We start from the raw sequence: 922,746 nt of genomic DNA, 5'->3' as shown, positions 1-922,746 counted from the left end.
TGGCCGGGCTGGTGGACTGGTCGATCAGGGCGGCGAAGAACTCGCGCTGGCGGTTGACACGGTCAAGGTCGCCCAGCGCTGTTGCGCGGGTGCGCACGTAGCCGAGGGCGGTGGGGCCGTCCATCTCCTGGCAGCCCGCAGCCACGTTGAGGTTGGCCAGGGGATCGGTGATGGGTTCGGCCGGGCAGAGCTCGACGCCACCGATGGCGTCGACGACGTTGGCGAGTCCACCCATGCCGATTTCCGCGTAGCGGTCGATGCGCAGGCCGGTGGCCTGCTCGACGGTGGTGGTCAGCAGCGTCGGGCCGCCGAAGGTGAAGGCGGCGTTGATCTTGTCCTCGCCGTAGCCGGGGATGCTGACGTAGGAGTCACGGGGCAGGGACACCAGCCGGGCCTGGCCTGTGGTGGGGATGTGCAGGATCATGATCGTGTCGGTGCGTCCGACGCCGATGTCACCGCCGGTGCCGAGGCGGTCGACGTCGTCGTCGGAAAGCCCCTGGCGCGAGTCGGAGCCGACGAGCAGCCAGTTGGTGCCGGCGGTGTCTGCGACGCGGGCCTCGGGCCGGGCGTCGACGCGGTTGAGTTGCGCGTCCGCCCACAACATCATGGACAGGCTGAGCACGAGAAACACGGCCAGAATCCAGCCGATCATGCGCAGGGGGCCGCCCCGTGACCGGCGGCGGGCTCGCGGAGGGGCCGGCGGCGCGGGCCGTGCCGGTGGCGCCGGTGGTGCCTGTTGGTAGCGGGGCCGCTCCTCGCGGCGCGGCGGTATGTACTGCTGCGGCCGGTCTGCCGGGGGTGCTTCTCGACGCGGCGGCCGCCGCCGCGGTGGCTCACTGCGCTCAGCGCCCGGCCGCCTTTCAGCGGGGGAGGCGGCCGGGCGGCGGCGGACAGGGCGACCGAAGCGATCGACCAGGGGACGGCCGTCGCGACCACGGACGATGTCATCGGAGTCGCGTGGATCAGCGGAACGGCCGGGGTGGGGTTCGCGCTGCCTGGGGTCGCGTTCATGCATGAGAATCAGACTAGTCAGTCAACCCCAGCCATGAGAGGTCCCCACCGAGGGCGGTGTAGCCGACGAAGGCGACGGCGTCGATGAGGAAGTGTGCGATGACGAGCGGCCAGACCCGTCCTGTGCGCCAGTAGAACCAGCCGTAGAGCAGCCCCATGACGATGTTGCCGAAGCCGGCGGAAATTCCCTGGTAGAGGTGGTAGCTGCCGCGCAGCGCACTGGAGGCTGCCAGCGCTGCGGGCAACCCCCACCCCAGTTGCCGGAGACGGGTGAGCAGGTACATCACCACCACCATCTCCTCGCCGAAGGCGTTGGCGAAGGACCAGACGAGCAGGACGGGGACCTCGGTCCAGGGGTGGTTGAGAGTGGTGGGGATCACCTCCCGCGACAGGCCGAAGTGCACCGCCGTCGCATAGAACGCGAGCCCGGGGATGCCGATGACCGCCGCCAAGCCTGCACCCCACCCGAGGTCCCTGAGGTCGGGGCGGGTGAAACGGACGTCACCGGCGAGCAGGTGGAGAGCCAGCGCGCCGTAGGCGAGAAGGGTGGCGGCGGAGGCCAGCTGGAGACCGAGGTCGATCCAGGGACTGTGGGACAGGGTCTGGTGGAGGGCGACCTGCTGCTCGTCGAGGGGGCGGGGGTCGATGAGCGCGTCAGCGAGGCGCAGGAGCGCCCGGATCCCGGAGATGCCGAAGGTGAGGGCCACGACGATGAGGATCTCGGTGTGCAGGCGCCGTTTCATTCGTGGAGTTCCCGGGCGAGGGAGAGCAGGGCGGCGTCGGAAAGCGTGAGGGAACCGAGGTGCACGCCGACGGGCGGGCGACCGGGGACAGGCCAGGGGACGGACACTGCGGCGTGGCCGGTCATGTTGAAGAGCGATCCCCACGGTGACCAGCGGGTCTGCTCGAGGAAATTCTCGGCCGGGCGCAGAAGCGCGAAATGGCCGATGGCTGGGGGATCGGTCGTGGTCATGGGGGTGAGCAGGGCGTCGACGCCCCAGTACCCGGCGAGGTGGCGGCCGAGGTGGTCGGCGTGCCTGTCGGCGGCGGCGAGGCGGTTGCTGCTGATGGCCCGGCCGTGGGCGCGCAGCCACCCGACGAGATCCTCCGCGGGGCCGGGCAGGCCGACGAGTTTCGCGGTGAAGATGGTGGTGAAAGCGTCGAAGGTTTCCTCGGCGGAGGGGTAGGGGTGGACCTCGACGACGTCGTGGCCGGCCTCCCGCAACGTGGCGGCGGCCGCGTCCACGGCGCGCAGGTGGACATCATCCACGGGGGAGCCGGCGAAGAGCGGCTGGGTGAGCACACCAATGCGGCGGCGACCGGGCTCAGGGGAGAGGCGGTGGAGGAAGGCGGTGTCGTCGAGCGTGCGGGTGATGAAACCCTGCGCCGCCAGCCGGGGTGCGGAAGGCTTGAAACCGACGACTCCACAGGCCGCGGCGGGGACGCGGATGGATCCGCCGCCGTCGGAGGCGTGCGCGGCGGGCAGGATTCCGCGCGCCACCAGCACTGCCGCACCACCCGAGGAACCGGCCGGGGTGTGACCGGGCCACAGCGGGTTGTCGGGGGCGGCGAGGCCGGGCGGTTCCGTGTAGATCATCAGACCCAGCTCGGCGGCGGAGGACTTGCCGGGGATGATGGCGCCGGCGTCGAGAAACGCCTGCGGGACGGTGTCTGTGGCCTCGGCGCGGCGGGTGCGGTGCACGGAGCCGAAGGTCGTGGGCATGCCGCGCACGTTGGAGAGATCCTTGACGGGGATGAGCAGGCCATGGAGGCGGCCGCGTTGCGCGGTGGTGACCATGTCCGCCCGTTCCGCCTGTTCGTGGGCCTGCTCGAGCGCCAGGTGGGAGAAACCGTGCTCGGTGCCGGTGAGCCCCGACAGACGCTCCGCGAGTTCCTCGACCTGCTCCACCGCCGTCACCTCACCGCAGCGCAGCGATGCGGCGAGATCGCGCAGGGAAGTGGTCATGCGGACCAGAATACGACTGTCTAGGCTGGCAGACATGACTGAACCCACCGTCACCGTCGCCTACCTCGGTCCCGCCGGCACATTCACCGAGGCCGCACTGCTCCGCTTCGCGGCCGCCGGGGCCTTCGGGCCGAAGCATGTTGCGCAGCTGCCCGTCAGTTCGCCGCGCGAGGCACTCGAGGCGGTGCGGGAGGGACGCGCCCAGTTCGCGTGCGTGGCCATCGAGAACTCCGTGGACGGCGCGGTGACCTCCACCTTCGATGCGCTGGTCGAGGGCGGCGGCGTGCAGATCTACCACGAGCTGGAGATCCAGATCGCCTTCTCCATCATGGTCCGCCCCGGCGTGCAGCTGGCGGACGTGAAGACCTTCGCCACCCACCCGGTCGCCCACCAGCAGGTCCGTAAGTGGCTGGCGGCCAACATCCCCGACGCACAGTTCCTCCCTGCCTCCTCCAACGCCGCAGCCGCGGAGGCGGTCGCCGAAGGACGGGCCGACGCCGCCGCGGCCCCGGACCGCGCCGCCGTGCTCTTCGGCCTGGACGTGGTGGAGAAGGGCGTGGCCGACGTGGCCGGGGCCCGCACCCGTTTCGTCGTCGTCGGGCCACGCGGAGTGCCCACGCCGCGTACCGGTTCCGACCAGACCACCGTCGTGTTCACGCTGCCCAATGAACCGGGCACCCTCGTCGGGGCGCTGACCGAGTTTTCCCTGCGCGGGGTCTCCCTCAGCCGCATCGAGTCACGGCCGACGCGCCGGGAGTTCGGCACGTACCACTTCTACGCCGACCTCGTCGGGCACATCGACGACGTCCCGCTCGCCGAGGCCCTGCGTGCACTGTGGCTGCGCGCCGAGGACATCACCTACCTCGGTTCCTGGCCCACCCCGGGCCGCGGCGGTCGGGAGGAGGCGCTCGTCACCGACCTTGCCCGACTCCGGCGCGCCACCGCCTGGGTGAGCGCCGCGCGTGAAGGAAAGGAACTCTAGGACCGCCATGACCGGACGACTCATTCTCCTGCGCCACGGACAGACCTACAGCAACGTCGCCCGCAGGCTGGACACCCGGCCGCCGGGCGCCGAACTCACCGACACGGGACGCAACCAGGCGTGGAACGTCGGCGCCGAACTCGTCGAGTACTGCGGCGCCGGCAATGGTTCAGCGGGAAGGCTGGAGGCGGTCGTCAGTTCCGTGGCGCTGCGGGCCCAGCAGACCGCGGTCCTGGCGATGAACGCATTCGAGCAGACCGCCGGGCTCCGGGAGCACCAGATGCGTATCGACGTCGAAGTGGGCCTCCACGAGATCTTCGCAGGCGACCACGAGATGCTCGCCGACGATGGCGCACACCGTTCCTATGCCACGGCTCTCCGCGGCTGGCTCGACGCAGACGGCACTGCGCGGATCCCCGGCGGCGAGACCTATGTCGAGCTGATGAACCGCTATCGGCCGGTCATGGAGAACCTCGCGGAAACGCACCTGGGCACCGGCGCGGACAGGGACGTCCTCGTGGTCAGTCACGGCGCGGCGATCCGCACCATGGCCACCCACGCCGCGGGCGTCGACCCCGACTTCGCCTTCGCCGGATATCTGGGTAACTGCCGTTTCATCGTCCTGGAACCGGGCGACCGGCCCTTCGGGGAGTGGAACCTCGTGCGCTGGGCCGACGTCGAGCACCAGATCTGATCGATCCGGGAGGAAGGCTCAGCCCCAGCCCAGGCGGTGCAGGGCTTCCTCATCCATGCCGAAGTAGTGGCCGACCTCATGGAACACGGTCACCATGACCTCCTCGGCCAGCTGCTCCTCGGTGTGGCAGTGTGCCTCGAGTGCCCCCTTGTAGATGGAGATCGCGTCCGGCAGGAAACCGGTGTGGTCGAAGGTGCGCTCCGTCAGCGACACCCCCTCGTAGAGGCCGAGGATCTCCGGCTGGACCTCGTTGAAGTCACTCACCAGCACGACGACGTTGGTCATGCGGCGGGCGAATTCCTCGGGTATGCGGTCGAGGGCGTCGTCGACCATGTCGCCGAAACGCTCTTCGCTGACATGCACCACTACGCGGCCCCCCCCGCCTACGCCCCGGGCTCGCGCAGAGGGTTGCGCGGCGGCGGCTCCGCCGGGGGCTGGCCGTTGATGGTGAATCCCCCGCGACCGTCGCGGGCCGTGCCGTTGAGGGTGGCGAAGCCGCCGGCCGCGTCGGCGAAGACCAGGGAGCAGTTCACGGACCGGGACCCGCCGACCCACGAGACCTCCTGCAGGGTGCCCCAGTAGGGCTGCAGGGTGGACTGGTAGAGGTTCTCCTCTTCACCGAGGTAGCCGATCGCGGCCTGGAAACACACGTCCCGCAGATGGTTGTCCTGGTCCTCGATGCTCGGGGTGCCCTCCGGGAACACCGGCGCCAGATCCACCACGAGGGTGGTCTCCAGTTGATGGTCCGCCGCGCAGTCCACGGTGCGCAACGAACGGGACTCGTCCACGAACACACAGGCCCCCGGCTCGGCGACCACCGCCTGGTCCTGCTCCGCTGCGGCGCCGACGGTGAGCGTCGAGGTGCCCTCCGCATCAGTCGCCTGGACGCCGCACAGCATCGTCCGGTCGCCCGCGGCCCACGCCTCCGCGGAGGGCAGGATCGGGGCGATGGAGTAGCGGCCCACCGGATCGAATCGTCCCCCCAGGTAACGCATGGTCGGGGTGTGGCACAGCTCCTCACGCAGCTGTGCCTGGCGGGTGAGATCCGGCATGGTGGCATTCGTGCCGAATTCCGAGGACGGATAGGTGGCCAGGTTCTCCCTGGCGGAGATCTCGAAGCGGTGCTCAGCTGAGCAGTCCGCCTGCTGGAAGTTGCTCACCGTACCGTCTGCGGCGATGTCCCAGGTCAGGCAGGATCCGACATCAGCCGTGGTGAACGGGGCGACACCGGTCGGGTTGGCACCGTCGGTGGGGACGGCCGGACCCGAGATCGACGTGCCGCCACCGGATGCGGATGTGCCGGAACCGGCGGCGGAGAAGTAGTCGTAGGAGCCGACGGCGACGGCGGCGGCCAGCGCGGCCACCAGGCCGATACGCACGGCTGCCGCTGAGCGGACGGTACGGGTCGTCATAGTCCCCCCATTGTGCACCCGGGCAGGGCGGAAAATCTACTCCACAACGCGGGTGACGCGTGTGCTCAGGCGGTAGCGGTCGGTCCGGTACACCGAGGAACACCATTCCACCGGCAGCTCACGGGAACGGGAGAGTCGGACGATCCGGAGCAGGGCGGTGCCGGGCGCGACGTCGAGAAGCGATGCCGTCCGGTCATCTGCGTTGACCGCGGTGACCACCTGGTCGGCCTCCGTGACGGGGACCTGGTAGTCCTCGTCGAGGATCGAGTAGACGGATTTGTAGACGTCATTCTCCAGGAGATCAGGCACGTGTTCGGCGTTGTACCAGGCGTCGTCGATGGAGTACGGCTCGCCGTCGCCGAGTCGCAGGCGGCGCAGGTGGGTGTGCGGCGTCCGCGGGTCCCCGCCGAAGAACGTCAGCACCTCCTGCGGTGCCGTCGCCCGGGCGGAGGACAGGATCTTCGAGCTGGCAGCCACGTTCTGGGCCTCCATCTCGGAGCTGAAGGACGCCAGGTGCAGGCGTGAGAACAGCGGGTTCGGCGCCACGAAGGTGCCCTTGCCGCGTGCGCGGCGCAACCGACCTGATATGACCAGGTCACCGATCGCCCGGCGGACGGTGATGCGGGAGACTCCGTAGGTCTCCTCCAGCACCCGCTCGCCGGGGAGCAGGTCACCCGGGTGCAGCCGGGTGTCGCACAGCTCCTCGAGGATTGCGCGGAGCTGTGCGTGCTTCGGTACCGGCCCGTCCGTGATCTCGGTGGCGGGCAGATCGGGTTGGCGCGTGCTGCGCGGCGTTGCAGCCATGGTTCCATCCTAGACCGGTGGTTATTACCAGTGGAGTCGAATGGCACATCGAATGCCATCCGCGGGAGTGCGCAGGTCGCGGCACGGGCGGCGGGTCCGCGCGGTAGGCTGATACCCGTGATTGATCTCAAATTCCTCCGCGAGAACCCCGATGTCGTCCGCGCCTCACAGATCAACCGTGGCGAGGACCCTGAGCTGGTCGACCAGCTGATTGCCGCCGACGAGTCCCGTCGCGCGTCGATCCAGGCGGCGGACGCGCTGCGCTCTGAACAGAAGGCCTTCGGCAAGAAGATCGGCCAGGCCGCCCCGGCGGACCGCCCGGCACTGCTCGAAGGTTCCAACGAGTTGAAGGCCAAGGTCAAGGAGGCCGAGGAGGCGCAGAAGGCCGCGGAGGGGAAGGTCGCCGAGATCCAGTTCAGGATCTCCAACGTGGTCGAAGGCGCGCCGGCCGGTGGCGAGGAGGACTTCGTCGTCCTCGAGCACGTCGGTGAACCGAGGACCTTCGACTTCGAGCCGAGGGACCATCTCGAGCTGGGTACCAGCCTGAACCTGATCGACATGGAGCGCGGCACCAAGGTCGGCGGCTCCCGCTTCTACTACCTCACCGGTGACGGAGCGTTCCTGCAGCTGGGCATGATGATGCTGGCCGCGCAGAAGGCCCGCGAGGCCGGCTTCCAGCTGATGATCCCCCCGGTGCTCGTGCGCCCGGAGATCATGGCCGGCACCGGTTTCCTCGGCGAGCACTCGGATGAGATCTACTACCTCGAGCGCGACGACCTCTACCTGGTGGGCACCTCCGAGGTGGCCCTGGCCGGCTACCACAAGGACGAGATCATCGACCTTTCCCGGGGCCCTGTCCGTTACACCGGCTGGTCCTCCTGCTTCCGCCGTGAGGCCGGTTCCTACGGCAGGGACACCCGCGGCATCCTGCGTGTCCACCAGTTCGACAAGCTCGAGATGTTCGTCTACTGCCGGCCGGAGGAGGCCGCGGAACAGCACCAGGCGCTGCTGAACATGGAGCGCGAGATGCTCGCCGCCGTCGAGGTGCCCTACCGCATCATCGACGTCGCCGGGGGCGACCTCGGTTCCTCCGCGGCCCGCAAGTTCGACACCGAGGCATGGGTGCCCACCCAGGGGACCTACCGCGAGCTGACCTCCACCTCGAACTGCACCACCTTCCAGGGCCGTCGCCTGAACACCCGCTACCGCGACGCCGAGGGTAAGACCCAGACCGCAGCCACCCTCAACGGCACGCTGGCCACCACCCGCTGGCTGGTGGCGATCCTGGAGAACCACCAGCAGGCCGACGGCTCGGTTGTCGTCCCTGAGGCCCTGCGCCCCTTCGTGGGCAAGGACATCCTCGAGCCGGGGAAGTAGTGATGGCGGATCAGCGAAAGTTCGGGAAGCGGGGCGGGATGATCTACGCGCCCGTCGACCTGGCGAAGGTGCCGGACCATCCCACGGAAGCGAAGGAGCCGGTCTACAACGGCACCATCATCCGCATTGTCAAGGCCATTCTCCGGGCCCAGGGCGTCAGGATCACCGTCTTCGGTGCGGAGAACATCCCCACCACCGGGGGAGCGATGCTGGCGATCAACCACACCGGCTACTACGACTTCATCTTCGGGGGGATCCCGGCGCATCTGCGCGGCCGACGGCTGGTCAGGTTCATGGCCAAGAAGGAGATCTTCGACACTCCCGTCGCGGGATCCCTCATGCGGGCAATGAAGCATGTGTCGGTGGACCGGTCCAGCGGGGCGTCATCCCGTGAGGAAGCCGAGGCGCATCTGCGCGACGGCCAGCTGGTGGGCATCTTCCCGGAGGCCACGATCTCGCGTTCCTTCGAACTCAAGGAGTTCAAGAACGGTGCGGTCCGTATCGCCGCCGAGGCCGGAACCCCCCTGATCCCCATGGCCATCTGGGGTTCCCAGCGGATCTGGACCAAGGACCACCCCAAGCGTCTGGGGCGCACCAACACTCCGGTGTTCATCCGGGTCGGCGAACCTGTCGACCCGGGCGGCGACCCGGAGGAGGCGATCCAGCGGCTCAAGGACGCCATGCAGGTCCTCCTCGACCGCGTCCGCGACGACTACCAGCGCGCCTACGGTCCCTTCCCGGCCGGCGAATACTGGATCCCCGCCGCCATGGGCGGCACTGCACCGACGCTTGCCGACGCCGCCGAGATCGACAGCCGGGCCCGTGCCGCCAAGGCGGCCAAGCGGGAGAAGAAGGCCGCGGCGAAACTCGACAGGCGTGCCGACGCGGCGCTCGGCAACGCACGGACCTTCATCGATTCGATGAAGGAAAAATTCAGGAGGTAGCGACCACCACCATGGACACTCTCGGGCCGACACCGAAACTGGTGGCCAGCGACGTCGACGGCACACTGCTCAATTCGCAGGAACGGATCCTGCCACGGGTCCGTGACGCGGTGGTCCGCGCTGTCCGGGAAGGTACCGAGGTGGCACTGGCCACCGGACGGCCCCACCGGTGGATCTTCCCGGTCCTTGACCAGCTGCCCATCCGACCGGTGTGCGTCACCGCCAACGGTGCGGTGCTCTACGACTCGGCGAACGACCGGGTGCTCCACTCCCACACCCTGCAGCCGGAGACGATGGGCGAGGTCCTCGACCTGGCCCGGAAGGCATTCCACGATGTCGGCGGCGTGGCCATCGGTTGTGAACGCGTCGGGGTCTCGGCCTTCGACCCGGAGGAGGAGATGTTCGTCATCTCCCCGGATTACCTCCACACCTGGGAGGCCCAGGGCTACGGGATCCTGCCCGAGCACGAGGTCATCGGAGAACCGGCCGTGAAGATGCTGCTGCGCAACGAGTTCCTCAGCGCGCCGGAGATGTACGAACTCCTCGCCCCCCTCGTTGACGCTGATGTCGCCCATCTGACCTTCTCCATGAACGAAGGCCTGCTCGAAGTTGCCGCGCCCGGCGTGACCAAGGCGCTGGGGGTGTCCACGCTGGCCAAGCTTCACGGCATCGACCAGACGGACGTCATCGCCTTCGGCGACATGCCCAACGACATCGAGATGCTCCTCTGGGCCGGAACCGGGGTCGCCATGGGCAACGCCCGCGACTCGGTCAAGGACGCCGCCGACCATGTGACCGCCACCAACGAGGAGGCCGGCGTGGCGCAGGTACTGGAGCGCTGGTTCTGAGGGTTGGGAGGCCCGGCACGTGGCACACTTGGGGCTGTGACTGCATCCTCTCCGAAACGTTTTGTGGCCGCGATCGATCAGGGCACGACGTCCACACGCTGCGTCATCATCGACCATGACGGCCGGGTCGTGTCCTCCGGCCAGTACGAGCACGAGCAGATCATGCCGCAGCAGGGCTGGGTGGAGCATGACCCGCTGGAGATCTGGGCGAACACGCGTCGGGCGGTGTCGACGGCGATGGTGGACATCGACGTCTCCCCGGCCAACATCGTCGCACTCGGGGTGACCAACCAGCGCGAGACCGCCGTGGTGTGGGAGAAGGCCACGGGTCGGCCCATCTACAACGCCATCGTCTGGCAGGACACCCGGACCGCGGACATCGGCCGCGGGGATCCGGCCCGGTGGCTGAACCGGACGGGGCTGCTGGCCAACTCCTATCCCGCCGGCCCGAAGATCGCGTGGATACTCGACCACGTCGAGGGCGCCCGGGAGCGTGCGGAGAAGGGGGAGCTGCTGGCGGGCACGATCGACACGTGGCTGCTGTGGAACCTCACCGGCGGGGCGCGCGGTGACGACGGGCGGCCCGCGGTGCACGCGACCGACGTCACCAACGCCTCGCGCACGCTGCTCATGGATCTGCGGACGCGCCGGTGGGATCCGGAGCTGTGTGCGGAGATCGGGGTGCCGGTGCGGGTGCTGCCGGAGATCGCGGCGTCGATAAGCGGGTTCGGCAGGGTCCGGAGACGCGGCACGCTCGCGGGAGTGCCGATTACGGGCGTGCTGGGCGACCAGCAGGCGGCGATGTTCGGGCAGGGGTGCTTCGAGGTCGGCGACGCGAAGAACACCTACGGGACGGGCCTGTTTCTGCTGCTCAACACGGGGACAACCCCGCAGTTCAGCGAACACGGCCTCCTGTCGACGGTGCTCTATGAGATCGAGGGGCAACCCCCGGTTTATGCGCTGGAGGGATCCGTCGCGGTGGGGGGTTCGTTGATCCAGTGGCTGCGCGATCAGCTGGGGATCATCCGCTCGGCCGCCGAGGTGGAGCGGATCGCGGCCGAGGACAACGGCGGTGTGTTCATCGTCCCCGCTTTCTCGGGGCTGTTCGCTCCGCGGTGGCGTCCCGACGCCCGCGGGGTCATCGTCGGGCTCACCCGTTTCGCCGACCGCAGCCACTTCGCGCGGGCGGCTCTCGAGGCGACGGCGCTGCAGACCCGTGAGGTCGTCGAGGCGATGATCGCGGATTCGGGGATCCGGCCCACGAGCCTGCGTGTCGACGGCGGCATGACCGCGAACAACCTGCTCATGCAGCTGCAGGCGGATCTCCTGGGCACCGACGTGGTCCGCCCCACCAACATCGAGACCACCGCCCTCGGCGCCGCGTTCGCTGCCGGAGTGGGCGGTGGTTACTGGTCATCGCTTGCCGACGTCCGCGACCGCCAGGCTGCGGACCGCTCCTGGTCACCCCAGTGGTCGGCCGAGCAGCGTGATGCGCTGGTGGCGGACTGGAACCGGGCGGTGGAGCGTTCCCTCGACTGGGCGTGAACCCCTCCGCCGCGTCTAGTTGAGCTTGACGTTCACGTCGCCCGTGGCCGGGTCGACGGTGACGTAGCCGCCCTCGAAGTCGACGCGGACCAGGTCGCCCTCGTTGTACTGCTCGTTCAGCGGCATGCCCAGGGGGCCGAGGTCAAAGCCCTGGCCGGCCCACAGATCGCCGATGCTGCCCCAGAGTGCGCGGGCTTCGTCCGATCCGGTCTCATCGAGCACGATGCCGTTGTCGAACAGGGCGTAGGTGGCGTCCTGGGTATTCACTCCACCACGCGGCTCGCCCAGGACCGCACCGTAAGTGGTGTTCACCCGGTTGACGGCCTGGGTGGTCTTCGTGTCCCCGGCCAGGGAAGAGGCGACGTCCAGCACGGGCTTGAGGTCGGCGAGCGTGATTCCCTCGAGGACCTGCACGTCACCGACCTGAGTGGTGGTCCCCGGCAGGGAACCGTTGGTGGTGAAGTAGGTGACGGCGAGCGCGGCCAACGAGCCGATGATGGTCAGCAGGGCGGTCTGCTCGCCGTTGGCGGCGCTGCTCAGCAGGGCGATGGTGTCATTCTGCGGTGCCGGCTCACTGGGCTGGATCGGCGTGGTGGACGGCTCCGGCTGCGTGTCGACGTCCGTCGGCGGGGCAGTGGTGGTCGTGGTGGTCGTGGTGGACGGCGCAGTCGTGGTGGTCGTGCCGGTGGAGCCGGACCTGATCGCCTGGTACTTCTGCGACGCGACGCTCCGGATGGTGCCCATCTGTGCGTAGCCGAAGGTTCCCGGGCATGCGTTGTTGTGGGCATCGCGGTGGGCGAAGATGTTGGGCAGGGTCATGGAGACGCCGCCCTGGTACTTCGAGCCGTTGAAGCTGAGCGGGGTGTAGCGGGCGGAACCCTTCGGGTCGAAACCCGAGATGGCGGCCTTCCAGCCGATCATCTCGCCGACGGAGTTGACCATCTCCGGGGTGGTCGGGGCGACGTCGTAGTTGCCCATCATGGAGATGCCGAAGGTGTTGTGGTTGAAGCCGCCGATGTGCGCACCCTGGACGTTCTTGTCCAGGCCGCCGTAGCGGCCCTCGTAGATGGTGCCGTACTTGTCGACGAGCGCGTTGTAACCCACATCGCACCAGCCCAGGGTGCGTGCGTGGTAATCGTAGATTCCCCGGACGATGCTGGCGGACTGCGCCCTGGTGTAGTTGTTGGAACCCGCGGTGTGGTGGACGCCGGCCGCCTGCAGGCCGTCATCGTAGGTGGCGTTCCGGCAGCGGTTGCTCTCATTGGCGCCCCAGCCGGCGCGGGTGACCACCTTCGGCATGCCGTAGGTGACCGAGTCTGTGGCCAGTGCGATGCCGCCCTCCTCCGCACGGCCGTCGATGAACACGACGCCCAGGTCCGTGGCGTCGGCCACGTCGGCGACGGGCTGGATGTCGCCGTAGTTGCTCGGCAGCGGGGCAAGTCCGGCCGGGGCCGGTGCGGGCTCAGGGGCGGGAGCCGGGGCCGGGGCCGGCTCGGGGGCCGGTGCCTCTGCGACGTTGATGTCCACGTCGGCCACCTCGGGAGCGGCCGCCGGAGCGGCTTCCTCGGCGGGTTCGCCCACGAAGTCCACGCCGGTGATGGACACCTGGACACGGTTGGTGGGTTCGACGAAGAGCAGCTCGGTGCCGTTCTCCCCGCCGGGGCCGGTCTGGCCGATCGGCTCCGCGGCCCACCAGGGGCCCCAGGAGCCGTCGGGCTGCTCGGAGCGGACGTAGGCGGCGATGTCGCGGTAGCCGTTCCAGGTGACGGCGAACATGGAGAACTGATCCTCGCGGCTGAACTCCTTGACGGTGCGTGGTCCGGGGACGCCGGACTGGGCGGCGATGGCCGCGTCCTCGACCACGACGTTGGCGCCGTCGGCGAAGGAGGCCTCGGCGGAGGTGACGTCGATGGGGTTGCCACCGGTGTCCTGGGTCTTCAGGATCTGGTTTCCACCGAACGCGGCAGAAACGGCAAGGGCAAGCGAAAGGACGACAGCCAACGTCGGACTGACGCTGGCCTGCCGTGGCGTGGCGATTCGGCGTCGTTGCTGCACGGTGGATACTCCTGAAATTGCTGATATTTTTTGGGGCGCAATATGTCAGAGTGAACTGTAGTGCATATTCGTGGTTGGCGATACTCAAGTGGCCCGCGAAGACCATAGTTAAAGGTGAGGTGCCTGGGGTCGTCCTGCTTTTCGCGAAAGGTGTCGTATCGGGTGGGCCGGGCGGGCGTCGGTTAGCCTGACAGCCATGACCTACGACCTTATTGTTGTCGGCTCCGGCCTCTTCGGACTCACGGTGGCGGAGCGTGCCGCCAGCCAGCTGGGCAAGAAGGTGCTCCTCGTCGAGCGCCGCTCCCACCTCGGCGGAAACGCCTATTCAGAGGCTGAGCCGGAGACTGGGATCGAGATCCACAAGTACGGTGCCCACCTCTTCCACACCTCCAATGAGCGCGTGTGGAACTACGTCAACCAGTTCACCGGCTTCACCGGCTACCAGCACCGCGTCTTCGCGATGCACGACGGCACCGCCTACCAGTTCCCCATGGGGCTGGGAATGATCAACCAGTTCTTCGGTCGCTACTACTCCCCGAATGAGGCACGGGAACTCATCAGGGAGCAGGCCAGCGAGATCGACCCCGCCGACGCCACCAACCTGGAGGAGAAGGCGATCTCGCTCATCGGCCGCCCCCTCTACGAGGCCTTCATCCGCGACTACACCGCCAAACAGTGGCAGACCGACCCCAGGAACCTGCCGGCCTCCAACATCACCCGCCTGCCGGTGCGCTACACCTTCAACAACCGCTACTTCAGCGACACCTACGAAGGACTTCCCGTCGACGGCTACACCGCGTGGCTCGAGCGGATGGCCAGGCATGAACTCATCGAGGTCCGCCTGGACACCGACTGGTTCGAGGTCCGTGATCAGCTGCGTGCCGAGTCGCCGGATGCGCCGGTGGTCTACACCGGCCCGCTCGACCGCTACTTCGACTACTCGGGGGGTCAGCTCGGCTGGCGAACCCTGGACTTCCATACCGAGGTGCTGGAGACCGGCGATTTCCAGGGCACTCCGGTGATGAACTACAACGATGCGGACGTCCCGTACACCCGCATCCACGAGTTCCGTCATTTCCACCCGGAGCGCGAGGAGGTCTATCCGAAGGATCAGACGGTGATCATGAAGGAGTACTCGCGCTTCGCCGAGGAGGGTGACGAGCCGTACTACCCGATCAACACGCCGGAGGACCGGGAGATGCTCAAGGCCTACCGCGAGCTTGCCGCTGCCGAGGCCCGGGACCACAAGGTGCTCTTCGGTGGCCGCCTGGGTACCTACCAGTACCTGGACATGCATATGGCGATTGCGGCGGCGTTGACACTGTTCGACAACAAGCTCACGCCGTACTTCGTGGACGGTGCTCCCCTGGAGCAGGAACGCGGACATTAAGGTGACATATGTCGTCTTGACATGCGTGATAAATCCTTGCCCCCACAACCCGCCCGGCGTAAAGTTAACAACAGGTTAACGCAAGAACAACCTTTAGTTCTATCGCTCGCCCGTACAGAAAGGCGTCATCACAATGACCGGTGACCGTTTCGCCATCGTCCGCGAGGACATGCACCGCCGCTACGGCCAGCACTTCGAGGCTGAGGTGATCGATGACCTCGTCGACCGGACCATTGGCGAGATCACTGAGCGGGCCAGGATCAAGACCTACCTGCCGGTGCTCGTCGAGCGTGAGGTGTCCGAGGTGCTCGAGCAGCTCGCCACCAGGAGCGACCCGAACGCTGTGGCCCGCCCCGAGGTGCTCTACGTGTGCCAGCGCAACGCCGGCCGTTCCCAGCTCGCGGCCTGTATCACCCACCATCTCGTCGGCGACCGGGTCTTCGTGCGTTCCATCGGCCTTGAGCCGGAGAGCGGCGTCGATCCGAACGTTCTCGCAGTGCTGGAGGAGCGTGGCATCTCCACGGAGTACATCTACAAGTCGGCGATCGTCCCGCGCACGGTGCACCGCGCGGAGGTCGTCGTGCTCATGGGGGTCCATGAGATTCCCGCCGTCCCGGGCCACCGTTACGTGTACTGGAACATCGGCGACCCGGCCGGCCGGGGGCTCGGCACCGTCCGCCGCATCGCGGATGAGGTGGAGGCGCACGTCCGCGAGCTGCTCCGCGAACTGGACATCGAGCCGCAGGAGGCCGTCTCCGGGGTCGCCGCGAACGGCTAGCCGACCGCGTGTCCCTGCCTGACGTGGCGGCCTGAAGGCCGTGTGCCATCAACCGTTCTCCCTTGCCTGTCGACCCCCGCCGTCACCCGCCCCGTCGTGGTGACGGCGTTGTCGTTGGTGGCTCAGCGGCGTCGTCACGGGGGCGGCCTCGGGCGACATTGTGGCGTTGGTCACCTGGCTGGGGGAGGTCAGGTTAACGCAAGGTTAACGTGATTGACCTGCGAAAATGTCGGATCGTTTCTCAAAGTCCTAGGAAAACGCTTGCATGTTCATCCGCTGTTCATCTACAGTGAACAGCGGGTAAACAAATTGTGGCAGGGCGCATGCCCCGCCGCACCGAGAAAGTGAGAAAAAATGAACGCAAACGTTTTCCATCCCGTCCGTCACGACCTGTACACCCGCTTCGGCCACCGCGCCGATTGCTCGACCATCGACACCATCCTCGATGCGGTGATTTCCGAGCACGCCGCCACCACGCGTGTCCCCGACTTCATGCCGCTGCTTGTCCACCGTGAGGCGGCCGAGCGGATCGAGGAGCACCTGTGGGTCCACGGGAGTATAGGTACCCCACGCAAGCGGATCCTCTTCGCCAGCCGCACCAACGCCGCCCGTGCGATTCTGGCCGCCGCCATCGCGCGCCGCATCAGCGACAACGCCGTCGTGGCCACCGTTGCGGACACTCATCCGGAGAACCGTCGGGACTCCCTCATCGAGTGGGTGATGGATGAGCGTGGTCTGCGCGCCGACGCCGTCAGCTACGACAGCAAGCGGGAGCGCACCGTCGCCGCCGCCGACATCGTGGTCTACCTGGACGGCGAGGAGCCGGTCGACCTGCCGGGCCGCAGCTTCATCCGGTGGGACGTTCCGCAGACCGACGGCATGAACATCGAGCAGGTCCGCACCTTCGCTTACGACCTGGAGGCCCGCATCGCCGGCATGCTCACCGATCTGGACATCCCGTTTGTCCCGCTCTCCGTCCAGCGACTGGCCGCCTAAAACCCCCGGGAGCCGCCGCCGCCGGAGAACCCACCCGATGAGTATCCTGTCGTGGCGGACGACGATGAACTGGCTGCCGCCTGCTGATCCGCGTGGTGCCAGCTGTACACCACGGCATAAGGCACGTAGTTGCCGTAGCCGTAGGCCGGGCGCCAGCCCGAATCCCATACCGCGGGCGCCGTGCGGTCGGAACTGCTGACCGCCTTGGTGCCAGACTCCTGGTAGAGGCGCTCCCGGGCGGCCTCCACCAGAACGCGATGATCGGTGACCAGGTCGGCGAACTCGTCCATGAACCCGGGGGAGTCCAGACGGGAGCGGAGGTCGAGAACGCGGGCGTCAAGAAGCGAGAGGCGCTCCCGGAGACCCTGATCCCCGATGCCTCCCGAGGCGGCCAGGACGTCCTCGTGCAGTTCCGTCAGCTCCCGGCGACGGACCTCCGCGTCGCCGTGCTCCATGTTCGCGAGCAGCTCAATGTGCTCCTCCGCTGTCTTCATCCGGGTGACCTGTTCATGCGCCGTGGAGATGGACTTCCTGTGCCTGCGGAACTCCGCGTCCGGGGAACCCAGCGTCAGCCCCTCAAGTTCGTCGAAGGTCCTGTTGAGACCGAGGAAACCCTCCTTGACCTCCTCCCACTGCCTCCGCAGAGAATCATTGGCCAGCGGAGAGGTCAGCGAATGCGCGCGCACGTCGATGGCCTGCAGCTCCTGGGCGATACGACCGTAGTCACGTTGCACCACGTCGAACTGCTCGCGGGCCTTCTTCGCCCGGGACCTGCGTGTCAGGGTGATCCCTGCGCCCGCGCCGCCCACGCCCAGCACTGCGGCGCCGCCGCCGACCGCCCAGCCCACCCAGCCAGGGAGCGACGTGGTCTCCCGGACCGCGGTCGGATCTCCCGCGGCCGTGGCACCCTCGAGCATGCCGGCCGCCCAGTTGCCGTTGCGCAGGGGAGTCTCCATCCGGTCGAGAATGCCGTCCAGACGGCCCTCCCCGTAGATGCCGGTTGCCGCACACACGTCATCGCCGCAGTACACGCCCATCCGGTTGGGATCCAGACCCACCGCCACGATGAGCGCGCCCGGCGCCCATTTGTCACGCTCCCCGCTGATGAGGTCCGGGCGCTCGTCCTCGCCGAATTGCCGGACCGTGTCGTTGAGGTTGTCGTCGTTCTCGGGGAAGAGGATGTAGGTGACGTCGCTGACCTCGGCGGGCAGCGCGATCCCCGGGGTGCGTTCCAGCAGCAGCTGCTCATCCTCGGCGCTCAGTTCCCCCGCCAGGTCGATCACCTCCACCGCGCGGGAGGCTTCCCGGGCGAACGCGGCGGGGGACATCAGGGCCGTGGGGGAGAGTCCCAGCAGACCCACTCCGAGGAACAGGCACGCGAACAGGCGGGGGGCGAGGGCTCTCATGGCACCAAGGATAGAGTGCCGTCCCGGTGAGTGTGCCGCGAATTCCACGCCGGGAGCACTACCCTAGTTCCGGAGATGACTCGAAAGGTGGAGCCACCAGAAGTGAAGAACAACGGAGACGACGACGTGCGCGAGATGCTGCAGCGCATTCTGCTGCCGAGGAAGGGCGAACCGCACGATGTGCGCATGCTCTACCTCATTGAAGCCGAGCAGAACAAGGAGCGTCTGACCTGGGCGGATCGGGTCACTGTGACCGTCCCCGCAGGTGCAGAGGTGTCCTTCCAGACCTACTTCAACGCCTTCCCCGCCAGCTACTGGCGCCGCTGGTCCCAGCTGGAGCACGTGCTGCTGCGCATGAACGTGGCCGGCACGGCCAGCGTCGAGGTGTACCGTTCCAAGATCGACGGCACCCGCGTGGCCGTCGCCGGGCACCTGGTCACCGATGATGTGGCGGAATTCACCATTCCGCTGTCGCACTTCGAGGACGGCGGCTGGCTGTGGTTCGACGTCACCGCAGAAACCGACACGGACATCACCGGTGCCGGCTGGTTCGCGGACCGGGAGCCGGGTCCGCAGATCATGCCCGACGGCACGGAGGTCGGCCCCTTCGAGAAGCGCGCCACCGTGGGCATCCCGACGTTCAACCGTCCCCACGATGCGGTCGCCGCACTGCAGGCGCTCGGCGAGGACCCGCTTGTCGACGCCGCCATCGACGCCGTCATCATGCCCGACCAGGGCAACCGGCACCCCGCCGACGAGCCCGGCTACGACGAGGCGGTCGCCCACTTCGGGGACCGTTTCCACGAGTTCCGACAGGGCAACCTCGGCGGTTCGGGCGGCTACTCCCGCATCATGTACGAGGCGCTCGGCGACGGCCCCGCCGGCGCAGCCGAGTCCCCGTTCATTCTCTACATGGACGATGACATCGCCATCGAGCCGGAATCGATCCTCCGTGCCATCCAGGTGGGCCGCTACGCGAAGAGCCCGATCATCGTCGGTGGCCAGATGCTCAACCTGCAGGAGCGTGCCCAGCTGCGCACCATGGGAGAGCTCGTCCAACGCGAGGACTTCATGTGGGGTCCGGCCAGGCACTCCACCTACGACCATGACTTCTCCCGCTACCCGCTGGGTTTCCGTGGCGAGGACGCCGATGAGAAGGACCCGGACGCCAAGAACTCCCGCGACCTGCACCGGCGCATCGACGTGGACTACAACGGCTGGTGGATGTGCATGTTCCCGCGCGTCGTCGCCGAGCAGATCGGGCAGCCTCTGCCGCTGTTCATCAAGTGGGACGACACCGAGTACTCCCTGCGTGCAGGGAAGGCCGGATTCCCCACGGTGACCTGGCCGGGTGTGGCCATCTGGCACATGGCGTGGACGGACAAGGACGACGCCATCGACTGGCAGGCCTACTTCCATCTGCGCAACCGGCTCATCGTCGCCGCGCTCAACCACGACGGCCCCGTCGACGGGATCATCAGCTCCCTGCGGAAGTCCACCTTCAAGCACCTGATGTGCATGGAGTACTCGACGCTGGCCATCCAGATCGAGTCGATGAAGGACTTCCTCGCGGGCCCCGACCAGCTCTTCGACATCCTCGAGTCCTCCCTGCCGCGCATCGCCGCGATCCGGAAGAACTACTCCGACGCCGTGGTCATCCCGTCCGCCGCCGACCTGCCCGCCCCCTCCGGCGCGCCGGGCGTACCCACGAAGGACGTCGGCGGCCGCCTGGGCAAGGTCAAGAAGCTCAGCTGGCTGCTCAAGGGACTGAAGCACTCCCTGGGCAAGGAGGATCCGCGCCACCACGAGACTCCGCAGGTCAACCTCTCGCCCACGGAGGCCCGCTGGTTCTCGCTCTCGCGGCTGGACGGCGCCACCGTCACCACCGCAGGCAACAACGGCGTCGCCTACCGCAGGCGCGACCGGGAACTCGCGGAGAGTCTGCTCAAGGAGACCCTCGCGCTGCACAAGGAGATCGCCGGCCGCTTCGACGAACTCCGCGACACCTACCGTGCCGCCCAGCCCGAGCTGGTCAGCCGGGAATCCTGGCGGAGGATCTTCGAATGAGCCGGGAAGTCGATCTGCTGGTCCGGATGCAGGACGCCCTGTGCGACCGGCCGGGCATGGTGCGCACCGCCACCGCTCTCTCCCATTTCGGGGAGCACTCCCTGGGCTGGTTCGCACTGTCGGGGACGGGCGCGGTCGTCGACAGGCAACGCCGTCGGCAGTGGCTGGCGTTGGGTGTCTCCGCCTTCGTGTCCCACGCGGCCTCCGTCGTGATCAAGCGCATCGTGCGCCGGAACCGCCCGCATGACCCCCGAATCCGGGTCGGCGTGGGCACTCCCTCGCGGATGTCATTTCCCTCCTCGCACGCGACCTCGACCACTGCGGCACTGACCTCGCTGGCGCATCTCACCGGCTCCCGCTTGCCGCTTCTGGGCATTCCGGTGATGATGGTGTCGCGTATGGTGCTTGGAGTGCACTACCCGACCGACACAGTGGCAGGCGCGGTGCTGGGTGCCGCAACAGCCGGGGTCGTCACCACGATTGAGAGGAAGACCGCGTGAGCGAGGAACACCTGGCAGAGGAGAAGACCGGGATTTTCTACCCGGAACCGCACACCGAGGGCATCGACAACACCCGTAAGCGGCGTCCGCCGAAGAACCTCCCCGACGCCATGATCAAGTCACTGCGTCCCAAGCAGTGGGTGAAGAACGTCCTCGTCGTCGCGGCTCCCGCGGCGGCCGGCGCGGAGGCGCTCACCGACGGCCGCACGCTGGTCGACGTCCTCCTCGCCTTCGTCGTCTTCTGTCTCGCCGCCTCATCGATCTACCTGGTCAATGACGCCCGCGACGTCGACGCCGACCGTGAACACCCCACCAAGCGGTACCGTCCGATCGCCTCCGGCATGCTGCCGAGCAACCTGGCGTACGTGATGGCGGTCGTCCTCATCATCGCCGCGGTGGGGCTGTCCTTCCTGGCCTCCTCCGGCTGGGGCCTGGCTGCCGTGGTCAGCGTCTACATCGTGCTGCAGCTCGGTTACTGCTTCGGCTGGAAGCACCTGCCCGTCATCGACATCGCCCTGGTCTCCTCCGGGTTCATGCTGCGCGCCATGGCCGGTGGTGTCGCCGCGGGCATCGAGCTCTCGCAGTGGTTCCTGCTGGTCGCGGCCTTCGGCTCGCTGTTCATGGCCTCCGGAAAGCGCTACTCCGAGCTGCTGCTGGCCGAGCGAACGGGCAAGAAGATCCGCCGTTCCCTGCAGGGCTACACCCCGACCTACCTGCGCTTCGTGTGGACCCTGGCGGCCACGGCCGTGGTCATGAGCTATGCCCTGTGGGGTTTTCAGCTCTCCAACGCCGTCGAGGGCATGGCCGGCGTCTGGTACCAGATCTCCATGGTTCCCTTCACCATCGCGATCCTGCGTTACGCCGCTGACGTGGATCGTGGTGACGGCGGCGCGCCGGACGAGATGGCACTGTCCGACCGCGTCCTCCAGGCGCTGGCCGTGCTGTGGATCGTGTGCATCGTCATGGCCGTCTACCTGGTGCCGGCGCTCTGATCGTGGGACGGGGCCCAGTGGTTCCCGGATCACACCCGTCCCCCTGCTAACATCTGCCGCATGACCACAGCTGCCGGGTTGTCCGGTCACTCTCCACGCACGACGCGCCCGCACCGTCACGCTCCGGCGTCGTTGACCTTATGGACGGGCCTGGCCAGTGCAGTTCTCGTCGCCGTCCTGGCCTTCGTCGGGGGCTGGCAGCGCCGTTGGATGAGCGACGACGGCCTCATCGTCCTCCGGACCGTGCGCAACCTCCTGGCGGGCAACGGTCCGGTGTTCAACGCCGGTGAGCGCGTCGAGGCCAACACCTCCACGCTGTGGCAGTACCTCATCTACGTGGTGGCGCTGATCACCGACGCCCGCCTGGAGATCATCGCCCTGTGGCTGGCACTGCTGTCCACCACCGTCGCCCTGGGCCTGGCGGCCTGGGGTACCACCCGCCTCTACCGGCACCGCACCACCCTGCTGCTCCTGCCCGCCGGTGGCCTGGTCTACCTGGCGCTCCCGCCGGCACGTGACTTCGCCACCTCCGGCCTGGAGTGGGGACTGAGCCTGCTGTGGATCGCAGGCCTGTGGTGGCTCCTGGTCACCTGGGCCACCCCGCGGGAAGCGGCGGGCCGGCACTATGCCGGAGGGCCGTCGGAAAGCATCACCTACTTGCTGGCCTTCTGGGCGGGCCTGTCCTGGCTCGTGCGCCCCGAACTCGCGCTCTACGGTGGTCTCACCGGGCTGCTGATCATCTTCGCCGCCACCAGCTGGCGGCAACGCGGACTCATCCTCGCCGCGGCGCTGCCGATCCCCGCGGCCTACCAGATCTTCCGCATGGGCTACTACGGTCTGATCACCCCGCACACGGCGGTGGCCAAGTCCGCCGGTGACGCGGAGTGGGCCGACGGCTGGGCGTACGTCCGGGACTTCGTCGATCCCTACTGGCTGTGGCTGGCGTTGGCTGTGGTCATGGTGCTGGGGGCGGTGACCCTCTGGCGCTTCTCGACGCCCGCCGCCACCGTCCTCCCCGTGCCCAGCTCCGGACGGGCGCGCCTGCGCACCCCCGTGGCCGCCACCAGTCTCATCCTCTTCGCCGGCGGCATCCACCTGCTCTACGTGCTGCGGGTCGGTGGGGACTTCATGCACGGCCGGATGCTGCTGCTCCCGCTGTTCGCTCTGCTGCTGCCGGTGGCGGTGGTGCCGCTGACGGACCGCCTCGGAGGATCGCGCCGCTTCGACCTTCTGGCGGCGGTCGGGCTGGCGGTGATCTGCGGCTGGGCGGCCAACACCGTGATCTCCGGTCACCCCATCGACTGGGAGACCGACTATGAGGAACTGGGCATCGTCGATGAGCGGGACTTCTGGACGTACGCCACCTTCCGGGAGCAGGGTGACCCGCCCCTCGTCGCGGATGATTTCCGTACAGCGCTGGCCATGAACGACTACGTCGACGTCGCACAGCAGGCAATGGCGGAGGACGCGGGTCTGATGTCGCAGATCCTGGTGGGAACGGATCCCGCGGAGTTCTCCTGGACCACCACGCCGCGCATCCCCCGCGAGGTGGCGACAGAGGACCCCACCGGTCTGGCGACCCTGCCGCCGACGGTGTACCACATCAACCTGGGTATGACGAGCATGAATGCACCGCTGGAGATGCGCGTACTCGACACCGTGGGCCTGACAACGCCGCTCGCCGCCCGCCAGCCGCGGGACGTGGACGCACGCGTGGGCCATGACAAGTGGCTTCCGCACGAGTGGCAGGCGGCGGACACCGCAGTTCCCCTGGAGAACCTGCACGGCTGGTACGACCGCGAGGCCACGGCCCTGGCGCGGCAGGCGCTGCAGACCCCGGCCCTGGCCGAACTCATGGCCACCTACCGGGAACCGATGAGCCTGGACCGTTTCCTGGCCAACATCCGCTTCTCACTCACAGCCGGTCGTACGTTGGACTTCAGCCTCGATCCGGCAGAAGTGATAGAGGAACACGGCCCCGTCACGCCTGGAATCCGGGTCGCCTGGCCGACGGAAATTTCCGCTGAAGATCCCAGGTGAGGCCGCATAAAGTCACGGAGCGGTAACGAAAGGATGAGCTTTTCGTTACGTATTGCTCTAGAGTGACACCCAGCGGGAACGCTTCAAACCGTGCGGCTTGGTTGTTAACGAACTGTCAGGTGCCGCCGATAGTCCCCACAGCGCCAAGACTGCAACAACGCCAAGCCGAGGAGAAACATGTCCTTTCTGACCGGAGCCCGTCGCGTGAGCCGAAAAGCCCTCGCGGCGCTGACCGCCTTCGCCACCGCCGTCGCCCTCATGGTGTTCGTCGGTGCCGGAGTTGCCAACGCCGACAACCGCGGTTGGTTGCGCAGTGACGCCACCGGCCAATGCGACTGGGACGCAGTCCAGCACTGGGTCCAGCGCTGCGACGTCTGGTCCCCGTCCACCGGGGCGAACATCACCGTCCAGATCCAGCCGGCCGCCCGGGGCGGCAACGCAGGTTTCTACCTGCTCGACGGCCTGCGTGCCACCAACCGGGCGAACGCCTGGACCGTCGACGTCAACGCCCCCGCGGTGTACAACAACTCCAACATCACCCTCGTGATGCCCATCGGCGGTGCAGGTTCCTTCTACGCCGACTGGGAACAGCCGGCCACCTACGACCTGAACAACCCGGTCACCTACCAGTGGGAGACCTTCCTCACCTCGGAGCTTCCGGTCTACCTGCAGCAGAACTTCGGCGTCGCCCCGGACAACAACTCGATCGGCGGCCTGTCCATGGGCGGCACCGCCGCACTCAACCTGGCGGCGAAGCACCCGGGCCAGTTCCGCCAGGCACTGTCCTGGTCGGGTTTCCTCGCCACGACGATGCCGGGCATGCAGACCATGATGCGCGTCGCGCTTCTTGACGCAGGCGGCTTCAACATCAACGCCATGTACGGCACCATGATCAGCCCGCGCAGGTTCGAGAACGATCCCTTCCTCAACATGGACGGACTGCGCGGCAAGGACGTCTACATCTCCGCGGCCTCCGGCCTGTGGGGTCCGGAGGACAACAACTACCCGCTGAACCTCAAGTTCTCCGCCACCCCGCTGGAGATGCTGGCCCGCGTGTCCACCCGTCTGTTTGAGGGCAAGGCGCTCGCCACCGGCGTCAACGTCACCACCGACTACCCGATGACCGGCATCCACAACTGGAACCAGTTCGGCAGCCAGATGTACAAGACCAAGGGCCGCGTCCTGGACGTCATGAACGCCTGGTAGCGAAATCACGCTGTACGCGTAACCCGGAAGGCGGGAAACCGCCCTTCGGGGTTCGTTATTTTCCGCGACCGCACGGCGTGGCCTACCTTAAAGTCTCAAGTACAACTTAAACTTAGGCTCGACCATGGCAGGGACCCGCATCCCTCGCCCCCGGTGAGACAACTCAACAAGTATTCCGCCGACTGGAGACGTCGGGACGGAAGCGGGCGTCGACACCAGCGCCGCCCGGGGGAGGGGAACCCCCGGTCGGTGGTGGCCCCTTCCGTACCTCGTCCATGCCGGCCGCCCACACCCTCGAGCACCACACACAAGGACAAATCTCATGCGCGACACCGCATCCCGTTCCCCGCAGCGCCGCCGAACCTGGCTCGCCGCCCTCGTCATTCCGACGACCGTGGCCCTCGGCCTGTCCCTGGCGCCCGCGGCCATTGCCCAGTCCGGCAGCAGCCTCTCCGATTCGATCCGCCCCTCCGACCCGCCGCAGCGAACCCCCGTCTCCACCGAGTACCCGGACGTCCAGGGCCTGCCGGCCGGCGTGGACGTCCAGCGCATCGAGTGGATCACCAACCGCCGCGTCGCCCTGTTCATTGAATCCGCTGCCATGCCCGGCGAGCTGATCCAGGTGCAGATGCTGCTCGCCCGCGACTGGCACCTGGACAAGAACCGCACCTTCCCGGAGGTGTGGGCCCTGGACGGGCTGCGGGCCCGTGAGGACGACAACGGCTGGACCATCGAGACCAACATCGAGCAGTTCTACGCGGACAAGAACGTCAACGTCATCCTCCCCGTGGGCGGCGAATCCTCCTTCTACGCCGACTGGCAGCAGCCGAACAACGGCAAGAACTACCAGTGGGAGACGTTCCTGATGAAGGAGCTCGTCCCCATCCTGGACAATGGCTTCCGCTCCAGCAAGGAGCGCGCCGTCTTCGGCCTGTCCATGGGCGGCACCGCCGCGATGAACCTGGCACAGCGTTACCCGAACATGTTCAAGTTCGTCGGCTCCTTCTCCGGATACCTGGACACCACCTCCCCGGGCATGCCGGAGGCCATTCTCGCCGCGCAGACCGATGCCGGCGGCTACAACGGCCGCGCCATGTGGGGCGCGCCGGGGCACCAGGACTGGATCGACCACGATCCGAAGCTGGGCGTCGAGGCGCTCAAGGGCACGAAGGTCTACGTCTCCGCCGGTTCCGGCCGGGACGATTTCGGTGAGGCCAACTCCGTGGCCACCGGCCCGGCGAACTCCGCCGGCATCAGCCTGGAGATCCTCTCCCGCATGACCTCCCAGACCTTCGTCGACCGTGCACGCCAGGCCGGCATCGAGCCCACCGTGCACTTCCGCCCGTCCGGCGTCCACGCCTGGCCCTACTGGCAGTTCGAGATGACCCAGGCGTGGCCGCACATCGCCAACGCACTGAGCCTGTCCGAAGAGGACAAGGGCGCGGACTGCGTCGCCGTCGGCGCCATCGCCGAGGCCACCAGGTCCGGCGTCATCGGCTCCTGCGTGAACAACGAGTACAGCGTCGAGGACGGCGTGCGTCAGGACTTCCGCAACGGCGTGGCCTACTGGTCCCCGGACACCGGCGCCCACGCCCTCGTCGGCGCCATCAACGCCCGCTACCACCACCTCGGTGGCCCGGCCAGCTGGCTCGGCTTCCCGACCACCGGTGAGCGCGTCACCCCGGACGGCGCCGGCCGTTACGTCCACTTCGAGAACGGCTCCATCTACTGGACCGCCCGAACCGGCGCCCAGGAGATCCCGGGCCCCATCTTCGAGGAGTGGGGCTCCCTCGGCTGGGAGCGCAGCGACCTGGGCTACCCGGTGGCTCCGCCGACCGACGCCAACGGCGGTCAGGCCCAGCAGTTCCAGAACGGCTGGATCATCCAGGACAAGGCTGGCCAGACCCACTCGGTCAAGGGCGCGATCGCCGCGAAGTACGGCGAGATGGGCACCGCCAACTCGGCCCTGGGCTTCCCGACCTCCGACGAGCGACTGATCCGTGGCGGCGCATTCCAGGAGTTCGAGAACGGCAACATCTACTGGTCCGCAGCCACCGGCGCGCACTTCATCAAGAAGGGCGCCATCTTCAACCACTGGGGCACCAAGGGCTGGGAGCAGGGCGAATTCGGCTGGCCGGTCGCCGACCAGACCACCATTCCGGCCGGTGGCGAGACCGTCCGCTTCCAGAACGGCACCATCAGCGAGGTCAACGGCCGAATCCAGGAGGTGAGGAACTAGTCATGCGCATTCCAGCCCGGACCGGGCTGCTCGTCATCGCGCTGACCGGCGGACTCACCCTCACCGCCTGTGGTGGGGCAACCGTGGAGAATGACCCGACGACCGCCACCACGGTGGCTCCGCTCGAGCGCTCCCCGAAGGAGAGCGCATCGACGACGGCGTCGGAAAGCGAAGAGCCCACCACGACACAGCGCTCCGCCCAGCGGCCTGCTGACCCGCAGCCCCAGGACCAGGGTGCCCGTGAGGTCGATGAGATCCCCGACCAGGAGGTTCCGCGTTCCACAGAGGACGTCACCTTCCTCGGCGATCTCTCCGACGACGGCATCGACATCGACGGCGTCGAGGATCAGCTCATCGGCACAGCAGGGACAGTGTGCGGCGACGGCGGTAACGACCTGACGTCGGCCACCCTGCCGGCAGTGGCCGGCCAGCTCGTTGAGCAGGGCCGGACGGACAAGCCCGTCGACGAGGTGGCCGCGCTCATCGACTCCGCCGCCAAGAACGCCTACTGCTAGCTGAATGCGGGATCTGACTCATGCGAAAGCTGTTGACCATTCTGGCGGTGCTGACTCTGGTGCTCCTCATCGGTGTGGGCACGTTCCGGTTCCTGCGCTCCGGCGACCAGGACGGAGTTCCGTTGCCGCCCGGCCTGCCGGAACCGACGGAACTCCTTCAGCCGGAATGGTGCCCGGACGTGGAGGTCATCGCAGCGCCGGGCACCTGGGAGTCGGCGCCCGGCGACGATCCCTTCGCCCCGACCGCCAACGAATACAGCTTCATGCTCTCGGTCACCCGACCCCTGCAGGAGCGTTTCAACCCTGAAGACGTGAAGGTGTGGACGCTGCCGTACACCGCCCAGTTCCGCTCCATCAATTCGCAGCAGGAGATGACCTACGACGAATCCCGGCAGGAGGGGCAGACTGTGCTGGAGACCGAACTGGTCACCATGCACGAACAGTGCCCCTACACGGACTACATTCTCGCCGGATTCTCCCAGGGTGCCGTGATCCTCGGGGACGTCGCCAGCCAGATCGGGCAGGGCAACGGCCTCATCCCGGCCGAGCGCATCAGAGGTGTCGCCCTGATCGCGGACGGCCGCCGGGAGCCTGGTGTGGGCCAGAATCCCGGCACGTATGTTGACGGAGTCGGTGCGGAGGTCGCCCTCCAGCCGCTCAACCTTCTCGTCCAGCCGGTCGTCCCGGGTGCCACCATGCGGGGAGCCCGCGTGGGTGGTTTCGGGGAACTCCAGGACCGGACCTTCGACATCTGTGCACCGAACGACAGCATCTGTGATGCACCGCTCAACGTGGGCAACGCCCTCGAGCGTGCCCAGTCGTTGGCCGCGGCCAACGGCGTGCACGCGCTCTACGCCACCAACCCCGACGTGATCCCGGGCACCACCACGAATGCCTGGGTGGTGGAGTGGGCCACTGACCTCATCAATCAGTGACCGGGGGTACTTGCAGGTACGCTCTTATTTGTAACGAAAACGTCACGGCAGAGGACTAACAGGACGGGTGCCTGCTCTGTTAGGTTGGCACAAAAGACAAAATCGCGTCCCGCCAGCGGGAACACCACAAGGAGAAGCATGGACCTTCAAGCGGCGATGAGCCAGTTCTTCAACGACAAGGGCGAGATCGTTCTTGCGCCGCAGCTGACCCTGGCCGGCCTGGCCGAGCTGATGTACCAGGGTGATCTGCAGCTCGGCGGTGGCGAGCGCCACTGTCTGCGTTTCTGGGACTTCTCCGAATCCCGCGAAGGTACCCCGGTCGATTTCACCCGCACCGAGATCAACACCCGCGTCAAGGCCGTGGCGGCCCGCCTGCAGCAGGTGGGCAAGATCGGCGACCGCGTGGCCATCCTGGCGAACAACTCACCGGAGTACCTCTTCGGCTTCATCGGCGCCCTGTATGCAGGCATGACCCCGGTGCCGCTCTACGATCCCGCCGAGCCGGGCCACGCAGACCACCTCAAGGCCGTCTTCGCCGACTGTGAGCCCAGCTTCGTGCTCACCAACTCCACCTCGGCAGCCGCGGTACGCGAGCACTTCGCTGACCTGCCCTCGCGCGAGCGCCCCCGTATCCTCTCGGTCGATTCCCTGCCGGACACCCTCGCGGCGACCTACATGAACCCGATGATGACACTGCAGGGCCAGCAGCTCATGGCATCGGCGAGCACCATGCCGGTCGACCAGCCGGCCTTCCTGCAGTACACCTCCGGCTCCACCCGCACCCCGGCGGGCGTGCAGCTGACCAACCGCTCCATCCTCACCAACGTGCTGCAGATCTTCACCGCGGCCCGCCTGCGCATGCCGCTGCGGCTGGTCGCCTGGCTGCCGCTGCACCACGACATGGGAATCATCCTCGCCGTGTTCGTCACCATCCTGGGACTGCCGAACGAGATCATGGCCCCGCGTGACTTCATCCAGCAGCCCAAGCGCTGGATCGATCAGCTCAACCGTCGGGACACCGATGAGGGTGTGTCCGTCTACACCGTCATCCCCAACTTCGCCCTCGAGCTCTCCGCCCGTTACGGCAGGCCGAAGGACGGCGAGACCCTGGATCTGTCCGTCATCGACGGCATCATCATCGGTTCCGAGCCGGTCACCGAGAAGGCGCTCAACGCCTTCACCGAGGCCTTCGGCCCCTACGGCCTGGCCACCAACGCCCTCCGCCCGTCCTATGGCCTGGCCGAGGCCTCCCTGCTGGTGACCACCCCGCAGACCCCGGAGCGTCCGCTGATCTCCTACTTCAACCGGGACAAGCTGGCCGAGGGCGTCGTCGAGTTCGTGGAGAAGGATTCCCCGCTCGCGGTGGCTTTCGCCTCCAACGGTCAGGTCGTCCGCCCGCAGGCGTTGACCATCGTCGACCCGGAGACGAAGGCAGAGCTTGCTGACGGTCTGGTGGGCGAGCTGTGGGTCAAGGGCGACAACCTCGCCGCCGGCTACCTGGGCCGCGAGGCGGAGACCGCCGAGGCCTTCGGCAACATCCTGGGTGAGCGTCTCCCGGAGTCCCGCGTGGCCGACGTCTCCGACGACGGCTGGCTGGCAACCGGCGATCTGGGTGCCATCGTCAACGGCGAGACCTACATCACCGGTCGTCTGAAGGACCTCATCGTCATCGCGGGCCGTAACCACTACCCGCAGGACATCGAGTACACCGTGATGAGCGCCTCCGCCCACGTCCGCCCGGACTCCGTCGCGGCATTCTCCGTGACGCGCGAGGACTCCGCCGAGTCGACCGAGCAGCTGGTCCTGGTCATCGAGCGCGATGACAAGGCCGATGCCTCGGGTGACGCAGCCGCCGTGGAGGCCATCCGCGCTGCGGTCACCACCGCACACGGTGTCACCCCGGCGGACATCCGCTTCGTGGCACCGGGTGAGATCCAGCGGTCCTCCGCCGGTAAGATCGCCCGCCGTGTGATCCAGAAGGCTTACCTGTCCGAGGCCTGATCTCCCACCGGGGATGACCAGGCACATGTAACGAAGGGATCCACACAGGCGATAACGTCCCGTACGAATAAACTGTGCTGGACCTGAGACGAAAAAAGGAAGACCGCGTACATGAGTGAGAGCCGTACCCCCGCGACGATGAACGTCGAGCAGCTCCGCGGGTGGCTCCGCGCCTGGGTTGTCGAGGTCAGCGGGCTCAGCCCGGAGGAAGTCACCGACACCAAGCCGATGGAGAACTTCGGGCTCTCCTCCCGTGACGCGGTCATCCTGTCCGGTGAGCTGGAGAACCTCCTCGGCGTGCAGCTCGATGCGACGATCGCCTACGAGTACCCGACGATTCAGGCGCTGGCGCAGCGACTCGTCGAGGGTGAGCCGGTCTCACGTGAGCGCACCCGCCCGCGTGCACGCCATTCCGGCGGTGCCGCGCAGACTCCGGGCACCCATGACATCGCCATCATCGGCATGGGTGGCCGCTTCCCGGGTGCGGACACCCTGGAGGAGTACTGGTCCATGCTCGTCGAGGGCCGCGACGGCACCGGCGAACTGCCGATCGGCCGTTGGTCGGAGTACTCGGGTGAGGAGGTCATGTCCGCCAAAATGGCGGAACAGTCGCTGACCGGCGGTTACCTGACGGATCTCTCCAGCTTCGACGCGGAGTTCTTTGGCCTCTCACCCCTCGAGGCCGCCAACATGGATCCGCAGCAGCGCATCATGCTGGAGGTCACCTGGGAGGCCCTCGAGAACGCCCACGTGGCACCCAACACGCTGCGCGGCGCATCCGTGGGCGTGTTCATCGGTTCGTCGAACAACGACTACGCCATGCTCATCGCCGCGGACCCCGCCGAGGCGCACCCCTACGCCCTGACGGGTACGGCCAGCTCGATCATCCCGAACCGCATCTCCTACGCCTTCGACTTCCGCGGCCCGTCCGTCAGCGTCGACACGGCGTGCTCATCCTCGCTCGTCGCCGTCCACCAGGCGGTCCGTTCGCTGCGTGACGGCGACGCCGACGTCGCCGTGGCCGGCGGCGTGAACGTCCTCGCCTCCCCCTTCGTCACCACCGCCTTCGGCGAGCTGGGTGTGCTCAGCCCGACGGGCCACATCCACGCCTTCTCCGACGACGCCGACGGTTTCATCCGCTCCGACGCCGCCGGTGTGATCGTGCTCAAACGCGTGAAGGATGCGCTTGCCGACGGCGATGAGATCCTCGCCGTCATCAAGGGTTCCGCCGTCAACTCAGACGGCCACTCCAACGGCTTGACGGCCCCCAACCCGGATGCGCAGATCGACGTCCTGAGCCGCGCCTACGACGACGCCGGGATCGACCCCGCCGAGGTGGACTACATCGAGGCCCACGGCACCGGCACCATCCTGGGCGACCCGATCGAGGCCACCGCCCTCGGTGCGGTGCTCGGCGATGGCCGTGACCCGAAACACCCGACCCTGCTGGGTTCGGTGAAATCCAACATCGGCCACTCCGAGTCCGCCGCGGGAGCGGCCGGCCTGATCAAGGTCGTCCAGGCGATGCAGCACGGCGTCATCCCGCCGTCCCTGCATTTCGCTGCGCCGAACCGCTACATCGACTTCGACGCCGAGCGGCTCGAGGTCGTCGAGGATCCCCGCGAGTGGCCCGAGTACTCCGAGCGTAAGGTCGCCGGCGTCTCCGGCTTCGGCTTCGGCGGCACCAACGCCCACGTGGTGGTCAGCTCCTTCGACCCGGCCGACTACGAGGCCGAGGCCGCCGCGCCCGGGGAGGCTCAGCTCACCGACCCGGAGCACCCGAACGCGGTGCTGCTGCCGGTCTCCGGCCTGCTCCCTTCGCGCCGTCGCCAGGCGGCCGCCGACGTCGCCGACTTCCTCGAGGGCCGTCCCGACGCCGACCTGGTGCCGCTGGCACGCTCCCTGGCACGTCGCAACCACGGCCGCTCCCGCGCCGTGATCAGTGCGGAGACCGTCGACGAGGCAGTGAAGCGCCTACGCCAGGTCGCCGACGGCAAGGTGTCGGTGGGCATCACCGCCGCCGACTCCCCGTTGACGATGGGCCCGGTGTTCGTCTACTCCGGCTTCGGTTCCCAGCACCGGAAGATGGCCAAGGAACTCGTCGCCTGCTCACCGATGTTCCGCGCGCGACTGGCGGAGCTCGACGAGCGCGTCCAGTTCGAGTCCGGCTGGTCGATCCTGGAGATCGTCGCCGACGACGAGCAGACCTACGACACGGAGACCGCACAGGTCGCCATCACCGCCATTCAGATTGCGCTGACCGACCTGCTCGCCGCCTTCGGCGCGAAGCCGGCCGCCGTCATGGGCATGTCCATGGGTGAGATCGCCGCCGCCTACGCCGCCGGTGGGTTGAGCGCCGATGACGCCATGCAGATCGCCTGCCACCGCGCCCGCCTCATGGGCGAGGGGGAGAAGTCACTGCCGGAGGACCAGCTCGGTGCCATGGCGGTGGTTGAGCTGTCCACCGAACAGCTCACCGAGCTCAACGCCGACGAGGCCTTCGCCGAGATCGAGCCGGCCGTGTACGCCGCTCCGGGCATGACCACCGTGGGTGGGCCGCGCGACCAGGTGACCGCCCTCGTGGAGAAGCTGGAGGGCGAGGGCAAGTTCGCCCGTCTGCTCAACGTCAAGGGCGCCGGACACACCAGCGCGGTCGAGCCGTTGCTCGGTGAGCTCGGCTTCGAGACCGCAGGCATCGTTCCGCAGCCGCTGCACACCCCGCTGTTCAGCTCCGTCGACCGCGGCGTGGTTCACCAGCCGGGGGAGACCATCCACGACACCGACTACTGGCTGCGCATGACCCGACAGTCGGTGTACTTCCAGGACGCCACCGAGGCGGCTTTCGCCAACGCCCACACCATGCTCGTCGAGATCGCCCCCAACCCGGTGGCCATCATGGGCATGATGAACACGGCATTCTCCGTGGGCAAGCCCGACGCACAGCTGCTCTTCGCACTCAAGCGCAAGGTCAGTGAAGTCGAGGCACTGCGGGATCTGCTGGCGAAGCTCTACGCCGCCGGCGCACCGGTGGATCTCTCCCTGATCTACGGCCCCGGCGAGCTCCTGCACGCGCCCCACATCACGTGGAAGCACCAGCGCTACTGGACCAACGCGCGCCCCTCCAGCCACCGCCCGGCCCAGCTGCCGGGCCAGCGGGTGACCCTGCCGGGCGGCATCGTCGCGTTCAGCACGGACGCCAACCAGGTGCCTTCCGCCCTCGCTCTGCTCGAACGCGCCGCCGAGGCCGTGCAGCCGGGCGCCCAACTCGTCGCAGCCGAGGAATACGCCATGCTGCCGGTCGCCGGTGAGATCACCACGGTGGTCAACCGCGGTGTGGGTGGCGTGACCATCACGGTCCACGGTGTCACTGAGAACGGTGCCACGACCCTGCTGGCGGAGGGCTTCGCCACCGCACTCAGGCTGGGAAGCCCGACGGCGATCCCGGGCGTCCAGGCGCTGCAGGAGGGCGGGGCAGACAATGCCGTCGCCACCGCCGACACAGACGATGAGCTCGATATCGAGGAGTTCCGCTGGGACCCGGCCTCCGGGGAGACGGTGGAGGCGCGCCTGCGCGCCATCGTCTCCGAATCGATGGGCTACGACGTCGATGACCTGCCGGGCGAGCTCCCGCTCATCGACCTCGGCCTGGATTCGCTCATGGGCATGCGCATCAAGAACCGGGTGGAAAATGACTTCCAGATCCCGCCGCTGCAGGTCCAGGCCCTCCGCGACGCCTCCGTCTCCGACGTGGTCAGGATCGTCGAGGACGCCGTCGCCGCCAAGCAGAACAGCGGCACCCCGCTCCTCGAGCCGGTCGTGTCCATCGCCGACGTCAAGGAAGCGGAGCAGGACGTGCGCGAGGATCCGGAGCCGGGCGAGGGAGTCGGTGTCGCCCCGCGTGACGCCGCCGAGCGCATGGTCTTCGGTACCTGGGCCACTCTCACCGGCAAAGCACCGGCGGGTGTGACCACCGTGCTGCCTGAGGTGGACGCGGACGTCGCGAAGCAGATCGCCGAGCGACTGTCGGAGCGGGCCGGCCTGGAGATCACGGCCGAGCAGGTCACCGAGGTGGACACGCTGGAGCCGCTGGCCAACATCGTGCGTGACGCCCTGGAGACCGAGGTCGAGGGCAACATCCGTGTCCTGCGGGCACGCGCGGAGGGGTCCACGAAGCCGAGCGTGTTCATGTTCCATCCGGCCGGTGGTTCCTCCGTGGTGTACCAGCCGCTGACACGCCGCCTGCCCGAGGACATCCCCGTCTACGGGGTCGAGCGTCTCGAAGGCAGCCTCGAGGAGCGTGCCGCCGCCTACATCGACGAGATCCGTGAGTACTCCGGGGGCCACCCCGTGGTCCTCGGCGGCTGGTCCTTCGGCGGGGCGCTGGCCTACGAGGTCGCGCACCAGCTCAGGGCCACCGACGTCGAGGTCGCCTATATCGCGCTGCTCGACACCGCCCAGCCCTCCGAGCCGATCCCGGACACCATGGAGGAGACGAAGGCCCGCTGGGAGCGCTACAGCGACTTCGCCAGCAAGACCTACGGGCTGGAATTCCCGGTGCCCTTCGAGCTGCTGGAGACAGCCGGCGAGGAGGCCATGCTCGCCATGCTGGAGCAGTTCCTCGCCACCACCGACGCCTCGGAGCACGGCCTGGCCGCCGGCGTCCTGGAGCACCAGCGCGCCAGCTTCGTGGACAACCGCATCCTGGACAAGCTCGACTTCGCCCGCTGGGCAGAGGTGGACGTCCCGGTGCTGTTGTTCCGCTCGGAGCGGATGCACGACGGCGCCATCGAGCTGGAGCCGCGTTACGCGCATATTGACCCGGACGGTGGCTGGTCGGCTATCGTTGATGAACTTGACATCGTCCAGTTGAAGGGCGATCACCTCGCAGTCCCCGATGAACCGGCCATCGGCGTCGTGGGCGCGCACATGGCCAGGCGCATCGAGGATCTGGACGACTAGCGGCAACGAATCGAGTGGTGACCTGTGACTGAAACGTCGACCGCGGCGAAGCTTGCGGACCTACGTGCCCGCCTGGATCAGGCGCGCGACCCCGGCAGTGAGCGAGCCCGGAAGAAGCGTGACGACGACGGGCGTTCCACCCCGCGTCAGCGCATCGCCTCGCTTCTCGACGAAGGCTCCTTCGTCGAGATCGGCGCCCTCGCGAAGACCCCGGGTGTGGAGGACGCCGTCTACTCCGACGGTGTGGTCACCGGCTACGGGCGCATCGACGGCCGCCCCGTCGCCATCTACGCCCACGACAAGACCGTCTACGGCGGTTCCGTCGGCGAGACCTTCGGCCGCAAGGTCGTCGAGGTGATGGAGATGGCCATCAAGATCGGCTGCCCGGTCGTCGGCATCCAGGACTCCGGTGGAGCCCGCATCCAGGACGCCGTGACGTCTCTGGCCATGTACTCCGAGATCTCCCGTCGCCAGCTCCCGTTGTCCGGCCGCAGCCCGCAGATCTCCGTCATGCTCGGTCGCTCCGCCGGTGGCGCCGTCTACGCGCCGGTGACCACCGACTTCGTCATCGCCGTCGACGGCGAGTCCGAGATGTACGTCACCGGCCCGAACGTCATCCGCGAGGTCACCGGCGAGGACGTCACCTCCGCGGAGCTCGGCGGCGCCCGCCAGCAGGAGCTCAACGGCAACATCTCCATGGTCGTCGATTCGGAGGACGAGGCCTTCGACGCCGTCCGTGACCTCCTCGACCACCTGCCCCTGACCTGCCACGACCCGGCGCCGGTGTTCGCCGCGCCCAGCGACGAGGACGTCGCCGACGAGCCCGCCCTCGACCTGTTCATGCCCGACGACTCCAACGCCGGCTACGACATGCTGGACCTGCTGGTCCAGCTCGGCGATGACGGGCACCTGGTGGAGATCCAGGCCAACTACGGCCCGAACCTGATCACGGCGTTCGGGCGTATCGACGGCCGCGCCGTCGGCTTCATCGCCAACAACCCCATGCACCTCGCCGGCTGCATCGACGCCGACGCGGCCGACAAGGGCGCACGCTTCATCCGCACCTGCGACGCGTACAACATCCCGCTCGTCTTCGTCGTGGACACCCCGGGCTACCTGCCCGGTGTGGATCAGGAGAAGGCCGGCCTGATCCACCGCGGTGCGAAGCTCGCCTTCGCCCTGGTGGAGGCCACCGTGCCGAAGGTGACGCTCATCGTGCGCAAGGCATACGGTGGCGCCTACGCCGTGATGGGGTCCAAGAACCTCAGCGGTGACATCAACTTCGCGTGGCCCACCGCGCAGATCGCCGTCATGGGATCCGCCGCGGCGGTCGTGATGATCCAGGGCAAGCAGCTCGCGGCCGCCCCGCCGGAGCAGCGTGACTACCTGAAGAAAATCTTCATGGACTTCTACGACGAGAACATGACCTCACCCTATGTGGCGGCGGAACGCGGTTACCTGGACGCGATGATCCAGCCGCGTGAGACACGCCTGGCGTTGCGCAGGGCGTTGCGTCAGCTGGTCACGAAGGACGAGCAGGATCTGTCGAAGAAGCACACGATCATGCCCCTGTAGGGGTTTGTGGCCCAAGTGGGGGACAGAGCGGGGTGCCCGGGGTTATTCTGACGCTGACTGATGATCACCCCGGTTGTTGCTCTTGAGTTCTCTTGTTCCGGGGTCTGCCGGTGGCATCACGCCACGGAAGGATCAAGCTCATGCGAGGCGCAGATACCAGACCCCGGTTCCTTTTCGTCAACGAGAACATAGGGGGGCACCGGACGGTGCACGGCGCGTTCCGGAGGATTTTCGCGGACCGGGACGACATCGAGGTGGAGTTTCTCGACGGCGGGGAGCCTGGTCTGCTCGGCAAGCTATTGCGTGCCCCGCTTCCAGGTCTGGCCCGGTTTGACCTGGACCTTCAGCCGTTGCGCGGGCAGTTGGTGCAGTCGTGGATGATGCGTCGGCGGGTGCGGGAGCGGTTGGATGCCGGCGGGATCGACGCAATGCACGTGTACACGCAGAACACGATGCTCGGTGGAGCGGGTCTCCTGCGTTCTGTGCCCACGGTGATCACCACCGACAGTACGGGTCGGCTGAATGTCTTCAGCATCCCCTACCGGAAGCCGACCCGGTTCACCGGGCCGATGAGTAGGGTCAACCCCTTTTTCGAGCGGCCGGTGCTGCAGGCGGCAGTGAAGGTGTTCGCCACCTCGCAGAAGGTGGCGAAGTCGCTGTGCTCGGCGGATTACCGTATTGCCCCGCAGAAGGTCGCGCATCTGGAGAAGGGAGTGCATTCCCCTTATCTCACGGAGCCTGTCCCCGTGCGTGATCCGGGTCGGCGGCCGGGCATAGTGTTCATCGGCACGACGCTGGAGCGCAAGGGCGGCAGGTTGTTGCTCGATGTCTGGCGTGACGAGCTGAAGGACCGGGCGGATTTGACCCTGATCACGCTGGAGGAGGTGCCGACCGAACCGGGGCTGACCGTGATCAACGATCTGGCGCCGGGGGACGGAAGAATCTGGGACATCCTCGCCGGGGTGGACATCCTGTGTTTTCCCTCGGTAATTGATCAGGCCCCGAACGCGATCCTGGAGGCGATGGTGGCGGGGCTACCGGTCATTGCCCATCCGAATGGGGCGATCCCGGAGATGGTGGTGGACGGGGAGACTGGATTTCTGGTCGATTGCCGTCAACGGGAGGAGGTCGCCCGCGTGTTGCTGATGTTGGTCGATGACGCTGGGTTGCGTCAGCGGATGGGCGAGGCGGGGCATCGGCATGTGTGCCAGCGCTACAACATGGTGGACACGGCGTCGGTCATCGTGAACGAATTGCTCGCCGCCGCCGGGCACCACCGCACGACAGCGACGGGTGGCTCCGGCGCCCGTGCCGGGCACCGCCCGGGGAGCGCGTCCTTCCCCCGGGGCGGCCGCGGCGACTCCGGCATCACCCGTTTCCGAATCCACGACACCGTCGACCAGGAGCTCGAGGCCCAGTGGGAGGACCTCGCGCAACGATACTCCACCAGATTCTCTTCCCGCCCCTCCTACGGGTTGAGTTGGTTCCGGGCCCTGGGTAAAGGGGACCTGGCGGTGGCGACGGTGCACCGGCGAAATCGGTTGGTGGCGTTGCTGCCGCTGCACACCCGGGCTCGGGCGGGAATCACCGTGCACCGGTTGCTCGGCCATGGCCGGGGCACCGTCGGGGAGGCGCTGGCGCAGGACGCCACGTCACAGGATGAACTGGTGGCGGGACTTCACGATGCCGGGGTGGTGCTGGAGTTGACACATCTGCCCGAAGATTCGCCGGTGACCACGGCCCTGCTGGATCATGGCGGGTGGACCGTCGAATACGAGACGGACGAACATTGCCCGGTGATTGACCTTCCGCCCGGAAGTACGCCGCACGACATCCGCAGCGGAAAAACGCTCCGGCGTTTCCGGGTTGCGAGGGAACGCATCGGGGAGCAGTTCGGGCCGGTGGGTTTTGTGGTTGTCCGGACACCGGGGGAGCTTCGGGCGGCATGGCCTGAGATGGTGCGGGTGGCCAGGGTATCCAGTGAGGCGGATCCGGAAGGACGTGTCAACCTGCTCGGTGATGACCATGCGGACTTCGCGGAGCGTTTTCTGACCCGGGAGGCGGAGGGCGGCCATCTCCTGGTTGTCGGTCTCACGGTGGACTCCACCTGGGTTGCGCTCAATATCACCTTCCAGACCGGTGAGCGGGTGGAGGGATGGTTCACCCGATTCGATCCCGCCTACGGAAAGCTCCTTCCCGGGCACCAGATGCTCGAGCATCTGGTCGGGCTCCACGATGATATGGGGTTCACTGTCGTCGATGAGATGATAGGACGTGGAGCCTATAAACAGGACTGGCAGACCTCGGAATACCGGGTAGGAACCGTGGTGGCGGCCCCGGTCGCCCGCGCCCCGGCAATCCCACTGGTCAGAAGCATCAACGGGACAACGGATGCGCTGCGCCGGGGGATCGGGTGGATACGTCCTCACGTGCCCGTTGCTGCCCGGCCCGGCGAGGGAAGATGAACGCCGTCAGTCAGGAGGGTGGGGTACCTCGTCGGGGCCCCCGGAGAGGCGGCAGGTCGGAGAACCGACTCCTGTTCAGCAGCAGTACTGCACTCATCGTCGGGCGGCTCGCCACAGCCGTATTCGGTTGGGCAGGAAGCGTCATCATTGCCCGTACGCTCACGGGTGATGACTGGGGACGTTACTCCTTTGTCTTCGCGCTTCTCGGACTCATGGCCGTGGTGACCGACCTCGGTGTCGGTCGCGTCGTGCTTTCCCGCCTGGCATCAGGAAATCCCGCTGAGGCGTCCGAGATCGCCGGTTCTTTCATCTCCCTCCGAACACTGCTGGGGGGCATCGGTTATTTCGTCGCCCTCGGTTACGCGTACTTCTCCGGGCTGTCCCCGCTCGTCATGGCGGCCGCGGCTCTGGCAGGCACCACGATCGTCCTCGCTACCCCCGCCAACGCATTATTCGTTCTCTACCAGAGCAAACTCCGCCTGACCTATGTGGCGGTTTGGGACATCATCGGTCAAATCGTACAGTTCGGTGTCATTCTGGCGGTGGCGGTCGTCCATCCCACAGTGCTCGCCTTCATTGTTCCCGCGATCGTCCGGGAGATCATCGTGTTCACTGCCCGGGCGGTGGGCCTTGCCCAGCTGTTTCCCCCTGGGGCCCGGCCGTCCTTCAGGGTCCCCACCGGGCACTGGGGTGAGATGCTCCGGGAAGCCCTCCCCATCTCCGTCGGCCTGGCCTTATTGACCTTCGCCAGCCGAGTCGACATGCTCATGCTGCAGAAAATCGACACCTACGAAGCCGTAGGACTGTATGCGATCGGCTATAAGTTCTCGGATCTGCTGGCCTTGGTCGTCGGGGCCCTCGCCGTCCCCTTCACCACGGTTCTCATCAAGTCGTGGCCCGACAAACCCGCCGACTTCCGTGAACGTCTGTTTCAGGCATTGGCCGTGGCGGCCATACTCGGTGGACTGGCAGTGGTGATTTTCTGGCCCAGCTCCAGGGCACTGATCACTTTCCTCTACGGTCCACAGTTTGCGGGGGCGGCGACCGCCGCGGCCCTGCTGGTGGCGGGAAGCGCATTGTCCGGTCTCACTTTCGTGGTGATATCGGCGCTGATCGCCGCGAAGAAGCTACGGGTTTTCCCCTGGCTGGCTTCCGTGGGACTCCTGCTCAACGTCGGGCTCAACCTGCTGCTCATCCCACGCTGGTCCATAGATGGGGCAGCGGTGGCCACAGTCCTCACCCAGCTGGTGATGCTCCTGGTGATGCTCCTTCTCATCCAGATGAGCCTCGGGATTCCGGGGATCTCTCCGTGGGGTCTGCTGATCCGGCAGTCACTCATCGCGGGGGCGGTCGTGACACCAGCGACTCTCCTGGTCCTTGAGACCGACGCCCCCTGGATTCTCGTCGCTGTGGTGAGCGCGATGGTTCATCTTCTCGTCTCTGCGCTGGCAGAAGGCCGGGAGAGTACCGCCATTATCGGCCATGCCCGTTCGTACCTGGGCAGACGATCTGCTGCCTGAAGTCAAACCCGGGAAGAAGGAGGATAACGTGGCAAACGAATCCCTGAGAGGCGCCGAAGCGCGGAGACTCCGCAGGCTGGCAGGCCCCGTGACCGATCGTCTCGGAGGGTCGGGGGTGGTGCTGGCTTACCATGACATCCTCCCCGATTCCTCCGTGCCGTACCTCTACTCCGTGCGGAACTCCGTGTTCCGCGAACAGGTCACGACGGTCGCCCGGCTCGGCTATGAGTTCGTCCATCTCTCGCATCTGGCAAAGAACCTCGTCAATGGTCAGCCGGTCTCCGGAAAGGTCGCCATCGTCTTCGACGATGCCCTGGTGGGGGTCCACAGAAATGCGCTTCCCTTCCTCCGGAGCAGGCAGATCCCCTGGACCTTGCTGCCGGTGACCGCTTGCCTGGGCATGTACCCGCCCTGGTGGGGAAAGGCGGACAGGACGATGACCCTGAGCGAGATACAGGGTGCAGTGGCTGCCGGGGCGGAGTTGTGCTCCCACACGGCTAACCACGTCTCGCTCCCGGACTTGGATCGGGGCAGGGCACAGGATGAACTCGTCCGGTCCCGGGAACTGTTGTCGGAATGGGGAGGCAGAGAGGTCCTGGACCTCTGCTACCCCTTCGGCCACCAGAATGAGCGGGTGAGGGAACTGACCAGGGAGGCCGGATACCGCACCGGATGGTCGTTCACCAACGGACGGTGCCATTCCGACGACGACCCCTTCACCCTTCGCCGGATGGCCATGCGCGACGACATGCGAGGACTCGGCTGGGTGAAGTGGCTGCTTCGTCCACGTTGGACCTGGCCGGCCGTGCGGGACGTGGATCCGGAAAGCTGGTCGAGGTGATGACCGCCATCGTCGTGACGGCAGTGTTAGGCGTCCTGCTTTTTCTGCTGGCGGCCAGGAGGCCGCAGTGGGGGCTCATTGCCGTGGCCGCCCTGGTCCCTTTTCATGGCCTTCTGTTGATCATGCCCGTGGCAGCCCCGTTCTGGAAGGAAGCGGCGGTACTCGCCGTCGCCACGGCTGGCTTCTTCGCCTCCCGCCCCAGGGAACGGTTCACCGTCGCCCCCTGGTTGACCCCGGCCCTGGTCCTGGTCCTGGCGGGTGCAGTGTCCGCCCTCGTGGTTCTGGGGACTGCGGCAGCCTTCCCGGTGAAGATCGCGTTCTTCTACCTCATCCCAGCTGTGGTGGTCTATTTCTTCCCCTTCACCCGGGCAGACAAGGACCTGCTGGTGTCCGTCCTCATGGGGACCGGACTGTTCAGTGCGCTCTTCGGCCTGTGGCAGCAGGTGGCAGGCGGGTACCGGCTCGCCACCCTGGGCTACGAGTGGAATGAGCAAATCCGAACCGCAGGTCCGCTTCTCCGCAGCTTCGGAACGTTCAACCAGCCGTTTCCCTTCGGGTTCTACATGATGCTCGTCCTCACCGTCGCGGGAGCTGCGGCCCTGGCACAGCCCGGTCGACTACGGTCCAGACTCTTCTGGGTGACAGCCCCGATTCTTCTGCTGGCCATGGCCTCCTCGGTTGTCCGTGCCAGTTTCCTGGGGTTGCTCGTGGCGGTGGTGGTGGTGGGGGTGGTCCTTCATCGCCGACTGCTCGGATATTTCGCTGCCCTACTCGGTGTCGCCCTGTTCCTGGTGCCTGTGGCACTTCTCGCTGACCGGCAGGGGGTGCTGGCGACCATGGTGTCTTCGAGCAGCCTGCAGCAACGTGGCGGGCACTGGTCGCTCACGCTTCCACAGATGCTGGTCCGTCCTTTCGGTGGGGGACTCGGCACGACCGGTTCCTCCGCGGAGAAGGTGGCGGAGACTGTCGGCCCTCTGGTCCGGGTGTACCAGCCTGACAACCAGTATCTGAAGATCGGCCTTGAACTCGGAGTGTGGGGGCTTTTCCTCTACGGGGTGGTGGTCGCGGTGGCAGTCGTCGTGCTGCGTCGACTCATCAGGGTTCAGGAAGACGTGTTTGAGCGGGGCTTCACAGCGGGGGTCCTGGGGGTGACCGTGGCCGCCTGCGTCGCTGCAGGGTTCTCCACCTACCTGGAGATTTTCCCCTTGGACTTCTACTTCTGGCTGCTGCTGGCCTGCGCGGCATCGGTGTCCCGAGGAGAAGCTGCCCTGGTCGGGGGGTGGTCCCCCGTGGGGCGGCCGGTCCCCGTCGTGACAGTCCCTCCGTCGTGGAAGGGACGCCGTGACGGCGTTCCGTGAAAGTGAGGGACAGGTCGTGATTGTGGTGGAAAACACTTTCCGCGGGCGGTTTCTGTAGTAGTTTCAGGTCAAGGTTGATAACCCGATCCACGGGGGAAGGGATCCGAAAATGTCAGATAGCGCGTCCACAGATCCGCGGCCGGCATCTGGTCAAGTCCCAGCCTCCCCCACCGCCCCTGCCCCCCTTGACCTGGGACTGATCTTCGCGGCGTTTCTTCGTTCCATCCCTGTGGCTCTGGTGATCGCACTGGCGGCGGCCGGGATCACCTTCCTGGTTCTTTCCCGGATGGATCCGGTGTACGAGGTGAAGACCGAGGTCTCTCTAGGAGCCCCCGCCGATGCGAGCCTTGATCCGGAGACCCGGGCGAGGCTGGGATCCCTCTACGCGTTGATCGCCAACGACCCCGCAACGCGGGACCTGGTGAAGGATGAGACGGGACTGGATGATCCCTGGGTGACAGCAACCGAAACAGCGGTGCCAGGGGTGATTGAGGTCGCTACCCGCGCGGGGAGCGTCGGGCAGGCGCGTGCCGCAGCCGAGTCGGTCATCGGGTCCATGATCCTCCGCAGCGACGCTTTCTCCTCCCAGTCCGCGCGAGTGCGGGCGGAAGACGCGGAGCGCAGGATCGTTGCGCTCCAGGAGCAGATCGATGCCCGTCGGGCAGAGGATCCGGCGGCGGCCGTGGCGGATCTTGAGGACCAGATCGGATTGATTCGTCAGGAGAACCGGGAGTTTCGGCCGCAGCAGGTGCAGCCGTTCGTGCTTTCCCAGTCCGACAACGACGGTGACCAGGTGTGGCCCAGGGTATGGTCCACCACCCTGGTGGTGGCGATGCTGGTGTTCCTTCTCGCGCAGATCCCGCTCACGATATGGCGGCTGCGACGACACCGGCGGGCGGACGGGCTCTGGCTGCGGATGATCGGTCGACGCTTCGAGGTGGACCGGGAACTGTCGGCGGCGGGTGGGGGACTCACACCCCTTGCGGAGGCGAGGACGGCCGCTGTGCTGGCACATGGCGGGAACGTCCTTGTCCTCGGGGAATCAGACGCCGGAGAGACGTTCCACTCCCACGGCCCGGGGCACCTCCACCAGGCCAGCTGGTCGGCTTCCTGGTGGCGGGAACTGCCGCCTTCGGATGTGCAGCTGGGCGTCGTGGTGGTCGACAAGGGGGAGCGGCGGGCCAACTTGGCCAGTACGGCAGTGGAAAGGCTGGTCAAGAGCGGTGTCCCCACTTTCGTGGTGGTCCGGTCCGGAAAGAAGAGGGAGAGCAGCGGTGGCATCGAAAATCGCGATCGTTCATGAACGTCTGACCGACATCGCCGGCAGTGAGCATGTCGTCGCCGAGCTCGCGGCAATTTGGCCGGAGGCGGAGGTCCACGTGCCCTTCGCGCGGGCAGAAGGCATTCCCGGGGGGTTGGCGGACCGGGTCCGGACCGGTCCGCTGCAGCGGGTCTACCGTGCATCGGGCGAGAAATCCTACGCACCCCTGCTCCCCCTCGTACCGTGGGCGTTGAGGCACGGGAGTCTACGGTCGGCTGAGGTTGATGCGGTCGTGGTCAGCCATCATGCGTTCGCACTCGCTGCGGTCGGTGCCGTCGACGCCCCGTCGGTGGCCTATGTCCACTCTCCGGCACGGTGGGCATGGGACAGCTCCTTCCGCCGGGACGAGGCGGCCGGCTTCCCCAAGTCCGCGGCGCTGTGGACCCTTGCCGCCCGGGCGCGGGGCAACGAAAGGAAGTGGGCGCCCCGCGTCACCGCTGTCGTGGCCAATTCCACTGCTGTCCGGGGCCGCATCGAGCAGTGGTGGGACAGGGCGGCGACCGTGGTGCATCCTCCGGTGGACACAAAATTCTTCTCCCCTGACCACGGCGTGAAGAAGGGAGATTACTTTGTGGCGGTGGGGAGGCTGGTGCCGTACAAGCAGGTTCCTCTCGCAGTGGCAGCCGCGGTTGAGGCAGGGGTCAGGCTGATCGTCGTCGGTGAAGGCCGGGACATGGATCGCGCCCGCGCGGCAGCGGGACCGGGGGTTGAATTTCGGGGTCGTCTGCCGGGTGCGGAGATGCGGGATCTGGTGCGGGGTGCGCGTGCCCTCCTCCTGCCTGGCGAAGAGGATTTCGGGATTGTTCCGGTGGAGGCGATGGCCTGCGGTACCCCCGTGATTGCGTTGGGGCGAGGGGGAGCGGTGGACACCGTACGGCCAGGGGAGACGGGGGTCCTGGTGGACGGGGACGACCATCGGGAGGTCGTCCACAACTTCGCTGACGCCCTACGGAGTTTCGATGATTCCCGCTACGGCACGGAAGCTCTCACGTCATGGGCCGACACCTTTTCACCGGCCGAATTCCGCCGGAAGATGGCCGAGGTCGTCGCCGGGGTGCTGTGACCTTTTCACCCCCGGAGTCAGAGGAGGGAGGTGTACACCTGGGCGGTGGCGGCGGCGGTTTTCTCCCAGGTGAGGCTGCGGGTGCGGACGGCGGCGTCGGCAAGCAGCCTCGTACGGGCATCCACGTCGTCGAGGGCCGTCCGGAGAGCCGCGCGCCAGCGGGAGGTACTCAGCCCCGGGACCACAACGGCACCCTTGCCGACCGCCTCGGGGATGCCGCCGACGGCGCTGGCCACCACGACCGCGCCGCAGGCCATGGCCTCCACCGGTGGCAGCCCGAAGCCTTCGTAGGCGGAGGCGTAGGCCACGACATCCGCGGCCCGGTAGAGGGCCGGTATGTCCTCCATGTCGACGTAGCCCAACCCCATCGATCCGGCGGGGCGTCGGGGACCGTCGGTGCCTCCCCCCGCCAGGACCAGGGGAACCCCCGTCCCCAGCAGGGCCTCATTGACCACCTCGGGCCGTTTCCGTGGCTCGAGGGTGCCCAGTTGCAGGACAAATCGCCCTGGGAGACGGTACTTCCGCCGGACCATCCGCACGGCTTCGGCGGAGGGGACTCTCGCCCACGGGCCGGGGGCGAGGGGGGTCACCACCGATTCCCGGCCGGTCAACGCGGCGACACGGTCGGCTGTGAACTCGGACACCGCGATCACAGCGTCGGCGCTTCGCAGTGCCCTGCGGATCAGGAGGCGTTCGCCGCGGGCCCGCATCCTCGACATGGCCCAGGGGGTGTCGAAGACGGACAGGTCATGGACCGTGGACACTGTGGGGGAACGCTGGCCTACCGGGAGGTCGACGTCGAGGCCGTGGAACAGTCCCCCGGTCACGGGGATCATGCCCTGGAAGGCCCGCCGCGCTCCGGAGGCGATCGGGCGGATCAACGGCTGAACCGAAACGGGTAGCTCGTCTGCGGCGTCTTTCTGCACCACAGCAGCCAGCGTGGGCAGAGTCACCAGGTTGGCCAGGGCCCGGATGAGTTCACGTTGGTAGGTCTGCACCCCGCTGCCGTTCGGGCGCAGCGCCAGCGCCCCGAAGACGATCCCGGGGTTCATCCCCCGCTCCCGCCGACCACTGCCCGGAAGGTGAGAAGGAGGATCTTGAAGTCCAACCAGGGGGACCAGTTCTCGATGTAGAAGTTGTCGTAGAGGGCACGGTCGCGGATGCTCGTGTCCCCTCTCAGCCCGTTGATGGCGGCCCACCCGGTCAACCCCACCGGGACGCGGTGCCGTTCGGGGTAGTCCGGGAATTCCTGGCTGAACTTCTCCACGAAGTAGGGGCGTTCGGGTCTCGGTCCGACAAGAGCCATGTCGCCGCGGAAGACATTGTAGATCTGCGGCAGCTCGTCGAGGGAGAATCGTCTCATCGTGGCGCCCAGCCGGGTCAGGCGGGCGTCACCGGCTATGTTCCATCGCGAATCGGATTCCCCCGGGTCAGCTGGCGTCATGGTCCGGAATTTCAACAGCTCGAAGGGTTTCCCGTCCATGCCGATCCTCTCCTGCCGGAACAGTACCGGGGCGGTCCTGTGGTTGATCTTCACCACCAGAGCCAGGGCCAGCAGAACAGGGGAGAGGAGCACCAGTGCGACTCCGCTGACCAGGATGTCAAATGGTCGTTTGAGGAACCACGTGAGCGAGCGGTGGGCCGCACGGGCCACCCGCCGCAGCGGGAGGGCCCCGATCATCTCGGTACGATTGTCTCTGTCGAGGTATTCCGGGAGGCGGGGGACGATGTAGAGCTCCGCAGCTTCTCGAACGCAGGACCGGAGGGCCTTGCGCAGGTCCCCGTCGGAAAAAGAACTGAAGGCGATGATGACGGTCGTTGCCCGATGTTCACGGATCAGTGCGGGAAGGTCGGAGTCCAACTTGCCGGTCACCACTCCGGGAACGGGCTGTACCGGTTCTATTTCGCGGTCGACGAGTGCCACGGGGAGTAGCCCGAATTCCGGAATTTTCTTGAGATTGTTGCAGAGCTGGCGCGCGATCGGCCCGGAGCCCAGGATGAGCGTCCTGCTCAGAATTTTCGGGCTCCACCGACGCCGGATGCCGAGGGAGACCGACACGATGGTCTTGAAAGCCACCAGACTCGCGGCGGTGGCCAGCGAGAAGTACACGGTCTGGGGTGCATCCAGCTCCGGATTGAATACTGAGACGGCCACAAAGGGGACTACGGTGCCGGCCACGAGAAGTCGTGGAAGGTCATCGAGCACTGACAGGCCGAGTCTGAAGCGGTAGAGATGCGGCACCGCCATCAGGCCGAGGGACGTTGCCGCGGCGGTCAGCACCGGCCGGGGGAGACCCGCGAGGAGGCACACCATGAGGATGCCGAAGCCATCCGCCAGGCGTTGCCACGGATCCGGTACGTAATGGGCGAAGCTGACTCCGACTGAGCGGTTTTCCGCTCGGTGGAACACGCTTCCAGCCACCCGGATTTTACGGGGTGATGCACTCGGGTTTATCGGAACCATTAACTCCACTGACTTCCGTACAGGAGACTTGCCTGCTTCCAGGAAGCGGCCAGCCAAAAGTTAGAACACTTGCTTTAACTCGATAGTTCATCGGGCGTTCTCGCTACGGGCGAAATTGTCCGGCGAGCGGCTCGGGCCGGTTGGCGGCTGGTGCTCCTGTGGGAAGGTCAGGTGGGTGATCCTTCACGAGGGGGGCGACTAGCTGCTGTCCGGCGATTTGTCCAGCTGTAGGTTCATTGTAGGATCACTACCCTCACCAAATCGACTTTCCGGAGAAACTAGCGACAGATAGTTTCCTCGGTAACGACCTTTTCTGTACTGGCGAGATAATGGATTGGCCGCCTGGCTTGGATATCTCAGCAACCTCTTAGGCCGAGGAAATTTTCCATTTAAGAGGCGGGAGTGGGGGTAATTTCCGGGGGTGCCCCCCCTTTTTTCCGTTCCCTCCTCTGCGGTGGTCTGTGCTTCATGGCGGGCCGACCGGAGCGACTGGCAGTCGCTCGGGGCGTGGTGGCGCCCAGTTTTTCCCGGGGTGCCCGGGCGCCGGTTCCCGGGTCCGAGCAAGGGCGGGTTGTGGGCGGATGTATACATGTGTGCGAGGTCAGTAGGGTACCTCCGGGGGCTTGCCCGCACTCGGGGGTGGGGTAGTGTTGCGGTTAGCTCAAGAATGAACTTGAACCGCTCCTCCAGAGTCCGGACACGCGCGATCTGGGTGGTTAGGGAGACCTGCACCCACTCCACGGGTAATACATGGGGAGCCGAGAACCTTGGAGGTTCCACCATGCACATCCTGGCGGTGAATGCAGGCGCGGAAGTTTCAGGGGCGGAGAGGGTCCTCGCTGAACTGCTGAAGACAGCGGTGGCTGACGGTCATCGGGTGACTCTTCTCTGCCCGCCAGGGGCGCTTCCGGAGAGCTTCGGCGCAGGAATCGTGCACGTCCCTGTTCCTCTTCACCGCTTGGGTGGGGAGCGCGGGGTGCGTCGCCTCCGGGCCGTGGCTTCGCTCCCCCGCGACTGGTGGAGGACTGCGCGGCGGGTCCGCCGCGCGGCTCGGGGCGCCGAGGCGGTGATCGTCAACTCGACATTCGCTCTGCCTGCGATCGGGTTGGCGTTCCCGCTGCACTCCCTCCGTCCGGACCGGCGGCCCCGGGTTTCCTGGCTGGTCCATGACACCATCCATTCCCGGAAACAGCGGACGGCGCTCCGCCTCGGGGCACACGCCCTGACAGTGGCGGTCGCGGTTTCGCAGGTCACCGCCGACTCGATCCGGGCTCGGGTGCGCAGGACCGTCGTGCGACCGAACGGAGTTGTCGTCCCGGAGGAGATGAGCGGCGGCACTGCCCGCGTTCCAGGTCGTCCCGTCGCCGGGATCCTGGCGGTGCTGACGGAATGGAAGGGACAGGACGTCCTCCTCGAGGCGCTGGCGCAGTTGCCGGACGTTCAGCTGGACATCGCGGGCACCGCCTTTCCCGGGTCGGAGGAATTTGAAAGGTTGCTCCGGGCACGCGCCGCGCAGCCGGACCTGGCCGGCAGGGTGCATTTTCTCGGGCACGTCGACAAGCGGGATGTGCTTCCTCGTTGGGATGTCCTCGTCTCCGCCTCAACCTCCCCCGAGGCGGGACCGTTGGGGGTTCTCGAGGCCATGGCCCACGGTGTGCCTGTCGTCGCCACCGATCACGGTGGTGCCGCCGAATACCTGCGGGGAGGGGCGGGGATCCTGGTTCCGCCGGAGGATGCACCCGCCCTGGCGGAGGCGATCCGCACTCTTCTCGACGACCCCGTGTTGGCCCGTGAGCTGCGGGACACCGCCCGTTGCGCGGTGCTGGCACGTCATGACGCGAAGACCACCGTGCCCGCGATGCTGGAGGCTTTGTCCCGTGGCTGACACCGTCGGGGCACCGGGGAGGCACTCGGACCGGAGAAGTTGGGTTGTTGTCGCCCTTGCCGTCATGGTGTCGATGGCCCTGGTGGTCGTCATCTCGACCTCCACCTCAGGCCCCGGTGAACACACCCGCGTGACGATGCCGGAGGAGGTCGTGTCCGGCTGCCCTGAACTGGGGATCGCGGGGCCGGCCGCCTGGGAGGAGCTGTCCGACCGGGATTTTCGGGCCATGGTGGATGAACAGGTTCTCCTGGGATCCACCTGGATCAGGTTGTCGGCGGTCTGGAAGGACGTCGAACCCGGGCGGGGGGTGTATGCGTGGGACGGCCTCGATCAGCGCGTCGATGCCGCGGTTGAGGCGGGGCTGACCCCCCTGATGCTGATCCAGACCCACCCGGGTTGGCTCGGGGGCTTCGGTGAGCGGGGCAGTGGAGCTGCCGGTGAATTCGGGAGGTTCGCCGGTGAGGTCGCGGAACGTTACGGGGACCGCGTGGACGCCTACGAAATCTGGAACGAGCCGAACCTGGCCAGGTTCTGGCCGGACCCGGACCCGGACGCCTACGCTGAGCTTCTGGCGGCGGCGGCGCCGAGGATCGCGGCGGAAGACCCGGGTGCCCATATCGTCTCCGCCGGTCTGGCCCCCGCCGACAATGTGGCGGGTTACTCCCTCGACGATCTGGAATACCTGGAACGGCTCTACGAGACCGGTGTGATGCGATATGCCGATGCGGTGGGCATGCACCCCTACTCCTTCCCCGAGCTGCCGTCGGGCACTTCAGAATGGAACGCATTCCGCAGGTTGAACGAGGTCAAGAGCCTGATGGTCGCCCGGGGTGACGGGGACAAGATGATCTGGTTGACGGAATATGGCGCCCCCACCGGTGGTGACCGCGGGGTGAGTGAACGGGACCAGGCGGACATGGTGGTGGAAGCACTGCGGCTGACCGTCGCGGATCCGCGCCTGGGGCCGATCTTCATGTACACGATGCACGACATCGACCTCGGAGCGGAGGAATCGGAATCCTATTTCGGTCTGATGGTCGGGCCGGGTGACCCGAAACCCGCTTTTCTCGATCTCCGGGACGCGGCGGGGGAGTGCAGTCGGAAATTCGGGGACTGAGACGGCTGCCGGTATGGTGTCACGGAGTATGATCCGGCCATCGGCCGGTGGGGGATCCACCCGGGTTTTCGGATCCGTCATGTAACGGATCCGGTTTCCCGGGACGATGTACCCAACGTAACCGCTCGACAACCGCGTAAGGAGAACTCCCCATGCTGAGTAGCGTTCTGGACCTGGCCGGCGACATCATCAACTACATCGTCATGTTCGTCAACCAGATCACCCACTCCCTGAGCTCCTAGCTCAGAGGTCATCGGCAACCCCGGTCACCCGCTCCGTGCAGGGCCGGGGTTGCCGTGATTCCGGGGGTTCCTCCTGAAGCCCGGGGCTCCGACTCAGGCGCGCCTGCGGCCCACTGCCGCGGTGACGACGCGCCAGCCGAGCACCAGCAGCGCTGACATGATCGTCGCGACGAGGATGAACGACCAGTGGGGGAGCCCGCCGTTACGCAGGGTCCAGATACCCAGGCCCACCACGACGGTGATGAGCCAGGCGGTGACCCCCGCAGGCACAACACGGGCGCCGTTCCACCCGGCGATGACGATGACCACCCAGGAGAGCGCAATGCCCAGCAGGAAGGGCCACAGGGTGGACAACCAGCCTGCGACGTTGAGCGGCATGTCGTCGGTCTGGTGGGCAATGCGGGCGAAGAGCGCGAAGGCGGCGATGGCGACCACATCGGCGGACAGCGCGGAGATCCTTGTCATGAGTCCAACTCTATCGCCCGTTCCCGGGTGTCCCGCCCTGCGTAGAACAGGAAGTAGATCACCCAGCCGACGACGGTGGACAGCGCGAAGGAGATGAGGCGGTAGACGACGGCCGCGCCGGTGGCATCGACCGCGGTCATGCCGACGGCGACCAGGGTGGCGATGATCACCGCCTCCACGGTGCCCAGACCACCCGGCGTCACCTGGGCGGAGCCGGCCAGCTTGGTGGTGGTGTAGGCCAGCAGGATGCCCATGAGCGTCGTCTGGTCGGGGGCGGACTCCAGCCCGGGGGCCGTGCCGGTGACGGCCCAGACGCAGGCGTAGAGGGTGAAGGCGTCGAAGAGGCGGTTGAGCAGGGACCAGCCCGCGACCACCGCGAAACGGCCCCTGCTCAGGTGCACGGTGTCGAACTGGTGGAGCTGGGTGACGGCGGACTCGACGCCGGCATCACGGGGGCGGCGCAGCATCCGGTTCAGCGAGGGCATCACGGCCCGGATCCAGCGTTCGAGGTGCGCGGGGTGGTTGGCGGCCCAGTAGACCGCCCAGGACAGGGCAGCCATGGCGACGAGGGTGACCAGCAGGGACCACACGCTCACCCGGGCGCCGAGGAAGAACATACCGGCGGCGCCGATGAGCACCAGCCACATGGTGGAGACTGCGGAGCTCAGGACCAGGAACCAGCCGCACAGGAGTCGGCTCGCCCCCCAGCCGCGTTGCACGTGGTAGGTGAACACCGCGGAGAATGCCGGGCCGCCGGGAAGGGAGGTGGACCAGGAATTGGAGGCGATCGTGAGCCCGGTGGTCTGCGCCGGGGAGGCGCGCGTGCCGCCGGCCTCGAGAAGCAGCCGCATGACCTCCGCCATGGCGAAGAGCGACAGGAAGGTCGCGATCACCGCCAGGAGCACGCCCGTCGGCTCAGCGTGGCGGAGCCGACGGACGCCGTCGCCGAGGAAGGGCAGCTGGTCACGGAACGCCACCACGAGGATGATCAGCACCACGAGGGGGCCGAGCCAGCGGATCCACCGGTTGGTGGCGACCAGACGCAGCACGTCAGCGACCCAGCTGGCGGGGACCATCCCTGTCGACGGAGAGGCGGGCCATCAGCTCGCTGAACGGGATGAGCTCTTCGTCCTCGGCGGTGGAGCGCCCGCCGCGGGCGGCCTGGGCCTCGTCGACGACCATGACGGCGTCGTCATCCACCAGCAGGTCATCATGCTTCTCGACGCCCACCGGAGCCGATGCAGACACCGGGACAGACACCGGGGCCTCACCGTGGCCGAGGCGGGCGTAGGCGCGCTTGACGAAGGCCGGCGCCCACCAGTTGTCCTCGCGCAGCAGGTGCATGACGGCGGGGACCAGCATCATGCGGATGATGGTGGCGTCGATGGCCAGGGCGAAGATCATGCCGAAGGCGATGTACTTCATCATGACGATCTCGGAGAAGCCGAACGCGCCGGCCACGACGATCATGATGAGCGCTGCGGCGGTGATGATGGAACCCGTCTGGGCGGTGCCCCAGCGGATGGCGTCGTCGGTGGGTCTCCCGTTGTCACGGGCCTCAACCATGCGGGAGACGAGGAAGACCTCGTAGTCCGTGGACAGGCCGTAGACGATGGCGACGATGAGCACCAGCACCGGCGACATCAGCGGGCCCGGGGTGAAGTTGAACAGATCGGCGCCGACACCGCCGACGAACATGGCGGTGAGGATGCCCAGGGTCGCTCCGAGGCCGAGGATCGTCATGATGATGGCCTTCGCCGGCAGGACCAGCGAACCGAAGACCAGCGCCATGAGGATGAACGTGGCGATGACGATGTAGGCGGCCATCCACGGGAGCTTGTCCATCAGTGCCTCGATGGACTCGATCTCCATGGCGGGGGTGCCGCCGATGTACAGGCCGACGCCCTCCGGCGCCTCGATGGCGCGCAGCTGGTCGACGACCTGACTGTTGAGGTCGCGGTCCTGGATTCCGGCCGAGAGCACCGTCGTGCCGTCGACCGTGCCCTGGTCCGGGGTGAACGGCGACGTCAGCCCCTCGATTTCGCGCGCCTGGACGTAGATGTCCACCAGCTGCTGCTCCGTGGCGTCGGTGACCACGAGCTTCACCGGTTCGGTGCGGAAGGTGGGGAAGACGTCGTTGAACTCGTCCTGGGCCAGACGGACGTCATTGTCGGGCGGAAGGTAGGTCTCGTTGATGCCGCCGAACTTCACACCCGCCAGCGGCAGGGTGAGCGCGATGAGGATACCGGCGATGACGAGGGTGACCACCTTGGCATTGCGCATCGCCCAGGAGGGGATGCGGAACCAGAGGGTGTCCTCCAGCCTGCGGGCCGTGCGTTTCGTGCGTCGCAGGGTCCACTTGTCGATGTTGTGGCCGAGCAGGCCGAACAGTGCCGGCAGCACCGTCACGGACAGCAGGGCAGCGAGGCCCACCGCCGAGATCGCACCGTAGGACACGGACTTGAGGAAGGCCTGCGGGAACACCAGCAGACCGGACAGCGCGACCGCGACCATCGCCGCGGAGAAGACCACCGTTTTTCCGGCGGTGGCGGTGGTGGTGCCCACCGCATCGGGCACACTGGACCCCTTGTCCAGCTCCTCGCGGAAACGCGACACCATGAACAGGCCGTAGTCGATGGCCAGGCCCAGGCCGAGCAGGGTGACCACCGACTGGGCGAAGACGTTGACCTGCACGGTGCCGGCCAGAATCGACAGGATGCCCAGCGAGCCCGCGATGGAGAGGACGCCGACGACCAGCGGCATGAAGGCCGCCACGACGGAACCGAAGACCACCAGCAGGAGCAGGCCCACCAGGGGGAGGGCCACGACCTCGGCGCGGACGATGTCGCCCGCCATGCCGTCATCGAGGGAGTCGGCGACGGCGGTTGCCCCGGCGACCCTGGTGGTCACCTCCCCGGGCAGATCGTCGGCCACGAGGGAACCCTCGATGGCGCGGTAATCCTTCAGGGTCTGTTCCCCGTCGCCCGCGAGACCGATGGCGGCGAAGGCGACGGAGCCGTCCTCGTTGATCAGCTGGGCGTTGCGGGTGTCGAAGTAGCTGGTGACGTGGGCGATCTCGTCCGGGTGATCGGCCTTGAGATCTTCCAGGTGGGAGGCGATGGCGCCGAAGGTCGTCGGGTCGTTGAGCGAGCGACCCTCGGGTGCCTCGAACATGAGGATGACGTCGCCGCTGTTGTCACGCCCGAAGGTCTCCAGCTCGATGGCGGCGGCCGCGGTGGAGCTGGAGCCGGGGTCGTCCCAGCCCTCCTGGCTCATTCGGTCGCCGAGCCGTAGACCGAAGGTGACGTACAGCACCAGGATCGCGGCGATGACGATCAGGGGCACGAGGCGGCGGTGGTGATAGGAGAAATGTCCCCACTTCTCGAACATCGGCCTTCCCCTTTCTGTCAGTGGTTGTTCTGTCAGTTGTTGCGGCCTGCCAGCAGAGCCGACAGGGGGCGGAAGGGCTGGAGCCATGCGCCTTCGTCGGGGAGCTGGTCCAGGCTGATGCGGGGAAGCGGCTCCCGGAAGACGCCGGTGATCTCCTCGAGGTCGACGAAATCGATCGTATCGGAGCCGACTGCCCAGGAGGCGTGCTCGTGGAAGCCGAGGACGGTGACGGGCAGGCCCTCGGCGATCAGTTCGTCGATGGTCTCCCTGAAGTTCTGCCCGTCGGCCGAGGCCACGACCAGCCCGCGCAGTACGCCTTCTGCATGGCGCCGGCGGATGTGGGCGATCATGTCGGGGTCGACGTCGGAGTCCTCGTCCGTCTTCGGCTTCGCGAAGACAGCGAAACCGACGTTACGCAAAGCCTCCACCCAGGGGCGGACGACGTCCGCACCGCCCGGGGTGACGTTGGTGAACACGGTGGCCTCCGCCTCGACGCGACTGCCCGTCTCATGGGAGAGCTTGCCGGCGCGGGCGAGCAGCCAGCGACCGATGGCGTCGAAACGCGGACGGTACGCGGCGGTGGGGCGACCACCGAGGATGGCTCCCAGACCCATGTCCAGGTTCGGGGCGTCCCAGACCAGCAGAAGGTTGTCGGGGCCGGGGGGATCCTGGGCGCGGTAGTGGTGGGTGGACTCGTGAAGGTCGCTCACGGTGGGTGCTCTTCTCTTGAAATGAGGGAAAATCAGGCGGGCGCGTCAGTGCGCTGCCAGAGGAATTCGGTGATGGTGTGGTCTTTGTCCAGACCCTTGCCCTCGAACTTGGTGATGACCTGACGGTCCACCAGCTGCGGGCACTGCGCCCACGGCCAGCTCTTGTGTTCCAGGAGCGGCTCGGCGTCGACGAGCTCGGCGATCCACTCGGCGTAGTCGGCGTGGTCGGTGGCCACGTGCAGGACCCCGCCCGGCTTGAGGCGGGTGGCGATCAGGTGCAGCGTGCCGGTCTGGATGATGCGGCGCTTGTGGTGGCGCGCCTTCGGCCAGGGATCGGGGAAGAAGATGCGGACCCCGTCCAGGGAGCCGGGGGCGATCATGCGGGCGAGGACCTCGACGCCGTCGCCACGCACCATGCGGATGTTGTCGATGCCGCCGCGCACGGCCGAACCCAGCAGCTTCGCCAGGCCCGGCTTGTACAGCTCGACGGCGATGATGTTGGTGTCAGCCTCCAGGGGTGCCATCGCGGCGGTGGAGGTGCCGGTGCCGGAGCCGATCTCCACGATGGTGGGTGCGCCGGTGCGGCCGAACCACCCGTCGACGTCGATAAGCTCATCGGAGAGCACCCGGCCGAGGCGCGGCCAGTTCTCGTCCCAGAGTTTCTCCTGGTTGTCGGTGAGCGTGCCGCGGCGGAAACTCACTGTGCCGAGGCGCGGATAGTCGCGGCCGTCGTCGCCGAAGTCGGTCTGCAGGGGACGGCCGGCGGGCAGATCGCCCAGGGGCCGTTCTTTATCGGGAAAATCAGAAATAGACATCAGTACCTATTCTTCCCCTGCAGTGGGCAAACTTCAATTTTCCTCCGCCCCGGTTGCGGTTCGCGGGCCGCCGGGTGAGGATGGGCGCGGATCAACCCGGGGGAGGGGGTGGGGCATGCGCACGCCTGAGATCTTCATCCGCGCCGCCGACTGGGCGGACGCGCGCGATTTCGGCTGCCTCGCGGGCATCGCCCTACGCCGGGTGCTTCTCGAGCTCACCGGCCCGCCCCGCGTGGGGGCCTGCACCCTGGACGGCCCCGCCCGGGTCCCTGAATCCTGGCAGGTCAGAGAGGTTGCCGTCACCTGGCCCGCCACCACCCCGGGTATCGACGTCCTCGTGCTCATCCACCCCGGGCCCCTGACTGCCGCGGTCCGTTCCCGCATCGCGGCAGGCCCCCAGGCGGTCCTGGTGGTTCCCGCCCTCCCGGAGTCCGGCCCCTGGTCCCCGGAGCTGCTTCTCGACGTCCGCACCCGCCTCCTCCACGGCGAACTCCGCGCGCTGGCCGCGCGGCACCCCCACGTGGCGGAGGAGCTGCTGGCCGTCGCCGGTGCCGGCGGGATGACCGTGCCCACCCCCCGGATCGCCGTCATCAGCCCCGATCCGCAGGTGCGTGTGGAGCTGCCCGGCATGGAGATCGTCGCGGACGCCCATGTGGACGCCGTGCTCGCGGTCGCCCCGCCCGCCGGTTGGGCCGACGTCGACCACCCCACGTTGCGCGACGCCGCCCGCCGTGCCGGACGACTGATCTCGACCGCCCCGCTCCCCGCCGAGATCCCCGGCACCGTCGTCCGGCCCGGCCGCCCACTCGCGGACGCCGTCCGGCATGCGCTCACCCTCCCCGCCTCCCCGCCGCCCGTTCCCCGCCCGGGTACCTGGCTGCGCGCCGCCGACCAGCTGGAACGCCGGCGACGTCTGCTTCTCGACGCCCGCCTCGCCGACCTCGTCGCCCGCCGTGCCCTCGGGGACCTCACGGCCCTGGCCCGTGGGCACGGGCTCGCCCCCGCCTCGCCGCCCGACTTGCGGGAGGTCGCCGGGCAGGCCGTGCTCATCGCACTGGCCGTCGGCGTGGCCACGGGACGTTCAGCCTGGTCGGTGGGTCCCCTGGCGGGCGTCCTGGTGGGGGCCGCCGCCGCCCTGGCCGCGGGAGGGTTGCGGTGGCGGAGGGGACGCAGAGAAGCGCATTCCGTCTGGGCGCGGGACGAGGCCGCCCGCATTCGACGGGCACCCACCCACGCGCCGGCCGCCTGGCTGCGCCGAACACTGGCCGAGGAGCTGCAATGAATGAATGGTGGTCGAGTCTGCACGGGCTCGAGGATCTGACCGGGGCCGGGGACGGCGACACGCTGCGCCTCCGGTTGGGCGGGGAACAGCTCGAACTCGACGGCGCCGTGGGGGATTCCGTCACCCTCACCGACCCGGGTGGCACGACCGTCTATGCCGACCTTGACGGCGACGGCGTTGTCGATCACATTTCCTCGGTCCATCAGGACGGGGGATACGACGTATTCACCGCCGATCCGCACCGCGCGGCCTGGGGTCTGGTCGCCGATGTTTCCGGAATCTTGCCCTCCGACGGGGGCTCCGAGTGGGGTTTGCCCTCCGATGGCACCCCCGAAAAGGGGACTGCGGGCAGGGGGGAGAACCCGGGAAAAGCCGGGTGGCATCGGATTGAACGGGGATAAACTGGCAGGTTATGACGTATGACACGTCCTCAATAACTCTATCCGTAGCCGAACACGCATTGAAATGGATAACCTGTAGGGCGAGATCTCTGCCGAGTGAAGAATTAATCAGGAGTACTAATGACGACTGCAATCAAGGGCCTGGTGGGCCCCGCCCCGACCGACAACGAGAAGCTCCTCTCCTGGATTGCAGAGGCGGTCGAATTGTTCGAGCCTGAGGCGGTCGTCTTCGCCGATGGTTCGCAGGAGGAGTGGGATCGCCTCACCTCAGAGCTCATCGAGGCAGGGACCCTGATCAAGCTCAACGAGGAGAAGCGCCCCAACAGCTTCCTCGCCCGTTCCAACCCGGACGACGTCGCTCGCGTGGAGTCCCGTACCTACATCTGCTCCGAGAACGAGGAGGACGCCGGCCCGACCAACAACTGGGTCGCCCCGGCCGAGATGAAGGCCGAGATGACCGAGGTCTACCGTGGCGCCATGAAGGGCCGCACCATGTACGTCGTCCCCTTCTGCATGGGTCCGATCACCGATCCGGATCCGAAGCTGGGCGTCCAGCTGACCGACTCCGCCTACGTCGTCCTCTCCATGGCCATCATGACCCGTATGGGTGCCGAGGCCCTGGCCAAGATCGGCACCGACGGTGACTTCGTCCACGCACTCCACTCCGTCGGCGCTCCGCTCGAGCCCGGCCAGGAGGACGTGCCGTGGCCGTGCAACGACACCAAGTACATCACCCAGTTCCCGGACACCAAGGAGATCTGGTCCTACGGTTCCGGTTACGGCGGCAACGCCATCCTGGCGAAGAAGTGCTACGCCCTGCGTATCGCTTCCGTCATGGCCAAGGAAGAAGGCTGGATGGCTGAGCACATGCTCATCCTCAAGCTGAACTCCCCGGAGGGCAAGAGCTACCACATCGCCGCCGCCTTCCCGTCCGCCTGCGGCAAGACCAACCTCGCCATGATCACCCCGACCATCGAGGGTTGGACCGCCGAGGTCGTCGGCGATGACATCGCATGGCTCAAGCTCCGTGAGGACGGCCTCTACGCCGTCAACCCGGAGAACGGTTTCTTCGGTGTCGCCCCGGGCACCAACTACGCCTCCAACCCGATCGCCATGCGCACCATGGAGCCGGGCAACACCCTGTTCACCAACGTCGCGCTCACCGACGACGGCGACATCTGGTGGGAGGGCATGGACGGAGAGAAGCCGGCGCACCTCGTCGACTGGCTGGGCAACGACTGGACCCCGGAGTCCGGCACCAACGCCGCACACCCGAACTCCCGCTACTGCGTCGCCATCGAGCAGAGCCCGGCGGCAGCGCCCGAGTTCAACGACCCGAAGGGCGTCAAGATCGACGCCATCCTCTTCGGCGGCCGCCGCGCCGACACCGTCCCGCTGGTGAGCCAGTCCTTCGACTGGGAGCACGGCACCTTCATCGGTGCGACGCTGTCCTCCGGCCAGACCGCCGCCTCCGCCGAGGCCAAGGTCGGTTCCCTGCGCCACGACCCGATGGCCATGCTGCCGTTCATGGGCTACAACGCCGGTGACTACCTGCAGCACTGGATCGACATGGGCAACAAGGGCGGCGACCGTATGCCTTCGATCTTCCTGGTGAACTGGTTCCGCCGCGGCGAGGACGGCCGCTTCCTGTGGCCGGGCTTCGGCGACAACTCCCGCGTGCTCAAGTGGGTCATCGACCGCATTGAGGGCCGTGTCGGCGCCGACGAGACCATCGTGGGCAACACCGCCCGCGCCGAGGACCTGGACCTCACCGGTCTGGACACCCCGCTCGAGGACGTGAACGAGGCGCTGTCCGCACCCGCTGCCGACTGGTCCCGCGACGTCGCCTCCAATGAGGAGTACCTCGCCTTCCTCGGCCCGCGCGTGCCGAACGAGGTGCACGAGCAGCTGGGCAAGCTCAAGGAGCGCATCGAGGCCGCCCAGGCCTGACCCGCCGAGACTCGACAAGAACCCCCCACCCCCAGGCTGACCACGGTCCCTGGGGGTGGGTGTTTCATGTGGGGAGGTCACGCCCGGGGGTGTCCCGGGGTGTGGGCGGACACGCCGACTTCGCCACCATGACTTCGCCGCCGTAGACCCCGATATCAGGGTGATGTCCGGTGACGTGAAGTCGGGGGGAAGGGGCGTACGCCACCACTCCTACCGGCGACGCAGGACCAGCACCAGGTTGGACACCAGGAACTCGCGGAGCAGCGGGACGCGGACCATCCACCACGCCCAGGCGGGATGGTACCGGGGGAAGGCCGCGACCAGGGTGGCGCCCTCGACCTGCCGGGCCCAGCGCAGCCCTTCGGCGCAGGAGACGTTGAAGAGCGACTCGCCGAAGACGTTCTTCGGGGGGTGACCGTGGCGCGATTCGTATCGACGCCGCGCGAAGTCACCGCCGACGTAGTGCTCCCAGACGCCGGTCTCGTGGCCACCGAAGGGGCCGAGCCAGACGGTGTAGCTGAGGATCGTCAGCCCACCGGGGCGGGTGACGCGCAGCATCTCCTCCCCCATGGCCCAGGGGTCCGGGACGTGCTCGGCGACGTTGGATGAGTACACCACGTCGAAGGTGTCGGCGCGGAAGGGGAGTGACCGGCCGTCGCCACGCACGGAGCCGGGCACGGTGATGCCGGCGGCGGCCATCTCGCCCACGTCGGGTTCGACCGGGACGTACCAGGCGTCCTTCTCGGCGAAGGCGTCGGCGAAGTAACCGGGGCCGCCGCCGACGTCGAGCACCGATGCTCCTGTGAGGGGCCGGTCCACCAGGTCGGAGCGGAGGGCGCTGATGAGCGATGCCGTGTCCTCGGCGAGCGGCCGGTAGAAGAACTCCGGCCGGGTCTGTTCGTGCCGGAGGGCCCGGAGCAGGGAGAAGGAGCGGCGCAGGGTGGCCAGGCGTCGGGTTCGGGGCATCACGGAATACATCGTGGCACAGGTAGGCTTGTGCGGACCATGAAGATCCTTCTCCTGTGCTGGCGCGATTCGACCCACCCGCAGGGTGGCGGCTCGGAACGCTACCTGGAACGTGTGGGCGAGTACCTCGCCGGCCGTGGTCACGAGGTGGTGTACCGGACGGCCGGGCACACGGATGCACCCCGACGTTCTCATCGCAACGGTGTGCGCTTCTCTCGCAGCGGCGGCAAGTTCACGGTCTACCCGAGGGCGTGGGTGGGGATTCTGCTGGGCAGGGTGGGCATCGGCACGCTGGGGGACATCGACGTGGTGGTGGACACCCAGAACGGCATCCCCTTCTTCGCGCGGCTGGTGGCGGGCCGGCCGACGGTGCTGCTCACTCACCACCGGCACAAGGAGCAGTGGCCGGTGGCGGGCCGCGCACTCGCGGTGCTGGGCTGGTTCCTGGAGTCGCAGGTTGCGCCGCGTGTCTACCGGGGTGCGCAGTACGTGACGGTTTCGGAGTCCTCGCGGGCGGACCTCATCGAGCTGGGGGTGCGCGAGGAGGACATCACCATCATCCGTAACGGCCTCGACCCGGTGCCGGAGAGTATTCCGCTCCTGGACGGCAACGGTGCGACCCACCTGGTCACCCTCTCCCGCCTGGTGCCGCACAAGCAGATCGAACACGCGATGGACACGCTCGCGCAGCTGCCCGGGAACGTGGTCCTGGACGTCATCGGGTCCGGTTGGTGGGAGGACGAGCTCCGCCAGTACGCGCAGACCCGCGGCGTGGTCGATCGTGTCTGCTTCCACGGCCAGGTCACCGAGGACTACAAGCACGCCCTGCTGGCGCGCGCCACGGTGCACCTCATGCCCTCCCGTAAGGAGGGTTGGGGCCTGGCGGTCATGGAGGCCGCTCAGCACGGCGTGCCCACCATCGGTTACCGCACCGCCGGTGGCCTGCGGAACTCCGTCCTCGACCGCGAGACCGGCCTGCTCGCCGATTCCCCGGCGGAGCTCACGGAGCTGACGGCCCGACTGCTTGCCGACGCCGAATTCACCCACCGTCTCGGTGAGGCGGCCAGGAAGCGTGCGGAGGGTTTCTCCTGGGCGCAGACCGGAGGGCGGTTCGAGGAGCTGCTCACCGCCATCGCGCAAGCCACACCCCGGCGGGGATGAGCAGCCACACCGCCAGCAACGTGAGCCCCAGTCTGCGAGGCTGCGGCCCGGCGGCGGTCTCCACCACCTGACCCTCGGAGACGACCACACCCACCCCCAGATCCTCCAGCGCGGCCATGTCGCGGGCCTCCCACGCGGCGATGGCGGACCGCCAGCGGGGCGAGGGGGCGTCGACAAGCACTCCGTCGACGCTGAGCGCGCCGGATTCGACGGTGGGCAGCGCCTTGGCCAGGGGGTTGATCATCACGATGCCGTCGGCACGCCGGACGAGCGTCGGTTCGTCGACGAGCAGCACGTCGCGACCGTCCACCAGGTCCACGAGCGACCGGTCGACGGCCACCGGCTGCGGACTCAACGGGGCGAGAGCCCGCGGCGCGTCGGGCACCTGGAGCAGCGCCAGGACAAGTACGAGGCCGGCCGCCCAGGTGCGTGTCGACGCCGCCGCAGCCACGTAGGCCGGCAGTGCCAGGACGGTGAGTTTGCTGGCGTCGCGGACCAGGCCGGCGCCGGGGACGGTGGCGATCAACCATCCCAGCACCCCGGGTGCCAGCCACGCGAACACGGCGCCCCCCAGGCCGACACCGGCCAGCCACAACAGGGGCGCAGGCACGCGGCGGGCGGCGGTGAGCAGCAGGGCGAACAGGAGCACCCCGGCCAGGGCGAAACCGATCTCCCGGGAGGGGGGCACTGCGTCGGCGTTCCAGATCCCCCCGAGTCCCACGAGGGCGCCGGGTGCCCCGACGTACCCCTCTGCACGCGGGGCGAAGGCCGCGGCGGATTCCGCGACCGCACCCCCGCTGTGGATCAGGCCGGGGACCAGCCACGGCAGGCAGCACAGGACGCCGAGCAGCAGAGTCCGCCCCCGGTGGGCGCGGGCGGTGGCCACGCCTGTGAACAGTGCGAACAGGGCGCCGGTGGGGGTCAGCGACGCCGCCCACATGGCCACCCACGCCACCCCGGGGCGCCCTGACATTCCGGCGACGGCGATGAGGGGGAGCAGCCACCCGGCGATGACCAGCGACCAGTGGCCCTGCAGAAGGCGTTCCACCACGAAGGGGTTCCAGAGGACGAGGGTGAGGGAGGCGAGCGTGGACAAGCGGGTTGCGCCCTGGAACCGGGCCAGCCACACCGCGCCGACGGCGCCGGCGACCGCACCGGCCAGGATGAGACCGCGCGCGACCCAGGAGGCCGGCAGGACAGTCCCGAGCAGCGCCAGCAGCCCGTCCTGCGGGGCGTTGCGGGCCGGCAGATCTCCGGTCCCCAGCGCGCCGGGGGACAGCGCCGGGGAATCGAGGACCAGCATGTCGCGCAGCGCCAGCTGGCCGGGCAGGGCGAGCGGCCACAGCAGGGCGACGATGAGCACACCCGCCCACAGGGGCGACCACCTCACCCTGCTCAGGATGCCTGCCCCCGACGTTCCCGGAGCAGAAGCACCACCGCCCAGATCACGGCCACCAGGGCGATGGCCTTGAGGACGACGGCGAAGATCTGCAGCACGCGCAGCGTCGACACCACCTCGGCGGCTTTGTCGTGCTGCCGGGCGAGCGTCTCATCGTCCCAGGTGGAGGAGGTGTGGAGGAGGGTGAACTCCGGCGAGGGGTCGAAGGCGCGTTCCTCCGCCTGGGCGCGGTCGACGGCGAAGTAGACGTGGATCCGCTCCGCGGTGTCCACGATCGTGCCGGACTTCGGCTCCACCCACACCGTGCGGTCGATGGCGTACCAGGGCGAACCCGTGCCCCAGGCCCGGAGGGAGTCGAGGACACCAGCTTCCGGTGCCTCCGGTCGCGGCCGGTTGTCATCGGGGTCGCTCAGGGGGAAGGCGGTGAAGGTGTGGTGGAACTCGAAGGTCTCCAGGCCGTTGCGATCGACCTCACCGACATAGTCCAGCAGGAGGGGTTGCTCGGCGATCATGTCGTAGCGCGGGTAGGAACGGGGCTCGGGAGGGAAGGGGAAGAAGTACTGCAGTCCCTCCCGGACGAAGGGGCCGGTGCTCGTGCCGTCGGCCAGACCCGGCACGGACGTCTCCACCCGGCTGACGGGATCCGCGACGGGGTAGGTCGAGCTGCGGTCCAGGCGCAGCGAGTCCCTCAGCTCGAGGACCACGGACTCTCCGGCCAGCAGCCTGGTCGTGGCCTCGACGTTGATGTCGCCGGGTTCCTCTGACTCACCGGTGTGCACCCGCAGATCCCGGTGGGTGGTGGTCTCCATCACGAGGCAGGAGTAGGGCACGTCGGGGAAGGAGCCGTCGCGGCATTCCGGGCGTTCCCGGTTCTGATCCGGAACCGCACCGGAATCGACGGCGGAGGGAGCGAGCATGACCGTGTCCGCCGGACGGGTGGTGAAGCTCTCCTGCAGATCCAGGGGCAGGGGTTTCAGCTGGGTGATCACCAGTGGTGGCAGGAGCGAACCAAGCAGGAACACAACCGCGGCGATCAGCAGCAGCCGGATAGGCGGGCGCCGGAACACACTCTCAGACAAGGTTTGCACGGTCCTATTCGTTAAGATCGCCGGAAACGCCCCCGGGCGTGCTCCGATGACGACAACCAGAGCGGGAGGTGTGCCGCATGTCCGTTCCATCCTACAAACAGCGTCGCCTCCCCGGACTGGAAGGACTGCGTGCGGTCGCTGCCTTCGGCGTGGTCCTCACCCACGTGGCCTTCCAGACGGGACTCGACCCCCGCTCGGTGGTCGGTTCGGTGCTCGCGCGCTTCGACTTCTTCGTGCCAGTGTTCTTCGCGCTCTCGGCGTTCCTGTTGTGGCGCAACCATCATGATGACCATGCTCCCGCCACCATCGGCCGTTACCTGCTCAACCGCACCGGCCGGATCATGCCGGCCTATCTGGTGTGCGTGGTGGCGGTGATCCTGTTGCTGCCGGAAGCCTCACAGATGGGCGGCAGGCAGATCCTGGCCAATCTCACCCTCACCCAGGTCTACTTCGTCGACGGCCTGGCCCCGGGGCTCACGCACCTGTGGTCGCTGAGCGTGGAGGTCGGCTTCTACCTGGCGCTCCCGCTGCTCGCGCTGACCCTCGGCCGACTGCCCCGGCGTGCCCGGATCCTGGCGATCCTCGGCCTGGCGATCCTCAGCCTGGGGTGGGCCTGGCTTCCGTTCGTCATGGCAGGCCCCGATGCGGAGACCGGAATCTCCAACCGTCAGATCTGGCCGGTCGCCTACGCCCCCTGGTTCGCGGTGGGCATGATCGCCGCCGAGATGTCGGACAGGGTGCCCGCCTGGGTGCGTCGGGTCCTAGAGGTCCGCTGGGTGTGGTGGTGGCTCGCCCTGGCGACGGCGTGGGTCGCCGGACAGGAGTGGTTCGGTCCGGTGGGTCTCGCGCACCCGGAGCCGGCGGAGTTCATGCGACGTGTGCTGGCGGGGACGGTGTTCGCCTTCGCGATCGTCGTCCCGGAGGCCCTGGCGCCGGGATCCCGCTGGCTGGCAGGCCCGGTGATGCAGACGCTGGGCCGCTGGTCCTACTCCATCTTCCTGTGGCACGTGGCGATGCTCTCGCTCGCCTTCCCGCTCCTCGGACTGAACTACTTCTCCGGGGGTTTCTGGCCGGTCCTGGCGGTGACGCTGGTGCTCACGGTGCCGGTGGCGGCCGCCAGCCACGTATTCCTCGAGGAACCGGGCAGGAGACTGATCAGGGCAGCGACGAGCAGGAGGGCCAGGGCGGCAGAATCACCGGCGTAGTCGCCGCTCGGCCACGGCCCCCGCGCCAGCCAGGCACCCGCCACGCTGAGCAGCACGAACGCCAGGAGTCCGGCGGGGATCAGGGTGACACGCAGCACCAGCAACGCCACCATGGCGGCCAGCAGCCCCGGCCAGCCGGCGACGAGAAAAGCGGTGACCGCCCCCAGCGACAGCAGGCCGACGCCGGTGCCGGGGCGCGGCCCCACCACCGTCCACTCCCCGCGCCTGCCGCGGATGACCACCACTGCGGCACCCAGCACGGTGAGCAGCGCCAGCGCCCCACCACCGAAGAGCAGCCCGCGGTAGGCGGGGTCGCCGGCGAAGGAGAACTCCACCCTTCCCCCGGTGCCGGCGGGCAGGCGGAAGGCCTGGGTGGCGGCGTCCACGACGAGCGGCTCGAGGGGCAGCCCCGCCACGCTGGCCTGCAGGCCGGGGTTGGCGGACCGCCCGGTGAGCAGTATCCGGTCGGTGTCGTCGGCGGCCGCGATGTCCCGGCCGGTGGACCCGAAGGCGGGTGAGGGGTCGAAACCCTCTTCGGTGAGGGTGACCCACTCCGCGTCGGTGGCCAGGCGGTGCACGCCCGGAGTCAGCTCGACGAGGTCGCCGGGGGAGTACTCGACGTCGTCGATGGTGACGGCGTCGGAGGGGGTGTTGAGAAGCAGCTGCATCGGGCGGGGCGCGGTGAAGTCGCGGATGAGGTGCCCGGTGTCCAGGGTGAGGCGCTGGAAGAGGAACTGGCGCACGTCCGGTGAGGTGTCCGGCACGGTGACTACGCGTTCGAGCCGGTGGTTGTCGATGGTGATCTCGGAGAGACCGACGGGTTGGGGGCCGGTGAGCGTCACACGCAGGGTGTCGTAGGTGCCGCGCAGGTGGAATGTCGTCGGTTCCTCGCCGATCTCGACTGTCCGGCCGTTGAGGTCGATCGTGGTGTCATCCGTGGCCGCGATGGTGACGGCGGGGTCAGCCAGCTGTCGGTCGGGGGCCAGCTCCAGCCACTGCCCGTCCGGCGGTCCCGGGGTGGGCCACCAGGCGGTGTCCGGCTCACCGTCCACGGCGGCGGTGATCGAGCGGGCGGCGTCGGCGCCGCCGAAACTGCCGGCGTCGGCCGCTGATGAGCTGGCGGTGACGGTGCCGCCGTGGGTCTGCACCCGCGTGAACGGGCCGGCCGAGGGGTAGTCGGGCACGGCGTTGCGGGAGCCGACGCTCTCGCCGAGGTCAGCGAGGGGTGCGGAGACCGCCCCTTCCAGCGTGCCGTAGTGCCGCACCGTCAGCGCCGGGGTGTCGGTGACGATCTCGGCGTCCGAATCCACGAGCACGCGTGGCCCGGGTCCGTGGATCATGTCCAGCACGGCGAGACTCTCGCCGCCACCGGCCACCCGTACGGGCTGCTGGTCGGTGAGGGCCAGGTCGGCTACGGGATCGAGGATCACCACCTCCAGCTGCTCCTCCGCACCGAAGCGGTGGACCTCGGACCCTGTCGCCCCGGCGAGCCTCTCCACGTCGATCTGCTCCGCGCCCCCCACCAGGTCACCGCGGTTGAGCACCGCGCCGATGCCGAGGCGGCGCAGGGCGTCGGCCCCGGCGGCCGGGTCGTGGTGCAGCACGGCCATCACTCCGTCGAGGCCGCGGACGGCCTCCGGGGGGATGAGCGGGACGGCGTCGCGGACGGCCCAGGGGACATCGAGAAGCGGCTGTGCGGGTTCATCGCGGGTCCAGCCCCAGGTCTGCCGGGCGAAGGACGCCTCCGGAACGATCAGGGTGCGCGTCCCCCGGGCCTGCGCGTTGAGCAGGTTGGTCGCCTCCTGCCAGTAGGCGGGCACGTACTCGTAGGCACCGCGTGGCAGCAGCCGACCCGACCAGGCAGGGGCCATCGACGCCACGCCGATGACGATCACCAGTACGGCGGTCGCTTCCCGACGTCCCGGGTTCAGCACGCCACCCCACGTCGAGGGGATGCGCAGCTGCGTACCGAGGGCGGCCACCCCGATGAGCAGCGGGATGCGCACCAGGGGATCGAACTTGTGGAGGTTGCGGAAGGCCGCGAGGGGGCCGTCGAGAAGCGTCAGCCACTGTCCGGCCAACGGACCATGCGCGGCACCGAGCACAGCCACCCCGGTCAGCAGCATGCCCACCCACAGCCGACGGTGCGGGGTGGTGCGCAGCGTCAACCCCCAGAGCCCGAGGGCGGCGACGGCCGTGGTGGCGAGCACGAAGACGGGGGAGGAGACCAGCAGGTGGCCGGCCTGGCGCTCGGTGTCCACGAACGGCGCCCAGCTGGTGGTGCCGCGGAGAATCTCGATGAGGTTGAGCCACCGTGTGGTCACGTACGAGGATTCGATGAAGTCCGTGAACGGCACCGAATAGTGACCGAGCACCAGCAGTGGGCCGATCCACCACAGGCTCACCAGGAGGCAACCGGCGAGCCAACCGGTGAGGGTGCGCAGCGCGTGGCCGTCCCGACGCAGGAGACGCCAGACGATGACCAGACCCGCGGGCAGACAGGCGGCGATGGTGGCGGTCGCGTTGACCGCCCCCATCATCGCGACCGGGATCGTGGCGGCGGCCACCGCGCGGAGGCCCAGAGGCCCGAGGAAGGGCAGCAGCACCCAGGGGGCGAGCATCACCGGCCAGGTTTCCGAGGAGATGGCCGTGAGCGTGGTCAGCGTGCGTGGGGAGAGGGCGAAAAGAAGCGACGCCAACACCCCGAATGCCGGGGAACCCACGTTGATACGTTGCGTGAGCAGCAGGAACCCTGAGTAGCCGACACCCGTGACCAGCAGCCACCACAGGCGCTGTGCGATCCAGTCCGGCAGTGGATCGGTGAGCACGAAGAACGCCCCGTGCGGGAATAGGTAGCCGTACGCCTGATTCTGCAGCTGTCCGAGCGTGAAGGTGTCCGTCCACGCGTGCGTGGCCTGGGAGAGGAAACCTGCGGGATCGACCGCCAGGTCATGTTTTGTGTCGGCCGCGACCAGACCCGGGGGTTGGAGGAGGCTGATCAGCGCCAGGAGCACCCAGCCGAGGATGTACGGCACGAATCTCCCCCGCGCCGGGTCAGCCCCGGGTGCCGTACTCCGGGCCACCGAGCAGTGCGTCCTCCGCAGGCACGGCGTTGCCCTGCGGAACGTTGTCCTGGCCGGAGAAGGACGCGACCCCGATGACCGAGACCACTCCGAGGGCCACGCCGACGACCGCGCTGGCAATCACCGAGCTCAGTGAGCGGCGGTTGAGGGAATCGGAATAATAGGACATGGCTGGGTATCCTACTCTTCATGACTCCGGCGGGACAACGAACACGGGAATGCCTGCGTTGTGCAGCACGCCCTCCGCGGTGGAGGGCTGCCACAGGGATTTCCATGCGCTCGCGTTCCGGGTGCCGGTGACGATGACGTCAGGTTCCAGCACACGTACGGCGTCCACGATCGCCGACCAGACGGACGTCTTCGCCTCGACCAGGTGGGCGCGGGCGACGAGTCCGAGGGACTCGGCCAGCTCCACGCCTTCCTCGCAGGTGTCACGTGCCCGGGCGTAGGCCGGATCATCCTCCTCGGTGTCCGTCACCCACTCCGCCTGACGCAGCCCCGACATGCCGCCGACTCTGGCCGCCGTGCGGTGCAGCGGCTCCCAGGCGGTGAGTATCTCCACCTCCCGGGGGTTCAGCAGTCGGGCGGCCGATGACATGGCCCGCCGGGACTCCCGGGATCCGTCGTAGGCGATGAGCATCGTCGTGGTCACGGGCGACATCACATTCCTCTGGAGTCGTTTTTCCGATGTATTCGTGGCCCCAGTCTAACGACGCCTCATGCACACTGTTAGTGTGCGCGTCGCAGTAATCCACGGAAAGGACGCACTACGTGAGCATCATCGGCAGTCATGCCGCCCGCCCCCTGGCCGCCCTTGTCGCGGCCTGTGCGCTGGTGGGCGGTCTGGTCGCGTGCGCGGATCCGCAGGAGCAGCCACCGACGACGACGTCGGCTGCGGCGACGTCGGCCAGCGCGACGGTGCCCACCCCGGGCCTGGCCCCGGAACCCTCCGGGGTCGCCGGTGCGCGCGTGCCCGGGGAACAGCGCGCGAAGGCCGCGTCGCTCATGGTCGTCGGCGTGAACAACTACGACGATGCGCTGTGGAAACTGCAGCAGGGCGTCGGCGGAATCTTCATCACCAGCTGGGCGGACACGGAGCTGCTGACCACGCCGGGGCGCAACATCGTGGCGCTGCGCGAGGCCGTCGGGCGACCCTTCTCCGTATCCATCGACTTCGAGGGCGGGCGGGTCCAGCGGCATGAACACGTGATTGGACCGAGAATCTCCGCACGGGAGATGGCCGCCACGATGTCGCCGGAGCAGGTGGAGCATTATGCCCGGGAGCTGGGCAACTCCCTGCGCTGGCACGGCGTGACGGTGGATTTTGCGCCCGTGCTGGATGTCGACGCCGTCGGCCTGGACATCGTCGGCGACCGCGCCTTCTCCACGGACCCCCACCTGGCCGGTGAGTACGGCGCGGCCTTCGCCCGTGGACTGGCCTCGGCGGGCGTCACCCCCGTGTTCAAGCACTTCCCCGGCCATGGTCAGGCCAGCGGTGACACGCATCTGGAGCTGGCGGTCACGCCACCGGTGGAGCAGGTCATCGCCCACGATCTGCCGCCCTACTCGATCGCCCTGAAACAGGGTGGCGGCGCCGTGATGGTCGGCCACATGGTCGTGCCCGGCCTGGGCGACGGTGTAACACCCTCCAGCCTCGACCCCGCGGCATATGAGCTGTTGCGCAGCGGAAACTATCCCGGCGGCGTGCCCTTCGAGGGTGTGGTCTACACCGATGATCTGACCGGTATGCGCGCGATCACCGACCGTCACACCCTCCCGCAGGCGGTCGTCGCGGCGGTTCGCGCGGGCGCCGATCAGCCCCTGTTCTCCAGCGGCGGGGATCTGGTCGCGGCGATCGACGCGCTCGATGCGGCGGTCACCGCCGGGGAGGTCCCCGGGGAGCGTCTCGACGACGCCGCGCAGCGTGTCCAACTCCAACTCCTGTCCACCGGCGCCTGAGGCCGGTTCCACCTGCGATGTTTCGAGGGGCGTAGAAGTAGGCAAACCTGCACGTGGCCATTAATGTGAGACGGGTGAGCCAAGCAAAAAGCCAGCGCAGCGGTGGACGGGGACGTCGCATCATCCTCGGGGTGATCGTGGGCCTGATCGCCCTCGCCGCCATCACCTTCGGAGTGGACTACGCCCTGACCAAGGGAAACCTCCCCCGCGGTACCACGGTCGGTGGCGTGGACATCTCGGGGATGAGCCCCGAGGAGGCTCAGATGACCCTCGAACGTGAGCTCGGCGACGTGGTCAACCGGCCCGTCACCGTCAACGCCGGTGACCGGATGAGCGAGTTCGTGCCCGCTCAGGCCGGCCTGAGCCTCGACTTCGCGGAGACGGTCGCACAGATCGGGACCGAATCCCTCAACCCATTCCTCCGTCTGGAGGGTCTGATCGGATCCGACAAGGAGTCCGAGATCGTCTCCGCCACCGACGACGCCGCCCTCGAGCCCGAACTCGGGCGCATGCACGCCGAGCTGAGCGCCGATCCGGCGGACGGCCGGGTCGTGCTTGTCGACGGCCGCGTTGAGGTCACCGAGCCCGTCAACGGACAGATCATCGACCCCGCGGCACTGCGGGACGAGGTCACGGCCGACTGGCTCGACCCCGAGGGCGTCAAGGTCGACGCGGACGTCTCGCCGCCGGCCATCGGCGAGGCGGCCGTGAAGGAGGCCGCTGAGGGGGATGCAGCCGCAGCCGTGTCCGGACCGATCTCCGTGCTCGGGCGGGACGACGTCACCGGCGTCATCGAACCCGCCCGCATGGGTGAGGTGATCTCCTTCGTCCCCGAGGGTGAAACGCTGCGTACCCAGATCAACGTCGAGGCCGCGCAGGCTATCCTGGGTGCAGCACTCTCCACCACCGAGTCCACCCGCCAGGACGCCCGCATCAGCTTCGCGGGCGGCTCCCGCCAGATCACCCCGCACATCGACGGCGTCAAGATCAACTGGGAGGCCACCCTCGAGGGCTTCAACGACCGCCTCCTGAGCCGATCCCCCGAGGACCGGGAGTGGGAGGCCGTCTACGAGGACGACCCGGCCGATTTCACCACCGAGATGGCACAGACCGCCACCTTCGACGAGGTCGTCGGAGAGTTCACCACCTCCGGCTACTCCGCGGCCTCCGGCGTCAACATCTCCAAGGTCGCCTCCGTGGTCGACGGCGCCATCGTCGCACCCGGCGCCACCTTCTCCCTCAACGGCTACACCGGCCCCCGTGGCGCCGCCCAGGGCTACGTCGAATCCGGCATCATCATCAACGGTCGCGCAGGTGAGGCCGTCGGTGGTGGCATCAGTCAGTTCGCCACCACCCTCTACAACGCCGCCTACTTCGCCGGCATGGAGGACACCGCCCACACCCCGCACAGCTACTACATCTCCCGCTACCCGGCCGGCCGTGAGGCCACCGTGTACGAGGGCGCCATCGACCTGCGCTTCAAGAACACCTCCCCGTATCCGGTCCGAATCGAGACTTCCGTCGGTGGCGGCGACGTCGTCGTCCGACTCACCGGTGTGAAGACCACCCAGGTCGAATCCGTCAACGGCGGCCGCTGGGCACCCACCCAGCCCCGCGAGCAGACCGTCTCCGGCGACGACTGCATCCCCTCCGGCGGCGCACCGGGCTTCACCACCTCCGACACCCGCATCATCCGCGATCTCGCCGGCAACGAGATCTCCCGCGAGACGGACACCACGGTCTACGACCCACAGCCCATCGTCAGATGCTCCTAGATGTCTGAGCGGGTCTTCACCTACCCCTTCGCCGACATCTGGAAGCTGTACGTGGCGAAGGTGGAGCGGAAGGGACGGACCGTGGCGGAACTCGAGCAGGTCGTCGGGTGGCTCACCGGCTATTCCCCAGCGCAGTTGCACACCTTCGAGGGCGATCTGCGCGTTTTCTTCACCGGGGCACCCGCCCTGAACAGCAACGTCGGCCTGATCCGGGGTGTCGTCTGCGGAATCCGTGTGGAGGACATCGAGGACCCCCTCATGCAGCAGATACGCTGGATGGACAAACTCGTCGACGAGCTGGCCCGCGGCAGGAAGCTGGCCGGTATCCTGCGGGCTTAGAAGTGCCGGGGGGGGGGGGGAGTTCTCCCGTGGGAACTCACAAGGCCGGGCCCCAGGAACATTCCTGGGGCCCGGCCTTGACATGGAGCCGGCGACGAGAATCGAACTCGCACTCTCAGCTTGGGAAGCTGATGTTCTACCACTAAACTACGCCGGCATCAGTGCAGCTCAGTGCACTGCGAGTTACTTTAGCACCGGCCCGGCCGTTGACGGGAAATCCCCTGGTGGGCATGTCGCCGCCGAGTCTGGCGTAGACTGGCCGACGTGCTTCTTTCAGATCGTGACATCCGTGCGGCCATCGATTCCGGTGAACTGGTCATCGAGCCTTTCGAACCGGACAACATCCAGCCCTCCAGCGTGGACGTCCGCATGGACCGTTTCTTCCGGGTGTTCAACAACTCGAAGTACACGCACATTGACCCGAAGCTGCGGCAGGATGAGCTGACCAGCCTGGTGGAGGTCGAGGAGGGGGAGTCCTTCGTGCTGCACCCGGGTGAGTTCGTGCTCGCGTCGACGCTGGAGATGTTCACCCTGCCGGACAACCTGGCGGGCCGCCTCGAGGGCAAGTCCTCGCTGGGACGCCTGGGGCTGCTCACGCACTCGACGGCCGGGTTCATTGATCCGGGGTTCTCCGGCTACATCACCCTGGAGTTGTCGAACGTCGCGAACCTGCCCATGACGCTGTGGCCGGGGATGAAGGTGGGCCAGCTGGCGCTGTTCAAGATGTCCTCGCCGGCGGAGGTTCCCTACGGTTCGGGCAAGCTGGGTTCCAAGTACCAGGGTCAGCGCGGACCGACGCCGTCGAAGGCGTACCTGAACTTCAGCTGACCGGCCCAGCCGGATTGCCGACATTCATTCTCGTTTAATCCCCAGTTCATGTACGGCAGGTAAGACTTGTCGGTATGCGAATGACTGTCATCGGTACCGGATACCTGGGTGCGACCCACGCGGCCTGCATGGCTGAGCTCGGCCATGAGGTCCTGGGCGTGGACGTGGATTCCGCCAAGATCGAATCCCTCAGGGCGGGCACCGTCCCGTTCTACGAGCCCGGCCTGCCGGAGGTGCTCACCCGGAACCTGGAGTCCGGTCGGCTGGACTTCACCACCGATTACCAACGTGTCGCGGAATTCGCGAACGTGCACTTCCTGGGGGTGGGAACCCCACAGAAGCGCGGTTCCTACGCCGCGGACCTGACCTACGTGCGGGCGGTGATCGAGGATCTCGTGCCGCTGCTCGAAGGTGAGCACATCATCTTCGGCAAGTCGACCGTCCCTGTGGGCACCGCCGATGAGATGCAGGAACTGGCCGACAGCCTGGCCGGGCCCGGCGCATCCGTGGAGATCGCCTGGAACCCGGAGTTTCTCCGCGAGGGTTTCGCGGTCCAGGACACCATCTCTCCGGACCGCATCGTGCTGGGCGTGGGCCGTGGTGACGGCCGCGCGGAGGAGGTGGCACGGGAGGTGTACGCGGCGTCGATAAGCACAGGGACGCCGTTCCTGGTCATGGACCGCGTGACCTCTGAGTTGGTCAAGGTCTCGGCGAATGCGTTTCTGGCGACGAAGATCTCCTTCATCAACGCCGTGGCCGAGATCTGCGAGATCGCCGGGGGTGATGTGACCAGGCTGGCCGACGCCATCGGCCACGACGAGCGCATCGGGCGGAAATTCCTCGGCGCTGGCCTGGGTTTCGGCGGCGGCTGCCTGCCCAAGGACATCCGTGCGTTCATGGCACGCGCCGGTGAGCTGGGCGCCGATCAGGCGCTGACGTTCCTGCGGGAGGTCGACGCCATCAACATGCGCCGTCGTGACCGCGTGGTGCAGCTGACCCGTGCGCTGTGCAACGGCAACCTGCTCGGCCACCGAGTCACCGTCCTGGGTGCCGCCTTCAAACCGAATTCCGATGACGTCCGCGATTCCCCGGCGCTCTCGGTGGCGGGTTCCCTGTCGCTGGCGGGTGCGGATGTCTCCGTGTTCGATCCGCAGGCCATGGACAACGCCCGCAAGGTGTTCCCGACCCTGAACTACGCCGACTCGGCGGAGGAGGCGCTCGAGGGGGCCGACGTCGTGGTGCTGGCCACCGAGTGGGCCCAGTTCCGGGAGCTCGATCCGGTGCAGGTCGGTGAGCTGGTCAACCGCAGGGTGATCATCGACGGCCGTAACGTCCTGCCCGTTCAGGAGTGGCAGGCAGCGGGCTGGAACATCCAGGCACTCGGCCGCAGTCTCTAGCCTGGAGGGCATGACTCCCTTCTCGCTTTCCGACGCCCCCGTCACCTCCCTCCCCGGTTTCCGCCGCGTGTTCCCGCGCGGGCGCCTCACACTGGGACTCTTCCTTCCTCTGGACGCGGGGCGGGCGGAACACCCGGAGGTGGACATCGTCCGCCAGGTGGAGCTGATCCGGCGTGCGGAGGCAGCAGGTTTCGCTGCGGTGTGGCTCCGTGACATCCCGCTGCGCGACCCGGACTTCGGGGACGTGGGGCAGGTGTGGGACCCGGTGAGCTATCTGGGGTACCTGGCGGCGTCGACAAGCGAGATCGCCCTGGGCACCGGCGCCGTGGTGGTGCCGTTGCGGCACCCGCTGCACCTGGCGAAGCAGGCCGCGAGCATCGACCACCTCAGCGGCGGGCGTTTCCTCTTCGGCGTTGCCACCGGCGACCGCTCGAGCGAGTACCCGGCCTTCGGAGTGGAGGAGGGGAAGCGCAATGAGGTGTTCCGTGAGCAGCTCGACGTGATGCAGCAGGCCTGGACCACCGAGAAGCGCGGAATCCGTTGGTCAGGGGGACGCATGTGGGGCGGGGACGTCGTCCCCAAGCCCCTGGCCACGCGCCCCCCGCTGCTCACCGTCGGCTCGTGTCTGCAGTCGATGGCCTGGCACCGCGAGCATGCCGACGCCCACGTGACCTACCAGCGCCCGCTGACCGTGCAGAAGAGGTATCTGGCGGGGTGGCGGGAGGGCGGAGCGGACAAACCCTTCGCCATGTCGATGTCACTCGACCTGCACCCTGACATCGACGCCGAGCCCGGGCCCATCAAGTTCGGCTGGCGCGTCGGCGCGCGTCACCTGCTGCGGATTCTCCGCGAGCTGGAGGGGATGGGTGTGGACCACGTCATCCTGGGCCTCAAGCGCGGCACCCGGCCTGCGGACGAGGTGCTCGACGAACTCATCGAGCACATCATCCCCGATTTCACTGCTTGTAGCTGACCAGGAAGTTACCCAGGCGCTCGATGGCGTTCTCCAGCTGGGACGCCCACGGCAGGGTGACCAGCCGGAAGTGGTCGGTGTGCGGCCAGTTGAAGCCGGTGCCCTGCACCAGCAGGATCTTCTCGGCGCGCAGGATGTCGAGCATGAGCTTGGCGTCGTCGTGGATCTCGTAGATGTTCGGATCCAGCTTGGGGAAGGCGTAGAGCGCACCCATCGGCTTCACGCAGCTGACCCCCGGGATCTCATTGAGCTTCTCGAAGGCCACGTTGCGCTGGTTGAGCAGGCGCCCGTTCTCACCGGTCAGCTCATAGATGGACTGCCGGCCACCCAACGCCACCTGGATGCCATGCTGGGCGGGCACGTTCGGGCACAGCCGGGTGCCGGCGAGCAGCTCCAGACCCTCGATGAAACCACGGGCGTGCTCCTTGGGGCCGGTCAGCACCATCCACCCCGCACGGTAACCGGCCACACGGTAGGCCTTGGACAGGCCGTTGTAGGTGATGGTCAGCATGTCCGGAGCCAGGGTGGCCAGCGAGATGTGCTGGGCGTCGTCATAGAGGATCCGGTCGTAGATCTCGTCGGCCAGGATGAGCAGCTGGTACTCGCGGGCGACGTCGACGATCTTCTGCAGCACCTCACGCGAATACACCGCACCCGTCGGGTTGTTCGGGTTGATCACCACGATGGCCTTGGTTTTCTCGGTGACCTTGGCCCGGATGTCCTCGATCGACGGGTTCCAGTCATCCTCCTCGTCGCAGAGGTAGTGCACCGGCTTACCGCCGGCCAGCGAGGTCGCAGCGGTCCACAGCGGGTAATCCGGTGCGGGGATGAGAACCTCGTCGCCGTCGTTGAGCAGCGCCTGCGTGGTCATGGTGATCAGCTCGGACACGCCGTTGCCCAGGAAAACGTCTTCGACGTCGAAGTCCGGGAAGTTGTCGATCAACTCGTAGCGGGTGACCACGGCGCGGCGGGCGGGGATGATGCCCTTCGACGTCGAGTAGCCCTGCGAGGTGGGGAGCGCAGCGATCATGTCGCGCATGATCACGTCGGGGGCGTCGAAGCCGAAGGTCGCCGGGTTCCCGGTGTTCAACTTGAGGATGTGGTGCCCATCCGCCTCCAGACGCTCCGCCTCCGCGGACACCGGGCCGCGGATCTCGTAGAGAACGTCCTTCATCTTGTTCGACTGATCGAACGTACGGGGGCGTCGGCGGATAGGGGTCGGGGAGTCGGTCTCGCTCATAAGCTCCATGTTGCCACTTGCGGCACCCGTTCGGAAAGATCGACTACTTATCGCCGCGCTCCAACGCCTTGTTCACGAACCCCATGGCCTTGTTCGTCAGTTCCGCGGTCTGCGCCTTCCGCTCGGCCCGCAGTTCCGCCAACTTGTCCTGCTCCGCCAGACGTAACTCAGCCGAACGGAGCTGCTCCGCCGTCTTCAGCTCCCTGATCCTCTGCTTATCGACGGCCCTCGCGCTCGGCACATACCACGATTCCGGCCCCACCTTCATGATGTAGAGCAGGATCCACACCGTAGGAATCAGGAACATCAGCAGACCCGCCGCGGGTGTCACGCTGGTCAGCAGTGCCGAACCGACGATGCTGCCCACGGTGCTCAGGCCAAGCAGTCCGAGCTTCGTCTTGCGCCCCTCACGGTAGGCACTCTCTATCTCCTGCGCAGAGTAGAGCTTGTCCACCTCCATGCCCGGGCGCCCCTGGAACTGCGGAATGTCCCTGAACAACGGCTCCAGGTCCCCGCGCACCTGCGCCCTGGCTATCTCCCCGCACCTCTGGTCGTACTCGTCGACCGTCAGACGTCCCTCGGAGAAGGCGCGCCCCAGCGTGGACATGGCGGCGTTACGTTCTGCATCGCTCAGTCTCATGCCAGGCTGGTTGACGGGGTACCTCATAGTCATGGAACCCAGTGTAATGACGCTCATCGAAGCCGACTTCGGGGAAGTCCCCCATCTTTGCCTTTCCGGGGCATCCCTGAAGGTGCCCGGTGGGCGGGACGGGATAAGGGGTCAAACGTGCGGTGTGGTTCGGGGAAAAATTCCAGGTGCCCGGATATCGCCCCGACCGCACCGTGCACCTCGGCCCCTGGCACACGGATCAGCGAGCAGTCACTTCGCCAAACCGCTTCGCCAACGGAGCCACGAGTGACGGGCGAACAGCGACAAGAGCGACCGCCATCACCACCAGCGACAACACGAAGAACATGAAACCCGTCCAGTTGGTGGAATCCTGGGCACCGTACATGTGGTTCAGGTTGCGCAGCGCGCCGGTGGCAAAAACCAGGAACACGTGGATGACGGTGAACACCACGAAGTAGACCATCACCGGGAAGTGCAGATTCCGGGCCAGGCCGATCGGGAAGGCGGAGTTCAGGGACTTGTTTTCCTTGGGCCAGTACGCGGATAGGCGGAACCCCGAGATGATGGCCAGGGGGGCCGCCACGAAGACGGTGATGAAGTAGGCCAGTTCCTGCAGGCTGTTGTAGTTGACCCAGGAGTTGTGGGTCGGCCAGTCCAGGGACAGGTACTGGAGCCCGGCGGAGACCGCGTTCGGGAAAACCTCCCAGCTGGTTGGCACGATCCGTACCCACTGCCCGGTGGCGAACAACAGGATGTAGAACACCGCGCCGTTGATGACCCACAGCAGGTCCAGAATCAGGTGTGTCCACAGCGTCAGGCTGATCTTCTTCCCGCCACGCTTCGATCTCCAGTAACCCTGCGGTCGGCGCTCCCGGTTGATCTGGACGCCGGTCCTGATGATCAGGAAGAGGAAGAACATGTTGAAGAAGTGCTGCCACCCCAGCCATGCGGGGATGCCCACAGGGGCACTCTCAGGCAGGGCATATTCACCCGGATACCTGGCGACGAACTCTTCCACGGCCTCCAGACCCATCACCCAGCGTGCGATCAGCACAGCAACGCCCGCGACGATGAGGAACGCGAGGAACACGACAGCGGAGGTGGCGGCCCACTGTTTCCGGGACAGGGGGGTCAGAAGACGCAACCGTACCGAGTGTTCCTTCGGCTTCTTGTTCCCGTCCTGTTCTTCGGCCGCCGAGTTTCGCTCCGGAAGGGTCTCTGCCACTGGTTTGGGAGAAACCGGCCCAGGCGCAGCGGTTCCCGGAGCGGAAGAAGCAATCCCAAGGGGAGGAGTGCTTGAACCGGGTGCGGGAACAGCACTACCGGGTGCGGGGACGGCCGCACCCGGTGCGGGAACAGCACTACCGGGTGCGGGAACAGCACTACCGGGTGCGGGAACAGCACTACCGGGTGCGGGAACAGCGCTACCGGGTGCGGGAACAGCGCCACCGGGAACGGCCGGAACAGCGCCACCGGGAACGGGGACGGCACCGCCCGGCGCGGGAACGGCACCACCGGGTGCGGGAACAGCACTACCGGGTGCGGGGACGGCGCCACCCGGCGCAGGAACAGCACCACCCGGCGCAGGAACGGCGGATCCAGGCGGGGACGGGAATTGGTTGTTCTTCTTGGTTTCTGAGGTGCCGTCCATAATCAATGCCGTTTCCTGCTGCAGGGGTTGAGGGTGGGGTCGGGTGGAACGATTGTCAGTGACGAGGTTATCTGTCGAGGAAATATTTTCCATATTTCCGCGGACTTCAATTCCGTCCCTGGTGAGACGAATGTCGGGGGATTCCGGCCGCCGGAATTATGAACTGAATAGTCTATATTTAAGGTACCAAGAAGTCTAGATTTGGCCGGCGCGCCGGACGGGCGGCGGGGAGCCGGTGGAACCCGTCCTCATCCCTCCGACTCGAACTGCGACTGGTGCAGGCGGAAGTACGCGCCCTGCGCCTTGAGCAGTGATGTGTGATCGCCCTGCTCGACGATGCGGCCGTTCTCCATGACGAGGATGAGGTCGGCGTCGCGGATCGTCGAGAGGCGGTGGGCGATGACGAAGGAGGTGCGGTCGGCGCGCAGGGCACCCATCGCGCGCTGGACCAGGACTTCGGTGCGGGTGTCCACCGATGAGGTCGCCTCATCCAGGATGAGCAGCGCGGGCTGGGCCAGGAAGGCGCGCGCGATGGTGATCAGCTGGCGTTCGCCGGTGGAGAGGGAACCGCCGTCCTGCGAGATTTCCGTGTCATAGCCCGTGGGGAGGGAATGGACGAAACGGTCGACGTAGGTGGCCTTCGCGGCCGCGATGACCTCGTCGTCGGTGGCGTCGAGACGTCCGTAGCGGATGTTGTCCATGATGGTGCCCTCGAAGAGCACGGCGTCCTGGAGCACCATGCCCACCTGGGAGCGGAGATCGCGACGGGACAGCGATGAGACGTCCACGCCGTCGAGCAGGATCTGACCGGAGTCGATGTCGTAGAAGCGCATGATGAGGTTGACCAGGGTGGTCTTGCCGGCGCCGGTGGGGCCGACGATGGCGGCGGTCTGGCCGGGTTCGACACGCAGGTTGAGGTTCCGGATGAGCTCTTCGTCCTCGGTATAGGAGAAGGACACGTCCCTGAACTCCACCAGGCCACGGGCGCGACCGTCGACGGCGGCGGTGACGTGGTCGGGGGACTGGGAGGGGGCGTCGAGAAGCTCGAAGACGCGTTCGGCGGATGCGACGCCGGACTGGAGCATCTGCATCATGCCGGCGAGCTGGCCGAGGGGCTGGTTGAACTCCCGGGAGTACTGGATGAACGCGGTGGCGTCCCCGAGTGTCATCTGCCCCTGGGCCACGCGGAGACCGCCGAGGACGGCGATGCCCACATAGGAGAGGTAGGAGATGAACTGCATGATCGGCATCATCATGCCGGCGAGGAACTGGGCGGAGGTGGCGGAGCGGTAGAGCTCGCCGTTGCGCTCGTCGAACTCCTCGGCCATGACATCGCCGCGGCCGAAGACCTGGACGAGGTCGTGGCCGGAGAAGGACTCCTCGATGTGGCCGTTGAGGTGGCCGGTGGACTTCCACTGGGTGGCGAACTGCTTCTGCGAACGCGTGCCGATAACAGCCATGACCACACCCGTCAGCGGAATCGCGAGGAGTGCCAGCAGCGCGAGCTGCCAGGACACGGAGAACATCATGATGACGATGCCGATGATCAGCAGCACCGAGTACACCAGCTGGGAGAACGCCTGCTGGAGGGCCTGCTGGACATTGTCGACGTCGTTGGTGGTGCGCGAGAGCAGGTCACCGCGCTGGTGGGAGTCGAAGTAGTCCAGGGGGAGTGAGTTGATCTTGGTCTCCACGTCGGCGCGGAGGCCGTGGACGACCTTCATCACCAGGTCGTTGAGGATGCGGGCCTGCAGCCACATGAACACCGAGGAACCGGCGTACATGCCGATCATGGTGAGGATGAGCCATCCCAGGCGGTTGAAGTCGATGCCCTGGCCGGGCGTGAGTTCCATCGCCGAGGCCATGTCGGCGAAGGTGTCCTGCCCCTGGGCCCGGAGGCCGGCGATGACCTGTTCCTGCGACATGCCGGCCGGGAGCTGCCGGGAGATCACCCCGGAGAAGATGACGTCCATCGCCCGGCCCAGAATCTTCGGCGCCCAGACCGCGAGTATCACACACGCCGCCACCATGGCGAAGACGACGGTCAGCGCCGTGCGGTGGGGTGCGAGCAGTCCGATGAGTCGAGCGGCGGAGGGCCAGAATGCCTTGGCCTGGCGCGGGGCGGCCTCGCCCCAGCGGGTCTCGCCGACCTTGTCCTCGAGATCGAGTATCTCCTGGTCAGAAAGCTGCCCGCTCATCGTGCCTCCTCCGTGGTGAGCTGGGACTGGACGATCTCACGGTAGGTGGGCGAGGTCGCCAGCAGGTGGTCGTGTGTTCCGCGCGCGACGATGCGCCCGGCCTCCATGACCAGAATCTGGTCGGCGTGCATGATCGACGCGACGCGCTGGGCGACCACGATCATCGTCGCGTCCGCCATGCGGGGAATCAGCGCGGCACGCAGCTTCGCGTCGGTGGTCAGGTCGAGTGCGGAGAAGGAATCGTCGAAGAGGTACACCTTCGGCTTCGCCACCAGCGTGCGTGCGATGCACAGGCGCTGGCGCTGACCGCCGGACACGTTCGTGCCGCCCTGGGCGATCGGCATCTCCAGCCCGAGTTCGTGCTCGTGCACGAAACCGGCCTGGGCGATGTCGAGTGCTTCCCGGAGCTCCTCATCGGTGGCGTCCGGTGCGCCCAGGCGCAGATTGGAGGCCACGGTCCCGGAGAACAGGTAGGGCTTCTGCGGCACGATGGAGACGCGCTCGACGAGGTCCGCGCGGGACATGTCGCTGACGTCGACGGCGTCGACGAGCACCGAGCCTTCGGTGGCCCGGTACAGGCGCGGCAGCAGCGAGAGCAGTGTGGTCTTGCCGGAGCCGGTCGCGCCGATGAGGGCGGTGACCTCGCCGGGGACTGCGCGGAACGAGACGTCGGAAAGCACAGGCTGATCGGCGCCCGGATAGGTGAAGGTCACGTCGAGTAGCTCGATCTCGCCGCGCAGCTGCTGCGGGGTCACCGGCTGCGCCGGTTCGCTTATCGACGCCTCCGTGCGTAGAACCTCGTCGATGCGGCGGGCGCAGATGATGGCACGCGGGAGCATCATCGCCATGAAGGTACCCATCATGACGGCGACGAGAATCTGCAGCAGGTACTGCAGAAAAGCGGTGAGGGAACCGACCTGGACCAGGCCCTGGTCGACACGGTGGCCGCCGAACCACAGGACCGCGCCGGTGGACAGGTGCAGGATGAGCGTGATGGCAGGCCCCATGAGCACGAAGATTCTGCCGATGCGCACGGAGATGTCGGTGATCTCGCGGTTGGCGGCGTCGAAACGCTGTGTCTCGTGGTCCTCGCGGGTGAAGGCGCGCACCACGCGGATGCCGGTGATCTGCTCCCGCAGGATGCCGTTGAGCCTGTCCAGTCGGGCCTGCATCCCGGTGAACAGGGGAATCAGTTTCACGACCAGCGTCGACACGATCACCGCCAGGACGAACACGGAGACCCACACGAGCCAGGACAGGCCGGCGTCCTCACGCGTGGCCATGACGATGCCGCCGATGCTCATGATGGGCGTGGCCACCATGAAGTTGAGGATCATCAGGTAGACCATCTGCACCTGCTGCACGTCGTTGGTGCCGCGCGTGATCAGCGTCGGGGTGCCGAAGCGGCCCATGTCCTCCGCCGAATAGGAGGAGACACGGGTGAAAACCTCCCGGCGCAGGTCGCGGCCCAGCCCCATCGCGGTGCGGGCGCTGAACCACACGGCGATCACGGCGGATATGACCTGCACGAACGCGACCACAAGCATCACGCCGCCGCGGTTCCAGATGTAGGCGACGTCACCCCGTGAGACCCCCTTGTCGATGATCTCGGCGTTGAGTGAGGGCAGGTAGAGGGTGGCCAGCGTCGTGATGGTCTGCAGCACCACGATGGCCGCCACATATCCCGCAAAGGGTCTCGAGCGGGTGACGAGGATTCTGAGCAGTTCCACCGGTTTCCTTGCATCGAGGAGAAATAAGGTGAGGTCAAGGCTAGACCTCTCTGCACCCCGCTGTCTTCCCCTGCTTCTCGACGCCCGCGGGCTACAGGGTCGGGATGGGTTTCCCTCCGGAAGCCCCTTAGTGAGCGGCTACACTCCAGGGTTAAAACATGATACTGGTCACCTGGATGTTAGTGGATGGTGGGATGCGTGGAAGATCGGCTCTTTGAAGCTCATGACCGGCTGGCGGATGACGTGTTCGTGTTGTCCGAGGCCATCGACTCGTTGGTGGAGGCCAGGGTGTCTCTGGAGGATTTCCTCGGCTCCGTGGCATCTCGTCTGAATCGGGTTGTCGAAGGCGATGTGTTCGGGCGTCGTCTACGGGGGACCCCGGACGGCGGTTCCCCGCCGGCGGGTGACGGGCCTGGTGCGATCGGCTCGGATACCACTGACCTCGCTTTCCGCATCCACCCTCCGCTGCCGGCGTGGGCCTCCCGATTCGTCGGGCAGAGACTGGCGCATGCCGTGAGGGTCATCGCCCACCACGATTCCGTCACCCGGGTCGAGGTTGAGGCGGATGATCGGGTCCGCGAACTCCTGAGTGCGCTGGGGACGGAGGCGTGTCGTCAGGACGTGCTCCAGAAACTGGGCCTGGACAATGCCCGGACACTGACTGTCGTCGCGATCGCCGGTGCGGGGCAGTACCCGGAGAAGGCGGCCCGTCTTGCCGAGGCGCTGGCCGGCGGCACCACCGCACCCTCGGCCCGTATGGGGGACGCTCTGGCGGTCATCCTGCGGCACCAACCGCGCACTGACGTGGGGATTCCGACAGGGCTCTCGGTGGGTCTCGGTGAGGCGCTGCCGCCGAATCGCGTGCACGACTCCTGGGAGGGGGCCAGGACTGCCCTGAGGTTCTCCCTGCCCAGCCGCCACTCCAGTGCCCCGCACAGGATGATTGACGCTGTCGTCGTGGACATACGGAAGGTCGGATGTCTGCGGATTCTGGCCGATGCGGTGGACCGGAGGGGCGTCCGGGATCTCCGGGACGTTCAGGCGATCGAGGGGCTAGCCCGGAACGGGCTGCCGGACACTCTGAATGTCCTGGAGGCGGTGGCGGCCACGGAATCGATCCGGCAGGCCGCCCAGCTGGTGCACCTGCATCACAACACGGTCGCCCATCGCGTCGAGGCGGCGGAATCCGTGCTGGGCTTTCCGCTGCGGGAGATCTACGGCCGCACCCGCCTGCTCATCGCCCTGACGCTCTACCGTCTCTCCCGCCGGTCCCAGGGGTTCGGCCCGGACGTGACTGTTGAGCGGCCCCGCACGAGGGTCTCCCTGGGGAATTAGCCATGTGTCACTGTTGTCCCGGAATTCTCCGCCATCTGCCCGATGACCTGACCCTTTCGGGTGATTAACGTCTCCATTGAGTCCAGATGATGATCTGGGTCACACAATCGGACCGAATCCTTCCGGCGTTTCCGGAGGGTGGACAATGAGGAGTCAGAGATGGCTATCGATCAAGCAACCCGGCAGTTCCTGGCGCAGGCCGCGGAGGCGGCCGGCCCAGACGCGAAGCCCATGCATGACATGACCCTGGCGGAGGCGAGGGCCGGTGCCCTGCAGGCCCTGGATCTGATCGGGCCGGGTGTGCCGGTGGCGGAGGTCGAGAACCTCGAGCTGAAGAGCGGTGAAGGGGAAGACCCCTTCGAGGTCCGCATTCTGAAGCCGTCGGCGCAGCCGCAGGGCATCATCGTCTACCTCCACGGTGGTGGCTGGGTGGTCAGTGACATCGTCGCCTACGACGCCATCGGTCGTCAGCTCGCGGTGAACACCGGTTACACGGTGGTACTGGTGAACTACCGGAAGGCCCCGGAAGCTCCCTACCCTGCCGCGGTGGACGACAGCTGGACGGCACTGAAGTGGGTCGATGAGCACCGCGAAGAACTCGCGGCCAGCGGTGCCCCGCTGGTCGTCGCCGGTGACAGCGCCGGCGGCAACCTGAGCGCGGCGATGACGCTGCGGGCCCGCGATGGTGGGGGGCCGAAGATCGATTACCAGGTTCTGGTCTATCCGGTGACCGACGCTGACTTCACGCGTCCCAGCTACCTCGACCCCGAGAACCAGTTGCTGCTGAGCACCGAGACGATGGAATGGTTCTGGGACCACTATGCGCCTGTCGGGCGGCGAACGGAACAGGACGCCTCCCCGTTGCGTGCGGCCACCCTGGAAGGACTGCCCGATGCCTTCGTGATCATCGCCGAGCATGATGTCCTGCGCGATGAGGGCGAAGCCTATGCGCAGCGGCTCAGCGACGAGGGCGTCAACGTGGAGACGGAGCTCTTCGAGGGGCAGATGCACGGCTTCATCTCGATGTTCAACATCCTTCCCTCCAGTGCGGCAGTGATTGACCGGATCAGCGAGAAGGTTCTTCAGCAGGTATCCAAGGAGGTAATCCGATGAGCAGGTCAGTTGACGTCGATGTCGTGGTGGTGGGCGCAGGCTTCGCCGGAATCTACGCCACACACCTGTTGCGCAACAGCAATGGGCTCAGTGTCCGCGGCTTTGAGCGTGGTTCAGATGTCGGCGGCACCTGGTTCTGGAACCGGTACCCCGGAGCCCGTTGCGACGCAGAGTCCATCGTCTACTCCTACTCCTTCGACGATGACATTCAGCAGGAATGGACCTGGAGCGAGCGCTGGGCGACGCAGCCGGAAATCCTCCGGTACATCGGGTTCGTCGCGGACAGGCTCGGTATCCGTGAGTCCTATTCCTTCGACACCGAAGTGGCGTCGATCAGTTGGGACGATGAAGCCGGCATCTGGACCACCACGACCGCTGACGGCGCGCACACCACCTCCAGGTTCGTGATCACCGCCGTCGGTTGTCTCTCCGCCTCGCAGGTACCCGGCTTCAAGGGACTCGACGACTTCGCCGGCGAGATCTACCACACGGGATCCTGGCCCCACGAGGGCGTCGACTTCTCCGGGAAGCGGGTCGCCGTCATCGGTACGGGATCCTCCGGTATCCAGTGCATCCCCATGATCGCGCAGCAGGCCGAGCAGGTGACGGTGTTCCAGCGGACCCCGAACTACACGGTCCCTGCCCGCAACCGTTCCCTGGGCGTGGATGAGACGGCCCTGATCAAGCGGATCTACCCGACATTGCGGGAGAAGGTCCGGGAAACCCCGGCGGGAGTGATCGTCAAGCCGCCGATCGGCAGCGTCCTGGATCTCTCGCCCGAGGAGGCCCGGGCAGAACTGGATCGCCGCTGGGCACAGGGTGGTCCGACCTTCGTCAATGCCTTCACCGACACGATGACGGATCGCGCAGCCAACGAGATCACGGCTGAATATGTGCGCGAAAGGATCCGCGAGACGGTCAAGGACCCGAGGAAGGCTGAGCTGCTCACCCCGGACAACCATCCCATCGGGACCAAGCGCATCTGTGTGGACACCGACTACTACGCCACCTACAACCGGCCGAACGTGGATCTCATCGACGTCCGCAGCAACCCGATCGAAAGGATCGGTTCCCGAGGGCCGGTGGTCAACGGGGAGGAATACCCCTGCGACATCCTCGTGATGGCCACCGGCTTCGATGCCATCACCGGCCCGCTGCTGCGGTTGGGCATCACCGGCCGTGACGGCTGGAGCCTGAACGAGGCATGGGAGGAAGGCGGAAAATCCTACCTCGGACTTGCGGTTGCCGGGTTCCCGAACCTCTTCACCGTGACCGGTCCCGGAAGCCCCTCCGTGCTGACGAACATGATTGTCTCCATCGAGCAGCACGTGGAGTGGATCTCTGAGCTGCTGTCCACGATGGAACGGGAGGGAATCCAACGCATCGAGGCCGCTCCGGAGGCGCAGTCGGAATGGGTCGACCGGGTCAACGCCATTGCGGACCAGACGCTCTACCCGGAAACCGCCTCCTGGTACATGGGTGCGAACATCCCCGGCAAGCCCCGGGTGTTCATGCCCTTCGCCGGCGGCATCGACAACTACCGTGAGATCTGCCGGCAGGTCGCAGCATCCGGGTACGAGGGGTTCCTCACCGCGGACGGTACGGCGTCGACCTCCCCGAAGGCATTCGCCACGGCGACAATCGCCTGATCCGCGGCAGTTGAAGCACTGAAGGCCAGTCCCCCTCTCCGCCGGGGGGCTGGCCTTCAGCGTTGGAAGGAAAAAGGAAGGTGCCCCGTATCCGGTGGATACGGGGCACGGATGGTTGGGGGAGGAGTGCCAGCGCGGAATGTCATCCCTCACAAGCGGATGCCGCGCGCCACAGGATTACATCGACGACATAATCCAGATGATCAGGGCGATGATTGCCAGGACTCCGACAATGGTCCAGATCAGTCCGCTTCCACGCATGTCATTCTCCTTTCGGTGTTTGGTCTCCTCCGATTCTAGTCCCCGAATTCTGTGTTGTCGTGTGATCGGTCACATTTGATCAACCTGTTATTTTCCTTAGGCCCATCAACTCACACGCATACCGGCACGGCGCGGGCGTGGCGGACCATCTCCTCCCAGTCGACGATCTTCTTGCGCTCGCGACCCTCGGCCTCGCCCAGGGAACGCTCCTCGGCGTCGAGCTGGTACCAGCCCTGCCAGGTGGTATAGGCGATGTTGCGCTCCTCCAGAAGCGAGATGATTGCCTCGGGATCGGACACCGTACGGGAGAGGCGACCGGCGGCGGCGTCGGCGAAGAGCATGTCGGTGGTCTGCCTGGCGTCGGACTTGGTGTTGCCGATCAGGCCGATGGGGCCGCGCTTGATCCAGCCGGTGGCGTAGAGCCCCGTCACCGGCTGTCCGACCGGGTCGAGGACGTGGCCGCCGTCATTGGGGATCACCGCGCTGCCCGAATCGAAGGGGACGCCGGGGACGGGATCGGACTCGTAGCCCACGGCCCGGTAGATGGCCTGGACCGGCCAGTCGGTGAAGCGGCCGGTGCTGCGGGCGCCGCCGTTACCGTCGAGTTCGGTGCGCTCGGTGCGCAGGCCGACGACCTTGCCCTCCTTCTCCAGGATCTCCGTCGGCTGCTCGAAGAGGTGGATCTGCAGGGTGTGCGGGGCGTCCTTGGGCTCGCGGATGGCGTAGCCCTCGAGGATCTGGCAGACCAGGTCCTGGGACTTCGAGGCGCGCCGGGCTTCCTCGGAGGCCTCGTCATAGTCGATGTCCTCGGGGTCGACGACCACGTTGATGGTGGGGGAGTGGTCGAGTTCCTTCAGCTCCTGCGGAGTGAACTTGGCCTGGGCGGGCCCGCGGCGGCCGAAGACGTGCACCTCGCGGGCCTGGTTCTGCTGCAGGGAGTCGTAGACGTTGTCGGGAATCTCGGTGACCTTGAGCTCGTCGGCGGTCTTGGCCAGGATGCGGGCGACGTCGAGGCCGACATTGCCCACGCCGATGACCGCGACCTTCTCGGCCGAGAGGTCCCAGTCACGGGAGAAGCGGGGGTTGCCGTCGTAGAAACCGACGAAGTCGGCGGCGCCGAAGGAGCCTTCGGCCTTGACCCCGGGGATGTTCAGCGCGCGGTCGCGGACGGCGCCGGTGGCGAAGACGACGGCGTCGTAGTGCTCGCGGAGTTCATCGACCGTGATGTCCTTGCCCACCTCGATGTTGCCCAGCAGTCGTAGTCGCGGGCGGTCCAGCACGTTGTGCAGGGACTTCACGATGCCCTTGATGCGCGGGTGATCCGGCGCAACGCCGTAACGGATCAGGCCGAAGGGGGCGGGCATCTGCTCGAAGAGGTCGACGTCGATCTGATGCTCCTCGTTACGGATGAGCAGATCGGAAGCGTAGATGCCGGCGGGGCCTGCACCAATGACTGCGACGCGCAGGGACTGCTGGGTGGTCATGTGGAAGTCCTTTCGTAGACCGGTTGGTCTGTGAAGTTAGCACCATCTTGTTCGCATGCCAAGGGATTCGATCCTTTCGGTTCACGGCCCTGTGTTCCCGGCCTTTTCATTCATGCGTCTTTGATCCATAGAAAGCCATGTCACAAGCAATATATCCACAATAAAAAGAACATTTGCGCCAGTGAATGAAAGAAACTGTTGGCATAGACCGGCCGGTACGGCACACTTCGGGCATCGGGCTTTCCGGGGCCGCGCAAACGGCGGCGTCGAAAAGCGGAAGTAGACAGACTGGTATATACATTGGAGAAGTCATGACTGTGAGCACCACGACCCGGAAGCGCCCGGCGCGCGCCCGGAAGCCGGAGGGCCAGTGGAAGGTCGACGGCACCACCCCGCTGAACCACGTTGAGGAGGTCAAGCAGGAGGAGGACGTGCTGGCGGTGAAGCAGCGGATCATCGACATCTACTCCAAGCAGGGCTTCGATTCGATCCCGGCCGATGACATCGCCCCGCGTTTCAAGTGGCTGGGCATCTATACGCAGCGTCGGCAGGATCTGGGCACTGAGCTGACCGGCCAGATCCCGGATTCGGAGATGCAGGACAAGTACTTCATGATGCGGGTGCGTTTCGACGGCGGCCTGGTCACCCCGGAGAAGCTGCGCGCCGTCGGCGAGGTCTCCCGCGATTACGCCCGTTCCACCGCCGACTTCACGGACCGGCAGAATATTCAGCTGCACTGGCTGCGCATCGAGGACTTCCCGGCCATCTTCGAGAAGCTCGAGTCCGTCGGCCTGAACTCCGAACTGGGTTGCGGTGACGTGCCGCGCATCATCCTCGGTTCCCCGGTGGCCGGCGTCGCCGCAGAGGAGATCATCGACGCCACCCCGGCGATCGAGGAGATCACCCGCCGTTATCTGCCGGACCCGGAGCTGCACAACCTGCCGCGTAAATTCAAGTCCGCCATCTCCGGACATTCCCGCCAGGACGTCACGCACGAGATCCAGGACCTCTCCTTCATCGGGTCCGTCCACCCCGAACACGGTCCCGGTTTCGAGTGCTACGTCGGTGGTGGCCTGTCCACCAACCCGATGCTCGCCCAGTCACTGGGCGCCTGGATCCCGCTGGACGAGGTCCCCGAGGTGTGGGCAGCGGTAGCCAAGGTCTACCGCGACTACGGTTACCGCCGCCTGCGCAACCGGGCGCGCCTGAAGTTCCTGGTGGCGGAGTGGGGCATCGAGAAGTTCCGGGAGGTGCTCGAGACCGAGTACCTGGAGCGCAAGCTCATCGACGGTCCCCGCCAGCCCATCAACCCGGGTTACCGCGACCACATCGGCATCCATCCGCAGAAGGACGGCAGGTTCTACCTCGGAGTGAAGCCGACCGTCGGGCACACCACCGGTGAGCAGCTCATCGCCATTGCCGGCGTCGCCGAGAAATTCGGCGTCGCCCGCATCCGCACCACCGCGGAGAAGGAACTGATCTTCCTCGACGTCGAGCGCGAGAACCTCGCCTCGCTGGCTGCCGCTCTGGATGACACCGGTCTGTACTCGAAACCCTCCGAGTGGCGCCGCAACATCATGTCCTGCACCGGCCTGGAGTTCTGCAAGCTCGCACACACCACCACCAAATCGCGTGCCGTCGAACTGGTCGATGAGCTGGAGGAACGCATCGGCGACATCGACGTCCCGGTCCGGATCGCACTCAACGGCTGCCCCAACTCCTGCGCCCGCACCCAGGTCGCGGACATCGGTTTCAAGGGCCAGACCGTCACCGACGCGGACGGCAACCGGGTCGAGGGCTTCCAGGTCCACCTGGGCGGCTCCATGAACCTCAACGCCAACTTCGGCCGCAAACTCAAGGGCCACAAGGTGCTCGCCGACGAGATCGGGGACTACGTCACCCGGGTGGTGGAGAACTTCCGTGACCAGCGACTGGACGGCGAGACCTTCCAGGAGTGGGTCCAGCGCGCCGACGAGGAGGACCTCACATGAGTTTCACCCGTCCCGTGCTCCGCCGCGAACCCAACCCCAACCGCAACCACCCGCTGCACTGCCCCTGGTGCGCCGGCGAGGACCTCTTCCCCAACGAGATCGAGGACTTCGGATGGTTGTGCCGTGACTGCACACGGGTGTTCTCGGTCCGTTACTACGGCCAGGACGCCCCCGAGCACCGCCCGGCACCGGCGCGTTCCACCAGCCAGGCCATCCAGAACTCCCTCAACCGGCACGGACATCTGCAGGAGGAGCCGAAATGAATCTGCTGAACGCAACCGCAGCCACCACCACCGCTGACCTCCGGGACCCCGAGCTCAGCCCTGAAGGCCCCACCACCACGGGTGAACTTCCCGCGGATGTGCGGGAGGAGAACGCGCGGCTCGTCGACAAGCATGCGGAAGAACTCTACGACGCCGACGCCGCCACCATTCTCCAGTGGGCCGCGGATCACGTCCCCGGGCGGATCGCGGTGACCCTGTCGATGGAGAACACCGTGCTGGCCGAGCTGGCGGCGAGCCACCTGCCGAAGGCCGACCTCCTCTTTCTGGACACCGGCTACCACTTCGAGGAGACCCTCGACGTTGCGAACCGGGTCGATGCGCGTTATCCGCAGCTGCTGGTCACCGCGAAGCCGCGCCTGACCCGCGCGCAGCAGGACAGCACCTACGGCGCGAATCTGTACCGCTCCCAACCCGGCGCCTGTTGCCGGATGCGCAAAGTCGAGCCGCTTGCGGTGAACCTCACCCCGTACGCCGGGTGGGTCACCGGGCTGCGACGGGCTGACGGTCCCACCCGGGCCACCGCGCCGGCGCTGAGCCTCGACGCCACCGGCCGGTTGAAGATCTCGCCGATCATCACCTGGTCGCTCGAGGAAACCGAGACCTTCATCGACGAGAACAACCTCATCATCCACCCCCTGACCAGGCAGGGATACCCGTCCATCGGGTGTGCCACCTGCACCCTCCCCGTCGCCGAAGGCGAAGATCCCAGGGCCGGCCGTTGGGCCGGACAGAACAAGACAGAATGCGGGCTCCACTGATGACCACCACCATCCAGAACACCAGGCTCTCCCCCCACCTCAAGGACCTCGAGAACGAGTCCATCCACATCCTCCGCGAGGTCGCGGGGCAGTTCGACAAGATCGGGCTGCTCTTCTCCGGCGGCAAGGACTCCGTCGTCGTCTTCGAACTCGCCCGACGCGCTTTCGCCCCGGCGTCCGTGCCCTTCGAGCTGCTGCACGTGGACACCGGCCACAACTTCCCCGAGGTGATCGAGTTCCGCGACCGTCTCGTGGAGAGGACCGGTGCCCGCCTGCGCGTGGCCAAGGTCCAGGACTGGATTGACCGGGGTGATCTGGTCGAACGGCCCGACGGCACCCGCAACCCCCTGCAGACCGTCCCGCTGGTGGAGACCATCGCCGAGCAGGGTTATGACGCCGTCCTCGGCGGCGCCCGCCGCGACGAGGAGCGAGCCCGCGCGAAGGAGCGCATCTTCTCCGTGCGTGACTCCTTCGGCGGCTGGGACCCCCGCCGTCAGCGTCCTGAACTGTGGGACCTGTACAACGGCGGCAAGCTCCCGGGGGAGAACATCCGTGTGTTCCCCATCTCCAACTGGACCGAGGCCGACATCTGGGAGTACATCGGCGCGCGGGACATCGAGCTTCCGGGCATCTACTTCGCCCACGACCGTGAGGTCTTCGAGCGTGGCGGCATGTGGCTGACCGCCGGCGAGTGGGGCGGCCCGCGCGAGGGCGAGAAGCTGGAGACGAAGCAGGTGCGTTTCCGCACGGTCGGCGACATGTCCTGCACCGGCGCGGTGGTCTCCGGCGCGACGGACGTTGACGCCGTCATCGCCGAGATCGCCACCTCCACCCTGACCGAACGCGGCGCCACCCGCGCCGACGACCGACTGTCCGAATCCGCCATGGAAGACCGCAAGAAGGAGGGCTACTTCTGATGTCCGCGCCCACTGTGAAAAACACCCTGACCACCCGCGAGACCCTGCGTCTGTGCACCGCCGGTTCCGTCGACGACGGCAAGTCGACCTTCGTCGGCCGCCTGCTGCACGACACGAAGTCCGTCCTGGCGGACACCCTCGCCTCCGTCGAGGCGACCTCCGCCGACCGCGGTTTCGACGGACTCGACCTGTCGCTGCTGGTCGACGGCCTGCGCGCCGAGCGTGAGCAGGGCATCACCATCGATGTGGCCTACCGCTACTTCGCCACCGGCGAGCGCACCTTCATCCTCGCCGACACCCCCGGCCATGTGCAGTACACCCGCAACACCGTCACCGGCATCTCGACCTCCCAGGTCGTGGTCCTGCTTGTCGACGCCCGCCACGGCGTCGTCGAGCAGACCCGCCGCCACCTCAACGTCGCGGCACTGCTTGGCGTGCGCACGGTGATCCTCGCGGTGAACAAGATCGACCTGGTCGACTGGTCCGAGGATGTCTTCCGCGGCATCGCGGCCGAGTTCACCCGACTCGCATCCGAGGTCGGGGTCGACGATCCCCAGGTCGTGCCGATCTCCGCGCTGCTCGGCGACAACGTCGTCGCACCGTCGGAGAACCTGCCCTGGTACACCGGCCCCACCGTGCTCGAACTGCTGGAGAGCGTGGAGGTCCAGCGTGGCCGCGCCCACGAGCTGGATTTCCGGCTGCCCGTCCAGCACGTCATCCGTGAGCACACCACCGATTACCGCGGCTACGCCGGGCGTATCGACGCCGGCCACGTCCGCCTCGGTGACACCGTCCACCTCCCGCACGGGCGGAGCACGGAGGTCACCGGCATCGACACCGCGGACGGCTCCGTCGAGGAGGCCGTCGCCGGCGACTCGGTGGTGCTTCTGCTGGCAGACGACATCGATCTGGCCCGCGGAGACCTCATCGCGGGCGCCGATCGTCCCGCCGACGTCCGTACCTTCCCCGCCACCATCGTCGGTCTGACCGAGAAGCAGCTCGTCGAGGGCGCGGCCGTGAAGGTCCGCTACGGTACGGCCCTGGTCCGCGGACGTATCGCGGACATCGAGCGGGTGCTGGACATCGACGGCAACGCGGACGTGGAGAAGCCGGGCGCGGTGAACCTCAACGACCTCGCCCACGTCCGCATCGAAACCGCCGCCGAGCTGCCCGTCGAGCCCTACGCGGCGCGTGGCGCCGTGGGCAACCTGCTGCTCATCGACCAGGCGAGCGGCAACACGCTGGCAGCCGGTTTCGTGGGCCACCGACTGCGCGAGGAGTAACCATGACCGCGCTGATCACCCTCTCCCACGGCTCCCGTCATCCGCAGGCCGAGCCCGGCATCCGCCGTCTCACCGCCCTCGCCGGTGAGATCGCCGGCGTGGATGCGCTCGCCGCGCACCTGGAGTTCGACGAACCCTCGCTTGTCGACGCCGCCGTGCTCGCCGCCGAACGCGGCCATGACGACGCCATCGTCGTGCCGCTCCTGTTCACCCGGGCCTTCCACGCCAGGCACGACGTGCCCGCGGCGCTGGCGCAGGCGCGGGCGGCGACCGGACTGAACCTGCGGCTGGCCGAGGGGCTGGGGACCGGCCCCGAGATCGCTTCCGTGCTGGTTGAGCGCCTGACCGCGGACGCCCCCGAAGGGGCCCACGTGGTGCTCTACCCGGCAGGCACCTCGGATCCGGGTGGGATGGCAGCGCTCGCAGGTCTCGCCGACCTGGTTGCCTCACTGTCCGGGCGTGGGGTCACCGTCGTGCCCGCCACCGGACCGGTCAACCCCGGCGTGGGGCTGGTGGAGGTCGCAACCGGGCACGAGTCCGTGCACATCCTGCCGCTCTTCGTCACCGACGGCCTGCTGCTCGACCGGATCACCACCCTGATCACCCGTATCCAGGACGCCACCGGCGCGCGCATCACCCACTCGACCCCCCTGGTCACCGATCTCGCGGCCCTGGTGGCCAGCCGGCACACGGAGAGGACATCCCCATGAAGGTACTGATCCTCATCGCCATCGCGGGCCTTGCGGCCCAGCTCGTCGACGGCGGCCTGGGCATGGGCTTCGGCGTCACCTCCACCACGATCCTCATCGTGCTCGCCGGGCTCGGCCCCGCTCACGCCTCCGCGGTGGTCCACGCCGCTGAGCTGGGTACCACCCTGGTGTCGGGCATAAGCCACTGGAAGTTCGGCAACGTCGACTGGTCCGTGGTGCTGCGTCTGGGTGTCCCGGGAGCCATCGGCGCATTCGCCGGTGCGACCTTCCTGTCGAACATCTCCACCGAGGCCGCCGCGCCGGTCACAGCAGCCATCCTCACCCTCGTCGGCATGAACCTGGTGTGGCGCTTCTCCCGCGGCAGGGTCCGACGCGCGGTCGGTGACCGCTCCTACCGCCGAGGATTCCTCGGCGGTCTGGGAGTGTTCGGCGGCTTCGTCGACGCCTCCGGTGGCGGCGGCTGGGGTCCGGTGACCACGTCCACCCTGCTCACCATGGGAAAGGCGGAACCACGCCGGATCGTCGGCACCGTCAACACCGCCGAGTTCCTGGTCACCGCGGCCGCGACCCTGGGCTTCGCCATCGGTATGTGGGACGAGATCGTCCAGTACCTGCCGGCGGTTCTGGCGCTGCTCATAGGTGGCTGCGTGGCTGCACCTCTCGCCGCCTGGCTGGTCAGCCGACTGGACGCGGTGCTGCTCGGCAGCATCGTGGGTACCCTCCTCGTCATGCTCAACCTGCCCACGGTGCTGGGCATCCTGGGTGTCACCGGTGGTGTGGTGGTCGGAACGCGCATCGCGGTGCTCATCATCGGGCTGGGCTTCGCCTTCCTCGGACACCACCGCGCGAAGGCTGCCCGCGCGAAGGAAGTTCCGCCGCTCACCGGCCAGACCGTTGCCCCGGAGGGTGTTCTCACCCAACAACAGGCGTGATGGCCTGCGGTGTGTCACAGCGGAATCGAGAAATAACGGGGTGTGCATCACGTTCGTTTCCGATTCTGCTGAGGGGGCACGTAAACTCACCGTCCATGACTGCACCCCTGTTCGTTGCCGCTGTTGCGGGCGAGGCCGCCCACCTTCCCGAGGGCTCTGACGTCCTGATCACCGGAATCGGTACCCTGTCTGCCGCGATCACCCTCACCCTGACGCTCTCGGAGCGCCGTGCGGCAGGCAACCTGCCTTCCCGCGTCATCAACATCGGTACCGCAGGCGCGCTGCGCGACGACCACGCCTTCGGCGTCTTTGAGATCGACCGCGTGCACAAGCACGACTTCCAGTCCGCGGAAATCCCCGGCGTGACCGGCGAGGCGCTGCCGATCGCCTTCGAGCCGGAGACCTCCGGTCACTTCCCGACGGCCCAGCTGGCCACCGGCGACACCTTCGTCGAGGACTCCGCCACGCGCGAACGTCTCGCGCAGGAAGCAGGCCTCGTCGACATGGAGGGCTACGCCGTGGCTGCCGTGGCCCATCGTTTCGGGGTGCCGGTGACCCTGCTCAAGCAGATCTCGGACAACGCGGACGAGGAGACCGCCTCCGGCTGGGCCGAGGCGGTGGACCCCGGTGCGGTTCAGCTGGCCAAGGCGGTCCGGTTGCTGGCGGACGCCGTCGTCACTCCGGCCTAGCGTCGACCGGTCAGGGGCCCTGCTGAAGCGCCTGTCGACGACCGGGGCCTCGGCGCCTAACCGTCGCGTTCGTCGAGACGCCGATGCATCTCATCGTATTCTGCGGCGTCGATTTCGCCGCGGGCATAACGTTCATCGATGATGTCCCGTGCGCGATTGCGCTGCGGCCCCTGAGGCACGGCATCGCCTCCTGCGCCGCGCCCTGTCCCGTTGCGGAATATGCTGACCAGGACCACGGCCAGGACCACGATGCCGAGCACCAGGAGGACAAGGAACAGCCAGCCCAGGCCCATGCCCCACCACCCCATGTGTTCTCCATTCCAGTACATGCTGCACCTTTCTCGTGGGCTCCGGGAGTCGATTGTCGTGTTGGGCCGGTGACGGTGAACGGAAACGGTACCCGGTCACCGCGCCGCGGTCATTCCGGCCGGGAGGAGCTCACGGTCCGGTAACCGGGCTCGACGTCGCTGTCCTCGTCGACAGCGGCGTCTTTTTCATTCTGGCCGTTCTCGGACTTCCGTCGACCCACCGAGATCAGCTTTTCGCGGACGGCGGTGAACGCCTCCCACGAGGTGAGGGTGCTGCCCCTGGCGGTGGCGATCTCGATGTCGTCGATGGTGATCTCCCCGGCACGCAGTGCCACCAGCTCGGAGTGGTAGCGGAACCACACGGCGCCGACCGCGGCGACGGGCACCGCCAGGAAGGCGCCGACGATGCCGAAGAGGGTGGAGCCGAGGGTCACGGACAGCAGCACCACGGCGGCGTGCAGGTTCATGGCCTTGGACTGCAGGACCGGCTGGAGGATGTTGCCTTCGATCTGCTGGACCGCGATGATGAGCAGCAGGACGAACAGTGCGTTGGTGATTCCGTTGGTCACGAGCGCGATGATCACTGCGAGCGCACCGGCGGTGAAGGCACCGACGATCGGGATGAAGCCCGCGAAGAAGGTGATCACGGCCAGGACGAAGGCCAGCGGAACGCCGAGGATGAGCAGGCCCACGCCGATGAACGCGGCATCGACGAACGAGACGATCGCCTGGGTGCGGATGAAACCGGCGAGGGTGTTCCAGGAACGGGTGAGCACCTCGGTGAGGTGCCAACCGGCGTTGGCCCCGGTGTACTTGCGCAGCCACGGCAGGAAGCGGTCGCCGTCCTTGAGGAAGAAGAACGTGAGCACCAGCATGACCACGATGGTCACCACCACCGATGTCGCGGCGCTCAGGCCGGTGAACACGCCGGAGGCGATCTGGGAGGACTGATCCTGGAGGAAACCGGTGATGTCGTTGAGCACTTCGTCGAACCGGCCCAGGTCCAGGTTGAGCGGCGGACCCTGGATCCATGTCGAGAGCTGTCTGATGCCCTCGGAGGCCTGGGTGACCAGGTCCCGTCCCTGATCCCGGACGATGGGGGCCATCGCCGCGAAGATACCGCCGATGAGGGCGAAGAATCCGACCAGGACAACTACCGTGGCCAGCGCCGAGGGGAAGCTGAGATGGTCCCGGAGGAACTTCACCGGGGGCCACAGCACGGTGGAGACCAGCAGTGCCAGGACGATCGGCAGGATGCCGGCCCACACGAAGCCGAGGATCTGGCCCAGGATGTAGGCGGCGGCGACGAAGATGATGAAGCGCAGCGCCCAGCCGGCGGCCCACCGGCCGTCGCGGCCGATGAAGATCGCGCGGTCGGTGACGTCATCATCGTCCTGACGACTGGTGGCGTCCTGGGGGTTGTCGGACAGTCCGGCGTAGTCGGAGACGGCCTCGGTGAGATCTCGGGTGTCGGTGCCCGTCTCTCCGGGTTTGTTGGGGTCAGTGGGAGTGCTCATCAGGCCTCTCATTCTGCCAGAGAAGACAGCTTTGTCAGCGGCGAACGGAACCGACCTGCCGGAGTACGCCGAAGCGGTGGAGCGTCACCGACACGGCCTGCTCGAGGAGGAAGGACAGAAGTTCACGTCGGCCGTCGGCGAGCACAGGCTGGTCGAGCACGACCGAACCGGTGTCGGCGGCCGCCTCGTAGAGGGCCGGGTCGACCTCGCCGAGGGTGCGTACGCGGCTGCCGGGGTGGAGCTGCGTGCCGGTGCGGACCTCCACACCGGTGCCCGCCCGGAGGCCCGCCAACTTCAGTCGCCACAGGTCACGCTCCCGGGCACCGGGCCCGACCCAGACCGGCAGGGGCTCAGACAGCGGGCGGTAGCGGAAGATGTTGGCCTCACTGCGCAGACCGCTGAGGTCGTGCCCGCGGCTGAACTCCTCGCGCCACGCCAGTTCATCCAGCTCGGCGGCGTTACGCAACCAGGCATGGTCCTCGGGGGAGAGGCGGGCGGCGGCGTCGGCCAGCATGCCGGCCACCGCGCCGGTGAGTTCCACCTGCGGGTGCCGGAACTCGCCGTCTGTCCAGGTGCCCAGCTGCGCGACATAGTTCGGGCCGCCTGCTTTCGCGCCCGCGCCGATGACCGACTGTTTCCACCCGCCGAAGGACTGCCGCTGCACGATCGCGCCCGTGATGCCGCGGTTGACGTAGGCGTTGCCGACCTCGACCCGGTCGATCCAGTGGTCGATCTCCGCCCCGTCCAGGGAGTGGATGCCACCGGTGAGCCCGAAGCCGGTGGAGTTCTGCCAGTCGATCGCCTCATCCAGGGTGGTGGCGTGCATGATGCCCAGCACGGGGCCGAAGCACTCATGGGTGTGGAACCAGGATCCCGGGCGCACGTTGTCGCGGATGCCCGGCGACCAGAAGCGTCCCTCAGCGTCGAGCTGCTCCGGCTCCAGCAGCCAGTTTTCCCCTGCGTCCAGGCGGGTCAGCCCGCGGCGGAGCTTCTCGCCGGGCGGCTCGATCAGCCCGTTCATGGTGGTGGAGATGTCGGTGCCGACGCCGACGCGGAGGGTGGCGACGGCGTCGATGAGCTGCGTCCTCAGCCGCTTCGACGTGCCCGCCCTGCCCACGAGGATGACCAGCGACGCGGCCGAGCATTTCTGGCCGGAGTGTCCGAAGGCGGAACGGAGGATGTCGGCGACCGCCAGATCCGGATCCGCGGCCGAGGTCACGATGATCGCGTTCTTGCCCGACGTCTCCGCGCTCAGGTTCATCTCCGGACGCCAGGACCGGAACAGTGCGGCCGTCTCGGTCGCACCCGTGAGGATGACGTGGTCGACGTCCTCGTGGGAGATCAACCTTCGGCCGGCATCCGACTCGTCCGCACGCAGGAACTGGACCAGATCCTTGTCGACGCCGTGCTTCTCCAGCCCCCGACGAACCGCGTCCACCATCGCTTCCGCGCACGCAACGGTCTGCGGCGCCGGCTTGATGATCACCGCGGAACCCGCCGCCAGGGCCGCCAGTACCCCGCCCGCCGGAATGGCGACGGGAAAGTTCCACGGCGGCACCACCACGGTCAGCGCATGCGGCGTGAACCGGGAGCGGGACCGCTCGAGGTCGCGCGCGGATTCCGCGTAGTAGGTGGCGAAGTCGATGGCCTCCGAGATCTCCGGGTCCGACTGGTCGACCGTCTTGCCGGCCTCGTGCGCCATGACGGTCAGCAGTTCGCCGCGGGCCCGGGCCAGTTCTTCGGCGATGGTCTCCAGGACCTCGGCGCGCTGGGCCCCGCTTCTGCGGGCCCACTCCGGGGCCAGCCCCCGGGCCTTCTGCACGGCCTCATCGACGAGGACGGGGTCTGTCACCTCCTCAGCCCGGATCTGGTGCGGCTGCGCCCCGAGGGCCTTGAGGGCCCACGTCCGGTTGGCCCGCAGCGCCGGATCGGTGTCCGGTTCATTGCGGAAACGCCCCGTGTGAGGCGCCTGCCGGTTGGTGTCCGTCTGGCGGTTCTGCTGTCGCCGTGGCTGAGCCGACGTGCTCCCGCGCTCCGCGACGGCCCGACGCAGAGCCTGTTCCTGCAGGTCCATCGGGCTCGGGGTCTCCACGTCCGGGGCGAACAGGGCGTGCAGGAAGTTCTCCTCCGTGGCGTTCTCCTCCAGGCGACGGACCAGGTAGGACACGGCGACGTCGAAATCCTCGGCATGGACCACCGGGGTGTACAGGATCATCCGGCCGACCTCCGCCCGCACCGCGTCCTGCTGCGCCGGTGCCATGCCCTGCAGCATCTCGGCGTCGATCTGCCCGGTCACGCCGCGCGCCAACGCCAGCTCCCAGGCCAGCGCCACCGTGAACAGGTTGTGGCTGGCCACGCCGATGCGCACGTTCCCGGCGTGCCCGGGGCGCAGGATGAAGTCGAGGAGACGGACGTAGTTGGCGTCCACCTCCGCCTTGGTGGCATAAGGGGCCTGCTCCCACCCGTGGATCTCCGCCTCGACCTTCTCCATCGAGAGGTTCGCGCCCTTGACCAGGCGGATCTTGATCTGTGCCCCGCCTTCTGCGACACGCTGTGCGGCGAACTCCGCCAGTTCCTGCAGGGCGGCGTAGGAGTCGGGCAGGTACGCCTGCAGGACGATGCCGGCCTGAAGGCCGGTGAACTCCGGTTCGCTGAGCAGCTCCGTGAACAGCCGGATGGTCAGGCGGAGATCCTTGTACTCCTCCATGTCCAGGTTGATGAAGGTGCCGTTGGCCTGTGCCGTCCGGTACACCGGCCGCAGCTGCTCCTTCAGCCTGCCGAGGTTGCCCTCCAGATCCCAGGGATTGAGCTGGGCACACAGGCTGGAGGCCTTCACCGACACGTACGTCACACGCGGGTTCTCTATCAGCTGCAGCGTGCGCCCGGCGCGACGTTCCGCCTCCGCGTCACCCAGCACGGCCTCTCCGAGCAGGTTGAGGTTGAGCTGATTGCCCTCTGCGGACGCCTTGTCGAGCAGCCTGTTCAGGGCCTTGCCGTCGGCGTCGAGTACCAGATGCCCGACCATCTGCCTCATCCGCGCGCGAGCCGCAGGCATGACGACGCCGGGCAGCTTCGGTCCGAGCAACCCGCCCAGCCGCAGGGCTGCCTGATTGATCCTGCCCAGGAAATCGGGTGGTGTGTCCAGGTGGCGGAGGGCCTGTGCGGCGGTGTGGTTGTCCTCCGGGCGCATCACCCGGTCGACGAAGTCCATGGTGAATGACACCCCGGCGGGGTCGCGGACCAGATCGGCGAGACGTTCGGTGGCGGAAGATCCCTCGCCGCCCGTGCTGGCGGTCAGCCAGGTGCGGGCCCGTTCGACGGCGGGTTCGAGGATGGCTTCGACAGTGGTGTGCTCAGACATGTGTTTCGTCCTTCGGGTCGGTGGCTGTGGTTCTGGGTCGGCTGATGTCGTTCAGCGGGCCACCGGGGGACGGTCACTGGCGTGGCGGGTGCGGGACAGTCGCGGGTTCACCGGCTTGCACCTTTCTCGTGTGGCGGGGCAGGGGTGGCGCCCCGGAATGTGATGTGAGTCTCTGCCGCGCCAGTATAGGGTGGGTCTAGATCTCCTGCGTCTCGCCCGCAGTCTGGTTCCATGGAGCCCATGCATGTCCTCGTGTTCTCCACGGTGCCGCACATCGCACCTGATGCCGGTCCGGCGGAGGCGTTCACCCACCCGCAGGACCTCCGGCAGCTGATCCGGGACGCGCTCCAGGATCTCGCGGAGGGTGGCCTGACCGTCACGGGCCCCCTGGTGACGCAGGTGCATCCGCTGGCCCGTCACATCTCCCGCTCGGCCGTGATCTACCGCTTCGAGCGCCACGAAGGCTATACCGCGCGTCGGCTCGTCGAGTTCGCCCCCTGGGCGCAGTCCCTCAACTGTGTCTTCCGGGTGGGTAACGGGCCGTTCCGGAATCTCGACGGGGAAAACCTCGCGGCTCCGGGTGGGGAGGTGAAGGTGCCGGTGCATGTTGAAGCGCATGGGCGTCGTCTGAAGAACCTGCGTTCGCTGCGGCAGGCGGGTTTGGAGCTCGATGAGCAGACCCCGCTCGTCCCCGCGGAGGCGGAGGTGCAGATGCGGGATGCGGTCGAGGTCAGCTACCGCATCGGCGCCCTGGCGGTGGTGGCGGTGACGGCCGCGCACCTTCTCGACGGCACGTTTCCGCCCGCGGACGAGGTGATCACTGAGCTCGGGCTCGTGGGTCCTTCCCTCACTCCTCTGGAGCGCGGCTTCCTCGATGACGTCGGCCGGGCCCGGCGACTGCTTCTCGACGCCGCCGGCCCGCCACGCATTCCTGATCAGCTTCGTCGGCAGGCCGCCCTGCTGGAACGTTCCCGCTATGCGATCGAGGCGCTTGCGTGGGCGCTGCAGCTCATCGACCTGCCTCCCGGACGGACGCGTGCGTGGGACTTTGACCGCGGCGCGTGGAGGAGGGGGGCGTTGACGTACTCGGGCGCCGGGGCGCTGGAGCAGGGGACGGCCGCGGTGCTGGCGCTTGCGCCGGGCCTTCGTGGGGTGACGCAGCTGCTGGAGGCATTCGACCTCGTGCACATTCTGCATCACGGGCTCCGCGGGGGCGGCGGGGGACGTGGCGAGCTGCCCGTCATTGCGGAGCAGTGGACGAAGGCGATGGCGTGGCTGTTTGCCCCGCAGAGTGGATGGGGAGAGGCCGAGAGGTTGCTGTGAGCTGGGGAAACAAAAAAAGTTGAGTCGGGTGGGAACAACTCTTCTCGACCATCCGTTATGTGGAATGTAAGCTTGAGTGCAGCCGACTCAAGGTATCTGCTAGGGTGGGTGCCGGAAGTTGAGCCTCTGGCAGTCAACTTGAGTGAAACCCGTACAACAGGAGGAAACGCAACATGGGACGCGCAGTAGGAATTGACCTCGGTACCACCAACTCGGTGGTTTCCGTTCTCGAGGGTGGCGAGGCCACCGTTATCGCCAACTCGGAGGGTGCCCGGACGACCCCGTCCGTCGTCGCCTTCGCCAAGAACGGCGAGGTCCTGGTCGGCCAGTCCGCCAAGAACCAGGCGGTCACCAACGTCGACCGCACCATTCGCTCCGTCAAGCGCCACATCGGCACCGACTGGTCCGTCGACATCGACGGCAAACAGTACACCGCGCAGGAGATCTCCGCCCGCACCCTGATGAAGCTGAAGCGGGATGCTGAGGCCTACCTGGGTGAAGAGATCACCGACGCGGTCATTACCGTCCCCGCCTACTTCGAGGACGCCCAGCGTCAGGCCACCAAGGAGGCCGGCCAGATCGCAGGTCTCAACGTCCTCCGTATCGTCAACGAGCCCACCGCCGCGGCTCTGGCCTACGGCCTGGAGAAGGGTGACAAGGAGCAGACCATCCTCGTCTTCGACCTGGGTGGCGGCACCTTCGACGTCTCCCTGCTGGAGATCGGCGACGGTGTCGTCGAGGTCCGTGCCACCGCCGGCGACAACCGTCTCGGTGGCGATGACTGGGACCAGCGCGTCGTCGACTGGCTCGTCGAGAAGTTCAAGGCCTCCAACGGCATTGACCTGACCAAGGACAAGATGGCCCTGCAGCGTCTGCGTGAGGCGGCGGAGAAGGCCAAGATCGAGCTGTCCGCCTCCCAGCAGGCCAGCCTCAACCTGCCGTACATCACCGTCGATGCGGACAAGAACCCGCTGTTCCTGGACGAGACCCTGACCCGCACCGAGTTCCAGAAGATCACCCAGGATCTGCTGGACCGCACCAAGGAGCCGTTCAACCAGGTCATCAAGGACTCGGGCATGTCCATCTCCGACATCGACCACGTGGTCCTCGTCGGTGGCTCCACCCGCATGCCGGCCGTGACCGACCTGGTCAAGGAGCTGACCGGTGGCCGCGAGCCGAACAAGGGCGTCAACCCGGATGAGGTCGTCGCCGTCGGCGCTGCCCTGCAGGCCGGCGTTCTGCGCGGCGAGGTCAAGGACGTGCTGCTTCTCGACGTCACCCCGCTCTCCCTCGGCATTGAGACCAAGGGTGGCGTGATGACCAAGCTCATCGAGCGGAACACCACCATCCCGACCAAGCGTTCCGAGACCTTCACCACCGCCGAGGACAACCAGCCCTCCGTGCAGATCCAGGTCTTCCAGGGTGAGCGCGAGATGGCCGCGGCCAACAAGCTGCTCGGTTCCTTCGAACTCGGTGGCATCGCCCCGGCGCCGCGTGGCGTGCCGCAGATCGAGGTCACCTTCGACATCGACGCGAACGGCATCGTCCACGTCACCGCCAAGGACAAGGGCACCGGCAAGGAGAACACGATCAAGATCCAGGAAGGCTCCGGCCTGTCCCAGGAGGAGATCGACCGCATGATCAAGGACGCCGAGGTCCACGCGGAGGAGGACAAGAAGCGCCGCGAGGAGCAGGAGACCCGCAACAATGCGGAGTCCATGATCTACCAGACCCGCAAGTTCGTCGAGGAGAACTCCGACAAGGTCTCCGAGGACATCAAGGCCAAGGTCGAGGAGGCCGCGAAGGGGGTCGAGGAGTCGCTCAAGGGCGAGGATCTCGACGCCATCAAGACCGCCGTGGAGAAGCTCTCCTCCGAGTCTCAGGAGATGGGCAAGGCCATCTACGAGGCCGACGCCAACGCCGGTGCCACCCAGGCACAGGCCGGCGATGACGCCGCCGACGACAACGTCGTGGACGCGGAGGTCGTCGAGGACGAGGCCGGCACCGACACCGAGGGGGAGAAGAAGTAGTGACTGACCCCAACCCGATGCCCGACAACCCGGGCGACCCGGAGCACACCGATCCGGAGGCGACCTCGGCAGACAGCGCTGAGGCCGCCGCCGAGGAGGCCGCACGCGCTCAGGGTGCCGGCCGGGAGATGGATCCCGAACTGGAGGCGGAGATCGAGGCGGCATTCGCCGACGTCGAGCCGGACGCCGACGGTGACGGCATGGTCACCGACATCGAGGCCCAGCTCGCTGAGCGCACCGAGGACCTCCTGCGCGTGAGCGCGGAGTACGCCAACTTCCGTCGGCGTACCGAGCGTGACCGCCAGGGCATCGTCGACGCCGCCAAGGCGTCGGTGCTGACCAGGCTGCTGCCGATCCTCGACGATCTGGAGTTGGCCCGCCAGCACGGTGACCTGGACAACGGCCCGCTCAGGGCCTTCGCGGACAAGTTCATCGATACGGTCAACGGCCTGAAGCTGGAGTCCTTCGGAGAAGAGGGCGAGCCCTTCAACCCCGAGATCCACGAGGCCGTGCAGGATCTGTCCTCCGGAGAGGAGAAGGCGCTGGGCACCGTCCTGCGACGCGGTTACCGCTTCGGCGACAGGGTGGTCCGGAACGCGATGGTCATCATCGCCGATCCTTCTGAGCAGGCGGAATCCGCCGAATAACCCGGGATTGATCCCGACCTGCGCCGCCGCCCGAGACGCACCTCCAGCCGCCCTCGGGCGGCGGCGCACCCTTTTAGTTAGCTTTAGTTAGCGACAGAACATAATTAGCAGAATCAGAGAACCACTAATTCAGAAAGGAGGAGATGCCCAGTGGCCGTTCAGCGCGAATGGGCAGACAAGAACTACTACGCGGATCTGGGAGTCTCCTCGTCCGCCTCTGCCGAGGACGTCAAGAAGGCCTACCGCAAACTTGCCCGGGAGAATCACCCGGACAAGAACCCCGGAGACAAGGCCGCCGAGGAGCGCTTCAAGAAGGCGGCCGAGGCCTACGATGTCGTCGGCGATGAGGCGAAGCGGAAAGAATATGACGAGCTGAAGTCGATGCTCCGCTCCGGAGGCGGCTTCGGCGGAGGCGGAGGTGCCGGATTTCCCGGCGGGTTTCGCCAGACGGAGGACTTCGACGCCTCGGACATCTTCGGACGAGGATCCGGTGGAGGATTTTCTGCGGACGGCGGTCTGGGCGATATCTTCGGTGGCCTTTTCAACCGCGGCGGCGGTCCTCGCCCAACAGCTAGGCCGACGCGGGGGGCGGACGTCGAAACGGAGATCACCCTTGATTTCCGGGAAGCGGCCAAGGGCACGACGATCCCGCTCCAGCTGACCGGTGACGCCCCCTGCAACACCTGTCACGGATCTGGTTCGAAGTCCGGGAACCCGACCACCTGTTCGGTGTGTCACGGCTCCGGTTTCACGTCGGAGAACCGCGGCGCGTTCGGGTTCTCCGCACCGTGCACCAACTGCGGCGGCACCGGCCAGGTGATCACCGACCCGTGTGTCACCTGTCACGGCTCCGGCACCGTCCGGCGCACGCGTCAGCTCACCGTCCGTATCCCGGCCGGCGTCATCGACGGTCAGAAGGTGCGCCTGGCGGGCCAGGGTGAGGCGGGGCCGCAGGGCAAGCCTGCCGGCGACCTCTTCGTCACCGTGCACGTGCGTGCGGACAAGGTGTTCACCCGTTCGGGCGATGATCTCGAGGTGACCGTGCCCGTGTCATTCTCCGAACTCGCCCTCGGTGACACGATCACGGTCCCTACTCTCGACGCCCCCGTGAAGGTCAAGGTCCCGGCCGGCACGCCCAACGGCCGCACCCTGCGGGTCCGGGGCAGGGGAGTGCCCAAGAGTAGTGGCAACGCCGGTGACCTGCTGGTCACCGTGGAGGTGACGGTGCCGAAGAATCTGGACGTCGCCGCCACCAGCGCCCTGCGCACCTACGCGCAGGCGGAGAAGGACTCCGGTTTCAACCCCCGCGCCGGGTGGGCCGGCCACAAGTGAGCAGAGGGTGAGGAGGTGTATCAGCTGTGATCGTTGACAGGGGCAAGTCGTCGAAGGATGAACTGGGTGAGGTGTTCGTCATTTCGGTGGCGGCGGAGCTGGCAGGCATGCATGCCCAGACTCTGCGCACCTATGACCGGATGGGCCTGGTCACCCCGATGCGCACCACCGGCGGTGGCCGCCGCTACTCGCGCAAGGACATCTCCCTGCTGCGCCGCATCCAGCAGCTCAGCCAGGAGGAGGGCGTCAACCTCGCCGGCATCAAGGCGATCATCGAACTGTCGGAGGAGAACGAACGCCTCCGTGCCGAAGTGGATGAGCTCCGCGAGGAGAGGGAGCGCCTGCGCAGCCGCGCCGGCGTGCGTGGCGGCGAACTGGTCCACGTGCCGCGTTCCACTGCGCTCGTGATGTGGGAACCCCGCCGGGTTCGGCGACGCAGGCAGGCTTGAGGGCAGGATTCCCAACGCCCGCGAGCGCTCCCGTGCAGGGGGTGATCGCGGGCGTCGGCTTTTGTGTTGATTCACCAGCCCACAAAGCCTGCGAAGCCTGCTAGTTGCCCCCTTGGCACATCTCCCTGGCAAATCTTCGCAACAGTGGCGGCGGTCACAGTAAGGTGTGGTGGCAGACCTCCCGTTCCCCGTGAAAGGAATCTCCGCCATGACTGTCTACGCCAACCCCGGTACCGAGGGTTCGATCGTCAGCTACCGCGACCGCTACGAGAACTTCATCGGAGGCGAGTGGGTGGCGCCGGTGGAGGGCGGGTACCTGGACAACATCACCCCGGTCACCGGCGAGGTGTTCTGTCAGGTCGCCCGCGGCACAGCCGCCGACATCGAGTTGGCCCTCGACGCCGCCCACAAGGCTGCCCCCGCCTGGGGTAAGACCTCCCCGGCTGAGCGCGCGCTGATCCTGCACCGGATCGCCGACCGCATCGAGGAGCACCTCGAGGAGATCGCCGTCGCCGAGACCTGGGACAACGGCAAGGCTGTGCGAGAGACGCTCGCCGCCGACATCCCGCTTGCCGTCGACCACTTCCGCTACTTCGCCGGCGCCCTGCGCGCGCAGGAGGGGCGCCTCTCGCAGCTCGACGAGAACACCGTGGCCTACCACTTCCACGAGCCGCTGGGCGTGGTCGCCCAGATCATCCCCTGGAACTTTCCGATCCTCATGGCCACCTGGAAGATTGCCCCGGCACTGGCCGCCGGTAACGCCATCGTGCTCAAGCCCGCGGAGCAGACCCCTGCGTCACTGCTTTACCTGGTGGAGAAGATCGCGGACCTGCTGCCGGCGGGTGTGCTGAACATCGTCAACGGTCTGGGCGAGGAAGCCGGCGTGGCGCTGTCGACCTCCGACCGCATCGCCAAGATCGCCTTCACCGGTTCCACCGGCGTGGGCAAGATCATCAACAAGGCCGCCGCGGACAAGATCATCCCGGTCACCCTGGAGCTGGGCGGGAAATCCCCGTCCATCTTCTTCCCGGACATCATGGACAAGGACGACGCCTTCCGTGACAAGAGCCTCGAGGGCTTCGCCATGTTCGCCCTCAACCAGGGCGAGATCTGCACCTGCCCCTCCCGCGCACTTGTCCACGAGAGCATCGCGGACGAGTTCCTGGCACTGGGAGTGGAGCGCGTGAAGAAGATCAGGAAGGGTAATCCGCTCGACACCGACGTCCAGATGGGTGCGCAGGCCTCCCAGGAGCAGATGGACAAGATCTCCGGCTACCTGGAGCTCGGCCCGCAGGAGGGGGCGGAAACCTTGACCGGCGGCAAGATCAACAAGATCGAGGGCCTGGACAAGGGCTACTACATTGAGCCGACGGTGTTCAAGGGCACCAACAACATGCGCATCTTCCAGGAGGAGATCTTCGGACCGGTTCTCTCGGTCGCCACCTTCAAGGACTACGACGAAGCCATCCGGATCGCCAACGACACCAACTTCGGTCTCGGCGCAGGCGTCTGGGCGCGTAACGGCAACATCGCCTACCGTGCCGGCCGCGAAATCCAGGCAGGTCGCGTGTGGGTGAACCAGTACCACGCCTACCCGGCCCACTCCGCCTTCGGCGGTTACAAGGAGTCCGGCATCGGCCGCGAGAACCACCTCATGATGCTCGCCCACTACCAGCAGACGAAGAACCTCCTGGTCTCCTACTCCGAGGACGCCATGGGCTTCTTCTGATCCGTCAGGTCCCTGAGTCGCGCCAGGAACTCCGGGTCTTCCCAGTAGGTGCCATGGTTGCCGGAGCTGTCACCGGGCCAGACCCGCGCCCCGAATCCCGGGGACGTCGGGTCCGGCCCGTGTACCCCTGCCCCCTGCGTCACGGTCAACCCGATCGGGTCGGAGGGGTTGGTCATGGCGTGGATCCGCGGATGGTCCCCCAGCAGAGTCAGCTGCCCGGCGTGCGTCACCCCCGCGCCCGGACTTCCGATGAGTACGAGATCGTCCGCGTACAGGCCGCCACCTCTCGATGCCGCCGTGCCAGCCACCACCGAGCCGTAACTGTGGCCGACCACGATCCGACGCTGATGAGGGAATCGGCGTGCGAGCTCGCGTTGGAAGGCCTGCAGCTCGGCACCCGCTGCCCGGGCAGGCTCCTGTGCGAGTGCGTGCGGCACGCTCTCGGGGGCCGGGTAGCCGAGCCACACCACCGCTGCCCCGCCCGTGGCTGCCGCGACGGTGCGGGCCCGGTCCAGGTGGACCGGTAGTCCAGCCGGGTCGGAGGAACCCACCCCGGCGACCATCGTGGTGACCGACTGAGCCGATTCCAGATCGCCGACCGCCACTACCATCCGAGCGTCAGCGGCCTCGAGGATCTGCAGATCCCCGTGGCCGGTCACCGGCGTAGACAACATGTTCAGCTCGTGCACCGCCGCCAGATCCAGGTCCGGGGTATCCGACAGCCTGGTCGGCGCCTCGACCGGGATGGGCGTGCACAAGAGGTCGATCTGTCGGGCACACGTCCAGTCGAGTACGTCCCCGAGCGTTCGCAGATCCCGTAGCAGGAGGGTGACCAGGGGAGTGTCCTCTGCAACGCGGTCAGCCAGGGCGACGGCCCGATGAACGGCGGCATCCAGTTCCGCCTGGAGGCCGGCCGTCATGGACAGCACCTGGGCGACCCGCAGCATCTGTTCCGGTGGAACCGCCATCGGCTGTGCCAGAGCATGCAGGCGGGACACCGCAGCTTCTGCCGCCTCACCCTGGAAGCCGGTGGCGTTCAGGTCGTCGACACTGCGTGCCAGCCATTCGGTCTGCGCCACCAGCCAGTCCGCATCGACGGTGAGGAGATGGGCGGTGTGGCGGAGGGTGGGGGCGTCGATAAGCATCAGGGCCCCAGGACGTCGAGGTCCCGCACCCGGTCGGCGAAAGTGCGGATGTCCTGGATGTGCTCGCGGAGGGTGGAGTCCGCCTGACGATGGGCGTCGGTCCAGTTCTGTGCGGCCCGCTGCAGGGCCGAGGCGGTCCGCGAACCCGGCGGCAGCGAGGGCGGCGAAGGATCGGAGGTTCGGCGGAGCAGGGAGGCCAGGTGATCGAAGGTGGCGGAGTTCAGCTGCAGGTTGTTCATACCCACAGTGTGGGTCGGCCGGGGTGAGGAGCCAACCGGGCCTGCGTGAATCTGTGGATAACTACCCGTTGTCCACATAGTGTGGGTGCCATGCAGATCGGAATCGTGCAGTTCACCGCTGGTGCAGATATCGTCGATAATTTGGCGCTCGCCCGGGACAAGGTCCAGGAAGCCGCCTCGCGCGGCGCCCGACTCATCGTGCTCCCCGAGGCAGCCAGTCAGGCCTTCGACAGCGGACGCCTGGACAAGCAGGCCCAGGAACTCGACGGCCCTTACGCCACCGGGCTGGGTGAACTCGCCCGTGAACTCGGCGTCACCGTCGTCGCGGGCATGTTCCGGCCCGCCGACACCGTCGAGCGCGACGGGAAGACCCTCAACCGTGTCCGCAACACCGCCCTGATCACGGGGCCTGACCTCCATGTCGCCTACGACAAGATCCACACCTTCGACGCCTTCGACTACCGCGAGTCCGACACCGTCAGGCCGGGCACCGAGCTGGTGACCTTCGAGGTCGAAGGCGTCACCGTCGGCGTGGCCATCTGCTACGACATCCGCTTCCCGGAACAGTTCCGTGAGCTGGCGCGCCGGGGTGCACAGGTGATCGTCGTGCCCACCAGCTGGGCGGACGGTCCGGAGAAGCTCTACCAGTGGCGCATCCTCACTGCGGCCCGGGCACTGGATTCGACGAGCTGGATCGTCGCGGCCGGTCAGGCCCGCCCGGGCGGGCAGGAACAGGCCGGACAGTCAAGCGGACCGACCGGCATCGGGCATTCATGCGTGGTGGGGCCGACGGGGCGTCGGGAATCGGAGGCGGGCTACGAACCGGAGATCATCGTCTGCGACCTCGATATGGGGGATGTGGAGAAGGCCCGGAGGTCACTGCCGGTGCTGTAGCTGCGGTCGGGGCCACTCATCGACAGCCTCCCAGGCCTCGGCCTGGATGAGCTCCGGTGGGGTGCCGCCCGCGATGAGCGCGGCCACGGTGTCGTTGACCCCGGCGGCGTCGCCCACGACCAGGACGTCACGGTCGGCCCACGCGCCGTAGGACGCCACCAGTTCACCGACCCGGCCCGTCTCCTGCAGGTGCAGGCCGCGCGGGGTGCGCGAGTCCTCGGTCGCGCCGACCCACCAGGCATCCTCGGCGTGTTCGACCACGGGGACCACCGACAACCAGGAGCTGACCACCGCCAGGTTCCACAGGCCCATGAGGTCATAGAGTTCGCCGGGGTACTCCGCGGCGACGAAGAGATGGACACGCGGCCGGTGTTCCCAGTTGAGGATGTCGAAGAGCATGGCCCGCAGCGGGGCCAGCCCGGTTCCGTGGGCGATCATCAGGACGTCGCGTTCCCCGCTGACCTGCAGTGAGCCGCGGGGGTTGCCGAAGAGCCAGTAGTCGCCCGGTTTGGGGGTGGCCAGCAGTTGGGAGATGTCGGAATTGTCGAGGATCCGGATGTGGAACTCCAGTTGGCCGAAGTCGTTGGGCGGAAGCGCAGGGGAGAACATCCGCCATACGCCGGGCAGGTAGGAGGTGGTCACCGGCAGGTGCTGGCCGGCCCGGTAGGGGACGGGGACACCCGCCTCGAGGCGCACGACGCTGATGTGGCGGGTACGCCGCTGCACTCCGAGGACCTCGGCGGAGTAGGCGGGGGCGGACCCTTCCAGATCGGCTCTGCGGGCGGCGTCGGCCATGACGGTGCAGACGCTCTCCAAGGCCCGGGAGGCGGCATCGGCCGCCGGAACCTGCAGCGTGTGCAGCCCGTGGCGCAGCGCCGCGGCGAAGGCCTGGTAGACGTCGGCAGGAAAACCGTGGCGGCGGTGGTCACGCCCGAGCTGACGCAGCCGGTCGATCAACTCGGGTGGGAGGGCGCCTGTCCGCGGGGTGCGTTCGAGGACCCAGGCGCAGGCGGCGGCGAGCTCCACATGGGTGTGGCGCAGGGAGATGGGGAAGACCTGCCTGGCCTCCAGAACATCCTGGTAGAGATGCTGCTGCACCGCGTCCCGGAATTCCCCGCTACGTTCGCGCAGAACCGTTCCGGTATCGAGAAGGGTCGCCGATTCCATGATCCCCATTGTGCATTCTCCGGCGACCAGGGGTGGTCATGCGCCTAGAATCGGGTGTCACAGGCGAAAGGGCAGCCATGATCGAATTCGAGAAGGTCAGCAAGACCTATCCGGGCGCGAGTCGGCCGGCCGTCGAGGACTTCAGCTATCGGGTGGTGGAGGGGACGTCCACGGTGTTCGTCGGCCCCTCCGGTTGCGGAAAGACGACGTTGCTGCGGATGGTCAACAGGATGGTCTCCCCGGATTCCGGACGCGTTCTGGTGCGCGGTGAGGACATCAGCAAGGGCGATCCGGTCGGGCTACGCAGGTCCATCGGTTACGTCATGCAGCACTCCGGGCTGCTGCCGCACCGCACGGTGACCGACAACGTTGCGGCGGTGGCGCAGCTCAACGGGATGGGGCGTAGGCAGGCGCGTGAGCGCGCCGCTGAGCTGCTGAAACTGGTCGGTCTGGACCCCGCCCTGGGATCACGCTACCCGGCGGAGCTGTCGGGCGGGCAGGCCCAGCGCGTGGGCGTGGCCCGAGGTCTCGTGGCCAACCCGGACATCCTCCTCATGGACGAGCCCTTCGGCGCCGTGGATCCGGTGGTCCGCCGCGGGCTGCAGGAGGAGATCCTGGCGATCAAGGAATCCATGGACACGACCATCCTCATGGTCACCCACGACATCGACGAGGCCTTCCTGCTCGGCGACGAGATCGTCCTGCTCGGGGACGCGGCCGTCATCGAACAGGCCGGCAGTGCCGAGGACTTCATCACCTCCCCTGCGTCGGAGGTCGTCAGGGAGTTCACCGGAGCTGATTCCCGCTTCCTCAGCGTCCGGGAGCACGAGGGCAGGAGCCTGATCGTCGACCGGAACGGCCGGGTACGGGGAGTACTCGAATGAGGTGGGACTGGGTCTGGACCAACTCCGACCGCATCCTCGACCTGGCCTGGGCGCACATCAATCTCTCCTGGCCGCCGATCCTCGCCTCCTTCCTGCTGGCACTGCCCGTCGGCTGGTTCGCGCACCGCTACCGCCCGGCCCGCGAGGTACTGGTGATCACTGCGGGCCTGCTCTACGTCATTCCCTCGCTGGCGTTGTTCGTGGTGATGCCCCTGTTCCTGGGAACCTCGATCCTCTCCCCGCTCAACGTGGTCGCAGCCATGACCCTCTACGGCATCGCCCTACAGGTCAGGGCCACCGCGGATGCCTTCGACACGGTGCCTGACAGCGTCCGACAGGCCGCCGTGGCCACCGGTTACCGCCCCTGGCGCAGGGTGCTCTCGGTTGACATCCCGCTGGCCGGCCCGGGACTGCTCGCCGGCATCCGGGTGGTCTCCGCGTCCACCATCAGCCTGGTCTCCGTGGGCGCGCTCATCGGTGTGGCCTCGCTGGGTACCCTGTTCACCGAGGGTTTCCAGCGCTCCTTCCCCACGCAGATCCTGGTGGGTCTGGTGGGCACGGTCCTGCTCGCCGTGCTTTTCGACGCCGTCCTCGTCCTCCTCGGACGTCTGCTCATGCCGTGGAGGAGGAGGGTCGGATGAACCATCTCGCCGAAGCCTGGGGATTGATCGTCGACCCCGCCAACTGGGTCGGACCGGGAGGTATCACCCAGCGGCTCCTGGATCACCTGCTCTACACCGGCCTGGCCGTGGGCGTGGCACTGGCCGTCGCCCTGCCGCTCGGGCTGTGGGTCGGGCACACCCGCCGCGGCGCCGACGGCGTGCTGGCGGTCTCCGGCGCCCTGCGTGCGCTGCCTTCGCTGGGCCTACTGACCTGGTTGACCGTGGAAATGAGCAGCGGCGTCCGGATGCCCGTGGTTCCCGCCACGATCGTGCTGGTCATCCTGGCGGTCCCCCCGCTGCTGGCAGGCATTGTTGCGGGTGTCACCTCCGTCCCGTTGGCGGTCACCGATGCCGCCCGCGCCAGTGGCTTCAGTGAGCGGCAGATCCTCACCCGGGTGGAGCTCCCTCTCGCCGCCCCCGGCATGGTCGGCGGGTTGCGCTCCTGTGTCGTACAGGTTGTGGCGACGGCCACAATTGTCGCCTACATTGGGCTCTCAGGCCTGGGCAGATACCTCATCGACGGACTGGCGCTGCGGGATTATCCGCAGATGCTCGCGGGAGCACTCCTGGTCACCGCTCTCGCCCTCGTGGTCGACCTGATCCTGGCGTTCCTGCAACGACAAGTGAAACCCAAAGGAAGTGTCCCATGAGAATCCGTTCCCGCCACACGTTCATCGCAGCCGCCGCGCTCCTCGGCCTCACCCTGTCCGCCTGTACCTCGACTTCTGAGGATCCCCTGGGGGCCGATTCCGCCGATTCCGCCGGGACGATCGTCCTCGGCACCGCCAACTTCCCGGAGTCCGAGATCGTCGGCCAGATCTGGGCCGCCGCCCTCGAGGACGCCGGCTTCGACGTCGAGGTCAGTTCCGCCATCGGCTCCCGCGAGGTGTATCTCCGTGCGCTTGAGGAGGGCAGCATCGATCTCGTGCCCGAGTACATCGGCAACCTCGCCCAGTACTATCTCGCGGACTCCGGTTCCGGGGAGCTCGCGGCCGGCGCAGACACGGACGAGGTCTACGCAGCTCTGCAGGACAACCTGCCTGCGGGCACGGAGGTGGGTGACTACGCCGAGGGTGAGTCCAAGGACTCCTACCGCGTCACCCGCGAGCTCGCCGATGAGCAGGGACTGGTCACTCTCGCGGATCTGGGCAAGCTCGACCGGGTCCGCATCGCGGCCGCCCCCGAATTCGAGCAACGCCCCTACGGCCCCACCGGCCTGTCGGAGGTCTACGGCGTCGACGCCGGGAAGATCTCCATGGTGCCGATCTCGGACGGCGGCGGTCCGCTGACCATCGCCGCCCTGCGGGAGGGTACCGCCGACGTGGCCGACATCTACACCACCTCCCCGCTCCTGGATTCGCAGGGCAACGAGATCGACCTGGTCGCCCTGGAGGACCCGGAGAGGCTCATCCTCCCCCAGAACATCGTCCCGCTCATGCGCGCAGGTGAACTCCCGCAGGAGGCCGTGGACGCCATCAACGGCATCAACGAGCACCTCACCACCGAGGCGCTGGTGGAGATGAACCTGCGCAACATCGGGGACGAGAAGGCCGAGGCCCCGGTCATCGCCCGGGACTTCGTCGACGAGAACGTCTAGCCGATCGGGTAGCCCTCCACGGGACCCTTGTCCGCCGGGATCCAGCCCAGCGACGGGGCGACGTGCCCGGCAAAGGCCTCCAGGATGGACACGTTGACCTCCACACCCATCTGGTTGGGGACGGTGAGCATGAGGGTGTCGGCGGATTGGACGGCGGCGTCGGCACGCAGCTGCTCGATGAGCTTGTCCGGTTCTGCGGCATAGGTGCGGCCGAAGGTGACCGGGGTGCCTTCGCCGAGGGATCCGATCTGATCGCGGCCGCTGGCCTGCAGGCCGAAGAGCTCGCGGGAGCGGTCGTCGACGATGGGGAACACCGAGCGGGAGACCGAGACGCGCGGGGTCCAGTCGTGGCCGGCCGCCTTCCACGCCTCGCGGTAGCGGGCGATCTGCTCGGCCTGCAGGTCGCCGAGGGAGGAGCCGTCGGCCTCCGAGACGAGGGTGGAGCTCATCAGGTTCACGCCGTCGCGTGCGGCCTGCTCGGCGGTGCCGTGCGAGCCTGCGCCCCACCAGATGTGGCGGCGCAGGCCGGGGGAGTGCGGGAAGATCGGCAGGGGGGTACCTGCCTGGTACATGCGGGGGTACTGCTCCTCGGCAGGGGCTGCGGTGGCCACGCCGTAGCCGTCGATGGCGGTGAGGAAGCGTTCGAACTTCGTGCGTGCCATGTCCGCACCGTTGGGGTCTCCGGCGGTGTATCCGAAGGATTCCCAGCCGCGCTGGGCGGGCTCCGGTGACCCCCGGGAGACGCCGAGGGCCACGCGGCCGTCGGAGAGCAGGTCGAGGGCGGCCGCCTCCTCGGCGAGGTAGAGGGGGTTCTCGTAACGCATGTCGATGACGCCGGTGCCCACCTCGATGTGCTTCGTCGAGCCCGCGATCGCACCCAGCAGCGGCATGGGGGACGCGCCCTGCGGGGCGAAGTGGTGGACACGGAAGTAGGCGCCGTTGACGCCGAGTTCATCGGCCGCCTGCGCCAGTTCCAGGGCCTGCTTCAACGTCTGTCCGGCGTCGGGGCCGGGTTGGCTGCCGATGGCGTAGTGGCCGAAACTCAGGAATCCGAATGCTTTCATGCTGCTGATACTACTTTCTGTTCGAGGTGGCGTGCGGCGCGTCGCCCGGCGAGACGACCCGCCCGCGTGGCGCCGACGGTGGATGCGGTTGATCCGTAGCCGACGAGCAGGACCCGGCCGTCGCGCGCCGGGGTGACCTCGTCGACCATGAGGACGCCGCCGCCGGGTTCGCGCAGCTTCAGCGGCGCGAGGTGACGCAGGGCGGGGCGGAAGCCGGTGTTCCAGAAGATGACGTCCACGTCGAGCGCTGTCCCCGCCGGCAGCGGATCCCAGGACTCCGGAACCTGCAGCCCCCCGCTTCTCGACGGCCCGAGGCCTTCCGCCCGTGCGTGGTCCGCGGCACCGAACACGACGCCGCTTTCCGTGACCCGGTCGAACATGCCCCGGGAGACCAGGGTGCCGTCACGGACCCCGTCGAGGTAGGCGGGCCACTGCGGGATACCGGTGGTGCGTACGACAGAGGCGGGACGCTGACCTGTGTGGGTGAGCTCGCGTACGGCCTTCTCCACCGCCAGGCCCCAGCCGGCGTCGAATTCGCGCCCGGTGAAGTTCGGCGGGCGGCGCGTGGCCCAGATCGTCTCGGTGACCGGTGCCAGCTCCAGCAGGAACTGCACGGCCGAGAGGCCGCCGCCGACCACCAGGGTGCGCAGGCCGGCGAAGTCCTCCTTCCGGCGGTAGTTCTTCGTGTGCAGCTGGCGGCCGGTGAAGTTCTCGATGCCCGGGACATGGGGAATGTAGGGGTTGTCCCAGGTGCCGGTGGCGTTGAGGACGATGTCGGCAGTGAGTTCATGGGTGCCGCGCACGGTGATGCGCAGCGGCGAGTCCGGATCGGCCGGGTCGACGGCCTCGACGCGGCTGACCGGTGCGGGGCGCAGCACCGCGAGGTCGAGGTGGTCCTCGTAGCTGCGGTAGTACTCGGCCACCAGCGTGGCGGCCGGCGTCACCGGATCGGGACGTTGCATGGGCAGCCCCGGAAGGTCGGCGATGCCGTGGGCCTTGCCCAGTGTCAGCGAATCCCAGCGGTGCCGCCAGGCTCCGCCGGGGCCGTCATTGGCGTCGAGGATGATGAAGTCCGTGCCGGGGAGGAGTCCGCGGCGACGGAGTTCATGGGCTGCCGCGAGGCCGGCCTGGCCTGCGCCGATGATGGCGGCCCGGTAGTGGTGGTCGTGCACGTCCGAGATCTCCATGGCCTCCACCATACCCCCAATCAGTGACGTGTCAACAATATGGTCAGCCGCGACGGTTCGGGCATGACCGGGCATGCACGTTACAGTGAGGGCGGACACAACAAAGTCGTGCGACGCTCCGGGCTCACCTGTCCGGCTACTGGTCTGCACCGGAATGAAGTGGATAACGCCGTGGAATACACCCCATACAGCCTGCTCATCGACGTCGGCTGGATCTCTCTGCTCATGGTCGTCGGTAACCTTCTGCGTCGTAAGATCGGTCTGTTCCAGCGTCTGCTCATGCCCGCCTCGATAACGGCCGGGCTGCTCGGGCTGCTGTTCGGGCCGCAGGTGCTCGGCTGGATCAACTTCTCCGGGCAGATCGGCACGTACACCTCGATCCTGATCGCCTTCGTCTTCGCCTCCATGGCGTACTCGATGGACCTCACCCCCTCGGTGCGTACCGGCGCGAAGAACATGTGGTCCTACTCGACGGGCATGTTCATGGGCCAGTGGGGCCTGTTCATCCTCCTGGGCATCTACTTCTTCCAGCCGGTGTTCGGTACCGAAAGCTGGTTCGGCATGATGCTGCCCGTCGGTTTCGTGGGCGGCTTCGGCACGGCCGCCGCCGTGGGAACCTCGCTGGAGGGTGCGGGTGCCGTGGCCGCCAGCTCGCTGGGCTTCATGTCCGCGACCGTGGGCACCCTGTCCGCCATCGTCGGCGGACTCATCTTCACCAGCTGGGGGATCCGCACCGGGCGTACATCCACGATGCCGAAGAAACTGCCCTGGGAGCTGCGCTCCGGCTACATCGACGACCTGGGGGCACGACCCTCGATAGGCAGGGCCACGACCAACCCCTCCGCGATCGAGCCGCTCGCCCTCCATCTGGGATTCGTGATGTTGACCGTGATGATCGCCTACCTGGTCAACGGTTTCATCAACGACGTCTTCCCGACCGTCTCCATCCCGCTCTTCGCCATGTCGTTCGTCATCGGGCTGGTCGGCCGCATCCTGCTGGGCGCCGTGGGCAGGAAGGACTTCCTGGACAAGGGGACCGTCAGTTCCATGTCCGGTGCGGCCACCGACTACCTCATCGCCTTCGGCGTCGCCTCCATCGTTCCGGCCGCGATCGCCGACTACTGGGTGCCGCTTGCCCTCCTGTTCGTGCTGGGTATCGCCTACTGCGTGTTCGTGTTCTTCGTCCTCTCGCCGGAGTTCTTCGGCGAGAAGTGGTTGGAGCGTGGCATCTTCTCCTGGGGCTGGGCCACCGCGGCTGTTGCCACCGGCATCGCGCTGCTCAAGATCGTCGATCCGAAGCTGAAGTCCGGCACCCTCAATGAATACGGCGTCGCGTACGTCGGGTTCGCCCCCTTCGAGATCGGCATGACCATCCTCGCCCCCATCGCCGTCATCGTCGGCCTGACCGCCGGGCTCGGCTGGCTCTCGCTGCTCATCGCGTTGGCTGTGCTGCTGGTGCCGATCTTCCTCGGGCGTACGCCGGGCAGGCAACGTAAGGCGGCGGCCGCGGCTGCCACGGCAGAAGCCTGACGCTGGGGCTGGTGGTGGTCGTTGTGTCGGGGCCGGGAGACATCTCCGGCCGCCCGGCCTAAACTTGAGCGTGGATGACTCAGATATTTTCCTCTTGAGTGGAACAGACTCAACTCTTCATGCGTTACTAGAGGTAGTAGACGAACTAAAAGAGAAAGGAAACGTGGCATGACCTCGTTCAATCCCACCACCAAGACCCAGGAGGCCCTGCAGTCCGCACTGCAGCTGGCTTCCGCCAACGGCAACCCGGACATCCGCCCGGCGCACCTTCTGGCCGCGATTCTCGACCAACCGGAGGGGATCGCCGCCCCGGTGCTCAAAGCCACCGGCGTTGATCCGGAGACCGTCGCCCGCGAGGCGCGCGCCCTGGTCGACGGTTATCCCAAGGCCGCCGGAGCCAACCTGGCCAACCCCAACTTCAACCGGGATGCACTCAACGCACTGACCGCGGCCCAGGAGCTGGCCGGCGAGCTCGGCGACGAGTACGTCTCCACGGAGGTCCTCATGGCGGGCATCGCCCGGGGCGACAACGAGGCGGCGAAGCTGCTCACCGGTCGAGGTGCCACCTACGAGGCCATCAAGGGTGCCTTCCCGTCCGTGCGTGGTGCCTCGAAGGTGACCAACCAGGACCCGGAGGGCCAGTTCCAGGCGCTGGAGAAGTACTCCACCGACCTGACCGCGCGTGCACGCGAAGGCAAGATCGACCCGGTGATCGGCCGTGACTCGGAGATCCGCCGCGTGGTGCAGGTGCTCAGCCGACGCACCAAGAACAACCCGGTGCTCATCGGTGAGCCCGGCGTGGGTAAGACCGCGATCGTGGAAGGCCTGGCCCGACGTATGGTGGCCGGAGACGTGCCGGAGTCCCTGAAGGGCAAGACCCTCATTTCGCTCGACCTGGCCTCGATGGTCGCCGGTGCGAAGTACCGTGGCGAGTTCGAGGAGCGGCTGAAGGCCGTCCTGGACGAGATCAAGAACTCCGACGGGCAGGTGGTCACCTTCATCGACGAGCTGCACACCATCGTCGGTGCCGGTGCCTCCGGCGAGTCCGCGATGGACGCCGGAAACATGATCAAGCCGATGCTGGCCCGCGGTGAACTGCGCCTGGTCGGCGCGACCACCCTGGACGAGTACCGGAAGTACATCGAGAAGGACGCCGCCCTTGAGCGTCGTTTCCAGCAGGTGTACGTCGGCGAGCCGTCGGTCGAGGATGCCGTGGGCATTCTGCGCGGTCTGAAGGAACGTTACGAGGTCCACCACGGTGTCCGCATCCAGGACTCGGCCCTCGTCGCGGCCGCGACCCTGTCGGACCGCTACATCACCAACCGCTTCCTCCCGGACAAGGCGATCGACCTGGTCGATGAGGCTGCCAGCCGCCTGCGCATGGAGATCGACTCCTCCCCGCAGGAGATCGATGAGCTCGAGCGCATTGTCCGTCGCCTCGAGATCGAGGAGGTCGCGCTGGCCAAGGAGACCGACGACGCCTCCAGGGACCGTCTGGAGAAACTGCGTTCCGAGCTCGCCGACGAACGCGAGAAGCTCGGTGAGCTCACGTCCCGATGGATGAACGAGAAAAACTCGATCGACAAGGTACGCGGCGCCAAGGAGGAACTGGAGAAGCTGCGTCAGGAGTCCGAGATCGCCGAGCGCGACGGGGACTACGGCCGGGTCGCCGAGCTGCGTTACGGTCGTATCCCCGAGCTGGAGAAGGAGGTCGAGGCCGCTCAGGTCGAGGTCGCCGAGGGTGCGAACAACGCCATGCTCAGTGAAGAGGTCACCCCGGACACCATCGCCGAGGTCGTCTCCGCGTGGACCGGCATCCCGGCGGGCAAGATGCTCGCGGGCGAGACCGAGAAGCTGCTGGCCATGGAGTCCTTCCTGGGCAACCGCGTCGTCGGTCAGCACGAGGCCGTGCAGGCAGTCTCTGACGCGACCCGCCGCGCCCGCGCCGGCGTCGCCGACCCGAACCGCCCGACCGGTTCCTTCCTCTTCCTCGGTCCGACCGGCGTGGGTAAGACCGAGCTGGCGAAGTCCCTGGCGGAGTTCCTCTTCGACGACGAACGCGCCATGGTGCGCATCGACATGTCCGAGTACGGCGAGAAGCACTCCGTCGCACGTCTCGTGGGTGCCCCTCCGGGGTACGTCGGTTATGACGCCGGCGGCCAGCTCACCGAGGCGGTCCGTCGCCGCCCTTACACGGTCGTGCTCTTCGATGAGGTCGAGAAGGCCCACCCGGACGTCTTCGACGTGCTGCTCCAGGTCCTCGACGAAGGTCGGCTCACCGACGGCCAGGGCCGGACGGTTGACTTCCGTAACACCATCCTCATCCTCACCTCGAACCTGGGCGCCGGCGGCACCCGGGAGCAGATGACGGAGGCCGTGAAGCGGACGTTCAAGCCGGAGTTCATCAACCGTCTGGACGACGTGGTGATCTTCGACCCGCTCTCCCGGGAGCAGCTGACCAACATCGTGGACATCCAGATCAAGCAGCTGGCCGCCCGCCTGGCGGGCCGCCGCCTGAGCCTGGATGTCTCCGAGGCGGCGAAGGCCTGGCTCGCGGACCGTGGTTACGACCCGGCCTACGGCGCCCGTCCGCTGCGCCGCCTGATCCAGCAGGCGATCGGCGACCGACTGGCAAAGGAGCTGCTCGCCGGCGATATCCGTGACGGTGACACCGTCCGCGTCGATCTCGCCGACGGGGACGAGGCGCTGGACGTCAGCCGCGCCTGAACCGCGCGGGTGTAACTGCGCGGGGCGCTTCCTGACGCCCCGCGCAGCAGCCGTGTGTCCGCCCGGAATCACCGTACGATGAATGCATGAACAGTAATGTCCCGACTGTGGTGGCACTCATCCTGGCGGGAGGGTACGGCAGCCGGTTGTCCCCGCTGACCGATGCCCGCCCCAAGCCTGCGGTCCCGCTGGCAGGTTCCTACCGGCTCATTGACGTCGCCCTGTCCAACCTGGCGCACTCAGGGTTGCGTGACGTGTGGGTCGTCGAGCAGTACCGCCCGGGTCTGCTCAACCGCCACCTGGCGGGTGGTCGTCCCTGGGATATGGACGGAACGCGTCGCGGTCTGCGGATCGTGCCTCCGGAGGAGCGGGACGACGATGACCGGGACGGCTTTTCCGAGGGCAACGGGCATGCGCTCTATCAGCAGCTGGACGCTCTGGCGGAGTTTGGCGCGGACACGGTCGTGGTGCTCAGCGCGGACCATCTCTACCAGTTGGACATGCGCCCGGTGCTGGCACAGCATCATGAGCGCGGGAGTGAACTGACCATCATCACCACCGAGGTCCTGGAGGACCCCTCCCGCTACGGCGTGGTCAGTGCCACCCCAGAGGGGACCGTGACCGGGTACGAGTACAAGCCCGCCGATCCTTCCGGAAATATCGTCGCCACCGAGGTCTTCGTCTACCGGGTGGAAGCGCTCAAGCGGGCCATCACCGAACTCCTCGAGGGCGACTCCGGGGCGAACGGGGCAGACCTGGGGGACTACGGTGACACCATCGTCCCTCATCTGGTGGAACACGGTCTGGTCCACGAATACCGGATGACGGGGTACTGGCGTGACCTGGGGACCATCGACGCCTATTTCCAGGCGCACATGGAACTCATCGACGGCGGAGGCATCCAGCTCGACCGCCCTGACTGGCCTCTGCTCACCAACCTGTCGGTGAGTTCCCCGGCGCGCATCGACGCCGGCGCCACCGTCACCACCAGCATGATCTGTCCCGGTGCCCGTATCCGGGGCGCGGTCGAACACAGCCTCATCGGTCCCGGCGTGACGGTGGAACGGGGAGCGACGGTGTCCCGGTCCGTCCTCATCGGAGATGTGGTGGTACCCACGGGTGCGCATCTTGAATCCGTCATCGCGGATCACGGGGTGACCATCCCCGCCGGGCACATCGGGAAAACCAAACCGGGTCCCGGCAACATCACCGTCATCGTCGATGAATCCTCCACCGACCGGGGCGACGCACTCACACCGTAGGAGACGACATCCATGGTCACCCTCATCGCACCAGTTGCCCGTGCGGGCATCGACTCGGAGGAACTCGCCGCAGATCCGCTCGGCGGGTGCCACTACATCCTGCGCTCGATCCCGGTCGTCGCCGAGGGTGTGGCGCTCGGTGACATTGTCGCGTGCGTCATCGTCGACGGTCGTCCGCACATCGACCATGTCGTCGTCCCCGGTGGGAACACCACGTTGCGCGTGCTTGTCGACGCCCCCTTCATCGCCCAGCTCCGTCTGCTTCTGGAAAACCTCGGTTGCCGGGTGGAGCATCCGCTGCCGGGACTGCTGGTCCTCAGCGTCGCACCAGATGCGCCGGGGGAGGGTATCCGCGCCCACCTCGCTGATCTAGCGGACCAGGGCGTGGTGCAGGTTGCGCCGGAGTGAGCGGGGTCCTGCATTCGGCCTGTCCCGTCGCTACGATTGAGGATGTTGTTCGTACCGCAATCCGGAAGGGACCCTCATGTCGCTCACCATCGCCACGACCTTGAACACCGATTTCGATGATGCCGTCCAGCGCACGCGCGCCGCACTCGCCGAGGTCGGCTTCGGTGTCCTCACCGAGATCGACATGACCGCGACCCTGAAGAAGAAGATCGACGCGGACATCGAGGACTATGTCATCCTGGGCGCCTGCAACCCCGGCTTCGCGCACCGGGCCCTGCAGGTGGAGCGCCAGATCGGTGCACTGCTGCCGTGCAACGTCACCGTCCGCCGGAACCCGGAGAACTCCGGGGAGATCTTCGTGGAGGCCGCCGACCCGCGCACGCTCATGGCTGCCGCCGGAAACGACGAGCTGACCGCCGCCGCCGAGGAGGTCGCGGAGCTGCTGTCTAAGGCCGTCGCCAGCCTCAGCTGACGCCTGTGCCGGCCTGCCCGGCCACATCCTGGCTCGTTGACGCGTAGTACTCCGACAGTCGGTGGTACGGCCGCGAGAAGAATGCGAGCACGACCACCGCGAACATCACCGCGCCGGAGATCGTGAACATCAGCGCCATCCCGCGTGTCTCGCCCCCGCCCAGGAGCCGACCGAAGGAATTCCAGCCGGCGGGGGTGGACATCCACGGGATCACGTAGGACTGCGCCAGCACCGCCACGGTGATCGCCGACACCGGGTTCGCGACCATTTCGATGGCGATCGCGAGTCCGAACACCCGCCCTTGCTGGCGGAAGGGCACGACCCGCTGGAGAATCGTCTGTTCGGCCGCCTCGGCGGCGGGCATGAGCGACATGAAGGCCAGCATCCCGGCGGCGAACAGCCACCACCACTCGCGCAGCGCGAAGGTGGCGCCGATCGCCGCAACGGCCAGATTGACCAGCAGGAGGGTCCGGACCGGATTGCCGCCCAGGCCCACCTTCGCCACCAGCGCACCGCCGAGGATGAACCCGACCGACGTCACGGCGAGCACGACGCCCCACAGCTGTGGGCCGTACATCTCCAGTCCGTAGGGGTCCATGAGCGCTGTGTACACCCCGCCCATGAGGTTGTTGAAGGACGAGAAAAGGATCAGCGCCAGCAGTCCGGGCACCAGCCGGATCACAGCCCAGGAGCCGCGTAGATCGATGCCGGACGTGATCACGTCCGCGGCATCCTCCGTAGCCTCCGGGCTGACGAGCTGCGTCTCCGTGATCTTGAGGGGCAGAAGGTGCACCAGCGCCACCACCGTCAGCCCCACTGCGATCCACAGGGAGATCTCCATGCCGAGGTAGCCGATCGACAGCCCCGAGATCACCGAGGTGAGGGAGAAGGCCAGGCCCTGCACCATGCCGACCAGCCCGTTCGCCTTGTCGCGCCCGGCCTCGGGGACCATCAGGGTCACGGTCGTGGACAGGGCGATGTTGCGCATGTGCTCCACCACGGCGCCGACGAGGATGATGACGGCGAAGGCGATGATGGCGGGATCGTCGGCACGCACCTGCGTCGGGTCGACCCACAGCACCCACACGAGCGCGGCGAGGGCGAATGCCACGAGCGTGGCGACGGCCGCGAGCATCATCACCGTCTTCTTCCGGTGATGGTCGACGACTGAACCGAAGAAGATCGACCCGGTGGCGATCAGGGCCATGTAGAGGCCGTTGATCGCCCCGGTCAGTCCGACGTTGCGCGTCTCCAGATAGACCCAGAAGGCCAGACAGAACCAGAGGTAGCTCGTGGTGATGTTCGCGAGCAGGGTATTCACCAGGACGTGGTGGAATGGCCTCACAGATCCAGGATAGTCCCGCGCAGGTTCTCCGCCCCGGTCTGATTCTGCAGGGGGTCTGAACCCCCTCTAGACTCCGGGGTATGAGCACCTTCGTGAGTGCGCAGGCCCTGCGCGATGACATCTACCACGGCCACAGGCAGACAGTTCTCGGTGTCTTCTGGGAGCCGGAGGAAGGCGCGGGCCACCGCCGGTTTGAATCTGAGCACGTGCCCACCGCCCTGTTCTGTGATCCGGCTTATGCATTGGCTGGCATTCCCAGTTCGGAGGACGGCCGTAACCCGCTGCCGGAACCCCACCACCTCCAGGACTGGTTCAGGCGCTGGGGTCTCGCGGAGGACAGTCGGGTCGTGGTCTACGACGAGGGCCGTGGACCCATGGCGGCCCGTGCCTGGTGGATCCTGCGTTGGGCAGGCATGACCGACGTGCGGATCCTCGACGGCGGGCTGCGCGCCTGGGACAGTCTCAACCTGCCGATCGTCGGCGGGCCGGGCAACTTCGCCACCTCCAACGGCGGCGAGGTACGCGCTGGTTCCCTGCCCGTTGCCGGGATCGATGAGGTGCGGGACCATCTCGCAGCGGGGGGCGTGCTTGTCGATGCCCGCGACTCCCGCCGCTTCGCCGGCCGCCGCGAGATCCTGGACCTCAAGGCCGGTCACATTCCCGGCGCCGTCAACATCCCCGCTGCCGATCTGTACGACGAGAACCGGGTGGTCTGCAGCCCTGAGGAGATCCGCGCCCGTTTCGCCCGGGAATCAATCACGTCGGGCGAGGGGATCATCGTCTACTCCGGGTCCGGCAATCATTCGGCCATGCTGCTCGCCGCGATGGAGCGTGCCGGCCTTGGCGTCGCCAGCCACTATGTCTGTGGTTGGTCCCAGTGGTCGGCGGATCCGGAGAACCCGGTCGAGCGCGGGGTCTAGAACATCCCGCCGGGGAAAAAGCAGGTGCGGCAGTCCCGCGAGTGCGCAACGGCGCACTATTGTCGATGGTGATGTCCATCATTGCCTTTGCTCTCGCTGCGTTCGCCGCTGGTGCGGCCGCACTGTTGTGGCGCCTCGACGCCCGACAGCGGTCCCGGCCTGCGCGGGAGCCGAAGGCGGAGATGGAACCCCGGCCGGAGGAGCCGGCTGAGCCGCAGCCTGAGCCGCTGCCTGAGCCGTTGCCTGAGCGCCGCCACGGGCTGAGCCTGCCGGGTGCGCTGCGCCGGGAGCGTCGCGCCTGGGCGGAGGAGAAGGGCTTCGAGTTCTCCCGTTCCGATGACTGGCTCAACGACGAATGGTCGCGAGGCGCGGCAGCCAGCGGTGCTGCCGCGAAAGACATCGTCAGCGGCCAGGCATACGGGCATGAAATGGTGCTCATGGACCTGGGCGGGGTGAACGTGATGGCGGTGCGTCGGGGTGCGGCATCGGATGTGGTGATTGACGCGCGCCGGGTGTCGGCACCCGAGCAGGAGTCCTCCTCCGACCTCATCGAGGCGTTCACGCTCGGCGAATTCCGCGTTCTGGCCACGGACACGGGCGTCGCGCAGCGGCTGGTGGATGATCGGGTGACCATTGCATTCCAGGTCCTGCCGGAGATTGTCACCGCCGTGTGGATGGAGTCGGACTGGGTCCTCGCCCAGACTGCCCGCGGTTCGCATGCGGGTGACTGGGAGGAGATGCTCGCTCCGCTGGCGATGCTCGCCGACGCCGCCCGTGCCCTCCCGCCGAGGGCGACCGCCGCCCAGGTGCTCCAGCTGGAGGACCTGGATCCCACCCGGCAGATGCCGGAACCGCCGAAGCCCGGTTTCGGGGTCGTGGAGCTGGTTCGTGAAGGTGTGGAGCCGGGGGAGCGGCCCCTGGTCCAGCGGCCGGAGGAGCCCCTGGACATGCCCAGCCGCAGGCAGTCGGTGGCGCGTGGTGTGGTGGAGCCCCGCGGGGTGGGTGCCGATGAGGTGCTCCCGATCGCGGACGGGTCACGCGACGATCATCCCCGGGGAGTGCAGATGCCGCGGGACCTGCGTCGCGGCCCCTCGATCTTCGGCGACGAGCCGGAGGCCTGACAACTTCCCCGAGCGTCGGGGCGCGGTCCTCGATGCGCAAGGCGGAGCTGATCGACCCGCTGCGCAACCACTGAATCTATGCTGGGACTGGTCAGACATCCCCGGCATCAGAAGGACCCCGCGCCATGACGAAACCCACCGTCAACCAGGAGAAGCTCGCTGAGTTGGCTGAGCTGGTCAAGGAACTCGCCGTCGTCCACGGCAAGGTGACACTGTCGTCCGGCAGGGAAGCCGACTACTACGTCGACCTGCGTCGTGCGACGTTGCACAATCAGGCCTCCAAACTCATCGGTCAGCTCCTGCGGGAACTCACCGCAGACTGGGATTTCGTCTCCGTCGGCGGTCTGACCCTGGGGGCGGATCCGGTGGCCACCGCCGTCATGCATGCGGAGGGTCGCCCGATCAACGCTTTCGTGGTGCGCAAGGAGGCCAAGAAGCACGGCATGCAGCGCCGCGTGGAGGGGCCGGATGTCGTGGGCAGGAAGGTGCTCGTTGTCGAGGACACCACCACGACCGGCAACTCACCGTTGACCGCCGTCGCCGCCCTGCGTGAGTTGGGGGCAGAGGTCGTCGGCGTGGCCACCGTCGTCGACCGGGCAACCGGAGCGGATGAGGTCATCCGTGCGGAGGGGCTGGAGTACCGCTTCCTGTTGGGCCTGGGCGACCTTGGACTCGCTTAAGGGCCCGACCGAGTGGGGCGAGGGCACGCACGGCGTCGGCCCCTGGGAGGGGACCTGGCCCACCGAGGAACGTTATGATCCCGAGCTGCTGGAGAACGGTGACCGTCGCAACGTGGTCGACGCCTACCGTTACTGGACGCGCGAGGCGATCGTGGCGGACATCGACAAGCGCCGGCACCCGCTGCACGTGGCTATCGAGAACTTCGAGAACGACGCGAACATCGGCACCGTGGTGCGGACCGCGAACGCCTTCGCGGTGGACACGGTGCACATCGTCGGACGGCGGCGGTGGAACCGGCGGGGTGCGATGGTCACCGACCGTTATCAACATCTCATGCACCACCCGGACGTGCATTCGCTGCTGGTGTGGGCGATCCGGAACGATCTGACGGTGGTGGCCATCGACAACACCCCGGGATCCATCCCCCTGGAGACTGCCCGGCTGCCGCGGGAATGTCTGCTGCTCTTCGGCCAGGAGGGGCCGGGCATCACCCCGGAGGCCGCCGAGGGGGCGCTCATGACGTGCTCGATCGCGCAGTTCGGTTCGACCCGGTCGATCAACGCGGGTGTGGCGGCCGGGATCGCCATGCACACGTGGATCCGGCAGCATGGAGATCTGTCACACGCGTGGTGACGCTGTGAAAGTAAATCGTTATCATGGTGTAACACAACTGATGTAACGCCTTGACCTTGGGGAGCGACGAAACTAACGTGCAGGAAACCTGGGCCCACCGCGCGGATCTGGCCGAATCCGCCATCAATGAGCGCCACGCCCGGCGGCTGTGGGGGCTGCCCCGTACCAATCTCGCGGTCGTGAGCTGGCCGCCCACCACCAAAGAAGTCCTCTTCCATCACTGGCACTACTGGTGGCAGGCCCACTACCTCGACTGCCTCGTCGACGCCGCTGTGCGGCGCCCCACCAGGGTGCGTCGGAAGGTCATCCGCAACACCGTCAACGGTATCCGTCTGCGCAACCTCGGCCCCCTGACCGCCAACCGGTACTACGACGACAAGGCGTGGCTGGCACTGGCGATGCGGCGCGCGGGTGAACTGAACCAGGTGCCCATGCCCGCAGAGGTCCCACGTCTCGAACGGGACCTCGTTGACGGCATCGATTCCCTCACCGGCGTCCTGCCGTGGCGTACCGGGGAGACGTTCTACAACGTGCCCTCCAACGGACCGGCCGCGATCATGATGGCGCGTACCGGCCGTCTCGATGAGGCCCGCACCATCGTGGAGTGGATCCATGACAACCTCGTCGACGACGGCGGTCTGATCATGGACGGCATCCGGATGCGCATGCACGGCCCCGAGCTGGTGCAGGACCTGCATCCCTACTGTCAGGGGGTGGCGCTCGGTGCGAACCTGGAGATCGCCCTCGCCCTGCGCAAGCAGGCGGGTTTCGAGCCTGCCGACCAGATCGGCGGGGTGGCGGACGCGGAGGCGGTCGATGAGGCGATGCTCTACATCACCCGCGTCCGTTCCCTGGTTCAGGCGGTGGCGTCACGCATGGCCACCCCGGCCGGCGTGATCGACTGGCGGACAGGCGACGGCGACGGCGGTCTGTTCAAGGGCATCCTCGTGCGGTATCTCGCCGATGTCGCGGTGCGTCTGCCCTCCGACAGTCCCGCCAACCGGGCCGCGAAGAAGATCGCCGCCCGTCTGGTGCTGGCCTCTGCGGAATCAGTGTGGAATCGTCGTCTCGAGGTCGACGGGCTGCCCGTCTTCGCCACCGACTGGACCGCCGACGCACGCCTGCCGCACAATTACGGCCTGGCTCCTTCGTCGCTGCCGGAGGCGCTCGGCGTCCTGCGTATCGACGAGCGTGACCTGTCCGTCCAGCTCTCCGGTTGGATGCTGCTTGAGGCGGCCGCCCGCGTGGTGGCTGAGCGGGATCGCTCGCGGGGCAGGTAGGCCGACCCTGGCGGCCCAGGGTCAACCTGCGGGCAGGTGGGGGTCGTGCGAGTGCGTGCCACCGAGGTGGTGCAGGAGCTCATGGATGCGGGGATCCGTGAGGCTGTAGCGCACCACCCGACCAACCTTGTGCGGCTGGATGGTTCCCGCCTCCGTCATGTGGACGAGGGCCGCTGAAGCGGTGGCCGTGCGCACGCCCACCGCCTCGGCGAGTTCGGTGACGCTGGCCTCGCCCTGCCCCCGGTAATGCATGGCGAGCAGGAGGCGCAGTCGGGTGGGGTCGCCCAGCACCTTGAAGATGGGACCCCACTCATCCGCGAGTTTCAACGTTGTTTCCTGCAGGAAATCCATCTCATATCCCTTCGAATTCCCAAAATGGATATTCAATCACCCGTTTGAGTGTTATCATCTAATCATGATATCAATGGCGGGAGCTGTGTCCACGCTTTCGGCGGGCGGCAGCGACGTCCTGGGCTATTCCGCCAGGCGTCGACGCACCTTGTCGTGGTGTGCCGTCCTGGTCATCATTCTCCTCCTCACCCTGGGCGCAGGGATAGTCGCGGGTCCCGTGGACATCTCCATCGTCGATTCCATCCGGATTATCGCGCAGCACTTGTCCGGCAGCGGTGCCTCGGCTCCTGTCCAGGCGAGTCAGGACGCGATCGTCTGGGACATCCGGGTCCCGCGCGTCCTCCTCGGAGCTGCCGTAGGTGCTGGACTCGCACTGGCAGGTGTGATCCTGCAGGCCATTGTCCGCAACATGCTCGCCGACCCTTATGTCCTCGGTGTGAATTCGGGGGCCAGTGTCGGGGCGGCCGCCGCCGTCCTCTTCGGCGCGGGGGCAGGGTTCGGCGACTACGCGCTCCAGGGCAGTGCCTTCCTCGGCGCTCTTGCTGCTTCTCTCCTGGTCTTCTTCATCGCGCGTGGCGCCGGACGCCTCACATCGACCCGACTCCTGATGGCCGGCGTCGCCGTCGGCTACGCGTTGTCCGCCGCCACCAGCTTCCTCATCTTCGCCTCGGACTCGGCGGAAGGCGCCAGGTCCGTGATGTTCTGGCTCCTCGGCTCCCTGGGGCTGGCCAGCTGGAACGGCCCGCTCGCCGTGATCATCATCGTCGTCAGCTCTGTCGCGGCCGTTCTACTGGTCTGGGGACGTCGCCTCGACGCGTTGACCGCAGGCGACGAGACCGCCCTGACCCTGGGGATCAATCCAGAGCGTTTCCGTCTGATCCTGCTCATCTCATCCTGCCTGCTGGTGGGGGTGATCGTCGCCATGGCCGGTTCCATCGGATTCATCGGCCTGGTCGTACCCCACCTGGCCCGCCGGATGGTGGGCGGCACCCACCGCGCAGTACTGCCCGTCGCCGCCCTCCTCGGTTCGATCCTCCTGGTGTGGGCGGACATCCTGGCACGCACCCTCCTGGCGCCCCAGGAGATCCCCATCGGCATCATCACCGCACTGGTGGGCGCCCCCTTCCTGCTGATCCTTGTCCGTCGTATGCGTGCAACCATCTGACAACTGGAGCCATGAATGAACCGCACCCGCCTTTCGACTGTTGCCCTCGCACTGTCTGCCCTGCTGTCAGTCTCTGCCTGTGCGGGGACCACCGAAGAGCGAAACGACGCCGCCATCAGCGTCGAGAACTGCGGCGACACAGTCACGTTTGACGAGGTACCGGAGAGGGTGACACTGCTGGACAACCCTTCGGTGTCCGCCCTGGCTGCACTGGACGTGCTCGACCGTGTCACGGCCAAAGCCGGGGTGTACCCCACCGAGTACTACTCGCCCGAGGTCGGGGCACAGCTCGAGCAGATCCCCACCCTCACCGACCAGGTGGACACCAGCGGCCACCTCCAGATCTCCCGGGAAATGGTCGTGGCCACCGAGCCCGATCTGGTGATCGGTTCCTCCGACACCGTCAACCGGCAGACCCTGGGCACCAACGGCATCCCGCTTCTCGACGAGCCCGCATTCTGCGGTTCCCTCCGGGGCGAGGTCACCTTCGAGGACGCATACGACCAGGTCATGCTCTACGGCACCGTTTTCGACCGGGAGGAGGCCGCTGCCGCCTACATCCGGGAGCTGAAGGATCGGGTTGCCGCCGTCATGGAGACGGTCCCGGACAGCGAGAACCGTAGCGTCGCAGTGCTCTATCCGACGACCGGGTCCTCGGTGACGTACGCCTACGGCACCGGTTCGATGTCCCATCCGCTGGTCAGTGCAGCGGGCCTGGAGAACGTCTTCGGCAGCGAGACCGAGCGGGTTTTCGAGGTCACCGGCGAGGAGCTCATCGACCGCGACCCCGACGTCATCATCACGCTGTACAGCGCCGGCGACTCCGGACCGGTCATCGACGCGGTGGAGGGACTCCCCGGGGCGGGCGCCCTGACTGCGGTGAAGAATCAGACCATTTTTCCCATGCTGCTCAGCTTCGCCGAGCCGCCCAGCCCGTTGGCTGTCGACGGTCTGGAGAAGCTCTCTGAATACCTCGAGGAGACCCGATGATCCACGGCGAGAACATCAGCTACTCCTACGGCCGGCAGGTCGTCGTCGATGGAGTGACCATCACCGTTCCGGAACAGGGCACCCTCGGCCTGGTCGGGCCCAACGGCAGTGGCAAGACCACGCTGTTGCGGACCCTGTACGGATCCCTGCAACCCAGTGCGGGAGCGGTGACCGTCAACGACCAGCCCTTCAGACAGTTGTCCCGGAAGAAGCTGTCGAGGACCCTCGCGGTCGTCGCCCAGGAACACGCCTCCGACCTCCCCATGATCGTTGCTGACCTGGTCATGCTGGGGCGGATGCCCCACCAGGGCCTGGCTTCACGTCCTTCGGCCGTGGACGAGCAGACAGTCGCTGACGCTCTGGCCAGGGTTGGCGTCCTTCACCTGGCGGGACGGAACTTCTCCGACCTGTCCGGTGGCGAGCGCCAGCGTGTCCTCATCGCGCGCGCCCTCGCCCAGGAGGCCACCCATATTCTGTTGGACGAGCCCACCAACCATCTGGACATCCGTTTTCAGCACGACGTCCTCGACCTGCTGGCCTGTCTGCCGACGAGCTGCGCGGTCGTCCTCCATGACCTGAACCTGGCGGCCCGCTACTGCGACCACGTTCTCGTCCTGGAGAGCGGGAGGGTGGTTGCGCAGGGCGCCCCCACCGACGTGCTCATCCCGGAGATCCTGGAGCCGGTGTACGGCATCCAGGTTCACCGTATCGACGTCGACGGGGAAATGAACCTGCTGTTCCGCAAGAAGAGCGCCCTCCGTCCTTCCGTGAGCGTGCCCGCCGCCTGAACCGGGGTTTCGTGGTGCAGACAGCCGTGTGCCGGAGGCGTGATCACGCCTCCGGCACACGGCTCTTTTTCAGGAAAGTTCAGTACTTGCGGAGATGCAGCGGGCCCTGCCCGCGGAAACGGCTTCGAAGTTCGTTCGCCACCAGGGTCACCAGGCTGTAGAGGTCCTCGGTGTAGGAACCGAGGGCCCGCACCGCGAGGCCGGGGCCATCGGTGAGCGTGACGGCGTCGAGCACCTTGTGTGAGTACGTCGACTGGTGCTCGGCCATGATCTCGCGGATCTCCTTGACCAGATCGGCGTCGATACGCGGATCGACTGCGATCAGCGTGGCGAAGTGGGTCTGGTCCTCCAGGAACAGCAGCGAGTCATCGGTGAAGAACCCGTCGCCGGGGCGAACCAGCAGGTTATCCACCAGCGCCAGTTCACCGCCGACCTCCACGGCGGTCCGCATGCGCACCTCGTCGAACTTGAACAGCGAACCGTCGGGTGACCAACCCGGAGTGACGATCTCAGCGGACAGCAGGGACGCGGTGGGGTCCATGCGGACGTTCATGTGCTGGGAATAGGTGGCGTCCTCGTACGCGATCAGCTGGTCGGGAATGTACTCGAACACCGCGCCCGGCCCGAGTTCCACGTCGAAGTCCTGCAGGGAGTAATCGTCGGGGGTCTTGTACACCTTCGTCGCGGACTGGCCGGTCAGCAGGAGCGAAGCGTCCTCTTCGACCTTGATGGTGAAGTGGTAGTCGTCGCCACCGAAGTACGCGCCGCCGGGATTGATGATGGTGTAGTAGACCTGACCGGAATCATCCAGATAGTGCGCCCGCATGAGGCGCAGAGCGCCCTGGTGGTAGCGGTGGCTCGCAACTGAACGCCCATCCCGGTTGGCGATGTGCAGGTCCATCGTTCCGACCGGCTCACGGAGCTGGTGGAAACGGGGCATGCCTTCGACGGGCGCGTCGCTGAGGGTGGTGTCGGCGGTCATTTAGTTGACCAGGTCCTTCATCAGAACGTCCTTGCGGATCCACTCGAGGACCTGATCCAGACCCTCATCCGTCTTCAGGTTGGTGAAGACGAAGGGCTTCTCGCCACGGAAGTGCTTGGAGTCCGATTCCATCACCGACAGATCCGCACCAACGTGAGGTGCGAGGTCGGTCTTGTTGATGATGAACAGATCGGACTTGATCATGCCCTGGCCCGCTTTGCGGGGGATCTTCTCGCCCTGGGCGACGTCGATGATGTAGACCGAGAAATCGACCAGTTCCGGGGAGAAGGTGGCGGAGAGGTTGTCGCCGCCGGATTCGATGAAGACGACGTCCAGATCCGAATGCCGCTTGATCAGCTCCCGGTAGGCGGCGTCGTTCATGGAGGTGTCCTCGCGGATGGCGGTGTGGGGGCAGCCGCCGGTCTCAACACCGATGATCCGGTCCTCCGGGAGGACCGACTCGCGGGCGAGGATCTTGGCGTCCTCCAGGGTGTAGATGTCGTTGGTGATCGCAGCCATCGACACCTGACCGTCCAGGGCGCGGGTGATTCGCTCGATCAGCTGGGTCTTGCCGGAGCCGACGGGGCCGCCGATACCAATCTTGATGGGTTCCATGGAAATTTCCTTTCAGAGTTTTTTGTATGTCTCAGGACATGAACATGCGTGAGCGGAGGGACTCGTGCTGCATCTGTGCAATCTCAAGTCCGGGAGCGGCAGCCCCCAGATCCAGGTATCCGTTCCGCAGGGTGGCGGCGACCGCCTCCTCGATGACGGGGTAGGACCCGACTAGTGCTCGCTGGCCGGCGTCCTGCCCGATCGGAATGCCGCGGATGGCGTTCTGGGTCAATGATGCCGTCGTCTGCATGAGGTAGCTGCGGACGACCATCTGCGTGTCGAGGCCGACTGCGCTCAGCGCCAGGCCGTGGGCGAGCGCCGGGCAACCGTATGCGTGGCCCTCGGTGACGGCCTCCGTGTACCACTCGATCAGCGGATGGTCGGGGACCGCGACCGCGATGATCTTGCACATGCGCAGGCCCATGGAAGCGTTGGCGTCGCGGATCTGGCGGGGCACCAGGGTGGTGTGCGCCAGGGCGTCGAGAAGCTTGAGGGAGCGGACCGCTTCCTCGTGCGGCTGGGCGACCGCCTCGGCGGTCAGCTTTGCGACGAGCGCGTCGTTGTAGCTGGTCTGCCGGATGTAGGCGTACATCCACCGGGAGAAGGTCTCCGGTGAGTTGACCAGATCTCTCTGCAGGTAGCTCTCCAGGCCCAGCGAATGGCTGAACCCGCCGGTGGGTAGAGCGGAGTCTGTCAGGTGGAGCATGGTCAGCAACGCGTGGGGGCTGCTGACCTGCCCGCTAGTGGGAGTGCCCGGCATGGCGGAAAGCCTCCGGCATCACGCGCTGTTCGCGCGTGTAGGGCGCGTTGGCGCTCTTCAGGAAGTCCTCGACGGTGTGGTCGTACTGGACAACCATCACTGCCTGTCCGTACTCCGAGTCAGCGTCGAAGAACTGTGCCTGGAGGTGGCGGTTGCCCAGCGAATGGGCGACAAAGGCCATCTCGTAGATCGAATCGGCCCGGATGACCAGGACGTCGGACGCTTCGACGTACACGGTGATCAGCAGGTCGTCTTCGTTGACCAGAATGTCGCCGCTGTGCAGTTCGCGAACCGAATTGGACAGACGCAGGCCAATCTCCCTCCCGGCATCCGTCGTTCCACGCTGGATGCGCTTGGTCAGGTCCAGATTGGTCAGGACGAGACGCTCCTCGTTCTTTCCCGCTATCTCGGATTCCGTCAGTTCAGACCGGTTACCGAGGATTTCAGTGATGAACAATCGACTGCTCCTTGAAGTGATGTGGATCGTATTTTAGGTAATAGTGGCCGCGGAGGGCCGGGGAGAAAAGAACGCACCACGGGCTTGTTCGGGAACCGGGCCGTGATGCGTTCTGAGTCATGGGGAGCGCCTAGAAGAGGAAGTAGCGCTGCGCCATCGGCAGTTCATCGGAGGGCTGGGACGAGATGAGCTCGCCGTCAACGCGGACCTCGTAGGTCTGAGGATCGACCTCGATCTCCGGGGTGGCGGAGTTGAACTTCAGATCCGCCTTGGACACCGTGCGGATGTTCTTGACCTCGGCGAAGCTGCGGGTGGTGTTCAGCCTGTCCGGGAGACCGTCCTCCAGGGCGACCGTGGGGAGGAAGGTGAGGGAGGACTTGTGGACTGCGGTGCCCATGGATCCGAAGGAACGACGGTGGGTGACCGGCTGCGGGGTGGGAATGGACCCGTTCGAGTCACCCATCTCGCTCATGGCGATCTGTCCACCCTTGAGGATCAGGGAGGGCTTGATGCCGAAGAAGCGAGGCTCCCAGATGACGATGTCGGCGAACTTGCCCACCTCGATGGAACCGATCTCGTGGGCGATGCCGTGGGCGATCGCGGGGTTGATCGTGTACTTGGAGATGTAGCGCTTGATGCGGTTGTTGTCGTTGCCCTCGGAGTCACCCTCCAGCGGACCGCGCTGCTTCTTGTTCTGGTGCGCGACCTGCCAGGTGCGGAGGACAACCTCGCCGACACGGCCCATTGCCTGGGAGTCGGAGGAGGTGATGGAGAAAACGCCGAGGTCGTGTAGGACATCCTCGGCGCCGATGGTGGCGCCACGGATACGGGAGTCAGCGAACGCCACGTCCTCCGGGATGTCGGGGTTCAGGTGGTGGCAGACCATGAGCATGTCGAGGTGCTCGTCGATGGTGTTCCGGGTGTACGGCAGCGTCGGGTTGGTCGACGCGGGAAGCACGTTGGGCAGGCCGGCGATCCTGATGATGTCGGGGGCATGGCCGCCGCCGGCGCCCTCGGTGTGGAAGGTGTGGATGACCCGGCCGTCGATCGCGCGAATGGTGTCTTCCAGGTAGCCGCCCTCATTGAGGGTGTCAGTGTGGATGGCGACCTGGACGTCCAGGTTGTCCGCTGCCTGGAGGGAGCGGTCGATGGAGGAGGCGGTGGAGCCCCAGTCCTCGTGCACCTTCAGGCCGATTGCGCCGCCGCGGATCTGGTCCTCCAGGGGGGTGAGGGCGGATGCGTGGCCCTTGCCCAGGAAGCCGAGGTTGACCGGGAGGTCCTGAGTGGCCTCGATCATGCGCTGGATGTGCCAGGCGCCGGGTGTGATGGTGGTGGCCTTGGTGCCCGTGGACGGTCCGGTGCCGCCGCCGATCAGGGTGGTGGTGCCGTTGCTGAGTGCGGTGTCGACCTGGTCCGGGGAAATGAAGTGGATGTGGGAGTCGATGGCGCCGGCGGTGATGATCATGTGCTCACCGGCGATGATCTCGGTGTTGACGCCGATCGGGACGTTGATGCCGTCCTGGATGTCCGGGTTGCCGGCCTTGCCGATTCCGGAGATGCGGCCGTCGCGGATGCCGATGTCGGCCTTGTAGATACCGGTGTAGTCGACGATCAGCGCGCCGGTGATGACGGTGTCCGGGACACCGTCGGCACGCGTCATGCGGCCGTTCTGGCCCATTCCGTCACGGATGACCTTGCCGCCGCCGAAGCGGACCTCGTCGCCGTAGCTGGTCAGATCTTTTTCTACGCGAAGGACCAGATCGGTGTCAGCGAGACGTACTCCGTCGCCGGTTGTCGGTCCGAAGAGCTCCGCGTACTGCTGACGATTCATCTCAAAAGACATAAGACAGTACTCCTTTTATAAGTTTGGAAATCGGTGAAGGGTTGCGCCGGACTAGTCGAGCGGGCCGTTGATTTCATCGCTGAAGCCGTGCACTTCACGGGCTCCCGCGAAATCGACCAGCTGGACGCTTCGCCTGTCACCGGGCTCAAGACGGACAGCGGTGCCGGAGGGGATGTCGAGATGCTTTCCGCGTGCGGCCGCACGGTCGAATTCGACCGCCTTGTTGATCTCGGCGAAGTGGAAGTGGGAACCAACCTGAATGGGCCGGTCACCGGTGTTCACGATGTCGAGGGTGATCGCCTCGAGGCCCTCGTTGCAGATGATTGCTTTTTCTTCGCTGATGAAATACTCGCCAGGTTTCACTGCAGAATCTCCAATGGTGTCGTGGTGGGGCAGTTGCCGATTGTGATCAACGGATCGGATCGTGGACGGTGACCAGCTTGGTTCCGTCGGGGAAGGTGGCCTCAACCTGGATGTCCGGGATCATCTCGGCGATGCCGTCCATGACGTCGTCCCGGGTGAGAATTTCTGCGCCGGCGCTCATGAGGTCGGCGACGGTACGGCCGTCGCGGGCTCCTTCCATCACCTCGGCCGTGATGTAGGCGACGGCCTCCGGATGGTTGAGCTTCAATCCGCGTTCCTTGCGGCGGCGTGCGACGTCGGCGGCGACGACGATGAGGAGCTTTTCTTGCTCGCGGGCTGACAGGTGCATGTCACTCCTAGAGGTAGGGGAAATTGGTAGTACTAAACACGATTTAGTTCATGTTTACCATGTTTAGTCCGGGTTGTCACGGAGAAAAGATTATGGGACATTCTTCCCAGTTCAGCGAGGGGGTCCGAGCCGTACGGTCCTGTACCGGTGGTGCGGCCGAGCCTGGCGCTGTCATGTCAATCCTATTGATTTCCCGCGGAATGTGGCGGGCGTTTGCCGAACCGCCTGAGGGTGCGGGCCTCCTGCCGTCGCCGGCCCCTGAGATCTTCTCGCGATGCGGGGGAGGAGGGTGTTGTCCCGGCGATGTCCAGGGCCTATCAATTTTATTCGTCCGGGCCGTTACCGGCGCCGGAATCTTGGCTTTGGGTGCCAGTTTCCGGGCCAGAATCAGGGGTGTGGCCTGGTTAACGATTCCGGCCTTTCCGCAGTTCATGGACCTGAGACTGTCAACAGGTATGACCTTCCGGGCTAAATTTCTCCGGAAACGCTTGTTTTATTAAGGCGGCAGGGTTAATCTAACTCTTGTCAAATCATCATACCTTTTCAGGAAAGGTTGTAGGAGACTAATGCTGAACGCATCTTCTACCAAGCCGGCGCTGGGCCCGGCTAACAACATCACCCACGGAAAAGCCGTCGCAATCCTGCTGATCGGCACCGCCTGCTTGGCCTTCACGGCCATCTGGGTCAAGGGATCCAACTTCGAGCCGGCTACCTCGGTTGTTCTGCGCTGCTGGCTGCCAATCGTCATCTTCCTGCCGTACGCCATTCGCGAATACAAGAAGAAGGGCAGCCTGAACAAGGCCGGCTTCTTCTGGTCTGCCATCGCGGGCCTGATCCTCGGCATCGACTTCACCGCCTGGAACTACTCGATCTTCTTCGTCGGTGCCGGCATCGCGTCCGTGCTGCTGAACCTCCAGGTCATCATTCTCCCGCTGCTCGCCTTCGTCATTGACCACGAGCGCATCCCGCGCAGCTACTACATCGTGCTGCCGGTCATGGCCGTCGGTATCGTCGCCGTCGGTGGCGTGTTCGACATGATGATGCCGGGCTACGAGGCTGCTGCAGGTCCCTCCGAGCTGTGGGGCATCCCCACCGCCGTGCTGGGTACCCTGGCCGGCCTGACCTCCGGTGTCTGCTACGGCATCTACCTCTACACCTCCCGCAAGGCCACCATGGTCAACCCGGGCAAGTACATCCAGCCCATCTTCATCGTCACCATCTTCCAGGGCATCGCCCCGATCATCTGGATGTTCATCCGCGGCGAGGGCTTCAACTTCACCCAGGGCGTCATGATCGACGGCCAGCTGCCGTCCGTGAACCCGGAGGCCATGGCTGGCGACCCGATCACCGCAATCAACTGGGTCAACATGATCGCACTTGCAGTGCTCGGCCAGTTCATCGCCTGGACCTTCGTCCAGATCGGTTCCTCCAACATGAACGCCACCGTCTCCGGCGGCCTGCTGCTGCTGTCCCCGGTCTCCACCATCTTCATCGCGGCCCTCATCTACACCGAGATCCCGACGATGCTGCAGGTGATCGGCGTGGTCCTTGTCCTCGGTGCGGTCGGATACCAGAACGGCGTGCACACCCTGTTCAAGAAGAAGACCCCCGTTCAGGAACACCCGGAGAACCTCCCGGACATGGGTGGCCTCAAGGCCAGCACCTCAGACGTCGCCGCGAAGTAGCACGACTCTCCACACTCTCCAGATAACACACAGTCTCCCTCCGGTCAGGAGCGGGACAGCAGGAGAAAACCATATGCCCCGGGGCACCACCAGAGAAGGTGGTGCCCCGGGGCATATCCGGTGTTCGGACAGGGGAGAATAGGAGGGCCGCGAATCTGCGGGAGCCTGACGCATGCGGTTCAGGTCTCGGACGCAGGTGAATGACGTGGACTCCGGTGCTTTCGGGTTATCCGGTCAACGTCCGACGTATTTTCTCACGGAGAGTCTCAATGACGGTGCGGGGTGGCTGGTTCCCCGGCGGGACCGGGGAAATGCGGGCATACTGGATCCAGTGTCGGGCTGCTGGCCCGTACTCGCGTCAGTTAAGTTGACTGTGATCACACAGTATCTATCTGGAGGATAACTCTATGCCTATTGCAACTCCCGAGGTCTACAACGAGATGCTCGATCGGGCCAAAAAGGGCGGCTACGCCTTCCCGGCCATCAACTGCACCTCCTCGGAGTCCATCAACGCTGCGCTGAAGGGCTTCGCAGACGCGGAGTCGGACGGCATCATCCAGTTCTCCACCGGTGGCGCCGAGTTCGGTTCCGGCCTGGGTGTGAAGAACAAGGTCGCCGGCGCAGTGGCACTGGCAGCCTTCGCCCACGAGGCAGCCAAGCATTACGGCATCAACGTCGCCCTGCACACCGACCACTGCCAGAAGGAGGTGCTCGACGAGTTCGTGCGCCCGCTGCTGGCGATCTCCCAGGAGCGCGTCGACGCCGGTGAGCTCCCGCTCTTCCAGTCCCACATGTGGGATGGCTCCGCTGTTCCGATCGACGAAAACCTCGAGATCGCCCAGGAGCTGCTGGAGAAGTCCCGTAAGGCCAACATCGTCCTCGAGATCGAGATCGGTGTCGTCGGCGGCGAGGAGGACGGCGTCGAGGCCAAGGCAGGCGCCAACCTCTACACCACCCCGGAAGACTTCGAGAAGACCATCGACGCCATCGGCACCGGTGAGAACGGTCGTTACCTCCTGGCTGCGACCTTCGGCAACGTCCACGGCGTGTACAAGCCGGGCAACGTCAAGCTGCGTCCGGAGATTCTGCTGGAGGGTCAGCAGGTTGCCCGCAGGAAGCTCGGCCTGGGCGAGGACACGCTGCCCTTCGACTTCGTCTTCCACGGCGGCTCCGGCTCCGAGAAGGAGAAGATCGAGGAGGCCCTTCGTTACGGCGTCATCAAGATGAACGTGGATACCGACACCCAGTACGCGTTCACCCGCCCGATCGCCGGCCACATGTTCGAGAACTACAACGGTGTCCTGAAGGTCGACGGCGAGGTCGGCAACAAGAAGGCCTACGACCCGCGTTCGTACCTGAAGAAGGCGGAGCAGTCCATGTCTGAGCGTGTCCTCGAGGCATGCCAGGACCTGCACTCGGTGGGCAAGTCCGTCAAGTAGACGCCCGCACCTTCCGGAAGTCCCGCCTTGCGCGGGACTTCCGTTTTTTTCATTAGGGTCTAGGGCATGGCGAAACTGAGAATCGGCACCCTGGAACGCCTCCGCCAGGTGGAGGGTTCGTTGGAGTCCCGCGTCCACCGGGTGCGCAAGCGATCCATCGCGATCATCCAGGTCGCGGTGGCCGCCGGCCTGGCCTACTGGGTCGCGCGGACCCTCTTTGAGCACCCCGCACCCTTCTTCGCCCCGATCACGGTGGTCATCATCCTCGGACTGACCGGGGGTGACCGCATCCGCCGCGCGCTGGAACTCTCGTTGGGCGTCACCGTGGGCGTCGGTCTGGGTGATCTCCTCGTGCACTCCCTGCCCGGCGGGACGTGGCAGATCCCACTCATCGTGGCTATCTCGTTGACGGTGGCGTCGTTCCTGTCGAAGTCGCCGTTGGTGAGCAACCAGGTGGCCATCGGCTCGATCCTCATCGCGACGATCCTGCCGCCCGGGGCGGCAGGCGGTGGCCCGGACCGCATGATCGACGCGTTCATCGGTTCAGCCATTGGTCTGGCGACGATAGCGTTGCTTCCGTCTTCCCCCCTCAGCTCGGGCAGGCAGGAGGTGTCGAAGATCCTCGGTATCGTCTCCTCTGTGCTCGACGATGTGGCCGTCGCCCTGGACACCCGCGACGCCCGCAGCCTGGACCAGGCACTCGACGCGGTCCACAACACCCAGCCGGACATCGACAACATGCTGTCCGCCGCCAAGGTCGGACGGGAGGTGTCGAATCTCTCGCCCCTGATGTGGGGTGTGCGACGCCGCGTGCGCTCCCTCGAAAGAATCCTCCCCGCTGTGGAGAACGCCATGCGAAACAGTCGGGTCATCGCACGTCGCGCGATGGTCCTGTCCCAGGACGGCGACGCCGTGTCTACCCGTCTGATCAACATCGTCGATGAACTCGCCGACGTCGCCGCATCTCTCTCCGACGTCTTCGACACCCGCACCGAGGCAAACGAAGCCCAGGACATCCCCGAGCTCGTCCGTCGGCTCCAGGTTATCGGTGCCCGTTCGGACATGGGTGTGATCAGTGATGACGGCGTCCTGTCCGAGTACGTCATCCTCGCCCAGACACGGTCCATCACCGCGGATCTTCTGGAGGTCTGCGGCTGGTCCCGTGAATCCGCCCTGGCGGCCCTCGCGCCCACCTCCCAGACTCCTGCCTATCCGCCGGAGGCCTGGCCGGGCATCTTCGAGGACGACTGACCGCCGTTTCCGGTCACAACAGAAACGACGCCCCGTGAAGAAGGGGCGTCGTTCCGGTGGTGTCAGAAGTTGGAGCGAGGGTAGTTCTCGTCACCCTCGGCCAGCGGTCGTCCGTCTGCGTCGACGGGACCCTGGGGTCCGGGGTTGGCGCGTTGGTCGCGGAACTCGTCTGCCGCGAGGCGATCAGGATCCCTGACCTCCTGCCTCGGATCGGTGTCCCGGATGTCCCGGTTGTACTCGCGGGGCTCGTCGCTCATGCCGTGCGCGCTGGTGCCGCGCATCGCCCGGTCTTCCGGGGTCTGGTCCAGGCCCAGTTCGTGGTCGGAGACTGCGCGCTCCCGATCGGCACCGACACCGCTGTGGGGGACGTCATCGAGGCGGGGAGCGTCGCCGCGGAGAGGATCCCGGTCGAAGCGATCGCCGGAGAGATCGGCTCCCTCCTGCCCGTAGGTGTGGACGTCCACGGTCTTCTCCAGACCGAAATGGCGGTAAATGGTGGCGTGATCCTCTTCGGAGAGGTGCTCATCATGCTTGATGGAGGGTGCGTCCTTGATCAGGTCCTTGGTGAAGGCGAGCTTGAGGTCGCCTCCTTCAAGGGTGTGGCCTCGGAGGGGCACGATGCTGGACTGGAGTCCGAAGAGCCCGTGGCCGACCTCGGCGAAGTCGGGCTGGCCGGTGGTGTCATTGATGTAGACCTCCTTGACGCTGCCGAGCTTGTCGCCGTTGCGGTCGTAGGCGGTCGCATTGGTGAGGTCGTGGATGCTGTGACGTGTCATTGCGGTGTTTCCTCTCGTCCTCTGATGAATCGGATGTTATTCCGACAGTAGGGACGCCCGTCACATTCTCGCCACGATCCTCCCTCTGCCAACGGACGGCCTTGCATTCCGCTGCCTGGTCATTACAATCACTGCGCCCATCAGGTGACATGTTCTTAATTTCATGGGTTAAGCGGCGACGATGCTTCTCGATGCCCGGTTGCCCACCCCCTGCCCAGGGTGTGATCTGCGTCTCTCCATGTTCCAGGGAAGGATGTGTGACCTTAATCACATATGGAAAATGTTCAACTGGATGTGCTTGGAGGTGGCGTAAAACAAAATACGACGCCTTATCCAGGGGCGCCGTATTCTGCCGCCTGAAGCGATCCGCTCCGGGCGATCTGCCACATAATGCGAAGCTCTCATGCAGACTTCACACTGTGTGACAAGTCTTTTCAGGTGACATGCCCGCCGGGCTCGTCGCCTGCAGGTTCTGTGGGGGTGGAGCTGTCCAGGCCGCGCCTGTACTCGCGGGGCTCGTCGCTCATGCCGTGCGCACTGGTGCCGCGCATCGCGCGGTCCTCCGGGGTCTGGTCAAGGCCGAGCTCATGGTCGGAGATTGCCCGCAGGCGGTCTGCGGAGCCGCCGTGGAGGGGTCCGTCGCCGAAGCCGCGTGTGGTGTGGCCGTCGTCGAGCTGGCCGGTCGAATAATCGAGGGGCTCATCCGTGTAGCTGTGGACGTCGTCGACAAATGCAAGGCCGTAGTAGTCACAGATCGCGTCGTGCTCGCCCCGCCGCTTGGGTAGATGCTCTTCCTTTGTGATCGGCGGGGCATCCTTGATCAGGTCCTTGCTGAAGGCGAGCGTAAGGGTCCGGTCCTCGAGGGTGTGGCCGCGGAGGGGGACGATGCTGGAACGTAGGCCGAACAGGCCGTGGCTCACCTCCGCGTAGTCGGGTTCGCCGGTCTGGTTGTTGATGTAGATTTCCTTGACGTGGCCGAGCTTGTGGCCGTCGCGGTCGTAGGCAGTCGCGTGGCCGAGCTGGCTGATGCTGCGGTGACTCATGTTCAAAGTCCTTTCGCGCGGGTCTGTAACCCTGACATTAGGGTCCCCGTAGCACCCCTGTCCTGGTTTCTGGAAGCCGCCTGAAAGATCTTGTTTTTCGCTTTCCTGCCGGTATAATGCCCGCGAGCTTTCCCGATTGGGGGAGGTTTCCGCTGTTCAGAAGGTTGTGGGCTAATAGTCTCCGCCCCGGTCTCGGGTGGTATGGATACCCTTCCGTACCTAAGGTGATGAGTGATATTAATCACATTATGGCCGAATGGCTTGAAGATCCCTCAGGTGGCGGTAAAAGGTGACGCGCTCCAGGGGGCGTTTGTGCCTGACGCCGTCGATGGTCACGGCGAGTGAGGGACCGCCGGCCTGCACGGCGCGGCCGGTCGCGAGTGAGTCCGGATCGAGGAGGGAAGAGCCCGTCAATCGATGGGCGATCTTCTCCCGCCAGGTCAGTGACAATTTTTCTGGCGCGGTGGCTCGGACGGCGGCGATGCCGGGGGCGTCAACCATGGGAACGAGGCGGGCGCCGAAGACTCCGTTGAAGTGGATGCCGTCGCGTGCTTCGTGCCGGACCAGCACCTGGTCGTCGACGATGATCTCGCCGGTGAACTCGCCGTCGTCCCAGGAGCGGATCGTGGCGGAGCCGGCGAGGGCGATGCCGAGATCGGAGCGGATGAGGGGCACGGGATTGGCTGCACCGTTCAGCGCCACCTGCCAGGCGTCGACCTGCTCCAGGCCCCAGTTCCGGGCGACCGAGGATTCGCCGACGGGAACCAGTCCGACCTCGGCCCAGAGGTAGTCACCGCGCATCATTCTGGTCAGCACCGCGGAGAGGGCCGCGTCGGAGCCGGCGACGATCACGCGCAGCGGCTCCGGCAGGTGCCCGGCCTGTGGCGCCCGGCCCGGTGTACCCAGGTGGGGGACGTCCGGCTGGGCGGAAATCTCATCCAGTGAGGGGGTCGGGTCGGTGGGGAGGAGGTCGGCGGCGGCGGCGTCGAGAAGCTTGAGGTCCCGACGGCCCGGAATGGCGGGCACGTTGAGGACGGTTCCGGGGAGATCCGCCGGAACAGGTGTGTCGCCGCAGCGTAGGATGAGCACTCGCATGGGGTTTGATAGTACAAGGGGCTGGCGAGGGAGTAGAATGGTAAGCCGTCCGTGGCTGCAACCAGTCACGCGTTCCCGAAACTTGAGCGGAAGTGACCCAAAGATGGCTGCAATCGTGATCGTCGGTGCCCAGTGGGGCGATGAAGGCAAGGGTAAGGCCACCGACATCCTGGGCGGCGAAGTTGACTACGTGGTCAAGCCCAACGGCGGCAACAACGCCGGCCACACCGTCGTCGTCGGCGGCGAGAAGTACGAACTCAAGCTGCTGCCCGCGGGCGTGCTCTCGGAGAACGCCGTCCCGATTCTGGGCAACGGCGTCGTCATCAACCTCGAGGCCCTCTTCGAGGAGATCGACGGTCTGGTGGCCCGCGGGGCGAACCCGGAGCGTCTGCGCATCTCCGCCAACGCCCACCTCGTCGCCCCCTACCACCAGGTGATGGACCGGGTGCAGGAGCGATTCCTGGGCAAGCGCGCGATCGGCACCACCGGTCGGGGCATCGGCCCGGCCTACGCCGACAAGGTCTCGCGTATGGGCATCCGTGTGCAGGACATCTTCGACGAGTCGATCCTGCGCCAGAAGGTCACCTCCGCGCTGGACGTGAAGAACCAGATCCTGGTGAAGATGTACAACCGCAAGGCGATCGACCCGGACGAGATCGTCCAGTACTTCCTGTCCTACGCGGAGCGCCTGCGCCCGATGGTCATCGACTCGGAGTACGTGCTGAACAAGGCCCTCGACGAGGGCAAGAGCGTCCTCATGGAGGGCGGCCAGGCCACGATGCTCGACGTCGACCACGGCACCTACCCGTTCGTCACCTCCTCGAACCCGACCGCCGGCGGCGCCAGCGTCGGTTCCGGTATCGGCCCGACCCGCATCACCACCAGCCTGGGCATCATCAAGGCGTACACCACCCGCGTGGGTGCGGGACCGTTCCCGACGGAGCTGTTCGACAAGTGGGGCGAGTACCTCCAGACCGTCGGCGGTGAGGTCGGCGTGAACACCGGCCGCAAGCGTCGCTGCGGCTGGTATGACTCGGTCATCGCCCGCTACGCCTCCCGCGTGAACGGTTTCACCGACTATTTCCTGACCAAGCTGGACGTGCTCACCGGCATCGGCGAGATCCCGATCTGCGTGGCCTACGACGTCGACGGTGAGCGTTTCGACGAGATGCCGCTGACCCAGTCCCAGTTCCACCACGCGGAGCCGATCTTCGAGACCATGCCCGCCTGGGATGAGGACATCACCGGCTGCACCACCTTCGAGGAGCTGCCGCAGAAGGCGCAGGACTACGTGCTGCGCCTGGAGGAGCTCTCCGGTTGCCGCATGTCCTACATCGGCGTCGGCCCGGGCCGCGACCAGACGATCGTGCGCCACGACGTCCTGGCGGACTAGACCATGGCCGTCTCCGTCCTCCTGCTCGGCTCCGGCGGCTACGTCGAGGAGCTCACCGCCGCTTTCCGACGCCTCGGTGTCACCGTCCACCATGCCCCCGCAGACGTGGCGGCTGACGGGGTGGCGCTGCGGCATCTCGTTGAGGAGCACGGCGTCGACCACGTGGTGCCGTTGGTGGAGGACGTCGACGTCGAGATGCTCGTCGAACTGGAGAAACAGGGCGTGGGTGTGGTGCCCTCCGCGAAGGGTTGCGCGCTCACCCTCGCACGTGACACGTTGCGCCGGGTGGCCAACGAGGACCTCGGACTGCCGACCACCGCCTACCGTTTCGCGGACACGACCGCGGAGTTGAGGAGTGCGGTCGAGGAACTGGGGCTGCCGTGCATCGTGAAGCCGGCGAAGTTCTCCTCCGGCCGCGGCCACACCGTCGTCCGTTCCATGGATGACCTCGACGCCGCAGAAGACGATCGGCGCAGGATCGTGGAGCGTTTCGTCGACTTCGACCATGAACTCACCCTGCTGGCCGTCCGGTCCATTGACCCGGCGACGGGGAAGCTGTCGACCTGGTTCTGCGAACCTGTCGGCCACATTCACCGCGAAGGGCGCCTCCAGAGTGCCTGGCAGCCCATGGCCCTGGGCCAGCGGGCCCTGGAGAACGCCCGCTCCATGGCGGCGCGTATCACCAATGCGCTCGGGGGCCGGGGGCTCTATGCCGTGGAGATGTTCGTCGCGGGCGACGACGTCTATTTCTCCGCGGTCACCCCCCGCCCCCACGAAGCGGGTGCGGTGACCATGTGCTCGCAGCGTTTCTCCCAGTACGACCTGCACGCCCGCGCAATCCTCGGATTACCCATCGACACGACCCTGGTCTCCCCGGGCGCGTGCACGATGCTCTACGAGGAGCTCTCCGACCCGGCCGCCGCACTGTCCGTGCCGGAGTCTGACCTGCGCCTGGAGGGCGAACGTGGCGTGGCCCTGGCCACGGCCGAGTCGGTCGACGAGGCCCGGGACCGCGCCTCCCGCATCGCCGAACAGGGCTGCGCCTAGCCGCGGGCGCCATCGCCCCAGCGCAGGCGCGGCATGACGGGTCCGGCGGGCGCCGCGATGGCGTGCGTCGAAGACGTGGCCACCCCTGTGCCGCCGGAGAAACCTCTCCGCACCCGGCCGAATTCAGCGACGTGTGGTTTCATGGTCAGCATGCATAAGTTTCGGAATACCCTGACCTCGCTCGCTGTCGCGGGCCTCGTAGCCACTACCCCCGCCATCGCCCACGCTGATGTCGTGGACTCCTACCTCGCGGCCATCCCGGCGGGCCAGATCTCCTGCCAGCAGGCCAATAACTACTGGACCGACGCCGGTGACTATCAGGGTAAGCGCAACCAGGCGCTCCTGGCTGCCAACTTCCACCCGCGCGGCGGCGAGATCCGCGACGCACTCTCGCGTGTCGACGAAGCCGCCCACCGCTGCGGCCTCCTCGGCGGCGGCGTGAACACCCCCGCCGGCCAGAACAACCAGGCCCAGGCGCCGGCCCAGCAGGTTCGCCAGAACACCACCGCCCCGCAGGGAGGCCAGCAGGCTCCCGCCAACACCGTGACCGTTGCGGGCCAGGCCATCCAGGTTCCGGACTCCGTTGCTCCCGTGATCAACTGGCTTCGCGACGTCCTGGCCAACCTGGGCATCCGCTTCTAGTTCTTCACGGGGCGCTTTTCCGGGTGGGGCTCGATGGCGATGACTTCCGGAGGGCGCTTCTGACGCGGCACGATGACGAGGATCGCCACGAGGGCGACCACCGCCAGAAGTGCATTGAAGGCGATGCCGACCATGCCGGCCTCCCGCAGCGCGACATTGTCCTGTCGGCCGACGAAGTCGATGGTCTGGCTCAGCCAGGGAACCCCGTTGTCCTGCAGGGCGGTGAAGATCGAGGTGGAGCCCGCCAGGCCGAACGCCGCGCCGAGCGAGGACGCCATCTTGAACAGACCCGCGCCGGAACCGGCGTACTCGTCCGGGAGGGAGGACAGCGCGGTGTCCGTCGCGGGGGTGGCGAAGAACGCGAGGCCGAGACCGAACAGGGAAAATCCGATCGCGGCCAGCACGATGTACGAGGTGGCGTACAGGTTGGTGAATCCCAGCAGCAGGATCGCGATGAACATCGTGGCCGCGCCGAGGGCCATGGGCTTCCGGGGGCCGAGCTTCTGCAGCAGTTTCTCGCCGACGCGGATGAAGGCAATGACGAACACCGCGTAACCCACCGTGACGTAGCCGGCCGTGGCGGGGGAGAGCCCGCCGGCGAACTGCAGCATCCACAGGGCGACCGTCATGACGCCGATGCACGAGTTCATGAGAAAATTCGCCAGCACCGCGCCTGAGAAGGAGCGGCTGCGGAACAGCCGGAAGTCGATGAAGGCGTTGTTGTTTCCGGACTCCACCCGAAAGAAGATGACCAGGGCGATCACGCACACCACCGCCAGCGTCAGGACCACGGGGCTGGTCCATCCCAGCCGGGAGCCCTGCGTGGCCACGATCTGGGCGCTCAGCAGCGCGATGAGGAACGAGGCGATGCCGGGGACGTCCAGCTTCTTGTCCATCCCGGCCGCCGGCCTCGATTCCGGCATCGGACGGATCAGCCACATCGCCAGCACCGCCACGACTGCGCTGAGCACGAACAACCCCCGCCAGCCGATGGCGGTGCCGGTGAGAAAGCCGCCGACTATGGCCGCGAGGCCGGAACCTCCGAACGCGCCGATCGACCACATGGAGACCGCCCGCTGACGGTCCTCGCCGATCCAGTACGCCTTCACCAGGGCCAGGGAGGTCGGCATGATGAACGCCGCCGCCAGCCCCTGCAGGGCCCGACCCCCGATCATCATCGGTGCGGCAAGCCCCCCGAATGCGCCGGCGACCAGCAGTGAGCCGACGATGTTGATCGCCAGGCCGATGAAGAGGAACCTCACCCGACCCATCCGGTCGGCGAAACCACCTGCGATGACGACGAACATGCCGGCGAACAGGGCGGCCAGAGAAATCGCCGTGTTCATGGTGGTCTGGGGAAGTCCCGTGTCGGTGGCCATCACGGGGCCGATGTTCAGCGCCGACTGGGCGAACAACCAGAAGGTGAGGACCGCCAGGACGAGGCCGGTCAGCGTGCGGTTGGAGCCGGTGAAGGAGGACGTCGACATAGGGCTTCCTTAGCTACCGTGGCCGGGTCCCGGACAGTCCCGGGACGTTGCCTCCATCGTAACTACAGGCCCGGGCAGGTGGAATGGGCTTGGCTAGATCTCGTACTCGGGGTGCGAGGAGATGACCATCTCGTCCCACTCGACGATCTTCTTGCGCTCACGGCCCTCGGCCGCGCCGAGCGAACGCTCGGCGGCGTCAAGGTTGTACCAGCCCTCCCAGGTGGTGACGGCGATCCCGCGGGCGTCGAGAAGCTCCAGGATGGCCTCGGGCTCCGGCCGGGCAGGGGAGCTGAGGCGACCTGCGGCGAAGTCCTCGAGCAGCATGGTCGTGGTGTCCTTCGCGTCAGACTTGGTGTTGCCGATCAGGCCGACGGGACCGCGCTTGATCCAACCGGTGGCGTACAGACCCTGGACCGGTGCCTCGGTGGCGGGGTCGAGGACCCGGCCGCCGTCGTTGGGAATGACGGCCCTTTCGGCGTCGAAAGGCACACCATTGACGGGCTCGGAGCGGTAACCGACGGCGCGGTACACCGACTGGAGATCCCAGGTGGTGAACTTGCCGGTACCGCGGACATGGCCGGTGCCGTCCAGCTCGGTGCGCTCGGTCTTCAGCCCGACGACATGCCCGTCCTCGCCGAGGATCTCCACCGGGGACTCGAAGAAGTGCAGGTACAACTTGTGGGCGGCGCCCTTCGGCTCGCGGATGGCGTAGCCCTCGAGTGTCTGGCACACCAGATCGACGGACTTCGACTCACGGCGCGCGGCCTCGGAGGCCTCGTCGTAGTCGATGTCCTCCGGGTCGACGATGACCTCGAAGTTCTCGGAGTGGTCGAGTTCCTTGAGCTCCAGCGGCGTGAATTTCGCCTGGGCCGGGCCGCGGCGGCCGAAAACGTGGACCTCCTTGACCGCGCTGCTGGCCAGGTTGGCGTACACGTTGTCGGGAATCTCGGTGACCAGCAGTTCGTCGGCGGTCTTGGCGAGGATACGGGCGATGTCGAGCGCGACGTTGCCGACGCCGATCACCCCGACCTGTTCGGCGGAGAGGTCCCAGTCGCGGGAGAAATCCGGGTTGCCGTCATAGAAACCGACGAACTCGCCGGCGCCGTGGGAGCCCTTGAGCTGGGAACCGGGGATCCGCAGCTCGCGGTCACCGGTGGCTCCGGTGGAGAAGACGATCGCGTCGTAGTAGTCGCGCATCTCGTCGACGGTGATGTCTCTGCCGATCTCGATGTTGCCCAGCAGGCGGATCTCGGGCTTCTCCAGCACCGCGTGGAGCGACTTCACGATTCCCTTGATGCGCGGGTGGTCGGGCGCCACGCCGTAACGGATGAGGCCGAAGGGGGCGGGCATGCGCTCGAAGAGGTCGACGGTCACGTCCTCGCCGGACTTCACAAGCAGGTCCGAGGCATAGATGCCGGCGGGACCGGCTCCGACAACGGCGACGCGCAGGGGTCGGGACATGGTGGTGTGACATCCTTTGACGATCGGGGGCAGGTGTTGTTGTGTTCCATACTACTGACCCCCCTGGAAGGCCATGAATCCTGGTGTGGGGGTGACCATGGGGTGGGTGGAGAGTGCCGGGACAGCCGGATTCGCCAAAATTCGCACGTTTGTTGAGTGTGGATGGGGTCGAAATCCCGGGGGTCCGCCCTCGGGGCGGGCATGATTCCCACACGCGGTGTAACTTGGGGTTCTATTGTGGGTCCATGGCCGGTGACCTGCCCAGATCCCTGCTTTTTGACGTCGCCCGGGCCCCTTCCCTGATCTTCCGGACCGGGTGGTGAATTGTTGAGTGTCCGGTTATGTCGTGTTAATTCTGAAAATTCCCCGTCGGAGCAGTGTGGTGGAGGCGACATTCGTTATAGAATGGCGACGGATCCCACATGGGGGGCGTGCTGTGCAGTTTCCGGCACCCGCTCATCGACAGAAAGGTTATGCATGTCTGGCCCTCGATCAGCACTGCTCAGTGTCGTCAACCGCAACTTCGACGGAATCGACATTGATGGCCTCGCGGCTTCACTCGGCCTCAGCATCCGTCGTCTCGATGACTACGAGCCGAAGGTTGGCCCCATCTACGCAGCCAGCCTCGTCAATGATGAGCCGGTGCTGGTCATCGGTACCGGAAACCTTCACTTCGACTCCGAGGTAGCCGCCGCTCTCGGTCTCCCGATCGTTCTGCTCACCGACGTCAAGGGACGCCACGTCCAGCTCGCGGAGCGTCATGCCAAGGAGCTCCACGCCGTCATCGCGGCCGCGGTCACCGAGGACGGTCTCCGCGACGTCGTCAAGCTCAAGGAGGCGCTCAAGGTCGAGGTTCGCCCCGTCATGTCACCTCCGGTCTTCGAGACCTGGCTTCTCGGGCGTGCCAAGGACGCCAAAGCGCACATCGTTCTGCCTGAGGGCGAGGATGACCGCATCCTGCTCGCCGCCGACGAGCTGCTCGACCAGGACATCGTCGAGCTGACCATCCTCGGCGACCCCGAAGAAGTCGAGAACCGTGCCGACGAGCTCGGGGTCGACCTCTCCAAGGCACACATCATCAATCACGTGACCTCCCCGCTGCTGGAGGAGTTCGCCGAGGAGTTCGTCGAGCTGCGCAAGGCCAAGGGCGTGACCCTTGATGAGGCACGTGAAACCATGAAGGACATCTCGTACTTCGGCACCATGATGGTGCACAAGGGGCTCGCCGACGGCATGGTTTCCGGTGCCGCCCACACGACCGCCCACACGATCAAGCCGTCGTTCCAGATCATCAAGACCACGCCTGAGGCCTCCGTGGTCTCCTCGATCTTCCTCATGGTCTTCCGTGGCCATGTGTGGGCCTTCGGTGACTGTGCCGTCAACCCGAACCCGACCGCTGAGCAGCTCGGCGAGATCGCCGTGGTCTCCGCGAAGACCGCGGCGCAGTTCGGCATCGATCCGCGCGTCGCCATGCTGTCCTACTCCACCGGCTCCTCCGGGTCCGGTCCCGACGTGGACCGCGCCATCGAGGCCCTCCATGCCGCCAAGCGCATCAACCCGGAGCTCGCGGTTGATGGCCCACTGCAGTTCGACGCTGCGGTGGACCCGGGTGTCGCACGCAAGAAGATGCCCGACTCCGACGTCGCAGGCCACGCCAACGTCTTCGTGTTCCCGGACCTCGAGGCCGGCAACATCGGCTACAAGACCGCCCAGCGCACCGGTGGTGCCCTGGCCATCGGCCCGATCCTGCAGGGCCTGAACAAGCCCATCAACGACCTGTCCCGCGGAGCAACCGTCCCGGACATCGTCAACACCGTCGCCATCACCGCCATCCAGGCCGGAGGAAACTAAATGACCTACGCACTCGTCCTGAACTCCGGTTCCTCATCCATCAAGTTCCAGGTCCTCGACCCCGCCGCCGCCGCATCCGACGAGCCGCTGGTCTCCGGTCTCGTCGAGCAGATCGGCGAGCTGAACGGCAAGCTCGTGATCAAGATCCGCGGCGAGAAGATCACCGTCGAGCAGCCCATCCCCGATCACTCCGTCGGCCTGCAGAAGGCCTTCGAGATCATGGCGGAGCACGGCGTCGGCCCGAAGGAACTCGATATCTCCGCAGTCGGCCACCGGGTCGTCCACGGCGGCAAGGTGTTCTCCGCGCCGGAGATCATCAATGACCAGGTCGTCGACATGATCCGCGACCTCATCCCGCTCGCCCCGCTGCACAACCCGGCCAACGTCGACGGCATCGAGGTCGCCCGCGAGATCCTCCCGGGCATCCCGCATGTGGCGGTCTTCGACACCGGCTTCTTCGCCGACCTGCCGCCCGCGGCCGCCCTCTACGCCATCAACGCGGCCGTTGCCGGTGAGCACGGCGTGCGTCGCTACGGCTTCCACGGCACCTCCCACGAGTTCGTCTCACAGCAGGTCCCCGCGCTCCTGGGCAAGGACCCCTCGGACGTGAACCAGATCGTCCTGCACCTGGGTAACGGCGCTTCCGCCTCTGCGGTCAAGCGTGGTCACGCCATCGACACCTCCATGGGCATGACCCCCCTGGCAGGCCTCGTCATGGGTACCCGCTGTGGTGACATCGACCCGGGCATCATCTTCCACCTGTACCGCACCGCTGGTCTGAGCATCGACGAGATCGACACCCTGCTCAACAAGAAGTCCGGCATCAAGGGTCTGTCCGGGGTCAACGATTTCCGTCAGCTGCGCGAGATGATCGAGAACGGCGACACCGACGCCTGGTCCGCCTACAACATCTACATCCACCAGCTGCGCCGCTACATCGGTTCGTACATGATCGCCCTCGGCCGTGTCGACGCCATCACCTTCACCGCAGGCGTGGGCGAGAACGCCAAGTTCGTCCGCGAGGACGCCCTGGCCGGCCTTGAGATGTACGGCATCCACATCGATGCGGAGCGCAACGACCTGCCCAACGACGGTCCGCGCGAAATCTCCACCGACGAGTCCGCGGTCAAGGTCTTCGTCGTCCCGACCAACGAGGAACTGGCCATCGCCCAGAAGGCCACCGCCCTGGCGACCGCGCAGGTCTAGCCGGCCCGCAGCTCCCTTCCGGGCCGCACCGTCAAGCGGTATCGCCGTGGCGGACAGGAAAAACCCGCGATCAGACTGATCGCGGGTTTCTGCTGCGTGGAGCCGGACCTACCTCAGAACCACGTCACCGGTCGAACCTGATTCGCCAGGTCCACCAGTGTGTACCTGTGCCGGGCGAACGGGGCCTGCCTGGCCTGCTGGCGGAGGGTGTACGCGAGACCGTAACGCAGGCCGCGCTGGGTGAAGGAGTAGTCGAAGAGGTCGTTGGGTGAGGCGGCTGACTCGACGTCTGCGTCCCGGAGGAAGTTCAGTCCGGCGGACATGACGGCGATCTTGATCTGCAGGAATCGTGGTTCGTTGGTGGGGATTTCTTCCAGGCGGCGGGCGGCGCGTCTGATCCGGGATTCTGTCAGGGTGCCGGAGATGAGCTGGAGGATGGTCGTCAGTTGGGCCATCCGATGGTGGCGTGAGGCCTGGGGGACACGGTCGAGGGCGGCGACGGCCATCTCGATCTGCCCCTCGGCCATCAATTGTCTGGCCAGGCCGAACGCAGAGGAAACGGTGGTCGGGTTGGTGGCCCACACGAGACCGTAGAGGCCGATCGTGTTGAATCTCAGGATGGCGGGCTCCTGGGTGATGTGGGTCCAGGTGGGGTTGAAGTCGGTGAAGACGTCGGTGGGCACCGTCTCCAGACTGGTGCTCAGCAGAGAGGCGGACCGGGAGAGCTTCTCGGGGAGGAGAGCGGTGTGGTGGTGTCCGAGACGTTGGAGGATGAGCTCGTCGACGGCCGCCAGCGCCAGTTTGGGCGCTGCCTCGCCGGGGAGGATGTTCAGGACCTCGGCGAAGTGTGCCTGGGCGTTGGCGTAGTCGTCGAGAAGCAGGGCGGTGACACCGGAGTACCACTGGAAACGCCAGTCATGCCCGAGGCGTCCCTCCAGCGAGCTGAGCCACGTGCGGGCCTGACCGGTGAAGCCGAGGTCGAGCATGGCACGGACCACGCCGAGGGGGATTTCGGCGGAGTGTTCGTACTCGCTGGTCTTCATGGCCTGGCGGAGGGTTTCCAACGCCTCCTGGGGTTCGGTGTAGGAGGATCCGGAGAGCATGGCTGCACCGACGTCGGAACGGTCGATGAGCGGGGCGGGCAGGGCGGAGACAACCTCGGGGGCGGTGATGCGCACGGTGCGGTCGATTCCGTCGATGAGCTGGTCGGTACGGAAAACCAGGTGCTTGGTGCCGAAGGTGGTGCGCTGCGGGGAGAACAGCGAATGCTGCGCCGGGAACTGCAGGCCGGAACGGACGGCGATGACCTCGCGCAGGACGCCGTGGAGCTGGGTGGACAGCTCATTGACGTCGCGGAAGCGCCTGGTGGGGTCCTCGGAGGTGCAGCGGAGCAGGAGCCGGTAGAAACTCAGATGCTGGCGGAACAACGGCTCATCGCCGGGGTTGGGCAGACCGGGCAGATAGACGCCGGCCTCGTCCTTCGGCAGCCGGACGGTCAATGAGGCGAGGGTGCGGCCGATGGTGTAGATGTCGCTGGCGACGGAGGGGCCGTGCGATGCGACCTCGGGGGCCTGGAAACCTTTGGTTCCGTAGATGAAACCGAAGGCGCTGATTCCGGACACCGCCCCCAGGTCGATCAGTTTGACCTGGTCCTCGGTGACGACGATGTTGTCCGGTTTGAGGTCGTTGTAGACCACGCCGCGGGAGTGGAGGTAGTCGAGCGCGGGCAGGATCTCGATGATGTAGGCGATCGCGAGGTCGATGGGCAGGACACGGTTGGGCTGTTCGTTGCGGCGGCTGCGTAGCGACGGCCCACCCACGTACTCCATGACGATGAACCCGCCGGGCACGCGTGGGTCGTCGATGAAGTTGTAGATCTTCACGATGCCGGGGTGGGTGATGTCCGCGAGGAACTCACGCTCAGCCACCGCGGCCCCCTGCTCATCGGTGGATTTCTCGGACTGCAGCCCCTTGAGCACGACGAGTCTTTCGGAGACGAAATGGTCGTTGGCCAGGTAGATCCACCCCATGCCGCCGTGTGCGATGACACCCAGGATCTCGTATTGGCTGGCCACCATGTCGCCGGGATTCAGTTGGGGTGCGGGGACACCCTCCGCCTCTGCCTCGGCGGGATCCTGGAGGGCGTCCTCGGGGCGCGTCGGAACGACGAAGGGCAGTTCGACCATCCCGTCGGCGACGGAGCGGTCGCCGCGTTCAGCGCCGCGTCGCTTCCGGAACGTCGACAGGGCGAGTTGCCGGGCCCGGGCGGAGGTGTCGTCTCTCCTGGCCGCCGCCGTCGGTGCCGTGGCGGGGCCCGCTGCCACCGCAGCTGTGCCGACGGCGGAGACCACGTCAGCCGCCAGTGCCTGGGCGTCATGCTGGTCGCGCAGGTTACCCAGGTCTTCGATCAGCGCGGAGATGCCGGGGTCGATCTCCTCGTCGTCATCGGCGAAAGGGTCGAAGTGGACCGCCTGGGTGCCGCTGGATTCTCCTGACTCGGTGAGGTCCACGGGGAATTCGAGGTCACGTTCGTTCACGGGGTCGCCTCCTGGGCGGCAGTCTCGGGACGGTAGGACAGGGGCGGGGGGCCCGAGGTCGCCAGGGACATGGCGAACCACCGGTCGTAGAGACGCCACCAGGTGCCGTCCTCGCGAATCCTTTCGATGGTGGAATTGACCTGTCGGATGAGTCCGGAACTGTCGTAATTCTCATCGGGGATCGGCATGGCGACGCCGTAGGACTCGGAGGCGAGGGAACTGCCGACGATTGAGGTGTAGGGGTCCTGTGCGGCGATGCCCGACAGGATGGTGTCGTCGGAGAGGATCGCGTCGGCCTGGTACTGCTGGAGAGCGACGAGGCAGTCCGCCCAGCTGCGGGTCTTCAGGATCCGGGACTGCGGCGCGTTGAAGCGGACCTTCTCCAGCGCGGTGGAGCCGTCAGTGACGCACACGGTGCGGCCGGGCAGCTGGGCCACGCCCTCGATGTCGGAATTGTGCATGACCAGGAGCCGGGAGTCGGTCGTCAGGTACGGGGAGGAGAAGGCGACCTCCTGCTGCCGGGAGCGGGTGACGGTCATGGTGCGGATGATCATGTCCACCTCATGGTCATCCAGCGCCTCGATGCGGGAGGAGGATTCGACGAAGCGGAAGTCGACGAGGCTGGGGTCGCCGAAAATATCGCGGGCGATCTCGCGGGCGAGGTCCACCTCGAAGCCCTGGAGCTCACCGGTGACCCCGTCGCGGTAGCTCAGCAGATTCTGGGACTGGTCGACTCCCACGATGATGCGACCGCGTTCCATGATGCGGGGCATGGTCTCTTCGAGTTTCACCTCTCCCCGAACAGGTTGCAGGGAGCCGGTGATGTCCCAGGTATTGATCTCCCGAGGCTCCTCTTCACCAGGTTCCTCGACGGTGGCGCCGGCGGGGAGGGGCGGGCCGTAGGCATGGGCGATGGGCCGAGGGGGCTGGGTGGGGGAGGCCCGGTCGGGGGCCCGCCGAAAGTCGAGGTCGGGAAGGGAACAACTGCTCAGTGCCAGGGCAGCCACCAGGAGAACGGCGATTCGGCGCATCACAGGTACTCCTGCAGACGGGGGCGCATGCCGATCCACACGGCGATGATGGCCAGGACGGACAACAGCAGTACGGCGGTGGAGACGAGCTGGGTGGCGGCGAGGCCGTCACTGATGAAGGCGCGCATCGACGAGCGGGCGTCGGCGATGAGGCGCGAGAGCGCCCCGTCGAGACGGTCATAGGCGGCTGCGGAGGTGGCGGGGGAACCGGGAACCAGGGTCGTGGTGGTGGCGAGACGGACCGCCTCGGGATAGTTGCCGTTGTTCATCGCGTCGGTGAAACGTCGGTGGGCCGCCTCCCAGTCCGCGAGCGACGCACGGGCCTCGGCGATCTGCGTGCGGTTGGTACCGGAGGCGTTGGGGTTGTGGCCCTCCGCCTGCTCGAAGTCATCCAGTGCGACGGTGACGGCCTCGGTCGTGGCCTCGAAGGAGACGTTGCTGTCCGCGACCGACTGACGACGCACCAGGGCGAGCGTTTCGGAGGTGCGTGCCTGCTGCGCCTGGATTCGCGAGGCGGTCAGCGAATCCCAGGGCATGGAAGCTTCCTCGAAGCCGCGGGTCCCGGCCTGCCAGGTGCCGAAGTTGGAGGCGGAGACCCAGGCGATCGCGATGAGCATGAGCGCGGTGGCGACGAGGAAACCCCGGTTGAGGCGGCGGCGGGTCATGCGCCACAGCAGCCATTGGGCGACAACCAGAAAGAGGACGGCGGCGAGCAGGCCGGACAGGGGAACCCACTGAGGTCGGGTGAGCCGGCTCTGCTGATCACGCACATCGCTGGAGGTGAGGTTGAACAGGCGGGCGGCTGCGGGCAGAATGTCATCCCGCATGAGGGAGGACGCCTCGGCCATGTACGCGACGCCGACGGGGTTGCCGATGCGGTTGTTCATGCGAGCGGTTTCGACCAGCCCCGTGTACACGGGAATCTTCCTCTCGATGTCCGCGATGAGCTGAAGGGTGTCGCGGTCGGAGAAGGAGATGCCCGCGGCTGATTCCGTGGCGGACACCATGGCCCGGTCGATGGCGGCGCTGTAACGGGCACGGGTGCCGGCGGATTCCACGCCGGCCTGGACAAAGCCGGTGGTGGCGATGGTGTCGGCCAATGACAGGGAGGTGTAGAGATTGTGTGCGGCGTAGCTCATGGGCTCGGTGGTGGTGAGCAGGACGTCCAGTTCCGACTGTCGTTCGGAGGAGGACTGGGACATTGAGTAGCCGGCGGCGAAGATTGCCATGGACAGGATCACGGAGATGCCCACGAGTTTGCCCGGGGTGGTGACCAGGAAGACGAAAACTCGACGGAACCACAGGTAGGGCACCGCGAAGGTGTTGATGATGCGGGCCAGCATGCCGCGGCGGTGCTGTTCCTCGTCGGAGGTGACCTCGTCGAGCCAGTGGTCCCTGGTGTCCTCGGGGACGTCAGCGGCGTCGTCCTCCACGGCTGCCTTCCGGGAGGCCTCGGTGGCGGGGTTACGCAGGCGGGTTCGACGGTAGTGCAGCAGCGTGCCCGCTGGGCCGGAGAGAACTCCCCCCGAGGGACGCACAGGTTCCGCCCCTGCATCTGGCTGCGCTGGATCAGGGGTTTCCGTCGCGCCGGTCATTACCACATGATAGCCCGCTGAGTGTGGGCTGCGCCATGTCCCGGGAGGCCCCCGACAGTCCCCGCGAGGTTGCCGTCATGTCCCCCGGAATGCTCCCCGCCCGCCGACTACGCTCGAGAACATGGACGGTGACGGAAATGGATGGGCGGCAGGCCCCGGAGGGGTGAAGGTCTGGGGCCGTCATGGGGCGGCGGGCCTCATGCTGCTGGACGGCAGTGAGGATCCGCTGGTGCTCATGCAGCACCGTGCGTTGTGGACGAACAACGGCGGCACGTGGGCCATGCCGGGAGGGGCCCGCGATTCGCATGAGTCGACGGCCGAGGCTGCGGTGCGCGAGACGGTGGAGGAGTGTTCCATCGAACCTTCCTTCATCGAGGTACTCGGGGAGGTCGTCACCGCGGGCCCCTATCCGGCGGATCCGCGGCAGCCGGAGCTGGCCGGCGGGTGGACGTACACGACGGTGATCGCCAGGACCACGACGGGGCGGACGCTGAAGACGTTCGGCAACGAGGAGTCCCTCGCTCTGCGGTGGGTGCCGCTGTCCCGGCTGGAGGAGCTGCCGCTCATGCCCGCTTTTGCGGCGGCACTCCCGGGACTTGTCCAGGCAATTGGCAGGCTTCGTCCCTAGGTCCTGTGGCAGTGTGGGGGGCATGATCCACGTTGAAGCTCTGACCAAGGATTATGGTCAGGTCCGGGCCGTCGAGGACCTCACCTTCACGGTGAAGCCGGGTATCGTCACCGGCTTCCTCGGCCCGAACGGTGCGGGTAAATCGACGACCATGCGGATGATTCTCGGCCTGGACACCCCCACCGCCGGTGCCGCGCTCGTTGACTCCCGGCCCTACCGGGACCTCCGCCGCCCCCTCACCGTGGTCGGTTCGCTTCTCGACGCAAAAGCGGTCCACCCCAACCGGACCGCCGCGAATCACCTGCGGTGGCTCGCCCAGTCCAACGGCATTCCCCCGGAACGCGTCGATGATGTGCTCGGCCTGGTGGGCCTGACGGGAGTGGCGCGCAAGAAGACCGGGGGCTTCTCCCTCGGCATGGGTCAACGTCTGGGGCTGGCGGCCGCCCTCCTGGGTGACCCGAAGATCCTCGTGCTCGATGAACCGGTCAACGGCCTCGATCCGGAGGGCATCCGGTGGGTGCGTGACCTGCTCGGGGCGTTGGCGGCCGAGGGGCGGACGGTGCTCATCTCCTCACACCTGCTCTCCGAGATGGCGCTGACCGCTGACCGGCTCATCGTCATCGGGCGGGGGCGGCTGGTGGCGGACACATCGACGGCGGAGTTCATCAGGGAGCATTCGGCGTCGACGGTGGTCGTGCGCAGCGAGCGGATCGAGGAACTCGCCGAGCACCTCAGCCGCGCCGGGCTGAAGTCAGTCCCGGCGCCCGGCCCCACGCTCGAGGTGGCCGACGCCACTACCGAGCAGGTCGGCGCACTGGCGTTCACCGGGGGTTTTCAGCTGCAGGAACTGTCGTTGCGGCAGGCCTCGCTGGAGGACGCATTCATGGATTCGACGGGTTCTGCCGTGCAGTACCAGGCCCAGAAGACGGCGAGGTAGACGATGTTCCTCAACACTCTGGCATCGGAGTTCACGAAGTTGCGGACGACGGCCTCCTTCTGGTGGACGACGATCCTGTTCATCGTCGTCGGCCTCGGCTGGGCGGCGCTGACCGGTTCCACCACCCTGGAGGCTGAGGGCGGTTTCCCCACCCTGTGGGCATCCTCCGCGGTGGCGGCGGTCTACCTCATCGGTTTCCCGGTGATCATGATCCAGTCGATCATGCTGGTGACCACCGAATACCGCTACAACCTCCAGTCCGCCACCTACCTGGCCACTCCCCGACGCTGGACGGTGGCGCTGGCGAAGCTGCTGCTGTACGCGGCATTTGCGGCGGCGCTCACGTTTCTCGTGGTGGTGGCGGCATTCCTCCTCGCGAAGTCCCTCGCCCCGGAGTCGGCGGCGGAGATGTTCGAGCCTTTCCGGGACGGGGCCGCCCACGAGATCATGTGGGTCTACCCCGCGGCGGCGGCGATGATCGTCATGATCAGTCAGGGTGTGGCACTGCTGCTGCGTCAGACCGCCGGCAGCGTGGCACTCATGCTCATCTGGTTCATGGGCCTGGAGCAGATCTTCCGCGTGGTGCCCAAGCTCGGGCAGGACATCGTGGGCTATCTGCCGTTCGAGAACCTCAGTGCCTTCGTCAATGACTTCGCCCTGGAGGGTGTGCCCTGGGGAGTCAGCGGTTCCGGGGCGTTCTTCCTGTTGTGGGCCGTGGTGGCGTGGGCTGCGGGTGTGGTGGTCCTGCAGCGCAGGGACGCCTGAGCGTTACCGGGTGAGCAGATGGTAGAGCACGACGACGGTCGCCGGGATAAGGAAATAGCCGACGACCATCGTGCCGGCGGCGTAGGAGTAGCCACGTGAGGCGAGCCTGCCCGAGAGTCCGGCCATGCGGATGACCCATTCGCGCAGGGGGCGGAAGAGCAGTATCAGCAGCGCGCCCGTGGCGTTGAACGTGACGTGCACCAGGGCGGCCTGCACGGCATAGGGACCGAGGGCGCCGGGAACCGCCAACGCCGTCAGCAGGGCCATGAGGGTGGTGCCCACGTTGGCGCCGAGGGTGATGGCGAGGATCTCCCGCAGCTTCAGCGACTTCGACACTGCGAACGGCAGCAGGGAGGACACGGTGACGGAGGAGGCCTGTACTGCTGCCGTGATCACCGCCCCGGACAGCACACCCAGCGCGTCCGAGGCACCGGAGGCGCGTTCGAGCAGGGTGCGGGTGGCGGCAGCGGTGAGTATCGAGAGCTGCCCGTTGAGGATGCGCACGGCGGTGAGGACCAGGGCGGTGCCCATGAGGATGCTGAGCACTGCGGCGACATGGTGGGGCAGAAGGGACCCGAGGAGCCCGTCGACGCCGATGGTCTCGATGAACGGGGCGAACAGTGTGAACAGGCCCCTGCCGGTGCTGGTGGCACCCTCGCCGACGAGAGAATCGGAGGCGAGGTCCGAGATGCGCTGCAGCGGGTGGAAGAAAGCTTCGAGGGTGAAGGCGATCGCGACGAATGTGACGTTGAACCACGTGTGCAGAGAGGCCGAGGTGAAGGCTCTGCGGAAGTTCTCGCGGTGGCCGAGGTAGCTGAAGGCGACTATCGACGCCGTGATCGTCGTGCCGATGTTCGCGCCGAGGATGATCGGGATAGCCACCGGAACCGAGACCCCGCCGGTACCCACCGCGGCGACCGTCAGTGTGGTGATGGTGGTCGAGGACTGGATCGCAGCAGTCGCCAGGATGCCGATGAGCAGGCCGATGAGAGGGTTCGTGGCCAGATCGAAGAGTCTGGTGACGGTGCCGGAGCCGAGGCCTCGGGCACCGTCGAGGATGAGGTAGATGGCCGTGATCATCGTCAGCGCGGCGGCGCCCACCGCCGTCCAGCGCACCGAGGCTCCGAACGTGGAGAGCGCGACGAAATCCCGTTCCTGGGGGATATTCTTCGGGTTGACGGAGTGCAGTGTGCCCGGCAGGGGGAGAGCCCGGGTACGTCCAGTGCTCATACCTCACCCCTTAACTTGTCGGCCATCTGTCAGCCAACGAACGTACATCTGAATCTATCACCGACAGCATCTTTTCACGATTGCACTATGGTGGCCCAAATGGTGATTCCGCACTCCAGGACCCCCGGGGATCCGGCACGTCAGCAGCTCACGGTTCCGTTGCTTCTGGCACTGGCGCTGCTCTCGGCGTCAGCGCCCTTCTCCATCGACATGTATCTGCCGGCGCTGCCGGAGATCGTCAGCGATCTGGGCACCACCCGGCCCATGGTGCAACTCACCCTCTCCGGGTTCCTTGCCGGCCTGGCCGTCGGTCAACTCATCATCGGCCCGCTCTCCGACGCCCTCGGGCGCCACCGTCTCATGCTCCTGGGTGCCGTCGTCGCCCTGGCGGCTGCAGTACTCGCGGCGATGGCGCCGGACATCGGATGGCTCATCGCCGCCCGCCTCATCCAGGGCCTGGGCTCCGGTGCGTGCATCGTGCTCGCGCGAGCCGTCGTCCCTGACCTCGCGGAGGGGGACAAGGCTGCGAAGGCGTTCGCCCTGCTCATGACCATCCAGGGTGTGGCGCCCATCATCGCGCCGGCCGTGGGAGGATTCCTCACCGGGCCGGTCGGCTGGCGCGGTCTGTTCTGGGTGCTCGCGGGCCTGGCTGCGATACAGCTGGTGGTGGCCGTCCTGGTCATCCGTGAATCCCGGCCGGAGAGCGAACGGAGTCCCGCCACGGTGCGTGGCATCCTGGGCAACTACACCTACGTGCTCGCCAGCCGCGGCTACCGCGGTTACCTGATCACCTTCGCCTTCGCCTTCACCACGATGTTCAGTTACATCTCGGCCTCGCCGTTTCTCATGCAGGAGCAGCTGGGACTGTCGGTGCAGGCCTATGCCGTCATGTTCGCGGTCAACGGCGTGGGCATCATCGGTGGCAGCCTGCTCAACAACCGTCTGATCGGGATCCTGGAGACCCGCCGCATACTGCTCATCGCCCTGGCCGTCCTGATGACCTCGTCACTGACGCTCCTGCTGGTGGTCACCGTGTATCCGCAGGTCTGGTTGATCATGGGGCTGCTGTTCATCGCGGTTTCGCAGAACGGCGTCATCCTGGGCAACGCCACAGCACTGGGCACCGGCCTGGTGCGTGAACGCTCGGGTTCGGCATCCGCGCTCATGGGCTTCAGCCAGTTCGGACTGGCAGGCCTCGTCAGCCCGCTCATGGGCCTGGGTTCCGATGCCGGCGTGACCATGGCCCTCGGAATGGTGGGCGGTTCGCTCATCGCCATCCTCGGCGCGCTCTACGCCGGGCGGGTCACTGGAGAGCAGAAGTCAGTTTCATGACGTTGTCCAGGTAGCGTCGGAAGAAGCTCCGGTCGTTCCACTCCTCCAGGGAGAGACGGCGGGAGACGGCGAGGTAGGCGTCGGAAAGCTCATCGAGTTGGGTGAGCAGGTTGCCCTCCGTGATCATCAGCGTCGATTCGTAGTTCAGACCGAAGCTCCGGATGTCCATGTTGGAGGAACCGATGGTGCCCATGGCGCTGTCCGCCGAGCCCGGATCCGCGACGATGAACTTCGAGTGCAGAATATACGGTGCAGGGAAGAGATGGATCCTCACTCCCGCCTCCAGCAGAGACTGGTAGTACGAGGACTGGGCGTGATGGACCATGAACTGGTCGGACTGTTCGGAGACCAGCAGATCCACCTGCACACCGCGGTAGCAGGCCGAGGTCACCGCCTCCAGCAGAGACTCATCAGGGATGAAATAGGGCGAACACAGCACCAGCCGATGCCGGGCCAGGTGCACGATGGAATTGAACAGACGCAGGTTCGGCTCGGTGGTGTAGCCCGGTCCCGAAGGCACCAGCTGCACGATGTTGCGGTTGCCCGCGGGCTCGTCATCGAGGGGTTCCTCGGGAGGTGGGGCGATGTTCAGAAGCTCATTGGTCTCCGAGTACCAGTCCACGGCGAAAACGAAGGCCATGGATGCGACCACCGGACCCGTGAGCTCCACCATCACGTCGACCCACTTCCGACCGGTTTTGACGTTGCGTTTCAGCAGGTAGGAACGGTCGATCATGTTGATGGATCCGAGGAATCCCACCCTGTCATCGATGATGAGCAGCTTGCGGTGGTTACGCAGATCCGGGCGACGGAAACGCATCCGCCAGGGCTTCAGCGGAAGCATGAGCTTCCAGTCCACGCCGATCTCCGTCAGGCGGCGACCCAGCCTGAGGTAGCCGCGGTATTTCATCGAGCCGATCTGGTCGAAGAGATAACGGACGGTCACGCCACGCTGCACGGCGCGTTCGAGGGCCCGGAAGAAGACATCCGTCGTGTCGTCCCAGGCGGTGATGTAGATCTCGACATGAACGTGACTCTCCGCCTCGTCGACGGCGGCGGCCATCCGCCGGATCGTCTCGTCGTAGTCACCGAGCACCCCGTGGTTGTGGCCGATGACGGCCGGCAGGTTGGTCAGGCGCCGGTTCAGCCGGATGATCGACTGCACCTCGGGTTGCAGATCCGAACTTTCCGGCCAGTCGGGTACCTCGGACTGGACGTCCTCGATCATGACATTCGCCTCCTGCTGTATCCGGTGACGGCGTCGGTTGATGTAGGGCGAACCCATCAGCAGGAAGAGCGGCAGTCCCACGAAGGGGAGGAGCAGAATCGCGAGCAGCCAGGCCGTCGAGGAACTCGGCCGGCGCCCCTCCGGAACGAAACCGATGGCGAGGATCTTGATCGAGTAGTCGATGATCAGGCCGATGAGCTGCCAGCTGCTGAGGTCCAGGGCCAGGTTCACAGTGTTTAACGGACCTCGTCGAAGTTCGGTTTGTCCACGAAGTCCACCACCACCGGCGCGTGGTCGGAGGCACCCTTGCCGGCCCGCTCCTCGATGTCCACGAAAGCGGAATCCGCCAGTTCCGCCAACGCCGGGGTGGCCAGCTGGAAGTCGATGCGCATGCCCTCGCCCTTCTGGAAACGCAGTCCCTGGTAGTCCCAGTAGGTGAAGCGTTCGCGGGTGAGCGGGCGGGTGACCTCGACGAGCCCCGCGTCGATGAGCCCCTCGAACACGACCCGTTCGGCCTCCGTCACGTGTGTTCTCCCGTCGAAGAAGGCGATGTCCCACACATCCCCGTCCAGCGGGGCGATGTTGAAGTCGCCGAGGTAGACGGTCTTCTGGTGGGGGTCCCTGCGCAGGGAGTTCTCCACGTGGAAACCCAGGTTGTACAGCCAGCGCAGTTTGTAGTCGTAGTGCGGGTCGGCGATCTCGCGCCCGTTGGGCACGTAGAGGCTCCACACGCGAACCCCGCCGCACGTCGCACCGATCGCGCGGGACTCCACCACCTGCGGATTGTCGGGGTCCTTGTCGAAGCCCGGCTGTCCCGGGAACTGCTTCTCGACGTCCGACAGCCCCACCCGCGAGACAATCGCCACGCCGTTCCACTGGCTGCGGCCCTCGTGGGCGACCTCGTAGCCCGCCTCTTCGAAGCGCTCGTAGGGGAACTGCTCATCGGTGCACTTGGTCTCCTGGATCGCCAGAACATCCACGTCGTGGCGGGTGAGAAAATCCACGATCCGGTCCGCGCGGGTGCGCACGGAGTTGACGTTCCAGTTGACTATCCGCATGTCGTACACACTACCTGGGCTGCCGGAACCTCAAGGCCCGGAGTGCCCTACCTCGACGTCGAAGGACCACAACACACCGAACCTGTCGCGTACCTGTCCGTAATAGGAGCCCCACGGGGCCAGCTCGAAAGGCATGACGGTCTCGCCGCCGGTGGAGGTGAACTTCCGGATGAACACCTCAGCCTCTTCGACGCTCTCCGGGGACAGGAGGAAGGAGTAGACGTTGGACTCCAGGCCCGGGGCGTCGGCATCCATGGCGTCCCCGCCGGTGAGACGGAGGTCCCCGGCCTTGAGCTGGGCGTGGGCGAGGGCGTCGGGCTGGACGGGGAAAGGAAACTCCCCGGCCGACTCGGCGGGGAAATCCCCGTAGGTCATGGCATTGAGTTCGCCACCGAAGATCTCGTGGTAGTAGGTCATGGCGTCGCTGCCGTTGCCGGGGAAGGAAATATAGGGGAAGAACTGGATGGACATGGGGCTCCTTCAGATCGGAGGGAGTGTGAGCTGGCGCTCATTTCCCATCCTAGGAGTGTCCGGACGTGGGCGCAGGGGCGCAGGACGCCGACGCCCCGTCCGCCCGCTACCCCTCGAATCGTGCGTAGCGGTGCCGGTGGTGTTCGATGAACCCGAGCTTGGCGTAGAGGGCGCGGCCGGCGGTGTTGGTGGAGATGACCTGCAGGTAGGCGTCGGTGGCACCCGCGCCCGCACCCCAGGCGAGCATCTCGGCGCCGAGGCGGGTGCCCAGGCCGCGGCGTCGATGAGCGGGGGAGACCTCGACGGCCGAGTAGCCGAGCCACTGGCGATCGTCGTCGGAGGAGGTGAGGGTGCCGCGGGTGATGGCGACGGTCTCACCTGCCGGGGTGGTCAGGCGGCCGAAGCCCATGCGGCCGTCTATCTGCTCGCGCAGCAGCTCGAGAGCGCGGACGGGCAGCGGATTGCCGCGGAAATTGTAGAGGGCGAGCCAGTCCTTGTCCGGTTGCTCGTCCAGCTGGAACTGCAGCTCAGGGGCCAGGTCGGTGGCGGGGAGGTTCTCGAGGGGGCGGGTCATCACGATGATTTCCGGACCCAGTTCCCAGCCGCCCGTCTCGACGAGTCTCTCCGCCGGGCGGCCGATGCGCTCGGGGATGAGCACCGTCACGGGCAGATCGTGCCGCCGGTAGAACGCGGCGATCTCGTCGAGAGGCACGGCGCCGAACCCGGCGGAGCGACCCAGGGGGGCGGCGGAGTTGGAGCGCTCGGTGATGCCGTCACCCGCACGCATGAGCCACTGACCGTCGGAGGTCCAGGTGTGCTCGATGCCGGGGAAGGCCTTGGCGGTCGCGACCTCGACGGCCCGGATGTCGGAGTTGCGGATCGTCCGCGGCGACAGGCGCTTGACCACCTCCACCTGCCCTGCGGGGATCTCCACCGCCCGGGCGGAGGAAGGCAGGCCACCGACGGACTGCGGCCGCACCACCAGCGGTTCGGTGCTGAGGACGTGGCCGATGACGTCGGTGTAGTGGCCGGGGGCGTCGGGAAGCCGCCGACGGACGACCACGCGGTCGCCGACGGTTACTTCGTCGGATCGGAAGATACCCATCTAGTGCCCGAAGGGGTCCTCGTCCTCACCCGGAATCCAGGTCAGGCCGGGGACGTTCCAACCGTAGGCCTTGATGGTCTTCTTCGCCTGCCGCCGGTAACGGCCGAGGAGGACGTCGGTGTAGAGGAAGCCGTCGAGGTGGCCGACCTCGTGCTGGAGGCAGCGGGCGAAGAAGCCCGTGCCCTCGACCTCGACGGGGTTGCCCTCGGCGTCGAGGCCGGTGACCTTCGCCCAGCTGGCGCGCGGGGTGGGCCAACCCTCGCCGGGGACCGAGAGGCATCCTTCGTCGTCGGAACCGTCGTCGGCGGGCATGGTCTCCGGAATCTCCGAGGTCTCCAGGACGGGGTTGATCACGCAGCCCCGGTGGCGGTTGCCCTCGTCGTCCGGGCAGTCGTAGACGAACAGGCGCAGGCCGACGCCGATCTGGTTGGCGGCCAGGCCGACGCCGTTGGCCACCGCCATCGTCTCGTACATGTCCGCGATGAGGGTCTGCATCTCTTCGCCGGCGATGTCGGCGGGGTCGACGGGTTGGGTGGGTGTGTGCAGCACGGGGTCGCCGTGAATCACAATCGGGCGGATCGTCATGGCATACAGTTTAGGCATGCCCGAACTCAGCGACGACGACGCCCGCCTCCTCGACTTCGAGGAGCGCGCGCCGCGGTCTGCGGGCGCCAAGGAGGAGCTGATCCGCAAGCAGCTGGGTATGAGCCCGGTGCGTTACTATCAGCGCCTCAATCTGCTTATCGACGTCCCCGCGGCCATGGCCGCCCATCCTGTCCTGCTCGGGCGCCTGCGGCGCATCCGTGATCGGCGTGCCGAGGAGCGTCAGCGCGCTGAGGGAAACCTTGAAAGCTAGAGTGACTACTGTGACTAATGTGAATCCGGAGAATAAGCCAGACGCCACCGACTCAGGTTCCCCGGCGGGCTCGGGTCTGCCGCTGCGCGGCCTGGCGATGGTGCTCATCGCCGTGGCCGTCCTGCTGGCGATGTGGGGCCTGTACGCCACGACCCAGAACTCGGACTCCTCCGATACCGCTGCACCGGTCACCACCCAGGTGGACACCGCCACGGAGACGGCCACACCGGAGCAGACCCCGGAGGAGAGCACCGTGCCCGCGGAGGAGACCCGCCCGGAGGAAACCCGGGAAGAGGAAGAGCGCAAGGAGAGCGAAACCGGCACGACCGCCAGGGCTGCGGCGCAGCCTGCGCCCTCCGGCGGCGCTCCGGCACCGGAGCCGGAGCGCGTGCACGTGCTCAACAACTCGACGGTCCCGAACCTGGCCGCCGACGTGGCAGACACCCTGAACCGTGACGGTTATGACCTCGGCGAGGTGGGCAACCTGGCGGACCTGGTCCTGCCCCAGACCACAGTCTTCTTCCAGCCCGGCAACCCGGAGGCGGAGCAGCGCGCCCGCGAGCTGGCCGACCGGGTCGGCGGCGTCGCACGCGGGTACGACGAGTCCCTGCCGGACGGCACCGAGGGGCGCAACGACCTGACGCTGGTGCTGGTTGAACAGGTTGCGTTCTGATGGTCGCCCCACCGATTCCCTTCGCCCGTTCACCCCGGCCCACGCTCGGCGTCGAATGGGAGATCGCCCTGATCGACCCGGAGACCCGGGATCTTGCACCTCAGGCGGAAGCGGTCATCGACCTCGTCAAGGCATCCCATCCGGAGGTCCATCTGGAGAAGGAATTCCTCCAGAACACCGTCGAGCTGGTCACCGGCGTGCACGAGACCGTCCCGGCGGCCATCGGTGAGCTCGCCCACGATCTCGCGTGTGTGAAAGAGGCGGCTGAGAAGCTTGGCCTGCGTCTGTGGGCCTCGGGATCCCACCCCTTCTCGGACTTCCGGAAGAATCCCATCTCGGCGAAGATGACCTACGCCGAGATCATCAACCGCACCCGTTACTGGGGGCAGCAGATGCTCATCTGGGGAATCCACGTACACGTGGGCATCTCGCACGAAGACCGCGTGTGGCCGATCATCAACGCGCTGATGACCAGGTACCCGCACCTGCTGGCGCTCACCGCCTCGTCGCCGGGGTGGGACGGGATCGACACGGGCTACGCCTCCAACCGCACGATGCTCTACCAGCAGCTGCCCACCGCAGGCATGCCGTACCAGTTCACCTCCTGGGCGGACTGGGAGGAATACATGCATGACCAGAGCATTTCCGGGGTGATCAACCACACTGGTTCGATGCACTTCGACATCAGGCCGGCCGCGAAGTGGGGCACCATCGAGGTGCGTGTCTCGGACGCCACCTCGAACCTGCGGGAGCTGGCGGCGGTCGTCGCCCTGACGCACTGTCTGGTCGTCCACTACGACCGGATGCTCGACCGGGGTGAGGAACTGCCGAGACTGCAGCCGTGGCACGTGGCGGAGAACAAGTGGCGTGCCGCCCGGTACGGCCTGGAGGCCCTGGTGATCACCTCACGTGACACCGATGAGCGTTGGGTGACCCAGGAACTGGCCGAACTGGTCGACGATCTCGCCCCGCTCGCCGAGGAACTCGGTTGCCCGGACGAGTTGAAGCTGGTGTCCGAGATCCTCGAGCGCGGCGCCGGTTACCAGCGTCAGCGACGGATCTACCAGCGCACTGGCGACTGGCGGGACGTCATCGACGCCACCTGCGCCGAGATGGAGGGCATGGTCACCGATGCCTGACGTGGTGCTGCTGCATCCGGCGGGTCTGATGCCGGACACATGGACCGGGGTGGTGCGTGCCCTGCCCGCGGACTGGAAACCCTGGTTGCCCAACCTCGGCACCGGGTCGCCCGCGCAACAGCGCATCGTCGCCGAACAGTACCTGGACCGGCAGGAGCTGCGGAAGGTGGTGCTGGTCGGACACGGTACGGGCGCGTTGGTGGCGGCGGGCATAGCGAAGGATCAGCCGCACCGCGTCAGCCACGTCGTGCTCTCCGGACTTCCCCGGCCCGAGGAATCCCACGTCAAAGCCGCGAAACTGCTGCCGAAGTTCCTGCTGCGTCGCCGGGGCGTGGATAAGGGTGCGCTCGTCGAGTCGCTCACCGAGGCCCGCAACCTGGACGTCGCCGGCATCGCCGCCCCGACGCTGCTTCTCGACGACGCGGACCACCTCACCGACCCCGGCCGTTTCGTCGCGGAGATCGAGGCGTTCCTCTCCGACAACCCCGCCTAGATGACGGGGGGTGCCGTGTCGGGCGCAGGTCGGCCCTAACGGCGCCTGAGTGAACGTTCGGTGGGGGCATCGTTGCGGGACATGTCCTCCGCCGCGCCGTACAGCCCCTCACGGCGGGAGACTCGACCCAGGCGTTGAGCGGTGACGGGTGAGGTCATCGCGGCGAAGACGACCAGCAGAATGAGCACGCCGAGATCGCCGCGCTCGGCAACACCGAACTCGGGCGAGCCGGTGACCTTGAGCAGCGCCCCGAGAATCGTCAGGATGAGGCCGGTGGTCTGGGGCTTGGTGATGGCGTGGATCCGCGACATCGTGTCCTTGAACCGTACGACGCCGACCGCCGCCGAGAACACCAGGAAAGAGCCGATCAGGATGAGCACCAGGGAGGTGACGTCGGCGAAGAGTTGGTATGTCATCTAGGAACCGTCCCTCTTGCGGAAGCGGGCGACGGACACCGAGGCGATGAAACCGAGCAGCGCGATGACGAGCATCGCGTTGGTGACGGTGGTGTCCAGCGTCCAGACGATGTAGGTGGCCAGGGCGCACTGGAGCATGGCGACGAAACCGTCCAGGCCGAGCATCCGGTCCATGGAGTTCGGCCCGACGAGGATCCGCCAGACGATGATGATGAAGGCAACGGTGAAGAAAGCCGCGGGGATCAGCAGCAGTGAGTTGTAGAGTGCGGGGTCCATGTCAGATCCTCTCGAAGATACGGATCATGTGGCGTTCCAGTGCCGCCACGTTCTCGATCTCGTGCGCCAGGGCGCGTTCATTCCCGGCGTCGAGAAGGTGCACGGTCCACATGCGGTTGGCGATGTCGATGTCACTGACCGAACCACCCGGCTGCAGGTTGTACAACGCGGTGGCGAAGGAGAGGACCAGCTCATTGGAGACGCGCATGGGCACCCGCACGATGGCGGACTTCGGCGGATCAGCCGGCCGGAGTGCCAGCCACGCCACCTTCATGGAGGCGATCATGAGGTCCCTCAGCCACGAGAGCAGGTAGAGGAACAGGGCCCACCAGTTGACCTGCAGACCGGTGATCGGCATGGCGGGCAGCGGCAGGCCGAACACGATGACGCTGCCCACGAGCAGGCCGCTGATGACGTTCGCCCAGGTGAACTCGCCCATCAGCAGGCACCACATGAGGATGATCCACACGATGAACCACGGGCGGAAACGGCGACGGATTCCGGCGATCACGGCTGGTCCTCCTCGATGGCGGGCTGCGGCTCGGGCAGCATGTGGTCACGGTTGCGCAGGGTGTCTGAACCGTCATCCAGGCGTTGCTGGTCGACCGTGCGTCCGGGGTTGTCGGCGGTGGTGCCCAGAACGGCCGAGCGGTAGATGTTCACGTCCTGAGCGGACTCTGCGGCGCGTCCGGTGACCCCGGCGATGGGGCCTGCCAGCATCGTCACGACCAGGGACGCGGCGATGAGGGTGGCGGTGGAGGCGACCATGCCCACGGGCATGCGGCCGACGTCGTCACGCTCGACGAACTCGACCTCGTCGGTGATGTCCGCCAACGGGGCGGGCCGCGCCATGGCGACGTTGCCCTCCGGCGCATCCTTGCGGTCGCGCCAGAAGCCCTTGGACCACACCAGCACCATGACATAGAGGGTGAGCAGCGAGGTGACCACGGCGCCGCCGATGAGCAGCCAGGACATGAAGCCGCCCTCGTTGGCGCCGGCCTCCAGCAGGATGATCTTGCCCAGGAAACCGGAGAACGGCGGGATGCCGCCCAGGTTGATCGCCGGAATGAAGTACAGGACGGCGATGACGGGGGCTGAATAGGCGAGGGAGCCGAGGCGGCGCAGGGAAGAGGTGCCGGCCTGCCGCTCGATGAGTCCCACGACCAGGAACAGCGCGGTCTGCACCAGAATGTGGTGGACGGCGTAGAAGATGGCGCCGGACAAACCCTGGGCCGAGCCGAGGGCGATGCCGAAGATCATGTAACCGATGTGGCTGACCAGCGTGAATGACAGAAGACGCTTGATGTCGTTCTGCGCCATCGCGCCGAGGATACCCACCAGCATCGTCGCCAGCGCCACCCACATGAACAGGCCGTCGAGTGAACCGTCGGTGAACACCACCGAGCGCATCCGGATGATGGAGTAGACACCCACCTTGGTCAACAGCCCCGCGAACACCGCCGTGACGAGGGACGGGGCTGTGGGGTAGGAATCGGGAAGCCAGGCGTCCAGCGGGAAGACGGCGGCCTTGATGCCGAAGGCCACCAGGAGGGTGCCGAAGATGGCGGCGCGGGTACCGGTGGGCACGTCCTCCATACGCATGCCGATCTGGGCCAGGTTGACCGTTCCCACCGCGGCATAGACCATCGCCAGGCCGAAGAGGAAGATCATCGACGACACCATCGAGACCATCACATAGGACACACCGGCGCGCACCCGGGCGGGCGAGGCCCCCAGCGTGAGCAGCACGTAGGAGGCGACCAGGAAGACCTCGAATCCCACGTACAGGTTGAACAGGTCGCCTGCCAGGAAGGACATGTTCACGCCCATGCTCAGCAGCAGGTAGGTGGGCAGGAACACCGCGACGGGTTCGTCCTTCCCGCCGTCGCGGATGCCCTGGCTGATGGCGTACCACATGACGCAGAACAGCACGACGGAGGAGACGGTGAGCATCACCGCGGACAGCCGGTCGGCCACCAGGGTGATGCCCACGGGGGCGTCCCAGCCGCCGAGCTGGACGGTCTGGATGCCCTCGAGGTCGACTACCACGACCATGGAGGCCGTGAGCACGATGAGTGCCGTGAGAGTACCCAGGGCGATGGCGCGCTGGAGGTTCGGGTGTCTGCCCGAGAGGAGCGCCAGTGCCGCAGCCACCGCCGGCAGGATCACCGGCAGCGGGATGAGGAAGGGCATCAGGGGCAGCAGTGCCGCCACGAACGGGGTCAGAGTCTCAGTCATCCTCGTCCACCTTCACGGGTGCCTCGAAGGAGCGCGGTCCGAAGGCATCGCCTCCGCTGGTCAGGCGACCGGTTGACGGGTCGTCGGAGGCGTCGTGGTCGGGTGCCGCACTCGCCGTGGCGGGGCGTGCCGCGATGGCGGCATCCTCGATGTCGTCCTCGATGACGTCGGCTGTGCGGTAACGGTACTGGCGGTAGGCCAGGGTGAGGATGAACGCGGTCATGGCCATCGAAATGACGATCGCCGTCAGGATCATCCCCTGTGCCAGCGGGTCGGCAATCTTATCGCCGTACACCAGCGACTCACGCCCCACGATCGGCGGGGAGCCGGCCGGGCCTCCGGCCTGCAGGATGAGCAGGTTCGCGCCATTGCCGATGAGCATCAGCCCCAGCATCATCTTCGTCATCGCGCGGTCGAGAACGAGGTACACGCCCGCGGAAATCAGTGTGCCCGCCGCCAGCAGCAGGACGAGGTTCGCAACCATCTACTTGTCTCCTTCCGGGGTGGTGATTCTTGAGGCGGTGCTCTTCGGTGCAGTCAGCTGACGCCTCTCCGCGACCCGCGCCATGGAGCGCGCCCGGTCGCGGGCGCGCTGCTTACGCATCTCCTCCTCCAGGTCGAGCTGACCGCCCAACGCGGAGAGGATGTGCATCATCAGGCCGAGGACGATGAGGTAGACGCCGGCGTCGAAAAGCAGGGCGCTGGGCAGCGACATGTTGCCGATCAGCGGCAGATCCACCGAGTCATACGCCGAGGTCAGCGGCGGGTGGCCGAGGAACATCGGCCAGATCGCGGCGATCGCCGACAGGCCGAGACCCGTGCCGAGGATGCGACCGGCATCCACCGGCAACGCCTCCTCCAGCTCGGCTCGACCACCGGCGATGTAGCGCAGCGTGAAGGCCAGCGCGGCGACCAGCCCGCCGGCGAAACCGCCACCGGGGGCATTGTGGCCGGCGAAGAAGAAGTACAGCGACAGCGCCATCATCGACGGGAACAGAATGCGCGTGGCGACGTCGACCATGAGGGAACGGTTCTGCGCGCGCTCGGTCTCCACACCCGCAGCCAGCCAACGGCGACCGGTGACGGAGAGCGTCGGACGTCTCGACTCCCGGCTGAAGGAGCGGGTGCGGTAGATCAGCGAGGCGACGCCTGTCGCCGCGATGACCAGCACCGAGATCTCCCCGAAGGTGTCCCAGGCACGGAGGTCGACCAGCAGTACGTTCACCGCGTTGGCGCCGTGGCCGATGTCCAGGGCCAGATCCGGCATGTACCGGGAGATCGGCTCATGGGAACGTGCGTTGATGGCGAACATCGTCACCACCGTCACCGACAGGCCCACCGCGACGGACAACCACGCCCGCAGACGGTTCGCCTTGGGGGACTGGGTCCACTCCGTTGTCGTCGGCAGTTTACGCAGCACCAGCATGAAGATGACCATGAGCACCGTCTCCACCAGGGTCTGCGTGAGCGCCAGGTCCGGGGCGCCCTGCAGGGCGAAGAGCACGGCCAGGGCGTAACCGGTGACACCCACCAGAATGACGCCGGAAAGTCGGTTGTCCATCTGTGTCGCGGCGATAGCGGCAGCGATGATCAGCACAGAGGCCAGCGCCTGCCAGGGCGAATCCCACAGCACCATCCGCACATCGGGCCGGTCACCCAGCGCCAGGGCCACGCTCGGCAGCGCGATGAGCACGCTGAAGATGATGCCCAGGTTCACCGCGAGCGAACCCCGCTGTGTGGAGGCGGTCAGGCGCAGCGAAAGATAGCGCAGGGAGTCCAGCACCGAGTCATAGGCGGAGTCCGCGTTGCCCAGGGCCGGTTGTTCGAACTGCGCCTTCGCCACCAGATCGCGCTGCCAGTGCATCACCACACCGGTGAGGATGATCAGCGTCGACAGCAGCAGCGGGATGTTGAAGCCGTGCCACAAGGCCAGGTAGCTGCCGGACTCGCCTGAGGTGGGCAGGTAGATGTTGTCCAGGTGCGCGGTGATCGCTCCAGACAGCTGGGCGGGGTAGACGCCGAAGTAGACCGTCAGGGAGGTGAGTGCCAGCGGGGCCAGCCACAGGCGCGGGCTGATGGGGGCCATGTTCGCCACGGATTCCGAGGTTCCGCCACCGGTCTCGTGCTCGGGGGGCTTCGTGGCGAAGGCACCGTGCAGGAACCGGAGCGAGTACGCCACGGTGAGCACCGAGCCGAGCACCATGCCCACGAGCATGAGGTTCCGGGGCATGCCCACCAGCAGATCCTCGTGGAGGACCGCCTCGAACACGCTCTCCTTCGCCACGAAACCCAGCAGCGGCGGCACACCGGCCATCGACGCCGCCGACAGGATCGCCAGGCCCGCGACCAGCGGCTGCTTCCTGCCCAGGCCGCTGAGCTCGCGGATGTCACGGGTGCCGGTGGTGTGGTCGACCACGCCGACGATCATGAACAGCGTCGCCTTGAACAGCGAGTGCGCGAACGTCAGCGCCAGACCCGCCAGCATCGCCTCCCGTGAACCCACCGCGACCGTCGCCGTGATGAAGCCCAGCTGCGAGACAGTGCCGTAGGCCAGGACCAGTTTCAGGTCCTTCTGCCGCAGCGCCATCCAGCCGCCCATGAGCATGGTCAGGATGCCCAGGGGGATGACCACCAGGTGCCAGGCGGAGACCACGTTGAAGTCCGGGGCAAGGCGGGCGACCAGGTAGATGCCCGCCTTCACCATCGCCGCCGAGTGCAGGTAGGCGGACACCGGCGTCGGCGCCGCCATCGCGCCCGGCAACCAGAAGTGGCCCGGGGCGATCGCGGACTTGGACAGTGCGCCCGCCAGGATGAGCAGAATTGCGGCGGCGATGTGCGGGGTCGTCGACACCTCGGCGAAATCCGAGATCTCCGACAGCCGCCAGATCCCGGTCTGTCGACCCAGCAGGATGATGCCCACCAACATCGCCAGGCCACCGAGAGTGGTCACCATGAGTGCCTGACCGGCGGAGCGCCTCGACGACGCCCGCTCCCCGTAATAGCCCACCAGCAGGAACGACAGGACCGACGTGATCTCCCAGAAGATGTACATCAAAAGGAAGTTGTCGGAAACCACCAGGCCGAACATGGCCCCGGCGAAAGCCACCATCTGGCCGCCGAAGATCGCCAGACGACGTGGGTTCGAATCGAAATAGGCCCAACAGTAGAAGAGCACCAGGGCGCCGACGCCCAGAATGATCAGGCTGAACAGTCCCGCCAGGGAATCGAGCCTGAAATCCAGGTTGAGGTGGGCCGTGGGCATCCACTCCAGGGCGAATGTCAGGGCATTGCCGTCAGCGAACGTTCCCCTGGTGAACAGGGACAGCACCCAGAAGAATCCGACAGCCGGCACTACCGCGAGCAACCCGAAAGCGGCTCGGCCGATGGACCGGATGAGCAGGGGCGCGGCCAGCGCGGCGATGGTCAGGGCAGCTAGAAGCAACAGCACGTCTGCGTTGTTCCCCTTCGCGTGTGGGCGGACAAGACAAGGCGAAAACCGCGTTCCGCTGTTGTCGTCGCCAACGTGCGTGCTGCCCCCAGCGGCAGTAGCTTCTCCGCGAATCCCCACCGGGTGTGATGGTGGGCAGACGAGAGCACTGAGAAACACCCAAGATTAAGGCGGCGTCGAAAACGGCGCGGCCAACGAGAAGCCAGTGTAACTGATGGCTGTAATACATGGTTCTGTCACACCCGTCGGCGGGGGCACCTCATTTATGTATCATTCTTTCGACACTTGTCGGGTGGACAGACGAAGAGTGCGGAACCTGGTGTCAGGTTCCGCACTCTACGGGTACTTCTGGCGTCGGGGATGTACGCACGGCTTCGCCTCGCGGGGCGGTCAGCCGTAGATGCGCTGCGCGCCGGAGGCCAGAGCGGCCGCGATGGAGGACTCCGGCGTCGGCCCGAAGCCGATGGCCCAGGACCGTCGGTTCCCGTTGCTCTGGTGGGCGACCTTGACGAAGGTGACCGTGGCCTCGAAGAGTTCAGTCTGGTGGAAGGAGAGGATCTCGACGTGGCGGCCGGCGTCAGCGAGCAGGTGGGAGACGGCGGAAGCGGGACCCATGGCGGTGATGTCGCGGATCTCGGTGCTCGGCTGCTCGGTCTTGGAGGTGCGGGTCAGCTCGGCGGTGTAGTGCTGCTGACCGCCACGGCCTCGGGTCGACTCCAGGCGGGTGATGCGGAGATCGGCGGCGGGAGCGAAAGTTGCGGTGAACAGCGGCCAGGACATACCGGCGGCCTCATCGCGGAGGCCCTGGGGCAGCCGGTGTTCGGCGCCGAAACGGGTGCTGAAGGGATCCTGCGCGGTATCGGCAGAAGTCTGGTTGGTGGTGGTGACAGTGGCAGAAGAAGTGCTCTGGAACATGATGACGGTCCTCGTTGTCTTCGAAAGGAAGGTGTGTTTGAGTGGACCGGCTCTTCAGCGGTGTGTGGCTTAACGACTACTGCCCCATGTGCGGGGAGCTAGTCCCTAGCCCGCACTGGGGTGTGTAGCCTCGGCTACTCGCTGAAGAGAGATGTTGTACGTCACACAGACAGGCTAACCCCTGCCCCCCGACTTCCACAAGTCCCGATTATTTTCCACCCCAGGCCTGCAGGAATGCTGCCTCTGCCGCGGCAACGTGGATTATTTCGGCGGGGTCCACCGACTCGTCGGGGGAGTGGATCGTCGACTGCGGCTCCTCCACGCCGAAGATGGCGATCTCGGCGTCGGGGAACTGTTCCTTCAGCGCGAGGGTGAGCGGGATGGAACCGCCGGAACCGACGGTGGTGGTGTGTCCGGTGTCGTAGGCGGCGGCGAGGCAGTCGCGGAGCAGGGTCAGTGCGGGTCCGCTGATGTCTGCGGCGAAGGGGTTGCTGACGTCCCCGATCTCCACGCTCACGTGCGCGCCCCAGGGGGCGTGGGACCTGAGGTGCGCTTCGAGGTGCTTGAGGACGTCCGCCGTGTCCATCCCCGGCGGTACCCGCAGGTTGAGCTTCGCGGAGGCGGTGGCGGGCACGGCGTTGACGGCCTCGGCGACCGGTGTGGAGGTGAATCCGGTGACGGTGATCGCGGGGCGGGCCCAGACCATGTCGGCGGGTTCGTCGGCATCGGTGCCCATGACGGCGACGCCGTCGAGGATGCCGGCGTCGCGTCGGAAGTCCTCCTTTGTATAGGGCTCGCCGTCCCAGATGCCGGAGGTGTCCACGCCGTCGATGACCGTGCGGCCGTGCTCATCCCGGAGCGAATCGAGGATGCGGACCAGCGCGGCGACGGCGTCGGGGGCCGCGCCGCCGTACTGGCCGGAGTGCAGGGGAGTCTCGAGGGTGTCCACCGTGACGGTCACCTGGGCGCCACCGCGGAGCGTGGTGGTAAGGGTGGGTACCCCGACGGCGGCGTTGCCGGAGTCGGCGATGAGAATGGCGTCGGCGCGGAAGAGTTCGGGGGCGTCGGCAAGCAGCGCCTCCAGGCCCACGCCGCCGCGCTCCTCGGAACCCTCCACGAGGAAGATCAGGCCCAGCCCGGTTCCGCCGGTGGCCTCGACGGCGCGCAGGGCCGCCAGGTGCATGACCAGATTGCCCTTGCAGTCGGCGGCGCCGCGGCCGTACCAGCGGCCGCCCCGCTCGGTCAGTGAGAACGGGTCGGAGGTCCAGCGGGCGGGGTCACCGGCGGGGACGATGTCGTAATGGGAGTAGAGGAGGACGGTGGGCATGCCCGCATCCGCTTCCCGACGCCCGATGACGGCGGTGGAGCCGTCGACGGTGAGGTGGGAGGCGACGTCGAGGCCGGCATCGGTGAGTGCCTGTGCGGTCCATTCGGCCGCGGCGGCGTAATCGTCCTCGCAACCGGGCTCGGCGTGCACGGAGTTGAAGGAGACGAGGGTGGAGAGTTCGGAGAAGATCCGGTCTCGCTGGCCTTCGATGTGGGTGCGGAGCCGGTCGATTTCGGTTGTGTCCATAGGGATGATCATAGGGAGAAGTCTAGTTGGGTCAGATCCGAAACGTGCTGTCCTTGTCTTCAACTACTAAAGTCATTCTGATACCACAGCAAGTTAATTCTCAGATGATGCCGGAGTAACAGATGGCGCAAGGATTCACTCCGTATTCCGGAGGTTCGTTCGGGAGTTCGCCGGGAGGATTCTCTGGCGCGGGGTCGGGTACGTCCTTCGGCCCCTCCCCGGGAGGTTCCTTCCAGATGTCGGCACTGCCGCGGGTACGGAAGGCCACGTCACAGCCGGTCCTCCATCTGCTGCCGAGTCTGGTGGCCGGCGTCATCGGTCTGGTGCTCAACGGGGTCCTGGTGTTCGGCGACCACGTGGCGACGGACACTGCCTGGGGTGTGATCGCCATCGTTGCGTGGGCTGTCGCCGGTGTCGCAGGCGTCACGGCGCTGGGTTGGTACTTCACAGAGATCAACAAGCGCAAGGGTGAAGGCTTTTTCTCGACCGTCGGATGGAAGAACCTCGTTGCGTGGCTGACTTATGCCGTCCTGCTGATCGCCATCATGTGGTCGGCCTTCAACATCGCTCAGTGGGTGGGTAAATGGTGATAAGTATCAACAGAACCCGTGCGGCTGCTCTGAGCGCCCTGGCCGGCCTGGCCGGGGCGTTCGCTGCGCCGCCTGCGTTTGCTCAGGACGTGTCAGGGGAGACCGGGAGTCTCAACCGGGTTGGAGCCTGCATCGCTGATCGGGGTGCGCTCGACGTCATCATCATGATCGACGAGACCGAGAGCCTCATCCACGAGGCCCGCGACGGCACCGTCAATCCCGACGCCCCGGGCGCGGACGTCGATGGCCACCGCGTGCCCGCCGCCCAGAGTTTCATCGACGAGCTCGTGGCCAAGCAGCGCGACGAGAACCTCGAGACCCGCGTGCGTGTCGCGGGCTTCGGCCAGGACTACAAGTCCGGCGCGACGGACCCCGGCAACTACGGGGACTGGGTCGTCCTGGACCAGGGCTCCGCCGATCAGACCAAGGACCTCATCGCGGCATTCGGCGACCGCACGGCGGAGCAGTACACCAACTACGCGTCCGCCCTTGAGGGTGCCTACCAGGACTTCTCCCGCTCTGGTGCGGAGGACCCGTGCCGCATGGTGGTCACCTTCACCGACGGTGCGCTCACTGCCGCCGAAGGCGCCGACGCCGCTGAGAGAGCCCTCTGCACCCCGGGCGGGGTCGCGGACCGGCTGCGCGGCGCGAACATCACCAACATCGGCATCGGACTGTCCGCCCCGCACAACCCCTCGGACTTCTCCCTCTTCCAGGGCATCACCCAGGGCACCGGCAGCCCGTGCGGCGATCTCCCGCCAAACGGTGCCTTCTTCACCGCTGACAACGTGGGCGGGCTCTTCGCGGCCTTCCGCGAGGCACTGGCCACCGGCGGCGAGGCCACCGGCGAGACCCGCGCCGGGGACCCCTTCCTCTTCGCCCTCGACGACTCGATCTCGACGGTGCGTTTCACGGCCATCGCCAAGGATGATCTCGGCCCCGACGCCCACCTTGTGCTCACCTCCCCCAACGGCGACACCATCCCGCTCCGGGACACCGGCTCCGGGGAGATCCACTCCGGTGATGTCACCTGGTCCGCCACCACTGACCCGGTGCAGAAGGCCGACGGCACGCTCTCACTTGTCGACGGTGGCTCCTGGGCCGGCACCTGGGCGCTGCAGTTCCAGGGTTTCGCCGAATCCGCCGCCGACGGCCGGGTGTTCAACTCGGTGGAGATCCAGCCGGACCTGCAGGTCGAGTTCATCTCCGGAGACGACGCCAGAGGCGGGCTGAACCTGCGTAACGACGAACAGCTGCACCTGCGCCTCGTCGACCGTGACGGCCGTGTCCGCCCGCTCGAGGGCGAGGGGCTGGTGGACCTGACATTCAGCGGTACCGGTGCGGGTGATGTCTTACTGGCAGAAGGAGCCGATATTTCCAGCGGTGAGCTCCAGCTGCCGCTCGACGCCATCGAACAGCTCCCGGCCATCGGCACGCTGCAGGCCCGGACCACCGTTACCACCAGGGGCGACGGGGAGACACCCGGCACCCGCCTGAGTCCGATCCTCAACACCACCCAGCTGGCAATCACCCAGCGTGACATGCCGCAGCTGCCGGGTGCCATTCGCTTCCGGGCAGAGGAGGAGACAGTCACCGTCGACGTGCCCGTCGCCGGTCCCGGCCGCGTATGGATCCCGGCTGACAGTTACGTCGACGCCTCGGCCATCCCCGACGGCGTCTCCGGCATCGCCGTGTCCAGCACCTACAACGGCGTCGACAACGCCCTGGTCCTCGAGATGGACGAGCAGGGGGTCCTGCCCGTCGAACTGAGCACCAGCGAGCTGCGAGACGGCTTTGTTTCCGGGACCCTGCCCATCGCCCTCACCAACCTCGAGGGTGCGAATGAGGCCGTCGCCGACGTGCCTGTCGAGGGCGACCTCTCCGTGCCGATCGACAGGGCGAACTTCGCGCTGGCCTTCATCATCGCGCTCCTGCTCGCGTTGCTCGTTCCTCTTCTTCTCCTCTATGCGGTCCGGTGGTTCACCGCCAGGATCCCGAAGGACAACATGGGTTTCGTCCGCATCCCGGTCACCCTCGCGGACGGACTGCTCAAGTATCAGGGACGCACTCAGCCGGAGATCGACCCGGCAGTCGTCGGTAGGCAGCAGATCGTCAACAATGGTACCGGCTTCAACGTGGACGGCTACTCAGTGAAGGTCAGGAGTTTCCAGTTCAACCCCTTCGCCGAGCCCGTTGCCCTGGTCGAGCAGGCCCCGTCCATCAGCGGTGCGGGCAAGCAGTACAAAGGCCACGCCAAGTTGCCGATCGCTGTGCAGGACTCCTGGTTCCTGGCCGCGAACCCGGTCGACCCCACGTCGATGGACCTCGTCGTGCTTGCCCGCCATCCGCTCGAGGACGGCGGGCAGAGCCTGACTGTGGAGATAATGCAGAATGCCCCGGACCGGGCTATCAGGCTGTTTGAGCAGCTGAAGAAGCCGGACCAGTCGGCCTCTCCATCAGCAGGCACCTTCACCCCAGGTGACAGCGGCCCCAGCTCGGGTGGCTTCGGTCCCGGGCCTTCTTCTGGTGCTTCCGGTAAACCCGGTGGCTCTGGTGGTGGTTTTGGCTCGGGTGGCCTCGGATCAGGCTTGGGCGGTTCTGGTGGGTTCGGTTCCGGCAGCGCCGGTGGCTCTGGTGGTGGTTTTGGCTCGGGTGGCTTCGGTCCCGGGCCTTCTTCTGGTGCTTCCGGCAACCCCGGCGGACCAGGTGGCTTTGGCAGCTGACACTACCCCGCTAGACGGCAGAGTGTTCTACTGTGACGTCTTCATGAACGGGGTCCCCTTTACTGTTCTCCTGGAATGCGTCCACGCGGACGTCAGATATCTGTGATTAATCAGAAGGAAAGATAATGCATAAAGTTCTCGTCGTCGGTTGTGGTGGCTCCGGTGCAAAGACACTGGCATACATGATGGACCAGCTCAAGACCACCCTGGCGGAGCGACTGCCCGAGCGCTATGACAGCCCGAAGGACGTGGAGCTGCCGCGTGCCTGGCAGTTCGTCTCAGTCGACGTGCCGACGGTCGCGGAGCGCCCGGGCAAGAATCTGGCGAATGTCCCTGAGGCCGGTGGCCGCTACATTTCCTGCGGTTCTTCTGATCGCTACGCGACAGTGGACACCGCTGTGTCCAACCAGCTCGCCAACCGTCGTGAGCTGGGTACAATCGCCAGCTGGGCTCTGGCGAATCCGGCGACGGAGACCACTCCGATCTCCGCTGGCGCGGGTCAGTACCGCTCGATCGGACGCATGCTGTTCCTGAGCAAGCTGCAGGAAACCCAGCAGGAGCTGAAGAAGTCGTGGGACGTGCTCTCCGGCGGCGAGACCGACCGTGAACTGGCAGATCTGCGTGCCGCCCTTTACGGCCGCACCGTGCACAGCGGTGAGAGCGCGAAGGAGCAGCCGCTGGTCTTCGTCGTCTCCTCCATGGCCGGTGGCGCCGGTGCATCCATGGCGATTGACGTCTGTCGCCTACTCACCGGCCTGGAGGGCAATGCGGTCTCCCTCAATTCGCTCTTCATGGTGACTCCGGACATCTTCTCCCAGGTCTCGCGTGACCAGGTCGCCGGCACCAACCCGAACGCCCTGGCCATGTTCGCGGAGCTCGTCGCAGCACAGCTCGGTTCCGCCACCGAGGAGGACAAGCGCTTGTTCAACGCCCTGGGTGTCTCCGTCGGTGACGATGACATCCCGGTCGGCCGCATTTTCCCGGTGGGTGTGCGCTCCGGAGAGAACGGCGCCATGCTCGGCGACGGCAAACCCGAGACTGTCTACCGCGCCTTGGGCCGTGGACTGGCCGCGCTCATGTCCGACGAGGGCTCGATGGACCACTACAAGCAGTTCACCCTCGGTAACCGGGGTACCTTCGACGCTGATTCAACATATTTCGCCTGGGGAGCTTCCGAGCCGAAGAACGTGCCGTGGGGCAGCTTCGGCTACGCCCAGCTGTCTATGGGCCGTGACCGCTACGCTGAGTACGCCGCGCAGCGCCTGGCCCGCAAGTCCGTCGAGCGGCTTCTCAAGGGGCACTACGACCCGACGGATGAGTCCCCGGCGGACACGCAGATCCAGAATCGTCTGGAGAACAACCGCGGTTCCCTCGATGCCCGTCTCAACGGTTTCCTGCCGGAGAGGGGCAACGCCGGGAACTGGATCTACAACGCTTTCCAGAAGGTCATCGAGGACTGGACGCGTTCTATGACGCAGCGCATCAGTGACCAGATGCCCCTGGGGCAGAACAAGCGTGGCAGTGAGTGGGTGCTCGACGTCAACCGTACGCTCCAGGGAGTCAGTGAGCAGATCGACCAGGATCCGAAGAGGGAGCTGTACCAGGGTGTCAACGCCTGGGCAGGTCCGGACGGCATTCAGTCATTCCTCCTGGGCCTGATCAAGGATGAGATCGCGAAGTACGGCGTGCCCTACGGCTCCGCCCTGCTACAGCAGATACGTAGTCAGATCGCGACCACGACGCTCGGGGATCTGCGTACCCTGTACTCCGCAATGCCGAACCAGGCAGTAGTGCTCCATGAGCAGCAGCGGGTGGCGTTGGAGAACAACCGCGGGCGTATCGACGACACCTCCGGCTATGTCCAGGACATCGTCTCCTCCTCCGTCCCGCAGATCTACAGCCGCGCGGTCGGGCATATCGCGCATCGCCTGGAGTCTGCGCTGTCGGACTTCCTCCGTAACTTCATCGATCCTCTGCAGAAGCAGATCCAGGAGGCGCACGTCGAGCTGGAGAAGCACAGTGAGCTGACCAGCGACGTCAACCTGGGCGTGGCCCAACTCAAGACGGATGTCCCGGCACTGTGGCCCGATGAGACCCAGGTAGAGGTGCCCAAGCGCTTCAGCCAGGCGGCGAACGAGGTCTTCCTCACCGAGGTCGACTCCTTCATCGATCAGTTCGTTGCTGACATCATCCAGTCCGCCAAGACGGAGGAGGACCAGGACTTCGACTACAAGCGGGCGCTGGAGACTTCCGCCTCGCGCGTTGTCAGCGGTGACTGGCAGTCCCTCTCCGGTTCGGAGAAGGCCCCGGGCGATCTGCTCCGACTGCTCGACGTGTGGGTCTCCCGTGAGCTCAGCCGCGACCCGGACAATCCCGGTGTCTCCCGTGATCCGCGCCCGGCGCGGTTCGAGTTCAAGATCAGCACCAACGACATTCTCGATCGCGCTCGCCAGTACATCCGCCGTCCGGGTTTTTCCTTCCAGCAGTTCATCTCCAGCTCTCTGCGTGAGTTCGTCACCTCCCCGACCCTGACCGAGCACGAGCGGCGTGTGCGTCGCCAGACGGTGCTGAGCAAGTTCAGCGAGGCCATGACGTACGCTCTGCCGCTGGCCCAGATCAACTCTCAGCTGGTTCAGGCGATCTACGGCAAGGAGGTCTCCTACAACTTCAACTTCTCGCGCATCCCCTTCGGTGGCGATGAGGTCGGCAGCATGCTGGAGCAGGCGGTCCGTGACTATCCGAACCACCACCCGTCGGACGTGACGCAGCCGCTGGGCAAGGCGCTGACCAACCAGGGGGAGGAGCGCTCGATCGACATCTTCGGTTCCTACCCGAACTACGCGCCCATCGTCTTCGACTCGCTTCTGCCGCCCATCGAGAAGCAGTGGCGTCAGACCACCGGCACACGAGTGGAATTCTGGCACGGCCGTCGCGCCCGTTCCTTGGCAGCTGCGCTTCCCCTGTCCGACGCTGACCGCAAGGCGATGGTCCTCGGCTGGTACATCGGTCGTCTCACCGGTCATGTGAACTCCCCGGGCACACTCGACACCTCCGACACCACCCCGGTGCAGATCTTTGATGAGCAGACCGGGAACTGGCAGGATTTCGATGCTCCGCAGCTCACCCCGGTCTCCCGTTTCCGGCAGACCCTCGACTGGTTGCCGAACCTGCTGGAGTCCATCTCCCTGGCCTGGGCGCGGGTCGGTGAGCAGCCGGTCTTCGGTTCCGTGAAGCCGTACATGCTGCTGCGTCAGCTGTGGGACGCGGAGCCCAATCCCTCTCAGCCGGGCCGTACCACCCGCGGCCAGCGACTTCTCCATGAGTGGTTGTACAGCGGCGAGCGCAAGTCCGGTGACATCCATATGATTCCGGGCACCGAGCCCGGCGCGTCGCCCGAGGCACGACTCGCCGCTGCCCAGGAGTGGCTGGAGAAGCAGCACGCCATCGCTCTTGCCTACATCCCGAGCTCCCGCCTTGGTGCGGGACAGCTTCGGACCGCAGACGCTGACCGTCCCTACGGCGACATCACCGACCGTGAGCTCGCGTCTCGTGTGCCCGCCTTCGCCGACCTGGCCATTGACGTGGCTGAGGCCACTGCCCGGGTCGCGGAGGTGCTGGAGGAGTGCAAGCGCCAGGGCCCGCCGTCGGCACAGCGCACTCTCATGCCGACCTCCCCGTTCGCCAGTGGATCCTCGTCGAGCGCCCCGTCGATGCCGGGTGAGGGTGAATTCTGATGGACGGGCAGCTCAACCCTGACACCACGCTGACCGTGTTCGTGGGCCGGGGGCGTATCTCGCACGGTATTCGTCAGACCCTGGAGGACTTCACCGCCACCGGGCTGATCCAGGATCTTGCCTGGGTGGATGCCGACGCGTTCGCGTCCTCGTCCTCGGAGGTCACCTACCTGAGTCTGTGCGAGGACGGCACCCCGCAAATTACCCGTGAGCCCTTCAACACGCTGGTCGCACGGCTGAACATCGGCAGGTTGCACCTGGGCGTCATCAACGTTGTCGGTCTCACCGAGGGTGCCATCAGCAGCGTTGAGCTGCAGGAGCTCCTTGACGCCATCGACAGCATCCTCACCGGGCCGCGCATCGAGCGCACCAACCTGATGATTTCCGCGGTGGATGCACCGCTCGAGGGTGATCTTCCCACGCTGCGTGGTTACACGAACCTGTTCCTCGCCCCGGAGGATTCACCAGGCCCGGAAGCGGCAACCGTGCCCTTCCATTTCGATGCCCTGGACAACCGTTTCACTCTGCACTGCGTGGCAGGTATCGCCAGCCTCTTCGGTCTGTGGGAGGGTAGCCGCAGTGCTCCGGTGGCACGCCTTGAGCCAGCAAGTGGGGGCACCTTCCGCATGGTCCGTGCCTTCTACCGGCGTATCGACGGGCAGGAGGTGCAGGCGCGCCTCAAAGCCCGCATCTTCGACACCTCCCACAATCCGCTGCCCCAGCTCAACCGCCCGGGGCAGGTGACCCAGTACACCGAGGACCCCGTTGCTTTCACCGAGAACGCCGCGGAGGATCTGCTCGCCGAATTCAATGAGCGGATCGAGGGCCGACGCGCCGATGCGATGGCGGAGAAGACCCGCCACATGAAGTCGACAAGCGCACTGGGGAAGTTTCTCCGGGTGTGGGCCAAGGGCATGATCAACACGCCGGCAAGATTCCTGCGGGAGCTCAAGGGTGAGACCCGTTCGCTTCTCGACGACACTGTGCAGTCCACCATCTACGGCAAAGGATCCCGTACGCACGTCGGCGGTTACCGGGCGGAATCCGGCGGCACCGCCGAGGTCGAGGCACAGCGCGGTCCACGTCAGGAGACCCTGCGACTGGAGGCGACCAGGGAGCTGGGTACGTTGTGGGCCGCGTACGCGAACACGGCTATGTCGCTGCTGGATGCTTCTCCGCGCCATATCGCGGAGAGTACCGAGACCTCGTATCCGCGGGTGGTTCGTGAACACGCCGAGGGGGATGTGTGGGTGGCACCCAGTGCTAGCGTGGTCATCCCCGGACCGGACGCCAACTTCGGCCGTGATCTACCCGTTGAGGTGAAGTCGACGGTGGGGGGTGGGGACATCGCCCCCTATGACCTGCTGGGTGTCACCGACTACGAGCGTCGCCTCTCCGATCAACGGCATGGTGGTCAGCGTGAGGTCGGCCGGGTGATCGGCGAGTTCAAGCAGTGGCAGGAGGAGAACTCCGAGAGCTTCGCCTATTTCTTCGGCCGCGGGCTGGTGGACAGACGGTCCCGTCTGGAGCAGCGCCGCACGGCCCTGGGCCAGCGGATCTCCGAGCTGGAAAACCACCGGACTGAGGTGGAGGAGACCGGTGCCGCTGCCGGCGTCTTTCGCTGGCTGGGCTGGGTGTTCATGTCCTCGCTGGTCATCTTCGCCGCTCTCTGGGGGTCGGCGAACCTTCGCACAGAGTATTTCGACGAACTCCTGTGGGGCTGGGCTGCCAACCTCAACGCTGCGTCCGCTACCACGAAGTGGTGGATGTTCGGTGTCTGGGCTGGCCTGTGGATCCTCTGCTGGATGACGCAGGTCGCCTTTGAGACACGGGACGAGATCCGTTTTCGGCACCGTCGCCGCACCGTTGTGTCCGAGCTGGAGGCTGCGCGAGTGAACCGGCGGGAGACGGACCGGGCGCTGCTGCGCCTGGACGTCGGTTACCGACAGTTCCTGTCGACTTCCCAGATGATCGGTGCTCTGCTCAACGAGCCTTTCGGTAGGATCCGGCACCCCCGCGTCGAATCAACGATCCCTGTGAACACCATGCCGGAATCGGTGGTTTTCGCGGAGGCCGCTCCAGGGTGTGCTGCGGTGGATGCCCTGGCGGACACCTTCCGGAGGGACTTGTACCGTGAGGGCTGGCTCAACGACTATGTGCTCGGGGGCCTGGCACAGGCCATGCAGACGTCCGAGGCACGCAGCAACGGCAAGACCTCGGTCAGCGAGGTTTTCTTCACCTCCGGCCGCGGTAGCCAGGGGGCGTTGGCCCGGCTGGCGGACACCGTCAGTGGCGGGTCTTTCCGTGAGCGTGACCGTGGCAAGGAGAAGTGGCGGTCGATCACACGCCAGCTGCGGGATGATTCCCGGCTAAATAACGCCAACATCCTTTCCCCGCTGCAGATCTACCGCGCCGGGAAGCAGGAGACCGCGTCGCCGCGGATGCCGCTTGATCAGGTGCGCATCGTCGGCGCTTTCAACGGTGAGATCGCCACGGAGAAAGGACGCGTCGAGGGTGTCCTGGACCTGGACCCCACCTACTGCACCTATGACCGCAACAGCAATACGTTCGATGCCATCGGTGTCAGTGAAGTGCTGGTCCAGATCGGTGGACCGGCGTTCCAGGGCGATGTTGCTTTCCGACGCCCCGAGCGTGCGACACTCAGCGAGGACATCTTGCGGGGTATGCCCGTCTCCGAGGACTTCCAGTCCCCGGAACGGCCCACCATGCTTACCCCGCAGCCGCGGCACCAACTTCCAGGAACGGGAGAGTTCTAGATGTCGACCGAACTGAAGATTCTCACTGCCTTCGAGACGTGGCGGGGGACCGCCCGGACGAGATACGACGAGGCAGCCCTGCCCACGGCTGAGGAGCTCATCGCCGCAGCTCAGGACCACAGCGAACTGGATGTGGGCGGACACTACCCGGCGCTGCTGGTGTGGGCCGAGGCCCTGAAGCAGGTGCGTGCCCTCGCTCTGACCGACAACACCGACGTCATCGGGTCTCATGATTCTCTCTATGTGCCGACGCTGGCCATCGAGCCGGTGGAGTACGCGGAGACGGAGGAGGAGTACGAGGAGATCCTCGACCTCGAGCCGGAACCTGAGCCCGAGCCCGAACCAGAGTGTATCGACCCGGACCTGCGTGACTACCAGCCGCATGAGTTCCGACTCCTCGACGGATTCTCTGATGTCTACGAATTCCCCGGCGCGGGCCTCCTGGCACGTGTGCAGGATGACGGGTCCGTCGCCCTCGAGTGGAACTTGCCCTCCTACGCCGTCGGGAACGGGCTGGTCAGGCTGTACCGCGTCGTCAGTGACGAGGTCGAGTTCGATCGGGACCCGGACGCCGGCGAGCCGCGGGCGGTGACCGTGAGCGAGCGATGGGTCGACCGCGACCCGCTGACCACGGCGTACCGCCACTACCAGGTGTGGTTCCACGAGGGCACCTCGGAGACCCACGCGCTACGCAGCGAGCCGCGCTTGCTCGCAGAGGCCGCCTACATCCGGCCCATCGACCATATCGACCTGTCCGTCGCCGGTTCCAAGGTGAAGGGTCAGTGGGCCCCGCTGCAGCACACGCACCGGGTGGCGGTGTTTGCGGTGAAGGCCACGGCGCGGCGGGTGACCCGCCGGGATGAGATCGCCGTCGATACGCAGAACCTGCAGGGCTTCCGCTTCACTCCGCAGTACAAGGGTGAGGAGTACAAGTTCGTCGCCGAACGCTACGTCCTCATCGCGGGCGAGCAGCGGGCGTCGGCACGCTCGGCGGAGTTTACCGTCTACGTCAATGCAGAGGTCCTCGACGTGCCGATCACGGTGGACGAGGTGTTTGACGGCTTCGATACCCGATTCAACATCAGCTGGGAGAACCCCGACTCCGGCGAGGTGCGGATCTACCGCACCCAGGAGGCCCCGACGGATGGTCTGCAGGACCGCGTCGTCGAGGTGGATCAGCTGGACTCCTTCGGACTGGCACAGCGCGACTGGGCCAACGACCTCGAACGCGGCATGAGCAGCTGCACCGTGGACTGGCCGGAGGACTGGTACTCCGTGTTCCTCACCCCGGTCAGCGTGGTGGGCAACCAGGCGAAGGTCGGCCGATCACACTCGCGTGTGCGGGTCGGCAGGATCACCAACCCGACGCTGTACGAGCGCGTGAACAACCAGTTCCTCACCTTCGGCTGGCCGGAGGAGGCACACGAGGTGACCGTCGTCTTCGGCGAGCCGGGGACCGGGCACCAGATCGGGCCGCGACGGGATGAACTGGGGTCGAACATCGCATCCATCCACCGCCAGACGTATGAGCAGGAGGGCGGCATGCGCCTGCGGCTGCCCGCAGCCGGCGACATCGCGTTGGTCCCTTCCCGCGTCTATGAGGGGCAGCAGATCTGGGGTGACCCGGACGTCTTCCACTACGACGGTCTGCAGCAGTTCCACTACGAGTTTGTACCGTACAACGGGCACATGGGTCTGGTCGTCTACAGCGACCGGGAGGACCAGACGCCCCGCCAGTTCACCCTGCGTATGCAGCACGGTCGTCTGCCCCTGGAGCCGAATGACGGCATCGAGGTCAAGGCACGGCGCATCGTGGGGGAGCATCCGGAGGGCCCCGACTTCCTGCCCGGCATCAACTCCCGGCGTCTGCACCCGAACGCGGTGGAGGAGTTCTGGGAGGTCGATCCCTCTATCCTCGATGACACTCCGCAGGGTGTTTTCCTGCGGCTGTTCTCCCGCGGTGACCACAAGCCGGGTACGCCTGTCACGGCGGTCATCGACCCGGTGTCTGGAACGCTGTCGCTGGATCAGTGGCGTGCGTACCTGAAGGGACAGTCGCAGTGACCGAGCAGCAGCGACGCTGGTCGCACGTCACGTACGCCTCCTTCCGCAACCGTGCGGGTGGCGGCGGCTGGCACACGGGGCCGTCGGTGGCTGCAACGCAGGCCGACGAGCAGCTGGTCGTGCAGTACGCGCCGACCAGCGTGGTACCGACGATGCCCGTGGACGATTTCATCGGTGCCGCAGAGATCGCGGACCTGCCACGGCGTTTCGAGTACCTCCCGTTGGAGGACATGGGCCTGTTCATACAGTCCGTGCCCGCCGGCAAGGACGCGACGGGCAGGCCGGGCAATGTGTTCACCCATGCGTTCATTGACCATGTCCTTGCGGAGCCGCTCGCGGCGAAGTACCCGATCAACCTCTACGGTTCCCCGGATCTGCAGACCCCTTTCCGCATCGCCTCGGTCGATGCGGTGGAGCTGGATGCGGAGCTGCAGGAGCCCCGCCCGGGGCCACTGACGGATCTGTCGGTGGCGTGGACGATGGTCACCACTATGTTAGGGGACCGTAGCGGCGCGTTATTCCGGCTGCAGGATGTCCTCGTCGAGGACTTCTCGACGCCCGTCCTCACCGTCCGCAACGCCAACGAGGCGGTGTACTGGCTGCAGGCTCTGTCGTCGACGCTGTCTCCGGGCGAATCGCGGAAACTGTTGCGCTTCTCGACGTTCGAGCGGGCCCAGTCTCTGCCGGCCCCGCTACCTGGGTTGCCCCGGCCGGTGCTCGTCGTCCCCGACGCGGACAAGGAGGCGTTGCGTCGTCGGGAAGGCATCACCGTCATCGACCCCGCAGACCCGGACACGCAGCAGGCGTCCCCTGGTTCGGCGTGGTCGATCCTGACCAAGGGGTTGGTCGCGTCCGGTCTCCCGCCGCAGACCGTGGTGGAGCTGCTTGAAGAACCTGCACCCACCGGTGCCCTCACCTTTGGTGATGCCCTGGCCCGGATGGTCCGCGGGCATGCGGAGTTGTTCGGGGAGGAACTGGTGGACGTCGCGAAACAGCACCTGGCCGCTGCGAAGAAACCGCGAACGGCGGAACCCCACGACGCCGACCTCACTCTCGTGCGCCGGGTTGTCGCCGACCCGCAACTGGTGCTCTACCAGCAGGTATGGCCGCAGGTCGCCCCGCCGAAGATGTCCGAGAGGGAGTTCGCCAAGTTGGGGGACGCCGCTCTCGACGGTATCGGCCGGCTCCGGGAGGTTCCCAGGGAGGTCCTGGTGGGATACCTCAATTTCCTGCTGCGTACCGGCCTGGTGCCGGTGGAGAACACGCGAGACAAGGAGTTCCGCAACCTCTTCAGCGATTTCGATTCCTTCCGCGGAGCCCCTCACCTGCCGGCGCCGCCAAGCGCTCATCCGGAGTTGCCGACCCTGCTTTCCCTGGCCGACGCGGATCGGAAGCAGGCGCTCGGTGCCCGCCAGCTGCGGTCCGAACATGTGACGGGAGCGCTGGGCTGCGACCGGAGCCTGGAGGACATCACCGCCTGGCTGCGCACCCCGGTCGCCCGTGAAGCGTTGCGGACCTGGATCGACGACAAGGTGATTCTCCGCAGTTCCCGTGACTTCTCGTACGATCTGTTGCGCGTGTATTACACGGTGTGCATCCACCTTTCCGTGGAGCCGTTCATCAGTGGGGACCGGAAGAACGACGAGAGGTTGTGCCTGGCTCTCGGTGAACTGATGGTCCATGCCCTGGAAAAAGGGCTGCAGCTGAAGAGGCAGCGCCGTGACGGCCAACCGGTCACCACCGGGGAGTTCGTGGCTCTCGGTCATCGGATCGCCCGCGAGGACCTCCTCCCGGCGGAATACCGCCCTGTCCTGCTCGACAGGATCGTGGCGGAGGTGCGTGAGCACGGTTCCCCGGACCGGTTGGAAGGCTTGTCCACCTCCCACAAGCAGATCGTCGCGGCCGTCGCCCGCGGCATTACCGAGCAGATGAGCAGATCGCGATGAGGAGAAGACAATGAACAGTATCCGTCTGACTGCGGGGCAGTCCTACGACATCGAGGGGGAGTCCTTCACCGGTCAGCTGCTGATCCAGTTGTCGGGCGGCCTGGACTTCGAGGCGTCCACCCCTCACATGGAGTCGCGCCGTTCGGGAGCCAAGGTGGCCATCCGTAACCCGCAGGACAACTCCGAGATCTCCGTAGCGCCGGGCTACGGGCACTCCTACTTCCCGACGGGCACGAAACTTTTCGTCACCCTGAACCACCTGTCCGAAGAGGGTGAGCAGCTCCGCATCGACCTGCCCACCTTTGAGGTCGGAGGACTGCGGTCCTTCCCGGTGGCGGTCATCCTGCCGGGGAAGGGGAAGGTGTGTCTGGTGGTCGCGGAGACGACCAGTGACACGATGCTCGACGAGCGCTCTGCGGGTGTCCGTTCAGCGTTACGGCGTTCCATCGAACGCGACAGCCTGCCGGAGGGGCTGCGTCGTGACGTGGTCGTCCTCGTAGACGTCTCCTCGTCGATGCAGCTCAACACCAGTCCGCGGGCGTTCGAGGCGATGTGCACGTTCGCCGCCGGCGTGCTGTCCACGAACAGCGGTGACCGTGAACTGCGGCTGGCCACGAGCAGTTCCGCCACTCCGCCGGAGGTGCTCTCCGGGCCGGAGGCTGTCCGAAAACTTCAGCTCAGCGACTTCCCGGCCAAGGAGGTCGGCTGGAGTCGTGATCACGGCGACCTCGATGAGGAGTTCGCCCTGGTGGTGCTGTCCGATGACCTGCCTGCGGAGGTGGCCGCCCGTCGTGGTGTGGTGCACCTCCTCACGTCGCGGAGGCCCGTGGATTCCCTGGGGATCAGCTACACGGTCTTCGACGATGCCCTGATCACCGCCGTGCTGGAACAGAACTCCGCTGCACTCGCGGTACCCACGAGAACCATGTTCGACACCCTGACACAGGGGGAGAAGTAGACGATGTCGAGAACAATTCACACAGGGCTGCTGCCCACGCGCTGCCCCTACACCTTCCGGGAGATGCCGGATCCGCAGGCGGAGCACTCTCCGTTCCTCACCCCCTCTGAGCAGGAGGATTACTCCCTGCCGGAAGGTTGGCAAGGTTCAGGGACCCTGACCTTCGCCATGGCGGGGGCGCGTACCTCGGGCAAGAGCCTTTTCATCGCGGTGATCGTGAAGCTGCTGCAGCGGCTGGTCATCGCGAACCAGGGAACGTTCCGTTACGCCGATGAGCACACCCGGCGCACGTACACGGAGAGGTACGAGAAGCCGCTCTTCGAGAAGATGGGCCTGCTTCCGCCGACCCCGCCGGTATCGTCGACGGATGCGCACCAGGACCGTCCGCTCGTCTTTGATGTCGGCACTCACCGGCGGGACGGGCAGCTGCAGAAGATCTTCGTGGTCTTTCGTGATGTGGCGGGCGAGGACCTCAAGGAGGAGAACTTCGAGGAGCGTCAGGAGTCTCTCGACTTCTTCCGCGCCGCCGACCAGATCCTCTTCCTGTTCGACCCGATGGCCGTGCCGCGTATCCGGCAGCTGCTCGAGGGCTCCGTTCCCATTCACGAGGTCGGTGATGACGATCCCACCGTCGTCCTTCAGAATGTGCTCCGCGTCCTTGGGACCGATTACCGACCCGACATCGCCCTGTGCCTGTCCAAGTTCGACGTCATGCAGCGCCTCTCCGAGGTCAATCAGGCGCATCACTTCGCGGACGGGACGAACACGGTGAACTGGCAGCGGGTGATGAACAATTACGGGGCGTCCTTCCGCCGGGAGGGTGCGCTACCGACGGAACCCTTCGACTCAGACAACAGCCACCTTCTCCACATGGAAGTGTCCAGCCTGCTGCAGTGCCTGGACGCAACTCAGATGATCAACCAGCTGAGCACCCCGCTGTTCGGCACTGATCCGTACCGCTACCAGTGCTTCGTGGTGTCGGCGTTGGGAGCTTCGCCGGAAGGGGACCGGGTCAGCCGCACCGGCATTGCACCGTTTCGCTGCATGGATCCGCTCCGCCAGAAGTTCTCCGAGTATGCGCTTTTTGACGGCTCCGGCCGGATGGGAGATTTCCGTTGACGGATCAGGACTCTTTTGAGGGCCTGCAGGGTGGTTTCACCCGCCCTCAGTTCAGCCCGGGGAGCGGTGTGCCCGGCCCCCGCGGGAGCACAAGTACTGCGGGTTTCGGGGCTCTGGATGCCACACGGGTCGAGGTTGCGGACCTGGACGATCAACTCCACCGGGAGAGTCGTGAAGAGGATGGCCGCCGCCGCCGTCGTCTTGGAATCGCCATCGGCTCGGCGATCCTCGCCATTGCCGTCATCGTTTTCGCGATGGTGCGGCTGTGGGCGGACGACCGGTGGGGTTTGTTGGCTGCCCTCGTCTGACATGGCGATTAACGCCTGCGTCTTGCACTCGACTGTTCCGACTGCTAGAAAAGGGAACTAGCACTCGATTCATTCGAGTGCCAGAAACGATGACTTCAGCGGGTGAGGTTGGTTCACACTCACCGACCGTGCCGTCGCGGGCGCCTTCTGAAGTGCAGACGCCGAGTGTCGTCCTGATAACTACAAGGAGCACAAACACATGGCAAAGATCATCGCCTTCGACGAAGAAGCACGCCGCGGACTCGAGCGGGGCCTGAACACCCTCGCCGACGCCGTCAGGGTCACCCTCGGCCCCAAGGGCCGTAACGTCGTTCTCGAGCGTGGCTGGGGCGCACCGGTCATCACCAATGACGGCGTGTCCATCGCCCGGGAGATCGAGCTCGAGGATCCCTACGAGAAGATCGGTGCAGAGCTCGTCAAGGAGGTCGCCAAGAAGACTGACGACGTCGCGGGCGACGGCACCACCACCGCCACCGTCCTGGCTCAGGCTCTCGTCCGCGAGGGGCTGCGCAACGTTGCCGCGGGTTCCAACCCGATGGGCATCAAGCGTGGCATCGAGGCCGCCACCAAGAAGGTCACCGAGGCTCTGCTCGCTTCCGCCAAGGAGGTCGAGACCGAGGAGGAGATCGCCGCCACCGCCGGTATCTCCGCCGCTGACCCGGCCATCGGCGCACAGATCGCCAAGGCCATGTACGCCGTGGGCAACGGCCAGGTGAACAAGGATTCCGTCATCACCGTGGAGGAGTCCAACACCTTCGGTGTGGAGCTCGAGGTCACCGAGGGCATGCGCTTCGACAAGGGCTACATCTCCGGTTACATGGCCACCGATCTGGAGCGTGGCGAGGCCGTCCTCGAGGATCCCTACATCCTCCTGGTCTCCTCCAAGATCTCCACCATCAAGGACCTGCTGCCCCTGCTGGAGAAGGTCATGCAGTCCGGCAAGCCGCTGCTGATCATCGCCGAGGACGTCGAGGGCGAAGCTCTGTCCACCCTCGTGGTGAACAAGATCCGCGGCACCTTCAAGTCCGTCGCCGTCAAGGCCCCGGGCTTCGGTGACCGCCGCAAGGCGCAGCTGCAGGACATCGCCATCCTCACCGGTGGTCAGGTCATCGCCGAGGAGGTCGGCCTGACCCTGGAGACGGCCGATCTGCCGCTGCTGGGTACCGCCCGCAAGGTCGTCATCACCAAGGACGACACCACCATCGTTCAGGGTGCCGGCTCCGCCGAGCAGATCGACGGCCGCGTCAAGCAGATCCGCGCCGAGATCGAGAACTCCGACTCCGATTACGACCGTGAGAAGCTGCACGAGCGTCTGGCCAAGCTGGCCGGCGGTGTCGCGGTGCTCAAGGTCGGTGCCGCCACCGAGGTCGAGCTGAAGGAGCGGAAGCACCGCATCGAGGATGCCGTCCGCAACGCCAAGGCTGCCGTGGACGAGGGCATCGTCGCCGGCGGCGGCGTCGCTCTGCTGCAGGCCGCCAAGGTGCTTGTCGACGACCTCGGCCTCACCGGCGACGAGGCGACCGGCGTCAAGATCGTCCGCCAGGCGCTCTCCGCCCCGCTGCGTCAGATCGCCCTCAACGCCGGCCTGGAGGCCGGTGTCGTGGCCGATAAGGTGGCCGGCCTGCCCGCCGGTCAGGGCCTCAACGCCGCGACCGGTGAGTACGTCGACCTCATGGCCGCGGGCATCAATGACCCGGTCAAGGTCACCCGCTCTGCTCTGCAGAACGCCGCGTCCATCGCCGCGCTGTTCCTGACCACCGAGGCCGTCGTCGCTGAGAAGCCGGCCCCGGCCGGCGCCGGCGCCGCTCCGGACGCCGACGCAATGGGTGGCATGGGCTTCTAGTCCCAGGCTTCCCGGCGCTCATTCTCACGCCGCCCCCAGGCCCTTCCCAGGGTCTTTGGGGGCGGTTTTCCCCTTTTCGGGGGTGGCCTTCAGGGGTGTCGGCGTGCCCCGGGCTGCTAGATCGCAAGCGCTTCGGCGCGTGTTACATGCGACATGCACCGTTCATTTGTTATTTACCTGTAACACTTTGTTTCTGCAGGTCACCCGCCACTGCCTGCGGAAACTGTGACTTCAACCACAAAATATAACCATATGGACACGAAAACCGGTGTTGCGGGATTTTCGTTTTGGGCTTGACGGCCCTCCAAGTTGTGACAGAATATTTACCTGTGACCCCCTGCGGGTGTCAATCATCTGGAAAACTTCCCAGCCTCAGCCGGCTGGCTTTAACCTAGGAGATATCCCATGGATCTCGGTACCATTCAGGAACTGTTCGCAGATTTCGGCGTCTTCGGCAAGAACATCGGCATCGCCTTCCAGTCCATCCCGGACCTGGTCAACACCGTCGTTGAGTTCTTCGACATCTCCGACAAGCTGTCCTCCAACACCGAGGATGCTCTCGACGAGCCCCGCCGCGGCCGCAACTAATCTCCCCAGCCCCCTGGCTGACCGTCGCGCTTGATCTAAGCTCGGCACCTCTCTGACCTTCACACTTCCAGATCCACAAGGAGATCAACATGTCCTCTGATATCGCAAACGTCGCTGACACCTTCGACCGTCTGTCCTCCGGCTACACCGAAAAGGGCTGGGGCGGCAAGGAGATCGAGAAGGAGACCATCTTCTCCTTCTCCTTCGACTTCCTGAAGGACGCCGGCACCTGGGCTGAGGCCATCGGCAAGCTCCTCGGCCTGGTTGCCTAATAACGGCAGCTGACCACAGCTTCTGAAGACTCCGATCCGTGAGGATCGGAGCCTTCTGCTTTTCCGGGGTCCGGCGGGCGGGATTCCGCGGGTCACCGAAGGGTTCGTCGCGCCGCCCCAGAGTTGAGTGACTAGACTGATTGACATGGCTGACCACAAGGACGACGGACTTCCCGTCATTGACCTGGCGAAGACCGAGGGTTACATCGTCGATGATTCAGATGAGGATGACCCGATTCTGCTCCGCCCGGACGGCACCCCGATCGAGACGTGGCGGGAGAACTACCCGTACGAGGAGCGCATGACGCGCGACGAGTACGAGAAGACCAAGCGCGCCCTCCAGATCGAGCTGCTGAAGTGGCAGAACTGGACCAAGGACACCGGTCAGCGCCACATCATCCTCTTCGAGGGCCGTGACGCCGCCGGCAAGGGGGGCAGTATCAAGCGTTTCAACGAGCACCTCAACCCCCGTGGCGCCCGGACCGTCGCCCTGGAGAAGCCCTCCCCGCGGGAATCCACCTCCTGGTACTTCCAGCGTTATATCGCGCATTTCCCTTCCGCCGGCGAGATCATCTTCTTCGACCGTTCCTGGTACAACCGTTCGGGCGTAGAGCGCGTCATGGGTTTCTGCACCGAGTCCCAGCACGCCGAGTTCCTCCGTGAGGTCCCGATGCTGGAGAACATGCTCCTGGGTTCGGGCATCTCCCTGACCAAGTTCTGGTTTTCGGTGACCCGGAAGGAGCAGCGCACCCGCTTCGCCATCCGTCAGGTCGACCCGGTGCGCCAGTGGAAGCTATCCCCGATGGACCTGGCCTCCCTGGACAGGTGGGACGACTACACCCGCGCCAAGGAGGAGCAGTTCCGCTACACCGACACCGATGAGTCCCCCTGGGTGACCATCAAGTCGAACGACAAGAAGCGCGCGCGCATCAACGCGATGCGCTATATCCTGTCGAAGTTCGAGTACACGAACAAGGACCACGAGGTCGTCGGTCAGCCTGATCCGCGCATCGTCCTGCGGGGCCGCGACCAGATCGGCGATTAGTCTGACGTCAGCCAGCTCAGCATCAGGACCCGCCCTCCCTATCCCGGGAGGGCGGGTCTGCGCTATGTCGGGGCCTGCATCCGCTCCCACGGTTCGATGTGCACGATGGTGTCGGTACCGGGCAGGGCGGCCTCCAGGGCGGTCTCCAGTTCGGTGGCGACATTGTGCGCCTGCTCGACGCTCCAGGCCGGAGGAGTGCCCATGACAAGGTTGACGAGGCGCTGGCGGCCGAGACTGACGGTGCGGGGTGGCGCGAAGTCCACGGGATACCGACCGCGGAACTGGCCGAGGACGGCGTCGATGATGTCGTGGTCGGCCGCGGACAGCGACTGGCTGATGAGACTGCTCAGCGAATCACGGAGCAGGCCGTAGCCGGTGACCAGGATGTTCGCGCCGACTGCGAGGGCGATCGCCGGGTCGAGCCAGTGCCAACCGGTGAGCCACACGGCGGCGATGCCGACGAGCACCCCGACGGAGGTCCACACGTCGGTGATCAGGTGCCGGCCGTCGGCGGACAGCGTGGCGGACCGGTACCTCCGTCCCTGCCGGAGGAGGAACACGCCCACCAGGCCGTTCAGCACCGAGGCCGCCGTGGTGAGGACGAGGCCGATGCCCACCGACTCCAGGGGCTGCGGATCCATCAGCCGCTGCACGGAGGTGAGGATGATGGCCGCGGCGGCGATGAAGATCATCATGCCCTCGACGAGGGCGGAGACGTACTCGGATTTGCCGTGCCCGAAGTGGTGGGAGGAGTCGGCGGGTCTGGCCGCCACCCTCAGCGCGAAGATGGCGACGACGGCGGCGACGAGGTTGACGGTGGACTCGAGGGCGTCGGAAAGAAAACCCACCGAGCCGGTGATCGCGGCAGCGGCGGACTTGAGGATGATGGTGAGCACCGCGGCGGCGACCGAAACATACATGAAACGGATGAGCAGGGCGGTTTCCTGCTGATGAGTTCTCCGGCTGATCATTGCACTGTCCCTTCCTTCCTTGTTGTACGGTACTCCCCGCACATCAGTGCTGGTAGAAGGATGGGAAGACCAAACGGCCCGCACCAGTGGCTGGTACGGGCCGCGTGGAGGAACGTCGGGGGGGATCCTAGGACTTCACGCCCGTCCACGGCTCGATCGGGTTGCCCTGCCACACCGTGTTGGCCGGGACCTGGTCGCCACGCATGACCAGGGAGCCCGGGCCGACGGTCGCGCCCTCGCCGAGGGTGGCGGCCGGCAGTGCCACCGAGTGGGCGGCGAGGGTCGCTCCGTCACCGATGGTGACGTAGTCGAGGCTCATGACACGATCCTGGAACAGGTGTGTCTGCACGACGGTTCCCGGGCCGACGGACGCACCGCGGCCGACGACACACAGATCCGTCTCGGGGAACCAGTAGGTCTCGATCCAGGCGCCGCGACCGATGCGGACACCGAGCGCACGCAGCGCGACGTTGAGCTCGCCGGCGCCCAGGTTGTGCTGCAGGAACCACGGCCCGGCGACCGACTCGACGAACGCGTCCTGCAGCTCGTTGAGCCACACGAACTCGCTCCACAGCGGGTGATCGCCCGGGCGGTGCTTACCCACGCAGAACCACTTCACCAGCACCGTGATGACCATGGCCACCAGCCCGGCCACCATCAGGGTGACGCCACCGGCCAGCCACGCGGCCCACACGCCGACGTTGACCGTCAGCCAGTAGAGCGTTCCGACGACCGCGGCCAGCAGCATCGCCGACACCATCGGCGCGAGCAGGCGCATCGTCTCGATGAATCCGCGGAACACCTTCACCTTGAGTCCCGGGTTGTAGGTCAGAGCCTCGCCACCGCCGGCATCCACCAGGACACGACGCATACGCTCCGGCGGGGAGCCCCACCAGTTGGTGTTGGCCTTGGCCTTCTTCGGCGTCGACGACAGGACAGCCACGAGCGAGTTCTTCGGAAGCTTGCGTCCCGGCCCGGTGATGCCGGAGTTGCCGACGAAGCTGCGTTTGCCCACGCGGGTCTCACCGGTGAGCATCCAGCCGCCGCCGAGCTCGTAGCCGCCGATGAGGGTGTCGTCGGCGAGGAAGGCACCGTCGCGTACCTCGGTGAGCTTGGGCACCATCACGGCGGTGGAGACCTCGACGTCGCGGCCGATCTTCGCGCCCAGGCTGCGCAACCACATCGGGGTGAGCTGGCCGGCGTAGAGCGGGAAGAGGTAGGTGCGGGCGTCATCCATCAGGCGTTCGATGGTCCACAGCTGCCAGCCGTGGAAGGAACGTACCGGTGTCACGCCCGGTTTCAGGCCGAGCGAGAGCAGGCGCACACCCAGCCAGGTGGCCACCATGTAGAAGGCGAACGCGACCAGGCCACCCAGCGGGGCGAACACCACCCCACCGAGCAGCGGGTTGCCGTCGGTGTACTGGACCAGTGTGAGAACCACGAGCCCACCGAGTGCGATGGCCACCAGCGGCTGCAGACTGAGCAGCAGAGAGGTCAGACCGTAGATGGGCACCCAACGGGTGCGACGCGGCGGGTGCTCGTCGGGGAAGCGGTGTTTGGAGCGTCCGACCTTCTCTGCCGGTGAACCCGACCAGCGGGCGCCCGGTTTGACGGGGCGGCCACCGGTGACGGTGGAACCGGCCTCGACATGGGCGTCCGCGCCGATGACGGTGCCCGGAAGCAGGGTGGAGCGGGCGCCGACGCGGGCCTGGCTGCCCACATCGATGGCGCCGACGCGCAGGATGTCACCGTCGACCCAGTAGCCGGACATGTCCACCTCGGGTTCGATGGCGGAGTGGTCGCCGAGCGTGAGCAGGCCGGTGACCGGGGGCAGGGAGTGCAGGTCCACGCCCCGGCCGATCTTCACCCCGAGCGAACGCGCGTAGTAGATGACCCAGGTGGCACCCGAGATCGAATGGGAGCCCGACGCCTCGGCCCAGCGTTCCGCAGCCCAGATGCGAAGATGGGTGGCGCCGCCGCGGCGGTAGTCGCCGGGCCTGATGCCGGCGGTGAGCAGACGTGCGCCCAGTCCGCCCAGCGGCAGGCGGCCGACGGGGGAGCCGAACACGACGAGCAGGAACGCGATGAGCCACCACGAGGTGTGCACCGCCCACTCCACACCCGCCAGACGGGCCAAGTTGCCGCCCAGCAGAATCCACCCCAGCCAGGTGGTGGCCTGCAGCGTCATCATCGGGACCTGGATCAGCAGCTGTGCCAGGCGCGTACCTGCGCCTACCGGGCGGACCACACGGGGTTCGACGGGGGTGGTGTCGACAAGCGAGACACCTGACTTCTTGGCGATGGACTCGACGGCCTCGGCGAGCGAGCCCAGACGCGGATGATCGTAGAGGTCGCGCACCGCGACGGTGGGAACCTGTCGGCGGATGCGGCCGACCAGGGTAGCGGCGGCGAGCGAGGTGCCGCCGAGGGTGAAGAAGTCGGAGTCGGCGTCCGCGACGGAGGTGCCCAGAACGTCGACCCACAGCTCGGCGAGCCAGGTCTCCGTGGGGTTGAGGTCGGTGGCCTCCACACCCACGCCCGGCAGCGGCCAGGGCAGCGCCTTCTTGTCCACCTTTCCGGAGGTGCGGATCGGCAGCTCCTCCATCACGCAGATGCGCGGGACGAGGGCAGCGGGCATGGTCTCCGCGAGACGCTGGTGGGCGGCCTCGTGGTCGAAATCGATCTCCGGGTCATCGAGGGAGACGTAACCGACCAGCACCGACTGATTCGCGCCGGTCTTCTGTACGGCGACGGCGGAGTTGTACACGTTGGGCAGGGCGGCGACGTTCGCCTCCACCTCGCCGAGTTCGATGCGGCGGCCGCCGATCTTCACCTGGTCGTCGACACGGCCGATGAAGTACAGGCCGTCCTCCTCCAGGCGCACGTGGTCGCCGGAGCGGTAGGCACGCGGCCAGCCGACGGTGGGCATGGGCGCGTACTTCTCGGCGTCCTTCTCGGGATCGAGGTAGCGGGCCAGACCTACGCCACCGATCACCAGTTCACCTACCTGACCGACCTCGACCGGCTGGTCCTGTTCATCGACGACGAGCAGATCCCAACCCGCCAACGGCAGCCCGATGCCCACCGGATGATCCGGGTACAGCTGGGTCGCGGATGCGACGACGGTCGCCTCGGTCGGACCGTAGGTGTTCCACATCTCGCGGTCCTCGGTGGCCAGACGCTCGACCAGCTCCTGGGAGCAGGCCTCACCGCCCACGATGAGCAGGCGGATGTTGTCCAGCGCCTCGGCGGGCCACAGGCCGGCCAGGGTGGGAACGGTGGAGACGACGGTGATGTCCCGGCGGATCAGCCAGGGGCCGAGGTCCATGCCGGAGCGGACGAGGCTACGGGGCGCAGGCACCAGGCAGGCGCCGTGGCGCCATGCCAGCCACATCTCCTCGCAGCTCGCGTCGAAGGCGACCGACAGGCCGGCCAGCACGCGATCTTCGGGTCCGAGGGGGCCGCCGGGGGAGTTGACCAGGAAGAGCTGGGCCTCGGCGTCGACGAAAGCGGCGGCGGAGCGGTGGCTGACGGCCACGCCCTTCGGCTTGCCGGTCGAACCGGAGGTGAAGATGATCCAGGCGGTGTCGCCGAGCTGCGGGCGGTGCTTGTCGCCACCTGCGCGCGGGGAGAGCATGCGGAAGCCCTCGTCGGTGAACACGCCGTTGATGTTCCCCTCGGAGAACACCATCTCTGCGCGCTCCTCCGGGTCATCGGCGTCCACCGGCACATAGGCCGCGCCGGCGGCGATGGTGGCGAGGATGGCGATGTAGAGGTCACGGCTGCCTGAGGTCATCCGGATGCCGATGCGGTCACCGCGACGGATGCCGTTGGCGTGCAGTTCGGCCGCTAGTGCGTGCACCTCGTCCATGAGCTCCGCGTAGGTGAGGATCTCGCCGTCGTCGATGGCGGCTGCCTCAGGGTACTCGGCGGCGGTGGCGGCGAGAATGTCGTAGAGCGTGCGTTTGGCGGGGGCTTCGGCGGCACGGAGGAACTGGCGGGGAACATTGTGGAGGGTCATGTGTCTTCTAGGCACCCTTCGCTACGTGTTCATCGGGTTCCTCGGGGCAGGGTTCGGCCGATTCCGTCGTGAGCACCGCCTGGGTCAGCTTGCGCAGGTGCTTGAGCTGCTTGCCGGTGGACTCGTCCAGGGCGGCGGATTCCGCCTGGGTGACCAGGACGGCCAGCTCCGCCTGGGCCTTGGCGCCGGCCTTGGTCAACGTGACGATCTGACGGCGGCGGTCCCTGGGATCCCGATCGCGCTTCGCCCAGGACTTGGTCTCCAGGGCGTCGATCAGCCGCACCATGTCGGAGGCGTCGATGGCCAGGCTCTCGGACAGGGCCGTCTGTGAGGAGGCGTCGCGCTCCGTCAGGCAGGTGAGCACCCAGTATTCACGCATGGTGGTGTCGCGGGTGGACAGTGAGGACTCGACGCAGTCGCGGGTACGGCGACGCAGGCGTTCCAGCTGGAAGCTCGGTGATTCGAGCAGGCTCAAGGGGACACCGGTGGTCATGGTGACCTCCACAGTGGGTGAATCTTTCTTTTGGATCATGACATCAATCCTAATCCCCCCACTGTGGTTTTGTTAAATCATGGGAAGTAACCCACTATTTATTTTTCCAGGGGAAGTCCGGCCTCAATCCAGGCCAACGTGCCGCCCGCCACATTGATCGCGTCAAGGCCGTGCGCCTGCGAAAGGTACTCGCATGCCTGGCCCGAGCGGCCCCCCGAACGGCAGATGATGTAGATGTCCCGGTCGGGATCCAGCTCACCGACACGCGAGGTGAACTCCGAGAGGGCGATGAGCTTCGCGGTGGGGGCATGCCCCTCGGCGTACTCGTCCGCCTCGCGGACGTCGATGAGCTGGGCGCCGGCCGGAACCTGGGTGACATTCACAGTCTTCATGGGGGAGACATTACTCCCGTGCCACACTGGGCACCATGGAAATCGCGGCGTTGAGGCGCCTCACCGGCATGATCGCCGACCGTCTCTGGCTGGTGGCGTTCGTGCTGGGAGCAGTGGGCGGGGGGCTGGTGTGGCTGGGAGTTCGGCTCGGTCTGGCACTGGTCACCATCGCGATCCTGATCGTGCCGGTCGCGGTGGTGGCGGTCTTCGCCCGGCTCCTGCGGCAGCCCGCCGACCGGATCCCCCGCTGGCTGACGGTGCTCGGTGGTTCGGGTTCCGTCACGGGGCTGGTCTGGCTGATCGTCTCGCCCGGGCACGTGCCGGCCATCCTCATCCTGGCGGTCGGAGTGTGGCTGCTGATCGTCGGGATCATCGCATCCGTGGCGGTCGGCCGGGTGGGCTGACGGGGCCGGTGAACGGTTCCCCGGGCAAAGAAAATCCGCGGACAGCCCGGAGACGGCCCCTGGTCGGGCCTGCCCCACTGACTGTCCGCGGATGTCCCGTGACTGCTCGCGGGGAGGACTATTCCGCGAGCTTCTTCTCCACGTCGCTCTCGGCGTCCTTCTTCTCCTCGAGGCCCTCGCGGGTGTTGGTGCCCTCCTGCTTGTAGCGCTCGATGGACTCATCGAGGATGCGCACGGCCTCCTCGCGGTTGCCCCAGCCGGAGCCGGTGACCTCCTTGTTGGGTTCCAGGTCCTTGTAGTGGACGAAGAAGTGCTCGATCTCGTCACGGGTGAAGGAGGAGATGTCCTCGAGCTCCTGGAACTGGTCGAAGCGCGGGTCATCGATGACGCAGAGCAGCTTGTCGTCGCCGCCGGCCTCATCGGTCATCTTGAACACGCCGACGATGCGGGCGGAGACGACCACACCGGGGTAGACCGGCTCGGGGGAGATGACCAGTGCATCCAGCGGGTCGCCGTCCTCGCCGAGGGTGTGCTCGATGAAGCCGTAGTCCGCCGGGTATGCCATCGGGGTGAACAGGTAGCGGTCGAGGAAGACCCGGCCCGTCTCATGATCGACCTCGTACTTGTTGCGGGAACCCTTCGGGATCTCGACGATGACTTCAACCTGCATGGAGTATCTCCTTCAATGAAATAAGGCGGGGAATCGCATCTCATCCTACCGCCGCCACCCGCCGTGTCGCTGAACACCCGGCTACCGCGGAAACCAACCCTCCTCGCGCTACCCTGTGCAGAATGAGTGGAAAGAAGCTGTGGTGGTCGGTGACCGCCGGCGTGGTCGCTGTGGCCGTGGCCGGTGTGGCAGGGTTCGGCGTGCTGGTGCAGCAGACTTATGGTGACCTCACCCACGGTCCGGCCTACGCGGTGGAGGAACCTTCGCCGGTGCTGGTTCCCGCTGAGGCCGAGGCCGGGGTCGACACTACTGCCCTAGCGGCCCGGCTGGCAGAGCTTGCCGACGACCCCGCCCTGGGAACCCTCCACGGCCGCGTGACCGACACGGTGACCGGCGAGACGGTGTGGGATCTCGAGTCCGGCACCCCGCTGCAGCCGGCCAGTGCCACGAAGATCCTCACCGCCGCCGCAGCCATCCTGGAACTCGGCCCGGACGACGTCCTCACCACCGAGGTTGTGGCGGGCGACAATCCCGGCACCGTGGTCATCCGCGCCGCCGGTGATGTGTGGCTGACCACTGAGCAGCTCGACGGGCTGGCAGAGGAGATCGGGACCGCAGATCAGGTGACCATTGACACCTCTGCCTGGGACGGCGACCCGTTCATGCCGGGCTGGGATCCCGCGGACGTCGACGCCGGGTACATCGCACCTCTGGAACCCGCGATGATCTACGGCGCGCGGATCGGCGACACCGAGGGAGATGTCCCCCGCTCGCACACCCCCGCGCTCGACGTCGCCCGCGCGCTCGCCGACAGGGTCGGCGCCGCCACCGTCGGCATGGGGCCCGCGCCCGCCGACGCCGAGGTGCTCGCCAGCACGCGCTCCCCGCAGCTGATCGACCGCATCGAGGCGATGATGATCTGGTCCGACAACGTCATGGCCGAGGCCATCGGCCATGAGCTCGCCGTCCACCGCGGCCTGCCCGGTTCCGCGGCCGCGGCGACCCAGTCCACCCTCGATGTGCTCACCGAGCACGGTTTCGACATCACCGGCGTCAGTCTCGCGGACAATTCGGGCCTGTCCACCTACAACCTCATCCCGCCGCGCGTCCTCGACGACGTGCTTCTCGACGCCGCCGCCCACCCCCCTCTCCGACCCCTGCTCGCGACCCTGCCGGTCGCCGGCGGATCCGGCACGCTCACCGACCGCTATGAGGATCTCTCCGGTCGCGGCTGGGTGCGTGCCAAGACAGGCACCCTCACCGGCACCTCCGCGCTGGCGGGCGTGGTCACCGCGGACTCGGGCAGGGTCTACTCCTTCGCGCTGCTGTCCAACGGATCGGACATCCTGGCGGCGCGGGCCGCGCTCGACCGCTTCGCCTCCGCCATCCGGGATTCCTGATATGCGGTATCCGCGCGTCAGCCCCCGTTTCCTGGCGTGCCGGGTGGCGGTGCGTCCCTTCCTCACCTCAGAACCCGTCATCGTGGGGCTGTCGGGTGGGGCAGATTCCCTCGCGCTGGTGGCCGCCGCCGTCGCGGAAGGGCAGGCCGTGCAGGCGGTGGCGGTTGACCACCAACTCCAGCCAGGGTCTGCGGAGGTCGCCGAAAAGGCCTGTGAACAGGCGGAACAGCTCGGCGCGGGTGCGCAGCTGCGCACCGTCACCGTCGAAGAGGCAGGCAGCCTGGAGGCCAACGCCCGTCAGGCCCGCTACGCCGCCCTCTTCGGGGCGGGGAAGGGGGACGTCTGGGTGGCGCACACCCGCGAGGACCAGGCCGAGACCCTGCTGCTCGGCGCCCTGCGCGGAAACCCCGCCGGTATGAGCCCCCGGGCCGGGCGGCTCGTGCGGCCTTTCCTGAAGATCCGCCGCACGGACACGCTCGGTGCGTGCGCCGAGCTGGACCTGGACCCCTGGCACGACCCCCACAACGATGACCCGGCCTTCCGCCGCGTGGCCGTGCGCCGGCAGTTCATCCCACAGCTGGGCGAGCTGATCGGCGGGAGTGCGGTCGAACCGCTGGCGCAGGCGGCCGACCGGATCGCCGCCGACAACGCCCTGCTCGAGGAACTCGCCGGCCCCCCGACCGAGAACTGCGCGGAACTCGCCGCCCAGGCGGGGCCGCTGCGGCGCCGACGGATCGCGGCGTGGCTGCGGGAGCGGGATGTGGGGGTCACGGCGGCGTCGATAAGCGCGATCGAGGCCCTGTGCACCGATTGGCGGGGACAGGGCGGGGTCGCCGTGGGGCGTACCGCCACCGGGAGGTTGGAAGTACGCCGCGTAGATGGCAGACTGACGTTATTCCCGGCCGGCTAGGAAAGGCATGATGAGCGTGCACGATGACAAGGACTTCAACGTCCCAGCAAACCGCTACGGCGAGGACGTTGAGGCGGTGCTGATCAGCGAGGAAGTTCTTGCTGCCCGTATCCAGGAACTCGCCGACAGGGTCTCCGAGACCTATCGCGACGCCGAGGACGAGCTCATCCTGGTGTGCGTCCTCAAGGGGGCGGTCTTCTTCCTCACGGACTTCGCCCGTGCGCTGTCGATCCCCTCGCAGATGGAGTTCATGGCGGTGTCCTCCTACGGCAACTCCACCACTTCCTCGGGAGTGGTGCGCATCCTCAAGGACCTCGACCGGGAGATCGAGGGCCGAGACGTGCTGATCGTGGAGGACATCATCGACTCGGGACTGACCCTGTCCTGGCTGATGCGCAACCTCAACGCACGCAACCCGAAGTCGCTTGAGGTGATCACCCTCCTGCGCAAGCCCGAGGTGGTCAAGGCGGACGTCCAGCTTTTCGACGTCGGCTTCGACATCCCCAACGAGTTCGTCATCGGCTACGGCCTGGATTATTCCGAGCGCTACCGCGATCTGCCGTACGTGGGTACGCTGCATCCGCGCGTCTACACCGCCAACTAGCGGCCCCGGCGGGCCGGGGAACGAATCCCCCGGCTGAAGCGTTGATGCCAGTACGTAAGATCGTCCTCTACGTCGAAACCGCACACGAAAGGCAATGGTCGCGAAGGTGGGCTGACGAGCCTGCCCTTCGGCTGCCGCACTCATGAGCAACAAGAGAATCCTCCAGATCGGGCTCATCGCCTCGGTGGCCCTGGTGTCCCTGTTCGCGTTCACCCTCCTCACCGACGACACCCGTGGCTTCCAACGCGTGGACACCTCCGTCGTCATGGAGCAGCTCGCGGACCAGAACGCCCGGGAAGTGCAGATCGACGACCGCGAGCAGCGGATCCGCGTCGAGCTGCGCGAGCCCATCACGTACGAGGAACGTGAGGGCGTCGAGGAGATCATCGCCCAGTACCCGGCACGCACCTCCCCGCAGGTTTTCGACGCCGTCCAGGCATCGGGGGCCGACAACTACACCACCGAGGTCACGCAGGACAGCTTCCTCATGAGCATGTTCAGCTTCCTGCTGCCCATGCTGCTGCTGTTCGGCCTCCTCTTCTTCTTCCTCACCCGCATGCAGTCCGGCGGCATGTTCGGTTTCGGCGGCTCCAAGGCCAAGGAGCTGACCAAGGATATGCCGACGAACACCTTCGCGGATGTCGCCGGCGCGGACGAGGCCGTCAGTGAACTGGAGGAGATCAAGGACTTCCTCCAGGATCCGACCCGCTACCACGCCCTCGGCGCGAAGATCCCGCGCGGCGTGCTGCTCTACGGCCCGCCCGGCACCGGTAAGACCCTGCTCGCCCGCGCCGTCGCCGGTGAGGCCGGGGTGCCGTTCTACTCCATCTCCGGTTCGGACTTCGTGGAGATGTTCGTCGGTGTCGGCGCCTCCCGCGTGCGTGACCTGTTCAAGCAGGCCAAGGAGAACAGTCCCTGCATCATCTTCGTGGACGAGATCGACGCCGTCGGTCGCCACCGTGGCTCCGGCACCGGCGGTGGACACGACGAGCGTGAGCAGACCCTCAACCAGCTGCTGGTGGAGATGGACGGCTTCGGCGACCGCGAGGGCGTCATCCTCATGGCCGCCACGAACCGCCCCGACATCCTGGACCCGGCGCTGCTGCGCCCGGGTCGTTTCGACCGTCAGATCCCGGTGACCAACCCGGATCTCAAGGGCCGCGAGAAGATCCTCGAGGTCCATTCCAAGGGCAAGCCGCTGGGGCCGGACGCCGACCTGAAGTCCCTGGCCAAACGCACCGCCGGCATGTCGGGTGCGGATCTGGCCAACGTGCTCAACGAGGCCGCCCTGCTCACCGCCCGCATCGGCGGCAACGTGATCACCGCGGATGCACTCGAGGAGGCGACCGACCGCGTCATCGGTGGTCCGCGCCGCGAGGGCAAGATCATCTCCGAGAAGGAGAAGAAGGTCACCGCCTATCACGAGGGCGGCCACACTCTGGCTGCATGGGCGCTCAAGGACATCGAGCGCGTGTACAAGGTGACCATCCTCGCCCGCGGTCGCACCGGCGGCCACGCCATGACCGCCCAGGAGGACGACCGCGGCATGTACAACCGTGACGAGCTCTTCGCCCGTCTCGTGTTCGCCATGGGTGGCCGCGCCGCTGAGGAGCTGGTGTTCGGCGAGCCGACCACCGGCGCCTCAGCCGACATCGAGCAGGCCACCAAGATCGCCCGCGCCATGCTCACCGAATACGGCATGTCGCCGTCCCTGGGCACCGTCAAGTACGGCGAGGAGCAGGGCGATCCCTTCTCCGGCCGCCCGGGCGGCGGCTCCCTGGATTACTCGCCGGCCGTCGCGGCCAGGATCGACGAGGAGCTGCACATGCTTCTCGACGCCGCCCACCGCCAGGCCTACGACATCCTCGCCGAGCACCGCGATCACCTTGACACTCTCGCGGAGAAACTGCTGGAGAAGGAGACCCTGCGTCGACCGGACCTGGAGGTCCTCTTCGAGGGCATCGAGCCGCGTGAGGCCCTGGAGATCTTCCCGGGCCAGGACGATCGCTTCCCGCGTCAGGCCGGCCGTGAACCCGTGAAGACCCCGGTGGAGTTGGCCATCGAGCGTGGTGAGGAGCCGCCCAAGCGCTTCTCCCTCCTCGAGGCAACCCGGAAGGCCCGGGAGAAGCGTCAGACTGAACTCGCCGTGGCGGGGGTGTCGCTGGAGACACCGGAGGATTCGGACGCCGCGACCCCCTCCCCGGAATCCGTGCCCACCCCGCGCTACGGCGGCACGCCGCCGCCGGCGGACTGGACCGTGCCGGGTTGGTCGCCGAAGGACAACCCTTATGCCGCTGGTGCTGAGCACCCGGGCATGAAGAACTACAGCGCCGGGGAAACCCCGTCCGCCCCCGCCCGTCCGGAAACTCCGGAGAACCCGACCGAGGTCATCGGATTCCGCCTGCCGGATCATGAACAGCCCGAGAACGTGGGGGACGTGGGCGTCGCACGGCATGAAAAGCAGGACGAGCACAGCGAGCGGCCGGTGACGGGCGCTGATGAGATAGCCTCGCCGAGTGACACCGACACCACCCAGTTTCCGAAGGAGCACTAAAGTGACCGGACCCTTTGATCAGGAGCGGGCTGAGGCTGCCGTGCGGGAGCTGCTCATCGCGGTGGGCGAGAACCCCGAACGTGAGGGGCTGCGGGACACCCCCGCCCGTGTGGCGCGGGCGTACCGGGAGGTCTTCGCCGGGTTGCACTCTGACCCCACCGAGGTGCTCGAGCGCACCTTCGCGGAAGATCACCAGGAGCTGGTGCTGGTACGCGACATCCCCATCTACTCCACCTGCGAGCACCACCTGGTGCCGTTCTACGGCAAGGTCCACATCGGTTACATCCCCGGCAAGGAGGGGCACGTCACGGGCCTGTCCAAGCTGGCGAGGCTGGCAGACATGTACGCCAGGCGTCCGCAGGTCCAGGAGCGTCTGACCTCGCAGATCGCGGACGCGCTGGTGGACAAGCTGGGTGCGCAGGCCGTCATCGTGGTCATCGAGTGCGAGCACCTGTGCATGGCCATGCGCGGTATCCGCAAGCCGGGTGCCACGACGACCACCTCCGCGGTGCGCGGCGGCTTCAAGACCAACGCCGCATCCCGCGCCGAGGTCCTCAGCCTCATCCGGGGATAGGGGGAGAACACATGCGGGTCAACGATCTGACGGTGCCGGACCGGTGTCTGGTGATGGGCATCGTCAACGTCACGGAGGACTCCTTCTCCGACGGCGGGCAGTGGCTGGACATCGATGCAGCCATCGCCCACGGACGGGAGCTGGTGGCACAGGGCGCCGACATGATCGACGTCGGCGGTGAGTCCACCCGCCCCGGCGCCACGCGTGTCGACGCCGAGGTCGAGGCCGAACGCATCGCCCCCGTCATCCGGGCACTGACCCAGGAGGGGATCCCCACCTCCGTGGACACCATGCGTGCCTCCGTCGCGGCGGTCGCCGCGGAGGCGGGAGTCGCCATGATCAACGACGTCTCCGGCGGCCTGGCAGACCCGCAGATGTACCGCGTCATGGCGGACACCGACCTGCCCGTGTGCCTCATGCACTGGCGCACCGTCCAGTTCGGCGACGCCGCCGGTCGGGCAGATCATGGCGACGACGTGGTGCGTGACGTCCACGAGAGCCTCGGCCGCCTGGTCGACAACGCCCTGGCTGCCGGCGTATCGCGCGAGAACATCGTGCTGGATCCGGGGCTGGGCTTCGCCAAGTCGAGGGAGGACAACTGGGCGTTGCTCCACGCGCTGCCCTCCTTCATCGCCGGTGAGTTCCCCGTGCTGGTGGGAGCCTCCCGCAAGCGTTTCCTCGCTTCTGTGCGTGCTGACCGTGGCCTGGTCGGCGTCCCCGCCGACGCCGACCCGGCCACCGCCGCCGTCACGGCGATCTCCGCCCAGATGGGTGCGTGGGGTGTCCGCGTGCACAATGTGCCGGTGTCCCGGGACGCCGTCGATGTCGCAGCAGCCTGGAATTCGGGAGGCCCCCGTGGCTGACCGCATCGAACTCCGGGGTCTGGAATGCTTCGGCTACCACGGGGTCTTCCCCGAGGAGAAGCGCGACGGCCAGACCTTCATCGTGGACGTCACCTGCTGGCTGGACGTCGCCGAGGCAGCGGCCACCGATGATCTGTCATTGACCGTCAACTACGGTGAGCTCGCCGAGATCGCGGTGTCGGTCGTGCAGGGCGAACCGCGCGACCTCATCGAGACGGTCGCCGTGGAGATCGCGGACCACGCGATGGCCACGTTCGGGCTGCTGCACGCCGTCGAGGTGACCATCCACAAGCCTGACGCACCCATCCCGCACACCTTCGCCGATGTGGCGGTGGTGGCGCGTCGTTCACGCCGTTCGCAGGCCCAGTTCAGGAACGCCTGATGCGTGCTGTCCTGTCCATCGGCTCCAACATGGCCGACCGGTGGACTCTGCTGCGCGGGGTCGCCGAAGAGTTCCGTGGTGAGATCGTCGCGGCATCCCCGGTGTACGCCACCCCGCCGTGGGGCGTGACCGACCAGGGGGAGTTCCTCAACGCCGTGCTCATCGTCGACGTCGACTCCACCCCGCTGGAACTGCTGCGTCGCGGTCAGCGGCTGGAGGATGCCGCTGAACGCGTCCGGGAACGTCACTGGGGGCCGCGCACCCTCGACGTCGACGTGGTCACCGTCATCGATCCGGCGGAGCTGATCTCCGATGATCCCGTGCTCACGCTCCCGCACCCCTTCGCCCACGAGCGGGCATTCGTGCTCGTGCCGTGGCTGGCCGCGGACCCTTCCGCCGCGCTGCGCGGGATCCCCGTCGTCGAGCTCATCGCCAGACTGGACCCGGCTGAGGTGGCGGGAATCGTCGAGGCGGGGAGACTGTAGGCATGCAGCGCACACCGATCGTAGGGCTCGTCGCCGCAGGGGGCTTCACCGCTGCCGTTGCGGCGATCCTCACCTGGCGGTTCTACGGTTCCATGATGACGGTTCCCGTCACCGTGTCCATCTTCCTCTGGGTGATGGCGGCGGTGTGCGTCTACTTCGCCTGGAAGGTCCGTGATCAGATGGCGGGCGGCCGCATCGGCCAGGACCGCAGTCAGCTCAATCCCCTGACGGCGGCGATGTTCCTGGTGATCGGCAAGGCCTCCGCGTGGACGGGGGCGATCGTCGGTGGCGTGTACCTGGGCATCGGCAGTTTCATAGTCCCGCAGATCGGTGAGCTCGCCGCAGCCGGCGACGATCTGCCTGGTGTGGCCGCCAGTGCCGTGGGTGGCATCGCCCTTTCCGCGGCCGGTGTCTATCTCGAACGACACTGCGAGGCACCGCCACCCGCCGAAGGGGAACCAGTTGGTTAGAGTAGAGCCCATGAATGAGGAGCAGACGTCAGGTGGTGTGGATCGCGGTCAGATAATGCTGGTCGGGCTGGTCGTCCTCGCCTTTATCGCGAGTATCGTCATGCTGTTCACGGACAGCGACGGTGCTCTCAAACTCGCCCTGCTCGCGGCCCTGTGGGCGGCGATCCTCGGCTTCTTCCTGGTGTTCCGTTACCGTCGGGAGGCAGACACCGCCCGCCGTGAACTCTCCCACCACGCAGAGCTCCACGACGTCGAGGTCGCCCGCGCCAGCGCCGAGCGCGAGGCTCGTGCGGATACCCGCGCGCTGGAGCTGCGCGATCAGCAGCACGCCCGGGACACGGAGGTTCTCAAGGACATCCAGCGGGAACTCGCCGGCATCCGCGCTCAGCTGGAGGAACTGGCCGGCCGCGAATTCGAGTACGAGCCCGCCGCTCTGCGCGCCGAGGCGCAGCGAATCATGGAACTTGAGCGCGTGACCTTCTCCGACCCGGCGGAGTTCGACGAGCCTGATGAGTCCGAGATCCCCGAGCCCGCTGAGCCGCCGAAGGTCGACGGCCGCATCACCGGCGCGCCCTCCCTGGATGCCGTCACCGGCCGACTCGGCCAGCAGCCCACCCGCCCGCAGGCCAATCCGTTGGCGGACCTCATCGCGGAGAATGCCCGGCGCGAGGAGATGGATGAGACCCGCGTCTTCGACACCGGTTCTTTCCAGGCAGTGAGCTGGGCCGGTGGTGGCAGGAAGCACTCAGCCGAGCCGGAGCCGGCGGCCGAGCCGGAGACCACCCCGGTGGTCAAGCAGGAGACCATCACCGAGCAGGAGGACCGTCGGGGTCGGCGTCGGCGCGACGAGAAGACCGAGGGCGTCTCCGTCGCCGAGCTGCTGGCACGCTCCCGGGACGACCAGGAGTAGAGGTGCAGGCACCCCGCATGCGGGTCGGCGTCTACGGCGACACTCGGTTGTCCACCCTGCCTGACCAGCTCGCACAGGTCGGACACGACGTCTACTACCTCGACTACGACCCCGATCCGCCGAGCCTCGAAGAGCTCGACATGGTCATCCTGGAGGTGCGGGAGTCGTTGCTGGAGGCGGCCGTCGAGAAGCTCGCGGAACGGTCGCGTCGAGGCCAGATCTTCGTGCACACCTCGCTGTCCCACGGCGTGCAGATCATGGATCCGCTCGAGGTCACCGGCGCAGTCGTGATGGCGCTCGGCGAGCTGGGCCCGCAGCGGTGGGCCGTGACCACGGTCGACGAGGTCGGCGACACAATCTCCGACCTCCTCGTGGGCGAGATCGGTGCCAGCGGCTTCCATTTCACCGACGCCGAGCGGCTCCGCGCCGGCGCCGCCGTGACGTACGTCCGGGTCGTGCACACCCTCCGGCAGGACGCGGTGCGTCTGCTGTCCGACGTCCTGGGCACCGCCCAGGAGGCCAGCGACATCGCCGATACGCTGGGCACCCTTCGTCACCTTCCCGACGTCGCCGGGTTGCGCGCGCAGTGGGAGGCCATCGACAACCCCGGCCAGGCACGCGCCTTCCGGCAGGCTTCCCGACGTGTCGCCGAAACCCAGCACAACCAGGACGTCGAGCTCTGGGCAATTCAAGAGGAGAAACTGTGAGCTTCACACCAGGTCAGGCCATCGAATTCGAGGCCGAACAGATCGCCGTTCTGGCCCGCGCCATGCGCAGGAGCGGCCGACCGGTGGTGCTCGTTCCCCTGGGGGTGGGCCTGCACGCCGGTCATATCGCGCTCGTGCGAGCTGCCCGGCGGCTGCCGCGCGCGGTGGTCATCGTCGCCTGGGCAGGCGAGGACGTGCCAGCAGATTTCGCTGCTGAGGGCGTGGACGCCGTCTTCCGCTATGACCAGAACGCCCTCTGGCCCCGCGGCCTGCGGACCCTGGTCCAGCCCGTCGACCTGGACCTCGAGCCCGTCGACGAGGTCGCCCGCCAGCTCACCCTCGAGCTGACCCTCATCAACATTGTCGGCCCCTCCGACGTGGTCGTCGGGGAGAAGGACTACGAACAGATGCGCGCCCTGCAGGCCGCCATCACCGATCTGCACCTGCCGTTGAAGCTCCACGGTGTTCCCGTCGTCCGCCTGCCCGGCGGTCTGGCCGTCTCCCTGCGCAACGCGGGCGTCGCGGAATCCGCCCGTGAGCAGACCGTGGCGCTGTCCGCGGCCCTGACCGCCGGGGCTTATGCCGCTGAGCACGGGGCCGAGGCCGTCCTCGAGGTCGCCCGCAGCGTCCTCGACACGGTCGGCGTGGTCGCGGACTACCTGGAGGTCCGCGGCCTGGACCTCGGGGACGCACCTGAGATCGGCGACGCCCGCCTGCTCGTCTCGGCGAACATCGGCGGGGTGCGGCTCATCGACAACGTCGGCCTGCCGCTGGGCATCGGCTTCCGCAACATCGAGGGGTAGGGGCTGGCCCCGGTCGGATGAGGCGAGGCTTCGTCCGATGTGACATCGCGTTCGACGCCTGAACTCGCTGACCTGGGAGAACACAAAGACGAGCTCTCGTACGATGTGACATCGGACGAGAGCTCGTCTTTGTTGATCCACTTCCTGTGCCATCCCCGGTCTCCCGGGTCACCGTGTTCCTCCGGGAAAACCCGGAAGTTCGGGAATGGTGTCAGGGCTTTCAGGTGTCGCTACTTGACGCCGATCTCGCCGCCGTTGGCCTTCCACACCACGACCGCAGCCGGGCGCGGGATGGAGTTGCCGCCGTCCGGCCAGTGGGAGGCGGGGTTCTCGATGGAGGCATCGTCGGTCTCGCCCGGGTGCTGGACGTTGACGAGGACGCGCTGCCTGTCGACGATCGGGCCACAGGTCTCAGCCGCGTTCGGGACAGTGAGGAAGCACTTGAGCTCGCCTCGGTTCGGGCCCTCGACGGTCAGGGCGTAGAGACCGTCGTTGGAGCCGAGGGCGTTGCCGTCGGTGGAGATCCACAGGTTGCCGTACTCGTCGAAAGCCAGGTTGTCCGGGCAGGAGATCGGGGAGACCTTGGACTTGTCGAAGCCGCCGAAGTATGTGTAAGCCTCCTCCGGATCACCACAGACCAGGATGAGGTTCCACGTGAAGCGCTCGCCGGCGTGGTCGTCGTCGATCTCCATGACGAGGCCGTTCTTGTTCTCCTTGACCGGCGCGTATTCGGTGACGCCTTCCAGGGACTTCTCGGCTGCGCCGCGGTACTTGTTGTTGGTCAGGGCCATGTAGACCTTGCCGGTGACCGGAGACGCCTCGACGTCCTCGGGGCGGTCCATCTTGGTGGCACCGACGACGTCGGCGGCCTCCCGGGTGAAGATGGCGACCTCCTCGGCGGAGAAGCCGGCGATGCGGGAGGTGGCGTTGCCGTCCTCGTCCACGGTCAGCAGCGGCGCCCAGTGGCCCGAGCCGTCGAAGGCGCCGTCGGCGGGGAGCTGCGCGGAGCCGTCGATCTCGGCGGTGGGGGAGTTGCCCTCCATCACAGCGACATACAGGGTGCCGTGATCCAGGATGGACATGTTGTGGTCGAGGTCGCCCTCGATCATCTTGCGGGAGGAGACGAACTTGTAGAGGTACTCGAAGCGGGCGTCATCGCCGGAGTAGCAGACCACGGTGCCGTCGTCGGTGATGTGGATGTTGCCGGCCTCGTGCTTGAAGCGGCCCAGGGCGGTGTGCTTGACGGGGGTGGAGTTGGGGTCGAAGGGGTTGAGCTCGACGATGTAACCGAAACGGTTGACCTCGTTCGGCTCCTTGGAGACGTCGAAGCGGTCGTCGAAAAGCTCCCACCTGCGGCCTGAGCCACCCTTCGGGATGCCCAGACGGTCCAGGGATTTGCGGGTGCGCTCGTCGGTGACGGAGGCGGAGTTGGCGAAGTACTGGTCGAAGTTCTCCTCGCCCGAGAGGACGGTGCCCCACGGGGTGACGCCGCCGGCGCAGTTGTTCAGGGTGCCCAGGACGATCTCGCCGGAGCTGTCCGCGGAGGTCTTGACGAAGTCGGAGCCGGCGGCCGGTCCGGTGAGGCGGAACTCGCTGGTGGCGGTGAGGCGGCGGTTGAGCGGGCCGAACTCGCGCCTGAGCTCGCCGGTGCGGCCGGACTTGGAGACCTCGAGGACGGTCATGCCGTGGTTTGCCCAGCCGATCTCCACCTGCTCCCGGGTCGGGTTGGCGGGGTCGTAGCCCGGATGCATGTGCGGTTCGGTGGTGTACTCGTGGGAGGCCACGTAGACCATGCGGTTGGGGTCGGTGGGGTGATCGAGGAGGCCGGCGAAGTCGTTGTTGAAGCCGAACTGCCCGGCAGCCGCCTCGGGGGTCTGTTTGTTGACGTCGAAGGCCGGGGCGCCCTCGATGACCGGGTCACCCCAGGCGATGAGGATGGACTGCTGGTAGCCGCCCGGAATGACGACCTGGTCCTTCTGATTCGGGGCGACCGGGGCGAACTGCATGCCCCTGGCGGAGTCGAGCAGGGGGTTGCCGGAGGATGAACCTGCGTTTGCGGAAGAGCCGAAGGGGGCAGCTGCTGCGGCGGGGGCGAGGGAGGCCATTGCGGCGCCGCCACCGACTGTGAGAACGGTGAGGCTGCCGGCCTTCAGCGCTGAGCGGCGGGACATCATGTCGCCGAAGTAGGGGTTGTCCGACTTGTTCTCACACTCGCCGAAGCAGGCGTTGCCGCACTTGTAGGTGCAGGTGACGGAGCTGCGGGAAGAGGTGAATTTGCTGCTGAAAAGATTGAGACCCTTCAGGGTCATGGTGTCCTCCGGAGTCTGAGAATTAACAATTGAGACTGATGGGACCTTAAGGAGGGCAGGTGTCCCCATGGTGATATCTAGAAGAAGAGTTGGTGAACGGGGGTAGGGGCGCCCCAAAAAGACCTATTTAACACAGGAATAACTGTGTAATATCGTGGCGAACCGTCACCGACCACCCCCCAAGGAGTGAGACCACTTTGTTCGTCACCACTGAGCCCACCTCCCGTGACCGCCATCTGAAGCCGGAGAACGAGGAGATCATCAAGGCCACCCTGCCCGCCGTCGGCGAGAACATCGGGACCATCGCCAAGACCTTCTACCGCACCATGTTCGGCAAGCACCCCGAGCTGCTGGCCAACACCTTCAACCGCGGCAACCAGAAGTCGGGCGAGCAGCAGAAGGCGCTGGCCGCCTCCGTCGCCACGTTCGCCTCCATGCTTGTCAACCCGGATGCCCCGGACCCGGTGGACCTGCTCAAGCGCATCGGCCACAAGCACGTGTCGCTCGGTATCACCGAGGACCAGTACCAGGTCGTCTACGAGAACCTCTTCGCCGCGATCGTGGAGGTGCTCGGCGCGGACGTCGTCACCGCCGAGGTGGCCGGGGCGTGGAGCGAGGTCTACTGGATCATGGCCGACGTGCTCATCACCTTCGAGAAGGAGCTCTACGCCTCCGACGGCGTCAGGCCGGGCGACGTCTTCCGCGAGGTCACGGTCGTGGAGAAGGACGCGATCTCCGACCACGTCACCGTCTACGTCCTCGAGGGCGAGCTGACCAAGCCCCTGCCGGGCCAGTACACCTCCATCGGCGTCGTACTCGAGGACGGCGCGCGCCAGCTCCGCCAGTACTCCATCATCGCGCAGCGGCCGGGCAGCTACACCATCGCCGTGGAGACCGAGGGCGAGGTCTCGACCCACCTCCGCGAGAAGGTCAACGTCGGCGACACCATCCAGGCAACCCTGGCCGCCGGTGACCTGGTCCTGGACAGCGGCGAGGGTCACGATCCCCTGGTCCTGGTCTCCTCCGGCATCGGCTCCACCCCGATGGTGGGCATGCTCAGCTACCTGGCACGCACCGGTTCCGAGCGCCCGACGCTGTACCTGCACGCCGACGACTCCGAGGCGCTCCACGCCCAGCGCGCACACACCACCACGCTCCTGGAGAAGCTGCCGAACGTGCAGGCCGAGGCCTGCTACCGCACCGAGGGAGTGCTTGTCGACGTCGCGAAGCACGACCTCAGCGGCGCGGACGTCTACCTCTGCGGCGGCAACGCCTTCCTCCAGGCCGTCCGCGACGACCTGGCGAAGCTGCCGGACGACAAGGCTCCGAAGTCCGTCCGCTTCGAGCTCTTCTCCCCGAACGACTGGCTGCTGGGCTAGGACGTCACGCCCTCATCCGAAGAAGTGGATGAGGGCTCCGACGACGAATGCGAACGCGGCCAGCGACGCGCAGGCGAACTCGAGCAGCATCCCCAGGCCCATGGCTTTCATGGCGGCCAGCGACGAGCGCCAGGCGGCGGCGAGATCGCGTCGGCGGGTGAACTCTGCGAGCAGCAGGCCGAGGGCGAAGCCCAGGAAGAGGCCGATCACCGGAATGATGAACATTCCCGCGATGCCCACCACGACACCGACCAGTACCGGACCGTTGGGGATGCGATGCGCGCGCATCTGGCGTCCCGTCAGGACGAGGGAGGCGCTCATCCCGATCAGGGCCAGGGCCACGCCGATGAGCCCTGCCGTCCATGACACGGTGGTGCCGATCAGCCATGCCCACGTGACCAGGACGATGATTGTCAGGATGGAACCGGGGAGGACGGGGATGACCGTGCCCAGGACGCCGACGACGAGCAGTGAGCCGGCGACGGCGGTGGCGATGACGTCGAAGGTGGAAGAGTCCATGGGGCCAGTGTCCCACCTGCCCCATGCCTCCGCTCGCGGCGCCCGACTAGCCTTCGACTTTCGGTGGCCTCCCGCGCCGGGGGAGCTCGCCGACATCGCGGGGCAGGCGGCCTGCCTTACGCAGGGAATCGCGCAGCATGACCTCAATCTGAGCGTTCACGCTGCGTGTTTCGTCGTCTGCCCAGCGTGCGATGGCCTCGTGGACGGCCGGATCGATGCGCAGGGCGAGATTCTTGCGTGCCATGGTTCTAGGTGTACAGGCTGCCGGTGTTGATCATCGGCTGGGGGTTTGAGTCGGAGCACAGTACGACCAGGAGATTGGACACCATGGCCGCGCGACGCTCGGGGTCAAGGTCCACGATCTGCTTGGCTTCGAGCTGGGCCAGGGCGGACTCGACCATGGTGACGGCGCCCTCGACGATGGTCTCGCGGGCGTCGACAATTGCGGCGGCCTGCTGTCGCTGGAGCATCGACTGGGCGATTTCCGGGGCGTAGGACAGGGCGGAGATGCGGGCCTCGATGATCTCCAGGCCGGCGACCTTGACCCGGGCGGCGACCTCGTCGGCAAGCTCCCGGGAGACCAGGTCCGTGGAGCCGGACAGTGAGGGCAGCTGGGCGGTGCCGCCGTCGTAGGGGTGGGAGGTGGCGACGTGGCGTAGGGCGGACTCGGACTGGGAGTGGATGAACTCCTCGACGTTCTCCACCGCGAAGGTGGCCTTGGCTGTGTCGGCGACCTGCCAGACGATGATCGCGCCGATGATCACGGGATTGCCGTTGAGATCGTTGACCTTGATCTCGTTGGTCTCGAAGTTGCGCACCCGCACGCTGACCTTGGTGGAGTAGGCGAGCGGCGGGATCAGGGACAGGCCCGTGCGGCGGTTGGTGCCCAGGTAGCGGCCGAAGAACTGGACCACGTGGGTGTGGCCGGGGGAGATGACCCGGATCATCGGGGCGAGGATGACGGAGATGAGGACGGCCACGACGCCGAGTGCGATTCCGGCGGCCCGGTCACGCTCCACTCCCCAGATGAACAGGCCGATGCCGCCCGGGAAGAGGATGAGGAGGGTGAGGATGAGGGCGCCTGCAGCGCCCGCACCAGCGGTCCAGCCCGGTTTCTCTGTGATGGTCACCTTCGCGCCATCATGTCCGACGGGACGGTCGGCTACTTCTGCGGCAGGGTGTGGTGTTGACATGGGGTGGAGTCCTTCCGGGGTGGGAGAGTATCTGATATCAGATTAATCTAAGTGATATCAGATTTCTACCCGAATGGACGTGGTGGCCCGTTTCCGCAGCAGGGGGACCCGTGGACTATCCTTGGTGACCGTGAGCGAGCAGAAGAATTCCCAGGCAAATAAGGCCGAAACCGGCAACGATCTTCCCGAGCAGCTGCGCATCCGCCGCGAGAAGCGTGCCCGCCTGCTCGACTCCGGCGTCGAGCCCTACCCCGTCACCGTCGACCGCACCATCTCCCTGAGTGAGCTGCGTGAGAAATTCGTCGTCGTCGCCGAGGGGGAGGAGCCGGAGCGGGCCGAGGGCGTCACCTACCTCGCCGCCGGCGATGAGACTGAGGTCGAGGTTGCCGTCGTCGGCCGCCTGATCTTCATGCGCAACACCGGCAAGCTCTGCTTCGCCACCCTGCAGGCCGGCGACGGCACCCAGCTGCAGGCCATGCTGTCCCTGGCCGAGGTCGGACAGGAGTCCCTCGACTCCTGGAAGGCCGACGTCGACCTCGGAGACTTCGTGTCCGTCCGCGGCAAGGTCATTGCTTCTCGACGCGGCGAGCTCTCCGTCATGGCCACCACCTGGCAGATGGCGGCCAAGGCCCTGCGCCCGCTGCCCGTCGCCTTCGCCGACCTGAGCGAGGACACCCGCGTCCGTCATCGTTACACCGACCTGATCATGCGTGAGCAGGCCCGCAATGCCGCGCTGACCCGCATCAAGGTCATGCGCGCACTGCGCAACCACCTCGAGTCCGAGGGCTTCTACGAGATCGAGACCCCGATGCTCCAGACCCTCCACGGTGGCGCTGCCGCACGACCCTTCATCACCCACTCCAACGCCTTTGATCTTGACCTCTACCTGCGCATCGCGCCGGAGCTCTTCCTCAAGCGCGCCGTCGTGGGCGGCCTGGAGCGTGTCTTCGAGGTCAACCGCAACTTCCGCAACGAGGGCAGCGACTCCACCCACAGCCCCGAGTTCGCCATGCTGGAGACCTACCAGGCCTGGGGTGACTACACCGACGGCGCCGACATGATCCGCGGCCTCGTGCAGGCCATCGCTCTCGAGGTCTTCGGCTCCACCACCGTGACCTGGGCAGACGGCACCGAGTTCGACCTCGGCGGCGAGTGGCCCGTCATCGAGATGTACCCCTCGCTCAACGAGGAACTGCAGAAGAGGTTCCCCGGCCAGCCCGAGGTCACCGTCGACTCCACCGTCGCCGAGCTCAAGGCGATCGCCGACGTCGTCGGCCTCGGAGTCCCCAGCGACGGCGGCTGGGGCCACGGCAAGCTCGTCGAGGAGATCTGGGAGCTGCTCTGCGAGGACCGGTTGCAGGGCCCGATCTTCGTCAAGGACTTCCCCGTCGAGACCTCCCCGCTCACCCGCCAGCACCGTTCCAAGCCGGGTCTGACCGAGAAGTGGGACCTCTACGTCCGCGGCTTCGAACTGGCCACCGGCTACTCCGAGCTCGTCGACCCGGTCATCCAGCGCGAACGCTTCGCCGACCAGGCCCGCCTCGCCGCCGGGGGCGACGAGGAGGCCATGATCCTCGACGAGGAATTCCTCGCCGCCATGGAACAGGGCATGCCCCCGACCGCCGGTTGCGGCATGGGCGTCGATCGCCTGCTCATGGCGCTGACCGGCCTGGGTATCCGCGAAACCGTCCTCTTCCCGCTGGTCAAGCCGGAACAGAAGTAATTCAGGCGGAGTCGGGATCCGGCCAGGTCCCGGCGTCACCCTCACCGTGCGTCAAACCTGACATCACGCCACCAGCCATCACTGTGATGTCCGGGTTTATTGGCGCGAAGTCGTCGTAGCGAAGTCGGCGTGTCTCCCCGGACCACGCTTCACCTGACCCTGCAACCCGGCCGAGGCCGAACTGTGGACAATCCCCGGTTATCCACAGTCACAGGCATTCCATGTCGGATGACCGTTGCTCGGCAGGAGGGCATCGTCGATAGTGGGACGCATGGAGAACTGGGGGGAAATCTACGGGTTGATCAATCTCACGAGACTGAAGATTTCAGACCGAGACGTCCTGGAGCAGCTGACGGACGGGACTCTGCGCCGGTTGACGGCGGAGGTCGTGGTCAACAGGGGTGTCTACGACAGGCTGCCACCCTGGGAACGTGCGACGGCGAGGGCGTTCGCGGTGGGGATGACCATGGACAAGGCGGTGATCGGGGGACAGGCCGCTGCGCGACTGTGGGGACTCCAGACACTGGGCGTCGAAAGTACGGTGCCGTGTTACCTCCCGGACGGAGGCACCCCGAAGTCGCCGAAACTATGGCCTGACGGGGTCACCTACCGCTACGGGCACCTGCCGACCAGGGACGTCCGGGAATGTCACGGCATCCGCGTTACCGGCCTGATCAGCACTTTCCTTGATATCGCGTGCCATGAGAATCTGCATGCGACGGTTGTCGCCATCGACTCAGCTCGTGCGCGATGGAGCAGAATCACCCGGGGTTCGCTGCTTAAGGAAATTGTCGCACTGCGCCGCCGACGCGGAATCGGGGTGCTCCGGGAGGCGGTTGAGCTTTCCGTTCAGAATTCAGGCAGCGCACAGGAGACCCGGGCACGGCTGATCCTCGAGGAGGCTGATCTACCCGGAGTGGAAACCGTTGAAATACAGGTGAGGTTTGACCGCGAGGAGGGAAAGCGCTTCTACGTCGTTGACTTCCTCATCAACGGTTGGATCGTGGTGGAGGTTGATGGACTCGTGAAGTACCGGTCTCACAGCCCCGAAGATCTCCGGGCCACGATCAGGGCCGAGCGGGACCGCGAGAAATTCTTCACCAACCGCGGTTACAGGGTCCTCCGTATTGCCCCGAGCCACCTGAACGCCGTCGACGGCGAGGAATGTGATTTCCTCCGCCTCCTGCGTCTCACGCTTCTCGAGGAACCTCCGGCCCATCTCCGCCGTTCTGCGTAGCCGCACCCACACCTTCGGAAGTGGTGGCACACTTCACCTGCCCCTCCGGGACATCCATCTGGATGGTCTCCGCCCGTATCCCCGCCGATGAGCCTCCACGGTCACGGAGGTGCCGGCATGGTCCCGGTCGCCGTCATCTTCGTGTAATTCGGCCCCGGGTTCAGGCCAGATGGCGTCGTCCTACCCGGAGCGCTACAGTGAACATCTTTGTTCAGGGCCCTCCGGAAGGTTTCAGCTTGAGTTCCACGAAAAACACCGCACCCGGTCTGTCGGCCGAGGTGAAGGTCATTCTCACCGTGCTGGTCGGTTCGGCGCTGGTGATGTTCCTCAACGAGACGATCCTGTCGGTGGCGCTGCCGTCGATCATGGCGGACTTCGACATTCCGGCAACCACCGCCCAGTGGCTCACCACCGGCTTCATGCTGACCATGGCGGTGGTCATTCCCATGACCGGCTGGGTGTTGCAGAGATTCTCCACCAAGCAGGTCTTTCTCGCGGCGGTGACCAGCTTCCTGGTGGGCACGCTCGTCGCAGCCGCCGCACCGACCTTCGGGATTCTGCTGGCCGGCCGCATCGTCCAGGCGGTCGGCACGGCCCTGATCATGCCGCTGCTCATGACGGTGGCGCTCACTGTCGTTCCCGCGAACCGGCGGGGTTCGATCATGGGCATCATCTCGATCGTCATGTCGGTCGCCCCGGCGCTCGGTCCGACGGTCTCCGGCTTCATCCTCAACCGTTTCACGTGGCACTGGCTGTTCTGGCTGGTGGTCCCGCTCATCGTCATTGCGCTGCTCCTGGGCGGGTTCTTCATCCGCAACATCGGTGACACCAACCGCGCGCCCTTCGACCCGCCGTCCGTGGTGCTCGCGGCGTTGGCGTTCGGCGGTCTGGTCTACGCGCTGAGCACGCTGGGTACGAACCTGCAGATGGCGCTCGTGGTGGCGGTCATCGGCGTCCTGGCGCTCGTCGCCTTCGTGTGGCGTCAGCTCAGGCTCGAGATCCCGCTTCTCGATCTACGCCCGTTCACCATCCGTAACTACACGGTTTCCGTCGTCGTCGCGCTGCTGGTGATGGGCACCCTCCTCGGCGTGATCATGGTCCTGCCGATCTATCTGCAGACCGGCCTCGGGATCTCCGCTCTGGTCACGGGCCTGATGCTCATGCCAGGTGGTCTGGCTTCCGGACTGCTGGCTCCTTTCATCGGTCGGCTCTACGACTCCGTCGGCCCCCGCCCCCTGCTCATTCCGGGCGCCCTGCTGCTCACCGGCGGGGTCTGGGCGATGACCCGCCTGGGCATCCACTCCACCGTCGCTGAGGTCGTCACCATGCACATCGTCTTCTCCCTGGGGCTGGCACTGATGATGACCCCGCTGATGACCACCGCGCTGGGTTCCCTGCCCTCCCGCCTGTACGGTCACGGCTCCGCGATCCTCAACACCCTGCAGCAGCTGGCGGGGGCGACGGGCACCGCGGTGCTCATCGCGGCGCTGTCCTTCGGGACCCAGGCGTCCCGCGACCGGGGCGTCGGCCTGTCGCAGGCCACCGCCGACGGTGCGCACACCGCCTTCGTGGTGGCCGGCGTCATGGCGATCCTCGTCCTGGTGGCCAGCCCCTTCGTCACCAAGGTGGCGGAGGAGCAGCAGGAGGAGGGGCAGGCCGCCTGAAGCTGACGCTAGCCCCGCGGCTTGCCCTCCACGAAGCCGGCGTCCGACTGCACGCCGACGACCGCGCGGTCCCGGAATGACACCAGATCAGCCGCTCCCGCATAGGTGAACGCGGAACGCACACCGGACGTGATGCGGTCCACCAGGTGCTCGACGCCACCGTCGCGCGGGTCGAGGTAGATCCGCGCCGTGGAGATACCCTCCTCGAACATCGCCCGACGTGCCAGCTCGAAGGCCGCGACGCCGGTGTTGCGGCGTTCGACGGCGCGTCGGGACGCCATGCCGAAGGACTCCTTGTACATTCTTTCGTCACTGTCGATGTGCAGGTCCCCGGGGGATTCGAAGGTGCCGGCGAACCAGGATCCGATCATCACGTTCGACGCGCCGGCCGCCAGCGCCAGGGCGACGTCGCGCGGATCGCGCACGCCGCCGTCGGCCCACACATGGGCGCCGAGCTCCCGGGCAGCCGCGGCGCATTCCAGAACGGCCGAGAACTGCGGTCGGCCCACGCCGGTCTGCATGCGGGTGGTGCACATCGCGCCCGGCCCGACGCCGATCTTGACGATGTCCGCCCCCGCCGCCACCAGATCACGCACGCCCTCCGCGGTCACCACGTTTCCGGCCACCACCGGCACCTCCACTCCGAACGCGCGGACCCGCCGGAGGGCGTCCAGCATGGACTGCTGATGGCCGTGCGCGGTGTCGACGACGAGGATGTCGGCACCGGCGTCGATGAGCTTCTCGACGTCCGCCTCAATGTCTGAGTTGATGCCGATCGCCGCGCCGACCCGCAACCGGCCCGACCCGTCGACGGCGGGCCGGTAGACGGAGGAACGTAGCGCGGCGGAGCGGGTGAACAGTCCGACGAGGCGATTCTCGGAATCCACCACCGGTGCGAGCTTGCGGCTGGCGGCCACCAGCGCATCGAAGCCGTCCCGGGGGGAGATGCCGTCGGGCAGGGTCATCAGCGAGGTGGCCATCAGCGTGTGGACCTGGGTGAAGTTGTCCGAGTCGAAGAGATCTTTGGCGGTGATCAGACCGATGGGGCGCTCGCCGTCAACGACCACGGCCGCTCCGTGGGCACGCTTGTGGAGCAGGTTCCGGGCGTAGCCGACAGTGTGGTGCGGTTTGACGATGATCGGCGTCTCGTAGACCAGATGTGCCCCCTTGACCCGCGCGATCGTCTCCGCGGCGATGTCGGCGGGCACATCCTGCGGGAGGATCGCCATGCCACCGCGCCGGGCGATCGTCTCCGACATCCGCCGTCCGGACACCGCCGTCATGTTGGCGACGACGAGGGGGATCGTGGTCCCGGAGCCGTCGTCGGTGGACAGGTCCACCGAGAAGCGGGAACGCACCTCCGAGTGTGACGGCACCATGAACACGTCGGAGTAGGTCAGCTCATGGGGCGGGGCGGTGTCGTTGAGGAAGCGCATGTGGCCGACGTTACAAGTTCGGCGGCTAAGCGTCGCGGCTTCCCGTCGATCGAGGAATATTGACGATGTTCGCTAAAGGCGTACATGCCCGTGACCTGCGCATACAGCGCAGCATTGGCGCGGGACATGGAAGAGTGCAAATAGTTTGCTACTCCCGCGCGTTAGAGTGGATGACAAGTTAGGCACAAAAGACAGGGGTAACGACATGTTTGAACGGTTCACCGATCGTGCACGCCGCGTCATCGTGCTGGCGCAGGAGGAAGCGCGGCTGCTCAACCACAATTACATCGGCACCGAGCACATCCTGCTCGGCCTCATCCACGAGGGCGAGGGTGTGGCGGCGAAGGCTCTGGAGTCCATGGGCATTTCGCTGGACGCCGTGCGCCAGGAGGTTGAGGAGATCATCGGTCACGGCACCCAGCCGCATACCGGCCACATCCCCTTCACTCCGCGCGCCAAGAAGGTCCTGGAGCTCTCGCTCCGCGAGGGGCTTCAGATGGGGCACAAGTACATCGGCACTGAGTTCCTGCTGCTCGGACTCATCCGTGAGGGTGAGGGCGTGGCCGCCCAGGTGCTGGTGAAGCTGGGCGCTGACCTGCCGCGCGTGCGTCAGCAGGTCATCCAGCTGCTCTCCGGCTACGAGGGCGGCCAGGGCGCGAACCCGGAGGCCACCCCGGAGGCCGGTGCAGGTCCGGTCGGTGCCGGTACCGGTGCGGCCCGTGGTGGCCAGCCCGGACAGGGCGGTCCCGGTGACCGTTCCAGCTCGCTGGTTCTCGACCAGTTCGGCCGTAACCTCACCCAGGCGGCCAGGGAAGGCAAGCTCGACCCGGTCGTCGGCCGTGACAAGGAGATCGAGCGCATCATGCAGGTGCTCTCGCGTCGTACCAAGAACAACCCGGTTCTCATCGGTGAGCCCGGCGTCGGCAAGACCGCGGTCGTCGAGGGCCTGGCCCTGGACATCGTCAACGGCAAGGTGCCGGAAACCCTCAAGGACAAGCAGGTCTACTCCCTCGATCTGGGTTCCCTGGTGGCCGGTTCCCGCTACCGCGGTGACTTCGAGGAGCGCCTGAAGAAGGTGCTCAAGGAGATCAACCAGCGCGGTGACATCATCCTGTTCATCGACGAGATCCACACCCTGGTGGGTGCGGGTGCCGCCGAGGGCGCCATCGACGCCGCCTCGCTGCTGAAGCCGAAGCTGGCCCGCGGTGAGCTGCAGACCATCGGTGCGACCACGCTGGACGAGTACCGCAAGCACATCGAGAAGGACGCCGCCCTGGAGCGTCGTTTCCAGCCGGTCCAGGTGCCGGAGCCCTCCGTCGAGCTGACCATCGAGATCCTCAAGGGTCTGCGTGACCGGTACGAGGCTCACCACCGTGTCTCCATCACCGACGGTGCACTGGTCGCTGCGGCGAACCTCTCGGACCGCTACATCAACGACCGTTTCCTGCCGGACAAGGCTGTCGACCTCATCGATGAGGCTGGCGCCCGCATGCGCATCAAGCGCATGACCGCCCCTGAGGGCCTGCGTGAGATTGATGATCGTATCGCCGACGTCCGCCGCGAGAAGGAGGCGGCGATCGATGCACAGGACTTCGAGAAGGCCGCCGGCCTGCGCGACAAGGAGCGCAGGCTGGGGGAGGAGCGCGCTGAGAAGGAGAAGCAGTGGCGCTCGGGTGATCTCGAGGAGATCGCGGAGGTCGGCGAGGAGCAGATCGCCGAGGTCCTGGGTGCCTGGACCGGCATCCCGGTGTTCAAGCTGACCGAGGAGGAGTCCTCGCGACTGCTGCGCATGGAGGATGAGCTGCACAAGCGGATCATCGGCCAGGACGAGGCAGTCAAGGCGGTCTCGCGTGCGATCCGTCGTACCCGTGCCGGTCTCAAGGACCCGAAGCGTCCCTCCGGTTCCTTCATCTTCGCCGGCCCGTCCGGCGTGGGTAAGACGGAGCTGTCGAAGGCTCTCGCGGCCTTCCTCTTCGGCGATGAGGACTCCCTCATCCAGATCGACATGGGCGAGTTCCATGACCGCTTCACCGCGTCCCGTCTCTTCGGCGCTCCCCCCGGTTACGTCGGCTACGAGGAGGGCGGCCAGCTCACCGAGAAGGTCCGCCGCAAGCCGTTCTCCGTCGTGCTCTTCGATGAGATCGAGAAGGCGCACAAGGAGATCTACAACACCCTCCTGCAGGTCCTCGAGGACGGCCGTCTCACCGACGGTCAGGGCCGTGTCGTGGACTTCAAGAACACGGTGATCATCTTCACCTCGAACCTGGGTACCCAGGACATCTCGAAGGCCGTGGGCATGGGCTTCACCGGCAGCAACGAGACCGATTCGGTCGCGCAGTACGACCGGATGAAGAACAAGGTCAACGACGAGCTGAAGAAGCACTTCCGACCGGAGTTCCTCAACCGTATCGACGAGATCGTGGTCTTCCACCAGCTGACCAGGGAGCAGATCGTCCAGATGGTCGAACTGCTCATCGACCGGGTGGCGAAGGCCCTGGCCGCGAAGGACATGGGTATCGAACTTACGGACAAGGCCAAGGCCCTCCTGGCCCAGCGTGGTTTCGACCCCGTGCTCGGTGCCCGTCCGCTGCGTCGCACCATCCAGCGTGACATCGAGGACACGATGTCCGAGAAGATCCTCTTCGGCGAGCTCGGTGCCGGCGAGATCGTCACGGTCGACGTCGACGGCTGGGACGGAGAGTCGAAGGACACCGACGGTGCCTCCTTCACCTTCACCCCGCGCCCGAAGCCACTGCCGGAGGGAACCTTCTCGGAGATCTCCCCGGAAGCTGCCGAAGCCGTGCGTGACGTCGAGGCGGACATCATCACCTCGGACGTCCCGGACATTCCGGAGATCACCGATGACCTGTCCACCGCCGGCCCCGATGAGGGTCCGGCCGGTGCGGGTAGCGCTCAGCCCCAGCCGTAGCGGTATCTGAGGCGCCCGCGTCCAGCCCTCCCCATCCCGGTACTGACCGGAATGGGGAGGGCGGACGCGTTTCTGCGTGTTAGAATTTTCCCAGGTTTCGATGTGCTCTGTTCCAAGGAAATGCCAGCTTCCAGGTGGGTTCGACGTTGAGCGGGCGTCCGCGACTCTGATGCTGGAGTGTCGCACGGCACCGATTCGGAAATGCAGGTGCAGACCCATGACCACTTCCTCGACCGCCGTGCCCCGGCCGTGAAAGGCGGGAGCTATCCGCTCGGCTTCCTCCGGCTGAGCGGCACCCCGAAGACAGTGATCGACTGGGCGGTCGTCATTGTGGCGGTCGGGGTGCTCATCACAGCAGTCGGTGCCATCGGTTCAGGTTTCCGCACTGCCGCCGGTGATCGTGCGGAGCAGTTGTTCCAGTTCGCGGAGAACCCCTTCATCGGACTGATGATCGGTGTTCTGGCGACGGTGCTCACCCAGTCCTCCACGACCACCACGTCGATCACCGTGGGGCTGGTCGCGGGGGGTCTGCCGATCCACATCGCCATCCCCATCCTCTTCGGAGCGAACGTGGGCACCACGTTGACGGCCCAGCTGGTCGCTCTGGCGATGGCCAAGGACAAGGAGATGTTCCGCCGCGGTTACGCCGCAGCCAGCGTGCATGACATGTACAACATGCTCTCTGTGCTGATCTTCTTTCCCCTCGAACTGGCGTTCTCTCCGCTCCAACGGCTCTCCGGCCGGGTGTCCGGGAACGTCTCGGGGGAGGAATCCGGTCCCGTGGGTCGGGTCTTTGAGGGCGTGGGCACCGGCGTGGGCTACCTGACCAAGCCGGGTGTGCTCCTGCTGGAGTGGGCGGTCTCGCCCCTGGACAAGGTGACCGGCGGCGTCACTCTTGTGGTGGTGGGTGTCCTGCTGATCCTCGCGGTGATCACCCTGATCAGCAGGATGCTCAAGGAGCTGCTGGTGGGCAGGGCGCAGAGGGTCTTCGACTATGCGATCGGCCGCGGCGCACTGACGGGCGTTCTCTCCGGGGCTTTCGTCACCATGCTGGTCCAGTCCTCGACCACCACGACCTCGTTGGCGGTGCCGTTCGCGGCCACGGGCAAGTTCAGTCTGCAGCAGATCTTCCACTTTGTCGTCGGCGCCAACATCGGTACCACCGTGACCGCTCTGATCGCCGCCTTCGGGTTCAGCGGCATCGAGGGACAGGCGGCGCTTCAGGCGGCGCTGGTCCACCTGCTCTACAACCTGATGGCTGCAACCCTGATCCTGCTCACCCCGGGGCTCCGGAAGCTCCCACCGAGGGCTGCTTCATTCCTCGCCAGACTCGGCACAGAGAATACGCTGTACATTGTGGGCTGGATTCTCCTGGTGTTCCTGATCATCCCCGGCACGCTCATCCTTTTTACGGTGGTGCTCTGAGCAATGAAGAACATGTTCGCCCTGTCCTGCGCAATCGTCCTCGTCGGTGTCTCGCTGTCCGCCTGCGCCACGGCAACCGACGAGCCGCCGATCCTCATCTCCGGTTCGGCCTCCGTTGAACCGATCACCGAGACTATGGCACACCAGGCCGGGGCCCGCGTGGAGATCACGGCGGAAGGCACCACCGACGGCTTCGACCGGTTCTGCCGGGGAGAGACCGACATCAACAATGCCTCGATCCCCATCCCCGGCCGGGCCGCCACCGTGGATTACCAGCGGATGTGCCAGGACAACGGGGTCGACTACATTGAGCTGCCCGTAGCGCTGGGTGCCGTGACCCTTGTGGTCAACGATGGCCTGGATGTCGTCGATGATCTCTCGCTGGCCCAGCTCGAGGACCTGTGGTCGGCGGACAGCACGGTGAGACGATGGTCCGATCTCAACCCCGCCTGGCCGGATGAGGAGATCGGACTCTACGGTCGGCCGGAGGGTTCGGGGACGTTGGAGTTCTTCAGGGACCGGCTCCTCGGTGAGGAGGGTCGGATCCGGAGGGACTACCAGGCAACCGACGAGATTGATCAGCTCAGCGCGTGGATCGCAGAGGATCCCAACGGGATCGGTTTCATGGAGGTGGGCAACTATCTGGCCACTGACGGCGAGATCCGACGCGAACTGAAGAACCTCGCCGTCGAGAGGGTGGCCCCCACCAGGGAGAACACGCAGGACGGTCGGTATCCGCTGTCCCGTCCGCTGTTCGTCTACGTGGCCACGGACTCGCTCCGTGAGGCCAGGGTCAACGACTTCATGAATCACTATGTCACCCACGTCGAGGCAGTGGTTCCCCTGGCGTACCACTACCCGCTGCCGCACGACGCCTACAGGCTCGTCCGCGCCCGATTGAGTGCGAGGACAACCGGGTCCATCTTTGACGGGGACCCCGCCGAGACGGATGTTCTGGAGAAGTTGGGCGGGGAGTGAATCCGGCAGGCAGGGTCAGAAGACCCCTATACTCAGGAACACGTTTCCAGCACCGTGACCGAGAAGGAGATCAGACACCGTGGGAATCACCTATCGCAAGCGCAAGAAGCTGGGCAGGAACAGCTGGCTGAACCTCTCGGGTTCCGGGGCGTCGGCCTCCACCCGCATCGGCCCGGTGACCATCAACAGCCGCGGCGGCATCTGGCTGGACCTGCCCGGTGGCCTGAACTACCGCGGCAGGTGGAAGTAGCCCCGGTCGTCCTGCTCCGCCAGTCCGTCCTCCAGCAGCGAGTACAGGGCGCGTGAGCGCTGCGTACCGTCCGGCCATACGACGTCGATGGCTGCCTGTGGCACCGCCACGTCACTGCCGCGCAGGACGTCCATGATCAGCCCGCGCACCTGTCGATCGGTGCCGATGAACTTCTGCACCTTCTTCTTCGCCAGCTCATCCGCCCCCGGCGGCGGGCTGCCGGCCGCCACCCAGGCGCATCCCGCACGCAGCGGGCACTCGGTGCACGCAGGCGAGGTGGCCGTGCAGACCAGCGCGCCGAGCTCCATCAGCGCCGCGGAGAATCGTGGGCCGCGGCCGTCCTTCGGGAGGAGTTCGGCCACCGCCACCAGTTCGCTTTTCGACGCCGCCCCCGACAGGTAGCGCCCCTCCACCGCCCGCCGGTGCACCCGACGCACATTCGTGTCCACCACCGGCACATTCTTCCCGTAGGCGAAGCACGCCACCGCCCGTGCGGTGTAGTCGCCGATTCCCGGCAGGGCCAGGAGCGTGTCGACGTCGTCGGGGACGCGGCCGTCATGAAGCGACACGATCTGCCGCGCGCATTCCAGCAGCCGCAGCGCGCGGCGCGGATAGCCCAGCTTGCCCCACGCACGCAGCACCTCATCTGGTGCGGCCTGCGCGAACGTCGCCGGGTCGGGCCACCTGGCCATCCACTCGCGCCATACCGTCTCCACGCGGGCCACCGGGGTCTGCTGGCTCATGACCTCGCTGAGCAGGACGCCCCACGCGCTGGTTCCCGATTCGCGCCACGCGAGGGGGCGTTCATGGAGGTCGAACCAGGTCAACAGAGGAGAGACGAACATGTTGGTTGAGTGTAGGCCGCCGTGCGACAATCGTGGTCATGCCCCTGAAAGATGTCGCCAAGGAACCCCAGGCAGTCTGGGATGCTCTGCAGGCCGGAAACCAACGCTTCGTTCTCCAGCAGCAGGAACGCCCGAACCAGGACATCGTCCGTCGCGCCGAGCTGCGTGACGGGCAGTATCCCCGTGCCGCGGTCCTCTCGTGTTCGGATTCGCGTGTCCCCGTCGAGATGATCTTCGACGTCGGCCTGGGTGACCTCTTCGTCGTCCGCACCGCCGGTGAAATCCTCGACCCCAGTGTCCTCGGCTCCCTCGAGTACGCCATCAAGTCCCTCGGCGTGGAACTGATCGTGGTCATGGGTCATGAATCCTGCGGCGCGGTCGCCGCCACCGCGGAGGCCCTGTCCGGGGGGACGATCCCCAACGGGCTGGAGCGGATCCTCATCGAGAAGGTCGCCCCCTCCATCCTCGAGGCCCGCGCCCGGGGGATGAACAGCAGCGATGATTTCGAACGCCAGCACATCATCGAGACGGTCGTGCAGATCAAGCACCGTCTCGCCCCGCTGCGCTCCGGCATCGCGGAGGGCAGCTGCGGCATCGTCGGCCTGCGCTACAAGCTCTCGGACGGCTCCGTCGAGCACGTCATCTCCGACGGCGTCGAGTAGCAGGACACGCGGGGAGCCCAGGTTCACCCCCGTCCCAGAGCACGGGAATTAGAGTGGTGGATGTGACCAACAGCAGCTCCCGCCGACTTCCCGAAGAGATCTACGTCCGCCGCCGCGTCGCCGCGGCCGTGGCGATCCTCGTGCTCGTAGGACTGCTGGTCTGGGGGCTGGTGGCCTCCGCCGGCGGAGGCGACGATGAGGGGGCCGCGACTCCCACCCCGACGAGCACCGCGACTGCCGCAGCCATGAGCTCGACGACTGCGACGACATCGGAGGCGGACACCACCTCGGAGACCGAGGCTCCGGAGACGAAGACCACCGAGGCGTCGGAGAGCGAAGAGCCCCGGGCAGCGGGCCGGGACGCCTGTGAACTCTCGGACCTGCGGGTCGTGGCGTCCTCCGACCGCCCCTCCTACAGCCCCGGCGTCCAGCCCACGTTCTACATGACCGTTACCAACCCCACCGAGGCCGACTGTGAGATCAACCTCGATGAGGACCAGCTGCGTTTCGAGGTCTACAACCTGGAGTCCAACGCACGCGTCTGGGCGGACACCGACTGCTTCCCCTCGATCCTGACCGGTGAGGAAACTTTCGATGCCGGTGATGAACGCCGTTTCCAGGCCGTCTGGTCGCGCCTCGGCTCTCAGCCGGGCCAGTGCTCCAACCGCCAGGACGTGGGCACCGGCGCCTTCTTCCTCCATGCGGTCATCGGTGACAACCCCTCCGACGCGCACACCTTCAATCTGGGTTGATCAGGTCAGCCGGGTCAGCCCCTCATGGACGTGGCGGGCCCACAGGTTGCCCACGTTATCGATCTCGGCCAGCTCCTCCTCCGAGGCGGCCAGCAACGCCTTCACATCACCGAGCGCCGTGATGATCTTGTGCTTGAGGAACATCTGCACCCGCGGCACCCGGCTGAGCACGCGGTAGCCACGCGGGACGATCCACTGCGTCAGCGACTCCTCCGTCGCCGGCAGCCCCAGGATCCGGGCGACGTTGGTGGGCTTGAGCAGATCGGCGTCGGCGAGCGCATCGAGCGCCAGGGTCGCCTCCTTGACGTCCTCGTCGGACGGCGGCCCCTCGGCCACCAGATAGTCGCGGATGAGCAGGTCGATCTGGCGGTCGTTGTCGCCCCGCAGCTCCGTCAGCTGGAGGTTGAGCTGGCGGCCGTCGGTGCCCAGCTCGAGGACGTTCTGGTCGAGTTCGATGCCGACGCGTTTGACCAGCAGCTCCCGCTGCATCACGGCCACCACATCGGCGACCGTGGCGTAATTGTTGATCTCCGAGACGAACAGTCGCTGATTCGCGTGATCCAGACGCGAGCGGTAGCGCTCCAGGGTGCCGATCGCCTGGTTCGCCCGCGTGAGAATCGTCGCCGGGCTGTCCAGCACATACCGCTGGCCCTCGACGTAGAGGGTGATCACGTTCATCGACTGGCTCACCGCGATGACCGGACGCCCCGACTGCAGTGCCGTGCGCTCGGCGGAGCGGTGGCGGGTCCCGCTTTCCGACGTCGAGAAGCTCGGCGACGGCACCACCTGCACATTGGCCCGCCTGATCCGCGAACCGTCATCGCACAGGATCACCGCTCCGTCCATCTTGCACAGTTCCCGCAGCCGGGTCGGGGCGAAGGGCACATCGAACTCGATGCCGCCGTCACACAGGTCGGTGACCTCGGGACCGTCGCCGATGACGATGAGCGCTCCCGTGCGTCCCCGCACAATCCTGTCGAGACTGTCCCGCAGCTCCGTGCCGGGAGCCAGATGCTGGAGGGTTTCCCGCAGGGTGGCGGGCGTAGGGGAGCCGGTGGCAGAAGTCATGAGGAATGATTCTACTGCCGTGACTGGTGTGGTCGCGGTGGGCCACGCTACCCGCGTCGGGGCGACACCAGGCCGATGGCCTCGAGGAGCGTGCCCGCCTGCGCAATCCGCAGGCCCGGGATATTCAGGGTTTCACCCTCGGGGACGACGGCGTATTCATAACCCAGCCGGGCGGCCTCCGCCAGGCGACGGCCGAGGTTGGGAACGCGGCGCAGTTCCCCGGCCAGTCCCACCTCCCCGATGACGATGGTCTTCTCCGGGAGGGGCTGCTCGTGGAGCGAGGACCAGGTGGCCAGCGCGACCGCGAGGTCGGTGGCGGTCTCCGTGATGCGCACGCCGCCGACGGTGGCCACGTAGGCGTCCTTCTCGTTGGTGCGCTCGCCGGCGCGGGCCTGGAGGACGGCGAGCACCATGGGCACCCGGTTGGTGTCCAGGCCCGTAACCACCCGTCGGGGGTTCTTGGCCACCGGGTCGACGGTCAGGGCCTGGACCTCTGCGAGCAGGGGGCGTACGCCGTCCATCGCAACGGTCACGGCGGAGCCGTCGGGGGTACGCCCGCGGTGGGAGAGGAACAGCCCGGAAGGGTCAGGGACCTCCCGGATCCCCTCGGCTGTCTGCTCGAAGCAACCGACCTCATCGGTGGCGCCGAACCGGTTCTTGATGCCGCGGAGCATTCGCAGGGAGGACTGGCGGTCACCCTCGAAGTTGAGCACCACGTCCACCAGGTGCTCGAGGACACGGGGACCGGCGACGTTGCCGTCCTTGGTCACGTGGCCGACCAGCAGAATGGGGATCCCCGAGGTCTTTGCCAGGGTGGTCAGGGCAGCGGTGACAGCGCGTGACTGGGCCACGCCACCGGCGACCCCCTCGACGCCCGGTGCGTGCATCGTCTGGACGGAGTCCACGATCAGCAGCGAGGGCTTGAGCTGTTCCACGTGCCCGAACACCACGTCCAGGTTGGATTCGGCCGCCAGGTACAGGGTGTCCTTCAGTGCGTCGGTGCGTTCGGCGCGGACGCGGACCTGGCCGACGGACTCCTCCGCAGTGACGTACAGCGCCTTGCGCGTTCCCGTCCCGTCGGCCGCGGGCTGGGACGCCCATCGGCTCGCGACCTCCAGGAGCAGCGTGGACTTGCCCACGCCGGGCTCACCTGCCATGAGGACGATGGATCCGGGGACCACGCCGGAACCGAGGACGCGGTCGAGCTCACCGATGCCGGAGGGCATCGAGGTGGCGGCCGTGCCGCTGATCCGGGTGATCGGAGTGGCGGGAGAGGCGGGGGTCAGTCCCTGCGGCACTGCGCCGGACACTGCTGCGGAGGCGGCGGCGCCGCCCTTCGGTGCCACGGCGGATTCGACCAGCGTTCCCCAGGAGCCGCATTCGGGGCAGCGGCCGAGCCATTTGGCGGAGGAGTACCCGCATTCGGAGCAGGTGTGGACGGATCGGGGTTTGCGCGCCATGGACACCACCTTAGAACGCGAAACGCCCGCGCTCCCTGTGCGGGGCGCGGGCGTCGACGGGCGGGGGCGACTAGTTGGCGCTGTGCTCGTCCGCGGCGCCCGGCTCGCGGTCGAAGGTGCCGGCGGGCAGCTGCGGAGCGGCGATGGTGGCGGCGACGTTGATCTCACCCGAGTCGAAGGTGAAGGTGACCGGGACACTGCCGCCGTAGGCGAAGTCCTGGTTCGGCAGGGAGGTTTCGGCATAGTCGATGCAGCCCGAGCTCTGGGACTCCGGGGTCGACTCAAGCCCTGCGGCGGAGTCTGCGACGAGGGCGCAGCCGCGGGCGAGGGTGGTGGAGTCGATGTCGACCGGGGTTCCGTCCACCTCGACGGACTCGAGGGTGTGCTCGGTCATCGACGTGTCCTGGTTGACGGCGGTGAACTTCAGGGCGGCCTCGCCCTGGTCGTCCAGCACGACGGTGACGTCGCGGACAGCCACGGTGCCGTCCTCGGTGTTGCCCTCCGCGCCGTTCACTGCGGCGACCTGCGAGGCGGTCTGGGTTACCTGGCCTGCCGAGCAGGACGCCAGTGCCAGCGCAGACAGAGCGGCGGCGGAGATGATGCCGCCGCGACGGGCGGCCGACTTCAGGGACTTCACAGGGGTGTCCTCCATCAGGTCAAGTTCACAATGCGTTTCAGCAGCTTACCTTAGTCTCTCGCTCCCCACGGCACACAGTTCCCGATGAACTGGTTGCCGGAAGAGGGGGGATCGGGGGTGGAGGTGTGTCATCCATAAGTGCTGGTGAGTGGCGTGGTAGAATCCGATGTCTAGTGTGCCGTTTATCGCACCAGAGGAGTGGGAATGGATTTTAAGGTCGGAGACGTCGTTGTCTACCCGCACCACGGCGCTGCCGTGATCGCTGACATAGAGAAGCGTGTGATGGGAGGGGAGGAGCTTGAGTATCTGGTTCTGCAGATCAATCAGTCTGACCTGATCGTTCGTGTTCCGACCAAGAACGCTGAGATCGTCGGCGTCCGTGACGTCGTCGGCGAGGAGGGCCTGCAGAAGGTCTTCGGCGTGCTGCGTGAGACGGACGTGGAGGAGGCCGGCAACTGGTCCCGCCGGTACAAGGCGAACCAGGAGCGTCTGGCCTCGGGTGACGTGAACAAGGTCGCGGAGGTCGTGCGCGACCTGTGGCGCCGCGATCAGGACCGCGGCCTCTCCGCGGGCGAGAAGCGGATGATGGGCAAGGCCCGGCAGATCCTCGTCGGCGAGCTGGCGCTGGCGGACACCGTCGACGAGAAGAAGGCGGACGAGTTCCAGGTCAAGGTCGAGGCGTACATTGAGATCGACCTCGAGGATGCCCCGGAGCTTCTGGAGGACGGCGATATCGACGTCGACCTGGATGATCTCACCTTCGACGACGAAGATGAAGACCAGTAGTCGGTAGGCGACCTACCGTGAGGGTGATCGCGCTCGTCGCCGCAGCCGGACGGGGGACCCGGTTGGGGTCGTCCGTACCGAAGGCGTTTGTGCGCCTGCGCGGTCGTTCGTTGGTGGAGAGGTCGATTGCCGCGATGATCAATTCCGCGGTGGTTGACGAGATCGTGGTGCTGGTCAGCCCCGACATGGAGTCCTACGCCGAGGAGATGCTCGGTCAGACCGGGCTTCTCGACGCCGCCGTCACCGGCGTCCCCGTCTATCTCACCCATGGTGGTGGGGAACGCGCCGACAGCGTGTGGGCGGGTCTGCGGAGCATCACCGATGAAGATGCGGTGGTGCTCATCCATGACGCCGCACGGGCGCTGACTCCGCCCGGCATGATCGCCCGCGTGGCCCGCCGCGTGCTCGAGGGGGCGCCCGCGGTGGTTCCGGTGCTGCCGGTGGCGGACACCATCAAGCAGGTCGACGGTGACGTGGTGGCGGGTACGCCCGACCGGGCCTCCCTGCGTGCGGTGCAGACCCCGCAGGGTTTCCGCCTGGGTGAACTGCGCGCCGCCAACGAGGCCTACTTCGCTGCCACGGATCCCGGTTTCGTCGCCACCGATGATGCGTCACTGATGGAGTGGTGCGGTGTCCCCGTGGTGACAGTCCAGGGTGATCCGATGGCATTCAAGGTGACCACCCCCATCGACATGATGTTGGCCCGCACCATCACGGACGAGGCCGAGCCCACGATTTTCGAGGTAGCCAGTGAGTGACATGATCATCCCGCGCGTCGGCGTCGCCACAGACGCCCACCAGATCGAGAAGGGTAAGCCGTGCTGGATCGCGGGCCTGCTCTTCGAGGACGCCGACGGCTGTGAGGGGCATTCCGACGGCGACGTTGTCGCCCATGCGATTGTCGATGCTCTCCTCTCCGCCGCCCAGCTCGGCGACCTCGGGGCGCTGGTCGGGGTGGGTCAGAAGAAGTACGACGGTGTCTCCGGCGCCCAGCTGCTCCGCGAGGCGAGGGAGGCGATCGAGGCCGAGGGTTTCGTCATCGGTAACGCCGCCGCCCAGCTGGTGGGGCAGACCCCGAAGATGGGTCCGCGCCGGGTGGAGGCCGAGCGGGTGCTCTCGGGGATCCTCGGCGCCCCGGTGTCCGTGGCCGCCACCACCACCGACCACATGGGCTTCACGGGTCGGGAAGAAGGGCGGGCGGCCGTGGCAAGCGCTGTGGTCTGGCGTTCCGGGCGTTAGACTGATTGAGCTGCTGGTGCGGTGCGGACGGATATCTGCGTCGTATGATCCAGCCCCATCAGTCATGTCCGGCCCCTAAGGAATCCCCGACCCATGCACATCATCATCCGCCCCACCGCTGACGAGGTCGCGATCGCCGCGGCGGACATCCTCATCGACCACGTCCGCCGCGGCGCCACGCTGGGACTGGCGACCGGTTCCACCCCGGTCGCCACCTACAAGCAGCTCATCCGACGCCACCGCGCCGGCGAGATCAGCTTCGCGGACAGCCGGGCCTTCCTCCTCGACGAATACATCGGCCTGCCCCCGGAGCACGAGCAGAGCTACCACCACACGATCCGTCACGAGTTCACCGACCACATCGACATCGACGAGGCCGGAGTCGCCAGCCCCGACGGCATGGCCGCTGATCCGTACGCCGCAGCCGCCGCCTACGAGCAGGCGATCATCGACGCCGGCGGTATCGACGTCCAGCTCCTCGGCGTGGGCACCAACGGTCACATCGGCTTCAACGAGCCCGGCACCGCCCTGACCATGCCGACGCACGTCGACACCCTGCACCCGCAGACCATCTCCGACAACGCACGCTTCTTCGACAGCGCCGCCGACGTGCCGATCCATGTCCTCACCCAGGGTCTGGGCACCATCCAGCGCGCCGGACACCTGGTGCTCCTGGCCACGGGTGAACACAAGGCCGAGGCGGTGGCGAGCCTCGCCGAGGGTCCGCTGACGGCGATGTGCCCGGCGTCGGTGCTGCAGCTGCACGCGAACGCCACCGTGATCATTGACGAGGACGCTGCCGGCGGGCTGCGGAACCTCGAGTACTACCGCTTCGTGGAGGCCAACCTCCTCAAGCGCTGATGCCGTGTCAGGAGGCTCGTCTAGGATGGGTAGGCGTGACTCTCCGTATCTTCGACACCACCACCAGATCGCTGCGCGACTTCGTTCCCGTCAGGGAAGGGCACGCCTCTGTCTACCTGTGTGGTGCGACCCCGCAGTCCCAGCCGCACATCGGTCACGTCCGCTCCGGCGTGGCCTTCGACATTCTGCGCCGCTGGCTGCTGGCGAAGGGCCTGGACGTCGCATTCGTCCGTAATGTCACGGACATCGACGACAAGATCCTCACCAGGGCGGCCGAGCACGGCCGTCCGTGGTGGGAGTGGGTCTCCACGCATGAACGTGCCTTCACCTGGGCATACGATCAGCTCGGCGTGCTGCCGCCCTCCGTGGAGCCGCGGGCCACCGGGCACGTCACCCAGATGGTCACCTACATGCAGCGGTTGATGGACCGCGGTTTCGCCTATGAGGTCGACGGTTCCGTCTACTTCGATGTCGCGGCGTGGGTCGCCACCGAAGGGTCCGACTACGGTTCGCTCTCCGGCAACCGCGTCGAGGAGATGGAGCAGGGCGAGAACGACAACAGGGGCAAACGCTCCCCGCAGGACTTCGCCCTGTGGAAGGCCGCGAAACCGGGCGAACCCTCCTGGCCCACCCCGTGGGGTGAGGGGCGTCCAGGCTGGCATCTCGAGTGCTCGGCCATGGCCACCTGGTATCTGGGTGAAACCTTCGACATCCACGGTGGCGGTCTCGACCTGCAGTTCCCGCATCATGAGAATGAGATCGCCCAGGCCCACGCCGCCGGTGACGGCTTCGCCAACTACTGGATGCACAACCACTGGGTCACCATGGCGGGGGAGAAGATGTCCAAGTCGCTGGGCAACGTACTCAGCGTTCCGCACATCCTCGGGCTCGTCCGCCCGGTCGAGCTGCGTTACTACCTCGGTTCGGCGCACTACCGCAGCGTGCTAGAATATTCCGAGTCCGCGCTGCAGGAGGCCGCCACAGGCTACCGGCGCATCGAGGACTTCCTCCACCGCGTCGGCCCCGTCGAGATCGGCACGTGGACCGAAGCGTTCGCCGAGGCCATGGACGATGACATCTCCGTGCCCCGTGCCCTCGCTGAAATCCACAATGCCGTCCGTGCCGGCAACACCGCCCTCGCCGAGGGCTCGCTCGCCGATGCCGCTGCACTCGCCTCCCGGATCCGTGCCATGACCGCGGTGCTCGGCGTGGATCCGCAGGATGAACAGTGGGCGGAGGGGGCGTCGACAAGCGACGACGCCATGGCAGCACTCGACGTGCTGGTCGACGCTGAACTTGAACGACGCACCACCGCCCGTGCCCAGAAGGACTGGGCCACCGCCGATGCCGTCCGCGACCGACTCGTCGCCGCCGGCATTGACGTCACCGATACATCCGACGGCCCGCAGTGGTCGCTGAAGAACTCTTAAAGGACTAGATCATATGGCCAACCAGGGACGACCCGGGGCACGACGCACCAACAAGAAGGGCGCCGTCAAGGGCTCCGGCGGGCAGGTCCGCCGTGGACTGCAGGGCAAGGGCCCCACCCCCAAGGCGGAGGACCGCGAGTACCACGCCGCACACAAGCGCAAGAAGGTCGCCGAGCGACGCGCCTCCGGACGTCACGTCAAGGAGAACCCGTTCGAGCTCGTCGTCGGCCGCAACCCCGTCATCGAGTGCCTCCACGCGAAGGTGCCCGCCACGACTTTGTTCGTCGCCGAGGGCACGGGCGCAGACGACCGCCTCACCGAGGCCGTACAGCTGGCCACCTCCCGCGGTCTGACCATCACCGAGGTGTCCCGCTTCGAGCTGGACAAGATGACCGGCAACGGAATGCACCAGGGCGTCGGCCTGCAGATCCCGCCCTTCAAGTACACGGACGTGCACTCGCTGATCTCCTCGGTGGCAGGTTCCGGAGAGCCCGGTATGTTCGTTGTCCTGGACAACATCACCGATCCGCGCAACCTCGGCGCCGTCATCCGTTCCGTCGCTGCCTTCGGTGGCCATGGCGTGGTCATCCCGGAGCGCCGCTCCGCCAGCATCACCGGCGTCACCTGGCGCACCTCCGCAGGTACTGCCGCACGCCTGCCCGTCGCACGGGAGACCAACCTCACCCGCACGATCCAGGAGTTCAAGCGCAACGGCTACCAGGTCGTGGGCCTCGACGCCGGTGGCGAGCACACCCTGGACACCTACGACGGGGGCACCGAACCGGTGGTCATCGTCGTCGGTTCCGAGGGTAAGGGCATCTCCCGACTGGTCCGCGAGAACTGCGACGTCATCATGTCCGTGCCCATGATCGGTTGGGTCGAATCGCTCAACGCCTCGGTCGCGGCCGGCGTGGTGCTCTCCGAGTTCGCACGCCAGCGCCGCGCAGCCGGTGTCATGGGGGCAGCGGGCAGCTAGGCCCAGCCGAAGAACCGGGCCAGCACGTCCGAGGCGACGACGGAGTCGGTGCCGGGGCCGATGCTGGCGGGCAGCTGCTTCGGGGTGGGCACGACGTGCCCCATGCCGTCGATGCTCCACAGCTCGACGGTGGGTAGTCCTTCGCGGGACCAGCTGTCGACGGTGACCCCCTCGGGGCCGTGCACCGTCTCATGGTCCGGGTCGCCCAGCCCGTTGGCGGTGGCGAAGTACCGGGCAGATTCGAGAGCGGAGACGAGAACGCCGCGGGAATGGGCGGCGTCGAGACCCGCCACCCCGCCGTCGTACTTGACGATGCGGTCGGCGGTGCCGTGCATCGCCAGGAAAGGCGTGGGGACGCTGACAGTGCCCAGGCCCTCGACGCGGTTGTCGGCCGCCGGCATGGTGGCGGCGAAGGTGGCGGCGCCGGCGAGGAGACCGGGGGCGTCATGGAGTAGCCGCATCACCATCTGGCCCCCGTTGGAGTAGCCGCACGCGTGGATACGCGACGTATCGACGCCGCGGTTGTCGGCCAGCCAGTCGACGATCGCGCGGGTGAAGCCCACGTCGTCGATATCCAGCTCGCGGGTCTTCTCCAGCAGTCGCAGACGGGTGTCGTTGAAGTGCCGGTCAACGCCGTCCGGGTAGACCAGCACCGCGCCTGTCCGGGCCACCATGTCGTCGAAGATGCGGCCGGTGAAGTTGCGGGCGACGTTGCCGTTCTGCAGTGAACCGTGGAAGTAGAGCAGCGCGGGAGGCTGCTCCGGTAGCTCGAGAGGGGTGACAACGACGAAGGTCCGGTCGCGCCCCTGATGACGAAGGACGACGCGTTCGGACGTGTACGGCTCCTGGATTCTCACGACGAACAGTCTAGCCGTACCCTCCTGCTAGGTTTGGGGCATGGTCAAACGTGCCCGCAGCCGCGGGACTCTCGCCTCGCTCGCCGCCGAGCTGGGGGTGTCGCGGACGACGGTGTCGAACGCGTACAACCATCCGGATCAGCTGTCGGTGGAGTTGCGGGAGAGGATCCTCGCTGCCGCTGAGGCCCGCGGTTACCCCGGCCCGGACCCCATGGCGAGGTCCCTGCGTACCCGCCGGGTCGGATCGATCGGCGTGCTGCTCACGGAGCATCTGACGTACGCCTTCGAGGACGTCGCCTCGGTGGATTTCCTCGCGGGCATGGCGGAGTCGACGTCCGGTGCGGAATCGGCGTTGACGCTCATCCCGGCGGGCCCCTCGGAGGTTGACGCCTCGGCGCTGGTGGGGCGGGTCGCTGTTGACGGGGTGGTGGTGTACTCGGTGGCGGAGGGCGATCCGCATCTCACGGCGGCACGTGCCCGGCAGCTTCCCATGGTGGTGTGTGATCAGCCGACGGGTATCGATGACCTGCCTTTCGTGGGCATCGACGACCGCTCCGCCATCCGCCCCGCAGCCCGCGCCCTGGTTGATGCGGGTCACCGTCGCATCGGGATCCTGGCGATCCGGCTGGAACGGGAGCGGCATGACGGCCCCGTCGACCTGGACACCCTGCCCGATGCGGCCCTGCACGTGCAACGCGACCGCGTGCTCGGGGCGTTGGATGAGTTCACGGCCGCCGGTATCGCGCGGGAGGAAGTGCCGGTGATCACCAGGCACATCAACGACCACGCCAACTGCCTGTCCGCCGCCCGTGAGATGCTCACCGGCCATCCCGACCTGACGGCCGTGCTGTGCACCACCGACTCGATGGCGTTGGGTGTGCTGGAATATGCCCAGGAACAGGCGATCTCCATTCCGGAGGAGCTGTCGGTGACGGGATTCGACGGCATCCGCAACGCGCTCATGGTGGGGTTGACCACCGTCATCCAGCCCAACAAGGAAAAGGGTGCGGCGGCCGGCCGGATGCTGCTCTCGCTCATCGACGCCCACATTGCGGATCTTCCGGCCCCCGGCCCGCCGCCCCGCGAGATCCTGGCGACCACGTTCCACCGGGGCACCACGGTCGCGCCGCCGAGGGAGTCACCGGACCTTGTCGGGCCAGTGCTCCCCACCTTCCGCGGGTAACATCAGATCCGACAGGTCCAATCGCACTGACCAGCAAGGACAGCGATCATGCTCGCATTCGCCCAGCGCTCATCCACCGTCCTCCTCGTCTCCGGTCTCCTGGCCGTCATCGTCGGCGTCATCGCCGTCGCCTGGCCCGGTCTCACCATCCTGACTCTGGTGCTCATCTGGGGGTGGTACGCGCTGGCGGACGGCATCCTCGCCCTCGTCGCAGCATTCCGCTCCGAAAACCGGAACTCCCGGGTATTCCTCATCGTCATCGCGGTCATCGGTGTGGTGGCAGGCCTTCTGGCCATCTTCCGTCCGCTCGACAGCGGCGTGGCCCTCGCCTGGATCCTGGGCATCTGGCTTCTCGCCAGGGGTGTGTCCGAGTTCATCTCCGCCTTCTCCCAGAAACGGGAGACCTCCCGGTGGCTGCTGCTGCTCGGCGGCGTCCTCTTTGTTGTCGCCGGCATCATCTTCATCGCCAATCCCGGCACGGCGGCCCTTGCCGTGAGCAGGTGGCTGGGCATCTGCGCGATCCTCTGGGGTGTATTCATCCTCGGTGCCGGCCTCACCCGGCGTGCCGCCGCGAAGGAGGCGAAGCAGACGGTGGCCGCCTAATGTCGCCTGAGGGTTCCCAGTTCGCGTCCCCCGGCGTCGAAGACATGCAGGGTGTCTCCGTCGACCTTGAGGCTCTGGGCGCCGGACAGCCAGGTGTCCACACCCTCGCAGGCCATCAGCGTGGACGCGATCCCGGACAGCTGGATCGAGTCACCGGCTTCCTCCCAGGACCCCATGAGTCGGTTGCAGCCATCGGTGCCGGAGAGACGGCCGTCCTCGCTCAGGGTCAGCTGCGGCTGCCCGGGTTCATCGACTCCCCAGTCATCCACGGGGGACGTTGCGGAGGAACAGCCCGGAAGCAGCAGGGCGGACACCATGAGGGCGCTGACAGCGAGACCACGGATGCTCATGCCCCCGATCCTAGGCCTCCAGACCGAACCCGGGATCCCGGCCCACGTAGGCCATGAGTCGGACTCCGGCCGAGGCATCCGGGGACACCTGCGCCGCCGGGCCGAACCGGCCGGTCTCCCGGAGGGAATCACCCAGTGACTCCAGTCCCGCGAGGTTGCGGGCGGCGTAGTCGGCGTCGAGGGTGACGTCCCGGCCCTGCGAGCGGGCGAGATCCCAGGTGTGCATGAAGATGTCGGGCAGGAGGAACCCGGCGGTGGCCCGGGCCACGGTCTGGCCCTCGTCGGGGCCGGAGGTGAAGGGGGCGTCGGCAAGCGACGGGTCAGCGAGCAGCGCACGGACCGCGGAGACGAACTCGAACCAGGCGCCGGCGGGGTCGGCCTGGAGGTCGGCGGGGAAGGTCAGGTCGACGTCGGCATTGCGCAGGTTGGCGGGATACCACGTGAGCAGATGATTGACGATGTCCCGGGCGGACCAGCCCTCACACGGGGTCGCGGCGGACCAGTCGTGCACGCGGTGCACCTCTGCGGAGAAACCTGCGGAGATGGCCTCGAAACGTTCGGCGACGGTGCGGGGTAGGCCGAGGTGGGCTGCGCGGGCGTCGGCAAGCGAGGTGAGCAGCTCCGCCACCGCCGGAATGTCGGCGATCCTTTCCGTGGCGGCGGTCTCGCCTTCGCCGACCTTGACCCCGACGTCGCCCTCACGCAGGCTGCGGAAGCCGTCCTCGTCGGTGGCGTCGTCGCCGATGAACACCGCGACGGTGGGCTGGACCCGCTCGATCTCCGCGGCGAGCCAGGTGCCCTTGGTGGCCTCACTGACGGAGAACTCGACGATGTTCTTGCCGCGCGTCACCCGGACGCCGGGGATATCGATGGACATGACGGCGTCGAGGAGCGAGTCCGCCGCCGCCTGGTCAGTCGAGGCCAGAGCCGCAGCGTGGGCGACCCGCTGGAAGGGCTTGTACTCGATGTACACGACCGGATGGGAGGCGAATTCGGCAAGCTGTTCCTCCACGGCGCTCAGTTTCTCGAGCATCGAATCGGTCAGCGCCACCGCGTGCTCCGCGGACTCTGAACCGTGCGATCCCGCCAGCACCACCGGAGCGACCAGCGGACAGACCTCGGCCAGTCCCTCAAGGTGGCGGCCCGTCAGGAGGGCGACGTGGGTGTCCGGCAGGCCTGCGAGCCGGGTGAGCGCGGCGACCGAGTCCAGGTTGACGGGCACGGCATAGATGTCGGGGGAGAAGCCGGCCAGAGTGCCGTCGAAGTCGGAGACGACGAGCAGTTTCTCGGCTGTGGCGAGGCGGGCGATCGTGGCGGGGGGCAGACTCATGGCCCCACTCTAGATGGCGGAGAGTCCGATGGCAGGCCGGTCGACGGCGTCGGTACGCAGGGTCAGCACCAGGGAACGGTCATCATGGCGGACGTCGAATACCGCACCGGGCTCGATGAGCCCCGTCAGTTGCCCGTGGGACCAGGCTGCGCTGCAGTTCTCCTCGGTTTCCCTGACCTCGAGGCGATCGACTGTGAGAGTGTGGGCGCTCTCCACGTCGGTTTCCTCACCCTCGCGGCTGAAGCGGACGGTGCCCTGGAACGGGGCGCAGCCGGTATGCCCGGACACCGAGCGCTCGCCGAAGGCCAGCCGGGCGCGGCCGGCGGTATCTTCAGGAAGGGCAGAGGGTTCACCCGGGGTGGTCCAGATATCCGTGACCAGCCACGTTGAACCCGCGACCTCGGCCGTGGGCGCAGAGGAGCAGCCGGCCAGCAGCAGCGTGGCGGCCAGCCCGGCACCGACCATGGACAACGGGCGCCTCATCGGGTCTCCTCCAGGGACGTGAGGAAGGCATCGGCCCACCGGTTGACGTCGTACTCCGCCACCTGCCGGTGCATGGCGAGCATTCGATCCTTCATCACGTCGGGGGTCGTCGACAGCCCCTGCACCGCCGTAAGGATGGCGCGCTTGATGGACTCCAGGTCGAAGGGGTTGCACAGGTTGGCCTCGCGCAGTTCCACGGCCGCACCGGCGAACTCGGAGAGCACCAGTGCCCCCGAACCATCGCCGTGGCAGGCGACGTACTCCTTCGCCACCAGATTCATCCCGTCCTTGAACGGGGTGACCAGCATGACGTCGGCGGCCTCATAGTAGGTGCGCAGCTCGTTCTTCGGCAGTGACTGGTGCAGGTAGTGCACCACCGGCCGACCCATGGCGCCGAAGGTTCCGTTGATCCGGCCGACGGCCTCCTCCACCTGGGAACGCGCCATCTGGTACTGCTCGATGCGTTCGCGCGATGGGGTGGCCACCTGCATCAGGACGGTTGACGCCGGGTCGAGCGCCTCCGACTCCAGCAGCTCCTCGAACGCCAGCAGGCGCTGCAGGATGCCCTTGGTGTAATCGAGCCGGTCGACGCCGAGAATCACCGTCTCCGGGTTCCCCAGCTCTGCACGGAGCTTATCGACGCCGCCTTCCTCCCCCTCCCCGAGCGAGCCCGGGTCGATCGAGATCGGGAACGCGCCGACGGCCACGCGGTGGCCGTCATGGGTGACCACATGGGCGTCAATACGTCGGGTGCCTGCGGTGCCCTCCACGGTCAGTCCCTCGGTGACCGCACACAGGTCGAGGAAGTTCCGGGCGTTCGATTCCAGGTGGAAACCGATGAGATCCGCGCCCATGAGGCCACGGATGATCTCCTCCCGCCAGGGCAGCTGACGGTACAGATCCGGGCTGGGGAAAGGAATGTGCAGGAAGAAACCTATGCGCAGATCCGGGCGCAGCTGCCGGAGAATCCCGGGGACCAGCTGCAACTGGTAGTCCTGCACCCAGACGGTGGCCCCCTCGGCGGCGACCTCCGCGACCTCCTGCGCGAAACGCAGGTTCACGTCGCGGTAGGCGGCCCACCATTCCCGGTGATACACCGGGGTGACAATGAGATCGTGGTACAGCGGCCACAGTGATGCGTTGGAGAAACCCTCGTAGAAACCCTCGAAGTCCGCCTCGGTGAGGCGGACGGGGTGGAGGAGTACCCCGGCGTCGGTGCGGAACGGCTCAGGCGCCTCGTCCGAGACACCGGGCCATCCCACCCAGCAGCCCTGCTGGTTCTCCAGGACGGGGGAGAGCGCGGCGACCAGCCCTCCGGGGCTGGGGGACCACGTGCGTGTGCCGTCGGGTGCGGTATGCAGGTCAACCGGCAGGCGGTTGGCCACGACCACGAATCTGTTGTCGCCGCTCATACCTGGCGCTTAAACCTTCTTTGCCGTCTTCTTGGCGGTGGTCTTCTTCGTCGCCTTCTTGGCGGGGGCCTTCTTGGCGGTGGTGGTCTTCTTCGTCGCCTTGCGGGTGCGTTTCGCCGGTGACGGCTCAGTCTCCTCCAGCTCCGCGGCGACCTTCTTGTAGACCAGTCCGTTCGGTTCCACGCCCAGCATGCACATGAGGGTCACGCCGTCCATGAAGTCCTGCGAGTACGTGGCGACGATACGGCGGGCGGCGGCGGCGGTCTTCTCCTCCACGGCATGAAGAGCCTCGGGAGTCGGGCGGGTGTCAGTGACCTTCGGCGGCACGGATCCTCCTGGGAAAGTGGTGGTCAGGGCACAGTAGGCTCTTCATTCTACGCTACCGGCGCGGGGATTTCCGCACCCGCCCACGTGGACGCTCGGAATTGGCCCGCAGCGCACCGCTCTTCTGCCTGGCCATCTGCTGGAAAGTGTGGCGCCGGGCAGAGCGGAAGTACCGGTAGGGATTCAGCGCAGGCGGGCGGCGCAGACGGCGTGCGACCCATTCGCCCAGTACAACGCCGGCTGCCAGGCCACCGGCGGTGGCCAGCGCGATGACGATACTGGTGAAGCCGATCAGTGTCTGTTCGTGCATCAACGAGTGCATGCCCCGGTAGACGGTCAGGCCAGGCAGGAAGGGGGTGATGCCGGCGATTGCGGTGATCAGCGGCGGGATGAGGAACCGGCGGGCGAGCAGACCGCCGGCCAGGCCGATGACCACTGCGGCCATCGTCGCGCCGACCACCGGTCCGACCTCCAGGGGAACCAGCAGGAAGTAGTAGAAGGCCGATCCCGCCAGTGCGCTCAGCCCCGAAATGAGTACCGAGGACCATTCGGCGTAGCAGGCGACGGCGAAGCCCGCCGAGGCCAGGCCACCGCACACCACCCGTACCGAGGCTGTGGTGAAGCCCGATGTGGGAATGGTTTCCAGCGGGGGAAGAGGCATCCCGATCAGTACCGAAATCTGGATGCCGATACCCACGCCGGCCACGATCGCCCCTGTGAACAGCAGCGCCTCGAAGAAGCGTGCCGATGCCGTCACCGGCGCCCCCGTGATCCCGTCCTGCAGCGACTGCACCAGCGTCAATCCCGCCAGCAGCACGATGATGCCGGAGGCGATGACCTGGCCCGGGGATATCCGCACACCGGCGTCCGCGGCCAGGGTGTAGATGATCGCCGCCGGGAGCGTGGCGATGATCCCGCCGAACATGTTCTGGAAGAAGTACGGCAGACCATTCCGGTCCAGCCAGGTGTTCAACGCCATGATGAGCGTTGCCGTCAGGAAAGCCGTGATGATCACGAGTGCCCCACCGCCCAGCAGACCGGCCACCGATCCACCCAGCACACCCCAGCCCAGGATGGCCGTCCAGACCCCGTAGGCCGTCGGCTTGGCCGACAGATCGTCGAGAATCTTCTCGGCCACCTCCGGTGGGGTCGCACCGGCCTGAATCGACCGGATGAGCCGGTCGACCTCGGAAAGTCGGGAGAAGTCTGTGGTCATCCGCCGCACCACCCGGAACACGTTCACCGGGGTTTTCCGGGTCGTGCCGATGGTGGTGAAGATCGTGATGGTGTTCAGCGTGATGTCCACGTGGCAGTAGTGCAGGCCGTAGGCGGACGTCACCGCATGGATCTGCGCCCGGGTGTCCGAGTTCGAAGTGCCCGAGGACAGCAGGATGTCACCGATCCGGGCGGCGATGTCCATCACCGCCGCCACCTGCGCCTGATCGGTCAGGTCGACGGGTGCGAGGGGGGACGGCGGAGGGGCCGCCTTGGCGGCATCGATCGTGGCAATGCGGCCGGACGCGGTGAACGTCATTCTCAGGCGGTCTAACAGGGAGGACACGGGCGCCACCCTAGTCGCCCTGTCGGTTTCGGACACACCCGCACCCTCAGGTACGATTCTCTGCGGACGGGGATCATCCTCCTCGCCGTGCTGGAGTGGCGCAATCGGTAGCGCAACGGTCTTGTAAACCGTAGGTTGCGAGTTCAAGTCTCGTCTCCAGCTCTTCAGTCCCCGGGCCATCGGCCCGGGGATTTTTGCTCAGGGGCCAACGTAGATTCCCCTGCAGGGGGCGACACCGTTGACCGCCTCCGGCCTCAGTGGGCGGGCAGCAGCCGCCGTCCTGGGGATCGCCGACACCCATGGGCCGGGCCTGACCTTCAGAATCCGACCCATCATCTGGAAGGGGCGCTGTGGCAACCAGAGCTGGATGCCTGCCGACCATTGGCTGGCGTGCCGCGCACCAAGGGTGACAGTTCCATCGGTGTGGCCGAAAAGCGAGTCTGTGACAGCTCCCGACCCTGGGTGGAGGTGGGCAGGCTGGGGTTGGAATCCCACCATCAGCCGTATCTGTTCCCGGAAAACGGGCATTTCATCACCCCCCACGGCGCGATGACCGGCGCGCAGCATGGTTTTGCGCCCGACCTCTTCCTATGGTATGATGTATCGTCCAACGGCCTTCGGGCCTTTATAGCGCATCGATGACACGACACGCGAGGTTTCTACGGGCACCTTCTGACACGGCACGGTCGATCAGCTTTCCCACCGCCAATTGTCAGGAAATCTATGCCACCGTCTCGAACCGTCCCTCTGTATTCCGAAAAACGTGCTGTCGGGATGATCGCAGTCGCGGCTGCCGCCGCGTTCCTCGCCACCTTCAATGAGACCTTCCTCAACGTGGCTTTCACGCCCATCATGCAGGACTTCAATGTCGACGTGAACACCGTCCAGTGGCTGACCACCGGCTACCTGCTGGTGGCCGCAGTGTTCGTGCCGGTCTCAAACGTCCTCTACCATCGATTCCCCACGCGTCCGCTGTTCGTCGCCGTCGTCGCGATCATGGTGGTCGGTTCAGTGGTGGGAGCCCTCGCGCCGACTTTCGGTGTGCTGCTCTTCGCGCGCCTGCTGCAGGCCATCGGAACCGGCCTGCTCACCCCTATCGGCATGAACATCACCCTGGCTGTCTCGCCGCGAGAGAAGCTGGGGCTCAACATGGGAATCATGGCGGCGATGACCACACTCGGTCCGTCACTGGCGATCGTTCTCTCCGGCGCACTGCTGACCTTCGCACCGTGGACCACCCTGATGTGGGTGTTCGGTGCTCTCACTCTCCTCGTCATGCTCGCCGGCGCCATCGTTCTGCGCAACGTCGCTGAGCTCGGCCGTCCGGTGCTCGATATCCTGTCGTTCCTGCTCGTGGCTGTGGGCCTGATCGGCATTCTTTACGGTGTGTCCGCCGCATTCGGTGGCGCTGCCCTCTACGCCGGCATCTCCGCTGTCGTTGGGCTGCTGGCACTGTGGCTGTTCGTCATCCGCCAGCGTCGCATCGAGCATCCTCTGATCGACCTGCGACCGTTCTCCAACGCGCCGTTCGTGTTCGGCGTCCTGATGACCATGCTCGGCCTGGTGTTCGTCTTCGCGATGAACGTCATCATCCCGCTGTTCCTGCAGTCTGCACGCGAGATGTCGCCGCTGGGTGCTTCGCTCACCCTCGCCCCGGGAATCCTTCTCACCGTTGTGGCGGGTCCCCTGGCCGGCCGTCTGTATGACCGGCACGGTGGTCGCTGGACGATCCCGCTCGGTTTCCTGATCATGGCGGTCTTCGTCACCCTGGTCGGAGTCGCTGCCGGCTACTCTTCCATCCTGCTTTTCGGTCTGCTCTACGTCCCGGCTGTGCTGGCTACCGCGCTCGTCATCGGGCCGTCCCAGACATTCGCTCTGTCCCAGCTTGACCGCGAGACCAGCGCCCATGGCGTCACAGTGGTCTCCACCAGCTTCCAGATCGCCGGCTGCGTGGGCACCTCCCTGGCCGCCGGTATCTACGGCGCTTTGGCCGCCTCGAATGTTCGGGCCGGAAACAGCGAGTTCGACTCATTGCTCACCGGTTTCCGCGGTGCCGTCGTCTTGGTGGTCGTCACCTCGCTCATCGGTATTATCCTGGCGTTCCTCGCGTACCGTTCGGCGCAGGCCCAGCGTTCGACCGAGACTGCCCGGAGCCCGGAAAACACCGTCGCGTCGATCATGAAGTCCGATGTGTACGCCCTGTCCTCGGACCAGACGGTGCTTGGCGCCTTGCAGACCTTCGCCGAACGCGGCATCTCCGGAGCACCCGTCCTCCACGCGGACGGCTCACTGGCAGGCTTCCTCTCCGATGGAGACGTCATGCGCTACCTCTCCGCAGCTCATCCCTCCTCCACCTCGATCTATTCCTACGCGATCGGTGCTGATGAGGACCTGGAGCAGGCCATGTCCGACCTGGCGGGTCTGAATGTGATGAAGCTGGCCACCCACGACGTTCTCACCATCGACGTGGGCTCATCGATAGCAGACGCTGTTGCCGCGCTGTCGGATGCGCACATCAAGAAGGTTCCGGTGGTACGTGGCGAGAACGGCCCGGTGGTGGGCGTTGTGAGCCGGTCGGCAATCAATCGTCTGGCAATCGCCGGTTACCTTCATGCACGGGGTGAAGCTCCGCAGCTGGCGGACGTGACGGCAAGCTGAGTCGTGCCGGCACTGAGCCGTTGAGGTGAGGCAGGTCGGGTCCCACAGGGACCCGACCTGCCTCTTTCTGCACTCATACAGTGGACAATCACCTCGGGTGCTCTGGGCGGAGGGGGGAGTCCTGTGGGATCCCCGAATTGTCATACTCGAAAGGAATCTACGAATTCATGGGATTCCAGGGGATGGGGACAAACCGGCAGGGGGCCTTGGCCGGGTGGAAGGAGATTTTCCCTCCTCGGGACTCCGTCTCGGGCAGAATGAACAGAAGAATGATCCGGGTCACACTTCGGTCCTCCGTCTGGACGCGCCGTGACCGCCACCCGCAGGAGAATTGATCATGGACACCACGTCGCGACGCACACGATGCCGCGTGACCCCACGAGTTTCCGGCCGGGAGTGGAGGATAGGCGCCCGCGCCGTCGGGGTGTATTTCGGGAGCATGGCTGTGCTGAATACGGTGCACACGGTGCGCATCGCTCCCGATTTTCTGCAGTGGCTGCGTGACAACACTTGGTTGCCGCCCTACCGGCCGGTCCTGGGCGCCCTGGTACCGGTGGCCCCTGCCGTTGTCCTCGGCTCGGCTGCTTTCCAGGCCGTTGTCGGCTACCAGCTGCTGCGCGGCCGTCGGGTGTCCGGGTCACTGCGGTGGGCAGAGGCCTGGGTCCTGGGACTGATACCCGCCCTGCCCTGGCCGTACTGGGTGGTGAATGTGGTCTCCGGGGGTATCTTCGAGGTCATTCGTCGCGGCGTGATCCGTCACCCCTCAACGTGAGCTACCGAGCCGTAGGAGGATCGTGCCTGTCACGGGCTCATGGAACCGGGAGGGTTCGGCCGGGGGCGATACGTCGCGGGGGCAATCGAGTTCCTGCAGCGGCGGGTAGATCATCGGGGAGCTGAGCGGGTCAGCCGATGTCGGGCTGGTGCACAACGGCGGCCGGTCGACGTCTGCGGGGGTGGCGGGCGTCGACCGGAAGGTCGATCACCTCTCCGGGCTTCCTTCACTGGACTAAACTCACCGCTCGGCCCTCCCACCTGCGTCAATGTGCGGGTGGCCCGAATCCCGAAATGAGATTGTCTTGCGGAAGCCCCTCTCCACCATCGCGTTCACCATCACCGGCACAGTTGCCTGCAGCATCCTGCTGTCCACCCCGGTTCTGGCCCAGAGCTCCTCCGGCTCCTCCGGCTCACAGACCACGCCGTGGGCCGGCGGCCCCTCCGAGGGCCTGGTGGTCAACCTGATCGGTGATCTCCTCGGCCCCGGCATCTCCGAACATGTCGGCGTGATGGCGGGCGATCTCGGCATCATGGCCTCCCTGGGGACGGGGAAGGAATTTGCCATCATCTTCGGCGATTCTTTTCGGGGTGCCCGCTTCGGCGAGGGCGAGTGGATGAGCCCGGTGGGCGTGGTCGCGGAGTTCGACACCGACGGCCGCATCATCATCAAACGCGCCCTCAATAACGACGAGGTCGTCCAGCAGCTCCTGGATTATGAACACAACGCGCGTGGTCTGACCCTGCTGCCCTCGGACGTCATCAACATCGACGGCACCCTGTACATGCAGGGCATGTGGAACGAGGGCGTCGGCAACGTCCTGTACACACAGATCTGGCGGTCTCCTGATCAGGGTGTGAACTGGGAGAACGTGGACATCACGCCGAACGACTACATGGGCGGCATGGGCAACCTCATCACCTGGGACCTGAGTCCGGACGGCTACGTCTACATGATGTCCTCGCAGTTCAAGCGCTCTCACGACGTCTACCTCACCCGCTTCCGTCCGGAGGACATCGGCACCCGTGAGGCGTGGGAGCACTATTCCCTCGACCGGAATGGCACCGGAACGTGGGGCACCGCCTACACACCGGTCCTGAGCCAGAGTGTGCGGGCCGGCGAGATGTCCCTGCGCCACATCGAGGGGCACTGGGTCCTGAGCATGTTCAATGCCGAGACCATGGCCATCGAGGTCCGCATTTCCCGGGAGATCGCCCGCGACTGGAACGAGATCACGCCCGCCAACGTGGTCGTCGCCGGTTCGCACGGCTGGGGCGGGGCACAGGACGAGAACAACTTCACCCAGCTCTACGGCGGTTACATCGCTCCCGGCTCGACCCTGGGCAACATGGACCTGGTGGTCTCGCAATGGAACACCAGCAACAACAGCCGCTACATGTCCACCCAGTTCAACGTGCAGGGACTGGACAAGTTCTTCGGCATCACCCCGGAGGACGCCATGCGCAGTCGCAGCCTGACCGAGACGCCGCAGGCCCCGGCCGTGGGTAACCAGGATGTCATCAAGGTCGAGGTCACGCAGGTGGACGAGCAGGTGGCTGAGCAGCTCGCCCCGGAGGAGATGATGGAGAGCCTGACCGAGATCACCGTCATCCCGCTCGACGATGCGGACCCCGTTTTCCTCGAGGCGGCCGATGGCCCGGGCAGGTTCGCCGGATAGCTGAATCGCGTCATGGCGCGGTAGCCGCCATGACGCGATGCCACGTCCCTGAGACCGGAGGCCGGGGGTCTGCCTATGCCGGTGGTGCAGGGGGTCCCGGTGCAGCGCTCCCTGAGTAGCCGGATGTTCCCGGCGTTACCTCCGCACCCCGGTGGGCGAGATGAGCCCGGGTGTCGGTGGGACCCTGGTCCAGGCGGAACGGCGGGTAGTCGTCGCGCAGCAGCAGAACATAAGTGGAGACCCGGTACACCCACCGGTTGAGGCCGATGATCAGTGCGAAGATGTCGTGGCGGTACCGACCGGTGAACAGCAGTATGACTGCGGCAATGAGCACCAGCAGGCCCAGGAGGGACATGCTCCAGCCGTTGTTGTTCCGGTCTGCCCCCATCATGACGGCGCCACCGCTGCCGGTGAGGATCCCCACGATCAACAGATGGGGAATGGCCAGCAGCCACCACTTCACCAGGACGAGTCCCCTGGAGAGCCGGTCGGGGTAGTCCACATCCAGCTCCGCCGGATAATCGGCACGCGCCAGGGTGAACGGAGGGTAGCGGTCCGTGCCCAGGGCCGAGTAGGCATAGAAACCCGCCCGCCAGTTCCACCGCAGCACCCCGACGCTGAAGGAGAACCAGGGGCGGGGATAGCGGCCCGTGAACAGGATGGTGAATCCGGCGGCAATCGTCGTGACCACCAGCGCGAACCACAGCAGGGCCAGGACAATGTAGTGCGGTATGGCCAGCAGCCACTTGATCAACCACAGCCCGCGGGAGAGTTTTTCGTCGAGATGGCCGGTGAAGGACAGCGGGTGCGCTGCCGGGCTGTCGCCACCCCATTCTGCTCCTTCCGCCGGCATCTCCTCAGGGCCGCCCCGGCGCCGAGGGGGCACCTGGTCGATGTCGCGGCCCAGACCTGCGGAGCCGAGCAGCAGCAGGGGGATCCCGAGGAGCAGTCCGATCAGTCCGGCGATCAGCATGCCGGGGTTGACGAAGCCGAGGAGTTCAGTTCGGGCGCCGGGCTGCAGGTCGATCCACACCGGTCTGGTGGCATCAGCATTCATCACAACCAGCGTCCACTGGCCCGCCTGCAGATCGAAGGTGATCTCCTGGGTTCCGGTACCCGTGGCGGAGACAGCCCAGAAGTCCTGCTCTGCCGGTGGCGCCGGGCTCTGGTTTCCTGCGGTCTCCCGGAGGTCGCCGTCGGCGTCCTGCGTCCAGGACCACTGGCCGGATCGCTGCCCTCCGTCGGTCCAGGACATGTCTCCGAGCACGCCGTGGGGCACATTGTCCAGATAGTCCGAGATGTCGGCTGTCTCAGCGATGCCGAGGAAAATGGGCTGGTCAGGGACCACGGGAGTCGCCCGGACCTGAATGCTGGCCAGGTCCTCGAGTGGTGGTGCGCCGGAGAGTCCGGCCTCGCCGGGATCGATCACCATGGATGCTGTGGTGAGGGCGTGGCCGGTGCTCTGGAACCGTTCCGGGTCTCCGGAGAGGTACCGGCCGTCCTGCTGCGCGGACTCGGCCCCCATGAGCACCGCTGCGCCGATGGTCAGCCCCAGTCCGAACGCCGTGAGGAGAACTCCGAGCACCAGCAGGACCCAGTTCAGCGGTCGCATACGGGCAGGTCTTTCGCGGAGTGGGGTTGACTCGGTTGGATAGGTCGGGCTGGAATCCATGACGCTTCCTTGATGAGGTGAGAAGAACATGTGACGGTGCGGGTGTTGGGCAACCGTTCACGTCGATCTCCTGACGCTCAGCTCGCCCCTGTTCACGTGTGACGACTCTTCTGGTGACGCTAGCAGCGTTTTCCTGGCTTTTCGGCTTCCCGGCAGGTTTGAGATGACGTTGCAATGAAAGCGTCATTTTCGCAGGTCGGGCGAGTGAAAACGGTGATTCGGTGGACCACCGGACTGCCTGATGGAAACGGGTGTGACATGTGCCCGTCAGGGCCATTCCCGGCGCGGTGATCCGACACCGGTGGCGGCCGGCCGTCACCCACCGTGATCCGCGTCCCCGTGTTTTCCGGAGAGCACGTGCCCGCTGCCCGTAGAATGGGCGGCTGTCAGTTGAACCCACACAAGGAGACACAGCACATGGCCAACATCAGGGTCGCGATCGTCGGTTACGGCAACCTCGGCAGGTCCGTGGAGAAGCTCATCGGCCTGCAGCCGGACATGACTCTCGCGGGTGTGTTCTCACGCCGCGACAGCCTGGACACCCTCGACCCGGACACCCCGGTGCTGCCGGTCGCGGATTTCGCCGCCCACACCGGGCTTTTCGACGTCGCCGTGCTCTGCCTCGGCTCCGCCACCGACATCCCGGAGCAGGCGCCGGAGTTCATCCGCCACGCCAACACGGTGGACACCTACGACAACCACCGCGACGTCCCGCGCCACCGCGCCGAGATGGACAAGGTCGCCAGGGAGAACGGCACCGTCGCCGTCGTCTCCACCGGCTGGGACCCGGGCATGTTCTCCCTTAACCGCACAATCGGGCAGGCCCTCCTGCCGGGTGGCAGCCAGAACACCTTCTGGGGACCGGGCCTGTCGCAGGGGCACTCGGACGCGCTGCGTCGTATCGCGGGCGTGCACAAGGCCGTCCAGTACACCATCCCGTCCCCGGATGCGCTGGATGCGGCACGCAGGGGTGAGGCCGGCGGGCTCACCGGCAAGCAGACGCACCTGCGTCGCTGCTACATCGTGTGCGATGAGGCTGATCGGGAGCGCATCGAGAACGAGATCCGCACCATGCCCGACTACTTCGTCGGTTACGAGGTCGAGGTCAACTTCATCGACGAGGCCACCTTCGACGCAGAGCACACCGGCATGCCGCACGGTGGCCACGTGATCACCGCAGGGGACACCGGTGGCTACACCCAGGCGATCGAGTACACCCTCGAGCTGGAGCGCAACCCCGACTTCACCGGTGCGGTCGCCCTCGCCTATGCACGTGCGGCCCATCGCCTGCGTGAGGCTGGCCAGTCGGGCGCCTACACCGTTCTGGAGGTCGCGCCCTACCTGATTTCGCCGGATTCCCTCGACGAGCTCATCGCCCGCGACGTGTAGCGGCACACTCAGCGGGTGAGCATCCCCGCGGCGTAGGCCGCCTGGCCGACATGCTGGGCGGCGTCATCGATGATGGAGACCAGCCGCACCCCGCGGGTGACGGCAGGGTCCCAACTGCTGTCGATGACCTCGGAGAGGTCCTCTTCGTCGAGTCCGGCGGCGTAGTCGCTCAGACCTTCCAGAGTGGCACGGAGGTAGTCGGTGAGCAGTTGCTGGTCATTGACCACGACCGCCCCCGCCTCCCGGTGGTCGTGTCCGTAACCCAGGGTGTCTCCCACCTCACCGAGGCCGAATCTGTCCCGGTAGTGCGTCCAGAGTTCCGGCCGGCCGCTGAGGTGGGAGAGCTGGACGTCGACCTCGCGGCCGCTGTGCCACAGCAACCAGGCGATGGAGTTCGGGTGGTTCCCGGGGTGGGCGTTGAGTTGCGAGGCACTCAGCAGCGGTAGTTGCTCGGCCACCGCGATGGGGCGGGAAGCCATGTCCTGGATCAGTTCGGTGACATTCATGCCTCCACTGTGCCCATTTCCGAGGCACGGCGGGCGGGTTTCGTCGGGTCGGTGACGCGCATCAGCAACGCCGCGCCAACGGCCAGGACGGTGACGATGCCCAGGATGCCGTAACGGTCGTTGCCGCCGCCGAGGAAGACGAAGGCGGCGAAGGCGATGGGTGCGAGCCAGGAGACTGCCCGGCCGGTGGTGGCGTAGAGGCCGAACATCTGGCCTTCCCGGTTGTCGGGGGCGACACGGGAGAGGAAGGACCGGGCGGCGGACTGTGCCGGTCCGACGAAGGTGCACAGGATCAGGCCGAAGATCCAGAAGCCCACGGGTCCCTGCACGAAGAACAGGATCACCCCGACGGCGATCATGATGACCAGGGAGCCGAGGATGACCGGCTTGGGTCCGAGGTAATCGTCGAGCCAGCCGCCGGCCAGCGCGCCCAGCGCGGCCGTGATGTTGGCGGCGACGCCGAAGAGCAGGACGTCGCCGGCGGAGAGCCCGTAGACGCTCACCGCGAGGATCGCGCCGAAGGTGAAGACTCCGGCCAGCCCGTCGCGGAAGACGGCGGAGGAGATGAGGAAGAACACGGAGTTCCGGTCCTCGTGCCAGAGGCTCTTCAGGTCGCGGAACAGGCGTCGGTAGGACTCCCGGAAGGTGTCGGCCTTCTCCCCGGAGGGGCTGATCTCGGGGACCCGGAAGAACACGGGCAGGGCGAAGAGTCCGAACCAGACGGCGGCGAACACGGCCACGACCCGGATGTTCAGTCCATCCCCGGTCGGCAGGTTGAGCAGGCCGCGGGTGTCTCCGGAGCCGGCGACGAACCCGACATAGCAGGTCAGGAGCACGACGATGCCGCCGAGGTAGCCCATGCCCCAACCGAAGCCGGAGACACGGCCGACGGTTGTGGGCGTGGAGATCTGTGTGAGCTGCGCGAAGTAGTTGACCTCGGCGATCTCGAAGGTGATCGACGCGATCGCCATGACGGTGATGCCGACCCAGAAGTAGACGGCGGCGTCGTCACGCACGAAAAACAGTGAGGCCATCAGCGCGACGGTGAGGTACGTCCACGTTCCTAAGGCGCGGCGGCGGCGGCCGCGCAGGTCGGAGCGTTGGCCCATCACGGGGGTGATGGCGGCGATGAGGACGCCGGCCAAGGCGATCGCGAAGCCGTAGTACTGCGCCGGAGTGAAGGTGCCGGAGATGTTCTGGCCGACCGTGCCGGTGAGGTACACCGAGAAGATGAAGGTGACCAGCACGGCGTTGAAGGCGGCTGATCCCCAGTCCCAGAGGCCCCAGGCGAGGACGGTTCGACGGTCGGTCATGAACCGTGAGTCTAGGACGGGATCTGCGCCAGCGCAGCCGCGAGCAACCGTTCCCGGTCGGCCGGGGACAGCGGCTCGTGGTGGAGGTGGTCGTGGGCCCACAGTCCGTAGGCGATCAGCTGTACGAGGTAGGCGTCGGAGGTGTCCGGTCCGGGCATCCACCGCTTGTCGACGCCCGCCCACACCGCCCGGTACCCCGGGTCGTTGCGGGCGTCCAGGATCATGATCAGCTCCGTCAGCTCGGCGGTGCGGCCCATGGAGATGAGCACCGCGCGCAGTCGCTGGGCGTCGGTGAGTTCCTCGGCCGGGGCGCCGGCGATGCTGCGCAGCTCCGTCTCCCACGCCTCTGCCAGGTGTTTATGGATGCCCAACAGCAGGTCATGGCGGGAGGGGAAATGGTAGATGATGCCGGACTTGGAGAGCCCGGCGGCGTGGGCGAGCGATTCATAACTCAGGGCGTCGAGACCGTCGGTGGCGATGAGGGACACGGCGGCGTCGAGAATGAGATCATATTTACTCCGGCGCATGTGCACCTTTCGGGTTGTGGCGGAAAAACCAACCGGTCGCGGCCGCGAGGACGGCGGCCAGCGCGCTGATGATCAGCAGGATGTTCAGGTAAGCGTTGTCGTAGGCCGCCCCGTCGATTGCGGTGAGCATGTCCCCGCCGGCGGATCGGGCGTAGAGCAGTGGGAGAAGGCTGCCGAGGACGGCCACGGACAGCAGAGTGCCGAACTCGTAGGAGACCGCCTCCACTCCCGCGGCCATGCCGGCGCGCCGGACCGGGGCGGAGCCGATGATCGCGGTCGAGGACACCGACATGATGGCACCCGCTCCGGCGCCGACCAGCGCGAGGGAACCGATGAACAGTGTCAACGTGTCGTGGCGTCCCGCCCAGGCGGCCAGCCCGACGCCGAGCGCCATGGCCAGGAAACCGCCGGAGATCAGCGGGGCGAATCCCAGGCGGTGCAACGTCGCTCCGCCCAACAGGGAGAACGGGAAGGCGGCCACCGTCACGGTGACGACGATCAGGCCGGCCTCCAACGGGCTGTATCCGGCGACGAGCTGGAAGCGTTGGGTGGTCAGCAGCTCCAGCCCGGCGACGGCGAACATCGCGCCGGCCGCGGCGAGCACCCCGCCGCTGAAGATGCGGGAGCGGAAGATGCCGAAGGTGAGCAGGGGATCGTCGAGACGCTCCTGACGGCGGAGGAACACGACCGAGCCCAGAACCGTGAGCAGCACGGCCACTGCCAGGAGCCACGCCGTGCGGTCCGGATTGGCCAGTTCCTTGATGGCGGTGACCAGTGACGACAGGATCACCAGGGCGTAGAGAGAACTGACTGCGTCCCAGCGTTTGCCCGGGTTCGGCATGTTCGGCGGTGCGACGACGATGGCGGACACCAGCGCGGCCAGGACGATCGGCACGTTGATGAGGAAGACCGAGCCCCACCAGAAGTACTCGAGGAGCAGGCCGCCGAGGACCGGACCCAGGGCAGCGCCGATGACCGCGACGGAGCCCCACACGCCGATGGCGGTGTTGCGCTCACGCTCGTTGGTGAAAGTGATGCGGATCAGCGCCAGGGTGGCGGGCATCATTGTCGCCGCGCCCAGGCCGAGGAAGGCGCGGGCGGCGACGAGGGACCATGCGTCCGGCGCGAAGGCGGCCGCCAGGGAGGAGGAGCCGAAGATGGCCAGGCCGAGGAGGAACATCAGGCGGTGGCCGATCCGGTCGCCGAGGGTGCCGGTGCCCAGCAGCAGGCCGGCCAGCACGAGGGGGTAGGCGTTGATGATCCACAACCCCTGGGTCTCGGTCGCGCCCAGCTGCTGGCGCAGTTCCGGCAGGGCGGTGTAGAGGATGGAGTTGTCCACTCCGATCATGAGCAGGCCCAGCGAGATGACCAGCAGAAAGGCCCAGCGTTGGGCGGGCGTGGAGTCCACGTTATCGAGATGTCTCACACCCGCAAACTGTACCGACCGTTCGTTACAGTTACAACACAAGGGATTCTGGGGTTACTCGCAAATCGTGGACAGTTAGTTAACCCCGAATCAGATCGGTGAATCCAGGCTAAAGCGTGTCTCTAACAAGTGGTCGTCAGCGACATCAGCTGGTCAGCGTCGTTGACGCCTATGCGGACAAGGCGGAGAGCAGGAAACCCATCCATCCCGAGTACGTCGCGGCGCTCATCGACGAACTGGCCGCTGAGGATGCCGTCTTCACCATCGACACCGGCATGTGCAACGTCTGGGCCGCCCGCTATCTCACCCCCAACGGCCGCCGCGCCGAACTCGGCTCCTTCCGGCACGGCACCATGGCCAACGCCCTGCCCTACGCCATCGGCGCGCAGCTGGCCGACCGCGACCGCCAGGTGGTCACCTTCTCCGGCGACGGTGGCCTGTCCATGCTGCTCGGCGAGCTGCTCACCGTGAAAATGCATGACCTGCCCATCAAGATGGTCGTGTTCAACAACTCCTCCCTCGGCATGGTCAAACTCGAGATGCTGGTGGCCGGCATGCCGGACCACGGCACCGACCACGAGCACGTGAACTTCGCCGCCATCGCCGAGGCCATGGGCATCCGCTCGGCCCGCATCGAGGACCCGAAGAAGCTGCGCAAGGGGCTCAAGGAGGCCTTCGCCCACCCCGGCCCGGTACTCATCGACGTGGTCACCGACCCCAGCGCCCTGTCCATCCCGCCGGAGATCACCGGGGACATGCTGGTGGGTTTCTCGAAGGCCGCGACCCGCACCGTCTTCGGTGGTGGCGTCGGCCGCATCGTCGACCTGGCCCGGGCCAACCTGCGTAATATCGGTGCCGCCGGGGCGGTGTAGGGGGCAGCCCTGGTCTATCCCTGCCGGCGCAGGTGTTCCCCGAGGTAGGGCAGGCCGAAATCCACGTGCCCGTATCCGGCTGCCCTGATCAGGCCCCTCTCGATGAGGCGGCGCCGGTAGGTCGACTGCTGGTTCGCTGGCAGGCCCAGCAGCTCGGCGACCTGCCCGGTGGCGGTGGGAGTGCCCAGGGAGATCATGGCCTCGAGATACTCCCGTTCCCGTTCCGGCAGGCCGCGCAGGGCAGGCTGGTGGACCTGCATGCCGATCCGCTCCCGCACCAACGGCAGCGCCTGGTCGACAGCGGCGTGTTCAATGGTCTCCCCATCGGCAATCGTCCAGGCGATGGAACCGACCACCTGGATGAGATAGGCGTATCCGGCGCAGGCTGCCACAGCCCTGCCCAACGCCTCCGGTGTGAAGCGGCGCCCGCTGGTAGCTGCCGTGGCCGCCAGGGTTCTGGCCACCTCATCGTCCGGGAGGGGGCCCAGCTGGATGGGCATGGCCCGGCGGAGGAAGGTGGTGCCGGGCAGGTCAAGCAGTTCGGCAATCTCGAAGGGGAGTCCCGCCACGGCCAGGGCGACCGGCAGTTCGTCGCGGACCAGATCCTGGATCGCGTCAGTGAGCTGGTGGAGGTCCTCCGGTGTCGCGGACTGGAGTTCATCAAGGGGGAGGAAGAGGCCGGAGCCGAGTTCCTTCAGCAGGGTGCAGACCTCCCGTAGCCGGGTCCGCAGGGATTCCGCGGGGGCAGTCGGCTGGGTGACCTCGGTTGCGATGGACCCCACCCCGGCGATCGATCCTCCGGTGATAGTCCGCCGGGGTGCAGTCCCATCGAGTGCGTGGCGGAGGCGGGGCAGGTCCACGTCACGCAGCTCCGTGATGGGGTCCCGGGAGGCCGGAACGCGGATCACCCGCCAGGCGGCGGTGCGGGCCTCATCCTCCAGGAGGTTGAGCAGCACGGTTTTGCCCGCACCGCGGGCGCCGCTGATCAGGGTGAAGCGGTAGGGGGAGCCCGGACCTTCCCGCAGGGAGAGCCCCACGTTGGCCACGAGGCTTTCTCGCCCGGCAACCACGGTCGGGGTGGTGCCGAAGCTCGGACGAAACGGGTTGGCACCGACGGTAACAGCCACTTCTCCTCCTGTACGATCTGTACGATCTTCGCCCCACCGAGCCGCCCCTTGCGCTTGACGTGGCGTCAACCAGCACACTGGACACGTGACCGACCACACCATCGGCGAGGCCGCCGACATCCTGCGCGTGACCACCCGCACGCTGCGGCACTGGGACCACATCGGACTTCTCGTGCCGGGCTGGCGGACCTGGGCCGACCACCGTCTCTACACGGAGGCGGATCTGGACCGGGCGTGGCAGATCCTCGTCTACCGCGAGGCCGGTCTCCCGCTCAAGGAGATCGTTGAACTGCTGGATGAGCCCGCTTCCACCCGGGACGCCCTGCTCCACCAGCGCGAGGTGCTGGTGGAACGCATCGGTCACCTGCACCGGATGGTCCGGGCAGTCGATGACATTCTCAAGGAGGAGACCATGTCCGTGGAGGACCGCATGAAGCTCTTCGGTGACCAGTGGAAGCCGGAGTACCAGGAGGAGGCGCAGCAGCGCTGGGGTGACACCCCGGAATGGGAGCAGTCCCAGGCCGTGGCGGCCAACCTCAGTGACGGTGACTGGCTCGCCGTGAAACAGGAGCAGGACGAGTTCGTCGCGCTCCTCGCGGATGCCGCGGCCCGCGGCGTGGAGCCGGGGAGCGAGGAGGCGCGCAGGGTCGTCGAGAAGCACCGGGCGTCCATCGGTCGTTTCTATGAGATCGCACCGGAGAAGCAGGTCCTGCTCGCCCGCATGTACACCCAGGACCAGCGCTTCAACGCCACCTACCAGGGGCACGCGGAATACCTGCTCAGCCTCATCGAGGCCCAGGCGCAGCAGGAGGGAATCGATCTGACTGACGTGCAATGGCGCTAGACACCCGGTGGATGCCCTTGTCCAGGAAACTTCCAGACTTCGTTCAGCCGGGTCGAAGAGCGGGGTAGTTGACTCGAAGGCATCTACAGGGAAAGTGATGGACAATGGAAGACATGAATGACACACAGGCAGGCCCGAACGAGATCAAGGTACTCGTCGTCGACGACGAACCGAACATCGTCGAACTGCTCACCGTCAGCCTGAAATTCCAGGGTTTTGACGTCCGTACGGCCAGCTCCGGCACGGAGGCACTGCGCGTGGCGCGGGACTTCAACCCCGACGCCTACATCCTCGATGTGATGATGCCCGGCATGGACGGCTTCGAGCTGCTGACCAAACTGCGCAGTGAGGGACTCGACGGGCCGGTGCTCTACCTGACCGCCAAGGACGCCGTCGAGAACCGCATCCACGGCCTGACCATCGGCGCCGACGACTACGTGACCAAGCCCTTCTCCCTCGAAGAGGTGATCACCCGACTGCGCGTGATCCTGCGCCGTGGCCACATCAACGAGCAGAACCCGGAGGATGCGGCGATCACCTACGCCGACCTCACCCTCAACGACGAGACCCATGAGGTGACCAAGGCAGGCAGGATCGTCGAGCTGTCGCCCACGGAGTTCAACCTGTTGCGCTACCTCATGCTCAACGCAGAGGTCGTGCTGAGCAAGTCGAAGATCCTGGACAACGTGTGGCACTACGACTTCGGCGGCGACGGCAACGTGGTCGAGTCCTACATCTCCTATCTCCGCCGCAAGATCGACACCGGTGACGTCCCGCTGATCCACACGGTCCGGGGCGTCGGATACGTGCTCCGGACGCCCCGCCAGTGACGCTCCCTCCCTACCCTTCTTCTCCCCAGACAGGTGGGCAGGAGGCAGCACCGCCGGTGGACAACCCGTACGCGAAGCTGGACCCGCGGGAGACCCTCCACGCGCCTCCGCCCCCGCAGGTCCCCGAACGTGCGTGGCCCCTGCGGACGTGGCTGGTGGTCATCATCGTGGTCCTCTCCGGTCTCGGGCTCGCGGCGAGTTCGGTGGCGGTGTCCTCGATCATGCGCGAGGTGACTTATTCGCGTGTCGACGAAGACCTGGTCAACTCCCTCAGCGGGTGGGCGAGGAGCTCGGAGATCTTCAAGTCCGAGACCGACTCCCGGCCGCCCTCGGACTACGTGGTGATCAAACTCTTCGAGGACGGCTCCTCCGTCGTGTTCAACGACCCGGGTGAACTCCCCCGACTCTCCAGCGTCGCCGTGGGTCGTCCTCCGCAGACCGTTGACTCCGCGCCGGGAAGTGACTCCAAGACCCGCTGGCGCGTCATCGCCCACCGCGAGGAGGGGGTGACCACGGTCGTGGCGAAGAACCTCGCCCGGGAACAGACCCTCCTCTACGGACTCGCGCTGGTGCAGGTGGTCATCAGCCTGCTCGTCCTGGCGGTGCTCGCCCTGCTCAGTTACTACGTCGTGCGCCAGGCCATGGCCCCGCTGCGCGAGGTCGAACGCACCGCCGGTGAGATCGCGGCGGGTGACCTGGACCGTCGTGTCCCCGCCTGGCCGCGGACGACAGAGGTCGGACAGCTGGCACACGCCCTCAACACCATGATCGGACAGCTCCAGGAGTCCGTGGAGACGGCCCGGAGCAAGGAGGAGCAGATGAGGCGTTTCGTCGGCGACGCCTCCCACGAGCTGCGCACCCCGCTGACCTCGGTTCGCGGCTACACCGAGCTGTACCGCTCCGGAGCCACCGATGACATCGACATGGTGTTCACGCGTATCGACGACGAATCCCGTCGCATGTCCCTGCTCGTCGAGGACCTCCTGGCGCTGACCCGGGCAGAGGGTTCCCGCCTGGAACTCACCACGGTGGATCTGCTGGAGCTGTCGCTCTCGGTGGCGTCCTCGGCACGTGCGGCCTTCCCGGGGCGGGAGGTGACCGTGAGCAACGAAACCTCATCGGTCCCCGTCGTCGAAGGCGACGTCTCGCGGCTCCACCAGGTGCTGCTCAACCTCATCTCCAACGGACTGACCCACGGTGGTCCGGAGGCGGTGGTGACGGTGACGCTGCGACTCGAGGACGATGATGTTGTCCTCACCGTCGCGGATGACGGCCGGGGCATGTCCCCGGAGGCCGCCAGCCACATCTTCGAGCGTTTCTACCGCGAGGATCCCTCCCGCTCCCGCGCATCCGGCGGCTCAGGCCTGGGCCTGGCGATCGTGAAGTCGCTGGTGGAGAAGCATGGGGGAAGCATCACCGTGGACACCACCGAGGGGGAGGGAAGTGCCTTCACGGTGCGGCTGCCCCGCTCGGAGTAGCGCCCTGACCGCACCGGACGTCTAATCCGCTGCGGCGCCCAGCTCGGCGATGGCGCCGGCGATGTCGAGCCCCTCGACGGTATGGGTTTCCGGGTCCTCGTCCGCAGCCTCGCCGAGGAGGCGCCGAACGTAGGAGAGGTCCTTGTCGCCACGGCCCGATAGGTTCACCAGGTAGATGCGGTCGTGGTTGCCCTCGGCCTCGTCGATCTCGGCCAGCTTGAGTGCATACGCCAGGGCGTGGGAGGACTCGAGCGCGGGGATGATGCCCTCGTAGCGGGTGAGCATGCGGAAGGCCTGCAGGGCCTCATCGTCGGAGACTCCGACGTAGGTGGCGCGGCCGGTCTCCAGGAGCCAGGCGTGCTCGGGGCCGACGCCCGGGTAGTCCAGCCCTGCGGAGATGGAATGGGAGTTGAGCACGTCATCCTCACCCTCGCCCAGCATGACGTAGGAACGGGAACCGTGGAGGATGCCCACGCGGCCGCGGTTGAGCGGGGCACCGTGCTTCCCGGAGTCCAGGCCCTCGCCGGCCGGTTCGCAGCCGATGAGCGCGACGTCGGAGTCGTCGAAGTACTCGGCGAAGGCGCCGATGGCGTTGGAACCACCGCCGACGGCGGCGATGACGGCGTCGGGAAGCCGGCCGACCTCCTCGAGCATCTGCGCACGCGACTCCTTCGAGATCACCCGGTGGTATTCCTTGACCAGGCTGGGGAAGGGATGCGGGCCGGCGGCGGTGCCCAGCAGGTAGTGGGTGTTCTCGTAGGACTCGACCCAGTCGCGCAGGGCGACGTCGACGGCGTTCTGCAGACCATTGCCGCCGTTGTCGTCGACGGGGATGACCTCGGCGCCCATCAGGCGCATGCGGTAGACGTTGGACTGCTGGCGGGCGACGTCACGGGCTCCCATGTAGATGGTGCACTCCATGCCGAATCGGGCGGCGGCCATGGCCGTGGCGGTGCCGTGCTGGCCTGCCCCGGTCTCCGCGATGAGGCGGGTCTTGCCCAGCTTCCTCGCCAGCAGTGCCTGGGCCATGACCTGGTTGCCCTTGTGCGCGCCACCGTGCACGAGGTCCTCGCGCTTGAGGAAGATCCGGGCATGCCCCCTGCCCCTGCCCTCGCGGGGCAGATTCACGGTCTCGGTGATCGGGGTGGGACGGCCCAGGTAGGAGGTGTAGAGCTTGTTCAGCTCCGCGATGAACTCAGGGTCCTCGAGGGCCTCTGCGTAGGCGCGTTCAAGTTCGTCGAGAACGGGCAGCAGCGACGGGGGGACAAACTGGCCACCGAACTTCCCGAAGTAGGCGGGGAGGATGGTGGGGCGGGCTTCGCCCTCGGGCAGTTCCGGGTTGTCATGCAGTCGGGGAGTCAGATCCATGTAACAACCATAGGGCGTGGTTCCGTGCCCTACCGCCGGTTTGCCGCTCTCCGGGGGTGACCGGGCGCGAAGGCGTCAGGAACGGTCCAGGATTTCCCGGTAACGCGGAGACACGGGGTCCGGAAGCAACACCCCGGCCTGTTCCTGACACCCGCCGACTAGTCCGAACTCATCCGGTAGGGGCCCTCGCCGTCACGGATGGTCTGGCAGGCCAGGGTCTGGTCCTCGTGGTTGATCTCGTAGGGGGAGAGGACCTCGTTTTTCAGCATGTGGGACGGGCCTCCCGTCAGGGTGCACTGGCAGGTTCCGCAGTGACCCTCCATGCAGGAGTAGTGGGCCGGGATCTCCTCGGCCAGCAGGGCGTCGAGCAGGGTCATGCCCTGCGGCCAGTCGAAGGCGTACCCGGTGCCGTCGATGTCGGCGGTGTGGTCGCTCATGGTGTCCACTCCAGGGCGGCAATGATGTCCGCGGCCAGGCCGGGCAGATGCTCGTGGCGGATGCCGGAGATCCGGCGGACCTCGCCGAGTTCAGAGGAGGCGGCGGGAACGACCCGGTCGGCGTCCGAGATGAGGGAGACCACCCGGGTGCCCTCCGGTGCGGCGGCCTCGAAGGGGACCCTGGTCATCAGGTCATCGGCGCCGCGGCCCATCACGATGCCCACACCGAGGCGCACCGCCGGGTTCGGTGGCGGCGGTAGCCCACGGAAGGCGGCACCCACGCCGACCAGGGTCCGTACCCGGCCGGGGAACTCGTGGGCCAGACGGAGGCCGAGGTGGCCGCCGAGGGAGTGCCCGACGATGTCGATACGCTCCCTGGCAACCAGGATCTCTCCGGTGACTGCGACGAGTTCGGCGAAGGACTGCTCGATGCGCACGGTGCCCCGCAGTCCGTACAGGGGCGCGACGGCCGGGATCCCCAGGTCAAGCAACCCGCGTGCGGTGCGTTCGAAGTTGCCGGGCGACCCCATGAGCCCGTGCAGCAGCATCACCGGGGTGCCCTCCGTCCGATCCAGCGGGGGAAGCGGCGGCAGGGTCCCGCGGTGCGGCACCCAACGCAACAGGGACACTAGCGCGGGTGGCCGTCGGCGTCCGTCTCCAGGACGGCACGGATCTTCTCTGCGGCATCGTCCATCTTCGCCGGGTCGGTGGCGTCGGCGGCCATGGCCAGGGAGAAGTTGTACTCGCTCATCCGGTCGGTGGGGAAGATGTGGATGTGGGTGTGGGGGACGTCGAAACCGGCGATGATGTACCCGGCGCGGGACGCGTCGAAGGCCTCCTTCACCGCGCGGCCGACGTTCTGGGCGACCTCGTTGAGCTGACCCCAGACGGTGGGGGAGAGGTCGGTCCACCGGTCGGTCTCCTCGACCGGCACGACCAGCACGTGGCCGTAACGGAGGGGCTCGATGCTGAGGAAGGCGACGACCAGATCGTCGCGGTAGACGAAGCGGGCCGGGAGCTCGCCGTTGATGATCTTGGTGAACACGCTACTCATGCCAGCCAGGCTACCTCTAGACTTGGTGGTCATGCGCATTCTCGTGATCGGTTCGGGCGGCCGCGAACACGCCCTCCTCAAGGGCCTGGCCGTCGACCCCGCCACCACTGACCTCCACGTCACCCCCGGTAACGCCGGCATGTCCGACCTCGCCACCGTCCACCCGGACGCGGGCAAAGTCGATGACGGTGCCGCCATGGTGGCCCTCGCCCGGGGCATTGAGGCCGACCTGGTCGTCATCGGCCCCGAGATTCCGCTGGTGGCGGGCGTCGCCGATGACCTCCGCGAAGCCGGTTTCCGGGTCTTCGGCCCGTCCCGGGAGGCGGCCCAGATCGAGGGCTCGAAGCAGTTCGCCAAGGACGTCATGGCGGACGCGGGTGTGAAGACGGCGCGCGCCGAGCAGCTCGCGCCGGGTACCTCGGAGACGGACATCGAGGCTGCCCTGGATCGTTTCGGCCCCACCTGGGTGGTCAAGGACGATGGGCTGGCCGGCGGCAAGGGCGTCGTGGTCACCCCCGATCGGGACGCCGCCCTCGAGCACGTCCGCGCGGTCCACGCGCAGGGTAACCCGGTGCTCCTCGAGTCCTTCCTCAACGGCCCGGAAATCTCCCTGTTCTGCCTGGTGGACGGCGAGACCGTCGTCCCGCTTCTCCCCGCGCAGGATCACAAGCGCGCCTACGACAACGACGAGGGGCCGAACACCGGCGGCATGGGCGCCTACACCCCGCTGCCGTGGCTGCCCGCGGAGGGCGTCCAGCGCATCGTTGATGAGGTCTGTGTCCCGGTCGCCCGGGAGATGGTCCGCCGCGGCACCCCGTACTCCGGTCTGCTCTACGCGGGTCTGGCGTGGGATGCGGACGGCCCGTGGGTCGTGGAGTTCAACGCCCGCTTCGGGGATCCGGAGACCCAGCCGGTCCTCGCGCTGCTGAAGACCCCGCTCGCCTCGCTTCTCGACGCCGTGGCGTCCGGCACCCTCGCCGAGCACCCGCCGCTGGAGTGGGAGGACGCCTACGCGTTGACCGTCGTGCTGGCGGCCGAGAACTACCCGGTCTCCCCGGTCACCGGCGGCGTCATCAGCGGCGACGTGGTCTCGGACCCGAACAAGGTGCTGCACGCCGGCACCGCACGCAACGACGCAGGTGAGCTCGTGTCGGCCGGTGGCCGCGTGCTCAACATCGTCGGCGTCGGCGGCACCCTCGAGGAGGCACGCGATGACGCGTACGCCACCATCGGACAGATCACCCTCGAGGGTTCCTTCTACCGCAACGACATCGCACTGCCTGCCGTGGAGGGACGCATCACCTTATGAACCTCGTGAGCAGTAGGAGCGAGGTCCAGCCCTTCCGGGTCATGCAGATGCTTGATCTGGTTCATCGGCGGCGTCGCGACGGGCACGACACCATCATGCTGTGTGCCGGCCAGCCCGCCACCGGCGCGCCGAAGCCTGCCCTGGCGGCTGCCGAACAGGGGCTGCGCGACTCCACGCTCGGGTACACCGAGGTCATCGGCGACCGGGATCTCCGGGAGGAGGTCGCCAGGTGGCATTCCGAGACCTACGGCGTGGATACCTCGGCAGACAATGTGGTGATCACCACGGGTTCCTCCGGCGGTTTCGTCGCCTCGTTCCTCGCGGTCCTCGACCACGGGGACACCGTGGCGCTGTCCTGCCCCGGGTACCCGGCGTACCGGAACATCCTCGAGTCCCTGGGCGCGCGCATCGTGGATCTGGTCTGCGACGAGTCGACCCGGTTCCAGCCCACGGCCGCGATGCTCGAGGCGTTGCCGGAGACGGACAGGCCGCGCGCGGTGATCGTCACCTCCCCGGGCAACCCGTCCGGCACGATCATCGACCCGGCGGAGCTGGCCAGGATCGCGAAGTGGTGCGAGGACAATGACGCGGTGCTCATCTCGGATGAGGACTACCACGGCATGAGCTTCGGCCGCCCGCTCGCCACCGCCCGTCAGTTCTCTGACCGGGCGATCGTGGTGGGCACCCTGTCGAAGTACTTCTCCATGACCGGGTGGCGCGTCGGCTGGCTGATCCTCCCCGATGAGCTGATCAGCCCCGTGGAGAACCTGCAGGCCTCGCTCGCGCTGTGTGCGCCGGCGATCTCGCAGGTCGCGGGCAGGGCGGCGTTCTCCGCAGAGGCGCGCACGGAGCTCGACGGCCACGTGGAGACCTACCGCGCGGCACGCCAGGTGCTTCTCGACGAGCTGCCGGAGATCGGCTTCACCCGCTTCGCCGCGCCCGACGGCGGTCTGTACCTGTGGCTCGACGTCTCCCATGTCACCGATGACTCCGAGGCCTGGTGCCATGAACTCGTCGATGAGATCGGCGTGGCCTTCGCGCCGGGCGTGGACTTCGACCCGATCGACGGACACCACTGGGTGCGCCTGAGCCTGTGTGCCCCGGAGGATGAGACGCGGGAGGCCTGCCGCCGCCTGGGCGGGTACGTCAACCGCTAGAGCGGGCCAGGCGCCCTCCCCTCCACCTCCACGGCCTCAGCTCACCCCCGGTGCGGCGCATGCGATAATCACAGTTGTGGCTGATAAGAAGAAGATCGCGAACGTCCTGTCCAACCGCTACGCTTCCGCTGAGCTGACCGAGCTGTGGAGCCCCGAGTACAAGATCATCCTGGAGCGTCAGCTCTGGATCGCCGTGATGAAGGCGCAGAAGGGCCTCGGCGTCGACATCCCGGCCGAGGCTGTCGCGGCCTACGAGGCCGTCATCGACCAGGTGGATCTGGCCTCCATCGCCGACCGTGAGCGGGTCACCCGTCACGACGTGAAGGCGCGCATCGAGGAGTTCAACGCCCTGGCGGGGCAGGAGCACATCCACAAGGGCATGACCTCGCGCGATCTCACGGAGAACGTCGAGCAGCTGCAGATCCACCGTTCGCTGGAGTTCATCCGCGACAAGGCGGTGACGGTGGTCGCCCGTGTCGGTGACCGCGCCGCCCAGTACAAGTCCCTGGTCATGGCGGGCCGTTCCCACAATGTCGCGGCGCAGGCCACGACGTTGGGCAAGCGTTTCGCCACCGCAGCGGATGAGATGCTCGTGGCCATCGAACGCGTGGAAGACCTCATCTCCCGCTACCCGCTGCGGGGAATCAAGGGTCCGATGGGCACCTCCCAGGACATGCTGGACCTCATGGGCGGCGACGAGAACAAGCTCAGCGCTCTGGAGACCTCCATCGCCGACCACCTCGGCTTCTCCCGGATCTTTGACTCGGTGGGCCAGGTGTATCCGCGTTCCCTGGACTTCGACGCCGTCTCCGCTCTGGTGCAGCTCGGCGCCGGCCCGTCCTCACTCTCGCACACCATCCGGCTCATGGCCGGCACCGAGACCGTGACCGAGGGTTTCAAGGAGGGCCAGGTCGGCTCCTCCGCGATGCCGCACAAGATGAACGCCCGCTCCTGTGAGCGCGTCGGCGGCCTGCAGGTCATCCTGCGCGGTTACCTCACCATGACGGCGGACCTGGCGGGCCAGCAGTGGAACGAGGGCGACGTGTTCTGCTCCGTCATCCGCCGCGTGGCGCTGCCGGACGCTTTCTTCGCCATCGACGGCATGTTCGAGACCTTCCTCACCGTCCTCAGCGAGTTCGGCGCCTTCCCGGCGATGATCAACCGCGAGCTGGAGCGTTACCTGCCGTTCCTGGCCACCACCCGCATCCTCATGGCCGCCGTCCGCGCGGGCGTCGGCCGTGAGACCGCGCACGAGGTGATCAAGGAGAACGCCGTCGCCGTGGCCCTGAACATGCGCGAAAACGGCGGCGGTCAGGACCTCATTGAGCGACTGGCCGCCGACGAGCGTCTGCCCATGACCAGGGAGGATCTCGACGCCGCCCTGGCAGACCGGAACGCCTTCATCGGCGCGGCCGAGTCGCAGGTCGACCACGTTCTGCGTCGTATCCAGGACCTCGTCGACAGTCACCCCGAGGCCGCCGCCTACCAGCCGGGCGAGATCCTCTAGTTCCATTTCCCAACCACCACGGGCGGGTCTAGACTCCATGGTCATGCGTCCTGAGCTGTCCGACTATAATCACATCTCCGCGGGCAAGGTCCGTGAGATCTACGAAGTGGATGACAACACCCTGCTGATGGTGGTCTCCGACCGCATCTCGGCCTATGACCATGTCCTGGATCCGGAGATCCCGGACAAGGGTCGGGTGCTCACCGCGATGAGCGTCTTCTTCTTCAACGCCATCGACTTCCCGAATCATCTGGCCGGCCCGGTGGATGATCCGCGAATCCCGGAGGAGGTGCTGGGCCGAGCGCTGATCGTGAAGAAGTTGCGGATGCTCCCCTTCGAGTGCGTCGCACGTGGCTACCTCACCGGCTCGGGTCTCAAGGAGTACAAGGCCGACGGCACTGTGTGCGGCATCGAGCTGCCCGCCGGTCTCGTGGAGGCCTCCAGGCTGCCGGAGCCGATCTTCACGCCCGCCACCAAGGCGGAGCTCGGTGACCACGACGAGAACGTGAGCTTTGACGCGGTCGTCAGAAAGCTCGGTGAGACCCGCGCGAATGAGCTGCGCGACGCCACGCTGCAGATCTACGCCGAAGCCGCCGCGCTCGCCGAGTCCAAGGGCCTCATCCTGGCGGACACCAAGTTCGAGTTCGGTCTGGACGCGGACGGCACGCTCGTGCTCGCCGATGAGGTCCTCACACCCGACTCCTCCCGTTACTGGCCGGCAGACACCTATGAGGAGGGGAAGGTGCAGCCGAGCTTCGACAAGCAGTACGTGCGCAACTGGTTGACCTCCCCCAAGTCCGGCTGGTCCCAGGATGACACCACTCCGCCGCCGGCGCTGCCGGGTTCCGTGGTGGAGGCCACCCGCGAGCGCTACATCGAGGCGTATGAGCGACTGTCGGGTGAGAAGTTCTGTACCTGGGTCGGGGAGTGCGTCTAGCAGGCGACTACGATCGGTGGGCATGACTCTGCAGCCCCCGATCGCCCCCCGCCACCCGGTCGTCCGTGAGTTCCACGGGCGGACCTTCGTCGACGACTACGAATGGCTGCGGGACAAGGATTCCCCCGAGACGATCGCCCATCTCGAGGCGGAGAACGCCTATACGGCACAGCAGACCGCCGACATCGAGGACCTGACCGAGGAGATCTACACCGAGATCAAGTCCCGCATCAAGGAGACGGACATGTCCGTCCCGCAGCGCTCCGGCGACTGGTGGTACTACGGGCGGACCGAGGAGGGCAAGGACTACGGCTTCTCCTGCCGCATCCCGGTCGATGAGGCACATGACCCCTGGACCCCGCCGGTCATCCCCGAGGAGGGGCGCCCGGAGGGGGAGCAGATCATCCTCGACCTCAACCAGCTCGCCGAGGGGCACGAGTTCTTCTCCCTCGGCGCGTCCTCGGTGACCACCTCCGGGCGTTTCCTCGCCTACTCCGTGGACACCACCGGCGAGGAGCGCTTCACCCTGCGCATCAGGAACCTCGAGACGGGCGAACTGCTGCCCGACGTGCTGGAGGACATCTACTACGGCGCGACCTGGGCGGGCGAGGACCACCTCTTCTACCAGCGCGTCGACGACGCCTGGCGTCCCGACTCCGTGTGGCGCCACCGCATCGGCACCGACCCGGCCGAGGACGTGTGCGTCTTCCGGGAGGCGGACGAGCAGTTCTTCACCGGCGTCGGTTCCACCCGCAGCGAGAAATACCTCATCGTCGAGGCGGCCTCCAAGATCACCTCCGAAACCCGTGTCCTGTCGATGTCGGATCCGGAGGGTGAGTTCGAGGTCCTGTGGCCGCGGGAGAAGGGCGTCGAGTACTCCGTGGACCACGCCGTCGTCTCCGGCCTGGAGGGCGGCGGGGACAGGTGGATCGTCACCCACAACGCGACCGGCCCCAACTTCGAGGTGGGCGAGTGCCCGGTTTCGGAACTCAAGCCACTCCGCGAGCTGGAGATTCTCATTCCGCACTCCCCGGAAACCCGGATCGAGGGAGTGGACACGTTCGAGGGGCATGTGGTCGTCGCTTATCGACGCGGCGCCATCGGCCGTCTCGCCGTCATGGAACTGCCCGCATCCGGCTGCTACGGCACCTTCCGGGAGCTGGACTTCGACGAGGAGCTCTACACCGCCGGTTCCCTGGGCAACCCTGAATGGGACGCGCCCGTCATCCGGATCTCCTACGGTTCCTTCACCACCCCGGCGCGCCTCTACGACTACCGCATCGCTTCCGGGGAGTTCACCCTGCTCAAGGAGCAGGAGGTGCTCGGCGGCTATGACCGTGCGGACTACACCGCCTACCGCCTCTGGGCCACCGCCGCCGACGGCGAACAGATTCCCGTGTCCGTGGTCCACCGCGCCGACCTGGACGTCAGCCGCCCGAACCCGATGGTGCTCTACGCCTACGGCTCCTACGAGTCCAGCATCGACCCGGGGTTCTCCATCTCGCGGCTCTCCGTGATGGACCGCGGAATGATCTTCGCGGTGGCCCACGTCCGCGGTGGCGGCGAGATGGGTCGCGCCTGGTACGACACCGGCAAGTTGATGGCGAAGAAGAACACCTTCACCGACTTCATCGACGTCGCCGACGACCTGATCGCCCGCGGCCTCACCGCCCCGGACCGGCTGGTCGCTGAGGGCGGTTCCGCCGGTGGCATGCTCATGGGTGCTGTCGCCAACATGGCGCCCGACCGCTTCGCCGGCATCCAGGCCGTCGTCCCCTTCGTCGATGCGTTGACCTCCATGCTCAAGCCCGAGCTGCCGCTGACCGTGACCGAGTGGGACGAGTGGGGTGACCCGTTCCACGATCCGGAGGTCTACGACTACATGGCCTCTTACGCCCCCTATGAGAACGTCGAGGCCAAGGCGTACCCGGACATCATTGCTATCACCTCGCTCAATGACACCCGTGTGCTCTACGTCGAGCCCGCCAAGTGGATCGCCAAGCTGCGGGAGACCGCAACCGCCGGCGAGTTCCTGCTCAAGACGGAGATGACCGCGGGTCATGGTGGAGTGTCCGGCAGGTACGCCCGCTGGCGCCAGACTGCCTTCGAGTACGCGTGGACGCTGCGCACCGCGGGTGCCGGGGCCAACTTGCCGCGACAGGGCAGCGTGGACGTGCGATAATTCGCCTTATGCGTGGCCGCCTCCTGGTTTCAGTTTCCAGTATCTTCTCCGAGACCAGGGGAGCAGTGGCGGGGATGCTGACGTCCCTCGACGCGGAGAACATCCCCGTGTCCCTCCTGGTCGCGCCGCACATCGACGGCAACTGGCGCCTGGCCAGGGATCCGTCGACACGGGACTGGCTGCTGGACCAGCAGGAGGCCGGCCGCGTGATCATCCTCAACGGTTTCGATCAGGCGGTGCAGGGCCGTCGCGCCGAATTCGCCAACCTGGACGCCCATGAGGCTCGCCTACGCCTGGCCGGTGCCACCCGCCAGATGAAGAAGATCGGCTTCGACCCCGACATCTTCGCCCCGCCCCGCTGGCGCATGTCGCCCGGCACGCTCGAGGTACTCCCCGAATTCGACTTCACCCTCGCGGCCAGCACCCGCGGACTGCACAACCTTGCCGACGGTTCTTTCGAGCAGTGCCGCAACCTCTCCGTCGGAGAGGGTTTCGGTGCTGCCAAGTGGTGGCGTCGCAATGTGATCCGGGCAGCCGGGCGTGGCGCCGCCAGCGGAAACACCATCCGCCTGTCGGTGTCGGGCCGTAACCTGCAGGAGAAGAAGGTCGCCTCGGATTTTCTCCGCGCCGCCGTCGCGGCCGTCGATGCAGGTGCGACACCGAGCGACTACCGCACCGTAGTCTGAAGGAATGACTGAGCTTCTCGACACCCCCGTGACCCTCAACGAATCCACCCCCTCGACCCTGCGTGAGATCGCCGAAGGCGATCTCATCCTGCTGGTCAACACCGCCTCCGCCTGCGGTCTCACCCCTCAGTACGCCGGCCTCCAGCAGCTGGCCGAGGACTACGCCGGACGTGGTCTGACTGTCATCGGCGCGCCCTGCAACCAGTTCCGCGGACAGGAGCCCGGCACCGATGAGCAGATCGCCGACTTCTGCTCCCTGAACTACGGCGTCACCTTCCCGTTGCTGTCCAAGCTCGAGGTCAACGGCGAGGGCGCCCACCCGATCTACCGGGAGCTGACCCGGGTGGCGGATGCTGAGGGCGAGGCCGGTGACGTCCAGTGGAACTTCGAGAAGTTCCTCGTTTCCCCCGCCGGTGACGTGATCGCGCGCATCCGGCCGCGTACCGAGCCGCAGGACCCCGCACTGGTTGCCCTGATCGAGGAGAACCTGCCGGCCTAACCGGCAGACGTCCCTGCCGACGCATTCGCCCCGCACCACCCCGTGAATCACAGGGGAGGTGCGGGGCGAAAGTTCCTGGTGGCAGGTGCCTAGCGGCCGGCGTGTTCCGGGCGGCCCTTCCCGAAGGAGTGGGCGGGGCGGCCGCTGCCCTTCGGCTCGACCGGGGTGGAGGTGGCCTGCAGGTTGAAGCCCACCTTCACCGGATCGTGGTCGGAGGAGCGGAAGTAGTTGTCCTCGTGGAAGTCGACGGCGTTGTAGTTGCGCCGGGAGTACTCGTAGACGATCGGCTCGTCGGCGTTGATGTTCCAGATGCGGGCGTCAGCGACGAGTTCCATCGCTGCGGCATTGCCCAGGGCATGGTCCAGAGAACCGAGCAGACCGCCGAACTGGTAGGTGGTGTGCCCCGGGTCGTACTTCGCGGCGATGTTGGAGTAGCCGTTGGCCTCGAGCACGGAGATCGCGGTCTCGCGGGAGTACGCGTTGATGTCGCCCAGGATGAACACGGGCAGTTCGCTCCAGTCCGACTGGTCGCCGAGGTGCTCGAGGAGCGCCTGGGACTGGTTGGCGCGGACGGTGGCGTTGTTGCCCTGGCCGTCACCCCGGTCGATGTCGCCGTCGGCGACGGAACCCTTGGACTTGAAGTGGTTGACCACCGCGACGAAGGACTTCCCGCCGTCTACGGCGGCGAACTCCTGGGCCAGCGGCTGGCGGGCGGTGCGGGTGAAGCGGGCGTCGTCGAAGATGCGGGACTCGCCGACGGTCTTGACGGTCGCCGGGTTGTAGATGAAGCCGACACGGATCTTGTCCTCGTCGGTCCCGACCTCGGCGGGGGACGAGGCATACGCCCAGCGGGTGGTGCCGGCGTCGGCGTTGAGGGCGTCGACAAGCGCGGACAGGGCCTCATCCCGACGCTCGATGTCGCCGCTCAGGGCGTAGGTGTTCTCGATCTCCTCCAGGCCCAGGACGTCGACGTCGAGTGCGTTGATGGCCGCGACGATCTTGGTCTGCTGGTCGTTGAAGGCTGCTTCGGTGTACGCGCCGCGGACGTCACAGCCGTTGGCGCCCACCGGGGTGCCGTTCCGGTCGGTGTACGCGCGGCAACCAGTCTCGTCCTCGCCCAGCGAGGTGAAGTAGTTCAGGACGTTGAACGAGGCGATGGAATGGTCGCCCTTGACCGAGTCCATGGCGTCGATCTCCGCTGCGCGGGTGTCCTCCCAGGTGATGGGGAGCTGCGCGGCGGAGTTGTCGCCGGTGATCGGGGTGGTCGGCTGGAAACGCCAGTGGTTGTGGCTGAAGTCCACGACGACCGGGTGCTGGAAGTCCACCGCAGCGCCGCTACGGATGGAGGTGCCCTTCGCGCCGTCGACGGCGACGTAGGGAAGCGGGGTGGCCTGGTCGCTGTTCAGGTAGTTGCGGGTGCGGCCGTCGTCGAGAAGCACGAGTTCGTCCTGCTGCTCGGCGGCGAGCCGCTGGGCAGCGGAGGCCGGATCGGTGTCGGGGGCGTGGACGTCGGTCGGCTGGCGGTGGGCCGTGGTGCCCGGGGCCAGACCGATCTCGCCGAAGGTGTTCAGCGCGTAGTTGTTGGTGACGGTGTGGGCGCCGGTCGGCAGGACGAGCATGTGCTCGTAGGCCTCACGGGTCTCGGCACCGGCCGGCAGACGGTCGATCGTGGTCGGGGTGACCGGGGCGAAGGTGGTGTCGGCGGCGGTGATCGTCGGGCGGGTGAGCTGGGTGACGTCGAAGCGCTCCTCGGCCTGGGCGGTGACGATGATGGAGTCGCCGATGGCCGGGTAGGTGCTCTGGCTGCCCATGTAGACGAAGACGGCGTCGGAGGCGTCCCCGGCCTGCTTCTCGACGCCGCCGGTGCCGCCGGTCTGCAGGATGAAGCCGTTGCGGCCGCCCTCCGGGTAGACCGCGGTGACCACACCCTCGGTGGTGACCTGCTTGTCCGCGTACGGGGAGACGGCGCCGGTGCCCTGGATCTCGGCGATGGAAACTGCCGCGCCGGGTTCGGTCCCGGGATCTGGCTCGGGATCGGTGATGACCGGGCCGGTGCCGGCGGAGCTCTGCGGAGTAGGGGCGGCGGCGATGAAGTCGAGGGCGTTGTCATCGGTGTCATGGCCGAGAGGCTCACGCTGTGCGGAGGTCGAGTTGGACAGGGTCCGGGTGGGGCCGGATCCCTCGTAGAGGTTGGCGGTGCTGCCGAAGCCGACGAGGTCGACGGTGTTTCCGGCGGCGTCCTTGAACACGACCTTGCCGTTGGCACCGCTCATCGCGGCGTTTCCGATGGCGTCCGGGGTGGGCAGGGCCTCGGTGCCGCCGCTGCCCTTGGCCTGCTGGATGAGGTAGAAGTCGCCGGGTGCGACAGTGCCCGACAGCGTGGTGGTGTTCGCGGCGGTGGTGCCGGTCGCCGAGTAGTACTCGACCGTCCAGCCCTCCAGCGAGATCGGGGCGTCGGTCGGGTTGTACAGCTCGACGAAGTCGTGGGTGTACGTCGAACCGGAGTTGCCGCCTCCTCCGTAGACCTCGTTGATGACGACGTCGTCACCAGTCGGGGTGGCCAGAGCGGTCGAGGGGACGAGAATGAGGGAGAGGCCGGTGGCGGCGGCTGCGATCAGCCCGCTGGCGGGACGGAGCATGGAGGGTACCTTCGCGAATGAGGGGAAAAGGGTGTGGTGAGACGTATGTGTCCTCCCGAATACTTAACCCTTGATCGCACCTTTCTGCTGGCCAGCGGATCGCGATCCTATCCGCTTCGGGTCCTGCTGCTGGCCTTTTGGCCGGACGTTGGTGGAGATGTCATGTGTCCTTCACTGATGCGATATCCCGGGTTCACCGACTCCGGCCCGTGCCCCGGGTCCCGCGAAGTATAAGGGTTTGACGTGAGGGGTTAGAATGAAAATAGACCAATTCCGGCGAAGATAAGGGAAAATTGTGGCCCGTGTTGTTGTGAATGTCATGCCGAAGGCGGAGATCCTTGACCCCCAGGGACAGGCTGTCCACCGTGCGCTCGGTCGTATCGGCGTCACCGGCGTCAGCGACGTACGTCAGGGCAAGCGTTTCGAGCTGGAGGTGGATGACTCCGTCGCCATCGCAGACCTCGAGAAGGTCGCCGAGACGCTGCTCGCCAACACCGTGATCGAGGACTTTGAGGTCGTGGGCGTGGAGGTCGCCAAGTGACCGCCAAGATCGGTGTCATCACCTTCCCCGGCACGCTTGATGACGTCGACGCCGCCCGCGCCGTCCGCATCGCCGGCGCCGAGGTGGTCAACCTCTGGCACGCCGATGAGGACCTCAAAAGCGTCGACGCGGTCGTCGTCCCGGGTGGTTTCTCCTACGGTGACTACCTGCGTTCCGGCGCAATCTCCGCCATCGCCCCGGTGATGCGGGCGGTCGTCGACGCAGCAGGCAAGGGCATGCCCGTCCTGGGAATCTGCAACGGCTTCCAGGTCCTCACCGAGGCCCGCCTCCTGCCCGGCGCCCTCACCCGTAACGAGGGGCTGCACTTCCACTGCACCGACACCTACCTCGAGGTCGTCAACGCGGACACCGCGTGGACCTCGAACTACGAGGCCGGCCAGAAGATTCTCGTCCCGGCCAAGCACGGCGAGGGCCGTTTCCAGGCCGCCCCGGACACCATTGAGATGCTCGAGGGCGAGGGCCGCGTGGTCTTCCGCTACACCGACAACTACAACGGTTCCCTCAACGCCATCGCCGGCATCACCAACGAGACCGGCCGCGTCGTCGGTCTCATGCCGCACCCGGAGCACGCCGTGGAGATCCTCACCGGCCCGTCCACCGACGGCCTGGGGATGTTCCTGTCCGCCATCGGCACGATCGCAGCCTAGGAGGCGCAACACACAATGACAGTTCATAACGACACCGTCGACGCCGCCAAGGCCAACCCGGACGCCCCGCAGCCCTACGTCGAACTTGGCCTCAAGGACGACGAATACGACAAAATCACGAAGATCCTCGGTCGTCGACCCACCGACGCAGAGCTGAGCGTCTACTCGGTGATGTGGTCGGAGCACTGCTCCTACAAGTCCTCCAAGGTGCACCTGCGCTACTTCGGTGAGACCACCACCCCGGAGATGGCGGAGAAGATCCTCGCCGGCATCGGCGAGAACGCCGGCGTGGTCGACATCGGCGGCGGAGACGCCGTCACCTTCCGCGTCGAGTCCCACAACCACCCCTCCTTCGTCGAGCCCTACCAGGGTGCGGCGACCGGCGTCGGCGGCATCGTCCGCGACATCATGGCCATGGGCGCCCGCCCGATCGCCGTGATGGACCAGCTGCGCTTCGGCCCGGCTGACGCTCCGGACACCGGCCGCGTCCTGCCGGGTGTCGTTCACGGCATCGGCGGCTACGGAAACTCCCTCGGCCTGCCCAACATCGGCGGAGAAACCGTCTTCGACGAGGCTTATGCCGGTAACCCTCTGGTCAACGCCCTGTGCGTGGGCACCCTGAAGGTGGAGGACCTCAAACTGGCCTTCGCCTCCGGTACCGGCAACAAGGTCATGCTCTTCGGCTCCCGCACCGGCCTCGACGGCATCGGTGGCGTGTCCGTCCTGGGCTCGGAGTCCTTCGAGGAGGGCGCGGAGCGCAAGCTGCCGGCCGTTCAGGTCGGTGACCCCTTCGCCGAGAAGGTCCTCATCGAGTGCTGCCTCGAGCTGTACCAGGCCGGCGTGGTCGTCGGTATCCAGGACCTCGGTGGCGGCGGCCTCGCGTGCGCCACCTCCGAGCTGGCCGCAGCCGGAGACGGTGGCATGCGTGTCAACCTCGACGCCGTGCCCCTGCGCGCCGAGAACATGTCCGCCGCCGAGATCCTCGCCTCCGAGTCACAGGAACGCATGTGTGCGGTCGTGGCCCCGGAGAACGTCGAGAAGTTCAAGGCGATCTGCGCGAAGTGGGAGGTGCCCGTCGCCGAGATCGGTGAGGTCATCGACGAGAAGGACCGCTACCTCGTGTACCACAACGGCGAACTCGTGGTCGACGCCCCGGCGTCCACCATCGATGAAGGCCCGGTCTACGAGCGTCCCTTCGCCCGCCCCGAGTGGCAGGACGAGCTGCAGAAGTACATCCCCGTCGAGCGTCCGGCCGACCTGCGGCAGGCACTGTTCGACATGGTGTCCTCGCCGGCGCTGTGCTCCCGTGACTTCATCACCGAGCAGTACGACCGCTACGTCCGCGGCAACACCGTCAAGGCGAAGTACTCCGACGCCGGTGTCCTGCGCATCAACGAGGAGACCAACCGCGGCGTCGCCGTCTCGGCTGACGCCTCCGGCCGCTACACCAAGCTGGACCCGGGCACGGGTGCCCGCCTGGCACTCGCCGAGGCCTACCGCAACGTCGCCGTCACCGGCGCGAAGCCGGTCGCGGTGACCAACTGCCTCAACTTCGGATCGCCGGAGAGCCCCGACGTGATGTGGCAGTTCCGCGAGGCCGTCCACGGCCTGGCGGACGGTGCCAAGGAGTTGGCCATCCCGGTCTCCGGCGGCAACGTCTCCTTCTACAACCAGACCGGTGACGAGCCGATCCTGCCGACCCCCGTCGTCGGCGTCCTCGGCGTCATCGAGGACGTCCATCAGGCCATCGGCCACGACCTGGGCACCGTCGACGAGTCGGAGGTGCTCATCCTCCTGGGTGAGACCCGCGACGAGTTCGGCGGCTCCATCTGGCAGCAGATCTCCGGCGGCGGCCTCAGTGGTCTGCCCCCGCAGGTGGACCTTGCCGACGAGGAGCGCCTGGCCGACTTCTTCGTGGGCAACACGGAACTGACCGGCGCTCACGACCTCTCCGAGGGTGGCCTGGCGCAGACCGTCGTGGAGATGGCGTTCCGTGCAGAGGGCGGCATCAGGCTCGACCTCTCCGCCGTGCACGAGGATGAGTTCGTGGCGCTGTTCTCCGAGTCCGCGTCCCGCGCCCTGGTGGCCACCACCGCCGACCGTGTTGACGCCGTCCTGGCCCGTGCGGCCGAGAAGGGCGTGCCGGCAGTCCGGATCGGGGAGACCACCGAGGGCCGCGACCTGGCCTTCGCTGACGTCACCGTCAACCTGGACGAGCTCAAGAGCGCCTGGAAGGCGACCCTGCCTGACCTGTTCGGTCACGCGGTGGGCGCCAACTCGGTCGTCGAGTAGCAGTCTGCGTGGAAGGGCCCGGGAGGATCACCTCCCGGGCCCTTCTCGTCTTCTCACATCCGGGATCTGTTTCCGCATGACGGGCTTTCCACTTCGTCCCCCCTTAAGCGTTCGGAACGGTGAGGACTACTCCCTTAAGGGTGGGTGAAGTGGAAATGCCGCCAGCGTCCATGCTCGCACCGGTGGCAACGGTGGATCGGTGATGCTCCCGTTCTTGGATACTATTGTCTGACCCGGCACCGGGGGCGTACGCTGACAATAACTTACTCTACCGTAACTTACGCAACGGAAGGTCGTGGACAGTGGCAGAAACCATCACAATCACCAGAACGGTCTTCGACCGTGGCCCACGCCCGGTCACGCGCGGCTGGTTCCACTTCATCGCGGCACTGGCCTCGGTCGTCGCCGGGTCCGTCCTGTCCACCTATGCGTGGATGAGCATCGTCTGGTGGCAGGCCCTGGGGGTGACCCTCTACGCGGTGTCGGTCGTCGTCCTGTTCGGTGTGTCCGCCGCCTACCATCTGGGCCACTGGCGTAGTCAGCGCACGGTCGAAGGGTGGCGCCGCGCGGATCACGCCACCATCGCGTTCTTCATCGCCGCCACGTACACACCGTTCTGCCTCATCGCCCTGGAGTCCACGCAGGCGACCTGGATGCTCGTCTCGGCCTGGACCGGTGCAGCTCTCGGCATCGTGCTCAACCTCGTGTGGATCGACCATCCCCGTTGGTTGTCCCTGGTCGTCTACCTCACGCTGGGCTGGCTCATAGTGCCCCTCATCCCGCAGTTGTGGTCGGGGGTCGGCCCGGCGGTGGTGTGGCTGCTGTTCACCGGCGGCATCATCTACTCGCTCGGTGCACTGATGTACGGGTTCCGCTGGCCGGGCCGCGATGCCAGTGTCATCGGCTATCACGAGCACTTCCACACAGCCACGATCATCGCGGCAGCGGTGCACCAGGTCGCGGTATGGCTGGTGGTGACCTAGAGCGGAATCGGCCCGTCGGCGACAATGGTCCGCATGACCAGCGTGGAGGTGATCCGGGCGACGCCGGGCAGTTCGCTCAGGTGCTCGTCGCGTAGCCGCTGGTAGTCCCCGAGGTCATGTGCGACCAGGCGGACGAGGAAGTCCGGGTCGCCGAAGAGCCGTTCCGCCGACAGCACCTGGGGGATTGCCGCCAGTCCGTCCTCCAGTGCGGCCACGGTCGCGCGGTCCTCCTGGTCCAGGGTGATGAACGCGATCACCTGCACGCCGTAGCCCACCGTGGCCGGGTCGAGCCGGGTGTGGAATCCGGTGATCACACCCTCGCGTTCCAACGCCCGGAGGCGGCGCAGGCAGGTGCTTGACGACGCCGCCGTGTGATGCGCCAGCTCCGCGGCCGTGATCCGCGCATTGTCCTGGATCAGTGACAGAATCTTGCGGTCAAGTGCGTCCATCTGCCTGATTCTGCCACAAGGTGCCGCCCATCACCCCGGGATGAATGAAAAGCGCAACTGTTTCTGACCTGCAGGATCAGCGGCATCATCAGTGGCATGGATATCGCGAACCTCTTGAGCTTCTGGGCCGTCAGCCTGCTGCTGATCGTCACCCCGGGCCCGGATTGGGCGTTCGTGCTCGGGCACGCGTTCCGGCGCCGCCCCCTCATCTGGCCCCTGCTCGGTATCGGATTGGGCTACCTCGGCCTGACCTTCGTCGTCTCGGGCGGACTCGGCGCGTTGGTGGCGCGGCATCCGGCACTGCTGAGCATTGTCACCGTCCTCGGTGTGATCGTCCTCCTGCGGATCGGCTGGACCATGGTCCGTGCGGCCCTGAGCGGGCAGGTCGCCGTTGCGGTGGAGGAGACGGCGCCGGCCGCGGAGCCCCGCGGCGGGGGAGTGGCGACGCTCACGAGGACGGACGCGGTCGTCGACAAGCGGAAGAGAATCATCGCCACCGGCGCCGCAGTGAGCGGTCTCAACCCGAAGGGTCTGATGCTGTTCATCGCGCTGCTGCCGCAGTTCGTTGCCCCGGCCGCCTGGCCGGTCACCGCCCAGATGTTCGTGCTCGGGCTGGTGTTCATCGTCTCGGCGACGTGCTTCTACGCCCTGCTCGGCATATTTGCGGGAAGGGTGCTGGCGGGCTCGGCGCAGGCCTCACGCATCCTCACCGGCGTGGCCGGTGGGGCGATGATGGTCGTGGCGGCTGCGATGCTGGCCCAGCACTTCCTGTGACGGACCTCGGCTAATCGATGTGCGCCGGGGTGCTCTGCGGCACCAGCGGCGTGGGCGCATACTCGGCGCGGAGCTCGCGCAGGGTGTTGGCGTGCTCGGCGAGCCGGACGTCCTCGGTGGTGCGCGGAGTGAACTGGCGGGCGGGCAGGGCGTTGCCGTCGACATCCATGGCCAGGTAGGTCACGGTGGCGTGGATGGCGGTCTGCAGGTGCTCGCGGCCGCCCCGCGGGTTGCCGGACCGGACATGAATGCTCATCTGCATGGAGCGGGAGTCAGTGCGCATCATGCGGGCGTCGACCTCGATGAGGTCGCCGATGCTGATCGGGCGGTAGAAGCGGATGCCGCCGGCGTACACCGCGACGGTGTGCTCGCCGGACCACTCCATGGTGCAGGCCGCGCCTGCCTCGTCGATCCACTCCATGGCGGTGCCGCCGTGGACCTTGCCGCCCCAGTTGATGTCGGTGGGCTTGGCCAGGAAGCGGTTGATCAGGCGAGGGGCCTCGGAGAGGCCGTCGTAGGTCTGCTCCCCCATTTCCGCCTCGATGGCCTTGCGGAGTCCGATGCGCGAGAGGGCTGCGTCGAGGACGCGTCGCTCCTCCTCGTTGGCGGGAATGAACTCCGGAACGGCCTGGGTTTTTCCGGTGGCGGTGTCTTTGGCCACGAAAATGACCAGGCAGTCACAGGCGCGGGTGAAGACGCCCTCGCGAGGGTCGGCGGAGTAGACCTCGTTGACGATGTGCATCGAGGAGCGCCCCGTCATGGCGATGCGTGAGCGGACCTCCACCATGTGACCGGAGGGGATCGGCCGGTTGAAGTGGATGTGGCCGACGTAGGCGGTGACGCAGTAGGTGCTCGACCACTGGACGGCACAGGCGTAGGCGGCCTTGTCGATCCATTCGAGCACGCGACCGCCGCTGACGCCCTGGTTTCCGGCCATGAGGACGTCGGTGGGTGCGGCCAGGAAACGGAGCGTGACCTTGGGGGACTTATGATTGTTCGACATGCGGACGAGCTTTCTTTGAGCGAACTATCTGGGATACCGGCTCACATTACCCTGAGTAGAATGTGCGGTCATGGATATTTCTTCAGTGGCCGCGGTGATGGACTGGGTTCGTGACCCGGCGGGAGTGGAGAAACCGGGCCGCGCCGTGCTCGCCGACGCCGTCCGGGGTACCGTGCGCCAACTCGCCCAGGATGCGCCCGGTAAGACGGTGGAGGTGCGGGTCCCGCCTTTCGTGGCGGTGCAGTGCATCGCCGGCCCCGCGCACACCCGCGGCACCCCGCCCAACGTTTTCGAGACAGACCCGCTGACATGGCTGCAGCTGGCCACGGGAGTACTGCTTCTCGACGTCGCCCTCGCCGACGGCCGCGTCCACGCCTCCGGCCCGCGGGTGCCGGAGGTGGGGCGCTGGTTGCCGGTCATTAGTGTGTGACGACCTGACGGACTAGAGTGTTTCTCGTGGCAAATATGGACCGTTCCCGGACCGAATCCGCCCCACTCACCGGTCTCGATGACCGTGGTGAGACCGAGCCCCGCGAGGAATGCGGAGTCTTCGGTGTGTGGGCCCCAGGCGAAGAAGTCGCCAAACTGACCTATTTCGGGCTGTTCGCCCTCCAGCACCGCGGCCAGGAGGCCGCCGGCATCGCTGTGGGCGACGGCGAACGCATAGTGGTGTTCAAGGACATGGGACTAGTCTCCCAGGTCTTTGACGAAGCGACCCTCGGGGCGCTCCACGGAGACATCGCACTCGGACACACCCGCTATTCCACCGCCGGTGGCAAGAAGTGGGAGAACGTCCAGCCGATGTTCCGGACCTCCCCCGACGGCACCGACGTGGCCCTCGGACACAACGGCAACCTGGTCAACTTCGTCGAGCTCCAGGAAGAGGCCATCGAGCGTGGCCTGAAGGAATTCCGCGACGCCGAGGCCGCCTCCTCCGACACTGCCGTCATCACCGCGCTGCTCGCGGACTCGGTGACCGAGGGGCGGACCGTCTTCGACTCCGCGAGAGAGCTTCTCCCGCGGGTCAAGGGTGCCTTCTGCCTCACCTTCACCGACGGGAGCACCCTCTACGCGGCCCGTGACCCCCACGGCGTGCGTCCCCTCGTCCTGGGTCGGCTCGACCGCGGCTGGGTCGTCGCTTCCGAGACCTGTGCACTGGACATCGTCGGCGCCGCCTTCGTGCGCGAGATCGAACCCGGCGAGCTCGTCGCCATCGACGCCGGCGGCGTGCGAAGCACCCGCTTCGCGGAGACCACCCACAAGGGCTGCGTCTTCGAGTTCGTCTACCTGGCACGCCCCGACACCAACATCCGCGGCCGTTCCGTCAATGCCACGCGCATTGAGATCGGCCGCCGCCTGGCCCGGGAGTTCCCCGCCGACGGTGACCTGGTCATCCCGGTGCCGGACTCCGGCACCCCCGCCGCCGTGGGCTACGCCCGCGAATCCGGCATCCCCTTCGGACAGGGCCTGGTGAAGAACGCCTACGTGGGTCGTACCTTCATCCAGCCCTCCCAGACCCTGCGGCAGTTGGGCATCCGTCTCAAGCTCAATCCGCTGCGTGAGGTCATCGCGGGCAAGAAGCTGATTGTCGTCGACGACTCCATCGTCCGCGGCAACACCCAGCGCGCACTGATCCGCATGCTCCGCGAGGCTGGTGCGGCGGAGGTCCACGTCCGGATCGCCTCCCCGCCGGTGAAGTGGCCCTGCTTCTACGGCATCGACTTCGCCAGCCCCGGCGAGCTCATCGCCAATGCAGGTACCGGGGACACCCAGAACGGTGACGCCCTCACAGAGTCGATCTGTACCGCGATCGGCGCGGACTCCCTCGGGTTCGTCTCGATTGATGAGATGGTGGAGGCGACCGAACAGCCGCGCCAGCAGCTGTGCACCGCCTGCTTCGACGGCAGCTACCCGCTCGGCCTGCCCTCCGGCAGTGCCAACGCGGACCTCGTGGCCAAGATGCAGGCCAACTAGATCTGCTTGACCTTCCTGAAGAGAAAGACTGAGAACCCATGACCGAGACCGACAACCAGGGCGCCTCCTACGCCGAAGCCGGAGTGGACATCGAGGCCGGCGACCGCGCCGTCGAGCTGTTCGCCCCGCTGGCGAAGAAGGCCACCCGGCCAGAGGTCCGCGGCGGCCTCGGCGGCTTCGCCGGCCTCTTCGCGCTGGGCAAGTACAAGGAGCCCCTCCTGGCCGCAGGCTCCGACGGCGTGGGCACCAAGCTCGCCGTGGCCCAGGCAATGGACAAGCACGACACCATCGGCATCGACCTCGTCGCGATGTGCGTCGACGACCTCGTCGTCTGCGGTGCTGAGCCGCTGTTCCTCCAGGACTACATCGCCATCGGCAAGGTCGTGCCCGAGCACGTCGCCCAGATCGTCGCCGGCATCGCCGAGGGCTGCATCCAGGCCGGCTGTGCACTTCTCGGCGGCGAGACCGCCGAGCACCCCGGCCTGATGGCCCCGGGGGCATACGACGTCTCCGCCACCGCAGTCGGCGTCGTCGAGGCGGAGGAACTCCTCGGCCCCCACCTGGTCCGCTCCGGCGACATCATCATCGGCATGGCCTCCTCCGGTCTCCACTCCAACGGTTACTCACTGGCCCGCCACGTCCTCCTGGAGAAGGCCGGCCTGCCGCTCGACGGACATATCGAGGAACTCGGCCGCACCCTCGGCGAGGAGCTCCTCGAGCCGACCCGTATCTACGCCAGGGACTGCCTCGCGCTCGCCTCCGAGTGCAACGTCCGCACCTTCTGCCATGTCACCGGTGGTGGCTTGGCAGGCAACATGGAGCGCATCATCCCCGAGGGCCTGGTCGGCGAGATGAGCCGTTCCACATGGACCCCGGGCCAGATCTTCCGCACCATCGCCGATCTGGGCAAGGTCTCGCGTGAAGAGATGGAGAAGACCTTCAACATGGGCGTCGGGATGGTCGCCATCGTGGCTCCGGAGGACCGCGACCGCGCCCTGGCCATGCTCACCGCCCGCCACATCGACGCCTGGGAGCTCGGCACCGTCCGTACCGCCGGGGCTGAGGACGACAAGCGCGCGACCCTCAACGGCGCACACCCCGGCAACTAAATCGCCCGGCGGAGAGGGCATGAGAGTCCTCTCCGCCGTGTGAACCCGGCTTGAGGCCAGCTGTCCGGGAAAAGAACAACGGCGCGGTACCGGCCCCTGGAGTGGGGTGGTACCGCGCCGTTGTTCTTGAGGTGTGGGGCAGCCGCCTGGTCGGAGTTAGCGTCCAGCGTAGAGCGAGCCCTGCGGTTTCTCCTCGTCCTCGTCCTCATCGGCCCAATTCGCGTAATCGGCGTACTGGGCGTCATCGTCGTCGTCTGCTGCAGTGTCGTCGTAGGAACGGCGAGGACTCTGCGAGGCAAGCTCGCGCTGGAGAGAATCCAGATCCATCTCGTGAGTGTTGTACTTAAGCTGGCGTGCAACCTTGGTCTGCTTTGCCTTTGCGCGACCGCGTCCCATGGCCTGACCCCCTTGAGGTATGTGAAGGCTATCCAGGGAATTCGGATGCCCCATCGGCTTTACGTCTGTGTGTATTCCTGTTGAACACAATAGCGCGTCGGACCGAAAAATGCCGCACCGTGCCGCTGAGCAGCGAAAAAGAGACATAAATAGGGAAAAACGCAAGATCACTGTGACGAATCCGGGGGTGGTCGGGGGAGAGGGTGAATCCCGCGACCAATTCCCGGTTTCTAGTTGCCGCGGAGGCGGTTGATGGCGGCGCGCCCGGCCTGCTCGCCACGCTCCTCCGGAAGCGACGAGGGATCAACCATGACCGACACTGATCCGACGCACAATTCCTGACCCTCGAGGGCGTTGCGACGAACCAGGGCGAGGGCGATCGGCCCGAAATCGCAGTCGTGGACGACGGTGCCCACTCGGCCGAGGGCACGGCCACCCTGGGGGCCGGTGATCTCGGCACCTGGTTCGGGTTCCTCGGGGGCGGAGCCGTCGATCTGGAGCATGACGAGCACACGCGGTGAGCGACCGAGGTTCTCCACACGTGCGACCGTCTCCTGGCCCCGGTAACAGCCCTTCTCCAGGTGGACGGCGCCCGGGAGGTCACCCCGGCCGATCAATGTGGGGATCTCGTGGGGGATGGACTTGTCGTCGAGGTCAGTGGCCTTCTCCGGCTCCAGCGCGCGGACCCGCTCGGCGGTGAACGCCATCAGGCCCGCCAGACGCACGCCGGCCGACTCCAGCGTGGCGACGGTGTCCGTCAGAGTGGAACGCTCCACCAGCAGGTCACGGCGGGGTATGCCCGCCCACTGGACGTCACGCGTCGCCTCGGCGGCGACGGTGGGAAATTCGGCGTCGCCAAGCAGGGTGAGCACGGCGAGTTCCGCCTCGGCGACCTCGACCTGGGACCAGAACACCATCTTCTGCAGGAAGTCGAGGAAAGTCACCGCCTGGGTGGCGGGGAGGTCGAGGTAGAAGGCGTCGTCGGTGAGCACGACGTCGGCGTGATGGAGGATCCGCCCCTGGATGTCCAGGTCGAGGGCGGCGGCAGCGAAGCCGGAGGCGACGTCGTCGAGCTTCTGGGACAGCAGGGTGTTGAGGAAACCGGGGGCATCCGGCCCGGATACGCGGATGACCTTCCGGTGGGAGCGGTCCACCGCGATCACGCCACCGTGAGCAGCCCGCTGTTCACCCAGGGGATCACCGTAATGCCAGGCCACGCCGGTGGCGTCCACGGCGGCATCAGGCCCCTGTGCCTCTGCGGCACCTGGCCGGTCGAGCAGGGGGGAACGGTACGTGGGCACATCGGAAGAGGTTGGGGAGATCACACACCCGATGGTAGCCCGCCCAACGGGGCATAATGCAAGGATATGGACTCCACCTCCCCCATCATCTACGTTGTCGAGCCCTACGGCGGCTCGATCCGCCGCCACAACCCGGCCCTTCCGTTGATCTACTGGGACGACGCGGCGGTCACCCGCGGAGACGGCGTGTTTGAGACGCTGTTGATCCGCGACGGCCATCCCGCGAACCTGCAGCGACACGTGGACCGGTTCCAGGCTTCCGCACGGCTGCTGGAGCTGCCGGACCTCAACATCGGGGACTGGATCGACGCGACCCGTCAGGCGGTGGAGGAGTGGGCCGGGTTGACCGACGATGATGCGAAGTGCGTGTGGACCTATACCCGCGGCAGGGAATCCACCGGGCGCCCCAGCGCATGGGTCACGCTCTCCCCGATCGGCGAAAAAGTGCTGCGGCAACGCCTGAAGGGCGTGAAGGTGATGACCTCCCCGCGCGGCTTCACCATCGACACCTCTCTGCCGGGAGTGGATGAGGCCACGGAGGGTGGTTCCCCGGAGCCCGCCCCCTGGCTGACGGTGGGTGCGAAGACCCTCAACTACGCCGCGAACATGGCGGCCCTGCGCTACGCCCGCTCGCAGGGTTTCGATGACGTCATCTACGTCGATCCCCGCACCGGCCGGGTGCTGGAGGGGGCCACCTCGACGGTCATCACCGTGCGCGGGGACAAGCGGATCCGCACGCCCGTCCCGGGCGGCGAAGTCCTGCCCGGCACCACCCAGGCCGCGCTGTTCGAGTACGCCAACGCGCACGGCTGGCGCTGCAAGGCCAAGGACATGACGGTGCAACGGCTTCTCGACGCCGAGTCCGTCTGGCTCGTCTCCTCTGTGCGGGGCGCGGCGCGCGTCACCGAGATCAACGGCCACAGGCTGCCGGCCCCCGCCAACGAGAAGGCGGTGCGTGAGCTCATCGATGCGGCGCTCGGCGCCGAGTAGTCCTAGCCTGCGACGCGCGTGAGCTGTGCGGACATCCGGGGCTTCATGGCCCCGTCGACCAGTCGCTCGTCCACCCAGCCGAGGTCGTTGTTCGGCAGGAGGCCGTAGAGACGCTTGCCGGGGCCCAGCCCGGCGGGCCCGGTGGACGTGACCATGCAGGAGCCGGACTCAACCTGCCAGGCTCGCTCGTTGACGGGCTCGCCGTAGAAGATCTCGGCCACGCCGGTGGAGTGGGTGCAGACGATCTCGATCTCGTCGGACGGTGAGATCCGCCAGAAACCGGATTCCCGGTGGTCCGGGCCGACGGGGTTGCCCTCCTCGTCGAGCTTCCAGATGCGCGATTCGTAGGTGAGGTAGTTCTCCCCGTCGTGGGCGAAGATGATCTGCTGTCCGAAGGCGTACTGCCCGCCGGTCTCGGTGTCGGCCTGGCCCTGACCGCGCCAGACACCGACCAGGGGCAGGAATGCGAGCAGGCCGTCGTGGATGTTCGGGCCGTGGCGCAGGTTGGCGGTGTCGTCGGGCAGGGGCAGATCGCCCAGGCTCAGCGGCGGGATGTTGCGATGTGCCGTGCTCTTGGACTGCTCTGCCGCGAGGTTGACGGCGTCGCTGCCGCTCAGGCCCGGCTGTTGGCCGGAGGTGGCGGCGGAGTCGGCGGCGGACGCGGCGGCTGCGGCGTCGCCGGGGGTGTCGGAGGGGGTGTTCTTCGGGTCCTGAGTCATGGCCACCACCTTAGTATCCGTCAGGCTAGGCTGGTATATCGTGCGCGTCCTGTTGATAGCGAACCCGAACTCGACCAGCCAGAGCGACCGCCTTTTCCGCCGGATCATCCCGCTGCTGCGCTCGGTCAAGGGACTTCGCCTCACAGGACGCTTCACCCATCATTCCGGGCATGCCGAGGAGATCTGCAGGGGTCTGACCAGGCAGGACTGGGATGCGGTGGTGGTGGTGGGCGGAGACGGCACGGTCCACGAGGCGGTCAACGGTCTGCTCGGGCCGGTGGGTGGGCAGACCCGGGACCCGCGGGAGCTGCCGGTCCTGGCGGTGATTCCGACGGGATCCGCCAATGTGTTCGCCCGGGCGCTGGGATTTCCGCCGGACCCGGTGGCGTCGACGAAGAGGCTTGCGGAGCTGCTGCGGGCGGATCTGCGTCGCACGATCTGTCTGGGCACGTGGAACGACCGGTGGTTCGCGGTCAATGCGGGTTTCGGGATGGACGCTGACGTCATCGCCCGGGTGCATGATGCGCGGCAGCACGGATTCGCAGCCACGCCCCTGCGCTACCTCCGGGTGTCGCTGCTGGTGTGGGCGAGGGCGCGGCGCGACCCGCCGCGCATCGACGTGCACGCGGTCGGCGCCGACGGGCGGGAACTGCAGTTGCGGGATGTTCCCCTCTTCGTGGCCTCGAACACCAACCCGTGGACTTTTCTCGGGCCGCTGCCGGTGGTGACCAACCCGCGCAACAGTTTCGATCAGGGGCTGGGGCTCTTCGGGCTGACCAGCCTGCGGGGGGTGCGGGGTGTGGCGAGCATGCTGCACCTGATCGGTTTCGGGCACCGGACTTTCTTCGAGGACTGGATCAGGGGGCGGACGGTGCAGTTCGACGACGCCGCCGATGTGGAGCTGAGGTGCCGGCGGCCGCAGGGTTTCCAGGCGGACGGGGAGTACCTGGGGGAGTTCGCCGAGGCCGTGCTGGGCAGTCGCCCGAACGCGATCGAGGTGTTCGCCCCGAAGCAGGCCTACCCCGTGACCAGGACGAGGTGGAAGGTGCTGCGGGACAGCGTCCGCATCCTCGGATCACTCACCCTGTACCGGACGCGTCGACGGGGGAGAGGTCGGCCAGGCGAACGGTGACGTTGTGGCGTTCCGCCTCGAAGAAGATGGAGCCGCCGGACATGTTCACTCTGCTGGCACGCCCCGCGAGCGGCAGCGTCCTGGTGTTCAGGGTGAAGGCGAAGGCCGCGCGGATGGCGTCGGCCTCGGCGGGGGAGAGGTCCGCGGGGGCGTCGATAAGCTCCCGGGGGGTCATGTGGAACTCGTCGCCCACCAGGCGTAGGTCCACGATGACGGTCGACGGTTCACGTCGATTGAAGGGTGTTCCGGTGAGTTGTGCTTCGGCCGCGGCGCCACCGGCGGGCGAGATGTCGTAGGGGTTGGCGATGTCCAGGTCCGTGATGCCCAGCAGCCGCCCGAGGGCCACGCCGTCCAGACGGATGGTCCGCGTGAAGGAGGACGCCGGCGATCCGGCGATCTCGCCGCTGAGGACCTGCTCGCGGGTGACCGTGATCTTGTTGAGTTCCGTCTGTGCGTTGACCATCCCGAGTCCGGCGACGTCGACGTCGAGCGCATGCACGCTCACCGTCGGGATCTCCCCGGTCACGAGCGCCGCCAGGTAGGGCACGCCCCCGACATTGACGCGGGGGCTGACCTCGAGGCCGGACTGCTTCTCGACGGCCGCGGAAATGTGCCGCTCAACCCTGGAGGCGGCGATGCTGTCGGCCAGCCAGCCGCCCCCGAACAGGACCGCGAGAACGGTGAGGAGGATGAGTGGCAGACGGGGAACGTACACCTCTATATGTGTACCAGCGTTAGTGTGGGGAGCATGAAGATAGAGCCCTGTGACCTGCCCACTCGCCCCGATCTCGTTGACGGCGCCCGGACCCTGCTTCTCGACGCCGCCCGCGCCGACGGCGTCGACGCCTTCTCCGAGCAGTTCGTCCTCGGGATCACCGACGCCCGCCTGGGTCACCGACATGTCCTCGCTCTCGACGGTGAGCGGCTCCTCGGCCTGGCGGCGTGTGACGACGCCTCATGCGAGCTGGTCGTCGCCCCCGGGGCGCGCAGGCGGGGAGTGGCGACCGCACTTCTTTCTGAACTGGAGGGAAGGGACGTGTGGGCCCACGGCAATCTGCCCGCCGCGCGTTCACTGGCGGAGAAACACGGCCGGACCATGACCCGCCGACTGCTGGTCATGGCGGTGGAGGGGGAGGCGCTGCGGGAGGCGGCCCGCTTCGAGCCGCGGGGGGACGTCGAGGCGCTCGACCTCGTTGAATCCGTCGAGCGTTTCGGACGGGACGCGGTGGAAGAGGCGTGGCTGTCGGCCAACAACGAGGCATTCTCCTGGCATCCCGAGCAGGGTGGTTGGGACCGTGAGCGACTGTCCCGGGCGCAGGAGGCCGACTGGTTCGCGGAGGAGGACGTCCTGTTCCTGTGGGCGGTGGGTGAGCCGGTGATGGCGGGTTTCCACTGGACGAAATGGCACACGGAGGAGACGCCCGCCTTCGGCGAGGTCTACGTGGTGGGTCTGGCCTCCGCGTTCCGTGGGCGCGGCCTGGGGGACCCGCTGCTGCGTCTGGGACTGGCACACATGGTGGGGAAGGGGGCGCAACGGGTGATCTTGTATGTGGAAGCTGAGAATGTGCCGGCCGTTCGGGTGTACCAGAACCTGGGATTCGGCATCTCGGAGGAGCACGCGGTGTGGTCGCAGGTCTGAATATTTATCTGCGATGAGGCCGTCCCGGACCCGCGTTACAACTGACTTGCGAGTGTGATCGGGGACTCTCAAAGGGGTGACAGGGCTTACAAATCGCCCGGTCAGCCGAGAAAGTTCGCCGGATGATCGCCAACTGTTAACGGTGCGTTTACCAAACCGAGCATCTACGGTTAATCTCCGCACCCTAGCTTTAGCTGTCATGAGCAACAACCCTGTCGGAATTCGGTGTGAAAATGCTGAGAATTGGCCGGAGTGGACAACCTTCACAGGTATCACGCGTTGCTCGGACCCGCTTACTTACTGATTTTTATCGGAAAGGTTCTCCTGTGATCCGCAACTTCAAGCGCACCGCTGCCATCCTGGGCGTCATCGCCGCCGGCTCCGTCACCCTGGTCGCCTGTGGCGACTCCGACAACGGCTCCACCACCGAAACCACCGCAGCCGCCATTGAGGGTCTGTCGGGCACCACCGGCCAGCTCGTGGGCGAGGGTGCTTCTTCCCAGCAGAACGCCATGGACTACTTCGGCCAGAAGTACCAGGAAGCCGTTTCCGGCGCCACCCTCGCCTACACCGCATCCGGCTCCGGCTCCGGCCGCACCAACTTCGTCGGTGGCCAGGTCGCCTTCGCGGGCTCCGACTCCCCGCTGAAGGACGATCAGATTGCTCCGGCTGCAGAGCGTTGCGAGGGCAACGACGCATGGCACCTGCCCTTCGTCATCGGCCCGGTCGCCATCGCCTACAACCTGGAGGGCGTCGAGGAGCTGAACCTCTCCATCGACACCGTCGCCAAGATCTTCAAGGGCGAGATCACCAACTGGAACGACGAGGCCATCGCCGCCGAGAACGAGGGCGTCGAGCTTCCGGACACCACGATCTCCGTCGTCTACCGCTCCGACGAGTCCGGCACCACCGACAACTTCCAGAAGTTCCTCGGCGCAGCCGCAGGCGACGTCTGGGAGACCGAGGGTCAGGTCTTCCCGTCCGCAGTGGGCGAGGGTGCCAACGGCTCCAACGGTGTCGCCTCCCAGGTTTCCGCCATCGACGGCGGCATCACCTACGTTGAGGCCGGCTTCGCCACCCAGCAGGGCCTGGGCGTCGCCAACCTCGACTTCGGTGCCGGCCCGGTCGCTCTGAACACTGACTCCGTCGGTGTCGCGCTGGACAACCTGGAGTTCGCGAGCGAGGGTCACGACATGGTCGTCGACACCGATGCTCTCTTCGCCTCCGATGCTGAGGGCTCCTACCCGCTCATCCTCACCACCTACGAGATCGTCTGCTCCGCAGGCTACGACGAGACCACCTCCGCCATGGTCAAGGACTTCCTGACCGTCGCCCTGGAGTCCCAGGACCAGGGTCTCGCCGACCTGGGTTACATCCCGGTCACCGGTGTCCACGCTGAGCGTCTGGCTGAGGCCGTCGAGGCTATCCAGTAGTACGAGCAGTGCGTCTTCCCTGAGTGACCACCATCACCCGGGGAGGGGGCCGGACCGCAAGAATGTAGAAGCGGTCAAACATGAAGCAGCCCCCGTGCGCATCGTCGCATTCGGGGGCGCTGTCACGTTCAGAATTCGGGTCCGTGATTCATCAATCCTCTCCCTTCAGTTTCAAAGGAACAGTGCCTTATGGCAAGCAATCGTCCGCCCGCAGAGGGGCAGGTGACCAAGGCCGGAACGCCCGTCATCGCCGACTCCGTGGCATCCAACGGAAACTCCCGTCAGCCGAACACGCTGGATCACTCAGGCCTTAAGACGTCCGGTGGCGTCAAGCGTCCCGGTGACCGGATTTTCGAGTACCTGTCCACCGCATCCGCCACCTTCATCACCGTCCTCATCGCCGCGATCGGTGCCTTCCTCATCTGGCGCGCCGTCCCGTCGCTGAGCCGCAACGCAGAGGGTCTGCTCGGATTCTTCACCTACACCGGCCCCTGGAACACCACCAACACCGAGGCGATGCAGTTCGGTATCCCGAACCTGTTCGCGGTGACCGTGCTCATCTCTGTGGTGGCGCTGCTCATCGCCATGCCGATTGCACTCGGCATCGCGATCTTCCTCTCGAACTACGCGCCGAAGCGGGCGGTCAAGCCGATCGGTTACCTGGTCGACATGCTCGCCGCCGTGCCGTCCATCGTCTACGGCCTGTGGGGTTGGCAGGTCCTCGGTCCTGCGCTGTCCAACTTCTACATCTGGATGCACAGCTGGGCCGGCGGATTCTTCCTGTTCACCACCTACTCCAACTCCCCGTCCTTCGCCACGGGTCGAAACATCCTCACGGGTGGCATCGTCCTGGCAGTGATGATCCTCCCGGTCATCGCCGCGACCGCCCGTGAGGTCTTCATCCAGACCCCGCGGGGTCAGATCGAGGCCGCTCTCGCGCTGGGCGCCACCCGTTGGGAGGTCGTCCGCATGACGGTGCTGCCTTTCGGTCTCTCCGGCTACATCTCCGGCTCCATGCTGGGACTCGGCCGTGCGCTGGGTGAGACCATGGCTCTCTACATGGTCGTCTCCCCGTCCTCGTCGTTCCGCTTCTCCCTGTTCGACGGCGGCACGACATTCGCCACCGCCATCGCGAACGCCGCCCCCGAGTTCAACGATGACATCCGCGCCGGCGCATACATCGCCGCAGGTCTGGTGCTGTTCCTCCTGACCTTCGTCGTCAACTCCATCGCCCGAGCAATCGTGGCCAAGAAGTAGAAGGTGGAGAAACACATCATGACCAACAACGTCAGCTCCCTTGCACCCGCGACCGCCAGGCTGGAATCCGAGAGCGTCTTCTCGGGCATCTCCTCCCGGCGTAAGTCAACCAACACCCTGGCCACGTTCCTGGTGTACGCCACCATGTTCATCGCGATGATCCCGCTGGTGTGGGTCCTCTGGACCGTCCTGTCCCGCGGCATCGCGCCGATCCTGACCCCCGACTGGTGGACCAGCTCCCAGCAGGGCGTGCTCTACCACTCGCCCGGTGGCGGTGCCCTGCACGCCATCGTCGGCACGGTCATGCAGACCATGGTCGCCTCGGTCCTGTCCATCCCGATCGGCCTGTTCACCGCGATTTACCTGGTCGAATACGCAAACGGCAACCGACTCGGCCGCATCACCACCTTCATGGTGGACATCCTGACCGGTGTCCCCTCCATCGTCGCGGCGCTGTTCATCTTCACCACCTGGATCACCCTGTTCGGCTTCGAGCGTTCCGGTATGGCCGTCGCCCTGTCGCTGGTTCTGCTGATGGTCCCCGTGGTCGTCCGTAACACCGAGGAAATGCTCCGCGTCGTTCCGATGGACCTGCGTGAGGCTTCCTATGCTCTGGGTGTGCCGAAGTGGAAGACCATCGCGAAGATCGTCCTGCCGACGGCGCTGTCCGGCATCGTCACCGGAATCATGCTGTCCATCGCCCGCGTCATGGGTGAGTCCGCGCCGGTGCTGATCCTCGTGGGCTCCACGCAGGCGATGAACTGGGACTCGATGAGCGGCCCGCAGTCCTCCCTGCCGCTGATGATGCTCGACATGTACAAGGCAGGAACCTCTCCGGCCGTCCTGGACAAGCTGTGGGGCGCAGCCCTCACCCTGGTCCTCATCATCGCGCTGCTCAACATCGGCGCCCGACTCATCTCAGCGAAGTTCTCGGTCAAGCAGTAGCTTCGCCACCTTCGAAAAGAAGAAACCAGAACACAGGAGTTACTGATGTCCAAGCTTGAACTCAACGACGTCGACATTTTCTACGGCGATTTCCACGCCGTCCAGAGCGTCAACCTGCAGGTCCCGGCTCAGGCCGTGACCGCCTTCATCGGCCCGTCCGGCTGCGGAAAGTCCACCGTCCTCCGTACCCTCAACCGCATGCATGAGGTCATTCCCGGCGCCTACGTCACCGGCGAGGTCCTCCTTGACGGGGAGGACATCTACGGATCGAAGGTTGACCCGGTTGCCGTGCGCAACACCATCGGAATGGTCTTCCAGAAGGCCAACCCGTTCCCGACCATGTCCATCGAGGACAACGTCGTCGCCGGCCTGAAGCTCTCCGGTGAGAGGAACAAGAAGAAGCTCAAGGAGGTCGCGGAGAAGTCCCTGCGCGGCGCCAACCTCTGGGAGGAGGTCAAGGACCGTCTGGACAAGCCGGGCGGCGGCCTCTCCGGTGGCCAGCAGCAGCGTCTGTGCATCGCCCGCGCCATCGCGGTCGAGCCGGAGGTTCTCCTCATGGATGAGCCCTGCTCCGCTCTTGACCCGATCTCGACCCTGGCCGTGGAGGACCTCATTCACGAGCTCAAGGAGGAGTTCACCATCGTCATCGTGACCCACAACATGCAGCAGGCTGCCCGTGTGTCCGACAAGACCGCCTTCTACTCCCTCGAGGCCACCGGCAGGCCCGGCCGTCTCGTCGAGTTCGGTGACACGAAGAAGATCTTCGAGAACCCGGACCAGAAGGAGACCGAGGACTACATCGCCGGTCGTTTCGGATAAATCCGCTACACCTGGCACGACGGGCCCCTGACGCACTGCGCGTCAGGGGCCCGTCGCTCTACTCTGGGGAAAGGACATACCCCGACTGAGGAAGAGGACAAGACGTGACTGTTGATCCGAGTGGCCGGGATCCGCGCGAATTCGGAGACGAGCTTCTCGCTTACCCGCGGTGTCCGGTCGTGCACACATCCTCAGGGGAGGTGCTGGTGGCCGGGCATGCGGAAGCGGTGGAGGTCGCCACCGACCCGCAGCGGTTCAGCTCCGGGGTCTCCGCACATCTGCAGCTGCCCAACGGGCTCGACGGGGAAGAACACGCGCGCTTCCGCGCGCTGATTGACGCGTATCTGGCCCCCGCGGTCGTGGATAAGCATGAGGTTGCTTTCCGACGCATCGCGCGCGAGGTGGTCAGCCAGACGTTCAGCGCGGACAGCGTGCAGGTGGATGCGGTGTCCGACATCGGGGCCCGTTTCGCGGTGCGGGCGATGACGGCGTGGCTGGGCTGGCCGACCGAGCTGGAGGAGAAGCTCATCGGGTGGGTGGTGGAGAATTTCGCCGCCACGCGATCCGGCGACCGCGATCGGACGGCGGCAGTGGCGGCGGCATTCGATGAGATCATCGCTGAGGTGGTCCGACCCAGGCTGGAGGATCCGGCCGCCTTCGACGACGTCACCTGCGAGCTCGTCCACGACACCAGCCTGGGCCGGAACCTCGAATTCCCGGAGATCGTCTCCATCCTGCGCAACTGGACGGGCGGTGACCTCGGTTCGATGGCCTTGAGCATCGGCGTCATTCTGCACGGTCTGACACACGACCCGACGCTGCAGGAACGACTGCGGGAGGGCGTCTCCCGGACCGAGTTCACCGCTATCGCTGATGAGCTGCTGCGGCAGGACAACCCGTTCGTCACCAATCGCCGGGTGACCAACTGTCCGGTGACGGTGGGAGGCGTGGATCTGCCCGCCGGACAGCGTGTGCGCATCCACTGGACGGCCGCGAACCGGGATCCGGTGAGGTTCCCGGAGCCCGACGGCTTCGATCCGGAGGGCAACGCCGGCCACAACCTGGTGTGGGGGGCCGGTCCCCACTACTGCCCGGGCAAGCCCCTGTCCATCCTCGAGCTGCGGGCGCTGGTGGAGGAACTGCTCGCGCTGGCCCGGGTTTCACCTTCTGCGGCTCCGCCCACCCGCGCCGTGCATCCGGTGGGCGGATGGCGCTCGCTCCCGGTGGAACTGGAACGCGTCTAGTCTCCGCGTCGGGCGAACTGGCGTTCCAGCTCGGCGAAGCGCGCCTCAATGTCGGCCTCAGCGCTGTCGCGTTTCTTCTTCGCGATGTAGTCGTCCTGGCTGAGACCCGAACTCAGGTAGACGATGCGGGCCGCCACGTTGACGCAGTGGTCGGCGTAGCGCTCGTAGAAGCGCGCGAGGAGGGCGACATCCACTGCCGCGCGGGTGGAGTGGGGCCAGTCCCGCTGAGTGAGCATGGTCAGGATGTAGCCGTGGAGGTCATCGACCGCGTCGTCGTCCTCGTTCAGAATGAGTGCCACGTCGGCGTTCGGATCGACGAGGATGTCGCGGGTCTTGTCGCCCATCTCACTGACCAGGCGGGCCATTTCCTGGAAATAGCCGACCAGCGGCTGGGGGAGTGCGTGGTCCGGGTGGCGCCGACGTGCGGACTTGGCGATGTGCATGGCCAGCGCGCCCATCCGGGCGAAGTCCTCGACGATGTAGATCGAGGAGACGACCTGCCGGAGATCGCGTGCGACGGGACCTTCCAGGGCGAGCAGCTCGACGGCGCGGTCCTCGCAGCGGATGCGGACCTCATCCAGTTTGTCGGCGGTGGACAGCGCGTGCTCGGCCGGCTCGAGCGAGGCGGTCAGCAGCGATTCGGAGGCGTCGGACATGATGGAGCGCACGGTGTCGCACATGACGATGAGGTCATGGGAGAAATTATCCAGATGTTCACGGTAGGCGATACGCATGTGAACCATCATAAGTTGAGCTACGTCACAATGCTTGCCCGGCCTCGAAGAACGGCGGAGAACCTAGCCGCCGGAGTGCATGATCTCGGCGCCGACGGGAACGGTGGCGTCCTCCGGATCGTCGAGCCAGCCCTCGGGGAGGGTGACCTTCGAGGGGGAGCCCTGGCGGCCGCGGGCGTCGTCGGAACCTTCGGCGGCAACCTCCGAGTCCGCCCACGGGGCGAGCTGCTCGCGCAGTTCCGCGAGAGTGGTGATGCGTGCCAGGTTGGCGCGCAGTTCCCCGCCGACCGGGAAACCGCGGAGGTACCAGCCCATGTGCTTGCGCAGGTCGCGGCAGGCCTGGGTTTCGCCGTCGTGCTCGGCGAGGAGTTCGGCGTGACGGATGATGATGCGGGTCACTTCGCCGAGGGTGGGTGCGGCGGGTGGGGCCTCTCCGCGCAGTTCGGCCGAGAGCTCGGCGAAGAGCCAGGGGCGGCCCAGACAGCCGCGACCGACGACGACGCCGTCGCAGCCGGTCTCGTCCATCATCCGGCGGGCGTCGCCGGCGGCGAAGATGTCGCCGTTGCCCAGCACCGGGATCCCGGAGCCGTCCAGATGCTCGACCAGGCGGGTGATCTGCGACCAGTCGGCGGCACCCGAATAGCGCTGGGCGGCGGTGCGCGCGTGGAGGGTCACGGCCGCCGCACCCTCCTCGACGGCGATGCGCCCGGCGTCGAGATGCGTGTGGTGTTCGTCGTCGATGCCGACGCGGAACTTCACGGTCACGGGGATGTCGGTGCCCTCTGTGGCTTTGACGGCGGCTGCGACGATGTTGCCGAAGAGGCGACGCTTGTAGGGGATGGCCGAGCCGCCGCCCCGCCTGGTGACCTTGGGGACGGGGCAGCCGAAGTTCATGTCGATGTGGTCGGCCATGTTCTCGTCGACGATCATCTTCGCGGCCTTGTACGTGTACTCCGGATCTGTCGTGTACAGCTGCATGCTGCGTGGGGTCTCGTCCGGGGCGAAGGTGGTCATGTGGAGGGTCTTCTCATTGCGTTCGACCAGGGCGCGGGCGGTGATCATCTCGCAGACGTAGAGGCCGGAGACGGTGCCCGTCCTCTCGATCTCCTGTTCGCGGCACAGGGTGCGGAACGCCACGTTGGTGACACCCGCCATCGGGGCGAGTATCACGGGGGAATTCAGCGTCAGGGATCCGATCTTCACAGTCACCCCCTCATTGTCCCCCCTGGGGGTGGTCGCGCCCAAACCATGACGTATGGGCGGGCGCAGGTCCTCCTGCTGGTGACGTACCATTAATGGAGGTGCGCGCATTGCCACGGGTTCCCGCGAACTCCGCTAATGTGGTCACCGTAACTAAACGGCTTGAATGTAACCGAACCGACACTGATCGGTCGGGGTCGGTGCCAGCCAACCACGTATTCAGACATTGCGGGTCGCATCCATGTGATGGCCCGATAATCAGGAGGTACTTAATGTCCGATCGGATCGCCAACGCTCTGCTGCGCGGCAAGGTCATGTCTGCTGACGAGGCAGCCCAGCTCATCGACAACGGTGACAAGGTCGGAATGTCCGGCTTCACCGGGGCCGCCTACCCGAAGGCGCTGCCGACCGCGATCGCCAAGCGTGCCAAGGAGGCGCAGGCGAAGGGCGACTCCTACAAGATCGACGTCTTCACCGGCGCCTCCACCGCACCGGACTGTGACGGCGTCATGGCTGAGGCCGGCGCGATCAACTACCGCATGCCGTACCAGTCTGACCCGATCATGCGTAACGCCATCAACGCCGGCGAGATGAAGTACCAGGACATCCACCTGTCCCATTCCGGCCAGTACGTGGAGCACGGCTTCTACGGAAAGCTGGACGTCGCCGTCGTCGAGGTCACCCGCATCACCGAGGAGGGTCACCTGATCCCGTCCTCCGGCGTGGGCAACAACGTCGACTACCTGGACGCGGCCAAGAAGATCATCATCGAGGTCAACTCCTGGCAGTCCCTCGACCTCGAGGGCATGGCGGACATCCACCGCATCGGTCACCTGCCGAACCGTACGCCGATCCCGATCGTGCACACCGGTGACCGTATCGGCAACACCTACATCGACATCGACGTGACCAAGGTCGTCGCCGTCGTCGAGACCGATGCCCCGGACCGTAACGCCCCCTTCAAGCCGGTGGACGAGCAGTCCCGGAAGATCGCCGGTTACTTCCTCGACTTCCTCGAGGGTGAGGTCCAGGGTGGTCGCCTGGCGTACGACAACTACGTCATGCAGTCCGGCGTGGGCAACGTTCCCAACGCCGTGATGGCGGGCCTGCTGGACTCCAAGTTCGAGAACATCGAGGCCTACACCGAGGTCATCCAGGACGGCATGGTCGACCTGATCGACGCCGGCAAGATGACCGTCGCGTCCGCCACCTCCTTCTCGCTGTCCCCGGAGTACGCCGAGAAGATGAACGCGGAGGCCAAGCGCTACCGCAAGCACATCATCACCCGCCCGCTGCAGGTCTCCAACCACCCGGAGGTCATCCGCCGCGTGGGCCTGATCTCCTCCAACGGCATGATCGAGGCCGACATCTACGGCAACATCAACTCCACCCACGTGGCCGGTCAGCGCATCATGAACGGCATCGGCGGTTCCGGTGACTTCACCCGCAACGCGCGCATCTCCACCTTCATCTCCCCGTCGGACGCCAAGGGTGGCGCGATCTCCGCCGTCGTCCCCTTCGCCTCCCACATCGACCACACCGAGCACGACGCCATGGTCGTCATCACCGAGTACGGTGTCGCTGACCTGCGTGGCCTGGCTCCGCGTGACCGCACCGCCAAGATGATCGCCGTGGCACACCCGGACTACCGCCCGCTGCTCGAGGAGTATGTCGAGCGCGCCTCCAAGTCCAAGTTCCACCACACCCCGCACGACCTCGCAACCGCTCTGTCCTTCCATGAGCGTCTGCTCGAGACCGGCTCCATGAAGAAGTAGCCTGCCGCTTCTTGACGCCCCGCCCCTCCGGCCCGTGATCCGCGCCGGAGGGGCGGGGCGTCGGTCATTGGTGTGGAATTGTGATCGTCATACGCCTGCCCCGGATACCCCTGCAGGCATATGGTGCGGGTAGGACACATCATCCACCCAGCATCACCTACAGGAGCAGTCATGGCGGACATTGTCATCCTGGGCGCGGGTATCTCCGGGCACACCGCGGCCCTCCATCTCAGCCGGAGACTACCCTCCGGTTCCACACTCACGGTCGTCTCCCCGAATGCCGACTGGAACTGGATCCCCAGCAACATCTGGGTCGGCGTCGGGCGGATGAAGGCGAAGAAGGTGCTGTTCAAGCTCGCACCCGTCTATCAGCGGCTCGGGGTCACCTTCCATCAGGCGAAGGCGACCGCCATCTGGCCGGACGGGGACGATTCGGATGCGCGCCCGGGCGTGGACATCGAGTTCACTGACCCGGATCGCGCGGGTCAGACCCGGCGTATCAGGTACGACTACCTCATCAACGCCACCGGCCCGCAGCTGAAGTTCGGGATGACCCCGGGGCTCGGCCCGGAGGGGCACTCGGTGTCGGTGTGTACCGCCGACCATGCGGTCCACGCGGCCGAAGAGCTCAGGCGTGTCATCGACGAGATGAAGGAGGGCGCCGAACGCACCCTGGTGGTCGGTATGGGGCACGGCATCTGCACGTGTGAGGGAGCCGCATTTGAGTATGCGTTCAACGTGGAACATGAGTTGAGTGCCGCGGGGGTCCGGGACAAGGCGCGTCTGATCTACCTGACCAACGAGGCGGAGCTGGGTGACTTCGGCGTCGGTGGCATGGTGTTCAACCAGCGCGGCTATGAAACCACCTCGAAGCTGTGGACCGAATCCCTCTTCCGGGAGCGCGGCGTCGAGGCCATCGTCGGTGCGCACGTGGAGAAGGTGGAGCCGGGCGTCGTCCATTTCGAGACCCTCGACGGCAGGCATCACGCCCTGAATTTCGACTTCGCCATGCTGCTGCCACCCTTCGGTGGCGTCGGGCTCAAGGCCTTCGCCCCGGACGGCACGGACATCAGTGACACGATGTTCGCCCCCAACGGCCTGATGAAGGTCGACGCCGACTACTCCGGCAAACCCTACGACCAGTGGCGCGCCTCCGACTGGCCGGCCACGTACCGGGTTCCCGGCCGGGACAATATCTGGGCGGTGGGGATCGCCTTCGCGCCGCCGCACCAGATCTCCACGCCGCGCAAGTCCGCGAACGGCACCGTGATCACCCCGTCGCCGCCGCGAACGGGTCAACCCTCCGGTGAGATGGGCAAGGCCGTCGCGATGACGATCCTCGACCGCATCCGCCTGGGGGATCAGGCGACGCCGCACGAGGCGTCGTTGGCCAGGCTCGGGGCAGCCTGCGTGGCCTCGGCCGGAGCGAATCTGCGCACAGGTTCGGCCGCTGCCATGGTCATGGTGCCGGTGGTCCCGGACAAGGAACGTTTCCCCACCGGTCGTGACCTCAGGTACACCCGCGGTGAGATCGGCCTGTCGGGGCACTGGACCAAGCTCATGCTGCACTACATGTTCATCTACAAGGCCAAAGCACGGCCGGGCTGGCATCTCATCCCGGAATAAGGAGGGAGAACCGTGAGTAACATTCCAGACCTCGAGCGTAACCCGGATCTGCCGGTTTCCGACTTCAGCAGAGCCCCTCTGCCGACGGAAGGAACCCTGCGCGCCCGGAGGAGCATTCCGTATCAGTTCACCCGTTTCGTGGTGAACAACACCCGGATGGCACGGCTGGCGTTCAGTAAGCACTAGCTGGGCGTGTGGCCGGGAAATGTCGGGACGTGCGGCCCGACAGGGGTGTCCCATCGCGGGGAGACTGTGGACGTGGGCAGCCCCGTCGGTGTGAGGCATCGGCACATCGGGTACGAATGTGAGATAATTCACAAAAGACTCGACCCGCTGTTGTGGTGGGCGCGTGTCACATGCGGCTGACATGGGGAAAGGGGGTGGGAGTCTCCCGCCTCCGGAGACGGCCGGGCGGGGGTTATTGAGGCCAGAAAGCAATCGTTTGCCTGCAGGTCATGGCCGGTGCTTGGCAGTGGTGGTGGCGCGGGTGGACAATGTGCTCATACCCTGCAATTCGGCCGGTGGGACCTGTGCCACGTGAAGACAGGTCCCGGCCACTGACCCCAAGGTGGTGCCTACATGTCTCATGTCATAGAAGTCCGTCGCGCACCGACGTCAGAGACGATCCCTCTGGTGCTCGCGTTGCTGGTGGCGGTCTTCGCCTTCCAGCTCAATGCCTCGATGCTGTCCCCCGCGCTGGCCACGATGGAGAGGGAACTGAGCGCCACGGCCGCCCAGATCGGCCTGACCCAGACTGCCTTCTTCACCGCGGCAGCCCTGTTCTCCCTGTTCCTGCCGCGCTGGGGTGACCTGGTGGGGCGGCGGAAGATCCTCGTCGCCATGATGGCCCTGACCGCCGTCGGTTGTGTGGTCTCCGCACTCGCGCCGAACGTGACGGTCCTGTTCCTGGGACGCGTGATCCAGGGCGTCGCCGGCCCCACCGTCCCCCTCACCCTGATCATGCTGCGCCAGCAGATCCCCAATGAGAAACAGTACGGCCTGCTCATGGGCATCATCACCTCCGTCAACGGCGGTATCGGCGGCGTGGACGCCCTGCTGGGCGGCTGGCTGGCCGGCAACTTCGGTTTCCGCTCCATCTTCTGGGTCATGGCAGTGGTGTGCGTGGTCGCCGTGGTGACCGTGCAGCTCTTCACCCGCGAATCCACCGCCGAGTTCACCCCGCCCATGGACTGGAAGGGTGTGGCCCCGCTGGCGGTGGCCATCGGCGCGCTGCTCACCGCCTTCAACGAGGCCGGCAAGCTCGGTGACGCCAACTGGCTGCTCTTCGGCGTGCTCGTCGTAGTGGGCGCGGCAGGGATCATCGCCTTCTGGAACATCGAGAAGCGGCAGGAGCACCCGCTGGTGACGGTGGAGTACATGAAGCAGCGCCGCACCTGGGCACTGTTGTTGACCACCCTGCTGACCATGACGGGTGTCTTCGCCGTGATGAACGGTCTCCTCCCGAACCTCGGGCAGGATGTGGAGAACGGCGCCGGCATGGGTGCGGACGTGGTGTCCTGGTACACCCTGACCCCGTACGCGTTGGCAGGTCTGGTCATGGGCCCGATCGCCGGTGCCCTGGCCGCGAAGCTCGGCTACAAGCGCATCCTCCAGATCGGGCTCCTCGGCAGCACCCTGGGCCTGATCATCGCGATCTTCATTGCGGACGCGCCCAACCGTTGGGTGCTCTTCGCCATCTCCCTGTTCATCGGCGTCACCTACGCCGGCATCGCCAACATCATGCTCAACGGTCTGGGCGTGGTGCTCAGTCCGGCCGACAACCAGGGCTACCTGCCCGGTATGAACGCCGGTGCCTTCAACCTCGGCGCGGGCATCAGTTTCGCCATCCTCTTCGCGGTGGCCACCCTGTTCGCCGACAGCGGCGGTGGTTACGCGGCGGGCATCACGGCCGGCGCGGTCATCGTCGGCCTGGCCTTCCTCTGCTCGTTCCTGATCCCCGACCCCGAAACCATCACCGATACCCTGGCGGCCAAGGAAAAGGCCGCCGCCGCTGCCGGTACCGCCGACCACAAGGAGTAAGAACTCATGGCACGAAAGATCATCCTCGACTGCGACCCCGGACACGACGACGCCGTCGCCATCCTGCTTGCCGCCGGCAACCCGGAGATCGAGTTGCTCGGCATCACCACCATCGGTGGCAACCAGACTCTGGAGAAGGTCACCTACAACGCCCGCCAGGTCTGCACCATCGCGGGACTGAACGACGTACCGATCCACGCCGGCACCACCCGGCCGCTGGTGCGCCCGGTGGAGGTCGCCGAGGGCATCCACGGCGACACCGGCATGGAGATCCACGACTACCAGCTGCCCGAACCGACCGTGGAGGTGGCTGAGGGGCACGCGGTGGACTTCATCATCGACACGGTCATGGCGCACGAGCCGGGCACCGTCACCCTGGTTCCCACCGGACCACTGACCAATATCGCACTGGCCGCACGCAAGGAACCGCGCATCGTGGAGCGCGTGGCCGAGGTCGTGCTCATGGGTGGCGGATACCACGTGGGAAACTGGTCCGCGGTCGCGGAATTCAACATCAAGATCGATCCCGAGGCAGCCCACATCGTCTTCAACGAGCCGTGGCCCGTGACCATGGTCGGCCTTGACCTGACGCACCAGGCCCTGGCCACCGACGAGATCGAGGCCGAGATCAAGGCCCTGGGGACGGACCTCGCGGACTTCGTGGTCGCACTCTTCGGGGCGTTCCGCAAGAACTACCAGGACGCCCAGGGCTTCGATCACCCGCCCGTGCACGATCCCTGCGCGGTGGCCTACCTGATTGACCCTGATGTGGTGTCGGTCCGCAAGGTGCCGGTGGACATTGAGCTGACCGGAACGCTGACCCTCGGGATGACCGTGGCAGACTTCCGCGCACCGGCGCCGGAGGACTGTCACACCCAGGTGGCGGTGGACCTCGACAACAGGAAGTTCTGGGATCTCGTCATCGACGCGATCCGGGTCGCGTCGAAGTAGCCCTTTTCCGCTACTGCTCCTCGTGGGTCACCACCACCACGCTGCGATCCGCCCGCGCCCCCGGCAGGGGGTCGCGCTCCAGCATGGCGAGGAGCCCGGCGGCATCCTCGGCCGAGATGTGGGCGGTGGGCTCGTCGAGAAGCAGGACGGGGGCATCCGAGCACAGCGCACGGGCGAGGAGCAGGCGGCGACGTTGACCGCTGGACAGGGAGCCGGCGCCGTCGGCGAGCACGAGGTCCAGATCGCCGGCCCACGCGCCGAGCCCGACGGCGTCGAGGGTCTCCCGCATGGTGGCGTCGTCAACGGTGGGGTTGGCCACCCGCAGGTTCTCACGGATGGTGGTGGCGAAGAGCCACTCGTCCTCGGTGTGCACCCGCACCGCCGCGCGCAGCCTCTCCGGCGCGATGGCGGCCAGGTCGCGACCACCCAGGGTGACCTCGCCGGACCTGGGCGGAACGAGCCCGGCGAGCGTGAGCAGGAGCGTGGTCTTGCCGCTGCCGCTGGGGCCGCGGATGATCAGTCGTTCACCCGGTGCGAGATCCACGTCCCAGGTCCGCTCGCCGAATGCGCAACGCAGGTCATGCGCTCGCAGGTGCAGCCCCGGGAGGTCGCCGCTCATCGACACCCCGCCGGTCCCCGCCATCAGCTCCGACAGGCGCCTTTCGGCTCCCCGGGCCTCATCGGCGTGGATGGCGGCAGCCGCCAACTGGCCGTGGGACTCGAAGCCGGCGAGCGGCAGCATCACCATCATGCCCAGCCACATCGGATCCCCCGTGTAGGTCAGCGCGCCGATGGCCAGGATGATCACCGCCGCCAGCCCCGTGCTCCAGGCCCGGGCGGCGGCCGCCGGAGCCAGGGGCCTGTCGGAGGCGACCTGGGCCAGGCTGCTGCGTGCCGACGCCGCCGTGCTCGCCCGGATCCGCGCGTCGCCGAGACCCGCGGCCTCGAACTCGATGCGGTTGTCCAGGATCTCGTCCAGGGCCACCGACCAGTCGTCAGCGGCATCGGCGCGCCGGGCTGATCGTGCAGCCTTCACCGCCAGGCGTGGGACGGCCACGCCGGTGACCAGGAAACCCAGCCCCAGCACCAGGCCGGCCAGGGGCTGGAGCAGTCCGGCGCCGAGCACCGCGGCCACCGACACGACGAGCGCGACCCCACGGGGCACTATGGACCGGACGATGAGGTCGGTGACCCGTTCCGTGTCGGAGACCAGCGCCACAAGGCCGTCGCCCCGTGTGAGCAGGTGCCCGCGGCCGGAGGAGTCCGCGGCCAATGAAGTGAACAGGCGTGACCGCAGGGTGGTCAGTGCGGAAAGGGCCAGCCGGTGGCTGACCAGCCGTTCGAGATAGCGGAACACCGCGCGGGAAATGCCCAGCGCGCGCACCGCCGTGATGGCCACCGACAGGTCGAGCACCGGCGGCATCTCCCACGCGCGTGTGATCAGCCAACCGGACAGCACCGTCAGACTCAACGCGGACAGCAGCGTCACGGAACCCGCGAGGACGGCCAGCACCAGGTCGCGTCGACGGACCCCGGCGAAGTGGAGGAGTCTCACAGCGGGACCACCTTGTCCGCGGCGGCGGCAATCCTTCGGTCGTGGGAGGCCACCACGACGGCGTGACCCTCGGCCGCGTACTGCCGGAGCAGCATGCCGAGGTGCTCGACGAGTTCGGGGCTGAGGTGGGCGGAGGGTTCGTCGAGAAGCAGCAGCATCGGCCCGCCATCCCCGCGGGCCAGCGTGCGGGCCAGCGCCAGCCGCTGACTCTGGCCGGCGGAGATCCCGGATCCGTGGGCGCCGAGGATCCGATCACCGGGAACACCGGTGCCGACGGCTGCGGCGGCCGCCTCCGCCCGGGCAGGCTCTGCGCCCAGCAGGACGAGGTTGTCCTTCACCGTGCCGGGCGTGAGCACGGGGCGGGCAGGTAGATAGGAGATCGCCTCCGGTGCAGGGGCCACCACCTGACCATGCACCAGGTTCTTCGGCAGCACACCGAGGACCGCCAGGAAGGCCGTCGACTTGCCGGAACCGTTCGGGCCGTGGAGCACGGTCACCTCACCGGGTTCGGCCCGGAAGCTCAGGTCGGTCGGGGTGGTGCCGTCGCGACCTGCGACCGAGAGCCCCGAGACCTCCAGTGCCACGCCTTCGCGGCGTTGCGGGGTGAAGGGCGGCTGGTGGGAGGGGGCGTCGATAAGCTCGAGGACCTCCTCGACGGCGGCGAGGCCATCAGCCGCGGCGTGGAAGTTCGTTCCCACCTGCCGGATCGGCTGGTAGACCTCCGGAATGACAATGAGCGCGATCAGTCCCGCTGAGAGTCCGAGGGAGCCGTCGATGAGACGGAGGCCGATGCCCACGGCGACCAGAGCGACGGAGAGCGTCGCGATGAACTCGAGTGCAAATGAGGACAGGAATGCCAGCCGCAGGACCGACATGGTGGCGTTCTCGTGCCTGCGCCCGGAGGCCTCGATCTCCCGGCCGGGCTGGTCGGTCGCGCCCAGGGCCCGCAGGGTGAGCGCCCCCGAGAGGAGGTCAGCCAACTGGCCGCCGAGCGCGGCGGTGATCTGCAGGCGGCGCCGGGTCTGCGCGCGGGTGAGCGTGCCGATGAGCACCATGAACACGGGGATGAGCGGCACCGTCACCAGTGCCAGTACCCCGGAGACCGGGTCCGCCAGGAACACCACCAGCAGAGCGGCCGGGGTGGCCAGCACGACCGCCACCAGGGAGGGCAGGAAATCGCTGAGGTAGGGGCGGAAATCATCCAGTCCCCTCGTCAGCACGGTGCGCCAGTGCGCAGACTGCTCCTGCACGACGCGGGGATCCCGGCGCCGCAGCGCCTCGAGGGAGGAGGCCCGCAGGGAGTCGATCGTGGCGCCCACTCCCCGGGAGGACCAGCGCTGCGCCACCCAGGACACGGCGCCGTGGGCGGCGACCACGGCAACCAGAGCGGGGATGACCCACCAGGGGAAGACACGCTCGACGATGAGCCGGGTGGCCCCCCAGCCGATGAGCACACCCCTCGCGAGCACCAGCATCGTGGTCAGCGCCTGGGCGAGACCGGCGCGCAGAATCAGTGAGCGCACCGGGGGAGCCAGCCGCAGCAGGCGGGGATCCACAGGTGACCTGTTGGTGGACATCGACTACGCACGCACCCGTCGGCGGAAAACCCAGTATGTCCATCCCTGGGCGATGAGCACCACCGGGATGAGGAAGACCGCGACCCAGGACAGGAGCCTCAGTGTGTAGTCGGAGCTGGCCGAGTTCCAGATGTCCAGGCTCACGCCGTCCGCCAGGGTCGTGGGCATGAGATAGGGGAACATCGCGCCGAAGATGAGCGCCACCAGTGCCACGATGGCCAGGAACGTGGCGGCGAACGCCAGACCATCACGACCCCGGAGCATGAGGGTGACCGCGCCCAGCAGAAAGAGGAACAGCACGGCGAACGCCACCCAGGTCTCCGGGCGGCCGTACATCAGTTGCAGCCAAACGGCGAAGCCACCTGCCACAGTCAGCGCCGGCAGTGCCAGTTTCCTGCCGATCCGATGCGCCCGATCCCGCAGCGCCCCCTCCGTCTTCAGACCCAGGAAAGTCACACCGTGCAGGAGGAAGATCATCACGAACGCCAGTCCACCGAGCAGGCCGAAAGGATTGAGCAGTCCCAGCAGGCCCTCGATTCCCGACGGGACCTGCCGGGCAGCGTCCACAGGCACGCCGCGCATCAGGTTGGCGAAGGCCACACCCCACAGCAGCGCAGGCACCCAGCTGCCGATGCCGAGGCCGAGGTCACTGAGACGCCGCCACTCGGCTGTGTCGACCTTGGTGCGCCACTCCAGGGCGACCCCGCGGATGATGAGCGCGACGAGGATGAGCAGCAGCGGCAGGTAGAAGCCGGAGAACATCGTCGCGTACCACTCCGGGAATGCCGCGAACAGGGCAGCGCCGGCGGTGATCAACCACACTTCGTTGCCGTCCCAGACAGGGCCGATGGTTCTCACCGCGGCGTCTCGACGCCGCGCGCCCTCTTCACCGTGGCCCAGGAAGGGCAGCAGCATGCCGACACCGAAATCGAAACCCTCCAGGACGAAGTAGCCGGCGAACAGGACAGCGATGACGATGAACCAGAGAGTCTGCAGATCCACGGCTATTTCTCCTTCTCATCGGTGATGACCGGGGTGCCGCTGAAACTCAGCGGCTCCAGCTCCTCGGACTGCGGGCCGTAGGTGTGCTCCGCGATGTTCTCGGCAGCGCCGACCGGCAGGGGGCCGGCGATGACGTGACGCCGCATCAGCCAGAACCACGCCACCGCCAGCACCCCATAGAGCAGGGTGAACGTGATCAGGGAGGTCCACACGGTGGCGGTGGAGTGGTGGGAGACGCCGAAGTCCACGATCATGTGGATCTCGTCCTCCATGTTCGGGGCGTCGGGCCCGAAGCTGATGTTGGGGTGCACGATCCACGGTTGTCGACCCATCTCGGTGAAGATCCAGCCGAAGGAGTTCGCCAGGAAAGGGAACGGGATAGCCAGCACTGCGGCCCGGGCGAACCAGCGGTTGTCGGTGGTCCGACCCCGCCTGGTCAACCAGAAGCCGAGGACGGCCACGGCGACGGACACCACCATCAGCCCGATCATGAGGCGGAAGGACCAGTAGGTGACGAACAGGTTCGGGGTGTAGTTTCCCGGACCGTAGAGCTGTTCGTAATGCGCCTGCAGCTCGGTGGCGCCCTGCAGCGTCACACCTGTGAGAGAGCCGCCTGCCAGGAAGGACAGCACCCACGGAACGCTGATGATCTCAGTGACGGAGTCGCAGTCGTTGAACGTGGAGATGGCGAGGATGGAGAACCACGGGTCCTCCTCCGTGTGGCACAGCGCCTCCGCGGAGGCCATCTTCATCGGCTGGAACTCGAACATGAGCTTCGCCTGAACATCGCCCGTGATCGACAGTCCGATCGTGGCGATGACGATCACCCACAGGCCCATCCGCAGCAGGGGACGCCAGAGCTCCTGCGCATCCACCTGATCCGCCGCGTTCCGACGGGCCCGCACCATCCACCATGCGCTGACACCGGCCACGAACGTGCCCGCCACCAGCCAGCCGCCCGCCACCGCGTGGGGGAAAGCTGTGAGCGCGATGGGGTTGGTCAGCAGTTCACCGATGTTGATCAGCTCCGCACGACCGGTCGCCGGGTTGTATGCCGCGCCCGTGGGACGCTGCATGAAAGAGTTGGCCACGATGATGAAGTACGCGGACACGTTCACCGCGATGGCGACCATCCAGATGGACAGCAGGTGCAGGATCTTCGGCAGGCGTCCCCAGCCGAAGATCCACACCCCCAGGAAGATCGATTCGAAGAAGAACGCGGCCAGGCCCTCCAGCGCCAGCGGAGCTCCGAACACATCGCCCACGAAGCGCGAGTACTCACTCCAGTTCATGCCGAACTGGAATTCCTGCACGATGCCGGTGACCACACCCATGGCGAAGTTGATCAGGAACAACGTGCCGAAGAACCGGGTCGCCCGGTACCACCGTTCCTTCCCCGTGACGTGCCAGGCGGTCTGCATGATCGCCACCAGTGGCGCCAGGCCCATCGTCAGCGGGACAAAAATAAAGTGGTAGACGGTTGTGACGCCGAACTGCCACCGTGAAACATCCACTAGATCCAATTCCACAGCAGTGCCTTTCCCGGCCGGCGCGGCATTGTCTCCCGCCCGCGAAGCGCGGGGGAGGGCCCCTGCGTGCCGCCGAGGTGAATAAAAATCGGGGTTAACTGTTCTGTCGGATGGAGTGGGGTGAAAAGTTCCGGGAACGTGATTGAACTCGCATCTGCCGTGAAAAAAATGGGGGTGGACCCGGTTTCCTTTAGCGGGGGGCGGGGCACTAATATCGTGTCCACGGGCCTCTAGCTCAGTTGGTAGAGCTACGGACTTTTAATCCGCAGGTCATGGGTTCGAGCCCCATGGGGCCCACCGCACACCCCCTCGCCTGGCCTCAGGCAGGGGGGTTGTTTTCTGCTTTCCTCCCGGGTCCGGGCCGAGGGGCCACCGGGGGCCCTCCCCGGTGCCACAATGGTGTGGTGCAGCACAATAACCAGGGCGCTGAGGGCACCTCCGAGAGTTTCCGTATCCGCGGTTCAATCCCGGACATTCCCCGGGAGACACGTTGGGATCGACTGTGGCGGCCCTTCTGGGCGATCCCGGCCGTCAGCGTGGGCGCGGCCCTGGTGTCCGGCTTCCTGCTGCCCACCTTGGAACAGGGTTTATCCGATGCTGCGCTCGGGTTCGTCTTTGAGGGTGGGCCGGATGCCGCCCGGGAGGTGCTGGGGATCATCGCCGCCTCCACGATTTCGGTGACCGGTCTCATCTTCTCCATCACCCTGGTCGTGCTTCAGCTGGTGAGCAGTCAGTTCAGTCCCCGGATGCTCAACGGGTTCCTTCGCAACCGCATCGTGCAGGCCACCCTGGCGATGTTCCTGGGGACCTTCGTGTTCTCCCTGACGGTCATCCGTTATGTGTGGAGCGAGGACGAGGACATCACCGGATTCGTCCCCCGCGCGTCGGTGTCGGTCGCCTTCCTGCTGGTGCTCGGGTGTCTGGGTTTCTTTCTGGCGTTCATCCGGTTCATCACATCGTCGATGCGGGTGGCCAACGCCATCTCGGAGATCGGGGAGGAGACGATGAACCTGGCCGAGCGGCTCTATCCCGTGCAGGGCAGCGATGCAGGCCCGGTCCAGGGGCCGGGCTGGTCACCACGGCCCGGCGACACCCGGGAAGAGGTCCGGGCGGACTGCCACGGATCACTGGTGTGGATCGACTACCGGAAGCTGGTGGCCTGGTCGACGGAGCATGAGGCGGTGATCACGTTCGACCGGCCCGTGGGGGATTTCCTGGTCGACGGCCAGCCGCTGCTGCGGGTCTGGTGGGACGGGGAGCTCAGTGACCGGGACCGGCGCGTTCTGCGTTCCGCCATCGAGGTGCGGACCGAGCGGGAACTTCATCAGGACGTCGCGTTCGGATTCCGCCAGCTCGTCGACATCGCCGACCGGGCGTTGTCCCCCGGCATCAACGATCCGGCCACGGCTGCCCAGTGTGTCCAGGAGATCCACCGGATCTTCCGCTACCTGGTCACCGTCATCGAGCCCAGCCCCTACATCGCCGATGACCAAGGCCGGGTCCGTGTGGTGCACCAACCTCAACGCATCGCGGACATGCTCCACGAGGTGATCGGTGAGATCCATCTCTACGGGTCGCAGTCCGCGATGATCCCGCGGCTGCTGCGCACCATGGTCGACGACCTGATGACGGCCGCCACCGACCATTGCCTGCCCGCTGTCGAGCGTGCCCGCAGGATCCTGGACGATGACGCGCACGTCTGACCCAGGGTCAGGTGGCGGTGAGGTCCCGGCGTCGGAAAGCAAGGGCGCCCAGCAGCGACAGGAGGACGCCTGAAGCCGCCAGCAACGCCACGCCAGTCCATCCGACCTCGGTCGCGGGGTGCTGGCCGACGTGCTCGAAGGGGGAGAGATTCAGCCACGACTGGCTCAGCTCGAGCATTCTGCCGAACATGCTCAGTACGCTGCCTGCGATGAACACGAGCCACACCAGGCCCACCAGGCGGGGGGCCAGTCCGTAGAGCGCGGTGGCGAGTCCGATGAACAGCCACACCGGAGCGAACTGGACACTGTGGCCGAGGACTACGGGCCAGAACAGTGACCATTCTCCCGTGACCAGTACAGCCCCCAGTGCCTCAGCGACGCCGGCAAGCACGCTCAGCCACAGTGCGCCGGCCGCGGTGACTGCGACCCAGGAGAGCGCCCAGCCGACCCGCCCCACGGCAGTGGCCAGGATGGGTTCGGTGCGCTGACCTGTCTCCTCGCCACGCAGGGCGGTGACGGCCAGAATGCCGTAGACAGCGAACATGAGCGCGAAGTACACGGACATGAAGCCCAGGTAGCCCTCGGTGATGGCGGTGGTGCCACCCATGACCGCGAGGATCTCCGGGGGCATGTTCCCGGCGCTGTCCTCGATGGTCTGGGCGAAGGCGCCGAACACCAGGCCGGCGACGGAGATCGCCACGGACCAGCCGATGAGCGTGCCCCGCTGCAACCGGTAGGCCAGCGCCAGGGGAGTGCCCAGCCAGGCCGGCGCCTGCTCGTTGCCCGGGCGGTCGGCGAGAACACCTGCACCCAGGTCGCGCCGGGCCCGCAGCCGGAACCCCAGGACGGAGGTGAGGATGGCGAAGGCCAGCAGCAGGATCAGCGGCCACCAGCGGTTGAGCGTGTAGGGGGCGGTCTGCTGGGCCCAGCCGATGGGGGAGAGCCAGGACAACCACGCAAGGTCACCACCCTGGACCCGCGACATGTCACCGAGGCCCCGGATGATGAAGACCACCGCCAGGACGATGCCGGCGAGGCTCGTGCAGGTACGGGAATAGGGCGACAGCTGTGCGGTGGTTGTGGCCACGCCGGCGAAGGCTATTCCCACGGTCGCGATACTCGTGGTGAACAGGATCGTGGGGAGGAGTTCCGGGGTGGGTTCGAGCGGTGCGGTGAGCACGACCCCGGTCATGAGCACGCCCACCAGGACATTCATCAGCACCGTGAGAATCAGCGCAGCCGTGGGCTGGGCATGCCGACCGACGACGCCGGCGAGCACGAGCTCCGCCCGGCCACTCTGCTCCTCCGCACGGGTGTGCCGCGAGATGGTCAGGATGGACATCAGTGCGGCCCCCAGCATGAGGTAGGTGCCGTACAGGCCCGCCAGGAAGCGAGGGACCGTGATCGCATCGAAGCCGTACCCCGGCCCGCCCACCAGGGCCGTGATGGGGCTCGAGGCCAGCTGGGCCATCCCCACCAGGCTCTCCTCATCCAGGACGATGCCCAGGGCGGTGGAGAAGTACACCATGAGCAGGGTCAGGCCCAGCACCCATGCGGGCAGGCGCCATCTGTCGCGGCGCAGCATGAAGCGCAGGAGCGTGCCCGTGCCGGTCAGCGGGCCGGTCTGCCCCGTCGTTGTGGTGATCACTGCTCCGCCCCCGCAGGCTCATCGCCGTAATGGCGCAGCAGGAGCCGCTCGAGCGACGGTGGGGTGGCGGTGATCGCGCGGATGCCGAGTTCCGAGAGCATGCGCATGACCTCGGGCATGTGCGCGGTGTCGACGTCGAAACGTACCTGTTCGCCCTCCCGGTGGGCGTTGTAGATGCCCTCGTGCTTGACCAGTTCCCCGGTCGGCCGGTCGGTGATCACCGTGATCACGGTGTGGCTGAGGTGACGCATGTCCAGGAGCGTGCCCGATTCGACGATCCGGCCCTTGCGGATGATGGAGATCCGGTCAGCCAGCGCCTCCACCTGTGCGAGGATGTGGCTGGACAGCAGCACCGTGTGGCCGCGGTTCTTGGCCTCGTGGATCACCTCCTGGAACTGGGCCTCCATGAGCGGATCCAGGCCGGCGGTGGGCTCGTCGAGAAGCAGGAGCTCAGCATCGGAGGCGAGCGCCGAGATCAGCGCCACCTTCTGCCGGTTTCCCTTGGAGTAGGTGCGGCCTTTCCGGCGGGGGTCGAGGTCGAAACGTTCGATGAGTTCTTCGCGGCGCTTGACGTTCATCCGTCCCCGCAGCCGCGCGAAAAGGTCGATGGCCTCCCCTCCGGTCAGGTTCGGCCACAATTCGACGTCGCCGGGCACATAGGCCATGCGGTGATGCAGCTCGACGGCGTCCCGCCAGGGATCTTTGCCGAGGACGCGCACTGAGCCTGCATCATGACGCAGAATACCCAGCAGAATGCGGATGGCCGTGGATTTTCCGGAGCCGTTCGGCCCCAGGAAACCGTGGACCTCGCCGGCCTCCACCCGCAGATCCAGAGTGTCCAGCGCGCGAACGGAACCGAAATTCTTGGTCAGCCCGACCGCTTCGACGGCAAGGCTGTGTGAGTCGCCCATGGTGGATCCTTCCTCGGGAAACGAAGCCACCTCCAGCCTAAGAGGTCGGGGCCGGGGAGGCGTAGCGTTTCAGACCATGACCTTCTTCTACGACCGTGACTGCTCCTTCTGCCGCGCCGCCGCGGGAAGGCTGGTCAGGCTCGCCCCGCTTATCGACGTCGCCCCGCTCCCGCTGCGCCACCACGCCATCTTCCGTGCCGCGGGGGGCGACGAGCTGGGCCACCGGGCCATCGGTTGTGCCCTGGCTGTGGGTGGCCGGGCCCGGTGGGTCCGGCTCATCGGTCGGGTGCTGTGCCTGCGGCCCCTGGATCCGCTGTGGGGTGCCGGCTACCGCTGGGTGGCGGCGAACCGGGCGCGACTGCCCATGCCCTAGGACTTCACCATCTTCTGGATCGCCTTCATGGCTTCCCGGATCTTCGCCTCCGCGGCCTCCCCGTCCTCCTTCGCCGCACCCGCGACGCAGTGAGAGATGTGATCCTGGAGGAGCGCCAGTGCGACGTTCTCCAGGGCTGAGGTGACGGCCGACACCTGAGTGAGGATGTCGATGCAGTACTGGTCCTCATCGATCATCCGGTGGATGCCGCGGGTCTGCCCCTCGATCCGCTTCAGGCGGGCCAGGTACTTCGCCTTGTTCTCGTTGTAGCCGTGGACGTTCGGCTCGTGGCAGGAGCAGCTCTCCTGGTCGGTGGTCTGGTGGTGCTGTCCGGTGGTCATGAATTCCCGCCTGTTCTTGAATCGTCCTACTGGCCTTCAGAATAGAACACGTGACGCCACAAAAACACGCCGGTGCCTGGGGTTTTTGAACTACGGCAGGAATGAAGTAATCTTCTTGTCAGTCGCATGTCCCAGAGCGCTTCTGGCAACAAAGACTGGCCCCCATCGTCTAGTGGCCTAGGACACCGCCCTTTCACGGCGGCGACACGGGTTCGAACCCCGTTGGGGGTACTGAGGGTGACTCCTCAACAAGAAAATCTGGCCCTGTGGCGCAGTTGGTTAGCGCGCCGCCCTGTCACGGCGGAGGTCGCGGGTTCAAGTCCCGTCAGGGTCGCAGATGTGAATGCCCCCGGTAGTTTCCCAGAAACTGCCGGGGGCATTCCGCATGCCGGCCCACGGTCCGTGTCCGATCGGAAAAACTGCCCTTGACCTGGCGATTTGTCTTAGACATTCCGCTCTGTGTAATGTTACATCTCGTTGCAACGGAGCAATCCGAGGCACAAATGAAGATGGCCCTGTGGCGCAGTTGGTTAGCGCGCCGCCCTGTCACGGCGGAGGTCGCGGGTTCAAGTCCCGTCAGGGTCGCAGAGATTGTCTCTCGCGACAGTCTTCGGCCAGATAGCTCAGTCGGTAGAGCGTCCGCCTGAAAAGTGGAAGGTCGCCAGTTCGATCCTGGCTCTGGCCACAGTTTAGCCCCTCCCCGGTAGTGCACCGGTGAGGGGCTTTCTGCGTCCCAGGGGGCCCGTGTGCCGGTCCATGAATCTTGGTCCTGCACGAACCCGTGTGGGGAAGGCATAATGGATTGTCAATACATCACACCGCGATTATCCCGGGAGGACCCCGTCATGGCAGACAAGAACTTCGAGATCACCCACAACGAGGGCAGGAAGCGTTTCGAGATCTCCGTGGACGGCCGGGAGGCCGGCTACGCGTCCTACGTGCCCCGGGAGGAGAAGGTACTGGACTTCAACCACACCGTGGTGGATCAGGCGTTCCGGGGTCAGGGGCTGTCCACTCCGCTGATCAGGGCGGCGCTGGACTGGGCCCGCGAGGAGGGTGCCTCCGTGAGGACGACGTGCTCCGCCGTGGAGCACTTCGTGAAGAAGAACGAGGACTACCGCGAAATTTGCGTCGACTAGGTCGAAGAGACGTCGATAAGCGGCGAAAAGGCCCCAGGAGAATTCTCCTGGGGCCTTTTCTTCCTCTAGATGCTGTAATCCACCGGATCGTTCGCGGCGTAGTAGTCGGGGTCGACGAGCTTGATGCGCTCGCTCTGACGACGCGGACGGTTCTTCGCCGGAATGCCGGTGGCGATGTTGTCCGGCGGGACGTCCTTGGTCACCACGGCGTTGGCTCCGATGGCTGACCCGGCGCCGACGGTGATGGGTCCGAGGACCTTGGCGCCTGCGCCGATGGTGACGTTGTCCTCGATGGTCGGGTGACGCTTGGTCTGCGTGAGCACCTGGCCGCCCAGGGTGACGCCGTGGTACAGCATGACGCCCTCACCGATCTCGGTGGTCTCGCCGATGACGATGCCCATGCCGTGGTCGATGAAGAAGCGACGGCCGATCGTCGCACCCGGATGAATCTCAATGCCGGTGAAGAAGCGGCTGGTCTGCGCGAGGATGCGGGCGGGACCACGAAGGCCCCGTGTCCACAACCAGTGCGACACCCGGTGGGCCCAGATGGCATGGAGCCCGGAATAAACGACGGCGTTCTCGACATTGCCGCGTGCGGCGGGGTCGTGCTCGCGGGCGTTCTGGAGGTCTTCGCGGATTGTTCTCGCGATTCGCAGCAACAGCATGGGCCAGAGTCTACCTAGTCGCGGATGTCCTCGTACAGGATGGTGGACACATAGCGCTCGCCGTAGTCGCAGACGACGGTGACGATGGTCTTGCCGGCGTTCTCCGGCTTCTTGGCCAGCTCCAGGGCGGCCCAGACGTTGCCGCCGGCGGAGATGCCGCCGAGGATGCCGTCCTTGACGGCAAGCTCGCGGGAGGTGGCGATGGCGTCCTCGTTGGAGACGGTGATGACGTCGTCGAGCACCTTGCGGTCGAGAACCTCGGGGATGAAGTTCGCGCCGATGCCCTGGATCTTGTGCGGGCCGGCCTTGCCTGCAGACAGCAGCGGGGAAGCGGAGGGCTCGACGGCGTAGACCTGAGCCTCCGGCTTGCGCTCCTTGAGGATCTGGCCGACGCCGGAGACGGTGCCGCCGGTGCCGACGCCGGCGACGAAGATGTCGACCTTGCCGTCGGTGTCGTTCCAGATCTCCTCGGCGGTGGTCTCGCGGTGGATCTTCAGGTTGGCCGGGTTGGCGAACTGGGACGCGAGGATGGCGTTCTCCTGCTCGGCGACGATCTCGTTGGCCTTGTCCACGGCACCCTGCATGCCGGCGGCACCCGGGGTGAGCACGATCTGGGCACCGTAGGCGCGGAGCATGACGCGGCGCTCGTTGGACATGGTCTCCGGCATGGTGAGGATGACGTTGTAACCGCGGGCGGCGCCGACCATGGCCAGGGCGATGCCGGTGTTTCCTGAGGTGGCCTCGACGATGGTGCCGCCGGGCTTGAGGGAGCCGTCGGCCTCGGCTGCGTCGACGATTGCCTTGCCGATGCGGTCCTTGACGGAGCTCGCCGGGTTGAAGGACTCGACCTTCACCAGAACCTCCGCCTGGAGGCCCTCCGTGATGCCGTGGAGGCGGACGAGCGGGGTGTTTCCGATCGTGTCGAGGATGTTGTCATATAAAGCCATGAAACTGTGCTCCTTGTTGTCGTTTCTGTTACTGCTTTGTTGCTGTGTGCCATAATACACGAATTAACTAGACAGGACGGTATGTGACATTTAGACCGGACGGTTTTCCCTGGCTGGTGGGGGTATGGTCCGGTCCTGGACGCTCACCCCTGGCGGCGTACCATCAGTTCCGCAACGGTGGATCCGTGATCTGCGCAATTGAATTCCGTTTACCCCCGAAGTCGCGTTATAATGCCCATCTGTAGAAGACAGCTACCCCCGTCGATGTGTCCATTGGGTGCACCTGGACGGGTGTACCCGAGGAGGACGGTTCAGCATGGATTCCCAGCGAATCAAGGATGACGACGAAGCTGTCCGGGCGGCGCTCACGTCCCTGAAGACCGCGACGGGCATTCCGGTCACGATGTATGCCACGCTTCTGCCCGACAACCGTCTGCAGATCAGCCAGTGGGTGGGGCTGCGCACTCCCGCCCTGCAGAACCTCATCATTGAGCCGGGTTCCGGCGTCGGCGGCAGGGTGGTGACCACCCGGCGGCCGGTCGGCGTGTCCGACTACACGCGCGCCAACATCATCTCCCACGAGAATGACCGGGCGATCCAGGATGAGGGACTGCATTCGATTGTGGCCGTCCCGGTCATCGTCAACCGTGAGATCCGGGGCGTCCTCTATGTCGGCGTCCATTCTCCGGTGCGTCTGGGCGACAAGGTGATCGAGGAGGTCACCATGACCGCCCGCACCCTGGAGCAGGATCTCGCGGTCAACTCGGCTCTGCGACGCGCCGAGGGCGGCAAGCCCGGGACCGTGAAGTCCGGCCGGGTGATGAACGGTGCCGAATGGGAGCAGGTCCGTTCCACCCACTCCAAGCTGCGCATGCTGGCCAATCGGGTCGAGGACGAGATGATGCGCAAGGAGCTCGAGCAGCTCTGTGACCAGATGGTTTCCCCGGTCCGGGTCAAGCAGTCCACCAAGCTCTCCGCCCGCGAACTCGACGTTCTCTCCTGCGTGGCCCTCGGCCACACCAATGTGGAGGCCGCCGAGGAGATGGGTATCGGGGCCGAAACCGTGAAGTCCTACCTTCGTTCCGTCATGCGCAAGCTGGGTGCCCACACCCGCTATGAGGCGGTCAATGCCGCCCGGCGGATCGGCGCGCTGCCCTGATTCCCACGTTGCCCTGATGTCGGGTCTTCGCCTCGGTTCGGCGGACTCGGCTAGTCTCGGAAAGCGTGAAGGATCGATTTGTAGTCACCGGAAGCGCCCGCCTGCAGGGTGCCGTCAAGGTCAGCGGCGCTAAGAACAGCGTCCTCAAGCTCATGGCCGCGGCGTTGCTCGCCGAAGGCACCACCACGCTGAGAAACTGCCCGGAAATTCTCGACGTCCCCCTGATGCAGCGTGTCCTCGAAGGGCTCGGCTGCACCGTAGTCATCGAAGGCGACGTCGTACGCATCACCACCCCGGCGGTGTTGAAGTCGGACGCCGACTTCGACGCCGTCCGACAGTTCCGCGCCTCCGTCTGCGTCCTCGGCCCCCTGACCGCGCGTTGCGGCCGGGCCGTCGTCGCGCTGCCTGGCGGTGACGCCATCGGTAACCGTCCCCTGGACATGCACCAGTCCGGCCTGGAGCAGCTCGGGGCCACCACCCGCATCTCCCACGGTGCCGTCGTCGCAGAGGCCGAGGCCCTGCGAGGCGCACACATCACCCTGGACTTCCCCTCGGTCGGCGCCACCGAGAACATTCTCACCGCCGCCGTGCTCGCGGAAGGCACGACCGTTCTTGACAATGCCGCCCGCGAGCCGGAGATCGCCGATCTCTGCCGGATGCTCAACTCCATGGGCGCGCGTATCGACGGCGCGGGTACCTCCACCATCACCATCGAGGGCGTCGATAAGCTCGAGCCCACCGAGCATGAGGTCATCGGCGACCGCATCGTCGCCGGCACCTGGGCCTACGCCGCGGCGATGACCCGCGGGGACATCACCGTCGGGGGCATTTCCCCCCGGCACCTGCACCTCGCGCTGGAGAAGCTGAAGGTGGCCGGCGCTGAGGTTGAGACCTATGAGAACGGTTTCCGGGTGCGAATGGACCGCCGTCCCACCGCCGTCGACTACCAGACACTGCCGTTCCCCGGTTTCCCCACGGATCTGCAGCCCATGGCCATCGGTATTTCCTCCATCGCCGACGGCATGAGCGTGATCACGGAGAACGTCTTCGAGTCCCGCTTCCGTTTCGTCGACGAGATGCAGCGCCTCGGCGCCCACGCCACGGTCGATGGACACCATGTGGTTCTGCACGGCATCGAACAGCTCTCCTCCACTGATGTGTGGAGCTCCGACATCCGTGCCGGCGCCGGCCTGGTGCTCGCCGCCCTGGTGGCTGATGGCGTGACCACCGTCCACGACGTCCACCATATCGACCGCGGTTACCCGAACTTCGTGGAGAACCTCCAGGCCCTGGGGGCAACCATCGAGAGGGTCACCGAATAGTCATCCCAGGCATTGTGCCGTGATCTGTTTAAGCGCCGCGAACTGCGGATTTGTGTTGCTGAGAGCGGCTGTGTAACTTTAAACAGGTCAGCGCGACCGACAGCGCCCCGCAGACAAGCAGACAGTAAGTCTGGTTGTGTGTGTGCGGGTGGTAGGAAAACGGGCCCTGACAGAATTTATCCCGCTGATGTGTCAATCAGATTTCTTTCGGATTGATGTGCAGTGTGGTGATGTTGTGTGAGAACTCAATAGTGTGCCAATGTACTTTTGTTTGTGACTTTGGTTGTGTCGTTCATCGGCCCTGACTCCCCGTGTTGTGGGGGTGGGGTGGGTGTGTGCCGGGTGGTACCTGTTCATAACAGGGTGCCACTGTAAATAATGCGCGCGGTGGTTGTCATCGTGTGAGTTGTTGTGGCGCAGGCATGGTCATGGTCGCTGATAGGAAGTAGGTGGCCCCCGTTTCCTTCCCCGTCAGGGTGGGTGAGGGGTCACAGATTTTTTTAGGTGATCATGGTGTCCCGGACCCTTTTGTGGTTCGGGGTGGCTGTGGTTGTTTTTTGGCAATCAACTGAAACATCATCGCCTTTCGGGGTGGTGGTGTGCTGGTTGTTTGTTTTTGGTTGGGTTTGGGCTTTCTACGCCTGAGACTTTTTCTGAAGTTTTTGTGGAGAGTTTGATCCTGGCTCAGGACGAACGCTGGCGGCGTGCTTAACACATGCAAGTCGAACGGAAAGGCTCCTTCGGGAGTACTCGAGTGGCGAACGGGTGAGTAACACGTGGGTGATCTGCCCTGCACTTCGGGATAAGCCTGGGAAACTGGGTCTAATACCGGATAGGACCTCTCTTTAGTGTGGGGGGTGGAAAGGTTTTTCCGGTGCAGGATGAGCCCGCGGCCTATCAGCTTGTTGGTGGGGTAATGGCCTACCAAGGCGTCGACGGGTAGCCGGCCTGAGAGGGTGGACGGCCACATTGGGACTGAGATACGGCCCAGACTCCTACGGGAGGCAGCAGTGGGGAATATTGCACAATGGGCGGAAGCCTGATGCAGCGACGCCGCGTGGGGGATGACGGCCTTCGGGTTGTAAACCTCTTTCGACAGGGACGAAGTGAAAATGACGGTACCTGTATAAGAAGCACCGGCTAACTACGTGCCAGCAGCCGCGGTAATACGTAGGGTGCGAGCGTTGTCCGGAATTACTGGGCGTAAAGAGCTCGTAGGTGGTTTGTCACGTCGTCTGTGAAATTCCGGGGCTCAACCTCGGGCGTGCAGGCGATACGGGCAATACTTGAGTGCTGTAGGGGAGACTGGAATTCCTGGTGTAGCGGTGAAATGCGCAGATATCAGGAGGAACACCAATGGCGAAGGCAGGTCTCTGGGCAGTTACTGACGCTGAGGAGCGAAAGCATGGGTAGCGAACAGGATTAGATACCCTGGTAGTCCATGCCGTAAACGGTGGGCGCTAGGTGTAGGGGACTTCCACGTCTTCTGTGCCGTAGCTAACGCATTAAGCGCCCCGCCTGGGGAGTACGGCCGCAAGGCTAAAACTCAAAGGAATTGACGGGGGCCCGCACAAGCGGCGGAGCATGTGGATTAATTCGATGCAACGCGAAGAACCTTACCTGGGCTTGACATACACCGGACCGGCGTAGAGATACGTCTTCCCTTGTGGTCGGTGTACAGGTGGTGCATGGTTGTCGTCAGCTCGTGTCGTGAGATGTTGGGTTAAGTCCCGCAACGAGCGCAACCCTTGTCTTATGTTGCCAGCACGTCATGGTGGGGACTCATGAGAGACTGCCGGGGTCAACTCGGAGGAAGGTGGGGACGACGTCAAATCATCATGCCCCTTATGTCCAGGGCTTCACACATGCTACAATGGTCGGTACAGCAGGTCGCCAACTCGCGAGAGTGCGCTAATCCTTCAAAGCCGGCCTCAGTTCGGATTGGGGTCTGCAACTCGACCCCATGAAGTCGGAGTCGCTAGTAATCGCAGATCAGCAACGCTGCGGTGAATACGTTCCCGGGCCTTGTACACACCGCCCGTCACGTCATGAAAGTTGGTAACACCCGAAGCCAGTGGCCCAACCCCTTTGTGGGAGGGAGCTGTCGAAGGTGGGATCGGCGATTGGGACGAAGTCGTAACAAGGTAGCCGTACCGGAAGGTGCGGCTGGATCACCTCCTTTCTAAGGAGCTTGACAGTCGGCGTCGCGGTAGCGGCGTCGCATCCGCTGGTTGGGGTTGCGAATGTCAACCCGCCGGCGAACAGATAATCGGGTGGACGCACACCGTGAGGGTGGGCGAATTTCAGCCGGGGTCACAGACGTTGAAGAGGGTATGTTGGCACGCTGTTGGGTGTCTGGGACAACATTGTTGTTTCGGTGATCACCTATGTTTCGTCGGTGCCGTGGGTACCGGGGTGCTGCCGGGTCCTCCTTGTGGGGGGTCGGTGGTGTCCCGGTGCGGGTGCCGGTGGGGGTGGGTGGTGTGTTGTGTGAGAACTGTATAGTGGACGCGAGCATCTTTATTTTGTGTGTGCCGTGTGCCTTTGTCCCTGCTTTCGGGTGGGGGAGGGTGTGCGGTGAATGTTTGTGTGAGTGTTAGTTCACCCGCCGGTCGGCCTGTCCCTGTTGTGGGGGTGGGTGGGTCGGTGGAATGTGTTTGTAGTAAGGGCGCATGGTGGATGCCTTGGCATACTGGGCCGATGAAGGACGTGAGAGGCTGCGTTATGCCTCGGGGAGCTGCCAACTGAGCGTTGATCCGAGGATGTCCGAATGGGGAAACCCGGCCACCGTTATGGGTGGTCACCTCACAGTGAATTCATAGCTGTGGTGGAGGTTGACGCGGGGAAGTGAAACATCTCAGTACCCGTAGGAAGAGAAAATAAGGTAATGATTCCGTCAGTAGCGGCGAGCGAACGCGGATGAGGCTAAACCGTGTGTGTGTGATACCCGGCAGGGGTTGCACATGCGGTGTTGTGGGATGCGATGGGGGTGGCCTGCCGGCTGCCCGCACGATGTGCATGTGGTCAGCGGAAGTGGTCTGGGAAGGCCCACCGGAGCGGGTGAGAGTCCCGTACGTGAAGACTGTGTGTGCCGTGTTGTCGTATTCCCGAGTAGCAGCGGGCACGTGAAATCTGCTGTGAATCTGCCGGGACCACCCGGTAAGCCTAAATACCCAGTATGACCGATAGCGGATTAGTACCGTGAGGGAATGGTGAAAAGTACCCCGGGAGGGGAGTGAAATAGTACCTGAAACCATGTGCCTACAATCCGTCAGAGCACCTCTTGTGTGTGATGGCGTGCCTTTGGAAGAATGAGCCTGCGAGTCAGCGGCATGTCGCGAGGTTAACCCGTTGTGGGGTAGCCGTAGCGAAAGCGAATACTAACTAGTGTGATCTAGTGGCATGTCCTGGACCCGAAGCGGGGTGATCTACCCATGGCCAGTGTGAAGCGACGGTAAGACGTCGTGGAGGCGCGAACCCACTTAGGTTGAAAACTGAGGGGATGAGCTGTGGGTAGGGGTGAAAGGCCAATCAAACTCCGTGATAGCTGGTTCTCCCCGAAATGCATTTAGGTGCAGCGTTGCGTGGTGCTTGCCGGAGGTAGAGCTACTGGTTGGTTGAGCGGGACTACAATCTTAGCAATGTCAGCCAAACTCCGAATGCCGGTTAAGTTAGCGCAGCAGTGAGACTGTGGGGGATAAGCTTCATAGTCGAGAGGGAAACAGCCCAGATCGCCGGCTAAGGCCCCTAAGGGTGTACTAAGTGGAAAAGGATGTGGGATCGCGAAGACAGCCAGGAGGTTGGCTTAGAAGCAGCCATCCTTGAAAGAGTGCGTAATAGCTCACTGGTCGAGTGGTCCTGCGCCGACAATGTAATGGGGCTCAAGTACACCGCCGAAGCCGCGGCAACAATCCACATTGGTGGATGTTGGGTAGGGGAGCGTCGTGCACGCGGTGAAGCAGTACCGTGAGGGGCTGTGGAGTGTGTGCGAGTGAGAATGCAGGCATGAGTAACGAATTGGCAAGTGAGAATCTTGCCCGCCGGATGACTAAGGGTTCCTGGGTCAAGTTCGTCTTCCCAGGGTGAGTCGGGACCTAAGGCGAGGCCGACAGGCGTAGTCGATGGACAACGGGTTGATATTCCCGTACCCGTGTATGTGCGCCCATGGTGAATCAGTGATACTAACCACCCATAATCCGTCACCTGTCAGGCTTTGCCTGACGGGGGCGGGGCGTGCGTGGAGCCTGATCTGGTAGTAGCCAAGCGATGGGGTGACGCAGTGGGGTAGCCGTGCCACTTATTGGATTGTGGTGTAAGCGTGTAGCACGAGGGGACAGGCAAATCCGCCCCTCATCAAGGTGTGAGACGTGATGCGTAGCCCTTCGGGGTGATGTCGGTGATCCCGTGCTGTCGAGAAAAGCCTCTAGCGATGGACATACATGGCCCGTACCCCAAACCGACACAGGTAGTCAGGTAGAGAATACTAAGGCGTTCGGGTGAACTGTGGTTAAGGAACTCGGCAAAATGCCCCCGTAACTTCGGGAGAAGGGGGGCCAGCACCGGTGACCGTTCTTGCAACGTGAGCTGGTGGTGGTCGCAGAGAATAGAGGGAAGCGACTGTTTATTAAAAACACAGGTCCGTGCGAAAACGTTTAAGTTGAGGTATACGGACTGACGCCTGCCCGGTGCTGGAAGGTTAAGAGGACCGGTTAGTGACCCTTGCGGTTGCGAAGCTGAGAATTTAAGCCCCAGTAAACGGCGGTGGTAACTATAACCATCCTAAGGTAGCGAAATTCCTTGTCGGGTAAGTTCCGACCTGCACGAATGGCGTAACGACTTCCCTGCTGTCTCAACCACAGGCCCGGTGAAATTGCAGTACGAGTAAAGATGCTCGTTACGCGCGGCAGGACGAAAAGACCCCGGGACCTTCACTATAGCTTGGTATTGGTGTTCGGTTCGGTTTGTGTAGGATAGGTGGGAGACGTTGATCACATGACGCCAGTTGTGTGGGAGTCGTTGTTGAAATACCACTCTGATCGGATTGGATACCTCAACCTTGGCCCATGATCTGGGTCGGGGACAGTGCCTGGTGGGTAGTTTAACTGGGGCGGTTGCCTCCTAAATAGTAACGGAGGCGCCCAAAGGTTCCCTCAGCCTGGTTGGCAATCAGGTGGTGAGTGTAAGTGCACAAGGGAGCTTGACTGTGAGAGTGACAACTCGAGCAGGGACGAAAGTCGGGACTAGTGATCCGGCACCAACTTGTGGATGTGGTGTCGCTCAACGGATAAAAGGTACCCCGGGGATAACAGGCTGATCTTCCCCAAGAGTCCATATCGACGGGATGGTTTGGCACCTCGATGTCGGCTCGTCGCATCCTGGGGCTGGAGTAGGTCCCAAGGGTTGGGCTGTTCGCCCATTAAAGCGGTACGCGAGCTGGGTTTAGAACGTCGTGAGACAGTTCGGTCTCTATCCGCCGCGCGCGTTGAAACTTAAGGAAGGCTGTCCCTAGTACGAGAGGACCGGGACGGACGTACCTCTGGTGTGCCAGTTGTTCCGCCAGGAGCAGGGCTGGTTGGCTACGTACGGAAGGGATAACCGCTGAAAGCATCTAAGCGGGAAGCCTGTTTCGAGATGAGGTTTCTTTTGAGGTTCCCCATAGATGATGGGGTTGATAGGCCGGATCTGGACGCACCGTAAGGTGTGGAGGTGACCGGTACTAATACACCGACAAAAACACATACCATCCCACGTCGTGGGGTGTGTGTCACGCACGTAACACATCAGCAGCACGAAAGACAAAGTGTTGCCCGCGTCCACTATGCAGTGTCTGACACAGCACACCCGTATCACCGGGACACCACCCCCTCTTGTGGGGGGGTTGTTCCGTGGGATGTGTCGGTGGTTGATAGCGGCAGGGAAACGCCCGGTCCCATTCCGAACCCGGAAGCTAAGCCTGCCCGCGCCGATGGTACTGCACCCGGGAGGGTGTGGGAGAGTAGGTTGCCGCCGACACTAATAATTGAACACAATTGAATACCCTTGAGCACCCGTCCTCGTGATGGTCGCACCCCCCACCCGTGTGGTGGGGTGTGACGGTCACCGGGGGCGGGTGCTTCGGCATCCCCACCCCCCGCAGGGGGAACGAAAGACACTCCGCCCGTGGAGTCCGTTGAACCCGACGGTGACGAATGGGACGGCGCGCACGTGCTCGGTTTGCCTGTGTTTCTCAGGGTCATTTACGGTTGGCTCACCCCGAATATCAGGGGGCACCCTGATGTTTCGTAGGCTTTGGGCGATTACGCTGGATCTTCGATACCCACTTTTCAGGAGAAGAATTTCATCATGACAGACCACGGGGCCACCCCGCCCGCTGACTTCGAGAACGACGCCCCTAACCTCACCACGGAACTGGAGTCGGCCGCCCGCGCCATCGACCTGTACAAGAAGTACGGCGAGGGCGAGACTGCGGTGACTGCGCTTGACCATGTCAATGTGTCGTTCGGGAAGAATCAGTTCACGGCGATCATGGGCCCCTCGGGTTCGGGTAAGTCGACGCTCATGCACTGCATGGCTGGTCTGGATTCCGCGACCTCCGGCTCTGCACTGATCGGCGACACGGACCTTTCGACCCTGCGGGACAAGGAGATGACCGCCCTTCGTCGTGACCGGCTCGGCTTCATCTTCCAGTCCTTCAACCTGGTGCCCACACTGACGGCCGCAGAGAACATCACCCTGCCCTCCGATATCGCCGGCCGCAAGGTGGATGAGGCCTGGTTCAAGGAGATCACCACCCGTCTGGGTCTGTCTGATCGCCTGACGCACCGCCCGGCGGAGCTCTCGGGTGGTCAGCAGCAGCGTGTGGCGTGCGCCCGGGCCCTCGTGTCCCGCCCCGACATCATTTTCGGCGATGAACCGACCGGCAACCTGGACTCTAACTCGGCGGCCGAGGTGCTCAGCATTCTGCGGACCGCGGTGGACAAGGATGACCAGACGGTGGTGATCGTCACCCACGATGCCCGTGCGGCGTCGTACGCGGACCGGGTGGTTTTCCTGGCGGACGGCCAGCTGGTGAATGAGCTGATCGATCCGTCAATGGATGAGATTCTGGCCTTCATGGCCGGCGTCGAACGCTAGGCAGGGGGACCAGTTGGCTAAGAACACAACCATGCGCAGGGTCAGCCTGCGCAACATCGCCGCGCACAAGTTGCGCCTGGCGTTGACGGTGCTGGCGGTGGTGCTGGGCACGGCGTTCATCTCCGGTGCCTTCATGTTCACGAATTCCCTGGACAACACCTTCAAGGCTGCGGTGAGCAACACCTACGAGGGCGTCGACGCAGTCGTGGGCCCTGCTGAGGGGCTGGCGGGTGTCCCGCAGGCGACCCGGGAGCAGATCGCGCAGGATGACAAGGTCGCCGACGTCAATGTGACGGCGTCGCAAACCGTGGTCCTGGCCACGGAGGATGAGGAACCCATCCAGACCGGCGGCGGCACCTCGACGCTGTCCGTGTGGTACGACCCGGACAGCGTGGTCGGCGAGGCCAATACCATGGCCGAGGGCGAACGCCCGGAGGCTGCGGACGAGATCGTGCTCAACTCGAAGGGCGCGGAGAAGTTCGGCATCTCGGTCGGTGACACCCTGATCGTGGTCGATCCGCAGGAGCGGCACACCATGACGGTGACCGGCCTGTACGACATGGAACTTGATCAGGGTCAGTCCCTGACGGCGTACATGCCGGTGAATGCGTTCCTCGAGCGGTACACGCTCGACGGTTCCACCTCCCAGCTGGTTGTCTCCGCGGCGGAGGGGACCAGCGACATCGACCTGGTCACCCACCTCTCGGACACCTACGAGGGTGTCGAGGTGGAGACCGGCGAGAAGTTGGCCGAGGAGATGTCGAAGGCGTTGTCACAGGCCCTCGAGTTCGTCAACTACTTCCTGGTCGCCTTCGGCATGGTGGCGTTGCTGGTCGGTACGTTCCTCATCGCGAACACCTTCTCGATGATTGTGGCGCAACGCACCAAGGAGTTCGCGCTCCTGCGCGCGTTGGGCGCGGACCGGAAGCAGATCACCCGCTCGGTGGTGTTCGAGGCATTCATCGTCGGCGTCATCGGGTCCGCGCTCGGCATCATCGCCGGCGTGGGTCTGGTCGCCGCCATCAAGGCGTTCATGGCGAGCCGGGGAATGTCGCTGCCGGATTCGGGGCTGGGCCTGTCGACGTCCGCGGTTCTCGTCCCGCTCATTCTCGGAACCTTTGTCACCGTCATCTCTGCGTGGCTGCCGGCCCGGCGGGCCGGTGAGGTCCGACCGGTGGAGGCGATGCGTTCGACCGAGGCCTCGACCGATCAGCCGCTGGTGGTCCGCACGGTGATCGGCGTGGTTCTCATGCTGGTCGGTGTCGCTGCGGCGGTGGCGGGCGTTCTGCTCGCGGACTCGGCGACGTCAACACGCGCGATCCTGGTGGGCGTCGGCGCGCTCGGCGTGATCGTCGGCTTCTTCTTCGCCGGTCCGGCGATGTCCCTCCCGATCGTGCCCACCCTGGGCAGGGTCATCGGTGTGCCGTTCGGGGCCATCGGCAGGCTGGCGGCGACCAACTCCCGCCGTAATCCCCGCCGTACGGCCACCACCGCGTTCGCGCTGACGCTCGGTGTTGCGCTGGTGACGGCGATCGGCATGCTGGGTGACACGATGAAGGCGTCGATCTCTGACGTGGTGGAGAACAACGTCTCCGCCGACTTCATCCTCTCCGGTCCCCAGACCGGCGGCTTTCCGACGCCCGCCGGCACCTCCGACGCCGTCCGGGAGGTCGAGGGGGTGGACAAGGTGCTCACCATGGCCACCGCACCCGTGCTTGTCGACGACCGCGCGACCAACCAGTTCGGCCCCGTAGCCCAGACCCTGGTCATCGACGGGGACATCTCCCAGATGGCGGTCCTGGAGATGAGTGAGGGCACCTCGGACCTGGGCACGAACCCAGGTGTTCTGGCGTCAACCGGATTCGCCGAGGCCAACGGCTGGGCGGTCGGCGACGTCCTGCCGCTGACCGCCCCGGAGCTGGGAGGGGAGACCCGCGAGATCGAGGTCGTCGGCATTTTCGAGCCGAACAGCCTGGTGAACAACATGATCATCGCCAAGGAATCGGTCGACGGGATGATTCCGCCCGGCGCTCTGACGGTCAACATGGTCGGAGTCATCGCCGACGGGTCCGTCAGCACAGATCAGCTGCGTGCCAACCTGGAGGAGGCGGTGAAGGGATTCATCGTCGTCCAGGTGATGAGCGCGGAGGAGATGGCGGGCATGGCAGGTCAGGCCATCGACCAGATGCTCAACATCCTCTATGCACTGCTGGCGCTCGCGGTGATCATTGCGATCCTCGGCATCGTCAACACCCTGACGCTCGGAGTCATCGAGCGTCGCCAGGAGATCGGCATGTTGCGCGCCGTGGGTTCGCAGCGCAGGCAGATCCGCACCATGATCACGCTGGAGGCCGTTCAGATCGCGGTCTTCGGTGCGGTCATGGGCATGCTCATCGGTCTGGGACTGGGCTGGGCCTTCCTCGAGGTGCTCAAGGATCAGGGCCTGGACACCATTTCGGTGCCGTTCGCGATGCTGGTGGTCATGCTCATCGGTTCTGCGGTCGTCGGTGTGCTCGCCGCTATCTGGCCGGCACGCAGGGCGGCCAACACTCCGCCACTGGACGCCATCTCCGGTTAGAGCAACAGCGCGTTCGTCAGCCACGCCATCGCCAGCCCGGCGGTGAGCGTGGCTGACGCGTATCCGGCCAGGAGCCGGTAGCGCCGCCCCGACTTTGATCAATTTAGTGCGGTAATCAGTCGGCCTCGATTCGGGTGATCAGGTCGGTGACCTCTGGCGGCAAGGGGGATGCGGCGTGGATGGTCTGGCCGGCGATCTGCAGCTCGAAGGTTCGGTACTTACGCAGGGTGCGGACCAGCCGCTTAATTGACAACCCTGAGCGTTCCTCGAGGAGGTGGCCGACGGCCATCGCCGCCATCACCACGCTCAGGTGCGCGTCGATGGAGTCGCGTTTGCGGTGGTAGATCGGTCTGGCCTTGAGATCGGACTTCGACATCCGGAAGGCTTTCTCGATCTTGAGCAGCTGGCGGTAGGAACCGATGACCTGCTCCGGGGCCAGATCAACCCGGGACGTTTCGTAGCCCTTGAGCCCGGCCAGGGCCTTATTCTTGTCCACCAGTGACCAGTGACCAGTTGACCTGCTTGTTCGGCGCCTTGAGATCGACGAAGCGATTGCGCTTGACCGGGATCTTGCCCGCGACGGCCTTCTCTGCCTTCGCGACCTGCTCATCGATGCCCTTGAGCGTGCGCCGTGCCCGGTCCCAGGAGTACTGGTAGTAGGTCATCGAGTGCGGGACGCCGTCGGGGCCGCGCCCCGTCCGGTCGGCGTAGGCCCAGATCTGTTTGTCCATGTAGTCCTGGCCGGGGTTGTTCTTGCGCCACTGCGCCACCGGGTAGGGAACGTCCGTGAACTTTGTCCCGAGGATGTAGTGCAACCCGGCGTCGACGATGGCCTTCTTGTTGCCGGAGGAGAACATCCCGGCATCCGCGACGACGGTGATGTCATCGACGTTGAATGACTCCTGGAACGTGTGGATCATGGGCAGCATCGTGCGGGTTTCGGCCATGTTGCCCTCGAACGCGCCGACCGACAAGGGGAATCCGGAGGCGTCCGACAGCAGGCCCACGGTGATCTGGGGTTCCAGGCGGCGTTCCTTGGAGAAGCCGGGCTTGCGGAATTCGTCAGCCTCGTCGGTTTCGAAATACAGGGTCGTCACGTCGTAGAGCACGAGCACCCCGGGACCGATGCCGGCATAGGTGGCACATGCGTGGGTGAGCCGATCACGGAAGTCGGTGGTGGCGAAAACAGGCAGCCGACGGTTGATCGTGGGATAGCTCGCGGACCGCAGGCCGATCTCTGCAAGTGTTTCTACACTGTCGAGTTTGGAGCCGGGTTGGACTAGTCGGGCTATCACGAGATTCCGGAAGACCTCGTCACCGTCGGTGGCCTCGTCGAAGCCCAGTTTCCGGTAGGCGCGCTGGATCGTGTCGATGAGGTGGCCCGCCTTTTCGCTGGTCACCGGTACCGGAGCCTGTTGCGTACCGGTGCCGGCCGGGGTGGTGTCCACAGCGAGATCCAGGCTCAACTGGTCACCGTCAACCAGGCGCTGGGCCTTGGCGCGCAGTAGCGCGAGGTCTTCGGGGGTGTGGGCGGAGCCGATGTGGGTGAGGTTCTTCGAGCCGCGTTTTTCGGAGTACACGATCTGCACCGCGGTCGCCCCGGAGGCGGTTTTTACGGTGCGGATGTAGGGGCTCATGAAAATCAATCTAGTGATTCACCCTGAAACCCACCCCCTTGAGTCGCGAAAACCAGCGTCTACCGCGCTGACTGTGCTGGCCAGCGTGTCAATATGATCTTCCTCAAGTCATTTTGATCAAAGTCGGGTTAGAGCAACAGCGCGTTCGTCAGCCACGCCATCGCCAGCCCGGCGGTGAGCGTGGCTGACGCGTATCCGGCCAGGAGCCGGTAGCGCCGCTCCTTGAGCAGCTGTCCCAGCTCGCGGGACAGGGTGGACCACGTGGACAGGGCGCCGGCGAAGCCGGTACCCAGAGCCAGGTACAACAGGCTCCCATGGCCCACCACGCCGATCACGGCACCCAGGACGGCGGTGGCCAGGAGATTGGCGGCGAAGGTTCCGCGCAGGCCCCCCGGCCACAGCGTCAGAGCCCACCGGGCAACGCCCCCGAGGAAGCCTCCGACACCGACGGCCAGCAAAGACACGATCATCGGGCCCACCGGTCCCCGAGCAGCCACGCTCCGACGCAGCCCACTACGGTGGCCAGAACATAGCCCACCGCCTGCAGAGGGGAGGAGGTGGCGGCGAGACAGGCGAAAGTGGAGAAGCTCGTGAATCCGCCGAGCACCCCGCGGCCCCAGAAGGCGCCGGGACGCAGCAGACCCATGAGGAAGGAGCCCAGGATGTTCACCCCGAGCAGGGTCGGCAGCCCGGCGCCGAGGAACTCCTCGAGCCCGTAGCGGGCCAGGGCGCCGAGGAGGGCGCCGGCGCCGACGGCGGTGGCGTCGCGAAGCAACGTACTACTTCCAGTCACTTCCCTGGGCGCGCATGAAGGCGGCGACCTCCTCCGGGGAGGCGCGCAGCGTGGGGTCGAACTTGAGGTAGGCCTTCGTCTCGCGGGCCACGAGTCCCGAGAGAATGAGCAGACCGATGAGGTTCGGCAGCGCCATCAGACCGTTGGCCAGGTCGGAGAAGGACCAGACGAGTTCCAGCTCGACGGTCGCACCGATGAGGGCGACGACGGTGAAGAGCATGCGGTAGGGGACCGTGCCGCGTCGACCGATCAGCGACTCCAGCGAGCGTTCGCCGTAGTAGGACCAGCCGATGATCGTGGAGAAGGCGAAGAAGATGATCGACAGTGAGACGATCGTGCCGCCCCATTCACCCGGCAGCGCGGCAGAGAAGGCGTTGGCGGTCATGACGCCGGCGGTCTCGCGGCCGGTGTCCCACACGCCGGTGGTGACGATGACCAGGCCGGTGATGGAGACGACGATGAGGGTGTCGATGAAGGTCTGCGTCATGGAGACCAGACCCTGTCGGACCGGATGGGAGGTCTTCGCCGCCGCCGCCGCGATCGCGGCGGAACCCATACCGGACTCGTTGGAGAAGATGCCGCGGGCGACACCGAACTGGATCGCGAGCATGATGCCCGCGCCGACGAATCCGCCCGTGGCGGCCGTGCCGGTGAAGGCGTCGGTGAAGATCAGACCCAGCGCCGCGGGAATGTCGGCGACGTTCATGACCAGGACGACGATGCCGGCGGAGACGTAGAGGATGATCATCATCGGCACGAAGGCGGAGGTGATACGGCCGATGGCCTGGATGCCACCGAGCAGCACCGCGCCCAGGAGGACGAACATGATGGCGCCCGAGGCGAACGGGTCGAGGCCGAAGGCGCTCTCCAGGTTGGTGGCCACGGCGTTGGCCTGGGTGAGGTTGCCGATACCGAAAGACGCTATCACCGCGAAAACCGCGAACATGAGCGCCAACGTCTTGCCCACCGGTCCGGAGATACCGCGCTTGAGGTAGTACTGCGGGCCACCGGACTGCTCACCCTTGGCGTCGGTGGTGCGGAAACGCACACCCAGGAACGCCTCCGTGTATTTCGAGGCCATGCCGACCAGCCCCGTCACCCAGATCCAGAACAACGCACCCGGGCCACCCACAGAGAGCGCCGTGGCCACACCGACGATGTTGCCCACGCCGACCGTCGCGGCCAGTGCGGTGGTCAGCGCCTGATAGTTGGAGATGTCACCCTTGCCGTCGGCGTCGGAACGGTCGATCAGCCCGTGGCGCAGCGCCCGACCCAGCATGCGGAACTGGAGGCCGCCCAGACGGATGGTGAGGTAGAGGCCTGTGCCCAGCAGCAGCGGGATGAGGATGAACGGTCCCCAGACAATTCCGCCGGCTGTGTCGAGTGCGTTCTGCAGCGATTCCATGCGATCAAGGTACCCACCGGGTGTGGCCTCGGCCACGTCCGCCCCCGGATATGAACCGGAGGGCAACCCCCGCTGCCCCCTGGCGGGGGTGATCGGCGAGTGCGCCCGGTCGATGCCCCCTGCGGGCGTGGGCCTACCCGACAACAATGGAGGCCATCCCTGCCCAGGCACATGAAGGAGAACTGAAGACATGGCACACGAACGCGCGGGCCAGCCGGCACGTCCCGAGGACCTCATCGACATCGCGGAGGTCGTCACCGCCTACTACACACGTAAGCCGGATGTGGAGAACCCCGACCAGCAGGTCGCCTTCGGCACCTCCGGCCACCGGGGATCCTCACTGGACACCGCCTTCAATGAGGATCACATCCTGGCCACGACCCAGGCGATCGTGGACTACCGCAACCGGACCCCCGTCCGCTGGTACGGGCGGATGTACATCGGCCGCGACACCCATGCGCTCTCCGAGCCGGCGATGATCTCCGCGCTGGAGGTGCTGCTGGCCAACGACGTGGAGGTGTTCGTCGATGCAGCGGGGCGGTACACCCCGACCCCGGCCATCTCGCATGCGATCCTGGGCTACAACAAGGACGTGCAGTGGGGTGTCGCGGGCCCGAGGGACCTCCTGGCTGACGGCATCGTCATCACGCCCTCGCACAACCCGCCGCGCGACGGTGGTTTCAAGTACAACCCCTGGAGCGGCGGCCCGGCCGACACGGACGCCACCGACTGGATCGCCGACCGCGCCAACGAGCTGCTGCGCGGTGGCCTCCGGGACGTCAAGCGGACCCCCGTCAGCGGTGTGCTCGACGAGCGTGCGCAGCGGCAGGACTTCCTTGCCAACTACGTCAACGACCTGCCCAACGTGGTCGACATCCAGGCGATCCGCGACTCCGGTCTGTCCATCGGTGCGGATCCCATGGGTGGCGCCTCGGTGGACTACTGGGGGGCGATCGCCGAAACCCACAAGCTGAACCTGACCGTGGTCAACCCCCTGGTGGACGCCACCTTCCGTTTCATGACGCTGGACTCCGACGGCAAGATCCGTATGGACTGCTCTTCGCCGCATGCCATGGCCTCGTTGATCAACAGCCGCGACAAGTACGACATCGCCACCGGCAATGACGCAGATGCGGACCGCCACGGCATCGTCACCCCTGACCACGGGTTGATGAACCCCAACCACTACCTGGCCGTCGCCATCGAGTACCTCTTCGCCAACCGGCCGAACTGGGACCAGAACACCGCGGTGGGCAAGACCCTGGTGTCCTCCTCGATGATCGACCGGGTCGTCGCGCAGCTCGGTCGCCGCCTGGTGGAGGTTCCGGTGGGCTTCAAGTGGTTTGTGGCCGGACTGCAGGACGGCAGCATCGGTTTCGGCGGTGAGGAGTCCGCCGGCGCGTCCTTCCTGCGTCGCGACGGCGGCGTCTGGTCCACAGACAAGGACGGGCTCATCCTCAACCTGCTGGCCGCCGAGATCACCGCGGTCACCGGCAAGACCCCGTCGCAGCGCTACGCGGAGCTCGCGGAGCAGTTCGGCGCCCCGGCGTACGCGCGCACAGATGCGCCCGCGAACCGCGAGCAGAAGGCCATCCTCAAGCAGCTCTCCCCGGAGCAGGTCACCGCCACCGAGCTGGCGGGTGAGCCGATCACCGCCAAGCTGACCGAGGCCCCCGGTAACCAGCAGGCCATCGGTGGGCTGAAGGTGACCACCGAGAACGCCTGGTTCGCCGCCCGCCCCTCCGGCACCGAGGACAAGTACAAGATCTACGCCGAGTCCTTCCGAGGTGAGGAGCACCTGAAGCTCGTCCAGCAGGAGGCGCAGGCTGTGGTGAGCCAGGTACTCGGCGGTTAATCCGCTGTGATCCCGGCCGGATCGGGGGATTTCTCCTACCGTACCGGCCGGAAAGTGGACTAAGGTCTGGGGTTGTGTCCATCACCAACCAGGCAACGCCCACGCCGGCGGAAACAGCACGAGTGCTCAGTGATTCCGCCGAAGTCTCCGATCCCGCAGCGCGCCCCGGCTCCTTCTGGTCAGGTACCAATGGTCGCCGGGTGCTCGACGCCATCAGTTTCTTCGCCCGCTTCTTCATGGCCTACACCTGGATAACCGCAGGTGTGGCCAAGTTGGACAATCACCTGAACATGACCCAGGCGATCATGGCCTACGAGATCTTCACTCCTCAGTGGTCGGATCTGCTGGCCCGCCTCATCGGACCGCTGGAGATCGCCGGCGGTGTCCTTCTGCTGCTGGGAATCTTCCTCCGGCAGTCGAGCAAGGTGGCCACCGTTGTGCTGCTCATGTTCATCATCGGCATCGGCCAGGCCTGGGCGCGGGGCCTGGGCATCGACTGCGGCTGCTTCAACATCGAGCCGAACATGGACAAGGCGGCGATGGATTACTTCGTCACCATCCTGCGGGACATCGGCTACATCGCATTGAGCGTGTGGACCATCTACCGCCCCTTCAAGAGGTTCGCCCTCCATCCCTGATCTCAAGACCAACAAGTACTCAAAGGTGAAAACACAGTGAGCAGCAAGTCCACCCGGGTCACCGACCCGAATGCCAAGGGCAGCAACACATTCCTCTGGGCCATCATCGCCGTCGTGCTGGTCGCGGCCGTGGTCATCGGCTACATCGTGATGTCCGGACAGGGCAAGAAGACCGAGTACCTCGCCGACCGTGAGTCCGTCGACGTGTCCTTCGGGTCTGAGTTCGGTGACAACGCCGTCACGCTCTCCGCAGCCAACCCGGCGGCCGAGGCCGTCGAGGTTGACCTCTACGAGGACTACTCCTGCTCCTACTGCGCCCAGCTCGCCGAGAACACCGATGAGCAGATGCAGGCGGCCATCGAGTCGGGCGATCTGATCGTGAACATCCGCAGCCTCAACTTCCTGGACCGCGGCAACGCCGACGGCCACTCCACCCGCGCGGCCGCTGCAGTTCTCGCCGTCGCAGAGGCCGGCGAGACCGACGTCTACTGGAACTACCGTGCCGCACTCCTGGAGGAGCAGGAGGACATCTACAACAAGTGGAGCAACGACGACTTCGCCAACGCCGCGCAGGAGCTCGGAGCCTCCGAGGGCGTCGTCGAGAAGATCCGCAGCGGTGAGTCCGTCAGCGCGGCCAACGATCTGACCACCGCCAACGCCGACAAACTCGAGGCTGAGACCGGCCAGGTTTCCTCGCCCCGCGTGCTCCGCGACGGCAAGGACGTCGAGGTCGACGACATCAACCAGTGGCTGGACGCGGTCCTGAACTAGGGCGTCCTGCTGGGCGACGCCCGCCTCGCGCGGGCGTCGCTGAGCATCCACCAGGGGATTTGGTGGCGCGGCCCGGGGGCGTGTACATTAACAGAAGTTACAAGGGGCTATGGCGCAGCTGGTAGCGCACCACACTGGCAGTGTGGGGGTCAGGGGTTCGAGTCCCCTTAGCTCCACTTGACAACTTAATAAAACGTAAGGGGCTATGGCGCAGCTGGTAGCGCACCACACTGGCAGTGTGGGGGTCAGGGGTTCGAGTCCCCTTAGCTCCACCATTGGAGAAGCCGGTCACCGGGGATGAAAGTCCCCGGTGACCGGCTTCTCACCTTTCCGGGGACAGTTGTGGGGCCGACAGGGGTGGGGGCACGTATTCTTGAGATGACAGATCGCGCGCCCTGCGCCCTACCGTTTGAGGAGCATTCCAGCATGTCCATGAATGACGACGTCTTCCGCAAGCTGAGCACCGAGCAGTCCCTCGCCCGCCTGGCGGACGTTCAGCCGGGCCGGCTCGTCCTGCATCGCGATGGAGTCCTCGAGATCTTTCCGGTCAACTTCGTGGTGGACGGGGAGAGCATCTATCTGCGCACCGCAGAAGGGTCCAAGCTGTTCACCCTGACCCTCAACCACGATGTTCTCTTCGAGGCAGACGGGGTCGACGACGGCACCGCCTGGTCCGTGGTCGTCCGCGGCACGGCTGAGGTGCTGGAGAAGGCGGCTGACATCGATCACGCCGAGACTCTGGATCTGAAGCCGTGGGCCCCGACCCTGAAATACAACTGGGTCCGCATCAACGCGACGGAGATCAATGGCCGGGAGTTCGAGATCGCCGAGGAGCCCGAGCGCTACTAGCCGGACCCGCCGTGACACCCGTATTCACCAAGAGGCCCCGTGAGCCACGTTCCGCTGAAGCGGAGGCCGCGGGGCTTCGCTGGCTCCGGGGGGCCTCTGGGGCAGTCGTCGAGGTGCTCGCGTTGGATCCGGTCGCGAACACCTTGAGTACCGCCATGGTCCGGGAGGTGGCGCCGACGCGCAGGGCCGCCCGCACGGCCGGCCGGGAACTGGCACGCATCCACAGGGCGGGGGCGCCCGCCTTCGGGGCCCCGCCTCCCGGTTGGAAGGGGCCGAACTACATCGGCACCAGGATCCAGGAGTGCACTCCGAGGGATCGCTGGGGAGAGTTCTACGTCGCGCAGCGGGTGCTGCCTTTCGCCCGCCGGGCCCGGGAGGCGGGCAACCTCGACGCGGCGGGGCTGGCTCTCGTGGAACGGGCCGCCGACGCCATCGTTGCGGTGTCCTGGGAGATCGCGCCCGCCCGGATCCATGGGGACCTGTGGACCGGGAATCTGCTCTTCGGTGAGGACGGACCCGTCTTCATTGACCCGGCGGCCCATGGCGGACACCCTGAAACCGACCTGGCGATGCTGGATCTGTTCGGAGTGCCCTTCCCGGAGGAGATCTGGGCGGGCTACCACGAGGTCTCGGCGCTGGCCCCGGGCTTCCGGGAGCGCTTCCCCCTGCACCAGCTCCATCCCCTGGCGGTACACGCGTTGACGCACGGACCGGGCTATGCCCGGGCCCTGGTGGGGGCGGCGCGGGAGACGTGCCGCCTTCTGGTGGGCGGGTAGATCCTAGCGCCACCACGTGTCGGTGGGGCCCGGCGGCAGGTGCCGTTTGTGAGTGCCGACGCGCCACAGGTGCTCGATGCGTTCTCCGGCCTTCTCCGGCACGGGGCGGCCCTCCAGGTAGTCGTCGATGTGGGCGTAGGTGACACCGAGTGCCACCTCGTCGGGTAGCGCCGGGCGATCCTCCTCGAGGTCGGCGGTGGGCACCTTCTCCCACGTCTCGGCGGGGGCGCCCAGTTCCTCCAGCAGCTGCGCGCCCTGACGCTTGTTGAGCCCGGCGAGCGGGAGGACATCGGCGGCACCGTCGCCGTGCTTGGTGAAGAAGCCGGTGACGTTCTCCGCTGCGTGGTCCGACCCGATGACCAGCAGGGACTTCTCTCCGGCGATGGCGTACTGCGCGATCATGCGTTGGCGGGCCTTGACGTTGCCTTCGTTGAAGTCGCTCAGCGCCGCCTGTCCGAGAGCTTCGGCGACGGCGGCGGACATCTCGCCGGTCGCTCCGGCGATGTTCACGGTGACGCGATGGTCGGGGTTGATGAAGTCGAGGGCTGTCTGCGCGTCGTCCTCGTCGGCCTGCACTCCGTGGGGGAGTCGGACGGCCCAGAATTCGACCTCACGGCCCTCGGCGCGGAGCTTCTCCACGGCCAGCTGGGCGAGTCGGCCGGCGAGCGTGGAATCCTGCCCACCGGAGATCCCGAGAACGAAACCCTTCATGCCCGTCTTCCGCAGGTAGTCGGCCAGGAAGCTGACGCGGGCGGTGACTTCCCCGGCGGCGTCGATACGCGGCCGGGCATGGACGGCGTTGATGATCTCCTGCTGCATGACCACCATCCTAAACGGTTTTGGAGGTTGAGCGGCTGGTGAGGTAACATGGTCCCTCGTGTCATGGCTGAGTTATTTGCCATGCTGAATCAAGTGGCATCGCAAGTTCACAGTCGCGCAAATAGAAAGGAGCGCCCGATGAAGGTTCGCAAGTCGCTTCGGTCGCTGAAGAACAAGCCGGGCGCCCAGGTTGTGCGTCGTCACGGCAAGGTCTTCGTGATCAACAAGAAGGAACCGCGTTTCAAGGCCCGTCAGGGTTAAGTCACGTAGTTGCCAACGGAACCGCCCGTCCCCAGGTCCTCACGGACTACGGGGGCGGGCGGTTTCTTGTGCGTGCGGCATCGCCCGACAAGGCAGTTTATAACGATTGCATAACGGCGCCAGGGGGCGAGCTGGGTAAATCCCACCGGTGTTGTTCCGCCGGTTTCGGGAGGCGTTTTGCGGGGGTCAACATGTGGGCCGGACAACGTCGTCGTGCTGGGAGTTTCATCGTTGTAACTACTATATGTAGTGCTAGTTGCAAGCTGCGACCACAAAGTATAGTGTCTATTGATAACGCCACAGGAAAGGCGCAGAGCGCATCCAGGGCCCGTTTTGATAGTCGGCAGCATCAGCTGGCCGGGGTACTCGGTACCCATTGAAGTCAGAAAATCCGTCAGAGAATGAGGTTCACTCCCATGTCCATCACCCTCTACACCAAGCCCGCGTGCGTCCAGTGCAAGGCCACCCAGAAGGCCCTCGACCGTGCCGGCCTGAAGTACAACACCGTGGACATCAGCCTTGATGATGAGGCCCGGGACTACGTCCTGGCCCTCGGTTATCTCCAGGCCCCGGTCGTCGAGGTCAACGGCGAGCACTGGTCCGGCTTCCGCCCGGAGCGGATCAACAGCCTCGCCGCAGTCGTCGCTTAAACGGCGCCGGCCCTGCCTGGAGTCGGGGCCGCCCGCCGGACACATCCCCACGCCGCCCACGAGACGCTGGGCGGCGTTTGCCGTGGCGTGGGGCTCTCCCGGGCCTGACGCGGCCCTGTTGTGAAGGGAAGTCAATCGAAGATGCTCGTCGTCTATTTCTCATCGGCGACCGAGAACACCCGTCGCTTCGTCGAAAAGCTGGGCCTGCCGAACATGCGGATCCCGCTGCACAAGGCCGACGAGCCGCTCATCGTCGACGAGCCCTACGTGCTCGTGTGCCCCACCTACGGAGGTGGGGCGTCCATGAACCACCAGAATTCGCGCCCGGTGCCCGTCCAGGTGATCCGGTTCCTCAACAATGAACACAACCGCAGTCTCATCCGTGCGGTCGTCGCCGGCGGCAACGTCAACTTCGGCACCGACTTCGGGCTCGCCGGGGAACTGATCGCCAAGAAGTGCAGGGTTCCGTACGTCCACCGATTTGAGTTGATGGGCAATTCCGAGGATGTGCGTATTCTTCGGGATGGGCTCCTCACCAACGCTGAGGCGCTGGGGCTCGAGCCGATGCCCGTTGACGTTGACACGGCAGACGCCGCAGACAGCGCATAACTCAGAGATTTTTCCTCCGCTCCCGCCCAATGAACTTGAAAGGCCAGAAGAAACGTTGACCACGCAGACCACACAGCAGACCACCTCGTCGAAGGGATCCGCCGTCGCGGAATCCACCAACCCGGGGGAGCAGCTGGACTACCACGCACTCAACGCGTTGCTGAACCTCTATGACGGCAACGGCCACATTCAGTTCGCCAAGGACCGCGAGGCCGCGAACCAGTTCTTCCTCCAGCACGTCAACCAGAACACCGTGTACTTCCACGACCTGGAGGAGAAGCTCAACTACCTCGTCGAGAACAAGTACTACGAGCCGGAACTGCTCGAGTCCTATGACTTCGAGTTCATCAAGGGACTGTTCCAGCGGGCATACAAGTTCAAGTTCCGCTTCCCCACGTTCCTGGGTGCGTACAAGTACTACACCTCCTACACCCTCAAGACCTTCGACGGTCGCCGCTACCTGGAGCGCTTCGAGGACCGTGTCACCATGACGGCGCTGTTCCTGGCCAACGGCAACGAGGAGCTCGCCGAGAGCCTCGTCGACGAGGTCATGTCCGGCCGTTTCCAGCCGGCCACCCCCACCTTCCTCAACGCCGGCAAAGCACAGCGCGGTGAGCTCGTCTCCTGCTTCCTGCTGCGGATCGAGGACAACATGGAGTCGATCGGCCGTGCCATCAACTCCGCCCTGCAGCTGTCCAAGCGCGGCGGCGGCGTCGCCCTGCTGCTGAGCAACCTGCGCGAGGCCGGCGCGCCGATCAAGCACATCGAGAACCAGTCCTCCGGCGTCATCCCCGTGATGAAGCTCCTCGAGGACTCCTTCTCCTACGCCAACCAGCTCGGTGCCCGGCAGGGTGCGGGTGCGGTGTACCTCAACGCCCACCACCCGGACATCATGTCCTTCCTGGACACCAAGCGTGAGAATGCCGACGAGAAGATCCGCATCAAGACGCTGTCCCTCGGCGTGGTCATCCCGGACATCACCTTCGATCTGGCCAAGCGCAACGACGACATGTACCTGTTCTCCCCGTACGACGTCGAGCGCATCTACGGCAAGCCCTTCGGCGACATCTCCGTCACTGAGCTCTACGACGAGATGGTGGAGGATCCGCGGATCCGCAAGACCAAGATCAACGCCCGTCATTTCTTCCAGACCCTGGCGGAGCTCCAGTTCGAGTCCGGCTACCCGTACATCATGTTCGAGGACACCGTCAACGCCGCCAACCCGATCGACGGCCGCATCAACATGTCCAACCTGTGCTCCGAGATCCTGCAGGTGAACACCCCGTCCACCTACCATGAGGACCTCTCCTACGAGACCATCGGCGAGGACATCTCCTGCAACCTCGGTTCGATGAACATCGCCATGGCGATGGATTCCCCGGACTTCGGCCGCACCGTCGAGACCGCCATCCGCGGGCTGACCTCCGTCGCCGAGTTCACGAGCATCGATTCCGTCCCCTCGATCCGTGAGGGCAACAACGCCTCCCACGCCATCGGGCTGGGGCAGATGAACCTCCACGGTTACCTCGGCCGCGAGCACATCCACTACGGATCCGAGGAGGGGGTCGACTTCACCAACGCCTACTTCGCCGCGGTGCTCTACCAGGCGCTGCGGGCCTCCAACAGGCTGGCCAAGGAGCGCGGGGAGAAGTTCGTCGGCTTCGAGAAATCGAAGTACGCGGACGGCAGCTACTTCGACGGATTCGACCCGGCGGACTTCGCACCGAAGACCGACAAGGTCAAGGCGCTTTTCGACGCCTCGACCGCCACCGTCCCCTCCGCGGAGGACTGGGCGAAGCTCAAGGTCGAGGTCATGCAGCACGGCCTGTACAACCGCAACCTGCAGGCCGTCCCGCCGACCGGTTCGATCTCCTACATCAACAACTCGACCTCGTCGATCCACCCGATCGCCTCGAAGATCGAGATCCGCAAGGAAGGCAAGATCGGCCGCGTCTACTACCCGGCGCCGCACATGGACAACGACAACCTGGAGTACTTCCAGGACTCGTACGAGATCGGCTTCGAGAAGATCATCGACACCTATGCCGTCGCCACCAGGTACGTTGACCAGGGCCTGTCGCTGACGCTGTTCTTCAAGGACACCGCCACCACCCGCGACATCAACCGCGCGCAGATCTACGCATGGCGCAAGGGCATCAAGACGCTGTACTACATCCGTCTCCGTCAGGTCGCCCTCGAGGGCACCGAGATTGAGGGCTGCGTCTCCTGCATGCTCTAGAGCATGGCTGACTGAAAGAAAGGCGCAGGTTCCCCGGAAAGGGGACCTGCGCCTTGTCGTGTCTCCGGGGACGACTGTCAGAAGTCGCTGACGAAGATCATCGACACCTCGGTGAGCAGGGCCCGGGACTGTTCCTCGGCGCCGGACTCATTCCCCTCGGAGATGGCACGGGCGAGGTTCTCGTGGGCCGCCAGGGCCACCGGGGCAGGGTCGGCCGGCTGCAGCCCGTAGCGGGTCCGGCCGTGGAGAACGCTGAGCATGGAGGGGGCGAGGGCGGCGAACATCTCGTTGCCGGAGGCCTCGAGCAGCAGGGCGTGGAAACGGACGTCGGCCTCGAGGAATTCCTGGGAGGAACCCTCGCCGGATTCGCCGAGCTCGCGCATCCTCGCGGCGAGCGCGACCAGCTCCTCGCGTTGTTCAGGGGTTGCGGCCGCCGCTGTGAGACGGGCGGCCTGAGGTTCGACACCACTGCGCAACTCGTTGAGGGCGCGCAGCTGGAGACGCCGTTCAGTCGGGTTGGCCAGGCGCCAGTCGATGATGGCCTGATCGAAGATCGCCCAGGATGAGCGGGGGCGGACCGTGATTCCGACGCGGCGGGAGGAGGAGACCAGTCCGAGCTGTTCGAGGGCTCGCATCGCCTCACGGGCGACGGTGCGGGAGATGTCGAAACGGTTGGAGAGGTCCTGGAGGGTGAAGGTCTTCCCCTCCGGCAGGGTGCCTGCCACGATGTCCCTGCCGAGTTCATCGAGGACGTTGTCCAGCAGGGGGGCAGCCGGTGTGCGGGGAGACTCGGTCATTACTGTCAGTGTCCTTCAGATGGGGAGGTGCGCGTTAATAGTCATTCTAATCGGAATTCGGCATGTGACATAAGGGATCCCCTCTATCGGGAGGGGAGGCACATCTCTTTTCCGGGATTGCGGGGCAGGATTGACGGGACTGCCGGGATCACCGGTCTCCGTATATCGCATATATAAGGGATCACCCCGTGATGCATGGACTTCTCGGGGTCCCTGCCCCGGTAATTTTCCGGTGGGTGACGCAACCTCAGCCGGCCCTTCAATCGAAAGGTTGACACCTACCGGGGGTGGGGCGGGGTTCCGGCCGGGGCCGAAGAATTCAAATACTGCAGTTCGCGGTTGTGGGGCCCGTCACAAACCGGGGAGGGGTCCACGGAATCGGCGGAGATTTGTCCGGAAACCGCCGCACCCATGTGTTTTGCGTTGCAGATGGGGTTAGACTGATCATCGTCTCCAGTCCAGGTGGGCTGGGAAATACGCTTACGCGCCCTTTAAGATGGGGCGGAGTAAAAGCTTGGCAGTCCGTTTTCCGCGGGCTGTTTCGTAGTCAGGAGGAACTATGACCGCAGTGGCGCCAAGGCTTGACGACTACGTCGAGCCGACCCGTCCTCAGCCGACAGGTACGGCCCGCAAGGGCTCCCGTGCCTGGGACATGCTGATCACTACCGACCACAAGCAGCTGGGCATCATGTACATCATCATGTGCTTCAGCTTCTTCTTCCTCGGCGGCCTGATGGCCCTGCTGATCCGTGCGGAGCTCTTCACCCCGGGTCTGCAGTTCCTGTCGAACGAGCAGTTCAACCAGCTCTTCACCATGCACGGCACCGTCATGCTGCTGCTGTTCGGTACGCCGATCGTCTGGGGCTTCGCCAACTACGTCCTGCCGCTGCAGATCGGCGCCCCGGACGTGGCTTTCCCCCGTCTGAACGCCTTCGGCTTCTGGATCACCACCGTCGGTGGCGTCGCCATGCTGGCCGGCTTCCTCACCCCGGGCGGTGCAGCCGACTTCGGTTGGACCATGTACTCCCCGCTCTCGGACGCCGTCCACACCCCGGGCGTCGGCGCTGACCTGTGGATCATCGGTGTCGGTGCGACCGGTGTCGGTACCGTCGCCTCCGCAATCAACATGCTCACCACCATCCTCACGATGCGTGCGCCGGGCATGACCATGTTCCGCCTCCCGATCTTCACCTGGAACATCTTCGTCACCTCCGTCCTGGCCCTGATGATCTTCCCGCTGCTGCTGGCCGCCGCCCTCGGTGTCCTGTATGACCGCAAGCTGGGCGGCCACATCTACGACACCGGCAACGGTGGCGCCATCCTGTGGCAGCACCTCTTCTGGTTCTTCGGCCACCCTGAGGTCTACGTCCTCGCCCTGCCGTTCTTCGGCGTCATCTCCGAGGTCCTCCCGGTCTTCTCGCGTAAGCCGATGTTCGGCTACATCGGCCTGGTCTTCGCGACCCTGGCCATCGGCGCCCTGTCCATGGCCGTGTGGGCACACCACATGTTCGTCACCGGTGCCGTCCTGCTGCCGTTCTTCTCCTTCATGACCTTCCTGATCTCGGTCCCGACCGGCGTCAAGTTCTTCAACTGGGTGGGCACCATGTGGAAGGGACACATCACCTGGGAGACCCCGATGATCTTCGCGGTCGGCTTCATGGCGACCTTCCTCTTCGGTGGTCTGACCGGCATTATGCTGGCCGCCCCGCCGCTGGACTTCCACCTGGCCGACAGCTACTTCCTGATCGCCCACTTCCACTACACCCTGTTCGGTACCGTCGTGTTCGCCTCTTTCGCCGGCGTCTACTTCTGGTTCCCGAAGATGACCGGGCGCATGCTCGACGAGCGGTTGGGCAAGATCCACTTCTGGCTGACCTTCGTCGGCTTCCACGGCACCTTCCTCATCCAGCACTGGGTGGGCAACATGGGTATGCCGCGCCGTTACGCCGACTACCTGGACTCTGACGGTTTCACCCTGTTCAACCAGATCTCCACCGTCTTCTCCTTCGTGCTCGGCGCCTCGGTCATCCCGTTCGTCTGGAACGTCTTCAAGTCCTGGCGTTACGGCGAGGTCGTCACCGTTGATGACCCGTGGGGTTACGGCAACTCGCTCGAGTGGGCCACCTCCTGCCCGCCGCCGCGCCACAACTTCGTTTCCCTGCCGCGTATACGCTCCGAGCGTCCGGCGTTCGAGCTGCACTACCCGCACATGGTTGAGCGCATGCGTCGCGAGGCGCACGTCACCTCCAGCGATGAGCGCGCGGAGATCACCCAGACTCCGTCCCCGGCCGAAGTTCGATAAAGGCCACGACATAGTCCCCTCCGACTGACCACGACCCCCGGCAGAAACCTCTGCCGGGGGTTGCGGCCTGTCCGACACGACCCCATGAAAGAATGATCCCCGTGGCAGACCTTGATGTATCCTCCTTCGTTCCCGACAGCCCGGAAGGCCTGCAGGTGGCCCTGCAGCCCGGACTGGAGTCCGCTGTCATCACCCTCACCGGTCATGACCGGCCCGGCGTGACCGCTGCGTTCTTCCGGGTCCTCTCGGCACACAACGTGCAGCTTCTCGACGTCGAGCAGTCCCAGTTCCGTGGGCACCTCTCCCTCGCAGCATTCGTCGGCATGGACCCCACCCGTGAGGAGCGCCTCCGGGAGGGACTGGTGGAGACGCTCCGGGGACACGGCCAACGTGTGACCCTGGAGATGCACTCCCACGAGCAGCACTCCTCACCCCGTTCCACCCACGTCGCCGTGGTGCTGGGCAATCCCGTCACGGCCGCCGACGTCTCCGCCATCGGTCAGACCCTGGCCAATTACGGCGCCAACATCGACCGCATCCGGGGCATCGCCGACTACCCGATCACCGGTCTGGAGATCATGATCACGGTCGCCAACCCCGAGCCGGGTGGGGGGAACTCCCTGCGCAAGGCTCTGGCCGAGCTCACCCATGAACTGGGTGTGGACATCGCCATCGAGCGTGCCGGCCTGCTGCGCCGTTCCAAGCGGCTGGTCATGTTCGACTGCGACTCCACCCTGATCACCGGCGAGGTCATCGAGATGCTGGCGGCCCATGCCGGTAAGGAGGCTGAGGTCGCCGAGGTCACCGAGCGTGCCATGCGCGGTGAGATCGATTTCGAGGAATCCCTGCGCGAGCGCGTGGCCACCCTCAAGGGGCTGGACGCATCCGTCATCGACGCCGTCGCTGATGACCTGGTGCTCTCCCCGGGCGCCCGCACCACCATCCGCACCCTGAAGAAGATGGGTTACCGCACCGCGGTCGTGTCCGGTGGCTTCATCCAGGTGCTGGAGGACCTCGCCGAGGAACTCGAACTGGACTACGTCCGCGCGAACACTCTGGAGATCGTCGACGGCAAGCTCACCGGTCGCGTCACCGGCGAGGTCGTCGACCGCGCCAAGAAGGCCGCCCTGCTGCGTGAGTTCGCGGAGGACTCCGGCCTGCAGATGTACCAGACTGTGGCGGTCGGCGACGGCGCCAATGACATCGACATGCTCTCCGCGGCGGGTCTCGGCATCGCGTTCAACGCGAAACCGGCGTTGCGCGAGATCGCCGACACCTCCGTCAACTACCCCTTCCTCGACGCGGTGCTGCACATCCTGGGCATCCCCCGTGATGAGATCGACGAGTCTGACCTGGAGGACGGCACCTACCATCGTGTCCCGCTCGAGTTCGTCGGCGCCGAGTACTCGGCCGAGTGACCCTCGGCGACACTGATCCGCTCGCTCTGGCACACGACCTCCTGCGTACCCGGGTGAGCGACAACCGACACGACCGCTCCGAGGACCCCGACCGCCCGGAGACGGTGCAGGCCATGCAGATCGCCCTTCACGTCCCGAAGGCTGATCCGCCGCGCCGCACCTATCTCCTGGCGGCCGCGGCCCGGGCGGTCGTCGCCGTATGCCTGGACGAGCGGGTGTCCACCGACCCGTCCTGGCGGGGCGGCCTGGAGGGCTGGTACGACCACCTCATCCGCAAGGTCGCCCGTCGGGCACGCAACAAGGCCTGGGCGGACGTGCAGGCCGTACCCGGGGTGACCGTCGACGTCGCCGGTGCCCAGGCCCGTGCCTTCGTTCCCTCAGCGGTGGTGGACACCCCGCCCGTGGTGCGGAAGCTGCAGATCCAGGGGACGGAACTGCCGCAGGACGAGCCCGGGGCCATCGACCCGCAGGTGCCGACGATCCTCATCGACCGCAGTCTGCACATGAGCACAGGTAAAGCGGCCGCCCAGGTGGGCCATGCCAGCATGCTGCTCGCCGCCCGCCGGGACCTGGAATGGGTCCGGGGCTGGGCGGCGAGGGGATTCGTGCTCAATGTGCGGGAGGTCGATCATTCCGTCTTCGAAGAGCACGCCGGCCGGTCGGGCGTGGTGACGGTCCGCGATGCAGGCTTCACCGAGGTTGCCCCCGATGCGCTGACGGTGCTGGCCTTCGCCGACTAGGGCGTGTCTCCTAAAGCTCTGAGCCAGGTGAGCACAGCACAGAGCACGACGGCTCCACGATAAACCACGGCGAGTTTGTCATAGCGGGTGGCCAGGCCCCGCCACTGCTTGGCCAGGGCAAACGCCCGCTCGACAACATTGCGGCCCTTGTAGGCATGAGGGTCAAAGGCGGGCGGGCGCCCACCTTTGCTGCCTCTACGTTTACGGGCCGCGATACTGTCACGCTTTTCAGGAATGACCGCCACGATCCCCCGCTTACGCAGGTCACGCCGAATCACCGTCGTCGCGTAGCCACGGTCAGCCAGGACCGCATCCGGACGCGACCGCGCCCGCCCGGGACCCATGCGCGGGACGTGGATGTCGTCGAGCACAGCCTGAAGCATCGCACCGTCGTTGCGCTGCCCGCCGGTGACCACCACAGACAGGGGACGGCCGTGTCCGTCGACGCCGGCGTGAATCTTGCTCGACAGCCCACCGCGCGACCGGCCAATTCCGTGACCTGCTGGTTCAGTCAACGCCAGCGGCAGATTCTTGTGATTCGATCGAGCCCCCTGTGTCCTGCTCGGGCCGGGTCGTGTTCGTCGCGTGCTGGTGGGCACGCGCGATCGAGGCGTCGACGGAGACGTTCCAGTCGATCTTTCCTTCCGCATCGGCCACCGTCAGCAGGTAGGTCAGGACGGCATCCCACGTGCCGTCGGCGCAGTAGCGGCGGTGCCGTTTCCAGACGGTCTGCCAGGGGCCGTATTCATCGCGGGGCAGGTCCCGCCACGGGATTCCGGTGCGGTAGCGGTAGATGATGCCCTCAACGACCAGCCGACTGTTGTGAAAGGGACGACCCCGCTGCCCATCACTGCTGGGCAGAAGGCGCTCAACCGTCTCCCACTGGTGGTCGGTCAGGACGCGAAACCGACTTTTGGTGTCACTCACCGATCCAGTATCGCCCCACCGACCAACCTATTTAGGAGACACGCCCTAGTAGGCGGAGGGTTTGGCCGTGTAACCGACGGCCGCGACCGCATCCACCAGCTGGCGGACGGAGGCGACCGCCGGGTCGTGGTCCACGATGATCCGGCCGGAGGAGAACTTCACCTCCGCATTGTCGACCCCGTCGAGACCCTTCAGTTTCGTCTCGATCTTGCTGACGCAGGAGGGGCAGGAGAATTCCTCGGAACGGAGGGTGGTGGTCCTGGTGGCCATGGTGATCACTGTGTCCTTTCTTGGTTCACCCCTGAGCCTAAGGACATCGGCGCCGCAGTTCCTTGATCTGGATCAAAGATCGGCGAGACCGGCGGCGTCGAGAAGCACGACCCACTCACGGCCGGAATCGATTAGCCCGTTCCGCTTCATCTTCGCCATTGCCCGGGAGGCGGATTCGACGGTGGTGGAGGCCATGCCGGCGATATCGTCGCGACGCAGCCGCACCTGGAGGAGCACCGACCCGTCGGGGCGGACCTGCCCGAGGCGGGTGGCCAGCTGCAGCAGCACTCCCGCGACCCGCTGCTCCACGGTGCGGGTGGTCTGCGCGACCTCACGGTCCCTGCCCGCGGCCAGCCGCTCCTGCTGCAGCCGCAGCAGGGCCATCGCCAACGGGGGGAACTCCGACACGACCTGACCCAGTGTCTCCGCCCGCAGGAAAAGGGCGCAGGTGGTTTCCATCGCCCACGCCGAGTCCACGACGGGAACAGGGACGGTGTCGAGTGGGCCCAGGACATCCCCCGGGGCTGCGATGTCGACGGTGATCTCATCGCCCTCGATGGTGTCGCGGGTGACGCGCACCCGGCCCGACATGATCAGGTGGACGCCGCCGGGGGTGTCGCCCGCCAGCATGAGCGGATCGCCTTCCGCCCAGGACAGCGCGCGCAGATGGGTGTCCAGCTCCCGGCGCTGCTCCGGGCTCAGATCCCGGGTGAGCGGGGAACGCGCCATGACGCGCAGCCGAACGTCCTCGGAGCAGTGGTGGGGGTGGGAACAGGTCTGCCGGACCGGGTTGGTGGACATGGGTCCCATGATAGGGACGATGGCTCAGGACTTCCTGACCAGGCGTTCCAGGGCCCCGCGCACCACCTTCGGATCCGTGGTCTCCCAGAAGGGCGGCATGGAGGCGCGGAGGAACGACCCGTAGCGTTTGGTCACCAGGCGGTTATCCAGGACGGCGACCACGCCGCGGTCGGAGACGGAGCGCAGCAGACGCCCCGCACCCTGTGCCATGAGCAGTGCCGCATGGCTGGCGGCCACCTCCATGAAGCCGTTGCGGCCCTCTGCGGTGGCGGCCTCCTTCCGGGCCTGGAGCAGGGGGTCGTCGGGCCGCGGGAAGGGAATGCGGTCGATCAGGACCAGGGAACAGGCGGGCCCGGGGACGTCGACGCCCTGCCACAGGGTCAGGGTGCCGAAGAGACAGGCGTTCTCATTCTTGGCGAACCTGTCCACCAGTGCGCCGGTGGTGTCCTCGCCCTGGCAGAAGACGTCGAAGGGCAGCCGGGACCTCATGGCCTCGGCGGCCTGTTCAGCTGCGCGCCGGGAGGAGAACAACCCCAGGGTGCGGCCCCCGGCGGCCATGATGAGGTCGTGGATCTCATCGAGCGTCTCATCCGGCAGGCCGTCACGGCCCGGATCCGGCAGGTGACGGGCGGTGTAGAGAATGCCCGATTTCCGCGGATCGAAAGGCGTACCGGCGTCCAGGCTGTCCCACGTTCCCTTCGGCAGGCCCCAGGCGGCGGCCATGGCGTCGAAACGTCCGCCGAGGGTCAGGGTGGCGGAGGTGAGCACGACGGTCTGCTCCCCGAAGAGCCGGTCATGCAGCAGGCCGGCGACGGACAGGGGCGCGACGGTGAGGACGTCCCCACGGCGGTCATCGCGTTCCAGCCACACCACATCGCGTTGGGCGGCCGGGTCGGACTCGTCGAAGACGGTGAGGATGCGGACGATGGCATCGTGCAGTTCCTGCAGGTGGTTCGCCAGGTTCTGCCTCTCCGCGGCCTTCTCCGGGTCGCTGGCAGCCTCGCCCTCCGGGGGGCGGCCGACGGCTTCACGCAGGGACCACAGCCCGTCGCGCAGACCGGCCAGGGGGCCGCGGGCGATCTCGTCGAGGTCTGTCCAGCGGCCGTCGGGAAGCAGCGCCGCAGCGGCCTGCCAGTCGTCCGTGAGCTCCACCAGCCTGTCGTCGGTCCCGTCGGCGCCGAGCTTCCCGGCGCGCTTGGCCGCCAGGGTGAGGGCGGTGCGGGAGAGTTCGTTGGTGGCCACGGAGGTGATCCGGCCGTCCAGCTCGTGGGCCTCGTCGATGATGACCACGTCATGCTCGGGCAGGACGTCGATGTCCGCGAGCGCGTCGATGGCCAGCAGCGCGTGGTTGGTCACCACCACGTCGACGTCCTGTGCCTTGCGTTTCGCCAGCTCAGCGAAGCACTCCGCGCCGTGCGGGCAGCGGGTCGCACCCAGGCACTCGTTTGCGGTGACCGACACCTGCCTCCACGCCAGATCCGGCACACCCGGCTCCAGGTCGTCGCGGTCGCCCGTATCCGTCTCCTGTGCCCATTCATGGACCCGGGCGACGTGGCGGCCGAGCCACGAGACTTCCGCTTCGTCGAGAAGCGCGTCCTCCGGATCCTCCGCGGCGCCGATCCGGTTGAGACACACGTAGTTGGACCGGCCCTTCATGATGGCGAAGGTGGGGCGCCGTTCCATGACGGTCTCCAGAGCATCCGCCAACCGGGGCAGGTCGCGGTCGACGAGCTGGCGCTGCAGGGCGATGGTCGCGGTGGACACGATCACCGTGGACCCGGTGGCCTGGGCGTGCCGGATGGCGGGCACCAGGTACGCGAGGGACTTGCCCGTGCCCGTGCCAGCCTGTACCGCGAGATGACGTTCTGTCTCCAGCGCGCGGGTGACGGCCTCCGCCATGGCGATCTGCCCGTCGCGACGGGAACCGCCGAGGGCGGTGACGGCGGCGTCGAGAAGCTCCCGGGTCGGGTGACTCAGTGGTTCCTCGGTCACTGCGCGGGGAATCCGACGAAACGGGTGCTGATCGCAGGCTCGTCGCGGGACAGGGCGAGACCCTCCCAGGGCAGGGTCAGCAGCTGGGCGGCGAGGTGTGCCCGGGACTCCTCGAGGGTGGGGAGATTCTCGACGATGACGCCGTCGCGCACCAGAGGGAGGGTCAGGCAGGTCGCGGAGAGACGACCGATGTCCGGGGTGGGGGAGCCGAAAGGATGGACGATCTCCTCGACGGCGACGCCGGTGGAACGATGCGTGCGGATCGCCTGCTTCGCCCCGCCGGTCATGGCCTTCCCGCGGGAGCGCTTGGCCACGGAGTGGCCGTCGACCTCCACGAGCTTGTACACCATGCTGGCGGTGGGGGCGCCCGACCCGGTGACCACGGAGGTACCGACGCCGTAGACGTCGACCGGGTCGCCGCGCAGGCCGGCGATGGCGAACTCATCCAGGTCGGAGGACACGACGATCCTGGTGTTGTGGGCGCCGAGCTCGTCGAGCTGCCCGCGCACCCGGCGGGTCACGGCGCCGAGGTCGCCGGAGTCGATCCGGACGCCGCCGAGATCGGGGCCGGCGACCTCGATGGCGGTCTCCACTCCCTTGGTGATGTCGTAGGTGTCCACCAGCAGGGTGGTGTCGACGCCGAGGGAGTCGATCTGTGCACGGAAAGCCGCGGCCTCGTTGGGGGTGCCGTCATCGTTGACGTGCAACAGGGTCCAGGCGTGCGCCGCGGTTCCGGAGGCGGGGATGCCGTAGCGGTGCGAGGCCTCGAGATTGGAGGTGGCGGTGAAACCGGCGAGGTAGGCGGCGCGCGATGCGGTGACCGCGGCGTACTCATGGGTGCGGCGCGAACCCATCTCGATGATCGGGCGGCCGTCGGCGGCGGTGACCATTCGGGCGGCGGCCGATGCGATGGCGGAATCCGCGTTCATGATCGACAGGATGACCGTCTCCAGGATGACGCACTCGGCGAACGTGCCGCGCACCGTGAGGATGGGGGAGTACGGGAAATACAGGTCGCCCTCGCGGTAGCCGTCGATCTGGCCGGTGAAGCGGTACTCGCGCAGATACTCGAGGGTCCGTTCGTCCAGGAAACTCAGGTGTTCGAGCTGCTCCCCGGTGAACACGAAGTCCTCCACCGCGCGCAGTACCCGTGCGGTTCCGGCCACGACGCCGTAGCGGCGCTCGTTGGGCAGGCGGCGCGAGAAGACCTCGAACGCGCACTGCCGGTGGGCGGTCCCGTCACGGAGGGCGGCCTGCAGCATGGTCAGCTCGTACTTGTCCGTCAGCAGGGACGTGGAGCGCTTCGGCGGAATGGAGGTCGACTGGTTCACGTTCACCTCCCCCACTTTAACTGAGGGGAGAAATCGGGGGCCGCAGCCCGCCGGCCACTCCTCCGGCCAGGCACCCGTGCGGCACCTGTCACGAGGAGAACTGCACGGCCACCCATACCCGGCCGTGGCCTACGGCCACACCGATGCCGTAGAAGGTGTAGCGCTCATCCAGCAGGACGTCGGTGTGTGCCTGGGAATGCAGCCAGGCATCCACGAACGCGTGGCCTGAGGCGCCGGCCTCGGGCAGGCTGTGCTGGATCATGGTGACGTTCTGCGGTGAGTTGTCCTGTCGGCCGGTCACCGCGGTGTGTTCCGCCCAGCGCTGGGCGTGCAGCTGCAGATTGACGGGATCCATGAGGACGGGCGGCGCACCCTCCTCGTGGCGCAGATGCTTGATCGCCAGGTTGACGTCGTTGCGGATCAGCTCGAGCTCGGACTGCCGGTCCAGGTCGGGGACCTCGTAGTCGGAGGGGGTCTGGCCGGGGAGGTCGGAGGAACCCGAGTCATCAGCGCGCGGGACCCCCGTGATGAGGGACATGACCAGCCCGGCCACCGACAGGAACATGCCCAGCTTCGACAGCAGGTCCGTCATGCGCTGTGGGGAACTCCAGGGTGCGGATGACCTGCGGATCAAGGGGGACCACTTCCTCAGGGACTGGTTCGGGGAGCTCAGGACGGGGTGAAACCGACAGTCAATGAACATACCTTCCCGGGGGGTGATCCTCCACGGGACCCGCCGCGCCCGCTGCAGTGCATTCCGGCCGGACACTTGACTAGGCTGAGGTGCATGACAGGTTCATATGAGATGAGCGCCCCCGGCATGGGCTCTCCCATGGCGACCCCGGAGCTCGATGAGGCGATCGAGGTCGACGTCGCCACTGCGGAGAACCTGCCGTGGATGTGCATCGTGTGGGACGATCCGGTGAACCTCATGAGTTACGTGACCTACGTTTTCCAGACCGTCCTCGGCTACGGACGTAAGCGAGCGACGGAGCTGATGATGCAGGTCCACACCGAGGGCAAGGCGGTCGTCTCCACCGGCGAGAAGGACAAGGTCGAGGGCGACGTCAAGAAGCTGCACACTGCCGGCCTGTGGGCCACGATGCAGCAGGCCGGCTGAGAAGAGGGGACGAACGTTGCAGGAATGGCGTCGTAAGAAAGGGCTCATGCGGGCCCCGAGGTATCACACGGTCCTGGAGCCGCTGGAGCGCGAGATCCTGGGCAACATCACCGCAGCGGTCAGCGAGGCGATCATCGCCCGGGCCCAGTCGGCACCCCGGGATGAGCTCTCGGAACTCACCGGCATCCCCGCGTCGCACAAGAAAGCCCCGGAGGATCCCGCGTTGGCTCGCCTGCTGCCCGACTTCGAGCGCGCCGGCGACGAGGAATACGCCGGCGACAACTCCCTCCTGCGCAGCCTGCACGAGAACGACATCTGCCGGGCGAAGCTGTCGAACCTGCAGATCGTGGCGGAGAAGGTGGGGCCCGACGGCGGAGTCGAGATCACCCTCTCCGAGGAGGAGGCCCATGCCTTCCTGGCAGGCCTCAACGATCTGCGCCTGTACGTCTCCGCTGACGGCACCGGTGGGGAAGAGGCCCGCGTCGAGCGGGAGAGCCTGGTCGACTGGCTCGGCTACAACCAGGACAGCCTGCTCACGGCCCTGACCAGGGGATAGGGTGTCCTCGCTTCTCGACGTCCCCGGTCTTCTGCTCGGCCACACCTCCCTCGGGGACACGGGCGTCACCGTCCTGGTTGCGGAGTCGCCCGCCGGCATGGTCGCGGGGGTTGATGTCCGGGGAGGGGGGCCGGGAACCAGGGAAACCGATCTGCTGGCGCCGCACAACACGGTGGAACGCGTCCACGCGATCGTCCTGTCCGGTGGTTCGGCCTTCGGGCTGGCCGCGGCGGACGGTGCGATGGCGGAACTCGAGCGCGCCGGGCGGGGGTTCCCTGTCCTCGGGGAGGGGCGGCCGGGGCCGCGGGTGCCGATCGTCCCCGCCGCCGTCATCTTCGATCTCTTCGTCGGCGATCCCGGCCACCGGCCGACGGCGGCCGACGGCGCGGCTGCGGTCCGGGCTGCCCTGGCCGGCCGTGACCCCGGCAGCGGCAGTGTTTCGGGCAGCGTCGGCGCGGGCTGCGGAGCCACCGCAGGTGTGCTGCGCGGCGGTACCGGCCAGTCCTCGCGCGTGGTGGGGGAGTATGTGGTGTCGGCGCTGGTGGTGGCCAACCCGGTCGGGGAGGTCATCGACCCCGCGACGGGTCTGCTCTGGGGTGATCCCTCCCGCCCGCCGGTTGACCTCGCCCGGTTCGGGGAACTGGAGCGCCCGGCCTCGAAGCTGAACACCACCATCGGCGTCGTGGCCACCGATGCGCCGGTGACGGTCGCGCAGGCCACCCGCCTGGCGATGGTCGGGCATGACGGCATCGCACGGGCCGTCCGTCCGGCGCACTCGCCCCTCGACGGTGACACCCTGTTCGCGGTGTCGACGGCGGAGTCGGCGACCGGGGTGAGCGTCGAGGGGCTGCATGAGCTGTCGGTAGCGGCCGCTGAGGCGGTGCAGGCCGCACTCGTCGACGCCGTCACTGCCGCGGTCCCGGGCCATGGCCTGGTCACCTGGGCGGAGCTCCTCCTCATCCCCGCTGAATGACTAGAGTGGTGGGCCATGAGTCAGCCACTCGCATATCCGCCCGCCCCACGACCCTCCGGGACCGTGCAGACGACGGCGCGGAGGAGTCGTTCCGCGATCCGGTCCGGACTGATGTTCGCGACCGGCTACGTGGTGGTCATCTGGGCCGTGCACCTGGTCAACGTCCTCATCTTCGGCGGGGATCTGGTGTTCCTCGGCGTCAACCCCCTGGATGTGTCCTCGATCTGGCACATTGTGACGGCTCCGTTGCTGCACGCGAACCTCGAGCACCTCATTTCCAACACGATCCCTGGAGCAATTTTCAGCTTCCTCATAGGTATGTCCCGGGCGCGGGTGTGGTGGGAGGTGACCGCTTTCGTGGTCGTCGTGGGCGGCGTCGGGGTGTGGCTGCTGGGCGGGGTGGGCACCAACCACATCGGCGCTTCCGGGCTGGTCTACGGCTGGCTGGCCTATCTCCTGGTGCGGGGTGTCTTCAACCGGCATTTCCTTCAGATGGCCCTCGGCCTTGCCCTCGGAATCGCCTACTCGGGGCTGGTCTGGGGCCTGTTGCCGGGCGTGCCCGGGGTTTCCTGGCAGGCACACCTGTTCGGTGCCGTCGGCGGTGTCGCGGCCGGTATGTTCATCACTTCCGATGACCCGGCGGCACTGCGGGAGAAGCGACGGCAGAGGGCCCTGAAACGGGGCGGTGATCGAACATACCGTGGTCTGCGGTAGCATGTGCTTAAAACTAGGGCTTATCTCTTTCTTAAGTGTCCGGAGCACGAATTATGAGAATCGCTTGTGAGATGAGGTTGTATGAATAACGGACCCGAGGAATGGCTCTCAGACCAGGAGGCGCAGACCTGGCTGAACATCTGGTCGTTCCACGTCTGGTTACCGACCCGGCTCGAGGCGCAGCTCAAGCGCGACGCCGGGATCAGCCACTACGACTACTTCGCGCTGACCCGCCTGTGGGCCGCGGAGAAACACACCCTCCGGATGAGTGAACTTGCCGCGGCCTCGGACATGACGTTGTCGCACCTCTCGCGCGTGATCACCCGGTTGGAGAAGCAGGGTACGGTCCGTCGCCTGCCCGACCCCGATGACGGCCGTTCGACGCTGGCACAACTCACCGACGAGGGCCTGGACCTGCTCAAGCAGGCCGCCCCCGGGCACATCTCCGAGGTCCGTCGCCTGATCTTCAACAACCTCGGCCCCGAGGAGCAACGCCAGTTCAGCGAGACCATGAGCAAGATCGTCGCCGCCCTGGGCCCGGGAGGGGAGAAGGACGGACCGCGCTAGCATTGTCGGGGTGACCCCATCCCGGACGGCCCCGATCGGCATCTTCGACTCCGGTGTCGGCGGCCTGACCGTCGCCCGCACCATCATGGACCAGCTTCCGCATGAGTCCATCATCTACATCGGCGACACCGCGAACGGCCCCTACGGCCCGCTGCCCATTGCGGAGGTCCGCGAGCATGCCACCCGCATCGCCGACGAACTGGTGGGGCAGGGCTGCAAGATGCTCGTCATCGCCTGCAACACGGCCTCCGCCGCGTTTCTCCATGACGCCCGCGAGCGTTACGACGTCCCCGTCGTCGAGGTGATTCAGCCCGCCGTCCGCCGGGCCCTGGCCACCACCCGCAACGGCCACGTGGGAGTGATCGGGACAGTGGGCACCATCAATTCCGGCGCCTATCAGGACCTCTTCGCCATCAACCCGGGCATTGAGGCCCATGCCCAGGCCTGCCCCAGCTTCGTCGACTTCGTGGAACGCGGCATCACCTCCGGCCGGCAGATCCTGGGCGTCGCGGAGGCCTACGTGGAGCCGCTGCAGGCGGCGGGCGTCGATACGCTCGTGCTCGGTTGCACCCACTATCCGCTGCTCTCCGGCGTGATCCAGCTGGCCATCGGCGACCACGTGACATTGGTGTCCTCGGCGGAGGAGACGGCCAAGGACGTGCTCCGCGTGCTCACACGGGAGGATATGCTCGCCGACCCGGAGACCGACCCGGCGCCGACCCGGGAATTCGAGTCCACGGGTGACCCGGAGAAGTTCGCGCTGCTCTCCCAACGCTTCCTCGGGCCCGCTCTCGGACAGGTTCATCAGATCACAGGTCTGTAGGGGGTCCGGATCGCGCTCACAATCCTGTGACAATCGGTGCGTTGCGTTCGAGAAAACCACCGCTACGTGGCACAGTAGCGTCATGAAGTTGACCATCCTCGGCAGCTCAGGCAGCCTCAGCGGGCCCACGAATCCCGCCTCCGGGTATCTGGTGACTGTGGACAACTCCCCGGCCGTCCTCATGGACATCGGCCCCGGGGTGCTGGGCAAGCTCCAGGAGATCCAGGATCCCTCCGACGCGCACGTGGTGTTCTCCCACCTGCATGCCGATCACTGCCTCGATTTTCCCTCGTTGCTGGTGTGGCGCCGCTTCCACCCCTTCGCCCCCGCGAAGGACCGGAAGCTGTGTTTCGGGCCCTCGAGCACCCTGACGCACCTGGGGCGCCTGTCGGCGGACGGTCCGGGAGAGGTCGACGACATGTCCGACACCTTCGCCTTCGCGCCCTGGCGCGTCAATGAAGAACACCTCATCGACCGCATCTCCATCACGCCCTTCCAGGCTCTCCACCCGGTGGAGGCCTACAGCCTGCGCATTACCGAGCACACCTCCGGCAAGACCATCGCCTACTCCGGCGACACCGGCTGGACGGATCAGCTCGTGGAGTGCGCCCGCGACGCCGACGTCTTCCTCTGCGAGGCCACCTGGTGCAGCGGCGACGGCGACTTCCCTCCCGGCATGCACCTGAGCGGCGCCCAGGCCGGTCGCGCGGCCAGACTGGCCGGAGTGAAGAAGCTGGTCCTCGTGCACATCCCGCCGTGGGGCGACGTCGAGGCGACCCTCGCGGCGGCCCGCTCGGAGTTCGACGGGCCGATCGAGCTCGGCGGCCAGGGTCGTGTCATAGAGATCTAGGCGCCCGCGGGTAGCCTGTAGCTCATGACTTCCGACTTCCAGCGCGCCGACGGCCGCGCCCTCGATCAACTGCGCACCGTCCGCATCACCCGTGGTTTCACCTCCAACCCCGCCGGCTCCGTCCTCGTGGAATTCGGCAACACCCGCGTGATGTGCACCGCCAGCGTCGAACACGGCGTGCCCCGCTTCAAGAGGGACTCCGGCGAGGGCTGGCTCACCGCCGAGTACGCCATGCTGCCCGCGGCCACCCACGACCGCATGCCGCGTGAGTCGATGCGCGGCAAGGTCAAGGGCCGTACCCACGAGATCTCCCGACTCATCGGCCGTTCCCTCCGCGCCGCGGTGGACCTGAGCCAGCTGGGTGAGAACACCATCAACATTGACTGCGATGTCCTCCAGGCCGACGGTGGCACCCGCACCGCCTCCATCACCGGCGCCTACGTCGCACTCGCCGACGCGATCGCCGTCCTCCAGTCGGAGGGCGTCGTCCCCGGCGAACCGCTCCTTCCCCCGGTTGCCGCCGTCTCCGTCGGGCTTGTCGACGGCCGCGTCTGCCTCGACCTGCCCTACGAGGAGGACTCCCGCGCAGAGGTCGACCTCAACGTCGTCATGACCGAGAAGGGCAGCTTCGTGGAGGTCCAGGGCACCGGCGAGAACGGTGACTTCGACCGCGAGCAGCTCGGCCTCATGCTCGACTCCGCGGAGAAGGGCTGCCGCGAGCTCATCGCCGTGCAGCGCGCCGCCCTGGGCATCTGATGAAGATTCTCGTCGCGTCGAACAACGCCAAGAAACTCGGCGAGCTCGAGCGCATTCTCCGTGCAGCGGAGGTGGCCGGGGTCGAGCTGATCCCGCTGGACCAGGCACCCACCTACCGGGAGCCGGTCGAGGACGGCCGCACGTTCGCCGACAACGCCCTGATCAAGGCGCGCGCCGGGGCCCGGGAAACCGGCCTGGTGTGCATCGCCGACGACTCCGGCCTGGCAGTCGAGGAACTCAACGGGATGCCGGGGGTGCTCTCCGCCCGGTGGGCCGGCCGCCACGGCGATGATGAAGCCAACAACGCCCTCCTTCTCGGCCAGATGGCCCACGTCCCCGAAGATCGCCGAGCCTGCGCCTTCGTGTCCGTGTGCGCGTTGGTCACCCCGGCAGGGGAGGAGCACCTGGCGGAAGGCCGGTGGGAAGGCACTCTCCTGCGTGAGCCGACCGGTGACAACGGCTTCGGGTACGACCCCCTCTTCCTGCCGTCGGACGAGATCGCCGCCGGCCGTTCCTCCGCCCAGCTGACCCCCGAGGAGAAGAACTCCCTCTCGCACCGCGGGAAGGCCCTGGCGCAGCTGGTCGAGGTCATCCGGCGGCTGGCTGACCGGTAGTCGGTCCGAGCCCCACCTCGGAAATGAAGGCGCCGGGGGTGTCGGCTAGGCTTCCACGAATGACCCCGCACAACATCGACGATCCACGGAACCGCCCGAGCACGCCGACGGCGGAGCGTCAGTATGTACTCACTCTGGGATGCCCGGACACGACCGGCATCGTGGCCAGATTATCCACTTTCCTGGCTGATCAGGGCGGTTGGATCACGGAGGCCGCCTATTTCACGGACCCGGAGAACAACTGGTTCTTCACCCGCCAGGCGATCCGGGCGGATTCCATCGACATGTCGATCGATGAGCTGCGTGAGGCCTTCGCTCCCGTGGCCGAGGAGTTCGGCCCGAAGGCGCAGTGGCGGCTGTGGGATACCTCGGAGCTGAAGAAGGTGGTCATCCTCGTCTCCCGTGAGGGCCACTGCCTGCACGATCTGCTCGGTCGCGTCGCGGAGAACGACTATCCCATGGAGGTCGTTGCCGTGGTGGGCAACCACGACAACCTGTCCTACATCGCCGAGAACCACGGCGTGCCGTTCTACCATGTGCCTTTCCCGAAGGACGCCGTGGGAAAGCGGCGCGCTTTCGAGGAGGTCAGGGAGATCGTGAACGGCTACGAGCCCGACGCCATCGTCCTGGCACGGTTCATGCAGGTCCTGCCGCCGGACTTCTGTGAGATGTGGGCCGGTCGGGTGCTCAACATCCACCACAGCTTCCTCCCGTCCTTCATGGGTGCGCGTCCGTACCACCAGGCGCATCATCGTGGCGTGAAGCTGATCGGTGCGACCTGTCACTTCGCCACCTCGGATCTGGATGACGGCCCCATCATCGAGCAGGACGTCATCCGAGTGACCCACAAGGACACCCCGGAGGAGATGCAGCGTCTGGGCCGGGATGCGGAGAAGAACGTCCTCGCCCGCGGCCTGCGGTGGCATCTGGAGGACCGGGTACTCGTCTACGGCAACCGCACCGTCGTCTTCGACTAGCGGGCGGAAAGAAGGGGCGCACCGAGGATCCTCGGTGCGCCCCTTTCCCTGCGCCGGGTCAGGCCAGCTGGAACTTCTGCTTGACCTCGCGGCGTCGGCTCGCCTCGACGATGAAGGAGAGGAAAGGGACGACGCCGGCGAGGGCGGTGGTGAGCCACATCGTCGGCTTCCAACGGGCCTTGAGTCCGAGGTTGAGGGTCGCCAGGACGTAGGCCATGTACGCCCAGCCGTGGGCGATGGCCACGATCGTCGCCCACTCGGGGATCTCCACCTTGAGGATGTACTGCATGATCATGCGGATCACCAGGAAGATGAGGAACATGCCGGTGACCCAGGCGGTGACCGAGAAGATCTTCAGGGCGGTGTCGACACGCTTCTGGCGCTCGGGGTGGGTCTTCGGTGCGGTCGAGGTGGTCATTGGTTGCTGTCTCCCGGTTCGTCGGTGTCTGCTTCTCGACGCCCCCTCCGGGGCGTATTCAGCTCATTGAAGGTGTCGACGTCGATCGTCGGCCGATCGGGCAGGAAATCATCGTCGATCCTGGTGACCCGGCTCTCGAACAGCGCAGCGTCGGCCTCGTACAGGAAATCGGGGTCGTCGGCGTTGTTCTCGGCGGCGATCATCTCGTTCTCGTACTGCATGTACTTGCGGTACGCGAAGATGAAGAACAGACCGAACAGTGGCCACTGCAGGGCGTAGCCGAGGTTCTGGAAAGTGCCTGACCCCGACTGGAAGCGGCTCAACTGCCACCAGGCCAACGCAATGGTGCCGGCCACGGCGATCGCGAGGAAGATGATGTGCGAAGCGCGCACCTTCTTCTGCTGTCGGCGTTGTCCATTCTTGTCGCTCACGGAACTTAAGGGTACCCGCCATCCTCCGAAAGGTGGAGTTGTGCCGGTTTCTGGACGGTGTGGGGCTGTGGGTATCATGGTCCCGGTATGCGCCCGTGGCGGAATTGGCAGACGCGCTGGATTTAGGTTCCAGTGTCCCAGGACGTGGGGGTTCGATTCCCCCCGGGCGCACTCTGTGAAGTTCCGCGACACGGTTGCGCTCAGGGCCTCCCACCTCAACGGTGGGAGGCCCTGATTTTTTCTTGGCGGACCTTGGCCGCAGGCTGTCCTGAACCAGTCGAGGCGGCCGGCCTGTCCACTTCGGACCCCCTTAAGTCGCCGTGGGAGCCTGTCCGGGTGCCTTAAGGGGGTGCGACGTGGACAACGAGGGGTCGGCCGCGGGGTGCCGGGGCTTCCTGTGGCGGTGCCGATACTTTTCTCGCTGCCGCGAATCTTTTCCGCGAGCTGCGGACACGGGAGCCTGTGATGTGCAACACTCGAGGAACAACAAATCGTTTATAACTAGTGGGCTCCGTAGGGCCACCGGAAAGCTTGTTGTGCGGTGCGTGGGTCCAGAATCGGAAGGGAACTTCTATGGCAACGAGTCATGAGCACGGCACGCGTCCGCAGGATGCCGCGAAGGATGAGGCGGCCCAGGTTGCAGGTCAGGCGAAAGCGGCGGCGAAGGACGTCGGGGACTCCGCCCGGCGTGAGGCCCGCCAGATCACGGGTGAGGCCACCGATCAGATCAGGTCGCTCGTCAATTCCGCCCGGGACGAGGCGTTCGTGCATGCGTCCACTCAGCAGGAGAAGCTGGCCGGTCACTCGCGCATCGTCTCCGACGACCTGCAGCGGATCTCCCGCGGTGAGCCTCCGCAGTCGGACCTGGTGGGTCAGCTCCTGACCACCGTCACCACCCGTGTGGAGGGCTTCACCACCGCGCTCGAGACCCGGGAGCCGGCCGATCTGCTCCGCGACGTCCGCCGTTTCGCCGCCCGTCGTCCAGTGGCCTTCCTGGCTGCTGCCGCCGGCATCGGCCTCCTGGCGGGTCGACTCACCCGCGGACTGAGCGACGGCGATGATGAGCGTGAGTTCGACGGCCGCTACCGGATCCCCTCTGAGCCCGGCGCCTATGGCCCGCCCGCGACCACCAGCTCGCAGGACGTGCCCGAGACCGTGACCGCGGCGCGGTCGGCCGCCGGATTCGGGGAGTTCCCCGACACCACTGACCCCACCGACGCCACCGGGACCCTTCGTCCTTCCGGGGCCCCTGACGCCGCCGGTTTTGGCGGGCCCCTCCCGGGTGAGGGTTTCGCGGACGCCGATCCCGCCCGCGACCCGTTCACCGACTTCGAGCGTCCGGAGGATCGGCGATGAGCGGATCGACCCCCGCGGGCGACGCCGCCACCCGCCGTGCGGGCACGGGTTATCCCGGCGTTGACCCGGCGCCGTCGGCCGAGGCGGAGGTCCGGGCCCGGACCGAGTCGCTGGGGGAGATGTTGGCCAGCTTCTCCACCAACCTGTCGACCCTCCTTCGCCAGGAATTCCAGTTGGCCAAGGCAGAGGCCACCGAATCGGCCAAGCAGGGGGGCCGCGGGGCGGGCATGTTGGCCGGTGCCGCGATCGGCGGATTCCTCACCCTGCTGTTCCTGTCGATGGCGCTCATGTGGGCGCTGGGCACCTGGATGCACGTCGGTTGGGCGGCGGTGATCGTTGCGGTGGTGTGGGCGGTGATCGCCGCAGTCCTTGCCTCAATGGGCAGGAAGCAGCTCGACGCCATGAAGGGGCTGCCGCAGACCCAGGAAACCGTCGGTGAGATCCCGCCGACCCTCAATCCCAACAAGGAGACCCCATGAGCAACAACCCTGACGATATCCGCGCCGACATCGAGCGCACCCGCGGCAACCTCGGCCGCGACGTGGACGCCCTGGCGGAGAAGGTCGATCCGAACCGGGTCGTCGAGCGGCAGACCGACCGGCTCAAGTCCCGCTGGGTGAACATGCGCGAGTCCGTGTTCGGCAGCGACGACGCGGATGTGCGTGATGGCGGGCCGGGCCGCGTCTCTCAGCTCGCCGATGACGCCGGGGAGGCTGTCGGCAATGCGCCGGACACCATCCGCCGCAAGACCCGCGGTAACCCGTTGGCCGCCGGTGCCATCGCCCTGGCGGCCGGCTGGATCGTGGGTTCGCTGCTTCCGGCCAGCAGGCCGGAGCAGGAGGCGGCCGCCGCCGTCCGCGACAAGGCCCAGCCGCTCGTCGAGGAGGCGAAGTCGGTGGCTCAGGACATGGGTGAGTCCCTGCAGCCGCAGGCGGAGCAGGCCGTCGCCGACGTCCAGGAAAGTGCCCGCGAGAGTGCGGTCCGTGTCAGGGAGGAAGGGCAGCACCGCATCGACCAGGTCCGCGAGGAATCGACGGGCGCGGCGCAGCGCGTGCGCGATACCGCCCGCGAGGGGTAGCCGGTTGCACGTTGTTGCCTCCCGTCACCCACCTTCGGCCTGCGGCGGAGGGTGGGTGTGACAATCATCTCTACAAAAATAACGAGTGCCGAAAGTCACATCTTGACCCCCGGCGGGCGGGCGGGGAGGGGGCGTTGAAAAGCGGCGGCCCCACAGCCTGCGGGTGATTTTGTGGTCAAACTTACGGGGACGAAACTTACTTGGGCGTAACCTATAAGTAGTCTTGCAACTGTCGGGGATTTGCCGACACCCGATGTAAAGGTGACGCTTTCCTCAAGTTTTATGGCATATTTGGCTTTCAAAACTTGTGGGCACAGCTGTGCCCTGGGTTTCTCCATGTACAAAGTAGGAAACACAGGAGCGAGTTCTCACGTGACCGAATACAGCACCTCCTTCGGGACGGATCGACTGATCAACCGCTTCGACCGCGAGCCGTACGCCCTGGCCTTCTCCGGCCAGGGATTCGACTGGTTGAAGACCCTGCGCACGGCCATCGCCGCCGGTGTGGGCAACGCCGTCACCTCCCTGGTCGACGGTGCCGCAGCCAGCCTCGCGCCGGTCGCGGACGAGCTTGCGGGCACCCGTCCCCACGGCTTCGACCCTGTTGCGTGGGCAAGGGATGAGGAAGGCCCCACCTTCGACACTGCGCAGGTGGCCATCAGCGTCCCCGGCATCTTCGTCGCGCAGCTGGCGGTTCTGGAGTCCCTGGACCGTCAGGGCCTGGAGCTCGACAAGGCTGTCGCTTCGGTCGGCCACTCCCAGGGCAAGCTGGCCTCCCTGCTCATGGCGGGCCGGGCGGAGTCCGATGATCTCCTCGCCATCGCGCAGCTGATCGGCGCCGCGATGACCCGCACCGCACGCATGACGGGCCTCATCCAGCAGGGTGAGCTGTCCCCGATGGTCTCGGTCCGCGGAGTCACCCGCGAGCAGTTGCAGTCGGCCATCGACCATGCCTGCGCGGACGTCCCCGAGGAGCTGCGCCCGGTCATCGGCCTGCGCAACACCCGCGACACCTATGTGCTGGTCGGTCGTCCGCAGGACAACGCAGTCGTGCAGGAGCTGCTGGGCAAGTTCGCGGCGAAGGACGCCAAGGCCATCGAGAAGAAGGAACGCGGCGGCCAGCCGTTCAACCCCCAGTTCACCGCCCTGCCCATCCAGTCCGCCTTCCACCACCCGGCAATGGAGGCTGCCGTCGAGCAGACCGTCGCCTGGGCACAGCAGGCCGGCCTGGACACCGCCATCGCCCGCGAGGCAGCGCAGCTCGTCCTGACCGCCCCGGTCGACTGGCCCGCCGACCTCAACGAGGCCGTTGACACGGGTGCCCGCTGGATCCTCGAGGTCGGCCCGGACGGTGGCATGCTGCCCCTGACCCGGAAGATCATCGTCGGCCGCGGCGTGGGTGCCCTGGACGTGTCCGGCACCGCCGGCCAGGCCGAGCTTTTCGACGCCGGCCTCGCCCCCGAGCTGCCCCGTGACTGGTCGGAGTTCGCCCCGCGCCTGGAGAGGCGCAACGGTGAGATTCGTCTGGTGACCAAGTTCACCGAGGTCACCGGCTACACCCCGATGACCCTCCCGGGCATGACCCCCACCACCGTTGATCCGGTCATCGTCGCCGCCGCCGCGAACGCCGGCCACTGGGCGGAGCTCGCCGGTGGCGGCCAGGTCACCGAGGAGGTGCTGGAGGAGAACCTCGAGCGCCTGGAGTCCCTGCTGAACCCGGGCGTGAACGCCCAGTTCAACTCCATGTTCCTCAACCCCTACCTGTGGCGTATGCAGGTGGAGGGCAAGCGCCTCGTGCCGCGCGCACGCGCCAACGGTGCGCCGATCGACGGCATCATCATCACCGCCGGCATGCCCCCGCACGACGAGGCGGTCGCACTGGTCCGTGAGCTCCGGGACGCGAACTTCCCGTGGATCGTCTTCAAGCCCGGCGCCGTCAAGCACATCCGCCAGGCCCTCAAGATCGCCGGCGATGTTCCCGAGATCCCGATCATCCTCCAGGTCGAGGGTGGTAAGGCCGGTGGCCACCACTCCTGGGAGGACCTCGACGAGCTGCTGATCGCCACCTACGGTGAGATCCGCGGCCACGACAACGTCATCCTCGCCGTCGGTGGCGGCATCGGCACCCCGGAGCGGGCCGCCGAGTACATCACCGGTACCTGGGCGCAGAAGTACGACCTGCCGGACATGCCGACCGACGCGATCCTCCTCGGCACCGCCACCATGGCGACCCTGGAGTCCACCGCCTCCGAGGCCGTCAAGCAGGCGCTCGTCGACGCCCCCGGCTCCGACGAATGGGCCGGCGCCGGCCGTGAAAAGGGTGGCGTCGCCTCCGGCCGTTCCCAGCTGGGCGCGGACCTCTACGAGATCGAGAACTCCTTCGCCAAGGCCGGTCGTCTGCTGGACGAGGTCGCCGGCGACGACGAGGCCGCAGTGGCCCGCCGTGAAGAGATCATCGCGGCCATCAACAAGACCTGTAAGCCCTATTTCGGCGACCTGGAGGCCATGACCTACGTCGAGTGGCTGAACCGCTACCTCGAGGTCTCCGGCCCCTACAAGGGCGAGTGGACCGACGTCTCCTGGGCGAACCGTTTCGTCGAGATGATCGAGCGCGCCGAGGCCCGCCTGGCCGACGTCGACCACGGCCAGTTCGAGGCACAGGTGGAGGTGGACGTGGACAACCCGGCGGGGGCCGTCGAGAAGCTCGTCGAGCTCTACCCCTTCGCCGGGCGCGACCTCCTGCACCCGGCCGACCGGACCTGGTTCTCCAGGCTCCTGCTCAACCCGGGCAAGCCGGCCAACTTCGTCCCCGTCATCGACGGTGACGTACGCCGCTGGTGGCGTTCCGATTCCCTGTGGCAGGCCCACGACGAGCGTTACGACGCCGACCAGGTCTGCATCATCCCGGGCACCGCCGCCGTCGCCGGCATCACCCGCGCCAACGAGCCTGTCGCCGAGCTGCTCGGCCGCTTCAACCAGGTCTCCATCGACGTGCTGACCGCCGCCGGCGAACAGGCCGTCGATGTCGAGGCCTCCGTCGTCGAACGCGTCCTCACCGCCCCCGGCACCTACTGGGCAGGTCGCCAGCAGGCCTCCTACATCGAGCGCCTGGGCGACACCGATCAGTGGACCATGACCGGGGACCGCGCCTCCGCGACCCACGCCACCACCGGCGCCCGTCTGGTCGCCGAGGACGCCGAGCACGCCGTGCTCACCGTTCCGCTGGCCGGCTCCACCGCCGCAGGCACCACCACCGATCTGACCATCCGCTTCACCGTCCCGGCCGATTCCCCGCTGTCCGCGAACCCGCAGGTCACCGAGGAAGACGCTGAGACCGCCATGGCCGAGCTGACCCGCGTGGCCGCCGGTGGCGAGCTGGCGGAGATCTCCGCAGAAGGCGTCGCCGAGTGGAACACCACCCTCGACGCCGGCCACCTCGCCGACTACGACAACGTCACCGCCGGCTACCTGCCGAACAAGCTGGCCGTCAACGGTACCGCCCCGGACGTCCTCGTCGGTCGCGCCTGGCCGGCGGTCTTCGCCGCCGTGCGCTCCGCCGTGGTACCGGGCACCGACTCCGCTTCCGTGGTTGAGGGCATGCTCTCCCTCGTCCACCTCGAGCACCACCTGACCATGCTCGCCGAGCTGCCGGACGTTTCCGCCGGTCCGGTCGACATCAAGGTCACCGCCACCGCCGACGAGGTCTCCGACACCGACCTGGGTCGTCTCGTCGTCGTCCGCGCGGAGCTCACCGCCGACGGTCAGCCGCTGGCCAAGCTCTCCGAGCGCTTCGCCGTCCGGGGCCGCAACGGCCGCACCACCGCGCGCACCAACACCTCGGCTCTGCCGAGCGTCATCGACTCCCCGCGTTCCTTCCGTGCCTACGCACGGGTCGTCGCACCGGAGTCCATGCACCCCTTCGCCGTCGTCTCCGGCGACCGCAACCCGATCCACGTCTCCGACACCGCAGCCGGCCTCGCCGGTCTGCCGGGCGTCATCGTGCACGGGATGTGGACCTCCGCCATCGGTGAGCTCGTCGCCGGCGCCGGTTTCTCCGAGGAATCCACCTCGACGAGCCCGGCCCGCGTGATCGAGTACACCGCCACCATGCTCGCCCCGATCCTGCCGGGCGAGACCATCGAATTCACCGTGGAGCGCACGGGCATCGACAAGCGCCCGGGTCACGGCGAGGTCCGTACCGTCACGGCCGCCGTCAACGGCAACATGGTGCTCACCGCCACCGCCGTCATGGCCGCGCCGACCACCTTCTACGGCTTCCCGGGGCAGGGCATCCAGTCCCAGGGCATGGGCATGGAGTCCCGCGCCTCCTCCGCCGCCGCGCGCGAGGTCTGGGACCGCGCCGACCGCCACACCCGCACGAAGCTGGGCTTCTCCGTCCTGGAGATCGTCAAGAACAACCCCACCGAGGTCATCGTCGGAGGCGAGCGCTTCCACCACCCGGACGGCGTGCTCTTCCTGACCCAGTTCACCCAGGTCGCCATGGCCACGCTGGGTTGTGCCCAGATCGCCGAGATGCGCGAGGCTGACTCCCTCAACCAGCGCGCCTACTTCGCGGGCCATTCCGTCGGCGAGTACAACGCCCTGGCCGCCTACTCCGGCGTCCTCTCGCTCGAGTCCGTGGTGGAGATCGTCTACCGCCGTGGCCTGACCATGCACCGCCTGGTCGAGCGCGACGAGGAGGGCAACTCCAACTACGGCCTCGCCGCACTGCGCCCGAACAAAATGGGCCTGTCCGCCGACAACGTCTTCGACTACGTCAAGGACCTGGCCACCAGCACCGGCGAGTTCCTCGAGATCGTGAACTACAACATCGCCGGCGTCCAGTACGCCGTCGCCGGCACCCGCGCAGGACTGCTCGCGCTGAAGGCGGACGCAGAGAAGCGGGCCCCGGGCCAGCGTGCGTTCATCATGATCCCCGGCATCGACGTGCCCTTCCACTCCAGCCACCTGCGCGACGGCGTCGGTGACTTCCGCGAGCACCTCGATTCCCTGATCCCGGAAGCCATCAACCTGGACATCCTGGTTGACCGCTACATTCCGAACCTCGTGGCCCGCCCGTTCGAGCTGACCCGCGAGTTCGTCGAGTCCATCACCGAGGTCGTCTCCTCCCCGTACATCGAGGAGATCCTGGGCGACTTCGAGAACGCCTCCGCGGACCCGCAGAAGCTCGGCCGCACGCTGCTCATCGAGCTGCTGGCCTGGCAGTTCGCCTCCCCGGTCCGGTGGATCGAGACGCAGGACCTCATCCTGCGCTCCCGGGCCAACGGTGGCCTGGGCATGGACCGTTTCGTCGAGGTCGGCGTCGGTTCCGCCCCGACGCTGGCCAACATGCTGGGTCAGACCCTGCGTCTGCCGCAGTACGCCGGCACCCCGATCGAGGTCCTCAACGTCGAGCGCGACCGCCCGGTCGTATTCGCCACCGATGAGATCGTCCGTGAGGTCGCCGAGGACGTCGTCCCGGACGCGCCCGCAGCGGAGTCCGCACCGGCGCCGAAGTCCTCCACCGCCGGTCCCGCCCCGGTCGCCGCGAACGCTCCGACCGGCGCCACCGTCCCGGCCACCGCCCCCGCCCCGGTCGCCGCCCCAGGCGCCGGCACCCCGGATGACATCGAGTTCACCCCCTCGGACGCCACCGAGATGCTCATCGCCATCTGGACCAAGGTCCGTCCGGACCAGATGGGCCCCACCGATTCCATCGAGACCCTCGTCGAGGGTGTGTCCTCCCGCCGTAACCAGCTGCTGCTGGACCTGGGCGTGGAGTTCGGCCTGGGTGCCATCGACGGCGCCGCAGACGCCGAGCTGAATGCCCTGAAGGTCACCGTCACCAAGATGGCCAAGGGCTACAAGGCCTTCGGCCCGGTCCTGGGTGACTCCGCCGCCGACGCCCTGCGTCGCATCACCGGACCGACCGGCAAGAAGCCGAACTACATCTCCGAACGCGTCGCCGGCACCTGGCAGCTCGGCAGCGGCTGGGCCACCCACGTCGTCGCCGAGGTGGTCATCGGTGCCCGCGAGGGTGCCTCCCTGCGCGGCGGTGACCTGGCCACCCTGAGCCCGGCCACCCCGTCCAACGCCGGTGAGCTCGACCAGCTCATCGACGCCGCCGTCCAGTCCGTGGCCGCCCGCCGTGGTGTCGCCGTGGGCCTGCCCTCTGCGGGCGGCGGCGCCGGTGGCGTCGTCGACTCTGCCGCACTCGGCGAGTTCGCCGAGCAGGTCACCGGCAAGGAAGGTGTCCTGGCGGAGACCGCCCGGACCATCCTCTCCCAGCTGGGCATCAGCCTGTACGAGTCCCAGAACCTGGACGAGCAGGCCGACGAACACGCCGCCCTGTTCGACCTGGTCTCCCGCGAGCTCGGCTCCGACTGGCCGCGCCAGGTCGCCCCGCGTTTCTCCGCGGCCGAGGCCGTGCTTCTCGACGACCGCTGGGCCTCCGCCCGCGAGGACCTCACCCGTGTCTCCCTCGGTGAGCTCGACGTCGCCGACGTCGACGTCACGGGTGCCGGCGAGAACGTGGCGAAGCAGGCCGAGTTCCTGGGCCTGACCGGGCTGGCCGCCCAGGCACGTGACGAAGAGACCCTGCGCTTCTCCACCGACGTGGCAGTGGTCACCGGTGCCTCCCCGAACTCGATCGCCGCCGGCGTCGTCGCCGAGCTGCTCGAGGGCGGCGCCACCGTGGTGGTCACCACCTCCAACCTCTCGCACTCCCGTCTGGGCTACTACAAGGACCTCTACGCACGTGCCGCCCGCGGCACCGCGGCCCTGTGGATCGTCCCGGCGAACCTGAGCTCCTACACGGATCTCGACGCCGTGATCGAGTGGATCGGCAACGAGCAGACCGCCACCGTCAACGGCCGGAAGAAGGTCCTGAAGAAGGCACTCGTCCCGACGCTGCTGTTCCCGTTCGCGGCGCCGCGCGTCATGGGTTCGCTCGCCGACGCGGGTCCCTCCTCCGAGTCCCAGATGCGCCTGCTGCTGTGGGCCGTCGAGCGACTCATCGCCGGCCTCTCCGAGCTCGGCGTGGACACCCAGGTGGGCAAGCGACTGCACGTCGTCCTGCCGGGTTCCCCGAACCGTGGCCGCTTCGGCGGCGACGGCGCCTACGGCGAGTCCAAGGCGTCCCTCGACGCGGTGGTCACCCGCTGGAACGCCGAGAAGGTGTGGGGCGAGCGCACCAGCCTCGTCCACGCCTTCATCGGCTGGGTCCGTGGCACCGGCCTGATGGGCGGCAACGACCCGCTCGTCGAGACCATCGAGTCCAAGGGCGTCCGCACCTTCTCCAACGAGGAGATGGCGGAGCTGCTCGTCTCCCAGGTCACCACTGAGGTCCGTGCCGAGGCAGCCAACGCCCCGGTCATCGTGGACTTCACCGGCGGGCTGGGCGAGTCCGACGTCAACATCTCCCAGCTGGCCGCTGAGGCGGCCGCGGACGCGGAGAACGCGGGCGTCGACAAGCAGGAGGTCGAGGAGCCCCGCACCCTCACCGCGCTGCCGACCCCGTACCGCCGCTTCGAGTGGACGGCACCGGACTTCAGCGGCGTTTCAACGAGTCTCGAGGACATGATCGTCATCGTCGGCGCCGGCGAGCTGGGCCCCTACGGCTCCGCCCGCACGCGTTTCGACGCCGAGCTCTCCGGCGACCTCACCGCCGCCGGCGTCATCGAACTCGCCTGGACCATGGGCCTCATCCGCTGGGACAACGACGCCTGGTACGACGCCGAGGATCAGGAACTCGCCGAGGAGGAGGTCTACGACCGCTTCCACGACGAGGTCCTGGGCAGGGTCGGCGTCCGCCGCTACCACGATGACTTCTTCATGGTCGACAACCTCGCGCCGGAGCTGACCACCGTCTACCTGGACAAGGACCTCTCCTTCAGCGTCGCCTCCAAGGAGGAGGCCAAGACCTTCGTCGACTCCGAGCCGGACCACACCTCCGCGTTCTACGACGACGAAGCAGGGGAGTGGACGGTCGTCCGCCACGCCGGCTCCGCCGTCCGCGTTCCGCGCCGCACCACCATGTCGCGCTTCGTCGGCGGCCAGATCCCGGAGGGCTTCGATCCCGCCGTGTACGGCATCCCCGCCGACATGATCGACAACCTGGACCGCCTGGCGCTGTGGAACCTCGTCTGCACCGTCGACGCGTTCCTCTCCTCCGGCTTCACCCCGGCGGAGCTACTCCGTGGCATCCACCCTGCCCGCGTGTCCTCCACCCAGGGCACCGGCATGGGCGGCGTCGAGTCCATGCGCTCGCTCTACCTCGACGGGCTGCTCGCCGAACCGCGCGCGAACGACATCCTCCAGGAGGCCCTGCCCAACGTCGTCGCAGCGCACGTCATGCAGTCCTACGTCGGTGGCTACGGCCAGATGATCCACCCGGTCGCCGCCTGCGCCACCGCTGCGGTCTCCGTGGAGGAGGGCTACGACAAGATCTCGCTGGGCAAGGCGGACTTCGTCGTCGCCGGCGGCCTGGACGACCTGTCCATCGAGGGAATCACCGGCTTCGGCGACATGGCCGCCACCGCCGACTCCACTGAGATGGAGAACAAGGGCATCGAGCACCGCTACTTCTCCCGTGCCAACGACCGTCGTCGCGGTGGCTTCATCGAGTCCGAGGGTGGCGGCACCGTGCTGCTGGCCCGCGGCTCCGTCGCCGCCGACCTCGGCCTGCCGGTCCTGGGTGTCGTCGCCTTCGCCGAGTCCTTCGCCGACGGCGCGCACACCTCCATCCCGGCCCCGGGCCTCGGCGCCCTGGGTGCGGCACGTGGAGGCACCGACTCCCGTCTGGCACGCCAGCTGGCCGCTGTGGGCGTGTCCGCCAACGAGATCTCCATCATCTCCAAGCACGACACCTCCACCACCGCCAACGACCCGAACGAGTCGGACCTGCACGAGCGCATCGCAGCCTCCATCGGTCGCGCGGACGGCAACCCGATGTACGTCATCTCCCAGAAGTCGCTCACCGGCCATGCCAAGGGCGGTGCCGCGGCCTTCCAGATGATCGGCCTGACCCAGGTCCTGCGTTCCGGCCTGCTCCCGGCCAACAGGTCGCTCGACTCCGTCGACCCGGTCCTCGCACAGCACCAGCACCTGGTGTGGCTGCGCAAGCCGCTCGACCTGAGCGGCCAGGCCCCGAAGGCAGGTCTGGTGACCTCGCTCGGCTTCGGCCACGTGTCCGCACTGGTCGCCATCGTCCATCCGGGCGCGTTCCTCGAGGCCCTGCGCCAGGAGCGTGGCCAGGACGCCGCAGCCGCGTGGGCGAAGTCCGCCGTCGCCCGCGAGGAGGCCGGCCTGCGTCGCATCGTCGACGGAATGTACGGCGGTGCCCCGCTGTACGAGCGTCCGGCCGACCGTAACCTCGGTGGCACCGGTGACGCCGTGAAGGCACGGGAGGCGGCCGTCCTGCTGGACGACAACGCCCGCCTCGTGGACGGCGTCCTGCGCACGGGTGCCGAGATCAACTCCTAACCCGGCCAGGCTCTGAAGGCCCGTACCCTCTGTTTCCGGGGGTGCGGGCCTTCGGCGTTGTCGGGGTGATTGCCTGCCGGGGGGGGGACATGGTGATGCGTCACGTCAGATAAGACGAGGGATCGGAAAGACGATCACCCCGCTTCGTGGCGGAGAGCTGCGAACTGGGCATATAAAGATACGCGCACTCGTATTCTGTGACATTTTACGAGCCTTCGCATTGTCCGTCCTGCGGGTGCAGGGCGGACCGGCCCAGGTCGGGCACAATGGACCGCATGCATCACATCGGCGTCGATATCGTCCACGTGCCGGGCTTCCGGGAGCAGCTGGAAATGCCGGGCTCCCGGTTCGAGGATAATTTCACGGCCCTGGAGCTGCGGGTGGCCGACCAGCGGCCGGACCGGGTTCTGCACCTGGCCGGTCGCTGGGCGGCGAAGGAGGCATTCATCAAGGCATGGTCGCAGGCGATCTACGGGCGGCCGCCGGTGATGTCACCGGATCTGGTGGATTTCCGCGAGATCGTCATTCAGCCGGACCGGTGGGGGCGGGTGGCCGTCGAGCCTCGGGATGAGGTCGCCCGGGCCGTGGCGGAGAGCCTGGGGAAGATCTCCACGAGCCTGTCCATCAGCCACGACGGTGATTCCGCAGTGGCGACCTGTCTGATTGTGGCGGGCCTGGAATAACCCTCCTATTGGCCTATTGCCCTGCCCGAATGCGGGTGGTTCAATTGAAATATTGAAGTTGCTGCAGGTCACAGTGATAGGAGTTCCGGTGATCGCCAACCCCTACACCGAGTCTTTCCTTGAGCTGTCCACCAAAGTAAATGACGCGGGTCTGATGCGGCGTCGGCTCGGCTTCTACTGGCCACGAATCCTCTTCTGGACGCTGGGCACCGTGCTCAGCCTGATCGTCGTGGCGCTGGCCGGGGACGGTTGGTACCTGCTGCTTTTCGCTGTCTTCCTGGGTGTCGCGATGTCCCAGCTCGGATTCCTCAGCCACGAGGCGGCTCATCAGGAGATCTTCGAGGACCGCAGGTGGAACGAGTGGACCTCCCGCGTGCTCGCCGGCCTGTTCATCGGCCTGAGCTACGGCTGGTGGGTCAACAAACACAGTCGGCATCACGCGAACCCCAACAAGGAGCGCTCCGATCCTGACCTGAATTCCAGGGTGCTGTCACTGACTCCTGACAGCACAGACAGGCGCACTGGTCTGGCCGGGAAACTCTCCCGCTACCAGGGGTGGTACTTCCTGCCCCTGCTGCCTTTCGAGGGATTCTCCCTGCACGTCGCCTCCGTGAGGACGATTCTCGGCCGCGGACGGATCAAGTTCCGGTGGGTGGAGATCCTCTTTGTGGGGATCAGGCTGCTGGGTATCCCCATCTTCCTGTTCATCGTCCTGCCGTTCTGGCTGGCGTTGGCCTTCATCGTGGTTCAGACGCTGGTGTTCGGCCTTCTCCTCGGCGGGGCGTTCGCGGCCAGCCACATCGGCATGCCCACCGTCCCCCATGACGTGAAGCTCGACTTTCTGCGTCGCCAGGTACACATGTCCCGGAACATCCGCGGTAGCCGCCTGGTGAGGTTTTTCATGGGTGGGCTCGAGTACCAGATCGAGCACCACCTCTTCCCCAGGACTCCCCGCCCGAATCTCCCGGTGCTGCAGAAACTGGTCCGGGAACACTGCTCCGCGCTGGGCGTCCCCTACACGGAGACGACACTGGGGGAGGCCTACGGTGTGATCATCGCCTACCTCAATCAGGTCGGCCTCAAGAACCGTGACCCGTACACGTGCCCGCTGGTCCTCCGGTACCGGGGCTGATCCAGGAAAGTGAGGGGAACATGAAGGTCTCCGCGAACTACGACACCTGCATCGCCTCCGGCAACTGCGGGTACATCGCCCCGGGCGTCTTCCGGAATCTGGAGGAGCACGGCGGATTCATCAGCCTGATCACCGAACATCCCCCGGAGTCGGAGTGGCCCGCGGTGCGACGCGCGAAACGGTTGTGCCCTTCGGGGACGATCTTCATCGACGAGACCGGCTCAGCGCGGTGAACAGCCGGTCCGGCCGTGTACCAGCGGGTAACCCTTCTGAAGGAGTGCCATGATGACCGATCCGACCGGCCCTGCGCAGGATTCCTCCGGCCCCCGGAAGTCAGAGTCGGCTGAGTCCGCCGGCCCGTTGCCCGGGGCACATCGCGCAGAAGAACCGCCCGACCAGCCCGCTCCCGAAGGGACGCAGGCCGTCGCCCCCTGGTCCGACACGTGGGGGCAGACCGCTTCCCGGTCCGCCCAGATACTGCTCGTCTCGGCGGTGTTCATGGGCACTGTGTGGCTCCTGCTGAGGGTGTCCCTCGTGGTGATCGCCGCACTCGTGGCCCTGATTCTCGCCTCCGCGGTCTATCCGGTGGTGAGGCGACTCAAGCGGAAGGGATGGTCGAGCCTGCTGGCCACGGGCGCGGCCTTCATCGGAATCCTCGGTCTGCTGAGCGGCATCATCACGGGCATCGTCTTCGCGGTACTCAATGAATGGGACTCACTCTCCACGTCCGCTGTGGAGGGGTGGCGGGAACTGGAGAGTTTCTTCCTGTCCGGCCCTCTGCCCTTCGACACGGCAGCCTTCGACGATGTGATCGCGCAGGCCACTCAGCTGGCCACCAGCGGAGCATTCGTCGACAGTGCCCTGACCGGACTTACCGCCGCCACGGAGTTCATCACCGGCCTGGTCCTCATGATCGTCATTCTGTTCTTCTTCCTCAAGGACGGGCCGAAGATGTGGAACTTCGCGCTGCGGTGGTTCCGGGGGGAGACCCGGGCCAGGCTCGCGGAGTCAGGGGACCGCACCATCCAGATTCTCGGTGGTTATGTGCGGGGCACCGCCATCATCGCCGCCGTCGATGCGGTGTTCATCGGCGTGGCCCTGGCGCTGCTCGGGGTGCCGCTGGCGCTGCCGCTCGCTGTCATCGTGTTCGTCGGCGCCTTCCTGCCGATCATCGGGGCCACCATCGCCGGTATCCTGGCGGCCCTGGTGGCCCTGGTGACCAATGGTCTGGTAGTGGCGCTGATCGTGGTCGCGGTAGTCATCGTGGTCAACCAGATGGAGGGGGACCTGCTGCAGCCGGTGGTGATGGGGCGCACCCTGAGCCTGCACGCCATCGTCGTTCTGCTGGCACTGTCGGTGGGCACGATCGTGGGCGGCATCTTCGGGGCCATCCTCTCGGTACCGCTGACGGCCGTGGCCTGGTCCGTCATCCAGGTGTGGACAGACACCTACCAGGTCGGCGATGATCCTGTGCTCGGTGAGGATCCGGTCCACCCGAAGGACCGGGTGGAGTCGAAGTCCACCATGACCGAGCGGTGGAAGTACCAGCAGATGCGTTACCAGGAGCGCTTCAACCGGACCCTGTACATCGCCAAGGGTGCGACCCTGAGCAAGAAGGATGACGACGAGAAGAAGCGCAGGCGCAGCCGGAGAAAGTGACTGCTCCTGCCGCTGTTTCTCTGTCTGCCGGGCGCCCTCAGTCGCGGGGCGGGTTCTCGGCGACCTTGTGGTCGAAGGAATCGGAGTCCCGCTGGTCCTCGGGCTGGGGCACGTTGGTGGGCTGCTGGTCGGGGCGGCCGTCGGGGTCGGCGATCGGGGTGGGCTGCTGGTCGGGGTTCCTCGGATCGGTAGTCATGAGCCAATCCTAATTACTTTCCTCAGGCAGTGGCTACCGCGAAGAGGTAAGCGACGAGCATGCGCTTGATCTCGGTGACGATGGACTCGAAGGTGTCGTCGTCCCGTTCAAGGTCGCGGATGGCGTAGTTGAGCAGCGAGGACACCGTGTGGATGAGCAGGCCCGCGAGTTGGTGACGCTCCTCCGGGGTGGAGTCCGGGGAGAGCGGGGCCACCACGGCGGAGATGATGTCGAGCATCTGCTTTTCGGTGGCGGCGGCGGTCGCACGGGTCGCGGGAGTGGACTGCACGGCGTGCCAGACTGCGCGCCGGGAGGGGTCCTCGCGCCACAGCCGGGCCAGGTGGTCGATGAATTCGTCGAAGATGTCGGGCCACTGCGGGGTGGGGACGCGTCCCGAGAACTTCTGCAGTTCGGAGACGGTGTCGGCGGTGTCGACGCGGTCCAGCTCGCAGATGAGGACGTACTTGTTGGCGAAGAACTGGTAGAGCGTGCCGATGGGAACCTCGGCACGGCGGGCGACTTCGTCGAAGGTGAAGGATTCGAACCCGACGTCGACAAGCACGCTCCGTGCGGCCGTGAGGATGCGGTCGAACCGCTCGCGGCTGCGGGCCTGCGCGGGGCGGCGACGGGGGACGAGGATGCCGTCCTCGACCTCCGGCGCGGGAATCTCCGTGGTCATCAGGCGTCGGCTAGCTCTCGCAGGATGCGGGGGACGTGGCCGGTTGCGCGGACGTTGTAGCGGGCCAGGCCGATGGTGCCGTCCGGCTCGACGAGCAGGGTGGAGCGGATTACGCCCTGAACGATCTTGCCGTAGTTCTTTTTCTCGCCGAACGCACCCCATTGCGTCATGACCTTCTTGTCCGCATCGGAGAGGAGCGTGAAGTTGAGGTCGTGGTCCGCCCGGAACTTGGCGAGCTTCTCCGGTGTGTCCGGGGAGATGCCGACCACCGTGACGTTCAGATTCTTGAGCTCCTCGATGGAATCGCGGAAGTCGTTGGCCTGGGTGGTGCAGCCGGGGGTGTTGGCGCGCGGGTAGAAGTAGATGAGTACACGTTCGCCGGCGAAGTCCTTCAGGGACACGGGCCGCCCGGTGTCATCGGGCAGGGTGAAATCTGGGGCGGTGTCGCCTTCGGCAAGACGTGAGGAAACAGTCATGTCCTACACCATACCGCCATGCGGGCTTCGGCCGCGTTACACTACTCTGAGTAGGGAAAGTCCTTCATCGAACCGGGAGAACCACGTGGCACGAGACATCAACGATATCCAGCGAGACATCGAGCGCACCCGTCGCCAGCTGGCCAGCACCCTCGACGAGCTGGCCACCCGCACGAAGCCGCAGAACCTGGTCGACGACGCCAAGCGCGGAGCGACCACCAAGGTCCGGGACCCGCAGGTGCAGAAGGTGCTCGCCGGCGTTGGTGTGGCCGTGGTCGGCCTGATCACCCTGGTCGTCGTGCGCAACCGCAAGCGCAGCAACGATCTCAAGGAGATCCAGCGACTCCTGGCTGGCCGCGCATAAATATCTCCTTATGGGATGGGGGTTGGCTAGGGTATTGCCCATGCGCACCCCGCTTATCGACGCCGCCCTCGTCCTGACCGCCGCACTCCTCCTCGGCGCCTGTTCTCCGGCGGGGGAGGAGCCTGCCGCCGGCCCGGAAACCGCGGCCTCCATGGAGGCCGCGGTCTCGGAGCGCTCAGCCGACATGCCGGCAGAGGCAAATGACACGGACGTCCATTTCCTCGGCATGATGGTCCCTCATCATCAGCAGGCGATCGACATGTCCGACGTGCTCCTCGACTCCGACGTCATCGACCCGGAGGTACGGGACCTCGCGCAACGGATCCGCGATGGCCAGCAGCGCGAGAACGAGCGGATGAACGCGCTCGCCGACGAGTGGCGCATCGATGAGGACATGGAGCTGCACTCCCACCACATCGCCAACGGCATGGTCAGCCCCGGGGTGTACGAGACCTTCGCCCAACTGCAGGGTGAGGAACTGCGCACCCGCTTCCTCGAGCTGATGCATCTCCATCATGCCGAAGTCATCCGCATGACCCAGGACCAGGTGGACAACGGCGGTTACCAGCCGCTTCGTGACCTGGCCAACGAGATGATCGAGGTCCAGACCGCAGAGATGCGCGAGATGGAGGGTCTCTACGGCGGGGTGCCGGGGATGTAGCCGACGTCAGCCCCGCGGGACGACGTAATCGGCGAGTGTCGTCCCGCCCGGTTCCAACGCGGCCCAGGTGCCGGGTACATCGAGAAGTGCGATGGCGCTGGTGGGGAACTTTCGCTCCATGTCCACCCAGCCGGGGTGCTCGTCCCGCGGAGCCAGGCTGCGTGCGACGTCCTCCACGCCCGGCCAGTGGCCGAGCACCAGTGCGGTGCCGACAGATTCGGGCAGCTTCCGGAGGATCCTGAGGTAGTCGTCGATGGTTCCGCCATAAAGCTCGTCCTTGAAGGAGATCTTGTGCGTCGTGGCGCCTCCGACCTCTGCCCGCTCCCAGGTCAGGCGGGTGCGCACCGACGTGGAGATGAAGACGCGGTCTATCGTGCCGACGTGCTCCGACAGCCACTCGCCGGCGGCCTTCCCGTCGCGGCGGCCGCGCTTGTTCAGTGGACGCTGGTGGTCGGGCAGCGGTTCAGCCCAGGAGGACTTGGCGTGCCGCATGATCAGAAGTTGGTGGTGGGTAGGCATGCCCTCACCATATCCACCGCAACGCCAGGTCTGCTGTTGAACGCGAAGCCCCCCTCCCGGGTTATCACCACGGAAAGGGGGGCGCGGAAAGGCGTGCGGTCTAGGGCGTGTCTCCTAAAGCTCTGAGCCAGGTGAGCACAGCACAGAGCACGACGGCTCCACGATAAACCACGGCGAGTTTGTCATAGCGGGTGGCCAGGCCCCGCCACTGCTTGGCCAGGGCAAACGCCCGCTCGACAACATTGCGGCCCTTGTAGGCATGAGGGTCAAAGGCGGGCGGGCGCCCACCTTTGCTGCCTCTACGTTTACGGGCCGCGATACTGTCACGCTTTTCAGGAATGACCGCCACGATCCCCCGCTTACGCAGGTCACGCCGAATCACCGTCGTCGCGTAGCCACGGTCAGCCAGGACCGCATCCGGACGCGACCGCGCCCGCCCGGGACCCATGCGCGGGACGTGGATGTCGTCGAGCACAGCCTGAAGCATCGCACCGTCGTTGCGCTGCCCGCCGGTGACCACCACAGACAGGGGACGGCCGTGTCCGTCGACGCCGGCGTGAATCTTGCTCGACAGCCCACCGCGCGACCGGCCAATTCCGTGACCTGCTGGTTCAGTCAACGCCAGCGGCAGATTCTTGTGATTCGATCGAGCCCCCTGTGTCCTGCTCGGGCCGGGTCGTGTTCGTCGCGTGCTGGTGGGCACGCGCGATCGAGGCGTCGACGGAGACGTTCCAGTCGATCTTTCCTTCCGCATCGGCCACCGTCAGCAGGTAGGTCAGGACGGCATCCCACGTGCCGTCGGCGCAGTAGCGGCGGTGCCGTTTCCAGACGGTCTGCCAGGGGCCGTATTCATCGCGGGGCAGGTCCCGCCACGGGATTCCGGTGCGGTAGCGGTAGATGATGCCCTCAACGACCAGCCGACTGTTGTGAAAGGGACGACCCCGCTGCCCATCACTGCTGGGCAGAAGGCGCTCAACCGTCTCCCACTGGTGGTCGGTCAGGACGCGAAACCGACTTTTGGTGTCACTCACCGATCCAGTATCGCCCCACCGACCAACCTATTTAGGAGACACGCCCTAGCTGGTCAGGGGAGAGGATGCCGCCTCGCGTCCGGCCAGGTGGCCGAACACCAGGCCCAGGGCGATGGTGCCGCCGGCCCCGGCGTAGAAGCCCCGCGTGAGCGGGGAGCAGGACCTTCCTGCGGGAGGGACCGCAGGTCGCCCGGGATCATCCCAGCTCGCGCCGGGAGGGGATGTGATCGCCTGACAGGAGTCAGACTAACTCAGCTGCGCGCCCGCTTTCACCAGTTCCTGGAGGGTGGCCTCACCGCGCGCCTCGTCGACGGGCGCGCACATGTCGGTGAGCACGCGGACCTCGAAACCGGCCTCGAGTGCGTCGAGGGCGGTGGCGCGGACGCAGTGGTCGGTGGCGATGCCCACGAGGTCGAGCTTCTCCACGCCGCGTTCTTTCAGCCAGTCGTTCATGCCCACGCCGTCGGCCGCGCCTTCGAATCCGGAGTAGGCGGCGGTGTGCTCGCCCTTGCGGAAATACGCCTCGATGGTGTCGGTGCGCACGTCCTCGTGCATGGCGGCGCCCTCGGACCCGGCGACGCAGTGGACTGGCCAGGAGTCGACGAAGTCGGGGGTGGCGGAGAAGTGGCTGCCCGGGTCGATGTGCCAGTCCTGGGTGGCCACGATGTGGGCGTAGCTGGCGCCGTGGGAGGCCTGGTATTCGCCTATCCGGCGGGCGACCTCGTGGCCACGGTCGGTGGCGAGGGTCCCGCCGGGGCAGAAGTCGTTCTGGACGTCGACGATGACGAGTGCGGTCCTGGGGCTGGTCATGCGGCCCAGCCTAATGACAACCGCGGCGTCGACACGCTGTCGACGCCGCGGAAGCAGGTTAGGCGAGCCAGGCGATGACCTTGTCGGCCAGCACGTCTGCCGGGTCGGCGATGTCGAAGACCTGACCGGGCTCGTCGGGTTCCAGATCCTCGAGGGTGTCGAGCTGGGAGTCGAGGAGCGAGGTCGGCATGAAGTGGCCCGGGCGATGCGTCATCCGCTTGTCCAGCACGTCGCGGGTGCCGTGCACGTGCACGAACTTCGCGTCGGGCGCGGCCGCCCGGATGAGGTCGCGGTAGGAGCGCTTCAGGGAGGAGCATCCGATGATGCCGCCGTCGGGGTGGTCGGTGAGCCACCGGCCCACGAGCTCGAGCCAGGGCCAGCGGTCCTCGTCGGTGAGCGGGACGCCTGCGGCCATCTTGTCGATGTTGGCCTGCGGGTGCAGGTCATCACCGTCACGATAGGGCAGTTCCAGCTTCTCGGAGAGGAGGTGGCCGACCGTCGTCTTGCCGGATCCGGAGACCCCCATGACCACGATGTGATGGGGCATGGGGCTCACCAGTTGTGGACGGTGCCGTCGGCAAGCCGGTTGTAGGGCAGGTAGGCCTGCGCGTAGGGGAACTTCTCGGCTGCCTCGGGGTCGAACTCGACGCCCAGGCCCGGGGCGTCGCCCGGGTGGAGGTAGCCGTCCTCGAAGGTCAGGGACTCGTGGAAGACCTGCTTGGTCAGGTCGGAGTGCGGCATGTACTCCTGCAGGCCGTAGTTGTGGATGGACAGGCCCAGGTGCAGCTGGGCGGCGAAACCGATCGGGGAGACGTCGGTGGGGCCGTGGAAGCCGGACTTGATGCCGTACATCTCGGCGAAGTTCATCACCTTCTTCAGCGGGGAGATGCCGCCGAAGTGGGTGGAGGCGCAGCGGACGTAGTCGATGAGCTGCTCCTGGATGAGGTCCTTGATGTCGAAGATCGAGTTGAAGACCTCGCCGATGGCCAGCGGGGTGGTGGTCTGGCTGCGGACGTAGCGGAGGCTCTCCTGGTTCTCGGCCGGCGTGCAGTCCTCGAGCCAGTACAGGTCGTAGGGCTCGAGGGACTTGCCCAGCTGGGCGGCCTCGCGCGGGGTCATGCGGTGGTGGCCGTCGTGCAGCAGCGGCAGCTCGGGGCCGAACTCGTTGCGCACGGCCTCGAAGACGGTGGGGATGTGGCGGAGGTAGGCGCGGGTGTCCCAGTCCTCCTCCACGGGCCAGTCGCCACGGTTGGCGGGCTCGAAGTCATAACGCTCGCCGGAGGACTGCGTCTGGGCGGCGACGCCGTAGAGCTTCTCGATGCCCGGCACGGAGGTCTGCACGCGGATGGACTTGTATCCCAGCTCCATCTCGTAGCGGATGGAGTCGAACAGGGACTCGGTGTCGGTGCCGGAGGCGTGGCCGTAGGCGCGGCAGCCGGTGCGGGAGGCGCCACCGAGCAGCTGGTAGACCGGCATGCCGGCCATCTTGCCCTTGATGTCCCACAGGGCCATGTCGACGGCGGCGATGGCGGCCATGGTGACCGGACCACGGCGCCAGTAGGCCGAGCGGTACAGGAACTGCCAGGTGTCCTCGATGTTCCGGGAGTCGCGGCCCACCATGAGCTGTGCGACGTGCTCCTGGAGGTAGGCGGCCACCGCGAGCTCGCGGCCGTTGAGGGTGGCGTCGCCGATGCCGACCACACCGTCGTCGGTGGTCAGGCGGAGTGTGACGAAGTTACGGGAGGGGGAGGTGACGAAAACCTCTGCCTTGGTGATCTTGGCGGACATCGTCGGTCCTTTCTGTTTTCCGGGCGTCGCCCGGGAGCATGCGGGGTGGGTGGAGGAGGGGGAATCGGGCGCTACCTACATACTGCCTCAATTGGTAGCATCATCGCCAGGGGTTTCCTGGAATCGATGGCCCGGGAGGGACCGGTGTTCCGGGTACTTCCGCTGGTACATGTCGACGATGAGCTCCACGACCTGGGGGTATGTCATAGAGCCGGTGTTGATGACCAGGTCGTAGGACTCGTCGCCGTTGGGGTCCCAGCGGTAGAGCGCCTGCGACATCTCGGCCCGGATGCGGTCCTCCGCACGGCACTGCTCAGCCGCTTCGGAGGGCGACAGCCCGGTCTTGTCCATCACGCGTTCGATGCGCTTGCCCAGCGGGGCGATGAGGCGGACGTGCATCGCACCCACCACCTTGCCCAGCACCAGGGCGCCGTTGCGGCCCAGCACCACGCCGCCCTGGTCGACGGCCGCGATGACGTACCGGGTGTTCTCCGCAGCCATCCTCCGGTTCGCGGAGATCTCGGTTGCGGCGGCCAGGTCGGTGTTCTGCGAACCGCTGTAGGACACGGTGCGCAGCCAGCGGTCGAAGCCCGAGTCGCTGATGAGGTCGGAGGGATTCACCTGGGCCAGTTCCTCGGAGCTGAACTTCTGGCCGATGTAGGGCACGTTGAGTTCCTTCGCCAGCATCGGGGCGATGTCGCTGGCTCCGGAACCCCGCTGACCGAACACGGTGAGGATCGGTGGGTTCACGTCGCCTGCGCGACGCAGCAGGGTGTTGCGGCCGTCGCCGATGGCCTCGACGCGGACCCGGTCGACGTCGACGTCCTTGGTCTCGGCGACGGAGTTCTGGGTGCGACGCTCGTTGAGGTCGGAGACGACCTGTGAGTGCAGCTTCGCGTCGAGGGGGTAGGCGATGATGACGAGCAGTGCCAGGATCGCGAGGACCGCCGGGATGAGACCGGCGGAAATCCGGATGCCCTGCAGCGCCTGATCAGTCTGCTCGGGTGACATGGCGACGTAGCCCATGGCGCCCATGACCGCTAGTCCCAGCCAGCCGCCGACGCCCTGGCCGACCTTGCGGATGAACGAGAGGATGGAATAGGAGCCGCCCTCGGAGCGGATGCCGGCCTTCCATTCCCCGTAGTCGACGGTGTCCGCCTGCATGGAGAACATCAGCGCGTTGGTGCCGCCGGTGCCGATGCCCAGCAGGAGCCACGCGACGATGGCGATGGCCAGATTTCCGGACGGGATGAAGAAGATCAGGACATAACCGAGCACGGCGACGACCGCGCAGGCGAGGTAGCCGTTGCGCTTGCCCATGCGGACGGTGAGGGTGGGCACCAGCGTCGCAATCGAGATCGTGCCGACGGTGTTCGCCAGCATGAGATAGGTGAACCAGGCGGCGTTGCCGAGCACGTAGCGGGCGTAGTACAGACCCACGGCGTTCATGGTGAACAGGGCGGCGAGGAGGAAGAACGCACCCAGGCTCAGGATGAGCAGCGGGCGGTTCTGCCGCAGCATGGCGAAGGTCGCCCTGAAGGAGATCTTGCCCGGGGAACGCGGCACGACCTCCCGGGCGTTGGCGAAGCAGATCATGTAGAGGGCCACGGCGACAGCGCCGAGGATGAGACACGTGATCGTGAACTTCAACCGCACGTTGTCTGCGGTCGTGTCCTGGAACTGGGGGGCGACGACCGCCGACAGCAGGACGCCGGTGGTGGCGGACGCGATGGAACGGGCGCCGGAGAGCCGGGAACGATCGACCGGATCCTGGGTCATGGCTGCGGAGAGCGAGCCGTAGGGGATGTTGACGAAGGAGTAGGCGAGCTGGAAGGCGGCGTCGAAAAGGAAGATCCAGGCGACGGTCGCCGCACCGGACATCCCCGCCGGGGTGCTGAACAACAGGACGAAGACGACAGCCAGCGGAGTGGACCCGAAGAGGATCCAGGGGCGGAGCCGACCCCAGCGGGTGTTGGCGCGGTCGACGCTCTGGCCGGCGATGAGGTCGGCGACACCGGCCCAGACCTTGGTGATGCCGTAGATGGCGCCGGCGACGCCGGCGGACAGGCCGGCGATCTCCGTCATGTACATCGTCAGGAACATCGACGTCATCATGAACGACAGGTTGTTGGCGACGTCGCCGAGGGCGTAGGTGAACACCCGGTGGCCCGGCAGTTTGCCGGTGGTGGGAGCGTTCGGGGGCGCCTTGGTTGAGGTGGTCACGGTTTCTCCTCGGGGAGATCAGTGGGAGGGGTCGGGTTAACGGGCCCGGTGGTCGCGCCGTCCGTAGCGGGCGGCCTCCATCGAGGTCCAGCGCTCGCGCAGGTAACGGGCGGCGGCCTTCGGTCGGCGATCGCGGGTGAAGGCGCCCTTCTTGTTGCCGTCCACGCGCGCGAAGCCGTACTTGGTCTGGAAGTCGGCGAAGTTCCACATCTGCTCGCCGACGACCGCCTCGCACTCGTCGAAGACCTTGGAGTTCATCTTCAGGTAGGCGACCTGGTAGTCCTCGGTGAAGGGCTGGTCGTAGATGGAGTGCAGCCCGGCGACGGTGTCGGCGCCGTATTCGGTGATGATGATCGGCAGCCGGTACTTCTCCGTCCAGCCCTTGAGCTCCTCGGCGAACTTCCGCTCCGAGGTCTCCAGGTCGCCGGAGTCGACGTACCAGCCGTAGTAGCGGTTGAGCATGATGACGTCGAACATGCCGGTGATCCGGCAGACGTCGTAGGGGGCGAACATGACGTTGACGAAGCCGACGGGACGGGTGGGGTCGCACTCGCGGGTCAACTCCACGAGGGGGCGGAAGTAGTCGACGGACTTCGGGCTGGTGGTGTCCGGCTCATTGGCGATGGACCAGATGACCACGGAGGGGCGGTTCTTGTCACGGGCGACCAGCCGCCGGATCTCCTCCTTGTGGGTGGCCTGGGTGTCGTCGTCGACGTGGCCCTCCTCGTAGGTTTCCCCGCCGCCCGAGTCGAGGATGCCGCCGGCCATCATCCAGTTGAGGCCGACCGCCGGGGTTTCGTCGATGACGACGATGCCGTGCCGGTCGCAGTAGTCCATGAACTCCTCGGAGTACGGGTAGTGCGAGGTGCGCATGGAGTTCGCCCCGATCCAGCTGAGCAGCTCGGCGTCCTGGACCATGTGGGCGTTCGAGTGGGCCTTGCCGATGGTCTCGTGGTCCTCGTGCATGCCGAAGCCGGTGAAGTAGAAGGGTGTGTCGTTGATGAGGAACCGGTAGCCGTCGACACGCACGGTGCGCACCCCGAAATGCTGGGTGAAGATGTCGACGGGCCCGTCGGCGTCGTCGAGGAGCGCCACGACCAGGTCGTAGAGACCGCCGACGCCGGGGGTCCACAGGGTGACGTCCTCGATGTCCACGGTCCCCCGGGTGCCGCCGGCGCGGGCGACGACCTCGCCGGTCTGCTTGTCCACGACCGCGATCCGCACCGGTCCCTCCTCCGACTGCGCCACCTCCCAGGTGACGTGTCCGGTGGTGCCGGTGTAGTCGGTGGTGATGGTGACGTCTGTGACGTGGCGCGCCGGGCGGGAATACAGCAGCACGGAGCGGTGCAGCCCGGAGTAGTTGTAGAAGTCGTGCAGGTAGTTCTGCTGACGGCGGCCGTCGGGAAGCTCCCGGACCTCGCCGGGCGGGATGCAGGTGTTGTCGAGGCGGTTGTCCACGGCGACGGTGAGGCGGAAGGTGCCGCCAGGGGCGACCCGGTCGGTGATGTCGAACTCGAAGGGCATGTAGCCGCCCTTGTTCCGGCCCACCTCGACGTCATCGACGAAGACGACGGCATGGTGCGTGGCGGAACCGAAACGCAGGATGATGCGCTCGCCGTCCCAGCCGCGGGGCACACGCACGTCGCGTTGGTAGAACCAGTGGCCGACGTGGTTGCGGATGTCCTCGTCCGCGAAGAGGTCGTTGACGGAGCCGGGCACCGCGACCTCGCGGTTGCCGGGCAGAGAGTCCGCGTAGAGGCGGTCATCGATGCCGGTGTTGTCCCAGTCGACGGCGAAACGCCACATGCCGTCCAGGCAACGTATTTCTCGGGTGGCGGATTCGATGGCAGGCAGCATGTGGTGTCCTCTCGGGCGTTTCTAGTGGGTCAGTGCAGAGACGAAGGTGCGGATGAGTGCCAGCGCGTACGTGTCGGCCGCCAGCTCCTCGTCGAGAGCGGCGAGGAGTGCGGCGACGGGATCCTCGGAGCGACGCGCACGGTCGAGCACCTCGGCACGGGTGTCGGCGATGGTGTCGGTTTCCAGCAGGTAGGCGATCCACGCGGCGATGGAGTACGCCGCACCGTGTCCCATGGCGTTGTCGGCGCGCTGGGCCTTGAGGATGGGCACGGCACGCATGCGCTGCTTGGTGCCGCCGTCGATGCCGATCTGGGCGAGGCTGTGGCGGATGCGCGGGTTCTGGAAACGCTTGACCAGCTCCTTCTTGTAGTCGGAGATCCCCAGCCCGGGCGTCTTGAGGTACTCGGCGGCGTCCTCCCACAGATGTTCGACGCGATCGCGGATCTCCATGTCCCCGATCGCCTCGTCGACCGTCTCGTATCCCTTGAGCTGCCCGGCATAGGCCAGGAGCGAGTGCGCGCCGTTGAGCAGCCACAGCTTGCGACGCTCGAAGGGGTCGATGTCCGCGACGAATTCCACGCCGGCGTTCTCCCACGCAGGACGGCCCGCAGGGAACTCACCCTGGATGACCCACGAACTGAAGGGCTCGGTGACCACCGGGACGGCGTCCTCATAGCCGGTCTGGCGGGCCACGTCGGCCACGAGTTCCTCCGTGGTGGCCGGGGTGATGCGGTCGATGGAGGTCGAGGGGAAGGTGACGTTGTCGGCGATCCAGCCGGCGAGATCCGGATCGAGCGCGGTGGCGAAGCCGAGGACCGCGGCGCGCGTGGTGTCACCGTTGGCGGCGATGTTGTCGCAGCTCATGACAGCCAGGCCGCCGGCCTGTGCGTCTCGACGCGCCCTCAGCCCCGCCACGATCCGTCCGGCCGCGGACTTCAGCGGGGTCGGCTCTCCGGCGCGCAGGGCGGCCAGATCGGCGATGATGTCGGGCGACTCCTCGTTGAGGGTGAGGTCCTCCCTCAGGTGGTAGCCGGCCTCGGTGACGGTGAGGGTGACCACCGCGACCTGCGGGTCTGCGAGCAGCTCCACGAAACGCCCGATGTCACTGGCGGGACGGGCCTCGACGAGCGCGGTCATCAATTCGGGGGAGTCACCCTCCCCGGAGCGGGTGACCAGGGTGTACAGCCCGTCCTGCGCGGTCAGGTCCGGCGTGATGCCGGCGGTCTGGCCCGAGAAGGAGGCGTAACCCCACTGCGGGTTCGCCGGATCAGCCTCCGCTTTCTGGGTGTAGAACACCTGGTGGGCCCGATGGAAGGCGCCGAGACCCACGTGGACGAGTCGGACGGGTGCGGCGGGGGCATGGACGGTGGTGCGGTTGAGAGCGGTCACAGCTTGAACACCCTTCGGGGAGAGGAGTCGATGAGATCGACGATGATCTCGGCGGCCCGGTCCTCGGAGAGGCGGTGCTCGCCGACGAGGCGGGCGAGGTAGGCGGCGTCGACGCGCCGGGAGGTGTTGTGGCGCGCCGGGATGGAGCAGTAGGCGCGGGTGTCGTCGATGAAGCCGGAGTAGCGGGAGAAGCCGGCGGCGCCGGTCGTGGCGGAGCGGTAGCGATTCATGGCGTCGATTTCGTCGATGAACCACCAGGGCGCACCCAGGTAGACGCTGGGGTAATAGCCGGCCAGCGGGGCGAGCTCGCGGGAGAAGACCGTCTCATCCATGGTGAACAGGACAAAGTGGAAGTCGGGGTTCTCGCCGAAGTCGCTGAGCAGGGGCTGCAGGCCGGTGGTGTAGTCCAGGCTGAAGGGGATGTCGTGGCCCGTGTCGGCGCCGAAACGCTTGAAGGCGGAGGCCGAGTGATTGCGGTGCACACCCGGGTGGAGCGTCATGACGAGGTGGTCGTCCCGGCTCATCTCCGCGAAGCGGTAGGTCATGTTCGCCTCGAAGGCCAGGGCCTCCGCGCGGGTGGCGGTGCCGGCGCGACCCTTGTCTAGGATGCGCTGCGCCTCCGCGTCATCCAGCGGGTGGGCGTCTGCGTTGTGGGTACCGTGGTCGGCGCTGGTCGCGCCATGGTCGATGAAGTACCGGCGACGGTTGCGCAGCGCCTGCAGGTAACCGCCGTAGCCGGTCTGCCCGTCGCCGGCGGTGTCGATGAGCTTCTCGACGTTCTCCGCGAACCCCACGTTGTACATCTTGGTGTAGGCGTCAGGCCGGAACGTGGGCAGCACACGCGGGCTGAACTCGGGGTCCTCGGCGAGGGTCCTGTGGTGCGCGAGATCGTCCAACGGGTCGTCGGTGGTGGCCAGCACCTCCAGGCCGAAGGCCTCCGCGAGGGCCCGGGGGCGGAAATCCGGGCGGGCGATGACTTCGGACAGCTCCGCGTAGAGCTCGTCCGCGTCGTCGGTGGCCAGACGGTCGGGGTTGATGTCGAAGACGTGCTCGAACTCCTGCTCCAGCCAGTAACCGGAGGCGGTGCCCGCGAACATGGGCCAGTGGTGGACGAAGATCCGCCAGGCCGCCTGCTTGTCGGCGTCGGACCCGCCGACGCCGAGGTCGGCCAGATCGACGCCCGCGGAGTGCAGGACGCGGGTGACGTAGTGGTCCGGGGTGATCAGCAGGGTGGTCGGGTCGGCGAAGGGTTCGTCGTGGACGAACATGGCAGGGTCCAGGTGACCGTGCGGGGAGATGACCGGAAGATCCTCGACGTGGGCCAGCAGCCGACGGGCTATGGACCGGGTACCGGGATCCACCGGCAGCAGCCGGTCGGGGTGCGCAGCGTGTGAGGTACTCATGATGTCATTCCACCCGTTGATCCACGTCATAAACAACGAGTTGCAGATAGTTGCCTCACGCTTATCTGCAGGTCAGGATGGTGTTACTCCCGGGTGCGCAGGCTCGATCCGCGGACGATGAGTCTCGTGGGCAGCACCCGGGGCTTCGCCGAAGGCCCCTTCACCCCGCGGATGACGGCCATGAGGTTCGCGGCCGCCACCCGTCCCAGCGACCGGAGGGGACCGGCGATCGTCGTCAGACCGGGGTGGACCAGCGAGGTGATCTCGGTATTGTCGCAACCGACCACCGCCACGTCGCGGGGCACGTCCATGCCCGCGCGGTGAGCCTGGTCGAGGAAACCGATGGCCACCAGATCGTTGAAGCAGATGACGGCGTCGGTCGGGTTCTCCCGCCACAACTCGAAGGCACGACGTCCGCCCACTGTGGTCGGTTGGGCGACACGCTGCTGGCGCATCGTCACCCGTGACAGGCGGGCGGCGGTCTCCGGGGGCAGCAGGACGCCGCGGGTGAAGGGGACGGGTTCCCGGCTGGCGGTGACGGCCTCGGGATCGGCGGCGTCGAGAAGCCCCCGCCAGCGGGAGGCGTCGGCCCACGACTCGGTGGGCCCCGCCAGGTAGGTGATGGAGCGCACGCCCTGGCTCTCCAGGTGTTCGACGGCCCTGATCGCGCCTTCGTAATTGTTCACCAGCACGCTCGGTACCCCCGGGACCGGCCGGTTGATGCACACCGTGGGTATTGTGCGCGCGATCTTCTGGATGTCGCCGTTGGCCAGGCGGGTGGACGCGAGCAGGAGTCCGTCCACGGTCGGCATGAGGAGCTCCACCGCCGTCTTCGCCCGGGGCACGGAGCCCTGGGTGTCGGTCACGGTCAGCAGCATCCCCTCCAGGCGTGCGGCGTGTTCCGCCCCGCGGAAGACCTCCTGGAAGAAGGGGTTGGTGATGTCGGCGACCACCAGGCCCAGGTTCCGGGCCTGCCCCTTCGCCGACGCCGAACCGATGGTCTCCACATCCAGGCGGTAACCCAGCTCCTGCGCGGCACCCCGCACCTTCTCGGCCGTGCGGAAACTCACCCGGTCCGGGCGCGAGAACGTCCGCGACACCGTCGACGGCGACACCCCCGCCAGCCGGGCGATGTCGTAGATGGTCGCGCCCCTGTCAGAGCCTTCTGCCATGTCCCTGAGCCTATCCATCTCCGGCCGACTTCGTCAGCAGGAGGCAGCGCCGTAGGTAGGCTCGGCGGAATGAAGCCACCCATCCCCGACTATCTCACCGACATCCTCGATCACGTGCGCGGCGAAGAAGGTGGCGACGTCGCCGGCTACATCCGGGAGCTTCGCGACGCCGATCCGGACCTCCTCGCCCTGGCACTGTGCACCACCAGCGGTCACGTCTACGCCGCCGGGGACGCGGACGTGGAGTTCACGATGCAGTCGATCTCCAAGCCCTTCGTCTACGCGCTGGCACTCCAGGAACTCGGCCCGGACGCGGTCAACGGGGTCGTCGGAATGGAACCCTCCGGCGAGGCCTTCAACGAGCTCTCCCTCGACCAGAACGACAACCGTCCCGTCAACCCCATGATCAACGCCGGGGCGATCGCAGTCAACCAGCTCATCAACGGCGAGGACTCGAGCGTGGAGGACCGTCTGGAGAAGATCCGGGCCCTCTTCTCCCGCCTGGCAGGCCGTGAACTCCAGGTCGATCACGGTCTCTGCGCATCCGAGATGGCCACCGCCGACCGCAACCTCTCCATCGCCCACATGCTCCGTAACCACGACATCATCCACGACGAGGCGCACGATGCCGTCCTCAGCTACACCGGGCAATGCTCGATCCTGGTCACCACCCGCGACCTGTCGGTCATGTCCGCCACGCTCGCCGGCGGCGGCGTCCAACCCGTCACAGGGGAGAGGATCCTCACGCCCGAGGTCTGTCGACTCACCCTCGCGGTGATGAGCTCCGCCGGCATGTACGACGGCGCGGGCCGCTGGATGGCGGGCGTGGGGATCCCCGCGAAGTCCGGGGTCGCGGGCGGACTCATCGGCACCCTGCCCGGACAGCTGGGCATCGCCACGTTCTCCCCGCGCCTGGATTCCCAGGGCAACTCCGTCCGCGGGGTCAGGATCTTCGAGCGGCTGTCCCGGGACATGGGCCTGCATCTCATGTCGGCCGACCACCACTCCGTGCCCGGGGTGCGTTCCATCACCCGCGAGGGTGACTCCACGATCATTCGCCTCCAGGGCACCATCAACTTCACCGCGGCCGAGAACATCCTCCACGAACTGGGTGACCACAGCCTGGGTGGAAAGGAGCTGATTCTCGACGTCTCCCGGGTGACCTCCTTCAACCTCATGGGACGCCGCATGGTCAAGGAAGGACTGCGTCGGCTCCGGGAAAAGGGCTTCGCCTGTGCCATCCACGACCCGGAGGGAGTCCTCACTGACCTGGAGTTCTCCGACGGAACCTACGCGGACACGGTGGCCGTGCTCCCTTGACAGGGCACCGGGGGCCGGGCAAACAAAAAGGACCAGGCCGCGGGGGCCTGGTCCTGTTGTGCGCCATCAGGGAATCGAACCCCGAACCCTCTGATTAAGAGTCAGATGCTCTACCAATTGAGCTAATGGCGCAGATGTTATCCGTGCATTCCGTTTGTTCCGGAATGTCTTGGCAACGAGGAAAAATATAACAGGCTTTGTTGCAGTTAGTAAAATCGGCAGGTCAGGACGGTTTTTTCAGGTCGCTGGAACGTGTCTGGACCTGATGTGTTGGCCGGGTGGCCGGAAGGGCGATAACCTGAACGGAGTTCATAAGAAATGGTCGATATGGTCTGTGCTGAGTCAAGAGGTCAAGAGTGAAGTTCAGGATCCCCCTCGCCGGACGGGGCAGTGCAGTACTGATGGTGGCGGCTCTGACGGTGGGGACGTTGACGGGCTGCACGATTGACAGGGCGTCGTCGGTGAGCGAGACGCAGTCCCGGGTCGTGGAGAGCGCCGCGGCGCCGGAGATCTCGGTGCGTGACGGGGCGGAGGATGTGGATCCTTCCCGGCCGGTGACGGTGACGTCGGCCGAGGGCCTGAAAAAGGTCACCATGACCAACCAGGACGGCAAGGTGGTCGAATCCGAGTTGTCCACCGACGGAACGCAGTGGTCGACGGCGGAGGTGCTCGGCTACCACCGCACGTACACGATCACGGCGGAGGACCGTGGCGGGCAGACGGCGACCACCACCTTCAGCACCGTGAGCCCGGTGAGCACGACCGGGGTGGCACTCGCACCGCTGGAAGACTCCACGGTCGGCGTCGCACAGACGATCACTCTGCGCTTCGGCACCGCAGTGAAGGACCGGCAGGCGGCGCAGGACGCCATCACCATCACCACGTCCCCGGAGGTCGAGGGTGCCTTCTACTGGCTGAACAACTCCGAGCTGCGCTGGCGGCCGAAGGAGTTCTGGACCCCGGGTACCCGGGTGGACGTCCGGGCGGACGTCTACGGTGCGGACCTCGGCGGGGGAGTGTACGGCTCCCAGGACAACGGGACCAGCTTCACCATCGGCGAGGACGTCCGCACCGTGGTCGACGACGCCACCAAGTCCATGACCGTCTACCGCAACGGCGAGGCCCTGCGCACCATCCCTGTTTCGCTGGGCGCCGACAAGTGGGCGACCCCGAACGGCACCTACGTCATCGGCGACAGGCATGAGTCCCTCGTCATGGACTCCACGACCTTCGGCCTGGCGTATGACCAGGGCGGTTACCGCACCGAGGTGGACTACGCGACGCAGATGTCCTGGTCCGGCATCTACGTCCACGCCGCCCCGTGGTCGGTGGGCGATCAGGGCAGGCGGAACGTCTCGCACGGCTGCATCAACGTCACCACCGAGGCCGCCGCCTGGTTCCAGGACGTGGTCAAGCGTGGCGATCCGGTCGAGGTCCGCAACACCGTCGGGGATGTGCTGTCCGGCTACGACGGCCTCGGCGACTGGAACATCCCCTGGGAGACCTGGCGGAAGGGTAACGCGGACGACACCTCCAGCTGGTGACCACCTGGCATGGTGGGGTCATGCGCTTCTCCGTTCTTGACCGTGCCCACGCCATCGCCGGGATCAGCGAATCAGAGGTGCTCCGGGGTGTGGTCGACCACGCCCGTTCGGCCCAGGCGCTGGGGTTCCGTCGCTTCCTCCTCGCGGAACACCACGCAGTGCCCGGCCTGCCGGGCTCGCAACCTGCGCTGCTCGCCACCGCCGTGGGCGCCGCCACCGACTCGATCCGGATCGGCACCGCGGGCATCATGCTGCCCGATCACCAGCCGCTGATAGTGGCCGAGCAGATCGCCACACTGGAGGCCCTGTACCCGGCGCGTGTCGACGCCGGCATCGGCTCATCTCTCGGCTTCACCGCTCCCGTCCGCGCCGCGCTTCGCCAGGGGGATGTGGCGGAACTGAAGAAGAGATACCCCGCTGACCTGCGCGAACTCATCAGCTATCTGCGTGGCGACGCCGCCGTCACCGCCCGCCCGGCCAACGAGGGCGCCACTCCCGTGTTCCTTCTCGCGGGTTTCCGCTCGGTGCTCCTGGCCGCCGAACTCGGGCTCGGGGTGATCCTCGGCGGCCCCAACCAGGTCGACGCCGCCAGGCTCTACCGGGAGAACTTCCGTCCCGGGCTCATCGGCGCCCCGCACGTCATCCTCTCCGGCAATGTCGCCGTCGCGGACACGGGGGAGGCTGCCCGCGACCTGCTCATCCCCGAGGCGTGGGCGCAGGCGAAGGCGCGTTCCACCGGCTCCTTCGACAGCCTGCGGCCGCTTTCGGAGCTCGACGAGTCGACGCTCAGCGCCCGGGAACGCCGCCGGATCGGGGAGTTGCTGGACACCGGCATCCACGGCACGCCCGCGCAGGTCGCCGCCCGCCTCCGGCCGCTTCTCCGCGCCACCGGCGCGCAGGAGATCCTCATCACCGGTGGCATGAGCGACCTCGCGGGCCGTGCGCGTTCCGAGGAGCTGCTCGCGGAGCTGGCCGCTAGGGCGTAGGCGTGCCGCCGGTGACTCCGAGGGTCTCGCCCATGACGTAGGAGGCTTCATCGGAGGCGAGGAACACGAACGCGCCAGCCAGCTCGGCGGGCTGTCCCGCGCGGCCGAGCGGTGAGTGCTGGCCGAAACCCTCGATCTTGTCCTGCGGCTGGCCGTGGCTGGGCTGCAGGGGAGTCCACACCGGGCCCGGGGCGACGGCGTTGACCCGGATGCCCTCCGGTGCGAGCTGCACCGCCAGCCCCTTGGCGAGATTGTTCATCGCCGCCTTGGTCATGGCGTAGTCGAGCAGGTGGGGGGAGGGTTGGTACGCCTGGATCGAGGAGGTGAAGATGATGGCGGAGCCGGGCTTGAGGTGTGGCAGGGCCGCCTTGGTCACCCGGTAGGAGCTGTAGATGTTGGACTTCATGGTGGCGTCGAAATCATCGTCCGGGATGTTCCTGATCCCGTCGTGCCAGATCTGGCGGGAGGCGTTGTTGACCAGGATGTCCAGGCCGCCGAAGGTCTCGACGGTCTTCTCCACGATCTCCTCGCAGTGCTTCAGCTCCTGCAGGTCCCCGGGAAGTGCCAGGGCCTGCTGGCCGGCGTCCTCGATGGCCCTGATGATCTTCTCCGCGTCGGGCTCCTCCTCGGGGAGGTAGGCGATGGCGACGTCCGCGCCCTCCCGGGCGTAGGCGATGGCCACGGCGGCGCCGATGCCGGAGTCGCCGCCGGTGATCAACGCCTTCCTGCCCTGGAGGCGACCGCTGCCCCGGTAGGTCTCCAGACCCAGGTCGGCCTGGGGGTCGAGCTTGGCGTCCAGGCCCGGGTGGGGCTGGGTCTGTTTCGGCGGGTCGATCTTCGGATGGAGGGTGCGGGGGTCGTTGAGGGCGGCCATGGTCACTCCTATAAGGTCTCGACGATGTGTGACCCAGGTTACCGGATGGGGTGGCGTGCGTCGCCCCCCTGCTAGCGTTGGTGCCGCGTGACACGGGGTGCCGCCTGCTGGCAGCTGAGAACATACCCGTCGAACCTGATCCAGTTAATGCTGGCGAAGGGATTGTCCACTGTCCTTGAAGGACTCCTTGAAGGACCCGGAAATACTTTCGCCCTTTCCTTGAGAAAGGCGTCTACATGACCACCACTGCACCAGCGATATCCGAGCAGATCGTGCTCGTCACCGGCGGGGCCCGCGGCCTCGGCCGGGCAATATCTGAGGCGTTCCTGCGCGAGGGCGCGAAGGTCGTCGTCAACTACTTCTCCAGCGGGGAGGCGGCCGCGGCACTCGTCGGGGAGTATCCCGGCCGGGCGGTCGCCATCCGGGCGGACGTCCGTGACCGTGCGCAGGTCGATGCGCTGTACGTGCAGGCCAGGGAGTTTTTCGACGCCCCCGTCACCACCGTGGTCAACAACGCCCTGGTGGACTTCTCCTTCGACGGCGATGCCCGCCCCAAGGCCGAGGAGATCACCTACGGGCGTTTCCAGGATCAGTTCGCCGGCGCGATCCAGGGTGCCCTCAACGTCATCCAGGCCGCGCTGCCCGGTTTCGATGAGTTCGGTTCGGGACGTGTGATCACGATCGGCACCAACCTCTTCCAGTACCCGGTGGTCCCGTACCACGACTACACCGCGGCGAAGGCCGCGCTGCTCTCCCTGACGCGCACCTTCGCCGCGGATCTGGGGCCGCGGGGTGTCACGGTGAACATGCTCTCGGGCGGGTTGCTGCGCACCACCGATGCCAGTGCGGCCACCCCGGACGAGGTCTTCGACCTCATCGCGGCCTCCACTCCGCTGCAGTCGGTGACCACGCCCGCCGAGTTCGCCGACGCGATCCTGTTCTTCGCCTCCCCGTGGGCACGTTCCGTCACCGGCCAGAACCTGGTCGTCGACGGTGGACTGGTGAAGGACTAGAAGCCGTGCACATCAATCTCTTCGCCTTCGCAGCAGGTCACCACACCTCCGCGTGGCGGGCCCCTGACTCATCCTCGGGCAGGCTCGGCGACATCACCTACTGGGAGCACCTCGCCCGGGTGGCTGAGCGGGGCCGCCTCGACGCCGTCTTCCTTGCCGACGGCCAGTCCGCCGACCTCGACGGCGTCGGGTCCGGCCCGCTGTGGTTCCTGGAACCGGTGACCACCCTGACGGCGCTGGCCCGCGCGACCGAACGCATCGGCCTGGTGACGACCATCTCCGCCTCCTTCTGGTCGCCCTTCCACGCCGCGCGCATGCTGGCCAGCCTCGACCACATCTCGGGAGGCCGCGCCGGGATCAACGTGGTGACCTCGATGAATGACTCCGAGGCGCGTAACCACGGTATGCCCGCGCTGCCGCCGCACGCCGAGCGTTATGCCCGCGCGGAGGAGTTCATCTCCGTGATCAACCGCCTGTGGGACTCGTTCCCCTCTGCGGCGGTGCTCGACGATGCTTCCACGCGGTGGGGTGATTCCGCCCGCTTGTCGACGCTCGATCACTCCGGGGACTTCTTCGCGGTCGCCGGTCCGCTCAACATCCCGGCGCCACCCCAGGGGCGTCCGGTGCTCTTCCAGGCCGGGGCCTCGGATCCAGGCCGAAACCTGGCGGCGAGACATGCCGAAGGCGTCTACGCCGTCGCCTGGGATCTGGAGATGGCCCGCGAGTACCGTCTCGACGTGCGTCGTCGCGCCGAGGCGGTAGGCCGGGACCCTGATGAACTCGTGGTCATGCCCGGTCTGGTCACCTACGTCGCCCGCACCGAGGAGGAGGCCCGGGAGAAGCAGCGCGCACTCAATGCGCTGCTTCCTGTGGCCGACGCCCTGAAGGGGCTGTCGTATTTCATCGACCAGGACACCTCCGGCTGGGAACTGGATGCCCCGGTTCCCGCACTGCCGCCGCTGGCGGAGTTCACCGGCCCCGCCGGGCGTTACGCCACGATCCTGCGCATCATCGAGTCGACGCACCCGACCGTGCGTGAGCTGCTCGGCTACCTCGCCGCCGGCGGCGGTCACGCCACCTTCGTGGGCACCCCGGAACAGATCGCCGACGAGATGCAGCGCTGGGTCGACGGCGGTGGCGCAGACGGGTTCAACCTCATGCCACCCTCGCTGCCTGCGGGTATCGAGGACTTCGTTGACCTGGTCATTCCCGTCCTCCAGGAGCGGGGCCTGTTCCGGACGGAGTACGCCGGCGCGACGCTGCGGGAGCACCTCTCGGACTAGTTCTCCAGCAGCAGTGCCTCGCCCTGGCCGCCGCCACCGCACAGGGCGACACCCGCCCGGTGGGCTTCGCCCCGGCTGAGCAGGTGGGCGACGTGTGTGACCAGGCGTGCGCCGGATGCGCCGATGGGGTGGCCCAGCGCGATGGCGCCGCCGTGCGGGTTGACCACCGCAGGGTCGATGCCGAGCTGATTGGTCGAGCACACGCCGACGGCGGCGAAGGCCTCGTTGATCTCCACGACGTCGAGATCCCGGGCCTCCCAGCCCTGGCGCTCCAGCGCCTGTGCCAGGGCATTGGCCGGCTGGACCTGCAGGGAGGAATCCGGGCCGGCCACCTGGCCGACTGCGCGGACGGTGGCGAGCACCGGCCAGCCCTTCTCCTCCGCGAGCGCCCGGGTGGTCAGCACGGTGGCGGCGGCGCCGTCGGAGATGGGGGAGGAGTTGCCCGCGGTGATGGTGCCCTCCTTCTCGAAGGCCGGGCGAAGCGTGCCCAGGCTCTCCTCGGTGGAGTCGGGGCGGATGCCCTCATCCTGCTCGATCGTCGTCTCGCCCTTGCGGCCGGAGATCACGACGGGCACCACCTCGGCAGCCATGGTCCCGTTCTCCCAGGCTGCGGCCGCTTTCGCGTGTGAGGTGGCGGAGAAACGGTCCTGTTCCGCGCGGCTGGCGGGGTGCTGGTCGGCGTAACCCTCGGTCATCGTGCCCATGGAGACGCCGAGCTCTGCGTCGGTGAGCCCGTCGAGCGCCATGTGGTCGACCAGGGAGGCAGGGCCGAACTTGTGGCCCCGGCGGCTGCCGGGCAGCAGATGCGGGGAGTTCGACATGGACTCCATGCCTCCTGCGACCACGACGTCCGCTTCGCCCGAGCGCAGCAGCCGGGCGGCGTCGATGATCGCGCTGAGCCCGGAGAGGCAGACCTTGTTGAGGGTCGTCGCGTGTGCCCGCTCGGGCAGGCCGGCCTTGCGGGCGGCCTGCTTGGCGGGGTTCTGTCCGGCGCCGGCCTGGAGGACCTGGCCCATGAGGACGGCGTCGACAAGCTCGGGATCGATACTCGCCTGGTCGAGTGCCCCGCGGATGGCGGTGGCCCCGAGTTCGGTGGCGGCCAGGGGGGACAGGCCGCCGAGAAGACGTCCGAAGGGGGTGCGTGCTGCGCCGACGATGACGATGTCCTGCGGCTGGTGGGTGCTGTTCATGGTTGCTCCTGGGAGAGTCGTGCAGTTTCGAGGGAACCCTGCGGCAAGTGTGCTGCAAAGTGGGCGATCGTGCAAATGTGACGCAGATTAAAGAATTTTGGCGAAAGTGATTGCAAACACATCGGGGCGGGGCTACAGTCGCAATCAGTGAATGAACGTTCACTCACTCTGAATCACTATTCACGCAGTTTCGAACCCCTCCCCTTTAACCCCGCTTGAAAGGCACCTCATGGCCACCACGACCGCACCAGGAACGGCGTCCCGCCAGGACGCCGACACGGAGGCGCGCAACGCCCGCCAGGACGTGCGCACCCGTCAGCTGCTCGATGCCGCAGCGCGGCTGATGCAGCAGACCGGTTCCCACCAGGTGTCCATGAAGGCCATCGCCGATGAGGCCGGAGTCTCCGTCGGCCTGATCTACCGCTACTACGACAGCAAGGAGGCCCTCGTCCGGGCCGTCATCATCGGAGTCCTCGATGAGATGGCCTACAACATTCCCCGGGCGATTGAGCCCGTGGAGGACCCCGTCCGCAAGGTGGCCGCCGCCTTCACCGCCTACGCCGAGGTGATCCGCGACAACCGCCGAGCCACCCTCCTGACCTACCGGGAAACCGCCTCGTTGGACCGTGAGAGCCAGGACCTGATCAAGAGCCTGGAGATGCAGACCGGCCAGCCGATGCTGCAGGCCACCCAGGGAGCGATCGAGGCGGGCCTGTTCCGCCCCATGAACGCCCGTGTCTTCTCCTACGACCTGCTCATCATCGCCCACTCATGGGCACTGAAGTACTGGTACTTCTCCGAGCGCATGAGCTTCGAGGACTTCGTGTCCACCCAGCTCTCCATCGCCCTGTACGGCGCCCTGCTGCCGGAGTACCACGACACCTACGCGGACCTGCTCGCAGGCCCGCAGCCGCCCGCCGACCAGCAGTGACCTGTAACCGACAGCCCTGAAGAACCCAGAAGAAGAGGAACGACCTGAGATGAACGCACCGCAGTTTGAGGACATCACCTACGAGCGTCGCAACGCCGCCGCCGTGATCACGATCAACCGTCCGCAGCGCTACAACGCCTTCCGGTCCCAGACCGTCGAGGAACTGATCAAGGCCTTCAAGATGGCCTGGGCGGACCGCGGCGTACAGGCGGTCATCCTCACCGGCGCCGGCGAGAAGGCCTTCTGCTCCGGCGGCGACGTCAAGCAGCGCGCCGAGACCGGCGACTACGGCCCGAGCGAGTCCGGCCTCTTCGAGATCGGCCTGCTGCACAAGACCATCCGCGACATCCCCAAGCCCGTCATCGCCGCAGTCAACGGCATCGCCATCGGCGGCGGCCACGTCCTTCACGTGCTGTGCGACCTCACGATCGCCTCCTCCACCGCCCGCTTCGGCCAGTCTGGCCCCAAGGTCGGCTCCTTCGACGCCGGCTTCGGTTCCGCGTACCTCGCCCGCATCGTCGGCGAGAAGCGGGCCCGCGAGATCTGGTACCTGTGCCGTCAGTACGACGCCGAGACCGCGAAGAGCTGGGGCCTGGTCAACGAGGTCGTCGCGCCGGAGAAGCTCCTCGACGAGGCACTGGCCTGGGCCGACGAGATCGCCGAGAAGTCACCGACCGCCATCCGCTTCCTCAAGCAGTCCTTCAACGCCGACACCGACCACCAGGCCGGCCTGTCCAACATGGCGATGTCCGCCCTCGACCTCTACGTGGTCTCCGAAGAGGGCATGGAGGGCGCCAACGCCTTCGCCGAGAAGCGCATGCCTGACTTCGCCGCCAAAGTCGCCCACCACTAGAAGAGGTCGGAACCATGGATTTCACCATTGACGCCGCGATGCAGCGCTACATCGACGAGGCCTGTTCCTTCGCCGAGCAGATCGCCCCGGACACCCGGCAGCGGGAACAGGACCGCAGGATCGACGTGGAACTGCGCAAGGAGATGGGCGCACGCGGACTCATCGCCCCCGAACTCCCCAGGGAGCTGGGCGGTCAGGGCGAGCGCGCCCTGACCTCGGGCATGATCATCGAGCAGATCTCCCGCGCCGACCTCAACGTCACCTACGTCCAGGTGGTCGGCTCCCTGGTCGCACAGGTCATCGCCCGTAACGCGCAGAAGTCCGTCGCCCAGAAGTGGGTGCCCAGGATCGCCAGCGGCGAGGACATCGTGGCCATCGGCCTGTCCGAGCCCTCCGGCGGCTCCGACGCCGGCAACCCGCAGATGACCGCCCGCCGGGAGAACGACGGCTGGGTGATCAACGGCACCAAGTCCATGTCTTTCGCCCTCCACGCCGGCGCCACCGTCATCTTCGCCCGCACCGAGGAGGGGCGCCGTGGCCGCGGCATCAGCGCCTTCCTGGTCGAGCTCGACCGCGACGGCATCACCAGAACCGCCACCAACGACATGGGCACCGTCTCCGTGGGGCGCGGTTTCGTGGAGTTCGATAACGTCCGGATCCCCGGGGAGAACCTCCTCGGCGCCGAGGGGCAGGGCTTCACCGAGGTCATGCAGGGCTTCGACTTCTCCCGCGCCCTGATCGGCCTGCAGGTCATCGGCGCCGCCCAGGTCACCCTCGACGAGACCTGGCAGTACACCAGCCAGCGGCAGGCGTTCGACCAGCCCATCAGCAAGTTCCAGGGCGTGTCCTTCCCGCTGGCGGAGGCCGACACCATGCTCACCGCCGCCCGCGTCCTGTGCCAGAAGACGCTGTGGCTCAAGGACGCCAACCTGCCGCACACCAAGGAAGCCGCCATGTGCAAGTGGTGGGCCCCCAAGGTCGCCTACGACGTGATCAACCAGTGCCTGCTCTCCCACGGCCAGTTCGGTTACCTCCGGGACTACCCGATCGAGCAGCGCATGCGCGACGTCCTCGGCCTGCAGATCGGCGACGGCACCGCCCAGATCATGAAGCTGATCATCGCCCGCCAGAACCTCGGCCGCGAGTTCGCGCCCTAAACCACCACACACCACGCCACACACCACCTGGAGAAAAGTATGAGCAACGACAAGCACCTCAACGGCCTGATCTGCATCGTCACCGGCGCAGCACAGGGAATCGGCAAGGGCATCGCCCAGCGACTGGTCGAGGACGGCGCCACCGTCGTCGTCGCCGACCTCAACGGAGAAGCCGCCTCGGCCACCGCCGCGGAGCTGGGCAATGACTCCATCGGCATCACCGTGGACATCACCGACCGCGCCGCCGTCGACGCCATGGTCGAGCAGGCCGTAGAGAAGTACGGGCGTATCGACGTCCTGGTCAACAACGCCGGCTGGGACAAGATCGGCCCCTTCCTCGAGATCGAGCCGGAGGTGTGGGACCGCATCATCAACATCAACCTCTACGGCTCCCTCCACTGCTCCCAGGCAGTGGCCCGCAAGATGGTCGACCAGGGCAAGGGCACCATCATCAACATCGGTTCCGACGCCGCCCGCGTCGGCTCCTCCGGTGAGGCCGTCTACTCGGCCTGCAAGGGCGGCCTCGTCTCCTTCACCAAGACCCTGGCCCGTGAGCTCGCCCGCTACGGCGTCACCGCCAACGCCGTCTGCCCCGGCCCGTCCGACACCCCGCTGTTCGCCCAGATCTCCGAGGAAAACCCGAAGCTGCGTGCCGCCCTGGAGAAGTCCATCCCGCTGCGTCGCCTCGCACAGCCCGAGGACCTGGCCAACGCCGTCTCCTTCTTCGCCTCCCCCGACACCTCCTACGTCACCGGTCAGACGCTGTCTGTCTCCGGTGGACTGACGATGATCTAGCGGCACCAGCCGGCCCCTGAAAGGACACCATGACCATGCGTACCAACTTTGACATGCTGATCACCGACGAAGAGATCCAGAAGAACACCGAAGCAGGTTTCTGGAAGAACCGTCTCCTCATCGACTACTTCGACGAAGCGGTCGCCGCCCACCCCGACAAACTGTGCACCGTCGAGCCGAACAACCGGCACAACTACGCCAGGCTCGCCGAGGACGTCGACATCGCGGCGCATGCCCTCCTGGAGATCGGGGTGCAGCCGACCGACGTCGTGGGCATCCAGCTCCCCAACTGGTACGAGTGGCTGGTGATCCACCTCGCGGCGATGCGCGTCGGAGCCATCACCAACCCCCTCATCCCGATCTACCGCGACCGCGAGATCGGCCACATGGCCAAGACCGCGAAGGTGTCGGTGCTCTTCGTCCCGGAGACCTTCCGCCGCTTCAACTACATGGACATGGTCGACCGCCTCCGCGACGACCTCCCTGATCTCCGCAAGACCATCGTGGTGCGCGGCCAGAGCCAGCGGAAGGGCTTCGAGCTCTTCGAGGACTTCCTCGAGCTCGGTCGCATCCGCCGGGACGAAAACCCCGCTGACTTCGCTCCGCTGCGCCCGGGCCCGAACGACCTGGCGCTGATCATGTTCACCTCGGGCACCACCGGTAAGCCCAAGGGCGTCATGCACACCCACAACAACGTGCTCGCCGGCGCGCTGCCCTGGCCCGACAAGCTGGGCCTGGACGACTCCTCCGTCATCCACATGGCCTCCACCTTCGGCCACCTCACCGGCTACCTCTACGGTGTGAGCCTGCCGATCATGCTCGGTGCGACGGGTGTGTTCCAGGACATCTGGGACGTCGACTACTTCGTCTACCTGGTGGAGAAGTACAAGATCAACCACACCTCCGGCGCCGCACCCTTCCTGCACGACCTGCTCACCGCGGAGAACCTGCACCACTACGATCTGTCCAGCCTCAGGCACTTCTGCTGCATGGGTGCGCCGATCCCGCGCAGCTTCATCACCGACGCCCGGGAGCGGCTCCCGCAGATGAGCGTCTTCGGCGGCTGGGGCATGACCGAGTGCTGCTTGTCCACCATGGGACACCCGGACTACCCGGACGAGAAGATCATCAACACCGACGGTCGTCCGCTGCCCGGCATGGAGGTCCGCGTCGTCGACTCCGAGGGCGAGGAACTGCCCGCCGGCCGGGAGGGCAACCTCCAGGTCCGTGGCGCGTTCCTGTTCCGCGGCTACCTGAACATGCTGGAGGAGACCCGCAAGGAGTTCGACGGTGACTGGTTCGTCACCGGCGACCTCGCGATCATCGACGAGGAGGGCTTCGTCTCCCTCTCCGGCCGCAGCAAGGACGTCATCATCCGTGGCGGCGAAAACGTGCCGGTCGCGGACCTGGAGAACGCCATCGTGCAGCATGCGGACGTGGCGGACGTCGCCGTCGTGGGTATGCCGGACGATCGTCTGCAGGAGATCGCCGCCGCGATCGTCGTCATGGAGCACGGCCGTGAGCCGCTGACCATGGAGGCGATGAAGAAGCACCTGGAGTCCACCAACATCGCCAAGCCCTACTGGCCGGAGTACCTCGAGGTCACCGAGACGCTGCCGCGCACCCCCTCGGGCAAGCCGCAGAAGTTCAAGCTGCGTGAGCACCTGGCCGAGGTGGCCGAGCAGCGCAAGCAGGAGAAGGCCGACAACGGCGAGGCCCCCACCCCGGGCCAGGTCACCGCCGTTCCTGTGCTGGCCAACAAGCACGGTTCCTGGTGGGGGCCGGTCGACGTCACCCGCATGGACTCCCTGTTCTCCGTGGAGGAGAAGTCCACCGCGCTGCAGGTCCGCCAGTTCGTGGACCGGGAGATCCGCCCCAACATCGCGGAGTGGTACAACGACGGCGTCTTCCCCCGGGAGATCATCCCCGAGCTGGGCAAGCTCGGCGTGCTGGGCATGCACCTGAAGGGCTACGGCTGCCCGGGCCGCTCGGCCGTCGAGTACGGCCTGGCCGCCCAGGAACTGGAGGCCGGCGACTCGGGTCTGCGGACCTTCGTCTCGGTCCAGGGTTCGCTGGCGATGTCGGCGATCTACAAGCACGGTTCCCTCGACCAGCGGCTCGAGTGGCTGCCGCGCATGGCCAAGGGCGAGGCGATCGGCTGCTTCGGGCTCACGGAGCCCACCGCCGGCTCCGACCCCGCGTCGATGAAGACGACCGCGCGCCAGGAGCCGGGCGGCGACTGGGTGATCAACGGCTCCAAGCGGTGGATCGGCCTGGCCAACATCGCCGATGTGGCCATCATCTGGGCCCAGACCGAGGAACACGGCGACGGCCGCGGCGTCCGTGGCTTCGTCGTCCCGACCGACACCCCGGGCTTCTCCGCCCAGGCGATCGAGCCGAAGCTCTCCATGCGCGCCTCGATCCAGTGCGAGATCCACCTGGACAATGTGCGCCTGCCTTCCACGGCGATGCTCCCGCTCGACTCCGCGGTCGGCCTGCGTGGCCCTTTCTCCTGCCTCAACGAGGCCCGCTACGGCATCATCTGGGGTGTCCTGGGCGCCGCCCGCGACTCCTTCAACGCCGCGCTGGAGTACGGCAACCACCGGACCCAGTTCGGTACCCCGCTGACCCACTTCCAGCTCACCCAGGCCAAGCTCGCGGACATGGCGGTGGCCATCAACAAGGGCTACCACCTGGCCCACCACATCGGCCGACTCAAGGACACCACGGGAATCACCCCGGAGATGATCTCCACCGGCAAGCTCGACAACACCCGCATCTCCATCGAGATCGCCCGCGAGGCCCGCGCCATGCTCGGCGGCAACGGCATCTCGCTGGACTACTCGCCGCTGCGTCACGCCAACAACCTCGAGTCGGTGCGCACCTACGAGGGCACCGACGAGGTCCACCAGCTGACCATCGGCCGCTTCATCACCGGCGTCGGTGCCTTCCACGCACCGGGAGGGGTCAACTGATGGGCACCTTCGAGACGATCACCGCGGACGTCGACAGCCACGTCGGCACCATCACCATCAACCGCCCGGACAAGCGCAACGCGCTGTCCACCACGGTGCTCGCCGAGGTCAGGCAGGTACTCGAGGAGTGGCGGGACGACGCCGACGTACAGGCCGTCATCTTCACCGGTGCGGGGGAGAAGGCCTTCGTCGCCGGAGCGGACATCTCGCAGCTCGAACACTACGACCTGGCCTACGGCCTGGCCGGGACGATGCAGAGGCTCTTCAACCTGATCGAGGAGTTCCCCAAGCCGACGCTCGCCGCCATCAACGGTGTGGCCATGGGTGGGGGACTGGAGCTGGCCATGAGCTGCGACATCCGCATCGCCGCCGAGAACGCCAAGGTCGGCCTGCCGGAGACCACCCTCGGAGTCCTGCCCGGCGCCGGCGGGACGCAGCGGCTCTCCCGGCTGGTGGGCAAGGGGCGTGCGGTGGAGATGATCCTCACCAGCCGCGTCCTCAGCGCCACCGAGGCCCTCGACTACGGCCTGGTCACGGAGGTCCACCCGCAGGATGGGCTGCTGGCCGGGGCACAGGCGACCGTGAAGAAGATCCTGGGCAAGGGGCCGCTGGCGACCCAGCTGGCGAAACTCGTGATCACCAACGGCGCGGAAACCGATCAGCGCACCGGCCTGCTGCTGGAGCGACTGGCGCAGACACTGCTGTACACCACGGACGACAAGGCGGAGGGCGCGGCAGCGTTCCTGGCCAAGCGCCCGCCGAACTTCCAGGGAAAGTGATCTCCAGACATGACTGAAGTGAAGAAGATAGCCGTCATCGGCTCCGGTGCCATGGGCAGACAGATCGGAATGGTCGCCGCCCTCGGCGGGTTCGACGCCGTGGTCCAGGACATCTCCGCCGACGCCGTCTCCCAGGCGGAACAGGCCATGAAGGAGTGGGTGGACGGACGTGTGGCCAAGGGGCGTCTCGACGCCGGGCAGGCCGACGCCGCCTGGTCCCGCCTCCGGTTCACCACCGACCTCCGCGAGGCCGTGGGCGACGCGGACCTGGTCATCGAGGCCGCCACCGAGAAGCTCGACATCAAGCGCAGGGTGTTCGCCCAGATCGACGAGCTCGCACCCGGGCACGCGATCCTGACCACCAACTCATCGACCTACGGCTCATCCTCCGTGGCCGACGCGACGAAGCGCCCGGAGAAGGTGTGCAACATGCACTTCTTCAACCCGGCGCTGGTGATGAAGGCCGTCGAGGTCGTCCGGCACCCGGACACCTCCGACGACACCGTCGACACCGTCATGGCGGTCGCCCGGCAGATGGGCAAGCTGCCGGTGCTGCTGAACAAGGAGATCCCGGGCTTCATCGCCAATCGGCTCATGGGTGCGCTCCGTTCCGAGGCGATCGACCTCTTCGAGCAGGGCATCGCCTCCCTCGAGGATATCGACGTCGCCGCGAAGTCCGCGCTCGGTCACCCCATGGGCCCGTTCGAGCTGATGGACCTGGTGGGCATCGACGTCACCTACCTCATCCGCGAGGCCACCTTCGATATGACCGGCGACGAGCGGGAGAAGCCGCACCCGCTGATCACCGAGAAGTATGAGGCGGGGGAGTTCGGCCGCAAGACCGGAAAGGGCTGGTACAGCTATGCCGACTGACACCGCAGTATCCACTGACTGGGTGCGGGACACCGCGGACTACCTCGATGAGCTCCGCGACGGCCTGACCACTCCCCGCGGCACCGACTTCTACCTGCTGGAACAGGATCTCCCCGAGGACGTTCAGGAGGTCCGCGACCGGGTCCGCAGGTTCGTCGACGAGCAGGTCCTGCCGGTGATCAACGACTACTGGGAGCGGGCCGAGTTCCCCTACGAACTGCTCGAGGGCCTGGCGGCCACCGGCGTGGTCGGGGCACCCATCTCCGGCTACGGCTGCCCGGGGCTCTCGCGTCTGGCGCAGGGCGTGGCCATCCAGGAACTCTCGCGTGGCGACGGCTCCGTGAACACCTTCCTCGGCGTCCAGGCCAACCTGGCGATGGGCACCATCAACATGCTCGGCTCCGAGGAACAGAAGCAGCGCTGGTTGCCGGCGATGGCGAAGCTGGAGAAGATCGGCTGCTTCGCGCTCACCGAACCGCGCCACGGCTCGGACTCGGTAGGCCTGGACACCACCGCCCGGCGGGAGGGCGAGGAGTGGGTGATCAACGGCGCCAAACGCTGGATCGGCAACGGCTCCATGTCCCACAACGTCATCGTCTTCGCCCGAGACGAGGCGGACGGCGCCGTCAAGGCCTTCGTCATGGAACGCGAGGACCCGCGCGACCCGGACAACCGCCCCGAGGGCTTCACCTACGAGGTGATCACGCGCAAGGCCGGCAAGCGGGCGATCCTGCAGGCGAACATGTTCTTCACCGACGTGCGCGTCCCGGAGGCCAACCGCCTGCCCGGTTGCGGGAGCTTCAAGGACGTCTCCCGCGTGCTCGCCACCACCCGTGGCGGCGCCTCCTGGGAGGCACTGGGGCACGCGATCGCCTGCTTCGAGGCGGCGAGCACATACGCCACCACCCGGGAGCAGTTCGGCCGACCCATCGGTGCCACCCAGCTGGTGCAGAACGCGCTGGCCTCGATGGCCGCCGACGTCACCGCCATCCAGCTCATGTGCCACCGGATGGCGGAGCTGCAGCAGTCGGGGCAGTGGACGGGCACGATGGCGTCGATAGCCAAGATGCACTCCGCCGACCGGGCCCGCGAGGTGGCCCGCCGCGCGCGGGACCTGCTCGGCGGCAACGGCCTGCTGCTGGACTTCCACGTGGTCCGCCACATGACCGACATGGAGGTCGTGCACACCTACGAGGGCACCGAGTTCATCCAGTCGCTGCTCATCGGCCGCAAGATCACCTCCCTGAATGCGATGACGGGGGCCTGATGCACGCGGTCATCGTGGGTACCGGTGGTATCGGCACGGCGGTCGCCCGCCGCCTGCTTCTCGACGACGCCACCGTCACCACCACCTACCACCGGCACCGTCCCGCGGAGTTCGACGCCGTCCAGCTCGACGCGACCTCGCCCGCCGAGGTGGCGCGGGTGTTCGGGGAGATCGGCGACTTCGACACCCTGGTGGTGACCACCGGGCACCGCCACGAGCTCGACTTCTTTGCCAGGCAGTCGCCGGAATTGGCGGAGGAGATCATCGCGACCGAGCTGCTCGGCCCGATGAACCTGGTGCGCGGCGCCCTGCAGGTCTTCGGCGACCACGGCCGGATCGTGCTCGTCGGCTCCGACTCCGGCAAGGCCGGGACGCTGGGTGACGCGGCAAGTTCGGCCGCCCGCGCCGGGTTGATGGGCTTCGTACGCTCCATCGCCCGGGAGACGGCTCGCAGGGACGTCACCATCAACATCGTCAGCCCGGGCCCCACCGACACGGGGCTGCTGTCCGGGATGCTCGAGGGGGAGGGGCTGACCGCCAAGGTCATGGGCGGCACCGTGCGCGCCATCCCGAAGGGGAGGACCGCCACGGCGGGGGAGATCGCCGAGGCCGTGGCCTATTTCGTCGGCCCCAACTCCGGTTTCACCACCGGTCAGGTGCTGTCCGTCTCCGGCGGGTTGACGATGTAGCCGGCGGCGCTGCCGCAACAGAAGGCCTCCGGTGAGAACGGAATCCGTTCTCACCGGAGGCCTTCTGTTGTGTGTGGTCCGGTCCTGCTAGACCTTCTCCACCAGCAGTGCGGTTCCCTGGCCCACGCCCACGCACATCGTGGCCAGGCCGCGCCTGAGGTCACCCTGCTCCATGCGGTTGAGCAGGGTGACGGTGATGCGGGCCCCGGAGGATCCCAGCGGGTGGCCGAGCGCGATGGCGCCGCCCCAGGCGTTGACGATCTCCGGGTCCACGCCCATCTCCTTCATGCAGGCCACGGACTGGGTGGCGAAGGCTTCATTGAGTTCGACGGCGTCCAAGCTGTCCATGCTCCAGCCCGCCCGCTCGAGCGCCATGCGGCTCGCCTCGACCGGGCCCATGCCCATGATGGAGGGGTGCAGGCCGGTCTGGGTGCTCGCGACCACGCGTGCCCGCGGGGTGAGGCCGTACCTCTCGACGGCCGCCTCAGAGGCGACGATGACGGCCGACGCGCCGTCGTTGAGCGTCGAGGAGTTGCCCGCGGTGACCACCCGGTCGACCACCGGACGCAGCTTCGCCAGCGCCTCCGTCGTGGTGCCGGGGCGCGGGCCCTCATCCCGGGTCACGGCGGTGACGTTGCCCTTGCGGTCCGTGACCTCCACTGGCACGATCTCGGCGTCGAAGTGGCCGGCCGCCATCGCCGCGGCGGCCTTGGCCTGCGACGCGACTGCGAACTGGTCCGCCTGCTCCCGGGTAACGTTGAACTGACGCGCCACCTCTTCGGCGGTCTCCGGCATGCTCAGCGTCATCTTCTCCTGGGCGGCGAAGACCGGGTTGACGAAGCGCCAGCCGATGGAGGTGTCGAAGGTCTCGCCCGGCTTCGCGAAGGCCGACTTCGGCTTCTCCGTCACCCACGGCGCACGCGACATGGATTCCACGCCGCCCGCGACGATGATGTCGGCCTGCCCGCTCCTGACCATCGCGGTGGCGACCGAGATGGCCGACATCCCCGAAGCGCAGAGCCGGTTGACGGTCATGCCCGGCACAGTGTCGGGGAAGCCCGCGAGCAGCCAGGCCATGCGTGCGACGTTGCGGTTCTCTTCGCCCGCGCCGTTGGCGTTGCCGAGGATGACCTCATCGACGTCCGCCGGGTCGATGCCGGCGTCCGTGACCACCTGTCTGATCACCAGCGCGGCGAGATCATCCGGGCGCACAGAGGAGAGTGCACCACCGTATTTCCCGACGGGGGTGCGTGCGCCGGAGACGAGGAATGCTTCGTTGAGTTGCGTCATGGTGCGATCCTTCGTGAGAGGTAAAGAATGAATGAACGTCGGTTCACTCGTTAGTGTGACACAAATTACCTCTTAATAGGATGCAATTCAATGCTTTAGCGCATAATTCTCTGCGGGTGTGAGGTGGACATCACCGGGTCGGCACCAGCCCTGCCAGGCGGGCCATCCGCAACCCGGTGTGCAGGTCGCGTCGCAGGATGCCGTCCGAGAGGTCACCGACGACAGCGGTGCGCAGTTTGTCCAGCCGGTAGTACAGCGTCGAACGGTGGATGTTCAGCTCACGCGACGTCCGCTGAGCGTCCCCGCCGGCGTCCAGGTATGCCTCCAGGGTGGTCAGGAGGTCCGGGGAGTCGATCGCGCTCAGCAGGTCCCTCGTTGACGGCGGTAGGTCGGTCAAGGTGAAGTCCTCCAGAGGTAGACGGGCCAGCGTCGCGTCCAGACCGGCGCCGTCCCAGGTGGTCACGATCTCGTGGTCGGCCGGTGCCAGCCAGCTGGCGCGCCACGCCAGGTGGGCCTGGACGAAGGAGCTGTGCACGTCCGCCAGGGGGAGGAGGGGCCCGACGCCCGCCCGGACCGGGGCCACCTGCGGGTGCTCCAGGATGCGGATGAGACGGGGAACCACCACGGGTCGGGGGAAGACCAGGATCCCGACCGGAGTGTCCGTGATCCCGCCGATGACCGTGGCGGTTGAGGTCTCCCGGACAAACTTGAGGGTGCGCGACACCGCCTGGGCCGTCTTCTCACGGGCGAGCGGCATCGGGTCGCGCGGATCAACGCCCAGCGCGACGGCACAGTAGCCTTCGGCGTCGCTGAGAAACCGCTCGGCGATCAGTGCCGCAGCGGCGGCCTCCCGTTCGTGGGGGCTTCCGGTGGTCAGGGCCACGGTGAGTCGGCGGGAGTGCTCCGTCCGGTCCGCGGACTCGTGCTGCCGGGCGCGGAGCAGCTCGGCGAGCAGCGGCGCGGCGTCGGTGAGCGCCGGACAGTCGGCCCCGTCCTCGGGGGCGGGTGTGACCAGATAGCCGACGGTGTGTCGCTGCGGATCGCTCAGCCGCAGGAACACCAGCGGGCCGACCTCGGGAAACGTCTCGACCTGGCACGGTTTGCTCGTCGTGCGGGGGTGTGGCCAGGCATCGCTGTGGGCAAGCAAGTGGAACAGGCGCCGGCGGTCCTCCGGGCTCTCATGGATCGAATACGCCACCACCCGCATGGACTGGCCCATCACGACCAGTCGGCGGCCCGTGGCTTCTGCGAGATCCTGGACGGCGTCATCGAGTTCAGGAAGGTGATCCACACGGATACCCTATCCGAGTCCGACACAGTGTCGGAAGATTCGGGAATTACTTGCCACACAATGCCGATGCTTTGTGGGAGAGGTCGCCCGTAGGCTCCTGTGCAGACATCGTCATACAGAGGAGAAGATCCATGAGATCATCAATCGTCACCCGTCCTGGAATGCGGATCGCGATCGTGGGAGCCGGCATCGGCGGACTCACCCTGGCCACCGAATTGCGCCGCCGGGGTCTTGACCCCCAGGTGTATGAACAGGCGGCCGAGCTGAGGGAAGTGGGTGCGGCCGTCGCGCTCTCCGCCAACGCGGTCCGGTTCCTGCAGGACCGGATCGGCATCAGTGAGCAGCTGGCGGAGAAGGCCGCCGACGTCGACGGCCTGATCTTCCGGGACGGCAGGGACGGCCGCGTCCTCGGCCGGGTGCTGTCGCGCCAGGAGTATCACGACCGGGCCGGCGCACCGTACTACGGCGTCCACCGTGCGGATCTGCAGCTGATGTTGAAGGAGGCCCTGGGCGAGGGCGCGCTGCACCTGAACAAGAAGTGCGTGCGGGTCGACGACGGCGAGCACTCCGCTGTCCTGCACTTCGCGGACGGGGATACCGTCGAAGCTGACCTGGTCATCGGCGCCGACGGCGTGCGTTCGAGGCTGCGCCGGGAAATCCTCGGCTACGACGACGCACAGTTCTCCGGTTGCCACGGCTGGCGTGGCCTGGTGGCCCCGGACCAGGTTCCCTCCCTGCCCGACCCTGAGAGCATCCAGTTCTGGATGGGCCCCGGCGGTCACCTCCTGCACTATCCCATCGGCGGCGGCGTGCAGAACTTCCTGCTGGTGCGCAGGCACGACGGCCCGTGGGCGGACAAGTCGTGGGTCGTGCCCGCCGAGGAGAACGAGCACCTGGCGGCCTTCGAGGGCTGGGACCCGGCTGTGATGGAGATGGTCAGCGCTGCTCCGGTGGCGGAGCGCTGGGCGCTGTTCAACCGGCCCCCGCTGCAGCGGTGGAGTCGCGGGCGCATCACCCTGCTCGGCGACGCCGCCCACGCCATGGTTCCCCACCACGGACAAGGCGCCAACCAGTCGATCGAGGACGCCATCGTGCTCGCCGACTGCCTGCTGGAAGGACTGGAACAGGGAACCGGATGGGACGACGCCCGCCAGCGGTACCAGGATCTCCGGGCTGACCGGGTGCGCCGTGTCCAGATCACCTCCCTGGCCACCGCGGATGCGCTTCACCTTCCCGACGGCCCCCTGGCCGACGCCCGCAACGCACGACTCGGGGCGGCGGACTTCTGGGACCGTTCTTTGGCCTGGATCCACGAGCATGTCGCCGACCGTGCGCTCGCGCCGGTGGGGGCCTGACATGAAAGAGCCCCTGACCTTGTGTTCCAAGGTCAGGGGCTCTTCTCTGGGGTGGCTGACGGGGCTCGAACCCGCGACACCCAGGATCACAACCTGGTGCTCTACCAGCTGAACTACAGCCACCATTGCCGCTTAATCGCAGCGGATTACAGATTAACCCATGTGGCGGATTTTACAAAAACTGCTGGTAGTGGTCGCTAACCGCAGTGGCGTTTTTGGCCGCGACGGTGGAGTCCGGGCCGGGGGAGGGGACGAAGACGGTGCGTCGGTAGTAGTCGAGCTCGCGGATCGATTCGACGATGTCGGCCAGAGCGCGGTGGGCCAGGCCCTTCTCCGGCTGGCAGAAGTAGGCCTTGGGGAACCAGCGACGGGAGAGTTCCTTGATGGAGGAGACGTCCACCATGCGGTAGTGGAGGGCGGCGTCGAGACGCGGCATCTGCTCGCGGATGAACGCGCGGTCCGTGGCGATGGAGTTGCCGGCCAGTGGTGCGGGATGCTCGGGGGAGCAGTGCTCGGCGATGAGCGCCAGGACTGCCGTCTCGGCCTCGGCCATGGACACGGTGGACCGGCGGATCTGCTCGGTCAGGCCGGAGGTGGCGTGCATGTTGGTGACGAAGTCGTCCATCTTCGCCAGCTCATCCTCGGTGGCGTGGACGACCAGGTCGACGCCCTCGCCGATGATGTTGAGGTTGGCGTCCGTGATCAGGGCGGCGATCTCGACGATGACGTGGCGCTCGAGATCGAGGCCCGTCATCTCGAGGTCGACCCACACGAGGCGGTCATTCTTGGGTGCGACGCTGTTCTCGATCACTGTTTATCCACCAATCTTGGAGTAGAACCTGCCGACCAACGGGGCGATGAGGCCCGTCGGTGCGGCTTTGGAAATGGCGTTCATCGCCTTGCTCAGCGGGCCGGGGACCACGCGGCGCTGGTTCTTCGCCATGCCCTCCAGCGTCTCGCGGGAGCATGATTCGTAGGTGGTCCACAGGAAGCCGGGGACGACCCGGTCGACGATGGATTTCTCCGCGTCCGGAACCACCGCGTCGCGCACCGGGCCGGGGGCCAACAGCGTGCAGGTCACGCCGGTGCCCTTGAGTTCATAGTGAAGCGCCTCGGTGAAGGCGTTGACGCCGGCCTTGGTGAACACGTAGGTGGCGTTGTTGGGGATGGGCACGTTGCCGGCCGCCGAACCGACGTTGCAGATCGCGCCCGACTTCCGCTCGAGCATGCCGTCCAGGACCGCACGGGTGAGGCGGAAGACGGCGGTGGCGTTGAGGTTGAACTGGTCGACCTCGTGGTCCCAGTCCTGCTTGACCAGCGGGCCGAAGGTGGCGATGCCGGCGGAGTTGATCAGGATGGAGATCCGGCGGGCGTCGATGAGCTCGATGAGGCGGGTGACCTCGTCGTGCTTGCTCAGGTCGGCCGCGAAGACCTCGACGTCCACGCCGTGGGCGGCCTCGAGCTCGGTGGCGAACTCCTGGAGCACCGCTTCTCTGCGTGCGACCACGATCAGGTTGTGGCCCATCGACGCGAGGTCACGCGCCATGGCCATGCCGATGCCCTGGCTGGCGCCCGTCACGAGCGCATGAGTCTGCGGGCTGGGGGAGGGGAGAGTCATGGCCCCTACGCTAATCGACGTCGCGGTGCAGGTGTGGGCGGCCTGCCCGCCAGGTGGCGGGGGCCGGGTGGAGAACCGGAGGATTCGGTGAGAATCGGCACAGTTCTCCAATACCAATTGAATGACAGGTAAAAACCCGCTAGCGTTTCTGTTGTCCGACAGAAAAGGACGACACAAACGTATATCACCTGGTTGATGAGGAGGAACAACGTACGCAGCAGATATCGCCTGAATGCCATGGAGCGCGGGATCAGCACCGAACTCACGCTCCGGGACGAACCGACACTGGCTTAAGGAGCACTGATCATGTCCACCACCCGCATCGCCGTCATCGGCCTGGGGACCACCGGATCCATGGCCGCCTGGCAACTCAGCCTCATTCCCGGAGTCGAGGTCATCGGCTTCGAACAGTTCGGTCTCTGCCACAGCTACGGAGCCTTCTCCGGGGAGACCCGGCTCTTCCGGACCGCCTACCACGAGGGCGCGAAATACGTGCCGCTACTGGTCCGCGCGCGTGAACTCTGGGAGGAGCTCGGCGACCTGTCGGACCGCACCCTCCTGCACCCCTTCGGCTGCCTGACCGTCGGTCCCGAGGACAGCGCCCCGTTCCAACGCATGCTCGACTCCATCGACACCTACGACCTGCCCCACGAAAGGGTCACGGCGAAGGAGATGCGTCGCCGCTACCCGGGCATGGATTTCCGGGACGATGAGGCCGGCGTCATCGACCTGCTCGGCGGCGCCATGCGCCCGGAGTCGGCCGTGCTCAGCGCCGTCGAACAGGCACGTGAGAACGGCGCGACGATCTTCGAGAACGAGAAGATCCTGCGTATCGAGGACGACGAAGACATCACCATCACCACCTCGAAGCGGCAGGTGACCGTGGACAAGGTCATCGTCACCGCAGGTGCCTGGGTCAGGGAGCTCGTGCCACAGGTCGCGGACCTGGTGGAGATCCGGAAACTGGTGCTGACCTGGTTCCTGCCACATATTCTGGCCGACTTCAACCCCGCGCGCCTGCCCTGCTTCATCCGGGACCGCGACGACTTCCACGTCTTCGGCGCCCCCAGCGTCGACGGCTACTCCGTCAAGATCTCCGGCATGGACATCTGGGGAGGACCCGAGGGACCGTACATCGAGGAGTGCGATCTGCGCCTCGACCGCGAAAAACTGTCCGCCTTCGGCGCCCGCGTCGCAGAGATGTTCCCCGGGGTCCAACCCGAGCCCAACCGCTTCAGCGTCCATTACGACACCTTCACCTCTTCCCGCGACCCGATCATCGACGTCTTCGGCAACGCCGTCATTGTCACGGGTCTGTCAGGACACGGCTTCAAGATGGCCCCGGCCCTCGGCGAAATGCTGGCGTCCCTCGCGGTCCACGGCGAGGCCGAGTACTACCACGGGGACTTCGCCGCATCCTCCCACGAGAAGCTGCCGGTCGCGGGGTAGTCGACTGGGCCGGAGGAAGCAGAAACCCCGGGCAGACAACAGTCCGCCCGGGGTTTCACATGGTGCCCCCGGCAGGATTCGAACCCGCGACCAATCGGGTAGAAGCCGACTGCTCTAATCCACTGAGCTACGGAGGCATGCGGGATGGATATTAGCGCACCGCGCACCGAACCGGAAAAAGTTCCCTGGTGTTGAGCAGATTCACACCGGCTAGGCCGGAAACGACGTGAGCATTAGGGTGGATCGCATGTCAGCACCGCAGATCACGGCAGAAGTTCGGGAAGAGACGGCGTCGAAAAGCAGGGCGATGAGCAAGGGGAGCGGGGTGCGGCCGACGTGGCCGCTTTACCTGCTGTTCTTCGCGGTCGCGGGCCTGGTGGGCGCGACGATTTCCTTCGGTCTGCTCACAGACTCGCTGGTGGCGTTGGGCATCCCGGATCCGGGCCCGGTGACCACCTGGGGGTTGCCGTTCTTCCGGGCGGTGGGTTGGATGCTGGCGGCGCTGTCGGTGGGTTCCTTCATGTTCTCGGCGTTCTATATTTCGCCGAAGGTGCCGGACAATGACAATTCGCGTCTGGTCCAGGCCCCGCTGACGGTCGACGGGGACATCGCCGCGCGGACTGGTGCGTTCTCGGCGCTGAGTTTCGGGCTGGTCGCGCTGCTGATGGTTCCCCTGGTGCTCTCGGACGTGTCGGGTACTCCGTTCCGGGACACGCTGGCGCCGGACATGTGGGGCGTGGCCGTCAGTCAGGTGTCCACGGCACAGGCGTGGGCGGTGGCGGCGGGTTTCGCGCTCGTGGTCGGCGTGGCGGGGCTGATCTTCCGGAAGTGGATCGCGCAGCCGCTGCTCCTGGTGGGTGCGGTCCTGATGATCGTGCCGCTGGGTATGGAAGGACATGCGGCGGCCGGTGGCGCGCACGACTACGGCACGAACTCCTACCTGTGGCACCTGGTGGGCATGGTCGTCTGGATCGGTGGCCTGATGGCGTTGATCGCGCACGGTCGGCGGTTGGGGCCGGACATGGAACTGGGGTTGCGCAGGTATTCACGGATCGCGTTGTTCGCCATCGTGGTGATGGTCGTCTCGGGTCTGATCAATGCGGCGGTGCGCGTGGAATGGTCCGACTGGTTGACCACCACCTACGGCTACATCCTGGTGGCCAAGTCCGTCGGCCTGCTGGTCCTGGGTTTCCTGGGGTGGGCGCACCGGGTGATCACGATCCCGCGGATCAACTCACGGCCGCGGCTGTTCCTGCGTTTCGCGGTCGTGGAGGCGCTCATCATGGCTGCGGTGACGGGTGTGGCCATCACCATGGGTCGTACGCCGCCGCCTGCGCCGCGGGATCCGAACCTCTCGCAGATGGCCATCCAGATGGGCTATGACCTCTACGAGAAGCCCACCCTGGCCAACGTGTTCACCATGTGGCGTTTTGACGTCATGTTCGGCACCATCGCCATCCTCATCACCGTCGGTTATCTCTACGGCGTGTGGCGCGTCCGCAGCAGGGGAGGCACGTGGCCGTGGCTGCGTACCGCGATGTGGCTGAGCGGTACGGTGACGCTGTTCGTCACCACCAGTTCCGGCCTGGGAATGAACATGCCGGCCACCTACTCGATGCACATGATCGTGCACATGATCCTGTCGATGGTGGTGCCGCTGCTCCTCGCGCTCGGCGGGCCACTCTCGCTGATCATGGCAGCCTATGAGCCGGGGGAGCCGGGCACACCTTCGCCGCATGACTGGGTGGTGGCGATCACGCGGGCGCCGCTGCTGAAGTTGCTCACCCACCCGCTGGTCAACACCATGCAGTTCCTGTTCTTCTTCTATGTGCTCTACATCTTCATCCCGTTCTACGAGCTGATGATCTCCGAGCATGCAGGCCACCTGTCGATGAACTGGGTCTTCCTCCTCTCCGGCTACCTCTACTTCTGGGAGCTCGTCGGCCCTGACCCCGTGCCGGTGAAGCGCCCGACCGCGATCCGCCTGGCCTGGCTCGTCGGTTCCATGCCCTTCCACCTCTTCGCGGGCCTCTACCTCATGCAGCTGACCACCGTCATGGGTGAGAGCTTCTACCTGAATCTAGGTCTGCCGTGGGAGCTGAACCTGCTGGAGGATCAGCGGGTCGGCGGCGGCATCGGTTGGGCGTCGGGGTCCTTCCCGATGGGACTGGTCTTCCTGCTGCTGTTCCTGGGGTGGCGTCGCGAGGACCGAGCGACCGAGGTCGAGTACGACAAGAAGGCCGATGCCGGGGAGATCGACGAGTACGAGGTCTACAACGAGATGCTCGCCCGCATGGCAGACGGGCGCGGCACCCCTCCCGGACACCAGGAAGATGAGTTCCGCAAGCGCTAGCTCCGCCAGTGCGCCCGTGCCTGTGGATGGAGGGGGTCTGTCCACAGGCTTATCGACGTCGCCGTTGCCAACGCCGCAGCTCAGTGGCAACGTCCGGGGTGTCAGGATCATTCACGACGACACCCAGGGGGGAATTCACCGTGGCACAACCCATGACCACCATCACCGGCAATCTGACCAAGGACCCGGAACTGAAGTACTTCGAGCAGTCCGGCACCGAGAGCGGGCGGCTCCGCGTGGCCGTCAACCGGCGCGTCCGCAAGGACGAGAAGTGGGAGGACGGCCCGACGCTGTTCATCAGCATCGAGGTATGGGGTCAGCTCGCCCGCAACTGCAAGATCTCACTCGGCCGGGGCATGCCGATCGTGGCCACCGGCCACCTCGTGCACTCCGAGTGGCAGGTCGAGGGGGAGAAGCATCCCCGCACCCAGATCATGCTCAAGGCCACTCACGTCGGCCTGGACCTGGCCTGGCACATCGCCTCATCGCGGAAGACCGACCCGATGGACAAAAGGATCCAGGCCCTGAACATCCCTGCGTCGGATGTGTCGGACCTCTACGACCTCATCATCTCCGCGCCGCCGGAGAGCTCGGGGGAGGAGGTCACCGACATCACCGCCATGACCGTCCCGGTGGGGGACGGGTCGCCGATGGAGGAGGACGAGCCGGGGTTCTAGCAGATCACGCCCGGTGATGTACCCTGTGGAGTGTCTTTGACGCACTACACGCAAGGGGAGAAATGTCCGAGTTCATCTACACGATGAAGAATGTGCGAAGGGTCATCGGCGACAAGGTCATTCTGGACAATGTCACGATGGCCTTTTATCCCGGCGCCAAGATCGGCGTCGTCGGCCCCAACGGTGCCGGCAAGTCCTCCGTTCTCAAGGTCATGGCTGGCATGGACCAGCCCTCCAACGGCGAGGCCTTCCTCCAGCCCGGTGCGACCGTGGGCATCCTGCTGCAGGAGCCGCCGCTGAACGAGGAGAAGACCGTCCGCGAGAACGTCGAGGAGGGTCTCGGCGAAATCTTCCAGCAGAAGAAGCGCTACGAGGAGATCGCCGAGGAGATGGCGACCAACTACACCGACGAGCTCATGGAAGAGATGGGCGTGCTCCAGGAGGCACTCGACGCCGCCGACGCCTGGGAGGTCGACTCCAAGATCGAGCAGGCCATGGAGGCACTGCGCTGCCCGCCGTCCGATGAGCCGGTCACCCACCTCTCCGGTGGTGAGCGTCGCCGCGTCGCCCTGGCCAAGCTGCTCCTGTCCGAGCCGGACCTGCTGCTGCTCGATGAGCCCACCAACCACCTGGACGCCGAGTCCGTCCTGTGGCTGGAGAAGCACCTCGCCGACTACAAGGGCGCTGTCCTTGCGGTCACACACGACCGTTACTTCCTCGACCACGTCGCGGAGTGGATCTGTGAGGTCGACCGCGGAAAGCTGCACCCCTACGAGGGCAACTACTCCACCTACCTGGAGAAGAAGGCCGAGCGCCTGCAGATCTCCGGCAAGAAGGACCAGAAGCTGCAGAAGCGCCTGAAGGACGAGCTGGCCTGGGTCCGCTCCTCCCCGAAGGCACGTCAGGCCAAGAACAAGGCCCGTCTGGAGCGCTACGAGGAGATGGCCGCCGAAGCCGAGAAGTACAGGAAACTGGACTTCGAGGAGATCCAGATCCCGACCCCCCCGCGCCTGGGCAGCAAGGTCGTCGAGGTCAAGGACCTGGAGAAGGGCTTCGACGGTCGCATCCTGATCAAGGACCTGTCGTTCACCCTGCCGCGAAATGGCATCGTCGGTGTCATCGGCCCGAACGGTGTGGGTAAGACGACCCTGTTCAAGACCATCGTCGGTCTGGAGCAGCCGGACGCCGGCGTCGTCGACATCGGAGAAACCGTCCAGCTGTCCTACGTCGACCAGGGTCGTGAGAACATCGATCCGGAGAAGAGCGTCTGGCAGGTCGTCTCCGACGGGCTGGACTACATCCACGTCGGTCAGAACGAGATGCCGTCGCGTGCGTACCTCTCCGCCTTCGGTTTCAAGGGCGCTGACCAGCAGAAGGCGTCCAAGGTGCTCTCCGGTGGTGAGCGCAACCGGTTGAACCTGGCGCTGACCCTCAAGCAGGGCGGCAACCTGATCCTGCTCGATGAGCCGACAAACGACCTCGACGTGGAGACGCTCGGTTCCCTGGAGAACGCCCTGGTCGAGTTCCCGGGCTGCGCCGTGGTCATCTCCCACGACCGTTGGTTCCTGGACCGCACCTGTACCCACATCCTCGCCTGGGAAGGCAACGTCGAGGAGGGCAAGTGGTTCTGGTTCGAGGGCAACTTCGGTGACTACGAGAAGAACAAGGTCGAGCGACTCGGCGCCGATGCCGCGCGTCCTTCGCGTGTCACCCACCGTCGCCTGAGCCGCTAGAACGGTTCACCGAGAAGGCCCGCATCCCTGAACCGGGGTGCGGGCCTTCGGCGTTTCAGGGGCCGGGTTTCGGCCGAGGGGCGGGGCGGGTGCTAAACGGCGCGATCTCAACTACGCGATCACTCAGCCATGATTCTTGTTGCGGACATAGGAGAGCAGGAAGGCGTGATCGCGTAGTTGAGATCGCGCCTTTTGCGTAACAGGGGCGGTCGGGGCAACCCTGGCGATCCGAACGGCCAGGGGCTCAGGCCGGGGAGCGGGCTCCGCCCTTCTGTTCCCTGCGGCACCTAGTCCATCTGCAGGACCGTCCGCAGTTCGGCGAAAAGTTCGGGACGGACGCGGTGGGTGACCGTCCGGCCCTCCCGGATCTTCTCCAGCAGTCCGGCTTCGGTCAGCCTCTTCAGGTGGTGGGAGACGGTCGGCTGGCTCAGTCCGACGAGGTCCGTCAGCTCGTTGACGCTGACCGGGCCGCAGCCACCGTTGGCCAGCTGGGACAGGATCCGCAGTCGGGCGGGTTCGGCGAGCACCTTGAACAGGGTGGCGTATCGGCCGGCCTCGGCGTCGGTGAGCGGACCGGTGCCAAGCGAGCAGCATTCGGAGAGGTCGTTCAACGGGTGTATCCGGGCGGCAGTCATGTTCAACAGCATATATTGACGCACGTCGATAAGGGAAGTATCTTGGTTATTGATAATCGTCAATACCTCGAAAGGTGTCGTATGACTTCACCGGTCAGACTCCCCCGCATGTCCTTCCTGGACAAATATCTCGCTGTCTGGATCATCCTGGCCATGGCGCTCGGACTGCTCCTCGGGCGCTCCATCCCCGGTTTCGGGGATGCGCTCGGCGCCATGGAGGTCGGCGGAATCTCCCTGCCGATCGCGTTCGGACTGCTCGTCATGATGTACCCGCCGCTGGCGAAGGTGCGCTACGACAAGGCCGCCGAGATCGCCGCCGACAAACGCCTGATGACGGTTTCGTTGCTCCTCAACTGGATCGTCGGCCCGGCCCTCATGTTCGCCCTGGCCTGGATCTTCCTGCCGGACCAGCCGGAGCTGCGCACCGGCCTGATCATCGTCGGCCTGGCCCGCTGCATCGCCATGGTGCTCGTCTGGAGCGATCTGTCCTGCGGCGACCGCGAGGCCACGGCCGTGCTCGTCGCCATCAACTCCGTGTTCCAGGTCTTCATGTTCGGTGTCCTGGGCTGGTTCTACCTGCAGGTCCTGCCGTCCTGGTTGGGTCTGGAGACCACCTCGGCGGAGTTCTCCTTCTGGTCGATCGTCACCTCCGTGCTCGTCTTCCTGGGTATCCCGCTGCTGGCAGGTGTGCTGTCCAGGATCATCGGCGAAAAGGTCAAGGGCCGTCGCTGGTACGAGTCGAAGTTCCTGCCCGCCATCTCCCCGTTCGCCCTGATCGGCCTGCTCTACACCATCGTGCTGCTGTTCTCCCTGCAGGGCGAACAGATCACCTCCCAGCCCTGGACCGTGGCCCGGCTCGCCGTGCCGCTGCTGATCTACTTCATCGGCATGTTCTTCCTCTCCCTGGCAGCCTCGAAGCTCTCGGGCATGAACTACGGGCAGTCCGCGTCGGTGTCCTTCACCGCGGCGGGCAACAACTTCGAGCTGGCCATCGCGGTGGCCATCGGCACCTTCGGCGCCACTTCCGGCCAGGCCCTGGCCGGCACCATCGGTCCGCTCATCGAGGTCCCCGTGCTCGTCGGCCTCGTCTACGTCATGCTGTGGGTGGGTCCGAAGCTCTTCCCGAACGATCCCACCCTGCCGCCCGGCAGGACCCCCTCCACCACCTCCGCCACTGAAAAGGAAACCGTCGTATCATGACCACTTCCCCGTCCGTCCTGTTCGTCTGCGTCGGAAACGGCGGCAAGTCCCAGATGGCTGCCGCACTCGCCGAGAAGCACGCCGGTGACCGCCTGGAGATCCACTCCGCCGGAACGAAGCCGGGCAGCAAGCTCAACGCCCAGTCCGTGGAGGCCATCGCCGAGGTCGGGGCAGACATGTCGGGCGGCCACCCGAAGGCCGTCGATCCGCAGCTGCTGCGCAGCGTCGACCGCACCGTCATCCTCGGTGCCGACGCCGAGCTGGAGCTGCCGGAGGATGCGCGCGGAACTCTGGAGCGCTGGGTGACCGACGAGCCGTCGGAACGCGGCATCGAGGGTGTGGAGCGCATGCGCCTGGTCCGTGACGACATCGACGCCCGCGTGCAGCAGCTCATCACCGAACTCCTGGGCTGACTCGTGGCTACCCCGGAAAACCGCAGGCCCAGCGTCCTGTTCGTCTGCGTGCACAACGCCGGACGTTCCCAGATGGCGGCCGCCTACCTGGCGGAACTGTCCGGCGGAGGGGTGGATGTGCTGTCGGCCGGCTCCGAGCCGGCCGCCCAGCTCAACCCCGTCGCGGTGGCCGCCATGGCGGAGGAGGGGATCGACCTGACGGCCTCCTCCCCGAAGCTGCTCACCACTGAGGCGGTGCAGGCCTCCGACGTGGTCATCACCATGGGCTGCGGCGACACCTGCCCGATCTTCCCCGGCAAGCGCTACGAGGACTGGGAACTCGAGGACCCGGCCGGACAGGACCTCGAGGTCGTCCGCGGTATCCGCGACGACATCCGGGGCCGCGTCACCGCGCTGCTCTCCGAGCTGCTCCCGTAGCTCAACCCGACACCGTATCTTCCAGGGCCCACGGCAGTCCCGTGGGTCGCCCCCACACACCGGCACCGCACACTGACCGACATGTTTGAGGAAAGGTCCGCCATGTCCACCGAAGCCTCGGCTCTGCACACCAACCTCCTGGAAAGAATCACCGCCAACCTCACCGAGACCTACCGCGGAGTCTTCTCCGCCGAGACCATCGACCGGTACGTCTACGAGTCCTACACCGCACTGGCACGCACCGCCAAGGTCAAGACCTACCTTCCGGTCCTCGCGGAGCGCTTCGCCAAGGACCGTCTGCGGGCGCTGGCACAGGCGGAGGGGAAGATCGCCTCCGTCGTGCCCCAGATCCTGTTCGTCTGTGTCCAGAACGCCGGCCGCTCCCAGATCGCCTCGGCGCTGCTGACCCATTACGCCGGGGACGCCGTCGAGGTCCGGTCGGCGGGTTCGATGCCGGGTACCGAAGTGTCCCCGGTCGTGGTGGAGGTCCTCCGGGACCGCGGGATCGACCTCAGCGGCGCCTACCCCAAGCCGCTGACCGATGACGTGGTGCGCGCCGCCGACTACGTGATCACCATGGGCTGCGGCGACGTCTGCCCCATTTATCCCGGCAAACACTACCTGGACTGGGATCTGGCGGACCCCGCCGACCAGAGCCGTGAGCGTGTGGAGGCCATCGTCGACGAGATCGACGAACGGGTCAAGGGTCTCTGGGCGACCATCCGTTAGCGGTCGCGGGGGCGGGTCGGTTCAGCCGGCCCGCCCCCTCATCTTCTTCCGGTGTTGCGGCGCCGCCCGCCGGGTGCCGGTCACCCGAGGCCCCCATATCGGACGATCCGGTATAGATTGGACGGGTATCAATCCGCGCACTCCGCGAGTAACACCGGAAGAGGAACAGCTCCCACATGAACGCCGACCAGAACTCCGCCCTGCATGTGACCACCGTGCCGGTCCGTTGGTCCGATTTCGACCGCTACGGCCACATCATGAATGCGAACTACGTCGAGGTCGCCCAGGAGGCGCGCCTGCAGTTCGCCGAGGACGAGTTCGCCGCTCGGGGCCACGACTTCGCGGTCTTCGTCCGCCACCTGGACGTCGACTACCTGCGTCCTGTGCTGCCCGACACCACTGAGCTGCTCATCGAGACGCAGGTCGTGGAGATCGGCAACACCTCCTTCACCACCCGCCAGGAGATCAAGGACCGTCAGGGACGCATCGCCTGCATCGTCGAGTGCGTGCAGGTGGCCATCGACATGAACACCGAGCGCCCGCGGTCGATCACCAAGAAGGAAGTCAAGATCCTCACCCGCGCCGACGACGTCGATGAGCTTGAGGCGGGCGACTCCGCCCAGTGATCATCGAATCGCTGCGGATCCTCGACGGCGCACCGGGGCTGCAGTCACTGATCGGCCGTGCCGCCGACCTCGACGCCTCCGCGTCCGTGCGGTTCCGCCAGCTCGGTCAGTGGGTGGACGTGTTCGTGACCACCCCGTTCCAGGTCGTCGCCTCCCGCCGGATCGAGGGCACCGCCTCCCGTGATGGCGCGGTGGTCTCCGCGGTCGAGCTCATCGACGCCCTCCGGGCCGGCGCCCAGACCATCGGCCCTGCCCGGGACCCGAACTGGCCCGGCGCACTGCCGCCCGCCGAGGGTTTCGTCCTGGTGGACAACATCCCCGTGAGCGTGGTCCGTGAACTCGCGGACAAGGGCCAGGCCCTGGCGCGCCAGTTCTCCGGCCCCCTCGGCCCCCCGGCCAGCCTGCTGGACCAGACTGTCATCACCGTGGAAGGCGAGGCGGGAACCGCAGAGATCCCGATGCGGATGATCTTCACCTGCACCTCGCTCGGGCTCATCCCGGGCTTCTCCGCCCCCATGGACATCCCCCGCCACCTGCGGGTGTCCGTCGCCGGGCGGTGGGTGCGTGTCGACGCCCCCTTCGGCACCGTCTACCGCTCGACCCGCCTGTCGCTCTTCTAGAGCAGAACCCAGCCGGCCAGCGCGGCGAACAGGGCGATCGACCACGGCGGAAGCTTCCACGTCGCCAGTCCGAGCCAGCACAGCGCCGCGATGGACAATGAGGCGACCCCGGTGACGCCGTGAACGAGCACCGGATCCCACAGCGCAGCCCCGAGCAGGCCCACGACCGCGGCGTTGACGGCAGTGAACGCCGCGCGCAGCACGGGGGAGTGGCGCCAGCGGCCCCAGAAGTGCAGGCCGGCGGTCATGAGCAGGGCGGACGGGAGGAATACCGCCACCGTCGCCAGGATCGCGCCCCACATCCCGCCATCGACGGCGCCGAGGAATGACGCGAAGGTGAACAGCGGGCCGGGCACCGCCTGGGCGGCGGAGTATCCGGCGAGGAACTGGGACTGGGTGACCCAGCCGGTGATCACGGTCTGCTGTTCCAGCAGCGGCAGCACGACGTGCCCGCCGCCGAAGACCAGCGCACCGGTCTGGAAGTAGGCGGATGCCCGGGTGAGGAGGTCTCCGCCCACCGTGGCGGCGCCGAGCCACAGGCCCACCAGCAGGACGAAGAAGAGTACGAGGCCGGTCACCGCGGCGCGGGAGGAGACCGGGCGGATCTCGTCGAGCCCGTCGTCGTCCCCGTTCTCGGACACGCTTCCCCGGAGCAGCAGCACGCCCGCGACACCGGCAGCGAGGATCACCGCCACATGGGTCAGCGGGCCCGGCACCGTAAGCACGATCAGGCCGGCGATGACCGCGATGGTGGCCGTGAGCCTCGTGTTCGCCATTCCCCCGGCCATACCCGCCACCGCGTGGAAGACCACGGCCACGGCCGCTGCCAGCAGACCCCTGATCCAGCCCTGGTCGCCGTCGACCGCGTAGGTGGACATGAGCAGGCCGAAGGTGGCGAGGATCGCGGCGGAGGGGAGCGTGAACATCACCCACGCGGCGAGCATCCCGGCCCAGCCTGCCCGGTGGTAGCCCAGGGCCATGCCGACCTGCGAGGAGGCGGGGCCCGGCATGAACTGCGCGATGGCCACGATGTCCGCGTAGCTGCGCTCGCTCAGCCATGCCCGTCTGGCGACGAACTCCTCCCGGAAGTAGCCCAGGTGGGCCGTCGGTCCACCGAAGGCGGTGACCCCCAGGACGCCGAAACTGCGGATGACCTCCCCGAGGTATCTGCCGGATGTCTCTTCTGCTTTCACCGCTCACATGCTAGGCGCTGGGTCCGGGTTCCGCCGGGAACCGTTGTGGGGGCCTGCAGTGGTGACATGGCAGAATGGGCGGAACGATCTGAAATAACGGTCACACCGCACGTCCAGAGAGAGGGCAGTCACGCCATGCGCATCGGTATCCCCAGAGAGATCATGAACAACGAGGGGCGCGTAGCGCTGAGCCCTGCCGGGGCGGCCACCCTGATCGCGGACGGCAACGAGGTCATCGTGGAGACCGGCGCCGGCGAATGGTCGTCGTTCCCGGATGCGGAGTACGCCGGGCGTGGCGCCCGCATCGTGGACACCGCCGCCGAAACCTGGGGCGGGGCGGATCTGGTGCTCAAGGTGAAGGAGCCGCTGCCGGAGGAGTACCGGTTCCTGCGGGAGGACCTCATCCTGTTCACCTACCTGCACCTGGCGGCCTCCCGTGAGTGCACGCAGGCTCTGGTCGATTCGAAGGTCATGTCGCTGGCCTACGAAACCGTCACCGACGCCCACGGCGGCCTGCCGCTGCTCACCCCCATGAGCCAGGTCGCCGGGCGCCTGGCGGTGCAGGAGGGCGCGCACCACCTGATGAGCCACAAGGGCGGCCGCGGCGTCCTGCTGTCGGGCGTGCCCGGCACGTCACCGGCGAAGGTGGTCGTCCTCGGTGGTGGTCAGGTCGGCGCGTCGGCCGTCGCCATGGCTCAGGGGGCCCGCGCCTCCGTGACCGTGATGGACCTCGATCCGCGGGTGCTGGAGCGTTTCGACGACCTCTATCAGGGCAACGTCCGCACCATCCTCTCCGATCCCTCCGCGATCGAGGAGGAGCTTCTCGACGCCGACCTGGTCATCGGGGCCGTCCTCGTCGCCGGGGCGAAGGCTCCGACGCTGGTGTCGGATGAGCTGGTGAGCCGGATGAAGACGGGGGCGGTGCTGGTCGACGTCGCCATCGACCAGGGCGGCTGTTTCGAGTCCTCACGCAAGACCAGTCACGAGGAGCCCACCCTCCGCGTGCATGACACGCTGATCTACGGCGTGCCCAACATGCCCGGCGCGGTGGCCAACACCTCCACCCGGGCGCTGACGGGCGCGACCCTGCCCTACGTCCGCGCGATCGCGGAACTCGGCGTCGAGGGGGCCACCACCAGGTTCCCGGGTCTGGCTCCTGGCCTGATGACCAGCGCGGGTCATCTGATCAGTGAGCCTGTGCGCCGGGTGTTCCCGGATCTGGCCGATTGATCAGCATCGCGGCCACCCGTTCCATGTGTTCCCAGATCTGGTGACGGTAGGCGGGCGGGATCGTCTCGTCGTCGATCTGGTCGAGTGACACCTTCATCATGTCCAGCCAGCGGATGGCGGCTGTCCGGTCGACGGGGAACTCGAAGTGGCGGCGTCGCAGCATCGGTGCGCCGCGCTGCTCGTTGAAGGTGGCGGGGCCGCCCCAGTACTGGGCGAGGAACCATTTCAGGCGGTTCTCCGCCCCCTCCCAGTCGTCGTCGGGGTACATCGGTCCGAGGATGTCATCCTCCTTGACCTGCTCGTAGAATCCGGCTGCGATCCGGGAGAATGTGGCGTCGCCGCCGACCGCTTCGTAGAGGGAGGTGGGGGTGTTCATGGTCCCCAGCCTAGACCGGCTCTCAGGGCCGTCCGTGCTCTGCATATAATTCCGGAGCAGTGCTGGACATCTGAACAGCTTGGTCTATAGTGGCCGACATGACCCACGGACTTAATGGTTTCTCGAGTCGTTCCATCCACGCCGGATACGAGCCCGACAGCCTCTACGGCCCGATCAATACGCCCATCTACGCCTCGACGACCTTCGCGCAGGACGGCCTCAACGAACTGCGCGGCGGCTTTGAGTACACCCGCTGCGGCAACCCGACGATTGACGCCCTGGAAAAGACCGTCGCCAACCTCGAGGGTGCCCGGTACGGCCGCGCCTTCTCCTCAGGCATGGCGGCCACCGACGTCATCCTGCGGATCCTGCTGCGCCCGGGCGATCACCTCGTCCTCGGCCATGACGCCTACGGCGGCACCTGGCGCCTCATCGACCAGGCCTTCGGTGAGTGGGGCGTCGAATACACCGTCGTCGACACCACCGACGTCGACGCCGTCGCCGGCGCCCTCCGGGAGAGCACGAAGCTGATCTGGCTGGAGACCCCCACCAACCCGGCGCTGAGCATCACCGACATCGCGGCCATCGCGGAGATCAAGGGTGACGCCGCCCTCGTGGTGGACAACACCTTCGCCTCGCCCTACCTGCAGAACCCGCTGGCCCTGGGCGCGGACCACGTCCTGCACTCGACCACCAAGTACCTCGGCGGCCACTCCGACGTCGTCGGCGGCGTCGTGGTCACCAACGACCAGGCCTTCGACGAGAGGCTGCTGTGGTTCCAGGGCGGAGTCGGCCCGATCCCCTCGCCTTTCGACGCCTATCTCACCGCCCGCGGCATCAAGACCCTGGCCGTGCGCATGGACCGGCACTGCGATAACGCTGAGGCCATCGCCGAGCACCTGGACGCTTCCGACCTGGTGGCCACCGTCCTCTACCCGGGTCTGCCCTCGCACCCGGGCCATGAGGTGGCCAAGCGCCAGATGAAGCGCTTCGGCGGCATGATCTCCGTGCGCTTCCACTCCGAGGAGGCCGCGCGCGTGTTCTGTCTGAACACGAAGTTGATCTGCCTGGCCGAGTCGCTGGGCGGCGTGGAGTCGCTCGTCGAACACCCCGCCACCATGACCCACTCCTCGGCCGCCGGTTCCCAGCTGGAGGTCCCGCGTGACCTGGTGCGCATCTCCATCGGCATCGAGGACGTCGAGGATCTCATCGCCGACATCGACGTCGCCCTGGCCGCCGTCAGCGCCGCCACCGCCAGCACCGGGGTGTCGGCGGACGCCTAGGGCTCAAGGGGCTCAGCCCCGGCTCTGCCTTCGTGTGGACCTGAGGTTCCTGGTTAGACCGTGCGCATGTGTGCCCGGTATAACCAGCTTCCTCAGGTCCGCGTGCTTAGGGGGCCGGCTCAAGGCAGGTGGATCCCCGGCAGATTCGGTTTCGGCGGCAGTCCGAGCCTGTCAAGCATGTCCCGGTAGGCCTGGAACTCGACTACCGCCCGGTACCCGAAGCGGTTCAAACTGACTTGTGCCCGGGCCAGCTCGTCGGAACGCGACTTCTCTTTCCCCAGGACGAACCGCTGTTCCGCCTCGTCCGCACCATATTTTGCGCCTCCGTCGAGCTCGATGAACTGATTCGTGCCCTCGACCTGAAAATCAACCCGGTATCTCCGGCCGCTGTCACCGGGCACCTCCACCTGCGGGATCACCTCGAATCCCCCGAAGAACACCGTCTGCCCGAGGAAGATCGCCTCCAGAGCCGACTCCAGCACAGGTGTCGCGTGCTCCAGGATCAGCGGCAGATGGGCCACGCCGCGCCGTCGCTGTGCACACGTCCCGATACGGTCCGCGGAGATGTCTGACCGCAGTGCCGCGCAGGCGGCCACGAATCCGGCTCCGAAGCCGTGCAATGCGGTGAGATCCACGATGGTGCGCTCAATGGTGGTGACGGTCTCGCCGTCCACGGTGGTGACATGGTGGTCGGGAAGCTCGGCGTGGAGTTCGACCAGCGTTGGTCCCGTGCTGATCCTCCGGCCGCCGGTGCTGCGCCGGTAGATGGCGTGCGAGGAAGGGACGGGCAGGTAGCGCCACAGTCCGTGCACCGCAGCCGCCGAGTATCCGGCCAGCACCCTGCCCTCCGTCGCGCCGACGGCCCTGGCTTCCAGGTCGAATCTCTTCCAGCCCGGCAGGGCGTGGTACCTGTGGGTCTCGACGAAGGTCCCGCGCCCGATCCTCGTCAGCACTCCGTGCTTCACCAACGTGCGGAAGATGCCGGCGGCGTCCGGCAGGTAGCGGTGGTCCCTGCTCAGGATCAGTCCATCCGGGCGTCGAATGCACCGGCTGAGCAGCGTGGTCGTGGTGGGTGTGGGCATTGTCCCTCTCGCCTGTCGTGGAAGTCCCTTGCCTTAGTTGGACTTCCCGACAGGCCCAGAGGTTCCCCGGACCGCTGGACCTGAGGTTCCTGGTTATACCGTGCGCATATGTGTCCGGTGTAGCCAGCTTCGTCAGGTCCAAGTCCCGCTCCTGCGGCCGGGGCCTGCCTACACCAGCCTGATCACGGCCACGCCGGCCACCATGCATGCCAGCCCCACGGCCTGCAGCACGGTGGTCGGCTTCTTCCGTGCCCCGAGCAGTCCGAAGTGGTCGATGAGCAGGCTGCCCGCCATCATGCCCAGCAGGATCGTCATCACCGTCAGTCCCGTGCCGATGATCGGCGACAGCAACGCATTGCCGAACACGAACGCCGCGCCCAGGAAGCCGCCGATCCACATCCACCACGGGTTGCGCTCATGCCCCTCGGGCACGCGGAGCCGCCACTTCGCGCGGGTGAAAAGCACGATGAACAGCAGCGTGGCCACGCCGATGGTGAAGGAGGCCAACGCGGCCCCCGTCGCGGTGCCCAGCACCACACCCAGCTGACCGTTCACGGCGGTCTGCGTGGCGGAGAACATGCCGAACACCACCCCGGCGATCCGCCAGGCCCACAGACTCAGACCTGCGCTCGATCCGGTGCCGACGGCCCTGTCGCGGTGCAGGAGGGCATCCCCCAGGCCGATCGCACCGACGACGCCGAGCACCAGCAGCAATGCCCCCAGAACCCGCGGGGCATCAAGTGTGGCCTGGGGTGCGTTGAACCAGCCGACGTGGTCGATGAGCAGCCCCATGATGACCTGCCCCGCGATGGGCAGCACCACCGTCTGCACGCTGCCCAACCGGGGGAAGAGGAAGATGTTGCCGGTCAGGACCACCACTCCCAGCAGTCCGCCGGACCACAACCAGGCGGGCAGCCCGGCGGTGAGTGTGGGGTCGGGGAGGCGGCCGTCGATGAGCAGGGCGGACGCCAGCAGGGTCAGGAAACCCACCGTGAAGGACACCAGCGACGCCAGGAACGGCGAGCCCACCGACAAGCGCAGGCGGGAGTTGGCGTTGGTCTGCACCGGCATCACCAGTCCGACCAGGACGCCGAACACGATTCCGAACATGGTCCTCCTCTTTCGGACAGATTGGACCGCGCGTACGTGGCCCCGGCTAGAGTCCATGGTATGACCACCGAAGCAATCGCCATTGTCACCGGAGCGACGGGCGGCATGGGACGCGAGATCGTCGAGGAACTCGCCCGCACCCACCATGTCTACGCCCTCGGGCGTAATGACGACGCCCTGGCCGAACTCGGTGCGCTCTCGAACGTCACGCCGGTCTCCACCGACCTGGTCACCGACCTGCTCGGCGGCGCCGATTCGCCCTCCTCGCTCGTCCCCTTGCTGGACCTCACGCGTATCGACGTCCTCGTGCACGCCGCCGCCATCGCCACCAGGTTCAGCGTGGAATCCGCCCGGGTGGAGGACTGGCGTACGGCCATGGACATCAACGTCGTGGTACCCGCCGAACTCACCCGGCGGCTGCTGCCCGCGCTCCGGGCGGCCCAGGGGTCGGTGGTGTTCATCAACTCGGGCGCCGGTCGGGGCTCCTACGGCGACAACATCGTCTACGCAGCCACCAAACACGCCCTCTACGCGCTCGCTGACGGTCTCCGTAAGGCCGAATCCGGGGCGGGAGTCCGGGTCAGTACCGTCGCCCCCGGGCCCACCGACACCCCCATGCTGGAGAAGCTGCAGGCGCAGAGCGGCGCTGAGTATGTGCCGGAGCACTACATTGCACCGGTGGAGGTGGCCCGCGCGATCCGTACGGTCGTTGACGCTGGTCCGAGCACCCAGATCACCGACGTCTCCGTACGCCCGCGCATCGAGGTGGGGGACCGGAAACAGGGTGCCCCTGCGTGACCCGGGGCAATTCCATAAACCGCATTTGATATGACTAAGATGGGTGCGTGAACCATCCGCCTTCTCGTCGTCCGGCCTATCAGGCCATCGCCGATATCATCCGCGAGCGCATCGCCCGGTGTGAGTTCTCCGGGGGACACCGGCTGCCCACCGAGCGGGAGCTCGTCGACGAGTTCGGGGTAGCCCGGATGACCGTACGCAACGCCCTTGACGTCCTCCAGCAGGAAGGACTCATCGAACGCCGTCGGGGACGCTCGGGGGGAACCTTCGTCCGGTCGATCCCCATGATCGTGGACCTGAGCTGCATGGAGGGGGTCGTCCAGCAGCTCCGGAAGGAAGGCCGGGAAATGGCCGCCGAGGTACTCGAGGTCAGCCGCGTCAGCGCGGCCCCGTGCGTGGCGGCGGCGCTGAACCTCAGGACCGGAGATCCGGTCTACCATCTCGCCCGCGTCGGTTCAGTGGACAACACCCCCCTGATCATCGAGAACTCCTACTTGCCGGCTGAACTCGTGCCGGGCCTGCTGGAGGAGGACCTCCGCCAGTCCATGCCCGAGCTGCTGGACACCCGCTGGAACCTGCGCCCCGCCCGCAAATCCGAGACCATCCTCCCGGGGCTGGCGGACGACGAGGAAGGGAAGATCCTGGGCGTCAACCGGGACCTCCCGCTGTTACGCATCTACCGCACGACGTCGACCGACGACGGGGCGCCGGTCGAGTACTCCCGCTACGTGCTGCGCCCGGACCTCGCCCACGTGCGGGTGGTCACCGGCGCCCGCTGACCGGCTCTACTCCGCATCCACCGCCCGGTTGCGCAGGGCGCGGGCGACCCGGTCGTGCTGCTCCGCAATCACCCGGCGCAGGCCGGCGGGGAGGTCGTGGTAGAGGAAGGCGTCGGCACGCGCGAGCCCTTCGGTGGAGATGTCCCACACCGGATACAGGCCGTTGAGTGTATTCAGCGCCATTTCGGTGGAGGAATTCTCCCACAGCTTCCGGGCCACATCGAAGTAGGGCTCCGCCAGCGGCATGAGGTGCCCGGTGGAACCGGGGTACACCAGCCCGGCCATCTTGTGGCGGGCGTCCAGGTTCGCCAGATCACCGGCCACAACCTCGTCCCACACCCGCTTCTTCACGGCCGGGTCATTCACGGCGGCCTCGGCACGCAGGGCGGCCTGGGCGCCGGTGGCCGAGCGGTCGCGGGAGCGCTCGGCCTCAACGGCCGCGACGTCGACCCTTCCGTAGGCGATGAGGGCCGCCAGCGCGAGCCACCGCAGTTCGGCGTCATCGGATCCGGCGAGGACCTGCTCGAGGTGTTCCGCGGCGGTGTCGTTGAGCGGGAGCCTGGTCAGGGCCTGCGCGAACACCAGCGAGGTCTCCTCCGTGCCCTCGCGTTCGCCGGCCAGGAAGGCGTCGACGAGCAGGTCGCGGCCCTCGGTCTCCGCCCAGGCGGGATCGGCGTAGGTGCGCAGTGCGGTGGTGGCCTGCGCGAGGATGCGCTCGAGGACCGCGAGTTCGGTCTCGGCCTGCGCCCCGCGGGCGACCAGGCGGACGAAGTCACGGGCCTTCATGCTCCCGTCGCGGGTGGCCTCCCACGCGGCGGACCAGCACAGGGTACGGGCCATGGGGTCGTCGATGCGGTCGATGTTGTCCACCACGAACGCCAGAGACCCCTCGTCGAGCTGCATGAGGCAGTAGCTGAGGTCATCGTCGTTGACCAGGACAAGATCGGCCTTCCCCACGCCGAGGAGTTCCGGCACCTCCGTCGTCGCCCCGGAGACGTCGAGTTCGACGCGGTGGGTGCGGGTCACGCGGTCGTCGATGAGCGAGTAGAGGCCCACGGCGATGCGGTGGGTCCGCAGCTCCTCCGCGCCGGGCTCGGCCCCGCCCTGCTCGACCGCGAAAGAGGTGTACTTTCCGTCCCGGACCTCGGTGGTGGGGGAGAGGCGGTTGATGCCGGTGGTCTTCAGCCACTGGTCGGCCCAGCCGGAGAGGTCGCGACCGGAGGCGGTCTGCAGTGCCGCGAGCAGGTCGTTGAAGGTCGCGTTGCCCCAGGCGTGGTCGGCGAAGTGACGGCGCACGCCCGCCAGGAAGGCGTCCCGGCCGACGTAGGCCTGCAGCTGCTTGAGCACGCTCGCACCCTTGGCGTAGGTGATGCCGTCGAAGTTCTGTTCCACCGTCTCGATGTCGGTGGCGTCGGCGAGGATGGGGTGGGTCGACGGCAGCTGGTCCTGGCTGTAGGCCCAGGACTTCTCCACGTTGGCGAACGTCACCCAGGCGGTGTCGTACCCGGTGGCTTCGGCCTGGGAGAGGGCGGCGGACCAGGTGGCGAAGGACTCGTTGAGCCACAGATCATCCCACCACTCCATGGTCACCAGGTCGCCGAACCACATGTGGGCGAGCTCGTGGAGAATCGTCTCCGCCCGACGCTCGTACTTGTAGTGGGTGGCCTTCGAGGTGAAGACGTACTCGTCCCGGATGGTCACACATGCGGCGTTCTCCATCGCGCCCATGTTGTATTCGGGGCAGAAGACCTGGTCGTACTTGCCGAAGGGATAGGCCATGCCGAAGTGGGCGTGGAAGAAGTCGAAACCCTGCTTCGTCTCGGTGAACAGGCGCTCGGCGTCGAGATGCTCCGCCAGGGACCGCCGGCAGTAGATCGCCATGGGCACGGTGACGTCCGTCGGCTGGTCGGCCGGGGTCTCCGGGTGGTGGGTGAGCGTGCCGTGCCAGGTGGAGCGGACCTCGTGGTACGGGCCGACGCACAGGGCGACCAGGTACGTGGACAGCGGGTAACCGACGCGGGAGCGGTGGATCAGGTGCCCGCCGGAGGCCTTCACCTGCTGCGGCGCATTCGAGATGACCTTCCAGTCGGTCGGGGTGACCACGGAAATGTCGTAGGTGGCCTTGAGGTCGGGCTGGTCGAAGCACGCGAACACTCGTTTGGCGTCGGCCGTCTCGAACTGGGTGTACAGGTAGGTGAGGTTGTCCGCCGGGTCGACGAAACGGTGCAGGCCCTCGCCCGTCCGGGAGTAGGGGCAGGTCGCGGTGACCCGCAGTGTGTGCCGGCCCACGGTCAGGTCCCGCAGCGCGATGCCGTGGGTGGCGTCGTAGCCCTGGTCGTTGAGGGTGAGCGCCTCGCGGCGGATGTCCCGGCCGTCCAGATGCACACCCTCCACGCTGTCGGCGCGCAGATCGATGAACGTCGAACCCGGCTCGCGGACCGTGAAAGACACGGTGGTGACCGAGGAGAACCCGGTGTCCGGGCCGCTCAGGTCCAGGGCGATGTCGTAGTTGTCCACCTCCAGCAGTCGTGCACGGTGGGCGGCCTCATCACGGGTGAGGTTCGTCGATGTCATGGGCGATCTCCTGATGCTTGAGCCGGGCGGGACTACCCCAAGCCTAATCTGTGTCTATCGTGGGGAGTCATGACCACTAAAAGCGTAACGTTCTGGTTCGACGTCACCTGTCCCTTCGCCTGGCAGACCTCCCGCTGGATCAAGGAGGTGGAGAAGGTCCGCGACATCGAGGTCACCTGGACCCCGATGTCTCTGTCCGTGCTCAACGACGGCCGTGACCTCGACGAAGGCTACACCGAGATGATGAAGGCCGCCTGGGGTCCCGCCCGCGTCTTCGCCAAGGTCGCCGCCGATGAGCCGGAGAAGGTCGACGAGCTCTACACCGCAATGGGCACCATCGTCCACGCCGGCAAGGAGAGCGGAAAGAAGGGTTTCGGTGCCTATGACGGCGTCATCGAGCAGGCACTTGACCAGGTCGGCCTCAACGCCACCTACGCCACCGTGGCCAACTCGGAGCAGGTCGACGAGCAGCTGCGCGACTTCCACCAGAGCGCCATCGACGGCGTCGGCGACGAGGTGGGCACCCCGGTGATCAAGTTCGGCGACACCGCCTTCTTCGGCCCCGTGATCACCCGGGTGCCCACCGGTGAGGAGGCCGGTGAGCTTTTCGACGCCGCCGTGCGCCTCGCCGAGTACCCCTACTTCTTCGAGATCAAGCGCTCCCGCACCGAGAACCCGCAGTTCTAGCCACCCCCGATCGCCGACGCCCGGAGTATGGACGCCGCCCGTGGCCTGATGCTGGCGCGCGCCGGGGTGCGCCGGTTGATCCGGACAGATCGTGAGAGGGTTCACGCATCTGGGTAGAGTCAGAGCCATGCGCGTATACCTTGGAGCTGACCACGCCGGTTTTGACATGAAGAACATCATCGCCGAGCACCTGAAGAAGCAGGGCCACGACGTCATCGACTGTGGCGCCCACACCTACGATGCCGAGGACGACTACCCGGCCTTCTGCATCGAGGCCGCTCTCCGCACCGTGAACGACCCGGGTTCCCTGGGCATCGTGCTCGGTGGTTCCGGCAACGGCGAGCAGATCGCCGCCAACAAGGTCCAGGGCGCCCGCTGCGCCCTGGCCTGGTCCCCGGAGACCGCCCGCCTGGCCCGTGAGCACAACAACGCCCAGCTCATCGGCCTCGGCGGCCGGATGCACTCCGAGGAGGAGGCGATCGCCATCGTCGACGCCTTCCTGGATCAGGAGTGGTCGAAGGCGGAGCGTCACCAGCGCCGCATCGACATCCTCGCCGACTACGAGCGCACCGGCATCCCCCCTTCGGTCCCCGGAGAGTAGGTCACCCCTGCCTCTCAGCCCCGCACCTGGTGCGGGGCTTTTCGCTGTCCGGCCTCACCATCCGGCGAAGTCACGTTCGAGCCGCCGCGGGCCCCCGATGATCTCCCACTCGACGGGAAGTTCGATGGTGTCGCCGCCGAGAGCTTCCCGACGCCGCGTCCGCACCCCCGCCGCCACCTCCCCGCCGACGGTGAGTTCCGCGTCCCCGCCCCCGGCGCAGATCCGGTCCACCAGCTCCGCGATCGGCGCGGCGGGTACCGCCGGTCGGGTGAGGGTGAACGTGGCCCGTTGTCCCCCCGCGTGGGTACGCACCCTGGGGTCGGCGCGGAAAAGTGCCGGCACTGTCTCGGTGACCACGACGACGTCCCCGGCCCGCAGCCAACCGGCGATGACGGTCTCCGTCACGCCCGGTGCAGCAAAGGCGGGGACACACACCGCGACGTCAGCCACCTCGAAGATCACGCCGGCAGGACGGGCGGAGGGATGGGTGATGCGGTGGGCGAGCGCGAGGGACTCGGCGTTCTTCTGGGCGATGTCCGCTGAACGGCCACCCCAGTCGGGCTCGTCGTGGGTGGCCACGCCCCGGGGTTCGTGGACGAAGCCGGCCCCCGCGTGCCAGGCCCGGAAACCGAACTCCCAATCCTCCCCGCCGTAGCCGACCATGGTGGAGTCGAAGCCCCCGACCTGGTCGAAGAAGGTTCTCCCGCAGGTCAGGACTGCGGAGATGATGAAGCGCCAGCTGGTTTCGTCCGCACGTGAAAGGTGCCCCGTCCGGTCCCAGGCCTGTGCCAGCCAGGCGGGTTCCGTCCGCTCGGGGCCGGTGAGACGGGTGCCCAGCACCACCGCCCGGGGGTTCGCCGTCACATGCGGCACCACCGCACGCAGGTAACCGGGGCAGGGGGCGGTGTCACCGTCGAAGAAGGCCAGCACCTCACCGTCTGCCGCGGCGGCACCGAGGTTGCGGGCCGCCGCCGCCCGGAAACCCAGGTCCTCCTGGCGCACCACCACGCAACCCAGCTCCGGGGGAGGGACCGTGGAACCGTCGTCGGCGACGACGATCTCCACCTGCCCCGGGTAGTCCTGGGCGCGCACCGCGGCGACGACCTCCCGGAGGCCGTCCGGGTTGTTGAAGTAGGGGATGACCACGCTCACGCTCGGCCACAGTCGCTCCCACACCGAGGACCACCCGGCGGCGACCTCCGGCCAGTCCCACCCGTCGGGGGTGCCGATCGGCGGGGTGGGGGAGGCGGCGGCGTCGAGAAGCGCATCGCGCCAGTCGGCGACGATGCCGATCCGGTCGGGCCATTGCCGGGCCATCTCGCGGGTGTAGGGCGAGTCGCTCACCAGGACGTGGCGGCCGGCACCCAGCCAGGTCATGAGCGATCCGGAGGCGGAGTAGTGCCGGTGGGCGCACACCGGCACGGCCACCCGTCCCATCTCCTCGGCGAGATCGGCTTCGGAGAGATAACCGGTGATGCGCAGGTCAACGCCGCTTTCGGTGGCGAGATCCTGCAGGTGACGGGCCCAGTCTTCATGGCCTGCGCTCACCCCGCCGAGAGCCCGGATCTTGAGCCCGGTGCCGGCCAGCGCCCGGATGATGTCGTCGTGGCCCTTGCCGGGGTAGATGAAACCGAGGATGCCCACCGTGCCCGGTTCGGGCCGGTACCGCGACCGGACAGGTGGTACCGGCAGTGGAATCACCTCCACGGAGTCAGGGAAGAAGGAGGCCTCGTGCCGTGAATTGCACACCACGAGGTCCGCGGCCCCGGCCAGTCGGAGGTAGGCGGGGGAGCGCCGGGCGAACCGTTGCGCCCCCTCCTCGGGCTGCGGGATGTCGTGCAGGCTGAGGCTGAGGGTGTGTCCGGCACAGCGGGCGAGCACCCGGTCGACGGCCTCCTCGGGAGTGGGGCCGAAGAGGTGGTCGGTGAAGGTGACGTGCACCGGTCCGGGCGGCAGCGGGCCGATGTCCCGCACCACGCCGCCGCCGGCATGGCGTGCCAGGGCGAGCGCGTACTCGGTGACCCCGTGGCCGTCGGGGCCGACGATCAGGTGTGTGACCGCGCCCTTCATCGGTCCAGGCCCAGCAGTGCGATCCGCTCGGCGTGGCGCTGCAGGCCGGCCTCGACGAGGCGCGGGTGCCTGCGGTAGAAGGCCAGCTGCCTGCTCACCAGCAGGTCAGGGTCGATGGGGGCCCCGCCAGTGCGCCAGTGTTCACGTCCCTTGACGTCCACCCCCAGGGCGCGTGCCGCCGGGGGATCCACCGGGGCGCTCAGCCCGCCGAGCATCTCCCGGTCCGTCGGCGCGGTGACGGTCCCGCCGGGGACGATCTCATCCAGGACCCGTTGCGCCAGCGCCGCGAGCGTGGAGTTCGCGGGGTGGTTGATGGTGTGCCACGCGGGGGCGGTCTTCAGCAGATCAGAGACGACCACCGTCCCGTGGTGGCGTTCGCGCGTGCGCAGCTGATCGACGGAAAGCTCGGCGACGGCGCGCAGCGACTCCTCGGAGGGGCACGCCTCGAGGGGCCGGTCCAGTCCCCGGGAGGCGGCCACCAGGATCCGCAGATCGTGATACGGCACGACCGGGGGATTGCGGGAAGGGTCGGCGGGGTCACGCACGATCGCGTGGTAGGGCATGAGACCGTCCCACCGCAGAACCGGGTAACTCACCGTAACGGCCCCGGCGGGCAGCAGCTCACTCAGCTGCGCCGTGCCCAGCGGCAGGTCACGGTAGTCCTCGCGGATGGGCTGGGTGACCAGGACGTCGGTCCGGGCGAGGATCCCCCGGAGAAGATCGACGTCCTCGGCGGTGAATTCGTGGACCGGCGGGATGCGGAAGGAGTCGACCAGGCCTGAGGAGTCCAGCAGGATGCGCAGCGATTCGGCCTGGCAGTTGCCCAGCACCGTGAGGAAGGGACGGTCGGGGAACCTGGGCGTGGGGCTGACCCGATAGAAGTCGCCGTAGTGCCGACGGCGGGCCAGATCCTGAGCGAAGGTCATGGTCGCCAATTTATCAACAATCCGGCATGAAAACCCCCGGGCTTCCGGCCGGGGTGGAAACCGCTGTCTAGAGTGGTTCCGGGTGGCGGGTTCTCCCGCCCCGGTTCTCAGGTGAGTAAAGGAGTCAGATGCATCAAGGCGGCACCAGGTTGCGGGTCCTGTCCATCCCGGCGGGCCACGTCTACACCGCGGCGATCCGCCCTGAGGACGTGGAGTACCTCCCCGACCCCGACATCGACGGCCACTGGTGGCCCCATCCGGCGCTGGACGCCGCGTGGTGGGAAGACCTGCCCGCTGAGCAACTGCCCGACCTGGTGCACCTCCACTTCGGCTTCGATCACCTCACGCCCGGGCAGACGGGTGCCTTCATCCAGGCTCTGCGCAGCCGGGGCGTCCCGCTGGTGGTCACCGTCCACGACATGGACAACCCGCACCTGAAAGACCAGACGGATCACCATGAGAAGGTCCGCCTGCTTGTCGACGCCGCCGCGGCCCGCATCACCCTCACCGACCTCGCCGCCGCTCACCTGCCGGTCGGGACCCGGGTGATTCCGCACCCGCAGGTCGTCACCGACCCGCCACCCGGCGCGGGTAACGGGCAGGCTCCCGGGGTGTTCCTGAAGTCGCTGCGCGGCAACGTGATCTCCGATCCCTTCTTCTACCGCATTCTCGCCCGCACCGTGCGCCGCGAGCTCGGCCGGCCGCTGCGGATCCACCTGCACGAGGACCCGGCCACCGGGGACCTCGTCCGTGCTCTGAGTGGGGGCAGGCTCAGCGGTGTCATCGACCTGCGCGTCCATGCGCCGATGTCTGACCACACACTCCACGAGGCCGTCGCGGAGTGCCGGACCGTACTGTTGCCGTACCTGCGGGGTACGCATTCCGGCTGGCTGGAGATGTGCCGTGACCTCGGGGTCTCGGTGGCGGTGCCGGACTGCGGGATGTACGAGGGGCAGGCGGATGATCCGCAGGGCGTCGAGAAGTACCGCACGGGTGACCCGTTGGACGCCGCGCGGGCGTTGATCGCGTTGTACGGGCGGGGTCCGGTGCCCTACGCCGGTGACCGGGCGGAGCAGCTCCGGCAGATCCGGGCAGCCCACCGTGCGGTGTACCGGGAGGTGACCGGCCGATGACTGTGGGCACCCGGGCCAGCCTCCGGATCGCCCTGATCGCACCGGCGCGCCACCCCATCCGCGAGCCATACGCCGGCGGACTCGAGGCCTTCTGCCACACCCTGGTCCGCGCGGTGCGGGACCTCGGGCACAGCGTGGACCTGTACGCCGCCCGCGGCTCGCAGGGGCATGTGACCGATCTTGAGCTGCCGGGAATCGACTGGGGCGGGGAACTCATGTCCGCCAGCGACACCGGCTACCCGCCCGGCGTCCGGGAGGCTGAGGACGCCGCCTTCGCCCGACTTCTCCGGCATCTCGCCGGACAACGCTACGACGTCATCCACAACAACAGCCTCACCCCGGTCCTGTTCGACGCGGAACACGGACTGCCGGTGCTCACCACCCTGCACACGCCGGCGCTACCGGAGGTGCAGGCGGCCATCACCGCCGCCGGGGAGCGCGCCGGGCGATTCGCTGCGGTGTCCGCCACCACCGCCGCCGACTGGGAGCTGCCCACCCCCGCGACGATCATCCCCAACGGCGTGGACACCCTGTCCTGGCAGCCCGGCCCCGGTGGTCGCGCCGCGGTGTGGTTCGGCCGCATCGTCCCCGAGAAAGGCCTGCATCTGGCCATGGACGCCTGCCGACTCGTCGGCATCCCGCTGGTCTTCGCGGGACGGGTGGGCGATCACCGGTACTTCGCCACCCACATCGTTCCCCGGATGACCGACGGCGCCGCCACGTGGGTGGGGGAACTCGACCACCGTGGCCTGCGGACTCTGGTCGGCAGAGCCCGTATCTGCCTGGTCACCCCCCGGTGGGAGGAGCCCTTCGGCCTCGTCGCCTTCGAGTCCATGGCCTGCGGCACCCCGGTCGCGGCGTTCCGACGCGGCGGCCTCGGCGAGATGCTCGCCGCCGCGCCCGCGTCCCTGGCAGAGCCCGATGACGTGGAATCCCTGGCGGCCTCGATCCTCGTGGCCGAGGGCATCGATCGCGGGCTCGTCCGCGAGTGGGTCATCCGGCACCACAGCCTGACCGAGGTCGCCCGGAGGTATGTCGGGCTCTACAGCGAGGTTCCCGCCCGATGATCGGCTTCTACGCGCACCACCACGGCAGCGGGCACATCCAGCGCTGCCGGACGATCATGGCGCACCTCGACGGCGACGCGCAGCTGCTCTCGACCGCCCCCGCCGCCGACGTCGTGCTCCCCGAGGACGCGTCGGATTTCCCCGTCACGGACCCCACCGCCAACGGGACCCTGCACTACGCGCCGCACCACCATGCGGGGCTCACGCAGCGGATGGCGATGATCGCCGCCTGGATCGACGAACACCGCCCGGACGCCTTCTACGTCGACGTCTCCGTCGAGGTGGCGCTTCTCGCCCGGCTCATGGGCGTTCCTGTGGTCACCCTCGCTATGCCGGGGGAACGATTCGACGGCCCGCACCAGCTCGGTTACCGGCAGGCCAGTGCGATCATCGCCCCCTGGCCGGACTGGGTTCCCGTCCCTCCCCACCTGCGCGAACACCGAAGAATCCTGCATCAGGTCGGAGGCATCTCGCGTTTCAGCCGCCCCGCGGACCCAGGTCCGGACTGTGACGTGGTGGTGCTCTCCGGGCGGGGCGGAACCGGCTGGACCGAGGCCCAGTGGGACCAGGTCCGGTCGGCCTGCCCCGACCGCGACTTCCTCTTCCTCGGCGCGGACACCTTCGTCGACGACCCGATGCCGTACCTCAGCTCCGCCAACGTCGTCGTCACCGCGGCCGGCCAGAACTCGGTGGCGGACATCGCCGTCGCCGGGGCGAAGTCGATCGTCCTGCCGCAGGCGCGCCCGTTCGCCGAGCAGCACGCCACCGCAGCGCTTCTAGCCGCCGCCGAACTCGCCCTCGTCGCCGAGACCTTCCCGGAGGCAGGGGAGTGGCCCGCGCTCCTGGAACGGGCGGAAGCGCTGGACAGCACGTGGCTCCGGTGGCAAACTGCCGGTGCGGCCGTTCGTGCGGCCCATGTGATCCGGAAGGTGGCTGGACTGTGAATTCTCCCGTGACCGTGGTGACCCTCTCTGACGCGGGCAGGCTGGCACACCTCGTCCGACAGGCTGCCGCCATCCCGCCCGGGGTGGGGCACGTCGTTGTCGCGCTCGGCGACGCTGAGGCCCTCGCCGACGCCCTCCCTGATTCGGAGGTCATCGCCCTGGGGGAGTTCTCGCTCGCCGGTGCCCGCAACCTCGGCGGGGACGTCGCGGCGAAGAGGGACCAGGGCGGGGCGGGCATGATCGTGTTCCTCGACGCCGACTGCCTGCCCGGTCCCGAGATGATCGACCACTACCGTCTGGCACTCGACGCACACCCGGACGCCGTCGTCGCGGGCCCCGTCACCTACCTCCCGGACGGAGACGCCCGCACCAGCCGGCCCGAGCCCCATCCGGTCCGGCCCTGCCCCCCGCCGGGGACCCTGCTGCTTGCCGACGACCGCGGCTACGAACTCTTCTGGTCCCTGTCCTTCGCCCTGACCACGGACACGTGGCGTCGGATCCGGCGCACCTTCGGCGGCTTCGACAAGGGCTACACCGGCTACGGGGCGGAGGACACCGATTTCGGCCAGCACCTGCGGCACCACGGCATCCCGTTCATCTGGGTCGGTGGGGCGGACGCCTTCCACCAGTGGCACCAGGTCTCCGATCCGCCGTGGGAGCATTTCCCCGACATCCTCCGCAACGCGGAACGCTTCCACGAGATCTGGGGCTTCTGGCCCATGAGGGGCTGGCTGGAGAAGTTCGCCGACGAGGGTGCGCTGGTCTACCGCGACGACCGGTGGGTCGCCGTGAACTCGAAGCTGGCTACGACTCCACATCCGACGGGTGGGGCCCAACCCGACCGTCTTCCCCCTCGTCCAGTGAAGTGATGTCGGCCATCTCCCCACTGCTGAGCTCGAAACCGAAGACATCGATGTTCTCCCGGATCCGCTCCGGATGGGAGGACTTCGGGAAGAGGATCACCCCGTTCTGCAGGTGCCAACGGATGATCACCTGGGCGGGGCTGACCCCGTGGGCGGTGGCGGCGTCGACAATCTCCGGCGCTTCCAGCAGATCCGTCCGCCCCTGACCCAGCGGGGCCCAGGCCTCCACCCTGATGCCGTGGACTCGTGCGGCGTCGATGTCCTTCCACTGCTGCAGCGCGGGGTGCAGTTCGATCTGGTTGACCACCGGGGTCACCCGGGACGTCATCGACAGTCGGTCGATGTGCTCGGGCAGGAAATTGGACACCCCGATGGAGGTGGTGAGGCCCTTCTCCCGCAGCCCGACGAGCTGCTGCCACGCCTCGACGTAGCGATTCTGCGCCGGGCACGGCCAGTGGATCAGGTACAGGTCAACCCGGTCCAGGCCGAGGCGTTCCAGGGATTCGTCGAGGGCCGCCCCCGCGTCATCGTGTCGGTCGTTCCACAACTTGGTGGTCACGTACAGCTCTTCCCGCGGAATGCCGGAAGCCGCGATGGCACGGCCCACGCCCGCTTCGTTGCCGTAGATCGCGGCGGTGTCGATGTGCCGGTACCCGGCCTCCAGCGCGACGGAGACGAGTCTTTCGGTGTCTGCCGGCGGAATCTGAAACACGCCGAACCCCAGCTGGGGGATCGACGTGTTGTCATTGAGCGTTATTGCGGGGACCTTCGGTGTCATATCCCAGAATCGTACGCCTAGAAATCGAAGTCGAAGCCTCCGTCGAAGAAACCGCCGCCGTCGTCGCCGCCACCGAAGAAGCCGCCGCCGTCGCCGCCGGTATCACCCATGTCGCCACCCATGTCCTCGCCACCCATGTCGCCGCCGTCCTCGCCGCCTCCGGCGTCACCCTCGGCGCCCTCGCCGGAACCGTCCGCGAACTGTTCGGGGGAGTAGTTCACGCCGGCCATGCCGGAGAACATCGCGGAGAACATCATCATCGACGCCGCGGTCCACATGCCGGTGGCCATCGCGTCAGCCCACCACGGACGGGAGTACCAGCCGGCGGGGACCGGACGGCCCGCCACGTTGCCGCCGGGGTAGTAGTTCGGGGTCTCGTCGCTGGCGACCGGGGAAGCCGTCAGGGTCTGGCCCTCGTGCTCGATGGTGCGGCGCTCGGTGACCTTGCCGGCGTTGCGCTGGCCCTCCAGGAGGGGGAGCTCAGGACCCGAGGTCATGCCCATGATCTCGCGGGCGGCGTTCATGTAGTGCAGACCCTCCAGAGCCGACTCGCGGGCCAGATGCGCCTGCTTGACGGTCGTGGCCTGGGAGATCGCGGAGGCCGCAGCGTTGTAACGCTCGGAGGCGTCGGCGATGGCCTGGGTCGACGCGGCGTCCGAACCCGCGATGGTGAGCACCTGTGAACCGAGCCTTTCGATCCAGCGACGGGCTTCCGTGCGGGCATCATCAAGCCGGGTGGCTTCAAGCGCGGCACTCTTCTGCTTGTTTGAGCGGTTCATGAAATAGGCGGCGCCGCCGCCGAGGATAAGCAGGAGGAGAAGGAGTTCCACTGGGTCAAGTCACTTCCGTACTCGGTTACAGGTTGTTGTCAGATTGATTGTCACCCGGTTCAACGTATCTGGCTTGCGGAAAGTTCCGGTTTTTCAGAATCGGGCTCCATGCGCTAGACTGATCCGGCGCAAGCAGGGGAATGTCGTATAGTGGCTAATACCTCAGCCTTCCAAGCTGAAGACGCGGGTTCGATTCCCGTCATTCCCTCCACGTGATGTCCTGTGATCCGGTTTCCTTCCGGTCGCAGGGCATCTTTTTTCTTTCCCGGGTGCAGCGGCGGACGAGCCGGATTCGGCCCCTCGGGGCCGGCGGAAAGATGGGCGCGTCGGCTTTTCTGACCCCAATGTCGACCACTCTTGGGGGCGGTCGGTAGTATGCACTACAGACCTACGGGGCGTGGCGCAGTTTGGTAGCGCACCTGCTTTGGGAGCAGGGGGTCGCAGGTTCAAATCCTGTCGCCCCGACGTAGGGCCGGCTCGTGCCGGTCTCAAGTGAACAGACATTCAATGTGAAACCAGGAGAGTTACTCGTGAAGAGTTCCGTCGAGAAGCTGAGCGACACCCGTGTGAAGCTCACCGTCAACGTTCCCTTCGAGGAACTGAAGACCGAGATTGACCAGGCCTACTCGGCGCTTGCGCAGCAGGTGTCCATCCCGGGTTTCCGTAAGGGCAAGGCTCCCCGCCAGCTCATCGACGCCCGCTACGGCCGCGGTCCGATCCTGGAGCAGGTCGTCAACGACATGCTGCCCTCCCGCTACCAGCAGGTCATCGAGGAGAACGAGCTGGTCGCCATCGGTCAGCCGAGCGTCGACATCACCAAGATCGAGGACAACGAGTTCGTCGAGTTCACCGCCGAGGTCGACGTTCGCCCCGAGATCGAGGTTCCGGACTTCTCCGGCATCGAGGTCACCGTCCCGGCCATCGAGGTCGACGACGCCGCCGTGGAGGAGGAGATCGATCGTCTCCGCGCCCGCTTCGGTGAGCTCAAGGACACCAAGCGCAAGCTGAAGACCGGCGACTTCGCCGTCATCGACCTTAAGGCCACCGTCGACGGCGAGATCGTCGACGAGGCCAGCACCGAGGGCCTGTCCTACGAGGTCGGCCAGGGTGACCTGATCGACGGCCTGGACACCGCGCTGCGCGGCCTGAAGACCGATGAGGACAGCGAGTTCACCACCACGATCGTCGCCGGTGAGCACAAGGACAAGGAGGCTGTCGTCTCCGTCCACGTCAAGCAGACCAAGGAGCGCAAGCTTCCGGAGTTCGACGACGAGTTCGCCCAGCTCGCCTCCGAGTTCGACACTGCCGAGGAGCTTCGCGAGGCAGCCAAGGCACAGGTCGAGGAAGCCAAGAAGGGCGAGCAGGCCGCCGCCATCCGTGACGAGGTTCTCAAGGCCGCCCTGGCCAAGACGGAATTCGCCCTGCCGGAGTCCATCGTCGACGAGCAGGTCCACCAGCAGCTCCACCAGCTCCTCGGCCAGATGGCCCACGATGAGGGCGCGCTGGAGAAGGTCCTGGCGTCCCAGGGTCTGACCCGCGAGGAGTTCGACGCCCAGTCCCGCAAGGACTCCGAGGAAGCCGTCCGCACCCAGCTGTTCCTGGACACCCTCTCCGAGCAGGAGGATCCGGAGGTCTCCCAGCAGGAGCTCACCGACCACATCCTGTTCACCGCGCAGTCCTACGGCATGGACCCGAACCAGTTCATCGGCCAGCTGCAGCAGTCCGGCCAGATCGCGAACCTGTTCGCTGACGTCCGCCGTGGCAAGGCACTCGCCGCCGCCATCTGCCGCGTGACCGTCAAGGACGATGCCGGCAACGACGTCGACCCGGCCCAGTACTTCGGTGAGGAAGAGGCCGCCGAGGCTGAGGGCGAGTCCGAGGAGTAGTCCTCAACGCACACGTTTAACGCCCCGACCAGTTCATCTGGTCGGGGCGTCACGCGTTTTCTGGTTATTCGTAGGAGGCGACCAGGCGTCCCACGATCTCGCCCTTCTCCAGCTTCTCCAGACCCGCCGGGATCTCGTCGAAGGAGATGGTGGTGATCTGCGGCTTCATCCTGCCCGACGCCATGTTCTCGTAGACGCCGGCAACGTCTTCCTTGGTGCCGCCGACCGAGCCCTTGAGCGTGACACTACGGGTGATGAGCGTGCGGGTGTTGATGGTGGCCTCGAGGCGACCCATGCCCACCTGGACGACGGTGCCGCCGGGGCGCACCATCTCGATGGCGTCCGCCGTGGTGACGCCGAAGCCGGCGTAGTCGACGATGACGTCGAACTCCACGCCCTCGAAGTCCTTGATCGACGTGCGGACGTCCTTGACGCCGAGCTGCCTGGCCAGCGGCCAGACCTTCTCGTTGATCTCCGCGACGTAGACGTCCGCGCCGGCGAGGATGCCGGCGACAGCGCCGAGCTGGCCCAGGCCGCCGAGACCGATGACACCGACGGTGTCACCCTCCTTGACCCCGCCCTCCGTGATGATCGCGTGGTAGGAGGTCATGCCTGCGTCCGTGGCCGCGGCACCGTTGACGAAGTCCACTTCGTCGGGAAGTGGAACCAGTGCACGGGCGTCGACCGCCATCTTCGGGGCGAAGCCGCCGTCGAAGGCGTAGCCGGGGGCGCCGACGCCATCGGCGGTCGGGCAGACGCCCACGCGGTCGCCGACCTTGAAGCCGGTGACACCGGGGCCGACCTCGGCGACGACGCCGGCGTTCTCGTGGCCGATGGTGATGGGGCGCTTGGCCAGCAGGCTCAACCAACCCTCATCCTCGAGCAGGCCGACGTCGGAGTGGCACAGTCCGGCGGCCTTGATCTCCAGGACGACCTCGCCTTCGCCGGCGACGGGCTCAGGGACTTCATTCAGAACGAGCGGTTCGTGGGTGTTGGTGAACTGCCATGCCTTCATGGGGACTTCTCCTTCGTGTACAGGGGATATACATTCGCCATTGTATCGACGGCAGCGGGAAAGGGGCGGCGTCGAGAAGCACGGGCACGCTGTGAGCGAACAGAGGGGCGATTCGGGGAGGACCGCTAGTACTCTGGGGAGCATCGACAATTTTCAGAATCAGGAGTTTGACTGACATGACTGATCAGATCCGGATGACGTCCCCGGGGGCGGGCATGAACCTCGGCGACTCGGTGTACGAGCGACTGCTGCGTGAACGCATCGTCTTCCTCGGCCAGCAGGTCGATGATGAGATCGCGAACAAGATCTGTGCCCAGATCCTGCTGCTGTCCGCCGAGGACCCCAACCGTGACATCTCGCTGTACATCAACTCCCCCGGCGGCTCCGTGACCGCCGGCATGGCGATCTACGACACGATGAAGTACTCCCCGTGCGACATCGCCACCTACGGCATGGGCCTGGCTGCCTCCATGGGCCAGTTCCTGCTCTCCGGCGGTACGAAGGGCAAGCGTTACGCCCTGCCGCACGCCCGGATCATGATGCACCAGCCCTCCGCCGGTGTCGGCGGTACCGCGGCGGACATCGCCATCCAGGCCGAGCAGTTCGCCCAGACCAAGCGTGAGATGGCCGAGCTGATCGCCGAGCACACCGGCCAGACCTTCGAGCAGATCACCCGGGACTCCGATCGTGACCGTTGGTTCACCGCCGAGCAGGCCAAGGAATACGGCCTCGTTGACCACGTGATCAGCCACGCCGAGGGCCCGATCAGCAACTAGGGAATTGTGAGGAAAGAAGAAATGAACAACGGATTCCAGATGCCCCAGATGCGTTACGTCCTGCCCAGCTTCATCGAGCAGTCCGCTTACGGAACCAAGGAGACCAACCCGTACGCGAAGCTCTTCGAGGAGCGCATCATCTTCCTGGGCACCCAGGTCGACGACACCTCGGCCAACGACATCATGGCGCAGCTGCTGGTGCTCGAGGGCCTTGACCCGGACCGCGACATCACCATGTACATCAACAGCCCCGGTGGTTCCTTCACCGCGCTGATGGCGATCTACGACACGATGCAGTACGTCCGTCCGGACGTCCAGACCGTCTGTCTCGGACAGGCGGCCTCCGCTGCCGCGGTTCTGCTTGCCGCCGGCGCCCCGGGCAAGCGTGCTGCACTGCCGAACGCGCGCGTGCTCATTCACCAGCCCTCCACCCAGGGCACCCAGGGCCAGGTGTCCGACCTGGAGATCCAGGCCGCCGAGATCGAGCGCATGCGCCGCCTCATGGAGCAGACCCTGTCGCGCCACACCGGCAGGACCGCGGAGCAGGTCCGCATCGACACCGACCGCGACAAGATCCTCACCGCCGCGGAAGCCAAGGAGTACGGCATCATCGACACGGTCTTTGACTACCGCAAGCTCAACGGCTAAATTCTCCACTTGCGTGAGAGGGGCCCGACCGGGATTTTCCGGTCGGGCCCCTCTTCCGTGTCTTCCGGGTGGGTTTCCACTCCGATCCCCCCTGAGGGGCCCCGTGGGTCCGTTGCCGGGGCTTAGGGGGGAACGAACCGGACCGGGGGCGTCGGGAACCGACCTAGAGTTCGGCGAGCACCCGGGGCAGCTCGTTCCGGGTCCGCACGCCGAGCTTCCGGTAGACGCGGGTGAGGTGGTATTCGACCGTTTTGGAGGACAGGAACAGTTCGCGGGCGACCTCGCGGTTGGTCGCGCCCTCGGCGACGAGCTTCGCGATCTCCTCCTCCTGCGGGGTCAGTCCACCGGCACCTGTGGTGCGGGTGCCCAGACCGCCGGCGCGTCGTTCGCGGTTGCAGCGGTTGACGAACTCGGTCGCCCCCATCGCGGCGAAGACGTCGCCGGCGCGGACGAAGATGTCGTCCGCCTGTCGGCGGCGTCCGAGTCGGCGCAGCACGCGTCCGTACTCGTAGAGCACGCGGGCCTGGTAGGAGGGCATGGTGAGGGTCTCGATGAGCTCGATGGCCTCCTCGAATCGGCGGATGCCGCCCTCGATGTCACCGCGCTGCATGAGGATGCCCGCCCGGGGCACAGCGAGCTTGGCCTGCAGCGATCCGATGCCGGACTCGGCGGCGCGCTCCTCGGCGGCGGTGGTGACGGCATCGGCCTCCTCGATGCGCCCCGTGAGGACGAGGTGCTGGGCCCAGACATCCTCCCAGGGCCAGAATCCGGGCTGGGAGATGTCGGTCTCCCGGCCGATGGCCACGAGGGCCTCACCGGCGCGATTCATACTCGAGACGTCACCTTCGATGCCACCGACGAACATGCGGCACATCGCCGAGGGGATGCGCTGGATGGCGAAGGCGTCGTGGCTCAGGGTGAGCCGGTTGATGTAGGAGCGGGACAGTTCGCGGTCGCCCTTGTAGCCCGCGATCTGCGCTCCGGTCCACAGGAGGATGGGCTCGAGGAAGCGGATGCCGAAGCGCTCCGCCCGTGCCAGGCCGCGTTCCACGGTCCGCTCGGCCTCGCGGTACTCGCCGAGGACGAACAGGGTGCGGGCGAGCCAGCCGTCCATCCAGAGGCTGATGCGCTCGGAGCCCTCGCCGCCGGGGTTGAACTGGAGGTAGCGACGTGCGGCGACGGGGTCGTCGTGGACCAGGTGGATCCACCCGGCGGCCATGTTGCGGCGCTGCGCCAGGGTGGGTGTCTCGCCGGGCAGTGGGATGTCCGGGGGGATGGAGCCGGTCAGGGCGCTGCGGCCGATCATCGAGATGTACTGGGCCTCGATACGGGTGGGGGAGGTCTCGGGCGCCCAGTCATCGGTGATCTTCGCCCACTCGTCCACCTTGGAGACGTCCCAGTTGGCCAGGTGGACCAGCACCTTGCGCGATGCGACACGGGTACGCATGGCGGCGTCGGTGGAACGGGTCTCCTCCAGGGTGTCCCAGGCGCGGTCGATGAGACTGACGGACTCGGAACGGCGGCCCTCGTGGAGTGCGAGGTAGCTGCGCATGGAGTCAACCTTCACGTCGCGGACGACCCGTGACATGGCGCCGGCGTGGAGGCGGGCGCGGGGGATGTCTGCGGCGGCGATGAGCGCCTCGATGGAGTTGAGGTGCTGGTCGTGGGAGACGTCCGGGTGGGAGGCGACCTTCGCGGCGAGGGTGAAGGCGTCGGCGGCGTCGAGCCACTTGCCGGCGGCGCCGAGCTGCTCGCCCCGCTCGGCGAGCTGGCGGGCGGTCTCGTCGTCGGTGCCCTCGATACCCAGGGCCTCATGGATGAGGGCCGCGTCGATGTTCTGGGAGGCGCGGTGGTACTGGGCCGCCCGGCGGTGCAGGCGGGTGACCTGGGACGGGCCGGTGGTGGCTCGGATGACGGCACGGTCGGTGGGGTGGGTGAACTGGAGTACCGGGTCGCCGGAGTTCGGCAGAAGTTCGAGGAGGTCGGCGGTGACGGCGGCGTCGACAAGCGAGCCGTCCAGATCGTCGGCGAGGAAACGGACCAGGCCCGGACTGCCGGTACCGGTGCCCGGCAGGATCGCCACGGCAGCGAGCACCGCGCCGACGCCCGCGTCGAGGTCGCGGGTGCGGCGTGCGAGGGCGGCGCGCCACGGTTTGGGGATGGGGATCTGCGGGTTGGACAGCCGCCAGTGATCGGCGGGCGCGGCCTGCAGGACGTCCTGGATGCGGCCCGGCCGGCCACCGGTGAGGTCGCGCAGCTCCGCGGCCGCGAGGGGGGACAGGTGTGCGCCGATGCTCGACAGCGCCAGCGCGGCGACGTCCTCGACGTCAAGGGGCGCGAGGGTGACGGCGTGGTCCGCCAGCTCGCGGAGACGGGACATGGGCAGGTCGTCGGAGGCGTCGTCCTTGTCGGAGGCGGTCATGATGACCGCGAGACGACCCTGCCGCAGGCGGCGGGAGGACTCGACGAGGGTGCGCAACGACGTCACGTCGGCCCAGTGGGCGTCATCGATGACGATCGCGGTGCGGGCGCCCTCCCTGTCGACGAGCTCGGTGAGGGTGCCCTCATGGCCGGCGCGGTCGAGGATGTGTTCGATGAGCCCGCCCTCGGTCTCCGACTGCCACGACAACGCCGAGACCATGATCCCGGACCAGCCCGGCAGGGACCGGGCGATCTCCCTGACCAGGGAGGACTTACCGGAACCCACCGGGCCGGTGACGAGGAACAGCAGTCCGCCGCCCGGCTCCAGATCGGTGACCTTCGCGATCATCGTGCGCAGGATCTTGCCGGAGGTCTGCTGGGAGCCGAAGTTGTGGGAGGAGTACACGCCTCCCACGCTAACACCTGTCCTTCATGGTCAGCCCTGGTCTCCGCCTGCCACCGGGAGAACGGTGCCGGTGATGTAGCTGGCCTCCCTCGATGCGAGGAACACGATCGGGGCGGCCTGCTCGGCCAGGGTGCCGTAGCGCTTGAGCAGCGAGGAGTCGATCGTCTGGTCGACGATCTCCTGGTACCACTCCTTCTCCCGCTCACCCTCGGGACCGGGCCCGCGCTGGACCTTACGGGCCGGGGCGAGCGTTCCGCCGGGGGCGGTGGCGACGACGCGGACGTTCTTCTCGGCCGCCTCCAGCGCCAGCGCGGAGACCAGTGCGTTCACCCCACCCTTGGCCGCGGCGTAGGGCACGCGGTTGACGCCGCGGGTGGCCACCGATGACACGTTGACGATGGTGCCGCCACCGTTGTCGATCAGCGCCGGCAGCTCGGCCCGCACCGACCACAACGTGGTGAACAGGGAGCGGCGGATCTCCTTCTCGATCTCCTCCGGCGTGTAGTGCTCGAAGGGCTTCGCCCAGATCGTGCCGCCGACGTTGTTGATGACGACGTCGATGTGACCGAGCTTCTCGACGCCCGCCTTCACCATCGCCTCTGCACCTTCCCAGGTTTCCAGGTCGGCGGTGGCCGACCCGACGGTCCCGGACGTGACGGCGGCGAGTTCAGCGGCGACCTCGTGGACGATCTCGGCGCGGTCCACGAGGAACAGCGAGCCGTTCTCGTGGGCGATCCGGTGGGCGACGGCCTCGCCGATGCCCTGTGCGGCACCGGTGATCAGGACGTTCTGCCCGGCGAAGCGGTCGGGGGTGAAGAACTCCGGCGGGCCGGAGATTCCCTCACCGGTCGGCATGGCACCCCTGGTCTGGTCCGTCATGCGTTGGCCTTCTTGGCGACCGCTTCATCCATGGTGCGGACTGCGTGGTCGTTGTGGGCGCTCAACACTTCACGGACACGGGAGAAATCCTTCGCCTCGAGGGCGTCGATGAGGTCGTGGTGTTCCTGCGCGATGTCGCCGTGCATGAAGCCGGCGTCCTCGAGTTCGCGGCCCATGACCTTGGCCACCTCGAGAGTGCTGTAGGCCTGGAGCATGGCGTCGTTGCCGGAACGGCGGAAGAGGAACTCGTGGTAGTCGTTGTTCGCCTCCACGTAGCCGGCGACGTCGGTGACCTTCTCGCCCTCGATGAAGGCGTTCGCCTTGTCCGCCAACCTGCGGAACTCGACGAAGTCCTCGGCGTCGAGGATGTCCGTGACCAGGGTGACCACACCCAGCTCGAGGGCCATGCGGGCATCGAAGATGGCGCGCTCGGACTCGTCCAGACGGTGGACCTGGCCGGTCTCCACGCCCGGTGCGGAGATGGTGACCTCAGCGGAGTCCTCCGTGGTGGAGATGTCGGCCCTGACGGCGGAGTCGCCGGTGGTGCCGGCTGCGGAGGAGAACTTCTCGTAGTAGAAGTTCTGCGGCGGGTTCTCCTGGTCGTTGAGGAAGGTGCGCACGGCCTCGACCATCGGCGGCGGGCCGCACAGGTACACGTCGGCCTCGCCGTTGTGCAGGTGCTCCGCGGTGTCCATGTACTGCGTGACGTAGCCCTTGCGCTCGTGGTTCGACTCCGGGTCGGACACGACGGTGAAGTAGTCGAAGTCGGGGAGACGGTTGCGGAAGGTCTCCAGCTTCTCCAGTTCGACGAGGTCGTGGTCGAAGGTGGCGCCGTAGATGAGGCGCACGGGGACGTCGAGAAGCTCGTCTTCGGAGAGCTTCTCCAGGATCGAGGTGATCGGGGCCAGACCGGTGCCGCCGGCCAGCAGCAGGATGGGGTTGAGCGGATCGCGCAGGAAGAACGAACCCATCGGGCCGGTCAGGTTGAGGCGGTCGCCGACCTTCGCGGTGTCGGTGAGGTACTCCGACATCAGCCCGCCACGGGTCAGCTTGACCAGGAAGGTGACGATGTCCTCGCTCGGCCCGGAGGAGAAGGAGTAGGAGCGGTGGAAGTCCGAGTTCGGCGGCGCGATGTTCATGTACTGGCCGGGCAGGTAGTTGAGGGTCTCCCGATCCTCGATCTGCACGGCGAATTTCACGGTGGACTCGGACAGGCGCTCCAGCTCGGTGATGGTGCCGATGAGGGTGGAGGCGCCGGTCTTCGCCAGCACGGAAGTCGTGGCGATTTGGACGACCATGTCGGTGTACGGCTTGGTCTGGCAGGTGAGGATGTAACCCTCGGCGGCCTCATCCTCGGAGAGCGCGTCCTCGATGTACTCGCCCTCGTCGTAGTCGCCGGACTCACAGAAGGACTTGCAGGTGCCGCAGGCACCGTCGCGGCAGTCGAAGGGGATGTTGATGCGCGCCTGGTAGGCGGCATCGGCGACAGTCTGGTCCTCGGCGCACTCGACGAAGCGGGTGATGCCATCCTCGAAAGCGAGGGCAATCTGGTGGGTCATGTCTGGGTGCTCCTAGACCTGGTAGATGTCGACGACGTGGTGGATGTAGTCGTTCTTCAGGACGACCTTCTTCTTGGTGATCAGCGGGGTCTCACCGGAGACGTCCAGGGTCAGCCAGGTGGTGCCGAAGTAGTGATCGGTGGTGTTGTAGCGGAAGTAGTAGGAGATCCAGTTGTAACGGACGTCCACCTCACCGTCGCGACGCTCGAGAATCTCGATGTTGGTGGAATAGTGGCCGGTGCGCGGCTCCGGGATGGAGGTCGCGGAGGAACGCTCGGTGCGGATCCGGAAGATACGGTCCTCCAGGCCACCACGGTTCGGGTAGAAGATCAGGGAGATCTCGCGCTGCGGGTCCTCGGTCAGGGTGCCGTCGACGTCCCAGGCCGGCATCCAGTACTCGGCGTCCTCCCGGTACAGCTCCAGCCACTCCTCGAACCTGCGGTCGTCGAGAAGGCGGTTCTCGTAGTAGATGAAGTCTTCGATGTCGGTGCGGGTGATCTCGGTGAGCGAAGCGGTCATGATCTTGTTCTCCTTGCAGTGAGTTGAGGTGGGGGCGGGAGGATTAGTCGCGGGTACGACGACGGCGACGACCTGCGGGTGCGTCGCCCTTGGCTGCCAGGCGGGCTGCGGCGCGGGCCTTGGCGAACTCGGCGGTGGCGAGCTGGGACTGCGCGTCATCGGTGATGTGCTTGGACTCCGGGCGGTCCTCGGAGTCGACGGCACGCTCCATGACGTTCTCCCAGTAGGCGTGCTGGATCGGGTAGAGGCCCTCGTCCTCGGTGCGGGCACCGGAGGAGAGCACGGAGGTCAGGCCCAGGGCGCGGGCCTTGTCGTTGAGGCCCTCCACCTGCTGGTGGATGCCACGGCTCATGTCGTTCCACGGGAAGGAGGAGGCCTGGTAGGTCTTCTGGCAGGAGCGGAACTCCTCCAGATCGTCCGGGGTGGCCATGCCGGTGGCGTTGAAGAAGTCCTCGTACTGGCGGATACGGGTCGCCCGGGACTTGTCGGACTCGCCCTTGGGGGCGATGCAGAAGATGGAGACCTCGGTCTTGTCCACGGAGACCGGCTCCAGGCGACGGATCTGGGTGGAGAACTGGTCCATGATGTAGACGTTCGGGTAGAGGCAGAGGTTGCGGGACGCGCCGACCATGAAGTTGCCGCGCTCCTCACCGTGCAGCTCCTTGAGCTCGTCGAGGCGGTCGTACATCGGGCGATCCTCCGGGTTGGCCCAGTCGGTCCACAGCACCAGGTGACCGTTGGGGAAGGAGAAGTAGCCGCCGCCCTGCTCGCCCCACTTGCCGGCGTCCATGGCCTTGGTCTCGTTGGCGGACTCGCCGGTGGTGCGGCGGGAGGTGGTGGCCGCGTAGTTCCAGTGGGTGGAGGAGACGTGGTAGCCGTCGGCGCCGTTCTCAGCCTGGAGCTTCCAGTTGCCGTCGTAGGTGTAGGTGGAGGTGCCCTTGAGCACCTCGAGGCCCTCGGGGGACTGGTCGATCAGCATGTCCATGATGACGCGGGCGTCACCGAGGTGCTCCTCGAGCGGAACGACGTCAGCGTTGAGGGAGGCGAAGAGGAAGCCGCGGTAGGACTCGAACTTGGGGACGCGACGCATGTCGTGGGAGCCGTCGGTGTTGAAGTTCTCCGGGTAACCGCCGTCCTTCTCGTCCTTGACCTTGAGGAGGCTGCCGTCGTTGGAGAAGGTCCAACCGTGGAAGGGGCAGGTCAGCGTGGTGCGGTTATCAACCTTCTTGCGGCAGAGCATGGCGCCGCGGTGGGAGCAGGCGTTGATGAGGCAGTTGAGCTCGCCGTCCTTGCTCCGGGTGATCACGACGGGCTGGCGACCGATGTTGGTGGTGTAGTAGTCGCCGACGTTCGGGATCTGGGACTCGTGGGCGAGGAAGATCCAGTTGCCCTCGAAGATGTACTTCATCTCCAGGTCGAAGAGCTCCTGATCCGTGAAGACCTCACGGTTGACGCGGACGATGCCCTCTTCGGGGCGGTTCTCCAGGGCGCGGGAGAGGATCTCGCGGGCGGTGGAAGTTGCGGTGAGCGCGGTGGTCATGGGAAATCTCCGATCTGAGAGGAAGCAAGAGAGGTTGTGCGATGAGGCCCATCATGGGCCATGTGTGCCCTGCGACACGTCCGGGGAACTCCTAGGAGCCGTTAGGGGGGTTCGGTTCATTAGGGGATTTAATTGTTCGCACAGTGGCCATGGCCTGCGGTGTTGCATGTCGCGACATGCCCTGGCGGGGTGTGTGGAATATTCCGCTTCGGGGGTGCCTTGGGGGGGTGGTTTATCGGGGGATGGGGGGATGTGCTGGCTTTTACCAGCGCTTTTAGCCTCCCCGTCGGTCGGTTCCGGGTTTTCCGCGGAGGTGCGGGGGTGTCTGGGGGGATCCGGGATGGTGTGGGGGTGGGTTTTGTGTCCGAATCCACCCCCGGAGCGCAATTCCTTCCCCCGGGGTGTCCCTAGGTTCTTGCCAGGGTCGAGGGTTCGCGTTTGGCGGCGCTCCCGGATGTTGGCCCGCTGACCTGCAGAAAATGGCTCGGGGCGGCTGGGGGTGGTGCCGGGAGGTGATTGCACGAACCGGGAGGCATCTTGCGCGGAGTGGGTGAGGTGGGACACAGTGGTCTCATGCCAGCACCGGGTATCACCTGCTGGACCCCACTCTTCACCTGAAACTTCAAAACAAGGAGTCTCCATGTCCTTCGAGAACCTCGCCGCCCACCAGGGTGACCCGTCCGCCAAGGGTTCCGGCAACGCCGCGACCGACAAGTTCAAGCACGAGACCGTCAAGTCGGACACCTCCAAGGAGCGTGCCAACGCGATCTACACCGATCTGCTGGCCGCCATCGCCGAGGTCGCCCACAAGCACCAGGTCACCTACGACGAGTACCGCGTGGTGAAGAACTGGATGATCCAGGTCGGCGAGTACGGCGAGTGGCCGCTGTGGCTGGACGTCTTCGTCGAGCACGAGATCGAGAAGATCAACTACGACCGCCACCACTACACCGGCACCAAGGGCTCCATCGAGGGCCCGTACTACGTCGAGAACGCCCCGGAGCTGCCGTGGAACGGCGAGATGCCGATGCGCGAGCAGGACAAGGCCGCCACCCCGCTGATCTTCAAGGGCCAGGTCACCGACGTCGACGGCAAGGGCCTCGCCGGCGCCACCATCGAGCTGTGGCACGCGGATGAGGAGGGCTTCTACTCCCAGTTCGCCCCGGGCATCCCGGAGTGGAACCTGCGCGGCACCATCGTCACCAACGACAACGGTGAGTACGAGATCAAGACCCTGCAGCCTGCTCCGTACCAGATCCCGTCGGACGGGCCGACCGGCTGGTTCATCGACTCCTACGGTGGCCACCCGTGGCGTCCGGCCCACCTGCACCTGAAGGTCAAGAGCCCGGGCTACCGCGAGATCACCACCCAGCTGTACTTCCAGGGTGGCGAGTGGACCGAGAACGACGTCGCGACCGCCGTCAAGCCGGAGCTGCTGCTCGACCCGCAGACCGACGACCAGGGCAACAACGTCGTCACCTACGGCTTCGCCCTGGACAAGGAAGACTAGTCCTTTTCCCGGAACCCGCCTCACGTCCCTAGACTCATCGGGGACGTGGGGCTTTCCCCGTTTCCCAGCACCAGCACTTTAAGGAAGAGATATGTCTGATCTGAAGATCGCCAAGGTTGAGACCCGGCTTCTCGACGTCCCCCTCATCCGTCCCCATGGTTTCGCCACCTACACCGCGACCGCCCAGCCGATCCTGCTGGTCTCGGTGGTGCTCGAGGGCGGGGTCACCGGTTACGGCGAGGGTGTGGTCCCCGGTGGCGCCTGGTGGGGCGGCGAGAACGCGGAGACCATGAAGGTCATCATCGACGGTAACCTCGCACCGATCATGGTCGGCCGTGAGGTCAACGAGCTGGCCGGCATCATGGCGGACTTCGAGAGGTCCGTGGCCAACATGCGCTTCGCCAAGGCCGCCTGCGACGTCGCCATGCACGACGCCTGGGCCCGTGCCCTGGGCATTCCGGTGCGTGACCTTCTCGGCGGCCGTGTGCGCGATGAGATCGACGTGACCTGGGCCCTCGGCGTCCTGCCGCTGGATGAGGCCGTCGAGGAGATCGAGGAGCGCATCGCCTCCCACGGCCACACGTCCTTCAAGCTGAAGATGGGCTCCGGCGAACCTGCCGTGGACACCGAGCGCATCGTCCAGCTGGCAGGCGCGCTCAACGGCAAGGTCAGCCTGCGCATCGACGTCAACGCCCGCTGGGATCGCCTCACCGCCCTGCACTACCTGCCGCGGCTCGCTGACGCCGGCCTCGACCTCTTCGAGCAGCCCACCCCGGCGCACGATCTGGCGACCCTGCGCGAGATCACCACCCGCATCGGCGTGCCGGTCATGGCCGATGAGTCCGTCTGCTCCCCGGCGGACGCCCTGGCCGTGGTCAAGGCCCAGGCCGCGGACGTCATCGCCATCAAGACCACCAAGCTCGGCGGTCTGCTGGAGTCGAAGAAGACCGTGGCCATCGCCGAGGCCGGCGGCCTGGCCTGCCATGGGGCGACCTCCCTGGAGGGCCCCTTCGGCACCGCGGCGTCGCTGCACTTCGCCTGCTCCACCAAGGCGATCTCCTACGGCTCCGAGCTCTTCGGCCCGATGCTGCTCAAGGAGTCCTACACCACCACCGACATCGTCTACGAGGACGGCGTCGCCCGGCTGCCGGAGGGCCCGGGCCTGGGCCTGGAGCCGGACTGGGACAAGATCAACCACTTCACCCGCGACTGACACCCGCGACGCAGTGACGGCGAAGATCCCCGCACCCGGCCAGGAATGGCAGGGGGCGGGGATCAGTTCTTTGCCGGCGGTCGTGCGGCGTGGAGAAGCGCGCGGTGGGCGGTGGCGTCACCGGTCAGCTCGGGATGGAAGGACATCCCCAGCACGTCGCCCTGCCGCACCGCGACGATGCTGCCGCGGTAGGTGGAGAGTATCTCCACGTCCCCGCCTACGCGGGTGACTGCCGGCGCGCGGATGAAGGCGGCCGTGATCTCTGCTTCCCCCCAGGGCAGGGTGAGGGATTCGGAGTCCACCTGCGGGCCGAAGGCGTTGCGTTCCACGTCGACGTCGAGCACTCCGAGCCTGGAGAGCAGGATCAGGCCCGCGCACGAGCCCATCGTGGGCACCCGCCGCGCGGCGTCGATAAGCGGCTGCCGTAGGCCGAAGAGGTCGATGAGCCTGTTCATCGTGGTGGACTCGCCCCCGGGCAGGATGAGTGCGTCGATGCCCTCGAGCTCACCGGCCCGGCGGATCCCGCGGGTCCGGTGACCGAGGCCCCGGATCATCTCCGCGTGTTCGGCCACCCCGCCCTGCAGGGCGAGGATGCCGACGATCACCAGCCGCGCTCGGCGAGACGGTGCGGGGCCGCCAGGTCGGTGACATTGATGCCCACCATGGCCTCGCCCAGGCCGCGGGAGGCCTCGGTGACGACCTCCGGGTCGTCGAAGAAGGCGGTGGCCTTGACCACCGCGGCCGCACGTTCGGCCGGATTGCCGGACTTGAAGATGCCGGAGCCGACGAAGACGCCGTCCGCGCCCAGCTGCATCATCATGGCGGCGTCGGCCGGGGTGGCGATGCCGCCGGCGGTGAACATGACCACGGGGAGCTTGCCCGTCTCGGCGACCTCCTTCACCAGATCGTAGGGGGCGGCCAGCTCCTTGGCGCGGACGTAGAGCTCATCGGGGGAGGCGGCCGCGAGCGCGGCGATCTCGGCGTTGATGGTGCGGATGTGCCGGGTGGCCTCGGAGACGTCGCCGGTGCCGGCCTCACCCTTGGAACGGATCATGGCCGCGCCCTCGGTGATCCGGCGCAACGCCTCGCCGAGGTTGGTCGCGCCACACACGAAGGGGACCGTGAAGCCCTGCTTGTCGATGTGGTTGCGGTAGTCGGCCGGGGAGAGCACCTCCGACTCGTCGATGTAGTCGACCTTGAGGGTCTGGAGGATCTGCGCCTCGACGAAGTGGCCGATGCGTGCCTTGGCCATGACGGGGATGGAGACCGTGTCGATGATGGCCTCGATGAGATCCGGGTCCGACATGCGGGCGACGCCGCCCTGGGAACGGATGTCGGCGGGGACGCGCTCGAGTGCCATGACGGCGACGGCGCCTGCGTCCTCCGCGATGCGGGCCTGCTCCGGGGTGACCACGTCCATGATCACACCGCCCTTGAGCATCTCGGCGAGTCCGCGTTTAACCAGAGGGGAACCATGTGTTTCAGTCATGGCGTCCATCCTGACATCCGGCGTGGACCAACATGAAGTCCACATTCCTGCCATAATTTTGTACCACCATGACTATCGAACCCTTCCGCAGCCTCCCCGGCCAGATCGTCGAGGACCTGCGCACCCGCATCACCGCCGGAACTCTGCGTCCCGGTGACCCCCTACCCTCCACCCGTGTCCTGGCACGTCAGCGCGGAATCTCCCGGGGCAGCGTGGTCGCCGCCTACGATCAGCTGAGCGGCGAGGGATACCTGGTGGCCACCCGCGGCGGCACCCGGGTCAACCCCGAACTGCCACGACCCCCACGCCCGGAACACCCGGCGCCCGGTGTCCCGGCCCGGCCACGGCTGCTCGGGGACCTGCGCCCCGGCGTGCCGGACACCGCGCTCCTCGCATCGACGTTGTGGCGGCGGGCCTGGCGTGCCGCAGCCGCGGAGCCGGTGGCCTATCCCGGCCAGGGTTCTCCGCGCCTGCGCCGGTTGCTGGCGGAGCACCTGCGGATGACCCGGTCGGTGGCGGTCAGCCCGGAACAGATCGTGGTCACCCTCGGCGCCCGTGACGGGCTACGGCTGATCCTCATGGCCACCGAAGGGGTCGTCGCGGTGGAGGACCCCGGCTACCCGACGCTCCACCAGGTGCCCCGCAACCTGGGCCGGGAGGTGGTCCCGGTGCCGGTGGACGAGGAGGGGCTCAGCGTCAGTCGGCTCGCGGAGCTTGCGCCGGAAGTGGTGCTGGTGATGCCCAACCATCAGTACCCGACGGGTTCCCAGATGTCGGCGGCCCGGCGCTTCGAGCTCATCGAGTGGTCGAGGCGCAGCGGGGCCATCCTCGTCGAGGACGACTACGACTCGGAGCTGCGTCCCACTCACCCGGCGCTGGCCGCCCTGGACCCGCAGGGGTCGGTGGCGCTGCTCGGTTCCCTGGCCAAGACCCTCACCCCCGCGCTCGGCCTGGGTTACCTGGTGGTGCCCGAACGGCTGCACGACGACGTCGCCCGGCACATGCTCCCGGTCTCCGGCATCGTGCAGGACGCGATAGCCAATTTCCTGGAGAATGACGGCATGCGCCGGCACACCGCGCGGATGGGTCGGGAGTACCGGCGGCGTCGGGAGATTTTCGCGGAGATCTTCCCGCGGGGCATCCCGATGAACGGGGGCCTCCACGCGGTCATCGAACTCGGCGAGGACGAGGACGAGGTCATCGCACGCTGCCGCACCCGGGGGCTGGCGGTCGAAGGGCTCAGCCGCTACTGGACGGCCTCGGACCGCCCGGGCATCGTCATCGGGCTGGGGGCGCACAACCGGGAGAAGCTGCGGGAGGTCCTGGTGGAGCTGCGCCGGGTCCTGGGCACGTAGCATCGGCGGTCGAACAGCAAAAAACAGGAGGCACGCCATGGCTCAGTTCCACTGCCGGATCCGGATCGGGTTGCCCCCCGGAATGGATCCCGAGGTCCGCGCGGACTACCTGGAGCGGGACCGGCTCCACCTCGCCGGACTGCGGGAGAATGGGGCGCTGGTCCACGACTGGCGGGCGGCGGGGGAGCAGCTTGAGTTCCTCGTGCTGGAGTCGGCTGACTCCGGGGAGCTGCATGAGCTGCTGGCCGGGCGACCGCTCTTTCCCTTCCTGCGGGTGGAGGTCACCGCCCTGCGGTCGCCCGTTCTCTAACCGGCGACGGCCGGGACCTCCACCGGGGCCTGGACCTCGCGCCGGGCAGAGTACTCCCGCACGCCGATCAGTGCCAGCGCCGTCAGGGAGACGAGCGCGGCGGCACTGACGTAGAGGGCGGTGGGGGACCAGCCGGCGTCGAGAAGATAGCCGACGACGATGGGGGCCAGGACCGCGCCGGCGCGGGAGACGCCGATCGCGGAACCGACGCCGGTGGTGCGCAGAGCCGTGGGGTAGGCCTGCGGGGTGACGGTGTACATGCCGGTGACGCAGGCGTTGAGGAGCATTCCCACGGCCACGCCGGTGGCGAACATGAGCATCGGCACGGAGGCGGCGGAGATGAAGGTGACCAGGACGACCGCGGAGAGGAGGGAGAAGACGGTGAGGAGACGGCGGGCGTCGATACGCGTGGTCAGCACGCCGAAGATGAGCGAGCCGATGGTCCCGCCGAAGGAGAGCATGACTCCGCCGATGATGCCCTGCTGGGCGGAGAGACCCGCTTCGGTGAGCAGCTTCGGGGTCCACTGGTTGGCGAAGTTGAAGGCGGCCGTGATCAGTGAGAACGCTATCCAGAGCCTGATGGTGGTGGACAGGTAAGGCCCGGAGAGGATCTCCGAGAGGCTGGACTTCTGCGGTGCGGGGCCGGCGGGGGCGATGGTGAAGGGTTCGCGGATGCCGATGCGGCGTGCGATCGACCGGACCTTCCCGTCCCGGCCCTGGGCGCGCAGGTAGTCGACGGACTCGGGCAGGGCGAAGACCGTCAGCACCAGGGCGGCGGCGGTCAGGGCCGCACCGATGAAGAAGATGGAGCGCCAGCCGTGGTCGGGGATGTACCGGGCGGCGAGCATGCCGCAGGCGGCCGCACCGAGGCCGTAGCCGGAGGCGTAGATGGCGATGGCCAGGCCGCGGAAACGCAGGTTGGAGAACTCTGCGACCACCACGGTGACGCACGCCAGGATGCCGCCCACGCCGATGCCGGTGAGCACCCGCCAGGCGAGCAGCTCGCCGAAGCTGTCGGCCGTGGCGGACATGGTGAGGCCGACCAGGTCGATGGCCAGGGACAGGAGGATGAGTTTCTTCCGGCCGTAGCGGTCGGCCAGGGGCGCGAGGAACAGCGAACCCAGGCCGATGCCGATCAGCGCGGAGGAGAGGAGCCAGCCGAGCTGTGCGCCGGACAGGCCGAACTCCGCGGAGACGGAGGTGGAGGTGAAGGCCATGGCGACGAGGTCATAACCGTCGAGCGCGTTGAGGAAGCAGGCCAGCCCGATGATGAACCACTGGTAGGAGGTCATCCGGGAGGAGTCGATGAGCTGTCGGATATCCACGAGGAAGTCTGTCTTTCGGAGATCATGCAGCTGCACCTCGGGTACCGGGGCTCCGGGGGAGAGGCAGGGCGGATGGGGGCGATGGATGGAACGGCAGCGCGGGCGAAGCTCCGTGAGCCGTGAACGATCTGGGAGATTACGTGACCGGGGCCTCCGGTCCCGCATTTATATTCACTGAAGGGGTGTGTGATGTCCGTCCGTTGAGGCCGAAACGTATAGGCAACCATCAATACGTGCACTAATCTGGGGATCATGGACAACCGGACCGGCCCGGCCGTCATCACGGCTGATGATGCCCGGCGCTGCGCGGAGATCGCCAAGGCGCTCGGCGATCCCGTCCGACTGCGCATCTACTCGCACCTGGCGGCCAACTGCTGCTCCACGGTCTGCGCCTGCCGGATGCCGGAGATTTTCGGCATCAGCCAGCCGACCTTCTCCCACCACGTGAAAAAACTGGTCGACGTCGGCCTGGTCTCCCGCGAGCAGGTCGGCCGCTGGGCCCACTTCTCGGTGATCCCCGAGGGGCTGGCCCCGCTGCGGCAGCTTCTCGACGCCGTCCCACCCCTCCGCTGCGGATCATGAGGAGCGTGTGGGATGAACCTGATCGGTGAGGCGCTCGACTTCCTGCAGCGTCAGGTGCTGGGCATGGCGTGGCTCAACCAGGTGGTCGGCGAAGGTCTGGCTGCGGTGGGCCTGGATCCGGCCACCCGCATCGGCGCGAGCGTGCAGTTCTTCATCTACGACCTGATCAAGATCTCCGCGCTGCTCTGCGTGCTCATCTTCGCGGTCTCCTACCTCCAGAGTTACTTCCCGCCCGAGCGCAGCCGGAGGATCCTCAGCCGCTTCCGCGGCCTGCGGGCCAACACCGTGGGCGCGCTGCTGGGCACGGTCACACCCTTCTGCTCCTGCTCCTCGATCCCGATCTTCATGGGCTTCTCGGCTGCCGGGCTGCCGCTGGGGGTGACCTTCTCCTTCCTCATCTCCTCGCCCATGGTCGACCTGGCCAGCCTTGTTCTGCTGGCCAGTATCTTCGGCTTCAGGACGGCCTTCGCCTACGTCATCCTCGGGCTGTTGGTCGCGGTGGTGGGTGGCACGATCATCGAGAAGCTGCGGATGGAATCCCACGTCGCACAGTTCGCCGCCCCCGTGATCCCGGCGCCGGTGGCCGCGGGGTCGGGGGCGGGGGCGGGTCCCGGCGGGGGACCGGGGCAGGTGGTCGAGGATGAGCCGACGCTGAGCCGGCGCGAACGCACCGACTACGCCGTCCAGCAGACCAGGGAGACGTTCGTCTCGGTGATCCCCTACATCCTCATCGGTGTCGGCGTCGGTGCGGTGATCCACAACTGGATCCCGGCCAGCTGGGTGGAGACCGCCCTGGGCAGCAACAACCCCTTCGGCGTGATCATCGCCACGCTGCTGGGTGCGCCGATGTACGCGGACATCTTCGGCACCCTGCCGGTGGCCGAGGCCCTGCTGGGCAAGGGCGCCCAGCTGGGTACGATCCTGGCGTTCATGATGGCCACCACCACGCTGAGCCTGCCCTCGATGATCATGCTCCGACGTGTGATCTCGGGCAGGCTGCTCGCCGTGTTCATCGGCATCTGCCTGGTCGGCATCATCATCGTCGGCTATTTCTTCAACCTCACCCAACACCTCCTCATCTAGGAAAGAGGCACCATCATGGGACTGTTCGGAAAGAAGAAGGAGACCATCCAGGTAGGCATGTCCGCCCCGGAGGTCAGTGACGCACGCGTGAAGATCCTCGGCCCCGGGTGCCGGAAATGCCAGGCGCTCGAGGCGTCCGTGACCCGGGCTCTGGCGGAGATGGGCAGCGCCGAGCCCATCGAGCATGTCACCGACTACGCGCAGATCGCCGCCTATTCCGTCATGAGCACCCCGGCGCTGGTCATCGACGGGGCCGTGGTCAGCAGCGGCACGGTGCTGGACGTCGAGGAGGTCAAGACGCTGCTGCGGCAGAAGCTGCAGGCCCCGAAGTAACATGCGGGCATGGCCAAGCCAGAACTCGACGTCGCCCGGATCCGGAAATGGTGCGCCACCCGCGTGCCCGAACATGTGCAGGAGCAGCTGCGGGTGGAGGCCCTGGTGGCCGACCGGCACGTGACCATCGTCGAGCGCCGCCCACCGTGGCAGGAGGGCCTGGAATGGAGCACCTTCCCGGTGGCCCGCCTGCGCTTCACCATGAAGACCGGGTTGTGGAGCCTTTACTGGCGGGACCGGAACGGGAAATTCCACCTCTACGACCGGCGTGAGCCCACCGTCAAGGTCCAGGAGCTGCTGGATTTCCTCGACAGTCACGAGGACCCGATCTTCTGGGGTTGACGGGCGTCGTCCCGGAAACCCTGGCGCCCACCCCTAATGAACCCCTGGGTCGGGTCCGGCGTGAATCCCCAGCTCGGAGCGGTAGGCCCGGGCCCTTGGTGTTCGGCAGGTGAACGGATTGCTTAAGGCTGAACATCCCCTCTAGCGTGACGGTCATCACTTGATGGCCCACCACTAGAGAGGCTTCACATTGCACTCCTCTGACAAGCAGAACGTGTCGACTGACGGGTTCTTCGCTCCGCTCCTCTTCCCGGAGTACCGCACCACCGTCAAGCGCAACCCGGGAAACGACCTCATCCTGGTCCCCGAGCGGCTCGGCGAAATCACCGGCCCGGTCTTCGGGGACCGCGACCTCGGTGACGCCGACAACGACATGACCCAGGCCAACGGCGGCGAGGCCATCGGACAGCGCATCTTCGTCCACGGTCGAGTCCTCGGCTGGGACGGCAAGCCCGTTCCCCACACCCTCGTGGAGGCATGGCAGGCCAACGCCGCCGGCCGTTACCGCCACAAGAACGACTCCTGGCCGGCGCCGCTCGACCCGCACTTCAACGGCATCGCGCGCACCATGACGGACGAGAACGGACACTACAGCTTCCTCACTGTCATGCCCGGCTGCTACCCGTGGGGCAACCACCACAACGCCTGGCGTCCGGCACACATCCACTTCTCCCTCTACGGCCGCCAGTTCGGCGAGCGGCTGATCACCCAGATGTACTTCCCGGGGGATCCGATGTTCTTCCAGGACCCCATCTACAACTCGGTCCCGGCCGGCGCCCGCGAGCGCATGATCGCCGTCTTCGACTACGACGAGACCCGACCGAACCACGCACTGGGCTACAAGTTCGACATCGTGCTGCGTGGCCGTCACGCCACCCCGTTCGAGTAGTTCCCGTCCGCAGCAGAACACAGACGACCCCCAGGAGCATCCACCATGATCGACACCCACAAGACCGGCGAGTTCCGTTACCCGGTCTCCGACATTCTGGACCAGGACGAGGCCGGCTTCGGCATCACCCCCTCCCAGACGGTCGGGCCCTACGTCCACATCGGCCTGACCCTCGAGGACTCCGAGAAGATCGTCCCCGAGGGCACCGAAGGCGCCGTGCACGTCACCACCACCGTCATCGACGGCAACGGTGATCCGATCGCCGACGCCATGATCGAGATCTGGCAGACCGACGGACAGGGCGTGTTCAACTCCCCGCTGGATCCGCGCACCGGCGGCAAGGCGAGCGCCGAAGGCTTCCGTGGCCTCGGCCGCGGCATGGTCGACGAGACCGGATCGGTCACCTTCACCACCCTTCTGCCGGGCGCGATCGAGGTCGACGGCCGGGACACCGAGGCCCCGCACCTCAAGCTGGGCCTGTTCGCCCGCGGCATGCTCGAGCGTCTCTACACCCGCCTCTACTTCCCGGAGAACACCGAGGCGAACGCCGTCGACCCGGTCCTGCAGCTGGTCGACGAGTCCCGCCGCCACCTGCTCGTCGCGGAGAAGAACGGCAACGGCTACCGCCTGAACATCGTCGTCCAGCACGAGGACCCGGCGCGCGAAACCCCGTTCTTCCTCATCTGACCCACACCCCAAGGACAATCCATGGACCTGAGCCGTTCCCTCTACGGTGATCTCGCCGGCGGCGACACCGCCGCGCACGAGCACCTCTCCGACGTCGCGTTCCTGAACGCCATCGTCGAGTTTGAAGGTGCGCTCGCCGACGCCGCCGAGCGCGCCGGGATCATCGACCCGGAGTCCGCCCTGGCAGCCCGGACGGCGGTGGCCGGCTTCGAGGTCGACGCCGAGACCCTCGCCGCCATAGCCGTGGCCTCGGCCGCCGGCGGCAACCCGGCGATCCCGCTGGCCGCCGAGCTCAAGCGCCGGGCAGGCGAGCACCCCGGTGGCGTGCACGTCGGGGCGACGAGCCAGGACGCCATCGACACCGCGCTCGTGCTGTGCAGCCGCCGTGCGATCAGCGTGCTCGACGGCGAGCTGACGGGCGTGGAGGCCCTGCTCGCCGAGCTCGCCCGGACCCATCGTGACACCCCCGTCATGGGCCGTACCCTCGGCCAGCAGGCACTGCCCACCACCTTCGGCGCGGTCGTCGTCGGCTGGCTGGAGGGAGTGCAGCAGGCCTCGGCCGCACTGTCCGCCGCCGCCGCAGCCCTGCCCGTGCAGTACGCCGGCGCCACCGGCAACCTGGTGGCCACCCACCCGGACGGTGTGAAGGTCCATGACCTGCTCGCCGAGGGCCTCGGCCTGGCCGCCACCCCGGTGGTGTGGCACACCAACCGTCAGCCGCTCGTCGCCGTGGGCGTGTCCGCGGCCCGGGTCGCAGGCGCCGTGCGCAAGATCGCCGGTGACGTCGTGGCGTACTCGGCCACGGAGATCGGCGAACTCGCCGAAGCCACCCCGGGCGGCAGCTCCTCGATGCCGCACAAGGCCAACCCGGCCGCCGCAGTCGCCTGCGACGGCTACGCCCGTCGCACCCCGGCCCTGGCGGCCACCCTGCTGGACGCACTCGACTGCCGCTGGCAGCGCGGGGTGGGCAGCTGGCACGCCGAATGGCAGACGCTGCGCGACCTGCTCGCCGCCACCGCATCCGCGGTCTCCCGCATCCGGACCAGCCTCGACGGCATCCGTGTGGACACCGACGCCATGGCCCGCAACATCGCGTTGACCGGCCACGACCTGAACAACCTCAACACCGGGCACGCCGGCGACATCGTCGACGCCGTGCTCCGCCCCCGGGAAGGACACCACGATGGACACTGACATGACGGACAACTACCAGGAGGGCCGCGCCGCGGCCCACGAGGTCGGGATGCGCAACCGCCGGGCGGTGCTCGGTGACGCGCACGTTGACGCGGCCGTCGAGAAGCAGACGCCGGTGACCGAGAAATTCCAGGACTTCATCACCCGCACCGCGTGGGGCGACATCTGGAACCGCGACGCACTCGACCACACCCAGCGCCGCCTGCTGACCATCGCCATCCTCACGGCCGTGGGCAACGACGGCGAGCTGGACATGCACATCCGCGCCGCGCTGCGTGCGGGCGTGGACTCCGACGTCATCGGCGAGGTCCTCCTCCACACCGCCGTCTACGCCGGCGTGCCCAACTCCAACCACGGTTTCAAGCTGCTGTCGGCGGCCGTGGCCGACATCGACAACAACTGACCACCACTAAGGACAATTGACGTGACCCACACTCCAGTCGCCATCATCGGTGCCGGCCCAGCCGGCCTGACCCTGGCACACCTGCTCCACCACAACTACGGCATCGAGTCCGTGGTCTTCGAGTCCCGCTCCCGGCAGGAGGTCGAGGAGACCGTCCGCGCCGGCGTCCTCGAGCAGGGCACCATGCGACTGATGCGGGAGACCGGCGTCGGCGATCGCATGGACCGCGAGGCCGACATCGACGACGCCATTGAGCTGGCCATCGACGGCGAGCGCACCCGCATCGACCTGGCGGGCCTGACCGGCCACCACATGGCCGTCTACCCGCAGCACGAGTACCTCAAGGACTTCATCGCCCGGCGCCTCGCCGACGGCCAGCCGATCCTGTTCAACACCACCGTCGATGACGTCACCGGTTATGACGACGACCAGGTCACCATCACCTACACCGGCGAGGACGGCGGGCAGCTGCAGCTCACCGCCGACTACGTCATGGCCGGCGACGGCTCCGCCTCCCCGAACCGCAAGCTCATCACCGAGCTGCCCGGGGCAGTGCGCTCGAAGCACGAGTACCCCTTCGCGTGGTTCGGCATCCTGGTCAACGCCCCGAAGACCCAGAAGGAACTGATCTACGCCAACTCTCCCGACGGCTTCGCGCTGATCTCCACCCGCAGCGACACCGTCCAGCGTTACTACCTCCAGTGCAACCCGGAGGACTCCGTGGACATGTGGTCCGACGAACGCATCTGGGAGGAGCTGCACAAGCGGGTGAGCACCGATGACCTGCGCGTGGCCGAAGGGGAGATCTTCGACAAGGCCGTCCTGCGCTTCCGCTCCGCGGTCACCGACCCGATGCAGCGCGGCCGACTCTTCCTCGCCGGCGACGCCGCCCACACCGTGCCGCCCACCGGCGCGAAGGGCCTCAACCTCGCCGTCGCCGACGTCTCCGTCCTGGCGCCGGGCCTGGCCCGGGCGATCAAGAAGAACAACACCGACCTGCTCGACCAGTACTCCGCCCTGGCCGTCCCGCGTGTGTGGAAGGCCCAGCACTTCTCCTACTGGATGTCCTCCATGCTCCACACCGTCCCGGAGGACCCCTACTTCCAGACCCAGCGCAGCCGCGCCGAGCTGCGTTCCGTCCTGGCCACCGAGGCCGGCCGCAAGTACCTGGCAGAGCAGTACGTGGGCATCGACCTCCCGACCTTCGAGGTATAGATGAGCACCGGCATCAGTTCCCCCTCCCGCGTCCCTGTCGGCGTGGCCCGCAGTCCGTTCATCGTCACGCTGCTGTGCTGGATCGCGGTCCTGCTGGACGGCTTCGACATGGTCGTCCTCGGTGCGGTCATGCCGTCGATGATGGATGATCCCGCCTGGAACCTCACCGCAGCCGAAGGCACGCAGATCGCCACCTCCGGCCTGGTCGGCATGACCATCGGCGCCCTGGCCATCGGCACCCTGACCGACAAGCTCGGCCGCCGCTGGGTGATGATCGTCTCCGTCCTCGCCTTCTCCCTGCTCACTCTGGGTATGGGCTTCGTGAGCAGCGTCTGGATGTTCATCCTCCTGCGTTTCCTCGCCGGCGTCGGCCTCGGCGGCTGCCTGCCCACCGCGATCTCCATGGTCACCGAATTCCGCGGACGCTCCCGGGCCGGTTCCTCCACCACCACCGTCATGACCGGCTACCACGTCGGTGCCGTGCTCACCGCGCTGCTGGCGATCCTCATGATCGCGGACTTCGGCTGGCACTCCCTGTTCATCGTCGGCGCGGTGCCCGGCCTCATCCTCACCCCGGTCATGTACTTCCTGCTGCCGGAATCGCCGCAGTACCTGCTGGCGAAGGGGCGTCGAGAAGAGGCGGAGGCCATCGCCGACAATTACGGCATGGAACTCAGCGACGAACTCGACCTCGCCGCCGCGCAGGACCAGAAGGAGCAGAGTTCCCTGTCTGCACTGGTCTCCCCGAAATACCGCCGCAACTCCCTGGCGATCTGGGGCGCGTCCTTCATGGGGCTGCTCCTGGTTTACGGTCTCAACACGTGGCTCCCGCAGATCATGCGGGCGGCGGACTACGACCTCGGCAACGCCCTGGGCTTCCTCATGGTGCTCAACATCGGCGCGATCGTCGGCCTGATCATCGCCGGCCGGGTCTCCGACATCCACTCGCCACGCAAGACCGGTCTGCTGTGGTTCGTCACATCTGCGGTGTTCCTGGCGATGCTGGCCATCAAGATGCCGCTCATCGGGCTGTACGTGGTCGTGTTCATCACGGGCGTGTTCGTGTTCTCCTCACAGAACCTCGTCTACGCCTTCGTCGGCGAGAACCACCCGTCGTCCATGCGCGCGACCGCGATGGGCTTCTCCGCCGGCATCGGACGCCTCGGCGCGATCTCCGGCCCCCTGCTCGGCGGGCTGCTCATCAGCCTGGGGCTGGCGCACCCGTGGGGCTTCTTCGCCTACGCCGCCGTCGGCCTGCTCGGGGCGGTCCTCTTCAGCCTCACCCGGCCGATCTACGTCCGGAGGAAGGTCTGATCTGTGGAGGGTGTCGGAATTGAGCTGATCTCGCCGGGGCACCGTCGGAAAAAGACGGGGTACGGAAGAGAGTCAGCCCGATCCTGACACGCCCGGCACGCTATCGCCCCAGCAGCCCACGCAGCTGCGACCGGGAGCTCACCCCGAGCTTCCGGTACACCCGCGTCAGGTGGTACTCCACGGTCTTCGTGGACAGGGTCAGCTCCCGGGCGACGTCCGCGTTGCTCGCCCCCTCCGCGACCCGCACGGCGATCTGCTCCTCCTGGGGGGTCAGACCGTGCGGGTTGTCCGTACCGGCCCCGGAACCTCCCGCGGTGCCGCTGATCCCGCCGATCCGACGTTCAGTCAGGCAGCGCCCGACCATGACGGTCGCACCCATCTGCGCGAAGAGTTCGGCGGCCTGCGAGAGCACCTCGTCCGCCCGCGATCGACGCCCGTGCCGGCGCAGCACCTTCCCGTACTCGAAGAGGATGCGGGCCTCGTAGGCGGGCATGGGGGTACCCGAAATCGCCTCGACGGCCGCCTCGAAGGTCCGCAGACCCGCGGCTGTCTCGCCCCGCTGGAACTGGATCGTCGCCCGGGGCACCGCGTTCTTGGCCATGAGCGAGACGAGGCCGGAGGGGGTGTGCCGCGCCTCCGCCGTCGTGATCACCTCATCCGCCTGTTCGATGCGCCCGGCGCGGATGAGGGTCTGGGCGTACACATCCTCCCAGGGCCAGAACCCGGGGTGCTGGGTGTCCGTCGACGCCACGGTCCTGGCGAGCAGCTCACCGGCCCGCAGGGCGGTCGGAAGGTCCGCGTTGGTCGCGGACACGATCATCCGGCCCATCGCCGCGGGCAGTGACTGCAGCAGGAAGGCGTTCTCGCTGAGTGTGAGTCGCTGGAGGTAGTCGCGCGCCAGCTGGTGCTCACCCTGCATGGCGGCGATCTGCACGCCCGTCCACAGCAGCATCGGCTCGAGCAGGTGCATGGCGTGGACCTCTGCACTGGCCAGCCCACGCTCCACGATCATCGCGGCGTTGGACCATTCGCCCAGGACGTAGAGGGTCCGGGAGAGCCAGGCGTCCTGCCACAGACCGATGGAGAGTGACTGTCCCGGGAAGAACTGCAGTTTCTCCCGGGCGGTGAGGGGATCGTCGAAGGTGAGCGACAGCCAGCCGTGGACCATGTCGAGCCGCTGCCGGTTGAGCTGGTCCTGCGGCTCGAGGTCGATCGCGGGCATCGTCCCCGACAACCCCGCCTCGGCGATGAGAGCGAGGATGCGCGCCTCCATGTGCGCACGGACGTCCCGCGGGTCCCGGGTCGCCACGCTTATCGACGCCGCCTTCTCCCTCATCCCCGTCAGGTCCCAGTCGGCGAGCGAGAGGAGGACGCTGCGGGCGGCGTGACGGGGGAGTGCCCCGGTGTCGGAGAGGAACACCTGGGCGCGTCGGCGTCTGCCCCGGTTGAGCGCGAGGTAACCGCGCAGGCTGTCCTGCTCGAGGGGGTCGACGAGCCCGCGGCACTCGTTGAGGTGGACCTCCGCCGCGGGCAGATCCAGTCGGGCCGTGAGCTCCAGAGCCCGGGCGAGGTGCCGGGCCTCGTACTCTTCGGTACCGGGGGCCGGGCCGAGGTCCGGGCCGGGGGCGGTGGGGCGTCTGCTCAGGGCCACCGCGGCGTCCCGGGGGTCGACGAACCTGAGTTCCGTGCGGGTCGGGGCGGGCACGGAATGGACGATGCCTGCGCGGAAGGCGGCCGGGACGTTGAGGTCGCCTGCGACGAGACGGTCGATCTCCTCCTGCTCCAGGCCCCCGGTCATCTGTGCCCAGCGGGTCCGCCAGCTCTCCGGCACCGGCACCGCCGCGCCGGGTTCGGCGAGATGGCCCGCGGGGGTCGCCGCGACGAGGTCGTCGATGAATGTGGGCAGACCCCGCGTCATCTCATGAATGACACGCACTGTGTCCGCGGGTATCCGGGACCCGGTGGTCACCTGGAGGTAGCCGGCGGTCTCCGCGAAGGTCAGCGGCGGGAGCTGCAGGACATCCGTGGCCAGGTGATGGAGCCCCGGCCCGTCCACGGACGCGATCACCGTGGTGGTCGAATCGGGCCTGCGCACGCGGGAGACCAGGTAGTGGAGGGAGGCCTGATCCGCGTGGTGGAGGTCGTCGATGAGCAGGACGTGGGCATCGAGCCGGGAGGGCAGCAGCCCGCGGAGGTAGTCCGCCTGACCGGCGTGCCAGGGGAAGAGCGGGATGCGGGTCTGGGCGCTGTCGGCCAGCTGCGCGGCAAGGGCGTCGAGCACGCTCGCGGGGTTGGCGCCCGCGGGGCCGTCGACCAGCAGGATCCGGCCACCGGCGGCCGCCGACCGGATCACTGCCCGGTCCAGCAGCCGCCGGTGGATGTGGCGCAGGTACAGCGTGCTCATGGTGCGGATGACGCTACCAGCAGCAGTCGCTCAGGCGGTGCGACGGTGGATCGACTTGTAGGAGAGGTAGGCGCTGAGCCCCTCGATGCCGTATTCCACACCCATGCCGGAGTCGTGTCGGCCGCCGAAGGGGGCGGCGTGGTTGGACCCGAAGAAGTTGATGCCGACCGAGCCGGAGTCGACCCGGCGGGCCACCGCCAGAGCCTGATCCTCGTCGGCGCCGAACACCAGACCGCCGAGGCCGAAGTCCGTGTTGTTGGCCAGGTCGACCGCCTCGTCGGCGGTGCCGTCCGAGTCGTCGTAGCGCAGGATCGTGAGCACGGGACCGAAGATCTCCTCCCTGGCCACGGTCATGTCCGGGGTGACGTCGGCGAGCACCGTGGGCGCGATGAACACGCCCTCCGCCAGGCCGCCGCCGAGCACGACCGGCGATCCGCCGGTGACGGCGCGGGCGCCCTCAGCCCGGGCGGAGTCGAGGAAACCGGAGACCGACTCGAACTGGGCGGCGGTGGCCACGGGGCCGAACACGGTTCCCGGATCCAGGGGATCACCCTGGGGCGCAGCGGCGATGGTGTCGGCCACCATCTCCACGACCTCCTCGTAGCGGGACGCCGGGGCGAGGATGCGGGTGGAGATGTAACAGGTCTGGCCCGTGTTGCGCATGCACGAGCGGATGAGCACCCGGGACACGGCCGTCAGGTCGGCGTCGGGGAGGATGATGGCCGAGGACTTGCCGCCGAGCTCCAGGGTCACCGGGCGCAGCAGCTCACCGCAGGCCGCGGCGATCTTCCGGCCGACCGGGGTGGAGCCGGTGAAGGCGATCTTGTCGATGCCGGGGTGGCGGACGATCGCGTCACCGAAGCGGCCCGGGCCGGTCAGCAGGTTGACCACGCCCGCCGGGACGCCGGCGGCCGCCACGGCCTCGATGATGAAACGGATGGACAGCGGGGTGGGGGAGGCCGGTTTGATGATGACGCTGCAGCCGGCGAGCAGCGCCGGGGCCAGCTTGATCACCACCAGGTTGATCGGGAAGTTCCAGGGGGCGATGAGCCCGCAGACCCCGATGGGATCCTTCTCCACGACCGTCTCCGCGCCGCCGGCCGGGAAGGGGCGGACGTCCTCGGCGTCGAGCCAGCCGGCGAGGGAGGCGAAGTAGCGGAAGATGCCGGCGGCGTTGGCGGCGGCGCCCAGGGTCTCGGAGACCGGGGAGCCGTTCTCGCGGGTGTTGGTGTGGGCGAGCTGCTCCGCGCGGGACTCGATCTCGTCGGCGATCCGCAGCAGGTGACCGGCGCGTTCGGCGGCCGTCAGGGCGGACCATTCACTCAGGGAGCGGCGGGCGGCGGCGACGGCCAGGTCGAGTTCTGCGGCGGTGGCCGCGGGCACCGAACCCCAGGTCTCCCCGGTGGCGGGGTCGACCACGGGGTTGCGCTGCCCACTGGCGGCCGGGCGCCAGTCGCCGTCGATGTAGAAGTCGTCGACGTGGGTGTGGGGGAGAGACAGGGCGGCGCGGCGGGCGCGGGCGTCGATAAGTGTGGCGGTCATCGGATGGTCTCCGTCCGGAGCAGGTGACGGGAACGGTCCAGGTCGGCGCGGGCGATCTGGTGGGCGGCGTCGGTGATCAGTTCAGGGACGATCTCGGTCTGGAGGCGGTCGACGTAGACGGCGGGGTCCATGCCGAACCACGACGTCGACATGGCGATGCCGGCCCGGTCGAAGCGCCACAGGCGGTCAGAGTCGCGCACGATCGCATCCTCCAGGGAGTAGGCGACGTGGCGGGTGTCGTGGCCGTCGATGATCTCGCAGACACGGTCGATGAACTCCTCGTCATAACCCAGCTCCGGCAGGACACGCCGGGCGACGTTGCAGCCCTCCGCCTCATGCTCGAAGCGGATGGCGGCCTTGCGCCAGTCGCCCCGGAACCCCTCCGAGACGATGCGGGACTCATCGACGTGGGCCCACCCGGTGTCGTGCAGGGCGGTGGCCACGAGGACCAGTTCCCGGTCGGCCTGCGGATAGGCGTCGCACAACCGGGAGGCGTAGGCGGTGGCGATAGGCAGGTGCAGGTCATTGGCGCGGGTACGGGTCTCGGGGACGATCGCACGCCACAGCTCCTCCAGGCCGGTGCCGGGGGTCAGGCAGATCGGGGACGCCTCGACCTCGTGGTCGCTCGGGATCGGCCGCCGGGGATGATCCTGCGCGAAGGCACGGGCGCGGGGATCGTCCGCGTGCTGCTCCGGGGTGGCCGGCGCCCAGGTGGGTGGGGAGGTGGTCATGATGCGGTCTCCAGATCTCTGACGATGGACTTGAGCGGGGTCGAGGAATCGGCGGCCTCGTCTGCCGGGATGTTCTGGTTCCTGGCCAGCGCGTTGCGCACGGCCATGAAGTCGAGGGGATGGTTGACGCAGTCCGCGGCCACGATCTGGCCGTCCCGGTAGTAGAGGACGCTGAACTTCCCGCGGGCGTCATCACGCCGGATGACGGTGGAGTCATAGCCCAGGGACAGGCCCGCGATCTGCAGTTTGAGGTCGCCCTGGTTCGACCAGAACCAGGGGATGCCGGCGTAGTCCTCCCGCTGGCCCACCAGCGAGTAGGCGGCGACCTTGGCGTGCTCGATGGCGTTGTTGACGCTCTCGAGGCGGATGCGTTCGCCCTCCGGCGTGCCGGGCAGGGGATTGGGCTGGTTGGCCACATCGCCGACGGCGACGGTGGTGCCGTCCGAGGCGAGCGCGTGGCGGTCCACGACGATGCCGTTGTCCACCTGCAGGCCGAGCTGCTCGGCCAGCTCCGTGTTGGGGATGACGCCGATGCCGATGAGCACCAGCTGCGCGGGCACCTGCGTGCCGTCGGCCAGGACGACCCCGGCCACCCGGCCCTCCTCATCACCGATGAACTTCTCGACGCCCGTGTCGAGCAGCACCTCCATCCCGCTGCGGCGGTGTGCCTGCAGGAAGTACCCGGAGGTCTCCTCGCCGACGGCGCGACCCACCAGGCGGGGGCCGTGTTCGATGACGGTCACGGTCTTGTCCAGTTCCTGGAGCGAGCAGGCCGCCTCCAGGCCGATGAACCCGCCGCCGATCACGACGGCGTTCTCGACGCCGTCGAGGGAGGCCTTGAGTGCCAGGGCGTCGTCGGCGTTGCGCAGGTAGACGATGCCGGACAGATCCGCGCCGGGAATCTCCAGGCGGCGGGCGCGGGCGCCGACGGCGAGGGCGAGGCGTGTGAAGGCGAACTCGGTGCCGTCCGCGGCCACGGCGGTTCCGGACCCGTCGGCGAACTTGTCGATCCGCTCGATGCGGGTGCCCTTGACCAGGCGGATGTCGTGCTCTTCCCAGTACTCGTTGGAGCGGAAGATGAGGCGTTCCTTGTCGTACTTGCCCTGCAGGAACTCCTTGGACAGGGCGGGGCGCTGGTAGGGACGGTGGTCCTCTTCGCCGAGCAGGGTGATGTGCTCGTCGAAGCCGAGGGCGCGCAGCGAGATCGCCAGCTGGACCCCCGCCTGGCTCGCGCCGATGATCAGCAGCCCGGTCGTGGTGGTTGTCATGGTGGTTGTCCTCCCTAGACCTGGGTCTCGGGGGTGGTCACGGCGAGTGCCATGCCCTCGGTCACGGGGATCTGGCAGGAGAGTCGGGAGTTGTCCTGTCGGTCACAGGCGGTGCCGTAGAGCATCTCGTCCTCCATGTCGCTCATCTCCGGCAGCTCCGCCAGCTGTGCGGGGTCCTGCTCCTCGTCCAGGAGGATGTGGCAGGTGGCGCAGGACAGGGAGCCGCCGCATTCTGCGACGATTCCGGGGACGCCGTTACGGACGGCGGTCTCCATGACGGAGTCACCGATCTTCGCCTCGATGAGACGGGTCGTGCCCTCTGCGTCGGTGTACTGGATGGTGGTCATGCTGGCTCCTTGGGAAGTGTGGGGTGGTGTCAGATGAACTGGCGGCCACCGTCGACCACGAGGGTCTGACCGGTGATGTAGCCCGCTTCGGGGGAGGCGAGGAAGAGTGCCGCGCCGACGATGTCCTCGGGTTGGCTCGCACGCCTGATGGATCCGCGGTCGACGCCGTAGGTGGCGGCGTCGTCCATGAGGTTGAGGCTGGCCTCGGTGAGGGTGAAGCCGGGGGCGACGGCGTTGACGGTGATGTCGCGGGCGCCGAGCTCCTTGGCCATGACCCGGGTCAGGGCGATGACTCCTCCCTTGGAGGCGACGTAGTGCGCCCAGTGGGCGGAACCGGACATCACGGTCGCCGACGAGAGGTTGACTATGCGGGCGCCGGCCGGCAGGTACTCGCTGACGGCGCGGGTGACCAGCCACGGGCCCTTGAGGTTGACCCCCATCACCAGGTCCCACTCGGCCGGGTCGATCTCCTCGAGCGGGGAGCGGGTGACGGTGGCGTAGATGGCGGCGTTGTTGATGACGACATCGATCCGGCCCTCCCCGAACTCCGCTGCCGCGGCCGCGAGCTCCACGGTGGAGGCGGGGTCCGTGACGTCGACTTTCACCGCCAGGGATGTCACGCCCTCCTCGGCGAGCAGCCGGGCGGTCTCCTCTGCGCCGTCCAGGTTGAGGTCGGCGGCGACGACGTTGTCCCCGCGGCGGGCGAATCCCAGGGCGAAGGCGCGGCCCAGTCCGCCGGCTGCGCCGGTGACGAGGACGGTGCGGCTAGACATGCGCGGGCTCCGGGGTGTGCTCGTGGGCGTGGTCATGGGAGTGGGAGTGCGCGCCGGGGCCCGCCACCGTGGGGGCGGCCCCTTCGCCGTCGAGGATGGTGACCTTGCCGGTGGTGCCGTCGACGCGGATGAGCTGACCGTCGGTGATGGTGGTCGTGGCGCTGCCGGTGCCGGTGACGGCCGGGAGGCCGTACTCGCGGCAGACGATGGCGGCGTGGCTCATCATGCCGCCGATGTCGGTGACGGCGGCCCTGATCTTGCCGAAGACCGGGCCCCAGCTCGGGGCCGTGACCGGGGCGACGAGGATCTCGCCGTCCTGGATGTCGGAGAGCTGCTCGGAGTCCATGATGAGGCGGGCGCGCCCCTCGACGATGCCGGAGGAGGCGGCCATGCCCTTGAGCACGCCTTCGCTGCCTTCCTCGGCGACGCCGAGCCAGGACTCGACCTGCTCGGTGGTGATGCCCCAGAGCATGCGGGTGAACGGCTCGGTGATGGCCTGCGGCGGGGTGTTCAGCGCCGGCGCCGGGCGGGCGGTCTTCAGCGCGGTGACGATCTTCTTGCGCTCGGCGATGATCTCCGGCCAGTAGATCGGACCGATCGGACCGTCCGGTGCGCCGACGCCGTGGCCGGTGACCAGGTCGAAGAGCGCGTCGCGGACCTCGTTGCGGTTGAGGTAGAGAAGGTCGTTCTCCTCCTCCCAGAAACCGTAGGAGTGCATGGTGCGTGAGAGCTCGCGCACCTTGCGCCAGAAGACGCCCATGGTCCAGTGTTCGATGTAGAAGTTGTGGTTCTCCACGTAGGGGTAGGCGGTGGCGGACAACTCGAGTTTGGCGTCGAAGATGCCCTGGGCCTCGCCGTCGAGCAGGTCGCGGTATTCCCCGACGATCCGGTCCTTCTCGGCGATGAGTTCGGAGGTCGGGCGCTTGATGGTCTGGCCCTCGTCAAGGCGTCGGATGTAGTCGGCGATGAAGCCGAGCGGGATCTCGAGGTAGTCGATCCAGTACTTGTCGTGGCCGTAGAACCCGTTGCCGGTGGTGAAGTTGAACCACGGATCCTGGGCCTGCTCCCATCGCGCGATCCAGACGTCGCCGCCGGCGGCCGAGGTGATCGCCGCCAGTGTGGCCTCCGCGTCGTCGGGGTCGCTGAACTTGTCCTGCAGGCCCAGCTCGACGGCGAGCTGCGCCAGCTCCTTGAGCTCGTCGTCCGGACGGAACAGCTCCATGTCCACGCCCTGCACCATCTGGGCGATCGACTGGTCCGGGATGTCGGGGAAGACCTCCTTGCAGTAGTTGAAGAAGTCGAGGTAGGCGATGTAGCCGAGGTTGAGGAACTCGAAGTGGTACTGCCAGTTGCGGTAGGCCAGGGCGATGAGCCGGTCGTAGTTCTCCAGGAGGACCTCGGAACCGTCCATGGCCTTGCCGGATTCGATGTCGGACATGGGGACCATGTCGGGGAGGCGGTCGAAGGTGAGGGACTCGAGCTCGTCGATGGTCCCGCGGACCTTCTTCTTCCACTCCTCCAGCATGGGCTCCCAGTTCTGGAAGTAGTGCGTGATGCGGGCCTGGAATTCCGGGACCCGGGCGGCCATCTCATCCTCGGGGACGCTGACCGGGGACATGTAGAGGTAACCCAGGTGGACGCGGAACTCGATGCCGTTGGCGTTGGGGATCATCAGGTGGCGGGCGTTGTACTGGCCCAGGCACTTGACGGCGAATTCGCCGCCGATGGTCTCGAAGGGCTTGAACACGGTCGGCCAGTGCTGGGAGTCGCAGAACCAGAACTTCTCGTTCTCCTTGTCCTTCAGCTTGTCCTGGAAGACGAGGTAGTAGGGGTAGATTTTCTCCCACCCTTCGGCGCCTGCGGGCACCGGCAGTTCGGAGGGCTTGGGAAAGGACTTCCTGGTCATGATGATTCCTTGGGGTGTGGGGTGGGGGAGTTACTTGGCGGCGAGGACGGAGGCGGGCAGGAAGCTGAGGCTGAAGCCGCCGCCTGCGGATGCTGCGGCCACCGGCTTCTTCTCTGCCGCGGCGGTCGCCGGGTTGGAGTGGACCGTCTCGGGGCGCGACTGCAGGAGCAGCAGGTTTTCCCCGTCCGGGAGATCGGCGTCGAGTGCCCACTCGATGTCCTGCGGGCTCCGGTAGTGCTTCTCGGCGCGCTTGGCCATGGTGGCGACGGCGGTGAGTTCGGCGTCGGTGAGGCTGCGGATGTTGGCGCGCTCCGCCGGTACGTCGCGCTGGATCAGGGCCCCGGCGGCCGGGTCGGGGACGAGCTCGATGTGCTTCTCGCCGAGGTGCTCGTTGACCACCTGCAGGGTGACCTTGTCCAGCATGATGTTGTCCGGGGTCACCTCGCCGGAGACGACCAGCTCGCCGACGCCCCAGGAGGAGTCGATGGTGACCTTGGAGCGGTCGCCGTTGGCGGGGTTGAGGGTCATGGCCACACCGGCGACACGTGCGTTGACCATCTTCTGCACGACGACGGCCATGGACAGGCCCTCATTGGGGATGTTGTTCTTCAGCCGGTAGATGATCGCGCGGGTGGTGTACAGCGAGGCCCAGCACCTGCGGATGTGCTCGGTCACCGCCTCCAGACCGATCTGCCACAGGTAGGTGTCCTGCTGGCCGGCGAAGGAGGCGTCGGGAAGGTCCTCGGCGGTGGCGGAGGAACGGACGGCGACGGGGACCTCGCCTCCGCACTGCGCCATGAGCCCGGCGTGCGCCTCGAGGACCGCTGCCCGGGCGGCCGCCGGAACGGGGCGGGAGCACAGCGCATCCCGGATCTCGGCGGAGAGCTTCTCGACGGCCGCGACATCTTCGGCGTCGAGGCCTTCCAGTGCCTCGTGGATCTGGTCGGCGATGCCCGCATCCGCCATGAAGGCGTCGAAGGAGGCTGTGGTGACGACGAAGCCTGGCGGCACCGGCATGTCGGCGGCGGTCATGCTCACGAGTGAGGCGCCTTTGCCGCCGAGGGTCTCGAGGAGGGGTTCGCGGCCGTCGTCGAAACGCTGCACGTAGATGTTGGTGTCGGTCATGTCATGCTCCATGTGTGATCAGGCGTCCCAGGTGACCGGGACGGAGGTGGGGACGCGGAAGGAGAGGTTCTCGCGGAAGTCGACGTCGGAAGCGTCGGTGAGCCGGAGGGAGGGGATGAGCCGGGTCGCCTCTTCGAGGCAGATCTTCGCCTGCAGCTTGGCCAGCATGTTGCCCAGGCAGTAGTGGATGCCGTAGCCGAAGGAGAGGTGCTCGCGGGCGTTGGTGCGGGAGATGTCGAACTCCTCCGCGTGTTCGAAGCGGGCGTCGTCGCGGTTGGCGGACCCCATGAGCAGGAGCAGGCCGTCGCCCTCGGCGATCTGCTGCCCGCCGACCTCGGTGTCGCGGGTGGCCTTGCGGCGCCAACCGACGATGGAGCCGGAGTAGCGCAGGACCTCGTCGACGGCTGCGTTGATCTTCTTCGGGTCGTCGATGAGCTGCTGCCACTGGTCGCGGTGGGCGAGGAGCACGCGGAAGCAGTTGGAGATCAGGGTGGTGGTCGTCTCGTGGCCGGCGAAGAGCAGGGAGTAGAGGAGGGAGGCGATCTCGTGGTCGGAGATCTCGCCCCCGTCCTGCTGGTGGCGGACCAGGTCGCCGGTGAGGTTGTCGCTCGGGTTCCGGTGGGCCTGCGCCACGAGTCGCTGGCATTCCTGCCAGTAGTCGACGAGGTTGTGTGCGTGCGGGATCTGCTCCTCGTCGCTGAGATCGCCCCAGGTCATGGCGGCGCGGGAGTCGCTCCATTTCTTGTAGGTGTCGATCTCGCCGGTGTCCACCCCGATGAGGGTGAGGATGGTGATGGTGGGGATGTCGTAGGCGAGGTCGGGCACCATGTCGCCGGTGTGGTCCGCACGTTCGAGCAGGTCGTGGAGCCGCTTCCGGACGTTCTCGCGGATGTCCGGCTCGAGTGCCTTGTAGCGGCGCGGGGTGAACGCCTTCTGGGCGATCGCGCGGATACGGGTGTGCTCCGGGGGGATGCGTGCGGAGAGTCCCGAGTAGGCGGTGAAGCCACCGTCCGCCATGATCTGCTTCGCCTGTGGGCCGCGCTCACGGACCGGGGCCTGGGCGTTCTCGGAGGAGAAGGTCTCCCAGTCGTCGAACACGGACTTGATGTCGTCGTAGCGGGAGACCACCCAGTAGCCGATGCGCTCGTCGAACATGACCGGTGCCTCCGAGCGGAGCTCGGCGTAGGCGGGGAAGGGGTCCTTCATCTGGAAGGGCTCGTAACCGTGATGGTCCTCGGCGATGACGGCCGCGCCGCCGCCGTGGCTGAAGGGGCAGCCGCCGGTGGCGGTGGGTGCGGTTGTGGTTTCGGTGCTCATGTCCTGTTCCTCCTGATCCGCTGCGGGGGCGTCGTATGTGGCGCAGCGTGTGATGTGGATCTAGTCGGCCGTTCCTGGTGATGTGAATCACCGAGGGGCTTGAAGGACATAGTGCGAGGAAATGGCGGCGAGTGAGAAGTCAATCTTCCACTGAGTGGAAGTGGCTTCGTTTGTGCAGCGTGGAGGGGTGGCGTTCGGGCTAGTGATCGCCGAGCCGACTCGATTCGAGGAGGGTCTCCAACGGAATATGTGCGGTCGCCTTCTCGATGCGTCGGCTCACCGCCTGCAGGGTCGGCAGGAAGCGGGGGAGGGTGGGGAACTTGTCCGCCGAGAGCACCACGCCCAGGCCCGCGCCGATCTGGCCCGAATGGAACACCGGGACCGCGATGGAGCAGGTTCCGAGGCGCTGCTCCTCGTAGGTGGTGGCGTACCCCTGCCCGCGGATCTGCGCCAGCTCTCTGGCCAGGGTCGCCGGATTGTCGATGGTGTTGCGGGTGGGCCGATCCATCTGCAGGCTGAGGAACGCCTCCTGCACCCACTCCTCCTCGTGTGCGAGGATCACCTTGCCCACCGCGGTCGTGTGCAGGGGGAGCCTGCCCCCGGACCAGGAGGAACGGGCGACGCGCTTCGTGCCGTAGAGGCGGAAGATGTACAGCACCTCGCGGCCGTCCCTGATCGCCAGGTGCGAGGTCTCACCCGTCAGCGAGTAGAGGTCCTGGATGTACGGATGGGCGGTCTCCCGCAGTTGGTGTCCCACGGACTGGCCGAGCCGCCACAGGCGCAGGCCCACCTGGTAGCGGCCGTCGGCCGTGCGGGTGAGCAGGCCGTGCCCGATCAGATCCTTGACCATGCGGTGTGCCGAACTGAGGGGGAGGTCGGCGTGTTCGGCCACCTCGGTCAGCGACAACGGGCGACGTTCCCGCTCGAAGGCCGAGAAAATCGCCGAGATCTTCTCCGTCACGGAGCGGCCAGGTTGCCGACTTCCCCCCGCCATCAGGCACCTCCCAGGCTCGAACCGTCTCTGTCGTGCCGATCACGCTACCGCCGGCCGGTGGTCCTGCCTACACTGGACCCCTGACGCCAGACCGCTGACGCGGAGATGAGGGGTGGCCCACCGTGATCCGCACCGGCACTCAAGGTGCCGTGACCTTCGATGACGCCGACGCCTTCGGGCGCAGCATCACCCGGGTGTACCGGCCCGTGTTCCACGACGACGCCGGCCGACAGGCCACCGTCTCGCCGGTCCACCTCCCCGGGGGCGGTGGTTTCCGCGCTGCCCTCCAGTCCTATCAGCTGGATGACGTGGTGTTGTCCACCGTGCACGCCTCCGGGCACGAGGTCGACTACGCCGGTACCGTCGCCCCGGATGATTCGGCGCTGAAGATCTACTACGTACTCGACGGTGCGGCGGTCATCCGCCAGGAGGGGAGGGAGCAGACCATCGGACGTGGCCAGCTCGGCGTCCATGACTCGATGAACCCCTATCAGGTGTGGAGCGACACGGGCTTCGAGAGCCTCATCATGGTCGTACCCAAATCACGCCTTCTGACCCTCGGTCCGGCCTATCACGACCTCCGGGCCGCCAGATTCACACCGGATGAAGGCCCGGGGCGGGTGGCGTTGCCGTACCTCAGGGGCCTGGCCCACAGCATCGATGAGGTGGGGCGTGGCTACGGGCACCAGATCGCCCGGACCACGGTGGACATGCTGACGATGCTCTTCGGCTCCACGCTGGGGGCGGCGCCACCGGAGGCGGAAAGCCGGCGCGCCGGGCAGCGGGCCGCCATCGAGCGTTGGATCGACGGGAATCTCCTGGCGGAGGACCTGTCGCCCGGGCGCATCGCGCGGGAGCATTTCATCTCCACACGCACGCTCCACAACCTCTTCGCCGAGGTGGGCACCACGTCGGGTGCTGTGGTGCGGGAACGCCGCCTCGCTCTCGCCGGAGACCTGCTCATCCGGCACCCCGAGCTTGCCGTGGTGCAGGTCGCGCAACGGGCGGGCTTCCCGGACGCCTCCTATTTCTCACGGTGCTTCCGCAGGCAGTTCGAATGCACCCCGAGTGAGTTCCGTGAGGCCGGGTGGGTGGCAGGGTTGCGGTGTGGTCCCGACCATCTTGCACTCCAGTCCTAGGGTGTTGCGCATCACTTCTGGCATCATCTGTGAAGTGGGGGGGACCCGGTGTATAGAGCCGAGGGCCTTCCCGAAGTGCCACTGTCGCAGGACGGTGGGAGAGAGCAGAGAGAGGATTCCCCGTCATGAAGATCGACGCTTATGTCGTGGAGGGCATCGACCAGCCCTTCACCCGCGAAGAACTCACCCTGGATGCTCCCGGCACCGGTGAGGTGCTCGTCCGCGTGGTGGCCACCGGCGTATGCCACACGGACCTGAACACCCAAGGCGGGGACATGCCGCTCCCGCTGCCCGGAGTGCTCGGCCACGAGGGCTCCGGCGTCGTCGAGCAGGTCGGCGAGGGCGTGACCTCGGTTGCCCCGGGCGACCACGTCATCATGGGCTGGCCCTACTGCGGACAGTGCCGCAACTGCATCCGTGGCGAGCACCGCTACTGCCTGAACATCGGCGCGGAACTGCTCGCCGGGGTGCGCCTGCACGGCCCCGACGCCGGTTCCTCCGCCTACTCCCGGGCGGACGGAACGCCGCTGTCCGGGCACTTCTTCGGCCAGTCCTCCTTCGCCACCTACTCCCTCACGCGGGAGAACGCGGTGGTCAAGGTCGACAAGGACGTCGACCTGGAATTGCTGGGTCCGCTGGCCTGCGGCATCACCACCGGTGCGGGCGCGGTGTTCAACACCGCGCAGCCGGGGCCGGGCGAGTCCATCGTGATCATCGGGTCGGGCGCGGTGGGCCTGGCCGCGGTGATGGCCGCACGCAACACCCCGGCGGCCACCATCATCGCGATGGACCTGCAGGATTCCCGCCTGGAGCTGGCGCGGGAGTTCGGTGCGACCCACACCGTCAACACCCGCGACCGCGACATCGTCGAAGCGGTCACCGAGATCTGCGGCGGGCCGGCCGACTACGTCCTCGACTGCACCGGCAGCATCCGGGTCATCGAGCAGGCGGCCGACGCCGTCGGCCTGCTGGGCACCTTCATCCTCGTCGGCGGCGCCCCCGCCGAAGCCCGTTTCTCCCTCGACCACATGCGCACGCTCTTCGGTAAGAAGGTGGTGGGCACCCTCGGTGGGTCGCGCACCAGCGGTGAGCTGATCCCCGCGCTGATCGCCCTGTACCGCCAGGGCCGCTTCCCCTTCGACCGGCTGATCACCACCTACGGCTTCGACCAGATCGACGAAGCCATCCATGACGCACACGAAGGCGGCACCATTAAGGCCGTCCTCCGGGTCTCCTCCGTGGACCAGTAACTTCCCCCGAAAAGAAAGAAGAACACAGACATGACCGTCACCACTGCCCCGTACTCCTCGCTGGTCACTGAACAGCTCTACATCGGCGGCTGGCGCGAGGGCACCTCCGAGCGCACCGCCACCACCTCCAATCCCTTCAATGACGAGACGATCGCCACGATCCGTCAGGCGTCCCGTGAGGACGTCGACACGGCCTACGAGATCGCGCAGGAGGCACAGGTCGGTTGGGCCGCGCTGGCGCCGAAGAAGCGTGCGCAGATCCTTAACAAGGCCGCCGACTGGATCGAGGAGAACCGCGGGTCCATCGTGGCGCTGCTGCGTGCCGAGTCCGGTTCCACCGCCATCAAGGCGAACATCGAGACGGGGCTCGCGATCGGCTCCCTGCGTGAGGCCGCGACCTTCCCCACCCGCATCACGGGCCAGATCCTGCCGTCGAACACCCCGGGCAAGACCAACTACGTCTTCCGTGAGGCGCTGGGCGTGGTCGGCGTCATCAGCCCGTGGAACTTCCCCCTGGGGCTCTCGATGCGCTCGGTCGCCCCGGCGCTGGGTTGCGGCAACGCCGTCGTGCTCAAGCCGGCTTCGGACACCCCGCTGACGGGTGGCCTGCTGCTGGGCAAGATCTTCGAGGCCGCCGGACTGCCCGAGGGCGTGCTCAACATCGTCGTCGGCGCCGGCTCCGAGATCGGTGACCACTTCGTCGAGCACGCCATCCCGCGTCTGATCTCCTTCACCGGTTCCACCCCGGTGGGCAAGGGCGTGGGCCGTGCGGCAGTCGGCGGCGAGCACATGAAGAAGGTCTCGCTGGAGCTCGGCGGCAACGCCCCGCTCGTCATCCTCGATGACGCTGATCTCGAGCAGGCCGTGGGTGCCGCCACCCTGGGCAAGTTCCTCCACCAGGGCCAGATCTGCATGGCCGTCAACCGGATCATCGTCCAGGCCCCGGTCTACGACGAGTTCGTCGAGGCCTTCACCGCGCGGGTGAAGACCCTGTCCTACGGCGATCAGCTTGACGACGCCACCGTCGTCGGCCCCCTCGTCAACGACAGCCAGGTCACGTCCGTCACCGCCAAGATCGAGCAGGCCCGTTCCGAGGGCGCCCGTGAGCTGGTCTCCGGCCCCGTCGAGGGCCGCGTCGTCGCCCCGCACGTCTTCGCCGACGTCACCCCCGACATGGAGATCTTCCGCGAGGAGATCTTCGGCCCCGTCGTGGGCATCATCAAGGCGGATGACGAGGCCCACGCCCTCGAGCTGGCCAACGACACCGAGTTCGGTCTCGCCTCCGCCGTGTACACCCGTGACCTCACCCGCGGCGTGCGTTTCGCCCGCGGTATCAAGGCCGGCATGACCCACGTCAACGACATCACCGTCAACGACGAGCCGCACGTCATGTTCGGTGGAGAGAAGAACTCCGGCCTCGGCCGCTTCAACGGCGAGTGGGCCATCGAGGAGTTCACCACCGACCACTGGGTCGGCGTGGCGCCGGGCGAGGCCCGTTTCCCGTTCTGATGCTGACCGCGTGACGACGCCGCCGCAGCCCGGGTTCCGGGCTGCGGCGGCGTCGTCTGGTGTGCGGCATATCTGCAGAAGCCGGCATCACTTTGGAGTAATCTCACATAAAACATTGCCGTGACGACTAAAAAGGATGCTTGCATTGAAAGGTTCGGTAAAGAGCGCCTACACAATTTTTGATAGCGCCGAAAAGAGCATTATTATCCCTGTTTATCAGCGGAATTACGACTGGACCCGTAAGCAGTGTGAGAGACTGTTCGATGATCTGGAGAATGCGATCAGGGAGAACCGCCCGAAGCACTTTTTCGGCGCAGTTGTTGGTGATCCGGAGACATCCTTCAAGTGGATCGTCATCGACGGACAGCAGCGGCTGACAACTCTGAGTTTGCTCATGCTAGCGCTTTCCCGTTCCATTGATTCGAGGACTATCGCGACCTCAGATCCTGAGCTTGCTTCCCGTATTCAACGCAGCTACCTCAAGATGAGTCACAGCTCCGATGAGGTCAAGTTCAAGCTCAAGCCTGTCAAGAATGACAATCTCGCCTATTACCGGCTTTTCGGGGATGAGAAGCACTTCATCGAAGATTCGAACCTGACTTCGAATTACCGGTATTTCCTGGACCGTCTCGCCAAGACAAACCTCACGGGGGAGGAGGTCTGGAATGCCATTGAGAGACTCGAGCTCATGATTCTTGACCTTGAGTCCCATGACGATCCACAGCGGATATTCGAGTCCCTCAACTCGACTGGCCTCGCTCTCAGCGAAGCAGATAAGATTCGCAATCTTGTCCTGATGGGACTTGACCATCAGACCCAGGAGCGTCTCTACGAGAACTACTGGAATGCAACAGAGATCAATGTCGGATACCGGACGGACTGGTTCATTCGCTGGTACCTGACCATCCGGTTGTCTCGGACGCCGAACCAGAATGCAGTCTACGATGAGTTCAAAGGAGTCCTTGCCCGCGCTGTCGAGCCAGTGGAGATTATTTTGCGTGATCTCCATGATTATTCGGCAGTATTCAGGGAGATTGACACGCCGGATACCGGCAATGTCAAACTTGACCGGATCCTCGATCGCTTCAACCTCATCCGTGGTGACGTTCTTCTGCCTCTCGTCCTTCCGCTGTACAGGGAGTTTAAAGAGGGACAGCTGTCCGTGGATGAGTTTGCGCGGATCATCCGGGTCCTTGAGACCCACACGTTTCGGCGGACCATTTCCTCGGTGAATGCAAACGCGCTGAACAAGATCTACGCGACCATGTATAACGAAATCCGGAAGTTGCGGCGGGATGGTGATGGTACCTGGGATGTTCTTGTGCATCTGTTGAGGAGACGGGATGACACGAGCGGACGCATTCCGGACGATAATGAATTCGGAGAAGCCTTTGCTTCCCGAAACATGTACCGGATGAATAAAAACATGCACCGGTACATGTTCGATGTTCTGGAGAACGGTGATTCCAATGACACCAAGGACATTGTTACGGCACTGGAAAACCAGATTGTCAGTATTGAACACGTCATGCCGCAGACGTTGACTGCCCAATGGCGGGATGAACTGGGTGGCAGGAGTGAGGAAATACACCGCAGCTGGGTCAATAGGATCGGAAACCTCACGGTGACGGGGTATAATTCCAGCTACTCCAACCTCCCTTTCATTCAGAAACGTGATCGGGAAAACGGATTCAGGGAGACTCCATATCGACTGAACCGCGACATCCGGGACCGTAACCGGTGGGATGAAGAAGCCATGCAGGAACGGACCCGAGCTCTGCTGGATGCTGCTCTTTCCTACTGGGAGCTTCCCGCCACGGATTATGAGCCGAAGAAGAATCCTCCGCTCACCGAACCGCTCGGGGAGGAAACCCAGTTCACCGGCCGAGTTGTCACGGCCTTCGAATATGGAGGAGTGAAAGTCCCGGTATGGAGTTGGTCCGAACTCATGCCCAAGGTAATCCAGATGCTCTTGGATGAACACCGCAGCGAGATAGTCAATTATGCCCAGACGATAGGGGGACTCATCGTTCTCATCCAGGGGGCTCAGGATCTTCCCCGGGGGATCGTGAAGATTGACGAGGCGTTGGCCGTGAATATCGCGAATGACACATTCGCCAAGACCCGGGAACTGAGACGTCTCATGGGATATCTCGAGTTGGACACGGACGATCTGGTATTCACGCTCCGCCGAGAAAAAGCAGATATTGAGGAGCAGGGGCGTGAAGTACAGCAGAACTCCCCACTCCACCGTCTCCTAGTGTTCGAGGACATGGTGGAGGAGGTCGCCTCGCAGAATGTGACTCCTGCTGACACCGAATCGCTCCGGCAGCAGTTCGTAGAAATTTTCACACCGCTTCGCCCCAGTGACCCAGTGGCGGCCTTGGCTGGAAAAGACCTGCAGAGTCTGAAGACTGCAGAAGGAGTGGCTGACGCTACCACTGAACAGGTACTGGCAGCTATGGCACTGACAATGGACACCCCGGTAATTTACGCACCCCATGCCCTTCACGACTCCATGGTTGCAGGGGAGTTTTCTCTCTGGCTGGGACGTCTGGAGGAGCTGGCGGCGCGGTAAATGCGCCCTGATGTGCCACCGCCAGAGAAACGCCGCCGTGCCCCCGGAATACGGGGGCACGGCGGCGTCGTCACGCGAGGGGTTTAACGGCTCTTCACGATTTAGAGTGCGTTGATCCTGGCCTGCAGCTGTCCGGAGTGGATCAGTGACCGCAAGATGTAGTGGTTGAGGTTCCTGAACCCCAGGGCGATTCCGCGTAGATGCTCGAGCCTGCCGTTGATCGCCTCGACCGGACCGTTCGATGCCCCGATGTCGAAGTAGGCCAGGATGTCCTCGCGCCGACGCCACAATGTGCGCCCCAGTTGGGCGAGCTCCTCCAACCCTGGCGGAAGCCCCTTGCGCAACGTATTGATCACCCTGGTCATCAGTTTCTTGCCCTCTGACTTTTGCGGATGCCCGTACGCCTGGATCATGTCCTGGTAGAACATCCACGTGACCTCGAGGGCGACGTACTCATCGTCGGTGGCCCACAACAGATCCAGCCGTTGCTTCTGCCGCTCCGTGAGATAGTTCGTCCTGGTCAGCAGGGTGCGCCGGTACTTGTACAGCGGATCGTCCTTACGCCCGCGTCTGCCGGTGGTCTCTCGTTGGAGTCGTTGCCGGCAGCCGGTGAGTTTGTCCGCGGCCAGGTGCACGACGTGGAACGGATCCATCACCTTCCTTGCCTGGGGCAACACCTGATCCACCGCGGTGGCGTAGCCGGCGAAGCCGTCCATGGTCACTACCTGCACTTGTCTCCTGAACTCAGGCTCACGCTCTTGCAACCACGTGCGCAGCACGTCGGCGCTGCGCCCCGGCCGCATGTCCAGCAGCCGGGCAGGCCCACGACCGTCCACCAGCGGTGTCAGGTCCACCAGGACCGTCACGAACGAGGACGGCTGTCCGGGGCGTCGGGTGTGTTTCCAGACGTGCTCGTCGACCCCGAGGATCCGGACGCCATCCAGATGGTCGGGGTTGTCGTAGACAAGCTGGCGGCAGGCGTCCACGGCGATCTGGTTAACCAGCTCCCAGCCCACACCGAGGGCCTTGGCGGTCGCGGACACGCTCATCCGATCAATCGCCAGGCGTTGGAGGATCCAGCGGGTCACGCGGTGGGTGAGCTTCGCACCGTCATCGGCACAGCTCAAGGAGGTCTGGAAGAGCTTCCTGCCGCACGCTGGATTGCTGCAGGTGAACCTTGGGACACGGACATGCAGGCGGGTGGGGAACCCCACGACAGGCAAATCAACGAGCCGGCGGGTGACGTGATCGCGTAGCTTCCCGGGCTGCTGGCAGCCCGGGCACTGATCGTCCACGGCCACAGGTGCGGCGTCGATGATGGTCAGGGTGCCGGCATCGGCAGCACCGGTGATCGTCAGTCCGATTTCCGCGGTTCGGCAGATGGTGTCGGCCACGAGGTTGCCACTAGAATGCACAGTAGGGTCCTGGTTCGGTCAGATGAAAGCGTCGTAACTCTCATCTTGTACCGGCCAGGACCCCTACATGTTGTGCCACCCCGAACCAGGCTCTGCGGTCCGCTACGCACTCTAGATCGTGAAGAGCCGGTTTAACCCAGGAACTGCACCAGCAGGGCGTTGACCTGCTCGGGGTTCTCCACGGTGGGCACGTGAGCGGCCGGCGAGATGACCTCCGCGCGGGTTTCACCGGACACGCCGTCGGCGATGGCCTGGAGTGCCGCGGGCGGGGTGGACTCGTCCTCGGCGCCCGCGATGGTGAGCACCGGGACGGTGATCTCCTTCAGCCGGTCGGCGAAGTCCCAGTGGGCGAGGGCGTCGGAGCAGGCGGCGTAGCCGACTCCGCGGGTGGAGGTGACCATGCGGCGGTAGAACGCGGTGGTGGCCGGGCGCGTGCCGCGGAACTGTTCGGTGAACCACAGGCCGATGACGCCGTCGGCCATCGGCTCGAGGCCCTGCGCGCGGGTGAGCTCCGAACGCGGGTGCCACTTCTGCGTGCCGCCGAAGAAAGGGGCGGTGCACAGGAAAGCGGCACGGGTGACGCGCCCGGAGGTGGCGGTCAGGTACTGCGCCAGGGCGCCGCCCAGGGACAGTCCGACGACGGCGAAATTGTCCACGCCCAGCTCGTCGAGCGTGGCCAGGACGTTGTCGGCGAGGTCGGCCATGCTGGTCTCGCCAGGCTGGACGTCGGGGTCCGGGGAACCGCCGTGACCGGGATGGTCGAGGGCGATGACGCGGCGGGTGGCGGACAGGGCGTCCAGCTGGGGGAGCCACATGTCGGTGGTGGAGGCGATGGAACCGAGGAGGACGATCGGGTCGCCGGGGTTCTGGGAGCCGTATTCGACGGAGTGGAGGATCATGTTTCTAGTTCTCTTCCTTCTCGATCACGGCTGCCAGGCCCTGGCCGCCGCCGATGCACATGGTGACCAGTGCGGTCTTCGCGTCGGTGCGCTGCAGCTGGTGCGAGGCGGTGACGAGCATGCGGGCACCGGTGGCGCCGACCGGGTGGCCCAGCGAGATGCCGGAGCCCAGGGGGTTGAGGCGCGGGTCCTCGGCGGAGATGCCCCATTCGGAGAGCACGGACAGCGCCTGGGCGGCGAAGGCCTCGTTGAGTTCGATGAGGTCGATGTCGTCCAGGGTCAGGCCGAGGCGGTCGAGGACCTTCTTCGTGGCCGGGACAGGGCCGATGCCCATGGTCTCCGGTGCGACGCCGGCGACGGCCCAGCCGCGCAGCTGCACGACGGGGGTGAGTCCCAGCTCCTCGGCCTTGGCGCGGGTGGTCACGATCATGGCCGCCGCGCCGTCGTTCTGGCCGGAGGCGTTGCCCGCGGTGACGGTGGCGTCGGCGTCCTGGCGGCCCATGATGGGGCGGAGCTTGGCCAGGATCTCGAGGGTGGTGCCCGGGCGGGGGTGCTCGTCGGTGTCCACCATCAGCGGCTCACCCTTGCGCTGCGGGACGGCGACCGGGACGATCTCCTCGGCGAAGATGCCCTTCTCCTGCGCTGCGACGGCCCGGGTCTGGGAGGTCACGGACATCTCGTCCTGGGCCTCGCGGGTGATGGAGTATTCCTCGCGGAGGTTCTCGGCGGTCTCGATCATGCCGCCCGGGATCGGGTGGTTCCTGCCGCCGGCGGTCTCGCGGGCCTCGGCGAGGCGGTCACGGAAGACCATGTTGCCGCCCTTCTTGCCCCAGCGGACGTCGGCGTCGACGGTGTATTCGGTGCGCGACATGGACTCGGCGCCACCGGCGATGATCAGGTCGGCTGCGCCGGCGGCCACGTGTGCGGCGGCGGTGACCACGGCCTGCAGGCCGGAGCCGCAGCGGCGGTCGAGCTGCATGCCGGGGACGGACTCGCCCAGGCCGGCGTCGAGGGCGACGACACGGCCCAGTGCCGGTGCGGCACCGTTGGGGGAGGCCTGGCCGAGGATGAGGTCATCGACCTGCTCGGGTGAGATGCCGGTGCGCTCGACGATGGCGCGGACGACGGTGGCGGCGAGGTCCTGGACGGGCACGGTGGTGAACTGTCCGCCGTAGGCGCCGACGGCGGTGCGCAGGGGGGAGCAGATCACGATGTCGGTGGGGTTGGTCATGGGAGATCCTTTCGTCAGAAGAGTTCAGTGGCCGCGAGGTCGGCGGAGATGAGCTCGGCGGTGTTGATCAGTGCCGGGAGGAAGCTGTTGTGCAGTTCATCCAGGTGGTGGACGACGGTCTGTGTGGATACGTTCACCGCCGCCACCACCTTGCCTGAGGGGGAGCGGACCGGGGCGGCCAGCGACCGCAGACCCGGTTCGAGTTCCTGGTCCACGATGGCGAAGCCCTGCTCGCGGATGCGGGCGAGTTCGACGCGCAGCGAGGGGGCGTCGATGAGCGTGGTGGGGGTGAAGGCCTTGAACTCGACGTCGGCGAGGTACGCGTCGAGCTCATCCTGGGGCAGGCCCGCGAGGATGACGCGGCCCATCGAGGTGGCGTAGGCGGGGAAGCGGGTGCCGATGGTGATGGACACCGTCATGATGCGTCGAACCGGAACGCGGTTGACGTAGACGACGTCGGTCCCGTCGAGCACGGACAGTGAACTGGATTCGCCGATGCGGCGGGAGAGTTCCTCCAGGCGGGGCTGCGCGATGGCGGGCAGCCCCAGGCCGGACATGTAGCTGTAGCCGAGTTCGAGTACCCGGGGAGTCAGCCAGAATTCGGTGCCGTCGGTACCTGCGTAGCCGATGGTGACCAGGGTGTGGAGGAAGCGGCGGGCGGTGGCGCGTGCAAGGCCGGTGGCCTCGGCGACCTGCGCCAGCGTCTGGCGGGGGCGATCGGCGTTGAAGGTCCTGATGACTGACAGTCCACGGACCAGGGACTGGACATTCGGTGTCTCGGGGGTGCCCACGTTCAACTCCTTTCCGGTTCGCGATGTGAACCCTTGTGCAGTGTGTGAACCCGAGTGTACAGTCTGAAACATGCTTGACAAGACCCTTCCGACAACTGATGCGGCCGTAGCCGACATCCACGACGGTGCTTCCATCGCCGTCGGTGGATTCGGTCTGGTCGGCATCCCCGCCCGGCTGATCGACGCCCTCCGCGAACATGGCGCGACTGACCTCACGATCATCTCCAACAACCTCGGCACCGACGGCTTCGGCCTCGGCCTGCTGCTGGCTGACAAGCGGATCTCCAAGTCCATCGGTTCCTACCTGGGATCGAACAAGGAGTACGCCCGCCAGTACCTCTCCGGTGAGCTCACCGTGGAGTTCACCCCGCAGGGCACCCTGGCCGAGCGCATGCGCGCCGGTGGCGCAGGCATCCCCGCCTTCTACACCACCGCCGGCGTGGGCACCCAGGTCGCCGAGGGCGGCCTGCCCCAGCGCTACAACGAGGACGGCACCGTGGCCGTGGTCTCCAAGCCCAAGGAGACCCGCGAGTTCAACGGCAAGCTCTACGTGCTCGAGGAGTCCATCCGCGCCGACTACGCCCTGGTCCACGCGCACAAGGGCGACCGCTACGGCAACCTGGTCTTCAACAAGACCGCCATGAACTTCAACCCGGACGCCGCCATGAGCGGCAGGGTCACCATCGCCCAGGTCGAGCACCTCGTCGACGTGATCGACCCCGAGGAAGTCGACCTTCCGGGCATCTACGTCGATCGCGTGGTCGAGGTCGGCCCGCAGGAGACCGGTATCGAGAACAGGACGGTGAGTTAGTCAATGACCTGGAACAAGGAACAGATGGCCGCACGCGTGGCCACCGAGCTGGAGAACGGCCAGTACGTCAACCTCGGCATCGGCATGCCGACCCTGATCCCGGGCTTCCTGCCCGAGGGCCTCGAGGTCGTCCTCCACTCCGAGAACGGCATCCTCGGCGTTGGCCCGTACCCGACCGAGGACGAGCTCGACCCCGAGCTCATCAACGCCGGCAAGGAGACCATCACCATCACCGAGGGCGGCTCCTACTTCTCCTCCTCCGACTCCTTCGCCATGATCCGCTCCCGCGCGATCGACGTCGCCGTCCTGGGCGCCATGGAGGTCTCCCAGTTCGGTGACCTGGCCAACTGGATGATCCCCGGCAAGATGGTCAAGGGCATGGGCGGCGCGATGGACCTCGTCCACGGTGCCCAGAAGATCATCGTCATGATGGACCACACCACCAAAAAGGGTGACTCCAAGATTCTCCCGGCCTGTGTCCTCCCGCTGACCGGTGCGAAGTGCGTCGACATGATCGTCTCCAACTACGCCGTCTTCGGCGTCGACGCCACCGAGGGCCTCACCCTCCTGCAGGTCGCCGAGGGCGAGACCGTCGAGTCGGTCCGCGCCGTCACCGACGCGCCGTTCAAGGTCGCCGAGGGCGTGTCCTAGAACCTCCCCGCTCATCGACGCCCGGCCCCGTCCCCGCCCATCGCGGAGGGCGGGGTTTTCTCTGGGGGAACAAACCCGTCGATTTCCCGTTGAGGGGGGAGTGGGGGTCCGACTCCGGTTTGACCCTCCTATTAGAGTGGAGGGACAGTCCCGTCCCTCGATCGAGTGAAGCGAGATAGATACCCCTCATGGCACGAATGCAAGAAAGCGCCGATCTGCTGAAGTGCTCCTTCTGCGGGAAGAGCCAGAAGCAGGTCAAGAAGCTCATTGCCGGCGGCGGAGTGTACATCTGCGATGAGTGCATCGAGCTGTGCAACGAGATCATCGAAGAGGAACTCGGCGCCGCCCAGGCCGCCGAGCAGAAGGAGGACAAGCTCCCGCGCCCCTCCGAGATCTCGGCTTTCCTGGACAAGTACGTCATCGGCCAGGACAAGGCCAAGCGCATCCTCGCCGTCGCGGTGTACAACCACTACAAGCGCATCCGCACCGAGGAGATCTCCGCCCCGTCGACCACGTCGCGTCGTGGTCGCAAGGACGAGGTGGAGCTGGCGAAGTCGAACATCCTTCTTCTCGGCCCCACCGGCTCCGGCAAAACCTACCTGGCCCAGACATTGGCACGCATGCTGGACGTGCCCTTCGCGATCGCCGACGCCACGTCCCTCACCGAGGCGGGCTACGTCGGTGAGGACGTGGAGAACATCCTGCTGAAGCTGCTGCAGGCCGCGGATTTCGACGTCCAGCGTGCCCAGCGCGGCATCATCTACGTCGACGAGGTGGACAAGATCTCGCGGAAGTCCGACAACCCGTCGATCACCCGTGACGTCTCCGGTGAGGGTGTGCAGCAGGCGCTGCTGAAGATCCTCGAGGGTACGACCGCCTCCATTCCGCCGCAGGGCGGGCGCAAGCACCCCAACCAGGAGTTCATCCAGCTGGACACCTCGAACATCCTGTTCATCGTGGCCGGTGCCTTCGCAGGGCTGGAGAAGGTCATCCAGGACCGCGTGGGCAAGAAGGGCATTGGCTTCGGCTCGGAGATCGAGTCCGCCTCCGACCGGGAGAAGATGGACCTGTTCGAGCAGGTCCGGCCGGAGGACCTGGTGAAGTTCGGCCTCATCCCCGAGTTCATCGGTCGTCTGCCCATCGTGGCCACCGTGGAGAACCTCGACCAGAAATCACTGGTCAAGGTGCTCACCGAGCCGAGGAACTCCCTGGTCAAGCAGTACCAGCGGCTCTTCGAGATGGATGACGTCCAGTTGACCTTCACCGAGGACTCCCTGGAGGTCATCGCCGACAAGGCGCTGGAGCGCGGCACCGGCGCCCGTGGTCTGCGCTCCATCATGGAGGAGCTGCTCGTACCGGTGATGTATGACATCCCGGATCGTGACGACATCGCGGAGGTCATCATCACCGACGAGGTCGTCCGCGGCGAGACCGAACCGAAGATGGTCCTGGACAGCGAAAAGAAGGAGACGGCCTGAGCCGTCCCCTTCCTGTTTCTGCCGCGCGTCAACGGGCGTCTAGCCCAGTAGCGCCGGCAGTTCCTGTGCCAGGACGACGAAGCCCATGACAAGGACGAAGACGCCGAAGCCCTTGCGCAGGGCCTGTTCCGGGACGACCCTGGTCAGGCGGGCGCCGATGAGGGCGCCGATCACGGCCATACCCGTGACCGCCAGGATCAGGGGCCAGTCGAGGCTGACGGAGGTCAGGTAGCCGGCGAGTCCGGCGAAGGACTTCATCGAGATGACCAGCAGGGATGTGCCGACCGCGACCGGCATGGCCAGGCCGCCGAGCAGTGCGAGGGCCGGGACGACGAGGAATCCGCCGCCGGCGCCGACCAGACCGGTGACCAGGCCCACGACCAGGCCTTCAGCGAGGATCTTGCCCAGGGGCAGGTGTTTCTTCTCCCCGGTGCTTGCGGTCTTCTTCCGGCCGCGCAGCATGGCTCCGGCGGTGGCGATCATCATGAGGGCGAAGGCGATCATGAGGACCACGCCCGGGATGCGCCCGCCGGCCAGGCCGCCGAGGAAGGCGCCGACCATGCTGGCTGCGCCGAAGATCAGGCCGGTGCGCCACTGGACGTTGCCCAGCCTGGCATGGGGCAGAGTGCTCACCACGGAGGTCACGCCGACGACGAACAGTGAGGCGGCGATGGCCTCCTTCGGGTCCATGCCCGCGACGTAGGTCAGCAGGGGGACGGTGAGGATGGACCCGCCACCACCGAGCAGCCCCAGGGACAGCCCGATGGCGATGGCGAGGATCAGTACCGAGATCAGGGTGCCGGACAGTACCACGGCCTACTTCGCATTCTGGTGGTCGAGCCAGCCGAGGTAGCTGCCCTCGAGCTCGACGATGTCGTAGCCCCTGCGGCGCAGCGCGGAGGCGGCGACGGAGTTACGCACACCCGACTGGCAGTACGTCACGATCCTGGCGTCGGTGCCCGGCAGCTGCCCGAGGTTCCACAGCACACGCCCACCGGAGAGCTGCACCGAACCGGGGATATGACCCTCGGCGTGCTCGGTCTTGTTGCGCAGATCCAGCAGCATGTCCCTGTCGGTGCCGTCGAGGTCGTCCTGGGCCAGGACCTGCGGGGTGGTGGTCGGCAGGCCCTCGAAGGAGGTGACGTAGCCGACGGTCTGATCGACGCCGACGCGGATGAAGTGGTCACGGAACTCCGCGGCCTGCTCGGCCGACGCGGCCAGCACGACCAGGTCCCCGGTGTCGGATTCCGGGTCGACGACCCACGCGATGTAGCTGGCGGCCTTGTCGATCCCGGGGACGTTGACCGCACCGACGACGGTGCCCTGGTGGACCTGGGAGTGGTGGCGGGTGTCGACGATGATCTTCTCCCCGGACTCCACCTGCCCGGCGATGTCGGCCCCGGTCAGTTCGGGCAGCTCGGCCAGCGGGTAACCCAGGATCGTGGGGCCGGTCTTGTTCTGGCGTTTCATCCGCCCGAAGTAGGCGTGGGCGTCGGGCTGGCCGTCGAGGAGTTCGTCGACGAAGCCCTGCTCGTCGTCGGCGGCCAGGTAGGGGGCCCACCAGGCGTAGGCGCGTTCGTAGCCGACGGTGGTCGAGGGCAGGGCGCCGAGTGCCTTGCCGCAGGCCGAGCCCGCGCCGTGGGCGGGGTAGACCTGGACGTGGTCGGGCAGCGTGAGGAAGACGTTTTTCAGGCTGGCGAAGATCTGCCGGGCGCCGCCGAAACGGGTGTCGACGCCGCCGGCGGCCTCGTCGAGCAGGTCGGGGCGGCCCAGGTCGCCGGAGAAGACGAAGTCTCCGGAGAGCAGGTAGCCGGGGGTGTCGGCGAAGGCGCCGTCGGTGACCAGGAAGGACAGGTGTTCCGGGGTGTGGCCCGGGGTGTGGCGGGCCTGGATGGTGATGTTGCCGATGGTGATGGTGTCACCGTCGTGCAGGCGGGTGCCGTCGAAGCCGTACTGCCAGTCCTCGTCGCCTTCGCCGGAGAGGTAGATCTCGGCGCCGGTGGCGGCGGCCAGTTCCCGGGTGCCGGAGAGGTAGTCGGCGTGGATGTGGGTTTCGGTGACGCCCGTGATGGTCATGCCGTGGTGTTCGGCGAGGGTGAGGTAGTCGGTGATGTCGCGGCGGGGGTCGACGACGACGGCGGTGTTCTGTGCCTGGCAGCCGATGAAGTAGCTGGCCTGGGCGAGGTCTTCGTCGTAGAAACGATGCAACAGCATGGGGGTCACTCCGGAAGGTCTGGTGAATTGGTGGTGACCACATACTGTCAGATACCCCCCGGGGTATGCAAGTGGGGCGACTTTCCCGTGGTCCCGGAGGTTCGGGCCCCGGAATCAGAACGACCCCGGTTCCTGCCACCAGAAGGTGGCGGGAACCGGGGTCGACCAGTGCGGAGCTGACTACTCGAATTCCTCCGGGTCGTAGATTTCCAGGGCGGACTGCGGTTCATCGTCGCTCACGAGGTCGGGCACCAGGTAGCTGTCGTGTGCGCTGTCGGGGATGTTGGCGGTGAGGAAGGACAGGACCGAATCGACCGCCAGTCGGTGGATGCCGTCGGTGTTGGTTGCACCGGTGGTGTCCATGTCGAAGAGGTTGGCCATCATGTCCCGGTTGGTCACCCGGTAGAACGCCAACGAGCCGATGAGGTAGAAGAGGTCCTCTGCTCCGATCCCCGGGCGGAAGGCGCCGGCGTCCTGGCCCAGCATGAGGAGTCTGTCCAGATGGAGGGACACCTCCGACTGGCTGTGCAGGTTCGCCAGCTCGGGGACGTTCAGTACCCGGTGCAGGCTCTCCATCGCCAGCAGCCTGATGGACTCGGGATGGTTGGTCATGCGGAGGTACACGGCGTCGATGAGCCTGGTCACCCCCTCCACCGGAACGGTGGAGTCGGTGATGAGCTCCTCGCCTGCCGGGGTGATCCTGTTGATGGCCTCGATGAGGCAGCGGTGGTAGAGGCCCTTTTTGTCGCCGAAGTGGTAGTGGATCATCCGTTTGGATATGCCGGAGATCTTGGCGATGGTGTCGAGTCGGGTCTCCAGGAAGCCCAGCTCAGAGAACTGCTCGATGGCGACTCCGACGACACCGGCGACGGTGCTGTTGTCGTCGAGGCCGGTGGTGTCGGCGTCGTACATGGCTGCGTGAGCCCTCCGGAAAAGGTATGGGGTGAGGCGCGGGTGGATACTGTGAACTATCGTGCCTGAATTCGGGGTATTTCGTGATGCTGTTGCCCTGAAAGTGCGCCGACCCACCCGAAATGGGGGTGAGTGGCGTGGGGAAACAACCGCTCGGGTGCATGATCACGCCCTTCTGGGGGTGGCGCCCGACTCCTGAGGTTGGCGCTAGGCTGGGCGGCATGAGTGCACGATCCGCCCGAAAGGATTCATTATGACCCAGAACCCCGTGAAGATCGCGGTGACCGGTGCCGCCGGAAACATCGCCTACTCCCTCCTCTGGCGTATCGCCGCCGGGGACGTGTACGGCCCCGACACCCCCCTTGAGCTGAGCCTGCTGGAGATCCCCGCGGCCGTCGGCGCGGCGGACGGCGTCGCCATGGAACTCAGCGACTCAGCCTTCCCCCTGCTGCGCAACATCACCGTCACCGATAAAGCTGACGTCGCCTTCGACGGCGCAAATGCGGCCTTCCTCGTCGGCGCCAAGCCCCGCGGGAAGGGGGAGGAGCGTGCAGACCTGCTGAAGAACAACGGCGGCATCTTCGGCCCGCAGGGCAGGGCGATCAACGACAACGCCGCAGACGACATCCGCGTGGTCGTCGTGGGCAACCCCGCCAACACCAACGCCCTCATCGCGCAGCAGTCCGCCCCGGACGTGCCGGCCGACCGCTTCAGCGCACTCATGCGCCTGGACCACAACCGGGCGTTGTCCCAGCTGGCGGAGAAGCTCGGAGTGCTTACCACCGACTTCGAGAACGTCGTGGTGTGGGGCAACCACTCCGCGAACCAGTTCCCCGACCTCACCTTCGCCACCGTCAAGGGCGAGCCGGTGATGGAGAAGATCGACCGGGACTGGTACGTCCACGAGTACATCCCGCGCGTGGCCAGGCGTGGTGCGGAGATCATCGAGGTGCGGGGCAAGTCCTCCGCGGCCTCCGCGGCCTCCGCCGCCGTCGATCACATGCACGACTGGATCCGGGGCACCGGGAAGTGGGTCTCCGTGGCGCTGCCCTCCGACGGTTCCTACGGCATCGACGAGGGTCTGGTCGCCGGATTCCCGGTCACCGCCCGCGACGGTTCCTGGGAAATTGTCCGGGGTCTCGAGCTCAATGACTTCCAGCGCGAGGTGATAGCGAAGAACGTCGAGGAGCTCAAGTCAGAACGCCACGCCGTATCCGGTCTGTTCAACTAGCATCCGGCCGCAATTCCGCTAGTCTCGTCGGCATGCGCTTCGGGATTGATTTCGGCACCACCCGCACTGTCATTGCGGCGGTCGACCGCGGGAACTATCCCGTGCTCCCCGTCCCCGACACCGAGGGGGATCCACAGGAGTACATCCCCTCGGTCGTCGCCCTGGACGGCGACCGCCTGGTCGGCGGCTGGGATGCACTGGCACTGGACTCTCCGACCCTCGTCCGCTCCTTGAAGCGGCTGCTGTCCTCCGGGGACACCACCGCGGACACCCCCGTACGGTTGGGTGACCAGGAGCGTCCGCTGGGGGAGGTGCTCGGCGCGTTCGCGGACGGCGTCATCAGGCATCTGCGTGACCACGCGGGCGACGGCGACATCGAGGTCGTCCTCGGCGTCCCCGCCAACGCGCGGTCCGCACAGCGGCTGCTCACCCTGGACGCGTTCACCCGTGCCGGCGCCACGGTGCTGGGCATGGTCAACGAGCCCAGCGCCGCCGCCTTCGAATACACCCATCTGCATTCGCGGACCCTCAGCCCCCGCCGCTCGAACGTCATCGTCTATGACCTCGGCGGCGGCACCTTCGACGTCACCCTCATGCGGATCGACGGCCACGAGCACACCGTGGAGACGTCGCTGGGCATCAGCCTCCTGGGTGGTGACGACTTCGACGAGGCCCTCGCCGACCTGTCGCTGGCCACCGCCGGCCGGGCCGACGACGTCTTCGGCCGCCGTGCCCGTCAGAAGATCCTCGACGAGGCCCGCACCGCCAAGGAGCAGCTCAAGCCGCAGTCCCGCCGCATGATCCTCGAACTCGGCGACGAGGACGTCATCGTGCCCGTCTCCGATTTCTATGACGAGGTGACTTCCCTCGTCGATCAGTCCCTGGAGATCATGCAGCCGCTCATCGGCGCCTCCGAGTCGCTCGCCGACACCGAGATCGCGGGCGTGTACCTGGTCGGCGGGGCCAGCGCCCTGCCGCTCGTCCCGCGGATGCTGCGCGAGCGCTTCGGGCGCCGCGTCCACCGCTCGCCGCTGCCCACCGCCTCCACCGCGGTCGGCCTGGCCATCGCCGCTGACCCGGATTCCGGCTATCACCTGCGCGACCGCCTCTCCCGCGGCATCGGTGTCTTCCGGGAGCGCGACGCCGGGGCTGCCGTCATCTTCGACGCACTTGCCGGTCCGGATGCCCAGGCGGAGTCGGGCGAGAGCATCACCATCACCCGCCGTTACCGCGCCGCCCACAACGTCGGCTGGTTCCGCTACGTCGAGTACTCCGCGCTGGACGCGGCGAGCGATCACCCGGGCGACTTCACGCTGCTCGCCGAGGTCCTCGTCCCCTTCGACCCTGCGCTGCGCTCGCTTTCCGACGCCGAACTGGCCGCCGTTCCCGTCGAACGCTCCGAGAACGGTCCCGAGGTCATCGAGACCGTCACCATCGACGCCCACGGTATCGCCGCCATCCGGATCGAGTGTCCCGCGGACGGCTTCGAGGTGACCGCCACGGTGAACGTGGGGGAGTGATCCCCCGGGTTCAAGGCGTGTGCGGGCTGCCGCTCCCGACCGGCTAGGATGGTGCGCGTGACTGAGCAGAACGAGATGAACCGCGCCGATTCCCTTCCGAAGTCCTGGGATCCCCAGTCCGTGGAGGCCGACCTCTACCAGGGGTGGGTCGACGCCGGATACTTCACCGCCGACCCGAGCAGCGAGAAGCCGGCGTACTCCATCGTCCTGCCGCCCCCGAACGTGACGGGGCAGCTCCACATGGGCCACGCCCTGGACCACACGCTCATGGATGCCCTCGCGCGCCGCAAGCGCATGCAGGGCTTCGAGGTGCTGTGGCTGCCGGGCATGGACCACGCGGGCATCGCGACGCAGTCCAAGGTCGAGCAGATGCTCCGGGAGACCGAGGGCAAGGACCGCTACGACTACGGCCGTGACCAGTTCGTCGAGAAGGTGTGGGGCTGGAAGGAAGAGTACGGCGGCACCATCGCCGGGCAGATGCGCGCCATCGGCGACTCCGTCGACTGGTCCCGCGAGCGCTTCACCCTGGACAAGGGGCTGTCCCGCGCCGTGCAGACCATCTTCAAGGAGCTCTTCGACCGCGGCCTGATCTACCGGGCCAACCGCCTTGTCAACTGGTCTCCGGTGCTGGAGACCGCCGTCTCCGACATCGAGGTCATCCACAAGGACGTCGAGGGAGAGCTCGTGTCCTTCCGTTACGGTTCGCTGGATGACGCCGAGCCGCACGTCGTCGTCGCCACCACCCGCGTGGAGACCATGCTCGGCGACGTCGCCGTGGCCGTCCATCCGGAGGATGAGCGTTACCGGGACCTGATCGGCCAGACCCTCGACCACCCCTTCCGCGAAGACCTCAAGATGATCGTCGTCGCCGACGACTACGTGGACCCGGAGTTCGGCTCCGGCGCCGTGAAGATCACCCCGGCGCACGATCCGAACGACTACGCCCTCGGCCTGCGCCACAACCTGGACATGCCGACGATCATGGATGTCACCGGCCGCATCTGCGACACCGGCACGGCCTTCGACGGCCTGACCCGCGAGGAGGCCCGCGTCGCCGTGCGCGAGGCGCTGGCGGAGCAGGGACGCATCGTCAAGGAGGTCCGCCCCTACCTGCATTCCGTCGGCCACTCCGAGCGTTCCGGCGAGGCCATCGAGCCGCGCCTGTCGCTGCAGTGGTTCGTCAAGGTCGAGGAGCTGGCCACGATGGCCGGCGACGCCATCCGCGAGGGTGACACCACCATCCACCCGAAGTCCATGGAGCCCCGCTACTTCGAGTGGGTCGACAACATGCACGACTGGACCATCTCCCGTCAGCTGTGGTGGGGCCACCGCATCCCGATCTGGTACGGCCCGGAGGGCGAGGTCGTCTGCGTCGGCCCGGACGAGATGGCGCCGGAGGGCTACACCCAGGACCCGGACGTCCTGGACACCTGGTTCTCCTCCGCCCTGTGGCCCTTCTCCACGATGGGCTGGCCGGATAAGACCCCGGACCTGGCCAAGTTCTACCCGACGTCCGTGCTGGTCACCGCCTACGACATCCTGTTCTTCTGGGTGGCCCGCATGATGATGTTCGGCACCTTCGCCGCGAAGATCACCCCGGAGATCCTCGGCGAAGGCACCGACGGCCGCCCGCAGGTTCCCTTCACCGACCTGTTCCTCCACGGCCTGGTCCGCGACGAGCACGGCCGCAAGATGTCCAAGTCCCTGGGCAACGGCATCGACCCGATGGACTGGGTCGCCGAGTACGGCGCCGACGCCCTGCGCTTCACCCTGGCCCGCGGCGCGAACCCGGGCGTGGACCTGCCGGTTGGCGCTGACGCAGCCCAGTCCTCCCGCAACTTCGCCACCAAGCTGTTCAACGCCACCAAGTTCGCCCTGCTCAACGGCGCGCGCGTGGGTGAGCTGCCGGCACGCGGGGAACTCACCGACGCCGACCGATGGATCCTCGACCGCCTCGAGCAGGTCCGCGGTGACGTCGACGGATTCCTCGACGCCTACCAGTTCGCCAAGGCCAACGAGGAGCTCTACCACTTCGCGTGGGACGAGGTCTGTGACTGGTACCTGGAGATCGCCAAGACCCAGATCCCCCGCGAGGACATCGACGAACGTGGACGCAACACCCAGGTCGTCCTGGGCCGGGTGCTGGACGTCGTCCTGCGGCTGCTGCACCCGACGATGCCGTTCGTCACCGAGATCCTGTGGAAGTCGCTGACCGGGCAGGAGACCATCGTCACCGCCCCGTGGCCCACGGCCGGGGACACCAACGGTGGTGCCCCTGTCGACGACGTCGCCGTCCGCCGCATCGCCGACGCCGAGAAGCTCATCACCGAGATCCGTCGTTTCCGCTCCGACCAGGGCGTCAAGCCCTCCCAGAAGGTTCCGGCGACCCTCGACTTCGCCGCCGCCGACCTGGCGGAGCAGGAGGAGTTCATCCGCGCACTGGCGAAGGTCACCGCCCCGGAGGGCGACTTCGAGGAGTCCGCCTCCATCGAGCTGCGCCTCTCGCAGACCACCGTCTCCGTGGCGCTGGACACCTCCGGCACCGTCGACGTCGCGGCTGAGCGCAAGCGGCTGGAGAAGGATCTGGCCGCCGCGCACAAGGAGCTGGAGGGCACCGTCAAGAAACTGGGCAATGAGGCGTTCCTGGCCAAGGCGCCTGACGCGGTCGTCGAGAAGATCCGCACCCGGCAGCTGGTCGCACAGGAAGAAGTCGAACGCATCACCGCACGTCTGGAGGCACTCAAGTGAGCCGCGAAGATGAGATCCTCGACAACGCCGCCGATGACGAGGACCTCGAGGACCTGGCTGATCTCGCCGACCTCAACGAGGCCGTGGAGATCACGGACCAGGGGTTGAAGCTCAACATCGACCTCGGTGACGTCGAGAAGCCCGCGGTCGTTGAGGTCTCCCCGGAGGACCTCGCCGAGCTGGCCGTCGTCGAGGCGGAGCTGGACACCCGGTGGCCGGAGACGAAGATCGACCCGTCGCTGGAACGCATCGGGATGCTCATGGATCTGCTGGGTTCCCCGCAGAACTCCTTCCCGTCGATCCACGTCGCGGGGACGAACGGCAAGACCTCGACCGTGCGGATGATCGAGTCGCTCCTGCGCGCATTCCACCGCCGCACCGGTCGCACGACCAGCCCGCACCTGCAGCTGGTCACCGAACGCATCGGCATCGACGGTGTCCCCATCCATCCGCGTGACTACGTGCGGATCTGGCGCGAGATCCAGCCCTACGTCGAGCTCGTCGACGAGAAGTCCGGCATCAGGATGTCCAAGTTCGAGGTCCTCACCGCGCTGGCGTACGCCGCGTTCGCCGACGCCCCCGTCGACGTCGCCGTCGTCGAGGTCGGCATGGGCGGCACCTGGGACGCCACCAACGTCATCCAGTCGGACGTCGCCGTGATCATGCCCGTGGGGCTCGATCACACCGACTACCTGGGAGAGACGATCGAGGAGATCGCGGCGGAGAAGGCGGGCATCATCAAGTCCCGCTGGGACACCGACGATCTGCTCACCCCGCCCGACAACGTCGCTGTCGTCGCCGAGCAGGAGCCGGCCGCCATGAAGGTGATCCTGCAGCGGGCCGTCGACGTCGACGCAGCCGTCGCCCGCGCCGGCGCGGAGTTCGGTGTCGTCGAGGCCGCCGTGGCCGTCGGTGGACAGCAGCTCACCCTGCGTGGTCTGGGTGGCGAGTACGAGGACATCTTCCTGCCGCTGTCCGGCGAGCACCAGGCGCGCAACGCCGCCGTCGCGTTGGCCGCCGTGGAGGCGTTCTTCGGGGCGGGCCCCGGCCGTCGGCTGGACATCGGTACCGTACGCAGCGGTTTCGCCCAGGTCACCTCGCCCGGCCGTCTGGAGCGTGTGCGCTCGACACCGACCACCTTCATCGACGCCGCCCACAACCCGCACGGCGCGACCGCGCTGGGGCAGGCACTGGAGCGGGACTTCAACTTCAACCGCCTCATCGGCGTCGTCGGGGTGCTCGACGACAAAGACGCCCGCGGCATCCTGGTGGCGTTGGAGCCCTACTTCTCCGAGGTCGTGATCACCCGGAACTCGAGCCCGCGTGCACTCGACGCCTACGTGCTGGCGGAGTACGCACGTGACGTCTTCGGAGAGGAACGCGTACACGTCGACGAGAACCTCGCCTCCGCCTACGAGCTGGCCGTCGAGCTCGCCGAAGACGCTGACATCCAGTCCGGCGCCGGCGTCGTGATCACCGGATCGGTGGTCACCGCGGGTGAAGCCCGCACCCTGTTCGGAAAGGACCCCGCATGAGCCGGCCCCCCGCAGACCCGTCCGATTACAGTCCCCTCGGTCCCGGCCACGCCCCCGAGAAGGACCCGCTCAAGGGCATCCGCGGGGTCATGGCGGGCACGCTGATCCTGGAGGCCATCACGATCCTCCTCGCCCTGACCGTGATCCTCAAAGTCGACGACGGCGTCCACTGGACCACCTTCAACTGGGTTTTCATCACCGCCCTGGGCCTCGCGCACGTCGTCATGGCTTTCCTCCAGCGCTTCAGCTGGGCCCTGCCGGTGAACCTCGCCCTCCAGGTCGTGCTCCTGGGCGGATTCCTCGTGCACTACTCGGTCGGCGTCATCGCGATCATCTTCATCATCGTGTGGTGGTACCTGCTGCACCTGCGCTCCACGCTCATCGAACGCATGAGGCGCGGCTGGCTGACCACCCAGCACATGTAGGGCGCCCAAAGGTCGCAGGGCAAAGGTCGCAGGGACTGCTCCCTGCGACCTTTGTCGTTGCAGGATGGCGCGGCCGCGACCTTTACCCTGCGACCTTTAGCTGGGCAGGATCAGGCGCGGCCCGGGACCTACCTGGAGATCAGCGGGTGCCCCGAGGCGATGGAGATCCGGTTGTATGTGTTGATCATGATGATCGCCCATTCGAGCGCCGCGACCTGCTCCTCGGCGAACACGTCGCAGGCGATGGCGCCGGCCCGGGAGTTGTCCCGACCCTGGGGCAGCGTGGTCAGGGTCTCCGCGAGATCGAGCGCGGCCTTCTCCTGCTCGGTGAACTCATCGACCATCCGCCATGCGGCCAGCGCGTCGAGCTTGTTCTCCGGCACGCCGGCCCTGCGGGCGGCGGGCACGTGGATGGACAGGCAGGTGCCGCAGCCGTTGATCTGGCTGACCCGGACGGAGACCAGTTCGATGAGGCTGAGCGGCAGATCGACGTCGGGGTAGAGCACGCGTAGCTTCCTGCTCACGTCGTTCAGCGCCCGGTAGACGTCGGGGTAGAACTTGTCCAGGTACGGGGGTTTGCGGTTCATGCCAGCTCCTTCTTCAGCCAGATCAGTTCTGCGGGGGTGGGCCTGCGCCAGTTGATGTCGGCCGGGTCGTTCTTCTGCAACCATCTGAGCACATAGGGACATACGGCGACGATGGTCATCCCGGCGTCGGTGCTCTCGCGGAGGGCTGCCTCGACGAGCTGTCCGGCCAGGCCGCGACCCCCGAACTCCTCGTCGATTTCGGTGTGGTGGAAGATGCGGTTCTCGGCACAGTCCACGTAGGCGGTGTGTCCTGCGGTGGTGCCGTCGACGTCGATGCGGAAACGGTCAGCGAGGCGGGTGATCAATTCAGATCCTCTCGTCGGGGCGGGCGACGGGCTCGGGGTTCCTCCGCGGCCGGATGGCTGCGTGCGGCAGGGTGGGCGCGGGCAACCAGGTGGGGCCGTGGGGGTCCTTGCCGATGTACCCGCGCGTGGTGCCGAAGCGTTCACCCTGCTCCTGCCATTCGGTGCGGAACTGTTCGATCTCGGAGTGGTCGCGGCCGATGAAGTTCCACCACATGACGATCTCCTCGTCGAAGGGTTCCCCACCGATGAACAGCATCCGGGCCGGGACGTGGCCGTGGTTACGGATGCGCAGCACCGTTTCGCCGGTGCCCGTGTAGGCCAGCTCGGTGGGGGCGACGAGGACGCCCTCCAGGTCAATCTCGCCGGTGTCGACAAGCAGGCCGTGTTCGAATCCCGGATTGACCTCCACCTCGAGCAGCGCGCCCGGGTCGAGCCGTAGTTCGGCGCCGACGAGCGGGCTGAAGGTGGGGACGGGGGAGTCGTAGCCGAGGAGGGAGCCAAGGAAGACGAGGGCGCTGCCGCCGTCGAAAAGCACGGGTTCGGGGGCGTGGTGGTCGAAGCGGCGGGGGCCGTGGCGGTCCGCGTCGGGAAGCACGGTCCACAGCTGCACGCCGTGGAGCGTGGCGGTGTCCTGGGTGGAGACCTCGGAGTGGCAGATGCCGGCGCCCGCGGTCATGAGGTTGACCTCCCCGGGCAGGACGACGGCGTGCTGGTCACCGGAATCATGGTGGGTGATGGAGCCCTCGAAGAGCCACGACACGGTCTGCAGGCCGGTGTGCGGGTGCGGGGCGACGTCCATTCCGCCGGTGGCGGTGACATCGTCCGGGCCGTAATGGTCGACGAAGCACCATGCGCCGATGAGGCTGCGTTGGCGCTGGGGGAGGGTGCGGTAGACGGTCATGGCGCGTGGGCCGCCGAGCGGCACCTCGCGGGAGGTGATGATCTCGACCTTGGCGCCATCGGTGCAGTGCGGGGGCGTGGGGGAGAGGACGTGCTTCACCGGGAAGGAATCTGTCGTGGACATGCGCCCAGTCTACAACACCCAATGTTGACACGTCTACAACTTGGGTCGGGGAGGGCGGGTTATGCTGTTGCCATGCGCGCCCTGTACCTCGGACTCGCCGCCGCATTCAGCGTGGTGGCCCTCGCCCTCAAGCTCTTCGACGTCTCCAACCTCGCCACCGTCATCTCCCTCCTGGTGGCGGGTGTCTTCCTGGTCATGGGACTGAAGATCACCGCCGATCAACGCCCCCCGCAGTCCGTGGAACTCGACGACGACCGGCGCGCCACCATCCGCGCCATGCTCGACCGTGGCGACGAGGGCGCCGCCGTCCGCCAGGTCCAGCTCTGGTTCCGCAACGTTTCCCCCGAAGAGGCCCGTCGGGCCGTCCTCGAGCTGCGCTGACGGGATCCCACGCCCTCAGCGCGCTGAGAGTTGCTGGCTCGGGTAGGATCTGCGCCATGACTGAACGCACTCTCATCCTGATCAAGCCGGACGGCGTCACCAACGGCCACGTCGGCGAGATCATCGCCCGCATCGAGCGCAAGGGCCTCAAGCTCGCCGCTCTGGACCTGCGTGTCGCCGACCGCGCCACCGCCGAGCAGCACTACGCGGAGCACTCCGACAAGCCCTTCTTCGGTGAGCTCGTCGAGTTCATCACCTCCGCTCCGCTGATCGCCGGCATCGTCGAGGGCGAGCGCGCCATCGAGGCATGGCGTCAGCTGGCCGGCGGGACCGACCCGGTCTCCAAGGCCACCCCGGGCACCATCCGCGGCGACTTCGCCCTGACCGTCGGCGAGAACGTCGTCCACGGCTCCGACTCCGCGGAGTCCGCCGACCGCGAGATCTCCATCTGGTTCCCGAACCTCTAGTTCGCCAACCGCAGGGCCCCCGCCGGACTTCGGCGGGGGCCTTCGTCGTTGCCGCCGGAACTCATCATGTACGGCCCTGGACCATCGGCACTTCGGCACGTTCGGGCAGTGGTGTGCCAGAATGGTGTACGGGTTGTGTCCTCATCGCCCCCTGGCATGGCCGGGGCTGCAGAGGCGACACGCCAGAAGTGACACAATTCAATACCGCAGACATCAACAGGACTTTGACGGCGACCCCTGTGCGGCGGCGGCGATCATCATTCGCCAGCGCCCGGGGAGTCGACCCACCACAACAACAGGAGAATCCGTGGCTGAATCCACCGAACCCACCGAGAACGCCAACGCAGGGAACGTCGAGAAGGACGCGCTGAAGAAGCGCCGCTCGACACGCAAGACCACACGCAAGACCACCCGCAGGGAACCCGCGCCGGAGAATGAGCAGCGCCCGGAGGCTGAGCTGCGCCCGGAGCTGGATCCCCTGCTGCTGGAGAACAAGGTGCGCGTGCACGTACTGGCCAAGGCGCTGGGCAGGACCTCGAAGGAGCTCGCGGAGACGGCCGCCGGGCTGGGGCTGAAGAAGGTCGCGCAGTCGACGCTCACCCCTCAGGAGGCACGTCAGATCGTCGAGGCGCTCCTGCCGCCCGTTTCACAGCCGGGGCAGGCGCCCACCCCGGAGCCGGAAACCGGCGAAGAGCCCCGGGACGAGGATGAGATCCGGACCCGTGTGCGCAAGAACGTGGCCAACGAAATCTCCCAGATCGAGGAGAGGGTCGACGCTGACCTGGCCGTGCTCGTGCACGAGCAGCCGGAGGATGAGCTGCTCGAGGACGTGACCCCGGAGATCACGCCGATGCCGACGGAGCAGCCCATCGTCGAACAGTTCGCACCGTTGTTCATGGCGCCCGGCACGGAGCCCGTGGCGGATGAGGCTGAGGAGGACGCGGACTCGAGCGCTTCCCGACGCCGTCGTCGTGGCCGCCGCGGCGTCGGCCGCGGCCGCGGTGCGGAGGAGCAGCAGGAACAGGACGCGATCGAGGACGAAGCCGAGGTCGCCGTCGAGATCGCGGTCGAGGTCGCAGACGAGGACGAGCAGGACGACGTCGATACGCAGGCGCACGAGGAGGAGCTTCCGGATGAGCCCGTCGCCCTCAAGGGCTCGACGCGGCTGGAGGCGCAGCGTCGCCGACGCACGGAGATGCGTGAGGAGGGGCGCCGCAAGAAGCACATCGTCTCCCAGGCGGAGTTCCTGGCACGCCGGGAGTCGGTGGCCCGCACCATGGTGGTCCGCGAACGGCAGCGGCACGATCACCCCGGTCTGGTGACCCAGGTCGGTGTGCTGGAGGATGACCTGCTGGTCGAGCATTTCGTGACCAGCGAGACGCAGGCCTCGATGATCGGCAACATCTACCTCGGGCGCGTGCAGAATGTGCTGCCGAGCATGGAGGCGGCGTTTATCGACATCGGCAAGGGGCGCAACGGTGTGCTCTACGCCGGTGAAGTCGACTGGAAGTCCACGGGCCTGGGTGGGCGCGGCCGTCGCATCGAGCAGGCCCTGAAGTCCGGCGACCAGGTGCTCGTGCAGGTGAGCAAGGATCCGGTGGGGCACAAGGGTGCGCGTCTGACCACCCAGATCTCGCTGGCCGGCCGCTACCTGGTGTACGTGCCGGGTGGGCGCAGCGCGGGCATCTCCCGGAAGCTGCCCGGGCCGGAGCGCAAGCGTCTCAAGGAGATCCTCGGCCGTGTGGTGCCCGGTCAGGGTGGCGCAATCATCCGTACCGCCGCCGAGAACGTGCCGGAGGAGGCCATCGCCGCGGACGTGGACCGCCTGCACCGTCTGTGGGAGGACATCCAGGACCGCGCGGACAGGGAGTTGAACGCCCGCGGCTCCAAGCCCATCACCATGTACGAAGAGCCGGACATGCTGGTCAAGGTGATCCGTGACCTCTTCAACGAGGATTTCACCTCCCTCACGGTCGACGGCGACCGTGCCTGGAACACCGTCCACGCCTACGTGAAGTCCGTCGCCCCTGATCTGCTGGACCGTCTTCAGCGTTACAACCGCAACGACAACGGCGGCCAGGACGCTTTCGAGCAGTACCGCGTGGACGAGCAGCTGCAGAAGGCACTCAACCGCAAGGTGTGGCTGCCCTCGGGGGGCTCGCTGGTGATCGACCGCACCGAGGCGATGATCGTCGTCGACGTCAACACCGGCAAGTTCACCGGCTCCGGCGGCAACCTCGAGGAGACCGTCACCCGCAACAACCTGGAGGCGGCCGAGGAGATCGTCCGCCAGATGCGTCTGCGCGACCTGGGCGGCATGATCGTCGTCGATTTCATCGACATGGTCCTGCCGGAGAACCAGGAGCTGGTGCTGCGCCGCCTCAAGGAGGCGCTCGGCCGGGACCGCACCCGCCATCAGGTTTCCGAGGTCACCTCCCTCGGCCTCGTGCAGATGACCCGCAAGCGCCTGGGCACCGGTCTGCTGGAGACCTTCTCCACCGAATGTGAGCACTGCAACGGCCGTGGCCTGATCCTGCACGAGGACCCGGTCGAGGAGCCGGTCGAGTTCGAGGACCGTCCGCGTCGTTCACCCGCGAAGCCCGAACCGGCGCCCACCCGCCACCCGGTGGTCGTGGCCATCAAGCGCGAGGATGAGGCCGTCGACATCGAGGAGCTCGCCGCAGCCGTGGTGATCACCCCCGATGAGGATGAGCAGGAGTCTGATTCCCGCCGCCGCCGTTCCCGCCGCGGCCGCCGCGGCACCAGCCGTGGCCGCGCAGCCGAGTCGCCGGAGGTGCTGGAGGTGCCTGAGGCGCCTGAGGTGCCGCAGGCCAGCGACATTGAGGCGATCGTCTCCGCCGCCATCGAACGTGCGGATGAGCTTGATCCGGAGGAGCCCTCCGGCGCCGACTACGTGCTGGCCGCGCGATCGGGTGAGAAGACCTTCCAGCAGGCGATGGCCGAGTTCGAGTCGTCCCCGCGCCGCCGCCGTCGCACCCGCGGTCACTCCCGCTCGGACCATCGCCCGAAGCCGGAGGATTTCCCCGGTTCCGCCGCCACCGGCCCGGTGGCCAAGGCGGAGGAGACCATGATCAAGGTCCAGGAAGAGCGCGAGGAGACGCCGACCGGCACCGAGCAGGCCTCATCCCGCAGCCGCGGTCGTCGCCGTGTCAGCCGCAGTGCCCGTGGCGAGCAGGCCCAGCAGGACCAGCAGGACCAGCAGGCCGGCCGGCCCGAGCCGCAGCAGCCGGTGGAGGACGTGGCGGAGGAGAAGTCGCACCGTAACAGCCCCTCGGAGGTCTCTTCCGGTGCGCCGACCCGCACCCGCGGACGACGACGTGCGGTACGCCGCACAACGACGGCAGCGGAGGAGGCTCCGCAGGTCAGGGATGAGGTCCGGGAGCAGCGTCCGGAGCGGAAGCAGGACGTGCCGGAGGGCGGCGTCGAGAAGCGGACGACGCGTGGCCGACGACGCGTGACCAGGCGCAGCAGCACCCGTTAACCGTGGTGGAGGGCGGTTTGTCTTTTGACCGCCCTACGCGGTAGTCTTTGACAGTCGCTGTTTTAGGGATATTGCGCCGCTGGATCTTAGCATGTCAAAGCGTGCCTGCAGACCCTGAAACGCAATGAAATACGTCCATTCAGGTGCGCGACCGCGTACCTGAGCCGAGTTTAGATAAGGGGTAACCCTCCTATGTACGCGATCGTCAAGACCGGCGGCAAGCAGTACAAGGTTGCCGAAGGCGACCTCGTCAAGGTCGAGAAGATCGAGGGTGAGCCGGGTGCGTCCCTGGCTCTCACCCCGGTTCTGCTCGTCGACGGTGCCAACGTAACGTCCAAGTCCGAGGACCTCGCCAAGGTGAGTGTCGCTGCGGAGATCGTCGAGCACGCCAAGGGCCCGAAGATCCACATTCTCAAGTACAAGAACAAGACCGGCTACAAGAAGCGCCAGGGTCACCGTCAGCCGCTGACGGTCATCAAGGTCACCGGAATCAAGTAAGCCAAGGAGGGTAACCAATGGCAACTAAGAAGGGTGCATCCAGCTCCAGCAACGGCCGCGACTCCGAGGCCAAGCGCCTCGGCGTGAAGCGTTTCGGTGGCCAGCAGGTCAAGGCAGGTGAGATCCTGGTCCGTCAGCGCGGCACCAAGTTCCACCCGGGCGAGAACGTCGGTCGCGGTGGCGACGACACTCTCTTCGCCCTGAAGTCCGGCGCTGTCGAGTTCGGTATCAGGCGCAACCGTCGTATGGTCAACATCGTCGAGAACGAGACCGTCGACGCGTAACAGCGTTGAAGCATATGGAGCCCGTCGCACCCCTTTGGGGAGCGGCGGGTATTCGTATTCCACAGGTAGAGTTGATTGCTACCTGAATCACAACAGAAGGAAGTCCCCATGTCCCGCTTCGTAGACCGCGTGGCACTGCACCTCACAGCAGGCGACGGTGGCCACGGCTGCGTGTCCGTCCATCGTGAGAAGTTCAAGCCGCTCGGCGGCCCCGACGGAGGCAACGGCGGGCACGGCGGTGACATCGTCCTCGAGGTGTCCCCGCAGGTGCACACCCTGATGGACTTCCACTTCCGTCCCCACATCAAGGCACAGCGAGGCACCAACGGCTCGGGTTCGCACCGCAACGGTGCCCGCGGCGAGGACCTCGTCCTCGAGGTGCCGGTGGGCACGGTCGTGATGTCGGAGAAGGGCCAGTTCCTCGCCGACCTCACCGTGCCCGGCACCCGCTTCATCGCCGCCAAGGGCGGTTTCGGTGGTCTGGGCAACGCGGCACTGGCTTCGAACAGGCGCAAGGCCCCCGGCTTCGCCCTCAACGGTGAGCCCGGCGAGCAGCACGACATCATCCTGGAACTGAAGACCATGGCCGACGTCGGCCTGGTGGGTTTCCCCTCGGCGGGCAAGTCCTCGCTGATCTCGGTGCTCTCGGCCGCGAAGCCGAAGATCGCCGACTACCCCTTCACCACCCTCGCGCCGAACCTGGGCGTGGTCAACGTCGGACACGAGTCCTTCACCATGGCTGATGTGCCCGGGCTGATCCCCGGCGCCTCGGAGGGCAAGGGCCTGGGCCTGGACTTCCTGCGCCACATCGAGCGCACCTCTGTGCTCGTGCACGTGGTGGACACCGCCACCATGGACCCCGGCCGCGACCCGATGAGCGACATCGAGGCCCTGGAGGCGGAGCTCGCCGCTTACCAGTCCGAGCTCGCCAGTGACGTCGGGTTGGGCAATCTGCGGGATCGTCCGCGCATCATCGTGCTCAACAAGGCCGACGTCCGGGAGGCGGAGGAACTGGCGGAGTTCCTCAAGGAGGACCTGGAGGAGAAGTTCGGCTGGCCGGTCTTCATCATCTCAGCGGTCACCCACAAGGGCCTGGACCCGCTGAAGTACAAGCTCCTGGAGATCGTCAAGAAGGACCGTCGCCGCCGCCCGAAGGTGGCACCGGACACCGAGCACACGATCATCCGTCCGCAGGCCGTCGATGCACGACGCCGCCGTGCACCCGAGTTCCAGGTCAAGGTGGACCCCGAGATCGAGGGCGGCTTCATCGTCACCGGCGAGAAGATGGAACGCTGGATCACCCAGACCGACTTCGAGAACGACGAAGCCGTCGGCTACCTCGCCGACCGACTCGCTGCGATCGGGGTCGAGGGTGCCCTGCTCAGGGCCGGCGCCCGCGAAGGGGCACACGTGACCATCGGTGACGTGACCTTCGACTGGCAGCCGTTGACCGGTTCCGGCATCGACCCGACTGTCGCGGGCCGTGGCCAGGACGCTCGCCTGCAGTCCACCGAACGCGTGTCCGCAGAGGAGCGCAAGCGTGCCTCGCAGGCACGTCGTGGACTCATCGACGAGCTCGACTACGGAGAGGGAGAGGTCGCCGCCCGCGAGCGCTGGGAGGGCTGACCCTGTTCGGGGGTGTGTCTGTAGACTGGGCAGACATGACGACACGCCCCCATGGACTGCCCCTGTCCCCGTACGAGAACCATGACGATGCCGCCGTCGGAGTGGATTTTCCTGCACCGGTCGTCGAGTCGGAGGGAAATCCGGCCTTCGGTCATGAATCGGAGATGCGCGAGCGGATCGCGCACGCGAAGAAGGTCGTGGTCAAGATCGGCTCCTCGTCGTTGACCAACGACGACTTCACGGTCGACCCCAACAAGATCAACCACATCGTCGACGCCCTCCAGGCGCGCATGTACAACTCGGACATCATCGTCGTCTCCTCCGGTGCGGTCGCCGCCGGCATGGGCCCACTCGGCCTGGTGCAGCGGCCCACGGATCTGGCGACGAAGCAGGCCGCCGCCGCCGTCGGCCAGGTCCACCTCGCCCACCAGTGGGGCAGGTCCTTCGCCCGCTACCACCGCACCATCGGCCAGGTGCTGCTGACCGCCTCGGACGCGGGGCGGCGTGACCGGGCGCGCAACGCCCAGCGCACCATCGACCGTCTGCGACAACTGCGGGTGGTGCCCATCGTCAACGAAAACGACACGGTGGCCACCTCCGAGTTCCACTTCGGCGACAACGACCGCCTCTCCGCGATCGTCTCCCACCTCATCAGTGCCGATGCCCTGGTCCTGCTCTCCGACGTCGACGGACTCTACGACCGCAACCCCGCCGAGCCCGACGCCCGGTTCGTCTCGGAGGTGCGCACCGGACATGACCTCAAGGGTGTCGTCGCCGGTGACGGCGGCCTCGTGGGCACCGGTGGCATGGCCTCGAAGGTCGCCGCCGCCCGTCTCGCCTCGCGTGGTGGCGTGCCCGTCCTCCTGACCTCGGCGGACAACATCGGCCCCGCGCTCGACGACGCCAGCGTGGGCACCGTGTTCCACCCGCGGGAGAACCGTCTCTCCGCCTGGAAGTTCTGGGCCCTCTACGCCGCTGACATCGGCGGCACGCTGCGTCTCGACGCCGGCGCGGTCACCGCCGTCACCGCCGGCGGCACCTCCCTCCTGGCGGTGGGCATCACCGCCGTGGAGGGTGAGTTCCAGGCCGGAGAGATCCTCGACATCATCGGCCCCGACGGCCAGGTCGTGGGCCGCGGTGAGGTGGCCTACGACTCGGACGTGCTGGTGGGCATGCTGGGCAAGCACACCGAAGATCTCCCCGAGGGGCAGCGTAGACCCGTCGTCCACGCCGACTACCTGTCCAACTACGCCTCACGCATCTAGGAGCGCATCAGAAGTTGAAGTTCACCATGTACCCCGGCGTCTGGGACCGGGTCATAGCCGAGGTCGAGGCCTCCGGACATGAGTTCACCACCGACCTGAACGAGGCCGAGTTCCTCATCTACGCCGGCGGCCGACTACCGGACCCGCTGCCGGCCAACATCGGCTTCGTACAGTTCGTGTTCTCCGGCGTTGACCGGCTCATCGACGCCGGCGTCATGCGCCCGGGCGGGGTCCGCTGGGCCAACGCCGCCGGTGTCTACGCCCGGCCGGTCGCCGAGATCGCGCTCACGCTGCTCCTCGCGCAGCTCCATCACGTCAAGGCGGCCTCCCTCGCAGGGTCCTTCCGCGCACGCGGCCCCATCGACGCCGCCCAGGGCTGGCTTTTCGACGCCACCACGGTGGCGATCATCGGCGCCGGCGGCATCGCCGACGCCCTGATACCCATGCTCCGTCCCTTCGGGGTGAAGGTGATCGCGGTGAATCGTTCGGGGCGCCGGGTGGAGGGCGCCGACGAGACCTTCCCCGTGTCCGAGGCCACCCACGTGTGGCGTGACGCGGACGCCTTTGTGCTGGCCATGCCGCTGACGGAGGAGACCGCCGGACTGGTGGATGCGGCGAAGTTCGAGGCGATGAAGAGCTCCGCGGTCGTGGTCAATGTGGGGCGGGGTGAGCTGATCGTCACCGACGATCTGGTCGCCGCCCTGCGCAACGGGGAGATCGCCGGTGCGGCCATGGACGTCACCGACCCGGAGCCGCTGCCGGACGGTCACCCGCTGTGGCAGCTGCCGAACTGCACCATCACCCCGCACATCGCCGCGACGGGCCGGATCGCGCAACGCATGATCGCACCGCAGATCATCGAGAACGCGGCGGCCTTCGCGGCGGGGGAGCGGATGCCCACCGAGGTCGACGTGGAACGCGGGTACTGACCGCGGGCTTTCCGGTAGCGTGGTGACACCAATCACCCCGAGACCTCGAGGAGCCCGCCGTGAAGTTCGCCTTCCAACCCCAGCAGTGGCCCGACGCCATCGCCGAGATCGAGGCGGCCGGGCACGAGTACGTCGAGAACGTGAACGACGCGGACTTCCTGGTCTTCAACGGAGGGCCGGACAAGTTCCCGGACCCCCTCCCGTCGAACATCCGCTACGTGCAGGCGGCGTTCGCGGGCGTCGACGCACTCTACGACGCCGGTCTCGTCCGCCCCGGCGATGTCCGCTGGGCGTGCGCCTCGGGGCTCTACGACGACACGGTCGCCGAATCGACCATCGGTCTCATCCTCGCCCAGATGCACATGCACAAGACCGTCACGCTGGCGAAGTCCTTCTCGGTGCGCCGGGAGATCGACGCGAACAAGCAGTGGCTCTTCGACGGCAAGACCGTGGCGATCATCGGCGCCGGCCGGATCGCCGCGAAGCTGATCGAGATGCTCCCGGTCTTCGGGGTACGCATCGTCGCCGTCACACGCTCCGGGCGTGACGTCCCCGGGGCGGACGAGTCCCATGCCATGGCGGACGCCGGCCACGTGTGGGGCACGGCGGACGTCTTCATCATCCTGGCCCCGCTCACCGACGAGACCCGGCACATGATCAACCGGGACGTGTTTGCGCAGATGAAGCCGTCCGCCGTGGTGGTCAACGTCGCCCGCGGCCCACTGGTGGACACCGACGACCTCGTGGAGGCCCTGCAGTCCGGTCAGATCGCGGGTGCGGCCCTGGATGTCACCGAGCCGGAGCCCCTTCCCGACGGCCACCCGCTCTGGGACATGCCCAACTGCGTGATCACCCCACACACGGCCAACACGTTCAGCATCATCCAGAAGCGCATGGGTGGGTTGGTCGTGGCGAATGCCGCCGCCTTCGAGGCGGGGGAGCGGATGCCCAACGAGGTGAATCTGGAGACCGGGTACTAGGCTGCTTCGTCTTCCGCGGATGGTCGATTCTGCCGTGCCCTGATCCGCGCTCCCCCTGATTCGGAGGCCGCCTGCGTCTCATTGAACCGTAGGGGTTGGCCGGGTCCGGCCCTCCGGCCGACTCTCCCGGTGACCGGGCACCGGTCGAGGTATCCTCTGCCGCCGGCACCGGTGCGCGAATCATCGTTGGCCGCGTGGTGCGGTGGGCACACGAGCATCAGGTTGATCAGGTCGGTGGGTCCGCCCTGGTCCCAGGCGGTGATGTGGTGGGCATCGTTGTGGACGGCGGCGGTGGTGCAGTCCGGGCAGCCGCACACCCCTTGAGCTGCGAACAACGCCAGCCGCTGGCTGAAACTCGCGGTGCGTCTGCCCCGACCCAGGGCCAGGGGCTGGCCCTCGGTGTCGTGGAGCACCATGGCGTCGAACTTCGCGGCACCCAGGCGCAGGATGTCCATCAGATTGAGGCGGTCACCGGTGTTGGTGGAGAACTCTGAGGTCGGGGAGAGGTTGTCGATGTCCTCGGCGGTGACGGACAGCAGGACCGAACCCATCCCGTGGCCGAGGGAGGAAGGTTGCGTGCCCAGGATGGTCATGAGCTGGTCCACGCGGCGTTGTCCCCGGGTCCGGGTGTCCTCCAGCTCCTCGTCGTCGAGGTTGGCGCCGGGACGCTCCCCCGGGGCCAGAGCCGCTTTCAGCGCGGCGGCGATGGCGGCCGGGAGCCGGCCGCGGATGGTGCAGGAGCCGTCGGCCTCGGGTTCACCGATGGTGAGGAAACGTCGGCGGTAGGCGGCGAGCAGGTCTGTCGCGCCTTTCTGGTTGGCCAGGGTGACCTGGCGTCGGAGCCAGGTGCGCAGGTCCTCCGGCCTTCGGTACCTGGCTTCACTCAGCGCGAGGTTGTAGAGCCGGCTGCGGTCAGGGTCGGCAGCGTCGGAGAGATCAGCCAGTTCCTGGTCGATGATGCGCAGGATCTCGGTGGACGCCTCCTTCGACTTACGCAGTGCCTCCTCCCGATCTTTCCGGGCCTTTTCCGCACGCTCGGCCTCCTCCTGCTCCCGGGCCCGGCGCTCTTCTTCCGTCTCCGCAGGCTCAGGGGGCGGGGGCGGGGGTGGTGGGCTGAACAATGAGGTGCCCGTGCGCAGCCTGGACCAGGCCTCTCGCCGGGAGATTCCCAGCTGCGCGGTGAGGTAGTCAATGGCGTGGGTGGATCCCACCAGCCGTCCCGCGTCGGCGGACTCCGCCAGCCAGGCGAAGGCGGCGTCGACACGCCCCCGGGCGACCAGCGCCTGTTCGAGTCGCTCGAACTCGCCCGCCACTTCGTCGAAGGACACGAGGGAGGGATCTGCCATGAGTGCGGAGAGCGAACTCATTCCGGCCTGGATCTGGTCGACCGCTTCCCCGACGTTCAGTCTGGTCATGACACCCCCTCGTTCATGTGTTCTACTTTATGGCCGCTCCGCCTAGACCACATCCATCTTTCGAACTAGTTTTCTATGTGTTGGTGGTGCCTGGCACGGTGGTGGCTCTCCCGGAGAGGGGGTGCCGTCATTCCGTCCCTTCGATCCGCGGGGCCGGGTCTGCCGTCGCGAAGTGCCCGGGGATGGTCCCGGCTCGCTGTTCGGTTCCGGTCGCTCAGGTACCCTCGTTGCCATGACTGATAGCCGTGCCATCGAACGTGAAGAAGTTCTGACCAAGGCCCGGGCAGCCAAAGCCGTCGCCCCGATCCTGGCTCAGCTGCCGACCTCCCGGAAGAACGAGATCCTGCTCGCCGCCGCCGACGCGCTGGTCGCCGCCACCGAGGACATCCTGAGGGCCAATCAGCAGGACATCGACTCCGGCCGGGCGGAGGGGATGGGCGAGTCGCTCATCGACCGCCTCAGCCTGGACACCGGCCGCATCGAGGGCATCGCCGGCGGGCTCCGGCAGGTCGCGAGCCTGAAGGATCCCGTGGGGGAGGTGCTCACCGGCGGTGTCATGCCCAACGGCATCCAGATGCGTCAGGTGCGTGTTCCCCTGGGCGTGATGGGCATGGTCTACGAGGCCCGCCCCAACGTCACCGTCGACGCTTTCGGCCTGGCGTTGAAGTCCGGCAATGTGCCCCTGCTGCGGGGTTCGCGCACCGCGAAGCACTCCAACGCCAAGCTCGTGGAGATCCTCCAGGACGTCGTGGAGTCCTTCGGCCTGCCGCGGGAGTCCGTGCAGCTGCTGCCCTGTGAATCCCATGACTCGGTCCAGGACCTCATCACCGCACGTGGCCTGGTTGACGTGGTCATCCCGCGCGGCGGTGCGCGTCTGATCGAGACGGTGGTGACCAATGCGACGGTCCCCGCCATCGAGACCGGCACCGGTAACTGCCACTTCTACATCGACGCCGAGGGCGACCTCCAGCAGGGCATCGCCATGATGCTCAACGGCAAGACCCGCCGTTGCTCGGTGTGCAACGCCACCGAGACCGTGCTTATCGACGCCGCGCTGTCCGCCGCCGACAAGCTCGCCATCGTCCATGCCCTGCAGACGGCGGGCGTCACCGTCCACGGCGACGTCGATGAGCTGGCGGCCTTCGGTGCCGAGGACATCCTCCAGGCCGACGACACCGACTGGGGCGAGGAGTACCTGTCCATGGACATCGCCGCCAAGGTCGTCGATGGTGTCGACGGCGCCATCGGGCACATCGCCCGCTGGACCACCGGCCATACCGAGGCGATCTCCACGCAGAACATCGTCACCGCCCAGAAGTTCGCCGATCAGGTCGACGCCGCGGCCGTGATGATCAACGCCTCCACCGCCTTCACCGACGGCGAGCAGTACGGCATGGGCGCGGAGATCGGCATCTCCACCCAGAAGCTGCACGCCCGCGGCCCCATGGCGCTGCCGGAGCTGACCTCCACCAAGTGGATCCTGCAGGGCACCGGCCAGACCCGCCCGTAGCCCGGGGGTGAAGGCCGCCGGGAATCCTGATTAGGGTGGCGCACGTACCAGCACCGACATAATGTTGCCTTGACATGAGGATCTGTTACTTTCCCCACGGATGAAGGCGGCACGCATGAGGAGACTGAGTACGTCCCTGGCGGCCACAGTGCTGGCGCTCGCTCTCACGCCTGTGCCCGGTGCTTCCGCAGCGCCGCAGCAGGAGTGCCCGGCGCTCGTGGTCCTGGCCGCCCGCGGCAGTGAACAGAACGAGGACCTCCGGCCGACCTCCTACAGCGATGCCTCGCCGTGGGTGTCCAACGGCTATGAGGAGAGGAACATCCGGGCCTTCCTGCACTTCGCGGAATCCCGCCACTACGCGAAGACCGGCGAATCCCTGCTGGCGGACGTCCAGGTGCTGGGGCTGGACGACACCGTCTATCCGGCGACTTTTCCCGTGCCCGCGTTGGCGGAGCAGGATGAGAATCTGGATCTGCCGGCGACCGCCGCACGTGTGGGTGGGATCCTGCAGCAGGAACCGGCCCATGTCATCGCACAGAAGGCGGCGGAGGGCCTGGTGGGAGGTCTGGAGTCCGGCCTCAACGGGACGATGGGTTATGTCGATGCCTGGGAGTCGGAGACGGGTTGCCACCCGGGTTATCTCCTCGTCGGGTTCTCGCAGGGGGCGGTGGTGCTGATCGCCCAGGAGCCGGAGCTGACGCGTAGGGGGCAGCTGGTGGGTTCGCTCTACTTCGGGAACCCGCTGCATGCGTTGGCGGCGGGGCGGGCGTCGGGAAGCAACGGCCTCAACTACTGCGCTGACGGTGACTACGTCTGCAACCTGACCCCCGGCGCGGCGCAGGCGGCCCTGAGGAACGGTGGCGGGGTGCACAACCGGTACTTCATGGACGTCGATGAGCAGCCCACGGAGAGTGACGGGCATGTCGCGGACAGGTTCGCGGAGTGGATCACCGGATATACTTCGCGGTCATGACTGAGCGCATTGGTGTCATGGGCGGCACCTTCGATCCGATCCACCACGGACACCTCGTCGCCGCGAGCGAGGTGGCGGCCCGTTTCGACCTGGATTCGGTCATCTTCGTGCCCACCGGGCAACCGTGGCAGAAGGCTGAGAAGAAGGTCTCGCTGGCGGAGGACCGGTATCTGATGACCGTGATCGCGACGGCCTCGAACCCCCGGTTCCGGGTCAGTCGCGTCGACATCGACCGAGGTGGGGACACATATACCATCGACACGCTCACCGATCTGCGCGCGCGTCACCCGAACGCCGAGCTGTTCTTCATCACGGGTGCGGACGCGCTGGCGTCGATCGTCACCTGGCGGGACTGGGACCGGATGTTCGAGCTGGCGCAGTTCGTCGGAGTCACCCGCCCGGGCTATGAACTCACCGAGGCGATGCTTCCCGAGGTACACCAGGAGCGGGTCCATCTCATCGACGTGCCGGCGATGGCGATCTCGTCGACGGACTGCCGTGAACGTTCCGCGGTCGGCCGACCCGTGTGGTACCTGGTGCCTGACGGGGTGGTGCAGTACATCGCGAAGAACGACCTCTACCGCACAACCCCCGCGTAGACTGAGACACCGGATAGTAGTACGACTAGGAAAAAGCGTGTCATCCGTGGGAAACTCAAGGGAGTTTTCTGCACCTTTACCTGAGAATAAGGACACTGTGTGACTGTTTCTGACGAATCCCGCCGACTGGCCACCATTGCGGCTCACGCCGCTGACGAGAAGCTGGGGCGCAACATCGCGGTAATCGACGTCTCCGACGTGATGGCCATCAGCGATGTCTTCGTCGTGGCCTCCGCCGACACCGAGCGACAGGTCGCAGCCATCGTGGAGGAGATCGAGGACGAACTCACCGCCGCAGGCGTGAATCCGCTGCGCCGCGAGGGCAACCGCGAGAACCGCTGGGTGCTGCTCGACTACGGCGGCGTCGTCGTCCACGTCCAGCGGGACGCGGAGCGCGAGTTCTACGGCCTGGACCGCCTCTACCGCGACTGCCCCCTCATCGAGGTCGAGGGCATCGACACGCCCGAGCGGCCGGGCACCTGGACCGAGGACGACGTGGACATCCGCAATGTCGCCTCCATCGACGAGATCCCGCTTGCGTCGGAGGCTCCGGGAGACGCGGAAGAGGAGTACTGACACCATGACCCGCCGCCTGATCCTGATCCGTCACGGACAGACCGATTACAACGCGACCCGTCGGATGCAGGGCCAGCTGGACACCCATCTGTCTGACCTGGGACGGGAACAGGCGGCCGCTGCCGGCGAGCAGCTCCTCAGTGAGAACATCACCCGCATCATCTCCTCCGACCTCTCGAGGGCGCACGACACCGCGAAGATCATCGGCGGGGTCCTCGGACTCGACGTCGCCACGGATCCCCGTCTGAGGGAGACCCACCTGGGCGAGTGGCAGTCGAAGACGGCGATGGAGGTGGACGAGGAGCTGCCCGGGGCTCGTGCCGCATGGCGGCACGACGCCACCTGGGCCCCGCCCGGCGGCGAGTCACGTGTGGCGGTCGCCGCGCGCGCCCGCCCCGTGATCGAGGAACTCATGGTCTCCTTCGACGAGTGGGACGACCACTCCGTGCTCATCGTCGCCCACGGCGGCACCATCTCCGCGCTGACCTGCAGCCTGCTGGGTCTGGAGGTGGGCCTGTACCCGATGTTCTCGGGTCTGAAGAACACCCGCCGTTCCCAGCTCACCGCGCGCCCGCGCTACCTGCCGGGCAGCCGGGACGCTCTCGACGACGTCTCCCACGGCGTCGAGTCCGGCAACGGAACCCCCGGCCTCGTCGGCGTCCCGGACTTCACCCCCGCGACCGTCGCTGACGCACAGTGGTACCTCGACGGATGGAACATGGGATAAATGCCGGTCCGCATCGTCACCGATTCCTCCGCCGGCCTGCCCGATGAGGTCGTCGAGGAGCTCGGCATCACCGTCATCGATCTGCACGTCATGCATGAGGGCGACGGCCCCGACACCTCGACCGCCGGCCTGTCCTCCCTGGAGCTGGTCGCCGCCTACGCCCGTCAGCTGGAGCGGGGCGGGGATGAGGGCGTGCTCGCCCTGCACCTGGCCAAGGAACTCTCCTCGACCTGGTCGGCGGCTGTCCAGGCCGCGGCGGTGTTCCCCGACGACCAGGTCCGGGTCGTGGAGACCGGTTCCGTAGGCATGGCGGTGGGCGCGGCGGCGATGACGGCCGCGAAGCTCGCCTCCGAGGGCGCGGATCTGGACACCTGCCAGGCCATCGCGGAAGATACCCTCCGCCGTTCCGCCACGTGGGTCTACCTGCACGGCATCGAGGACATGCGCCGATCAGGGCGGATCTCCACCACGACGGCACTGTCAGCGACCCTGTTGGCGACCAAGCCGATCCTGCAGGTCAAGGACGGGCGCCTGGAGCTGGTGGGCAAGACCCGCACCCAGCAGAAGGCGTTCACCCGGCTCATCGAGCTGGTCCTCGAGCGCGCAGGGGGCCGACCCGTGTTCGTGGCCATCCAGCACCATGACGCTGCGGAACCCGCCGGGCAGCTGGAGGACATGTTGCAGGAGGTGCTCGCTGAGGGGTCCAGCATCATGACCCTGCCCATGGAATCCACCCTCGCGGTGCACACCGGTCCCGGCGCCGTCGGCGTGTCTGCCGTGTTCATGTCCCGCCCCGAGGATCCGTCCCCAGTTTGGTGATAGGTGGACAAAGTTGTCCACAGGTTGAGGCGCTGACGCTGTTTCCGGCAGGTTTCCGGCCCTAAGTTCAGGGCCATGAGCCCGCTGAACCGACTCAAGGACCTCACCCGCCCCACCGGCGAAGAAGAGCTTCTCGACGTCGCCTACCCCGCCCCCCGCCTCCACCTCACCCTCCGGCACGCCGCCTTCGCCGCGGTGGCGGTGGTGCTGCTCGTCGCCGGGATCGTGGCGATCCAGGCCGGCCGGGCGGACACGTCGTCGTCTCCTCAACCAGAGTTCCCTGCCGTGACGCGGACCTCGACGGAAGCCGAGAGCGGCGATCTCGTCGTCTCCGTCGTCGGCGCGGTGGCAGGTCCCGGCCTGGTCACGCTCACTCCGGGTGCCCGGGTCCACGATGCCCTCAGCCACGCACAGCCTCTGCCCGGAGCGGACCTCCTCTCACTCAACCTGGCGCAGCGTCTCACCGACGGCCAACAGCTGGTCGTGCCGGTCGTCGGTGAACCCGCCGCGCCTGAGGCCCCGACCGGTGGCGGGGGAGTGTCGCTCAACTCGGCCTCGGTGACCGAACTGACCACCCTGCCGGGCATCGGTCCCGCCACCGCGGCCGCGATCGTCGCCCACCGCGAGAGCACCGGCGGGTTCTTAAGCATTGAGCAGCTTCTCGACGTCAAGGGCATCGGCCCCGCCAAATTCGAGGCCCTGCGCGAGGCAGTCACCCTGTGAGTGAACTGCGGCTCGTTCCGGGGGCGGTGGCCGTGTGGGCGCTCACGATCATCCTGCTCCTGACCGGTTCTGCTGTCTGGGCAGGGCTGGCTCTCCTGGCCGGGAGCCTGGTGCTCGCGTGGTGCAGACAGGCCGGGCAGGCCCTGCTTTTCGGGGTCCTCGGCGTGTGCGCCATCGCGTTGACCTGGTGGCGCCAACGCCTGGCCGCGGCCTGGACACCTCCGTCCCGCCTCCTGGGCACGGTGTCCGGTTCCCCGGTCGAGGTGGAGTCCGGCGGCCACCTCGTGCGTATCGACGCCCCCGGCCATCCCGCACCCCTGCCGGTGTTCACGGATCTCGACGGACGTGACCTGCCGGCCGGTTCCCACGTGGTGGTGGAGGTGAACTGGTCGGCCACCGACCGACCCGGGTTAGGGGCGCTGGTGGGGAACGGGGAACTGCAGGTGTCGGCCGATCCGCACGGGATGGACCTGGTGGCATGGACGGTCCGGCAGGCCCTGCGGGGGACGGTGGACCAGACGGTGGGGGAGGCCTCCCGGGGTCTGGTCCCCGGCATGGTGCTCGGCGACGTCTCCGCCCAGACGTCTGCGGAGCGGCAGCTCTACATCGACACCGGCCTCTCGCACCTGAGCGCCGTCAGCGGGGCGAATGTGGCGATCGTGACCACGGTGGCGGTCATCGGCTGCCGGTTGCTCACCCTCGGACCGCGCGTGCAGGTGGCGGCGGCGACGGTGGCGCTGCTCGGTTTCGTCGGCCTGGTGGGCACCGAACCTTCCGTCCTGCGGGCCGCGTTGACCGGCCTGGTGGGGCTGCTGGCTGTTCTGGGTTCCAGCCGGATGGAGCCGATCCACGGCCTGTGTCTGGCGGTGATCGGGCTGGTTCTGTGGGATCCGGACCTTGCGGTGTCCTATGGTTTCGCCCTGTCCGTGGCGGCGACCGCCGGGATCATCGCGCTCCATCCGCTGCTCTACCGTCCGCTGGCGCGTACCCGGCTGCCCGACATCTTCGTCCGGGCCCTGGCCGTGGCTGTCAGCGCGGACATCGTCACCATGCCCATCATCGCGCTCATGGCGGGCGAGGTGTCGGTGGTGTCCGTCCTGGCGAACGTGATGGTCGCCCCTGCGGTCGCGCCCGTGACGCTGCTCGGCCTGCCGGCGGCGGGTCTCGCTCTGCTGCCGGGTCCGCTGGCCTGGCTGCCCCTGAAACTCCTCGAGCCGTGCACCTGGTGGATCCACACCGTGGCCGCGTGGTGCGCCGGTCTCCCCCTGGCCACGGTGTCGGCCGACCCGGTGTGGGTGCTCGTCGCCTATGGCTGGATCATCGCGGGACTGGTGGGCGGGCACCCCTGGAAGACGCTGGTCCTGGTGACGGCGTGGTGGGTGTGGAGCACGGACCTCACCTCCCCGCCCGCCGAGGTGCCGTTGGAGAGCCTGCAGCTGCATGTGGTCGACGAAGTGGAGGAGGTGGATCGCGCCCCGCCGGGCACGCAGGTGATCATCGTCCGTGATCCGACGGGCAGTCCCGCCGATCGGCCGAGCATCACCCGCGATCGCGTACCCGTCCTCTTCCCGCACCGGGACGGTGTGGTTAGCCTGCACGTCGACGGCACCCAGCACGCACGCGACGGCAGGTTCTAGTCAGCCGCCTGCCCCTGCGGGCAGCCTGGGGTGGGCATCTGTGCCCGGGACCCTGGTCAGCGCTTCCGGCCGGTGATGGCACGGACCACGTTGAGGGCACCGAGGACGACCAGGGAGATCCCGAGGTACCACCACAGGAACACCGCCCCCCACACCAGGCTGCTCAGCAGGAAGAATCCGGCGACAACCGAGAGGACCGCGAACACGACCGTGAGAAGCTTCGAAGCCGACTCGTCGAGTGTGAACAGCGACGCGAGCCCTTCCATGATCCACATCATGCCGACCATCGCCGTCAGGAACAGGGCGAGGAACACCGCGGACTGCTGCAGGGAACTGAAGGCGTACACGCCGGCAAGGATGTACAGGAGACCGAGAAGAACGTGCCCGATGCGTCCCCCGGCGCCCAGGCTCCTGGAGAGGACCCCCATCGCGACGTAGGCGATGCCGGAGATGATCGCGTAGCCACCGATGACACCGGTCAGGGCGACGGCGGTCTTGGTCGGCCAGACCAGCACGGCGAGGCCGAATCCCACGGCCGCCAGGCCGCCGATCAGCAATGCGAGCCGAGCTCCCTCGGCAGGTGTGGAGGTGACGGGCGGAGAAGCGGTGGCTGTGGTCATTTCTGGGTCCCTGGTGTCAGAGGAGAGTGGACGGGGTGTGTGGCAATACCTAGTTCTACCAGCAGTTTATCGGCCAGAAGGTGACATTATCGGGTTTATCAGGGCAACAAATGGTGAACAGGAATGTCTCGATCTGCCCTGAGTGTCCGGGTGAGAGCGGCCCCCGAAGCCCGGTTGCGGGCTGTCTCCTAGGATGGTCTGCATGCCAGTGGCCCCCGTACACCTCATCGTCGGCGAGGAAGAACTGATCACCGAGCGCACCCGCCGCGCCATCCTCGACGCCATCCGTGCCGAGCTCCCCGGCGGCGCCGAGCTGGAGATCACCACCCTGCGTGCCTCCGAACTCGACGGACCCGTGCTCATCGACGCCACCAGTCCCTCCCTGTTCGGCGAGGACCGCGTCGTCGTGGTCACCCACACCGAACTGGCGGGCAAAGAGCCGGTCGACCTGCTGCTGAGGACCTGCCGGGACGTCGCGCCCGGGATCCACCTCATCATCCAGCACACCGGTGCGGGCAGGCAGAAGGCGATGCTGCCCAAGCTCCGGAAGCTGGCGGAGGTCCACGCCGCCGATCCGCTCAAGTCGGCGGCCAGGCCGGGCTGGGTGACCAATGAGTTCCGGTCCCACGGTGTGCGACCCACCCCGGACGTCGTGCATGCGCTGCTCGAGGGCGTGGGTTCGGATCTGCGTGAGCTCGCCTCCGCCGTCTCACAGCTCGTCTCCGACACGGACGGGGACGTCACGGTCGCCGCCGTACGCGCCTATCACGAGGGTGTCGCCGAGGTGTCGGGTTTCGACATCGCCGATCTCGCGGTCACCGGACAGACCGCCCGTGCCGTCGCCAGCACCCGCCGCGCCCTCCAGCTGGGCATGCACCCTGTGGCACTGACCACCGCCCTGAGCATGAAGGTCGCCGGCATCGCCCGCCTGTACTCCACCCGCACCACCAACTGGAACGCGATGGCCGGCAGCGTCGGAATGCCGCCGTGGTTGGCGGAGAAGACCTCCAAGGTGGCCCGCCGATGGTCGGGCGACGCCGTCTCCCAGGCGGTGATCCTCATGGCGGAACTCGACGCAGAGGTCAAGGGGCAGGGCGGCAACCCCGAATACGCTATCGAGAACGCGGTGCGTCGGATCTCCGAGCTGGCGGGTTAAACTCTCCGGCATGACCGAGATTCCCAGCGACGTACGTGAACTTGCCACCCGGCTCTTCGAGATGGCACGCAACGGAGACGACACCCTCGTCCAGTACATCGACAACGGTGTCAGCCCCGACCTGAGCAACGAGGACGGCAACTCCCTGCTCATGCTCGCCGCCTACTCCGGCCACGAGAACCTCGTGGGGGCGCTGGCGGAGCGTGGCGCGGACGTCGACAAGCAGAACAACCGCCGTCAGACGCCGCTGGCGGGTGCGGTGTTCAAGAAGTACGGCGCGGTCGTCGACAGGCTCGTCGCGGCGGGTGCGGACCCCCATGCCGGAGCGCCCTCCGCCGTGGAGACCGCCCGCTACTTCCAGCTGACGGAGATGCTCGACCGGCTCGGCGTGGAGGGATGACCCCCGCCCAGTGGGGCACACTGCTCGTCCTCAACATCGCGGGAGCCGCCTCCCCGGGGCCTGACATCCTGCTGATCACCCGCACCGCCACCCGGTCGCGTAGGCACGCTCTGGCCACGGTCCTGGGCATCCAGATCGGCGTGATGTTCTGGTGCACTCTCACCGTCCTGGGTTTCGCCGCCCTGCTCAACGCCTTTCCCGCGCTGCTGGGATTCCTCCAGCTCATCGGCGGCGGGTGGCTGGTGTGGATGGGCCGCGGCATGATCCTCGGTGGCCTGCGGGAACGGGAGAACCCGCCGGCCGATCTTGAGGAGGCCGCCGCACGCCTCGGTAGGATGCGCCATGCTTTCCGGCAGGGACTGGCCACCAACCTGTCCAACCCGAAGATCGTGCTGTTCCTCTCCGCCCTGATCGCCCCCCTGCTGCCGGCCTCCCCGTCGGCGCTGCTCGCGGCAGGTGTGGTGGGGATGCTGTCTCTCTCGTCCTTCATCCTCCAGGTCGCCATCGCGCTGATGGTCTCCACCCCGGCGATGCGTCAGAAGTTCCTGCGTGCCGGCCCCTGGATCGACATCGTCTCCGGCGTCTTCTTCATCGTGGCGGGCTCGGTGCTCGCCTTCAACGGGCTGGTCGACCTGGTGGGGTAGAGGGGGGCGGATTCTAGGGGTCGTGGCAACACCGGTGGTTAAGTAGCTTCGATTAGATCACGGAACACCTCCGCCGGTGTCCGGTATCCCAGAGTTTTCCTCGGCCGACCATTGAGCTGCTGCGCCACAAACTCCAGATCCGCAGCCGAGTGCACCGACAGGTCACTGCCCTTGGGGAAATACTGGCGCAACAGCCCGTTGGTGTTCTCGTTACTGCCACGCTGCCAGGGGCTGGCCGGATCACAGAAATACACCTGACACCCCGTCGCCACCGTGAATCTCTTGTGCCCGGCCATCTCACTACCCTGATCCCAGGTCAACGACCCCTGCAGATGCTTCGGCAACCTCGGAATCGTGGCCTTGAGTCCGGCCAGCACCGCTTCCGCATCATGGGCCCCAGGAAGGTGAACCAGCATGACATACCGGCTGGTGCGTTCCACGAGTGTGCCGATCGCGGTTTTGTTGTACGCCCCGGTGATCAGATCCCCCTCCCAGTGACCTGGGACTGCACGATCGGCGACCTCCGCCGGCCGGTTGCTGATCATGACCATGTCGTCGACGAAACGTCTCGTGCGTTCCTGAACTCCACTACGTGGTTTCCTGGTGGCTCTGCCCTGACGCAGACACTCCTGCACCTGACGTTTCAGCCCCCCTCTGGCCTGCAGATACAACGCCTGGTAGATCGTTTCATGACACACATGCCACCTCTTCTTCTCCGGATGGTGCAACCGTAACCACCCGGCGATCTGCTGAGGAGACCACCGCAGTGTCAGCTTCTCCTGGATCACCGCCTGTAGCTGCCCGTCCGCCGCGATGACCGCCTGTTTCGGACGCAACCGTCTCGCAGTGGCCTTGCGTTGGGCGGCCAGCGGGGCATACGGACCCGCGGCGGTGTGATTGCGGCGAAGCTCCCTCGAGATCGTCGACGCGGACCTGCCCATCATCCGGGCGATCGTGCGCACACCGTGACCGACTTTATGCAGGTCAAAGATGTGCTCGCGGTCGATCAGGGACAGATACCTGCTGCTGATCTCACGGTAGGGATCGATCAGCGGTGATGCTGCCGGGGTGGGTGCACGGCCAGGTTCGATGACATCAACAGCAGTCAGCAGGGTAGTCATCAATTGGTTATAGGTCACCGCGTCCGGGCCCTGGGGGATGAATCGCACTCTGGGCCCGGTTTTCGGTTTGACCAGGCCCTTGTCGTAGTCCTGTGCGGTACTGATGTTGATGTTGCAGGCGACGGCGGCGTCCTTGCAGCTGAGGGCGGATTGACGCAGCAGCAGGTAGGTCACCCGGCGGGTGGTGGTGGCATCCCCGCGCGGTACTTTCCTGGGGTGGTGGACACCAGCCTGGGTCGCGGCATGGAAGAGGACGCTGAGGCTGATACCGCACCGGTCGGCGGCTTGGCTCAGCGAGCTACCTGCGGCGACCATGGTCACGGCTCGGGCCAGTGCCTGCTGATCGGTCCGGGGGTGGTGTCCGAAGCCGAGGGTGTGGGCGTAGTTGAGTGCGTGACCGTAGTTCAGTCCCAGCTCGCTGGCGGCGTGGAGCACGCTGGCACCGTGGCGTAGCTGGTCGGTCAGGGCCTGTTTATCCGTATCGGACAGTGAGTGGAAAGGACGGTGGGTGGTCATGAGGGTTGCTCCCTGCAGGTGACAGGGCGTTGCAACGACCACTCGAATTCAAGGGGGCGTCGGAAAGCAGAAAACCCGGTCTCCCGCGAACGGGGAGACCGGGTGTCAGCAGAAGGGGCTCAGCCCATCTTGTTGAAAGCCAGGGCCAGAGCGGACTTCTTGTTGGCGGCGTTGTTGCGGTGGAACACGCCCTTGGTCACGGCCTTGTCCAGGGCGCGGGAAACGGTGCGCAGCTGGGCCTCGGCGGCGGTCTTGTCGCCGGCCTCGAGAAGCGCGCGGAACTTGCGGACCTCGGTGCGCACGGAGGCGCGCACCATCTGGTTGCGCAGGCGGGCCTTCTCGTTGGTGAGGATGCGCTTCTGCTGGGACTTGATGTTTGCCATGAAAATACCTCTTGGGGTTGTAAGAATTCGGTGTCGGTAACCCACCAGCGGACATGTCCCGCGGCTGTGAGGCCACTCGGCGTCGGTGTTCGAAAAGCGGACGCAAGGTCCTGCCCGCCCCGACCGACGCGCCCGGAAGTGAATAACAGAGACATCTTAGCAATCCGACCAGCGGAAACCCAAACCGCTGCCCCGCGGAAGGCGGGGAACCGTCAGCCCCAGTGGTAGTGGTTGCGCAATCGGGTGGCGATGCGGTCGAAGCGACGCTGGGGGAACAGCGCGCCCTGGCGCCGTACCCCCTGCTCGGAAACCTCCAGGACGCGGTCGAGGCGGACCCAGCACTGGCGGCCGGCGGGGTCCCACTCGCCGGCGCCGATCTCCAGCCAGGACTCCGCGCCCGCGTGCCTGGGGTTGGGGGAGATGAGCAGGCCGATGATGGTGTGCCGGTCCCGTCCGACCACGAGCATGGCGCGCTCGCGGGGAGGGCATTCCGGCCCGTCGGAGGGCGCCCAGATCCACACGACCTCGCCGGGCTCGGCCTGCCCGTCCATGTCCGGCGCGTAGTAGATGTTGCGGCTCATCCGCTCGGTGGCGTCGACCCGGATGTTGTAGGCGGCGGCACGGGCGGCCTCGGGCTGTTGGTCGACGTACAGGCCGAGGCGCTCGTTGATGCGGTTGAGCCCGTGGTCGAGCGGGGAGCCGTTCGGGCCGAAGAAGAAGAAGCGGAGCCGGTCGGCGAATCTGGGGCGGTCGGTCGTGGGCAGCGCTGGACGGTGAACCCCCCTGGGGCCGTGACCGGTGGTGCCCATGTGACTATCCTGTTCTCCCGCAGAATGAGTTTGTGTTGTTCCAGTGTAGTGAACGGGTACGCCATCGGGCTAGGCCACTTAAGTATTGGGCCTGACTTGGGTAGAGTGGGGAAGTCTTATCAGAAGGGAACCGCCACCACACCATGCCGAAGAATTTCGCAGAGAAGACGTTCACCGATCCGACCAGGATCCGGAACTTCTGCATCATCGCGCACATCGACCACGGCAAGTCGACGCTCGCGGACCGCATTCTGCAGTTGTCGAAGGTCGTCGATGCGCGCGACATGCGTGAACAGTACCTCGACAACATGGATATCGAGCGTGAACGCGGTATCACCATCAAGGCGCAGAATGTCCGCCTGCCGTGGGTGCCGCGCACCGGCCCCCACGCCGGTGAAGAGATCGTCATGCAGATGATCGACACGCCGGGCCACGTCGACTTCACCTATGAGGTCTCCCGCGCACTCGAGGCGTGTGAGGGCGCGATCCTGCTTGTCGACGCCGCGCAGGGCATCGAGGCACAGACCCTCGCCAACCTCTACCTGGCGATGGAGAATGACCTGGAGATCATCCCGGTCCTCAACAAGATCGACCTGCCGGCCGCCGATCCGGACAAGTTCGCCCTGGAGATCGCCAACATCATCGGCTGCGAGCCGGAGGACGTGCTGCGCGTCTCCGGTAAGACCGGAGAGGGCGTCGAAGCCCTGCTGGACAAGGTCTGTGAGCTCATTCCGGCACCGACCTCCGACTTCGGTCCGGAGGCGCCCGCCCGCGCCATGATCTTCGACTCCGTCTACGACACCTACCGCGGTGTGGTCACCTACATCCGAATGGTGGACGGCAAGCTGAAGCCGCGTCAGCGCATCAAGATGATGTCCACCGGTACGGTCCATGACCTGCTGGAGATCGGCATCGTCTCGCCGACCCCGAAGAAGTGCGACGGCCTGGGTCCGGGTGAGGTCGGCTACCTGATCACGGGCGTCAAGGACGTCCGCCAGTCCAAGGTCGGCGACACCGTCACCTGGGCGGAGAAGGGGGCCGAGGACGCCCTGCAGGGTTATGCCGAGCCGAAACCCATGGTGTACTCGGGCCTGTTCCCGATCTCCCAGGGTGATTTCCCGGCCCTGCGCGAGGCACTGGAGAAGCTCCAGCTCAACGACGCGTCTTTGAGCTGGGAGCCGGAAACCTCCGTGGCCCTGGGCTTCGGTTTCCGCTGCGGCTTCCTCGGCCTGCTGCACATGGAGATCACCCGCGACCGCCTGGAGCGCGAGTTCGACCTGGACCTGATCTCGACGGCCCCGTCGGTGGACTACCGTGTCGTCGCCGAAGACGGCTCCGAACACCGTGTGCACAACCCGTCCGACTGGCCGGGCGGCAAGCTGCGGGAGATCTACGAGCCCATGGTCAACCTCACCCTCATCGTGCCGAGCGAGTTCGTGGGCACGTCGATGGAGCTGTGCCAGACGAAGCGCGGCACCATGAAGAACATGGACTACCTCTCCGAGGACCGCGTCGAGTTGCGCTACTCCATCCCCTTGGGTGAGATCATCTTCGACTTCTTCGACATGCTCAAGTCCCGCACCAAGGGTTACGCCTCCATGAACTACGAGCCCTCCGCCGAGCAGCCCGCCGATCTGGTCAAGGTCGACATCCTGCTGCAGGGGGAGCCGGTGGATGCGTTCTCGGCGATCGTCCACAAGGACAACGCCCAGTGGTACGGAAATAAGATGACCAAGAAGCTCCGCGAGCTCATCCCTCGCCAGCAGTTCGAGGTGCCCATCCAGGCCGCCATCGGCTCGAAGGTCATCGCGCGCGAGAACATCCGTGCCCTGCGCAAGGACGTCCTGGCCAAGTGCTACGGCGGCGACATCTCCCGTAAGCGCAAGCTGTTGGAGAAGCAGAAGGCCGGCAAGAAGCGCATGAAGAACATCGGCTCCGTGGAGGTTCCGCAGGAGGCATTCGTCGCGGCGCTGTCCACGGACGAGAACTAGCCGCACGCAGGGAAGTCGCGGCCACCAGCCGGAGAGGGCTGGTGGCCGCGACTTTTCGCTTTCCCGGGAGCGGTTAAAGCAGTGCCGGTTTGATGTGGGCCCAGGCGGCGGGGAGCTGCTCGCGGAAGGTGTGCCAGTCATGGGTGCCGGTCTCGGCGTAGTCCACCTTGTGGCCGGTGTAGCCGCGTTCGGTCATGGCGTCGTCGAGAAGCCGCGTGCATTCCAGCGAGCTGCGCTCGAGCGCCGCACCGGAGGACATGTCGAACCAGTTGTTGTTGGCGTAGTTGGCCACGTCCTCAGGGGCGAAGGCGCCTGTGGCGGCCGAGAGGTAGACCCTCTGGTTGCGCAGGCCCTCGGGGTTGCCCACTGTGTCGTGGTAGATCCAGCGCTCGCTGCCGTAGGGGCCGTAGAGGTTGTCCAGATTTCCACCGCGGGTGGTCACGGTCAGGTGGGCGTTCTGACGCCCGATCGGATCCATGGGGGAGTAGCAGCCCGAGAGGCCGAAAACAGCCTTGAAGAGATCGGGGTGCTTGTTGGCGATGTGCACCGCACCGGTGGCGCCCATGGAGAGGCCGCCGATGCCGCTGTTGCCGGTGGTACCGAGCTCCCGCTTGACCAGGGGCGCGAGCTCCCGGGTGATGAAGGTCTCCCACTGATGGCGGCCCAGAGAGGGATCGTTGCGCTGCCAGTCGGCGTACATGGAGGCCTGGGCCTGGGTGGGCAGAATGAGGTGGATGTTCTCGTCGCCGAACTGCGTGTGGGCGTCGCCGGTGCCCAGCCACCAGTTGTCGCGCGGGGCGCCGACGCCGTCGAGCAGATAGAGCATGGGGGTGTTGGCGGTGGGGTCGGCCGCGCGCACGATCTGCACCTCGACGTTGCGTTTCATCGACCAGGAGGCGATCGTCCAGCGCTCCTGTCGCAGCTCGGCGTTCTCCACCTGCTTGTTCAGGAGCTTCGTCTCCGTGATTCTCTCGTCCAGCGGGAGGTTGATGCCGCCGAAGCTGCTGCCGGGGACGCTGCTGACGGGTACCTCGGAGGAGCCGAAGCTCTCGAGCAGGGAGAGGGTGGAGTTGATGGCGTTGCCGGAGGAGGTGGGATCGGCATTCGAGCTGACCACGGCCTCTTCCAGGGCGCTGCCGGTCAGGGACTGGGCGGCGGCGGGAGAGGCGAGACCAAGGCAGAGTCCAGTGACAGCAGTTAACGCAAGGGACAGTTTAGGAATACGCGACATAATCCACACAGTATCAATGCGGGATGGTCGCTGCTGGCCCTTGATTCGGAATCTTTCCGATCGCCTCGACCTTTTCCCCGTTCCACCAGAAACTCAGGTCCGTGCGGTAGCGCTCGGCCTCCGCGTTCGGCGCCTGGTCGCGTTCCATCGCCTCGAAGTCGACCACGCGGGTGTGCACCGATTCGGAGTCGGCCTCCGTCACGTACATCGACTGCGGCGCCAGCGCGCCGACCCCGAGGTAGTCGCCCCGGTGGAAGAGCATGAGCTGGCTCTGCTTAAGGGGATGAGTGGAGCCGGTGACCCACACCAGGGCGTAGGAGAGTTCCGCACACGGATCGTAATTGGACTGGCCGTAGTACTCCCAGCCCTCGCCCCGGGCTGCCGGCGGGGGAACCTGCCACAGGTTGTCGGGGATGGCGGAGGCCTGTGGATCAACTCCGCAGGCTTCCGTGGGGGTGGGCCCCGGCGAGGGCGCCGCGATGCCCGTCGGGGCGGCCACTGGGGCGGAAACTGTGGCGGTGACGGTCGACGTCAGCGGCTCCGGCGCCGGGGTCCCGCTTCCTCCGGCACAGGCACTGAGCAGCAGGGGGAGGAAGACCGTCAGCGCCGCGGCTGCCCGCGTGGAGGCGTAACCCAGGATGGCCATGGCACTGATCCTAGGGCACTGCGTGACCCCGCGACATCGCTCAGAGCAGGCGGTGTCTGATCGCGTCCCAGGCCGGCTGCAGCTGCTCGCTGTAGTTGGCCCAGTTGTGGACGCCGGAGTCCTTGTAGTCGACCGTCTGGTGGGTCATGCCGCGCTCGCGCATTGCCCGGTCGAGCTGCTCCGTGCAGTGCAGGACGCCTCGCTCGAGGGTGGCGCCGGCCGCCATGTTGAAGAAGGGGTCGTCGTCGTAGGTGGCGCGGTCCTCATCGCTGATCACACCGTTGGCGGCCGACAGGTAGACGGCCATGTCGCGCAGGCCCTCCGGGTTGGCGGTGGTGTCATGGGCATCCCACGCCTCAGAGCCGTAGGGGCCCCACATGTTGTCCACGTCCCCGCCCCGGGAGGCGACGACAAGGTTCACCATCTGCCGACCGACGTTGTCGGTGGGGGAGTAACAGCCGGAGATGCCGAAGGTGGCGTCGAAGAGCGCGGGGTTGGTGTTGGCGATGTGGACCGCGCCGATGGCGCCCATGGACAGCCCGCCGATGCCGCGATGGCCGTTGAAGTTCAGTTCGGATTCGGCCTCCAGAAGGGGCGGGAGTTCCTCGGTGAGGAATGTCTCCCACATGTGCCTGCCGAGCGCGGGGTCGTCCTGCTGCCAATCGGAGTAGAGGGACGCACCGGCGTGGGTGGGCATGACGAGGGTGACGTTCTCGTTGCCGAAGACCCGCTCGGCTGCACCGTTGTTGATCCAGCCGGAGCTGGGGGTGGATCCGCCGATGCCGTCCAGCAGGTAGATCATCGGTGCAGGGGCGGTCGGATCGGCGGCCTTCTTGATCTGGACCTCGACGACCCGCGCCATCGAGGGGGAGGTCACGTACCAGCGTTCGACGCGCTCGGCCGGCCGCTCCACCTTCTTGTCGACGACCGCGGCTTCCGTGATCGTTTCATCGGTCTCCAGCGGGTACCTGTCATCGCTGGAGAGCAGCGGACCGCCGAGCGGTATCTCGGAGGAGCCGATGAGTGAGAGGGAACTGAGCGCCCCGCCCAACGAAGAGCCCGAGGAGGTCGGACTCGAGTTGGTGGTGACCACGAGGTCACGCAGGGCGTTGTCCGAACCGGCCGGAATGGCCTGGGCCTGGGCCACGGCGGGGACGGTGAGAGCTACCGCAGTGGCAGCGGTGAGAAGACGACGGGAAAGTTGACGCATGAATAAAAACTTAGCATCAGCTGGGATCAACCTGAATTTTAACCACTGCTCCATGGCGGCGGCCGTACGTGCGCACGAGGAGCGCCACCCCGGTTATCGCCCAGGTCAGCAGGGCGACCGGGATGAGTGAGGCGATCCCCAGGTAGCCGTAGACGACCGCTCCGGTGAACGCACCGAGGGTGAGACCCGCCCACATCTTCAGGTGGCCCAGCCATGCGGAATGGGGGCCGCCGAAGAAGGCGTCGACGAAACGCTGACCCATCTTCACCAGGGTGCCCGTCATGTAGGTGAGCGCGATGGAGACCTCACCCTCGCGCTCGAAGATGGAGTTCATCGCGCCGATGCCCAACGAGGCGACGATGATGGCGATCCGCGGGGCGTCGAGAAGCACGAGCAGTGAGGCGATGGAGAAGAGCACGCACATGTTGACCATCACCACCTCGCGCACCCGATCCGGGCGGACGCGGCGTTTGGCCAGCCGACGCACCAGCGCGCCCTCCATCACGCCGAGGAGGAAGAATGCGACGGCCGAGCCGGCCAGTACCGCGAGGTCGGCGTTGCCCTCGACGGCGGAGGTGGCGATGCGGGTGGTGTTGCCGGACATGAACGACAGGAACACGCCCCCGAGGAAGAGGAAGCCGATGGAGTCGACGAAACCGGCGATGAACGCGAAGCTCACCGCCAGATTCTGCTCACCGGCGGTGTGGCGCTGCACTCAGACACCGCTCCTTGAGTTAACTGTGTGTCGGTTGACGGACCTCCAGTCTATGCGGTGACAGGCGCGGTGTCCCCACGCAGCAGATCCTCGACGGCTTCCGCGGCGCGGAAAACCTCGCTCCACCGGAACTGATTGGGCATGGGCTCGCCCGCGACATAACGGTGGTACCAGTCCGTCCGGCGGCTGCGCTGTGGAATCCACAGCCTCTCCAGGGCGATGTAGGCGGCGGCCTCGGACTCCGGTCCGCGCTGCGTGCCGCCCTCGACCGTCGGCCCCCAGAGCTTCTCCACGTAGCCCAGGTGGATCTCCGCCAGGCACCGCGCGATCTCCACGATGACGTCCCGCCCGACGTCCGGGTTGATCCGCAGGCGGTACCACGCATCCGAATCGTTGAGCATGGGATCAGGCGATTCACCCGGGGAGGGGCGCTGATCGACATAACACCACGACGTCTCGCCCTCCCAGTCCTTCTCCCAGGTGGCCACCGCCCCGATCTTCCAGAGGTTGCCCAGCATCTCCACCCGGCGCATGGGCATCTTCTTTTCCGCGGCGGCGGACGTGAACTCGGCGTACGCCAGGGTGGGTTCCGTGACATAACCCAGGCGTTTGCGCCAGCCGCCCACCGCATCCCGGTAGTCGCACAGATGCATGCCCGGTGGATGGACCCGCCGGGTGTGGACGGAAAGGTAGTGATCCTCGAAGCGGATGCGTCCGTCCCAGGCACGTTCCGGGAGGTGCTCCTTTCCGGGTGTCGGGGCGGCCGCTTCGTGGGGAACTTCCAGCCGGACCGCGACGGCCCGCTCCGTCGGCTCGTAGCCGAAGGCCTCCCACTCCGCGGCCGGACGAAGTTGGAGTCCGTTGACCAGGCCGACGAGCGCCCCGAAGTCCCTGACGCGGGGAAGGTCCATGGAGTCAGCCAGCTGCATGGCCGCAGACACTGCCTGGGGGATGCTGAGCTGCGGCATGGCGCGGACGAGCTCCACCGTGAACTGCTGAGTTATTGCACGTTGCTTGAGATCCACGACTGCTGATTCCTTTCACTTCCCTGCCGGAACAGTGGTAGAAATCACAGTTTACGTGGGATGTGTTTCAGGGTAAAGGATGTTGCCGCTTTGAGATGTGGGGGGAACATCGGGGAGCTGGGCGGCGTTGTTCCTGACATGAGAATCGATATCTGGTCCGACTACGTCTGCCCCTTCTGCACCGTCGGCGAGCGCCACCTCAACCTCGCCCTGGAGAACTTCGAGGGGAAGGATGACGTCGAGATCGTCTGGCGCAGTTTCCAGCTCGACCCGGACGCCCCGAAGGAATCCGCCGGCAACGCCCTCGACTATCTGGTGCGGGTCAAGGGCATGGGCGAGGATCAGGTCATCGCCATGAACGACGGGCTCGCGGCCCGCGCGGCGGAGGTCGGGCTCGAGTTCAACTGGCGGGAATCCCTCATGGTCAACACGATGGACGCCCACCGTCTCGGTCACCTGGCGCGCCGGGACGACAAGGGCGTCGAGTGGGACGAACTGGTCAAGCACGGTTACTTCACCGACGGCAGGAACATCGCCGACCATGAGCAGTTGCGCGCCTTCGCCGACCAGGTGGGTCTGCCCCGCGAGGACGTCGATTCCACCCTGGCAGATGAGTCCGCCTACTCCCGGGAGGTCATGGCGGATATTGCGCTCGCCCGCCAGATCGGCGTCCAGGGCGTGCCCTTCTTCGTCTTCGACGGCAAGCTCGCCGTCTCCGGTGCGCAGCCGGTCGAGGTGTTCGCCCGGGCGCTCGAGCAGATCGCCGCGGAGGGCTGATCCTTGGCCTGAGGTGTGTCCTGGGTCACTTCTTGTCCGACAGTTGGCCGGCCTCTCGCCGGGCGTTTCACCCCTCTCAGCTGCCATAACGGCGAACTTATCTGTGGGGGAGTAGCGTGGCCGCACCGGCTGGGAGCCGGTGCGCGTGGCCGCCACGCAGACGACATGACTGACCCTGACCGACAAGGACAACTCATGACCTCCAAGAAACGCCAGCCCAGCAAAACCCGGTCCGAGCAGCCGGTGATCCCCGGGGCCCCGGCCCCCCGGCCGCCGAGTCTCGAGGAGCCGACCACCCCGGCGGCCCCGCTGCCACCGAAGGATGATCAGCTCCCCCCGGCCAATGTCACCGCGACCGGTTGCCCGTTCCAGCCCGGCGCGGATGCGGACCCGAACCCGCGGGCCCAGCAGGGTGAGTATCTGACCACCTCCACCGGCCAACGCGTACCGGAGACGGACAAGTCGCTCAAGGCCGGTCCGCGTGGCCCGGTTCTGCTGCAGGATCATCATCTGCGGGAGAAGATCACCCACTTCGATCATGAGCGCATTCCGGAGCGGGTCGTCCATGCCCGCGGTGCCGGTGCGCACGGGGTGTTCGTGGGAAACGGGGCGGCCGGCGACATCTGCTCCGCGGGTGTGTTCGCGGAGGGCAGGGAGACCGAGGTCTTCGTGCGTTTCTCCACCGTGCTGGGTTCCCGTGGTTCGGCCGACACGGTGCGCGACACCCGCGGCTTCGCCACGAAGTTCTACACCGGTGAAGGCATCTGGGACCTGGTGGGAAACAACATGCCGGTCTTCTTCATCCAGGACGGAATCAAGTTCCCGGACGTCGTGCATGCCGCCAAGCCGCACCCGGACCGTGAGATCCCGCAGGCGCAGAGTGCCCATGACACCTTCTGGGACTTCGCCTCCCTGCACACCGAGGCTCAGCACCACACCATCTGGAACATGTCGGACCGTGGCATCCCGCGTTCCTATCGGATGATGGAGGGGTTCGGCGTCCACACCTTCCGGCTGAGCAACGACAAGGGTGAGACCACCCTGGTGAAGTTCCACTGGAAGCCGAAGCTCGGTGTGCACTCCCTGGTCTGGGAGGAGGCGCAGATCGCCGCCGGCGTTGATCCGGATTTCCACCGCCGCGACCTGGCGGACGCCATCGAGGCCGGCGCCTTCCCGCAGTGGGATCTCGGTGTCCAGGTCTTCCCGGACACCGAGGAGGAGATGTTCGAGGGCATCGATCTGCTGGACCCGACCAAGTTCGTTCCGGAGGAGCTGGCGCCGGTGCGCATCATCGGCACGATGACGCTGGTGGCCAATCCGACCAACTTCTTCGAGCAGACTGAACAGGTCGCTTTCCATCCGGGGCATCTGCCCCCCGGCATTGACGTGACCGCCGATCCGCTGCTGCAGGGGCGACTGTTCTCCTACATCGACACGCAGCTCACCCGTCTGGGTGGCCCCAACTTCAACCAGATTCCGATCAACCGCCCGCATTCGCCCGTCAACGACATGCTCCGCGACGGCTTCCACCAGCACGCCAGCCATGTCGGCGTGGCGCCGTACCATCCGAACTCCCTGGACGGCGCCAACCCGTTCCCGACGACGGAGGGCGCGCGTATCGACGTCCCGGTGCCCCTGCCCGAATCCGCCGTCGTCCGTGAGCAGTCCGCCACCTTCGACGACCATTTCTCGCAGGCGCGCCTGTTCTACCTCTCGTTGACCGGGGTCGAGCAGCGGCACGTGGCCGAGGCCTACTCCTTCGAGCTGGGCAAGTGCTACGAGGAGAACATCAAGACCCGGCAGTTGTCCGCCCTGGCGCAGATCGACACGGAGTTGGCAGCCACGGTGGCGAAGAACCTGGGCCTGCCCGCGCCGGAGAAGGTCAAGCTCGCCAAGGCCACCCCGAGCCCTGCGCTCTCGCAGATCGGTCAGGAATGGCCCGTCGACGGTCGGCAGATCGGTATTCTCACCACCGCCGACACCCCGGCGGACCAGGTGGCTGAGCTCGTGGCCGCCATCGACGGGGCGGGTATGGTGCCCCTGGTCGTCTGCGAGCACGGTGGCACACTCGGCGGAGCCAAGGGCGGTGTTCCGGTCTCGCGCACCTACGACACGGCCCGTTCCATCGAGTTCGACGCCGTGGTGGTCGTGGATACGCCGGAGCGCTATGAGGTCGACGTGATGCGGGCCGAGGTGTTCCGGCACCAGAAGGCCATCGTGCTCCCGGAGAGCCTCGAGGGCGTCCGCGTCGACACGTCCGCCCCGGGCGTGATCACGGTGTCCTCGCTTGCCGACGCCGTGGACCAGCTCCTCCCGCTGCTGCGCACGCACCGCGTGTGGGAGCGTTAGGGCCCGTATCTTTTCGTCTGCCACTACGGTGGGGTGCATGGACGTCTGGTTCACCTCTGACCTGCATCTCGGCCACCAGTCTGTGGCCCGCCTGCGTGGATTGGAGGTGGCTGACCATGACAGGCGGGTCCTCCGGGGTATCCGTGACCTGCCCGCGGGGGACAGGTTGTGGGTGCTGGGGGACCTGTCGCGGGGTGGGGCCGAGGAAGAGCGCCGTGCCCTGAGCCTGCTCGGGGAGCACGGCTCCCACCTGGAGATGCACCTCGTGCCGGGCAACCATGATTCGTGCCATCCCCTCCATCGCTCGTCGTTCCGGATGCAGCGGGCGTTTCTCGGGGTGTTCGAGTCGGTGCAGCCTTTCCAGGCGATGAGGTGGCGGGGCAGGAACGTCTTCCTCTGCCACTTCCCGCGACCCGGCATGGATCATCCGGGGATGGCGTCGCGCCATGACGAGGTGCGTCTGGACGTGGATTTCCTCGTCCACGGCCACCTGCATTCGCCGCAGCCGAGAAGCGGGTACGGGTTGGTCGATGTGGGGTTGGATGCCTGGGGGATGAAGCCGGTGCGTCAGCTCGCGGTGGAGAAGGTGCTCTTCGATAATGAACCGTAGGGTACGTGAATAATAGACAGAACTGTTCGCAATGGTGTACCTTCAGGAACCATCAACAGATGAACTCCTTCTGAAAGGTGGATCCATGATCCTCACCGGTCTGGCCGTGGGAGCAGTCCTCGGCATCGTCATGCAGCGCGGGCGGTTCTGTGTCACGGGCATGCTCCGCGACATCTTCCTCCAGAAGACGTGGCGCAGCTTCGTCGCGCTGCTCATCGTCATCTCGGTGCACGCCGTTGGCATCGCGGCTCTGACCAGCGCCGGGGTCATCGCCCCCACCTACAGCAACTTCGCCCCGCTCGCCGTCATCGGTGGTGGCTTCATCTTCGGGCTGGGCATCATCCTCGCAGGTGGTTGCGCCTCCGGTACCTGGTTCCGCTCGGCTGAGGGCCTGGTGGGCTCCTGGATCGCGCTCATCTTCTACGCGCTGTCCGCCTCCGCGATGCAGACCGGCGCCCTCAACTGGCTCAACACCGGCGTGAAGTCCTACGACACCTCGCTGACCACCCTGCCCGCCACCTTCGGCGTCTCCCCGTGGTTCTTCGCCATCCCGCTGGCGATCGGCACCGCGCTGGCTGCCCGCCACTTCCTGGCCAAGGAGGCCGCGCAGCCGAAGGTTGCCAAGCTCAACGGTCCCCGTTGGCGTCGTCCGCTGCACATCTACACCGCAGGTGCACTGGTCGGTCTGATCGGTGTCATCGCCTGGCCGCTGTCCGCCGCCGCCGGCCGCAACTCCGGCCTGGGCATCACCGGCCCGACCGGCAACATCGCCAACTTCATCGTCACCGGCGACGGCGCCAAGGTCGACTGGGGAGTCATGCTCGTCCTCGGCCTGTTCATCGGCGCCTTCGTCGCGGCCAAGGCCTCCGGCGAGTTCCGCATCCGGGTGCCTGACGCCACCACCGCCCTCCGCTCCGTCGCGGGTGGCGCCATGATGGGCGTCGGCGCTGCCCTGGCCGGTGGCTGCACCGTCGGCAACGGCATGGTCCAGACCGCCCTGTTCAGCTACCAGGGCTGGATCGCCCTGCTGTTCATCGCGATCGGCGTCGGCGTCGGCGCCAAGCTGTGGCTCAAGCCCTCCGTCGCTCCGGTCCAGGCCGGCACCTACTCCACCGAAGAGTCCCTGGGCCAGGCCCCGACCTCCGCCGAGGACAAGGTCATCGCCCCGGCTTTCGCGGTCGCCGTCGGCGCGGTTGCGCTGAAGACCGCTCCGGAGAAGACCCGGAAGGCACGCCCGCTGGGCCAGGGCCGCTACGCACTGGACACCCTCGGTGCGGTGTGCCCCTTCCCGCTGATCGAGGCGAAGGACGTCATCGACACCCTGGACGTCGGCGAGGAACTGGTCATCGACTTCGACTGCACCCAGGGCACGGAGACCATCCCGCGCTGGGCCGCCGACAACGGCCACGAGGTCACTGATTTCCAGCAGACCGGCGACGCCGGCTGGCAGATCAGCATCCGCAAGAACTAACCCGCTTCGCCGCGGGCCGCGCGCACGGTCACGGTCATGACCAGGCGCCGCTCCTCGGCGGGCCCCAGGTGCACTCCGGAGAGATCCGGACCGAGCAGCGCGGGCTCCACGCACAGGAAATCCGACCACTCGCCGTCGCCGACATCACTCATGTCGGCGGCGGCTTTGTCGCCCGGGTTCCACACGATGGTGGAGTCGGCGCCTTCGGCCGCCACGGTGATCACCCGGTCCACGTCGCGGATCGAGACCTCCCGCGAGGACAGGAAGATCCGGTCGAACTCGCCGGACACGGTCACCTCCCCGGACCGGGTGCTCCGCTCACCGGTGACACGGTCCAGAGCCGAGACTCCCTCCAGGCCGGACACCGCGACCGAGGCCACGTGGCTGACCCGGAAGTAGGGGTGGAAGGCCAGCTGGATCCTCCGCTCCTCCTGCGACTCGTTGTGGCAGGTCAATTCGAGCCGGACGCCGTGGTCGAGCTCGCGGACATGGAGCCGGAGGCGGATGCCCCCGTGGGCCACCTCGGCCCGGAAGCTGCTCCCCTCGGCGGTGACCTGCCACGTGGAGGTGCGTGCCCAGCCGTGCCGGGGGGAGAGGCCGAGGAGGTCGGCGAACCAGGGCGCGATGACGGGGACGCCGCCGCGGATGGCGGTTCCTTCGCCGGAGCCGGTGGTGGAGGAGAGGTACAGCAACTCGCCGTGGTCGGTGTCTGTGCTGATCAGGTGGGCTCCGGAGGGGCTCATGCGCATGCGTCCGGCGGTCAACAGGTTGTCCATGCCTTCCCAGGTTAACCACTAGAGTGGTCGGAATGTTGGCCACCACCTCGCGCACCATCCACGGCGTCACCGTCCGGGACCACACCCTCACCGTGCCCTGGGACCGGGCGAACCCGGGGGAGAGCCTCGAGGTGTTCGTCCGCGAGCTCTCCCCGGACGATGCGCTCCCGCCGCTGCTCTTCCTCCAGGGCGGCCCCGGATACGCCGCCCCGCGCCCCACCACCCTCGACGGGTGGCTCGCGGAGGCGCTCACCGATCACCGCGTGTTCCTCCTCGATCAGCGCGGCACCGGCCGTTCCACCCGGCTCGACCGCTTCGCCGATCCGGAGCTTCTCGACGCCGCCCATCTCGCCCTGCTGCGCGCCGACCACATCGTGGCCGACGCCGAGGATCTGCGTCGGGCCCTGGGCATCGGACGCTGGGACGTGCTGGGCCAGTCCTTCGGCGGCTTCTGCGCCACCACGTACCTGTCGCGCCACCCCGAATCGATCCGGTACGCGTACTTCACGGGCGGTCTGCCCGGCATCGACAACCACGCAGACGAGACGTACCGCGCCACCTACCGGAAGCTGGGGGAGCGGCACCGTGCCTTCTATGACCTCGTGCCCTTCGCCGAGTCCCGCATCCGCGAGATCTGCCACCACCTCAACAACGCCGACGAGCGTCTCCCCACGGGGGAGCACCTGAGCTCACGGCGCTTCCGCACCATCGGCGTCGAGCTGGGCCGGGCCGCGGGCTTCGAGACCCTCGCCGCGCTTCTCGACGCCCCCTTCCACCACGTCCGCGGCGAAAAGCGCCTGCGGGGTGACACCCTCGCGGAGCTCTCCTCCCGCCTGTCCTCCGAGGCAGCCCCCCTCTACACCGCCATCCACGAGACGATCTACGGCGGCGTCGGCCCCGGGCCCACCGCCTGGTCGGCCCACTGCGTCCGTGAGGAATCCGCGGGATTCGAGGAGAACCTGGACCCGGTCCACGACACACGCTTCTACCTCACCGGCGAACACGTCTACCCCTGGCAGTTCGAGGAGGACCCGGCGCTGCACGCCTTCCAGCCGAGCGCGGAGACACTCGCGGCGAGGGAGTGGGAGGGGTTGTACGACGCGGCGTCGATAAGCAGTTCGCCGGCGGTGTGCGCGGCGGCGGTCTACCGGGACGACATCTTCGTGCCCCGTGAGCTCTCGCTGGCCACGGCCGACGTCTTCCGCGACATGCGCGTGTGGCAGACGGCGGATCATCAGCACGACGGGTTGCGGGTCGACGGCGCAGACATCTTCCGACGACTCCACGGCATGGTGCGCACATGAGACCTGAGTGATCTCCCCGCTCAAGGTGTGATCTAAGCTGCCGGGGAGCCTACCGGCCAAGCACCGGGCCGTGCCCACCCCTGTACGCCCCTCCCATGTGAATAAAGCAGTCTCACTCAAGGAGTCGTCATGACCACCCCCTCCCGATCGAAGGAGGACCGCTCCGCCGCGATTGCGGTCACCGCGTTCCCTCTCTTCATTCTCGTCGGCACCGCCCTCGCCTTCTTCTTCCCGGCACCGTTCCAGCCGCTCTCGAACTACATCACGTACTTCCTGATGATCATCATGTTCGCCATGGGACTGACCCTGACTCTGCCGGACTTCCAGGAGATCGCCCGACGCCCGTGGCCGATCCTGCTGGGCGTGGTGGCGCAGTTCGTCGTCATGCCGGTCGGCGCCATCCTCGTGGCGCGGCTGCTCGGCCTCAACGAGGCGCTGGCCGTCGGCCTGCTCATGCTCGGCTCCGTCCCGGGCGGCACCTCCTCCAACGTCATCACCTACCTGGCCAAGGGGGACGTCGCGCTGTCCGTGGCGATGACCTCGGTGTCGACCCTGCTCTCGCCGATCGTCACCCCGATGCTCATGCTGACGCTCGCCAACACCCGTACCGACGTCGACGGCGCCGGCATGGCACTGACCCTCGTCCAGACCGTTCTGCTGCCGGTCATCGGCGGTCTGGCGATCCGCTACTTCGCGGACAAGTGGATCGCCCTGATCACTCCCGTTCTGCCGTGGATCTCCATCCTCGGCATCGGCGGCGTCGTCTTCCCGGCCGTGGCCAACAACGCCGAGCGGCTCGTCTCCGTCGGCCTGATCGTCTTCGTCGCGGTGCTCCTGCACAACGTGTTCGGGTACGCCCTCGGCTACTTCACCGGCAGGTTGTTCCGGATGCCCGAATCCGCCAACCGCACCATGGCGGTTGAGGTGGGCACCCAGTCCGCCGGTCTGGCCTCCGGCATGTCCGCGAAGTTCTTCAGCCCGGAGGCCGCACTCCCGGGCGCCGTCGCCGCGGTCCTGCACAACATCACCGGCGCGGTCTACGCCTCCGTCGCCCGCAGGTTCCCCCTGCCGGAGGAGAAGGCGCCCGTCAAGGCAGGCTCTGAGCCGGAGCCGGAGAAGATGCCCGTCTCCTAGTTTCAGCTCCGGTGGGCTAAGGTTGGGCCACTGGTATCGAGTCGACCGTGAGGTACGGTGAGAAGCATGAAGCTGCCGGAGAACCGTGAGCATGTGGCCCTGTCAACGGCTGAGGTCACCGAGTTCGACCGATTGTCACACGAACTGGGGATCTTCGAGGTCTCCGAGGAACGCATCCTCTACCCGGGTATTCTCACCCAGGTTTTCGGAGGATAAGAGCTGGAACTTCCAGCCCTGACACAAGGAGTGCCCCGCGCCGGGATGGCGCGGGGCACTTGTGCTTTCGGCCGAGCCCTGGGATTCGAGTGGCCGTCACACTTCCGGCAGCTGGTCGTCTGGGCCCGGGTAGGACGTCTGGGCGCCGTGGCCGGTGGCCGCGAAAGCGCCCACCCGGGCGGCGTGGCGGGAAGCGGTGACCAGGTCGTCCCCGGCGACGAGGCGTGCCACGAAGGCGCCGGCGAAGGCGTCACCCGATCCGACGGTGTCCACGGCCGAGATGCGTGGTGTCGGGATCCTCGTGAGCCCGGTGGCGTCACCGACCAGCGCGCCATGGGCGCCGAGGGTGAGGACGACGGAGGGGAAGCCGGCGTCGAGAAGCGCGGAGACGAGCTCCTCGGGGACGTCTGAGCTGATGCCCGCGCCGAGCTGCTCGAGGATCAGGCCGGCCTCGTGCTCGTTGGCCATGATCGGGTCGGCGGCGAGCAGCGCCTGCCGGTCGACCTCGATCACCGGCGCCAGGTTGACCACCATGCGGCCGGTGCTCAGGCGGGCGGCCGCGGCGAAGCCCTCGGCGGGGATCTCACCCTGCAGCAGGACCGCCCGGGCGGAGCGGATGAGCGGAGCGCGCTCCTCCACGAATTCCGCGGTGACGGTGGCGTTGGCGCCGGGGACGACGACGATGGTGTTCTCGCCGCCATCGGAGACGGTGATCACCGCCAGGCCGGTCGTCTCCTCGACGGTGGCCACGCCGGACAGGTCCACCCCGGAGGAGCGGAGGAGTTCGGTGGCGGGATCCGCGTGGGCGTCGGCCCCCACCGCCCCGACCATGGCCACCGAGCCACCCTGCAGGGCGGCGGCGACCGCCTGGTTCGCGCCCTTTCCGCCCGGGGTGATTACCCCGCCGGAACCGAGGAGAGTCTCCCCGGGGCTGGGGTGGCGGGCCACCCGGACGGTGAGGTCGGCGTTGATGGAACCGACGACGACGATGTCCACCGGGGTCGGCGTGTCGGGGTGGGGCTGGGCGTCGCTCATGTTCGTACCTCATCTGCTGGTCGGATGAAATCGCTGGAGGGTCGGATGATCAGTGTCGTGGGGGTGGTGACGGTGGTGGGTGGGGAGGCTCCGGACATCAGGTCCACGAGCAGCCTGAGCCCGGTTCTTCCCAGCGTGGCGACGTCCTGGTCGATGACGCTCACCGGCGAGGCCTGCAGGCGCAGGGTCACGTTGTCGTCGTATCCGATGAAGGCGAGGTCCCGGCCGATGATCACCTTGCGCGCGTGGCATGCCTCGAGCGCGCCGACCGACATCATGGTGTCACCGGCGATGATCGCCTCGACCCCGCGATCGAGCAGGGTGAGGGTGCCTGCGTGTCCGTCCGCCCGCTCGTATCCGCCGCGGTAGATCTCCCGCTTCTCCACGCCGTGTCGTTCACACGCCGCCTGGAAGGCCGCGAGCCTGCTCACGCCCGTGGAGGTGGTCATCGGACCGGACAGGTAGCCGATGTGGCGGTGACCGTTCGCGAGGAGGTGGGCGACGGCGGCGTCCATGCCCGGGCGGGGGTCTGACGCGACGGTGCTCAGCCCGGTGGCGGGGAGTTCCCGGTCCAGCAGGACCACGGGGATGCGTGCCTTGCGCAGGCGCTCGAAGCTGGCTTCGGATCCGTTGTAGGGCACCGCGAGGATGCCGTCGACGCGTTGGGTCGCCAGCACGTCCAGCGAGGCGTTGAGCTGCCCCGGGTCCTCGGCGGTCGAGGAGATGATGGTGGACAGTCCCCGAGCGGTCGCCTCCTGCTGGATGACCTGGGCCATGGTGGCGAAGAACGGGTTGACCAGGCTGGGGATGGTCACCCCGATGACATGGGTGCGCGAGCTGCGCAGGGCCCTGGCCTGCGCGTTGGGGCGGTAATTGAGTTCCTCCGCGCACTGCCGGACCCGTTCGCTCGTCTGCTCGGTGATCACAGGATTGCCGGCCAGTGCCCGGGAGGCGGTGGACACGGACACACCGGCCGCGGCGGCGACATCCTTGAGCGTGGCGGGGGAGGGGTTCATGTTCTCTGGACTCCTTCCGGAGTGTGCAATCGTTTGCATTCCCGGCTTTCACACATGTTAAGTATGACATATGGCGTGCGTCAAGTAGCTCAGGTCATAGACGGGTCCCGGATCCATTCGTGCCGTCGGCCCCCAGTAGGATGTTGCACATGACTCAAGACGCTGACGCCGGCACGGATCTGATCCTGGTGGAGGGGGCTGAGGGAATCCTTGCCATTGGGTCCTCTTCTGCGCTGGAGGGCTGGCAGGCGTCGGCGGGCGTCGGCCGGATCACCCGGATAAGGCAACCCGAGAATCGGGTTCTGGCACTTGTCAATGATCTGCTCCCAGGGGCGGCTCAACCTGCCGCTTCCTTCCTGCAGCGTCCTGGGGTTGGAGGGGCAAACGCCGAGCTACGGCTGATGACCCGCGGGGCGAACGGTCGTTTCACCTCAAACACCCCGGTGGATCCGACGCAGTTTGCCAAGCTCGCCGGTGGACCTCAGATGATTGTGGTGCAGGCTGCTATTCAGGCGGTGAGCCAGGAGCTCGGGGAGATCCGGGAGGCTCTCGATGAGGTAAAGGAAGGAGTCGACGAGCTGCTGCGGGCGGCTGATGCGGAGCGTCTCGGAGACGTGTACGGGCGTCACCGTATTCTCCGCCGTATGTCCACTGATTTGCACGAAGGCCATCGACTGACGTCGACTGACTGGGAGGCAGTAGCATCCCAGGGGCCCATTCTTGAGGTGGGCACTGAAAAGCTCCGTTGTTACCTAGTGGCTCAGATGGAGACTCTGTCCGTTGATGATGTCCCTCGTGTGCGCGCCAAGGTGCTCAAGCGACTGGTCGACACGGGGCGGGTGGGCGACCTATTGAAACTTCTGGTTACCGCCCAGGAGTCTCTGGCGCTCTACCAGCGGATTCGGCTTGAGAGGGTGTATGACCGGGAACCGGAGGCAGTGGAGCAGACGGTATCCAGCATCAGCCGGATTCTGGAAGAGAACCTCAGCCTGGACACGAAACTGGCGGAGGAGTTCCGACGGGTACTCAACCAGGCTGCCGTCCTGCATCCCTCGGAGGGGTTCGACCTGTTTACCCGTCGATCGTTGGACACCAACCGGAAGGCCCTGGCTGAGGTCGTGGAGCAGTTCCTCCTCTACCGCGAGGCACAGAACGAAGATTGGGAGCTGGCGAACCATGCGGGATTCAAGGATGCCTTCGGGCATTTCCGTGACCGTGGTGCCGAAGCAATCAACACGGGTCGGCGGACGGCGGCGAAAGGACTCGGCGCGGTGGTCAACAAGATCGAGCCGAAGGAATAGTTGCCCGGTCTTGGGCAATGACAAGCGTCCGACCTGCCGGACGCCACGAACCCCGGTAGCGTCCATGGGTATGCCACGCCTACTCATCCCGGACTGGATCGCCTCCGAACTTGAGGCCGGCCGCACCCATCTGCAGCCCATGCTCGACTCGGCCCCCTTCGACCGTGCGGCTGTGCGTACCGTGGCCGGGTCCGGCGATTTCCAGATCATCGACGGGCACGTCCGTCGCGTGGAGCCTCCCAGCCCGTCGACGTGGTTCCCGCAGCTCGACCCCGCCCTCGCGCCCGCCGGCGAGGGCTGCTGGTCGCTGCCGGTGACGGTCACCGAGGAGATGTTCGCCGACGCCGCCGTCGCCGTCCCCCGGGCTCTCGGCGCGTTGATCCAGCTGCACCGTCACGGACACCGTTCCCTGTCCTCCCGCCTCGGCCCACAGGCCGCGATGATGGATGAGGTCGAGGTGAGCGTCGGCTCGATCACCCGCTTCCTGGTCGACCTGGGAGCGGCCGTCGGAGACACCGTCCATCTCCACGTCGACCGCGCCAGGAATTTCGACGTCACCCGGTAACCTGGCCCGGTAACCTGGCCAGATGAAGAGACTCTTCTCCGCACTGCTGCTTTCCGACGACACCCGCGAGCACCTCGTCCACGCACTGCGACCCTTCCGGGAGCAGCACCCGCAGGGCCTGAGGTGGACGGACCCGGACAACTGGCACATCACCCTGTGCTTCTACGGTGACCAGCCCAATGACCACACCGACCTGACGGAGCACCTCGCCCAGGCGGCGGGCGCCTCCGGCCCGCTGCGCCTCAATCTGCGCGGGGCAGGTTCCTTCGGCAACCGCACCCTGTGGATGGGCGTGGGCGGCGAGGTCACACCGCTCAAGGCCCTCATGGTGGACACCGTCATTGACCTGGACAATCCGCCACCCCCGCAGAAGCCGCACCTGACGGTCGCCCGCAGCCGTGAGCGCTGGTTGGTGGCAGACCTGGTGCATGCACTGGTGGTCTACGAGGGCCCGGGGTTCCTCTGTGACGAGCTGGTGCTCATGGAGTCCCGGATGGGTGAGGGCCGCTCCGCCGGACCCCGCTACGAGGTCCTGGAGCGCATCCGCCTGGGTTGAGCACCGCTGCTGATCAGAGCCGCGGGATGGCGGCCAGCAGAGAGCGGGTGTACTCGTGCTGCGGGTTGGCCCACACCTGCTCGGTGGGGCCGTGTTCGACGATCCGGCCCTGGTGCATCACGGCGACGGTGCTGCAGACCTGGCGCACCACGGACAGGTCGTGGGAGATGAACACCAGCGTCAGACCGTACTCGTCGACCAGACGGTCGAGCAGGTCAAGCACCTGGGCGCGGACGGAGACGTCGAGGGCGGAGACGGGCTCGTCGGCAAGCAGGATCTCGGGCTTGCCCGCCACCGCACGCGCGATGGAGATGCGCTGGCGCTGGCCACCGGAGAACTGGTGGGGGAAGCGCCCGGCCGTGTCCTCCGGCAGTCCGACCTCTGCGAGGACCTCCGCCACCCGGACCTGATCCGGGCGGCGCATCCCCTCGGCGACGGACCTGCCGATGCGGAGCCGGGGGTTCAGCGAGCTCTGCGGATCCTGGAAGACCACCTGGACACCCGCGTCGACGGTCACCGTGCCCGCGTCGGGGACGTCCAGCCCGGCGAACTGGCGCAGCAACGTCGTCTTCCCGGAACCGGAACCCCCCACCACGCCGAGGCGTTCGCCGCGGCGGACGACCAGGGACACGTGATCGAGTGCGAGGGTGGTGCCGTACCGCCGGGTGACGTTCTCCAGGGTCAGCACCGGGGTGCCCACCCCGCGCACCTTCGCGGGTGCGCCGGGCAGGGACGCCGCGACGAGTCGTTGTGTGTAGGGGTGCACGGGGGCGGTGAGGACCTGTCGGGTCTCGCCCTCCTCGACGACCTGACCGGCGGACATGACCAGCACCCGCCGGCACATGCGGTTGATCACGCCCAGGTCATGGGTGATGAAGAGCAGGGAGACGCCGAGACGGTCGACGAGGTCGTCGAGAAGGTCGAGGATCTGGTCCTGCACGGTGACGTCGAGGGCGGTGGTGGGTTCGTCGCAGATGAGCAGGTCCGGCTCGTTGGCCAGAGCCATGGCTATGAGCACGCGTTGGCGCTGCCCGCCGGAGAGTTCGTGCGGGTAGGCGTTCATGCGGGCGGGGTCGAGTGCGACCTGGGTGAACAGGTCGCCGACGTCCGTGCGGCCGGCGGCCTCGGCGACCTGCCGGCCCACGGTCATCAGGGGGTCGAGCGCGGTCATGGGTTCCTGGAACACCATGGACACCACCTGCCCGCGCAGGGTCCGCATGCGGCGGTCGGGGAGCCCGACGGTCTCCCGGCCCGCGATCTTCACCGAGCCTTCGGCCGCCAGTCCGCGGGGGAGCAGACCCATGATGGACAGCGCCGTCATGGACTTGCCGGAACCGGATTCGCCGATCAGGCCGACGCGTTCGCCCGGGTGGACGGTGAGGTGGATGCCGTCGAGCAGGCCCTCGCCGACGCGCAGATCCTTCACCTCAAGTACGGGTGTCATCGTCGGCTCCTCCGGGGATCCAGGACGTCGCGGAGGCCGTCACCGAGAAGGTTGAAGCCGAGGACGGTGAAGGCGATGGCCAGGCCCGGCCACAGTGCCAGCTGGGGTGCGGAACCCAGCGACGCCTGCGCGGACTGGAGCATCCGGCCCCACGACGGGTCGGGCGGAGAGGTCCCCAGGCCGAGGAAGCTCAGGGCCGCCTCGGCGAGGATCGCCAGGGCGAAGGCGACGGAGGCCTGCACGATGATCACTCCAGCGATGTTGGGCAGGACGTGTCGTCCCGCGATGATCAGGCCCGGCACGCGGGAGACGCGGGCGGAGGCGATGTAGTCCTCCGTCATCACCTGGAGGGTGCCGGCGCGGGCCACACGGGCGAAGCCGGGGATGCCGGCGATGCCGATGGCCACCATCGCGGTGAGGGTGGACGGCCCGAAGACCGCGCCGGTGATGATCGCCAGGAGCAGGGCAGGGAAGGCGAGCATGAGGTCCGCGCCACGCATGATCAGGGTCTCCGCCCAGCTGCGGCGCATGCCGGCGAGGATGCCGAAGGGCACGCCGATGAGCGAGGAGATCCCGACCGCCACCAGGCCGACGAAGAGTGTGATCTGGGCGCCGGCCATGATGCGGGAGAACACGTCGCGTCCGTAGCGGTCGGTGCCCATGAGGTGTTCGGGCGAGGAACCGAGCAGCCGGTCATAGGGCATGGCGTGGACCGGGTCGTAGGGCGTCCACACCAGGGACACCAGCGCCAGGAGCACGGTGACGCCGACGATGATCGCCCCGATCCAGCCGGAGACGGGCAGCCTTCTCATGCGCTCCTCCTGATCCGCGGATCGACGATCCGGTAGGTCAGATCGACGATGAGGTTGACCGTCAGCGTGAACACGACCAGCAGCATGACGATGGTCTGCACCGTCGTCAGATCGCGCCGGGCCACCGAATCCAGCAGCATCGAACCCAGTCCGGGAAGCAGGAAAACGCGCTCGATGACGACCGCGCCGACCACCAGGCTCGTCAGCTGCAGCCCCGTCACGGTGAGCACCGGCACTGCGGCGTTGCGCAGTCCGTGGCGCCACAGCGCCTCGCTTGTCGACGACCCCGTGGACCTCGCCGTCCTGATGAAGTCACGGTCCATGATCTCCAGGATCGCCGAGCGCACGTAGCGGGTGAGGATCGCCGCCTGCACCAGAGTGAGCGCAATGACGGGCAGGATGAGGCGCTGCAGGAAACCGCCGAAGTCCTCACCCGGCGGGATCCAGCCGCTGGCGGGGACCCAGCCGAGGTGCACCGCGAAGACGGTGACCAGGAGGATGCCGGCCAGGAAGGAGGGGACGGCGATGCCGATCTGCGAGAACCCGGAGATGAGGACGCCGTCGACGCGGTCGTCGCGACGCGCCGCCCACATGCCCATGGGCACGGCGATGAGCAGCGAGAGGACCATCGCCACGCCGCACAGGATCAGCGAGACCTGCGCCCGGTCGACCACCAGCGGGGTGATGTCCTGCCGGGATGCCAGCGAGATACCGAAGTCGCCGGTGAGCAGCCCGCCAACCCAGTCGAGGTACTGCACGGGCAGCGGACGGTCCGTACCCAGCCGGGTGGCCAGCTGCGCGACCGCCTCGTCTGTGGCCGTGACACCGAGCGCCACTCGCGCCGGGTCGCCGGGGATGGTGCGCAGCAGCAGGAAGATCACCACTGAGGCGAGCAGCAGGGAGAGCAGGAACCTCATCCCCAGTCTGAGAATCGTGCGGGCGATCACTGCTTCTCCATTCCCGCCAGTTCGAGGGCGTCGGTGACCACCGTCGGGTTCACGCCGGTGACGCCCGGTGCGGTGACGACGATGTTGGGCAGATTGAACACGGTCAGCGCGCCGGCCTCCGACATGATGGTGGCCACCGCCTGCTCCATGTGTTCCGACTGTTCCACAACGGTGACGGCGGTGTCGGCGGCGAGCAGGTCATCGCGGACCTGCTGGTTGTCGTAGCCCAGGTAGTAGGCCGGGTTGCCGAACAGGGCCGGAATGTCCCGGGCCTCCACGTGGGCGATGATCGACATGTCGTAGTTCTTCGCCGACATCACCTCCGCCAGCCACACGGCCGGGAACTCCACGGTGTTCAGGCGTACCTCGAAACCGACCTCGCGCAGCTGCGAGTACAGCAGCTCCGAGATGTTCTGCGCATAGGGGAGCGAGGGCACGGAGATGGCGATCTCCGGGGGATTGTCCGCGGTGAAGCCGGCGTCGGCGAGCAGCTCGCGGGAGAGGCCGGGGTCGAAGGGGGCGTAGTTGTCCCCGGTGAACCAGGGATCGGTCGGGGGGACGGGAGCGCCACCGGTGTCGACGGCCAGGCCCTCCCAGACCACCTGGTTGACGGCCTCGCGGTCCACGGCGTGGGTCACCGCCCGGCGCACCCGGGGGTCGTCGAAGGGGGCGCGGTTGTTGTTCATGGAGACGAGCACCTCGCCGTTGGTGGTGCCCACCCGGACGTCATAATCCTCCGGCAGGGTGTCCAGCAGCTCGGGGGCCTGCATCGCCCACACCACGTCGATGTCCCCGGAGCGCAGCGCGTTGACCGCGGAGGTCGCGTCCGAGAAGTAGCGGATCGCCGCGTTCCGGTTGGCGGGCTCACCCCAGTAGTTCTCGCGGACGGAGAAGGAGACGGACTCGCCGACGGCGAAACGCCGCAGCTCGTAGGGGCCGGTGCCGACCGGGGTGGTCGCCAGCTCATCGACGCCCGTCGGGGTCATCATCGCCCCGGTCAGCGTGCCCATCGACCACAGCCACCGCTGCGAGGGATGCGCCAGCACCACCTTCAGCGTGTGCTCGTCGAGGACCTCCGCGGACTCCACCACGTCCATCTGCGCCTTGAGCCCGTTGGACCAGGATTCCTGGACGTACTCGACGCTGAACTTGGCAGACTCCGCGTTGAAGGGCGATCCGTCCGAGAAGGTCACGCCCTCGCGCAGCCGGAAGATGTACTCGGTGGCGTTCTCGGAGACCTCCCACGAGGTGGCGAGGAGGGGGACGATGTCCCCGGCGGCGTCGATACGCACGAGGCCCTCATAGATGTTGCCCATCAGCGCCTGGGGGATCGCTGCGCCGCCGGTGGTGGTGAAGTCCAGGGAGGCCGGCACGGCGGTGGTGCCCACGACCACGGAGCCCTGTCCGGCGACGCGACCGACCTGGGTGGCGGTGGAGCCGGCGGAACAGGCGGTGAGCGCGACACCCGCCAAGACGGTGATCAGCGCGGCCGCGCGTCGAAGGGTCATATCTGCAGAGGTTAGTTCCCCGGGGGACGGCAGGGGACCAGATACGCCGGGTCAGCCCGAGATCATCGACAGCGCGGAGGGGGAGTTCCGGGTGGAGTTGATGGTGAAACTCGCCTTGGAATGCAGATAACGGTCATCAGAGGATTCAATCGGGGTGCCGTCGGTGGTGAAGGCCCGTCGGCGGACCCGGAGGAGGGGAGTGCCCTCGGGCACCCCGAGGAGTGCGGCATCCTCGGCGTCGGCGCCGATCGCGTCGATGGTGCGGGTCGCCGTGTCAATGTCCACGCCACTGTCGATGAGGTGCTGGTAGATCGACCCGGAGTCCGTGTCGAAGTTGAGGACGTGCTGTCCGGTGTCCAGGGGGTAATTCAGACGTTCCACCATGGCCGGCTGCCCGTCCATGAGCCGGAGCCGGAACACGGAGACCACCGGGGCGCGGTCCGGGATCTCCAGGGCGGCGGCGAGCGCGGCGTCGGCGGGTCTCTTGGTCACCCACTGGGTCTCCTGGCCAGGCTGTATGCCGGAGTTGAGGCACCACTGGCTGAAGGAGAAGATGTCGTCGAAGGACTGGCTGGGGACGTTGTCCAGCACGCGTGAGCGCCGGCCCTGTCCGGAGGAGATGATTCCCTCGGAGCGGAGCAGGGCCACGGCCTGCCGGACCGTGCCGCGGGCGGAGTCGAAGGCGGCGCACAGCTCAGCCTCGGAGGGGAGCGGGTCGCCGGGTTCGAGAATCCCCTCGCGGATCAAATTGCGCAGATGGGACGCAATCTGCTCGTACTGCTGCACCTCGGGTACCTCTCTTACTTCCTTGAAGGACAGGGGACTTCTCTGAACAAGATGGCACATGCCGGTCGGTTCTTTCCGATCTCTTCTGAGCAGTCTAGGAGAAATTGGGGGAGATGGGGCGGTTGAGCGCATATTGATAGCGCCGGACCCCCTCACTGTGGAAACAGTTGGTGAACAACAGCTTAACTTGTATAGGTAGGTTGGGTGAAGTGGTGAACAGGTGCCATGATCGACCCATGACCACCTCCACTGATCTCATCGTCGTCGGTGCCGGCATCCTCGGCCTGGCCACCGCTTTCACTGCCCGCGAGAAGGGCATGTCCGTCCGCGTCATCGACAGCGCCGACCGTCCCGTCGGCTCCTCCATCCAGAACTTCGGCCACGCCTGTTTCACCGGCCAGGCCGACATCATCCAGGGGGTGGCCGAGGACTCCCGGGCCGGCTGGCTCCGCGCCGCGCAGGCCGTCGGCTTCTGGGCCGCGGAATCCGGTACCTACATTCCCGCGATGACAGAGGTGGAGTTGCAGGTGCTGAGGGAGTTCGCGGACCACCGCGGTGCCGGACAGGTGACCCTGCTCAGCGGTGCGGAGGTGGCCGCTGGCGTCGGCAACCCCGGGCTGGCGCCGGTGGGTGGTGCCCACCTCCCGCGCGACGTCCGGGTGGACCCGCGGGAAGCTGCGCCCGCCCTGGCCGGGTGGTTGGCCGGCAACGGGGTCGACTTCGAGTGGAACACACAGGTCACGGCGGTGGCAGACGGTGTGGTCGACACGGTGCGCGGCCCCTTCGCGGCGTCACAGGTGGTCGTCTGCCCCGGGTACCGGCTCATGGGCCTGTTCCCGGAGATGGCGGAACGCCATGGGGTCCGTGTCTGCACCCTCGCGATGAGCCTGATCGAGCGCCCGGCCCGTATTCCGGCCGGGCTGGGCATGCTCACCGGCACCTCCCTGACCCGCTACGACGGCTTCACTGCGATGCCGTCCGTGGCGGCACTTCGGGCGGAGCTGCGTGAGCGTGAGCCTGAGCTGGTCGGCTGCATCGCCAACCTCATGGTCACCGGCATCGGTCGAGGTCTGCTCGTCGGCGATTCCCATGCCTATTCGCTGAGTCCGGAGCCCTTCATCGACGAGTCCATCGCCTCGCTCCTCCTGGGCCGGGCGGGCCGCCTGCTGGGGATCGGGGCGCCGGTGGTGCTTCAGCGCTGGCTGGGGCAGTACGCGGACAGTGCGGACACCAACCTTGTTCTGGAGCGGCCGGATGGGCGCACCACCGTCGTGGTGGTCACCTCCGGCATCGGCATGACCTTGTCTTTCGGAATCGCCGAACTGGCTCTCAATGGTGGAAATGTGGCGGGATTCTGACCACGAGGCAACCGCCAGGTTGCTTGTATATGAACAATTCCCACTCGATTAGACAAGTTGTCTATTCGGCCCCAGAATGAATCTGCACCCGCGGCATGCGGGGCCCCGCCCTGCGGGCAGCACACCCCTCTCACATCCCGGAAGGCCCCGATCATGAGCCGCATTCTGTTCCGCGCCGGCATCACCGCCGCCACCGTCGCCCTGGCCGCCACCACCCTGGCCGCCTGTGGCTCCGACAGCTCGGGTGAGACCATCACCTTTGCCGCCGTCCCCGCCGAATCCTCCTCCACCCTCGAATCCTCCTTCGGCAACATCACCGCACTGATCGAGCAGGAGACCGGCGTCAAGGTCGAGTTCCAGAATGCCTCGGACTACGCCGCCGTCATCGAGGGAATGCGCGCCGGCCAGGTCGACGTGGCCTCCTTCGGCCCCTTCTCCTATGTCATCGCCCGCGACTCCGGCGTGGACATGGAGCCGGTCGTCGCCCCGACCAACGACGTCGATGAGGCCCCCGCCTACACCTCCCTCGCCTATGTCCGACAGGACTCCGACATCCGGGGCATCGAGGATCTCCGCGGCAAGACCGTCTGCTTCGTCGATCAGGCATCCACCTCCGGCTACCTCGTACCGATGAAGGGCCTCCTCGACGTCGACCTCGACCTCGACTCCGACCTCACCCCGGTGATGGCCGGTGGCCACGACGCCTCCCTGCTCACCCTCGACACCGAGGGCTGCGACGCCGCCTTCGCCCACAACACGATGCTGACCACTCTCGAGCGGACCGGACAGGTCGAGGAGGGCGCCCTGCGCCCGGTCTGGGAGTCTGACCCGATCACCGAGGACCCGATCGCAGTCAACCGCGGCACCCTTGACCCGGAACTCGCCGACAAGATCACCTCGGTTCTCCGGGAGAAGGGCAACAAGCCCGCCCTCGTCGAGGCCGGGATCTGCTCCTCCGAGGAGGACTGTGTGCTTCCGGAGGAGACCGGCTACGGCTACGTCCCGGTCAGCGACGCGGACTTCAACCCCATCCGCGAGATCTGCGAGCAGACCGACGCAGACGCCTGCAAGAACGTCGGATAAGGCGGAACCACATGAAAGACCACCAGCCCCGGGCCTTCCAGCGGGAGATCGACGAGATCTACGCCGTCCAGATCGACAACCTCACCAAGGATTTCGGCGACGGGGTCCTCGGCCTCGACGACGTCACCGTCGGCTTCCCCCACGGCGGAATCACCGTCCTGCTCGGTCTCTCCGGATCAGGCAAGTCCACGCTTCTCCGCCACATCAACGGACTCCACAGGCCCACCAGCGGGTCGGTCCGGGCGCTGGGTGAGGACGTTCCGCAGCTCAAGGGAAAGCAGCTGCGCGCCCTCCGCCGCGACATCGGGGTGATCTTCCAGAACTTCAACCTCATCGGCCCCATGACCGTGCTCGAGAACGTCTGCACCGGCCGGCTCGGTTCCCTCCGGGGCCCGCGCCTCAGCCTGATGATGTACCCGAAGAGCGTGCGTCGGGAAGCGATGGAGAAGCTGGAGCGCGTCGGCCTGGCCGACCGCGCCTACCAACGCGCTGACACCCTCTCCGGCGGTCAGCAGCAGCGCGTCGCCATCGCCCGCGCACTCATGCAGAACCCCCGGATCCTGCTTGCCGACGAGCCCGTCGCCTCCCTCGATCCGGTCTCCGCCGGAGAGGTCATCGCGTTGCTCACCCAGATCTCCAGGGAGGACGGCCTGACCGTCATCGCCTCCCTCCACCAGGTGCAGCTGGCCATCGACTTCGCCGACCGCATCATCGGTCTGCGCAGCGGCCGTCTCGTGCTGAACCAGCAGACCGCCGGCCTGACCGTGGGGGAGGCCTCCCGGATCTACGACAGCGTCTCGGGCCTGGCCGACCCCGACGGTGTCCTCGACCGTGCAGCCTCCGTGGACGGGCCCCCCGGCGAAGGGCAGTGGTGACGGCATGACACAGCTCACCGCACAGCCACGGGAGATCCCCCTGCCCCCGGGCCCGGCACCCTCGGCCAACAACATCGCCGCCGGCGTCGTCATGGCGGCACTCTTCGTGGCCGGAGCCTGGTCGATCCACGACCTGGGCATCAGTCCCGGCACGATCGTCGATTCCTTCGGCAACGCCGTCAATTTCGCCCGCCGCATCTTCCCCCTCGACTTCCCACCGCCGGGCGAGACCGTCTCCCTCATCGTCGAGACCCTGGCCATCGTCTTCCTGGCCACCGCCCTGTCCGTGGCGTTGTCCATTCCGGTGGCGCTCGCCGCGGCCCGGCCCACCTCCCGTGGCGCCGGCGCACAATGGACGGCACGCGCGCTGATCGTGCTGGCCCGGGCCATCCCCGACCTTGTGCTCGCCATCATCTTCCTGCGCATGTTCGGCCTCGGCGCCACCGCCGGCATCCTGGCACTGGGCATCCACTCGGTGGGCATGGTGGCCAAGCTCTACGCGGATGCCGTCGAAGAGCTTGACGACGGCCCCCGGGAGTCCATCGAGTCCATCGGCGGCACCCGCCGCCAGCAGATCACCGCGGCCATCCCGCAGGTGCTCCTGCCCCAGATGATCGCCACCGCCCTCCACCGTTTCGACATCAACCTGCGCACCTCGGTGCTGCTGGGTTACGTCGGCGTGGGCGGCATCGGCCTGGCGATCTCCGAATCCCTCCGCGTCCTCGACTACCAGCGGGGTATGGCGTTGGCTGTCATCGTGCTCGTCCTGTGCATCGTCATCGAGCTGATCTCGGGCGGCATCCGGGCGGCCATCATGAGCAGCTCCGGCGGCACCGTCGTCGGTGGAACCTGGGTGGACAGGCTCCTCAACCGGGGTCGGGACTCAGCTGGCGGCCCGGACCTGCGGCTCACGCCCCCGTGGACCACGGCCCGAATCCGCCGTTTCGGCGCGTTCCTCCTGATCGCGGTGCTCACGGTCGCCTCCCTCTACCGGGTCGACGTCACCTGGTCCACCCTGGGGCAGGGCATCCTCGACCTGCCCCAGACCGTCGGCCTGTTCCTGCCGCCCTCCACCGGAGGATCGTTCCCCCTGCTCCTGGAGCAGCTCCTGGTGACGGTCCAGATCGCCCTGGCCGCCACCGTGCTGGGCGCCGTTCTGGCGATCCCCATCGGTGTCCTGGCCGCCCGCAACGTGGTGGCCAACCCCTACGTCCACGGCTTCTTCCGGACGTTCATCGTGGTCATCCGCGGTATCCCCGAGCTGATCCTGGCCATCATCTTCGTGGTCATCACCGGCCTCGGCGGCGTCGCCGGAACCCTCGCACTTGCCGTCGGAGCGGTCGGACTGCTGTCCAAGCTCGTCGCCGATTCGCTGGAGGAGACGGACGTCGAGGTACAGACCGCCCTCCGTACCGCGGGCGCCTCGGAGGCACAGATCTTCTTCTCCGCCACCATGCGCCAGGCGGCCCCGGCGTTTGTCGCTCACACGATGTACCTGCTGGACACCAACATCCGTTCGGCGACGCTGCTCGGAGTCGTCGGCGCAGGCGGCATCGGCTTCCTCCTCCTCAACGCCTCGCGGATCAACCAGTTCGAGGTGGTCACCACCATCCTGCTGCTGATGATCGCCGTTGTGCTGCTGGTCGAGGGCGTCTCCATGTGGCTGCGCAAGACCGTCCGCTGATCAACCCCATCACACCCCCAAGGAGTACACCATGATTTCACTCGCCATCTTCGACATGGCCGGCACCACCATCAACGACCGGGATGAGGTCTACCGGGTCCTGCGTGAGGCCACCGAGCGCACCGGCGCCCGCTACACCGACGAGCAGTTCCAGGAGTGGATGGGAACCGAGAAGAAGTGGGCCATCCGCAACCTGCTCGAGCTCGGCGGTATTCAGGCCACCGAGGAGCTCGTGGAGGAGACCTGGGAGTGGTTCCGTGCGGAACTGCGCCGCACCTACACCGAGAACCCGCCCGTGCCGATCGACGGTGTCGAGGACATGCTGCGCGAACTGCGCGCCCGGGACATCCGGGTCGCCCTGACCACCGGGTTCAACCGGGAGACCGTCGACCTCATCCTCGGTTCGATGGGATGGTCCGTGGGCGATCTCCTCGACACCACCGCCGCCGGTGACGAGGTCGAGTCCGGACGGCCGGAGCCCTACCTCATCCGGAAGGTCATGGCCGAGCTGGACGTCACCGACCCGGATGAGGTGATCAGCCTCGGGGACACCCGGGCGGACGTCATCTCCGCGCAGCGGGCGGGAGTGCGCTCCGTCGGCGTCCTGACCGGGCACCTCACCGAGGAGGAGTTCGGCGAACTCGACGCGGATCACGTCCTGGCCTCCTCGGCGGAACTCCCCGGTCTGCTGGAGGAACTGAACTGATGACCCCGAGCACCACGGCCCGCGCCCAGTTGTGGGAGGGCGGCGGCTCCTTCCGCAGCATCGAGGTTGAGCTCCCGGATCCGGCCCCCGGAGAACTGCTGGTTGAGCTGCGTGCGGCCACCATCTGCGGTTCCGACCGGCACACGGTCTCCGGGCGGCGTCCCGGCGCATGCCCGTCGATCCTCGGGCACGAGGGCGTGGGCGAGGTCGTCGCCAGTCGTCGCCCCGGCGTGGACGTGGGCGAGCGGGTGGTGTTCGCGGTGACCGTGTCGTGCGGGCGGTGCCGACACTGCCGGCGCGGCCTGACCGCCAAATGCGAGAGCGTGCGAAAGGCCGGACATGAATCCTTCGAGGGGGACTGGCAGCTGTCCGGCACCTACGCCACCCACCTCCATGTTCTGGCGGGGCAGTCGGTCACCGTCGTTCCGGAGGGGATCCCCGATGCCGTGGCCTCCACGGCAGGCTGCGCCGTCGCGACAGTGATGGCCGTGCTGGAGCGTGCCGGAGATCTCCGGGACCGCACGGTCCTGGTCAACGGAATCGGCATGCTCGGAATGATCGCGGTCGCCGCCGCCCGGAGCAGGGGAGCGCGGCACATCATCGCCTGCGACCCCAACCCGGCGAATCTGAATCAGGTCGCCGGAATCGCGGATGAGCTGAGCGCACCGGGCGCATGCCTGACGGTCGACGTCGCCCTGGAGTTCTCGGGGGTCTCGGAAGGCGCGAGCGCCTGCCTCCGGTCGCTCGATACAGGTGGTACAGCCGTCTTCGCCGGCACGGTCGCCCCGGTGCCTGCGGTGGACCTGGATCCGGAATGGCTCGTGCGGGGTTGGCGCACGGTGACGGGCGTGCACAACTTTGAACCGCGTCACCTGGAGCAGGCCGTCGCCTTCCTCGCCGCGGAGTGGGAGCAGTTGCGTTGGAAGGAGATCCTCGGCGAGCCGATCACGCTGAGCGAGCTTCCCGCAGCCTTCCGGTCCTCCTCACCGGCGACGCGCATGGTCGTCACCCCATAGTCGGCTACGATGACCTCTCGTGATTGAGGTACTCACCGGATTCGGCGTGGTCGTGGTCGTCATCGCGGTGGGGTACGTCCTCGGCCGTACGGACGCCCTCGGCCCCGGGGCCCGCCGCGCCCTGGCCAACATGGTGTACCTGGTGGCCACGCCGGCGCTCCTGTTCGACATCCTCCTGGACACCGACCCCCGGGAGATATTCTCCGCGAACTTCCTGGTCATCGCGTTATCAGCCCTTGTCGCGGGCTTCCTGGGTTTCCTGCTGCTGCGCCTGCGCGGTTCGAACTCCCCGGACAGTCTCATCGGCATGTTGGCGTCCTCCTACGCCAACGCCGGCAACCTGGGTGTGCCGCTGGCCGTCTACATTCTCGACGACGCCGCCGCCGTCATCCCCGTCATCCTCTTCCAGGTCGCCTTCTACGCGCCCGTCACCCTGACCACGCTGGACATGCTTCACGCCTCGAAGCAGTCGAACCTGCTGCGCAACGTGCTCCTGGCCTTCCGTAACCCGATGCTGCTGGCCGCGATCGCCGGGCTGCTCATCGGGTTTCTGCGGGTCCCGGTGCCGGTGTTCGTCGGCCAGCCGGTCGCGCTGCTGGCCGGCGCCTCGGTGCCGCTGGCGCTGATGGTGTTCGGCATGTCCCTGGTCGGCTCGACAGTCTCACTCACCGGTGATGTGGCCCTGGTGGTGCTGCTGAAGAACGTGGTGCACCCGATCATCGCCGGGCTGCTGGCCTTCCATGTCTTCGGACTGAGCGGCCACGCGCTGTTCACACTGGTGGTGCTCGGGGCGCTGCCGACCGCGCAGAACGTACTCACCTATGCCCTGCGTTTCCGCACCAATGAGCGACTCGCCCGCGACACCGGAGTGGTGTCCACGCTGGTGTCCTTCCCGGTGCTTGTCGCGGTCACCGTGCTGCTCGGCCCCGGGTAACATCACCTCCATCATGGACACCATCAGACTGCGGTCCTCAGCCCGCCACCTGGCCACCAGCCGGGCCGTGGTCGTCGGCGTCGTGTTCCTCCTGGTGATGGCGCCGATCCTCGTCGGCCTGCTCATCTCCGCCACCACCCAGGACGCCCCGACCTGGTCGACGCTCTACCTCGTGGCGGCCACTGCCCCGGCCGCAGGGATGCTCATCGCGCTGATCATGCTGGTCATCGTGCTGTGGCGCCGTTCCCGGCCGCTCCTGCTCATCGACGACCACGTCACCATCCTGCCCACCGGCATCCGCTTCCCGCTCGACCAGCTCACACAACTCCAGCTCTACACCCTGCCCGGCCGCGGTACCTTCCTGGTCCTGCTGCCCGGGCACGTCACTCAGCGCTTCCCGGAAGACATGCGGGCCGTCGCCCCGTACACGGTTCGCTTCCCGGACGGCGGCGATCCCCAGCCGATCGAACTCGTCGACCTGATCCTGCGGAGAGCGCCCCGGGTGGGCGTCGACAAGCTCGGCACTGTGTAATCCTCCGGTTTCAGCGGTGGAAGCGAGGGGGTTCGATGCTTGTCGGCGCCGCCGCGACGCATGGCAAACATGTTCGGAAAAAGGGTTGACGGTGCCGCGCGGGGGCGATATGCTCGAACATATGAACGAGGGGGAGTCATGACGGTACAGCAACGCGTCGACCATGCGGTCACCCACATCACCACCGGCATGGCCACCCTCTCCGACGTCCTGGCCGACCCCTCCACCGTGGTCTTCGACGACGTTGCAGCCGGGATGAAGGACCTCGAGCAGGTCCTCGCCGCCAAGGCACGGATCGACGCCGCCTTCGCGTGGCTGGCCGATCACCACACCGCCGGCCGGCTCGTCGGCTCCACCAACGTGGTCGACTACCTCACCACCACCCTCGGGATCTCCCGGCGGGAGGCCCTGGCCCGCCTGCGGACCGGGGCAAGCCTCTACAGCCCACCGCCGCCACCCCCGGAACCCGAACCCGAGGACACCGAATCCGAGGAACAACGCCGCACCCGGGAGAAGGCCGAGGCGGAGCGCGCCGAACGGGAACGTCAACAACAGGAGGCCTCAAGGCGTAAAGCCGCCGACACGTCCGCCGAGATCCTGCGCATCATCGACCGGGAACTCACCGAGCTGGCCGATACCGCCGACCCGGGCCGTGCCACCCTCCACCATCAGGCACTCGAGGAATCCGCCCGCCGCACCCCGGAGGACCTGCGCGACTGGCTGCGCCGACAGGTCCACCTGGCCAACCGACACGCCACCCCCGACCCGCTCGCCGGCTACCGCCGCCGCAGCCTGCACATCGGGGAACCCGATGCGGACGGCAGCTGCACCATCCGCGGCCGGCTACCGGCCGCGGATGCCGCGATGCTCATCGCGGCCCTGGCCCCCGGGCTGCGCCCCGGCGCAGGCCTCGACGACCCCGACACCGCCGACACCCGCACCCGGGCGCAACGCCGCGTCGACCAGCTGGCGGTCATCCTCAACAGACACCTCGCGACCTCGCAGGCGGTCACCCGCTCCGGGGTCGGCTCGATCCTGCTGTCGGTCACCGCCGACGACCTGGAGAACATGTCGGCCTCGTCGACGTTTCCCACCAACACCGGCCACCGGCTGACCCCGGTGGATCTGCTGCGCCTGGGGGCCGCGAAGTTCGACGTCATGGTCCTGCACGACCATGATGGTCAACCCCTGGCCCTGGGACGCGGGCACCGGACAGCGAGTATGTTCCAGAAGATCGCCCTGTTCGCCGCCCAGGGGGTCTGCGGCTGCCCGGACTGCACCACCGCCGCGATCCACAACGACGCCCACCACCTCACACCCTGGACCAAGGGTGGGGTCACCGATCTGAACAACCTCACCCTGGTGTGCCCACCGCATCACGGGGACAACGATGATTCGCGTACCGGGGCCGGCAACAGGGGGTATCTCGACCGGTGCCCGGTCACCGGGAGGGTCGGCAGACGCGCGGGCCCGGGGCAGCCGTTGCGGTTCAACACCACCCAGGCGGCGGATGATGCCGCGGGGGCGCGGATCCGCCGACGCACACAACCACCCGACGACAACAAAGAAGCAGCATGATTCGGCCGCCGTTCCGGGGCGCTACGTCACTGCGCGATCACGTCTCAGGCCCCCGGTGCGCCCGCCGTGTGTTCGGGGTCCAGCTCCCATGCCTCGGCGAGGATGTCCATGCCGCGCATCGCCTCCGGCTCGGAGGTGGCCTGCAGGGAGATCATCAGCTCGTCGGCCTGGGCCGTCTCGGTGAACTCGGTCAGGTAGTCCCGGACCTGGTCACGGGTGCCCACGGCGGTGTAGCGCAGCATGTCGATGATCTGGCGCCCGTGGTGGGACTGGACGATCTCGTCGAGCTGGTCCTCGGTGAGGAACCTGCCGCGTCCGGCCATGGACCGGATGCGTTCGCGGTAGACACCCTCGAGCTGACGCACGGCGTCCTCCTGGGTGTCGGAGGCCGTGACGTTGACGGCGGCGATGACATAGGGCTCGGCAAGCTTCTCGGAAGGCTGGAAGTTCTCCCGGTAGGTCGCCACGGCCTGCTCCAGGTGGGTGGGCGCGAAGTGCGAGGCGAAGGAGTAGGGCAGACCAAGCTGGGCGGCCAGGCTCGCGCCGTACAGGGAGGAGCCCAGGATGTAGAGGGGGACGTTGGTGCCGACACCGGGGATGGCGTCCACACCCGGGATGCGGGAGCGGCCGGCCAGGTAGCCCTCGAGTTCCATGACGTCCTGCGGGAAATGGTCGGCGGCGTTGGCGTCGCGACGCAGCGCCCTGCCCAACGTGTTCATGTCTGTGCCGGGCGCACGGCCGAGACCCAGGTCGATGCGGTCGGGGTAGAGCTCCGCGAGCGTGCCGAACTGCTCCGCCACCACATAGGGGGAGTGGTTCGGCAGCATGACGCCACCGGAACCCAGTCGGATCTTCTCGGTTTTCGCGCCGATGTGGGCGATGAGCACCGCCGGGGCGGAGGAGGCGATGTGCTTCATGTTGTGGTGCTCGGAGTACCAGATGCGCGAGTACCCGAGCTCCTCAGCCCGCTGCGCCAGCGCCACGGAACGGGCCATGGACACCCGTGCGGTTTCGCCCGGGTAGATGTGGCAGAAATCGATGAGGGAGAGCGGGATCTTCGGGGCACTCAAGGTCAGGTCACCTTCCGGTTGGGGTCGTCTGTCACCACCACCCTACGGAAGATCTTACTATTGGCGTTCGAGGATACGGCGCACCGCCGCCAGCGGGATGTCCACCCAGTCGGGTCGGTTGTCGGACTCGTAGACGACTTCATAGAGGGCCTTGTCCAGCACGTACGCGTCCAACAGCGGGCCGGGCCCGACCCCGTAGCCCTCGAGGAAGGCGTCGGTGGCGGACTGGACCCAGGCCGCCGGGTCCTCGGGCCCCGCCCCGCCGGAGTGGGCGGGGAAGTGCGCGGCGTAGTCGAGGGACCGGATGATGCCGGCGACGTCGCGAAGCGGCGAGTCGGGGAGCCTGCGTTCGGCGAGGGGACGGGCGGGCTCGCCCTCGAAATCGATGAGCACGTAACTGTCCGGCGTGCGCAGCACCTGGCCCAGATGCAGATCACCGTGGATGCGCTGGACGTGGATGTCCTCGCCGGCCAACGCCGCGTACACGGCCCGGGCGTCATCGGCGAAGTCCGCCAGCACGGGGGCGCGTCCGACCAGATCATCGAGCTGCTGCGTGAGCCGGGCCCCCAGCTCGTCAGCGCCCACTCCCTCCGTCGGCAGCGCCCCCGCCAGCGCCTCATGGACGGCACGGGTCGCCTCGCCCAGCAGGGATGCCTCTGCGGCGAAGGAGGCGTCGAGGGTGGAGAAACCGAGCGCGAAGCGCCAGCCGTCGTCGGCCTCGGGGACGAAGTCCTGCACCATGGCCAGGGTGTGGTCGGTGCCGTCGATCTCCGCGGTCACCCAGCCGCGCACCGGGGCGACGTTCGGGCAGTCGGGAATCCGGGAGAGCAGCTCCACGTCCGGGTTCAGCCCGGCCTCCAGGTGGCGGAACACCTTGAGCATGCGGTCACCGACGATGAGCGAGGTGTTGGACTGCTCACCCTCGATGGCCTTCGCGACACCGGTGGGCAGGTTCTCGCCGTGTCGCCTGCCGACGCCCCCCTCCACCGCCTGGAGGTACAACTCCGGGGAGGTGGCGAGGACGTCGTGGCCGGCGGCGTCGACAAGCACCTGGTACAGCGAGTGCCTGCCGCCGTGGGCGACGCGGAGGATGAGGAGGCGGGCGGCGTCGGGAAGCGGAACCTCCCGGATGATCTCCACGTCATCGATGGGTTCCGATTTCGCGCCGTAGAAACGCGCCTGCGACAGCATGCGTGCCAGATCCATGATCACTCCTCGGAGATGTCGAACCAGAAGTAGGCGTGCGGGGCGAGCATGACCACCCACGGGTTTGTGCCGATCTCCGGGAAGCGCTCGCCACCCGAGAGCTCGCGGGGGATCACGCCGGCGAACTCCGAGAGATCCAGCGACACCGCCTGCGGACGATCCGACAGGTTGTTCACACACAGGATGGTTTCGTCCTTGTACTCGCGCAGGAACGTCAGCACGGTCTCGTTCTGCGAATCCACCTCCCGGTAGGTACCCAGGCCGAACGCCTTGTACTGCTGGCGAATATGGATCTGGCTGCGGATCCACTGAAGCAGGGAGTTGTCCCGGTTCATCTGGTTCTCGACGTTGATGGTCTGGTACCCGTACTGGTCATTCTGGATCGCCGGCAGGTACAGACGCTCGGGATCCGCCCGGGAGAAGCCGCCGTTACGGTCGTTGGACCACTGCATGGGGGTGCGCACACCGTCCCGGTCGTAGAGCCAGATGTTGTCGCCCATGCCGATCTCATCGCCGTAGTAGAGCACCGGCGACCCCGGCATCGAGAGCAGCAGCCCGTGCACCAGCTCCAGCTTGTTCCGGTCGCTGCCGACCAGCGGGGCCAGGCGACGACGGATGCCCACGTTCGCCCGCATCCGCGGATCCCGGGCGAAGTGCTTGTACATGTACGCGCGTTCCTCGTCCGTCACCATCTCGAGTGTGAGCTCGTCATGGTTGCGCAGGAAGATGCCCCACTGCGCGGACTTCGGGATCTCCGGGGTGTCCGCCAGGATCTCCGAGATCGGCGTGCGCGACTGCTTGTGCACACTCATGAAGATGCGCGGCATGACCGGGAAGTGGAAGGCCATGTGGCATTCGTCGCCCACCTCCGACTCGCCGAAGTACTCGACCACGTCCTCGGGGAGCTGGTTCGCCTCCGCCAGCAGCACGCGGCCCGGGTACTCGTCCTCGATGACGCCGCGGACCTGCTTGAGGAACTCGTGCGTCTCCTGCAGGTTCTCGCAGTTCGTGCCCTCCCGCTCGTAGAGGTAGGGGACGGCGTCCAGGCGGAAGCCGTCCAGGCCGAGATCAAGCCAGAAACGCATGGCGTCCAGCATCGCGGCGCGCACCGGCGGGTGGTCGTAGTTGAGGTCGGGCTGGTGGCTGAAGAAGCGGTGCCAGAAGTACTGCTTGCGCACCGGATCCCACGTCCAGTTGGACTCCTCGGTGTCGATGAAGATGACGCGTGCCTCGGAGTACCGGGTGTCGTCGTCACTCCAGACGTAGAAGTTGCCGTAGGGGCCCTCCGGGTCACGGCGGGATTCCTGGAACCATATGTGCTGATCGGAGGTGTGGTTCATCACCAGGTCCGAGATGACGCGGATGCCCCGTTTGTGGGCCTGGTCCATGAGCTCGACGAAGTCCTCGACGGTGCCGAATTCCGGCAGCACCTCGCGGAAGTTCCGGATGTCGTAGCCGCCGTCCTTCAGCGGTGAATCGTAGAACGGGGGCAGCCAGATGCAGCTGATGCCCAGCCATTCCAGATAGTCGAGCTTCTCCGTCAGGCCGCGGAAGGAGCCGGATCCGTGGCCTTCTGCGTCGTAGAAGGCGCGCACGAGGACCTCGTAGAAGACGGCCGTCTTGTACCACTCGGGTTCGGGGCGCTCCCAGGGTGCTTCGCCGGGGGCCGGGGTCGGGGTGGGGTACTCCGTGGCCTCGTGTTCGAGGATGTAGCCCTCGGCATTGGTCGGCGGCCGTTCGATCGGCAGGTCAGCCGGCTCGTAGTGCAGGGGCTCCGGTTCGGGGCCGACGCCCAGTGGGCCCATGGACAGGCCGGGGCCCTGGGGGCCGGTCGTCGAATCGGAGACTCCTTCGCCACGCGGGGCGTCGATGGTCGGATCGTCGTGTCGGTCATCGGTCATGGATCCCAGGGTAGGGAATTGGCCGGAGCGCCGCAGGGCGGTCGGGGGAGACGGGAGCGGAGGACACCGGTCCGGGGCATCGTATTTCCTGACTGGCACCCACATAAAAGCCCAGTTCGTGCGGGAAATGCCGACGGAAAATGTCACAAGATACGACGCCCTGCCCGAGGTGGGGAAGCTCCCTAGGCTTCCAGCCCGGCGAAGGCCTTCTCCAGGCGTTCGCAGGCCTCCTCGAGGATCTCCCGGGAGGTGCCGAAGTTCAGCCGGGCGTGGTGCAGCCCGCCGGGGCCGAAGTGGAGACCGTCGTTGAAGGCGACCCGGGCGTTCTCGCGGAGCCAGATTGCGGGGCGCTCGAGCTGCCCGATGGCGGTTCCGGAGAAGTCCAGCCACATCAGGTAGGTGGCCTCCGGATTGCTCACCGTGAGGCCGGGTACGCGCCTGGGCAGCTCGGCGACTAGCCAGTCGCGGTTGGCACGCAGGTAGTTGATCTGCTCGTCGAGGAAGTCCCCGCCCTCGCGGTAGCAGGCGATCGCAGCCCAGATGCCGATCGTGGAGACGCCGTCCTTGGCCACGCCGGTCATCGTGTTCCAGACGGCCAGGTCAGCGGGGTTGGTGAAGAACATCTGCGCGCACTTCAGGCCGGCGATGTTCCAGGCCTTGGAGGTGGCGGTGACGGTGACGCACACCCGGGCGGCGACGTCACTGACTCCGGCTGCGACGACGTGCTGGCCGTCGAAGACGAGCGGGGCGTGGATCTCGTCGACGAGGACGCGGGCGTCGTAACGCTCGGCGAGATCGCACAGCTCGACCAGGAACTCGCGGGACAGCGTGTACCCCAGGGGGTTGTTGGGCGAGCACAGGACGATGGATCCGGCGCCCCCGGCGAAGGCCTTCTCCACGTCCCCGAGATCGATGCCGCCGTAGGCGTCGACGGGCACGAGCTCACGACGCACGGTCTCCGGCAGCTCGAGGAAGGGCGGGTACGCGGGCACCGGGACAATCACCGCGGAGTCGGGGCGGGTCATGTACTCGATGGCCAGCGCCAGGCCACGGACGACATCCGGGACCGCGACCACCATTGCGGGGTCGGGCCGCCAGCCGTAGCGTTCCTGGTAGAAGTCGGCCAGCGCCTCGGGCAGGTCCGAGGTGGCGGGGGTGTAGCCGAAGGACTCCCGGTCGATGGCGTCCATGATCGCCTGCTTCACGGGCGTGCAGGTGAAGAAGTCACTCTCCGCGATCCACAGGGGGAGGACGTCCTCGCCGTAGACGGTCCATTTGCGGGTGCGGCGGTCTTTGAGCTGCTCAAGGGTGGGGAACTGCATGCCACCACGTTAGTACTGTTCGGATTCCTCGTGCTCCTCGGCACCGTCGACCACGAGGCCGTACTTCTTCAGACGCGCCCGGTCTGCGGCCGAGGACGAGGCGGTGAGCTGGAGGAGCTCGGCGTAGATGCCGCCGGAGGAGGCGAGCTGGTCGGGGGAGCCGATCTCGTCGACCACGCCTTCGCGCAGGGTGATGATCTTGTCGACGCCCGCGATCGTCGACAGGCGGTGCGCGATGATCACCGTCGTGCGGTTCTTCATCAGTTCGTCCAGGCCGGCCTGGACGGCACGCTCGGACTTGGTGTCGAGGGCGGAGGTGGCTTCGTCGAGAAGCAGGATCGGTGCGTCCTTGAGCATCGCGCGCGCAACGGCGACGCGCTGCTTCTGGCCACCCGACAGGCGCAGGCCGCGCTCGCCGATGACGGTGTCGTAGCCGGCGGGGAAGCGGGTGATGAAGTCGTGCGCGTTGGCGCGCCGGGCGACCTCGAAGACCTCCTCGTCGGTGGCGTCGGGGCGGCCGTAGGCGATGTTCTCGCGGATGGTGCCGGAGAACAGCGACGCCTCCTGGAACACCACACCCACGCTGGCACGCAGCTCGGCGGCCGAGAGGTCGGAGACGTCGCGGCCGCACACCCGCAGGTTGCCGTCGGAGACTCGGTACAGACCGAGCAGCAGGTTGACCAGGGTGGACTTGCCGCCGCCGGATTCGCCGACGAGCGCCACGGTCTCGCCCTCGTCCGCCCGGAAGCTGACGTCCCGGATTACCGGCTCGCCGGGGAGGTAGGAGAAGGAGACGTCGTCGAACTCGATGACCGGCGCGCCTGCGATCGGGGTGAGCGGAGCGGTCGGCGCCGGATCGAGCTCCGGGACGCCGGAGGCTTCGGTGGCGGCGATGAGCTGGGTGTTGGCGGTCGGCTCGAACTCCTCCTCCATCACCTTGAAGTAGTCCTTCGAACCTGCGACGGCCCGCTGGGCGGCGTCGACGATCCAGCTCATCATGAACACCGGCTGCTTGGCCATGTTCACCAGCTGGATGAGCATGACCATGTCGCCGAGCGTGAAGTGACCGTTGATCGTGCGGAAGAACAGCACCAGGTAGATGCCGAAGAAGATGACGTTCAGCGCCGCGCCGCGGGCGGTGTCCATGGTGTGCCACCAGCGGGACTGCGGGCGGGTGATCTCCACGGTCCTGCCGTAACGGGTTCCGAAGCTGTCGAGCTCGCGGACCTCGGAGACGAAGGACTTGACCACCTTCACCTGGCCGATGACCTCGGCGAAACGGCCGTTGGCCTGGTCGATCTGCTCGTTCTTCTGGCCCTCCAGCTTCTGCCAGCGCTTGGAGGTCAGCGTGGTCAGCCACATGTAGAGGGGGAAGAGCATGGCGAGCAGGATCGTCAGCGGCCAGTAGTACCAGGCGGTGATGACGAGGACGGCGACCACCTGGATGAGCATGGGGAAGAAGCTGTTGGAGAAGGACTGCAGGAACTGCGTGATCGAGGTGATCGAGCGGTCCAGGCGGGCGATGACCGTGCCGGTGACCTGATTGTCGAAGTACCTCTGCGGCAGCGCCAGGAGTTTCGCGTAGTAGCGGGTCGACAGGATCTGCCGCATCCGCATGGCCATGACGTCACCGATGTAGCCGCCGATGTTGTTCATGGCGGTGTTCGCCAGGTCGGAGACCAGCAGGCCGACGGCCAGCAGCAGCAGAGTGGTGGTCACCTCGGTGACGGTGGTGTCACCCTGCAGCGTGGACACGATCGTGTTGGTGGCCTCACGCAGGATGAACGGGGACACCAACCCGAGGGCAGCCGCCACCGTGGAGATGAGCACCACCCCGAGGTAGAAAGGCCACAGGGCGGAGGCGCTCCGGAGGATACGGGCGAGTGAGTTCAATGTGTGGGACTTTCCGTCTTCTATCGTTGTCCGGCCGGCGGGCGGCCGTTGTCCGGCCGGCCGCCGGCCGATGTGAAATGTATTCGCGCCGACATGCCTGGATACACGCGCGTGGACTCAGGCGCTGGTTAGACTGATGGGCAGTCGGGGACGCTTCCCCTGAACATCCTAGGCCGGAACGAAACGGAGGCACCGTGAGACGACACCGCCCAGGCATCAGCGCCATTGTAATTCTCGCCACTGCACTGCTGGTCACCGCTTGTGGTGGCAGCGGTGGCGATGGGGGCGCAGAGGAGTCGCTCGAGGTCACGGCCTCGGAAACCCCTGTGGCGCAGGCACGTCAGGTTGAGCCCAAGGTCGCCGAGCGACTCCGCGGCGCAACCACCGATCCCGGGCTCAACGTCGACTGGACCTATCAGGGAGTCCGGTCCGGACAGATCAGCGGCAGCGTGGTGACCGTTCTGGTGCACAACCTCAACGACGAACCCCTCTCGCCAGCCGACATTCCCCAGCCGACACTGACCTACAACTCGGGTGGTGGCACCATGGTCGAGGCCACCCCCATCACCAACGAGGACGCCATCCTGCCCCTCGGCCTCGACCTTCCGCTCGGCGCCGGCGCCTCCACCAACCTCCGGTACGCGTTCGAGGTCAGCCCGGGCAACCTGTGGGACGCGAAACTACAGGTGGGCAACGTGATTTTCGAGGGAAACCTCAACTTCTGACCCCCTCCCCGGAAACTTTCCGGAGCCAGGGAACCGGCGGGCACTATTCGGAGTCTAAGTGTGTCGGGTGCGGAAATTCCCCGCACCCTCGACCACCACCCGAGGGGACCCCATGCCCGCCCGCCGACTCCTGTCCATCGTCCTCGCGGCGTTGACGCTCACCGCCTGCTCACCGGACGCCCCGCTTATCGACGCCCCGCCGTCCCCGGTCACCGCCGAACCCGTGGCCCAGCCCCTCGAGCTGGGGGACTTCGATCCCGAGGGCGACTTCGAGGTGTTCAACCCGTGCACCGAGATCCCCGCAGACGTTCGTGCGGCCGCGGGTTTGGGGGAACCTGTCCGAGACCCTGCGTATGACGGAGATCGGTCGGTTCGTTGCTCCTTCTACCCGCTCCACACTTCGTCGCAAGGTTTCTACTCCCTGACCGGAGACAGGGTACCGCTCAGTCGTATCGAGGAAAGAGGTTTGCTTCTTTCGCCAACCGCCGATTCAACCCTTCCGGGTGTGTATCTCCATCACATGGGGTCCGGGGTGCCGGATGAATGCAGTGCGGCAGTACACACCAATCGTGGTCGGTTCATCGTTCAATTCACCGAAATCTCATCGACGCAGGGGCGTGATGTGCTCTGTGCGCTCAGCATCGAAAAACTAGAAAGTATCTACCATCACTGGGGGGAAAACAATGGAGATGTTGATCGATCATGACTCAATTCTCGGGGGCGTCAAAAGACTGGAGGCCATCGGTTCCCAAGCCCGAGAGGCTGCCAGCGAAGCGAGCCAGGGGACGCTGAACGGCAGCTTTTCTGGAGTCTCTGGCCTTGACCAGCTCGGCGGGGGCCACGGAGGCGTCATCAATGGGGGAGCCGGGTCAGCGATTACGGTGCTGACTTCATACGTGGAACAGGTCGAGTGGCTGAGCGGGGCGCTGGCTGCCAGCTACCAGGCGCTGACAGGGCAGAACGCGTTTGTGGCGCGGGGCATGGACATTGCTGATGAGGGTGGTGCTGTCGGTGCGGACGCGGTGAGCTTCCCGGCGCGGCCGCACCCTCGCTTCGAGAACTTCAGTTTCATGCCGCCCATGGTGGTGCCGGCGTTGTCGATCGAACAGTTGTCGGCGGATTTCTCGGCGACCAGGATCGCGGAGTGCGTCGCGGCGTCGAGGTTGTGGCATTCGTTGTCCGCGGAGACCGCGGCAATCGCTCAGAGTCTGGATGCGGTGGCGCAGGACCTGTCGGGGAGCAACCGGGGAGAGGTGATTGAGGCGGCGATCGACAAGATTGCCCAGGTGGCTCGGGCGGGGGAGACCTTCGCGCAGAACTCTCAGATCATGGGTTCCTCGGTGGAACGGCTCTCGGCGATCAAGCAGGACGGTGCGCTGAAGGTGAACTTCACCCGTGCCGCACTGGCCGCGATCGTGGACCCGGTGCAGAGGACGGCCGCCGAGCAGTCTTTCCTGCAGTCCTTCCCCGCTATGTACATGCCCTCGGTGGCCACGGGTATCCCGCCGATCCGCAATCTCATGGTGATGGACCCGACCGCCGATGGTGGTGGCGACATTGCCCTGGGTATGAACGACGTGGCGGGGAAGGGGTCGAAGCATGATGCCAGCGGTCACCGGCCGGCCGGGGCAGCGCTGGAGGCGGTCACGTCGATGCAGCAGGCGATGGGTGCGGGGGACTTCGGGACGGTGCAGTCCGGCGTCGATGGTCTGGCCGGGGTGAACGGCGGAGAATTCGTGCAGGCCGGGGACCTGGGTACGACGACGGCCTCGACGGGAACCTTGCCTGCGCCCTCACCGGTCGGTTCGATGGGGGCACCGTCCTTCGGCGCGGGTGGAGCACCCACCCTCGGCAGCGGTCCGGTAGGCAGCGGTCCGGTCGTCGGTGGGCTGGGGCCGATGGGTGGGTTGGGGAATGTGGGCAATGCCGTCACGACGGCCGCCGGGGCAGGCCGTGGTCCGGTGTCGTTCGGAGGAGGTATGCCGTCGGCCGGCGTGCCGGGTGGCGTCGGGGCCGTGGGTGCTGCCCGCCCGGGGCGCGTTGGGGGCATGGGTGTCGGAGGGGCAGGCGGGTCGGGTGCGGTATCGCGACTCTCAGCCGGGACTCCGGGCACATCACTCACCGGAACGTCGGCGGGTGCGGGGTCCGGGGCGGGCGTCGCAACGCGGATGTCGGCGGGAACACCTGTACCGGCCGGCACTCCGGTGGCTGGCGGAACCTCGGTGGCTGCGGGGACGGGGGCGGCGTCGAGAAGCACGGGCGTGCAGTCCGGCCGCGGGATGATGCCGATGATGGGTGCGCCCATGATGGGGCAGGGCCAGTCGAAGTCGGCGAAGGTCAGGAATGTGACGTCGTCGGTGGAGGAGGACGACAACGTGGCGGCGCTGCTCGGTGAGCGGCCGCCGGTGGTGCCCGGTGTGATCGGGGCCTGGGCCCGCGGTTGACCTCGGTGAAAGCCGGGTAGTGGAGTGCCGTGGGTTCTGGGTAGGGTTGGGGCATGAATGACGACGTTGAACTGGTGGTCCTGGCAGACGAGCGGGGGCAGGCCATCGGTACCGCGCCGAAAGCCACGGTCCATACCCGGGACACCCCGCTGCACTTCGCCTTCTCGTGTTATCTGCTCGACGATGATGGTCGTCTGCTGCTGACCCGTCGGGCGCTGAGCAAGAAGACCTGGCCCGGTGTCTGGACGAACAGCTTCTGCGGACACCCCGGCCCGGGGGAGAGCCGCGAAGAGGCGATTGTCCGGCGGAGCGTCGAGGAACTTGGTTTCGCGGAGGGGGCTGTCGGTGACATCGTCACGGTGCTGCCGGAGTTCCGTTACCGCGCGGTCGATTCCAGCGGCATCGTGGAGAACGAGTTCTGCCCCGTCTTCGTCGCCCGACTCAAGAGCGGCGAGCAGGCGGATCCTGTGGTCGAGGAGATTGATTCCCTGGCGTGGGCGGATCCGGCGTCGGTGATCGCGGCCGTTGACGCCGCTCCCTTCGCGTTCAGCCCCTGGCTGGTGGAGGAGCTGGCGGATCAGCGTCTGCGGGACGCGATCCTGGGCAGGTAGCTCACCCCGTCCAACACCGGCCGCTAGGCCGGGCGATGGAACACCGAGGGTTCCATCTGGTCGAAGACAGGCACGATGTTCTCCCGGAACCAGGCGAGGAACTCCCCGAGGTTCCCGTCCCTGTGGCCGGGGGTGGCGGCGTCCCAGCAGGTGGTGTCCAGGATGAAAAGGCTCATGGGGAGCGTGAGCATGGGCTCTCCGTAGCCCTCGAAGAAGGATGTCATGACCTTCTTCAACCAGGGGACGTCGTAACCACAGGCCGAGAAGGTGGTGCTCTGCAGGGTGGCCAGATCATGGAACGGGGATCCCATGGGGATGCGTTCCCGGCGGGGGAGCCGGACGTCGCCCTCCCAACCGCCGACGACACAGCGGCCGTCCTCCAACCAGATGTGTTTGGCCGTGAGGTTGCCGTGGATCCGTTGGATGAGCATCTCGCCGGTGAGGCTGCGGTAACTGTCGCGGATCCAGGGGGCATGTTCTGCCAGGGCGGGCTCGCGGGAGACGAAACCGGCCAGGCGCTCCTCCAGACGCCGGCCGATGGCCTGGGCGGGCACCCACCTGTAGGGGAATGCCATGAGGAGGGAATCATGGACGTAGCGGATGGTCCGCCCCACCGCCAGTGAGTCTTCGTGGGAGAAGTACTGGGCCCTGATGCGGCTGGCGGACATGTCGTGGCCCGTGATGCCGGTGGGGATCCGGCGGATGGTACCCAGGGTGTAGCGGTGCCCGTGGACCTCCACCTCGATGCGCCCGACGAGTTCGGGGGCGTGGGGTCCGATGAGGTCGCTGAGCATCTCCAGTTCGGAGGTGTCCGTGGGCCAGGCGCGGCGGTAGCTGGTGAGCATGAATTTCTCGGCGCCGTCCCCGTCGACGAGGACCATGTCGATGTGGTGGTCGGTGTGGGTTGTCGCCCGACATGTCAGGTCGGGCGGGATCCCGCCCCGGAAAAGGCCGGCGCCGAGCGTTTCACCGCGGGTGAGGGCCGCCCCGAATTTTCCGGCGAGGTCGTCGAGGGGGTGATGGCCGGCGTCGTCGAGAAAGTACTGGTACAGGGAATCATCGTCAGGGGTGCCTGTGGTCATGAGGACGTGGACGCCACCCGGAACGGGAGTGGAGATGACCCGGGAGAGGTTGGCGGGGTCCGGCGGCCTATCCACCGGACCGGCTGTTCCGGTGGAGGGTTTCCCCTCTGATATCTCCATTGATCAGGCCTTTCACCTAGCTGGGCTGAATGCCTCCCGGACCATTTTCAGCGTATCTGTAGCCAATGTTACGCCATTGGTTGCGATGTTCAGTATTGTGGCATGTCTTCCCGTGGTCGCGCTGTACCTTTTCCAGTCGGGGGTGCCCCCGCGGACGAAGTCCACAAACAGGGCGCGGATTGCACCCGTTTGCATGGCGGGGTCCAGGCCGAAGATCTGCGGAATCTCCTCGCAGTGCAGGGCGGGGCGGGAATCGGCGATGAATTCGGCCACCCACACCGGTCCCGGCGCCTCGTCGGCGGCCTGGGACACCCAGCGTCGGTTCGCGGAATCGCCGATGAGTCGGCCCATGGGTCGGTCCGGGTCCAGCGCCAGAGCGGAACGCAGGTACTCGGTGACCGATCCGCGTACCCCCATGCGTCGGGCCAGGAGCCGGACCATCGTCGGCCCCAGGCCCTTCGCGTCGATGGCGCGGCCGATGGGCATGTCGTAGTGCTCGTCGCGGGTGGAGGTGAGCAGAATCGGCAGGTCGGCCAGTTCGGAGCCGTCGAAACCGGCGGGGCCGAGCGCCATGTCCAGGCCCTGGACGGCGCGGAACCGGTTGTAGGCACGCTGCAGAACCGCCGGCTTCTCCTCCGCCAGCCGGGTCAGCGATGCGCGGGTCACCGGCTTGCCCAGCGCCATGCGGAGGGATCCCCTGCGCTTCTCGAAGCTCTCGCGGGGGAAACACGGCGACATGGCGAGGATGCGTCGGAAAGCGCCACGGTAGTGGTCCCGGCGGGCGAGCCACAGCGCGGCGGTGGCGCCGGCGGACTGGCCGACCAGGGTGACGTTGGTGGGGTCGCCGCCGAAGGCCTCGATGTTGTGCTGCACCCACTCCAGGCCGAGCTGGCAGTCGTCGATGCCGCGGAAATGGTTCGGTTCGTCGTCGTGGAACCGGGCGAAGCCCTCGAGTTTCACCCGGTAGCCGATGTGCACGGTGATGATGCCCTCGCGCGCATTCGGCGCGCCGTCGGCCCGGCGGTCGCCGTGGGTGCCGTGCTCGAAGCGTCCGCCGTGGATGTACACCACCACGGGAAGATCACTGAGCGCCTTTGCATCGGCCGGCGCGACGATCGACAGGGCGATGCGCTCGGGGCGGTGAACGGTGGCGTCGACAAGCTCCCGGAGGTCGCGGGGGATGCGCCGCGCGTCCTCGAACGGGCCGGGGATGACGGAGTAGGGGATCGAGTGGAAACGGACGATCTCCCCGTCGCTCACGCCGGTGATCCTGCCTGCGGCGCAGGTGACGGTCACACGCTCTTGGTCGGTCATGCACCTCACGCTACTACCATCGAATGGCATGACTTCAAACCCGTTGCTCGCCCCCTCGACCCTGCCGTACCAGCTGCCCGACTTCCGGGCGATCCGCCTCGAGCACGCCGTGGCGGCCTTTGACGCCGCGCTGGCGGAACAGCGCGCCGAGATCGCCGCCATCACCGCCAACCCGGAGGCCCCCACGTGGGCCGACACGGTGGAGGCGCTGGAGTCCTCCGGCGCGACCCTCGACCGCGTCACCGCCTGGCTGTTCAACCTGCAGGGCACCGACTCTGACGAGGAGATGGACGCCGCCATCTCGGAGATCGTGCCGCGCCTGTCCGCGCATTCGGATGCGATCTACCAGGATGAGGCCCTCTACCAGCGGCTCATCGACACCCCCGTGCCCGACGACGCCGAGTCCGCCCGCCTCCACGAGCTGCTGCTCCGTCGTTTCACGCGTCGCGGCGCCGGCCTGGACGCCGCCGACAAGGCCCGCCTGGCGGAGATCAACCAGCGCCTGAGCACCCTCTCGGAACAGTTCGGGCGCAGCCTGCTCGCGGACACCAGGGAGCTCGCGGTGCTTTTCAGCGACCCCGCCCAGCTCGCCGGCCTGTCCGGGTCCCGCATCGCCTCCGCGAAGGCCGCCGCCGAGGAGGCCGGCAAGGAGGGCTGGCTGATCCCCATCGAGCTGCCCACCGTCCAGTCCGATCAGCTCGTCCTGTCCTCGCCGGAGGCGCGGGCCGCGCTCTACGAGGCGTCCCAACGCCGTGGCGTGGACTCCAACCGGGCCAACCTGCTGGAACAGGTCCGCCTGCGTGCCGAGCGCGCCCGTCTCCTCGGCTATGACACCCACGCCGACTACGTCATCGCCGAGGAGACCGCAGGCACCGCCGAGGCCGCCCGTACGCTGCTCTTCGACCTCGCACCGGCCGCCGCCGCCAACGCCGACGCCGAGCGCAAGCTCGCCGGGGAACTCGCCGACGAGGACCTCGCCGCCGCCGACTGGCCCTACTGGCAGGCCAAGGTCCGCGAGCGCGACTACTCCCTGGACGAGGAGGAGCTGTCGAAGTACTTCCCGCTCGAGCGCGTGCTCGTCGACGGCGTCTTCCACTCCGCCCACCTCCTCTACGGCATCACCGTCACCCCGCGCGAGGACCTCGCCGGCTACGCCGAGGGCGTGCGTGTCTGGGAGGTCACGGACGCTGACGGTGAGGGCCTGGGCCTGCTGCTCACCGACTACCGGGCACGTCCCGCCAAGCGGGGCGGGGCGTGGATGAGCTCCTTCGTCCGCCAGTCGCAGCTGCTGGGCACCCGCCCGGTGGTGGTCAACGTCATGAGCATCACCCACCCCGTCGACGGCTCCCAGCCGCTGCTCACCATCGACCAGGTGACCACCCTGTTCCACGAATTCGGCCACGCCCTCCACGGCCTGCTCTCGAACGTCCGCTACCCCACGCTGGCCGGCACCAACGTCCCCCGCGACTGGGTGGAGTTCCCCTCCCAGATCAACGAGAACTGGGCCTTCGAACCGGAGATCGTCCGCAACTACGCCCGCCACGTCGACACCGGCGAGACTATCCCCGCCGCCCTCCTCGAGTCCGTCACCGCCGCCCGCCAGTTCGGCCAGGGCTTCGCCACCTCCGAGTACCTGGCGGCCGCGATCATCGACCTGGCCTGGCACTCGCTCACGCCGGAGCAGGCGGCGCGGGTGGGGGAGGACGCGGTGTCCATAGGCAGGTTCGAACAGGAGGCACTCGAGGAGGCCGGCCTGCTGGTCGACGAGCTCGCCCCCCGCTACCGGTCGACCTACTTCAACCACATCTTCGGCGGCGGCTACTCCGCCGGCTACTACTCCTACCTGTGGGCCGAGGCCCTCGACGCCGACGGCTTCGACTGGTTCTCGCAGCAGCCGGACCTGCGTGCCGCCGGCGCGAAGTTCCGCGAGCACATCCTCTCCCGCGGCGCCTCCGTGGACTACGGCGACGCCTTCCGCACCCTGCGCGGCCGCGACAAGGACGTCACCCCGCTGCTGCGCCGCCGTGGACTCGCGGGCGTGTCGCTGGGGTAGATTGAGGGCCCATGGACGCCATACTCTCCGCGCCCCTGTGGCTGCAGGTGCCGTTGGTGATGGTCATCGCAGTCCCGTTGGCCACCATCGCCGCCGTCGCCCTGGTCCGGCTTGTCGACGCAGTCTTCCTCGCCGGAGAGCGCGCCTGGCAGGCCACCGCCGCTCCCGAGCGCACGGACGACTAAGGTGACTGCCTAATTGTCGATTCACCGCAACCAGGAAGGTGCTGCCACCATGGCGAACCCCGAGGAACTGCGCAAGCAGGACCAGAAGCTGCCCAAGGCCAAGCGCAAGTACCCCCAGTCGCGGGTCACCCAGTCGCTGTGGATCCTGCTCGCCATCGTGCTCATCGCCTGGCTGATCAGCCTGATCTAGCCGCGCCGGGAGGCCTCCGCGATGCGGTGGAACAGGTCCACCCCGGCGAGGTCCTCGATGAGGACGGGGGCGCCGTCGCCGTCGCACAGGGGGATGCACCAGTTGGGGTACTGGTCACGGGTGGTGCCGGGCTGATTCTGGGCACGGACGTCACCGACCATGTCCACCAGTGAGATGCAGTTCAGCGCCGAGGGGGTGTGGGCGATGAAGCGGTGGATGCCCTCCATGAGTGTGTGGATGTCCCCCCGCTCCGCACGCTCCAGACCCTCGAAGCTGGTCTCGGCCAGTTCGGTGCCCTCGAAGCAGCCGGTCTCCCGGACACGGTCGAGAACCTCGGCCTGCCAGTCGAGGTCCTCGGCGTGCTCCTCGGCGACGTCGCGGGTGAACAGCCCCAGGCGGTCACGGAGCGTGATGTGCTCGCCGGCCAGCAGTGCCGCCGTGGGAGGCAGGTCATGCGTGGTCACGGAGGTCAGCGCCAGCTGACGGTACTCGTGCTGCAGGCGCGGGCCCTCGACGGTGGGGGAGCCCTCGAACCACAGGATGGAGGTGCCCATGACGCCCTTGTCCGCCAGGACGTCCTGGACCCACGACTCGAAGGTGCCCAGGTCCTCGCCCACGACGACCGCCCCGGCGCGCTCGGCCTCCAGCGCCAGGATGCCCACCAGTGCCTCATGATCGAAGCGGATGTAGGTACCGGTGCTCGGGTGCTGCATGCGCGGCATGACGAACAGGCGGAACAGGCCCAGGACGTGGTCGACACGGATGCCGCCCGAGTGGCGCAGCACCGTCGAGAGCAGGTTGCGCCACGGACGGTAACCGGCCTCGGCCAGGCGCTCCGGGTGCCACGGCGGCTGGGACCAGTCCTGGCCGTGCTGGTTGTAGTTGTCCGGCGGGGCGCCCACCGACACGTCGGGGGCGAGCCAGGGCTCGAGGTTGTGGGCGTCGGCGCCACCGGGGTGGACGCCCACGGCCAGATCGGCCATGATGCCGATCTTCATGCCGGCGGCCTTGGCGCGGGCCTGCGCAGCGGCGAGCTGCTCGTCGCAGAGGAACTGCAGCCACATGTAGAAGTTGATCAGCTCACCCACGGGCGGCACGATCGCGTGGGCACGCGGGGCATGGATCTGCTCGATCTCCCGCTGGGCGCACCAGGACGCGAAGTCGACCAGGCCCTGGCCCTCGCGCTCGATGTAGGCACGGAACTCCGCCTCCCGCTCCGGCGTGCGGCCGCGGGCGTGCATCTCGTGGAGGACGTCGAGCTTCGCCTGGTAGACGGGGTTACGTTCGATGAGCTCGCCGGAGCGGTTGAGCTCGTGGAGTTCCTCGCCGAGCTCGAGGACGTCGGCACGCGTCTCCTCGCTCAGCTGGGACAGCTCCGGGACGTCCTCGATGCGCAGGTAGATGGGGTTGATGAAGCGGCGGGTGGTCGGCAGGTAGGGCGAGTCCTCGGCCGGCGGGAAAGGCTCGGCGGCGTGCATCGGGTTGACCAGCAGGAAGTCCGCCCCGGCCTCCTTGGCCAGGACCTCGGCGAGCAGGCCCATGTCGTGGAAGTCGCCGATGCCCCAGGAGTTCTCCGAACGCACCGAGTACATCTGGGCCATCACGCCGGTGGTCGGCTCGTTGACGTACACGTCGGTGGTGGACAGGCGCGCCGGGGTGATGATCAGGGCGCACTCGTGGCGGGAGTCACCGGACACCAGCTCGATGGTGTGCCAGCCCAGCGGAAGATCCGCGGGGAGGCGGAACGTCGCCTCGCCCCATTCCTGCCCTAGGACGGTGACCGGCGGGTTCCAGTTCTCCTCCTGCTGGACCCCGCAGGTGGAGCCGTCCTCCAGGATGATGCGCACCTCCGCCGCCGCCCCGTGGTGGACGTGGACGTTGAAGGTCCGGGCGTCGCCCGCCACGGCCACGACGCTCGGCGGCAGCGGCCGGACGGCCTGGGCCTGGCGGTGCGCGGCGAGGGCGGATTCCAGCTCGGCGGTATCGGGGGTGTCGGAAAGCGGCACACCGAGGGCACGCAGCGTCTTCAGCAGGGTGTCCTCGGTGACGATGATCTCTTCACCGTCGCTGGCGGTGTAGCGCGTGGCGACGCCGTGGGCGTCCGCGAGTTCTCTCAGCACGTCCTGGTTATTCACACCGGTCATCCTGCCACCCTGATGGATGTTTCGCTGCAACTCGGGGCTTGTGGTCACCATGTCCGACCCCCGAGGTGGGACCCCAGGGGTAGCGTTGTGAGTTGAACAACACTGATTTCCGACGCGAGAGGAAGTACCCGTGCAGGAGTTCCACACCCCGGCCGAATACGACATCGCCCCCGGCGAAACCTGCCTGACCGCCATGCTCGACACCGCCAGGCGCTACCCGCACGGCGTGATGTTCACCCGCCCCGCCAATTTCGAGTGGGTCAACGTCACCTCCGCGGAGTTCGTCGCCGAGGTGTACGCCGTGGCCAAGGGGCTCCTCGCCTCCGGAGTGCAGGCCGGTGACCGCGTGGCGCTGATCTCCGCGACCCGTTACGAGTGGTCGCTCCTCGACTTCGCCATCTGGGCCGCCGGGGCCGTGAGCGTCCCGGTGTACCCCTCCTCCTCGCTGTCGCAGATGCAGTGGATCATCGAGGACTCGGGTGCGGTGCTCGCCATCACCGAGACCCGCGACCACACCGAGCTCATCTCGCACCTTGTTCTGCGGGAGGACGGCACCCCGGGCCTGCAGGATTCCCCCTCGCAGCTGCGCCGGGTCCTGGAGATCAACTCCTCGGCCATCGCGACCCTCAAGTTCGAGGGCCGCGAGATCCCCTCGGAGGAGATCGATGCGCGCATCGCGCACACCGGCACAGATGATCTGGCCTCGCTGGTCTACACCTCCGGCACCACCGGCCGGCCCAAGGGCTGCCGGCTGACCCACCGCAACTGGCTGGCCGAGGTCCGCGGGATCCTCACCGCCCCGGTCGGCGGGATCTCCCGTCCGGGCACCCGGGCGCTCACCTTCCTGCCCATGGCGCATGTCCTGGCCCGCGCCGTCTCCCTCGCCCTGGTCGTCGGCGGCGCCACCCAGAACCACTGGTCGGACTTCTCCACCCTGTCCGTGGAATTCGCCCGCTCCCGCCCGAACCTGATCCTCGGCGTGCCGCGCGTATTCGAGAAGGTGCGCAACTCTGCCGCCGGGAAGGCCGCCGACGCTGGTCCGCTGAAGGCGAAGATCTTCGAGCGGGCCGAGAAGACGGCCATCGAGTACTCCCGCGCGCTGGACATGCCGGAGGGCCCGTCGCGGGCGCTCGTCGCGAAGCGGAAGCTCTACGACAAGCTCGTCTACTCCAAGATCCGCGCCGCGGTCGGTGACTCCGTGAAGTACTGCATCACCGGCGGTTCCGCCATGAGCCACGACCTCCTGCACTTCTTCCGCGGCATCGGCATCCCCATCTACGAGGGCTACGGGCTCACCGAGACCGCAGCCGCAGCCGCCGTGGATTTCGAGGACCAGAAGATCGGCAGCGTCGGCCGCCCGCTGGGTGGCGTGACCATCCGCATCAACGACGCCGGTGAGATCCTGATCAAGGGCCCCATCCTCTTCGACGGCTACTGGAACAACGACGAGGCCACGGCGGAGTCCATGGAGGACGGCTGGTACAACACCGGCGACCTCGGCGAGCTCCTCGACACCGGCCACCTGGTGATCACCGGACGCAAGAAGGACCTCATCGTCACCGCCGGCGGCAAGAACGTCTCGCCCGGCCCGATGGAGGATTCACTGCGGGCCCACCCGCTGATCTCCCAGGCGATGGTCGTCGGCGACGGCAAGCCCTTCATCGGCCTGCTGGTCACCCTCGACGAGGATGCGCTGCAGCGCTGGAAGCTCAACCACAACATCCCGGAGGGCAAGTCCATCCAGGACCTGGCCACTGACCCTGCCCTGCGTGCCGAGATCCAGGACGCCATCAACATCGTCAACGCCACCGTCTCCCACGCGGAAGGCATCCGGAAGTTCTACATCCTCGACCGGGACCTCTCCGAGGAGGAGAACGAACTCACCCCGACGATGAAGGTCAAGCGCAACGTGGTCACCCAGCGTTATGTCGAGGCCATCGACCACCTCTACAAGCGCTGACCGAGTCCTCCGGCGAGTCTGCCCCCGGGGTCGCCGTTTCTGGCTTAGAGTCAGGCCAACAACGTCGACGAAAAGGGGGCAGCCCACGATGCAGAAAATCGCTGCAGAGCTGCGCCACCGCGAGCTCACCCAGGAGATCTACAACATCGGTGACGAGGTCGCCGAGTACATCGAGCACCTCCTCGAGGCCATCCGGGACTGGGACGGCGAGCTCACGCACGACTGCCTCGCCGAGTTCGGTGAGATCCTCTCCGACGCCCGCCGCGACTCCCGGCAGATCGTCGGCGAGCTCCTCGGTCTACGCCAGGCACTCACCAGCGGCGTCCGCGCGGGAGTCCTCTCCGCCAGTCGGGCGGCCGGCGCCAAGCTCATCGAACCCGAGCTTCTCGACGCCCCCTCCCTCGATGAGCTCTTCCCCCTCACCTCCCCGGTCAACGTCTCCGGCCTGGCGGATTCGCTCGACGCCCGCACCGAGCTGGTCGTCGAGCATCTGGGAGAACTCGTCGCCTGGGTCCTCGACCAGACCAAACTCGTCGCCGGCAACCTCGACGCCGTCAGCCTGCCGCACCTGTACGCGCGCGTGGGCACGCACGTCAACGCCGCCGTCGAAGGCTGGCTGCACACCGTCGCCGACGCCCACCCCTCCTACGCCCGCACGATGCGCGGAAACCACACGCCGGAGTTCCTCGCCGAGCGCGCGCGTATCGACGCCATCGTCGCCCGCGTCTCCGCCAAACGTGCCCAGCGGGGCGCCGCCAGCTAACGTGACGTAGATGTTCGGCGTCTATATCCACGTTCCCTTCTGTTCCACCCGTTGCGGCTACTGCGACTTCAACACCTACACCCCAGGTGAACTCGGCACGTCCGCCTCACCCGCCTCCTACCTCGACGCCCTGGCGCGCGAGCTGGCTCTGGCCGCGCCGCAGGGCCGGCCCGCCGACACCGTCTTCATCGGTGGTGGCACCCCCTCCCTGCTCGGTTCCGACGGCTTGTCGCGCGTGCTTTCCATGGTGCGCGATACCTTCGGCCTCGCCCCGGGTGCTGAGGTCACCACCGAATCCAATCCGGAATCGGTCTCGCCCCAGTTCTTCTCCGGGCTGCTGGAGGCCGGCTTCACCCGCGTCTCCCTGGGCATGCAGTCCGCCTCACCCGCCGTCCTCCGCGTCCTCGACCGCACCCACACCCCCGGGCGTGCCGTCGACGCCGCCAAGGAAGCCCGCGCCGCCGGCTTCGAGCACGTCAACCTGGACATGATCTACGGCACGCCCACCGAAACGGACGACGACGTCCGCGCCACCCTCGACGCCGTCCTCTCCGCCGACGTCGACCACGTCTCCGCCTACTCGCTCATCGTCGAGGACGGCACCGCCATGGCCCGCAAGGTCCGCAAGGGCGAGCTTCCCGCCCCGTCCGAGGACGTCTACGCCGACCGCTACGACATCATCTCCTCCCGCCTCGAAGGGGCCGGCTTCCACTGGTACGAGGTCTCCAACTGGGCCAAGCCGGGTGGCGAGTGCCGCCACAACGAGATCTACTGGCGCGACGGCGACTGGTGGGGAGCCGGCCCCGGCGCCCACTCCCACCTGGGCAACCGCCGTTTCCACAACGTCAAGCACCCCGCCCGCTACGCCTCCATCCTGGCTTCCGGCGAGCTGCCTATCGCAGGGGAGGAGCTGCTCACCGACGCCGACCGCCACACCGAAAAGCTCATGCTCGGCCTGCGCCTGCGCGAGGGCATCCCGTTCGACTGGATTGATGCGGGGGCGCACGGGGTTGTGGCCCGGGACGTCGGGCGTGGCCTCCTGCGGCACGTCGGCGACCGTGTTGCGCTCACCGACGCCGGCCGCCTGCTCGCCGACGGCATCATCACCGACATCCTCGTCGCCGAGGAGGCCTGACTTTCCGGTTCACACCCCCTCAAGGCCCCGCCCCGGGCCTGCGCAGGACCTCAGGGGGGAGCGACGTGGACGCGGCCGCCGGGTCTCCGGTTCACACCCCCTCAAGGGCCCACCCCGGGCCTGCGCAGGACCTCAGGGGGGAGCGACGTGGACGCGGCCGGCGGGTCTCCGGTTCACGCCCCCTCAAGGCCCCGCACCGGGCCTGGGCAGGACCTCAGGGGGGAGCGAAATGCCTCCCACCGGGAACCTCCCGACCTTTTCAGCAGTCCAACTGTGGTGGGAAGGGGTTCACATGGGGGAAATTCTCACCACGGCAGACCTGCGCGCCCGGGGCGTGCACGCGAAGAAGATCCAGGCGCTGATCAGGGACGGGAAGCTGCACCGCGTGGACCGGGGTGTGTACACGACGAGTCGGCCGCAGGGCGAGCTCCTGCTCAGGGCACTGCAGCAGGCGCGGCCGCACATCGTGTTCACGGGACGGACGGCCTGGGAGCTCCGCGGGAACCGCTCCGTCTACCTGCCGGCGGCCGCGTTGGTGGCACGGGACGGATATCTGCGGGGGAGCGGGTATCTCCGGTTGATCCGGGGGAAGTCGGCCACCACGGAACTCCGGAACGGGATCCGGATCGCCGACCCGTTGCGCACGGCGATGGACATGCCGGCCACCAAGCAGTTCGAGGCGGTGAAGTTCCTGGAGGGGCAGTACGGGGGCAAGGACGGGAGTGCCCGGTTGAAGGAGGATCTGGCGGCCTACGCACGTGTGCCGGCCGGGATGCGCGCGCTGGTGGGGAAGGCGGCGGTGGGTGGGGACTCGGAGACGGAACGCGTCCTGTTCCGGGTGTTGCGGGAGCAGGGGATCGTGATGGAGCAGAACAAGAAGATCGGGCATTACCGGCGGGACGGGGTGCATGAGAAGTCGAAGGTGATCGTGGAGGTCAACGGGTATGAGTTCCACAGGGATCGTGGGGTGATGGTCAAGGACTGCTGGAAGGCGAACGACGCTCTGATCAGGGGATACACCCACCTTTCGTACTCGGATTCGTGCATTGACATGCATCTGGCGGAGGTGGTGGCGGAGATTGAGGGTGTGATCAACGGTCGTGCGCGACCCTCCGGCCCGGTCTGGGGCTGGCACCGGATGTTCGAGGAGCCGTAGGGCCCGGGGGTATGGCGGCGGGGTTGGACGGGGTTACACTGTCAGAACTAGCAACCGAGGGAGGTGAGTGCCAGATGGCTGGTTTGACGGATGTCCGTAGGCAGGAGGTTCTGCGCGCGATCGTGGCGGATTACATCGCCTCCCATGAGCCGGTGGGTTCGAAGGCTCTGTTGGAGCGGCATCGGCTGAATGTGTCGAGCGCGACGATCCGCAATGACATGGCGGTGCTCGAGTCGGAGGGCTACATCGTGCAGCAGCACGCGAGCTCGGGCCGGATTCCCACGGAGAAGGGTTACCGCCGGTTCGTGGATCACATCCATGAGTTGAAGCCGTTGTCGGCGCCGGAGCGTCGGGCGATCATCAGTTTCCTGGAGGATGGTGTGGATCTGGAGGACGTGTTGCGTCGTTCGGTCCAGTTGCTCGCCCAGTTGACGCGCCAGGCGGCGGTGGTGCAGTTGCCGAATCTGAAGTTGTCGCGTGTGAAGCATGTGGAGGTGGTGGCGCTCGGTCCGACGCGTCTGCTGCTGGTGCTGATCACGGATTCGGGTCGTGTGGATCAGCGCAACGTGGAGCTCGATGAGCTTATCGACGCCGACGGGGTCCATCTCCTGCGTGATCTGCTCAACGGTGCGTTGGCGGGCAGGACCCTGACGGAGGGGTCGACGAGTCTGGCGGAGTTGGCGCAGAATCCGCCGGCGCAGATCCGCAGTGCGGTGATCAGGAGTGCGACGCGGCTGATCGAGACGCTGGTGGAGCAGCCGACCGACCGGTTGATTCTGGCGGGGACGTCGAATCTGACGCGTATCGCGCGGGATTTCCCGGCTGGCCTGCCGAGCGTGATTGAGGCGCTGGAGGAGCAGGTCACTGTCCTGAAGTTGCTGGCGAACGTGCCGGACCTGGGTAACGTGAGTGTGCTCATCGGTGGAGAGAACGAGGACGAGGATCTGCATGATGCCTCGGTCGTGGCCACGGGTTACGGTTCGGACGGGCATACGCTCGGCGGGCTGGGCGTGGTGGGGCCGACGTTCATGGACTATCCGGGAACAATCTCGAAGGTCTCGGCCGTTGCACGGTATGTCAGCCGAGTTCTGGCTGGCGAGTAACATTTATTCGATCTTGTATAGCTGACAAAGGAAGTCTCACTCATCGTGGCACGTGACTATTACGGAATTCTGGGCGTCGACAAGTCTGCGACGGATACCGAGATCAAGAAGGCGTACCGCAAGCTGGCCAGGAAGTATCACCCGGATGTGAACCCTTCCGAGGAGGCTGCGGAGAAGTTCCGGGAGGCGTCGGTGGCGCACGAGGTGCTCACCGATCCGGAGAAGCGCCGCATCGTCGACATGGGCGGGGACCCGATGGAGCAGGGCAACGGCGGCATGCCGGGCGGCTACGGCGGGGGAGGTTTCGGGGACATCTTCGAGGCGTTCTTCGGCGGTGGCGCCGGTGGTTCGCGTGGTCCGCGTTCGCGTGTCCAGCCGGGCAATGACGCCCTGCTGCGCATCGCGATCTCCCTGGAGGACGCCTTCTCGGGTGTGAAGAAGGACATCACGGTGGACACTGCTGTGCTGTGTGACCACTGTGAGGGCACGGGTTCGGAGTCGAAGGCGAAGCCGGTGACCTGTGGTGAGTGCCATGGTTCCGGTGAGGTGCAGGAGGTGCAGCGTTCCTTCCTGGGCAACATCATGACCTCGCGTCCCTGCCCGACGTGTGATGGTTTCGGTGAGATCATCAAGGATCCCTGCACCCGTTGTTCGGGTGGTGGCCGGGTGAAGAAGCGTCGTGACCTGGTGGTCAACGTGCCGGCCGGCATCAACAACGGCATGCGCATCCGCATGGCGGGCCAGGGCGAGGTGGGCCACGGTGGTGGCCCGGCGGGTGATCTGTACGTGGAGATCTCCATGCTGCCGCACAAGGTGTTCCAGCGTGACGGCGACAACCTGCACCTGAACGTCTCGGTCCCGGCCGTCGACGCAGCGCTGGGCGCCCAGGCGGGTGTGGAGGATCTGGCGGGGGAGACCCTGACCATCGACATCCCGGCCGGTACCCAGCCGAACCAGCAGATCCGCCTGGGTGGGCAGGGCATGCCGCGCCTGCGCACCGAGGGCCGGGGTGACCTCATCGCGCACGTCACCGTCACCGTCCCGACGGAACTGGACGACAAGACCCGTGAGCTCTTCGAGCAGATCCGCGAGCACCGCGCCGAGGTCTCCAGCGTCGACCGGGACGGCGAGGACTCCGGGTTCTTCTCCCGCCTGAAGGGTAAGTTCCGCAACCGATGAGCCTCCCCGTCTTCGTCCATCCGGGTCCCTTCGACGGGCACGTCGTTCTTGACGGCCCGGAGGGTCGTCATGCGGTGGCCGTGAAGCGTATCCAGGCCGGCGAGCACATCATGCTCATCGACGGCCTCGGCGCCCATGCGGTCGTCCTCGTCACCGCCACGCGCGGGAAGGATGAGCTGACGGGCGAGGTGGTGGAACGGGGCGTCGATAAGCAGCCGCGGCCGGCGGTGACGGTGGCGCAGGCGCTGCCGAAGGCGGAGCGCTCGGAGCTCGCGGTGGATCTGGCCACGCAGGCCGGGGCCGATGCGATCGTGCCCTGGCAGGCGGAGCGGTGCGTGGCCCGGTGGGCGGGCCCGAAGGCCGCGAAGGGTGTGGCGAAGTGGGAGGCCGCGGCGTTGGCGGCGGCGAAGCAGTCCCGGCGGACCCGCATCCCGCAGATCCATGAGCCGGTGACAACGGCGCAGCTCGCGGAGCTGATCGCGGGGAAGACGGCGCTGGTCCTGCACGAGGATTCGGCTGTCCCGCTGCGTGAGATCGACCTGGATGCGGACGAGATCGTGCTGATCGTCGGGCCCGAGGGCGGCATCGGCCCGGAGGAGCTGGCGCGTCTGACGGACGCCGGGGCCCGGGCCGTGCGGCTGGGGCCGGAGGTGCTGCGGACGGCGAGTGCCGCGATGGTGGCGCTGTCGGCCATCGGTGTGCTCACTGGGCGCTGGTAGAGTTCCATCAAACATCGCGACAAGAAAGCAGGCGCCGGAGTCCGTGGCATCAGAGGTCATCACGAGGAAAATCGAGATCGATTCGGTGTACGCCCAGTCGGTGCTGGGCATCAATGACGAGAACATGCGGGTGCTGGACAATCTGATCGACGCGGACTTCCACGCCCGTGGACACGTCATCCGGGTCACCGGCCCCGACCATGAGGTCGCGCGCGCCGTGAAGGTGATCGAGGAACTGGAGTCGATCGCGCGGCGGGGGCACGTCATTTCGCCGGATTCGGTGAAGCAGGCTGTCTCGATAGTCACGGTGGAGACCCCGCAGTCCGTCACGGACGTCCTCGCCAGCGACATCGTCTCCCGCCGCGGCCGGACGATCCGCCCGAAGACGCTGGGGCAGAAGGAGTACGTCGACGCGATCGACGACCACACCGTCATCTTCGGCATCGGCCCCGCCGGCTCCGGCAAGACCTACCTGGCGGTGGCCAAGGCGGTGCAGGCCCTGCAGGCGAAGCAGGTCAGCCGCATCATCCTCACCCGCCCGGCGGTGGAGGCAGGTGAGAAGCTCGGCTTCCTGCCCGGCACCCTGAGCGACAAGATCGACCCGTACCTGCGTCCGCTCTATGACGCGCTGCGGGACATGCTGGATCCGGAGATGATCCCCAAGCTCATGGAGGCCGGCGTCATCGAGGTCGCGCCCCTGGCCTACATGCGCGGCCGCACGCTCAATGACGCCTTCGTCATCCTCGACGAGGCCCAGAACACCACCCCGGCGCAGATGAAGATGTTCCTCACCCGCCTGGGCTTCGGCTCGAAGATGGTGGTCACCGGCGACATCACCCAGGTCGACCTGCCCACGGGCCAGAAGTCCGGCCTCCGCCTGGTCCGCCACATCCTGCGCGACGTGGAGGGCATCCACTTCGCGGAGCTGTCCAGCAAGGACGTTGTCCGTCATTCGCTCGTCGGCCGCATCGTCGACGCCTACGACTCCTACGAGGAGAACATCCAGCAATGAGCATCGAGGTCTTCAACGAATCCGGCTACGAGGGTGTGAACGAGGAGATGCTCATCGACGTCGCCTCCTTCGCCCTCGGCGAGATGGACATCCATCCTGACGCCGAGGCGTCCATCCACATCGTGGACCTGGCCACCATCACCGACCTGCACGTGCGCTGGCTCGACCTCGAGGGCGCCACCGACGTGATGACCTTCCCCATGGATGAGCTCACCCCGGGGTCCGGGACAGCACTGGGCGGTCGGCCCGATTCCAAGCAGCCCGGCCCGGCGCTGCTGGGCGACATCGTGCTCAGCCCGGAGTTCGCCGCCAGGCAGGCCGTCGCCGCAGGTCACGGCCTGGATCATGAGCTGGCGCTGCTCACCGTCCACGGGTGCCTGCACCTGCTGGGCTATGACCACGCCACGCCCGCCGAGGAACGCGAGATGTTCGCCCTGCAGAACGAGCTGCTCGCGGACTGGTACGACGACGTGAAGAAACGCGGCGTCAAGTACCAGCCCAAGCCCACCGGCGCGCAGGCCTTCCCGTCGGCCGCCGACCGTCAGGCCCTCGATGAGATCGTGCCGGGTGGCGGTCTGCCGGCCATCGGGGAACCCGCCGGGGACAAGTAATGGACATTGATGTCGTCTGGCTGGGCACGGTCACCGTCCTGGCGCTCGCTCTGTCCGGCCTGCTAGGCACCGTCGAGTCGGCGGTCAGCTCCATCTCGCGGGCGCGCGTGGACGCCATGGTCAAGGACGACGTCAGCGGCGCGCGCTCGCTTCTCGACGTCCTCGACCGTCGCGCCGACCACATCAACCTGCTCATCCTGCTGAAGACGCTTCTCGACGCCACCGCCGCCGTCTTCGCCGCCGCCCTGGCCCGGGAGTACATCGCCTCCGATCTGTGGGCCATCACCCTGGCGATCGTGGCGGTGACGGTGATCAGCTACGCCATCATCGGCGTGTTCGCCCGCACCATGGGCCGGAAGAACCCGTACTCCATCTCCCTGCGCTCCGGCATGGTGCTGCAGACCGTGGCGTTCGTGCTCGGCCCGGTGGCGCGTCTGCTCATCTGGCTGGGCAACCTCATCGCCCCGGGTGCGGGTTTCCGCCACGGCCCCTACGCCACCGAGGTCGAGCTGCGGGAGATGGTGGACATCGCCCAGGAGCACGGCATCGTGGAGGTGGAGGAGCGGCGCATGATCCAGTCGGTCTTCGACCTCGCCTCCACCACCGCCCGCCAGGTCATGGTGCCGCGTACCGAGATGATCTGGATCGAGTCGGACAAGCACGCCGGCCAGGCGACCACCCTGTGCGTGCGCTCCGGTCATTCCCGGGTGCCGGTCGTGGGCGAGAACATCGACGACATCGTCGGCATCGTCTACATCAAGGACCTCGTCCGCCACACCTATCACCTCACCGACGGCGGCGCCTCCGTCTGCGTCGCCGACGTCATGCGCCCGGCGACCTTCGTGCCCGAATCCAAGAACCTCGATGAACTGCTCCACGAGATGCAGCGCGACCAGGTCCACATGTCCATGCTCGTCGACGAGTACGGCGGCATCGCCGGCCTGATCACCCTGGAGGACATCCTCGAGGAGATCGTCGGTGAGATCGCCGACGAGTACGACCTCGCCGAGATCGCCCCCATCGAGCGTCTTGACGACCGCACCTACCGCGCCGTCTCCCGCCTCTCCCTGGAGGACCTCACGGAGGAGATCCACGACGACCTGGACATCGACGTCGAGTTCTCCGAGGAGGTCCGCGAGCAGGTCGAATCCGTCGCCGGACTCATCGGCTACGAGATCGGCCGGGTGCCCCTGCCGGGTTCCACCGTGGACACCTGCGGGCTGCGCCTGACCGCCGAGGGCGGCCGCGACCGCCGCGGCCGGGTCCGCGTGCGCTCCGTGCTGGTCGACGTGCTTCCGGACGCTGGTCAGCCCCCCGAGGACGACTGATTGCCATAAGGGGGGCAGGAGGAGCACAATATCCAGCGTGAACATCCTCTCGATCCAGTCCTCAGTGGCTTACGGCCATGTCGGCAACTCCGCCGCCGTCTTCCCGCTCCAGCGCCTGGGCCATGAGGTGTGGCCGGTGTACACCGTCAACTACTCCAACCACACCGGCTACGGCGCCTGGCGCGGCCCGATGATCCCGGCCTCCGACGTCGCCGAAGTGATCAAGGGCATCGAGGAGCGCGGCGTCCTCTCGCGTGTCGACGCCGTCCTCTCCGGCTACCAGGGCGGCTCCGACATCGCCGACGTGATCATCGACGCCGTGGCCCGTGTCAAGGCCGCCAACCCCGCGGCCCTCTACTCCTGCGACCCGGTCATGGGGAACGCCAAGTCCGGCTGCTTCGTCTCCGACACCATCCCGCCGCTGCTGCGCGACCGGGTCGTCCCGGTCGCCGACATCATCACCCCCAACCAGTTCGAGCTCAGCTTCCTCACCGGCCACGAGGCCTCCGACCTGGCCTCCACCCTCGGTGCCGTGGACGCCGCCCGCGACATGGGCCCCTCCACGGTCCTGGTCACCTCGCTGGAGCGTCCCGAGCGTGAGGAGGGCACCATCGAGATGCTCGCCGTCAACGACTCCGGCGCCTGGCTGGTGAAGACCCCGTACCTGCCCTTCAAGCGCAACGGCTCCGGTGACGTCACCGCTGCCCTGTTCACCGGCCACTACGTCTCCACCGGTGACGCTGCCGACGCCCTGGCCCGCACGGCCTCCTCGGTGTTCGACCTGCTCACCACCACCTACGAGGCGGACTCCCGCGAGCTGCTCCTGGTCGAGTCCCAGGAGGCATACGCCAACCCGCGGATGCAGTTCACGGTCGAGCAGGTCCGGTAGGGCGGCTGCTCCGCTGGCGGCGTGACTCTTGCTGACGTGTCATGTCAGATTGTGCGGATGCCCGGAAAGACGAACACCGCGTTTCGGGGTGGGAGCGCATGACCTGGGCATATAAAAATACGCGCACTCGTATTATGTGACATTTTCCGGGACCTCCGGTTGTGGCGGCGGCCGGAAACGGAAACCTTTGGGCACAGGCCCCACGCAGGACTACCATGGAGCTAAAACACCGACCTAGGAGTCACACATCAGCAGTTTCACGGACACCCCGGACGGCTTCCGCTCCGGCTTCGTCAGTTTTGTCGGCCGCCCGAACACGGGTAAGTCGACGCTCACCAACGCTCTGGTGGGCGAGAAGATCGCGATCACCGCGAACCAGCCGGAGACGACCCGCCACCCGATCCGTGGCATCGTGCATCGCCCGGACGCCCAGATCATCGTGGTGGATACGCCGGGGCTGCATAAGCCGCGGACGTTGCTGGGTGAGCGTCTCAATGAGATCGTCAAGGAGACGTACGCGGACGTCGACCTCATCGGCTTCACCGTGCCGGCGGACGAGAAGATCGGCCCCGGTGACCGTTGGATCCTGGAGAACGTGCGCAAGGTGGTGCCGAATACGCCGATCCTGGGCATCGTGACCAAGCTGGACAAGGTGTCGAAGGACCAGGTCGGCGCGCAGCTGATGGCGCTGCATGAGTTGCTGGGCGGCGAGGCCGAGGTGGTTCCGGTGTCTGCGGCGGACGGCACGCAGGTGGATGTGCTTCTCGACGTCATGACGTCGCTCCTGCCCGAGGGTCCGAAGTTCTATCCGGACGATCATGTCACCGACGATGACACCAACACCCGTATCTCGGAGCTGATCCGTGAGGCCGCGCTCGAGGGTCTGAAGGACGAGCTGCCGCACTCGGTGGCCGTCGAGGTCGATGAGATGCTGCCGAACGAGGAGCAGCCGGACCGCCTGGATATCCACGCGATCATTTACGTGGAGCGGGAGGGGCAGAAGTCGATCATCGTGGGTAAGGACGGTCGTCGTCTGGGCCGGATCATCCACAATTCCCGCCAGGAGATCATCAAGCTGCTGGGCCATAACGTGTACCTGGATCTGCGCATCAAGGTGCTGAAGAACTGGCAGTCGGATCCGAAGTCCCTGGGCCGCCTGGGCTTCTAGCCGGTCATGCGCAGGGAGTCGTACCGCGACCGGGCTCTGGTGGTGCGGACCTATGATTTCGGCGAGGCGGACCGCATCGTCGTCCTGTTGACCCGGAATCACGGGATAAAACGGGGCGTCGCAAAGGGGGTGCGGCGGGGGAAGTCCCGTTTCGGCAGCAGGCTGCAGCATTTCGTGGACATCGATGTGCAGTTGTATCCGGGGCGGAACCTGGAGTCGATCACGGGCGCGGACACCGTCGCCTATTACGGATCCGGCATCATCGACGACTACGAGCGCTACACGGCCTCGTGTGCGGCGTTGGAGTCCGCCGAGCGGCTGGCCGGCGACGGCGAAGATCCCTGGCTCTTCGACCATCTGACGGAGACCCTCGCCCGGATGCAGACCACCAAGCATCCCACAGTGGTTCTGGATGCCTTCCTGCTGCAGGCGATGGCGCAGGCCGGCTGGGGGCCCGGTCTCTTCGACTGTGCGCAGTGTGGGGGCGCCGGCCCGCACCATGCGTTCCATCCGGCGGTGGGCGGGGCGGCGTGCGTCAAGTGCCGGCCGCCAGGTTCGGCGGAGGTGCCGGAGGAGTCGCTGCACCTGATGTGGTTGCTGGATAATGCGCACTGGCCCGCAGCCCTCGAACTCGTGGAATCCGCGGAAGGCCACCACCTCAGTGCGGTGGCGCACCAGCTGACCAGGGCGCACCTGCAGTGGCACCTGGAGCAGAAGATCACCAGTCTGGGCGTGATGGACCAGACCTGAGAGGCCGGTGGCACAATGGTCTGCGTGAAGAACAATCCCGCAGCATTCACCCCGCCGGATATTCCGGCCCAGTTCATTCCCGAACACATCGCCCTGGTGATGGACGGCAACGGCCGGTGGGCGCAGCAGCGGGGGCTCAAACGCACGGAGGGGCACAAGCGTGGCGAGGCCGTCCTCATGGACGTCGTCGACGCCTGTCTGGCACTGGGTGTGCCGTACCTCTCGGCCTATGCCTTCTCCACGGAGAACTGGCGTCGTTCCACCGATGAGGTCCGTTTCCTCATGGGCTTCAACCGGGACGTGCTGCGTCGTCAGCGTAATGAGCTCAACGAGAAGGGCGTGCGGGTCCGCTGGGTCGGCCGCCGTCCCCGCCTGTGGCGCAGCGTGATCAGGGAGCTGGAGTCGGCGGAGGAGCTGACCCGGGACAACACCCGCATGACCCTGGCCATGTGCGTGAATTACGGCGGCCGCGCCGAGCTTGTCGACGCCGCGCGGGACATCGCCCGCCTCGCCGCGGCCGGTCAGCTGCGCCCGGAGCAGATCACCGAGGAGACGTTCCCGCAGTTCCTCGACGAGCCGGACATGCCGGACGTCGATCTGTTCCTGCGGCCCTCGGGGGAGAAGCGGACCTCGAATTTCCTGCCGTGGCACTCCGCGTACGCGGAGATGGTCTACCAGGACAAGCTGTTCCCGGACTTCACTCCGCAGGATCTCTATGATGCGGTGCTGGAGTACGCTTCTCGTGACCGCCGTTTCGGTGGCGCCAAGCCTTAAGTTCCAGAGGAGAAGGTCATCAACGAAGTGCCGAGCCGAGCGCAGATCAGCCGGTGGCGTCGCTACCTGGCCAACGAGCGTGCAGAGGCCGCCCTCTACCGCCAGCTCGCCCGCAAGAAGAACGGGGAGGAACGCGAGATCCTGTTGGCGCTGGCCGATTCCGAGGCCCGTCATGAGGAGTTCTGGCGCGAGAAGCTGGGGGAGTACGTCGGCTTTCCCCGCCAGCCAGACCTGAACACCCGCCTGATGGGGTTCATGGCGAGGCGTTTCGGCTCCGTGTTCACTCTGGCCCTCATGCAGACGGCGGAGGCCCGCAACCCCTACGTCAAGGACGAGGACGCGTCCTCGCAGATCGCCGCCGACGAGCGCATCCACGCTGAGGTCGTCCGTGGGCTCGCAGCGCGGGGCCGGGAGCGGATGTCGGGTAGTTTCCGGGCCGCGGTGTTCGGCGCGAACGACGGCCTGGTGTCCAACCTGGCGCTGGTCGTGGGCATCATGGGTTCGGGTGTGTCCTCGAACCTGATCCTGCTCACCGGCGTCTCGGGCCTGCTGGCGGGCGCGTTGTCGATGGCGGCGGGGGAGTACGTCTCCGTCAGCTCCCAGCGTGAACTACTGGAGGCCTCCACCCCGCACCCGAAGGCTCACACCCTGCTGCCCTCGCTCGACGTCGACGCCAACGAGCTGGTGCTGGTCTACCGTGCCCGGGGCATGGGGGAGAAGGAGGCCGCGGACAAGGCGAGGTCGGAGTTCTCCCGGATGGCGCTGGAGCAGGCGATCGGCCTGGACCGGGAGGACAGCCCCGGCGGGTTGGACACGTGGGAGAGCCCGGGCGAGGTCGTCGGTTCACCGTGGGCCGCCGCAGGATCGAGTTTCCTCTTCTTCGCCGGCGGCGCCTTCATCCCGATCATCCCGTTCCTCTTCGGCGCTTCACCGATGGTGGGGGCGGTCATCGCGATGGTGCTGGTCTCGGTGGCGTTGATGTTCACCGGTGGGGTGGTGGGTGTGCTCTCGGGCAAGCCGCCATGGACCAGGGCGATCCGTCAGCTGACGATCGGTCTGGGTGCCGCAGCGATCACCTATCTGCTGGGCATGGCCTTCGGCACAGTGGTGGGTTAGGCCACCGGGCACGTGGCGCAGACGCCGTAGATCTCGGCGTCATGGCCCGTGATCCGGAAGTTGTTCTCTTTGGCCACGGCCTGCGCCCACGCCTCGACGGGACCGCCGTCGATCTCCTCGGTGCGGCCGCACTGCGTGCAGACCAGGTGGTGGTGATGGTGCGGGGACACACACTGGCGGTAGAGGGTTTCGCCGGAGGCCATGTGCAGGACGTCGACGGCCTTGAGCTCGGCGAGGGACTGGAGGGTGCGGTAGACCGTGGTCAGTCCGACCTGCATGTCCCGGTCCTCCAGTTCCCGGTGGATTTCCTTGGCGGAGGCGAAGTTGTCGATCTCGGAGAGGACGTTGATCACCGCGGTGCGCTGACGGGTGTTGCGTGCGCCGAGCTTCGGCGCAGCGGAGGACAAGGGGGACATGGCCAGTCTCTTCCTGAGGATCGGGACCTGGGTACGGGTCCCATTATCCACGCAAACGCCGCCGGGGGCAGTGCTTATACGTGCTTATACGTGGAAGGACGCGGGCACGGGCGGAGTGGGCGCGGGGTCCGGGATGGTGTCGGCGGTGGCCTCGGGGGCCGCGGCCGCGGCCGGGGCGTGGGCCAGCCGACCCACGGCGTCCTCCTCGGTGCCGGTTCCGCGGCGCTCATCGAGGTGGCCGATCGGAATGATGTCGGCGGGGATCCGGGACTCCTGCTGGGCGCGGGCGTGGTGGCCGAGCTGGACGGCGGTGTGGATGAGCTCGGCGGCCTGGGGGAGCACGAGGCTGTAGATGACCTCGCGGCCACGACGTTCGGAATCGACGATGCCTGCGCGTTTGAGCACGCGGAGGTGTTGGCTGATCAGGGGCTGGGATTTCTTCAGGCCGGTGACGAGCTCGTGGACGAAGTGATCCCGGACGGACAGGCGCGCGATGATCTGGACGCGCAGGCGGGAATCGAGCGCCCCGATGATGGACTCGGCAGCCGCCAGATCGGTCTCCGAAAAGGTGTTCATTCAAACTCAGATCTACTCGACAACGGGATCAGATTCTGTGGCTCAGAGTGATCTAGACCATTGATTGTGCGGGGTGTGTGCCTCGCAGGCTCCGTTAGCGTCTCCACGTGCTGAGTTCGCGACGAAACCGGGGGGTATATACAGCTTAGACATTTAAGTCATCATACAAAAATAAGACTTTGCCTGAGGAAATTCAGGAAGCGCAAAACGGGCAGCTCAACCCCCCGCCTCCCCCGGAAAGTCGCGGCGGCTAGACTCGTTGTGAATCATCGTCGACTTATCCCCTACCAGAGGAGTCTGAAGCCACATGGCGTCCGTCATCGATACCGTAGTCAACCTGTGCAAGCGTCGCGGCCTCGTGTACCAGGCCGGCGACATCTACGGCGGTTCCCGCTCTGCATGGGACTACGGTCCGCTCGGTGTCGAGCTCAAGGAGAACATCAAGCGCCAGTGGTGGCGTCACATGGTCACCTCCCGCCCGGACGTCGTCGGCGTGGACACCTCCATCATCCAGCCGCGCCAGGTGTGGGTGACCTCCGGCCACGTCGAGGTCTTCACCGACCCGCTGGTGGAGTCGCTGCACACCCACCGGCGTTACCGTGCGGACCACCTGCTGGAGGCCTACGAGGAGAAGCACGGCCACCCGCCGGAGAACGGCCTGGCCGACATCAACGATCCGGAGACCGGCCAGCCGGGTAACTGGACCGAGCCGAAGCCCTTCTCCGGCCTGCTGAAGACCTTCCTGGGCCCCGTCGATGATGAGGAGGGTCTGCACTACCTCCGTCCGGAGACCGCGCAGGGCATCTTCATCAACTTCAAGAACGTCATGACGTCCGCGCGCATGAAGCCGCCGTTCGGCATCGCCAACATCGGCAAGTCCTTCCGCAACGAGATCACCCCGGGCAACTTCATCTTCCGTACCCGCGAGTTCGAGCAGATGGAGATGGAGTTCTTCGTCAAGCCGGGCGAGGACGAGGAATGGCACCAGAAGTGGATCGATGACCGCCTCCAGTGGTACATCGATCTGGGCATCAGCCCCGACAACCTGCGCCTCTTCGAGCACCCGCAGGAGAAGCTGTCCCACTACTCCAAGCGCACCGTCGACGTGGAGTACGCCTACAACTTCGCCGGCACCAAGTGGGGCGAGCTGGAGGGCATCGCCAACCGCACCGACTATGACCTGCGGGTGCACTCCGAGGGCTCCGGCGAGGACCTGTCCTACTTCGACCAGGAGAGCAACGAGCGCTGGATCCCGTTTGTCATCGAGCCGGCCGCCGGCCTGGGTCGCGCCTTCATGGCCTTCCTCGTCGACGCCTACACCGAGGACGAGGCGCCCAACTCCAAGGGTGGCGTGGACAAGCGCGTCGTGCTCAGGCTCGACCGTCGTCTCGCCCCGGTGAAGGTCGCCGTCCTGCCGCTGTCCAAGAAGCCCGAGCTGTCCGGCCCGGCCGAGAAGATCGCGGCTGACCTGCGCAAGCTCTGGAACATCGAGTACGATACCTCCGGCGCCATCGGCCGCCGTTACCGTCGTCAGGACGAGATCGGCACCCCGTTCTGCGTGACCGTGGACTTCGACACCCTGGAGGACAACGCCGTCACCGTCCGTGAGCGCGACAGCATGGAGCAGGAGCGCGTGCCGCTCGACGAGCTGCAGGGTTACCTGGCCCAGCGCCTGATCGGCTGCTAGTCGTGCATTACACCAGCTGGGACCGCACCGACACGGACGCTCCGGCCCTGCTCGCCGAGGCCGGGCCGACCGTGATCGCCCGCTTCACCACGGACACCGCCGCCGTCGACGGCAAGGTCTGGGGCCTGAGCTTCGACAAGGAGAAGGGCGCGAAGGCGACCCTCCCGGACGGTCGGGTTCTTGACGCCCCGGGTAATTTCGGCCGCGACAAGACCTTCCGGGTCTCCCTCGGGGAGGGCTTCTTCACCCTGCTCAACGAGTCATCCACCAACTGGGTCATCGAGGACGAGACCGGCGAGAAGATCGCCCAGTTCTCCGGCGGCGGCAACGGTGTGCGTAAGGCGATCCTCGAGTTCGAGGGCGAGACCGACCTGCCCATCGAGGCCGTCGCGGGCCTGAGCTGGCTGGCCCGCCTGGTGCTGGAGTCCCGCCTCGGCAGGTCCTCGCTCGTGCTCATCGGCACGCTGGCCGCCATGTCCGTCGTCGCTGTCCTGGCGTTCATCTTCTAGACCATGGAGCACGCGGGCACCGACTACTGGGTGTGGGTGGGCAACGAGCTCTACGACACCGAGCGCGACACCGTCGCCAGGGTCCGTTCCGACGTCATCTTCTTTGACTCCGAACGGATGCTCATCGAGTCGGAGCCCGGGCCCTTCCAGTTCCGGGCCCGCGCCACCACCGGTGACGGCCGCGTGTTCACCCTCTTCCAGAACGGCTTCACCGTCGGTTGCCTCGACGCCGACTGTGACGGCCGGAAATACACCCTGCGCCGCACGTCGGTCTGGCGCAAGGAACGCCACATCGTGGATTCCGAGGGCGATATCGTGGCCCACGTCCGCCCGCTGATCAGCGGGCGGGTCGAGGTGCACCCCGGCCCCGCCTGGGAGGATCTCCCGCTTATCGACGCCGTCTTCTTGTCCTGGGGCTGCGTCCTCGTCGACTCCCCGGTGCGCAGGCCCCGGATTTAGGTTCGGGCCAGGCTAGTCTGGCACGGTCGGGGTGGCTTCGACCTGACCTTTCTGCTTAACCCGGACGCATATGCGCACGGTCTAACCAGAAAAGTCAGGTGCAAGGATCTTCGTTTGTGGCTGGGGACACTCTGCGCCGTTGGCCGCGGCATGTGGGTTCAGCGACGCAGCGGCGGGCCCGGGGGTGCGGGGTAATTCTTGGCGGCCTTCTGGTTGTTCAGCCGGAGGAAGTCCACCAGCGCCAGGTACGCGACCTGTGTGCCGCTGGACTTGTCCAGCTCCCTGCGTCGCTGCTGCAGTGACTCCTTCCGGTCCAGGATGTCCTGCCGGAGCCGCTCAGACCCCGGCAGGTCACCGGTCTGCTTCTCTCGGCGGAGAGCCTCCTCCTCCAGTTCGCGGATGGCAGAGGCCTGGGGGTCCAGCCGCCAGTAGTGCGAGTGCACCCACGGGAAGACGTCCCGCCGGGACCGCCTCCGCAGCGATTCCGCACGTACGGCGACGTCACGCACCCCGCGCCCGAACTGCCGCGCCAACGGGCCACCCACCAGGTCGCCGAAGAACAACCACCGGGGAAAATACGCGTTCGACCAGCGGGTAACCGCGAACGGGGCACCATGATGGGCCACGAGGGCGTTGCGTGGTGAACCATTCCCCAGGGTGTACCACCCGTCCTCCACGGTGTACCGGCGGCTGTAGAAGGTCCCGCCGCGATCATCAATCGGCGGGCATTCCGGATACTCGCGTTGAGCCTTGCGTTCCTGGAACCCGGCGTTGGAGCGGGAGAGCAGGAAATCCGCGTGCGCCAGGGGCGAACCGAGCGTGATGAAGTCCGTCACCAGCCAGCGCATCCCCCGACGCCGGGACTCGTTCCACAGTTCGTGCTGGGCGTGCTGCCACTGCGCCATCTCCTCGGGATCCGGATTCCGGGGGAGCGAGTCGACCAGTTCCTCGAAGTTTTCGGCCAGCGTGGTGGGGTAATCATCCGCGGGCGCGTCCGCCAGGGCAGGGTCAGGATGGCGCAGCTCATCCCACGCCAGGCGCAGCAGATCGAGGCCGATCACCGAGCCGAGGCTGTGGCCGACAATGATGATCCGTTGGTAGGTCCCGGCATCGTGCAGGGCATGGAGAAGTGCCAGGCCCTCGGCCCTGATCTCATTGCGGGCCTTGAGGCTGCCGGGGGAGCGGGAGAGGTAGAACCGGGCGTCGGCAAGCGACCTCGTGAGGAATCCGCCGGCGAGGAGCAGGACCAGCACGGCCAGAACGGCGACAACGGTGAGTATCCGGCCCAGCAACGCAGCGCTATTCTCGGCGAGCCCGACGTCGAGCCCCAGCGAGTCCGTCACGGCGACGAGGAGGATGAGCGCCAGGACCGTCACGGCGGCCTGGAAGATCCCGATCGGCCTGCGCAGCGGTGGTTGATGGCCCCAGAACGGGCGCCGGAAAAGGATGTCCACGAACAGCCAGCGCAGCGTGGCGAAGAGACGCCCGGCAGGGAAGTGGTGGGCCCAGTAGAACTCGAAGAAGTCCGTCTCCGGCCGCGGATGGGACCCGTAGCTGGAGAAGCGCCGCAGCTCAAAGTTGTCGGAGTACCGGTGGGGCTTGCTGTAGAACTGTGGAACGCCGATTCCCGCCATGAACGCACGTAGCGTATCCATCGGCCGTTGATCGCCCATCCCGTGGATGAGCACCACGGCTTGGCGTTGACGTTGAGGGCTTCGCTCCGGTTGGGCCTGCATGAGGCCATGCTATCGCCGCCGAAACTATCTGGCAGGGGGTTCGCTGAGGTGGGCCGGTGTTCCGCTTATCGACGCCGCCTCGTTCGCCGGGGCTGCGTCCTCGTCGACTCCTCGGGGCGGCGGCCGCAGACGTATCACCGGCTTTAAGCCCCGAAAAGGGGGAGTAAGAATATTTTAGATTCGGAGGAAAGTAACTCTCGCACACCCCTCCGATAAGTTTGGATTATGTCAAGTAATTCAGTCATTCAATCGGGTGAAGCGGACCCCGTCTCGTTGGCTCCGCATTCTCAGCCGCCAGTAGAAAAGCAGAAGAACACGCTCGCCACGGTCGCGCTCATCACGGCCGCAATCGGGTTCATTTTCGCCTGCATCCCCGGGGCGTTGATCGTGGGATGGATTCTGCTTCCTATCTCCTTCATTCTCGCCATCGTCTCGCTCTTCATGAAGGGCAGGAAGGGCTTTGGTGTCGCGGCCCTGATCATCTCCATCGTGGGAACGATCGTCGCCGTCCTGGTGTTCATGTTTGCCGTCGGCTCAGCCATTGATGAATCCTTCTCCGGGGGAGAGATCTCAGCGGAGCAACCTGTCGAAGGCGAAGCCCAGGCCTTCGTTGCTGGCCAGGACGGCGTAGGAACCAGGCCTAACCCCTACCCGATTGGCACTGCCATTACCCAGGGAGACTGGACCGTCACCGTGAACGGCACCACGCTCGATGCTACGGAGGCTGTTCTCGCAGCCAATATGTTCAATGATCCTCCAGCCGAGGGAAACGTGTACCTGATGGCCAACATCACGGCCACCTATAACGGCGATGACCAGCAAGGGGAGACTCCCTGGGTCACACTCCAATACGTCACCGGCGGAGGAAACACGGTCAGCAGCTCGGACTCGATGATCGTAGAGCCCGAAAGTTTCGATTCCTTGAGTCCGCTTTATCCGGGAGCATCCACTACCGGCAACATCGCGTTTGAGGTCGATGCGGCTACCGCCAACGAGGGCGTGTACGCACTGAGTCCGTCCATGTTCGGGGACAGGATCTTCGTTTCAGTTCAGTAGCTTCTTAGCGGGACGAGTTGAACTGAAACGCCAGGGGTGCCGGACGATTGAATCGTCTGGCACCCCTCGTTGGTTTGTGCAGGCTAGAAAGACCCGCCGCGGAACCCGCCGCCTCCGCCGAAGCCGCCGCCACCCCCAAAGCCGCCTCCGCCGAACCCACCGCCGAAGCCACCACCGCGGCCGCCGCCGGAGAGGATTTCGTTGATGAGCATGCCGGCGACGAACCCACCCATGTTGGAGCCACCGCCGCGGCCCTGGTGCTGGCGGCGCTGGTAGTCGTCGACATCGGACTGGGCCTGGCGGGAGGCGAGCTTGGCGGCGTCGGCTGCCTGGCGTGCCGCCTCGATGGCGGTCCGGGTGTCGGAGGTGCGCAGCTGGATGGCCTGGGCCTGCAGGCGCTTGGCGTCGGCGAGGTAGGTGCGTGCCTGGGCCTGGACCACCCGTCCGCGGGAGGCGATGAGGTCCTCGGCGGCCTGGATGGTGGAGTTCGCGGACTGGAGCTGGTGGTCCAGGAGCTGGAGCTGCCGGGACTGGTCGGCGGTGGTTTCGCGGACGGCGTCGAGGTGCTGGTCGACTTCGGCGTCGATGTCGGAGAGCAGGGTGTAGGCGCCGAGCGGGTCGGAGGATTTCAGGTCGCGGGACTGCTCGAGGGTGGTGATGGCGCGACCGACGACGTCATCCAGTGCTGCCCAGTCTGCCCGTGCTCCTTCCGAAACCCCGCGGCGTTTGAGGTCGCCGGCTTCCCGGATCTCGCCCTCGACCTCGGCGATGAGGTTGTCGATGCCGGACCTTGCGGAGGCGATGTTCTCGTCTGCACGCTCAATGCTGGACAGCATGTGGTCGGCGCGTTCGATGGCGTGCTCGGAGTGGCGGATGGCCTCGACGAGTCCGCCCTGCTCGCCCGCGGGCAGGGACTCCAGGGAGCGTGCGGATCCCAGGGCATTCTCGGCCTCGTCCAACGCAGCTTCGGCCAGGGAGACGTTGTCGGCGATCGACGCCAGCACCTCGGGGGAGTAGCGCTCCTGCAGCGCCGACAGCGTCGCGGTGGCCTGGGGCAGGCGGGTGCGCACGTCGACGGTGCGTCGGGTCAGTTCGTCGATCTTGGCGTCGGCGGTGGCCAGCAGGTCGCGCATGGCGGCGAATTCGGCGGCCTCGGACTGCAGGGCGTCGTCGGCCTGGCCGCAGGAGGAGATGATGGCCACGAGCATGGCGCGTTTTTCGGCCTCGGATTCGGGGATGGCGTCGTTGAGGCGCTGCTGGGTGGCGAAGGCCTTCTGCAGCGTGGTGGTGGAGTGGTTCATCGCGCGGGTGAAGGAGCGGGTGCGGTCGGGGCCGAACTCGGCGATCGCCAGGTCCAGCTCCTCGCGGCCGCGGCGGATGGATTCGTCGACGGCGACGAGTTCCTCGTGGGCGAGCTGCTCCAGGGTCTCCAGGGGCAGCTTGGCCAGGCGACCGGTGTCCCGGGGATCGATGTTGCGGGAATCCTCCAGCACGGCCGCCGAGGTCTCCTTCCGCTTGCGGCGCGAATAAGCCCAGATGCCGCCACCTGCGGCGACCGCGGTCGCGGCACCGCCGCCGAGCCACGCGACGGACTCGCCGGACATCTCCCCGGAGCTGGCTGCGGCGCCCACGGCGGCGTCGGCCGCGCCGTACCAGTTGCTCTCCACCAGTTGGGGGAAGGCGGCGTCATACATGTCGTCGAGCTCGGACTGTTGCCAGTCGCTGCCGCCGTTGATGCCGAACTGCCGGTCCTCGGTGGCCACGGCGATAACCGCGGTGTTGCCGCCGCCGTTGAGGGTCACGGCCTCCTCGGTCCAGGCTTCCGGGGTCATGCCGCCGAAGCTGGGCAGGAACACCACGAAGATCGATTTCTGCCCGTCGATCTTGTACTGCTGGATCTTCTCGGTCAGATCGGCGCTCTGCGCGGCGTCGAGCACACCTGAGTGATCGGTCACCGGCGCAGCGAAGCGTTCCGGGGCGATGGTGCCGGCGACGGCGGTCTGTGCCTGGGTGGCGCTGTCCAGTCCGAGCGCGAGCGGTGCGCCTCCGACGAGGACTGCGGCGGCGATCGCAGCGGCTGCGGCCAGGGTCTTCGGGCGGGGGAGCATTGGTTTCATGCCGCCAAGACTACCGTCGAAACGGTGAAGTTGTACCTCCTCCCTGCGCTCCTGTCCGGCCCGGCCCGCATCCTCGCCCATGCTCGTATGCGCCGCCCCCTCCCCGCCCCGCGCGCCAGCCTGGCGGTGCTGGGCACGGCACAGTATGACGGCCGCGCATCGAAACAGTTCGCCGCGCGCCTGGACCATGCGCTCCTGCTCTGGGAAGCCGGCCGCGCCGGTCATATTTTCACCCTCGGCGGACGGATGCCCGGCGACCGGTTCACTGAGGCGCAGGTGGGCAAGGCCTACCTGGTCGAACGCGGCGTCCCCGCCAGCGCGGTGACCGAGGTGCCCGAGGGCAATGACACCCGCGGCTCCTACGCTGCGCTCGTGGAACACCACCACCCCGGCGCGACCCTCATCGTCACCGATCCGAACCATGCCCTGCGCGCCGAGCTCCTGGCACATCAGGCCGGAATTGACGCTCTCGCCAGCCCGACCCGGACCTCCCCCACGCGGTTCCCGGGGAAGACATGGTGGCTCACCCTGTCCCATGAGACGGGCGGGCTGATGGTCGTCGATGTGTCCCGCGCCTTCGGACGCGATAACGCGGATAGGCTGGAGGAGTTGTTGCGCGGGCTGCAGGCCGGTCTGCGCCCCTCGCGCCGGGCCCGCCACGAGAAGCTGGCTGCCGACAAGCTGGACTGAGGACACATGTACGCATACACCGCCGCCGACATCGAACGCCGGCACCATGAGGGCCCGAAGGGCAGCGAGTTTGAGGACTCGACCCCCGATCACCGGGGTGACTTCGGCCGTGACCGTGCGCGCGTCCTGCATTCGGCAGCGCTGCGCAGGCTGGCGGACAAGACCCAGGTCGTGGGCCCCCGCGACGGCGACACCCCCCGCACCCGCCTGACGCACTCCCTCGAGGTCGCGCAGATCGCCCGCGGCATCGGCTCCGGTCTCGGCCTGGATCCCGACCTCTGCGAGATGGCCGGCCTCACCCATGACATCGGGCATCCGCCCTACGGCCATAACGGTGAGGTCGCGCTCAACGAGGTCGCCGCCGATTGCGGGGGCTTCGAGGGCAACGCCCAGACCCTGCGCATCCTCGCCCGCCTGGAGCCCAAGACCGTCTCGCCGGCGGGGGAGAGCTTCGGCCTCAACCTCACCCGCGCCGCGCTCGACGCCGCCTGCAAGTACCCGCGCACCCGCACCAACCCGGACGGCACCGTCAACGCCAAGTACGGCTGCTACGACGAGGACGCACACATCCTCGCCTGGCTCCGCGAGGGCCACACCGATCAGTGCCCCTCCATGGAGGCCCAGGCCATGGACTGGTCCGACGACATCGCCTACTCGGTCCATGACGTCGAGGACGGCATCGTCTCCGGCCGCATCACCCTCCGCGTCCTCTGGGACCTCGTCGAACTCGCCGCGCTGGCCGAAAAGGGTGCCCGCGCCTTCGGCGGCACCCCCGAAGAGCTTCTCGACGCCGCCGCCTCCCTCCGCGAACTCAACGTCGTTCACCACGCCGCCGACTTCGACCACTCGTTGCGCGGTTATTCCAATCTCAAGCGCATGACCTCCGAGCTGGTCGGCCGCTACGTCGGCGCCACGGTGAGCGCGACGGCCGGGCAGGAGAAGCTGGGCCGGCAGCACGGCCGACTGATCGTCCCGCCCCACGCGCATGCCGAGGTGACCCTGCTCAAGACCATCGCCGTGCTCTACGTCATGGACGCGCCGGTGCACATCGCCCGCCAGGACCGCCAGCGCGAACGCATCTTCAGGGTCTTCGACTACCTCACCGCCGGCGCGCCGGGCTCCCTCGACCCGATGTACCGCCAGTGGTGGAACGAGGCGGCGGATGATGCCGGGCGTCAGCGAGTGGTGATCGACCAGATCGCCTCCATGACCGAGTCGCGTCTCGAGCGTCTGGCCAAGCACTCCGCCGCCCTCACACCTTTCCTGGGGTAGGGGAGGGAGGCGGAAGGGGCGGGGCACCTGATGCACCAGGTGCCCCGCCCCTTCCGTGTTCCCAGGAGCTAGTCTTCCTTGTCCAGGGCGAAACCGTAGGTGACAACGTTGTTGCCCTCGGCGTCGGTCTGCGGGTCGAGCAGCAGCTCCGGCTTGACGGCGGTCGCGACGTCGTTCTCGGTCCAGTCACCACCCTTGAAGTAGAGCTGGGTGGTGATCTCGCGGTAGCCCGGGTTCTTCACCTTCAGGTGCAGGTGGGCCGGACGCCACGGGTGGCCACCGTAGGAGTCGATGAACCAGCCGGTCGGCCCGTCAGACGGGATCTGGTACGGAGCCGGCTGCAGGGTCTTGATCTCGTACTCACCGTTCTCGTTGGTGACGATGGTGCCACGCAGGTTCCACTCCGGGATGCCCGGGGCGAACTGGGAGTAGAAACCGTCCTCATCGGCGTGCCACAGCTCGATGGTGGAACCACCGATACCATTGCCGTCGACGTCGGTGACCTGGCCCTTGAAGATCAGCGGGGTGGCGGCCTTGTCCTGCTCGCGCATCGGCATCTCGCCGTTCCACGGCAGCTCCGGGGCGTTCTCGACGTAGTACGGGCCTTCGATGGAGCCCTTGGTGCCGGTGTAGTTGTGGCGGTCGTAGTTGATCTTCTCGATCTCGTGCTCGACGAAGACGTCCAGCCACAGCGGCCACTCGCCGTACTCGCCGACCTGGATCATCCAGTTCTTCACCACGCGGTACTCGTCGTAGGTGACCTGGTGCTTGTGGGCGACCTCGGCGATGGCGGCCAGCAGATCGGTGTAGATCGCGTTGGCGCGCTCCTTGGAGGTGTCCGACTTGACCGTCTCGTGCTTAAACTTGTCGGTCGCGGCGTTACCGGAACCCTTGGCGGTGGGGGTGAGCTCTGACTCGGTCATCATTGTCTTCTCCTGGGGTGGGGGATTCAGGCGGGGTGGTCGGCCTATTTCAGCAGGACCGAACCGGTGGGATAGCTTTCTGCGAAGTTGTCCGGTAACGGGGCGATGAACACGTTCTCGGTGCGGGTGCGGGTGATCTTCCACTCGCCGTCTTCGCGGCGGAAAGTGTTGTTGAGTCGGCTGGAACGCAGTAATGAGGTCCCGTCCGAGTACAACCAGGGCTGCATGTGGATCCAGTAGCCGTGGGCCTGGTCTGCGTCCACGTGGATCTGCTCGGAGGTCAGGTAGTGGGCGTTGAGGATCAGCCGGGGGTTCTGGTCCTCGGGCCAGAAGCGGGCGAAGTGGGCGCGGATGGCGTCTTTACCCTCCGCCCGGCCGAACTGGCCGTCGTAGTATTCGCCTACGCCTTCCCACACGGCGTCCTCCGTATAGAGGTCGAGGATCAGCTCGATGCGTTCCTCGTCAGTGACCGGAGGGTACACCGGGCACGGGGTGTCACAGAGAAACATGTAGCGTGCCTGAATGCGGCGAATGTCGGCCTCCGCCTCGAGAACGTCGATACGACGCTCAAGTCGGGTGAGCAGTTCTTCCGTCATCATCAGTTCTTTCTGCACTCTTCGGTTCCTAGTCTTCGCTGCTGCTGGCGTTCTCGATCTCCCGCGCCACGGCCTTGGCCCGTTCGATCCAGCCCCGGACGTCTGCGCCGGTCACTCCGGCCGGCAGCTGGGCCAGGCGAAGAGTCATGGTGTAATCGCCGGAGGGGTCCCGGACCGGGAGCACCATGGAACCTACGTTGTAGGTCTCTTGGTCCTGGATCTCTCGGGGGTCGTAGTCCAGTCGGGTGCTTCCGATGGCTTCGCGGATACTCCGTTCTTCCATCGGGGTGGGGTTCGCCTTCTTGTACTCGCGGGTGGCGCGGATCATCTGGTCATAGGCGGTGGATCCTGCTTCCGGCAGCAGCGCCAGCAGGTATCCGTGCTCCCCGATGAACTTCAGGCGTTTGCGGTGCCGCTCATGTACTTCGTCCGAGGCGTTCTTCAGCTTGTGCATCCAGCGTTCCTGGAGCTCAGCGGGCTTGTCGAACATGTAGCTGTCGCCGATCGGGGGGACCATGGGGAACCGGCTGGCCAGTCCTCCTTCGCGGGTGGCGTCAGCAGAGAGGGCGGAGAAGACCGTGGCCAGCTCGTCGTCACTGACGGCCGCGAACACCGACACTTCGCAGCCGATGGAGTGTGCCAGATCCTTCAGCTTCTCGCTCACGCTGTGGGCGGCGTGAATGGCGGGGAGGATTTCGTGGCCCATCCGGGAGACCTGTTCGGTTCCGGCGAAGCTGCCGTACCCGCCCTGGAAGAAGAGCAGAGGTGCCACGGAGTTGGTGATCTGGAGATCGGAGACCGCGCAGAGCACGATCCAGTGATCGCCGGCCTCCACCACATCGGCGATGGTCGTGTCGACCCAGGCAATCGAGTGCTTCAGGATGGGGTCGCCGGAAGGCGAGGGGTACCACTCGATGCCGTCGAGCTTGTTCTCCCAACGCTGCGCGATGGCGAGCATTTCGGCCTGCTGTTCACCACCCAGGATATTGATGCACAGGGAGTCGCACTGACGGAGCTTCTGGAAGGTACGGGAGGTTTTCATCGGCATGAAGGACACCAGCGGAGGGTCCAGGGACACTGAGGCGAAGGTGCCGACGACAAGCGCCAGGATCTCGCCTTCTGCACTGCGTCCGGTCACCACGGCGACACCGGTGGGGTAGTGGCCCATGACCTCGCGGAAAACTTTGGGGTCGAACGTATCGGGAACGGTGGCAGTCATGATGGATTTCCTTTCTGCGCAGGGGGGTACGGCTTCGGGGAGTTCTACGAGTCAGCCTTGACGTGGTGTTCCTGAAGTCGACGGCCCAGCCGCTCCGGCCGGAGCAAGAGGGCTGCCAGCAGGCCCGCGACGACCAGGAACACACCGGTGATCAGGAATGCGGAGTGCACGCCTTCCGTCATTGCGGCGATCATCGCCGCCGACGGTTCCACGCCCTTGGCGGGGGTCTGGTAGCCCGCGGCACTCATCAGCCAGCCCACCAGGATCGGGGAGATGATGGCGCCGAAGGCTGCGAAACCGCCGAGGGTGGCCATCATGATCGGTCGCTGCTTAGGTCCGACCGCATAGCCGACAGCAGCGGCGGACATCGGGAAGACCAGGCTGCAACCACCGGCAATCGTCAACAGGGGCACCGCGAAAGCGGCGGGAGTAGCCGGCACCAGCAGGAAAGCGAGGCCGGCGACTGCCGTCGACAGGCCGAAGGGAACTGCGATGGCCACATGAGCGGAACGGCCCTGCTTCAGCAGACGCTGACCGAGCCCGCCCAGCACCAGCAGGACAAGTGCGCCGAGGACCCACGGGAAGGTGGTGTAGACGCCCACCTGGGACAGGGAAAGTCCAACCACGGTGTCGAGGTATTGCGGGAGCCAGGTGGTCAGGAAGCCCTGCACCCAGAAGTTGGAGGCTCCGCCCAGCAGAGCCGCCAGGAAGGCCAGGCTGAACAACGCGTACCAGATGTTGACGGGCTTCTGTTGGTCCACAGCATCAGAGTCATTTTCTCGTTTTTCAGCGGTGGGCGCCGCCGCATCCTCTCGCAGGCCGGCAGCCTTTGTCGCCCGGGCGCTGTAGGGTCCGTCGCCACCGAAAATCAGCCAGATCGTGATCCACACCAGACCTATGATTCCGAGGGCACCGAAAGCCCAGCGCCAGCCCCATATACCGATTACCCAGGCAATGAAGGGGGCGGCGAAGACCGGCCCCATAGTGGAGCCGATGGCGATCAGGTTGGACGGCAGCGCGCGGCGCGAAGAGTGGAACCAGGTGTGGGCGGACGTCAGGGACATTGCGGTTGCCGGCCCCTCCGCTCCACCGAGAATGATGCGGGTGGCGAGGAGTACCGCAGCTCCGCCACCGAGGAGCATCGGGAACTGCATCACTGCCCAGACCATACCCAGCGCCAGGATGATCCAGCGGACGGAGAACTTGGAGGCCAGGATGCCGGTGATCACCGAAACGATGGCGTACAGGAAGAAGAAGGCGCTTCCGATGAATCCGAACTGTGTGGGGCTCAGCCCGAGGTCGGGCATGGCCTGGGGTGCCACAAGACCCAGGACTGCTTTGTCTGCGAACGCGATGATCTGGAAGACCACCAGTAGGCCGACGATGACCCAGGCGCGGGCCGTGGGACGGTGCCGATCTTGGGTTGCACGGTCTGCTTCCGCCGACTTCACCTTGCCCGTCGGCTGTGCTGTTACTGTCATCATCTCTCCGCTCCCCGGAAGAATTCCGGTGTCTTCTCTTGGATGTGAGAGCAAGGTAACTGTGATCGCCCTTACACAGATAGTGGGGAAACCTTTACTCCCGAGCGCTTCTATTGGAATAAGGCCTGTCGTATGGTCAGTTCATTACGTATTTGAACGTGGGTATCACCCCATGAGCAGAAAATCGCCAGACGTGCAGGAGAATCGATGAATTCCACCTACCGGAATCGGGACATCAGCGAGCAAGTGAGGGCCATCCACAGCGGTGAGATCACGATCTCTGAACTCTCGTCAGCGGTCCGCACCGATATCACCCGCTACGAAGACCGCCTCAAGGCCTGGGTCGCCCTGGCGGATATGAGCGTTCCGTTCCCTCCTTCCTCCCCTGAGGTCGATGACTCCGCCGGTGCACGCCCGCTGGAAGGCGTGTCTATCGGGGTCAAGGACATCATCGACGTCGCCGGCCTTCCCACCCGCTCAGGGTCAGCCGTGACCTCTGCCCTCTCCGCTGAGGCTGACGCCGCCTGCGTGGCCAGGTTCCGCGAACTCGGTGCCGTAATTCAGGGCAAGACGGTGACCACTGAATTCGGTTATTTCTCGCCCGGACTGACCGTCAACCCGTGGGACCACGAGTGCACACCAGGTGGTTCCTCCAGTGGTTCGGCGGCAGCCGTGGGCGCTAACACCATCGCTCTTGCCCTCGGCACCCAGACCGCGGGGTCCCTGACCCGTCCTGCATCCTTCTGCGGTGCCGCTGGCATGGTGCTGGCAGCCGGGTCCACCCCCATGGCCGGGGTGAACGGGATGAGCGAGACCCTGGACTCCCTGGGTATGATCACCCGCACCGTCGCTGATCTGGCTTATGTCTACTCTGCTTTCGCGGGTCAGGATGTTGACCGCCCGGAGGACTCTGCTGCCTCCGGGATGAAACTGCATATCTGGCACGGCTCTGAAGTCCTGCCGCTGGCCCCGCAGATGCAGGACCTTCTCCGGGAGGTTCCGCGGATCGCCGCCGACATCGGGGTTGATCACAAGGATCTCGACTGGAACGATCACGTGGTCACCTTGACCGCGGATCACCGCACGGTGATGGGTTACGAGGCTGCGCGCACGCTGGCAGGCGTCCAGGCGGAACACGAGGCCGAACTCAGCCCGCAGCTTCTGGAGCTGCTCCGCGGGGGTGCGGAGATCCAGGACCAGGATTACCGGGAAGCCCTGATCCGCCGGGACATTTCCCGGCGCGCGTTGGAGCGGTTGCTTGGACCCGATGGCGTGATCATCGGTCCCGCTGCCCAGGGGCCGGCCCTCAACCGTTGCAACGGCACCGGTTCCCCGGACCTCAGCCGTGCGTGGCAGCTGCTTGGTCTGCCGGTCGTCGTCGTTCCGGGTGCGCGGTCCACCACCGGAATGCCGCTTGGGCTGCAGCTGATCGGGCTGCCCGGTTCCGAGCAACGGCTGCTCACCCTCGGGCAGCTCCTGGAGAAGCGGTTGCGCAGGCTGCCGTCATTTTCCGAGCACACTTCTCAACCGACGCTGAAGGATCTGACATGGTAATCAAGCCTCTTCCGACCAACCATTCCCGCATGTTCCTCACCTGCTATGAGGACACCTTTAATTACGGCTGGCATCACGTGGATCTGTTCGTGCATGACGAATACGGCCGGGAGGTCAACTGGGTCCACTGGACCGTCCAAGCCGACGGGCCGGAAGCGGCGGATGAGTCCGTCCGCCAGGAGGAGCCGGAGCTCCGCCGTCTCACCGACTGGAAGCATCAGGTCAGTGCTTTCGGGATGAACTACTGGACCGCCGATGCAGCGTGGGACTGATACGACCGTGACTGCCCCTCAAGCTGCCGTAATCACGAAAAGCAGGAACGCAGTGCCCCAGAACATCGATTCAGTTCCGGCCACCCGGGTCTACGTCGTAGACGACGACTCGGAATTGTGTGAGTCAGTAGAGTGGCTCCTCGACAGCGCGGCAATCGCCTGCACCATCTGCAACAGCGCCGATGAGTTCCTCGAGAAGTTCGACCCCGACAGCCCCGCCTGCCTCGTCCTCGACGTCCGTATGCCCCGCATGAGCGGCACCCGCCTGCAGGAGCGACTCAATGAGATCGCCCCGCACGTGGCCATCATCTTCGTCTCGGCGCACGGGGACATCAACATGTCCGTGTCCACGATGAAAGCGGGCGCGCAGGATTTCCTGGAGAAGCCCTACGACCCCCAGCAGCTTATCGACGCCGTCCAGCTCGGCGTGGACAATGCTGCCCAGCGCTATCTGCTGCATTCCCAGGAGCGCAGGCTGTCCGAGAAAATCAATCTGCTCACCAGCCGGGAACGTGAGGTACTGGTGCTGGTCATTGAAGGACTGCCCAGTCAGACCATCGCCCGACGTCTGGGTATGAGCGTCAAGACCGTCGACGTGCACCGCACCCGCATCAAGGCCAAGACCGACGCGGACTCCATCGGCACTCTGGTGCGCGACATCCTGCGTTACCAGGTGGAGGTCGCTTAAACGGGCGACCTGCCAGACCCGCTTCCTATCTCCTGCCGGTACTTCCCCCGCTGTAGGCAGGCCTCCGGACGGAGGCCTGCCTACAGTCATCCCATGAGGTTCGGGATCACCAGCACGAGCCAGGGGAAGAGCGCCAGGACCGCCACGACCACGAGGTCCGAGACGATCCACGGGATCGCCGCCCGGTACAGCACGGACATTGGGAGCCATGGCGCGGTCGACTTCATGACGAACAGTCCCATACCGAATGGCGGGGAGATGTTACCGATCTGCAGGGTGACAAGCACCAGGATGGAGAACCAGATGCCGTTCCACCCGAACTGGGCTGCGATCGGCATGAGCAGGGGAGCGGTGATCATCATGATCGAGGCCTGGTCGATGAAGGCGCTCAGGATGACCAGCAGGATGATGATGATCACCATCATGGCCACTCCATTGGTCACCGATTCGGTCAGCCAGTTGACCAGTCCCTGGGTCGCTCCCATGTAAGCCATGATCTGTGAATACAGGGTGGAAGCCATCACCAGGAAGAAGATGGTGGTGGTGGTGCGCACGGAGGCCACCGCCGCCCGCCACAGCTCCCCGGGAGTCAGGCGACCGATCACTGCGGCGACGATCACGCTGGCGGTGGCCCCCAACGCCGCCGATTCGGTCGGGGTGGCGACCCCGAAGAAGATGAGGCCCAGGATCACGAGGGCGATGATGCCCGGCACCAGCAGTCTTGTGAAGAATCCTCTGATCACCTCGGTGGGCGCTCGTCGGGATGCGTCCTCGTCGTGGACGTCGTTGTCGCCCCGGCTCCGCCAGAGCACGATGATCACGTAGCCGACGCCCATCAGGATGCCCGGGATGATCCCCGCCATCATCAGGGGTCCGATGGGAACCTGGGCGATGCCACCCCACAGGATTCCGAGGGCACTGGGCGGCAGGACCATGGCCAGACCACCGGAGGCGAGAATGGACCCGGCTGACAGATCGCGGTTGTAGCCAGCGTCACGCATCTGCGGCAGGAGAGTCCGGGAAAACAGCGCGGTGTTGGCCAGCGAAGAGCCGGAGAGCAGACCGAATGCGCCACCACCGGCGACCGCCACCATGGGAAGCCGACCGGGCACCCCCCGCATGAGCACCGAAATCTCCGCGAGCGCCTCCTGGGCTATCTTCGAGCGGAAGAGGATCTCACCCATCAGGATGAACAGCGGGATGGCGGAGAAGGTGAAGCTGTTGACTGAACTGATCACGCTCAATCCGACCAGTTTGGAGGCCGCGGAGAAGCTGCCGAAGATCAGGAAACAGGAGACGATGCCGACCGCCAGCATGCCGAAGGCGACCGGGATGCGCAGCAGTAGAACGGCGATGAGCGCGAATATGAAGACGGGGAGAAAAATGAACCATTCCATGGCGCTCAGTCCTTCGGGAGTGCGGTGTGGGGAAGCGGATCCCGCCGGATGCGGAGGGCGACCAGAATCGTGGAGTAGACGACGCCGATGAAGCCCAGGGCCACCGGCAGGGACAGCCACCAACGTGGCAGGGACAGTTCGCCACCCATGGTGGTCAGGGTGTTGATGTCGTGGATGAGCAGATCCACCGCCGCTATCGCCAGGAAGACTGACACCACGACCTGGACGATGATGCTCAGGACGTTCAACCCCGCCATCGTCTTCTCCCCGGCGAAGAAGTCGGCGACCTCCACCCGGAAGTTCTCGTCGGCAACGGTGGCGGCCGGAATGACCAGCACGGTGATGACCACCATGCACATCGAGGCGATCTCCACCGCGCCGATGATTCCGTTCCCCAGGTAGCGCATGATCACCGCCACGGTGACCAGCACAGCCATCGCCAGCAGGACCGCGGCCCCGATTCCCTGGAGGAGGCGTTGGGGGAGCAGCGCCCGGCCCGGGAGGAGGGACAGGTCATGCGGGGTTTCCGCAGATCCGCCGAGATCGACGGGTGTGATGTGCTCATCGCGCCGCGGTGAACTCATGACTTTTCCTTGAGCTGCTCGATCTGCTCAACGGTGCGGTCGACGGTGGCGCCCCCGGGCACAACGTCGGCCAGATTCCCGGTCATGCCGTCTTCGTATGCCCGCTTGAGTTGAGCCGCATCCGGCGTGGTGGCCAGGATGGCGTCCCAGTCAAGCTCCTCCCAGCCGGTGCGGTAGGCCAGCTCGAAGACGCGGTTCGCCTCATCCTCACTCAACATGGTCTCCTGCACACCGGCGTCCTCCCATTCCCGGGTCTCCGAGACCGCCTTGTTCATGAAGTGCTCGAAGATCTCCGGTTCGGTCTCCGTGATGGTGTCGGTGATCGCCTGACGGGTCTCCGGATCCAGGTCTTCCCAGGTCCGCTCGTTCATGACCAGGTTGGCCACGGACTCGTAGAAACGCGGGGCCACGTGGTAGCCGGTCACCTCCTGCAGGCCCAGACTGCTCGGCCCCACTGCCGCCCAGCTGGCGCCGGAGACCACGCCGCGTTCCAGGGCGGTGTAGACCTCGCCGCCCGGCAGGTCCACCGGCACTCCACCCATCGCCTGGACCATGCCGGAGGTGGCTGAGGAGGTGCGGAGGGATTTGCCCTGCAGGTTGGCGTCCGTGATCGGGCTGTCCACAAGCAGCACCTGTGGCATACCGGCCACGGTGTGGCCCAGGTAGGTGATGCCCAGCTGGTCCCGATGGATCTCGTCGTAGATCCCGGTGATCCCGAGTTCCCGTTCCTTCATGGGGGAGTACGGGGTGAAGCGGGGAACCTCCATGGCCGGCAGCTGGTCCACGTAGTAGTCACCGGGCAGCGACCCCATGTCGAAGACTCCGGCGGATACCCCTTCAATCAGGACATTCGGCGCCATCACCTCTGGTCCGCCCTTGTACTCGACGGTAATCCACGGGGCGTTCTCCCGGAGGTTCTCAATGAACATCCACATGCCGTCGTTGTTGGAGTGCGTTCGGTTGAAGCTCGTGGCCAGCGTCAGGGTCACCTCCTCCCGCCCGCCGTCCGCCGTAGTGGAGGTGCCCGCCGGGGAGCACCCCGCAAGAAGCACGGGTATGGCCGCCAGCGGCGCCAACCAGCGTCGCCCGGCCGAGGTATGTGGTCGCATCAGGTTCCTCCTGAGGATGGTCGGAGACTCTCGGGGAAACGGGTACGGAGCAACCGAACTCCATTTCCTCACATCTGTCCGCAAATGTGATGTGGGTAATGCTATTGAGCAAATCGCCAGCGAGATATCGGAATAATCTTTCACCGCGCTAAGGAAATCCTTAGAAACTCAGCGGGCCCACAATGGCGAAACCCCGCAGCCCGGCAGGGCTACGGGGGTGATCGGAGGGGTGGCGTCAGAAGTACTCGAGCACGAGCTTCGGGTCCCGGGTCCGGGAGACACATACCGCCATGGTTTCGCCGGCTTCGCGCTCCGACTTCGTCAGGACGCTGTCCCGGTGTTCCGGGGTTCCCTCCAGCACCTCCATGATGCAGGTGCCGCAGATCCCCTCCTCGCAGGAGGTGGCGATGTCGCACCCGGCCTCGTTGAGCACCTCGACGATCGAGCGGTCCGCGGGAACATGGTAGGTTTCGCCTTCCAGTTCCACGTCAAACTCCGTGTTCTCCTGATCTCCCCCGGTTTCCGCCGGCTTGAAGTTCTCGAAGTGGATGGCGTCCTCGGGTAGCTTCTCGGCGGCAACCATGCGGACCTGGTCCATGAACGGGGCGGGGCCGCAGACATAGAGGTGGGTACCCTCCGGCAGACCATCCACCATGCTCGCCAGATTCTTACCCTGGGTGTCCCGGTCCACGCCGAGGTGGGTGTGGAGCTTATCGGGGCACTTCTCGGTGAGGATAGGCAGGAAGGCTGCCTCCTCCTCGCTGCGGGCATAGTAATGCAGCTCGAAGCTGATGCCGCGGACATCCATGTACCGGGAGAGACTGAGCATCGGGGTGATGCCGATTCCGCCGGCGACCAGCACATGGTGTGCCCCCTCCTCGGCAATCGTCATGAGGTTCCGGGGTTCGGAGACCTTGAGTCTGTCACCGACCTGAAGCTCATGGAGCGCCTCTGATCCGCCGCGGCCGCCTTCCTCGCGTTTGACCGCGAAGAGGTATGCGTCATCACCGTCCGGGCGGCCGCACAAGGAGTACTGCCGGGTCAATGAAGTCGGTCCGACGACGTCGATGTGCGCGCCGGGGGAGTAGTGTCCCACCGGACTGCCGTCTGGCAGCGTGAGGTAGAACGACTTGATGGTGGGGGTCTCCTGGACAATGTCCGAGACCACAACGTCAATGAGAGACATCTCTGTACTCCCCTTTCCTTGTGCTGTTCGGTCGATGCCGGCGCGGAGCCGGCTGTATTGGTGGATCAGCGGACGTAGAGGCCGCCGTTGATGTCCCAGCAGGCGCCCGTGACGAACGCCGCGTCCTCGTCCGCCAGCAGCGACACTGTTTTCGCGATGAAGGCGGGATCCCCCAGGCGGCGGACCGGGATGCCGGCGATCACCTGGTCGAGCTTCTCAGCGGGCACGGTCTGGTGGACGATCGGCAGATCATGCGGCCCCGGTGAGATGGCGTTGACGGTCACGCCCTGCCCCGCCAGCTCGCGGGCGAAGATCTTGGTGGTGGTGAGGATCGCACCCTTTGAGGCGGCGTAATGTCCGCCGGTGGCCGTTCCGCCGTTCTGCCCGGCCAGGGAGGCCATGTTAATGATGCGGCCGTAGCCGGCCTCGGCCATGGCGGCGCCGAAGACCTGGCACCCGAAGAAGATGCTGTCCACGTTTGTGGTGAGCACCTGATTGAAATCCTGCTCCGAAAGAGTCATCAGGTCAGCCGCACGGGTCACCGCGGCGTTGTTGACCAGGATGGTGGGGGTCGCCCACTGGTCGGTGAGGGTGTCCAGTGCTTTGACGAAATCCTCGCGCCGGGAGACATCCAACCGGATGGCACAGGCGGTGGACCCGTCGGGGGAGAGCTCGTCGGCCAGCTCCTGCGCCTTCTCCTGCGCGATGTCAGCCAGGCAGACCCGGTGACCGTCGTCGTGGAGTCGGCGCGCGATCTCCTGCCCCATGCCCCCGGCGGCGCCGGTGACCACCGCGACGCCATTCGCACGTGCTGTGTCAGTCATGCCGCCGCCCTAGATGAGGAAGCCGGCGGCACTGACGGCATCTTCACTGTTGATGAGGCGGGCGACCTTCTCAGCGATACGGTCACCATCGTCGGACAGCGCGATGGTGTGCGTGAGTTCGGCCCCGAGGGTCTGGTAGGCGTTGCGCTTGAAGGCGGTGAGCACCTGGGTGGAACGGATGACCACCTCTTCGTCGGTGACGGACCTGACCACGAAAGTGGACACCACCCGTGCCGTCCGGGCGGCGGCCACGGCGGAGGGGGCGTAACCCTGCATCATGCGCTCGACGCGGAGGCGGCGCATACGCTTGTCGTCGTAGATCATGTTGAGCGAGGAGGCGTAGTCCTCGGTGTCCGGGTCGATGGGCACGACGTAGTGGGATTCGTCGGTGAACAGCTCTTCCCAGGCGGGGTAGTCCTTGGCGTCCAGGAGGGCTGCCTCCTTCCAGATGAGCTCGATGGCGCGGAGCACGCGCTCGTCGGAAAGCATTGCCGTCTGTCGGGTCAGGAGGGAATTAGTCATCGCTCATCATCTTCTTCCACATGTAGTAGGCCTCGCGCATGCCCGTCTCATCGGTGACATGCGAGGTGGGCCAGTTGTCGTCGTTGTTGTACTCGCGGTTCAGTCCGCGGTTGACCATGATCGGCATGTTCGGGTTGCCGCCGGCGCCGATCTGGACGCGATCCCAGCCCTCTGCGTCGTCGGGGCTGCCGAAGCCGAAGGGGCCCTGGAAGTGCTCGTGGATCCGGAGCCGCTCCTGGTTCACGCTCTCCGGGCCACCGTCCATGCCGATGGCCATGTGCCAGATCTCGGTCTCATTGACGGAGATCGGGATGATGACCCGGAAGAAGGCGGAGGACATCGCGATGTTGGGGAACATGTTCAGGTTGAAACCGCAGCCGTGCATGGAACGCATGTAGCGGCGGATCCGCTCCGGGGACTCACCGGCGGCCTCGAGCTCGTCCACCAGGTGCTGGAAACGGGGCTGAATCTCCTCGGTGCCGTCGTCGATGTCCAGGTCCAGATGCGCGGCGGCCATGATGCCCACGCTGTGCCCGTTGCCCAGCGCATGGGTTTCGGCGGCCGGATCGTCCATGAAGGACATCATGTCGGCGGTCTCTGCGTCGACGGAGGCCATCCAGGACTTGTGGACCATGGGGAAGTGGTATCCGTCGGTGGTGTTTTCCAGCTGGATCTTCCAGTTGCCCCGGAACCGGAACTTGTGGATTCCGATGACCTTGGTGGGGAAGCCGTTGGACTGCTTGAGGAAGCGCTCCATCCAGATCTTGGCGTCACCCAGGTGCTCCTCCAGCGGAGGGGCATCCTCGTTGAAGGTGGCGAAGATCATGCCCAGGTAGGACTCGGTGCGCAGCTTCTGGAGCGGGAAATCCTTTTTGTCCAGTACACCCTCGTACCCGTCCGGGTAAGGGACACCGCGCAGACGGCCGTCCAGGGTGTAGGACCAGTTGTGGTAGGGGCAGGTGAAACCGTTGGCCTTGCCGTTGCGCTGGTCGCAGACGGTGGCACCGCGGTGGCGGCAACGGTTTAGAAGGGTGTTGAAGATGCCCTTGCGGTCACGGTTCACGATCACGGGCTGGTCGCCGACCTGGGTGGTTTTGAAGGAGCCCGCCTCGGGGATCTCGCTCTCGTGGGCGACCCAAACCCAGGTCTTGTAGAAGATCCGTTCCATCTCCTCCTGGAAGATCTCGGGATCGGTGTAGAGCGCGCCGGCGACCCGGTCGTCCTCGACGAGGGTAGCGAAACCGCCCAGGGGTTCGTGTGTGGTGGTCATGGTGTGTCCTTCGGTAATTAGTCGGGTAAGGGAGAGGGTCGATCAGAGTTCGACGTCGTCGCGGATGACCAGTTCCCGGCCCATCCGTGCCTCAATCTTGAAGTACTTCCACAGGGCGAACTCGCCGACCATGATGGTGCGCAGCAGATTGCAGGCCTCCTTGACGGTCGCCTGATCCTGCACGTCAGCCAGTACGTAGAAGGTCCAGGGCCAACCGTCCGAGGGTCCCACCATGTGGGAATCGTCATCGAAGGTTCCGATGACCTCGACGCCGTCCATGTCCCGCAGGCTGGTCAGAAATGCCTGGGTGGCGATCCACACCGGGCCGATGTCAGCCTTCGGAAGGTCGAAGAAGTTCTGGTTGTTGCCGACACAGAACAGGGTGCGCAGTGGCTCTTGCGACATGGGGTTCTCCTAGAAGTAGGGGTGAGTGCGGGGCGGGGTGTCAGGGGAAGCTGGGAATCCCGGGGTCGAGCCCGAGCAGCAGGGCACCCGCGGCCTCGAAGATGTGCTCCTGGAGCATTGCGTGCTGTGCGGGGACGAGACCGTCCTGCAGGAAACGCTGCAGGGGGTGCCCTTCGAAGATGGCGCCGGTGCCGGCGAGGTTGAACGCCGCCAACACCACATCCCGGCTGACATGCGCAGCCTGCGCCGCGGCCATCCGCAGCAGGGCTTTGTCCCGGTCGGTGATCTCCTCGTTCGCGACGGCCTTGGCCCAGACCTCCTCGGTGGTCTCGTAGAAGAAGGCCCGGGCGGAACGCAGATCCGCCTCCGCCTTGGCCAGGCCGGACTTGTAGTTCGCCCGGTTGCCCTTGGCTGGCCCACCGGTGATGGAGGCGTTGGCCGAGCCCACCTCGGTGACGTAATCCAGTGCTCCGCGGGCGGCGCCGAGGCCCACTACCGCCAGCACCTGCGCTGCGTAGGCGATGACGGGATATCGACTGACAGGTTCGTCGATGGTGGGCTTCCCGCCACGGACGAAGGTCATCTCGTCGGGAACGAAGACCCGGTCGGCGCGCACATTGTGGGAGCCGGTGGCCTTCATGCCGGCCACGGACCAGTTGTCGACGATGTCGACCTTCGCCGGGTCCACGAGCGCGGTCAGCGGTTTGCCGTTGGTCTCCTCGCCGCCCCGCAGGCCCATACCGAGCAGGTCAGCTCCCTTGCAGCCGCTGGCGAACTGCCACTCGCCGGAACAGATGTACCCGCCCTCGACCCGCTCCGCCTCGAACATCGGGAACATACCCGCAGCGAAAACGATGTCCGTGCTCTCCGCGTAGATCCTGCGCTGTGTCTCCACCGGAAGGGAGGCGAAGTACACGGGGGCGGAACCGAAGCTGGCGACCCATCCCGTGGCGGGGTCGATGGCGGAGATCTGTTCCACCTGCTTCATGAACTGTGCGGGCGGCTGCGGGTCGCCGCCGAACTGTTCGGGAACTGCAACCCCGAACAACCCGGCCTTCTTGAGGAGGGCAATGTAGTCACGGGAGACGTGGCCCTGTTCGTTGAACTCGTCCCGGCGCTCGTGAAGTACCTGCAGAGCGTGGGCGAATGCAGCGTCGCGGGCGGGCCCGGCGGGTTCCGCGGCCACCCCGGCCGCGAGTCGTCCGGCTGCGGTGGCTGCATCAACAGTGTCTGTCATGATCGCCACCCCGCTTTCATCCTTCGTTGCTAGTGCCATTACCTTCTCCAATTGCTGCGACTTCGAATGGTGTACATGCGATGCTATGGCGCGGTTCACAGTGGCGGTATTGGAGAAAACCGCCATCTACCTAAGGAATTCTTTAGCCGGTGGCCACCTTTTGCTGATGTACCAGCGAAGACAGTGGCCCTAGGATCAGGGGCATGCAACCCAGCAGTGACGACCTACTGACAATGGCGCAGTATTCGCAGAACGCCATCCTGGTCCACGAGAAGGATTCATTGCGTATCCTCTGGGCCAACGACCAGGCGTGCAGGATCTTCCAGTACAGCGTCCCTGAGCTGCGGTCCCTCAAGGCACACCACATGAGCTCGCAGGATGAGCGGTACCGCCGCGAGGACGGTGTCGCCTGGCTGCACTCCGCAGCTCTGTACGGGTCGAGTCGGAGGCAATGGAAATACCTGGCCGCCGACGGCACCGAATTCCTCACCGACTCAACAGCGACCCTCGTACCGTTCCAGGCCGGGGAGGCGCTCATGGTGGAGATCCGCGTGATCGAGGAAGATGAGCAGAGGCCGGATTCTCCGGAGTGGGTGTCCACGTCGCTGGAGCGCATCATGTCGCACACCGCTTCCGGGGTGCTGGTGCTCGACACCGACAACCGGGTCGAGCGGGCCTCTCCCTATGCCGCCGGGCTCTTCGGGTACGCGGCTTCCGAAATCATCGGGGAAGAACTGGGGAACCTGGGTACGACCGATCTCGGGGTCAGTGAGGAACAGCTCCGGGAGACGATCGTGCAGCCGGAGCGACAGATCAACTTCCGCCTGAAGGTGGACGGGGAGAACAGGACTTTCCGCTGGTTGAGCTGCAACCTTGAGAATGTCCGGATCGAGGGCACCACCTACCGCGTGCTCACGGTGCGTGACATCCAGGACCGGGTGGAAGCGGAGCAGCGTGAGAAGGCGCAGCGGGAACAGCTGCAGTACCTGAGCCGCTACAACGCGATGGGGGACATGGCGATGGTCCTCGCCCATGACCTCGGGCAGCCGCTGGCCGCTTCCCTCAATTTCCTCAGCGGGCTGAAGACGCGACTGAACACCCCCACCCCGAACTTCACCCAGCTCAACTACGGCATTGAGATGGTGGAGAAGCAACTCAGGCGAGCATCAGAGATCGTGGCCTCAGCCAAGCGGTATGTCCGGAGGATCGAGAGCACGGCCGCAGAATTCAGCCTGCCGGCGACCATCGCGGAGTCGCTCTATTTCGTTCGGCTACGCGCGGAAGAAGAGGGGGTGGTGGTCAATGCCGACCTGGGGACCGAGGAACTGATGATGGAAGGGGAGAGCGTGCTCATCGGGCAGGTGATCATCAACCTCTGCATGAACGCGATCGATGAGATCAAGCGGCCGGATACCCTGGTGAAGGAACTCGACATCAAACTCACCGAATTCGGGGGTCTCGCCTCACTGTCGATCACGGATCAGGGCCGCGGGATGGATGCCGTGCCTGCCGAGCAGCTGGCTGCCGGTGCCTTCAGCTCGAAGAAGGACGGCTCGGGAATCGGGCTGATCATCTCTGAACATATCGCCCAACGGCACGGTGGGACGATCCTGTTCACCCCGAACAAACCGCGCGGAACAATTGCGACGCTGTCGTTGCCGCTGAAGTCGGTGCAGAATGCGCAGGCGGAGAACACCGGCCCCGTCATGTAGGGGCAGCGGTGTCTCTGTGCCGGCAGGTCCTGGCTACTGCCCATCACCACCCCACCCCGAAAGGAGGACCCCGCAAGAGGTCCTCGCACAGCGTTCCTTTCGGGGTCCAGCGTGATATCAGGGGGTCTTTGCGGGGTTCTCCTTTCCTACCCAGCCACCCCACCCGAACCCTGCGAAGAGAACCCGGCGATGAGCCCGATCCCCGGACTCCCCGCGGGTTCCAGCATGATTCCAGGGTTGAGCGCAGAGTCCTCATCGCAGGTTATCCTCGAGACAACCCCCACAAACAGGTGCACATGTGCGCACATGTCATATAATCAAGCCATGGCACCCACGGCCCTGCTCACCCCGATCCGCAACCGCACCTACCTGCACCTCTTCTCCGCCCAGGTGGTGGCGCTGGTGGGCACGGGTCTGCTCACCGTGGCCCTGGGGCTGCTGGCCTTCGATATAGCCGGGGGCAGCGCCGGCCGCATCCTGGCCAACGCGCTGACCATCAAGATCCTCATCTACGTGCTGCTCTCACCTGTGGTCACTGCCCTGGCCGCCAACTGGAACCCCCGGCCGGTGCTGGTCGGCGCCAACCTCGTCCGTGGCGCCGTGGCGCTGACCCTGCCGTTCATCGGCGCGGAGTGGCAGCTCTACCTGGCCATCGGCCTGCTCCAGGCCGCCAGCGCCACCTTCACACCGACGTTCCAGGCGGTCATCCCGCGCATCCTGCCCGAGGAGGAGGACTACACCCGCGCGCTCTCGCTCTCCCGCCTGGCCTATGACCTCGAGCAGATCGCCAGCCCGGTCCTGGCCGCGGCCATGCTCGCGGTGATGAGCTACACCAACCTCTTCCTGGGCACGGTCGTCGGCTTCCTCGCCTCCGCGGTGCTGGTGGTCATCACCCCGCTGCCCCGGAAACCCCAGACACCCACCCACCGAACCGGCTTCGTCGAGCGCACCCAGCGCGGCATCCGGATCATGCTGCGTGAACGCCCCCTGCGTGCTCTGCTCTGGCTGAATCTCGCGGTGGCCGCGCCCATGGCGATGGTCATGGTGAACACCGTGGTCATCGTCCGCTCCGAGCTGGGGATGGGGGAGTCCGCCCTGGCCTGGACGCTGGCGATCTTCGGCCTGGGCTCCATGGTGGTGGCCGCCGCTGTACCCGGCCTGCTGGAGAAGGTCACCGACCGCGCGGTCATGCTCCCGGGCGCCGTGCTGGGCGCGGTCTGCCTCATCCTCCTGCTAATCGTGCCCGCGCCGGGCTACGCGCTCATCGCGCTCACCTGGCTTCTGCTGGGCTTCGCGCTCTCGGCGATGCAGACCCCCATCGGCCGCATCGTCCGCGCGAACGCCAGCGAGGAGGACCTCTCCTATGTCTTCGCCGCGCAGTTCTCGCTCAGCCACGCCTGCTACCTGATCACCTACCCCGTCGCCGGCTGGGTCGGTGACAGTGCCGGCCTCTGGGCGGCCACCGCCGCGCTGGCCGCCCTCGCGGTGCTGGGTACCGTCATGGCAGCCCTCACCTGGCCCAAGGAGTCCGCATGAGCCTCGAACACAACCTCGTCCCCGACGAGGCACTCTTCACCGAGGCCGCCGACGCCCTCAAACTGCTGGCCGAACCCACCCGCCTGCAGCTGCTCTTCCTGCTTATCGACGCCGAGTTCAACGTCACCCAGCTCGTCTCCCTCACCGGTGCGAGCCGCACCGTGGTCAGCCAGCACCTGGCGAAGCTACGCCTCGGCGGGCTGGTGTCCTCACGCAAAGAGGGCCGGAACATGCTCTACCGGATCGCCGACGGCCATGTCGCGCGCCTGGTGGTTGAGACCCTCAGCCGGGCTGATCATGTGCGGAGTGGGGAGCCGGGGGACAATGAATTCAATTAATCTTCTATGCTCGCAATCTCCGAGAAACTCCGTAACGGTCCTCAGAGTAGTTCCAGAACTCCGGGCGCTTCCTGGTGTCACCGACGGCGACAACGTGATTGGCTCCGAGATGGTTCACATACGGCGAGAAAACCGCATACCTGCAGTTTTAGGAGCCCAGAGGGGCCGGTAAGATGATCGTAAAAGATCGACAATATTCCGATCTCAAAATGTGCGACAGAGTATACGCACCCCGCGCCTCGACTAACCTCCAAAGAATCAGAGCATCCTCCGACACCAAAACCCGCCACACAAAGAGCTTAAAGAAGCCAGCGGGCGGACATGCAATTTGCTCGACCCGGCCGAGCTTATTAACCAACCCCAATAAAAGCGCAGCTGCAAGGATGACAGACGTTTAGTCATTAGTGCGCGAAGAACATGGCTCGACGAAATCGAGCTCAAACAAAAGAATTTTAATCGACAATAAGTTACTAACCAAAGAAAACGAAAGGCAGATTGCAGTGACAAGCCTACCTGAAATAGATTTCCAAAGAATCAGGCCGTATGGAAACCCGGCAGCCCGATCAAACGCATTCGAAGAAGTTGCGTCAATTATCATTAAGCAGCGGCCAGAATGGCCCTCGGGCACCCAATTTAACCGGTTTGGAAATCCCGACGGGGGCCGAGAAGGCAGAGGCGTTCTCCCGAATGGGGATGTCTGGGCATGGCAAGCGAAGTACCTATTTAAATTTGATTCGAGCAGTGTCAGTCAGATAAAGGCTTCCATTATAAGAACGCTGGAAACTGAGCCGAGCCTAAAAAAATACTTTGTGGCAATGCCCATTGATCTGCCTGCTGGCGATACTGCTAATCGAAAGTCAGCTTTTACTTTGTGGGGGGAGGAGGTAGAAAAATGGAAAAAAGCGGCCGACGAAAAAGGAATGTCCGTTGAGTTTAATTTTATAGGCGCGCATGAACTAGCTACTTCCCTCACAAACAATTCCAATGCTGGGCGCGCCAAATATTGGTTCAACGCTTCGGTTATGGCTGACGTTCAGCAACAAAACAGGGTGGAAGAAATTACAGCGAAATTAGGTCGCCGGTATAGCCCCAAGTTACATGTAGACGTTGAAGTTGCACAAGCGATCGAAGCCGTCGGGCGTACCTCAAGATTCGCAGAGCGCTGGAAGGTAGTTCTCGGCAAACTACGCTCATCTCGCCAATGGGCATGGCATGCACCCGAGAAAGAAAGCCTGCTTTACGAATCGTCTCTTTTGGAATGTAACAACTCCTTAGCAGAAGTTGATAAAGCGCTTCAAGCAGTCGTCGATGTTGCCGAGCGCTTTGACCCTATGCCGGAAACTTCAGATAAAATCACCGCTGGGCTCGGATCATTACGCGTGTTAAATAACCTCCTGCATGTTCACCACCGTGAAGACGGAGGTTATTATTCGGGTCATGCTGCAATGCTATATACTAACGTAAAGGACGCAACTACCGCGCTCGAAGAAGCGGAACAACTGGCCACTGGTATCGCCACTCAAGCATCAAATGCAGGAAAGCTTCTCCTGACTGGCCGCGCTGGCGTCGGAAAATCGCATTTACTTTGCGACATGGCGAGAAGCCGTATTAATTCCGGGTTGCCGACATTAATGGTTCTAGGGCAGGATTTTGACCAGCGATCACTGTTAGTTCAGCTACCGGATCTAGTAGAAATGGACGGAAGCGTGGATGGCCTGCTTTCGATCCTGAATGCCGCTGCCGAAGCATCGGGACACAAGGCGATGCTCATAATTGATGCCATCAACGAAAGTGAAAATCCTGAACGTTGGTCTGATGCTATTCGTGTTCTCCTTTCTAAAATATCTCGCTTTCCTTTGGTTACACTTGTTATCTCGTGCCGAACTGAGTTTGTCGAATTCGTAGTAGGGTCGATTGATATGCCTACGCTCGAGCACTATGGATTTGGAGAAGCAACGGCATCGGCGGTCGAACGATTTGTAAAAGAGTACAAGTTAGACCCTCCTACCTTTCCCATTTTCAACTCAGAGTTTGGAAACCCTTTATACTTGCGTCTAAGTTGCGAAGCGGCCGCTACGTTAGATTCTGGGAGGTTTACCCTCGAGTCAAGTGGAGTGTCCCTCATCGTCAACTCGTTCGTTGAAGCTGCTAATTGGAATCTTTCTCGTGCCAATCGCTGCGATTATGACCATAGAAAGAACTTGGTATCGGTCGCAATACGGGAAATATCGACGCTTGGGCCAGGGGGCTTCGCCAGGGACGAAGTAGCGAAGATGATGGAGGTATTACTTCCCGACCGCACTTGGTCAAAATCGCTTCTAAAGGGGATGCTTGATGAAGGTATATTGATTGAGGCCGGAATTGACCGTGTCAATTTCGGTTATCAACGATTAGGCGACATGGCCCGGGCCGAGAGAATTGCGTCTAACGAAGTACCGGAGATTAAGGAGTGGTTGCATTCGCTGAAAGAAAACTATTGGAGAGAGCTGGGAACTTTATCTGCTCTAGCCGTAATTGTGCCGGAAACTTATGGGGTGGAGTTAATTGACCTAATGCGGGACGATGGAGATATTTCCGCCGATGGGGTTGATGCTTTTCTAGAAAGTTTGACTCTTCGCCAGCCTAGTTCGGTGGGTGCTCGCGCTATCGAATTGGTCGAGAAGTGTCTCATTTCTAAAGACGACGCATACCAGGCATGGGGGCAATTGATTCGTCTTAGCTGTGTTCCTAACCATCCTTTAAATGCACGATGGCTGCATCTTTTCCTGGAAAAAATGGAGTTGGCGGAGCGAGACCTCGACTGGTCTATGTGGCTGGTGGGGTCCCTTGAGACTGAACGAAAATCATCGGTTCGTATTCTGGTGGAATGGGCGTGGGCAACGAATGAAGATGCAACCTTCGTGCCATCCGGAGAAGCGATCGAGCTGGCAACTTTGGCATTGGGCTGGCTCCTTACGACATCGGACCGGCGGGTCCGAGATCGAGCAACGAAAGCGCTGATCGCAATTGGGGAAAAGGGGCTTGAGGATTTCATTAAGTCGTTTGAGTTGTTGTTGAGAGTCAATGACCCATATGTGGTCGAACGTTCAATCGGTGCTGCATGCGGAATTTCTTTAAGAACTTGTTCTCCAAGCGGTGCTATTAGTTTGGCCCACGCAATTGATAAATTTGTGGCTGGGGGTTGGCCTTCGCATCTACTTATACGGGACTATGCTCGCAGAATCTTGGCTGTTGCTGGTGAGGCGGGATGGGATGGGCCAGACGGCAAGCCTCCTTACGGTGCAGAATGGCCAGTGAATCCTACGTCGCGGAACGAGATTCAGAATATTGTGGCCGCTCCGGATTGCCGAATGGGAACCGTCTGGCAATCGATAAATGAGATGGGAGATTTCGGACGTTACGTTATCGAGCCTGCTGTACGTAAATTCGATGTATCCCTCAATGATGAGGTTGTTGACATGGTTCGACGTTTTATTTTTGACAGGGTTCTGGATTTAGGAGGGGATCGGAAAAAGCTTGACGTCGCCGACAAATCTATGCGGAGGGGGTTTCGAGAAGGGCCGGTGGAAAGGATAAGCAAGAAATATCAATGGATAGCGTTCTATGAAGCACTCGGGTTACTGGCTGACAATCTGCCGATTAATGAGCCCTCGCGGTCAAACAGTCCGAACGATTATATGTACGCTGAGCAATTAATTTGGCGAGATATAGATGTAAGCTTAATAACAAGCGGCGTTTTTTCTAAGTCAGATTTAGTCGAAGATGCTTGGTTTTCTCCAAAAATGGTGGAATTTCCTAACTCGTCTGGGGATGAATCGTTGTTGGATGTTAGTTGTATTCCAGACCCTATCGATTCGATAGTTCTGACTGATAGAACTGGCAAGCGGTGGCTTGGTTTATTAAGTTCTCGCGATTGGAAGGAGGCGCTCTCGCCGGAGGTTGCGGCTTTGCGCCCCTCTACGCGATTGATTTGGATGCATCTCGACTCCTATCTTGTGCCGATCGATGCAGTCGAGGAATGGAAGTCCTGGGCCGCAGGGAAAGATTGGCATGGAAAGTGGATGCCGAGGTATCCGGAGCCTGCTAATTTGCTGCTTGGTGGGCATCACTCGGACCCCCAGTGGTCGGTGGCGGACGGTGATGTCGACCCGTGGGAGTACAATCAGTCGAAGGGGATCCCTAAAGGTTTGCTGTTCAGCGGCGCGTGGTATGCAGGGACAGGAAGCAGTCGTGATTGGTCGACTGATGCAGAAGTGCTGGGGTTCGTTCCAAGTCGTGTGCTGTGTAATTCTTTAAATCTCCAGCATGGAGTCGATTTTAGCTGGCGTGATGATGAAGGAGTTGCGGTGTTCGATCCTTCAACCGTGCTGGGAGGGGAGGAAGCACTTCTTCTTCGACGAGATCTTGGGAATAAACTGGCGGAGTCAGGCTTTACAATCTTCTGGACGGCCTTACTTGGGTATGAGCGAAGGTCGGAAGGTCCCCAGTCTCTTGGGCGAAATATTCGATGGGTTAGTGCAAGCTCATCGTACATATTGGACGGTGATGCTGTTGTGAAGATTGATTCGCGAGCAAAATATCTGTCCTCAGATCCTGCAGAAGAGGTGGATTTGGAGTGGGCCATTAGAGCGCGGGATGAGTGACCCCAACGCCCCCTTTTTTTTCGGCGGCGATGTTAATCGAATCGCTCGGACCTAGAGTGTACAGATCTCGATCTCACACTTTCGCGTTGATCGTTGATCGTGATCTACAGGGGTTTAGATTCCTTAAACCCGACTTGGCTCAATCCGCTGTGAGAAATTGCATATTGACACGTAGACCAGTGTCTTTGTGTGCTGGGAACATCAGGGGTCCGCACTAAGGGGGTGCGGTGCGGGGTGGCTGATTAGATTGATCTTTATGAGCCCGTACATCCGCACCGTGCGCACAGCCTCCGGGGCAACCGCCGTGCAGGTCGTGTACTCCGAAAAGCGCGGCTCCAAAAGCATGAGACACCTTGGTTCGGCCCACACCCCGGAAGACCTCGCGGCACTCAAAGCGCAGGCTCAGCGTCTTCTTGACGGGGATCAGATCACGCTTGACCTGGGCATCGATACGACCCCGTCAGGGAGTGGATCCGCCCAATCTCCGGTGCCGATCACCTCGGAACGCGCCGGCCACCTCATCGACGCCATCCACACCGCGTACACCGCGCTGGGTTTCGATACTGCTACCAGCAGTGATCAGGTGTTTTATGACCTGGTCACAGCGCGGATCGTCCAGCCGGGCTCCAAGTTGGATTCGGTGGAAACTCTGACTGAATTGGGCATGACGCCTTCAAGCTACGCCACCATCAAACGGGCTCTTCACGATTTAGAGTGCGTTGATCCTGGCCTGCAGCTGTCCGGAGTGGATCAGTGACCGCAAGATGTAGTGGTTGAGGTTCCTGAACCCCAGGGCGATTCCGCGTAGATGCTCGAGCCTGCCGTTGATCGCCTCGACCGGACCGTTCGATGCCCCGATGTCGAAGTAGGCCAGGATGTCCTCGCGCCGACGCCACAATGTGCGCCCCAGTTGGGCGAGCTCCTCCAACCCTGGCGGAAGCCCCTTGCGCAACGTATTGATCACCCTGGTCATCAGTTTCTTGCCCTCTGACTTTTGCGGATGCCCGTACGCCTGGATCATGTCCTGGTAGAACATCCACGTGACCTCGAGGGCGACGTACTCATCGTCGGTGGCCCACAACAGATCCAGCCGTTGCTTCTGCCGCTCCGTGAGATAGTTCGTCCTGGTCAGCAGGGTGCGCCGGTACTTGTACAGCGGATCGTCCTTACGCCCGCGTCTGCCGGTGGTCTCTCGTTGGAGTCGTTGCCGGCAGCCGGTGAGTTTGTCCGCGGCCAGGTGCACGACGTGGAACGGATCCATCACCTTCCTTGCCTGGGGCAACACCTGATCCACCGCGGTGGCGTAGCCGGCGAAGCCGTCCATGGTCACTACCTGCACTTGTCTCCTGAACTCAGGCTCACGCTCTTGCAACCACGTGCGCAGCACGTCGGCGCTGCGCCCCGGCCGCATGTCCAGCAGCCGGGCAGGCCCACGACCGTCCACCAGCGGTGTCAGGTCCACCAGGACCGTCACGAACGAGGACGGCTGTCCGGGGCGTCGGGTGTGTTTCCAGACGTGCTCGTCGACCCCGAGGATCCGGACGCCATCCAGATGGTCGGGGTTGTCGTAGACAAGCTGGCGGCAGGCGTCCACGGCGATCTGGTTAACCAGCTCCCAGCCCACACCGAGGGCCTTGGCGGTCGCGGACACGCTCATCCGATCAATCGCCAGGCGTTGGAGGATCCAGCGGGTCACGCGGTGGGTGAGCTTCGCACCGTCATCGGCACAGCTCAAGGAGGTCTGGAAGAGCTTCCTGCCGCACGCTGGATTGCTGCAGGTGAACCTTGGGACACGGACATGCAGGCGGGTGGGGAACCCCACGACAGGCAAATCAACGAGCCGGCGGGTGACGTGATCGCGTAGCTTCCCGGGCTGCTGGCAGCCCGGGCACTGATCGTCCACGGCCACAGGTGCGGCGTCGATGATGGTCAGGGTGCCGGCATCGGCAGCACCGGTGATCGTCAGTCCGATTTCCGCGGTTCGGCAGATGGTGTCGGCCACGAGGTTGCCACTAGAATGCACAGTAGGGTCCTGGTTCGGTCAGATGAAAGCGTCGTAACTCTCATCTTGTACCGGCCAGGACCCCTACATGTTGTGCCACCCCGAACCAGGCTCTGCGGTCCGCTACGCACTCTAGATCGTGAAGAGCCATCAAACGTCGCCTGCCCAGCTACGCCGCCGACGGCTTCCGCGACCGGCTCACCCAGGCGTGTGCGACCCATGCCGGTGTTGGCCCCGGTGTCCTGGTCCTTTATGACGTCACAACGCTGTATTTTGAGGCCGATGAGGGGGATGAGTTCCGTAAGCCGGGCTTCTCGAAGGAGCGGCGCCTGGAGCCGCAGATCACCGTCGGCCTGCTGTCGGACGCCTCCGGGTTTCCGCTGGCGGTCGGGGCGTTCGAAGGGAACATGGCCGAAACCCGCACCATGCTGCCGATGATCCACCAGTTCCAGGACGCCTACGGCGTGGAGGATGTCACCGTCGTCGCGGACGCCGGGATGTTCTCCGCTGGCAACAAAGCCGCGATCATTGAGTCCGGCCTGCACTACATCCTCGGCGTGAAGTTCACCGACGTTCCCTACCCGGTAGCGCTGTGGCGCAGGAACAACCCCGGCCAGGACTACACGGACCAGCAGATCTGGACGTATGCCGACCGCACCGGACGTGGGCCGAACGGTGTCCCGCATTCGCTCACCTACTACCAGTATTCCTGGGACAGGGCACGTCGGACCTTGAAGGGTATTGATGAGCAGGTCGCCAAGGCGGAGAAAGCGGTGGCGGGGAAACTTCCGGTCAAGCGGAACCGTTTTGTCGATCTCAAGGCGCCGAACAAGCAGGTCAACTGGTCGTTGGTGACCAAGAACAAGGCCCTGGCAGGGCTCAAGGGGTACGAGACCTCACGGGTGGATCTCCCTGCCGAGCAGGTGATCCACGCCTACCGGCAGCTGCTCAAGATCGAGAAGGCGTTTAGGATGTCGAAATCCGATCTCAAGGCCAGACCGATCTACCACCACAAACGCGAATCCATCGATGCGCACCTGAGTGTGGTGATGGCGGCGATGGCCGTCGGTCACCTGCTCGAGGAACGCTCGGGATTGTCATTGAAACGCCTGGTGCGGACGTTGAAGAAATACCGGACCTTCGAGGTGCAGATCGCCGGGCAACTCATCCATGCGGCGTCCCCGGTACCGCCGGAAATCAGTGAGCTGATCGAGCGGATTCACGCGGGATGACTTCCGCACTAATTTGAGCCAAGTCGGGTTAAACTTAGTCTGATTCAGCCTCTGCTCTTCCGTCTCCGATTGACCGTTATGACGGGACCGTTCGACGCTCTCGCAGCGGAGTAGGCAAGACTCGGTCCGTTGTTCCCACATCGTTCGATCCCACTGACCTAGTATCGTGGCCGTGAACCTATGGTCTCTGGGCCGTGCCCCACGAGGGTTGCTCGGGCTCTGATAAAACAAGTTGTTGACTGGGCGGTGGCTGGGGGTGAAGGCTTGATGGGTCAGAACCCTCCTCGTGTGCGGGGAGATTTGCCATGATTGGTCATGTCCGGATTCTGGTGATCACCAATGACGAAGGCAACCGGCTCCCACGCACGGCAGATCGTACTGCTGGGCCGTTGGTAACTTGAGGAGGTGTCCAGATGGGCCTGCCGTCTGCTCAGAGCAGGGGTGCCACCCAGATTGCGGTGTTCTACCATCACCGGCCTCGACTGGCCAAGCAAAGTAATGCCACGGGTTCATCTCCTACCGGTTCGACTCCCTGGTAGCGAAGCCCGCCCGCAGGAGGCCGGACACATTTATTTACTGCTGACCAGTGGGCCGTTATCCCCAGGATCGCCCTGGCCTGCCCTGTCGATCAGGGGTAGCCATTTTTCACCAGTAGCCGGTCGAAATTCACCACCAGCAGGTCGCTAAGGGGCGGTTGTGGATAGCTAAGAGTTTTGGAGGTTTCAGAACTTCGATGTGCCAAGGGAGAGCAGGATCAGTCCTCCGCATCCGGAATCTCACAGAACGACTCGTAGTGGTCATCGGAGTAGTACCAGACCTCCGGGTCTTCCTCGGTGCCGCCGCCCACGACGATGCGCTTGGCGCCGCGGTGGTTGAGGCCCGGGGTGTCCACGGTGTAGCTGCGGTAGTAGGAGTTGCGCTCGTCCGGCAGGACGTCCTCGTAGTTGCCGAAGTGCCCGCCGTCCTCGCCAGGGTAGGCGTAGGGACCGCCGGAGAGGATGTCCTCGATGACCGGGTCGGCCTCATAGGGCAGGGTGTCCACGGGGCAGACGTCCAGCCCGGAGACACCCACCTCGTCCGACGAGCCCGAAACAAGCCCCGAAACCTCCGAAGACCCCGCCCCCGAGACCTCCGACCCGCCCGAACCCTCAGAAGACCCACCCGTCAGATCCACCCCAACCCAACCACCAACAGCCACCAGCAGAGCGGCAGCAAGGACAGCGAACACGGACTTCTTCGGGGCAGCCATGCCTGCAATCATCCCAAACGAGCACCCCACGCCGCTATTTGACCCCGCAGGTACCCTGAACTCATGGCTAAGGGACGTATTCCGGATTCTGACGTTCAGGCGATCCGTGAGCGCGCGCCGATCGAAGAGATCGTCGGCGAGTACGTCCAGCTCAAGCCGGGTGGGCATGATTCCCTCAAGGGCCTGAGCCCGTTCAAGGATGAGCGCACCCCGTCGTTCCACGTGCGCCCGAACCGCGGTTATTTCCACTGCTTCTCCTCCGGGAAGGGCGGGGACGTGTTCACCTTCCTAATGGAGATGGAGCACATCTCCTTCCCGGAGGCCGTGGAGTCCGTCGCGCAGACCATCGGCTACACCATCAACTACCAGGGCGGGTCGACCGGTGCGCGCGACGAGAAGCCGGGCACCCGGAAGCGGCTGATCGACGCCAACAAGGCCGCGCACCAGTTCTACCGAGAACAACTCGAAACACCCCAAGCAGAAACAGCCCGCCTCTTCCTCCTGGACCGCGGTTTCTCGCAGGAGCACATCTACGCCTTCGAGTGCGGTTACGCCCCGGAGGGCTGGGACACGATGACAAAGCACCTGCTGCGCAAGGGCTTCGATTTCAAGGAGCTTGAGGCCGCCGGTCTGTCCACCATGGGTCGCCGTGGCCCGATCGACCGTTTCCACCGGCGTCTGCTGTGGCCCATCAAGGATCTCTCGGGCAACGTCATCGGCTTCGGGGCGCGCAAGCTTTTTGATGACGACAAGCTCGGCAAGTACATGAACACCCCCGACACCATGCTGTACCACAAGTCCAAGGTGCTCTTCGGCCTGGATGTGGCGAAGAAGCACATCGCCGCCGGGCACCAGGCGGTGGTGGTGGAGGGCTACACGGACGTCATGGCCATGCACGCCGCGGGCGTGACCACCTGCGTTGCGTCCTGCGGCACCGCGTTCGGCGAGGAGCACCTGCAGATCCTGCGCCGTCTCATGCTCGATGACAACTACTTCCGCGGCGAGCTCATCTACACCTTCGACGGCGACGAGGCCGGCCAGAAGGCGGCCATGCGCGCTTTCGAGGGCGACCAGAAGTTCACCGGCCAGTCCTTCGTAGCCGTCGCTCCCGAGGGCATGGATCCCTGCGATCTGCGCCTGCAGCGTGGCGACGCCGCCGTGCGCGACCTCATCGCCGACCGCATCCCGATGTTCCAGTTCGTCATCGAGTCGATGCTTTCCGAGCACAACCTCGACACCGTCGAGGGTCGCCTCCAGGCTTTGCGACGCACCGTTCCCGTCGTCGCAGGCATCAAGGACCCGGTCCTGCAGGGCGAGTACGCCCGCCAGCTCGCCGGCTGGGTGGGCTGGGCCAACACCGAGGAGGTCCTCCAGCAGGTGCGTGCCGAGGCCCGCCGCCCCAAGCAGGACCGGCCCCGCCGCGCGACCCGCTTCGAGCAGGCAGCGTCCGCCCCGTTGAAGGACGCGCCCTCCTTCGACCTGCCCAACCCGCGCGACCCCTACCTGTGGCCGCAGCGGGAATCCCTGAAGCTCGCGCTGCAGCACCCTGAACTGGCCGGCACCTATTTCGACGGCCTGAGCCCGGACGCCTTCACCCACCCCGCCTACCGGACCGTCCGCCAGGCGATCCGCACCGTCGGTGGCCTGGCGACGGCCCACAGCGGCGTCGACTGGATCGCCACCGTGGCCGGGGAGATGACCGACCTTATGGGCCGCAACCTCGTCTCCGAGCTGGCGGTGGAGGAGATCCCCGTGGAGATCACCCACCTGCCGAACTACGCCGACTCGGTGCTCTCCCGCCTGCAGGAGGCCGAGGTGGGTAACCAGATCGCCCAGCTGAAGAGCCAGCTGCAGCGCATGCGCCCCTCCGATGACGAGCAGGCGTACAACACGCTGTTCGCCGACCTGGTGGCCCTTGAGCAGGCGCGCCGGGAGCTCAACGATCGCGCGTTCCGGGGGATCCCCGCAGAGTAGGGGACAGGTATGGGCCCCGGCCAGGCCTGGTCCGAGGCCGCAGGTCACATCCATCTGTACCCCTGACGATGGGGTGAATCATCGATAAACACAGTCAGTTGATATGGTAATCATTTGACTCTGTGCCCAACTCCCCACGGCCGACCGGACGGGACCCGGGAACTTCTCTGTCCGTGACAGATAACTACCCCCGAAAAAGCGGGGCGGTATCTCATTATGGGGTGACCTTTTTGCAGGTTGCCGGGCCAATTCCGGGAAAAAGCCAGCTCAAAGGGGACATGTCCTCAATTTAAAGTCTCTTAAATGTCGCAGGGTTGAGGCTTTATTGTTAGTCTCCCTAAGGCTACGATCCCACATCAAGAAAGACTTAAACAACATGGAACTACGCGAGTATCTCTCAATCCTCCGCAAGAGTTGGGTACTCGTCGTAGTATTTGCCATTCTCGGGCTCGGGGCGGGAGCCGGTGCGTCTCTCCTGGCGACCCCCGAGTACCAGTCCCGCACCCAGCTCTACGTATCCGTTCGTTCCGACGGCGGGACCAGCAGCGAGCTCGTGCAGGGAGCCAACTACTCCCGTCAGATTGTCAACAGCTATGTCGCCGTGGTCAAGACCAGTGTGGTGTTGGACCCGGTGGTTGAGCAGCTGCAGTTGGACATGACGGGAGCCGAGCTGGCCACGTATGTGAGCGCGGCCTCTCCCGCAGACTCCGCCCTCATCAACATCACGGCCAGCAGCCCGTCGTCCGAGCAGGCTGCCTTGATCGCGAACGCGGTGGGGGAGAGCTTCCAGGAGGTCGTCCGCACCCAGCTCGAGCCGGAGACGGAGAGCGGCGCCAGCCCCGTCAGCCTCACCACCACGCAGAACGCCCTGGTGCCTTCTGCGCCGGTGAGCCCCAACGTCCTGATCAATCTGGCGCTGGGCCTCCTGGTTGGTCTCGCCGTGGGCTACGGCATCGCCATTCTCCGGACCGTGCTGGATCGACGGATCCACTCCGCGCAGGACATTGAACAGATCACGGATAAGCCGATTCTCGGTCGGATCATTGATGATCCTGATGTGGAGAAGAACCGGCTCATCGTCAATTCCATGCCGAACAGCCCCCGCGCCGAATCTTTCCGCGCGCTGCGGACGAACCTCCAGTTCCTCAACGGCGGTTCCAAGGGCCGTGTCTTCGTCATCACCTCGCCCAGCCCCAGTGAGGGTAAAACGACCACGTCCCTCAACCTGGCCTTCACCCTGGCCCAGACGGGATCGCGTGTGGCGCTTGTGGAGGGTGATCTCCGCCTCCCGACATTCGCTCAGTATCTGGGTATCGAAGGTGGCGCCGGCCTCACCGATGTTCTCATCGGCCGCGCTGGTCTGGATGACGTTCTTCAGCGCTGGGGGCAGAACGAGTTCTTCGTCCTGCCGGCGGGCCGGATCCCCCCCAACCCCAGCGAACTCCTCGGTTCCGCGGAGATGGAGAAGACCCTTCAGACGCTCCGGGAGCAGTTCGACTACGTGATCATCGATGCGCCTCCTGCTCTCGCAGTGACGGATGCGGCTGTGCTCGGAAAGATGGCTGCCGGTCTGCTGGTGGTCGTCGCGGCTAGCTCGACCACGAAGCAGGAACTCGAGGGCGCGTTGCAGTCGCTGGAAACCGCCGGAACCGATGTCCTAGGACTGGTCGCCACGATGGTGCCCTCCAAGAAGCCTGACGGTTACAGCTATGGATACGGCTACGGCCGCGCAGTCACCACCGATGCGGTCGACTCAAGTCCAGGGAACGAACAGTCACAGGCAACCGTGGACCAGGCGCTGAGGGGGGCACATGCGAAATAGCTTCTCAATTCTCACGGTCTGCACCGGGAACATCTGCCGATCGCCTCTGGCTGAGCAGCTGCTGGTGACTCAGTTGAGGAATATCCCCGAGATCACCATCAGCTCAGCCGGTACCCGGGCGCTGGTGGGGGAGCCGATGTTTGCGACTACCCAGGAGATCGCCCATTCTTACGGCGCGGAGACCACTGAAGCGCATCGGGCACGGCAGGTGAACGAAACCCTTCTGGAGTCTTCGGACCTGATCCTGGCAATGACGCGCGATCACCGTCGCGCGGTCGTGGAACTGAGTCCCCGAGTCACACGTCGCGTGTTCACCGTCCGTGAATTCGCCCGGCTTGCGGAGGTGACCACCGATGACGTTCTCGCCTCCGAAATTGCCCGGACCGGGGAATCACCGGTGGACAGGCTTCGTGCAGCAGTGAAAGCAGTCACCCTCAGCCGTAATATTCTCCCGTTGCTCGCGGACCGGGCTGAGGAAGACGTGATTGACCCCTATCAACGTGAAAAGAAAGTCCACGAGGCCTCGGCGCAGCAACTCACGCCGGCAGTGGACGCAGTGGTGTCCCTGCTGAGGCGGTCTGTGGAAGGTGCTCTCTAATGTCTAGATCTCCAAAAAAGGCTCGACGAGCCAGGAGGTTCCCCCTCTGGGGTGCGGTGGCTGTTATCGCGATACTGAGCGCCGCAGCGCTGGCCCTCTCCTACCTGGCATTGACTGGTGTCGGTTCTGGCGAGCACGAGGGGCTCCCGGTCAGGTCCGAAATCCCAATCTCCCAAGAGGCGGCAGCGCCGCCTACCGAAGCGGAGCCGGAAGTTGCTGAGGATGAGCCTGAAGGACCCACTTCGCAGCGCATGCTGGCAATCGTGGGCAGCACGGCCATGCGGGCAGACAGCGGAACATGTGAGACGCCGGGAACCGCGGAGATTTCCGTTGACGCAGGACAGAGCTGGAGCGAGTCAGCTTCACTCGCGGGAGCTGGAGCGACCCAAATCCTGCGTCTCCTGCCCACCGATCCTTCCCTGGTTCAGGTGGTGGCCTTGGACGCTAACTGCGAACCGCAGGTTTACCGCTCTGCTGACCTTGGTACGACCTGGGAAGGACCGTTGCCAGTCGTGGGCACCTGGTACTTGGACCCGTCCACTCCCACACAGGTGGGAGCTCCCGACGGGCCTCTATCCCTGCCGTGTGAGGGTGCCGAGCTTGCGGCAGCGGGAGATCGCGCGGCAGTGCGGTGTGCCGACGGCTCCGTGGTCACCACCATCGATCGTGGTATCACCTGGTCCGAGGCCGCGGGGGTAACTGACGCTCTGGCGATCAATTACTCTCCTGATTCTTATGTCGTGGCACAGACGGGTGGTCAAGCATGTGAGGGCGTGCGTCTCACGGCTCTCGGCGGTGCCACTTCGCCGGTGCTGGACGGATGTTTCGAGACCACTCTCACCGCTGATGCAAGTAACCCAGAAAATATCGCAATCGCTCAATCAGGTACGTCCACCCTGCTCTGGGTGGAGGATGACGTGGTCATCTCAACAGACGGGGGAAGAATGTGGCTCTGATTCCCAGACTCCAGTTAAGTGAAGGATTGTCCATGAAGCTCCCGGTGGGACGAATCCTCTACATCGTCGACGTCCTCGTATGGATGCTGGCCATGCTCGTGGCAGCGATCCTGCGGTACGAGTTTACATTCGGGGACATCAACTGGAATGCCTACGTAGGCTTCGTCCTCGGGGCAGCCGTGCTCCAGCTGGTTTTCGGCCTAGTTTTCAATCTCTACCGCAAGGGGATGAGATTCCGCGCGGGAGGATTCGAGGACACTCTCTCGGTTTCTCTGGCCGCAGGGGTTGTAGGCAGCATTTTGTGGATCATTTCCCTCATCTTCGGCGGGGTATGGGAGATCTCCCGCGGCATCATGCTGATCGCCACTCCCGGTGCGCTGATACTGATGCTGGGGGTCCGCTTCATTGCGCGTCTCATTGTCAGGAACTCCCGCAAACCCGGTCCCGATTCCGCGCCGGCGCTCATTCTCGGCGGAGGGTACGTGGGAACCAACCTGATCCGGTGGATGATGTCAGACCCGTCGTCTCCGTACCGCCCGGTCGGGGTAATCGATGATGACCCGAACCTGGCGAAAAGGAAGATTCGGGACGTACCTGTCGTCGGAACGTTCGCCGATATCGAGTGCGCTGCGGAGCGCACGGGCGCCGAGGTCCTCATCGTTGCTGTCAGCGCCGCTGACGCTGCCCTTTTGCGTCGGATCCAGGATGTCGCCGATAGAAGCGGACTTTCTGTTAAGGTCATGCCTCCGATCGGACATGTGGTCGCCAATGGAGTACACGTTGGAGACCTCCGGGATCTCTCGATCGAGGATCTGCTCGGTCGCCAGCCGGTGGAGACGAACGTCTCGGAGATCGCCCAGTATCTGATGGGCAAGCGAGTGCTGGTGACAGGTGCTGGTGGGTCCATCGGCGCGCAGCTGTGCACGGAGATCGCCAAGTACGGTCCCGCGGAACTGATCATGCTGGACAGGGATGAGACCGGTCTGCAGCAAGCACTCATCAACGTTCACGGCAACGGCCTCTTGGACACGGACGCAGTCGTCCTCGCGGACATCCGTGAGCCTGACACCCTGAAGCAGATCTTCCTGGACCGTCGACCGGAGGTGGTTTTCCACGCGGCTGCTCTGAAGCATCTGCCGATGCTGGAGCAGTACCCGGATGAGGCATGGAAGACCAATGTCCTGGGCACGCTGAACGTTCTGAATGCGGCAGAAGCCGCTGACGTGGAGACCTTCGTCAACATTTCCACAGACAAAGCAGCGAACCCTACCAGCGTGCTCGGACACTCGAAGAGAGTGGCTGAGAAGCTCACGGGTTGGTTCGGCCAGGAGACTGACAAGAACTATCTTTCCGTTCGCTTCGGCAATGTCATCGGTAGCCGGGGATCGATGCTCCCTACCTTCATCCGTCTTATTGATGAAGACAAACCGCTTACCGTGACCCATCCGGACGTCACCCGCTACTTCATGACCATCCCGGAAGCCTGCCAGCTGGTTCTGCAGGCCGGCGGCATCGGCCGGGCAGGAGAGGTTCTGATCCTGGATATGGGTGAGCCGGTCAGCATCCTGGAGATTGCCAAGCGCATGATCGCGATGTCCGGTAAGAACATTGAGATCGTCTTTACTGGGCTTCGCGAAGGCGAGAAGCTCCACGAGGAGCTCGTAGGGGCAGGGGAGCGCGAGGACCGGCCCTTCCACCCGAAGATCTCCCACGCGGACGTCAATATTCTCGCGCCCGAAAATCTGGACAAGGACGGTTTCATGGGCAGGATCGGAAAACTCGCCTACGCAGAAAAGGAGGCCACCCGATGAGCAACGACAAAATCTATCTCTCTTCCCCGGATGTGACAGACCTCGAGGAAGAAGCACTGGTGCGTGCCATCCGCTCCGGATGGATCGCCCCCCTAGGGCCGGAGGTTGACGCCTTCGAAGCCGAACTCGCTGAATACTGCGGACGCTCACATGCTGTCGCATTGTCCTCTGGCACCGCTGCACTGCACCTCGGTCTACTGACGCTGGGTGTGGGACCGGGCGACCTGGTGCTCACCTCATCGCTCACCTTCGCCGCCACGGCCAATGCCATCGTGTACACAGGTGCGGAGCCGGTGTTCGTGGATGCCGACGAGACCGGCAACATGAATCCGGATCTGCTGGAGGAAGCTTTCGAGACACTGGAGAGCGAAGGCCGAACAGTCAAGGCTGTTGTTCCGGTTGACTTGTTGGGCAAGGTTGTCGATCACGAGCGCATTGGTGAGATAGCATCCCGTTACGGTGCGGTCGTGCTTTCCGACGCCGCGGAATCTCTTGGTGCTACCCGCAACGGTAGGTCCGCAGGTTCCTTCGGTGTAGCGGCTGCTGTCTCCTTCAACGGCAACAAGATCATGACGACTTCTGGTGGAGGAGCCCTTCTCACCGACGACGAAGACTTTGCGGATCACGTGCGCTACCTGGCTACCCAGGCGCGACAGCCTGTGGTCCATTACGAGCACACGGATATCGGTTACAACTACCGGATGTCGAACATCCTCGCCGCGTTGGGCCGGGCCCAGCTTTCCCGCCTGGACAGCATGATCGAGCGCCGGTGCCAGCACAGACTTCGATACCGTCGGTTGTTCCAGGACGTCCCGGGGGTCAGTATGTTCGGGGAGCCCTCCGGCGTGGATGGAGGGGACACACGAGATAACTTCTGGCTCTCGTCTGTGGTGATCGCGCCGGACGATGCGGGTTTCGCAGCTGAAGATCTGCGTTCGGCTCTGGCAGCCGCCGAGATTGAAGCTCGGCCTTTGTGGAAACCGATGCACATGCAGCCTGTGTACGCACATAGCCGAGAATTCTCCGACGGAACCGGCGAAAGGTTGTTTCGCACTGGACTATCTCTGCCGAGTGGATCCGTCCTTGACAATGAACAGGTGGAGCGAATCACGGGAACCATTTCCCAATTCTTGGAGGCCAAAAATGCAGCATAACCAGCGACGTATAGATGCGATTAAGCGATCATTCGACATCGGGGCGAGCGCTTTTGGACTCGTCATTACGGCCCCCGTTCAGGCTGGAGTAGCAGCCCTAGTGCTCGCCACACACGGCAAGCCAGTCCTTTTTCGTCAGGAACGCCCAGGCAAGGACGGAAAAATCTTCGAGCTGGTGAAGTTCCGAACCATGCTGCTTCCAGATGAGAATCATGCCACGGATGAGGAGAGGCTAACAGCAGTGGGGCGTATTCTCCGCTCTACCAGCCTTGATGAACTGCCAACCCTGTGGAATGTGCTCAAGGGAGACATGAGCCTGATTGGCCCCCGTCCGCTTCTAGTCAGCTACCTAGGGCAGTACTCACCAGAACAAGCGCGCCGACACGAGGTACGCCCGGGGATCACCGGATTGGCGCAGGTCCGAGGACGAAACGCAGTGTCATGGGAGGAACGTTTTCAGTTTGATATCGAGTACGTCGACAACCGCAGTTTAGCTTTAGATCTTAAAATCCTCCTACAGACCGTGCGCTCAGTCCTTCAACGGGAAGGTATTAACCAAGAAGGGCACGCAACGATGACCCCCTTTGTTGGATCCGAAACCAAAGGGGGTTCCGATGCGTGCGAGTAAACAGGTCGTGGTCGTCGGTGCATCTGGGTTTGGCCGTGAGGCTCTCGACGTCATCCAAGCCATGCAGGGCAATGGAACTTCCGTTGAAGTTGTGGGAGTCGTCGATGACGCTCCATCACTGGTCAATTTGGAGCGCTTAGCAGATCGACAAGTCTTATATTTGGGCACCATCGAGGAATGGTTAGCTAATGACGTCAGTCATATAAGCTTTGTGTTGGGAATCGGCAATCCTGACGTGCGTCGAAGACTGGCGGAACGCATGGAAAGCGCAGGAATGTCCCCGTTCACCGCGATTCATCCGAGCGCCATCATTGGCAGTAGATCAAATCTTGGTCCTGGTGCGGTGGTGTGTGCCGGCGCAGTGATTGCCACGAATGTTCAATTCGGACAGTATGTGCACATCAATCCGAACGTGACCATAGGCCATGATGCAGTGTTGCACGACTATGTTTCGATCAATCCCGCTGCTGTGATCTCGGGTGAGGTCAGCATCCAAAACGAAGTCTTGGTAGGGGCCGCTGCCATAGTCCTCCAAAATCTAACTGTAGGCGAACGAACAATCGTCGGAGCTGCAGCGCTCGTGACGAAGAATGTTCCAAAAAGTGTAGTGGTCACGGGTGTACCAGGAGCTTGGAATGAATAAGACGTCAGCAGAAAGTGATCGCAAGCTCGTCGTAGGTGTAACTGTGGGCGCCAGCGCATTCTCGCTGCTTCGGGGGCAGCTTGAGTGGTTTAGGCTATCTGGATGGGAGGTGACCCTGGTATCAACTCCAGATGAAGCCGCTAAGCGCGCTGCCGAAAGGGAAAGAGTACCCCTTATCGGGATTCATATGCATCGCGGGATCTCGCCAGTGGAAGATATCGTTTCTCTAGCGAAATGGCTACGCATGTTGAGAACGCACCGTCCAACTGCAGTAAACGTCGGAACGCCGAAGGCAGCCCTATTGGGTGCTCTCGCAGCTTGGCTCGTTCGAGTCCCGCGCCGTCTCTACGTGGTGCGAGGGCTCCGTCTCGAAGGGACCTCCGGACCACTCAGTTGGCTACTCTGGTGCATGGAGAAGCTAACAATGCGGCTGGCCACTGATGTCTTATATGTGAGTAAATCTCTGGCGCAGGAAGCAGGCAGGCGGCGCCTCTTGCCAAAGCATAAAGCTTGGCTCATCGGTTCTGGCAGCAGTAATGGTGTCAACGCTCAAGCGATTCTTGAACGTGCAGAATCTGTAGATCGAAATGCTCTCAGGACTGAATTGGGTTTCAAATCCGATGATTTCGTTGCAGGATTCATTGGGCGCATAACCCGAGACAAAGGTATAGACACGCTTTTACGTGCCCTTCGCGCTCCAAGTTTACGCAATGATGTCCGAGGCCTCCTGATCGGTCAGGTTGAAGACCCATCTCTTGCTGAGGAGATTAAGTCTCTAGGTGATCGGATTAAGAGCGTGCCGTGGACTAATGACGTGTGGGGTCATCTCCCCGCTATGGATGCTTTGTGCCTCCCCACGCTGCGGGAAGGATTCCCTAATGTTGTACTTGAGGCAGCCGCAGCGGGTGTCCCAACAATCACTACGCGGGCTACCGGTGCCATAGACTCAGTAGTTCCGGGGAAGACGGGCATTTTAATCGAAGTAGGGGATTATCAAGCTTTAGTCAATGGCTTGAACGAACTTTGTAATGACAGCGTCCTATGCCGTCGGCTAGGCCAAGCGGCGAAGAAACGTGCCTTTGAGGAGTACACACAGGAGAATATTTGGAAAGGCCTTCAGGAAATCATGACCGGTCAAAACACTCCTGAGCATGCTTCTAGAGCGTGCCAAGAGGGCGTGGAGGTTTCCCGTTCATGACGATTTATTGACCGCAAGTGCGGTCCATAGATCTTTCATGGGTGTCAAAAAGCCTCGAGTCTCGTGAATTTTTACCAATCGCGCCCGAGAGGCTTCTTATTGCCAGGACACTCTCGGAGTTGATCGGCATAACCCACCCTTCAAACTTAAAATCGTGAAACAATCCTAAGGGAAAACATTGCGCAGAAATACGGCAAACTCTAAGACCATTACATTATTTGTACCTACCCTAGGCGGCGGGGGGGCTGAGCGTGTGATGATTATGATTGCAAATGGCTTAGCGGAGAAAGGAATGAAAATAGATTTAGTAACGGGAAATGCGAAAGGGTCATATCGCGAATCCGTTTCAAACAAGGTTAATCTGATCGACTTTGGCGTGTCCAGGTTACTCTATTCGATGCCGTTCTTGGCAAGCTATCTTTGGAAGAACAAGCCGGGGACGGTGCTTTCTGCACTCGACCACGCGAATATCGCAAACGCTCTTCTCTCTAGGTTACTGACACCAAAGACCAAAGTTATAGTTTCAGTACATAACTCGCTTCAGGCGGGTGCACCAACTAATAAAATGATCCCGCGCCTGGTAAATCTGCTCAACAGATGGGTGTATGCCCACGCTGATCAGGTGGTTTCAGTTTCTCAGGGAATCCGAGATCAACTGCTTGAGCGTTATCGGTTAGATCCCTTACGTGTCACCACTATCTACAATCCTCTCGATATCGAATTTATCTCAAAACTGTCCGACGCGCCGTCGGGAAATGAGTGGCTTGATCATTCCGATTTGCCTGTGGTTATGGGTATTGGGCGTTTGACTGAACAGAAGAATTTTGAGTTGTTAATTAGATCTTTCTCTTTAGTTAATGAACGTCTTCCGTCCAGGTTAATTGTCCTCGGAGAAGGGCAAGAGCGCGAGCGCTTGGAACGTATTATCAAGGAATTGAACCTAGAAAAGGACGTCTTAATGCCAGGGTTTGTAGCAAACCCCTTTGCTTGGTTGGGTAAGTGCTCGGTGTTTGTTCTCTCATCTAAGTGGGAGGGCCTACCTGGTGTTTTGCTCGAAGCTCTTGCCTGCGGAGCTCAGGTAGTTTCCACAGACTGCAAAACCGGTCCTGAAGAAATTCTTGAGGGAGGGAAGTGGGGCCCACTCGTGACAATAGGTGATCAGCATGGCCTCGCTGACGCAATTATCGAGATCCTGGAGTGCGAAGAACCGATTGATACGAGGATTCGAGCTCTGGATTTCTCCAAAGAGCGTGCGGTTGTTTCCTATTTTGAAATAATCACACGGGGCGATGAGTAGTGGTAGATCTCGCCGAAAAAAAGCGTGAGCGTGATTACCCAACGAATCGGCCTCTGCCTTGGCGGAGGCTTCCTTGTGCATACCGGTTTTTTATCGTTATCCTGGCCCTTTTTTATGGAATTGTGCTAGCCACGCGTCCTCTTCTTGAGTTTAAGGATCGACTAAACTACCTAAATTATTTCTCTGTCAGTGATAATCTAATTGAACGCCGTCTAGCAGGCGGTGTGATGTCGTTCCTTTCCAATGAACCCGTCTGGCTGCTGCTAGCTCGCTCGGCAGGAGAATATTTCGGGCCTGAAGTGGCGCTCAGAATGTTGGTGGGGATTCCGGCCGCTATCGTTGCCTTCGTTGCTCTGCGGTTTGGGCCCAAAGATGTTTTCTGGATTGTGCTTTTCTTGTTGATCCCCCTGGTGATCAAAAATCACGTTATCCATCTTCGTCAAGGCCTCGCCGTAGCGGTGTTTCTGTTTGCTTATTTCTTAATTCGGCGAACGAAACTTAGAATACTGATAATTTGTTTATGCCCATTTATTCACTCTTCTTTCTTCTTTATTGTCATACTCCTGTTGGTGTCTCGGTTGCTGCGATCTCCGAGGGTGAATTTTGCATTTTCCTTCGTCATCGTTCTTGCCGCATGCATAGTCCTGGCGGTTTCCCTGCCGACACTGCTCACTCTCTCTGAGGCCCGCCAGGCACTTTCTCTCGGAGTTCAAAGCGGAGGTTTAAGCGGACTCGGTTTTTTGTTTTGGATCGGAATTCTGTTTCTCATTTTTATTTCCGGTGCGGATTCTATACGTAGTGCAGCCTTTCCCTTTACGCTGTTGATATTCTACAGTGCAACTTACTTTATCTTTTCCTATTCAGGGCGAGTTCTCGAAAGCGGGGTTTTGGTCGTACTTATCTCGCTTCTTAATTTGCCTACTAGTCAACGAAGAATGTCCTTGTTGGCAGTTTTGGTGTTCTTCGTGGTGACGTGGGCTCCTCGCCTAGGTAGTCCCGGATTTGGGTGGGGCTTATAATATGGGCACTTCTGTTGCAGGCATCAGCCCCAGGACGTCTTCGAGGAGACCCACGTCGATACGCTACATTTCGTAGCCCAATTTCAACCCGTTTTCACTGTCCAAGGCAAAGCCCAAATATTGCTATGCTCTATCCGCGGAGTGGGCTACTCTGCCGGGGACCTCATTACGGATCAGGGGCAATCCGACTGCGATTTCAGTCCACTTCGGTATCGTGTAAACCGTCCCGCGTGAGCTGCAGTCTCAGAATAGGAAGCAGTCTTAGATTTAATGGGCTAACAGTTATAGATCGCGAACCTAACGAAAGAGTGCATTTGAATGAAACTTGATGTCAATAATACTAAAACTGTTATTCACGTTATAAACGGCCTAGGATTAGGCGGCGCGGAAACGATGCTCTATAACGTGACAAGGTATGGCAATTCTAAATCGGGATTTCGGCATGTGGTGGTTTCGCTAGGTGAGGGTGACCATTTTATTCCCCTCCTTCGAGAACTCGATATTGAAGTAGTCGAATTGCGCGTCCGCAAATCGCCCATAAAGACACTTAGGGAATTTAATAGAATCGTTCGCAATTCGAATGTGATTTGTTCATGGTCATACCATTCAAACTTGCTTACCATCTGGCCGAAGTTTCTTTACCGCCCGAGGTTGGTCTGGATTATTAATCATCAGGACACGGCTCGTAAGACTAATAAGTTAACTACTTGGCTAATCATGAAAATGTGCGCCACATTGAGTCGCTCTGTTGATTCAATTGCCTATAATGGAGCTGCTGCACTGAAGTCGCATTCGCATCTTGGATACCGGGCTAGGGAAGAATCTGTTGTACCTAACGGTTGCGATACTAAACTTTATTCCCCTGCAGCAGCCTCAAGAAATTACTTGAATGAAGTGATCGGTGAGCGACTGGAAGGGGCATTGACGATTCTTTCAGCCGCGCGGTGGCACCCTATTAAAGATCATGCAACTTTCATTCAAGCTTTCGCTAAAGTGAAAAGAAAGAGTAATGAGCGAGTAGTGGCAGTGCTCTGTGGTCCAGGAGTAGATGATGAAAACGTCCAACTTGTCGATTCGTTAGAGGGAGAAGATCTTGAGATTGGCAAAGACGTCTTCCTTCTGGGCTCTAGGAATGACCTTCCCCAGCTCATGGCCATCTGCTCTCTTTTTGTCTTGCATTCTAAGGCGGAAGCCTTTCCAAATGTCTTAGTGCAGGCGATGTCTTCGGGGGCGAAGATTGTCAGTACCGATGTGGGTATTGTTTCCGAATTGACTAATGGGGCCATTAATCCTGTCCCTCCGAATGACCCTTACGCCCTTGCGCGAGAGATGCTTGACCAGTTGAACTCTTTGAAACCGCAAAGAGATTTGCTGGGTAGGGATCTTCGCCAAATCATTACCGATGACTATTCAATTACAAGTGTAGTTTCTCTATATGAAAAGTCCATATTCGGCGATGCTGCAGAGTAATGGTTTTCGAGATGGATCTTGGTTGGATTTTGTCCGTACGTGTCAATTCTTTTATTTGAAAGGTTTATGAATCATAAAGGGGCCCTTCCGGTTTTAGAGTGCGTTGATCCTGGTTTGCAGCTGTCCGGAGTGGATCAGACACCGCAAGATGTAGTGGTTGAGGTTCCTGAAGCCCAGGGCGATGCCGCGCACGTGCTCAAGCCGCCCGTTGATCGCCTCAACTGGGCCGTCGGACCTGACTTAGGCCATTTCCATGTGGTGCAGATCATATTGACGTCTGGGCCTGGATGTATGCCTGGCGTGACCCGACTTTTATCAAAATGGTGTGACGCAGAACATATTGACGCGTAGGCCCGTAGATTCTTGTTGCGACCAGGCATTTGGTAGCACTCGCGGGTCTATCCGGTGTGAAGTGTCATCGCCTTGTGCACAGTCAGTGTCACCTGACTTAGGCCATTTTAGTCTGACGGTCGCGGCAGCTGATCGAGGATGTTCTGGACCTCGGCCGGGACCGGGGACTGGGCGTGGACGGTGTGGCCGGCGACCTTGATGGTGAACGACCGGTATTTCTTCAACGTCCGGATCAACCGCTTCAACGACAACCCCGAAGCTTGCTCCAGGACATGACCGGTGGCCATCGCCGCCATCACGATCGTCAGGTGCGCATCGATGGAATCCTTCTTCCGGTGGAAGATCGGCCGGGCCTTCAGGTCCGATTTCGCCATCCGGAAGGCCTTCCCGATCTTGAACAGCTGCCGGTACGCATCAATGACCTGGGCAGCATCAAGATCCACCCGGGAAGTCTCATACCCCTTCACCCCGGCCAGGGCCCGGTGTTTTGCCGCCAACGCGTGGTTGACCTGCTTATTCGGGGCCTTGAGATCAACATAGCGGTTACGCTTGACCGGAACCTGGCCCGCGACGGCACGCTCTGCTTTCGCGATCTGCTCGTCAATCCCCTTGAGCGTGCGCCGGGCCCGGTCCCAGGAGTACTGGTAGTAGGTGAGCGTGTGCGGGATCCCGTCGGGGCCACGGCCTGCCCGGTCGGCGTAGGTCCACACCTGCCCATCGGTGTAGACGGCATCGGGGTGGTTCTTGCGCCACACCGCTATCGGGTAGGGAATCTCGCGTTCCTTGGTCCCCAGGATGTAGTGCAGGCCGGCATCGACCACGGCTTTCTTGTTGCCGGCGGAGAACATCCCGGCATCCGCGACCACCGTGATGTCATCGATTCCGTAGGCGTCCTGCAGCCGTTGGATCATCGGCACCATTGTCTGGGTTTCGGCTTTATTTCCCTCGAACGCCCCGATCGCCAGAGGAAAGCCCCGGGCGTCGGACAGCAGGCCGACGGTGATCTGCGGCTCGAGTCGACGTTCCTTAGAGAAACCGGGTTTCCGCAGTTCATCCTCCTTATCTGTTTCAAAATACAAGGTGGTGACATCGAAAAGAACCATCACGCCGGGGCCGATGGCGGCGTAGGTGGCCAGGGCGTGGGTGACCTTATCCCGGAAGGGCGTGGTGGCGTAGAGGGGAAGGCGTCGTTGGATGGTGCGGTAGGACGCTGATGATCTACCGACTTCGGCGAGGGTTTCGATGGACTCGAACTTCGAACCGGGGTGAATCAGCCGGGCGGCCACCAGGTCGAAGAACACTGCATCATCATCGGTGGCGTGATCGAGTGTCAGTTGCTGGTAGGCGCCGCGGATCGCGTTGATGAGGTGGCCGGCTTTTTCGCTGGTGATCGGGACGGGATTATCGTGTGCCCCGGTACCCGCCGGCATCGTGACCTCATTGTCTATGCCCAGGTCAAGGCCGAGTTGGTCGCCGTCGATCAGTCGTTGTGCCTGTGCGATCAGCAGGGCGAGTTCTTCCTCGGTGTGTGCGGAGCCGAGGTGATCGAGAACCGGTTTCCGGTTGGTGTACCGCCAGATGACCTGCACGGCGGTAGCACCGGACGCGGTGGGGACGGTCCGGATCTTCGGTGGCATGGTTCACAGCTTACTGCCACCCCCACAGGCACCCTCTTAGTCAGACAAACCGGCCCTCGTGCCACCTGAATCAGCAGGTCCAGACGTCAATATGATCTACACCACACCAAAATGGCCTAAGTCAGGAGGTGCAGGTCGCGGGGCAGACGATCCACGCGGCGTCACCGGTGCCGACGGACATTGCCGAACTGATCGCCGGGATCCAGGGCGACTGACTTCCGCACTAATTTGATAAAAGTCGGGTACAACCACCCCCACCACCACCCACTTAGTCAGACGAAACGACCCTCACGCCAGGCATACGCCCAGGCCCAGACGTCAATATGATCTGCACCACATGGAAATGGCCTAAGTCAGGCTACATGTTGTGCCACCCCGAACCCCACCCCGCGGTCAGCTACGCACTCCGAAACGCGAAGAGCCGCTAATTTTCCCAGCACACAAAGACACTGGTCTACGTGTCAATATGCAATTTCTCACAGCGGATTGAGCCAAGTCGGGCAACGACCACTCGAATCTAAGTGGTATGCAGACAGCTGAAAACCAACTAAACCCATCACATGTTTGTGCTTGACCTGAATCTTGAAGAAAGTCGAGTTTTCAAGAATCCCACTGCCCCCCTATTGAGGATATATGCAATAATAATAACCGATGCTATTGTTGCAATATTCAGGTAAAAATAGTCTAAGTAATAACTAACAATAACTGTACTGTAAAGAAAGGCCAGTTTAAATATTAGTGACTTGCGATAACTGATCGTTACATACTTTTTTAGATCATAATGACGGTAGATAGCCATAGAAAGAAATGCTACGGCATTGGCCACAGCAGCCGAAAATAAACCGATAAAGTTTATAAACAACAGGTTTATGCTGATGCTTATTGCTGCAGCCATAATCGATGTAGTAGCGACCTTCCCCGTCATTTTCTTAGCAACATATACGGCACCATAAAGTCCAACTATAGAGTTAAACAAAGCTCCGAGGATCATCACCGGGATATATACATAAGCCTCTTCATAGCGCTCATTAACCAATATTGGAAAAACGAAAGGAAGCGATGCAATTATCCCCAAACCAATAGATCCGAAGAATCGAAAAGCGGCATCAAATGTGTCCGAAAAGAACTTACCGCGATCTTTATCATTAATGTGTACAGACGCAGACTCCGTCCACGACAGTCCAAAAACTGCGAAGACAGCCGTGTAAATTAGCGGAAACTTACTGGCGATAGCATAAATTCCATTCGCAGCTAGCCCTAATACTAACAAAATGATTGTTCTGTCAGCGGCATTGATGACCCACCAAGCAATACTATTAGGCACAAGCGGTGCTGCGTACTTGAGAAGTTTCTTTCTGAGCCCCTTATCGCTAACGCCAAAACTAACATATCGATACAAACGAAGCGATAGTACTAAATAGACGGTAGAAACCGAGTATGCGAGCAGCATCGACAACAAGAGGCCCGAGGCGCCCATTTCAAGATATACGATCAAAACAAAGTTTGACACTGCAGTCATTACGCCGATTACAATACTGGCAATAGCGTAATTAAAGTTCTTCCCCAGGCCTCGGGCGATTTGCAGACACAACCCGGAAAACACGGCCATAGCAATAATGCCGAGGATTATCCAAATATAGGGTACATTAACGAAAGACTGAACTACAATTGCCCCAGGGAAAAACAGCAGCAACATAGCTAGAACTATTTGCAGTGAGTTTGAAATTATTCGAGTCTTCTCAATTTCATTTTCCCGCGCTTCAATTAAGAAGCGAAATACTGCCATTTCCATTTGGATCGTTATTGCCGGAGCGAGAAGCGCTACATAGGTGATAACCACATCAACTATGCCATATTCACTTGGCGAAAGGAATGCGGTATAAAGCGGCAACATCAGAAACGTAATCAGCTGCGATGAGAATTTACCCACGGCAAGAATAACCGTATTTTTAACGAGAGTCGCCTTTGCGTGACCACTCTTGGCCGTCATAGCGATTTGAACTGCCCTTTCCAAGAGTTCACCAGTTCATGATCGACAAAAATACTAGTAGTAATCGATGAGTTTAACAAACTAGGTAGAGAATCAACATCTTCTCTCTCAATTACATTTAGGTGGTGGGATTCGTCCATGTCGCGCGCCCGATTATCAACGGCTAGAATAACACTTCGAACACTGTGCTGCATTGCGTAAATTCCTGCATGCAACCTTGTTCCTACATAATCTATTCCGCCTTTGACCAAGATTTCTTTATATGAACTGAGGCTTGGGTTAATTATCTTGACATTTTCAATTCCGGAAAATTGCTCCAGATACTTAAAGTCTTCGCTACCTTGCACCCAGAAATATACTTCTTTGTAGTTGCGATTTAGAATATTAATCAATTTTTGATCCTGCTTCAAGTCTGGCGCATAATCTGTTAGCGTGAATACGACGTGCTCAGATTTTGTTTTCGGTATAGATTCATTGAGCCCATCAGTAAATCCCCAGAGTGTAGGGCACCCCGTATTGCAAGCCTCAAACCCTAGCCTCTCCAGAAATCTCTTAGATGCTTCATCTCGAACAGAGTGGACGTAATTCTTGGAAAGGGCCCGGTCATACGCTCTTTTTGTGTACGTATTTGTCTTCCCGTTGTCAATTCCCGCAATACCGCATCCTAGCGCGACTGAACCTTTGTACAGAGCGCTTGTTACAAGGTCTACGTTCCAGTCCAATATTGGACGCATGAGATTACGTTTTAGGAGATTAGTGCCCCCTAGAAATTTAAAATTAGCTTCTCGGCAGGTCTTGTTTACAGCATTCGGCTTGATCATTTGAAAATGATGCAGAAGGGGGTTATGGGTGCCATATCTGATAACAAAGTTTTCATTAAACAAGTAGCCCATTTCCCTCATGATGGATTCATTTATAATGAAGTCTCCCATGTTTCGGGTTCCATACGACGTGTCAAACAGTACTATTTTCTTCAACCTGTTTCCCCTTTATTATCTTTCAGCTCATTTTATTATTTTTTTCCGTCAACCCAGGGCGGCGAACTTCACGCTCTTGCTAGTTTATTGTGTTTCGGAATGAATTATTTTCACTCACCAGCCTTCGACAGTATATCACCATTATGTGTTGACATTTCACGACACTTGGTTCCCGCGTGTATCGCAACGTGGTTCCTTTCAAATTCTTCCATTCGTATAGGTGGGATGCTCTTTCATTCTTCACTGGTATATCGCGGTCAGATTATTCTTACACTTAGCAAGGATCACTCCAACGTTTTACCAGGACAGTGTCAACTTTTCCGATGCTGACGGCTAGGGCTAAGAAGCCGTCGTTGGGTTGACCGATGTAGAGCTTACGCAGTTTCGCTCCGTAGCGCAGAGGAAGCTGTCAAGGGTTGTTTGCGGCTTTCCCATGGGAATTCACAAGACTACCCAAATAGTCTCCGTTCCTGAGTTCGATTCTGAGGCGTTCTGGTGGGCTTTCCGCACTCTGAAGATGATCGCTCACTTTTTATCGGTTAGGAGGCCATTTGGGAGGCTTGGAGTTCCTGAAAAACGCTGCTCACCTTGCCCAGTGTGGCCGAAGTAAACACTGGCACCATCAACTCTGTGACCACCTCGGATAATGAAGAAATGATCCCCTGTCACGCCCCGTCCCGTGGTCGCCGCAAAACGCTCTAACGGACCCGACCTCTGTGTCTACTTTCCAGGGGTCGGGTCCCACACAACGCAATGACACTTCACATTATTTATCGCACAGTACGAAACCAATCGATGGTTTTCGTGATGCCCTCGTGGAGTTCGACAGGCTTGACGCTTGGGAACAGTGACTGCAGCGTGGCGTTATCGGCCTGGGAATCTTTCACGTCACCGGCCCGAGACTCTAGATGATCCCTTTCAAGTGGGCTGTCGAGGATGTCTTCCATAATGGCCACGACATCTAGGAGGGAACTCCGGGTGCCGAAAGCCAGATTCACAGCATCCCCGGGATTAACCCTTTCCCGGGCGGCTATCGAGAGCGTCTCGGTGACAGTCTCCACGAAGGTGAAGTCCCGTGTCTGCTGACCGTCACCATGGATCGGGAGAGCACGATCATTCAGCGCGGCATCGAGAAACGCCGGGACGACAGCAGCATACGCATGTCCGGCTGCCTGCCCTGGCCCGTAGACGTTGAAGAACCGGAACGGAAGCACCTCCAGACCGTACACAGCCTGGTAAGCCAAGGCATAGGACTCGGTGGCCAACTTGCTCACCGCATAGGGACTGATCGGCATGAGACGCAACTGCTCAGATTTTGGGAGTGTGGGGTTGGCTCCGTACACCGAAGACGATGAAGCAAGGGTCACATGCGCACCCGATTCTCTCGCCGCCTCCAGGACGTGCAGCGTGCCGGTGGCGTTGGCATGATGCGAAGCCAGCGGATCCTGAATGGAACGCGGCACAGAGGGCCTAGCCGCGAGATGGACGATCGCATCCGTGTCTCGGGCCGCACAGCCCAGGAGGTCGCGGTCAAGGATCGACCCCTCGAATAGCTCGACATCTAGCCCGTGAAGGTTCTCCCTGAAACCCGTCGAGAAGTCGTCGATGACGGCAACGTTGGACACCCCGTCCTTCTGCAGCTGTTTGACCAGGTTCGAACCGATGAATCCGGCACCGCCGGTTACAAGAATTTTCATTCTAAGCGCTCTCTTTGTAGTTTGTGGTGGTCTTTACAGACGTAGCTGGGCAGCATCCTTGGGGAGCACATTTTTCAGGTCGTAGAGAGTGCAGACCGGCTTCCCGTAGGACCGGATCGTCTCTGGGCCCATGTCGACGAACTCATTGTGGGCGACAGCGACAACAATCGCGTCATAGGCTCCGGAGACCGGCTCATCAACCATGGTGATCCCGTACTCACGGGTGACCTCCTCGGGGTCGGCCCACGGATCGTAGACCTCGACCATGAGCCCGTAGTCTTCTAGCTCTCGCACCACGTCTACCACACGGGTGTTGCGGATATCCGGGGTATTCTCCTTGAAGGTCAGGCCCATGACGAGAATCCGAGCGCCCTCTAGCTTCGGGGCTTTGCGCAGCATCGCCTTGACCAACTGGCTGGCGATGTACTGGCCCATCGAGTCGTTGAGACGACGACCCGCCAGAATGATCTCCGGGTGGTGCCCCACGGCCTGAGCCTTGTACGTCAGGTAATAGGGGTCAACACCAATGCAGTGCCCGCCCACCAGCCCTGGTCGGAAGGGAAGGAAATTCCATTTCGTTCCCGCTGCCTCAAGTACATCCTGGGTGTCGATGCCCATCTTGTTGAAGATCACCGCGAGCTCATTCATCAACGCGATGTTGACATCCCGCTGAGTGTTCTCAATGACCTTCGCAGCCTCGGCGACCTTGATGCTCGGTGCCGAATGGGTCCCCACGGAGACAATAATTCGGTAGAGATCATCAACATACTCCGCGATTTTCGGGGTGGAACCTGAGGTCACCTTCACGATGTTGGTTACTCGGTGAACCTTGTCGCCGGGGTTGATGCGTTCAGGGCTGTAGCCAGCGAAGAACTCCTTGTTGTACTTCAGCCCACTGACCTCTTCGAGTAACGGAACGCACACTTCTTCAGTGACACCGGGGTAGACCGTCGACTCGTAGATAACCACATCCCCGAGCGACAACGTTGCCGCGAGGGTTCGGCTAGCAGCACGAATAGCTCCCAGATCCGGACTCTTGTGCTCGTCGATCGGCGTGGGAGTGGTCACGATATAGACGTTCGCCTTCCTGAGTTCCTCAGGGTCCGCAGTGAGCTCGAGCTTGGTGGCCCCGGAAAGCTCGTCTTCGGACACTTCCAGGGTCCGATCGCAACCGCGCTTGAGCTCTTCGATCCTGGACTCGTTGATGTCATAGCCGACCACAGGAAGATGCTGACCGAACGCAGCCGCGAGCGGCAAACCCACATAACCAAGCCCGATTACCGCTATATGCGCGTCTGAGATTCTGTGTGTGCTCATTTGTCTCCTAGAATCGATGGCTCGGAAGTGAGACATGAAGATTTTCCCCATCGGTAACGCTGACCTCACGGAGATAGCGATGCATTGATGATGCTTTCCTGCACAGGGTGCTTTCATAGCGAATCCTCATGACTGGGTCGAGCCTTTTTTGAACAAAAGTGTCACGAACCGCTTTTTTACAATACCGGTGTCGGGGCTTTTTGCATGTTTTAAGTTTTTTCGCCCACAGATAGAGGGGCAAGAATAATTAAGACTCCTGCGGATTTGAAGTATCTCAGCTCCGAAACCCTGTCGCCTCGCGCCTTGGTCACTCCAACCTCCTTGCTCATGATGAGACACGATCCCCAGATCCCCTAGCCCACAAGGGCCCCCGATCGACCGAGAACCTGCAACCCTGTGCCAATCGGTACGTTACGGGATGCACGGGAGTCCAGCGGAGGTCGGAAGCGTCTGGGTTGTGCGACAACCATGTGAATTTAGGGCATTCGTAGGTCGTCTTCTGGGTCTGCCTCGTTTACCGCATACACTGAACCGTGTGTATGTGGAAAGAGGGCCAGCTGCCCGGCAGCGGCGACGGGTACAGAAACGGATTGTAGCCGCGACCCTCGCGCTGCTGTCCGTCATGCTCGGGGTTCCGGCTTGGTTGCTTTTCCCGCCCCAGGGAACCTTAGGTGCCAGCGATGCGGTTATGGTCATCGCTGGCTACTCGGACGGCAGACACCAATTGGGTGCGCAATTGATCGAGGAAGGAATCTCGCAGAGTTACGTCGTCTCCAACCCGCTGGGTACCAAGGATAAGGTTGGGTCAGCGCATTGCCGAGGGGCCGACAGGCCTGAGAACGCCCTCGACACTTGGTGTCTCAGACCCGAGCCTGTCACAACGACCGGGGAAGCCCTGACAATGGGGAGGTTGGCGGAAGCCCAAGGTTGGACCACTGCAACTGTAGTGACCAATCGAACGCACGCCCGTAGGGTGAGCACAATGTTTGAGCAATGCACGAATTTGGATGCGACGGTTATTTACCGGGACTATATCCAAAAGAAAATAGTCAAAGATCAAGTACTCCATGAAATCGGCGGCTTCATCAAGTTCTGGCTCACCAACCCCTGCTGAATCTAGTCCCGATCCGGCTCCAGCACCTCAGACCCGTCCTCCCGCTTGAGGTTCTTCACTTCCTTCATCCGGGGCTGGGGGTCCAGGCGGTCGGCGATGGCCTTGCGGGTGGCGTTGACCGCGGTTTTGGCCGCGGGGGAGTTGACTGCGGTTTCGTAGCCCTTCTTGATCTGCTCGAATCGGCGGCGTCCGGCTCTGGTGCCCAGGACGTAGCCTGCGGCGGCTCCGATGACCAACTGGATCATGTGGGGTACTGCTCCTCAAAGAAGTTGCGTGCAAAAGTACTGGGGTCAGCCTACCGTGAGGCCTCCGGGTCGATCGTCGTCTCCGGGTGGCTGATGGCCGCGGCGGCGCGGATCAGGCCCAGGTGGGAGAAGGCCTGGGGAAAGTTGCCGGCCAGTCGTTGGTGCTCGGGGGAGTATTCCTCGGCGAGCAGGCCCAGGTCGGAGGAGACTGCTAGGACCTTCTCCATCATGGCGCGGGCCTCGTCGAGGCGTCCGGAGTGGGCGTACTGCTCGATGAGCCAGAAGGAGCACAGGAGGAAGGGGTATTCGCGGCCGGCGATGCCGTCGACGCCGGTGCCGGCGGGGTAGCGGTGGAGGAAACCGTGGGCGTCGAGAAGCTCTTCCTCGATGCGTTGCACGGTGGCGAGCACGCGGGGGTCGGTGTAGGGGAGAAAGCCGATCTGGGCGAGCTGGAGCAGGGAGGCGTCGACGGTCGTGCTGCCGTAGGTCTGGGTGAAGGACTGCAGATCCTCGTTCCAGCCGTGGGTGAGGATCTCCTCGCGCAGGGCGTCGCGAAGCTCCCGCCAGCGTTCGACGGGGCCGGCCAGACCGTGGTTCTCCACGGCCTTGACGCCGCGGTCGAAGGCGGCCCACATCATCGCGCGGCCGTGGGTGAAGTAGGCGGGTTCGCTGCGCATCTCCCAGATGCCGTGGTCCTTGACGTCGAACATGTGCTCCTGAAAGGCGAGGATGGACTTCTGCAGGTCCCAGGAGAACTCGTCGTCATCGATACCCGCGATGCGCAGGGTCTCCATCGCGATCATGACCTCGCCGACGACATCGGCCTGGTACTGCTCGGCCGCTCCGTTGCCGATGCGCACCGGGCGGGAACCTTCATAACCGGGCAAATGGTCGAGCTCGAACTCGGGCAGGTGCCGCTCGCCGCCGAGGCCGTACATGATGCGCAGCTGCTTCGAGTCGCCGGCGATGGCGCGCAGGAGCCAGTGGCGCCAGTTGTTGGCGCGGGCGGTGAAACCGGACTCGACGAGCACCTCGATGGTCCAGGCGGAGTCGCGCAGCCACACGTAGCGGTAGTCCCAGTTGCGCTCGCCGCCGAACTCCTCGGGCAAAGACGTGGTGGGGGCGGCGACGATGCCGCCGGTCTGCGAGTCGGTCAGCGCCTTGAGCACCAGCAGGGAACGGCGGACCGCCTTCGGGTAGTCGCCGTTGTAGGTGGAGCCCGCCGCCCAGTTCTCCCACGTGCGCTGGGTGATCTCGCGGGCCCTGGAGTAGTCGGGGGAGGCCGGGACCTCCAGGTGGGAGGGGAACCAGCTGAGCACCCACTCCAGCTGCTCGCCCTCCCGGAGGGTGAATTCCCCGAGGTGGGAGTTGGTGTCCTCGTTGAGGGTCAGGTACGGCCCGAGCAGGTGGACCGAGTCGGGGCCGGCGACGGACAGGAGCTCGGAGATGTTGTTCTCTGCGTCGAAGACCCGGTAGCGGTAGAAGGGGGTGGCCCGGCCGTAGTCGAAACGCAGCCGCAGGACGGTGCGGATGTCCACCTCGCCTTCTACGCACCGGACCAGGCGGACCAGGTCGGTGTGCTGGTACTGCCGGGTGTCGGTGTCGATGGGCATGAAGTCCGTGACGGTGGCGGTGCCCGTCGGGGTGGTCCACGTGGTCTCGAGGACGAAGGAGTCACCGAGGTAGCAGCGGACGGAGACATGGCCGCCGGGGGCGTCGATGAGCCAGTGTCCGTGTTCCTTGGTGCCGAGCAGGGCGGTGAACACCGCCTGGGAATCGAAGCGCGGCACGCACAACCAGTCGATGCTGCCCTCCTCCGAGACCAGCGCTGCGGTGCGCATGTCGGATAACAGGGCGTACTTCTCCAACGGGGTGTGGGTCGGCGTACTCATGGCCTCCAGCCTATGCGTGCCGGGTGAATCAATGCCGTCTTTCGCGGGACACTGGCCAGGGAATGCGTTAGTTTCGTACTATCAAGAATTCAAACAGGGAGGTGGCGGTGAACGGTGAATTCGCGGGACGTCTGACCGGACGGGCCTCAGCCACCCTCGCGCTCACCGCCCTCATCTACGCCCACCTCGGGGACATCGACGTCGCCGGGGAGGCCGCCCGCTGGTACGGGTCGGTGGGTGGGCCGGCCGGTCCGGACGCCACCTGAGCGGTATCTTGAGCACGTGAAAACATCCCGTCTCTGGGTGCCGGCGCTGGTCGCCGCCCTGGTTCTGCCTGATGCCCCTGCTGCCGACGCGGGGCCGTTCGGGGTGCCGCAGCTGCAGGTGGCAGGGTCCTCGCTTGGTAGTGCCCCCGTGCTCCATGACGGGGCCCCGCTGCCTGTGCCGTTCACCCCCGACTACCTGGTCGGCTACGTCTCGGATGTCTCCTCCCATGGGCTGATCACCTACTACGACGTGACATCACAGTTCGCTTCGCTGCGTGGCAACGAGGAGCTGATGGCACGCAACCTCGAGTTCACCCTCGCAGCGAACAATTCCGCCACCCCGGAGTTGATTGCTCGGGCGCAGCAGGATTCGGCGGCCGATTCGGAGGGCCTTCTGTTCGCGTTCTCCGACGCCCTCGGCGATGAGCTCGGCGGGGCCATGCGCGAGGCGCTCGCCGAGAACCGCCTGCCCAAGACCGAGTTTCTGCTGGGCAATGGCTACTCCGCCCGCGCCGGGGGCCTGGCCAGCTCCCTGGTCTTCGACAAGATGCTCCACGGCTACCCGCGTCCTTTCGAGGTCGCGCCGGGGTCGGTGGTGCGTCATGACCTTCCGGGGTACCAGTTTTACGAGGCGGCGGGGGAGAGCCGGTCCTTCCCCTCCGGGCACGCCAATCAGGCGGTGTGGGTGTCCACCCTGCTGGGTCTCATGCTTCCGGAGCTCGGACCCCAGATCCTCGCGCGGGGCGCCGACTCCGGCTACCACCGCGTGGTCATGGGCGTGCACTTCCCGCTCGACGTGGTCGGAGGACGCATGACGGGCACAGCCGCGGCCGCCGACCGGTGGAATGATCCCAAGATGCGCGACGCCCTGCAGCAGGCCGCCGCGGAGCTGCGCGCCGAGCTGGAGTGGCGCACGGGGCGACCCGTCGCGGAGCTCGTCCCTGCGCAGAGCGCGGAGGCGGCGGTGGAGCAGTACACGGGGTACATGACATTCGGGCTGCCGCCGGTGGGGGAGGCCGGCGTTCCGATGATCGTCCCGCCGGCCGCCCCTGACCTCCTGCTCTCGCACCACCCGGGGCTGACGTATGGGCAGCGTGCGGAGGTCCTGCGCCAGACCGCGCTGCGCTCCGGCCACGCGCTTGACCACCCCGGCCCCGCCGGATCCTGGCAACGACTCAACCTGGCCGCGGCCTGGGCGGCGGAGGTCTCGGTGGCCCCTGATGGAACGGTGTCCGTGGAAAGTTGAGGGTCTGTATCCAACTTTCGATTGATGTAGGGTTGTGCGCATGGCGAACCCGACGAAGATTCCAACGAAGCAGAAGGCCCCGGCAGGGAAGGCGCGTCGCAGAAGAGGAATCTCCCCGTGGGTGCCCAACCAGCACGGCGCGTGGGCGATGCTCATCAGCCCTGCCGTCCTGGGGCTGATCGCCGGGCTGGTCGCGTGGGTACGTTCCGATGGTTCTGCATTGTCGCTGCTGGTCTTCCTCGCGGTGCTGGTCGCGTGGTTCTTCGGCTACTTCGCGTTCTTCGCCTTCGGCCTGGCGGTCAAGGCACGCAACCCGCAACGGCGGGCCAGGTATCTCCGGCCGGTCTACGTGTACGGTGCGGTGTCCCTGGCGGGCATCGCGGTGGCGCTGCTGGCTCAGCCGCAGCTGCTGTGGTGGGCGCTGCCCTTCGCCCCGCTGGTCATTGTCGCTGTGGGGGAGACGGTCGCCGGGAGGTCACGCTCCACGCTCTCCGGAGTCTCCACCACCATCGCCTCCGCGCTGCTGTACCCGGCGCTGGTGGGGGTCGGTTCGGGGTCCGGCGCCGGTTCCGTCGGCGTTGTGGCCTGGACCGGCATGCTCTTCCTCGCGGCGTACTTCTCCGGGACGATCCCCTTCGTCAAATCCATGATCCGCGAGCGCAACAACCCCCGCTACCTCACCGGATCCATCATCTACCACGTTCTCGCGGTGCTCTTCGTCCTGGGTCTGGTGCTGCTCGCGCCCGTCGGCTGGGCCGCCGGCGTCCTCATGGTGGCCACCGCGCTGCTCGCACTCTTCCGCGCCGTCTACGTCCCCGTCGCCTCCCGGGGCGGCGCCGACTGGAACGCCCGGCGCCTCGGTATGGCAGAAGTGCCGGTGCTGCTGGTCGCCTGCGCCGGCGTGCTGGCGACGTTGCTCTAGCCCTGCTTGTCGGCGACCACGGTGGTCGCTGTCATGCCTTCCGCGAGGGAGCGCTTCACCGTGCACAGCTTGGCGATGGACCGCTCCGTGCTCGCGATGAGCTTCTCCCGCTTCTCTGCGTCCAGGCCCGACATGTCCGCGACAATACGGTTGGCCAGCGCCTCGATGCGGTTGTTCTCGGCGTTGTAGGTGGCCTCGACGGTGGAGCTCATCTCGAAGTCCTCGCCGAGCCGGTGTGCCAGCTGCGCCTCGCCCGAGAGCGCCGCGCAGCCGGCCAGCGCGGCCTGCAGCAGTTCGACGGGGGAGAAGGAGTCGGGTGCTCCTGACATGCCGATCTGCACTGTGGCACCGCGGCCGTTGTCCACGGTGAAGGTCCAGGGGCCGGTGCGCACGGCGGTCAGGGTAGGGATGTTCTCGGCCATGGGAGCTCAGCACTTTCCGTCGGGGACTGTGCCGCCACGGTAGCAGCGATCCTTAGGAATCCACGCTGTACCCGGGAACGCAAAAAGCCACCGCCTGGGCGGTGGCTTTCACTTCTGCTCCTCCAACTGGGCTCGAACCAGTGACCCTTCGATTAACAGTCGAATGCTCTGCCAACTGAGCTATGGAGGATTAACTTGGCTGTGCTGGTCAGTGCTCTCGCGCTTCCCTGCAACGATTTACAACTATAAGGCAGCTTGTCCGGGGTGCCAAATCGCCAGCTAGAATTGCATTTCGAAGGTAGGGGAGTCTGGCGGCGGTGGGCGCAGTGGGACTTGCGGGCAGGTCATTGCCGCGGCGGGTAGCGGGTGCCGATATACTGACCGGGTTGCATGCAGGGGGCTATAGCTCAGTTGGTTAGAGCCGCGGACTCATAATCCGTAGGTCCCGGGTTCAAGTCCCGGTGGCCCCACACTTGCCCCCGTTCTCCACGCCGGAGAGCGGGGGTTTCCCATGTCAGGACATGTTTCGGTAATCTTTGGTCAGCGACAGGAACCGACACAAACCGACATTTCTAGACCACACCAGACCAGAAACGAGACCAGACATGGCCCCCAAGAAGTTCGGCACCGTGCGAGCGACCGGCGAAGGCAAGTGGTCGGCGCGGTACCAATATGCGGGACGGAAGCACAGCTCTCCGGAGCCGTTCGTGAAGGAGAGCCACGCCGCCGCCTGGCTGGAGAAGGAGCGGGGGCTGATCCGCGACGGAGACTGGACCCCTCCGGCTGAACGGGTGGAGAAGGCGAAGGCCGCGAGCGTGACCGTCTCTGAGCTAATCGACCTCTGGCTGTCGAGTCCGCATCTCAAGGAGTCCACGATTCAGAGCCACCGCCAGAAGCTCAACTCCCGCGTGCTGAGGGAGTCGATGCCGGGTGAGTTTGACTCTCTGGCGGACGTGCCGGTGGTCGAGGTGGACCGGAAGCGGATTCAACTGTGGTGGTCACAGGTGCTCACCTGCTGGCCTGACCAGAAGTCAACGAACTCCAGCGCCTACAAGCGGCTTCACACAGCTTTTGAGTACGCGGTCAACGAGTTGGAGGTTATCTCCGACAACCCGGTGAAGGTGCGGGGTGCGAGTAAGGTTCCCCGGTCTCAGAACCGCGACAGGGCGTTGATCTCCCTGACGGAGGCGAAATCGCTGGCGGATAACATCTCCCCCCGGCTGCAGGTCGGTGTGATGCTGCTGCTGTGGTCTGGCCTCCGTCTGGGGGAGCTGCTGGAGCTACGGAGGAAGGATCTTGTCGGCCTGGCGAAGAAGGACGGCCCGGTCACCCTGCGTATCCGCCGTAACGTCCAGCGGATGACCGACACAGTGACGAAACGACAGGTGATGGTCTCCCTGTCCACTCCGAAGACGGAGGCGGGTAACCGAGACATCGTGCTCCCGCTGAGCGTCTCGGAGGCGCTACGGGAGCACGCACGGGAGTTTATGGCTCCCGGCGCTGAGGCTCTGGTCATCACCACGCAGACCGGAGCACAGATGATGGACACGAACTTCCGTAACCGCTTCAACCGAGCGGCTGAACTGGCAGGGAGGCCGGACATCACCCCTCACGACTGCAGGCGCTTCTACGGCACCCGCTTAGTCTCCCCGGACCATGAGAGCGGAAGAGGTGCCCCGGTCAGCCTGGAAGAGGCACGGCGGCTGATGGGCCACGAGACCATCGAACAGCTCATGGAGTACCAACGAGCGGCTGACGGCTACGAGAACCGTGCTGCGGAGGCTCTGGAAGAAGCACTAACCCGCGCCGGTCAATAGCGTCTCAAGCCCCCTCAGACGGCCTCAGACGGACGGGACAACTAGACAAAGCGGTCCGGATATGCGATAATGCTGAACAACCCTTCCGAAGGCCCGATGCCTTCCAGCTCAGGGAGAGCCTAAGAGCGCTCTCCCATCCGAAGGGTCCTTTTCATGTCCAAGAACAACGTCATTGACATCTCTACCGCCATTCCCCGTGATGGCGAAGAACCGTGGGTGAGCGTGAAGACCGCCGCTGCCCACTTTGAACTCTCCACCCGCACGGTTGAGCGCCTTATCGCCGCTGGCAAAGTGCCGGTGCTGCGTCTCGGTCGCGCTAACCGTGTGCGTTTATCCGACGTGCTCTCTGCAGGTCAGTTCATCCCCGCCGTCGCCATGTGATCGCTCAAACGCACCATAAAACTTATATGGTAGTATCAAATGAGTTATAGGGACACATGATGAATGAAGGGGTATTGATATGTACAGCACACGCGAACTCGCGACTCTCCTTGGAGTCGCACCGGCCACCGTGGCGAAGTGGCGACGCACACCGGACGGCGGAGGACCAAAGTGGATCAAGTTGAACTCAAAGTTGGTCAGATACCGCACCGAGGACGTAGAAGCATGGCTCAACGAAGAGGAGAACCAGTGAGCAACCTGATCGAGACTGCTAAGGCACAGAGCATCAGACCGGCGAAGGTGTGGGAGACCGCCACCGAGCAGGACGGCGCTATTCTCATCGACCCGACAGCGGCTGAAACCTTCACTGACCGGGAGGTCTTCAACGACAACCGCCGCCGTCTGCGGGATCGAGGGTGGCACACGGAGTACGTGGCCCCCGCGTGGCGGATCACGCCCCCGGCACCGAAGAGGGAGCCTCTCAAGGCGGGTGCGTCCGTGATTGAGCGGGCTGAGTTTCTTCTTGTTGCCCCGCGTGCGAACTGGGATACCGCCAGCGTAATCAACGATGGACGCACAATCCGGTTTGAGGCCAGCCGTAACCCCTACTTCAATAAGCCGGTGATCGAAGATCTCTCCCGTCTCCGAGCTGCGGGCTGGGACGTAGGCGAGGTCAACGGCCCGCGAGGGGTGGAGGCGTTCACTGCTACCGCCCCGGTTGAGAAGGCTACGCCCCGGAGCCTGGCTGAAGCCTTAGGACAAGCCAGCGGGAGCCGTAACACCTTCTGGACGGGAGAAGGCCGCGAGGAAGGCCGTTCGTTGGTGTTCGATGTCTCTGGCGGATGTTCTACCGGCGCTCTCCGAGAAGCACGGGCGGTAGCCGGTCGAGTCCGTGCCAACGGGTGGACCGTTTCCACCGAGGCCAAGGTGGGAGCAGAGATCCACCGGGTGGCCTTCACAGCCCCCCGAGGTCTGGTGATCGACAAGTGAGGGCACCGGAAGGCCTGAGCCGGTATCTGACCGACGACAAGAGCAAAGACCGGGACAAGAGCGGGAAGTTCTCCAAGGGGTCCGGCCTGGCAAGGTATCTCAAGAACTCGGACACAGCCCGGAGCGCCGGGCACGAGGACACCGACGAGAAGTAAGTAACGCCCCGATTCTTAGCTGAGTCGGGGCATTCTACTGCTCAAAACAGGGCCTCAGAGTGAACAACAGATGAACAGTAGATAACGAAACGATAACGGACAGGTTAACAGTAGATCACGGTGAGATAACGGCGTGACCTACACGGGGACCATTTCCCGTCACAGTGCCTAAGTAGGAAACGAGAGAATCAAGGAATCTTGCTGAGCCGGGGCATGTTATACTAATGACAGTCAACAAGCAAGACCACGTATCCCCCGAATGGGGGTAAGGAAGGAAGACACAATGAGCGAGATGCTCACCACCACCAAGACCGCCGAAATTCTGGGGATCACCACCCGCACTCTCCACGAGTGGAGGGCTAACGGGACCGGGCCGTCCTACGTGCGCTACAGCGCCAAGACCGTCAAGTACCCGGAGAACGAACTGAACGAGTGGATCGCCGCCCGCCACGTCAAGGCGGGTGCATAAGTGAACATCCACACAGATCTCCCCCGCGAAGTCCTGGACAACCTTGACCCGGTCAAGAAGTTCGAGTTAGAGGCCCTGGCGAAGATCGCCAACCGCCTGGAGAAGGTCAACGAGATTGCCTCCCGCCTGGAGAGAGTGGAGCAAAGACTGTGATCTCGATTGCTGCCCTGGCTTTAGTGGTCGCGCTTCTCGCTTGGAACTCATGGCTGGACTTCAAGCGCTACAAGTTGGAATTGGAATTCGAGGCCCTGTAAGGCTTCGAGTAGCCGTGAGCGACCAAGTACCCATTTAAACCCTGCTGAGCCGCCTACGGCTCACGCAGGCCCCGATTACACACCAAGGAGAAGGAAAGAACAATGAGATTTGAGGATTACGTAACCGCCGACTACACCCGCGCGGTTAAGGCAGATCACCGACTACAGGCCCTAGAGACGACGGTCAAGTTCATGGTCGGTCAGTGCTACGGCTGCGCGTGGAGTGAGGTCATTAAGCCGCTGGCTGAGTCGCTGGTTGGATTCAGTCGCAATATCCCGGTTCAGGCCAAAGAGTACAGCGATGACATTTTCGATTTTGCTTCTCATGTTGTTACCGGAGAAGAGATCATGCGCCGAGAGTTCCCGGAGGCTGTAGAGGCGGAGAACGGCACCGAGGAATGGCTGAGAACGATGGAGGCCTATGACGCGGTGACCGCTGTCTGGCTGAAGTTCCTGGAGGACGCAGACGCGGCGGAGGGGTGCATGTTGCGTATCCCTAAGCCCGTCTATACGCCATCTAATTGGTCGATCCTCTAACCCCCAAAGAGCGCCCCGGCGCTCAAGTCGATTGCAGTACAGCCTGACTCCGCTAAAGGCGGCGGCGGTTCATGACCGAGTCAAGGCACCGCTATTCCACCCCGGAATGCGAAAAAGACCCCTGGTCACTACTCCAGAGGTCTTAATCAACTACTAATTGCCCCACCACAGGCAGAAGGAAGAACACCATGACCTCAAACAACCATGAAGGAGAAGAAGTCACTATGAATGATTATACCATATCTGAGCAGGGCGTCAAGCCTTTTGAGCAGTACATCTTTAAAGGCTGGGTAACTCCGTTCCCTCTCCCTTGCGGGAGCAAGTTCCCGCCGAGAACTGGTTTCACCGGAGACATCGAGACCGTCAGTGAAGAAGTCACCCGCGAGGCATGGGACCGCGAAATGGGAGACTTTAATCTCGGTCTGCGTATGGACATCACCGGCGACTACGATGTCATTTCTCTCGATGTCGATGAGTATCGAGACAAGAAGGGAATGCAGAACCTTGTCGAACTCATGGATGAACTCGGGGAACTCCCGCTCAAGGCAATTCCCCGTTCGACACGCCGTGGCGTTGACTCCCCGGCTGCGCAGTACTTCTTCCTTGTCCCGCGAGGGCTGAAGTGGGCCTCTAAGGTGTGCGCCGACGTGGAAGTGATCCAGAAGAATCACCGCTACAGCGCAGTGTGGCCCTCTGAGGTCGAAGGGGAGATGTACCGCTGGTACATCGGAGACGAAGAGATCGAGATCCCCAACGTCAAGGATCTGCCGGTCCTGCCTCAGGCGTGGATCAACTACCTGCAGCGCGGAAATCTGATCAAGCGTCACGCGCCCTCCGAGTACTTCGGCAACACTGAGGCCGACGAGTGGCTGTCCAAGGTAGCGCCGGGATGGGCGGATGCCCCGTCCGCTGGTTTCCTTACTGGCCTGGAGCCGAAGTTGGAGGCGATGGTGGGCAACGCTCACGACACCCTCAACGACTCTCTGTGGTGGGCCGTGCGCTACGCCGTTCTGGACGGTCAGCCCGGCCTCAAGGCCGCTATCGAGGCGTTGAAGGCGAAGTTCTTTGCTGAGGCTGAGCGTGACTACAAGGAGACTGCGGAGACCGAGTACGCCCGCAATTACCTTGGAGCCGTCAACAAGACGCGCGGCGACATCGAGCACAAGAAGGCCACCCCGTTCCTGGTTAAGTACAGCCCGGCGCTGCTGACGGGCTTCACGTTGCTCACGGGTGCACAGAAGGCCGCTAAGGCTCACGAGGACCTCACCGAGAAGATCAATCGCTCCATGCGGATGCCCGCGCCGCTGGCCGTCCCCCGGTTGATCGCGCTGCTGTGCCCCGAACTGGTCACCGTTCGCAACTCTGGAAGTGAGGACTCAATCCTAAACATGGCAGTGGGTGAGACCTTGCAGTACGGGGATCTGCGCGAGATCCTGGAGAAGACCGTCATGCCTGAGATCCACCGTTACCGGATTCAGTTCGAGGACGACAGCGACGAGGACAAGGCTGGGAAGGCTGTGCTGAGTAAGGCCCTGGCTCTGTGTGAGGCCAACCGTCCGGTCGCGCTGTTCGAGAACACGGCGAACGCTGTACGGGACATGGGCCGAAAGTTCACCGCGAGCAAGATTGACGCTAACCCGTACCTGTTGGGAGTCGGAGACGAGGTGCTTGACCTTCAGGCCGTCATCGACAACCCGGACGGAGGCCTGGAGTCGTGGCTGCGCCCGCGAGAGTACGAGGATGCCGTCACGAAGTCTCTGACTCTGGACATCCGTGCTGGGCTGAAGTCTCTGGAGTACCGCGAGCAGTCGCCCATTGCCAAGGAGACCCACACTGAGCGGCTGTTGAAGGTGATTCAGCCCGACGAGGACACCCGTCAGTTCCTTCAGAAGGCCCTGGGCTATTCCATGTTCGGTAAGAACAAGGCTCACAAGTTCTTCGTCTGGTTCGGCCCCGGAGGGTCCGGCAAGGGGTCCATCGTAGATAGCGTGATGTCCGTGCTGGGAGAAGACGTGTACGCGAGCCAGATCACCCCGGAACAGTTCAAGAAGGGTAGCGCGAGCAAGCCAGATCCGGAGTACACGAAGTCTCTGACCACCCGTATGACGTTTGTCAACGAGACGGACGAGGGCACGAAGATCGACGCGTCCGCCATCAAGAGAGCGACGGAGAGCCGGAGCGGTCGCGCCCTGCATTCAAACAACGTGGTGAAGCAGGACGGCAACACAATTACGTTCATGACCAACCGCGTGTTTTCTTTTGAGCACGACTCAGGCGTTGAACGTCGTCTCGCTGTCATCCCGTTCACTCAGGCTAAGAAGGCCGTCAAGGAGGCCCAACCGCACATCAATTCTGAGTGGAGAGAGCACGAGGAAGAGAAGGTGTGGTTCCTGAATTGGCTGCTGGAAGGTTTCGCCCTGTCGATGTCTGAAGGACTGGAGCAGGAGGACTACCCGCCGTTGGTGGCACAGGCAACCGCCCGGTTCATTGCGGAGGCGGACCCGTCAATGGTGTTCTTCCAGATGCTAGAGCGCACCGGAGACCCGGACGACTACGTACGGACGGAGGATATGGCGAGATCCTATCGCGATGTGACCGGAGATCTCACGATCGCAGAGAAGGCACTAAGCATGAAGATCAACCGTTGGTTTAGGGATCAGGGGCACGCTGACGACAAGGACCGAGTGAACGATAAGCGCGTGTACAGGGGCTGGACCCTCAACGAGGAATGACCTGCCAACCTTCTGCCAACCTTCTGCCAACCTATTTCGTTAGGTTGGCAGAGGCATTTAAACAGGTCAAAGGGTGTTTCTTCTCTATTTCTGCCAACCTGCCAACCTTTTTAGAGTTTATCCCTATATAGAAAAGCAATCTCCCCTTCCCTGAGTAGAGCCACATATCGCCTGAGGTTGGCAGGTTGGCAGGCACTGGCTCTGACCTGCGGCTACGTCTTCTAGAGGTTGGCAGGAGGTTGGCAATTGGTTGGCAGAGGTTGGCGGAATCCCGGCTATGACACCCCCCCGTACCTGTAGCCGTGGCTCTGTCGAGATCCTGGCACCCCCCCTCCGGTGGGCGCATGGATGGGCGCATGGATGGGCGCATGGATCAGGCCTCTCTCCGAAGCTGGCGGGAGCGGTGCCTTCTCTGTGTCTCTGGTGGCGGTGTCGTGGTGGCTGCGGCTGCGGTTGCGGCTACGTCTCTCCGAGCGGCTGCGTCTCTGTGGCGGCTGTCCTGAAGCGTGACGGGGTCGGAGCGGCGCTGTGTGAGCGGCTGAGCGCCTGAGAGGGTTCAGATAGGGGAGAGGCTAGGTTACGGGTCTTTAATCGCTTAGACGAGAGCGTTTTAAGAACTGTTCGCTAGGTGAACGGTTGTTCTGTTCTGTTCTGAGTTTTTGTTTTGTTCTGTTCTGAGGTCGGCCTTCTGTACCCCCCCGTTATATAGAGCGGCTGCAAGGAGCGGCTGCAGACCCCCCCTCTACCTGAGCGGAGGCCTGAGCGGAGGCTGTACCGGTGCGTGGCTAAGGTGTGGTGTGTGGCGGTGGCTGCTGTGGTGTGGTGGCTGTGGTGCGTGCTGTGGTGCAGTGTGCTGTGCTGTGCTGTTGATTTAGTAATTGATATTGATTTAATAAATTGATTGATTTAATAGATAGATTGATTTAATAGATAGATTGAGTCGATGTCTTCGCGAGATCGACGATCGGGGTCTATGTCTGAAGTAATGGACATAGTGCAGATCTGAGGTTCTATGTCCAAGATAAGAGACATAAGCACTTATCTTTGAGATCTCGGACATTAGGTGTGGAAAGTCGGACATAAGATTCTATGTCTGAAAAGTTGCACATAACCTATGTCTGAAAACGTGGACATAACCTATGTCTGAAAACGTGGACATAAAAGCCGGTGTGTTGGAGGTCACAGGGGAATGTGATGCACATCACGTTCAAAAAGGGGTGCCAAAGGTGCCGAAACCGACTCTCTGACCTGCGGGAACCGGCCTGATTTCCCCCCTGACGGCCTAACGTCCCTCTCGGAGGGTTCCGGCAACCCCCAAACGCTCAAACGCGCACACAGAGCCGTTTTTCAAACTGTTTACCTGTTGTTAACCTTGTCGGACTTGACAAACGTCTCTGACCTGCGGTTAGGGGGAGGGGGATACCCCCGGGGGTCTGATTAGAGCGTCCCTCGTGTGCTGGAGATTGTGACGGACGACCCTTGGGGGGAGTCGATCATATATTCTAATGATATGACTATTTGGAGAGATATTGACAACCATTCCCGCTACGAGGTCAGCAACAACGGTCAGGTCCGCCGCAAAGAGAACCATTCCCTGCTGAGCGGGGGCCTCAGTTCTCAGGGCTACCCGAAGGTCCATCTCACCGATGACGACGGCAAGAAGGCGGACCACAACGTTCACGTCCTGGAGGCCCGCGCCTTCTATGGCGACATCCCCGGCGCAAGGATCGTTCATCTGAGCGGAGTAAAGACCGACAACCGGTTACGCAACCTCCACCCGCAGATCTCCGACCCCGTTCTGGCACAGGCTGCGTTCCAGCGAGCGCTGAGAGTGCGCAGAGCACGCGCCGTACGCCACGGAGACGGCCTCTGAGCCTCCAGCGGTACACCGGTGTCACCTGGCCCTGTTCAGCGCCTTAGAAGAGAGCGTTTTTCAGTTTGTTTACCTGTTGTTAACCTTTAGGGCCTTGTCGCAGGCCGGTAGACTGTGAGCGTCGCTGTCCACGAAGGCATCGAGCGCCGCGTGTGTCATTTCGTCCGCGAGAGCCTGGCGGTCGAAGAGTGCCGGGAGCGGGAGAGAGAGGCTAGGTTTTCGGTCTGGAAACTAGGTCTCGCTTACCTCCCCTGGCGGGGGTGAGACCAGAAACCGGACCAGAGAGTGGCCTGAGACCAGGGAAGATAGGGCCTGACCAGCGGATACAGGCCAACGAGTTGAGCACCCGGTGGCCCCACCGTGTCATACCGCCACCCCCGGTCGATTCTTCGGCCGGGGGTGGCTTGGCTTTTCCTTGATTCCCGCGGCGTAACTCTCAACCTTAACTTTAGGAAACGGGGGTTGAAGTGGAGGTTTAGAGTTGCTGGTGTGATTCGGGGGAAGGAAACTGGAGCTCGGTGCATACGAGGCCGTTGGGGAAGACGAACCTCGTCTTACACCGCCCTGGATCTTCTGAATTGATCCAGAGCGGTGGTCGCTATTGCCGAAGGATTTTCGACATGACAACCCTTGCACCTACGCTCGCACGCTGGTTGGGCGCCGCTGATTCCTCGGCACCGATCCACCCGTGGGAGAGCCCCGCCGTACCCACGTACCCTTCGTTCACCTCCGATGTCGCACGCACCGCCGTGCTGTGCATCACGGGAATGCCGTGTGCCCTGCGCCCGCGCATCGAGACCGCCATGGTGGTCTGCATCCCCAGCGACTCCGAACTCTCCTACGCCGACGCCGACCCGCTCACCGCCGAGTGGTTCACCGCCTGGCGACGTTGCGAAGACGCCGGCAACGGCCCCCGCATCGCCTGCCGCCAGATGATCACGGGTACCAACGAGGAACTGTGCCGCCTGCGCACCATCGTGGAGAACATGGCCCGCAACCACGGCTTCACCGCCGAGCTCACCCTGGGGGACTAGAAACCTTCCGGGGGAGCCGGGGGAGTGGCCAGGGGAAGCCACCACAATGACAAACACCCCGCCGGACCGCAGGAGCGGTGGGCGGGGTGACAAGCGGGCGTCGAAAAGCGGACTAGAAGTCCCAGTCGTCGTCCGTGGTCTCCTCGGCGGTACCGATGACGTAGGAGGAACCCGAGCCGGAGAAGAAGTCGTGGTTCTCGTTGGCGGAGGGATCCAGGGACGTCATCACACCCGCGTTGAAGCGGCAGGAATCCGGGGGGAAGATGCCCTCGAAGCCCAGGTTGTTCATCGCCTTGTTGGCGTTGTAGCGCAGGAACGCCTTGACGTCCTCGGTCCAACCGATGGAGTCGTAGATGTCCTGGGTGTAGTGGGCCTCATTGTCGTAGAGATCCATGAGCATCTCCAGAGCGAAGTCCTTGTCCGCCTCCTGCTCCTCCGGAGTCTGCAGCTTGGCGGCCTGCTGGAACTTGTAGCCGATGTAGTAGCCGTGGACGGCCTCATCACGGATGATCAGACGGATGATGTCCGCGGCGTTGGTGATCTTGCCCATCGACGAAAAACGCAGCGGCAGGTAGAAACCGGAGTAGAACAGGAAGGACTCCAGCATCACGGAGGCGATCTTCTTCCGCTGCGGGGTACCCGTCCGGTACTGCTCCATGATGGTGCGGCCCTTGTACTGCAGGTTGTCGTTCTCACGCGACCAGCGGAAGGACTCGTCGATCTCCGGGGTGGTGGCCAGAGTCATGAAGATGTTGGAATAGGACTTCGCGTGCACCGACTCCATGAAGGCGATGTTGGTGTACACGGCCTCCTCATGCGGCGTCACGGCGTCGGGGAGGATGCTCACCGCACCGACGGTGCCCTGCATGGTGTCCAGGAAGGTCAGTCCCGTGAACACGCGCATGGTCGCCTTGCGCTCCTCCGCGGTCATGTGCCGCCAGGAGGAGACGTCATTGGACACCGGGACCTTCTCCGGAAGCCAGAAGTTGGTCGTGAGACGGTTCCAGATGTCCATGTCGATCTGGTCGGGGATACGGTTCCAGTCGACGGAATCCAGGACGTCGCCCGGCTGGTAGTGGACAGGTGTGCTGACAGTCTGGGTTGAAGTGGTCACGCTCTCCCGCCAGGGTTCGAACCTGGATTTATCCGTGCCCTCGTGGAGGGTCGGTCGTGTTGCCTGTTGCACCACGGGAAAATCCCCCTGGGTTTTTGCTTGCCGGTTGCGTCGTTGCGGCGTTCGGGCGGGGGAGGCCCTCTGGGCGTCATCGTAGTGAGATTCTGGGCCGGTGGCGAATGCCGTGCTCGCCGTTGACTGAGGGGGAGGGTGGGGCTTTTGGGGGTTGCTGGACTGGCGGGGGCTTACAGATATAAGTGGAAAGGGGTAGGGTGGGGCCTGTACGCCTGTATATCCAGGTATACATCGGCGTCTCTGAACGCCAGACGATTCGACGGGAAGGAGATGAAAGGGTGACTACCTTAACTGATGGGGGCTCGCTCATACTCAGCCCCCAGGAACGTTCTTCGATCATCCGATTCATTACCGCCATGGACGGGGATGCCTCTGACTTTGCCACCACAGCAGGTCAGCAGGCCCCCAGAGAACTCAACGCAGTTATCAGCCAGGTGCTCAAGGCAATCGCCCAAGATTTGCCGATTTCTATCACGACCATGCCCAAAGAGCTGACCACGACAAACGCAGCAGCGATCTTGGGCGTCTCGCGACCAACGCTGATGAAGTACATCCGAGAAGGCCGGGTTCAGGCGCATAAGGTGGGTACACATCATCGTCTAAACTCTCGCGATGTGCTTGACCTGGCGACGCTCCTCAAGCAAGAGCAGAGGCAAGCTGTGTTTGAGCTAATGGACATGGACGGGGAGAACGACTGACCTACCGGGGCAGTAGTATCTGTGATCATGGTGCCGTTGATTGCGAACAGTGTGCTGCCTGATGCCAACATATGGGTCTCTCAGACCCTACACAGTTGGTTCTGTCTCATCGCAGCAGAAACTCGTGGTTCCTGGCGCTTCTACTGGACGGAAGACATTCTTGCCGAAGCGGTTTACCACCGCCGACGCAGGTTTGTTGAAACCAATAGTAGACAGGTGGAGGACGTTCGCGATCGGCTGATCAAGTCGATAGGCGCGGAGAACCGGATAAGCCGCTTTCCCTTCGATGATACGGTCGCATTCCCCGACCCTGACGACGCACACATTCATAGCGCGGCGGTACACGCCGGGATCGCCATCATTGTCTCCGATAATATTCGGGACTTCGATGGCATCTACAACGATCCCGATGAGTGTCCATATGAGGTGTACACCTCTGACGAATTCCTTATGCTTGTTGCACAGTCAGCTCCGGACGTAGTGGACGCTGTCGCTCGCTTGCAGCATGCCTACCATGCGAAGAGGGGAAAGCCCTTCTCGTTGCCGAAGAGGCTGAAGGATGCTGACTGTCCCGAGTTTGCGCAGTACATCCGGGCACGTCTGCAGTACATCACGTAGAAGTTTTGATGCCCTGGGCGACGTCGGTGCCGGATGCGGTCGCCTGAGAGTTGGGCGCGTGCCCCCGCTACTCCTCGCTGAGGTAGTAGCCGTCCTCAAAAGGGTCCAGCACGTGGTCGGCCAGCTCGCCGATGTCATCGATGACACGGGTGGGGCGGTAGGGGTACCTGTCGATCTCTGCGTCGTCGGAGATGCCGGAGCGGACCAGGATGGTGCGCATCCCGGCCTCCAGACCGGACTTGACGTCGGTGTCCATGCGGTCGCCGATCATGACGGCGTTCTCGGAATGAGCGCCGATGGTGTTCAGCGCGGAACGCATCATCACCGGGTTCGGCTTGCCGATGTAGTACGGCCGCATGCCCGTGGCCGCCGTGATCAACGCCGCCACGGCGCCGGTCGCCGGCAGGACGCCCTGGGGCGCGGGGCCGGTGACGTCCGGGTTGGTGCAGATGAAGCGCGCGCCGCCCAGGAGAAGATTGATGGCGGTGGTGATCGCCTCGAAGGAATAGGTGCGGGTCTCGCCCAGCACCACGAACTCCGGGTGCGAATCCGTGAGGATCCACCCCTTCGCGTGCAGGGCAGTGGTCAACCCCGACTCGCCGACGACGTAGGCGGTGCCCTCCTTGCGCTGATTCGACAGGAAGTGGGCGGTCGCCGTCGCTGAGGTCCAGATGCGATCGGCCGGGATCCGCAGCCCCGAGGCGGCCAGACGTGCCGAGAGATCCCGCGGTGTGTGAATCGAGTTGTTGGTGAGCACCATGAACTCGATGCCGTTGTCCCGCAGGGCCTGCAGGAAGCGGTCGGCGCCCGGGATCATCTCGCCTTCGCGGATGAGGACGCCGTCCATGTCGGTCAGGTAGCTGATGCTGGCGGTCATGCCCGCCATTGTCCTCTCCTACGCCGGATCGTGCGCGTCCACGAGGGCGGCGAGGTCGCCGACGGTGTGGAGGTTGTACACGACGTCGTCGTCAAGCCGGACGCCGAAGGCGTCCTCGATGCGCACGGCGATCTCGATCATCGACAGCGACGTGATGCCCAGCTCGCGCAGCTTCGCGTCCGGGGTGAGTGCCTCGGCCTCCAGTCCGGAGGCCTCCTCAATGATGCTGGCCAGTTCGGGAGAGATCATGCCCACGATCCTAGTGGGTAGAGTCTGCCCCATGACTTTTCCCCTGGCGCGCCCCCTGTCGCGCCTGCGCAGCTGGGCGCTGCAGCTGACCCCGGACGGACGCCGCCGCCTCGCCCTCGAACTCGGCGCCCTGCATTCCGGCGTGCGCGAGCCGGGCCTGACGGACATCGACCGCACCGGCACCGTCGACAGCGACGGCATCCGCATCCACTGGTACGAGTACGGCGGCACCGGCCCCACCATCCTCTTCCTCCACGGCTTCTCCCTCGCCTCCGAGTCCTTCTACCGCCAGGTCAACCACCTGCGTGAACGCTGGCCTTCCGCCCGCATCCTGCTTTATGACGCCCGCGGACACGGCCAGACCGGCCGCGTCGACCCCGCACGCTGCACCGTCGCGGGTGTCGCCGACGACGCCCTCGCCGTCCTGCAGGCCCGCGACGTCCGTGGCCCGGTGATCCTGGTGGGGCACTCCCTCGGCGGGCTGGTGGCCCTGAACCTGGTGCGCCGCTGCCCGGACTCCTTCCGGGAGAGGATCGCCGGCATCGTCCTGGTGTCCACCTCCATCGAGGCGCTGGCGGATCAGGGCCTGCCCCAGCTCCTCGCCTCCCCGGTCGCCGACCAGGTCAACAACGCCGTGGAGACCCAGCCCGACGAGGCCCGGAAATTCCGCCAGCAGGCCGCCGCGATCCTGGCGCCGACGCTCGCCGTCGCCATCTTCCACCGGCCCATCGACTACGACATCATCCAGTTCCACGCCGCCATGATCCACGAGACGCCCCTGGAGACCTTCGTCGGATTCTTCGACGACCTCCAGATCCACGACGAACTCGCCGCCGGCCCCTACCTGCAGGGCATCCCCGGCTACGTCATCGCCGGCGAGAAGGACAACGTCACCCCGCTCGGCCAGGCCGAAAGGCTCATCGAGGTCTGGCCCGAGGCCTGGCTGCAGACCGCCCCCGACGCCGGCCACATGATCCCCCTCGAGGCACCCGAGATCCTCAACGCCGCGATCGACAGGCTGATGCTCCGGCTAGAGTGAGGTGTTGTGAAGGCTCTGGATCTGGTTAAGCAATGGCCCGTCGACAATTTTGCCGCGGCGGTGATCGACGGCGACGACATCCACCGCATCGGCGACCTGGGCAAGGTCTTCGAGCTGATGAGCGTGACCAAACCCCTGAGCGCCTTCGGTTTCCTCCTGGCCGTGGAGGAGGGCATCTTCGAACTGGACACCCCGCTGGGCCCTTCCGGTTCGACCGTGCGGCACCTCATGGCCCACGCCTCCGGAGTCGGCTTCAACGAAGGCGATCGGGTGCGCGGGGTGGGGGAGCGCCGCATCTACTCCAACCACGGCTTCCAGATTCTTGCCGACGCCGTCTCCGAAGCCGCCGACATGGACTTCGCCGAATACCTCCGCCAGGGCGTCATGGCACCCCTCGGCATGGAGTGGACCCGCCTGCGCGGCGCCGCCGGCTGGGAGGCAGAAGGCACCGCCCACGACCTGATCACCTTCCTCCTGGAACTGATGCACCCCACCCTCCTGCACCCCTCCACGCTTGCCCAGGCCACCACCATCCAGTTCCCCGACCTCGCCGGCATCGTCCCCGGCTACGGCATGATGAAACCCTGCCCCTGGGGCCTCGGCTTCGAGATCAAGGGCACCAAGGACCCCCACTGGACCGGCCCCAACATGCCCGCCGACACCTACGGCCACTTCGGACAGTCCGGCACCTACATCTGGGTCGCCCCCGGCACCGGCCGCGCCATGGTCGCGCTCACCGACCGCCCCTTCGGCGACTGGGCCAAACCCCTGTGGTCCGAGACGAATGCGGCGATCTGGGAAGAGCTGAACAGCTAGTTTCCCAGCAGCCGGTTCCACAGGCTGTTCTGCGAGGGCGCCTGCTTCGTCTGCACACTCAGCCCCGATCCCTTGATGGACCCCGTCAACACCACCCGCGGCGCGCCGGGCAGCGGCTGAGTGGTCTGGATGTTCACCGTCGAGAACAGGTCCTTGATCCGGTTCTCCACGAAGACCCCCGGCGGCACGATGATCTCTATCGACGACATCGCCGCCTGAATCTCGAACGTGCACACCGGCGCCGCCGCATTCGCCAGGCGCAGGTCCAGATGCAGGGACGAGCCCGTCAGCCTGAAGACCGAATACTCCGGCACCGTCCACGTCCCGGTGCGCCGGATGTTACCCATCGTCGAGACCGCCGGCTGACCCTCCACCGGCCGCACGTACTGCGCGCCGGGCTGAGCCATCGGCACCGGCTGGGGTGGCTGGGCCTGGGGTGCGTGGTACGTGAGGTACTGCGCCCGGATGCGGTCCAGGACCGCCTTGTCCCTGGTCGACCACACCACTTCCGTCAGGCGGTCGAACTCCTCGAACTGCAGGCGCCCCGCACCCACGAGTCGGGTGAGGTCGGCCTGGAGCTGCTCACGGTCCTCGTCACGAGGCTGCATCGGACGGTTCATGCTCGGGTTCATGGGGTGGGCTCTCCTTAGGCGGCTCTTCCCTCAGGATACCGGGGGCGTCGAGAAGCGGGCCATCCACTTCGCACCCCTGCAAGGCCTCCGGATGCGCCGGACGAGGGCCTTGGGAGGGCGCGAAGTGGATGGAGCACAGGGATAGCCGACCGGGGGCGTCGAGAAGCGCGGCCCGGCCGGGTTCCGGAATCTCGCACCCCTGCAAGGCCTCCGGATGTGCCGGACGAGGGCCTTGGGAGGGTGCGAAGTGGATGGATCGCAGGGATAGCCGACCGGGGGCGTCGAGAAGCGCGGCCCGGCCGGGTTCCGGAATCTCGCACCCCCTCAAGGCCTCGGGAGCCACCGGACAAGCACCTTAGGGGGGTGCGAAACCGCCCCCAGCCCCGCCGCACAACGAAAACCACCCACCACACCACCCCGGGAAGGGGCAGCGTAGTGGGCGGTTTTCATCGAACCAGGGAAACTAGACCACGGTCGGGTCGTCCAGGTTGAACTTCTCGGCGGCCTGGGCGGCCACGGAGATGTCGATCTTGCCCTCGCGGGCCAGGCCCATGAGGACGGCGACGACGACGGACTCGGCGTCGATGTTGAAGTAACGGCGCGCGGCCGGGCGGGTGTCGGAGAAGCCGAAGCCGTCGGCACCCAGGACGATGTACTCGCCCGGGACGAAGGCACGGATCTGCTCCTGCAGGTCGGTGGCGAAGTCGGAGACCGCCACGAAGGTCTCGCCGTCGACCTGGTTGAGCTGCTTGGTGGCGAAGGGGACCTCGATCTCGGCGGCCGGGTTGCGCAGCTGCTCCTTGTTCTTCGCCGCACCGTCGCGGGCCAGCTCGACCCAGGAGGTGACGGAGAAGATGTTGGCCTGGACATTATAGTCCGCAGCCAGGATCTCGCGGGCGCGCAGCGCGGCGCTCATGCCGATGCCGGAGGCCAGGATGGATGCCTCGTGGCCGTCGGCGCCGGCATCGGAAGCCGGGGAGTAGAGGTAGATGCCCTTGTGCAGGCCCTCGACGTCCAGGTTCTCCGGCTCGGCCGGCTGGGAGACCGGCTCGTTGTACACGGTGAGGTAGTAGATGACGTTCTCGCCGCGGCCCGGGCCGTACATGCGGTCGATGCCCTCGTGGAGCAGGTGGGCGATCTCGTAGGCGAAGGCCGGGTCGTAGGAGACGACGCCCGGGTTGGTGGAGGCCAGGATCTGGGAGTGGCCGTCCATGTGCTGCAGGCCTTCACCGGTCAGGGTGGTGCGGCCGGCGGTGGCGCCGATGAGGAAGCCACGTGCCATCTGGTCGGCGGCGGCCCAGACGCTGTCGCCGGTGCGCTGGAAGCCGAACATCGAGTAGAAGATGTACAGCGGCACCATCGCCTCGCCGTGGGTGGCGTAGGAGGAGCCGGCGGCGATGAAGGAGGCCATGGAGCCGGCCTCGTTGATGCCCTCGTGGAGGATCTGGCCGTCGGTGGCCTCACGGTAGGACAGCATCAGGTCGTGGTCGACGGGGACGTAGTTCTGGCCGTGCGGGTTGTAGATCTTCAGGGTCGGGAACCAGGAGTCCAGGCCGAAGGTGCGGGCCTCGTCCGGGATGATGGGCACGACGCGCCTGCCCAGCTCCTTGTCGCGCATGAGCTCCTTGAAGGTGCGCACGAGCGCCATGGTGGTGGCGACCTCCTGCTTGCCGGAGCCCTTGCGGACGGAACGCAGCTTGTCCAGGTCCGGGACCTGCAGCGGGGTGTAGGTGGAGCGACGCTCCGGGAGGAAGCCGCCGAGCTCTTCGCGGCGCTTCTTCATGTACTGGATTTCCGGGGCGTTCTCGCCGGGGTGGTAGTACGGCGGGAGGTACGGGTCGGCGTCGAGGGCCTCGTCGGGGATCGGGATGGACTGCTTGTCGCGGAAGGCCTTGAGGTCCTCGGCGGTCAGCTTCTTCATCTGGTGGGTCGCGTTGCGGCCCTCGAAGTTGTGGCCCAGGCCGTAGCCCTTGATGGTGAAGGCGAGGATGACGGTCGGCTTGTCCTTGGTCTCCATGGCGCGCTTGTAGGCGGCGTGGACCTTGCGGTAGTCGTGGCCACCGCGGGGCAGGGCCCAGATCTCCTCGTCGCTCATGTCCTCGACCAGCTTGAGGGTGCGCTCGTCGCGGCCGAAGAAGTGCTCGCGGACGTAGGCGCCGTCGTTGGCCTTGAAGGTCTGGTAGTCGCCGTCCGGGGTGGTGTTCATGACGGTGACCAGGGCGCCGTCCTTGTCCTTGGCCAGCAGCTCGTCCCACTCGCGGCCCCAGACCACCTTGATGACATTCCAGCCGGCGCCCGTGAAGAAGGACTCCAGCTCCTGGATGATCTGGGTGTTGCCGCGGACGGGGCCGTCGAGGCGCTGCAGGTTGCAGTTGACCACGAAGGTGAGGTTGTCCAGGTTGTTCAGCGCCGCGTGCTGGATGAGGCCACGGGACTCCGGCTCATCCATCTCGCCGTCACCCAGGAAGGCCCACACGTGCTGCTGGGAGGTGTCCTTGATGCCGCGGTTGTGCAGGTAGCGGTTGAAGCGTGCCTGGTAGATCGCGTCCATCGGGCCCAGGCCCATGGAGACGGTCGGGAACTCCCAGAAATCGGGCATGCCGTGGGGGTGCGGGTAGGAGGGGATGCCGTTGCCCTCGCCGCGGGAGACCTCCTGGCGGAAGCCGTCGAGGTCCTCCTCGCTCAGGCGACCCTCGAGAAAGGCGCGTGCGTACATGCCGGGGGAGGCGTGTCCCTGGAAGAAGATCTGGTCGCCGCCGCCCGGGTGGTCCTTGCCGCGCCAGAAGTGGTTGAAGCCGACCTCGTAGAGCGGGGCGGCGGAGGCGTAGGTGGAGATGTGGCCACCGACGCCGATCTCGGGGCGCTGGGCGCGGTGCACCATGACGGCGGCGTTCCAGCGGATCCAGCGGCGGAAGCGCTTCTCCATGTCCTCATCGCCCGGGAAGTCGACTTCCATGGTGGTGGGGATGGTGTTGACGAAGTCAGTGGAGGTCAGGTTCGGCAGCGGGACACGCTTGGCCGAGGCACGCTCCAGAAGACGCAGCATGAGGTAACGGGCTCGCTCCGGCGAAGACTCCGAGAGCAGGCCGTCGAGGGAGTCCATCCACTCGCGGGTCTCCTCGGGGTCCGAGTCGTTGAGGTACGAAGCAACGCCGTCGCGAATGAGCGGGAAGTTGGAGTCGTCCTTGGCGCCGTTAGCGTTCAGGTCTTCTGCCATGTCTAGCCTCCAGGTTTGTGGTGATGAGGTGGAGCAACGGGCCCGTCGGTTAGGTGTTCCGCACGAGCCCGAATGTCGCTATCAAGGATACGTGCATTCATCCGCCAAGGCTCGGGAGGGTAGTTGCAAACCTTGTGAAGAAAAGGCGCCCCGAGGCCCCCCTGCTTCTCGACGCCCCCTCCATCCGCGTATCCCGTGCTCATCCCCTGTACGGGAGCCTGTGGGGCGGGAAAAAGGGGGCGCAGTTTGCGAATCAGACCGCTTACCCCCGTGGCAATAACCTGGTATGACCTATGCGAAAAGCGGAAAATCCTGGCATTACCTTGTATTCTGCCTAGCAGTAATCGAATACGGTGGGTTCCAGACGGGAACCGGCCGACAACAAGGAGGAAAAAACAGTGGTGGACGCTCCGGGCGTGGTGCAGAAAAACGCCCAGGAATACGCACAGATTCTCGCTATCAAAGCCGGGATGACCGTTCAGGAACTCGGCTGGGATGAGGACTGCGACTCCAGGATCTCCGAGGCCGTGGAGGATGTCATCGGCGAGGAACTGCTCGACGAGGACACCGATGAGCTCTGCGACGTCGTCCTCCTCTGGTGGCGCGAAGACGACGGGGACCTCGTCGATGGCCTCGTGGACGCAATTCGCCCCCTCGCCGAGCACGGACGCATCTGGCTGCTGACCCCAGGTTCAGGCAAGCCGGGCACCATCGTGCCGGGCGAGATCTCTGAATCCGCACAGCTCGCCGGCCTGGTCCAGACCAAGGCGGCCCGCCTGGGCACCTGGCAGGGTTCCTGCCTCGAGGCCAGCGGACCCCAGAAATAAACCTTTCCGGGACCTCGTGGTAATCTTCTCGGAGCTTGACCGACAGTCACCGCTGCCGGTCACTTTCCAGCGCTCTTAGCTCAGTTGGAAGAGCAACTGGTTTACACCCAGTAGGTCGGCGGTTCGAGCCCGTCAGAGCGCACTAAGTTTTCGCAGGTCCGGGCCCTGCGGCCAAGTCCCACCCCCCGTGGTCGGAGCCCGTGGCCTCCGATTGGCCTCCACCACTGAAACGCCGTGATAGATCATCCACGAACGAGTCCAGGTCATCGCGCATGAGCCAGCCGTACTGCCTCAGGCAGAAGGCCTCCGAGGAGTGGCCCATTACCGACCCCAACGCCTTGATCGAAGCGCCCGCCGAGATCGCCGTGGACGCGAAGTAGTGGCGCAGAACATGGGGCGTCCACCCCGGGTGGCCAGCAGCCGCGACCGCCTGGTTCCACCACTGCTTCCGGGCGTTTCCGTTGCGCAGAGGAGCACCCCGCATGGTGGTCCAAACCAGATCGGTCGGAGCCCTGCCCCGGGTTTGTTCCCGTAACAGTCCCACCACCCGGTCAGTCGTGGGGACCACCCGTTGTTTCCCGTGCTTCGGGGGGCCCTCCTGCAGCTTGCCTCCCACTTCGAACAGCTGGCGGCGCACGTAGATCCGCCTACGGTCCAGGGCCACGTCCCGGACCTGCAGCCCGGCCATCTCGGACCACCTCAGCCCCGATTGGGCCAGGAACTCGATCACAGGACCGTAGGCCCCCGCCGCCTCCGCCGCGAGAGCCACCCCCTCTGGCGTGGGGACTATCATCTCGGTCCTGGCGACCCGTGGCAGGGACACCTCGTGAAACGGGCTGGCCGGTATTCGACCATCCCGGACGGCCCGGTCCAGCACCTGTGAGAGGGGCTGTGCGTAGGTGCGTATCGACTTGGCCGACAGACCGGTGGCAGCCAGCGCCGCTAACCACTCCTCGATAGTGGCAGCGCGGACCTTGCCAAGAGGCACCCCACCGAGCCTGCCGGTCTTGCAGATATGGTCCACCGCGTGGCTGTACTGCAGCGCCGTTTTGGGTGCCAGGGCTGGGGTTTTCACGGTTAGCCACTTGCGGGCGGCTTCCGCTACGGTCTGGCGACCCAACGACCTGTCGGTCCATGTCCCGGTGTCCAGGCTGACCGCGTTGACAGCCGCCCAGCGCTCAGCATCCCGCTTGGTCTGAAACCCGCGCTTGCGCGTGTCGGTGCCGTCCGGTCGCCGGTACCGGTGCTCCCACCGTCGCTGACCGGAGGCCAGGGTGTAGGGCTGTGTGTTACCCACGGTCCAGCTCCTCCCGGATCTCTGCTTGCAGTTCGCGGGTGGCCGCTGCCTTTGCCTGGCGGGTGGCTCCCTCTCCGGCTCGTCCGTCCCGCTCCGCCTCGTAACTGCGAGACCACAACTGCTGGGCTAGCTCCTGCAGCGTCTCAGGGTCGATTCCCAGCGTCGCCGCGACCCGCTTCTCGGTGCTGGTCGGCTGGGCCACAGGTGGTGGCACGTTGAGGGCCCTGGTCGGTTCGACGTGGCCACCGGCGAGAAGGCGGGGGAGCGAGCCCGGACGAAGGATTAGCTCGTCGGTGATCGCCACGTCCCCCTCCGTGGCCAGCAGCTCCGGAACGGTCGTTTCGAGGGTTGCGGCAAGCAGGACCAGGGTCTCCACGGTGACTTTGGCTCGCCCTGCTTCGATACCTCCGATGGTGCCGCTGGACCAGGTAGCGCCGAGGGCGCGGGCGCGGTCTGCGACGCTGGCCATGGTCTCGTCTCCACGCAGTCGGCGGGCGTTCCGGGCGAGGGTTTCTTGGGGGGTCTGAGTAGGCATGAGAGCGAGGTTACCACAGCACTGTTCGGCGTCTAGACATTGCGCTCAGGGCCTCCCCGGTGGTTAACTGGGGGTTGCACTGTCCATGTCGCGACAGTGCGAAGCCTACTGAGTCTGGAAGGACTACTACCGTGTCGAACTCGACCGAACCGCGTCTCACTGATCCCCTGCAGCCCTACCTGGATGACCCGTTCATCCTCCCCGCCGACGTGCAGAAGATCATCCCAAACCTGACCCCCCGGGCTCTGGCTAACATGCGAAGCCGCAGGGAAGCCGACGATCAGCCCCGGTTTTACCGCGTCCTGGGTCGCGTCCTGTACCGCCGGAGCGACCTTTTCGACTGGCTCGAAGAGCAGACCCACACCAGCTCACGTGGTCAGGGCGAGGCGGCGTGACCGCCGACAACCGCCCGCCAGCCTGGAAGGGTCTGGCCTCCGAGGACAAGCCGGGCGAGACCGACACACACCGGATTTTGATGAAGGCCCGCTACGAGGGAACCCCGGCTGATGCCCTCCAGGAATGGAACCTGTGGGGTCGCGGGGTTCCGATCGCTCAGGCAGGAGAGCACGCGATGGACTTGTCGGACACCGGCAACATGATTCGTGATGATATCCGATACCTCGCTGAAGCCACCTCCGATCCCATCGTCAGGGAGGCTCTCTTCGATCTGGTTCAGCATCAGGAGAAGTTGATGAAGAACACCTATGCCCTGGGCAGGGAGTTGATGGATGTAGCTACCAAACTCCTCCGAGGGGAGGCCACCCTGTGACCGCCGACAGCGCTGATCGCCCGTGGGTCTCCGAGCGTTTCGCCGGTCTCGACCCCCACGAAACCTCGTCTGACCACTCCGAGGACGCCGGAGACCCCTCCGGACGCGCCGGAGACACCAACCGAGAGGAAGCAGCCTAATGGCAACCGCCAAAACACATTTTGAGACACGGCGCACCAACACGTGGAGGGACAACGCAGGGCCTATTCCACCCCGGACGCGGGTCGCCTTCGTCGGCTTACGTGACTCCCCGACCGGGACTCCGAGGGCCATGTTCGAGGTGGACGAACCCGGCAGTCTCCAGGACAGGGCACTCCTCACCGGCGATAACGGTTCCGAGGGCGTACCGGCTGACGAGGTGGGGGTGTACATCCGTTTCGACTCCCACGAGGAGCACCTAGCGTTCCAGCAGGCGCTGACCGCGCACCACCTCGGCAACATCGCCGCCTCGGTCGGGAACCTGGAAGGACAACGTCGATGACTAACCGAGCCGTTGAGGTCCGTTACCACCAGTACAGCGATCATCGCGGTCGTCCCGTATGGGTTCGAGCTACTCGAGTCCCAGGGGGCCCGTGGAGAGAGCACTGGTCGGTGTCTCAGCTCATGGTTGTGGACTTGTCAAACGAACCGGATACCCCTCCTCAGCCCGTCTTGGTACATCGGAGCGTTTCGAACGGCTCCCAGGGGTCTCAGCCCCACCTGGACACCCCAACGGCTCGGAGAGCCACCAAGAACACCAACAGGAAGGAACGCCGATGATGCGTGTCCCAGAAAAAGAAATCACCCCCGCTGTGGCAAGCAACGGGGGCGAACAGGAGAAGGCTCCAATGGGTGTTGGGAAATCCACTCTCACTAGTAACGATTTTACCAGTGAAGATATTCGCGAGACAACTCCCACCACTCCTGGGGGTTCCCCCCTGGAAATCGCGCTGCGCCACGCCTCCCAGGGGTGGGCGGTGCTCCCGCTGGTGGGGAAACGTCCCCTCACCCCGCACGGGGTTAAGGACGCGAGCACCGACCCCGACGAGATCTCGCTGATGTTCGAGGAGTACCGGGGCACCGCTACCGGAGTTGGTGGAGCCTGTGGTGGGCGCGTCGTCGTCGATGTTGACCCCCGCAGTGGTGGCAAGGTCCCAGAGGGACTGCCGCCGACCCGCACCCACTACTCCGGCAGGGGCGATGGTGGTTGCCACCTGGTCTACAGCCTGCCCGAAGGTGCGCCGGGGTTGAAGTCCTCGACCTCCTCCCTGGCCGAGGGTGTCGACATCAAGACCGGGGCGGGATCTTACGTAGTCCTGCCGGGCTCCACCCACCCGGACACCGGTGGTCGGTACACGATGACTGACCACGAGGTGCAGGTCGCCCCGCCCGAGCTGCTGGCCAAGCTGCGGGGAGGTGGCCAGTCCTCCCCCGATGGCCAGTCCCTGGACTCTCTGCTGGCCAACCCGCCCGTGGAGGGAGGACGAAACGAGTGGTTGACTTGCGTGGCTGGCCACTACGCCGCGAGGAAGTATCCTGACCGGGAGGCTTACGACCACAAGCTCTCCGAGGCTAACCGCCAGCTGCGAGACTCCCTGGACCCCGACGAGGTTGCCAAGGTGGCCGATTCGATCTGGACGGCGGAGCACGAAAAGCGCCGACAGAAGGAGCGGGACGGACAGCTTGCCCCCGACCCCTACGACCCCATGGCGGTGGCCCGGTGGCTGGTCCAGCGCTTGTGGACCCGGGACGGTATCCAGACCCTGCGGTACTGGAACGGCGACTGGTGGGAGTGGAACACTAGCTGGTGGGTGCCCACCGGGGAGAACGGGGTGCGGAACAAGGTAGCGCTGGCGCTGGAACACGCCCTGTACGAGGGCAAGGAGGGCCTGTCGCCCTGGCGACCGACCCCCAACAAGATCGCCAACGTCGTCGGGATGCTGGAAACCGTGTGTTGGTTGGAGTCTGCGGTCTCTGGTGGTCGCGAATGGATCGCGACGTCTACCTGCGATGCCGACGCCCTGGATCTGGTCCCCACCAGCAACGGACTGCTGAACTGGCGTACCCGCGAACTGCACCCGAGCACCCCCGCCCACTTCGCAACCTGGGGAGTGCCCTGCGGGTATGACCCCGAAGCCACGGCCCCCCTCTGGGAGGAGTTCACGCGAACCGCATACGAGCCACTGGCCAGGCGCGTGATGGCCGAGTGGTTCGGATACGTCCTATCAGGAGACGCCACCCGGCAGAAGTCCCTGTATCTCTGGGGACAGGGCGGCACCGGAAAGGGAACCACCCACCGAGTCCTGGAACGGCTGCTGGGCGCGGAAACCAACAACACCACGGTCGGCGCGGAGCTGAAAGACCTGGGCAGCGAGTTCGGCGCTGCTCACTGGGTGGGTAAGTCGCTGGTCTGTTTCACCGACGCCGAGAGTGGGGTCCAGGCAGGAACCCAGGCGGTGTCGCGGTTCAAGTCGATGACTGGTGGTGACCGAGTCTCGATCAACCGCAAGGGCAAGGACTACTGGCAGGGAGTGCCCTCCTTCCGACTGATGTTCCTGTCGAACCACGCCCCCGCCTGGCGGGGCAACGCGAAGCCGATGCAGCGACGCCTCCTGGTCGTCCAGACCACCGGCGAACTCCTGCCCGGGGGAGAAAACGACGACCTGGACGAGCGCCTGGTGGCCGAACTTCCCGGGGTGCTCAACTGGGCACTGGATGGGCTGTCCCGACTGGTCGAGCAGGGCGACTTCACCGAGTCGGAGACCCAGGAGGCGGACTTGGAAGCCATGCTGGTGTCCGACGTCGGAGTCCGTACCTTCGTGGACGAGTGGCTGGTCCCGACCACGGACCCCGAGAAGGTGACCGAGTACACGAGACAGGACGTCTTCGATCAATACAAGCGTTGGTTGGAGGACGTGGGCGGGGCGTACACGAAGCAGCTGGATGCGCATCAGTTCCACACGGAGATGAAGGAGCTGGGCGACCCACGCGTCATCGCCAGCTACGTTCGGAGGGACGGTAAGCGGGTCCGGTTGATCACCTTGTCGGGTCTCGAACTGCCGCAGGCTACCTGGCGGGCTAATCGCTGACGGGTCCCAAGGGCCACTCCGTGTGGGGTCGCTGAATGGTTCCGGACTGGTTCCGGGACTGGTTCCAGACCCTCTCGGAACCATTTCGCATATACTCCGTCCCAGGTCAGAGGGGGTGCGGACTCTCTCGGAGGGGTGGTTCCGGAACCAGGGGGGGTGTCCGGTTCCACGGAGACTCCCTTACTACTCGGGTAGTAAGGGGGTCTCTCACTCGCGTAAACCTGTACTGGTTCCGGAACCATATTTTCAAAGATATTCTTAAATAGCTCCGTCCCAGGTCAGAGGGGGTGCGGTATGGTTCCGAAACTGGTTCCGAACCGTCCGGAACCACCTGGAACCACCGGAACCACTACCGCCTGTTCTCGGAGAGACCCCCCAGCGTGGCTTGCTGGCCTCCGACGCCCGCGAAGGTACTTCCGGCGCTCTCGGCCTGTCCGGTGGACCCGAAGCCCGGCGACTGGGTGAGAGACAGCCGGAGATACCCAGGAAGGCCGGGGAGACCCATGCCCGCAATCCGACACCTCAGCAGTCGCACGACGGCAGGGTGGCCAGCGTTAGTGGACAAGGTGACGGAGTCACCGCGTCAGCCTTCTCTGACAGCGACACCTACCAGGCGGGAGGGGCCGAACGCCCGTGGCCTCTGAGCAGGGGATTGTGGCGGAAACGCCCCGCTGTTTTAATGAAAGGTACTACTAATCAACCCGGAAGGAGACTGAATGGGCAAGCCCCGTTACCGGTGCCCCGACTGCGAACGCGAGAACCTGGCCGTCTCGCAGTTCTACTTTGACAAAACTAAGCCCGCAGGCAGGTCCACTTACTGCCGTGACTGCACTCGCCGACGACAGCGAGAGCGCCGCCAACGACTGAGCCAGCGCACGGACTACGAGCTGGCCACCGCGCGTCCCGGCAGCCAGCGCTGCAACGTCTGCCACGTCGTCAAGAACACCGACCAGTTTTACAACTCACGCAGTACGCCTAACGCCCTGCGGTACGCCTGCCGTGACTGCTCCAGCCAGGCCGTCGCTGAGTGGCGCGACCGCAACCGAACCAACAAGGAGACCAACCAGTGAGCAACCAGAACCCCTTCGACCTGCCCAAGAAGTCCGACCGCCAGGAATACCACCACGAGGTGTACGCGCCGAGCAAGTCTGAGCAGCTGCACTCGACTCTCGAAGAAGTCCTGGGTGAGCAGAAGGAGAAGGAGAAGAGGACCAACCAGTGGTGAGCAACAACAAGTTCACCCAGCGAGAGTCGGACGGGGCCTTCGTCCGGCTGATGGATGGGGCCAACAACCCGATCCTGAGGGCACACCGCAACACCAAGCAGGCCAGGCGAGACTACGAGCTCGAGTGGCTGGACGGTCACCGGGTGGTCCTGACTAAGCAGGAAGCCACCGACCTGTGGACCCGGCTCGGACGCGCCCTGGGCAAGGAGGAGGACTAGGTGCCCGCTCACGCCAACAACTACGTACCCCCGGCGGCAGTGATACCACACACCACAGCCCGCTCCCGCCAGCAGCGGGTCCGCCTCATCGTCCCGGGAGTCTGCGACCTGCTGCTCTCGCCCGAGGAGGCGGTGGCCCTGGCTGACGCCCTGGTCGATATCGCTGAATCCCTGACAACCGAAACCCCCTCCCCCTAGTCCCCCCGAAAGGACACCCCCTCCGAATGACCACCCTCAGCAAGCTCCTTGACCCCTACTCCCGGGTGCCGGACCACCTCTCCCCGGGTCCGATGCAGACCCCATCCCAGGCATACGAGGATATCCCCCTCACCCCTGAGCAGGCATCCATCCGGTCCCAGCTCGCCGCCCTGGACGAGCTGCTGGACCGCCCAGCCGCCCCGAGCCTGGCCGACCTGGTCGCCAACACCCCGCCCGCCAAGCTCGCCGCCCGCGTGGCCGAGGCCAGCCAGGCCCAGACTCAGGCTGAGTGGCTGAGTCGAGAGGCCGGTAAGCTCCGCGCCGCACTGACCCACGCCAGGCTGACCGCCAACGCCCAGCCCGAGGTGTTCGACGTGACCCGCGCCCACCTGGCCGAGCAGATCGAACAGAACGTGACCGGCCTGCTGATCAGCGCGAAGGAGTTCGGCTCAGACCTGCTGGGCAAGACCGATAAGCTGCTGGCACAGGACGCGGTCCTGGTCCAGCGGGTCAAGACCGCAGTCGTGCAGCTCACCAGCCTGACCCGCGTCCGGGTGGCGGGCCAGATCAGCGGCGACCACCTGCGGACGGTGGCGCTGTTCGCGGATCTCGACGACAGCGTGGCGCAGGCTGGTGACCAGGGAACCCTGGCACTGGCAGGTGCGGCAACCAAGAAGGGGACCGGGGTCCTCCTCGCCGCACTCGCCCTGGACCTCCTGCCGGGGCTGACCCTCTCGGTGGCCCCCGACTGGGAAACGGTGCAGCAGCGACGCGAGAAGCTCGACGTCCTGCGCGAGACGCTGGCTCAGGATCAGCCCGTGGCGACCATCGCAGATCATCGGCTGAGCCTCGACTCGTCAGGCGTCAGCAACTTCTAGGGGGGGTAGGGGGGATAACCTTTCCCCTATACCCAGTCCGGCGCGGAAGGCATTGTTTCTAGAACCGCGTACGGATTAGAAACCTGGTCCCGGCTCAGGGACCCCAACTAGTAGCCGACTTGCAAAGATACCCTTCACAACCTTTGCAACTATAGTTGTGATAATTCCCTCCACCGCCCCCACCAGGCTATAATGGTCCCTGGCGGTTGCGGATGGGCCCCCACAGCGTTCCTCTCGGGCGCTGTGGGGGTTTTCGCGTGTTTCGGGGTCTCCTCGACGGTGGGGGAGGTGGCCTGGGCGGACTGTCAAAACCCCCCGATACGTCTCCTCGGCGCTCCTTGGGGTACGGGAGGCTCTCTGAGCCGTTTCGGGCCCTCGAATACCGGAGACAGGATTTCAGGCGCTCGGAGACCCCTCCCCCCCGCCGTGGCCAGCTGTGAGACCCCCCATCACTGCGGCCAGGTGGCCAGCCCCTCCCCACCGTGGCCAGGAAACAGCAACGACCCCCGCCCAGGTAGTCCCGGGAGGGGGTCGTGTTCGTGTCGGCAGGTGGTCAGTGGCTGAATACCCAGACCCCCTGTGGAGCGTCGATGATGTTGTAGGACTGCTCCATCTCGTCGGCGTAGCTGTCCCAGTCGAAGAAACGAACTGCCAGCTCAGGCCAGCCGTCGAAGGTCCCGCAGGCTTCTTCCGCATCTTCGACGTAATCGCGGAAGCTGTCCCACTGGCCCTGGTAGCGGTCTGAGAACTCAGAGACGGAGGGGGCGTTGCCGTCACGGACCCACGCGCAGAAGACGAGCCAATTGTCGTCATCATTCAGCTCCTCGTACCGCTCGCCCCACTTACGGGCCTCGTCCAGACCCATCTCACCGCGAACGGGCATGTTCTCGTGGTCCAGTCCCCAGATTTCTTCGCAGTAATCTCCGGCAGGGAACCCGCCCTGCTCGTGTACGTCCTCGGTAGTGCCCAGATCCTCGTCGTTGTAGAGGTCTACAGCGTCGTACCACGCGCCGACCAGTCGGCCAGCGTTGTAGTCCTGGAGGCACCCCAACCAGATTCGCGGGGCGTTCAGGGTGGTGTGGGTGGTGGTGGTCATGGTGGTCTCCTTGTTGCGGGTTTTGGGCTGGTGGGGGAGTGGTTAGGCTTGTCGCAGGCTCAGCAAGAGGATGATCAACGGGTGGTCCTCCTCGACGCCCAGGACACGCCAGCCAGGTAGGTAGTCTTGATTGGTCAACATCGCGGCGATTGCTTCCAGTAGATCGAACATGTTTTCTCCTTCGTGGGGTGGTGGTTAGTCGCTGAACTGGGAGTTGTGGGCGGCTGTGGCGAGAGAATTAAGCAGGGTCGCAACTCCGTTGAAGTGGCCACCCTCTCCCTCTGTAATCGCCAGGGCGAGTTCGTCGGCCAGGGCCTGGGCGAACTCTGGGGTGGGGGACCAGGCTCCAGACTCCATATCTTTGGCGATGGTGGCGGCGATCTGCTCTGCGCGGTCCTGGTGAGTGTTCATTTCGGTTCCTTCTCTCTCGGTGGTGGGGTGGGGGGTGGTGGGATCAGTAGGTGTCTTCTACCTGCTCGAACTCGGGCGGGTAACCCCCGTCGCCGTAGGCCAGGAGGTAGACCGGCTCGTCGGGGTTGTTCTGGGCCAGGCCGGTGATCCGAGCCTCGAGCGGCCAGTTCGGTTGGTGGACGGAGCGGATCTCGGTTTCGGGGTCCAAGCTGCTCAGGTACTCGATCATCTGCTGGGCGGTGAGTGCCATTTTGGGGTTCCTTTCCCTGGTTGTTGGTTAGATCACGTTCTGGTCTGCGATCCAGTCGTTGGTGGCGGACCAACCGGAGATCACGGGGGCAGCGTTCAGAATCTCGGGTGCAACCATCTTGTTGAGCACCAGCAGGCGCTGCGCGTGGTCTTCCTTCATCTCGTCGGTGACCGCCACCCCTGCGTCGCCGGAGAGGTAGTCGTAGGAGGTGGCAATCGCGAGCAGGTTCTTGGCATCGGTCCGGGGGATTTCCATGGTGTTCTCCTTGTGTGTGGGGGGGGTGTGAGGGCGTTTCCCTCAATCTCTAATACAATTAAATCACGGGCAATAATCCCCCCACAAGGTGTTTCCCCAGGTCAGGGGTATTAGCGGGGGTAGTGGAGCGCGGGAAGTCGGCGGATATGGTATACGCTCCGTGGCTCCCCGGCGGGTTTGAGTACGGGTCGGGCGCTCGGCCCCGCCGTGGCCTCCCGGGCGGCGGGAGGTACCACGGGAGGCCGGGGAAGGCTATCCCGTCGGGGCCAGCTCGTCGCGGTCCGCGTTGATCGCCCAGGCCAGCGCCAGGCCAGCGCCCCAGACGTTCTCGCAGGCGGTGGTGTGTCCCTCGAGGGTGCCGTCCCGGTCGGTCCAGACTCCGAAGGGGCCGACTTCAAGCAACCACGACTCCCCCACCACATCGGCCACCTGCGCGATGGTCTCGCCGGTCATCGGGGAGGCACCCACCACGGCTCCGTGGATCAGGCCCCGCTCCCGGAGGTCGCGGACGACCAGGGCCACGTCGTCTGCGCTCAGCTCGCCGCTCGTGTCCAGGTCGGGGGCCTGCTGTGCCTGCTCCGCCTCGTTGTAGCGGTTCAGGGCCTCGACACCTGCTCGAACAGCGGGCAGGACGTGGGCGTGGTCCGCATATCGGGTGTCCACGATGGTGCCGTTCCGGGAGACGGTCTGCAGGGTGGCGGACACGCGGTAGGTTCCGGAGTGGGGGTTGGTGACGACCCACTCCCCATTAGCGGCAGCGTACACGTCATGGGCGTTCGGGTCGTACTGGCCCGGGTGCTTCGAGACGGTGACGACCAGCAGGCCGTCCTCCTCGGACACGGTGCCCTGGTATTCCGGCCCCTGGACCGGGGCGGTCTCGGTCTCGGTGGCCTGGGCCCGCTCAACCACCGACGCCGGGAAGCAGTGGCTGCAGAGGTCGGTGCCGTACTTGGCGACGACCTCCTGGATGGTCATGCCCTTCGTCCCGGCGACGGGGCGGATGCTGGCCGGGCGGTGGCTGCAGCCGACGTCGTGGATCTTGCCGTTGTTGCGGCGGACGAGGTTCTGGTCGAGAGTGTTCATGTTTCCCTTTCCGGTCGAGGGCGTTTCCCTCAATCTCTAGGAAAATTGAATCAGCCGAAATAATCCTCCCACAAGGTTTCCCCTGGTCACGGGGTTATCGGGCGGGGTTATCGGGCTGGCGGAACCACCTGCCGACTGGTAGCGCTCCGCCGGGCTGGGGAAGGTTCGTGGAACCCGGACCCGCCGACGCGGCGCGAGGGCCTCGGAGACCCCACGGGTGGCCCCGCTTTGGCCTCGGACTTGCTAGTCTGGGCGGGTTTTGGTGAGTCGGCGCGAGACGCGCTGAGTAGACGTTCCCCCAGGCCAAGGGACGTTTCCTCAGACCGGCCAGAGGGGTAACTGTTTCTTTACACCCAGTAGGTCGGCGGTTCGAGCCCGTCAGAGCGCACCACCTGAAAGCCACCCATCACTTGTGATGGGTGGCTTTTATGGTTCGTGCTACTCGGTTGCGCGCGGTTCCGGGTTCTCGGCGACGAGGGCCTCGATGAGTTTGTCGTCGCTGTCGGCGGGTAGCCAGATGGTGACGGGCTTCATGGCGGGGCCGGCGTAGAAGGTGAAGGCGTCGTAGCCCTCGGGGGCCACGCCTTCCAGGATGTCGGCCTCGACGAGGCCGTCGCCGAAGTCCGGGTCAATGTGGAAGGAATGGTCCCGGACGGTCTGACCCACGGTGTAGCGGAGGCTGCCGGTGGTGGGGGAGCCGGGGTCGGTCATGACGATGGGCTCGGTCATCTCGCCGCCGGTGCCGGCGTGGCCGGCGACGGTGGTGGCGAAGCAGGTGAGGTCGGCGACGGTGGTGCGGGTCAGTTCATCCTGGTCGATGTAGACGCGCCCGAAGACGGGGTGGCCGTCCTCGTCGAGGTGGGTGAGCAGGGTGGTGAGGGGGCGGCGTCGGAAAGCATCGGCGTCGAGGTCGCCTACGGAGATCCCGGCGGAAGGGCGGAAGTCATAGGCCGCGAGCGTCTCCAGGCTGGGGCCGAGGAGGTCACTGTCCGTCTCGACGGTGGTCGGGACCGTCTCGATGACCTTCCTCACCTTGTTGCGCTGCTTCTTCCTGCTCTTCATGTACTGCTCCTGCGGGGTCTGGGTGGTGTCGATGGGGTCCGTGGTGACGTTCCTCGTAGAAGCGGCCGGCGAGGCGGGCTTCTGCGGCGGTGTCCTCCGAAGCGAAGATACGCGCGATGTTGTCGGCGTGCTCCTCGGGTACCCACACGTGCACCGCGAAGTCACCGGTGGCCACCCAGCGGTGACCCTCGGGGGTGGCGTCCTGGAAGATCCTGCGCACGACCTCGGGGTCGGCCCATTCGCCTTCCACGGCGACGTCATGATGAACCGGCTCGCCATCGAGGCGATAGTGCAGTTCACCTACCGGGAACTTGGCGAAGTTGGGGCCGAAGTGCAGGTCACAGCGGACATCGGCGAAGCGCTCGGTCGTCCCGGCGGCGTCAGCGACCTGCCACACGAGGCGGGAGTAGGCGTCATTCGAGTTCACGCACTCCGGGTCGAAGTGCACGGTTTTCGGGTACAACGGCGTGCCGTCGTCCTCCGTGAGCCGCAGCAACGCGCTGAGATGCTCCAGCCGGAAACCGTCGGGCCCGTTGTAGAAGTCCAGGTCGATGTCATCGACCGTGATCTCCCTGTTCGGCACGAGCCCGAGTTCCGCAGCGTTATCCGTCGCCAGGAGGAGGGCCTGGGCGGCTACCCGAGGGTCGCAGCACAGCTCTTCATGCATGTCGGTGGCACGCCGGTGGCGTGGTGAAGGGGAACCTGCCGCGCGTGCGTCCACGATCCGCTCCGCGCCGGAGGTTCCGATGAGTCGGTTCCAGAAGCCCATGATTTTTGTCCTGCGGAAACTAGTTGGGATGACATGCCCAGCCTAACCCTCCGCAGGCGATTTTGCCTGGGCTTGACCTGTGGATTATCAGAAGCGCTCACGGTCACGTTTGGCCAGGCGCCCGTAGTGGTCCGGACGGGAGTCACCGTAACGGTCGCGCCCGCTGTCCGGGGCCGCGGGGACCTCCCCGGGGGTGTCGATGAGCTCCTCCTCCTCGGAGCGCACACGGCGACGCTCACGCAGCTCCGCCCAGACGAAATAGCCCAGGCCGAGCGGTGCCATGATGCCGAAGGCGATCCACTGGAAACCGTAGGACAGGTGCGAGCCACGGTCGAGCTTGGGCACCGGGATGGGGTTGAGCACGCCCGGCTGATCGGCGGAGAGCTGCACGAAGTCGCGTCCGAGGTCCACACCGACGACCTCGGAGATCTGTCGGGTGTTGATGCCGTAGACCTGTCGGTAGCCCTGGTCGGTCATGGGGAGGGATCCGGGGACCTGCTCGTTGAGACGCGCCTGGCCGACGATGGTCACCTGCCCGGTGGGGGCGTCGGTCATGTCCGGGACGTTGCCGTCCAGCGGCACGGTGAAACCACGGTTGACCAGAATCGTCTCCCCGGACTCGAGCCGGAACGGGGTCAGCGCGTGGAAGGCGGGGGAGGAGTCGACGGGCCGCAGGCGCAGGAGAACCTCATCGTCGGTGAGGTAGCGGCCCTCGAGGATGACGCGGCGCCACTCATCCTCCGGGGCGACGGCCCCGCCGGCACCGAAGATCTCGGTGGCGGGAACGGGGTCGACCCGGAAAGCGGCGTCGACCTGCTCGTTGCGGTGGACGATGTCATCGTCCTTGCTCAGCTGCCAGGGGGCGAGGAAGGAGAAGGCGGCATAGGAGAAGGCGATGATCGCGAGGATCATGAACACCCAGCCGGGCCTGAGAAAGGTCCGCCACCCTTTCCTGCCCTGCCCGTGGACGCTGCCGTACCGCTGCCTGGTCGTATTCATCAGAATGACAGTCTACCTGCAGTGCCTAGACCGCTCTGTTGCTCACCCGGACGGCCGCATGCGCGAAGGCGAGCAGGCCCTCGACGGCGGACTCGATCTGGGTGCGGGTCTGCGTGAAACCCTCGGGCCCGCCGTAGTAGGGGTCGTCCACGGAGGCCTGCTCCGGGGCGTCCGGGTCGAAGCTGCGCAGCAGGCGGATCTTCTCCTCCGGCACACCCAGGGTGACCATTTCGGCGACGTGTCCGGTGTCCAGGGCGATGAGCAGGTCAGCGGCCATGTCCTCGGGGCCGAGCCGGGAGGCGATGTGGTCGGAGCCGTCATGGCCTGCGGCGCGCAGCTCAGCGACGGCACGCTTGTCGGCGCCGTTGCCCACGTGCCAGCCGCCGATGCCGCAGGAGGACACCCGGATGTACGCGGCCATGCCGGAGCGCTCCACCGCGTCGCGGAAGATCACCTCGGCCATGGGGGAGCGGCAGATGTTGCCGGTGCAGACGAAATCGACGTGGTAACGCTCATCCTCGTGTGGCGAGCCAGTCATGGACGATCCCTTCAAGATCCTCAGGCGTGTGTGCGGTGCGCGCGGCGCTCGCCCACTCCACGGGGGTTCCGTATCCCCAGGCGACGGCAACGGTGTCGATGCCGTGCTCGGCGGCACCCTCGATGTCGTGGGAGCGGTCGCCGACCATCAGGATATCGGACGTGTCAACACGCCACCCGTTCGTGGACAGCACGTGATCGATCACCGCCGACTTGTGGCGCCGCGGGCCGTCCTCCTGGGCGGCGCCGAGGAAATCGATGTGCTCGAGGAAACCCTCGCGCTCGAGGATCAGCCGGGCGAAGGCCTCCCCCTTGGACGTGGCGGTCGCCAGCGTCAGGCCCTCGGACTTCCACCTGCGCAGCAGATCGAGCATCCCGGGGAAGCTCGTGGCGTCGGCCCAGCCACCGCGCCGGGTGTACTCCAGGTAGATGCCCAGACCCTCCTGCGCCATGGCGGGACTCATGCCCAGGGAACGCAGCGTGGTCTCCATCGGGGGCCCGGCGATGTGGTCGGTGAACTCCTGGTCCGGGTGGGGCCAGTCGAGCTGATCGAGGGTGTGGCGGAATCCGCGCTGGATACCGGGGAGGGAATCGATGAGGGTGCCGTCGACGTCGAGAAGAAGAATACTCACGTCCCCAATGTGCCAGAGAGGACACCAAACTGCCCGTCTACACTAAGGAGCCATGAGTACTGTCGCTGAGATCCGGAGGGTCCTCGAGACCGCCTACCCGCCGTCGCTCGCGGAGAGCTGGGACGCAGTGGGGCTGATCTGTGGGGATCCGGCGGATGAGGTCCGAACGGTGGCGTTCGCGCTGGACTGCACCCAGGCCGTCGCCGAGGAGGCGGTGCGCATCGGTGCGCAGATGCTGGTGATCCACCATCCCCTGCTCATGCGGGGGGTGACGTCCGTGGCGGCCGACACCCCGAAGGGCAGGGTCATCCACACCCTCATCAGGGGCGGGGTGGCGCTGTTCGCCGCGCACACCAACGCCGACTCCGCCCGCCCCGGCGTCAACGACCGCCTCGCCGAGCTGGTGGGCATCACCCCGGGCCGGCCGATCCTGCCGAAGTCCGGCGCGGGCGTGGACAAGTGGGGCGTGCACGTTCCCCCGGGCGACGCCGAGGCGCTGAAGCGGGCACTGTTCGAGGCGGGCGCCGGCGAGATCGGCGACTACCGCGACTGCGCCTTCGAGATCGAGGGCACCGGCCAGTTCACGCCCGTCGCCGGCGCCGACCCGACCGACGGCGAGGTCGGCGTACCGCACCGGGCGACTGAGCTGCGGGTCGAGTTCGTCGCCCCCGCTTCCCGACGCCGCGCCCTCATCACCGCCCTCCGCGCCACCCACCCCTACGAGGAGCCCGCCTTCGACATCCTCGAGATGGCCGACACCTCGGATAACACCCGGGCCCCCGGACTGGGTAGGATCGGTGAGTTGCCCGAACCGATGACCCTGCGGGACTTCACCCAACAGGTCGCCGACGCCCTGCCACAGACCGAGTGGGGGGTGCGTGCCGCGGGCGACCCGGACGCCATCATCCGCACCGTGGCGGTGAGCTCCGGGTCCGGCGACAGCTTCCTCGACGCAGTACGGGGCCTGGGCGTGGACGCCTACGTCACCTCCGACCTGCGGCACCACCCCGTCGATGAATACCTGCGGGCCGGCGGCCCGCCCGTCATCGACACCGCCCACTGGGCGAGCGAATTCCCGTGGACCGCGCAGGCGGCGGGGATCGTCGGGGAGAAGGCGGGCGTGGCTACGCACGTCATCGACCTGCGCACCGACCCCTGGACCCTGTCCGCTCACGCACACGATCAGAAAGATCAGACATGAAACTCGACCCGAAGCAGCAGGCCGTCCTGCTTGAGCTGGCCAACACCGAACGTTCCCTCGAAGTGGTGGGCGACAAGGCATTCGTGACCCCCGAACAGACGGAATACGAACGCCTCGTCCAGGAACAGCAGCGCATGCTCAACGCCTCCGCCTCCGCCCGGATGGCCGTCGACGACATGGAGGCCGAGATCCTGCGCATCCAGGAGGACGAGCGCAAGCTGCGCAAGCGTGAACGCGACGACAAGGCGCAGCTGACCGCCGAGACCGACCCGGAGCGCCGCCGCGAACTGGAACACGACCGCTACTCCGCCAAGTCCCGCATCGCCGACCTGATGAGCGAACTCGCCGAAAGCCACAACCAGATCCACGCCCTGCGCAACAACCTCGACGTCCACGGCGCGAAGTCCGACGAGCTCACCCGCCAGCTCGAGATGGCCAAGCGCGCCGCCGACGCCGCCAACGCCGCGGCCGCCGCAGTCACCGACCCCGAGACCCGCATCGCCGAGCTGCGCTCCCAGCTCCCCGCGGACGTGCTCGCCGAGTACGAGGCCCAGAAGAACGACTCCGACGTCGGCGCCGCCGACTTCAACGGACGCACCTGCGGCGGTTGCTACATCGTGCTGTCCGGCATGGACCAGGAACGCGTGCGCCGGGCACCCGCCGACGAGCTGCCCCACTGCCCGGAATGCGGCACCTACCTCGTCCGGAAGCAGTCCTAGTGCCCGGACATAACCATGTGATCGTCTACGCCGACGGCGGCTCCCGCGGAAACCCCGGGATCGCCGGCTCCGGAACCGTCGTCTACGCCGCCGACGGAAAAACCGTCCTGCGCGACATCGTCTACGTCGTGGGCAAACGCGCCACCAACAACGTCGCCGAATACCACGGCATGCTCCGCGGCCTGGAGGCCGCACGGGACCTGGGCGCCCAGACCCTCGAGGTCTTCATGGACTCCAAACTCGTCGTCGAGCAGATGAGCGGACGCTGGAAGATCAAGCACGCCGACATGCAGAAACTCGCCCTCGAGGCACGCCCCCTCCTCGACCACTTCGACCGGGTCACCTTCACCTGGGTGCCGCGCGCGAAGAACTCCGCCGCCGACGCACTGTCCAACCAGGCGATGGATGCCGCCGCCGCCGGACACGCGCCGGGGATTGTGGGCGGGACGTCGGTGCCTGAACAGGCAGGGTCTGAGCAGGCGGAGCCGTCGGAGGGGGAGCGCGGCGCCGACGACTGCGAGATCGTCGCCACCGCCCAGTCCACCTCGGGAACCCCCTCCCACTGGACCGGGGCGACCTCCCCGCCGACCCGCTTCGTGCTGCTTCGTCACGGCCAGACCGAAATGTCCGCAGCGAAACAGTACTCGGGCCACTCCGATCCCTCGCTCACGGACCTCGGCGTGCAGCAGGCCGCCGCCGCGGCCCGCATGCTCCAGTCACGGGGCGGGATCGACGCCATCGTCACCTCCCCCCTGACCCGCTGCGTGCAGACCGCCGAGGCGGCCGCGAAGCTCCTCGGGCTCGAGGTGGAGATCATCGACGAACTCATCGAGCAGGACTTCGGCGAGTGGGAGGGCAGAACCTTCGACGAGGCCCACGCCATGTCCCCCCACCTCCACGAAGAGTGGCTGTCCAACCCCACCGTCACCCCGCCCGGCGGCGAGTCCCTGCAGATCCTGCACAACCGTGTGCGCGCCGTGCGTCGGGACCTGCAGCAGCGTTACGAGTGCAGGACCGTGCTCGTGGTCAGCCACGTCACCCCGATCAAGTCCTTCATCCGGCAGGCACTGGACGCGGGCCCCCACGTGGTGTCCCGGATGTTCCTGGACCTGGCCTCGCTCAGCGTGGTCGAGTTCTTCGGCGAGGAAGCCCGCGTCGGGTCGACCCTGCGCATCTTCAACGACACCGCGCATCTGCGCTGATCGGTGCCCTGACCTCGGCTCTTCCGGAACGCGGACGGGCAGAGTAAGGTGGACCTTCGCGAATGAGTCGGCCGGGTGATCGCGGCCCCCTCACCACCCCGTCGTCGGGGCAGGAGGGGGTCGAGGAAAGTCCGGACTCCACCGAGCACGGTGGTTGCTAACGGCAACCCGGGGTGACCCGCGGGCAAGTGCAACAGAAAGTAGACCGCCCTGCCGCTCCGGCGGCAGGGTAAGGGTGAAAGGGTGCGGTAAGAGCGCACCGGCGGGGCAGGTGACTGTCCCGGCCAGGTAAACCCCACCGGGAGCAAGGCATCATGGTCTGCCACGTCGCAGGCCGGATCGGACGTCTGAGGGCTGCTCGCCCGAGTCCGAAGGTAGCTGCTTGAGGCGGTCAGCGATGACCCGCCCAGATGGATGATCACCGCCCCTTGACGGGGTACAGAATCCGGCTTACAGGTCGACTCATTCGCCCTTTTTCACCAGATCCCGCAGCTGCTTCTCCACCACCCCCCGCGCGGCCGCGATGTTCTCCGACGCCGTGCACACGCCGCGCCGGGCCGAATAACGCTCCCATTCCCGCCGGATCAGCTCCGCGATGACCTGGTCGGGGGAGCGGCCGGATTCGTCGGCGAGCATCTCCAGCTGGGCCTGGTGGGTCTCGGACAGGGAGATCACGATGGACGGGTCTTCAGAACTCATGGTCAAATACCGTACCCGGGTACAGGATCAGGCCCTAAGGTGTATGTCACGTCACAGCAGCTGCTCGTCGCGACACCGCCGGAGGAGACCCGCATGTACCACAACCCCTTCTACACCCCCGAAGTCCAGGGCCCGTACGAGCTGATCAGCATCGGCCGACTCGAGCTCGAGCGCGGCGGCGTCATCAGGGACTGCAGGCTGGCCGTCGCCACACGCGGCACCCTCAACGAAGCCCGGGACAACGCCATCCTCATCCCCACCTGGTTCACCGGCACCCACCAGGCGTGGCTCGACACCTACATCGGGCCCGGGCATGCACTGGACCCGTCGAAGTACTTCATCGTCATCGTCAACCAGATCGGCAACGGCCTGTCCACCTCGCCGCACAACACCGAAGACGAATCGATCGCCATGTCCCGCTTCCCCTTCGTCACCATCGGCGACGACGTCGTCGCGCAGGAGCGGCTGCTGCGCGAGCACTTCGACATCACCGAACTCTTCGCCGTGGTCGGTGCCTCCATGGGCGCGCAGCAGGCCTACGAATGGGCGGTACGTTTCCCCGACCGCGTCCATCGTGTCGCCCCCATCGCCGGCACCGCGAAGAACACCCCGCACGACGTCCTGTTCACACAGGTGCTTCTCGACGCCGTCACCTCCGACCCCGGATTCAAGGGCGGCGAGCACACCAGCAACGAGGACGTCGAGGTCGGACTCAAACGACACGCCCGGGTCTGGGCGGTCATGGGCCTGTCCACCGAATGGTGGAAGCAGGAGGCCTGGCGCGACCTGGGCATGGAGACCCCGCAGCAGACCGTCCAGGAATTCCTCGAGCCGATCTTCGCCTCACTGGATCCGAACTCCCTGCTGGTGATGGGCCGCAAATGGCAGCACGGTGACGTGTCCAGGCACACCGACGGTGACCTGGCCGAAGCGCTCGGCCGGGTGCGGGCGAAGGTGTTCAGCATGCCCATCAGCGAGGACATGTTCTTCCCCGTCCGTGACTGCGCCGCCGAAGTCGATCTCATCCCGGGCGCGGAGCTGCGCGTCATCGATGACCTGGCAGGACACTTCGGGCTCTTCGGATTCGTTCCCTCCTACATGGAGCAGGTCAACCAGCATCTGGAGGAGTTGTTCGCCTCCTGATCCGGGAGCGGCTGTGTAAGAATGGGGCCTCATGAAGCTCTATGCAGCGCCCCTGAACTTCCGCGGCATCGCCGAGGAGTTCGACGTACCCACCGATTTTCCGCCGGAGCTCCGCGCGGAGGCCGCGGCGGCCACGGACCGTTTCGCGGGCGGGCGTCGAGACGCACGCGGCATCCCCCTGGTCACCATCGACCCGGTCGGTTCGATGGACCTGGACCAGGCGGTGTACATCGAACGCAGCGCCACCGGATACCGGGTGCTCTACGCCATCGCCGACGTCGTCGCATTCATCGAGCCCGGCGGCAGCCTCGAGGCGGAGTCGATGCGCCGCGGCCAGACCATCTACCTGCCCGACGAGCCGTCCCGACTCCACCCGGCGGAACTCTCCGAGGGCTCGGCCTCCCTGCTTCCCGAGGTCGACCGCCCCGCCGTCCTCTGGACCATCAACCTCGACATCGCCGGCGAGGTCCGCGACTTCAACGTTGAACGCGCCCTCATCAGGTCGCACGCCCGACTCAACTACGACGAAGTCCACGAGGACTACCTCGCCGGAAGCATGCACCCCGCCATCGAACTGCTCCCCGAGGTCGGCCAGCTCCGGGAAGTCTCCGCCCTCAGGCGTCACGCGATCAACCTCCGCCTTCCCTCCCAGCGCGTCCTCGCCCACGACGACGGCACCTACGGGCTCACCATCGAGCCCCGCCACGAGGTCATGGACTGGAACTCCGAGATCTCCCTGCTCACCGGCATGTGTGCCGGTAACCTCATGGTCGAGCACGGCGCCGGGCTGCTGCGGACTCTGCGGCCGGCCACCCGGGAGGCGGAGGAGTTGTTCCGCGCCGAGGCCCGCGCCCTGGGATATGAGCTTGCCGAGGACGGCGAGATCGGCGACTTCCTCCAGCACGTCGACGCCACCGACGCCCGCGGCATGGCCGTCATGCGTGAGGCCCAGAAGCTGCTCCGCGGCTCCGGTTACGTGAGTCTGCGCAACGGCGAGGCCGAGGTCCACGCCGGGATCGGCGGCTACTACGCCCACGTCACCGCGCCTCTCCGCCGCCTCATCGACCGCTTCGCCACCGAATACTGCCTGGCCATCTGCGCAGGCCAGGAGGTGCCCGCCTGGGTAACCGAGCGTGCCGACGACGTCATCGAGGCCATGCAACGTACCTCCCAGCTGGCCAGCGCCGTCGACCGCGCATGTCTCGACCTGACCGAGGCCACCGTCCTCGCCCCCTGGGTCGGCCACAACTTCGACGCCGTCATCCTCACCTCCGACGCCGAGCGCGACCAGGCGCGCATCTTCGTCCCCGAGCCCCCGGTCCTGGCCAACGCCCTCGGCCACCCGGAGCAGGGCACCGCGACGAAGGTCTCGCTCATCCGCGCGGACGTGGAGTCCCGCGACGTCGCCTTCGCCTGGCCCGCGGACTAAGGCCTGCCCGTTCCCTGACGTGGCGGTGGGCAGGTGCAGTGGGGAAGCCTCTGTCAGTCCTGCTTCTCCAGACCTGCGGCCCTGCCCCGTCCCAGCCGCACCACGACGAGGCCGTCGTCGGAAAGATCCCGGGCGAAGTTCGACGCCTGTCGACCGCCGACACCCGCGATAACCCCCTCGACGTTGCCGGCCGACGCCGCCCGCGCTCCCAGCGCACCCCGCATCAGGCACAGCTGAACCATCGCTTCGGAGCCCAGCAGACCGTAGGGGCCGGTCAGTCCGGACTGGGACTGGGCGAGCAGCGGCCAGATGTCATCGGTGCGCCGCGACCTCAGCGCCCGGACCAACTGCTGCGCCCGGGCCGTCTCCTTCTCCTCGAAAGCCAGCCACGCGGCTGCTTCGCCTACCGACGGGGTGTCGTCTGTGCCGTGCACCTTATGGACGGCGGTCAGCCACTCGACGACGCGCTGCGGGGCGTCGGGAAGCAGCCGCAGTGACTCCGTACCGAAGGCGTGGCAGGCGTCCTCGACGAAACGCCGACGACGCGCGATCTCGTCCGACCGCCGCGTCCGCGCCTGCTGCACCGAAATGGCGAAGAACTCCAGATCGCTCGACTGCGGATGCGGGGCCTGGGTGACGGAACCGTCCGCGTAGTCGATGACCGACACCGAATCACCCGGCCCACGGAGCGCCGCGGTGTACCGGGCCCGCAGCGGCGGGGCGGGGGCGAACATCTCGGAGGACTGGCTGCACACCTCGGCCAGGCGGGTACGCATCGGCGCCTCATCCAGGTCGGGTGCATCGCCGAGCAGCGCCAGCGTAAAGGCAGCCTCCAGCGCGGCCTCGTCGCCGAGCCCCATGCCGTCCGGGATGTCGGTGACCACAGTGACGTCCAGGCCACTGGTGTCCCGGGAGAGCAACTGACGGTGGATCAAGGTCCACACGATGCCACCCAGTCGGACAGCGAGTCCGCCCGCCGGGGTCGGCGGCTCAACCGGGCGCCCGCGGTCGTCGACACCCGCCTGCTGGGTGGCGGCCAGATCAGAGACGACACCCATGCTCACCTGATCGTCGATGACCTTCACACCCTCGGGTGTGGTCGCGTGCAGAGTCACCTTCACGATGTCGTCGCCTCGCGGCGACAGCGCCACCGCCACCTCAAGCTCAGCCAGGGCGGCGAGCACCACGCCACCGGAGTGGTCCACGTGCTCACCCATGAGAAGCCACGTCGCGGGGGCGTGGGCCACATGGGTGGGATCCGCACCCACCTCCTCCCGATGAGCGGTGCGCGCACGGTCGGTGGTGGGAAGCTCGGCTGTAGGCCACATCGGCATGGTGCTTGTTCTCCTTACACTCTTGTCATCCTTGACTTTAGTCCCCACCGTACGGAGTTGAGCACGGGTAGCCTGGGAATCATCAGACGGACAGTCCCACTGAAGGAGGAAAACATGCTCCCCGAAGACGAGAAATGGTATTTCGACGCGAAGACCCGCGAAGTGACCCAGGGCAGAGAAGGTGCCTGGGACGACCGTATGGGCCCCTACGACACTCGTGAGGAAGCCGCTCACGCCCTTGAGGCCGCCGCCGCCCGCAACGCTGCTGCGGATGCAGAAGACAACTCCGAGGACGACTGGGGCAAGCCCGCCTCCTGGGATTCCGCCAAGAAGTAGCTCCGCCGCTCCCGCCGACCGGGACTGAGTGCCACGGCCCCTCCGTCTGAGATTCCAGGCGGAGGGGCCGTTGGTTCTACTTCTTCTGCTTCTTCTCCTCCTTGTGGGCCTTCCTGGCCTCCTTCTTCGCATCCTCCTTGGCGTTCTTCATCAACCGGTCGTAGGCGAACCTGATGGCCTTGACCTCTGCGGCGTACTCCTCGAGCGACTTCAGCCCGAGGGCGCGTTCACGCTGGTAGAGCAGGCCGTAACCGAAGGTGTCCTCGCCCCGACGGCGGGCGCCGTCCGCCATCTGCACCAGCCTGTCGCGTGAGGTCACGGCGTCCTGGAAGTCACCGAGACTGGCCTGCATCTGCTTGCACGCGTTGTACAGGCGCTTGGTCTTCAGTGAGGTTGCCGCACCCACGGCCTCCGCCGCGTAGCGCAGCTTCTTCGCGGACTTGCGCATGTCGTGGAAGTAGTTCTCGCGCTCGTGCAGGGTGAGCTCGTAGTTCTCCCAGTTTTCCACCGCCTTGCGGTGCCGCTTCATCAGCCGCTTGTAGGCCTCCTCCAGATGCTCGGAGAGGATCGCCTCGACCTCCTCCGCGGTCTGCGGTGCGGCTACGGCCTCGGCGGCCTCCTCCTCAGAGGTGGCCGGGGCCGGTTCGGCGAGATCAGTGTCGCCCTCTGCGACGATCTCCAGATCGGCGGCCTCATCCTCAGCGGCCGGCTCCTCCGCCTCAGTCGGGGGCCGGCTCAGGGCAGAGGCGTGGGCACCGACCACCGGAGGATCAGCGAGAAGCTGGTCAATGGCGTCCAGAAGATGGAGGTAGCGGTCGGAGTTCAGGGTGGCGATGACCCGGCGGTGGGCGCGGCGGTATTCCGCACCCATGTCCTCGCGGAGGTGCCCACGGGCGGTCTCGTCGAGTACTTCGGAGTCCTCCGAGTCGAGCAGGCTGAGGAAACGTTCCTCCACCACCTCCGCGTCGCGGGCGTGGCCCAGCATGCTGGCCAGAAGCTTCAGTTCGGCCTCGATGTACTCGAGTTCTTCACCGCCGAGGATGCCGTTGAAGGTCTCCATGTGGCTGCGCAGCTCGCGGGTGGCGACGCGCATCTGGTGGACGGAGTCCCACTCGTCGCGGCGCACCTTCGGGTCATACTCGTGCAGCTTGTCGCGGTTGAGCTTCAGGGCCGCAAGGACGGCAGCGGCCGGGGAATCAGGATCGACGTCGGCGTCGACGAGGAAAGGCGGCAGGGGAGCCTGGTGCGCGGAATCGCCGAGGGCCATGACCAGCTTGGAGGGGGCGGAAGACACCCGGGCGCCGGCGCTGATGAGCAGCTGGGTTGCGGAGTGCATGAGTGCGTCACCCTCCTCCGTACCCGGGGTTTCTCCGGCGAGCTCGATCTCCCACTCACGCCATGATGAGTGGGAACCACCCGGCAGCAGCGACCATGCCGAGACATGGTCATCGCAGAACTCGGCACGGGGGCTGCCGTCCTCGTCGGCGAGCACCGACTCCACCCGCTCATTGTCCACCTGGGCGATGGGTGCGAGCTCCTCGTTCCGGACCAGGGCGCGAACCTGGGAGAGGATCTCCTCGGGCACCTGGTACAGACCGTCCACCGGTTCGCCGAGCTCTGCGTGGATCTCCAGGCGGCCGCCCGTCGCCGGTAGCTTGAGGTGCCAGCCGTCGTCGTCCCCGCCTTCGCGGCGGCGGAGCGTGATCTTCGAACGGGTGAGACGCATATCCGTGGTGTCGTAGTAGATGGCGGACATCCGGTGGGTCCTGGTCGACGCGATCGTCTCCACCCCCGCCAGTCGGGTCAGGTCAGGCACGACGGCGGTGTCGACCACGGCGAACTTTGCTTCTACCTCTAGGAAAGTACGGGTGGGCATGGTGGATCCTCCGGAATCTGCGCAGGGAAAACAATACTCAGGACATGACACCTGATGGGTCCAACCTACCGCTGTGAGGGTTGTGGCGAGCGGTAGGTCAGGCATTTTCCATGGCCGGGCCTTGGGGTTCCAGGCGTGAACGCTCGGCGGCGCGGACGCCGTCTGCCGCTCCGGACGCGTGGTGTTCGTGGCCGAAGGAGATCCCCGTCGTGTGCGGGAAAAGCCGGTCGGTGGCGGCCCCTGACATCACGCCGCGGTGGGCCAGGACCGGCAGGATGTTCTTCTCCTCGTGCGGAGTCAGCGCGACCTCCTCGGCCGCCGCCGTGAGCAGATCCCCGATCCGGATGGCGTAGCTGAAGAGGAAGGAACGCCGGTAGGCGAGGGTCTGCCTTTCCCGTGCAGCCTCGTGGGCGCCCGGCGCGGTGCGCATGAAGTAGTCCCGTTGATGGTTGAGGCTGGCGAACAGTTCCGCGACATGCCGGACGTCGTCGGCGTGGCCTATCAGGCTGGCGATTGCGACGCTCCGGTTCAGGATGCTCCGGCAGGAGTTGGCGAACGAGACTCTGCTCAAGAGCAGGAACTGCTGTCTGACCCAGGGAGCCGTCAACCTGACCCGCAAGCTGACGACGTCTCCCGGTTCGGGGGAGAGGTGTCCGGACTGGACGTTGTCGATCCGGTATCGCTGACGCAGCTGCTGGGCCTTGGCCACGAGAGCTTCCGCCTCGGCGGCGAAGGTGGTCGACTCGGCCTTCTTCAGCAGGCCGGTGATCCGCTGTTGTGCCCGCCGTTGGTCGGTGCTCAGCCCGGCTGGGTCGAGGTCGCGGCCGCGGAGGAGGTGGAGATCGGTGAGCAGCTCGGTATCCCGAAAGACCGGCAGGTCACGCAGCTTTTCGGCGATCGTCTCCATCCTGCCGGTCGCACACTCACCGGTGTGCCGGTTGTCCGGGCTGTGGCACTGGCGACGCCACGCAGCCCGGACCGTGTCCGGGGCCACCGCTTCGACCTGCGGACGGGCAACGGCGAGGAACGGGTCGACCGATGAACCGACGAGGTGGCGGATGTCGTCGGGCGCCCACCCCAGGCGGGCTGCGGCGAGGATCCGGTCGACGATGGTCCACTGGAGTTCTTCCCGGTGGACGCGTTCTGGATCGGTGGAGGCGGGGAGGGTGGAGGCGGTCATGGTCTGACTCCGTTCATGGGAAAAGGTGTTCGATCTGTCCGTTCGGGAACAGTGGATCACGGTGCCCGGACATTGCCACCCCCGTTCGCCGGGGCGAGCCCTGGGGAACTGCGGGAACGGGAGCTTAAATCACCCCCGACGCCACCCGCGCCCGGCGGCGGGGAACCCGGTTTGACCCGGTCATGTCGGGTACGCAATTAGAGTGAGGGGCATGAATCGCCAACAGGAATTCGTGCTGCGCGCCGTGGAGGAAAGGGACATCCGTTTCATCCGGCTGTGGTTCACCGACATCCTCGGATATCTCAAGTCCGTCATGATGAGCCCCTCCGAGCTGGAGGGGGCGTTCGAGGAAGGCGTCGGGTTCGACGGATCCTCGATCGAGGGGCTGTCGCGGATCTCGGAATCCGACACGATCGCCCTGCCTGATCCCTCCACCTTCCAGATCCTGCCCTTCGACACCGATAACCCTGATCTGCAGACCGCGCGGATGTTCTGCGACATCACGATGCCGGACGGTCAGCCGTCCTGGTCTGATCCGCGGCAGATCCTGCGTCGCCAGGTGGAGCTCGCCGCCGACGAGGGATTCACCTGCATGATCTCGCCCGAGGTGGAGTTCTATCTGTTCCGGCCGGGTGCGGATCCCGGCAGCATTGAACCGACCGACAACGGCGGCTATTTCGATCAGGCGTCCCACAATATTGCGCCCCGATTTCGTCGGGAGGCAATGACCGCGCTCGACGCGATGGGCATTGTCACCGAGTTCTCCCACCATGAGACCGCCCCTGGCCAGCAGGAGATTGACCTGCGCCATGCGGATGCGTTGACGATGGCGGACAACATCATGACCTTCCGCTACCTGATCAAGCAGGTGGCCGCGTCCAACGGCGTGCGCGCCACATTCATGCCGAAGCCCTTCACCGAGCACGCAGGTTCCGCGATGCACTCGCACATCTCCCTTTTCGAGGGGGACACCAACGCCTTCCACGATCCGGACGATGAGATCTCGTTGTCCAAGACGGCGAAGCACTTCATCGCCGGTATCCTGCACCGGGCGCAGGAGATCTCCGCGGTGACCAATCAGTGGCCGAACTCCTACAAGCGCATCGTGTTCGGCAACGAGGCCCCGACGGCCGCCACCTGGGGTGTCTCCAACCGGTCGGCTCTCGTGCGGGTACCCACCTACCGGCTGTCGAAGGCGGATTCACGGCGGGTGGAGGTGCGGTCGTTGGACTCGGCGTCCAATCCCTACCTCGCATTCTCGGTCCTGCTCGCGGCCGGTCTGGAGGGCGTCCGCGGCGAGTTCGAGCTCCGGGATCCGGCAGAGGACGACATCTCGCGGCTCACCCGCCGCGAGCGGATGGCGATGGGGTACAAGGATCTCCCGGCTTCCCTGGATCATGCGCTGCGGATCCTGGAGAAGTCTGATTTCGTCGCCGACATCCTGGGGGAGCACGTCTACGAGTACTTTCTGCGCTCCAAGTGGAACGAATGGCACAACTACCAGGAACAGATCACGCCCTGGGAACTGCGCTCCAACCTGGACTACTGACCCCACCTAGGAGTTCATGAGCATGACCGCCCCGCGCGCCCGCACGACCGTTCCGTCCCCGGCCGTCCTCAGCCTCACGGGTACCCGTGCCGCCGAGGATCTCGCCTGGCTGGGCTGGGACAACCCGGAGTCCTCGGATCTGTTGTGGACGCTCAGCGGCGCCGGTGACGCGGATCTGGCGCTGAACACGCTCATCCGGGTCATGTCTGCCCTGGGCGACGCCCGCGCCGAGCTGGACCGTGCGCTCCGGAGCGACCCCGCTCTGCGTGTGCGACTGTTCGCGCTGCTGGGCGGATCCACCGCACTCGGCGACCACCTGGCCGCCAACCCGCACCTCTGGCAGGAACTCGCGCGCCCGCTGCCCACCCCGGAGGAGCTCATGCAGGTGCTGCTCGGCTGCGTGGATGCGGTACCTGCGACTTTCGGGGTGGGGGAGGAGACGGAGGTCGAGGCGGACACGGCCACCACGGACTTGAGAACACCCGGCACCTACCGCGCACGTCTCACCGGCCAGGAGGCCTCGACCACCCTCAAGCTGACCTACCGCACCCTCATCATGCGCCTCACGGCGCACGATCTTGCCGGCACGTTCGTCGCCCGCCGCGGACAGGGTACCGAACAACCCCAACTCTCGTTCACCACGGTGACGGGTCTGCTCACCTCGCTTGCCGACGCCGCCCTCACCGCCGCCCTCGCGGTCGCGGTGGCGGGTGTCTACGGGGATGAGGGGGGCGTGGATACACGCCTGGCGATCATGGCGATGGGCAAGTGCGGTGCCGGCGAACTGAACTACATCTCTGACGTCGACGTCATCTTCGTCGCAGAACCTCCCACCCCGAAGGCCACCCGCCTGGCGGGGGAGTTCATGCGCATCGGGTCGAAGGCGTTCTTCGACGTCGACGCCAACCTGCGCCCCGAGGGCAAGTCCGGTGCGCTCGTGCGGACACTGGACAGCCACGTCGCCTACTACAAGCGGTGGGCGGAGACCTGGGAGTTCCAGGCGCTGCTGAAGGCCAGACCGATGACCGGCGCGATGGATCTCGGGCGTGCCTACCTGGCGGCGTTGGCGCCGATGGTGTGGGCGGCGTCGCAACGCGACTCGTTTGTCGATGACGTCCAGGCCATGCGACGCCGCGTCCTGGAGAACGTGCCGGAGGCGATGCGGGAGCGCGAGCTGAAGCTCGGCGTCGGCGGGCTGCGCGACGTAGAGTTCGCGGTCCAGCTGCTCCAGCTCGTCCACGGCCGTTCGGATGATTCACTGCGGGTGCTGTCGACGGTGGAGGCGTTGTCCGCACTGGTCGCCGGCGGCTATGTCGGGCGGGAGGACGGCCACCAGCTGATCGAGGCCTATGAGTTCCTCCGGCTGCTGGAGCACCGCCTGCAACTGCACCGGCTGCGCCGCACCCACACCCTGCCGGCTGAAGATGACGAAAGGAACCTCTCCTGGCTTGCGCGGACCTCGGGGTTCTACGCCTCCGGCAAGAAGTCCGCGGTAGAGGCAATGCAGCGTGAGCTGCGGCATATCCGACTGCTGATCTCCGATCTGCATTCGCGGCTGTTCTACCGTCCGCTGCTGCACACCGTGGTCAACCTGTCCGTCGACGAACTGACCCTCTCCCCGGAGGCCGCGAAGCTGCAGCTCGCGGCCCTGGGTTACCGTCACCCGGCACGCGCCTTCGAGCACCTCACGGCGTTGGCGGCCGGCGGCACGCGGAAATCGAAGCTGCAGGCCATGCTCCTGCCGACGCTGATGACCTGGCTGTCGGAGACCGCCGACCCGGACGCCGGACTGCTCAACTACCGCAAACTCTCGGACGCGGCGTACGACCGTGTGTGGTTCCTGCGGATGCTGCGCGACGAGGGGGTGGTGGGGCAGCGGCTGATGCGGATCCTGGGGACCTCGCCGTTCACCTCGGACCTGATCATCTCCTCGCCGGACTTCATCAAGCAGCTCGGCGACGGCACCGCCGGGCCCAAGGTCATGGATCCGGCCCCTGACCAGGTGAACAAGGCGCTGGTGGCATCCTCGAAACGCCACGCGGACCCCGACCGGGCCGTCGCCGTCGCCAGGTCGCTCCGGCGGGTGGAACTGGCGAGGATCGCCTCCGCGGACCTGCTGGGATTCATGCCCGTCGACCAGGTCTGCCTGGAACTTTCGTTGGTGTGGGACGCCGTGCTGCAGGCCAGCCTGCTCGCCGAGGTGCGGTGGAGCCTCGAACAGCATGATCTGGAGGAACCTCCGGCCCGGATTTCGATCATCGGAATGGGCCGACTGGGCGGGGCCGAGCTCGGTTACGGCTCGGATGCCGACGTCATGTTCGTCTGCGAATCAGCCGAGGGAGTGGACGACCACGACGCCGTGAAGTGGGCCGTCGGGATCTGTGAGGGGATGCGTACGCGACTGGCCAAACCCTCCGGCGACCCGCCACTCGATGTTGACCTGGGGTTGCGCCCCGAGGGCAGGTCCGGCGCGGTGGTCCGCACCCTCGAATCCTACGAGCGCTACTACCGCCAGTGGGGTGAGGTCTGGGAGATCCAGGCTCTCCTGCGTGCGACGGTCGTCGCCGGCGATGAGGAACTGGGCACCCGCTTCCTGCGGATGATCGATGAGTTCCGCTACCCGGAGAACGGGGCGTCGGAAAGCGACATCCGCGAGATACGTCGCATGAAGGCGCGCATCGATGACGAGCGGCTGCCGCACGGCGCCGACCGCAACACCCACACCAAACTCGGCCGCGGAGCGCTCACCGACATCGAGTGGACCGTTCAACTGCTGACGATGAGGCACGCCCACGAGTACGAGGGACTGCACAACACCTCCACCCTCGAGATCCTCGACGTCCTGGCGGAGGAGAACATCATCCCGCCCGAGCAGGTGAGAATCCTGCGGGAGGCGTGGCTCTTCGCCACCAACGCCCGCAACGCGCTGGTGCTGGTCAAGGGGCGGCGCATGGATCAGCTGCCGGGACCGGGGCCGGCGCTCGCACAGGTGGCCGGTGCCGCCGGCTGGGACCCGGAGGACTACCAGGGGTATCTGGAGCACTACCTCCGGCTGACCAGAAAGGCCCGGCGGGTCGTCGACGAGGTGTTCTGGGGAGAGCAGACGATGCAGCCCTGAAACGGGGTCAGGTACCTCCCCTAAGGGTGGTGACAGACCCCTCGGCCACGCTTAGGCTGGGCCTTGACCACCCGCACCACCACCTCAAGGAGCCGACACCATGGCCGTTTCCCTGTCTATTGACCTGAACAACGCCACCTTCGCCGACCTCCGTGCGCTTGTCGACGCCGCCCGCACCGCCGGCGTCGACGACGACGTCTCCCTGGTGCTCAAGGAGAACATCCTCACCGTCACCGCCGATGACACCGCCGACCGGGTCGAGGCGGCGGATGCCCCGGCCGGGACCCCCGGACCGGGCGAAGACACCCACGGTCACCGCGGGCCTTTCAGCTCGGGTAACTGGGGCAGCCAGGCCGGGCCGATCGGAGATGCGGCGATCCGCAGCGTCATCGACATCCTCACCGGGCGCCAGGAGCCGCCGCGCCGCAACGGCTGAATCAGCTTCCCAGGCTGTTGCCACGGTGCCGGAAGGTCCGCCCCCTAGCCTCGGCGGCCATGGACACCACGAAGATCCGTCAGACGATCGCCGCCACCATGCTGGCCACTCTGCCGCTGTTCAGCGGGGTGGCCGTCACCCATTCCCTCGACCAGTCCATTGATGAGGTCCGGGGACTGGCACCTGCAGAGGTGGAGCCGCCGGGGATGGCGCTCGGAGCGCAGCTGGCAGAGGACGAAGAGCATTAACATGGGTTCATGTTCATCAGTTCGGTTCGACTGGAGGCCATCCAGGACGACACCTACATCCGCACGCTCCCGGTGGTCCGCCACCTGGCGGCTTTCGGGGCATTGCGGTTGACCGCGCCCGTCACCCTGTTCGTCGGTGACAACGGAGCGGGTAAGTCGACCCTGGTCGAGGCCATCGCCGTCGCCGTGGGTTTCGACGCCGCGGGCGGCCCGCTGCGTGACCAGGATTTCCGGGGGCAGGTCCACCGGACGGAATCAACCCTGTCGAAGTGGCTCACCCTGCGGGGACGCTCCATTCCCATGCGGGGTTATTTCCTGCGTGCGGAGACCCACTACGACACGGTCACCGTCCTTGACACCCTCCAGGAGGACGAGCCCTCCCTGCACGAGATGTCCCACGGCGAATCCGTGATGTCCATCCTGGCCGAGCAGATGGAGGGCGCCGGACTCTACATCTTCGACGAACCTGAATCGGGTCTGTCCATCGTGCGTCAGATGGCGCTTGTCGCGGAGATCGATCAGGCCGTGAAGCGTGGCGGGCAGTTCATCATCGCCACGCACTCGCCGATCATGATGGCCATCCCCGACGCCTCGATCATCGAGATCACCGAGAAAGGCATCTCGGAGACCGTCTTCGAGGAGGCGGAGGCGGTCCTCGCCATGCGGGAGTTCCTCGAGGACCCGCAGGGGACGATCCGCTACATCCTGGGCTGAGGGGGTCACTCGCAGGCGACGACATCAGCACCATCAGGCCGAGACCAGGGTTGATACGGCCGTTCGTGGCGGATGGGGCGGAAGTTGGCTTGCGGGGCCTCGTTGGCGTCTAGAAGCACAGAGAAAAATAGATGCCGCCACCCATTCCGGCGACGGCATCAGGAAGTACCACTCCAGAAGACTGGCGTCCTATTCGCAGGCGATGCCGTCGTAGTCGCGGTCCAGGCGCGGAGCCTCGTAGCCGGGCTGGCCGCGGTAGAGCGGGGCCTTGCCTGCGGCGCGGACTGCGGCACAGTTCCTGTAGTAGACGTTGTTGTTGGCAGGTGCCGGGGCGGGGGCCTGGTAGACCGGTGCGGGGGCGGGTGCCGGCTGCGGTGCCTGGTAGACCGGAGCGGGGGCCGGAGCAGGAGCAGGCGCCGGTGAAGGGGCCGGGGCGGGTGCCTGCTGCGGTGCCGGCGGTCCCGGGATGATGCCGGGCAGCGGGTTCGGGATGATGTGCTGCTGGACTGCCCAGTAAAGACCGCCTGCGATCAGGCCGGCAACCGCGAGGACGCCGATGACGGCGGTGAGTTCGCTGTCCGAAGAACCTGAATCGGATTCTGTGGCGTCCGTGGACGACTCCGATGAGCTGCCACTGGAGAGCCCGGAATCGGGATCAGTGCTGTCGGACGAGGAAGTCTCGGTGCTGAGCTGCGTCGACATGATCGCAGAGGTCTGGGCAGAGGCAGGCTGAACGGCGCCAAGAGTCACCGCGAGGGCGGTGACAAGGCCGATGATGGTTGTACGCATCCGCCTATTCTGGCACTTTACTTGACGTAACCTGTAAATCGTCTGTCACTGCGGGGGTGGCGGCGCCACCGAAGGATCTACTCCTCGGAGCTGTCCACCACCCGGACGGTGCCGCGGCCTGACCTGGAGCCGGCGGCGCGGCGTCGAGAAACGATGATGCGGGATGTGATCAGACCGGTCATGCCGATGCCCCACGTCACGATGACTGCCCACCAGGCGAAGCGGAAGTCCGTCCACGTGTAGGCCCGCCCGTCGGAGGAGTAGTCGAGCAGCAGGCCGACTGCCTGGGCGGCGAACATCCCGGCAAGGAAGCCACCCATGTTGGCCATGCCGGTGGCGGTGGCGACGATGCGACGGTCCAGGCTTTCGCGGATGTCGTCGAAACCGAAGTTCGAGGACGGGGTGAAGAAGGCCATGATGATGTTGACGATGATCAACGCCGTGATGCCGCGGGGCTCGGCGGGCAGGAAGAAAATGATCCACGCCAGGCCGATGAATCCGGAGAAGAGGATCGACGCCAGAACGCGGTTGTGCCCCAGGCGGGCGGAGACGGGGCCCAGGATCGGGCCGGCGGCGATGGAGGCGAGGACGTTGATGGTCAACACCATGCCGATGGCGGAGGCGGGCAGCCCCATACCCAGGGTGATCAGCGGCGCGCTCCACAGCAGCGTGAACACGATCTGCAGGAGCATCGCCGAGTAGTGGTTGAAGAATCCCTGCCAGCACAGAGGCTCCCGCAGCACCATGAGGAGCAGCCGTCCGAGGGGTATCTTCTCGGCCGGGGCCTTCTGCCCGGGGACATGGTCAGGGTCCTTGGCGTCCTTGGCCGCCGCCCAGGACTCGGGGGAATCGGCGACGGCGACGCCGGCCGCGATGGCGATGAGTACGCCGACGGCACCGAGGCTGAGGAAGGCGGTGGTCCAGCCGGGGCCGTGCAGCAGCGCCAGGAAGGGCACGGCGGAGAGGAACTGGCCGACCTGGCCGAGCGCCGCGGTCATCTGGGTGAACAGCGGCGTCTTCTTCAGCGGGAACCAGTAGGGGAGGATCCGCATCACGGACAGGAAAGCCGTCGCATCGCCGGCACCGATGAGCACGCGCGCGCCGATGGCCACCCAGTAGGAGGTGGTGAAGCCCAGGAGCACCTGGCCCGCCGCCATGATCAGCGCGCCGACGAAGAGGAGCTTCCGGGGCCCGAAGCGGTCGATGAGCATCCCCACCGGAATCTGTGCGGCCGCGTACACACCGATCTGCACCGCGGTGAACACGGCGATACGGGAGGCGTCGACACCGAACCGCTCGATCGCGTCCACCGAGGCGACACCGAAGGAGGTACGCCCGGTGATGGCCACCACGTAAACCAGCACCGCGGTCACCCAGACGATGAGCGCCTTGCGGGTCACCTGTGTACGGGGGTGCGGGATCAGCAGCGGGTTGGTCATACGTGGCACCTTAGACCGTGGCGTTACCGTGCGTTGCTTGTCGACGCCCTTTTTCTCGCCCAGCCCGTCATCGTCGATCTCCCGAGCCCGGTCGGCGGGGCGCGCTTCCGGCACCTCCGGCCACGCACCGCGGGTGGGATGATGAGCACCTTCGTGGCCGGGCGAAGTATGGTTGAGCCCGTGGATTACATTTCGACGCGCGACTCCTCCCGTACGCCCGCCAAGTTCACCGACATCCTGCTCGGTGGCCTGGCTCCCGACGGTGGCCTCTACCTGCCCGCCGAGTACCCGCAGATCAGCGATGACCAGCTGACTCAGTGGCGGGCACTGCTGGCTGACAAGGGCTACGCGGCCCTGGCGGCCGAGGTGCTCAAGCTCTTCATCGACGATATCCCGGCAGCGGATATCGAGGCGATCACCGCGCGCGCCTACACCTCCCCGAAGTTCGCCCACGAGGACATCGTCCCCGTGACCGAACTCGAGGACGGACTGTGGATCGGGCACCTCTCCGAGGGGCCGACCGCCGCCTTCAAGGACATGGCGATGCAGCTGCTCGGTGAGCTCTTCGAGTACGAGCTTGCCCGTCGCGGCGAGACCCTGAACATCCTCGGGGCGACCTCCGGCGACACCGGTTCCTCGGCGGAGTACGCCATGCGCGGGCGTAAGGGCATCCGGGTGTTCATGCTCACCCCGGCCGGCCGCATGACGCCGTTCCAGCAGGCCCAGATGTTCGGCCTGGAAGATCCGAACATCTTCAACATCGCCCTCGACGGCGTCTTCGACGACTGCCAGGACGTGGTCAAGGCCGTCTCCGCCGACGCCGACTTCAAGCGCGACAACCGCATCGGCGCGGTCAACTCCATCAACTGGGCACGCCTGATGGCGCAGGTCGTCTACTACGTCTCCTCCTGGCTCCGGCTCACCGCGAGCAACGACCAGAAGGTCTCCTTCTCCGTGCCCACCGGCAACTTCGGCGACATCTGCGCAGGCCACATCGCCCGCCAGATGGGCCTGCCCATCGACCGCCTCATTGTCGCCACCAACGAGAACGACGTCCTGGACGAGTTCTTCCGCACCGGCGACTACCGCCCGCGTCCGGCCGACGAGACCCTGGCCACCTCCTCGCCGTCGATGGACATCTCGCGTGCCTCCAACTTCGAGCGTTTCGTCTTCGATCTGCTGGGCCGTGACGCCGCCCGCATCGCAGACTACTTCGGCGTCCGGGTCCGCAACGGTGGCTTCTCGGTGTCCGGGGACCCCGCCTTCCCCGCCGCCACCGATCCGACCGGCTTCGGTTTCGCCTCCGGCCGTTCCACCCACGCCGACCGCGTGGCCACCATCCGTGACACCTTCGAGCGTCTCGGCGTCATGCTGGACCCCCACACCGCCGACGGCGTGAAGGTCGCGCGTGACTGGCGTGGAGAGATCGACACGCCGATCGTCTGCCTGGAGACCGCGCTGCCGGTGAAGTTCGCCGAGACGATCGAGGAGGCCACCGGACAGCAGCCGGAGACCCCGGCACGTTTCGCGGACGTCCTCGACGCAGAGCGTCATGTCACCGACCTGCCGAACGACGCCGAGACCGTCAAGAAGTTCATCACCGACTCCATCCGCACGACGGAGGTCTAGCACTCACCATGGGCATGGAATTCAAGATGAGCCAGGAGTACTTCGAGGATTTCGATCCCGAGAAGTTCGCCGCCCAGATCAAGGCCAGAGCAGCTGAGGAAGCGGCTGAGCAGGCTGCTGAGGAAGACGGCGCAGACCAGCAGTGAACACCCGCGTCTGGGCGGGCCTGGCCGCGGTGACCGCCGCGTGCGTGGGCTCGCTCATCGCCTGGTCCGTGACGGACCAGGCAGAGAACCCCACCCCGATTGCAGAGGTGGTGGCGGCGGCACCCCGGCAGGTACCGACCGAATTCCGTGCGCCGACGGCCAGCCCCTGGGCGCCGGGGACCGGGGTGACCATCACGAAGACGGTGCCGGTTCCCGGGGAGACCATCGAGGTCGGGCAGTGCACCGTGGCCTACAGCTTCACCGCAGGCGACCGTGGGTACGCCGTGACCGCCTCCCACTGCGGGATGCCCGGCAATCAGGTGTGGGCAACGGTTGACGGAGTCGAGGCCGACTTCAGCGCCCCGGTGGGCACGTTCATCTACTCCGATCTCTACGACGAGGCATCCAGCCGCCTGGACGTCGGCGTCATCGAGATCACCAACCCCTGGTACCGGATGTCTTCCCCGGACCCGCAGGCCGACACGATCGTCGCGGAGACTGTCGGTGAGCTGCCGGAGGTCATCTGCAAGTTCGGCATGACCACGGGCGAGACCTGCGGCGAACCGATCAACCCGGTCGGCGTGGAGATCCTCGCCGACCACAACGGGGTGGAGCTGAGCGCCGTGGCCGCCACCGCCCAGGTGTGTGCGCGTGCGGGCGACTCCGGTGGCCCGGTGTACGCCGATTTCGACGGCCACCGCGTCATCGTCGGACTCGTGTCCGGCACCCGTGATTCGGACCGGGACGTGGCCTGTTCCGAACCGGAGGGGGCTCAGATGACCATGTCATACACCTCCATGCCCGCCATCCAGGCCGTCCTTGACCGTGTGATCCCGGGGGCGGAGTATCAGCCCCATGTCGGGGTCACCGGTTAAGGTCCGGACCTGTCATCGTTTCCGCCCTCTCACCGTGGAGTTTCCCATGCCGCTCGTTCCGCACCCCGTCGCCGTCGTCGACCTGGAGACCACCGGGTTGGGACCGTCCGACCGGATCCTGGAGATCGGCGTGGTCCTGCTCGACCGGGACCTCCGGCAGGAGGCGACGTGGCAGACGCTGGTGCAGCCGGGGCGCGACATCGACAACTCCCACATCCACGGCATCACCGCCACCGAACTGGTGCGCGCGCCGCAGTTCGAGGGTGTGGCGGCGGAACTGGCGGAGCTTCTCGGAGGCCGCGTGATCGTCGCGCACAACGCCCCCTTCGACACCCGCTTCCTCGCCGCCGAATACGCCCGCCTGGACGTCGACCTGCCCGGAGGGACGGGGTGGTCGCAGTGCACCCGGATCCTCTCCCGGCGGTTGCTGCCCGGCGCCCCGCAGCGGCTGTCCGAATGCCTGGACAGCGTCGGGCTGGGCAACGACCGCCCCCACGCCGCCCTGGCTGACGCCAGCGCCACCGCCGACCTCTACCGCACACTGGTCACCCGGCACAGTGCCACCCAGGGCACGGCGACCCCGTTGCAGTGGCCGGCGCCCGTCGACATTCCGCGCCAGCAGCTCTGCCTCCGGGGGGAGTCGGAATCCGACCACTGGCTGGAGCGTGTCTCCGCGAACGTCCCCGCCACCGGCGTGGCCGAGGTGGACGGCTACCGCAGCCTCCTGCGGGGCGCGCTTCTCGACGCCTCCCTATCGGTGTCCGAGATCGAGCAGCTGGTGGCAGCCTCGGAGCGGGCCGGCCTCAGCCGCGAGGAGGTCAACGACATCCACCTCGACTATCTGCGTCAGCTCGCGGTTGAGGCCTGGGCCGACGGGGTGGTCACCGCCACGGAGCGCACCCAGCTGCATGACATCGCCGTCCAGCTGGCGGTTGATCCCGCATCGGTGGACGCACTGATCGCTGAACCCGTCTACGGCGAGGCGGAGGACGTCGGTCTGCGTCCCGGTGACCGTGTGACCTTCACGGGGGCACTGACCCTCGGGCGCGACACCTGGGAGCAGCGGGCGCGGGCGGCCGGGCTGGAGGTCGCTGCCGTCACACGTTTGTCCGCACTGGTGGTGGCGGCCAACCCGGACACGATGAGCGTCAAGGCCCGCAAGGCCCGTGACCACGGAGTCCCCATCGTCGACGAGACGACCTTCGCCCGGATGCTGCGAGATCTCGTTCCCCTCGACCCGGCACCGGAAGCGCCGGAGGAGTCTCCGCCCTCCTTCTCCAGTGTCTTCCCCTGGCTGGACAATCTGGGGGTGGATCCGTCCGGCCCGGACGACATCGCCCACGCCTGGCTGCAGCGGCACCGGAACGTTCCCCTGCGGGAGATCTCCCCGCGCCTCGACCCGGCGGAGGTGCCCGACTCCCTGCCGCGCACCGGGGCGGTGATCGCGCGCTGGCTCAACCTGTACCCGCGGCCCCTCGACGCCTCGGTCACCCAGCTTTCCGACGTCCCCGGTTTCGGCCGCCTCCGCGTCCACCGCACACTCGTCGCCGTGGTGCACTCCGCCCTCGACACCCCGGAGGTCCAGGACTACCTGCCGGTGGAGACCGGGGACATCTACCTCGACGACCCGCAGGGCCCCGCCCCGCAGCCGGGGGTGCAGACCGTGGTCGAGTGGCTGGCGTTGCTCGGTCAACTGCCGCACCTTCCCCGGGAGACGGCACCGCCGACCGTCGCCCATGCGCTGGACACCCTGGCAGAGGACCCCTACTGGTCCGACCCCGCCACCGCGGCGATCCACCGTTCCCGCGCTGAGCTGGCAGCCCGTATCGGCCACGACGCCCGCGACCTCGACATCTTCACCGGCCGGATCCTGGGGAAGGAGACCCTGGAGGAGATCGGCTCCCGCCACCAGGTCACCCGTGAACGGATCCGTCAGCTGGAGACCCGGCTCAAGCGGAGACTGGTGGAACCGGATGATTCGATCCACCTGGTGCTCGACGCCCTGGGCCGACGTTTCGGGGTGCTCGCCCCGCTCGCGGACCTCCGTCGGGAGCTGCCTGCCCTGATGGGGGAGGGGCCCGTGGCAGGCAACCCCATGCTGGACACTCTGGAATGGCTGGCGGACGAGTGGGAGATCTCCGGCGACTGGTTCCAGCGCGCCGGATTCGCGGATGACCTCGCCGCAGCGCTGAGCGACTTCGCCGACGACTTCGGCGTGGTGGCGTTGCCTGCGGTGGCAGACAACCTGGGCGTGGACGCCCATGTCCTGCGGACCCGCCTGGCAGGGGAGGCGACCCTGTACGGCGATCACATCCTCACCCGTAACCGATCCACGCAGGACCGTGCCGCTGCCCTGCTGGCCATCGAGGGCGAGCCGTTGAGCAGCCTGGACATCGTCGAGCGGCTCGGCGACACCAATCCACGGACGCTGACCAACGCGATGTCCGCCGACGACCGCATCACCCGGACCGGACGCGACCGGTGGGCGCTGCGGGACTGGGGGATGGAGGAGTACTCGTCCCTGGCGGAGTGGATCGGCAGGCGCGTCGAGGGCGGCCCGGTTCCCCTGGACCATCTGCTGGACGAGGCCGTGACCACCCTCGGCGTGGCGGAGTCATCCGTGCGCCTCTACGCGTCCTCGGCCGATTTCCAGACCGTCGACGGGCAGGTCAGCCGGGCGGAGGAGATCCAGGAGGTCGACGCCGACCCGACGGAGACACCCGGTCTCTACCGCATCGGCGAGGACCTGGTGTGGCTCACCACCGTCACCTCCGACCACCTCCGCGGCTCCGGCTCCGGCATCCCCCGGGGCGTGGCCGCCGCGCTCCAGGTGCAGATGCTGGACAAGCGCACACTGCCCAGTCCCCTCGGTGAGCAGACCGTGAGCATGTCGCGCACCGGCGCGACCATCAGCACCATCCGCCGCTTCCTCGAGGCCGCAGGCATCAGCCAGGGCGAACGCATCTGGCTCACCTTCTCCGGCGAGGGCGGATTCGATGTCCAGCACGCCACCCCGCGCCGGGAGGGACTGAGCGGGATCGCCGAGGTGCTCAACGCCACCGGCCTTGACACCTGGATCAACCCGGCCGACCCGGGGGCGCTGGGGCGCATCAGCCGGGCCGTCGGACTCGATCCCGCCGCGCCCCGGCGCAGGTTGGTGTCCCGCTTCCGGTACCGTCGCCAGGACGACATCGCCGACCAGATCACTGAGCTGCCGACACGAGAGGAACCCTCCAGTGCCCATCCCTGATTTCATCCTCCGACTCCGCGAGAAGGTCGGAAACCAAGAGCTGTGGCTGCCCGCCGTCACCGCCGTGGTCGTCCGCGACGTCCCGCCGGGCGCCCCGATCTGGGCCGTCCCCGAGGTGCTGCTGGTCAAGCGCGCCGACAACGGTGAGTGGACCCCCGTGTGCGGCATCTGTGACCCCGGCGAGGAGCCGCACGTCACCGCCGTCCGGGAGGTCAAGGAGGAGACGCTTCTCGACGTCCGCGTCGAGGCCCTCCTCGGCGTCGGCGCCGTCGGCCCCGTCACCTATGACAACGGCGATGTCACCCGCTACATGGACACCGCCATGCGCCTGAGCGTGATCGGGGATGACACCCCGGCGGTGGGGGACGAGGAATCCGTCGACGTCGGCTGGTTCGAGATCTCGAAGCTTCCGCCGATCGGTCCGCGTTTCCGGATGGTCATCGCCGACGCGGTCGCCCAGATGAAGCACCCGGCCGGTTTCCGCCCGCGGATGGGCTACACCAAGCGCGCTCAGATGTAGGAGGCCGGGGCCTGCCCTTTTCCCGTTGACTTCCAGGGGAGGGAATTTTACAGTGGCCAACAACTGAGTCTTATGCAGGGTGGCCGATACGAGGGGGTCCGGATGGACGTGGGGCGCGGGTGGGGACTGAACATCGCGGCCGCCCTCCGGATGGTGGGGCACATCGTGGGCGGGCCGGCGCTCCGGCGGCACCGCCGATCCTGGGGAGCCACCCCGCAGGAGCTCGCCGCCACCTGGCCCGGGGACGAACTGCTTCCCCGGCCCGACTGGAGCGTCACCCACGCGATCACCATCGACGCCGCTGCCGAGGAAGTCTGGCCCTGGCTGGCGCAGATAGGGCAGGGCCGGGGCGGGCTCTACAGTTTCGAACGGCTGGAGAACCTCATCGGCTGCCGGATCCGGAACACCGACCGGATCCTTCCCGAACACCAGGACCTTTCCCAGGTCCGGGAGATCAGGCTGGCGCCCAGAGTCGCCCTGTCCCTGGCACATGTCGAACCGGGCCGGGACCTGGTGCTCTTTGCATCACCCGCTGAGTCCGCCGACCCGGGGCAACCTGTCACCGCCGGCAGATGGTCGCTGCATCTTCGGCCCGCCGGGCAGGGGAGCACCCGCCTGATCGAGCGGTTGAGCTTTTCTGCTGGACCCACCTGGCAGGAGAAGCTCTTCAGCTCCCCGGCGCTGGTGGAACCGATCAGCTTCGTCATGAGCCAAGAGATGATGCGCAACATCAGGTACCTCGCGCAACGCGCCGGGCGACAGCCCTGAGGTCCCCGATGGAGGTGCCTTTCGCAGTGACCTGGCACACAGTCCGCGCCGTACCTATGCTGGGCGGCATAAGACGCGGCACCCCACCGCGGGCTCTCTCACACAGGAGGTAGACGCAATGGCCGATGAGATCACGAAGGAAGATGTCGTGACCAAGCTCCGCGACGCGAGCTGGGTCATGATGACCACCACGGACACGGACGGCAGGTTGCTGTCACATCCGATGGTTCCCCAGCAGGTCACCGATGACGCGGATGTGTGGTTCTTCATCTCGCTGCGGGGTGGACACGCGGAGGCGCTCAAGGCCAGCCCGCAGGTCAACCTTGCGGTGTCCGAGGCCGGCACCTGGCTGTCGGTGGCGGCCGAGGTCGAGTTCGTCGAGGACCGCGCGAAGGTCGACGAGCTGTGGAACAGGGACGTCGAGGGCTGGTTCGAGGGTAAGGACGATCCCGCCCTGGGGCTGATCCGGGCAGACTCCGAGTCCGCCCAGTACTGGGGTCTGCCGGGCGGGAAGATGTCTGCGCTGGCGCGGATCCTCAAGTCGCGGGTCGCCGGCGACCGCACCGGCGGCGACTCCGGGACCATGGAGCTGTAGCCCCGGGACCCGGAGTCTAAATTTTCTTGACGATGCTCGACTTCAGCTTCATCTGACCGAAGCCCTCCACGCGGGCGTCGATGTCATGGCCGTCGGAGGCGTCGACCAGCCGGATGTTGCGCACGGTGGTGCCCGCCTTGATCGGCTGGCTCGCGCCCTTGACCTTGAGGGTCTTCACTACGGTGACGGAGTCACCGTCGGCCAGCACGTTGCCCACCGAGTCCTTGATCACCGGTCCCTCATCCTCGGCGGGGGCGGCGGGGTCCCATTCGTGGCCGCATTCGGGGCAGACCAGAAGGGGATCCATCTCGTACGTGTACTCGCTGCCGCATTCGGGGCAGGGCGGGAAGTTCGCTTCGCTCATGCCGCTCATTATGTCAGTTAGGCCGGTCATAGTGCCAAGCCTCATCGCCGCCGTGGAGGCAGGCGTGGAGTTCCTCGGCTGAATCGACCAGGCAGTACATGTCCAGCCCCGGTGGAAGATCATCCGCGTCCAGCACACCGCCGCAGATCACGGCGTGGGGAGGGCCGGGTTCCACGCCGATGAGCAGGCGGGCGGTGACGGCGACGTCGAAAAGCAGACGGCACTGCGCCAGGTTCGCGCTGATACCGTGGACCTGGAAATAAGGGGTGTGCGCGCCGGGCCCCAGCCAGGCGGACTCCACCGGGGTCTCCTCCCCGCCGATGAGGGGCAGGGATCCGTCCCGGGCGCGCAGGAGGGAGTCGGTCCGCCCCGCGACCAGGCCGTGACGGTCGAGGAGACGACGTAGCTTATCGACGCCCCCCGGGTCCGGCCCCTCGGGAGCCGCGAGGACGAGCCAGTGGCGTCGGTCGGAGGTCTTCACGCGTGGGAGCCATTCCTGTCGGGGTCGTTCCCGCCCAGACTAGGGTGCCCTTCCGTCCATGTCACCCGGGGTTCACCACAGGTTCCTAGACTGCGGGGTGACAGGACAAGGACGGACCCGCGCACAGAGGAGGCAACCCGCTATGACTGAGCGGAACCAGCCGGTCATCGGCTACGTGCTCAAGATGTACCCGCGTTTTTCGGAGACGTTCATCGTGTCTGAGATTCTGGCGCGGGAGGCGGGAGGGGAGAAGGTGGTGATCTTCTCCATGCGCCCCTGCACCGACACCCGTTTCCATCCCGAGCTGGCGCGGGTACAGGCCCCGGTCATCCAGGTCCCACGCCCGGTCAGTGCCTCGGGCCTGTGGCAGATGCTCACACCGGAGGCTGGCCCGCACCTGGCTGAGCTGCTGCGTCACCGCCCGGACGACGCCGGGCAGGCGGCGCAGGTCGCGGTCCTGGCGAAGAAGCTCGGGGTCACGCACCTCCACGCCCACTTCGCCACGATGGCCGCCACCGTGGCGCGCCTGGCCGGGCTCATCGCCGGACTGCCCTACTCCTTCACCGCGCACGCCAAGGACATCTTCCACGAGTCGGTCGTGGAGGAGGATCTGCGGGAGAAGTTCGCCGACGCCCACCATGCGGTCACCATCAGCCGCTACAACCTGGCGCATCTGCGCGCCCGATTCCCGGAGTCGGCCGGGCGCATGACGCTGGTCTACAACGGCCTGGAACTGGAGCGTTTCCCCTTCTCCCCGGAACGCGGGGACGACCTGAGCCTGCTGGCGGTCGGCCGTCTCGTGGAGAAGAAGGGCTTCGCCCAGCTCATCGAGGCCGTCCGACGCCTGCGGGAACGTGGGCTGGCCGTCACCGCGGAGATCGCCGGCGACGGTCCGCTACGGGAAGAGCTGCAGGAGCAGATCGACCGCGCCGGTCTCGGCGAGGCCGTCACGCTGCTCGGCCCGCTCACCCAATCCGAGGTACGCGACCTGCTTGGCACCCGCCGGCTGTTCGTCGCACCGTTCGTCGTCGGTGCGGACGGCAACGCCGACGGGCTGCCCACCGTGCTGCTGGAGGCCATGGCCTGCGGCATCCCCTGCGTGGCGGCCGACGTCACCGCGGTCGGTGAGGTGATCATCACCGGGCGGACGGGCCGGCTGGTGCCCGCGGGCGGCGTCGGCAAGCTCACTGACGCCATCGACGAGGCGCTGCGCTCGGACTGCACGCAGCTGGTCCACAACGCACGCCGCCTGGTGGAGGAGACCTTCGATTCCCGCCGCCAGGCGAAGACGCTCCGGGAACTGCAGACGCCGGCGGGACGTCATTTCGAGCGCGGATTCCGGCGGGAAGGAGGACAATTGGAGGCATGACCTTCTCAGCCGCCCTGGCAGGGCACTCGAACGAACCCCACGATGCAGGACACGGCTCCCGACTCAACTGGTTGCGCGCCGGCGTCCTCGGCGCCAATGACGGCATCGTGTCAGTTGCAGCCCTGCTACTCGGCGTCATCGCCGCGGGCGCAGGGGAGGGAGCCATCCTCGCGGCGGGTGTGGCGTCTCTGATCGCCGGAGCCGTGTCCATGGCGCTCGGCGAGTATGTCTCGGTCTCCGCCCAGCGCGACTCGGAGAAGATGCTCGTGGCCAAGGAACGCGCCGAGCTCGCCGATGACCCCGAGGCGGAACATGCCGAGCTGGCCGGAATCCTGGCCAGTTACGGCATCAGTGACAGGACCGCCGCGCAGGCGGCCACCGAGATCCACCAGAAGGACGCGCTGCCCGCCCATCTGCAGCTCGAGCTGGGTATCGAGGCCGAGGACCTGACCAGCCCCGTCGCGGCGGCGGTCTCCTCGGCCGGTGCCTTCACCCTGGGAGCAGCGCTGCCGTTGCTCGCCGTGCTGGTCGTGCCGGCGCAGTGGGCGACACCGGTAGTCACCGTGGTGACGCTGATCGCGCTGCTGCTCACGGGCTTCATCGCGGCAACCCTGGCCGGGACCTCCCGCCTCCGCTCCAGCATGCGGCTGTTCATCGGTGGCGCCGCGGGACTGGCGCTCACCTACTTCGCGGGTGCGTTGTTCGGCGCCGCGGGGTAGGGGAGATCAGCAGTTGAAGTAGAGCCCGAACTCCTCCGGTGCCGGCCGGGACGGTTCCTGCAGTTGTGGGGACCGCGAAATCGGAGTACTGTTGACAACAGTTTTCATTAGGTTTTCAATAATATTCCAGGAGGATCCGCCATGCGGGCCCGTATCGCCATGTCCCTCACAGTCGCCACCGCTCTCACGCTGTCCGCATGCTCGGGCGACGGTTCGACCGACGCCGGCAGTTCCGGCAACGCCTCCGGCGACAGCGATATCTCCCTCGTCGTCACCACCTCCCCGCTGGGCAGCGTCACCTCCCAGATCGCCACCTGTGCCGGCGGTGAATCCACCACCCTGATGCCGGTCGGTGCGGACCCCCACGATTTCTCCGCCTCATCCTCGCAGGTGGCGGACATGGTCAAGGCTGACCTGGTCATCGCCAACGGGCTGGGCCTCGAGGGCGGTCTCGCCGCCTCGCTCGACCAGGTCGAGGAGGACGGCACCGAAGTCCTTCACGTCGCGGAGGAGATCAACCCGCTGCCCTTCGGTGAAGGTGGGGCAGGGGCAGGGCACGAGGGCGAGACCGCGGAGGAGCACGCCGCCCACGCCGAGGACGAGCACGGCGACCTCGACCCCCACTTCTGGCTCGATGCCGCCCGCATGGCTGACGCGGCCCGGCTGATCGGCGACAAGGTCGCCGAGCGTAGCGGCGACACCGGGTGGTCCGAATGCGGTACCCGGGTCGCCGACGAGCTGAACGCGCTGGATGCCGAGCTCCGCGAGACCCTGTCGGCCGTTCCGGAGGACCGCCGCGCGCTCGTCACCGACCACGAATCTTTCGGCTACTTCAACGAGGCCTACGGCTTCCGTGCCGTCGGCGTCGTCGTCCCGGGTGGCTCCACCGAGGCGCAGCCCTCCTCCCGGGACCTGGCACGCCTGGCAGGTGTGGTGAAGGACGAGGGCGTCCCGGCGATCTTCTCCAACACCGCCGTCAACCCGGGCCTGGTCGACGCTCTGGCCGCCGAGGTCGGCGAGGCGGTCACGGTCGTCCCCCTCTACGTCGGTTCCGTCGGCCCCGAGGGCTCCGGGGCGGCCGACTACCAGGGCATGATGCGGGAGAACGCCCGCCTCATTGTCGAGGCACTGTCCTGATCGCCCGGAAGAACACGGAACAAGAGGACTACAGTTAATTCGTGATCGACTGGATACTTGACCCGTTCCTGCTGGGCTTTCAGCAGCGGGCACTCATTGGTGGACTCATCGCTGCGGTGATGAGCGCCACCGTCGGCGTGTGGCTCGTGCTCCGGGGCATGAGCTTCTTCGGCGACGCCTTCGTCCACGGTGTGCTGCCCGGCATCGCCGCAGCCGTGGTCTTCGACTTCAACCCCCTCCTGGGCGCGGCCGTCGCGGCGGCCGTCATGGTCGGTGCCGTGGAGGTGATCCACCGGCACACCCACCTCAAGGAGGACACCGCCATCGGACTGCTCTTCGTGGGGATGATGGCACTCGGCGTGGTCATCATCTCGCGCTCCGACTCTTACAGCGGCTCCCTGACCAGCATTCTCTTCGGTGATGCCCTGGGTGTGTCGTGGGAGGCGATCAGGCAGCAGGCGATCCTCGCGGTTCTCGTCATCGCAGGTTCCCTCCTGCTCTACCGCCCCCTCATGGCACTGTCCTTTTCCCCCGTCAAGGCGGAGTCGTTGGGCATGCGCCCGAAGCTGACCCATGCGCTCCTGCTCGTGCTGATCGCCACCAGCGTCATCGGCAGTTTCCAGGCCGTGGGAACGATGCTGGTGTTCAGCCTGCTGGTGGCCCCGCCGGCCACCGCGGCCCTGCTGACCCGGTCGATTCCCACGATGATCGTGGTCTCCGCCCTCATCGGCGCTTCCTCGGTGGTCATCGGCCTCATCCTCTCCTTTCATCTGGGCACGGCCGCGGCCGCGACGATGGCACTGGTCCCCATCGTGGCGTTCCTCCTGCTCATGGAGTTCCAGTACCTGCGGCGTCGCTTCCGTGGCAACGTCACCCGGCAGGAGGTGGCGGCATGAGCCGGAACCTCGCCGTCGGGAGACAGGTCCAGCTCGGCTATGAACGGGTCGTCGCGGTGCAGCCTTCGGACGTGACCATCCCGACGGGCAGGCTGACCGCCATCATCGGGCCAAACGGTTCGGGCAAGTCGACGTTGCTGCACGCCCTCGGCGGGCTCATCGAGCCGCAGGCCGGTGAGCTGACCGTCCTGGATGGCACGCCCGTCGCTTCTCGACGTCGCGTCAGCTACGTCATGCAGTCGGTCACCTTCCCGGAGGGCGTGCCGCTGTCCGTCCGCGAGGTGGTGCGCATGGGCCGCTACCCGTCGACGGGCTGGTTCGGCCGTTTCGGCGCCGGAGACGGGCGTCGGGTGGAGGAGGTCATGGAACGACTCAACGTCACCGCCCTGGCCAAGCGCCACCTGGATGAACTCTCCGGCGGTCAACGGCAGCGCGTCTACGTCGCCCAGGGTCTCGCGCAGGATCATGACGTCCTGCTTCTCGACGAGCCGCTCACCGGCCTCGACATCGTGTCCGCACGCATCATCGACGAGATCATCCACGACGAGACCGACGCGGGTCGCACCGTCGTCCACACCACCCATGACCTGGACGAGGCGCGGGCGGCAGATCATGTCGTCCTCATGTCCGGGCGTGTGGTGGCCTACGGCCCCCCGGGGGAGGTCCTCACCGAGGCGAATCTGCGCGAGGCCTACAATCTCGGCGAACTGCACGAGCCGGGCGGAATCTTCATCGACAGCCCACGTGAGGAGTGCTAGCTACATCTTGACGTAGCGGGCACGTGCCACCGAGTACAGGCCGTAGAGGGCCAGTCCCACGCCGATGATGATGAGCAGCACGCTGCCCGCGGGTTGCTCGCCGAGGGTCCGCAGCGCGGCGTCGAGACCCGCCGCCTCCTCGGGGTCGTTCGTCCAGCCGGCCCACACGATGAGTATGCCCAGCACCGCGAAGGCGACGCCGCGGGCGATGTAGCCGACCACGCCCGCGACGATGATCGCGGAACCGACGTCGCCGGCCCCGGCGCCGGCCTCCAGGTCCTCCCTGAAACTCCTGGTCACCCCGCGTACGATGCTGTACACGCCGACGGCGATCACCACCAGGCCGGCGATGATCACCAGCACCTCGCCCCACGGCCGGGACAGGACCGTGGCCGTCACGTCGGTGACGGTCTCGCTGTCCGAGGTCCTGCCGCCGGCGGCGAAGGTCGCCGTGGTGGCCGCCAGCGACAGGTACACCACGGCCATCACACCGCCCTTCGCCTTCTCCTTGACGTCGTTGCCGGTGAACAGCTGGGTCAGTCGCCACAGGCCGAGCGCCACCAGGGCGAGCACCGCCGCCCACAGCAGGAACTGCCCGCCCGGCGCCTGGGCGATCGTGCTCAGTGCCCCGGAGTTCGACGCCTCCCCGCCGCCTGAGCCGGTGGCGATCTGCACGGCGATCCAGCCGATGAGGATGTGCACGACTCCCAGGACGACGAACCCGCCGCGGGCGAGCGTCGTCAGGGCGGGGTGGTCCCCGGCCGCGTCGGCGGCGTTCCTGGCCGCCTGCTTCGCATCGTGCATGTTTCCTGTATCCATTACTTCATTCAACAGTGTGGCCGGTCACTCGGCCACCTGGGTCGATGATCGTGACACAACTGCGAGCTACGATGTTGACATGTCTACAAGAGGTGGTTAGTGTGGTCACGTCAGCAAAAAGTTTAAAGGAGAACCGGAAATCATGAAGATCGCAGTGTTCGTCGGATCCATCCGCACCGGTCGCCACGGCCGCACCATCGGCCAGTGGGCCCTCGACCAGCTCCAGGCCCGCGGCGACGGCCACACCTACGAGCTCATCGACCTGGCCGAGCAGGACCTCGACCAGCTCACCGCAGCCACCCCGCCCATCATGGCCGCGGGCAACTACGACGAGCCGAAGACCATCGCATGGTCCGAGACCATCAAGGCCTACGACGGCTACATCTTCGTCACCCCGGAGTACAACGCCTCCATGCCGGGCACCATGAAGAACGCCTTCGACCTGCTCAAGGTGGAGTGGGAGGGCAAGCCGGTCGGCTTCCTCTCCTACGGCGGTGGCGGCGGCGTCCGCGCCGTCAACCACTGGCGCGACGTGGTCAACAACGTCGGCATGCAGCCCCTGGAGGCCCAGGCCAGCCTCGCCTTCGACGACCACTTCGTCGACTTCCAGTTCGCCCCGAACGACACCACCGCCGAGCTGCTCGAGGCCGTCGCCGTGGAGCTGGTCAAGGTCGGCGAGAAGATCTCCGTCAACGCCTGAGCGCACCACCTGACGGTTCAAGATCCCCGCACCGGAGATTCTCCGGTGCGGGGATCTGTGTTCTACGGCACCGCCCATGTGGTTCCGCGCGCCTGAGGCGCAGGCGACCATTAGCATTCACGGGAGGGTGGCAGGTCCGGTCGGCGCGTGGGCCGCCGCCCGGCACTGTTGATGTCTGCCCCCGGGATTCTCCGGAGGGCGCCGCGAGAAAAGAGTCTCCGATGGCCACCCCATCCTCTCTCCGTCACCGATTCCTGAGCTACCTGCGGGGTTTCCACCCCGCCGGTCTGGCGGTGGCGCTGGTCTTCTATTCGTGGTCCCTGACCCCGTCCCTGCTCCCGCGGGTCTGGTACATGCAGGCGATGGCCACCGGGATCAGCCTGGCCATCGGTTACGGCGTCGGGGTCGCCGGTGCGAAGATCCTCCGTTGGGCGGGCGTGAACTGGGAACCTTCCGCCCGTCTCCGGCGCCTCGGCTGGTGGCTGCTGGCCGCCGCGGCAGTTGTGGTGGTCCCCTTGTTCGCCGTGCTCGGCGCGCACTGGCAGTCTGTGAGCCGCGATCTCATCGGGGTGGACAAGGACTCCCGCGTGCTCTATTCGCTGGTGCTGCTCGTGGCGCTAATCGTGGCGCTGCTGCTCATCCAGGCGGGTCGCGGCATCGCCGCGGTGAGTAACCGGCTGACCAGGGCCGGTCGCAGGTATGTCCCGCGCCCGGTCGCCCGCCTGGGCGGTCTCCTCCTGGTCGTGGTGGTGGGATGGCTGCTCATCGACGGCGTGGGCATCCGCACCATGATCGCCGTCGCGGAGCGCGCCTCCTACGCCCAGGACCAGCAAACCCGGCAGGGGGTGGTGCAGCCGACGGATCCGCTGCGATCGGGTTCCCCCGCGTCAGGGGAGGACTGGAACACCCTGGGCAGGGATGGCCGCACCTTCGTGGCCAGCGGTCCCGGCCCGGAGCAGATCACCGGGGTGACCGGCCGTCCGGCCATCGAACCGATCCGGGTGTACGCCGGTGTCGCCTCAGCGGAGACCCTCCCTGAGGTGGCCGATCGGGTGGTCGCCGAGCTGCAGCGCACCGGTGCCTTCGAACGCAGGGCCCTGGCCGTGGTGACCACCACAGGGCGCGGCTGGGTCAATTCGGCGGCCGCCGACTCCTTCGAGTACATCAACGCCGGTGACTCCGCCATCGCCGCGATGCAGTACAGTCACCTGCAGAGTCCCTTCGCCTTCATCGCGGACAGGCGGACCCCGCTGGAGGCCGGCACGGTGCTCCTGGAGAAGGTCTACGCGGTGTGGTCCGAGCTGCCCGAGGATCAGCGGCCACAGCTCGTGGTTATGGGGGAGAGCCTGGGTTCCTACGGCGCCCAGGGGGCGACGGCCTCGGAGCAGGACATGATCTCGCGTCTCGACGGCGCACTGCTCATCGGCACCCCGGAGTTCTCCCAGCCGTGGAAGCGGATCACCCGGGACCGCGACCCGGGCTCGCTGCAGCGACTTCCGGTGGTCGACGGAGGGAGGCACACCCGCTTCGCCGCGGAGGCCGAGGACCTTCAGCTGCCGGGCGAGTGGGAGCATCCGCGCATCGTCTTCTGGCAGCACGGCAGCGATCCGATCACCTGGTGGTCCTTCGACCTGCTCCTGCGGGAGCCGGACTGGATGAAGGAACCCCTGGGCGAGGACATCAACCCCGCCATGCGCTGGCTGCCCTTCGTCACCTTCTGGCAGGTCACCGGCGACATGGCGCTGTCCGCGGGGGTCCCTGCCGGCCACGGTCACGCCTTCGGCCCGGAGGCCGTCGGAATGTGGGTGGGCATCCTCGAACCGGCGGACTGGGACGAGGAGAGCACCGCCCGCGTCCAGGCCGTCCTCCGCGACCCGGACACCACCCTGGAACCCCTGCCCGAGTATCACTGACCCGGCGGTGGCGTTAGGGTGTGGCGTGTGAAGAGGCACATCCTGACATCCGTTATCCTCGCGTGCCTGGGCCTGGCGGCGTGCGGGACCGACTCGCCCGTCCCCGGCTCCGCTCCTGTCGATGTGCCCGTCCCCACCTACAATTATGTGGCACTCGGTGACTCCTACGCCGCCATGGGCAGCACGTCTGCGGAAACCACGGGACCCGACTACTGCCTGCGCTCCAGCGACAACTATCCCGCGGGTGTGCTTTCCGACGCCCAGGTCACCGGCCTCGACGCCACCTGCCAGGGTGCCGTCACCGCTGACCTCCTCCGGCCCCGGGACGCCGGTTCGGAAATAATCCCCGCCCAGGTTGATGCGCTCGCCGACTCCACCGACCTGGTGACGCTGTCCATCGGCGGCAACGACATCGGGTTCGGTGACATTGCCGGCTGCTTCCTCATGGCCATGCACACCCGCCAGGCCTCGAACTGTGCCGCAGCCTGGGAGGCCCCCGTCTCCGCGCGTGTGGCCGAGCTGCCCGGCCGGTTGGACGAGGTGTACCGGGCGATCGACGAGCGTTCCGAGGGTGCCCGGGTGATCGCCACCGGTTATCTTCCGCTGCTCGCGCCGGGGGAGCGGTGCGCTGAAGTGGAGGTTCTCAGTGACACCGACCGTGCGTGGGTGGTCTCCCTCAGTGAAGACATCAATCGGGTCGTCGCCGAGGCCGCGGCACGCCACGACGCCGAGACGGTCCTGCCCGCGGCGGCGGCCGACCACACCGGTTGTGCTGAGCCGGGGCAGCGGTGGGTGGATTTCCTCGGTTGGCAGACGGGTGCGTTCCCCATGCACCCCACGCCAGTCGGCCAGGCGGTCATGGCGGAGGAGGTGCTGGCACAGCTGTAGAAGCCCCCTCCCGCAGTGCGGGAGGGGGCTTCTACCTGGTTCTGCTCTAGCAGTCGTAGTACATCTCGAACTCGTGCGGCGTCGGGCGCAGACGTGCCGGGGAGATCTCGTTGTCGTACTTGAGCTTGACATAGGCCTCGATGAGGTCCTCGGTGAAGACGTCGCCGTCGGTGAGGAAGTCCGAATCCTCCTGCAGCGCGGCCAGGGAGGCCTCGAGGGAGGTCGGTGCCTGCGGGATGGCGGCGGCCTCCTCCGGCGGGAGCTCGTAGAGGTCCTTGTCCACCGGAGCCATCGGCTCGATGCGGTTCTTGATGCCGTCCAGGCCGGCGAGCATCATCGCGGCGAAGCCGAAGTAGGGGTTGCCGGACGGGTCCGGTGCGCGGAACTCGATGCGCTTGGCCTTCGGGTTCGAGCCGGTGATCGGGATGCGGATGGCGGCGGAGCGGTTGCGCTGGGAGTACACCAGGTTGATCGGGGCCTCGAAGCCCGGGACCAGGCGGTGGTAGGAGTTGAGCGTCGCGTTGGTGAACGCGAGGACGGCGCCGGCGTGGTGGAGGATACCGCCGATGTAGTAGCGCGCCATGTCGGACAGGCCGGCGTAGCCGGACTCGTCGTGGAACAGCGGCTTGCCGTCCTTCCACAGGGACTGGTGGGCGTGCATGCCGGAGCCGTTGTCGCCGGCGAGCGGCTTGGGCATGAAGGTGGCGGTCTTGCCGTTGGCGAATGCAGTGTTCTTCACGATGTACTTGAAGGACTGCAGGTCGTCGGCGGCGTGGAGCAGGGTGTTGAAGCGGTAGTTGATCTCCTGCTGGCCACCGGTGCCCACCTCGTGGTGGAAGCGCTCGATCTTGAAGTCGGCGTTGCTCAGGTGGCGGACCATCTCGTCGCGGATGTCCACGGACTGGTCGTAGGGCGGGACCGGGAAGTAGCCGCCCTTGACGCGGTTGGTGTATCCGAGGTTGGGGCGGCCGTCGAGACGCTCTTCGGCGCCGCGGTTCCACCAGCCCTCATCGGAGTCGACCTCGTAGAAGCCGGAGTTGATGTCGGTCCGGAAACGGACGGAGTCGAAGAGGTAGAACTCGGCCTCCGCGCCGAAGAAGCAGGCGTCGGCGATGCCGGTGGAGGCCAGGTACTCCTCGGCCTTGCGGGCGACGTTGCGCGGGTCGCGGGAGAAAGGTTCGCGGGTGAACGGATCGTGGACGAAGAACTTGATGTTCAACGTTTTGGCCTCGCGGAAGGGGTCGATCTTGGCGGTGGCGATGTCCGGCAGCAGGTTCATGTCGGACTCGTCGATGGTGGTGAAGCCGCGGATGGAGGAGCCGTCGAACGCGAGGCCCTCTTCCGCCGCCTCCTCGTCGAACATCGAGGCCGGAATGGTGAAGTGGTGTTCGGTTCCGGGCACATCCGTGAAGCGGACGTCGACGAACTCGACCTTTTCATCCTTGATGAACTTGACGACATCTTCGATGGTGTTGAATGCCACGATGACTCCTAGTGGGGTTGACGCTCAGTCGGGCGGTATCTCGTTCAGTCTACAGATGAGTCCGGGACGTCCTGAGTACCTGTCGACCATTCTAAACAAATATCTGTCGAGCTATCAAAAGGTGAAGCGGAAATCACGTTTTCACTGCCCCCGGACCCCCGGCTAGTCTCTAGTGTATGGCGAACCCAAAGCGCAGCTGGCTCGACGGCCCCCAGATCCCCGGTGAACTCGATGATCCCTACGCACCCGGTCGCTGGCCGGGCGAAAAAATCGGGCTCCCCGAGTCCGGCCCGGGTTCGATGGCCTCGGTGGGCCGTCGCGCCGGGGCGGTGGCCATCGACTGGATCATCTGTTGGCTCCTCGCCGGCGCCTTCGTCAGCTACACCGACGTCCTCGGCTCCACGCCCACGGTCACGCTCATCTTCTGGATGATCCTGGGCATCGTCACCGGCTGGCTGTTCGCCCGCACCCCGGGCCACATGGTGCTCAGCATGGGCATTGCGCGTACCGACGTCGGCGGGGCCCGGGTCGGTCTCTGGCGCGCCGTCGTGCGCACCGTCCTGACCTCGCTGATCCTGCCGGCCGCGATGGTGGATTCCGACGGCCGCGGTCTCCATGACCGCGCCACCGGCACCGCCGTCATCCGCGGCTGAGGGGAGCGTAAGTAGGAGGCGGCGGAAATTGCAGATCCCGGGCTCTGTCTCGCGACGGTGACCCGGGATCTGCGGCTTCAGTCGAACCTACACTTTTCGTACTGTCTCTTCCGACACTTTCGTGGCTTCAGATCGGGTACCTTCTGTGTTTTCTTTTGTTCGGTGAAGCATATGTGAATTGTAACCCGGGTCACGTAAGTTGGCAATAGTCCGCGCGGGACAATTCTCGGGGATGGTCAGAACAGCAGGAAGAGCAGTACCTGGGCGAGGAGAATCTTCGACACCATCGACACCGGGTACACCGACGTGTAACCCTGGCCGGGCAGATCGTTGCGGGTGACGTCGTTGACGTAGGACAGGACCGCGGGGTGGGTCTGCATTCCCGCCAGGATGCCGGCGGTCTCGCCGAACGACATGTGCATGACCTTATGGCCGATCACCAGCACCAGCACGGAGATCAACAGGGTGATCAGGGCACCGATGCCGATGATCGTCAATGACGTCGGATCGGACAGCGCGGCCCGGAACCCCGCGCCGGCGGTGGTGCCGATCGCCGCGAGGAACAGGGTGATGCCGATCTGGCGCAGCGCCAGGTTCGCGCCATAGGGCACCTGCCACACGATCCGGCCGGTTCTGCCCAGCGCACCCAGGATCAGCGCCACCACGAGGGGACCACCGGCGCTGCCCAGCTTCAGGACCGCGCCACCGGGCAGCGGGATGGAGATCATGCCCAGGGCCACGCCGATCGTCAGACCCGCAACGAGCGGCAGGAGATTGACGTCGGAGAGGCGTCGATAAGAATCGCCGAACAGGCGCGTCACCTTGCCCATGCGGTCGTGCGCGGCGACGACGCGCACCCGGTCGCCCAGCTGCAGGATCGTCTCCGGGGCGGCCACCATGTCATGGTCGCCGCGGCGCACCCGCGTGATCAGCATGCCGGAGAGCTGGGGGCGAAGCTTGGACAGGGGGATGCCCACCAGGTCCTCGTTGGAGACGAAGATACGCCGGTAATCCAGGTCATGGCCGTGGAAGGGCTCCCCGGGCAGGGCCTCACCGATGAGCTCCTCCGCGCGGCCGAGCTCTTCGCTCGTACCCACGACGGACAGGACATCACCCTTCTTCGCCCGGGCGCTGCGTCCCGGAAGACGCTCCGTGCCCTCGCGCTCCAGACGGGAGACGACGACCTCCAGGCCCAGATCCTCCGGCAGGTCCGCGATCGTGCCCAGGTCCTCGCGCTTGACCAGGATGCGGCGGGTGTAGAGCTCGTGCACGGCGACACCGTGGTCAATGGCCTCCTGATGGTGATCGACCCGGAAAACCCTGGCCGTCACGGCGATCGCGAGGATGACGATGATCACGCCCAGCGGGTAGGCCAGAGAGTAGGCCACCAGTGGCAGCGCCTCTGCCGTCCGCAGCTCACCGGCGTCCGTGATCAGAGAGGGCAGCGAGTCCACGACCGCGGCCATCGCCGGGGTGTTGGTCAGCGCCCCGGTGAACACACCGGCCCCGGTGACGGCATCGATGCCGAAGAGCTTCACCAGGCCGTAGGCGGCCGCGGTGACAACCAGGAAGATGCTGACCGCCAAGGTGTTGTTCCGCAGCCCTTTGGAGCGGAAGTTGGCGAAGAAGTCATGGCCCGACTCCAGTCCGATCGTGTACACGAACAGCGACAGCCCGACGACGTAGATCAGCGACGGGATCTGGATCGCCGGCTCGACGGCGGCCATCGCCAGGCCGACGAAGAGGACGGCAGCCACCCCGAGGCGGAAACCGAACACCCGGATCTGGCCGAGGAGCAGACCCACCGTCATGATCAGCAGCAGGGCGAGCAGAGGATTCTCCACGAAAATGGTCACCTGATCATCGTGCCAGACCCCGGTTCAAAAGACCCTCCGGAAGCCGAAAATCCCGCGCCACTCCGAAGAGCGGACGCGGGATCACGTGGTCTGGCAGGTGGCGGCTACTTCGAGCGACGCTCGCTGGCGCGACGCATGCGGCGGTTCATGCCGGAGAGGTTGGCGCCCTTCGGCATGGGACCCTTCGGCAGGCCGGCGCCCGGGGCGGAGGAACCGATGGTGTCCATCGCCTCAATGCGGGCGTTGACGGCGTAGACCTCGTTCTTCTTGTAGTTGCGGGGAAGTTTGAGCAGCTCACGCTGCAGGTTCTTCAGCGGAACCTGCCCCTCGCCGTCTCCGACGTAGATCTCGTAGACGGGGACGTCACCGGCGAGGCGGTCCAGGCGGCGCTTCTGCTGGTTCATCAGCTCCTTCGCGGCGGCCGGGCTACCCTCGGCGACGAGCACGACGCCCGGGTTACCCACCACGCGGTGCACGATGGCGCTCAGCGTGCGGTTCATGGCGATGCCCTGCTTGGAGTGCCACACGATGCCCACGGTGTTGCGCAGGTTGTCCAGGGCCCAGCCGGCCGCGCCCGGCTGGTCGCCGACGCGGTCGTACATGGAGCTCTCGAGGCGGCGGGAGAAGATGTACATCGCCAGTACGATGCCCATGCCGATGCCCAGGGGGAGCATGAACCACTGCGCATCCCAGATCAGACCGAGAAGGAAGAACAGCGCACCCAGGCCGACGATCGCCAGGATCATCAGCGGCAGGAGCTTCTTGTCCTGCTTGCGCTGCAAGTTGAAGGCCTGCCAGAACTGGCTCCAGGTCTGCTTGAACTTGCCCCGCTTGGCGGCCTTCGCCTCGGACTTCGCGGCCTTGGCGGCCGCCTTCTGCTTATCGTCTGCCATGGGCTCTACTTTAGGCCAGGTAAGGACCTCCGCCTAACGTGAGGCGACCGGTGTGTCCTGGGAAGGACCGTACTTGGCCAGCAGGGTGGTCGCCTCCTGGTCGGTGCTGCCCTGGGAGGTCTGGGCCAGGTGCTTCAGGTTCTCCGGGATCTCCAGACCACGGGCGGCCATGGCCTCCGAGTAGAGACGGCCGGCGCGGTAGGAGGAACGGACCAGGGGACCCGACATGACGGCGCCGAATCCGAGCTCCTCGGCGAACTCCTTGTGCTCGATGAACTCCTCCGGCTTCACCCACCGGTCGATCGGGTGGAACATCGGGCCGGGGCGCAGGTACTGGGTGATGGTGATGATGTCACAGCCCGCGGAGTGCAGGTCGGTGAGCGACTCGCGTATCTCTTCCGGGGTTTCGCCCATGCCCAGGATGAGGTTCGACTTGGTGACCAGGCCGAAGTCGCGGGCCTGGCGGATCACGTCGAGCGAACGGTCGTAGCGGAAGGCCGGGCGGATGCGGCGGAAGATTCGCGGCACGGTCTCCAGGTTGTGGGCGAAGACCTCCGGGCGGGACTCGAAGACCTCTGCCAGCAGTTCCGGCCTGCCGGAGAAGTCCGGGACGAGGTTCTCCACGCCGGTGTTCGGGTTGAGCTCGTGGATCTGACGGACGACCTCGGCGTACAGCCAGGCACCCTCGTCCTCGAGATCATCACGGGTCACGCCGGTGATGGTGGAGTAGTTCAGGTTCATCTCGCGGACGGACTCAGCGACGCGGCGGGGCTCGTCCCGGTCGAGCGGGTCGGGCTTGGCCGAGTTGATCTGGCAGAAGTCGCAGCGGCGGGAGCAGTTCGCTCCGCCGATCAGGAACGTCGCCTCACGGGATTCCCAGCATTCGTGGATGTTGGGGCAGCCGGCCTCCTGACAGACGGTGTGCAGCGAAGCGCCGGCCACCTTCTTCTTCATGTCCTCGTATTCGGGGCCTGTCTTCACCGCGTTGCGGATCCACCGCGGCTTGGTCTCGATGGGGGTCTGCGCGTTGCGTTTCTCCACCCGCAGCAGCTTGCGTCCTTCAGGTGCGATAGTCACGCCCTCACCCTACTCTCTTTATTAATAGGCGGAAAAACCCAGGTCAACCCTGGCGTGGGGCGCGCGGCAGCCCCTTGGTCGGGTCCGGCGCCTCGGCGAAGGTGTGGTCGGCGACCTTGAGGCGGCCGGCGAGGGCGGCCTCGAGGGCGTCGAGAAGCGGCGGCGTCATCTCCTCGACCGTGACCTGACGACCCAGCTCAAGGCTGAGGGTGGTGACGTCTGCGTCATCGATGCCGCAGGCCACGATGTGGTCGTAGAAATCGAGGGTGTTGGTGCAGTTCAACGCCAGGCCGTGCATGGTCACGCCGCGGGTGATGCGGATCCCCAGGGCCGCCACCTTCCGGTCGCGGCGGGTGTCGGAGGCGGGGACCCAGACACCGGAGCGGCCGTCGATACGCCCCGCCTCAACGACGCCGACGTGACGCACTGCCTCAATCACCGCCTCCTCGAGACGGCGGACATAATCGACCACGTCCACCGGATCTGCCAGCCTGATGATGGGGTAGGCCACCAGCTGCCCCTCACCGTGCCAGGTGATGCGGCCGCCGCGGTCCACGTCCACCACGGGTTGCCCGTTGGTGGGACGGTCCTCCGGTTGGGTGCGCTTGCCGGCGGTGTAGACGCTGGGATGCTCGAGGATGAGCACCTGGTCACCGATCTCATCCGCGGCACGCTGCGCGGCGAGCTCCGCCTGCAGTTCCCAGGCCTGCTGGTAGTCCACCAGTCCCAGGCGGCGGATCTCCAGGGGAGAATCATCCGCCCGGATCGAACGGTCGGCGGGGAAAAAGGGTTTACGTGGCGCAGTCATGATGGAGTACAGGGTACCCCGCTCAGAGGGTCAGACGCCGTTGGCTGCGGCGTACTCCTCGGCCGTCATCAGCGGTCCGACCTCCGCGACCTCGACGGCGAAGAGCCAGCCTTCGCCGAAGGGATCGGAGTTGATGAGGGAGTAGTCGTCGTGGATCGCGTCGTTGACGGCCGTGACGGTTCCGGTGACCGGGGCGTAGAGGTCGGAGACCGACTTGGTGGACTCCACCTCGCCGCAGGTCTCACCCGCGGTGACGGTGTCACCGATCTCGGGCAGCTCGGCGAAGACGACCTCACCGAGGCGCTCGGTGGCCACGGAGGTGATGCCGACCTTCACGGTGGCGCCGACGGCGGCCTCCGGGGTGGAGTCGATCCACTCGTGGTCCTCGGAATAGGAGAAGTTCTCGGGCAGCGTGGACATGTGACTGGAGCCTTCCGGTAGAGGTTGTGTCAGAGGCTGATTCTAGCGGCCGGGACGGGTGTAGAAGGGGGTTACGACGATCTCGAAGGGATGCCGCTTACCGCGGATGTCCACCTCGAGTTCCACGCCCTGCCCGGTGACGTCCGTCCGCAGCAGTGCCAGGGCGATGGGGTAACCGAGGGTGGGGGAGGGCTGCCCGGAGGTGACGTGGCCGATCAGCTCGTCGTCCAGGTACACCTCGGCGCCCGAACGCGCGGCCCGGCGGCCCAGGCCGCGCAGACCGATGATGTACTCGGTCGGCTCGCGGTCGACCAGGGCGCCGCTGCCGACGAAGGGAACCGCCTTCTTCTGGATCACCGCCGACATCCCTGCCTCGACGGGGGTGATGTCACGGGTGAGCTCGTTGCCGTACAGCGGCATGCCGGCCTCCAGTCGCAGGGAGTCGCGGGCGGCCAGGCCGGCCGGGCGGATGCCGTGGTCCCGGCCCGCGCGAAGAAGGGCGTCCCACACCTGCGGTCCGTGTGCGTTGGACGTGATGATCTCGAATCCGTCCTCGCCGGTGTAACCGGTGCGCGCGCAGAGGACCCGCTCGCCGAGGAGGTCGATGTAGGCGCAGGTGTAGTACTTCATCTCCGTCACGGCCGCACGGTCCTGCTCCGAGACCAGCTCCAGGAGGATCTCCTCCGCCCGAGGGCCCTGGACGGCAACGAGCGAGAGGTCCTGCGACTCGTTGCTCAGCGACACCGCCCGGTCCTCCACACGCGCCTGCATGGCCTCCCACACCACGTCGGTGTTGCCGGCGTTCGGGACGACCAGGAACTCGGTGTCGCCCAGTCGGTAGACGATGAGGTCATCCAGGATCCCGCCGGACTCGTCGACGATCATGGTGTACTTCGCCTTGAACAGCGGCATGGTCGACAGCGTGGAGATGAACACATGGTCCAGGTAAGCGGGGGCGTCCTCGCCGATCACCCGGATCTCACCCATGTGGGAGAGATCGAACAACCCGGCGGCGGTGCGCACGGCGCGGTGCTCATCGAGCTCATTGTCGTATTTCAACGGCATGTTCCAGGGGCCGAAAGGGGTGAACGTGGCACCGAGTGCCTCGTGGCGGTCGTGCAGGGGACTCAGTCGTAGCTCGGACACGGTCAGTTCTCCTCGGTGGCGGGGGAATCATGGTGATGGGCGATGTCGAAGGCCTCGGGCGGCGGGCAGGAGCAGACCAGATTGCGGTCGCCGTAGGCCTCGTCGAGGCGTCGCACCGGGGGGAAGTACTTCACCCGGCGCAGGCCCGGGACCGGCCAGGCGGCCTGTTCCCGGGTGAAGGCGTGGTCCCACTCATCGCGGGACACGCTCCACGCGGTGTACGGGGCGTGACGCAGGACGGAGTCCTCATAGGCGACGGAACCGTCGATGATCTCCTGGATCTCGGCCCGGATGGTGCGCATGGCCTGGATGAAGCGGTCCAGCTCGGTCAGATCCTCCGACTCGGTGGGCTCGACCATGAGGGTTCCCGAGACGGGGAAGGAGAGGGTGGGGGCGTGGAAGCCGAAGTCGATGAGCCGCTTGGCCACATCGGCGGCGGTCACCCCGGACCGGCTGGTCAGCTCCCGCAGGTCGAAGATGCATTCGTGGGCGACCAGGCCGTTCTTGCCGGTGTAGAGCACCGGGATCGAGTCCTGCAGTTCCCGGGCGAGGTAGTTGGCGCCGAGGATGGCGCTCGCGGTGGCGCGCGCGAGGCCTTCGGAGCCCATCATGGCGATGTAGGACCAGGAGATCGGCAGCACACCGGCGGAACCGTACTTCGTGGAGGAGATGGGCACGCCCGCGTTCTCGTCGACCGGCCGGGTGGCGTCCGCCCGCGCCGGGTCGGTCGGCAGGAAGGGCACGAGATGCTCGGCGACGGCCACGGGGCCGACGCCCGGTCCACCGCCGCCGTGCGGGATGGTGAAGGTCTTGTGCAGGTTGAGGTGGGAGACGTCGCCGCCGAACCGGCCGGGCTGGGCCAGGCCGGTCAGCGCGTTCATGTTGGCCCCGTCGATGTAGACCTGACCGCCGACGTCGTGGACCTTGCCGCAGACCTCCCGCACCGTCTCCTCGAACACACCGTGCGTCGAGGGGTAGGTGATCATGATGGCCGCGATGTTGCTGGCGTGCTGCTCGAGTTTGGCGTCCAGGTCGGCGAGGTCGATCGAGCCGTCGCCGGCGGTGGCGACCACCACCACGCGGAGGTTCGCCAGCGTCGCCGACGCCGCGTTCGTGCCGTGCGCCGAGGCCGGGACCAGGCAGATGTCGCGTTCCATGTCACCCTTGGACAGGTGGTAGCGGCGAATGGCCAGCAGGCCCGCGAGCTCGCCCTGGGAGCCGGCGTTCGGCTGCACGGAAACCTTCGCGTAGCCGGTCAATTCGGCCAGCCACCCCTCCAGCTCCTCGATCAGGGCGATCCAGCCCCGGGCCTGCTCATCGGGCGCGTAGGGGTGGATGTCGGCGAACTCCGGCCACGTGATCGTCTCCATGCCCGCCGTCGGGTTGAGCTTCATCGTGCAGGAACCCAGCGGAATCATCGTGCGATCCAGCGCCAGATCCTTGTCCGACAGGGTCCGCAGGTAGCGCATCATCTGGGTCTCGGAGTGCATCGTCCCGAAGATCCGGTGGGTCAACGTCGGGGTGCTCCGCGCCACGTCCCCGGGGATCGCCGTGGCGCCTTCCTGCACCTCGCCGGGACCGAAGGCGGCCGCCAGCTCCCCGACGTCCCCCTCCGTCGCCGACTCGCCGAAGGAGACGCCCACGGTGTCCCCGTCGATGGCACGCACCAGGTAGCCGGCTTCCGCGAGCTTGTCGACGACCCCCTGCGCCCCGCCCGGCACCCGCACGGCGACGGTGTCGAAGAAGGAGTCGTGGAGCACCTCTGCCCCGGACGCGCGCACGGTGGCGGCGAAGGAGGTGGCGAGCCGGTGCACGCGTTCCGCGATGGCCTTGAGCCCCTCGGGGCCGTGGTAGACGGCGTACATCGCCGCGGTGACCGCCAGCAGCGCCTGCGCCGTGCAGATGTTCGAGGTCGCCCGCTCACGACGGATGTGCTGTTCACGGGTCTGCAGGGCCAGCCGGTAGGCGGGTGCGCCTTCCGCATCCACCGAGACGCCGACCAGTCGGCCCGGCAGCTGGCGCTTCAGGGCATCGGTGACGGCCATGTACGCGGCGTGCGGACCACCGTAGAACAACGGCACACCGAAACGCTGAGAATTGCCCACCGCAATGTCCGCGCCCAGCTCACCGGGGGACTCCAGGAGCAGCAGCGACAGGGGATCGGTGACCACCGTGGCCAGACCACCCCGGTCATGGATCGACCCGATGATCCGCGCCGGGTTGCTGACCTCACCGTCGGTCCCGGGGTAGGCGATGACCACACCGCACAGATCCTCACCGACCAGCTCCGCAGACAGATCGGTGATCTCCACCTCCAGGTCGATGGCGCGGGCCCGTTCCGCGGCAACGCCCAGGACCTGCGGGTGAAGGCGGGCATCCAGCACAACCCGGCGTCCCTTCTTCTTCGCCCGCGACATCAGGCCCACAGCCTCCGCGACGGCCGAGGCCTCATCCAGCAGCGAGGCATTCGCGACGGGAAGACCCGTCAGCTCCGACACCATCGTCTGGAAAGCCAGCAGCGCCTCGAGGCGGCCCTGGGAGATCTCCGGCTGGTACGGCGTATACGCCGTGTACCAGCCCGGATCCTCCACCACGCCGCGACGGATGACCGGCGGGGTGATCGTGTCGGAGAAACCCTGACCGTAGAACGCCTTGAGCACGACGTTCTGATCGGCGTACTCGCGAAGTCGCGCCTGCGCGCCGGTCTCCGAAAGCGGCTGGCCGGTCTGCGGCGTGGCGGAGACCCGGATGTCGGCGGGCAGGACGGCGTCGACAAGCTCGTCGAGCGAGGAGTATCCCAGTCTCCCCAGCATGACCTGCTCCTCCGCGGAATCAGGACCTGTGTGCCGGGCCAGGTAGGACGCGGGATCGGTGATATCAGACAGTGCCATGTGGAGTCGACTCCTCGGTGCGGGGACTGGTGCCCCGATTATATGGCCGGGAGCAGCACCCCGGGGCAGGTAAAGCAGAACCGCCGCCCGACCACGATGGTCGGGCGGCGGTCAGTTCACCGGTTGGGGGCTAGAGAGCCAGGTCGGACTGGAAGTCCGCGGTCTCCAGGCGATCCTTGACGGTGGTCACGAAACGGCCTGCGTCAGCGCCGTCGATGACCTGGTGGTCGTAGGTGAACGGCAGGTAGCACATCTGTCGGATGGCGATCGAGTCCACGCCGTCGTCGGTGACGACGACCGGACGCTTCTCGATGGCCGCGGTGCCCAGGATGCCGGCCTGCGGCGGGGTGAGCACCGGGGTGTCCAGCAGGGCGCCCTCGGAACCGATGTTGGTCACCGTGAAGGTGCCACCGGAGAGATCGTCGGGGCGAAGCTTCCTGTTGCGCGCGCGATCCGCCAGGTCCACGATTGCGGCGGCGATCTCCGGCAGGCTCAGGTTCTGAGCCTTCTTGATGATCGGGACCAGCAGACCCTGCGGGGTGTCCACGGCGACGCCGATGTTGACGTCCGCGTGGTAGGTCATCTCCTTGGTCTCGGCGTTGTAGGACGCGTTGACGTTCGGGTGGGAGACCAGAGCCTCGGCGACAGCCTTGACGATGAAGACCAGGTAGGTCGGGTTGGAGCCGTGCTTCTCGACGAAAGCCTGCTTGACGTCCTTGCGCAGCTCCGCGATGCGGGTCATGTCGACCTCCTGCACGTGGGTCAGCTGAGCAGTGGTCTGCAGCGACTCGACCATCTTGGCGGCGGTGATCTCGCGGATGCGGTTGACCTTCTGGGTCGTACCGATCAGCTCGGCCTTGGCCGGATCCACGGACCTGGTGGACCAGTTCGCACGCTCGCCCTTCGGAGCGGCGGCGGCCGGGGCGTCGCCCTCGGCGGCAGCCAGGACATCCTGCTTGCGGATGCGGCCACCGACGCCGGTGCCCTCCACGGTGCTCAGGTCGATGCCGTGCTTGTCGGCCAGCTTGCGCACCAGCGGGGTGACGTACGGGACGTTGGCGTTGTCGACCTTCTTCTCGGTCTTCTTCGGCTCCGGCTCCGGCTTCGGCTCGGGCTTCTTCTCCTCGACCTTCTCCGCCTTGGGGGCCTCCTTCTTCGGCTCCGGCTTCGGCTCGGGCTTCTTCTCCTCGACCTTCTCCGCCTTGGGGGCCGGAGCGGCCTTCTTGGGGGCACCGGAACCGACGCGTGCGATCACGGCGCCGACGTCGACGGTGTCGTCCTCTTCAGCCAGGATCTCCAGCAGGGTGCCCGCGACGGGGGAGGGGATCTCGGTGTCGACCTTGTCGGTGGAGACCTCGAGCAGCGGCTCGTCGACCTCGACTGCGTCGCCGACCTGCTTCAGCCACTGGGTGATGGTGCCCTCGGTGACGGACTCGCCCAGCTCCGGCATCTCCACGTCGGTGGCGTCGCCTCCAGCGGCGTCCTCGGAGGCGTCCTCGGTGGCCGGTGCGGCCTCCTCGACGGTCTCGTTCTCGTCCTTGGACTCCGCCTCCTCGATGGCAGCCTCCGAAGGAACGTCCTCAGCCTCGGCCTCGCCTGCTGCCGCGTCGGCGTCACCGATGCGTGCGATCACGGCGCCGACGTCGACGGTGTCGTCCTCTTCAGCCAGGATCTCGACGATGGTGCCCGCGACGGGGGAGGGGATCTCGGTGTCGACCTTGTCGGTGGAGACCTCGAGCAGCGGCTCGTCGACCTCGACGGTGTCGCCGACCTGCTTCAGCCACTGGGTGATGGTGCCCTCGGTGACGGACTCGCCCAGCTCCGGCATCTCCACGTCGGTGGTCTTGCCGGAGGCGGCTTTGGGAGCAGCCTTCGACTCCTGCTTCGGCTCCTCCGGCTCCTCGGCAGGTGCCTCAGGCTCGGCCTCCTCGGAGTCAGCTGCCGGGGCCTCGCTGTCACCCTCCTCGCCAACAACCGCAATCACGGCGCCGACGTCGACGGTGTCGTCCTCTTCCGCCCTTATCTCCAGCAGCACGCCGGCGACGGGGGAGGGGATCTCGGTGTCGACCTTGTCGGTGGAGACCTCGAGCAGGGGTTCGTCGATCTCGACGCGATCACCGACCTGCTTCAGCCACTGGGTGATGGTGCCTTCGGTGACGGATTCGCCCAGTTCGGGCATCTCTACGGAGAACGCCATGTTGTTCTGACTCCTCGAAAGTCGTTAAGTATGTCGATAGCTAATAGACCCAAGCGTACCGGGTTTGTTCTGGCGCGTAACGCCGAGACCCGGTACGAAGTTTCAATGCTCCTACAATAGTAAAGTGTGTTCAATCTATTCGGTCGTAACAAGTCACGGTCGGGTCTCAGACCCCCCAGGGCCCCCGGGGATACCATCCGCCCGGAGGATGCCGACCATCTCCGCGAGTGGGCCCGGGGCCGGGCCTTCGTGGAGGTCTTCGTGGAGCCGGAAACCGTGGTCAATGAGATGTCCGTCGTTCTCGTCGACGAGAACGGCGAGTTCACGCGACGCCGCATCGGCGGCCCCAAGGGCATCGATGCGGTGGCAAAACTGCTGAAGGCCCCCATCTACGACGTGGAGGAGACCGGTTACCCCCAACGGATGCGCGAGCGTATTGAGCGTGAGCGCATCCTGCGTAAGCGGGAGGAACAGCGTCAACGTCGCGCAGCCTTTGAGCGGGGGGAACTTCCCGACTGAAAGGGACGGAGCGTCGTATTTCCTTACCTGGAGTTTCGGGAAAGCCCAGGTCGTGAGTCGGGGACGGGTCTCAGGCTGTCATAAAGTGCGACCCGCGCCAGGACCCTCCACTAGTCCTCCGCTGCTATCTCCGCCAGCAGCGCCAGAAAGGTACGGACCGGCACACCTGTGGCGCGCTTGGGCGTGTAGCCGTGGACGCCGGAGGTGTTGTAGGACGGGCCGGCGATGTCGACGTGGGCCCACTCGATGCCCTCGCCGACGAAGCGGGAGAGATACAGTGCCGCGAACTCCATGCCGCCCCAGCGGTTGGGGTGGGCGTTGCGGATGTCGGCGACGGGGGACTTGAGCTCATCCTCCTGCTCCTCCAGAAGAGGCATGGCCCAGGCCGGCTCGCCGACATTGCGGCCGGTGGCGGCGACGCGGTCGCGCAGTTCCTCGGAACCCATGACGCCGGCGGTGCGTACGCCGAGAGCGACCATCTGGGCGCCGGTGAGGGTGGCGGTCTCGATGAGGTAGTCGGGGTTGTCCTCGGAGGCGCGGACGAGGGCGTCGGCGAGCACGAGTCGGCCCTCGGCGTCGGTGTTGATGATCTCGGAGGTGATGCCGCCGTAGTGGGTGATCACGTCGCCGGGGCGCAGGGCCAGGCCGTCGGGCATGTTCTCGGCGAGCGGCATCGTGGCGGTGACCTTCACCGGCAGATTGAGCTTGGCTGCGGCGAAGACGGTGGCGGCGACGGCTGCGGAGCCACCCATGTCGGAGACCATGTTCTCCATGTTGGCGGCCGGTTTGATGGAGATGCCGCCGGTGTCGAAGGTGATGCCCTTGCCCACCAGGGCGACCGTCTTCTTCGACTTCTTCGGGGACCAGGTCAGTCGCACCAGGCGCGGGGCCCGGGCGGAACCCTGGCCGACGGCGAGGATACCGCCGTAGCCCTGCTTGGCCAGTGCCTTCTCGTTGAGCACCTCGATCTCCAGACCCGCAGCCTCCGCCTCGGCGGACAGGATGCCGGCGTAGGACTCGGGGTAGAGGTGGGAAGAGGGGGTGTTCACCAGGTCGCGGGCGAAGATGACGGCCTCGGCGGTGATACGGGCGATGTCGAACACTTCTGCGTCGGCCTTGGTCTCGCTGACGAAGACGACCTTGCCCGCCGGGGTGTTGTTCTCCTCGGACTCGCCACGGATGCCGCGGTAACTGTAGGCCCCGAGGGCGATGCCCTCGACGGCCGCCGCCAGGCCGAACACGCCGAGAGAGGTGGCGACGGTCTTCAGGCCGGACAGCGAACGGGCGACGGTGCCCGCGGCGCGACGGAGGGTTTCGTCGGTGAGCTCCTCCGGGTCACCCAGTCCGACAGCGATCACCGAGGCGGCGGTGACGCCCGCCGGGGCGGGCACGCGGGTGACCTCGCAGACCTTGCCGGTGGCGCCGACGGCGCTGAGGGAGTTGAGGACGTCGCGGAGGGCGGCGTCGTCAAGAAGCGGGGAGGCCGGGAGCTCCGGGCCTTCCTCTCCGAGGAGCAGCGGAAGGACGATCGCGTCCGTTGATTTCGGGGCCTTTCGGGCCAGTTTCAGCTCCGGGGTGGCACCGCGTGCCGGAAGGGAGAACGTGGGGTTCGCCATGAAAAGTACCTCCTGAGGTTGCTTTGCGATGTCTCCAGGTTATAGAAACCACCAAAACCGTGCCGGTGTACCGTTATTCGCATGACGTCTCTCAATTTCACCGTGAACCGTACGAAAACCCCGACGTCCGATGCGGCGCGCGAGGAGATTCTGCGGAATCCGCGGTTCGGCAAGAACTTCACCGACCACATGGTCACCATCGAGTGGACCGAGGACAAGGGTTGGCACGACGCCCGGGTGCGTCCCTACGAGTCCATCCCCATGGACCCGGCGACCACCGTGTTCCATTACGGCCAGGCGATTTTTGAGGGCATCAAGGCTTACCGTCAGCCGGACGGATCCATCGCCACCTTCCGTCCGAAGCAGAACGCCGAGCGCATGCAGCGCTCCGCCGAGCGCATGGCCATGCCGCCGCTGCCCACGGATGACTTCCTGGAGGCCATCCGCCTGCTTGTCGACGTCGACCGGGACTGGGTCCCCGCCGCCGGTGGCGAAGCCAGCCTCTATCTGCGCCCCTTCATGATCTCCACCGAGGTCTCCCTGGGTGTCAGCCCGGCGAACAAGTACACCTTCTTCGTCATCGCTTCGCCTGTCGGCGCGTACTTCACCGGCGGAATCAAGCCTGTCTCGGTCTGGCTGAGCGAGGACTTCGTCCGAGCCGCGCCGGGTGGCACCGGTGCCGCGAAGTTCGCCGGCAACTACGCCGCCTCCCTGCTCGCGCAGGCCCAGGCGGAGGAGAAGGGCTGCGACCAGGTCGTGTGGCTGGACGCCATCGAGCACACCTACATCGAGGAGATGGGCGGCATGAACCTCTTCTTCGTGTACGGCTCCGGGGCGGACGCCAGGGTGGTCACCCCGGCCCTGTCGGGTTCCCTCCTGGCGGGCGTCACCCGGGACTCGCTGCTGCAGGTCGCCCGCGACCTGGGTTACCGGACCGAGGAGCGGCGCATCTCCAAGGACGAGTGGCGCGAGGACGTCGAGTCCGGCGCCATGACCGAGGCCCTGGCCTGCGGCACCGCGGCCGTGATCACCCCGGTCGGCCGCGTGCTGTCCAACCACGGTGAGTTCGTGGTCAACGACAACCGGCCCGGCGAGATCACCATGGCCATGCGTGAGCGCCTCACCGCCATTCAGCGTGGCGAGTACGAGGACACCCACGGCTGGGTGTACACCCTGGTTGAGGCCTAATCGGCCAGCAGCTCGGCGGCCGCCTTCACCAGCGGCAGTGCGGCGAGCGCGCCGGTGCCCTGGCCGGCGTTCATGTCCAGGGCGATGAGGGGAGTCAGCTCCAGGGCCTGCAGCGCAATGAGGTGCGCGGGTTCCGGGCTGAGCTGACCCGCCTGGCACCAGTCTTTTGTCCCGGGGGCGAGGCGCTCGGCGAGGAAGGCGGCGACGGTGACGAGGGCGCCGTCGAGAAGCACGGGGGTGCGGCGGGCGGCGGACTGCCCGATGAACGCCACCAGGGCGACCAGATCAGGGGAGCCGATCATCCGCAGGACCGTCTCCGGGTCGGCCACGAGCGTGCGGACCCGGAACATGGCATCGCGGATCGCCTCGACCTTTATCTTCCACAGCTCATCCGTGATACCTGAACCCGGGCCGACCACCGCGACCGGTTCGGTGTGGGTGAATGCCCCGAGCACGGCCGCCGCGACGGTGGTGTTACCCACCCCGAGATCGCCCGGAATGACCAGGTCCGCGCCGGAATCGATCTCCTGGTCGGCCACCCGCCGGCCGAGTTCCGCGGAGAGTTCGAACTGCTCGGGAGTCATGGCGTCCTCGACGTCGATCGCACCGGACGACCGCGAGACGCGCTCGTCGCCCCTGGCCTCATGATCCAACGAGACATCCACCATCCGTACCGACGCCCCCGCAGCCCGCGCCAGCACATTCACCGCACCGGCGCCGCTCCCGATGTCCGCGGCCTGAGCCACGGAATGCCCCGGCGGCAGAGTGGACATACCCCGCTTCGCCACGCCGTGGTCACCCGCGAACACCACCACCCTGCACCGTTCGAGCGGTGCCGGAGGGAACGTCCCCTGACAGGCCGCGACCCAGGCGCCCAGCTCATGCAACCGACCCAACCCTGATCCTGCGACTGCGGCGAGAGCATCGGCGCGGGCCTGCTCATCAGGGGCGAGGATCGGTTCGGTGGAGTCGAAGAGCATGGCGGGCCTCCTGGTTGATGACGGCGGGTGGGGTACCCCCCAAGACTCTAGTGAAGCAGCGGCTAGACCTTCTCGCCGACTGCCACCCGCGGCTTCGGCGAACGCCACTTCCGGGGCTGCGTCATCCGCGAGTAGGCGTAGAAGCCCAGGCCCAGGCCCGTGGCCGTGGTCCCCGGGAACTGCTCGCCCACCGCCTTATTGGCGCTTCGGCCGGCCCACACACCCTCGATGAAGAAGACGACCATGAGGCCCATGGCGATCATCGACATGATGTTCGCGAAGTCCGGCGCCCACGTACCGATGAACATGATCACCAGCAGACCCAGCGCCACCGGCAGGACAGCGTTGTTGATGAAGCGACGCGAATCCACCCAGTCGCGCACGTAACGACGCTCCGCGCCCTGGTCGCGGGCGAGCAGGTAACGCTCGTCGCCGGAGTCCATCGCCTTCTGGGCCTCCTTCTGGCGTCTCCGGCTCTCGGTACGCTCCTTCTCCTTGTAGGCCTTCCACTCCTCCTTCGACATGGACTTCTTCAGGTCCCGACGGCGGGCGCTCGCCTGGGCGGCCGAGGTCGGGGCCTTCGGGTCACGGATCACACCGCGCTCGATCTCCACCTCCCGGCGCCTGGGCGTCGGACGACCCTTGGGCGGGGTGTGGCCCTTCGGGAGGGATCGCTCCGATTCAGCATCGGGGGTTCCCTGTGATGCGGTGGGATCGGCCGACTCGGCGGGGGAGGGGTCTTCAGATTTCTGCCAGGGGAATTTCACGAATCCCAGGCTACAAGGCCGGTGAAAGAAATCGGGAATACGGCTCGGCGCGTAGGCGTTAATAGTATGTAAGCGCCCGGGCACCGTGCTGTTCTTAGCTCAGCCAATAGCGGAGGAGTATGGTGGGCGCATACACGGGCACCCCGACGCGGGAGTTCCTGGCGCACGATACGAAGCTTTCACTCGCAAGGAGACCACCAACATGACCGCTCCCACCTCCAGCACCGGCGTAGTTCTCACCGACACGGCGGCCGCAAAGGCCAAGGCTCTGCTTGATCAGGAGGGCCGAGATGACCTGTCCCTGCGCATCGCCGTCCAGCCGGGTGGCTGTGCCGGCCTGCGTTACCAGCTCTACTTCGATGACCGCACACTCGACGGCGATCAGGTCGACGACGTCGACGGCGTCCGCCTCGTGGTGGACAAGATGAGCGTCCCGTACCTCAGCGGCGCGAAGATCGACTTCTCCGACACCATTGAGTCGCAGGGCTTCACCATCGACAACCCGAACGCCGGCGGTTCCTGCGCGTGCGGCGACTCCTTCAACTAGTTACGTCACCAGGCGAAAAGAGCCCGCACTCTCCCTCGTGGGGAGAGTGCGGGCTCTCGGCCTTCCGTGGCCGGATCAGATGTTGACGGGGTAGTCTTTCTCCTCGATCTCCGGATCGATGCGGTGCTCCACGAAGATGCCGTGCCAGACCATGAAGGCAAGGACGGTCCACAGGCGGCGGGAGTGGTCGGAGACGCCGTCCCGGTGCTCCCGGAGCATCTCCAGGACAGCCTTGCGGTTGAAGATGTCGTCGGTCTGCGACTCGTTGATGGTGTCCTGTGCCCAGCCGAAGAGCTCATCGCCGGCGAGCCAGTGGCGCATGGGAACCGGGAAGCCGAGCTTCCTGCGGTTGAGGACATGCGGCGGAACGATTTGCTCCATCGCCTTACGCAGGGCGTACTTGGTGGTGCCGCCGGCGATCTTCAGGTCGTGCGGAATGGTCTGCGCGACCTCGAAGACCTCCTTGTCCAGGAAGGGCACCCGCAGTTCCAGGGAGTTGGCCATGTTGATCTTGTCGGCCTTGACCAGGATGTCCCCGCGCATCCACGTGAACAGGTCCAGGTGCTGCATGCGGGCCACCGGGTCCATGTGGGTCGACTGTGCGTAGATCGGGGCGGTGACCTCCTTGTGGTCCCACTCCTCCTTCGCCCAGGGCAGAACCCGCTGGAGCTGCTCGAAGTTGAAGGAGCGGGCGTTGCCGTAATAACGCTCCTCCATGGTCATGGAACCACGCTCGAGCAGCGACTTTCCCTTCATGCCGTCGGGCAGGACGCGGGACAGGCGACCGAGGCCGCGACGCAGCGGGGTGGGGACCTTCTCGAAGGGCGCCAGCGACAGCGGCTCCTTATAGATGGTGTAGCCGCCGAAGAGCTCGTCGGCGCCTTCACCGGACAGGACGACCTTGACGTGCTTCCGGGCCTCCTGTGCCACGAAGTACAGGGGAACGAGGGAGGGGTCGGCGACGGGATCGTCCAGGTACCACATGATCTTCGGGATGGCGCCGGCGTATTCCTCGGGGGAGACGACCTTGACGATGTGCTCGACGCCGATCGCCGCGGCCGATTCGGCGGCGACGTCGACCTCGGAGTAGCCCTCCCGCTCGAAACCGGTGGTGAAGGTCAGCAGGTTCGGGTTGTGGCGCTTGGCCAGGGTGGCGATCGCGGTGGAGTCGATGCCGCCGGAGAGGAAGGAACCCACCGTGACGTCGGCACGCATGTGCTTCTCGACGGAATCCTCCAGGGCCCGGGCGATGCGGTCGAAGAGGTCCTGCTCGGACCCCTTGGCCACGGGGGTCACCTCGAAGCTGGGCTTGAAGTAGCGCTTGGCAACCACCTCGTCGCCGGCGCGGAGGGTGGCGGTACAGCCGGACTCCAGGCGGCGGATCCCGGTGTGGAGGGACTCCGGCTCGGGCACGTACTGGAGGTCCACGTAATGCTCGATGGCGCGTCGATCAAGTTCCAGGCCTAGACCCAGCTCGGGCGCCATTTCCAGGATGGACTTCTTTTCCGAGGAGAACACCGTGCCTGCGGGGGTGGTGGCGTAGAACAACGGCTTGATGCCGAACTGATCACGGCCCACAAAAAGAAGCTTCTCCTGGGTGTCCCAGATGGCGAAGGCGAACATGCCGCGCAGGTGCTCGACGACGTCCTCTCCCCAGTGGTGGTATCCCACGACGATGGTCTCGGAGTCGCCCTGCGTCCGGAAGTCGTGACCGGCACCGGAGAGTTCCTCGCGGAGTTCGACGTAGTTGTAGATCTCGCCGTTGAAGATCAGGGCGTAGCGCTCCGGGTTATCCTCCGGACCCCACACCAGCGGCTGGTGGGAGTGTTCCAGGTCGACGATCGACAGGCGGTTGAAGCCGAAGATGGCGTCCGCGTCGTGCCAGGTGCCGGCCTCGTCCGGGCCGCGGTGGCGCATGCACGGGAGTGCCCGGGTGACGGCGTCGACGAAGGTGTCAGCGTCGCCGCCGGCGGTGAGCATGCCAAGAAAGCCGCACATGTGGAAATGTTCTCCTCTATATAACGGGAAGTGGCGCTGGCGTCGTCAGCGTCGTTGCAGTATCCGGTCCTACGATACGGCCCGCGGGCACGGGGAGGCCACACCGGCACGTGGTTCGGGCGTGAATGGAAAGCGAAACCGCACGCGGTAGGGGAGGGGGTGAAAAGTCTCCCCTAACGGGTGGGAACTTTCGGATGATGCAGCGTAGCGGCCATTGTGAATTGGGTTACACCCGGGTCTGGGGGGCCTCGACCGACATTCGCTGGTTACCGCACATGGGCTGTAACATCCGGGGTACTTCGAGGGATACCGGTGCAAACCGGCGAATCCGGGGAGGGCGGAAACAGTGTGGACGACCTCCATGGATGAACTATCCTGCTTAGTTAGGAATGCTTAAACCAGTGTTCAAGGATCTAGTGTGGACAGGAAGGCAGACATACGTGGAACAGCGTAAAAAACGCGGCTTCGCCCGTAAGGCGGGTCTCGGCGGTGTGATGGCGCTCGGCGGCCTCGCCCTCGCCGGTTGCGACGTCGCTCCCCCGGAGGGCGTCAGCAGGATTCTCGACATGGGCTGGCCGGACGGGATCACTCCCGAGGCAACCTCCATGTACAACTTCTGGGTCTGGGTCTGGGTTGTCGCCTGGATCATCGGCATCATCATGTGGGCGCTCATGCTCACCGCCATCTTCAGCTGGAGCGCCAAGAAGGCCGAGAAGAATGGGAAGGGCGAGTTCCCGAAGCAGCTGCAGTACAACGTTCCTCTCGAGCTTGTCCTGACCATCATGCCGATCATCATCGTCATGGGCCTGTTCTTCTTCACGGTGCAGACCCAGCAGAAGGTCACGGCGCTGGACAAGGATCCGGACGTCACGGTTGATGTCACGGCCTTCCAGTGGAACTGGAAGTTCGGCTACCAGAACGTCTCCGCCGAGCTGAGCCCGACCGGCTCCGAGTACAACGGCAGCGACACCGAGCGTCAGGACCTGGCGGACACCACCAGGCTGGACGACCCGGAGCTGGTCGACAACCCGAACCCGATCCACGGTATGTCCAAGGGTGACCAGTCCTACCTCCACTTCAACCAGATCGAAACCCTCGGCTCCACCGAAGAGGTTCCGGTCCTGGTCCTTCCGACCAACACCCCGATTGAGTTCCAGCTCGCCTCCGGCGACGTGGCCCACTCCTTCTGGATCCCGGAGTTCCTGTTCAAGCGTGACGCCTTCGCTCACCCGGAGGCCAACCAGCAGCAGCGTGCATTCCAGATCGAGGCCATCGAGGAGGAGGGTGCTTTCGTCGGACGCTGTGCCGAGATGTGTGGCACCTACCACGCCATGATGAACTTCGAGCTGCGCGCTGTCTCCCCGGAGGCGTTCCAGGATTACCTGCAGTTCCGTATCGACAACCCGGACGCCCCGAACGCTGAGGCCCTGGCATCGATCGGCGAGGCTCCCTACGCCACCTCGACCCACCCGTTCAACTCGTCCCGTCAGACCCGCGACGGCGAGAACTTCGTCGACAACAGCGCCAACATCTAAGCGAGGAGTTTAGCAATGAAGTCGAGCTCTAAACTGCTGTACGGCATCGCAGTCTTTCTTGGATTGATGGCCGTCATTTACATCGTCGGCACCGGTTTCGTCCAGGACGACGCCAACCGTGGCGGTACGGAATGGGTCGGCGTCGTCGCCCTGGTCCTGTCCACCGCGCTGGCTGTCATGCTCGGTGTCTACCTTCACTTCACCGACTCCCGTGCTGACGTCCTTCCCGAAGACTGGGAAGAGGCTGAGGTCGAGGACAAGGCCGGTATCCTCGGTTTCTTCTCCCCGGGCTCCATCTACCCGGCCTGGATGGCCGGCGCCGTCGGCCTGCTGGGCCTGGGCATCGCCTTCTGGCACTTCTGGCTGATGGCCCTGGGTGCTGTTCTGCTGATCTGGGGTTCCTACCGCCTGAACATGCAGTACGGCATGCCCAAGGAAGCCCACTAGCTTTCTGCACGGTCTGATCTGCCACACACATCTCGATTGAGGCACCTGTCCCCCCCCCGGGGCAGGTGCCTCGTCGTTTTTCCGCCCGCACGTGCTTCCCGACGTCGCATTCGGCTGCGGCGTCGGGAAGCGGCCCGGGGGCGGAAACCCCTGCTCACAGGGGGTCAACCGAAAGTTTGAGAACCAGGTTTCCGGGCGGACGGGGCTGTGATTTAGCTCTCTCAACCCTTGTGGCGGTTCTTGCCTTTCCGGCGCGGGAATCGGGTATCGTTGGGCCGTAGAAATGTCGCTCAGGGGAGAGCGGCGGGGTCGGGGGAGATGACCTGCGGGAATGTCAGGTCGGATGGCGTTGGCTGAAAGTTCCCGGAGAATCGCAAAAGTTTCACGGAATCTCCCGCTCCACTAAAACCGCAGGTGATATTCCTATTTGCCACCCAAGAGCGGGGGGAGATGAAGTGACTTCCGCCTTCTGAGCCGTCATACTGTTCAGCGTGACGAGCGCAGTTTCAAACTCAGGTATGGCAGCACCACAGCGTGTTCCCGCACTGAACCGCCCCAACATGGTCAGTGTCGGCACGATTGTGTTCCTGTCTCAGGAATTGATGTTCTTCGCCGGACTCTTCGCGATGTATTTCACGTCGCGTGCGAACGGCCTGGCAGGCGACTGGAGCGAACAGACAGCCAATCTCAATGTCCTGTTCGGTTTCATCATCACGACCATTCTGGTCGCCTCCTCGGTTACCTCGCAGTTCGGCGTCTTTGCAGCAGAAAGGGGTGACGTTTTCGGTCTTCGTCGTTGGTACCTCATTACCGTGGCTCTGGCAGTCGGCTTCCTCGGCTTCCTGGCATTTGAGTGGTATGAGCTGATCATTCACGGCGTGACCATCCAGTCGAGTGTCTTCGGCTCAGTTTTCTACATCATCACGGGCTTCCACGCGGCACACGTGACGGCAGGTGTCATCGCCTTCATCGTCGTGCTTCGTCGAGTGACCAAGTCAAAGTTCACGCCGGCACAGGCCACCGCCGCCATGGCAGTGTCCTACTACTGGCACTTCGTCGATGTCATCTGGGTCGGCGTGTTCATCACGCTCTACCTTGTCCAGTAGGCCGTAGCCTGCCGAGCAATCGGCCTGCAGCCATTCACTTTCCGTAACCGAATTTTCAAGAGGAAAATGATGGATACCAATCCGAACATTGCCGCAGGCGACGACTCCGTGTCGTCGACCTCGGCCAAGAAGGCCCGGGGTCGCCGCAAGATGCGTCGTACCTTCGTGGGTGCCTTCGCGCTTACCCTCGGGCTCACCGGTGCAGGCGTTCTCGCCACCGCGCTGACCCCGGACGCACAGGTCGCCACCGCGCAGCGTGATGATCAGGCACTGATCCAGGAGGGCAAGGACCTCTACGACATGGCCTGCATCACCTGTCACGGCGCCAACCTGCAGGGTGTCCAGGACCGCGGTCCCTCACTGATCGGCGTCGGCGAGGGTGCGGTCTACTTCCAGGTCCACTCCGGCCGCATGCCGATGATGTCCAACGACGCCCAGGCTGAGCGCAAGGCACCGCGCTACACCGAGGCACAGTCGCTGGCCATGGCCGCGTTCGTGGCGGCCAACGGTGGCGGCCCCGAGCTCGTGTACAACGAGGACGGCACCATCGCCATGGAGGAACTCCGTGGCAAGAACTACAACGGCATGATCGACGCTCAGGACATCGCCCGCGGTGGCGAGCTCTTCCGTCTGAACTGCGCCTCCTGCCACGGCTTCACCGGCGGTGGCGGCGCGCTGTCATCCGGCAAGTACGCCCCGCCGCTCGATCCGGCGAACGAGCAGGAGATCTACCAGGCCATGCTCACGGGTCCGCAGAACATGCCCAAGTTCTCCGATCGTCAGCTCTCCGCGGATGAGAAGAAGGACATTATCGCCTTCATCAAGGCCACGAAGGAGACTCCGTCTCCGGGTGGCTGGGGCCTCGGCGGCCTCGGCCCGGTGTCTGAGGGTATGGCCATGTGGTTCATCGGCATCACCGTTCTCGGTGCCGCCGCTATGTGGATTGGATCGCGTTCATGAGCAACGAAGTGAAGAAGAACTACACCACCCAGCAACTCAACGCGATGAGCAACGATGAGCTCGCGCGTCTGGGTACCGAGCTGGACGACGTCACCGTCGCGTACCGCAAGGAGCGCTTCCCGGTCCCGAACGATCCGGCAGAGAAGCGCGCCGAGCGTGCAGTGATGATCTGGCTGGTCCTCGGCATCATCGCGGCCGTCGCCTTCCTCGGCGTCTACATCTTCTGGCCGTGGGAGTTCAAGAACCTCGGTGAGGAAGGCCATATCTTCCACACCCTCTACACCCCGCTGCTGGGCCTGACCTCGGGTCTCTCCATCCTGGGTCTGGGTATGGCGGTCGTCCTCTACGTGAAGACCATCGTGCCCGAGGAGATCTCGGTCCAGCGTCGTCATGACGGTCCCTCCTCCGAGGTCGACCGCCGTACGCTGACCGCGCTGCTCAATGACTCCTGGACCACCTCGACCCTGGGCCGCCGCAAGGCTCTGCAGGGTCTGCTCGGTGGAGCCGGCATTCTGGCGGGCCTGATCGTCGTCGCCCCGCTGGGCGGCATGATCAAGAACCCGTGGAAGCGTGGCGAGCTGAACGTCATGGGTGACGGCACCCTGTGGACCTCCGGTTGGACCCTCCATGAGGAGGGCGTCAAGCTCTACCTCGGTCGGGACACCGGCGCCATCGCCGAGCAGCACACCGGTGAAACCGGCAGCCACTGGGTCACCACCGGCGTCTCCCGCCTCGTGCGTGTCCGTCCGGAGGATCTGGACGCCGGCGCAATGGAGACCGTCTACCCGCTTCCGGCCTCCTACGTCAACGACGGGGACCTCTACAACCCCGAGAGCGACGTCTACGAGAGCCAGATGCACTCGCTGCACGGTCCGCGTAACTCCGTCATGTTGATCCGTCTGCGCAGCGCCGATGCCGCAAAGGCCGTCGAGCGTGCCGGCCAGGAGGATTTCCACTACGGCGACTACTACGCGTACTCCAAGATCTGCACGCACATCGGCTGCCCGACCTCGCTCTTCGAGGCTCAGACCAACCGGATCCTGTGCCCGTGCCACCAGTCGCAGTTTGATGCACTCCAGTACGGCAAGCCGATCTTCGGCCCCGCCGCACGTGCTCTGCCGCAGCTGCCGATCGAAGTCGATGAAGAGGGTTACCTCGTCGCCAAGGGCAATTTCATTGAGCCCGTTGGCCCTGCATTCTGGGAGCGTAGGTCTTAATGAGCACTAAAATGGCCAAAATCGGCAACAACATTGATTCCCGTTACACGGTGGCGGGACTGCTGCGCCCGCAGCTGAACAAGGTCTTCCCGTCCCACTGGTCCTTCATGCTGGGTGAGATGGCGCTGTACAGCTTCATCATCCTGCTGCTGACCGGTGTCTACCTGGCACTGTTCTTCGACCCCTCGATCACCAAGGTGATCTACGACGGCGCCTACCTGCCGCTCAACGGCGTCGAAATGTCCCGCGCCTATGCCACCGCGCTGGACATCTCCTTCGAGGTCCGCGGCGGACTCTTCGTCCGCCAGATGCACCACTGGGCCGCGCTGATGTTCATGATGTCCATGGTCGCGCACATGTTGCGTGTCTTCTTCACCGGTGCGTTCCGACGCCCGCGTGAGGCCAACTGGATCATCGGCTCCACCCTGCTGATCCTGGGCATGGCCGAGGGCTTCATGGGTTACTCCCTCCCGGATGACCTGCTCTCCGGCGTCGGCCTCCGCATCATGTCCGCCATCATCGTCGGTCTGCCGATCATCGGCACCTGGCTGCACTGGCTGATCTTCGGCGGCGACTTCCCGTCCGATCTGATGCTGGACCGCTTCTACATCGCTCACGTGCTCATCCTGCCGGGTATCATCCTCGGCCTGATCGCCGCGCACCTCGCCCTGGTCTGGTACCAGAAGCACACCCAGTTCCCGGGTGCCGGCCGCACCGAGAACAACGTCGTCGGCATCCGCATCATGCCGGTGTTCGCCACCAAGGCGATCGGCTTCGGTCTGCTGACCGCCGCTGTGCTCGCCCTGATGTCCGGTCTGACCACGATCAACGCGATCTGGAACCTCGGCCCGTACAACCCGTCACAGGTGTCCGCCGGTTCCCAGCCTGACGTCTACATGCTGTGGACTGACGGTGTCGCACGAATCATGCCGGCGTGGGAGCTCTACCTGGGCAACTACACCATCCCCTCCGCCTTCTGGGTCGCCCTGGTGGCCGGTCTGATGGTTGTGCTGCTGTTCGCCTACCCGTGGATCGAGAAGCATGCCAGCGGTGACGACCTCCACCACAACCTGCTGCAGCGTCCGCGCGACGTCCCGGTTCGCACCGGCATCGGCGCGATGGCGATCACCTTCTTCATGCTGGTCACCATCTCCGGTGGTAACGACCATATCGCCCACTTCTTCCAGATCTCGCTCAACGCGATGACCTGGTTCGGTCGAATCGGTGTCCTGCTCCTGCCGCCGCTGGCGTACTGGATCACCCACCGCATCTGTGTCGGCCTCCAGCGCTCTGACCGTGCGGTCCTTGAGCACGGTATCGAGACCGGCGTCATCAAGCAGATGCCGAACGGCGCCTTCGTGGAGATCCACCAGCCGCTCGGCCCGGTGGACGAGCACGGTCACCCGATCCCGCTGGCCTACGCCGGCGCCCGGGTTCCGAAGCAGATGAACGAGTTCGGCTACGCGGACCGCATCGCCCGCGGTTCCCTCCTCAAGGCTGACGAGCAGCGTTACACCGACGCAGCCGTCGACACCGCCCACGCCAACGAGCGTGAGGAGAAGGCCATGCTGGAGAACCTCCAGGAGGCCAACCGCGCCAGGGACCGTGAGGCCGGGCTGCTCGACTAGCCCACCTGCCTGCTGTCACTGCGCTCACGAGCGACGCCCCGTCTCCCCAGTACCTGGGGGAGGCGGGGTTTCGCGCGTGCGCGGTCGCTGGAGGGCCGCTGGAAGGCCGCGCCCCCTGGGTGAGGTTGTCACTTCCATTCCGGGGTGTCGGGGGCGAACCTGCGCCCTTCCTGGACGTGTTGACGCCCCCGTGAAGGCCCCGGGGGGAGTCGTCGGCGGTGTGGCGGAAACGGGCCGTGCGGGCCCGGTCTTCCGGATCGTGATGCACATCACTCGAAATGTCTCATGTGTGCCAGCTCGCCATTGCTGTGTTTTTCATGTACGGCCTCGCAGTTTCCTGAACGTCGACAAAGAGTGTGGTCACGGGTGGGTAACGGGGGGTCTGGTTCGATGGCTCGGCCGCTTTATTCGAAAATCTCCTGGGAGCCCGCTCGGCGGCTCCCTGTGGATAACGTCCCGGTAACGCCCTCCCTCCGAGGTCGGGCATTGGACATTGTTCGTTGCGGTTTCGTAACCTGATCGAGACATTGCGGTACTTCGACAGGAAGTCACCGAATGACTGAACTGAAAATTAAGCCGAATCCCTTCAACGGGAACCGGGGAACCGACCAGCTTCATCTGGGGTACATCCTCCGCAAGAGCGTCCCGCACCAAGGTGTGGGGCGTGGAGCGGGGGAGGGAAGCTTCCGTACATCCCAACCCGACAGCTAACCCGGTAGGCACACTGGAAGATTTGGAGAACCATTCGTGGCTCAGCACCGTCGCCTCAGCAAGTCCCTCACCCGTCGTCTCGCAACTGCCTCGGCAGTTGTCGTGGGTGCCACCGTCATGGCCCCGGCAGTCGCCAACGCGGTCGAGGTGGTAGTGCCGAACACCGGCTTCAGCGTGAACGTCCCGGGTCTGGAGAACGTCCAGGGCCTGGAGACTGTGCCGAACGTGGAGCAGTTCGTCCCGTCCCTCCAGCAGTCCGCAAACAGCTACGTCTCCACCCCTGCGCCGGCCCCGGCCGTGACCGCCGCCCCGGCCGCCTCCTCCAGCGGCCAGGCCATCGTCGACGCCGTCCGCTCCAAGGTCGGTGCCCCGTACGCCTGGGGTGCCACCGGACCGGGCGCCTTCGACTGCTCCGGCCTCACCTCCTGGGCCTACCAGCAGGCCGGCAAGTCCATCCCGCGTACCTCCCAGGCCCAGGCGGCCCAGGGCCAGCAGATTCCGCTGGACCAGCTGCAGCCGGGTGACATCATCGCCTACTACGGTGGCGCCACCCATGTCGGCATCTACGCCGGCAACGGCATGATCATCGACGCCCTGAACTCCGGAACCCCGGTCGGCGAGCGTCCGCTGCACTTCCAGCCGATCCACTCCGCGGTCCGTTTCTGAGCGAACTGCTGCCCTGCCCGCGTTCCCGGTCTCAACCGGGGGTGCGGGCATCGTGCTTTCCCCGACGGGAATGTCACGTGCGACACAGTTGTCCCGACACCTGGACCCCGACCGTCCCGGACCGCCCCCGATGCCTATAGTTGTGCCTGACTTCACTGGCAACCTTTCTCTGAGAGATCCTCCCTTGCGCCTCCACCCGGCCCCCACGCACCGACTCCGTAGGACGACCGCCGCCATCCTGGGGGCGGTCATGCTCACCACCGCAATCACTGCTCCCGCCCACGCCGAAGACATCGACACCCTCATCGCCACGATGGAAGAGGTCTCCCACGAGGCCACCGCCACCAGTGAGGAGGTCAAGCAGCTGCAGACCGAGATCGAGGACGGGTACGGCCGCATCGACGGGCTGCGTGCCGACGCCGAGGCGGCACAGCAGCGTGCCCAGGCCGCCCGCTCAGCCGAGCAGGACCACCAGCAGGAGGTCGACGGCCTCGCGGGGGCGAAGTACCGCGGGCTCATGATTGATCCGGTGACCAACGCCATCGCGGCAGCCACTCCGCAGAATGCCATCGACCGTGCGGCCTACCTGGCGACGCTGACGAGGAACACGGAACGCGCCGTGGAGAAGCTCTCGGACGCGACCGCCGAGGCAGGCCGGTCGCACACCGACGCGGCACGGATGCTGGCTGAGGCCGCCTTCCAGCAGTCGCAGCTGGAGAACCGTCACCGCGAGCTGGCGGAGGAGCAGCAGTCCCTCGAGGTCCGCATCCGGGAGATCGAGGAGAGGGTGTCCGCGCTCGACGCGGAGGCGCGTGCGGCGTGGGAGAACAAGAACAACCCGCTGGAGCCCATCATGTCCGGCGCCGATTCCGGGGCAGTGCCCGCCGCTCTGGGAAAGCTCGGCTCACCCTACGGCTGGGGCGCGGCGGGGCCGGACCAGTTCGACTGCTCGGGCCTGATGCTCTGGGCCTACCAGCAGCAGGGCAAGACCATCCCGCGCACCTCGCAGGCGCAGCTGGCCGGCGGCACCCAGGTGTCGCGGGCGGATCTCCAGCCGGGCGACATCGTCGGCTACTATCCCGGCGTCACCCACGTGGGCATGTACATCGGAAACGGTCAGCTGGTGCACGCATCCGACTACGGCATTCCGGTCCAGGTCGTGTCCGTGGACTCGATGCCCTGGGCAGGGGCAGTACGCTACTGACACATGTCACGGACTCTGCTGATCACCAACGACTTTCCGCCCACGGTCGGCGGCATCCAGTCCTACCTCCGGGACTTCGTGGACACGCTCGACCCGGCGCAGGTCGTGGTCTTCGCCTCCACGCAGGACGCTGAGGCGGCGGCGGCCCATGACGCTGAACTCCCGTACCAGGTGATCCGCTGGCCGCGCCGCATCATGCTGCCCACCCCGGCCACCACCCGGGCGATGACACAGATCATCCGCGACCTGGACATCGACACGGCATGGTTCGGCGCCGCCGCCCCGCTGGCGCTGATGGGGGCCGCCGCCCGCCGGGCTGGAGCGACCCGGGTCATCGCGAGCACCCACGGCCATGAGGTCGGCTGGTCCATGCTGCCCGGCGCCCGACAGGTTCTGCGCCGCATCGGCGACACCGCCGATGTGGTCACCTACATCTCCGACTACACGCTGCGCCGCTTCCGACCCGCCTTCGGCACCCGCCCACATTTCGCGCATCTGCCCTCCGGCGTGGACACCGACTGGTTCCACCCCGACACGGCATCTGAACGCGAGTCCACCCGCCGCAGGTTCAATCTGGGCGACGGGCCCCTGGTGGTGTGCATCTCCCGCCTGGTGCCGCGCAAGGGCCAGGACCAGCTCATCCGGGCATGGCGGACCGTGCTGCGCTCGCACCCGGCCGCGCGGCTGGTCATCGTGGGCTCGGGCTCCTACGGGCGCACACTGCGGAAACTCGCGGCACCGCTTTCCGACGCCGTCGTCTTCACCGGGCCGCTGCCCTCCCCGGACCTGCGGGCGGTGCTGGCGGCGGCCGACGTCTTCGCCATGCCGGCCCGGACGCGTGGCAGGGGGCTGGACGTCGAGGGCCTGGGAATCGTCTACCTGGAGGCGCAGGCCTGCGGCGTCCCGGTCGTGGCCGGCGACTCCGGCGGCGCTCCGGAGACGGTGACCCCGCAGACCGGGATCGTCGTCGACGGCCGTGACGTCGAGGAACTCGCGGCCGCCCTCGTCCGGCTGCTCGACGACCCGCAGTTGAGGGCGGCGATGGGACAGGAGGGGCGTCGACACGCGACAGAGCGCTGGACCTGGGAGATCATGGGCGCGCGCCTGCGGGAACTGGTTACGTCTGTGTAAGCGGATATACTTCCCGAATTGGATTCGACTCGACCCCCAAGGTGGTGCCATGGACCTCGCCGATCCCCGTCCGACGGTGGGTTTCGACATCGGCGGCACCCACTGCCGGGCAGCGGTGGTGACGGCCGCGGGTGAAGTCATCGACTCCCTGAGCACCGCCACGCCGACCACCGTGGAGGCGCTCGAGGACACCATCGTCACCCTGCTGGACCAGCTGCGGGTCACCCATGATCCGGCAGCCGTGGGACTGGCGGTCGCCGGTTTCCTCGACCCGCAGCGGGAGACGGTGCGTTTCGCCCCGCACCTGCCGTGGCGCGACGCCCCGGTACGGGCCCGACTGGCGGAACGGATCGGCCTGCCCGTCACGTTGGAGCATGACGCCAACTCCGCGGCGTGGGGCGAGTACCGCTTCGGTGCGGCTCAGGGCGCGGGGACCTGGGTGTTCTTCGCCGTTGGCACCGGCATCGGCGCGACCCTCATGATCGACGGGGAGATCTTCCGCGGCGCCCACGGCACCGCCCCTGAGTTCGGCCACCTCACCGTGGTGCCGGGCGGCCGGGAGTGCGCGTGCGGCAAACGCGGCTGCCTGGAGCGTTACGCCTCGGGCACGGCCCTGCTGGACACGGCGAGTGAGCTCGCGACTTCCGCGGATGAGGGGCTCGGGCGGAGGGTCGCGGAGAAGCGGCACGAGGTGACGGGCACGGAGATCATGACCGCCGCCCGCGACGGCGACGCCACGGGTCTGGCCGTGCTGGCGAACTTCGCCGACTGGCTGGGCCAGGGGCTCGCGATGGTCACTGATGTGCTCGATCCCGAACTCATCCTGCTGGGTGGGGGAGTGTCGCTGGACGCGGACCTGTTCATCGACGCCGCCTGTGAGCGGATGGCCGGCGCGATCGTGGGCGCGGGACACCGGCCCCTACCGGTCGTGGGAACCGCGGAACTGGGCAACCACGCGGGTATGATCGGCGTGGCAGATCTGGCCCGCGGGCAGATGTGAGCGACGAGACGGGAAGAATCAGATGGAAAAGCAGCTGTACTGGATGTTCAAGAACGTTCTCATCGGCCCGTTCCTCCACGTGTGGAACCGGCCGAAGATGGAGGGCGGCGAGCACATCCCGGCCGAGGGCGCCGCGATCGTCGCCTCCACCCATCAGTCGGTGATGGACTCCTTCTTCCTCGCATTGATGATCCCGCGCCGTATCACCTACCCCGCCAAGTCCGAGTACTTCACCGCCCCGGGTCTGGTGGGAAGAATCCAGCGGTGGTTCTTTAACTCCATCGGACAGATCCCGGTGGATCGCAACGCCCCCGACGCCGGTGAGGCCACCCTCACCGCCACCCGCACAGTCCTGGAGAAGGGCGGCGTGCTGGGCATCTACCCCGAGGGCACCCGCTCCCCGGACGGTCGCCTCTACAAGGGACGTACCGGCATGGCGCGCATCGCGCTGGCGACCGACGCGCCGATCATCCCCCTCGCCATGATCGGCTCCCGCGAAGCCAACCCCATCGGCACCTGGATCCCCCGTCCGAAGAAGGTCCGCATGAAAGTGGGCCAGCCGATCGACGGCCGCGCCTACGTCGAGTCGCTCGGCATCGACCCTGATTCGCGTGAGGCGGCGCGCCCGCTGACCGACCACGTGATGGCCATCCTCGCCGAGCTCTCGGGTGAGCCCTACGTGGACATGTATGCCTCGGAGGTCAAGGCCTCCCTCGCCGCCGGTAAGGGTTACCCGCACGGCACTGAGCCGAAGTAGCGGTCTTGGTCGGCCCGTGGCTGACCTGTACGATCAACCGTTGGACTTCACCGGACCCCCGGCGGGATGTCCCACGCCGCACGGAGGGGATGAGGTGGACACGTGACTGCACCCGGCACCCGGATGCGCTGGCCTGACGTGGCCAGGGGACTGTCGATTCTCGGCGTGGTTCTGCTCCACGTCAGCCTGGCCGTGCCCGAGGGCATGGAGACGGTCGTGGCCCAGGCCAACCGCATCCTCGACCCCCTGCGTATGCCGCTGTTCTTCATGGTCAGCGGCTTCTTCTCCGCGAAGGTCTTCGGCTTCACGTTCAAGGATCTCCTCCTGCGCAGACTGTGGTTCTTCCTCGTGCCGTACCTGGTGTGGGTGCCCGTTGAGTTGTGGTTCAAGTTCCGCGAATGGAACATGTTCAACGACCGTCCCATGCCCGGGGTGGAGAAGTATCTCGAGCACATCATCGAGGGCCGGAACATGTACTGGTTCCTCTATGCCCTGGTGATCTTCAACATCGTGCTGTGGGCCACCCGGAAGCTGCCGTGGTGGGCGGGCATCCTCGTCGGGTTCGCTCCCATCCTCATCCTGCCGCTGCATGCGGACCAGCACATGATCGGCAAGGCGGTGCTGTACCTGCCGGCGTTCCTGCTGGGCGCGCACCTGCGTCATCACATCCGGGACTTCTCCGGGGCAGCGACCGGCCTGCGTAACCTGACGCGGGGAACGCTGCTGTATGCGACCGGATTCACGCTGGCCGCCGTCTGGGCGTGGGTGAACACGGTGACGGACGTGTCATTGCCCTGGTTGCTGCCGGGTGCGGACACCGTCGGCTACGTCGACCTGCGACTGATCGTCAATGCGGTCGTGCAGCTGCTCATGCTGCCCATGGCGGTGATCGTGGCGGTGCTGCTGGGCCGGATCCCGGTGATCTCGGACATCCTCTGCTTCCTCGGCCGTCACACCCTGGTCATCTACCTGGGCCACCCCATCGCGCTGACGGTGCTCTACCACTACAACATGCGCGGCCTCGAGCTGCCGATCGCCCGCGGAGCCGGGAACGTGCTGCACGATACTGCATTGTGGATGATCGTCGGCATGGTCATCTCCGCCATCGGCGCGTTCGGGCTGTGGCTGGTCACCCGTATCCCTTACCTGCGATGGTCCGTCATGCCGCCGTTGCTCCGGCGGGCCCCCCGGCAGGCTGTGGTGTTCAACCGCGCCGAGGATCTGCGGCCGGCACCGGTCGATTAGTCCTCTTCTTCTCGACGGCCCACCGGCACCAGCACCTGCGGCACGATCACCGCGGCCACCACGACCGCCAGGACGACCACGAGGTAGGAGTTGCCCGCCACGTGCGCCCACCACGACCAGCCGTATTCCCGGCCGTAGTCGTTGGGCAGCAGCCAGTGCGGGGAGGAGAAGACAGCGGCGAAGATCAGCACGGCCAGAACCGCCGCCTGATTCCGTCGCTGCCAGGCCACCCCCAGCAGGGTCACGCCGAGGGGGATCAACCACACCCAGTGGTGCGACCAGGACACCGGGGAGCACACCAGCGCCACCGTGGAGGCCAGCAGCACCACACCGATCGGCTGCCCGTAGCGCTGTACCCGCAGCATCGCCGCGATGATCAGACCCAGGCACGCGAAGACCAGAACGAGCCACACGGCGGTGGGGGCCTGCTCGCCGGGTTCCACGAGTCGGGCCAGCAGCCCGCGGATCGACTGGTTCGAGGAGTAGGCCTCATTGCCGATCCGCCCGGTGTCGGTCAGGGTGTTCAACCAGTAGGTCAGTGAGGTGTCCAGGCTGAAAGCTGCGGCCGCCAGGGTGAAGCCCACGCCCGCGAGGAACGTGATCGCGGCGGAGCGCCACTGCCGCTGCACCAGGAAGACCAGGATGAACACCGCGGGAGTCAGCTTGATGGCCGCCGCCAGACCGATGAGCACACCCCGGGGCATAAGCGGCCGACGGGTGAGAGTGTCGGCGAGCACCAACGCCATGAGGATGATGTTGATCTGACCGAATGCAAGGGTCTCCCGGACCGGCTCGGCCACCAGAGCCAGCGGCAGCAGCCAGGTGGCGAGCACCCGGTGATCGGCGTCGGCCAGGGTGGGGAACACGTGCCGCAGCACAATGGTCAGGCACCACCCCAGCAGGACCGCGGACAGCAGTGTCCACCCGACGAGTGCCACACCGTAGGGCACCAGCGCCAGGGGGATGAACAGGATCGCGGCCAGCGGGGGATAGGTGAACGGCAGCTCGATGCCGCCGACCTGGTAGCTGCGCGTGTAGAGATTGTCGCTTGCCAGGAACGCCCTGGCGCCCTGGCGGTAGACGTCGATGTCGATCGCGTAGCGCAGCGAGGGCCCGGAGTCGATCAACCAGGGAAGCAACGCGGCCGTGGACGCCAGAATCGCCAGGATCACCCCGATCCGGTGGTGGGGGAGGGTGAACCGCGGGGCGGCGGGGGAGGAGACGCTGATCGACTGCACGCCATGACTATATCGGGAGCCGGCACGACCCCTTCGCCGGACGCGTGGTTGCCACGCATTAGGCTGGTTCCCGACGCTGCCACCATTTGTGGGGTGCCAGACATACTGCCGGAAGGGACGTGCGCGCAATGCGCTACTTCTACGACACCGAGTTCATCGAGGACGGCCGGACCATCGAACTGGTCTCCATCGGCATAGTCGCGGAGGACGGTCGGGAATACTATGCCGTGTCCACGGACTTCGACCCGTCGAAGGCCAACGCATGGGTGCGGGAACACGTGCTGTCCAGGCTCCCCAACCCGGGTGATTCGGTGTGGAAGTCCCAGACCACCATCCGTGGAGAGGTGCTCGCCTTCCTCACGTCCCACAAATACGGCGACCCGGAGCTGTGGGCCTGGGTGGGGGCCTACGATCATGTGCTGCTCGCCCAGCTCTGGGGTGACATGACGACCCTCCCGCGCGCGATCCCGCGCTACACGCGCGAACTCAAGCAGTACTGGGAGTTCGCCGGCAAACCCCCGCTGCCGAAGAGCCCGGACGACACGCATGACGCGCTCATCGACGCCCGCCACAACCTGGAGAAGTTCCTGATCTGCGCCTCCGCCCTCCCGCTGGGTCAGGGCAATCGCGTCCTTCGCTGACGCTGGGGGGTTACAGGACTGGACACCCGTGCTATGAATATGGGTGTGAGTTGGACTGTTGACATCCCTAAAGAAGTTCTCCCCGATCTGCCGCCGCTCCCCGCGGGGCTGAATGAGCGATTCGAGGACGTGATCTCCCGGGAAGCCAGGCAGCAGCCCTCCTGGGACCGTGCCCAGGCGGAGAACGTCCGCAAGATCCTCGAGTCGGTGCCGCCGATCGTGGTGGCGCCCGAGGTCACCGAGCTGCGGCGTCAGCTCGCCGACGTCGCCAACGGCAAGGCGTTCCTCCTGCAGGGCGGTGACTGTGCCGAGACCTTCGAGTCCAACACTGAGCCGCACATCCGCGCCAACGTCAAGACCCTTCTGCAGATGGCCGTCGTCCTGACCTACGGCGCCTCCACCCCGGTGGTCAAGCTGGCCCGTATCGCCGGCCAGTACGCCAAGCCGCGTTCCCAGGACCTCGACGGCAACGGTCTGCCGAACTACCGCGGTGACATCGTCAACGGCGTCGACCCGACCCCGGAGGCACGTCGCCATGATCCGGCCCGTATGGTCCGCGCCTACGCGAACTCCTCGGCCGCGATGAATCTGGTCCGTGCCCTGACCTCCTCCGGTACCGCGGATCTCAACCGCGTGCACGAGTGGAACCAGGAGTTCGTCGCCCAGTCCCCGGCCGGGGCCCGGTATGAGGCACTGGCCAACGAGATCGAGGCGGGCCTGCGTTTCATGGAGGCCTGCGGCGTCAATGACGCGTCCCTGCGCACCTCCGACATCTACGCCTCCCACGAGGCACTGCTCGTCGACTACGAGCGTGCAATGCTTCGCCTCCATGAGGATGAGGACGGAAAGACCCGTCTCTACGACCTCTCGGCGCATCAGCTGTGGATCGGCGAACGCACCCGTGGTCTGGATGACTTCCACGTCAACTTCGCGGCGCTGATCTCCAACCCGGTGGGCCTCAAGATCGGTCCCTCCATCACGCCGGAGGAGGCCGTCGCCTACGCGCGCAAGCTGGATCCGGAGAAGGAGCCGGGCCGACTGACCATGGTCGCCCGCATGGGTTACGACAAGGTCCGTACCGCCCTCCCGCCCGTCATCGAGGCCGTCGAGGCCGCCGGACACAAGGTCATCTGGCAGTCCGACCCGATGCACGGCAACACCTTCACGGCGTCCAACGGTTACAAGACCCGTCACTTCGACAAGGTCATCGACGAGGTTCAGGGCTTCTTCGAGGTGCACCGCTCCCTGGGCACCCACCCAGGCGGTATCCACATCGAGCTCACGGGCGAGGATGTCACCGAGTGCCTCGGCGGCGCCATGGACATCACCGACGTCGACCTGCCGGGCCGCTACGAGTCAGCCTGTGACCCGCGCCTGAATACCCAGCAGTCCCTGGAGCTGGCCTTCCTGGTCGCCGAAATGCTCCGCAACTAGTTCCCGCTCGTCGACGCCGCGTCCCTCCCCGGAGGGACGCGGCGTTTCGTCGTTCCTAATCCCCCAACGTCAGCCGCACGGTCGAGTCGACCCGGGCGACGTCGCCGGCGGAAGGTCGCTGGCGGCTGATCACGCGGGTGTCGTCACGCTCGCGTGCGTTGGTGTCGAGTCCGACCCCCTCCAGCAACCCGCGCGCCTGGCCGACCGTCATGCCCACGACATCCGGGACGGTTACCCGGCCCGGCAGCGTGAGGGTGATCTCGGCGTCCTCGGGGTCGATGAGCTCACCGGCAGCGGGGCTGGTGCCCACCACCGTGCTGCCGGAGGCGCCGGTGGTGCCGTTGTCGCGTCGGGTGTCGGAGACGCTGAAACCGGCGGCCTCGAGCGTGGCGGTCGCGGTGGCCTCATCCATTCCGGAGACGTCCGGCACGGTCAGGGTGCTGGAGACCACCAGCGAGACCTCGTTGCCGCGGGTCAGCGTCGTACCGGGATCAGGTGAGACCGCGAGCACCCGGCCGGCGGGGGAGTCCTCGTCGTAGCGGCGATCCACGGCGGCGACGGTGAGGCCGAGCTCGGCGAGGCGTGCCTCGGCGTCGGCGAGCGGCAGGCCGATGACGGCCGGGACCTGAATGGGCTCCGGGCCGCGCGAGACATGCACCGTGACGGTTGTCCCGATGGGTACGGCCTCGCCGGCCGCCGGTTCCGTCCGGGCGACCCGGCCTTCCTCGACCTCGGCCGAGTAGACGGGTTCGCCGCTGGTGACCGTGAGAGTGCGTTCAGAGGCGGCCGCCTGGTATGCGAGGACATCCATGCCCTCGGCGGAAGGGACGGTGGGCATGCCCTGGGAGACCAGGATGGTGACCTCGCGGCCGCGGACCAGTTTCTCGCCGTCCGCGGGATCGGTGCCCGCACTCTGATCGGTGGGGACGTCGTCGCTGTAGACGATCCGGGTGACGGGGGTGAACCCGGCCTCCTCGACCGTGGCGACGGCGACGGCCCGGTCCATGCCCAGAACCTGGGGGATCTCACCGTAGCGACCGGACCCGAACCACCAGCCGCCCACGGCCACGGCTGTCGTGAGCATGGCGATGACGATGAGCCACACCACCAGCCCCACCCGGGAGCGGTTGCTCACGGGCTTGTCTGCCGGTGGCCGGGGTTCCTCGAACTCCTCGACGGCGTCCTCCGGGATCCGGGCGGGAACCGGGGGAAGGGCCTCGTGGATCCGTGTCTGCGCGATCTGCGGCACGGGAATCTCGGTGACCATGGTCGGCGGGCCGACGAGGTCGGTGATGTCGGTGGGCACCGCCGCCGCCCGGTGCGCCGCAGAGTTCCTGGGGACAGGGACGGAGAAGTCTGGCAGGGAGAGCTCGCCGGCGACGTCGTCGAGCGCGGCGAGGAACTCGGCGGCATCGGAGAAGCGGTCCTGCGGGTCCCGGGCCGTTGCCGTGGCGACCAGGGCGTCAATCAGGGAGGGCACGCCCCCGATCCGGGAGCTGGGCGCGGGGACATCGGCGGTGAGCCGCTTGTAGGCGTGGGCGAGCGGAGTGTCGCCGGAGAAGGGGACTGCGCCGGTGAGCAATTCGAACAGCACGATGCCCGCGGAATACACATCGGAGGCGGGTGTGATGTCCGTGCCGTCGACCTGTTCGGGTGAGAGGTAGGCGGCGGTGCCGATGATCTGGTTGGAGGAGGCGGTTGCGGCGCTGGCTAAGCGTACGAGGCCGAAATCAGCGAGTTTCACCCGGTGGTCACCGCTGATGAGGATGTTGTCCGGCTTGATGTCCCGGTGCACCAGCCCGGCCCTGTGCGCGGTGGACAGGCCGGTGAGCACCGCCCGCATCACCGCGGCGGCCGCGTGCGGCGGCATGGGGCCGCGCTCGGCCAGCAGCTCACGCAGGGTGCCGCCGGTGATCAGCTCCATGATGAGGAACAGGTGGTCGCCGTCGGAACCGAAGTCGTAGACGTTGACCAGGTTGGGATGCGTCAGCTGCGCCATGGCCCGGGCCTCCCGGCGGAAACGCTGCCGGAACACGGGGTCGGCGATGTACTTCTCATCCAGCACCTTCGCGGCGACGGCGCGGCCGAGCCGGAGATCGACGCAGCGGTAGACCATGGACATGCCACCACGTGCGATCGGGTGATCGATACGGTAACGGTCCTCGAGGAGATCTCCCACTGCCAGTTGAGCCATGCGAACAGTATGGTCCACAGGTCACCGCTCATGCCAACGCTGGCCGGCGCTAGAGTGGAGCACGTGAACGCGAAAGATATTTCCCTTGAGGCCCTGCTGGCTGATGAACCCATGCTCACCCTGCCGGAGACCGCCGAGCTTCTCGGCGTGGCGGTCACCCGGATCGACGACCTGCTGACCGCGAACAAACTCATCGCCCACGTTGTCGACGGCAAGCGGCACGTCCCGGCGGCGCTCTTCCGGAAGGACGAGCCCACGACCGGCAAGTTCGTGCCGGGCGTGATCATGCTCCTGACTGACGGCGGCTACTCGGACGCGGAGATCCTGCGGTTCCTGTTCACCGAGGACGAGACTCTGCCGGGTCGGCCGGTGGATGCGCTGCACGGTCAGCTGGCACGTGAGGTGCTGCGCCGGGCGCAGGCCATGGCCATCTGACGTCCTTCCCGAACACCCAGTCGGTGAGCACCCAGGCGAGGATGAACACACCGGCCATCCACCAGGTGTTGTAGAGCTGGTGGTTTCCGCTGCCGGTGAAGGCCAGTGTGACCACGGCTGAGCCGCCCACCGCCAGCCGCAGCACCCACGGGGGCGGGCCGGCCGTGCCGACCAGACTGATCACTGACGCGTAGTACCAGGGCAGCGTCACCGAGTTGAACACGAACGCCACCTGGTAGGCGGCCGCCGTTCCCGCGATGGCGCGGCGGTCGTCCTGCCGGAACAACCACCAGACGACGACCAGCCCGAGAAGCATGAGCGCCATTGAGATGGGCCGCAGGACGCCGAGCGCCACGTTGTAGTCGAAGTCGTCCCGGAACAGCTGAATGAAGGTGGTGACCACACCTGCGGCCAGCGAGGGCCACGCCAGGGGATTGATCACCTTCGAGTTGCCGGAGATCTCCGACAGCCAGCCCCACGAGGCCCCGGACAGGAACGTCACGGCGGAGACCACCGCGAGCGTCTCCAGGACGACGAAGAAGCCGGCGAGCAGGAATGCGGGCACCTTGTTGATCCTGGCCGCGTAGTGGCGGGTGGCCATCCAGACGACGAAGGGCAGGGCGATCGCGGCCGTGGCCTTGAGGGAGACCGCCACGGCGATGAGCGCCACGCCGAGCACGAAACGGCGGTCCAGGCAGGCCAGCAGGCCCACGCTGACCAGTCCGACCATGACGGATTCGTTGTGCATGCCGCCGACCATGTGCAGGATCATCACCGGGTTGGCCACTCCCAGCCACAGCGCCAGCACGGGATCGCCGCCGAGCCTGCGTGCGATACGCGGGACTGCCCATGCGATGGCGGCGAAACCCGCAACCGAGATCAGCTTGTACACGATCACCCCGGCGGTGACGCTGTCGCCGACGAGGCGGGTGACGCCCTCGCCGATCCACAGGTGGAGCGGTCCGTAGGGGGTGGTGGTGTTGCGCCAGTCATGGGACACCTCCAGCAGGAAGGGGCCCGGGTTGACGGCCGCGCCCTGGGTGTAGGGATTGAAACCGTCGCGGAGCATCGCGCCCTGCATGAGGTAGGAGTACACGTCACGCGAGAGCATCGGTGCCGCCGGGATGAGCGGCAGCACCCAGGCCCACATCGCGGTCCGCACGGTCCTTTCCCGCTTATCGACGTCCCGGTCGCCCTCCCGCAGCACATGCCTACGGCCGAGCACCGCCCAGCCGAGCAGGAGGAACACCACACCGGCCCAGAAGACGGTGTTGGAGATACCTGCTCCGCGGCCGTAGGCAAGGAAATCGAGGCCGACGGCCTCCAGGACACCCCCGCGGTTGCGTGTGGCGCCGCCGCCGAAGGAACCGAGCAGGAGGAGGAGGGAGCCGATGAGCCCCAGCGTGAGAGCGCCGGGCAGCCGGACGGTCATCAGAGACGGCGCGCTGTCGCGCGGTGCGCCAGATCAGTGAGGGTGGCGGTGACTTCCGGGGAGATGTCGGCGGTCTCAAGGTGGGCGATACCCGAGGTAGTCAGGGCGGTGATGCGCTCCTCGATCTCCTCGACGGCCCCTGTTTCAGCGATGATGTCGGCCAGGCGGGCGATCTCGCCTGCGTCCGACGTCGCACCGATTCCGGCCCGCAGCTCGGCTGCGGCGGCGGGGTCGCGGTCGTCGGCAAGCTTCAGGGCGGTGGCCAGGAGGACGGTGCGTTTGCCCTCCCGCAGATCATCGCCGGCGGGCTTGCCGGTGACGGCGGGATCGCCGTACACACCAAGCTGGTCGTCCCGCAGCTGGAAGGCGATGCCGATGTCGCGGCCGTAGCCCCGGAAGGCGTCGATCGTGATCTGGTCGGCGCCCGCGATCGCGGCACCCAGGTGGAGGGGGCGTTCGATGGTGTAGGCGGCGGTCTTGAAACGGTTGACCGAATCAGCCAGGCTGATGTCCTCTTCGGCGGTGGCCTCCAGGGAGATGTCGAGCAGCTGCCCGCCGAGCACCTCGGTGCGCATCGCGCGCCACGGTTCACGGGCCCGCTGCAGCGCCTCCACCGACAGGCCGGAGTCCTGGAGCATGTCCTCCGCCCACACCAGAGCCAGATCGCCGACCAGGATGGCCACCGACTCGCCAAAGTGGGCAGGGTCGCCGGACCAGTTGTTGGTACGGTGAGCCGCCTCAACGGCCCTGTGGACGGTCGGGTTGCCGCGCCGAGTGTCCGACGAGTCGATGATGTCGTCGTGGATCAGGGCGCAGGCCTGGATGAACTCCAGCGAGGCCGCCGCACGCAACACCGCCGCAGGATCCTCGGTGCTGTTGTCGAAACCGCCGCCACCGACAAAACCTGCCCACACGTAGAGGGGACGGATCCGCTTGCCGCCACCCAGGACGAAGTCCTCCAGGTGGGAGACTGCCTCTGTGACGGGGGCACCGATCGCAGAGACCTGGCTCCGGCGGGCGGTGACGAATCGGGAGAGTTCCTCACGGGCGGCGGCCGGGATCTGGTCGAGGGTCAACATTCGGAGGGCCTGGCTGCTCAATGTGGCTATCCTTCATCGGGGCGGTGAACTGTCCAGTCCACGATACCCAGGTGACTATCCGTCTGAGTCAAAGACAGCCGGCTTCTCCACCAGGCCCGGCAGCGGCAGGGGGGCGGACAGGACGGCAAAGGGGCGGGAATCCCCGTCGAACTGGAAGTTGCGCAGCTCGTCGCGGAAACCCATGGAGCGGTAGAGGGAGAAGGCGTTGTTGGCCTCGTCCTCGACCTCCGGGGTGGACAGCAGCGCATGAGCTGCGGGGACGAGCCACAGCAGCTTGGAGAGCAGCAGCCGGCCGATCCCTTTGCCCTGGTGCGCCGGATCGACGTGAATCTCGGCGACCTCAAAGTAGTTGCGCATGAGCACGGCCTGCCGGGTGTCCGGTCCGCCGGCGGCCCGGAAGCCGCGGCGGACCTGGCGGTCCCACCACAGGTCGGGCGCGCCGAGGTAGCCGTACGCCAGTCCGAGGAGAGTGTCGCCTTCGAAGGCGGTGAGTGCGGTGAATCCCGGCTGAACGATCTCGTGGCGCCAGACCTCGACACGACCTGCCCGAATGCTCGGGTCATAGCCCATCGCCTCTATGTAGAGGTCGACGAGCTGTGGGGCCAACACGGCAAATTCGGGACCGGACAACCGGCGGATCTCGATGGTCACGCCTCCACTGAACCACGAACTGCCGGTGTGGTGGGGGAAAACGCAGTTCCGCGCCTGGTGCCGGGCCTCGAACGGAAGGCCGGAGGGGAGGGCAGGAAGATGCACCACAACCGTTGACGTGTTCGAATGACTGTTCTACGATTGAGGTGTGGTGTTCCGGGCCGCTTCTAAGGTGAGGGCCACACGCAGGAAAGAGGGTCGGAAACGTGAAGGAAGGAGTTGGCCCCGATGGCACAGATCATTTCCGCTACCACCAGGTTCTCGGGGGCGGGCACGCACCGGGCCGACTTCATCTTCAAGGCCCGTGCCCTTCTCGCCCAGGCCGTGGAATATCGGGCGGGCGGAAAGTGGGATCTGGCGCTCGAGGCCGCCTATCAGGCCGCGTTGAGGTCTGCGGGGGCGAGGATCTCCGCGTCGGCGGTGTCGGGAAAGCGTCGCCGCCCCACCAGCGCGTGGGACCAGCTCCGGCTCGTTGATGCGGATGGTGAACGGTGGGCGGGGGCTTTTGAGCAGTATTCGCGCCTGCGGTCACGGGTCTCCTCGGGCCTGGAGCGTGACGTCGACCATTCGGTTGTCAATCGGGTGATGGATTTGACCACGGAGTTTTTGGCCCAGGTGGAGGCCGAGGCAGGGTGGGTTCCGGCCGCTGCTTAAGGGCGTTGGCGTTCGCGGGAACAATCCCGTTAGTCTGGGCGTTAAACCTATAAGAAGAACAAGCGCCCAGCGATGTCCGGGAGGAACTAGTGTCGCTTTCAGAGCAGGAGCAACGAGCGCTCCGGGAGATTGAACTGTCTCTCCTTGCTGATGACCCCAAGTTCGGGTCATCCGTGGCTGGTGACCACGGTTTCGGTGGATCCGGAACACCCGGCATCACTCTTCGGGGTATCGCGATTGCGGTCGTCGGCCTCGTCATGCTCATCGGCGGTGTTGCACTCGCTCAGCAGAACCTCTGGTTCATCGCACTGAGCGTCGTGGGCTTCCTCGTGATGTTCGGGGCCGGCCTGTGGATGCTCCGCGGCGGGGCGGGAATGTCCGGAGGCGCTGACCGGAAGCCTCGTCCCAAGCGTGGTGGTGGCTCCGGATCTGCGACAAGCAAGATGGAGGAGAACTTCCGCAAACGCTTCGAGGAGCGCTAACTCCGCGAACCTGATCAAGGCCCGCCGCACCTCCCTTCCGGGGGAGTGCGGCGGGCCTTCGGTCATTCCCACGTCGCCCCACGGGGGTCCGCCACTTCCTCCCGCATCCACCGAAACATGCAGGAGAAAGAGTGGATGAGGGGCTTCCGGTACGGAGGCCCCTTAATCCGGGCGTGTGGCGCCTGGCGGGCCTCCCACACATTTCACGTCTCTTACCTGGGAATCTACTGCTGATTCTGTGTCTGGTGGGGTGATTGTGGGTTGTAGGTGGGGCGAAGTGGGGTATTGTGGGGCGCAGCGGTGGAGAAGAAGAGCCAAGTGGCCGATCTGAACCATGGCGAGAACTGAATCTGGTCTGAAGCGATCCGCGGAGTCGAGACTAAGGAAGGTGGGCCCGGGATGTTTCTGGGTACCTACACTCCAAAACTCGACGACAAGGGTCGACTGACACTTCCGGCGAAGTTCCGTGAGGAGCTCGCCGGTGGGTTGATGGTCACGAAGGGGCAGGATCACAGTCTTGCGGTCTATCCCCGGGAGGAGTTCGCCGCACGCGTCCGGAAGGCCGCAGCGGTGTCCCGCACCAACCCGCAGGCACGTGCCTTCATCCGAAATCTGGCTGCCAGTGCGGATGAGCAGCGTCCTGACGGCAACGGTCGCATCACCATCTCGGCCGGACACCGCGAGTATGCGGGTCTGACCAAGGAGTGTGTGGTCATCGGATCAGTGGATTTTCTCGAGATCTGGGATGCGGAATCCTGGGCCGCTTATCAGAAGGAAACGGAGGCCGCCTTCTCGGCGGCCGACGCTGAAGACGTCCTCGGCGGACTGCTCTGATCACTCCCGGCAGGGGGCGAGAGGGTGGGGCGGAGCGCGTGTAAGGACTCTGCCCGAAGTGATGCTCTGGTGTACTTCCCCGACATCAGATGGACACATCGGGCAGGGCCCTGTACGCACCCCGCACCGGGAGGCAGACCGACACACTCGATCATGAAGAGGGGAGGGGACGCCATGAGCGACCATAAGGCCGACATGAGCTTCGACATCGAGGACAACTTCGGACACGTCCCGGTCCTGCGTGATCGGATGGCTGAGCTGCTGGCGCCGGGCGTAGAGAAGCTCGGTGAGCATGCGGTGATCGTGGACGGCACCCTCGGCGCCGGCGGCCACACCGAGCACTTTCTGGCGACCTTCCCCCGGGCGCACGTCATCGGCGTGGACCGGGATCCGGTCGCGCTCGCCGAAGCCCGTGAGCGACTCGCCCCGTTCGCCGATCGTTTCGTCGGCGTGCAGACGCGTTTCGACGGCATCGGTGACGCCATCGCGGAAGGGGAGGGGCGGATCTTCGACCTCGCCCGTGAGTACGGCATCGCCGGAGCGCTGTTCGACCTGGGTGTCTCGTCCATGCAGCTGGATCAGGTGGAACGCGGTTTCGCCTACCGGACCGACTCCCCGCTGGACATGCGCATGGATCCCACGCAGGGCAGGACCGCCGCGGACGTGCTCAACACCTACAGCCACGGCGATCTGGCGCGCATCCTCAAAACCTACGGTGACGAACGCTTCGCGGGGAAGATCGCCTCGGCGGTCCTACGGGAGCGTGACCGCGAGCCCTTCACCACGTCGGGCCGCCTGGTCGAGCTGCTGTACGAGAACATTCCGGCGGCCACCCGGCGCACCGGCGGACATCCCGCGAAGCGCACCTTCCAGGCGCTGCGCGTCGAGGTGAACGCCGAGCTTGAGGCCCTCGAGAACGTCATCCCCGTCATCACGGAGCTGTTGGCGGTCGGCGGGCGTGCGGTGTTCATGAGCTACCAGTCGCTGGAGGACCGCATCGTCAAGATTGCCTTCGCCGACATGACCGCATCCAGGACTCCACCCGGCCTCCCCATGGACCTGCCCGGTACCGCGCCCCGTTTCCGCATCATCACGCGGGGGGCGGAGAAGGCGAACGACGCCGAGATCGAGGAGAATCCTCGGGCAGCACCGGTGAGGGTCCGGGCCATCGAGAAGCTCCCTGACCCGACCGGAGGCCGACAGTGACACAGACGACCAGGAAGGAACGACGTATGGGTGCCAGCCGCGACTTCACCAGTACCGCCGTCCTCGATCGTGAGCAGCGGGTCAGGACCGTCCCGCAGCAGACCCCGCTGCCGAAGCGCCGTAGGCCGCTTCCGCCACCGAACCGGCTCGGTTCCCGGCAGGTGGTCTCCGTCCGGGGCCGCCGGGTCGCCGAAGTCAAGCGCACCACCCTGCTGGCGAAGCTGGTGAGCATCTCCATCGTGCTGGCGATCGCCGGCGTCGCGGTGGCGATGTGGCTGTCGGGGGTGTCCACCCAGCAGACCTTCCGGATGCAGGTGCTGCAGTCGCAGGACAGGCAGCTGTCGAACCAGCTGGAGACCCTCAACCGGGACCTGGAGAACGTCCGTTCCTCTGCCGAGCTTGCCCGCCGCGCCGGCGAACTCGGCATGGCGGTTCCTTCGCAGCCGGGAATCCTGGCGGTGAAGGAGAACGGCGATATCGTGGAGGAGCGTCCGGCCGATCCGGCGACGAGCTCTATCATTGACGTGAACGGTGCCCCGGTCCGCCCGGGGCAGGCGTCGAGTGATCCGACGGCGATCGCAGAGCTGGGCGACAACCTGGAGGCGATTCCACAGGGGGAGCAGCTCCAGGCCCCGGCACCGGTCGAACGGGGCGTGGCCCCCTACACTCCGAATGTGCCGACCGAGGATCAGTGACCAACCCGAAAACCCGAGAAGAACGAGCAGGTGAGGACGCCCAGTGACACGACCAGGCGCCGGAGGCGTCCGACGTGACGTGGGACGAGCTGGCTCGTCCCGAAGTTCATCCTCCCGTCCCTACTCCGATGCCCGTGCCGCGCAGAGCAGAGTGCCCCGGCCGCCGGTGAAGAAGACGCAGGACCAGAAGTCGGTGATGACCCGCAGATTGCGGGTCATCCTCACCATTTTCACCGTCGTGGCCGTGGCGCTCGTGGGCAGGCTCGCCTGGGTGCAGGTCGTGTGGGGACCGGACCTGGCGCTCAAGGCCCAGGAGCAGCGCGCCCGCGTCTACGTCGAACCGGCGCGTCGTGGCGAAGTCACCGACCGGAACGGCAGCCAACTGGCCTACACCATGCAGGCACGCAGCCTCACCGTGTCCCCGCGCCTGCTGCGCACTGAGCTGCGTCAGCAGCAGGACCTGCAGCTGCGGGTCGAGGGCATGTCGCGTGAGCAGATCGACGCCGAGCTGGATGGCCGCGTCGAGGACATCCTGGAGACGATGGCCAGGGAGATCCCCGTCATGATCAAGGACGCCGGTGCCATCACCGGCGAGGTCAAGTCGGAGGACATCCTGGACAAGCTCCAGGCGGACTCCACCTATGAGGTCCTCGTCCGTAACGTCGACCCGGACGTCGCGGCCGAGATCGCCGCCACGTACCACGGTGTGGCCGCCGACCACCAGGACATCCGCCAGTACCCGAACGGGGCGATCGCGGAGAACGTCATCGGCAAGGTGTCCATGGACGGGCAGGGCCAGTTCGGTTTCGAGGCCTCGGGGGACGCGACGCTCTCGGGCATCAACGGTCGTTCCACGGAGGACGTGTCCACCGATGGGCAGGCCATCCCCGGCACGATGCGCGACGTGGTGCCGGCCGTCGACGGCGCGTCCGTGGAACTGACCCTGGACCTGGACCTGCAGACCTACGTCCAGCAGCTGCTGGAACAGGCGAAGGCGAACTCGCAGGCCAAGTCAGCGGAGGCGGTCGTCCTGGACGTCGCGACGGGTGAGGTGCTGGCGATGGCCAACACCGACACCATCGACCCGAACGGCAACATCGAGCGTCAGCTGGCCGCGGGCAAGGACTTCGAGAACCAGACCATCTCGCACCCCTACGAACCGGGGTCGGTGGCCAAGATCATCACCGCGGCCGCCACGATCGAGGAGGGCCTGACCACTCCCGATGAGGTTCACCAGGTGCCGGGCTCGATCCACATGTCGGGTGTCACGGTGGCGGACGCCTGGGCCCACGGCCTGGTGCCGTACACGACGACCGGCATCTTCGGTAAGTCCTCCAACGTAGGCACGCTCATGCTCGTTGAGCGGTTGGGGGAGGAGGGCTTCGCGGACTACCTCGACCGGTTCGGGGTCGGCAAACCCACCGGCGTGGAGCTGCCGAACGAGTCCTCGGGCCTCCTGCCCCCCTTGGAGCAGTGGTCGGGCGGTACCTTCGCCAACCTGCCCATCGGTCAGGGCATGTCGCTGACCACCCTGCAGATGGCCAGTGTCTACCAGGCGCTGGCCAACGACGGTGAGCGGATCGAGCCCCGCATCATCGAGTCTGTGACAGCGCCGGACGGTACCCCACAGGAGGTGGTGGAACCGAACCGCACCCAGGTCGTCAGCGCCGAGACGGCCCGGACGGTCGTGGACATGTTCCGTTCGGTGACCCAGGACGATCCGGGTGGCGTGCAGTCGGGCACCGGAACCAACGGTGCGATCCCCGGCTACCAGACCTCCGGTAAGACGGGTACCGCCCAGAAGGTGGACCCGAACACCGGCGCGTACTCCAACAGTGACTACTGGATCACCTTCGCCGGTGTCGCCCCGGCGGATGATCCGCGTTTCGTCGTCGCGGTCATGGTCGATGAGCCCCAACGCGGTGTCGAGCAGGGCGGCGGTGGCGGCCAGTCCGCCGCCCCGCTGTTCCGCGAGATCGCCTCGTGGCTACTCAACCGGGACAACATCCCGACGTCGCCGCCCATGGAGGATCTGCTGATCCTCCATGCCCAATAGCCCTTCGAGGAGGAGAACATCCATGGAAATCACACTGTCCCACCTGGCTGAACTTGCCGGGGGAGAGCTCGTCCAGGACTCCGGGGCCGATCCCGTCATCACCTCGGTCGGTCTGGACTCGGGCAAGCTGGCCGATTCGGACGCCATCTTCGCCGCCGTCCCCGGCACCCGCCGCCATGGCGCGTATTTTGCCGCTCAGAGCCCCGCCGTCGCCGTCCTCACCGACGCCGCAGGTCGGGAGATCCTCGCGGAAGCGGGGGAGAAGCGCCCGATCATCGTCGTCGAGGACGTCCGGGCCGTACTCGGAATCCTCGCCGCCGAGATCCACGGGCACCCCTCCGAGCGGCTCACCGTCCTGGGGGTGACCGGAACCTCCGGCAAGACCACCACCAGCTACCTGCTGGAGGCGGGCCTCCTGGCCGCAGGCCACAAGGTGGGCATGATCGGTACCACCGGAACCCGCATCAACGGCCGTCCGGTGCCCACCTCCCTGACCACCCCGGAGGCGACCACCCTGCAGGCGCTGTTCTCGCAGATGGTCGAGGAGGGCGTCACCCACGTGGTCATGGAGGTCTCCTCCCACGCCCTGGAGCTGGGCCGGACCGCAGGGACGCGTTTCGCCGTCGCGGGTTTCACCAACCTCTCCCAGGACCACCTCGACTTCCATCCGACGATGCGGGAGTACTTCGAGGCCAAGGCCAGGTTCTTCGACCCGGCGTCCCCCCTGTCCGCGGAGAAGAGCGTCGTCTGCGTGGACGACGAGTGGGGCAGGGCCATGGCCGAGCGTGCCGACCGCCCGCTCACCGTGTCCACCCGCGGCGTGCAGGCCGACGTCATGGCCGAGCAGATCGCCGTCGGGCCGACCGGTGCGCAGACGATCACCCTGCACCTGCCGGACCGGGACGTCACCGCGGAGCTGCCGCTGCCGGGTGACTTCAACATCGCCAACGCGGCCGTGGCCACCGCCATGGCGCTGGCGGCGGGGGTGGATCCGGCGGCCTTCACCGCCGGCTTCCTCGACGTCGCCGTCCCCGGCCGCATGGAGCGTATCGACGCCGGCCAGGATTTCCTCGCCGTCGTCGACTACGCCCACAAGCCGGCCGCCGTCGCCGCCGTGCTGGACACCCTGCGCGGCCAGATCACCGGAAGACTCGGTGTGGTGGTCGGCGCCGGTGGCGACCGTGACCCCTCCAAGCGTCCCATCATGGGCGCGGAGGCCGCACGTCGTGCGGACCTGGTGATCATCACCGACGACAACCCGCGCAGTGAGGTGCCCGCCACCATCCGCGCGGCCGTGCTCGAGGGTGCTCTCGCCGTCGGCACGGACGCCGAGATCCGCGAGATCGGCGACCGCGCCGCAGCCATCGACGCCCTCATCGACTGGGCCCGTCCCGGTGACGGGGTGGTCGTCGCCGGCAAGGGACACGAGGTCGGCCAGCTCATCGCCGGGGTGGACCACCACTTCGACGACCGGGAAGAAGTCCGACGCGCACTCAAGGAGAAGAAGCAATGATCGCCCTCACTCTCGCGGAGATCGCGGAGATCACCGGCGGTGAGCTCCACGACGTCGAGGATCCGGACACGAAGGTGACCGCCTCCGTCGAATTCGACTCCCGCAAGGTCACCCCGGGCGGGTTGTTCCTCGCCCTGCCGGGGGAACACGTCGACGGTCACGACTACGCCGCCACCGCCGTCGCGGCCGGTGCCGTGGCGGTGCTGGCGGCTCGACCGGTGGGGGTGCCCGCGATCGTCGTGAAGCCTGCGGGCCTCAGCGAATCCAACGCCGACATCTTCGCCCATGACGCCGACGGTTCCGCCAAGGCCGTCGTGGACGCCCTCGCGGCTCTCGCACACGCGGTGGTCACCCGGCTGCCGGATCTGACGGTGGTCGGCGTCACGGGTTCGGCCGGCAAGACCTCCACCAAGGACCTCGTCGCCTCTGTGCTGCGCATGGCCGGTGAGACCGTCGCGCCGCCCGGTTCCTTCAACAACGAGATCGGTCTCCCGTACACTGCGCTGCGTTGCGACACCGGCACCCGCTTCCTCGTCGCCGAGATGTCCGCCCGCGGCATCGGCCACATCGCCCACCTGGCGGAATCGGTGCCGCCGCACATCGGCGCGGTGCTCAACGTCGGCAGCGCACACCTGGGGGAGTTCGGCTCGCGGGAGAACATCGCCCGCGCCAAGGGCGAACTTGTCGAAGCGCTGCCGGCGGACGGGGTGGCGGTACTCAACGCCGACGATCCCTTCGTCGCCGCGATGGCGTCGCGCACCCGCGCGCGGGTGGTCACCTACTCCGCCCATTCGCGGGCGGACCTGTGGGCCGCGGACGTGCGTCTCGACGACGTCGCCCGCGCCAGCTTCACCCTCCGCGTCGGCGCCGACTCCGCCCCCGTCACCCTGCAGGTCTTCGGCGAGCATCAGGTCTCCAACGCCCTGGCGGCTGCCGCGATCGGCCTGGAGGCCGGGCTCCCGCTCGCCCAGGTCGCGCAGGGACTCTCCGGTCACACCAGCGCCTCCGCCCACCGCATGGACGTGCAGACCCGCGCGGACGGCGTCACCGTCATCAACGACTCCTACAACGCGAACCCCGATTCCATGCGCGCGGGCATCGCCGCCCTGGCGTACACCGCCTCCGCCCGCCGCAACGCCCGCTCCATCGCCGTCCTCGGCGAGATGAGCGAACTCGGATCCGATGCCGAAGCGTCGCATCAGCTCATCGGAGAGCACCTCGACCGCTACCGCGTCGACCGCCTCATCGCAGTCGGCGAAGGTCCGCACAGTCGCGCCATGGCCACCGAGGCCGCGAACCGGGGTATAACTACGGAGATCGCACGCGACGTCGACGACGCCACCCGGCTCGTCGAAGCCGTGCTGCGCACCCGTCCGATCGAGCACACCGGCCCCGGCAACCCCGGGGACGTGGTGCTGGTCAAGGCCTCCAACTCTTTGGGGCTGTGGCGGGTGGCGGAAAAGCTGCTCGCCGGCGGCACACACCAGAAGAACATCCAGAAGGGCTCATAGGGGCGACACGACGTGACACAGATCATCATCGCAGGAATCGTCAGCTTCCTAGTCTCGATTTTCACCACTCCGATGCTCATCCGGCGGTTCTCGTCCGAGGGCCTCGGACAGGAGATCCGCGAGGACGGACCGAAATCCCACCTCCGCAAGCGTGGTACCCCGACGATGGGTGGCATCGCCATTCTGGCCGGCATACTCGTCGCCTACCTCACCGTCGGCGTCTACGGCATGATCATCGGCACCGGTGGCTTCACCATCTCCGGCCTGCTGGTCCTCGGACTGACCCTCGGATTGGGTGCGCTGGGTTTCGCCGATGACTTCATCAAGCTCTTCAAGGCCCGCAACCTCGGGCTGAACAAGACCGCCAAGCTCGTCGGGCAGCTGGGGCTCGCCATCGCCTTCGGCCTCCTCATCCTCATGTTCCCTGACGATGAGGGACTGACCCCGGGTTCCACGCACCTGTCGTTCATCCGCGACATCGACACCCTCGACATCGCCTTCGGCGGCAGCATCATCGGCATCATCGTCTTCCTGCTGTTCATCTTCATTCTCACCGCCGCCTGGTCCAATGCCGTCAACCTCACCGACGGCCTCGACGGCCTGGCCGCGGGCACCACCGCCTTCGTGATGGGCGGATACTCCCTGATCACGTTCTGGCAGTTCCGCAACTCCTGCACCGTCTCGGTCGAGCCGGGCTGCTACTCGGTCCGGGATCCGCTGGATCTGGCCGTCCTCGCCGCCGCCGGCCTGGGCGCCTGCCTCGGTTTCCTGTGGTGGAACGCCGCGCCCGCCAAGATCTTCATGGGCGACACCGGTTCCCTGGCCCTCGGTGGTCTGGTCGCCGGTCTCTCGGTGGCGTCGCGCACCGAGCTGCTGATGGTCATCATCGGAGCCCTCTTCGTCATGGAGGCGGCCTCGGTGGTCATCCAGGTCATCTCCTTCCGCTCCACCGGCAAACGGGTCTTCCGCATGGCGCCTTTCCACCACCACTTCGAGAACGGCGGCTGGCCCGAGACCACCGTGGTCGTCCGCTTCTGGCTCATCGCGGTCATGGGGGTCATGCTGGGTGTCTCCATCTTCTACGCCGAGTGGCTCACCGCCACGGGAGTGAGCCTGCGATGATCACCGGAACCGCGCTCATCGCCGGCGCCGGAGTCTCCGGCCGCGGCCTGGCCCGCCTGCTGGGTGACCTCGGCGTGGACATCGTCGTGGCCGACGACAACGCCCGGATCGAGGGCGTGCGGGGCATGAGCGTCGATGAGGCGCGTCGCTCCCTCGATCAGTTCGAGGTGGTCATCACCTCGCCGGGGTGGCGTCCGGACAGCCCGCTGCTTCTCGACGCCGCCGCCTCAGGCCTCGAGGTCCTCGGGGACGTGGAGCTGGCCTACCGGCTCGACCGCGAGGGGACCTTCGGCGCCCCGCGCACCTGGCTCGTCGTCACCGGCACCAACGGCAAGACCACCACCACCGCCATGCTCGCCGCCATGATGCAGGAGCTCGGCCGGGACACCGGCCTGAGGGCCGAGGCGGTGGGCAACATCGGTGTCTCCGTGGCCGACGCTCTGGCAGCCGTGCCGCGCGTGGACATTCTCGTCGCGGAACTGTCCAGCTTCCAGCTCCACTGGTCGAGCGAACTGACACCCGACGCGGGGGTTCTGCTCAACCTCGCGGAGGACCACATCGACTGGCACGGTTCCTTCACCGCCTACGCCGCCGACAAGGCCCGCGCGCTGACCGGTCCGGTCGCCGTCGCGGGTGCGGATGACCCGGCGGTCCGTGCTCTGGCGCCGGAGGGGCACATCGGATTCACGCTGGGTGAGCCGGCCATCGGGCAGTTCGGTGTGATCGGCGGGCAGTTGGTGGACAACACCGGCGACGCGCCGGTGGTTCTCGCCCCTGTCGCCGGCATCCAGCCTGCGGGGCCTGCCGGCGTGCTCGACGCGCTCGCCGCCGCCGCCATCGCCCGCAGTCAGGGCGCCTCACCCGAACATGTTTCCGCGGCTCTCGCCGACTTCCAGGTCGACGGCCATCGCGGGCAGACCGTCGCCGAGGGCGGGGGGGTGGCCTGGGTGGACAACTCCAAGGCAACCAATCCCCACGCCGTTGATGCGGCGCTGGCCGGACTGCAGGACGTCATCTGGCTGGCGGGTGGTCAGCTCAAGGGGGCCGACGTCGGCCCCCTGATCCGTGATCACGCGCACCGGCTGAAGGCCGTCGGTCTGCTGGGGGTCGACGCCGCCCTCATCGCCGACGCGCTCAACGAGCACGCGCCGGACGTCCCCGTCCACACCACCGCCCACCTCGACCCGAGGGAAGCCATGAACGAACTCGTCGACTGGGCGGGCGGGCTCGCCACCGCCGGCGACACCGTCCTGCTGGCGCCGGCCGCCGCCTCCCTCGACATGTTCACCGGAATGTCTCAGCGCGGCGATCTCTTCGCCGCGGCGGCCCGGGCGAGGACACGATGAGCACCAGCGCCGGAATGTTCACGAAGTGGCACAGCGCCTGGCACAAGACGATGGATTCCCGGCCGGGCCTCGACTACTTCATGATCCGCTCCGTGGTCTTCCTCCTCACAGGTATCGGCGTGGTCATGGTCATGTCGTCCTCGATGACCTGGTCGGTCATCGAGGGCTCGACTGTCTGGGGCCAGTCCCTCCGGCAGGGGCTCATGGTCCTCATCGGCCTCTTCGCCTTCTGGCTGGCGCTGCGGGTCCGACCCGCGGTGATCCGGCGGATGTCGCCCTGGTTGATGCTGGTGTCGCTCGTGCTGCTGGTCCTGGTGCTCATCCCGGGTATCGGCAGTGGTTCCGAGGAGGTCGGCTCCCAGTCGTGGATCCGTGTGGGTTCGATCGGCCTGCAGCCCTCCGAGCTGGCGAAGGTGGCCATCGCGGTATGGGGTGCGGGCTACCTGGCGGACAGGCGCAACGCCATGATCACGCTGCGCAGCCCCTTCACCGTCTACACCGCCGTGGCGGGGCTGATGACCTTCCTCATCGGCGTGCAGGGCGACCTCGGCATGACCATGAGCTTCGCGCTGGTGGCCATGTTCACCCTCCTGTTCGCGGGTGTGGACATGCGGTTCATCTTCGCGGCCGGCGCCCTCGCCCTGGTGGGCATGCTGTTCGTCTTCTTCTCCGGCGGTTTCCGATCCAACCGTTTCCACGTCTACTTCGACGCCCTCTTCGGCCGTTTCGAGGACACCCAGGGCACGGCGTTCCAGTCCTACCAGGGCTTCCTCTCGCTCGCCGACGGCTCCGTCTTCGGCGTCGGCCTCGGCCAGTCCCGCGCCAAGTGGTTCTACCTGCCCGAGGCGAAGAACGACTTCATTTTCGCCATCATCGGCGAGGAGCTCGGCCTGTGGGGCGGGGCGCTGGTGATCATCCTGTTCGCGGCCCTCGGCTACTTCGGTTTCCGTACCGCCCTCCGCGCGCAGAACCAGTTCCAGTCGTTGATGGCCGCCGCGCTGACCGCAGGCGTGGTGTCCCAGGCCTTCATCAACATCGGCTACGTCGTCGGTCTGCTGCCGGTCACCGGTATCCAGCTTCCGATGATCTCCGCCGGTGGCACCTCCGCCATCATCACCCTGGGCTCCATGGGTCTGCTGGCCTCGGTGGCCCGTCACGAGCCGGAGGCGGTGTCCGGGATGCAGTCCTACGGTCGTCCGCTCTTCGACCGGATCTTCTTCCTGCCGGAGCCTGCCCCGCGCCCGGTACGGTCCACCCGCGAGCGCCGCAACGCCCGGACCAGGTTCGGTGAGCCGGTCACTGGTAGCGTCAGACAACGTAATCGGCCCACTCACGACAGGAGACGGTGATTCATGCCCGCATCGAATGAGACCCTGAGTGTGGTCGTCGCCGGGGGAGGAACCGCCGGCCACATCGAGCCGGCGCTGGCGGTGGCCGAGGCCCTCGTCGAGCGCCACGGTGCCACCGTGACGGCGCTGGGGACTCCGCGTGGTCTGGAACGTGACCTCGTCCCGGCCCGCGGTTTCGACCTCCGGTTCATCGACCCGGTGCCGGTGCCGCGTCGTCCCAGTCTTGACCTGCTCAAGCTGCCCTTCCGGCTGGTCAACGCAGTGCGACAGGCCCGGGGGATCCTTCGTGAGGTCAAGGCCGACGCCCTGATCGGATTCGGCGGCTACGTTTCTGCGCCCGCGTATCTGGCGGCCCGGACGCTCGGCATCCCGTTCTTCGTCCATGAGGCCAACGCCCGCGCCGGCATCGCCAACAAGCTCGGCGAACGGCTCGGCGGCACCGGCTTCAACGCGGTGGCCGGCTCGGGGATGCCCGGCGAGGTCGTCGGCATCCCGGTGCGTTCCGGGCTGCGCACCGGCGACTCCCACGCCGCGGTCGAACGCGCCCGCGAGCAGTGGGGTCTGGCGCCGGAACGCAGGACGCTGCTGGTCACAGGCGGGTCGCAGGGCGCGGTGAGCCTGAACCGGGTGGTGGCGGGTGCCGTCGACACGCTCACCGGCGAGGGAGGCTTCCAGGTGTTGCACGCCTACGGTAAGCGCAACACCGCACCGTCCCCGCACGAGCACTACGTCGCCCTGCCCTACATCGAGGACATGGCCGCCGCGTACGCCGTCGCGGACCTGGTCGTGTGCCGCTCCGGTGCGATGACGGTCGCCGAGGTGACGGCTTCCGGCCTGCCTGCCGTGTACGTCCCCCTGCCGCACGGCAACGGTGAGCAGGCACTCAACGCGGCGGACGTCGTCGCGGCGGGCGCTGCCCGAATCGTCGACGACGCCGAGCTGACCTCTGAACGTCTGATCGCCGAGGCCAGCGAGATCCTCGGTGACGATGAGCTGCTGGCCACCATGCGGGCTGCCGCCCGGGGTCACTCCGTCGGGGACACCGCAGCTCATCTCGCTGACGCGATCGCCGCCGCAGTAAAATAGATCATTCATCCCTCATACCCAGGAGCCTGAAGTCCGTGACCGCCTCTGTTGACCTGTCCCGAGTCCACCTCATCGGCATCGGCGGTTCCGGCATGTCCGGCGTCGCCCGAATCCTGCTCGACCGGGGTGCGGTGGTCACCGGTTCCGACGTGAAGGACTCCCGCCCCGTCCGGGCCCTGCGGTCCGCCGGTGCGCACGTCGCCGTGGGACACGACGCGGCCAACCTCACTCTGGCAGGTGATCCACCCACGGTGGTCGTCGTGTCCTTCGCCGCCATCCCGACGGACAACCCGGAGATGGTCGCAGCCGGCGAGCTGGGTATTCCGGTGATCCGCCGCTCGGATCTGCTGGGTGAGCTGATGAGCGGTTACCGCCAGGTGCTTTTCGCCGGCACGCACGGCAAGACGTCCACCACCTCGATGGCGGTGGCCGCGATGCAGGCTGCGGGCATGGATCCCAGCTTCGCCATCGGCGGTCAGCTCAACCGTTCCGGCACCAACGCCCACCACGGCACCGGTGACAGCTTCGTCGCGGAGGCCGACGAGTCGGACGCCTCTCTGCTGCGTTATTCCCCTGACATCGCGGTGGTGACCAACATCGAGCCTGATCACCTCGACTACTTCGGTACCGCCCAGGCCTACCACCAGGTCTTCGACGACTTCGCCGACCGCATCTCCCCGGACGGCCATCTGGTGGTCTGCCTCGACGACGTCCATGCCGCGACTCTCGGCGAACGTTGCATCGGGCGCGGTCTCCGGGTCCTCGGTTACGGCACCACCGCCGCCGCCGAGCTTCACCCGCAGATTCCGTTGGGCGCGGAGATCCTCAGCTCTGAGGTCACCGATGAAGGTTCGGTCGCACAGGTCCGATTCGGGTCCGTCGATCTCTCCGTCAACCTGCAGATTCCGGGCCATCACATGGTGCTCAACGGTGCCGGTGCGCTGCTGGCCGGCCAGCTCGCGGGTGGGGACCTCACTCTTCTCGCCGAGGGGCTGAGTGACTTCAACGGTGTGCGACGCCGTTTCGAGTACCGGGGCACCGCCGGTGGCGTGCGCGTCTACGATGACTACGCACACCATCCGACCGAGGTTACCGCCGTTCTGCAGGCCGCCCGCCAGAAGGTCGAGGCGGAGGGCGAGGGCGCACGGGTCACCGTCGTTTTCCAGCCACACCTGTACTCGCGCACCATCGAGTTCGCCGAGGAGTTCGCGGCGGCGTTGTCGCTTGCCGACGCCGCCGTCGTCCTCGACATCTTCGGTGCCCGCGAGAAGCCTGTCGAGGGTGTCAGCTCCCGGATCATCACCGACTCGATGACCGCGGAGAAGGTCGCCTACGAGCCGGACTTCTCCCGCGCCCCCGAAACTGTCCGTGGCCTGGTGAAGGAGGGCGATCTGGTGCTCACGATGGGCGCCGGTGACGTCACCCTCCTGGCCGGCGAGATCCTGGGTGTCCTGGACGAGTGATGTCACGGAAAAGGATTGTCACGGCAGTGGTTGCGCTCATTCTGGCGCTGCTGCTCGTCCTGGGCCTGGTGTGGGTGTTCCCCGTCATGCGGGTCTCCGGCTTCGAGATCACCGGGAGCACCCGCATGCCGGAGGAACAGGTGGTCGGCGCCACGGGTGTGGCGGAGGGCGACAACCTCGCCCGGGTGGACGCCTCCCGGGCGGCACGCGGGGTGGCCGAGCTGCCCTGGGTGCACAGTGCGACGGTTTCCCGCGGCTGGCCCGGCACCCTGCGTGTGGAGATCATCGAGCGTCGGGCGGTGCTGTTCACCCGTGAGGCCGACGGTGAGCATCTCATCGACGAGGATGGTGTGCCCTTCGTCATCGACGTCCCGTCGGCGGATTCGGTGGAGGTGACCGGTGACGTGGATTCCTTCCGCGGAATCGCCGACGTGGTGACCGCACTGCCGGAGCATGTCCGCCTCATGGTCTCCTCGGTGGATGCGGCGGGCCCCCACGAACTGACCCTCCATCTGGATGACGGGCGGACGGTGTACTGGGGGGCGTCGGAAAGCAATCACGACAAGGCCCTGGCGATGCAGACCGTGATTCAGCGCGAGGGTCAGCACTGGAACGTGTCGAACCCGGAGATGGTCACGGTGCGCTAAACCCGCACGTCAACAACCCTAAAGTAGAGGTTGAGACTATGGACACGCCGCCCGAATGTCCCTCGAATTCGGTGGCCGGTGGCCCATGATGGATGCAACCTCGTTCAATAACCAATTCACTCCCCGAAAGGCGCGGCCAGAACCAATGACCTCACCGAACAACTACCTCGCCGTCATCAAGGTCGTCGGCGTCGGCGGCGGCGGCGTCAACGCCGTCAACCGCATGATCGAAGAGGGGCTGAAGGGTGTCGAGTTCGTCGCAATCAACACTGACTCCCAGGCACTGCTCTTTTCTGACGCGGACACCAAGCTCGACATCGGCCGCGAGGCCACCCGTGGCCTGGGCGCCGGAGCCAACCCGGAGGTTGGCCGCACCTCCGCTGAGGACCACAAGTCCGAGATCGAGGAGACCCTCAAGGGTGCGGACATGGTCTTCGTCACCGCCGGCGAGGGAGGTGGCACCGGTACCGGTGCGGCACCTGTGGTCGCGGGCATCGCGAAGAAGCTCGGCGCCCTGACCGTCGGCGTCGTGACCAAGCCCTTCAAGTTCGAGGGACCGCGTCGTACACGTCAGGCGGAGGCCGGCATCGAGGAGCTGCGCCAGGTCTGTGACACCCTGATAGTCATTCCGAACGACCGCCTCCTCCAGCTGGGTGACTCCTCCCTCTCCATGATGGAGGCCTTCCGCGCCGCGGACGAGGTGCTGCACAACGGCGTCCAGGGCATCACCAATCTGATCGTCACCCCGGGTGTGATCAACGTGGACTTCGCGGACGTCCGCTCCGTCATGTCCGACGCCGGTTCCGCCCTCATGGGCGTGGGTTCCGCACGTGGCGACAACCGCGTCATGGATGCGACGATGCAGGCCATCAATTCGCCGCTGCTCGAGTCCACCATGGAGGGCGCGAAGGGCCTGCTGCTGTCCGTCGCCGGCGCCTCCGACCTGGGCCTCATGGAGGTCAACGAGGCCATGAGCATCGTCCAGGAGAAGGGCGATGAGGACGCCAACATCATCTTCGGCACGATCATCGACGACAACCTCGGCGACGAGGTCCGCGTGACCATCATCGCCACCGGTTTCGACGCGGCCAAGAACAACCCGCCCGCGGTCACCGCCACCCTGGCCCCGGCGGAGAACCCGACCCCGGCTCCGGAGGAGTCCCGCGGCCGCCTCTTCGAGGACCGCGAGAAGCCCGCGGAGGCACCGGCAGAGGTGCCCGGCCGCCATCACCACCGCAACAGCGGCAGCAACGGTCTGTTCACGACCTCCCGCCCGGAGCGCAAGGACCGTAACGACGACGACCTCGATGTGCCTGACTTCCTGCGCTAATCTCTAGGGCATGTCCCTGCGCACAAAGAACGAGGCTGCACGCCCCGTCCGCATGGTGTTCACCACCCGTGCGGGCGGGGCGTCATCGTCTCCCTACGAATCATTCAATCTCGGCGACCACGTCGGCGATGATCCCGACGCCGTCGCCGCCAACCGTTCCAGACTCGCCGAAGTGCTCGACCTGGCCCCTGGCGACATCGTGTGGATGGAGCAGGTCCACTCCAACAACGTGGCGCTCGTCGACGGCCCGCAGCCGGGCCCCGTCGAGGCGACCGACGCCGTGGTGACCACCCGGAAGGGCCTGGCCCTGGCGGTGCTCGTCGCTGACTGCGTGCCGGTGCTGCTCGCCGACCACGTCAACGGCGTCGTCGCCGCGGCGCACGCCGGCCGGATGGGCGCGCGCAACGGGATCATCGAGCGCACGGTGGCGAAGATGGTCGAGCTGGGCGCCACCCCGGCCACGATCCAGGTCATGCTGGGCCCGGCCGCCTCCGGGCGGCACTATGAGGTGCCCCCGGAGATGGCCGCGGACGTGGAGAAGCATCTTCCGGGCTCCCGCACGCGCACCGGCAAGGGCACCACCGGCATCGACGTCCGTGCGGGCCTGGTACGGCAGCTGCTGAGCCTGGGCGTCACGCACATCGAGGCGGATCCGCGCTGCACCATCGAGGACCCCGACTTCTTCTCCTACCGCCGCGAGGGTCTCACCGGCCGTCAGGCGGGGCTGGTGTGGCTGCCGTGACCCGCCTCGAGGAACTGCGCGCCAATCTCACCGCCGTCCGCGCGCGTATCGACGCCGCCGCCACCGCAGCGGGCCGTGACCCCGCCGACGTCCGCCTCCTTCCGGTGACCAAGTTCCATCCCGCCTCGGACCTGAAGCTCCTGGTGGAACTGGGCGCGATGGACGTCGCGGAGAACCGGGAGCAGGAGGCCCGCAGCAAGGCCGCCGAGGTGCCGACCGCCCGCATCCACATGATCGGGCAGGTCCAGACGAAGAAGGCGAACTCCGTCGCCCGATGGGCGGCCAGTGTCCACTCCGTCGACTCGATCCGCCTGGCGGAGGGGCTCGACCATGGCGTGGGACTGGCCCTGGAGCGCGGCGACCGCACCTCCGGTGAGCTGCCGGTCTACCTGCAGCTTTCCGCCGACGGGGACCCCGCCCGCGGTGGCGTGACCGAAGCGGACCTGGAGGAGCTCGCCGACACCGTCGAAGCCGCCGGCAACCTCCGGCTCGCCGGCCTCATGGTGGTGCCGCCCCTGGGGGCGGATCCGGCGGCAGTCTTCGCGCGGGCGAGAAGGCTGTGCGACGATCTGGCCCGGCGACTCGGCCGAACCATGGAACTGTCGGCCGGAATGTCGGGCGATCTCGAGGACGCCGTGGCCCAGGGCTCGAACATCGTGCGTGTCGGTACTGGTGTGCTCGGCGCCAGGCCACTACCCTAGGGAACAACAAACGTCGAAAACCTCGTGTCAGCTGCGTCATCGGGATTCTTCCCGGGGAGGATAAACCATATGTCCATCATCAGGAACGCCAAGGAGTTCTTCGGCCTCACTCCCGTCGACATGGAGCACGAGGACGCCTACTACGACGACGACCGCGAATACCGCTCCAGCGGTTCCGCCGCTTACGCACCTGCGCCTGCACCTGCGCCGACCCGTGACTGGGATTACCCGGAGCGTCCCCGCTACGCGGAGCCCAAGCTCGTGGCCGTCGAGGTGACCACCTACAACCAGGCCGCCGACATCGGTGAGCCCTTCCGCAACGGTGACGCCGTGGTCTTCGACCTCTCCCGCATGGAGCCCGGCGACAATAAGCGCATCGTCGACTTCGCCGCCGGCCTCTGCTTCGCCCTGCGCGGCCGCATGATCAACGTGTCAAAGCACGTGGAGACCGATCGTCGAGTTTTCGCCATCACCCCCGAGGGTGCGAATTTCAGTCAGATCGAGCTCGAGCGCGCATCCGGCCTCCGCTGAACCGCCCGGCCCGACAGGCGTCCCGCTTCCGGCGGGGCGCCTATCTTTTTTCATGGAAGTGCCACTAGGCTCAGGTCTCGTGAGTCTCATCGGTTCAGTCCTTTACGTCATTCTCCAGATTTTCGTTCTCATCCTCATCGCGCGGATCGTGATCGAGATGATCCAGTCGTTCTCGCGGAACTTCCAGCCTCCCCGCTGGTTCGTCTACATCGCCGAGCCGTTGTTCATGATCACCGATCCGCCGGTCAAGGCCCTGCGCAGGGTCATTCCGCCGCTGCGTCTGGGAAATGTGTCGCTCGACATGTCCGTCATCGTGCTCTTCATCATTCTCTCGGTGTTGAGGGTCATCGTCCTCCAGGTCTTCATGTCCTGACAGGGCCCGAGTGGCCGCATATCTGAACCTCCGCTAAACATTTAGAGTGTCCGACGTCCGTACGGACCCCTCCGGGGTTACACTTGATCAAGCATTCAACGTACGATCAATAGAAACAACTTCGTGTGGGTCGCACCGCACCGGCCTAAAGAGCCACCACAAACTCGAAGGGAACGCCAATGCCGCTGACACCAGCTGATGTGCACAACGTCGCTTTCAGTAAGCCGCCGATCGGCAAGCGGGGTTACAACGAGGATGAGGTCGATCAGTTCCTCGATCTCGTCGAGGACACCCTCGCCCAGCTGCAGGACGACAATGATGACCTCCGCTCGCGTCTCGAGGATGGCGGCATACCCACCACCACCGGCGTCGACAAGGCAGCTCTCCGTAAGGAGATCGACGCCAAGGTGCGCGAAGAGTACGAGGCCAAGCTGAGTGAGGCCCGCAAGGCCACCGAGAAGGCCGAGGCCGAGGCGAAGACCGCCAAGGCCGACCTGCAGAAGGCGAAGGCCGACGCAGACAAGGCCCGTTCCGAGGCGGAGGCCGCGAAGAAGCAGCAGGCCACCGCCCCGCAGGCGGCAGCCGTTGCAGCCGCGGCCCCTGTCCAGGCTTCGGGTGCCGCCACCGTCGACACCCACATGCAGGCAGCCAAGGTCCTGGGTCTCGCCCAGGAGATGGCGGACCGCCTCACCTCCGAGGCACAGGCGGAGTCCAGGTCCATGCTCGACGAGGCCCGCTCCGCAGCCGAGGGCCAGCTCTCCGACGCGGACAACAAGGCCAAGGCCCAGCTGTCCGAGGCAGACAACAAGGCCAAGGCCCAGCTCGCCGACGCCGCGAAGCGTGCCGAGCAGCAGATCAGCGAAGCGGACAACAAGGCCAAGGCGCTCGTTGCCGAGGCCGAGAAGCGCGCCGAGGAGACCACCAACCAGGCGAACTCCCGCGCCGAGGCCCAGATTCGTCAGGCCGAGGAGAAGGCGAACGCTCTGCAGGCTGACGCCGAGCGCAAGCACACCGAGATCATGGCGACCGTCAAGCAGCAGCAGACGGCCCTGGAGACCCGCATCAGTGAGCTGCGTGTCTATGAGCGCGAGTACCGCACCCGCCTCAAGACCCTGCTGCAGTCTCAGCTGGACGAGCTGGAGTCCCGCGGCTCCGCAGCACCGAACGCGGACGCAGGCAAGCAGAACTAGCCCGCACGCATCGACAACTCCCCGTCACTCTGACGGGGAGTTTCTGCTTTGGGGTATAGTGTCGAGTCAGAAGCGATGATCCGGCCATCACCGGAGAGCATCCGGAAGAACGGCGTTCGCGCCCAGTAGAACCGGACGGGTGGGACCGTGAGAGACCTTCACCACGAACGAAGTGGGGTGCGCAGCCGCGTACCCAAGCAGGGTGGTACCGCGCAGATGATGCGTCCCTGCAGGCCGCGCCAGTATTCGTGAGTGAAGGAAGTAGATACGACGATGTCCGCACCCGAGCAGAAGAGAACCGCCGTGGGCGGGGTCTACCCGAAGGTCGACCTCACCGGTGGTTCCACCCGTTTCCCCGACATGGAACGCAATGTCCTCGCCTACTGGGACAAGGACGACACCTTCCAGGCGTCCCTGGACCAGCGCGAGGGCAGCGATGAGTACGTCTTCTATGACGGACCGCCCTTCGCCAACGGCCTGCCGCACTACGGGCATCTGCTCACCGGCTACGTCAAGGACATCATCCCGCGTTACCGCACCATGGCCGGCTACCGCGTGCCGCGTGTGTTCGGCTGGGACACCCACGGTCTGCCCGCCGAGCTGGAGGCGGAGAAGCAGCTGGGTATCACCGACAAGGGCCAGATCGAGGACATGGGTCTGGCGAAGTTCAACGAGTACTGCGCCACCTCTGTCCTGCAGTACACGGAGGAGTGGAAGGAGTACGTCACCCGTCAGGCGCGCTGGGTGGACTTCGACAACGGCTACAAGACCATGGATCTGACCTACATGGAGTCCGTGATCTGGGCATTCAAGGAGCTCTACGACAAGGGTCTGATCTACCAGGGCTTCCGCGTCCTGCCGTACTCCTGGGCGGAGCACACTCCGCTGTCCAACCAGGAGACACGGCTCGACGACTCCTACAAGATGCGCCAGGACCCGGCGCTGACCGTCACTTTCCCGTTCAACGGCGCCCGTCCGGGCACCGCCGCCGAGCAGACCCTCGCGGATCATCCCGAGCTTGCCCACGCCGCCGCCCTCGCCTGGACCACCACCCCGTGGACACTGCCCTCGAACTCGGCCCTGGCCGTCCACCCCGAGGTCAACTACTCGCTGATCAGGGCCGGAGGGGAGTCCGAGTTCGCCGGCCGTACCCTGCTGATGGCCGAGAACCTGGTGGGCAACTTCGCCAAGGAACTGGGCGAGGACCACGAGGTTGTCGCCACGTTCGCCGGCGCCCAGCTCGTCGGCCTGAGCTATGAGCCGATCTTCGACTTCTTCCCGGATCTGAGCAACGGTTTCCAGGTCCTGGCGGCCGACTACGTCACCACGGAGGACGGCACCGGTATCGTCCACCAGGCCCCGGCCTTCGGTGAGGACGATATGGCCGCCTGCAGGGCCCTCGACATCGAGCTGGTCATCCCCGTCGACATGGACGGCAAGTTCACCGAGCAGGCGGCGCCCTACGCCGGCCAGCTCGTCTTCGACGCCAACAAGGACATCATCCGCGACCTCAAGGCCGCCGGACGTGTGCTCCGCCACGACACCATCGAGCACTCCTACCCGCACTCGTGGCGTTCCGGGCAGCCGCTGATCTACATGGCGCTGCCGTCCTGGTTCGTCAACGTCACCGAGATCCGCGACCGCATGGTCGAGCTCAACCACAACGAGATCGAATGGATGCCGGAGCACATCCGCGACGGCCAGTTCGGCAAGTGGCTCGAGGGCGCCCGCGACTGGAACATCTCCCGCTCGCGTTACTGGGGTTCGCCTATCCCGGCCTGGGTCTCCGACGACGACAACTACCCGCGTATCGACGTCTACGGTTCCCTCGATGAGCTCGAGGCGGACTTCGGCGTGCGCCCGACCTCCCTGCACCGCCCCTACATCGACGAGCTGACCCGCCCCAACCCGGATGACCCGACGGGCAGGTCGACCATGCGCCGCGTCCCGGACGTCCTGGACGTCTGGTTCGATTCCGGTTCCATGCCTTTCGCCCAGTTCCACTACCCCTTCGAGAACAAGGAGTGGTTCGAGTCCCACGCCCCGGCGGACTTCATCGTCGAGTACATCGGACAGACCCGCGGCTGGTTCTACCTCCTGCACGTCCTGTCGGTCGGCCTCTTCGACCGCCCGGCCTTCAACAAGGTCGTCGCCCACGGAATTGTCCTCGGTGACGACGGACTGAAGATGTCCAAGTCCAAGGGCAACTACCCCAACGTCAACGAGGTCTTCGACCGCGACGGCTCGGACGCCATGCGCTGGTTCCTCATGTCCTCACCCATCCTGCGCGGCGGCAACCTCATCGTCACCGAGCAGGGCATCCGGGAGGGCGTGCGCCAGGCGATGCTGCCGATGTGGAACGCCTACACCTTCCTGCAGCTGTACTCCTCGAAGCCGGCCGAGTGGTCCGTGGACTCCACCGACGTGCTCGACCGCTACATCCTGGCAAAGTTGCATGACCTGGTCGCTGACGTCGACAGGTCCCTGGCCAACGCCGAGATCGCCGACGCCACCGACGCGGTCCGTCAGTTCTCCGACGCCCTGACCAACTGGTACGTGCGCCGCTCCCGTGACCGGTTCTGGGCCGGCGACACCGAGCACCCGGAGGCCTTCAACACCCTCTACACCGTGCTCGAGGTGCTCACCCGCGTCTCCGCTCCGTTGCTGCCCCTGCTGTCGGAGGTCATCTGGCGAGGCCTCACCGGTGGGCGCTCCGTCCACCTGGCTGATTTCCCGTCCGCCGAAGAGTTCCCCGCCGACGCCGCACTGGTCGCCGCCATGGACGCCACCCGCGGCGTCTGCTCTGCGGCCTCCTCGGTCCGCAAGTCCCACAAGCTGCGTAACCGCCTGCCGCTGCCTTCCCTGACCGTCGCGCTTCCCGACGCCGATCAGCTCGCCGATTTCGCCCCGATCATCCGGGACGAGGTCAACGTCAAGAACGTCGAGCTGACCAGCGACGTCGACTCCGTCGGCACTTTCGAGGTCGTCGTCAACGCCAAGGTCGCCGGCCCCCGCCTCGGCCGGGACGTTCAGCGAGTGATCAAGGCCGTCAAGGCGGGGAACTACGAGCGGGTCGGCGATACCGTCGTGGCCGACGGCATCGAGCTGAACCCGGGGGAGTACACCGAGCGTCTCGTCGCGGCGAATCCGGACTCCACCGCCCGGATCGACGGCCTCGACGGCCTCGTCGTCCTCGACATGGAACTGACCGAAGCACTCGAGGCCGAGGGCTGGGCCGCCGACGTCATCCGTGGCCTGCAGGACGCCCGTAAGGCCGCCGGTCTGGAGGTTTCCGATCGAATCACCGTCCTGCTGTCCGTTCCCGCCGACAGGCAGGAATGGGCGGAACGTCACCGCGACCTCATCGCCGGTGAGGTGCTCGCCGTGGAGCTCGACGTCACCTCCGGGGAGCTGGGGGATGACGCCCACGACGTCGTCAAGGGCACGAAGGCGAGGGTGACGAAGGCCGCCGTCTGATGTGGGCCGCCCCGGCGGTGATGGTCGCCTCCTCGCTCAGTCTCTACGCGGGCGCGGCGGTGGCCATCGGGCTGTTCGGTCAGTTCCCGCCGCTCGTCGTGGCGTGGATGCGCATCGCCGCAGCTGCACTCATTCTCCTGGTGCTGTACCGACCGGGCCTGCGGTCCTTCACGTGGCGGGCCGTCGTGTTCGGCGTGGCCACGCTCGGGATGAACATGACGTTCTACGAGGCCATTGCGCGACTCCCCCTGGGAACCGCCGTGGCCATCGAGTTCCTCGGCCCAGTGCTCGTGGCCGCAGTGGGCTCCCGCTCGGCCCGTGACTGGCTGGCGCTCGTGCTCGCGGCCGTCGGCGTGGTGACCATCTCGGGCGCAGTGTGGTCGACCGCCGCCACCGGTGTCCTCTTCGCACTGGCCGCGGGCGCCATGTGGGCGGTCTACATCGTCGTCGGCTCACGCATCGTCGGCGGGGAGGACGACCCGCGCGCTGCGATGACCGTCGGTTTCACCGCCGCCGCCGTGCTGTCCCTGCCCCTCGTCTGGCTGGTCCGGCCGGAGCACGTGAGCATGCCCGGGACCCAGATTCTCGGCCTCGCCCTCGGGCTGGGGGTGTTGTCCGCGGTCATCCCTTATTCGCTCGACCAGGTCGTCATGCGGATGGCAGGGCCGGCGGGCTTCGCGTTGTTGCAGGCCCTGCTGCCCGCCAGCGCGGCGGTCCTCGGCGCCATCGTGCTCGGCCAGTTCCTCAGCGTCGCGGAGGGGCTCGGCATCGTGCTCGTCATCGCCGCCATTGTCCTGCGTCGTCGGGCAGGGTGAGTGACATGCAACGCTGGGTCCTCCACATCGACATGGACGCCTTCTTCGCGTCCGTCGAACAACTGACCCGCCCGACGCTGCGGGGCCGCCCGGTGCTGGTCGCCGGCGTGTCCGGCAGGGGAGTTGTCGCGGGTGCCAGCTACGAGGCCCGCAGGTTCGGAGCCCGTTCCGCCATGCCCACCCAGCAGGCCGCACGTCTCGTCGGGTATTCGGCGGTGCTGGTGGCACCGAGGATGCCGGTCTACGCGGCGGCGTCGAGACGCGTCTTCCAGCTGATCTCCTCACGGGTCGACGTCGTCGAGCAGTTGTCCATCGACGAGGCCTTCATGGAACCCGCCGAACTCGTCGGCGCCACCGAGTCTGAAGTCATCGGATGGGCCGATGCTCTGCGCGCGCACATCTGGGAGGAGACAGGTCTGCCCTCGTCGATCGGCGCAGGAACCGGTAAACAGTACGCCAAGATCGCGTCCGGACGGGCCAAACCGGACGGCACTTTCGTCATCCCGGGGGACCGTCAGCTGGAGATCCTCCGTCCCATGCCGGTGTCCGAGCTGTGGGGGGTCGGTCCGGTGACGCAGGCGCGGCTCGCCCAGATCGGCGTGCACACCATCGGCGACCTCGCGGACCTTCATGAACGCGAGGTCACCATCTCCCTCGGCGGCACCACCGGACCGCAGCTGTGGAACCTCGCCCGAGGCATCGACGACCGTCCCGTCGCCCCGCGTGCGGAGGCGAAGCAGATCTCCGCCGAGCACACCTATCCCCGGGACCTGAGCACGCACGCGGAGGTCGACGCCGCGATCAACCGCGCCGCTGAAGCCGCCCACCGTCGCCTGCTTCTCGACGGCCGCGGCTCCCGCACCATCACGGTCAAGCTGAGAATGGCGGATTTCCGAATCGAGTCCCGCTCCGCGACCCTGTCCTACGCCACCGATGACCTGGCGACCCTCCGGGCGACCGCATTTCGACTGGTCCGCTATCCCGACGAGGTGGGGCCCATCCGGCTGGTGGGGGTCGGGTACTCGGGTCTGGAGTCCGCCCGCCAGGACGTGCTCTTCCCGGAACTGGACCGCCAGATCGTCCCCACCACCGACCATGCGGCTGACCAGGTCGTCGAGGTCACCCGGGAAGCCACCGAGGATGGTTGGCGGGCCACCCAGGACGTGCACCACCCGGACTTCGGGCACGGCTGGGTCCAGGGCGCCGGCCACGGCATCGTGTCGGTACGCTTCGAGACCCGCGCCACCGGGCCTGGCGTCACCCGTACCTTTCCGATCGATGATCCGGATCTGCATGCGGCTGACCCACTGGCGAGCCTCGCCTGGGAGGAGTGGTTCGCACAGCAGGACGACTGACTCAGTTCGGCGGCCACTGGAAGGCTGAGGTAGGGGCCTGCGGTTCTGGTTCCGGTGGTGAGTCATTGAGCTGCTGATAGGCCTCGAACTCCTCTGCGGCAGCCCGGGCGGCGGCGGATTCCTGTCGACGTGCCCGACGCTGGCTGAAGGTCTGGACCCAGTGCTTCTCGGTCGGTGCCAGTGGGCCGGTTGCCCGATCAACAGCGTAGGTGCCGTCGGCGAAGTGCCAGTAGACGTCTCCGGTGATGTGGTCCAGGAGGTAGACGGCCTGGACGTCGGTCTTCCGGTTGTGGTGGTGAGGGCAGAGCGAGGCCAGGTTAGAGGGTGAAGTCGGGCCCTCCGGCCAGTTGATGCGGTGGTCGGGCTGGCACCAGCGGGCTGAGTTGTTGCAGTCAGGCCAGCGGCAGACCCAGTCCCGGCCGATGAGATAGGCACGGATGTAGTCGTTGGGTCTGTAGCCGGGGATGTCAGTGTCGCGGGCAGGGTCGATGTCCTGTGTGAGGGTGGCCAGGTCGATGAGGGTGTCGGCGGCCTCGGAGGTGAGGACCCCTGCTGTGGGGTGGAAGACGGGGGAGGAGTCCACATCGTGTGCCCGGTAGAGGTTGAGCGTCACTGTGGTCGTGGTGTTGCTGAGCAGAAGGTCGACCATGGCGCGGGCCCTGGATGTTCCGTTGCTCCGGGCTGCCTGGGTGACGGCGTCATGGACGAGGCTGCCGGTGGCCTGGTTGAGGGTGAGCTCGAAGCGCATGTCGCCGTTGGCCAGGGTATCCAGGAAGTACTCCTCGGGCCCCGGGGTGGCTGCGGGGAGTGAACGCAGCAGTGCGGCAGGATCCGTCTCCTCCGGCACTTCGGGGACCTGCAGCATACGGATGACCGCCTGGATGACGCGTCTGATGTCTGCGGCGGCGGGAAGAAGCTGCTGGGGCCGGCTGGGGGTGAAGCGGGCGACGAGTTCCTCGTCGAGCACCCGCCAGTAACCGGGGTCGTGATAGAGATCGGAGTGGGCGTCGGCGATGGCCTTGTCGATGACGGTCAGCCGGTACATGTCCAGCAGGGGCCTCGCCGTGATCATCGTCTTGAGGCCGGGAAGCCGGTCAAGGGTCTGCATGGCATCGAGGTTTGCGGTGAGGTGACGTTTGCTCATCCCGGTGGAACGGGTGAGTCGGGCGGCGATGGTGGTCCAGTCCTGGGGAGTGCTGTGGTCGTAGGTGGCCGGCAGACAGGTGCGCCAGAAATCGAGATCTGCGGCGATGGTCCTCAGGCGGGCGACGGCGATGGGATCGTCGGGATTGTGCATGGCCCAGGATGCAGGGGTGGCGGTCAAGGGATAGGCACCTCCTCACGAGGCGTGTCTCGTTCGTGTGTTCGAGACTCAAGCTATGCCACCACCCCGACACAGGGGGTGGCCATCGGGGGTGGCCTGCCTAAAGCAGCAGGTCGCGGACGTCTTTTCCGGTCGCCAGTGCGGCGACGAGCGCCATGCGTGCCTGTCCCGCCCGCAGATGGCCCGCGCTGATCGCGCCACGGGAACCCAGGGTGGCGCCGCCTCCGCCGCCGCCGTAGGCGAGGGTGACTTTGCCGGCGGGAACCCGGGTGGTGATCACCACCGGGATACCCGAGTCGAGGGCGTCGGCGACGCCGGCGCCCATGTCAGGGCCGATGTTCCCGGCACCCAGGGCTTCGACGACGAGGCCTCGGGCTCCGGCGGCGAGGGCGGCGTCGACCAGCGAACGGTCGGCGCCGGCCCAGGAGGCGAGCACGGGCACGTTGAAGCCGGCCAGGGGAGCGACCGGAACGGGCGCGGGGCGGCGGGATTCGCGCGGGACGCCGGACATGAAGCCGTCGAGGTCGGTGGTGTGGCGCTTGAGGGCGCCGCGGGCGGGGATGGTCCAGCCACCGAAGGCGATGAGGGCGCCCTGACGGCGGGCGAGCGGATCGGCGGCGAGACGGAGGGCGTCGACGAGGTTGCCGGGGCCGTCGGAACCCGGGTGATCGAAGGCGCGCTGGGAGCCGGTGAGCACGACGGGGCGCTCATCGGCGTGGAAACAGTCGAGCGCGAAGGCGGTGTCCTCCATGGAATCGGTGCCGTGGGTGATCACCACCCCGTCGATGTCCGGGGAGGCCAGGGCTTCGTGCACGGCAGCGATCAGGCCGTCGAGATCTGCCAGGGTGATGGCCGAGGAGTCCAGCCTGGTGAGCTCGCGGACGGTGATGTCCGCCGAGGTCAGGGGGTGGGGGAGGAGGTGGACGACGGCGTCGAGAAGCTCCTGCCCGGTGACCGTGGGGCGCAGGGTCCCGGAGTCGTCGGTGGTGCAGGCGATGGTGCCGCCGGTGGTCAGCAACGCAATGCGGGTCATGGAACCACACTGCCACAGGAGGGCCCCGGAAAGTGTTGTCACAAATGCATAACGTGTACCATCGTGTCGAATGCGGGCACCGGAATCCGAAGACCAGTGGTGCCCCGAACTGAGGAGAGTCTTTTTCCGTGAAGCTGACCAAGATCACCGCGATCACCGCCGCACTCGGTGCTGCACTGGCGCTGACAGCCTGCGGCTCCGACGAGGGCAACGGCGCCACCACCACCACCGCCGCCACCACTGAGACGACAGCCGCCACCACCACTGCGGCGGCCCCCGCGCTGCCGACCGCGGAGGAGCTCAACGCGATTCTGGCCAGGGCCACCGACCCGAACATCCCGCTGGAGGAGAAGGTCAACACCGTCCAGAGCGGCGAGCAGGCCCCCGAGCTCTTCGACGTCATGGCAGCCTCCCAGGCGGAGTCCGGCGCCCAGTTCCAGGTGGTCAACCCGGTGCTGCCCGGCTACACCCCGGACTCGGTGCTGGCCTCGGTGAACTTCATCCTCCCGGAAAATGAGGCACAGCCGGCCGAGAACGTCGAGTTCATCTACGAGGGAGACACCTGGAAGCTGTCCCAGTCCTGGGCGTGCACCCTGATCACCAACACGGTCTCCCCGGAGCAGGTGCCCCAGATGTGTCTGGACTTCTCCACGGCCCCGGAGCCGGAGTCGGAGCCCGCTCCTTAATCGTCCCGGCGGCCCGGCAGTGAGAGTATCTTGCCGCGGCCGCTGGTCCGTACCGCCCACCGACGGCGGATCCACCGGTCATGGGTGGCCAGGAGCACCGTGCCCGGGAACTCCTCCAACGCCTCCTCCAACTCCTCCGCGAGGGCGAGGGAGAGATGGTTGGTGGGCTCGTCGAGAAGCAGAATGTCCGGTGGGGACGCCAGGATGACGCCCAGCGACACCCTCCTGCGCTGGCCCAGTGACAGTTCGCCGAGGGGGCGGGCAGCGGTCTCGGCATCCATCAGGCCCATCTCGACGAGGGTGGGGGACTTCGGCGGCACCTTCGCCGCGAAGATCTCCTCGGCCGGGGTGTCCAGGTCAATCCATTCGTCATCCTGGCTCAGCCGGGCGATGCTCACCTCCTCAGGGATGCGCAGCAGACCCTCGGTGATCTGCATCTTGCCTTCCACCGCCTTCAGGAACGTCGATTTTCCTGCGCCGTTGGGGCCCTCGACGAGCCAGTGTTCGCCCGGCTGGACGGTCACCGTCAGGGGGCCCAGACGGTCGCCCACCCACAGATCCCTCGCCACCACGGCGGGCTCGCCCAGCGAGGCCAGCGTGGTGTGCTCCGGGATGCCGTGGAATGTGAGTCGGGCGGGTGGCGGCGGAAGCTCGTCCCGTTCCAGGGCCTCGAGGCGGTTGCGGGCGGAACGCAGCCGGTTGCCCAGCGTCTTTGCGGCGCGGTCGGCGTAGAACTTGTCCGAGATCCGTGACTCCGACTTGGACACCTCCCGGTGGAAGATATCCGATTCACCCTGGTCCGAGGCCTTCTCCAGCCGGGAACGCTCATGCTCCTGCGCCACGTAGAGCTCCTCCCACCGGCGGCGGATGTCCTCGCGGGACTGCAGGTAGTCGGTGAAGGATCCGGTGAACAGGGTGCCCTGCCGGGTGCCCTCTCCGGTGCCGCCCTCATGACCCAGCCCGGGATCCAGGTCGACGAGCGAATCGGCGGCCTTGTCCAGGAAGAAACGGTCGTGGCTGGCCACCAGCACGGGGCCGCGGAATTCCTTGAGCTCGTTGATCAGGAAGTCCACGCCCTCATCGTCGAGGTGGTTCGTCGGCTCGTCGAGCACCATCGCGTCGACCGGGCGCAGCAGGAGCGCGGCCAGTGCGAAACGACGACGCTGACCTCCGGACATGTCACCCAGCCTGGTCTCCAGCGGCACCTTCGCCAGTCCCAGACCTGCCAGTACCGAAGCGATGCGTGCGTCCAGCTCCCACACGCCTGTCTGCTCCGCCATGGCCAGCGCGGCGTCAAATGCGTCCGCCAGATCCGGCTCGTCCGCCAGGCGCGCGGAGATGTCGCCGATCTGCTTCTCGATGTCCCGCAGCTCCGACACCGCGGCGTCGATCAGCGCGGAGGCCGGCGAGGAGAGCGGAAGCTGCGTCTCCTGTTCGATGAAACCCGTGACGGGTGGAGTGGTGATGTCGCCGACGTCAGGTTCCAGAACCCCCGCGACCAGATGCAGCAGGGTCGACTTTCCCGCACCGTTCTCGCCGATCAGGCCGGTCACGTGCTCGGAGGGCACGGCGAAGGTGATGTCGGTGAGCACGCGCCGGAGAGAACCCGGGTACGTGAAGCTGACACCGTCGAACTTGAGGTGGTGGGGGGAGGCCATGATCGTTCCTTAGCTGTCGGTGAAGGCCAGGGAGGTGGTGGTGTCCTGGACCACGCGGACGTCGGAATCCGCTCCGCCGTAGACGACACGGGTGGTGTAGGACACGCGGCCGTCGACCGGAAGCGGGCTGTTCAGGTCGACGGTGAGGGAGCCTTCGCTGGTGGTGTTCGAGTTGAGGACATTGAGGGACTGTCCGTCCTCCATCGTCAGGGCGCCGATCGCCGGGCGTTGCTGGACGTCGACGTCGAGCTCGATGCGGTCGCCGCTGATCGAGGTGATCGTGTACGTGATGTTCTGCAGGAGGGTGGACTCGCCGGTCACGCGGGAATCCACCGACCAGGTCGCGCCGGGGCCGACCGCCTCGGCCGGGAAGACCACCGGCAGGGAGAGCAGCTTCATCAGGGCCTGCTCGACCTGGGAACGGCCCTCGTCGGTCGCATCCTTCGGCGCGGCCAGGCGCACGGTCGACACCTGGCCGTCATCCTCGGCGCGCCAACCCAGGAGGAATCCCTCGGCGGAGCGGATGTCGTCGGTCAGCTCCAGGTTGGTGCTCGACGGCCGCCCGACGCGGAACTCCACGTCACGCGAGGCATCCCGCTCGCCTTCCCCGGCCTCTCCGGCAGCGGTGGTGGCGCCGGTGAGGGGGACGGTGATCCGCTGGACGTCCCCACCCGCGGGGGCCTGGACGTCCACGGCGTCCGCCTGCATGAGGGACTGGCCCAACCCTTCGGCGACCTCGACCTCGACGGTCTGTTCCTCAGCGTCGACATCCTGATAGGTGAGCACCCGCTCACCGGTGCCGGCGGTCTGGACGGTGACCCGTGAGGCGTCGACGGGCAGGCCTACGGCCGGCTCGATCGAAGGATCGGTCTGCTCAGTGGAACAGGCCGTGAGGGCCAGAACGGTCGCGGCGGCGACCATGATACGGAAGAACTGCACCTCATCAACGCTACCTGAGGTGGACCCCGACGGTCCCGTTGGGGAATGATGGTTGCCGTGAGCACGAGAACCCCGAGACCATCCGAAAAATACGTCACCTTCATGGCGGTGATCATTCTCGGGGTTGCGGTCATCGACCAGGCCACGAAGGCGCTCATGCTGTCCTGGCTGGAGCCCGGTGTGCCGGTGCCGATCCTCGGGGACTGGTTCCGCCTCCTCCTCCTCTTCAACCCCGGCGCGGCCTTCTCCATGGGGGAGAACTCCACCTGGTTGTTCACCACCATCCAGCTGACGTTCGTGGTCGCCATCGCCTTCGCAGCACCGAAGATCCGCGACCGGGGCACGGCGCTGGGGTTGGCATTCATCGCCGGCGGCGCCCTGGGTAACCTCACCGACCGTCTCTTCCGGGAGCCGGGTTTCTGGTTCGGCCACGTCGTGGACTTCATTTCCGTCGGCGGTTTCGCGGTGTTCAACCTGGCGGATTCCGCCATCACCCTCGGTGTCGTTGTCTTCGTCATCGCCATGTTCGCCGACGAGCGTCGAAAGGTCGAGGCATGAGCCGCGAAACGCGCAACCTTCCCGTCCCGGAGGGCCTGGTCGGCATGCGTGTCGACGCCGCCCTCTCCCGACTCCTCGGACTCTCCCGCACCGTCGCGGCGGATCTCGCCGCCGACGGCGATGTGCTTGTCGACGGCCGCGAGGTCGGCAAGTCCGACCGGCTCATCGAGGGCGCGTGGCTGGAGGTGACCCTTCCTGCCACCGCGTCGCCGGTGACTCCGAAGGAGGAACTCATCGAGGGAATGGACATCCTCTACGCCGACGCGGACATCATCGCCGTGAACAAACCCGTCGGCGTCGCCGCACACCCGACCGTCGGCTGGGACGGGCCCAGCGTCGTCGGTGGCCTGGCTGCCGCCGGTTTCCGCATCTCCACCTCGGGTCCGCCGGAGCGCAAGGGAATCGTCCAACGCCTGGACGTGGGGACCTCCGGCGTCATGGTCGTCGCCGCCTCCGAGCGCGCCTACACAGTCCTGAAGAACGCCTTCCGCGACCGCACGGTGAAGAAGATCTACCATGCCCTGGTCCAGGGCCATCCCGACCCGTTCACCGGCACCATCGACGCGCCCATCGGCCGGCACCCCTCCGCCGGCTGGCGCTTCGCGGTGACCACCGACGGCAAGGCCGCCGTCACCCACTACAAGACGATCGAGGCCTTCCGCGAGGCGACCCTCCTCGAGGTCAGCCTGGAGACCGGTCGCACCCACCAGATCCGCGTCCACATGTCCGCCATCGGTCACCCCTGCGTCGGCGACCCCATGTACGGTTCCGACCCGAACCTGGGGGAGCGCCTCGGGCTGATCCGCCAGTGGCTCCACGCCGTACGCATCGGTTTCCAGCACCCCGGCACCGGCCGGTACATGGAGATCGAGGCCCCGTACCCCGCTGACCTGGCGCATGCGCTCGAAGTGATCCGCGGATGATCCGCCGCATCGTCGCGATCCTGGCCATTGTCGCCCTGGCCGGTGCCCTGGTGCTCGCCTTTCTCGACGACGCCACCCATAAGCCCGTCGCTCCGCAGGGCGACATGCTGGGCACGGAGTCGGGGGAGCCCTTCTCCTCCTACGTCGGGCGTGCGGACCGGTCGCTCGCGGACGCTGATCAGAGCGCTTATGCCCTCATCACCTTCGCGCAACCGTTGACGCCCGCCGAAGCGGAGTCGGTGCTCACGGGGATCGGGCGGGTCAACGCGATGATCGTGGCGCTGGCCTCGCCTTTCGCCCTGCCGGAACCCATCGCCGGTGAGACCCGCGCCGACGTCTTCCAGCGTGAACTCGACCGCATCGCCGACAGCCTCGCCGGTGTGGGGGATGTCCCTGTCCCCGAGCGTATCGACGCCGTCGTCGTCCGTGACACGGGCGACGTCCTGCGCGCGGTTGCGGGTGCGCCGGAGATCGCGGCGGTTGAGGTCCTCCCGCCGGACGCCGCCTGGGGCAGGTTCGGGGTCAGGCCGGTCGACGTGACCGGCGGGTGAGGTCGAACAGATAGATCGCCACCGCGATCCAGATGATGATGAACCCCGCCCAGCGGGCGGGGGAGAGGTACTCCTGGGTGACCAGCAGCGCCCAGAGCATCTGCATCGTGGGGGTGAGGTACTGGATCATGCCGATGGTCGACAGCGGCAGATGCTTGGCTGCCTTGCCGAACAGGAGCAGGGGAAGAGTGGTGATCAGGCCGGAGAGCACCAGCAGCGTGGTGTGCCCGGGGCCTTCGCTGGTGAAGGTGCCCTGGCCGGTCGACTCCAGCCAGATGATGAAGACCAGCGCGAGGGGCGCGAGGACGAGCGTCTCGGCGGCCAGCGAAGCCGTGGGGGAGACGGTGATCTGCTTCTTCACCAGGCCGTAGAAGCCGAAGGTGATCGCCATGCCGATGGCCATCACGGGGGCCTGGCCGGAGAGGAACGTCAGTTGAAAGACACCGACCGCAGCGATGGCCACCGCCGTCATCTGGGGTCGGCTGAGCTTCTCCCTGAGGAACAGGACCGCGAGGACCACCGACAGCAACGGGTTGATGAAGTAGCCCAGCGCGGCGTCGGCAACGTGGTTGCTGTTGACCGCCAGGACGTAGATCCCCCAGTTCGAGGAGATGAGCAGGCCCGCCGCGATGAGCTGGAGCCAGGTACGTCCCGAGGCGTGGCGTAGCTCGCTCCATCCCCGCAGCGCTGTGAGCGCCACCATCATGATCACCGCGGTCCACAGAATGCGGTGGGCGAGGATCTCCACCGGACCTGCGGGCAGCAGCAGCGGGAAGAATGCCGGGAACAGGCCCCACAGCAGGTAGGCGAGCAATCCGTAGACCATGGGAGGACATGCTACCCGGAGGTATGATCAAAAACTCGCTACGGTGACGGCACGAGGATCCCCGAGATCATCTCCGGAAACGTTCCCGTCTGTATCTCCGATCTGTGACAGCGTGGTTGTCTCCCAGATCGGGACCCGGAACCGGATACTTCAGCCTCTCCATACAGCGTTGCGAACGGTGGACGGCTTTGTGGGCAATCTCCGTGAACTCCGTGAGACGGCGGGACTGCCCGACACCATCTGTGCTGCTCAGCCGCGGGACATCGGTGTAATTTACCTCCCGTGAACGACTGGCTAGACTCACTCCCATGGTCAAGAACTCTTCCTTCGTTCATCTGCACAACCACACTGAGTTCTCGATGCTCGACGGCATGGCGAAGATCGACATGCTGGCGGAGGAGGTCAGCCGGCAGGGGATGCCCGCGGTCGGCATCACCGACCACGGCAACATGTTCGGTTCAGACGCCTTCTACCGGGCGATGACGGATGCGGACGTGAAACCGATCATCGGCATCGAGGCGTATCTGGCGCCGGAGAGCCGCTTCAACAAGACCCGTGTGCGTTGGGGTGAACCCCACCAGAAGTCCGATGACGTGTCGGCCTCCGGTGCGTATCTCCACCAGACGATGATCGCGGAGAACGCCACCGGCCTGCGGAATCTCTTCTATCTCTCGTCGATGGCCTCCTACGAGGGGCAGCTGGGCAAGTGGCCGCGCATGGACGTGGACCTCATCGCCGAGCGCGCCGACGGCATCATCGCCACCACCGGCTGCCCGTCCGGCGATGTGCAGACCCGTCTGCGTCTGGGGCAGTTCGACCAGGCGCTCGAGGCCGCCGCGATGTGGCAGGACATCTACGGCCGCGACAACTACTTCCTCGAGCTCATGGACCACGGTCTGCACATTGAACAGCGGGTGCGGCGGGAACTGCTGGAGATCGGCAAGAAGCTCGACCTGCCGCCCCTGGTCACCAATGACTGCCATTACGTCCTGGAGTCCCAGGCGCAGGCGCATGAGGCGATGCTCTGCGTCCAGACCGGAAAGACGCTCAGCGACCCCGACCGCTTCAAGTTCGACGGCACCGGCTATTACATCAAGACAGCCGAGGAGATGCGTTCGCTTTTCGACGACACCGTCCCCGACGGCTGCGACAACACCCTGTGGATCGCCGAGCGTGTCCAGGACTACGGCGAGATCTGGGAGGCCCATCCGCACGACCGCATGCCGGTGGCGGAAGTCCCGGAGGGGCACACCCCGACGACGTGGCTGCACCACGAGGTGATGGAGGGACTGCGGGAGCGTTTCAAGGGCGCCGAGGTCCCCCAGGAGTACATCGACCGAGCGAACTTCGAGGTCGAGGTCATCGACATGAAGGGGTATCCGTCCTACTTCCTCATCGTCGCGGAGATCATCAAGCATGCACGTTCCATCGGCATCTGGGTCGGCCCGGGCCGTGGTTCGGCCGCCGGATCCCTGGTCGCCTATGCGCTGACCATCACGAACATCGACCCGATCGAGCACGGCCTGCTGTTCGAGCGCTTCCTCAACCCCGAGCGACCGTCGGCACCCGATATCGACATCGACTTCGATGACCGTCGACGCGGTGAGATGATCCGCTACGCCGCCGACCGCTGGGGCGAGGACAAGATCGCCCAGGTGATCACCTTCGGCACGGTGAAGACGAAGCAGGCCCTCAAGGACTCCGCCCGGGTGCAGTTCGGCCAGACCGGCTACCAGATGGCGGACCGCATCACCAAGGTCCTGCCGCCGGCCATCATGGCCAAGGACATCCCGCTCTCAGGCATCACCGATCCCTCACACGAGCGCTACAACGAGGCCGGTGAGGTCCGCAGCCTCGTCGAAACCGACCCCGATATCCGCAGGATCTACGAGACCGCCCGGGGTCTCGAGGGCGTCGTCAGGCAGGCGGGCGTCCACGCCTGTGCGGTGATCATGGCGAGCGTGCCGCTGCTCGAGCACATCCCCATGTGGAAGCGCCCGGCCGACGGTGCGCTCATCACCGGTTGGGACTACCCGGCCTGCGAGAACATCGGCCTGTTGAAGATGGACTTCCTGGGGCTACGGAACCTCACCGTCATCGGTGACGCCCTGGAGAACATCAAGAGCAACCGCGGGGAGGATCTCGATCTGGAATCCCTCGCCGTGGAGGACAAGGCCACCTATGAGCTACTGGGCAGGGGAGACACCCTCGGCGTGTTCCAGCTGGATGGCGGCGGCATGCAGGAGCTGCTCAAGCGCATGCAGCCCACCGGCTTCAATGACATCGTCGCCTCCCTGGCCCTCTATCGACCGGGACCGATGGGCGTCAACGCCCACTGGGACTACGCGGACCGCAAGAACGGGCGGAAGCCGATCGAGCCGATCCATCCCGAGCTGGAGGAACCGCTCAAGGAGATCCTCGGCGAGACCTACGGTCTCATCGTGTACCAGGAGCAGATCATGAGGATCTCGCAGAAGGTCGCGAACTACACAGCCGGTGAAGCCGACGGCTTCCGTAAGGCCATGGGCAAGAAGAAGCCGGAGGTGCTGGAGAAGGAGTACGCCAAGTTCGCCGCCGGAATGAAGACCAACGGCTTCGGTGCGGAGGCGATCAAGGCGCTGTGGGACACGATCCTGCCCTTCGCCTCCTACGCGTTCAACAAGTCCCATGCCGCAGGTTACGGCCTGGTGTCCTTCTGGACGGCCTACCTCAAGGCGCACTTCGCGCCCGAGTACATGGCGGCACTCCTGACTTCCGTGTCCGACAAGAAGGACAAGTCCGCGATCTACCTCTCCGACTGCCGCCACCTCGGCCTGAAGGTGCTTTCCCCGGACATCAACGAGTCGGAGAATGACTTCGTCGCGGTGGGCGAGGACATCCGCTTCGGCCTGGGCGCCATCCGTAACGTCGGACATGAAGTGGTCGAGTCGATCGTCGAGACGCGGAAGGTGAAGGGGCATTTCTCGAGTTTCTCCGACTACCTGGAGAAGATCGACCTTCTGCCCTGCAACAAGCGCATCACCGAGTCCCTCATCAAGGGCGGTGCCTTCGACTCGCTCGATCACTCCCGCAAGGGCCTCATGCTCATCCACGAAGACGCCGTCGATTCGGTGCTCGCCACCAAGAAGGCCGCCGACAAGGGGCAGTTCGACCTCTTCGCCGGATTCGGCGGCGACGACGGGGACGACGCCGTCGCGAGTGTGTTCGCCATAGAGGTTCCCGAGGACACGTGGGAGCGCAAGCACGAGCTCGCCCTCGAGCGCGAGATGCTCGGCCTCTACGTCTCCGGCCACCCCCTCGACGGTTTCGAGGAGGCCCTCGCTGCGCAGATCGACACGCCGCTGACCACCATCCTCGCCGGGGAGATGCGCCACGGTGCGGAGGTCACCATCGGCGGCATCATCTCGGGCGTCGACAGGCGATTCTCCAAGAAGGACGGCTCGCCGTGGGCGATCGTCACGGTGGAGGACCACAACGGCGCCCAGGTGGAACTGCTGGTGTTCAACAAGATCTACGCCCTGGTGGCCTCCCAGATCGTCGAGGACAACATCATCCTGGCCAAGGCGCACATCTCCATTCGCGACGACCGCATGTCGCTGTTCTGTGACGACCTCAAGGTTCCCGAACTGGGTCCCGGCAACGGTGCCGGCCTGCCGTTGCGCCTGAGCATGCGCACCGATCAGTGCACCGTGGACAACATCAAGAAGCTCAAGGAGGTCCTGGTGGCCAACGTCGGCGACTCGGACGTCTACCTCAAGCTGATCAGCGGTGAGGAATCCACGATGATGATCCTCGGCGAGCATCTGCGTGTCGACCGTTCCGGATCGTTGATGGGTGACCTCAAGGCGACGATGGGGCCGGGGATCCTGGGCTGACGTGCCAGGGGGACCCGACTGCATGAAAATCATGAGGCGGATCGGGAACGCCGCCGGACATCAGTTACCATAGACCGCACAGTCTATTTTCGAATTGGAGCCTGAATGTCAGTGAACAAGATCCGGACCACCCACGTTGGTTCGCTGCCCCGAACCCCCGAACTGCTGGAGGCCAACCTCAAGCGTTCCGCCGGGGAGCTCGCCGACGAGCAGTTCTTCGAGATCCTCCAGACCTCCGTCGACCAGGTGGTCAAACGTCAGGTGGACATGGGCATCGACATCGTCAACGAAGGCGAGTACGGCCACATCACCTCCGGCGCCATCGACTACGGGGCCTGGTGGAACTACTCCTTCTCCCGCATCGGCGGCCTGACCATGACGGACGAGGACCGCTGGGCCAGCCAGTCGGTCGAGCGTTCCACCCCGGGCAACATCAAGCTGACCTCCTTCGCGGACCGTCGCGACCGTCAGCTGTTCAACGAGGCCTATGAAGACCCGGAGTCCGGCATCTTCGCCGGCCGCGCCAAGGTGGGCAACCCGAAGTTCACCGGCCCGGTCACCTACATCGGCCAGGATGAGGTCGAGACCGACGCGAAGCTGATGCGCAACGCGATGGACGCCGCCGGCGCCACGGACGGTTTCGTCGCCGCCCTCTCGCCCGGTTCCGCCGCCCGTTTGAAGAACGAGTACTACGCCACCGACGACGAAGTCGTGTGGGCCTGTGCCGACGCCATGGCCCAGGAGTACAAGGCCATCACCGACGCGGGATTCACCGTCCAGCTCGACGCGCCGGACCTCGCCGAGTCCTGGGACCAGATCAACCCGGAGCCCACCCTCGCGGACTACCGCGACTGGCTGCGCACCCGTGTCGACGCCATCAACCACTCCGTGCGCGGCCTGCCGAAGGAGCAGACCCGCCTGCACATCTGCTGGGGCTCCTGGCACGGCCCGCATGTCACCGACGTGCCTTTCGGTGACATCATCGAGGAGATCCTGCGCGCCGAGGTCGGCGGTTTCTCCTTCGAGGGTGCCTCCCCGCGTCACGCCCACGAGTGGCGCATCTGGCAGGAGCACAAGCTGCCGGAGGGTTCCCTGATCTACCCGGGTGTCATCTCCCACAGCACCAATGCCGTGGAGCACCCGCGTCTGGTCGCCGACCGCATCATCCAGTTCGCCGAGGTCGTCGGCCCGGAGAATGTCGTCGCCTCCACCGACTGCGGCCTGGGTGGCCGCCTGCACCACCAGATCGCCTGGGCGAAGTTGGACTCCCTGGTCGAGGGCGCCCGCATCGCCAGCGAGGAGCTCTTCTAGCCGGAAGCCGAAAGAGGGCCCGCGGTCAATGTGACCGCGGGCCCTCTTTCCGTCGAACCGCCTAAGGCTGGATGCCCAGCGAGGCGAGGAAGTCGCGGAGCTGGTCCTTGCCGCCCGGGATGAACGGGAGGGCGAGCACCGCGCCCTGGGTGATGGCCAGGCCGGTGGCCATGACTGCGCGGATGATCTCGAGGACCAGCAGGGAATCCTCGTCGAGCACCATCGACTGTGCCCAACCCGGCAGCTCCGAGTTCTCGTCGTCGCTATCCCCGGAGGAACCGGAGGACAGCGAGGAGAAGCTCGGCTCCGACTCCATCTGGGTGTCAGCATGGGCCGGTGTCACCAGGGCCAGGGTGGTGCTGGCCGCAGCAACCAGGGCGACAGAGAGACGACGACGGATCATGGGGAACTCCTTGATGGGTTAAGAGACTGATCGGTGTTGAACTTAGCAGGCTGCAGGCCTCGGCGCGAGGGAAAACCTAACGCGAGGACAGCGAAGACACCTCCGGGCGGGAGAATCCGCCGCCCGGGAGGTCATCGATCCGGAAGATCGTGGTGGTGCCGGAGACCTCGTTGCCCACGACGAGCAGGTTCTTCCCGTTGGGGGAGTCGGTGGCCGGGATGAACACCAGGCCCTCCGGACCCAGGTCGCCGGCCTTCGGCAGTGCGGCAGCCTGGTCCGCCTCGTCCTCCATGGAGACGGAGAAGTCGCGGTTGTTCACGTAGGTGACGAACGTGGCGGCGGAGGGATCGGAGATGTCGTAGACCATCACGCCGCCGATGCGCTCCAGGCCGATGAAGGCGTAGGTGCGGCCGTCGATCTCGCCGAGCGCCACGCCCTCCGGCTCGGGGCCCTTGTCGTCTGAGCGGCCCTCGAGGTTGGACTCGCTGTGGTTGGAGTTGAAGTACTCCGGGACCGCCTCGGCCAGGATCTTTTCGAAGCTGTCGTCCGAGTTGAAGACGAGGTTGCCGGTGTGATCGAAGATGGAGAAACCACGGCCACCGTAGGAGTAGATCTGCTCGTAGCAGGTGCCGTCCCCGTTCAGGCCTTCGGCGAGGGTGATGTTCAGGCGGCCGGCGTTCTCATCCTTCTGGAGCTCAGCGATGTCGTCGACGTATCCCTCACAGATGGGGGCCACCCCGTTCCTGCCCAGACCCTTGAGTCGGGATTCCTCGGAGTAGCCGTCCCAGTCGCGGGCGTCGCCTTCGTTGGCGGTGACGATGTAGGTGGCGCCGCCGGCAGAGTAGGACTCGATGGCATCCGGCAGGCGGAAGGACTTGATGGGCCAGTTGGCGATGTTGATGCCGCCGTCCTTGTCGGAGATGTCCATCGGGACGTCCCCCAGGTCGACGGTGCCCAGCGGGAAGATGTCCTCCACGGTTGCGGTCCTGATGTCGACGACGGCGATGGCGTTGTTCTCCTGCAGGGAGACGTAGGCCTTGTCTCCTGAGATGGTGACGTACTCCGGCTCCAGGTTCTGGGCGACGGTTTCCGAGTCGCCGATCTGCCCGAAGATGCGCACGCCCTCGGGGAGGGCGCCCGGCGCGTTGTAGTTATGGAAGTCGGCGGTGCGGACCTCGGTGGCGGCCCTGACACCCTCCGGGAGGGTGATCACGGAGACGGAGCCCTCCGGGTCGATCGAGTAGTCTTCGGCCGGCTCGCCCTCGTTGGCGACGAGCGCGTACCTGCCGTCCCCGGTGATCGCCACCATGTCCGGCAGGGCACCGACCGGCAGGGAACCGAGGACGCTACCGTTTCCGGCCGCATCGAAGAAGATGACACGGCCCGGGTCGGTTTTGGTCGTCGGCTCGACGGTGGCGACGGCCAGGCCGTCCGCGCGGACGGCCACCGAGTTGATGGTCGTGCCCGCGCCGCCGGAGACCTCGCCGACCTTCTGCGGGGAGGTCGGATCAGCGATGTCCAGGAGGTCGATGCTGCCGGACCGGGCGTTGACGGTGAGAACCCGCTCGGATGCCGCGTGGTAGGCCACGATCTCGGCTGCCGAGGCGTCGAAGATCCCGGATTCGTAGGAACCGATCGGGGTGACCGACAGGGCGGCGCCCGGAGCGGAATGGGTGATCGGCTCGGCGACGACAGCGGCATGCGCCGGGGCGATGCTGAGACCGGTGGCCACGGCCGCGCACAGGGAGACAGCGGTACGACGGAAGAACACTGGGAAACTCCTGGGAAGTATATGAGAACTGAACGAGAGTAAGGATGACGTGTCCACATTGCCTGGCGTCCAACTTCCGGTGGCAGGCAGATGAACCTTCGGTGAACCGGGCCGCGAGAAAAGGATCGCCGGGCACGGGTACTACACTGGGTCGACATGAGTGACAACCCGTCCGGTACCCTGACAGCCCCCACCACCTTCGAGCCCGTCCGCGCCTCGGATATTCAGCTGGCGCAGGCCCGGATCTCATCTGTCATTGAACCGACTCCCCTGCAGTACTGTCCCCGCCTCTCGGATGAGTCGGGGGTGGAGGTCTACCTCAAGCGCGAGGACCTCCAGGACGTCCGTTCCTACAAGATCCGCGGCGCGTACTACGCCATCGCGAACCTCAGCGACGAGCAGCGGGACGCCGGGATCGTGGCGGCGTCGGCAGGCAACCACGCACAGGGCGTGGCCTACGCGTGCCGCACCATGGGCATCCCCGGGCGCATCTTCGTGCCCGTCCAGACCCCGAAGCAGAAGCGTGACCGCATCGTCGTCCACGGTGGCGACATGGTGGATCTCGTCGTCACGGGCAACAACTTCGACGAGGCCGCCGAGGCCGCGCGCGCCGACGCAGCCGAGCGTGGCGCCACCATGATCGAGCCTTTCGACGCCCGCGACACCATCATCGGCCAGGGCACCGTCGCCGCGGAGATCCTCTCCCAGCTGACCTCCATCGGCAAGTCCCTGGACACCATCTTCGTGCCCGTCGGCGGCGGCGGCCTGCTCGCCGGCGTCGCCAGCTACCTGGCAGACATGGCGCCGCGCACCGCGATCGTCGGCGTCGAGCCGTCCGGCGCCGCCTCCCTCCAGGCCGCGCTCCGTGCAGACGGCCCCGTCACCCTCAAGACCGTCGACCCCTTCGTCGACGGCGCCGCCGTCAAGCGCGTCGGTGAGCTGACCTACCGGATCGTCGAGCGCAACCAGGGCCGCATCCACGTGATAGACGTCTCCGAGGGGGCGGTCTGCACCGAGATGCTCGACCTCTACCAGAACGAGGGCATCATCGCCGAGCCTGCCGGAGCGCTGTCGGTGACCGGTCTGAAGGAGATGAACCTGCAGCCGGACTCCGTGGTGGTCTGCATCATCTCGGGCGGCAACAACGACGTCCTGCGCTACGCCGAGATCATGGAACGGTCCCTGGTTCACCGCGGGCTGAAGCACTACTTCCTGGTGAACTTCCCCCAGGAGCCGGGCCAGCTACGCCACTTCCTCAACGACATCCTCGGCCCGGACGACGACATCACCCTCTTCGAGTACCTCAAGCGCAGCAACCGCGAGACCGGTGCCGCGCTCGTGGGGCTCGAACTGGGGCGCGCCAGCGACTTCGAACCACTGGTGGAGCGGATGAAGGCCTCCCGCATCGACTGCCAGCACCTGAAGCCGGGCACACCGGAGTATGAGTACCTGGTGAACACCTAGCGCCTGAGCAGCGCGAACTCCCACGGCCCCAGCGCGGTCCGGTCCAGTTCCACCGAAGGCTGCGTGAAGGACCAGATCAGCTCGCCGCCGTAGGGGGCGGTGACGGGCTGATCGGAGAGGTTGGCCACCAGGATGACGTCCTCGTGCCCCATGGCCAGCCACTTCTCGTCCTCGGAACCCGTCTCCACGATGAGCTTCGACAGGTCGGGGCGGGCGAGTCCGAGGTCGCGCCGCAGGCGCAGCAGTTCCCGGTAGGCGGCGTGGATCTCCTCCTGCTCAGCGCTGAAGTCCCAGTCCAGTCGTGAGGCCTCGAAGGTGGCGGGATCAGCGGGGTCGGGGACTTCGTCGTGGTCCCAGCCGGAGCGGGCGAACTCGCGCTTGCGGCCTTCTGAGGTGAGCTGGTTGAGCGTGTCGTCGGTGTGGGAACAGAAGAAGGCGAAGGGCGTCTGTGCCCCGAACTCCTCGCCCATGAACAGCATCGGGGTGAAGGGGGAGGCGTAGATGACCGCCGCCTTGAGCACCTGCTGGGCAGGGGTCAGCGTCATCGACGGTCGGTCGCCGCGGGCCCGGTTGCCGGACTGGTCGTGGGTGGTGGTGTACGTGACCAGACGATGGGCGGGGATGGCGGTGGTGTCCAGGGCACGGCCGTGGGTCCGTCCGCGGTAGGAGGACCAGGTGCCGGTGAAGAAATAACCCTCCCGCAGGGTCTTCGCCAGGGCCCCGAGGGAGCCGTAGTCCTCGTAGTAGGCGTGCTTCTCGCCTGAGACGAGGGTGTGCAGGGCGTGGTGGATGTCGTCGACCCACTGCCCGGCGAGTCCGTAGCCGCCGCCGTCGGTTCCGGTGATCAGGCGGGGATCGTTGAGGTCGGACTCGGCGATGAGGTAGCGCGGCACCGAGGTCCGCGTGGCGACGTCGTCGGCGACGACCTGCATCTGCTCCAGGAGGGAGTAGGCGCCGCGGTCGTCCAGGGAGTGGACGGCGTCGAGACGCAGGCCGTCGATACGGAACTCCGCCAGCCACAGGCGCACGGCGTCGAGGATGTAGGCGCGCACCTCGTCCGAATCCGGACCGGAGATGTTGACCAACTCACCCCAGCCGGTGTTGCCGCCGACGGTGTAGGGGCCGAACATGCCGTTGTAGTTTCCGTCGGGGCCGAAGTGGTTGTACACGACGTCGAGGATGACGCCGAGGCCGGCGTTGTGGGCGGCGTCGACAAGCTTCTTCAGGCCCTCGGGGCCGCCGTAGCCCTGGTGGACGGCGTGCCATTCCACGCCGTCATAACCCCAGTTACGCTCGCCGCCGAAAGGCTGGACCGGCATGAGTTCAATGGCGGTGACCCCCAGATCGCGCAGGTAATCGAGTTTCCCGATGACCCCCTCGAACGTGCCGGCCGGCGTGAAGGTGCCCACGTGGAGTTCGTAGATGACCTGCCCGGCCAGGGTGCGGCCGGTCCAGAGATCCGAGGTCCACGGGAACGCCGGGTCGGTCACCTCGCTGAGTCCGTGCACGCCGTCCGGCTGGGCCGTGCTGCGCGGATCGGGCAGCGTCTTCGACCACTCTTTTCCATCGAAGATTTCGAAACCGTAGCGCTGGCCGGGTTTCGCCACCCGGTCCGCGACCCACCAGTGACCTTCGGTGGCCCGCATCGGGAGGCAATCTTCTGTCAGTCGGAGTCGGACATCCCGGGCATGGGGCGCCCACACGGAGAACGGTTCATGAGCAGTCATGCGCCCCAGGCTACTCAAACGGCCAGCTACTATCAGTGCTCATGCTCACGACCTACCAGCTGCCCGCCGCCGACCGGACGTGGACGCACGAGTGGGAGGTCAAACGCTCCCGCTTTCTCTCGCTCGCCCGCCGCACCCCGACGGACGATGCCGCCCGGGACTTCATCCACGAGATCCGTGCCCGATACCCGGACGCCCGCCATCACTGCAGCGCCTACCTCATCCACGTGGAGGGCTCGCACCCGGTCGAGCGTTCCTCCGATGACGGTGAGCCCTCCGGAACCGCGGGCAAGCCGATGCTCGACGTGCTCAGGGGGTCGGAGCTTCTCGACGCCACCGTGGTCGTCGTCCGCTGGTTCGGCGGCATCAAGCTCGGGACGGGCGGGCTGGTGCACGCCTACTCCCAGTCCGTGGGCGAGCTTCTGCCGAAGGTGGAGCGGGTCACCCGCGCGATCCGGGAGCTCTACCGGATCGAGGTCCCGCATGCCGAGGCCGGCCGGCTGGAGGCGGACCTGCGCGCCCGGGGCGTGTCAGTCACCGGTGCCGATTACGGGGCGGCGGTCACGTACACGCTGGCGGTCGCCCCGGGCGGGCGTGAGGCGCTGGAGTCCACACTCGCGTCGCTGACCGCCGGCACTGTCGCGCCGAGCGAGGCGGGCACCGCGTGGATCGAGTACTAGGATGGTGCGCATGACCATGCAACGTCGCCCGAACAACCCGATCGAACAGCGGAAGCAGGCCGTACGGAGGTACACCCGCAACGCCGCCCTCAGCGTCGGCGGAGGTGTGGTCGGTGGCCTCGCCCTCGGCCTGCTGTTCACCAGCTGGAGCTGGCTCGTCCTCGGTCTCATCGTGGCTGTGGTGGGTGGCTTCTACAACTGGAACAAGATCCAGAAGATCGTCAACCACAAGGACAACCACTAGGCGCAACATGAGTGAAGCAGTTCGTATCGACGTGTGGGTATGGGCCGTGCGGATCTTCAAGACGCGTTCCGAGGCCGCCGCCGCCGTGCGTGCCGGCCATGTGAAACTCAACGGGCACGCGGTCAAACCCGCCCAGCAGGTGGTGCCCGGGGACCGGGTGCGCGCGTGGGTCAACCACCGCGAACTCGACCTGGAGGTGGTTACCACGGTGCGGAAGCGCGTCGGCGCGCCGGTGGCCAGGACCTGTTACCTCGACCACTCGCCACCGCCCCCGCCGAAGGAGATCCTGGCGTCGTTGCCGCGCCGGGACCGGGGGGCCGGGCGGCCGACGAAACGCGAGAGGCGTGACCTCGACCGCCTGCGGGGCAGGACCGACTACTGAAGCAGCTCCCGCACCCGCGGGATGACCTCCTCGCCGTAGAGGCGGATGGTCTCCATGTTGTGCTCGTGCGCGACGGGTCCGTTGGCGTACTTGAGGGTGAACCTGTCCAGGTCGAGCGCCCGCACCGTGTCCGCGATCTTCGCCGCCACCGTCTCGGGGGAACCGACGTAGAGCGCGCCGTGGTTGATCTCCCCGGTGAACTGTTCCAGAGTGGGGGCGGGCCAGCCGCGCTCGGCACCGATGCGGCGTTGGCCGGCGACCCAGTGCTCGTAGAGACGCTCCTGCGCCTCGGCGTCGGTGGGGGCGATCAGGCCCGGGGAATGCACACCGACGGGGGCCTGCGGCTGGCCGAACTCCTCGTTGGCCCTCTTGTACAGATCGACGAAGGGGCGGAAACGGCGTGCGGCACCGCCGATGACGGCCAGCATGAGGGGCATACGGAGTCGGGCGGCGCGGATCACGGACTCCGGGGAACCACCCACCGCGACCCAGGCCTGCAGCGGAGTGGCGGTCGGCGGGTACACGCGCTCGGGACCGCGGTCCCAGGGGATGGGGGAGCGGGAGGCGTCGGCGTCCAGAAGCACGCGCATGAGCTCGAGCTTCTCCTCGAAGAGTCGCTCGTAGTCCTTGAGGTCGTAGCCGAAGAGCGGGAATGACTCGATGAAGGAGCCACGACCCAGGGTCATTTCGGCGCGGCCGGAGGAGATCGCCTGGAGGGTGGAGAAGCGTTCGAAGATCCGGACCGGCTCATCCGAGGACAACACGATGACGGAGGTGGTCAGGCGGATGGTGGTGGTCTGTCCTGCGATGGCGGCCAGGACGATGTCGGGTGCGGAGATGGCGTAGTCGTCGCGGTGGTGTTCGCCGACGCCGAAGACGTCGACGCCGACGCGATCGGCCTCGACAGCTTCCGCGACCACGTCACGCAGCACCTGGTCGTGGGGGACGGGGGTGCCGGAAGGTGTGACTGTGACGTCGCCGAAGGTGTCGAGGCCGAAAGAGATGTGTCTGCTCATGTTGACGATGATACGTCAACAAAGCGGGTGTGGGTTAGAACAGGCTCCAGTCCGCGGGCGGGAAGTCGATTCCCATCGGACGGAAGTAGTCCGCGATGGAAAGCGCCCACACGTGGATGGCATCGGCCAGCAGGGGGAAATCTTCACGAATGGACGAGACCAGACTCATGGGACAGTGCTCCTTATCGGACAAACAGTGTTGTTCCCCACCATGTTACTGCCTGTCACTTCTTTCTTCGCGCATGATGCGCACGGCGCGCATCGACTTCAGCCGGCGAGCCAGATGACCGGGGCGGGAATCGGGTCTCTGCCCGATCTTTCCCGTCCTGGCTATGTGGTCCTGGCCGTAGCGCCGCAGCAGAAGATCGTCGATGAGCCTGATCTGGCCGGGGTGGAAACGGTACCGCATGGCGTTGCGGACAGCATCGATGTCCATGTCGTTGAGCAGGGAATCCAGCTCCGCCACGGTGGTGATGCCGTCGGCGGCCAGGATCTCCATGAGGAAGCGGTAGTTCTCTGAGCGTGAGCGCGGGAAACGGTTGCCCAGCAGCATCGCCAGCACACCGGGGAGGGTCTCCGCCGTGAGCTCCACGTCATCGGCGGCGGAGTCGTCCGTGTACTGCAGGGCGGCGATCTGGTCGAACTGCTGGTCCGCCAGTTCGATGAGACCCGCCGCCAGGGTGAAGGCACGGTCAACCCGCGGATCCACGGTGTCCAGGCCACGCTTGTAACGGATGTCGTGCTCGAACTCGGCCCACGCGTGCTGCAGTACCGTGCGCACCTGCACCTCGAAGTTGACGCCCTGATGACCGGAGAGCTCCTCGATGTCGGAGGAGTTCTCGTCGACCGTGAGAACGAGGTGGTGCGAACCGTATCCGAAGCCACCGGAGATCCGCGTCTCCGCGGTCTTGTCCACCGAACGTTCCACCCTGAAGGACTGCTGGAGCGCACCGATCGCCACCGGGATCTCCGTTGAATGGAAAACGGTCACCCGCACGCCGATGAGATCATGGATGTCCTCCCACGGATCCGGATACATCCAGTCGCCGTTCGCTCGCTTCTTGTAGGCCTTGGTCTTCATCGAGGACCAGTCCTTCACGCGGGCCACGACACGATCGTAGGTGACGCCGGCGTCAGCCAGCAGATCCTCCACCGCTGCGCCGAAGTCCTTCTCGGCGTCCGGGTGGGCCCGTATCCACTCGTGGTAGCGGCTGCCCAGCCGGGCGATACGATCAGACATTTCTGACCAGCAGAGCGGTGGGGAACAGTGCGAAGACCTCCCCCAGCGGCACCGTCGACTCGTAGACCTGACCCGTGAGGCGGTCCAACCACGTTCCCTCCGGCAGAGTGACGGTCGTGGCCTCCCAGCCGCCGCGCTCCGCCAGGCGCAGCGGGCGACGGGTGGCCAGCGTGATCACGCCGATGCCCGCCGCGCCGGGCACATCCGCGTGGCCCCGGGCCAGACCGATGAGATGGGAATCGGCTGAGCCGACGGCGAACACCGCCTCCGTCTCGCCACCGACGAAGTACTCGGGGTGATCCTGGCGCACCTTCAGCCCCTCATGGACAACGTGCAGTTTCGCCCGGTCACCGTAGAGGTCCAGATGCGGGTAGGCGCCCGTGGCGGTCGTCTGGCACGCGGCCTCCGCGGCCAGGTCATTCCAGTCCACACCCTCCTGGAGGCTGGCCAACGTCTGCTGCCGGGCGGTGTAGTCCACGAACCGCCGGTTGTCGGGGTCGACGAGGGAGTCGTCGAAGAACTCGGTGCCCTGGTAGATGTCCGGAATGCCCGGGCCGGTGAGCTGCAGGAGCTTGCGGCCGAGCGAAATGGACGTGGCACCGCGTGCGAGAGGGCCGACGAATTCGGTGATCAGTGAGGTGACGGGGCCGTCGAGAAGCGCCTCCACCCAGTCGAGCACGGCCGTCTCGAAGTGCTCGACCGGGTCGGTCCACGTGGTGTGCACGCTGGCCTCGCGCACCGCCTTGATGGTGTACGTGCGGAACCGCTCCTTGAGCTGCTCCGTGATCTGCCCGTCGGCGGGCCACACCCCCAGCAGGTTCTGAATGAGGAAATGACCGGTACCGGCGTCCGGGGCGGGAACCACGGAGATGACGCGGTGGATGAACTCGAAGAATTCGCGGGGCCGCTCGGTCAGCTCGATGATGCGGGCCCGGACGTCCTCACCACGCTTGGTGTCATGGGTGGACAGCGTGGTCATCGCCCTGGGCCACAGCCGGGCGCGTTCCTGCTGGAGCAGATGGAACTCGGCGGAGGAGACGCCGAAACGGCCCGGCGCGCCACCGACCTCCTGGAGAGCGACCAGGCGGCAGGCGCGGTAGAAGGTGGTGTCCTCGACGCCCTTGGCCATCACGGCGCCGCACACCTGCGCGAAGCGGATCTTAGCCTCGGCGTTGGCGTTGAGCGCGGCGACGATGAGATCGAGGGCCGGGCGGCGGGACGGGAAACGGCGCGACATCTCCGCCACGATGGTCGCGGTGACACGGGAGAGCGAGAGGTAGTCGGCGCGGTACACGGGCATCGCCGCAACCAGTTCGGTGATGGTGGTGATGAGGTTGTCCTCGGAGACACCCGAGCCGGCGGTGGAGAAGTTGTCCCGGCGTATCGCCCGGGCCAGACGGCGGATCTCGGCGGAGAGTTCCTCGCCGGCGACCTCCCGCTTCAGCTGCTGCTGGGTCACGGCCATCGCGGCCTCGTCCCAGGTGGAACCGGTGTGCTGGAGCGCCAGCATCGAGAGGGACTCCTCCGCCGCGCGGGCGACGAAGACGCCGTCGAGTTCACGGAGAGCGTCGTAGCCGGTGGTGCCGTCGACGGCGAGACGGGGGTCGAGGACCTCGTCCACCTCGAGGATCTTCTCCACCAGGAGCCAGCGGTCCGGTCCGACGACCTCCCGCAGACGGTTGAGGTAGCCGAACGGGTCGCTCAGGCCATCCGGGTGGTCGACCCGCACGCCGTCGATGAGGTCCTCGGCGATGAGCTGACGGATGATGCGGTGGGTGTGCTCGAAGACGAGCGGATCCTCCTGCCGGATTCCCGCCAGCCCGTTGACGGAGAAGAAGCGGCGGTAGGAGATCACGCCGTCGCGCCAGTACATCAGGCGGTAGGACTGGCGGTCGTAGACGGCCTGCACGTCATCGTCGACACCGGAGCACGTGCCGTCGGCGACGGGGAAGACGTGGTCGTAGTAGGCCAGCAGAATTTCCCCGTCCTCCTCGCGCAGCTCGAGTTTGTCCTCGTCGCCGGGCTCGCCCAGCACGGGCATACCGAGCTTTCCCCCGGCACCGTTGTCCTCGTGCCAGTCGATGTCGAAGTAGTGCTCGTACTCGGAGTCCCGCCCGTTCTTGAGCACGTCCCACCACCACTTGTTCAGACGTGGGTTCTCCACGCCCAGGTGGTTGGGCACGATATCGATGATCAGCCCCAACCCCGCCTCATGGGCGACGGCCTTCAGCTCGCGCAGCCCCTCGATGCCACCGAGCTCAGGATTCACCTCTGTGGGGTCGGTGACGTCGTAGTTGTGCGTGGAGGTGGGGTCAGCCGTGAAGATGGGGGAGAGGTAGATGTGGCTGACACCGAGGGCCTGGAGATACGGAACCTGGGCAGCGGCCTCGGCGAAACCGAAAGACCGCCCCGACGGGTCCGCCTGTGGTCCCCGCAGTTGCAGACGGTAGGTGGCGGTGATCGGACGTCGCATGAAACTCCTCGGGTCAAGAATGAGAATAAGGAAAAGTGCACCTGCCAGCCTAGGCGGGAGAAGGCACCGGGGTGGGACGTGACACAGGTGCGGGGAAACCGTGGCGCCACTCCACGAGTGTGCCCTCGTCCCCGAATCCCTGCTTCTCGACGCCCGCCCGTGGCACCGCCACCAGCTTCTCCGACGAGGAAATCCACCAGGCCACCGGCTCGCCGAGCAGGTGGGCGAGGTGCCCGTCGAGAATGGTCAGGGTGTGCGGGTGAGCCAACCAGCTGGTGGCCGGCGCCCCGGGCATGGCCACCTGCAGACCGCCGGAATAAGGCCGGGTGAGGACCCGGATACCCTCGGGGGTCTGCGCCCGCGCGATGAGGTTGCGGGCGGCCAGCTCCCACGCGCGGTGCGCCGACAGGTCCAGTTCCCCCAGGCCCCGGTAGCTGACGTCGACATCGCCGCACACGAACGCGGCGCAGAGCTCATGCGACAGCGAGATGGTGGCGACGGCGTCGCAGAAACCGTCGTCACTCAAACCCCGTCGGGTGGACCAGGCGGCGGGACGGAGGGCGGGGAGCAGGGTCGCGCGGGACAGTGGCATGGCGGCTGACGTTCCTGATCTGTGGCGGGAGGAGGGGACGTACTCACCACTGTTGGACCGGAAAAATCACCCCGAGGTTCCCGCGGGGGCCGAACTTCTCCTAGAACGGGGGCTGCTCGTCATCGACCGCTCCCTGCGGGTCGATGCCCAGCACCGCGTAGAGCTGGGCAGACGTCCAGATCTGGATGTCCTGCCCCTTCTCCAGGAGTTCCCGGGCACGCTTTTCCTTACTGGTCACGGTGGCCCAGTCGCCGGCGACCAGAATCGTGGTCTTCCTGGTCACGTTCTTGCCGACGGCCGCCCCCAGATCAGCGATACCCGACCACAGCTGACCCTTGTCGAAGGGCTCGAAATCACCCGTCAGCGTGACGTTCTGGCCGAAGAGAGGACCGGTGGGATCGGCCTTCTGATTAGGCTCGGGGATGACGTCCGGGGTGGACACGGACTGCCAGGGGGCCCGGCGGGGGGCCTTCTTCTCCTCGACCGGTGCAGCCACCGGCACATCCGGCTGGACCTTCTGCATCGCGATCCGCGCCCCGGAGCGATCCCGCAGCACCGGCCAGGTGCGCTCCTGGTTGAGGGTGCCCATGGTGAAGCCGGAGGAATGCTGGAACTCGGTGAAGCTTCCGCGGTGCTCGACGTTCCGGGCCAGTTCCACGACGATGAGCGCGGCGGCACGGGCATCCTCGGTGGCGTCGTGGTGGCGACCCAGCGGCACACCCAGAACTTCGGCCACGACCGGCAGACGGTGGCTGGTGACACCCAGCTTCGCACCGCGGGCCAGGATCAGGGAACAACCGAACGACAGCGTGGGGACCTCCACGTCGCTGGCCGCGCACGCCCGCTGCAACGCCATCATGTCGAACTGCGCATTGTGGGCCACCACCGGCAGATCGCCGATGAACTCGAGGAGACCCGGCAGGCGTTCGCTGAACGTGGGCTGGTCGGCGACGTCTTCCGGGGTGATGCCGTGAATGGCGATGTTGTCGGCACCGAACTGCGTGAGCCCCGGGGGAGGGGTGCACAGCCACGATGCCGAGGCGACCTCGACGCCGTCGACGATGCGGACCACACCCAGCTGACAGATGGACCCGACGTCCGCGTTGGCGGTTTCCACGTCGAATCCGATGAAGTCCAGGCCGGTGACCCCGCCGTTGGAGGCGGTCGGCGCCTCACCGCGGCGGGCTGCCTCCACATCGGCGAGGAAATCCTCGGCCGCACGCGTCTGGCCCGGGGCGAACTCGACGGTGACGTCCGCGCCCTCGAGCAGGACCCGGCCGACGTCGACAAGCGAGGGAGGGGTGACGCTCACCCCGGTGACAGAGGAGAGGGGCACCTCGACGGACCGTCGACCGGTCAGCGCGGCGGTCAGAGCCGATCGTTCGATACGGATGCTCGTGGCGGTGACACTGAGCTGGGTGCCGTGGGCCGGGATCACGTCGTCGACTCGCTTTCGTCTGGAGTGGTGGGGCAGTGGCACGCCAGTCTACTCGGGCCCCCGGACAGCTACCATGGTCGGTATGAGCGGCCGTTCGCAGGACTGGGCGGGCAGGTACGACCCCTTTGACCGCACCTGCCCCAGCCGCGGGCTGCTCAACTCCGTGGGGGACAAGTGGACGATCCTCATCGTGCTCTCCCTCGCGGACGGTCCGTTGCGTTACGGGCGGATCGTGGAGGTGGTGGACGGGATCTCGCAGAAGATGCTCTCGCAGCGCCTGCGCACCATGGCCGATGACGGACTCATCGCGCGCCGGGCCTTCGAGGAGATCCCCCCGCGTGTCGAATACGGGCTCACCGAACTGGGGCGCAGCCTCTTACCCGTGGCGCAGGCGCTGGTCGACTGGGTCGCCGACAACTACGCCACGGTGGAACGGCACCACCGCGGGTGAATTACTCCGTGTCGGTGTACTCGTCGTGCAGAGCTGCCCGACGCTTCGCGGCGAGGTCGGCTTCCTCGGAGAAGACAGTGAATGGAGTCTTCTTGACCTCCGGCTCTTCCGCTTCGGGCTCTTCAGTCTCCTCGACCTCGGGCTCCTCGACCTCGGGCTCCTCGACCTCGGGCTCCTCCGCTTCAACCTCCTCGACCTCGGGCGCGACTTCTTCAACCTCCTCGACCTCCGCAGCGGCGGTGGCCTCTGCAGTGGCGGTGGAGTCTGCGGTCACCTTGTCGCCGGCCTGGCCGAGATCCTTCTTCCGCTCGGCCTCGTCCACGACCTCGATCTCGTCGGCTTCGTCGTACACCGGCGGTTCGATCTGCTTGAGCACCATCGTCGCGCGCGCCGGGACCGTGATGGTCCCCTTCGCGTCGATGATGGAGGCCTCGACGGGGTAGCCGATTTCCTCGGTCGTGTCGACCAGCAGCTGCCACCGGACACCGAAGGCGCGCGGCGGCAGGGTGAACTCGATCTCCTCGTAGTGGGCGTTGAACATGAGGATGAAGGAATCATCCGTGATCTTCTCGCCGCGGCTGTCGGGTTCGCTGATCGCGTTACCGTTGAGGTAGACCATGAGGGCCTTGCCGAACTTGAAGTCCCAGTCGTCCTGCGTCATCAGCTTGCCGGAGGGGACCAGCCAGGCGATGTCACGGTCGCGGACGTTGGCGCCGAGGGGGCCTCCCGCGAGGAAGCGGCGACGACGGAACACCGGATGGCGGCGGCGGATGTTGAGCAGACGCTTGGTGAAGGCGTGCAGCGAGGAGTTGTCCTCCAGCTGCTCCCAGTTCATCCACGCCAGCTCGTTGTCCTGGCAGTACACATTGTTGTTTCCCTGCTGTGTCCGCGCCACCTCGTCGCCGTGGGAGAGCATCGGCGTGCCCAGGCTGAGGAAGAGCGTGGTCAGGAAGTTGCGCCGCTGGCGGCTGCGCAGGGAGAGGATCTCGGGATCGTCGGTCGGGCCCTCCACGCCGTGGTTCCAGGACCTGTTGTGGGACTCCCCGTCGCGGTTGTCCTCCCCGTTGTCGATGTTCAGTTTCTCGTTGTAACTGACCAGGTCATTGAGGGTGAAGCCGTCGTGGGCGGTGATGAAGTTGATCGACGCAGTGGGGCGACGGCCGTTGTTGGCGTAGAGGTCGGAGGAACCGGTCAGCCGGGACGCGAACTCGCCCAGGGTGGAGGGCTCACCACGCCAGAAATCGCGGACGGTGTCGCGGTACTTGCCGTTCCATTCGGTCCACAGGGGCGGGAAGTTGCCCACCTGGTAACCGTCGTGGCCGATGTCCCAGGGCTCGGCGATGAGCTTGACCTGCGACACCACCGGGTCCTGCTGGACCAGGTCGAAGAAGGTGGCCAGGCGGTCGACGTCGTGGAGCTCGCGGGCCAGCGTGGAGGCCAGGTCGAAGCGGAAACCGTCCACATGCAGTTCCGTGACCCAGTAGCGCAGTGAATCCATGAGCAGCTGCAGGGAGTGCGGGTCGCGCACGTTCAGGGAGTTACCCGTGCCCGTGTAGTCCATGTAGTGGTATTTGTCATTGTCCACGAGGCGGTAGTAGGCCTCATTGTCGATGCCGCGGAAGGCGATGGTGGGGCCCAGGTGGTTGCCTTCGGCGGTGTGGTTGTACACCACGTCGAGGATCACCTCCATGCCGGCCTCATGGTAGGCGCGCACCATGCCCTTGAACTCGGAGACGGCGCCACCGGGCTTGCCGGCGGCGGCGTAGTCCTGGTGGGGCGCGAAAAAGCCGAAGGTGTTGTAGCCCCAGTAGTTGCGCAGACCCAGCTCGCGCAGACGGTCGTCCTGGAGGAACTGGTGCACCGGCATCAGCTCGATGGCGGTGACCCCCAGATCCTTGAGGTACTCGATGATCGAGGGGTGCGCCAGGCCCGCGTAGGTGCCGCGGAGGTTCGCCGGCACGTCGGGGTGCGTCATCGTCATGCCCTTGACGTGGGTCTCGTAGATGACGGTCTCGTTGTACGGGATACGCGGCGCGCGGTCGGAGCCCCAGTCGAAGAACGGGTTGATCACCACGGACTTCATCGTGTGGCCGAGGCTGTCGTCGGTGTTGCGGCCGGAGCCGGGCGGATCGGCGAAGATGTCGTAGGAGAACAACGAGGGATCTCCGTCGAAGTCCCCGTCGAAGGCACGAGCGTACGGGTCGACGAGCAACTTGCTGGGGTCGCATCGCTTGCCGTTGTGCGGGTCGTACGGGCCGTGGACTCTGTAGCCGTAGCGCTGACCGGGCTGAACTCCGGGAAGGTAGCAGTGCCAGACATTCGCGTCGACCTCTTCGAGGTTGATACGTACCTCGTTGTCCTCCCGGTCGATGAGGCAGAGTTCCACCTTCTCCGCGACATAGGAGAAGATTGCGAAGTTGGTGCCTGCACCGTCGTAGGTGGATCCCAGCGGATACGGGTCACCCGGCCAGACCGCGTGATTTTGCTCGGACTCAGTAGTCATGTCGACTGATCATAGTGGTTCGGGTGCGGATTCACTGGACTGCGTCGCCACACGGAGTCCCGCAAGCAGCAGATCGACGCCACGATGGAAGTCGGCGGACGCCTCCACGGGGAGCTCCGCGCCCGTGTCCACCGCGTGCTGTCTCTGCGCCTGCTCGAGGGAGGTGGCGCCGAGGACCAGATGGAGGAGCGAGGCGGCGCCGACCCGGGTGAGATCTTCATCTCCCCGCAGGGTCTGCTCCAGCTGCTTCTCGACGACCGCCCGCGTCTCCGATTCAGGCTGCGAGAGCGCGGCGGCGACAAGTTCTGCGCCGTCACGGTGCGCCAGCATCGCCTCGCGCAGCCGGGCGGGGAGTCCGGCCTGGGTGGCGGGGGCGTCGACAAGCGCCGGTGCGAGGATCTCCGCCGCGATAGCCGCAATCAGCTGCTGTTTGTTGGCGATATGCCAGTACAAGGCGCCGGGGGCCACTCCCAGGGAGGTGGCCACCCGCCGCATGGTCATGTCCGCCAGACCGTAGGAGTCGAGGATCTCCACGGCGGCGGCGACAATGGAATCCCGGGTCAACTGCACACCGGAGAGCCTACCCGTCGGGAAAACTCCCAGGTATATGTCAGCCATCCTTCCGCTCGACCTTGCTAAGGTTTCCCTTCGACGTACCACCGACGCAATCAAAGACACATCCGCAGGAAGAGAGCAGCATGACTCTGAAGAAGACCATCGCCGCCCTCGCACTCATCGCTCCGCTGACATTCGTCACGGCGTGCGGTTCGGGCGACGGTGCTGATGAGACCACTTCCTCATCGCCGAACACAGTTACCTCGACCCGTTCCACGGAGGCCGAAACCGTGGAGAGCACGGTGGAGGAGACCACCGAGGAGTCGGCGGAACCGGAGACCGTTGAGCCGGAACCGGAAACTGTCGCGCCGGAACCGGAGGCCGTTGAGCAGCCGGAGGCCGCACCGCCGGCCGAGGATCCGCTGCTGGGGGAGCTCTACGAGGAGCCTGAGCCGGTCCAGGGCGGGGCCACCGCCAGCGAGGCCGACCGCGCCGCGATCGACGGTCTGGTCCGGGGAATGTACCAGGTGGGTACCTTCCACCAGTTCCTGCGCTACATCCCCGAAAACACCTGTAACGAGCTCGTCGCAGCCCAGGGTGGGCCCGCCGCGCTGGACCTGGCCGGTGTGCCGGACCAGCCGCTGAACCAGTGGGACTACTACGTGGCGGCCGAGCCGCACATTGCCTCGGTGAATGACGTCCGGGTCGAGGGGGACAACGCATCCGCCGTCGTCACCGCAGTCTCCGCCGGGCAGTCCGAGACCCGCACCCAGCGCTACCTGCGCGAAGACGGACGCTGGAAGTTCTGCAACTGACGAACATGGCCATTCCACGCAGGGTCGGTTCGGCGGCCGGGATCCTCGCCGTGTCGCTGCTCCTCTACAGCGCAGTCGGTGCGATCTGGGGCATGCTGCGACCCGCCTACACCGGAACCCTCGTTGACGGCGGCCAGGTCAACATCCCCGCCACCACCGACAGCATCGCTTTCCACTCCTTCGCCAGCTTCGTCATCGCCACGGGTCTGCTGGCGGTGATCGTCTCGCTGAGCATGTACGTGACCTCGCCGTCGACCCGTGGCCCGGGGATGCTGTGGTGGTTGATCGCCGTCGCGGCGCTCTCCGCGTTCTCCTTCCTCGAGGTGGGCACGGTGGTGTCCGGCCTGCTGCATTCGACCGGCGACGTGGAACAGCTTGCGGAGGGGGACCGGGTGAGCATCGTGCCCGGCCTCGCGCCGGGTGTCGGCTGGCTGGCCGCCCCCTTCATGGCTGCGCTGAGCTACTGGTGCTCCGCCCTGGTGACCCCCGACACGGAACCGGATCCCGTCCCGATAAAGTAGGGAACATGACGCCGCCTGAAACACCCGCCTTCCCGTCCGCGGAGTTCGATCCCGAGGACGTGGACCGTCTCATCGCCGCAGCGCTGGATGAGGACCTCACCTACGGCCCCGACATCACCAGCCGGGCCACGGTATCCGCCGAGCACCGTTCCTCGGCACGCATAGTGGCACGGAAGCCGGGTACCGTCGCCGGGCTGTTCGTCGTCGACCGTGTTCTGCGCCAGGTCGCCACCTCGGATTTCAAGGTCGAGGAGGTCGCACCAGACGGCACCCGCGTCAACCCGGGCGACGTGGTCGCCCGCATCGAGGCCGGAACCCGCGACCTGCTCACGGCGGAACGTACGCTGCTCAATCTGCTGACCCACCTGTCCGGTATTGCCACGACCACCGCCGCCTGGGTCGACGCCGTCGAGGGCACCCGCGCGGGCATCCGCGACTCCCGGAAGACCCTGCCCGGTATGCGGCTGCTGCAGAAGTACGCCGTCACCGTCGGCGGGGGAATCAACCACCGTCTCGGTCTGGGCGACCGCGCGCTGATCAAGGACAACCACGTCATCGCCGCCGGCGGTGTGCGCGAGGCCTTCCTCGCCGTGCGTGCGGCCTACCCGGACAAGTGGTGCGAGGTCGAGGTGGACACCCTCGAACAGCTCGACGAACTGCTGCCGGAGAAGCCGGACGAGATCATGCTGGACAACTTCGAGCCGTGGGCCGTGCAGGTGGCGGTGCAGCGCCGCGACGCCGTCTCTCCCGGCACCCTGCTCGAGGCCTCCGGCGGGCTGGACCTCGACGTCGCGGCCGATTACGCCTCGACCGGAGTGGACTACCTCGCCGTGGGCTCGCTCACCCACTCCGCGCCGGCGCTCGACCTGGGCCTTGACTTCGACTAGATCTGCGTTCAGGGCCAGGTGACCGCGGATTCGCCCGTCGAGTCGGAGCTGATGGCGTCAATTGCGTGGAGCACGTGATTGATCGCCACGGCGGTGTTGTGCTCCAGCTGCAGCTCGGTCAGTCCCTCGCGCACTGAGGCGGTGAACTCCACCCTGATCTGCAGGCCCTCGTCATCCTCGTGGCAGAAGGCCTTCGTGGTGATGGACGATTCGTTCCAGTCGTTGCACAGCAGGAACATCCGGAGGTAGTCCGCGTCCGCGTCCAGGTTCGGGTCCCAGCGGCCCTTGATCAGGTAACTGGGCCCGTTGTCCAGGAAGAACCCGAACAGGATGTCATTGATCCAGGCGATGATCACGTCGTCATCGCCGTGGGTCTTTTCTATGCCCATGCCCGCCAGGGTCTCGCGGATCCGGGAGAGGGTGACCTCCTCCGGGGTGGAATCCTCCCAGTCTTCGCCTTCTCCGTCCCAGTCGTGATCAGTGCTCATGCTGGCGGAGTACTCCTCGTCAGGGTCGAAGTCGAAGTCGTCGAGGGTGTCGATCTCCTCCTGGGTGCGCCGGTGGTCGATCTCGCGCAGGCGCATGACGTCGTCGTCGAGCTTGTTCACGTTCACGTGACGGTCCCGGGGGAGGGGGCCGTCCAGGGCGGCGGTGTCCTGTTTGCGGCGTCGCGCCGAATTGTCGTCCGTGTCCGGCAGCGCCAGCTCGGGGAAGTCCTCGATGAGGTGGTCCACCGCCAGTCGTGTGGTCTCCATCGACAGCCGGACGAAGTCCTCGAGTTGCTCGGGTGAGAGGCCGGTGCCGGTGAGCATGCTGGATCGGGCATGCAGGCTGATCGCCCCTTCGTCGCCAACCCGCAGCGAGAGGGTGGGGCCCAGGCGCTCGTGGTTCCAGGAGGTGATCGTGCGGGCCAGCACCGCCGTGTGCTCCATCCCGATCGTGCTGCGCAGATCCGTGTCGAACACCAGCGCCGAGGGATTGCGTTCGTCGAGGTAGGCCGTCACCAGGTGGTCGTGCCAGGGAAACACCAGCCGGTCCGCGCCCACATAACAGTGGAAGTCGAACTTCTCGGCGGCGACGTACACCTCGGTCAGAGTGACCATCGGTCTGACACCTCCAGGGGATGAACAGTGAAACAGGGGCGGCACCAGTCTACCGGGCCGGGCCACCTACAATAAGGCAATATAGTACTGTCCCTTCCGCCTTCTTCCAGGCTGTTCGAGGAGAACCTACCCGATGCTCACTGTGATCGACCTGCGCGGTCGTACCCCGTCCACCAGCGAACTACGCCGCGCACTGCCGCGCGGCGGCACTGACGTCAACGCGGTCCTGCCGACCGTCGCCCCGATCGTCGACGCGGTGCGTGAGCACGGCGCTCGGGCCGCCCTCGAGTACGGCGAGAAATTCGACGGCGTCACCCCGGCGAGCGTGAAGGTGCCGGCGGACGTCGTCGCGGCCGCCCTCGCCAGCCTCGATGAGGACGTGATCACGGCGCTCAATGAGGTGATCTCCCGGGTCCGGAAGGTCCACGCCGAGCAGAAGCCGGCCCCCCACACCACGACCCTGGCGGAGGGGGCAACGGTCACCGAGGTCCATCTGCCCATCGAGCGCGTCGGTCTGTACGTGCCGGGCGGTAAGGCCGTCTACCCTTCCAGCGTGATCATGAACGTGGTCCCCGCCCAGGAGGCAGGCTGTTCCTCTCTGGTGGTGGCTTCACCGCCGCAGGCGGACCACGAGGGCTGGCCGCACCCCACCATTCTGGCGGCCTGCCACCTGCTGGGCGTGGACGAGATCTGGGCCGTCGGAGGCGCCCAGGCTGTGGCACTGCTGGCCTATGGAGATGATGAGGCCGGCCTGGAGCCGGTCGACATCGTCACCGGTCCGGGCAACATCTTCGTCACCGCGGCCAAGCGCCTGGTGCAGGGCGTCGTGGGCATCGACGCCGAGGCGGGCCCCTCGGAGATCGCCGTTCTCGCGGATGCCTCCGCCGACCCGGTCTACATCGCCTACGACCTCATCTCCCAGGCCGAGCACGATGACCTGGCGGCCTCCGTGCTCATCACCGATTCCGCCGAGTTGGCGGAGAAGGTCGACGCGGAGATCGACGCCCGTTACACCGTCACCCGCAACGCCGATCGGGTCGCCGGCGCCCTGGGGGGCCGGCAGTCCGGCATCGTCCTGGTCGATGATCTGGAGCAGGGCATCGCCGTCGCCGACGCGTACGCCGCCGAGCACCTGGAGATCCACACCGAGAACCCCCGTCAGGTCGCCGAACGCATCCGCCACGCCGGCGCCATCTTCGTCGGCGCCTACTCGCCCGTGCCGCTGGGCGACTACGCCGCCGGTTCCAACCACGTGCTGCCGACCTCCGGCACCGCCCGTTTCTCCTCCGGCCTGTCCACCCACACCTTCCTGCGCGAGGTCAACCTCATCGAGTACGACCGGGTTGCGCTCAAGGAAATCGGCCCGCACATCATCGCCCTGGCTGACGCCGAGGACCTGCCGGCTCACGGAGAGTCCATCCGTGCCCGCTTCGAGGCCATGGGGGAGCAGAACTAGACCATGAGCCGACTCACTCTCGACCAGCTTCCCCTGCGCGAGGAGCTGCGCGGCCAGTCCCCCTACGGGGCGCCACAGCTCGACGTGCCCGTGCGTCTGAACACCAACGAGAACCCGTACCCGCCCTCGCAGGCGCTCATCGACGATCTCGTGGAGACGGTGGCGAACATCGCCTCCGAACTCAACCGTTACCCCGACCGGGACGCCGTCGATCTGCGCGAGGCGCTGGCGGATTACGTCACCGAACAGACCGGCGTGGCCGTCACCAGGGACAACCTGTGGGCCGCCAACGGTTCCAACGAGACCCTCCAGCAGCTGCTCCAGGCCTTCGGCGGCCCGGGGCGCAGCGTCCTGGGTTTCCAGCCCTCCTACTCGATGCACCCGATCCTGGCGGCGGGCACGCAGACGGAGTTCCTCAACTGTCCGCGCGGCGCGGACTTCCGCATCGACATCGATGCCGCGCTCGCCGCCATCACCGAGCATCGTCCCGACGTCATCTTCGTCACCACCCCGAACAACCCCACCGGTGACGTCACCTCGATCGAGTCGCTGCGGCTGCTTCTCGACGCCGCCCCCGGCATCGTCATCGTCGACGAGGCCTACGGCGAATTCTCGCCGTCCCCCTCCGCGGTGACCCTGCTCGCCGAGTACCCGGCCACACTCGTGGTGTCGCGGACGATGTCGAAGGCGTTCGACTTCGCCGGCGGCCGTCTCGGTTACTTCGTCGCCGATCCCGCCTTCGTCGAGGCGGTCATGCTGGTCCGCCTGCCGTACCATCTGTCGGTGCTCAGCCAGGCCGCGGCCACCGTCGCGCTGCGGCACCGCGGGGACACGCTCGCGACCGTCGAGAAGCTCTCGCAGGAACGTGTCCGCGTGGTCGCGGGCCTCGAGGAACTGGGTTACCTGGTCGTGCCCAGCGAGTCGAACTTCGTCTTCTTCGGCCCCTTCGAGGATCAGCACGTCGCCTGGCGGAAGTTCCTCGACCGCGGCGTCCTCATCCGTGACGTCGGCGTCGCCGGCCACCTGCGCACCACCATCGGTCTGCCCTCGGAGAACGACGCGTTCCTCGCCGCCGCAGCCGCAGTAATCAAGGAGAAGTAACATGACCGACCGCATCGGCCGCGCCACCCGCACGACCTCCGAGTCCGACATCACCGTCGAGATCAACCTCGACGGCACAGGTCAGGTGGACATCGACACCGGCCTGCCGTTCTTCGACCACATGCTCACCGCATTCGGCGTCCACGGTTCCTTCGACCTGAAGGTGCACGCCAAGGGCGATACCGAGATCGACGCCCACCACACCGTCGAGGACACCGCCATCGTGCTGGGCACCGCGCTTCTTGACGCCGTCGGTGACAAGAAGAGCATCCGTCGCTTCGGTTCCCGCCAGCTGCCGATGGACGAGACCCTCGTGGAGTCGGTCGTCGACATCTCCGGCCGACCCTACTTCGTCATGCGCGGAGAGCCGGACCAGATGATCACCGCGGTCATCGGAGGCCACTACGCCACGGTGATCAACGAGCACTTCTTCGAGACGCTCGCCCTCAACGCCCGCATCACCCTGCACGTGATCTGCCACTACGGTCGCGACCCGCACCACATCACCGAGGCCGAGTACAAGGCCGTCGCCCGTGCTCTGCGCGAGGCCGTCGAGATCGATCCCCGGGTCCACGGCGTGCCGTCGACCAAGGGGGCCCTGTAAGCGATGCCCGGAATTGACACGGTCGCCCAGGCGGACCAGGGGTCCGCAAACTGGCTCGTCTACCTGCTGTTCATCGTCGCCGGACTACTCGTCGGCGGCACCTGGTCGGCATACCAGGCGGACAACAGGCCACTGGCGATCTTTCTGGCATTCTGCGCGGCCGTAGCCTTCGCGGGTGCCGCCTTCTGGCTGATGGGAGCGATGAACTAAGTGGCACAGGCAGGTCTTTCACGGTCGGAGATCGAGAATCTCGGCAGCATGTGGAAGGCCCCCGGTTTCATCCCGACCCTCATCGCGGTATTCGCCGCGTTCGGCTCCTGGTCGCTGCTGCTGCCCGTCATTCCCCTCGCGGCGCTCGACGCCGGGCACAGCACCACGCTTGCAGGGGCCTCCACCGGTATCTTCATGGCCGCCACCGTGGCCACCCAGATCTTCACCCCGACGGCCCTCCGGCGCATCGGTTACAACCCGGTGATGGTGGCGTCGGCGTTCATGCTCGGTGTGCCCGCCCTCGGGCACCTGCTGGGCCTGGAAGCCTGGAACCTGCTGCTCTTCTCCGCCCTGCGTGGCATCGGCTTCGGGGCCTTGACCGTGGCGGAATCCGCGTTGATCGCCGAGCTGGTGCCCTCCCGGTTCCTGGGCAAGGCCTCGGGCATGCTGGGCGTCTTCATCGGAATCTCGCAGATGATCTGCCTGCCCCTCGGCCTGTTCCTGGCGGGCCGGGTGGGTTACCCGGTGGTCTACGTCACGGCTGCCGCCATTGCACTGGTGGCCGCGGTGATGTGCCTGCGGATCCCGCGGATCAGGGCGCATCCCAGGGCCAGGGCATCGTCGCAGGAACACGTCGTCAGCGCCCCCGTCTGGAAACTGGTGCTGGTCCCCGCCTTGTCCGTCACCAGCCTGTCCATGAGCTTCGGTGCGGTGTCCTCCTTTCTCCCGGCGGCGGTACAGGAACTGGACCCGGTCACGGGTTCTGTCATCGCCGGCCTCATCCTCTCGATAACGGGCGGTGCCGCGATGATCCTGCGCTACGGATCAGGCATCATCGCGGACCGCAACGGTCGTCCCGGTGCGACGATGATCCCCGGCCAGGTCATGGGATTCGCCGGTGTCCTGCTCATGGCCCTGGTGGTCGCCAACGGCTGGTCGGCGTGGTGGCTGGTCGTGGCGGGCATTCTCTTCGGCGGCGGCTTCGGCATGGTGCAGAACGAGGCCCTGCTGAGCATGTTCTTCCGTCTGCCACGTTCGCGCGTGTCCGAGGCCTCCGCTGTGTGGAACATCTCCTTCGACGCCGGCACGGGGCTCGGTTCCTTCCTCCTGGGGGCCGTGGCCGCGCAGGCCGCCTACTCCGGGGCCTACGCCGTCGGCGCGGCCATCGTGGCGCTCGGTCTGCTCGCGACGATCGCCGACCGGCTCGTCGGCAGGAAGCGGCACCGGGGCGGGTGAGCGACCGCGGGTGGATTACACTTCTCCCATGGCTAAAAGCGTCGCCCTCCTTGACTACGGCTCCGGAAACCTTCGTTCGGCCCAGCGGGCCCTTGAACGGGTCGGGGCGGAGGTCACCGTCACCAGTGATCCGCAGATCGCCGTCAACGCCGACGGCCTGCTCGTCCCCGGCGTCGGCGCCTTCGCCGCCTGCATGGCCGGACTGAACGCCGTCCACGGTCCCCGGATCATCGGCCAACGGCTGGCCGGCGGGCGCCCTGTGCTGGGCATCTGTGTGGGCATGCAGATCCTCTTCGAGGAGGGGAACGAGCACGGCGTCCACACCCGTGGGGCGGGGGAGTGGCCGGGCACTGTCGAACGTCTCCACGCCCGGATCCTGCCGCACATGGGCTGGAACACCGTGGAGCGCACCGCCGGCTCGCAGATGTTCGCCGGCCTCGACGACGCCACGCGCTTCTACTTCGTCCACTCCTACGGCGTCCGCGACTGGACCCTGTCGACCGATGACCTGACCACCGCCCCGTCAGTGGCGTGGGCGGAGCATGAGGGTGACCGGTTCGTCGCCGCCGTGGAGAACGGGCCGCTGTGGGCGACCCAGTTCCACCCGGAGAAGTCGGCGGACGCCGGAGCCCAGCTGCTGACCAACTGGCTGTCCACCCTCTAGCTCCGGATAGGATTCGACACATGAGCGATTTCACCCTTCTTCCCGCCGTCGACGTCGTCGACGGCCAGGCAGTTCGACTCGACCAGGGCGAGGCAGGCACCGAGAAGTCCTACGGCTCCCCGCTGGAGGCGGCCCTCGAGTGGCAGGCGCAGGGTGCACAGTGGCTGCACTTCGTCGACCTCGACGCCGCCTTCAACCGCGGATCCAACCATGAGCTCATGGCGGAGATCACCCGCCAGCTGGACATCAAGGTGGAGCTGACCGGCGGTATCCGCGACGACGCCTCCCTGGAGCGCGCCCTGGCCACCGGCGCCACCCGCGTCAACATCGGCACCGCCGCACTGGAGAAGCCGGAGTGGATCGCCGATGTGCTCAAGGAGTACGGCGACAAGGTCGCCGTCGACATCGCGGTCCGCGAGATCGACGGCGAATGGCGCACCCGCGGTAACGGCTGGGTGTCCGACGGTGGGGACCTGTGGGAGGTCCTCGAGCGTCTCGACGCCGCCGGGTGCTCGCGCTTCGTAGTCACCGACGTGTCCAAGGACGGCACCCTGACCGGACCGAACGTGCAGCTGCTGCGCGACGTCGCCGCCGCCACGGAAGCCAGGATCGTCGCCTCCGGCGGCATCTCCGTCCTCGATGACGTCCTCGAGCTGTCCCGCTATGCGGAAGAGGGCATCGACTCCGCCATCATCGGCAAGGCCCTCTATGAGGGCCGATTCACGCTGCGCGAGGCTCTCGCGGCCGTCGAGAAGCAGTAGCCGTGGACGCGCGCGAGCTGCTGGCCGTCGCCGAGGCCGTCTGCGACGACGCCGAGGCCATGTTCATGGCCGGGGTCGGCTCCGACCCCGCCCAGTTGAAGCAGCCCGGCGACTTCGCCACCGAAGTGGATCTGGCCATCGAGGACCACCTGCGGCAGATGCTCACCCAGCTCACCGGCATCCCGGTGCTGGGGGAGGAGTCCGGTGGCATCTACAACCACAATGCGGTGTGGGTCGTCGACCCGATCGACGGGACGGCCAATTACGCCGCGGGGAACCCGATGTGCGCGATCCTCATCAGCCTGCTGGTCGATGACCAGCCCGTCGCCGCCATCACCAGCATGCCGCTGCTGCACCGCAGGCTCACCGCCTTCGAGGGATCGCCCGTCATGTGCAACGGCCGACGCGTCACCCCGCTCACCGAGGTGGATCAGCTGGTCGCACAGGTCGGCTTCTCTTCGGTTGCCTCGCAGGTGCGTTCCACCTTTCCCTCGCTGCTGCGTCAGGGCCTGCTCGCAGAGCTGACCGAGACGTACCTGCGCCCCCGGATCACCGGGTCAGTCGGCGTCGATCTGGCATTCACCGCCCAGGGAATTTTCGGCGGCGCAGTGAGCTTCTCGCCGCATGTGTGGGACAACGCCGCCGGCGTCATGCTGGTGCGTGCGGCAGGGGGAGTGGTCACCGACATCGAGGGCAACGACTGGACCCCCGGCTCCATCGGAGTGGTGGCGGGTACCGCGCGGGCGCACGGGGCCATCATGAGTACGATGGACAGCATTCTGAATTCCAACTAACCGGAAAGGGACGTATCCATGGCCGTCGCCATCCGCGTCATCCCCTGTCTCGACGTCGACAACGGTCGAGTGGTCAAGGGCGTCAACTTCGAGAACCTCCGCGACGCCGGGGACCCCGTGGAGCTGGCGGCACGGTACAACGAGGAGGGGGCGGACGAGCTCACCTTCCTCGACGTGTCCGCCTCCAAGGACGGCCGCGGCACGATGCTCGACGTGGTCAGGCGTACAGCAGAGCAGGTGTTCATCCCGCTGACCGTCGGTGGCGGCATCCGCAGCGTCGAGGACGTCGACCAGCTGCTGCGTGCCGGTGCGGACAAGGTGTCAGTCAACACCTCCGCCATCGCCCGCCCGGAGCTGCTCCGCGAGCTGGCCGACAAGTTCGGTTCCCAGTGCATCGTCCTGTCCGTCGACGCCCGTCGCAGCGCAGACCAGCCTTCCGGCTTCGAGGTGACCACCCACGGTGGCACCAAGTCCGCCGGCCTGGACGCCGTTGAATGGGCCCGTCGCGGCGAGGAGCTGGGCGTGGGCGAGATCCTGCTCAACTCCATGGACGGGGACGGTACCCGGGACGGGTTCGACCTGGAACTGCTCCGCCTGGTGCGCGAGGCCGTCAACGTACCCATCATCGCCTCCGGCGGTGCAGGAAAGGCCGAGCACTTCCCTCCCGCCGTCGACGCGGGTGCCGACGCCGTGCTCGCCGCCACCATCTTCCACTTCCGCGAGGTCACGATCTCCGAGGTCAAGGATGCCCTCGAGGCCGCCGGTCACGAGGTGCGCCGATGAGTGGCAACCCGGCCGACCACGAGCTGGACGCGGACATCGCCGCCCGCCTGAAGCTCAACGATCAGGGACTGATTCCCGCGATCGTCCAGGCCGAGGGCACCGGTGAGGTCCTCATGATGGCCTGGATGGACACCCACGCACTCGCCCACACCCTGGCCACCCGCCGCGGCACCTACTACTCGCGTTCACGCGACGAGTACTGGATCAAGGGCCTGACCTCCGGCCACACCCAGGAGGTGACCGGCGTCCGCCTCGACTGCGACGGCGACACCCTCCTGGTCACCGTCCGGCAGGCCGGCGCGGCCTGCCACACCGGCAACCGGACCTGCTTCTACTCCGAAGACCTGCTGGGATGAAACAATCCCGGATCGCCGCCCTCCTGCTCGCCCTCAGCGCCGCCGTGCTGTGGGGCGCTTCCCGGATGACGTGGATCACGGTGGGCACCTTCGACGACAAGTCCGGGGACGCCACCAACGCCATCATCGGCGGGTTGTGGTCGACGGAGCAGACCGCCGTGGCAATGCTGCTGCTCGCCGGCTCGATCGCGGGTTTCGCTCTGCGCCGGGTCGGTCGCCGCGTCGTCGGCATCATTTCGGCGCTGGCGGGCATCGGCGCCAGCTGGGCCCCGCTGGGCCTGCTCACCGGGGAGCCTGACCCGCGGCGCGTCCATCAGCTGTTGTCCACCGGTGACGAGGCCAAGATCTCGGCGTGGGCGGAGATCGCGAACCTGAGCGTCAACAACGCGGGCCCCGCCCTGGCGATGCTCGGCGCCGCCGTCGCACTGTTCGGCGGCGTTCTGCTCGCCGTGCGGCCGGGCACCGATTCCGCCGCACTCAACCGCTACGAGCGGAAACAGGACCGCGAGGCGAAGATCTCCCGTGACCTGGTGGCTGAACCGGATTCCGGCCGCGTCATGTGGGATGCGCTGGACGCCGACATCGACCCCACCGACGCCAACCGACCCTGATTTCGTGGTGAGCAGGGTCACGAGATAGCCTGTTGACACAGATTGTCTGTGCTTCAAGGATCTCGATGGGAGTGGCCGATGAGTGATCTGGACCGGCTTGTTTCCGAGGTCCTGGCGGGCGTCGCGGCCCGCGAGTCCGTGGTCCCCTTCCAGGAGATCAAGGCACGCTCCCGCGACACCGCGCCCACCCGTGACGGACTTGCTGCGCTGCTGCGCAGCGGCTGCGGCGTCATCGCCGAGATCAAGCGCGCCATGCCAGGCAGGACCTTCCTCGAGGACGGCGACCTCATGCCCATCGCCCGCCTGGCCCGCGAATTCGAGGACGGGGGCGCACACCTCATCGCCTGCCAGACCGAACAGCTGCGCTACCACGGCTCGCTCACCGACATGAAGATCGCGCGCAACGCCGTCGAGTTGCCCATGTTCTGCCGGGACATCATCATCGACCCGTATCAGATCCACGAGGCCCGCTGCTACGGTGCGGACCTCGTCCCCCTGCAGGTGGAACTGCTCGACCAGAACCGGCTCGTCTCCCTGCTGGACCGTATCGAATCCCTCAACATGACCGCGGTGCTCGAGGTGCGCACCCCCGCCGAGGCGGACCGCGCCATGGAGGCCGGAGCGCGGGTGGTGGCGGTGAACGCCCGGCCGCTGGTGGGCGGGGGCGTCGACAAGCAGCGCTTCGCGGAGATCTCCCCGGGCCTGCCCGAGACCACCGTGCGCATCGCGATGTCCGGGGTCCATACCCCGCGTGACCTGCTGACCTACGCCGCCGCGGGCGCCGACGCCGTCGTCGTCGGCGAGGAGCTCATGAGCGCCGCGGACCCCGGCCGCCTGACCCGCACGCTGGTCGCCACCGGCCAGCACCCGTCCTGCCCTTCCCGCTGACGGGTCTGGCAGACTGTCAAGGGTGCAGACCACCATCCTCGCGAACATCCCGTCCCCGCCCCAGGGCGTCTGGTACCTCGGACCTCTCCCGATCCGCGCCTACGCCTTATCCATCATGGTCGGCATCATCCTCGCGCTGTGGCTCACCCATCGCCGCTACCTCGCCCGGGGCGGTGACCCGGACATGGTGTGGGACGCCGCGATCGTGGCCATCCCCGCCGGCATCATCGGCGGCCGGATCTATCACGTCCTCACCGACGCGGACAAGTACTTCTGCGACGCCTGCAACCCCGTCGATGCGCTGAAGATCACCAACGGCGGCCTGGGCATCTGGGGCGCGGTCGCACTCGGCACCTTCGCCGTATGGGCCCTGTTCCGGTACAAGAAGGTCCCGCTGGCGCCGTTCGCCGACGCCGTGGCGCCGGGCATCATCCTCGGCCAGGCCATCGGTCGACTGGGAAACTGGTTCAACCAGGAGATCTACGGTCGGCCCACCGATCTGCCGTGGGCGCTGGACATCTTCTACCGGGTCGACGAGAACGGTGAATTCTCCCCGCTCACCGGCCGATCCACCGGCGAGGTGATCACCTCGGTGCACCCGACGTTCCTCTACGAGCTGCTGTGGAACCTGCTGATCCTCGCCCTGCTGCTGCTCATCGATCGTCGCCACCGGTTGGCACAGGGTTCCATCTTCGCCCTCTACGTGGCGGGTTACACCCTGGGACGTTTCTGGATCGAGCTCATGCGCGATGACTCCGCCACCATGATCCTCGGCCAGCGGGTCAACACGTGGGTGTCGGCGGCCGTCTTCCTCGCCGCCGTCATGGTGTTCTTCCGGCTGCAGAGGCAGCGACGGGCTGTTTCAGCGGAAGAAGAGTAGGTTGGTAGCCGTGTCCAGACGAACCAAGATTGTGTGTACCCTCGGTCCAGCCGTAGCCAGCAAGGACGCCATCCAGCGCCTTGTGGAGGACGGCATGGACGTAGCCCGCCTAAACTTCTCCCACGGTGATCACGCCGATCACGAACAGAACTACCGGTGGGTCCGTGAAGCCACCGATGAAACCGGCCGCGCGGTCGGCATCCTCGCCGATCTCCAGGGCCCCAAGATCCGCCTGGGTCGCTTCCTCGACGGCGCCACCGTCTGGGAGAACGGTGAGGTCGTCCGCATCACCGTCGATGACGTGGAGGGCACCCACGACCGTGTGTCCACCACCTACAAGAATCTGGCGCAGGACGCCCAGCCGGGCGACCGCCTGCTCGTCGACGACGGCAAGGTCGGCCTCGTGGTGCTCCGCGTCGAGGACAATGACGTGGTGTGTGAGGTCACCGAGGGTGGCCCCGTGTCCAACAACAAGGGCGTCTCCCTGCCGGGCATGGATATCTCCGTGCCGGCGCTGTCCGAGAAGGACATCAGGGACCTCGAGTTCGCCCTCCATCTCGGTGTCGACCTCATCGCCCTGTCCTTCGTCCGATCGCCCGCAGACATCGACCTCGTCCACGAAATCATGGACCGCGTCGGTCGCCGCGTGCCGGTGATCGCCAAGCTGGAGAAGCCCGAGGCCGTCGACGCCCTCGAGCCGATCGTGCTCGCCTTCGACGCCATCATGGTCGCCCGCGGTGACCTCGGCGTCGAGGTGCCGTTGGAGCAGGTCCCGCTGGTGCAGAAGCGGGCCATCCAGATCGCCCGCGAGAACGCCAAGCCGGTCATCGTGGCCACCCAGATGCTCGACTCGATGATCGAGAACTCCCGCCCCACCCGTGCGGAGGCTTCCGACGTCGCCAACGCCGTCCTCGACGGCGCCGATGCCGTCATGCTCTCCGGGGAGACCTCCATCGGCGTGGATCCGCACAACGTCGTGCGTACCATGGCGCGCATCGTCATCCAGGCGGAGACCGACGGCCGTGTGCCGCCGCTCAGCCACGTGCCGCGCACCAAGCGTGGCGTGATCTCCTACTCCGCCCGCGACATCGCGGAACGCCTCAACGCCCGCGCCCTGGTCTGCTTCACCACCTCCGGTGACACCGCGCGCCGCGTGGCCCGGCTGCACTCGCACCTGCCGCTGCTCGTGTTCACCCCGAGCCCGGCGGTCCGTTCCCAGCTCGCACTGACCTGGGGGACCGAGACCTTCCTCAGCCCCCCGGTCACCTCCACCGACGAGATGCTCGTCGTCCTGGACAAGGCCCTGCTGGCCATGGACGACTACCACCGCGACGACATGATGGTCGTCGTCGCCGGTTCCCCGCCCGGGGTCTCCGGAAACACCAACATGATCCACGTCCACCTGCTCGGCGAGGACACCAGTCAGTCGCCGAAGTAGCAGCCTGTAAACGCCGGAAGCGGCGGAGAGGATATCCTCTCCGCCGCTTCCGGCGTTCACAGGGGGACTAGCCGGTCACCTTGACGGGTTCCAGCTTCCACACCTCACGTGCGTAATCGTTGATGGTGCGGTCGGAGGAGAAACGACCGGAGGCACAGATGTTGGCCCAGCACATACGCGCCCAGTGCATGCGGTCGGCGTAGAAGTCCTCGGCCATGCGGTCGCGGGTCTCACGGTAATCGGCGAAGTCACCCAGGACGTAGTAGACGTCCGGGGTCTCCCAGCCGCCGCCGTCGAGAAGCGAGGATCGCAGGTCGTGGAACATGCCGGTGCCGTTGTCATCGAGGTGTCCGTCGACGAGCGCGTCCAGGGTGCGCTTGAGACCCGGGACGGTCTGGTACGCGTGCCACGGGTTGTAGGTGCTGCGGAGTTCCGGCAGTTCCTCTTCCGTGGCACCGAAGATGTAGGCGTTCTCGTCGCCCACGGCCTCGTGGATCTCCACGTTCGCCCCATCCAGGGTGCCCAGGGTCAGGGCACCGTTCATCATGAACTTCATGTTGCCGGTGCCGGAGGCCTCCTTGCCGGCGGTGGAGATCTGCTCGGAGACGTCGGTCGCCGGGATGATGTGCTCGGCGGGGGAGACGTTGTAGTTCTCCACGAACACGACACGGAGACGATCATTGACGGCCGGGTCGTTGTTGACCACCTCGGCGATCTCGTTGATCAGCTTGATGATGGCCTTGGCGCGGACGTAACCCGGGGCCGCCTTCGCACCGAAGATGAAGGTACGCTTCGGGACATCCTCAAGCCCGTCCTCCTTGATGCGCAGGTAGAGGTCCAGGATGTACAGGGCGTTGAGCAGCTGGCGCTTGTACTCGTGCAGACGCTTGATCTGCGTGTCATAGATGGAGGTCGGGTCGATCTCGATGCCCTGGCGATCCATGATCCACTCCGCGAAGTCGACCTTGTTGGCGTCCTTGATGGCCAGCAGTTCCTTCATCACGGCCTGGTCGTCGGCGTAGTGCCCGAGCTCCTTGAGCAGGTCCATGTCGGTGACCCAGGCGTCTGAACCCACGAGGCGGGTGAGCATGTCGGACAGTCGCGGGTTGCACATCTTCAGCCAACGGCGCGGGGTGACGCCGTTGGTCTTGTTGTTGAACTTCTCCGGCCAGACCGCGTGCCAGTCGCCGAGGGTGTCCCGCTTGATGATCTCGGTGTGCAGCGCCGCGACGCCGTTGATGGAGTAGGCGGCGTAGCAGGCGATCCACGCCATGTGAACGTGGCCGTCCTGGACGGGGGCCATGCCCGCGATGCGACCTTCGTCGAGGCCGAGTTCGCGCAGGTCCGCGCGGAAACGGCGGTCGATCTCGAGGACGAGTTCCCAGACACGGCCGAAGAGCTGCTGGAAGATGGAGCAGTTCCACTGCTCCAGGGCCTCCACCAGGACGGTGTGGTTGGTGTAGGCGAAGGTACGGGAAACGATGTCCCAGGCCTCCTCCCAGGTCATGTCGTGCTCGTCGAGAAGCAGACGCATGAGCTCAGGGATGGCGAGCACCGGGTGGGTGTCGTTGAGCTGGATGCAGTTGTACTCGGCGAAGGTCGACAGATCACCGTGGTGCTCAAGATGCGAGTCGATCATGGCCTGCAGCGACGCGGAGACGAAGAAGTACTGCTGGCGCACACGCAACACCTTGCCGCCGTAGGTGGTGTCGTTCGGGTACAGCACGCGACACAGGTCCATGACCTGCTCGCGCTCGACGATGGCGTCGGTGAAGCGCTGGGAGTTGAAGGCGTCGTAGTCGAACTCCTCCATCGGCTCGGCCTTCCACAGACGCAGGGTGCCCACGTTGTCGGTCCCGTAACCGGTGATCGGCATGTCGTAGGGCACGGCGCGGACGGTCATGTCATCGAAGTGGACGATGCGCGGCTGCTCCTCACGACGGATGTAGAAGGGGTAGCCGTACTCCTTCCAGGCGTCCGGCTGCTCGGTCTGGAAACCGTCGTCGAAGATCTGCTTGAACAGTCCGTAGCGGTAGAGGATGCCGTAGCCGGTGACCGGCAGATCCTGGGTGGCGGAGGAATCGAGGAAGCAGGCGGCCAGGCGGCCCAGGCCACCGTTGCCCAGGGCGGCGTCGTTCTCCGCGTCGAGGACGTCACCGAGCTCGTGGCCCAGCGCCTGTACGGCCGTCTCAGCCTCCTCGACGAGCCCGAGGTTGGTGAGGTTGTTCAGCAGGGCGCGGCCCATGAGGAACTCGGCCGAGAAATAGTGCTGCTGACGGACACCCGCATACGCCTCGGTGGTGGCCTCCCACCTGTCGGCGATCTGCTCCATCACACTGCGGGAGAGTCCGAACCAGAACTTGTAGTCGGTGGCACTCTCCGGGGTGGCACCGGATGCGGCGCGCACGTGTCCGGCGACGGTGGTGTTCAGTGCGGGCGGGGTGTCACTCATGTGGATCGCTCCTGGGGTGGTGGTGTCTTCACTCGCGGCAAAGCGGACCCACGTAGCGGTGGGCCCAAGATTCCAGCATATAGGGGCAACCACCGATCCGCGCCTCATCGGGAAAGGTAGGTGAGCACCGCCGCAGTCGCCGCCCGGGTGGTGGCGTCGGCGGTGGGGCCGAATTCGGGGAGGAAGGTGTTCATGTGGTTGACCGGAACATCCTCCTTCACCCGATTCTCCGCGACCGCCCGGTCCCACAGGTCCTGCGGGGTGCAGCCGACGACCCAGTAGAGGTAGGGCACACCGAAGGCCCGCGGAATGTTGGCGAAGTCCTCCGAGACGGTCGTGCGCAGCGCGTCGACCGACTGCGGGCCGAAGACGGAGTCGAAGACGGGACGGACCCTCCCGAACACCGCCGGGTCGTTGTCGATGAGCTCCCCGTGGCCGAAGAACTCGAAGGTGGGCTGCTCCTCGATCCCGGAAGCCATGCACTCCGCCTCGACGACGCGCCTGATGGCGGCATAGACGCGACGCTGCACCGTCTCCTCGTAGAAACGGCAGTTGAGCACCAGCTCGGCGGAACCGGGGATGATGTTGTTGGTCGAACCCGCGCGGAGGGTGCCCACGGACACCACGGCGAAGTCGTTGGGGTTTACCTCCCGGCCGACGATGCCCTGCAGCCGGATGACGATCATGGCGGCGGTGTACGTCGGATCGATGGAGTTGTGGGGCATCGAACCGTGGGCGCTGCGGCCGGGGATGATGATGCGGATGGAGTCGCAGGCCGCGAACTGCGCGCCGGGCATGGTCTGCACCTCCCCGGCCCGACCGGGCATGATGTGCTGACCCAGACAGACGTCGGGGCGGGGGATGCGGGTGAGCAGGCCGTCGGAGACCATGGCGTTGGCGCCGGTGGCGTTCTCCTCGGCGGGCTGGAACAGCGCGAGGAAGGTGCCTGACCAGGCGTCACGGTCGGCGTCGAGGATGGCGCACGCCCCGAGCAGCGCCGTGGTGTGCATGTCGTGGCCGCAGGCGTGCATGACGCCGGTCTGGGCGCCGTCGTGGCCCGGGCGCACCCGCGTGGAGGCGAACGGCACCCCGGTCTCCTCCCGGACGGGCAGGGCGTCGATGTCGGCGCGGAAGAGGGCGGTGGGGCCTTCCCCGTTGCGGAAGACGGCGACGATGCCGTAGCCCCCGATATGGGAGATGACCTCGCAGTCGAAGTCCGCCAGCTTCTGCACGATCTTCCCGGACGTCTCGTGCTCGTGGCCGGACAGTTCGGGGCGTTCGTGCAGGTCCTCGTAGAAGGAGCGCTGCCAGGTCAGATCGGCGGTGTGGTGGGCGAGGAAGCGGGCGATGTCTGTCATGTCGCCTGCCACGTTACTGCAGCAGCGGGTTGTACAGGAGAGTGTTCCGGCGTGCACTGCACTCGGTGGCGATGCGGATGTCCTGGGCGATCCGGCCCTCGTCGCGGAGGCGGTACATGGCGGAGACGACGCGGTCGCGGATGTTGTCCGGGGACAGGGTATTGACGAAGATCTTCGTGCCACCCTCGAAACCCGCGAGCGTGGACACCCGCCACTTGATGTTCACCCGCCACGGCATGGGCAGGTCAAGGTCGACCGGGCGGTGGTGCCATTCCTCGTTGAGCGGCACGTCCGGGCCTGTGGCGGCATGGCAGGCGTGGACGAGGTCGCTCATGCCACGCACCTCCTCCTCAGTCTGATGCCAGGGCTCGGGGGTGGCCGAACGGGAGTAGATGGTCAGGGTGGGGTAGCGGTGCCCGAAGCCGGCGTGGACCACCGCGTACTCGTTCTCCGCGATGATGAGGTTGCGGTACCCCGCGTAGTCCACGCCCCACTCGTTGTACATGTTGGGGTTCACACGCAGCCGGGAGATCTCCATCTCGGCCTGGACGGAGCGGGCGTCGATGGCCACCAGCTGCTTGTGCAGGTGCTCGAAGGAGGCACCGGCCGGGGCCAGCCAGTTCTGGAAGGTCGCGACATAGGGGGCGTAGCGGTTGCGCCGGTAGAGATCCTCGATGGCGTCGATGGTGAACGCGGTGAAGGCGTAGTGCTCGTCCGGGGTGAGCGTGCCGGAGGAGGCGAGCTGATTGGTGTGGGTGGCGTCGTCGGTGAAGTGCCGACGGCTGATGATCACATCGTGCCCCCCACCGAAATAGGCGGGCGCGTGCTCCAGGAGTTCATCCTCCCGCAGGTCAGCGTTCTTTCCGGCGGCAGTCAGGCGGGTATGGACGATGTCCAGGACATGTTTCCGCCCCTCCGGGTCGGCCAGGTAGGTCGCCATGCGCCCGGCGGTCTCGGGGTCCATCCGGTAGCCGTAGTTCTTCGCCCAGTAGTCGTAGGAGATGATCTCGAAGAGGTTGGGCACACGACGGAACTCCGCCCGGGTCTCCGCCAGCTGGTGGGGGAGAAGACCACGCAGAATCGACCATTCTTCGCCGTCGTGGATCATGCGGGATTTCTCCGGCGGCGTGGCCAGCGGACTTCCCACGCAGAACGCACAGCGGTGCTCCCGATCGTGGGGCCCGAGCGGCGCCGGGTCGACGGCAGGCTTGGACAGGGGACGGTTGCCGCGGCCCGGGACGGTCCACACCTCCGTTCCGGAGAACGGGTTGACCTGCTTGATCGTGCCGTCGGCCATGATGGTGATCGGGTCGCGGTGGGCGTTGGCGGGAAGGCTCATACCCACCAGTTTATGGCTAGGCTTTCCTCATGCCTGCAATCCAGTTTGATGTCCTCGTCCCCGACGCTCCCGCACTCCAGCTGCAGGGGGTGTTCGAGGGGGCCATCGGGAAGCTCATCCACGCCGGGAAACTCACCGGCGGTTCCGTCACCCACGACCACGCCCCGAAGCTCCATGAGGGTATCGAGGAGGGACTCCGGGAGGACCGCGACGACCTGTATGACGCCCGTATCCACCGCTACCTCATCGCTGTGGAAGGCGCCACCGGTTCCATCAACCAGCTGGCGATGGTCCTGTCACGCTTCCTCACCCCGCAGGCCCAGCTGCCCACCAATGCCGTCGCGCTGGAGATGGAGCAGGACCACGAGGTGGACGCGATCTACCCCTGGGCCGTGGAGATCCGCAGGTAGACGGCCGCTATTTCCGCGCCCGCCGCGAAGAGCTGCTTCTCGACGTCCTCCGGCGCCCCCATCTCGACCGTGATGACGTCCTCGCCCGGATCGACGTCGATACGCCCGGCCGCGATCGCCAGGGTGGCGTCGCTGCCCTCGACGAGGTCAGCGATGGTGCCGACGACCTTGCCGGTCAGCGATTGAGCGTCGAACGCGCCCTCGCCGGTGATGACCAGGTCCGCCCCCGGGATCGCCTCGGTGAGCCCCAGCGCGTCCGCGACCAGCGGCGCGCCGGGCAGGACGTGAATGTGTGAGTCGGTTCCGTGCAGCATGGTCGACAGCCAATGGATGGACACCGGCACCGCACCCGCGGCCCCGAACCCGGGGGTGAGGGGATCGACGCCGAGGGTCTCGGCGGCGTGGGTGAGGGCGGCCTCAAGAAGCTGGACGTCCTCCGCGGAAGCGCCCTTCTGCGGGGCGTAGACGGTCGCCGCCTCGGGGACGGTGGCGTTGACGTCGGTCAGCAGCACCCATTCGACGGCGGCCGCGGGGATGTTGAGCTGGGCGGTGTCGATGCTCGCCAGGTCGCCGAGCGATCCGCCGCCCTTGGGCAGGGAGTACCCGGACCGGTTCATCGGGGTGGCGCCGAGCGCGACGAGGATGCCCGTGCCGGCGTCGGAGGTCGCCGAACCGCCGAGACAGAGGACGATCCGGGTGGCGCCACGGGTCTGGGCGTCGGCGATGAGCACGCCGGTGCCGTAGGTGTCGCCCGTCAGAGGCACCGGGGTGTCGGCCACGGCGGGCAGACCGGAGGCGGCGGCGATGTCGATGTACGCGGTGGCCCCGTCGAGGACGTAGGAGGCCTCCGTCAGGCGGCCCGCGGCGTCGGTGGTGGGCAGGGTGATCGTCTCGCCGGAGAAGGTCGCGGCGGTTCCCTCACCCCCGTCGGCCATGGGGGCGAGGGTGATCCGGGCGTCCCGGATGATCGAGCGGACCCCCTCCCCGAGGAGACGGGCGGCCTGTTCGGCGGTGGCGGTGCCCTTGAATGAGTCCGGTGCGATGATGATGTTGACCATGGCGCATCAGTCTAGGGGGTAGGGTGAGTGACGCATTCAACGCGCCGGAAACTTGCGTGGGCAGCGTCGCACGTGAAAACTGTTAACCGTTAGAAAACCCATCCCCGGGCTGCCCGCGACTGCGGGCCGGAAAGGACTCGTATGTCTATCGACGAGCAGGTCTCCTCCTATTACAACATGCTTCTCAAGCGTAACGCAGGAGAGCCTGAGTTCCACCAGGCAGTCGCAGAAGTGCTCGCCTCGCTGAAGATCGTCCTGGAAAAGGATCCGCACTACGCGGACTACGGTCTCATTCAGCGCCTGTGCGAGCCCGAGCGTCAGCTCATCTTCCGTGTGCCGTGGATCGACGACAACGGGGTAGTGCAGGTGAACCGCGGATTCCGCGTCCAGTTCAACTCCGCCCTCGGCCCGTACAAGGGTGGTCTGCGGTTCCACCCGTCGGTGAACCTGGGCATCATCAAGTTCCTCGGCTTCGAGCAGATCTTCAAGAACTCCCTCACCGGCCTGCCCATCGGCGGCGGCAAGGGCGGCTCCGACTTCGACCCGAAGGGCAAGTCAGAGCTGGAGATCATGCGTTTCTGCCAGTCCTTCATGACCGAGCTGCACAAGCACATCGGTGAGTACAAGGACGTCCCCGCCGGCGACATCGGCGTCGGAGCCCGCGAGATCGGTTTCCTCTTCGGCCAGTACCGTCGCCTCGCAGGCCAGCACGAATCCGGCGTCCTCACGGGCAAGGGACTGGCCTGGGGTGGTTCCCTGGTGCGTACCGAGGCCACCGGCTACGGCTGCGTCTACCTCACCGAGGAGATGATGAAGGCCCACGGCGCCTCCATGTCCGGCGCGAAGGTCATCGTCTCCGGTTCCGGCAACGTCGCCATCTACGCCATCGAGAAGGCGCAGGAGCTGGGCGCGACAGTCGTCGGCTTCTCCGACTCCTCCGGTTGGGTGTCCACCCCCGACGGCGTCGACCTCGAACTGCTCAAGGACGTCAAGGACAAGCGCCGCGAGCGCGTCACCACCTACGTCGAGGAGAGCACCGGAGCGACCTTCCACGAGGAGGGCTCCATCTGGGATCTCGAGGCCGACGTCGCCCTCCCCTGCGCCACCCAGAACGAACTCAACGGCGAACACGCCCGCACCCTGGCAGCCAACGGCATCCGCTTCGTCGCCGAGGGCGCCAACATGCCCTCCACCCCGGAGGCCATCGAGGTCTTCCGTGAGAACGGCATCCACTTCGCCCCCGGCAAGGCCGCCAACGCCGGTGGCGTGGCCACCTCCGCCCTGGAGATGCAGCAGAACGCGTCCCGTGACTCCTGGTCCTTCGAGTACACCGACCAGCGTCTGCACAAGATCATGTCCAAGATCTTCCGCACCATGTCCACCACCGCCAGCGAGTACGGACGCGAGGGCGACTACGTGGTCGGATCCAACATCGCCGGATTCAAGAAGGTCGCTGACGCGATGCTCGCCCAGGGTGTCGTCTAGGTCGTCTACGATTGGCGGCATGTACCGCGTATTTGAGGCCCTCGACGAACTCAACCAGACCCTGGAGCAGGCTTACGGCGTGCCCATGACCGCCAACTGCATGGTGCCGCGCAACCCCATGCTCGCGCTTCTCGACGATCTGCGGAACGCCCTGCCCGTCGAGATCGACGACGCCCAGGACGTCCTGGACAAGCAGGAGGAGATCCTGCGCGGCGCCGAGGAGCGCGCACGGGGCATGGTCGCCGATGCGGAGGTCCAGGCGTCCGACATCGTCGGTCGTGCGCAGGAGGAGGCCGACAGCATCGTCGGTGACGCCCAGCATCACGCAACGGCCATGATCGCGAAGGCCGAGGACGACGCTGACCACATGGTGACCTCGGCGCGTCGGGAAGCGGAGGACACCGTCAACCGCGCGCAGGCGGAGGCCGACCGCCTCATCGCCGACGGAAACGACTCCTACCGCCGCAGCGTCGACGAGGGAATGGCGGAGCAGAAACGACTGGTCTCAGATGCAGAGATCGTGCGCCGCGCGAACGATGAGGCCCGCCGGATCGTCGATGCCGCCCACGCCGATTCCGAGCGTCTGCGGACCGAGTGTGACGAGTTCGTCGAGGCCAAACTGGCCGATTTCGAGGAGTCCCTGAGCGGCGTGCTTCATACCGTCACCCGTGACCGGCAGGCCCTGCGTCGAGGCGCAGGTGTATCCCGGCGCCGAAGTGAGTAAGCTCAACAAGTTATGACTTCACCTTTCTTGTTCAACGTCGCAGGACTCACCGAGTTCGCACAGCGTACCCAGACCGGCCCCAACCCCACGCGGATCGGGCCCGCCATGATCGGCCTCGCCGAGGGCGAGGAGATCACCGTCGACGCCTCCCTCAGTCCACTGGGCGGGGGAGTGCTCGTCAACGCCGACATCCGCGGCCGCCTCACCGGACAGTGCGTCCGCTGTCTCGGGGAACTCCACCCTGATTTCGAACTGCACGTCACCCAGGTATTCTCCGACTCCCCGGACTTCGTCACCGGCGAAGAGGGCGACGGAGCGGATGAACTTCCGAAGGTCGTCGACGCCCGGATCGACCTCCTGCAGACCGTCATCGACGAGGCTGTCCTCGCCCTGCCCTTCAACCCGACCTGCGAGGGTGGGTGTGAGGAGTCCGACACCCCCTCCCCGGACGGTGTCTCCGGTGAACACAAGCCGGCCGACCCGCGGTGGTCGGACCTGGAGAAGTTCCTGTGATGCGCAAGCGTCACCGGCCCAGCGGGGAAGAGGCGCTTGAGGCCGCGTTCCGGGCGGTCGACCACACCCGGCTTTTCGACGCCCTCGGGGTCACCGTCAGCGATGATTTCCTCCGCCTCGCCCTGACGCACCGCAGCTTCGCCAACGAAAACGGCACCCTGCCGAACAATGAGCGCCTCGAGTTCCTCGGCGACGCCGTCCTCGGCCTTTCGGTCGCGACAAAGCTGTACTCCCAGTACTCTTCGAGGCCGGAGTCCGACATCTCGAAGATGCGTGCCTCCATCGTCTCCCGTTACGGGCTCGCTGACATCGCACGCGAAATCAACCTCGGCCCCCATATCCTGCTGGGCAAGGGGGAGCTCGTGACCGAAGGTCGCGACAAGGACTCCATCCTCGCGGACACCACCGAGGCGATTCTCGGGGCGATCTACCTGCAGCACGGTTTCGAGACCGCCCGCGATGTCGTCCTACGACTGTTCGAGGAGAAGATCGACGCGGCGTCGGCAAGCAACATCCACCGCGACTGGAAGACGACGCTGCAGGAACGTGCCGCCGAGCTGAAGTACCCCATGCCGGTGTACGAGGCGACCTCCACCGGTCCGGACCACGACCTGATCTTCTCCGCCGCCGTCACGGTGAACGGCGTGGAGCTGGGCACCGGCGTCGGCCCCAGCAAGAAGGTCGCCGAACAGGCCTCCGCCCGCCAGGCGTTCCTGATCCTCCGGGAGAACCCCCGTGCCGGAACTCCCTGAAGTTGAGGTAGTCCGCCGGGGCATGGCCGAACATCTGCTCGGAGGTGTCTTCGAACAGGTGGAAGTGCTGCACCCCCGGGCCAACCGCGGTCAGGACGCACCCCTGGACGCGCTGCTCGTCGGCGCCACGATCCGGGATGTCCGCCGCCGCGGCAAGTACCTGTGGTGCGATCTGGGCGATTCCGCCCTCTTCGTCCACCTCGGCATGAGCGGACAGATGCTCATCGGCGAACCCGGCACCTGCACGTCCCGCCACCTGCGGATCCGTTCCGAGGTCAGCGGCAAGGAGCTCGCCTTCGTCGACCAGCGCACCTTCGGCCGATGGCTGCACACCCGGCTCATCGACGGCATCCCTGAGCCTGTCGCGCACATCGCCCTCGATCCCCTCGAGCCCGATTTCGACGTCGTCGCCACCGCCCGGCGTGTCCGGCAGAAGAAGTCGCCGATCAAGTCCGTCCTTCTCGACCAGACCGTGGTCAGCGGTATCGGCAACATCTACGCCGACGAAGCACTCTGGCAGGCCGGCGTCCTTCCGACCCGACGGGCCTCAAGCCTGCGGCAGGGCGACGTGGTCTCGCTTCTCGACGCCGCCGCCGACGTCATGCGCCGAGCCCTCGATGCCGGCGGCACCAGCTTCGACGCCCTCTACGTCAACGTCAACGGCGCCTCCGGCTACTTCTCCCGATCTCTCCATGCCTATGGTCAGGAGGGTGAACCCTGCCATCGGTGCGGTACGCCGATCCGGCGGGTGGCCTTCCAGAATCGCTCGACCCACTACTGCCCTGTGTGCCAGGTCAATTAGGAGTCCGATGAAACGTCTTGTCGCCCATATCGACGGCCATGTCCAGGGTGTGGGTTTCCGCTGGTGGACTCGTTCCCAGGCGATCGAGCTCGGGCTGGCGGGCTCCGCCACCAATCTTTCCGACGGCCGCGTTCAGGTCATCGCCGAAGGTCCCGATGAAGCGGTCGGGGAGTTGCTGCGTCGACTGTGGTCGGGCCCGGGAAGCGTCGATGAAGTGACCCAGGAATGGGCGGAGCCAGTGGGTGAACGGGGTTTCGACACGCTCTAGAAGGGTGGCGGATCATCATCCCGCCTGGGTGGATCTGAGGTCGCTTTCCGTATCTGGGATTCCGCTCTGATCCTGGCCCGGCGCTTCTCTGTCCGCTGCCCGACGGTCTGTAACCAGTTGCGCGCATGAGGTGACAGCGGGCCGGCGGGTTCCTCGATCACGTACTGCCCGTTGTCGAAGAGCCAGACGATCTCCCGCGTATCGGGGTCGATGATGTATCTCACCCGGCCGTCGGTCTTCAGGTTGTGATGGTACTGACACAAGGTCACCAGGTTCGATGCGGTGGTGGGGCCGCCGACCTCGTGGTTGATCCGGTGGTCCATCTGGCAGTGGTGGCCGGGGCGCTGACAACTGGGGAATCCGCAGACCCCGTCAAGCCCGATGACGACCGCGCGGATATCATCCGGCGTCCGGTATGCCGTGGATACCTTGTCGTACAGCTCGTCCATATCCCGGATGGAGGTTGCCCTGGCGGCCATTTCTTCGGCGACGCGGCTATGTGCCCAGCCGATGCCGGGGATGTAGGCGGGGGCGTCCACGACGTCGGTGGCGCGGTAGACGTTGAGGGTGACGTTGGTTCTGCCGTTGCCGCGGATGAGGTCGACCAGAGCCTGGGTCAGGGATATGTCCCTGGTCGACGCGTGGGCGCGTACGTGCAGATCGATCTCCTGAGCGGTGACGGCATCGGTCTCCAGCTCCAGGTAACCCCTGTTTCCGTCGATGCCCAGGCGGTAGTGGTCGGTGTCCGGGCCCGTCGGCGAGTCGTCGCCGGAGACGGATGTGTCGAGGGTCTGGATGATGGCGTTGAGTTTCGCGCGGATGGCGGAGGGGGAGGGGAGATTCTGGTTCGCCCTGCGAGGGGTGAGGTACGTCGCGATCTCCTCGTCGACTATTGCCATGTGCTCATCGTTCGTGGCGTCAAGCTTGCACAACACCCTGTCGATTGCCCGGAGGCGTGGAAGGTCGAGATGGTACAGCCGTTGCTGGAGCCGTTGAAGGCGTGGAAGCTCGTGTAGACGTCGGTGGGCGTGGATGGCGCCCTCGATGTAGCTGTCGTTGTGGCCGGTCGACTTGCGTAGGCTGGCCACGACGATGGCCAGGTCGGTGTCCTCCCCGGGGAGGATCGCCTGCCACATCTCGTGGTCGGCGCGACGGATGCGGGCATTGCGGATCGCGACCGGGTCCTCCGGCGAGCACACGGCATAGAAGGTGGTCGGCCGGAGGAGTTCCTCCAGTTCCTTTTCCACAACCGACATGACCGCCGACATGACGTATCCCCCAATAATCGTCCGTACGTTCGAAACCTACCCTAGAACACCTCTTCGAAACCCGCAAGCCCTACCTGGAAGATCTTTTCCCGGTGCTACCCTTTTCGCGTGCATCTGAAATCGCTGACACTCAAGGGCTTCAAGTCCTTCGCGTCTGCGACGACCCTGAAATTTGAACCGGGCATTTGTGCTGTCGTAGGCCCGAATGGTTCCGGAAAATCAAACGTCGTGGACGCCCTCGCCTGGGTGATGGGGGAGCAGGGGGCGAAGACGCTCCGTGGCGGCAAGATGCAGGACGTCATTTTCGCGGGTGCAGGGGACCGTAAACCTCTCGGCCGCGCTGAGGTCACGCTCACAATCGACAACTCCGACGGCGCCCTACCCATCGACTACAGCGAGGTCTCCATCACCCGCCGTATGTTCCGTGACGGTGCCAGCGAATACGAGATCAACGGTGCGAAGGCCCGGCTCATGGATATCCAGGAGTTGCTCTCGGACTCGGGCATCGGTCGGGAGATGCACGTCATCGTCGGTCAGGGGCGGCTCGCGCAGATCCTGGAGGCGCGTCCGGAGGAACGCCGTGCCTTCATCGAGGAGGCCGCCGGCGTGCTCAAGCACCGGCGTCGCAAAGAAAAAGCGCAGCGCAAGCTCGTGGGAATGCAGGCCAACCTCGACCGACTCACGGACCTGACGCAGGAACTGGGCCGCCAGCTCAAGCCGCTGGCCAGACAGGCCGAGGCGGCGCAACGCGCAGCCACCGTGCAGGCCACGCTTCGCGACGCCCGTCTGCGTCTCGCCGGCGAGCGCGTCCACCGTCTCCGCTCCGAATTCGACGACGCAGGCCGTCGGGCGCGACTGCTGGCCGAGCAGGTCGGGGAGGTCACCGACATCCTGGAGGAGGCGAGCGGAGAACAGCTCACCCTGGAGTCGCAGCTGGAGGAGTTGGTCCCGCAGGCGGAGGCTGCGCAGCAACTCTGGTTCACCCTCGCCGCGCTCGCGGAACGTGTCTCGGCGACCTCCCGAATTGCCGCTGAGCGTGCCTCGAACGCTAACGTCGTCGCCTACACCGGTCAGGATCCCGAGGTGCTTGGACGACGTGCGGAGGAGGCGGAGGCGGAGTTCGCCCGACTCTCCGAAGGTGTGGACATTGCCCGGGAGCGGCTGGAGTCGATCCGGGATGAGGTCTTCGAGCGGGAGGAGGCACGGGGGGAAGCGGAGGCCGAGCACATGGCGCAGGTTCGTGCCATCGCGGACCGTCGGGAAGGCGTCGTGCGGCTCCTTGCCGCGGAGGAGTCACTGGCCGGGCAGGTGAAGGCCGCGGAGGACGAGATCGCCCGACAGGCGGAGATCCTCGGGGAAACCCTGGCACGTACGACGTCGGCGCAGAAGGAGGCTGAAGCCACGGCGGAGAAGATCCGGGAACTCTCGGGGGAACGCGGCCCGCTCGAAGACGCCCACATCCGTGCCGCCAGCGAAGCCGGAGCCGCGGAGAAGAGACTCGATCAGCTGCGTGAAGAACAACGTGTGCGGGAGCGGACGGTGTACTCGCTGCAGTCGAGGATCGACACGCTGCGTCAGAACGTGCCGGTCGCCGACGTGGATCTGGACTGGCCGGCTCTCGCCGGACTCCTGCACACGAAGCAGGGCAGGGCGGTGTCGGCAGCGCTCGGCGCACATGCGGACGCGCTGGTGGGTGCGGTGGATGAGGGGGTCGTCGAGAAGCTCCGTGGCGCCTCCCGCACTGTCCTCGTCGACGAGTCCGCACGCGGTGACGCGTGGCGGCTGAACGCCGACCTTCCCGCAGGCACCACCTGGCTGCTCGACCACATCGACGCAGATGAACGTATCCACATGCCACTCAACCGACTGCTCGCTGACGTCGTCCTGGCCCCGGACGTGGCCACCGCCCGTGCCACGGTGGACGCGGATCCCCGCCTGCGTGCGGTCACTCCGGAAGGCGTGCTGTGCGGCGAGCACTGGCTCCAGGCGGGCTCCGGCATGGCGTCGCCGGTGGAGGTCAGCACCCGGATCGCCGGGGCGGAGGCAGAGCTTGCCGACGCCCGCGTCATCCTCGACGAGCTCTCCGGCACCCTGGATGGTGCCCGGATCGCCGCGGAGGAGGCACGCGTCGACGCCGCCGCACGGAAGGCGGCGCTCCGCGAGTACGACCAGACCGTCACCGCCTGGGAACGGGATCTGGCCCGGCTGAACAGGCAGTATGAGGCCAACAAGGCAGAGCATCAGCGTGCCGCCGAGCGTGCCACGGGCGTTGATGCCCGCCTCGCCGCCCTCCGCGGGCAGCTCGAGGAGGCACGTGACCGCCTCGCCCGCGTGGAGGACACCGACGCTCCGGATGAGCCCTCCACCGTCGCCCGCGACGAGGCTGCGACGGCGCTCGCCCAGGTCAAGGCGATGGAGATGGAGGCCATCCTCACGCTGCGCACGGCCGAGGAACGCGCGAATCAGGCTTCCGGACGGGGGGAGATGCTGCGTCGGCAGGCGGCGCACGAACATCAGGCGAAGGTCAGACACGATGAGGCGATGAGGCGGCGTCGCGAGGCTGCCGAGCTGGCGGCGGCGGTGGGGAAGGGGGCGCTGGACGTCGCCGCCCGGGTCGCCGACGCCACGGACCGGGCCGTCCTCGAACGCGACGAACTGGCCAGGCGGCGCACCGAGCTGGGTTCCCGACTGTCGCGGGTGAAGGACCGGGTCAACGCCGCACGTATCCAACTGAACCGGCTCACCGACAACGCCCATGCAGGGGACATCGCACGTACCCAGGCGCAGGTGCGTATCCACGAAGCCGAGACCAAGATCGTCGAGCAGCTCGGCCTGGCGATCGCCGACCTCATGGCGGAGTACACCCCCGGCGAGGACTTCGACCGGACTGTCGAGGAGAAGCGCCTCGCGCAGGCAGAGAAGGACCTCCGTGCGCTGGGCAAGGTCAACCCGCTGGCGCTGGAGGAGTTCAGGGCGCTGGAGGAACGCTACGAGTTCCTGTCCACCCAGCTGGATGACGTCGTCCGGGCCAGGAAGGACCTCAGCGACGTCATCGGAGAGGTCGACGCCCGGATCCTGCAGCTGTTCACGGACGCCTGGCACGACGTGGAGGAGCAGTTTCCGGCGGTATTCTCCACCCTGTTCCCCGGCGGCGAGGGAAGGTTGCTGCTCACTGACCCGGACGACATGCTGCTCACCGGCATCGAGGTCGAGGCACGTCCGCCCGGTAAGCGGGTCAAGCGGCTCTCGCTGCTCTCTGGCGGCGAGAAGTCGCTGACGGCGCTGGCGATGCTCGTCGCCATCTTCAAGGCGCGGCCCAGTCCCTTCTACGTCATGGACGAGGTCGAGGCCGCCCTCGATGACGTCAACCTGCGCCGCCTGATCGCGTTGTTCCGGGAACTTCGGCAGGACTCGCAGCTCATCGTCATCACGCACCAGAAGCCGACGATGGATGTGGCCAACGTCCTCTACGGCGTGACCATGCGTGGAGATGGTGTCACCAGAGTCATCTCCCAGCGCATGCAACCCGCCGGGTAGGATGATCGGTTCACGAGCCGACAATCTTACAGGGGACACCACCACCAGATGAGCACGCCATTCGCCGATCTCCAGGATTCTCTGCTTCTCTGGGCCTCCCAGACCGAGCTTGACATCGCCGGCCGCCTCTCCGGTAGCGGGTGGTTCACCGACACCGCCCTCACCGCCGACGAACTCGAATCGATCGACCGCTTCTACGGCACCTTCCTGGCCCGGCAGATCTCCGCCGGCGCGGGACTGCCCGAGCTTCTCGAGATCACGCCTGCGCTCGCCGTGGCCACGCTGATCTCACACGCCTCGGTGACCACCGACCGGGACGGCTTCTTCGCCGATCACCTCGTCGGACTCGGCCTGGAGGCCCGCGAGGAGTGGGCCGAACACCTCGAGGCACAGGTCCCGGCGCTCCTGGCGCGGGTGGGCCTGACCGTCCTCGACGTCGACGCGATCGACCTGCTCGCCGTCCACGCCGGCCTGCCCTGGGCTGAGGTGGGCACCCTGCTGGAGCTGCTCGACCGGGCCGGAGACGGGGACATCGCCGCGCTGCTCCTGCAGGACTCCTGGGCCTGGCCCGACATGGGGGACGAGACGCTCGACATCACCGCGGCGGTCGCCGGCGTCGCCCCGGAGCGCTTCGGCGCCATCCTCGAGGGCATCAACGAGCTACGCGCCTTCGCACTCGAGCACCCGACCTCCTGGCCCGACCGCGAGATGCCGGATTCCCTGCCGCCCCTCGTGGCGGAGCCCGTGATCGCCGAGCTGCGGGAGCGTCCTGTGGGGACGCTGGAGCGTGCCTCCGCGGTCGGCGTGGCCACCCGTGAGCTGCGCCCGCGCCTGATCTTCGACGCCCGGCGCGCCAAGGTCTGCCTCCGCCTGCCGCAGCAGCGCGTGCGCGATGAACTCGGCGAGGTCTCCTGGCGGGTCAACGTCGAGGGCACCACCCGCATCTTCCGCACCGGTCGCCCGTGGGGTGAGCCGACCTGGTCGGAGTCGCTCGACATCACCGTCGAGCGGCAGATCCGTGAGGCCACCGTCCAGGACGTCTCCAACGGAATCACCTGGACCACCCCCGTCGTCGACACCGATGACCCGGTGCTCATCTTCGCCGCCAACGGCCAGAACCTCACCCCGGTCTCGACCCTGCACCACCGTGAGGTGTGGGTGCTCACCCCGGCGGACGCCACCATCGCCGACGTCGCCACCGGCCAGGACCTGCCCGTCCTCGAGGAGCTGGACGTCGAGGGCTGGACCTCGTGGATCGCGCGTCGTCTCGATCTGACCCAGGCAGCCAGCCTCCAGGTGACCCGCACATCCCAGTCCTCCCGGCTGCGCAGCGTGGACCCGCGTCAGCGTGTGAGCTTCCTGCACCCTTCCGAGCCGCTGGATGACGTGAGGTCCCTGTCGGGGCTGCCGGTCTACTCGGGCGAGCTGATCGCCGACTTCCCACCCACGCCCTCGGGGCGTGACGAGGTCTGGCAGCTGTCGATCTCCGCCTACGCCCGTCCCGGCGCCGCCGGCGACGAGATCTCCCCGGCCGAGCCGCTCGAGGTTCCCGCCGAGGGCGGACAGTTCGCCATCTTCGACCCTGAGTCCTACGACTCGCCCTGGGTCGGCGAGTACCTCGTGCGCGTCCGGGGCCCACGCGGTGAGTCCTTCCGCCACCGTTACACCCTCGTCGAGGGCATGATCACCCGCACGTTGATCGACAATGACCGTTCGGTGCGTATTCCGGCGGTTTCGGGCCTGAGCGACGCGCAGCTGTACATCAACCACGGTGACAAGCCCTTCGGGATCGACCCGCGCCGGGTCGTCGTCGACGCGCACTCCGCCGGCGCCGACTTCGCCATCGAGACGGAGGAGGGCGACCGCCTCCCGCTGCGTTTCACCCCGCCGCGCATGGCTTTTGAACTGCCCGTCCGCGAGGGCACGATGTGGCGCACCACCCGCCTGATCTGTACGCCGCGCGACCTGGACGCCGCCGGAGAGCTGCGGGTCCGTGTCGGCGGCGAGATGGGCCGACCGCAGGTCCGGGTCCTCAACAACCACGGCACCCCGGTGCGCACCGTGACGCTGAAGCAGACCGACCCGCTGACGTACTCCGCCCCCTTCCGGGCACTGGCCACCTCCGCCGCGACGCTGCCGTCCGGTCGCGTCGAGATCGAGTGGGTCGACGCGCGTGCCGACGAACGCACCTCCGTCACACTCGCCGAACTGTCCACCCCGCACTGCTCCGGCGTGACCGTCACGGATGGGGCCCTGGTCTTCGAGGAGCTCGCGTCGAGAAGCCTCGACGCCTGGGTGTGGCCCCTGACCGCCCCCTGGGCGCCGGCGGTGACGTTGTCGGAGATCGAGAAGTCGACGCCGCTGCCGGAGTCGCTTATCGACGCCGGCCCCCTCGCCGTCGTCCTGCACTCCGTCGACCCCTTCACCACCCTGCGCGCCCCGCAGTACCCGGGCGAGGGTGCCCTGACGGCCGAGCAGTCGGGTTATTACACCGCCCAGAACAACGGCCTGGAGTCGCTCTCGGCGTTCCTGGCCGGCGAGCTGGAGGAGGCCCCCACCGACCCGGAGATCATGCCGATCCTCTGGGAGCTGCTCGCCGAGACCGACGACCCGCGCAGCCGTGCGGCCGTCAGCGCCACCTTCGCGTCCGCACCCAGCGCCGCTATCGCCGCGCTCGCGGATTCCCTGGTTCCGGCGGGTCTGCAGCCGGGACGGGTCATCGCCTCAGGCCTGGCGACGGTCGCCTCAGGACCGGGTTCGGCGACCCGGGACACCGGTCATCGTGCCGCCTGGCTCGGCGCGCTCGAACTGCTCGCGGAGATCGCCGCCACCGACGAATCCGATCGTCCGGCGCAGCGGGAGCTCCGTAACCGACTCGCCGAGATCGCCGGCCGCGGCATTCTCACCACGCTGGACACCGGTCACGACTCCTCGCTGGACTCTGCCTGCATCGACCAGTCGACGGTGTTCATCGCCAAGATGGACGCAGCACAGCAGGAGGCGTTGCTGGCGCACTTCTTCTCCAGCGCCGAGCTCGTTCCCGGCGCACTGTCCGACGACAACGCCCGTCTGCTCGCAGTCTTCGAGACTTTCCGACGCCGCGAGGAGCTCATCGATCTCCTCACCTCCGAGGACCTGATCAAGCCTGCCGTCAGCCTGCTGCGCGGCCTGCGCGGCGCGAACCGTGCGTTGTACTCCAACGCCCGCGTGCGCTTCGACAAGCTCGACGGAGTCAACACCGACGAGCGGGAGAACGCCTGGGCGCTTGCCCCGGTGGTGTCCCTGGTCTTCGCTCTGGCTGCGAGAATGCACGCGCACGGGCTGATGGGTAAGTCCAGGACCCTGGAAGCCGCCTCGCGCGGATGGAGCCGGATGGCTGACATCGTCCCCGACCTCGTGAGCGGTGACCTCATCTCTGCAGAGGCGATGGTGCTGGCGACGTTGCGGGAGGCCTGAGCCATTTCCTGATTTTCCAGCACTTTCTCGGTGACTCAGAGTGAGAAACGACGCGTTTCCTGCCACTATGGGTGATATGAACATGACCATGTGGATCATCCTCGCGATCGTCGTCATTCTGCTTCTGGCGCTGATCGTCCTCGTCGTTGTCGGTAACCGGCGCAAACAAGCTAAAACCGTCAGCTTCGAGACACAGGAAAAGAAGGAGCTGACCCAGCAGGAGAAATCCGGCGATTACCAGGCCAAGGGTGGTTTCAACTTTGCTCCGGCCGCTCCGGCCGAGATGAAGGAGCCCGAGCTGCGGCCGGGCCAGGTGCTCGGTGCGACCGCGGCCGGAAAGACTGCTGCTGCGGCGGCCATTCTCCCGGAAACCCCGAAGGTAGAGCCGAAGGTAGCGCCCCAGGTTGTTGAGCCGAAGGTTGAGCCGAAGGTAGCGCCCCCGAAGGTAGAGCCGAAGGTAGAGCCGAAGGTAGAGCCGAAGGTAGAGGCCCAGGTTGTAGAGCCGAAGGTAGAGGACAAGGACCCCGGCGCCTACATCACCTACGACTCCGGACATCCCGACACACCTCAGCAGGTGGTGACGGGGGAGCCTGCGGGTGAAAAGGCGTACGTCACCTACGAATCGCATCATGAAGAGTCGGAGGAGGCTGCGGACGTCGAGAAGCGGGACGTCGGGAACGAGACGGATCGTCTGTCCGGTGCGGTCGCCGGGGGAGCGGTGGTTGCTGGTGCAGCTGCTGCTTCGGGCCCCGCCGAGGAGCCGGTCGCCCCGGAGATCCCCGAAGAGACCCAGGTTGTCGAGGAGGCGGAGGAGGCTGCGGAGGCCGCACAGGTCACCGTCGAATCGGCCGCCGAGGCGCTGGAGGCCACTCCCGTCCCCGACACTGAGCCGACTCCGGCCCCTGAGCCGAGGGAGGAGATCGCCCCGGCCGCCGGTCGTATCGGGCGCCTGCGTAGTCGACTCTCCCGCTCCCAGAACGCGATCGGCCAGGGAGTGCTGGGAATTCTCTCCGCCGGCGATCTGGATGAGGATGCCTGGGAGGAGATCGAGGACACCCTCCTCATGGCGGACCTGGGCACCAAGGTCACGATGAACGTGGTCGATTCGCTGCGGGACAAGATCGCCGAGCGAGGTGTGGCCAACGAGGCGGAGGCCCGCGCCATGCTGCGTGACGCCCTTGTGGAGGCGTGCCACCCGGAGATGGACCGTTCCATCAAGGCCATGCCCTTCGAGGGCAAGCCCGCCGTGATTCTGGTGGTCGGCGTCAACGGCACCGGAAAGACCACCACAACCGGCAAGCTGGCGCGTGTCCTCGTGTCAATGGGTCACAAGGTGCTGCTGGGTGCTGCCGACACCTTCCGTGCCGCAGCCGCCGACCAGCTGGAGACGTGGGGCCGTCGCGTCGGTGCGTCGACCGTGCGTGGGGCTGAGGGGGCGGATCCGGCTTCGGTGGCGTTCGACGCCGTCGCGAAGGGTGTGGAGGAGCAGGCGGACGTCGTGCTCATCGACACCGCCGGCCGACTGCACACCGCCACCGGCCTGATGGACCAGCTGGGGAAGGTGAAGAGGGTCGTCGAGAAGAAGACCGCTGTGGATGAGGTGATTCTGGTGCTCGATGCGACCGTCGGCCAGAACGGCCTGACCCAGGCACGCGTGTTCCGTGAGGTCGTGGACATCACCGGTATCGCGCTGACCAAGCTGGACGGTACCGCCAAGGGCGGCATCGTCTTCCAGGTCCAGGAGGAGCTGGGCGTGCCGGTCAAGCTCGTCGGACTGGGTGAGGGCGCGGATGATCTCGCGCCTTTCGAGGTCGAAGGTTTCGTGGACGCGTTGCTGGGCTAGGGGCCAGGAACCGCGCGATCACCACCCATCACCCGGCCGTGTCCTTTCCAGGGGACATGGCCGGGTGATCGTGCGTTTCCCGGGGTGAATCGCCGGGGGTGTCCGTCGCGAAAAAGTTACCTGTCGCCCTATCGAAATGGTTTCAATAGCTTTATAGTTACTCACGTGCCCAGCAACCTGTCGGGCAACAGGTAATGAAAGGCGGGAAACCATGAACGCAATCGAAACCACGTCGGCCTCGGGCAACGCCGGGTGGATGCTCATCTCGGCATCGCTGGTTCTGCTCATGACGCCGGCCCTCGCGCTCTTCTACGGCGGCATGTCGGGCCGCCGTAGCGCACTCAACATGATGATGATGTCCTTCGGCACGCTCGGCGTGGTCTCGGTCGTGTACATCCTCTGGGGCTGGTCGATGTCCTACGGGACCAGGTCCCTCGGTGGCGTCGTCGCCGACCCGCTCGAGTTCTTCGGCCTCCGTGACTCGGTGGTCGACGGCGCCGGCAACTACATCGCGGGCGCGAGCGGTTACGCCAACATCATCGACGTCGCCTTCCAGCTCACCTTCGCCGTCATATCCACCGCCATCATCTCGGGTGCGCTGGCGGGCCGCGTGAAGTTCGGCACCTGGCTGATGTTCGCCGGACTGTGGGCCACCTTCGTCTACTTCCCGCTCGCCCACATGGTGTGGGGCGGGGGACTGCTCTCCCACGCCGAGAACAGCATCGCCTCCTGGATGTTCGGCACCACCGACGGGGAGGCCACGGTGGCACCCATCGACTTCGCCGGCGGCACGGTCGTCCACATCTCCGCCGGTACGGCTGCACTCGTGCTGGCGGTGATGGTGGGCAAGCGCTACGACTTCCTCACCACCCCGCAACGACCACACAACCTGCCTTTCGTCATGCTCGGCGCGGCCCTGCTGTGGTTCGGCTGGTTCGGCTTCAACGGCGGCTCCGCCTTCGCCGCCGACGGACTCGCGGGTCTGGCCTGGGTGAACACGACCGCCGCGACGGCGGCTGCGATGCTGGCCTGGCTGGGCGTCGAGAAGCTCCGCGACGGCCGTCCGACCTCCCTCGGCGCCGCCTCCGGCGTGGTCGCCGGACTTGTCTCGATCACCCCGGCGGCCGCTGCACTGACTCCCGTCACCTCGCTGGCACTCGGCGCCATCGGCGGTGTCCTCGCCTGCCTCGGCGTCGGGCTGAAGTACCGCTTCGGCTACGACGACTCCCTCGACGTCGTCGGCGTCCACCTGGTCGCCGGCCTGTGGGGCACCATCGGACTCGCTCTGTTCGCCGGTGGCGGGCAGACCCTCCGGCTGCTGGTGGTCCAGGTGGTCATCGCACTGTTCGCGATGGTGTACGCCGGAATCATCACCACCATCCTCGGCCTGGCGCTCAAGGCGACCATGGGCTGGCGCATTGAACCGGAGTCCGAGTTCGAGGGAATCGACATCCACGAGCACCGCGAAACCGCCTACGACGATGCCGGGGGTGAGCAACGCGCCGTGACGGCCCGGGTAGGATCGGGCCAGAATCAGGCGCAGCCTCTCCAGTCCGAGCAGTCCGCAGAAATGAGGAGTAACCGATGAAACTTGTGACCGCAGTCGTCAAACCCTTCACCCTCAGCGACATCCGCGAAGCGCTCGAGTCCATGGACGTCGGCGGCATGACAGTCACCGAGGCGCAGGGCTACGGCCAGCAGCGCGGCCACAGCGAGGTCTACCGTGGCGCCGAGTACGCCACCGACTTCGTGCCCAAGGTCAAGATCGAGATCCTCGTGGCCGATGAGCAGCTCTCCGACGTCATCGACGCAGTCACCCGCTCCGCATACACCGGCAAGATGGGCGACGGAAAGGTGTGGGTCACCCCGGTTGAACAGGTCATCCGGGTCCGCACCGGTGATCGTGACGACGCCGCCCTCTGACCCCTCCGCCCTCCGTTCCGGGGCGGTCGCCCGGGCCCGCGAACTGCTGGCCGGGCTGACCGTCCCGGAGGGGTGTGCGCTGGTGGCCACCGGGTCACTCGCGCGCGGTGACATGACCCCGCATTCCGATCTCGACCTCCTCCTGCTCCACCCGGCGGGGACGGATCCCGATCTCGCGGACTTCTGGTACCCGGTCTGGGACTCCAGCTTCCGGGTCGACCACGCCGTGCGGACCCCGTCCGAATGCGTCAACATGATCAGCGCCGATTCCACCGCCGCGCTCGCCCTGCTGGAGATGTCCCACGTCAGCGGCGACGCCGAGCTCACGGCCCGCACCCGGGCGGCCGTGCTCACCCGGTGGCGCACGGAGATCCACCGGAACTTCAACGCCCTCGTCGACACCGCCATCGCCCGTTGGCGGCGCTTCGGTTCGGTGGTCGCGATGACACATCCGGATCTGAAGAACGGCCGCGGCGGACTGCGCGACCTTGGTCTCATCCGCGCGCTCTCGCTGGCCAATCTCTGTGATGAACCCCCGCTCGCCGAGGAACGTGGCCTGCTTCTCGACGTCCGCACGCTACTGCACACCCACGCCCGTCGACGCCGGGACGTGCTCGACCCCGAGTTCGCCGAGGACATCGCCGCTGAGCTGGGCCTGACCGACCGCCACGAACTCTCCGCCCGGCTGGCGGACACCGCCCGGCGTATCGACGCCGCCGTCACCACCGCCCTGGCCACCGCCCGCAGTGCGCTGGGCACCCGCGTACGCGGTCAGCGTCGACCCCTCGACGTCGACGTCGTCGACGACCATGGGGAGATCACCCTCTCCCGGCGCCCGGACCTCAGCGATCCGGCGCTCCTGCTGCGCGTCGCCGCGGCCAGCGCCCGGACCGGCCTGCCCGTCGCCCCGCACACCTGGCAACGCCTGCGGGAACTGCCCGAGCTCCCGGAGATCCTCCCCGCCGCGGCCGCCGAGGATTTCTTCGCGCTGCTGTCCTCCCCGTTGCACACCGCGGACGTGGTCAACGAGCTCGACCGGCACGGCCTGTGGGTCCGCCTGGTCCCGGAATGGGCGCATATCCGCGGTCGCATGCCCCGGGAGCGCACCCACATCCACACCATCGACCAGCACAGCCTGGTCACCGTGGCCAACTGCGCGGCCGTCGGTGTGTCGGTGGCCCGACCGGATCTGCTGCTGCTGGGCGCGCTCTTCCATGACATCGGCAAGGGGCAGGGCCGTCCGCACGAGCAGGTCGGGGCCGAATATGTCGCCCGCATGGCGCGCCGCCTGGACCTGCACCTGCCGGACCGTTCAAGGGTGCAGACCCTCGTCGCCGAGCACACCACCATCGCCCGGCTGGCCTCGCGTTTCGATCCCGCCGCCGACGACACCCTCGACCTGCTTCTCGACGCCGTCCGCTATGACCGCGACACCCTCGACCTGCTCGAGGTCCTCACCGGGGCGGACGCCAGGGCCACCGGCCCCGGCGTGTGGAACGCCCGGCTGGAGGCAGGGCTGCGCACCCTGGTCGGTCGGGCGCGCCGGGCGCTCGTGCTGGCCGCACCGCTTCGCCCCTATGTGCACGCCTCCGCCGAGATCGGCCTGCGCGCCAACCCGGAGGAGGACACGCTGACGGTCTCGTGGCGGGGCACGGACCCGCAACCGGTGCTCGCCCTCATCGCGGCGAAGGCGTGGAAGATCACCGCCGCCCGGATCGCCGTGGCAGATGAACTCCATGCCGAGTTTGATGCCCGCCCCACCGTCCAGACCCTCGCCGAGGCGGCCGACGAACCCGCCTTTGTCCAGGCGTACAAGTCCGGCGTGTACACGGAACTCCCCGGCATCCCGCCCGCCCCGACGCTGATGACCTGGCGGGGTCAGGTGCTCGAGGTGCGGACCGGTGACCGCATCGGCGCCCTGGGGGCGCTCATCGCCGTTCTGCCTCCGGTCAGCTGGCTGTCGGTGACCACCCCGGGTGCCACGATGATTGCCCAGGCGGCGTTCGCCGGACCCGTCGACCGGCGGAAGGTGGGCAGGGATGTGACCCGCGTGCTCGGGACGGGCTAGCATGGGGGAGTTGAAACGTCGATCGCAGGGAGCGTGACCTAGTGTTTGAGTCTCTTTCAGAGCGCCTTACCGGTGCCCTCACCGGGCTCCGTGGGAAGGGCAAGCTGACCGAGGCGGACATCAACGCCACGGCCAGGGAGATCCGACTCGCCCTCCTGGAGGCTGACGTCTCCCTGCTGGTGGTCCGGGGGTTCATCAAGCGGATCAAGGAACGCGCCGCCGGGGCTGAGGTCTCGGAGGCGTTGAACCCCGCCCAGCAGGTGGTCAAGATCGTCAACGAGGAACTCGTGGAGATCCTCGGTGGAGAGACCCGTCGCCTCCAGCTGGCGAAGACCCCGCCGACCGTCATCATGCTCGCCGGCCTTCAGGGTGCAGGTAAGACGACGCTCGCCGGAAAGCTGGCCAAGCACCTGACCAGGCAGGGGCACACCCCCATGCTGGTCGCCTGTGACCTGCAGCGACCGGGAGCGGTCCAGCAGCTGCAGATCGTCGGCGAGCGTGCCGGCGTGCCCACCTTCGCGCCCGACCCGGGCACCTCCGTGGACTCGCACGCTCATGAGATGGGCACCTCCCACGGTGACCCCGTCGCCGTTGCGCAGGCCGGCATCGAGGAAGCCAGGCGCACCCTGCACGACGTGGTGATCGTCGATACCGCCGGTCGCCTGGGCATCGACGAAACCCTGATGACTCAGGCGCGCAACATCCGCGACGCCGTCAACCCCGACGAGGTCCTCTTCGTCATCGACGCCATGATCGGCCAGGACGCGGTCAACACCGCGGAGGCCTTCCGTGACGGCGTCGACTTCACGGGTGTCGTCCTGACCAAGCTCGACGGCGACGCCCGTGGTGGCGCCGCACTGTCGATCCGTGAGGTGACGGGCAAGCCCATCATGTTCGCCTCCACCGGTGAGAAGCTCGAGGACTTCGACGTCTTCCACCCGGAGCGCATGGCCAGCCGCATCCTGGGCATGGGCGACGTCCTCAGTCTCATCGAGCAGGCCGAGCAGGTCATCGACCAGAAGCAGGCCGAGGAGACCGCCGCAAAGCTCAGCACCGGCGAGCTCACCCTCGAGGACTTCCTCGGTCAGATGCTGATGATCCGCCGGATGGGCCCGCTCGGGAACATCCTCAAGATGCTGCCCGGCGGCAAGCAGATGAGCGACATGGCGGACATGGTCGACGAGAAGCAGCTCGACCGCGTGCAGGCCATCATCCGCGGCATGACCCCGGCCGAACGTAACGATCCGAAGATCCTCAACGCCTCCCGACGCAAGCGCATCGCCCTTGGTTCCGGCGTCACCGTCACCGACGTCAACCAGCTCGTCGACCGCTTCTTCGAGGCCAAGAAGATGATGGGCAAAATGGCCGGCCAGATGGGCATGCCGGGTGGCGGAATTCAGCGTTCGGCCACGAAGAAGAAGCCCAAGGGGCGCAAGGGCAAGGGCGGCAAGCGTAAGCCGATGCGTCAGCCGCAGATGCCCGGCGGCATGCCGGGAATGCCTGACATGGCGCAGCTCCAGCAGCAGCTGAGCGCCGGTGGAGGCATGCCCAATATTCCGGGAATGCCGAAGATGCCGAAGGGGCTGGAGAACCTCGACCTGGACAACCTGGACTTCGGGCAGGGCGGCAAGAAGTAACCCGAACTTTTCTACGGGATGCTTCGGGTTTAATCTGGAGGGCATGACTCGCAGCCCGGTGGTCCGACAGGTACGGCACGACCTCAACGTCAAACCCTTCATCGCCATCTGGGAAGTGACCCGGGCGTGCCAACTGGTCTGCCGGCACTGCCGGGCCGACGCACAGCATGAGCCCGCACCCGGCCAGTTGAGCACCCGGGAGGGTTTCGCCCTCCTGGATTCGCTGGCCACATACGGACACCCGCGCCCGCTGGTGGTGCTCACCGGCGGGGACCCCTTCGAACGCGGCGACCTCACGGAACTCACCCGCTACGGCACCGACCTCGGGCTCAACATCTCACTGTCTCCCTCGGTGACCCCGCGTCTGACGCGGGAGCGTCTGGTCGAGCTGCGGGCCGCAGGCGGTTCGGCGCTCTCGCTCTCGTTGGACGGCGCCGAAGCCGCCACCCACGACCACTTCCGGGGCTTCGCCGGGACCTTCGACCAGACGGTCGCGATGGCGGACGTGGTCACGGACGTGGGCTACCGGCTGCAGATCAACTCGACGCTGACGGCGGGCAACGTGCGCGAGGCCCCGGCGCTCCTGGCCCGCGTCATCGACATGGGCGCACGGCTGTGGAGCGTGTTCTTCCTCGTCCCCACCGGGCGCGGCACGGGTCTGGGTGCGTTGAGCGCCGATGAGCGCGAGGACGTCCTCCATTGGCTCCATGAGGTGTCCGACAGGGTGGCCATCAAGACCACCGAGGCGCCCCAGTACCGCCGCGTGGTGCTGCAGCGCGCGAAGGGGCCGGCCTATGAGGGCGGGGAACTGTATCGCCACCTCACCTCGGAAACCACCCGTCTCCTCGGGGAGCGTCCCGCTTCCCCACGTAAACCCCGTCCGCCGATGGCGGTCAACGCGGGCAGCGGTTTCGTGTTCATCGACCACCTGGGGGACGTCTACCCGAACGGATTTCTGCCGTTGCACTGCGGAAACGTCAAGGACTCGCCCCTGCCGGAGATCTACGCGGAATCCCCGGTGTTCAAGTCCCTGCGGGACCCGTCGACGTGGAAGGGGAAGTGCTCGGTCTGCGAGTTCGCCACCGTCTGCGGTGGTTCCCGGTCCACGGCGTACGCCGTCACGGGTGATCCGCTGTCTTCTGATCCGACCTGCTCCTACGTGCCGGAGGGATGGGGATTTCCGGAAAAGGCCGGGCAGCCCGTATAGTTTTACGCGTTCCTGCGTAGCACCGTCACCGACCATGGTCGGCCGGCAATGTCACACGCAGGTGAATCCCAAGGGTTGAACCGGTCCGTCGAATTCCAGACGGATGTCCGAACTGCCCAGTGACTCAAGAGGAGCCAACATGGCTGTCAAGATCAAGCTTCAGCGTCTCGGTAAGATCCGTACCCCGCACTACCGCGTCGTCATCGCCGATGCCCGCACCCGCCGCGACGGCAAGGTCATCGAGAACATCGGCACCTACGAGCCGAAGCAGGACCCGTCTATCATCAAGATCGACTCCGAGCGTGCGCAGTACTGGCTCAGCGTCGGTGCTCAGCCGACCGAGTCCGTCCTGGCACTGCTGAAGGTGACCGGCGACTGGCAGAAGTACAAGGGCATCGACGGTGCGGAGGGCACCCTGCGGGTGGCTGAAGAGAAGACCTCCAAGCTGGACCTGTTCAACCAGGCACTGTCCGAGGCCAACAACGGCCCGACCGTCGAGGCCATCTCGGAGAAGAAGCGCAAGGCCAAGGAAGCTGCCGAGGCCAAGGCTCAGGCTGAGAAGGAGGCCGCCGAGAAGGCTGCCGCCGAAGAGGCCGCCAAGGCCAAGGCTGCTGAGGAAGCTCCCGCTGAGGAGGCTTCCGAGGAAGCTGCCGCTGAGGAAGCTGCAGAGTAATTCACTCTCGCCATCAACCCCGCCTTCGGGCGGGGTTTTTGCCTTTCTCAGGCCGGTCCGCCGAATGCATGGGGGAGCAGATCGGTGAACTCCATCTCCATGGGGCCTTCGGGCCCGTCCACGATGACCCGCCGACAGCCGAACTCCGCGAGCACCTGCCGGCAGGCGCCGCACGGCCAGCACGGATCCGTGGAGCCGACCACCGCGATGGCGTCGATCGACCGGTGGCCTGCGGCGACCATGGTGGTCACGGCCACGCGCTCGGCGCAGATGGTCTCCCCGAAGGAGGCGTTCTCCACGTTGCAGCCGGTGAACACCTCGCCGGTGGGCGTGCTCAGGGCCGCCCCGACCTCGAAGCGGCTGTAGGGCGCGTAGGCGTGGGTGGCGGCGGTTCGGGCGGCGTCGAGAAGCATCGGGTCTCCTTAGGATGGGATCTATGACTTTAGACATGGTCGACATCATCCGCACCAAGCGTGACGGCGGCGAACTGGACGGCACCGCGATCGACTGGGCGCTGGACGCCTACACACGCGGACAGGTGGGTGAGGAGCAGATGGCCGCCCTGGCGATGGCGATCTTCCTGCGCGGGATGAATCGCCGGGAGATCGCGGACTGGACGGGTGCCATGATCCGTTCCGGGCGGACAATGGACTGGTCTGAACTGGGGAAACCAACGACGGACAAGCACTCCACCGGCGGGGTCGGCGACAAGATCACGCTGCCCCTGGGACCGCTGGTGGCGTCTTTCGGGGTGGCGGTACCGCAGCTCTCGGGGCGCGGGCTGGGGCACACGGGCGGGACGTTGGACAAACTCGAATCCATTCCGGGCTGGTATGCCGAGCTCAGCCCGGCCCGGATGCGGGAGATCCTGCGGGACACCGGCGCGGTGGTCGCGGCGGCGGGGGAGGACCTCGCGCCTGCGGACAGGAAGCTCTATGCGCTGCGTGACGTCACGGGCACGGTCGATTCGATCCCGCTGATCGCCAGCTCGATCATGAGCAAGAAGATCGCCGAGGGCACGCAGGCGCTGGTGCTGGACGTGAAGGTGGGCACCGGCGCGTTCATGACGGACCTTGACTCCGCACGGGAACTGGCCCGCACGATGGTGGACCTGGGGACAGACGCCGGAGTGCGCACCCGCGCGCTGCTGACGGACATGTCGACGCCGCTGGGGCGCACCATCGGCAACGCACTCGAGGTGAGGGAATCCGTGGAGGTGCTCGCCGGCGGCGGACCTGCGGACGTCATCGAGCTGACCTGCGTGCTGGCGCGGGAGATGCTGGCACTGGCCGGGATGCACGACGTGGATGTGGAGGAGGCCCTCGCCGACGGCCGAGCCATGGACACCTGGCGCGACATGATCCGTGCCCAGGACGGGGATCCTGATGCGCCGTTGCCCACCGCCGTGCACACGGAGGACGTCACCGCAGTCCGGGACGGCCACCTCAGGGGGCTCGACGCCCTGGCACTCGGCGTCGGCAGCTGGCGTCTGGGCGCGGGGCGGGCCAGGAAGGAGGACCCGGTGCAGGCTGCGGCGGGCGTCGAGATCCATGTCCTGCCCGGCGAACGCGTGGTGAGGGGGCAGAAACTGCTCACCCTCCACACCGACACCCCGGAGCGTTTCGGGCGGGCCCGCGCGGTAATCGAAACGGGTGTCACGATCGGCGACGAACCACCGGCGCCGCGCACCCTCATCCACGACCGGATCGGCTAGAACTGGAGGGTATGACCCTCACACGCGCCCACCTGGCGAAGTACATCGACCACACCCTGCTCAAGCCGGAGGCCACGCCCGCGGACGTGGCCGCGCTGATCGAGGAGGCCGCCGGGCTCGGGGTGTTCTCCGTGTGCGTGTCCCCGTCCCTGTTGCCCGTGTCGACCCCGGAGAGCGTGCGGACCGCGACGGTGTGCGGCTTCCCTTCCGGCGCCCACCACAGCCACATCAAGGCGGCCGAGGCCGCGCTGGCGGTGAGCACCGGGGCCGATGAGGTGGACATGGTGATCAACCTCGCCTTCGCCGTGGAGAACAACTTCGAGGCCGTGGAGTCCGACATCCGCGCGGTGCGCGACGCCATCCCGAACTCGCTGCTCAAAGTCATCCTGGAGACGGCGGTGCTCACCGACGAGCAGGTCACCCGGTGCTGCCTGGCGGCGGAGCGGGCGGGGGCGGACTTCGTCAAGACCTCCACCGGTTTCCACCCGGCCGGCGGCGCCACCGTGCACGCCGTCGGGCTCATGCACGCTGCGGTCGGGGGCCGCCTGGGCATCAAGGCCTCGGGCGGTATCCGCGACACCGCCACCGCACTCGCCATGATCGACGCCGGTGCGACCCGCCTGGGTTGTTCCTCTTCGGCGGCCGTGCTCGCGGGCCTGTAGACGTGGATCCGGTTTCCTGGGCGGCCCATGACCCCGACCCGGTGACCCGTGCTGAGGTGGAGGGACTCATCGCGTCACACTCCCCACTGCTGGCCGAACGCTTCGCCGGGCCGCTGACCTTCGGCACCGCGGGTCTGCGCGGACCGGTCGGGGGAGGGGAGTCGGCGATGAACATCGCCACTGTCACCCGTGCCACCGCCGGCCTGGCAGCCTGGTCGGGGCCCGGGAAACGCGTGGTCGTGGGCTGCGACGCCCGTCACCGTTCCGCGGATTTCCGGCGCGTGACCGCCGAGGTGCTCTCCGGAGCCGGTGTGGAGGTTCTCCTTCTTCCGGCCGGGCTGCCGACCCCGGTCACGGCCTTCGCCGTGAAGCACCTGGACGCGGACGCCGGCGTCATGATCACCGCCTCGCACAACCCGGCCCGGGACAACGGGTACAAGGTCTACGACCACACCGGCACACAGATCATCCCGCCCGTGGACGCCGAGATCGCCACCGCCATGGCCGCCGTGGGCTGGGCGGATGAGGTGCCGCGCTCCCGGGATCGCATCCAGGAGGTCGACGTGCTCGAGGAGTACCTCGCCCGGGCGGTGTCGCTTGTCGACGCCCCCGCGAGGCCACTGCACGTCGTCGTCACCGCCCTCCACGGAGTGGGCGGCGACGTCCTCCTCGAGGCCCTGCGACGGGCAGGTTTCGGGCGGGTCACCCCAGTGGCGGAGCAGCACAGCCCGGATCCGGACTTCCCCACCGTGAAGTTCCCCAACCCGGAGGAGCCCGGTGCGCTGGATCTGGCCTGTGCCACAGCCGACCGGGTGGGGGCGGACCTCATCCTGGCGCTGGATCCGGACGCCGACCGCTGCTCGGTGGCGATCCCGGAAGGGGATGGCTGGCGACAGCTCACGGGCGACGACGTCGGGGCGCTCCTGGGCTGGGACATCGCCTCGCGTGCCCGGGACGGCGTGCTCGCCTGCTCGATCGTCTCATCCCGGCTGCTGGGCAGGATCGCCGCCTATCATGGCCTGGGCTTTGAGACGACCCTGACCGGTTTCAAGTGGATCGCCCGGGTCCCGGGCCTGATCTACGGCTACGAGGAGGCCCTGGGTTACTGCACCGACCCGGAATTCGTGGGCGACAAGGACGGGATCACGGCATGTCTGCGGGTGGCGGAGCTCGCCTCCCGGGTGGACCTGGCGGAACTTCTCGGGCAGATAAGCGAACGTTTCGGCCACCACCTCACGGCGCAGGTGTCGCTGCGCATGGCGGACCCTGCGTCGGCGCTGGCGCAGCTGGACGGTTTCGATGAGCTCACGGGGACCCCGGGGCGCATCCGTTACACGGCTGAGGGTGACCGCATCATCGTGCGGCCCTCCGGCACCGAGCCGAAGCTCAAGTGCTACCTGGAGGCCATCGCCCCCACCCGTGCGGAGGCGGAGGCGAAGCTCAGACAGCTGCTCAGATACGTGCCAGGGGCAGAGCAAGCTCCATCATCCGGGTGAAGGACGTCTCACGTTCGGCGGCGGAGGTGGCCTGACCGGTGACGATGTTGTCGGAGACGGTGAAGACGCCGAGGGCGTCGACACCCGCGGCGGCAGCCACGGCGTAGAGGCCGGCGGACTCCATCTCCACGCCGAGCACCCCCATGCCCGCCCAGCGGGCGGCCGCGGTCTCATCGGCGTTGTAGAAGACATCCGAGGACAGGATGTTGCCCACGTGGACATCGACCTGCTGCGCGGCGGCCTCGTCGGTGATCGCCTTGAGCAGCTTCCACGAGGCGATCGGTGCGAAGGCGCCGGGCAGGTTGTACTGGGACAGGAAACGCGAGTCGGTGCACGCGCCCTGGGCGACGATGATCTCGTAGAGGTCCAGTTCCGGCTGCATCGCCCCGCAGGAGCCGACGCGGATGAGCTTCTCCGCGCCGAACACGTGGATCAGTTCGTGGGCGTACAACGAGATCGAGGGGATGCCCATGCCGGAACCCATGACAGAGACCTCGTGGCCCTGCCAGGTGCCGGTGAAGCCCAGCATGTTGCGCACCGCATTGAACTGGACGACGTCCTCCAGGTAGGTGTCCGCGATGAACTTGGCACGCAGCGGGTCGCCGGGCATGAGCACCGTCTTCGCGATGGGCGCGCCGGAGGGATTGATGTGCGGGGTATCAGGCATGTCGTTCTCCCGTCAGCATGGTCACGGGCAGAATGTCCCTGTCCGGGGCGACCGCAGGCCGCGGGCGGGAAGGATCGGGGGCGGCTTCGGGAAGCAACAGCACGGTCATGTTGGTCATGGCAAGAAGCGTAGCGATAAGCTCAGAAACCATGGAACTGATGATCGGCAGGGTGATCAAGTCGCACGGCATCCGCGGCGAAGTCGTCGTTGATGCGACCACCGACGAACCGGAACTGCGTTTCGCCGTCGGAGAGGTGCTCGACGGACGGCAGGGGAACAGGCGGAAGGAGCTGACGGTCGGCACCGTGAGGGGCCACCAGGGGCGCCTTCTGATCAAGTTCGAGGAGATCCCTGACCGCACGGCGGCGGACTCGCTGCGCGGGATGCGGTTCATGGCCGCCCCCCTCGAGTCCGATGACGAGGATGACGCCTTCTACGACCACGAGCTCATCGGCCTGCGGGTGCTCAACGTCGGCGCCGTCCCGGCGGAGGAGGCCAACGCCCGCGCCTACGAGGGCGCCCTACCGGAACCGGAGGACATCGGCGAGGTCACCTCGGTCATCCGCGGACCCGCTCACCGCCTCCTGGAGATCAGACTCGATGGCGGCCGCGAGGTCACCGTCCCCTTCGTCCACGCCATCGTGCCCATCGTCGACCTGGACAACGAGGCCATCGTGATCACCCCGCCGGAAGGGCTGCTGGACCTGTGAGACTCGACGTCGTCACCATCTTCCCCGAGTACCTCGAACCCCTGCGGCACGCGCTGCTGGGCAAGGCCATCGAGCAGGGGATCCTCACCGTCGGCGTCCACGACCTGCGCAACTGGGCCACGGACGTCCACAAGTCCGTCGACGACACCCCCTACGGCGGCGGTCCGGGCATGGTGATGAAGCCCGGGGTCTGGGGACCTGCGCTTGATGACGTCGCCGCCGGAACCGCCGCCGGCCGGGACCTGACCTCTTCGCTCCCGCACGTGGACAAGCCCCGCCACGACGAGCCGGCGGACATCGACAGGCAGGCCACCCGGGGCGGCGATGACGCCGACCTGCCCCTGCTCATCGTGCCCACCCCGGCGGGCCGACCCTTCACGCAGGCCGACGCGCAGGAATGGTCGGGGGAGGACCACATTGTCTTCGCCTGCGGGCGCTACGAGGGCATCGACCAGCGCGTGGTGGAGGACGCGGCCAACCGCTACCGGGTGCGTGAGGTCTCCATCGGTGACTACGTGCTCATCGGCGGCGAGGTCGCAGTGCTGGTGATCGCCGAGGCCATCGTGCGCCTGATCCCGGGCGTGCTGGGCAACCGCCGCAGCCATGAGGAGGACAGCTTCTCCGACGGGCTGCTCGAGGGGCCCTCGTACACCAAGCCGCGTCACTGGCGCGGGCTCGACGTTCCCGAGGTGCTGTTCTCCGGCAACCACGCCAAGGTCGACAGGTGGCGTCGCGATCAGGCGCTGCTGCGCACGCGGGCGGTACGGCCCGAACTGCTGGAGACGGTGGAACTCTCCGACGTCGACCGGAAGCTCCTGGAGGGGTAGCGTGGCGGCATGAAACGCTCCATCTCCACGGATCTGAATCTGCTGATCCGGCCCATCGACTGGGACCGGGTCGCCGCAGAGCTGCCCGCCGCCCTGACCGGGGTCGGCTACCAGGTTGACACCGTCCACGGTCAGATCGTTGACCTCACCTGCGAGCCCGACAACATGCTCGTCACCCAGTTCTCCCGGCAGGAGGGGCATCAACCCGTGGTGGAGGTGCTGCACAGGGTCGTCATCAACGGCCGCAGCGAGCTGGATCTGAGGGCGGCGACGCAGGCGGTCGTCGAGAAGCTCCCGGCGAACTCCTACTGGTACGGCACCAGCATGGAAGGCCCGACCGAGCCGGGAATCAGCGCATCGTGCGCGTGGCAGCACCCGTGACCCGGCCGGAGACCAGGAAGGAAGAACCGGAGCTGCCGAAGTTCCTCGCGGAACCGGACCGGACCGACAAGATCCTCTTCGTCGCGCTCCTCGCGATGGGCCTCTGGTCGCTGGTGCTCATTCCCCTGCGCGCCTGGCTCATGCTGCACCCCTTGGCCTATTCGCTGATGGTGGGCGGTTACACCAGCGCGGTCGTCTCCGGGGCGAATGCGTCCGTGGGGAACGGGCACTGGATCGTGTATCTGCTGTGTTCGGTGATCGGCGCGGTGAAGTTCATGCCCGTCTACTGGGCCATGGGCCGGAAGTGGGGCATGGAGTTCATCGACATGTCGCTGAAGTACATGCCCCGCGCACACCGGATATTCACGCGTTCGGTGGAATCGGAGTCACCGGGGATCCTCGGCTGGACACTGGCGCTCGTGCCGGCCGGATACCTGCCCGGGCCGGTGCCCAACACCGTGGTCAACGCGGTCGCCGGGCTGCTGAAGATCCGGTTCCTGGTGATGCTCGGGGTGAATGTCCTCAGCATTCTGGCGGTCAACGGTCTCATGATGTGGCTGGGCCACCAGTTCGGCGACGAGGTCCTCGGCGTGGTGGAAGTGGTCAACCGCTACATCCTGTGGATCACCCTCGGCCTCATCGCGTTGATGGTCTTCCGCGCCTGGCGGCAGAACCGGAAGAAGACGTAGTCCCTTCGGCGCCGGCGCGTAGACTGTTCGAAATGATCTCCACCACCATCGCCCGTGAACTCGGGGTGCGCGAAGACCAGGTCCGCACCGTCCTGGCCCTGCTCGCCGAGGGCAACACCGTCCCGTTCATCGCCCGCTACCGCAAGGAAGCCACCGGCGGACTCGACGACACCCAGCTGCGCACCATCGAGGAACGCGCCACCTACCTGCGCGAACTCGAGGAGCGCAAGGAGGCGGTGCTCGCCGCGATCGAGGAGCAGGGCAAGCTCACCGAGGACCTGCGCGCGCTCATCCTCGGCACGGAGACGAAGGCCCGCCTGGAGGATCTCTACCTCCCCTTCAAGAAGCGCCGCCGCACCAAGGCGGACATCGCCCGCGAGGCAGGTCTCGAACCGCTCACCGACGCGCTCATCGACGCCCCCGGCTCCGACCCCGCCACACTCGCCGCCGCCTACCTCACCGAGGGCTTCGAGGACGTGAAGAAGGCGCTCGAGGGGGCACGTGCGATCCTCATCGACCGCTTCGCCCTGGACGCCGACCTGGTCGGCCAGGTCCGCGAAAGGATGTACCGCACCGGCCGGATGACATCCGGCGTGATCGAGGGCAAGGAGCAGGAGGGGGCGAAGTTCAAGGACTACTTCTCCTTCTCCGAGCCCTTCACCAGGCTGCCCTCCCACCGCATCCTCGCCCTCCTGCGTGGCGAGTCCGAGGGCATCCTCCACCTCACCCTCGACCCCGGCGACGACACCATCTACGAAGGCATGATCGCCGACCGCTTCGACCTGGACACCGGCGCCTCCCGCTGGCTTGCCGACGCCGCCCGATTCGGGTGGCGCACCAAACTCGCCGTCTCCTCCGGCCTGGACGTGCGCATGCGCCTGAAGGAGACCGCCGAGGAGGGCGCGCTCGACGTCTTCGCCACCAACCTCCGGGACGTCCTGCTCGCCGCCCCCGCCGGCCAGCGCGCCACCCTGGGCCTGGACCCGGGCTTCCGCAACGGAGTGAAGTGCGCGCTCGTCGACCCCACCGGCAAGGTCCTCGCCACCACCATCGTCTACCCGCACCAGCCGCAGAACCGGTGGGAGCAGGCCCGCCAGGAACTCGCCGGGTTGTGTGCCACCCACGGGGTGGACCTGCTGGCGGTCGGCAACGGCACCGCCTCCCGGGAGACCGAGAAGCTCGCCGCCGAGATCGCCGACCTGATCGCTCAGGCCGGCGGGCCGCGCCCCACCCCGGTGGTGGTCTCCGAGTCCGGTGCCTCCGTCTACTCCGCCAGTGAGCTCGCCGCCGCCGAGTTCCCCGCCATGGACGTCTCCCTGCGTGGCGCGGTGTCCATCGCCCGACGTCTCCAGGATCCGCTGGCAGAGCTGGTGAAGATCGACCCCAGGGCCATCGGCGTCGGCCAGTACCAGCACGACGTCAACCAGACTGCCCTGGCCCGCACCCTGGACGGCGTCGTCGAATCCGCCGTCAACGCCGTGGGCGTGGACCTCAACACCGCCTCCGTCCCGTTGCTGGAGCGGGTCGCCGGGGTCACCGGCACCCTGGCGAAGAACATCGTCAACCACCGCGACGATCACGGCGCCTTCCCCAACCGCAGGGCGCTGCTCAAGGTGCCACGCCTGGGCCCCAAGGCCTACGAACAGTGCGCCGGCTTCCTGCGCGTGAGGGGCGGCACCGAAGCGCTCGACGCCTCCGCCGTGCACCCCGAGGCCTACCCGGTCGTCGCACGCATCGCGAAGGCCACCGGACTCGAGGTGTCCGAGTTGATCGGCAACACCCGGGTGCTCTCCGGCCTGCGCCCCGCCGACTTCGCCGACGACACCTTCGGCATCCCCACCGTCACCGACATCATCGCCGAACTGGACAAACCCGGCCGCGACCCCCGCCCGGAGTTCAGGACCGCCACCTTCAAGGAGGGCGTGGAGAAGATCTCCCACCTGAGGCCCGGCATGATCCTCGAGGGCACCGTCACCAACGTCGCCGCCTTCGGCGCATTCGTCGACGTCGGCGTGCATCAGGACGGTCTGGTCCATGTCTCCGCAATGAGCGAGAAGTTCGTCTCCGACCCGCGCGAGGTCGTCCGCTCCGGCGAAGTGGTCAAGGTGAAGGTCATGGAGGTCGACGTCGAACGCCAGCGCATCGGGCTGACGCTGCGCCTCAACGACGAGCCCGGGGCTCCCGCACCGAAGAAGCCGCAGCGCGGGGGCGGGCAACAGAAGACCCGTCAGCCGCGTCAGGAGCAACGCCCGGCGGGGGGTTCCATGGCCGACGCCCTCAAACGTGCCGGGATGGGCCGCTGACGGGAGTCGTCTAATCTGACGGCAGATCCGTTAAAAGCCCAGTTCGCACCGAAGAAGCCGGTCGTATTATGTAACAAGATACGACGGGTGGCGCAGGTCAGCGCAGGCCGTTGATGCCACCCGGCAGGTCGATGAACTCGTAGCCCAGGTCGGCGTACTTCCGGCAGAACTCGGCGCTGCGCACCCCGGAGGCACAGTGGACGATCACGCGCTCCGCGTCGCCCAGCGCCCGGGTGATGTTGCCTGGGCCGAAGATGTCCGAGAGGGGCAGACGCACGGGGTTGAGGTGTGCGAGGGAGTCGTTGAGCAGCTTCTCGTGGGGTTCGCGGATGTCCAGGAGGATGGCGCGGCCGTGGCGGACGTCGTCGAGAAGCGCCTGCGGGTCGGGACCCACGGCGCAGACAGCGTCGGCGTAGTCGGCTGACAGGGACGTGACCCGCGGGCGCTGCGGGTCGGCGACGACGGTGAAGCTCCTGGTCGTCGCCGTCAGTGCGTCGTAGCTGAGCATCCTGCCCGGCCGGGTGGGCAGACCGGCGAGGAACTTGATGGTCTCGGTGGCCATGAGGGCACCGATCGTCGCGGTGGTGGCGCCCAGGACGCCGGCGGTGGCGCAGTCCGGGATCGAGTCGCCCGTGGGCTGGACCGGGAAGAGGTCGCGCAGGCCCACGCCGTCGGCCCACAGGCAGACGTCGCCACGGAAACGCAGCACGGTACCCCAGACCAGCGGAGTGCCGGTGATCTCGGCGGCATCGGCCACGAGGTACTTGGTGGTGAAGGAATCCGAGCCGTCGAGGACGAGGTCAACGGAGCCGACCAGCGCCACCGCGTTCGCGACGGTCAGGCGCTCCCGCAGTGCGGTGACGGTGATGTCCGGCTGCAGCTCACGCAGGCGCTCCGCGGCGACCTCCACCTTGGGGCGGCCGACGTCGGAGGCACCGAAGAGGATCTGGCGGTGGATGTTGGTGATGTCGACGGTGTCGTCGTCGATGACGCTGATGTGGCCGACACCGGCGGAGGCCAGGGACTGCATCGCCGGGCACCCCAGGCCACCGGCACCGATGACCAGCACGTGGGCACCGTGCAGGCGTTCCTGTTGTTCCACGCCCCAACCGGGCAGGGCGAGCTGGCGGGCGGTGCGGCGGAGTTCGCGTTCCGGGAGGGCCATCTACAGCACCTGCTCCGACCAGGAGGCGAGCCCCTCGAAGGTGGAGGAGGCGACGGCGTGCTCCCGTTTGGGGATGCGCCCGGCGGAGCGGGCCAGGCGGCCGGCGTCGACGGCGTGACGCATGGCGGTGGCCATGGCCACCGGGTCCTGGCAGCGGTTGACGGCGGAGGCGAGCAGCACTCCGGAACAACCCAGCTCCATGGCCAGGGCTGCGTCGGAGGCGGTGCCCACGCCGGCGTCGAGAAGAACGGGCACGGTCGCGCGCGAGCAGATCAGCTCGATGTTGTGCGGGTTGAGGATGCCCAGCCCGGTGCCGATGGGCGAGCCCAGCGGCATGACGGCGGCGCACCCGACGTCCTCGAGGCGCTTGGCCACGACCGGGTCGTCGGAGGTGTAGGCCAGTACGACGAAGCCCTCGGCGACGAGCAGCTCGCAGGCGTCGATGAGCTCGACGACGTCGGGGAGCAGTGTGTGCTCGTCGGCGATGACCTCGACCTTCACCCAGTTGGTGCCCAGCGCCTCGCGCGCGAGCCGGGCGGTGAGGACGGCGTCCCGGGCGGTGCGGCAGCCGGCGGTGTTGGGCAGGGGCGCGATGTTCAGGCGCTGCAGCATGTCGAAGACGGACTCGCCGCCGTCAGCGCGGGCGGCATGACGGCGCATGGCGACGGTGGTCAGCTCGGTGCCCGAAGCCAGCAGCGACTCCTCCAGCATGGTCATCGAGGTGGCGCCGCCGGTACCCATGATGAGGTGGGAGTCGAAGGGGCGGTCGGCGATGGTGAGCATGTGTCAGCCTCCCTGGACTGCGGTGAGAATGTCGACGGACTGGCCTTCGACGAGTGCGAGGTCCCACTGCGAGCGGGGCACGACGTCGCCGTCGACGGCGACGGCCACTCCGGCGTCCGGAATCCGGCCGAGGGTCTCCTCCAGCAGTCCGACGAGGGTGGTGGCGTCGGTGGCCACGGGCTGGTTGTTCACGGTGAGGTTCATCAGAACTCCTGGTGTCGGTGGGGATCGCAGGCTGCGAGGTCAATTCCGGGATCACGGCCCTCCACGAGGGCCAGCGTCGCGTCCGCGGCCAGCGCGGTGAGGAGGATCCCGTGGCGGAAGTACCCCGTCGAGATGATGAGGTTCCCGCTCACCCTCCCAAGGTAGGGGAGATCGTCCGGGGTGCCGGGGCGGGCGCCGGTGGTGGCCTCGAGGAAGTCGCACTCCTCGACGCCGGGGACGAGGCGTATGGCGTCGCCCAGCAGGTCGTGGATCGCGCTGGTGCGAGGCACGGGGCGGTCGTCCTCCCGGGAGGTGGCGCCGATGGCCAGGGTGCCGTCTGAGCGGGGGATGAGGTAGACGGGGCGGTCCGCCACGAATCCGCGCACCACGCGGGTGATCAACGGCGAGAGGTGATCCGGAACCCCCAGGCGCAGAATGTCGCCGTAGACGGGGCGCAGTTGCAGTCCCTCGTGGAGCGCGGCGGCGCCGAGGCCGTTGGCCAGCACCACCTGTTCGTCCCCTGGCAGCTCAGTCACCTTCTCCCGGACGATGCTCACGCCGAGGTTGGCCAGGGCGTCAAGGAGCGCTGCCGCGAACATGCGCGGGTTGACCTGGTGATCGCCCGGGATGAGCACCGCGCCCGCGAGCTGCGGGCTCAGACTCGGCTCGAGTTTCCGGGCCTGGCGCAGCGGCAGCCTTTCGACGTCCATGCCGTGGGCGGACTGGTAGTCCGACAGCTCCGCCAGGTGCGTCGAATCCGCCCGGTCCGCGGCCACCACGAGGGTGCCCTCGGTGCGGTATCCGGTGGGCAGGTCGGTGTGCTTCTCGACGGCCTGGATTAGCCCCGGGTACAGCTCCGCCGAGCGCTGCATGAGAGGAAACAGTGACTCCTGCCGGTAGACCACCTCCGCCGCCGGGGCGAGCATGCCACCGGCGTGGTGGGTGGCGCCGGAGGCGGGCGCGGGGTCCAGGAGGGTGACCGCGTGGCCCCGGTCCGCCAGACGCAGGGCGGTGGCCAGGCCGATGAGGCCGCCACCGACAACTGAGACGCCGGTCATCGGCGGCCCTGCTCGAAACCACTGATCAGACGCTGTGCGTAGGCGGCCGGGTCGGCGGCGCCCATGAGTCCGCGGACGACGGCCAGCCCGGCGACACCGGTGCCGGCGAGCACGCCCGCGTCATCGGCGGTGACGTCCCCGATGGCGACGACCGGCACCTCCGAGAGCTCCACCAGCGCCCGGTACCCGTCCGCACCCACCGGCTCGCGCCCGGAGTCCTTGGTCGGGGTGGGGCGGAAGGGTCCGACGCCGATGTAGTCGATCACGTCGGCGAACCCGTTGGCGGCCTCGACCAGTGCGCGGGTGCCGGTGGTCAGGCCGATGACGGCGTCGTCGCCGAGCAGTGCCCGCACGTCACGGACGTTGAGGTCGTCCTGGCCGACGTGCACGCCGTGGACCGGGACGCTGCGGCGGCGCAGGGCGAGGGCGACGTCGACGCGGTCGTCGACAAGCACATGGGCGCGGTCGCCGACGGCACGGGCGATCTCCTCCGTGAGCGCGTACAGGTCGCGCGCGGAGATCGGCTTGCTGCGGACCTGCACGGTGCGGGCACCTCCGGCGACGGCCCGACGGGCGACGTCGACGACGTGCTCCCGCGGCCCGGATCCGGTGACCAGGTAACAGCGGAGATCAGGGGTGGGGCGCATGTTCGGCCTCTCTTCCTACGCTGGTGCTAACCAGACAGGTTCTTACGGTCCTCGCGCAGGCGTCAACGCGATCTCAGCCCGATGCCCCGGGCGCCCGTGGGGTCGGGGACAGTGTAGGTGATCGGGGGGCCTCGGCCGATGGTGGGGAGCTGATTTTGCGGCGACCTTCCGACTGTGGGAGAATGTCCAGGTTGTCTGTATCGGATACGAACCGGTCGAGCGCCTCAACAGGGGAGAAGCCGCCAGGGTCCTCTGTCCAGAACGAGAAAAGGAAAATGTCGCATGAACATTCTCGACAAGGTTGATGCCGCGCAGCTGCGCGAAGATGTCCCGGCCTTCCGCCCGGGTGACACCGTCGATGTCCACGTCAAGGTCATCGAGGGTTCCAACGAGCGTATCCAGATCTTCAAGGGCGTCGTCATCCGTCGCCAGAACTCCGGTATCCGCGAGACCTTCACCGTCCGCAAGGTCTCCTTCGGTATCGGCGTTGAGCGTACCTTCCCGGTCCACTCCCCGAACATCGACAAGCTCGAGGTCCTCCGTCGCGGTGACGTCCGTCGCGCGAAGCTCTACTACCTCCGTGAGCTGCGCGGCAAGGCTGCCCGCATCAAGGAGAAGCGCTAACACCCTGCGCTTATGTGACCCCGTTGTCCCGGCTTCGTGCCGGGGCGGCGGGGTTCTCCCATGGGTAGGGTCGTGCACATGATGCTTGCCGACGCCCTGCCGGCGTCGGACCCCGGGCACCTAACCCAGCAGCTGCCGGGACGCCAGGTTCTGATAGAGGGGGCTGGTCGCCAGGAGCTCGGAGTGGGTGCCCGTGGCGGCGACCCGCCCGTTGTCGAGGACGATGATCTGGTCGGCGTCGGTGACCGTGGACAGGCGGTGGGCGACGACGACCAGCGTCCGGCCCTCCGCGGAGGCGTCGACGGCGTCGAGGATGAGCTGCTCGTTCTGCGAGTCGACGGCCGAGGTGGGTTCGTCGAGCAGCAGGATCGGAGTCTCCATGAGCAGCATGCGGGCCAGTGCCAGGCGCTGGCGTTGGCCACCGGACAGAGACAGTCCCCGGTCGCCCAGAATGGTGTCCAGGCCGTCGGTCTCGGCCACCCGCTCCCGCAGATTGACCTGGTCGAGGGCCCACCAGCAGCGCTCGTCGCTGGTGTCCGGCGCGCCCAGGGTCAGATTCTCCCGGACGGTGCCGGCGAGCACGGCCGCCTCCTGCTCGACATAACCCACGACCTTGCGGACGGAGGAGCGCGTCAGCTCTGCCATGTCCTGGTCCCCCAGGAGGATACGTCCTTCCGTCGGGTCGTAGAAGCGTTCGATCAACGCCAGCATGGTGGACTTTCCGGAGCCGGAGGGGCCGACGATGGCGGTCTTCTCGCCGGCGCGGATGTCCACGGAGACGTCGAGAAGCACGGGGTGCGGCTCGGGCGTCTCGCCGGATTCCGTCACCCTCCCTTCATAGGCGAAGGAGACGTTGTCGAAGGAGATGGAGTGGGCGTCCCGGGCGGTGCGGCCGTCGGTCGATTCGGGTTCGATCTCCATGATCTGCCCGATGCGTTCGATGGCACCCATGGCCTGCCGGATGGTGGTCACTGCGGCGAAGATCGAGCCCAGGGGCATGGAGACCATGAAAAGGTAGAGGACGAAGGTCACCAGCTCGGCGACGGTGATGGTGCCGGCGGCGACACGTGCACCACCGATGCCGAGGACCAGCAGGAAACTGCCCTGCATGGCCAGCCCGGCGGCGGGGAAGATGAGGGCGGCGACACGTGCGATGCGGACTCCCTGGAGCCAGGCGAGGTCGGCGTCGGCACGCAGTCCGGCCTCGACCTGATCCTGGGCGCCGGCCGCGCGGATGGTGCGGACGGCGACCAGCGCCCGGTCCATGCCGGCGCCCAGGTCGCCGACCGCCTCCTGCGCCTTCTTCGTGTACCGCTGGATGAGGGTGGAGGTGCTCACCACCGCGAAAAGGGTGACCGCGACGACGCCGAGGACGATGCCGAGCATGAGGACGTCGACGAGCGCCATGAGGACGATCGCGCCGATCATGGTGGCTACGCCGCCGATGGCCTCGACGAGTCCGCCGGTGAAGGCGGAGCGGATGAGCGTGGTGTCGGAGCCGAGCCGGGTGACCAGGTCGCCGGTGCGGTGACGGTCATACGCGGGGACGGGCAGCCGCAGCAGCTGCGCGATGAGCCGGTGGCGGGTGGCCAGGACGGCGGTCTCCGCGGTGCGGGTCAGCAGGTAGGAGCGCAGGGCCGACAGGACGGAGGACACCAGGAGAAGTCCGACGAGCAGCCAGACCAGCCACGCGACCGGCCCCTCACCGATGGTGGAGATGATCCGGTTGATCACCATCGGCTGCGCCAGACTGAGAGCGGAACCCGCCAGTGACATGACTATCGCCAGGGTGAGAACACCCTTGTGGTGGGCGAGCATGTTGAGGAGTGTCCGGAACGGTGAGGCTGTCGACGGGGTCATGGTGCTCAAGTGTACGAGGGTTGCCTGCTGCTATGCTCTGAACTCGTGAGTGACACGGAGAAGAAGACAGCGCCCTGGTACATCGAGATTCCGGTGGTCATCGTGCTGACGCTGCTGGCGATCTTCCTTCTCCAGACCTTCATCGGACGGGTCTACATGATCCCCTCGCAGTCGATGGAACCCACCCTGCACGGCTGCGCCGGCTGCACGGGCGACCGCATCTTCGTGGACAAGATCGGCTACCGCTTCGGCGAGCCGGAGGCGGGTGACGTGGTGGTGTTCAAGGGCACCGACTCGTGGAACCAGGGCTTCGTCTCCCAGCGCTCGGAGAACGACGTCGTCCGCAGCATGCAGAACTTCGGTTCCTACATCGGGCTTGTCGCCCCGGATGAGAATGACCTGGTCAAGCGTATCGTGGCCACCGGTGGGCAGACGGTGTCCTGTCAGGACGGCGACCCGGCGGTAATGGTGGACGATGCGCCGATCGATCAGTCCTACACCCTGGATCCGCCGGCCTACCCCATCGATCCGGAGACCGGTTCCCAGGCCTGTGGCGGGCCCTACTTCGGCCCGCTGACCGTGCCCGAGGACAACTACTTCATGATGGGCGACAACCGCACCAACTCCGCCGACTCCCGCGCGCACATCGGCGATGAGTACCAGGGCACCATCCCGGAGGAGAACATCCGCGGCAAGGTACAGGCCATCATCTTCCCGTTCAACCGCATCGGTGGCGTCGAGGACCCGGCGATTCAGCAGTAGTGCGACCGGAGGAACTGCTCTCCGCCCACGGTCTGGGCCCTGTGGCGGGCGTCGACGAGGCCGGGCGTGGCGCCTGCTGCGGACCGATGACGGTCGCGGCATGCGTTCTCCCCGACGGGGAGCTTCCCGGCCTGGAACGGCTGACCGACTCGAAGAAACTCACCCCCGCACTCCGCGAGAAGCTTTTCCCGCTGATCATCGACGCCGCCGTGTCCTGGTCCGTGGTCACCGTCTCCGCCACGTACATCGACGCCCGCGGGATCCAGCACGCGAACATTTCCGGGATGCGTAGGGCGGTGGCGACGCTCGACGTCCGGCCCGGCTACGTCCTCACCGACGCATGGCGCATCCCCGGCCTGGTGGTCCCGCATCTGCCGGTGATCGGCGGGGACGCCGCCATGCGGTGCATCTCGGCGGCCAGTGTGCTGGCGAAGGTCACCCGTGACCGGCTCATGGTCACGATGGACGGGTACTACCCGGGATACGGGCTGGCCTCGCACAAGGGCTACTCTACGAAGGCCCACATGGCTGCGGTGCGTCAGCACGGCGCGACGCGTGAGCACCGATACACTTATGCCAACGTCGTGAAGGCCCACGACGAATGGCTGAACGCGCAGGAGGCGGATCATGAGTGCTGAGGAACTCGACAACTACGAGGCAGAGGTTGAACTTTCCCTCTACCGCGAGTACCGGGACGTGGTCAGCCAGTTCTCCTATGTCGTGGAGACCGAACGCCGCTTCTACCTGGCCAACGCCGTGGAGCTGATTCCGCACACTGAAGGCCGCGACGTCTACTACGAGGTGCGTATGTCGGACGCCTGGGTATGGGACATGTACCGCTCCGCCCGCTTCGTGCGTTACGTCCGGGTGATCACCTACAAGGACGTCAACATCGAGGAACTGGACAAGCCGGACCTGATCCTGCCGGAGTAGCATTCTGCGCTCCTGTCAAGTGTGAAAGAGCCGCGTCTGTGGATAACCTGGGTTATCCACAGATCGCGGCTCTTCCCGGTTTCCGGTACTGGCGCGCCTGCGCTCCTGCAGTGATGGTGAGAGGGAACAGCACCGTCATCTGATCAGGGGGAACCACATGACCGCATCGATGCACCGTCGCCGTACCAGACTGGGTCGGCTGGGGGAGGAGCGCGTCGCCGAACTCTACCGTCGGCGCGGGGCGGAGATCGTCGACCGCAACGTCTCCTATCCCGTAGGCGAGCTCGACCTCATCGCCCGGGAGAAGGACGGCACGATCGTCTTCATCGAGGTGAAGACCCGCTCGGGCCCCGGTTTCGGGGGAGCGGAGGCCGTGACCGGACGGAAGCTCGCCCGCCTGCGCCGGGCCGCCGCCCGCTGGTTGGCGGGCAGGCCCGGGGTGGCTGTGCGTTTCGACGTCGTCGTGCTCACCGCCGCCGGCCGCGGCTTCGACGTCGAGGTCTACGAGGGGGTCGAGCATGGCGCTCGGTAGAACCCACACCATCGCCCTGGAGGGGGTCAGCGCCCGGATCGTCACCGTCGAGGCGAACGTCGGTCCCGGCCTGCCCGGGATACACATGGTCGGGCTGGGGGACGCGGCCGTCACGGAGTCCCGCGACCGGATCCGGACCGCCGTGGCCAATTCCTCCCTCAGCTGGCCGAAGACGAAGATCGTGGTGTCCATGTCGCCCGCCTCGCTACGCAAGTCCGGTTCCCACTTCGACCTCCCCACCGCCGTCGCGGTGCTCGCCGCCGGGGCCCCGGAGACGCGGGATCGCCTGCTTGAGTCCGTGCTGGTCGGTGAACTCGGACTCGACGGCACCGTCCGTTCCGTTTCCGGGGTACTGCCCGCGCTGCTGGCGGCCCGCCAACACGGCTTCACCCACGCCGTCATCCCGCCCGGGAACGCGGATGAGGCCACGCTCGTGGAGGGGCTGGT

General features: G+C 66.3%; 832 protein-coding genes, 18 tRNA genes, 3 rRNA genes, 1 other RNA gene, 6 pseudogenes and 2 riboswitches (2 of these 862 only partly in view). Of the genes and pseudogenes, 535 read left to right on the top strand and 325 right to left on the bottom strand.

The genetic code is table 11. From position 1 onward, the window contains the following. The 3 genes in view from CETAM_RS12485 to CETAM_RS12475 are tightly spaced (at most 10 nt apart) and all read right to left on the bottom strand, a layout consistent with a single transcriptional unit that may run on beyond the window. Window positions 1-1,015 carry the 5' portion of an LCP family protein gene (locus CETAM_RS12485; RefSeq protein WP_156229150.1) on the bottom strand. It extends 227 nt beyond the left edge of the window, so only the first 1,015 of its 1,242 coding nucleotides appear in the window; its start codon is at window positions 1,013-1,015; its stop codon lies beyond the left edge, outside the window. 10 nt (window positions 1,016-1,025) lie between these two features. After that, window positions 1,026-1,754: a CPBP family intramembrane glutamic endopeptidase gene (locus CETAM_RS12480; protein ID WP_156229149.1), complete on the bottom strand. Its 729-nt coding sequence runs from the start codon at window positions 1,752-1,754 to the stop codon at window positions 1,026-1,028. Continuing rightward, window positions 1,751-2,977, bottom strand: a complete 1,227-nt coding sequence (locus CETAM_RS12475; protein WP_156229148.1) for an amidase — start codon at window positions 2,975-2,977, stop codon at window positions 1,751-1,753. Before CETAM_RS12475 ends, CETAM_RS12480 begins: the two co-directional genes overlap by 4 nt. Before the next feature lie 34 nt (window positions 2,978-3,011). On the opposite strand from CETAM_RS12475, the gene pheA reads away from it, so the two are divergent. Next, complete coding sequence (gene pheA / locus CETAM_RS12470; protein ID WP_156229147.1) at window positions 3,012-3,959, top strand: prephenate dehydratase; 948 nt, start codon at window positions 3,012-3,014, stop codon at window positions 3,957-3,959. A 7-nt stretch (window positions 3,960-3,966) separates the two neighbouring features. Further along, complete coding sequence (locus CETAM_RS12465) at window positions 3,967-4,653, top strand: histidine phosphatase family protein (protein WP_156229146.1); 687 nt, start codon at window positions 3,967-3,969, stop codon at window positions 4,651-4,653. 18 nt (window positions 4,654-4,671) lie between these two features. Here CETAM_RS12465 and CETAM_RS12460 read toward each other — a convergent pair whose 3' ends face one another. The 3 genes from CETAM_RS12460 to CETAM_RS12450 are packed head-to-tail and all read right to left on the bottom strand — an operon-like array spanning window position 4,672 to window position 6,869. Beyond that, window positions 4,672-5,019 (bottom strand): metallopeptidase family protein, encoded by a 348-nt coding sequence (locus tag CETAM_RS12460; protein WP_156229145.1) that lies wholly within the window; start codon window positions 5,017-5,019, stop codon window positions 4,672-4,674. A 17-nt stretch (window positions 5,020-5,036) separates the two neighbouring features. After that, window positions 5,037-6,065, bottom strand: coding sequence for a septum formation family protein (locus CETAM_RS12455; protein WP_156229144.1), 1,029 nt, complete (start codon window positions 6,063-6,065; stop codon window positions 5,037-5,039). A 36-nt stretch (window positions 6,066-6,101) separates the two neighbouring features. Continuing rightward, complete coding sequence (locus tag CETAM_RS12450) at window positions 6,102-6,869, bottom strand: GntR family transcriptional regulator (RefSeq protein WP_156229143.1); 768 nt, start codon at window positions 6,867-6,869, stop codon at window positions 6,102-6,104. A gap of 117 nt (window positions 6,870-6,986) precedes the next feature. Between CETAM_RS12450 and serS the strand changes: the two genes are divergently transcribed. From serS to glpK, 4 genes are read left to right on the top strand one after another with little or no spacing between them, the layout of a single operon-like run. Next, a complete protein-coding gene (serS, locus tag CETAM_RS12445) occupies window positions 6,987-8,246 on the top strand; it encodes a serine--tRNA ligase (RefSeq protein WP_156229142.1) in 1,260 nt (419 codons plus the stop codon). Window positions 8,247-8,248: 2 nt separating this feature from the next. Beyond that, window positions 8,249-9,190 (top strand): lysophospholipid acyltransferase family protein, encoded by a 942-nt coding sequence (locus CETAM_RS12440; protein ID WP_197085746.1) that lies wholly within the window; start codon window positions 8,249-8,251, stop codon window positions 9,188-9,190. An 11-nt stretch (window positions 9,191-9,201) separates the two neighbouring features. Continuing rightward, the gene (locus CETAM_RS12435) at window positions 9,202-10,038 is read left to right on the top strand and encodes an HAD family hydrolase (protein WP_156229141.1); all 837 of its coding nucleotides are present in this window, start codon (window positions 9,202-9,204) and stop codon (window positions 10,036-10,038) included. Window positions 10,039-10,074: 36 nt separating this feature from the next. Continuing rightward, window positions 10,075-11,583: a glycerol kinase GlpK gene (gene glpK / locus CETAM_RS12430; RefSeq protein WP_156229140.1), complete on the top strand. Its 1,509-nt coding sequence runs from the start codon at window positions 10,075-10,077 to the stop codon at window positions 11,581-11,583. A 15-nt stretch (window positions 11,584-11,598) separates the two neighbouring features. Here glpK and CETAM_RS12425 read toward each other — a convergent pair whose 3' ends face one another. After that, entirely contained in the window at window positions 11,599-13,638 is a 2,040-nt protein-coding gene (locus CETAM_RS12425) for an N-acetylmuramoyl-L-alanine amidase (RefSeq protein ID WP_156229139.1), read from the bottom strand. Between the two features lie 196 nt (window positions 13,639-13,834). On the opposite strand from CETAM_RS12425, the gene glf reads away from it, so the two are divergent. The 3 genes from glf (at window position 13,835) to CETAM_RS12410 (ending at window position 16,802) form a co-directional block, all read left to right on the top strand. Next, on the top strand, window positions 13,835-15,028 hold the full coding sequence (gene glf / locus CETAM_RS12420; RefSeq protein WP_156229138.1) for a UDP-galactopyranose mutase: 1,194 nt from the start codon (window positions 13,835-13,837) through the stop codon (window positions 15,026-15,028). 133 nt (window positions 15,029-15,161) lie between these two features. Then, window positions 15,162-15,806 carry an arsenate-mycothiol transferase ArsC gene (locus CETAM_RS12415; protein WP_156229137.1) on the top strand — a complete coding sequence of 215 codons (645 nt, stop codon included), beginning with the start codon at window positions 15,162-15,164 and terminating at the stop codon, window positions 15,804-15,806. Window positions 15,807-16,160: 354 nt separating this feature from the next. Then, window positions 16,161-16,802 (top strand): three-helix bundle dimerization domain-containing protein, encoded by a 642-nt coding sequence (locus CETAM_RS12410; RefSeq protein ID WP_156229136.1) that lies wholly within the window; start codon window positions 16,161-16,163, stop codon window positions 16,800-16,802. Here the strand turns inward: CETAM_RS12410 and CETAM_RS12405 are convergent. Then, complete coding sequence (locus CETAM_RS12405) at window positions 16,799-18,208, bottom strand: DUF5129 domain-containing protein (RefSeq protein ID WP_156229135.1); 1,410 nt, start codon at window positions 18,206-18,208, stop codon at window positions 16,799-16,801. The two genes, CETAM_RS12410 and CETAM_RS12405, sit on opposite strands and share 4 nt — an antisense overlap. Window positions 18,209-18,283: 75 nt before the next feature. Here CETAM_RS12405 and CETAM_RS12400 point away from each other — a divergent pair, with 75 nt between their 5' ends. From CETAM_RS12400 to CETAM_RS12325, 17 genes are all read left to right on the top strand, one after another. Further along, window positions 18,284-20,275, top strand: coding sequence for a glycosyltransferase (locus CETAM_RS12400; RefSeq protein WP_156229134.1), 1,992 nt, complete (start codon window positions 18,284-18,286; stop codon window positions 20,273-20,275). Beyond that, a complete protein-coding gene (locus tag CETAM_RS12395; RefSeq protein WP_156229133.1) occupies window positions 20,272-20,775 on the top strand; it encodes a phosphatase PAP2 family protein in 504 nt (167 codons plus the stop codon). The genes CETAM_RS12400 and CETAM_RS12395 overlap by 4 nt, the downstream gene beginning before the upstream one ends. Next, the gene (locus tag CETAM_RS12390) at window positions 20,772-21,767 is read left to right on the top strand and encodes a decaprenyl-phosphate phosphoribosyltransferase (protein ID WP_231587510.1); all 996 of its coding nucleotides are present in this window, start codon (window positions 20,772-20,774) and stop codon (window positions 21,765-21,767) included. The genes CETAM_RS12395 and CETAM_RS12390 overlap by 4 nt, the downstream gene beginning before the upstream one ends. A 60-nt stretch (window positions 21,768-21,827) precedes the next feature. Next, on the top strand, window positions 21,828-23,807 hold the full coding sequence (zomB, locus tag CETAM_RS12385) for a flagellar motor control protein ZomB (RefSeq protein WP_197085745.1): 1,980 nt from the start codon (window positions 21,828-21,830) through the stop codon (window positions 23,805-23,807). 177 nt (window positions 23,808-23,984) lie between these two features. Beyond that, the gene (locus CETAM_RS12380; protein WP_156229132.1) at window positions 23,985-25,013 is read left to right on the top strand and encodes an alpha/beta hydrolase; all 1,029 of its coding nucleotides are present in this window, start codon (window positions 23,985-23,987) and stop codon (window positions 25,011-25,013) included. A gap of 322 nt (window positions 25,014-25,335) precedes the next feature. Beyond that, complete coding sequence (locus CETAM_RS12375; RefSeq protein ID WP_156229131.1) at window positions 25,336-27,252, top strand: alpha/beta hydrolase-fold protein; 1,917 nt, start codon at window positions 25,336-25,338, stop codon at window positions 27,250-27,252. A 2-nt stretch (window positions 27,253-27,254) separates the two neighbouring features. Next, the gene (locus CETAM_RS12370; protein WP_156229130.1) at window positions 27,255-27,767 is read left to right on the top strand and encodes a DUF732 domain-containing protein; all 513 of its coding nucleotides are present in this window, start codon (window positions 27,255-27,257) and stop codon (window positions 27,765-27,767) included. Window positions 27,768-27,787: 20 nt separating this feature from the next. After that, the gene (locus CETAM_RS12365; RefSeq protein WP_156229129.1) at window positions 27,788-28,702 is read left to right on the top strand and encodes a cutinase family protein; all 915 of its coding nucleotides are present in this window, start codon (window positions 27,788-27,790) and stop codon (window positions 28,700-28,702) included. 138 nt (window positions 28,703-28,840) lie between these two features. Further along, complete coding sequence (locus tag CETAM_RS12360; protein ID WP_156229128.1) at window positions 28,841-30,703, top strand: FadD32-like long-chain-fatty-acid--AMP ligase; 1,863 nt, start codon at window positions 28,841-28,843, stop codon at window positions 30,701-30,703. A 111-nt stretch (window positions 30,704-30,814) separates the two neighbouring features. Continuing rightward, the gene (gene pks13 / locus CETAM_RS12355; protein WP_156229127.1) at window positions 30,815-35,662 is read left to right on the top strand and encodes a polyketide synthase Pks13; all 4,848 of its coding nucleotides are present in this window, start codon (window positions 30,815-30,817) and stop codon (window positions 35,660-35,662) included. A 24-nt stretch (window positions 35,663-35,686) separates the two neighbouring features. After that, window positions 35,687-37,237 (top strand): acyl-CoA carboxylase subunit beta, encoded by a 1,551-nt coding sequence (locus CETAM_RS12350; protein WP_156229126.1) that lies wholly within the window; start codon window positions 35,687-35,689, stop codon window positions 37,235-37,237. A gap of 140 nt (window positions 37,238-37,377) precedes the next feature. Next, complete coding sequence (locus CETAM_RS12345; RefSeq protein ID WP_156229125.1) at window positions 37,378-39,702, top strand: GNAT family N-acetyltransferase; 2,325 nt, start codon at window positions 37,378-37,380, stop codon at window positions 39,700-39,702. Then, window positions 39,699-41,222, top strand: a complete 1,524-nt coding sequence (locus CETAM_RS12340) for an oligosaccharide flippase family protein (RefSeq protein ID WP_156229124.1) — start codon at window positions 39,699-39,701, stop codon at window positions 41,220-41,222. Before CETAM_RS12345 ends, CETAM_RS12340 begins: the two co-directional genes overlap by 4 nt. Before the next feature lie 28 nt (window positions 41,223-41,250). Beyond that, window positions 41,251-42,063 carry a polysaccharide deacetylase family protein gene (locus CETAM_RS12335; RefSeq protein ID WP_231587509.1) on the top strand — a complete coding sequence of 271 codons (813 nt, stop codon included), beginning with the start codon at window positions 41,251-41,253 and terminating at the stop codon, window positions 42,061-42,063. Next, on the top strand, window positions 41,994-43,421 hold the full coding sequence (locus CETAM_RS12330) for an O-antigen ligase family protein (RefSeq protein ID WP_231587508.1): 1,428 nt from the start codon (window positions 41,994-41,996) through the stop codon (window positions 43,419-43,421). Before CETAM_RS12335 ends, CETAM_RS12330 begins: the two co-directional genes overlap by 70 nt. Before the next feature lie 229 nt (window positions 43,422-43,650). Beyond that, window positions 43,651-44,724, top strand: coding sequence for a hypothetical protein (locus CETAM_RS13860; RefSeq protein WP_231587507.1), 1,074 nt, complete (start codon window positions 43,651-43,653; stop codon window positions 44,722-44,724). After that, on the top strand, window positions 44,696-45,805 hold the full coding sequence (locus CETAM_RS12325; RefSeq protein ID WP_231587506.1) for a glycosyltransferase: 1,110 nt from the start codon (window positions 44,696-44,698) through the stop codon (window positions 45,803-45,805). Before CETAM_RS13860 ends, CETAM_RS12325 begins: the two co-directional genes overlap by 29 nt. Before the next feature lie 17 nt (window positions 45,806-45,822). Here CETAM_RS12325 and CETAM_RS12320 read toward each other — a convergent pair whose 3' ends face one another. Both CETAM_RS12320 and CETAM_RS12315 read right to left on the bottom strand, forming a co-directional pair. Next, entirely contained in the window at window positions 45,823-46,857 is a 1,035-nt protein-coding gene (locus CETAM_RS12320; protein WP_156229120.1) for a glycosyltransferase family 4 protein, read from the bottom strand. Then, entirely contained in the window at window positions 46,854-48,227 is a 1,374-nt protein-coding gene (locus tag CETAM_RS12315; RefSeq protein WP_197085744.1) for a sugar transferase, read from the bottom strand. Before CETAM_RS12315 ends, CETAM_RS12320 begins: the two co-directional genes overlap by 4 nt. An 823-nt stretch (window positions 48,228-49,050) precedes the next feature. Between CETAM_RS12315 and CETAM_RS12310 the strand changes: the two genes are divergently transcribed. Together CETAM_RS12310 and CETAM_RS12305 are read left to right on the top strand one after the other, a co-directional pair. After that, window positions 49,051-50,154 (top strand): glycosyltransferase family 4 protein, encoded by a 1,104-nt coding sequence (locus tag CETAM_RS12310; protein WP_156229118.1) that lies wholly within the window; start codon window positions 49,051-49,053, stop codon window positions 50,152-50,154. Then, window positions 50,147-51,271 carry a glycoside hydrolase 5 family protein gene (locus tag CETAM_RS12305; RefSeq protein ID WP_156229117.1) on the top strand — a complete coding sequence of 375 codons (1,125 nt, stop codon included), beginning with the start codon at window positions 50,147-50,149 and terminating at the stop codon, window positions 51,269-51,271. Before CETAM_RS12310 ends, CETAM_RS12305 begins: the two co-directional genes overlap by 8 nt. A gap of 335 nt (window positions 51,272-51,606) precedes the next feature. Here the strand turns inward: CETAM_RS12305 and CETAM_RS12300 are convergent, their stop codons facing one another. From CETAM_RS12300 to trmB, 5 genes are read right to left on the bottom strand one after another with little or no spacing between them, the layout of a single operon-like run. After that, a complete protein-coding gene (locus tag CETAM_RS12300) occupies window positions 51,607-51,978 on the bottom strand; it encodes a DUF3054 domain-containing protein (RefSeq protein ID WP_156229116.1) in 372 nt (123 codons plus the stop codon). Next, on the bottom strand, window positions 51,975-53,054 hold the full coding sequence (locus tag CETAM_RS12295) for a lysylphosphatidylglycerol synthase transmembrane domain-containing protein (RefSeq protein ID WP_156229115.1): 1,080 nt from the start codon (window positions 53,052-53,054) through the stop codon (window positions 51,975-51,977). Before CETAM_RS12295 ends, CETAM_RS12300 begins: the two co-directional genes overlap by 4 nt. Continuing rightward, window positions 53,029-55,368 carry an MMPL family transporter gene (locus tag CETAM_RS12290; protein ID WP_156229114.1) on the bottom strand — a complete coding sequence of 780 codons (2,340 nt, stop codon included), beginning with the start codon at window positions 55,366-55,368 and terminating at the stop codon, window positions 53,029-53,031. The genes CETAM_RS12295 and CETAM_RS12290 overlap by 26 nt, the downstream gene beginning before the upstream one ends. Window positions 55,369-55,400: 32 nt before the next feature. Next, complete coding sequence (locus CETAM_RS12285; RefSeq protein ID WP_156229113.1) at window positions 55,401-56,078, bottom strand: NYN domain-containing protein; 678 nt, start codon at window positions 56,076-56,078, stop codon at window positions 55,401-55,403. 32 nt (window positions 56,079-56,110) lie between these two features. Next, window positions 56,111-56,893 (bottom strand): tRNA (guanosine(46)-N7)-methyltransferase TrmB, encoded by a 783-nt coding sequence (gene trmB / locus CETAM_RS12280; protein ID WP_156229112.1) that lies wholly within the window; start codon window positions 56,891-56,893, stop codon window positions 56,111-56,113. A 115-nt stretch (window positions 56,894-57,008) separates the two neighbouring features. Between trmB and CETAM_RS12275 the strand changes: the two genes are divergently transcribed. From CETAM_RS12275 to CETAM_RS12265, 3 genes are all read left to right on the top strand, one after another. Next, the gene (locus CETAM_RS12275) at window positions 57,009-58,175 is read left to right on the top strand and encodes a hypothetical protein (RefSeq protein WP_156229111.1); all 1,167 of its coding nucleotides are present in this window, start codon (window positions 57,009-57,011) and stop codon (window positions 58,173-58,175) included. Next, the gene (locus tag CETAM_RS12270; RefSeq protein WP_156229110.1) at window positions 58,172-58,576 is read left to right on the top strand and encodes a DUF6802 family protein; all 405 of its coding nucleotides are present in this window, start codon (window positions 58,172-58,174) and stop codon (window positions 58,574-58,576) included. The genes CETAM_RS12275 and CETAM_RS12270 overlap by 4 nt, the downstream gene beginning before the upstream one ends. A gap of 120 nt (window positions 58,577-58,696) precedes the next feature. Next, complete coding sequence (locus CETAM_RS12265; RefSeq protein ID WP_156229109.1) at window positions 58,697-60,526, top strand: phosphoenolpyruvate carboxykinase (GTP); 1,830 nt, start codon at window positions 58,697-58,699, stop codon at window positions 60,524-60,526. A gap of 210 nt (window positions 60,527-60,736) precedes the next feature. Here CETAM_RS12265 and CETAM_RS12260 read toward each other — a convergent pair whose 3' ends face one another. Continuing rightward, a complete protein-coding gene (locus CETAM_RS12260) occupies window positions 60,737-61,492 on the bottom strand; it encodes a class I SAM-dependent methyltransferase (RefSeq protein ID WP_156229517.1) in 756 nt (251 codons plus the stop codon). Window positions 61,493-61,531: 39 nt separating this feature from the next. Between CETAM_RS12260 and CETAM_RS12255 the strand changes: the two genes are divergently transcribed. Beyond that, window positions 61,532-62,653, top strand: a complete 1,122-nt coding sequence (locus CETAM_RS12255; RefSeq protein ID WP_156229108.1) for a glycosyltransferase family 4 protein — start codon at window positions 61,532-61,534, stop codon at window positions 62,651-62,653. Here CETAM_RS12255 and CETAM_RS12250 read toward each other — a convergent pair. Together CETAM_RS12250 and CETAM_RS12245 are read right to left on the bottom strand one after the other, a co-directional pair. Continuing rightward, entirely contained in the window at window positions 62,616-64,043 is a 1,428-nt protein-coding gene (locus CETAM_RS12250; protein WP_231587505.1) for a hypothetical protein, read from the bottom strand. The two genes, CETAM_RS12255 and CETAM_RS12250, sit on opposite strands and share 38 nt — an antisense overlap. 5 nt (window positions 64,044-64,048) lie before the next feature. Beyond that, window positions 64,049-65,131 carry a DUF3068 domain-containing protein gene (locus tag CETAM_RS12245; protein ID WP_197085743.1) on the bottom strand — a complete coding sequence of 361 codons (1,083 nt, stop codon included), beginning with the start codon at window positions 65,129-65,131 and terminating at the stop codon, window positions 64,049-64,051. An 86-nt stretch (window positions 65,132-65,217) separates the two neighbouring features. Here CETAM_RS12245 and CETAM_RS12240 point away from each other — a divergent pair. Next, window positions 65,218-66,198: pseudogene (locus CETAM_RS12240) on the top strand (acyltransferase family protein); the annotation flags it as partial. Here the strand turns inward: CETAM_RS12240 and CETAM_RS14040 are convergent. From CETAM_RS14040 to CETAM_RS12225, 3 genes are read right to left on the bottom strand one after another with little or no spacing between them, the layout of a single operon-like run. Then, complete coding sequence (locus CETAM_RS14040) at window positions 66,189-69,380, bottom strand: alpha-(1->3)-arabinofuranosyltransferase domain-containing protein (protein ID WP_156229105.1); 3,192 nt, start codon at window positions 69,378-69,380, stop codon at window positions 66,189-66,191. The pseudogene CETAM_RS12240 and the gene CETAM_RS14040 sit on opposite strands and share 10 nt — an antisense overlap. A gap of 19 nt (window positions 69,381-69,399) precedes the next feature. Then, on the bottom strand, window positions 69,400-69,597 hold the full coding sequence (locus CETAM_RS12230; protein ID WP_156229104.1) for a DUF2613 domain-containing protein: 198 nt from the start codon (window positions 69,595-69,597) through the stop codon (window positions 69,400-69,402). A gap of 18 nt (window positions 69,598-69,615) precedes the next feature. Next, the gene (locus tag CETAM_RS12225; RefSeq protein WP_156229103.1) at window positions 69,616-70,089 is read right to left on the bottom strand and encodes a universal stress protein; all 474 of its coding nucleotides are present in this window, start codon (window positions 70,087-70,089) and stop codon (window positions 69,616-69,618) included. A gap of 110 nt (window positions 70,090-70,199) precedes the next feature. Between CETAM_RS12225 and CETAM_RS12220 the strand changes: the two genes are divergently transcribed. From CETAM_RS12220 to CETAM_RS12210, 3 genes are all read left to right on the top strand, one after another. After that, window positions 70,200-71,387 (top strand): glycoside hydrolase family 3 N-terminal domain-containing protein, encoded by a 1,188-nt coding sequence (locus CETAM_RS12220; RefSeq protein WP_231587504.1) that lies wholly within the window; start codon window positions 70,200-70,202, stop codon window positions 71,385-71,387. A gap of 74 nt (window positions 71,388-71,461) precedes the next feature. Beyond that, window positions 71,462-73,162 (top strand): VanW family protein, encoded by a 1,701-nt coding sequence (locus CETAM_RS12215; RefSeq protein WP_231587503.1) that lies wholly within the window; start codon window positions 71,462-71,464, stop codon window positions 73,160-73,162. Beyond that, window positions 73,163-73,501, top strand: a complete 339-nt coding sequence (locus CETAM_RS12210; RefSeq protein ID WP_156229102.1) for a DUF2200 domain-containing protein — start codon at window positions 73,163-73,165, stop codon at window positions 73,499-73,501. Window positions 73,502-73,584: 83 nt separating this feature from the next. On the opposite strand, the gene CETAM_RS12205 is transcribed toward CETAM_RS12210, so the two are convergent. Then, window positions 73,585-73,658, bottom strand: a tRNA-Gly gene (locus tag CETAM_RS12205). Between the two features lie 107 nt (window positions 73,659-73,765). Between CETAM_RS12205 and dcd the strand changes: the two genes are divergently transcribed. The 3 genes from dcd to CETAM_RS12190 all read left to right on the top strand — a co-directional run bounded on the left by dcd (window position 73,766) and on the right by CETAM_RS12190 (window position 76,699). After that, window positions 73,766-74,329 carry a dCTP deaminase gene (dcd, locus tag CETAM_RS12200; protein WP_156229101.1) on the top strand — a complete coding sequence of 188 codons (564 nt, stop codon included), beginning with the start codon at window positions 73,766-73,768 and terminating at the stop codon, window positions 74,327-74,329. A gap of 74 nt (window positions 74,330-74,403) precedes the next feature. Continuing rightward, a complete protein-coding gene (locus CETAM_RS12195) occupies window positions 74,404-75,726 on the top strand; it encodes a UDP-glucose dehydrogenase family protein (protein WP_156229100.1) in 1,323 nt (440 codons plus the stop codon). 10 nt (window positions 75,727-75,736) lie between these two features. After that, window positions 75,737-76,699, top strand: a complete 963-nt coding sequence (locus CETAM_RS12190) for an LLM class oxidoreductase (RefSeq protein ID WP_156229099.1) — start codon at window positions 75,737-75,739, stop codon at window positions 76,697-76,699. Here the strand turns inward: CETAM_RS12190 and CETAM_RS12185 are convergent. From CETAM_RS12185 to CETAM_RS12165, 5 genes are all read right to left on the bottom strand, one after another. After that, a complete protein-coding gene (locus CETAM_RS12185) occupies window positions 76,683-77,939 on the bottom strand; it encodes a pyridoxal phosphate-dependent aminotransferase (RefSeq protein ID WP_156229098.1) in 1,257 nt (418 codons plus the stop codon). The two genes, CETAM_RS12190 and CETAM_RS12185, sit on opposite strands and share 17 nt — an antisense overlap. Before the next feature lie 43 nt (window positions 77,940-77,982). Continuing rightward, a complete protein-coding gene (locus CETAM_RS12180; RefSeq protein ID WP_231587502.1) occupies window positions 77,983-78,612 on the bottom strand; it encodes a DUF1707 SHOCT-like domain-containing protein in 630 nt (209 codons plus the stop codon). Window positions 78,613-78,808: 196 nt separating this feature from the next. Then, window positions 78,809-79,714, bottom strand: a complete 906-nt coding sequence (locus CETAM_RS13855) for a cytochrome b/b6 domain-containing protein (RefSeq protein WP_231587500.1) — start codon at window positions 79,712-79,714, stop codon at window positions 78,809-78,811. Between the two features lie 755 nt (window positions 79,715-80,469). Continuing rightward, window positions 80,470-82,419, bottom strand: coding sequence for an ABC transporter ATP-binding protein (locus CETAM_RS12170; protein ID WP_156229097.1), 1,950 nt, complete (start codon window positions 82,417-82,419; stop codon window positions 80,470-80,472). Further along, on the bottom strand, window positions 82,416-84,149 hold the full coding sequence (locus tag CETAM_RS12165) for an ABC transporter ATP-binding protein (RefSeq protein WP_156229096.1): 1,734 nt from the start codon (window positions 84,147-84,149) through the stop codon (window positions 82,416-82,418). The genes CETAM_RS12170 and CETAM_RS12165 overlap by 4 nt, the downstream gene beginning before the upstream one ends. Window positions 84,150-84,347: 198 nt before the next feature. On the opposite strand from CETAM_RS12165, the gene CETAM_RS12160 reads away from it, so the two are divergent. From CETAM_RS12160 to CETAM_RS12150, 3 genes are all read left to right on the top strand, one after another. Then, window positions 84,348-85,484 carry a helix-turn-helix domain-containing protein gene (locus CETAM_RS12160; RefSeq protein WP_197085741.1) on the top strand — a complete coding sequence of 379 codons (1,137 nt, stop codon included), beginning with the start codon at window positions 84,348-84,350 and terminating at the stop codon, window positions 85,482-85,484. Window positions 85,485-85,643: 159 nt separating this feature from the next. Further along, a complete protein-coding gene (locus CETAM_RS12155) occupies window positions 85,644-86,597 on the top strand; it encodes an alpha/beta hydrolase (protein ID WP_156229094.1) in 954 nt (317 codons plus the stop codon). Further along, a complete protein-coding gene (locus CETAM_RS12150) occupies window positions 86,594-88,246 on the top strand; it encodes a flavin-containing monooxygenase (protein WP_156229093.1) in 1,653 nt (550 codons plus the stop codon). The genes CETAM_RS12155 and CETAM_RS12150 overlap by 4 nt, the downstream gene beginning before the upstream one ends. Before the next feature lie 371 nt (window positions 88,247-88,617). Here CETAM_RS12150 and CETAM_RS12145 read toward each other — a convergent pair whose 3' ends face one another. After that, window positions 88,618-89,991: an FAD-dependent oxidoreductase gene (locus tag CETAM_RS12145; protein WP_156229092.1), complete on the bottom strand. Its 1,374-nt coding sequence runs from the start codon at window positions 89,989-89,991 to the stop codon at window positions 88,618-88,620. A gap of 311 nt (window positions 89,992-90,302) precedes the next feature. Here CETAM_RS12145 and CETAM_RS12140 point away from each other — a divergent pair, with 311 nt between their 5' ends. The 8 genes from CETAM_RS12140 to CETAM_RS12105 all read left to right on the top strand — a co-directional run bounded on the left by CETAM_RS12140 (window position 90,303) and on the right by CETAM_RS12105 (window position 97,555). Further along, entirely contained in the window at window positions 90,303-91,982 is a 1,680-nt protein-coding gene (locus CETAM_RS12140) for a nitrite/sulfite reductase (protein ID WP_156229091.1), read from the top strand. Then, window positions 91,979-92,245, top strand: coding sequence for a hypothetical protein (locus CETAM_RS12135; RefSeq protein ID WP_156229090.1), 267 nt, complete (start codon window positions 91,979-91,981; stop codon window positions 92,243-92,245). The genes CETAM_RS12140 and CETAM_RS12135 overlap by 4 nt, the downstream gene beginning before the upstream one ends. After that, the gene (locus CETAM_RS12130; RefSeq protein WP_156229089.1) at window positions 92,242-93,024 is read left to right on the top strand and encodes a phosphoadenylyl-sulfate reductase; all 783 of its coding nucleotides are present in this window, start codon (window positions 92,242-92,244) and stop codon (window positions 93,022-93,024) included. The genes CETAM_RS12135 and CETAM_RS12130 overlap by 4 nt, the downstream gene beginning before the upstream one ends. After that, window positions 93,024-93,941, top strand: coding sequence for a sulfate adenylyltransferase subunit CysD (gene cysD / locus CETAM_RS12125; RefSeq protein WP_156229088.1), 918 nt, complete (start codon window positions 93,024-93,026; stop codon window positions 93,939-93,941). Before CETAM_RS12130 ends, cysD begins: the two co-directional genes overlap by 1 nt. Next, window positions 93,941-95,224: a sulfate adenylyltransferase subunit 1 gene (locus CETAM_RS12120; protein ID WP_156229087.1), complete on the top strand. Its 1,284-nt coding sequence runs from the start codon at window positions 93,941-93,943 to the stop codon at window positions 95,222-95,224. Before cysD ends, CETAM_RS12120 begins: the two co-directional genes overlap by 1 nt. 2 nt (window positions 95,225-95,226) lie before the next feature. After that, a complete protein-coding gene (locus tag CETAM_RS12115; RefSeq protein WP_156229086.1) occupies window positions 95,227-95,934 on the top strand; it encodes a sirohydrochlorin chelatase in 708 nt (235 codons plus the stop codon). Continuing rightward, window positions 95,931-96,866 carry a sulfite exporter TauE/SafE family protein gene (locus tag CETAM_RS12110; protein ID WP_156229085.1) on the top strand — a complete coding sequence of 312 codons (936 nt, stop codon included), beginning with the start codon at window positions 95,931-95,933 and terminating at the stop codon, window positions 96,864-96,866. The genes CETAM_RS12115 and CETAM_RS12110 overlap by 4 nt, the downstream gene beginning before the upstream one ends. A gap of 95 nt (window positions 96,867-96,961) precedes the next feature. Then, window positions 96,962-97,555, top strand: a complete 594-nt coding sequence (locus CETAM_RS12105; RefSeq protein WP_156229084.1) for a nucleosidase — start codon at window positions 96,962-96,964, stop codon at window positions 97,553-97,555. A 56-nt stretch (window positions 97,556-97,611) separates the two neighbouring features. On the opposite strand, the gene CETAM_RS12100 is transcribed toward CETAM_RS12105, so the two are convergent. The 3 genes from CETAM_RS12100 to CETAM_RS12090 form a co-directional block, all read right to left on the bottom strand. Continuing rightward, entirely contained in the window at window positions 97,612-97,884 is a 273-nt protein-coding gene (locus tag CETAM_RS12100; RefSeq protein WP_156229083.1) for an SHOCT domain-containing protein, read from the bottom strand. A gap of 89 nt (window positions 97,885-97,973) precedes the next feature. After that, entirely contained in the window at window positions 97,974-99,380 is a 1,407-nt protein-coding gene (locus CETAM_RS12095) for an AI-2E family transporter (protein ID WP_231587498.1), read from the bottom strand. 34 nt (window positions 99,381-99,414) lie between these two features. After that, window positions 99,415-102,741: a proline dehydrogenase family protein gene (locus CETAM_RS12090; protein ID WP_156229081.1), complete on the bottom strand. Its 3,327-nt coding sequence runs from the start codon at window positions 102,739-102,741 to the stop codon at window positions 99,415-99,417. A gap of 231 nt (window positions 102,742-102,972) precedes the next feature. On the opposite strand from CETAM_RS12090, the gene CETAM_RS12085 reads away from it, so the two are divergent. The 6 genes from CETAM_RS12085 (at window position 102,973) to exaC (ending at window position 110,251) form a co-directional block, all read left to right on the top strand. Next, window positions 102,973-104,064 carry a DUF4272 domain-containing protein gene (locus CETAM_RS12085; protein WP_156229080.1) on the top strand — a complete coding sequence of 364 codons (1,092 nt, stop codon included), beginning with the start codon at window positions 102,973-102,975 and terminating at the stop codon, window positions 104,062-104,064. A gap of 173 nt (window positions 104,065-104,237) precedes the next feature. Continuing rightward, complete coding sequence (gene dnaK, locus CETAM_RS12080) at window positions 104,238-106,094, top strand: molecular chaperone DnaK (RefSeq protein WP_156229079.1); 1,857 nt, start codon at window positions 104,238-104,240, stop codon at window positions 106,092-106,094. Next, window positions 106,094-106,741 (top strand): nucleotide exchange factor GrpE, encoded by a 648-nt coding sequence (grpE, locus tag CETAM_RS12075; RefSeq protein WP_156229078.1) that lies wholly within the window; start codon window positions 106,094-106,096, stop codon window positions 106,739-106,741. The genes dnaK and grpE overlap by 1 nt, the downstream gene beginning before the upstream one ends. A gap of 150 nt (window positions 106,742-106,891) precedes the next feature. After that, entirely contained in the window at window positions 106,892-108,073 is a 1,182-nt protein-coding gene (dnaJ, locus tag CETAM_RS12070; protein ID WP_156229077.1) for a molecular chaperone DnaJ, read from the top strand. 107 nt (window positions 108,074-108,180) lie between these two features. Continuing rightward, entirely contained in the window at window positions 108,181-108,522 is a 342-nt protein-coding gene (locus CETAM_RS12065; protein ID WP_156229512.1) for a heat shock protein transcriptional repressor HspR, read from the top strand. Between the two features lie 208 nt (window positions 108,523-108,730). Beyond that, window positions 108,731-110,251, top strand: coding sequence for an acetaldehyde dehydrogenase ExaC (exaC, locus tag CETAM_RS12060; protein WP_156229076.1), 1,521 nt, complete (start codon window positions 108,731-108,733; stop codon window positions 110,249-110,251). Here exaC and CETAM_RS12055 read toward each other — a convergent pair. Together CETAM_RS12055 and CETAM_RS12050 are read right to left on the bottom strand one after the other, a co-directional pair. Further along, window positions 110,221-111,396: an alpha/beta hydrolase gene (locus CETAM_RS12055; RefSeq protein WP_156229075.1), complete on the bottom strand. Its 1,176-nt coding sequence runs from the start codon at window positions 111,394-111,396 to the stop codon at window positions 110,221-110,223. The genes exaC and CETAM_RS12055 overlap by 31 nt on opposite strands. Beyond that, window positions 111,396-111,635, bottom strand: coding sequence for a hypothetical protein (locus CETAM_RS12050; RefSeq protein WP_156229074.1), 240 nt, complete (start codon window positions 111,633-111,635; stop codon window positions 111,396-111,398). The genes CETAM_RS12055 and CETAM_RS12050 overlap by 1 nt, the downstream gene beginning before the upstream one ends. Window positions 111,636-111,725: 90 nt before the next feature. Between CETAM_RS12050 and CETAM_RS12045 the strand changes: the two genes are divergently transcribed. Next, window positions 111,726-112,529 carry a carbon-nitrogen hydrolase family protein gene (locus tag CETAM_RS12045; protein ID WP_156229073.1) on the top strand — a complete coding sequence of 268 codons (804 nt, stop codon included), beginning with the start codon at window positions 111,726-111,728 and terminating at the stop codon, window positions 112,527-112,529. Here the strand turns inward: CETAM_RS12045 and CETAM_RS12040 are convergent. Next, window positions 112,512-113,696: an FAD-binding oxidoreductase gene (locus tag CETAM_RS12040; protein ID WP_156229072.1), complete on the bottom strand. Its 1,185-nt coding sequence runs from the start codon at window positions 113,694-113,696 to the stop codon at window positions 112,512-112,514. The genes CETAM_RS12045 and CETAM_RS12040 overlap by 18 nt on opposite strands. A gap of 77 nt (window positions 113,697-113,773) precedes the next feature. On the opposite strand from CETAM_RS12040, the gene CETAM_RS12035 reads away from it, so the two are divergent. The 4 genes from CETAM_RS12035 to CETAM_RS12020 are packed head-to-tail and all read left to right on the top strand — an operon-like array spanning window position 113,774 to window position 116,839. Then, window positions 113,774-114,580 (top strand): ABC transporter ATP-binding protein, encoded by an 807-nt coding sequence (locus CETAM_RS12035; RefSeq protein ID WP_156229071.1) that lies wholly within the window; start codon window positions 113,774-113,776, stop codon window positions 114,578-114,580. Further along, entirely contained in the window at window positions 114,577-115,221 is a 645-nt protein-coding gene (locus CETAM_RS12030) for an ABC transporter permease (RefSeq protein WP_156229070.1), read from the top strand. The genes CETAM_RS12035 and CETAM_RS12030 overlap by 4 nt, the downstream gene beginning before the upstream one ends. Next, window positions 115,218-115,892: an ABC transporter permease gene (locus CETAM_RS12025; RefSeq protein WP_156229069.1), complete on the top strand. Its 675-nt coding sequence runs from the start codon at window positions 115,218-115,220 to the stop codon at window positions 115,890-115,892. The genes CETAM_RS12030 and CETAM_RS12025 overlap by 4 nt, the downstream gene beginning before the upstream one ends. Beyond that, window positions 115,889-116,839, top strand: a complete 951-nt coding sequence (locus CETAM_RS12020) for an ABC transporter substrate-binding protein (RefSeq protein WP_156229068.1) — start codon at window positions 115,889-115,891, stop codon at window positions 116,837-116,839. The genes CETAM_RS12025 and CETAM_RS12020 overlap by 4 nt, the downstream gene beginning before the upstream one ends. On the opposite strand, the gene CETAM_RS12015 is transcribed toward CETAM_RS12020, so the two are convergent. Together CETAM_RS12015 and CETAM_RS12010 are read right to left on the bottom strand one after the other, a co-directional pair. Beyond that, window positions 116,836-117,903, bottom strand: coding sequence for an LLM class flavin-dependent oxidoreductase (locus CETAM_RS12015; RefSeq protein WP_156229067.1), 1,068 nt, complete (start codon window positions 117,901-117,903; stop codon window positions 116,836-116,838). The two genes, CETAM_RS12020 and CETAM_RS12015, sit on opposite strands and share 4 nt — an antisense overlap. Continuing rightward, window positions 117,900-119,090 carry an NAD(P)-binding domain-containing protein gene (locus tag CETAM_RS12010; protein WP_156229066.1) on the bottom strand — a complete coding sequence of 397 codons (1,191 nt, stop codon included), beginning with the start codon at window positions 119,088-119,090 and terminating at the stop codon, window positions 117,900-117,902. Before CETAM_RS12010 ends, CETAM_RS12015 begins: the two co-directional genes overlap by 4 nt. A 171-nt stretch (window positions 119,091-119,261) precedes the next feature. Here CETAM_RS12010 and CETAM_RS12005 point away from each other — a divergent pair, with 171 nt between their 5' ends. The 5 genes from CETAM_RS12005 (at window position 119,262) to CETAM_RS11985 (ending at window position 125,489) form a co-directional block, all read left to right on the top strand. After that, the gene (locus CETAM_RS12005; RefSeq protein ID WP_156229065.1) at window positions 119,262-120,620 is read left to right on the top strand and encodes a sodium/glutamate symporter; all 1,359 of its coding nucleotides are present in this window, start codon (window positions 119,262-119,264) and stop codon (window positions 120,618-120,620) included. Between the two features lie 168 nt (window positions 120,621-120,788). Further along, on the top strand, window positions 120,789-123,347 hold the full coding sequence (gene clpB / locus CETAM_RS12000; RefSeq protein ID WP_156229064.1) for an ATP-dependent chaperone ClpB: 2,559 nt from the start codon (window positions 120,789-120,791) through the stop codon (window positions 123,345-123,347). Between the two features lie 86 nt (window positions 123,348-123,433). Then, window positions 123,434-124,609 (top strand): glucose-1-phosphate adenylyltransferase family protein, encoded by a 1,176-nt coding sequence (locus CETAM_RS11995; RefSeq protein WP_156229063.1) that lies wholly within the window; start codon window positions 123,434-123,436, stop codon window positions 124,607-124,609. A gap of 12 nt (window positions 124,610-124,621) precedes the next feature. Continuing rightward, a complete protein-coding gene (locus tag CETAM_RS11990) occupies window positions 124,622-125,017 on the top strand; it encodes a DUF4265 domain-containing protein (RefSeq protein WP_156229062.1) in 396 nt (131 codons plus the stop codon). Window positions 125,018-125,093: 76 nt separating this feature from the next. After that, complete coding sequence (locus CETAM_RS11985; protein WP_156229061.1) at window positions 125,094-125,489, top strand: DUF302 domain-containing protein; 396 nt, start codon at window positions 125,094-125,096, stop codon at window positions 125,487-125,489. Here the strand turns inward: CETAM_RS11985 and CETAM_RS11980 are convergent. Further along, on the bottom strand, window positions 125,482-126,834 hold the full coding sequence (locus tag CETAM_RS11980; protein WP_156229060.1) for an MFS transporter: 1,353 nt from the start codon (window positions 126,832-126,834) through the stop codon (window positions 125,482-125,484). The genes CETAM_RS11985 and CETAM_RS11980 overlap by 8 nt on opposite strands. Before the next feature lie 80 nt (window positions 126,835-126,914). On the opposite strand from CETAM_RS11980, the gene CETAM_RS11975 reads away from it, so the two are divergent. From CETAM_RS11975 to CETAM_RS11955, 5 genes are all read left to right on the top strand, one after another. Continuing rightward, window positions 126,915-127,754, top strand: coding sequence for a sulfurtransferase (locus CETAM_RS11975; protein WP_156229059.1), 840 nt, complete (start codon window positions 126,915-126,917; stop codon window positions 127,752-127,754). Between the two features lie 71 nt (window positions 127,755-127,825). Next, the gene (locus CETAM_RS11970; protein WP_231587496.1) at window positions 127,826-128,875 is read left to right on the top strand and encodes a type III secretion system chaperone family protein; all 1,050 of its coding nucleotides are present in this window, start codon (window positions 127,826-127,828) and stop codon (window positions 128,873-128,875) included. Between the two features lie 125 nt (window positions 128,876-129,000). Continuing rightward, window positions 129,001-129,555: an orotate phosphoribosyltransferase gene (pyrE, locus tag CETAM_RS11965; RefSeq protein ID WP_156229058.1), complete on the top strand. Its 555-nt coding sequence runs from the start codon at window positions 129,001-129,003 to the stop codon at window positions 129,553-129,555. Next, on the top strand, window positions 129,485-130,189 hold the full coding sequence (locus tag CETAM_RS11960) for a TrmH family RNA methyltransferase (protein ID WP_407923931.1): 705 nt from the start codon (window positions 129,485-129,487) through the stop codon (window positions 130,187-130,189). Before pyrE ends, CETAM_RS11960 begins: the two co-directional genes overlap by 71 nt. A gap of 77 nt (window positions 130,190-130,266) precedes the next feature. Then, on the top strand, window positions 130,267-131,469 hold the full coding sequence (locus CETAM_RS11955; RefSeq protein ID WP_156229056.1) for a glycoside hydrolase family 76 protein: 1,203 nt from the start codon (window positions 130,267-130,269) through the stop codon (window positions 131,467-131,469). Between the two features lie 21 nt (window positions 131,470-131,490). Here the strand turns inward: CETAM_RS11955 and CETAM_RS11950 are convergent, their stop codons facing one another. Next, window positions 131,491-131,820 carry an ArsR/SmtB family transcription factor gene (locus CETAM_RS11950; protein WP_156229055.1) on the bottom strand — a complete coding sequence of 110 codons (330 nt, stop codon included), beginning with the start codon at window positions 131,818-131,820 and terminating at the stop codon, window positions 131,491-131,493. A 64-nt stretch (window positions 131,821-131,884) separates the two neighbouring features. Between CETAM_RS11950 and CETAM_RS11945 the strand changes: the two genes are divergently transcribed. From CETAM_RS11945 to CETAM_RS11935, 3 genes are read left to right on the top strand one after another with little or no spacing between them, the layout of a single operon-like run. Beyond that, window positions 131,885-132,985, top strand: a complete 1,101-nt coding sequence (locus tag CETAM_RS11945; RefSeq protein ID WP_407923929.1) for a FecCD family ABC transporter permease — start codon at window positions 131,885-131,887, stop codon at window positions 132,983-132,985. Window positions 132,986-133,000: 15 nt separating this feature from the next. Continuing rightward, on the top strand, window positions 133,001-133,975 hold the full coding sequence (locus tag CETAM_RS11940) for an ABC transporter substrate-binding protein (RefSeq protein ID WP_156229053.1): 975 nt from the start codon (window positions 133,001-133,003) through the stop codon (window positions 133,973-133,975). Beyond that, window positions 133,972-134,763, top strand: coding sequence for an ABC transporter ATP-binding protein (locus CETAM_RS11935; protein ID WP_156229052.1), 792 nt, complete (start codon window positions 133,972-133,974; stop codon window positions 134,761-134,763). Before CETAM_RS11940 ends, CETAM_RS11935 begins: the two co-directional genes overlap by 4 nt. A 79-nt stretch (window positions 134,764-134,842) precedes the next feature. On the opposite strand, the gene CETAM_RS11930 is transcribed toward CETAM_RS11935, so the two are convergent. From CETAM_RS11930 to CETAM_RS11900, 7 genes are all read right to left on the bottom strand, one after another. Beyond that, window positions 134,843-135,745, bottom strand: coding sequence for an urease accessory protein UreD (locus CETAM_RS11930; protein ID WP_231587494.1), 903 nt, complete (start codon window positions 135,743-135,745; stop codon window positions 134,843-134,845). Continuing rightward, window positions 135,746-136,360 (bottom strand): urease accessory protein UreG, encoded by a 615-nt coding sequence (gene ureG, locus CETAM_RS11925; RefSeq protein WP_156229051.1) that lies wholly within the window; start codon window positions 136,358-136,360, stop codon window positions 135,746-135,748. A gap of 31 nt (window positions 136,361-136,391) precedes the next feature. Beyond that, entirely contained in the window at window positions 136,392-137,120 is a 729-nt protein-coding gene (locus tag CETAM_RS11920; protein WP_156229050.1) for an urease accessory protein UreF, read from the bottom strand. Further along, window positions 137,101-137,577, bottom strand: a complete 477-nt coding sequence (ureE, locus tag CETAM_RS11915; protein WP_156229049.1) for an urease accessory protein UreE — start codon at window positions 137,575-137,577, stop codon at window positions 137,101-137,103. Before ureE ends, CETAM_RS11920 begins: the two co-directional genes overlap by 20 nt. A gap of 130 nt (window positions 137,578-137,707) precedes the next feature. Then, window positions 137,708-139,420 carry an urease subunit alpha gene (gene ureC / locus CETAM_RS11910; RefSeq protein WP_156229048.1) on the bottom strand — a complete coding sequence of 571 codons (1,713 nt, stop codon included), beginning with the start codon at window positions 139,418-139,420 and terminating at the stop codon, window positions 137,708-137,710. Window positions 139,421-139,471: 51 nt separating this feature from the next. Further along, entirely contained in the window at window positions 139,472-139,783 is a 312-nt protein-coding gene (locus tag CETAM_RS11905; RefSeq protein WP_156229047.1) for an urease subunit beta, read from the bottom strand. 46 nt (window positions 139,784-139,829) lie between these two features. Continuing rightward, a complete protein-coding gene (locus CETAM_RS11900; RefSeq protein WP_156229046.1) occupies window positions 139,830-140,132 on the bottom strand; it encodes an urease subunit gamma in 303 nt (100 codons plus the stop codon). 566 nt (window positions 140,133-140,698) lie between these two features. Here CETAM_RS11900 and CETAM_RS11895 point away from each other — a divergent pair. The 3 genes from CETAM_RS11895 to CETAM_RS11885 all read left to right on the top strand — a co-directional run bounded on the left by CETAM_RS11895 (window position 140,699) and on the right by CETAM_RS11885 (window position 144,507). Then, on the top strand, window positions 140,699-141,817 hold the full coding sequence (locus CETAM_RS11895) for a DMT family transporter (protein ID WP_156229045.1): 1,119 nt from the start codon (window positions 140,699-140,701) through the stop codon (window positions 141,815-141,817). Between the two features lie 407 nt (window positions 141,818-142,224). Further along, the gene (gene fbaA, locus CETAM_RS11890; protein WP_156229044.1) at window positions 142,225-143,256 is read left to right on the top strand and encodes a class II fructose-bisphosphate aldolase; all 1,032 of its coding nucleotides are present in this window, start codon (window positions 142,225-142,227) and stop codon (window positions 143,254-143,256) included. A 66-nt stretch (window positions 143,257-143,322) separates the two neighbouring features. Beyond that, the gene (locus CETAM_RS11885) at window positions 143,323-144,507 is read left to right on the top strand and encodes an FUSC family protein (RefSeq protein WP_156229043.1); all 1,185 of its coding nucleotides are present in this window, start codon (window positions 143,323-143,325) and stop codon (window positions 144,505-144,507) included. Between the two features lie 62 nt (window positions 144,508-144,569). On the opposite strand, the gene CETAM_RS11880 is transcribed toward CETAM_RS11885, so the two are convergent. The 3 genes from CETAM_RS11880 to CETAM_RS11870 form a co-directional block, all read right to left on the bottom strand. Further along, window positions 144,570-145,283: a PRC-barrel domain-containing protein gene (locus tag CETAM_RS11880; protein WP_156229042.1), complete on the bottom strand. Its 714-nt coding sequence runs from the start codon at window positions 145,281-145,283 to the stop codon at window positions 144,570-144,572. A 434-nt stretch (window positions 145,284-145,717) separates the two neighbouring features. Beyond that, a complete protein-coding gene (locus tag CETAM_RS11875; protein WP_156229041.1) occupies window positions 145,718-146,326 on the bottom strand; it encodes a PRC-barrel domain-containing protein in 609 nt (202 codons plus the stop codon). A 246-nt stretch (window positions 146,327-146,572) separates the two neighbouring features. Further along, complete coding sequence (locus tag CETAM_RS11870; RefSeq protein ID WP_156229040.1) at window positions 146,573-147,421, bottom strand: hypothetical protein; 849 nt, start codon at window positions 147,419-147,421, stop codon at window positions 146,573-146,575. A 103-nt stretch (window positions 147,422-147,524) separates the two neighbouring features. Between CETAM_RS11870 and CETAM_RS11865 the strand changes: the two genes are divergently transcribed. Continuing rightward, window positions 147,525-148,814, top strand: coding sequence for an adenylosuccinate synthase (locus tag CETAM_RS11865; protein WP_156229039.1), 1,290 nt, complete (start codon window positions 147,525-147,527; stop codon window positions 148,812-148,814). Window positions 148,815-148,817: 3 nt separating this feature from the next. After that, window positions 148,818-149,861: an ATP-grasp domain-containing protein gene (locus CETAM_RS11860; protein ID WP_156229038.1), complete on the top strand. Its 1,044-nt coding sequence runs from the start codon at window positions 148,818-148,820 to the stop codon at window positions 149,859-149,861. On the opposite strand, the gene CETAM_RS11855 is transcribed toward CETAM_RS11860, so the two are convergent. Next, a complete protein-coding gene (locus tag CETAM_RS11855; protein WP_156229037.1) occupies window positions 149,858-150,004 on the bottom strand; it encodes a hypothetical protein in 147 nt (48 codons plus the stop codon). The two genes, CETAM_RS11860 and CETAM_RS11855, sit on opposite strands and share 4 nt — an antisense overlap. Window positions 150,005-150,011: 7 nt before the next feature. Between CETAM_RS11855 and CETAM_RS11850 the strand changes: the two genes are divergently transcribed. Beyond that, a complete protein-coding gene (locus CETAM_RS11850; protein WP_156229036.1) occupies window positions 150,012-150,503 on the top strand; it encodes a hypothetical protein in 492 nt (163 codons plus the stop codon). On the opposite strand, the gene CETAM_RS11845 is transcribed toward CETAM_RS11850, so the two are convergent. Further along, window positions 150,500-151,990, bottom strand: a complete 1,491-nt coding sequence (locus tag CETAM_RS11845; protein WP_156229035.1) for an MFS transporter — start codon at window positions 151,988-151,990, stop codon at window positions 150,500-150,502. The genes CETAM_RS11850 and CETAM_RS11845 overlap by 4 nt on opposite strands. A 93-nt stretch (window positions 151,991-152,083) precedes the next feature. Next, the gene (locus CETAM_RS11840) at window positions 152,084-153,451 is read right to left on the bottom strand and encodes an FAD-dependent oxidoreductase (RefSeq protein ID WP_156229034.1); all 1,368 of its coding nucleotides are present in this window, start codon (window positions 153,449-153,451) and stop codon (window positions 152,084-152,086) included. A gap of 477 nt (window positions 153,452-153,928) precedes the next feature. On the opposite strand from CETAM_RS11840, the gene pta reads away from it, so the two are divergent. Continuing rightward, window positions 153,929-155,302 carry a phosphate acetyltransferase gene (gene pta, locus CETAM_RS11835; RefSeq protein WP_156229033.1) on the top strand — a complete coding sequence of 458 codons (1,374 nt, stop codon included), beginning with the start codon at window positions 153,929-153,931 and terminating at the stop codon, window positions 155,300-155,302. Beyond that, window positions 155,303-156,508 (top strand): acetate kinase, encoded by a 1,206-nt coding sequence (locus CETAM_RS11830; protein ID WP_156229032.1) that lies wholly within the window; start codon window positions 155,303-155,305, stop codon window positions 156,506-156,508. A gap of 113 nt (window positions 156,509-156,621) precedes the next feature. Here the strand turns inward: CETAM_RS11830 and CETAM_RS11825 are convergent, their stop codons facing one another. The 3 genes from CETAM_RS11825 to CETAM_RS11815 are packed head-to-tail and all read right to left on the bottom strand — an operon-like array spanning window position 156,622 to window position 161,671. Further along, the gene (locus tag CETAM_RS11825; RefSeq protein WP_156229031.1) at window positions 156,622-159,045 is read right to left on the bottom strand and encodes a serine/threonine protein kinase; all 2,424 of its coding nucleotides are present in this window, start codon (window positions 159,043-159,045) and stop codon (window positions 156,622-156,624) included. Further along, window positions 159,042-160,076: a glutamate ABC transporter substrate-binding protein gene (locus CETAM_RS11820; RefSeq protein ID WP_156229030.1), complete on the bottom strand. Its 1,035-nt coding sequence runs from the start codon at window positions 160,074-160,076 to the stop codon at window positions 159,042-159,044. Before CETAM_RS11820 ends, CETAM_RS11825 begins: the two co-directional genes overlap by 4 nt. After that, entirely contained in the window at window positions 160,076-161,671 is a 1,596-nt protein-coding gene (locus CETAM_RS11815; protein ID WP_156229029.1) for a hypothetical protein, read from the bottom strand. Before CETAM_RS11815 ends, CETAM_RS11820 begins: the two co-directional genes overlap by 1 nt. Window positions 161,672-161,792: 121 nt before the next feature. On the opposite strand from CETAM_RS11815, the gene CETAM_RS11810 reads away from it, so the two are divergent. Genes CETAM_RS11810 through CETAM_RS11800 form a run of 3 tightly spaced genes read left to right on the top strand, consistent with a single transcriptional unit; the run spans window position 161,793 to window position 164,001 of the window. Then, window positions 161,793-162,299, top strand: coding sequence for an NUDIX domain-containing protein (locus CETAM_RS11810; RefSeq protein WP_156229028.1), 507 nt, complete (start codon window positions 161,793-161,795; stop codon window positions 162,297-162,299). Window positions 162,300-162,321: 22 nt separating this feature from the next. Next, the gene (locus CETAM_RS11805; RefSeq protein ID WP_156229027.1) at window positions 162,322-163,236 is read left to right on the top strand and encodes an ATP-binding cassette domain-containing protein; all 915 of its coding nucleotides are present in this window, start codon (window positions 162,322-162,324) and stop codon (window positions 163,234-163,236) included. Between the two features lie 3 nt (window positions 163,237-163,239). Then, window positions 163,240-164,001: a multidrug ABC transporter permease gene (locus tag CETAM_RS11800; RefSeq protein WP_156229026.1), complete on the top strand. Its 762-nt coding sequence runs from the start codon at window positions 163,240-163,242 to the stop codon at window positions 163,999-164,001. A gap of 3 nt (window positions 164,002-164,004) precedes the next feature. Here CETAM_RS11800 and CETAM_RS11795 read toward each other — a convergent pair whose 3' ends face one another. After that, window positions 164,005-165,231 carry a Na/Pi symporter gene (locus tag CETAM_RS11795; RefSeq protein WP_156229025.1) on the bottom strand — a complete coding sequence of 409 codons (1,227 nt, stop codon included), beginning with the start codon at window positions 165,229-165,231 and terminating at the stop codon, window positions 164,005-164,007. Window positions 165,232-165,330: 99 nt separating this feature from the next. On the opposite strand from CETAM_RS11795, the gene CETAM_RS11790 reads away from it, so the two are divergent. Then, entirely contained in the window at window positions 165,331-166,563 is a 1,233-nt protein-coding gene (locus CETAM_RS11790; RefSeq protein WP_156229024.1) for a multidrug effflux MFS transporter, read from the top strand. Here CETAM_RS11790 and cls read toward each other — a convergent pair. The 5 genes from cls to CETAM_RS11765 form a co-directional block, all read right to left on the bottom strand. Further along, window positions 166,535-168,022 (bottom strand): cardiolipin synthase, encoded by a 1,488-nt coding sequence (gene cls, locus CETAM_RS11785; RefSeq protein WP_156229023.1) that lies wholly within the window; start codon window positions 168,020-168,022, stop codon window positions 166,535-166,537. The two genes, CETAM_RS11790 and cls, sit on opposite strands and share 29 nt — an antisense overlap. A 5-nt stretch (window positions 168,023-168,027) precedes the next feature. Then, complete coding sequence (locus tag CETAM_RS11780; protein ID WP_156229022.1) at window positions 168,028-168,849, bottom strand: exodeoxyribonuclease III; 822 nt, start codon at window positions 168,847-168,849, stop codon at window positions 168,028-168,030. A 30-nt stretch (window positions 168,850-168,879) separates the two neighbouring features. After that, window positions 168,880-169,320, bottom strand: coding sequence for a VOC family protein (locus CETAM_RS11775; protein WP_156229021.1), 441 nt, complete (start codon window positions 169,318-169,320; stop codon window positions 168,880-168,882). A 106-nt stretch (window positions 169,321-169,426) separates the two neighbouring features. After that, a complete protein-coding gene (locus tag CETAM_RS11770; protein WP_156229020.1) occupies window positions 169,427-170,425 on the bottom strand; it encodes an N-acetylglutamate synthase, CG3035 family in 999 nt (332 codons plus the stop codon). Next, complete coding sequence (locus tag CETAM_RS11765) at window positions 170,426-171,010, bottom strand: peptide deformylase (RefSeq protein WP_156229019.1); 585 nt, start codon at window positions 171,008-171,010, stop codon at window positions 170,426-170,428. It abuts the gene before it with no gap. A 16-nt stretch (window positions 171,011-171,026) separates the two neighbouring features. Here CETAM_RS11765 and CETAM_RS11760 point away from each other — a divergent pair, with 16 nt between their 5' ends. From CETAM_RS11760 to CETAM_RS11745, 4 genes are read left to right on the top strand one after another with little or no spacing between them, the layout of a single operon-like run. After that, window positions 171,027-171,281: a DUF3263 domain-containing protein gene (locus CETAM_RS11760; protein ID WP_231587492.1), complete on the top strand. Its 255-nt coding sequence runs from the start codon at window positions 171,027-171,029 to the stop codon at window positions 171,279-171,281. Between the two features lie 10 nt (window positions 171,282-171,291). Then, window positions 171,292-171,954 carry a LytR C-terminal domain-containing protein gene (locus tag CETAM_RS11755; RefSeq protein ID WP_231587490.1) on the top strand — a complete coding sequence of 221 codons (663 nt, stop codon included), beginning with the start codon at window positions 171,292-171,294 and terminating at the stop codon, window positions 171,952-171,954. Continuing rightward, window positions 171,954-173,093 (top strand): glutamate--cysteine ligase, encoded by a 1,140-nt coding sequence (locus tag CETAM_RS11750; protein ID WP_156229017.1) that lies wholly within the window; start codon window positions 171,954-171,956, stop codon window positions 173,091-173,093. Before CETAM_RS11755 ends, CETAM_RS11750 begins: the two co-directional genes overlap by 1 nt. Then, window positions 173,086-173,586 (top strand): alpha/beta fold hydrolase, encoded by a 501-nt coding sequence (locus CETAM_RS11745; protein ID WP_156229016.1) that lies wholly within the window; start codon window positions 173,086-173,088, stop codon window positions 173,584-173,586. Before CETAM_RS11750 ends, CETAM_RS11745 begins: the two co-directional genes overlap by 8 nt. Window positions 173,587-173,621: 35 nt before the next feature. Here CETAM_RS11745 and mnhG read toward each other — a convergent pair whose 3' ends face one another. From mnhG to CETAM_RS11705, 8 genes are all read right to left on the bottom strand, one after another. Continuing rightward, window positions 173,622-174,002, bottom strand: coding sequence for a monovalent cation/H(+) antiporter subunit G (mnhG, locus tag CETAM_RS11740; RefSeq protein WP_156229015.1), 381 nt, complete (start codon window positions 174,000-174,002; stop codon window positions 173,622-173,624). After that, window positions 174,003-174,278 (bottom strand): monovalent cation/H+ antiporter complex subunit F, encoded by a 276-nt coding sequence (locus tag CETAM_RS11735; RefSeq protein WP_156229014.1) that lies wholly within the window; start codon window positions 174,276-174,278, stop codon window positions 174,003-174,005. A gap of 1 nt (window position 174,279) precedes the next feature. After that, a complete protein-coding gene (locus tag CETAM_RS11730; protein WP_156229013.1) occupies window positions 174,280-174,789 on the bottom strand; it encodes a Na+/H+ antiporter subunit E in 510 nt (169 codons plus the stop codon). After that, a complete protein-coding gene (locus CETAM_RS11725) occupies window positions 174,786-176,516 on the bottom strand; it encodes a Na+/H+ antiporter subunit D (protein WP_197085740.1) in 1,731 nt (576 codons plus the stop codon). The genes CETAM_RS11730 and CETAM_RS11725 overlap by 4 nt, the downstream gene beginning before the upstream one ends. Further along, complete coding sequence (locus tag CETAM_RS11720) at window positions 176,509-177,000, bottom strand: Na(+)/H(+) antiporter subunit C (RefSeq protein WP_156229012.1); 492 nt, start codon at window positions 176,998-177,000, stop codon at window positions 176,509-176,511. Before CETAM_RS11720 ends, CETAM_RS11725 begins: the two co-directional genes overlap by 8 nt. Further along, a complete protein-coding gene (locus CETAM_RS11715; protein ID WP_156229011.1) occupies window positions 177,001-179,964 on the bottom strand; it encodes a Na+/H+ antiporter subunit A in 2,964 nt (987 codons plus the stop codon). Window positions 179,965-180,354: 390 nt separating this feature from the next. Beyond that, window positions 180,355-180,879, bottom strand: a complete 525-nt coding sequence (locus tag CETAM_RS11710) for an acetyl-CoA acetyltransferase (RefSeq protein WP_156229010.1) — start codon at window positions 180,877-180,879, stop codon at window positions 180,355-180,357. Between the two features lie 208 nt (window positions 180,880-181,087). Further along, window positions 181,088-182,464: a dipeptidase gene (locus CETAM_RS11705; RefSeq protein WP_156229009.1), complete on the bottom strand. Its 1,377-nt coding sequence runs from the start codon at window positions 182,462-182,464 to the stop codon at window positions 181,088-181,090. 224 nt (window positions 182,465-182,688) lie between these two features. Between CETAM_RS11705 and CETAM_RS11700 the strand changes: the two genes are divergently transcribed. The 13 genes from CETAM_RS11700 to ppk2 all read left to right on the top strand — a co-directional run bounded on the left by CETAM_RS11700 (window position 182,689) and on the right by ppk2 (window position 202,419). Further along, window positions 182,689-183,042, top strand: coding sequence for a hypothetical protein (locus CETAM_RS11700; protein ID WP_156229008.1), 354 nt, complete (start codon window positions 182,689-182,691; stop codon window positions 183,040-183,042). Beyond that, window positions 183,036-185,765: a vWA domain-containing protein gene (locus CETAM_RS11695; RefSeq protein WP_156229007.1), complete on the top strand. Its 2,730-nt coding sequence runs from the start codon at window positions 183,036-183,038 to the stop codon at window positions 185,763-185,765. Before CETAM_RS11700 ends, CETAM_RS11695 begins: the two co-directional genes overlap by 7 nt. A gap of 125 nt (window positions 185,766-185,890) precedes the next feature. Next, entirely contained in the window at window positions 185,891-189,499 is a 3,609-nt protein-coding gene (locus CETAM_RS11690) for a tubulin-like doman-containing protein (RefSeq protein ID WP_156229006.1), read from the top strand. Continuing rightward, window positions 189,499-192,276 (top strand): hypothetical protein, encoded by a 2,778-nt coding sequence (locus CETAM_RS11685; RefSeq protein WP_156229005.1) that lies wholly within the window; start codon window positions 189,499-189,501, stop codon window positions 192,274-192,276. The genes CETAM_RS11690 and CETAM_RS11685 overlap by 1 nt, the downstream gene beginning before the upstream one ends. Next, entirely contained in the window at window positions 192,277-194,340 is a 2,064-nt protein-coding gene (locus CETAM_RS11680; protein WP_156229004.1) for a hypothetical protein, read from the top strand. Further along, window positions 194,337-196,286 carry a GAP1-N2 domain-containing protein gene (locus tag CETAM_RS11675; RefSeq protein ID WP_156229003.1) on the top strand — a complete coding sequence of 650 codons (1,950 nt, stop codon included), beginning with the start codon at window positions 194,337-194,339 and terminating at the stop codon, window positions 196,284-196,286. Before CETAM_RS11680 ends, CETAM_RS11675 begins: the two co-directional genes overlap by 4 nt. A gap of 10 nt (window positions 196,287-196,296) precedes the next feature. Continuing rightward, window positions 196,297-197,244 carry a hypothetical protein gene (locus tag CETAM_RS11670; protein WP_156229002.1) on the top strand — a complete coding sequence of 316 codons (948 nt, stop codon included), beginning with the start codon at window positions 196,297-196,299 and terminating at the stop codon, window positions 197,242-197,244. A gap of 3 nt (window positions 197,245-197,247) precedes the next feature. Beyond that, window positions 197,248-198,363, top strand: a complete 1,116-nt coding sequence (locus CETAM_RS11665; protein ID WP_156229001.1) for a TRAFAC clade GTPase domain-containing protein — start codon at window positions 197,248-197,250, stop codon at window positions 198,361-198,363. Continuing rightward, window positions 198,360-198,671 carry a hypothetical protein gene (locus tag CETAM_RS11660; protein WP_156229000.1) on the top strand — a complete coding sequence of 104 codons (312 nt, stop codon included), beginning with the start codon at window positions 198,360-198,362 and terminating at the stop codon, window positions 198,669-198,671. The genes CETAM_RS11665 and CETAM_RS11660 overlap by 4 nt, the downstream gene beginning before the upstream one ends. A 199-nt stretch (window positions 198,672-198,870) precedes the next feature. Next, on the top strand, window positions 198,871-200,514 hold the full coding sequence (groL, locus tag CETAM_RS11655; protein ID WP_156228999.1) for a chaperonin GroEL: 1,644 nt from the start codon (window positions 198,871-198,873) through the stop codon (window positions 200,512-200,514). Between the two features lie 405 nt (window positions 200,515-200,919). Then, a complete protein-coding gene (locus CETAM_RS11650) occupies window positions 200,920-201,102 on the top strand; it encodes a hypothetical protein (RefSeq protein ID WP_156228998.1) in 183 nt (60 codons plus the stop codon). Between the two features lie 89 nt (window positions 201,103-201,191). Next, window positions 201,192-201,374 (top strand): hypothetical protein, encoded by a 183-nt coding sequence (locus CETAM_RS11645; protein WP_156228997.1) that lies wholly within the window; start codon window positions 201,192-201,194, stop codon window positions 201,372-201,374. Between the two features lie 145 nt (window positions 201,375-201,519). After that, a complete protein-coding gene (ppk2, locus tag CETAM_RS11640) occupies window positions 201,520-202,419 on the top strand; it encodes a polyphosphate kinase 2 (protein WP_156228996.1) in 900 nt (299 codons plus the stop codon). 62 nt (window positions 202,420-202,481) lie between these two features. Here ppk2 and CETAM_RS11635 read toward each other — a convergent pair whose 3' ends face one another. The 4 genes from CETAM_RS11635 to CETAM_RS11620 all read right to left on the bottom strand — a co-directional run bounded on the left by CETAM_RS11635 (window position 202,482) and on the right by CETAM_RS11620 (window position 208,296). Then, window positions 202,482-203,390 (bottom strand): cation diffusion facilitator family transporter, encoded by a 909-nt coding sequence (locus tag CETAM_RS11635; protein WP_231587488.1) that lies wholly within the window; start codon window positions 203,388-203,390, stop codon window positions 202,482-202,484. Window positions 203,391-203,517: 127 nt separating this feature from the next. Continuing rightward, window positions 203,518-207,411 (bottom strand): Pls/PosA family non-ribosomal peptide synthetase, encoded by a 3,894-nt coding sequence (locus CETAM_RS11630; RefSeq protein WP_156228995.1) that lies wholly within the window; start codon window positions 207,409-207,411, stop codon window positions 203,518-203,520. A 7-nt stretch (window positions 207,412-207,418) separates the two neighbouring features. Beyond that, the gene (locus CETAM_RS11625) at window positions 207,419-207,943 is read right to left on the bottom strand and encodes a MarR family winged helix-turn-helix transcriptional regulator (RefSeq protein WP_231587486.1); all 525 of its coding nucleotides are present in this window, start codon (window positions 207,941-207,943) and stop codon (window positions 207,419-207,421) included. Window positions 207,944-208,002: 59 nt separating this feature from the next. Then, window positions 208,003-208,296 carry a rhodanese-like domain-containing protein gene (locus CETAM_RS11620; protein ID WP_156228994.1) on the bottom strand — a complete coding sequence of 98 codons (294 nt, stop codon included), beginning with the start codon at window positions 208,294-208,296 and terminating at the stop codon, window positions 208,003-208,005. Window positions 208,297-208,331: 35 nt separating this feature from the next. On the opposite strand from CETAM_RS11620, the gene CETAM_RS11615 reads away from it, so the two are divergent. Continuing rightward, a complete protein-coding gene (locus tag CETAM_RS11615) occupies window positions 208,332-208,700 on the top strand; it encodes a hypothetical protein (protein ID WP_156228993.1) in 369 nt (122 codons plus the stop codon). 118 nt (window positions 208,701-208,818) lie between these two features. On the opposite strand, the gene CETAM_RS11610 is transcribed toward CETAM_RS11615, so the two are convergent. Then, the gene (locus CETAM_RS11610) at window positions 208,819-209,370 is read right to left on the bottom strand and encodes an inorganic diphosphatase (protein ID WP_156228992.1); all 552 of its coding nucleotides are present in this window, start codon (window positions 209,368-209,370) and stop codon (window positions 208,819-208,821) included. A gap of 122 nt (window positions 209,371-209,492) precedes the next feature. Here CETAM_RS11610 and dacB point away from each other — a divergent pair, with 122 nt between their 5' ends. The 12 genes from dacB to CETAM_RS11550 all read left to right on the top strand — a co-directional run bounded on the left by dacB (window position 209,493) and on the right by CETAM_RS11550 (window position 220,032). Beyond that, complete coding sequence (dacB, locus tag CETAM_RS11605; RefSeq protein ID WP_156228991.1) at window positions 209,493-210,770, top strand: D-alanyl-D-alanine carboxypeptidase/D-alanyl-D-alanine endopeptidase; 1,278 nt, start codon at window positions 209,493-209,495, stop codon at window positions 210,768-210,770. Window position 210,771: 1 nt separating this feature from the next. Continuing rightward, a complete protein-coding gene (gene tilS, locus CETAM_RS11600) occupies window positions 210,772-211,680 on the top strand; it encodes a tRNA lysidine(34) synthetase TilS (RefSeq protein WP_156228990.1) in 909 nt (302 codons plus the stop codon). A 16-nt stretch (window positions 211,681-211,696) separates the two neighbouring features. Further along, window positions 211,697-212,284 (top strand): hypoxanthine phosphoribosyltransferase, encoded by a 588-nt coding sequence (gene hpt / locus CETAM_RS11595; RefSeq protein ID WP_156229505.1) that lies wholly within the window; start codon window positions 211,697-211,699, stop codon window positions 212,282-212,284. Window positions 212,285-212,426: 142 nt separating this feature from the next. Then, window positions 212,427-214,838: an ATP-dependent zinc metalloprotease FtsH gene (gene ftsH / locus CETAM_RS11590; RefSeq protein WP_156228989.1), complete on the top strand. Its 2,412-nt coding sequence runs from the start codon at window positions 212,427-212,429 to the stop codon at window positions 214,836-214,838. 1 nt (window position 214,839) lies between these two features. Next, window positions 214,840-215,412 carry a GTP cyclohydrolase I FolE gene (folE, locus tag CETAM_RS11585; RefSeq protein WP_156228988.1) on the top strand — a complete coding sequence of 191 codons (573 nt, stop codon included), beginning with the start codon at window positions 214,840-214,842 and terminating at the stop codon, window positions 215,410-215,412. Window positions 215,413-215,423: 11 nt separating this feature from the next. Beyond that, window positions 215,424-216,275, top strand: a complete 852-nt coding sequence (folP, locus tag CETAM_RS11580; protein ID WP_156228987.1) for a dihydropteroate synthase — start codon at window positions 215,424-215,426, stop codon at window positions 216,273-216,275. Further along, window positions 216,268-216,657, top strand: coding sequence for a dihydroneopterin aldolase (gene folB, locus CETAM_RS11575; RefSeq protein WP_156228986.1), 390 nt, complete (start codon window positions 216,268-216,270; stop codon window positions 216,655-216,657). Before folP ends, folB begins: the two co-directional genes overlap by 8 nt. Next, window positions 216,657-217,142: a 2-amino-4-hydroxy-6-hydroxymethyldihydropteridine diphosphokinase gene (folK, locus tag CETAM_RS11570; RefSeq protein WP_156228985.1), complete on the top strand. Its 486-nt coding sequence runs from the start codon at window positions 216,657-216,659 to the stop codon at window positions 217,140-217,142. The genes folB and folK overlap by 1 nt, the downstream gene beginning before the upstream one ends. A gap of 2 nt (window positions 217,143-217,144) precedes the next feature. Beyond that, window positions 217,145-217,612 (top strand): DUF3180 domain-containing protein, encoded by a 468-nt coding sequence (locus CETAM_RS11565; RefSeq protein ID WP_156228984.1) that lies wholly within the window; start codon window positions 217,145-217,147, stop codon window positions 217,610-217,612. A gap of 10 nt (window positions 217,613-217,622) precedes the next feature. Further along, entirely contained in the window at window positions 217,623-218,522 is a 900-nt protein-coding gene (locus tag CETAM_RS11560; RefSeq protein ID WP_156228983.1) for a DUF6779 domain-containing protein, read from the top strand. 2 nt (window positions 218,523-218,524) lie between these two features. Beyond that, entirely contained in the window at window positions 218,525-219,229 is a 705-nt protein-coding gene (locus tag CETAM_RS11555; protein WP_156228982.1) for a 6PGD fold domain-containing protein, read from the top strand. Next, window positions 219,226-220,032: a pantoate--beta-alanine ligase gene (locus tag CETAM_RS11550; RefSeq protein ID WP_156228981.1), complete on the top strand. Its 807-nt coding sequence runs from the start codon at window positions 219,226-219,228 to the stop codon at window positions 220,030-220,032. Before CETAM_RS11555 ends, CETAM_RS11550 begins: the two co-directional genes overlap by 4 nt. A 230-nt stretch (window positions 220,033-220,262) precedes the next feature. Here the strand turns inward: CETAM_RS11550 and CETAM_RS11545 are convergent, their stop codons facing one another. Beyond that, window positions 220,263-222,341, bottom strand: coding sequence for a PhoX family protein (locus CETAM_RS11545; RefSeq protein WP_156228980.1), 2,079 nt, complete (start codon window positions 222,339-222,341; stop codon window positions 220,263-220,265). Window positions 222,342-222,538: 197 nt separating this feature from the next. Between CETAM_RS11545 and CETAM_RS11540 the strand changes: the two genes are divergently transcribed. Then, on the top strand, window positions 222,539-223,720 hold the full coding sequence (locus tag CETAM_RS11540) for an NO-inducible flavohemoprotein (protein ID WP_156228979.1): 1,182 nt from the start codon (window positions 222,539-222,541) through the stop codon (window positions 223,718-223,720). Window positions 223,721-223,732: 12 nt separating this feature from the next. On the opposite strand, the gene CETAM_RS11535 is transcribed toward CETAM_RS11540, so the two are convergent. From CETAM_RS11535 to CETAM_RS11525, 3 genes are read right to left on the bottom strand one after another with little or no spacing between them, the layout of a single operon-like run. After that, window positions 223,733-224,239, bottom strand: a complete 507-nt coding sequence (locus CETAM_RS11535; protein WP_156228978.1) for a DUF456 domain-containing protein — start codon at window positions 224,237-224,239, stop codon at window positions 223,733-223,735. Between the two features lie 46 nt (window positions 224,240-224,285). Further along, window positions 224,286-224,483 (bottom strand): Arc family DNA-binding protein, encoded by a 198-nt coding sequence (locus tag CETAM_RS11530; RefSeq protein WP_156228977.1) that lies wholly within the window; start codon window positions 224,481-224,483, stop codon window positions 224,286-224,288. A 4-nt stretch (window positions 224,484-224,487) separates the two neighbouring features. Next, window positions 224,488-225,432: an SPFH domain-containing protein gene (locus CETAM_RS11525; protein ID WP_156228976.1), complete on the bottom strand. Its 945-nt coding sequence runs from the start codon at window positions 225,430-225,432 to the stop codon at window positions 224,488-224,490. A gap of 130 nt (window positions 225,433-225,562) precedes the next feature. On the opposite strand from CETAM_RS11525, the gene lysS reads away from it, so the two are divergent. The 3 genes from lysS to CETAM_RS11510 all read left to right on the top strand — a co-directional run bounded on the left by lysS (window position 225,563) and on the right by CETAM_RS11510 (window position 230,056). Beyond that, complete coding sequence (gene lysS / locus CETAM_RS11520; protein WP_231587484.1) at window positions 225,563-227,155, top strand: lysine--tRNA ligase; 1,593 nt, start codon at window positions 225,563-225,565, stop codon at window positions 227,153-227,155. 271 nt (window positions 227,156-227,426) lie between these two features. Next, window positions 227,427-228,392, top strand: coding sequence for a PDDEXK family nuclease (locus CETAM_RS11515; RefSeq protein WP_156228974.1), 966 nt, complete (start codon window positions 227,427-227,429; stop codon window positions 228,390-228,392). Window positions 228,393-228,628: 236 nt separating this feature from the next. Further along, on the top strand, window positions 228,629-230,056 hold the full coding sequence (locus tag CETAM_RS11510) for an MDR family MFS transporter (RefSeq protein WP_269076379.1): 1,428 nt from the start codon (window positions 228,629-228,631) through the stop codon (window positions 230,054-230,056). A gap of 8 nt (window positions 230,057-230,064) precedes the next feature. Here CETAM_RS11510 and CETAM_RS11505 read toward each other — a convergent pair whose 3' ends face one another. Next, complete coding sequence (locus tag CETAM_RS11505; RefSeq protein ID WP_156228973.1) at window positions 230,065-231,492, bottom strand: GuaB1 family IMP dehydrogenase-related protein; 1,428 nt, start codon at window positions 231,490-231,492, stop codon at window positions 230,065-230,067. 205 nt (window positions 231,493-231,697) lie between these two features. On the opposite strand from CETAM_RS11505, the gene CETAM_RS11500 reads away from it, so the two are divergent. The 4 genes from CETAM_RS11500 (at window position 231,698) to CETAM_RS11485 (ending at window position 237,074) form a co-directional block, all read left to right on the top strand. Further along, window positions 231,698-234,421 (top strand): ATP-dependent Clp protease ATP-binding subunit, encoded by a 2,724-nt coding sequence (locus CETAM_RS11500; protein ID WP_156228972.1) that lies wholly within the window; start codon window positions 231,698-231,700, stop codon window positions 234,419-234,421. 201 nt (window positions 234,422-234,622) lie between these two features. Continuing rightward, window positions 234,623-235,846 carry a Na/Pi symporter gene (locus CETAM_RS11495; protein WP_156228971.1) on the top strand — a complete coding sequence of 408 codons (1,224 nt, stop codon included), beginning with the start codon at window positions 234,623-234,625 and terminating at the stop codon, window positions 235,844-235,846. A gap of 3 nt (window positions 235,847-235,849) precedes the next feature. After that, window positions 235,850-236,824: a substrate-binding domain-containing protein gene (locus CETAM_RS11490; RefSeq protein ID WP_156228970.1), complete on the top strand. Its 975-nt coding sequence runs from the start codon at window positions 235,850-235,852 to the stop codon at window positions 236,822-236,824. 79 nt (window positions 236,825-236,903) lie between these two features. Beyond that, on the top strand, window positions 236,904-237,074 hold the full coding sequence (locus CETAM_RS11485) for a DUF4236 domain-containing protein (protein ID WP_156228969.1): 171 nt from the start codon (window positions 236,904-236,906) through the stop codon (window positions 237,072-237,074). Here the strand turns inward: CETAM_RS11485 and CETAM_RS11480 are convergent. Beyond that, window positions 237,053-237,919 (bottom strand): HhH-GPD family protein, encoded by an 867-nt coding sequence (locus CETAM_RS11480; protein ID WP_156228968.1) that lies wholly within the window; start codon window positions 237,917-237,919, stop codon window positions 237,053-237,055. The genes CETAM_RS11485 and CETAM_RS11480 overlap by 22 nt on opposite strands. A gap of 38 nt (window positions 237,920-237,957) precedes the next feature. Between CETAM_RS11480 and CETAM_RS11475 the strand changes: the two genes are divergently transcribed. Continuing rightward, window positions 237,958-238,581: a carbonic anhydrase gene (locus tag CETAM_RS11475; protein WP_156228967.1), complete on the top strand. Its 624-nt coding sequence runs from the start codon at window positions 237,958-237,960 to the stop codon at window positions 238,579-238,581. A gap of 62 nt (window positions 238,582-238,643) precedes the next feature. Then, window positions 238,644-239,333 (top strand): hypothetical protein, encoded by a 690-nt coding sequence (locus CETAM_RS11470; protein ID WP_156228966.1) that lies wholly within the window; start codon window positions 238,644-238,646, stop codon window positions 239,331-239,333. On the opposite strand, the gene disA is transcribed toward CETAM_RS11470, so the two are convergent. The 3 genes from disA to CETAM_RS11455 form a co-directional block, all read right to left on the bottom strand. Next, window positions 239,334-240,401 carry a DNA integrity scanning diadenylate cyclase DisA gene (gene disA / locus CETAM_RS11465; RefSeq protein WP_156228965.1) on the bottom strand — a complete coding sequence of 356 codons (1,068 nt, stop codon included), beginning with the start codon at window positions 240,399-240,401 and terminating at the stop codon, window positions 239,334-239,336. A gap of 47 nt (window positions 240,402-240,448) precedes the next feature. Further along, window positions 240,449-241,861: a DNA repair protein RadA gene (radA, locus tag CETAM_RS11460; protein WP_156228964.1), complete on the bottom strand. Its 1,413-nt coding sequence runs from the start codon at window positions 241,859-241,861 to the stop codon at window positions 240,449-240,451. Window positions 241,862-241,931: 70 nt separating this feature from the next. Then, on the bottom strand, window positions 241,932-242,513 hold the full coding sequence (locus CETAM_RS11455; protein WP_156228963.1) for a hypothetical protein: 582 nt from the start codon (window positions 242,511-242,513) through the stop codon (window positions 241,932-241,934). A 189-nt stretch (window positions 242,514-242,702) separates the two neighbouring features. On the opposite strand from CETAM_RS11455, the gene CETAM_RS11450 reads away from it, so the two are divergent. The 6 genes from CETAM_RS11450 to rlmB all read left to right on the top strand — a co-directional run bounded on the left by CETAM_RS11450 (window position 242,703) and on the right by rlmB (window position 247,790). Then, window positions 242,703-243,284 (top strand): CarD family transcriptional regulator, encoded by a 582-nt coding sequence (locus CETAM_RS11450; RefSeq protein WP_156228962.1) that lies wholly within the window; start codon window positions 242,703-242,705, stop codon window positions 243,282-243,284. A gap of 17 nt (window positions 243,285-243,301) precedes the next feature. Then, window positions 243,302-244,042, top strand: coding sequence for a 2-C-methyl-D-erythritol 4-phosphate cytidylyltransferase (gene ispD, locus CETAM_RS11445; RefSeq protein WP_231587482.1), 741 nt, complete (start codon window positions 243,302-243,304; stop codon window positions 244,040-244,042). Further along, the gene (gene ispF, locus CETAM_RS11440) at window positions 244,035-244,523 is read left to right on the top strand and encodes a 2-C-methyl-D-erythritol 2,4-cyclodiphosphate synthase (protein ID WP_156228961.1); all 489 of its coding nucleotides are present in this window, start codon (window positions 244,035-244,037) and stop codon (window positions 244,521-244,523) included. Before ispD ends, ispF begins: the two co-directional genes overlap by 8 nt. 93 nt (window positions 244,524-244,616) lie before the next feature. Next, a complete protein-coding gene (gene nagB, locus CETAM_RS11435; protein ID WP_156228960.1) occupies window positions 244,617-245,384 on the top strand; it encodes a glucosamine-6-phosphate deaminase in 768 nt (255 codons plus the stop codon). A gap of 35 nt (window positions 245,385-245,419) precedes the next feature. Beyond that, window positions 245,420-246,814 carry a cysteine--tRNA ligase gene (gene cysS, locus CETAM_RS11430; RefSeq protein ID WP_156228959.1) on the top strand — a complete coding sequence of 465 codons (1,395 nt, stop codon included), beginning with the start codon at window positions 245,420-245,422 and terminating at the stop codon, window positions 246,812-246,814. Window positions 246,815-246,827: 13 nt separating this feature from the next. Then, on the top strand, window positions 246,828-247,790 hold the full coding sequence (rlmB, locus tag CETAM_RS11425) for a 23S rRNA (guanosine(2251)-2'-O)-methyltransferase RlmB (RefSeq protein WP_156228958.1): 963 nt from the start codon (window positions 246,828-246,830) through the stop codon (window positions 247,788-247,790). Here rlmB and CETAM_RS11420 read toward each other — a convergent pair. Continuing rightward, a complete protein-coding gene (locus CETAM_RS11420; protein WP_156228957.1) occupies window positions 247,787-248,647 on the bottom strand; it encodes an alpha/beta hydrolase family esterase in 861 nt (286 codons plus the stop codon). The genes rlmB and CETAM_RS11420 overlap by 4 nt on opposite strands. 40 nt (window positions 248,648-248,687) lie before the next feature. Here CETAM_RS11420 and CETAM_RS11415 point away from each other — a divergent pair, with 40 nt between their 5' ends. Both CETAM_RS11415 and CETAM_RS11410 read left to right on the top strand, forming a co-directional pair. Then, window positions 248,688-249,830, top strand: a complete 1,143-nt coding sequence (locus tag CETAM_RS11415; RefSeq protein ID WP_156228956.1) for a LacI family DNA-binding transcriptional regulator — start codon at window positions 248,688-248,690, stop codon at window positions 249,828-249,830. Between the two features lie 48 nt (window positions 249,831-249,878). Next, window positions 249,879-250,433 carry an HdeD family acid-resistance protein gene (locus CETAM_RS11410; protein ID WP_156228955.1) on the top strand — a complete coding sequence of 185 codons (555 nt, stop codon included), beginning with the start codon at window positions 249,879-249,881 and terminating at the stop codon, window positions 250,431-250,433. On the opposite strand, the gene CETAM_RS11405 is transcribed toward CETAM_RS11410, so the two are convergent. The 6 genes from CETAM_RS11405 to thrE are packed head-to-tail and all read right to left on the bottom strand — an operon-like array spanning window position 250,430 to window position 255,866. After that, window positions 250,430-250,783 (bottom strand): META domain-containing protein, encoded by a 354-nt coding sequence (locus CETAM_RS11405; protein WP_156228954.1) that lies wholly within the window; start codon window positions 250,781-250,783, stop codon window positions 250,430-250,432. The genes CETAM_RS11410 and CETAM_RS11405 overlap by 4 nt on opposite strands. A gap of 10 nt (window positions 250,784-250,793) precedes the next feature. Continuing rightward, on the bottom strand, window positions 250,794-252,113 hold the full coding sequence (gene otsB, locus CETAM_RS13995; protein ID WP_156228953.1) for a trehalose-phosphatase: 1,320 nt from the start codon (window positions 252,111-252,113) through the stop codon (window positions 250,794-250,796). A gap of 9 nt (window positions 252,114-252,122) precedes the next feature. Next, window positions 252,123-252,596: an META domain-containing protein gene (locus CETAM_RS11395; protein ID WP_156228952.1), complete on the bottom strand. Its 474-nt coding sequence runs from the start codon at window positions 252,594-252,596 to the stop codon at window positions 252,123-252,125. Then, window positions 252,593-254,008 carry an alpha,alpha-trehalose-phosphate synthase (UDP-forming) gene (locus CETAM_RS11390; RefSeq protein WP_156228951.1) on the bottom strand — a complete coding sequence of 472 codons (1,416 nt, stop codon included), beginning with the start codon at window positions 254,006-254,008 and terminating at the stop codon, window positions 252,593-252,595. The genes CETAM_RS11395 and CETAM_RS11390 overlap by 4 nt, the downstream gene beginning before the upstream one ends. Window positions 254,009-254,017: 9 nt before the next feature. Then, window positions 254,018-254,335, bottom strand: a complete 318-nt coding sequence (locus tag CETAM_RS11385; protein WP_156228950.1) for a hypothetical protein — start codon at window positions 254,333-254,335, stop codon at window positions 254,018-254,020. 52 nt (window positions 254,336-254,387) lie between these two features. Continuing rightward, window positions 254,388-255,866 (bottom strand): threonine/serine exporter ThrE, encoded by a 1,479-nt coding sequence (thrE, locus tag CETAM_RS11380; protein ID WP_156228949.1) that lies wholly within the window; start codon window positions 255,864-255,866, stop codon window positions 254,388-254,390. 116 nt (window positions 255,867-255,982) lie between these two features. Here thrE and CETAM_RS11375 point away from each other — a divergent pair. From CETAM_RS11375 to CETAM_RS11355, 5 genes are all read left to right on the top strand, one after another. Then, window positions 255,983-256,055: transfer RNA gene (locus tag CETAM_RS11375), tRNA-Thr, on the top strand. Window positions 256,056-256,283: 228 nt separating this feature from the next. Beyond that, window positions 256,284-256,535, top strand: coding sequence for a hypothetical protein (locus tag CETAM_RS11370; protein WP_156228948.1), 252 nt, complete (start codon window positions 256,284-256,286; stop codon window positions 256,533-256,535). A gap of 132 nt (window positions 256,536-256,667) precedes the next feature. After that, window positions 256,668-258,551, top strand: a complete 1,884-nt coding sequence (locus CETAM_RS11365; RefSeq protein WP_156228947.1) for an MFS transporter — start codon at window positions 256,668-256,670, stop codon at window positions 258,549-258,551. Window positions 258,552-258,990: 439 nt separating this feature from the next. Beyond that, window positions 258,991-259,323 carry a hypothetical protein gene (locus CETAM_RS11360; protein ID WP_156228946.1) on the top strand — a complete coding sequence of 111 codons (333 nt, stop codon included), beginning with the start codon at window positions 258,991-258,993 and terminating at the stop codon, window positions 259,321-259,323. 463 nt (window positions 259,324-259,786) lie between these two features. Further along, complete coding sequence (locus CETAM_RS11355; protein WP_197085861.1) at window positions 259,787-261,001, top strand: DUF4185 domain-containing protein; 1,215 nt, start codon at window positions 259,787-259,789, stop codon at window positions 260,999-261,001. 73 nt (window positions 261,002-261,074) lie between these two features. Here CETAM_RS11355 and CETAM_RS11350 read toward each other — a convergent pair whose 3' ends face one another. Next, entirely contained in the window at window positions 261,075-262,613 is a 1,539-nt protein-coding gene (locus CETAM_RS11350; protein ID WP_156228944.1) for a DUF4389 domain-containing protein, read from the bottom strand. Between the two features lie 477 nt (window positions 262,614-263,090). On the opposite strand from CETAM_RS11350, the gene CETAM_RS11345 reads away from it, so the two are divergent. Next, on the top strand, window positions 263,091-264,062 hold the full coding sequence (locus CETAM_RS11345) for a diaminopimelate dehydrogenase (RefSeq protein ID WP_156228943.1): 972 nt from the start codon (window positions 263,091-263,093) through the stop codon (window positions 264,060-264,062). An 8-nt stretch (window positions 264,063-264,070) separates the two neighbouring features. On the opposite strand, the gene CETAM_RS11340 is transcribed toward CETAM_RS11345, so the two are convergent. The 4 genes from CETAM_RS11340 to CETAM_RS11325 are packed head-to-tail and all read right to left on the bottom strand — an operon-like array spanning window position 264,071 to window position 267,834. Then, on the bottom strand, window positions 264,071-264,568 hold the full coding sequence (locus CETAM_RS11340; RefSeq protein WP_156228942.1) for a mycothiol transferase: 498 nt from the start codon (window positions 264,566-264,568) through the stop codon (window positions 264,071-264,073). Then, the gene (locus tag CETAM_RS11335) at window positions 264,565-265,983 is read right to left on the bottom strand and encodes an MFS transporter (protein ID WP_330221201.1); all 1,419 of its coding nucleotides are present in this window, start codon (window positions 265,981-265,983) and stop codon (window positions 264,565-264,567) included. The genes CETAM_RS11340 and CETAM_RS11335 overlap by 4 nt, the downstream gene beginning before the upstream one ends. Further along, window positions 265,893-266,408, bottom strand: a complete 516-nt coding sequence (locus CETAM_RS11330) for a TetR/AcrR family transcriptional regulator (protein WP_156228940.1) — start codon at window positions 266,406-266,408, stop codon at window positions 265,893-265,895. The genes CETAM_RS11335 and CETAM_RS11330 overlap by 91 nt, the downstream gene beginning before the upstream one ends. Further along, entirely contained in the window at window positions 266,395-267,834 is a 1,440-nt protein-coding gene (locus tag CETAM_RS11325; protein WP_269076378.1) for an MFS transporter, read from the bottom strand. The genes CETAM_RS11330 and CETAM_RS11325 overlap by 14 nt, the downstream gene beginning before the upstream one ends. A 191-nt stretch (window positions 267,835-268,025) precedes the next feature. On the opposite strand from CETAM_RS11325, the pseudogene CETAM_RS11320 reads away from it, so the two are divergent. Then, window positions 268,026-268,706 (top strand): annotated as a pseudogene (locus CETAM_RS11320) (thiamine pyrophosphate-dependent enzyme); the annotation flags it as partial. A 14-nt stretch (window positions 268,707-268,720) separates the two neighbouring features. Here CETAM_RS11320 and CETAM_RS11315 read toward each other — a convergent pair. Then, window positions 268,721-269,833: an ATP-binding protein gene (locus CETAM_RS11315; RefSeq protein ID WP_231587480.1), complete on the bottom strand. Its 1,113-nt coding sequence runs from the start codon at window positions 269,831-269,833 to the stop codon at window positions 268,721-268,723. Between the two features lie 85 nt (window positions 269,834-269,918). Here CETAM_RS11315 and CETAM_RS11310 point away from each other — a divergent pair, with 85 nt between their 5' ends. The 3 genes from CETAM_RS11310 to CETAM_RS11300 all read left to right on the top strand — a co-directional run bounded on the left by CETAM_RS11310 (window position 269,919) and on the right by CETAM_RS11300 (window position 272,985). Then, entirely contained in the window at window positions 269,919-270,677 is a 759-nt protein-coding gene (locus tag CETAM_RS11310) for a MerR family transcriptional regulator (protein ID WP_156228938.1), read from the top strand. A 104-nt stretch (window positions 270,678-270,781) separates the two neighbouring features. Then, window positions 270,782-271,507, top strand: coding sequence for a response regulator transcription factor (locus tag CETAM_RS11305; RefSeq protein WP_407923928.1), 726 nt, complete (start codon window positions 270,782-270,784; stop codon window positions 271,505-271,507). Between the two features lie 56 nt (window positions 271,508-271,563). Further along, window positions 271,564-272,985, top strand: a complete 1,422-nt coding sequence (locus CETAM_RS11300) for a sensor histidine kinase (RefSeq protein WP_231587478.1) — start codon at window positions 271,564-271,566, stop codon at window positions 272,983-272,985. A gap of 21 nt (window positions 272,986-273,006) precedes the next feature. On the opposite strand, the gene trpB is transcribed toward CETAM_RS11300, so the two are convergent. From trpB to CETAM_RS11280, 4 genes are all read right to left on the bottom strand, one after another. Further along, window positions 273,007-274,353 (bottom strand): tryptophan synthase subunit beta, encoded by a 1,347-nt coding sequence (gene trpB / locus CETAM_RS11295; protein ID WP_156228936.1) that lies wholly within the window; start codon window positions 274,351-274,353, stop codon window positions 273,007-273,009. A 158-nt stretch (window positions 274,354-274,511) separates the two neighbouring features. Continuing rightward, entirely contained in the window at window positions 274,512-274,790 is a 279-nt protein-coding gene (locus CETAM_RS11290; protein WP_156228935.1) for a 2Fe-2S iron-sulfur cluster-binding protein, read from the bottom strand. Continuing rightward, on the bottom strand, window positions 274,787-275,419 hold the full coding sequence (locus CETAM_RS11285; protein ID WP_197085739.1) for an alpha/beta fold hydrolase: 633 nt from the start codon (window positions 275,417-275,419) through the stop codon (window positions 274,787-274,789). The genes CETAM_RS11290 and CETAM_RS11285 overlap by 4 nt, the downstream gene beginning before the upstream one ends. Continuing rightward, window positions 275,419-275,844, bottom strand: a complete 426-nt coding sequence (locus CETAM_RS11280) for an HIT family protein (RefSeq protein WP_156228933.1) — start codon at window positions 275,842-275,844, stop codon at window positions 275,419-275,421. The genes CETAM_RS11285 and CETAM_RS11280 overlap by 1 nt, the downstream gene beginning before the upstream one ends. A gap of 31 nt (window positions 275,845-275,875) precedes the next feature. Here CETAM_RS11280 and purD point away from each other — a divergent pair, with 31 nt between their 5' ends. From purD to CETAM_RS11245, 7 genes are all read left to right on the top strand, one after another. Then, the gene (purD, locus tag CETAM_RS11275) at window positions 275,876-277,153 is read left to right on the top strand and encodes a phosphoribosylamine--glycine ligase (protein WP_156228932.1); all 1,278 of its coding nucleotides are present in this window, start codon (window positions 275,876-275,878) and stop codon (window positions 277,151-277,153) included. A 41-nt stretch (window positions 277,154-277,194) separates the two neighbouring features. After that, entirely contained in the window at window positions 277,195-278,310 is a 1,116-nt protein-coding gene (locus tag CETAM_RS11270; protein ID WP_156229500.1) for a pyridoxal phosphate-dependent aminotransferase, read from the top strand. Between the two features lie 67 nt (window positions 278,311-278,377). Continuing rightward, window positions 278,378-279,817 (top strand): adenylosuccinate lyase, encoded by a 1,440-nt coding sequence (gene purB, locus CETAM_RS11265; protein WP_197085859.1) that lies wholly within the window; start codon window positions 278,378-278,380, stop codon window positions 279,815-279,817. A 43-nt stretch (window positions 279,818-279,860) separates the two neighbouring features. Continuing rightward, on the top strand, window positions 279,861-280,754 hold the full coding sequence (locus CETAM_RS11260) for a phosphoribosylaminoimidazolesuccinocarboxamide synthase (protein WP_156228930.1): 894 nt from the start codon (window positions 279,861-279,863) through the stop codon (window positions 280,752-280,754). Window positions 280,755-280,776: 22 nt separating this feature from the next. After that, window positions 280,777-282,936, top strand: a complete 2,160-nt coding sequence (locus tag CETAM_RS11255; protein WP_156228929.1) for a S9 family peptidase — start codon at window positions 280,777-280,779, stop codon at window positions 282,934-282,936. A gap of 8 nt (window positions 282,937-282,944) precedes the next feature. Next, on the top strand, window positions 282,945-283,622 hold the full coding sequence (locus tag CETAM_RS11250) for a DUF2334 domain-containing protein (protein ID WP_156228928.1): 678 nt from the start codon (window positions 282,945-282,947) through the stop codon (window positions 283,620-283,622). Window positions 283,623-283,626: 4 nt separating this feature from the next. Beyond that, window positions 283,627-284,121 (top strand): glutathione peroxidase, encoded by a 495-nt coding sequence (locus CETAM_RS11245; protein ID WP_156228927.1) that lies wholly within the window; start codon window positions 283,627-283,629, stop codon window positions 284,119-284,121. Window positions 284,122-284,210: 89 nt separating this feature from the next. Here the strand turns inward: CETAM_RS11245 and CETAM_RS11240 are convergent, their stop codons facing one another. After that, a complete protein-coding gene (locus tag CETAM_RS11240; RefSeq protein WP_156228926.1) occupies window positions 284,211-286,760 on the bottom strand; it encodes an ExeM/NucH family extracellular endonuclease in 2,550 nt (849 codons plus the stop codon). A gap of 295 nt (window positions 286,761-287,055) precedes the next feature. On the opposite strand from CETAM_RS11240, the gene purS reads away from it, so the two are divergent. The 4 genes from purS to trhA all read left to right on the top strand — a co-directional run bounded on the left by purS (window position 287,056) and on the right by trhA (window position 291,244). Further along, on the top strand, window positions 287,056-287,301 hold the full coding sequence (purS, locus tag CETAM_RS11235) for a phosphoribosylformylglycinamidine synthase subunit PurS (RefSeq protein WP_156228925.1): 246 nt from the start codon (window positions 287,056-287,058) through the stop codon (window positions 287,299-287,301). Then, complete coding sequence (gene purQ, locus CETAM_RS11230; RefSeq protein ID WP_156228924.1) at window positions 287,298-287,969, top strand: phosphoribosylformylglycinamidine synthase subunit PurQ; 672 nt, start codon at window positions 287,298-287,300, stop codon at window positions 287,967-287,969. The genes purS and purQ overlap by 4 nt, the downstream gene beginning before the upstream one ends. A 15-nt stretch (window positions 287,970-287,984) precedes the next feature. Further along, window positions 287,985-290,261, top strand: a complete 2,277-nt coding sequence (purL, locus tag CETAM_RS11225; protein ID WP_156228923.1) for a phosphoribosylformylglycinamidine synthase subunit PurL — start codon at window positions 287,985-287,987, stop codon at window positions 290,259-290,261. A 302-nt stretch (window positions 290,262-290,563) separates the two neighbouring features. After that, entirely contained in the window at window positions 290,564-291,244 is a 681-nt protein-coding gene (trhA, locus tag CETAM_RS11220; RefSeq protein WP_231587476.1) for a PAQR family membrane homeostasis protein TrhA, read from the top strand. Here trhA and CETAM_RS11215 read toward each other — a convergent pair. After that, window positions 291,241-291,693, bottom strand: a complete 453-nt coding sequence (locus CETAM_RS11215) for an Lrp/AsnC family transcriptional regulator (protein WP_156228922.1) — start codon at window positions 291,691-291,693, stop codon at window positions 291,241-291,243. The two genes, trhA and CETAM_RS11215, sit on opposite strands and share 4 nt — an antisense overlap. Window positions 291,694-291,789: 96 nt before the next feature. On the opposite strand from CETAM_RS11215, the gene CETAM_RS11210 reads away from it, so the two are divergent. After that, window positions 291,790-292,467, top strand: coding sequence for a LysE family translocator (locus tag CETAM_RS11210; RefSeq protein WP_156228921.1), 678 nt, complete (start codon window positions 291,790-291,792; stop codon window positions 292,465-292,467). 10 nt (window positions 292,468-292,477) lie between these two features. Here the strand turns inward: CETAM_RS11210 and CETAM_RS11205 are convergent, their stop codons facing one another. Next, window positions 292,478-293,470, bottom strand: a complete 993-nt coding sequence (locus CETAM_RS11205) for an acyl-CoA thioesterase (protein WP_156228920.1) — start codon at window positions 293,468-293,470, stop codon at window positions 292,478-292,480. A gap of 70 nt (window positions 293,471-293,540) precedes the next feature. Here CETAM_RS11205 and CETAM_RS11200 point away from each other — a divergent pair, with 70 nt between their 5' ends. From CETAM_RS11200 to purM, 3 genes are read left to right on the top strand one after another with little or no spacing between them, the layout of a single operon-like run. Then, on the top strand, window positions 293,541-293,900 hold the full coding sequence (locus CETAM_RS11200; protein WP_156228919.1) for a sterol carrier family protein: 360 nt from the start codon (window positions 293,541-293,543) through the stop codon (window positions 293,898-293,900). Between the two features lie 35 nt (window positions 293,901-293,935). Next, the gene (purF, locus tag CETAM_RS11195) at window positions 293,936-295,444 is read left to right on the top strand and encodes an amidophosphoribosyltransferase (RefSeq protein ID WP_156229498.1); all 1,509 of its coding nucleotides are present in this window, start codon (window positions 293,936-293,938) and stop codon (window positions 295,442-295,444) included. Window positions 295,445-295,482: 38 nt separating this feature from the next. Then, a complete protein-coding gene (gene purM / locus CETAM_RS11190; protein ID WP_156228918.1) occupies window positions 295,483-296,553 on the top strand; it encodes a phosphoribosylformylglycinamidine cyclo-ligase in 1,071 nt (356 codons plus the stop codon). A 156-nt stretch (window positions 296,554-296,709) separates the two neighbouring features. Here purM and CETAM_RS11185 read toward each other — a convergent pair whose 3' ends face one another. Further along, window positions 296,710-296,949, bottom strand: coding sequence for a DUF3073 domain-containing protein (locus CETAM_RS11185; protein ID WP_156228917.1), 240 nt, complete (start codon window positions 296,947-296,949; stop codon window positions 296,710-296,712). Window positions 296,950-297,179: 230 nt separating this feature from the next. Further along, window positions 297,180-298,271: a CAF17-like 4Fe-4S cluster assembly/insertion protein YgfZ gene (gene ygfZ, locus CETAM_RS11180; RefSeq protein WP_156229497.1), complete on the bottom strand. Its 1,092-nt coding sequence runs from the start codon at window positions 298,269-298,271 to the stop codon at window positions 297,180-297,182. 45 nt (window positions 298,272-298,316) lie between these two features. On the opposite strand from ygfZ, the gene CETAM_RS11175 reads away from it, so the two are divergent. Next, window positions 298,317-299,240 carry an aminodeoxychorismate lyase gene (locus CETAM_RS11175; protein WP_156228916.1) on the top strand — a complete coding sequence of 308 codons (924 nt, stop codon included), beginning with the start codon at window positions 298,317-298,319 and terminating at the stop codon, window positions 299,238-299,240. Between the two features lie 2 nt (window positions 299,241-299,242). Here CETAM_RS11175 and CETAM_RS11170 read toward each other — a convergent pair whose 3' ends face one another. Continuing rightward, window positions 299,243-299,959, bottom strand: a complete 717-nt coding sequence (locus tag CETAM_RS11170; RefSeq protein WP_156228915.1) for an FABP family protein — start codon at window positions 299,957-299,959, stop codon at window positions 299,243-299,245. A 40-nt stretch (window positions 299,960-299,999) separates the two neighbouring features. On the opposite strand from CETAM_RS11170, the gene CETAM_RS11165 reads away from it, so the two are divergent. Further along, window positions 300,000-301,091 carry a diacylglycerol/lipid kinase family protein gene (locus CETAM_RS11165; RefSeq protein WP_156228914.1) on the top strand — a complete coding sequence of 364 codons (1,092 nt, stop codon included), beginning with the start codon at window positions 300,000-300,002 and terminating at the stop codon, window positions 301,089-301,091. Here CETAM_RS11165 and CETAM_RS11160 read toward each other — a convergent pair. Next, window positions 301,039-301,806, bottom strand: a complete 768-nt coding sequence (locus CETAM_RS11160; protein WP_156228913.1) for an LmeA family phospholipid-binding protein — start codon at window positions 301,804-301,806, stop codon at window positions 301,039-301,041. The genes CETAM_RS11165 and CETAM_RS11160 overlap by 53 nt on opposite strands. Before the next feature lie 33 nt (window positions 301,807-301,839). On the opposite strand from CETAM_RS11160, the gene mshD reads away from it, so the two are divergent. From mshD to CETAM_RS11135, 6 genes are all read left to right on the top strand, one after another. Then, a complete protein-coding gene (mshD, locus tag CETAM_RS11155; protein ID WP_156228912.1) occupies window positions 301,840-302,730 on the top strand; it encodes a mycothiol synthase in 891 nt (296 codons plus the stop codon). A gap of 326 nt (window positions 302,731-303,056) precedes the next feature. Beyond that, the gene (gene pstS / locus CETAM_RS11150) at window positions 303,057-304,163 is read left to right on the top strand and encodes a phosphate ABC transporter substrate-binding protein PstS (RefSeq protein WP_156228911.1); all 1,107 of its coding nucleotides are present in this window, start codon (window positions 303,057-303,059) and stop codon (window positions 304,161-304,163) included. Between the two features lie 189 nt (window positions 304,164-304,352). Further along, the gene (pstC, locus tag CETAM_RS11145; RefSeq protein ID WP_156228910.1) at window positions 304,353-305,420 is read left to right on the top strand and encodes a phosphate ABC transporter permease subunit PstC; all 1,068 of its coding nucleotides are present in this window, start codon (window positions 304,353-304,355) and stop codon (window positions 305,418-305,420) included. Window positions 305,421-305,438: 18 nt separating this feature from the next. Next, window positions 305,439-306,365, top strand: coding sequence for a phosphate ABC transporter permease PstA (gene pstA, locus CETAM_RS13740; RefSeq protein ID WP_197085738.1), 927 nt, complete (start codon window positions 305,439-305,441; stop codon window positions 306,363-306,365). A gap of 45 nt (window positions 306,366-306,410) precedes the next feature. Continuing rightward, complete coding sequence (gene pstB, locus CETAM_RS13735; protein ID WP_197085737.1) at window positions 306,411-307,184, top strand: phosphate ABC transporter ATP-binding protein PstB; 774 nt, start codon at window positions 306,411-306,413, stop codon at window positions 307,182-307,184. A 104-nt stretch (window positions 307,185-307,288) separates the two neighbouring features. Then, complete coding sequence (locus tag CETAM_RS11135) at window positions 307,289-308,428, top strand: cytochrome P450 (protein ID WP_156228909.1); 1,140 nt, start codon at window positions 307,289-307,291, stop codon at window positions 308,426-308,428. On the opposite strand, the gene phoU is transcribed toward CETAM_RS11135, so the two are convergent. Both phoU and dusB read right to left on the bottom strand, forming a co-directional pair. Further along, a complete protein-coding gene (phoU, locus tag CETAM_RS11130) occupies window positions 308,425-309,162 on the bottom strand; it encodes a phosphate signaling complex protein PhoU (RefSeq protein WP_156228908.1) in 738 nt (245 codons plus the stop codon). The genes CETAM_RS11135 and phoU overlap by 4 nt on opposite strands. 63 nt (window positions 309,163-309,225) lie before the next feature. After that, window positions 309,226-310,371, bottom strand: coding sequence for a tRNA dihydrouridine synthase DusB (gene dusB, locus CETAM_RS11125; protein ID WP_156228907.1), 1,146 nt, complete (start codon window positions 310,369-310,371; stop codon window positions 309,226-309,228). Between the two features lie 263 nt (window positions 310,372-310,634). Here dusB and CETAM_RS11120 point away from each other — a divergent pair, with 263 nt between their 5' ends. From CETAM_RS11120 to uriH, 5 genes are all read left to right on the top strand, one after another. Then, entirely contained in the window at window positions 310,635-312,137 is a 1,503-nt protein-coding gene (locus CETAM_RS11120) for an acetyl-CoA hydrolase/transferase family protein (RefSeq protein ID WP_156228906.1), read from the top strand. A 171-nt stretch (window positions 312,138-312,308) separates the two neighbouring features. Continuing rightward, window positions 312,309-313,763, top strand: coding sequence for an NAD(P)/FAD-dependent oxidoreductase (locus CETAM_RS11115; protein ID WP_156228905.1), 1,455 nt, complete (start codon window positions 312,309-312,311; stop codon window positions 313,761-313,763). 12 nt (window positions 313,764-313,775) lie between these two features. Then, window positions 313,776-313,949 (top strand): hypothetical protein, encoded by a 174-nt coding sequence (locus tag CETAM_RS13730; protein ID WP_197085736.1) that lies wholly within the window; start codon window positions 313,776-313,778, stop codon window positions 313,947-313,949. Between the two features lie 393 nt (window positions 313,950-314,342). Further along, the gene (gene uriT / locus CETAM_RS11110) at window positions 314,343-315,803 is read left to right on the top strand and encodes a uridine transporter UriT (protein ID WP_156228904.1); all 1,461 of its coding nucleotides are present in this window, start codon (window positions 314,343-314,345) and stop codon (window positions 315,801-315,803) included. Window positions 315,804-315,809: 6 nt separating this feature from the next. Next, the gene (gene uriH, locus CETAM_RS11105; protein ID WP_156228903.1) at window positions 315,810-316,754 is read left to right on the top strand and encodes a uridine-preferring nucleoside hydrolase UriH; all 945 of its coding nucleotides are present in this window, start codon (window positions 315,810-315,812) and stop codon (window positions 316,752-316,754) included. A gap of 10 nt (window positions 316,755-316,764) precedes the next feature. Here uriH and cydC read toward each other — a convergent pair whose 3' ends face one another. From cydC to CETAM_RS11085, 4 genes are read right to left on the bottom strand one after another with little or no spacing between them, the layout of a single operon-like run. Next, window positions 316,765-318,309, bottom strand: coding sequence for a thiol reductant ABC exporter subunit CydC (cydC, locus tag CETAM_RS11100; protein ID WP_156228902.1), 1,545 nt, complete (start codon window positions 318,307-318,309; stop codon window positions 316,765-316,767). After that, window positions 318,306-319,886, bottom strand: a complete 1,581-nt coding sequence (locus CETAM_RS11095; RefSeq protein WP_156228901.1) for an ABC transporter ATP-binding protein/permease — start codon at window positions 319,884-319,886, stop codon at window positions 318,306-318,308. Before CETAM_RS11095 ends, cydC begins: the two co-directional genes overlap by 4 nt. A gap of 3 nt (window positions 319,887-319,889) precedes the next feature. Next, window positions 319,890-320,888 carry a cytochrome d ubiquinol oxidase subunit II gene (gene cydB, locus CETAM_RS11090; RefSeq protein WP_156228900.1) on the bottom strand — a complete coding sequence of 333 codons (999 nt, stop codon included), beginning with the start codon at window positions 320,886-320,888 and terminating at the stop codon, window positions 319,890-319,892. 2 nt (window positions 320,889-320,890) lie between these two features. Further along, a complete protein-coding gene (locus CETAM_RS11085) occupies window positions 320,891-322,411 on the bottom strand; it encodes a cytochrome ubiquinol oxidase subunit I (RefSeq protein ID WP_156229496.1) in 1,521 nt (506 codons plus the stop codon). A 230-nt stretch (window positions 322,412-322,641) separates the two neighbouring features. Here CETAM_RS11085 and CETAM_RS11080 point away from each other — a divergent pair. Together CETAM_RS11080 and CETAM_RS11075 are read left to right on the top strand one after the other, a co-directional pair. Continuing rightward, window positions 322,642-322,714 (top strand) — tRNA-Lys (locus CETAM_RS11080). Between the two features lie 107 nt (window positions 322,715-322,821). Continuing rightward, complete coding sequence (locus tag CETAM_RS11075) at window positions 322,822-324,120, top strand: DUF2254 domain-containing protein (protein ID WP_197085735.1); 1,299 nt, start codon at window positions 322,822-322,824, stop codon at window positions 324,118-324,120. A gap of 7 nt (window positions 324,121-324,127) precedes the next feature. Here the strand turns inward: CETAM_RS11075 and CETAM_RS11070 are convergent, their stop codons facing one another. Further along, window positions 324,128-325,768, bottom strand: a complete 1,641-nt coding sequence (locus CETAM_RS11070; protein WP_156228898.1) for an ABC transporter permease — start codon at window positions 325,766-325,768, stop codon at window positions 324,128-324,130. Beyond that, window positions 325,765-326,679, bottom strand: coding sequence for an ABC transporter ATP-binding protein (locus tag CETAM_RS11065; RefSeq protein ID WP_156228897.1), 915 nt, complete (start codon window positions 326,677-326,679; stop codon window positions 325,765-325,767). The genes CETAM_RS11070 and CETAM_RS11065 overlap by 4 nt, the downstream gene beginning before the upstream one ends. Window positions 326,680-326,755: 76 nt before the next feature. Between CETAM_RS11065 and CETAM_RS11060 the strand changes: the two genes are divergently transcribed. After that, complete coding sequence (locus CETAM_RS11060; protein ID WP_156228896.1) at window positions 326,756-327,052, top strand: thiol-disulfide oxidoreductase DCC family protein; 297 nt, start codon at window positions 326,756-326,758, stop codon at window positions 327,050-327,052. On the opposite strand, the gene CETAM_RS11055 is transcribed toward CETAM_RS11060, so the two are convergent. After that, window positions 327,049-327,393: a metal-sensitive transcriptional regulator gene (locus tag CETAM_RS11055; RefSeq protein WP_156228895.1), complete on the bottom strand. Its 345-nt coding sequence runs from the start codon at window positions 327,391-327,393 to the stop codon at window positions 327,049-327,051. The two genes, CETAM_RS11060 and CETAM_RS11055, sit on opposite strands and share 4 nt — an antisense overlap. Before the next feature lie 158 nt (window positions 327,394-327,551). Here CETAM_RS11055 and CETAM_RS11050 point away from each other — a divergent pair. The 5 genes from CETAM_RS11050 to CETAM_RS11030 all read left to right on the top strand — a co-directional run bounded on the left by CETAM_RS11050 (window position 327,552) and on the right by CETAM_RS11030 (window position 328,532). After that, window positions 327,552-327,624 (top strand) — tRNA-Glu (locus CETAM_RS11050). Between the two features lie 29 nt (window positions 327,625-327,653). After that, window positions 327,654-327,727: transfer RNA gene (locus CETAM_RS11045), tRNA-Asp, on the top strand. A gap of 177 nt (window positions 327,728-327,904) precedes the next feature. Further along, window positions 327,905-327,978, top strand: a tRNA-Asp gene (locus CETAM_RS11040). Between the two features lie 27 nt (window positions 327,979-328,005). Continuing rightward, window positions 328,006-328,078 (top strand) — tRNA-Phe (locus tag CETAM_RS11035). Window positions 328,079-328,238: 160 nt separating this feature from the next. Further along, window positions 328,239-328,532: a GNAT family N-acetyltransferase gene (locus CETAM_RS11030; protein WP_156228894.1), complete on the top strand. Its 294-nt coding sequence runs from the start codon at window positions 328,239-328,241 to the stop codon at window positions 328,530-328,532. A 65-nt stretch (window positions 328,533-328,597) separates the two neighbouring features. Here the strand turns inward: CETAM_RS11030 and epsC are convergent, their stop codons facing one another. Further along, complete coding sequence (gene epsC, locus CETAM_RS11025; protein WP_156228893.1) at window positions 328,598-329,197, bottom strand: serine O-acetyltransferase EpsC; 600 nt, start codon at window positions 329,195-329,197, stop codon at window positions 328,598-328,600. Between the two features lie 14 nt (window positions 329,198-329,211). Beyond that, entirely contained in the window at window positions 329,212-330,144 is a 933-nt protein-coding gene (gene cysK, locus CETAM_RS11020) for a cysteine synthase A (protein WP_156228892.1), read from the bottom strand. A gap of 316 nt (window positions 330,145-330,460) precedes the next feature. Here cysK and ramA point away from each other — a divergent pair, with 316 nt between their 5' ends. From ramA to CETAM_RS10985, 7 genes are all read left to right on the top strand, one after another. Continuing rightward, window positions 330,461-331,303, top strand: a complete 843-nt coding sequence (gene ramA, locus CETAM_RS11015; RefSeq protein WP_156228891.1) for an acetate metabolism transcriptional regulator RamA — start codon at window positions 330,461-330,463, stop codon at window positions 331,301-331,303. Between the two features lie 65 nt (window positions 331,304-331,368). Then, a complete protein-coding gene (murA, locus tag CETAM_RS11010) occupies window positions 331,369-332,625 on the top strand; it encodes a UDP-N-acetylglucosamine 1-carboxyvinyltransferase (RefSeq protein ID WP_156228890.1) in 1,257 nt (418 codons plus the stop codon). A gap of 661 nt (window positions 332,626-333,286) precedes the next feature. Then, a 16S ribosomal RNA gene (locus CETAM_RS11005) occupies window positions 333,287-334,807 on the top strand. A 470-nt stretch (window positions 334,808-335,277) separates the two neighbouring features. Then, window positions 335,278-338,365, top strand: a 23S ribosomal RNA gene (locus tag CETAM_RS11000). 154 nt (window positions 338,366-338,519) lie between these two features. Next, window positions 338,520-338,637: ribosomal RNA gene (gene rrf, locus CETAM_RS10995) — 5S ribosomal RNA — on the top strand. Together the 16S, 23S and 5S rRNA genes form the textbook arrangement of a ribosomal RNA operon. Before the next feature lie 330 nt (window positions 338,638-338,967). Beyond that, window positions 338,968-339,759, top strand: coding sequence for an ABC transporter ATP-binding protein (locus tag CETAM_RS10990; RefSeq protein ID WP_156228889.1), 792 nt, complete (start codon window positions 338,968-338,970; stop codon window positions 339,757-339,759). Between the two features lie 13 nt (window positions 339,760-339,772). After that, the gene (locus tag CETAM_RS10985; RefSeq protein WP_156228888.1) at window positions 339,773-342,337 is read left to right on the top strand and encodes an ABC transporter permease; all 2,565 of its coding nucleotides are present in this window, start codon (window positions 339,773-339,775) and stop codon (window positions 342,335-342,337) included. A 115-nt stretch (window positions 342,338-342,452) separates the two neighbouring features. On the opposite strand, the pseudogene CETAM_RS10980 reads toward CETAM_RS10985, so the two are convergent. From CETAM_RS10980 to CETAM_RS10965, 4 genes and pseudogenes are all read right to left on the bottom strand, one after another. Then, window positions 342,453-343,974: pseudogene (locus CETAM_RS10980) on the bottom strand (IS1634 family transposase). A gap of 128 nt (window positions 343,975-344,102) precedes the next feature. Continuing rightward, a complete protein-coding gene (locus CETAM_RS10975; RefSeq protein WP_156228887.1) occupies window positions 344,103-344,444 on the bottom strand; it encodes a FluC/FEX family fluoride channel in 342 nt (113 codons plus the stop codon). Further along, window positions 344,441-344,767, bottom strand: a complete 327-nt coding sequence (locus CETAM_RS10970) for a fluoride efflux transporter family protein (protein WP_231587473.1) — start codon at window positions 344,765-344,767, stop codon at window positions 344,441-344,443. The genes CETAM_RS10975 and CETAM_RS10970 overlap by 4 nt, the downstream gene beginning before the upstream one ends. Continuing rightward, window positions 344,754-346,172 carry an alanine/glycine:cation symporter family protein gene (locus CETAM_RS10965; protein ID WP_156228886.1) on the bottom strand — a complete coding sequence of 473 codons (1,419 nt, stop codon included), beginning with the start codon at window positions 346,170-346,172 and terminating at the stop codon, window positions 344,754-344,756. The genes CETAM_RS10970 and CETAM_RS10965 overlap by 14 nt, the downstream gene beginning before the upstream one ends. Window positions 346,173-346,362: 190 nt before the next feature. On the opposite strand from CETAM_RS10965, the gene pgm reads away from it, so the two are divergent. The 7 genes from pgm (at window position 346,363) to CETAM_RS10930 (ending at window position 351,061) form a co-directional block, all read left to right on the top strand. After that, window positions 346,363-348,027, top strand: coding sequence for a phosphoglucomutase (alpha-D-glucose-1,6-bisphosphate-dependent) (gene pgm / locus CETAM_RS10960; protein WP_156228885.1), 1,665 nt, complete (start codon window positions 346,363-346,365; stop codon window positions 348,025-348,027). Between the two features lie 200 nt (window positions 348,028-348,227). Continuing rightward, a complete protein-coding gene (locus CETAM_RS10955; protein ID WP_156229494.1) occupies window positions 348,228-348,665 on the top strand; it encodes a DoxX family protein in 438 nt (145 codons plus the stop codon). A 36-nt stretch (window positions 348,666-348,701) separates the two neighbouring features. After that, entirely contained in the window at window positions 348,702-349,436 is a 735-nt protein-coding gene (locus CETAM_RS10950; protein ID WP_156228884.1) for a DsbA family protein, read from the top strand. A gap of 103 nt (window positions 349,437-349,539) precedes the next feature. After that, window positions 349,540-349,612 (top strand) — tRNA-Ala (locus tag CETAM_RS10945). A gap of 23 nt (window positions 349,613-349,635) precedes the next feature. Next, window positions 349,636-349,711, top strand: a tRNA-Ala gene (locus CETAM_RS10940). A 151-nt stretch (window positions 349,712-349,862) separates the two neighbouring features. Continuing rightward, the gene (locus CETAM_RS10935; RefSeq protein WP_156228883.1) at window positions 349,863-350,285 is read left to right on the top strand and encodes a pyridoxamine 5'-phosphate oxidase family protein; all 423 of its coding nucleotides are present in this window, start codon (window positions 349,863-349,865) and stop codon (window positions 350,283-350,285) included. An 11-nt stretch (window positions 350,286-350,296) separates the two neighbouring features. Beyond that, a complete protein-coding gene (locus CETAM_RS10930; protein WP_156228882.1) occupies window positions 350,297-351,061 on the top strand; it encodes a fructosamine kinase family protein in 765 nt (254 codons plus the stop codon). A 3-nt stretch (window positions 351,062-351,064) separates the two neighbouring features. Here the strand turns inward: CETAM_RS10930 and nadE are convergent, their stop codons facing one another. Then, window positions 351,065-351,889, bottom strand: a complete 825-nt coding sequence (gene nadE / locus CETAM_RS10925; RefSeq protein WP_156228881.1) for an ammonia-dependent NAD(+) synthetase — start codon at window positions 351,887-351,889, stop codon at window positions 351,065-351,067. Between the two features lie 129 nt (window positions 351,890-352,018). Between nadE and ykgO the strand changes: the two genes are divergently transcribed. From ykgO to nrdE, 4 genes are all read left to right on the top strand, one after another. Next, entirely contained in the window at window positions 352,019-352,141 is a 123-nt protein-coding gene (gene ykgO, locus CETAM_RS10920) for a type B 50S ribosomal protein L36 (protein ID WP_018341343.1), read from the top strand. Between the two features lie 416 nt (window positions 352,142-352,557). Beyond that, complete coding sequence (nrdH, locus tag CETAM_RS10915) at window positions 352,558-352,791, top strand: glutaredoxin-like protein NrdH (protein ID WP_156228880.1); 234 nt, start codon at window positions 352,558-352,560, stop codon at window positions 352,789-352,791. Window positions 352,792-352,932: 141 nt separating this feature from the next. After that, window positions 352,933-353,400, top strand: a complete 468-nt coding sequence (gene nrdI, locus CETAM_RS10910) for a class Ib ribonucleoside-diphosphate reductase assembly flavoprotein NrdI (RefSeq protein ID WP_156228879.1) — start codon at window positions 352,933-352,935, stop codon at window positions 353,398-353,400. Window positions 353,401-353,533: 133 nt separating this feature from the next. Further along, a complete protein-coding gene (nrdE, locus tag CETAM_RS10905) occupies window positions 353,534-355,639 on the top strand; it encodes a class 1b ribonucleoside-diphosphate reductase subunit alpha (protein WP_231587667.1) in 2,106 nt (701 codons plus the stop codon). 77 nt (window positions 355,640-355,716) lie between these two features. Here the strand turns inward: nrdE and CETAM_RS10900 are convergent, their stop codons facing one another. Then, complete coding sequence (locus CETAM_RS10900) at window positions 355,717-356,436, bottom strand: FadR/GntR family transcriptional regulator (RefSeq protein ID WP_156228877.1); 720 nt, start codon at window positions 356,434-356,436, stop codon at window positions 355,717-355,719. A 559-nt stretch (window positions 356,437-356,995) separates the two neighbouring features. Between CETAM_RS10900 and ctaD the strand changes: the two genes are divergently transcribed. The 3 genes from ctaD (at window position 356,996) to CETAM_RS10885 (ending at window position 360,896) form a co-directional block, all read left to right on the top strand. Continuing rightward, the gene (gene ctaD, locus CETAM_RS10895) at window positions 356,996-358,738 is read left to right on the top strand and encodes an aa3-type cytochrome oxidase subunit I (protein WP_156228876.1); all 1,743 of its coding nucleotides are present in this window, start codon (window positions 356,996-356,998) and stop codon (window positions 358,736-358,738) included. A gap of 92 nt (window positions 358,739-358,830) precedes the next feature. Then, window positions 358,831-360,156 (top strand): phosphoserine phosphatase SerB, encoded by a 1,326-nt coding sequence (gene serB, locus CETAM_RS10890; RefSeq protein WP_156228875.1) that lies wholly within the window; start codon window positions 358,831-358,833, stop codon window positions 360,154-360,156. Continuing rightward, window positions 360,153-360,896, top strand: coding sequence for a peptidyl-tRNA hydrolase (locus CETAM_RS10885; RefSeq protein ID WP_231587470.1), 744 nt, complete (start codon window positions 360,153-360,155; stop codon window positions 360,894-360,896). Before serB ends, CETAM_RS10885 begins: the two co-directional genes overlap by 4 nt. On the opposite strand, the gene CETAM_RS13970 is transcribed toward CETAM_RS10885, so the two are convergent. The 7 genes from CETAM_RS13970 to CETAM_RS10855 form a co-directional block, all read right to left on the bottom strand. After that, window positions 360,893-361,411, bottom strand: coding sequence for an IS5 family transposase (locus CETAM_RS13970; RefSeq protein WP_197085747.1), 519 nt, complete (start codon window positions 361,409-361,411; stop codon window positions 360,893-360,895). The two genes, CETAM_RS10885 and CETAM_RS13970, sit on opposite strands and share 4 nt — an antisense overlap. Next, complete coding sequence (locus tag CETAM_RS13965) at window positions 361,404-361,823, bottom strand: IS5 family transposase (RefSeq protein WP_197085748.1); 420 nt, start codon at window positions 361,821-361,823, stop codon at window positions 361,404-361,406. Before CETAM_RS13965 ends, CETAM_RS13970 begins: the two co-directional genes overlap by 8 nt. 45 nt (window positions 361,824-361,868) lie before the next feature. Then, a complete protein-coding gene (locus CETAM_RS10875; protein ID WP_156228874.1) occupies window positions 361,869-362,093 on the bottom strand; it encodes a heavy-metal-associated domain-containing protein in 225 nt (74 codons plus the stop codon). 72 nt (window positions 362,094-362,165) lie between these two features. Beyond that, window positions 362,166-362,894, bottom strand: a complete 729-nt coding sequence (locus tag CETAM_RS10870) for a Crp/Fnr family transcriptional regulator (RefSeq protein WP_231587468.1) — start codon at window positions 362,892-362,894, stop codon at window positions 362,166-362,168. Window positions 362,895-362,918: 24 nt separating this feature from the next. Beyond that, entirely contained in the window at window positions 362,919-364,886 is a 1,968-nt protein-coding gene (locus CETAM_RS10865) for an ATP-dependent DNA helicase (protein WP_156228873.1), read from the bottom strand. Next, a complete protein-coding gene (locus tag CETAM_RS10860; protein WP_197085733.1) occupies window positions 364,883-366,223 on the bottom strand; it encodes a nicotinate phosphoribosyltransferase in 1,341 nt (446 codons plus the stop codon). The genes CETAM_RS10865 and CETAM_RS10860 overlap by 4 nt, the downstream gene beginning before the upstream one ends. An 82-nt stretch (window positions 366,224-366,305) precedes the next feature. Further along, window positions 366,306-366,809 (bottom strand): CAP domain-containing protein, encoded by a 504-nt coding sequence (locus CETAM_RS10855; RefSeq protein WP_156228871.1) that lies wholly within the window; start codon window positions 366,807-366,809, stop codon window positions 366,306-366,308. 195 nt (window positions 366,810-367,004) lie between these two features. Between CETAM_RS10855 and clpS the strand changes: the two genes are divergently transcribed. From clpS to purU, 10 genes are all read left to right on the top strand, one after another. Then, a complete protein-coding gene (clpS, locus tag CETAM_RS10850; RefSeq protein WP_197085732.1) occupies window positions 367,005-367,337 on the top strand; it encodes an ATP-dependent Clp protease adapter ClpS in 333 nt (110 codons plus the stop codon). A 16-nt stretch (window positions 367,338-367,353) separates the two neighbouring features. Continuing rightward, complete coding sequence (locus tag CETAM_RS10845; protein ID WP_156228870.1) at window positions 367,354-367,893, top strand: DUF2017 domain-containing protein; 540 nt, start codon at window positions 367,354-367,356, stop codon at window positions 367,891-367,893. Between the two features lies 1 nt (window position 367,894). Continuing rightward, window positions 367,895-368,866: a P1 family peptidase gene (locus tag CETAM_RS10840; protein ID WP_156228869.1), complete on the top strand. Its 972-nt coding sequence runs from the start codon at window positions 367,895-367,897 to the stop codon at window positions 368,864-368,866. Between the two features lie 15 nt (window positions 368,867-368,881). After that, entirely contained in the window at window positions 368,882-369,580 is a 699-nt protein-coding gene (locus tag CETAM_RS10835) for a rhomboid family intramembrane serine protease (protein ID WP_156228868.1), read from the top strand. Between the two features lie 81 nt (window positions 369,581-369,661). After that, window positions 369,662-370,147, top strand: a complete 486-nt coding sequence (locus CETAM_RS10830; protein WP_156228867.1) for a MarR family winged helix-turn-helix transcriptional regulator — start codon at window positions 369,662-369,664, stop codon at window positions 370,145-370,147. Between the two features lie 10 nt (window positions 370,148-370,157). After that, the gene (murI, locus tag CETAM_RS10825) at window positions 370,158-370,970 is read left to right on the top strand and encodes a glutamate racemase (RefSeq protein ID WP_231587466.1); all 813 of its coding nucleotides are present in this window, start codon (window positions 370,158-370,160) and stop codon (window positions 370,968-370,970) included. An 82-nt stretch (window positions 370,971-371,052) separates the two neighbouring features. Next, window positions 371,053-371,820 (top strand): MBL fold metallo-hydrolase, encoded by a 768-nt coding sequence (locus CETAM_RS10820; protein WP_156228865.1) that lies wholly within the window; start codon window positions 371,053-371,055, stop codon window positions 371,818-371,820. 24 nt (window positions 371,821-371,844) lie between these two features. Beyond that, entirely contained in the window at window positions 371,845-372,576 is a 732-nt protein-coding gene (rph, locus tag CETAM_RS10815) for a ribonuclease PH (protein ID WP_156228864.1), read from the top strand. Further along, window positions 372,576-373,190 (top strand): RdgB/HAM1 family non-canonical purine NTP pyrophosphatase, encoded by a 615-nt coding sequence (rdgB, locus tag CETAM_RS10810; protein ID WP_156228863.1) that lies wholly within the window; start codon window positions 372,576-372,578, stop codon window positions 373,188-373,190. The genes rph and rdgB overlap by 1 nt, the downstream gene beginning before the upstream one ends. A 59-nt stretch (window positions 373,191-373,249) precedes the next feature. Continuing rightward, window positions 373,250-374,167: a formyltetrahydrofolate deformylase gene (gene purU, locus CETAM_RS10805; RefSeq protein ID WP_156228862.1), complete on the top strand. Its 918-nt coding sequence runs from the start codon at window positions 373,250-373,252 to the stop codon at window positions 374,165-374,167. Window positions 374,168-374,225: 58 nt separating this feature from the next. Here the strand turns inward: purU and CETAM_RS10800 are convergent, their stop codons facing one another. Then, a complete protein-coding gene (locus CETAM_RS10800; RefSeq protein ID WP_156228861.1) occupies window positions 374,226-374,585 on the bottom strand; it encodes a DUF3817 domain-containing protein in 360 nt (119 codons plus the stop codon). After that, window positions 374,582-375,016: a hypothetical protein gene (locus CETAM_RS10795; protein ID WP_156228860.1), complete on the bottom strand. Its 435-nt coding sequence runs from the start codon at window positions 375,014-375,016 to the stop codon at window positions 374,582-374,584. Before CETAM_RS10795 ends, CETAM_RS10800 begins: the two co-directional genes overlap by 4 nt. 89 nt (window positions 375,017-375,105) lie before the next feature. Here CETAM_RS10795 and CETAM_RS10790 point away from each other — a divergent pair. From CETAM_RS10790 to CETAM_RS10750, 9 genes are all read left to right on the top strand, one after another. Further along, window positions 375,106-375,187 (top strand) — tRNA-Leu (locus CETAM_RS10790). A 402-nt stretch (window positions 375,188-375,589) separates the two neighbouring features. Next, a complete protein-coding gene (locus tag CETAM_RS10785; protein WP_156228859.1) occupies window positions 375,590-376,372 on the top strand; it encodes a hypothetical protein in 783 nt (260 codons plus the stop codon). Then, window positions 376,369-376,851, top strand: coding sequence for a phage holin family protein (locus CETAM_RS10780; RefSeq protein WP_156228858.1), 483 nt, complete (start codon window positions 376,369-376,371; stop codon window positions 376,849-376,851). Before CETAM_RS10785 ends, CETAM_RS10780 begins: the two co-directional genes overlap by 4 nt. Further along, a complete protein-coding gene (locus tag CETAM_RS10775) occupies window positions 376,848-377,450 on the top strand; it encodes a DUF3618 domain-containing protein (protein ID WP_156228857.1) in 603 nt (200 codons plus the stop codon). Before CETAM_RS10780 ends, CETAM_RS10775 begins: the two co-directional genes overlap by 4 nt. Before the next feature lie 372 nt (window positions 377,451-377,822). Then, complete coding sequence (locus tag CETAM_RS10770) at window positions 377,823-386,933, top strand: type I polyketide synthase (RefSeq protein WP_156228856.1); 9,111 nt, start codon at window positions 377,823-377,825, stop codon at window positions 386,931-386,933. Window positions 386,934-387,208: 275 nt separating this feature from the next. Beyond that, complete coding sequence (gene acpS / locus CETAM_RS10765) at window positions 387,209-387,616, top strand: holo-ACP synthase AcpS (protein ID WP_197085730.1); 408 nt, start codon at window positions 387,209-387,211, stop codon at window positions 387,614-387,616. An 88-nt stretch (window positions 387,617-387,704) separates the two neighbouring features. Further along, window positions 387,705-388,748, top strand: coding sequence for a fatty acid desaturase family protein (locus CETAM_RS10760; RefSeq protein ID WP_231587464.1), 1,044 nt, complete (start codon window positions 387,705-387,707; stop codon window positions 388,746-388,748). Window positions 388,749-388,768: 20 nt separating this feature from the next. Next, window positions 388,769-388,981, top strand: coding sequence for a ferredoxin (locus tag CETAM_RS10755; protein WP_156228854.1), 213 nt, complete (start codon window positions 388,769-388,771; stop codon window positions 388,979-388,981). Between the two features lie 49 nt (window positions 388,982-389,030). Further along, window positions 389,031-390,407 (top strand): AI-2E family transporter, encoded by a 1,377-nt coding sequence (locus CETAM_RS10750; protein ID WP_231587462.1) that lies wholly within the window; start codon window positions 389,031-389,033, stop codon window positions 390,405-390,407. Window positions 390,408-390,444: 37 nt separating this feature from the next. Here CETAM_RS10750 and CETAM_RS10745 read toward each other — a convergent pair whose 3' ends face one another. From CETAM_RS10745 to bcp, 3 genes are read right to left on the bottom strand one after another with little or no spacing between them, the layout of a single operon-like run. Next, window positions 390,445-390,603, bottom strand: a complete 159-nt coding sequence (locus tag CETAM_RS10745) for a hypothetical protein (protein ID WP_156228853.1) — start codon at window positions 390,601-390,603, stop codon at window positions 390,445-390,447. 22 nt (window positions 390,604-390,625) lie between these two features. Continuing rightward, entirely contained in the window at window positions 390,626-391,282 is a 657-nt protein-coding gene (locus CETAM_RS10740) for a TetR/AcrR family transcriptional regulator (RefSeq protein WP_156228852.1), read from the bottom strand. Beyond that, a complete protein-coding gene (gene bcp / locus CETAM_RS10735; protein WP_156228851.1) occupies window positions 391,282-391,758 on the bottom strand; it encodes a thioredoxin-dependent thiol peroxidase in 477 nt (158 codons plus the stop codon). Before bcp ends, CETAM_RS10740 begins: the two co-directional genes overlap by 1 nt. 85 nt (window positions 391,759-391,843) lie before the next feature. Between bcp and CETAM_RS10730 the strand changes: the two genes are divergently transcribed. Beyond that, entirely contained in the window at window positions 391,844-392,122 is a 279-nt protein-coding gene (locus CETAM_RS10730; RefSeq protein ID WP_156228850.1) for a DUF3618 domain-containing protein, read from the top strand. A 40-nt stretch (window positions 392,123-392,162) separates the two neighbouring features. Beyond that, window positions 392,163-392,783 carry a DUF305 domain-containing protein gene (locus tag CETAM_RS10725; RefSeq protein ID WP_156228849.1) on the top strand — a complete coding sequence of 207 codons (621 nt, stop codon included), beginning with the start codon at window positions 392,163-392,165 and terminating at the stop codon, window positions 392,781-392,783. Window positions 392,784-392,789: 6 nt separating this feature from the next. Here the strand turns inward: CETAM_RS10725 and CETAM_RS10720 are convergent, their stop codons facing one another. The 11 genes from CETAM_RS10720 to CETAM_RS10675 all read right to left on the bottom strand — a co-directional run bounded on the left by CETAM_RS10720 (window position 392,790) and on the right by CETAM_RS10675 (window position 404,975). Then, window positions 392,790-393,302 (bottom strand): SixA phosphatase family protein, encoded by a 513-nt coding sequence (locus CETAM_RS10720; protein ID WP_156228848.1) that lies wholly within the window; start codon window positions 393,300-393,302, stop codon window positions 392,790-392,792. Window positions 393,303-393,402: 100 nt separating this feature from the next. After that, entirely contained in the window at window positions 393,403-393,921 is a 519-nt protein-coding gene (locus tag CETAM_RS13960) for an IS5 family transposase (RefSeq protein WP_197085747.1), read from the bottom strand. Next, entirely contained in the window at window positions 393,914-394,333 is a 420-nt protein-coding gene (locus CETAM_RS13955) for an IS5 family transposase (protein ID WP_197085748.1), read from the bottom strand. The genes CETAM_RS13960 and CETAM_RS13955 overlap by 8 nt, the downstream gene beginning before the upstream one ends. 246 nt (window positions 394,334-394,579) lie before the next feature. Next, complete coding sequence (locus CETAM_RS10710) at window positions 394,580-395,143, bottom strand: nicotinamidase (protein ID WP_156228847.1); 564 nt, start codon at window positions 395,141-395,143, stop codon at window positions 394,580-394,582. 58 nt (window positions 395,144-395,201) lie between these two features. After that, window positions 395,202-395,690 (bottom strand): gluconokinase, encoded by a 489-nt coding sequence (locus CETAM_RS10705; protein WP_156228846.1) that lies wholly within the window; start codon window positions 395,688-395,690, stop codon window positions 395,202-395,204. 5 nt (window positions 395,691-395,695) lie between these two features. Next, on the bottom strand, window positions 395,696-396,931 hold the full coding sequence (manD, locus tag CETAM_RS10700; protein ID WP_156228845.1) for a D-mannonate dehydratase ManD: 1,236 nt from the start codon (window positions 396,929-396,931) through the stop codon (window positions 395,696-395,698). An 87-nt stretch (window positions 396,932-397,018) separates the two neighbouring features. Then, a complete protein-coding gene (locus CETAM_RS10695; protein WP_407923926.1) occupies window positions 397,019-399,154 on the bottom strand; it encodes a cytidylate kinase family protein in 2,136 nt (711 codons plus the stop codon). Window positions 399,155-399,190: 36 nt separating this feature from the next. Next, window positions 399,191-401,011: a beta-glucuronidase gene (uidA, locus tag CETAM_RS10690; RefSeq protein ID WP_156228844.1), complete on the bottom strand. Its 1,821-nt coding sequence runs from the start codon at window positions 401,009-401,011 to the stop codon at window positions 399,191-399,193. 21 nt (window positions 401,012-401,032) lie between these two features. Further along, entirely contained in the window at window positions 401,033-402,400 is a 1,368-nt protein-coding gene (locus CETAM_RS10685; RefSeq protein WP_156228843.1) for a mannitol dehydrogenase family protein, read from the bottom strand. Then, window positions 402,397-403,803 carry a glucuronate isomerase gene (gene uxaC, locus CETAM_RS10680; RefSeq protein WP_156228842.1) on the bottom strand — a complete coding sequence of 469 codons (1,407 nt, stop codon included), beginning with the start codon at window positions 403,801-403,803 and terminating at the stop codon, window positions 402,397-402,399. The genes CETAM_RS10685 and uxaC overlap by 4 nt, the downstream gene beginning before the upstream one ends. Before the next feature lie 83 nt (window positions 403,804-403,886). Next, window positions 403,887-404,975, bottom strand: coding sequence for a LacI family DNA-binding transcriptional regulator (locus CETAM_RS10675; RefSeq protein ID WP_156228841.1), 1,089 nt, complete (start codon window positions 404,973-404,975; stop codon window positions 403,887-403,889). A 69-nt stretch (window positions 404,976-405,044) separates the two neighbouring features. On the opposite strand from CETAM_RS10675, the gene CETAM_RS10670 reads away from it, so the two are divergent. Beyond that, a complete protein-coding gene (locus CETAM_RS10670) occupies window positions 405,045-406,295 on the top strand; it encodes a glutaminase (protein WP_156228840.1) in 1,251 nt (416 codons plus the stop codon). Window positions 406,296-406,354: 59 nt separating this feature from the next. On the opposite strand, the gene CETAM_RS10665 is transcribed toward CETAM_RS10670, so the two are convergent. Then, window positions 406,355-406,427, bottom strand: a tRNA-Lys gene (locus CETAM_RS10665). A gap of 269 nt (window positions 406,428-406,696) precedes the next feature. On the opposite strand from CETAM_RS10665, the gene CETAM_RS10660 reads away from it, so the two are divergent. Together CETAM_RS10660 and CETAM_RS10655 are read left to right on the top strand one after the other, a co-directional pair. Beyond that, window positions 406,697-407,839, top strand: coding sequence for a L,D-transpeptidase (locus tag CETAM_RS10660; RefSeq protein ID WP_156229487.1), 1,143 nt, complete (start codon window positions 406,697-406,699; stop codon window positions 407,837-407,839). A gap of 20 nt (window positions 407,840-407,859) precedes the next feature. After that, window positions 407,860-408,825 (top strand): MsnO8 family LLM class oxidoreductase, encoded by a 966-nt coding sequence (locus CETAM_RS10655; RefSeq protein ID WP_156228839.1) that lies wholly within the window; start codon window positions 407,860-407,862, stop codon window positions 408,823-408,825. On the opposite strand, the gene CETAM_RS10650 is transcribed toward CETAM_RS10655, so the two are convergent. Next, the gene (locus CETAM_RS10650; RefSeq protein WP_156228838.1) at window positions 408,815-409,699 is read right to left on the bottom strand and encodes an SDR family oxidoreductase; all 885 of its coding nucleotides are present in this window, start codon (window positions 409,697-409,699) and stop codon (window positions 408,815-408,817) included. The genes CETAM_RS10655 and CETAM_RS10650 overlap by 11 nt on opposite strands. An 83-nt stretch (window positions 409,700-409,782) precedes the next feature. After that, window positions 409,783-409,879, top strand: a riboswitch (TPP riboswitch). A 56-nt stretch (window positions 409,880-409,935) separates the two neighbouring features. On the opposite strand from CETAM_RS10650, the gene CETAM_RS10645 reads away from it, so the two are divergent. Together CETAM_RS10645 and CETAM_RS10640 are read left to right on the top strand one after the other, a co-directional pair. After that, entirely contained in the window at window positions 409,936-410,712 is a 777-nt protein-coding gene (locus CETAM_RS10645) for a 3-oxoacyl-ACP reductase (RefSeq protein WP_156228837.1), read from the top strand. A 5-nt stretch (window positions 410,713-410,717) separates the two neighbouring features. Next, window positions 410,718-411,995, top strand: coding sequence for an LLM class flavin-dependent oxidoreductase (locus CETAM_RS10640; RefSeq protein ID WP_156228836.1), 1,278 nt, complete (start codon window positions 410,718-410,720; stop codon window positions 411,993-411,995). Here CETAM_RS10640 and CETAM_RS10635 read toward each other — a convergent pair. Then, on the bottom strand, window positions 411,992-413,185 hold the full coding sequence (locus tag CETAM_RS10635) for an acetyl-CoA C-acetyltransferase (RefSeq protein ID WP_156228835.1): 1,194 nt from the start codon (window positions 413,183-413,185) through the stop codon (window positions 411,992-411,994). The genes CETAM_RS10640 and CETAM_RS10635 overlap by 4 nt on opposite strands. 229 nt (window positions 413,186-413,414) lie before the next feature. Here CETAM_RS10635 and CETAM_RS10630 point away from each other — a divergent pair, with 229 nt between their 5' ends. The 9 genes from CETAM_RS10630 to CETAM_RS10590 are packed head-to-tail and all read left to right on the top strand — an operon-like array spanning window position 413,415 to window position 423,504. Next, window positions 413,415-414,116: a TetR/AcrR family transcriptional regulator gene (locus CETAM_RS10630; protein WP_156228834.1), complete on the top strand. Its 702-nt coding sequence runs from the start codon at window positions 413,415-413,417 to the stop codon at window positions 414,114-414,116. Between the two features lie 49 nt (window positions 414,117-414,165). After that, window positions 414,166-414,969 carry an enoyl-CoA hydratase-related protein gene (locus CETAM_RS10625; protein ID WP_156228833.1) on the top strand — a complete coding sequence of 268 codons (804 nt, stop codon included), beginning with the start codon at window positions 414,166-414,168 and terminating at the stop codon, window positions 414,967-414,969. 14 nt (window positions 414,970-414,983) lie between these two features. Continuing rightward, window positions 414,984-416,126: an acyl-CoA dehydrogenase family protein gene (locus CETAM_RS10620; RefSeq protein WP_156228832.1), complete on the top strand. Its 1,143-nt coding sequence runs from the start codon at window positions 414,984-414,986 to the stop codon at window positions 416,124-416,126. 39 nt (window positions 416,127-416,165) lie between these two features. Continuing rightward, window positions 416,166-416,921: an SDR family NAD(P)-dependent oxidoreductase gene (locus tag CETAM_RS10615; protein ID WP_156228831.1), complete on the top strand. Its 756-nt coding sequence runs from the start codon at window positions 416,166-416,168 to the stop codon at window positions 416,919-416,921. Window positions 416,922-416,950: 29 nt separating this feature from the next. Then, on the top strand, window positions 416,951-419,896 hold the full coding sequence (locus tag CETAM_RS13990; RefSeq protein ID WP_156228830.1) for an AMP-binding protein: 2,946 nt from the start codon (window positions 416,951-416,953) through the stop codon (window positions 419,894-419,896). Beyond that, on the top strand, window positions 419,896-420,675 hold the full coding sequence (locus CETAM_RS10605) for an enoyl-CoA hydratase/isomerase family protein (RefSeq protein ID WP_156228829.1): 780 nt from the start codon (window positions 419,896-419,898) through the stop codon (window positions 420,673-420,675). Before CETAM_RS13990 ends, CETAM_RS10605 begins: the two co-directional genes overlap by 1 nt. Before the next feature lie 9 nt (window positions 420,676-420,684). Further along, window positions 420,685-421,548, top strand: coding sequence for a 3-hydroxyacyl-CoA dehydrogenase family protein (locus CETAM_RS10600; protein ID WP_156228828.1), 864 nt, complete (start codon window positions 420,685-420,687; stop codon window positions 421,546-421,548). Next, window positions 421,538-422,815: an acyl-CoA dehydrogenase family protein gene (locus CETAM_RS10595; protein WP_197085728.1), complete on the top strand. Its 1,278-nt coding sequence runs from the start codon at window positions 421,538-421,540 to the stop codon at window positions 422,813-422,815. The genes CETAM_RS10600 and CETAM_RS10595 overlap by 11 nt, the downstream gene beginning before the upstream one ends. Next, window positions 422,815-423,504 (top strand): SDR family NAD(P)-dependent oxidoreductase, encoded by a 690-nt coding sequence (locus tag CETAM_RS10590; RefSeq protein ID WP_156228827.1) that lies wholly within the window; start codon window positions 422,815-422,817, stop codon window positions 423,502-423,504. Before CETAM_RS10595 ends, CETAM_RS10590 begins: the two co-directional genes overlap by 1 nt. Before the next feature lie 87 nt (window positions 423,505-423,591). On the opposite strand, the gene CETAM_RS10585 is transcribed toward CETAM_RS10590, so the two are convergent. Together CETAM_RS10585 and CETAM_RS10580 are read right to left on the bottom strand one after the other, a co-directional pair. Continuing rightward, the gene (locus CETAM_RS10585) at window positions 423,592-424,794 is read right to left on the bottom strand and encodes a thiolase family protein (RefSeq protein ID WP_156228826.1); all 1,203 of its coding nucleotides are present in this window, start codon (window positions 424,792-424,794) and stop codon (window positions 423,592-423,594) included. A 130-nt stretch (window positions 424,795-424,924) separates the two neighbouring features. Then, on the bottom strand, window positions 424,925-426,085 hold the full coding sequence (locus CETAM_RS10580) for a PucR family transcriptional regulator (protein WP_156228825.1): 1,161 nt from the start codon (window positions 426,083-426,085) through the stop codon (window positions 424,925-424,927). A 131-nt stretch (window positions 426,086-426,216) separates the two neighbouring features. On the opposite strand from CETAM_RS10580, the gene CETAM_RS10575 reads away from it, so the two are divergent. Then, complete coding sequence (locus tag CETAM_RS10575; RefSeq protein ID WP_231587461.1) at window positions 426,217-427,440, top strand: FAD-dependent monooxygenase; 1,224 nt, start codon at window positions 426,217-426,219, stop codon at window positions 427,438-427,440. 47 nt (window positions 427,441-427,487) lie between these two features. Here the strand turns inward: CETAM_RS10575 and CETAM_RS10570 are convergent. The 3 genes from CETAM_RS10570 to cmrA all read right to left on the bottom strand — a co-directional run bounded on the left by CETAM_RS10570 (window position 427,488) and on the right by cmrA (window position 429,058). Further along, window positions 427,488-427,563, bottom strand: a tRNA-His gene (locus tag CETAM_RS10570). A 49-nt stretch (window positions 427,564-427,612) separates the two neighbouring features. Next, window positions 427,613-428,251 (bottom strand): oligoribonuclease, encoded by a 639-nt coding sequence (orn, locus tag CETAM_RS10565; protein ID WP_269076377.1) that lies wholly within the window; start codon window positions 428,249-428,251, stop codon window positions 427,613-427,615. 3 nt (window positions 428,252-428,254) lie between these two features. After that, entirely contained in the window at window positions 428,255-429,058 is an 804-nt protein-coding gene (gene cmrA, locus CETAM_RS10560; RefSeq protein ID WP_156228824.1) for a mycolate reductase, read from the bottom strand. A 306-nt stretch (window positions 429,059-429,364) separates the two neighbouring features. Between cmrA and solA the strand changes: the two genes are divergently transcribed. Continuing rightward, window positions 429,365-430,507: an N-methyl-L-tryptophan oxidase gene (gene solA, locus CETAM_RS10555; protein WP_156228823.1), complete on the top strand. Its 1,143-nt coding sequence runs from the start codon at window positions 429,365-429,367 to the stop codon at window positions 430,505-430,507. A 60-nt stretch (window positions 430,508-430,567) separates the two neighbouring features. On the opposite strand, the gene CETAM_RS10550 is transcribed toward solA, so the two are convergent. Continuing rightward, window positions 430,568-430,644 (bottom strand) — tRNA-Arg (locus CETAM_RS10550). Between the two features lie 110 nt (window positions 430,645-430,754). Between CETAM_RS10550 and CETAM_RS10545 the strand changes: the two genes are divergently transcribed. The 3 genes from CETAM_RS10545 (at window position 430,755) to ettA (ending at window position 435,270) form a co-directional block, all read left to right on the top strand. After that, a complete protein-coding gene (locus CETAM_RS10545) occupies window positions 430,755-432,860 on the top strand; it encodes a cytochrome c oxidase assembly protein (protein WP_156228822.1) in 2,106 nt (701 codons plus the stop codon). Between the two features lie 152 nt (window positions 432,861-433,012). Further along, the gene (locus CETAM_RS10540) at window positions 433,013-433,537 is read left to right on the top strand and encodes a single-stranded DNA-binding protein (protein ID WP_197085727.1); all 525 of its coding nucleotides are present in this window, start codon (window positions 433,013-433,015) and stop codon (window positions 433,535-433,537) included. A gap of 62 nt (window positions 433,538-433,599) precedes the next feature. Beyond that, complete coding sequence (gene ettA / locus CETAM_RS10535; RefSeq protein ID WP_156228820.1) at window positions 433,600-435,270, top strand: energy-dependent translational throttle protein EttA; 1,671 nt, start codon at window positions 433,600-433,602, stop codon at window positions 435,268-435,270. Between the two features lie 287 nt (window positions 435,271-435,557). On the opposite strand, the gene CETAM_RS10530 is transcribed toward ettA, so the two are convergent. Next, window positions 435,558-435,905, bottom strand: a complete 348-nt coding sequence (locus CETAM_RS10530) for an ArsR/SmtB family transcription factor (protein ID WP_156228819.1) — start codon at window positions 435,903-435,905, stop codon at window positions 435,558-435,560. Window positions 435,906-436,013: 108 nt separating this feature from the next. On the opposite strand from CETAM_RS10530, the gene arsB reads away from it, so the two are divergent. The 6 genes from arsB to CETAM_RS10500 all read left to right on the top strand — a co-directional run bounded on the left by arsB (window position 436,014) and on the right by CETAM_RS10500 (window position 439,910). Further along, window positions 436,014-437,105: an ACR3 family arsenite efflux transporter gene (gene arsB / locus CETAM_RS10525; RefSeq protein ID WP_407923925.1), complete on the top strand. Its 1,092-nt coding sequence runs from the start codon at window positions 436,014-436,016 to the stop codon at window positions 437,103-437,105. Beyond that, window positions 437,102-437,518 (top strand): arsenate-mycothiol transferase ArsC, encoded by a 417-nt coding sequence (locus tag CETAM_RS10520; RefSeq protein ID WP_156228817.1) that lies wholly within the window; start codon window positions 437,102-437,104, stop codon window positions 437,516-437,518. Before arsB ends, CETAM_RS10520 begins: the two co-directional genes overlap by 4 nt. Window positions 437,519-437,521: 3 nt before the next feature. Beyond that, the gene (locus CETAM_RS10515) at window positions 437,522-437,935 is read left to right on the top strand and encodes an arsenate reductase ArsC (protein ID WP_156228816.1); all 414 of its coding nucleotides are present in this window, start codon (window positions 437,522-437,524) and stop codon (window positions 437,933-437,935) included. Between the two features lie 81 nt (window positions 437,936-438,016). Further along, window positions 438,017-438,664 carry an arsenate reductase ArsC gene (locus tag CETAM_RS10510; RefSeq protein WP_407923924.1) on the top strand — a complete coding sequence of 216 codons (648 nt, stop codon included), beginning with the start codon at window positions 438,017-438,019 and terminating at the stop codon, window positions 438,662-438,664. A gap of 176 nt (window positions 438,665-438,840) precedes the next feature. After that, the gene (locus tag CETAM_RS10505) at window positions 438,841-439,290 is read left to right on the top strand and encodes an acyl-CoA thioesterase (protein ID WP_156228815.1); all 450 of its coding nucleotides are present in this window, start codon (window positions 438,841-438,843) and stop codon (window positions 439,288-439,290) included. Further along, the gene (locus CETAM_RS10500) at window positions 439,287-439,910 is read left to right on the top strand and encodes a hypothetical protein (RefSeq protein WP_156228814.1); all 624 of its coding nucleotides are present in this window, start codon (window positions 439,287-439,289) and stop codon (window positions 439,908-439,910) included. Before CETAM_RS10505 ends, CETAM_RS10500 begins: the two co-directional genes overlap by 4 nt. On the opposite strand, the gene chrA is transcribed toward CETAM_RS10500, so the two are convergent. Then, on the bottom strand, window positions 439,907-441,103 hold the full coding sequence (gene chrA, locus CETAM_RS10495; RefSeq protein ID WP_156228813.1) for a chromate efflux transporter: 1,197 nt from the start codon (window positions 441,101-441,103) through the stop codon (window positions 439,907-439,909). The two genes, CETAM_RS10500 and chrA, sit on opposite strands and share 4 nt — an antisense overlap. 135 nt (window positions 441,104-441,238) lie before the next feature. Here chrA and ald point away from each other — a divergent pair, with 135 nt between their 5' ends. Then, the gene (gene ald / locus CETAM_RS10490; protein WP_156228812.1) at window positions 441,239-442,333 is read left to right on the top strand and encodes an alanine dehydrogenase; all 1,095 of its coding nucleotides are present in this window, start codon (window positions 441,239-441,241) and stop codon (window positions 442,331-442,333) included. On the opposite strand, the gene CETAM_RS10485 is transcribed toward ald, so the two are convergent. Beyond that, entirely contained in the window at window positions 442,290-442,709 is a 420-nt protein-coding gene (locus tag CETAM_RS10485; RefSeq protein WP_156228811.1) for a globin, read from the bottom strand. The two genes, ald and CETAM_RS10485, sit on opposite strands and share 44 nt — an antisense overlap. A 98-nt stretch (window positions 442,710-442,807) precedes the next feature. Between CETAM_RS10485 and CETAM_RS10480 the strand changes: the two genes are divergently transcribed. Continuing rightward, on the top strand, window positions 442,808-443,992 hold the full coding sequence (locus tag CETAM_RS10480) for a cystathionine gamma-synthase (protein WP_156228810.1): 1,185 nt from the start codon (window positions 442,808-442,810) through the stop codon (window positions 443,990-443,992). A 119-nt stretch (window positions 443,993-444,111) separates the two neighbouring features. Here the strand turns inward: CETAM_RS10480 and CETAM_RS10475 are convergent, their stop codons facing one another. Continuing rightward, complete coding sequence (locus tag CETAM_RS10475; protein ID WP_156228809.1) at window positions 444,112-445,074, bottom strand: hypothetical protein; 963 nt, start codon at window positions 445,072-445,074, stop codon at window positions 444,112-444,114. Window positions 445,075-445,242: 168 nt separating this feature from the next. Further along, complete coding sequence (locus CETAM_RS10470; RefSeq protein WP_156228808.1) at window positions 445,243-446,184, bottom strand: DMT family transporter; 942 nt, start codon at window positions 446,182-446,184, stop codon at window positions 445,243-445,245. A 60-nt stretch (window positions 446,185-446,244) separates the two neighbouring features. On the opposite strand from CETAM_RS10470, the gene CETAM_RS10465 reads away from it, so the two are divergent. Both CETAM_RS10465 and CETAM_RS10460 read left to right on the top strand, forming a co-directional pair. Further along, window positions 446,245-446,982, top strand: coding sequence for an SDR family oxidoreductase (locus CETAM_RS10465; RefSeq protein ID WP_156228807.1), 738 nt, complete (start codon window positions 446,245-446,247; stop codon window positions 446,980-446,982). 47 nt (window positions 446,983-447,029) lie between these two features. Next, window positions 447,030-447,761 carry a GntR family transcriptional regulator gene (locus tag CETAM_RS10460; protein WP_156228806.1) on the top strand — a complete coding sequence of 244 codons (732 nt, stop codon included), beginning with the start codon at window positions 447,030-447,032 and terminating at the stop codon, window positions 447,759-447,761. A 6-nt stretch (window positions 447,762-447,767) separates the two neighbouring features. Here the strand turns inward: CETAM_RS10460 and pepN are convergent, their stop codons facing one another. Next, on the bottom strand, window positions 447,768-450,335 hold the full coding sequence (gene pepN / locus CETAM_RS10455; protein WP_156228805.1) for an aminopeptidase N: 2,568 nt from the start codon (window positions 450,333-450,335) through the stop codon (window positions 447,768-447,770). A gap of 69 nt (window positions 450,336-450,404) precedes the next feature. On the opposite strand from pepN, the gene CETAM_RS10450 reads away from it, so the two are divergent. Together CETAM_RS10450 and CETAM_RS10445 are read left to right on the top strand one after the other, a co-directional pair. Further along, window positions 450,405-451,022 (top strand): mycothiol-dependent nitroreductase Rv2466c family protein, encoded by a 618-nt coding sequence (locus CETAM_RS10450; protein WP_156228804.1) that lies wholly within the window; start codon window positions 450,405-450,407, stop codon window positions 451,020-451,022. Between the two features lie 127 nt (window positions 451,023-451,149). Next, the gene (locus CETAM_RS10445; RefSeq protein WP_156228803.1) at window positions 451,150-451,623 is read left to right on the top strand and encodes a ribose-5-phosphate isomerase; all 474 of its coding nucleotides are present in this window, start codon (window positions 451,150-451,152) and stop codon (window positions 451,621-451,623) included. 54 nt (window positions 451,624-451,677) lie between these two features. Here the strand turns inward: CETAM_RS10445 and CETAM_RS10440 are convergent, their stop codons facing one another. Together CETAM_RS10440 and CETAM_RS10435 are read right to left on the bottom strand one after the other, a co-directional pair. After that, window positions 451,678-453,693, bottom strand: coding sequence for a glycosyltransferase (locus tag CETAM_RS10440; protein WP_156228802.1), 2,016 nt, complete (start codon window positions 453,691-453,693; stop codon window positions 451,678-451,680). Next, the gene (locus CETAM_RS10435) at window positions 453,690-454,619 is read right to left on the bottom strand and encodes a WcbI family polysaccharide biosynthesis putative acetyltransferase (protein ID WP_197085725.1); all 930 of its coding nucleotides are present in this window, start codon (window positions 454,617-454,619) and stop codon (window positions 453,690-453,692) included. The genes CETAM_RS10440 and CETAM_RS10435 overlap by 4 nt, the downstream gene beginning before the upstream one ends. 128 nt (window positions 454,620-454,747) lie before the next feature. Here CETAM_RS10435 and CETAM_RS10430 point away from each other — a divergent pair, with 128 nt between their 5' ends. Genes CETAM_RS10430 through CETAM_RS10415 form a run of 4 tightly spaced genes read left to right on the top strand, consistent with a single transcriptional unit; the run spans window position 454,748 to window position 458,632 of the window. Further along, window positions 454,748-455,752 (top strand): glycosyltransferase family protein, encoded by a 1,005-nt coding sequence (locus CETAM_RS10430; protein WP_156228801.1) that lies wholly within the window; start codon window positions 454,748-454,750, stop codon window positions 455,750-455,752. Continuing rightward, window positions 455,749-456,819, top strand: a complete 1,071-nt coding sequence (locus CETAM_RS10425; RefSeq protein WP_156228800.1) for a glycosyltransferase — start codon at window positions 455,749-455,751, stop codon at window positions 456,817-456,819. The genes CETAM_RS10430 and CETAM_RS10425 overlap by 4 nt, the downstream gene beginning before the upstream one ends. Continuing rightward, window positions 456,816-457,763 carry a glycosyltransferase gene (locus CETAM_RS10420; protein ID WP_156228799.1) on the top strand — a complete coding sequence of 316 codons (948 nt, stop codon included), beginning with the start codon at window positions 456,816-456,818 and terminating at the stop codon, window positions 457,761-457,763. Before CETAM_RS10425 ends, CETAM_RS10420 begins: the two co-directional genes overlap by 4 nt. Further along, complete coding sequence (locus CETAM_RS10415; RefSeq protein ID WP_231587459.1) at window positions 457,760-458,632, top strand: glycosyltransferase family 2 protein; 873 nt, start codon at window positions 457,760-457,762, stop codon at window positions 458,630-458,632. Before CETAM_RS10420 ends, CETAM_RS10415 begins: the two co-directional genes overlap by 4 nt. Here the strand turns inward: CETAM_RS10415 and CETAM_RS10410 are convergent. Both CETAM_RS10410 and CETAM_RS10405 read right to left on the bottom strand, forming a co-directional pair. Next, a complete protein-coding gene (locus CETAM_RS10410; RefSeq protein ID WP_156228798.1) occupies window positions 458,568-459,404 on the bottom strand; it encodes an aldo/keto reductase in 837 nt (278 codons plus the stop codon). The genes CETAM_RS10415 and CETAM_RS10410 overlap by 65 nt on opposite strands. A gap of 17 nt (window positions 459,405-459,421) precedes the next feature. After that, window positions 459,422-460,183, bottom strand: coding sequence for a DUF1542 domain-containing protein (locus CETAM_RS10405; protein ID WP_231587661.1), 762 nt, complete (start codon window positions 460,181-460,183; stop codon window positions 459,422-459,424). Between the two features lie 187 nt (window positions 460,184-460,370). On the opposite strand from CETAM_RS10405, the gene CETAM_RS10400 reads away from it, so the two are divergent. The 3 genes from CETAM_RS10400 (at window position 460,371) to tig (ending at window position 462,120) form a co-directional block, all read left to right on the top strand. After that, window positions 460,371-460,445, top strand: a tRNA-Gly gene (locus tag CETAM_RS10400). A 180-nt stretch (window positions 460,446-460,625) separates the two neighbouring features. Then, window positions 460,626-460,699: transfer RNA gene (locus CETAM_RS10395), tRNA-Pro, on the top strand. Window positions 460,700-460,764: 65 nt separating this feature from the next. Continuing rightward, the gene (gene tig, locus CETAM_RS10390) at window positions 460,765-462,120 is read left to right on the top strand and encodes a trigger factor (protein ID WP_156228796.1); all 1,356 of its coding nucleotides are present in this window, start codon (window positions 460,765-460,767) and stop codon (window positions 462,118-462,120) included. A gap of 64 nt (window positions 462,121-462,184) precedes the next feature. Here tig and CETAM_RS10385 read toward each other — a convergent pair whose 3' ends face one another. Then, the gene (locus CETAM_RS10385; RefSeq protein WP_156228795.1) at window positions 462,185-463,135 is read right to left on the bottom strand and encodes a zinc-binding dehydrogenase; all 951 of its coding nucleotides are present in this window, start codon (window positions 463,133-463,135) and stop codon (window positions 462,185-462,187) included. Between the two features lie 176 nt (window positions 463,136-463,311). On the opposite strand from CETAM_RS10385, the gene CETAM_RS10380 reads away from it, so the two are divergent. Beyond that, complete coding sequence (locus tag CETAM_RS10380; RefSeq protein ID WP_156228794.1) at window positions 463,312-463,911, top strand: ATP-dependent Clp protease proteolytic subunit; 600 nt, start codon at window positions 463,312-463,314, stop codon at window positions 463,909-463,911. 21 nt (window positions 463,912-463,932) lie between these two features. Then, window positions 463,933-464,559, top strand: coding sequence for an ATP-dependent Clp protease proteolytic subunit (locus CETAM_RS10375; RefSeq protein WP_156228793.1), 627 nt, complete (start codon window positions 463,933-463,935; stop codon window positions 464,557-464,559). 163 nt (window positions 464,560-464,722) lie between these two features. On the opposite strand, the gene CETAM_RS10370 is transcribed toward CETAM_RS10375, so the two are convergent. The 5 genes from CETAM_RS10370 to benA are packed head-to-tail and all read right to left on the bottom strand — an operon-like array spanning window position 464,723 to window position 471,883. Beyond that, window positions 464,723-467,386, bottom strand: a complete 2,664-nt coding sequence (locus tag CETAM_RS10370; RefSeq protein WP_156228792.1) for a helix-turn-helix transcriptional regulator — start codon at window positions 467,384-467,386, stop codon at window positions 464,723-464,725. A 30-nt stretch (window positions 467,387-467,416) separates the two neighbouring features. Continuing rightward, the gene (locus CETAM_RS10365; RefSeq protein WP_231587660.1) at window positions 467,417-468,241 is read right to left on the bottom strand and encodes a 1,6-dihydroxycyclohexa-2,4-diene-1-carboxylate dehydrogenase; all 825 of its coding nucleotides are present in this window, start codon (window positions 468,239-468,241) and stop codon (window positions 467,417-467,419) included. Between the two features lie 20 nt (window positions 468,242-468,261). Beyond that, window positions 468,262-469,824: a benzoate 1,2-dioxygenase electron transfer component BenC gene (benC, locus tag CETAM_RS10360; RefSeq protein ID WP_156228790.1), complete on the bottom strand. Its 1,563-nt coding sequence runs from the start codon at window positions 469,822-469,824 to the stop codon at window positions 468,262-468,264. A 12-nt stretch (window positions 469,825-469,836) separates the two neighbouring features. Beyond that, window positions 469,837-470,343: a benzoate 1,2-dioxygenase small subunit gene (gene benB, locus CETAM_RS10355; protein ID WP_156228789.1), complete on the bottom strand. Its 507-nt coding sequence runs from the start codon at window positions 470,341-470,343 to the stop codon at window positions 469,837-469,839. Between the two features lie 43 nt (window positions 470,344-470,386). Beyond that, on the bottom strand, window positions 470,387-471,883 hold the full coding sequence (gene benA, locus CETAM_RS10350) for a benzoate 1,2-dioxygenase large subunit (RefSeq protein WP_156228788.1): 1,497 nt from the start codon (window positions 471,881-471,883) through the stop codon (window positions 470,387-470,389). Between the two features lie 640 nt (window positions 471,884-472,523). Here benA and catA (CETAM_RS10345) point away from each other — a divergent pair. Continuing rightward, the gene (catA, locus tag CETAM_RS10345) at window positions 472,524-473,393 is read left to right on the top strand and encodes a catechol 1,2-dioxygenase (RefSeq protein ID WP_156228787.1); all 870 of its coding nucleotides are present in this window, start codon (window positions 472,524-472,526) and stop codon (window positions 473,391-473,393) included. A 91-nt stretch (window positions 473,394-473,484) separates the two neighbouring features. Then, entirely contained in the window at window positions 473,485-474,606 is a 1,122-nt protein-coding gene (locus CETAM_RS10340) for a muconate/chloromuconate family cycloisomerase (RefSeq protein WP_156228786.1), read from the top strand. A 62-nt stretch (window positions 474,607-474,668) separates the two neighbouring features. Here the strand turns inward: CETAM_RS10340 and pdxT are convergent, their stop codons facing one another. Both pdxT and pdxS read right to left on the bottom strand, forming a co-directional pair. After that, window positions 474,669-475,211 (bottom strand): pyridoxal 5'-phosphate synthase glutaminase subunit PdxT, encoded by a 543-nt coding sequence (gene pdxT / locus CETAM_RS10335; protein WP_156228785.1) that lies wholly within the window; start codon window positions 475,209-475,211, stop codon window positions 474,669-474,671. After that, complete coding sequence (pdxS, locus tag CETAM_RS10330; protein ID WP_156228784.1) at window positions 475,208-476,095, bottom strand: pyridoxal 5'-phosphate synthase lyase subunit PdxS; 888 nt, start codon at window positions 476,093-476,095, stop codon at window positions 475,208-475,210. The genes pdxT and pdxS overlap by 4 nt, the downstream gene beginning before the upstream one ends. 68 nt (window positions 476,096-476,163) lie before the next feature. Here pdxS and pdxR point away from each other — a divergent pair, with 68 nt between their 5' ends. Then, the gene (gene pdxR / locus CETAM_RS10325) at window positions 476,164-477,450 is read left to right on the top strand and encodes a MocR-like pyridoxine biosynthesis transcription factor PdxR (protein ID WP_156228783.1); all 1,287 of its coding nucleotides are present in this window, start codon (window positions 476,164-476,166) and stop codon (window positions 477,448-477,450) included. 37 nt (window positions 477,451-477,487) lie between these two features. After that, window positions 477,488-477,760 carry a muconolactone Delta-isomerase family protein gene (locus tag CETAM_RS10320; protein ID WP_156228782.1) on the top strand — a complete coding sequence of 91 codons (273 nt, stop codon included), beginning with the start codon at window positions 477,488-477,490 and terminating at the stop codon, window positions 477,758-477,760. On the opposite strand, the gene CETAM_RS10315 is transcribed toward CETAM_RS10320, so the two are convergent. Beyond that, window positions 477,757-479,085, bottom strand: a complete 1,329-nt coding sequence (locus CETAM_RS10315; protein ID WP_156228781.1) for an MFS transporter — start codon at window positions 479,083-479,085, stop codon at window positions 477,757-477,759. The two genes, CETAM_RS10320 and CETAM_RS10315, sit on opposite strands and share 4 nt — an antisense overlap. Window positions 479,086-479,337: 252 nt before the next feature. Between CETAM_RS10315 and CETAM_RS10310 the strand changes: the two genes are divergently transcribed. The 10 genes from CETAM_RS10310 (at window position 479,338) to CETAM_RS10265 (ending at window position 487,127) form a co-directional block, all read left to right on the top strand. Further along, window positions 479,338-479,667: an ArsR/SmtB family transcription factor gene (locus tag CETAM_RS10310; protein WP_156228780.1), complete on the top strand. Its 330-nt coding sequence runs from the start codon at window positions 479,338-479,340 to the stop codon at window positions 479,665-479,667. Between the two features lie 12 nt (window positions 479,668-479,679). Further along, window positions 479,680-480,750: a permease gene (locus tag CETAM_RS10305; RefSeq protein WP_156228779.1), complete on the top strand. Its 1,071-nt coding sequence runs from the start codon at window positions 479,680-479,682 to the stop codon at window positions 480,748-480,750. Between the two features lie 15 nt (window positions 480,751-480,765). Beyond that, window positions 480,766-481,083, top strand: a complete 318-nt coding sequence (locus CETAM_RS10300) for a thioredoxin family protein (protein ID WP_156228778.1) — start codon at window positions 480,766-480,768, stop codon at window positions 481,081-481,083. A gap of 9 nt (window positions 481,084-481,092) precedes the next feature. Beyond that, window positions 481,093-481,425: a DUF3024 domain-containing protein gene (locus CETAM_RS10295; protein WP_156228777.1), complete on the top strand. Its 333-nt coding sequence runs from the start codon at window positions 481,093-481,095 to the stop codon at window positions 481,423-481,425. 214 nt (window positions 481,426-481,639) lie between these two features. After that, window positions 481,640-482,314, top strand: coding sequence for a protocatechuate 3,4-dioxygenase subunit beta (gene pcaH / locus CETAM_RS10290; protein ID WP_156228776.1), 675 nt, complete (start codon window positions 481,640-481,642; stop codon window positions 482,312-482,314). 45 nt (window positions 482,315-482,359) lie between these two features. After that, window positions 482,360-483,001 carry a protocatechuate 3,4-dioxygenase subunit alpha gene (gene pcaG / locus CETAM_RS10285; protein WP_156228775.1) on the top strand — a complete coding sequence of 214 codons (642 nt, stop codon included), beginning with the start codon at window positions 482,360-482,362 and terminating at the stop codon, window positions 482,999-483,001. 21 nt (window positions 483,002-483,022) lie between these two features. Continuing rightward, the gene (locus CETAM_RS10280; RefSeq protein WP_197085724.1) at window positions 483,023-484,195 is read left to right on the top strand and encodes a lyase family protein; all 1,173 of its coding nucleotides are present in this window, start codon (window positions 483,023-483,025) and stop codon (window positions 484,193-484,195) included. Continuing rightward, a complete protein-coding gene (gene pcaC / locus CETAM_RS10275) occupies window positions 484,185-484,598 on the top strand; it encodes a 4-carboxymuconolactone decarboxylase (RefSeq protein WP_231587456.1) in 414 nt (137 codons plus the stop codon). The genes CETAM_RS10280 and pcaC overlap by 11 nt, the downstream gene beginning before the upstream one ends. Before the next feature lie 21 nt (window positions 484,599-484,619). Next, entirely contained in the window at window positions 484,620-485,813 is a 1,194-nt protein-coding gene (locus CETAM_RS10270) for a 4-hydroxybenzoate 3-monooxygenase (protein ID WP_156228774.1), read from the top strand. Beyond that, a complete protein-coding gene (locus tag CETAM_RS10265; RefSeq protein ID WP_156228773.1) occupies window positions 485,814-487,127 on the top strand; it encodes an MFS transporter in 1,314 nt (437 codons plus the stop codon). 100 nt (window positions 487,128-487,227) lie between these two features. On the opposite strand, the gene CETAM_RS10260 is transcribed toward CETAM_RS10265, so the two are convergent. From CETAM_RS10260 to CETAM_RS10215, 10 genes are all read right to left on the bottom strand, one after another. After that, a complete protein-coding gene (locus CETAM_RS10260) occupies window positions 487,228-489,531 on the bottom strand; it encodes a helix-turn-helix domain-containing protein (RefSeq protein WP_156228772.1) in 2,304 nt (767 codons plus the stop codon). A gap of 30 nt (window positions 489,532-489,561) precedes the next feature. Continuing rightward, on the bottom strand, window positions 489,562-491,058 hold the full coding sequence (locus tag CETAM_RS10255) for an aldehyde dehydrogenase family protein (RefSeq protein WP_156229478.1): 1,497 nt from the start codon (window positions 491,056-491,058) through the stop codon (window positions 489,562-489,564). 11 nt (window positions 491,059-491,069) lie between these two features. Continuing rightward, on the bottom strand, window positions 491,070-491,804 hold the full coding sequence (locus CETAM_RS10250; protein ID WP_156228771.1) for an HD domain-containing protein: 735 nt from the start codon (window positions 491,802-491,804) through the stop codon (window positions 491,070-491,072). Then, the gene (locus CETAM_RS10245) at window positions 491,801-493,072 is read right to left on the bottom strand and encodes an NAD(P)/FAD-dependent oxidoreductase (RefSeq protein ID WP_156228770.1); all 1,272 of its coding nucleotides are present in this window, start codon (window positions 493,070-493,072) and stop codon (window positions 491,801-491,803) included. The genes CETAM_RS10250 and CETAM_RS10245 overlap by 4 nt, the downstream gene beginning before the upstream one ends. A gap of 14 nt (window positions 493,073-493,086) precedes the next feature. Next, the gene (locus CETAM_RS10240; protein WP_156228769.1) at window positions 493,087-493,419 is read right to left on the bottom strand and encodes a 2Fe-2S iron-sulfur cluster-binding protein; all 333 of its coding nucleotides are present in this window, start codon (window positions 493,417-493,419) and stop codon (window positions 493,087-493,089) included. A gap of 29 nt (window positions 493,420-493,448) precedes the next feature. Then, window positions 493,449-494,192: an SDR family NAD(P)-dependent oxidoreductase gene (locus CETAM_RS10235; protein ID WP_156228768.1), complete on the bottom strand. Its 744-nt coding sequence runs from the start codon at window positions 494,190-494,192 to the stop codon at window positions 493,449-493,451. Further along, complete coding sequence (locus CETAM_RS10230) at window positions 494,185-496,098, bottom strand: PEP-utilizing enzyme (protein ID WP_156228767.1); 1,914 nt, start codon at window positions 496,096-496,098, stop codon at window positions 494,185-494,187. The genes CETAM_RS10235 and CETAM_RS10230 overlap by 8 nt, the downstream gene beginning before the upstream one ends. A 30-nt stretch (window positions 496,099-496,128) precedes the next feature. Next, window positions 496,129-497,223, bottom strand: a complete 1,095-nt coding sequence (locus CETAM_RS10225) for a PEP/pyruvate-binding domain-containing protein (RefSeq protein WP_156228766.1) — start codon at window positions 497,221-497,223, stop codon at window positions 496,129-496,131. 18 nt (window positions 497,224-497,241) lie between these two features. Beyond that, window positions 497,242-498,540: a cytochrome P450 gene (locus CETAM_RS10220; protein WP_156228765.1), complete on the bottom strand. Its 1,299-nt coding sequence runs from the start codon at window positions 498,538-498,540 to the stop codon at window positions 497,242-497,244. A 199-nt stretch (window positions 498,541-498,739) separates the two neighbouring features. Continuing rightward, entirely contained in the window at window positions 498,740-499,501 is a 762-nt protein-coding gene (locus CETAM_RS10215; protein WP_330221200.1) for an IclR family transcriptional regulator, read from the bottom strand. 182 nt (window positions 499,502-499,683) lie between these two features. Between CETAM_RS10215 and CETAM_RS10210 the strand changes: the two genes are divergently transcribed. From CETAM_RS10210 to CETAM_RS10195, 4 genes are all read left to right on the top strand, one after another. Continuing rightward, complete coding sequence (locus tag CETAM_RS10210; protein WP_197085723.1) at window positions 499,684-500,673, top strand: AraC family transcriptional regulator; 990 nt, start codon at window positions 499,684-499,686, stop codon at window positions 500,671-500,673. 125 nt (window positions 500,674-500,798) lie between these two features. Beyond that, window positions 500,799-501,923 (top strand): NAD(P)-dependent alcohol dehydrogenase, encoded by a 1,125-nt coding sequence (locus tag CETAM_RS10205; RefSeq protein WP_156228762.1) that lies wholly within the window; start codon window positions 500,799-500,801, stop codon window positions 501,921-501,923. Between the two features lie 30 nt (window positions 501,924-501,953). Beyond that, entirely contained in the window at window positions 501,954-503,432 is a 1,479-nt protein-coding gene (locus CETAM_RS10200; protein ID WP_156228761.1) for an aldehyde dehydrogenase family protein, read from the top strand. A 136-nt stretch (window positions 503,433-503,568) separates the two neighbouring features. After that, window positions 503,569-506,010, top strand: coding sequence for a DUF262 domain-containing protein (locus CETAM_RS10195; protein ID WP_156228760.1), 2,442 nt, complete (start codon window positions 503,569-503,571; stop codon window positions 506,008-506,010). A gap of 101 nt (window positions 506,011-506,111) precedes the next feature. Here CETAM_RS10195 and CETAM_RS10190 read toward each other — a convergent pair whose 3' ends face one another. From CETAM_RS10190 to CETAM_RS10175, 4 genes are all read right to left on the bottom strand, one after another. Beyond that, window positions 506,112-507,425 (bottom strand): ISL3 family transposase, encoded by a 1,314-nt coding sequence (locus CETAM_RS10190; protein WP_156228636.1) that lies wholly within the window; start codon window positions 507,423-507,425, stop codon window positions 506,112-506,114. A 131-nt stretch (window positions 507,426-507,556) separates the two neighbouring features. Beyond that, entirely contained in the window at window positions 507,557-508,324 is a 768-nt protein-coding gene (locus tag CETAM_RS10185; RefSeq protein WP_156228759.1) for an alpha/beta fold hydrolase, read from the bottom strand. A gap of 4 nt (window positions 508,325-508,328) precedes the next feature. Beyond that, window positions 508,329-509,555, bottom strand: a complete 1,227-nt coding sequence (locus CETAM_RS10180) for an acetyl-CoA C-acetyltransferase (RefSeq protein ID WP_156228758.1) — start codon at window positions 509,553-509,555, stop codon at window positions 508,329-508,331. A 14-nt stretch (window positions 509,556-509,569) separates the two neighbouring features. Beyond that, window positions 509,570-510,346, bottom strand: a complete 777-nt coding sequence (locus CETAM_RS10175; protein WP_231587452.1) for an IclR family transcriptional regulator domain-containing protein — start codon at window positions 510,344-510,346, stop codon at window positions 509,570-509,572. Window positions 510,347-510,416: 70 nt separating this feature from the next. On the opposite strand from CETAM_RS10175, the gene CETAM_RS10170 reads away from it, so the two are divergent. From CETAM_RS10170 to clpX, 3 genes are all read left to right on the top strand, one after another. Beyond that, window positions 510,417-511,157: a CoA transferase subunit A gene (locus CETAM_RS10170; RefSeq protein ID WP_156228756.1), complete on the top strand. Its 741-nt coding sequence runs from the start codon at window positions 510,417-510,419 to the stop codon at window positions 511,155-511,157. A 3-nt stretch (window positions 511,158-511,160) separates the two neighbouring features. Further along, on the top strand, window positions 511,161-511,808 hold the full coding sequence (locus tag CETAM_RS10165) for a 3-oxoacid CoA-transferase subunit B (protein ID WP_156228755.1): 648 nt from the start codon (window positions 511,161-511,163) through the stop codon (window positions 511,806-511,808). A 188-nt stretch (window positions 511,809-511,996) separates the two neighbouring features. Beyond that, window positions 511,997-513,286, top strand: coding sequence for an ATP-dependent Clp protease ATP-binding subunit ClpX (clpX, locus tag CETAM_RS10160; RefSeq protein WP_156228754.1), 1,290 nt, complete (start codon window positions 511,997-511,999; stop codon window positions 513,284-513,286). 39 nt (window positions 513,287-513,325) lie between these two features. Here clpX and CETAM_RS10155 read toward each other — a convergent pair whose 3' ends face one another. The 3 genes from CETAM_RS10155 to CETAM_RS10145 form a co-directional block, all read right to left on the bottom strand. Next, the gene (locus CETAM_RS10155; protein WP_156229477.1) at window positions 513,326-514,093 is read right to left on the bottom strand and encodes a sulfite exporter TauE/SafE family protein; all 768 of its coding nucleotides are present in this window, start codon (window positions 514,091-514,093) and stop codon (window positions 513,326-513,328) included. A 9-nt stretch (window positions 514,094-514,102) separates the two neighbouring features. Continuing rightward, window positions 514,103-515,500, bottom strand: a complete 1,398-nt coding sequence (locus CETAM_RS10150) for an MBL fold metallo-hydrolase (RefSeq protein WP_156228753.1) — start codon at window positions 515,498-515,500, stop codon at window positions 514,103-514,105. A gap of 180 nt (window positions 515,501-515,680) precedes the next feature. After that, a complete protein-coding gene (locus CETAM_RS10145) occupies window positions 515,681-516,412 on the bottom strand; it encodes a TetR/AcrR family transcriptional regulator (RefSeq protein WP_156228752.1) in 732 nt (243 codons plus the stop codon). Between the two features lie 253 nt (window positions 516,413-516,665). Here CETAM_RS10145 and CETAM_RS10140 point away from each other — a divergent pair, with 253 nt between their 5' ends. From CETAM_RS10140 to CETAM_RS10120, 5 genes are read left to right on the top strand one after another with little or no spacing between them, the layout of a single operon-like run. Next, window positions 516,666-517,643, top strand: coding sequence for a malate dehydrogenase (locus tag CETAM_RS10140; RefSeq protein ID WP_156228751.1), 978 nt, complete (start codon window positions 516,666-516,668; stop codon window positions 517,641-517,643). 32 nt (window positions 517,644-517,675) lie between these two features. After that, a complete protein-coding gene (locus CETAM_RS10135; protein WP_156228750.1) occupies window positions 517,676-519,163 on the top strand; it encodes an Hsp70 family protein in 1,488 nt (495 codons plus the stop codon). 48 nt (window positions 519,164-519,211) lie between these two features. After that, window positions 519,212-521,911 carry a valine--tRNA ligase gene (locus CETAM_RS10130; RefSeq protein ID WP_156228749.1) on the top strand — a complete coding sequence of 900 codons (2,700 nt, stop codon included), beginning with the start codon at window positions 519,212-519,214 and terminating at the stop codon, window positions 521,909-521,911. Further along, complete coding sequence (gene folC / locus CETAM_RS10125; RefSeq protein ID WP_156228748.1) at window positions 521,908-523,446, top strand: bifunctional tetrahydrofolate synthase/dihydrofolate synthase; 1,539 nt, start codon at window positions 521,908-521,910, stop codon at window positions 523,444-523,446. The genes CETAM_RS10130 and folC overlap by 4 nt, the downstream gene beginning before the upstream one ends. After that, the gene (locus CETAM_RS10120) at window positions 523,443-523,871 is read left to right on the top strand and encodes a DUF4233 domain-containing protein (RefSeq protein WP_156228747.1); all 429 of its coding nucleotides are present in this window, start codon (window positions 523,443-523,445) and stop codon (window positions 523,869-523,871) included. Before folC ends, CETAM_RS10120 begins: the two co-directional genes overlap by 4 nt. Window positions 523,872-523,999: 128 nt before the next feature. Here CETAM_RS10120 and CETAM_RS10115 read toward each other — a convergent pair whose 3' ends face one another. From CETAM_RS10115 to CETAM_RS10105, 3 genes are read right to left on the bottom strand one after another with little or no spacing between them, the layout of a single operon-like run. Further along, window positions 524,000-524,458: a carboxymuconolactone decarboxylase family protein gene (locus tag CETAM_RS10115; RefSeq protein ID WP_156228746.1), complete on the bottom strand. Its 459-nt coding sequence runs from the start codon at window positions 524,456-524,458 to the stop codon at window positions 524,000-524,002. Next, entirely contained in the window at window positions 524,455-524,763 is a 309-nt protein-coding gene (locus CETAM_RS10110; protein ID WP_156228745.1) for a GNAT family N-acetyltransferase, read from the bottom strand. Before CETAM_RS10110 ends, CETAM_RS10115 begins: the two co-directional genes overlap by 4 nt. A 1-nt stretch (window position 524,764) precedes the next feature. Next, window positions 524,765-525,787, bottom strand: a complete 1,023-nt coding sequence (locus CETAM_RS10105; protein ID WP_156228744.1) for a pirin family protein — start codon at window positions 525,785-525,787, stop codon at window positions 524,765-524,767. A gap of 72 nt (window positions 525,788-525,859) precedes the next feature. Between CETAM_RS10105 and CETAM_RS10100 the strand changes: the two genes are divergently transcribed. The 9 genes from CETAM_RS10100 to CETAM_RS10060 all read left to right on the top strand — a co-directional run bounded on the left by CETAM_RS10100 (window position 525,860) and on the right by CETAM_RS10060 (window position 535,719). Then, window positions 525,860-526,168 carry a hypothetical protein gene (locus tag CETAM_RS10100; RefSeq protein WP_156228743.1) on the top strand — a complete coding sequence of 103 codons (309 nt, stop codon included), beginning with the start codon at window positions 525,860-525,862 and terminating at the stop codon, window positions 526,166-526,168. A 56-nt stretch (window positions 526,169-526,224) separates the two neighbouring features. Beyond that, window positions 526,225-526,635, top strand: a complete 411-nt coding sequence (gene ndk / locus CETAM_RS10095) for a nucleoside-diphosphate kinase (RefSeq protein ID WP_156228742.1) — start codon at window positions 526,225-526,227, stop codon at window positions 526,633-526,635. Between the two features lie 307 nt (window positions 526,636-526,942). Then, entirely contained in the window at window positions 526,943-530,137 is a 3,195-nt protein-coding gene (locus tag CETAM_RS10090) for a translation initiation factor IF-2 N-terminal domain-containing protein (RefSeq protein ID WP_407923923.1), read from the top strand. A gap of 192 nt (window positions 530,138-530,329) precedes the next feature. Further along, window positions 530,330-530,635 carry a 50S ribosomal protein L21 gene (rplU, locus tag CETAM_RS10085; protein ID WP_156228740.1) on the top strand — a complete coding sequence of 102 codons (306 nt, stop codon included), beginning with the start codon at window positions 530,330-530,332 and terminating at the stop codon, window positions 530,633-530,635. Between the two features lie 17 nt (window positions 530,636-530,652). Beyond that, a complete protein-coding gene (gene rpmA / locus CETAM_RS10080; protein WP_156228739.1) occupies window positions 530,653-530,919 on the top strand; it encodes a 50S ribosomal protein L27 in 267 nt (88 codons plus the stop codon). A gap of 108 nt (window positions 530,920-531,027) precedes the next feature. Next, window positions 531,028-532,545 carry a GTPase ObgE gene (obgE, locus tag CETAM_RS10075; RefSeq protein ID WP_156228738.1) on the top strand — a complete coding sequence of 506 codons (1,518 nt, stop codon included), beginning with the start codon at window positions 531,028-531,030 and terminating at the stop codon, window positions 532,543-532,545. Window positions 532,546-532,580: 35 nt separating this feature from the next. After that, a complete protein-coding gene (gene proB / locus CETAM_RS10070; RefSeq protein ID WP_156228737.1) occupies window positions 532,581-533,810 on the top strand; it encodes a glutamate 5-kinase in 1,230 nt (409 codons plus the stop codon). A 14-nt stretch (window positions 533,811-533,824) separates the two neighbouring features. Continuing rightward, complete coding sequence (locus tag CETAM_RS10065; protein ID WP_156228736.1) at window positions 533,825-534,739, top strand: D-isomer specific 2-hydroxyacid dehydrogenase family protein; 915 nt, start codon at window positions 533,825-533,827, stop codon at window positions 534,737-534,739. Window positions 534,740-534,798: 59 nt separating this feature from the next. Then, window positions 534,799-535,719, top strand: a complete 921-nt coding sequence (locus CETAM_RS10060; RefSeq protein WP_156228735.1) for a D-isomer specific 2-hydroxyacid dehydrogenase family protein — start codon at window positions 534,799-534,801, stop codon at window positions 535,717-535,719. On the opposite strand, the gene CETAM_RS10055 is transcribed toward CETAM_RS10060, so the two are convergent. After that, a complete protein-coding gene (locus tag CETAM_RS10055; protein WP_156228734.1) occupies window positions 535,716-537,134 on the bottom strand; it encodes an HNH endonuclease signature motif containing protein in 1,419 nt (472 codons plus the stop codon). The two genes, CETAM_RS10060 and CETAM_RS10055, sit on opposite strands and share 4 nt — an antisense overlap. Before the next feature lie 232 nt (window positions 537,135-537,366). Here CETAM_RS10055 and CETAM_RS10050 point away from each other — a divergent pair, with 232 nt between their 5' ends. The 8 genes from CETAM_RS10050 (at window position 537,367) to CETAM_RS10015 (ending at window position 544,698) form a co-directional block, all read left to right on the top strand. Continuing rightward, window positions 537,367-538,644 (top strand): glutamate-5-semialdehyde dehydrogenase, encoded by a 1,278-nt coding sequence (locus CETAM_RS10050; protein WP_156228733.1) that lies wholly within the window; start codon window positions 537,367-537,369, stop codon window positions 538,642-538,644. Window positions 538,645-538,759: 115 nt separating this feature from the next. Beyond that, window positions 538,760-539,617 (top strand): hypothetical protein, encoded by an 858-nt coding sequence (locus CETAM_RS10045; protein WP_156228732.1) that lies wholly within the window; start codon window positions 538,760-538,762, stop codon window positions 539,615-539,617. Then, the gene (gene nadD, locus CETAM_RS10040) at window positions 539,614-540,216 is read left to right on the top strand and encodes a nicotinate-nucleotide adenylyltransferase (protein WP_156228731.1); all 603 of its coding nucleotides are present in this window, start codon (window positions 539,614-539,616) and stop codon (window positions 540,214-540,216) included. The genes CETAM_RS10045 and nadD overlap by 4 nt, the downstream gene beginning before the upstream one ends. Window positions 540,217-540,315: 99 nt before the next feature. Further along, the gene (rsfS, locus tag CETAM_RS10035; protein ID WP_156228730.1) at window positions 540,316-540,792 is read left to right on the top strand and encodes a ribosome silencing factor; all 477 of its coding nucleotides are present in this window, start codon (window positions 540,316-540,318) and stop codon (window positions 540,790-540,792) included. Between the two features lie 4 nt (window positions 540,793-540,796). Beyond that, the gene (locus CETAM_RS10030) at window positions 540,797-541,519 is read left to right on the top strand and encodes a histidine phosphatase family protein (RefSeq protein ID WP_156228729.1); all 723 of its coding nucleotides are present in this window, start codon (window positions 540,797-540,799) and stop codon (window positions 541,517-541,519) included. Beyond that, the gene (locus tag CETAM_RS10025; protein ID WP_156228728.1) at window positions 541,520-542,338 is read left to right on the top strand and encodes a DegV family protein; all 819 of its coding nucleotides are present in this window, start codon (window positions 541,520-541,522) and stop codon (window positions 542,336-542,338) included. 75 nt (window positions 542,339-542,413) lie between these two features. Next, on the top strand, window positions 542,414-543,061 hold the full coding sequence (locus CETAM_RS10020) for a ComEA family DNA-binding protein (protein WP_156228727.1): 648 nt from the start codon (window positions 542,414-542,416) through the stop codon (window positions 543,059-543,061). Continuing rightward, entirely contained in the window at window positions 543,058-544,698 is a 1,641-nt protein-coding gene (locus tag CETAM_RS10015; protein ID WP_156228726.1) for a ComEC/Rec2 family competence protein, read from the top strand. Before CETAM_RS10020 ends, CETAM_RS10015 begins: the two co-directional genes overlap by 4 nt. A gap of 56 nt (window positions 544,699-544,754) precedes the next feature. On the opposite strand, the gene CETAM_RS10010 is transcribed toward CETAM_RS10015, so the two are convergent. Then, complete coding sequence (locus CETAM_RS10010) at window positions 544,755-545,318, bottom strand: HdeD family acid-resistance protein (protein WP_156228725.1); 564 nt, start codon at window positions 545,316-545,318, stop codon at window positions 544,755-544,757. A 202-nt stretch (window positions 545,319-545,520) separates the two neighbouring features. On the opposite strand from CETAM_RS10010, the gene holA reads away from it, so the two are divergent. From holA to CETAM_RS09995, 3 genes are read left to right on the top strand one after another with little or no spacing between them, the layout of a single operon-like run. Then, complete coding sequence (holA, locus tag CETAM_RS10005; protein ID WP_407923922.1) at window positions 545,521-546,474, top strand: DNA polymerase III subunit delta; 954 nt, start codon at window positions 545,521-545,523, stop codon at window positions 546,472-546,474. Window positions 546,475-546,484: 10 nt separating this feature from the next. After that, window positions 546,485-546,874 carry an ankyrin repeat domain-containing protein gene (locus CETAM_RS10000; protein ID WP_156228723.1) on the top strand — a complete coding sequence of 130 codons (390 nt, stop codon included), beginning with the start codon at window positions 546,485-546,487 and terminating at the stop codon, window positions 546,872-546,874. After that, window positions 546,871-547,518 (top strand): LysE family translocator, encoded by a 648-nt coding sequence (locus tag CETAM_RS09995; RefSeq protein WP_156228722.1) that lies wholly within the window; start codon window positions 546,871-546,873, stop codon window positions 547,516-547,518. The genes CETAM_RS10000 and CETAM_RS09995 overlap by 4 nt, the downstream gene beginning before the upstream one ends. A 38-nt stretch (window positions 547,519-547,556) precedes the next feature. Here CETAM_RS09995 and CETAM_RS09990 read toward each other — a convergent pair whose 3' ends face one another. From CETAM_RS09990 to CETAM_RS09980, 3 genes are all read right to left on the bottom strand, one after another. Then, on the bottom strand, window positions 547,557-548,798 hold the full coding sequence (locus tag CETAM_RS09990) for an IS30 family transposase (RefSeq protein WP_456236823.1): 1,242 nt from the start codon (window positions 548,796-548,798) through the stop codon (window positions 547,557-547,559). Window positions 548,799-549,274: 476 nt separating this feature from the next. Beyond that, the gene (gene rpsT / locus CETAM_RS09985) at window positions 549,275-549,538 is read right to left on the bottom strand and encodes a 30S ribosomal protein S20 (RefSeq protein WP_156228721.1); all 264 of its coding nucleotides are present in this window, start codon (window positions 549,536-549,538) and stop codon (window positions 549,275-549,277) included. 212 nt (window positions 549,539-549,750) lie between these two features. Continuing rightward, window positions 549,751-550,347, bottom strand: a complete 597-nt coding sequence (locus CETAM_RS09980; protein ID WP_156228720.1) for a type II toxin-antitoxin system PemK/MazF family toxin — start codon at window positions 550,345-550,347, stop codon at window positions 549,751-549,753. A gap of 143 nt (window positions 550,348-550,490) precedes the next feature. Between CETAM_RS09980 and lepA the strand changes: the two genes are divergently transcribed. After that, window positions 550,491-552,338, top strand: coding sequence for a translation elongation factor 4 (gene lepA / locus CETAM_RS09975; RefSeq protein WP_156228719.1), 1,848 nt, complete (start codon window positions 550,491-550,493; stop codon window positions 552,336-552,338). A gap of 73 nt (window positions 552,339-552,411) precedes the next feature. Here lepA and CETAM_RS09970 read toward each other — a convergent pair whose 3' ends face one another. The 5 genes from CETAM_RS09970 to CETAM_RS09950 are packed head-to-tail and all read right to left on the bottom strand — an operon-like array spanning window position 552,412 to window position 557,165. Next, window positions 552,412-553,569: an alpha/beta hydrolase gene (locus CETAM_RS09970; RefSeq protein ID WP_156228718.1), complete on the bottom strand. Its 1,158-nt coding sequence runs from the start codon at window positions 553,567-553,569 to the stop codon at window positions 552,412-552,414. 13 nt (window positions 553,570-553,582) lie between these two features. After that, window positions 553,583-554,215, bottom strand: a complete 633-nt coding sequence (locus CETAM_RS09965) for an LppP/LprE family lipoprotein (protein WP_156228717.1) — start codon at window positions 554,213-554,215, stop codon at window positions 553,583-553,585. A gap of 40 nt (window positions 554,216-554,255) precedes the next feature. Then, a complete protein-coding gene (locus CETAM_RS09960; RefSeq protein ID WP_156228716.1) occupies window positions 554,256-555,425 on the bottom strand; it encodes an alpha/beta hydrolase in 1,170 nt (389 codons plus the stop codon). Window positions 555,426-555,441: 16 nt separating this feature from the next. Further along, the gene (locus tag CETAM_RS09955) at window positions 555,442-556,140 is read right to left on the bottom strand and encodes a YoaK family protein (RefSeq protein ID WP_156228715.1); all 699 of its coding nucleotides are present in this window, start codon (window positions 556,138-556,140) and stop codon (window positions 555,442-555,444) included. Window positions 556,141-556,190: 50 nt separating this feature from the next. Beyond that, entirely contained in the window at window positions 556,191-557,165 is a 975-nt protein-coding gene (locus CETAM_RS09950) for a hypothetical protein (protein ID WP_156228714.1), read from the bottom strand. Between the two features lie 138 nt (window positions 557,166-557,303). Here CETAM_RS09950 and CETAM_RS09945 point away from each other — a divergent pair, with 138 nt between their 5' ends. From CETAM_RS09945 to CETAM_RS09930, 4 genes are all read left to right on the top strand, one after another. Further along, window positions 557,304-557,942 carry a DsbA family oxidoreductase gene (locus CETAM_RS09945; RefSeq protein ID WP_156228713.1) on the top strand — a complete coding sequence of 213 codons (639 nt, stop codon included), beginning with the start codon at window positions 557,304-557,306 and terminating at the stop codon, window positions 557,940-557,942. 195 nt (window positions 557,943-558,137) lie between these two features. Beyond that, window positions 558,138-560,291 carry a catalase gene (locus tag CETAM_RS09940; RefSeq protein WP_156228712.1) on the top strand — a complete coding sequence of 718 codons (2,154 nt, stop codon included), beginning with the start codon at window positions 558,138-558,140 and terminating at the stop codon, window positions 560,289-560,291. Between the two features lie 37 nt (window positions 560,292-560,328). Next, complete coding sequence (locus tag CETAM_RS09935) at window positions 560,329-560,901, top strand: metallophosphoesterase (RefSeq protein WP_156228711.1); 573 nt, start codon at window positions 560,329-560,331, stop codon at window positions 560,899-560,901. 85 nt (window positions 560,902-560,986) lie between these two features. Then, window positions 560,987-562,372 carry a YeeE/YedE thiosulfate transporter family protein gene (locus CETAM_RS09930; protein WP_156228710.1) on the top strand — a complete coding sequence of 462 codons (1,386 nt, stop codon included), beginning with the start codon at window positions 560,987-560,989 and terminating at the stop codon, window positions 562,370-562,372. On the opposite strand, the gene CETAM_RS09925 is transcribed toward CETAM_RS09930, so the two are convergent. Next, window positions 562,369-563,148, bottom strand: a complete 780-nt coding sequence (locus CETAM_RS09925; RefSeq protein ID WP_156228709.1) for an aldose epimerase family protein — start codon at window positions 563,146-563,148, stop codon at window positions 562,369-562,371. The genes CETAM_RS09930 and CETAM_RS09925 overlap by 4 nt on opposite strands. Before the next feature lie 32 nt (window positions 563,149-563,180). Here CETAM_RS09925 and CETAM_RS09920 point away from each other — a divergent pair, with 32 nt between their 5' ends. The 3 genes from CETAM_RS09920 to CETAM_RS09910 all read left to right on the top strand — a co-directional run bounded on the left by CETAM_RS09920 (window position 563,181) and on the right by CETAM_RS09910 (window position 565,802). Next, window positions 563,181-564,452, top strand: coding sequence for an alpha/beta fold hydrolase (locus CETAM_RS09920; protein WP_156228708.1), 1,272 nt, complete (start codon window positions 563,181-563,183; stop codon window positions 564,450-564,452). Window positions 564,453-564,581: 129 nt separating this feature from the next. After that, window positions 564,582-565,586: a bile acid:sodium symporter family protein gene (locus CETAM_RS09915; protein ID WP_156228707.1), complete on the top strand. Its 1,005-nt coding sequence runs from the start codon at window positions 564,582-564,584 to the stop codon at window positions 565,584-565,586. 66 nt (window positions 565,587-565,652) lie between these two features. Beyond that, window positions 565,653-565,802 (top strand): hypothetical protein, encoded by a 150-nt coding sequence (locus tag CETAM_RS09910; protein WP_156228706.1) that lies wholly within the window; start codon window positions 565,653-565,655, stop codon window positions 565,800-565,802. Between the two features lie 96 nt (window positions 565,803-565,898). Here CETAM_RS09910 and CETAM_RS09905 read toward each other — a convergent pair whose 3' ends face one another. Continuing rightward, window positions 565,899-566,837 (bottom strand): ribokinase, encoded by a 939-nt coding sequence (locus CETAM_RS09905; RefSeq protein WP_156228705.1) that lies wholly within the window; start codon window positions 566,835-566,837, stop codon window positions 565,899-565,901. Next, window positions 566,834-567,853: a LacI family DNA-binding transcriptional regulator gene (locus CETAM_RS09900; protein ID WP_156228704.1), complete on the bottom strand. Its 1,020-nt coding sequence runs from the start codon at window positions 567,851-567,853 to the stop codon at window positions 566,834-566,836. The genes CETAM_RS09905 and CETAM_RS09900 overlap by 4 nt, the downstream gene beginning before the upstream one ends. A gap of 149 nt (window positions 567,854-568,002) precedes the next feature. Here CETAM_RS09900 and CETAM_RS09895 point away from each other — a divergent pair, with 149 nt between their 5' ends. From CETAM_RS09895 to thpR, 3 genes are all read left to right on the top strand, one after another. After that, window positions 568,003-569,154: a hypothetical protein gene (locus CETAM_RS09895; protein ID WP_156228703.1), complete on the top strand. Its 1,152-nt coding sequence runs from the start codon at window positions 568,003-568,005 to the stop codon at window positions 569,152-569,154. A gap of 70 nt (window positions 569,155-569,224) precedes the next feature. Further along, a complete protein-coding gene (locus CETAM_RS09890; RefSeq protein ID WP_156228702.1) occupies window positions 569,225-569,719 on the top strand; it encodes a hypothetical protein in 495 nt (164 codons plus the stop codon). A gap of 22 nt (window positions 569,720-569,741) precedes the next feature. Then, on the top strand, window positions 569,742-570,275 hold the full coding sequence (thpR, locus tag CETAM_RS09885) for an RNA 2',3'-cyclic phosphodiesterase (protein ID WP_156228701.1): 534 nt from the start codon (window positions 569,742-569,744) through the stop codon (window positions 570,273-570,275). 13 nt (window positions 570,276-570,288) lie between these two features. Here thpR and CETAM_RS09880 read toward each other — a convergent pair whose 3' ends face one another. From CETAM_RS09880 to CETAM_RS09860, 5 genes are read right to left on the bottom strand one after another with little or no spacing between them, the layout of a single operon-like run. Then, window positions 570,289-571,719 (bottom strand): ATP-binding cassette domain-containing protein, encoded by a 1,431-nt coding sequence (locus CETAM_RS09880; protein WP_156228700.1) that lies wholly within the window; start codon window positions 571,717-571,719, stop codon window positions 570,289-570,291. Beyond that, window positions 571,716-572,531: an ABC transporter permease gene (locus CETAM_RS09875; protein WP_156228699.1), complete on the bottom strand. Its 816-nt coding sequence runs from the start codon at window positions 572,529-572,531 to the stop codon at window positions 571,716-571,718. Before CETAM_RS09875 ends, CETAM_RS09880 begins: the two co-directional genes overlap by 4 nt. Continuing rightward, window positions 572,528-573,478, bottom strand: a complete 951-nt coding sequence (locus tag CETAM_RS09870) for an ABC transporter permease (RefSeq protein ID WP_407923920.1) — start codon at window positions 573,476-573,478, stop codon at window positions 572,528-572,530. Before CETAM_RS09870 ends, CETAM_RS09875 begins: the two co-directional genes overlap by 4 nt. Next, complete coding sequence (locus CETAM_RS09865; RefSeq protein ID WP_156228697.1) at window positions 573,475-574,986, bottom strand: ABC transporter substrate-binding protein; 1,512 nt, start codon at window positions 574,984-574,986, stop codon at window positions 573,475-573,477. Before CETAM_RS09865 ends, CETAM_RS09870 begins: the two co-directional genes overlap by 4 nt. 51 nt (window positions 574,987-575,037) lie before the next feature. Beyond that, the gene (locus CETAM_RS09860) at window positions 575,038-575,772 is read right to left on the bottom strand and encodes a GntR family transcriptional regulator (protein ID WP_231587450.1); all 735 of its coding nucleotides are present in this window, start codon (window positions 575,770-575,772) and stop codon (window positions 575,038-575,040) included. Window positions 575,773-576,008: 236 nt separating this feature from the next. Between CETAM_RS09860 and CETAM_RS09855 the strand changes: the two genes are divergently transcribed. The 9 genes from CETAM_RS09855 (at window position 576,009) to CETAM_RS09815 (ending at window position 585,538) form a co-directional block, all read left to right on the top strand. Beyond that, window positions 576,009-577,130, top strand: a complete 1,122-nt coding sequence (locus CETAM_RS09855) for a TIGR03364 family FAD-dependent oxidoreductase (RefSeq protein ID WP_156228695.1) — start codon at window positions 576,009-576,011, stop codon at window positions 577,128-577,130. 153 nt (window positions 577,131-577,283) lie between these two features. Then, window positions 577,284-578,213 carry a phosphate/phosphite/phosphonate ABC transporter substrate-binding protein gene (locus tag CETAM_RS09850; RefSeq protein ID WP_156228694.1) on the top strand — a complete coding sequence of 310 codons (930 nt, stop codon included), beginning with the start codon at window positions 577,284-577,286 and terminating at the stop codon, window positions 578,211-578,213. An 11-nt stretch (window positions 578,214-578,224) separates the two neighbouring features. Continuing rightward, on the top strand, window positions 578,225-579,088 hold the full coding sequence (phnC, locus tag CETAM_RS09845) for a phosphonate ABC transporter ATP-binding protein (protein WP_156228693.1): 864 nt from the start codon (window positions 578,225-578,227) through the stop codon (window positions 579,086-579,088). A gap of 91 nt (window positions 579,089-579,179) precedes the next feature. Then, window positions 579,180-580,772: a phosphonate ABC transporter, permease protein PhnE gene (phnE, locus tag CETAM_RS09840; RefSeq protein ID WP_231587655.1), complete on the top strand. Its 1,593-nt coding sequence runs from the start codon at window positions 579,180-579,182 to the stop codon at window positions 580,770-580,772. Window positions 580,773-580,803: 31 nt separating this feature from the next. Beyond that, window positions 580,804-581,478 carry a phosphonatase-like hydrolase gene (locus CETAM_RS09835; protein WP_156228691.1) on the top strand — a complete coding sequence of 225 codons (675 nt, stop codon included), beginning with the start codon at window positions 580,804-580,806 and terminating at the stop codon, window positions 581,476-581,478. Next, window positions 581,478-582,494, top strand: coding sequence for a zinc-binding dehydrogenase (locus CETAM_RS09830; protein ID WP_156228690.1), 1,017 nt, complete (start codon window positions 581,478-581,480; stop codon window positions 582,492-582,494). The genes CETAM_RS09835 and CETAM_RS09830 overlap by 1 nt, the downstream gene beginning before the upstream one ends. 19 nt (window positions 582,495-582,513) lie before the next feature. Continuing rightward, window positions 582,514-583,428, top strand: a complete 915-nt coding sequence (locus CETAM_RS09825) for an AEC family transporter (protein WP_156228689.1) — start codon at window positions 582,514-582,516, stop codon at window positions 583,426-583,428. A gap of 13 nt (window positions 583,429-583,441) precedes the next feature. Then, a complete protein-coding gene (locus tag CETAM_RS09820; protein WP_156228688.1) occupies window positions 583,442-583,960 on the top strand; it encodes a hypothetical protein in 519 nt (172 codons plus the stop codon). 138 nt (window positions 583,961-584,098) lie between these two features. After that, window positions 584,099-585,538 carry an HNH endonuclease signature motif containing protein gene (locus tag CETAM_RS09815; protein ID WP_197085722.1) on the top strand — a complete coding sequence of 480 codons (1,440 nt, stop codon included), beginning with the start codon at window positions 584,099-584,101 and terminating at the stop codon, window positions 585,536-585,538. A 44-nt stretch (window positions 585,539-585,582) separates the two neighbouring features. On the opposite strand, the gene CETAM_RS09810 is transcribed toward CETAM_RS09815, so the two are convergent. The 5 genes from CETAM_RS09810 to CETAM_RS09790 form a co-directional block, all read right to left on the bottom strand. Continuing rightward, a complete protein-coding gene (locus tag CETAM_RS09810; RefSeq protein WP_197085721.1) occupies window positions 585,583-586,608 on the bottom strand; it encodes an LLM class flavin-dependent oxidoreductase in 1,026 nt (341 codons plus the stop codon). A gap of 57 nt (window positions 586,609-586,665) precedes the next feature. Continuing rightward, window positions 586,666-587,814 (bottom strand): maltokinase N-terminal cap-like domain-containing protein, encoded by a 1,149-nt coding sequence (locus CETAM_RS09805; protein WP_156228686.1) that lies wholly within the window; start codon window positions 587,812-587,814, stop codon window positions 586,666-586,668. Between the two features lie 2 nt (window positions 587,815-587,816). Further along, window positions 587,817-589,715, bottom strand: coding sequence for a maltose alpha-D-glucosyltransferase (treS, locus tag CETAM_RS09800; RefSeq protein ID WP_231587448.1), 1,899 nt, complete (start codon window positions 589,713-589,715; stop codon window positions 587,817-587,819). A gap of 182 nt (window positions 589,716-589,897) precedes the next feature. After that, entirely contained in the window at window positions 589,898-591,037 is a 1,140-nt protein-coding gene (locus CETAM_RS09795; RefSeq protein WP_156228685.1) for a MalY/PatB family protein, read from the bottom strand. 9 nt (window positions 591,038-591,046) lie between these two features. Next, window positions 591,047-592,930, bottom strand: a complete 1,884-nt coding sequence (locus CETAM_RS09790; RefSeq protein ID WP_156228684.1) for an ABC transporter ATP-binding protein — start codon at window positions 592,928-592,930, stop codon at window positions 591,047-591,049. 194 nt (window positions 592,931-593,124) lie between these two features. Between CETAM_RS09790 and CETAM_RS09785 the strand changes: the two genes are divergently transcribed. From CETAM_RS09785 to idi, 4 genes are all read left to right on the top strand, one after another. Beyond that, on the top strand, window positions 593,125-593,655 hold the full coding sequence (locus CETAM_RS09785; RefSeq protein WP_156228683.1) for a hypothetical protein: 531 nt from the start codon (window positions 593,125-593,127) through the stop codon (window positions 593,653-593,655). A 112-nt stretch (window positions 593,656-593,767) separates the two neighbouring features. Next, on the top strand, window positions 593,768-594,361 hold the full coding sequence (locus tag CETAM_RS09780; protein WP_156228682.1) for a DUF3558 domain-containing protein: 594 nt from the start codon (window positions 593,768-593,770) through the stop codon (window positions 594,359-594,361). Between the two features lie 190 nt (window positions 594,362-594,551). Next, on the top strand, window positions 594,552-596,099 hold the full coding sequence (locus tag CETAM_RS09775) for a hypothetical protein (RefSeq protein WP_156228681.1): 1,548 nt from the start codon (window positions 594,552-594,554) through the stop codon (window positions 596,097-596,099). A gap of 53 nt (window positions 596,100-596,152) precedes the next feature. Continuing rightward, window positions 596,153-596,710 carry an isopentenyl-diphosphate Delta-isomerase gene (gene idi, locus CETAM_RS09770; protein ID WP_156228680.1) on the top strand — a complete coding sequence of 186 codons (558 nt, stop codon included), beginning with the start codon at window positions 596,153-596,155 and terminating at the stop codon, window positions 596,708-596,710. A gap of 23 nt (window positions 596,711-596,733) precedes the next feature. Here idi and CETAM_RS09765 read toward each other — a convergent pair whose 3' ends face one another. Further along, a complete protein-coding gene (locus CETAM_RS09765) occupies window positions 596,734-597,867 on the bottom strand; it encodes a hypothetical protein (protein WP_156228679.1) in 1,134 nt (377 codons plus the stop codon). A 57-nt stretch (window positions 597,868-597,924) separates the two neighbouring features. Continuing rightward, the gene (locus CETAM_RS09760; protein ID WP_156228678.1) at window positions 597,925-599,226 is read right to left on the bottom strand and encodes a carboxylesterase family protein; all 1,302 of its coding nucleotides are present in this window, start codon (window positions 599,224-599,226) and stop codon (window positions 597,925-597,927) included. Here CETAM_RS09760 and CETAM_RS09755 point away from each other — a divergent pair. The 3 genes from CETAM_RS09755 to CETAM_RS09745 are packed head-to-tail and all read left to right on the top strand — an operon-like array spanning window position 599,225 to window position 601,654. After that, window positions 599,225-601,279 carry a M3 family metallopeptidase gene (locus tag CETAM_RS09755; RefSeq protein ID WP_197085720.1) on the top strand — a complete coding sequence of 685 codons (2,055 nt, stop codon included), beginning with the start codon at window positions 599,225-599,227 and terminating at the stop codon, window positions 601,277-601,279. The genes CETAM_RS09760 and CETAM_RS09755 overlap by 2 nt on opposite strands. A gap of 11 nt (window positions 601,280-601,290) precedes the next feature. Continuing rightward, window positions 601,291-601,464, top strand: coding sequence for a hypothetical protein (locus tag CETAM_RS09750; RefSeq protein WP_156228676.1), 174 nt, complete (start codon window positions 601,291-601,293; stop codon window positions 601,462-601,464). Window positions 601,465-601,513: 49 nt separating this feature from the next. Beyond that, window positions 601,514-601,654 (top strand): hypothetical protein, encoded by a 141-nt coding sequence (locus CETAM_RS09745; RefSeq protein ID WP_156228675.1) that lies wholly within the window; start codon window positions 601,514-601,516, stop codon window positions 601,652-601,654. Here the strand turns inward: CETAM_RS09745 and malQ are convergent. Continuing rightward, the gene (gene malQ / locus CETAM_RS09740) at window positions 601,651-603,789 is read right to left on the bottom strand and encodes a 4-alpha-glucanotransferase (protein WP_197085850.1); all 2,139 of its coding nucleotides are present in this window, start codon (window positions 603,787-603,789) and stop codon (window positions 601,651-601,653) included. The two genes, CETAM_RS09745 and malQ, sit on opposite strands and share 4 nt — an antisense overlap. A 139-nt stretch (window positions 603,790-603,928) precedes the next feature. Between malQ and CETAM_RS09735 the strand changes: the two genes are divergently transcribed. From CETAM_RS09735 to CETAM_RS09665, 15 genes are all read left to right on the top strand, one after another. Then, window positions 603,929-605,758 carry an AMP-dependent synthetase/ligase gene (locus CETAM_RS09735; RefSeq protein WP_231587446.1) on the top strand — a complete coding sequence of 610 codons (1,830 nt, stop codon included), beginning with the start codon at window positions 603,929-603,931 and terminating at the stop codon, window positions 605,756-605,758. Between the two features lie 88 nt (window positions 605,759-605,846). Next, on the top strand, window positions 605,847-606,521 hold the full coding sequence (locus CETAM_RS09730; RefSeq protein WP_156228673.1) for a hypothetical protein: 675 nt from the start codon (window positions 605,847-605,849) through the stop codon (window positions 606,519-606,521). A 10-nt stretch (window positions 606,522-606,531) separates the two neighbouring features. Beyond that, entirely contained in the window at window positions 606,532-607,656 is a 1,125-nt protein-coding gene (hemW, locus tag CETAM_RS09725; RefSeq protein ID WP_156228672.1) for a radical SAM family heme chaperone HemW, read from the top strand. Between the two features lie 292 nt (window positions 607,657-607,948). Further along, window positions 607,949-608,812 carry a type IV toxin-antitoxin system AbiEi family antitoxin domain-containing protein gene (locus tag CETAM_RS09720; protein ID WP_197085719.1) on the top strand — a complete coding sequence of 288 codons (864 nt, stop codon included), beginning with the start codon at window positions 607,949-607,951 and terminating at the stop codon, window positions 608,810-608,812. A 74-nt stretch (window positions 608,813-608,886) separates the two neighbouring features. Continuing rightward, window positions 608,887-609,915, top strand: coding sequence for a heat-inducible transcriptional repressor HrcA (gene hrcA / locus CETAM_RS09715; protein ID WP_156228670.1), 1,029 nt, complete (start codon window positions 608,887-608,889; stop codon window positions 609,913-609,915). Between the two features lie 45 nt (window positions 609,916-609,960). Next, a complete protein-coding gene (gene dnaJ / locus CETAM_RS09710) occupies window positions 609,961-611,094 on the top strand; it encodes a molecular chaperone DnaJ (protein ID WP_156228669.1) in 1,134 nt (377 codons plus the stop codon). Continuing rightward, entirely contained in the window at window positions 611,091-611,813 is a 723-nt protein-coding gene (locus tag CETAM_RS09705; protein WP_156228668.1) for a 16S rRNA (uracil(1498)-N(3))-methyltransferase, read from the top strand. The genes dnaJ (CETAM_RS09710) and CETAM_RS09705 overlap by 4 nt, the downstream gene beginning before the upstream one ends. A 43-nt stretch (window positions 611,814-611,856) precedes the next feature. After that, the gene (locus CETAM_RS09700) at window positions 611,857-612,825 is read left to right on the top strand and encodes a PhoH family protein (RefSeq protein ID WP_231587444.1); all 969 of its coding nucleotides are present in this window, start codon (window positions 611,857-611,859) and stop codon (window positions 612,823-612,825) included. Next, on the top strand, window positions 612,822-613,436 hold the full coding sequence (gene ybeY / locus CETAM_RS09695; RefSeq protein ID WP_156228667.1) for an rRNA maturation RNase YbeY: 615 nt from the start codon (window positions 612,822-612,824) through the stop codon (window positions 613,434-613,436). The genes CETAM_RS09700 and ybeY overlap by 4 nt, the downstream gene beginning before the upstream one ends. Next, entirely contained in the window at window positions 613,436-614,764 is a 1,329-nt protein-coding gene (locus CETAM_RS09690) for a hemolysin family protein (RefSeq protein ID WP_156228666.1), read from the top strand. Before ybeY ends, CETAM_RS09690 begins: the two co-directional genes overlap by 1 nt. A gap of 37 nt (window positions 614,765-614,801) precedes the next feature. Next, the gene (pdxY, locus tag CETAM_RS09685; RefSeq protein WP_156228665.1) at window positions 614,802-615,653 is read left to right on the top strand and encodes a pyridoxal kinase PdxY; all 852 of its coding nucleotides are present in this window, start codon (window positions 614,802-614,804) and stop codon (window positions 615,651-615,653) included. A gap of 247 nt (window positions 615,654-615,900) precedes the next feature. Then, a complete protein-coding gene (era, locus tag CETAM_RS09680; RefSeq protein WP_156228664.1) occupies window positions 615,901-616,821 on the top strand; it encodes a GTPase Era in 921 nt (306 codons plus the stop codon). A gap of 6 nt (window positions 616,822-616,827) precedes the next feature. Continuing rightward, entirely contained in the window at window positions 616,828-617,571 is a 744-nt protein-coding gene (gene recO, locus CETAM_RS09675; protein ID WP_156228663.1) for a DNA repair protein RecO, read from the top strand. A 24-nt stretch (window positions 617,572-617,595) separates the two neighbouring features. Next, window positions 617,596-618,345 carry an isoprenyl transferase gene (locus tag CETAM_RS09670; RefSeq protein WP_269076376.1) on the top strand — a complete coding sequence of 250 codons (750 nt, stop codon included), beginning with the start codon at window positions 617,596-617,598 and terminating at the stop codon, window positions 618,343-618,345. Between the two features lie 18 nt (window positions 618,346-618,363). Further along, window positions 618,364-619,461, top strand: coding sequence for a VIT1/CCC1 transporter family protein (locus CETAM_RS09665; RefSeq protein WP_156228661.1), 1,098 nt, complete (start codon window positions 618,364-618,366; stop codon window positions 619,459-619,461). On the opposite strand, the gene CETAM_RS09660 is transcribed toward CETAM_RS09665, so the two are convergent. Both CETAM_RS09660 and CETAM_RS13725 read right to left on the bottom strand, forming a co-directional pair. After that, complete coding sequence (locus tag CETAM_RS09660) at window positions 619,458-619,877, bottom strand: Fur family transcriptional regulator (RefSeq protein WP_156228660.1); 420 nt, start codon at window positions 619,875-619,877, stop codon at window positions 619,458-619,460. The two genes, CETAM_RS09665 and CETAM_RS09660, sit on opposite strands and share 4 nt — an antisense overlap. 84 nt (window positions 619,878-619,961) lie before the next feature. Then, window positions 619,962-620,453, bottom strand: a complete 492-nt coding sequence (locus CETAM_RS13725) for an ArsR/SmtB family transcription factor (protein ID WP_197085718.1) — start codon at window positions 620,451-620,453, stop codon at window positions 619,962-619,964. 307 nt (window positions 620,454-620,760) lie between these two features. Here CETAM_RS13725 and CETAM_RS09650 point away from each other — a divergent pair, with 307 nt between their 5' ends. From CETAM_RS09650 to CETAM_RS09640, 3 genes are read left to right on the top strand one after another with little or no spacing between them, the layout of a single operon-like run. Then, complete coding sequence (locus CETAM_RS09650) at window positions 620,761-622,140, top strand: glycine--tRNA ligase (protein WP_156228659.1); 1,380 nt, start codon at window positions 620,761-620,763, stop codon at window positions 622,138-622,140. A 2-nt stretch (window positions 622,141-622,142) separates the two neighbouring features. Beyond that, window positions 622,143-622,649: a hypothetical protein gene (locus tag CETAM_RS09645; protein ID WP_231587442.1), complete on the top strand. Its 507-nt coding sequence runs from the start codon at window positions 622,143-622,145 to the stop codon at window positions 622,647-622,649. A gap of 3 nt (window positions 622,650-622,652) precedes the next feature. Next, window positions 622,653-623,108, top strand: coding sequence for a hypothetical protein (locus CETAM_RS09640; protein ID WP_156228657.1), 456 nt, complete (start codon window positions 622,653-622,655; stop codon window positions 623,106-623,108). A 158-nt stretch (window positions 623,109-623,266) separates the two neighbouring features. Here CETAM_RS09640 and CETAM_RS09635 read toward each other — a convergent pair whose 3' ends face one another. Then, window positions 623,267-624,844: a hypothetical protein gene (locus CETAM_RS09635; protein ID WP_156228656.1), complete on the bottom strand. Its 1,578-nt coding sequence runs from the start codon at window positions 624,842-624,844 to the stop codon at window positions 623,267-623,269. Window positions 624,845-625,069: 225 nt separating this feature from the next. Here CETAM_RS09635 and CETAM_RS09630 point away from each other — a divergent pair, with 225 nt between their 5' ends. Then, window positions 625,070-625,900: a DUF4352 domain-containing protein gene (locus CETAM_RS09630; protein ID WP_156228655.1), complete on the top strand. Its 831-nt coding sequence runs from the start codon at window positions 625,070-625,072 to the stop codon at window positions 625,898-625,900. A gap of 83 nt (window positions 625,901-625,983) precedes the next feature. On the opposite strand, the gene CETAM_RS13950 is transcribed toward CETAM_RS09630, so the two are convergent. After that, entirely contained in the window at window positions 625,984-628,017 is a 2,034-nt protein-coding gene (locus CETAM_RS13950; protein WP_197085717.1) for a TPM domain-containing protein, read from the bottom strand. A gap of 24 nt (window positions 628,018-628,041) precedes the next feature. On the opposite strand from CETAM_RS13950, the gene CETAM_RS09620 reads away from it, so the two are divergent. Both CETAM_RS09620 and CETAM_RS09615 read left to right on the top strand, forming a co-directional pair. Continuing rightward, on the top strand, window positions 628,042-628,707 hold the full coding sequence (locus CETAM_RS09620) for a YdcF family protein (RefSeq protein WP_156228654.1): 666 nt from the start codon (window positions 628,042-628,044) through the stop codon (window positions 628,705-628,707). Window positions 628,708-628,713: 6 nt separating this feature from the next. Continuing rightward, the gene (locus tag CETAM_RS09615) at window positions 628,714-629,979 is read left to right on the top strand and encodes a deoxyguanosinetriphosphate triphosphohydrolase (protein ID WP_156228653.1); all 1,266 of its coding nucleotides are present in this window, start codon (window positions 628,714-628,716) and stop codon (window positions 629,977-629,979) included. A gap of 68 nt (window positions 629,980-630,047) precedes the next feature. On the opposite strand, the gene catA (CETAM_RS09610) is transcribed toward CETAM_RS09615, so the two are convergent. From catA (CETAM_RS09610) to CETAM_RS09595, 4 genes are read right to left on the bottom strand one after another with little or no spacing between them, the layout of a single operon-like run. Beyond that, window positions 630,048-630,902 carry a catechol 1,2-dioxygenase gene (catA, locus tag CETAM_RS09610; RefSeq protein WP_156229470.1) on the bottom strand — a complete coding sequence of 285 codons (855 nt, stop codon included), beginning with the start codon at window positions 630,900-630,902 and terminating at the stop codon, window positions 630,048-630,050. A gap of 44 nt (window positions 630,903-630,946) precedes the next feature. Continuing rightward, entirely contained in the window at window positions 630,947-631,498 is a 552-nt protein-coding gene (locus CETAM_RS09605; RefSeq protein WP_156229469.1) for a nuclear transport factor 2 family protein, read from the bottom strand. A 28-nt stretch (window positions 631,499-631,526) separates the two neighbouring features. Beyond that, window positions 631,527-632,717, bottom strand: a complete 1,191-nt coding sequence (locus CETAM_RS09600; protein ID WP_156228652.1) for a flavin reductase family protein — start codon at window positions 632,715-632,717, stop codon at window positions 631,527-631,529. Between the two features lie 44 nt (window positions 632,718-632,761). Beyond that, a complete protein-coding gene (locus CETAM_RS09595; protein WP_197085847.1) occupies window positions 632,762-634,198 on the bottom strand; it encodes an MFS transporter in 1,437 nt (478 codons plus the stop codon). 207 nt (window positions 634,199-634,405) lie between these two features. Between CETAM_RS09595 and CETAM_RS09590 the strand changes: the two genes are divergently transcribed. Genes CETAM_RS09590 through CETAM_RS09580 form a run of 3 tightly spaced genes read left to right on the top strand, consistent with a single transcriptional unit; the run spans window position 634,406 to window position 636,712 of the window. Further along, on the top strand, window positions 634,406-635,752 hold the full coding sequence (locus CETAM_RS09590; protein WP_156228650.1) for an amidase: 1,347 nt from the start codon (window positions 634,406-634,408) through the stop codon (window positions 635,750-635,752). Further along, a complete protein-coding gene (locus tag CETAM_RS09585) occupies window positions 635,746-636,024 on the top strand; it encodes a hypothetical protein (RefSeq protein WP_156228649.1) in 279 nt (92 codons plus the stop codon). The genes CETAM_RS09590 and CETAM_RS09585 overlap by 7 nt, the downstream gene beginning before the upstream one ends. Before the next feature lie 52 nt (window positions 636,025-636,076). After that, window positions 636,077-636,712 (top strand): response regulator transcription factor, encoded by a 636-nt coding sequence (locus CETAM_RS09580; protein ID WP_231587441.1) that lies wholly within the window; start codon window positions 636,077-636,079, stop codon window positions 636,710-636,712. An 86-nt stretch (window positions 636,713-636,798) separates the two neighbouring features. Here CETAM_RS09580 and CETAM_RS09575 read toward each other — a convergent pair whose 3' ends face one another. From CETAM_RS09575 to CETAM_RS09535, 9 genes are all read right to left on the bottom strand, one after another. Next, window positions 636,799-638,109 carry a TRAP transporter large permease gene (locus CETAM_RS09575; protein WP_156228647.1) on the bottom strand — a complete coding sequence of 437 codons (1,311 nt, stop codon included), beginning with the start codon at window positions 638,107-638,109 and terminating at the stop codon, window positions 636,799-636,801. Window positions 638,110-638,114: 5 nt separating this feature from the next. Further along, a complete protein-coding gene (locus CETAM_RS09570) occupies window positions 638,115-638,693 on the bottom strand; it encodes a TRAP transporter small permease (RefSeq protein ID WP_156228646.1) in 579 nt (192 codons plus the stop codon). Then, the gene (gene dctP / locus CETAM_RS09565; protein ID WP_231587439.1) at window positions 638,690-639,802 is read right to left on the bottom strand and encodes a TRAP transporter substrate-binding protein DctP; all 1,113 of its coding nucleotides are present in this window, start codon (window positions 639,800-639,802) and stop codon (window positions 638,690-638,692) included. The genes CETAM_RS09570 and dctP overlap by 4 nt, the downstream gene beginning before the upstream one ends. A gap of 235 nt (window positions 639,803-640,037) precedes the next feature. Further along, window positions 640,038-640,988, bottom strand: coding sequence for a PDR/VanB family oxidoreductase (locus CETAM_RS09560; protein ID WP_156228645.1), 951 nt, complete (start codon window positions 640,986-640,988; stop codon window positions 640,038-640,040). A 65-nt stretch (window positions 640,989-641,053) separates the two neighbouring features. Next, window positions 641,054-641,812 (bottom strand): SDR family NAD(P)-dependent oxidoreductase, encoded by a 759-nt coding sequence (locus CETAM_RS09555; RefSeq protein WP_156228644.1) that lies wholly within the window; start codon window positions 641,810-641,812, stop codon window positions 641,054-641,056. A 9-nt stretch (window positions 641,813-641,821) separates the two neighbouring features. Then, window positions 641,822-642,334: an aromatic-ring-hydroxylating dioxygenase subunit beta gene (locus CETAM_RS09550; RefSeq protein ID WP_156228643.1), complete on the bottom strand. Its 513-nt coding sequence runs from the start codon at window positions 642,332-642,334 to the stop codon at window positions 641,822-641,824. Next, window positions 642,327-643,604 (bottom strand): aromatic ring-hydroxylating oxygenase subunit alpha, encoded by a 1,278-nt coding sequence (locus CETAM_RS09545; RefSeq protein ID WP_156228642.1) that lies wholly within the window; start codon window positions 643,602-643,604, stop codon window positions 642,327-642,329. Before CETAM_RS09545 ends, CETAM_RS09550 begins: the two co-directional genes overlap by 8 nt. A gap of 42 nt (window positions 643,605-643,646) precedes the next feature. Then, complete coding sequence (locus tag CETAM_RS09540) at window positions 643,647-644,009, bottom strand: hypothetical protein (protein WP_156228641.1); 363 nt, start codon at window positions 644,007-644,009, stop codon at window positions 643,647-643,649. Between the two features lie 40 nt (window positions 644,010-644,049). Then, window positions 644,050-645,246 (bottom strand): acyl-CoA dehydrogenase family protein, encoded by a 1,197-nt coding sequence (locus tag CETAM_RS09535; RefSeq protein WP_156228640.1) that lies wholly within the window; start codon window positions 645,244-645,246, stop codon window positions 644,050-644,052. Between the two features lie 203 nt (window positions 645,247-645,449). On the opposite strand from CETAM_RS09535, the gene CETAM_RS09530 reads away from it, so the two are divergent. From CETAM_RS09530 to CETAM_RS09510, 5 genes and pseudogenes are all read left to right on the top strand, one after another. Continuing rightward, on the top strand, window positions 645,450-646,958 hold the full coding sequence (locus CETAM_RS09530) for a PAS domain-containing sensor histidine kinase (RefSeq protein WP_197085716.1): 1,509 nt from the start codon (window positions 645,450-645,452) through the stop codon (window positions 646,956-646,958). Between the two features lie 324 nt (window positions 646,959-647,282). Then, on the top strand, window positions 647,283-648,494 hold the full coding sequence (locus CETAM_RS09525; protein ID WP_231587438.1) for an MFS transporter: 1,212 nt from the start codon (window positions 647,283-647,285) through the stop codon (window positions 648,492-648,494). Then, on the top strand, window positions 648,491-648,832 hold the full coding sequence (locus CETAM_RS09520; protein WP_156228639.1) for an ArsR/SmtB family transcription factor: 342 nt from the start codon (window positions 648,491-648,493) through the stop codon (window positions 648,830-648,832). The genes CETAM_RS09525 and CETAM_RS09520 overlap by 4 nt, the downstream gene beginning before the upstream one ends. 404 nt (window positions 648,833-649,236) lie before the next feature. Beyond that, window positions 649,237-653,475 carry a hypothetical protein gene (locus tag CETAM_RS09515; RefSeq protein WP_156228638.1) on the top strand — a complete coding sequence of 1,413 codons (4,239 nt, stop codon included), beginning with the start codon at window positions 649,237-649,239 and terminating at the stop codon, window positions 653,473-653,475. A 256-nt stretch (window positions 653,476-653,731) separates the two neighbouring features. Beyond that, window positions 653,732-654,178 (top strand): annotated as a pseudogene (locus CETAM_RS09510) (IS1634 family transposase); the annotation flags it as partial. 6 nt (window positions 654,179-654,184) lie between these two features. Here the strand turns inward: CETAM_RS09510 and CETAM_RS09505 are convergent. Continuing rightward, entirely contained in the window at window positions 654,185-655,498 is a 1,314-nt protein-coding gene (locus CETAM_RS09505) for an ISL3 family transposase (protein ID WP_156228636.1), read from the bottom strand. Window positions 655,499-655,626: 128 nt separating this feature from the next. Between CETAM_RS09505 and CETAM_RS09500 the strand changes: the two are divergent. Beyond that, a pseudogene (locus CETAM_RS09500) lies at window positions 655,627-656,709 on the top strand (IS1634 family transposase); the annotation flags it as partial. A gap of 754 nt (window positions 656,710-657,463) precedes the next feature. Here CETAM_RS09500 and CETAM_RS09495 read toward each other — a convergent pair. Next, window positions 657,464-657,958: a ribonuclease domain-containing protein gene (locus CETAM_RS09495; RefSeq protein WP_231587436.1), complete on the bottom strand. Its 495-nt coding sequence runs from the start codon at window positions 657,956-657,958 to the stop codon at window positions 657,464-657,466. Between the two features lie 63 nt (window positions 657,959-658,021). Here CETAM_RS09495 and dnaG point away from each other — a divergent pair, with 63 nt between their 5' ends. The 12 genes from dnaG (at window position 658,022) to CETAM_RS09435 (ending at window position 672,528) form a co-directional block, all read left to right on the top strand. Further along, the gene (dnaG, locus tag CETAM_RS09490; protein WP_156228634.1) at window positions 658,022-659,932 is read left to right on the top strand and encodes a DNA primase; all 1,911 of its coding nucleotides are present in this window, start codon (window positions 658,022-658,024) and stop codon (window positions 659,930-659,932) included. 376 nt (window positions 659,933-660,308) lie between these two features. Beyond that, window positions 660,309-661,754, top strand: a complete 1,446-nt coding sequence (locus CETAM_RS09485; protein ID WP_156228633.1) for a polysaccharide biosynthesis tyrosine autokinase — start codon at window positions 660,309-660,311, stop codon at window positions 661,752-661,754. Next, entirely contained in the window at window positions 661,744-662,352 is a 609-nt protein-coding gene (locus CETAM_RS09480; RefSeq protein ID WP_156228632.1) for an arsenate reductase/protein-tyrosine-phosphatase family protein, read from the top strand. The genes CETAM_RS09485 and CETAM_RS09480 overlap by 11 nt, the downstream gene beginning before the upstream one ends. 647 nt (window positions 662,353-662,999) lie before the next feature. Next, window positions 663,000-663,308, top strand: coding sequence for a hypothetical protein (locus CETAM_RS09475; protein ID WP_156228631.1), 309 nt, complete (start codon window positions 663,000-663,002; stop codon window positions 663,306-663,308). A gap of 32 nt (window positions 663,309-663,340) precedes the next feature. Beyond that, window positions 663,341-665,119, top strand: coding sequence for a polysaccharide biosynthesis protein (locus CETAM_RS09470; protein ID WP_156228630.1), 1,779 nt, complete (start codon window positions 663,341-663,343; stop codon window positions 665,117-665,119). Beyond that, entirely contained in the window at window positions 665,116-666,273 is a 1,158-nt protein-coding gene (locus CETAM_RS09465) for a DegT/DnrJ/EryC1/StrS family aminotransferase (protein ID WP_156228629.1), read from the top strand. The genes CETAM_RS09470 and CETAM_RS09465 overlap by 4 nt, the downstream gene beginning before the upstream one ends. Beyond that, window positions 666,263-666,901 (top strand): sugar transferase, encoded by a 639-nt coding sequence (locus CETAM_RS09460; protein WP_156228628.1) that lies wholly within the window; start codon window positions 666,263-666,265, stop codon window positions 666,899-666,901. The genes CETAM_RS09465 and CETAM_RS09460 overlap by 11 nt, the downstream gene beginning before the upstream one ends. Further along, window positions 666,888-667,544, top strand: coding sequence for an acetyltransferase (locus CETAM_RS09455; protein WP_156228627.1), 657 nt, complete (start codon window positions 666,888-666,890; stop codon window positions 667,542-667,544). The genes CETAM_RS09460 and CETAM_RS09455 overlap by 14 nt, the downstream gene beginning before the upstream one ends. Then, on the top strand, window positions 667,537-668,742 hold the full coding sequence (locus CETAM_RS09450; protein WP_156228626.1) for a glycosyltransferase: 1,206 nt from the start codon (window positions 667,537-667,539) through the stop codon (window positions 668,740-668,742). Before CETAM_RS09455 ends, CETAM_RS09450 begins: the two co-directional genes overlap by 8 nt. Window positions 668,743-668,920: 178 nt before the next feature. Beyond that, window positions 668,921-670,039, top strand: a complete 1,119-nt coding sequence (locus tag CETAM_RS09445) for a glycosyltransferase (RefSeq protein WP_156228625.1) — start codon at window positions 668,921-668,923, stop codon at window positions 670,037-670,039. Beyond that, window positions 670,039-671,058: an EpsG family protein gene (locus tag CETAM_RS09440; RefSeq protein WP_156228624.1), complete on the top strand. Its 1,020-nt coding sequence runs from the start codon at window positions 670,039-670,041 to the stop codon at window positions 671,056-671,058. Before CETAM_RS09445 ends, CETAM_RS09440 begins: the two co-directional genes overlap by 1 nt. Window positions 671,059-671,376: 318 nt before the next feature. Next, a complete protein-coding gene (locus tag CETAM_RS09435) occupies window positions 671,377-672,528 on the top strand; it encodes a glycosyltransferase (RefSeq protein WP_156228623.1) in 1,152 nt (383 codons plus the stop codon). Window positions 672,529-672,621: 93 nt separating this feature from the next. Here CETAM_RS09435 and CETAM_RS09430 read toward each other — a convergent pair. The 8 genes and pseudogenes from CETAM_RS09430 to CETAM_RS09395 all read right to left on the bottom strand — a co-directional run. Next, window positions 672,622-672,762: pseudogene (locus CETAM_RS09430) on the bottom strand (transposase); the annotation flags it as partial. 224 nt (window positions 672,763-672,986) lie between these two features. Beyond that, window positions 672,987-674,516, bottom strand: a complete 1,530-nt coding sequence (locus tag CETAM_RS09425) for an IS1634 family transposase (protein ID WP_231587433.1) — start codon at window positions 674,514-674,516, stop codon at window positions 672,987-672,989. 556 nt (window positions 674,517-675,072) lie between these two features. Beyond that, complete coding sequence (locus tag CETAM_RS09420) at window positions 675,073-676,506, bottom strand: lipopolysaccharide biosynthesis protein (protein WP_156228622.1); 1,434 nt, start codon at window positions 676,504-676,506, stop codon at window positions 675,073-675,075. Next, a complete protein-coding gene (locus CETAM_RS09415; RefSeq protein ID WP_156228621.1) occupies window positions 676,503-677,438 on the bottom strand; it encodes a polysaccharide pyruvyl transferase family protein in 936 nt (311 codons plus the stop codon). Before CETAM_RS09415 ends, CETAM_RS09420 begins: the two co-directional genes overlap by 4 nt. 815 nt (window positions 677,439-678,253) lie before the next feature. After that, a complete protein-coding gene (locus CETAM_RS09410) occupies window positions 678,254-679,180 on the bottom strand; it encodes an NAD-dependent epimerase/dehydratase family protein (RefSeq protein ID WP_156228620.1) in 927 nt (308 codons plus the stop codon). Between the two features lie 33 nt (window positions 679,181-679,213). After that, on the bottom strand, window positions 679,214-680,497 hold the full coding sequence (gene tviB, locus CETAM_RS09405; protein ID WP_156228619.1) for a Vi polysaccharide biosynthesis UDP-N-acetylglucosamine C-6 dehydrogenase TviB: 1,284 nt from the start codon (window positions 680,495-680,497) through the stop codon (window positions 679,214-679,216). A gap of 1,116 nt (window positions 680,498-681,613) precedes the next feature. Further along, entirely contained in the window at window positions 681,614-681,856 is a 243-nt protein-coding gene (locus CETAM_RS09400) for a hypothetical protein (protein ID WP_156228618.1), read from the bottom strand. 50 nt (window positions 681,857-681,906) lie between these two features. Continuing rightward, window positions 681,907-683,748, bottom strand: a complete 1,842-nt coding sequence (locus CETAM_RS09395; RefSeq protein ID WP_156228617.1) for a glycoside hydrolase family 15 protein — start codon at window positions 683,746-683,748, stop codon at window positions 681,907-681,909. 107 nt (window positions 683,749-683,855) lie between these two features. Here CETAM_RS09395 and CETAM_RS09390 point away from each other — a divergent pair, with 107 nt between their 5' ends. From CETAM_RS09390 to CETAM_RS09380, 3 genes are read left to right on the top strand one after another with little or no spacing between them, the layout of a single operon-like run. After that, on the top strand, window positions 683,856-684,014 hold the full coding sequence (locus tag CETAM_RS09390; protein ID WP_156228616.1) for a hypothetical protein: 159 nt from the start codon (window positions 683,856-683,858) through the stop codon (window positions 684,012-684,014). Window positions 684,015-684,030: 16 nt separating this feature from the next. Beyond that, window positions 684,031-685,260, top strand: a complete 1,230-nt coding sequence (locus tag CETAM_RS09385) for a phosphatase PAP2 family protein (protein WP_231587431.1) — start codon at window positions 684,031-684,033, stop codon at window positions 685,258-685,260. 40 nt (window positions 685,261-685,300) lie between these two features. Next, entirely contained in the window at window positions 685,301-686,182 is an 882-nt protein-coding gene (locus CETAM_RS09380; RefSeq protein WP_156228615.1) for a YwiC-like family protein, read from the top strand. Here CETAM_RS09380 and CETAM_RS09375 read toward each other — a convergent pair. After that, complete coding sequence (locus tag CETAM_RS09375; RefSeq protein ID WP_156228614.1) at window positions 686,179-686,604, bottom strand: OsmC family protein; 426 nt, start codon at window positions 686,602-686,604, stop codon at window positions 686,179-686,181. The genes CETAM_RS09380 and CETAM_RS09375 overlap by 4 nt on opposite strands. 117 nt (window positions 686,605-686,721) lie before the next feature. After that, window positions 686,722-686,794, bottom strand: a tRNA-Asn gene (locus CETAM_RS09370). Between the two features lie 206 nt (window positions 686,795-687,000). Between CETAM_RS09370 and CETAM_RS09365 the strand changes: the two genes are divergently transcribed. From CETAM_RS09365 to CETAM_RS09310, 12 genes are all read left to right on the top strand, one after another. After that, window positions 687,001-687,074, top strand: a tRNA-Ile gene (locus CETAM_RS09365). 135 nt (window positions 687,075-687,209) lie between these two features. Next, window positions 687,210-688,421 (top strand): tyrosine-type recombinase/integrase, encoded by a 1,212-nt coding sequence (locus CETAM_RS09360; protein ID WP_156228613.1) that lies wholly within the window; start codon window positions 687,210-687,212, stop codon window positions 688,419-688,421. A 153-nt stretch (window positions 688,422-688,574) separates the two neighbouring features. Continuing rightward, window positions 688,575-688,802, top strand: a complete 228-nt coding sequence (locus CETAM_RS09355; RefSeq protein WP_156228612.1) for a helix-turn-helix domain-containing protein — start codon at window positions 688,575-688,577, stop codon at window positions 688,800-688,802. A 79-nt stretch (window positions 688,803-688,881) separates the two neighbouring features. Continuing rightward, window positions 688,882-689,055: a helix-turn-helix transcriptional regulator gene (locus CETAM_RS14025; RefSeq protein ID WP_156228611.1), complete on the top strand. Its 174-nt coding sequence runs from the start codon at window positions 688,882-688,884 to the stop codon at window positions 689,053-689,055. After that, window positions 689,052-689,792, top strand: coding sequence for a hypothetical protein (locus tag CETAM_RS09345; RefSeq protein WP_156228610.1), 741 nt, complete (start codon window positions 689,052-689,054; stop codon window positions 689,790-689,792). The genes CETAM_RS14025 and CETAM_RS09345 overlap by 4 nt, the downstream gene beginning before the upstream one ends. Then, on the top strand, window positions 689,789-689,947 hold the full coding sequence (locus tag CETAM_RS09340; RefSeq protein ID WP_156228609.1) for a hypothetical protein: 159 nt from the start codon (window positions 689,789-689,791) through the stop codon (window positions 689,945-689,947). Before CETAM_RS09345 ends, CETAM_RS09340 begins: the two co-directional genes overlap by 4 nt. 283 nt (window positions 689,948-690,230) lie before the next feature. Further along, the gene (locus CETAM_RS09335) at window positions 690,231-690,416 is read left to right on the top strand and encodes a helix-turn-helix transcriptional regulator (RefSeq protein ID WP_197085715.1); all 186 of its coding nucleotides are present in this window, start codon (window positions 690,231-690,233) and stop codon (window positions 690,414-690,416) included. Then, window positions 690,417-690,569: a hypothetical protein gene (locus CETAM_RS09330; protein ID WP_156228607.1), complete on the top strand. Its 153-nt coding sequence runs from the start codon at window positions 690,417-690,419 to the stop codon at window positions 690,567-690,569. 203 nt (window positions 690,570-690,772) lie between these two features. Beyond that, a complete protein-coding gene (locus CETAM_RS09325; RefSeq protein ID WP_156228606.1) occupies window positions 690,773-691,207 on the top strand; it encodes a hypothetical protein in 435 nt (144 codons plus the stop codon). 188 nt (window positions 691,208-691,395) lie between these two features. Continuing rightward, a complete protein-coding gene (locus CETAM_RS09320; protein WP_156228605.1) occupies window positions 691,396-693,939 on the top strand; it encodes a bifunctional DNA primase/polymerase in 2,544 nt (847 codons plus the stop codon). Between the two features lie 1,510 nt (window positions 693,940-695,449). After that, the gene (locus tag CETAM_RS09315) at window positions 695,450-695,812 is read left to right on the top strand and encodes an HNH endonuclease (RefSeq protein ID WP_156228604.1); all 363 of its coding nucleotides are present in this window, start codon (window positions 695,450-695,452) and stop codon (window positions 695,810-695,812) included. Window positions 695,813-696,432: 620 nt separating this feature from the next. Beyond that, on the top strand, window positions 696,433-696,846 hold the full coding sequence (locus CETAM_RS09310) for a hypothetical protein (RefSeq protein WP_156228603.1): 414 nt from the start codon (window positions 696,433-696,435) through the stop codon (window positions 696,844-696,846). Between the two features lie 112 nt (window positions 696,847-696,958). Here the strand turns inward: CETAM_RS09310 and nrdF are convergent, their stop codons facing one another. Further along, a complete protein-coding gene (gene nrdF, locus CETAM_RS09305; RefSeq protein WP_156228602.1) occupies window positions 696,959-697,960 on the bottom strand; it encodes a class 1b ribonucleoside-diphosphate reductase subunit beta in 1,002 nt (333 codons plus the stop codon). A gap of 353 nt (window positions 697,961-698,313) precedes the next feature. Here nrdF and CETAM_RS09300 point away from each other — a divergent pair, with 353 nt between their 5' ends. Together CETAM_RS09300 and CETAM_RS09295 are read left to right on the top strand one after the other, a co-directional pair. Further along, window positions 698,314-698,733: a helix-turn-helix domain-containing protein gene (locus CETAM_RS09300; RefSeq protein ID WP_156228601.1), complete on the top strand. Its 420-nt coding sequence runs from the start codon at window positions 698,314-698,316 to the stop codon at window positions 698,731-698,733. 27 nt (window positions 698,734-698,760) lie between these two features. Continuing rightward, a complete protein-coding gene (locus tag CETAM_RS09295) occupies window positions 698,761-699,351 on the top strand; it encodes a PIN domain-containing protein (protein WP_156228600.1) in 591 nt (196 codons plus the stop codon). A gap of 67 nt (window positions 699,352-699,418) precedes the next feature. On the opposite strand, the gene CETAM_RS09290 is transcribed toward CETAM_RS09295, so the two are convergent. Together CETAM_RS09290 and CETAM_RS09285 are read right to left on the bottom strand one after the other, a co-directional pair. Beyond that, a complete protein-coding gene (locus CETAM_RS09290) occupies window positions 699,419-700,228 on the bottom strand; it encodes an HAD-IIA family hydrolase (protein WP_156228599.1) in 810 nt (269 codons plus the stop codon). Window positions 700,229-700,246: 18 nt separating this feature from the next. Further along, entirely contained in the window at window positions 700,247-700,477 is a 231-nt protein-coding gene (locus CETAM_RS09285; RefSeq protein ID WP_156228598.1) for an acyl carrier protein, read from the bottom strand. 31 nt (window positions 700,478-700,508) lie between these two features. Between CETAM_RS09285 and CETAM_RS13720 the strand changes: the two genes are divergently transcribed. Together CETAM_RS13720 and CETAM_RS13715 are read left to right on the top strand one after the other, a co-directional pair. Next, window positions 700,509-701,516 carry an alpha/beta fold hydrolase gene (locus CETAM_RS13720; protein WP_231587429.1) on the top strand — a complete coding sequence of 336 codons (1,008 nt, stop codon included), beginning with the start codon at window positions 700,509-700,511 and terminating at the stop codon, window positions 701,514-701,516. A gap of 6 nt (window positions 701,517-701,522) precedes the next feature. Beyond that, a complete protein-coding gene (locus tag CETAM_RS13715) occupies window positions 701,523-702,332 on the top strand; it encodes a serine hydrolase domain-containing protein (RefSeq protein WP_197085714.1) in 810 nt (269 codons plus the stop codon). On the opposite strand, the gene CETAM_RS13825 is transcribed toward CETAM_RS13715, so the two are convergent. Continuing rightward, the gene (locus CETAM_RS13825; RefSeq protein WP_231587428.1) at window positions 702,329-702,964 is read right to left on the bottom strand and encodes a DUF1707 domain-containing protein; all 636 of its coding nucleotides are present in this window, start codon (window positions 702,962-702,964) and stop codon (window positions 702,329-702,331) included. The two genes, CETAM_RS13715 and CETAM_RS13825, sit on opposite strands and share 4 nt — an antisense overlap. 463 nt (window positions 702,965-703,427) lie before the next feature. Further along, the gene (aceE, locus tag CETAM_RS09270) at window positions 703,428-706,181 is read right to left on the bottom strand and encodes a pyruvate dehydrogenase (acetyl-transferring), homodimeric type (protein WP_156228597.1); all 2,754 of its coding nucleotides are present in this window, start codon (window positions 706,179-706,181) and stop codon (window positions 703,428-703,430) included. A gap of 401 nt (window positions 706,182-706,582) precedes the next feature. On the opposite strand from aceE, the gene CETAM_RS09265 reads away from it, so the two are divergent. Both CETAM_RS09265 and CETAM_RS09260 read left to right on the top strand, forming a co-directional pair. After that, window positions 706,583-707,008: a DUF3052 domain-containing protein gene (locus tag CETAM_RS09265; RefSeq protein ID WP_407923975.1), complete on the top strand. Its 426-nt coding sequence runs from the start codon at window positions 706,583-706,585 to the stop codon at window positions 707,006-707,008. 69 nt (window positions 707,009-707,077) lie between these two features. Further along, window positions 707,078-707,150 (top strand) — tRNA-Val (locus CETAM_RS09260). On the opposite strand, the gene CETAM_RS09255 is transcribed toward CETAM_RS09260, so the two are convergent. Both CETAM_RS09255 and CETAM_RS09250 read right to left on the bottom strand, forming a co-directional pair. Further along, entirely contained in the window at window positions 707,151-708,305 is a 1,155-nt protein-coding gene (locus tag CETAM_RS09255) for a tyrosine-type recombinase/integrase (protein WP_156228595.1), read from the bottom strand. Beyond that, window positions 708,298-708,840 (bottom strand): helix-turn-helix domain-containing protein, encoded by a 543-nt coding sequence (locus tag CETAM_RS09250; protein ID WP_156228594.1) that lies wholly within the window; start codon window positions 708,838-708,840, stop codon window positions 708,298-708,300. The genes CETAM_RS09255 and CETAM_RS09250 overlap by 8 nt, the downstream gene beginning before the upstream one ends. Window positions 708,841-708,971: 131 nt before the next feature. Between CETAM_RS09250 and CETAM_RS09245 the strand changes: the two genes are divergently transcribed. The 10 genes from CETAM_RS09245 (at window position 708,972) to CETAM_RS09200 (ending at window position 715,196) form a co-directional block, all read left to right on the top strand. After that, a complete protein-coding gene (locus CETAM_RS09245; protein ID WP_156228593.1) occupies window positions 708,972-709,235 on the top strand; it encodes a hypothetical protein in 264 nt (87 codons plus the stop codon). Then, entirely contained in the window at window positions 709,232-709,609 is a 378-nt protein-coding gene (locus CETAM_RS09240) for a hypothetical protein (protein WP_156228592.1), read from the top strand. The genes CETAM_RS09245 and CETAM_RS09240 overlap by 4 nt, the downstream gene beginning before the upstream one ends. Next, a complete protein-coding gene (locus CETAM_RS09235) occupies window positions 709,606-709,749 on the top strand; it encodes a hypothetical protein (RefSeq protein WP_156228591.1) in 144 nt (47 codons plus the stop codon). The genes CETAM_RS09240 and CETAM_RS09235 overlap by 4 nt, the downstream gene beginning before the upstream one ends. Before the next feature lie 131 nt (window positions 709,750-709,880). Continuing rightward, the gene (locus CETAM_RS09230; RefSeq protein ID WP_156228590.1) at window positions 709,881-710,090 is read left to right on the top strand and encodes a hypothetical protein; all 210 of its coding nucleotides are present in this window, start codon (window positions 709,881-709,883) and stop codon (window positions 710,088-710,090) included. 58 nt (window positions 710,091-710,148) lie between these two features. Continuing rightward, a complete protein-coding gene (locus tag CETAM_RS09225) occupies window positions 710,149-712,677 on the top strand; it encodes a phage/plasmid primase, P4 family (RefSeq protein WP_156228589.1) in 2,529 nt (842 codons plus the stop codon). Between the two features lie 716 nt (window positions 712,678-713,393). Then, the gene (locus tag CETAM_RS09220; RefSeq protein ID WP_156228588.1) at window positions 713,394-713,747 is read left to right on the top strand and encodes a hypothetical protein; all 354 of its coding nucleotides are present in this window, start codon (window positions 713,394-713,396) and stop codon (window positions 713,745-713,747) included. Then, window positions 713,744-713,902, top strand: coding sequence for a hypothetical protein (locus CETAM_RS09215; protein WP_156228587.1), 159 nt, complete (start codon window positions 713,744-713,746; stop codon window positions 713,900-713,902). Before CETAM_RS09220 ends, CETAM_RS09215 begins: the two co-directional genes overlap by 4 nt. After that, window positions 713,899-714,120: a hypothetical protein gene (locus tag CETAM_RS09210; protein ID WP_156228586.1), complete on the top strand. Its 222-nt coding sequence runs from the start codon at window positions 713,899-713,901 to the stop codon at window positions 714,118-714,120. The genes CETAM_RS09215 and CETAM_RS09210 overlap by 4 nt, the downstream gene beginning before the upstream one ends. Beyond that, on the top strand, window positions 714,121-714,318 hold the full coding sequence (locus tag CETAM_RS09205) for a hypothetical protein (protein ID WP_156228585.1): 198 nt from the start codon (window positions 714,121-714,123) through the stop codon (window positions 714,316-714,318). Window positions 714,319-714,344: 26 nt separating this feature from the next. Further along, on the top strand, window positions 714,345-715,196 hold the full coding sequence (locus CETAM_RS09200) for a hypothetical protein (protein WP_156228584.1): 852 nt from the start codon (window positions 714,345-714,347) through the stop codon (window positions 715,194-715,196). A 553-nt stretch (window positions 715,197-715,749) separates the two neighbouring features. Here CETAM_RS09200 and CETAM_RS09195 read toward each other — a convergent pair. The 11 genes from CETAM_RS09195 to CETAM_RS09150 all read right to left on the bottom strand — a co-directional run bounded on the left by CETAM_RS09195 (window position 715,750) and on the right by CETAM_RS09150 (window position 722,290). Further along, a complete protein-coding gene (locus CETAM_RS09195) occupies window positions 715,750-716,292 on the bottom strand; it encodes an antirestriction protein ArdA (protein WP_156228583.1) in 543 nt (180 codons plus the stop codon). Window positions 716,293-716,334: 42 nt separating this feature from the next. Next, entirely contained in the window at window positions 716,335-716,463 is a 129-nt protein-coding gene (locus tag CETAM_RS13945) for a hypothetical protein (RefSeq protein WP_269076374.1), read from the bottom strand. 24 nt (window positions 716,464-716,487) lie between these two features. Then, a complete protein-coding gene (locus CETAM_RS09190) occupies window positions 716,488-716,703 on the bottom strand; it encodes a hypothetical protein (RefSeq protein ID WP_156228582.1) in 216 nt (71 codons plus the stop codon). A 43-nt stretch (window positions 716,704-716,746) separates the two neighbouring features. Next, a complete protein-coding gene (locus tag CETAM_RS09185; protein ID WP_156228581.1) occupies window positions 716,747-716,953 on the bottom strand; it encodes a hypothetical protein in 207 nt (68 codons plus the stop codon). Window positions 716,954-716,980: 27 nt separating this feature from the next. Continuing rightward, window positions 716,981-717,208, bottom strand: a complete 228-nt coding sequence (locus tag CETAM_RS09180) for a hypothetical protein (RefSeq protein WP_156228580.1) — start codon at window positions 717,206-717,208, stop codon at window positions 716,981-716,983. Between the two features lie 252 nt (window positions 717,209-717,460). Next, entirely contained in the window at window positions 717,461-718,291 is an 831-nt protein-coding gene (locus tag CETAM_RS09175) for a hypothetical protein (RefSeq protein WP_156228579.1), read from the bottom strand. A 438-nt stretch (window positions 718,292-718,729) separates the two neighbouring features. Next, window positions 718,730-719,353 (bottom strand): hypothetical protein, encoded by a 624-nt coding sequence (locus CETAM_RS09170; protein WP_156228578.1) that lies wholly within the window; start codon window positions 719,351-719,353, stop codon window positions 718,730-718,732. Then, a complete protein-coding gene (locus CETAM_RS09165) occupies window positions 719,274-720,122 on the bottom strand; it encodes a hypothetical protein (RefSeq protein WP_156228577.1) in 849 nt (282 codons plus the stop codon). Before CETAM_RS09165 ends, CETAM_RS09170 begins: the two co-directional genes overlap by 80 nt. An 87-nt stretch (window positions 720,123-720,209) precedes the next feature. Further along, window positions 720,210-721,121, bottom strand: coding sequence for an SURF1 family cytochrome oxidase biogenesis protein (locus tag CETAM_RS09160; RefSeq protein ID WP_156228576.1), 912 nt, complete (start codon window positions 721,119-721,121; stop codon window positions 720,210-720,212). Between the two features lie 25 nt (window positions 721,122-721,146). Further along, complete coding sequence (locus tag CETAM_RS09155) at window positions 721,147-721,659, bottom strand: low molecular weight protein-tyrosine-phosphatase (RefSeq protein ID WP_156228575.1); 513 nt, start codon at window positions 721,657-721,659, stop codon at window positions 721,147-721,149. Beyond that, the gene (locus CETAM_RS09150; protein ID WP_156228574.1) at window positions 721,634-722,290 is read right to left on the bottom strand and encodes an HAD hydrolase-like protein; all 657 of its coding nucleotides are present in this window, start codon (window positions 722,288-722,290) and stop codon (window positions 721,634-721,636) included. The genes CETAM_RS09155 and CETAM_RS09150 overlap by 26 nt, the downstream gene beginning before the upstream one ends. A gap of 52 nt (window positions 722,291-722,342) precedes the next feature. Between CETAM_RS09150 and CETAM_RS09145 the strand changes: the two genes are divergently transcribed. From CETAM_RS09145 to rnpB, 4 genes are all read left to right on the top strand, one after another. Further along, window positions 722,343-723,491 carry a Nif3-like dinuclear metal center hexameric protein gene (locus tag CETAM_RS09145; RefSeq protein WP_156228573.1) on the top strand — a complete coding sequence of 383 codons (1,149 nt, stop codon included), beginning with the start codon at window positions 722,343-722,345 and terminating at the stop codon, window positions 723,489-723,491. After that, window positions 723,488-724,210, top strand: coding sequence for a zinc ribbon domain-containing protein (locus CETAM_RS09140; protein ID WP_156228572.1), 723 nt, complete (start codon window positions 723,488-723,490; stop codon window positions 724,208-724,210). Before CETAM_RS09145 ends, CETAM_RS09140 begins: the two co-directional genes overlap by 4 nt. Beyond that, on the top strand, window positions 724,210-725,412 hold the full coding sequence (locus CETAM_RS09135) for a bifunctional RNase H/acid phosphatase (RefSeq protein ID WP_231587423.1): 1,203 nt from the start codon (window positions 724,210-724,212) through the stop codon (window positions 725,410-725,412). Before CETAM_RS09140 ends, CETAM_RS09135 begins: the two co-directional genes overlap by 1 nt. A gap of 63 nt (window positions 725,413-725,475) precedes the next feature. Continuing rightward, window positions 725,476-725,881: RNase P RNA component class A (gene rnpB / locus CETAM_RS09130), an RNA gene on the top strand. On the opposite strand, the gene CETAM_RS09125 is transcribed toward rnpB, so the two are convergent. Further along, window positions 725,875-726,111: a hypothetical protein gene (locus CETAM_RS09125; RefSeq protein ID WP_156228570.1), complete on the bottom strand. Its 237-nt coding sequence runs from the start codon at window positions 726,109-726,111 to the stop codon at window positions 725,875-725,877. The two genes, rnpB and CETAM_RS09125, sit on opposite strands and share 7 nt — an antisense overlap. A 93-nt stretch (window positions 726,112-726,204) precedes the next feature. On the opposite strand from CETAM_RS09125, the gene CETAM_RS09120 reads away from it, so the two are divergent. After that, on the top strand, window positions 726,205-727,254 hold the full coding sequence (locus CETAM_RS09120) for an alpha/beta fold hydrolase (protein ID WP_156229462.1): 1,050 nt from the start codon (window positions 726,205-726,207) through the stop codon (window positions 727,252-727,254). Window positions 727,255-727,285: 31 nt separating this feature from the next. Beyond that, on the top strand, window positions 727,286-728,683 hold the full coding sequence (locus CETAM_RS09115) for an RNB domain-containing ribonuclease (RefSeq protein WP_156228569.1): 1,398 nt from the start codon (window positions 727,286-727,288) through the stop codon (window positions 728,681-728,683). Between the two features lie 53 nt (window positions 728,684-728,736). On the opposite strand, the gene CETAM_RS09110 is transcribed toward CETAM_RS09115, so the two are convergent. Beyond that, complete coding sequence (locus CETAM_RS09110) at window positions 728,737-730,017, bottom strand: galactokinase family protein (RefSeq protein WP_156228568.1); 1,281 nt, start codon at window positions 730,015-730,017, stop codon at window positions 728,737-728,739. Window positions 730,018-730,131: 114 nt separating this feature from the next. Here CETAM_RS09110 and CETAM_RS09105 point away from each other — a divergent pair, with 114 nt between their 5' ends. After that, the gene (locus CETAM_RS09105; RefSeq protein WP_156228567.1) at window positions 730,132-730,353 is read left to right on the top strand and encodes a hypothetical protein; all 222 of its coding nucleotides are present in this window, start codon (window positions 730,132-730,134) and stop codon (window positions 730,351-730,353) included. Window positions 730,354-730,429: 76 nt separating this feature from the next. Here CETAM_RS09105 and CETAM_RS09100 read toward each other — a convergent pair whose 3' ends face one another. Together CETAM_RS09100 and CETAM_RS09095 are read right to left on the bottom strand one after the other, a co-directional pair. After that, window positions 730,430-732,229 (bottom strand): CYTH and CHAD domain-containing protein, encoded by a 1,800-nt coding sequence (locus tag CETAM_RS09100; RefSeq protein ID WP_156228566.1) that lies wholly within the window; start codon window positions 732,227-732,229, stop codon window positions 730,430-730,432. 97 nt (window positions 732,230-732,326) lie between these two features. Then, entirely contained in the window at window positions 732,327-733,409 is a 1,083-nt protein-coding gene (locus CETAM_RS09095; RefSeq protein ID WP_156228565.1) for a DUF2786 domain-containing protein, read from the bottom strand. A gap of 211 nt (window positions 733,410-733,620) precedes the next feature. Between CETAM_RS09095 and CETAM_RS09090 the strand changes: the two genes are divergently transcribed. The 5 genes from CETAM_RS09090 to CETAM_RS09070 all read left to right on the top strand — a co-directional run bounded on the left by CETAM_RS09090 (window position 733,621) and on the right by CETAM_RS09070 (window position 739,474). Then, window positions 733,621-734,958, top strand: coding sequence for a glutamine synthetase family protein (locus CETAM_RS09090; RefSeq protein ID WP_156228564.1), 1,338 nt, complete (start codon window positions 733,621-733,623; stop codon window positions 734,956-734,958). Window positions 734,959-734,974: 16 nt separating this feature from the next. Continuing rightward, window positions 734,975-738,076 carry a bifunctional [glutamine synthetase] adenylyltransferase/[glutamine synthetase]-adenylyl-L-tyrosine phosphorylase gene (locus CETAM_RS09085; RefSeq protein WP_156228563.1) on the top strand — a complete coding sequence of 1,034 codons (3,102 nt, stop codon included), beginning with the start codon at window positions 734,975-734,977 and terminating at the stop codon, window positions 738,074-738,076. 100 nt (window positions 738,077-738,176) lie between these two features. Beyond that, window positions 738,177-738,512: a hypothetical protein gene (locus CETAM_RS09080; protein WP_156228562.1), complete on the top strand. Its 336-nt coding sequence runs from the start codon at window positions 738,177-738,179 to the stop codon at window positions 738,510-738,512. 59 nt (window positions 738,513-738,571) lie between these two features. Then, window positions 738,572-738,760: a hypothetical protein gene (locus tag CETAM_RS09075; RefSeq protein ID WP_156228561.1), complete on the top strand. Its 189-nt coding sequence runs from the start codon at window positions 738,572-738,574 to the stop codon at window positions 738,758-738,760. Window positions 738,761-738,769: 9 nt separating this feature from the next. Continuing rightward, window positions 738,770-739,474: an AAA family ATPase gene (locus CETAM_RS09070; RefSeq protein ID WP_156228560.1), complete on the top strand. Its 705-nt coding sequence runs from the start codon at window positions 738,770-738,772 to the stop codon at window positions 739,472-739,474. Window positions 739,475-739,663: 189 nt separating this feature from the next. Here the strand turns inward: CETAM_RS09070 and CETAM_RS09065 are convergent, their stop codons facing one another. Then, window positions 739,664-740,263 carry an excalibur calcium-binding domain-containing protein gene (locus CETAM_RS09065; RefSeq protein WP_156228559.1) on the bottom strand — a complete coding sequence of 200 codons (600 nt, stop codon included), beginning with the start codon at window positions 740,261-740,263 and terminating at the stop codon, window positions 739,664-739,666. 77 nt (window positions 740,264-740,340) lie between these two features. Continuing rightward, window positions 740,341-741,702, bottom strand: a complete 1,362-nt coding sequence (locus CETAM_RS09060; protein WP_156228558.1) for an MFS transporter — start codon at window positions 741,700-741,702, stop codon at window positions 740,341-740,343. Window positions 741,703-741,882: 180 nt separating this feature from the next. Here CETAM_RS09060 and thrC point away from each other — a divergent pair, with 180 nt between their 5' ends. From thrC to CETAM_RS09030, 7 genes are all read left to right on the top strand, one after another. Further along, window positions 741,883-743,331 (top strand): threonine synthase, encoded by a 1,449-nt coding sequence (thrC, locus tag CETAM_RS09055; RefSeq protein ID WP_156228557.1) that lies wholly within the window; start codon window positions 741,883-741,885, stop codon window positions 743,329-743,331. An 8-nt stretch (window positions 743,332-743,339) separates the two neighbouring features. Beyond that, window positions 743,340-743,477, top strand: coding sequence for a hypothetical protein (locus CETAM_RS13710; RefSeq protein WP_197085712.1), 138 nt, complete (start codon window positions 743,340-743,342; stop codon window positions 743,475-743,477). After that, a complete protein-coding gene (locus CETAM_RS09050) occupies window positions 743,474-744,352 on the top strand; it encodes a trypsin-like serine protease (RefSeq protein WP_156228556.1) in 879 nt (292 codons plus the stop codon). The genes CETAM_RS13710 and CETAM_RS09050 overlap by 4 nt, the downstream gene beginning before the upstream one ends. Before the next feature lie 46 nt (window positions 744,353-744,398). Next, on the top strand, window positions 744,399-747,602 hold the full coding sequence (locus tag CETAM_RS09045; RefSeq protein WP_197085711.1) for an exonuclease domain-containing protein: 3,204 nt from the start codon (window positions 744,399-744,401) through the stop codon (window positions 747,600-747,602). Next, complete coding sequence (locus tag CETAM_RS09040; RefSeq protein WP_156228554.1) at window positions 747,589-748,122, top strand: NUDIX hydrolase; 534 nt, start codon at window positions 747,589-747,591, stop codon at window positions 748,120-748,122. The genes CETAM_RS09045 and CETAM_RS09040 overlap by 14 nt, the downstream gene beginning before the upstream one ends. 72 nt (window positions 748,123-748,194) lie before the next feature. Further along, window positions 748,195-748,890, top strand: a complete 696-nt coding sequence (locus CETAM_RS09035; protein WP_156228553.1) for a hypothetical protein — start codon at window positions 748,195-748,197, stop codon at window positions 748,888-748,890. A 118-nt stretch (window positions 748,891-749,008) separates the two neighbouring features. Continuing rightward, entirely contained in the window at window positions 749,009-749,485 is a 477-nt protein-coding gene (locus CETAM_RS09030) for a pyridoxamine 5'-phosphate oxidase family protein (protein WP_156228552.1), read from the top strand. A gap of 16 nt (window positions 749,486-749,501) precedes the next feature. Here the strand turns inward: CETAM_RS09030 and CETAM_RS09025 are convergent, their stop codons facing one another. Next, complete coding sequence (locus CETAM_RS09025; RefSeq protein ID WP_156228551.1) at window positions 749,502-749,849, bottom strand: zinc ribbon domain-containing protein YjdM; 348 nt, start codon at window positions 749,847-749,849, stop codon at window positions 749,502-749,504. A gap of 13 nt (window positions 749,850-749,862) precedes the next feature. Next, window positions 749,863-750,330: a hypothetical protein gene (locus CETAM_RS09020; protein WP_156228550.1), complete on the bottom strand. Its 468-nt coding sequence runs from the start codon at window positions 750,328-750,330 to the stop codon at window positions 749,863-749,865. 142 nt (window positions 750,331-750,472) lie between these two features. Here CETAM_RS09020 and CETAM_RS09015 point away from each other — a divergent pair, with 142 nt between their 5' ends. The 5 genes from CETAM_RS09015 (at window position 750,473) to CETAM_RS08995 (ending at window position 755,209) form a co-directional block, all read left to right on the top strand. Further along, a complete protein-coding gene (locus tag CETAM_RS09015; protein WP_156228549.1) occupies window positions 750,473-751,699 on the top strand; it encodes a glycosyltransferase family 4 protein in 1,227 nt (408 codons plus the stop codon). Beyond that, entirely contained in the window at window positions 751,696-752,418 is a 723-nt protein-coding gene (locus CETAM_RS09010) for a VIT1/CCC1 transporter family protein (protein ID WP_156228548.1), read from the top strand. Before CETAM_RS09015 ends, CETAM_RS09010 begins: the two co-directional genes overlap by 4 nt. Before the next feature lie 141 nt (window positions 752,419-752,559). Further along, the gene (locus CETAM_RS09005) at window positions 752,560-753,555 is read left to right on the top strand and encodes a metal ABC transporter substrate-binding protein (RefSeq protein WP_156228547.1); all 996 of its coding nucleotides are present in this window, start codon (window positions 752,560-752,562) and stop codon (window positions 753,553-753,555) included. 41 nt (window positions 753,556-753,596) lie between these two features. Continuing rightward, window positions 753,597-754,451, top strand: a complete 855-nt coding sequence (locus CETAM_RS09000; protein WP_197085710.1) for a metal ABC transporter permease — start codon at window positions 753,597-753,599, stop codon at window positions 754,449-754,451. Beyond that, window positions 754,448-755,209: a metal ABC transporter ATP-binding protein gene (locus CETAM_RS08995; RefSeq protein WP_156228546.1), complete on the top strand. Its 762-nt coding sequence runs from the start codon at window positions 754,448-754,450 to the stop codon at window positions 755,207-755,209. Before CETAM_RS09000 ends, CETAM_RS08995 begins: the two co-directional genes overlap by 4 nt. Here CETAM_RS08995 and CETAM_RS08990 read toward each other — a convergent pair whose 3' ends face one another. Beyond that, window positions 755,210-756,028, bottom strand: coding sequence for a DUF1206 domain-containing protein (locus tag CETAM_RS08990; protein ID WP_156228545.1), 819 nt, complete (start codon window positions 756,026-756,028; stop codon window positions 755,210-755,212). A gap of 142 nt (window positions 756,029-756,170) precedes the next feature. Between CETAM_RS08990 and CETAM_RS08985 the strand changes: the two genes are divergently transcribed. The 3 genes from CETAM_RS08985 (at window position 756,171) to CETAM_RS08975 (ending at window position 759,529) form a co-directional block, all read left to right on the top strand. Further along, entirely contained in the window at window positions 756,171-756,728 is a 558-nt protein-coding gene (locus CETAM_RS08985; protein ID WP_156228544.1) for an NADPH-dependent FMN reductase, read from the top strand. A gap of 221 nt (window positions 756,729-756,949) precedes the next feature. Further along, the gene (locus tag CETAM_RS08980; RefSeq protein ID WP_197085709.1) at window positions 756,950-758,641 is read left to right on the top strand and encodes an alpha/beta hydrolase; all 1,692 of its coding nucleotides are present in this window, start codon (window positions 756,950-756,952) and stop codon (window positions 758,639-758,641) included. Window positions 758,642-758,668: 27 nt separating this feature from the next. After that, a complete protein-coding gene (locus CETAM_RS08975; RefSeq protein WP_231587421.1) occupies window positions 758,669-759,529 on the top strand; it encodes an SGNH/GDSL hydrolase family protein in 861 nt (286 codons plus the stop codon). Window positions 759,530-759,575: 46 nt separating this feature from the next. Here the strand turns inward: CETAM_RS08975 and glnA are convergent, their stop codons facing one another. Next, window positions 759,576-761,012, bottom strand: a complete 1,437-nt coding sequence (gene glnA / locus CETAM_RS08970; RefSeq protein ID WP_156228542.1) for a type I glutamate--ammonia ligase — start codon at window positions 761,010-761,012, stop codon at window positions 759,576-759,578. A gap of 176 nt (window positions 761,013-761,188) precedes the next feature. Here glnA and CETAM_RS08965 point away from each other — a divergent pair, with 176 nt between their 5' ends. After that, window positions 761,189-761,665 (top strand): RDD family protein, encoded by a 477-nt coding sequence (locus CETAM_RS08965; RefSeq protein ID WP_156228541.1) that lies wholly within the window; start codon window positions 761,189-761,191, stop codon window positions 761,663-761,665. Window positions 761,666-761,901: 236 nt separating this feature from the next. On the opposite strand, the gene CETAM_RS08960 is transcribed toward CETAM_RS08965, so the two are convergent. The 8 genes from CETAM_RS08960 to sucB all read right to left on the bottom strand — a co-directional run bounded on the left by CETAM_RS08960 (window position 761,902) and on the right by sucB (window position 772,953). Next, complete coding sequence (locus CETAM_RS08960) at window positions 761,902-763,521, bottom strand: aspartate:alanine exchanger family transporter (protein ID WP_156228540.1); 1,620 nt, start codon at window positions 763,519-763,521, stop codon at window positions 761,902-761,904. Between the two features lie 104 nt (window positions 763,522-763,625). Continuing rightward, the gene (locus CETAM_RS08955; RefSeq protein WP_156228539.1) at window positions 763,626-764,414 is read right to left on the bottom strand and encodes a DUF4191 domain-containing protein; all 789 of its coding nucleotides are present in this window, start codon (window positions 764,412-764,414) and stop codon (window positions 763,626-763,628) included. A 33-nt stretch (window positions 764,415-764,447) separates the two neighbouring features. Further along, the gene (lipA, locus tag CETAM_RS08950) at window positions 764,448-765,491 is read right to left on the bottom strand and encodes a lipoyl synthase (RefSeq protein WP_156228538.1); all 1,044 of its coding nucleotides are present in this window, start codon (window positions 765,489-765,491) and stop codon (window positions 764,448-764,450) included. Between the two features lie 43 nt (window positions 765,492-765,534). Beyond that, window positions 765,535-766,299 carry a lipoyl(octanoyl) transferase LipB gene (lipB, locus tag CETAM_RS08945; protein ID WP_156228537.1) on the bottom strand — a complete coding sequence of 255 codons (765 nt, stop codon included), beginning with the start codon at window positions 766,297-766,299 and terminating at the stop codon, window positions 765,535-765,537. A gap of 30 nt (window positions 766,300-766,329) precedes the next feature. Next, entirely contained in the window at window positions 766,330-766,719 is a 390-nt protein-coding gene (gcvH, locus tag CETAM_RS08940) for a glycine cleavage system protein GcvH (RefSeq protein ID WP_156228536.1), read from the bottom strand. A gap of 42 nt (window positions 766,720-766,761) precedes the next feature. Continuing rightward, entirely contained in the window at window positions 766,762-767,865 is a 1,104-nt protein-coding gene (gene gcvT, locus CETAM_RS08935; protein WP_156228535.1) for a glycine cleavage system aminomethyltransferase GcvT, read from the bottom strand. A 2-nt stretch (window positions 767,866-767,867) separates the two neighbouring features. Next, the gene (gcvP, locus tag CETAM_RS08930; RefSeq protein WP_156228534.1) at window positions 767,868-770,756 is read right to left on the bottom strand and encodes an aminomethyl-transferring glycine dehydrogenase; all 2,889 of its coding nucleotides are present in this window, start codon (window positions 770,754-770,756) and stop codon (window positions 767,868-767,870) included. Between the two features lie 130 nt (window positions 770,757-770,886). Beyond that, window positions 770,887-772,953: a 2-oxoglutarate dehydrogenase, E2 component, dihydrolipoamide succinyltransferase gene (gene sucB / locus CETAM_RS08925; RefSeq protein ID WP_156228533.1), complete on the bottom strand. Its 2,067-nt coding sequence runs from the start codon at window positions 772,951-772,953 to the stop codon at window positions 770,887-770,889. A 126-nt stretch (window positions 772,954-773,079) separates the two neighbouring features. Between sucB and CETAM_RS08920 the strand changes: the two genes are divergently transcribed. Then, on the top strand, window positions 773,080-773,472 hold the full coding sequence (locus tag CETAM_RS08920; protein WP_156228532.1) for an oxidoreductase: 393 nt from the start codon (window positions 773,080-773,082) through the stop codon (window positions 773,470-773,472). A gap of 110 nt (window positions 773,473-773,582) precedes the next feature. On the opposite strand, the gene CETAM_RS08915 is transcribed toward CETAM_RS08920, so the two are convergent. After that, window positions 773,583-775,088 (bottom strand): leucyl aminopeptidase, encoded by a 1,506-nt coding sequence (locus tag CETAM_RS08915; RefSeq protein WP_156228531.1) that lies wholly within the window; start codon window positions 775,086-775,088, stop codon window positions 773,583-773,585. An 81-nt stretch (window positions 775,089-775,169) separates the two neighbouring features. Here CETAM_RS08915 and CETAM_RS08910 point away from each other — a divergent pair, with 81 nt between their 5' ends. Next, window positions 775,170-776,276, top strand: coding sequence for a branched-chain amino acid aminotransferase (locus CETAM_RS08910; protein WP_156228530.1), 1,107 nt, complete (start codon window positions 775,170-775,172; stop codon window positions 776,274-776,276). Here the strand turns inward: CETAM_RS08910 and CETAM_RS08905 are convergent. Continuing rightward, complete coding sequence (locus tag CETAM_RS08905) at window positions 776,273-777,256, bottom strand: nicotinate-nucleotide--dimethylbenzimidazole phosphoribosyltransferase (RefSeq protein ID WP_156228529.1); 984 nt, start codon at window positions 777,254-777,256, stop codon at window positions 776,273-776,275. The genes CETAM_RS08910 and CETAM_RS08905 overlap by 4 nt on opposite strands. A gap of 62 nt (window positions 777,257-777,318) precedes the next feature. Next, window positions 777,319-778,023 (bottom strand): DUF3043 domain-containing protein, encoded by a 705-nt coding sequence (locus tag CETAM_RS08900; protein ID WP_156228528.1) that lies wholly within the window; start codon window positions 778,021-778,023, stop codon window positions 777,319-777,321. Between the two features lie 202 nt (window positions 778,024-778,225). Here CETAM_RS08900 and CETAM_RS08895 point away from each other — a divergent pair, with 202 nt between their 5' ends. Then, window positions 778,226-778,570, top strand: a complete 345-nt coding sequence (locus CETAM_RS08895; protein WP_156228527.1) for a HesB/IscA family protein — start codon at window positions 778,226-778,228, stop codon at window positions 778,568-778,570. 75 nt (window positions 778,571-778,645) lie between these two features. Here CETAM_RS08895 and asnB read toward each other — a convergent pair whose 3' ends face one another. Beyond that, window positions 778,646-780,568 (bottom strand): asparagine synthase (glutamine-hydrolyzing), encoded by a 1,923-nt coding sequence (gene asnB, locus CETAM_RS08890; RefSeq protein ID WP_156228526.1) that lies wholly within the window; start codon window positions 780,566-780,568, stop codon window positions 778,646-778,648. Between the two features lie 440 nt (window positions 780,569-781,008). Here asnB and ctaC point away from each other — a divergent pair, with 440 nt between their 5' ends. The 12 genes from ctaC to CETAM_RS08830 all read left to right on the top strand — a co-directional run bounded on the left by ctaC (window position 781,009) and on the right by CETAM_RS08830 (window position 794,175). Further along, the gene (ctaC, locus tag CETAM_RS08885) at window positions 781,009-782,103 is read left to right on the top strand and encodes an aa3-type cytochrome oxidase subunit II (protein WP_156228525.1); all 1,095 of its coding nucleotides are present in this window, start codon (window positions 781,009-781,011) and stop codon (window positions 782,101-782,103) included. A gap of 15 nt (window positions 782,104-782,118) precedes the next feature. Beyond that, window positions 782,119-782,550 carry an aa3-type cytochrome oxidase subunit IV gene (ctaF, locus tag CETAM_RS08880; RefSeq protein ID WP_156228524.1) on the top strand — a complete coding sequence of 144 codons (432 nt, stop codon included), beginning with the start codon at window positions 782,119-782,121 and terminating at the stop codon, window positions 782,548-782,550. 491 nt (window positions 782,551-783,041) lie between these two features. Continuing rightward, a complete protein-coding gene (gene ctaE, locus CETAM_RS08875) occupies window positions 783,042-783,656 on the top strand; it encodes an aa3-type cytochrome oxidase subunit III (RefSeq protein ID WP_231587419.1) in 615 nt (204 codons plus the stop codon). A 66-nt stretch (window positions 783,657-783,722) separates the two neighbouring features. Beyond that, a complete protein-coding gene (qcrC, locus tag CETAM_RS08870; RefSeq protein WP_197085708.1) occupies window positions 783,723-784,616 on the top strand; it encodes a cytochrome bc1 complex diheme cytochrome c subunit in 894 nt (297 codons plus the stop codon). Continuing rightward, the gene (qcrA, locus tag CETAM_RS08865; RefSeq protein WP_156228523.1) at window positions 784,613-785,833 is read left to right on the top strand and encodes a cytochrome bc1 complex Rieske iron-sulfur subunit; all 1,221 of its coding nucleotides are present in this window, start codon (window positions 784,613-784,615) and stop codon (window positions 785,831-785,833) included. The genes qcrC and qcrA overlap by 4 nt, the downstream gene beginning before the upstream one ends. Next, a complete protein-coding gene (qcrB, locus tag CETAM_RS08860) occupies window positions 785,833-787,461 on the top strand; it encodes a cytochrome bc1 complex cytochrome b subunit (protein ID WP_156228522.1) in 1,629 nt (542 codons plus the stop codon). The genes qcrA and qcrB overlap by 1 nt, the downstream gene beginning before the upstream one ends. A 564-nt stretch (window positions 787,462-788,025) precedes the next feature. Then, window positions 788,026-788,197, top strand: a riboswitch (cyclic di-AMP (ydaO/yuaA leader). A gap of 11 nt (window positions 788,198-788,208) precedes the next feature. Further along, the gene (locus tag CETAM_RS08855) at window positions 788,209-788,838 is read left to right on the top strand and encodes a C40 family peptidase (RefSeq protein WP_156228521.1); all 630 of its coding nucleotides are present in this window, start codon (window positions 788,209-788,211) and stop codon (window positions 788,836-788,838) included. A 184-nt stretch (window positions 788,839-789,022) separates the two neighbouring features. After that, on the top strand, window positions 789,023-790,042 hold the full coding sequence (locus CETAM_RS08850) for a C40 family peptidase (protein WP_407923918.1): 1,020 nt from the start codon (window positions 789,023-789,025) through the stop codon (window positions 790,040-790,042). Between the two features lie 3 nt (window positions 790,043-790,045). Continuing rightward, the gene (locus tag CETAM_RS08845) at window positions 790,046-791,173 is read left to right on the top strand and encodes a glycosyltransferase family 4 protein (protein WP_156228519.1); all 1,128 of its coding nucleotides are present in this window, start codon (window positions 790,046-790,048) and stop codon (window positions 791,171-791,173) included. 49 nt (window positions 791,174-791,222) lie between these two features. Further along, on the top strand, window positions 791,223-792,173 hold the full coding sequence (locus CETAM_RS08840) for an ROK family protein (RefSeq protein WP_156228518.1): 951 nt from the start codon (window positions 791,223-791,225) through the stop codon (window positions 792,171-792,173). Between the two features lie 22 nt (window positions 792,174-792,195). Beyond that, window positions 792,196-792,930, top strand: coding sequence for a lysophospholipid acyltransferase family protein (locus CETAM_RS08835; protein WP_156228517.1), 735 nt, complete (start codon window positions 792,196-792,198; stop codon window positions 792,928-792,930). A gap of 102 nt (window positions 792,931-793,032) precedes the next feature. Then, a complete protein-coding gene (locus tag CETAM_RS08830; protein WP_156228516.1) occupies window positions 793,033-794,175 on the top strand; it encodes an acyltransferase family protein in 1,143 nt (380 codons plus the stop codon). On the opposite strand, the gene CETAM_RS08825 is transcribed toward CETAM_RS08830, so the two are convergent. Next, window positions 794,172-795,413 carry a glycosyltransferase 87 family protein gene (locus tag CETAM_RS08825; protein WP_197085707.1) on the bottom strand — a complete coding sequence of 414 codons (1,242 nt, stop codon included), beginning with the start codon at window positions 795,411-795,413 and terminating at the stop codon, window positions 794,172-794,174. The genes CETAM_RS08830 and CETAM_RS08825 overlap by 4 nt on opposite strands. Before the next feature lie 128 nt (window positions 795,414-795,541). Between CETAM_RS08825 and CETAM_RS08820 the strand changes: the two genes are divergently transcribed. Both CETAM_RS08820 and CETAM_RS08815 read left to right on the top strand, forming a co-directional pair. Continuing rightward, the gene (locus CETAM_RS08820) at window positions 795,542-796,054 is read left to right on the top strand and encodes a polyadenylate-specific 3'-exoribonuclease AS (protein WP_156229457.1); all 513 of its coding nucleotides are present in this window, start codon (window positions 795,542-795,544) and stop codon (window positions 796,052-796,054) included. A 45-nt stretch (window positions 796,055-796,099) separates the two neighbouring features. Beyond that, entirely contained in the window at window positions 796,100-797,488 is a 1,389-nt protein-coding gene (locus CETAM_RS08815) for a class II 3-deoxy-7-phosphoheptulonate synthase (protein ID WP_197085706.1), read from the top strand. A gap of 55 nt (window positions 797,489-797,543) precedes the next feature. Here CETAM_RS08815 and pknB read toward each other — a convergent pair whose 3' ends face one another. Beyond that, a complete protein-coding gene (gene pknB / locus CETAM_RS08810; protein WP_156228513.1) occupies window positions 797,544-799,682 on the bottom strand; it encodes a Stk1 family PASTA domain-containing Ser/Thr kinase in 2,139 nt (712 codons plus the stop codon). Window positions 799,683-799,745: 63 nt separating this feature from the next. On the opposite strand from pknB, the gene CETAM_RS08805 reads away from it, so the two are divergent. Then, the gene (locus tag CETAM_RS08805; RefSeq protein WP_156228512.1) at window positions 799,746-800,117 is read left to right on the top strand and encodes an Rv2175c family DNA-binding protein; all 372 of its coding nucleotides are present in this window, start codon (window positions 799,746-799,748) and stop codon (window positions 800,115-800,117) included. Here the strand turns inward: CETAM_RS08805 and CETAM_RS08800 are convergent. The 3 genes from CETAM_RS08800 to CETAM_RS08790 form a co-directional block, all read right to left on the bottom strand. Beyond that, on the bottom strand, window positions 800,020-801,549 hold the full coding sequence (locus CETAM_RS08800; protein WP_156228511.1) for an alpha-(1->6)-mannopyranosyltransferase A: 1,530 nt from the start codon (window positions 801,547-801,549) through the stop codon (window positions 800,020-800,022). The two genes, CETAM_RS08805 and CETAM_RS08800, sit on opposite strands and share 98 nt — an antisense overlap. After that, window positions 801,549-802,628, bottom strand: coding sequence for a polyprenyl synthetase family protein (locus CETAM_RS08795; RefSeq protein WP_156229456.1), 1,080 nt, complete (start codon window positions 802,626-802,628; stop codon window positions 801,549-801,551). The genes CETAM_RS08800 and CETAM_RS08795 overlap by 1 nt, the downstream gene beginning before the upstream one ends. A gap of 75 nt (window positions 802,629-802,703) precedes the next feature. Then, window positions 802,704-803,300, bottom strand: coding sequence for a GNAT family N-acetyltransferase (locus tag CETAM_RS08790; RefSeq protein WP_156228510.1), 597 nt, complete (start codon window positions 803,298-803,300; stop codon window positions 802,704-802,706). A 228-nt stretch (window positions 803,301-803,528) separates the two neighbouring features. On the opposite strand from CETAM_RS08790, the gene CETAM_RS08785 reads away from it, so the two are divergent. The 23 genes from CETAM_RS08785 (at window position 803,529) to CETAM_RS08675 (ending at window position 829,778) form a co-directional block, all read left to right on the top strand. Continuing rightward, window positions 803,529-803,954 (top strand): SAV_6107 family HEPN domain-containing protein, encoded by a 426-nt coding sequence (locus tag CETAM_RS08785; RefSeq protein ID WP_156228509.1) that lies wholly within the window; start codon window positions 803,529-803,531, stop codon window positions 803,952-803,954. An 89-nt stretch (window positions 803,955-804,043) separates the two neighbouring features. Then, window positions 804,044-804,436 carry a DUF3040 domain-containing protein gene (locus tag CETAM_RS08780; RefSeq protein ID WP_156228508.1) on the top strand — a complete coding sequence of 131 codons (393 nt, stop codon included), beginning with the start codon at window positions 804,044-804,046 and terminating at the stop codon, window positions 804,434-804,436. A gap of 399 nt (window positions 804,437-804,835) precedes the next feature. Further along, window positions 804,836-805,270, top strand: a complete 435-nt coding sequence (mraZ, locus tag CETAM_RS08775) for a division/cell wall cluster transcriptional repressor MraZ (protein ID WP_156228507.1) — start codon at window positions 804,836-804,838, stop codon at window positions 805,268-805,270. A 195-nt stretch (window positions 805,271-805,465) separates the two neighbouring features. Beyond that, entirely contained in the window at window positions 805,466-806,476 is a 1,011-nt protein-coding gene (gene rsmH, locus CETAM_RS08770; protein ID WP_156229455.1) for a 16S rRNA (cytosine(1402)-N(4))-methyltransferase RsmH, read from the top strand. Window positions 806,477-806,502: 26 nt separating this feature from the next. Beyond that, the gene (locus tag CETAM_RS08765; RefSeq protein ID WP_156228506.1) at window positions 806,503-807,171 is read left to right on the top strand and encodes a hypothetical protein; all 669 of its coding nucleotides are present in this window, start codon (window positions 806,503-806,505) and stop codon (window positions 807,169-807,171) included. A gap of 196 nt (window positions 807,172-807,367) precedes the next feature. Further along, window positions 807,368-809,227, top strand: coding sequence for a peptidoglycan D,D-transpeptidase FtsI family protein (locus CETAM_RS08760; protein ID WP_156228505.1), 1,860 nt, complete (start codon window positions 807,368-807,370; stop codon window positions 809,225-809,227). Window positions 809,228-809,249: 22 nt separating this feature from the next. After that, window positions 809,250-810,740, top strand: coding sequence for a UDP-N-acetylmuramoyl-L-alanyl-D-glutamate--2,6-diaminopimelate ligase (locus CETAM_RS08755; protein ID WP_156228504.1), 1,491 nt, complete (start codon window positions 809,250-809,252; stop codon window positions 810,738-810,740). Then, window positions 810,737-812,251 carry a UDP-N-acetylmuramoyl-tripeptide--D-alanyl-D-alanine ligase gene (locus CETAM_RS08750; RefSeq protein WP_156228503.1) on the top strand — a complete coding sequence of 505 codons (1,515 nt, stop codon included), beginning with the start codon at window positions 810,737-810,739 and terminating at the stop codon, window positions 812,249-812,251. Before CETAM_RS08755 ends, CETAM_RS08750 begins: the two co-directional genes overlap by 4 nt. 12 nt (window positions 812,252-812,263) lie before the next feature. Further along, the gene (gene mraY, locus CETAM_RS08745; protein ID WP_156228502.1) at window positions 812,264-813,373 is read left to right on the top strand and encodes a phospho-N-acetylmuramoyl-pentapeptide-transferase; all 1,110 of its coding nucleotides are present in this window, start codon (window positions 812,264-812,266) and stop codon (window positions 813,371-813,373) included. Next, on the top strand, window positions 813,370-814,719 hold the full coding sequence (gene murD, locus CETAM_RS08740) for a UDP-N-acetylmuramoyl-L-alanine--D-glutamate ligase (RefSeq protein WP_156228501.1): 1,350 nt from the start codon (window positions 813,370-813,372) through the stop codon (window positions 814,717-814,719). The genes mraY and murD overlap by 4 nt, the downstream gene beginning before the upstream one ends. Further along, a complete protein-coding gene (locus CETAM_RS08735) occupies window positions 814,716-816,068 on the top strand; it encodes an FtsW/RodA/SpoVE family cell cycle protein (RefSeq protein ID WP_156228500.1) in 1,353 nt (450 codons plus the stop codon). The genes murD and CETAM_RS08735 overlap by 4 nt, the downstream gene beginning before the upstream one ends. Window positions 816,069-816,071: 3 nt before the next feature. After that, window positions 816,072-817,154, top strand: a complete 1,083-nt coding sequence (gene murG, locus CETAM_RS08730; protein WP_156228499.1) for an undecaprenyldiphospho-muramoylpentapeptide beta-N-acetylglucosaminyltransferase — start codon at window positions 816,072-816,074, stop codon at window positions 817,152-817,154. Window positions 817,155-817,246: 92 nt separating this feature from the next. Then, a complete protein-coding gene (gene murC, locus CETAM_RS08725; protein WP_231587650.1) occupies window positions 817,247-818,617 on the top strand; it encodes a UDP-N-acetylmuramate--L-alanine ligase in 1,371 nt (456 codons plus the stop codon). 26 nt (window positions 818,618-818,643) lie between these two features. Further along, the gene (locus CETAM_RS08720) at window positions 818,644-819,264 is read left to right on the top strand and encodes a cell division protein FtsQ/DivIB (RefSeq protein WP_197085705.1); all 621 of its coding nucleotides are present in this window, start codon (window positions 818,644-818,646) and stop codon (window positions 819,262-819,264) included. A gap of 145 nt (window positions 819,265-819,409) precedes the next feature. Continuing rightward, window positions 819,410-820,594: a cell division protein FtsZ gene (gene ftsZ / locus CETAM_RS08715; protein ID WP_156228496.1), complete on the top strand. Its 1,185-nt coding sequence runs from the start codon at window positions 819,410-819,412 to the stop codon at window positions 820,592-820,594. 10 nt (window positions 820,595-820,604) lie between these two features. Further along, window positions 820,605-821,336 (top strand): peptidoglycan editing factor PgeF, encoded by a 732-nt coding sequence (gene pgeF, locus CETAM_RS08710; RefSeq protein WP_231587415.1) that lies wholly within the window; start codon window positions 820,605-820,607, stop codon window positions 821,334-821,336. Further along, complete coding sequence (locus CETAM_RS08705) at window positions 821,333-822,037, top strand: YggS family pyridoxal phosphate-dependent enzyme (protein ID WP_156229453.1); 705 nt, start codon at window positions 821,333-821,335, stop codon at window positions 822,035-822,037. The genes pgeF and CETAM_RS08705 overlap by 4 nt, the downstream gene beginning before the upstream one ends. A gap of 69 nt (window positions 822,038-822,106) precedes the next feature. Then, window positions 822,107-822,568, top strand: a complete 462-nt coding sequence (locus CETAM_RS08700; protein ID WP_156228495.1) for a cell division protein SepF — start codon at window positions 822,107-822,109, stop codon at window positions 822,566-822,568. A 79-nt stretch (window positions 822,569-822,647) separates the two neighbouring features. Continuing rightward, window positions 822,648-822,941, top strand: coding sequence for a YggT family protein (locus CETAM_RS08695; RefSeq protein WP_197085704.1), 294 nt, complete (start codon window positions 822,648-822,650; stop codon window positions 822,939-822,941). A 179-nt stretch (window positions 822,942-823,120) separates the two neighbouring features. Then, window positions 823,121-824,131: a DivIVA domain-containing protein gene (locus tag CETAM_RS08690; protein ID WP_156228493.1), complete on the top strand. Its 1,011-nt coding sequence runs from the start codon at window positions 823,121-823,123 to the stop codon at window positions 824,129-824,131. 273 nt (window positions 824,132-824,404) lie between these two features. Next, the gene (gene ileS, locus CETAM_RS08685; protein WP_156229452.1) at window positions 824,405-827,608 is read left to right on the top strand and encodes an isoleucine--tRNA ligase; all 3,204 of its coding nucleotides are present in this window, start codon (window positions 824,405-824,407) and stop codon (window positions 827,606-827,608) included. Continuing rightward, a complete protein-coding gene (locus CETAM_RS08680) occupies window positions 827,608-828,423 on the top strand; it encodes an EamA family transporter (protein ID WP_231587413.1) in 816 nt (271 codons plus the stop codon). The genes ileS and CETAM_RS08680 overlap by 1 nt, the downstream gene beginning before the upstream one ends. 5 nt (window positions 828,424-828,428) lie before the next feature. Continuing rightward, window positions 828,429-829,778, top strand: a complete 1,350-nt coding sequence (locus CETAM_RS08675; protein WP_156228492.1) for a DNA polymerase IV — start codon at window positions 828,429-828,431, stop codon at window positions 829,776-829,778. Between the two features lies 1 nt (window position 829,779). On the opposite strand, the gene CETAM_RS08670 is transcribed toward CETAM_RS08675, so the two are convergent. Both CETAM_RS08670 and CETAM_RS08665 read right to left on the bottom strand, forming a co-directional pair. Beyond that, the gene (locus CETAM_RS08670) at window positions 829,780-831,102 is read right to left on the bottom strand and encodes an HNH endonuclease signature motif containing protein (RefSeq protein ID WP_156228491.1); all 1,323 of its coding nucleotides are present in this window, start codon (window positions 831,100-831,102) and stop codon (window positions 829,780-829,782) included. A 100-nt stretch (window positions 831,103-831,202) separates the two neighbouring features. Next, window positions 831,203-832,135: an asparaginase gene (locus CETAM_RS08665; RefSeq protein ID WP_156228490.1), complete on the bottom strand. Its 933-nt coding sequence runs from the start codon at window positions 832,133-832,135 to the stop codon at window positions 831,203-831,205. A 128-nt stretch (window positions 832,136-832,263) separates the two neighbouring features. On the opposite strand from CETAM_RS08665, the gene CETAM_RS08660 reads away from it, so the two are divergent. Then, window positions 832,264-832,821 carry a hypothetical protein gene (locus CETAM_RS08660; RefSeq protein WP_156228489.1) on the top strand — a complete coding sequence of 186 codons (558 nt, stop codon included), beginning with the start codon at window positions 832,264-832,266 and terminating at the stop codon, window positions 832,819-832,821. Here the strand turns inward: CETAM_RS08660 and CETAM_RS08655 are convergent. Together CETAM_RS08655 and CETAM_RS08650 are read right to left on the bottom strand one after the other, a co-directional pair. Beyond that, the gene (locus CETAM_RS08655; RefSeq protein WP_156228488.1) at window positions 832,818-834,479 is read right to left on the bottom strand and encodes an ABC-F family ATP-binding cassette domain-containing protein; all 1,662 of its coding nucleotides are present in this window, start codon (window positions 834,477-834,479) and stop codon (window positions 832,818-832,820) included. The genes CETAM_RS08660 and CETAM_RS08655 overlap by 4 nt on opposite strands. Window positions 834,480-834,488: 9 nt before the next feature. Beyond that, a complete protein-coding gene (locus CETAM_RS08650) occupies window positions 834,489-835,418 on the bottom strand; it encodes a hypothetical protein (RefSeq protein ID WP_231587410.1) in 930 nt (309 codons plus the stop codon). A gap of 48 nt (window positions 835,419-835,466) precedes the next feature. Between CETAM_RS08650 and lspA the strand changes: the two genes are divergently transcribed. Genes lspA through CETAM_RS08635 form a run of 3 tightly spaced genes read left to right on the top strand, consistent with a single transcriptional unit; the run spans window position 835,467 to window position 837,450 of the window. Continuing rightward, window positions 835,467-835,976: a signal peptidase II gene (gene lspA / locus CETAM_RS08645; RefSeq protein WP_197085843.1), complete on the top strand. Its 510-nt coding sequence runs from the start codon at window positions 835,467-835,469 to the stop codon at window positions 835,974-835,976. Further along, window positions 835,973-836,899 (top strand): RluA family pseudouridine synthase, encoded by a 927-nt coding sequence (locus tag CETAM_RS08640; RefSeq protein ID WP_156228486.1) that lies wholly within the window; start codon window positions 835,973-835,975, stop codon window positions 836,897-836,899. Before lspA ends, CETAM_RS08640 begins: the two co-directional genes overlap by 4 nt. Then, the gene (locus tag CETAM_RS08635; protein ID WP_156228485.1) at window positions 836,896-837,450 is read left to right on the top strand and encodes a hypothetical protein; all 555 of its coding nucleotides are present in this window, start codon (window positions 836,896-836,898) and stop codon (window positions 837,448-837,450) included. The genes CETAM_RS08640 and CETAM_RS08635 overlap by 4 nt, the downstream gene beginning before the upstream one ends. On the opposite strand, the gene rarD is transcribed toward CETAM_RS08635, so the two are convergent. Beyond that, window positions 837,422-838,276: an EamA family transporter RarD gene (gene rarD / locus CETAM_RS08630; protein ID WP_156228484.1), complete on the bottom strand. Its 855-nt coding sequence runs from the start codon at window positions 838,274-838,276 to the stop codon at window positions 837,422-837,424. The two genes, CETAM_RS08635 and rarD, sit on opposite strands and share 29 nt — an antisense overlap. Window positions 838,277-838,584: 308 nt before the next feature. Between rarD and dnaE the strand changes: the two genes are divergently transcribed. Beyond that, on the top strand, window positions 838,585-842,151 hold the full coding sequence (gene dnaE / locus CETAM_RS08625) for a DNA polymerase III subunit alpha (RefSeq protein WP_156228483.1): 3,567 nt from the start codon (window positions 838,585-838,587) through the stop codon (window positions 842,149-842,151). A gap of 105 nt (window positions 842,152-842,256) precedes the next feature. Then, window positions 842,257-843,462, top strand: a complete 1,206-nt coding sequence (locus CETAM_RS08620; protein ID WP_156228482.1) for a cobalamin-independent methionine synthase II family protein — start codon at window positions 842,257-842,259, stop codon at window positions 843,460-843,462. Window positions 843,463-843,523: 61 nt separating this feature from the next. Here CETAM_RS08620 and CETAM_RS08615 read toward each other — a convergent pair whose 3' ends face one another. Both CETAM_RS08615 and CETAM_RS08610 read right to left on the bottom strand, forming a co-directional pair. Beyond that, window positions 843,524-843,865 (bottom strand): hypothetical protein, encoded by a 342-nt coding sequence (locus CETAM_RS08615; RefSeq protein WP_156228481.1) that lies wholly within the window; start codon window positions 843,863-843,865, stop codon window positions 843,524-843,526. Window positions 843,866-843,941: 76 nt separating this feature from the next. After that, window positions 843,942-845,636, bottom strand: a complete 1,695-nt coding sequence (locus tag CETAM_RS08610; RefSeq protein ID WP_197085703.1) for a choice-of-anchor I family protein — start codon at window positions 845,634-845,636, stop codon at window positions 843,942-843,944. A gap of 156 nt (window positions 845,637-845,792) precedes the next feature. Here CETAM_RS08610 and ilvA point away from each other — a divergent pair, with 156 nt between their 5' ends. Beyond that, entirely contained in the window at window positions 845,793-847,100 is a 1,308-nt protein-coding gene (gene ilvA / locus CETAM_RS08605) for a threonine ammonia-lyase IlvA (RefSeq protein ID WP_156228480.1), read from the top strand. On the opposite strand, the gene treZ is transcribed toward ilvA, so the two are convergent. After that, entirely contained in the window at window positions 847,097-848,827 is a 1,731-nt protein-coding gene (treZ, locus tag CETAM_RS08600) for a malto-oligosyltrehalose trehalohydrolase (protein ID WP_156228479.1), read from the bottom strand. The genes ilvA and treZ overlap by 4 nt on opposite strands. A 41-nt stretch (window positions 848,828-848,868) precedes the next feature. Between treZ and CETAM_RS08595 the strand changes: the two genes are divergently transcribed. From CETAM_RS08595 to CETAM_RS08585, 3 genes are read left to right on the top strand one after another with little or no spacing between them, the layout of a single operon-like run. Then, the gene (locus tag CETAM_RS08595; RefSeq protein WP_156228478.1) at window positions 848,869-849,507 is read left to right on the top strand and encodes an IMPACT family protein; all 639 of its coding nucleotides are present in this window, start codon (window positions 848,869-848,871) and stop codon (window positions 849,505-849,507) included. Between the two features lie 10 nt (window positions 849,508-849,517). Then, complete coding sequence (locus CETAM_RS08590; protein WP_156228477.1) at window positions 849,518-849,751, top strand: hypothetical protein; 234 nt, start codon at window positions 849,518-849,520, stop codon at window positions 849,749-849,751. A 7-nt stretch (window positions 849,752-849,758) separates the two neighbouring features. Beyond that, entirely contained in the window at window positions 849,759-850,133 is a 375-nt protein-coding gene (locus tag CETAM_RS08585; RefSeq protein WP_156228476.1) for an RNA-binding S4 domain-containing protein, read from the top strand. Here CETAM_RS08585 and CETAM_RS08580 read toward each other — a convergent pair. From CETAM_RS08580 to CETAM_RS08560, 6 genes are all read right to left on the bottom strand, one after another. Next, window positions 850,127-851,149 carry an LLM class flavin-dependent oxidoreductase gene (locus CETAM_RS08580; protein ID WP_156228475.1) on the bottom strand — a complete coding sequence of 341 codons (1,023 nt, stop codon included), beginning with the start codon at window positions 851,147-851,149 and terminating at the stop codon, window positions 850,127-850,129. The two genes, CETAM_RS08585 and CETAM_RS08580, sit on opposite strands and share 7 nt — an antisense overlap. Window positions 851,150-851,183: 34 nt before the next feature. Beyond that, the gene (locus CETAM_RS13940; protein WP_269076392.1) at window positions 851,184-851,318 is read right to left on the bottom strand and encodes a hypothetical protein; all 135 of its coding nucleotides are present in this window, start codon (window positions 851,316-851,318) and stop codon (window positions 851,184-851,186) included. 45 nt (window positions 851,319-851,363) lie between these two features. Beyond that, window positions 851,364-852,389 carry a GTP pyrophosphokinase gene (locus CETAM_RS08575; protein WP_156228474.1) on the bottom strand — a complete coding sequence of 342 codons (1,026 nt, stop codon included), beginning with the start codon at window positions 852,387-852,389 and terminating at the stop codon, window positions 851,364-851,366. Then, window positions 852,382-854,862 (bottom strand): malto-oligosyltrehalose synthase, encoded by a 2,481-nt coding sequence (treY, locus tag CETAM_RS08570; RefSeq protein WP_156228473.1) that lies wholly within the window; start codon window positions 854,860-854,862, stop codon window positions 852,382-852,384. Before treY ends, CETAM_RS08575 begins: the two co-directional genes overlap by 8 nt. 49 nt (window positions 854,863-854,911) lie before the next feature. Next, entirely contained in the window at window positions 854,912-855,454 is a 543-nt protein-coding gene (locus tag CETAM_RS08565) for a hypothetical protein (protein ID WP_156228472.1), read from the bottom strand. Between the two features lie 100 nt (window positions 855,455-855,554). Then, window positions 855,555-856,892 (bottom strand): exonuclease domain-containing protein, encoded by a 1,338-nt coding sequence (locus CETAM_RS08560; protein WP_156229448.1) that lies wholly within the window; start codon window positions 856,890-856,892, stop codon window positions 855,555-855,557. An 82-nt stretch (window positions 856,893-856,974) separates the two neighbouring features. On the opposite strand from CETAM_RS08560, the gene CETAM_RS08555 reads away from it, so the two are divergent. Then, window positions 856,975-857,343 (top strand): winged helix-turn-helix transcriptional regulator, encoded by a 369-nt coding sequence (locus CETAM_RS08555; RefSeq protein WP_156228471.1) that lies wholly within the window; start codon window positions 856,975-856,977, stop codon window positions 857,341-857,343. Window position 857,344: 1 nt separating this feature from the next. Here CETAM_RS08555 and glgX read toward each other — a convergent pair whose 3' ends face one another. After that, window positions 857,345-859,846, bottom strand: coding sequence for a glycogen debranching protein GlgX (gene glgX, locus CETAM_RS08550; RefSeq protein ID WP_156228470.1), 2,502 nt, complete (start codon window positions 859,844-859,846; stop codon window positions 857,345-857,347). 9 nt (window positions 859,847-859,855) lie between these two features. Beyond that, a complete protein-coding gene (locus CETAM_RS08545; RefSeq protein ID WP_156229447.1) occupies window positions 859,856-860,416 on the bottom strand; it encodes a TetR family transcriptional regulator in 561 nt (186 codons plus the stop codon). Between the two features lie 128 nt (window positions 860,417-860,544). On the opposite strand from CETAM_RS08545, the gene CETAM_RS08540 reads away from it, so the two are divergent. From CETAM_RS08540 to nadC, 3 genes are read left to right on the top strand one after another with little or no spacing between them, the layout of a single operon-like run. Next, window positions 860,545-861,216 carry a hypothetical protein gene (locus tag CETAM_RS08540; protein ID WP_156228469.1) on the top strand — a complete coding sequence of 224 codons (672 nt, stop codon included), beginning with the start codon at window positions 860,545-860,547 and terminating at the stop codon, window positions 861,214-861,216. Between the two features lie 5 nt (window positions 861,217-861,221). Beyond that, window positions 861,222-861,737, top strand: coding sequence for a hypothetical protein (locus tag CETAM_RS08535; RefSeq protein WP_156228468.1), 516 nt, complete (start codon window positions 861,222-861,224; stop codon window positions 861,735-861,737). A 5-nt stretch (window positions 861,738-861,742) separates the two neighbouring features. Further along, complete coding sequence (gene nadC, locus CETAM_RS08530; RefSeq protein ID WP_156228467.1) at window positions 861,743-862,624, top strand: carboxylating nicotinate-nucleotide diphosphorylase; 882 nt, start codon at window positions 861,743-861,745, stop codon at window positions 862,622-862,624. Window positions 862,625-862,632: 8 nt separating this feature from the next. On the opposite strand, the gene CETAM_RS08525 is transcribed toward nadC, so the two are convergent. After that, complete coding sequence (locus CETAM_RS08525) at window positions 862,633-863,727, bottom strand: YbjN domain-containing protein (protein ID WP_156228466.1); 1,095 nt, start codon at window positions 863,725-863,727, stop codon at window positions 862,633-862,635. A 133-nt stretch (window positions 863,728-863,860) separates the two neighbouring features. Between CETAM_RS08525 and hisD the strand changes: the two genes are divergently transcribed. From hisD to pyk, 14 genes are all read left to right on the top strand, one after another. Continuing rightward, window positions 863,861-865,183, top strand: a complete 1,323-nt coding sequence (gene hisD, locus CETAM_RS08520; RefSeq protein WP_156228465.1) for a histidinol dehydrogenase — start codon at window positions 863,861-863,863, stop codon at window positions 865,181-865,183. A 3-nt stretch (window positions 865,184-865,186) separates the two neighbouring features. Beyond that, window positions 865,187-866,284: a histidinol-phosphate transaminase gene (locus CETAM_RS08515; RefSeq protein ID WP_156228464.1), complete on the top strand. Its 1,098-nt coding sequence runs from the start codon at window positions 865,187-865,189 to the stop codon at window positions 866,282-866,284. Between the two features lies 1 nt (window position 866,285). Beyond that, window positions 866,286-866,888, top strand: a complete 603-nt coding sequence (gene hisB, locus CETAM_RS08510; protein ID WP_156228463.1) for an imidazoleglycerol-phosphate dehydratase HisB — start codon at window positions 866,286-866,288, stop codon at window positions 866,886-866,888. A gap of 3 nt (window positions 866,889-866,891) precedes the next feature. After that, window positions 866,892-867,098: a hypothetical protein gene (locus CETAM_RS08505; protein WP_156228462.1), complete on the top strand. Its 207-nt coding sequence runs from the start codon at window positions 866,892-866,894 to the stop codon at window positions 867,096-867,098. Between the two features lie 48 nt (window positions 867,099-867,146). Further along, the gene (locus CETAM_RS08500; RefSeq protein ID WP_156228461.1) at window positions 867,147-868,334 is read left to right on the top strand and encodes an MFS transporter; all 1,188 of its coding nucleotides are present in this window, start codon (window positions 867,147-867,149) and stop codon (window positions 868,332-868,334) included. Between the two features lie 28 nt (window positions 868,335-868,362). After that, window positions 868,363-868,998, top strand: a complete 636-nt coding sequence (gene hisH, locus CETAM_RS08495; RefSeq protein WP_156228460.1) for an imidazole glycerol phosphate synthase subunit HisH — start codon at window positions 868,363-868,365, stop codon at window positions 868,996-868,998. A gap of 20 nt (window positions 868,999-869,018) precedes the next feature. Beyond that, window positions 869,019-869,759: a bifunctional 1-(5-phosphoribosyl)-5-((5-phosphoribosylamino)methylideneamino)imidazole-4-carboxamide isomerase/phosphoribosylanthranilate isomerase PriA gene (priA, locus tag CETAM_RS08490; RefSeq protein WP_156228459.1), complete on the top strand. Its 741-nt coding sequence runs from the start codon at window positions 869,019-869,021 to the stop codon at window positions 869,757-869,759. Window positions 869,760-869,761: 2 nt separating this feature from the next. After that, window positions 869,762-870,553, top strand: a complete 792-nt coding sequence (locus tag CETAM_RS08485) for an inositol monophosphatase family protein (protein ID WP_156228458.1) — start codon at window positions 869,762-869,764, stop codon at window positions 870,551-870,553. 18 nt (window positions 870,554-870,571) lie between these two features. Beyond that, a complete protein-coding gene (hisF, locus tag CETAM_RS08480; RefSeq protein ID WP_156228457.1) occupies window positions 870,572-871,336 on the top strand; it encodes an imidazole glycerol phosphate synthase subunit HisF in 765 nt (254 codons plus the stop codon). Continuing rightward, entirely contained in the window at window positions 871,333-871,692 is a 360-nt protein-coding gene (hisI, locus tag CETAM_RS08475) for a phosphoribosyl-AMP cyclohydrolase (protein ID WP_156228456.1), read from the top strand. Before hisF ends, hisI begins: the two co-directional genes overlap by 4 nt. Then, window positions 871,689-872,303, top strand: coding sequence for a TIGR02234 family membrane protein (locus tag CETAM_RS08470; protein WP_156228455.1), 615 nt, complete (start codon window positions 871,689-871,691; stop codon window positions 872,301-872,303). The genes hisI and CETAM_RS08470 overlap by 4 nt, the downstream gene beginning before the upstream one ends. Window positions 872,304-872,381: 78 nt before the next feature. Beyond that, window positions 872,382-873,191: an indole-3-glycerol phosphate synthase TrpC gene (locus CETAM_RS08465; protein WP_156228454.1), complete on the top strand. Its 810-nt coding sequence runs from the start codon at window positions 872,382-872,384 to the stop codon at window positions 873,189-873,191. A 22-nt stretch (window positions 873,192-873,213) separates the two neighbouring features. Next, complete coding sequence (gene lgt, locus CETAM_RS08460) at window positions 873,214-874,071, top strand: prolipoprotein diacylglyceryl transferase (RefSeq protein WP_156228453.1); 858 nt, start codon at window positions 873,214-873,216, stop codon at window positions 874,069-874,071. Between the two features lie 10 nt (window positions 874,072-874,081). After that, window positions 874,082-875,509, top strand: a complete 1,428-nt coding sequence (pyk, locus tag CETAM_RS08455; protein WP_156228452.1) for a pyruvate kinase — start codon at window positions 874,082-874,084, stop codon at window positions 875,507-875,509. A 67-nt stretch (window positions 875,510-875,576) separates the two neighbouring features. Here pyk and CETAM_RS08450 read toward each other — a convergent pair whose 3' ends face one another. The 3 genes from CETAM_RS08450 to CETAM_RS08440 all read right to left on the bottom strand — a co-directional run bounded on the left by CETAM_RS08450 (window position 875,577) and on the right by CETAM_RS08440 (window position 880,658). Then, entirely contained in the window at window positions 875,577-877,961 is a 2,385-nt protein-coding gene (locus CETAM_RS08450; protein WP_156228451.1) for a glycogen/starch/alpha-glucan phosphorylase, read from the bottom strand. 104 nt (window positions 877,962-878,065) lie between these two features. Continuing rightward, window positions 878,066-879,319 carry an amidohydrolase gene (locus tag CETAM_RS08445; protein ID WP_156228450.1) on the bottom strand — a complete coding sequence of 418 codons (1,254 nt, stop codon included), beginning with the start codon at window positions 879,317-879,319 and terminating at the stop codon, window positions 878,066-878,068. A gap of 13 nt (window positions 879,320-879,332) precedes the next feature. Next, on the bottom strand, window positions 879,333-880,658 hold the full coding sequence (locus CETAM_RS08440) for a DUF4921 family protein (protein ID WP_197085702.1): 1,326 nt from the start codon (window positions 880,656-880,658) through the stop codon (window positions 879,333-879,335). A 29-nt stretch (window positions 880,659-880,687) separates the two neighbouring features. Between CETAM_RS08440 and CETAM_RS08435 the strand changes: the two genes are divergently transcribed. Next, window positions 880,688-881,068, top strand: a complete 381-nt coding sequence (locus CETAM_RS08435; protein ID WP_156228449.1) for a hypothetical protein — start codon at window positions 880,688-880,690, stop codon at window positions 881,066-881,068. On the opposite strand, the gene CETAM_RS08430 is transcribed toward CETAM_RS08435, so the two are convergent. Then, window positions 881,038-882,126, bottom strand: a complete 1,089-nt coding sequence (locus CETAM_RS08430; protein WP_156228448.1) for a glycerate kinase — start codon at window positions 882,124-882,126, stop codon at window positions 881,038-881,040. The genes CETAM_RS08435 and CETAM_RS08430 overlap by 31 nt on opposite strands. 141 nt (window positions 882,127-882,267) lie before the next feature. Between CETAM_RS08430 and gdhA the strand changes: the two genes are divergently transcribed. From gdhA to CETAM_RS08400, 6 genes are read left to right on the top strand one after another with little or no spacing between them, the layout of a single operon-like run. Then, window positions 882,268-883,611, top strand: coding sequence for an NADP-specific glutamate dehydrogenase (gene gdhA / locus CETAM_RS08425; protein ID WP_156228447.1), 1,344 nt, complete (start codon window positions 882,268-882,270; stop codon window positions 883,609-883,611). A gap of 19 nt (window positions 883,612-883,630) precedes the next feature. Further along, window positions 883,631-884,335 carry an ATP synthase subunit B family protein gene (locus tag CETAM_RS08420; protein ID WP_156228446.1) on the top strand — a complete coding sequence of 235 codons (705 nt, stop codon included), beginning with the start codon at window positions 883,631-883,633 and terminating at the stop codon, window positions 884,333-884,335. A gap of 12 nt (window positions 884,336-884,347) precedes the next feature. Further along, complete coding sequence (locus CETAM_RS08415; protein WP_156228445.1) at window positions 884,348-884,848, top strand: YceD family protein; 501 nt, start codon at window positions 884,348-884,350, stop codon at window positions 884,846-884,848. Continuing rightward, complete coding sequence (gene rnc / locus CETAM_RS08410) at window positions 884,845-885,600, top strand: ribonuclease III (protein ID WP_197085701.1); 756 nt, start codon at window positions 884,845-884,847, stop codon at window positions 885,598-885,600. The genes CETAM_RS08415 and rnc overlap by 4 nt, the downstream gene beginning before the upstream one ends. Further along, entirely contained in the window at window positions 885,584-886,402 is an 819-nt protein-coding gene (gene mutM, locus CETAM_RS08405; RefSeq protein WP_156228443.1) for a bifunctional DNA-formamidopyrimidine glycosylase/DNA-(apurinic or apyrimidinic site) lyase, read from the top strand. Before rnc ends, mutM begins: the two co-directional genes overlap by 17 nt. 7 nt (window positions 886,403-886,409) lie before the next feature. Continuing rightward, window positions 886,410-886,670: an acylphosphatase gene (locus tag CETAM_RS08400; protein ID WP_156228442.1), complete on the top strand. Its 261-nt coding sequence runs from the start codon at window positions 886,410-886,412 to the stop codon at window positions 886,668-886,670. On the opposite strand, the gene CETAM_RS08395 is transcribed toward CETAM_RS08400, so the two are convergent. Then, the gene (locus CETAM_RS08395; protein WP_197085700.1) at window positions 886,667-887,926 is read right to left on the bottom strand and encodes an HNH endonuclease signature motif containing protein; all 1,260 of its coding nucleotides are present in this window, start codon (window positions 887,924-887,926) and stop codon (window positions 886,667-886,669) included. The two genes, CETAM_RS08400 and CETAM_RS08395, sit on opposite strands and share 4 nt — an antisense overlap. A 120-nt stretch (window positions 887,927-888,046) precedes the next feature. Between CETAM_RS08395 and smc the strand changes: the two genes are divergently transcribed. From smc to rpsP, 9 genes are all read left to right on the top strand, one after another. Next, window positions 888,047-891,475, top strand: coding sequence for a chromosome segregation protein SMC (smc, locus tag CETAM_RS08390; protein ID WP_156228440.1), 3,429 nt, complete (start codon window positions 888,047-888,049; stop codon window positions 891,473-891,475). A gap of 48 nt (window positions 891,476-891,523) precedes the next feature. Then, window positions 891,524-894,931, top strand: coding sequence for a hypothetical protein (locus tag CETAM_RS08385; RefSeq protein WP_156228439.1), 3,408 nt, complete (start codon window positions 891,524-891,526; stop codon window positions 894,929-894,931). A 76-nt stretch (window positions 894,932-895,007) separates the two neighbouring features. Further along, the gene (ftsY, locus tag CETAM_RS08380) at window positions 895,008-896,774 is read left to right on the top strand and encodes a signal recognition particle-docking protein FtsY (protein WP_156228438.1); all 1,767 of its coding nucleotides are present in this window, start codon (window positions 895,008-895,010) and stop codon (window positions 896,772-896,774) included. 211 nt (window positions 896,775-896,985) lie between these two features. After that, window positions 896,986-898,362: an ammonium transporter gene (locus tag CETAM_RS08375; protein WP_156228437.1), complete on the top strand. Its 1,377-nt coding sequence runs from the start codon at window positions 896,986-896,988 to the stop codon at window positions 898,360-898,362. Continuing rightward, window positions 898,359-898,697: a P-II family nitrogen regulator gene (locus CETAM_RS08370; RefSeq protein ID WP_156228436.1), complete on the top strand. Its 339-nt coding sequence runs from the start codon at window positions 898,359-898,361 to the stop codon at window positions 898,695-898,697. The genes CETAM_RS08375 and CETAM_RS08370 overlap by 4 nt, the downstream gene beginning before the upstream one ends. Next, window positions 898,678-900,765 (top strand): [protein-PII] uridylyltransferase, encoded by a 2,088-nt coding sequence (locus tag CETAM_RS08365; RefSeq protein ID WP_156228435.1) that lies wholly within the window; start codon window positions 898,678-898,680, stop codon window positions 900,763-900,765. Before CETAM_RS08370 ends, CETAM_RS08365 begins: the two co-directional genes overlap by 20 nt. Window positions 900,766-900,806: 41 nt before the next feature. Next, a complete protein-coding gene (gene ffh / locus CETAM_RS08360) occupies window positions 900,807-902,402 on the top strand; it encodes a signal recognition particle protein (RefSeq protein ID WP_156228434.1) in 1,596 nt (531 codons plus the stop codon). Window positions 902,403-902,445: 43 nt separating this feature from the next. Continuing rightward, window positions 902,446-903,609, top strand: a complete 1,164-nt coding sequence (locus CETAM_RS08355; RefSeq protein WP_156228433.1) for a TIGR04053 family radical SAM/SPASM domain-containing protein — start codon at window positions 902,446-902,448, stop codon at window positions 903,607-903,609. Between the two features lie 139 nt (window positions 903,610-903,748). Next, window positions 903,749-904,282, top strand: a complete 534-nt coding sequence (gene rpsP / locus CETAM_RS08350) for a 30S ribosomal protein S16 (protein WP_156228432.1) — start codon at window positions 903,749-903,751, stop codon at window positions 904,280-904,282. Window positions 904,283-904,329: 47 nt separating this feature from the next. On the opposite strand, the gene CETAM_RS08345 is transcribed toward rpsP, so the two are convergent. Beyond that, entirely contained in the window at window positions 904,330-904,695 is a 366-nt protein-coding gene (locus tag CETAM_RS08345; RefSeq protein ID WP_156228431.1) for a cytidine deaminase, read from the bottom strand. Between the two features lie 23 nt (window positions 904,696-904,718). Here CETAM_RS08345 and CETAM_RS08340 point away from each other — a divergent pair, with 23 nt between their 5' ends. The 3 genes from CETAM_RS08340 to CETAM_RS08330 are packed head-to-tail and all read left to right on the top strand — an operon-like array spanning window position 904,719 to window position 908,154. After that, complete coding sequence (locus tag CETAM_RS08340; protein WP_156228430.1) at window positions 904,719-905,996, top strand: thymidine phosphorylase; 1,278 nt, start codon at window positions 904,719-904,721, stop codon at window positions 905,994-905,996. A gap of 11 nt (window positions 905,997-906,007) precedes the next feature. Beyond that, on the top strand, window positions 906,008-906,658 hold the full coding sequence (gene deoC / locus CETAM_RS08335) for a deoxyribose-phosphate aldolase (RefSeq protein ID WP_156228429.1): 651 nt from the start codon (window positions 906,008-906,010) through the stop codon (window positions 906,656-906,658). 2 nt (window positions 906,659-906,660) lie between these two features. Then, the gene (locus CETAM_RS08330) at window positions 906,661-908,154 is read left to right on the top strand and encodes a phospho-sugar mutase (RefSeq protein WP_156228428.1); all 1,494 of its coding nucleotides are present in this window, start codon (window positions 906,661-906,663) and stop codon (window positions 908,152-908,154) included. Here CETAM_RS08330 and deoD read toward each other — a convergent pair. Both deoD and CETAM_RS13935 read right to left on the bottom strand, forming a co-directional pair. Beyond that, the gene (gene deoD, locus CETAM_RS08325; protein ID WP_156228427.1) at window positions 908,111-908,821 is read right to left on the bottom strand and encodes a purine-nucleoside phosphorylase; all 711 of its coding nucleotides are present in this window, start codon (window positions 908,819-908,821) and stop codon (window positions 908,111-908,113) included. The genes CETAM_RS08330 and deoD overlap by 44 nt on opposite strands. Beyond that, window positions 908,814-908,939: a hypothetical protein gene (locus CETAM_RS13935; RefSeq protein WP_269076372.1), complete on the bottom strand. Its 126-nt coding sequence runs from the start codon at window positions 908,937-908,939 to the stop codon at window positions 908,814-908,816. Before CETAM_RS13935 ends, deoD begins: the two co-directional genes overlap by 8 nt. A gap of 31 nt (window positions 908,940-908,970) precedes the next feature. On the opposite strand from CETAM_RS13935, the gene rimM reads away from it, so the two are divergent. Genes rimM through CETAM_RS08300 form a run of 5 tightly spaced genes read left to right on the top strand, consistent with a single transcriptional unit; the run spans window position 908,971 to window position 913,731 of the window. Beyond that, window positions 908,971-909,531 (top strand): ribosome maturation factor RimM, encoded by a 561-nt coding sequence (gene rimM / locus CETAM_RS08320; protein ID WP_156228426.1) that lies wholly within the window; start codon window positions 908,971-908,973, stop codon window positions 909,529-909,531. Further along, window positions 909,528-910,358, top strand: coding sequence for a tRNA (guanosine(37)-N1)-methyltransferase TrmD (trmD, locus tag CETAM_RS08315; RefSeq protein ID WP_156228425.1), 831 nt, complete (start codon window positions 909,528-909,530; stop codon window positions 910,356-910,358). Before rimM ends, trmD begins: the two co-directional genes overlap by 4 nt. A 9-nt stretch (window positions 910,359-910,367) precedes the next feature. Continuing rightward, window positions 910,368-910,739 carry a hypothetical protein gene (locus CETAM_RS08310; protein WP_156228424.1) on the top strand — a complete coding sequence of 124 codons (372 nt, stop codon included), beginning with the start codon at window positions 910,368-910,370 and terminating at the stop codon, window positions 910,737-910,739. Continuing rightward, window positions 910,724-911,428, top strand: coding sequence for a DedA family protein (locus CETAM_RS08305; RefSeq protein WP_156228423.1), 705 nt, complete (start codon window positions 910,724-910,726; stop codon window positions 911,426-911,428). The genes CETAM_RS08310 and CETAM_RS08305 overlap by 16 nt, the downstream gene beginning before the upstream one ends. 32 nt (window positions 911,429-911,460) lie before the next feature. Beyond that, window positions 911,461-913,731, top strand: coding sequence for a Tex family protein (locus CETAM_RS08300; RefSeq protein ID WP_156228422.1), 2,271 nt, complete (start codon window positions 911,461-911,463; stop codon window positions 913,729-913,731). A gap of 97 nt (window positions 913,732-913,828) precedes the next feature. On the opposite strand, the gene CETAM_RS08295 is transcribed toward CETAM_RS08300, so the two are convergent. Genes CETAM_RS08295 through CETAM_RS08275 form a run of 5 tightly spaced genes read right to left on the bottom strand, consistent with a single transcriptional unit; the run spans window position 913,829 to window position 917,588 of the window. Then, window positions 913,829-914,896, bottom strand: a complete 1,068-nt coding sequence (locus CETAM_RS08295) for a ThiF family adenylyltransferase (RefSeq protein ID WP_156228421.1) — start codon at window positions 914,894-914,896, stop codon at window positions 913,829-913,831. Next, on the bottom strand, window positions 914,897-915,679 hold the full coding sequence (locus tag CETAM_RS08290; RefSeq protein ID WP_156228420.1) for a thiazole synthase: 783 nt from the start codon (window positions 915,677-915,679) through the stop codon (window positions 914,897-914,899). A gap of 3 nt (window positions 915,680-915,682) precedes the next feature. Continuing rightward, the gene (thiS, locus tag CETAM_RS08285; RefSeq protein WP_156228419.1) at window positions 915,683-915,883 is read right to left on the bottom strand and encodes a sulfur carrier protein ThiS; all 201 of its coding nucleotides are present in this window, start codon (window positions 915,881-915,883) and stop codon (window positions 915,683-915,685) included. Further along, the gene (gene thiO, locus CETAM_RS08280; protein ID WP_156228418.1) at window positions 915,883-916,941 is read right to left on the bottom strand and encodes a glycine oxidase ThiO; all 1,059 of its coding nucleotides are present in this window, start codon (window positions 916,939-916,941) and stop codon (window positions 915,883-915,885) included. Before thiO ends, thiS begins: the two co-directional genes overlap by 1 nt. Beyond that, on the bottom strand, window positions 916,938-917,588 hold the full coding sequence (locus tag CETAM_RS08275; RefSeq protein WP_156228417.1) for a thiamine phosphate synthase: 651 nt from the start codon (window positions 917,586-917,588) through the stop codon (window positions 916,938-916,940). The genes thiO and CETAM_RS08275 overlap by 4 nt, the downstream gene beginning before the upstream one ends. 282 nt (window positions 917,589-917,870) lie before the next feature. Here CETAM_RS08275 and rplS point away from each other — a divergent pair, with 282 nt between their 5' ends. Beyond that, window positions 917,871-918,212 carry a 50S ribosomal protein L19 gene (gene rplS / locus CETAM_RS08270; protein WP_156228416.1) on the top strand — a complete coding sequence of 114 codons (342 nt, stop codon included), beginning with the start codon at window positions 917,871-917,873 and terminating at the stop codon, window positions 918,210-918,212. 120 nt (window positions 918,213-918,332) lie between these two features. Here the strand turns inward: rplS and CETAM_RS08265 are convergent, their stop codons facing one another. Beyond that, window positions 918,333-920,072, bottom strand: a complete 1,740-nt coding sequence (locus CETAM_RS08265) for an ABC transporter ATP-binding protein (protein ID WP_231587408.1) — start codon at window positions 920,070-920,072, stop codon at window positions 918,333-918,335. 45 nt (window positions 920,073-920,117) lie between these two features. Here CETAM_RS08265 and lepB point away from each other — a divergent pair, with 45 nt between their 5' ends. The 5 genes from lepB to CETAM_RS08240 form a co-directional block, all read left to right on the top strand. Further along, window positions 920,118-920,834, top strand: a complete 717-nt coding sequence (gene lepB, locus CETAM_RS08260; protein WP_231587405.1) for a signal peptidase I — start codon at window positions 920,118-920,120, stop codon at window positions 920,832-920,834. After that, window positions 920,834-921,472: a ribonuclease HII gene (locus CETAM_RS08255; protein ID WP_156228414.1), complete on the top strand. Its 639-nt coding sequence runs from the start codon at window positions 920,834-920,836 to the stop codon at window positions 921,470-921,472. Before lepB ends, CETAM_RS08255 begins: the two co-directional genes overlap by 1 nt. Then, entirely contained in the window at window positions 921,462-921,767 is a 306-nt protein-coding gene (locus CETAM_RS08250; protein WP_042621676.1) for a DUF2469 domain-containing protein, read from the top strand. Before CETAM_RS08255 ends, CETAM_RS08250 begins: the two co-directional genes overlap by 11 nt. A gap of 157 nt (window positions 921,768-921,924) precedes the next feature. Continuing rightward, on the top strand, window positions 921,925-922,299 hold the full coding sequence (locus CETAM_RS08245) for a YraN family protein (protein ID WP_231587404.1): 375 nt from the start codon (window positions 921,925-921,927) through the stop codon (window positions 922,297-922,299). Next, window positions 922,286-922,746, top strand: partial view of a YifB family Mg chelatase-like AAA ATPase gene (locus CETAM_RS08240; protein ID WP_156228413.1) — the 5' end (the start) only. The gene runs 1,015 nt beyond the window's last position; 461 of the gene's 1,476 nt are visible here — the first part of the coding sequence; its start codon is at window positions 922,286-922,288; its stop codon lies off the right edge, out of view. Before CETAM_RS08245 ends, CETAM_RS08240 begins: the two co-directional genes overlap by 14 nt.

It is taken from the genome of Corynebacterium comes, assembly GCF_009734405.1.
In the GTDB taxonomy this organism is placed as follows: Bacteria; Actinomycetota; Actinomycetes; order Mycobacteriales; family Mycobacteriaceae; genus Corynebacterium; species Corynebacterium comes.
The sequence above is the reverse complement of the archived record's forward strand: the minus strand, read 5'-3'. Positions and strand labels throughout refer to the sequence as shown.

Coding starts and splice junctions, on each gene's coding strand:
- CETAM_RS12480 (WP_156229149.1), bottom strand. CDS start 1,754: ATGAAACGGCGCCTGCACACCGAGATCCTCATCGTCGTGGCCCTCACC.
- CETAM_RS12475 (WP_156229148.1), bottom strand. CDS start 2,977: ATGACCACTTCCCTGCGCGATCTCGCCGCATCGCTGCGCTGCGGTGAG.
- pheA (WP_156229147.1), top strand. CDS start 3,012: ATGACTGAACCCACCGTCACCGTCGCCTACCTCGGTCCCGCCGGCACA.
- CETAM_RS12465 (WP_156229146.1), top strand. CDS start 3,967: ATGACCGGACGACTCATTCTCCTGCGCCACGGACAGACCTACAGCAAC.
- CETAM_RS12455 (WP_156229144.1), bottom strand. CDS start 6,065: ATGACGACCCGTACCGTCCGCTCAGCGGCAGCCGTGCGTATCGGCCTG.
- CETAM_RS12450 (WP_156229143.1), bottom strand. CDS start 6,869: ATGGCTGCAACGCCGCGCAGCACGCGCCAACCCGATCTGCCCGCCACC.
- CETAM_RS12440 (WP_197085746.1), top strand. CDS start 8,249: ATGGCGGATCAGCGAAAGTTCGGGAAGCGGGGCGGGATGATCTACGCG.
- CETAM_RS12435 (WP_156229141.1), top strand. CDS start 9,202: ATGGACACTCTCGGGCCGACACCGAAACTGGTGGCCAGCGACGTCGAC.
- glf (WP_156229138.1), top strand. CDS start 13,835: ATGACCTACGACCTTATTGTTGTCGGCTCCGGCCTCTTCGGACTCACG.
- CETAM_RS12415 (WP_156229137.1), top strand. CDS start 15,162: ATGACCGGTGACCGTTTCGCCATCGTCCGCGAGGACATGCACCGCCGC.
- CETAM_RS12410 (WP_156229136.1), top strand. CDS start 16,161: ATGAACGCAAACGTTTTCCATCCCGTCCGTCACGACCTGTACACCCGC.
- CETAM_RS12405 (WP_156229135.1), bottom strand. CDS start 18,208: ATGAGAGCCCTCGCCCCCCGCCTGTTCGCGTGCCTGTTCCTCGGAGTG.
- CETAM_RS12400 (WP_156229134.1), top strand. CDS start 18,284: ATGACTCGAAAGGTGGAGCCACCAGAAGTGAAGAACAACGGAGACGAC.
- CETAM_RS12395 (WP_156229133.1), top strand. CDS start 20,272: ATGAGCCGGGAAGTCGATCTGCTGGTCCGGATGCAGGACGCCCTGTGC.
- zomB (WP_197085745.1), top strand. CDS start 21,828: ATGACCACAGCTGCCGGGTTGTCCGGTCACTCTCCACGCACGACGCGC.
- CETAM_RS12380 (WP_156229132.1), top strand. CDS start 23,985: ATGTCCTTTCTGACCGGAGCCCGTCGCGTGAGCCGAAAAGCCCTCGCG.
- CETAM_RS12375 (WP_156229131.1), top strand. CDS start 25,336: ATGCGCGACACCGCATCCCGTTCCCCGCAGCGCCGCCGAACCTGGCTC.
- CETAM_RS12370 (WP_156229130.1), top strand. CDS start 27,255: ATGCGCATTCCAGCCCGGACCGGGCTGCTCGTCATCGCGCTGACCGGC.
- CETAM_RS12365 (WP_156229129.1), top strand. CDS start 27,788: ATGCGAAAGCTGTTGACCATTCTGGCGGTGCTGACTCTGGTGCTCCTC.
- CETAM_RS12360 (WP_156229128.1), top strand. CDS start 28,841: ATGGACCTTCAAGCGGCGATGAGCCAGTTCTTCAACGACAAGGGCGAG.
- pks13 (WP_156229127.1), top strand. CDS start 30,815: ATGAGTGAGAGCCGTACCCCCGCGACGATGAACGTCGAGCAGCTCCGC.
- CETAM_RS12345 (WP_156229125.1), top strand. CDS start 37,378: ATGCGAGGCGCAGATACCAGACCCCGGTTCCTTTTCGTCAACGAGAAC.
- CETAM_RS12340 (WP_156229124.1), top strand. CDS start 39,699: ATGAACGCCGTCAGTCAGGAGGGTGGGGTACCTCGTCGGGGCCCCCGG.
- CETAM_RS12320 (WP_156229120.1), bottom strand. CDS start 46,857: ATGAACCCCGGGATCGTCTTCGGGGCGCTGGCGCTGCGCCCGAACGGC.
- CETAM_RS12310 (WP_156229118.1), top strand. CDS start 49,051: ATGCACATCCTGGCGGTGAATGCAGGCGCGGAAGTTTCAGGGGCGGAG.
- CETAM_RS12300 (WP_156229116.1), bottom strand. CDS start 51,978: ATGACAAGGATCTCCGCGCTGTCCGCCGATGTGGTCGCCATCGCCGCC.
- CETAM_RS12295 (WP_156229115.1), bottom strand. CDS start 53,054: ATGGTCCCCGCCAGCTGGGTCGCTGACGTGCTGCGTCTGGTCGCCACC.
- CETAM_RS12290 (WP_156229114.1), bottom strand. CDS start 55,368: ATGTTCGAGAAGTGGGGACATTTCTCCTATCACCACCGCCGCCTCGTG.
- trmB (WP_156229112.1), bottom strand. CDS start 56,893: ATGTCTATTTCTGATTTTCCCGATAAAGAACGGCCCCTGGGCGATCTG.
- CETAM_RS12275 (WP_156229111.1), top strand. CDS start 57,009: ATGCGCACGCCTGAGATCTTCATCCGCGCCGCCGACTGGGCGGACGCG.
- CETAM_RS12270 (WP_156229110.1), top strand. CDS start 58,172: ATGAATGAATGGTGGTCGAGTCTGCACGGGCTCGAGGATCTGACCGGG.
- CETAM_RS12265 (WP_156229109.1), top strand. CDS start 58,697: ATGACGACTGCAATCAAGGGCCTGGTGGGCCCCGCCCCGACCGACAAC.
- CETAM_RS12260 (WP_156229517.1), bottom strand. CDS start 61,492: ATGCCCCGAACCCGACGCCTGGCCACCCTGCGCCGCTCCTTCTCCCTG.
- CETAM_RS12255 (WP_156229108.1), top strand. CDS start 61,532: ATGAAGATCCTTCTCCTGTGCTGGCGCGATTCGACCCACCCGCAGGGT.
- CETAM_RS12230 (WP_156229104.1), bottom strand. CDS start 69,597: ATGTCCTATTATTCCGATTCCCTCAACCGCCGCTCACTGAGCTCGGTG.
- CETAM_RS12225 (WP_156229103.1), bottom strand. CDS start 70,089: ATGTCGCCCGTGACCACGACGATGCTCATCGCCTACGACGGATCCCGG.
- CETAM_RS12210 (WP_156229102.1), top strand. CDS start 73,163: ATGTCTGAGCGGGTCTTCACCTACCCCTTCGCCGACATCTGGAAGCTG.
- CETAM_RS12195 (WP_156229100.1), top strand. CDS start 74,404: ATGCGAATGACTGTCATCGGTACCGGATACCTGGGTGCGACCCACGCG.
- CETAM_RS12190 (WP_156229099.1), top strand. CDS start 75,737: ATGACTCCCTTCTCGCTTTCCGACGCCCCCGTCACCTCCCTCCCCGGT.
- CETAM_RS12185 (WP_156229098.1), bottom strand. CDS start 77,939: ATGAGCGAGACCGACTCCCCGACCCCTATCCGCCGACGCCCCCGTACG.
- CETAM_RS12180 (WP_231587502.1), bottom strand. CDS start 78,612: ATGACTATGAGGTACCCCGTCAACCAGCCTGGCATGAGACTGAGCGAT.
- CETAM_RS12170 (WP_156229097.1), bottom strand. CDS start 82,419: ATGAGCGGGCAGCTTTCTGACCAGGAGATACTCGATCTCGAGGACAAG.
- CETAM_RS12155 (WP_156229094.1), top strand. CDS start 85,644: ATGGCTATCGATCAAGCAACCCGGCAGTTCCTGGCGCAGGCCGCGGAG.
- CETAM_RS12150 (WP_156229093.1), top strand. CDS start 86,594: ATGAGCAGGTCAGTTGACGTCGATGTCGTGGTGGTGGGCGCAGGCTTC.
- CETAM_RS12145 (WP_156229092.1), bottom strand. CDS start 89,991: ATGACCACCCAGCAGTCCCTGCGCGTCGCAGTCATTGGTGCAGGCCCC.
- CETAM_RS12140 (WP_156229091.1), top strand. CDS start 90,303: ATGACTGTGAGCACCACGACCCGGAAGCGCCCGGCGCGCGCCCGGAAG.
- CETAM_RS12135 (WP_156229090.1), top strand. CDS start 91,979: ATGAGTTTCACCCGTCCCGTGCTCCGCCGCGAACCCAACCCCAACCGC.
- CETAM_RS12130 (WP_156229089.1), top strand. CDS start 92,242: ATGAATCTGCTGAACGCAACCGCAGCCACCACCACCGCTGACCTCCGG.
- cysD (WP_156229088.1), top strand. CDS start 93,024: ATGACCACCACCATCCAGAACACCAGGCTCTCCCCCCACCTCAAGGAC.
- CETAM_RS12120 (WP_156229087.1), top strand. CDS start 93,941: ATGTCCGCGCCCACTGTGAAAAACACCCTGACCACCCGCGAGACCCTG.
- CETAM_RS12115 (WP_156229086.1), top strand. CDS start 95,227: ATGACCGCGCTGATCACCCTCTCCCACGGCTCCCGTCATCCGCAGGCC.
- CETAM_RS12110 (WP_156229085.1), top strand. CDS start 95,931: ATGAAGGTACTGATCCTCATCGCCATCGCGGGCCTTGCGGCCCAGCTC.
- CETAM_RS12105 (WP_156229084.1), top strand. CDS start 96,962: ATGACTGCACCCCTGTTCGTTGCCGCTGTTGCGGGCGAGGCCGCCCAC.
- CETAM_RS12100 (WP_156229083.1), bottom strand. CDS start 97,884: ATGTACTGGAATGGAGAACACATGGGGTGGTGGGGCATGGGCCTGGGC.
- CETAM_RS12095 (WP_231587498.1), bottom strand. CDS start 99,380: ATGAGCACTCCCACTGACCCCAACAAACCCGGAGAGACGGGCACCGAC.
- CETAM_RS12090 (WP_156229081.1), bottom strand. CDS start 102,741: ATGTCTGAGCACACCACTGTCGAAGCCATCCTCGAACCCGCCGTCGAA.
- CETAM_RS12085 (WP_156229080.1), top strand. CDS start 102,973: ATGGAGCCCATGCATGTCCTCGTGTTCTCCACGGTGCCGCACATCGCA.
- dnaK (WP_156229079.1), top strand. CDS start 104,238: ATGGGACGCGCAGTAGGAATTGACCTCGGTACCACCAACTCGGTGGTT.
- CETAM_RS12065 (WP_156229512.1), top strand. CDS start 108,181: ATGCATGCCCAGACTCTGCGCACCTATGACCGGATGGGCCTGGTCACC.
- exaC (WP_156229076.1), top strand. CDS start 108,731: ATGACTGTCTACGCCAACCCCGGTACCGAGGGTTCGATCGTCAGCTAC.
- CETAM_RS12055 (WP_156229075.1), bottom strand. CDS start 111,396: ATGCTTATCGACGCCCCCACCCTCCGCCACACCGCCCATCTCCTCACC.
- CETAM_RS12050 (WP_156229074.1), bottom strand. CDS start 111,635: ATGAACAACCTGCAGCTGAACTCCGCCACCTTCGATCACCTGGCCTCC.
- CETAM_RS12045 (WP_156229073.1), top strand. CDS start 111,726: ATGCAGATCGGAATCGTGCAGTTCACCGCTGGTGCAGATATCGTCGAT.
- CETAM_RS12040 (WP_156229072.1), bottom strand. CDS start 113,696: ATGGAATCGGCGACCCTTCTCGATACCGGAACGGTTCTGCGCGAACGT.
- CETAM_RS12035 (WP_156229071.1), top strand. CDS start 113,774: ATGATCGAATTCGAGAAGGTCAGCAAGACCTATCCGGGCGCGAGTCGG.
- CETAM_RS12030 (WP_156229070.1), top strand. CDS start 114,577: ATGAGGTGGGACTGGGTCTGGACCAACTCCGACCGCATCCTCGACCTG.
- CETAM_RS12025 (WP_156229069.1), top strand. CDS start 115,218: ATGAACCATCTCGCCGAAGCCTGGGGATTGATCGTCGACCCCGCCAAC.
- CETAM_RS12020 (WP_156229068.1), top strand. CDS start 115,889: ATGAGAATCCGTTCCCGCCACACGTTCATCGCAGCCGCCGCGCTCCTC.
- CETAM_RS12015 (WP_156229067.1), bottom strand. CDS start 117,903: ATGAAAGCATTCGGATTCCTGAGTTTCGGCCACTACGCCATCGGCAGC.
- CETAM_RS12010 (WP_156229066.1), bottom strand. CDS start 119,090: ATGGAGATCTCGGACGTGCACGACCACCACTACCGGGCCGCCATCATC.
- clpB (WP_156229064.1), top strand. CDS start 120,789: ATGACCTCGTTCAATCCCACCACCAAGACCCAGGAGGCCCTGCAGTCC.
- CETAM_RS11995 (WP_156229063.1), top strand. CDS start 123,434: ATGAACAGTAATGTCCCGACTGTGGTGGCACTCATCCTGGCGGGAGGG.
- CETAM_RS11990 (WP_156229062.1), top strand. CDS start 124,622: ATGGTCACCCTCATCGCACCAGTTGCCCGTGCGGGCATCGACTCGGAG.
- CETAM_RS11985 (WP_156229061.1), top strand. CDS start 125,094: ATGTCGCTCACCATCGCCACGACCTTGAACACCGATTTCGATGATGCC.
- CETAM_RS11975 (WP_156229059.1), top strand. CDS start 126,915: ATGAGCACCTTCGTGAGTGCGCAGGCCCTGCGCGATGACATCTACCAC.
- CETAM_RS11970 (WP_231587496.1), top strand. CDS start 127,826: ATGTCCATCATTGCCTTTGCTCTCGCTGCGTTCGCCGCTGGTGCGGCC.
- pyrE (WP_156229058.1), top strand. CDS start 129,001: ATGACGAAACCCACCGTCAACCAGGAGAAGCTCGCTGAGTTGGCTGAG.
- CETAM_RS11960 (WP_407923931.1), top strand. CDS start 129,485: ATGAGGTCATCCGTGCGGAGGGGCTGGAGTACCGCTTCCTGTTGGGCC.
- CETAM_RS11950 (WP_156229055.1), bottom strand. CDS start 131,820: ATGGATTTCCTGCAGGAAACAACGTTGAAACTCGCGGATGAGTGGGGT.
- CETAM_RS11945 (WP_407923929.1), top strand. CDS start 131,885: ATGATATCAATGGCGGGAGCTGTGTCCACGCTTTCGGCGGGCGGCAGC.
- CETAM_RS11940 (WP_156229053.1), top strand. CDS start 133,001: ATGAACCGCACCCGCCTTTCGACTGTTGCCCTCGCACTGTCTGCCCTG.
- CETAM_RS11935 (WP_156229052.1), top strand. CDS start 133,972: ATGATCCACGGCGAGAACATCAGCTACTCCTACGGCCGGCAGGTCGTC.
- CETAM_RS11930 (WP_231587494.1), bottom strand. CDS start 135,745: ATGACCGCCGACACCACCCTCAGCGACGCGCCCGTCGAAGGCATGCCC.
- ureG (WP_156229051.1), bottom strand. CDS start 136,360: ATGGAACCCATCAAGATTGGTATCGGCGGCCCCGTCGGCTCCGGCAAG.
- CETAM_RS11920 (WP_156229050.1), bottom strand. CDS start 137,120: ATGCCGGGCACTCCCACTAGCGGGCAGGTCAGCAGCCCCCACGCGTTG.
- ureC (WP_156229048.1), bottom strand. CDS start 139,420: ATGTCTTTTGAGATGAATCGTCAGCAGTACGCGGAGCTCTTCGGACCG.
- CETAM_RS11900 (WP_156229046.1), bottom strand. CDS start 140,132: ATGCACCTGTCAGCCCGCGAGCAAGAAAAGCTCCTCATCGTCGTCGCC.
- CETAM_RS11895 (WP_156229045.1), top strand. CDS start 140,699: ATGCTGAACGCATCTTCTACCAAGCCGGCGCTGGGCCCGGCTAACAAC.
- fbaA (WP_156229044.1), top strand. CDS start 142,225: ATGCCTATTGCAACTCCCGAGGTCTACAACGAGATGCTCGATCGGGCC.
- CETAM_RS11885 (WP_156229043.1), top strand. CDS start 143,323: ATGGCGAAACTGAGAATCGGCACCCTGGAACGCCTCCGCCAGGTGGAG.
- CETAM_RS11880 (WP_156229042.1), bottom strand. CDS start 145,283: ATGACACGTCACAGCATCCACGACCTCACCAATGCGACCGCCTACGAC.
- CETAM_RS11875 (WP_156229041.1), bottom strand. CDS start 146,326: ATGAGTCACCGCAGCATCAGCCAGCTCGGCCACGCGACTGCCTACGAC.
- CETAM_RS11870 (WP_156229040.1), bottom strand. CDS start 147,421: ATGCGAGTGCTCATCCTACGCTGCGGCGACACACCTGTTCCGGCGGAT.
- CETAM_RS11865 (WP_156229039.1), top strand. CDS start 147,525: ATGGCTGCAATCGTGATCGTCGGTGCCCAGTGGGGCGATGAAGGCAAG.
- CETAM_RS11860 (WP_156229038.1), top strand. CDS start 148,818: ATGGCCGTCTCCGTCCTCCTGCTCGGCTCCGGCGGCTACGTCGAGGAG.
- CETAM_RS11855 (WP_156229037.1), bottom strand. CDS start 150,004: ATGAAACCACACGTCGCTGAATTCGGCCGGGTGCGGAGAGGTTTCTCC.
- CETAM_RS11850 (WP_156229036.1), top strand. CDS start 150,012: ATGCATAAGTTTCGGAATACCCTGACCTCGCTCGCTGTCGCGGGCCTC.
- CETAM_RS11845 (WP_156229035.1), bottom strand. CDS start 151,990: ATGTCGACGTCCTCCTTCACCGGCTCCAACCGCACGCTGACCGGCCTC.
- CETAM_RS11840 (WP_156229034.1), bottom strand. CDS start 153,451: ATGTCCCGACCCCTGCGCGTCGCCGTTGTCGGAGCCGGTCCCGCCGGC.
- pta (WP_156229033.1), top strand. CDS start 153,929: ATGTCTGGCCCTCGATCAGCACTGCTCAGTGTCGTCAACCGCAACTTC.
- CETAM_RS11830 (WP_156229032.1), top strand. CDS start 155,303: ATGACCTACGCACTCGTCCTGAACTCCGGTTCCTCATCCATCAAGTTC.
- CETAM_RS11820 (WP_156229030.1), bottom strand. CDS start 160,076: ATGCGCCGAATCGCCGTTCTCCTGGTGGCTGCCCTGGCACTGAGCAGT.
- CETAM_RS11815 (WP_156229029.1), bottom strand. CDS start 161,671: ATGACCGGCGCGACGGAAACCCCTGATCCAGCGCAGCCAGATGCAGGG.
- CETAM_RS11810 (WP_156229028.1), top strand. CDS start 161,793: ATGGACGGTGACGGAAATGGATGGGCGGCAGGCCCCGGAGGGGTGAAG.
- CETAM_RS11805 (WP_156229027.1), top strand. CDS start 162,322: ATGATCCACGTTGAAGCTCTGACCAAGGATTATGGTCAGGTCCGGGCC.
- CETAM_RS11800 (WP_156229026.1), top strand. CDS start 163,240: ATGTTCCTCAACACTCTGGCATCGGAGTTCACGAAGTTGCGGACGACG.
- CETAM_RS11795 (WP_156229025.1), bottom strand. CDS start 165,231: ATGAGCACTGGACGTACCCGGGCTCTCCCCCTGCCGGGCACACTGCAC.
- CETAM_RS11790 (WP_156229024.1), top strand. CDS start 165,331: ATGGTGATTCCGCACTCCAGGACCCCCGGGGATCCGGCACGTCAGCAG.
- CETAM_RS11780 (WP_156229022.1), bottom strand. CDS start 168,849: ATGCGGATAGTCAACTGGAACGTCAACTCCGTGCGCACCCGCGCGGAC.
- CETAM_RS11775 (WP_156229021.1), bottom strand. CDS start 169,320: ATGTCCATCCAGTTCTTCCCCTATATTTCCTTCCCCGGCAACGGCAGC.
- CETAM_RS11770 (WP_156229020.1), bottom strand. CDS start 170,425: ATGGGTATCTTCCGATCCGACGAAGTAACCGTCGGCGACCGCGTGGTC.
- CETAM_RS11765 (WP_156229019.1), bottom strand. CDS start 171,010: ATGACGATCCGCCCGATTGTGATTCACGGCGACCCCGTGCTGCACACA.
- CETAM_RS11760 (WP_231587492.1), top strand. CDS start 171,027: ATGCCCGAACTCAGCGACGACGACGCCCGCCTCCTCGACTTCGAGGAG.
- CETAM_RS11750 (WP_156229017.1), top strand. CDS start 171,954: ATGGTCGCCCCACCGATTCCCTTCGCCCGTTCACCCCGGCCCACGCTC.
- CETAM_RS11745 (WP_156229016.1), top strand. CDS start 173,086: ATGCCTGACGTGGTGCTGCTGCATCCGGCGGGTCTGATGCCGGACACA.
- mnhG (WP_156229015.1), bottom strand. CDS start 174,002: ATGACATACCAACTCTTCGCCGACGTCACCTCCCTGGTGCTCATCCTG.
- CETAM_RS11735 (WP_156229014.1), bottom strand. CDS start 174,278: ATGGACCCCGCACTCTACAACTCACTGCTGCTGATCCCCGCGGCTTTC.
- CETAM_RS11725 (WP_197085740.1), bottom strand. CDS start 176,516: ATGACTGAGACTCTGACCCCGTTCGTGGCGGCACTGCTGCCCCTGATG.
- CETAM_RS11720 (WP_156229012.1), bottom strand. CDS start 177,000: ATGGTTGCGAACCTCGTCCTGCTGCTGGCGGCGGGCACACTGATTTCC.
- CETAM_RS11710 (WP_156229010.1), bottom strand. CDS start 180,879: ATGTTCCAGAGCACTTCTTCTGCCACTGTCACCACCACCAACCAGACT.
- CETAM_RS11705 (WP_156229009.1), bottom strand. CDS start 182,464: ATGATCATCCCTATGGACACAACCGAAATCGACCGGCTCCGCACCCAC.
- CETAM_RS11700 (WP_156229008.1), top strand. CDS start 182,689: ATGTCGGCACTGCCGCGGGTACGGAAGGCCACGTCACAGCCGGTCCTC.
- CETAM_RS11695 (WP_156229007.1), top strand. CDS start 183,036: ATGGTGATAAGTATCAACAGAACCCGTGCGGCTGCTCTGAGCGCCCTG.
- CETAM_RS11690 (WP_156229006.1), top strand. CDS start 185,891: ATGCATAAAGTTCTCGTCGTCGGTTGTGGTGGCTCCGGTGCAAAGACA.
- CETAM_RS11685 (WP_156229005.1), top strand. CDS start 189,499: ATGGACGGGCAGCTCAACCCTGACACCACGCTGACCGTGTTCGTGGGC.
- CETAM_RS11680 (WP_156229004.1), top strand. CDS start 192,277: ATGTCGACCGAACTGAAGATTCTCACTGCCTTCGAGACGTGGCGGGGG.
- CETAM_RS11670 (WP_156229002.1), top strand. CDS start 196,297: ATGAACAGTATCCGTCTGACTGCGGGGCAGTCCTACGACATCGAGGGG.
- CETAM_RS11665 (WP_156229001.1), top strand. CDS start 197,248: ATGTCGAGAACAATTCACACAGGGCTGCTGCCCACGCGCTGCCCCTAC.
- groL (WP_156228999.1), top strand. CDS start 198,871: ATGGCAAAGATCATCGCCTTCGACGAAGAAGCACGCCGCGGACTCGAG.
- CETAM_RS11650 (WP_156228998.1), top strand. CDS start 200,920: ATGGATCTCGGTACCATTCAGGAACTGTTCGCAGATTTCGGCGTCTTC.
- CETAM_RS11645 (WP_156228997.1), top strand. CDS start 201,192: ATGTCCTCTGATATCGCAAACGTCGCTGACACCTTCGACCGTCTGTCC.
- ppk2 (WP_156228996.1), top strand. CDS start 201,520: ATGGCTGACCACAAGGACGACGGACTTCCCGTCATTGACCTGGCGAAG.
- CETAM_RS11635 (WP_231587488.1), bottom strand. CDS start 203,390: ATGATCAGCCGGAGAACTCATCAGCAGGAAACCGCCCTGCTCATCCGT.
- CETAM_RS11630 (WP_156228995.1), bottom strand. CDS start 207,411: ATGACCCTCCACAATGTTCCCCGCCAGTTCCTCCGTGCCGCCGAAGCC.
- CETAM_RS11625 (WP_231587486.1), bottom strand. CDS start 207,943: ATGATCCAAAAGAAAGATTCACCCACTGTGGAGGTCACCATGACCACC.
- CETAM_RS11620 (WP_156228994.1), bottom strand. CDS start 208,296: ATGAAGACTGTGAATGTCACCCAGGTTCCGGCCGGCGCCCAGCTCATC.
- CETAM_RS11615 (WP_156228993.1), top strand. CDS start 208,332: ATGGAAATCGCGGCGTTGAGGCGCCTCACCGGCATGATCGCCGACCGT.
- CETAM_RS11610 (WP_156228992.1), bottom strand. CDS start 209,370: ATGCAGGTTGAAGTCATCGTCGAGATCCCGAAGGGTTCCCGCAACAAG.
- dacB (WP_156228991.1), top strand. CDS start 209,493: ATGAGTGGAAAGAAGCTGTGGTGGTCGGTGACCGCCGGCGTGGTCGCT.
- tilS (WP_156228990.1), top strand. CDS start 210,772: ATGCGGTATCCGCGCGTCAGCCCCCGTTTCCTGGCGTGCCGGGTGGCG.
- ftsH (WP_156228989.1), top strand. CDS start 212,427: ATGAGCAACAAGAGAATCCTCCAGATCGGGCTCATCGCCTCGGTGGCC.
- folP (WP_156228987.1), top strand. CDS start 215,424: ATGCGGGTCAACGATCTGACGGTGCCGGACCGGTGTCTGGTGATGGGC.
- folK (WP_156228985.1), top strand. CDS start 216,657: ATGCGTGCTGTCCTGTCCATCGGCTCCAACATGGCCGACCGGTGGACT.
- CETAM_RS11565 (WP_156228984.1), top strand. CDS start 217,145: ATGCAGCGCACACCGATCGTAGGGCTCGTCGCCGCAGGGGGCTTCACC.
- CETAM_RS11560 (WP_156228983.1), top strand. CDS start 217,623: ATGAATGAGGAGCAGACGTCAGGTGGTGTGGATCGCGGTCAGATAATG.
- CETAM_RS11545 (WP_156228980.1), bottom strand. CDS start 222,341: ATGACCCTGAAGGGTCTCAATCTTTTCAGCAGCAAATTCACCTCTTCC.
- CETAM_RS11535 (WP_156228978.1), bottom strand. CDS start 224,239: ATGGACTCTTCCACCTTCGACGTCATCGCCACCGCCGTCGCCGGCTCA.
- CETAM_RS11530 (WP_156228977.1), bottom strand. CDS start 224,483: ATGGCACGCAAGAATCTCGCCCTGCGCATCGATCCGGCCGTCCACGAG.
- CETAM_RS11525 (WP_156228976.1), bottom strand. CDS start 225,432: ATGTCAACACCACACCCTGCCGCAGAAGTAGCCGACCGTCCCGTCGGA.
- CETAM_RS11515 (WP_156228974.1), top strand. CDS start 227,427: ATGGAGAACTGGGGGGAAATCTACGGGTTGATCAATCTCACGAGACTG.
- CETAM_RS11505 (WP_156228973.1), bottom strand. CDS start 231,492: ATGCGCTTCCTCAACGACACCGCCCCGCCCCATGAGCTGACCTACTCC.
- CETAM_RS11500 (WP_156228972.1), top strand. CDS start 231,698: ATGTTTGAACGGTTCACCGATCGTGCACGCCGCGTCATCGTGCTGGCG.
- CETAM_RS11495 (WP_156228971.1), top strand. CDS start 234,623: ATGCAGGTGCAGACCCATGACCACTTCCTCGACCGCCGTGCCCCGGCC.
- CETAM_RS11490 (WP_156228970.1), top strand. CDS start 235,850: ATGAAGAACATGTTCGCCCTGTCCTGCGCAATCGTCCTCGTCGGTGTC.
- CETAM_RS11480 (WP_156228968.1), bottom strand. CDS start 237,919: ATGTTCGTCTCTCCTCTGTTGACCTGGTTCGACCTCCATGAACGCCCC.
- CETAM_RS11475 (WP_156228967.1), top strand. CDS start 237,958: ATGCCCCTGAAAGATGTCGCCAAGGAACCCCAGGCAGTCTGGGATGCT.
- disA (WP_156228965.1), bottom strand. CDS start 240,401: ATGACTTCTGCCACCGGCTCCCCTACGCCCGCCACCCTGCGGGAAACC.
- radA (WP_156228964.1), bottom strand. CDS start 241,861: ATGGCGCGCAAACCCCGATCCGTCCACACCTGCTCCGAATGCGGGTAC.
- CETAM_RS11455 (WP_156228963.1), bottom strand. CDS start 242,513: ATGGAGGACACCCCTGTGAAGTCCCTGAAGTCGGCCGCCCGTCGCGGC.
- CETAM_RS11450 (WP_156228962.1), top strand. CDS start 242,703: ATGGATTTTAAGGTCGGAGACGTCGTTGTCTACCCGCACCACGGCGCT.
- nagB (WP_156228960.1), top strand. CDS start 244,617: ATGCACATCATCATCCGCCCCACCGCTGACGAGGTCGCGATCGCCGCG.
- rlmB (WP_156228958.1), top strand. CDS start 246,828: ATGGCCAACCAGGGACGACCCGGGGCACGACGCACCAACAAGAAGGGC.
- CETAM_RS11415 (WP_156228956.1), top strand. CDS start 248,688: ATGGTCAAACGTGCCCGCAGCCGCGGGACTCTCGCCTCGCTCGCCGCC.
- CETAM_RS11410 (WP_156228955.1), top strand. CDS start 249,879: ATGCTCGCATTCGCCCAGCGCTCATCCACCGTCCTCCTCGTCTCCGGT.
- CETAM_RS11405 (WP_156228954.1), bottom strand. CDS start 250,783: ATGAGCATCCGTGGTCTCGCTGTCAGCGCCCTCATGGTGTCCGCCCTG.
- otsB (WP_156228953.1), bottom strand. CDS start 252,113: ATGAGTCTGCCCCCCGCCACGATCGCCCGCCTCGCCACAGCCGAGAAA.
- CETAM_RS11395 (WP_156228952.1), bottom strand. CDS start 252,596: ATGAGGCGCCCGTTGTCCATGGTCGGTGCCGGGCTGGCCGCCACGCTG.
- CETAM_RS11390 (WP_156228951.1), bottom strand. CDS start 254,008: ATGAGCGGCGACAACAGATTCGTGGTCGTGGCCAACCGCCTGCCGGTT.
- thrE (WP_156228949.1), bottom strand. CDS start 255,866: ATGACGTTCACCGCGTCCGGCCGCATTGCCACGATCGATGCCGCCAAG.
- CETAM_RS11365 (WP_156228947.1), top strand. CDS start 256,668: ATGATCGCAGTCGCGGCTGCCGCCGCGTTCCTCGCCACCTTCAATGAG.
- CETAM_RS11360 (WP_156228946.1), top strand. CDS start 258,991: ATGGCTGTGCTGAATACGGTGCACACGGTGCGCATCGCTCCCGATTTT.
- CETAM_RS11350 (WP_156228944.1), bottom strand. CDS start 262,613: ATGCGACCGCTGAACTGGGTCCTGCTGGTGCTCGGAGTTCTCCTCACG.
- CETAM_RS11345 (WP_156228943.1), top strand. CDS start 263,091: ATGGCCAACATCAGGGTCGCGATCGTCGGTTACGGCAACCTCGGCAGG.
- CETAM_RS11340 (WP_156228942.1), bottom strand. CDS start 264,568: ATGAATGTCACCGAACTGATCCAGGACATGGCTTCCCGCCCCATCGCG.
- CETAM_RS11330 (WP_156228940.1), bottom strand. CDS start 266,408: ATGCGCCGGAGTAAATATGATCTCATTCTCGACGCCGCCGTGTCCCTC.
- CETAM_RS11305 (WP_407923928.1), top strand. CDS start 270,782: ATGGAAGACATGAATGACACACAGGCAGGCCCGAACGAGATCAAGGTA.
- trpB (WP_156228936.1), bottom strand. CDS start 274,353: ATGGATCTGACTCCCCGACTGCATGACAACCCGGAACTGCCCGAGGGC.
- CETAM_RS11290 (WP_156228935.1), bottom strand. CDS start 274,790: ATGAGCGACCACACCGCCGACATCGACGGCACCGGGTACGCCTTCGAC.
- CETAM_RS11280 (WP_156228933.1), bottom strand. CDS start 275,844: ATGAGTAGCGTGTTCACCAAGATCATCAACGGCGAGCTCCCGGCCCGC.
- purD (WP_156228932.1), top strand. CDS start 275,876: ATGCGCATTCTCGTGATCGGTTCGGGCGGCCGCGAACACGCCCTCCTC.
- CETAM_RS11270 (WP_156229500.1), top strand. CDS start 277,195: ATGCAGATGCTTGATCTGGTTCATCGGCGGCGTCGCGACGGGCACGAC.
- CETAM_RS11260 (WP_156228930.1), top strand. CDS start 279,861: ATGCGTCCTGAGCTGTCCGACTATAATCACATCTCCGCGGGCAAGGTC.
- CETAM_RS11255 (WP_156228929.1), top strand. CDS start 280,777: ATGACTCTGCAGCCCCCGATCGCCCCCCGCCACCCGGTCGTCCGTGAG.
- CETAM_RS11250 (WP_156228928.1), top strand. CDS start 282,945: ATGCGTGGCCGCCTCCTGGTTTCAGTTTCCAGTATCTTCTCCGAGACC.
- CETAM_RS11245 (WP_156228927.1), top strand. CDS start 283,627: ATGACTGAGCTTCTCGACACCCCCGTGACCCTCAACGAATCCACCCCC.
- CETAM_RS11240 (WP_156228926.1), bottom strand. CDS start 286,760: ATGCTCCGTCCCGCCAGCGGGCTGATCGCAGCCGCCGCCACCGGCCTC.
- purL (WP_156228923.1), top strand. CDS start 287,985: ATGACAGTTCATAACGACACCGTCGACGCCGCCAAGGCCAACCCGGAC.
- CETAM_RS11215 (WP_156228922.1), bottom strand. CDS start 291,693: ATGGACGCACTTGACCGCAAGATTCTGTCACTGATCCAGGACAATGCG.
- CETAM_RS11210 (WP_156228921.1), top strand. CDS start 291,790: ATGGATATCGCGAACCTCTTGAGCTTCTGGGCCGTCAGCCTGCTGCTG.
- CETAM_RS11205 (WP_156228920.1), bottom strand. CDS start 293,470: ATGTCGAACAATCATAAGTCCCCCAAGGTCACGCTCCGTTTCCTGGCC.
- CETAM_RS11200 (WP_156228919.1), top strand. CDS start 293,541: ATGGATATTTCTTCAGTGGCCGCGGTGATGGACTGGGTTCGTGACCCG.
- purF (WP_156229498.1), top strand. CDS start 293,936: ATGGACCGTTCCCGGACCGAATCCGCCCCACTCACCGGTCTCGATGAC.
- purM (WP_156228918.1), top strand. CDS start 295,483: ATGACCGAGACCGACAACCAGGGCGCCTCCTACGCCGAAGCCGGAGTG.
- CETAM_RS11185 (WP_156228917.1), bottom strand. CDS start 296,949: ATGGGACGCGGTCGCGCAAAGGCAAAGCAGACCAAGGTTGCACGCCAG.
- CETAM_RS11175 (WP_156228916.1), top strand. CDS start 298,317: ATGGACTCCACCTCCCCCATCATCTACGTTGTCGAGCCCTACGGCGGC.
- CETAM_RS11170 (WP_156228915.1), bottom strand. CDS start 299,959: ATGACTCAGGACCCGAAGAACACCCCCTCCGACACCCCCGGCGACGCC.
- mshD (WP_156228912.1), top strand. CDS start 301,840: ATGAAGATAGAGCCCTGTGACCTGCCCACTCGCCCCGATCTCGTTGAC.
- pstC (WP_156228910.1), top strand. CDS start 304,353: ATGGCAAGCAATCGTCCGCCCGCAGAGGGGCAGGTGACCAAGGCCGGA.
- pstA (WP_197085738.1), top strand. CDS start 305,439: ATGACCAACAACGTCAGCTCCCTTGCACCCGCGACCGCCAGGCTGGAA.
- pstB (WP_197085737.1), top strand. CDS start 306,411: ATGTCCAAGCTTGAACTCAACGACGTCGACATTTTCTACGGCGATTTC.
- phoU (WP_156228908.1), bottom strand. CDS start 309,162: ATGCGTATCGCCTACCGTGAACATCTGGATAATTTCTCCCATGACCTC.
- CETAM_RS11120 (WP_156228906.1), top strand. CDS start 310,635: ATGTCCGATCGGATCGCCAACGCTCTGCTGCGCGGCAAGGTCATGTCT.
- CETAM_RS11115 (WP_156228905.1), top strand. CDS start 312,309: ATGGCGGACATTGTCATCCTGGGCGCGGGTATCTCCGGGCACACCGCG.
- uriT (WP_156228904.1), top strand. CDS start 314,343: ATGTCTCATGTCATAGAAGTCCGTCGCGCACCGACGTCAGAGACGATC.
- uriH (WP_156228903.1), top strand. CDS start 315,810: ATGGCACGAAAGATCATCCTCGACTGCGACCCCGGACACGACGACGCC.
- CETAM_RS11095 (WP_156228901.1), bottom strand. CDS start 319,886: ATGTCCACCAACAGGTCACCTGTGGATCCCCGCCTGCTGCGGCTGGCT.
- CETAM_RS11065 (WP_156228897.1), bottom strand. CDS start 326,679: ATGGGCGACTCACACAGCCTTGCCGTCGAAGCGGTCGGGCTGACCAAG.
- CETAM_RS11060 (WP_156228896.1), top strand. CDS start 326,756: ATGACCTTCTTCTACGACCGTGACTGCTCCTTCTGCCGCGCCGCCGCG.
- CETAM_RS11055 (WP_156228895.1), bottom strand. CDS start 327,393: ATGACCACCGGACAGCACCACCAGACCACCGACCAGGAGAGCTGCTCC.
- CETAM_RS11030 (WP_156228894.1), top strand. CDS start 328,239: ATGGCAGACAAGAACTTCGAGATCACCCACAACGAGGGCAGGAAGCGT.
- epsC (WP_156228893.1), bottom strand. CDS start 329,197: ATGCTGTTGCTGCGAATCGCGAGAACAATCCGCGAAGACCTCCAGAAC.
- cysK (WP_156228892.1), bottom strand. CDS start 330,144: ATGGCTTTATATGACAACATCCTCGACACGATCGGAAACACCCCGCTC.
- ramA (WP_156228891.1), top strand. CDS start 330,461: ATGGATTCCCAGCGAATCAAGGATGACGACGAAGCTGTCCGGGCGGCG.
- CETAM_RS10990 (WP_156228889.1), top strand. CDS start 338,968: ATGACAGACCACGGGGCCACCCCGCCCGCTGACTTCGAGAACGACGCC.
- CETAM_RS10975 (WP_156228887.1), bottom strand. CDS start 344,444: ATGATCGTGTCTTTGCTGGCCGTCGGTGTCGGAGGCTTCCTCGGGGGC.
- CETAM_RS10965 (WP_156228886.1), bottom strand. CDS start 346,172: ATGGAATCGCTGCAGAACGCACTCGACACAGCCGGCGGAATTGTCTGG.
- pgm (WP_156228885.1), top strand. CDS start 346,363: ATGGCACACGAACGCGCGGGCCAGCCGGCACGTCCCGAGGACCTCATC.
- CETAM_RS10935 (WP_156228883.1), top strand. CDS start 349,863: ATGTCCATGAATGACGACGTCTTCCGCAAGCTGAGCACCGAGCAGTCC.
- nadE (WP_156228881.1), bottom strand. CDS start 351,889: ATGGTGGTCATGCAGCAGGAGATCATCAACGCCGTCCATGCCCGGCCG.
- ykgO (WP_018341343.1), top strand. CDS start 352,019: ATGAAGGTTCGCAAGTCGCTTCGGTCGCTGAAGAACAAGCCGGGCGCC.
- nrdH (WP_156228880.1), top strand. CDS start 352,558: ATGTCCATCACCCTCTACACCAAGCCCGCGTGCGTCCAGTGCAAGGCC.
- nrdI (WP_156228879.1), top strand. CDS start 352,933: ATGCTCGTCGTCTATTTCTCATCGGCGACCGAGAACACCCGTCGCTTC.
- CETAM_RS10900 (WP_156228877.1), bottom strand. CDS start 356,436: ATGACCGAGTCTCCCCGCACACCGGCTGCCCCCCTGCTGGACAACGTC.
- ctaD (WP_156228876.1), top strand. CDS start 356,996: ATGACCGCAGTGGCGCCAAGGCTTGACGACTACGTCGAGCCGACCCGT.
- serB (WP_156228875.1), top strand. CDS start 358,831: ATGATCCCCGTGGCAGACCTTGATGTATCCTCCTTCGTTCCCGACAGC.
- CETAM_RS10875 (WP_156228874.1), bottom strand. CDS start 362,093: ATGGCCACCAGGACCACCACCCTCCGTTCCGAGGAATTCTCCTGCCCC.
- CETAM_RS10870 (WP_231587468.1), bottom strand. CDS start 362,894: ATGTCCACCAACCCGGTCCGGCAGACCTGTTCCCACCCCCACCACTGC.
- CETAM_RS10855 (WP_156228871.1), bottom strand. CDS start 366,809: ATGACGGACCTGCTGTCGAAGCTGGGCATGTTCCTGTCGGTGGCCGGG.
- clpS (WP_197085732.1), top strand. CDS start 367,005: ATGACAGGTTCATATGAGATGAGCGCCCCCGGCATGGGCTCTCCCATG.
- CETAM_RS10835 (WP_156228868.1), top strand. CDS start 368,882: ATGAGTCAGCCACTCGCATATCCGCCCGCCCCACGACCCTCCGGGACC.
- CETAM_RS10830 (WP_156228867.1), top strand. CDS start 369,662: ATGAATAACGGACCCGAGGAATGGCTCTCAGACCAGGAGGCGCAGACC.
- CETAM_RS10820 (WP_156228865.1), top strand. CDS start 371,053: ATGAAGTTGACCATCCTCGGCAGCTCAGGCAGCCTCAGCGGGCCCACG.
- rph (WP_156228864.1), top strand. CDS start 371,845: ATGACTTCCGACTTCCAGCGCGCCGACGGCCGCGCCCTCGATCAACTG.
- rdgB (WP_156228863.1), top strand. CDS start 372,576: ATGAAGATTCTCGTCGCGTCGAACAACGCCAAGAAACTCGGCGAGCTC.
- purU (WP_156228862.1), top strand. CDS start 373,250: ATGACCCCGCACAACATCGACGATCCACGGAACCGCCCGAGCACGCCG.
- CETAM_RS10800 (WP_156228861.1), bottom strand. CDS start 374,585: ATGACCACCTCGACCGCACCGAAGACCCACCCCGAGCGCCAGAAGCGT.
- CETAM_RS10785 (WP_156228859.1), top strand. CDS start 375,590: ATGGCAACGAGTCATGAGCACGGCACGCGTCCGCAGGATGCCGCGAAG.
- CETAM_RS10780 (WP_156228858.1), top strand. CDS start 376,369: ATGAGCGGATCGACCCCCGCGGGCGACGCCGCCACCCGCCGTGCGGGC.
- CETAM_RS10775 (WP_156228857.1), top strand. CDS start 376,848: ATGAGCAACAACCCTGACGATATCCGCGCCGACATCGAGCGCACCCGC.
- acpS (WP_197085730.1), top strand. CDS start 387,209: ATGCATCACATCGGCGTCGATATCGTCCACGTGCCGGGCTTCCGGGAG.
- CETAM_RS10755 (WP_156228854.1), top strand. CDS start 388,769: ATGAAGGTCTCCGCGAACTACGACACCTGCATCGCCTCCGGCAACTGC.
- CETAM_RS10750 (WP_231587462.1), top strand. CDS start 389,031: ATGATGACCGATCCGACCGGCCCTGCGCAGGATTCCTCCGGCCCCCGG.
- CETAM_RS10745 (WP_156228853.1), bottom strand. CDS start 390,603: ATGACTACCGATCCGAGGAACCCCGACCAGCAGCCCACCCCGATCGCC.
- CETAM_RS10740 (WP_156228852.1), bottom strand. CDS start 391,282: ATGACCACGGAGATTCCCGCGCCGGAGGTCGAGGACGGCATCCTCGTC.
- bcp (WP_156228851.1), bottom strand. CDS start 391,758: ATGACTGTTTCCTCACGTCTTGCCGAAGGCGACACCGCCCCAGATTTC.
- CETAM_RS10725 (WP_156228849.1), top strand. CDS start 392,163: ATGCGCACCCCGCTTATCGACGCCGCCCTCGTCCTGACCGCCGCACTC.
- CETAM_RS10720 (WP_156228848.1), bottom strand. CDS start 393,302: ATGCCTACCCACCACCAACTTCTGATCATGCGGCACGCCAAGTCCTCC.
- CETAM_RS10710 (WP_156228847.1), bottom strand. CDS start 395,143: ATGACCAGCCCCAGGACCGCACTCGTCATCGTCGACGTCCAGAACGAC.
- CETAM_RS10705 (WP_156228846.1), bottom strand. CDS start 395,690: ATGCCCCATCACATCGTGGTCATGGGGGTCTCCGGATCCGGCAAGACG.
- manD (WP_156228845.1), bottom strand. CDS start 396,931: ATGTCCGCCAAGATCACCAAGGCAGAGGTTTTCGTCACCTCCCCCTCC.
- uidA (WP_156228844.1), bottom strand. CDS start 401,011: ATGCTGCCTGCCATCGAATCCGCCACCCGAGAAATACGTTGCCTGGAC.
- uxaC (WP_156228842.1), bottom strand. CDS start 403,803: ATGAGTACCTCACACGCTGCGCACCCCGACCGGCTGCTGCCGGTGGAT.
- CETAM_RS10675 (WP_156228841.1), bottom strand. CDS start 404,975: ATGGCAGAAGGCTCTGACAGGGGCGCGACCATCTACGACATCGCCCGG.
- CETAM_RS10670 (WP_156228840.1), top strand. CDS start 405,045: ATGAAGCCACCCATCCCCGACTATCTCACCGACATCCTCGATCACGTG.
- CETAM_RS10660 (WP_156229487.1), top strand. CDS start 406,697: ATGGTGGCGGCTCTGACGGTGGGGACGTTGACGGGCTGCACGATTGAC.
- CETAM_RS10655 (WP_156228839.1), top strand. CDS start 407,860: ATGCGCTTCTCCGTTCTTGACCGTGCCCACGCCATCGCCGGGATCAGC.
- CETAM_RS10650 (WP_156228838.1), bottom strand. CDS start 409,699: ATGGCCGCCCTCAACGACCCCCGCACCCTCCATCCGAAGATCGACCCG.
- CETAM_RS10645 (WP_156228837.1), top strand. CDS start 409,936: ATGACCACCACTGCACCAGCGATATCCGAGCAGATCGTGCTCGTCACC.
- CETAM_RS10635 (WP_156228835.1), bottom strand. CDS start 413,185: ATGAACAGCACCCACCAGCCGCAGGACATCGTCATCGTCGGCGCAGCA.
- CETAM_RS10630 (WP_156228834.1), top strand. CDS start 413,415: ATGGCCACCACGACCGCACCAGGAACGGCGTCCCGCCAGGACGCCGAC.
- CETAM_RS10625 (WP_156228833.1), top strand. CDS start 414,166: ATGAACGCACCGCAGTTTGAGGACATCACCTACGAGCGTCGCAACGCC.
- CETAM_RS10620 (WP_156228832.1), top strand. CDS start 414,984: ATGGATTTCACCATTGACGCCGCGATGCAGCGCTACATCGACGAGGCC.
- CETAM_RS10615 (WP_156228831.1), top strand. CDS start 416,166: ATGAGCAACGACAAGCACCTCAACGGCCTGATCTGCATCGTCACCGGC.
- CETAM_RS13990 (WP_156228830.1), top strand. CDS start 416,951: ATGACCATGCGTACCAACTTTGACATGCTGATCACCGACGAAGAGATC.
- CETAM_RS10605 (WP_156228829.1), top strand. CDS start 419,896: ATGGGCACCTTCGAGACGATCACCGCGGACGTCGACAGCCACGTCGGC.
- CETAM_RS10600 (WP_156228828.1), top strand. CDS start 420,685: ATGACTGAAGTGAAGAAGATAGCCGTCATCGGCTCCGGTGCCATGGGC.
- CETAM_RS10595 (WP_197085728.1), top strand. CDS start 421,538: ATGCCGACTGACACCGCAGTATCCACTGACTGGGTGCGGGACACCGCG.
- CETAM_RS10590 (WP_156228827.1), top strand. CDS start 422,815: ATGCACGCGGTCATCGTGGGTACCGGTGGTATCGGCACGGCGGTCGCC.
- CETAM_RS10585 (WP_156228826.1), bottom strand. CDS start 424,794: ATGACGCAACTCAACGAAGCATTCCTCGTCTCCGGCGCACGCACCCCC.
- CETAM_RS10575 (WP_231587461.1), top strand. CDS start 426,217: ATGAGATCATCAATCGTCACCCGTCCTGGAATGCGGATCGCGATCGTG.
- cmrA (WP_156228824.1), bottom strand. CDS start 429,058: ATGACTCTCCCCTCCCCCAGCCCGCAGACTCATGCGCTCGTGACGGGC.
- solA (WP_156228823.1), top strand. CDS start 429,365: ATGTCCACCACCCGCATCGCCGTCATCGGCCTGGGGACCACCGGATCC.
- CETAM_RS10545 (WP_156228822.1), top strand. CDS start 430,755: ATGTCAGCACCGCAGATCACGGCAGAAGTTCGGGAAGAGACGGCGTCG.
- CETAM_RS10540 (WP_197085727.1), top strand. CDS start 433,013: ATGACCACCATCACCGGCAATCTGACCAAGGACCCGGAACTGAAGTAC.
- ettA (WP_156228820.1), top strand. CDS start 433,600: ATGTCCGAGTTCATCTACACGATGAAGAATGTGCGAAGGGTCATCGGC.
- CETAM_RS10530 (WP_156228819.1), bottom strand. CDS start 435,905: ATGACTGCCGCCCGGATACACCCGTTGAACGACCTCTCCGAATGCTGC.
- arsB (WP_407923925.1), top strand. CDS start 436,014: ATGTCCTTCCTGGACAAATATCTCGCTGTCTGGATCATCCTGGCCATG.
- CETAM_RS10520 (WP_156228817.1), top strand. CDS start 437,102: ATGACCACTTCCCCGTCCGTCCTGTTCGTCTGCGTCGGAAACGGCGGC.
- CETAM_RS10510 (WP_407923924.1), top strand. CDS start 438,017: ATGTTTGAGGAAAGGTCCGCCATGTCCACCGAAGCCTCGGCTCTGCAC.
- CETAM_RS10505 (WP_156228815.1), top strand. CDS start 438,841: ATGAACGCCGACCAGAACTCCGCCCTGCATGTGACCACCGTGCCGGTC.
- ald (WP_156228812.1), top strand. CDS start 441,239: ATGCGCATCGGTATCCCCAGAGAGATCATGAACAACGAGGGGCGCGTA.
- CETAM_RS10485 (WP_156228811.1), bottom strand. CDS start 442,709: ATGAACACCCCCACCTCCCTCTACGAAGCGGTCGGCGGCGACGCCACA.
- CETAM_RS10480 (WP_156228810.1), top strand. CDS start 442,808: ATGACCCACGGACTTAATGGTTTCTCGAGTCGTTCCATCCACGCCGGA.
- CETAM_RS10475 (WP_156228809.1), bottom strand. CDS start 445,074: ATGCCCACACCCACCACGACCACGCTGCTCAGCCGGTGCATTCGACGC.
- CETAM_RS10470 (WP_156228808.1), bottom strand. CDS start 446,184: ATGTTCGGAATCGTGTTCGGCGTCCTGGTCGGACTGGTGATGCCGGTG.
- CETAM_RS10465 (WP_156228807.1), top strand. CDS start 446,245: ATGACCACCGAAGCAATCGCCATTGTCACCGGAGCGACGGGCGGCATG.
- pepN (WP_156228805.1), bottom strand. CDS start 450,335: ATGACATCGACGAACCTCACCCGTGATGAGGCCGCCCACCGTGCACGA.
- CETAM_RS10450 (WP_156228804.1), top strand. CDS start 450,405: ATGACCACTAAAAGCGTAACGTTCTGGTTCGACGTCACCTGTCCCTTC.
- CETAM_RS10445 (WP_156228803.1), top strand. CDS start 451,150: ATGCGCGTATACCTTGGAGCTGACCACGCCGGTTTTGACATGAAGAAC.
- CETAM_RS10440 (WP_156228802.1), bottom strand. CDS start 453,693: ATGAAGGGCGCGGTCACACACCTGATCGTCGGCCCCGACGGCCACGGG.
- CETAM_RS10435 (WP_197085725.1), bottom strand. CDS start 454,619: ATGACCTTCGCTCAGGATCTGGCCCGCCGTCGGCACTACGGCGACTTC.
- CETAM_RS10430 (WP_156228801.1), top strand. CDS start 454,748: ATGCATCAAGGCGGCACCAGGTTGCGGGTCCTGTCCATCCCGGCGGGC.
- CETAM_RS10425 (WP_156228800.1), top strand. CDS start 455,749: ATGACTGTGGGCACCCGGGCCAGCCTCCGGATCGCCCTGATCGCACCG.
- CETAM_RS10420 (WP_156228799.1), top strand. CDS start 456,816: ATGATCGGCTTCTACGCGCACCACCACGGCAGCGGGCACATCCAGCGC.
- CETAM_RS10410 (WP_156228798.1), bottom strand. CDS start 459,404: ATGACACCGAAGGTCCCCGCAATAACGCTCAATGACAACACGTCGATC.
- CETAM_RS10405 (WP_231587661.1), bottom strand. CDS start 460,183: ATGAACCGCTCAAACAAGCAGAAGAGTGCCGCGCTTGAAGCCACCCGG.
- CETAM_RS10385 (WP_156228795.1), bottom strand. CDS start 463,135: ATGAAGGCATGGCAGTTCACCAACACCCACGAACCGCTCGTTCTGAAT.
- CETAM_RS10380 (WP_156228794.1), top strand. CDS start 463,312: ATGACTGATCAGATCCGGATGACGTCCCCGGGGGCGGGCATGAACCTC.
- CETAM_RS10375 (WP_156228793.1), top strand. CDS start 463,933: ATGAACAACGGATTCCAGATGCCCCAGATGCGTTACGTCCTGCCCAGC.
- CETAM_RS10365 (WP_231587660.1), bottom strand. CDS start 468,241: ATGCCGACCGGTGAGGGAATCTCCGGCCCGCCGGAGTTCTTCACCCCC.
- benC (WP_156228790.1), bottom strand. CDS start 469,824: ATGACCCACCAGATTGCCCTCGCTTTCGAGGATGGCATCACCCGCTTC.
- benB (WP_156228789.1), bottom strand. CDS start 470,343: ATGACCGCTTCGCTCACCGAGATCACCCGCACCGACATCGAAGACTTC.
- benA (WP_156228788.1), bottom strand. CDS start 471,883: ATGACCACCGCGCTCACCGCAACTTCCACCGCCCGCGAGATCCTCTCC.
- catA (WP_156228787.1), top strand. CDS start 472,524: ATGTCCTTCGAGAACCTCGCCGCCCACCAGGGTGACCCGTCCGCCAAG.
- CETAM_RS10340 (WP_156228786.1), top strand. CDS start 473,485: ATGTCTGATCTGAAGATCGCCAAGGTTGAGACCCGGCTTCTCGACGTC.
- pdxS (WP_156228784.1), bottom strand. CDS start 476,095: ATGACTGAAACACATGGTTCCCCTCTGGTTAAACGCGGACTCGCCGAG.
- pdxR (WP_156228783.1), top strand. CDS start 476,164: ATGACTATCGAACCCTTCCGCAGCCTCCCCGGCCAGATCGTCGAGGAC.
- CETAM_RS10320 (WP_156228782.1), top strand. CDS start 477,488: ATGGCTCAGTTCCACTGCCGGATCCGGATCGGGTTGCCCCCCGGAATG.
- CETAM_RS10310 (WP_156228780.1), top strand. CDS start 479,338: ATGGACAACCGGACCGGCCCGGCCGTCATCACGGCTGATGATGCCCGG.
- CETAM_RS10305 (WP_156228779.1), top strand. CDS start 479,680: ATGAACCTGATCGGTGAGGCGCTCGACTTCCTGCAGCGTCAGGTGCTG.
- CETAM_RS10300 (WP_156228778.1), top strand. CDS start 480,766: ATGGGACTGTTCGGAAAGAAGAAGGAGACCATCCAGGTAGGCATGTCC.
- CETAM_RS10295 (WP_156228777.1), top strand. CDS start 481,093: ATGGCCAAGCCAGAACTCGACGTCGCCCGGATCCGGAAATGGTGCGCC.
- pcaG (WP_156228775.1), top strand. CDS start 482,360: ATGATCGACACCCACAAGACCGGCGAGTTCCGTTACCCGGTCTCCGAC.
- CETAM_RS10280 (WP_197085724.1), top strand. CDS start 483,023: ATGGACCTGAGCCGTTCCCTCTACGGTGATCTCGCCGGCGGCGACACC.
- pcaC (WP_231587456.1), top strand. CDS start 484,185: ATGGACACTGACATGACGGACAACTACCAGGAGGGCCGCGCCGCGGCC.
- CETAM_RS10265 (WP_156228773.1), top strand. CDS start 485,814: ATGAGCACCGGCATCAGTTCCCCCTCCCGCGTCCCTGTCGGCGTGGCC.
- CETAM_RS10260 (WP_156228772.1), bottom strand. CDS start 489,531: ATGAGCACGCTGTACCTGCGCCACATCCACCGGCGGCTGCTGGACCGG.
- CETAM_RS10250 (WP_156228771.1), bottom strand. CDS start 491,804: ATGACCACCTCCCCACCCACCTGGGCGCCGGCCACCCCGGAGCAGCAC.
- CETAM_RS10245 (WP_156228770.1), bottom strand. CDS start 493,072: ATGACAACCACCACGACCGGGCTGCTGATCATCGGCGCGAGCCAGGCG.
- CETAM_RS10240 (WP_156228769.1), bottom strand. CDS start 493,419: ATGACCACCATCCAGTACACCGACGCAGAGGGCACGACCCGTCTCATC.
- CETAM_RS10235 (WP_156228768.1), bottom strand. CDS start 494,192: ATGTCTAGCCGCACCGTCCTCGTCACCGGCGCAGCCGGCGGACTGGGC.
- CETAM_RS10230 (WP_156228767.1), bottom strand. CDS start 496,098: ATGACCAGGAAGTCCTTTCCCAAGCCCTCCGAACTGCCGGTGCCCGCA.
- CETAM_RS10225 (WP_156228766.1), bottom strand. CDS start 497,223: ATGACCGACACCAACATCTACGTGCAGCGTTTCGACGACGGCCGCGAA.
- CETAM_RS10220 (WP_156228765.1), bottom strand. CDS start 498,540: ATGAGCACCGAAACCACAACCGCACCCACCGCCACCGGCGGCTGCCCC.
- CETAM_RS10205 (WP_156228762.1), top strand. CDS start 500,799: ATGAAGATCGACGCTTATGTCGTGGAGGGCATCGACCAGCCCTTCACC.
- CETAM_RS10200 (WP_156228761.1), top strand. CDS start 501,954: ATGACCGTCACCACTGCCCCGTACTCCTCGCTGGTCACTGAACAGCTC.
- CETAM_RS10195 (WP_156228760.1), top strand. CDS start 503,569: ATGCTTGCATTGAAAGGTTCGGTAAAGAGCGCCTACACAATTTTTGAT.
- CETAM_RS10185 (WP_156228759.1), bottom strand. CDS start 508,324: ATGATCCTCCACTCCGTCGAATACGGCTCCCAGAACCCCGGCGACCCG.
- CETAM_RS10180 (WP_156228758.1), bottom strand. CDS start 509,555: ATGACCAACCCCACCGACATCGTGATCTGCTCCCCCCTGCGCACCGCC.
- CETAM_RS10170 (WP_156228756.1), top strand. CDS start 510,417: ATGCTTGACAAGACCCTTCCGACAACTGATGCGGCCGTAGCCGACATC.
- CETAM_RS10165 (WP_156228755.1), top strand. CDS start 511,161: ATGACCTGGAACAAGGAACAGATGGCCGCACGCGTGGCCACCGAGCTG.
- clpX (WP_156228754.1), top strand. CDS start 511,997: ATGGCACGAATGCAAGAAAGCGCCGATCTGCTGAAGTGCTCCTTCTGC.
- CETAM_RS10150 (WP_156228753.1), bottom strand. CDS start 515,500: ATGCTGTTGCATCGTTTCTACGACGAAGACCTCGCCCAGGCCAGCTAC.
- CETAM_RS10145 (WP_156228752.1), bottom strand. CDS start 516,412: ATGTACGACGCCGACACCACCGGCCTCGACGACAACAGCACCGTCGCC.
- CETAM_RS10140 (WP_156228751.1), top strand. CDS start 516,666: ATGACCCAGAACCCCGTGAAGATCGCGGTGACCGGTGCCGCCGGAAAC.
- CETAM_RS10135 (WP_156228750.1), top strand. CDS start 517,676: ATGCGCTTCGGGATTGATTTCGGCACCACCCGCACTGTCATTGCGGCG.
- CETAM_RS10130 (WP_156228749.1), top strand. CDS start 519,212: ATGGTGCGCGTGACTGAGCAGAACGAGATGAACCGCGCCGATTCCCTT.
- CETAM_RS10120 (WP_156228747.1), top strand. CDS start 523,443: ATGAGCCGGCCCCCCGCAGACCCGTCCGATTACAGTCCCCTCGGTCCC.
- CETAM_RS10115 (WP_156228746.1), bottom strand. CDS start 524,458: ATGAACCGCAAACCCCCGTACCTGGACAAGTTCTACCCCGACGTCTAC.
- CETAM_RS10105 (WP_156228744.1), bottom strand. CDS start 525,787: ATGTCCACGACAGATTCCTTCCCGGTGAAGCACGTCCTCTCCCCCACG.
- CETAM_RS10100 (WP_156228743.1), top strand. CDS start 525,860: ATGCGCGCCCTGTACCTCGGACTCGCCGCCGCATTCAGCGTGGTGGCC.
- ndk (WP_156228742.1), top strand. CDS start 526,225: ATGACTGAACGCACTCTCATCCTGATCAAGCCGGACGGCGTCACCAAC.
- rplU (WP_156228740.1), top strand. CDS start 530,330: ATGTACGCGATCGTCAAGACCGGCGGCAAGCAGTACAAGGTTGCCGAA.
- rpmA (WP_156228739.1), top strand. CDS start 530,653: ATGGCAACTAAGAAGGGTGCATCCAGCTCCAGCAACGGCCGCGACTCC.
- obgE (WP_156228738.1), top strand. CDS start 531,028: ATGTCCCGCTTCGTAGACCGCGTGGCACTGCACCTCACAGCAGGCGAC.
- proB (WP_156228737.1), top strand. CDS start 532,581: ATGACGACACGCCCCCATGGACTGCCCCTGTCCCCGTACGAGAACCAT.
- CETAM_RS10055 (WP_156228734.1), bottom strand. CDS start 537,134: ATGACCAGACTGAACGTCGGGGAAGCGGTCGACCAGATCCAGGCCGGA.
- CETAM_RS10050 (WP_156228733.1), top strand. CDS start 537,367: ATGACTGATAGCCGTGCCATCGAACGTGAAGAAGTTCTGACCAAGGCC.
- CETAM_RS10045 (WP_156228732.1), top strand. CDS start 538,760: ATGAGGAGACTGAGTACGTCCCTGGCGGCCACAGTGCTGGCGCTCGCT.
- nadD (WP_156228731.1), top strand. CDS start 539,614: ATGACTGAGCGCATTGGTGTCATGGGCGGCACCTTCGATCCGATCCAC.
- CETAM_RS10030 (WP_156228729.1), top strand. CDS start 540,797: ATGACCCGCCGCCTGATCCTGATCCGTCACGGACAGACCGATTACAAC.
- CETAM_RS10025 (WP_156228728.1), top strand. CDS start 541,520: ATGCCGGTCCGCATCGTCACCGATTCCTCCGCCGGCCTGCCCGATGAG.
- CETAM_RS10020 (WP_156228727.1), top strand. CDS start 542,414: ATGAGCCCGCTGAACCGACTCAAGGACCTCACCCGCCCCACCGGCGAA.
- CETAM_RS10010 (WP_156228725.1), bottom strand. CDS start 545,318: ATGACCACAGCCACCGCTTCTCCGCCCGTCACCTCCACACCTGCCGAG.
- holA (WP_407923922.1), top strand. CDS start 545,521: ATGCCAGTGGCCCCCGTACACCTCATCGTCGGCGAGGAAGAACTGATC.
- CETAM_RS10000 (WP_156228723.1), top strand. CDS start 546,485: ATGACCGAGATTCCCAGCGACGTACGTGAACTTGCCACCCGGCTCTTC.
- CETAM_RS09995 (WP_156228722.1), top strand. CDS start 546,871: ATGACCCCCGCCCAGTGGGGCACACTGCTCGTCCTCAACATCGCGGGA.
- rpsT (WP_156228721.1), bottom strand. CDS start 549,538: ATGGCAAACATCAAGTCCCAGCAGAAGCGCATCCTCACCAACGAGAAG.
- CETAM_RS09980 (WP_156228720.1), bottom strand. CDS start 550,347: ATGGGCACCACCGGTCACGGCCCCAGGGGGGTTCACCGTCCAGCGCTG.
- lepA (WP_156228719.1), top strand. CDS start 550,491: ATGCCGAAGAATTTCGCAGAGAAGACGTTCACCGATCCGACCAGGATC.
- CETAM_RS09970 (WP_156228718.1), bottom strand. CDS start 553,569: ATGTCGCGTATTCCTAAACTGTCCCTTGCGTTAACTGCTGTCACTGGA.
- CETAM_RS09965 (WP_156228717.1), bottom strand. CDS start 554,215: ATGGCCATCCTGGGTTACGCCTCCACGCGGGCAGCCGCGGCGCTGACG.
- CETAM_RS09960 (WP_156228716.1), bottom strand. CDS start 555,425: ATGCGTCAACTTTCCCGTCGTCTTCTCACCGCTGCCACTGCGGTAGCT.
- CETAM_RS09945 (WP_156228713.1), top strand. CDS start 557,304: ATGAGAATCGATATCTGGTCCGACTACGTCTGCCCCTTCTGCACCGTC.
- CETAM_RS09940 (WP_156228712.1), top strand. CDS start 558,138: ATGACCTCCAAGAAACGCCAGCCCAGCAAAACCCGGTCCGAGCAGCCG.
- CETAM_RS09935 (WP_156228711.1), top strand. CDS start 560,329: ATGGACGTCTGGTTCACCTCTGACCTGCATCTCGGCCACCAGTCTGTG.
- CETAM_RS09930 (WP_156228710.1), top strand. CDS start 560,987: ATGATCCTCACCGGTCTGGCCGTGGGAGCAGTCCTCGGCATCGTCATG.
- CETAM_RS09925 (WP_156228709.1), bottom strand. CDS start 563,148: ATGGACAACCTGTTGACCGCCGGACGCATGCGCATGAGCCCCTCCGGA.
- CETAM_RS09920 (WP_156228708.1), top strand. CDS start 563,181: ATGTTGGCCACCACCTCGCGCACCATCCACGGCGTCACCGTCCGGGAC.
- CETAM_RS09915 (WP_156228707.1), top strand. CDS start 564,582: ATGACCACCCCCTCCCGATCGAAGGAGGACCGCTCCGCCGCGATTGCG.
- CETAM_RS09910 (WP_156228706.1), top strand. CDS start 565,653: ATGAAGCTGCCGGAGAACCGTGAGCATGTGGCCCTGTCAACGGCTGAG.
- CETAM_RS09905 (WP_156228705.1), bottom strand. CDS start 566,837: ATGAGCGACGCCCAGCCCCACCCCGACACGCCGACCCCGGTGGACATC.
- CETAM_RS09900 (WP_156228704.1), bottom strand. CDS start 567,853: ATGAACCCCTCCCCCGCCACGCTCAAGGATGTCGCCGCCGCGGCCGGT.
- CETAM_RS09895 (WP_156228703.1), top strand. CDS start 568,003: ATGACTCAAGACGCTGACGCCGGCACGGATCTGATCCTGGTGGAGGGG.
- CETAM_RS09890 (WP_156228702.1), top strand. CDS start 569,225: ATGCCACGCCTACTCATCCCGGACTGGATCGCCTCCGAACTTGAGGCC.
- thpR (WP_156228701.1), top strand. CDS start 569,742: ATGAAGAGACTCTTCTCCGCACTGCTGCTTTCCGACGACACCCGCGAG.
- CETAM_RS09880 (WP_156228700.1), bottom strand. CDS start 571,719: ATGACACCCGTACTTGAGGTGAAGGATCTGCGCGTCGGCGAGGGCCTG.
- CETAM_RS09875 (WP_156228699.1), bottom strand. CDS start 572,531: ATGAGAAGGCTGCCCGTCTCCGGCTGGATCGGGGCGATCATCGTCGGC.
- CETAM_RS09865 (WP_156228697.1), bottom strand. CDS start 574,986: ATGACCCTTCGACGCGCGGCCGCGCTGATCACCGTCTTGGCGGGTGTC.
- CETAM_RS09855 (WP_156228695.1), top strand. CDS start 576,009: ATGACCACCTCCACTGATCTCATCGTCGTCGGTGCCGGCATCCTCGGC.
- CETAM_RS09850 (WP_156228694.1), top strand. CDS start 577,284: ATGAGCCGCATTCTGTTCCGCGCCGGCATCACCGCCGCCACCGTCGCC.
- phnC (WP_156228693.1), top strand. CDS start 578,225: ATGAAAGACCACCAGCCCCGGGCCTTCCAGCGGGAGATCGACGAGATC.
- phnE (WP_231587655.1), top strand. CDS start 579,180: ATGGCGGCACTCTTCGTGGCCGGAGCCTGGTCGATCCACGACCTGGGC.
- CETAM_RS09835 (WP_156228691.1), top strand. CDS start 580,804: ATGATTTCACTCGCCATCTTCGACATGGCCGGCACCACCATCAACGAC.
- CETAM_RS09830 (WP_156228690.1), top strand. CDS start 581,478: ATGACCCCGAGCACCACGGCCCGCGCCCAGTTGTGGGAGGGCGGCGGC.
- CETAM_RS09820 (WP_156228688.1), top strand. CDS start 583,442: ATGGACACCATCAGACTGCGGTCCTCAGCCCGCCACCTGGCCACCAGC.
- CETAM_RS09815 (WP_197085722.1), top strand. CDS start 584,099: ATGACGGTACAGCAACGCGTCGACCATGCGGTCACCCACATCACCACC.
- CETAM_RS09805 (WP_156228686.1), bottom strand. CDS start 587,814: ATGGATCTGGCACGCATGCTGTCGCAGGCGCGTTTCTACGGCGCGAAA.
- treS (WP_231587448.1), bottom strand. CDS start 589,715: ATGACCGATGACCGACACGACGATCCGACCATCGACGCCCCGCGTGGC.
- CETAM_RS09795 (WP_156228685.1), bottom strand. CDS start 591,037: ATGCAGTTCCCCACCCTTGAGCAGCTCAAAGACCGCCGCACCCGCAAA.
- CETAM_RS09780 (WP_156228682.1), top strand. CDS start 593,768: ATGCCCGCCCGCCGACTCCTGTCCATCGTCCTCGCGGCGTTGACGCTC.
- idi (WP_156228680.1), top strand. CDS start 596,153: ATGAATGACGACGTTGAACTGGTGGTCCTGGCAGACGAGCGGGGGCAG.
- CETAM_RS09755 (WP_197085720.1), top strand. CDS start 599,225: ATGCACCTCACGCTACTACCATCGAATGGCATGACTTCAAACCCGTTG.
- CETAM_RS09760 (WP_156228678.1), bottom strand. CDS start 599,226: ATGACCGACCAAGAGCGTGTGACCGTCACCTGCGCCGCAGGCAGGATC.
- CETAM_RS09750 (WP_156228676.1), top strand. CDS start 601,291: ATGGACGCCATACTCTCCGCGCCCCTGTGGCTGCAGGTGCCGTTGGTG.
- CETAM_RS09745 (WP_156228675.1), top strand. CDS start 601,514: ATGGCGAACCCCGAGGAACTGCGCAAGCAGGACCAGAAGCTGCCCAAG.
- CETAM_RS09730 (WP_156228673.1), top strand. CDS start 605,847: ATGCAGAAAATCGCTGCAGAGCTGCGCCACCGCGAGCTCACCCAGGAG.
- hemW (WP_156228672.1), top strand. CDS start 606,532: ATGTTCGGCGTCTATATCCACGTTCCCTTCTGTTCCACCCGTTGCGGC.
- CETAM_RS09720 (WP_197085719.1), top strand. CDS start 607,949: ATGGGGGAAATTCTCACCACGGCAGACCTGCGCGCCCGGGGCGTGCAC.
- hrcA (WP_156228670.1), top strand. CDS start 608,887: ATGGCTGGTTTGACGGATGTCCGTAGGCAGGAGGTTCTGCGCGCGATC.
- CETAM_RS09705 (WP_156228668.1), top strand. CDS start 611,091: ATGAGCCTCCCCGTCTTCGTCCATCCGGGTCCCTTCGACGGGCACGTC.
- ybeY (WP_156228667.1), top strand. CDS start 612,822: ATGAGCATCGAGGTCTTCAACGAATCCGGCTACGAGGGTGTGAACGAG.
- CETAM_RS09690 (WP_156228666.1), top strand. CDS start 613,436: ATGGACATTGATGTCGTCTGGCTGGGCACGGTCACCGTCCTGGCGCTC.
- recO (WP_156228663.1), top strand. CDS start 616,828: ATGCGCAGGGAGTCGTACCGCGACCGGGCTCTGGTGGTGCGGACCTAT.
- CETAM_RS09660 (WP_156228660.1), bottom strand. CDS start 619,877: ATGTCCCCCTTGTCCTCCGCTGCGCCGAAGCTCGGCGCACGCAACACC.
- CETAM_RS13725 (WP_197085718.1), bottom strand. CDS start 620,453: ATGAACACCTTTTCGGAGACCGATCTGGCGGCTGCCGAGTCCATCATC.
- CETAM_RS09650 (WP_156228659.1), top strand. CDS start 620,761: ATGGCGTCCGTCATCGATACCGTAGTCAACCTGTGCAAGCGTCGCGGC.
- CETAM_RS09640 (WP_156228657.1), top strand. CDS start 622,653: ATGGAGCACGCGGGCACCGACTACTGGGTGTGGGTGGGCAACGAGCTC.
- CETAM_RS09635 (WP_156228656.1), bottom strand. CDS start 624,844: ATGCAGGCCCAACCGGAGCGAAGCCCTCAACGTCAACGCCAAGCCGTG.
- CETAM_RS09630 (WP_156228655.1), top strand. CDS start 625,070: ATGTCAAGTAATTCAGTCATTCAATCGGGTGAAGCGGACCCCGTCTCG.
- CETAM_RS13950 (WP_197085717.1), bottom strand. CDS start 628,017: ATGAAACCAATGCTCCCCCGCCCGAAGACCCTGGCCGCAGCCGCTGCG.
- CETAM_RS09615 (WP_156228653.1), top strand. CDS start 628,714: ATGTACGCATACACCGCCGCCGACATCGAACGCCGGCACCATGAGGGC.
- catA (WP_156229470.1), bottom strand. CDS start 630,902: ATGACCGAGTCAGAGCTCACCCCCACCGCCAAGGGTTCCGGTAACGCC.
- CETAM_RS09605 (WP_156229469.1), bottom strand. CDS start 631,498: ATGACGGAAGAACTGCTCACCCGACTTGAGCGTCGTATCGACGTTCTC.
- CETAM_RS09600 (WP_156228652.1), bottom strand. CDS start 632,717: ATGACTGCCACCGTTCCCGATACGTTCGACCCCAAAGTTTTCCGCGAG.
- CETAM_RS09595 (WP_197085847.1), bottom strand. CDS start 634,198: ATGACAGTAACAGCACAGCCGACGGGCAAGGTGAAGTCGGCGGAAGCA.
- CETAM_RS09590 (WP_156228650.1), top strand. CDS start 634,406: ATGAATTCCACCTACCGGAATCGGGACATCAGCGAGCAAGTGAGGGCC.
- CETAM_RS09585 (WP_156228649.1), top strand. CDS start 635,746: ATGGTAATCAAGCCTCTTCCGACCAACCATTCCCGCATGTTCCTCACC.
- CETAM_RS09575 (WP_156228647.1), bottom strand. CDS start 638,109: ATGGAATGGTTCATTTTTCTCCCCGTCTTCATATTCGCGCTCATCGCC.
- CETAM_RS09570 (WP_156228646.1), bottom strand. CDS start 638,693: ATGAGTTCACCGCGGCGCGATGAGCACATCACACCCGTCGATCTCGGC.
- dctP (WP_231587439.1), bottom strand. CDS start 639,802: ATGCGACCACATACCTCGGCCGGGCGACGCTGGTTGGCGCCGCTGGCG.
- CETAM_RS09560 (WP_156228645.1), bottom strand. CDS start 640,988: ATGTCTCTCATTGACGTTGTGGTCTCGGACATTGTCCAGGAGACCCCC.
- CETAM_RS09555 (WP_156228644.1), bottom strand. CDS start 641,812: ATGACTGACACAGCACGTGCGAATGGCGTCGCGGTGGTCACCGGCGCC.
- CETAM_RS09550 (WP_156228643.1), bottom strand. CDS start 642,334: ATGACTAATTCCCTCCTGACCCGACAGACGGCAATGCTTTCCGACGAG.
- CETAM_RS09545 (WP_156228642.1), bottom strand. CDS start 643,604: ATGACCACCACACACGAACCCCTGGGCGGTTTCGCTACCCTCGTCGAG.
- CETAM_RS09540 (WP_156228641.1), bottom strand. CDS start 644,009: ATGTCGCAAGAGCCACTGCGCACCCTGTTCTGTGTCGGCAACAACCAG.
- CETAM_RS09535 (WP_156228640.1), bottom strand. CDS start 645,246: ATGACAGACACTGTTGATGCAGCCACCGCAGCCGGACGACTCGCGGCC.
- CETAM_RS09530 (WP_197085716.1), top strand. CDS start 645,450: ATGCAACCCAGCAGTGACGACCTACTGACAATGGCGCAGTATTCGCAG.
- CETAM_RS09525 (WP_231587438.1), top strand. CDS start 647,283: ATGGCACCCACGGCCCTGCTCACCCCGATCCGCAACCGCACCTACCTG.
- CETAM_RS09520 (WP_156228639.1), top strand. CDS start 648,491: ATGAGCCTCGAACACAACCTCGTCCCCGACGAGGCACTCTTCACCGAG.
- CETAM_RS09495 (WP_231587436.1), bottom strand. CDS start 657,958: ATGGCTGCCCCGAAGAAGTCCGTGTTCGCTGTCCTTGCTGCCGCTCTG.
- dnaG (WP_156228634.1), top strand. CDS start 658,022: ATGGCTAAGGGACGTATTCCGGATTCTGACGTTCAGGCGATCCGTGAG.
- CETAM_RS09485 (WP_156228633.1), top strand. CDS start 660,309: ATGGAACTACGCGAGTATCTCTCAATCCTCCGCAAGAGTTGGGTACTC.
- CETAM_RS09480 (WP_156228632.1), top strand. CDS start 661,744: ATGCGAAATAGCTTCTCAATTCTCACGGTCTGCACCGGGAACATCTGC.
- CETAM_RS09470 (WP_156228630.1), top strand. CDS start 663,341: ATGAAGCTCCCGGTGGGACGAATCCTCTACATCGTCGACGTCCTCGTA.
- CETAM_RS09465 (WP_156228629.1), top strand. CDS start 665,116: ATGAGCAACGACAAAATCTATCTCTCTTCCCCGGATGTGACAGACCTC.
- CETAM_RS09460 (WP_156228628.1), top strand. CDS start 666,263: ATGCAGCATAACCAGCGACGTATAGATGCGATTAAGCGATCATTCGAC.
- CETAM_RS09455 (WP_156228627.1), top strand. CDS start 666,888: ATGCGTGCGAGTAAACAGGTCGTGGTCGTCGGTGCATCTGGGTTTGGC.
- CETAM_RS09450 (WP_156228626.1), top strand. CDS start 667,537: ATGAATAAGACGTCAGCAGAAAGTGATCGCAAGCTCGTCGTAGGTGTA.
- CETAM_RS09435 (WP_156228623.1), top strand. CDS start 671,377: ATGAAACTTGATGTCAATAATACTAAAACTGTTATTCACGTTATAAAC.
- CETAM_RS09425 (WP_231587433.1), bottom strand. CDS start 674,516: ATGCCACCGAAGATCCGGACCGTCCCCACCGCGTCCGGTGCTACCGCC.
- CETAM_RS09420 (WP_156228622.1), bottom strand. CDS start 676,506: ATGACGGCCAAGAGTGGTCACGCAAAGGCGACTCTCGTTAAAAATACG.
- CETAM_RS09415 (WP_156228621.1), bottom strand. CDS start 677,438: ATGGGAGACTTCATTATAAATGAATCCATCATGAGGGAAATGGGCTAC.
- CETAM_RS09410 (WP_156228620.1), bottom strand. CDS start 679,180: ATGAAAATTCTTGTAACCGGCGGTGCCGGATTCATCGGTTCGAACCTG.
- tviB (WP_156228619.1), bottom strand. CDS start 680,497: ATGAGCACACACAGAATCTCAGACGCGCATATAGCGGTAATCGGGCTT.
- CETAM_RS09400 (WP_156228618.1), bottom strand. CDS start 681,856: ATGATCCAGTTGGTCATCGGAGCCGCCGCAGGCTACGTCCTGGGCACC.
- CETAM_RS09395 (WP_156228617.1), bottom strand. CDS start 683,748: ATGAGTACGCCGACCCACACCCCGTTGGAGAAGTACGCCCTGTTATCC.
- CETAM_RS09380 (WP_156228615.1), top strand. CDS start 685,301: ATGGCGAACCCGACGAAGATTCCAACGAAGCAGAAGGCCCCGGCAGGG.
- CETAM_RS09375 (WP_156228614.1), bottom strand. CDS start 686,604: ATGGCCGAGAACATCCCTACCCTGACCGCCGTGCGCACCGGCCCCTGG.
- CETAM_RS09360 (WP_156228613.1), top strand. CDS start 687,210: ATGGCCCCCAAGAAGTTCGGCACCGTGCGAGCGACCGGCGAAGGCAAG.
- CETAM_RS09355 (WP_156228612.1), top strand. CDS start 688,575: ATGTCCAAGAACAACGTCATTGACATCTCTACCGCCATTCCCCGTGAT.
- CETAM_RS14025 (WP_156228611.1), top strand. CDS start 688,882: ATGTACAGCACACGCGAACTCGCGACTCTCCTTGGAGTCGCACCGGCC.
- CETAM_RS09335 (WP_197085715.1), top strand. CDS start 690,231: ATGAGCGAGATGCTCACCACCACCAAGACCGCCGAAATTCTGGGGATC.
- CETAM_RS09325 (WP_156228606.1), top strand. CDS start 690,773: ATGAGATTTGAGGATTACGTAACCGCCGACTACACCCGCGCGGTTAAG.
- CETAM_RS09320 (WP_156228605.1), top strand. CDS start 691,396: ATGACCTCAAACAACCATGAAGGAGAAGAAGTCACTATGAATGATTAT.
- CETAM_RS09315 (WP_156228604.1), top strand. CDS start 695,450: ATGACTATTTGGAGAGATATTGACAACCATTCCCGCTACGAGGTCAGC.
- CETAM_RS09310 (WP_156228603.1), top strand. CDS start 696,433: ATGACAACCCTTGCACCTACGCTCGCACGCTGGTTGGGCGCCGCTGAT.
- CETAM_RS09295 (WP_156228600.1), top strand. CDS start 698,761: ATGGTGCCGTTGATTGCGAACAGTGTGCTGCCTGATGCCAACATATGG.
- CETAM_RS09290 (WP_156228599.1), bottom strand. CDS start 700,228: ATGACCGCCAGCATCAGCTACCTGACCGACATGGACGGCGTCCTCATC.
- CETAM_RS09285 (WP_156228598.1), bottom strand. CDS start 700,477: ATGATCTCTCCCGAACTGGCCAGCATCATTGAGGAGGCCTCCGGACTG.
- CETAM_RS13720 (WP_231587429.1), top strand. CDS start 700,509: ATGACTTTTCCCCTGGCGCGCCCCCTGTCGCGCCTGCGCAGCTGGGCG.
- CETAM_RS13825 (WP_231587428.1), bottom strand. CDS start 702,964: ATGAACCCGAGCATGAACCGTCCGATGCAGCCTCGTGACGAGGACCGT.
- aceE (WP_156228597.1), bottom strand. CDS start 706,181: ATGGCAGAAGACCTGAACGCTAACGGCGCCAAGGACGACTCCAACTTC.
- CETAM_RS09250 (WP_156228594.1), bottom strand. CDS start 708,840: ATGCCTACTCAGACCCCCCAAGAAACCCTCGCCCGGAACGCCCGCCGA.
- CETAM_RS09230 (WP_156228590.1), top strand. CDS start 709,881: ATGTTCGAGGTGGACGAACCCGGCAGTCTCCAGGACAGGGCACTCCTC.
- CETAM_RS09225 (WP_156228589.1), top strand. CDS start 710,149: ATGGGTTCGAGCTACTCGAGTCCCAGGGGGCCCGTGGAGAGAGCACTG.
- CETAM_RS09220 (WP_156228588.1), top strand. CDS start 713,394: ATGGGCAAGCCCCGTTACCGGTGCCCCGACTGCGAACGCGAGAACCTG.
- CETAM_RS09200 (WP_156228584.1), top strand. CDS start 714,345: ATGACCACCCTCAGCAAGCTCCTTGACCCCTACTCCCGGGTGCCGGAC.
- CETAM_RS09195 (WP_156228583.1), bottom strand. CDS start 716,292: ATGACCACCACCACCCACACCACCCTGAACGCCCCGCGAATCTGGTTG.
- CETAM_RS13945 (WP_269076374.1), bottom strand. CDS start 716,463: ATGTTCGATCTACTGGAAGCAATCGCCGCGATGTTGACCAATCAAGAC.
- CETAM_RS09190 (WP_156228582.1), bottom strand. CDS start 716,703: ATGAACACTCACCAGGACCGCGCAGAGCAGATCGCCGCCACCATCGCC.
- CETAM_RS09185 (WP_156228581.1), bottom strand. CDS start 716,953: ATGGCACTCACCGCCCAGCAGATGATCGAGTACCTGAGCAGCTTGGAC.
- CETAM_RS09180 (WP_156228580.1), bottom strand. CDS start 717,208: ATGGAAATCCCCCGGACCGATGCCAAGAACCTGCTCGCGATTGCCACC.
- CETAM_RS09175 (WP_156228579.1), bottom strand. CDS start 718,291: ATGAACACTCTCGACCAGAACCTCGTCCGCCGCAACAACGGCAAGATC.
- CETAM_RS09170 (WP_156228578.1), bottom strand. CDS start 719,353: ATGAAGAGCAGGAAGAAGCAGCGCAACAAGGTGAGGAAGGTCATCGAG.
- CETAM_RS09165 (WP_156228577.1), bottom strand. CDS start 720,122: ATGGGCTTCTGGAACCGACTCATCGGAACCTCCGGCGCGGAGCGGATC.
- CETAM_RS09160 (WP_156228576.1), bottom strand. CDS start 721,121: ATGAATACGACCAGGCAGCGGTACGGCAGCGTCCACGGGCAGGGCAGG.
- CETAM_RS09155 (WP_156228575.1), bottom strand. CDS start 721,659: ATGACTGGCTCGCCACACGAGGATGAGCGTTACCACGTCGATTTCGTC.
- CETAM_RS09145 (WP_156228573.1), top strand. CDS start 722,343: ATGAGTACTGTCGCTGAGATCCGGAGGGTCCTCGAGACCGCCTACCCG.
- CETAM_RS09140 (WP_156228572.1), top strand. CDS start 723,488: ATGAAACTCGACCCGAAGCAGCAGGCCGTCCTGCTTGAGCTGGCCAAC.
- CETAM_RS09125 (WP_156228570.1), bottom strand. CDS start 726,111: ATGAGTTCTGAAGACCCGTCCATCGTGATCTCCCTGTCCGAGACCCAC.
- CETAM_RS09120 (WP_156229462.1), top strand. CDS start 726,205: ATGTACCACAACCCCTTCTACACCCCCGAAGTCCAGGGCCCGTACGAG.
- CETAM_RS09115 (WP_156228569.1), top strand. CDS start 727,286: ATGAAGCTCTATGCAGCGCCCCTGAACTTCCGCGGCATCGCCGAGGAG.
- CETAM_RS09110 (WP_156228568.1), bottom strand. CDS start 730,017: ATGCCGATGTGGCCTACAGCCGAGCTTCCCACCACCGACCGTGCGCGC.
- CETAM_RS09105 (WP_156228567.1), top strand. CDS start 730,132: ATGCTCCCCGAAGACGAGAAATGGTATTTCGACGCGAAGACCCGCGAA.
- CETAM_RS09100 (WP_156228566.1), bottom strand. CDS start 732,229: ATGCCCACCCGTACTTTCCTAGAGGTAGAAGCAAAGTTCGCCGTGGTC.
- CETAM_RS09095 (WP_156228565.1), bottom strand. CDS start 733,409: ATGACCGCCTCCACCCTCCCCGCCTCCACCGATCCAGAACGCGTCCAC.
- CETAM_RS09090 (WP_156228564.1), top strand. CDS start 733,621: ATGAATCGCCAACAGGAATTCGTGCTGCGCGCCGTGGAGGAAAGGGAC.
- CETAM_RS09085 (WP_156228563.1), top strand. CDS start 734,975: ATGAGCATGACCGCCCCGCGCGCCCGCACGACCGTTCCGTCCCCGGCC.
- CETAM_RS09080 (WP_156228562.1), top strand. CDS start 738,177: ATGGCCGTTTCCCTGTCTATTGACCTGAACAACGCCACCTTCGCCGAC.
- CETAM_RS09075 (WP_156228561.1), top strand. CDS start 738,572: ATGGACACCACGAAGATCCGTCAGACGATCGCCGCCACCATGCTGGCC.
- CETAM_RS09070 (WP_156228560.1), top strand. CDS start 738,770: ATGTTCATCAGTTCGGTTCGACTGGAGGCCATCCAGGACGACACCTAC.
- CETAM_RS09065 (WP_156228559.1), bottom strand. CDS start 740,263: ATGCGTACAACCATCATCGGCCTTGTCACCGCCCTCGCGGTGACTCTT.
- CETAM_RS09060 (WP_156228558.1), bottom strand. CDS start 741,702: ATGACCAACCCGCTGCTGATCCCGCACCCCCGTACACAGGTGACCCGC.
- CETAM_RS13710 (WP_197085712.1), top strand. CDS start 743,340: ATGGGCATGGAATTCAAGATGAGCCAGGAGTACTTCGAGGATTTCGAT.
- CETAM_RS09045 (WP_197085711.1), top strand. CDS start 744,399: ATGCCGCTCGTTCCGCACCCCGTCGCCGTCGTCGACCTGGAGACCACC.
- CETAM_RS09035 (WP_156228553.1), top strand. CDS start 748,195: ATGCAGGGTGGCCGATACGAGGGGGTCCGGATGGACGTGGGGCGCGGG.
- CETAM_RS09030 (WP_156228552.1), top strand. CDS start 749,009: ATGGCCGATGAGATCACGAAGGAAGATGTCGTGACCAAGCTCCGCGAC.
- CETAM_RS09025 (WP_156228551.1), bottom strand. CDS start 749,849: ATGAGCGAAGCGAACTTCCCGCCCTGCCCCGAATGCGGCAGCGAGTAC.
- CETAM_RS09015 (WP_156228549.1), top strand. CDS start 750,473: ATGACTGAGCGGAACCAGCCGGTCATCGGCTACGTGCTCAAGATGTAC.
- CETAM_RS09010 (WP_156228548.1), top strand. CDS start 751,696: ATGACCTTCTCAGCCGCCCTGGCAGGGCACTCGAACGAACCCCACGAT.
- CETAM_RS09005 (WP_156228547.1), top strand. CDS start 752,560: ATGCGGGCCCGTATCGCCATGTCCCTCACAGTCGCCACCGCTCTCACG.
- CETAM_RS08995 (WP_156228546.1), top strand. CDS start 754,448: ATGAGCCGGAACCTCGCCGTCGGGAGACAGGTCCAGCTCGGCTATGAA.
- CETAM_RS08990 (WP_156228545.1), bottom strand. CDS start 756,028: ATGGATACAGGAAACATGCACGATGCGAAGCAGGCGGCCAGGAACGCC.
- CETAM_RS08985 (WP_156228544.1), top strand. CDS start 756,171: ATGAAGATCGCAGTGTTCGTCGGATCCATCCGCACCGGTCGCCACGGC.
- CETAM_RS08980 (WP_197085709.1), top strand. CDS start 756,950: ATGGCCACCCCATCCTCTCTCCGTCACCGATTCCTGAGCTACCTGCGG.
- CETAM_RS08965 (WP_156228541.1), top strand. CDS start 761,189: ATGGCGAACCCAAAGCGCAGCTGGCTCGACGGCCCCCAGATCCCCGGT.
- CETAM_RS08955 (WP_156228539.1), bottom strand. CDS start 764,414: ATGGCAGACGATAAGCAGAAGGCGGCCGCCAAGGCCGCGAAGTCCGAG.
- lipB (WP_156228537.1), bottom strand. CDS start 766,299: ATGACTGCGCCACGTAAACCCTTTTTCCCCGCCGACCGTTCGATCCGG.
- gcvH (WP_156228536.1), bottom strand. CDS start 766,719: ATGTCCACGCTGCCCGAGAACTTCTCCTATTCCGAGGACCACGAGTGG.
- gcvP (WP_156228534.1), bottom strand. CDS start 770,756: ATGGCACTGTCTGATATCACCGATCCCGCGTCCTACCTGGCCCGGCAC.
- sucB (WP_156228533.1), bottom strand. CDS start 772,953: ATGGCGTTCTCCGTAGAGATGCCCGAACTGGGCGAATCCGTCACCGAA.
- CETAM_RS08915 (WP_156228531.1), bottom strand. CDS start 775,088: ATGGCGAACCCCACGTTCTCCCTTCCGGCACGCGGTGCCACCCCGGAG.
- CETAM_RS08910 (WP_156228530.1), top strand. CDS start 775,170: ATGACGTCTCTCAATTTCACCGTGAACCGTACGAAAACCCCGACGTCC.
- CETAM_RS08905 (WP_156228529.1), bottom strand. CDS start 777,256: ATGCTCTTCGACTCCACCGAACCGATCCTCGCCCCTGATGAGCAGGCC.
- CETAM_RS08895 (WP_156228527.1), top strand. CDS start 778,226: ATGACCGCTCCCACCTCCAGCACCGGCGTAGTTCTCACCGACACGGCG.
- asnB (WP_156228526.1), bottom strand. CDS start 780,568: ATGTGCGGCTTTCTTGGCATGCTCACCGCCGGCGGCGACGCTGACACC.
- ctaF (WP_156228524.1), top strand. CDS start 782,119: ATGAAGTCGAGCTCTAAACTGCTGTACGGCATCGCAGTCTTTCTTGGA.
- qcrC (WP_197085708.1), top strand. CDS start 783,723: ATGATGGATACCAATCCGAACATTGCCGCAGGCGACGACTCCGTGTCG.
- qcrA (WP_156228523.1), top strand. CDS start 784,613: ATGAGCAACGAAGTGAAGAAGAACTACACCACCCAGCAACTCAACGCG.
- qcrB (WP_156228522.1), top strand. CDS start 785,833: ATGAGCACTAAAATGGCCAAAATCGGCAACAACATTGATTCCCGTTAC.
- CETAM_RS08845 (WP_156228519.1), top strand. CDS start 790,046: ATGTCACGGACTCTGCTGATCACCAACGACTTTCCGCCCACGGTCGGC.
- CETAM_RS08840 (WP_156228518.1), top strand. CDS start 791,223: ATGGACCTCGCCGATCCCCGTCCGACGGTGGGTTTCGACATCGGCGGC.
- CETAM_RS08835 (WP_156228517.1), top strand. CDS start 792,196: ATGGAAAAGCAGCTGTACTGGATGTTCAAGAACGTTCTCATCGGCCCG.
- CETAM_RS08820 (WP_156229457.1), top strand. CDS start 795,542: ATGCGCTACTTCTACGACACCGAGTTCATCGAGGACGGCCGGACCATC.
- pknB (WP_156228513.1), bottom strand. CDS start 799,682: ATGGCTCAACTGGCAGTGGGAGATCTCCTCGAGGACCGTTACCGTATC.
- CETAM_RS08800 (WP_156228511.1), bottom strand. CDS start 801,549: ATGACCGTCCGGCTGCCCGGCGCTCTCACGCTGGGGCTCATCGGCTCC.
- CETAM_RS08795 (WP_156229456.1), bottom strand. CDS start 802,628: ATGTTGACCCTCGACCAGATCCCGGCCGCCGCCCGTGAGGAACTCTCC.
- CETAM_RS08785 (WP_156228509.1), top strand. CDS start 803,529: ATGGCACAGATCATTTCCGCTACCACCAGGTTCTCGGGGGCGGGCACG.
- mraZ (WP_156228507.1), top strand. CDS start 804,836: ATGTTTCTGGGTACCTACACTCCAAAACTCGACGACAAGGGTCGACTG.
- rsmH (WP_156229455.1), top strand. CDS start 805,466: ATGAGCTTCGACATCGAGGACAACTTCGGACACGTCCCGGTCCTGCGT.
- CETAM_RS08765 (WP_156228506.1), top strand. CDS start 806,503: ATGGGTGCCAGCCGCGACTTCACCAGTACCGCCGTCCTCGATCGTGAG.
- CETAM_RS08760 (WP_156228505.1), top strand. CDS start 807,368: ATGACCCGCAGATTGCGGGTCATCCTCACCATTTTCACCGTCGTGGCC.
- CETAM_RS08755 (WP_156228504.1), top strand. CDS start 809,250: ATGGAAATCACACTGTCCCACCTGGCTGAACTTGCCGGGGGAGAGCTC.
- CETAM_RS08750 (WP_156228503.1), top strand. CDS start 810,737: ATGATCGCCCTCACTCTCGCGGAGATCGCGGAGATCACCGGCGGTGAG.
- murD (WP_156228501.1), top strand. CDS start 813,370: ATGATCACCGGAACCGCGCTCATCGCCGGCGCCGGAGTCTCCGGCCGC.
- CETAM_RS08735 (WP_156228500.1), top strand. CDS start 814,716: ATGAGCACCAGCGCCGGAATGTTCACGAAGTGGCACAGCGCCTGGCAC.
- murG (WP_156228499.1), top strand. CDS start 816,072: ATGCCCGCATCGAATGAGACCCTGAGTGTGGTCGTCGCCGGGGGAGGA.
- murC (WP_231587650.1), top strand. CDS start 817,247: ATGTCCGGCGTCGCCCGAATCCTGCTCGACCGGGGTGCGGTGGTCACC.
- ftsZ (WP_156228496.1), top strand. CDS start 819,410: ATGACCTCACCGAACAACTACCTCGCCGTCATCAAGGTCGTCGGCGTC.
- pgeF (WP_231587415.1), top strand. CDS start 820,605: ATGTCCCTGCGCACAAAGAACGAGGCTGCACGCCCCGTCCGCATGGTG.
- CETAM_RS08700 (WP_156228495.1), top strand. CDS start 822,107: ATGTCCATCATCAGGAACGCCAAGGAGTTCTTCGGCCTCACTCCCGTC.
- CETAM_RS08690 (WP_156228493.1), top strand. CDS start 823,121: ATGCCGCTGACACCAGCTGATGTGCACAACGTCGCTTTCAGTAAGCCG.
- ileS (WP_156229452.1), top strand. CDS start 824,405: ATGTCCGCACCCGAGCAGAAGAGAACCGCCGTGGGCGGGGTCTACCCG.
- CETAM_RS08680 (WP_231587413.1), top strand. CDS start 827,608: ATGTGGGCCGCCCCGGCGGTGATGGTCGCCTCCTCGCTCAGTCTCTAC.
- CETAM_RS08675 (WP_156228492.1), top strand. CDS start 828,429: ATGCAACGCTGGGTCCTCCACATCGACATGGACGCCTTCTTCGCGTCC.
- CETAM_RS08665 (WP_156228490.1), bottom strand. CDS start 832,135: ATGACCCGCATTGCGTTGCTGACCACCGGCGGCACCATCGCCTGCACC.
- CETAM_RS08655 (WP_156228488.1), bottom strand. CDS start 834,479: ATGGCCTCCCCCCACCACCTCAAGTTCGACGGTGTCAGCTTCACGTAC.
- lspA (WP_197085843.1), top strand. CDS start 835,467: ATGGTTGCCGTGAGCACGAGAACCCCGAGACCATCCGAAAAATACGTC.
- CETAM_RS08640 (WP_156228486.1), top strand. CDS start 835,973: ATGAGCCGCGAAACGCGCAACCTTCCCGTCCCGGAGGGCCTGGTCGGC.
- CETAM_RS08635 (WP_156228485.1), top strand. CDS start 836,896: ATGATCCGCCGCATCGTCGCGATCCTGGCCATTGTCGCCCTGGCCGGT.
- rarD (WP_156228484.1), bottom strand. CDS start 838,276: ATGGTCTACGGATTGCTCGCCTACCTGCTGTGGGGCCTGTTCCCGGCA.
- dnaE (WP_156228483.1), top strand. CDS start 838,585: ATGGTCAAGAACTCTTCCTTCGTTCATCTGCACAACCACACTGAGTTC.
- CETAM_RS08620 (WP_156228482.1), top strand. CDS start 842,257: ATGTCAGTGAACAAGATCCGGACCACCCACGTTGGTTCGCTGCCCCGA.
- CETAM_RS08615 (WP_156228481.1), bottom strand. CDS start 843,865: ATGATCCGTCGTCGTCTCTCTGTCGCCCTGGTTGCTGCGGCCAGCACC.
- ilvA (WP_156228480.1), top strand. CDS start 845,793: ATGAGTGACAACCCGTCCGGTACCCTGACAGCCCCCACCACCTTCGAG.
- treZ (WP_156228479.1), bottom strand. CDS start 848,827: ATGACTGCTCATGAACCGTTCTCCGTGTGGGCGCCCCATGCCCGGGAT.
- CETAM_RS08595 (WP_156228478.1), top strand. CDS start 848,869: ATGCTCACGACCTACCAGCTGCCCGCCGCCGACCGGACGTGGACGCAC.
- CETAM_RS08590 (WP_156228477.1), top strand. CDS start 849,518: ATGACCATGCAACGTCGCCCGAACAACCCGATCGAACAGCGGAAGCAG.
- CETAM_RS08585 (WP_156228476.1), top strand. CDS start 849,759: ATGAGTGAAGCAGTTCGTATCGACGTGTGGGTATGGGCCGTGCGGATC.
- CETAM_RS08580 (WP_156228475.1), bottom strand. CDS start 851,149: ATGAGCAGACACATCTCTTTCGGCCTCGACACCTTCGGCGACGTCACA.
- CETAM_RS13940 (WP_269076392.1), bottom strand. CDS start 851,318: ATGAGTCTGGTCTCGTCCATTCGTGAAGATTTCCCCCTGCTGGCCGAT.
- CETAM_RS08575 (WP_156228474.1), bottom strand. CDS start 852,389: ATGTCTGATCGTATCGCCCGGCTGGGCAGCCGCTACCACGAGTGGATA.
- treY (WP_156228473.1), bottom strand. CDS start 854,862: ATGCGACGTCCGATCACCGCCACCTACCGTCTGCAACTGCGGGGACCA.
- CETAM_RS08565 (WP_156228472.1), bottom strand. CDS start 855,454: ATGCCACTGTCCCGCGCGACCCTGCTCCCCGCCCTCCGTCCCGCCGCC.
- CETAM_RS08555 (WP_156228471.1), top strand. CDS start 856,975: ATGAGCGGCCGTTCGCAGGACTGGGCGGGCAGGTACGACCCCTTTGAC.
- glgX (WP_156228470.1), bottom strand. CDS start 859,846: ATGACTACTGAGTCCGAGCAAAATCACGCGGTCTGGCCGGGTGACCCG.
- CETAM_RS08540 (WP_156228469.1), top strand. CDS start 860,545: ATGACTCTGAAGAAGACCATCGCCGCCCTCGCACTCATCGCTCCGCTG.
- CETAM_RS08535 (WP_156228468.1), top strand. CDS start 861,222: ATGGCCATTCCACGCAGGGTCGGTTCGGCGGCCGGGATCCTCGCCGTG.
- nadC (WP_156228467.1), top strand. CDS start 861,743: ATGACGCCGCCTGAAACACCCGCCTTCCCGTCCGCGGAGTTCGATCCC.
- CETAM_RS08525 (WP_156228466.1), bottom strand. CDS start 863,727: ATGGTCACTCTGACCGAGGTGTACGTCGCCGCCGAGAAGTTCGACTTC.
- hisD (WP_156228465.1), top strand. CDS start 863,861: ATGCTCACTGTGATCGACCTGCGCGGTCGTACCCCGTCCACCAGCGAA.
- CETAM_RS08515 (WP_156228464.1), top strand. CDS start 865,187: ATGAGCCGACTCACTCTCGACCAGCTTCCCCTGCGCGAGGAGCTGCGC.
- hisB (WP_156228463.1), top strand. CDS start 866,286: ATGACCGACCGCATCGGCCGCGCCACCCGCACGACCTCCGAGTCCGAC.
- CETAM_RS08505 (WP_156228462.1), top strand. CDS start 866,892: ATGCCCGGAATTGACACGGTCGCCCAGGCGGACCAGGGGTCCGCAAAC.
- CETAM_RS08500 (WP_156228461.1), top strand. CDS start 867,147: ATGTGGAAGGCCCCCGGTTTCATCCCGACCCTCATCGCGGTATTCGCC.
- hisH (WP_156228460.1), top strand. CDS start 868,363: ATGGCTAAAAGCGTCGCCCTCCTTGACTACGGCTCCGGAAACCTTCGT.
- priA (WP_156228459.1), top strand. CDS start 869,019: ATGAGCGATTTCACCCTTCTTCCCGCCGTCGACGTCGTCGACGGCCAG.
- hisF (WP_156228457.1), top strand. CDS start 870,572: ATGGCCGTCGCCATCCGCGTCATCCCCTGTCTCGACGTCGACAACGGT.
- hisI (WP_156228456.1), top strand. CDS start 871,333: ATGAGTGGCAACCCGGCCGACCACGAGCTGGACGCGGACATCGCCGCC.
- CETAM_RS08470 (WP_156228455.1), top strand. CDS start 871,689: ATGAAACAATCCCGGATCGCCGCCCTCCTGCTCGCCCTCAGCGCCGCC.
- CETAM_RS08465 (WP_156228454.1), top strand. CDS start 872,382: ATGAGTGATCTGGACCGGCTTGTTTCCGAGGTCCTGGCGGGCGTCGCG.
- CETAM_RS08450 (WP_156228451.1), bottom strand. CDS start 877,961: ATGAGTGACACCCCGCCCGCACTGAACACCACCGTCGCCGGACACGTG.
- CETAM_RS08445 (WP_156228450.1), bottom strand. CDS start 879,319: ATGACAGACATCGCCCGCTTCCTCGCCCACCACACCGCCGATCTGACC.
- CETAM_RS08440 (WP_197085702.1), bottom strand. CDS start 880,658: ATGAGCCTTCCCGCCAACGCCCACCGCGACCCGATCACCATCATGGCC.
- CETAM_RS08435 (WP_156228449.1), top strand. CDS start 880,688: ATGCCTGCAATCCAGTTTGATGTCCTCGTCCCCGACGCTCCCGCACTC.
- CETAM_RS08430 (WP_156228448.1), bottom strand. CDS start 882,126: ATGGTCAACATCATCATCGCACCGGACTCATTCAAGGGCACCGCCACC.
- gdhA (WP_156228447.1), top strand. CDS start 882,268: ATGTCTATCGACGAGCAGGTCTCCTCCTATTACAACATGCTTCTCAAG.
- CETAM_RS08420 (WP_156228446.1), top strand. CDS start 883,631: ATGTACCGCGTATTTGAGGCCCTCGACGAACTCAACCAGACCCTGGAG.
- CETAM_RS08415 (WP_156228445.1), top strand. CDS start 884,348: ATGACTTCACCTTTCTTGTTCAACGTCGCAGGACTCACCGAGTTCGCA.
- CETAM_RS08400 (WP_156228442.1), top strand. CDS start 886,410: ATGAAACGTCTTGTCGCCCATATCGACGGCCATGTCCAGGGTGTGGGT.
- CETAM_RS08395 (WP_197085700.1), bottom strand. CDS start 887,926: ATGTCGGTTGTGGAAAAGGAACTGGAGGAACTCCTCCGGCCGACCACC.
- CETAM_RS08385 (WP_156228439.1), top strand. CDS start 891,524: ATGAGCACGCCATTCGCCGATCTCCAGGATTCTCTGCTTCTCTGGGCC.
- ftsY (WP_156228438.1), top strand. CDS start 895,008: ATGAACATGACCATGTGGATCATCCTCGCGATCGTCGTCATTCTGCTT.
- CETAM_RS08375 (WP_156228437.1), top strand. CDS start 896,986: ATGAACGCAATCGAAACCACGTCGGCCTCGGGCAACGCCGGGTGGATG.
- CETAM_RS08370 (WP_156228436.1), top strand. CDS start 898,359: ATGAAACTTGTGACCGCAGTCGTCAAACCCTTCACCCTCAGCGACATC.
- CETAM_RS08355 (WP_156228433.1), top strand. CDS start 902,446: ATGACTCGCAGCCCGGTGGTCCGACAGGTACGGCACGACCTCAACGTC.
- rpsP (WP_156228432.1), top strand. CDS start 903,749: ATGGCTGTCAAGATCAAGCTTCAGCGTCTCGGTAAGATCCGTACCCCG.
- CETAM_RS08345 (WP_156228431.1), bottom strand. CDS start 904,695: ATGCTTCTCGACGCCGCCCGAACCGCCGCCACCCACGCCTACGCGCCC.
- CETAM_RS08340 (WP_156228430.1), top strand. CDS start 904,719: ATGACTTTAGACATGGTCGACATCATCCGCACCAAGCGTGACGGCGGC.
- deoC (WP_156228429.1), top strand. CDS start 906,008: ATGACCCTCACACGCGCCCACCTGGCGAAGTACATCGACCACACCCTG.
- deoD (WP_156228427.1), bottom strand. CDS start 908,821: ATGCCTGATACCCCGCACATCAATCCCTCCGGCGCGCCCATCGCGAAG.
- CETAM_RS13935 (WP_269076372.1), bottom strand. CDS start 908,939: ATGACCAACATGACCGTGCTGTTGCTTCCCGAAGCCGCCCCCGATCCT.
- rimM (WP_156228426.1), top strand. CDS start 908,971: ATGGAACTGATGATCGGCAGGGTGATCAAGTCGCACGGCATCCGCGGC.
- CETAM_RS08310 (WP_156228424.1), top strand. CDS start 910,368: ATGAAACGCTCCATCTCCACGGATCTGAATCTGCTGATCCGGCCCATC.
- CETAM_RS08300 (WP_156228422.1), top strand. CDS start 911,461: ATGATCTCCACCACCATCGCCCGTGAACTCGGGGTGCGCGAAGACCAG.
- CETAM_RS08295 (WP_156228421.1), bottom strand. CDS start 914,896: ATGGCCCTCCCGGAACGCGAACTCCGCCGCACCGCCCGCCAGCTCGCC.
- CETAM_RS08290 (WP_156228420.1), bottom strand. CDS start 915,679: ATGCTCACCATCGCCGACCGCCCCTTCGACTCCCACCTCATCATGGGT.
- thiS (WP_156228419.1), bottom strand. CDS start 915,883: ATGAACCTCACCGTGAACAACCAGCCCGTGGCCACCGACGCCACCACC.
- thiO (WP_156228418.1), bottom strand. CDS start 916,941: ATGACCGGCGTCTCAGTTGTCGGTGGCGGCCTCATCGGCCTGGCCACC.
- CETAM_RS08275 (WP_156228417.1), bottom strand. CDS start 917,588: ATGCGCCCCACCCCTGATCTCCGCTGTTACCTGGTCACCGGATCCGGG.
- rplS (WP_156228416.1), top strand. CDS start 917,871: ATGAACATTCTCGACAAGGTTGATGCCGCGCAGCTGCGCGAAGATGTC.
- CETAM_RS08265 (WP_231587408.1), bottom strand. CDS start 920,072: ATGACCCCGTCGACAGCCTCACCGTTCCGGACACTCCTCAACATGCTC.
- CETAM_RS08250 (WP_042621676.1), top strand. CDS start 921,462: ATGAGTGCTGAGGAACTCGACAACTACGAGGCAGAGGTTGAACTTTCC.
- CETAM_RS08245 (WP_231587404.1), top strand. CDS start 921,925: ATGACCGCATCGATGCACCGTCGCCGTACCAGACTGGGTCGGCTGGGG.